This is a genomic window from Marinobacter sp. EhC06, from assembly GCF_001650915.1.
GTDB lineage: Bacteria > Pseudomonadota > Gammaproteobacteria > Pseudomonadales > Oleiphilaceae > Marinobacter.
Window position 1 is genome coordinate 633,228 of the sequence record NZ_LXYO01000023.1, and the last position, 665,682, is coordinate 1,298,909.

590 protein-coding genes, 1 tRNA gene, 2 other RNA genes, 1 pseudogene and 2 riboswitches (1 of these 596 cut by a window edge) are annotated in these 665,682 nt (G+C 58.7%); of the genes and pseudogenes, 311 read left to right on the forward strand and 283 right to left on the reverse strand.

Features of this window, described 5'->3' with window-relative positions; all coding sequences use genetic code 11:
• Window positions 1–647: the 5' portion of a TlpA disulfide reductase family protein gene (locus A8B84_RS12800; protein WP_064229535.1), read on the reverse strand. Its footprint begins 169 nt before the window's first position; 647 of the gene's 816 nt are visible here — the first part of the coding sequence; it begins with the start codon at window positions 645–647; its stop codon lies off the left edge, out of view.
• 330 nt (window positions 648–977) lie between these two features.
• On the opposite strand from A8B84_RS12800, the gene A8B84_RS12805 reads away from it, so the two are divergent.
• Window positions 978–2,300 (forward strand): DEAD/DEAH box helicase, encoded by a 1,323-nt coding sequence (locus A8B84_RS12805; RefSeq protein WP_064229536.1) that lies wholly within the window; start codon window positions 978–980, stop codon window positions 2,298–2,300.
• A 149-nt stretch (window positions 2,301–2,449) separates the two neighbouring features.
• Here the strand turns inward: A8B84_RS12805 and A8B84_RS12810 are convergent, their stop codons facing one another.
• Both A8B84_RS12810 and A8B84_RS12815 read right to left on the reverse strand, forming a co-directional pair.
• Window positions 2,450–3,190: an OmpW/AlkL family protein gene (locus A8B84_RS12810; RefSeq protein ID WP_064229537.1), complete on the reverse strand. Its 741-nt coding sequence runs from the start codon at window positions 3,188–3,190 to the stop codon at window positions 2,450–2,452.
• A 167-nt stretch (window positions 3,191–3,357) separates the two neighbouring features.
• Window positions 3,358–3,828 (reverse strand): winged helix-turn-helix transcriptional regulator, encoded by a 471-nt coding sequence (locus A8B84_RS12815; protein WP_064229538.1) that lies wholly within the window; start codon window positions 3,826–3,828, stop codon window positions 3,358–3,360.
• Between the two features lie 89 nt (window positions 3,829–3,917).
• Between A8B84_RS12815 and A8B84_RS12820 the strand changes: the two genes are divergently transcribed.
• Complete coding sequence (locus A8B84_RS12820) at window positions 3,918–5,030, forward strand: NADH:flavin oxidoreductase (protein ID WP_064229539.1); 1,113 nt, start codon at window positions 3,918–3,920, stop codon at window positions 5,028–5,030.
• A 156-nt stretch (window positions 5,031–5,186) separates the two neighbouring features.
• The gene (gene bamE, locus A8B84_RS12825) at window positions 5,187–5,492 is read left to right on the forward strand and encodes an outer membrane protein assembly factor BamE (RefSeq protein WP_082905181.1); all 306 of its coding nucleotides are present in this window, start codon (window positions 5,187–5,189) and stop codon (window positions 5,490–5,492) included.
• A 50-nt stretch (window positions 5,493–5,542) separates the two neighbouring features.
• Here the strand turns inward: bamE and pntB are convergent, their stop codons facing one another.
• From pntB to A8B84_RS12840, 3 genes are all read right to left on the reverse strand, one after another.
• Complete coding sequence (gene pntB / locus A8B84_RS12830; RefSeq protein ID WP_064229541.1) at window positions 5,543–6,934, reverse strand: Re/Si-specific NAD(P)(+) transhydrogenase subunit beta; 1,392 nt, start codon at window positions 6,932–6,934, stop codon at window positions 5,543–5,545.
• 12 nt (window positions 6,935–6,946) lie between these two features.
• Window positions 6,947–8,524, reverse strand: a complete 1,578-nt coding sequence (locus A8B84_RS12835; protein WP_064229542.1) for a Re/Si-specific NAD(P)(+) transhydrogenase subunit alpha — start codon at window positions 8,522–8,524, stop codon at window positions 6,947–6,949.
• A gap of 104 nt (window positions 8,525–8,628) precedes the next feature.
• Window positions 8,629–9,261, reverse strand: coding sequence for a TetR family transcriptional regulator (locus A8B84_RS12840; protein ID WP_064229543.1), 633 nt, complete (start codon window positions 9,259–9,261; stop codon window positions 8,629–8,631).
• Between the two features lie 236 nt (window positions 9,262–9,497).
• Here A8B84_RS12840 and A8B84_RS12845 point away from each other — a divergent pair, with 236 nt between their 5' ends.
• The 10 genes from A8B84_RS12845 to A8B84_RS12890 all read left to right on the forward strand — a co-directional run bounded on the left by A8B84_RS12845 (window position 9,498) and on the right by A8B84_RS12890 (window position 23,538).
• Window positions 9,498–11,081 carry a flavin-containing monooxygenase gene (locus A8B84_RS12845; RefSeq protein WP_064229544.1) on the forward strand — a complete coding sequence of 528 codons (1,584 nt, stop codon included), beginning with the start codon at window positions 9,498–9,500 and terminating at the stop codon, window positions 11,079–11,081.
• A 117-nt stretch (window positions 11,082–11,198) separates the two neighbouring features.
• Window positions 11,199–12,260: a putative zinc-binding metallopeptidase gene (locus A8B84_RS12850; protein WP_064229545.1), complete on the forward strand. Its 1,062-nt coding sequence runs from the start codon at window positions 11,199–11,201 to the stop codon at window positions 12,258–12,260.
• A 14-nt stretch (window positions 12,261–12,274) separates the two neighbouring features.
• The gene (locus tag A8B84_RS12855; RefSeq protein ID WP_064229546.1) at window positions 12,275–13,735 is read left to right on the forward strand and encodes a circularly permuted type 2 ATP-grasp protein; all 1,461 of its coding nucleotides are present in this window, start codon (window positions 12,275–12,277) and stop codon (window positions 13,733–13,735) included.
• Window position 13,736: 1 nt separating this feature from the next.
• Window positions 13,737–14,675 carry an alpha-E domain-containing protein gene (locus A8B84_RS12860; protein ID WP_064229547.1) on the forward strand — a complete coding sequence of 313 codons (939 nt, stop codon included), beginning with the start codon at window positions 13,737–13,739 and terminating at the stop codon, window positions 14,673–14,675.
• A gap of 35 nt (window positions 14,676–14,710) precedes the next feature.
• Complete coding sequence (locus A8B84_RS12865) at window positions 14,711–18,013, forward strand: DUF2126 domain-containing protein (protein WP_064229548.1); 3,303 nt, start codon at window positions 14,711–14,713, stop codon at window positions 18,011–18,013.
• A gap of 167 nt (window positions 18,014–18,180) precedes the next feature.
• Window positions 18,181–20,607 (forward strand): circularly permuted type 2 ATP-grasp protein, encoded by a 2,427-nt coding sequence (locus A8B84_RS12870; protein WP_413772196.1) that lies wholly within the window; start codon window positions 18,181–18,183, stop codon window positions 20,605–20,607.
• Between the two features lie 10 nt (window positions 20,608–20,617).
• Window positions 20,618–21,571, forward strand: coding sequence for a transglutaminase family protein (locus tag A8B84_RS12875; RefSeq protein ID WP_064229550.1), 954 nt, complete (start codon window positions 20,618–20,620; stop codon window positions 21,569–21,571).
• A gap of 115 nt (window positions 21,572–21,686) precedes the next feature.
• A complete protein-coding gene (locus tag A8B84_RS12880) occupies window positions 21,687–22,310 on the forward strand; it encodes a MarC family protein (protein ID WP_064229551.1) in 624 nt (207 codons plus the stop codon).
• Window positions 22,311–22,346: 36 nt separating this feature from the next.
• Window positions 22,347–22,931: a gamma-glutamylcyclotransferase gene (locus A8B84_RS12885; RefSeq protein WP_064229552.1), complete on the forward strand. Its 585-nt coding sequence runs from the start codon at window positions 22,347–22,349 to the stop codon at window positions 22,929–22,931.
• Between the two features lie 151 nt (window positions 22,932–23,082).
• On the forward strand, window positions 23,083–23,538 hold the full coding sequence (locus tag A8B84_RS12890) for a hypothetical protein (protein WP_064229553.1): 456 nt from the start codon (window positions 23,083–23,085) through the stop codon (window positions 23,536–23,538).
• Here A8B84_RS12890 and A8B84_RS12895 read toward each other — a convergent pair.
• A complete protein-coding gene (locus A8B84_RS12895) occupies window positions 23,516–24,445 on the reverse strand; it encodes a DMT family transporter (protein WP_064229554.1) in 930 nt (309 codons plus the stop codon). The genes A8B84_RS12890 and A8B84_RS12895 overlap by 23 nt on opposite strands.
• 228 nt (window positions 24,446–24,673) lie before the next feature.
• Here A8B84_RS12895 and A8B84_RS12900 point away from each other — a divergent pair, with 228 nt between their 5' ends.
• Window positions 24,674–25,630 carry a LysR family transcriptional regulator gene (locus tag A8B84_RS12900; protein WP_064229555.1) on the forward strand — a complete coding sequence of 319 codons (957 nt, stop codon included), beginning with the start codon at window positions 24,674–24,676 and terminating at the stop codon, window positions 25,628–25,630.
• On the opposite strand, the gene tsaA is transcribed toward A8B84_RS12900, so the two are convergent.
• A complete protein-coding gene (tsaA, locus tag A8B84_RS12905; RefSeq protein WP_064229556.1) occupies window positions 25,596–26,075 on the reverse strand; it encodes a tRNA (N6-threonylcarbamoyladenosine(37)-N6)-methyltransferase TrmO in 480 nt (159 codons plus the stop codon). The two genes, A8B84_RS12900 and tsaA, sit on opposite strands and share 35 nt — an antisense overlap.
• Window positions 26,076–26,090: 15 nt before the next feature.
• A complete protein-coding gene (locus A8B84_RS12910; protein ID WP_064229557.1) occupies window positions 26,091–28,598 on the reverse strand; it encodes an acyl-CoA dehydrogenase in 2,508 nt (835 codons plus the stop codon).
• 222 nt (window positions 28,599–28,820) lie between these two features.
• Here A8B84_RS12910 and A8B84_RS12915 point away from each other — a divergent pair, with 222 nt between their 5' ends.
• A complete protein-coding gene (locus A8B84_RS12915; protein WP_064230097.1) occupies window positions 28,821–30,464 on the forward strand; it encodes a methyl-accepting chemotaxis protein in 1,644 nt (547 codons plus the stop codon).
• Here the strand turns inward: A8B84_RS12915 and A8B84_RS12920 are convergent.
• A complete protein-coding gene (locus A8B84_RS12920) occupies window positions 30,454–31,344 on the reverse strand; it encodes a prenyltransferase (RefSeq protein ID WP_064229558.1) in 891 nt (296 codons plus the stop codon). The genes A8B84_RS12915 and A8B84_RS12920 overlap by 11 nt on opposite strands.
• 43 nt (window positions 31,345–31,387) lie before the next feature.
• Window positions 31,388–32,275 (reverse strand): AEC family transporter, encoded by an 888-nt coding sequence (locus A8B84_RS12925; RefSeq protein ID WP_064229559.1) that lies wholly within the window; start codon window positions 32,273–32,275, stop codon window positions 31,388–31,390.
• A gap of 212 nt (window positions 32,276–32,487) precedes the next feature.
• On the opposite strand from A8B84_RS12925, the gene A8B84_RS12930 reads away from it, so the two are divergent.
• Window positions 32,488–33,672, forward strand: coding sequence for a MalY/PatB family protein (locus A8B84_RS12930; protein WP_064229560.1), 1,185 nt, complete (start codon window positions 32,488–32,490; stop codon window positions 33,670–33,672).
• 18 nt (window positions 33,673–33,690) lie between these two features.
• Here the strand turns inward: A8B84_RS12930 and A8B84_RS12935 are convergent, their stop codons facing one another.
• The 4 genes from A8B84_RS12935 to A8B84_RS12950 form a co-directional block, all read right to left on the reverse strand.
• Entirely contained in the window at window positions 33,691–34,239 is a 549-nt protein-coding gene (locus tag A8B84_RS12935) for a carbohydrate-binding protein (RefSeq protein WP_064229561.1), read from the reverse strand.
• Between the two features lie 15 nt (window positions 34,240–34,254).
• A complete protein-coding gene (locus A8B84_RS12940; protein ID WP_064229562.1) occupies window positions 34,255–35,199 on the reverse strand; it encodes a DMT family transporter in 945 nt (314 codons plus the stop codon).
• 44 nt (window positions 35,200–35,243) lie between these two features.
• Window positions 35,244–36,635 (reverse strand): succinylglutamate desuccinylase/aspartoacylase family protein, encoded by a 1,392-nt coding sequence (locus A8B84_RS12945; protein WP_064229563.1) that lies wholly within the window; start codon window positions 36,633–36,635, stop codon window positions 35,244–35,246.
• A 191-nt stretch (window positions 36,636–36,826) separates the two neighbouring features.
• A complete protein-coding gene (locus A8B84_RS12950) occupies window positions 36,827–38,464 on the reverse strand; it encodes an MBL fold metallo-hydrolase (protein WP_064229564.1) in 1,638 nt (545 codons plus the stop codon).
• Between the two features lie 292 nt (window positions 38,465–38,756).
• On the opposite strand from A8B84_RS12950, the gene A8B84_RS12955 reads away from it, so the two are divergent.
• Entirely contained in the window at window positions 38,757–39,182 is a 426-nt protein-coding gene (locus tag A8B84_RS12955) for a thioesterase family protein (RefSeq protein ID WP_008172718.1), read from the forward strand.
• Here A8B84_RS12955 and A8B84_RS12960 read toward each other — a convergent pair.
• From A8B84_RS12960 to A8B84_RS12980, 5 genes are all read right to left on the reverse strand, one after another.
• On the reverse strand, window positions 39,168–40,505 hold the full coding sequence (locus A8B84_RS12960) for an MATE family efflux transporter (RefSeq protein ID WP_227512816.1): 1,338 nt from the start codon (window positions 40,503–40,505) through the stop codon (window positions 39,168–39,170). The genes A8B84_RS12955 and A8B84_RS12960 overlap by 15 nt on opposite strands.
• A 224-nt stretch (window positions 40,506–40,729) precedes the next feature.
• A complete protein-coding gene (gene tpx, locus A8B84_RS12965) occupies window positions 40,730–41,227 on the reverse strand; it encodes a thiol peroxidase (protein ID WP_064229565.1) in 498 nt (165 codons plus the stop codon).
• A 70-nt stretch (window positions 41,228–41,297) separates the two neighbouring features.
• Window positions 41,298–42,518: a Bcr/CflA family multidrug efflux MFS transporter gene (locus tag A8B84_RS12970; RefSeq protein ID WP_064229566.1), complete on the reverse strand. Its 1,221-nt coding sequence runs from the start codon at window positions 42,516–42,518 to the stop codon at window positions 41,298–41,300.
• A gap of 231 nt (window positions 42,519–42,749) precedes the next feature.
• Window positions 42,750–43,661 (reverse strand): LysR family transcriptional regulator, encoded by a 912-nt coding sequence (locus tag A8B84_RS12975; protein ID WP_064229567.1) that lies wholly within the window; start codon window positions 43,659–43,661, stop codon window positions 42,750–42,752.
• A gap of 33 nt (window positions 43,662–43,694) precedes the next feature.
• Window positions 43,695–44,900: an alpha/beta hydrolase gene (locus A8B84_RS12980; protein WP_227512817.1), complete on the reverse strand. Its 1,206-nt coding sequence runs from the start codon at window positions 44,898–44,900 to the stop codon at window positions 43,695–43,697.
• A gap of 151 nt (window positions 44,901–45,051) precedes the next feature.
• On the opposite strand from A8B84_RS12980, the gene A8B84_RS12985 reads away from it, so the two are divergent.
• Window positions 45,052–45,723 carry a haloacid dehalogenase type II gene (locus A8B84_RS12985; protein ID WP_064229569.1) on the forward strand — a complete coding sequence of 224 codons (672 nt, stop codon included), beginning with the start codon at window positions 45,052–45,054 and terminating at the stop codon, window positions 45,721–45,723.
• Window positions 45,724–45,876: 153 nt separating this feature from the next.
• On the opposite strand, the gene A8B84_RS12990 is transcribed toward A8B84_RS12985, so the two are convergent.
• Window positions 45,877–47,028 carry an alpha/beta fold hydrolase gene (locus A8B84_RS12990; protein ID WP_064229570.1) on the reverse strand — a complete coding sequence of 384 codons (1,152 nt, stop codon included), beginning with the start codon at window positions 47,026–47,028 and terminating at the stop codon, window positions 45,877–45,879.
• 224 nt (window positions 47,029–47,252) lie between these two features.
• Between A8B84_RS12990 and A8B84_RS12995 the strand changes: the two genes are divergently transcribed.
• Window positions 47,253–48,146: an acyltransferase gene (locus tag A8B84_RS12995; protein ID WP_064229571.1), complete on the forward strand. Its 894-nt coding sequence runs from the start codon at window positions 47,253–47,255 to the stop codon at window positions 48,144–48,146.
• Between the two features lies 1 nt (window position 48,147).
• Here A8B84_RS12995 and A8B84_RS13000 read toward each other — a convergent pair whose 3' ends face one another.
• The 17 genes from A8B84_RS13000 to folE form a co-directional block, all read right to left on the reverse strand.
• The gene (locus A8B84_RS13000; protein WP_064229572.1) at window positions 48,148–48,966 is read right to left on the reverse strand and encodes a hypothetical protein; all 819 of its coding nucleotides are present in this window, start codon (window positions 48,964–48,966) and stop codon (window positions 48,148–48,150) included.
• Complete coding sequence (locus A8B84_RS13005) at window positions 48,966–49,427, reverse strand: YcfL family protein (RefSeq protein ID WP_064229573.1); 462 nt, start codon at window positions 49,425–49,427, stop codon at window positions 48,966–48,968. Before A8B84_RS13005 ends, A8B84_RS13000 begins: the two co-directional genes overlap by 1 nt.
• The gene (locus A8B84_RS13010) at window positions 49,424–50,668 is read right to left on the reverse strand and encodes a hypothetical protein (RefSeq protein ID WP_064229574.1); all 1,245 of its coding nucleotides are present in this window, start codon (window positions 50,666–50,668) and stop codon (window positions 49,424–49,426) included. Before A8B84_RS13010 ends, A8B84_RS13005 begins: the two co-directional genes overlap by 4 nt.
• Window positions 50,652–51,293 (reverse strand): penicillin-binding protein activator LpoB, encoded by a 642-nt coding sequence (locus tag A8B84_RS13015; RefSeq protein ID WP_064229575.1) that lies wholly within the window; start codon window positions 51,291–51,293, stop codon window positions 50,652–50,654. The genes A8B84_RS13010 and A8B84_RS13015 overlap by 17 nt, the downstream gene beginning before the upstream one ends.
• A 17-nt stretch (window positions 51,294–51,310) precedes the next feature.
• Window positions 51,311–52,864 carry a hypothetical protein gene (locus tag A8B84_RS13020; RefSeq protein ID WP_064229576.1) on the reverse strand — a complete coding sequence of 518 codons (1,554 nt, stop codon included), beginning with the start codon at window positions 52,862–52,864 and terminating at the stop codon, window positions 51,311–51,313.
• 277 nt (window positions 52,865–53,141) lie between these two features.
• Window positions 53,142–53,342, reverse strand: a complete 201-nt coding sequence (locus A8B84_RS13025; RefSeq protein ID WP_064229577.1) for a hypothetical protein — start codon at window positions 53,340–53,342, stop codon at window positions 53,142–53,144.
• Window positions 53,343–53,403: 61 nt separating this feature from the next.
• Window positions 53,404–55,389, reverse strand: a complete 1,986-nt coding sequence (locus A8B84_RS13030; protein ID WP_064229578.1) for a ribonuclease R family protein — start codon at window positions 55,387–55,389, stop codon at window positions 53,404–53,406.
• Window positions 55,390–55,461: 72 nt separating this feature from the next.
• Entirely contained in the window at window positions 55,462–57,180 is a 1,719-nt protein-coding gene (locus tag A8B84_RS13035; RefSeq protein ID WP_064229579.1) for a diguanylate cyclase, read from the reverse strand.
• A gap of 156 nt (window positions 57,181–57,336) precedes the next feature.
• Window positions 57,337–57,786 (reverse strand): DUF411 domain-containing protein, encoded by a 450-nt coding sequence (locus A8B84_RS13040; RefSeq protein WP_064229580.1) that lies wholly within the window; start codon window positions 57,784–57,786, stop codon window positions 57,337–57,339.
• Window positions 57,787–57,912: 126 nt separating this feature from the next.
• A complete protein-coding gene (locus A8B84_RS13045; protein ID WP_064229581.1) occupies window positions 57,913–60,534 on the reverse strand; it encodes a heavy metal translocating P-type ATPase in 2,622 nt (873 codons plus the stop codon).
• 6 nt (window positions 60,535–60,540) lie between these two features.
• Window positions 60,541–60,984, reverse strand: a complete 444-nt coding sequence (locus tag A8B84_RS13050) for a MerR family transcriptional regulator (RefSeq protein WP_064229582.1) — start codon at window positions 60,982–60,984, stop codon at window positions 60,541–60,543.
• Window positions 60,985–61,248: 264 nt separating this feature from the next.
• A complete protein-coding gene (locus A8B84_RS13055; protein ID WP_064229583.1) occupies window positions 61,249–61,560 on the reverse strand; it encodes a hypothetical protein in 312 nt (103 codons plus the stop codon).
• A gap of 50 nt (window positions 61,561–61,610) precedes the next feature.
• Window positions 61,611–63,878, reverse strand: a complete 2,268-nt coding sequence (locus A8B84_RS13060; RefSeq protein WP_064229584.1) for a putative bifunctional diguanylate cyclase/phosphodiesterase — start codon at window positions 63,876–63,878, stop codon at window positions 61,611–61,613.
• A gap of 55 nt (window positions 63,879–63,933) precedes the next feature.
• Window positions 63,934–65,250 (reverse strand): HD-GYP domain-containing protein, encoded by a 1,317-nt coding sequence (locus A8B84_RS13065; RefSeq protein WP_227512820.1) that lies wholly within the window; start codon window positions 65,248–65,250, stop codon window positions 63,934–63,936.
• 114 nt (window positions 65,251–65,364) lie between these two features.
• Window positions 65,365–65,793, reverse strand: a complete 429-nt coding sequence (locus A8B84_RS13070; RefSeq protein ID WP_064229585.1) for a CoA-binding protein — start codon at window positions 65,791–65,793, stop codon at window positions 65,365–65,367.
• Window positions 65,794–65,816: 23 nt separating this feature from the next.
• Window positions 65,817–66,191, reverse strand: a complete 375-nt coding sequence (folX, locus tag A8B84_RS13075; protein WP_064229586.1) for a dihydroneopterin triphosphate 2'-epimerase — start codon at window positions 66,189–66,191, stop codon at window positions 65,817–65,819.
• Between the two features lie 24 nt (window positions 66,192–66,215).
• A complete protein-coding gene (gene folE, locus A8B84_RS13080; protein ID WP_064229587.1) occupies window positions 66,216–66,785 on the reverse strand; it encodes a GTP cyclohydrolase I FolE in 570 nt (189 codons plus the stop codon).
• Window positions 66,786–66,981: 196 nt separating this feature from the next.
• Here folE and A8B84_RS13085 point away from each other — a divergent pair, with 196 nt between their 5' ends.
• Entirely contained in the window at window positions 66,982–67,902 is a 921-nt protein-coding gene (locus A8B84_RS13085; protein ID WP_064229588.1) for an alpha/beta fold hydrolase, read from the forward strand.
• A 19-nt stretch (window positions 67,903–67,921) separates the two neighbouring features.
• On the opposite strand, the gene A8B84_RS13090 is transcribed toward A8B84_RS13085, so the two are convergent.
• Window positions 67,922–68,989 carry a GGDEF domain-containing protein gene (locus A8B84_RS13090; RefSeq protein WP_064229589.1) on the reverse strand — a complete coding sequence of 356 codons (1,068 nt, stop codon included), beginning with the start codon at window positions 68,987–68,989 and terminating at the stop codon, window positions 67,922–67,924.
• 195 nt (window positions 68,990–69,184) lie between these two features.
• Here A8B84_RS13090 and A8B84_RS13095 point away from each other — a divergent pair, with 195 nt between their 5' ends.
• Together A8B84_RS13095 and A8B84_RS13100 are read left to right on the forward strand one after the other, a co-directional pair.
• Window positions 69,185–70,267, forward strand: coding sequence for a patatin-like phospholipase family protein (locus A8B84_RS13095; protein WP_064229590.1), 1,083 nt, complete (start codon window positions 69,185–69,187; stop codon window positions 70,265–70,267).
• Window positions 70,268–70,331: 64 nt separating this feature from the next.
• Window positions 70,332–70,580 (forward strand): CDGSH iron-sulfur domain-containing protein, encoded by a 249-nt coding sequence (locus tag A8B84_RS13100; protein ID WP_064230100.1) that lies wholly within the window; start codon window positions 70,332–70,334, stop codon window positions 70,578–70,580.
• On the opposite strand, the gene A8B84_RS13105 is transcribed toward A8B84_RS13100, so the two are convergent.
• From A8B84_RS13105 to pilG, 12 genes are all read right to left on the reverse strand, one after another.
• The gene (locus A8B84_RS13105) at window positions 70,577–71,584 is read right to left on the reverse strand and encodes a PAS domain-containing protein (protein ID WP_064229591.1); all 1,008 of its coding nucleotides are present in this window, start codon (window positions 71,582–71,584) and stop codon (window positions 70,577–70,579) included. The two genes, A8B84_RS13100 and A8B84_RS13105, sit on opposite strands and share 4 nt — an antisense overlap.
• Before the next feature lie 91 nt (window positions 71,585–71,675).
• A complete protein-coding gene (znuB, locus tag A8B84_RS13110) occupies window positions 71,676–72,488 on the reverse strand; it encodes a zinc ABC transporter permease subunit ZnuB (protein WP_064229592.1) in 813 nt (270 codons plus the stop codon).
• Window positions 72,475–73,272 (reverse strand): zinc ABC transporter ATP-binding protein ZnuC, encoded by a 798-nt coding sequence (gene znuC / locus A8B84_RS13115; RefSeq protein ID WP_064229593.1) that lies wholly within the window; start codon window positions 73,270–73,272, stop codon window positions 72,475–72,477. The genes znuB and znuC overlap by 14 nt, the downstream gene beginning before the upstream one ends.
• Window positions 73,265–73,756, reverse strand: coding sequence for a Fur family transcriptional regulator (locus A8B84_RS13120; protein ID WP_064229594.1), 492 nt, complete (start codon window positions 73,754–73,756; stop codon window positions 73,265–73,267). Before A8B84_RS13120 ends, znuC begins: the two co-directional genes overlap by 8 nt.
• Window positions 73,757–73,836: 80 nt before the next feature.
• Window positions 73,837–74,298, reverse strand: coding sequence for a chemotaxis protein CheW (locus A8B84_RS13125; protein WP_064229595.1), 462 nt, complete (start codon window positions 74,296–74,298; stop codon window positions 73,837–73,839).
• An 11-nt stretch (window positions 74,299–74,309) separates the two neighbouring features.
• Entirely contained in the window at window positions 74,310–75,362 is a 1,053-nt protein-coding gene (locus tag A8B84_RS13130) for a chemotaxis protein CheB (RefSeq protein WP_064229596.1), read from the reverse strand.
• The gene (locus A8B84_RS13135; RefSeq protein ID WP_064229597.1) at window positions 75,362–82,951 is read right to left on the reverse strand and encodes an Hpt domain-containing protein; all 7,590 of its coding nucleotides are present in this window, start codon (window positions 82,949–82,951) and stop codon (window positions 75,362–75,364) included. The genes A8B84_RS13130 and A8B84_RS13135 overlap by 1 nt, the downstream gene beginning before the upstream one ends.
• An 11-nt stretch (window positions 82,952–82,962) precedes the next feature.
• Window positions 82,963–83,862: a CheR family methyltransferase gene (locus A8B84_RS13140; RefSeq protein WP_064229598.1), complete on the reverse strand. Its 900-nt coding sequence runs from the start codon at window positions 83,860–83,862 to the stop codon at window positions 82,963–82,965.
• Window positions 83,863–83,889: 27 nt separating this feature from the next.
• Window positions 83,890–85,965 (reverse strand): methyl-accepting chemotaxis protein, encoded by a 2,076-nt coding sequence (locus A8B84_RS13145; RefSeq protein ID WP_064229599.1) that lies wholly within the window; start codon window positions 85,963–85,965, stop codon window positions 83,890–83,892.
• Window positions 85,966–86,056: 91 nt separating this feature from the next.
• Window positions 86,057–86,602, reverse strand: a complete 546-nt coding sequence (locus tag A8B84_RS13150) for a chemotaxis protein CheW (protein WP_064229600.1) — start codon at window positions 86,600–86,602, stop codon at window positions 86,057–86,059.
• 20 nt (window positions 86,603–86,622) lie between these two features.
• Complete coding sequence (gene pilH / locus A8B84_RS13155; RefSeq protein ID WP_008939836.1) at window positions 86,623–86,985, reverse strand: twitching motility response regulator PilH; 363 nt, start codon at window positions 86,983–86,985, stop codon at window positions 86,623–86,625.
• 32 nt (window positions 86,986–87,017) lie between these two features.
• Complete coding sequence (pilG, locus tag A8B84_RS13160; protein ID WP_008175635.1) at window positions 87,018–87,410, reverse strand: twitching motility response regulator PilG; 393 nt, start codon at window positions 87,408–87,410, stop codon at window positions 87,018–87,020.
• 297 nt (window positions 87,411–87,707) lie between these two features.
• Between pilG and gshB the strand changes: the two genes are divergently transcribed.
• The 8 genes from gshB (at window position 87,708) to A8B84_RS13200 (ending at window position 94,710) form a co-directional block, all read left to right on the forward strand.
• Window positions 87,708–88,661, forward strand: a complete 954-nt coding sequence (gshB, locus tag A8B84_RS13165) for a glutathione synthase (protein ID WP_082905159.1) — start codon at window positions 87,708–87,710, stop codon at window positions 88,659–88,661.
• A gap of 48 nt (window positions 88,662–88,709) precedes the next feature.
• Entirely contained in the window at window positions 88,710–89,576 is an 867-nt protein-coding gene (locus A8B84_RS13170) for an energy transducer TonB (RefSeq protein WP_064229601.1), read from the forward strand.
• Window positions 89,573–90,139 (forward strand): YqgE/AlgH family protein, encoded by a 567-nt coding sequence (locus A8B84_RS13175; RefSeq protein WP_064229602.1) that lies wholly within the window; start codon window positions 89,573–89,575, stop codon window positions 90,137–90,139. The genes A8B84_RS13170 and A8B84_RS13175 overlap by 4 nt, the downstream gene beginning before the upstream one ends.
• The gene (gene ruvX, locus A8B84_RS13180) at window positions 90,132–90,575 is read left to right on the forward strand and encodes a Holliday junction resolvase RuvX (protein WP_064229603.1); all 444 of its coding nucleotides are present in this window, start codon (window positions 90,132–90,134) and stop codon (window positions 90,573–90,575) included. The genes A8B84_RS13175 and ruvX overlap by 8 nt, the downstream gene beginning before the upstream one ends.
• 32 nt (window positions 90,576–90,607) lie before the next feature.
• Window positions 90,608–91,117 carry a bifunctional pyr operon transcriptional regulator/uracil phosphoribosyltransferase PyrR gene (gene pyrR / locus A8B84_RS13185; RefSeq protein ID WP_064229604.1) on the forward strand — a complete coding sequence of 170 codons (510 nt, stop codon included), beginning with the start codon at window positions 90,608–90,610 and terminating at the stop codon, window positions 91,115–91,117.
• 27 nt (window positions 91,118–91,144) lie between these two features.
• Window positions 91,145–92,158, forward strand: coding sequence for an aspartate carbamoyltransferase catalytic subunit (locus A8B84_RS13190; RefSeq protein WP_064229605.1), 1,014 nt, complete (start codon window positions 91,145–91,147; stop codon window positions 92,156–92,158).
• Entirely contained in the window at window positions 92,155–93,459 is a 1,305-nt protein-coding gene (locus A8B84_RS13195; RefSeq protein ID WP_064229606.1) for a dihydroorotase, read from the forward strand. Before A8B84_RS13190 ends, A8B84_RS13195 begins: the two co-directional genes overlap by 4 nt.
• Window positions 93,460–93,744: 285 nt before the next feature.
• Window positions 93,745–94,710: a putative solute-binding protein gene (locus A8B84_RS13200; RefSeq protein WP_227715775.1), complete on the forward strand. Its 966-nt coding sequence runs from the start codon at window positions 93,745–93,747 to the stop codon at window positions 94,708–94,710.
• Between the two features lie 41 nt (window positions 94,711–94,751).
• Here A8B84_RS13200 and A8B84_RS13205 read toward each other — a convergent pair whose 3' ends face one another.
• The gene (locus tag A8B84_RS13205) at window positions 94,752–95,024 is read right to left on the reverse strand and encodes an HU family DNA-binding protein (protein WP_064229608.1); all 273 of its coding nucleotides are present in this window, start codon (window positions 95,022–95,024) and stop codon (window positions 94,752–94,754) included.
• 295 nt (window positions 95,025–95,319) lie between these two features.
• Here A8B84_RS13205 and A8B84_RS13210 point away from each other — a divergent pair, with 295 nt between their 5' ends.
• Window positions 95,320–96,384 (forward strand): hypothetical protein, encoded by a 1,065-nt coding sequence (locus A8B84_RS13210; protein WP_064230102.1) that lies wholly within the window; start codon window positions 95,320–95,322, stop codon window positions 96,382–96,384.
• 26 nt (window positions 96,385–96,410) lie between these two features.
• The gene (locus A8B84_RS13215) at window positions 96,411–98,474 is read left to right on the forward strand and encodes a TRAP transporter large permease subunit (RefSeq protein ID WP_064229609.1); all 2,064 of its coding nucleotides are present in this window, start codon (window positions 96,411–96,413) and stop codon (window positions 98,472–98,474) included.
• A gap of 22 nt (window positions 98,475–98,496) precedes the next feature.
• On the opposite strand, the gene A8B84_RS13220 is transcribed toward A8B84_RS13215, so the two are convergent.
• The 8 genes from A8B84_RS13220 to mutM form a co-directional block, all read right to left on the reverse strand.
• Entirely contained in the window at window positions 98,497–99,531 is a 1,035-nt protein-coding gene (locus tag A8B84_RS13220) for a hypothetical protein (RefSeq protein ID WP_064229610.1), read from the reverse strand.
• A 45-nt stretch (window positions 99,532–99,576) separates the two neighbouring features.
• Entirely contained in the window at window positions 99,577–99,855 is a 279-nt protein-coding gene (locus A8B84_RS13225) for a hypothetical protein (protein ID WP_064229611.1), read from the reverse strand.
• Between the two features lie 87 nt (window positions 99,856–99,942).
• Window positions 99,943–101,478 (reverse strand): phosphoenolpyruvate carboxykinase, encoded by a 1,536-nt coding sequence (locus A8B84_RS13230; protein ID WP_064229612.1) that lies wholly within the window; start codon window positions 101,476–101,478, stop codon window positions 99,943–99,945.
• 172 nt (window positions 101,479–101,650) lie between these two features.
• Window positions 101,651–102,505, reverse strand: a complete 855-nt coding sequence (gene hslO / locus A8B84_RS13235; RefSeq protein ID WP_064229613.1) for an Hsp33 family molecular chaperone HslO — start codon at window positions 102,503–102,505, stop codon at window positions 101,651–101,653.
• 67 nt (window positions 102,506–102,572) lie between these two features.
• On the reverse strand, window positions 102,573–102,980 hold the full coding sequence (gene hslR / locus A8B84_RS13240; RefSeq protein ID WP_008175667.1) for a ribosome-associated heat shock protein Hsp15: 408 nt from the start codon (window positions 102,978–102,980) through the stop codon (window positions 102,573–102,575).
• A gap of 41 nt (window positions 102,981–103,021) precedes the next feature.
• On the reverse strand, window positions 103,022–103,711 hold the full coding sequence (gene yrfG / locus A8B84_RS13245) for a GMP/IMP nucleotidase (RefSeq protein ID WP_064229614.1): 690 nt from the start codon (window positions 103,709–103,711) through the stop codon (window positions 103,022–103,024).
• A 95-nt stretch (window positions 103,712–103,806) separates the two neighbouring features.
• Window positions 103,807–104,136: a hypothetical protein gene (locus tag A8B84_RS13250; RefSeq protein WP_008175672.1), complete on the reverse strand. Its 330-nt coding sequence runs from the start codon at window positions 104,134–104,136 to the stop codon at window positions 103,807–103,809.
• Between the two features lie 137 nt (window positions 104,137–104,273).
• Complete coding sequence (gene mutM, locus A8B84_RS13255; protein ID WP_064229615.1) at window positions 104,274–105,086, reverse strand: bifunctional DNA-formamidopyrimidine glycosylase/DNA-(apurinic or apyrimidinic site) lyase; 813 nt, start codon at window positions 105,084–105,086, stop codon at window positions 104,274–104,276.
• A 140-nt stretch (window positions 105,087–105,226) separates the two neighbouring features.
• On the opposite strand from mutM, the gene A8B84_RS13260 reads away from it, so the two are divergent.
• Window positions 105,227–106,405, forward strand: coding sequence for a fatty acid desaturase (locus A8B84_RS13260; protein ID WP_064229616.1), 1,179 nt, complete (start codon window positions 105,227–105,229; stop codon window positions 106,403–106,405).
• Between the two features lie 78 nt (window positions 106,406–106,483).
• Here the strand turns inward: A8B84_RS13260 and rsmD are convergent, their stop codons facing one another.
• A complete protein-coding gene (gene rsmD / locus A8B84_RS13265; protein WP_064229617.1) occupies window positions 106,484–107,134 on the reverse strand; it encodes a 16S rRNA (guanine(966)-N(2))-methyltransferase RsmD in 651 nt (216 codons plus the stop codon).
• A gap of 161 nt (window positions 107,135–107,295) precedes the next feature.
• Between rsmD and ftsY the strand changes: the two genes are divergently transcribed.
• From ftsY to A8B84_RS13305, 8 genes are all read left to right on the forward strand, one after another.
• Window positions 107,296–108,486, forward strand: coding sequence for a signal recognition particle-docking protein FtsY (gene ftsY, locus A8B84_RS13270; RefSeq protein ID WP_064229618.1), 1,191 nt, complete (start codon window positions 107,296–107,298; stop codon window positions 108,484–108,486).
• A gap of 29 nt (window positions 108,487–108,515) precedes the next feature.
• Entirely contained in the window at window positions 108,516–109,208 is a 693-nt protein-coding gene (ftsE, locus tag A8B84_RS13275; RefSeq protein WP_064229619.1) for a cell division ATP-binding protein FtsE, read from the forward strand.
• Complete coding sequence (gene ftsX / locus A8B84_RS13280; RefSeq protein ID WP_064229620.1) at window positions 109,198–110,205, forward strand: permease-like cell division protein FtsX; 1,008 nt, start codon at window positions 109,198–109,200, stop codon at window positions 110,203–110,205. Before ftsE ends, ftsX begins: the two co-directional genes overlap by 11 nt.
• Window positions 110,206–110,397: 192 nt before the next feature.
• A complete protein-coding gene (rpoH, locus tag A8B84_RS13285; RefSeq protein ID WP_064229621.1) occupies window positions 110,398–111,258 on the forward strand; it encodes an RNA polymerase sigma factor RpoH in 861 nt (286 codons plus the stop codon).
• Window positions 111,259–111,500: 242 nt separating this feature from the next.
• Window positions 111,501–112,412 carry an NAD(P)-dependent oxidoreductase gene (locus A8B84_RS13290; RefSeq protein WP_064229622.1) on the forward strand — a complete coding sequence of 304 codons (912 nt, stop codon included), beginning with the start codon at window positions 111,501–111,503 and terminating at the stop codon, window positions 112,410–112,412.
• A 7-nt stretch (window positions 112,413–112,419) separates the two neighbouring features.
• The gene (gene hyi, locus A8B84_RS13295) at window positions 112,420–113,199 is read left to right on the forward strand and encodes a hydroxypyruvate isomerase (protein ID WP_064229623.1); all 780 of its coding nucleotides are present in this window, start codon (window positions 112,420–112,422) and stop codon (window positions 113,197–113,199) included.
• Window positions 113,200–113,302: 103 nt separating this feature from the next.
• Window positions 113,303–113,983, forward strand: coding sequence for a response regulator transcription factor (locus tag A8B84_RS13300; RefSeq protein WP_008175694.1), 681 nt, complete (start codon window positions 113,303–113,305; stop codon window positions 113,981–113,983).
• Window positions 113,970–115,460 (forward strand): sensor histidine kinase, encoded by a 1,491-nt coding sequence (locus tag A8B84_RS13305; protein ID WP_064229624.1) that lies wholly within the window; start codon window positions 113,970–113,972, stop codon window positions 115,458–115,460. The genes A8B84_RS13300 and A8B84_RS13305 overlap by 14 nt, the downstream gene beginning before the upstream one ends.
• On the opposite strand, the gene A8B84_RS13310 is transcribed toward A8B84_RS13305, so the two are convergent.
• A complete protein-coding gene (locus A8B84_RS13310; RefSeq protein WP_064229625.1) occupies window positions 115,454–115,735 on the reverse strand; it encodes a hypothetical protein in 282 nt (93 codons plus the stop codon). The genes A8B84_RS13305 and A8B84_RS13310 overlap by 7 nt on opposite strands.
• 301 nt (window positions 115,736–116,036) lie before the next feature.
• On the opposite strand from A8B84_RS13310, the gene greB reads away from it, so the two are divergent.
• Together greB and A8B84_RS13320 are read left to right on the forward strand one after the other, a co-directional pair.
• Window positions 116,037–116,552: a transcription elongation factor GreB gene (gene greB, locus A8B84_RS13315; protein ID WP_064229626.1), complete on the forward strand. Its 516-nt coding sequence runs from the start codon at window positions 116,037–116,039 to the stop codon at window positions 116,550–116,552.
• Window positions 116,553–116,669: 117 nt separating this feature from the next.
• Entirely contained in the window at window positions 116,670–117,125 is a 456-nt protein-coding gene (locus A8B84_RS13320; RefSeq protein WP_227512823.1) for a hypothetical protein, read from the forward strand.
• A gap of 9 nt (window positions 117,126–117,134) precedes the next feature.
• Here A8B84_RS13320 and A8B84_RS13325 read toward each other — a convergent pair whose 3' ends face one another.
• On the reverse strand, window positions 117,135–117,452 hold the full coding sequence (locus tag A8B84_RS13325; protein ID WP_064229628.1) for a site-specific integrase: 318 nt from the start codon (window positions 117,450–117,452) through the stop codon (window positions 117,135–117,137).
• 133 nt (window positions 117,453–117,585) lie between these two features.
• The gene (locus A8B84_RS13330) at window positions 117,586–117,846 is read right to left on the reverse strand and encodes an acyl-CoA-binding protein (protein WP_064229629.1); all 261 of its coding nucleotides are present in this window, start codon (window positions 117,844–117,846) and stop codon (window positions 117,586–117,588) included.
• Between the two features lie 277 nt (window positions 117,847–118,123).
• On the opposite strand from A8B84_RS13330, the gene tssB reads away from it, so the two are divergent.
• The 28 genes from tssB (at window position 118,124) to A8B84_RS13470 (ending at window position 152,416) form a co-directional block, all read left to right on the forward strand.
• A complete protein-coding gene (gene tssB / locus A8B84_RS13335) occupies window positions 118,124–118,621 on the forward strand; it encodes a type VI secretion system contractile sheath small subunit (RefSeq protein ID WP_008175709.1) in 498 nt (165 codons plus the stop codon).
• 56 nt (window positions 118,622–118,677) lie between these two features.
• Complete coding sequence (gene tssC, locus A8B84_RS13340; RefSeq protein WP_064229630.1) at window positions 118,678–120,159, forward strand: type VI secretion system contractile sheath large subunit; 1,482 nt, start codon at window positions 118,678–118,680, stop codon at window positions 120,157–120,159.
• Between the two features lie 3 nt (window positions 120,160–120,162).
• Window positions 120,163–120,603, forward strand: a complete 441-nt coding sequence (gene tssE / locus A8B84_RS13345) for a type VI secretion system baseplate subunit TssE (RefSeq protein WP_008175712.1) — start codon at window positions 120,163–120,165, stop codon at window positions 120,601–120,603.
• A 146-nt stretch (window positions 120,604–120,749) separates the two neighbouring features.
• Window positions 120,750–122,522: a type VI secretion system baseplate subunit TssF gene (tssF, locus tag A8B84_RS13350; RefSeq protein ID WP_064229631.1), complete on the forward strand. Its 1,773-nt coding sequence runs from the start codon at window positions 120,750–120,752 to the stop codon at window positions 122,520–122,522.
• Window positions 122,486–123,502 carry a type VI secretion system baseplate subunit TssG gene (gene tssG, locus A8B84_RS13355; protein ID WP_064229632.1) on the forward strand — a complete coding sequence of 339 codons (1,017 nt, stop codon included), beginning with the start codon at window positions 122,486–122,488 and terminating at the stop codon, window positions 123,500–123,502. Before tssF ends, tssG begins: the two co-directional genes overlap by 37 nt.
• A 20-nt stretch (window positions 123,503–123,522) precedes the next feature.
• A complete protein-coding gene (tagH, locus tag A8B84_RS13360) occupies window positions 123,523–124,839 on the forward strand; it encodes a type VI secretion system-associated FHA domain protein TagH (protein ID WP_064229633.1) in 1,317 nt (438 codons plus the stop codon).
• Window positions 124,836–125,369, forward strand: a complete 534-nt coding sequence (tssJ, locus tag A8B84_RS13365; RefSeq protein WP_064229634.1) for a type VI secretion system lipoprotein TssJ — start codon at window positions 124,836–124,838, stop codon at window positions 125,367–125,369. The genes tagH and tssJ overlap by 4 nt, the downstream gene beginning before the upstream one ends.
• Window positions 125,369–126,703 (forward strand): type VI secretion system baseplate subunit TssK, encoded by a 1,335-nt coding sequence (tssK, locus tag A8B84_RS13370; protein WP_064229635.1) that lies wholly within the window; start codon window positions 125,369–125,371, stop codon window positions 126,701–126,703. The genes tssJ and tssK overlap by 1 nt, the downstream gene beginning before the upstream one ends.
• Before the next feature lie 3 nt (window positions 126,704–126,706).
• Window positions 126,707–127,534, forward strand: coding sequence for a type IVB secretion system protein IcmH/DotU (gene icmH / locus A8B84_RS13375; protein ID WP_064229636.1), 828 nt, complete (start codon window positions 126,707–126,709; stop codon window positions 127,532–127,534).
• Window positions 127,535–127,544: 10 nt separating this feature from the next.
• Window positions 127,545–130,178, forward strand: coding sequence for a type VI secretion system ATPase TssH (tssH, locus tag A8B84_RS13380; protein ID WP_064229637.1), 2,634 nt, complete (start codon window positions 127,545–127,547; stop codon window positions 130,176–130,178).
• 258 nt (window positions 130,179–130,436) lie between these two features.
• Window positions 130,437–132,008 carry a sigma 54-interacting transcriptional regulator gene (locus A8B84_RS13385; RefSeq protein ID WP_064229638.1) on the forward strand — a complete coding sequence of 524 codons (1,572 nt, stop codon included), beginning with the start codon at window positions 130,437–130,439 and terminating at the stop codon, window positions 132,006–132,008.
• The gene (vasI, locus tag A8B84_RS13390; RefSeq protein WP_064229639.1) at window positions 132,005–132,652 is read left to right on the forward strand and encodes a type VI secretion system-associated protein VasI; all 648 of its coding nucleotides are present in this window, start codon (window positions 132,005–132,007) and stop codon (window positions 132,650–132,652) included. The genes A8B84_RS13385 and vasI overlap by 4 nt, the downstream gene beginning before the upstream one ends.
• Before the next feature lie 34 nt (window positions 132,653–132,686).
• On the forward strand, window positions 132,687–134,123 hold the full coding sequence (gene tssA, locus A8B84_RS13395) for a type VI secretion system protein TssA (protein WP_064229640.1): 1,437 nt from the start codon (window positions 132,687–132,689) through the stop codon (window positions 134,121–134,123).
• Between the two features lie 32 nt (window positions 134,124–134,155).
• Window positions 134,156–137,749 (forward strand): type VI secretion system membrane subunit TssM, encoded by a 3,594-nt coding sequence (gene tssM, locus A8B84_RS13400; protein WP_064229641.1) that lies wholly within the window; start codon window positions 134,156–134,158, stop codon window positions 137,747–137,749.
• Between the two features lie 117 nt (window positions 137,750–137,866).
• Window positions 137,867–139,945, forward strand: a complete 2,079-nt coding sequence (locus A8B84_RS13405; RefSeq protein ID WP_064229642.1) for a type VI secretion system Vgr family protein — start codon at window positions 137,867–137,869, stop codon at window positions 139,943–139,945.
• On the forward strand, window positions 139,945–140,811 hold the full coding sequence (locus tag A8B84_RS13410) for a DUF4123 domain-containing protein (RefSeq protein WP_064229643.1): 867 nt from the start codon (window positions 139,945–139,947) through the stop codon (window positions 140,809–140,811). Before A8B84_RS13405 ends, A8B84_RS13410 begins: the two co-directional genes overlap by 1 nt.
• Window positions 140,804–143,671 carry a toxin VasX gene (locus A8B84_RS13415; RefSeq protein WP_064229644.1) on the forward strand — a complete coding sequence of 956 codons (2,868 nt, stop codon included), beginning with the start codon at window positions 140,804–140,806 and terminating at the stop codon, window positions 143,669–143,671. The genes A8B84_RS13410 and A8B84_RS13415 overlap by 8 nt, the downstream gene beginning before the upstream one ends.
• Complete coding sequence (locus tag A8B84_RS13420; protein WP_064229645.1) at window positions 143,646–144,518, forward strand: hypothetical protein; 873 nt, start codon at window positions 143,646–143,648, stop codon at window positions 144,516–144,518. The genes A8B84_RS13415 and A8B84_RS13420 overlap by 26 nt, the downstream gene beginning before the upstream one ends.
• Window positions 144,519–144,658: 140 nt before the next feature.
• Complete coding sequence (locus A8B84_RS13425; protein ID WP_064229646.1) at window positions 144,659–145,534, forward strand: DUF6708 domain-containing protein; 876 nt, start codon at window positions 144,659–144,661, stop codon at window positions 145,532–145,534.
• Between the two features lie 185 nt (window positions 145,535–145,719).
• Complete coding sequence (locus A8B84_RS21895) at window positions 145,720–146,181, forward strand: hypothetical protein (protein ID WP_227512832.1); 462 nt, start codon at window positions 145,720–145,722, stop codon at window positions 146,179–146,181.
• Window positions 146,182–146,400: 219 nt separating this feature from the next.
• Window positions 146,401–147,420 (forward strand): hypothetical protein, encoded by a 1,020-nt coding sequence (locus A8B84_RS13435; protein ID WP_064229648.1) that lies wholly within the window; start codon window positions 146,401–146,403, stop codon window positions 147,418–147,420.
• A 99-nt stretch (window positions 147,421–147,519) separates the two neighbouring features.
• On the forward strand, window positions 147,520–147,969 hold the full coding sequence (locus tag A8B84_RS13440) for a DUF4124 domain-containing protein (RefSeq protein WP_227512833.1): 450 nt from the start codon (window positions 147,520–147,522) through the stop codon (window positions 147,967–147,969).
• 76 nt (window positions 147,970–148,045) lie between these two features.
• Window positions 148,046–148,900, forward strand: a complete 855-nt coding sequence (locus A8B84_RS13445; protein WP_064229649.1) for a DNA ligase — start codon at window positions 148,046–148,048, stop codon at window positions 148,898–148,900.
• A 115-nt stretch (window positions 148,901–149,015) separates the two neighbouring features.
• Window positions 149,016–149,273 (forward strand): YdcH family protein, encoded by a 258-nt coding sequence (locus A8B84_RS13450; RefSeq protein ID WP_064229650.1) that lies wholly within the window; start codon window positions 149,016–149,018, stop codon window positions 149,271–149,273.
• Window positions 149,274–149,366: 93 nt separating this feature from the next.
• Window positions 149,367–150,695: a glycerophosphodiester phosphodiesterase family protein gene (locus A8B84_RS13455; protein WP_064229651.1), complete on the forward strand. Its 1,329-nt coding sequence runs from the start codon at window positions 149,367–149,369 to the stop codon at window positions 150,693–150,695.
• Window positions 150,696–150,833: 138 nt separating this feature from the next.
• Window positions 150,834–151,160, forward strand: a complete 327-nt coding sequence (locus A8B84_RS13460; RefSeq protein WP_064229652.1) for a DUF883 family protein — start codon at window positions 150,834–150,836, stop codon at window positions 151,158–151,160.
• Between the two features lie 2 nt (window positions 151,161–151,162).
• On the forward strand, window positions 151,163–151,645 hold the full coding sequence (locus A8B84_RS13465; protein ID WP_064229653.1) for a hypothetical protein: 483 nt from the start codon (window positions 151,163–151,165) through the stop codon (window positions 151,643–151,645).
• A gap of 192 nt (window positions 151,646–151,837) precedes the next feature.
• On the forward strand, window positions 151,838–152,416 hold the full coding sequence (locus A8B84_RS13470; protein ID WP_064229654.1) for a porin family protein: 579 nt from the start codon (window positions 151,838–151,840) through the stop codon (window positions 152,414–152,416).
• Between the two features lie 39 nt (window positions 152,417–152,455).
• Here the strand turns inward: A8B84_RS13470 and cysK are convergent, their stop codons facing one another.
• The 3 genes from cysK to A8B84_RS13485 form a co-directional block, all read right to left on the reverse strand.
• Window positions 152,456–153,427 (reverse strand): cysteine synthase A, encoded by a 972-nt coding sequence (gene cysK / locus A8B84_RS13475; RefSeq protein ID WP_064229655.1) that lies wholly within the window; start codon window positions 153,425–153,427, stop codon window positions 152,456–152,458.
• 49 nt (window positions 153,428–153,476) lie between these two features.
• Complete coding sequence (locus A8B84_RS13480; protein WP_082905161.1) at window positions 153,477–156,386, reverse strand: transporter substrate-binding domain-containing protein; 2,910 nt, start codon at window positions 156,384–156,386, stop codon at window positions 153,477–153,479.
• A 68-nt stretch (window positions 156,387–156,454) separates the two neighbouring features.
• Window positions 156,455–156,898, reverse strand: coding sequence for a methylglyoxal synthase (locus A8B84_RS13485; protein WP_064229656.1), 444 nt, complete (start codon window positions 156,896–156,898; stop codon window positions 156,455–156,457).
• Between the two features lie 83 nt (window positions 156,899–156,981).
• On the opposite strand from A8B84_RS13485, the gene A8B84_RS13490 reads away from it, so the two are divergent.
• Entirely contained in the window at window positions 156,982–157,773 is a 792-nt protein-coding gene (locus A8B84_RS13490; RefSeq protein WP_064229657.1) for an ATP-binding protein, read from the forward strand.
• On the opposite strand, the gene A8B84_RS13495 is transcribed toward A8B84_RS13490, so the two are convergent.
• Genes A8B84_RS13495 through pdsR form a run of 3 tightly spaced genes read right to left on the reverse strand, consistent with a single transcriptional unit; the run spans window position 157,774 to window position 161,835 of the window.
• Window positions 157,774–159,081: a DUF3422 family protein gene (locus A8B84_RS13495; protein ID WP_064229658.1), complete on the reverse strand. Its 1,308-nt coding sequence runs from the start codon at window positions 159,079–159,081 to the stop codon at window positions 157,774–157,776.
• Window positions 159,082–159,099: 18 nt separating this feature from the next.
• Window positions 159,100–161,130 carry an ATP-binding protein gene (locus A8B84_RS13500; RefSeq protein ID WP_064229659.1) on the reverse strand — a complete coding sequence of 677 codons (2,031 nt, stop codon included), beginning with the start codon at window positions 161,128–161,130 and terminating at the stop codon, window positions 159,100–159,102.
• A gap of 3 nt (window positions 161,131–161,133) precedes the next feature.
• Window positions 161,134–161,835, reverse strand: coding sequence for a proteobacterial dedicated sortase system response regulator (gene pdsR / locus A8B84_RS13505; RefSeq protein ID WP_064229660.1), 702 nt, complete (start codon window positions 161,833–161,835; stop codon window positions 161,134–161,136).
• A 433-nt stretch (window positions 161,836–162,268) separates the two neighbouring features.
• Here pdsR and A8B84_RS13510 point away from each other — a divergent pair, with 433 nt between their 5' ends.
• The 5 genes from A8B84_RS13510 to A8B84_RS13530 all read left to right on the forward strand — a co-directional run bounded on the left by A8B84_RS13510 (window position 162,269) and on the right by A8B84_RS13530 (window position 166,342).
• Window positions 162,269–164,266 (forward strand): marine proteobacterial sortase target protein, encoded by a 1,998-nt coding sequence (locus A8B84_RS13510; RefSeq protein WP_227512834.1) that lies wholly within the window; start codon window positions 162,269–162,271, stop codon window positions 164,264–164,266.
• Window positions 164,263–164,853, forward strand: coding sequence for a class GN sortase (locus A8B84_RS13515; protein WP_064229662.1), 591 nt, complete (start codon window positions 164,263–164,265; stop codon window positions 164,851–164,853). Before A8B84_RS13510 ends, A8B84_RS13515 begins: the two co-directional genes overlap by 4 nt.
• Before the next feature lie 48 nt (window positions 164,854–164,901).
• A complete protein-coding gene (locus tag A8B84_RS13520) occupies window positions 164,902–165,600 on the forward strand; it encodes a lysophospholipid acyltransferase family protein (RefSeq protein WP_064229663.1) in 699 nt (232 codons plus the stop codon).
• Window positions 165,601–165,695: 95 nt separating this feature from the next.
• Window positions 165,696–165,938 (forward strand): GlsB/YeaQ/YmgE family stress response membrane protein, encoded by a 243-nt coding sequence (locus tag A8B84_RS13525; protein WP_064229664.1) that lies wholly within the window; start codon window positions 165,696–165,698, stop codon window positions 165,936–165,938.
• A gap of 2 nt (window positions 165,939–165,940) precedes the next feature.
• A complete protein-coding gene (locus A8B84_RS13530) occupies window positions 165,941–166,342 on the forward strand; it encodes an MAPEG family protein (RefSeq protein ID WP_064229665.1) in 402 nt (133 codons plus the stop codon).
• A gap of 68 nt (window positions 166,343–166,410) precedes the next feature.
• Here the strand turns inward: A8B84_RS13530 and A8B84_RS13535 are convergent, their stop codons facing one another.
• Entirely contained in the window at window positions 166,411–167,064 is a 654-nt protein-coding gene (locus A8B84_RS13535; RefSeq protein ID WP_064229666.1) for a DUF2202 domain-containing protein, read from the reverse strand.
• Between the two features lie 308 nt (window positions 167,065–167,372).
• Window positions 167,373–167,813, reverse strand: coding sequence for an OmpA family protein (locus tag A8B84_RS13540; RefSeq protein WP_064229667.1), 441 nt, complete (start codon window positions 167,811–167,813; stop codon window positions 167,373–167,375).
• Between the two features lie 323 nt (window positions 167,814–168,136).
• Here A8B84_RS13540 and A8B84_RS13545 point away from each other — a divergent pair, with 323 nt between their 5' ends.
• Entirely contained in the window at window positions 168,137–169,585 is a 1,449-nt protein-coding gene (locus A8B84_RS13545; RefSeq protein WP_064229668.1) for a rhomboid family intramembrane serine protease, read from the forward strand.
• A 120-nt stretch (window positions 169,586–169,705) separates the two neighbouring features.
• Here the strand turns inward: A8B84_RS13545 and A8B84_RS13550 are convergent, their stop codons facing one another.
• Window positions 169,706–171,160 (reverse strand): hypothetical protein, encoded by a 1,455-nt coding sequence (locus A8B84_RS13550; protein WP_064229669.1) that lies wholly within the window; start codon window positions 171,158–171,160, stop codon window positions 169,706–169,708.
• A 144-nt stretch (window positions 171,161–171,304) separates the two neighbouring features.
• On the opposite strand from A8B84_RS13550, the gene A8B84_RS13555 reads away from it, so the two are divergent.
• From A8B84_RS13555 to A8B84_RS13565, 3 genes are all read left to right on the forward strand, one after another.
• Window positions 171,305–173,128: an ABC transporter ATP-binding protein gene (locus A8B84_RS13555; protein ID WP_064229670.1), complete on the forward strand. Its 1,824-nt coding sequence runs from the start codon at window positions 171,305–171,307 to the stop codon at window positions 173,126–173,128.
• A 231-nt stretch (window positions 173,129–173,359) separates the two neighbouring features.
• Window positions 173,360–176,122 (forward strand): aconitate hydratase AcnA, encoded by a 2,763-nt coding sequence (gene acnA / locus A8B84_RS13560; protein WP_064229671.1) that lies wholly within the window; start codon window positions 173,360–173,362, stop codon window positions 176,120–176,122.
• A gap of 102 nt (window positions 176,123–176,224) precedes the next feature.
• Entirely contained in the window at window positions 176,225–176,764 is a 540-nt protein-coding gene (locus A8B84_RS13565) for a ferritin-like domain-containing protein (protein WP_064229672.1), read from the forward strand.
• 36 nt (window positions 176,765–176,800) lie between these two features.
• Here the strand turns inward: A8B84_RS13565 and A8B84_RS13570 are convergent, their stop codons facing one another.
• Both A8B84_RS13570 and A8B84_RS13575 read right to left on the reverse strand, forming a co-directional pair.
• Complete coding sequence (locus A8B84_RS13570) at window positions 176,801–178,870, reverse strand: GAF domain-containing protein (RefSeq protein ID WP_064229673.1); 2,070 nt, start codon at window positions 178,868–178,870, stop codon at window positions 176,801–176,803.
• A complete protein-coding gene (locus tag A8B84_RS13575; protein ID WP_064229674.1) occupies window positions 178,857–180,650 on the reverse strand; it encodes a sensor histidine kinase in 1,794 nt (597 codons plus the stop codon). Before A8B84_RS13575 ends, A8B84_RS13570 begins: the two co-directional genes overlap by 14 nt.
• 106 nt (window positions 180,651–180,756) lie before the next feature.
• Between A8B84_RS13575 and A8B84_RS13580 the strand changes: the two genes are divergently transcribed.
• The 8 genes from A8B84_RS13580 (at window position 180,757) to A8B84_RS13615 (ending at window position 189,089) form a co-directional block, all read left to right on the forward strand.
• Window positions 180,757–182,445 (forward strand): diguanylate cyclase, encoded by a 1,689-nt coding sequence (locus A8B84_RS13580; RefSeq protein WP_064229675.1) that lies wholly within the window; start codon window positions 180,757–180,759, stop codon window positions 182,443–182,445.
• A 29-nt stretch (window positions 182,446–182,474) separates the two neighbouring features.
• Window positions 182,475–183,605 carry a response regulator gene (locus tag A8B84_RS13585; protein ID WP_064230105.1) on the forward strand — a complete coding sequence of 377 codons (1,131 nt, stop codon included), beginning with the start codon at window positions 182,475–182,477 and terminating at the stop codon, window positions 183,603–183,605.
• A 40-nt stretch (window positions 183,606–183,645) separates the two neighbouring features.
• Window positions 183,646–184,017: a response regulator gene (locus tag A8B84_RS13590; protein ID WP_064230106.1), complete on the forward strand. Its 372-nt coding sequence runs from the start codon at window positions 183,646–183,648 to the stop codon at window positions 184,015–184,017.
• Window positions 184,018–184,108: 91 nt separating this feature from the next.
• Window positions 184,109–184,429 carry a DUF2288 domain-containing protein gene (locus A8B84_RS13595; RefSeq protein WP_064230107.1) on the forward strand — a complete coding sequence of 107 codons (321 nt, stop codon included), beginning with the start codon at window positions 184,109–184,111 and terminating at the stop codon, window positions 184,427–184,429.
• 12 nt (window positions 184,430–184,441) lie between these two features.
• A complete protein-coding gene (locus A8B84_RS13600; protein ID WP_064229676.1) occupies window positions 184,442–184,810 on the forward strand; it encodes a hypothetical protein in 369 nt (122 codons plus the stop codon).
• A 31-nt stretch (window positions 184,811–184,841) separates the two neighbouring features.
• Window positions 184,842–185,750, forward strand: coding sequence for a lysine exporter LysO family protein (locus tag A8B84_RS13605; RefSeq protein ID WP_064229677.1), 909 nt, complete (start codon window positions 184,842–184,844; stop codon window positions 185,748–185,750).
• 103 nt (window positions 185,751–185,853) lie between these two features.
• Complete coding sequence (locus A8B84_RS13610; RefSeq protein ID WP_082905164.1) at window positions 185,854–186,813, forward strand: ABC transporter substrate-binding protein; 960 nt, start codon at window positions 185,854–185,856, stop codon at window positions 186,811–186,813.
• Window positions 186,810–189,089, forward strand: a complete 2,280-nt coding sequence (locus A8B84_RS13615) for a diguanylate cyclase domain-containing protein (protein ID WP_064229679.1) — start codon at window positions 186,810–186,812, stop codon at window positions 189,087–189,089. The genes A8B84_RS13610 and A8B84_RS13615 overlap by 4 nt, the downstream gene beginning before the upstream one ends.
• Here the strand turns inward: A8B84_RS13615 and A8B84_RS13620 are convergent.
• From A8B84_RS13620 to A8B84_RS13630, 3 genes are all read right to left on the reverse strand, one after another.
• The gene (locus A8B84_RS13620; protein ID WP_064229680.1) at window positions 189,059–190,675 is read right to left on the reverse strand and encodes a Na/Pi cotransporter family protein; all 1,617 of its coding nucleotides are present in this window, start codon (window positions 190,673–190,675) and stop codon (window positions 189,059–189,061) included. The genes A8B84_RS13615 and A8B84_RS13620 overlap by 31 nt on opposite strands.
• Window positions 190,676–190,748: 73 nt before the next feature.
• Window positions 190,749–191,957 (reverse strand): HD-GYP domain-containing protein, encoded by a 1,209-nt coding sequence (locus A8B84_RS13625; protein WP_064229681.1) that lies wholly within the window; start codon window positions 191,955–191,957, stop codon window positions 190,749–190,751.
• On the reverse strand, window positions 191,954–192,763 hold the full coding sequence (locus tag A8B84_RS13630; RefSeq protein WP_064229682.1) for a TatD family hydrolase: 810 nt from the start codon (window positions 192,761–192,763) through the stop codon (window positions 191,954–191,956). Before A8B84_RS13630 ends, A8B84_RS13625 begins: the two co-directional genes overlap by 4 nt.
• Before the next feature lie 129 nt (window positions 192,764–192,892).
• Here A8B84_RS13630 and A8B84_RS13635 point away from each other — a divergent pair, with 129 nt between their 5' ends.
• Entirely contained in the window at window positions 192,893–193,726 is an 834-nt protein-coding gene (locus A8B84_RS13635) for a polyphosphate kinase (protein WP_064229683.1), read from the forward strand.
• A 17-nt stretch (window positions 193,727–193,743) separates the two neighbouring features.
• Window positions 193,744–195,015, forward strand: a complete 1,272-nt coding sequence (locus A8B84_RS13640) for a D-amino acid dehydrogenase (RefSeq protein ID WP_064229684.1) — start codon at window positions 193,744–193,746, stop codon at window positions 195,013–195,015.
• Window positions 195,016–195,118: 103 nt separating this feature from the next.
• Here A8B84_RS13640 and A8B84_RS13645 read toward each other — a convergent pair whose 3' ends face one another.
• Window positions 195,119–195,862, reverse strand: a complete 744-nt coding sequence (locus A8B84_RS13645) for a tRNA/rRNA methyltransferase (protein ID WP_064229685.1) — start codon at window positions 195,860–195,862, stop codon at window positions 195,119–195,121.
• Here A8B84_RS13645 and A8B84_RS13650 point away from each other — a divergent pair.
• Complete coding sequence (locus A8B84_RS13650; RefSeq protein ID WP_064229686.1) at window positions 195,861–197,135, forward strand: methyltransferase; 1,275 nt, start codon at window positions 195,861–195,863, stop codon at window positions 197,133–197,135. The two genes, A8B84_RS13645 and A8B84_RS13650, sit on opposite strands and share 2 nt — an antisense overlap.
• Here A8B84_RS13650 and A8B84_RS13655 read toward each other — a convergent pair.
• The 3 genes from A8B84_RS13655 to A8B84_RS13665 form a co-directional block, all read right to left on the reverse strand.
• A complete protein-coding gene (locus A8B84_RS13655; protein WP_064229687.1) occupies window positions 197,092–197,571 on the reverse strand; it encodes a DUF4124 domain-containing protein in 480 nt (159 codons plus the stop codon). The genes A8B84_RS13650 and A8B84_RS13655 overlap by 44 nt on opposite strands.
• 77 nt (window positions 197,572–197,648) lie before the next feature.
• The gene (locus A8B84_RS13660; protein WP_064229688.1) at window positions 197,649–198,848 is read right to left on the reverse strand and encodes an OmpA family protein; all 1,200 of its coding nucleotides are present in this window, start codon (window positions 198,846–198,848) and stop codon (window positions 197,649–197,651) included.
• Between the two features lie 160 nt (window positions 198,849–199,008).
• Window positions 199,009–201,330, reverse strand: coding sequence for an ATP-dependent helicase (locus A8B84_RS13665; RefSeq protein ID WP_064229689.1), 2,322 nt, complete (start codon window positions 201,328–201,330; stop codon window positions 199,009–199,011).
• 190 nt (window positions 201,331–201,520) lie between these two features.
• Here A8B84_RS13665 and A8B84_RS13670 point away from each other — a divergent pair, with 190 nt between their 5' ends.
• The 3 genes from A8B84_RS13670 to A8B84_RS13680 all read left to right on the forward strand — a co-directional run bounded on the left by A8B84_RS13670 (window position 201,521) and on the right by A8B84_RS13680 (window position 204,635).
• Window positions 201,521–201,898, forward strand: coding sequence for a DUF2237 family protein (locus A8B84_RS13670; protein ID WP_064229690.1), 378 nt, complete (start codon window positions 201,521–201,523; stop codon window positions 201,896–201,898).
• Complete coding sequence (locus A8B84_RS13675) at window positions 201,898–204,057, forward strand: tRNA(Met) cytidine acetyltransferase TmcA (protein WP_064229691.1); 2,160 nt, start codon at window positions 201,898–201,900, stop codon at window positions 204,055–204,057. Before A8B84_RS13670 ends, A8B84_RS13675 begins: the two co-directional genes overlap by 1 nt.
• Window positions 204,058–204,137: 80 nt before the next feature.
• The gene (locus A8B84_RS13680; protein ID WP_064229692.1) at window positions 204,138–204,635 is read left to right on the forward strand and encodes an ankyrin repeat domain-containing protein; all 498 of its coding nucleotides are present in this window, start codon (window positions 204,138–204,140) and stop codon (window positions 204,633–204,635) included.
• A 10-nt stretch (window positions 204,636–204,645) separates the two neighbouring features.
• Here the strand turns inward: A8B84_RS13680 and A8B84_RS13685 are convergent, their stop codons facing one another.
• Complete coding sequence (locus A8B84_RS13685; RefSeq protein ID WP_064229693.1) at window positions 204,646–205,749, reverse strand: enoyl-CoA hydratase/isomerase family protein; 1,104 nt, start codon at window positions 205,747–205,749, stop codon at window positions 204,646–204,648.
• Between the two features lie 219 nt (window positions 205,750–205,968).
• Here A8B84_RS13685 and A8B84_RS13690 point away from each other — a divergent pair, with 219 nt between their 5' ends.
• Window positions 205,969–206,304, forward strand: a complete 336-nt coding sequence (locus A8B84_RS13690) for a c-type cytochrome (RefSeq protein WP_053113218.1) — start codon at window positions 205,969–205,971, stop codon at window positions 206,302–206,304.
• A 24-nt stretch (window positions 206,305–206,328) separates the two neighbouring features.
• Here the strand turns inward: A8B84_RS13690 and ppnN are convergent, their stop codons facing one another.
• The gene (ppnN, locus tag A8B84_RS13695; RefSeq protein WP_064229694.1) at window positions 206,329–207,711 is read right to left on the reverse strand and encodes a nucleotide 5'-monophosphate nucleosidase PpnN; all 1,383 of its coding nucleotides are present in this window, start codon (window positions 207,709–207,711) and stop codon (window positions 206,329–206,331) included.
• 110 nt (window positions 207,712–207,821) lie between these two features.
• On the opposite strand from ppnN, the gene thiI reads away from it, so the two are divergent.
• Window positions 207,822–209,276: a tRNA uracil 4-sulfurtransferase ThiI gene (gene thiI / locus A8B84_RS13700; protein WP_064229695.1), complete on the forward strand. Its 1,455-nt coding sequence runs from the start codon at window positions 207,822–207,824 to the stop codon at window positions 209,274–209,276.
• A gap of 4 nt (window positions 209,277–209,280) precedes the next feature.
• Here the strand turns inward: thiI and A8B84_RS13705 are convergent, their stop codons facing one another.
• Window positions 209,281–210,294 (reverse strand): histone deacetylase family protein, encoded by a 1,014-nt coding sequence (locus tag A8B84_RS13705; protein ID WP_064229696.1) that lies wholly within the window; start codon window positions 210,292–210,294, stop codon window positions 209,281–209,283.
• Window positions 210,295–210,480: 186 nt separating this feature from the next.
• Between A8B84_RS13705 and A8B84_RS13710 the strand changes: the two genes are divergently transcribed.
• The gene (locus A8B84_RS13710) at window positions 210,481–211,932 is read left to right on the forward strand and encodes an NAD-dependent succinate-semialdehyde dehydrogenase (RefSeq protein ID WP_064229697.1); all 1,452 of its coding nucleotides are present in this window, start codon (window positions 210,481–210,483) and stop codon (window positions 211,930–211,932) included.
• Window positions 211,933–212,246: 314 nt separating this feature from the next.
• Window positions 212,247–214,412 (forward strand): DNA helicase II, encoded by a 2,166-nt coding sequence (uvrD, locus tag A8B84_RS13715; protein WP_064229698.1) that lies wholly within the window; start codon window positions 212,247–212,249, stop codon window positions 214,410–214,412.
• A 154-nt stretch (window positions 214,413–214,566) separates the two neighbouring features.
• On the opposite strand, the gene A8B84_RS13720 is transcribed toward uvrD, so the two are convergent.
• Window positions 214,567–215,364: an undecaprenyl-diphosphate phosphatase gene (locus A8B84_RS13720; protein ID WP_064229699.1), complete on the reverse strand. Its 798-nt coding sequence runs from the start codon at window positions 215,362–215,364 to the stop codon at window positions 214,567–214,569.
• A gap of 180 nt (window positions 215,365–215,544) precedes the next feature.
• Here A8B84_RS13720 and phnD point away from each other — a divergent pair, with 180 nt between their 5' ends.
• Genes phnD through A8B84_RS13745 form a run of 5 tightly spaced genes read left to right on the forward strand, consistent with a single transcriptional unit; the run spans window position 215,545 to window position 219,912 of the window.
• Window positions 215,545–216,492: a phosphate/phosphite/phosphonate ABC transporter substrate-binding protein gene (gene phnD, locus A8B84_RS13725; RefSeq protein WP_064229700.1), complete on the forward strand. Its 948-nt coding sequence runs from the start codon at window positions 215,545–215,547 to the stop codon at window positions 216,490–216,492.
• A gap of 18 nt (window positions 216,493–216,510) precedes the next feature.
• On the forward strand, window positions 216,511–217,329 hold the full coding sequence (phnC, locus tag A8B84_RS13730; RefSeq protein ID WP_064229701.1) for a phosphonate ABC transporter ATP-binding protein: 819 nt from the start codon (window positions 216,511–216,513) through the stop codon (window positions 217,327–217,329).
• On the forward strand, window positions 217,330–218,148 hold the full coding sequence (gene phnE, locus A8B84_RS13735; RefSeq protein ID WP_064229702.1) for a phosphonate ABC transporter, permease protein PhnE: 819 nt from the start codon (window positions 217,330–217,332) through the stop codon (window positions 218,146–218,148).
• Window positions 218,145–218,960, forward strand: coding sequence for a phosphonate ABC transporter, permease protein PhnE (gene phnE, locus A8B84_RS13740; protein WP_064229703.1), 816 nt, complete (start codon window positions 218,145–218,147; stop codon window positions 218,958–218,960). The genes phnE (A8B84_RS13735) and phnE (A8B84_RS13740) overlap by 4 nt, the downstream gene beginning before the upstream one ends.
• Before the next feature lie 4 nt (window positions 218,961–218,964).
• Complete coding sequence (locus A8B84_RS13745; RefSeq protein WP_064229704.1) at window positions 218,965–219,912, forward strand: HAD-IIA family hydrolase; 948 nt, start codon at window positions 218,965–218,967, stop codon at window positions 219,910–219,912.
• 10 nt (window positions 219,913–219,922) lie between these two features.
• Here the strand turns inward: A8B84_RS13745 and arsB are convergent, their stop codons facing one another.
• On the reverse strand, window positions 219,923–220,993 hold the full coding sequence (gene arsB, locus A8B84_RS13750) for an ACR3 family arsenite efflux transporter (protein WP_064229705.1): 1,071 nt from the start codon (window positions 220,991–220,993) through the stop codon (window positions 219,923–219,925).
• Between the two features lie 10 nt (window positions 220,994–221,003).
• Entirely contained in the window at window positions 221,004–221,726 is a 723-nt protein-coding gene (arsH, locus tag A8B84_RS13755; protein ID WP_064229706.1) for an arsenical resistance protein ArsH, read from the reverse strand.
• 90 nt (window positions 221,727–221,816) lie between these two features.
• Here arsH and A8B84_RS13760 point away from each other — a divergent pair, with 90 nt between their 5' ends.
• Genes A8B84_RS13760 through arsJ form a run of 3 tightly spaced genes read left to right on the forward strand, consistent with a single transcriptional unit; the run spans window position 221,817 to window position 224,826 of the window.
• Entirely contained in the window at window positions 221,817–222,581 is a 765-nt protein-coding gene (locus A8B84_RS13760; RefSeq protein WP_064229707.1) for a metalloregulator ArsR/SmtB family transcription factor, read from the forward strand.
• Window positions 222,582–222,626: 45 nt separating this feature from the next.
• Window positions 222,627–223,631, forward strand: coding sequence for an ArsJ-associated glyceraldehyde-3-phosphate dehydrogenase (locus tag A8B84_RS13765; protein ID WP_064229708.1), 1,005 nt, complete (start codon window positions 222,627–222,629; stop codon window positions 223,629–223,631).
• Window position 223,632: 1 nt separating this feature from the next.
• The gene (arsJ, locus tag A8B84_RS13770) at window positions 223,633–224,826 is read left to right on the forward strand and encodes an organoarsenical effux MFS transporter ArsJ (RefSeq protein ID WP_064229709.1); all 1,194 of its coding nucleotides are present in this window, start codon (window positions 223,633–223,635) and stop codon (window positions 224,824–224,826) included.
• A gap of 7 nt (window positions 224,827–224,833) precedes the next feature.
• On the opposite strand, the gene A8B84_RS13775 is transcribed toward arsJ, so the two are convergent.
• Window positions 224,834–225,460: a hypothetical protein gene (locus tag A8B84_RS13775; RefSeq protein WP_064229710.1), complete on the reverse strand. Its 627-nt coding sequence runs from the start codon at window positions 225,458–225,460 to the stop codon at window positions 224,834–224,836.
• A gap of 89 nt (window positions 225,461–225,549) precedes the next feature.
• Between A8B84_RS13775 and A8B84_RS13780 the strand changes: the two genes are divergently transcribed.
• From A8B84_RS13780 to A8B84_RS13805, 6 genes are all read left to right on the forward strand, one after another.
• On the forward strand, window positions 225,550–226,158 hold the full coding sequence (locus A8B84_RS13780; RefSeq protein ID WP_064229711.1) for an ATP-binding cassette domain-containing protein: 609 nt from the start codon (window positions 225,550–225,552) through the stop codon (window positions 226,156–226,158).
• A complete protein-coding gene (locus A8B84_RS13785) occupies window positions 226,145–226,942 on the forward strand; it encodes an ABC transporter permease (RefSeq protein ID WP_064229712.1) in 798 nt (265 codons plus the stop codon). The genes A8B84_RS13780 and A8B84_RS13785 overlap by 14 nt, the downstream gene beginning before the upstream one ends.
• Window positions 226,943–227,043: 101 nt before the next feature.
• A complete protein-coding gene (locus A8B84_RS13790; protein WP_064229713.1) occupies window positions 227,044–228,228 on the forward strand; it encodes an MFS transporter in 1,185 nt (394 codons plus the stop codon).
• A gap of 5 nt (window positions 228,229–228,233) precedes the next feature.
• Window positions 228,234–229,361 carry a DUF3524 domain-containing protein gene (locus A8B84_RS13795; RefSeq protein ID WP_227512836.1) on the forward strand — a complete coding sequence of 376 codons (1,128 nt, stop codon included), beginning with the start codon at window positions 228,234–228,236 and terminating at the stop codon, window positions 229,359–229,361.
• 110 nt (window positions 229,362–229,471) lie between these two features.
• Complete coding sequence (gene nifJ, locus A8B84_RS13800; protein WP_064229715.1) at window positions 229,472–233,065, forward strand: pyruvate:ferredoxin (flavodoxin) oxidoreductase; 3,594 nt, start codon at window positions 229,472–229,474, stop codon at window positions 233,063–233,065.
• Window positions 233,058–234,050, forward strand: a complete 993-nt coding sequence (locus A8B84_RS13805; RefSeq protein WP_064229716.1) for a dihydroorotate dehydrogenase-like protein — start codon at window positions 233,058–233,060, stop codon at window positions 234,048–234,050. Before nifJ ends, A8B84_RS13805 begins: the two co-directional genes overlap by 8 nt.
• A 4-nt stretch (window positions 234,051–234,054) precedes the next feature.
• Here the strand turns inward: A8B84_RS13805 and A8B84_RS13810 are convergent, their stop codons facing one another.
• Window positions 234,055–234,459: an acyl-CoA thioesterase gene (locus A8B84_RS13810; RefSeq protein ID WP_064229717.1), complete on the reverse strand. Its 405-nt coding sequence runs from the start codon at window positions 234,457–234,459 to the stop codon at window positions 234,055–234,057.
• Window positions 234,460–234,656: 197 nt separating this feature from the next.
• Between A8B84_RS13810 and A8B84_RS13815 the strand changes: the two genes are divergently transcribed.
• From A8B84_RS13815 to phoU, 5 genes are all read left to right on the forward strand, one after another.
• On the forward strand, window positions 234,657–235,697 hold the full coding sequence (locus A8B84_RS13815; RefSeq protein ID WP_138103173.1) for a substrate-binding domain-containing protein: 1,041 nt from the start codon (window positions 234,657–234,659) through the stop codon (window positions 235,695–235,697).
• Window positions 235,698–235,833: 136 nt separating this feature from the next.
• A complete protein-coding gene (pstC, locus tag A8B84_RS13820; protein ID WP_064229719.1) occupies window positions 235,834–237,222 on the forward strand; it encodes a phosphate ABC transporter permease subunit PstC in 1,389 nt (462 codons plus the stop codon).
• Entirely contained in the window at window positions 237,215–238,489 is a 1,275-nt protein-coding gene (pstA, locus tag A8B84_RS13825) for a phosphate ABC transporter permease PstA (protein ID WP_064229720.1), read from the forward strand. Before pstC ends, pstA begins: the two co-directional genes overlap by 8 nt.
• Window positions 238,490–238,500: 11 nt before the next feature.
• On the forward strand, window positions 238,501–239,388 hold the full coding sequence (pstB, locus tag A8B84_RS13830) for a phosphate ABC transporter ATP-binding protein PstB (protein WP_064229721.1): 888 nt from the start codon (window positions 238,501–238,503) through the stop codon (window positions 239,386–239,388).
• Between the two features lie 33 nt (window positions 239,389–239,421).
• Window positions 239,422–240,144 (forward strand): phosphate signaling complex protein PhoU, encoded by a 723-nt coding sequence (gene phoU / locus A8B84_RS13835; protein WP_064229722.1) that lies wholly within the window; start codon window positions 239,422–239,424, stop codon window positions 240,142–240,144.
• A 331-nt stretch (window positions 240,145–240,475) separates the two neighbouring features.
• Here the strand turns inward: phoU and A8B84_RS13840 are convergent, their stop codons facing one another.
• From A8B84_RS13840 to mnmH, 5 genes are all read right to left on the reverse strand, one after another.
• Entirely contained in the window at window positions 240,476–240,841 is a 366-nt protein-coding gene (locus A8B84_RS13840; RefSeq protein WP_064229723.1) for a histidine triad nucleotide-binding protein, read from the reverse strand.
• 41 nt (window positions 240,842–240,882) lie between these two features.
• The gene (locus tag A8B84_RS13845) at window positions 240,883–242,178 is read right to left on the reverse strand and encodes an FAD-dependent monooxygenase (RefSeq protein WP_064229724.1); all 1,296 of its coding nucleotides are present in this window, start codon (window positions 242,176–242,178) and stop codon (window positions 240,883–240,885) included.
• A gap of 82 nt (window positions 242,179–242,260) precedes the next feature.
• A complete protein-coding gene (locus A8B84_RS13850) occupies window positions 242,261–242,818 on the reverse strand; it encodes an aminoacyl-tRNA deacylase (protein WP_064229725.1) in 558 nt (185 codons plus the stop codon).
• Window positions 242,819–242,988: 170 nt separating this feature from the next.
• On the reverse strand, window positions 242,989–243,822 hold the full coding sequence (locus A8B84_RS13855; protein WP_064229726.1) for a mechanosensitive ion channel family protein: 834 nt from the start codon (window positions 243,820–243,822) through the stop codon (window positions 242,989–242,991).
• A gap of 142 nt (window positions 243,823–243,964) precedes the next feature.
• Window positions 243,965–245,068: a tRNA 2-selenouridine(34) synthase MnmH gene (mnmH, locus tag A8B84_RS13860; protein ID WP_064229727.1), complete on the reverse strand. Its 1,104-nt coding sequence runs from the start codon at window positions 245,066–245,068 to the stop codon at window positions 243,965–243,967.
• A 133-nt stretch (window positions 245,069–245,201) separates the two neighbouring features.
• On the opposite strand from mnmH, the gene A8B84_RS13865 reads away from it, so the two are divergent.
• On the forward strand, window positions 245,202–245,897 hold the full coding sequence (locus A8B84_RS13865) for a class I SAM-dependent methyltransferase (protein WP_064230108.1): 696 nt from the start codon (window positions 245,202–245,204) through the stop codon (window positions 245,895–245,897).
• A gap of 405 nt (window positions 245,898–246,302) precedes the next feature.
• Here the strand turns inward: A8B84_RS13865 and A8B84_RS13870 are convergent, their stop codons facing one another.
• Entirely contained in the window at window positions 246,303–246,686 is a 384-nt protein-coding gene (locus A8B84_RS13870) for a VanZ family protein (protein ID WP_227512837.1), read from the reverse strand.
• A gap of 118 nt (window positions 246,687–246,804) precedes the next feature.
• On the opposite strand from A8B84_RS13870, the gene cysZ reads away from it, so the two are divergent.
• From cysZ to A8B84_RS13900, 6 genes are all read left to right on the forward strand, one after another.
• Window positions 246,805–247,554: a sulfate transporter CysZ gene (cysZ, locus tag A8B84_RS13875; RefSeq protein ID WP_064229728.1), complete on the forward strand. Its 750-nt coding sequence runs from the start codon at window positions 246,805–246,807 to the stop codon at window positions 247,552–247,554.
• Between the two features lie 16 nt (window positions 247,555–247,570).
• On the forward strand, window positions 247,571–250,432 hold the full coding sequence (gene rapA, locus A8B84_RS13880; protein WP_064229729.1) for an RNA polymerase-associated protein RapA: 2,862 nt from the start codon (window positions 247,571–247,573) through the stop codon (window positions 250,430–250,432).
• A 130-nt stretch (window positions 250,433–250,562) separates the two neighbouring features.
• Window positions 250,563–253,013 (forward strand): acyl-CoA dehydrogenase, encoded by a 2,451-nt coding sequence (locus A8B84_RS13885; protein WP_064229730.1) that lies wholly within the window; start codon window positions 250,563–250,565, stop codon window positions 253,011–253,013.
• Window positions 253,014–253,030: 17 nt separating this feature from the next.
• Entirely contained in the window at window positions 253,031–253,411 is a 381-nt protein-coding gene (crcB, locus tag A8B84_RS13890; protein ID WP_064229731.1) for a fluoride efflux transporter CrcB, read from the forward strand.
• A 239-nt stretch (window positions 253,412–253,650) separates the two neighbouring features.
• Window positions 253,651–253,857 carry a cold-shock protein gene (locus tag A8B84_RS13895; protein WP_008172950.1) on the forward strand — a complete coding sequence of 69 codons (207 nt, stop codon included), beginning with the start codon at window positions 253,651–253,653 and terminating at the stop codon, window positions 253,855–253,857.
• Between the two features lie 171 nt (window positions 253,858–254,028).
• Window positions 254,029–254,724, forward strand: a complete 696-nt coding sequence (locus tag A8B84_RS13900) for a lysophospholipid acyltransferase family protein (protein ID WP_064229732.1) — start codon at window positions 254,029–254,031, stop codon at window positions 254,722–254,724.
• Window positions 254,725–254,778: 54 nt separating this feature from the next.
• Here the strand turns inward: A8B84_RS13900 and A8B84_RS13905 are convergent, their stop codons facing one another.
• Window positions 254,779–255,582, reverse strand: a complete 804-nt coding sequence (locus tag A8B84_RS13905; RefSeq protein WP_064229733.1) for a dienelactone hydrolase family protein — start codon at window positions 255,580–255,582, stop codon at window positions 254,779–254,781.
• Window positions 255,583–255,739: 157 nt separating this feature from the next.
• On the opposite strand from A8B84_RS13905, the gene ald reads away from it, so the two are divergent.
• From ald to A8B84_RS13970, 13 genes are all read left to right on the forward strand, one after another.
• Window positions 255,740–256,858, forward strand: a complete 1,119-nt coding sequence (gene ald / locus A8B84_RS13910; protein WP_064229734.1) for an alanine dehydrogenase — start codon at window positions 255,740–255,742, stop codon at window positions 256,856–256,858.
• Window positions 256,859–256,880: 22 nt separating this feature from the next.
• Window positions 256,881–257,453 carry a glutathione S-transferase family protein gene (locus A8B84_RS13915; RefSeq protein ID WP_064229735.1) on the forward strand — a complete coding sequence of 191 codons (573 nt, stop codon included), beginning with the start codon at window positions 256,881–256,883 and terminating at the stop codon, window positions 257,451–257,453.
• A 233-nt stretch (window positions 257,454–257,686) separates the two neighbouring features.
• Complete coding sequence (locus tag A8B84_RS13920) at window positions 257,687–259,099, forward strand: carbohydrate porin (protein ID WP_064229736.1); 1,413 nt, start codon at window positions 257,687–257,689, stop codon at window positions 259,097–259,099.
• Between the two features lie 57 nt (window positions 259,100–259,156).
• Complete coding sequence (locus tag A8B84_RS13925) at window positions 259,157–260,401, forward strand: ABC transporter substrate-binding protein (protein ID WP_230706431.1); 1,245 nt, start codon at window positions 259,157–259,159, stop codon at window positions 260,399–260,401.
• Between the two features lie 6 nt (window positions 260,402–260,407).
• A complete protein-coding gene (locus A8B84_RS13930; RefSeq protein WP_064229738.1) occupies window positions 260,408–261,400 on the forward strand; it encodes a carbohydrate ABC transporter permease in 993 nt (330 codons plus the stop codon).
• On the forward strand, window positions 261,397–262,239 hold the full coding sequence (locus A8B84_RS13935; RefSeq protein ID WP_064229739.1) for a carbohydrate ABC transporter permease: 843 nt from the start codon (window positions 261,397–261,399) through the stop codon (window positions 262,237–262,239). Before A8B84_RS13930 ends, A8B84_RS13935 begins: the two co-directional genes overlap by 4 nt.
• A 15-nt stretch (window positions 262,240–262,254) precedes the next feature.
• On the forward strand, window positions 262,255–263,871 hold the full coding sequence (locus tag A8B84_RS13940; RefSeq protein ID WP_064229740.1) for an alpha-amylase family glycosyl hydrolase: 1,617 nt from the start codon (window positions 262,255–262,257) through the stop codon (window positions 263,869–263,871).
• Between the two features lie 51 nt (window positions 263,872–263,922).
• Window positions 263,923–265,056 carry an ABC transporter ATP-binding protein gene (locus A8B84_RS13945; RefSeq protein ID WP_064229741.1) on the forward strand — a complete coding sequence of 378 codons (1,134 nt, stop codon included), beginning with the start codon at window positions 263,923–263,925 and terminating at the stop codon, window positions 265,054–265,056.
• Between the two features lie 31 nt (window positions 265,057–265,087).
• Window positions 265,088–266,137, forward strand: a complete 1,050-nt coding sequence (locus tag A8B84_RS13950; protein WP_227512838.1) for a LacI family DNA-binding transcriptional regulator — start codon at window positions 265,088–265,090, stop codon at window positions 266,135–266,137.
• Between the two features lie 34 nt (window positions 266,138–266,171).
• Window positions 266,172–267,128, forward strand: a complete 957-nt coding sequence (locus tag A8B84_RS13955) for a carbohydrate kinase family protein (protein WP_064229742.1) — start codon at window positions 266,172–266,174, stop codon at window positions 267,126–267,128.
• A 154-nt stretch (window positions 267,129–267,282) separates the two neighbouring features.
• Window positions 267,283–267,894, forward strand: a complete 612-nt coding sequence (locus A8B84_RS13960; RefSeq protein WP_064229743.1) for a Yip1 family protein — start codon at window positions 267,283–267,285, stop codon at window positions 267,892–267,894.
• Window positions 267,895–268,109: 215 nt separating this feature from the next.
• Window positions 268,110–269,852 (forward strand): alkaline phosphatase D family protein, encoded by a 1,743-nt coding sequence (locus A8B84_RS13965; protein ID WP_064229744.1) that lies wholly within the window; start codon window positions 268,110–268,112, stop codon window positions 269,850–269,852.
• Window positions 269,853–269,959: 107 nt separating this feature from the next.
• The gene (locus tag A8B84_RS13970; RefSeq protein ID WP_064229745.1) at window positions 269,960–272,686 is read left to right on the forward strand and encodes a cation-translocating P-type ATPase; all 2,727 of its coding nucleotides are present in this window, start codon (window positions 269,960–269,962) and stop codon (window positions 272,684–272,686) included.
• Here the strand turns inward: A8B84_RS13970 and A8B84_RS13975 are convergent.
• The gene (locus A8B84_RS13975) at window positions 272,667–275,084 is read right to left on the reverse strand and encodes a xylulose 5-phosphate 3-epimerase (RefSeq protein ID WP_064229746.1); all 2,418 of its coding nucleotides are present in this window, start codon (window positions 275,082–275,084) and stop codon (window positions 272,667–272,669) included. The genes A8B84_RS13970 and A8B84_RS13975 overlap by 20 nt on opposite strands.
• Before the next feature lie 304 nt (window positions 275,085–275,388).
• Here A8B84_RS13975 and ilvD point away from each other — a divergent pair, with 304 nt between their 5' ends.
• Window positions 275,389–277,077, forward strand: a complete 1,689-nt coding sequence (gene ilvD / locus A8B84_RS13980) for a dihydroxy-acid dehydratase (RefSeq protein ID WP_064229747.1) — start codon at window positions 275,389–275,391, stop codon at window positions 277,075–277,077.
• Window positions 277,078–277,089: 12 nt separating this feature from the next.
• Here ilvD and A8B84_RS13985 read toward each other — a convergent pair whose 3' ends face one another.
• On the reverse strand, window positions 277,090–279,693 hold the full coding sequence (locus A8B84_RS13985; RefSeq protein WP_064229748.1) for an EAL domain-containing protein: 2,604 nt from the start codon (window positions 279,691–279,693) through the stop codon (window positions 277,090–277,092).
• Between the two features lie 289 nt (window positions 279,694–279,982).
• On the opposite strand from A8B84_RS13985, the gene pbpG reads away from it, so the two are divergent.
• Together pbpG and A8B84_RS13995 are read left to right on the forward strand one after the other, a co-directional pair.
• On the forward strand, window positions 279,983–280,870 hold the full coding sequence (gene pbpG / locus A8B84_RS13990) for a D-alanyl-D-alanine endopeptidase (protein WP_227512840.1): 888 nt from the start codon (window positions 279,983–279,985) through the stop codon (window positions 280,868–280,870).
• Between the two features lie 19 nt (window positions 280,871–280,889).
• Window positions 280,890–281,369 carry an asparaginase domain-containing protein gene (locus tag A8B84_RS13995; protein ID WP_064229750.1) on the forward strand — a complete coding sequence of 160 codons (480 nt, stop codon included), beginning with the start codon at window positions 280,890–280,892 and terminating at the stop codon, window positions 281,367–281,369.
• 1 nt (window position 281,370) lies between these two features.
• On the opposite strand, the gene A8B84_RS14000 is transcribed toward A8B84_RS13995, so the two are convergent.
• The 3 genes from A8B84_RS14000 to A8B84_RS14010 all read right to left on the reverse strand — a co-directional run bounded on the left by A8B84_RS14000 (window position 281,371) and on the right by A8B84_RS14010 (window position 284,410).
• Entirely contained in the window at window positions 281,371–282,063 is a 693-nt protein-coding gene (locus tag A8B84_RS14000) for a pseudouridine synthase (protein ID WP_064229751.1), read from the reverse strand.
• A 5-nt stretch (window positions 282,064–282,068) separates the two neighbouring features.
• Entirely contained in the window at window positions 282,069–283,097 is a 1,029-nt protein-coding gene (locus A8B84_RS14005) for a metal-dependent hydrolase (protein ID WP_064229752.1), read from the reverse strand.
• A 62-nt stretch (window positions 283,098–283,159) separates the two neighbouring features.
• A complete protein-coding gene (locus tag A8B84_RS14010; protein ID WP_064229753.1) occupies window positions 283,160–284,410 on the reverse strand; it encodes a lytic murein transglycosylase in 1,251 nt (416 codons plus the stop codon).
• 229 nt (window positions 284,411–284,639) lie between these two features.
• On the opposite strand from A8B84_RS14010, the gene A8B84_RS14015 reads away from it, so the two are divergent.
• Entirely contained in the window at window positions 284,640–285,518 is an 879-nt protein-coding gene (locus A8B84_RS14015; protein ID WP_064229754.1) for a response regulator, read from the forward strand.
• On the opposite strand, the gene phoR is transcribed toward A8B84_RS14015, so the two are convergent.
• From phoR to A8B84_RS14040, 5 genes are all read right to left on the reverse strand, one after another.
• The gene (phoR, locus tag A8B84_RS14020; protein WP_064229755.1) at window positions 285,515–286,834 is read right to left on the reverse strand and encodes a phosphate regulon sensor histidine kinase PhoR; all 1,320 of its coding nucleotides are present in this window, start codon (window positions 286,832–286,834) and stop codon (window positions 285,515–285,517) included. The genes A8B84_RS14015 and phoR overlap by 4 nt on opposite strands.
• 53 nt (window positions 286,835–286,887) lie before the next feature.
• Window positions 286,888–287,580, reverse strand: coding sequence for a phosphate regulon transcriptional regulator PhoB (phoB, locus tag A8B84_RS14025; protein WP_064229756.1), 693 nt, complete (start codon window positions 287,578–287,580; stop codon window positions 286,888–286,890).
• Window positions 287,581–287,657: 77 nt separating this feature from the next.
• Window positions 287,658–288,545: a 4-hydroxybenzoate octaprenyltransferase gene (gene ubiA, locus A8B84_RS14030; RefSeq protein WP_064229757.1), complete on the reverse strand. Its 888-nt coding sequence runs from the start codon at window positions 288,543–288,545 to the stop codon at window positions 287,658–287,660.
• A 69-nt stretch (window positions 288,546–288,614) separates the two neighbouring features.
• Window positions 288,615–289,178 carry a chorismate--pyruvate lyase family protein gene (locus A8B84_RS14035; protein ID WP_064229758.1) on the reverse strand — a complete coding sequence of 188 codons (564 nt, stop codon included), beginning with the start codon at window positions 289,176–289,178 and terminating at the stop codon, window positions 288,615–288,617.
• Window positions 289,159–289,716 carry a hypoxanthine-guanine phosphoribosyltransferase gene (locus A8B84_RS14040; protein WP_064229759.1) on the reverse strand — a complete coding sequence of 186 codons (558 nt, stop codon included), beginning with the start codon at window positions 289,714–289,716 and terminating at the stop codon, window positions 289,159–289,161. Before A8B84_RS14040 ends, A8B84_RS14035 begins: the two co-directional genes overlap by 20 nt.
• Before the next feature lie 265 nt (window positions 289,717–289,981).
• On the opposite strand from A8B84_RS14040, the gene A8B84_RS14045 reads away from it, so the two are divergent.
• The 3 genes from A8B84_RS14045 (at window position 289,982) to A8B84_RS14055 (ending at window position 292,353) form a co-directional block, all read left to right on the forward strand.
• Window positions 289,982–290,149: a rubredoxin gene (locus A8B84_RS14045; RefSeq protein ID WP_008173532.1), complete on the forward strand. Its 168-nt coding sequence runs from the start codon at window positions 289,982–289,984 to the stop codon at window positions 290,147–290,149.
• A 58-nt stretch (window positions 290,150–290,207) separates the two neighbouring features.
• The gene (locus tag A8B84_RS14050; RefSeq protein ID WP_064229760.1) at window positions 290,208–291,362 is read left to right on the forward strand and encodes an NAD(P)/FAD-dependent oxidoreductase; all 1,155 of its coding nucleotides are present in this window, start codon (window positions 290,208–290,210) and stop codon (window positions 291,360–291,362) included.
• A 133-nt stretch (window positions 291,363–291,495) separates the two neighbouring features.
• Complete coding sequence (locus A8B84_RS14055) at window positions 291,496–292,353, forward strand: acyl-CoA thioesterase (protein WP_064229761.1); 858 nt, start codon at window positions 291,496–291,498, stop codon at window positions 292,351–292,353.
• A gap of 4 nt (window positions 292,354–292,357) precedes the next feature.
• On the opposite strand, the gene A8B84_RS14060 is transcribed toward A8B84_RS14055, so the two are convergent.
• The 3 genes from A8B84_RS14060 to A8B84_RS14070 form a co-directional block, all read right to left on the reverse strand.
• A complete protein-coding gene (locus tag A8B84_RS14060; RefSeq protein ID WP_064229762.1) occupies window positions 292,358–294,916 on the reverse strand; it encodes an EAL domain-containing protein in 2,559 nt (852 codons plus the stop codon).
• 102 nt (window positions 294,917–295,018) lie between these two features.
• Window positions 295,019–295,465 carry a flavodoxin gene (locus tag A8B84_RS14065; RefSeq protein ID WP_064229763.1) on the reverse strand — a complete coding sequence of 149 codons (447 nt, stop codon included), beginning with the start codon at window positions 295,463–295,465 and terminating at the stop codon, window positions 295,019–295,021.
• Between the two features lie 79 nt (window positions 295,466–295,544).
• Complete coding sequence (locus A8B84_RS14070; protein WP_064229764.1) at window positions 295,545–296,648, reverse strand: GGDEF domain-containing protein; 1,104 nt, start codon at window positions 296,646–296,648, stop codon at window positions 295,545–295,547.
• A 208-nt stretch (window positions 296,649–296,856) separates the two neighbouring features.
• Between A8B84_RS14070 and A8B84_RS14075 the strand changes: the two genes are divergently transcribed.
• The gene (locus A8B84_RS14075; RefSeq protein WP_064229765.1) at window positions 296,857–298,416 is read left to right on the forward strand and encodes an inorganic phosphate transporter; all 1,560 of its coding nucleotides are present in this window, start codon (window positions 296,857–296,859) and stop codon (window positions 298,414–298,416) included.
• A gap of 89 nt (window positions 298,417–298,505) precedes the next feature.
• Window positions 298,506–298,772, forward strand: a complete 267-nt coding sequence (locus A8B84_RS14080; RefSeq protein ID WP_064229766.1) for a hypothetical protein — start codon at window positions 298,506–298,508, stop codon at window positions 298,770–298,772.
• Between the two features lie 187 nt (window positions 298,773–298,959).
• Here the strand turns inward: A8B84_RS14080 and panP are convergent, their stop codons facing one another.
• From panP to A8B84_RS14100, 4 genes are all read right to left on the reverse strand, one after another.
• Window positions 298,960–300,636, reverse strand: a complete 1,677-nt coding sequence (gene panP / locus A8B84_RS14085) for a pyridoxal-dependent aspartate 1-decarboxylase PanP (protein ID WP_064229767.1) — start codon at window positions 300,634–300,636, stop codon at window positions 298,960–298,962.
• Between the two features lie 194 nt (window positions 300,637–300,830).
• On the reverse strand, window positions 300,831–301,175 hold the full coding sequence (locus A8B84_RS14090; protein ID WP_064229768.1) for a DUF503 domain-containing protein: 345 nt from the start codon (window positions 301,173–301,175) through the stop codon (window positions 300,831–300,833).
• Window positions 301,176–301,377: 202 nt separating this feature from the next.
• The gene (locus A8B84_RS14095; protein ID WP_064229769.1) at window positions 301,378–303,078 is read right to left on the reverse strand and encodes an isovaleryl-CoA dehydrogenase; all 1,701 of its coding nucleotides are present in this window, start codon (window positions 303,076–303,078) and stop codon (window positions 301,378–301,380) included.
• A gap of 2 nt (window positions 303,079–303,080) precedes the next feature.
• Entirely contained in the window at window positions 303,081–303,689 is a 609-nt protein-coding gene (locus A8B84_RS14100; RefSeq protein ID WP_064232336.1) for a TetR/AcrR family transcriptional regulator, read from the reverse strand.
• Between the two features lie 272 nt (window positions 303,690–303,961).
• Here A8B84_RS14100 and A8B84_RS14105 point away from each other — a divergent pair, with 272 nt between their 5' ends.
• The 5 genes from A8B84_RS14105 (at window position 303,962) to A8B84_RS14125 (ending at window position 310,029) form a co-directional block, all read left to right on the forward strand.
• Window positions 303,962–304,183 carry a hypothetical protein gene (locus tag A8B84_RS14105; protein ID WP_064229770.1) on the forward strand — a complete coding sequence of 74 codons (222 nt, stop codon included), beginning with the start codon at window positions 303,962–303,964 and terminating at the stop codon, window positions 304,181–304,183.
• A gap of 227 nt (window positions 304,184–304,410) precedes the next feature.
• Window positions 304,411–305,364, forward strand: coding sequence for a lipase secretion chaperone (locus A8B84_RS14110; RefSeq protein ID WP_227512841.1), 954 nt, complete (start codon window positions 304,411–304,413; stop codon window positions 305,362–305,364).
• A 141-nt stretch (window positions 305,365–305,505) separates the two neighbouring features.
• Entirely contained in the window at window positions 305,506–306,525 is a 1,020-nt protein-coding gene (hemB, locus tag A8B84_RS14115; RefSeq protein WP_064229772.1) for a porphobilinogen synthase, read from the forward strand.
• A gap of 51 nt (window positions 306,526–306,576) precedes the next feature.
• Window positions 306,577–308,718: a polyphosphate kinase 1 gene (ppk1, locus tag A8B84_RS14120; protein ID WP_064229773.1), complete on the forward strand. Its 2,142-nt coding sequence runs from the start codon at window positions 306,577–306,579 to the stop codon at window positions 308,716–308,718.
• A 21-nt stretch (window positions 308,719–308,739) separates the two neighbouring features.
• Window positions 308,740–310,029: a DUF945 family protein gene (locus A8B84_RS14125; RefSeq protein ID WP_064229774.1), complete on the forward strand. Its 1,290-nt coding sequence runs from the start codon at window positions 308,740–308,742 to the stop codon at window positions 310,027–310,029.
• 59 nt (window positions 310,030–310,088) lie between these two features.
• Here the strand turns inward: A8B84_RS14125 and coaD are convergent, their stop codons facing one another.
• The 4 genes from coaD to A8B84_RS14145 all read right to left on the reverse strand — a co-directional run bounded on the left by coaD (window position 310,089) and on the right by A8B84_RS14145 (window position 314,694).
• Complete coding sequence (coaD, locus tag A8B84_RS14130) at window positions 310,089–310,565, reverse strand: pantetheine-phosphate adenylyltransferase (protein WP_062786015.1); 477 nt, start codon at window positions 310,563–310,565, stop codon at window positions 310,089–310,091.
• 242 nt (window positions 310,566–310,807) lie between these two features.
• Window positions 310,808–312,403, reverse strand: a complete 1,596-nt coding sequence (locus A8B84_RS14135) for a GMC family oxidoreductase N-terminal domain-containing protein (RefSeq protein WP_064229775.1) — start codon at window positions 312,401–312,403, stop codon at window positions 310,808–310,810.
• 27 nt (window positions 312,404–312,430) lie between these two features.
• Entirely contained in the window at window positions 312,431–313,066 is a 636-nt protein-coding gene (locus A8B84_RS14140; RefSeq protein ID WP_064229776.1) for a hypothetical protein, read from the reverse strand.
• A 182-nt stretch (window positions 313,067–313,248) separates the two neighbouring features.
• Window positions 313,249–314,694 carry a coniferyl aldehyde dehydrogenase gene (locus A8B84_RS14145; RefSeq protein ID WP_064229777.1) on the reverse strand — a complete coding sequence of 482 codons (1,446 nt, stop codon included), beginning with the start codon at window positions 314,692–314,694 and terminating at the stop codon, window positions 313,249–313,251.
• Window positions 314,695–314,886: 192 nt separating this feature from the next.
• Between A8B84_RS14145 and A8B84_RS14150 the strand changes: the two genes are divergently transcribed.
• The 6 genes from A8B84_RS14150 to gntR all read left to right on the forward strand — a co-directional run bounded on the left by A8B84_RS14150 (window position 314,887) and on the right by gntR (window position 320,360).
• Window positions 314,887–315,567, forward strand: coding sequence for a TetR/AcrR family transcriptional regulator (locus tag A8B84_RS14150; RefSeq protein WP_064229778.1), 681 nt, complete (start codon window positions 314,887–314,889; stop codon window positions 315,565–315,567).
• 290 nt (window positions 315,568–315,857) lie between these two features.
• A complete protein-coding gene (locus tag A8B84_RS14155; RefSeq protein WP_064229779.1) occupies window positions 315,858–316,868 on the forward strand; it encodes a TRAP transporter substrate-binding protein in 1,011 nt (336 codons plus the stop codon).
• Window positions 316,869–316,929: 61 nt separating this feature from the next.
• Complete coding sequence (locus A8B84_RS14160; protein ID WP_201257892.1) at window positions 316,930–317,532, forward strand: TRAP transporter small permease subunit; 603 nt, start codon at window positions 316,930–316,932, stop codon at window positions 317,530–317,532.
• Window positions 317,525–318,841: a TRAP transporter large permease gene (locus A8B84_RS14165; RefSeq protein WP_053113177.1), complete on the forward strand. Its 1,317-nt coding sequence runs from the start codon at window positions 317,525–317,527 to the stop codon at window positions 318,839–318,841. The genes A8B84_RS14160 and A8B84_RS14165 overlap by 8 nt, the downstream gene beginning before the upstream one ends.
• A 1-nt stretch (window position 318,842) precedes the next feature.
• The gene (locus A8B84_RS14170) at window positions 318,843–319,361 is read left to right on the forward strand and encodes a gluconokinase (protein WP_064229780.1); all 519 of its coding nucleotides are present in this window, start codon (window positions 318,843–318,845) and stop codon (window positions 319,359–319,361) included.
• Window positions 319,362–320,360 (forward strand): gluconate operon transcriptional repressor GntR, encoded by a 999-nt coding sequence (gntR, locus tag A8B84_RS14175; RefSeq protein ID WP_064229781.1) that lies wholly within the window; start codon window positions 319,362–319,364, stop codon window positions 320,358–320,360.
• Between the two features lie 7 nt (window positions 320,361–320,367).
• Here the strand turns inward: gntR and yihA are convergent, their stop codons facing one another.
• On the reverse strand, window positions 320,368–320,991 hold the full coding sequence (gene yihA, locus A8B84_RS14180; protein ID WP_064229782.1) for a ribosome biogenesis GTP-binding protein YihA/YsxC: 624 nt from the start codon (window positions 320,989–320,991) through the stop codon (window positions 320,368–320,370).
• 176 nt (window positions 320,992–321,167) lie between these two features.
• Here yihA and A8B84_RS14185 point away from each other — a divergent pair, with 176 nt between their 5' ends.
• From A8B84_RS14185 to A8B84_RS14195, 3 genes are all read left to right on the forward strand, one after another.
• Complete coding sequence (locus tag A8B84_RS14185; protein ID WP_064229783.1) at window positions 321,168–321,776, forward strand: c-type cytochrome; 609 nt, start codon at window positions 321,168–321,170, stop codon at window positions 321,774–321,776.
• Window positions 321,777–321,919: 143 nt separating this feature from the next.
• Complete coding sequence (locus tag A8B84_RS14190; protein WP_064229784.1) at window positions 321,920–322,555, forward strand: thiol:disulfide interchange protein DsbA/DsbL; 636 nt, start codon at window positions 321,920–321,922, stop codon at window positions 322,553–322,555.
• Window positions 322,556–322,615: 60 nt separating this feature from the next.
• Entirely contained in the window at window positions 322,616–323,476 is an 861-nt protein-coding gene (locus A8B84_RS14195) for an endonuclease/exonuclease/phosphatase family protein (protein ID WP_064229785.1), read from the forward strand.
• 66 nt (window positions 323,477–323,542) lie between these two features.
• Here the strand turns inward: A8B84_RS14195 and rpmG are convergent, their stop codons facing one another.
• The 3 genes from rpmG to radC form a co-directional block, all read right to left on the reverse strand.
• The gene (rpmG, locus tag A8B84_RS14200; RefSeq protein ID WP_008173465.1) at window positions 323,543–323,698 is read right to left on the reverse strand and encodes a 50S ribosomal protein L33; all 156 of its coding nucleotides are present in this window, start codon (window positions 323,696–323,698) and stop codon (window positions 323,543–323,545) included.
• Window positions 323,699–323,709: 11 nt separating this feature from the next.
• Window positions 323,710–323,946, reverse strand: coding sequence for a 50S ribosomal protein L28 (rpmB, locus tag A8B84_RS14205; RefSeq protein ID WP_008173462.1), 237 nt, complete (start codon window positions 323,944–323,946; stop codon window positions 323,710–323,712).
• Between the two features lie 228 nt (window positions 323,947–324,174).
• Entirely contained in the window at window positions 324,175–324,849 is a 675-nt protein-coding gene (gene radC, locus A8B84_RS14210; RefSeq protein WP_064229786.1) for a RadC family protein, read from the reverse strand.
• A gap of 186 nt (window positions 324,850–325,035) precedes the next feature.
• Between radC and coaBC the strand changes: the two genes are divergently transcribed.
• The 7 genes and pseudogenes from coaBC to argA all read left to right on the forward strand — a co-directional run bounded on the left by coaBC (window position 325,036) and on the right by argA (window position 334,289).
• Window positions 325,036–326,235, forward strand: coding sequence for a bifunctional phosphopantothenoylcysteine decarboxylase/phosphopantothenate--cysteine ligase CoaBC (gene coaBC, locus A8B84_RS14215; RefSeq protein WP_064229787.1), 1,200 nt, complete (start codon window positions 325,036–325,038; stop codon window positions 326,233–326,235).
• Between the two features lie 42 nt (window positions 326,236–326,277).
• The gene (dut, locus tag A8B84_RS14220) at window positions 326,278–326,739 is read left to right on the forward strand and encodes a dUTP diphosphatase (RefSeq protein ID WP_064229788.1); all 462 of its coding nucleotides are present in this window, start codon (window positions 326,278–326,280) and stop codon (window positions 326,737–326,739) included.
• A 95-nt stretch (window positions 326,740–326,834) separates the two neighbouring features.
• Window positions 326,835–329,365, forward strand: a pseudogene (locus A8B84_RS22070) (phosphomannomutase/phosphoglucomutase).
• Between the two features lie 60 nt (window positions 329,366–329,425).
• Window positions 329,426–330,322, forward strand: coding sequence for an acetylglutamate kinase (gene argB, locus A8B84_RS14230; protein WP_064229789.1), 897 nt, complete (start codon window positions 329,426–329,428; stop codon window positions 330,320–330,322).
• Window positions 330,323–330,346: 24 nt separating this feature from the next.
• Window positions 330,347–331,597, forward strand: a complete 1,251-nt coding sequence (locus A8B84_RS14235) for a hypothetical protein (RefSeq protein ID WP_064229790.1) — start codon at window positions 330,347–330,349, stop codon at window positions 331,595–331,597.
• 26 nt (window positions 331,598–331,623) lie between these two features.
• Window positions 331,624–332,793, forward strand: a complete 1,170-nt coding sequence (argE, locus tag A8B84_RS14240; RefSeq protein ID WP_064229791.1) for an acetylornithine deacetylase — start codon at window positions 331,624–331,626, stop codon at window positions 332,791–332,793.
• A gap of 188 nt (window positions 332,794–332,981) precedes the next feature.
• Window positions 332,982–334,289 (forward strand): amino-acid N-acetyltransferase, encoded by a 1,308-nt coding sequence (argA, locus tag A8B84_RS14245; RefSeq protein WP_064229792.1) that lies wholly within the window; start codon window positions 332,982–332,984, stop codon window positions 334,287–334,289.
• On the opposite strand, the gene A8B84_RS14250 is transcribed toward argA, so the two are convergent.
• Entirely contained in the window at window positions 334,263–335,333 is a 1,071-nt protein-coding gene (locus A8B84_RS14250; RefSeq protein ID WP_064229793.1) for an aminopeptidase, read from the reverse strand. The two genes, argA and A8B84_RS14250, sit on opposite strands and share 27 nt — an antisense overlap.
• Window positions 335,334–335,504: 171 nt before the next feature.
• Between A8B84_RS14250 and A8B84_RS14255 the strand changes: the two genes are divergently transcribed.
• Together A8B84_RS14255 and A8B84_RS14260 are read left to right on the forward strand one after the other, a co-directional pair.
• Complete coding sequence (locus A8B84_RS14255) at window positions 335,505–339,311, forward strand: DUF1631 family protein (RefSeq protein ID WP_064229794.1); 3,807 nt, start codon at window positions 335,505–335,507, stop codon at window positions 339,309–339,311.
• Window positions 339,312–339,329: 18 nt separating this feature from the next.
• Window positions 339,330–340,196 (forward strand): phosphoribulokinase, encoded by an 867-nt coding sequence (locus A8B84_RS14260; RefSeq protein WP_064229795.1) that lies wholly within the window; start codon window positions 339,330–339,332, stop codon window positions 340,194–340,196.
• Window positions 340,197–340,200: 4 nt separating this feature from the next.
• On the opposite strand, the gene A8B84_RS14265 is transcribed toward A8B84_RS14260, so the two are convergent.
• The 3 genes from A8B84_RS14265 to A8B84_RS14275 form a co-directional block, all read right to left on the reverse strand.
• Window positions 340,201–341,049 (reverse strand): pirin family protein, encoded by an 849-nt coding sequence (locus A8B84_RS14265; protein WP_064229796.1) that lies wholly within the window; start codon window positions 341,047–341,049, stop codon window positions 340,201–340,203.
• A gap of 135 nt (window positions 341,050–341,184) precedes the next feature.
• Entirely contained in the window at window positions 341,185–341,979 is a 795-nt protein-coding gene (speD, locus tag A8B84_RS14270) for an adenosylmethionine decarboxylase (RefSeq protein WP_064229797.1), read from the reverse strand.
• A gap of 248 nt (window positions 341,980–342,227) precedes the next feature.
• A complete protein-coding gene (locus tag A8B84_RS14275; protein WP_064229798.1) occupies window positions 342,228–342,650 on the reverse strand; it encodes an OsmC family protein in 423 nt (140 codons plus the stop codon).
• A gap of 265 nt (window positions 342,651–342,915) precedes the next feature.
• On the opposite strand from A8B84_RS14275, the gene crp reads away from it, so the two are divergent.
• Window positions 342,916–343,557: a cAMP-activated global transcriptional regulator CRP gene (crp, locus tag A8B84_RS14280; protein ID WP_007153756.1), complete on the forward strand. Its 642-nt coding sequence runs from the start codon at window positions 342,916–342,918 to the stop codon at window positions 343,555–343,557.
• A 93-nt stretch (window positions 343,558–343,650) separates the two neighbouring features.
• Here crp and modC read toward each other — a convergent pair whose 3' ends face one another.
• The 6 genes from modC to A8B84_RS14310 all read right to left on the reverse strand — a co-directional run bounded on the left by modC (window position 343,651) and on the right by A8B84_RS14310 (window position 348,985).
• Complete coding sequence (modC, locus tag A8B84_RS14285) at window positions 343,651–344,733, reverse strand: molybdenum ABC transporter ATP-binding protein (RefSeq protein WP_064229799.1); 1,083 nt, start codon at window positions 344,731–344,733, stop codon at window positions 343,651–343,653.
• Window positions 344,730–345,410 (reverse strand): molybdate ABC transporter permease subunit, encoded by a 681-nt coding sequence (gene modB / locus A8B84_RS14290; protein ID WP_064229800.1) that lies wholly within the window; start codon window positions 345,408–345,410, stop codon window positions 344,730–344,732. The genes modC and modB overlap by 4 nt, the downstream gene beginning before the upstream one ends.
• Complete coding sequence (gene modA, locus A8B84_RS14295) at window positions 345,410–346,198, reverse strand: molybdate ABC transporter substrate-binding protein (RefSeq protein WP_082905165.1); 789 nt, start codon at window positions 346,196–346,198, stop codon at window positions 345,410–345,412. Before modA ends, modB begins: the two co-directional genes overlap by 1 nt.
• 17 nt (window positions 346,199–346,215) lie before the next feature.
• Window positions 346,216–347,184: an alpha/beta hydrolase gene (locus tag A8B84_RS14300; protein WP_227512842.1), complete on the reverse strand. Its 969-nt coding sequence runs from the start codon at window positions 347,182–347,184 to the stop codon at window positions 346,216–346,218.
• Window positions 347,144–348,130: a sterol desaturase family protein gene (locus A8B84_RS14305; protein WP_064229801.1), complete on the reverse strand. Its 987-nt coding sequence runs from the start codon at window positions 348,128–348,130 to the stop codon at window positions 347,144–347,146. Before A8B84_RS14305 ends, A8B84_RS14300 begins: the two co-directional genes overlap by 41 nt.
• 108 nt (window positions 348,131–348,238) lie before the next feature.
• A complete protein-coding gene (locus tag A8B84_RS14310; RefSeq protein ID WP_064229802.1) occupies window positions 348,239–348,985 on the reverse strand; it encodes a glutathione S-transferase family protein in 747 nt (248 codons plus the stop codon).
• Window positions 348,986–349,124: 139 nt separating this feature from the next.
• Between A8B84_RS14310 and A8B84_RS14315 the strand changes: the two genes are divergently transcribed.
• Window positions 349,125–350,099, forward strand: a complete 975-nt coding sequence (locus tag A8B84_RS14315; RefSeq protein ID WP_227512843.1) for an META domain-containing protein — start codon at window positions 349,125–349,127, stop codon at window positions 350,097–350,099.
• Here A8B84_RS14315 and A8B84_RS14320 read toward each other — a convergent pair.
• The 4 genes from A8B84_RS14320 to A8B84_RS14335 all read right to left on the reverse strand — a co-directional run bounded on the left by A8B84_RS14320 (window position 350,075) and on the right by A8B84_RS14335 (window position 354,167).
• On the reverse strand, window positions 350,075–350,704 hold the full coding sequence (locus tag A8B84_RS14320) for a substrate-binding periplasmic protein (RefSeq protein ID WP_264753897.1): 630 nt from the start codon (window positions 350,702–350,704) through the stop codon (window positions 350,075–350,077). The genes A8B84_RS14315 and A8B84_RS14320 overlap by 25 nt on opposite strands.
• 296 nt (window positions 350,705–351,000) lie before the next feature.
• A complete protein-coding gene (locus tag A8B84_RS14325; protein ID WP_064229805.1) occupies window positions 351,001–352,059 on the reverse strand; it encodes a quaternary amine ABC transporter ATP-binding protein in 1,059 nt (352 codons plus the stop codon).
• A gap of 10 nt (window positions 352,060–352,069) precedes the next feature.
• Window positions 352,070–353,104 (reverse strand): ABC transporter permease, encoded by a 1,035-nt coding sequence (locus A8B84_RS14330; RefSeq protein ID WP_064229806.1) that lies wholly within the window; start codon window positions 353,102–353,104, stop codon window positions 352,070–352,072.
• 97 nt (window positions 353,105–353,201) lie between these two features.
• Window positions 353,202–354,167 carry an ABC transporter substrate-binding protein gene (locus A8B84_RS14335; protein ID WP_064229807.1) on the reverse strand — a complete coding sequence of 322 codons (966 nt, stop codon included), beginning with the start codon at window positions 354,165–354,167 and terminating at the stop codon, window positions 353,202–353,204.
• A 300-nt stretch (window positions 354,168–354,467) separates the two neighbouring features.
• On the opposite strand from A8B84_RS14335, the gene A8B84_RS14340 reads away from it, so the two are divergent.
• The 11 genes from A8B84_RS14340 (at window position 354,468) to A8B84_RS14390 (ending at window position 365,282) form a co-directional block, all read left to right on the forward strand.
• A complete protein-coding gene (locus A8B84_RS14340; protein WP_064229808.1) occupies window positions 354,468–355,568 on the forward strand; it encodes a M14 family zinc carboxypeptidase in 1,101 nt (366 codons plus the stop codon).
• 40 nt (window positions 355,569–355,608) lie between these two features.
• The gene (locus A8B84_RS14345; protein WP_064229809.1) at window positions 355,609–356,343 is read left to right on the forward strand and encodes an alpha/beta fold hydrolase; all 735 of its coding nucleotides are present in this window, start codon (window positions 355,609–355,611) and stop codon (window positions 356,341–356,343) included.
• Window positions 356,344–356,434: 91 nt separating this feature from the next.
• Window positions 356,435–357,052 carry a glutathione S-transferase family protein gene (locus tag A8B84_RS14350; RefSeq protein ID WP_064229810.1) on the forward strand — a complete coding sequence of 206 codons (618 nt, stop codon included), beginning with the start codon at window positions 356,435–356,437 and terminating at the stop codon, window positions 357,050–357,052.
• Between the two features lie 36 nt (window positions 357,053–357,088).
• Window positions 357,089–357,697 (forward strand): DUF4202 domain-containing protein, encoded by a 609-nt coding sequence (locus A8B84_RS14355; protein WP_064229811.1) that lies wholly within the window; start codon window positions 357,089–357,091, stop codon window positions 357,695–357,697.
• A 98-nt stretch (window positions 357,698–357,795) separates the two neighbouring features.
• A complete protein-coding gene (locus tag A8B84_RS14360) occupies window positions 357,796–358,500 on the forward strand; it encodes a response regulator transcription factor (RefSeq protein WP_064229812.1) in 705 nt (234 codons plus the stop codon).
• On the forward strand, window positions 358,497–359,849 hold the full coding sequence (locus tag A8B84_RS14365; RefSeq protein ID WP_064229813.1) for a sensor histidine kinase: 1,353 nt from the start codon (window positions 358,497–358,499) through the stop codon (window positions 359,847–359,849). The genes A8B84_RS14360 and A8B84_RS14365 overlap by 4 nt, the downstream gene beginning before the upstream one ends.
• Before the next feature lie 87 nt (window positions 359,850–359,936).
• Window positions 359,937–361,922 carry a TonB-dependent receptor domain-containing protein gene (locus tag A8B84_RS14370; protein ID WP_201257893.1) on the forward strand — a complete coding sequence of 662 codons (1,986 nt, stop codon included), beginning with the start codon at window positions 359,937–359,939 and terminating at the stop codon, window positions 361,920–361,922.
• A gap of 7 nt (window positions 361,923–361,929) precedes the next feature.
• Window positions 361,930–363,078, forward strand: a complete 1,149-nt coding sequence (locus A8B84_RS14375; RefSeq protein ID WP_064229814.1) for an ABC transporter substrate-binding protein — start codon at window positions 361,930–361,932, stop codon at window positions 363,076–363,078.
• On the forward strand, window positions 363,075–364,172 hold the full coding sequence (locus A8B84_RS14380; protein ID WP_064229815.1) for a FecCD family ABC transporter permease: 1,098 nt from the start codon (window positions 363,075–363,077) through the stop codon (window positions 364,170–364,172). Before A8B84_RS14375 ends, A8B84_RS14380 begins: the two co-directional genes overlap by 4 nt.
• Window positions 364,169–364,960: an ABC transporter ATP-binding protein gene (locus A8B84_RS14385; protein ID WP_064229816.1), complete on the forward strand. Its 792-nt coding sequence runs from the start codon at window positions 364,169–364,171 to the stop codon at window positions 364,958–364,960. The genes A8B84_RS14380 and A8B84_RS14385 overlap by 4 nt, the downstream gene beginning before the upstream one ends.
• Window positions 364,961–364,991: 31 nt before the next feature.
• Complete coding sequence (locus A8B84_RS14390; RefSeq protein ID WP_064229817.1) at window positions 364,992–365,282, forward strand: DUF2218 domain-containing protein; 291 nt, start codon at window positions 364,992–364,994, stop codon at window positions 365,280–365,282.
• Here the strand turns inward: A8B84_RS14390 and A8B84_RS14395 are convergent.
• The 13 genes from A8B84_RS14395 to rpe form a co-directional block, all read right to left on the reverse strand.
• On the reverse strand, window positions 365,258–366,169 hold the full coding sequence (locus A8B84_RS14395; protein WP_227512844.1) for a sugar phosphate isomerase/epimerase family protein: 912 nt from the start codon (window positions 366,167–366,169) through the stop codon (window positions 365,258–365,260). The two genes, A8B84_RS14390 and A8B84_RS14395, sit on opposite strands and share 25 nt — an antisense overlap.
• Window positions 366,124–367,140 (reverse strand): DUF6005 family protein, encoded by a 1,017-nt coding sequence (locus tag A8B84_RS14400; protein WP_064229818.1) that lies wholly within the window; start codon window positions 367,138–367,140, stop codon window positions 366,124–366,126. Before A8B84_RS14400 ends, A8B84_RS14395 begins: the two co-directional genes overlap by 46 nt.
• Window positions 367,137–367,397: a phosphopantetheine-binding protein gene (locus A8B84_RS14405; protein WP_064229819.1), complete on the reverse strand. Its 261-nt coding sequence runs from the start codon at window positions 367,395–367,397 to the stop codon at window positions 367,137–367,139. The genes A8B84_RS14400 and A8B84_RS14405 overlap by 4 nt, the downstream gene beginning before the upstream one ends.
• Complete coding sequence (locus tag A8B84_RS14410) at window positions 367,394–368,695, reverse strand: AMP-binding protein (protein ID WP_064229820.1); 1,302 nt, start codon at window positions 368,693–368,695, stop codon at window positions 367,394–367,396. The genes A8B84_RS14405 and A8B84_RS14410 overlap by 4 nt, the downstream gene beginning before the upstream one ends.
• Window positions 368,692–370,521, reverse strand: coding sequence for an IucA/IucC family protein (locus A8B84_RS14415; RefSeq protein ID WP_082905166.1), 1,830 nt, complete (start codon window positions 370,519–370,521; stop codon window positions 368,692–368,694). The genes A8B84_RS14410 and A8B84_RS14415 overlap by 4 nt, the downstream gene beginning before the upstream one ends.
• On the reverse strand, window positions 370,508–372,340 hold the full coding sequence (locus tag A8B84_RS14420; RefSeq protein ID WP_064229821.1) for an IucA/IucC family protein: 1,833 nt from the start codon (window positions 372,338–372,340) through the stop codon (window positions 370,508–370,510). The genes A8B84_RS14415 and A8B84_RS14420 overlap by 14 nt, the downstream gene beginning before the upstream one ends.
• Before the next feature lie 74 nt (window positions 372,341–372,414).
• Window positions 372,415–373,788: an MATE family efflux transporter gene (locus A8B84_RS14425; protein WP_064229822.1), complete on the reverse strand. Its 1,374-nt coding sequence runs from the start codon at window positions 373,786–373,788 to the stop codon at window positions 372,415–372,417.
• Between the two features lie 27 nt (window positions 373,789–373,815).
• A complete protein-coding gene (gene trpC / locus A8B84_RS14430; RefSeq protein WP_064229823.1) occupies window positions 373,816–374,628 on the reverse strand; it encodes an indole-3-glycerol phosphate synthase TrpC in 813 nt (270 codons plus the stop codon).
• Window positions 374,629–374,798: 170 nt separating this feature from the next.
• Window positions 374,799–375,827, reverse strand: a complete 1,029-nt coding sequence (trpD, locus tag A8B84_RS14435; protein ID WP_064229824.1) for an anthranilate phosphoribosyltransferase — start codon at window positions 375,825–375,827, stop codon at window positions 374,799–374,801.
• Window positions 375,828–375,838: 11 nt separating this feature from the next.
• A complete protein-coding gene (locus A8B84_RS14440) occupies window positions 375,839–376,420 on the reverse strand; it encodes an aminodeoxychorismate/anthranilate synthase component II (RefSeq protein ID WP_064229825.1) in 582 nt (193 codons plus the stop codon).
• A gap of 16 nt (window positions 376,421–376,436) precedes the next feature.
• On the reverse strand, window positions 376,437–377,924 hold the full coding sequence (trpE, locus tag A8B84_RS14445) for an anthranilate synthase component I (protein ID WP_064229826.1): 1,488 nt from the start codon (window positions 377,922–377,924) through the stop codon (window positions 376,437–376,439).
• 232 nt (window positions 377,925–378,156) lie between these two features.
• Window positions 378,157–378,846 carry a phosphoglycolate phosphatase gene (locus A8B84_RS14450; protein ID WP_064229827.1) on the reverse strand — a complete coding sequence of 230 codons (690 nt, stop codon included), beginning with the start codon at window positions 378,844–378,846 and terminating at the stop codon, window positions 378,157–378,159.
• Window positions 378,843–379,529: a ribulose-phosphate 3-epimerase gene (rpe, locus tag A8B84_RS14455; RefSeq protein ID WP_008173385.1), complete on the reverse strand. Its 687-nt coding sequence runs from the start codon at window positions 379,527–379,529 to the stop codon at window positions 378,843–378,845. Before rpe ends, A8B84_RS14450 begins: the two co-directional genes overlap by 4 nt.
• A gap of 117 nt (window positions 379,530–379,646) precedes the next feature.
• Between rpe and A8B84_RS14460 the strand changes: the two genes are divergently transcribed.
• Window positions 379,647–380,603, forward strand: coding sequence for a DUF3530 family protein (locus A8B84_RS14460; protein ID WP_064229828.1), 957 nt, complete (start codon window positions 379,647–379,649; stop codon window positions 380,601–380,603).
• Here A8B84_RS14460 and A8B84_RS14465 read toward each other — a convergent pair.
• The 3 genes from A8B84_RS14465 to A8B84_RS14475 are packed head-to-tail and all read right to left on the reverse strand — an operon-like array spanning window position 380,600 to window position 383,098.
• Window positions 380,600–381,358 carry a DnaJ domain-containing protein gene (locus tag A8B84_RS14465; RefSeq protein ID WP_064229829.1) on the reverse strand — a complete coding sequence of 253 codons (759 nt, stop codon included), beginning with the start codon at window positions 381,356–381,358 and terminating at the stop codon, window positions 380,600–380,602. The genes A8B84_RS14460 and A8B84_RS14465 overlap by 4 nt on opposite strands.
• Window positions 381,345–382,043 carry an N-acetylmuramate alpha-1-phosphate uridylyltransferase MurU gene (gene murU / locus A8B84_RS14470; RefSeq protein WP_064229830.1) on the reverse strand — a complete coding sequence of 233 codons (699 nt, stop codon included), beginning with the start codon at window positions 382,041–382,043 and terminating at the stop codon, window positions 381,345–381,347. Before murU ends, A8B84_RS14465 begins: the two co-directional genes overlap by 14 nt.
• Entirely contained in the window at window positions 382,040–383,098 is a 1,059-nt protein-coding gene (locus A8B84_RS14475; RefSeq protein WP_064229831.1) for an aminoglycoside phosphotransferase family protein, read from the reverse strand. The genes murU and A8B84_RS14475 overlap by 4 nt, the downstream gene beginning before the upstream one ends.
• A gap of 244 nt (window positions 383,099–383,342) precedes the next feature.
• Here A8B84_RS14475 and A8B84_RS14480 point away from each other — a divergent pair, with 244 nt between their 5' ends.
• The 9 genes from A8B84_RS14480 to slmA all read left to right on the forward strand — a co-directional run bounded on the left by A8B84_RS14480 (window position 383,343) and on the right by slmA (window position 391,882).
• Entirely contained in the window at window positions 383,343–385,664 is a 2,322-nt protein-coding gene (locus A8B84_RS14480; RefSeq protein ID WP_138103201.1) for an LPS-assembly protein LptD, read from the forward strand.
• Window positions 385,665–385,728: 64 nt separating this feature from the next.
• On the forward strand, window positions 385,729–387,069 hold the full coding sequence (locus A8B84_RS14485; RefSeq protein ID WP_064229832.1) for a peptidylprolyl isomerase: 1,341 nt from the start codon (window positions 385,729–385,731) through the stop codon (window positions 387,067–387,069).
• Window positions 387,069–388,079, forward strand: coding sequence for a 4-hydroxythreonine-4-phosphate dehydrogenase PdxA (gene pdxA, locus A8B84_RS14490; RefSeq protein ID WP_064229833.1), 1,011 nt, complete (start codon window positions 387,069–387,071; stop codon window positions 388,077–388,079). Before A8B84_RS14485 ends, pdxA begins: the two co-directional genes overlap by 1 nt.
• Complete coding sequence (rsmA, locus tag A8B84_RS14495) at window positions 388,076–388,906, forward strand: 16S rRNA (adenine(1518)-N(6)/adenine(1519)-N(6))-dimethyltransferase RsmA (RefSeq protein WP_064229834.1); 831 nt, start codon at window positions 388,076–388,078, stop codon at window positions 388,904–388,906. Before pdxA ends, rsmA begins: the two co-directional genes overlap by 4 nt.
• Entirely contained in the window at window positions 388,899–389,699 is an 801-nt protein-coding gene (locus A8B84_RS14500; RefSeq protein WP_064229835.1) for a symmetrical bis(5'-nucleosyl)-tetraphosphatase, read from the forward strand. The genes rsmA and A8B84_RS14500 overlap by 8 nt, the downstream gene beginning before the upstream one ends.
• A 43-nt stretch (window positions 389,700–389,742) precedes the next feature.
• Window positions 389,743–390,102 carry a DUF423 domain-containing protein gene (locus A8B84_RS14505; RefSeq protein ID WP_064230118.1) on the forward strand — a complete coding sequence of 120 codons (360 nt, stop codon included), beginning with the start codon at window positions 389,743–389,745 and terminating at the stop codon, window positions 390,100–390,102.
• Window positions 390,103–390,127: 25 nt separating this feature from the next.
• A complete protein-coding gene (gene thiS / locus A8B84_RS14510; protein WP_064229836.1) occupies window positions 390,128–390,328 on the forward strand; it encodes a sulfur carrier protein ThiS in 201 nt (66 codons plus the stop codon).
• Window positions 390,329–390,394: 66 nt separating this feature from the next.
• Window positions 390,395–391,204 carry a thiazole synthase gene (locus tag A8B84_RS14515; RefSeq protein ID WP_064229837.1) on the forward strand — a complete coding sequence of 270 codons (810 nt, stop codon included), beginning with the start codon at window positions 390,395–390,397 and terminating at the stop codon, window positions 391,202–391,204.
• 90 nt (window positions 391,205–391,294) lie between these two features.
• Window positions 391,295–391,882: a nucleoid occlusion factor SlmA gene (gene slmA, locus A8B84_RS14520; protein WP_008173360.1), complete on the forward strand. Its 588-nt coding sequence runs from the start codon at window positions 391,295–391,297 to the stop codon at window positions 391,880–391,882.
• Between the two features lie 505 nt (window positions 391,883–392,387).
• On the opposite strand, the gene A8B84_RS14525 is transcribed toward slmA, so the two are convergent.
• The 3 genes from A8B84_RS14525 to A8B84_RS14535 form a co-directional block, all read right to left on the reverse strand.
• Entirely contained in the window at window positions 392,388–393,212 is an 825-nt protein-coding gene (locus A8B84_RS14525; RefSeq protein WP_064229838.1) for an inositol monophosphatase family protein, read from the reverse strand.
• Window positions 393,213–393,268: 56 nt separating this feature from the next.
• Window positions 393,269–394,564, reverse strand: coding sequence for a pyridoxal phosphate-dependent aminotransferase (locus A8B84_RS14530; RefSeq protein ID WP_064229839.1), 1,296 nt, complete (start codon window positions 394,562–394,564; stop codon window positions 393,269–393,271).
• Window positions 394,565–394,677: 113 nt separating this feature from the next.
• Window positions 394,678–395,976, reverse strand: coding sequence for a substrate-binding domain-containing protein (locus A8B84_RS14535; protein ID WP_227512846.1), 1,299 nt, complete (start codon window positions 395,974–395,976; stop codon window positions 394,678–394,680).
• A 229-nt stretch (window positions 395,977–396,205) separates the two neighbouring features.
• Here A8B84_RS14535 and A8B84_RS14540 point away from each other — a divergent pair, with 229 nt between their 5' ends.
• Window positions 396,206–396,865 carry a response regulator transcription factor gene (locus tag A8B84_RS14540; RefSeq protein WP_064229840.1) on the forward strand — a complete coding sequence of 220 codons (660 nt, stop codon included), beginning with the start codon at window positions 396,206–396,208 and terminating at the stop codon, window positions 396,863–396,865.
• Here the strand turns inward: A8B84_RS14540 and A8B84_RS14545 are convergent.
• The 5 genes from A8B84_RS14545 to A8B84_RS14565 form a co-directional block, all read right to left on the reverse strand.
• Window positions 396,798–398,192: a sensor histidine kinase gene (locus A8B84_RS14545; RefSeq protein ID WP_064229841.1), complete on the reverse strand. Its 1,395-nt coding sequence runs from the start codon at window positions 398,190–398,192 to the stop codon at window positions 396,798–396,800. The two genes, A8B84_RS14540 and A8B84_RS14545, sit on opposite strands and share 68 nt — an antisense overlap.
• A 79-nt stretch (window positions 398,193–398,271) precedes the next feature.
• Window positions 398,272–399,375 (reverse strand): lipase secretion chaperone, encoded by a 1,104-nt coding sequence (locus A8B84_RS14550; protein ID WP_064229842.1) that lies wholly within the window; start codon window positions 399,373–399,375, stop codon window positions 398,272–398,274.
• A 7-nt stretch (window positions 399,376–399,382) separates the two neighbouring features.
• The gene (locus A8B84_RS14555) at window positions 399,383–400,309 is read right to left on the reverse strand and encodes an esterase/lipase family protein (RefSeq protein ID WP_064229843.1); all 927 of its coding nucleotides are present in this window, start codon (window positions 400,307–400,309) and stop codon (window positions 399,383–399,385) included.
• Window positions 400,310–400,438: 129 nt separating this feature from the next.
• Complete coding sequence (locus A8B84_RS14560) at window positions 400,439–400,753, reverse strand: DUF3301 domain-containing protein (RefSeq protein WP_008173344.1); 315 nt, start codon at window positions 400,751–400,753, stop codon at window positions 400,439–400,441.
• Between the two features lie 50 nt (window positions 400,754–400,803).
• A complete protein-coding gene (locus tag A8B84_RS14565; protein WP_064229844.1) occupies window positions 400,804–402,435 on the reverse strand; it encodes a PAS domain-containing methyl-accepting chemotaxis protein in 1,632 nt (543 codons plus the stop codon).
• Window positions 402,436–402,674: 239 nt separating this feature from the next.
• Between A8B84_RS14565 and A8B84_RS14570 the strand changes: the two genes are divergently transcribed.
• Window positions 402,675–404,363 (forward strand): putative bifunctional diguanylate cyclase/phosphodiesterase, encoded by a 1,689-nt coding sequence (locus A8B84_RS14570; protein WP_064229845.1) that lies wholly within the window; start codon window positions 402,675–402,677, stop codon window positions 404,361–404,363.
• 89 nt (window positions 404,364–404,452) lie between these two features.
• A complete protein-coding gene (locus A8B84_RS14575) occupies window positions 404,453–405,418 on the forward strand; it encodes a helix-turn-helix domain-containing protein (protein ID WP_064229846.1) in 966 nt (321 codons plus the stop codon).
• 64 nt (window positions 405,419–405,482) lie between these two features.
• On the opposite strand, the gene A8B84_RS14580 is transcribed toward A8B84_RS14575, so the two are convergent.
• Together A8B84_RS14580 and A8B84_RS14585 are read right to left on the reverse strand one after the other, a co-directional pair.
• Entirely contained in the window at window positions 405,483–408,572 is a 3,090-nt protein-coding gene (locus A8B84_RS14580; RefSeq protein WP_064229847.1) for an efflux RND transporter permease subunit, read from the reverse strand.
• Window positions 408,572–409,672, reverse strand: a complete 1,101-nt coding sequence (locus tag A8B84_RS14585) for an efflux RND transporter periplasmic adaptor subunit (RefSeq protein WP_064229848.1) — start codon at window positions 409,670–409,672, stop codon at window positions 408,572–408,574. The genes A8B84_RS14580 and A8B84_RS14585 overlap by 1 nt, the downstream gene beginning before the upstream one ends.
• 226 nt (window positions 409,673–409,898) lie before the next feature.
• Here A8B84_RS14585 and A8B84_RS14590 point away from each other — a divergent pair, with 226 nt between their 5' ends.
• Window positions 409,899–410,405 (forward strand): DnaJ domain-containing protein, encoded by a 507-nt coding sequence (locus tag A8B84_RS14590; RefSeq protein ID WP_064229849.1) that lies wholly within the window; start codon window positions 409,899–409,901, stop codon window positions 410,403–410,405.
• Window positions 410,406–410,407: 2 nt separating this feature from the next.
• Here the strand turns inward: A8B84_RS14590 and A8B84_RS14595 are convergent, their stop codons facing one another.
• On the reverse strand, window positions 410,408–411,196 hold the full coding sequence (locus A8B84_RS14595; protein WP_064229850.1) for a secretin N-terminal domain-containing protein: 789 nt from the start codon (window positions 411,194–411,196) through the stop codon (window positions 410,408–410,410).
• Between the two features lie 357 nt (window positions 411,197–411,553).
• On the opposite strand from A8B84_RS14595, the gene A8B84_RS14600 reads away from it, so the two are divergent.
• Window positions 411,554–412,606, forward strand: coding sequence for a 3-deoxy-7-phosphoheptulonate synthase (locus A8B84_RS14600; protein WP_064229851.1), 1,053 nt, complete (start codon window positions 411,554–411,556; stop codon window positions 412,604–412,606).
• Here A8B84_RS14600 and A8B84_RS14605 read toward each other — a convergent pair.
• Window positions 412,551–413,222: a LysE family translocator gene (locus A8B84_RS14605; protein WP_064229852.1), complete on the reverse strand. Its 672-nt coding sequence runs from the start codon at window positions 413,220–413,222 to the stop codon at window positions 412,551–412,553. The genes A8B84_RS14600 and A8B84_RS14605 overlap by 56 nt on opposite strands.
• Window positions 413,223–413,395: 173 nt before the next feature.
• Here A8B84_RS14605 and A8B84_RS14610 point away from each other — a divergent pair, with 173 nt between their 5' ends.
• Window positions 413,396–414,838 carry a dihydrolipoyl dehydrogenase gene (locus A8B84_RS14610; protein ID WP_064229853.1) on the forward strand — a complete coding sequence of 481 codons (1,443 nt, stop codon included), beginning with the start codon at window positions 413,396–413,398 and terminating at the stop codon, window positions 414,836–414,838.
• Between the two features lie 18 nt (window positions 414,839–414,856).
• On the opposite strand, the gene A8B84_RS14615 is transcribed toward A8B84_RS14610, so the two are convergent.
• The gene (locus A8B84_RS14615) at window positions 414,857–415,132 is read right to left on the reverse strand and encodes a DUF2061 domain-containing protein (RefSeq protein ID WP_064229854.1); all 276 of its coding nucleotides are present in this window, start codon (window positions 415,130–415,132) and stop codon (window positions 414,857–414,859) included.
• Window positions 415,133–415,361: 229 nt separating this feature from the next.
• Between A8B84_RS14615 and A8B84_RS14620 the strand changes: the two genes are divergently transcribed.
• Both A8B84_RS14620 and A8B84_RS14625 read left to right on the forward strand, forming a co-directional pair.
• On the forward strand, window positions 415,362–415,835 hold the full coding sequence (locus A8B84_RS14620) for a Dps family protein (RefSeq protein WP_064229855.1): 474 nt from the start codon (window positions 415,362–415,364) through the stop codon (window positions 415,833–415,835).
• A gap of 161 nt (window positions 415,836–415,996) precedes the next feature.
• Window positions 415,997–417,667, forward strand: a complete 1,671-nt coding sequence (locus tag A8B84_RS14625; protein ID WP_064229856.1) for a choice-of-anchor I family protein — start codon at window positions 415,997–415,999, stop codon at window positions 417,665–417,667.
• A 64-nt stretch (window positions 417,668–417,731) separates the two neighbouring features.
• On the opposite strand, the gene A8B84_RS14630 is transcribed toward A8B84_RS14625, so the two are convergent.
• The 6 genes from A8B84_RS14630 to A8B84_RS14655 all read right to left on the reverse strand — a co-directional run bounded on the left by A8B84_RS14630 (window position 417,732) and on the right by A8B84_RS14655 (window position 424,013).
• A complete protein-coding gene (locus tag A8B84_RS14630; RefSeq protein ID WP_064229857.1) occupies window positions 417,732–418,856 on the reverse strand; it encodes an NAD(P)/FAD-dependent oxidoreductase in 1,125 nt (374 codons plus the stop codon).
• Window positions 418,856–420,169 carry an SAM-dependent methyltransferase gene (locus A8B84_RS14635; protein WP_064229858.1) on the reverse strand — a complete coding sequence of 438 codons (1,314 nt, stop codon included), beginning with the start codon at window positions 420,167–420,169 and terminating at the stop codon, window positions 418,856–418,858. Before A8B84_RS14635 ends, A8B84_RS14630 begins: the two co-directional genes overlap by 1 nt.
• Before the next feature lie 224 nt (window positions 420,170–420,393).
• Window positions 420,394–421,689, reverse strand: a complete 1,296-nt coding sequence (locus A8B84_RS14640) for a TRAP transporter large permease (RefSeq protein ID WP_064229859.1) — start codon at window positions 421,687–421,689, stop codon at window positions 420,394–420,396.
• Window positions 421,686–422,231 carry a TRAP transporter small permease subunit gene (locus A8B84_RS14645; RefSeq protein WP_064229860.1) on the reverse strand — a complete coding sequence of 182 codons (546 nt, stop codon included), beginning with the start codon at window positions 422,229–422,231 and terminating at the stop codon, window positions 421,686–421,688. Before A8B84_RS14645 ends, A8B84_RS14640 begins: the two co-directional genes overlap by 4 nt.
• Before the next feature lie 101 nt (window positions 422,232–422,332).
• On the reverse strand, window positions 422,333–423,409 hold the full coding sequence (locus tag A8B84_RS14650) for a TRAP transporter substrate-binding protein (protein ID WP_064229861.1): 1,077 nt from the start codon (window positions 423,407–423,409) through the stop codon (window positions 422,333–422,335).
• Window positions 423,410–423,554: 145 nt separating this feature from the next.
• Entirely contained in the window at window positions 423,555–424,013 is a 459-nt protein-coding gene (locus A8B84_RS14655; protein WP_064229862.1) for a hypothetical protein, read from the reverse strand.
• Between the two features lie 119 nt (window positions 424,014–424,132).
• Here A8B84_RS14655 and A8B84_RS14660 point away from each other — a divergent pair, with 119 nt between their 5' ends.
• On the forward strand, window positions 424,133–425,200 hold the full coding sequence (locus A8B84_RS14660; RefSeq protein WP_064229863.1) for a beta-N-acetylglucosaminidase domain-containing protein: 1,068 nt from the start codon (window positions 424,133–424,135) through the stop codon (window positions 425,198–425,200).
• A gap of 9 nt (window positions 425,201–425,209) precedes the next feature.
• On the opposite strand, the gene A8B84_RS14665 is transcribed toward A8B84_RS14660, so the two are convergent.
• Window positions 425,210–425,920, reverse strand: a complete 711-nt coding sequence (locus A8B84_RS14665) for an SIMPL domain-containing protein (protein WP_064229864.1) — start codon at window positions 425,918–425,920, stop codon at window positions 425,210–425,212.
• 118 nt (window positions 425,921–426,038) lie between these two features.
• Between A8B84_RS14665 and A8B84_RS14670 the strand changes: the two genes are divergently transcribed.
• Window positions 426,039–426,572, forward strand: coding sequence for a macro domain-containing protein (locus tag A8B84_RS14670; protein WP_064229865.1), 534 nt, complete (start codon window positions 426,039–426,041; stop codon window positions 426,570–426,572).
• A 9-nt stretch (window positions 426,573–426,581) separates the two neighbouring features.
• Here the strand turns inward: A8B84_RS14670 and A8B84_RS14675 are convergent, their stop codons facing one another.
• Window positions 426,582–427,589 carry a ChaN family lipoprotein gene (locus tag A8B84_RS14675; protein ID WP_227512847.1) on the reverse strand — a complete coding sequence of 336 codons (1,008 nt, stop codon included), beginning with the start codon at window positions 427,587–427,589 and terminating at the stop codon, window positions 426,582–426,584.
• A 25-nt stretch (window positions 427,590–427,614) separates the two neighbouring features.
• On the reverse strand, window positions 427,615–427,794 hold the full coding sequence (locus A8B84_RS14680; protein WP_064229866.1) for a hypothetical protein: 180 nt from the start codon (window positions 427,792–427,794) through the stop codon (window positions 427,615–427,617).
• A 129-nt stretch (window positions 427,795–427,923) separates the two neighbouring features.
• Between A8B84_RS14680 and dauA the strand changes: the two genes are divergently transcribed.
• Both dauA and A8B84_RS14690 read left to right on the forward strand, forming a co-directional pair.
• Complete coding sequence (gene dauA / locus A8B84_RS14685; protein WP_064229867.1) at window positions 427,924–429,675, forward strand: C4-dicarboxylic acid transporter DauA; 1,752 nt, start codon at window positions 427,924–427,926, stop codon at window positions 429,673–429,675.
• 71 nt (window positions 429,676–429,746) lie between these two features.
• Complete coding sequence (locus tag A8B84_RS14690; RefSeq protein WP_064229868.1) at window positions 429,747–431,693, forward strand: CASTOR/POLLUX-related putative ion channel; 1,947 nt, start codon at window positions 429,747–429,749, stop codon at window positions 431,691–431,693.
• A gap of 7 nt (window positions 431,694–431,700) precedes the next feature.
• Here the strand turns inward: A8B84_RS14690 and A8B84_RS14695 are convergent, their stop codons facing one another.
• From A8B84_RS14695 to A8B84_RS14705, 3 genes are read right to left on the reverse strand one after another with little or no spacing between them, the layout of a single operon-like run.
• On the reverse strand, window positions 431,701–432,090 hold the full coding sequence (locus tag A8B84_RS14695; RefSeq protein WP_064229869.1) for a CBS domain-containing protein: 390 nt from the start codon (window positions 432,088–432,090) through the stop codon (window positions 431,701–431,703).
• Window positions 432,091–432,103: 13 nt separating this feature from the next.
• Entirely contained in the window at window positions 432,104–432,454 is a 351-nt protein-coding gene (locus A8B84_RS14700; RefSeq protein ID WP_064229870.1) for a hypothetical protein, read from the reverse strand.
• Window positions 432,451–433,944, reverse strand: a complete 1,494-nt coding sequence (locus tag A8B84_RS14705) for a DUF1538 domain-containing protein (RefSeq protein ID WP_064229871.1) — start codon at window positions 433,942–433,944, stop codon at window positions 432,451–432,453. The genes A8B84_RS14700 and A8B84_RS14705 overlap by 4 nt, the downstream gene beginning before the upstream one ends.
• Window positions 433,945–434,222: 278 nt before the next feature.
• Here A8B84_RS14705 and A8B84_RS14710 point away from each other — a divergent pair, with 278 nt between their 5' ends.
• The 5 genes from A8B84_RS14710 (at window position 434,223) to A8B84_RS14730 (ending at window position 438,922) form a co-directional block, all read left to right on the forward strand.
• A complete protein-coding gene (locus A8B84_RS14710) occupies window positions 434,223–435,815 on the forward strand; it encodes an isocitrate lyase (protein WP_064229872.1) in 1,593 nt (530 codons plus the stop codon).
• 375 nt (window positions 435,816–436,190) lie between these two features.
• Entirely contained in the window at window positions 436,191–437,315 is a 1,125-nt protein-coding gene (locus tag A8B84_RS14715; protein WP_064229873.1) for a hypothetical protein, read from the forward strand.
• A gap of 54 nt (window positions 437,316–437,369) precedes the next feature.
• Entirely contained in the window at window positions 437,370–437,720 is a 351-nt protein-coding gene (locus tag A8B84_RS14720) for a hypothetical protein (RefSeq protein WP_064229874.1), read from the forward strand.
• Window positions 437,721–437,732: 12 nt separating this feature from the next.
• Window positions 437,733–438,425: a C39 family peptidase gene (locus tag A8B84_RS14725; RefSeq protein WP_064229875.1), complete on the forward strand. Its 693-nt coding sequence runs from the start codon at window positions 437,733–437,735 to the stop codon at window positions 438,423–438,425.
• A gap of 5 nt (window positions 438,426–438,430) precedes the next feature.
• Entirely contained in the window at window positions 438,431–438,922 is a 492-nt protein-coding gene (locus A8B84_RS14730) for a hypothetical protein (protein WP_227513981.1), read from the forward strand.
• Between the two features lie 18 nt (window positions 438,923–438,940).
• Here the strand turns inward: A8B84_RS14730 and A8B84_RS14735 are convergent, their stop codons facing one another.
• Window positions 438,941–440,014 (reverse strand): transporter, encoded by a 1,074-nt coding sequence (locus A8B84_RS14735; RefSeq protein ID WP_064229876.1) that lies wholly within the window; start codon window positions 440,012–440,014, stop codon window positions 438,941–438,943.
• 12 nt (window positions 440,015–440,026) lie between these two features.
• A complete protein-coding gene (locus A8B84_RS14740; protein ID WP_064229877.1) occupies window positions 440,027–441,403 on the reverse strand; it encodes a sigma-54 dependent transcriptional regulator in 1,377 nt (458 codons plus the stop codon).
• 289 nt (window positions 441,404–441,692) lie between these two features.
• Between A8B84_RS14740 and A8B84_RS14745 the strand changes: the two genes are divergently transcribed.
• Together A8B84_RS14745 and senA are read left to right on the forward strand one after the other, a co-directional pair.
• Window positions 441,693–443,507: an SLC13 family permease gene (locus A8B84_RS14745; protein ID WP_064229878.1), complete on the forward strand. Its 1,815-nt coding sequence runs from the start codon at window positions 441,693–441,695 to the stop codon at window positions 443,505–443,507.
• 68 nt (window positions 443,508–443,575) lie between these two features.
• Entirely contained in the window at window positions 443,576–444,943 is a 1,368-nt protein-coding gene (gene senA, locus A8B84_RS14750; RefSeq protein WP_064229879.1) for a selenoneine synthase SenA, read from the forward strand.
• A 26-nt stretch (window positions 444,944–444,969) separates the two neighbouring features.
• Here the strand turns inward: senA and A8B84_RS14755 are convergent, their stop codons facing one another.
• The 12 genes from A8B84_RS14755 to A8B84_RS14810 all read right to left on the reverse strand — a co-directional run bounded on the left by A8B84_RS14755 (window position 444,970) and on the right by A8B84_RS14810 (window position 458,732).
• Complete coding sequence (locus A8B84_RS14755; protein WP_064229880.1) at window positions 444,970–446,544, reverse strand: cation:proton antiporter family protein; 1,575 nt, start codon at window positions 446,542–446,544, stop codon at window positions 444,970–444,972.
• Window positions 446,545–446,653: 109 nt separating this feature from the next.
• Window positions 446,654–447,592, reverse strand: coding sequence for an alpha/beta fold hydrolase (locus A8B84_RS14760; RefSeq protein WP_064229881.1), 939 nt, complete (start codon window positions 447,590–447,592; stop codon window positions 446,654–446,656).
• A gap of 115 nt (window positions 447,593–447,707) precedes the next feature.
• Window positions 447,708–448,994 carry a phosphoribosylamine--glycine ligase gene (gene purD, locus A8B84_RS14765; RefSeq protein ID WP_064229882.1) on the reverse strand — a complete coding sequence of 429 codons (1,287 nt, stop codon included), beginning with the start codon at window positions 448,992–448,994 and terminating at the stop codon, window positions 447,708–447,710.
• Between the two features lie 116 nt (window positions 448,995–449,110).
• The gene (gene purH, locus A8B84_RS14770; RefSeq protein ID WP_064229883.1) at window positions 449,111–450,691 is read right to left on the reverse strand and encodes a bifunctional phosphoribosylaminoimidazolecarboxamide formyltransferase/IMP cyclohydrolase; all 1,581 of its coding nucleotides are present in this window, start codon (window positions 450,689–450,691) and stop codon (window positions 449,111–449,113) included.
• A gap of 78 nt (window positions 450,692–450,769) precedes the next feature.
• The gene (gene fis / locus A8B84_RS14775; protein WP_008170934.1) at window positions 450,770–451,087 is read right to left on the reverse strand and encodes a DNA-binding transcriptional regulator Fis; all 318 of its coding nucleotides are present in this window, start codon (window positions 451,085–451,087) and stop codon (window positions 450,770–450,772) included.
• Window positions 451,084–452,082: a tRNA dihydrouridine synthase DusB gene (gene dusB, locus A8B84_RS14780; protein ID WP_064229884.1), complete on the reverse strand. Its 999-nt coding sequence runs from the start codon at window positions 452,080–452,082 to the stop codon at window positions 451,084–451,086. The genes fis and dusB overlap by 4 nt, the downstream gene beginning before the upstream one ends.
• A gap of 224 nt (window positions 452,083–452,306) precedes the next feature.
• Window positions 452,307–453,551, reverse strand: coding sequence for a DUF3426 domain-containing protein (locus A8B84_RS14785; RefSeq protein WP_064229885.1), 1,245 nt, complete (start codon window positions 453,549–453,551; stop codon window positions 452,307–452,309).
• Between the two features lie 61 nt (window positions 453,552–453,612).
• Window positions 453,613–454,509 (reverse strand): 50S ribosomal protein L11 methyltransferase, encoded by an 897-nt coding sequence (gene prmA, locus A8B84_RS14790; protein ID WP_008170937.1) that lies wholly within the window; start codon window positions 454,507–454,509, stop codon window positions 453,613–453,615.
• A 2-nt stretch (window positions 454,510–454,511) separates the two neighbouring features.
• On the reverse strand, window positions 454,512–455,858 hold the full coding sequence (accC, locus tag A8B84_RS14795) for an acetyl-CoA carboxylase biotin carboxylase subunit (RefSeq protein ID WP_064229886.1): 1,347 nt from the start codon (window positions 455,856–455,858) through the stop codon (window positions 454,512–454,514).
• An 18-nt stretch (window positions 455,859–455,876) separates the two neighbouring features.
• Window positions 455,877–456,335: an acetyl-CoA carboxylase biotin carboxyl carrier protein gene (gene accB / locus A8B84_RS14800; RefSeq protein WP_064229887.1), complete on the reverse strand. Its 459-nt coding sequence runs from the start codon at window positions 456,333–456,335 to the stop codon at window positions 455,877–455,879.
• A gap of 27 nt (window positions 456,336–456,362) precedes the next feature.
• Entirely contained in the window at window positions 456,363–456,803 is a 441-nt protein-coding gene (gene aroQ / locus A8B84_RS14805; RefSeq protein ID WP_064229888.1) for a type II 3-dehydroquinate dehydratase, read from the reverse strand.
• Between the two features lie 315 nt (window positions 456,804–457,118).
• A complete protein-coding gene (locus A8B84_RS14810; protein WP_064229889.1) occupies window positions 457,119–458,732 on the reverse strand; it encodes a diguanylate cyclase in 1,614 nt (537 codons plus the stop codon).
• Window positions 458,733–458,930: 198 nt separating this feature from the next.
• Here A8B84_RS14810 and A8B84_RS14815 point away from each other — a divergent pair, with 198 nt between their 5' ends.
• Window positions 458,931–460,931, forward strand: coding sequence for an EAL domain-containing protein (locus A8B84_RS14815; protein ID WP_064229890.1), 2,001 nt, complete (start codon window positions 458,931–458,933; stop codon window positions 460,929–460,931).
• Between the two features lie 7 nt (window positions 460,932–460,938).
• The gene (locus A8B84_RS14820; RefSeq protein ID WP_064229891.1) at window positions 460,939–461,991 is read left to right on the forward strand and encodes a DUF2333 family protein; all 1,053 of its coding nucleotides are present in this window, start codon (window positions 460,939–460,941) and stop codon (window positions 461,989–461,991) included.
• An 82-nt stretch (window positions 461,992–462,073) separates the two neighbouring features.
• Here the strand turns inward: A8B84_RS14820 and ppa are convergent, their stop codons facing one another.
• The 3 genes from ppa to rpiA form a co-directional block, all read right to left on the reverse strand.
• Window positions 462,074–462,601 carry an inorganic diphosphatase gene (gene ppa / locus A8B84_RS14825; RefSeq protein ID WP_064229892.1) on the reverse strand — a complete coding sequence of 176 codons (528 nt, stop codon included), beginning with the start codon at window positions 462,599–462,601 and terminating at the stop codon, window positions 462,074–462,076.
• A gap of 469 nt (window positions 462,602–463,070) precedes the next feature.
• Window positions 463,071–464,210 (reverse strand): acyl-CoA dehydrogenase family protein, encoded by a 1,140-nt coding sequence (locus A8B84_RS14830; protein ID WP_064229893.1) that lies wholly within the window; start codon window positions 464,208–464,210, stop codon window positions 463,071–463,073.
• Between the two features lie 147 nt (window positions 464,211–464,357).
• Complete coding sequence (gene rpiA / locus A8B84_RS14835; protein ID WP_064229894.1) at window positions 464,358–465,038, reverse strand: ribose-5-phosphate isomerase RpiA; 681 nt, start codon at window positions 465,036–465,038, stop codon at window positions 464,358–464,360.
• A 150-nt stretch (window positions 465,039–465,188) separates the two neighbouring features.
• Between rpiA and ilvA the strand changes: the two genes are divergently transcribed.
• Window positions 465,189–466,724 carry a threonine ammonia-lyase, biosynthetic gene (gene ilvA / locus A8B84_RS14840; RefSeq protein WP_064229895.1) on the forward strand — a complete coding sequence of 512 codons (1,536 nt, stop codon included), beginning with the start codon at window positions 465,189–465,191 and terminating at the stop codon, window positions 466,722–466,724.
• A gap of 282 nt (window positions 466,725–467,006) precedes the next feature.
• Window positions 467,007–467,168: a hypothetical protein gene (locus A8B84_RS21675; protein ID WP_008170953.1), complete on the forward strand. Its 162-nt coding sequence runs from the start codon at window positions 467,007–467,009 to the stop codon at window positions 467,166–467,168.
• Here the strand turns inward: A8B84_RS21675 and A8B84_RS14845 are convergent.
• From A8B84_RS14845 to A8B84_RS14870, 6 genes are all read right to left on the reverse strand, one after another.
• Complete coding sequence (locus tag A8B84_RS14845) at window positions 467,150–467,785, reverse strand: 5-formyltetrahydrofolate cyclo-ligase (RefSeq protein WP_064229896.1); 636 nt, start codon at window positions 467,783–467,785, stop codon at window positions 467,150–467,152. The two genes, A8B84_RS21675 and A8B84_RS14845, sit on opposite strands and share 19 nt — an antisense overlap.
• A gap of 4 nt (window positions 467,786–467,789) precedes the next feature.
• Window positions 467,790–467,971: non-coding RNA, 6S RNA (ssrS, locus tag A8B84_RS14850), on the reverse strand.
• A gap of 62 nt (window positions 467,972–468,033) precedes the next feature.
• Window positions 468,034–468,330 carry a cell division protein ZapA gene (locus A8B84_RS14855; RefSeq protein ID WP_064229897.1) on the reverse strand — a complete coding sequence of 99 codons (297 nt, stop codon included), beginning with the start codon at window positions 468,328–468,330 and terminating at the stop codon, window positions 468,034–468,036.
• On the reverse strand, window positions 468,330–468,536 hold the full coding sequence (locus A8B84_RS14860; RefSeq protein ID WP_008170964.1) for a TIGR02449 family protein: 207 nt from the start codon (window positions 468,534–468,536) through the stop codon (window positions 468,330–468,332). The genes A8B84_RS14855 and A8B84_RS14860 overlap by 1 nt, the downstream gene beginning before the upstream one ends.
• A gap of 103 nt (window positions 468,537–468,639) precedes the next feature.
• On the reverse strand, window positions 468,640–469,914 hold the full coding sequence (locus A8B84_RS14865; protein ID WP_064229898.1) for an ABC transporter permease: 1,275 nt from the start codon (window positions 469,912–469,914) through the stop codon (window positions 468,640–468,642).
• The gene (locus A8B84_RS14870; protein WP_064229899.1) at window positions 469,911–470,627 is read right to left on the reverse strand and encodes an ABC transporter ATP-binding protein; all 717 of its coding nucleotides are present in this window, start codon (window positions 470,625–470,627) and stop codon (window positions 469,911–469,913) included. Before A8B84_RS14870 ends, A8B84_RS14865 begins: the two co-directional genes overlap by 4 nt.
• A gap of 67 nt (window positions 470,628–470,694) precedes the next feature.
• On the opposite strand from A8B84_RS14870, the gene A8B84_RS14875 reads away from it, so the two are divergent.
• Window positions 470,695–471,216 carry a DUF3299 domain-containing protein gene (locus A8B84_RS14875; RefSeq protein ID WP_138103175.1) on the forward strand — a complete coding sequence of 174 codons (522 nt, stop codon included), beginning with the start codon at window positions 470,695–470,697 and terminating at the stop codon, window positions 471,214–471,216.
• A gap of 13 nt (window positions 471,217–471,229) precedes the next feature.
• On the opposite strand, the gene A8B84_RS14880 is transcribed toward A8B84_RS14875, so the two are convergent.
• The gene (locus A8B84_RS14880) at window positions 471,230–471,808 is read right to left on the reverse strand and encodes a DUF2796 domain-containing protein (RefSeq protein ID WP_064229900.1); all 579 of its coding nucleotides are present in this window, start codon (window positions 471,806–471,808) and stop codon (window positions 471,230–471,232) included.
• Between the two features lie 137 nt (window positions 471,809–471,945).
• Between A8B84_RS14880 and A8B84_RS14885 the strand changes: the two genes are divergently transcribed.
• From A8B84_RS14885 to A8B84_RS14905, 5 genes are read left to right on the forward strand one after another with little or no spacing between them, the layout of a single operon-like run.
• Window positions 471,946–472,545 (forward strand): UPF0149 family protein, encoded by a 600-nt coding sequence (locus tag A8B84_RS14885; protein WP_064229901.1) that lies wholly within the window; start codon window positions 471,946–471,948, stop codon window positions 472,543–472,545.
• Window positions 472,546–472,571: 26 nt separating this feature from the next.
• Window positions 472,572–473,891: a Xaa-Pro aminopeptidase gene (pepP, locus tag A8B84_RS14890; RefSeq protein WP_064229902.1), complete on the forward strand. Its 1,320-nt coding sequence runs from the start codon at window positions 472,572–472,574 to the stop codon at window positions 473,889–473,891.
• A gap of 6 nt (window positions 473,892–473,897) precedes the next feature.
• Window positions 473,898–475,181: a 2-octaprenyl-6-methoxyphenyl hydroxylase gene (gene ubiH / locus A8B84_RS14895; RefSeq protein WP_064229903.1), complete on the forward strand. Its 1,284-nt coding sequence runs from the start codon at window positions 473,898–473,900 to the stop codon at window positions 475,179–475,181.
• The gene (locus tag A8B84_RS14900) at window positions 475,174–476,397 is read left to right on the forward strand and encodes a UbiH/UbiF/VisC/COQ6 family ubiquinone biosynthesis hydroxylase (protein WP_064229904.1); all 1,224 of its coding nucleotides are present in this window, start codon (window positions 475,174–475,176) and stop codon (window positions 476,395–476,397) included. Before ubiH ends, A8B84_RS14900 begins: the two co-directional genes overlap by 8 nt.
• Before the next feature lie 19 nt (window positions 476,398–476,416).
• Entirely contained in the window at window positions 476,417–477,331 is a 915-nt protein-coding gene (locus tag A8B84_RS14905; protein WP_064229905.1) for a DUF808 domain-containing protein, read from the forward strand.
• 13 nt (window positions 477,332–477,344) lie between these two features.
• Here A8B84_RS14905 and A8B84_RS14910 read toward each other — a convergent pair whose 3' ends face one another.
• From A8B84_RS14910 to ubiE, 9 genes are all read right to left on the reverse strand, one after another.
• A complete protein-coding gene (locus A8B84_RS14910; RefSeq protein ID WP_064229906.1) occupies window positions 477,345–478,064 on the reverse strand; it encodes a 16S rRNA (uracil(1498)-N(3))-methyltransferase in 720 nt (239 codons plus the stop codon).
• A complete protein-coding gene (gene tatC, locus A8B84_RS14915; RefSeq protein ID WP_008170984.1) occupies window positions 478,061–478,846 on the reverse strand; it encodes a twin-arginine translocase subunit TatC in 786 nt (261 codons plus the stop codon). Before tatC ends, A8B84_RS14910 begins: the two co-directional genes overlap by 4 nt.
• Entirely contained in the window at window positions 478,843–479,316 is a 474-nt protein-coding gene (tatB, locus tag A8B84_RS14920; RefSeq protein ID WP_064229907.1) for a Sec-independent protein translocase protein TatB, read from the reverse strand. Before tatB ends, tatC begins: the two co-directional genes overlap by 4 nt.
• Before the next feature lie 11 nt (window positions 479,317–479,327).
• Window positions 479,328–479,567 (reverse strand): Sec-independent protein translocase subunit TatA, encoded by a 240-nt coding sequence (tatA, locus tag A8B84_RS14925; RefSeq protein ID WP_064229908.1) that lies wholly within the window; start codon window positions 479,565–479,567, stop codon window positions 479,328–479,330.
• An 88-nt stretch (window positions 479,568–479,655) separates the two neighbouring features.
• Window positions 479,656–479,985, reverse strand: a complete 330-nt coding sequence (locus tag A8B84_RS14930) for a phosphoribosyl-ATP diphosphatase (RefSeq protein ID WP_014578404.1) — start codon at window positions 479,983–479,985, stop codon at window positions 479,656–479,658.
• Window positions 479,986–479,997: 12 nt separating this feature from the next.
• Complete coding sequence (gene hisI, locus A8B84_RS14935; protein WP_064229909.1) at window positions 479,998–480,414, reverse strand: phosphoribosyl-AMP cyclohydrolase; 417 nt, start codon at window positions 480,412–480,414, stop codon at window positions 479,998–480,000.
• Window positions 480,415–480,441: 27 nt separating this feature from the next.
• On the reverse strand, window positions 480,442–482,085 hold the full coding sequence (gene ubiB / locus A8B84_RS14940) for a ubiquinone biosynthesis regulatory protein kinase UbiB (protein ID WP_064229910.1): 1,644 nt from the start codon (window positions 482,083–482,085) through the stop codon (window positions 480,442–480,444).
• A complete protein-coding gene (locus A8B84_RS14945) occupies window positions 482,082–482,723 on the reverse strand; it encodes an SCP2 domain-containing protein (protein ID WP_064229911.1) in 642 nt (213 codons plus the stop codon). Before A8B84_RS14945 ends, ubiB begins: the two co-directional genes overlap by 4 nt.
• The gene (gene ubiE, locus A8B84_RS14950; protein WP_064229912.1) at window positions 482,723–483,514 is read right to left on the reverse strand and encodes a bifunctional demethylmenaquinone methyltransferase/2-methoxy-6-polyprenyl-1,4-benzoquinol methylase UbiE; all 792 of its coding nucleotides are present in this window, start codon (window positions 483,512–483,514) and stop codon (window positions 482,723–482,725) included. The genes A8B84_RS14945 and ubiE overlap by 1 nt, the downstream gene beginning before the upstream one ends.
• A gap of 125 nt (window positions 483,515–483,639) precedes the next feature.
• On the opposite strand from ubiE, the gene A8B84_RS14955 reads away from it, so the two are divergent.
• A complete protein-coding gene (locus A8B84_RS14955) occupies window positions 483,640–483,918 on the forward strand; it encodes a polyhydroxyalkanoic acid system family protein (protein WP_064229913.1) in 279 nt (92 codons plus the stop codon).
• A 20-nt stretch (window positions 483,919–483,938) separates the two neighbouring features.
• Here A8B84_RS14955 and A8B84_RS14960 read toward each other — a convergent pair whose 3' ends face one another.
• Window positions 483,939–484,688, reverse strand: coding sequence for an FFLEELY motif protein (locus A8B84_RS14960; protein WP_008170996.1), 750 nt, complete (start codon window positions 484,686–484,688; stop codon window positions 483,939–483,941).
• Between the two features lie 83 nt (window positions 484,689–484,771).
• A complete protein-coding gene (locus A8B84_RS14965) occupies window positions 484,772–485,695 on the reverse strand; it encodes an alpha/beta hydrolase (RefSeq protein WP_064229914.1) in 924 nt (307 codons plus the stop codon).
• A 324-nt stretch (window positions 485,696–486,019) separates the two neighbouring features.
• On the opposite strand from A8B84_RS14965, the gene A8B84_RS14970 reads away from it, so the two are divergent.
• The 4 genes from A8B84_RS14970 to A8B84_RS14985 all read left to right on the forward strand — a co-directional run bounded on the left by A8B84_RS14970 (window position 486,020) and on the right by A8B84_RS14985 (window position 492,362).
• Window positions 486,020–487,426, forward strand: a complete 1,407-nt coding sequence (locus tag A8B84_RS14970; RefSeq protein ID WP_064230123.1) for a WS/DGAT domain-containing protein — start codon at window positions 486,020–486,022, stop codon at window positions 487,424–487,426.
• A gap of 187 nt (window positions 487,427–487,613) precedes the next feature.
• Window positions 487,614–488,714, forward strand: coding sequence for a porin (locus tag A8B84_RS14975; RefSeq protein WP_064229915.1), 1,101 nt, complete (start codon window positions 487,614–487,616; stop codon window positions 488,712–488,714).
• Window positions 488,715–488,953: 239 nt separating this feature from the next.
• Complete coding sequence (gene nosP / locus A8B84_RS14980) at window positions 488,954–490,123, forward strand: nitric oxide-sensing protein NosP (protein ID WP_064230124.1); 1,170 nt, start codon at window positions 488,954–488,956, stop codon at window positions 490,121–490,123.
• On the forward strand, window positions 490,101–492,362 hold the full coding sequence (locus A8B84_RS14985) for a hybrid sensor histidine kinase/response regulator (RefSeq protein WP_064229916.1): 2,262 nt from the start codon (window positions 490,101–490,103) through the stop codon (window positions 492,360–492,362). The genes nosP and A8B84_RS14985 overlap by 23 nt, the downstream gene beginning before the upstream one ends.
• A gap of 111 nt (window positions 492,363–492,473) precedes the next feature.
• On the opposite strand, the gene A8B84_RS14990 is transcribed toward A8B84_RS14985, so the two are convergent.
• Window positions 492,474–493,151, reverse strand: a complete 678-nt coding sequence (locus A8B84_RS14990) for a response regulator (protein ID WP_062786421.1) — start codon at window positions 493,149–493,151, stop codon at window positions 492,474–492,476.
• A 301-nt stretch (window positions 493,152–493,452) separates the two neighbouring features.
• Here A8B84_RS14990 and A8B84_RS14995 point away from each other — a divergent pair, with 301 nt between their 5' ends.
• Genes A8B84_RS14995 through A8B84_RS15005 form a run of 3 tightly spaced genes read left to right on the forward strand, consistent with a single transcriptional unit; the run spans window position 493,453 to window position 495,912 of the window.
• Window positions 493,453–494,475: an ABC transporter substrate-binding protein gene (locus tag A8B84_RS14995; protein ID WP_227512848.1), complete on the forward strand. Its 1,023-nt coding sequence runs from the start codon at window positions 493,453–493,455 to the stop codon at window positions 494,473–494,475.
• The gene (locus A8B84_RS15000; RefSeq protein WP_227512849.1) at window positions 494,472–495,248 is read left to right on the forward strand and encodes an ABC transporter permease; all 777 of its coding nucleotides are present in this window, start codon (window positions 494,472–494,474) and stop codon (window positions 495,246–495,248) included. The genes A8B84_RS14995 and A8B84_RS15000 overlap by 4 nt, the downstream gene beginning before the upstream one ends.
• Window positions 495,241–495,912, forward strand: a complete 672-nt coding sequence (locus A8B84_RS15005; RefSeq protein WP_064229918.1) for an ABC transporter ATP-binding protein — start codon at window positions 495,241–495,243, stop codon at window positions 495,910–495,912. Before A8B84_RS15000 ends, A8B84_RS15005 begins: the two co-directional genes overlap by 8 nt.
• A gap of 75 nt (window positions 495,913–495,987) precedes the next feature.
• Here A8B84_RS15005 and A8B84_RS15010 read toward each other — a convergent pair whose 3' ends face one another.
• From A8B84_RS15010 to A8B84_RS15025, 4 genes are read right to left on the reverse strand one after another with little or no spacing between them, the layout of a single operon-like run.
• On the reverse strand, window positions 495,988–496,794 hold the full coding sequence (locus tag A8B84_RS15010; RefSeq protein ID WP_064229919.1) for an ABC transporter permease: 807 nt from the start codon (window positions 496,792–496,794) through the stop codon (window positions 495,988–495,990).
• A 1-nt stretch (window position 496,795) separates the two neighbouring features.
• Window positions 496,796–497,518, reverse strand: a complete 723-nt coding sequence (locus A8B84_RS15015; RefSeq protein ID WP_064229920.1) for an ABC transporter ATP-binding protein — start codon at window positions 497,516–497,518, stop codon at window positions 496,796–496,798.
• Window positions 497,515–498,489 carry a YVTN family beta-propeller repeat protein gene (locus tag A8B84_RS15020; protein ID WP_064229921.1) on the reverse strand — a complete coding sequence of 325 codons (975 nt, stop codon included), beginning with the start codon at window positions 498,487–498,489 and terminating at the stop codon, window positions 497,515–497,517. Before A8B84_RS15020 ends, A8B84_RS15015 begins: the two co-directional genes overlap by 4 nt.
• Window positions 498,490–498,531: 42 nt before the next feature.
• Window positions 498,532–499,704, reverse strand: a complete 1,173-nt coding sequence (locus tag A8B84_RS15025; RefSeq protein ID WP_201257894.1) for an ABC transporter substrate-binding protein — start codon at window positions 499,702–499,704, stop codon at window positions 498,532–498,534.
• 163 nt (window positions 499,705–499,867) lie between these two features.
• Here A8B84_RS15025 and A8B84_RS15030 point away from each other — a divergent pair, with 163 nt between their 5' ends.
• Window positions 499,868–501,091, forward strand: a complete 1,224-nt coding sequence (locus tag A8B84_RS15030; RefSeq protein WP_064229922.1) for a HAMP domain-containing protein — start codon at window positions 499,868–499,870, stop codon at window positions 501,089–501,091.
• Window positions 501,088–501,744, forward strand: a complete 657-nt coding sequence (locus tag A8B84_RS15035) for a response regulator transcription factor (protein WP_064229923.1) — start codon at window positions 501,088–501,090, stop codon at window positions 501,742–501,744. The genes A8B84_RS15030 and A8B84_RS15035 overlap by 4 nt, the downstream gene beginning before the upstream one ends.
• A gap of 13 nt (window positions 501,745–501,757) precedes the next feature.
• Here A8B84_RS15035 and A8B84_RS15040 read toward each other — a convergent pair whose 3' ends face one another.
• Window positions 501,758–502,411, reverse strand: a complete 654-nt coding sequence (locus A8B84_RS15040; protein ID WP_064229924.1) for a pentapeptide repeat-containing protein — start codon at window positions 502,409–502,411, stop codon at window positions 501,758–501,760.
• Between the two features lie 68 nt (window positions 502,412–502,479).
• Window positions 502,480–504,333, reverse strand: coding sequence for a methanol/ethanol family PQQ-dependent dehydrogenase (locus tag A8B84_RS15045; protein ID WP_064229925.1), 1,854 nt, complete (start codon window positions 504,331–504,333; stop codon window positions 502,480–502,482).
• 366 nt (window positions 504,334–504,699) lie between these two features.
• Between A8B84_RS15045 and pedF the strand changes: the two genes are divergently transcribed.
• The 3 genes from pedF (at window position 504,700) to A8B84_RS15060 (ending at window position 508,129) form a co-directional block, all read left to right on the forward strand.
• A complete protein-coding gene (gene pedF, locus A8B84_RS15050; RefSeq protein ID WP_064229926.1) occupies window positions 504,700–505,128 on the forward strand; it encodes a cytochrome c-550 PedF in 429 nt (142 codons plus the stop codon).
• A gap of 89 nt (window positions 505,129–505,217) precedes the next feature.
• Window positions 505,218–506,174: a substrate-binding periplasmic protein gene (locus A8B84_RS15055; RefSeq protein WP_064229927.1), complete on the forward strand. Its 957-nt coding sequence runs from the start codon at window positions 505,218–505,220 to the stop codon at window positions 506,172–506,174.
• Window positions 506,175–506,353: 179 nt separating this feature from the next.
• Window positions 506,354–508,129 carry a PQQ-dependent methanol/ethanol family dehydrogenase gene (locus A8B84_RS15060; RefSeq protein ID WP_064229928.1) on the forward strand — a complete coding sequence of 592 codons (1,776 nt, stop codon included), beginning with the start codon at window positions 506,354–506,356 and terminating at the stop codon, window positions 508,127–508,129.
• 67 nt (window positions 508,130–508,196) lie between these two features.
• Here A8B84_RS15060 and A8B84_RS15065 read toward each other — a convergent pair whose 3' ends face one another.
• From A8B84_RS15065 to A8B84_RS15080, 3 genes are all read right to left on the reverse strand, one after another.
• Window positions 508,197–508,982, reverse strand: coding sequence for an ABC transporter ATP-binding protein (locus A8B84_RS15065; protein WP_064229929.1), 786 nt, complete (start codon window positions 508,980–508,982; stop codon window positions 508,197–508,199).
• Window positions 508,982–509,797, reverse strand: coding sequence for an ABC transporter permease (locus A8B84_RS15070; protein WP_064229930.1), 816 nt, complete (start codon window positions 509,795–509,797; stop codon window positions 508,982–508,984). Before A8B84_RS15070 ends, A8B84_RS15065 begins: the two co-directional genes overlap by 1 nt.
• A 66-nt stretch (window positions 509,798–509,863) precedes the next feature.
• Window positions 509,864–509,972: riboswitch (guanidine-I (ykkC/yxkD leader) on the reverse strand.
• Between the two features lie 184 nt (window positions 509,973–510,156).
• Entirely contained in the window at window positions 510,157–511,197 is a 1,041-nt protein-coding gene (locus A8B84_RS15080) for an alpha/beta fold hydrolase (RefSeq protein ID WP_064229932.1), read from the reverse strand.
• A 153-nt stretch (window positions 511,198–511,350) separates the two neighbouring features.
• Between A8B84_RS15080 and glnT the strand changes: the two genes are divergently transcribed.
• Window positions 511,351–512,709 (forward strand): type III glutamate--ammonia ligase, encoded by a 1,359-nt coding sequence (gene glnT / locus A8B84_RS15085; RefSeq protein ID WP_064230127.1) that lies wholly within the window; start codon window positions 511,351–511,353, stop codon window positions 512,707–512,709.
• An 18-nt stretch (window positions 512,710–512,727) separates the two neighbouring features.
• On the opposite strand, the gene A8B84_RS15090 is transcribed toward glnT, so the two are convergent.
• Window positions 512,728–513,498, reverse strand: coding sequence for a class II aldolase/adducin family protein (locus tag A8B84_RS15090; RefSeq protein WP_082905168.1), 771 nt, complete (start codon window positions 513,496–513,498; stop codon window positions 512,728–512,730).
• Between the two features lie 138 nt (window positions 513,499–513,636).
• On the opposite strand from A8B84_RS15090, the gene A8B84_RS15095 reads away from it, so the two are divergent.
• Entirely contained in the window at window positions 513,637–514,530 is an 894-nt protein-coding gene (locus A8B84_RS15095; protein WP_064229933.1) for a bifunctional transcriptional activator/DNA repair enzyme AdaA, read from the forward strand.
• A 121-nt stretch (window positions 514,531–514,651) separates the two neighbouring features.
• Here A8B84_RS15095 and A8B84_RS15100 read toward each other — a convergent pair whose 3' ends face one another.
• From A8B84_RS15100 to A8B84_RS15130, 7 genes are all read right to left on the reverse strand, one after another.
• Entirely contained in the window at window positions 514,652–516,658 is a 2,007-nt protein-coding gene (locus A8B84_RS15100; protein WP_064229934.1) for a hypothetical protein, read from the reverse strand.
• A 348-nt stretch (window positions 516,659–517,006) separates the two neighbouring features.
• Complete coding sequence (locus A8B84_RS15105) at window positions 517,007–518,125, reverse strand: helix-turn-helix transcriptional regulator (protein ID WP_064229935.1); 1,119 nt, start codon at window positions 518,123–518,125, stop codon at window positions 517,007–517,009.
• A 178-nt stretch (window positions 518,126–518,303) separates the two neighbouring features.
• On the reverse strand, window positions 518,304–518,918 hold the full coding sequence (locus A8B84_RS15110) for a TetR family transcriptional regulator (protein ID WP_064229936.1): 615 nt from the start codon (window positions 518,916–518,918) through the stop codon (window positions 518,304–518,306).
• A gap of 220 nt (window positions 518,919–519,138) precedes the next feature.
• Window positions 519,139–520,206 (reverse strand): putative urea ABC transporter substrate-binding protein, encoded by a 1,068-nt coding sequence (locus A8B84_RS15115; RefSeq protein ID WP_064229937.1) that lies wholly within the window; start codon window positions 520,204–520,206, stop codon window positions 519,139–519,141.
• Between the two features lie 69 nt (window positions 520,207–520,275).
• The gene (gene uca / locus A8B84_RS15120; RefSeq protein ID WP_064229938.1) at window positions 520,276–523,902 is read right to left on the reverse strand and encodes an urea carboxylase; all 3,627 of its coding nucleotides are present in this window, start codon (window positions 523,900–523,902) and stop codon (window positions 520,276–520,278) included.
• Entirely contained in the window at window positions 523,893–524,531 is a 639-nt protein-coding gene (locus tag A8B84_RS15125; RefSeq protein WP_064229939.1) for an urea amidolyase associated protein UAAP2, read from the reverse strand. The genes uca and A8B84_RS15125 overlap by 10 nt, the downstream gene beginning before the upstream one ends.
• Window positions 524,532–524,544: 13 nt before the next feature.
• Window positions 524,545–525,270 (reverse strand): urea amidolyase associated protein UAAP1, encoded by a 726-nt coding sequence (locus tag A8B84_RS15130; protein ID WP_064229940.1) that lies wholly within the window; start codon window positions 525,268–525,270, stop codon window positions 524,545–524,547.
• A 56-nt stretch (window positions 525,271–525,326) separates the two neighbouring features.
• Window positions 525,327–525,430: riboswitch (guanidine-I (ykkC/yxkD leader) on the reverse strand.
• A gap of 375 nt (window positions 525,431–525,805) precedes the next feature.
• Here A8B84_RS15130 and A8B84_RS15140 point away from each other — a divergent pair.
• The 10 genes from A8B84_RS15140 to A8B84_RS15180 all read left to right on the forward strand — a co-directional run bounded on the left by A8B84_RS15140 (window position 525,806) and on the right by A8B84_RS15180 (window position 536,671).
• Window positions 525,806–527,326: an aldehyde dehydrogenase family protein gene (locus tag A8B84_RS15140; protein WP_064229942.1), complete on the forward strand. Its 1,521-nt coding sequence runs from the start codon at window positions 525,806–525,808 to the stop codon at window positions 527,324–527,326.
• 334 nt (window positions 527,327–527,660) lie between these two features.
• Window positions 527,661–527,732: a pyrroloquinoline quinone precursor peptide PqqA gene (pqqA, locus tag A8B84_RS21340; protein WP_007153157.1), complete on the forward strand. Its 72-nt coding sequence runs from the start codon at window positions 527,661–527,663 to the stop codon at window positions 527,730–527,732.
• Window positions 527,733–527,785: 53 nt separating this feature from the next.
• Entirely contained in the window at window positions 527,786–528,715 is a 930-nt protein-coding gene (gene pqqB, locus A8B84_RS15145) for a pyrroloquinoline quinone biosynthesis protein PqqB (protein WP_064229943.1), read from the forward strand.
• The gene (gene pqqC, locus A8B84_RS15150) at window positions 528,712–529,467 is read left to right on the forward strand and encodes a pyrroloquinoline-quinone synthase PqqC (protein WP_008171038.1); all 756 of its coding nucleotides are present in this window, start codon (window positions 528,712–528,714) and stop codon (window positions 529,465–529,467) included. The genes pqqB and pqqC overlap by 4 nt, the downstream gene beginning before the upstream one ends.
• The gene (gene pqqD, locus A8B84_RS15155) at window positions 529,467–529,742 is read left to right on the forward strand and encodes a pyrroloquinoline quinone biosynthesis peptide chaperone PqqD (RefSeq protein WP_064229944.1); all 276 of its coding nucleotides are present in this window, start codon (window positions 529,467–529,469) and stop codon (window positions 529,740–529,742) included. The genes pqqC and pqqD overlap by 1 nt, the downstream gene beginning before the upstream one ends.
• Window positions 529,739–530,875 carry a pyrroloquinoline quinone biosynthesis protein PqqE gene (pqqE, locus tag A8B84_RS15160; RefSeq protein WP_064229945.1) on the forward strand — a complete coding sequence of 379 codons (1,137 nt, stop codon included), beginning with the start codon at window positions 529,739–529,741 and terminating at the stop codon, window positions 530,873–530,875. Before pqqD ends, pqqE begins: the two co-directional genes overlap by 4 nt.
• Window positions 530,841–532,763: a prolyl oligopeptidase family serine peptidase gene (locus A8B84_RS15165; protein WP_227512851.1), complete on the forward strand. Its 1,923-nt coding sequence runs from the start codon at window positions 530,841–530,843 to the stop codon at window positions 532,761–532,763. The genes pqqE and A8B84_RS15165 overlap by 35 nt, the downstream gene beginning before the upstream one ends.
• Window positions 532,764–532,807: 44 nt before the next feature.
• Window positions 532,808–533,971: an alcohol dehydrogenase-like regulatory protein ErcA gene (ercA, locus tag A8B84_RS15170; RefSeq protein ID WP_064229946.1), complete on the forward strand. Its 1,164-nt coding sequence runs from the start codon at window positions 532,808–532,810 to the stop codon at window positions 533,969–533,971.
• Complete coding sequence (locus tag A8B84_RS15175; RefSeq protein WP_064229947.1) at window positions 533,955–535,721, forward strand: NahK/ErcS family hybrid sensor histidine kinase/response regulator; 1,767 nt, start codon at window positions 533,955–533,957, stop codon at window positions 535,719–535,721. The genes ercA and A8B84_RS15175 overlap by 17 nt, the downstream gene beginning before the upstream one ends.
• A gap of 215 nt (window positions 535,722–535,936) precedes the next feature.
• Window positions 535,937–536,671 (forward strand): hypothetical protein, encoded by a 735-nt coding sequence (locus tag A8B84_RS15180; protein WP_064229948.1) that lies wholly within the window; start codon window positions 535,937–535,939, stop codon window positions 536,669–536,671.
• A gap of 171 nt (window positions 536,672–536,842) precedes the next feature.
• Here A8B84_RS15180 and A8B84_RS15185 read toward each other — a convergent pair whose 3' ends face one another.
• Window positions 536,843–537,631: a hypothetical protein gene (locus A8B84_RS15185; RefSeq protein WP_138103179.1), complete on the reverse strand. Its 789-nt coding sequence runs from the start codon at window positions 537,629–537,631 to the stop codon at window positions 536,843–536,845.
• Between the two features lie 291 nt (window positions 537,632–537,922).
• Between A8B84_RS15185 and A8B84_RS15190 the strand changes: the two genes are divergently transcribed.
• From A8B84_RS15190 to A8B84_RS15205, 4 genes are read left to right on the forward strand one after another with little or no spacing between them, the layout of a single operon-like run.
• Complete coding sequence (locus tag A8B84_RS15190) at window positions 537,923–539,713, forward strand: CotH kinase family protein (RefSeq protein WP_064229950.1); 1,791 nt, start codon at window positions 537,923–537,925, stop codon at window positions 539,711–539,713.
• Window positions 539,710–540,468 (forward strand): polyphosphate polymerase domain-containing protein, encoded by a 759-nt coding sequence (locus tag A8B84_RS15195; protein ID WP_064229951.1) that lies wholly within the window; start codon window positions 539,710–539,712, stop codon window positions 540,466–540,468. Before A8B84_RS15190 ends, A8B84_RS15195 begins: the two co-directional genes overlap by 4 nt.
• On the forward strand, window positions 540,452–541,036 hold the full coding sequence (locus A8B84_RS15200; RefSeq protein ID WP_064229952.1) for a DUF4956 domain-containing protein: 585 nt from the start codon (window positions 540,452–540,454) through the stop codon (window positions 541,034–541,036). The genes A8B84_RS15195 and A8B84_RS15200 overlap by 17 nt, the downstream gene beginning before the upstream one ends.
• Window positions 541,026–542,150: an OprO/OprP family phosphate-selective porin gene (locus A8B84_RS15205; RefSeq protein WP_064229953.1), complete on the forward strand. Its 1,125-nt coding sequence runs from the start codon at window positions 541,026–541,028 to the stop codon at window positions 542,148–542,150. The genes A8B84_RS15200 and A8B84_RS15205 overlap by 11 nt, the downstream gene beginning before the upstream one ends.
• Here the strand turns inward: A8B84_RS15205 and A8B84_RS15210 are convergent.
• Genes A8B84_RS15210 through A8B84_RS15220 form a run of 3 tightly spaced genes read right to left on the reverse strand, consistent with a single transcriptional unit; the run spans window position 542,122 to window position 545,608 of the window.
• Entirely contained in the window at window positions 542,122–543,492 is a 1,371-nt protein-coding gene (locus A8B84_RS15210; RefSeq protein WP_064229954.1) for a sensor histidine kinase, read from the reverse strand. The genes A8B84_RS15205 and A8B84_RS15210 overlap by 29 nt on opposite strands.
• The gene (locus A8B84_RS15215) at window positions 543,489–544,130 is read right to left on the reverse strand and encodes a response regulator transcription factor (RefSeq protein ID WP_227512852.1); all 642 of its coding nucleotides are present in this window, start codon (window positions 544,128–544,130) and stop codon (window positions 543,489–543,491) included. Before A8B84_RS15215 ends, A8B84_RS15210 begins: the two co-directional genes overlap by 4 nt.
• A complete protein-coding gene (locus A8B84_RS15220; protein WP_064229955.1) occupies window positions 544,130–545,608 on the reverse strand; it encodes a response regulator in 1,479 nt (492 codons plus the stop codon). The genes A8B84_RS15215 and A8B84_RS15220 overlap by 1 nt, the downstream gene beginning before the upstream one ends.
• A 192-nt stretch (window positions 545,609–545,800) precedes the next feature.
• On the opposite strand from A8B84_RS15220, the gene A8B84_RS15225 reads away from it, so the two are divergent.
• From A8B84_RS15225 to A8B84_RS15235, 3 genes are all read left to right on the forward strand, one after another.
• The gene (locus A8B84_RS15225; protein WP_064230131.1) at window positions 545,801–546,085 is read left to right on the forward strand and encodes a hypothetical protein; all 285 of its coding nucleotides are present in this window, start codon (window positions 545,801–545,803) and stop codon (window positions 546,083–546,085) included.
• Between the two features lie 67 nt (window positions 546,086–546,152).
• A complete protein-coding gene (locus A8B84_RS15230) occupies window positions 546,153–547,529 on the forward strand; it encodes a class II fumarate hydratase (protein WP_064229956.1) in 1,377 nt (458 codons plus the stop codon).
• A gap of 27 nt (window positions 547,530–547,556) precedes the next feature.
• Window positions 547,557–548,039 (forward strand): CDP-archaeol synthase, encoded by a 483-nt coding sequence (locus A8B84_RS15235; RefSeq protein WP_064229957.1) that lies wholly within the window; start codon window positions 547,557–547,559, stop codon window positions 548,037–548,039.
• Here the strand turns inward: A8B84_RS15235 and A8B84_RS15240 are convergent.
• Entirely contained in the window at window positions 548,036–549,010 is a 975-nt protein-coding gene (locus A8B84_RS15240; protein WP_064229958.1) for a metallophosphoesterase, read from the reverse strand. The two genes, A8B84_RS15235 and A8B84_RS15240, sit on opposite strands and share 4 nt — an antisense overlap.
• A gap of 165 nt (window positions 549,011–549,175) precedes the next feature.
• Between A8B84_RS15240 and chrA the strand changes: the two genes are divergently transcribed.
• The 3 genes from chrA (at window position 549,176) to msrB (ending at window position 551,560) form a co-directional block, all read left to right on the forward strand.
• The gene (chrA, locus tag A8B84_RS15245) at window positions 549,176–550,357 is read left to right on the forward strand and encodes a chromate efflux transporter (protein WP_064229959.1); all 1,182 of its coding nucleotides are present in this window, start codon (window positions 549,176–549,178) and stop codon (window positions 550,355–550,357) included.
• A 112-nt stretch (window positions 550,358–550,469) separates the two neighbouring features.
• Window positions 550,470–551,123 carry a peptide-methionine (S)-S-oxide reductase MsrA gene (gene msrA / locus A8B84_RS15250; RefSeq protein ID WP_064230132.1) on the forward strand — a complete coding sequence of 218 codons (654 nt, stop codon included), beginning with the start codon at window positions 550,470–550,472 and terminating at the stop codon, window positions 551,121–551,123.
• Window positions 551,124–551,134: 11 nt separating this feature from the next.
• The gene (gene msrB / locus A8B84_RS15255) at window positions 551,135–551,560 is read left to right on the forward strand and encodes a peptide-methionine (R)-S-oxide reductase MsrB (protein ID WP_064229960.1); all 426 of its coding nucleotides are present in this window, start codon (window positions 551,135–551,137) and stop codon (window positions 551,558–551,560) included.
• A gap of 30 nt (window positions 551,561–551,590) precedes the next feature.
• Here msrB and A8B84_RS15260 read toward each other — a convergent pair whose 3' ends face one another.
• Both A8B84_RS15260 and A8B84_RS15265 read right to left on the reverse strand, forming a co-directional pair.
• Window positions 551,591–551,911 carry a c-type cytochrome gene (locus A8B84_RS15260; protein ID WP_064229961.1) on the reverse strand — a complete coding sequence of 107 codons (321 nt, stop codon included), beginning with the start codon at window positions 551,909–551,911 and terminating at the stop codon, window positions 551,591–551,593.
• Window positions 551,912–551,969: 58 nt separating this feature from the next.
• A complete protein-coding gene (locus tag A8B84_RS15265) occupies window positions 551,970–553,196 on the reverse strand; it encodes a sulfite oxidase (RefSeq protein WP_064229962.1) in 1,227 nt (408 codons plus the stop codon).
• A gap of 211 nt (window positions 553,197–553,407) precedes the next feature.
• Here A8B84_RS15265 and A8B84_RS15270 point away from each other — a divergent pair, with 211 nt between their 5' ends.
• Window positions 553,408–554,172 (forward strand): lysophospholipid acyltransferase family protein, encoded by a 765-nt coding sequence (locus A8B84_RS15270; protein ID WP_064229963.1) that lies wholly within the window; start codon window positions 553,408–553,410, stop codon window positions 554,170–554,172.
• A 26-nt stretch (window positions 554,173–554,198) separates the two neighbouring features.
• Here the strand turns inward: A8B84_RS15270 and A8B84_RS15275 are convergent, their stop codons facing one another.
• Window positions 554,199–555,182 carry a calcium/sodium antiporter gene (locus A8B84_RS15275; RefSeq protein ID WP_201257895.1) on the reverse strand — a complete coding sequence of 328 codons (984 nt, stop codon included), beginning with the start codon at window positions 555,180–555,182 and terminating at the stop codon, window positions 554,199–554,201.
• Between the two features lie 9 nt (window positions 555,183–555,191).
• Window positions 555,192–556,430, reverse strand: a complete 1,239-nt coding sequence (nhaD, locus tag A8B84_RS15280; RefSeq protein ID WP_064232337.1) for a sodium:proton antiporter NhaD — start codon at window positions 556,428–556,430, stop codon at window positions 555,192–555,194.
• A 324-nt stretch (window positions 556,431–556,754) separates the two neighbouring features.
• Between nhaD and mqo the strand changes: the two genes are divergently transcribed.
• The 5 genes from mqo (at window position 556,755) to A8B84_RS15305 (ending at window position 564,334) form a co-directional block, all read left to right on the forward strand.
• Window positions 556,755–558,236, forward strand: a complete 1,482-nt coding sequence (mqo, locus tag A8B84_RS15285) for a malate dehydrogenase (quinone) (protein ID WP_064229965.1) — start codon at window positions 556,755–556,757, stop codon at window positions 558,234–558,236.
• A gap of 156 nt (window positions 558,237–558,392) precedes the next feature.
• Window positions 558,393–559,625 (forward strand): ATP-grasp domain-containing protein, encoded by a 1,233-nt coding sequence (locus tag A8B84_RS15290; RefSeq protein WP_064229966.1) that lies wholly within the window; start codon window positions 558,393–558,395, stop codon window positions 559,623–559,625.
• A gap of 55 nt (window positions 559,626–559,680) precedes the next feature.
• The gene (locus tag A8B84_RS15295; protein WP_064230134.1) at window positions 559,681–561,705 is read left to right on the forward strand and encodes a hypothetical protein; all 2,025 of its coding nucleotides are present in this window, start codon (window positions 559,681–559,683) and stop codon (window positions 561,703–561,705) included.
• 48 nt (window positions 561,706–561,753) lie between these two features.
• Window positions 561,754–563,424: an acetolactate synthase large subunit gene (locus A8B84_RS15300; RefSeq protein ID WP_064229967.1), complete on the forward strand. Its 1,671-nt coding sequence runs from the start codon at window positions 561,754–561,756 to the stop codon at window positions 563,422–563,424.
• A 46-nt stretch (window positions 563,425–563,470) separates the two neighbouring features.
• Window positions 563,471–564,334 (forward strand): hypothetical protein, encoded by an 864-nt coding sequence (locus A8B84_RS15305; RefSeq protein WP_064229968.1) that lies wholly within the window; start codon window positions 563,471–563,473, stop codon window positions 564,332–564,334.
• On the opposite strand, the gene A8B84_RS15310 is transcribed toward A8B84_RS15305, so the two are convergent.
• Window positions 564,331–565,218, reverse strand: a complete 888-nt coding sequence (locus tag A8B84_RS15310; RefSeq protein ID WP_064229969.1) for a chemotaxis protein — start codon at window positions 565,216–565,218, stop codon at window positions 564,331–564,333. The two genes, A8B84_RS15305 and A8B84_RS15310, sit on opposite strands and share 4 nt — an antisense overlap.
• Before the next feature lie 191 nt (window positions 565,219–565,409).
• Window positions 565,410–566,006, reverse strand: a complete 597-nt coding sequence (locus A8B84_RS15315) for an exopolysaccharide biosynthesis protein (RefSeq protein WP_064229970.1) — start codon at window positions 566,004–566,006, stop codon at window positions 565,410–565,412.
• Between the two features lie 271 nt (window positions 566,007–566,277).
• Here A8B84_RS15315 and A8B84_RS15320 point away from each other — a divergent pair, with 271 nt between their 5' ends.
• Window positions 566,278–567,072 (forward strand): substrate-binding periplasmic protein, encoded by a 795-nt coding sequence (locus A8B84_RS15320; protein WP_064229971.1) that lies wholly within the window; start codon window positions 566,278–566,280, stop codon window positions 567,070–567,072.
• 600 nt (window positions 567,073–567,672) lie between these two features.
• On the opposite strand, the gene A8B84_RS21345 is transcribed toward A8B84_RS15320, so the two are convergent.
• The 16 genes from A8B84_RS21345 to smpB all read right to left on the reverse strand — a co-directional run bounded on the left by A8B84_RS21345 (window position 567,673) and on the right by smpB (window position 581,887).
• Window positions 567,673–567,966 (reverse strand): STAS-like domain-containing protein, encoded by a 294-nt coding sequence (locus tag A8B84_RS21345; protein WP_082905170.1) that lies wholly within the window; start codon window positions 567,964–567,966, stop codon window positions 567,673–567,675.
• A 1-nt stretch (window position 567,967) separates the two neighbouring features.
• On the reverse strand, window positions 567,968–568,924 hold the full coding sequence (locus A8B84_RS15325) for a hypothetical protein (RefSeq protein ID WP_064229972.1): 957 nt from the start codon (window positions 568,922–568,924) through the stop codon (window positions 567,968–567,970).
• A 353-nt stretch (window positions 568,925–569,277) separates the two neighbouring features.
• Window positions 569,278–569,691, reverse strand: a complete 414-nt coding sequence (locus A8B84_RS21535) for a hypothetical protein (protein WP_138103181.1) — start codon at window positions 569,689–569,691, stop codon at window positions 569,278–569,280.
• Window positions 569,691–570,305: a phage tail protein gene (locus tag A8B84_RS15335; RefSeq protein WP_064229974.1), complete on the reverse strand. Its 615-nt coding sequence runs from the start codon at window positions 570,303–570,305 to the stop codon at window positions 569,691–569,693. Before A8B84_RS15335 ends, A8B84_RS21535 begins: the two co-directional genes overlap by 1 nt.
• Before the next feature lie 1,602 nt (window positions 570,306–571,907).
• Window positions 571,908–572,090 (reverse strand): hypothetical protein, encoded by a 183-nt coding sequence (locus A8B84_RS15340; RefSeq protein ID WP_064229975.1) that lies wholly within the window; start codon window positions 572,088–572,090, stop codon window positions 571,908–571,910.
• Window positions 572,091–572,564: 474 nt separating this feature from the next.
• On the reverse strand, window positions 572,565–572,852 hold the full coding sequence (locus A8B84_RS15345) for a hypothetical protein (RefSeq protein WP_138103183.1): 288 nt from the start codon (window positions 572,850–572,852) through the stop codon (window positions 572,565–572,567).
• Between the two features lie 356 nt (window positions 572,853–573,208).
• Window positions 573,209–574,582 carry a YfjI family protein gene (locus A8B84_RS15350; RefSeq protein ID WP_161487090.1) on the reverse strand — a complete coding sequence of 458 codons (1,374 nt, stop codon included), beginning with the start codon at window positions 574,580–574,582 and terminating at the stop codon, window positions 573,209–573,211.
• Between the two features lie 104 nt (window positions 574,583–574,686).
• Window positions 574,687–575,604, reverse strand: a complete 918-nt coding sequence (locus tag A8B84_RS15355) for a toprim domain-containing protein (RefSeq protein WP_082905171.1) — start codon at window positions 575,602–575,604, stop codon at window positions 574,687–574,689.
• Window positions 575,604–576,002 carry a hypothetical protein gene (locus A8B84_RS15360; RefSeq protein WP_064229978.1) on the reverse strand — a complete coding sequence of 133 codons (399 nt, stop codon included), beginning with the start codon at window positions 576,000–576,002 and terminating at the stop codon, window positions 575,604–575,606. The genes A8B84_RS15355 and A8B84_RS15360 overlap by 1 nt, the downstream gene beginning before the upstream one ends.
• On the reverse strand, window positions 575,995–576,195 hold the full coding sequence (locus A8B84_RS15365; RefSeq protein ID WP_064229979.1) for a helix-turn-helix transcriptional regulator: 201 nt from the start codon (window positions 576,193–576,195) through the stop codon (window positions 575,995–575,997). Before A8B84_RS15365 ends, A8B84_RS15360 begins: the two co-directional genes overlap by 8 nt.
• A gap of 881 nt (window positions 576,196–577,076) precedes the next feature.
• Window positions 577,077–577,718, reverse strand: coding sequence for a hypothetical protein (locus A8B84_RS15370; protein ID WP_064229980.1), 642 nt, complete (start codon window positions 577,716–577,718; stop codon window positions 577,077–577,079).
• Between the two features lie 15 nt (window positions 577,719–577,733).
• The gene (locus A8B84_RS15375; RefSeq protein ID WP_064229981.1) at window positions 577,734–577,952 is read right to left on the reverse strand and encodes a hypothetical protein; all 219 of its coding nucleotides are present in this window, start codon (window positions 577,950–577,952) and stop codon (window positions 577,734–577,736) included.
• Window positions 577,953–577,983: 31 nt separating this feature from the next.
• Window positions 577,984–579,216, reverse strand: a complete 1,233-nt coding sequence (locus A8B84_RS15380) for a tyrosine-type recombinase/integrase (protein WP_064229982.1) — start codon at window positions 579,214–579,216, stop codon at window positions 577,984–577,986.
• 177 nt (window positions 579,217–579,393) lie between these two features.
• Window positions 579,394–579,758: a transfer-messenger RNA gene (ssrA, locus tag A8B84_RS15385) on the reverse strand.
• A gap of 90 nt (window positions 579,759–579,848) precedes the next feature.
• On the reverse strand, window positions 579,849–581,267 hold the full coding sequence (locus A8B84_RS15390) for a WS/DGAT/MGAT family O-acyltransferase (RefSeq protein WP_064229983.1): 1,419 nt from the start codon (window positions 581,265–581,267) through the stop codon (window positions 579,849–579,851).
• Between the two features lie 140 nt (window positions 581,268–581,407).
• Window positions 581,408–581,887 (reverse strand): SsrA-binding protein SmpB, encoded by a 480-nt coding sequence (gene smpB, locus A8B84_RS15395; RefSeq protein ID WP_064229984.1) that lies wholly within the window; start codon window positions 581,885–581,887, stop codon window positions 581,408–581,410.
• A 200-nt stretch (window positions 581,888–582,087) separates the two neighbouring features.
• On the opposite strand from smpB, the gene A8B84_RS15400 reads away from it, so the two are divergent.
• From A8B84_RS15400 to A8B84_RS15410, 3 genes are all read left to right on the forward strand, one after another.
• Window positions 582,088–583,713, forward strand: coding sequence for a sodium-dependent transporter (locus A8B84_RS15400; protein WP_064229985.1), 1,626 nt, complete (start codon window positions 582,088–582,090; stop codon window positions 583,711–583,713).
• Window positions 583,714–583,785: 72 nt separating this feature from the next.
• Window positions 583,786–584,232 (forward strand): type II toxin-antitoxin system RatA family toxin, encoded by a 447-nt coding sequence (locus A8B84_RS15405; RefSeq protein ID WP_064229986.1) that lies wholly within the window; start codon window positions 583,786–583,788, stop codon window positions 584,230–584,232.
• On the forward strand, window positions 584,232–584,519 hold the full coding sequence (locus A8B84_RS15410) for an RnfH family protein (RefSeq protein WP_064229987.1): 288 nt from the start codon (window positions 584,232–584,234) through the stop codon (window positions 584,517–584,519). Before A8B84_RS15405 ends, A8B84_RS15410 begins: the two co-directional genes overlap by 1 nt.
• Here the strand turns inward: A8B84_RS15410 and A8B84_RS15415 are convergent.
• A complete protein-coding gene (locus A8B84_RS15415; RefSeq protein WP_064229988.1) occupies window positions 584,513–584,839 on the reverse strand; it encodes an outer membrane protein assembly factor BamE in 327 nt (108 codons plus the stop codon). The two genes, A8B84_RS15410 and A8B84_RS15415, sit on opposite strands and share 7 nt — an antisense overlap.
• Window positions 584,840–584,961: 122 nt before the next feature.
• On the opposite strand from A8B84_RS15415, the gene fur reads away from it, so the two are divergent.
• On the forward strand, window positions 584,962–585,372 hold the full coding sequence (gene fur / locus A8B84_RS15420; protein WP_064229989.1) for a ferric iron uptake transcriptional regulator: 411 nt from the start codon (window positions 584,962–584,964) through the stop codon (window positions 585,370–585,372).
• 97 nt (window positions 585,373–585,469) lie between these two features.
• On the opposite strand, the gene recN is transcribed toward fur, so the two are convergent.
• Window positions 585,470–587,149 carry a DNA repair protein RecN gene (gene recN, locus A8B84_RS15425; RefSeq protein WP_064229990.1) on the reverse strand — a complete coding sequence of 560 codons (1,680 nt, stop codon included), beginning with the start codon at window positions 587,147–587,149 and terminating at the stop codon, window positions 585,470–585,472.
• Window positions 587,150–587,403: 254 nt separating this feature from the next.
• Here recN and grpE point away from each other — a divergent pair, with 254 nt between their 5' ends.
• The 7 genes from grpE (at window position 587,404) to greA (ending at window position 597,367) form a co-directional block, all read left to right on the forward strand.
• Window positions 587,404–588,003 carry a nucleotide exchange factor GrpE gene (gene grpE, locus A8B84_RS15430; protein ID WP_064229991.1) on the forward strand — a complete coding sequence of 200 codons (600 nt, stop codon included), beginning with the start codon at window positions 587,404–587,406 and terminating at the stop codon, window positions 588,001–588,003.
• A 92-nt stretch (window positions 588,004–588,095) separates the two neighbouring features.
• A complete protein-coding gene (gene dnaK / locus A8B84_RS15435; protein WP_064229992.1) occupies window positions 588,096–590,021 on the forward strand; it encodes a molecular chaperone DnaK in 1,926 nt (641 codons plus the stop codon).
• Between the two features lie 79 nt (window positions 590,022–590,100).
• Complete coding sequence (gene dnaJ / locus A8B84_RS15440; protein ID WP_064229993.1) at window positions 590,101–591,228, forward strand: molecular chaperone DnaJ; 1,128 nt, start codon at window positions 590,101–590,103, stop codon at window positions 591,226–591,228.
• Window positions 591,229–591,253: 25 nt separating this feature from the next.
• Window positions 591,254–592,054 (forward strand): 4-hydroxy-tetrahydrodipicolinate reductase, encoded by an 801-nt coding sequence (dapB, locus tag A8B84_RS15445; RefSeq protein WP_064229994.1) that lies wholly within the window; start codon window positions 591,254–591,256, stop codon window positions 592,052–592,054.
• Between the two features lie 399 nt (window positions 592,055–592,453).
• Window positions 592,454–593,584, forward strand: a complete 1,131-nt coding sequence (gene carA, locus A8B84_RS15450) for a glutamine-hydrolyzing carbamoyl-phosphate synthase small subunit (protein WP_227512853.1) — start codon at window positions 592,454–592,456, stop codon at window positions 593,582–593,584.
• 80 nt (window positions 593,585–593,664) lie between these two features.
• Window positions 593,665–596,883 carry a carbamoyl-phosphate synthase large subunit gene (carB, locus tag A8B84_RS15455; protein WP_064229996.1) on the forward strand — a complete coding sequence of 1,073 codons (3,219 nt, stop codon included), beginning with the start codon at window positions 593,665–593,667 and terminating at the stop codon, window positions 596,881–596,883.
• Window positions 596,884–596,887: 4 nt separating this feature from the next.
• Window positions 596,888–597,367 (forward strand): transcription elongation factor GreA, encoded by a 480-nt coding sequence (gene greA / locus A8B84_RS15460; RefSeq protein ID WP_082905172.1) that lies wholly within the window; start codon window positions 596,888–596,890, stop codon window positions 597,365–597,367.
• Window positions 597,368–597,444: 77 nt separating this feature from the next.
• On the opposite strand, the gene yhbY is transcribed toward greA, so the two are convergent.
• Window positions 597,445–597,756 (reverse strand): ribosome assembly RNA-binding protein YhbY, encoded by a 312-nt coding sequence (gene yhbY, locus A8B84_RS15465; protein ID WP_064229997.1) that lies wholly within the window; start codon window positions 597,754–597,756, stop codon window positions 597,445–597,447.
• Between the two features lie 386 nt (window positions 597,757–598,142).
• Between yhbY and ftsH the strand changes: the two genes are divergently transcribed.
• From ftsH to pnp, 13 genes are all read left to right on the forward strand, one after another.
• Window positions 598,143–600,086, forward strand: a complete 1,944-nt coding sequence (gene ftsH / locus A8B84_RS15470; RefSeq protein ID WP_064229998.1) for an ATP-dependent zinc metalloprotease FtsH — start codon at window positions 598,143–598,145, stop codon at window positions 600,084–600,086.
• Window positions 600,087–600,181: 95 nt separating this feature from the next.
• Window positions 600,182–601,012, forward strand: coding sequence for a dihydropteroate synthase (gene folP, locus A8B84_RS15475; RefSeq protein WP_064229999.1), 831 nt, complete (start codon window positions 600,182–600,184; stop codon window positions 601,010–601,012).
• Window positions 601,012–602,355, forward strand: coding sequence for a phosphoglucosamine mutase (glmM, locus tag A8B84_RS15480; protein WP_064230000.1), 1,344 nt, complete (start codon window positions 601,012–601,014; stop codon window positions 602,353–602,355). Before folP ends, glmM begins: the two co-directional genes overlap by 1 nt.
• Before the next feature lie 75 nt (window positions 602,356–602,430).
• Window positions 602,431–603,189: a triose-phosphate isomerase gene (tpiA, locus tag A8B84_RS15485; RefSeq protein ID WP_082905173.1), complete on the forward strand. Its 759-nt coding sequence runs from the start codon at window positions 602,431–602,433 to the stop codon at window positions 603,187–603,189.
• Window positions 603,190–603,213: 24 nt separating this feature from the next.
• Window positions 603,214–603,594, forward strand: coding sequence for a preprotein translocase subunit SecG (secG, locus tag A8B84_RS15490; protein ID WP_064230002.1), 381 nt, complete (start codon window positions 603,214–603,216; stop codon window positions 603,592–603,594).
• Window positions 603,595–603,601: 7 nt separating this feature from the next.
• Window positions 603,602–603,686, forward strand: a tRNA-Leu gene (locus tag A8B84_RS15495).
• Between the two features lie 320 nt (window positions 603,687–604,006).
• The gene (gene rimP / locus A8B84_RS15500) at window positions 604,007–604,468 is read left to right on the forward strand and encodes a ribosome maturation factor RimP (protein ID WP_064230003.1); all 462 of its coding nucleotides are present in this window, start codon (window positions 604,007–604,009) and stop codon (window positions 604,466–604,468) included.
• 55 nt (window positions 604,469–604,523) lie between these two features.
• Complete coding sequence (nusA, locus tag A8B84_RS15505; RefSeq protein ID WP_064230004.1) at window positions 604,524–606,017, forward strand: transcription termination factor NusA; 1,494 nt, start codon at window positions 604,524–604,526, stop codon at window positions 606,015–606,017.
• 18 nt (window positions 606,018–606,035) lie between these two features.
• Window positions 606,036–608,579 (forward strand): translation initiation factor IF-2, encoded by a 2,544-nt coding sequence (gene infB, locus A8B84_RS15510; RefSeq protein WP_064230005.1) that lies wholly within the window; start codon window positions 606,036–606,038, stop codon window positions 608,577–608,579.
• Window positions 608,579–609,004, forward strand: a complete 426-nt coding sequence (rbfA, locus tag A8B84_RS15515) for a 30S ribosome-binding factor RbfA (RefSeq protein ID WP_064230006.1) — start codon at window positions 608,579–608,581, stop codon at window positions 609,002–609,004. The genes infB and rbfA overlap by 1 nt, the downstream gene beginning before the upstream one ends.
• A complete protein-coding gene (gene truB / locus A8B84_RS15520; RefSeq protein WP_064230007.1) occupies window positions 609,001–609,942 on the forward strand; it encodes a tRNA pseudouridine(55) synthase TruB in 942 nt (313 codons plus the stop codon). The genes rbfA and truB overlap by 4 nt, the downstream gene beginning before the upstream one ends.
• A 78-nt stretch (window positions 609,943–610,020) precedes the next feature.
• The gene (gene rpsO, locus A8B84_RS15525; protein ID WP_064230008.1) at window positions 610,021–610,290 is read left to right on the forward strand and encodes a 30S ribosomal protein S15; all 270 of its coding nucleotides are present in this window, start codon (window positions 610,021–610,023) and stop codon (window positions 610,288–610,290) included.
• A 357-nt stretch (window positions 610,291–610,647) separates the two neighbouring features.
• Window positions 610,648–612,762 (forward strand): polyribonucleotide nucleotidyltransferase, encoded by a 2,115-nt coding sequence (gene pnp / locus A8B84_RS15530; protein ID WP_227512867.1) that lies wholly within the window; start codon window positions 610,648–610,650, stop codon window positions 612,760–612,762.
• A 276-nt stretch (window positions 612,763–613,038) separates the two neighbouring features.
• On the opposite strand, the gene A8B84_RS15535 is transcribed toward pnp, so the two are convergent.
• From A8B84_RS15535 to A8B84_RS15575, 9 genes are all read right to left on the reverse strand, one after another.
• Window positions 613,039–613,911, reverse strand: coding sequence for an alpha/beta hydrolase (locus A8B84_RS15535; protein ID WP_064230010.1), 873 nt, complete (start codon window positions 613,909–613,911; stop codon window positions 613,039–613,041).
• A complete protein-coding gene (locus tag A8B84_RS15540) occupies window positions 613,881–615,746 on the reverse strand; it encodes a DUF4105 domain-containing protein (RefSeq protein ID WP_064230011.1) in 1,866 nt (621 codons plus the stop codon). The genes A8B84_RS15535 and A8B84_RS15540 overlap by 31 nt, the downstream gene beginning before the upstream one ends.
• A gap of 89 nt (window positions 615,747–615,835) precedes the next feature.
• Window positions 615,836–616,300 carry a DUF3015 domain-containing protein gene (locus A8B84_RS15545; RefSeq protein WP_064230012.1) on the reverse strand — a complete coding sequence of 155 codons (465 nt, stop codon included), beginning with the start codon at window positions 616,298–616,300 and terminating at the stop codon, window positions 615,836–615,838.
• A gap of 241 nt (window positions 616,301–616,541) precedes the next feature.
• Window positions 616,542–617,243, reverse strand: a complete 702-nt coding sequence (locus A8B84_RS15550) for an ABC transporter ATP-binding protein (protein ID WP_064230013.1) — start codon at window positions 617,241–617,243, stop codon at window positions 616,542–616,544.
• Between the two features lie 9 nt (window positions 617,244–617,252).
• On the reverse strand, window positions 617,253–618,008 hold the full coding sequence (gene livG, locus A8B84_RS15555) for a high-affinity branched-chain amino acid ABC transporter ATP-binding protein LivG (RefSeq protein WP_064230014.1): 756 nt from the start codon (window positions 618,006–618,008) through the stop codon (window positions 617,253–617,255).
• A 6-nt stretch (window positions 618,009–618,014) separates the two neighbouring features.
• Window positions 618,015–619,286, reverse strand: coding sequence for a high-affinity branched-chain amino acid ABC transporter permease LivM (locus A8B84_RS15560; RefSeq protein WP_064230015.1), 1,272 nt, complete (start codon window positions 619,284–619,286; stop codon window positions 618,015–618,017).
• Complete coding sequence (gene livH, locus A8B84_RS15565) at window positions 619,286–620,209, reverse strand: high-affinity branched-chain amino acid ABC transporter permease LivH (RefSeq protein ID WP_014578284.1); 924 nt, start codon at window positions 620,207–620,209, stop codon at window positions 619,286–619,288. Before livH ends, A8B84_RS15560 begins: the two co-directional genes overlap by 1 nt.
• A 162-nt stretch (window positions 620,210–620,371) precedes the next feature.
• A complete protein-coding gene (locus A8B84_RS15570; protein ID WP_064230016.1) occupies window positions 620,372–621,484 on the reverse strand; it encodes a branched-chain amino acid ABC transporter substrate-binding protein in 1,113 nt (370 codons plus the stop codon).
• 153 nt (window positions 621,485–621,637) lie between these two features.
• A complete protein-coding gene (locus A8B84_RS15575; RefSeq protein WP_064230017.1) occupies window positions 621,638–622,546 on the reverse strand; it encodes a TPR end-of-group domain-containing protein in 909 nt (302 codons plus the stop codon).
• Between the two features lie 168 nt (window positions 622,547–622,714).
• On the opposite strand from A8B84_RS15575, the gene A8B84_RS15580 reads away from it, so the two are divergent.
• Window positions 622,715–623,209, forward strand: a complete 495-nt coding sequence (locus A8B84_RS15580) for a MarR family winged helix-turn-helix transcriptional regulator (RefSeq protein ID WP_064230018.1) — start codon at window positions 622,715–622,717, stop codon at window positions 623,207–623,209.
• 106 nt (window positions 623,210–623,315) lie between these two features.
• Here the strand turns inward: A8B84_RS15580 and lon are convergent, their stop codons facing one another.
• Window positions 623,316–625,766: an endopeptidase La gene (gene lon / locus A8B84_RS15585; protein ID WP_064230019.1), complete on the reverse strand. Its 2,451-nt coding sequence runs from the start codon at window positions 625,764–625,766 to the stop codon at window positions 623,316–623,318.
• Between the two features lie 208 nt (window positions 625,767–625,974).
• Here lon and trxA point away from each other — a divergent pair, with 208 nt between their 5' ends.
• Both trxA and A8B84_RS15595 read left to right on the forward strand, forming a co-directional pair.
• Window positions 625,975–626,838, forward strand: a complete 864-nt coding sequence (gene trxA / locus A8B84_RS15590) for a thioredoxin (protein WP_064230020.1) — start codon at window positions 625,975–625,977, stop codon at window positions 626,836–626,838.
• 71 nt (window positions 626,839–626,909) lie between these two features.
• The gene (locus A8B84_RS15595; RefSeq protein WP_064230021.1) at window positions 626,910–627,233 is read left to right on the forward strand and encodes a hypothetical protein; all 324 of its coding nucleotides are present in this window, start codon (window positions 626,910–626,912) and stop codon (window positions 627,231–627,233) included.
• Between the two features lie 60 nt (window positions 627,234–627,293).
• On the opposite strand, the gene A8B84_RS15600 is transcribed toward A8B84_RS15595, so the two are convergent.
• Complete coding sequence (locus tag A8B84_RS15600; protein ID WP_064230022.1) at window positions 627,294–628,658, reverse strand: KamA family radical SAM protein; 1,365 nt, start codon at window positions 628,656–628,658, stop codon at window positions 627,294–627,296.
• A 663-nt stretch (window positions 628,659–629,321) separates the two neighbouring features.
• Between A8B84_RS15600 and aceE the strand changes: the two genes are divergently transcribed.
• Together aceE and aceF are read left to right on the forward strand one after the other, a co-directional pair.
• A complete protein-coding gene (aceE, locus tag A8B84_RS15605; protein ID WP_064230023.1) occupies window positions 629,322–631,985 on the forward strand; it encodes a pyruvate dehydrogenase (acetyl-transferring), homodimeric type in 2,664 nt (887 codons plus the stop codon).
• A 10-nt stretch (window positions 631,986–631,995) separates the two neighbouring features.
• Complete coding sequence (aceF, locus tag A8B84_RS15610; RefSeq protein ID WP_064230024.1) at window positions 631,996–633,675, forward strand: dihydrolipoyllysine-residue acetyltransferase; 1,680 nt, start codon at window positions 631,996–631,998, stop codon at window positions 633,673–633,675.
• A gap of 244 nt (window positions 633,676–633,919) precedes the next feature.
• Here aceF and A8B84_RS15615 read toward each other — a convergent pair whose 3' ends face one another.
• Window positions 633,920–635,053 (reverse strand): DcaP family trimeric outer membrane transporter, encoded by a 1,134-nt coding sequence (locus A8B84_RS15615; RefSeq protein ID WP_064230025.1) that lies wholly within the window; start codon window positions 635,051–635,053, stop codon window positions 633,920–633,922.
• Between the two features lie 162 nt (window positions 635,054–635,215).
• Here A8B84_RS15615 and A8B84_RS15620 point away from each other — a divergent pair, with 162 nt between their 5' ends.
• The 6 genes from A8B84_RS15620 to astB all read left to right on the forward strand — a co-directional run bounded on the left by A8B84_RS15620 (window position 635,216) and on the right by astB (window position 642,990).
• Complete coding sequence (locus A8B84_RS15620; protein ID WP_064230026.1) at window positions 635,216–636,676, forward strand: exonuclease domain-containing protein; 1,461 nt, start codon at window positions 635,216–635,218, stop codon at window positions 636,674–636,676.
• A 99-nt stretch (window positions 636,677–636,775) separates the two neighbouring features.
• On the forward strand, window positions 636,776–637,990 hold the full coding sequence (locus A8B84_RS15625) for an aspartate aminotransferase family protein (RefSeq protein ID WP_064230027.1): 1,215 nt from the start codon (window positions 636,776–636,778) through the stop codon (window positions 637,988–637,990).
• A gap of 9 nt (window positions 637,991–637,999) precedes the next feature.
• Entirely contained in the window at window positions 638,000–639,019 is a 1,020-nt protein-coding gene (locus A8B84_RS15630) for an arginine N-succinyltransferase (RefSeq protein ID WP_064230028.1), read from the forward strand.
• A 52-nt stretch (window positions 639,020–639,071) separates the two neighbouring features.
• Entirely contained in the window at window positions 639,072–640,172 is a 1,101-nt protein-coding gene (astA, locus tag A8B84_RS15635) for an arginine N-succinyltransferase (RefSeq protein WP_064230029.1), read from the forward strand.
• Complete coding sequence (astD, locus tag A8B84_RS15640; protein ID WP_064230030.1) at window positions 640,160–641,635, forward strand: succinylglutamate-semialdehyde dehydrogenase; 1,476 nt, start codon at window positions 640,160–640,162, stop codon at window positions 641,633–641,635. The genes astA and astD overlap by 13 nt, the downstream gene beginning before the upstream one ends.
• A gap of 14 nt (window positions 641,636–641,649) precedes the next feature.
• A complete protein-coding gene (gene astB / locus A8B84_RS15645; protein WP_064230031.1) occupies window positions 641,650–642,990 on the forward strand; it encodes an N-succinylarginine dihydrolase in 1,341 nt (446 codons plus the stop codon).
• A 22-nt stretch (window positions 642,991–643,012) separates the two neighbouring features.
• On the opposite strand, the gene A8B84_RS15650 is transcribed toward astB, so the two are convergent.
• Window positions 643,013–643,648, reverse strand: a complete 636-nt coding sequence (locus A8B84_RS15650) for a TetR/AcrR family transcriptional regulator (protein ID WP_064230032.1) — start codon at window positions 643,646–643,648, stop codon at window positions 643,013–643,015.
• A 166-nt stretch (window positions 643,649–643,814) separates the two neighbouring features.
• Between A8B84_RS15650 and A8B84_RS15655 the strand changes: the two genes are divergently transcribed.
• On the forward strand, window positions 643,815–644,894 hold the full coding sequence (locus tag A8B84_RS15655) for an efflux RND transporter periplasmic adaptor subunit (protein WP_064230033.1): 1,080 nt from the start codon (window positions 643,815–643,817) through the stop codon (window positions 644,892–644,894).
• A complete protein-coding gene (locus A8B84_RS15660) occupies window positions 644,894–647,920 on the forward strand; it encodes an efflux RND transporter permease subunit (protein ID WP_064230034.1) in 3,027 nt (1,008 codons plus the stop codon). Before A8B84_RS15655 ends, A8B84_RS15660 begins: the two co-directional genes overlap by 1 nt.
• A 16-nt stretch (window positions 647,921–647,936) precedes the next feature.
• On the opposite strand, the gene A8B84_RS15665 is transcribed toward A8B84_RS15660, so the two are convergent.
• The 6 genes from A8B84_RS15665 to A8B84_RS15690 form a co-directional block, all read right to left on the reverse strand.
• The gene (locus A8B84_RS15665) at window positions 647,937–648,992 is read right to left on the reverse strand and encodes a succinylglutamate desuccinylase (RefSeq protein ID WP_064230035.1); all 1,056 of its coding nucleotides are present in this window, start codon (window positions 648,990–648,992) and stop codon (window positions 647,937–647,939) included.
• Between the two features lie 158 nt (window positions 648,993–649,150).
• Window positions 649,151–649,873, reverse strand: a complete 723-nt coding sequence (locus A8B84_RS15670) for an ABC transporter permease (RefSeq protein ID WP_064230036.1) — start codon at window positions 649,871–649,873, stop codon at window positions 649,151–649,153.
• Window positions 649,874–649,876: 3 nt separating this feature from the next.
• A complete protein-coding gene (locus A8B84_RS15675; RefSeq protein ID WP_064230037.1) occupies window positions 649,877–650,581 on the reverse strand; it encodes an ABC transporter permease in 705 nt (234 codons plus the stop codon).
• Between the two features lie 51 nt (window positions 650,582–650,632).
• Window positions 650,633–651,385 (reverse strand): transporter substrate-binding domain-containing protein, encoded by a 753-nt coding sequence (locus tag A8B84_RS15680; protein ID WP_064230038.1) that lies wholly within the window; start codon window positions 651,383–651,385, stop codon window positions 650,633–650,635.
• Window positions 651,386–651,485: 100 nt separating this feature from the next.
• Complete coding sequence (locus A8B84_RS15685) at window positions 651,486–652,256, reverse strand: ABC transporter ATP-binding protein (RefSeq protein ID WP_064230039.1); 771 nt, start codon at window positions 652,254–652,256, stop codon at window positions 651,486–651,488.
• Window positions 652,257–652,411: 155 nt separating this feature from the next.
• Window positions 652,412–653,170 carry an FCD domain-containing protein gene (locus tag A8B84_RS15690; RefSeq protein WP_064230040.1) on the reverse strand — a complete coding sequence of 253 codons (759 nt, stop codon included), beginning with the start codon at window positions 653,168–653,170 and terminating at the stop codon, window positions 652,412–652,414.
• Window positions 653,171–653,514: 344 nt separating this feature from the next.
• Between A8B84_RS15690 and dctP the strand changes: the two genes are divergently transcribed.
• The 8 genes from dctP (at window position 653,515) to A8B84_RS15730 (ending at window position 661,685) form a co-directional block, all read left to right on the forward strand.
• Window positions 653,515–654,561 (forward strand): TRAP transporter substrate-binding protein DctP, encoded by a 1,047-nt coding sequence (dctP, locus tag A8B84_RS15695; protein ID WP_230708116.1) that lies wholly within the window; start codon window positions 653,515–653,517, stop codon window positions 654,559–654,561.
• A 100-nt stretch (window positions 654,562–654,661) separates the two neighbouring features.
• A complete protein-coding gene (locus A8B84_RS15700) occupies window positions 654,662–655,366 on the forward strand; it encodes a TRAP transporter small permease subunit (RefSeq protein WP_064230041.1) in 705 nt (234 codons plus the stop codon).
• Window positions 655,363–656,895, forward strand: coding sequence for a TRAP transporter large permease (locus A8B84_RS15705; protein WP_064230042.1), 1,533 nt, complete (start codon window positions 655,363–655,365; stop codon window positions 656,893–656,895). The genes A8B84_RS15700 and A8B84_RS15705 overlap by 4 nt, the downstream gene beginning before the upstream one ends.
• Before the next feature lie 22 nt (window positions 656,896–656,917).
• Window positions 656,918–657,343 (forward strand): GlcG/HbpS family heme-binding protein, encoded by a 426-nt coding sequence (locus tag A8B84_RS15710; protein ID WP_008169282.1) that lies wholly within the window; start codon window positions 656,918–656,920, stop codon window positions 657,341–657,343.
• 39 nt (window positions 657,344–657,382) lie between these two features.
• Window positions 657,383–658,855, forward strand: coding sequence for an FAD-linked oxidase C-terminal domain-containing protein (locus A8B84_RS15715; RefSeq protein WP_064230043.1), 1,473 nt, complete (start codon window positions 657,383–657,385; stop codon window positions 658,853–658,855).
• Window positions 658,848–659,915: a glycolate oxidase subunit GlcE gene (gene glcE, locus A8B84_RS15720; RefSeq protein ID WP_064230044.1), complete on the forward strand. Its 1,068-nt coding sequence runs from the start codon at window positions 658,848–658,850 to the stop codon at window positions 659,913–659,915. The genes A8B84_RS15715 and glcE overlap by 8 nt, the downstream gene beginning before the upstream one ends.
• A gap of 2 nt (window positions 659,916–659,917) precedes the next feature.
• Window positions 659,918–661,126 (forward strand): glycolate oxidase subunit GlcF, encoded by a 1,209-nt coding sequence (glcF, locus tag A8B84_RS15725; RefSeq protein ID WP_064230045.1) that lies wholly within the window; start codon window positions 659,918–659,920, stop codon window positions 661,124–661,126.
• A gap of 118 nt (window positions 661,127–661,244) precedes the next feature.
• The gene (locus A8B84_RS15730) at window positions 661,245–661,685 is read left to right on the forward strand and encodes a DUF4124 domain-containing protein (protein ID WP_064232338.1); all 441 of its coding nucleotides are present in this window, start codon (window positions 661,245–661,247) and stop codon (window positions 661,683–661,685) included.
• 12 nt (window positions 661,686–661,697) lie between these two features.
• Here the strand turns inward: A8B84_RS15730 and rhtB are convergent, their stop codons facing one another.
• Together rhtB and A8B84_RS15740 are read right to left on the reverse strand one after the other, a co-directional pair.
• Window positions 661,698–662,318, reverse strand: a complete 621-nt coding sequence (rhtB, locus tag A8B84_RS15735) for a homoserine/homoserine lactone efflux protein (protein ID WP_064230047.1) — start codon at window positions 662,316–662,318, stop codon at window positions 661,698–661,700.
• 3 nt (window positions 662,319–662,321) lie between these two features.
• A complete protein-coding gene (locus tag A8B84_RS15740) occupies window positions 662,322–663,284 on the reverse strand; it encodes a calcium/sodium antiporter (protein WP_064230048.1) in 963 nt (320 codons plus the stop codon).
• Window positions 663,285–663,472: 188 nt separating this feature from the next.
• Here A8B84_RS15740 and A8B84_RS15745 point away from each other — a divergent pair, with 188 nt between their 5' ends.
• Window positions 663,473–663,913 (forward strand): universal stress protein, encoded by a 441-nt coding sequence (locus A8B84_RS15745; protein WP_064230049.1) that lies wholly within the window; start codon window positions 663,473–663,475, stop codon window positions 663,911–663,913.
• Window positions 663,914–664,079: 166 nt separating this feature from the next.
• Window positions 664,080–664,268: a hypothetical protein gene (locus A8B84_RS15750; protein ID WP_064230050.1), complete on the forward strand. Its 189-nt coding sequence runs from the start codon at window positions 664,080–664,082 to the stop codon at window positions 664,266–664,268.
• A 202-nt stretch (window positions 664,269–664,470) separates the two neighbouring features.
• On the opposite strand, the gene A8B84_RS15755 is transcribed toward A8B84_RS15750, so the two are convergent.
• Window positions 664,471–664,860: a hypothetical protein gene (locus A8B84_RS15755; protein ID WP_064230051.1), complete on the reverse strand. Its 390-nt coding sequence runs from the start codon at window positions 664,858–664,860 to the stop codon at window positions 664,471–664,473.
• Between the two features lie 53 nt (window positions 664,861–664,913).
• On the reverse strand, window positions 664,914–665,288 hold the full coding sequence (locus tag A8B84_RS15760; RefSeq protein WP_064230052.1) for a hypothetical protein: 375 nt from the start codon (window positions 665,286–665,288) through the stop codon (window positions 664,914–664,916).
• Between the last annotated feature and the right edge of the window lie 394 nt (window positions 665,289–665,682).

The window sequence follows — 665,682 nt, forward strand, 5'->3', positions numbered from 1 at the left end:
TTGTTCAGGTTCAGACGGTTTTCCTCAAGAAAGGAGTGGATGGTTTCCGGCTGTTCCCGCTGGTTCGCAAACACAAAAGCAACGTCCTTGTAGATATGTTGGGCCTCCTCCAGCACCGGCATTTCCCGGATGCAGGGTGGGCACCAGGTTGCCCAGAGATTTACCACCAGGGGTTTGCCCTGAGCCAACTGGTTCATGCTGACCAATTCGCCATTGAGCGAACGTAGGGTTATTTCGGGCATGCCGCGGGCCTGTTGTTCTATCAATGTGATGGTGCCCGCTGTAGCCGCCCAGAACAGGGCGCCCGTTAACGCGGCCGTGGCCAGTGGCTTGCGTTGAGCCTTCCTGCGCCACAGCAGGAAACCGGTGAAGACGATGGCGCCGATGACACCCCAGAGCACATCAAAACCGCCGTCCCGGATATCAATGATGCCCAGCAGGTCGTTCCGATAATGCTCGAAGTAGCTGATCACGAAGCCGATCCGGGCGCTCAGCATCGCTACCACAAAGATATCGGCCACCGATCCGGCTACGGGCACGCGGTATTTGCGGCCCAGCACCCCTCCAACCAGCAGAGCCAGGCCGAAGGCCATAACCAGTAGTAGGTGACCGATGGACAGGCTCAATGGGCCGATACTGACGCTCATTCCTGAAACTTCCTTATAAATCCGTGTTGGGTTGCGCTGATCAAAACACTCTGACTTGAGGATGTCCGCCAGGTTCCTTCGGATGCTTATTATAATCACCTATGGCTAATTGCCCGGGCCTCTGTTACTGTGCCTGCATCCTGCCTCTAGGGATTCCGCAGTTTAAGGCTTTAGGCCCGTGCGACCTTTCCATACGACCTGTCAGAGGACGTCACCCCGATAACGGCGCGTGACCGTAGTCGTCTTTTATTCCATGAATGTTCATGGCATCTGCCCGCATTCACCGAGAACGGTGGTCGTGGAGGCAGAATAATCAAGAGTTGATCCAATATGAGTTTTTCTTCACTCGGTTTGTCCGAGCAGCTGGTTCGTGCCACGTCTGACCAGGGTTATGAAACCCCGTCTCCCATTCAGGCCCAGGCCATTCCCGCCGTGCTTTCTGGCCGGGACGTTATGGCTGCTGCCCAGACCGGTACCGGCAAAACCGCCGGTTTTACCTTGCCCTTGCTGCAGCGTCTGGGTGAAAACCCGCGCACCGGCAAAGGCCCCCGCGCCTTGATCCTGACGCCCACCCGTGAACTGGCGGCGCAGGTTCATGACAGCGTGAATCTTTACAGCAAATACATTCCCACCAAGGCCGCGGTGGTCTTCGGCGGTGTGAAAATCAATCCGCAGATGATGAAGCTGCGAAAAGGCCTGGACGTGCTGGTAGCAACACCGGGCCGTCTGATGGACCTGTATCAGCAGAACGCTGTGCGCTTCAACGAGGTGGAAATCCTGGTTCTGGACGAAGCCGACCGCATGCTGGACATGGGCTTTATCCGCGACATCCGCAAGATCCTTTCGCTGTTGCCGGCCAAGCGCCAGAACCTGCTGTTCTCCGCCACCTTCTCGAACGAGATTCGTACCCTGGCAGAAGGTCTGCTGGATAACCCGGTTCAGGTTGAAGTCGCGGCCCGAAATACCTCTGCCGAAAACATCAAGCAGTCTGTCTACCCGGTGGATCAGAGCCAGAAAACCGCCCTGCTAAGCAAGCTGGTGCGTGACAACAGCTGGGACCAGGTGCTGGTGTTTACCCGGACCAAGCACGGTGCCAACCGCCTGACCCAGAAACTGGAGAAGGACGGCATCACTGCCGCCGCCATCCATGGCAACAAGTCCCAGGGTGCCCGTACCCGCGCGCTGGCGGACTTCAAGGCTGGTGAGATTCGCGTGCTGGTGGCAACGGATATCGCTGCTCGTGGTCTGGACATCAAGCAGCTGCCCCAGGTGGTGAACTTTGAACTGCCCAACGTGCCGGAAGATTACGTGCACCGTATCGGCCGTACTGGCCGTGCCGGTGAAAGTGGTCACGCCCTGTCGCTGGTCAGTGCCGATGAAGGCAAGATGCTTGCCGGTATCGAAAGGCTGATCAAGAAGCAGCTGCCGCGTACGGAAGTGGAAGGCTTTGAGCCGACCAACAACCTGCCGCTGAAACCCAAGGCGAAGGCCGATCCCAGCCGCGCCCGTAACCGTAATGGTAACGGCGGTGGTAATGGTCGTCCCGGCGGAAAGCCCAAAAGCTTCGGTGCCAAGCCAGGTGGTCGCAGCGGTGGCCGTAGCCAGAATGGCGGTGGCCAGCGGAGTCGTCCGGCTCAGCGCCAGAGCGCCTGAGGGCTGATTGGCAGTTAATAAAAACGGAGCTTCGGCTCCGTTTTTCTGTTTTCAGGTAGGCAAAAAAAGGCGGGGCCGGAGAAGCCCCGCATAGGAAAACGCACCTTCCGCCAGCCAACAGACCGTGGCGACCGGCGGAGGCACGGGGATCAGAACTTGTAGGACACGCCTACCATATAGACCCAGGGGTCGATATCCACGTCGATAGTGCTGGTATCGGCGACTGCATTACCCGCGTAGGCATTGATGGTGGCTTCGGTATCAATGTCGATCCACCATACCGCAGCGTTGATGCCCACGTTTTCGGTAATCATGTAATCGAAGCCAATTTCGGCCGCGAGACCAAAGCTGTCATCCAGCTCGATATCGGTGCTGGTAATCGTGCCGGCGGGGGTTCCGAGGTTGGCTTCTGCAACCGAGTCATAGACCCCTGTAAGAGTGCTGGTTGTCTTCTCTTCAAAAAAGTTGGTGTAGTTTACGCCCGCACCGACATAGGGCTGGAATTTGCTACCGCTGGGCATCGGGAAATATTGCAGCGTGATGGTCGGCGGCAAGTGCTTGGTCTCTGCCAGCTTGCCAGCACCACCCAGAACTGCGCCATCGCCTTCAATATCGTGTTTGAAAGGAGTCGCAGCGAGTACGCCAACAGCGAACTGGTCTGTCAGCATGTAGCTTGCAGTCAGTCCCAACTGGCTGTTGGAATCAACGCTGACGTTGGCGCCATTAATTTCGCCTACGCCTTCGGACTTGAGATTGCCACTGGAAGAATCCGGATCAACCGTTGCCACACCAACGCGGCCAATGAAATCACCAGCTTCGTACGCCTGAACAGCGGGAGCAGCAGCCATAACCGCTGCAGCCAGAACACCAAGTTTGAATGTACGGGACATATCCATCTCCTTAACCTGAATCGTTGATGACTGCAGATTAATGACATCGGGAAATGGAAACTTGATTTAGCGCAAGAATGCCCTGGCAGGTGAGCGGGTTTGATCAGTGGATTGATACAACTCAAAAAAATGGACGGTGGTGCGCCGACTGCGGCTTTTGCGGATGGTCAGGCCGAGTTCTTTTTTCGGACTGGCAGGCTTTCTTCCGGCACAAACACATCGCGAATGGACAGGGCCTGGCCATCGGCGTCCTGTACTTCCACCGTGTGTATCGGGCGACCGGTGGCGCGGTCGCGCAGGTCCAGCGGAGCCTCATCCGGGGCGGGGTTCCATTTATCTCCCCACTGGCGAAGCGCGATCACCACCGGGAAAAGATCCCGGCCTTTTTCGGTCAGGCGGTATTCAAATCGAGACCCGTGTTCGCCCACATCGACCTTGCGCAGAACTTCATTGTCCACCAGCCGCGCCAGGCGGTCGCAGAGGATATTCTTGGCAATGCCGAGTTCCTGTTGGAAATCCACAAACCGGCGGGTGCCATACATGGCATGCAGCACAATCAGGAGGGACCACCAGTCACCCACTTCATTGAGGGCGCGGGCGACGGAACAGCTGGAGTCATCAAAACGTTTTCTGGCCATGTCGGGAGTGTACCGAATAGGGTTGCATTTTAAAACCAGATTTAATAGGGTTGCTTTACGAAACCAAATTAGTGAGGTTGCACACTATCATGACCATGAATCTTGGCCCGCTTTTCGAACCGTTTGAACTCCATAACCTCAAACTACGAAACCGTGTGGCTATGGCGCCCATGACCCGTAACTTCTCGCCGGATGGCGTTCCGGGAGAGGACGTGGTGGCCTATTACCGTCGCCGTGCCGAGGCGGGTGTGGGCCTGATCATCACCGAAGGCACAACCGTCAATCACCCGGCTGCCAATGGTTACCCGAACGTACCGGCTTTTCATGGCACCGAGGCTCTTGAAGGCTGGAAGAACGTCGTCGACGCAGTGCACGAGGCCGGTGGCAGGATTTTCCCGCAGCTTTGGCACGTGGGTGCCGTCAGGAAGGAGGGTACGCCTCCGGATCCCTCTGTTCCCGGTTACAGCCCGTCTGGCCTGTTTGCTCCTGGCAAGCCCAATGGCAAAGCCATGAGTAAAGAAGATATCGAGGATGTTGTCACCGCGTTTGCTGATGCAGCCCAAGATGCAAAGGCGCTCGGTTTTGACGGTGTGGAAATTCACGGCGCCCATGGTTACCTGCTGGACCAGTTCCTGTGGGAAGGCACCAACCAGCGGGAGGACGAATACGGCGGCTCTATGGAAAACCGACTGCGTTTCGTAGTGGAGATTGTGGAAGCCGTCCGTCACCGCGTCGGCCCGGACTTCCCGATCATGCTCCGGTTCTCCCAGTGGAAGCAGCAGGATTACGAAGCCAAACTGGTTGATAGCCCTGAGGAACTGGAACGGTTCCTGAAGCCACTGGTGGAAGCCGGTGTGGACATTTTCCACGCCTCCACCCGCCGTTTCTGGGAGCCGGAATTTGAAGGCTCGGATCTGAATCTCGCAGGCTGGACCCAGAAGCTCTCCGGCAAGCCGACCATGTCCGTGGGCAGTGTCGGGCTGACCGAAGATTTCATCAGCGGCACCTTTGCCAGCAAGCAGGAAGCGGTTGAAAAAGCCGGAATCGATGAACTGGTGGAGCGGATGAACAACCACGAGTTCGAGCTGATTGCCGTTGGCCGGGCGCTTCTGCAGGATCCAGAGTGGCTGATCAAGGTGAAAGAAGGCCGCCTGAACGAAGTGGAATCCTTCGCCAAGAAGTCCCTCGCCAAGCTGTATTGATTATCCCCTTCGATCGGACGATCGAAACCTGCCGCAGAGTCCTCGGGCCTGCGGCTTTTTTGTGTTCGCTAAATCTGTCGTCTTCGTAATCGCGTCTGCTCATAGACACGCTATGATGGGTGAAATTCACCCGAATATGAGGGGATCCGTATGTCGATGATTGGTTCGGTTAAAACGCTGTGCGTGGTTTTGGTGATGGCGGCCATGGTGGGCTGTGCGACCGTCGGGAAAGACTTCGCCACCCACAATGTGGACCAGATCCAGATTGGTGAAACCACCCGGGCCGATATTCAGGAGATGTTCGGCGAGCCGTGGCGCACCGGGATCGAAGACGGCAAACGCACCTGGACCTATGGCAAGTACAAGTGGTCTGCCTTCGGTGAAGCGGAAACAACCGACCTGGTGGTTCGGTTCAACCAGGACGGCACCGTGTCGTCCTACGTATACAACACCACCGAATAACTCCCCAAGTAAACAGGCGCGGGGCTGCCTTCAGCCCCGCAGACCTTCCTCTAGCCCCGCAGACCACTGACCAGCTTGTCGATGCTTTCCTTGGCATCGCCAAACAGCATGCGTGCGTTGTCCTTGAAGAACAGTGGGTTCTCCACCCCGGAATAACCGGTGGCCATGCCCCGTTTGAGGATAACCACCTGGTGGGCCTTCCAGACCTCCAGCACCGGCATGCCGGCAATCGGGCTGCCCGGGTCTTCAGCGGCGGCAGGGTTCACGGTGTCGTTGGCGCCGATGACCAGCACTACGTCGGTATTCGGGAAGTCGTCGTTGATCTCGTCCATTTCCAGCACGATGTCATAGGGCACGTGGGCTTCCGCCAGTAGCACGTTCATATGGCCCGGCAGGCGGCCCGCCACCGGGTGGATGCCGAAACGCACATTCACCCCACGGTCCCGAAGGATTTTAGTCATTTCGCTGACGCCATTCTGTGCCTGGGCCACCGCCATGCCATAACCGGGAACGATGATTACCGACTGGGCGTTACGTAGTTCTTCACAGACGTCATCGACACTGGATTCGTGCACCGTCTGGTCAGAATCGGCTGCGGCCGAGCTGCTGCTGGTCTGGCCGAAGCCACCGAGAATCACGCTGATGAACGAGCGGTTCATAGCCTTGCACATGATGTAGCTGAGAATGGCACCGCTGCTGCCCACCAGGGCACCAACGACAATCAGCAGGTCATTGCCCAACATGAAACCGATGGAAGCGGCTGCCCATCCGGAGTAACTGTTAAGCATGGACACCACCACCGGCATGTCGGCGCCGCCAATAGCCATGATCAGGTGAATGCCGAGGACCGAGGCAATGGCGGTCATCAGGATCAGGGCAACAATACCCAGTGCCATGCTTTCAGTACCCAGGAACCAGGCCCCGAGCAAGACGCAGACAATGATCGCTGCCAGATTCATCAGGTGCCGGCCCGGAAGGGTCAGCGCCTTGCTGTCGATTCGGCCGTCCAGTTTGCCGCAGGCCACCAGTGAACCGGTGAAGGTAATGGCACCGATGAATATGCCGACAAACACTTCCACCAGTTTGATGGTGTGCTCGGTACCGGAGGTGGCAATCAGCGGCTCGATGTAGCCGGAAAAGCCTACCAGCACCGCGGCCAGACCCACAAAACTGTGGAGCAGGGCCACCAGCTGCGGCATCTGGGTCATTTCCACTTTGTTGGCGATGGGGATGCCAATGCCGACACCGAGCAACACGGCAATGATGATGGCGGTGATGCCTCCGTCTACGCTGGCCAGGGTAGCCCCCACCGCGATGATAATGCCGGCGACGCCGTAGAGATTACCGCGCCGGGCCGATTCCTGGTGGCTGAGGCCACCCAGGCTGAGAATAAACAAGATACTTGCGACCACGTAGGCCACGCTCACCAGTCCTGTGCTCATATCGGGCGTCTCCTACTTGCGGAACATTTTGAGCATGCGATGGGTGACCCGAAAGCCACCGCCCACGTTGATGCTGGCGATCAGCACCGCGACAAATGCCATGATGCCAACGGCAATATTCTCCGCCTGGGCCAGATGAAGAATGGCGCCTATCACGATGATGCCGCTGATGGCGTTGGTGACGCTCATCAGGGGGGTGTGCAGAGAAGGCGTCACATTCCAGATCACCTGCCAGCCAATAAAGCAGGCCAGTACGAACACGGTGAAGTGTTGCAGGAAGCTTTCCGGCGCGTGGGCGCCCACTCCATAGAGTGCCAGTGCCGTGACCACTAACAGCGCGCCTTTGCCGATCAGGCTGCGACGGTCTGCATCCTTCTTGGCGGCGGCTTTTGCTTCGGCTGAAGGCTCCTCGGTGCCCGGTGCGGGCTTCGGGCTGACCGGCGATTCAGGTTTTGGTGGTGGCCAGGTGATGTCGTTCTCGTTCACCACCGTCAGACCACGGATGACTTCGTCTTCCATGTTCACCAGTGGCTGGCCGTCCTTCTCCGGTGTCAGCTCGGTGAGCAGGTGCACCAGGTTGGTGGCGTACAGATCACTGGCCACCTTGGCCATGCGGCTGGGCAGATCGGTGTAGCCGATCAGGGTAACGCCGTGTTGATGGGCGACTTTGCCGGGTTCGGTCAGTTCGCAGTTGCCGCCTCGCTCGGAGGCCAGATCCACGATCACGCTGCCGGGCTTCATGGATTTCACCATGTCGGCGGTGATCAGTTTCGGTGCCGGTTTACCCGGAATCAGGGCGGTAGTGATGATGATATCCACCTCTTGCGCCTGTTCCGCAAACAGCGCCATCTCGGCCTTGATGAACTCGTCGCTCATCTGCTTGGCGTAACCACCGCTGCCGCTGCCATCCTCATTCTCGAAGTCCAGAACTAGGAACTCGGCCCCCATGCTCTCGACCTGTTCCTTCACCTCAAGACGGGTATCGAAAGCTCGAACGATAGCGCCCATGCTGTTGGCGGCGCCGATCGCCGCCAGGCCTGCCACCCCGGCACCGATCACCATGATCTTCGCCGGTGGCACCTTGCCTGCGGCCGTTACCTGCCCGGTAAAGAAACGTCCGAAGTGATTCGCCGCCTCGATCACCGCCCGATAGCCGGCAATGTTGGCCATGGCACTGAGGGCGTCCATTTTCTGGGCGCGGCTGATGCGGGGCAGGCTGTCGATGGCGAAAGACGTGATCTTTCTGGCGGCCAGCTTTTCCAGCAGTTCCGGATTCTGGGCCGGCCAGATGTAGCTGACCAGAAACGCACCCTCTTTCATCAGATCAGCTTCGTGTTTGCCCAGTGCAGGATTCTCCATGGGCGCCCGGACCTTCAGGATAAAGTCCGCCTCTTTCCACAGCGAGCTGGTGTCCGCTGCGATGGCTGCGCCCACTTTCTCATAGGCCGCATCGGAGTAATTCGCCGCCTCGCCGGCGCCGCCTTCGACGATCACGTCGTAACCAAGTCCGATTAGCTTGTGAACAGAGGGTGGCGTGGCGGCAACCCGCCGCTCGTCCTCAAAGATTTCCTTGGGGATACCGATTTTCATTATTGGTTTGCCTCCGGATTTCCCGATCAATCACTTGTTCTGGTTATCTACATACTAGTGCAGGTTGCCAGATCTGCCCGGAAAGCGGAGTTATCAGAGGTATATCAGCTCTGCCTGAGGGCGAGGCGTTCGACTTCCGTTTGCGACAGGTGATCAAGCATCGCACCCCGGAATTGCCGGTTGATGAAGTGTTCTGTTTCGGTCTGGATGGTTTCGCGCTGGGCAGGTTTCTCGATGTAGTCCATGGCCCGGAAAAGGATGTAGCGGATGGTCATGCGGGAGATTTCATGAATGGTCTCGGGCGGCACGGCGCTCACCAGTTGCCGCTCGATAATGTCTTCGGCCATTTCCCGGGCACTGGCTTCAAGCTGTGATTCCAGGGCCCGGCGCAGTATCGGGGAAGGGCCGTGGAGTTCCCTCACGGCCACCGTCGTTGCCGCCGGATTGGCCAGGAAGTAGTGGTACACAAATGCCACCGTATCCCGCGAGGCCTGTTCGGAAGAATCCGCCATCTGCCGCAGATCCCGGACACCGGCTTTCATCTCCTCGGCAATGTAACCCAATACCTGCAGGCCGAATTCATCCAGGCTTTTGAAGTGTCGGTAAAACGTATTCGGATTCAGCCCCGCTTCCCGGGCAAGCTCCCGCAGTCCCAGCGACGTCAGGCTCCGGGTTTCGGTAATCAGCCTAAGCGCAGCCTGGATGAGTTTCAGCTTTCCGCCGGTTAATGCGTTCATCTTTTCCTCTATACAGGGATGTGCCGCAAGGAGCGTGTTTTGGAAGCCCTTCCCACAAATGACCAGCCCCCCAATCAGAGCCCGCCGTAAAGGCCAAGTACCAGTCAACCGAGGCCAATCACCGAGCAGGCAGTATACGACTGTCTACTTCCCTGTGTATACATGTGTCTACCAGTCATCATGGCCAACCAGACAACAACAGACAAGGTCAAAAAGGCCAACACAGGAGTGCAGCAATGACACAGAACACACAGATCGCCATCATCGGCACCGGCTTCTCCGGCCTGGGTATGGCCATCAAACTCAAGGAAGCCGGTTACAACGACTTCGTGATCCTGGAGCAGAGTGACGACATTGGCGGCACCTGGCACCAGAACCACTACCCGGGGTGTGCCTGTGATGTGCAGTCTGCACTCTACTCCTTCTCCTTCGAACAGAACCCGAACTGGAGCCGGATGTACGCCCAGCAGCATGAGATAAAGGCTTACCTGAAACACTGCGCCGAGAAGTACGGGCTGATGAAGCATATCAAGCTGAACACCCATGTGGCCGGGGCGCGATTTGACGAGAACCGCCAGTGGTGGACCCTTGAGACCTGTGACAGTCCGGCGCTGTGGGCGTACATGCAGGAGAAGGGCGTGAAGCCGGGAGACTGGTTGGATCGCTCCGATAAGGGGCTGCCGGAATTCACCACGTTGAGGGCGGATATCCTTGTTTCCGGGATGGGGGGGCTGAGCACCCCGGCCTATCCGGAGATCAAAGGGATCGAATCCTTCACTGGCAAGCGTTTTCATTCCCAGGACTGGGACCACGACTACGACTTGCGCGGCAAGCGGGTGGCGGTGATCGGCACCGGTGCTTCGGCCATCCAGTTTGTTCCGGAGGTGGCGAAGCAGGCGGCAAGGGTGGACCTTTACCAGCGCACGCCACCCTGGATCATGCCCAAGCCGGATCGGGCTATCAGGCCGCTGGAAAAGCGGCTGTTCCGGGTGTTCCCGCAAACACTCAATGCCTTCCGTCAGAGTATTTACTGGTCACTCGAGGCCCGGGTGCTGGGCTTTGTGGGTAACCCCCGTATTCTGAAGCTTGGTGAACTGCAGGCCCGCCGGCATATTCGCAACCAGATTCCGGACAAGGCGCTTCGCAAAAAAGTTACCCCGGATTTCCATTTTGGCTGCAAGCGGGTACTGATCTCCAACAACTACTATCCGACCCTGGCGCAGGATCATGTCGATGTGGTGACCGAGGGTATCCGAGAGGTGCAGGGCAACACCGTGATCGACGGCCAGGGTAATGAGCGGCAGGTGGATTGCATCATCTACGGCACCGGCTTCCGGGCCCAGGACCCGATCCCCGCAGGCATGATCTTTGGGCGCAGTGGCCAGGACCTGCTGGACGCCTGGAAGGACGGCGCTGAAGCCTACAAAGGCACCACCGTCAGTGGCTTCCCGAACTTCTTTATGCTGATGGGACCGAACACCGGTCTCGGCCACAGCTCTATGGTGTATATGATCGAAAGTCAGATCCAGTACGTGCTGGATGCCCTGCAACAGATGCGCCGGCAGCAATGGAGCAGCATGGAAGTGAAGCCGGACGCCCAGAGCCGCTACAACGCTTCTATTCATGCGAAGTTGGGTGACTCGGTATGGCAGACCGGTTGCAAGAGCTGGTACGTCAACGAAAACGGTAAGAACACGACCCTATGGCCGGGTTTTACCTGGCAGTTCCGGAACCAGACGCGGCGCTTCGACGCAGAGCGGTATCTGTGTAAAGGCGCCAGTGACAGCGTTGCCGGAGTTGATCCTGCCATGGCCATCTAGCATCGGAGCAGCGGGGGCATTTCAGCCGGCTTTTAACGGTGGATAAGTTGCGTTTTGGCCCGGATAGCCAATACTTGAAGCAACGGTCTTGCCGGTATCGGCCAAGGATGTCCCCCAATGAAGCTGTTTCACTGCGGCCGATGCGCCAACCTGCTTTATTTCGAAAACAGCTGCTGTACCAGTTGCGGAGCAAACCTTGGCTTCGCGCCGGATGTGATGGATCTGGTGGCGATCGATCCGAAGGGTAACGATACCTGGGAAGAGGTCACCGCCAGCGATCAATACCGTCTATGTGGTAACTACCAGAACCAGGGCGCCTGCAACTGGCTGGTGCCTGGCTCTGATTCACACGCTTTCTGCGTTGCCTGCCGTCTTAATCGCACCATTCCCGACCTGAGCACCTTCCGGAACCACGATCTGTGGGTGCGGCTGGAGAAAGAGAAACGTCGCCTGGTCTATTCATTGTTGCGCCTGAAGCTGCCTTGCGAGCCCCGGCAGGAAGACCAATACGGCTTGAACTTCGATTTTCTTGCGGACCAGCCGGCGATGTTTGATGAGCGGTCGAAGGTAAAAACCGGCCACGCAAATGGCGTGATCACCATGAACATTGCCGAGGCCGACCCGGTGGAACGGGAGCGGAGGCGCAGCCAGATGGCCGAGCCATACCGCACTGTTCTGGGGCATTTCCGTCACGAATCGGGTCATTACTACTGGGACCTGCTGGTGCGGTCCGGGCCATGGCTTGGGTCGGTTCGGGAGATGTTTGGTGACGACACCAGAGACTACAAACAGGCGATGGACCAGCATTACCAGTACGGCCCGCCCGGTGACTGGCAAAGCTGGTATATCAGTGCCTACGCCAGTAGCCATGCCTGGGAAGACTGGGCGGAGACCTGGGCACATTACCTGCATATGGTGGATACATTGGAAACCGCCTGGCAGTTCGGGATGCGAGTCAACGCCCGCCAGAGCCCGGTAATGAACAGCGAACCAGACCCTGCGTTTGATCCCTACCAGGCCGACGATTTCGATGCACTGATCAAGCACTGGTTACCCCTGACGCTTGCGCTCAACAGCCTGAACCGAAGCATGGGGCATGACGATGCCTACCCCTTCGTGCTGGCGGCTCCGGTGGTGGAGAAGCTCCGCCTGGTACACCGAATAGCTCACGGTGGTTAACGAAAGGACCCCAAATGAAAAAGAACAAATCGATTGACTGGAAAAACTATGATCCCAACGACTTCTTCGATGAGCTGATTGCCGCCAAGGGCAAGCCCCGGCCTGCGGCCACGGCGATTACCGACTACCTGGGCAACCTTGACTCCGAGGAGATCCAGGCGCGCCAGCAGGCGGCTGAACTGGCGATATTGGAGATGGGGATCAGTTTCACCATCTACAGCGAGGGCGAAAACATCGACCGGGCCTGGCCCTTCGACATCATCCCCCGGGTGATTTCGCTTCGGGAGTGGGAAACCATCGAGCAGGGCCTGGCGCAGCGCCTGACGGCCCTCAACATGTTCATCAACGACATCTACAACGACCAGAACATCGTCAAGGACAAGGTCATCCCCAAGTATGTGTTCGCCAACTCCAAGAACTTCCGCGAGCAGTGCCGGGGGTTCACGCCGCCTTTGGGAGTCTGGGCGCACATCTGCGGATCGGATCTGGTGCGGGACAAAGACGGCACCGTGTATGTCCTTGAGGACAACCTGCGGGTTCCCTCGGGCGTCTCCTACATGCTGGAGAACCGGCAGCTGACCAAGCGGGTGTTCCCGGAGCTTTTCGACAACACCAACATCCTCCCGGTGGATGACTACACCAACCAGTTGTTCGACATGCTGGCTTCGATTTCGCCCCGGCCCCAGGACCATCCGAAAATTGCGGTGCTGACCCCGGGTATTTTCAACTCCGCCTATTTCGAGCATTCCTTCCTGGCTCAGCGCATGGGCGCCGAACTGGTGGAAGGGGCCGACCTGGTGGTTGGCGAGGATGACTGTGTCTACATGCGCACGGTTGAGGGGCTTGAGCGGGTGGATGTGATCTACCGGCGCATTGATGACGATTTCCTGGACCCGGAGGAGTTCCGCGCCGATTCCACCCTGGGCGTGCCGGGCCTCATGCGAGCCTGGCGCAACGGCAAGGTTGGCTTGGCCAATGCGCCCGGTGCCGGCGTGGCCGACGACAAGGTCATCTACGCGTTCGTTCCGGACATGATTCGCTATTACCTCGACGAAGAGCCCATCATCCCGAACGTGCCCACCTGGATGTGTGTGAACAAGCAGGACCAGGAGTATGTTCTCGAACACCTTGATGAACTGGTGGTTAAACCGGCGAACGAGTCCGGGGGCTACGGCATGCTGGTGGGGCCGCATTCCACCAAGAAGCAGCGCACCGAGTTTGCCCGGCTGATCAAGAAGAACCCGCGCAACTACATCGCCCAACCCACCCTGAACCTGTCCGTGGCGCCGACTCTTTGCGACGAAGGCCTGGCGCCCCGTCACCTGGATCTCAGGCCCTTCGTCTTGCAGGGCGTCAGAACCTACGTAACGGCCGGTGGGCTTACACGGGTGGCGATGCGCAAAGGCTCCCTGGTGGTGAACTCTTCCCAGGGCGGTGGAAGCAAGGATACCTGGATTGTGGACGAGGAGAACTGATGTGCTGTCACGTGTAGCGGAACGACTGTACTGGATGGCCAGATACCTTGAGCGGGCCGAGAACAACGCCCGGATGATCATGGCCTTCAATTCCCTGGCGCTGGACATGCCCCGGGAAACCCAGCTGTCCTGGAAGGGACTGGTGGCGGTTACCGGCATGGGCGCGTTGTTTGATCAGCACCATCAGAAGGCCGATGAACGCAACTGCGTGAAGTTTCTGATGGCGGATGGTTACAACCCGAGTTCCATAGCCTCCTGTATCAAGGCCGCCCGGGAGAATGTCCGTACCACCCGGGACCAGATCCCCACCGACGCCTGGGAGGTGATCAACGAGCTGTACCGGTACATTCTGGAGCACATAGACCAGGGGATCGGTAAACGGGCGAGATACGAATTTCTGAACGAGATTGTGGGTCGCTGCCAGATGCTCAATGGCTTGCTGGCCGGATGTATGAGTCACGATACGGGGTACGACTTTATCCGGGTTGGACGAAACCTTGAGCGGGCGGACATGGCCACGCGGCAGATTGAAGTCGGCGCTCTGCAGTTCCTGGATGGCTGGGATGGCACCGAAACCTATGGCGGGCTGTTGTGGACCAGCGTGCTGCGTTATCAGAGTGCTTTCCAGATGTACCGTCATAACGTGCGGCGTAAGGTCAGCGGGCCTCTGGTCATTCGCTTCCTGCTACAGAACGAGCCGTTCCCGCGGTCGGTACTGCACAGCCTCAGCGAAGTGGCCGGTGCCCTGGGCCGTCTGCCAAGGAACGAGATTCCGTTACGCACGGCATTGCAGGCAGTACGTCATACCCGGGAGGGCGACGTGGATGCACTGATCCGCAAGGAAGACGTGATCCTGTTCCTGGAAAACCTGCAATTGGAGATCGGTGAGCTTCACGACGACATTGCAGAGACCTGGTTTCCTGTCTACGAGACAGCCTGAAACTCCCAATTCTATTCGCCCGCGAGATAGGTTCCATGTCGATTCATGTTGCCCTGAGCCATACCACCCACTATCGCTATGAGCGCCCGATCACCCTGGGGCCCCAGATCGTTCGTCTGCGTCCCTGTCCGCACGCGCGAACCCGGATTCTGAGCTATTCACTGAAGGTTGAGCCCGACGGTTACTTCCTGAACTGGCAACAGGACCCGCAGGCCAATTATCTGGCCCGTCTGGTGTTCCCGGAAAAAACGGGCGAGCTGAAGATCACGGTGGATCTGGTTGCCGAGATGGCCGTGATCAACCCGTTCGATTTCTTCCTGGAACCCCGGGCGGAGACCATTCCCTTCGACTACGAGGAATGGCAGACCGCAGAGCTTGCACCCTATTTGCAGAAACTGCCGGAGACGCCGGAGTTCCGGAAATGGGTGGCCTCTATCGACCGCACGGAAACCCCCAGTGTGGATTTCCTGGTGGGTGTGAACCAGCGTGTTGCCGATCGAATCGACTACCTGATCCGGATGGAGCCGGGTGTACAGACCCCGGAAGAAACCCTGAAAAAAGGCTCCGGCTCCTGTCGGGATTCCACATGGTTGCTGGTTCAGACGCTCCGTCACCTGGGCTTGGCGGCGCGGTTCGTCTCCGGTTACCTGATTCAGCTCAAAGCGGACCAGAAAGCTTTGGACGGCCCGTCTGGCGCTGAGGAAGACTTCACCGATCTGCACGCCTGGTGCGAGGTCTTCCTGCCCGGCGCGGGTTGGATCGGTTTGGATCCGACCTCCGGTCTGTTTGCTGGGGAAGGGCACATTCCGCTGGCTTGCAGCCCCGATCCGTCCTCCGCGGCCCCGATTACCGGCATGGTGGAGGAGTCCGGAGTCGAGTTCGAGCACCAGATGAGCGTCCAGCGTATCTGGGAAGCACCTAGGGTGACCAAACCCTACACCGAGGACCAGTGGCAACGCATCGTCGGGCTGGGTCATGACGTGGACCAGCGTTTGACGGAGCTGGATGTGCGCCTGACCCAGGGCGGCGAACCCACGTTCGTGGCGAATCATGACCGCGACGAGCCTGAGTGGAACACCGAGGCCATGGGCCCCACCAAGCGCAAGAAAGCCATTGAGCTCTATCACCGGATGCGGGACCGGTATGGTGCTGGCGGGCTGGTGCACTTCGGCCAGGGCAAGTGGTATCCGGGAGAGCCGCTGCCCCGCTGGTCCCTGAACTGTTTCTGGCGCAAGGATGGCGAGCCGATCTGGCACGATGAGCGTTGGCTGGCGGATGAACGTACGGCGGGCAAGGCAACTCCGGAAGCGGCCCACCGGTTTCTGCAGGGATTGGCGACACAGTTGGGCGTTGATGAAGAACAGCTGTTCCCGGCATTTGAGGATGCCTTCTATTACCTGTGGCGGGAACGCCGGCTGCCGGTCAACGTCGATCCTTTTGATGCCAAACTCGAGAATGCCCTGGAGCGCAAGCAGCTCCAGCAGATTTTCAGCCGGGGTCTGGATGAGCCCGTTGGCTACGTGCTCCCTCTGCGCATCTCCGAAAAGGAACAGGCCTGGGAGACGGGCCCCTGGTTCCTGCGCAGCGAGCGCTGTTACCTGATTCCGGGCGGTTCTCCCATGGGCCACCGTCTGCCCCTGGATAGCCAGCCCTGGGTGGAAGAAGCCGATTACCCCTGGATACACGAGCAGGACCCCTTTGCGCCCCGTGGCCCTTTGCCCGCCAGCGAGGAGATCCGGCAATGGAACAGCCGGGGACAGACCGGGCAGGCATCGCCGGAACTGGAGCCGCCGAAAAAAGGAAAGTCGGCACCGGAGATTGTCCGAACGGCCCTGTGCGTGGAGCCCCGGGATGGCATTCTCCGTGTTTTCATGCCGCCGCTGGAGGAGCTTGAGCCCTATTTGGCATTGGTGTCAGCCATCGAGAAAACCGCCGCCGAGCTCAAGCAACCGGTATTGCTGGAGGGCTACGAGCCACCCTCGGACCCCCGGATCACCCATTTCCGGATCACCCCGGACCCGGGTGTCATTGAAGTGAATGTGCAGCCGGTCCGGACCTGGGACGAAATGGTGGAGCAGACCGAATCCCTGTACGCCGACGCCTACGAGTGCCGGCTGACCTCCGAGAAGTTCATGATGGACGGTCGCCATACCGGCACCGGTGGTGGCAACCATTTCGTCCTGGGCGCCCAGAAGGCAGAGGATTCGCCCTTCCTGCGACGTCCGGACCTATTACGCAGCCTGATCAGTTACTGGCATAACCACCCCAGCCTGTCCTACCTGTTCTCCGGCCTGTTTATCGGTCCCAGCTCCCAGGCGCCGAGAATCGACGAAGCCCGCAACGATCACGTGTTCGAAATGGAACTGGCATTCAGGGAGATGGAGCGGCTGTGCCCGGTGGGCAAGAAAGTCGCGCCCTGGGTGGTGGACCGGCTGCTCCGGGACCTGCTCACGGATGTGACCGGCAATACCCATCGGGCGGAATTCTGTATCGACAAGCTCTATTCCCCGGACGGCCCCGGTGGGCGCCACGGGTTGCTGGAATTGCGGGCCTTCGAGATGCCGCCCCATGCCCGGATGAGCCTGACCCAGCAACTGCTGTTGCGGGCGCTGGTGGCCAGATTCTGGGAGCAACCCTACAAGCCTTCCGGACTGGTTCGCTGGGGCACAGAACTGCACGATCGTTTCCTGCTGCCGCACTATGTCTGGCAGGATTTCGAGGACGTCATCGACGACATGAAAGCGCAGGGCTACCCGCTTGAGAGCGAATGGTTCGCGCCCCATTTCGAATTCCGGTTCCCCCGGATCGGCGACTACAAGGTCAAGGGCATTACCCTTGAACTGCGCTCGGCTCTGGAGCCCTGGCATGTCACGGGCGAGCATGGCGCTATTGGCGGCACGGCCCGGTACGTAGACTCCTCGTTGGAGCGCTTGCAGGTGAAGGTTCGTGGCGCTGCGCCGGATCGTTATCAGATCACCTGCAATCAGGTGCCATTGCCGCTGCAGGCCACCGGCATGGTGGGAGAATTCGTTGCGGGTGTGCGCTACCGGGCCTGGCAGCCGTCCCAGTGCATGCATCCAACCATTGGTGTGGATGGCCCGCTGGTGTTCGATATCGTGGATACCTGGAACGAACGCAGCCTCGGGGGTTGCGAGTACCACGTAACCCACCCCGGTGGCCGGAATTTCGAGACTCTGCCGGTGAATTCGTTCGAGGCCGAAGGCCGGCGTATGGCGCGTTTCTTCCGGATGGGTCACAGCTCAGGACAACAACCCCTGCGGCCGGTTCCGGAGCATCGGGAGTTTCCGTTTACCCTGGATCTGCGATATCACAAATAAGATGCCTGGACGTGTGGTTTGATGCTGGCTCCGGAGAGCAGAAAGCGGCTATGCTTCCAGCTCACTGACTAACGGAGCCTGTATTCAAGGTGGCGAAGCAGCACGCAGTAACTGACATCCTCCGCCAGTACCACCCGGTGCCGGATCGGTTCGATGAGCTTGGCTCCATGGGCTCCGGACCGAAGTCCCACTGGCGGCCATTGCTGCAGCAGCTCAACCTTGAGTCAGTCGACAGCCTCAATATCAGGGCCCAGGCTGTTTCCAATGCCATTGCCGAAGACGGCGTAACCTACAACGTCTACGAGGACCCTCGTGGAGATTCCCGGCCCTGGGAAGTGGATCTGCTTCCCCTGATCCTGGGCGCCGATGAGTGGCAGTGGCTATCGAAAGCGGTCGCCCAGCGTGCAGAACTTCTGGACAGCGTTCTGGCCGATCTGTACGGCGAGCAGTCGCTGTTAAAAGAAGGCCTCATGCCCCCCGCCCTGGTTTATGGTCAGGCGGGTTTCCAGTGGCCTTGTCAGGGGATTGAGCCAGCCGATGGCCGGTTCCTGCACCTGTATGCCGTGGATCTGGCGCGTGCGCCGGACGGCGGCTGGTGGGTGATGGCGGACAGAACCCAGGCGCCTTCCGGCGCGGGCTATGCACTGCAGAACCGGCTGGTGATTTCCCGGGCCTTCCCGGCGCCATTCCACAACCTGCCGGTGACCAACCTTTCGGAATTCTTCCAGGGTTTCCAGAACAGCCTGGCGGGCATGTCGCCAGCGGGAACCGAGTCGCCGCTGTGTGTGCTTCTGACCCCCGGCCGTTTCAACGAAACCTATTTCGAGCATGTGTTCCTTGCCCGCTACCTGGGCTTGCCCCTGGTTGAAGGCCAGGACCTGACCGTGCGTGATGACACGGTGTACCTGAAAACGCTCCAGGGGCTGCGGCGGGTACACGCCATTTATCGCCGGCTGGATGATGGCTTCTGTGATCCGCTGGAGCTTCGCGCCGATTCCGTGCTTGGCATTCCCGGGCTGCTGGGGGCGGTGCGGGCAGGCAAGGTGCTGATGGCCAATGCCCTGGGTTCCGGGGTTCTTGAAAGTGCGGCGCTATTCGGCTTTTTGCCGGAGATTTCCAAGAAGTTGCTGGGCTCACCTCTGGCCATGCCGTCAGTGGCGTCCTGGTGGTGTGGCGAGAAACCGGCCCTGGACTATGTCATCGAGCACCTGGACGAGCTGGTGATCAAGCCGGCGTTCGCGAGCATGCGAATGGAGCCGGTGTTCGGTTATCAGGTGAGGGGCGCAGAGCGGGACGCCCTGATTAAGAAGATGCATGCCCACCCCCATGCCTTTGTCGGGCAGGAGCTGGTGCACCTTTCCCAGGCGCCAGTCTGGAAGGGCGAGCGGGACCAGCCGTTGGCAACCCGGTCCATCGGCCTGCGGCTGTTCGCTGCGGCCACGCCCTCCGGCTGGCGGGTTATGCCCGGCGGGCTGACCCGGGTAGCCATGGACGAGGGCGTGGAGGTTATCTCCATGCAACGGGGTGGCTTGTCGAAGGATACCTGGGTGCAGGCCCGCTATACGGCTCCCTCCAAATCCCTGATCAAGAAACGGCTGCAGGTATCTGACCTGCTCGACGGCGAGCGGGACACGCCCTCCCGGGTGGGGGAAAACCTGTTCTGGATGGGTCGGCACTCGGAGCGGGCCGAGGCGACTGCCCGGTTATTGCGGGCGGCGTTCAACCGCCTGTCGGGCCACGATCAGGCCAGTGAGGAAGCCCTGCTCGGGCTGCAGCAGGCAGCCGAGCAGTTCGGAACGCTTCCGGAACCGGAAGAAGATGCGGTGCCGGAGCCGCTTCCCGGAATGTTGCTCAGGGCGGTCAGCGATCTCAAGTTTCCGGGCTCGATCGCGTCCATCCTTCAGGCCCTGTTGTTCAATGCCAGTCAGGTCCGGGACCGGCTGTCCTCCGACAACTGGCACACGCTCAATCGGGTGGGCAAGCCTCTGAGCCCGGCGCCAACCACGCCGGACCAGTCAATCCGGGCGCTGAATCTGGTGTTGCTGGACTGCATCTCACTGGCAGGCTTTGCCATGGATGACATCACCCGGGACGCCAGCTGGGTTTTCCTGGTCATCGGTCGGCGTCTGGAGCGCCTTGCCAATCTCTGTACCCTGATCTGCGTGCCACTGTTCAGTGACCGCTTCAGCCGCCACGCCATGCTTGAGTGGCTGCTGGAGGTGGCGAACTCGGAAGTGACCTACCGCACCCGATACCGCCGGACACCGGAACTTCTGGGCGTAGTCCATACCCTTGTGATCGACGCGAGCAACCCCCATTCGGTGATGTTCCAGCTGCGGCAGCTGCAGAAGGATCTGCCGGAGATGGGCCGGAAAACCGGTCAACTGTTTCCCCCGGACCTGAACGAATCGCTGCAGCGGCTTCAGGCGCTTGATCTGCATCCGTTTGAGCGCAAGCGCCCGGACAAAGCCTGTGAGGCCCTGGCGGAGCTGTTGTGCGACATCCGTTCCGAGGTCTATCGTGTATCGGATGAAATCCAGCGGCAGTGTTTCATTCACACCCGGTATTCCGACCGGCCTATGACACCGGATTGAGGCGCCTGTCATGACATTTGTCCGTTACCATGTGCGTCATGAGACCCTCTACCAGTACGATCAGGTGGTGGGGGAGTCCCACCATTTGCTGAGGCTCACGCCGCGGGCGCTGCCCTGGCAGAGGAATCTTGAGCATCATCTGGCGATCTCACCCGAACCTTCGGCAAGGCGCTCGTTTCTCGACTGCTTCGGAAACCGGATTACCAAGATTCATTTCACCGCCGACCACGAGTACCTGGGGATCATCAGCGAATTCTGGGTGGAGCTTCGTGAACGGCCAAAGCCCTCGGCAGCCGCTGCAAAAGTCCCCTGGGAAATCGTGCGCGACAGCCTGCGTTATCGCGCCGACAGGAAGTTCTCGCCGGACCATCTTCAGGCCACGGCCTTCCGGTTTGTGTCCACCAATGTGCCCATCGATTCGCAGTACGCCGCCTATGCCCGCGAGGCGTTTCTGCCGGGGCGCCCGCTGGTGGAAGCGGCGGAGGACCTGATGCGGATGATTCATCGCGACTTCCGCTTCGATGCGACGGCAACGGAAACCTTCACCCCGGTCGAGCAGGCGTTCAAGGCCCGTCGCGGGGTCTGCCAGGATTTCTCCCACATCATGATTGCCTGCCTGCGCTCGGTGGGCCTGGCGGCCCGTTACATGAGCGGTTATATCCTCACCCATCCGCCCGAGGGCAAGGAGCGTCTGGTCGGCGCCGATGCCACCCATGCCTGGGTGGCCATGTTCGTGCCGGATTTCGGCTGGCTGGAGCTGGACCCCACCAATGCCCTGAGGCCGGATCTGGAACACATCACCCTCGGCTGGGGCCGGGACTTTTCCGATATCACGCCGATGCGGGGCGTGCTGCTCGGCGGTGGCGACCATGAACCGGAGATTGCGGTCACCGTGGTGCCCGAGGAGGAGTTCGCCTCGCTGTACGCCGATGGCGAAACCTACCTGGAAGAACTCTCTCCCTGAACCGTCTGGTCGCTTTATTCCGGCTTGAGCCCCGCCATACGTTCACTTCCTTACGGCAGAAAATGTAGTAGCAAGCTATGCTTGCCCGCTTTCATTGACCGCTGGAATACCCGGAATGCTCGAAACCTTTTTCTCCACTTACATCAGCAGCACCATTCGCTTTCTGTTCCTGCTGGCGCCGTTTTTCGTGGTGACCATGTTCCTGGCGCTGACCCGGGGCCTGCCCGCAAGCGAGAAGACATCGATTATCCGCCGTGCCTGCGTTTCGGCATTTTTGATGGGTGTGATTCTGTTCTTTGCCGGTCCGTTGCTGTTCAGCGCTATTGGTATCACGCTTAATTCGTTTCGAATTGGTGCTGGCTGTCTGCTGTTCCTGACCGCCATCAGCCTGGTGACCAGTGGTACCCGCAATCATGCCACCGGACTGCCCGATGAGGATCGGGATGACATTGCAGTTGTGCCATTGGCCATTCCGGTGATGATTGGCCCGGCCACCATTGGTGCGATCATGGTGTACGGTGCCGAACTCAACCGGGTATCCGAAGTGGCCGGCGGGCTCCTGGGGCTGGTATCCAGCTTGCTGATCCTGGCGGTATTGCTGCACTTATCGGGTTACCTTGAGAAGGTGCTGGGCAAGACTGGCCTGAACATCATGTCCAAGATCAGTGGTCTGATTCTCTCCGCCATGGCCGCTGAAATCGTGCTGACGGGCATTGCAGGTTTTATCGCGTCCACCTAGAGTATTCCCCGTTCCGTTCTTGCTGCAGGGTGCCTGATGTCTGCCAATACCATTGAGCACAATCGCCAACGATACGATTTCGCGGGCGTAGAGTCGGTCTGGCTGTTTGGTTATGGCTCCCTGATCTACAAGGTCGATTTTCCCTTCCTGGAGCAGCGCCCGGCGTCGATTCGGGGCTGGGAGCGGCGGTTCTGGCAGGGATCGCACGACCACCGGGGAACCCCAGAGTCGCCGGGCCGGGTGGTCACCCTGGTCGAGAAGCCGAATGCTGTCTGCAAGGGCATGGCGTTCAGGGTGTCGCCCAATGTATTCGAACACCTGGATGTCCGGGAAAAGAACGGTTATCTGCGCCTGAGCACCACGCTTACCTTCGACGATGGCAGCCATGCCGAGGGTCTGGTTTATATTGCCACCGAAGACAACGAGGCCTTCCTGGGCCATGCGCCGGATGCCGATATTGCCCGCCAGATCGCCTCTGCCTCTGGCCCCAGCGGTCCCAATGCCGAGTATCTGCTGAGGCTGGCTGAATCGCTGCGCGCGCTTGGTGCCGATTGCCCCCACACCTTTGCCATTGAATCCCACCTGAAGTCTGCCGTTAAAAACGACACGCAGGGACATTAGAACGTCAAGCAGACCGGGCGTTTCGTAAAGATCCTGCAAAGCCGGCTTCGGGGCGCTGACATTCTCTCCCGGTTCGATAATCTGGGTTCAGAGGCATCCGGCACTGGGTCCGGATGCGAGATCTGTCTCTGAACAGAACGGGAGAATCATCATGAAGCGATTGTTGATCGGAAGCCTGGTAACGGCATTCCTGATGGCGTCTGCTCCGGTGATGGCCGACGACGATGACCGCCGGGGTCAGGGCTGGCAAAAACACCATGAACGCGGCAAAGCCGTACCTCCGGGCCACCAGAAAAAGTTCCTGCAGGCCCATTACCGCGACGACCGTTATAATCGACACCATCACAAGCCCCGGCACTACAAGCAGCATAAATGGGATCGAACACACCACGATCGCCATCGCTACCATGGCGACAAGCGCAAATGGGGCAAGAAGCACAAGCGCGATGTCTATCGCGACAGGCATGACCGCCGGCGTGACTGGGATCGCCACCATTCGGGCCACTACCGCATCAAGCTGGGCTATGGTGACGGATTGCCGCCGGAGGCCCGGATTGGTCGGATCATTTACGATACCTCTGTGCTCATTGACTCTTCCCGGCGCTGAGTAGGCCACCCCGGTTCCGGAGCCCCTGCCGCTCCGGGGCCGGATTGAACCCCCTCGCAGGCGCCTTGCGCCGATGCTGCAACCCGATCAGCAGCAAAGGCACCACGATCATCAGGCTGCCGGCCAGGAACCACAGGTCGGGCACCTCTCCGAACCAGATCCAGCCAATCCCCACGGCCCAGATCAGACCGGTGTACTCGGCGCTGGTGACCTGGTTGGCGTCCACCTGGCGGTAGGCCAGCAGTACGGTAATGTTGTAGCCCAGAATGAACAGGGCCGAACCCATGGCGCCGATCAGGATGCCCGAATCCCATTGCGCGCCTTCCCACCAGGCCAAGGCCCCGGCCGCTGGCAGAATCAGCAGGTAGTTCAGGAACAGTTTGTGGACGGTGCTCTGCTGTTTTGGCAGTTTCCGGACCAGCACGGCGTTGATGGCCAGGGCAAAGGCCGAGCCAAGGGCTGCCACGGCCGCCCAGTTGAATTCCACCGGCCGCAGGATGAGCACAATGCCGGCAAAGCCGCTGAAGACGGCGGTGACGCTCAGTGGTGTCAGCTTTTCCCGGAACAGGAACACAGAGAGCACCATCACCAGGATGGGCGCGGCATAGAAGACGGCGTTGGCAGTCGCCAGCGGCAGGTTACCCAGGGCTATCACCATGCACAGGATGCCGGCCAGGTGGATGTGGGCCCGGAAGGTGTGGATTTTCAGGCCGGCGAACAGGTTTTTCCGGTCCAGCTGTTTTGCCAGTGGCAGCAGAAAGGCCAGGGTGATCAGGCAACGCAGGAAGGCGAACTGGAAAACCGGCGCGCCGGGCTCGAGGAGTTTGATGAACACGTCAGAGATCAACGCCATGGCGTTGCCGATCACCAGCAGCAGGATGGCGCTGTTTACGGTTTTTCCTGACATTTTTTTCTCCTCAATTCTTCAACTTTGGGTGCATGAGCCCGGTCAGCAAATGGCTTCCGAAAACCGCTGCGAGTACATCCATGTACGCTTGCTCTCCGCCTTCCCTGGCTCCGAGCATTTTCGGAAGCCATTTCCTGCCCGGACTCCCCTAACTGGCTCAGGAATTCTATTTGGGTTTTAATATCCGATAAAATGATCTTTATTCGATAGCCATTAGAAAATTAGATAATGAAACTGCCACCCCTGAAAGCTCTGCCTGTCTTCGAAGCCGTTGCCCGTCTCAACAGCTTTTCCCTTGCTGCCGATGAGCTGGCGGTGAGCCAGAGTGCGGTTAGCCACCAGATCAAACAGCTGGAAACCTACCTTGGAGAGCAGCTGTTCTGGCGCAGTGGCCGGACGCTGTCGCTGACTGATCAGGGGCGCCAGTACCTGGATGCGGTCAGCTCAGCGTTGTTGCAGATTGAGCGGGCCAGTGAGCAGTTAGTGGGGCATGAGGAGGCCAGGATCCGGTTGTCGGTGTTCAGCTCGTTTGCCGTGCGCTGGCTGGTACCGCGGTTGCCTTACCTGCAGCGGCTGCATCCGCAGCTAGATCTGGCGCTTGAGATGAGCAGTGGGAACCCGGTGTTGTCGGACCGGGTGGCGGATTGTTTTATTACCATTCGCACGGATGCCTCCGCGTTCAGCTATGACAAGCTGTATGAGGAGCGGCTGTTTCCGGTTTGCAGTCAGGATTACTGGAAGCGTATGCGCCGGGAGCTGGGGCGGGATGATCAGCCGGAGCAGCGGGATGAGCCGCCGTTGTCGCCGGAGGAGCTGGCTCGGTTTCCGTTGCTGTCGACCCACAGTATTTTCGACCGTGCGGGCGGAGACTGGCAGGCGTGGTATGCGGCGGTGGATGAGCGCCTACCCGGCGCCGCGCGGGTGCAGCATTTCAGCCATATGCTGTTGGCGCTTGAGGCGGCACGGTTCCATCAGGGGGTGGCGCTGACCAACGACTACATGCTGAGTACGCGTCGGGATTCGGAAGATTTTGTGCGTCTGCCGGCCCATTCGGTGGCAACCGGTGACACCTTCTATTTTGCCTGGAAGACCAGCCGGCGGCAGGAGCGGGGGATCCAGACGCTTCGGCGCTGGCTGGTGGATGAGGCCATCAGGAGTCGGCTTTTGGCGGCGCCTTCGGGCTGAAGGCGCAGCGGTCTGGTTTGATGTCCAGCAGTGGCGTGCCATCCAGACAGTCCAGGCCGCGCACGATCAGGGTCCCTTTTTCTATACGAACCAGTTTGACCATGGACGTGCCAATCGGATTGGGCCGAACCGGGGAGCGCAGGGCAAAGGTGCCGAAGGTCTCGCCGTCGCTTCTGGGGCTTTGCCGGACCAGATCCCGGCGGCTCTGGTCCAGCCAGTAGAGCACCTCGATGGTGTCGTAGTCTTCGAGCCCCTTCAGCGCGTCGTGCCAGACAGGATCCAGAACCAGCTGGCATTCCGGTCCATCGAGGTTGCCCTGGCGAGGGCAATCCTTGCGATCACGCCAGGGGGTCCGGATGGCACCGATGAATCGCAACGTGGCGTCAGAGGCCGGTTCCAGTTCCACGGCCTCCTCATTGGGACGCAAATCTGCAAGATCGCTCATCGACCGGCCCGTACCTTATTTCTCATCTCTGGGTGGCCGTTCGACCACTTTGCGCTTGCCCTTGGCGCACCGGGACAGCGCTTTCAGGCCATCGGCATCGAAGGCATCCACGCGAATCACATCGTAAAGCGCTTCCAGTGCTTCCAGCAGTTTGTCGCACTCGTCTGCCTTGACCACGCCCTGGGCACAGGCCCAGTCCACCAGTTCCTTGCGCTGATGGCCCATCAGCAGGTCTATGCCGCCCAGTTCGTCTTCATCGCGGTTACGCATGGCGTCATGCAGTCGGCTGCGCATGTCCGCCGTCTCGTTGGCGAGTTTGTAGGCATTGAGGACACGCCCGAGTGGGTCTTCCGGGTCCATGGTGGTGTAGGCACCGCGACTGATGCGTTGGCGCACCGGGGTGTCTTTGACGATGGATTCCGCGACCTTCGCGCCCAGCTTGTCGTCCGGACCGTTAAGACCGGTGGCACCCAGCGGGAACACCAGCAGGCGCAAGGGCCAGCGCAGGGCCGGTACCGGGAAGTTGATGATTGCCTCGCGCATGGAGCCCTGGAGATCCCGGAGGCAGGTTTTCAGGCACCATTCCACCAGCGGCCGCTGATCATCCGGGTAACCTTCTTCATGCCATTGTTTGATCACGGCGGTGGCGTAATACAGCTGAACCAGGCAGTCGGCCATGCGGCCGGAGAGCCGCTGGCGCGCCTTGAGGCCGCCACCGACTGTTAGCAGGGTGACATCGGTCATCAGGGCGAAAGCCGCGGAGAAGCGGGCCAGTTGACGATAACAGGGTTTGATATCGCCCTGCCGTGGCACAGATTCAATCCAGCCACGGGTCAACCCCAGAAGAAGCGCCCGAAGCGCGTTGCGGGTGGTGTGGGCCAGATGGCGGTAGAAAATGCCGTCGAACTTTTTCGCGGCTTTGTCTTCATCTTCCATACCCGCGGCTTCGATTTCCTCAACAATGAACGGATGGCAGCGGATAGAGCCCTGGCCGAAGATCATCAGGCTGCGGGTGAGGATATTGGCGCCCTCGACGGTGATACCGATGGGCACCGCCTGATAGGCCCGGGCCAGGAAGTTCCGGGGACCGGTGATGACGCCCCGGCCAGCGACCACGTCCATGGCGTGGTTGATGACTTCCCGCATCAGATCGGTGTTGCGGTATTTCAGCACGGCGGATGGCACCGAGGGCCGCACGCCCCGGTCCAGCATGCCGGAGGTCAGCAGCCGGGCTGCGTCCATCATGTAGGTGTAACCGGCGATGGGCTCCAGGGCTTCCTGAACCCCTTCAAACTGGCTGATGGTGCGGCCGAACTGTTCCCGGGTGTAAGCGTAGGAGCCGGTGGCCAGGCTGGCCACCTTGCCGGCACCGGTGCCAAGGGCGGGCAGCGAGATGGAACGGCCAATGGACAGGCATTCCAGCAGCATGGTCCAGCCCTTGCCGAGCATGTCCTGGCCGCCGATGACCTGTTCCATGGGGATGAACACGTCGTTGCCCCAGGTTGGACCGTTCATGAAGACGGTGTTCATGGGCAGGTGGCGGGCACCGGCGTTGACGCCGTCGGTGTCCTTCGGCACCAGCACACAGGTCACGCCGATCTCATCCGAATCGCCCAATAGCTCGTCCGGATCGTAGACCTTGATGGCCAGGCCAATCAGTGTCGCCACCGGTGCGAGCGTGATGTAACGCTTATTCCAGGTGACTTTCAGGCCCAGCACTTCCTTGCCGTTCCACTGACCTTTGCAGACGATACCTTTGTCCGGAATCGCTCCCGCGTCCGAGCCGGCTACCGGGGATGTAAGGGCAAAACAGGGAATCTCGTCGCCGCCGGCGAGTCTGGGCAGATAGTGCTGTTTCTGCTCGTCGGTGCCGTAGTGCATCAGCAACTCGCCGGGGCCGAGGGAGTTGGGCACCATAACGGTGACAGCCGCAGACACGCTGCGGGTGGAAATCTTCATGACGATTTCGGAATGGGCGGTGTTAGAGAACCCCAGGCCACCGTCTTCTTTGGGAATCACCAGCCCGAAAAAGCCGTTCTCACGGATAAACTTCCAGACCTTGTCCGGCAGGTCGTACTGCTCGTGGGTGATTTTCCAGTCGTCGAGCATGGCGCACAGCTTTTCCACCGGGCCGTCCAGGAAAGCCTGTTCCTCGCTGGTGAGGTGGGCCGGTTTGGCGTCCAGCAACTTGTTCCATTTGGGCTTGCCGGAGAAAAGTTCGCCGTCCCAGTCCACCGAGCCGGATTTCAGGGCTTCCGCCTCGGTATCCGAGAGTTTCGGCAGCCGGCTGCGCACCCAGCCAAGCAGGGGGCGGCTGAGCTTGTCGAGGCGCAAGTCGCCGGGAATAACAAGGATTAACGCCAACGCCAGCAGTACACCGCCACAAAGAATGCTGATCAGGTGCCATTCATCCTGGAACAGACCCACAACGGTCGCAATGGACATGACGGCAGCGGCTGTGGTGCCGCCTATACCCAGGTAGATCAGCACCAGGGCACTGATCAGCAGAAGTAGAACACTCATGTGAAGACCTCCGTATCGTGAATGCAATCAGCGAGAAACTGACCTTTACCATCGGTCAAAGCCTGACCAGTTGCAAGAGGCGTGGGGGCGGGATGTAAAGATTGATTGCAGTAATGAAAAGCATTGTCAAAAACCCGCAAGTTTCTCTCCATTGATTGATCCAGACTGCAACTTTCGGAGAACACATAGCTTCATTCAATAAAAAGTACCCGGAGTCTAATGATGTTTAGCCAGCTCACCGTTGCGAAACGCCTTGCCCTTGGCTTTGGTCTGATTCTGTCACTGATGATTGCCATAAGTCTGGTTGGTAATCATCGGGTTGGTTTTATCGACAGGACCCTGACCGACGTGGGTGATGGCGCCGCCGTGAAGCAGCGCTACGCCATTAACTTTCGGGGCAGTGTCCATGACCGGGCAATAGCCATTCGCGATGCAGTACTGGTTGAGAACGACCGGGATCTGCAACGACACCTCGCGGACATTGAGCGTCTGAAGGCTTTTTACCGGGATTCCGCCGGCCCGATGGATACGATGTTCCGGGAAGAAGGCGCTAACAGCCGGGAAAGGGAACTGTTGGCAGCGATCAAAGAGATCGAGCGCAGGGCCCTGACGCTGACCGACGACCTCCTCGAGCTTCGCCTGGCGGGAGAGATCGACCAGGCCCGGGCATTTCTGCTCAGCGATGTCTCTGGCGCCTACTCGGAGTGGCTGAAACGGGTAAATGCCTTTATTGATTACCAGGAAGCGGTGGTTACAGGCGGCGTGGATGAGGTTCGCGAGGCAGCGAGTACATTCAATGCGTTGAACCTGGCCGTCACCGGTCTAGCGGTGGTTCTGGGAGCCCTGGTGGCTCTGGTGATCATTCGCCGATTGAAGAAGATTCTTGGCGGTGAGCCCGAAGACGTTGCCCGGGCCATTCGTCAGCTGGCCGATGGTGAGCTGGACCAGGAACTCCAGACACGGTACCCGGATAGCGTGATGGGCGCGCTGCAGGACACTGTGGAGCGATTGGGCGGCATTATCCGGGAAGTAGGGTCTGCCGCCGAAGAGCTATCCACTTCTTCCTCTGAACTTGAAAGCACTTCGGATAACAACAGCCGACAGATACGTCTCCAGGCGACCGAGGCGGAACAGATGGCCACGGCGGTGAACCAGATGGCCGCCACGGTGAACGAAGTGGCGGGTTTTGCCGCCAGCGCGGCAACCGCCACCCAGAAAGCCGACATCGAAGTGGAGAGCGGCAATCGCGTGGTGCAGGAAACCGCGGCCTCCATCGGGGAGCTGGCAGAAACCCTGGAGCAGGCGACGCAAACCGTGCAGCGCGTGTCCCAGGACAGCGCCAATATCGAAAAGATCATTGAGGTGATCAACGCCATCGCCGAACAGACCAACCTGCTGGCGCTGAATGCTGCGATCGAGGCGGCACGCGCCGGCACCCATGGACGAGGATTCGCTGTAGTGGCCGACGAAGTACGGTCGCTGGCATCGCGGACCCAGGATTCCACCCGGGAAATTCAGGAGATGATTGGAAACCTGCAGGCGGGCGCCGGCCAGGCGACCGAGGTTATGGAAAGCAGTCGGGAGCTCGCCCGTACCACGGTGGACAAGACCAGCGAGGCGGAGGCTGCTCTGGCCCGAATTCGGAATGAGGTGGGCGCCATCAACGACATGAATGCCCAGATCGCCAGTGCCTCGGAAGAGCAGAGTTCCGTTGCAGAAGAAGTTAACCGCAATATCAGCCGCATCCATGATGCCACGGTGGAGACCTCAGCCGGTTCCGAGCAGGTGGCCGGGGCCAGCCGTGATCTGGCCGTGCTGGCCGGTCAGCTGCGTTCCAGGGTCAGTGTGTTCCGGTTTAAAGGCTGAGTCCGCAGATCAGCAGCGCCAGGGTTGCCAGCAGCACCGCGACGTTGATGCCGAGGAGTGTGTTGAGTTGTTCGGGGCGGTTGAGCGCGCCGGGCAGCTTGACGCTTACCCAGATCGCCGCCGGCAGAGGCGCAAACGCGAGAGCGGTCCACAGCGGCAACCAGCCGATCCAGATTGCCGCCTCAAGAATGCCGTAGCTGCCCAGTAACAGCAGCCCCACCAGGCGGGCGGCGGCCGTCTTTCCGAGTGTAATCACCAGGTGTCGGCGCCCGACTTTCCGGTCCGCGTCGGCATCCGGTATCTGATTGATCAGCAGCAACTCACTGACCAGCAGCAGGCCGATGGTGGAAACGGTAAGAGCCGTTGCGTCCAGCCGGGCCCCCAGGGCAATCAGGCTGCCAAGAATCATCACCGGTCCGAATCCCAGCCCCGGAGCCAGCAGGCAAATCACCGGTGAGCGGGTAATCCAGCGGGTATAGGTGAGCACCAGAACTACTCCGGCGGCGCCAAGTACCAGCATGGGCAGACCCCGGAGCCATAGAAAGTAGAGACCAATGGCGACAACCAGTCCCAGGGTGCCAAAGGCGGCCAGCAGGACCTGCCGGGCGGCGGCGGGAACCTCTGGCAAGGCGCCACTGCCGCCGGAGAATGGCGTACGGTGGGTAATCAGATCCAGCCCGGAAACAAAGTCTTCGTACTCATTGAGCAGATTGACGGCGGCATGGGCGAGCAGAGCGCCAATCAGGACCAGCAGGGTATTGAGCAGGGCTGGAGGCTCGCCCTGGTGCCAGGCTACCGCCACGCCAAGGCCGGCACATAGCGGTGCGAGTACCAGGAAATTGGGTCGGGAGGCGCGCACCACCGCAACGGTTTCAGACATCGGGTCCTTCCTCGGCTAACAGAGCGGGTACTGGGGCAGATGCTCAGACGTAGCCGGCGGCAAACACCAGCCCGAGCACAACCGGCATGACCACAAGGCTGCCCAGATTGCTCAATAATACCAGCGAGGCGACCTTGTGTGGCTCCTGCCGATACTGTTCCGCCACCATGTAATTGAGTACGGCCGGCGGCAAGGCCGCGAATACCCATAGCGCCGCTACCTGCATTCCGGGAAGATCGAGAACCGCAATCATCGGCCACGCCAGGATCAGGCCGCTCGCGGGGCAGGCGATGGCGCCCAGCATACCCAGTTTCCAGTCACTGAAATCGATATCAAGCATGCGCACGCCAAGGGCAAAGAGCATCAGCGGGATGCACACACCGCCGAGCATGTTCAGGGTTTCCAGCAGCCACTCCGGCAGGGGCACGCCACCGAGATTGACCGACAGCCCGGCAATACTGGCAAACACGATGGGTAGCTTCAGGCGTTTTACGATGGAGGTATGGGGGTCGAGCATGTACAGCCCCACTGAAAAGTGCAGCAGCATTTCCACTATGAACAACACGATGGCCGCCGGCAGGGCCTCATCACCGAAGGCAAGCACCAGCAGCGGAATGCCCATGTTGCCGGAATTGTTGAACATCATCGGAGGCAGGAAGGTCTTCAGGTTCAGCTTCATAACCCTGGCCAGCGGGTACAGCACAATGCCCGATCCGAGCACAACCACGGTAGCGGCCAGTGCAAGCCTGGCATACTCCTGCAGCGGAGCCTGCTGGTCAGCAAGAACGGCGAAGACCAGCATGGGCACGAACAGTTCCATGTTAAGAACGTTCAGTCCCTGGATGTCGGGCGTCCGGTAGCGGCCATAGAGTGCGCCGCAACCGGCGATCAGAAACACCGGCAACATGGTGGACAGAATCTGGCCAATCATTGAACAGGCTCCAGGGAAATGTTTGGAAGTTTTTATTGGATAAACCGTTAGGTTCGCAAGTATCGCCCTGCTTGGGCAAGTGTTTATCGCCGATGTTCGACCAAAGCCGGATATGAACACGGTGGCGACATCATGAGCCGACGGTTGCGATGACCCTTCGGGCCCACCACAATACCGTTTCCCAATGTTGTTATCTGCCCTGGAGAGCCCCTGTGTCCAGCCCGTTTGATAAACCGGTTTCCCGGGAACACACCTGTTCCGTCAAATTTGATGCCCGCAAGGCGGTTTTTGGCACCGAGGATGTTATCCCGGTCTGGGTGGCCGATATGGATTTCGCGGCACCGGAGGCTGTCACCCGTGCGTTGAAGGAGCGGGCCGAACACCCGGTTTACGGCTATACCCTGTTTCCGGACAGTCTTTACCAGTCGATGATCGACTGGTTTGCCAGTCGCCATGGCTGGGAGATCCGGCGTGAGTGGATACTGATGGCGCCCGGCGTGGTGCCATCGATCAACGCCGCGTGTATGGCCTACGCCGGACCCGGTGAGGGTGTCATCATCCAGCCGCCGGTCTATCCGCCGTTTTTCAGTTCGGTGCGGCACAGTGGCCGGGTGGTGATCGAAAACCCGCTGGTGCCGGAGGATCCTGTCACCGGAGACCCGGGCCACTACCGCATGGATCTTGATCATCTGGAGCAATGCGCTGCCCGCCCGGATGCCCGAATCCTGCTGCTGTGCTCGCCCCATAACCCGGTGGGCCGGGTTTGGTCCGAGGAAGAGCTGAGGGCGGTACTGGATATCGCCCGCAGGCACCAGCTGGTGGTGGTGTCCGACGAGATCCATTGCGACCTGACTTTCCCGGATAAACCGCGCCACGCAATGCTGGCGAACCTGGCCGGTCCTGAAGATGCACTGGTAACGGCGGTGGCACCGAGCAAGAGTTTCAACATGCCCGGCCTCGGCCTGTCAGCCCTGGTGATCCCCGATGCTGACCGGCGCAAGGCAATGAAGGCTGTGTTTGAATCCATGCATCTGCCCCAGTGCAATCCGTTCAGTATTGCCGGGTTTGAGGCCGGCTACCGTCATGGCGGTCCCTGGCTGGACGATCTGATGGCCTATCTGCAGGCGAACCGGGACTATGTGGTGGAAGCTGTTGCTCAGCGCCTGCCCGGCATTCGCGTGTCCGCACCGGAGGGCACCTATCTTATGTGGCTGGATTGCCGCGAACTGGGCCTGGACGATGCGGGCCTGAAACGCTTTTTTGTCCGGGAAGCCCGTGTGGGCATGAACCCCGGACTCTCCTTTGGCGACCCGGGCAGTGGCTTTATGCGCCTGAACATCGGCTGCGCCAGATCGATTCTGGAAGAGGTCATTGGCCGCATCGAAGCGGCTCTCTAGTTAGTTGTCCGTTTCTCGTTACTGTTGGCCTTCCAGGGAACAATGATCCTCCACCAGTTGCCAGCGAGGAGGCTTGTTCATGCCGGGCATATCGCCGTTGGTTGCCCGGATAGCCTCCCAGATCTGGCCGCCGTGGGTGACCAGGCTGCCAACCGTGTAGCTTTTGGAAAAGAGCCATGGATCCGGTCGAACGCACATACCAGAGGCCGTCTCACCCCGCTTGCTTTTACCGGCGGTTTGGTTGGCTCCTGTCGGTGTTCCTTCCGGGTCGCCCTCATTGTTGGCCTGATCAACCTTTTGCTTCCGGCCCTGGCAGTCCGGCACAGAATCCAACTCCTTCCAATCAAACGTAATACCCGGCTCCAGGCCCTCGTGCAATTCGCGGGACTCATACCAACTGCCTTTGTGAAAGACCGCAGCGCCGGCTGGATAATAACGGGTAGGTACCCACTTGGACTCTTCGGGATCACAAGGTTCAGCCGCAACCGGTGCTGATAGGCCAGCGGTCAACAGGACCAGAACCAGGCAAAAGAAGGGGCGAGAATTTTCTGGGATAGATTTAATCATGGGTGTCTCCTTTTGCTAACTGCTCTGGAGTTGGGTAGTGGTACGTTTCCGGGTCTGCGTGGCCAGCACCAGCCCGGCCAGGATCAGCGCCCCGCCTATAACATGAAACAGGCCGAGGGATTCGGCCAGGAAAATGCCTGCAAGAATCGAGGCAAACACAGGTGTCAGGTACATGAAGATGGCCGCCCTGGCCGGGCCAATTTTATGCACACCGTGGTTCCAGAATCCATAGGCCAGGATCCCCGGGAAGATGGCGAAGTACAGCAACGGCATGGCGGTGCTTTTTGATAGCTCAAAGCCGCCGGAGAAGAAAATCAGATCCGTCAGATAGAACGGCAGCACAACCAGCGTGCCCAGAAGAATCTGCGTGGTAAGAAAGGTCAGCGCAGGCAGAGGCACGGCCTGTCGCCGCAATAGCACCGAGAACAGGCCCCAGCTGAATACCGCCGCCACCATGATCAGATCCCCCGGCTGGGCCTGAAGGCTGGTGAGCACCGATAGATCACCGCGGGCAATCACGGTAACGATGCCGGTGATTGCCAGTGCGATCCCGAAGGCCTGGACCGGACGGGTGCGGTCGCCGAGGAGAATCCAGGCCAGCAGTGCCACGAAAATGGGGATGGTGGCGTTGATCAGGGCAATATTGGTAGCGGTGGTTGTGGTCGCCGCCAGGTACAGCAGGGTATTGAACGCCCCCACGCTGAAGGTCGCCAGGGCCAGCATGGAACCGAATCGCTGGCGGATAACCTGGCGGTGGCGCCAGATACCCGGCAGGCCGAAAGGCAGCAGGATGGCCAGGGCGATAACCCAGCGCCAGAACGACATAGAGAGCGGCGGAATGTTCTCTACCGTGCCCCGGGCAACCACCGCGTTACCGGCCCAGAACAGCGGCGTAAGAACCAGACCGATGTAGGCCAGGCCGGGAATACGTGATAAAACTCCGGCGTTCTCGGAAGACACAAAGGCTCCTCTGGGTTGGTGATGCCCGAAAAAAGCCTAGCATACTACTCTCCGGGAACTTCTGCCTCCGTACCAATGTGGTAGGCGGCAAAACCGGCCATCACTACCTGGTCCACGGCCATACCGATAACCCGGCCATCGGTGGTGGACCGGATGGGGTGCTGGGCATTGGTGATCGGATCGGAGACGTAACCGAGAATCTCCCCTTCCGATACGTTTGCTCCCAACTCAATTTCGCTGAACAGGATCCCGCCGTGGTCCGCGCGGATCCAGTCGGAATCGTAGTAGACCGGCTCCGGATCGCCCCACACGAACATTCGGGAGATCATGCCCTGGCGTTCCATCAGGCTGGTGAGGCTGTTCACGCCGGCGCTGATCTGGTGCTGTTGGATACGGTGGGATTCGCCGGCTTCCAGGGTGACGGTGCGAATACCGGCTTCCACAGCGGCCGTGCGCAACATGCCCGCAGAACCGGAGCTGTGAACCACCGCCATGCGGTCAAAGCCCCGGGTGAATTCCGCCACGTCCGGGTTATTCATGTCGGCGCGAAGTTGCGGTAGATTGGTGCGCTTCAGTGAGCCGGTGTGAATGTCCACCAGCATGTCGCACTTGCGAATCACGTTCTCGAACAGTGAATGGGCAATCCGGTCGGCCAGGCTGCCATTGGGGCTGCCTGGGAAATGCCGGTTGAGATCTCGACGATCGGGCAGATAACGACTGCCCTGTTGGAATCCCGGCAGGTTCACAATCGGCACACCCACGACCGTGCCCGACAGTTTCTCCGGGTTCAGGTCATACATGGTCTGGCGGATGATCTCGATGCCGTTCAACTCATCCCCGTGAACAGCACCGGTGAGGCACAGCGTTGGGCCGGCGTTGATACCGTTGACCACCAGAACCGGGGTTGTCTGGGACAGACCGGCAATCTGGATGCCGGGGGTCCAGGCCAGGCGGGTAGACGTGCCCGGCATGACATCGTTGTCGAGCAGGGTGAATACCTTGCCCTCGCGAATTTCGGGTTCGGGTTGCGGCTCAGGTTCGGCCACCGCTTCGGTTGCCATAACCTCGGATTCTGCGGCATCTGCATCGGTATCAGCGGGCGCTGAAACCTGTGCCTCCGGTGGCGGTGCAACCTGCTTCAGATCGATATTCGGGGCCACTTTGCGGGAACCCGCTGAGGGGGTATCGATACCGACTCCGCCCTGTGGGGCTTCCGGCTTACGGGCCTTGTTGTCCTTCCCTTTGGTCTGCAGGGGGGCCGACTGTTCAACGTCTTCGACGCTCTCGTCCTCGGCCAGTTCCGCGATCAGGACTTCGGATTTTTTGCTGGCCTTTGCCGAATCGGTTTCGGCCAGAACAGGCGCCGACAGCCAGGGTATGACCAGGCTTATCAGCAGGATCCGGCGGGACGGTTTTTGAAGCCGCTCAAACAGCATATTTCCTCACGGTTCGTCAGTGTGCGCTCAAGGATAGAGTGCCTCTGGCGGTCATGAATACTGCTGTGACAAAGGTTTAATGCCACTTTCATGAAATCCGGGCAAGTTATAACGAAGACAGTTATACGCCGGAAAAGTGATTAACAATATGGGTGTTTTGCGAAATCCCGTGTGCTTTCGTTACTCCCGCGTTAGCTGTCGTGTACGGCATGCCACAGATCGTCCTCCCGGAACGCCCTGTGCTCGGCCTCCAGCTTCAGCAAATGCGCCAGGGCTGACCGTGCCGCAAGGCCGTGGATGGCGGCCGGAACATCGTCATAGGCTTTTGCGGTAAGAGCTTTCAGATCCGCTGGAGCCAGGGCTTCCAGCGCACGGGCCACCTTGTGCTCACGGGACAGGCGGTGGGTGATGAGGAAATCGATCACCGCTTCGGGATGCCCCATCAGAAAGCCGTGTGCTGGCGCAATGTAGCGAATGGATTCGGCCAGCAAGTCGTAGAGCGACTCGATGTAGGCCTTCATGTCGCCGTCCGGCGGATTAATGACCACCGTTGAGCCCTGCATGATGTGGTCACCGGAGAACAGCAGCTTCTGGTCGACCAGCAGAAAACACAGGTGATTCGAGGCATGGCCCGGGGTATGCAGCACCTTCAGGAGCCCGGCTTCGGTCACAATCAGATCACCGTGCTCCGGTTCATCGTCGGCCCGGAAAGTCTGGTCCTGGCCGGCACCCGGGGGCGCCGGCCAACCGAACACCCGGCAACCGGTGCGCTCTTTCAGGGCCGCTACGGCCGGCGAATGATCCTGGTGCGTGTGGGTCACCAGAACCTGATCAATCACTCCCCCGGTCACCTCCAGAATCCGCTCGATATGGGGCTCGTTGGCGGGGCCGGGGTCAATCACCGTGAAGCGTTCCTGGCCCAGAATGTAGGTGTTGGTCCCGGGCCCGGTCATCATTCCCGGGTTGGGCGCCGTCAGCCGGGTGACCCGGGCCGCAACCTCAACCGGCTCACCGGGAATAATCTCCGCCCGGGTCGAGCCTTCACCCTCCGGATCCAGCTTGGCCACCTCATCATAGGCCGGCGCTCCGGGTTCCAGCGTCACCGGCTTGCCCTTTTTGACCGCTGGCCAGGGCTGGTTGGGGTAGGGCTCGGGAGGATTGGCGTGGGCATAACGCATCAGTGCTTCGGTGGTGTCAAAACCGTTGAGCACCCGCAACGTCCGAATCGTCGGCAAGCCCAGCAACCGTTGGCCCTGCCGATGGTCCTCAAGGGCCTGCTCGGGGCGGATCCAGACATGATCGATGGTTTCGACACCGTCGTGCCCAGCCAATTGACCTTCCGGAGCGGGCGTCACGAAAAACCGGGTATCGAAACGCCGTGGCGGACCTGGTGGCGTAATCCAGTGGCCCAGATAAGCCAGTCGGTCGAGTGGAATCGCCAACCCGTGCTTTTTGCACAGACTGGCCAGCGACAGATCGCCGTCGAACACCGACTTCCGGTCCGCATGGGCCGGATGATCCCCGGATATCGGGTTGCCCTGCTTATCCACCGCAACCAGAACCCCGGACTCCTCAAAACACTCCCGAACCGCCGCCAACATATAGTCCGCGCCGCCCTCATCGACACTCATGGTCTGACTGATCTCGGCGTCTCCGGGCCCGATAATATGGTCCTGGCCGTGAGTCTCGTTTTCCTCGACCCGTCCGCCGGGGAATACGAAATAGCCGGGCATAAACACCGCGTCCCAGGTACGTTGCAGCAGCAGGACTTCAAGGCCGTCGTCCGTATCTCGAACCAGAACCAAGGTGGCAGCAGGGCGAATATCCATAAAACTCCAATCGCAGTTTTTATAATAGAGTGCGCCTACAAAGTACGAACGATGGCGGGGAAAGGCCTTCCAAAACTGACTGTCGCCATGGATGGCGACAGTCAAGCGTCACATGGACGTGCCGCAAGGAGCGTGTTTTGGAAGGCCTTTCTCCGCCGTCGCTACACCGAATCCAAAGGCGCCAAGGGTAAAAGGCAAGATAACCGATCTGACACAAAACGTCCCGAGATGAACACTAAAGTCGAACAGCGTATGATTCGCCCCAAGATCCCCAGTGAAAACAGGAACCCCCGTGGCCCGAATCAAACTCTCCTTCCCGGACGACGTCTTCTGCTTCGAAACCAGAATGCCCGTCAGAATCACCGACATCAACGGCGCCAACCACCTCGGCAACGACGCCCTGATCTCCATGCTCTCAGAAGCCCGGGCCCAGTTCCTGGTCAGTTACGGTATCCAGGAAGCGAGCAAAGACGGCACCGGCATTATCGTTACCGACCTGGCCACCATGTACCAGTCAGAATCCTTCTTCCCGGAAATGCTGCGCTTTGAAGTGGGTCTGATGGACTTCAACAAGTATGGCGGGGATTTCGTGTTCCGGGTCACCAAGGCCGAGAGCGGCCAGCCGGTGGCACTGGCCAAATACGGATTCGTCTTCTTCAACTACCACCGCAAGGAAGTGGTGCCGGTGCCCGAGAGCTTCCGCTCACGCTTTGCCTGAGGCGAGCTCCGCCTTCAAACGCGTCATGCCGGCCCGGTAGAAGCTGTAAGCCATGGCGCCGGCGAACAGATTGCCCACCAGCGCACCACTCATAAGCCCGAAGACGCCGTTGATCTGGCTACCGATCCAGAGCAGGGGCAGGAAGCACAGGAACAGGCGCAGGGTGGACACCAGCAGGGCCCGCATCGCCAGGCCGAGGGCATTGCACACCGACACCATCAGCATACACACGCCCAGACCGCTGTAGCTGAGCGGCACCCGCACCAGATAGCCGGCCAGAACCTCCTGCACATCACTGTCGCTTGAGAACAGCTCCGATACCAAGCCGGAAGCCACCACCCAGGTCAGGCCAATGGCTAGCTGCCAGACCACTACAAACCGGACCGCAAGGCGCACCAGTTTACGGATCTGCTCGATATCCCCGGCACCCAATAACCGGCCAATCATCGGCGGCATCGACATGGTCAGGGCCAGCACCACTACGATGGAGAAAAATTCCAGGCGGGTACCCAGGCCCCAGGCGGCAACGGCGGCGGAGCCAAAGCCGGCGACAAGAGCCGTTGCCAGCATAGCCGAGACAGCGGGCATCAGTTGGCTCACCATGGCCGGGGCCATGATGCCGTTGAGCTGTTTCAGGGCCTTCCAGAGGGCAAGCTCCTGAAGATCGAAACGCACCCATTGGCGTTTCAGGAGTTTCGGGTAGATGACCAGGCAGCCGATACCAAAAGAGGTAATGGTGGCCCAGGCGGCGCCAGGTAGTCCCCAGCCGAAAACAAAGATATAGAGCGGGTCCAGGGCGATGTTGGTCAGGCTCGTGGCCACCATCATGTATCCCGGTAATTTGGTGTCACCGTGGGACCGGCAAACGCTGTAGCCGAAGTACAGGAAGGCTCCGGTCCAGGCGGCCATCAGCCAGGGAACCCAGTACTGCCGGATAAGGGGCAGAAGTGAGTCTTCCGCGCCAAGCGCGGTCATGATGTGCCCCTGCAGAAACCACAGAGCCACGCAGATCACGAAGACGAGGCTGCCGCCAACGGTAATGATCAGTCCGCCCAGCCGGTAAGCGCGCAGTTCATCGCCGGCACCCAGTGTGCGGGAGACGATCGCCGTGGTCGCAATGCCCAGACCCACCTGAAGGCCGATGATCAGTTGCTGCATCGGCAGTGTGAAACCCAGTGCCGCCAGCGGATCCCGGCCAAGCTGACCGACGAAGGCACTGTCGGCCAGCTGGAAGGTCATCAGGGACAACACGCCGAACAGCATGGGCCAGGTCATGCTGTAGAGCTGGCGGGCCAGGGATGGGTTTTGGGTGGTGGTCTGCACGGGGCGTCAGGGGCCTTCGGTTTGGCTTGGAGGCGAGATTCTAACAGGTCTGGCTTTTGGTGTTAGCAAAGGCGCCGGAACGACTTACCAGGAGACGCCGTGAACCCATCCCTGGGAGCTTGGCATTGCCATCCCTGGCAATGCACACTCCTGGTAAGTCGTTCCGACACCTTTGCCCAGACCGTTGGTGGTGTTTCCAACTGCCAGGTTTTGAATTTGAGCGCCTAAAGCGCCTTCAACGCCGCATCATAATCCGGCTCGTCCTTGATCTCACCAACCAGCTGGCTGTGGAGAACCTTGTTGTTCTCATCCAGTACAACCACCGCCCGGGCGCAGAGACCGGCCAGGGGGCCGTCCTGGATGGCGACGCCGTAGTCCTGCTGGAAGCTGTAGTTCCGGAAGGTGGAGAGGGTTTCGACGTTCTTCAGACCTTCGGCACCGCAGAACCGGGCGGCGGCGAAAGGCAGGTCGGCGGAAACGACCAGAACCACGGTGTTGTCGAGGCTGCCGACCTTTTCGTTGAATTTCCGGGTGGAGGCGGCGCAGACGCCGGTGTCGATGCTGGGGATGATGTTCAGGATTTTGCGTTTACCGGCCCAGCTTTCAAGCTTGACCTCTTCCAGGCCGCTGTTGGTGAGGGTAAAGGGAGGCGCGTTGTCTCCGGTCTCGGGAAATTTGCCGCTCAATTCAATGGGATTGCCGTCCAGGTTAACACTGCTCATGGTATTCGCTCCTCGGTGTCTGGTTTAGAGTCTTACGTACTCTGTGTAGACCACTTTGGATGATTTTGCCTTAATTGCCAGTGGCACTTTGTGGTTCGAAACCTTTCGCAGGATAACGCTGAACCAGCAGCAGATTACAGGCCATGGCGAGTGCTGCGCAGGCGGCGATGATCAAGGCCATGACCAGAGAGGTGCCGTCGTGCAGGTGGCCGACCAGCATGCCAGCAACAGCGGCGACGGCCATCTGGGTGAAGCCGAACAGGGCAGAGGCGGAGCCTGCCATGGTGGGGAAGTTAGCCAAGGCGCCGGCCATGGTCTGCGGCAGGACCATCCCGGTGCCGATCATGAACAGGGCCTGGGGCAGAATGACTGCCCAGACGTTGAACAGTTCACTCAGTGCCAGCACGGCCATAAGGCTGCCGCCAGCAACGGCAATGATCAGGCCGCGAACCAGGATCTGGTCCGGCAGCAGCCGACGGCCGAGACGGACGGCGGTCAGATTGCCAACAATGTAGCCGGCCACCATGCAGGCGAAGTACAGACCGAACTGTTCTGTCGGCACGCCCAGGAAATCAATCAGCACGAACGAAGAGCCCGACAGGAAGGCGAACAGGCCGGAGAAGATCAGGGCATTAGTCAGGGTGTAGCCCAGGAAGCTGATGTCTTTCGCAATCGTGCGGTAGTTCCGCAGCAGGCTGCCGATTTTCAGGGACTGGCGATGCTCCGGACGCATGGGCTCGGGAATACCAAAGGCCACCACCACGGCCATCACCAGTGCATAGCCACCCAGGGCGAGGAACACCGAAGCCCAGCCCAGCCTGGCCGTCAGCAGACCACCGATGGTCGGCGCGACCGCAGGCGCCAGGGCCATGATACTGGCCAGGATGGCGAGAATCTTGGCGGCTTCGCGGGGCGTATAGATATCCCGAATGGCCGCCCGACCCAGAACCGGGCCTGCAGAACCGCCAAGGGCCTGCAGGAAACGGCACAGAATCAGTGTTTCGATGTTCGTCGCCAGGGCACAGCCAATACTGGCAATGGCGAAAAGCACGAAACCACCGATCATGATCGGTTTGCGACCAAAACGGTCCGCCAACGGACCGCAAATCAGCTGAGCAATCGCAAAGCCCACCAGATACAGGCTCAGTGTCAGCTGAACCTGATCGGTGCCGGTGCGAAAGTCTGAACCTATTTGTGGCAGTGCCGGCAGATACATATCCGTCGCCAGCGGCCCAAGGGCCACAGCGGCGGCGAGAAGTACCGTTGTCCAGACACTGGTCAAAGTCAGCATGGATTTCCTAATGCGTTATCTCGATGGCCCAACAGGCCGGGTTCGGTAAGGCTTTCCAAAACTGTAGAGGGCCATGGATGGCCCGAAACAAGCGCACATGGAAGTGCTCGTAGCGTGTTTTGGAAAGCCTTACCGGACCCGGCCGATAGGGGAGTGAGAGCAGTCTAGGCCACAGGTCGCTTGAAGATAACGCCAGCAAAGCTCATACAACCTATGAGCAAAACTAATTGATTAACCTTTCAGACCGTTGAGCGTAGCGGCAACGGCATTCACCTGGTTGCGCAGCCACTTGTGGGCGGGGTCGTTCTGATTGCGGCGATGCCACAACATCAGCAGGGTGAAGGGTTTGAAATCAAAGGGCAGCGGAACCCAGGCGAAGTCCCGGAGTAAGTGTTTGCTCATGCCCTCCGGGGCCGTGGCCAGCATGTCGGTGCCGCGGAGGAACTCTGGCAGGCCGGAGAAGTTGGAGACCGTCACCACATTGCGACGAACCAGGCCACGAGTGTCCATGGCGGTTTCCACAGTCGGTTTTTCACCCGTGGCAAACAACAGGGCAATGTGGTCTGCCTTCAGGTATTCCGGCAGATCCGCTGGCGGCTTCCGGTGTTCGGGATCGTAGAACACCACCATACGATCGGCCATCAGGCCCCGCTGCATAATGTCCGTCGCCTCCGGCGCATGTGGAGAAATCACCAGATCACAGACATCCTTTCGCAACAGATCAGCCCGGGGAATGCCGGACGGAATAACCTGGAGACTGATGCCAGGAGCCTCTTTCCGCAACGTGCGCACCAGCCCGGGTAACAGCAGATCCCGCTGGTAGTCATTGGCCGCAATGGTGAACGTGAACTCGGCCGTGGCGGGGCTGAACGGCGGGCCCGAGGACAGCGATTGAAGGTCGTCCAGAATCTGGCGGATATGGGGCCCAGCCTGAAGTGCGTAGCGCGTTGGCACAATGCCGCGCCCGGACTTCACGAACAGAGGGTCTCCCAGGGCCTGGCGCAGGCGTTCCAGGGTGTGACTCACCGCAGACTGGGTAACGCCCAGCCGCAGGGCGGCGCGGGACACGCTGCCTTCATCAAGCACCGCCAGAAAGGTGCTGAGCGCCCGGAAGTCCAGGTTGAATGTATCAATCGGGTTCATGAATGGCAGTGTAACCCGATGCCTTCGGTGGCGCTATGGCGCCTCGCGGGATTCATTTGCCTGAATGAATGTCCCAACAGCCTCCGCCAGATCTTCGAACCAGGGGTTGTAGGTCAGCCGGCTGGTATACACCGGACGCTCCGTGTCGTGCCAGGCACTGAACCAGAGATCCTCCTCCGGTAATTGACGGCAGCCCTCCAGGGAAATGTTATTCGGTTCCAGGCATCGCTGCAGTGGCGCGCCCAGGCCATAAAGTTCATTGTCTGGCGCGACCAGCAGCGACTGGTGAGAGAATTCCAGAATATTGGCATCCGGCAGATAGCTGTTCAGGAAACGGATGCGCTCATCGGCCTGCGCGTCGGGCCAGGGTGTGCGGGTATCCCGAAAGATCACCATGGCGTTCCCGGAGTTGCTGAACCGTTCCCTGAACTGCGTGACGAGAAACTCGAGATTGATCACCGAGTCCGCCTCCGTGGCGGCCAGGAACAAAGGCATATCGATACTTTCTTGCTGAATTATCCGGCCCTGGGCCGCCGATATGACGTCGCCGATCTGACTGCCGGCGTTGAAGGAAAACGACTCGTACTTCACCGGATTAAGCTCGGGCTCCTTCTCTACAAAATCAGCAAACACGTCGGCGATGGGCGCCAGCCAGAGGTAGTCCCGCAAACCGTTAAGCTGCCAGGCCGGTGCAATAGCAATCAGGCCTTCCGGCCGCGGCCCGGTCTCTGAAAGCGCGTAATCTGTGGCCAGTGCTCCGCCCAGTGAAAAACCGCCAATAAACGCCCGGTCTACGTCCTGTGACAGGGCAACAAAGTGATGGCGTACCTGATCGCGCCAGACGTCGGCGCTGGCCGTCACCATATCCCCGGGCCGGGTGCCGTGCCCCTGCAATAACAGGGTCCGGACCTCAACACAGCGATCTGCCAGGTAACGGGCCAGATCCCGGAACACAAAGGGCGAATCGCTCAGGCCGTGAACCAATAGGATCCCGGTACGATCCCCGGAGCTGCAACCCGCCGCCGGTTCCAGCCGGTACGGCAGGTTCCACTGAACCTGCTGCTCCCGCTCAAACCCGTCCACCGGCACCAGATTGGTATCGACATAGGCTTTGACAGATTCGAGGTAGCGGTCGAAGTCGGTCACCGGTTCGGCGCCCAGGGTTGATGGCCCGGGACTGTAGAGTTGAGTGCTGGTGGCGCAGGCGGCAGTGGTGGCCAGCGCGAGTAAAACGAGCAAAGTCCTGAGGATAGTCATAGCCGGCGAGTGGGTTTCGCTCCTTTGGTCATTACTGTCGTCATCGCTGACTGTGTTGAGTGATCGTTCAAATCCCGATACTGTGAATCCAGTATACGACCCCGAACCCCCTTCCGGATGAGGAGCCCCACCGATGAGCATGACCCTCGCTTTCGACGTCTACGGAACCCTGGTCGACCCCATGGGCATGTCCCGCCTGCTGGCGGAAGACGCGGGCGACAGGGCAGAAGCCGTGGCCGCGCTTTGGCGGGAGAAGCAACTGGAGTTCTCGTTTCGCAAGGGCCTGATGAAAGTCTACGAAGACTTCGGTGTCTGCACCCGCCAAGCCCTGCGCTACGCCATGGCCACCCACAAACTGACCCTGTCCGAAGAGCGCGAAAACGCCCTGATGGCGACCTACCTGTCTCTGCCCGCGTTTGACGATGCCTTGCCGGCGCTGAAAACACTGAAAGGGCAGTATCCGCTGTTCGCATTCTCCAATGGTGGTTATCCAGCGCTGGAGAAAGTGCTCGGGCACAACGACTTGCTCGACCAATTTGAAGGCCTGGTATCGGTAGACGATATCAAGAGTTTCAAACCCGATCCTGCCGTTTACACCTATGCCCGGCGTGCAACCGGTTCTTGGGAAAAGCCCCTGTGCCTTGTGTCCAGTAACGCTTGGGATGTGATTGGGGCCCGAGCTGCAGGATTACTCGCAATCTGGGTTCAAAGGGATCCGAACAAGGTGTTTGAAGATTGGGGTATTCAACCGTCTGCTGTAATCAACAGTCTTTCAGAACTAGAGGCAACCTTGAAGAACCTCTGATGCCAGCGGAGGCGGGTGTTGGGGTAGGCTTTCCAAAACTGTAGAGGGCCAAGGATGGCCCGAAACAAGCGCACATGGATGTGCTCGTAGCGTGTTTTGGAAAGCCTACCCCAACACTCGCCGGCAAACTCCAAAGCATCCCAAGCAGAAGACTCAGTCCGACCGCAAAGCCAACCACTCCGCCAACTCCAGCCAACTCTGACGAGGCGCCTTACTCCCGGCAAGAATACCCATATGGCCACCCGGCACAACCCGGAACGTCTTGTCCGAAGAGCTCACATGATCCATCACCCGCTTGGCCGCGCCTGGCGTAACGAGCGTATCGTCGCCGCCGGCGATGGCCAGTAAGTTGGCACTCACATTGTCCAGCCTGGCGATATCTTCGCCGATCTGGATTTCCCCTTTGGACAGCTGGTTGTCGATCCAGACCCGCACCACCGTGTCCTGAATGATTCCGCCGGGGTAGGCCACCATACGGTCAAGAAACGCCGATGTGGTGGCGTGACTGGTGACAAACTCCCGGTCACCCAGACGGATGATCAATTCCCAGTAACTCATCACGCTGGCAATCGGATTGGTCAGCTTGAACCCGATGGTATTGGCCCAGCCGGGAGTGTGAAACCAGTGAGGTTTCACATCATGAAGGCGGAACCCGGTGCGTTTCCGCACAAACCCGGCCACATCCGCCATGCGCTGATTCACAAGCCCCAGAATCCCGGAGGCATGACTGTCGATCGGCGAGCCCAGCACGATGGCGTTGCGCACGTGCTGATCGTTGCTGAGTGCGGAATAGAACAGCGTGAACATGCCACCCATACTCCAGCCATGCAGCGACAACTCCTGTTCACCGCTGTGCTCCCGCACCCGGTTCAGGTAGGCCGGTAGCAACTCGGCGACATAGGTATGCAGGTTGTAGTGACTGTGCTCCCGCGTTGGCATGCCCCAGTCAATCAGATATACCTCGAACCCCTTGGCACGTAGAAACCGAACCAGACTGCGCTGGGGAAACAGATCGTAGATCAGCATATTCACCGCCAGGGGCGGCACGATCACAATCGGTGTCTTATGGGCCGTTCGCTCAACCGGAATGGTCTCCCCTTCCAGTTCGATGAAATCCTCGGCCAGTGGCGGGTAGTAACGCAGGCTCACCAGACCGTCGGTATACAGAGTCTCAAACGGCGTCTGCCCGGCCTGAACCAGGCTGGCGGCCCGAAACACCCGGTCGAAAGCGTTGCCGGCATAAAGGGCCGTTTGCCGGGTAACGCCTGCCGCACGGTCAGCGGCGGATTTGAAGAGATTGGGCATGGGAATGTCCATGGAGAATTTGACGCTCACTATACGGATTACCGAACTCTGCTGTCCCGTCTTGCAGGTCAGACATCGAGATTATCCATGGTGAAGTGCAAATCACCATGGCAGAAGTGTCCAAACCGGTGGGCAAACCGGTCACTTCAGGCCACTGCCCAACGCGGTCTGTGGTTGCTATCATTAGTCCCTATTTGGAAACAATAACCAGAAACAGGACCGCCATGCTCAGCTTTCTCCCTGCCCCCGTCATCGGTGTACTCAATTCCATCCTGTTGGGAATCAACACCCTGTTCTGGTGCATCCTGCTCTACATCCCGGCCATTCTGAAACTCATCATCCCCATTCAGGGCTTCCGGGTCCTTTGCACCCGAGTCATCATCTGGATCGCGGAAGCCTGGGTTGCCTGCAACACCGGCTGGATGAAGCTGACCCATGGTACGAAATGGGATGTGAAAGGCGCGGAGAATCTCCAGCGGGAAAGCTGGTACCTGGTGCTGGCCAATCACCAGAGCTGGGTGGATATCTTCGCCATGCAGCGGGTGTTCAACCATCGGGCGCCGTTCCTCAAGTTCTTCCTCAAGCAGCAGCTGATCTGGGTGCCGGTGATCGGCCTCGCATGGTGGGGCCTGGATTTCCCGTTCATGAAGCGCTACACGCGGGAATACCTGATCAAACATCCGGAGAAGCGGGGCGAGGATCTTCGGTCAACCCGCAGGGCCTGTGAGAAGTTCCGGTACACGCCGGTAAGTGTGATGAACTTTGTCGAAGGCACCCGGTTTACCCAGGCCAAACACGACAAACAGAAGTCAGCCTACAAGCACCTGCTGACGCCCAAGGCTGGCGGTGCCGCCTTCGTGCTCGACGCCATGGGCGATTCGATCCAGACGCTGGTGGATGTGACCATCGCCTATCCGGACGGAGCACCCACCTTCTGGGAATTTATCTCTGGCCGGGTCAAGGAAGTCAAAATGGAAATCCACACCGTTGATATCCCGGAGCATCTGAAAGGCCGGGACTACTCAACGGATGCAGAGCACCGCCGGAACGTGAAAAACTGGCTGGGGGATCAGTGGCAGGCGAAGGATGAACGGCTGGAGCGGATGCTGGCCTCCTGAATCAGGAGGACAGTTTGGCCAGTGTTTGCAGCGCAAGCTCCCGACCGATTTCATCCAGAGTGATGGTTTGCTCGACTTTCTGAAAACCGCGATCGGTGGCTTTCCACTGGCGGCTCCCGGCTTTCTCAGGTGGAACGCCATTGGAACTGAGCATCACACGGATGCTGCCGTCGCGAACGTCCAGAACCTGCACTTCGAATCGGTCGCTGGCAAGCTTCCGAAACACCAGTAACATGTCCGCGTGTTCGCCCAGTGCGCGCATTTCCAGCCGGCGCTGATCCGGGGAGAGGCGAGAGAACTCACCGGTTTCCAGTGCGTTATCGGTAATACGCATGATGGCCGCCCGATCCACCACCGTGACGCCGGCCTCAACCATCTGGCTGACGAGCCCACTCTGGAGTTCAAACGCCGGTCCGGCAGGGCCTGTCTGGCGATTAGAACGGTATTCACCCTGCGCTGCTGCCTGGCCCTGTGCCTGGAGATTGACGTTGCCGTCGGGAATCTCCCCATTCAGAGAGGCTCGTGTTGATACCACGCCACGGGTGTTGCTGCTCCAGTCGCTGACCTGGTCGTCGAAGGCGCGATTCCAGAACACGGCCATGCGGGGTGGCTGTTTGCCGAAGGCACCTTTGAAGCGTGAGAGAATCACGTCCACGCTTTCTGTGCGCTGGGGTGCCGAACGATCTTCTTTCAGGTCTTCATCAGTCAACGGCTTCTGGGCCGGCGCCATCATCGGCGCAGCCTCATGGGTCTGGTCGGCGGCCAGGGCAAAACCCGGCGCCAGCAAGGGCACGCAGAGTGCCAGCGCAAATCGCATCATCAGTTAAGCTCCCGGACTTCCACGCGGTATTGCAAAGGTTGCGTGCTGGTAGACAGTTCACGATAGGTGGCGATGCTGTTCGCCGGGATGGTCGAGCGCTGCCACGTGGGTTTCACATCGGTGGGCACCCCGTCCTGATTGAAGAATTGGGTACGGGCTTCAATCCGGTAATCGTAATCCGTGTGGTTGCGCAGAACCACGTACACCTCTGTGGTTCCGGTTGCCGTTGGCCGCTGGCCGTGCTGGACCAGTGACAGGCGATAGCGTTCGCCGTCCTCCACTTGGCCGAACCCTCGGCTCCAGGTGCGCTGCAGGTTGTAGTCGGTGAATGCCACGGAGTTCATGGTGATTGGCGCGGTGCGCTCGATCAGGTCCGTGCTGCTGGCGGATTTGACGGCACAGCCAGACAGCAGGCCCAGGCAGACCGCTGCTGCGGCCATGGATTTAATCAGTGTGTTCATTGGGTTCCTCCGGAATCCGGACGGCGAGACGTGGCGAAGGCCAGACCTGCCCCGCGACCATCAAATTTGAATTCGGTATTGTCGGCAAGGCCTGGCACGGGCTGACCGGTGTTATCCAGAAAACGGACAGTGACTGGATCGCCGTCGGCGGCTGTTACAGGTAACAGGTGTATGGTGTCGGGCAGCCCCGCCCAGTACCGGATGTCTGCCCGGGTATTGGCGGACGCTGACATACCTTCGGCCGCAACGCTGATCAGGCTGATGGCGGCGTATCCGGCCCCGACGGCGCCGCCGGCAGCGCTACTGAAGCCGGCCAGCATGCTGTCCTGGCTGATGCTGCTGAGGGTGGAGCCGACGGCCCGGGTGTTTTCCTTGAACTGGATCTGGCCCTCGACAATCCGATCTATAGCCCGGCCCCCGCGAGTGGAGGCCTGGTAGAAAATATCTTCCATGGGGTACAGAGCGGACCATTCCTCACCGTTACGGACTTCGGCAGCCACATCCTGGAAGTTCTTGCCACGGCGATAGACCAACTGATAGTGCCCGACACCGTCACCCAGCTTTCTGGGAGACCTGCCCGTTTCCACGATCAAAAGCGCGTTGTCGTCGGCTTCCGGAATGGGGGCGTCCGGCCGATAGAGCTTCAGTTCCTCGAAATGCTCCCGTGCCAACTGGTCACTGCCCATTTGCATCGCGGACCAGCCGGCCAGATACAGTAGCAGTGCGAAGTCGGTACTGTTCTGCTCCTCTTCGGCAAAGGCGTCTTGCAGCAATCCAGCCAGGAAGCTGGCCCGTGCGTTGCCGTAGTCGCCTTCCTCAAGGTAGATCAGGCCCAGGTACAAGTAGACCATGGCGCGCTCATAGGGCTCGCCCTTGAAGTCCTTTTCGGCTTCTTCGTACCAGATGCTTCGGGCTTTTCGCGCGGCGTCGGTATCGGCGTAGACGTTCTCGATCTCCAGACGTGCCTGGGTAAGCGTATTCTTCGCTTCCTCGCGATAGCCGGCGCGGTAGGCCTTGACCCCAATCTCCATCAGGTTGAGGACCTTGTTGCGCCGGCCTTCTTCAAACAGGTTCTGGAAGTCGGCCTGAAGGATCTCGGGTTTGCTGCTGACCAGCGACTGTTCAGCCGGGGCCAGCGTTGCCCGGTCATAGACTTTCGGGCCGCTGGCGCAGCCCGCCAGTATGCCGGCGATCGCCGAGGCCAAGACCGGCTTCAGCCAGGTGTTATCGGTAAACCACATTGTCACGGGCCGCCTTTCTCATTTCGTAGAGTCCGCTCCAGACAATGGTGCCCAGCTCGAGATCGACCATCTCGAAGGTCACCTGGCTGTAGCGTGACTGGGTTCCGGTGTTGCGATCGATGGCGTCCAGTGACGAAATGCGGCCACCGAGGCGGAAGTCGGCGCCTGCCTGAGCAGCGGTTTGACGAATGGTGCCGCCATCCACCGCGCCATCCCGTTTCAGATCCCGCTCTTTCTGGACCATGTCGGAGAAGTGACGACCAACAAAGATCATCCGGCCGTTAGCAGCCCGGTTCAGTTCAATGCGCAGGCGATCGGTCAGCATGTTGGTGTTGATCACCGAGGTGCTTTCGTTCTTGATGTATTCGTTATCGATAATGATCCGGGGTGGTGTTGAACGGCCGGTGAGCATGGGGTTGGCCAGCATGTCACGCATCATCTGGTCAGTCATCGCGACCACATCCTGGCTCTCGATCCCCACGCCGCCCACACTGCCTGTAGTCGATACGTCCTCATAGACACTGGGCTTACCCTGTACGTTTTCGATCTTGCTGGCACAGCCGGAAAGAAACAGGGACGTCAGGACCAGAGCGCAGGCCGGTTTGAGAGTGTTTTTGGTGAACATGTATATCTCCAGTTATGTCAGTAGGCACGCGCGAGGGCTTCTGCCAATTCCGGGTAGATCTGTCGGGTTGCTTTCATGGCATCGGCAAAGTTGCCGGTGTGGCCGTATTTTGCTTTCAGGTAGCGAGCCATGGAATGAATGTCATCAAAGCTGCGGTCTGAGGAGGCGCGAATGGCTTCCCAGCCGCCTGAGGCGCTGATCGCCGTTTCCCGACCAACAGACTTGCCGATTTCGGCCCCCACGGCACCACCGAGAAAACCGCCAACGAAAGGAATCTGCTCCAGGGCTTTTTCTCCTGCGTAGGCGCCGGCTGCTGCGCCGACTCCGGTGCCAACCGTTGCGCCGATATTGGCGTTGATGGCGGAGTTCACCCACTCGGCAAGTACGTCATCGCTGGTATACGGGCTCATGTATTTGCCAAGGTTGTCCTGGCGAACCAGTTGTTCAAGCAGTTCCTCTTCGGTGGGAATCCGGATGTTTCCATCCCCGTCGCGAAGTTTACCGGTTTTCGCGGCGGCCAAGAGTTGTTTTGACGGTGCTTCGTTACTCATCCGGTCGACCAGTCGCTCCGGCAGCCCCCCCACCTTGAGTAAAGAGCGATGGTCATCTGTCATGCCCGTGTAGTATCCCGTCCGGATTTTCTTAACAATCTGATACTGGTCGCCCACTATTTCATAGGTTGCGGGAATGTTGTCCTCATCGGGATAGGCATTGAGTACCTGGATCAGCAAGTCGTCAGTTTTGGCTCCTTGATCCAGAGCGGCCTTGAGGTCTATACCACGCAGACCCTCCGGGCCAATCAACCAGGCCTTGTAGCGAGCAGGTAGCAGATCAACGTAGCCCGGTACCTGGCTGTTTGCTGCATGATAGGCAAGCGTGTCGGTCTCGGGTGCCAGGTCAATCAGCCTGAGCACCGCCGACGGGCGATAGACAGAGTTTGCTCCACTAGTCCTCAGATAGGCCGCAATTTCATCGGCAGTCTGAGGGTTTGCTTGCTCGAAATCCCTGCGCTGCTGATCAATGACTGCCAGGACGCTGTCTTTATGGTGCTCGGTGATGAAGTCTCGTGCCACTGCCTGTTCTGCGGCTTCATCACTCAGTGATCCCATAAACATCATTGGCGTTGGGAAATACAGGGACAGGTAGGAGTCAATGGAATAGCTCACGCGGCTCTCCAGCAGCGTTTCACCCTGCCAGCTCAGCGCGTAGATATCCTCGTACTGAACTGCGTCGTGATAGGGAATCAGTGACAGGGTGACCATGTAGCCCAGGAAACTGACGCCGTTAAAGTCTGCCGAAGCCTTCACTTCAGTCGTTCGCGTGACGACCACCTCAGGCGCATCAGGGGATTCGGGAACCAACCAGTCAGGACGATCGTCTCCGACGACGGTGAAGGGGACTGTCCCGGTGGTATAGGAAGCTGTGCTATTGGCGCTTACGCTGCTACGGTCGAATTGATAGACCTGACACCCTGCCAGAAAAACGGCCATGGCAAGACTGACGAAAGCCTTGCCTGCCCTCGAAGCCGCGGCGGCTTTTTTCCCAAAGCTTTGAAAACGACTGAACTTCATTTTGATACCCAAATTCCACTGGTTGAAATGAGTCCGGGACAGCGACACTCCGGAATTCGGGTAAATGTATAAACAATTTTTAATGGATGCGCCTCGCCTCAAGCGCACCAAGGTGAGGCATCTCTAATAATGGAATAGAAGGGTTAGGAATGTGTATTTTCTAACTAAATGAAAAATAGGCAGTAATTTCTTATTTCCGGAAAGTATAGAGAAATGAAAAACAATGCAAAAATTTGTTAACCATGCCAGTAACTGGCGTTGATGAGGCGTTTATCGTTTACTGATCATCGTCTTCAACGTCATCCGGATGTTCCCTCTTGTACCGCTCCCACTCTTCCCAGTCGTGGGGCGTTCCCGCATGGGGCCGGCGCAGATGCTTGGCGTGCTCCATGGCGTTGTGGCGCAGGCTGTGGTCCCGCTCTTCCTCTTCCTTGTCAAAACCGTACTTTTTAAGAAATTCGTCAGGGCTGATGGGCATGGCGCACCTCCATCAAAGGAATATGTCCTTGTAAGTACGATGCGCCTGCCTGCGTGGTTTTTCAACCGCCGTCGGAACTGGCCCCGGTGGGTATCTCCTGCGCTTCCACCAGCTTGAAATTGATCTGTCTGCGCTCCTCGTCTACCCCTGCAAAGCTGACCGTCACCGGCTGTTCCAGTTGGAATATGCGGCCGTTCTTGTTGTGGATCAGGCGAAGCGTGACCGGGTCAAAGCTGTATTTGCCATCCAGATCCTTGCAGCTGACGAACCCTTCCAGACCGTTGGCATCCAGCCTTACAAAGAAACCGGCCGGCACGGTGCGGCTGATCACACCGCCCATGGGTTCTTCGCCGAGTGTTTTGGCAAAGTCACTCTTGAGCCAGGCTTCCAGACTGTTTGCCGCCTGACGGGCGCGGATCTGTGCAGCCTGCAGGGCCTCGAGCTGATCCTCGGTCAAGGCTTTCATGGGGGTATCCCACAGTGCCGACTTGATCAGCCGGTGGACATAGAAGTCTGAGAACTTGCGCAGTGGCGAAGTAAACGTGGTGTAGGCGTCCAGGCCCATACCCTGGTGAGGCGCAGGCTTGAAGCTCAGCTCGGCCCGGGCCAGCTGACGGGACAGTATGGCCTTGACCGGCACCCCGGCTTCCAGGGCGTCGGTTTCCTTCATCAGTTTGCGGAAGCCCTCGGCCTGATGGGCATCAACGTCGGCCAGATGCGGTGCATGGCTGTCGATCAGCGCCCGGATGTTATCGGCACGATCATCACGTAGCCCGGGATGCTGGATAAACAGCCCTGCGGTCTGGTTGGTCAGGAAGTCCGCGGCGCAGCGGTTGGCGGCGACCATACACTCTTCCACCAGGCGATGGGCTTCATTCTGGATGGATGGTTCAATCAGCCGGATACGTTTGTTTTCATCCAGGCGGAGGCGGAATTCCGGCCGGTCGCCGCTTAGCAGCGCATGTTCACTGCGCCATTTCCTGAGTGCTGTCGCTGCCTGGTGCAATTGGTCCAGGCTGTTGGCAACGGCGTCCGGAAGTGCCTTGATCTCATCGTCTTCCCGACCTTCGATCAGGTTTGAGACGAGCTCGTAGCTGAGCTTGCCCTTGGACTGGATAACCGCCTGATGAAAGCTGTAGTCACCGAGGCTGCCATCATTGTTGACCTGGAGATCGCACACCAGAGCCAGGCGCCTGGTTTCCGGCATCAGCGAGCACAGGCGAGTGCTGATGCTGTCAGGCAGCATGGGCAGGGGCTCGCCCGGGAAGTAAATGGCGGTGGCCCGATTGAACGCTTCCTGTTCCGCCGGGCTGTCTGTGTCGATCATGGCGGTCGGATCGGCAATGGCAATCGACAGGGTCCAGCCCGTGGCGTTGGGTTCGGCGAGCAGGGCATCGTCCATGTCCTGGGTGCCCGGGCTGTCGATGGTCACATACGGGCGATCCGTTCGGTCTTCCCGTCCGGCCTCCCGGGACTCGATATCGCAGTCACTGAGGCTGTCGGCCTGCGCGCGTACGGCGTCTGGCCATGTGTCCGCCAGATCAAAGGTAGCCAGGGTGAAGGAGCGTTCAATGCCGGGTTCCCCGGCCTTGCCGATTACCCGTAATACCTTGGCCTGACCCTTGCCGTCCTTGATCGGATGCTTGTGAATCTGGCAATAGATGTAATCGTCCTGCTGGGCGTTCATTCGCTCCTTGGGGGGAATGAAGATCCAGCGGTTGATGCCCGGGGTCTCTGGCACCACGAAATGCCCTTTGCCTTTCACCAGGTACCGACCCACAAAGGTGTTCAGGCGGGTTTCCAGCAGTTCGTCCACCACGCCCTGGGTTTTGCCTTTCTCGACTTCCTGCTCGGTGACATTCACCCGGTCCCCGGGCAGTACCTTCTGCATCTCCTCGGGTGGCAGGAAGACATCCCGGCCCTCGTCAAGCGCTACAAATCCGAAGCGGCCATTGGTGGCTTTGACAGTTCCGGGGAAAACCACCTTGTTGTCCTTGATATCCGATTTCAGCTGGCGCAACTGGCTGAGGGCGTCGGCATTGAGCATGAAGTAACCTGGCTGGTAAAAAATGAATGATGGGGCGGAGTATAACGGTTATGGCGGTATGAGTCAGACCCGTTACGCGGGGTTAATCTCCGGGTCTTCCGAGGTGGTAATACAGACCCGGTTGCGCCCCTCATCCTTGGCCTGATAAAGGGCCCGATCCGCTTGACGAAGAATGGTATCGGTACTGTCACCCGGCAGAGCAAAGTAGCCACCAATACTGACGGTGACTTGGGTCCCGGTTTTTCGGCTTTCCTGTTCCACGGATTCCCGGATGCGGAGGGCGATACGGTTTAGTGTCTCGGGATCACAGGGCGACAACAGAACGACGAACTCGTCCCCACCCCAGCGTCCCGGATGGTCGTAGGGGCGAACTCCGGCTTTCAGCCACAGGGCAACCCGGCACAGGATCTGATCGCCGGCCTGATGGCCCAGGTTGTCATTGATGCTTTTGAAATGGTCAATGTCCAGCCAGATCACGCCAAAGCCGGTCTCTTGGCGGCGGGCTCGCTGGATTTCCTCATCCAGCACCTCGTCCAGACCACGACGGTTTTTCAGGCCGGTCAGGGGATCGACGCGGGCCAGTCGGTTCAACTCATCCGTTCTTTGAGCGACTTTTTCTTCGAGTTCCCGGGTAGAGTGGCCGAGGCTCTGGGTCATTTTCTCGAAATGATCCGCCAGCCAGCCGATCTCATTATCCGGTTTATCCAGCCGCGGCAGATCGAAGCTGCCTTCCCGGACTTTTTCCACGGCGTGTTCCAGGCTCATGATGGGCTTGAGAATCCGGGACTGGATGATCAGGTGGAACAGCACCAGTGTGACCAGCAGTGTGCCCAGGAACACCGCCACCAGCGGCCACAGATAGCTGGTTGGCAGGAGTGTATTGAGGTCAAGCAGGGTGATCTCGAACCAGCCAATGGCCGGCAGGAAGGCAACCCCGGCCAGATGCTTGCGGCCATCCACCGTCACGAAGCCGCTTTCCACCTGTCCGGCCTGGTCGCTCCGCTTCTTGAGAAGCTGCAGCATACCGAGAATCTGTTGCTTGTCCTGGGGATCATCGAACAGCAGGTCGACGGTGTTCTTCTGGCCTTCGGGTTTGATGATGCTGGCGAAGTCGATGTAGTTCCGGTCGCGGTAAAGCTGGATGGCGCCGTTGTAATCCACGAACAGGGTGGTGATGCCCTCCTGACCGATGTCGACTATGTCCTGGAGAAAAGCGTCCAGGCTCAGACCGGTACCGACCATACCGACAATTTCGCCGGCCTCACCGCGCATCAACACATCGATCCAGAGTTTGGTAACACCCAGCTCAGTATCCGGATTAACGTTGAGGTGGAAGTCCCGACCTTCCTCAATCAGCTGGAAAAACCAGGCGTCATCGGGTTTTTCCTTATCGAGAACATATCGGAACTGGCTGCCAGCGTACTCGTTCTCCTCGTTGTTGTAGTAATAGTGGCCATTGTTGACGAGGGCAACGAAGTAATTGTTGTCGCGGAAATTGGAACGAAAACTCTCCATCTGGCGGATGGCTTCAGCTTCGAGTGCGGCGTCATCGGGATTGGCGGCCCAGTTGATCAGGGCGGAGGAACTTGCCATTTGTTTGGCCAACCCTATTTCCCGCTCCAGGGACTGCAGCAGGCGGGCGCTGTCGTAGCGTACCTGTATTTCCGCGACCTGTTGGCCCCAGCGCTCGATGATGCTCTCGGACAGCTCCCGATAGGCCAGCCACGAAGCCACGGAAGCCACGATGATGAGACTGGCGGCCAGGCCAAGGATGCGGGTTTTAAGGCTCAACGAGTATCCCTCTCGGATTTTCTGGGTTTCTGGGCGCCAATGATAGAACACTGGTTAACCAGAGTGTAGAAAAAACAGACAGGGACTGGCGGAAAGCGGGAGAAAAAAATCGGTCGCAAGGGCCGATAGATACCGGCCCTTGCCTGGTGATTCGCGTTAATTGTGCTCGGAAAAGATCCGGGTCTGTCCGGCCTCGTTAAACAGGATGACCTTGTAATGATCTTTCCGGTCGCCCATCTCCATGCCGGGTGACCCGATGGGCATCCCAGGCACGCTAAGGCCGGTGGCCTGGGGTGCCTCGCTGATCAGGCGCTTGATGTCCTCGGCCGGCACATGGCCCTCGATGACGTAATCACCCACGAATGCGGTATGGCAACTGCCAAGACCGGCAATCAGGCCTGCTTCGGCCTTGATCCTGCCCATATCGTTGGTGTTGGTCGCCTCCACCTCAAAGCCGTTTTTTTCTAGGTGATCAATCCAGTCACCACAGCAGCCGCAGGTCGGGGATTTGTAGACGTGGATGCTCTGGGCTGCGCCGGCTGCCAGAGCCGTGGTGCTGAATCCCAGGGCTGCCATCAGGCCAAAAGCCAGGGTGTGTTTTTTCATGGCAAGTACCTCAGTGGTGATGTTGATGTTCACTTGAGCCTGTGTCGTCAGAACCGGAAAGCCAGAACCACCAGACGATGGCTGCCATCAGGGCAAGACCTCCGACGTTGACCAGCATTGTTTCCATCAGTTCCGCTCCTGTTGCTGTTTCGGATCACTGTTGCTGTCGTTCCGTTCCGGACGGTGACTGGTTCGGAACAACCTCAAACGGTTGGCGTTGGAGACCACGGTGACCGAAGACAGGGACATGGCAGCGCCGGCCAGTATCGGACTCATCAGTATTCCCCAGACAGGGTAGAGCAGGCCGGCGGCCACCGGAATACCCATTGTGTTGTATACGAACGCGCCAAACAGGTTTTGGTGAATATTTTTCACCGTGGCCCGGGAGATCTCGATGGCATCAGGCACGCCGTGGAGCGAGCCTCGCATCAGAGTGATGCCGGCGCTCTCAATGGCCACATCCGTGCCGGTGCCGATGGCAAAACCGACGTCTGCTGCCGCCAGGGCCGGAGCATCGTTGATGCCATCGCCGACCATAGCGACTATGTGGCCCTTGCCACGCATTTCACTGACCACCTCGGCCTTGTCTTCAGGCAGCACTTCCGCGCGATAGTCATCGATGCCGGCTTTTTTCGCGATGGCCTTTGCAGTGGCGTCGACATCGCCAGTGACCATCATCACCTTGATGCCAGCCTTGTGGAGGCGCTGGATGGCAGCCTTGGAGTCCGGCTTGATGGCATCGGCAACGCCGATGACACCCAGAGCTTCGGTGCCCAATGTCAGAAACAGAGGCGTGCCGGCTTCTTCGGTAATCGAGTGGGCGGCATCGTCCAGATCGCCCAGAGCAACGCCCTGGTCTTCCAGCCAGCGGCGGTTGCCCAGACGCACGGGCTTGCCGTCGAGTTCACCTTGCACGCCTTTACCATTCAGGGCCTCGAAACCGGTCACCTTCTCCAGCTGAACGCTTTCTTCTTTGGCCTTCGCCAGAATCGCCTCGGCCAGAGGGTGTTCGGAGTGTTGTTCCAGCCCTGCCGCGAGGGCCAGCAGGCGTTGCTCGTCACCGTCGCTGGCATAAACCCGGGTAACTGCCGGATGACCTTCGGTGATGGTGCCGGTTTTATCGAGTATCACCAGGTCCAGCTTGCCAGCGGTCTGCAGGGCATCGCCCTGACGAATCAGCGCGCCGTATTCCGCGGCCTTGCCAACTCCAACCATTACCGACATCGGCGTGGCCAGGCCCAGGGCACAGGGGCAGGCGATGATCAGCACCGTGGTGGCCGCCACCATCATATGAACCACCGCCGGTTCCGGACCGACGTTGTACCAGACCAGCGCCGCCACGACGGCAATCAGCATCACGGTGGGCACGAACACCGACGAAATCTTGTCCGCAAGCCGTCCAATGGCAGGCTTCGAGCCCTGGGCTTTTTTCACCAGCTTGATGATTTGAGCCAGCGCGGTGTCACTGCCAACCCTGGTGGCCTCGTAGACAATCGAGCCATGGGTATTGAGGGTGCCGGCGGACACCTCATCGCCTTCGGATTTGTTCACCGGCATGGGCTCACCCGTGAGCATGCTCTCATCAATGCGAGTAGAGCCTTCGGCAATCACGCCGTCGACCGGCAGTTTCTCACCGGGCCTGACCCGAATGTGATCGCCCTTGCGAACCTCCTCTACTGGAATGTCCTGCTCTTCACCATCGCGAATCACCCGCGCGGTTTTCGCCCGCAGGTCCAGCAACCGGCGCACCGCCTCCGATGTCTTGCCTTTGGCCCGAAGCTCCAGCGCCTGACCCAGGTTGATCAGGCCGATGATCATCGCCGAGGCCTCAAAGTAGACATGGCGGGCCATCTCCGGCAACGCGCCAGGAATACTGGCGACGACAATGGAATAAAGCCAGGCGGTGCCGGTACCCAGGGCAATCAGGGTATCCATGTTGGCATTGTGGTGCCGAAACGCCTTCCAGGCGCCGGTATAAAAATGCCCGCCGGTGGCGGCCATCACGACCAGTGTCAGCACACCCAGCCCGAGCCAGGTGCCCTGATTGGCGTCGGTCACCATCATGGTGCCGAAGCCCATCCCCCAGACCATCAGCCCAAGACCCAGGCCCAGACTCACCGCCATCTTCACCAGCAGCGTCTTGTACTGCCTGCGGTCTTCCTCCTGTTTGCGCGCGTCGGCTTCGTCCTCGTCTTCAATCACGCTGGCGCCATAACCGGCACTTTCAATTGCCTTCACCAGCGCCTCGGGATCGGCATTACCCGTGGCCGTGGCGGTATTGTCCGCCAGGTTCATATGGGAATGGCTGATACCGGAGACCGACATCAGGGCCTTCTCAATGGTGTTCACACAGGAAGAACAGGTAGCACCGGTCACCGACAGATGAATCTGCCCGTCCGCACCGGCTATTGCCCCAGAACCAGTCGGAGCAGAATCAGCCTCGGTTGCCTGATCTTCCGAGTCGCCGGCGGTATCGGCCTCATCCTTATTCCCCGAGGAACAGCAACTGGCCGGCTCGGCGTCTTCCTGGAAAGGCTCGGCCGGGTAGCCGGTCTCGGTAACGATCCGAGCCGCCTCATCGGCATCCACGCCCTCCGGCAGAGCCACGGTCTGCTTTTCCAGATCGACTTCAACCAGCTCAGCATCACCAGTCAACGGCTCCAGGGCGCTGCGAATCTTCTTCACGCAGCCCTGGCAGGAAGCCCCGGAAATGCTGAGAGTGGTTTGTAAAACAGGTGTGTCAGTCATCCAGAATCACTCCTCGTTCTGTTCAGTTGCCCCGCAACAGGGCGCCGGATCATCCCAGTGTTCGATCAGCCGGCAAATGGTATGGCCATCCGGCGTGCCATCGGGCATGTCCTGCCAGGCCGCCAGCGCGGTGGTCATCCGTTTGCGTAACTGCTGCAGCTCCCGAATCTCCCGTTCAACCTCCGCCAACCGATGCTGAAACACATCCCGAACCATCGGACACGGCGAATGATGATCGTCCGCCTGATCCAGAATCTGTCGTATCTCAGGCAACGAAAATCCCAGCTGCCGCGCCTTACGGGCAAACCGAAGCCGTCGAAGATCCTCGGCATCGAACTGCTGGTAGTTGTTGTCCGGGTTACGGGTCGGTTTGAGCAGGTTCTCGCGGGTGTAAAACCGGACCGTATCCGGGTTGACGCCAGCGGCTTCTGCAAGCTCTTTTACTTTCATCGCCTTGTTCTCAATGTGCCAAAGATAATGGCTTCAGGAACCAGAGACTGAAGTCAGCGGAGTGTTGAGGTGGGTACGGCTTCCGAAAATGCTCTGAACCAGGGAAGGTTCAGAGCAAGCGTACAGGGACGTATTCACAGCGGTTTTCGGAAGCCGTACCCACCTCAGCACGGCAAACTCCAAACCAATTAAGAATAGACTAAAACCTGTGAGCAACTCACAGGTCAAAGGTTTTCTTGAGAAGGGAAAATGGAAGGAGGGCTATCAATCCCGCGAGCGTAGAAACGTACCGCAGGTCTTGCATTGATCCGGCGCCATCAGCTTTGCCTGCCAGCCAATCTTGTGGCCACAGGCCGGGCACGCCAGCTTGAGCTGCAGAACTATGATGGGCGTGATCAGGGCGGCGATCAGAACACCCAGGGGGCCCCAGCTTTCGTCGCTGGACAAGCCCAGCTGGCTGCTGAACACCAGAATGACGGTCAGCGCCACGAAGGCAAAAATAAAATAGTTCCGGTTCCAGCGTTCCCACTGGCGAATCTTATCGTCCTGCTCCGGTGTCAGGTATTGCGCGGCCATAGAATATCACCTGAAGGATTTAACCGTATCTTGGGGACGGGCCGCGGCAATTACAATCCGGAATCGGCCGTAATGCCCGCCACCAGAACGCCGGAAGCCAGAGCCTTTTCAAGGTCGGAAACCGGGATCGGCCGGCTGATCAGGTAACCCTGGGCAAAGTTGCAGCGTTGGTTTTTCAGGAAGCTCAGTTGCTCCTCGGTTTCCACACCCTCGGCAACCACCTGAATACCCAGATTGTGCGCCAGATTGATTACCGCCCTGGTAATGACGGCATCGTCGTGGCGTTCCGTAACCTCCGTGATGAACGAGCGGTCGATCTTCAACAGGTCGACCGGGAAATCCCGCAGGTAGCCGAGAGACGAATAACCGACACCAAAGTCATCAATAGCCAGGTTCACTCCCAACTGATGCAGACGGGAGAGCTGATTGCGATTGTGCTCGATATTCTGGATGAAGATCTCCTCGGTCAGCTCAACCTCCAGACGATCCGCCGGGACATTCTCTGCGGCCAGCGCTTCCCGGATATGATCCACCAGATCCTCGTCGTCCAGCTCCCGGCCCGAGAGATTGACTGCAATTCGCAGGCCTTCCTGGGGAGTGCCTTTCCACGCCGCCAGCTGCCGACAGGCGGCCATCACTACCCAGCGCCCGATATCGGTGATCCGGCCGCTCTCCTCGGCCAGGGGAATGAATTCCACGGGAGGTAGCAGCCCCCGGCGGGGATGGCGCCAGCGTATCAGCGCTTCAACACTCTGGATTTCACCGGTGTCCAGATTCAACTGAGGCTGGTAGAAGAGCACGAATTCGTTGTTGGCCAGGGCCTGGCTGAGATCTTTGTCCAGCTCCAGGCGCATGACTTCCCGTTCTTGCATGCCTTCGGTATAGAACTGGTAGGTATTCCGGCCCTGCTCCTTGGCGCGATACAGGGCAATGTCGGCATTGCGCAACAGCGTATCTGCGTCCAGACCGCTCTGGGGATACACCGCCACGCCCATGGTGCCGGTAATGCTGTGGGACTGCCCCTGAACGTCGTAGGGCTGGTCAAAGCACTGTTTGATCTGGCCGAGCAGGTGAATGATGTCGTCAATGTCGTCTACCTGCTGCTGGCAGAACATGAACTCATCGCCTCCGGAGTAGGCCACCAGCAGCCGTTCGTTACTCAGACGGTTCAGCCGCTCGGACACCTTGATCAGCAGCTCATCCCCGAACTGGTGGCCAAGCGAGTCATTCAGCGTCTGGAACCGGTCGAGGTCCAGCATTACCAGGGCAACCTGGCGCATCTGGCGATCCGCAATGTTCAGGGTGTGAGACAGGTCTTCCATGAAGAACCGACGGTTCGCCAGGCCGGTGAGGGTGTCGGTGGATTCCAGCCGCGCCAGATCCTTCTGGATCGCGGTGCGCTGTTCGATTTCCTGATCCAGTTCCCGGCGGGTCTTCAGCAACGCGCGGTTGCGTTTCAGAATGAGCTGTACCAGCAGCGTGGTCAGGCTGGTCAGAAGGCCCATCAACAGGAACGTGGTAAAGGTAAGGGCCGGCCAGTTGCTGTATTGGCGTTCGACCCATCCGACGGACGGGCGCAGCGTCAATGTCCAATCGAGTGTTGGTAGATTAACGGCCTGGCTTTTAGTGAATTCGCTATTGACCGGCTGCGACACATTCAGTTCATAGGTCACTTCGCCGGCTTCGCGGATTTCAATCCGGAACGATTCCAGAACCCGTTCGGTGAGGAGCTGGCGGGCCAGCACCTCCATCCGGAACACGCCAGCCATGAAGCCATTGTTTTCAGGGCCGGCACCCACCGGTGCATAAATCACCATGCCCTTGCCGCCCTGGCGCAAATCGATCACACCGGAAAGATCCCAGGTGCCTGACTGTTTTGCCAGTTCCAGTGCCTGGCGGCGCTCCTCGTTGAAGGCGACGTTGTAGCCGATGACCTCTTCGTTGTCGGTTATTGGTTCCAGCCAGCGGATAATGAAATCGGAGTCAATCCATTCGATGGCCTGGTAAACGCCGAAGTCGTCGAGGTAGTTGCGGGCATCCCTCCGCCACTCCTGTTCGGTTTTGGCCGGGTCTGCCTCAAGGCGTTTGGCCATGCGCCGGATCGCCTCGGCGTGGACCCGGAACTCCCGCTCCAGGTGGTTGGCCATGGCCCTTGCTTCATTGGCCAGATTTGCTTCGATCTGACTTTTGTCCTGTTGAACCAGTCCGTAGCGCAGGCCGGCTGCCAGGCCCAGAAAAACCAGGAAAATCACCACCGGAAACGCCGGGCTCAAGAGGCCCGAAACAACAGCTTTGGGGGGTGATACAGGTTGTTCCACAGGTTACTCCGTGACTTGAAACGGTGGTGCCAGACTGTTGGCAACGCCCACGCAATTATGAGGCATTTGTATCGGCTACCGCCATCAGTTGCTTGATTCGGTCCCGAAGTGAGACTCCAAAGGCACCGTCGGGCAGTGGCCGGGCAATATCCGGTGCAGCCTGACCAGTCTCAGAACCAGCCGATCCAAGATCCATGATCCGGGGTGGCACTGGTTGCTTGTCGCCATCGAGCAACACCTCCACCCTGGGTTTCAGCTTTCGTCCCGGGTGCGTCGCCACCACGATTGCTACTTCGCCCGTGGACAGTTCTACCAGACTGCCCGGCGGGTACACACCGATCATTCGTATGAATGCTTCCACCATGGTGGCATCGAACTGCTGGCCGCGGTTCCTGAAGAGGATGCGGATAGCATCGGAAGCCGGAAGTCCGTCCCGGTAGCATCGGTCGCTGGTAATGGCGTCGAAGGCATCAACAATGGAAACCAGGCGGGCGAACCGGCTGATCTGCCACTCTGCCAGTTGTTTCGGGTAGCCACGGCCATCGATGCGCTCGTGGTGGTGACAGGATACATCACTGATGATCGGATCAAGGTGCGGATCGGCACTCAGCAATTCGTACCCCAGGGTGGTGTGCTGACGCATGATGCCGTGCTCTTCAGGCGTTAACGCGCCGGGCTTGTTGAGGATCTCGTCCGGTACCTTCAATTTGCCAAGGTCGTGCAGCAGTCCGCACATGCCGACGGTTTCCAGATCTTCATCCGGCATCCCCAGGAAACGGGCAAAGGCGACACAGAAAATAGCCACCCTGAGACAGTGTTCGGCGGTGTAGGCATCCCGGGATTTTATGCGGCTCATCCAGAACATGGCGCTGGCATTGGCTTTCACACTGTCCACGCATTCCCGAATGATGGGGCGGGCGCTCTCGAGATTAAGGTCGTTGCCGGCCTCAATCCGTCGGGTGACCTCTTCCACAAAGGCCTGGGTCCGGCTCCAGGTCGCCTGCGCCCTGGGCAGTTCCTGTTGCAGCGAACGGGTTTCCGGGAGCGGTTCGTTGGTGCGACGCTTGAGTACCGAAATCTGATCGAGCACCGGGTTCAGGCGCTCTTCCTCATCCTCCACCAATACCCATTCACAGTACTGCCGCAGAATCTGCGCCTGGTTATCGTCGGTCAGGGTGAACCCCTGAAACAGAACCGGTACCTGGGTCCAGGGCCTGTCCAGGCTGACAATGCGCATGCCCGGCTGAAGAAGGTCCACCGGCAATCTCACCCGCTGGAGGGTGGAGACAGCGTCGTCACAATCGGTAGGCAGCGCCGATGGCGCCGAGACTGAGTGTCGGTGTTGTTTGCTGGATTTACGTCGGAACCACATGGCTCTACCAGTCTTCTGTATATGTCCGGTGATTATGTCAGACCTGAAAGGCCCGTTACAGAAGAGTGCCGGAAGTGTGACGCAGTTCCTGATTCAGGTCAGGTTTCAGGGGTGTTAAGAAACCCCGGGGATACCCAGGCGGGGGATTTCCTGCTTTGGACAACGATCCATCACCACCGTCAGCCCCGCTGCCTCTGCCCGAGCAGCACCTTCCTCATTGATAACACCAATCTGCAGCCACACTACCGGGATGTTGAGATCGATGGCCTGATCAATGATCGCATCGGTGCGTTCTGGTGCCAGGAACAGATCAACCATGTCCACCGGTTCCGGCAAGCTATGCAGATCGGCGTAAACGGTTTCGCCAAGCACCTTCTGGCCTGCCAGACGTGGATTGACCGGGAGGATTCGGTAGCCCTGGTCCTGAAGGAATTCCATGACCTCGTGGGAAGGCCGGCTGGTCTTCTCACTGGCGCCAACAAGGGCAATGGTCCTGACCGTCGTCAGGATGTCACGCATCTGGTCCGGGGTATTGCTGGGCATAATGCTGGGGAAACCTCGCTGAATTAACGGTGTGCCTGAAGACAGACAGACACGGATTCCGCGTAGCGTAGCGCGTGAGGCTTGTCGATTTCCACTTCGGCCCATTGCACTGCCTCATGCTCCATCACGATGGTCAGGACCTCGTGGGTGAGTCGTTCGAGTAGTGCGAACCGGTTGCCATCCACATGATGGATGATTTGCTTGGTAATGGTGCGATAGTTGAGGGCGGCTGAAATTTCATTCCGGTTTACCGCTTCAGAAGCATCGTAGGTCAGCGCAACGTTGATCAACACATCCTGCTGGTTGTTGATTTCCTCTTCCTTTATGCCGATGTAGGCTCTCAGGAGAAGATCCTTGATACGGACTTTTGCCAGGTGGTTCCCGTGGACGTCTGTCATGCGGCCTCCCTAGGGTCAGGTGCTTCAGCGATTGGTACTGATCAGAGTCAGAAACTCGGTGCGAGTAGCCTGGGATTTACGGAACTGCCCCAGCATCATCGACGTCTTCATGCGGGAATTCTGTTTTTCCACGCCTCTCATCATCATGCACATATGTTGGGCCTCGATAACCACCGCCACGCCCTTCGCGCCGGTGACGCTCTCGATTGCTTCGGCAATCTGCCGGGTCAGGTTTTCCTGGATTTGCAGGCGGCGGGCATACATGTCGACGATGCGGGCGAATTTGGACAGACCCAGCACCTTGCCCTGGGGCAGATAGGCGATGTGGCACTTGCCGATGAACGGCAACATATGGTGTTCACACATGCTGTAAAGCTCGATGTCCTGGACCACGACCATTTCGTCCATGGCCGACTCGAATACCGCATTGTTCACCAGGTCGCCCAGGTCCTGCTTGTAACCGCACGTGAGGAACTGCATGGCCTTGGCGGCGCGCATTGGAGTGTCTTGCAGACCCTCGCGGTCCGGGTCTTCGCCCAGGCCATCGATAATGGCACGAAAGTGCCCGGAGAGGTCGTCAAGGAGTTTGCTCATAGTCTTTTCCGGTTAGCAGTGTCTTACGAGGGCCAAAGCTTAAGGCAATTTGCCCACCATCTCTACGGTTTACGGAGTCATTGCCGGAAAAGACCACTTTGGCTGCCTCGCCCTGCGGTTTGGGCGATAGGGCTATGGCAGTGGGGACTGCTTTGTTCTACAGTTTCAGGCTGCAAATGTTCGCCGGGGACAATACATGGAAGAGGTGATGCCCACCGTCGGTGGGATTTCCGCCGCAGGGCGCGAAGAAGGCACCCTTGAAGGGTGGCAACAGGGAGGTAAGTGGTTCAGTTTCGAGGGGCATGCCATTTTCAGCCGGATGGCAGGTACGGGAGAACCGCTGGTCCTGATTCACGGTTTTCCTACCGCGAGCTGGGACTGGAACCGCCTCTGGCCGATGCTTGTTCAGCAGCACAATGTGCTGACTCTGGATATGCTGGGATTCGGTTTTTCAGATAAGCCCTCCAACTACGATTACAGCATCGAAGACCAGGCCGACCTGTTTCAGGGCTGGATTGAGGGGCTGAGCCTGCCGTCGGTGCACCTGCTGGTCCATGACTATGGTTGCAGTGTGGCCCAGGAGCTCCTGGCCCGTGAGCAGGAAGGCGGGCTGCCTTTCCGGATTGCCAGTGTCTGCTTTCTCAATGGTGCCCTTTTCCCGGAAGTCCACAATCCGTTGCTGATTCAGAAGCTGTTGAGAAGCCCCTTTGGCGGTTTGATCAGTCGAGGCCTGACCCGACGCAGTTTCGAGCGCAACTTCCGCCGCTTATTCGGCAGCCAGAATCCGCCGGACCGTCAGGACATGGAGGACTTCTGGCATCTGCTGACCTACAACAACGGGCGAGGCATCCTGCACCACCTGATCCAGTTTATGGAAGAGCGCCGTTGTCACCGGAACCGTTGGGTTGGTGCGTTGCAGAAGGCGACTCAACCGATGCGCCTTATCTCCGGTACGGCCGATCCTGTCTCCGGAGCCGGCATGGCACGTCGGTACCGCGAACTGATACCTGATGGCGACGTAGTCACTCTGAGGAATATCGGGCACTACCCGCATTTCGAGTGCCCCTGGGAGGTTTTCAGCGCCTACCGGGAGTTTCGTAAGCGCTGCGATCAGTAAGCGAGGCAGGTACTAAGCTTCAACCCGACGCAGAATCGGGCATGTCGTCGGCACCCCGTCCCACAACCGGGAGCGGCCGAGCGGCATTGACCACCTGGTTGCGCCCCCGGGACTTCGCTTCGTACAGCGCCTGATCCGCCCGGTTCAGCCAGACCGACCAGGTTTCCCCCTTGCTGACTTCCGCGACACTGGCACTGGCCGTCACCTTGATGTCTTCCAGGAAGGGCCGGGCACTGATGCTGGTCAGAAGCTGGTGGGCCAGCGCATCGGCATCTTTCTGGCGGGTTTCCGGCAGGACAATCATGAACTCCTCGCCGCCGATCCGGAACAACTGATCACTTTCCCTCAATCGTTTGCGCAAACGCAGCGCCATTTCCGTGAGAACCTTGTCACCGGCCAGATGGCCCCACTGATCGTTAATCGTCTTGAAGTAGTCCAGATCCAGCAAAATCAGGCTGGATACCCGCTCATACCGCTCCCGCATCTGAATCTGGCCGTTGAGAATGTCGGCAAGCTGTGACCGGTTCAGGCAACCGGTCAATGGATCCGTGGTAGCCAGGCGAGTGAGCTCCTGCTGAAGTTTGCCCACCAGGAAGGCAAAAATCATGGCAAACAGGCAGGTCAGGCCAAGGGAAAACGTGATTCGCCAAAAGTCGGCTTCAGGAAAGCGCAGGAAGGACACGACAGCCATAACCACCACAAAGATGATGTTGCTGCCGATTGCTTCTCTCAGCGGCAACAGGAAAAACAGGGCCGTGGCGGCAGGGTAGGCCCAGTAGAGGCCGGCGTGGCCATTGATGTGCGTGGAATAGGCAGCACTGACCACCGCGAGCAGGGGGAACAGTCGGCCTTTGAGAAAATAGGTGCCGCGGAACCTCAGAAAAGCGATGACCAGCAGGGCATTGACACAAAAGAGAACCAGCACGGATGACAGCAGATAATGGGATTGCTGCCACTGCACCATCACCAGGGGTGCTACCGCAATAAAGGCCCAGAAATGGAGGTGATAGACCAACTGGCGTTTGAAACCCAGCACCGCGAGGGTCGGGTTGGTTGCAAGGGTAGAGGGTGGTACCGAAAAATTCACAGCATACTCCCGCTGTCTGAGTCTTATCCGCCCGCGTCCTGTGCCGGGACCGTCTTGAAGTCTAGCATGGCCATTTCTCTAATTAAGCAGATAGCGTCGTTTATGACCACCATTAGTTTTGTTCAGTTGGCCGGGCCCTGTCCACTTCGCTAAACTCCGCGAGAACAATTCAGGGACACGCCCAGGGACCACCCTATGACAGCTATTCACACCCGAGAACCGGCCCTGACGATCCGGGCCGGCCGTCGCGCTTTGCAGCGCCTCAAGGAAAAACCGTTGTCACCGGAAGACGTACACGTGATTCCAGGTGCTGCCGGTGGCCCCAAGGCTCTGGGAATAAGTGGCCTGGACAAGGCCATATTCGGCGACTGGCTGCCGCGGGTGCCGCAGGAGCGATCGCTGATCGGCTCTTCGATTGGAAGCTGGCGATTTGCCGCCGTGGCTTCTTCCGATGACCCGAAAGCCCAGCTCAGTCGGCTGGCTGAACTCTATACCGCTCAGCGGTTTGCCAAAGGTGTCAGTGCTGCGGAAGTGAGCCGCAAGAGTGTGCTGTTTCTGGAGGAACTGCTTGGTGGTCGGGAAGACGCCATTCTGAACCACCCCTGGTACCGGCTGAACATTGTGGTGGTTCGCAGTCTTGGCAGGTTGGCGGAGGATGCGCGTGGGCGGTTGGGGCTTGGTCTGATGAGTGCCATCAGCGCCAATATGGTCAGTCGCCGGCATTTGGGCCGGTTTATGGAGCGGGGCATAATCCACGACGCCCGCCTCAAAGCGCCCGTGGCGAAGCTGGTGGATTTCCCCAGTCACGAAGTGGCGTTATCCCGCGAGAACCTGCTGCCTGCCCTTCTGGCCTCTGCCTCCATTCCGCTGGTTATGTCCGGTGTCCGCAATATTCCCGGCGCGCCTGAAGGGGTCTATCGTGACGGTGGCCTTTTGGACTATCACCTGGACCTGCCCTACCAGCAGCCGGGCGTGGTGCTATACCCGCACTTCACAGATAAGGTGGTCCCCGGCTGGTTCGACAAGTCATTGCCCTGGCGGCGGGGCGACGCCACCCGGTTACAGGATGTACTGCTGGTTGCACCCTCAAAAACCTATCTGGAATCCCTGCCTGACCGAAAACTCCCGGACCGGAAGGATTTTGAGCGCTATGTCGGTGATGACGCCGGCCGGGAGCGGGCCTGGCGATCGGCCATTACCGAAAGTGACCGCCTGGGTGACGAGTTTCTGGAGCTTATTGAAACCGGGCGTCTTACAGATATCGTCAGGCCCCTTTAAAGACGGTGTTTCTTCAGGAGTGTCTATACTGTTTCAGTACAGTTATGACTTGGGGGAACAGATGATGTCGGATGAAAAACCGCTGGTTGCCAGCAAGACACCTTTCTCTGTGATGGTGGAGGCAGGAAAGAACTATTTCTGGTGTGCCTGTGGCCGCAGTGGCAGCCAGCCATTCTGTGACGGCTCCCATAAGGGCACCGGTATAAGCCCTGTGAAATACGAGGCGGAAAAGAAAGAGTGGGTCTGGTTCTGCGGGTGCAAGCAGACCGGCAACGCCCCCTTATGCGATGGCACTCACAAAACGCTAGACTAGATAGCCAAACGTTGCAGTGTACTTATCCTGAAGCCTGACAGCCCGTGGACCGGGTCCTTCAGCGCCCGGACCCTGAGCACAACCGGGACCTCTGCTTCCTGGTTGCGGTGGAGTAGAGGAAGATCAATCCGCTCAATGGTGCGATCACTGCGAGCGGCCGCCAGGGCCCGTCGGTAGTTGGACTGAAAGGCCGGTGCAACCAGCTCCTCCAGGGGCTGCCCTACCAGGTCGGCCGGCGCTCGATCCAGAAGTTCGGCGATCTGTGGTGAAACAAAGCCGATCCTGCCATTTTCATCCAGTTCCCAGATCACGGCTCCGGATAGAGCCACCAGATCACGACTTCGCTGTTCGCTGTCATTCAGCGCCTGACGCAAAATCGACTTCTCGACCTGAAAGTTGGCGATCTGATGGTCAGCCCCGATTTCCCGCTGTTCCAGGCCAAGGTTATGAAGCGTCTGCAAATGAAGCCGCCGGTTGAGTAGCAGGGCAAGAGAGGCAGCGAAGACGGACAGCGCGAAACCGGCTATCCAGACCGTTTGCTCGGCCGCACGGGCGACCTCTTCCAGCCCCTCAGGAGAGGGCACGGTGGTGAGTATCCAATGCTGGTCCAGCGGTGACACTTCAGTGCGTAGTGCCCGCGTTGGGTCCACCGAACCGTTGGTTCGTATTTCCAGCAGTGGCATCTTGGTGTGGCGTTCGAGGGTATCGATACGCAGGCCGAGGGAATCGGGGAGAGTGTCGCTAAACAACGCCTGGAGCCAGACCGATACGGGCTGGCTGCTATCGCCCGCCTCCGATTGATTCGGCACGTTGGCCAGCAGATGATTGACCAGGGCCTGATGCTGGGCATAGTAACGGGCCTCAGCCAGGGCCATGGCCCGCCGTCCTTCGATATTCGCGGTAATTCCGGTTACCAGCAGCCCGGCTGCGACCAGAAGCAGGGGGATCCAGAGCCCTGGCCAAAGTACCGGTCTACGGAACCGGGCTGGAGCTGAGCTTTCCATGCCGGGCGTCCTTTGCGGCTGGGTCTTTACCCTTGGGTCAGACCGACTGTACTCCTATACTCTAGTCCAGCCCGGGGATAGAGGGAAATGCTCAGGCCCGGACTTTGCCGGCTGCGCCGTAGACCAGCAGGAAAACGGCGAAAGCCGTCACAACAACGGACGGGCCGGCCGGTGTGTCCAGATGCCAGGACAGACTCAGGCCGCCGCTTACCGCAACAAACCCGAACCCGATCGCCATGGCCACCATGATCTCCGGATTGTGGGCCAGTCGTCTGGCAGTTGCCGCGGGAATGATAAGCAATGCGGTGATCAGCAGCACGCCGACGATTTTCATGGCCACCGCTATAACCAGCGAAAACATCAGCATGAGAACCAGACGGAGACGTTCTACGGCAACGCCCTCCACCCGGGCCAACTCTTCGTGAATGGTGCTCATCAACAATCCGCGCCAGAGCACAGCCAACAGGGCCAGGATCAGTGTCGCGCCGCCGTATATCCACAGCAGGTCTTCACGACTCATGGCAAGAAGATCCCCGAACAGCAGTCCGGTCAGGTCCACGCGCACATCCGGCATGAAACTTAGCGTTACCAGGCCGATTGCCAGGGCGCTGTGGGCCAGAATCCCGAGCAGGGTATCCGTTGCCAGCGTCCTGGTTCGGGACAGCAGTACCAGTGCCATGGCCAGGACCACGCAGGTAATGATCACCCCAAGGTTCAGCGGCACGCTGATCAGAAAGCTCAGGGCAATGCCCAGCAGCGCCGAGTGTGCCAGGGTATCGCCAAAATAGGCCATTCTTCGCCAGACCACGAAACAACCCAGTGGTCCCGCCACGAGGGCAACGCCGAGACCGCCAATCAGGGCGCGCCAGAAGAAATCGTCCAGAATGGCGTTAATGATGGGCATGATCACACTCCGTGTGTCCGCCGTGTCCAGCTGCAGCGTTATGAGACTCGCTGTCCACCACATCCCCGTGCAGGTCGTGGCTGTGGTTATGGTGATGGTGGTAAACCGCCAGGGATTCGGCCACAGGTCGGCCAAACGTCTCGATAAATGCCGGGTCGTGGGAGATGTCCGCAGGGTAACCGCTGCAGCAGACATGCTGGTTCAGGCAGATCACCTTGTCAGTGGCCGCCATAACCAGATGCAGGTCGTGGGAGATCATGATGACACCGCAATTCAGGTCGTCCCGCAACTGGCGAATCAGGTCATACAGCGACGCCTGACCGTTGATATCGACCCCTTGAGCGGGTTCATCGAGCACCAGCAGATCCGGTTTGCGGGCCAGGGCCCGGGCCAGCAACAACCGCTGTTTTTCGCCACCGGACAGATGGTGCACGGAGGCATGCAACAGGTGGCCGACACCGGTGCGGGCAAGTGCGGACTCACATTCGCTGAGCGACTGCCCGCTGAGCAGCATGAACCGCTTGACGCTGAGGGGGAGTGTGGCCTCAAGAGTCAGATGCTGTGGCACGTAGCCAATCACCAGGTTCTTTTTCACCGACACCTGGCCTGCGGACACTTTCTGGATACCGAGGACAGCCTTGATCAGCGTGGTTTTACCGGCCCCGTTGGGGCCGATAATCGTGATGATATCGCCCCGATGGATCTTCAGGTTGACGCGGTCAACCGCAGGCCGTGAGTCAAACTGGACTGTGAGATTTTCCAGGCTTACCAGAGGATCACTCATGGTCCGGCTCCGACTGGCAACGGGGGCAAAGGCCGGCTATCTCAAGGGTAGTGTTCTCAGCCCGGAAGCCTTCCTCGGAGGCTGCTTTGCGCACTTCCGTCGAGACCGACGGTGCAGTCAATTCGAGAACATTGCCGCAGGCGCGACAGATCAGAAACATGCCGGTGTGGTTCTCACCCGCGTGGGTGCAGCCGATAAAAGCATTGAGTGAGGCAATACGATGCACCAGGCCGTGTTGTTGAAGGAAATCCAGCGCGCGGTAAACCGTTGGCGGGGCCGCGTTGTGGCCATCGGTGGACAGCTCCCCGAGCACATCATAGGCACCCAGGGGCTTATGGGACTGCCAGATCAGTTCCAGCACCCGTTCCCGGATGGGGGTGAGACGGGCATTCTGGCGCTGGCAAATGGCCCGTGCGTCAGTCAGGGCCTGGCTGACACAGGCGTCGTGGTTGTGGGGCCGATAGGGAATGGCTCGGGCAGACATGGTCGAAATCCTGCAAAATTTGAAACATTATAACATTTGCAGGAATGTCTGCCATGCCCGGCAATGAAACGGAAAACCGGTCAGTGTCGGGATTTGAGAACCAGGGATTCCAGGTATTCCAGGTTGGGGATCCAGGCGTTCTCGCCCTCTACCTCAACCAGCATGAGATCCGCCGGGCCTGGCTCGCCCTCCAGCTTCCTGACCTGTTCCTCGGTCAGACGGGCCTGGCTGGGAATACCCTGGGTGACCAGTGCCATAAACGGGATTTCCTTATGGTGGTCTCCGATGGTGTTGAGCACAACAATCCGGCCACGATTGTCGCCTGGAACGGTGAGGGCGCCACCGTTGGCCGCATCGTAGGAGATCACGGGGAGCTGGAGGCCCCGCCAGTCCAGGTAGCCAACCAGCCATTCCGGTGTGTTGGCACCCGCATCAGAGCTGGCGTAGTCGACTACTTCTGCAATCGAGACGTTTGGCAGCAACAGTTGCCGACCGCTCATGGGAATCATGACGCAGGAGAGGGTTTGGCTGTTGTCATTCATTGCTTGTTACCTCAGGCGGAGTCCCGTTTCTGCCGGCTCTTGAGCAGGCAGGATTCTTCAATGGTTTTTACCAGTTCCCGGGCCAGCTGCTCCGGGGTACCACAAAAACCGGCGCAACCGGTGGCGGCTACGGATTCCGGCATGGAGCTGTTGCCGCAGCTTGTGCTCTCCTGCACCCAGATCCGGCTACCGTAAGCTTTCAGCAGAGGCGCCGCAATAGCGCCATCATTGCCCATGCCGGAAAAAAGAATAGCATGGCAGCGCTGGCCGTAATGATCAGCGACATTCAGCAAAACCTGATCAATAGAGGGCCCATAGGGACCCGGCCAGGCTTTGCTGGTTTCCGTCAGGGTGCCCTGTTCGCCGAACTTCCACTCGTGCTCTACCGGCATCAGCACAACATCACCATTCTTGACCCGGTACCCTTCTTCCGCTCGCTTGAGCTGGTAGTGGGCGTGGCGCCCCAGCACCCGGGTAAGAACCTCGGTAAAGTTGCCATCAATGTGTTGGGCATAGATAAAGCCTACGGGCAGATTCGGAGGCAGGTGATCCAGGAACGTCTTTACCGCTGCCGGGCCACCCAATGAGGCGCCCAGGATCCAGACTTCCTCGGCCACCGATCCGGGAACAGCCGGGGGAATCCAGTGAGGCAGGTCCGGTGATGGTGTCGCCGCCGGCGTATCCTGTTCCAGCTGTGCCAGCGTGGCTTCGGAATCCAGCTCTTCCAGATGCCCCAGTTGCTGCTCCAGCTTGCCCAGCAGCCGTCTTTCCCAGCGAAAGTACTCGGTGCTTCCGGGCTTGGGGGCTTCATCCAGCCCGAACAGCACCGGTGCTTCCGTGTTTTCAAGCAGGTGATCGAACAGTAACGGGTGATCGGCCTCGTCCTCGAGGGTGACCAGCCAGAGGCTGGCATCGGGAAACTCCGGATAGCCCAGCAACCGGTCCGGATCCCCGGAGAAACGCACCTCGAGACCAAACTTGGATGTGGCAGCCTGCAGCCGATGACGCTGCAGGACCACGTCCGACACGATCCCGACCTTTGGCCGGCCGCACTGGCCGGCCATCACTGTCTTCCGGTCAGCCGCTCAATGGTCTCAAGCAGCTCGGTTTCCTGGAACGGCTTGCCGAGATACTCGTTGACACCAATGGCCAGCGCACGTTCGCGGTGTTTTTCGCCGGTCCGGGAGGTGATCATGCAGATCGGAGTTTCCCGCAGGTTATCGTCGTGGCGTACAAAGCTGGCAACTTCGAAACCATCCATCCGCGGCATCTCGATATCCAGCAGGATAATGTCCGGTTTGTGGTCCTGAAGCTGTGCGACCGCATCCAGGCCGTCTTTCGCGGTGATGACTTCCATGCCGTTACGCTCCAGCAGTCGTGAGGTAACCTTCCGTACCGTGACCGAGTCGTCCACCACCATGACCACGGTGGCCTGTTCCTCGTAACGCGCCGACTCGCGGGCCTTCTCGAGATTGGCCAGGCGCTGACGCTCGGACAGAATGTCGGAACGGATCATGGCCGGCAGATCGAGAATCACCACCACGTTACCATCACCCAGAATGGTGGCACCGGAAACACCCCGGACCGAACTGAATTGCGGGCCAAGGGATTTAACAACAATTTCCCGGCTGCCCATCAGGTTGTCCACCTGCAGGGCCATGGGCTGCTCGGCACCGCGCACCAGGATCACCGGCAGCGGCAGGGCCTGGCCCTGCAGCTTCGGATGGTGGTCACTGTTCAGCAGGCTGCCCAGGTACTGGAGCCGGTATTCCTGGCCGGCATATTCGTACAGCGGCGCATCCGGCTTGTAGTATTCCTCGAGCTCGTAGGTGCTGACCCGGACAATGCCCTCAATGGTGTTCAGCGGGATGGCGTAGAAGTCCTCGCCGGTGGACACCATCAGGGCCCGGTTCACGGAAACCGTGAACGGCAGGCGCACGGTGAAGGTCGTCCCGCGGCCAACGGCGGAATCTATATCCAGGCTGCCGCCGAGCTGCTTGATTTCACTGGCAACTACGTCCATGCCGACGCCACGGCCGGAAATCTGGGTTACCTGCTGAGCGGTGGAGAAGCCGGGTTGCAGGATAAACTGGAGGATTTCCCGTTCAGACAGATCCTCATCTTCCCGCAGCATGCCCTGACGGATGGCCTTGTCACGGATCACCGAAGAGGGAATGCCGGCGCCATCGTCGATCATGCGCAGCACCACGTCGCCGCCCTCCCGCGTCAGTGACAGCGTAACTTCGCCGGTTTCCGGCTTCCCGGCTTGCTTACGATCGGCCGGGCTTTCGATGCCGTGGTCCAGGGCGTTCCTGAGCATGTGTTCCAGGGGCGCGATCATACGCTCGAGGATGTTCCGGTCCATCTCGCCTTCGGCGTTGCGGACATCGAAGTCCACTTTCTTGCCCAGCTCGCCGCTGATCTGACGGACGATCCGGCGCAGGCGCGGCACCATGGAGGCGAACGGAATCATCCGGGTCTTCATCAGACCTTCCTGGAGTTCCGTGTTGATCCGCGACTGCTGTACCAGCAGGGTTTCAGTGTCCCGTACCCGGTCAGACAGGGTTTCCCGCAGGTCCGCAAGGTCCGAGGAGGACTCGGTCAGGGCCCGGGAGAGCTGCTGGATGGACGAGTAACGGTCCATCTCCAGCGGGTCGAAGTCGTCGCCGTAATCCGGACCGTGCTCTTTCTCGGCACTGAACAGGATCTGCGCTTCGGTTTCGATTTCCATCCGGCGCAGCTGCTCACGCAGACGTTCGATAGTGGCGGCCATTTCATCGAGGGTATGGCCAAAATCACTGGTCTGTTGCTCAAGCCGGCCACGGGTAATACTGGTTTCACCGGCCAGGTTGACCAGCTCATCCAGTAGCGGTGCGGATACCCGGATGGTTTCCTGGGCCGCCCGCTGGGCTTCGGCCGCCTGTTTACGCGCCTTTGCCGGCGATTTCCCGGGCTTGGGTGCCGGTGCGACCGGTTTTTCCGCCTTCGCTGGCAGTGTTGGCTCTTCGGCCTTTTTCGGTTCCGGCGCGGCCGGGGCTGGCGCTGGCTGTTCGGCGCTTGGCGCTGGCACGCCCACTCCCGACTCATAGCCCTTACGGATATCGGCAACCAGGGCAATGATGGCGTCGTGATCTTCGGTAATGGCCTGCCACTGTGATTCGTCCGGGGCATTGCCGCCCAGATCAATCAACCGGGTTTCAAAGGCGTGGGCCTTGTCGCCGAGCTGTGTGAGCTGGGACAGACGGGCGCCGCCCTTGAGGGTATGCAATGCCCGCTGGGCTTCCTGGTTGAAGTTGTGGTTTGCCGGCTCCTTGCGCCAGTCATCAAGCAGCTGCTCGAGCTGATCCATGATCTCGCCGGCTTCCTCCAGGAAGATTTCCAGCACTTCCGGATCGATCGCTTCCTGTTCCGATTCTTCACGGGGGGCTGCGGTCTCTTCGGCGGCAACCTCGTGGGCTGCCTGGAAGTCTTCAATAAGCCCGGTATCCGGTTCGGGTTTGCTGCCATCTTCCAGGCTGTTGAGCATGGTCTTGAGGCTGCCTAGTGCCCGATCGCTGAGGCTGAGCAGAGTTTTCTGGTTATTGGAGCCGGAAATCAGCGGATCCAGGGCGTCTGACCAGGCCTCTGCCAGGTTGGCAATCGGGTCGACGTCAGAAAGCCGTGCACCACCCTTGAGGGTGTGCAGTTCCTGCTGAAGCTGGGTCAGGCCGGTAAGTTCTTCCGGTTCGTCACGCCACTGATCCAGGCACTCGCTGATGGCGTCGTAGATTTCCAGGCCTTCGTCCAGGAAGATGCCAATAAGATCGTCATCGCTGGCCTGCGTCAGAGTCTCACTGAGGCTGCTGGTTTCTGGTGCTTCCTCGGCCGCAGACACAGCTTTTTCAGCCTCTGCCGGTTCTTCCTCACGGGCGTCTGAGGGCATCGCCTCGCCCCGCAGGATGGACTGGACGCGGGCGACCAGTTCATCGGCCGGCGGGCAAGGCTTCTGGGTGGCCACTTGCTCAACCATCTGCGCCAGCCTGTCATGGCAGGCAAACAGCAGGTCATTCATGGAGTCGCTGGCTTCCAGCTGACCTTCCGCAACCTTCTCGAACAGGTCTTCCAGCACATGGGTCAGGTCGCCAATGGCTTCAACGCCGGCCATCCGGGCGCCACCCTTGAGAGTGTGGACATCCCGTTGCAGTTCGGCGGCAATGCTCCGGTCCGAAGGATCTTCCGTCCAGGTGTGCAGTGCACTGCCGGTGGAGTTGATCAGATCGTAGGCTTCTTCCAGGAAGATGCCGACCAGTTCCGGATCCAGGTGGGAGAGGTCGGCGACACCGTCTTCTGATTCGCCGGCCTCATCGGCTTCGGCAAGGTCGGCCTCTTCCGGCTCGTCCACGTCCGGGAGCGGGACCTGTTCTCCAGTACCTGCTTCCGCTTCGGGCTCTTCGTCCTGACTGGCTACGTTGGTGACCGGCCGGGTGCCGGTGGCGTTGTCCATGTAAGCCTGAATTTCGCCAATGAGATCCGGAGCAGGGCGTGGCGGCTCCTTGGCCTCCAGATTTTCGACCATGCCTGCCAAACGATCGTGGCAGCGGAATAACAGATCGGACAGCTCATCGTTGATCGACAGCCGCTGCTCGGTCAGTCCCTCAAACAGGTTTTCCAGTTCATGAGAGAGATCGCCTACGGCCGGGATGTCCGCCAGCCGTGCGCCACCCTTGAGGGTATGCAGATCCCGCTGGAGCAGGCGCAGGATGTCCAGGTTGGCGGTATCTTCGCTCCAGCTCTGGAGTGCTTCGGCGGTACTATCGATGAGGTCGCGGGCTTCTTCCAGGAAGATTTCCGCCAGTTCCTCATCCATTTCGTCATCGGACTCGGCCGTTTCCGGGAGCGGCGGTTGCTCGGTTGTTGCGGGCTCCTCACTGGCTGGCGTCTCGGTCTCGTCCATCTCAAGGCTGAGATCGATCTCCTCAAGGTCGCCGGTGAATTCCTGCTCGAAAGCGTCGGGTTCCTGGTTTTCCGGGGTCTGAGTCTGTTTAAGCCCTTCAAGGGCGGCGACCATGTCTTCGCCCGACTCTGTGGCGAGCCCGGCCGCCACCTGGTCCATCATGTTGATCAGTTGTTCATGAGCGGCCCGCACGGTCTCGAAGAAAGCCTCGTCTGGCACTTTGTCGTGCTTCGCGGCCTCGTCATAGGTTTCCTTCAGTGCACCCGAGAGCGCTGCGACGTCGCCGAGCCCGGCTTCGGAGGCGCCGGAGGTCAGCTGCTCCAGCTCGGAACGCAGCGGGTTCAACGACTCCATTTCGCCGGGGTTGTCCGCCCAGTGATCAAGGATCCGGTCGGCATCAAGAACAATATCGAGACCTTCGTTCAGGAACAGCTGAACCAGCTGTGACGGCGCCTGCTCTGGGTGCTGGCGCGGTGCTTCCTCACTGTGGCTGCGCAGTGTTTCATCCGTCAGGTGTTCCAGTTTTTCAAGGAATGCCTCGGTGCCTGGCAGCGACGCCTGCGGGTTTTCACGGATCTGGGCCAGGCCCTGGGTCAGGAAATCGCAGGCGGATTCGATCAGCGAAAGCACGTCGCGGTTGGCGCGCTTGTTCTGGGCCCGTGATTCCTTGACGAAACGCTCCAACGGCGTGATCACGGCTGCGATCGGGCCGATGCCTGCTGTATGTGCGCTGCCTTTGAGTGTATGCAGGGCACGGGAGAGATCATCGGTGTAGGTAACCGTGGTTTTGTCACCGGCGGCCGAGAGGAAGTCCTTCAGTGTTTGCAGGTGGGTCTCAGTTTCGCTTTCAAAAATGTCCAGCAATACCGGGTCCACCGCATCCTCTTCAGCGGTCTCGGACTCTGCGCCGGCGGTGCCGGTCTCGGCTTCGGCCATCGCTTCCGAGCCATCCGATTCGGCGGCGGGCATCATGCTGGCATCGGGAATCTCGCCGTTGGCCAGGGCATTGGCACGGGCTTCCAGATTGGACGTGTCGACCGACGGCGCCCGGCGCTTTTCAAAATCCTCGACCAGGGCTGGCAGATTGGCGGTGACATCCTCCAGCAGGCTGGCGATGTCATCGTTCATGAAAATACTGCCGTCGATGACGCGGTTCAGCATATTTTCCACGGACCAGGCCAGCTCACCCACTACCAGCGCGCCAACCATACGGCCACTGCCTTTCAGTGTGTGGAAGGCACGGCGAACTTCCGACAGGGCGCTGCGGTCATCATGCTGGCGCAGAAGCATCGGCAGGTATTCACGAATGGTGTCCAGCACCTCACCGGCTTCTTCAACGAAGATCTCGAGTATTTCATCGTCAATCAGGTCGTCTTCATCGAAGGATTCTCCAGATGCGGCCTCGGCGGTATCTCTTTCCTCACTGGGTGAGCCTGCTTCCTTTGCTTCCTCTTGTGCATCGACCGCTGTGTCTTCGACCTCGGGAACTTCCGGTGCCTCTGCGGCCTCATCATCAGTACGGCGGGTCGTCGCCATGGCTTCGGCGCGGCTGATGAGCGCTTCAACGTCGCCTGCGGTCTGGCCTTCCTTGAATTCACGGATCAGCGAAGGAATACGGGCATTGACCTCGTCCACCAGGGTAAACATGTCGTCGGTGGGACGAATGGTCTGATCAATCACGCGGTTCAGCAGGTTCTCCACAGACCATGCCAGCTCGCCAATACTGGTCGCGCCAACAAGTCGCCCGCTGCCCTTGAGCGTGTGGAAGGCACGACGGACCTCGGTCAGCGCTTCACGGTCATCGTGATTCTGGCGCAGCCGGGGATAGAATTCATGGATGGTTTCGAGAACTTCCTCGGCTTCCTCAACGAATATGCCGAGAATCTCATCGTCCAGAAGCTCTGCATCCGAGCTCTTGGTTTCTTCGGGGGTGGCCGTAGCGGTGGTATCCGGTTGCTCTTCAACCGGCTCAACGACGGGTATGTCCTCGGCGGTGGTTTCCGTCCAGGTGGGTTCGGCCCCGACCGGGAAACCGAGAGATGAAAGACTGTCTTCCGCAACCTTGAGAATCGAGTCGTTTTCGCCAATCCCGTCGGCCAGGCGCTCGAGGTAATACTCGATGCTGGTGACCGCATCGGCCAGGATATCCAGTTGCTTCCAGTCCGGAACCTGTTTGCTGCCCAGCAGCACATCGGTAATGTAGCGTTCGGCCGAGGCCAGCATGCCGGCAACCCGATCCAGCGGGATCAGGCTGAGGCCACCGCGAATGCTGTGCAGCAGGCCTGGTACGTGTTCAATTTCCCGGGTATCCCATTGCGAGGCAATGAAATTCACGATGGCGGATTTAACCTGTTCCAGGGTGTTCCGGGATTCCCGGAGCAGCGCGCCGCTGGCCTCGCCCAGTTCCCTGGAGCCAAGGTTCACCGGGGCATCGGAGGCCTCTTCTGAGGACGACTCCTGCTGTCCTTCACTATCCAGGCCGGCGAGACTGGCTTCGACATAAAGCAGCGCGCCGGCGATGTCCATCAGAGTGCCATCATCGACCTGTTCGGTCTGGGCGCTGAGTTTTTCAACCAGTTCGACCTGCTCGGTAACCACTTTCCGCGGTATGCCCAGCCCCAGCACCGCCAGGGTATTGGCTACCTGGCGCAGACCCGGCAGCAGGTCCTCAAGCTCACTGTTCTGGCGCAGCTCTGAGCGAACAAACAGGTCAAGCTGATCCTTGAGTTTCGCCAGCTCTTCGTTGAGTGCGCCGACAACGGAATGAATGGCATCCCGACCCGGACCGGATACTCGGTGTCGGGCGGCATCAACGTCGTCTTCCGAAGGCAATGCCTGATTCAGACGGTAGGCATCCCGCAGGGCGCTGACCTGGGGCGAATCCAGATCCCGGGCACGGGCGACATAGTAAAGCAGGTGTTTAAGCAGCGCTTCCGGTGCCGGTTGCTGAAGGATATCCGCATGCTCGTCAGTCAGTCGGCGGATTTCACTGTCCAGCTCCCTGAGCAGGGATTTCACCGCCGCATTCACCGGGTTCACGTGTGCCTGCAGTGTTTCCACGAACGCACTGGCCGCTTTCCAGAGCTCGCCCCGGGGCGTTTTCTGGCACAGACGGATCAGCCGTTGAATCACCTTCTGCATGTACTCGAAATGGGCATCGAGATCCGCTTCCCGGATGACGCCGGCCAGAGCAAACTGGTACATCTGCCGCAGCTTGCGGATGTGGCCCAGAACCGTCGGGTCTTGCAGACGCTGGGACACCTTCCCGGTCACGCTGATGCGTGAGGGGGCCAGGTCCGGTTTGAACAACGAGGTATCAGACAGCAGGGATTCGCCACGGGCGGCCCGAAGGTCGTTCAGCAGTGGCAGCAGCACCATCGGAAAATCGTCCTGGCTGCTGGCCAGATGCTCGAGGTACTGGGGCAGCTGCAGGATGGCCTGCATCAGGACTTCAACGGCTTCGTCGATATTGGCAACGGTTTCGTTGAGCACGGCCTGGGTGAGCTTTTCCATTTCCTCGGTGAGCAGGGCTGCACCGTAGAGCTCGACCATTTGCAAGGTGCCGTGTACCTGATGGAGATAATTCAGGCAGAAGCGCAGGCGCGCGGTGTCGTCACGATTCTCGACATACGCTTCCAGTGCATGCTGACCCTGGGTCAGCGTGTCCTGTATCTCTCCCCGAACCCAGTCGAGGGCGATGCTGTCATGGTGATTGCCCATAACCACTCCGGTTATTCTTCGTCAGTCTGGCGTTTGATCCACGCCAGCACATGTTCCGAGGGGACTCTCTGTAACCCGGGAGGCTGCCAGTCGGTCAGCTCTCCCTGGCCCAGAACCAGCAACCCCCCGGGCGCCAGCCGCTCTGCAAGTCGCTTGACAATTTCCCGCCGGCGCCAGCGACGGAAATAAATCAGCAGATTCTGGCAGAAGATAATGTTCATCCCGTGCATGGGTGCCTTATCAAGATCCAGGACATTCAGTCTGGTAAAGCACACCCTGTCACGGATGCTGTTCACAATTTCTACGGTATTCCGCTCGGCCGGGCGGAAATACCGGGATTTCATGTCTTCGTCCATTCCCAGCAGTTTGCGGGGATTGAACTGGCCGTTCCGGGCTTTCTCGATCACCGGCTTGCTGATGTCAGAGCCGGTGACACCAAACAGCGGCTGCAACGCCAGCTGGCTCATGCATTCATTCAGCACCATGGCCAGGGTATAAGGCTCTTCACCGGTGGAACATCCAACACTCCAGGCCTCCAGGGGGCGCTTTTTCAGCTGTTCCCGTGGCCGGGTCAGGACATAGTCGGAAACCAGCCGGAAGGCGTCGGGATCCCGGAAAAACCGGGTTTCCTGAACCGTGAGCCGATCCACCAGCGTTGACCATTCTCTGATCGCATCGGGCCCGGATACGATTTTTTCGTAGTAGGCCTGATAGCTGCTGCACCCGATTTCCCGCATTCGAATGCCAAGATTCGTTTCCAGAAACGAACGGCGCTCGGCGGACAGAGTTATGCCGGTTCGGTGTTCCAGCAGGGTTTGCCACTGGCTGAACTGCGCCTCGTCCATATCCGGAAGTCGGCGCAGTGACCAGATGCCCTCGGCAGGTGACAGGTTGTTATGCATTTGCGCCATAAACCGTCAACAGCCCTGGAACGGAAATCAGCCCACCACCGGAACGTCGCTGTCTTCCTCTTCTTCCTGATCCGCCACGTCCTCTTCCGGCAAGGTGAAGCCGGCAACGGAAGACCGCAGCTCGGACGCCATTTCTGCCAGGTTACCGATGGACTTCGCGGTCGCATTGGTACCAGAGGAAGTCTGGGACGTGATTTCCTGGATAACGTTCATGGTGTTGGAAATGTGCGCGGCCGACGAAGACTGCTGACGTGCGGCGTTGGAGATGTTCTGGATCAGTTCCGCCAGGGACATGGATACGTTCTCGATTTCCTCGAGGGCGATACCCGCGTCCTGAGCCAGACGGGCACCACGGACCACCTCGGCGGTGGTGTGTTCCATGGAGATAACCGCTTCGTTGGTATCTGACTGGATCGTCTTAACCAGCGCTTCAATCTGCTTGGTGGCCGCGGAGGAACGCTCCGCCAATCGCTGTACTTCGTCCGCAACAACCGCGAAGCCCCGGCCCGCGTCACCGGCCATGGAGGCCTGGATCGCCGCGTTCAGGGACAGGATGTTGGTCTGGTCGGCGATGTCGTTGATCAGGGATACGATGTCACCGATTTCCTGGGAAGATTCACCCAGACGCTTGATCCGTTTGGAAGTTTCCTGGATCTGCTCACGGATGTTGTCCATGCCGCGGATGGTGTTCTGTACCACTTCCGCGCCTTTCTTCGCGATCGCAACCGACCGCTCCGCAACCGCGGAGGACTCGGCAGCGTTCGAGGATACTTGGTCGATGGACACGGCCATCTCGTTCACCGCGGCGGAGGCGCCGGCGATTTCCTGGGCCTGGTGCTCGGAAGCATCGGCAAGATGCATCGCAGTGGCCTGGGTTTCCTGAGCCGCTGACGCTACCCGTACGGCAGTACCACGAATCGCCTGTACCAGTCCGCGCATCTGGTCGATCGCGTAGTTGATGGAGTCCGCGATGGCACCGGTGAAGTCCTCGGTTACCGTGGCCTCCGTGGTCAGGTCACCATCAGCCAGGTCGGCCAGTTCGTCCAGCAGTCGCAGGATCGCGTTCTGGTTCTGCTCGTTCTGCTCTTGCGTAGTGGCCAGTCGGGCCTGGGCTTCGCGGTACAGGGCCAGACCGATAAACACAACAATGGCAACCATGGCGGCCAGGATGGCAAAGGCCAGGGTCGGGCTGACCAGGCGTGAGCCAGACTGGGTCCGGAAGTTCTCGGCCAGCACAGAGAGTTCGGAAAGCAGGATCTCGGAATTCTGGAAGATGTCGCTGGCAGCAGTACGAACCTTGAAGAGGTCGGGAGAGGCCTCAAGGATCGCGTCTACGTTCTGGGAGACGAACTGGAACAGTTCATCGACGGCTTCGAGGCCGTAAATGGCGTCTTCGTCATTTACCTGGGAGATACCCATTGCCGGGTTGCCGTTCAGCTGGCCTTCGAGCACTCGCCCGAACAGGCTTGCGTCACGACCGAAACGGTCGGCGGCAATAACCGCGTCTTCGTCACCGGAGAGTACGTTGTTGACCGAGCGAACAATCCGCTCCGCCAGCAGAGACTGGCGCTGGGCCAGTGCGATCTGTTCGGCGGGTGCGTCGTTGTCGAGCAGGATCTGTACGATATCGTCGTACTCAACCTGCAACTGCGGGATGGTTTCGTTCAGGGTCCGGGCAACCTCGTGCAGGCCGAGTACCGCATCCTGAGTAGAGAGGATGCTGTCGGCGTTTTCCCGCACGGTGTTCCAGTTTTCCTGAACGCCACTCTGCTGGGCCAGTTCACTCGGCGGCAGACCGGTTTCCGGATTACCCTCGGTTACGTTGGCCCAGAGCTGCTGGAATTCGTCACGGGAGCGGCGCAGCTGGTTGAAGGCCTCGGCGGTACCGCCGGCAGCCTCGGTCGCGTTCTTCGCAATCTCCTGAGAGAGCACCCTCAGTTCGGCGGTGTTGGCGATGTATTCCTGATCGTTCTGGCTGTCTTTGTTGATAATGAACAGCACCACAACGAGCAGGATAGTGAGTGCGATCAGCGCGGCGATCAGGCCGGCAACCAGCTTGTTGCCTCCCTGTCCCATACTGAGTCTTCCGGCTCTGTTCTTCATTTTCTGGCTCCCGGCCTCTTCAAGAAATTGGCAAGTTTGTTTTTTCGGGTTTCAGGCGGTCAGGGTGATGTTCCTGCCATTGTCACCACCCTTACCACTGTGCGACGTCCAGAAATCGTTCGTCCTCGAGCAGGTCGACGGCCGAAAACACTTTCCAGACTTCCTCGTTGCGTTCGTAGCCGCCTGAGACAAACGGTCGAACGTTTTCAGGTACGCCCTCGGGCGAATCCTTGAAACTGTCAGTCGCGAAGTACTGCATGCCCAATACACTGTCGACCACCAGCCCGCTGAAAATATCGCCCTGTTCAACCACCAGTACTCGCCGCTCCCGCTGGCTTCGGGAAGAGCGGGGAATATCGAAAAAGCCGGCGAGATCAACCAGGGGCAGGAGGCGGCCGCGGACATTGGCGGCGCCAAGCAGGAACGGGCGAACCCCCGGTATGTGGGTGAACCGGGGGACATGGAGGATTTCAGTGACTTCGCCCATGGGGGCAACGTAGCGTTCACCTGCGAGAACGAAGCCGATGCCGTTCCACAGTTCAACGGCTTCCTGTTGTTCCGGCAGGCCGGCAGCCAGTGACCGGCTGCGTGCGGCGATATCCGTCAGAACGGCAAAAGGGGCGGCCTGGGCGGACATGCATACTCCACGGTTGGGGATCAGGCAATCAGACTGTTGATTGTTTTGATCAGGTCGTCTTCGTTAACCGGCTTGACCAGGTAACCCTTGGCGCCCTGGCGGGTACCCCATACGCGGTCAGTTTCCTGATCCTTGGTGGTTACAATGACCACCGGGATGGAAGCGGTTTCCGGTGCACGGGTCAGTTGGCGGGTTGCCTGGAAGCCGTTCAGGCCGGGCATAACCACATCCATCAGAACCAGATCCGGGGTTTCGGCACGGGCCTTGGCAACACCGTCTGCGCCGTTGTCGGCGGTCAGCACTTCGTGCTGGTGCTTTTCCAGGATCGTGGAAATTTTCTTAACCTCGGTAGGGGAGTCGTCAACAATCAGAATGCGGGCCATGGTTTCCTCGATGGTTCTTGGGGTCAGCAGGTTTACTGTTCCGCCTGTGGAACGTATTGGCGGATGGTATTGAGCAGCTCATCCTTACTGAACGGTTTGGTCAGATACTGGTCGGAGCCGACGATACGGCCTTTGGCCTTGTCGAACAGCCCGTCCTTGCTGGAGAGCATGATAACCGGCGTCTTTTTGAAGGAGGAATTGTTCTTGATAAGTGCGCAGGTCTGGTAGCCGTCCAGGCGGGGCATCATGATATCAACAAAAATGATGTCCGGCTGGGAATCGGCAATCTTGGCAAGAGCGTCAAAGCCGTCAGTCGCGGTGATGACCTCACAGCCGACCTTTTTCAGAAGGGTTTCTGCGGTGCGACGTATGGTTTTACTGTCGTCGATCACCATGATCTTCAAATTCTCGAAGTTGTCATCCATTGTCCAACTGCCTTGCGCTCAGCGACTGTCGTTATTTTAAAACGGGGTTTTTAACACAAACCTTAAGGTTCTTCTATAAACCCCGCTCATTTATAGATTATGAATGGCCGGATAAAAAGTATTAGTTTGTGACCAAATGTACTTCTGCCCGCAACGTCACGTAACTGACTGAGGATTTCTCCGGATGCATTTGCAGCTCGGGTACAATACCATCTGATTTCACAGCATAGCACTTAATGCCCGGTCCGCTCTGCAGACCGGTTCGTGTTTTTAACCCTCAGGAGTGCAGGAACGCCCATGACCGTCAGACTCGGGATCGTGATGGATCCGATTGAAGATATCCACTTCAAGAAAGACAGCTCACTGGCCATGTTGCTGGCTGCCCAGAAGCGTGGTTGGGAAATCGAGTACATGGAGCTGCCGGATATGTATCTCGATGGCGGCCGGGCCATGGCACATACCCGCGACCTGACCGTCCACATGGATCCCGAGAACTGGTACAGCTTTGGCCCGAGCCAGGACCGGGCGCTGGGCGACCTGGATGTCATCCTCATGCGCAAGGATCCGCCGGTAGATCGGGAATTCCTGATGGCCACCTATATACTGGAGGCGGCCGAGCAGCAGGGCGCGCTGGTGGTCAATCCGGCATCCACGCTTCGCGACTGCAACGAGAAACTCTTTGCCACCCAGTTCGAGGACCTTACGCCACCGCTGTTGGTCAGCCGCTCGGCAAGCCGTTTCCGCGAGTTCTATGCCAAACACGGCGATGTGATCATGAAGCCGGTGGACGGGATGGGTGGCCATTCGATCTTCCGGATCCGGGAAAATGATTTCAACCTGGGTGTCATCATCGAAACCCTCACCAATTATGGCGCCCACCAGGCCATGGCCCAGAAGTACATTCCGGAAATCAGCGATGGCGACAAGCGTATTCTGCTGATCGATGGTGAGCCGGTACCCTATTCCCTTGCCAGAATACCGTCCCACGGAGAGAATCGGGGCAACCTTGCCGCCGGCGGCCGGGGTGAGGGCCGGGAGCTGACGGCCCGGGATCGGGAAATCTGCGAGCGGGTTGCGCCGGTGATTAAAGAGAAAGGCCTCATTTTTGTCGGCCTGGACGTGATCGGTGATTATCTGACCGAAATCAATGTCACCAGCCCGACCTGCATCCGGGAACTCGATGCGGCGTTCGGGATCGATATTGGTGGTCTGTTAATGGACGCAATTGCAAAACGCCTGGGCCAGGCATAATCCGGTAATGGTGACCGGGCAGGTTTAACGACAGGATCCGTATCAGGAATGGCAGTTCAGGTAAGCGACTTCGACCGGTTTTCCTTCACCCTTTTCATGGCACTGGCGGTGCATGCCATCGTGGTGCTGGGAATTACCTTTGCGCCTGAGCCACCCCGTTCCTCGGCCCAGACCATGGAAATCACCCTGTCCCAGTTTGACGACGAAGAAGCCCCGGAGAAAGCGGACTTTCTGGCCCAGACCAGTCAGAAAGGCAGCGGCACCCAGGAAGAGGCTCGGGAAATGACCACGCCCCAACCGGCAGAGGTCAGCCAGCCTGAGGTGGCTCAGGTCCAGCCGGAGCCGCCGTCCCAGACCGAGCCGCAGCCGCGCCAGGAAAAACAGGTGGTGCAGACCGAGAGTTCGTCCAGTCAGAAGGTTCAGCAGCCTGAGGAGCACACCAGGCCGGAAGAGGAACCTCTGCCGGTGCGGGAGAAAAAGAGCCTGATGGAACGCAGCCTCGAAATTGCCAGCCTGGAGGCGCGCTTCGATGCCCAGCAGCAGGCCTATGCCCGCAAGCCCAGGGTGATGCGTGTTACCGCTGCCTCTACGCTCAAGTCCAGCAACGCCTGGTATGTCCAGAACTGGGTCAGCAAGGTAACCCGGGTGGGCAATATCAATTACCCAACCGAGGCGCGCAATGCCGGAATCTATGGCACACTGAGGTTGCTGGTGTCCCTGAAGAAGGACGGCACCATAAAAGAGGTGGCTATCCTGCAGTCTTCCGGTAGTACCGTGCTGGATGACGCTGCCATACGCATAGTCAGGATGGCCGCGCCTTTTGCACCATTTCCGGACGAAATGCGGCAAGAGGTGGACGAACTCGAAATCATACGTACCTGGTCCTTCCAGCGTCGGGGGCTGACATCCGGATGACAGCATCAAAACACTCTCCCCATAGTTTGCGCCACCAGTTCCTGGTGGCATCGCCCTATCTCGCTGATCCGCGTTTCCATGGTGGCGTGATCTATATTTGCGAGCATTCCGACGACGGTGCCCTGGGGTTAATGATCAATCAGCCGCTGGACATCCACCTTGGTGAAATTCTGGAACAACTGGACCTGCCAGGAGGCGAACTGGATCTGCCGGTATTCAGCGGTGGTCCGGTGCAGCCGGAAAGGGGCTTTGTGCTGCACCCGCCCGGAACCAGCTGGCAGAATACGGCCAAGGTCACCGAAGATGTTCTGTTGACCACTTCCCGCGACGTATTGGCCGGCATTGGCCGCGCTGAGGGCCCAGATGAATACCTGGTAGCCCTTGGCTACTCCGGCTGGAGCGAGGGGCAGCTGGAAGAAGAGCTGGGCAGTAATGCATGGCTGACTTGTCCTGCCACCACTGACATCCTGTTCCGTACTCCCTGGGAAGAGCGCTACAAGGCGGTGTTGCAGCTGATCGGCATTGATCTCAATCAGCTCAGCGAATCGGTCGGTCATGCCTGAACCGGCCAGCCGTCGCGTCATGGCGTTCGATTTTGGTACCCGCCGTATTGGCGTAGCGGTCGGCCAGGAGTTGCTGGGCACCGGGCAGCCAGTGGCGCTGATTCCGGCCCGTGACGGTATCCCGGACTGGCAACAGATTGAATCCCTGCTCGAGGAGTGGCGCCCGGATCTGGTGGTGGTTGGCCTGCCGCTCAATATGGACGACACCGAGAACGACATGTGTGCCCGGGCCCGCAAGTTCGGCAAGCGTCTGCATGGTCGCTACCATGTGCCGGTCGAGATGGTGGATGAGCGGCTCACCAGCTTCGAGGCCAAGGGTGAGGTGATGGCCGCCGGAGGCAGTCGTGATTTTGGCCGTCACGGGGTGGATGATCGGGCCGCCGTGCTGATACTGGAAACCTGGTTTGGTCAGCGGGAAAATGATGCCGGCGCGTGACGCAGGCTGGCTTTTAAGACAGTGAGGACTGAATGACGGCATTGCTTGATATTGATCAGTTGCTTGACCAGATGGAATCCGGGCTGCGTCAGGCGCTTGAGCAACGGGGCGTGGAATCACCGGTTCTGATCGGTATCAGGACGGGTGGTGTCTGGCTGGCGGATGTGCTCAGCAAGCGCCTGGGTATCGAAGAGCCATTCGGCGAACTGGACATTTCCTTCTACCGCGATGATTTCAGCCGCATCGGCCTGAACCCCCGGGTCAAACCTTCAAGCCTGCCATTCGATACCGAAGGCCGGGACATCATCCTGATTGACGATGTCATCATGAGCGGCCGGACCATCCGCGCCGCCATGAATGAGATCTTCGATTATGGCCGTCCAGCCAGTATCATACTGGCCACCCTGATTGACCTCGGTGCCCGGGAACTGCCCATCCAGCCGGATGTGGCTGGCAAGACAATGGCGCTGGAATCCCATCAACGTGTCAAACTGCGTGGCCCCGACCCGCTCCGTATCGAGCTTCAGGAAGCCGGACAATAAACCTCCGAATCGGATAACAGGCGACCCATGACCGCTAACGACTCTTCCCCGCACCACTTGCAGCTGACCCGGGATGGTCAGTTGCGGCATTTTCTCACTCTCGACGGTCTGGATCGGGCGCTGCTGACCGACATCCTGGACACTGCGGACTCCTTTATCGAGGTCGGTGAGCGAACCATCAAGAAAGTGCCACTGCTTCGCGGGCGAACCGTGGTAAACCTGTTTTTCGAGTCCAGCACCCGAACCCGCAGTACCTTTGAGCTGGCGGCCAAGCGCCTCTCTGCGGATGTGCTTAACCTGGATATCAGCACCTCGGCCACCTCCAAGGGCGAATCCCTCTCGGACACCCTGCTGAACCTCGAAGCCATGGCCAGCGACATGTTTGTGGTCCGTCACTCCCAGAGTGGTGCGCCGCATTTCATTGCCGAGAGCGTGACGCCCGGCGTCGCCATCATCAACGCCGGTGACGGCCGTCATGCGCACCCGACCCAGGCCATGCTGGATATGCTCACCATTCGCCAGCACAAGGGACAGTTCGAGGGACTGAAAGTCGCCATCGTCGGTGATGTGCTGCACTCGAGGGTAGCGCGGTCCCAGATTCGCGCCCTGAACGAGTTGGGCGCGGAAGAAGTTCGTGTTATTGCCCCGGGTACCCTGCTTCCCAAAGACGTGGAAAGCCTCGGCTGCACGGTGGAATACGACATGACCCGCGGGATGAAGGATCTGGATGTGGTCATCATGCTGCGACTCCAGAAAGAGCGGATGGAAGGGGCATTGTTGCCCAGCGAGCGGGAGTTTTACCGGTTATACGGCCTGAACCAGCAGAAGCTGGCGCTGGCTCACCCGGAGTGCATCGTTATGCACCCGGGGCCAATCAACCGGGGCGTTGAAATCGAATCCGCAGTGGCCGACGGGCCGCAATCGGTAATCCTGAACCAGGTGACCAACGGCATTGCCATCCGGATGGCGGTTATGTCGATGGCCATGGGTGGTCAGGTTTCCGAACGGCAGCAGAAATTGAGTGAGAGGGGCCAGGCATGAGCAGTGTGAACACGTCCGGAATCAGTCTGAAGATCACCGGAGGCCGACTGTTCGATGGTCAGGGTGCGGAGCAGGAAAATACCGCACTGCTGATTCGGGATGGCCGCATTGCCGCGGTGGGCGAGGCCGCTGCCCGGGAAACGGCCGACGAGACCATCAGCGCAGAAAACAGCGTGATCACACCGGGGTTTGTGGATCTGTGCTGTAACCTCCGTGAGCCGGGCAATGGCCAGAAAGGTAATATCGCTTCCGAGACACTGGCGGCGGCCCATGGCGGTTTCACCACGGTATGCGCCTCACCGGAAACCTCCCCGGTAAACGATTCCAGTGCGGTCACCCACCTGATCCGTGACGGTGCTGCCAGCCGTTCGCCCATCCGGGTTTTGCCCATTGGTGCGATTACCCGGGGTCTTGAGGGCGATCTGCTCAGCGACATGGCCGGTCTGGCTTCAGCTGGCTGTGTCGCAGTCGGTAATGGCTCCCGGGGTGTGCGCAATGCCCGCATTTTGCGCCGGTGCATGGCCTACGCCCAGACCTTTGGCTTGACGGTGATGTTCAGCCCCGAGAACCAGGCCCTGGCCGCCGACGGCTACGCCCACGACGGGCTGGTGACCTCGCGGCTGGGTTTGCTGGGGATTCCGGAAGTGGCGGAAACCGCCGCGGTGATGGAAATGCTGTTGCTGGCGGAGGAAACCGGGGTTCGTTTGCACCTGAGCCAGCTCTCTTGCGGTCGCAGTGTTGAAATGCTGGCCGATGCCCGCAGCCGCGGTATTGCAGTAACTGCCGATGTGGCTATGCACCAGTTGGTGTTCACCGAGGACGCCCTGGCGGGGTTTGACAGCCGCTTCCATGTTCGGCCGCCACTGCGCGGCGAGAGCGATCGCAAGGCCCTGATTGCTGGCGTCCGGGAAGGCATTATTGACGCCATCGTCAGCCAGCATCAGCCCCATGATACTGCTGCCAAGCAGGCGCCCATGGCGGCCACTGAGCCTGGCTTGTCCAGCATCGAGAGTGTGTTGTCGCTGGGTCTTGAGCTGGTGGAAATGAATGAACTGGCGCTGCCTGACCTGATCCGGGCGCTGACCACCGGCCCGGCCTCCGTGCTTGGCCGGACGGCTCGTCTGGCTGAGGGGGAAACGGCCGATATTTGCCTGTTCGATCCCGATGCATTCTGGACGCCGAATTCGAAAACACTGGTTTCAGCCGGTCGTCATGCACCGGTGACCGACCGCGAATTGCCGGGTGTCATCCGTCTCACCCTCAGTGAGGGTCGGAAGGCCTGGTCCCAGGCCGTGATCTGATCTTGTCATACGGACTGAAAGTGCGGCAGAGGTTACGAAACCTCTGTCGACACCATCACAGAATCTCCCCCTATTGCTGAAAAACCCTTGATGGCAGGCACCTGTGCCAACGTATTCTTGTAGCCGTCGCCCTATGGTCGACCAAGGAAAGCGTGGCCTGGCCGGTAGCTTTAATCAGACCGGCGCCCGACAATAATAACCAGGAGTCATCCCGTGAAATCAGCAAACCTCCCCCAGCGGGTAGCCATGGCGGCTGCCCTCTGTGCCAGTCTGATCTTGCCCTCAATGGGTCAGGCACAGGCACAGAACGAGCCTCTGGAACGCAGTTTTTGCGTTTTTGACCCGGTTGGTGCCAATGGTCCTCTGTTTGCCATCACCAAGACCTTCCAGCCGGTTGCCCTGAAGAACGGCATCAAGCTGGACCTTCGCGCCTACACCGATGAGAAGGTGGCCGCCGAGGATTTCAAGGCGGGGCAGTGTGATGCCGTTCTGCTTACCGGCACCCGTGCTCGGGAATTCAATAAATTCACTGGCAGCCTTGAAGCCATGGGCGCGGTACCAGGCGAAGAGGAAATGCGGCTGCTATATAACACCCTGAGCCAACCCAAGGCCCGGCCATTCCTGATTGATGGCCCCTACGAAGTGGCCGGTGTGTTCCCGGGGGGAGCCATTTACCTGCACACCCGTGACCGCAGTATCGATTCGGTCGAGAAGCTGCAGGGCAAACGGATTGCTACCCTGGACTACGATCAGGCATCCGTCCGGATGGTTCGCCATGTGGGTGCATCCGTGGTGGGTTCCAATTCCGCCAATTTTGCCGGCAAGTTCAATAACGGCAGCGTTGACCTGGCTTATGCTCCGGCCGTCGCCTACACCCCGCTGGAACTGTACAAGGGCGTTCAGCCAAACGGTGCAGTGGTCAAATATGCCCTGGGGTACATGAACTTCCAGGTGATCATCCACCGGGACCGGTTCCCGGATTCCGCCGGCCAGATGGTCCGGGACCAGGCGATAAAACGCATTGACGAGGCTTATGAAATCATCGCCCAGGCAGAGGCGGAGATTCCTGAAGAAGTCTGGATGGAGCTGCCCCGGGAGGATACCGCCGAGTACGACAAGATGCTGCGCAAGGTGCGGCTGTCGTTACTGGAGGACGGTGTTTACGATGAGCGGGCTATCAAGTTGATGAAAGCGATTCGGTGCCGGGTAGATGCCACCCGCTCCGAGTGTGCCTCCGTCGCCGGAACCTGAGGCAGGAGTTGATCAGGCCCGCGTCGCGGGCCTTTGCCTGACTAGCGGATTTCGTCTTTAAGAGCCTTCCCGGCCTTGAAGCCGACGGTCTTGCTGGCAGGGATGCGAATGGTCTCGCCGGTTTGTGGGTTGCGTCCGTCTCGCGCCTCGCGACTGCGGATATTGAAGGTGCCAAAGCCGATCAGGGTGACATCTTCGCCCCGGGAGGCAGCGGCAGACACCTGGTCGGTAAACGCGGTAATCACTTCGCTGGCCTTGTCACGGGTCAGGCCGGTGCGGTCGGCAATGGCCGCGGCGAGTTCAGGTTTGCGCATCGGATACTCCTTTTATTGTATTTCTGTTGTTTCAGTCTCTGTCCTGGCCGGAATCACAACGACTCACGGTTGCTCCAATCTATAGTGGCTCCTGACTCATTGTGCAAACCCCGGGGCGGCAATGGTGTGTTTAATTTAGCGTCATTTGCGGCATCGGTCGCATAAAAACCGGGGCTCGTGGGCCATAATGCGTGCCTGGTTACAGTCTGTAACAAACCGGTTTGTCTGCCGGAGTCTGACCCGTGGCATCGCAGCAAGACTGCATCAGAACAAAAAACGAAAAGGTGAAGAAGGTATGACCCATTTCCGGAATCCCTCCCGCAAGGCGCTTTTTTCCATGTGCCGTGTACGTAACCTCATGGCGGCTTTTATGGCCAGTGTAGTCCTGAGTGGCTGTGGTGCGGTGAATCACGTGATGTACAAGACCACCGGGGATGTGATGCAGGGTTTCTCCAGGGATCACACGGTGCCGTTTCTGATGGAGAGCAATGACCTGGCCATGGGGTGCGCCATGAGCGAGGCGACTGCACCATTGCTGATGTCCTTCGGGCGAGTCACCAATGAGCCGGACCAGCTGGCGGTGATGCTTTATCTGTCAGCTGGCGGCTGTGCAGAGGAAGAGGCCAGGGAACATGAGTTGGCCGCCCTTGCCGCTCTGCATGCCATGAACGGGAATGCGGCCGAAGATGCCATGATCCGCCAGAAGCGGGCCCACAGCGTGGCTGCCCGGCGTTATTACAACGCCTGGCAGCACCACAATGCCCATTACGGAAATCCTGCCAATGGCGAATGCCCGGATTTCGATGACGACATGGACGAGTTTATCTACATGGCCGGTCTTCTCTCCGGCCTTCAGGCCCTGAACGCCCAGATCCAGTCCACCTCCTCTATTGGGGTGCCGGCCAACGTTGGTTCCATTGCCGCCCGGGCCACCAGCTGTCTTGATAATGAAAAATGGTGGGGCGCACCCATGGCTTTGCGGGCAACGGTATGGGCGATGATACCGGGTGCCCAGCCCGAGGGTGAGGATGCCTTTGAGCGGCTGGCTATTGCCGGCGAGCAGGGTGATGCTGCCGGTGTACGCCTGCCTTACGTCTTCCATGCCATCGCGGCCCTGAACAAAGGGGACGAGGCAATGGTACGTGACGTGATTCGGGAGCACGCTGAATCGGTCCAGAACACTCCGGCCAACGAGGACTGGCGATTCGTGGATGCCATGGCAACCGACATGATTGTCGCGGTGTCTGATCGTCTGTGGGTCGAGAACACCGGGCATCGTACGCCCATGGGCCAGCTCGGCACCTTCTGGGATGACCAGCAGGAAGAGGTAGAAACCATGGATCTGGACGATCTGCTGTAACCACTCCCTACCCAGAGTAATCAGTTATGTCGAAGGGCAGTTTTCATCGTAGCGGGCTGGAGTGGTTTTCATCACTGCCGGCCTGTCTGCTGTTACTGGCGGTGGTCATCTTCTCCACGAGCAGTGACATCCACAATCAGATGTTGCGCGGAGGTGAACAACTCTGGAGCGGCTACTACAAGTTGCGGATGGATCCGGTCCAGCCCACCTGCGACCCGAACCGGGATATCGACGCGGCGGTTGCTGAAGAAATGGCGGCGGATGCCGAGACGGATGACCCGATGGCGGCGTTGCTGGGGGCCGAGGAAAAAGACCCGGCTGACGTCCGGCTTGCTATCGAACGAGCGGTTGCTGACTGCCGCGAGGCCCACCAGAATTTCGAGAATCTCAGGGACCAGCTGACGCCGGGTGTAAAAGCCTACCGGGCCGTTGAACTGTTCATTGCCGACCTTATTGCGTTTGGCCTGGAATCACAGCGTTTCATTCTGGTGATCCTGGTCATGCTGTGTGCGGTGACCGCGACCCTGACCCGCCACCACATCGCCATGCGTGCCATGGAAACCCGGCTGGATTACACCGTCTCCCACACTCTTCAAACCATCGCCAATGCCATGCTGCTGGGCTCGAGCGCAATCTTCCGTCAATCCAGCCTGGGTTCAGACACGGCGGTCTCTTCCGAAGAGCTGTTGCTGCACAATTTCTGGATTATCGGTTTCGCCTGCCTCACGCTGGCCAGCCTCTACCGGCTCTTCCGGGTGCCTGATGATCTTGAGGAGGGCGGCAGCCTGAACAAGGCCTTCCTGGCCGTTCCGCTCTATACCGTGATGTGTCTGATCTCCGGCACCTATTTTGCCCTGATCGGACACGCGTCGGGGATTGGTATCTATCTCGGCAAGATGATGGAACTGTCCGACATGTTCCTGAATGTCGGTCTGTATGTGTGGGTGGGCATGATGCTGAAGCAGACCCGCCTGGCCACGCTGGTGTTCAATGTCTTCCGGCCCTGGCGCATGCCGCCGGAAATGCTGGCGGTTGTAGCGGTTCTGGTGGCTGCCGTGCCCACGGCCTACACCGGTGCCTCGGGCATATTCGTCATCGCGGCCGGTGCCGTCATCTACAGTGAGTTGCGTGCCGCCGGTGCCCGGCGGCATCTGGCCCTGGCGGCGACCGCCATGTCCGGTTCCCTGGGTGTGGTCTTGCGGCCCTGTCTGCTGGTGGTTGTGATTGCTTATCTGAACCGGGAAGTCACCACTGATGAGCTCTTTGGCTGGGGCATCTGGGTCTTCGTGCTGACCGCCACCATGTTCGCGATTGTGGCCCTGAGTGTGAACCGCCAGAGTGAGTTCAATCTGGCGCCTTCTGCCGAAGCCTTCCCGGCCATGACGCAGGCGCTCAAACCCTTGATTCCCTATGTTCTGGTAATCGCTGCCGTGGTGCTGTTCTATCGTTTGGCACTCGACGTGAGCATGGATGAATTCTCGGCGCCAAGGCTGCTGCCTGTGATCATGCTGGCAATCCTTGTGTACGAGCACATCAGCCTGAAAAACCGGAAAGGAAAAGCCTCGGGGGAGATCAACCACCAGGGGCTGGAGCGAAGTCTCCGTGGCGCCACCAACGATACGACGGCGGAAATTGGCGCGCTGTTGCTGTTGCTGGGGTTGTCGGTCAGTATCGGTGGTGTGATCGAGCGGGCCCACCTGATGGAGGCTTTCCCACAGTCGTTTGACAGTGCCTGGTCGGCAATGCTGCTGATGGTGGTGATCCTGGTGATCCTGGGCATGATCATGGACGCATTCGGTGCCGTGATCCTGGTAACCGCCACGGTTGCTACGATTGCCTACTCCAGCGGGATTCATCCGATCCATTTCTGGATGGTGACCCTGGTGGCATTTGAACTTGGCTACCTTAGCCCGCCGGTAGCCCTGAACCATCTGCTGACCCGGCAGGTGGTTGGCGAGTCGGAAGTGCTGGCGGCGCAACAGGAAACGGGGACTTTTTATCAGCGCCATGAGCGTATCATCATGCCGCTGATTGCCATGGGGATTTCGCTGGTGTTGGTGGCCTTCATACCCCTTATTTTTTACGCCTGAGGTTTTGGTGTTGGCTCTCTATCTAATGGCGACGCGCGATCAGTTCCCTGAGCGGTGCGGGAAGAAGGCGTCGCAACCGGTCTGAAACGCGCTGTTCGTGCCGTTGCCACAGAATGCCCAACCACACGATCGCCAGACCAATCAACGTGAGCGCAATTGGAAACAGAAGGCTGTTCTCGAAAACCTCGTAGGCAAGATAGCCAAGGTACCCGGCGACTCCCAGGCCGCCGAAGACCACGAATACCCGCCGGCCCAGAATGGCCCCGGTGAAAATCATGGCAATATTCATCATGCAGTAGAGCAGCTTGCTCCATTCGCTCTCAGACTCCATCAGGGAAAGTCCGCTCCAGAAAGCCGTGACACCGAATATGTATAACCAGAACGCAAAGTCGCGGCTGCTCTGATTTCGGATATCCACCCAGAAAGCCAAAAGGGCGATGAGGAGGCCGAACCACAGGGAGACCCATTTCCTGAGTTCCCAGGCAACGTACTCCTCACCAAACAGGAAGGGAGCCAGATCCATACTCATGTACCAGAGCGTGACGGCCACCGGCATGACAAGGAAGGGCAATCGGTAGCGCCAGAGCATGACTGCGCCTGAGGCCAGTGTTGCCAGTTCCATGAATAACCAGCTCCAGTCGATGTAGCGGTGGAAGTCCCGGTATTCATGGCCCCCCGACCACCAGCCCATGCCGGCCTGAAACCCGAAAACCGCGAGTGGAGTAAGGACAACGACAAAAGTGGCAGTGATCCCGGCAGGAATTTTCAGGTCCAGCCGCTTCAGGAAAAACTCGGTGAGCCACAGGCCTGCGCCGGCGTAGATCAGGGCAATCAGTAGCAGACCCCATCCACCAAGGCTTTCCCACGAGAGGGTCATGAACACGCTCATGGCCCCGATTGCAATCAGCCCGCCGAAGTAATAGAGGATGTGGGTGAAACGGAAAGAGGGTGTTTGTTGTTGCTGTTCTGAGAGGAACGTCCAGAGTTGGTCAGCCTGTTCGTCCGTTATGATCTGCTTGCCTGCGGCTTGATCGAGAAGACTGCGCTTCACTTCCATGAGTGCTTCACCACGAATAACCCTCCTTGTTGGAACCGGTTCAGCTCACCGATTGCCCCACATCTTCGACACCGCGGCATCGGAGCCCAACGTCCCGACGACCAACGACACGCCACCAATACCGAAGAAAACAAGCACGGGAATCAAGGCGCCTGCCTTACCGGTGTAAACGAGCATAGCCGCTGACACCGTCGCCAGAACGAGGAACAGGATGCCCACCACATTCAGCACGGTGCGGTGCGAATCTTTGTAGCTGGGCCCAACCTTTCCGGATTCCAGTGGTTTGAGAATAAACGAAAAGAGCTGGCGTAGACGCTGTTTCATGAAGCCGTTTCCTAGAGTGTGTTGGGCTATCATACAAAAAAAGCGCCGTGCTTTCGCAGGGCGCTTTTTTTACTTGCAGGAATCGACTCAGCTCAGCTTGGGACCGGCTTCGACGATAGAATCCGCCACGTCGAACTTCTTGAAGTTCTCGACGAACTGCGCAATCAGTTCCTGGGCCTTGCCATCGTAGTAGTCCGGGCTTACCCAAGTGTTACGCGGGTTCAGCAGCTCGGTATCCACGCCCGGAACATGCTTGGGCACATCCAGGTTCAGGGTGGGCAGGTGCTCGGTTTCCACGTCGTCCAGATCGCCGTTCTGGATTGACGCGATAATGGCACGGGTGGTCGGAATGCTGAACCGCTGACCTTCGCCGTAGGGACCGCCGGTCCAGCCGGTGTTGACCAGGAAGACCTTGCTGCCAAACTCGTCCATCCGCTTCATCAGAAGCTCAGCGTAAACACCGGCCGGACGCGGGAAGAAGGGCGCACCGAAGCAGGTGGAGAACGTGGACTTCAACTTGGACGAAGAACCCATTTCGGTAGATCCGACCAGCGCGGTGTAGCCACTCAGGAAGTGATAAGCGGCGCCTTCGCGGCTCAGGATGGACACGGGCGGCAGAACGCCGGTCATGTCGCAGGTCAGGAATACGATGTGGGACGGCTCACCGGCGCGGTTCTCGATCACACGCTTTTCAACATGCTCGAGCGGGTAGGCGCAGCGGGAGTTTTCGGTGAGGGACACATCGGTGTAATCCGGCTCACGGGTTTCCGGGTCGATCGTCACGTTCTCTACGATGGCACCGAAGCGGATGGCGTCCCAGATGATCGGTTCGTTTTTCTGGGACAGATCGATGCACTTGGCGTAGCAGCCGCCTTCGATATTGAATACGGTGCCCGGGCCCCAGCCGTGCTCGTCGTCACCGATGAGGAAGCGGTGCGGATCGGCGGAGAGGGTGGTCTTGCCGGTGCCGGACAGGCCGAAGAACAGGCAGGTCTCGCCGTCTTCACCGACGTTGGCGGAGCAGTGCATGGGCAGCACGTCTTTTTCCGGCAGCAGGAAGTTCTGTACCGAGAACATGGCCTTTTTCATTTCGCCGGCGTAGTGCATGCCGGCCAGCAGAACCTTGCGCTTGGCAAAGTTGATCATCACGCAGCCGTTGCTGTTGGTGCCATCGCGCTCGGGCACACACTCGAAGTTGGCGGCGTTCAGGATCTGCCATTCCTGCTTGTCGGCCGGGTTGTAGCTTTCCGGGCGGATAAACAGGTTGCGGCCGAACAGGTTCTGCCAGGCGGTCTCGGTGGTCATTTTAACCGGCAGATAGTGTTCCGGGTCGGAACCGACATGCACGTGAGACACGAACTGGTCTTTTTCGGCGATATAGGCTTCAACACGGTCCCAGAGGGCGTCGAATTTTTCAGCGTCGAAAGGACGGTTGATCGGACCCCAGTGGATATCGTCGGAGGTGCTGGGCTCCTCGACAATATAACGGTCCTTGGGAGACCGGCCTGTGCGGTCACCGGTTTTTACGACCAGGGAACCGTTGGATGCCAGCTGGCCTTCCTCACGCGCCAGTGCCACCTCGACCAGTCGTGCTGTACTCAGATCATTATAAGTGTTGCTCACTTCGACCTCGCCCTCGGGATGTCTTAGTGATTGCTCAGGCCGCCCCCCAAAATTGACGGAAATCTGAGCAATCGGGTCAATTCAGGCGCGCTATTATGCCAGAGACGCCGGTAAAAAACGACTGCCCGGGAAGCCTTGCTATCAGCGGGTTCCCGGCTAATCGAGTGTGCTTCTAGTGTAGCGTATGACCGGTGAAAAGATGATCAATATCATTTCTATCGAAGCGATAGTGAGCGTGACAGAACTGGCAATCCATCTCGATGGAGCCCTGTTCCTCCAGAATGCTGTAGCACTCTTCGCGGCCAATGGCTTCCAGGGCGCCGAGGGTGCGCTCCCGGGAGCAGCTGCACCGGAAGGCGACCGGCTCGGCATCGAACAGCCGCACAGTTTCCTCGTGGAACAGGCGATGAAGCAGGGTTTCACTGTCCAGCTCCAGCAACTCGGAGGCTTCCACTGTCCGGGCCAGATGGTTTACCCGCTCCCAGAGGTCTTCGTCTTCCTCCGTTGCACCCGGCAGGCGCTGGAGCATCAGTCCGGCGGCGCCGTTTTCATCGGCAAACAGGAACAGGCTGGTGGGAATCTGTTCCGAACGATCAAAGTATTCCTCAAGGCAGCCGCCGAGTGTCTCCTGATCGCGGGGTACCACGCCCTGATAGCGGTTGCCGCGGTTAGGCGTAATGGTGATGGCCATACGGCCCTCACCGAGCAGATCGTGGAAGCTGTCTTCGCTGACCGCATGCTCATCAAAACGGGCCAAACCACGAATGTGTCGGTCGTGGCTGCACTCGGCCATCAGTGTGCGCAACGGACCCTCTCCCTGGGCCTGAACGGACAGCGTGCCCTCAAACTTCAGAGTGCTGCTCATCAGAATACTTGCCACCAGGGCTTCCCCGAGGAGTTCCCGAACGGTGTCCGGGTAAGGCGCCTGGCTGCCAATTTCCTGATAGCTGTCGGCCAGTTGTACCCAGGCTCCCCGCACCTGGCTGTGTTCGAAAATAAAGCGCTGGAACTGGTCGCGGGATGCCATGTTGTGTCTCCTGAATGCTAAATGCCGGTCGTTGCACGTTGATTGAGGGCGGGGATGTAAAAAGGGTTCAGAGGCCGTTCTGTTCGCGAAAGCGCTGGATATCCCTGCGGTCTTTCTTTGAGGGCCTTCTGGCCGGAGGAAGCTGCGCGGCCTGCATGGTCTTACGTTGCCAGGCCATTTCCTCGCGTTTCTTAACGCTGTCTTCGGTTTCGTGGTAGAGCTTCTGGGCTTCGGGTGCACCCCGGCGCCGGTCGCTGATGTCATCAACAATAATGATTTTTTCCTGCCAGCCCAGGCGCAACGTCAGCTTTGCGCCGGCTTCCACCAGCCTGCCGGGTTTGCATCTCTGGCTGTTGTAGTGGACCTTGCCACCCTCGATCGCTTCCTTGGCCAGGGAGCGGGTCTTGTAGAATCGGGCGGCCCAGAGCCATTTATCGAGTCTTACACGTTGGTCGTCAGCGGTTGATGCCGTCATGTCTCCTCACCTGATGGGCTTGTGCCCCAATTATAACCCTGTCATCGGCCGGATGGCAGGGGCGAGCGTTGGCGAAGGGCTGGAAGAATTTCATCGAAGTGATGGATACAGGGGATTTCCGGGTGTCGCTGCCGTGCTTCCTGCTGGCTGTCCGGCGCCAGTACCGCAAGGCATTGGCCAATGCCGGCTGCAAGGGCACTTTCCAGCACCGGAAAGCTGTCATCAACCATCAGGGTGTTTTCAGCCCGATAGGGCGCCAGGCGCTGGAGATCGTGCCAGAAAGACGGGTCTTCCTTGGGCTTGCCGAGCTGATGGCTGGAGACAATGGCATCCACCCGCGTATCAAGGCCGGTACGCTGCAGCTTCAGGGCCAGGGGATCCGGGTGGCAGTTGGTGACAATCACCGATTGGAGTCCGGATTGCCTGAGTGCGTCCAGAAAATCGGTGACGTGCGGCCGGTAACCAATCCGGTCGCCCACTTCTGCTTTCAGGCCGGTGATGTCCAGGGATAGCCGCTCGCTCCAGTAGTCGGTGCAGTACCAGTTCAGCGATCCACGCTCAGCCATGATCATCGGGATCAGGCGATCTTTTGCTTCCTGGGGGTGGAGGTCGTAGTGCTCGGCATAGCGAGCTGGCAGGTGTTCGAGCCAGAAGTGATTGTCGAAATGCAGATCAAGCAGTGTTCCGTCCATATCCAGGAACACTGTGTGAAGAGAAGACCAGTCAACCATAGAGCAAAACAGCCTGAAGAATTTTCTTCAGGCTGCCGGAGTTCGCTCGTTGGGGCAAGCCGTGATAGTACGGAGGCTTGTCCGGTGGAGCCGGATCAGTTGCTGGTTTGAACCGTCTCGGGCTTCTTGCCAGTGCGGGTGCAGCCAAGACAGCGTACGAAGGTCGCCTTCGCAGGACCCATCACCAGTACTTCACCAGCCTCATCGGCGTTGCCGCCCAGCAGTGAAAAGGGCAGGGATACCAGGTAGACCGCGCTGCCCACAATAGTGGTTGCCAGCAGTGCCGGGCGAACAAAAATCGCGTCGCCGGTCATGGCCAGTGCTGACGGGGTTTCGTCCACGGCCTGGGCATGCCCGAGGGATGAGAATGCCAACAGGCAGGCCGCCACAGTGGCCACCAGAGTGCGGGAAATCTTGCGGGTCATCGTACTGTCTCCTGAGCTTTTTGGCCCTAAATACCAACCCATTATAAACCTTGGGCGTTAATCCTCTGTTAACTATGAATCATATTTGCGCATTTTCAAACGATTTTTCGTTGCTGAATGTGCCATCTCGTAAGCATTCAACGCTGGCAGCGTGGGCAATAAACCGTTGCACGGTTATTCATCCGGATTTCTTTCAGCGAAGTCTCACATTCCTTGCAGGGCTGGCCGCCGCGACCGTATACCAGCAGAGACTGGGCAAAGTAGCCGGGCTGCCCATCACTGTTCACAAAGTCCCTGAGCGTAGTTCCGCCCATCAGGATGGCGGCGCTGAGCGTCTCTCGGATCGCCTCGGCCAGCCTGTGATAGCGGTCCAGGCTGATTCGCCCGGCTTTGCGTCGGGGATGAATGCCCGATTTGAACAGGGCTTCGTTGGCATAGATGTTTCCAACCCCGACCACCACATGGTTGTCCATAATGAAGGACTTTACCGGAGTGTTTTTGCCTCGGGACAACCGGAATAGCATGGCGCCGTTGAACTCCGGGGCAAGGGGTTCGGGGCCAAGATGGCTGATCAGCGGGTGCTCACTGGCGGAGTCGGCCCAGAGCCAGCAGCCAAACCGACGGGGATCGTTGAATCGCAGGATGACCCCTGACTGTAACTCAAGGTCGATATGGTCGTGGGTCAGAGGTGGCGTATTGTTGGTGATAATGCGCAGGCTGCCGGACATGCCCAAATGAACAATCACGGTGCCCTGGTCCATGTTCAGGAACAAATACTTGGCCCGTCGGTCTATACTTCTTATGACCTGACCTTCCAGTTTCTCGCCAAGATCGGTCGGAACAGGCCAGCGCAGGCTGCCGTTGCGCACGGTCACACGGACAATGGTTTCGCCCTCGCAGTGAGGGGCAATGCCACGGCGGGTGGTTTCTACTTCAGGCAGTTCGGGCACGTGTGGGAGTCTCCGACAGAAAACGCATAAGTGTAATCAGTAACAATTTTGCATCCAAATGCTGTTGTTGTGGCTTACAGCTGTACGCTAAAGTTGGCAGGTTGGCCTCGCGCCAAAGATAATGATTTTGAGGATTTTCTATGTGGTTTAACGGTCTTCTTGACCTGTCGTGGATGCAGCTCATTCTGGTAACCCTCGGAATGACACACGTCACGATTGTCAGTGTAACGCTCTACCTGCACCGCCACTCGGCGCATAATTCGCTGGATCTGCATCCGGCCCTGAAACACTTTTTCCGGTTCTGGCTCTGGCTCACCACCGCCCAGAATACCAAGGAATGGACGGCTATCCACCGGAAACACCACGCCAAGTGCGAAACCGAGGAAGATCCCCACAGCCCGGTAGTGTTGGGTATTCGCAAGGTACTGTTCCAGGGCGCCGAACTCTATGCCGAGTCGGCAACTCCCGAAACCCTTGAGCGTTATGGTCAGCGGACCCCGGAAGACTGGGTAGAGCGGAACGTCTACAGCCGATACAAGATGCTGGGCATCGCGTTGATGGCGGTCATCAACCTGGCATTGTTCGGCGTTCATGGCATCTGGATCTGGGCGGTGCAGATGATGTGGATCCCGGTGTGGGCTGCCGGCGTGGTTAACGGCATTGGTCACTGGATGGGTTACCGGAACTACGAGTGTGCCGACAACGCCCGCAACATCAGCCCACTGGGTCTTCTTATTGGCGGTGAAGAGCTGCATAACAACCACCACACCTACCCGAACTCCTCCAAGCTGTCCCGTCGCTGGTTTGAAGTGGATATCGGCTGGGGCTACATCCGGCTGTTCCAGTTGTTCGGTCTGGCCAAGCCCAAGGGCTATCGTCCGATTGCCCACCATGTACCGGGCAAGTTGGAGGTGGACGTAGAAACCGTTCAGGCAATCGCCAATAACCGCTTTGACATCATGCGCCAGTACCGCAAGCGCGTTATGGAACCGGTGTTGCGCCAGCAGAAGTCACTGATGGATGATGAAATTCGTCCCCGTTATCGGAAGCTCAAGCAGCTGCTCTCCCGCGAGATTACGCTTATTCATCCGAAGGAGAAGGAAACTCTCGAGTCTGTGCTGGAACGTAACGCGGTGCTTCGCCAGATCTACGAGAAGAGCCATGAGCTACAGGCGCTTTGGCGTCAGCGTGGGCTCAAGCCCCAGGACAAGCTGAATGCTCTGATGGAGTGGTGTCGGGAGGCGGAAGCCAGCGGCATCCGGTATCTCGAGGAGTTTGCCGAGCACCTCAGAGCGTATTCGCTGAGACCCTCGGCCTGATCCGGCGCATAGAATCGACCTGAACCTGCTTCGGCGGTGAATACGGGGTCAGATGAAAGCTTTCATCTGACCCTTTTTTCATTCTGGCCCGGAAATGACCCGGAACAGCGAGTAGGTCACCTGGCCAGCGCTTTTTTGCCGATGCAGCTGCCAGGATGCAGGCACTGCCGGGGTCGGCAATTCGCTCTCGTGTTCCACATAAACCCAGCCGCCGGGCTTTATCCAGGCCTGCTCATTGAGCAGTGGGAACAGCTTTTCCAGCCAGCCCTGGCGGAACGGCGGATCCATGAACACGATGTCGAATGGTGGTCGGGTTCTCTGGCGCAGATAGCTCTCCACATCTGAGCACACCACCTCACCACCTTCGGATTTCAGCAGCCTGAGGTTGTCCCTGAGCGCCTTCGCCAGGGCCGGGGTGTGATCCACCAGGGTTGCTCGTGCGGCACCTCTGGACAGGGCCTCCAGCCCAAGCGCGCCGGAGCCGGCGAACAGATCCAGGCAGTCGCTGCCTGCGAGGTGAAAGGCGAGCCAGTTGAACAGGGTTTCCCGGGTTCGGGCGGGGGTTGGCCGCACGCCGCCGGCATCCGGAAATCGCAGTTTCCGGCTGCGCCAGTCGCCGCCGATGATTCGCAGTTCACCGGTACCGGTGTTGTTGCGCGCCCCAGCCGCACCGCGATTGGGCGGGTTGGTTCTTGAAGGGCTCTGGCTTGTGGGTTTTCGGCGCGCCATGGTCGCGGCTCCGGGGCTGTGCTGGGTTATGGGTATCTACGCGCATCTTACCGGAAACCTGGTCCGGCGCGATAATCAGGGCGGCCCTCACTTCACCGGGACAGTCTGCTAGAATACCGGCTTTCTTTGTCCCGCCCATTCAGACTGATGGATTGACTTTTATGACGGCAGAGTGGATTTCAATCGGCCTTCTGGCCCTTCTTGTGCTCGTATTTGTCCTGGATATCGCTGGTAACCGCAGCCGGGCGCCACGCCCGAAGCCGGTACCACAGCGCAAGCCAGAGGTTGCCAAGGGGCCAGCTCCGGAGCCGGAAAAAGGCGAGAGTGAAGCGCCCGCCGCCGAGCCGCAACCAGAGCCGGTGGTTGAGCCGGAACCGGCACCCGAGCCCGCTCCGGCAGAAGAGCCGCAGAAAGCGCCGGAGCCCGAGCCACAGGTCAGCGTTTTCGAGCGCATCAAAAAGGGGTTGGGCAAGACCCGGGCGAGCCTGACCGGCGGCCTGTCGGACCTGTTTTCCCTGAGCAAGAAAATTGACGAGGAGCTGCTGGAGGAAATCGAAACCACGCTGCTGATGGCCGATGTGGGTGTTACCGCCACCTCCGAAATCATTGATTCTCTCACCGACAAGCTCGAGCGCAATCAGCTCAAGGATGGGGAAGCCCTGCGCAAGGCCTTGAGGGATGAGTTGCATGGGCTGCTGAAGGACGTGACCAAACCGCTGCAGATCGATTCCGGCAAGACCCCTTACGTCATCCTCATGGTGGGTGTAAACGGGGTGGGTAAAACCACCACCATCGGTAAGCTCACCAAGAAATTCCAGAACGAAGGCAAATCAGTCATGCTGGCCGCCGGCGATACCTTCCGCGCCGCGGCGGTCGAGCAGTTGCAGGTTTGGGGTGAGCGCAACAACGTGCCGGTTGTGGCGCAACACACCGGTGCTGACAGCGCCTCGGTTATTTTCGATGCCATCCAGTCAGCCAAATCCCGTGGCGTTGATGTTGTGATTGCCGATACCGCCGGCCGACTGCAGAACAAGGACAACCTGATGCAGGAGCTGGAGAAGGTGGTCCGGGTGATGAAAAAGCTGGACGAATCCGCTCCCCACGAAGTGATGCTGGTGCTGGATGCGGGCACCGGCCAGAACGCCCTGAGCCAGGCCCAGGTGTTCCAGCAGGCCGTCGGTGTGAGCGGCATTACGTTAACGAAACTGGACGGCACGGCCAAAGGCGGTATTGTGTTTGCCATTGCCCGACAGTTGCAGTTGCCCATCCGGTTTATTGGTGTCGGCGAGCAGGTGGACGACCTGCGCAGCTTTGATGCCGAAACCTTTGTGGATGCTCTATTTGACGAGTAGCCCGGAATCCAGCCGCGTGGAAGCCGCCCATGATTGAGTTTCGCCAGGTCACCAAGCGTTACGACAGTGATCACACCGCCCTGCGTCAGGTCAATTTTGGCCTGGAGCGCGGCGAGCTGGCGTTTCTGACCGGCCATTCCGGCGCCGGCAAAAGTACCCTGCTGAAGCTGATCATGGTGATGGAGCGCCCCAGTGCCGGCGCGGTGGTTGTAGGCGGGCAGGTCCTGAACCGCCTGCCCCGCCGTCAGATCCCCTACATTCGGCGCCATATCGGGGTGGTCTTCCAGAACCACCAGCTGCTGTTTGATCGCACCGTTTTCGACAACGTGGCAATGCCTCTGGAAGTCATGGGTGCGTCGCCCAGAGATACGGGCCGGCGTGTGCGTGCTGCCCTGGACAAAGTGGGGCTGTTGCAGAAGGAAAAGATGAACCCGATGCAGCTTTCCGGGGGGGAGCAGCAGCGCGTGGGTATTGCCAGGGCGGTGGTGAACAAGCCCCCGGTGCTGCTGGCAGACGAGCCCACAGGTAACCTGGACCCGGCCCTGTCTGCCGACATCATGAATCTGTTCGGGCAGTTCAGTCAGGTGGGCGTTACCGTACTGATCGCAACCCACGATATTGCCCTGATTAACGAGATGGGGCGGCGAACGCTGAAGCTGGATCATGGCCGTCTGGTTACCGGCGGCGCCTCGGTTATTGGCGGAGGTGCCAATGGCCGCTGATCCGCGCAAAAAGTCACAACCAGCTCGGGGTGCCAACAAAGCCCGTTCGCCCTGGCGCGAGCAGGCGGAAAGCTATTTCACCCATCATCGCAAGGTTGCCGAGGATAGTGCCCGGCGTCTCTGGCGTAATCCGGTGGCCAGCCTGATGACGTGGACAGTGATGGGGGTTGCCCTGGCTTTGCCGGTGGCATTGCTGTTGTTGCTGACCAGCCTCCAGGGAGTCAGCGCGGGTTGGGAGAGCGGTGCCCGGGTGACCGCCTACATCGAGCTGGATGTGCCGCTTGAGCGGGCCCGGGTGTTGGGCAATGACATTGCCGGAGACGGCCGGGTGGCCGGTGTCGAGCTGGTTGATCGGGACCAGGCGCTGGCGGAGTTCCGGGCCTCATCGGGCCTGGAAGATGCCCTGGATTATCTCGAAGATAACCCGCTGCCACATACGCTGCTGATTACCCCGGAGGAAGGCGCCCGTTCCACCGAGGGTGTGGAGGGGTTGGTGCGGTTTATCGAGGGCATGGAAGGCGTAGAGCGGGTTCAGGTAGACCTGGGTTGGTTGCAGCGCCTGAACGCCATGACCGATCTTCTGGCCCGTGCCGTCTGGGCGCTGGCGATCCTGCTGGCTGCGGCAGTTGTGCTGGTGATCGGCAACACCGTGCGTCTTTCGATTGAGAGCCGCCGGGACGAAATTCTGGTTGCGAAACTGGTCGGTGGCACAGACAGCTTTGTCCGCAGGCCCTTTCTGTACACCGGCGCCTGGTTCGGACTCGGTGGCGGGATTGTTGCTCTTATATTATTGCAATTGTCACTCTGGTGGCTCAGTGGGCCCATAGAGCGGCTGGCAGGGCTGTATCGGAGTGATTTTTCCCTCGACGGTTTGCAGTTTGATGGGGCCCTGGCGTTGATAATTGTTGCGATGCTGCTAGGCTGGCTGGGCGCCTGGGTAGCGGTGAAGCGTCATCTGGATGACATGGAGCCGGGTGATATTGCCGGAGGGGGATGATCCGGATAGCGGGAAAACCGTATTGAAGAAACAGCTTCTACTGGCGTAGGTTAAGAGCCAGTAAAGCCACGGTGAAATTTCCAGGCAGTTGATTTAAAACGTTTTACTGGAGATTTCGGGAACTTTCAGGGTTCTTGGCGGTCTAAAGAGTAGTTGGTATATTTAAGGGCCGTTGGGTTCGGAGGTTAGAGCATGGGTACGAGTTTACAACTGGTTGATAGGCTGGTTCCGGGTCAGAATCTCGAGTCTTATATTCAGGCTGCGAGCCGCATTCCGGTGCTCACAGTGGATGAAGAGCGGGAGCTGGCAGAGCGGCTCCATTACGAAGGCGACGTGGAAGCTGCCCGTCAACTGGTTATGTCTCACCTGCGCTTTGTGATTCACATTGCCCGGAGTTATTCGGGTTATGGTTTGGCACAGGCCGACCTGATTCAGGAAGGCAACGTTGGCCTGATGAAAGCGGTTAAACGCTTTAATCCGGAATACGGCGTGCGCCTTGTTTCCTTTGCGGTGCACTGGATCAAGGCAGAGATTCACGAATTTATCCTGCGCAACTGGCGCATTGTGAAAGTGGCCACTACCAAGGCCCAGCGCAAACTGTTCTTTAACCTGCGCAGCCAGAAGAAAAAGCTTGCCTGGCTGAGCCATGACGAGCTGAACGCTGTTGCCGAGGATCTGGGTGTAGAGCCCAAGGTTGTCCGGGAGATGGAAGGCCGGCTGGCTTCCCAGGATACGGCGTTTGACGGTCCGCAGGATGACGATGACGACAACGCCTATCAGGCACCTGCGTATTATCTGGAAGACACTCGCAGCAACCCGGCAACCCAGCTTGAGAACGCCGACTGGTCCGATGATTCCAACGGCCGGCTGATGCAGGCTCTGGAGCAGCTGGATGAGCGCAGCCAGGATATTCTGCGGGAGCGCTGGTTGTCTGAGAGCAAATCCACGCTGCATGAGTTGGCGGACAAGTACGGCGTATCGGCGGAACGTATCCGGCAGCTTGAGAAGAATGCGATGAAGAAAATCCGCATGCAGATGTCCGAGGCGGCCTGAGTTATCGACTAGCTTTTTCGGCTACGTGATTAAAACGCCACCACCGGTTCCGGTTGGTGGCGTTTTTGTTTGTATAATCGTCTATCTGATTTCTGTGGGAGACGCGCTTGGGCAGCCCCTCCCAAAACACGCTCCTTGCGGCACATCCATGTGGCGCTTGGGCTCCGCCATCCCTGGCTCCGCACAGTTTTGGGAGGGGCTGCCCAAGCGCGTCCCGAACCTTTGAGTAAGGCCCAATTTACATGACCTCGACTAAACCTCATATCGCATTTCTTGGCATCGGCCTGATGGGCGCGCCCATGACCCGTAACCTCCTGAACGCGGGTTTTCCAATGACGCTGTGGAACCGCACGTCCAGCAAGTGCGAGTCCTTTTCATCGGAGGCGACCATTGCCGAATCCCCGGCGGAGGCGGTTGCCGGTGCCGATGTGGTGATCACCATGCTGGAGAACAGCGATGTGGTGGAGCAGGTCTTGGTGGCTCAGGGCGTGATTGATGCCCTGAAGCCGGGCGCGCTGGTGATCGATATGAGTTCAATTCAACCTTCCGTTGCCCGGCGCCATGGCGAGTTGGTTGCAGAGCGGGGCGCTGGGTATGTGGATGCGCCGGTGTCAGGGGGAACTGTGGGTGCGGCTGAAGCCCGCCTGAGTATCATGGCGGGTGGTTTGGAAGCGGATGTGGATCGCGCCCGGCCGGTGTTCGAGGCGCTCGGCAAATGCACGCGGATCGGGCCTGTTGGCGCCGGGCAACTGGCGAAGTTGGCCAATCAGGCTATTGTTGGAATCACCATTGGTGCCGTGTCCGAGGCGCTGCTACTTGCCGCGAAAGGCGGTGCGGATCCTGCGGCCGTGCGGGAGGCGTTGCTGGGTGGATTTGCGGGTAGCCGGATTCTCGAGCTGCATGGGCAGCGCATGATTGACCGGGATTTTGCTCCCGGTGCGCCAGCCCGGATTCAGCTCAAGGACATGCGGATGATTCTGGATGAGGCCCGTGCGGAAGGGTTAACCCTGCCCCTGGCCCAGCAGACTCACAATGAATACCTGTCGCTGGTGGCCAATGGCCACAGTGATGTCGACCACAGTGGCCTGCTGCTGGAGCTGGAGCACCTGAACGGTGCCCTGCTTGGCTCCCTTGGCCGCGGCCCGAAGGAGTAACCACGTCATGCCCCGTTTTGCTGCTAACCTGTCCATGCTGTTCACGGAAGTGGACTTTCCGGAGCGGTTTGCCATGGCCCGGGCCGCCGGTTTTGAGGGGGTGGAATATCTGTTCCCCTACGCCTATCCCAAAGAGCTGCTTAGTCAGATTCTGAACGACAACAAGCTGACTCAGGTGCTGTTTAACCTGCCACCCGGTAACTGGGATGCCGGTGAGAGGGGCATCGCTTGCCTGCCGGACCGAGTTGAAGAGTTCCAGGCCGGGGTGGATCAGGCGATTGACTATGCCCGCGCTCTGGGGTGCCGCCAGTTGAACTGCCTGGCAGGGCTGAAGCCAGATCATGTTTCAGATGACATTGCCTGGCAGACGCTGGTGGACAATGTCGGCTGGGCAGCGGCCAGGCTGGCGGACGAGGGCATCACTCTGTGCCTGGAAGCCATTAACTCTCGAGTGGACATGCCCGGTTTCGTGCTGGATACCTCCGGCAAGGTTCTCGCGTTGATTGAGCAAGTGGATGCAGACAACCTGCGTCTGCAGTATGACCTCTACCACATGCAGATTATGGAAGGGGATCTGGTGCGCTCAATGGAGTGCCTGTTGCCCTGGATTGGCCACATTCAATTCGCCGATAACCCCGGGCGGCACGAGCCAGGCACAGGGGAGATTAACTTTTTGAATGTTTTTGAGGCCATCGATGCCATGGGTTATGACGGCTGGGTAAGCGCGGAATACCGGCCCAGCGGGGCGACGGCTGACAGCCTCGGCTGGTTTGAGAGGAAGGTCTGACCGTCGCCATTGGCGACACCCTCTTACAAGATCGTAACTGGCCGGGTTGCCAACTTCTTCGTACCCTTGTCGTTACTGTAATCCGCTATCGGGAGGAGAGCCGGTGAAAGCGCTGGTAATCGAAGACGATCAGGACGTTGCAAATTATCTTGTCAAAGGGCTGAAGGAATCCGACTTCGTGGTCGATCATGCGGCCGATGGCAAGGAAGGCATGATGATGGCGGCCAGCGAAGATTACGACATCATGATTGTGGACCGCATGCTGCCGGGCATGGACGGTCTTTCCATCATCAAAACGGTACGTGCGACCGGAAACCAGGTGCCGGTTCTGATTCTCAGCGCCCTGGGGGATGTGGACGACCGTGTTGAAGGTTTACGAGGCGGCGGGGATGACTACCTGACCAAGCCCTTCTCGTTCACCGAACTGCTGGCCCGTATCGAGTCTTTGGTGCGGCGTAATCGCCAGTCGGCCGAAACCGAAACCGTATTGCGGGTGGCGGACCTGGAGATGGACCTGCTGGCGCGCACGGTAAAGCGTGCCGGCCAGAATATTGATGTCCAGCCCAGGGAGTTCCGTCTGCTGGAATACCTGATGCGTAATGCCGGCCAGGTGGTCACCCGGACCATGCTGCTGGAGAAAGTCTGGGATTATCATTTTGATCCCCAGACCAATGTGATTGACGTGCACATCAGCCGGCTGCGAGCCAAGATCGATAAGGAATTCGATACACCCTTACTGCAGACCATTCGGGGTGCAGGGTACATGTTACGTGAAACTGCTTAGCCAGCTCAGGACCTCGTCCTTCCAGCTAGCCCTGCTGTACATGGTGGTGTTTGCCACCTCGGTATTTCTGTTACTGGCCTTTATCTACTGGCGTACGGCGGGCTTCATGACCGCCCAGACCGACGAAACCATCGAAGCGGAAATCGCCGGTCTGGCGGAGCAGTACCGTGGCCGTGGCGTAAATGGCCTCATCACCATCATCCGTGAACGTGTTGCCCGCGACCCCAACGCCAAATCCATCTACCTGCTGACCACCGATGACTTCCTCAAGCTGGCCGGCAATATCGAAACCTGGCCGGAAGGCAGCCGTTCCGAGAGTGGCTGGATCAATTTCACCCTCAATGAATCCGTGGGCTGGACCGGGCCCGAACGCCTCGCCCGCGCGCGAATTTTTGAGGTTCAGGGTGGCTTGCGCCTGCTGGTGGGCCGTGACGTCGACGAACTCACCAATCTCAAGCGGGTGATTGAAACCGCCATTAACTGGGGAATGGGGATCACCCTTGCACTCGCGTTACTCGGTGGTTTTTTGATGAGCCGGAGCACGACCCGGCGCATCGAGGTGATCAACAACACCTCCCGCCGGATCATGAACGGCCATCTGTCCCTGAGAATTCCAACCCGCGGCACCGACGATGATTTCGACCAGCTGGCGGAAAACCTGAATCAGATGCTCGACCGGATTGTGTACCTGATGGAAGGTATTCGGCACGTTTCCGACAGCATTGCCCACGATTTGCGTACCCCCCTGACCCGCCTACGCAACCAGCTGGAAAACACCCTGATGTCGGTGGATAACGACGAAGCAAGGGAGCAGGCTGGCCGTGCCGTTGCCGAAGCTGACCAGTTGCTGGCAACCTTTAACGCCCTGTTGCGCATCGCCCGACTGGAAACCCGTGGCAATACCGCAGATATGAAGCCGGTATCGCTGGACGAGCTGGTTGCCGATGCCTGCGAACTCTATGAAGCGCTGGCAGAGGATAAGGACCAGTCCTTTGAACAGGAGCTGGAAAGCGGTGTGAAGATTGAGGGTGATCGTGACCTTCTGTTCCAGATGGTCAGCAATCTGATTGATAATGCGATCAAGTACACCCCCGAGCATGGCGTGATTGGCGTTGCCGTTCGCCGGGAGGGCGCTGAAGCCGTCTTTGAAGTTCGCGACAGTGGCATTGGGATTCCCGATGCTGAGAAAGACCAGGTTTTCCAGCGTTTCTACAGGGTGGGCAAGAGTCGGTCGCTACCGGGTAACGGCCTGGGGCTCAGCCTGGTGAGCGCTGTTGCAGAGATTCATCAGGGCCGGATTGTTCTGAGTGATACACAGCCTGGTGAAACCCCGCCGGGGCTGACTGTAGCGGTAAGAATGCCTGCCTTTACCGAAGCTCGTAAGCGAATCCGCGCAGCCCAAGCCGAGCAGCCGGCGGATTCAGCGGCCGGGGAAACCCGAACCGCCTCAGAATCCACTGGTGTAGATACTCACTGACTGGCGCGGAACCGGTTGATCTTCGACAGCACCGGGCCGATCAGGGCGTCTTTGCGGGACTCGATCTCGTGGGTAATCTTTTCAACCTGAGAGCGGCGACGATTTACCCGCACCTGAACGCTGTCCCACTCACCTTCCAGATGCTTCTGCTCTGCCGCCAGAAAAGCCGCAATGTTGTGACGGTTGATCTTGCCGGTAATGCCGTACTGGTCCAACCGGTAGCCAATAGCATCCACGCCATTAAGTGCCATGTTCAGCAGCGTTTGGGTATTCATGTTGGTGTCTCCGTGAAGGGAATCTGTGAGAAACAATATGCTCTTACGTTATGCTCCGATCCTAGAGTCTGCAACCTAATTCCCGAAGCCAGCGTTCGTAGTTTCCCTGACCAAAAGGTAATTCCTTGGCCACGCCGGTGTAATCCTTGGTGTGCATAATTGAAACTGTAGCTTTGGAAGCCTGCAGATTTGTTGCTTGCTTCTCCCTCCAGCACAGCGCTAGCCTTACCCCGTTTTTACGGGGTTTTTTTATGCCCTTCCATATTCTGATTTCCAATTGGTAGAGGACGTTGCGAGACCAATGACCCAGGTTCCCGGTAATGGCGGCCCCCGCCCTAGATACATCACGCCGGAAGGCGAACGGGCCTTGCGTGACGAACTGCAGTATCTCTGGAAGGTCAAGCGCCCGGAAGTGACTCAGGCCGTGCGTGAGGCCGCCGCCCTTGGTGATCGATCCGAGAATGCCGAGTACATCTACGGCAAGAAGCAGCTTCGGGAAATCGACCGTCGGGTGCGTTTCCTCAGCAAGCGCCTGGAAGAACTCACAGTGGTTGACCGTTTACCAGATGACCGCGACAAGGTGTTTTTTGGTGCCTGGGTAACGGTGGAAGACGAGGAGGGCGAGGAACAGACCTATCGGCTGGTAGGCGCGGACGAGTTTGATCTGAACAAAGGCTATCTCAGCATCAACTCACCCCTGGCCCGGGCCCTGATTGGCAAACGCCTGGACGATGAGGTGAGCGTTCGCACTCCGGAAGGCTGGAAGTCGGTATTCGTGGTTGGTATTCGTTACCAGGCGCCCGCCGACGACAAGTGAATAATGTCACAAAATTGGCGAGTGCCCGGGCAGGTTGTGTGATTTGTCGATAAACTGATCAAAATTTGTCACAACTGTACGCAGACAGGATAGTCTGCCGGGGTAATTGCCATGGGTATGCGTGGAAGAACCAGGAACGTCCAGAGCAGGCTAAGCAAACCGCTGGTGTTGGCGGGGCTGATTGCCGTTCCCGTTTTTACGGGTGGGGCGTTTGCGCAGAGCGACAAGCAGGATCCCGCTTTCCATTACGAGGAGCGTTCAACAATCCATACTATCCAGCTTAACTCCATGGAGGAGGAGACCCTGGCCAACACGGTCATCGAGGGTGGTTTGTCGGCGCCGGCTGCGGGTGTTCCACTGAAGCCCCGGGTTGAGGACGATTTTTACCTGGATCCGCTGGGCCTTCGCCCTGGTGATAGCCGCACTGACCTTGGCCGTTCCCAGATTCCGGTGGAGTTCCGGTTCAGCAATCCCAAGTCCATTCCCGGGCAAACCCACAGTAACAACTACGTGATTCGTCCGCCGGAGAACCGCACCTACGACGCTCTGAACATCAATATGAACGAGCGTTGAGGCAGAATGTCAGGCGGCGGCGCAGCCGTCGTTACCGGTAGCCGTCCTACCCAGTACATCCTCATAAAAGAATGCCAGGGCCTGGCTGGCCTGATTGAAACGCGCGCGGGATACCCGCATGCGATCACTCAGATACTCGAGAAAGAGCTGGCGATCTTCATTGGCCAGTGCATCAGGATCCTTCAGATCGGTGAACAGCACGAATCGGGTGATCCAGTGAAGGTAGGTCTGCTCTGAGCGGTGATTGAGCTTGTGCTTGTGAATGGCGTCCTTGACCCGTGCCACTAAGCCTGGCTGGGACTGTTCCAGCGCCTCGGTGATGTCCATAAATAACTCTTGCTGATGAATTGGTCTTGTTATTTTGGGCGCATCTTATGACAAGAGATTTACGAGCGCAAAGCTTTATTCAGGAAGATTGACTCTGGTCAGTTTATGACCAGAGTCTGGGCTGGAACGCCAGTTATTTCAGGGCTTCGAGCTTGTCGATGTACTTCTGCATGGCATCATCGCTGGACATGCCTTTCAACTTCTCCCAGGCATCAAACTTGGCGCGGCCGACAAAATCCATCATGCCCGGGCGCTTGCCGGACACATCGCCCTCGGTGGCCTGCTTGTAGAGGGCATAGAATTCCAGTTTCATCTCGTTGGAGGGTTTGAAGTCGCCCTCAGCGGTCTGGATATAGTTAACGGCTTCGTCGAAGCGGGTTCTCAGGTCACTCATGTTGATCTCCGTATGGTTTTACTTTGGTCCTGTTTGTTGAGCGAGTATAGCCACCGCCACTGGCTCCGTCATTGACCGAATCTTCTTTGGTTATTGGCGGAAAGGAAAGCCCGGGCATTCTGGCAAAAGCTTGCCCGGGTGCACATTACGGAAAAATGCTGGCCAGTTTTTGCTTGAGAAAGGCAAATGATCTGTGTAGAGTTTTTCTCGTTGCGTGCCAGGAGGGTGCGTACAAGGGATTGAACAATTGCAAATGATTTGCACAGGGAGCAAGCGCATGTCTTCAAAAGACGGTTCCGTCGCGCCTAAAGAGCGCATCAATATCAAGTACGTCCCCGCCACCGGAGATCAGCAGGCAGAAACCGAATTGCCGCTGAAGATGTTCGTTGTTGGTGATTTCAAGGGACACGCCGAAGAAACCCCGATCGAAGATCGCAAGGCCATTTCCGTCGACAAGAACAATTTCCGTTCGGTCATGAAGGAAGCCGGCCTGACCCTTTCCACCACCGTGACCAACAAGCTGGATGAGGAAGCCGACGAACTGCCGGTAAACCTGGAATTCCAGACTCTTGATGATTTCTCCCCCGACAGCGTTGCCCGTCAGGTTCCGGAGCTGAACAAGCTGATTGAACTGCGGGAAGCCCTGGTGGCCTTGAAAGGCCCTCTGGGTAACGTGCCGTCGTTCCGCTCCAAGCTCCAGGAACTGCTGGACAACGACGACGCCCGGGACAAGCTGCTGGCCGAACTGGAACTGGCCACCGACAGCAACGAGTAAGCGAACGCGCGCTCATAACTTCCGATTGAATTCAAAACGTACTGAAGGGATGTGGTATGTCTGATACTGCTGTGCAGCAATCTGCTGCCTCCGAATCCGTTGCAGAAGGGTCTTTGCTGGACCAGGTCATGGCCAACAGCCGTATGGCCCCGGCGGATGAGGGTTACGATGTCGCTCGCAAGGGCGTGGCAACGTTTATCGCCAACCTGCTGAAAAGCGAGGAGAAAGGCCAACCGGTCAATAAGGCTCTGGTGGACCAGATGGTGGTTGAGCTGGATCGGAAGATCAGCGCCCAGATGGATGAAATCCTGCACGCGCCCAAGCTGCAGGAACTGGAGTCTTCCTGGCGTGGCCTGAAGCTGATGGTCGATCGCACCGACTTCCGCGAAAACATCAAGGTGGATATCCTCCACGCCACCAAGACCGAACTGCTGGAAGACTTCGAGTTCGCGCCCGACGTCACCCAGACCGGCTTCTACAAGCACATCTATTCCACGGAATATGGCCAGTTCGGTGGTGAACCGGTCGGCGCGGTTGTTGGCAACTACGCCTTTACCCCGTCTACACCAGACATGAAGTTGCTGCAGTACGTGTCATCTGTCGGAGCGATGGCCCATGCCCCGTTCCTGTCCTCGGTGGCCCCGTCGTTCTTCGGCGTCGACAGCTACCAGGAACTGCCCGCCATCAAGGAACTGAAGGCCGTTTTCGAAGGCCCGAAATACGCCAAATGGCGCTCTCTGCGTGAATCCGAAGACGCCCGCTATCTGGGGCTCACTTCACCGCGCTTCCTGCTGCGGGTACCTTACGATCCCACCGAAAACCCGGTGCGCAGCTTCAACTACAAGGAAGACGTATCGGCGGACCACGAGCATTACCTGTGGGGCAACACAGCCTACCTGCTGGCCACCCGCCTGACCGAAAGCTTCGCCAAGTACCGCTGGTGTCCGAACATCATCGGTCCCCAAAGTGGCGGCGCAGTCGAGGACCTGCCGGTGCACCTGTTCGAATCCTTCGGTCAGCTGGAAGCCAAGATCCCGACCGAAGTGCTGATCACCGATCGTCGCGAATACGAAATGGCAGACGAGGGCTTCATTGCCCTGACCATGCGCAAGGGCAGCGATAACGCGGCCTTCTTCTCCGCCAACTCGGTGCAGAAACCCAAGCAGTTCCCCAACACCAAGGAAGGCAAGGAAGCGGAAACCAACTACAAGCTGGGTACCCAGCTGCCTTACATGATGATCGTCAACCGCCTGGCCCACTACATCAAGGTCCTGCAGCGGGAACAGATCGGCTCATGGAAGGAGCGCCAGGACCTGGAGCGTGAGTTGAACACCTGGATTCGCCAGTACGTGGCCGATCAGGAAAACCCGCCCGCGGAAGTCCGCAGCCGTCGACCCCTGCGCGCGGCACAGGTCACCGTCTCTGACGTGGAAGGCGATCCGGGCTGGTACCAGGTGTCCCTGGCGGTTCGGCCCCACTTCAAGTACATGGGTGCCAACTTCGAACTGTCACTGGTTGGCCGGCTGGACAAGGATTAATCCGTGTTCCAGCACCCGGCCAGCGACGGATCGCAGGCCGGCAGCGGCAGCCTGTTCGAGAGACTGGAGCAGGCTGCCGAACCGGCCGGCCAGAGTATGGGAGAAGTCACCCACGTTGTTGAATCCATCAAGCGCCATCTGGTTCGGCTGCTGAACGCCCACCCGGGCAACAGCGCCAGCGTGCCGGATCTGGGCCTGCTGGACTTCAACGACGCCACGCTCGGCACCCACGATCTGAGCGTCCAGATCCGTGGCGCGATCCGGCAGTGCATCGAGAAGTTCGAACCCAGGGTGAAGCGGGTGGATGTGGTTAATCTGCCCCAGGGACCCGATCCGCTGCAGTTGCGGTTTCAGGTGACCGTGTACCTGAATGTCGGCGCAAATGACGACAAAACGACCATAGATTTAGTATTGGATGACAAACGTTACTACCAGGTGGTGTAACGAAACGGATAAGCAAACACCAAGGATGGCGAGAGACGGTGGGGATGCTTTTCTGCAGGGAAAAAAATGTCTGAGCGCAGCGAGTTGTTTTTTCCCGGAAGAAAAGTGTACCGACCGTCTCATACTCCCAAGGATGCGGTAGTTGTATGAAGTTAAATCGGTTCTACAGGGACGAGTTGAGTTTTCTCAGGCTTCAGGGCCGGGAATTCGCGGATGCCCATCCGCAGTTGACACGGTTTCTGTCCGAGCAGAGCACCGATCCAGATGTTGAACGGCTGCTGGAAGGTTTTGCTTTCCTGACCGGAAAGCTCCGGGAAAAGGTCGAGGACGAGTTCCCGGAGATTACCCACTCGCTGCTGAACATGTTGTGGCCGAATTATCTGCGGCCGGTACCCAGTTGCACGATCATGCGCTTTGATCCGCAGTTGCATGCCATCAGTGAGCGCCAGAGGGTAGACCGCCACACCGAGATCAAGAGCCGGCCCCTGGGCGATGCCAATCGCCAGACCCAGTGCCGGTTCCGCACCTGCCGCGCGGTGGACGTATTTCCCGTGAGCGTTGCCGCGGCCCATGCCGAACACTCGCGCGAGGTATCGTCTGTCACCGTGGACCTTGCGCTGCATACCGATCAGCCCCTGTCGTCACTGGGTATGGAAAGCCTGCGCTTTTATCTGGGCGGCGAGAGTCATATCGCCGAAACCTTGTTTCTCTGGCTGAACCACTATCTCGAACGCATCGATCTGGTGGTGGGGGACGCTGTATACCGCCTGCCGGCCTCGCTGTTGCAGCCGGTGGGATTTGGCAACGATGAGGCTCTGCTGCCGTACCCGAAGAACGCCTACCCCGGCTACCGCATTCTGCAGGAATACCTCAGCTTCCCTGAGGCCTTCCGTTTCGTGGACATCCACGGCCTGGCACGCCGGCTGCCTGCGCTGCAGGCGGACGAAATCAGCCTGCGTTTCCATTTCAGCCGTATCCTGCCGCCGGACGCCAAGGTGCGGGAAGACAATTTTCAGCTCTACTGCACACCGGCGGTGAACCTGTTTACCCATGAAGGCGAACCGGTGGATCTGAACGGCCGCCAGACCGAATACCGGATTTCGCCTTCCAGCCGCTCCCCGGACCACTACGAGGTGTTCAGCATCGAGCAGGTGGAAGGCTGGCTGGAGGGTCGGTCCGGGCGCGGTGAGCCCCGCATCTACACGGCCTTCGAGAGTTTCCAGCATGAGGTGGAACGGGACCGGGGACGTACCGCCCTGTACTACCGGGTCCGGGCCCGGGACAGCGTGCGCGGGGACGGTTTTGATCATTACATGTCATTTGTCCGGGGCGACGAATCCGAGTGCCTGAGCCGGCAAGAAGCGGTTTCCCTGACCCTGACCTGTACCAACCGCCAGTTGCCCAGCCAGCTGGCGGTTGGCGAAATCTGCATGGCGACCGAGAGCACGCCGGCGTTTGCCACCTTCAGCAACATTACCCGGCCCACGGCGACCCTGCGGCCAACCCTGGATGGCAGCCTGTTGTGGACGCTGATCTCGAATCTGTCACTCAATTACCTGTCCATGCTGGATGTGGATGCCCTGCGCACGGTGCTGCGGGTCTATGATTTCCGGGCTCTGGTGGACCGTCAGGCGGAGCGGGTATCCCAGAAGCGTCTGGCTGGTATTACCGGTATCGAGACGGCTCCGGTTGACCGGATGGTCAAGGGCCTGCCGGTGCGGGGGATCCGCTCGGTACTGAAACTGGACCAGCAGGCCTTTGCATCGGAGGGTGATCTTTACCTGTTTGGCACGGTTCTCAGCCAGTTCTTTGCTCTTTACGCCAGTATCAACGCATTTCACCAACTGGAAGTGGTGAACACCGATAATCAGGAACGGTACACATGGACGTTACAGCAAGGTCAGCAGCCGCTGATGTAGCCGAGCTGCAACCCGTTCTGGGCAATGCGCGGCGATACAGTTTTTTCCAGCTGGTGGATCTGATTCACCGGCACCACGGGGATGATCTGGAGCGAAACAGCGACGACCAGCCCCGTCAGGAACGGATCCGGTTTTCCGCCTCCGCGGGGCTGGGGTTTCCCGGCAGCGATGTGGTTTCGGCGCTGTCGCCGGAGCACGAGCATGCCCCGTATCAGATGGAAGTCAGCTTTCTGGGGTTGCACGGCTCCCAGTCGCCGTTGCCGGGCTATTACCTGGAGGATCTGGCCTGGGAAGCGGGGCAGAATCTGGGCATCCGGCGGCATTTTCTTGATTTTTTCAATCACCGCCTGGTCACGCTGTTCCACCGGGCGTGGCGCAAGTATCGCTATTACGTTCGGTTTCAACCCGGTGCCTCGGACGGCTTTTCAGAACTGATCTTTGCCCTTATAGGACTCGGCGACAGCCGGTTGCGGGAGGCAACACCGGTTAACTGGTCCAAGATGCTGGCCTATTCCGGCCTGATGGCCGGTCGCAGCCGGTCGCCGGAGGTGGTGAGCGGCATCGTTGCCCATTGCTTCGATCTGGACGATGTCAGTATTGAACAGTGGGTCCTGCGCAAGGTGGCCATCGCCGATGATCAACAGACCCGACTGGGCCAGGCCAACGCCTCTCTGGGCAGCGACACATTGGTGGGATCGGCCATTCGGGATCGCAGTGGCAAATTTGTGCTCCGGTTGCGGAATCTCAGCCGACAGCGCTTTGCGGATTTCCTGCCCAATGGCCAGGACCACCAGCGCCTGGTCAAACTGGTGGAGTTCGCTACGCGGGAGCAACTGGCCTACGACCTGGAGCTTCAAATGCGTCCGAAAGACATCCGCCCCATGGAGCTGGGGGAAGATGTCCGGCTGGGCTGGAATTCCTTCGTGACCCCGGAAAAGGCTCGGCGCCGACCGGCGGTCCGGATTCAGATTCGCCGGTAAACCCGGCAGGGAAGGCATTCATGGATGAACAACAGGCTGCGGGCCTCAAGCTGACAGTCACCAATCCGACCGTTGCCGGCGGTGGGGCAACCATCGAGCACTGTTTCAGCGTTCGCGGCGGCTCTATCGGCACAGCAGCCAGTGATACCTGGCGGTTATCGTCCCAGCGAACGGGTGCGGTTCCTGGCCACGCAGAGATCCGTTTTCTGGACGGCGGCTTCTGCCTGATTGATCGCAGTGGCCGGACCTACATCAATAGCGCAAGTCAGCCTGTAGGCCGGGGCCGTCGGGCACGACTGAATCATGGCGATACCGTCAGTATTGGTCGCTATCAACTTCGTGCGGAGTTCGCCGAGGCTGTTGGCGAACCGTTGCTTGAGAGCGGTGAGGCAGAGCAGGCCGGGCAACTGATTGATGTCGATGAAGGGCCACTGATGCGGGCCGAGGACTTAACCAGCCAGACCGGGAACCCGGAGCCACTGCAGAATCTTGCCCTGGTAGCCGGGGAGGCCGTCAGTGATGACCCATTGGCGCCCTGGAACGGGCAGCCGGACGAGCAGAAGTCGGATACTGATGCGCTGATGGCCAGCGAGACCTCCTGGCGCGCCGCTGAAAGGCATGTTTCGGATGAGTACCGTGAAAACCGCGACGTAGCAATGGGCCTACCCGTTCGCAAAGGAGAGAAAGACAGGATGCCTGAGATTGCAAAGAGCGCTGATCGCCGGGAGGCTTCAGATCAGAGCAGCAAACACATCAGTGGTGGCCCCCTGTTGCGGGGTATGGAAGCCGGGCTGGACTTTGCTGACAGCGATGAGATGCGTCTGTTCCTGGAGGAAGCGGGGCAGACTCTGAAGGCGACCGTGGAAGGGTTGTTGGCGCTGCACCAGGGAGAAGACAGCAGGCATCAGGCGCTGCGAACCCGCCTGCAACCCATTGAGGATAATCCACTGCGGTTGGGTGAGGGTTATGAAGATACGGTGCAGACCCTGTTCGCCAGCCACCGTAGCCCGGTTCACCTGTCGGCGCCGGCGGCGGTGCGGGAGAGTCTGCAGAGCCTGGATCACCACCAGCAGGCAACCCGTGAGGCCATCAGCGAGGCGCTGGAGGCCATCCTGCATGCCTTTTCGCCCGAGGCCTTGCTGCGTCGTTTCCATGGTTACCGTCGGGGACTGCGCCAGAACGAGGACGAGGGGCGCTGGGCCTGGGATATGTACCAGCATTATTACCGAGAGTTGAAATCCAGTCGTCAGCAGGGATTCGAGCGCCTGTTCCAGGAAGTGTTCGAACAGGCTTACGACCAGAACCTGCGCCAACTACAGAGGGAGAACCCGTTGTGAAGACCTGCAAATGGAGTTTGCTGGCCATCGTATTCGTGCTTGCCGGATGCAGCACCCCATATAACGCGGTCACCAAAACCGCAAAAGTGCTCTGGGACCCGGATATCCCGGTGGGGTACCCGGAGGATCTGCCCAGCCGGGTCGGTCTGACCATGGTGGCCGAACCGGATGTAAACCCGAACGAATCTCTGGCACCCACGCCCATTGCGTTTCAGATCATCGAGATGCGCGACAGCTCACTGTTGATGGCCGGGGATTTCGACCAGCTACTGAGTGACCTCGAGTCGTCACTGGGCCAGAACTATGTCGATCATAGCGATTACTCCCTGGTGCCGGGCCAGTTCAAGTTCATCGAACCCTTCGAGATTGGCCAGGACACCCGATTTATCGGCGTGATCGCCTTTTACGCCTATCCCAACCTGTCTCAGTGGAAGAAGGTGGTGAAGGTGGATCCAATCGGCGGCCGCTACAACCTGCTGGTGAACCTGCGGGAGCGGGAAGTTCAACTCAAGCATTCGGATGACACCTGATGGCGGTAACCAATCGAGTCGTCTGGAGTGATGGCCTGTTCATCAAGCCCCAACACTTCCAGCAACAGCAGCGATATCTGGAACACCAGATCAATGAACGGGCGCTCGCGATCTCCGATTATCTGTATGGCTTCAGCGACCTGGAACTGAACGCAGAGTACCTGAGTTTCGGCCGGGTTGGCCTGGTTCGGGCATCCGGATTGTTCCCGGATGGCACCCGCTTCAGTCTGCCCCAGGAAGACGTGATGCCTGAACCGATGGAAATCACCGAAGCCTCAGTGGCCAATCAGGTCGTCTACCTGGCGCTGCCGCTGGGCAGTGAAAGCCTGGCGGAAGTGGAATGGCCGGACGCCCCCGTGGCCGGCCGGTTCCGTGCCGACTCCCGGGAAATCCGGGATCTGCATTCTATCGACGGCGATGCTCACACCATTGATGTGGGCCGCGTGGCGCCCCGCCTGATGCTGGAGCGGGAAGATCGCAGCGCCTATGCGGCCCTGGCTATCGGCCGGATTCTTGAAAAGCGCCCGGACGGAAGCCTGGTGATGGATCCGAACTTCCTCCCCACCATGCTGAGTGTGCGAGCCGCACCCAGGCTCCAGAGATTTGTCGGTGAAATGGCCGGACTGATGCGGGAGCGGGCACGCAATATCGCCGAGCGTGTCGGTGCACCGGGGCAGGGCGGTGTTGCCGACGTGGCGGATTTCATGTTGCTGCAGATGCTGAATCGGGCCCATCCCAGGTTCATGCACCTGGCCCGCCTGCGCCAGTTGCATCCTGAACGGCTGTTCGAAGCCCTGCTGGAACTGTGTGGCGAGCTGGTGACCTTCACCGATGAAGGGCGCCTGCCGAGGGAGTACCCGGCCTATGACCACGATCTGCCGGAGGATTGTTTTACCCCGCTCATGCAGGTTCTGCGGCAGTCCCTGAGCACGGTGCTGGAACCAAGAGCCCTGGCTATCCAGCTTCAGCAGCGCCAGTATGGCCTGACCGTGGCCCCGGTTCAGGATGCCCAGTTGGTCCGGGATGCGGAATTCATTCTTGCGGTCAAAGCCGACATGCCGCTGGACGATCTGCGCAAGCAGTTCACCCAGCAGTGCAAGGTGGCCTCGGTGGAGAAAATACGGGATCTCATCAGCCTGCAGCTGCCGGGAATTCCGCTCGCTGCGTTACCGGTTGCACCCCGGCAGTTGCCTTACCACGCCGGCTTCGTGTACTTCCGCCTGGACGACCAGAGCCAGGCCTGGCAAATGCTCGACAACGCCAGCGGCTTCGCATTCCACGTGGCCGGCAGTTTCCCGGGCATGGAAATGCAGTTCTGGGCAATCAGGAGCTAAATCATGGCAGATGCACAGGTAATGGACTTACCCAACGGCAGCAGGAATTCCGGCAGCAGTGCGTTCAGTGATCTGATTTTTGCCAACAGCCGGGCAGCCGCTGAGGGCAACAGGGAAGGCCAGGTCGACGAGCAGTTCCAGCTCAGGGGGTTGGAACATAACCGCCTGATTGACGCCGCCACACCCTTGCTTGGCCTGGTGATCAGGATACGCAGGCTGGCGGATTATCGCGCGGTGGAAACCCTCTACCAGCAGGTGGTGGATGAAATCGCTGCCATCGACCGGGAACTGGTGGAACAGGGTTACGACCGGCCGGTTGTTGTCGCTTATCGGTACGTTCTCTGCGCCTTCATCGACGAGGCCGTGCTGGGAACCGACTGGGGCGCCCATAGCGTCTGGTCTCAGCACTCCCTGCTGTCCCGCTTCCACAACGAGACCTGGGGTGGGGAAAAGGTTTTTGCCATTCTTGCCCGGATGGAACAGGAACCGGCCCGCTATCGCGACATGCTGTCGTTTATCTACCTGTGCCTCTCTCTGGGTTTCGAAGGGCGGTACAAGGTGATGGAAAACGGCCGGGATGAATACGACCAGATTGTCCGTGGCCTGCACGAGCAACTGAAAGCGTTGCAGGAGGAACAGGACCAGCCGCCTCTTGCGGATGCCCGGGCGAACGTGACGCCAACCCGGAACCGGTTGCGCAGCGGCATGCCCGTCTGGGGCATTGCAGGTCTGTTTGTGGCGGTCATGGCCGGCATCTACTCCCTGTATAACATGGCACTGAACGAGCGCATCACGGACGTATTGCGCGTACTCGACCAACTACCGAAATAAGGACATCAACGTGATTCGGGTAGAACTGCCGGCGCTGATCGGGCGCCTCAACGACATTTCACGCCAGGCGCTGGAAGCCTCCGCCGCCCTGTGCATCAGCCGCCAGGGCGCGGAAATCACTCCGGCCCATTTACTGTTCAAACTGCTGGAAACACCGTTTTCCGACGTGCGCCAGATTCTGGAGCACACCGGCATTGAGCATCAGCAACTGCAACCGCTGGTAGGCGACAGCCTGAACGGAGAGGCGCAAAGTGCTGAGCCCTACCCATCGTTCTCGCCGCTGTTGGTGGAACTGATGCAGGATGCCTGGCTGCTGGCTTCCACCGAACTGGGCCACACCGAACTGCGTTCCGGCGCGGTATTCCTGGCCCTGCTGATGAATGCTGACCGATACCTTATGCCCCGGGTGGCACAGTTACTGGCGGACATCAACCGTGAGCAGCTGCGCAAGCAATTTGATCGGTTCACCCAGGGCTCCGCGGAGCGGCTGGAACCGAGCGAGCACGAATTCGGGCAACCGGTGGCCAGCGCGGATCTGGACCCGCTCAAACGCTACGCCACCGACTTCACCGGACTGGCCCGGGAAGACAAACTGGACCCGGTGGTGTGCCGTGACGCCGAGATCGATCAGATGATCGACATCCTCTGCCGCCGCCGCAAGAACAACCCTATTGTGGTGGGCGATGCCGGTGTGGGCAAAAGCGCCGTGGTGGAGGGCCTGGCTCTGCGCATCGTCAACGGCGACGTGCCTGACCGCCTGAAAAGCGTTGAGCTCTGGACCCTGGACATGGGCGCCCTCCAGGCCGGCGCCTCGGTGAAGGGTGAGTTCGAGAAACGCCTCAAAGGCGTTATCGAAGCGGTCAAAGGCTCCGCTACCCCCATCATCCTGTTCATTGACGAAGCCCATACCCTGATTGGTGCCGGCAACAGCGAAGGCGGCTCCGATGCCGCCAACCTGCTCAAACCGGCCCTAGCCCGGGGCGAGCTGCGCACCATCGCCGCGACCACCTGGCGCGAGTACAAGAAATACTTCGAAAAGGACCCGGCCCTGAGCCGGCGTTTCCAGCCTGTGGCGCTGGATGAGCCCACACCCGGCGAAGCCGTCCACATCCTCCGTGGCCTGCGCACCGTCTATGAGAAAGCCCATCAGGTCCTGATCGCCGACAGCGCCCTGAAAGCCGCCGCCGACATGTCTGCCCGTTACCTTGCCGGCCGCCAGCTACCGGACAAAGCCATCGACGTACTGGACACCGCCTGCGCCCGGGTCAGCCTGAATTTGAGCATGCCGCCCAGACGCCTGAGCCACGTCCGCAGCGAGCTGCATCAGCTGGCCATGGAACAGAACCTGCTGAGCCGGGAACACACCCTGGGGCAGAGCGTGGATGCCGAACGGGAACGGGAACTGGAAAAGCGCATTGCCGGGATCACTGCCGAATCCGAAGCACTGGAACAACGCTGGAACGACCAGCGCGAGCTGGTGGCACGACTGGTGGAGATTCGGGAACAGTTGCTCACCGGCGAATCGCAGGCCGAAGCGGATACCTCTGAATTGACCGATGGGGATACAGAAGAACGCCCGGACCTGAAAAGCGAAGCCGCCGCCATCGAGCAGGAACTGACTGAACTCCAGGCCGACGAGCCGCTGGTGCACGCCCGCGTTGACGCCAGACAGGTGGCCGAAGTCATCGCCGACTGGACCGGCATTCCAGTCAATCGAATGACCACCGACGAACTGGAGAAAATTACTCACTTGCCGGCGTATCTGCAGGAGCACATCAAAGGCCAGGACACCGCCATCGACTGCCTGCACCAGCACCTGCTCACCGCCCGCGCCGACCTGCGCCGGCCCGGCCGCCCCATGGGCGCCTTCCTGCTGGTGGGTCCCAGCGGCGTTGGCAAAACCGAAACCGTGGTACAGCTGGCCGAACTGCTCTACGGCGGCCGCCAGTTCCTCGCCACTATCAACATGTCCGAATACCAGGAAAAACACACCGTCTCCCGCCTGATCGGTTCACCTCCGGGGTACGTTGGCTTCGGCGAAGGCGGCATCCTCACCGAAGCCATCCGCCAGAAACCCTACTCCGTGGTCTTGCTCGACGAAGTCGAAAAAGCCCATCCGGAAGTCCTCAACCTGTTCTACCAAGCGTTCGACAAGGGCGAACTGGCTGACGGCGAAGGCCGACTCATCGACTGCAAAAACGTCGTATTCTTCCTCACCTCCAACCTCGGCTACCAGACCATCGTCAACCACGCCGAGTCCCCGGCCAGCCTGGACGAAGCCCTCTACCCGGAATTGGCCAGATTCTTCAAACCGGCCTTGCTTGCAAGAATGGAAGTGGTGCCCTACCTGCCTCTGGGCGAGGAAACCCTCAACCGAATCGTTGGCGACAAACTCCAGCGCCTGGCGGACCAGATCAAGGCCCGTTATCACACCGAAGTGGAACTTCAGGACGGCCTGATCGATGCCATCCGCAGCCGTGCGACAAGAAGCGAAAACGGCGCAAGGATGCTTGAGTCGATCATAGAGGGTGAATTGTTACCGCCGGTTTCATTGGCGTTGCTGGAGAAACTGGCTGCGAGGGAGCCGGTGAATAGGGTGACGCTGGGGGTCGATGAGCATCGATTCGTAGGAACTGTTGCCTAAGGCAACTGAAGCGTAGCGTAGCCTGCGGGGTGGCTTTCCAAAACCCTGCGGAGCCATGGGTGAAGAGCGAAAGCTCTTCACGTGTTGGCCAGGGATGGCCAAGACAGGACCCTCACTGCGACGCAGGAGCAGTAAGCAGTGAGGGGCGGAGCGGAGCGTACAAGGATGTATTCACAGCGTGTTTTGGAAAGCCACCCCGCAGACTGCGCGGTCGGCGAACTCCACAACAACCCAACAGGGAAAGGAAGAATGGGACGGATGCAGATGGAACTGCACACCGGCATAGACCTGGCGGTGGCCCTGATCCAGCAGGACAACCTGCCGGATCTGCTGAAAACCGCCACAAAACAGCTGGAAAACGCCTTCGGCCTGACCCGCTGCTGGGCACTCGAACTCGACCTCAGTGGCCGAACCCTGCACTGCAGCGACCTCGCCGAGCACGGCGAATTCGACTGCGGCGACTTCAGCCACCCCTTTGCCCACGTGCTGCAAACCGGCAAAGCCCGGGAACTTACCCGTGCCGCCAGCTACCGCCTCGATCACGCCGGCTTCCAGGCCCTGTTCGAGGCCAGCGACCGTCCCCGTTCCCTGTGGCTCGAGCCCCTCACCGGTAATGATGGCCGAACCCTGGGGATGCTCGTCCTGTGTCGGGACGAACCCGACTGGAACGGCATTACCGGCCAGCCTCTGTATTGTGGCCTACGACAACTGCTGGTTCATCAATGGATTACCCAGCTTCAGAGCCGCGACCAGGTCTGGCAGCGCCGCCTGCTCAAGCGGTCACTGGATCATTTGCACGACGCCGAAACCGTTCGCACCCGGTGCGAACAACTGGCCCGAACCCTGGTTGGCAATTCCCAGGCCATGACCAGCCTCCGGGCCCAGATCGTCCGGGCCGCCGGCAGCCAACTGTCCGTTTTGGTGCAGGGTGAAACCGGCTGTGGCAAGGATGTGGTCGCCCGCGGTATCCATGAACTGTCCGACCGGGCCGATGGTCCAATGGTGGTGGTCAACTGCGCCGCGATTCCCGATACCCTCCTGGAAAGCGAACTTTTCGGGCATACCAGGGGAGCGTTCTCAGGCGCCGACCGGGACAAGCAGGGGCTTCTGGCACAGGCCAACGGCGGCACCCTGTTCCTGGATGAAATCGGCGACATGCCCTTGGCCCTGCAGTCGAAGCTGCTCCGGGTGTTGGAGAGCCGTCAGTTCCGCCCACTGGGCGCCCGTGAGGAACAGCATTCCGATTTTCGCCTGGTAGCTGCCACCCACCAGCCGCTGCAGGCAGGTATCGAAGACGGCAGCTTCCGGCGGGACCTGTTTTATCGCCTGAGCCAGTTTCCGCTGCGGGTGACGCCCTTGCGGGAGCGCCCCGACGACCTCGAAGCCCTGAGCCGTCACTTTATCCGCCTGTATACCGAGCGTGAGGGTAGCGGGCCCATGGGCATTTCCAGCCACGCTCTGCACCTGCTGGCCGGATACGACTTCCCGGGAAATGTCCGTGAGCTGCGCAACATCATTGAACTGGCCTGTCTGCAAACTCCGGGCGGTGACGATATCCAGCCGGAAGTTCTGAGGATTAATGACCTGTTTGAAGAGTCCGATGGCTGGACCAGCGCACCCTGGGATGTCAGGGACAGAAATCCCGTGGATCTACCCGCTGTGGAAGAGATCCGGGATCTTAAAGCCGCGGCACAGGCCTTTGAAGCGGCGATTATTCGCGAGCGATTGCGCCAGTATGGTGGCAACCGAGCCCAGGCGGCGGAGAGCCTCGGCCTGCCAAAGCGGACCCTGGCCCACAAGTGCCTAAAGTACCAGGTGACAGAGTCATGATTCCCCGAAGAGTGCGATTAACCGATGGTGTTGCAGCGGCATTGGCGCTGGTTTCACTGGTGTCCAATGCCTGCGCTGGCCAGCTTGAGGATGCCCGCCTCTGTACCAGTGAGCCCCAGCGACTTGAACGGCTGGCCTGCTTTGACGAGGTTTTTGGTACCCCCCTGGCGGCATCCGGCAAGGAACTTGCGGCCCCGGATGCCCGGCGATCCGAGCGATGGCGACAGGCATACGCCAGCCTTGATGCAGAAAATGCCGGTGCCGGTGTGCTTTACCGGAATACCGGGCGAGCAGCTGGCCAACTGGTGACGGTTCCCGCTTTGGGGATTCAACCTCCCAGACCTCTGCTGGCCCTTCAGTGCCACAACAACATTACTGAACTCACGCTGATGCTGCCTGAGGCAATGGACGAGGAGCGGGTTCAACTGGGGTTTGGCCGGGGACAGACCGTCTGGCGGGTGCGGGACAACGGTTTCGTGCTCAGCGGCGGCCGGGGACTGCCAGCCATTCGTACCGTGAAAGCCATGATCGACGGCACAGAGGCCCGCATTGACTCGCCCAACAGTCGCATTGATGGCCTGCTGTTTGATCTCTCGGGATACCGCCGGGCAATCGAGCCGCTACGCGAGACCTGTGGCTGGTAAATGCCGGCTGAACACAGCGATTCAGGACAGCAACATGCAGATCATTGAGCAACATCCCTACGTTGAACAGGTTGTCTCACCATTGCCCGGCGATTCCGGTGTCGGCGAGGCACTCGGAGACGATGCAACGCTCGAATTTCTGGAAAACGAGATCATGAAGGTGGGCTCTCTGGCCCATACCGATATCGATTGGAGCAAGGTTGAAAGCGATGCCCTGACGATTCTCTCGGACCGCAGCAAGGATCTGAAAGTGCTCGGTTTTCTGCTGATCGCCCTGCAACGTGGCGGCGACGGTGAACGGTTCGCACTGTCTCTGTACCTGCTGCATCGGATCCTGGACGAATGGTGGGAGCAGGCCTGGCCGTATCCCGGGGACAAGGGCAAGCGGGCCCGCAAGATGATGTTCACCCAGATGCTCCAGCGTGCCGGCAAAGGCGTAGACGCCCTGGCGTTCGATGGCAGTGTTGGCGACGGTCGGGCTTTCTGCCTTGAACTTCTGGCCAGATTGATGGACCAGGCCGCTGGCCGGGAACTGCCGGAGGGGTCACTGCAGGATCTTAAACGGGCAATTGAAAAGCTGCCCAGTGTTAACGACGCCACGGCAGCCCCCGAAACCCGTCCGCAGGCAGGGCAGGTCGGCCAGGATTCGGGAACTGAAACGCCAGAGCAGAAACCCGCACCGTCGAAGCCTTCCTTGGGGGCACTCACCCTGGACCCGGGTGATGAGCGAGCAACCCGGCAGAGCCTTCTGAAAGTCGCGGACATGCTCACCGAAACCGGGCCGGACCAGCCTCTGGGGTACCAGGTCCGCCGGTATGCTATCTGGCAGAACATCACCACGGTACCGCCGACACGAGACGGAAAGCGCACCGATCTTGCCGCCGTGAGTGCCGATCGTGTGGCTGACTATCGGGAAGCCCTGGAAAAATCCGCAGACCTGGCGTTGTGGCAGAAAATCGAGCAGAGCCTGTCGGTCAGTCCATTCTGGCTGGACGGCCATTGGCTAAGTGCCCGGGTCGCAACGGCCCTTGGCCACCACGCCTGCGCAGAGGCAATCCGTGTGTCTGCAAAGGAGTTTGTCGAGCGCCTTGCCCAGTTGCCGGAGCTCACCTTCAACGATGGCACGCCGTTCCTCTCCCGCGAGGCGGAAGAGTGGCTCTGGTCCGCGCCGGCGATCGGTGGTTCCGCCGGCAGCGCCAACGCCTGGGAGCAGGCTTATGACAAAGCTCGGGATCTGGTTTCACAAAAGGGACTGGCTGCCGGGATGCAACTTCTGGAGGACGGGCTGGCGGAAGCGAGAGAGCCAAGAGACCGCTTTTACTGGCGTCTTGCCAGCGCCCGATTGATGAAAGACGCAGGCCTGAAATCACTGGCGACGCAGCAGATTCAGGATCTGCAAACGCAGGTTCGCGGGCTGGCTCTCGAGGACTGGGAGCCCGCTCTGATCAGGCAGCTTGAAAAGCTGGGCTGATCCCCGGAGCACACCAAGGAATCACATCAGGAATGGAAACCATGTGGAGAAAAGCTTTACTTATCGGTCGCTGGCTTCTGCCATACCTTAAAAACGCAGCCCCGGTCACCCTGACACTCGGCGTTATCGCCTTGCTGGTGGCCACCTGGTGGCTGGGGCCGCGCTGGGAACTCAATGGTGAGTTTCCATTAGCGGCCTGGCAGATGCGGGCCCTGGTAACCCTGGGCGTTGTCCTTGTGGTCGCGATGATGTGGGGCATGGTGCTGGCGCGCCGCCTGCGCAAGGTGAACGTCCGGCAGGCCGAAGCGCAGAAGGAACAGGAAGATCCGATTCTGCCCATGGAGCGCAAGCAGCAGCGCCTGCTGGATCGTCAGCTGGCGGCCCTGAAAAGCAACCTCCCCGGCCGCAAAGGCATTTACCGGCTGCCCTGGTATCTGGTGATGGGCCTTGAGGATGCTGGCAAGACCAGCCTGATTCAACGGTCCGGGCAGACCTACACGCTCACCAACGTAACCCGCAACAATCGGGTGGATCGCAATGCCTTCGGTTTTGACTGGTGGATCGGCGATGAAGGCGTGCTTATCGATCCGGATGGTGAACTGCTGAGCCAGAGTCAGGGTGAGGGCGCGGGCGCGGAGATCCAGCAGCGTCTTTGGCATCATTTCATCGCCTGGCTGGAGCGAAATCGTCCTCAACGTCCTCTGAACGGGGTGGTGCTGGCCATAGATCTGGCCAGTCTCAGCGTGGCAGACTCCGGCCAGAGGCGGGACCGGGCCATCCTGTTGCGCACGCGCTTGCGGGAACTGATGGAGCAGATCGGCTCCCGCCTGCCCGTTTATGTCACCTTCACCAAGATGGACCTGCTTTACGGTTTTGGCCCGCTCGTGCGGACCCTGAGTAAGCAGGACAAGGAGCAGGCCCTGGGCTTCACCTTCAGACTCGAAGGCCAGATAGATAACGACGATTGGCTGAACCAGTTCGCTGACCGATACACCGCCATGGTTGAGCGGCTTACCGATCGCTTGCCGGATGTTCTGGCCAATACCCGGGATGCCGAGGAGCGGGCAGCGGCCTATTCCTTTACCCGCCAGCTTGCAGGCCTGAAGCCTGTTCTGGAGCATTTCCTGACCGACCTGCTGTCTGCGGATGTGTTCTCGACACCGGCGATGGTTCGCGGCACCTACTTCACCTCGGTGTTGCAGGAGGGCGTGCCGGAAGATGCCTTTGTCTCGGCAGCTGCCGCAAACTACCAGATTGCCGGGCCCATTCAGCCTGCCCAACGGGCAGGGCAGTCCGCCACCCTGTTTACCCGGGCACTGTTCCCCGAGATCATCTATCCGGAGGCTGGCCTGGCCGGTGATAACCGACGGGTGATTCAGTCCAGGCAACGCCGGCTGGCCGTGGCCGCCGTGGTGGCTGTTTGTGCCGGTGCGGGTATGACCGCCGGCTGGCAGCATTTCTTTATCAAGAATGCAGAGGCCGCTGCCGCCGTGGAAGCCCGTGTTCAGGGCTTTATCGATAACTGGCAGCCGGTGGGCTTTGAACCGGACAACACCGGCCGGAACCTGCTCGGTCCGCTGGATGAACTTCGTGAGGCAACGCTGGCCTTTGGCGACCATCGCCGGAACTGGCCGTTGCTCAGTGATATGGGCCTGTACCGTGGCCATGAGGTGGGCCCGGAAGTTGAGGAATCCTACCTGGATATGCTGGCATACCAATATTTGCCAGCCCTGATGTTCGGTGTGATGGCCGAGATGGGTCAGGCGCCGGACAATAGCACTGAGCGCCTGGAGCATCTGCGGGTGTTGCGCATGCTGTATGACGCCAGTGGTCGTCGGGACGATATTGTGACCCGCTACATGCAGAACCACTGGCAGGAGGCGTTCCCCGGCCAGAGTGAACTGCAGCAGCGGCTACTGGGTCATCTGGACTATGCCATGGCGCATACCGATCTGGCACAGCTAACTCGCCAGGGCGATGCGGTTGCCGATATGACCCTGGCGCCGTTTCGTAGCAGTGTCGAGTGGGCACAACATGAGCTTGGTCGGATTGCCACGCCAGACCGGGTCTATCGGGATCTGGAAATTGAAGCAGAACAGGAATTCCGGGCACCGTTGGAACTGGCCCGGGCATCCGGGCCGGCATTCAGCACGGTGTTCACCCGGCTGGATGGCTATGGCGAGCCGTCGGACTCGGGAGCAGCGGTGGAAGAAGATCCATTGACCATCCCCGCGTTGCTGACCCGGGAGGGACTGGAAAAATGGTTCCTGCGCAAGTCCGGCTCGGTAACGGAGCTGGCTCTGGTGGACGCCTGGGTGCTGGGCCGCCGGGACAACGTTGACTTCAGCAAGGTGGATGAAGCCAGACTGCTGGCCAGTTTGCAGACCCTCTATGCCGAGCACTATGCCGAGGCCTGGCGTACTGCCTTGAGCCGCATCGATATTCAGCGGTTTGAGGACCTGAACCACGGCGTACGTATTCTGGAGAGCCTGACCAGCGGCCACGAGCCCCTGGCAAGCCTGCTCGGGCAGGTTCGCCATAACACGCGTCTTGTGCCTTCGGCAGAAGGGGAGAGTGCCGCAGCCCGGGAGCTTCTGGAGCAGTCGCCCCATTTTCGCATGTTGCAGGATATTGAACGGCAGTTTGCGGAGCTCAACCAGTTGACCCGGGAAAATGGCGATCAGCCAACCGGGCTTGAACAGATCATGCTGGTGGTCGGGGAACTTCACGAGTACATGCGCAACATCCAGGAAGCGCCAGACAAGGGCAAGGCTGCGTTGGCCGCCGCCCGGGCCCGCATGGGCCTGCAGGGAGCCGACCCGATCTTCACCCTGCAGCGCATGGCCGACAACCAGCCGGAGCCCCTGAACCGGCTGCTGACCCGGTTGGCCACGGAAAGCTGGCGGGTGGTTCTGGACCAGGCGGTGGCGCAGCTGGAGCGTGAGTGGTATCGCGAGGTGTATCAGCCTTTTCAGCAGAATCTGGCCCGCCACTATCCGTTTAATCCGGACTCCGGGCGGGATGTTGCACTGCAGGACTTTGAACGGTTCTTTGCCCCGGGCGGCGTATTGGACGCCTTCTATCAGGACAACCTGAAACTGTTCCTCGAGGATCACCCGGAACAAGTGGGTGATGCCCGACGTGCCGGCCTGGTGCGCGGTGCGGTACTGACTTCCCTGGAAAATGCCGACCAAATCCGCAGGGCCTATTTTACCCGGGGTGGTTCCCTGGATGTGGAGTTCGCGCTGGAACCGCTCAATCTCTCAGCCAACAAACGCCGCAGCGTGGTGAATGTGGATGGCCAACTGGTCGAGTTCAGCCACGGCCCGCGCCAGAGCATTCCGCTGGTCTGGCCCAATACCCTGCGGGACTCTGTTGAGAGCCGTATTACCCTGGTGCCGGTCCAGGTGAACCGTTCACCCCGCAGCCTCTCGGAAAGCGGCCCCTGGGCCCTGTTCCGACTGCTCGATAAAGCCGACATTACCGGCGTGAGCAGCAGCGCGGTGGATGTCCGGTTCCGGGTTGACGACGGGGAGATGCGTTATCGCCTCCACGCGGCCAGCAATACCAACCCGTTCACACAGCAACTACTGGCGGGGTACCGCATACCCCGCAGCTTGTATTAAACTCTTTCAGTACACTAGGGCCGCCCTGATGAGAGCAGGACGTTTTCATCAGGGCTGAGCCTTCGCACAGGATGGTGCGAAAGCCCGGATTTTCTTTTCTCTTCAGGGACCGAAGATATGCCCCAGGCAAACGGACTGCAATTTACCGCCACCATTGGCGAATACTCCTCTGACCACTTTTCCGTTGTTGGTTTTGCACTGACAGAACGGCTGTCCGAGCTGTTCCAGGGACGCCTTGACCTGGCCAGTACCGATCCGTCTGTTGGCGCCTCGAATGTGCTGGAGCAACCGGTGGATCTGGTGGTCTGGCAGGACGGGATGCCGCTGCGTCGCTTTACCGGCGTGGTCAGCGAATTTGCCCGCGGCGATTCCGGCCATCGGCGTACCCGCTACGAACTGGTTTTCCGGCCACCGCTCTGGCGCCTGGCGCTGATGCACAACAGCCGTATTTTCCAGAACCGGGGCACGGATGAGATTGTGCGTACCCTGCTGGAGGAGCGGGGGATCGTCGATACCGTTTTTGATCTTAAACGCGGCCCCGAGGAGCGGGAATACTGCGTCCAGCACCGGGAAAGTGATCTGGCCTTTGTTGAACGTCTGGCTGCGGAGGAAGGCTGGCACTATCGCTACCAGCATGGCGGCCTTGATGGCCAGGAGCCACCTGCACTGATTTTTGCCGATCATCATCGCGATTCGCCCAGGCTTGAGGCTGCCCCATACAACGGAAAAGCAGGAGGGAGTGCCCTCACGCCCTGTGTGTTCCGGTTTGCGTACCGGGAGCGAGTACGCCCCGCATCGGTCGCCATGAAGGATTACACCTTCAAAAACCCGGCTTACGCCCTGATGCATGAACAAGCTGGCGACCAGATCCTCCACCGGGTGGACTACCAGCACTACGACTACCCTGGCCGATTCAAGCAGGACGCCAGTGGTCGGCCGTTCACTGAAGCCAGGCTTGCGGCACTGCGCAGCGACGCCAGCACAGCCTTTGGCGAGAGCAATCGCCCGGATTTCGCAGCTGGTGCCAGGGTGCCGCTAACCGACCACGACAATGAAGCCATGAACCGCGACTGGCTGCTCACGGCGGTCACCCACACCGGCTCACAACCCCAGGCCCTGGAAGAAGAGGGTGGCAGCGAACCGACGCGCTATGGCAACCACTTTAACGCCATTCCTGCAGACCGGAGCTGGCGGCCGCTGTGTGAACACAAACCCCTGATGGATGGGCCCCAGATGGCGGTGGTTACCGGCCCGGAAGGCGAAGAAATCCATTGCGACCAATACGGCCGTGTGAAAGTGCGATTTCCTTGGGATCGCTATGCGTCAAATGATGAACACAGCAGTGCCTGGCTCCGGGTCAGCCAGGGTTGGGCCGGCGGCCAGTATGGTTTCACCGCGCTGCCGAGGATCGGCCATGAAGTGATCGTCTCCTTCCTGGACGGCGACCCCGATCAGCCCATCATCACCGGCCGGACCTGGCACGCCACCAACACGCCGCCGTACGCTCTGCCGGAACACAAAACCCGCACCACCCTGAAAACCAAGAGCCACAAGGGCGAGGGCAGCAACGAGCTGCGGTTTGAAGACGAAGCCGGCGAAGAGCAGATTTATGTTCGTGCCCAGAAAGACCTGGCACTGCGCACGGAAAACAACCGCACCGAAGTCATCAAGAACGATAGCCATCTGACCGTGGCAAACGATCAAAGGGCTCACATCAAAGGCAATGACCACGCCACGGTGGACGGTGAAAAACGGGAAAAAACCGGCAAAGACCGCAGTTTCAACGTCACTGGTACGTTGCACCTGAAAGCCGGTACCGCCTGGCTAACCGACTCTGGCACCGAACTGCACATCAAGGCCGGCCAGAAAGCCGTTATCGAAGCGGGTGCGGAAATCACCCTCAAGGCTGGTGGCAGCTTCGTGAAGATCGACCCCAGCGGTGTGGCCATGGGAGGCGCGGCGATCAAACTGAATGCTGGAGGGGCTCCGGGTAAGGGGAGTGGTCAGAAGGTTCAGGTGCCGGAGATGCCGGGGTTGGTGGAGAAGAATGGGGGGGCTGTTGCGCCGGTGGTCCTGCCGGAGACACCCGAAAGACCGATGGCCAAGTCCGACCAGATACGCGCCATCAAGAATGCTGCGAATCAGGGTAAGGGAATTTGCCAGGTCTGCTCACCAGAATCACAAGGTGCGATCTGATGGGGCAACTGGCTGGACTTCCCGGTAAGGGGAAGACGTTCATTCTTATTGATGGCGCCAAAGTAAATAATCTGCGCCAAGTTATTTATCGTGAGATCGAAACACCTCATTGTGATGCGCTCTACAGGGAAACTGAGCTTGCCGACCTATTGGAAATTTCACCGTGGCTCGTTGAAACGGGAATAGATAGCTCCCTGGCACTTAAATGCTTCGACGATTGGAAACATCAGGGTGTCGCCATCGTATTGCGGGCTGACTGCCAATTCCAAGAGGTCATGCACCACTTGCGTGGATTGCTTATGGCGAGGTTGGTCACGGGAGATGAGGTTGTGTTCCGGTTTTATGATCCTGAAATCGCGCGGCACCTGTTGAAACTGGATTCATCAGGTGAAAATGTGAGGCGATTGATGGGGCCTTGTAGCCTGTTCGCCATTCAGGATCGCCGCGAGGGTGATTGGGACTACTTTCATAATGATCAGCCCAGTAGTGAGCGGCAGGCTGAGAGGTTTAGCATTCGTGAGGAACACCAGGTTGCCATGGAAAGAGCAGCGGAAAAGACAGCCCTCAGGAAGCTCGAACTTCACGTTGCAAACTACTTTCCCCGTTTGCTTCAACAAATGGATTTGGATGGGCAGGATTGGGAGATGGTCTCGGCGCTAGTCGACGCGGCGAAAGCGCGGGGGTTGTACAGTACCCGCGATATCGCCCTGTATATCAATACGATTGGCTGGCTTGGACACCATGCATTCGACGACAGTGAAGTACAGACTCTGTGGAAAGAGAATTCCGCAGCGCCAGGCAAAGCCATAGCGCGAATTGCAGAATTCGCCGAGAAAAAGTCAACGGAGGGACTGCTTCATGGGTAGCGCTAACAGCTCAGCGTTTTTGCAGGGTGCTGATGACATCGACTCAGCGGCACAGATGTGCCCGCTCCAGTTCAAAACCGTTGCGTTGTATCCGGTACGTTGGGCGATCAGTCAGGAAGAAGTAGCGCTGCCACATAACTTCCGACCGCCCACCGTTGCGCTTGAAACCACTCATTACTGTGTACGAAAACTAACGCCCGGTTGGGTGTACATGTTTTCCGAAGTTTTCGGAACGCTGCATGAATACCGGGTCAATGAGCAAGGCCTGATAACCGAAGTACAGCCCGGTGTGAACTCCGTACTGCTTCCAGGTGCCGACGCACAAAGCGCTTTGCCCGCCATACACCACCCTGCAGAAGGCAAGGTGCTTCTGAAATTCGTGCAGCATCGGTGGACTGTGCGTTTGCAGGAACTTGTACGAACGGACGCACAAGTCCGCGAAGAGCACATGCAGTCGTTCGACCTGAGCGGGCTTCCGGAAAAACGTGAAGGCGTAAATATCAGTGAGACCGAAGCTATAAACGAAGTGGTTGAAGATTTTCGGCCAGAGACAGTGGATTTCGAGTGGAGCTTGACGGATTTTGCACAAGGAATCAGTGAGTCGGATTTGCAGGGGCAGTGCAAAAAAGAAACTGAATTTTCATATTGCGTCGCCCTCCACGATGAAATCGGTATCACCTCCGAGTTGGGCCAACTACATGCCCTTCATGTAAACCTGATTACGAATTACGCGGAGGAGCACGCATACGCCTACACCACCTCCCAGATGGTGGATGCGCTCATCGCCCGTGAGGCCAACAAGAAGGAAACGCCCGAAGAACAGCAGGAAGTCTCCGATGAACTGAAAGAGCGAATTCGTTCAGAGGAGAAAGACGCATTTATTGAAAGCTACGGCGCACAGCTTGAAGAGTATGATCAGACTCGGGCATTGGTGTTCGGCGACTGGAAGCGGTGGATTCACTCCGACCAGTTGGCCGGGAAGCTGGAGTTCAACGACTGTCACTGTGCTGAAGGGTTCAAGGCGGTTGAGCAGGAACTGGCGGATATACTGGACGGATATGTCGGTGCGGAAAAGGGCAAGGAAGACGCCGAGCGGTGGTTGGAAGCAGACGAAGGCGAAGCCGGCACTGTCGGTAACATGCTCAACACCGTGTTGTTCCTGGCATCTGCCACCAACGGTATTGCCCAGAAACTGAAAGACCTTCCCGGTTTTGATTATGGTCGCCTGAAGATTGTGGACAATATCTTCGACATGCCGGCGTATGTGCGCGTGAGCACCGCCACCGACGTCTTGATGCTGGAATTTGCCGCGCCCGCCGCAAAGATGGGAACCTGGGCGAAAGACCCTCAAACCTGGCCGCAGTGGAAAAAGTGGACCAAGGCTGTCCAGAAACGCTATGGCATTGATGTTCACCGGCAGGGAATAACCCTGAATACCGCAACGGACCTGCTCACGGCGGTCCACCGCAAGTCACTGGAGGCCGCTGGCCATAACCTGTCTGAACTTACAATGACGCCACTGGCCGCCGGCATGGCGGATGCCAGGATCAGGAATTACCTGCGCGGTACCATGATCGACATGTTCCACCTGACTCCGGATTTCAAGGACAACCCCTTTGGCTGGCTCCATACCCGGCTGGACCCGGTGGTTGAAAGCATCAAGCAGAACCGGGGCAAGTTCATTGGGGCCGTGACCTTCTTTCACGCGATTAATGTGGCAAGCCTTTTCTCCGGCCTGGACAAGACCCAGCAGGATGTAATGCTTGGGGACCGATCCGTCATCGACCGGTGGGGGTATTTTGTATCTGGCCTGTGGAGCATCGGCGAAGGTGTGGTTAACCTCAGCGGGTTGCTGATCAAGGAGGAGTACGCGAAAGCTCTCGGGGCAAACCTGTCGGCAGCTGGGGCGAGGGTGTCGGTGGCTCTAGGTATCTTAAAGGATGTGAAGATTTTGTCTGTTGCTGCAAAGAGCTTCGTGACAATCACCACAAAGACCCTTCCCTACGTGGGTGTTTTACTGTCGATAGGTCTGGAAGGAAGGCGGGGCCTCAAGGCCTTGGACACAGGCCATCACGCTATGGTGGCCCTGTCCGGGGTCCAGATAGGGCTGAGCATCGGTATCACCTACCTGACTACTCTGGCGGTGGCGGGTGCGGTTACCACCGGGGTAGGCGTAGCCGTTGTGCTCGTGGTAGGCGCGGTTCTGATTGCCATCTCCTTCGTTATCAGCGTGGTACAGCTATACATCGCCCGGTCCCGGATCGAGGATTTCCTTTCTATGTCATTCTGGGGCAATTCGCCCACGTTGCGTTACTGGGATGAGCAGTCCAGGCCATCGAGCGCGGAACTGCTGGAGGAAAGCCGAACCGTTATTTCTCAGGATGAAAGCGTCGATGTCAGGCGTTATTTTGAAGCGGAATTGGATGCGTTTTATTACATGCTGTTTTCTCCCATTATTCGGATAACCGAGCACATCGGTCGACATTGGGATATAAACCGGGGTGAGCATCAGGTCATGTCGGAAATGACCTCTTTTGTGGTGTATTTGCCGGGTTACAGTGATGGGAGTTGCACGTATTCCATCAGGCTGTTTGAGGTGGACACCAACTGGTTTGAGAAAGATGAACCGAAGGATATCTCAGACTTGTTTCATAGGAGGAAGCAGTTAGACGCTTCTACTGGGGGTGTTTTATTTCGGTTTGACCACTACAACCACAACAAGTGTGATCAGCTTGAAATGCTGATTGAGTACGAGAAGGACGGCCGGAAAGTCACGGGTGAAAACGGGCTTCGTATCATCCTGGACGGTAACGATGTGGAGGAATTGGGTGTCGATGAAAGACTCGCCTTTGAAGTGTGATTTTCCGGAGACGGGCCTGGAGCAACAGCTGGAAAAGAAGCTGTACCGTACTCATGGTGCGCGGCTTGCCAGCCCGCCGGCCAGGAAGGTGTCGGGAGTGTCCGATTCCTCGGAAGATATGGATCAGGGCGTTGCTTACATTAGTGAACGGTTCATAGACATTAGAACGGCCTTCTTGTCTCTTCGAAGGGCCATGCCAGTCATCGTAAGTATGTTCATGATAATTGTCCTGGCGTTGGGTTGGGTTGTTAGCTTGTTCTACTCAAAGGCGTTGCTTGGAGTATTGATCGCTTTTGGTCCTGTATGGGTAGCCGTCTACCTGTTCGAGATCTCCTTTCCGTACACGTTGCCGGTCCGGATCGACCGTAAGGAGGGGTTCGTCTACATAGGGCACCGCGGTACCTTCTATCGGATTCCCTGGGACGAGCTGGAAGTGACCTTTTCCTACAACTGGCAGTATCTGGGCTCTGGTGTAGTGTGGGAGCGGCAGTACTACGCCCACCTGTTCATGCGGGAGAAGCATTACTTTTGCGGGAAGCCCCCTAAGATGCCCCTGCAGCGCAAGAAGATCTATTCTGGGTTTAAAGAAGAGATTATGTATCGGAAATGGAACTTTATTGTCAGGTATTACAACGAGGGAGTTATTGAGGAGGATAAGGAGAATCTCTACGGAGCAAATTATGACTCATATAATCAGCACGTGGCTGGCCAAATGGGTCGTCGTATTTTTGGGAATGTATTATTTTTCTTCTTTATGCCGACCATAATATGGTCGAAGTATACACCCTTAAAGTACAAGTGGCCGAAGGAGATTGAAAAGATGTTTGGGAAGATTAACTATTACTGATCCAGTAATCGAGGTTTTCCTGACACTGAGTTCTGCCCTATTGAACTGACGACCGAGTGAGAAGGATAGCCGGAAAATCACGGGCGAAAATGGACTCCGCATTATTCTAAACGGCAATGACGTAGAGGGGTTAGGTGTCGATGAAAGACTCGCCTTTGAGCTGTGATTTTCCGGAAACGGATTTGGAAGAACTGCTTGACACCAGGGTATTCCACACGAGGGGAGCACAGCTTGCTAGTCCACCGGCGAAGCCAGTGGTTGGTGTTTCTGATTCGTCGGAAGATATGGAATTGGCTGTTGCTTACATCTGCGAACGATTTATAGATATACGGACGGCATTTTCCCTTTTCCGAAGAGGGATGCTGGTTGTGGTAAATCTATTTATGGTGATCGTTCTGTTACTAATGTGGTTTATCGATAATTTCTATTCGGAAGCACTAATGGCAACAGCGGCCTTCCTTGTACCAGTATGGGTTGCGTTCTATCTATTCGAGATCTTCTTTCCACTAACGCTGCCGGTCAGAATTGATCGCGACGGTAAGTGTGTCTACGTTGTCCGTCGGGGCACCTGTTACCAGATCCCTTGGGAAGACCTGGAGGTGGCTTTTTCATACAATTGGCAATATTTTGGTTCAGGCGTCATGTGGGATAAGCAATATTACGCTCATATTTATCTTCGGGATAAGTATTATTTCTGTGGAAGGCGTCCCAAAAGGCAGCTGGAGCGCAAGAAGATTTTTTCTTGTTATAAAGAGGAAGATCTTTATCGGAGATGGAACTTTGTTTTGAGGTTTTTTAATCAAGGCCTGCTTCCTGAAGATTCCAGTAATCTTGAAGTGGCTAATTACGACTCATATTTGGACGGGTTGCATGGGAAGCCTGTAATAGCAAAGTTTTTTGGTCATCTGGTATTTATTTTTCTTATGCCAACCGTTATTTGGTGGAAATTCTCTCCCTTCAAATACAAATGGCCGAAGGAAGTCGAGGCGATATTTGGGAAAGTTAATTATCATTGAGTTTGAGGTCTACCTTAATGGCTGCTATCGCTTCATGAAAGACTCGCCTTTGAAGTGTGATTTCCCGGAAACGGATCTAGAGCAACAGCTGGAAAGGAAACTGTATCGCACTCATGGTGCTCGGCTCGCCAGTCTACCGGCCCGAAAAGTTGCGGTGGTATCCGATTCTTCGGAAGGGTTAGACCATGCCGTTTCGATTTTTCAGCGTCGCGCTGCCGGTACTGATTTCCCTTCTTTTTTCATCTGTGGCGGTAGCGAAACCGCCCGGGCTGACACTCGCCAACGTGTATCAAAAGGGCATGCCGCTGGAAGGCTACTGGATCAGTGAAAACCTCGACGGGGTGCGCGCATATTGGACCGGCGAGCGATTTCTTTCCCGTGGCGGACATGAGTATCGGGCACCCGGTTGGTTCACCAGAGGGTTTCCGGAGCGCCCCCTGGATGGTGCACTCAAGGTACACATCCGTCGATTCAAGGAAGTTCACCGACCTAATCCTGGCTCCGGCGGTACCACGGTCGTCAAAACTGAGTTGCAGGACTTGCCGGATGGCGATTGGTGGATTCATCGGAGATTCTTGCCTGACGGCATAGAATACTGGCTAGAGACTCCCAGACCTTCAGGCTGGTGTTTCACGAATGGGCGATAAGGGCGCGAATGGTTGCGGACCTTGGTACTGGCAGAGAGTACGTATTTCCTGCACCACCGGTTAGGGATCCTCTGGTTTACCAGGAGCTCAGGCACGGCAATCATGAGGCTCCAGATTTTACTAAAGATGATGCTCCGTTCTGGGCTAGCTTGACTACCAATCGGCGAGCTTTGAGTGTTCTTTCTCATCGAAAACTGAACACTGTGGAGGAAGCCCCCGATGTCTGAAACCTCGTATTACGGCCCTACCGCTTGGCAACCCGACCGAGACAGTAGTCCACGTCTTCGTGGGCAGTTGGATCAGCGTTCCCGGGGTTTTCGCTTTCAGTGGACGGCTGGGCAGAAACTGTCCAAAGAGTATGTTTCCAACGTGGTCCCGGGCGACTTTTTGGAAACCTGGCTGCCGGGACAGGATGAGGACACTAACTGGTACGTTGAAGACGGCCGAGGTGAAGAGAGGAAGAGAGTTCCGATGGCCTGGATCAACCAGGAAAGCATTCGCTGGGCTACGCTGCCAGGCTCTTCTTGGCGATGGTTATTGCTCAAAGTATTTGCGAAGTTTACGTTGATTTTAGGAGGAGTGGGAATTTTCCTCGCTTCCGTGGCTGTTACGCTCCTTCTTGATGTTAGCGCTGAAGAAAAGAGGCAGTTATTCCTAGAGGGCTTTTTGCCGATACTTGTCTATGGAGGGGGCGGCTGCGCTCTCATTTGGGGGTGTGTCAGCCTCATCGAACACCTCTTCCCCAGCTGGATCTACAAAGACCCCAAAGGCCCTCTTTGGGAATTCAACCGCCGAACCGGCCTCGTCACCGCCTTCCGCAATCCCAAGAAAAAGCGGGACGCTGGACAGATTGCCTGGCAATCACCGTTTGCCGAATTTGATGGCTATGTCCACACTGGCCCGACGCACCAGGGCTTACCTCTTTATTACGGTGCGATGGTTCATCGTTTCCGGGAAGAGGCGCTGCCGCTGACCGACTTCCAGGCTGCGTCCAGCAACGATGAAGACCACAAGGCCCTATGGAATTTCTGGCTGCAATACATGGACAGCACCGCCCCGCTGCCAGATATTCCGCTGTTTGAGCCGCATCGTCACAAGGACCCGGTGACCGCCGAGCATGACAAACGCATCGGCCGAAATCCCCGTTACTGGCGGGATATGGACGAGGCCACCTACAAACAGAAAACGGACGAGATGTACAAACGCTGTCTCAAAGTCTTCAGTTTCGCCAGCAGGTGAGCTTACCTGCTCCTCGCTGAGGTGCTAGGCTTCCAACGACGTAGAAGGCATATCCTCGCTGGTGCGCCAAGGATTTAACGAAGTGAAAAGGAGTTCTTTGTGAAAGCATTTCTGGTTCTGATCTCTCTCTGTCTTATCCCCCTCTCCGCAAACGCCGGCGTCTACAAATGGGTCGATGCCAACGGCCAGACCCATTTCGGGGACCGTCCACCGGCTCAGGGGACATCCAGTGAAGTTGCGGTGAAGGCCGCTCCGGCGAGTGTGGATGCGGGTGCCCGGGAGCGACATCAGAAGATGACCGAGTTTCTGGAACAGCAGCAGGAAGAGCGAGAGGCACGTCAGGCAGCCAATGCCAAGGCTGAAGAGAAAGCGGAGAAGCAAGCCGAGCTGTGCAGAAAGCTTCGGGCGCGCCTCAAGCATCTGGCCAGCGTCTCAACCTTTTACAACATTAACGATCAGGGCGAGCGGGTCTATGTGAATGAGGACGAGAACACCCGTATTCGTGAGGATTTCCGGAAAAAGGTGAGGAGCACCTGCGGAAACGACTGATACGCGGTTGATGACCAGGGGCGGAAAGGAAGTCTGGCCTCTGTAGGAAAAAGCAACTGAGAGCAAAGGAATTGCCATGTCTTTTCGATTATTCAGCGCCGTGCTGCCGGTGCTGATTTCCCTTCTGTTTTCCCCCGTGGCGGTAGCGAAACCGCCCGAGCTGACACTTGCCAACGTGTATCAAATGGGCATGCCGCTGGACGGCTACTGGGTCAGTGAAAAGCTCGACGGGGTGCGCGCATACTGGACAGGCGAGCGATTTCTTTCCCGTGGCGGTCATGAGTATCGAGCGCCCGGTTGGTTCACCAGAGGGTTTCCGGCGCATCCCCTGGACGGTGAGCTCTGGATGGGGCGCGGCCGTTTTGCGGAATTGTCAGGAGCGGTGCGTCAGGTGGTGCCCGATGATGACGATTGGCGGCGGATTCGGTTCATGGTGTTTGATCTTCCGGATCAGAAGGCTACCTTCGATCAACGCCTGGTCCGGCTGAAGGCGTTGATCGAGAAAGTCGGGTCACCCCATATGGCGCTTGTCGATCAGCAGCGAGCGAGCAGCCATGAGGATTTGATGCTGCGTCTGGACAAGGTGGTGGCTGGTGGGGGCGAGGGCTTGATGCTGCGGCTGGGCGCCAGTGGTTACCGAAGTGGGCGCTCGAATGATCTGCTGAAAGTGAAACGGTATCAGGATGCCGAAGCAGTGGTGGTTCATCACCTGCCGGGCAAGGGCAAATACGAGGGGCTGATGGGGTCACTGCTGGTGGAGTTGGAAGATGGCAGGCAATTCCGGATTGGTTCCGGGTTCAGCGACTCCGAGCGAGCCTCACCTCCAAAACCCGGAACCACGATCACATTCAAGTACTATGGCCTCACCGCCACTGGTCTGCCTCGCTTTGCCAGCTTTCTCCGTATCCGGAACGATGAACCTGCGCGGTAATTGGGCGCGCAGGCGTACTGGCGCTTGACGGGGATCAAGACTGACGAAGGCAGCGAGCCCTACACTGAAATGAGTCAACTTCATCTCATCCCCCACAGTCACGGAGACTGCGCGAATGTCCCTGGAAAAACACGATCTGATTCACGAACTGCCCGAATCCAAAGAAGCCATTCATCTGCTGAAGACCAACAGCCATCACTTCGCCAAGCTGTTTGATGAATATCATGAGGCGGACCATGCCGTTCATCGCATTGAAACTGGCGCTGAAAACACGTCCGATGAATACCTCGAAACCCTCAAGAAGAAGCGACTGAACCTGAAGGATCAGCTGTTCGCGATGATTCGTGAATACGAAGCCTCAACGGCAGGCTGAGCATCACGCCCTCGTAACAAAAACGTCGTTCCGTCGTAACCCTCCTTGTGAACACTGATGATGCAGTATCATTCATTTCACAAGGAGCTGGTTATGAAGTTACGCACGATCCTGGGCCTGATGCTATGCACAGTCGCCCTCTCTGTGGCGCAAGCTGCGCCGGGTAAGTCACACCCCGACTCCTGGGTTCCACCTGGTCTGGATGACTGGAAAGATGTGCCTGCCCAATCCTGGCATAAGCGCGCTGGCGGTAAGCAGCCCATCCATCTGGGGCCAAGGCCGTTATGGCTGGTTGAGAATATGGATGAGGGCCCGCTGAAGGAGCGCCTGCAGTCCTGCAATGCCTGCCATCTCAAGCGTTCTGATTTCTCCATCGGCCACCGTGGTGCACCGCTGCAGTTTCCCGAACACACCAAGGAGTCCTACGTTGCCGCCGCGCAAATGGGCGCGGGCATTGTGGAATGCGACGTTGCATTCACCAAGGACCGTGAGCTGGTTTGCCGGCACGCCCAGAACGACCTGCACACCACCACTAACATCGTTGCGGTACCCGAGCTGAACGCCAAGTGCACCCAGCCATTTGTTCCGGCCGATCCGGCCTCAGGCACACCGGCCCGGGCCGAGTGTCGCACCAGTGATATTACCCTGGCCGAGTTCAAGACCCTGAAGGGCAAGATGGATGCCTACAACCCCATGGCAACCACACCGGAGGAGTATCTGGCTGGCACAGCCGACTGGCGCACCGATCTCTATGCCAGCCGGGGTACGCTGATGACTCACAAAGAAAGCATCGAGCTGTTCAAGGCGCTGGGGGTAAAGTTCACGCCGGAGCTGAAATCGCCGGTGGTGGATATGCCGTTTGAGGGTGACTACAGCCAGCAGGATTATGCCCGCCAGATGATCCAGGATTACGTTGATGCCGGAGTTGAGCCGGGGAATGTGTGGCCCCAGTCGTTCAATCTGGAGGATGTGCTGTTCTGGATAAACGAGACGCCCCGGTTTGGCCGGCAGGCGGTTTTCCTTGATCAGTCAGCGCCCACATCGAAAAACACGTCGTTGGCTTACATGGAGAGTCTTCAGGCACAGGGCGTGAATATTCTGGCGCCGGCCCTCTGGAAAATGCTGACGCTTGATAGCTACGGTGAAATTGTTCCCTCCGAGTACGCTGAGAATGCCCGCACCGCGGGTCTGGATCTGATTGCCTGGACGGTTGAACGCAGTGGGCCGCTGGCAAATGGTGGTGGCTGGTATTATCAGACCGTGACCGATGCCATTAACAACGACGGCGACATGCTTACCGTGATCGATGTTCTGGCTCGTGAGGTGGGTGTAATCGGTATCTTCTCAGACTGGCCGGCGACTACCACGTTTTATGCCAACTGCATGGGGTTGGCGGGGAAGCCCTTGAAGTCGAACCGATGAGTTAACGGCCGGTAACGTGCGCCTGAATTCCATGTGCTACGCTGGGAAGTGTCTCCGCAAAATATCAATGACTGGCGGAGCGCTCTTAGCCTGGAATCGCCAAATTAGCAGTAAATTTATTGTTTAAGGAGGCACAACATGGAAGCCAAATCGACGACTCAGGACGACTACAATCAGGTCAAGCGTGATCTTCAGGAACTGCGCGAGGATCTGGCCAAGCTGACCCGGACGGTTTCGGAGAGTCAGAAAAGCAACATCAGCAGTCTGCGTGATGAAATCCGTCGGGAGAGTCGCGAGGCCCTTGATCAGGTCAGGCAGAGGGGCGATGAGGCGTTGCATCGTGTCAAGGATGCCGGAGACAAAGCGTTTCACGATGTTGAACACAAGATTGAGGAGCGGCCGTTCCTCAGCATCATCGTCATGTTTCTCGCGGGTATTCTGGTAGGCAAGATGCTTGATCGCTGATCATGCTTGATTCCCCTCAGGTACGGGGTGCGGTGCGCAAGGCTGCCGCTGCCATCATCGGTTTTTTGCTGGCGATGGTCTTGCTCACCGCCCTGCTGCTGTTCGGATTTTACCTGCTTGTTCAGGCAGCCGTCCTTGCGCTGTCACCCTGGCTCGGCGAGGCCGGCGCCATGGGGCTGGCAGGGTTCGTGTGTATGCTCGCACTTGCGCTCGTCTTCCATCGCCTGACGCGCCCGGTTTCCTCTAGCAAGCGTCCCAAGGAGTCGAATGCTCAATCGGGCTCAGGTATTGATGCCATCCGCAATCTGATCAAAGAAAACCCCTTGGAAGCTGCCCTAATGGCCTTTGCGGTGGGTATCGCGGAACAGAAAGACCCGCGGCTTAAATCACTGCTTTTGCAAGGCGGCATGGAACTGATGAAACAGGCAGAATCCGCAGAGCTTGATGAGTCCACTTCTGGTGAGGATCCACTGAAAGACGATTAAGCCTCCGTAGATCCCGGATCCACCGTTTAAACTGAAGTCCTTGTTTCTCCTAAATTAATTCCGGATTACCAGATCTTAGTCCGGTTTTAACCCGGTTGGGCCAAAATTCCTTGTAGGGTGAGTTCAGGTAATTGAAAGACAGCTTTCGGTTGCCGGTGAAAGGATATCTGAACTCACCAGGAGGAACGCCTTATGAACTCTGCAATCCGTTTTACCAGTGCCGCACTTTTCACAGCCTCTTTTGTCACTGCGCCCGCAGCTTTGGCTCAGGGCAGCGTGGAGCGGGACCAGTCAGGCCCCTATATCAGCGGCAGCTACGGTGGCTACAAATCCCACGGGGGCGAGTTTGAGGATGAGAACGATCTGCTTGGCGCCGCCGTCGGCTACCAGTTTAATCCGTTTTTTGCCCTGGAAGCGGAGTACATCGATTTTGGCAACTTTGGCGAGGATAACGTGGAGGGCAAGCTGAAAGGCTTTGGCCTGGGTGCTGTTGGTCGTCTGCCTCTCACTGACAGCTTCGGCGTATATGGCAAAGCCGGTGCCTTTGCTTCTGCTTTTGATGTCGACGCATTCAACGAGAGTGAAACCTATGATGAGGTATCGCCCTTTGTGGGTGCCGGTGTGGATTTCAGGGTAACGCCGGATCTGACGGCATTCGCCGAGTACAATCGCTACAACATCGACATTGATAAAGAGGACTTCAACGGGCAGGTAACCAACAGCGGACCGGAGTTTGATACCGGCCGGGTCGGCCTGAAGTATCAGTTCTGATGAGTGCAAGGCGCAGCGCGAGGCTGCGCCTTTTTACAGTTACTGAACGTTCTCCTGTTCGCCAAACCGGTCCGCGAACAATGCCGACGAGAGATACCGCTCTGCAGTATCCGGCAGGACCACCACAATATTCTTACCCTGGTATTCCGGCTGCTTGCTGATCCGAACCGCAGCTACCACTGCAGCGCCGCAGGAAATACCGCAGAGAATGCCCTCTTCCTGCATCAGCCGGTGGGCCATGTCCATGGCGTCTTCATTGGATACCGCTTCCACCTGGTCGACCAGATCAAGATCCAGATTCTTGGGTACGAATCCGGCACCGATGCCCTGAATCTTGTGCGGCGCGGGTTTGGGATCTTCTCCGTTCATCACCTGACTTATCACCGGGGAATCCGTCGGCTCCACAGCGACGGTGGTAATCTGCTTGCCTTTGGTGCCCTTGATGTAGCGGGATACGCCAGTCAGCGTACCGCCAGTGCCAACGCCTGCCACGAAGATATCGATTTCACCGTCGGTGTCGTTCCAGATTTCCGGCCCGGTGGTGTCCTCGTGTATTCGGGGGTTGGCCGGGTTCTGGAACTGCTGGGGCAGAAAATGATTGTCCGGGTCGGCGGCAAAGATTTCTTCGGCCTTGGCGATGGCACCGGGCATACCTTTGGCAGGTTCGGTCAGTACCAGTTCTGCTCCAAGGGCTTTCAGCACCTTGCGGCGCTCCAGGCTCATGGAAGCGGGCATGGTCAGGACCAGTTTATAGCCCCGGGCTGCTGCAACAAATGCCAGTGCGATGCCCGTGTTGCCACTGGTGGGCTCCACGATGGTCATGCCGGGTTTCAGAGTGCCGCGCTTTTCAGCGTCCCAGATCATGGCTGAGCCGATCCGGCATTTGACCGAATAGGCCGGGTTGCGGCCCTCAATCTTGGCCCAGATAGTTGCGCCTTCGTTGACCCGGTTCAGTTTTACCAGCGGGGTATTGCCAATGGAGAGTGAGTTGTCCTCGTAGATACGTGCCATGGCGTTCTCCTTATCCTTGTGTTTTCCCGCATCTTAGCACCACTTCTGATCAGACCGCTCGTACCTCAAGACGGTTCCTGCCATTCTGTTTGGCCTGGTACAGGGCCTGATCGGCCTGTCTCAGAAATTCTGCCGGAGAGGCCTCCGGCCCCGGAATCCCCGTTGCCAGACCAATGCTGATGGTCAGCCGGATATCATTGTGACCGCATATGTTGCAGGCACTGGCGACAGCCTCCCGGAATGTCTCCAGACGGTTGCGGATTTCATCGCTGTCCTCGTAGCTCGCAAAAACCACGAACTCCTCGCCGCCAAACCTCGATAACCGGTCGGTTTCCCGACGAAAGTGTTTGCGCATGGTATCGGCCAGCGCTTTCAGGCAGAGGTCGCCGGCCTCATGGCCGAAGGTGTCGTTGATCTTTTTGAAGTGGTCGGCGTCGACCATGGCCACCGCAATACCGGAGTGGTGCCGCTGGCACCACTGGAAGCTTTTCCGGAACTCCTGGTCGAAGTAGCTTCGGTTCCCAAGTTGAGTCAGGTCATCGGTCACGCTCAGGCGGGCCAGCGTCTCATTGGCGACCGCCAGTTCCTTGTTCAGACGGCCCAGTTTCCGGTTCCAGTAGATCAGCAGGGCCGTCACCAGGGCGCCGGCAATCAGAAGCTGCCAGATCAGCGTATAGTCCACTGTCTGTTTCAACTGGATGTTGCGCCAATGGCTCTCCAGGCTCCGTCGCTCTTCCGTGGTCAGGCTGGACACCAGTTTCTGCATGATGCCAAGGAGAACCGGTTCGTCGTCCCGGATGGCAACGGCCAGCGACCAGTCTGCGGGGATCCTGCCAATGACTTTCAGGTCCGCCAGGCCAAGTTCCTGCATGTAGTAGCTGGCAGTTGCCAGGGTCGTGATGTAGCCGTCCAGCTCATGGTTCTGAAGGCGCCGGAGCCCCTCCTGCTCGTTGCTGACTCCGATCAGGTCCATGGACGGATAGCGGGTTTGCAGGAGTTCGGCAAAGGCATAGCCCTCGACAACGCCCACTTTCTGGCCGCGAAGGTCGCCAATCCGTTCGATGAATGGTGCTTCGATCCGCCCCAGGACGACGTTGGGAACTTCCAGGTAGGGCTCGGTGAAATTCATGAATTCGGACCGTTCCGGCGTTTTCATGGCCATGGCCAGCAGATCGCATCGGCGCTCCCGCGCAGCCTGCATGGACTGCTGCCAATTGTCGGTTGGCACCACGTCGAAATGGATTGGCGTGCGCTCGGCGAACAGTCGGAACACCTCTGCAGAAAGGCCTGCATGCTTTCTGTTTGCATCCCTACCCTCCAGGGGAAGCCAGTCGGGGTCAATGCACATGGACACCCGGTTGCTGCGGTTTTCCAGCCATGCCAGTTCCGCTTCTGTCAGGTTTGCCTTGCCAGTGCCGGGCTGTCGGGTTCCACCGCTGGCGCCGAGCCAACGGTCTTCGATGGTGCGGATTTCTTCGGCACTGATGGTGGCCAGGGCCTGATCGAGAATGCCGGCCAGAGGCGCAAGGCCCGGGCGTACGCCGAATCGGAGATCCTCACCCGGCAGGCCATCCAGAATCAGTTCCCCGGCGATACGGACCCCCGGAAGTCCCAGTTCACGAACCCAGAAATTGCCGTTGGGCAATGCCGCCAGAACCACATCGACCTGGCCTCTGGCGAGGGCTTCGAACATCGCATCCTGGGCGGTGAATATACGGGCGTCGTCTCCCAGCGCTTCCTGCAATGGCTGTTCGTAATAGATGCCGGAGCCCAGCGCCACTCGCATACCCTTGAGGTCCTCAAGGGTGTTAAGGGAAAGATCCTGTTCTCGGGTGAAGGCCACATTGGGGATGGTGTGATATGGCTCGGTGAAGCGGGTGAAAGCGCTGCGTTCAGGGCTGAACGACATGTTTGCCAGTATGTCGATCTCGCCGTTCCGGAACAGTGGCAACAGTTCGATCCACTGGCCGCCCACGGGAATTACCTGTAGCCCGGTCAGATCTGACAGCCGGTTCAGGATATCCACCGTCAGGCCCTGGATGCGCGTACCACTCTCAAAGCTGTAGGGGGCATAGTCCCGCATCAGCCCGACGCGGACCGGGCCGGTTTCCGCAATGAACCGGCGCTGTTCGGGGCTGAGAACAAAATTCCCGGAGCCAGAGAGACTGGCACCGCCAAATTCCTGCCAACGCTCCAGCAGTTCGCGTTTGCGCTGGTCCGGAATCTCCGCAAGGCCCTGACTGATCCGATTGAACAGGGCCTCATTGGTTTTCAGAACGCCGATGCGGAAGTCCTCGCGGGCAAGATCGCCCAGCGGTGCCTTGCCGGCAATGGCAAGGAAACGAAAGCCGGCCTCGTTGGCGTAATACTGAAGAGTAAGCTGCGGCCCGATAATCACATCCACCCATCCGAAAGCCAGTGCCCGAATCAGGCTGTGCAGCGAGTCGTATGTGTTGAGTGTGATGCCCTTTTCGGTAAGGGCATCGCGGTAATAGATGTCTCGCACGACACCCACTCTCAGACCCTGAAGGTCCTCAATGCTGTCGACATTCCCGACTGGATTCTGGGTGTCATGCATCAGGTAAGTCTGTCGAATGTGGTAAGGCTCGGTAAACAGGATTTGCTCTGCACGGTCCTGACGAAAGGAGATGCCATCAATAACGTCGAGTTCGCCCCGCATGAAGGCGCCGTAGACTTCTGGCCAGCTGCCGGCCCTGAAGGTGAACTTCAGATCAGCCTGTTCGGCGACTTCCCGCAGAATATCAACGGAAAAACCGGAGGCGCCGCGCCCCTCATTAAAAGAATAGGGTTTGTTGTCAGCGACGATGCCGACAGTAACGGTATCGGACACCTCCTGGGCCCAGGCCGGAGGTGCGGCGAGTAGGTAAACCAGTGCGAAAAGAACAGCGACGGCCACTCTCTTGAACGGGCATTGGCAGGGGGTGGCAAGGGAGTTCATCGGGGCGCCGGCGGTCCTCTACAGCTACATTACCAGTGTAGTCATAACCACCGGCCTTGCCTACTGCCTCAGGTGCTGACCGAGCGGCCGGTGTAATCGGAGAAATCGGGCTTCCTCGGCTGATGCTGGTCGTCGGTCATGTACGCTGAAGTCAGGATAAATTCCGCGGTTGCCCGGTTGCAGGCCACGGGGATGTTCCAGAGTGCGGCAATACGCAACAGGGCTTTGATATCCGGGTCATGGGGTTGAGGTTCCAGAGGGTCCCAGAAGAACACCAGCAGGTCGATTTCGCCCTCGGCGATCTTGGCGCCGATTTGCTGGTCGCCGCCCAGGGGGCCGCTGAGCAGGCAATGGATGTCATCCCGCTCCAGGTTGTCCCGGAGCAGCCGGCCGGTGGTGCCGGTGGCGTAGAGTTTCAGTGGGGCAAAACGGGTGCGGTTTTCGGCAACCCAGTCCACCAGTTCCTTTTTCTTGTTGTCGTGTGCCACCAAAGCGACGGATTTTACGGCCATTTGGGGTAAAGTCTCCTGTTATCACAGTTTTTACAGGGTCAGTGTTTCACAGCCTGACCCGGGACGGAATAGGAAAGAGGTTTATGTCCGCGACTGCATCCTTTGACTGGCAATCCACCCCGGCCGCCGTCTGGCGCCGCCATCGCTCGGGGCTTCGCGCCATCCGCCGGCTCGATCCGGTGCAGTGGCAGGATCTGAAGGGTATCGACCGACAGCAGCAGGCCCTGGCCCGCAACACCGAGCGCTTTCTTGCCGGCGAGCCTTCCAACAACGCTTTGCTCTGGGGCTCCCGGGGCACGGGCAAGTCCTCGTTGATCAAGGCGCTGTTGAATCGCTATCAGGAGCGCGGGCTCCGGATGATCGAGGTGGACAAGGACGATCTGGTCAACCTGCCGGAAATTGTCGACGAAATCTGCGATCTGCCGTTCTGGTTCGTGATTTTCTGCGACGACCTGTCGTTTGATGTTGGTGAGTCCAGCTACAAGGCCCTGAAAAGTGTACTGGAGGGTTCCCTGGAACTGCCTCCGGAGAACGTGCGGGTGTATGCCACCTCCAACCGCCGCCACCTTATGCCGGAGTTTATGTCTGACAACCTCAAGAGCGAGATGCGGGACGGTGAGCTGCATCCGGCGGAGGCCATCGAGGAACAGGTGTCCCTGGCGGACCGGTTTGGTCTGCAGCTGTCGTTCTACGCGTTTTCGCAAGGGGTGTACCTGCAGGCCGTGGATGCGCTTTTCCCGGAATTTGATGACCGGGAAGGGCTGCATCGCGAGGCGATTCGCTTTGCTACCGCCAAGGGTGTGCGCAACGGCCGAACGGCCCAGCAGTTCTACCGTCAGTTTGCCGGCGACCGGGATCTGGGCAAGCTTAAGTAGCTATTGCCGTTTTGCCATCTTGATGAAGTGATGGTGAACCACCCGAACCCCCAGGAAGACCAGGGCCATCACCACCGGAATGGCGATGCCCAGAACCAGGGTTTTGTTGAAGACGACACCGGCCTCGTAGACCGAATCCAGGCCGAACTTGAGCAGGCCAATCAGGTAATAGGTGATGGCCACCACGGAGAAACCTTCCACAGTGTGCTGCATCATCAGCTGAATTTTGGAGCGACGGTCCATGGAGCTGAGCAGCTGCTGGTTCTGGCTCTGGATGGCCAGCTCCACCCGGGTGCGCATCATGTCTGAGGCCCGGTCTACCCGGCGGGACAGGTCTTCCAGTCGCTCACTCACGGCTTCGCAGGTTTTCACCGCCGGTGTCAGCCGACGGGTCATGAACTCGGTCAGGGTCAGGTGGCCGGAAAGTTCGTCCTCCCGCAATTCCTCCAGCCGGGTCAGTACCAGCCGGTGATAGGCGCGGGTGGCGGAGAAGCGGAACGTGGAATGGGCCCGGAAGGCTTCGATACGGGCTGCAATGTTGGTCAGCTGGGCCAACAGTTTCTCTTCATCCACATCTTCGTTTTCCGCCAGTGACCGGGTGATCACCGCCAGCTTTTCGTCCATATCGTTCAGGGATGGCGTGATTTCCCGGGCAACCGGCAGCGCCAGCAGTGACATCAGGCGGTAAGTTTCGATCTCCATCAGGCGTTGGGTCAGTCGGCCCAGCTGGCTGTCCGACATGTGGTGGTTCATCACCATGAATCGGCCAAAGCCATCGCTGTGCAGCCGGAAGGTGCCCCATACCCGGGCGGCACCCTCCTGGGGACTGCTGCCAATCAGCCGCATGCCCTCGAAGTGCTTGCGCACGTAATCCAGGTCGCCCTCGGTTCCGTCAGAAGCGGGCCGGACTTCCAGGTGGAATGCCGCGATCACGGTACCGGTCAGTTGCTCCAGCCATCCTTCGGGCAGCGGGGTGATACCGGTCTCGGTAAAGGGTGTTTCATCTCCGGCTTCCAGATTGATAAAGGTGTAGGATGCGAACTCCATGTGCATCTCGCGACGCACCCGCAGTGAACCGAAGGTGTGTTCAAAGCAGCCCACCTCGTTTTCCGGCACCGGATGCCCCATCAGGCGATGGAGTTCCTGAAGATGCCGGAATTGCTGCTCCCGCTGCTCCGGGGTCGTCATCACCGCCATCTGGGTGACCCGCGCCGGGGTTGGAAGCACCTGAAACGGCCGTGAATGCAGCTCGTTGTAGAGATCGTTCCGAAGCGGATGAATATCGAGGGAGTCCAGGCGTGCGCTCACGGCGGGAAGTTCCTGTTTTCAAGAATGGATGGCAGGGATAATAACCCGGAAGCTTACGCCGTCAATGCCACCTTGGGTGCGGTTACGGGCTTCCACCCGGGCACCATGGTAGTCGGCAATCAGGCTGACGATCAGCAAACCCTGCCCCAGGTGGCCCTGTTCCTGGCCGTCCCGCATCGAGACAAACGGGCTGAAGATGTCGGTGGTGGTGTCTTCCGGCAGTGTCGAGCCCTGGTTGAAAACCGACAGGCAGAAGCCCTCTGGTGTGTTTTTCAGCCCCACTTCAATCAGACCATCCGGCGGTGTGAAATCCCGGGCGTTGTCCACCAGTTTGTCGAGCAGTTGCACCATCAGCTCCGGAGAACCGGTAATCGCGCAGCCCGCCTCGGGCCCTGAATAGCGGATCTGGTGGCTGCTGTCGAGGGCCTGGTAGGCGGCCGTGGCTTCGGCGGCCACTTCGGCCAGATCAAACTGTTCTTTATCCGCATGGTCCAGGCTCTGTTCAAGCCGAGCTGCTTCGCTCATGCCGTGGAGGATCTGCCGGAGGCGTTCGGTGGCTGAGGCCGCCCGTTCAATATACTGCCTGCGCTCTTCTTCTGAGTTGCTGTGGTTGAGGTTTTCCAGCGAGGAACGGACCACCGCGACAGGGGTCTTCAGCTCGTGGGACAGTCGCCTGGAAAAACTCTCCAGGTAGCGGTTGTAACCGTGGAGGCGGTCCACCATCAGGCTGAAGTGCCGTTGCAACTGGCCCAGTTCGTCCTTGCTTCGGGCATCCGGCACTCTGCCGGTGATTCGCCCGTCTTCGTCGATACTGGCACTGACAGCGCGCTGCAGCCGTGTAATCCGCCAGGACAGCCAACTGGCGTAGCCAAGCAGAACCAGGGTGATTGCGACAATGATGAGGGTGCTGCGGGCAATGACCGAGCCCAGGGCAGAGCCGGAGAGGGTCAGAAGCTGATCCAGTGATTGCTCCAGGATCAGCGTGCGACCACCGAAAACCTCCCGGGTGGTCAGCAGCCAGGCGCTGTCATCCTCGTGGCGGACCAGACCTGTCTCCGGGAGCGCTTCAACTGCCACGCGGTTAGTGCCGGTTGTGATGGCGGTCGGTTCCGGCTGGTAAAGGCGCACCAGACCCCGGAGCGCATTGAGACTGATCTGCTCCACCACCTGAAGCGGGCTGAGGCTGTCGAACTCCGGTGTTTTCGTGGCAGAGCCAGACTGCTGTCGCGCGATCACCCAGCCGGCCGGTTCAACCAGACGTACCCGTTGGCCCTGGTTCAGTTGTGGCTCCAGCTGGCGCTCGAGGGCCAGATTGCGACTGACCAGAACCGGCAGTGGGTCGACCGGCGTGGAGACGCCTGTTGTCTGGTCCTGGCCCCAAAATGCTGCAAAGCCCAGGCGGCTGCGGTCGGCGGGCATGGGCAATTTCAGTTCCAGTTGCCAGCCCTCGCCGGTGCCCTGCAAAAAGCCGGAGATACGGTAGTCCGGCTGTCGGCTGGCCTCTTCCAGACCGTAAAGCTGGCCCGGGGCTGGCGTTCGCAGCAGCCAGGACCTTCGGATCGCGTCGGGGGCAAGGTTACCGGGGGCAGGCTCCAGCCAGAGCCGGAGACGGTCATGGGGCTGGTCCGGGTTGCCGGGATTGAAGAACACGGGTTGCCGTTGGTTGACGCGGATCAGCAGATACAGGTTCCGCCGGTCGGTCACCGCCTGCCACTGGAGGGATGGCTCGCCGGCCTCTGTGCTGGTCTGGCCCTGCCAGTTTCTTGCCTGGTTTTCCTCGTCATACCCCGGCCAGTCGTCGCCATAACCATCCAGATTCAGGTTGCCGGCGAGGGGTTCGACGTAAATTGCTGGCTCATCAGGCCCGATAACGGTGGTGCCGATAATCTGGTCGCCGGCGGTCTGGGCCAGTCTCCCGGCCTGGGCCTGCAGTTGCTGCCGGGCCTGTTGTCGGAGGGCGTCGTCCAGTTCCAGGACAAACTGCAGGCCTGCCCAGGGAATCAGCAGCATCAGCAGGCTGGCGACGAACAGCTGGCGCTTGAGGTTCAAGGCTCAGACCTCACGGGCGTTCCAGCGATAACCCATGCCGTAGGCGGTCTGGATGCCATCGAAGGTCTCATCCAGTTGCTGGAACTTGCGGCGGATGCGTTTGATATGAGAGGTGACCGTGTTGTCGTCCAGCACGGTGCTGGCGGCTTCCATCAACTGTTCCCGGCTGCGTACATGGCCCGGGTGCTGGACCAGCGAGTGCAGCATCCAGAATTCGGTGACCGTCAGGTCAATGGGGGTTTCGTCCCAGGCGACGGTCATACGATCCACATTGAGGGTGAGCTTGCCCCGCTGGAGCACTTCGTCCGGCTTCTGGAGGGCTTCGGCCCAGGCGTCGGCCCGTCTGAGCAGGGCGGTAACCCGGGCCAGCAGGTGGTCCAGGCTCATGTCTTTGGTGACGTAATCATCGGCCCCAAGGCGCAGGCCGTGTACAGAATCTATGTCGCTGTCACGGGCGGTCAGGAAGATAATCGGCAGGGTCTGGGACAGTGACCTCAGATCCTGGCACAGCGCGAAGCCACCCTCCGGTTCATCGCCCAGGCCAACGTCGATGATGGCAAGGTCCGGCAATGACTGCCGCAACACCTGCCAGGCCGACGACCGGTCGCCATGGGCGGTCACGCGATAGCCACGGCGTTCGAATGCGGCGCGGTAGTTGTCGCGGATGGCGGGTTCGTCTTCGATCAGTACAACGTGTTTCTTCATGGTGGCGGCTGCTTCCCGTTGCCGGTGTGTGCCTATTTAACCACGGCAGGTGCTGATAACAAGGGCGCAGGCCGTTGTTGCCATAATTCATCATTTTTTGAGGGCGGTTTGTCGCTTTCTGCCATGGGAGTTCCTTTCCGGATTGCTGAAATGGCGGTGTTTCGCACAGTCATGCAGTCACAAGGATTCTCTCATGATGCTCTCTTATTTACGGCTTTACTCCCCTGTTTTAGACAGGAGTTCACCGCCCGGCAGCTCCGCGGTGGCCTCCAAAACACGCTGTGAATACGTCCCTGTACGCTCGGCTCCGCCATCCATGGCTCCGCACGGTTTTGGAAACCACCGCGGAGCTACCTCTGATTTCGCGGGATCTCGGCGACTTCGATTCAAAAGAATCGGTGAGGGCATTAGCCTATGGCTGGCAGTTTTGCTGATGCTGTTTGTTCACCCACTGTATGCCGAAGCCAATGAGGCAGACAACGTCGGCCAGTTGCATTTTGTCGATGGCCAGGGGCAATGGCAGGAACCGGCGCTGGTGCTGGACAGCGAATTCGACATTCAGGTCAGCGGACTGATTGCCGACACCCGGTTGTTGCGCAGTTTCCGGAATACCAGTGACCAGTGGCGCGAGGGCGTTTTCGTGTTCCCGTTGCCCGAGAAGGCCAGTGTCTATGGTCTGACCATGAAAGTTGGGGAGCGGACCATTGAGGGCAAGGTGCAGCCGAAAGAGACGGCGCGTCGGACCTATGAGAACGCAAAGCAGGCCGGGCAGCATGCGGCAAATGTGGAGCAGCAGCGTCCGAATCTGTTTACTGCCCGGGTTGCCAATATCCCGCCGGGGGAGACGGTTTCGGTTGAGCTGAAGTACCAGCAACCGGTGCAGTATCAGGCCGGGGTGTTCGAGCTCACTGTTCCAACCACGCTGACGCCGCGTTACATGCCGGGAGCGCCAGTTCGCAATGCACCGGATCAGTGGCAAGGCGGGTGGGCGCTGCCGACGAGCGAGGTGCCGGATGCCGGTGCTATCAGTCCGTTTACGGTAACCCCGGCTGATGTGGCGGATGACAGCCACCGGGCGGTGATCAATCTGGTGATTGATTCCGGGCTACCGCTGGAGAGCGTCTCCAGTCCGTCGCACCGTCTCGCGAGCAGTCAGGATGGCCAGACTTTCAGGATTCGTCCCGATGGCGGCGAGGTCCTGATGAATCGTGATTTCGTGGTGCGGTGGCGTCCGGTTGCCGGGCTGGAACCCTCCGCAGCGGTTTTTCACCAGTCCTGGCAGGGTGAGGATTATCTCATGGCGATGCTGGTGCCGGGCGAAAACGGCACCATGGCGCTGCCCCGGGATCTGGTGTTCGTGATTGACACCTCCGGTTCCATGGCAGGGGAATCGATCCGCCAGGCCCGAAGTGCCCTTCAGGCCGGTCTGGACACGCTGACGCCACGGGACCGGTTCAATGTGATTCAGTTCAACAGTCAGACTCACTCGCTGTTTATGCAACCGGAAGTGGCGACCGGCAATAACCTCGCCCGGGCCCGTCGGTACGTTGACCGTCTGCGGGCCGACGGCGGTACCGAGATGGCGCCGGCTCTGTCCAGAGCTCTGGAAAGTGCCAGTGAGAGTGAAGACGGCGCGCGGGTGCGTCAGGTGATTTTCATTACCGATGGAGCAGTAGGCAATGAGGCGGCGCTGTTTCGGCAGATCCGTCAGCAACTGGGCAAACAGCGGTTGTTTACCGTGGGCATTGGTTCTGCGCCGAATCGGCATTTCATGCGTGAGGCCGCCCGCTGGGGCCGGGGTACTTATACGGCGATCCACTCGCCTTCCGATGTGGATGGTCCTTTGCAGGCGCTGTTTTCGGCCATGGAGTCGCCGGTTCTGACGGATATCCGGGTTGACTGGCCCGGCCAGGAGACAGGCAAGGAGTTCTTTCCGAGGCGCCCGGGCGACCTGTTCCAGGGCGAGCCGTTGATTCATGTGGTGCGGGGTGCCCCGGCCATGGGAGAGCTGAAGGTGTCGGGGCGCCTGCCGGGTGGCAAGGACTGGACCAGAACGCTGGACCTGCAGCAGGCCGCCCCGGCAAGCGGGCTTCATCGCCATTGGGCGAGAGAGAAGATCGACGGCCTGGAGGATGAGGCCAGGGTGACGGGCCGGGAGCCGGACAAGGCCGGCATTACCGAACTGGCGGTCAGCCACGGCTTGATGTCGGCCTACACCAGTTTTGTGGCCGTGGATTCCACACCGGTGCGAAGTTCAGAGACCCCAATGGAAACGGATAATTTGCCCACTCTTCTGCCGGCGGGCAGCCAGACCGGCATGCTGCGCTATCCGCAGACGGCAACATCAGCGCCGCTGCTGATCGCGCTTGGCCTGGTCGGGCTGATGTTCTCCCTGGCGATCGTGTTGCTGCAGAGGAGGACACTTTCATGACAAAGCTGTTGCTTCTGTTATTGACCAGCTCTGCTACCTTGTTGGTATTCGGGTTATGGATTCCGCTCAAGGCGGTTATTGCCCAGGAATTGCTGGAGGTTGCCTGGGCGGAAAGCCAGGCCCGGCAGACGGACTCACGGCCGTGGCCCTGGGCGGATACCTGGCCGGTGGCTCGCCTGGCTATTCCGGAGCTGAACGACACGATGATTGTTCTGGCCGATACCCACGGCGAGAGTCTGGCATTTGGGCCCGGTCGGTTAACCGGTAGCGAAGATCCTGGCGGAGCCGTGATCATTGCCGGACACCGGGATACCCATTTCCGAAGCCTGAAAGCACTGGAAACCGGCAATGAGGTTCGCCTGCAAGGCCGGGATGGCCGTTGGCAGAGCTACCTCGTTGAGGGTGCCCGGGTTGTGGACAGCCGTTCAGAGCTGATTGACACCCAGCGTTTGCCGGCAGGAACGCTTCTGCTGGTGACCTGTTACCCGTTCGACAGTGTCGACGCTGGTGGGCCGCTGCGATACGTCGTCAGGGCTTCAGCAAAGGGTAAACAAAGGGAACAAATCGACACTGTTGCCGGAATATAAAGTTGGCGTACACTTGTGCGCCAAAAATTGGCTGCAGAGTTTGGTTGCATGGGTATTATCAGAAAACTGCTGGCGTGGCTGAGTGTCCCGATCATCTGCCTGTTCGCGCTGGTGTTCTACGCGGCAAGGCCGTTCAATCCGGATAACAACCGTATCCTGGCGCGCGTCGTCGCTCGTTTCGGGCGGGCGGTTCTGGGTATGGAGCGCCCTCTTGAAGGCTGGGAAAACATGCCACAGGACCGGCCTACCGTCGTCATTGCCAATCACCAGCACAATGACGATCTGTTTGTTGTGGGCGACTTGTTGCCGCCGCGCACCGTTACGGTTGGTAAATCGTCACTGGTCTGGGTGCCTTTCTTTGGTCAGGTCTTCTGGCTGGGCGGCAACGTTATCCTTAATCGTGGGCGCTCCCACAAGGCCATTGCGGTTATGAAGGCCACCAGCAGTGCCATCGCCCGGGATCGCAAAAGTCTCTGGGTTTTCCCCGAGGGCACCCGTAGCAAGGGCCGGGGCCTGCAGAAATTCAAAAAAGGCGCGTTTCACGCAGCGGTGGCATCCGGAGCGCCGATCACTATGGTGTGTGTCCAGGAATACGCCGATGAGGCGAAAGGCTGGAGCGGCCGCCGTGAATCGGTAGCCATCCGGGTTTTGCCACCCATTGAAACAGAGGGCCTCACCGTCGAGGATATTCCGGAACTGATGGCCCGATGTCATCGGCAAATGTCTGAGGCCATTGCCGCACTGTGATTCACTCCCCCGGAAGTGCTTGAAGCACCACTGGAAACAGGGCAGTCTTGCGGGACTGATCGTTTCGTTCAACGACCCTCAGGGAGAGGCAAGAGATGAATCTGATTCTGTTTCTGATTATAGGCGGTGTGGCCGGTTGGCTGGCTGGTTTGATCATGAAGGGCCGTGGCTTTGGCGTTCTGGCCAACATCGGTATTGGTATTGTCGGCTCGTTTCTTGGCGGTTTTGTGTTCCGCCTCTTGGGCCTGGCGGCCCAGGGTGCTATTGGTGAGCTGGTAACCGCAACGGTAGGCGCTGTGTTGCTTCTCGCTATCGTTAGTGCAATCAAGAAGGCCTGAGCATGATCGTACCCGTAACCGGAGTGTTTGCCGCAGTCATTGGCATTCTTTTGCTGGTGTTGTCGGCTCAGGTCGTCAAATTCCGTCTGAAGTATAAAAAGGGCCTGGGCGTCACCGATGACCGGGACTTTGAGGCGGCTGTCCGGGCCCATGCCAACCTGGTGGAGTACGCCCCTCTTGGTCTGATCATGCTTGCCATCGCAGAGCTCAACGGCGTTGCCAGCGGCCTGATCTACTGGACCGGCATGGCTCTGGTGGTTGGCCGCATCCTCCACGCCTTTGGCATGATCAATGGCCGAGGTGGCACCCACTGGGCGCGTATGGTGGGCATACTGCTGACCTGGCTGGCAATCCTGGTGGCTGCATTGTTGCTGCTGTGGAACGTCTGGCAGGTCTATGGCTAAGTTAATAACAGAACGGGGCGGCTCTGGGCCGCCCCGTTCTTGTTTCGATGACCTGGTTTTACGGTAGATCAGTCCTCAACCTGGCTCTCGTCGTTAAGGATAAGCTCCACTTCTTCCGCATCCAGCACCTGAGGCTCATAGGTCAGTCCCTGTGCCTCGATGACGCTTACAAAGGCTTTCAGGTGGCTTTTCGAGCCATCGAGAAGGTTGGAATAGGCAAGGATAATGGCGCGCTCATCGGTTTGATTAATCGCGGCCAGAATGTCTCTCATATCCTTCTCTTCGATCAGGCCTCCGACGAACAGGCCGTCAATGAACGAGTTTTTGCCCTTGGCGACCAATTCATTATAGAGGTTCTGGAGTTCTTCGTTGGTGAAGACGCCAATGGTGTCGTTTACCACTGGATCTTCAACGCCAAATTTGGTCAGCAGGTAATCAACGCTACTGGTATGGGATTCTTCGGAAAGCGCGATTCTGGCAAAGACCTGTGTTCTGTCGCCCCAGTGCTGGTCCATGGTGAGATAGACGTCCCGGGCAAGCTTTTCCTCTTCCCGCATGAACTGCAGATCGCTGACCTCAATGGTGGTCAGGTCTTCCGAGTTGGCAGTTTCCGTAGACCGATCTCCGCCGTCGCTGTTGCGGGGGCCGCCGGCAGCAAACGCTGCGCTGGTAGCAAACATCGAACCAATGAGTGCGGCAGTGATGAAGGGTTTTGTGTTCATAGTGACCTCTCTAGTCAGGTAATGGTTAAACCCTGGATACATGACTAAGACGAGGAAATTGGGCAAAAGGTTCGTTAAATAAAGGTAAGTTTGCTTTCTTTTTTGTAATTAAGTCACTGTTTTTGCTAAATAATAATTTTCACCCTTAATATGGCTAATCCGCTTAATACCATATAAATCAGAATAATTAAGATTCCAGAAAAGCCGAAGATTGGTTCAGTTGTGTGTCTCGTCGCTGGTGAGCGGGCGGCATCCGGCCCCCGCGATGACGGAAGTCCGGGGGCGGTTTTTGTCGTGGTTGCCTCGGCCTAGAGCGCCTGGGCCACATCCAGAGTCCGATATTCCAGTTCAACACGCCGGTTGGCTGCCCGATCTTCCGGGGTTGCCAGAGGACGGGCTGAGCCCCAGTGACTCACAAGAATCCGGGATTCCGCAACGCCTTCCTGCATGAGCATCCGCGCGACCGCGTTGGCCCGCAATCGAGAGAGAAACCGGTTGTAGTCTTCGGAGCCGAAGTTGTCGGAGTGGCCATGAATTCTGACGCTGACCGAAGGATGTTCCTTCAGATACGCGGCATGCTGTTGCAGGAACGCAATGTCATCACTGTTCAGCGAGTGCTTGTTGAAGCCGTAATGAAACTTCATACGGTGCGGGCGCCTGGTTCCGGCTTCAAAGTTGGCTGTGGTGAAGCCGGCGGCTATCGCGGCATTGGCAATCAGCTCCGGGTTATCCAATACGAGTACGGTCATCTGAAAAATCCTTGGTTCGGTATCCGGTTTTTCTTGTTATTCCTGTTCACTATTGGCTGGAGCAGGAACAACGGCAATTGGCGAAAGGTCGATATATGGCCCGGTACAGTCCGTCGATGGAACCGATTAAATGTCATTTCTGTGACATCCCAATGACAGCCGGACCAGTCGTTTGGGCTTTTCCGACTCTGTGGTGTGTGCCACATTTCCGGGATTGACCCCCAACGACCTTTGCGCTGGATTCCATTTGAGCGCGAAAAGAAGGCGTGGGTGTGGTAAAAAACACTCTTTCAGGGACAGATTATGATGAATTGTGACCGCCCATGCTGATTATCCCCGCCGAAAACGCCATTAACTGGAAACGCCCGCCCTGGGTGACCCTTGGCCTGATCATGGCCTGCCTGCTGGTTTTTCTTTTCTATCAGGGGGGCGACAGCCGCAAACTCGAGCAAGCGGTCGAACAATACCTGGCCGCCGACCTTCATGAGCTGGAGGCGCCAGCCTACGAGGATTACCTGCAGCGGCAAATCCAGTTCCAGGGCGAAGAGAGCCGGGTCTACGAGCTCCAGCAGTTTCAGCAACTTCGGGAAGAGAACGAGAACTTCTGGCTGGCCATCAACCTGATGATGGACCGGGAGTTCTACCAATACCTGCTGCAAAATCGCGATGTCATCTGGGCGCCGGCGGAACGGGCGCACTGGCAGGAACAGCGCGGCGTCATCGAGCAGGAGTATCTCCAGAAACTCAGTGCCAACCAGCTTGGTCTGGTGCCGGCGGATCTGTCGCTGTATACCCTGATTACCTACCAGTTTCTACATGGCGGCTGGGGCCACATCATCGGTAACCTGATCTTCCTGTTCCTGCTCGGATTTACCGTTGAGAAAGCGTTAGGGCCGGGCCGGTACCTGATTGCCTACCTGGTATGCGGAGCCCTCTCCGGCCTGATGTTTACCGCGGTTTCGGCGGGTAGCTATGTACCCCTGGTGGGTGCCTCGGGCTCGATCTCCGGTCTGATGGGCATGTACGTGGCCATTTACGGACTGCAGAAAATCCGTTTCTTCTATTTTCTGGGTGTCTATTTTAACTACTTCCGAGCGCCTGCTATCGCCCTGCTGCCCGTATGGGTGGGCAAGGAAATCTACGATTACTGGTACGCCGGTGCCACCGGCATCGCCTACATGGCCCACGCTGGCGGCCTGATTGCCGGCGCAGGCCTGGTCTGGCTGCTGGGCAAGAGCTGGCTGCAGGTGCGCGAGGAATTCTTCGAGCCGGAAGAGGAAGAGCAGGATGCCCGGTTCACCACCGGATACGCGCAGTCCATGGCCAGCCTCGGCCGGATGGAGTTTGATCTGGCCCGCCGGCAATTCGAGGCCCTGCGTGAGCACTACCCGGAACGCCATATCCTGCTGGAACATCTATACCAGTTGGCCAAACTCCGCCCGGACTTGCCCGAATATCGTGATCGCGCCAAAGAGCTTATGAACGATGCCCTCAGCCGGCGCCAGCCAGAGCAGATGATTGCTATCTGGCAGGAATACCTGGGCAAAGGGGAGAGCTATCAGCCACTAGCGGCAGAAGACCATAACCGGGTCCTGTTCACCAGTCTCAAGCAACATGACCTCAAGGCTGCAGAGAAAGCCTTCGAGCGGCTCAGAAGCACGGGCGATGACATGCTGACTACCGAGGCCTGTCGGTTGCTTGTGGAAGAGTTTGAAAAGCGCCAGATGGCGCCCAAAGCTCGTCATTATCGTCAACTTCTTCAGGCCGGCTAGCCTCGGGGCAGCAGGGTATGGGAGGGGCTTCCCAAAACACGCTGTGAATACGTCCCTGTACGCTCGGCTCCGCCATCCATGGCTCCGCACGGTTTTGGGAAGCCCCTCCCATACCCTGCGTCAGTCCTGGGCAGAAAACGTTGCTTTCGGTCCCTTCAGCGGCTCTTTATTCTGCGCTTGCCGCAGATAAACCGTAATCTGCTCATGCAGCGGATGATTCACGCATTTTTTCTGGATAAACGTCAGGAAGGCCGTCGCTTTTTCCCACTGGGACAAGCCGTTGGCCAGGGTCTGGGCGACCAGCAGATAGGCTGGGGCCAGCTGTTCGCTGTCCGGGAAGCGTTTGTGGAAATCCTGAAGCACTCGCAAGGCCGGTTTGAACTGGCCCCGGTGATAAAGGGCCCGGGCGCAGCGCACAGACAGGTCCGGATCCACCAGTTTGAAGCCAGGTTCTGCTTTCTGGATCGTATTCAGCACACCGGCGATGCCTTCGCCGTCGTTGCGGTCGGCTAGCCAGCCCAGAATGCGTGGATGGTAGCGGTAGAGTTCGTCGGTGTCCTGGCGGGCCGTCAGTAGCTGGTAGAGCTGGCCGATTCTCAGGGCGTTATCACGGTCCCGCTTCAAAGCTTCCTTCAACATGCTCTGCACCCGATCGTAGTTGCCGTCTTTCAGGTTCATATCGATATCGGCATCGAAGCGGGCGCTGCGGTCTCGCTGGTGGGTGTCCTGCCCGGCGGTGTCATCCTGGATGTCCGAGGCAAAACCCAGCTCTTCCTGGTACTGGAACAGCAGGTAGCCAAGCATGTGGAACAGAATCAGGGTAAAGGTACTGTTCAGGAAGCCGGCCAGGGGCTGGGCAACCCAGAACGGAAAGTGATTAACGGCAAAGTCTTGGGCCGCGCCCGAGGCGAGGGTCAGCAGGATCAGGTAGCCGTAGAGCAGGAAATAAGGGGTGCCAATTCGCGAGATCAGCACCGCCAGATTCATCGGATTCACCGCAGCACCCACAGAACGCTCCATGGCCAGAACCATGATGCTGGCCGGTAATGCCAGGATGACAAATGCCAGCGCCAGCATCATCAAAATCGGGCCGCCGAGCATGGCGGCAGCGCCAACCAGACCGCCCATCAGCACGAAGACCAGGAACTGCAGGATGACGATATCAAAGCCGCTGCCGGTAAAGGCGACGGACACGGCCGGCGGTTTCAGGTGACCTTCAGCGGTGTGGTTGATCACCGCATAGGTGTACTTGAAGAGGGCAAGCGCCAGCACTATCCAGGTAAGGATGCCAATCAGATTGGCCGGGGCAACCACCGGCACCAGGGTACAGATGGCGATAACGATCAGCGGATCGGTATGGAACGGGTAGCGGAAAAAAGCGCCGAGTCGCTGCCAGAAGGGGACCACCTCGGTGGCGGCGCCCAGGTATCGCATGGCCTTGCTGCAGTGGGGGCATAGAGCCCGGCGCTGGCGGGTGTCGGCATCGGGCATGCAGCGGCTGCAATAGTGAATCTGGCACTCTCCGCAGTGCCATTTGGCGGGGTCGCCGGGATGGTAGTGGCAATCGTGTTTCACAGGTGCTTGTGTCCTGGTCCATCAGAAAATCGTTGGCTCATGATGACAGATGTCGGTTTTGAGCGCAGCAAACCAGTTAACAGGTAGACTATTGTCAGTTCCCGGGCGTATCCAACCGGGCACATTTCATTATCCGGAGGTTGCTTGGAACGCCCCCAGAACAGCGTAACCGGTATCGACACCCGTGAAACCCGGCAGCAGTACACCTGGCGGGATATCTTCGGTCTTGCGCTCAAGCACAAGCCCCGACTGGTGCGCGCCAATCTTCTGGCGATCATGGCCACCGTTATGAGTGTGCCGGTGCCCCTGCTGCTCCCGGTTCTGGTGGATGAAGTGCTGCTGGACGAGCCTGGCCCGGTGTTGCCGGTAATGGACTCGTTTTTGCCGGGGAGCTGGGAAACACCGGTGGTTTATATCGGTCTGATGGTGGTGGTAGCCTTTCTGCTCCGGGTGGCGGCACTGTCGTTCAACGTCTTGCAGTCCCGGGAGTTTTCCAAGGTTTCCAAGGATGTGGTGTTCCGAATCCGTTCCCGGTTGCTCGGGCGTTTGCAGCGGGTGGCCATGTCGGAGTATGAGACCCGGGGCTCCGGCGGGATCAGTAGCCACTTTATTACCGATCTGGATACCGTTGACCAGTTTCTGGGTACTACCATCAGCCGGTTTCTGGTGGCCAGTCTCACGGTATTCGGTACCGCCCTGGTGCTGCTCTGGGTGCACTGGCAGCTGGCCCTTCTGATTCTGCTGTTCAATCCCCTGGTTATCTTCGCCACGATTCTGATCGGCAAGCGGGTCAAGGAATTGAAGCGCCGTGAGAACAGCGCTTACGAGGAGTTCCAGGGGGACCTCACCGAAACCCTGGATGCCATTCACCAATTGCGCGCGGCCAACCGGGAAAAGCATTACCTGCGTCAGCTGATCGACCGCGCCCGCAATGTACGTGACCACGCCATACAGTTCGAGTGGCGTAGCGATGCAGCCAGCCGGGCCAGCTTTGCCCTGTTCCAGTTTGGTGTTGATGCCTTCCGGGCAGCAGCCATGGTGACCGTGCTGTTCAGCGACCTGAGCATCGGCATGATGTTCGCCATTTTCGGCTATCTCTGGTTCATGCTGACGCCGGTTCAGGAAATGCTGAATATGCAGTACGCCTGGTTCGCCGCCAATGCCGCCCTGGCGCGGATTAACCGATTGCTGGATCTGAAGGAAGAGCCCCGCTATCCGGCACTTGAGAACCCGTTCCGCGACCGGCATACCGTGGGGCTTACACTGCGGAATATCCACTTTGCCTACGGCGAGGAGGCAGTCCTCCGGGGCATCAATCTGGAGTTGGCGCCCGGTGAGAAAGTGGCCCTGGTGGGCGCCAGTGGCGGCGGTAAATCCACGCTGATCCAGGTCATCCTGGGCATGTACACGCCCCAGCAGGGAGAAGTGCTGATTGATGGCGTGCCGGTTCAGCGTATCGGCTTGCCGTGCCTTCGCGAGCACGTGGCGACGGTGCTCCAGCACCCGGCGCTGTTTAATGATACCGTTCGCCAGAACCTGACTCTGGGGAGGGACAAGCCCGATGCCGCGCTCTGGGAGGCCCTGCGAATCGCTCAATTGGATAGCACGGTTGCGGCGATGCAAGACCAGCTTGATACCGTTATTGGCCGCCAGGGCGTCCGCCTGTCTGGCGGACAGCGTCAACGGCTGGCCATCGCCCGGATGATCCTGTCCGAACCCTCGGTGGTAATCCTCGATGAGGCCACCTCAGCGCTGGATGCGGAAACCGAGTTCCAGCTCCATCGGGACCTTGAAGCATTTCTCAAGCAGCGCACCACCCTGATCATTGCCCACCGACTCAGCGCCGTTAAACAGGCAGATCGAGCCTGTGTTTTCGAAGACGGTCGTATAATCGAAGAGGGTCATCACGACGAACTGATTGCCAGAGAGGGCCTCTACGCCCAGCTTTATGGCGAGCGCCAGATGTAATGGCGGCTCTCCGACGTTGGTCTGATATTCATCGCACTGATGCCGAACATTCATCGGCCCGCGGTTGAACTCTCGTTAATTGCTGCAATAGTTAAAGGTGACTTCACGCTGTGGAGTCCTTTCATCAGGCTATGGCCCGGTACGGAATGCTTTTCCGGGTCGATGCGTTGCTGAAAGGGCTTCGAAAGAGCCTTCCGGAACACGCGGATAACGACGAAAAGGAGGCACCACATGTCGAACGAAAGTCTCAGCAAAGACAGCCTGAATACCCTTTCCAGCCTGGAGGCTGGCGGTAAAACCTTTCACTACTACAGCCTGCCCAAGGCCGCGGATACCCTCGGAGATCTCAACCGTTTGCCATTCTCACTCAAGGTGTTGATGGAGAACCTGCTGCGCAACGAAGATGGCACCACCGTGGACAGAAGCCACATTGATGCCATGGTGCAATGGATGAAAGATCGCCACTCCGACACTGAAATCCAGTTCCGGCCTGCCCGTGTGTTGATGCAGGATTTCACCGGGGTGCCCGGCGTCGTTGACCTTGCTGCCATGCGCGAGGCGGTGAAAGCTGCCGGTAAGGATCCGGCCATGATCAACCCGCTGTCGCCGGTGGATCTGGTAATCGATCACTCGGTGATGGTCGACAAATTCGGCGACGCGTCGTCGTTCAAGGATAACGTGGCCATCGAAATGGAGCGCAACCAGGAGCGCTACGAATTCCTGCGTTGGGGTCAGCAGGCCTTCGACAACTTCCGTGTGGTGCCGCCGGGTACCGGCATATGCCACCAGGTGAACCTGGAGTATCTGGGCAAGACGGTGTGGCAGAAGGATCAGGATGGCAAGACCATCGCCTATCCGGACACCCTGGTGGGCACAGACTCCCACACCACCATGATCAACGGCCTGGGCATCCTTGGGTGGGGTGTTGGCGGTATTGAAGCGGAAGCCGCCATGCTGGGTCAGCCGGTCTCCATGCTCATCCCCGAAGTGGTGGGCTTCAAGGTTACCGGCAAGCTTCGGGAAGGCATCACCGCAACAGATCTGGTACTGACCGTCACCGAAATGCTGCGCAAGAAAGGCGTGGTGGGCAAGTTCGTGGAATTCTACGGCGACGGCCTGAAGGATATGCCAGTGGCCGACCGTGCCACCATCGCCAACATGGCGCCGGAGTACGGTGCTACCTGCGGCTTTTTCCCGGTGGATGAGCAGACCATCAAGTACATGCGCCTGACCGGCCGTGAAGAAGAGCAGCTCGAGCTTGTGGAAGCCTACGCCAAGGCCCAGGGTTTGTGGCGTGAGCCTGGCCATGAGCCGGTGTACACCGACAACCTGGAACTCGACATGGGCGAGGTTGAGGCCAGCCTTGCCGGCCCCAAACGCCCGCAGGACCGGGTTGCCCTGAAGAACATGAAGTCGTCCTTTGAGCTACTGATGGAGACGGCCGAAGGACCCGCCGAGAACCGAAAAGCCAATCTGGAGTCCGAGGGCGGCGGCACAGCCGTTGGGGCACAGGACGCCTACTTCGAGCACCCGTCCAGTCAGCCCCTGCACATGAACGGGGAAAAGACCCGGCTGGATCCGGGGGCGGTAGTGATCGCGGCTATTACCTCCTGCACCAACACCTCCAACCCGAGTGTCATGATGGCTGCCGGCCTGATCGCCCAGAAAGCCGTGGAGAAGGGGCTGAGCACCAAGCCCTGGGTCAAGACTTCCCTGGCACCGGGTTCCAAGGTGGTCACAGATTATCTCCGGGTTGGTGGTTTCCAGGAGGATCTCGACAAACTTGGCTTCAACCTGGTGGGTTACGGTTGCACCACCTGTATCGGCAACTCCGGGCCGCTGCCCGAAGAGGTGGAGCAGGCCATTACCGATGGTGACATGACCGTCGCCTCGGTGCTCTCAGGTAACCGAAACTTTGAAGGCCGGGTGCACCCGCTGGTGAAGACCAACTGGCTGGCGTCGCCGCCCCTGGTGGTGGCCTATGCGTTGGCCGGTAACGTGCGTCTTGATCTGGAGAAAGAAGCCCTTGGCACTGACAAGGATGGCAATCCGGTGTACCTGAAGGACCTCTGGCCCAGCCAGCAGGAAATTGCCGAGGCCGTAGAGAAAGTGAAAACCGACATGTTCCGCAAGGAATACGCGGAAGTCTTCGACGGCGACGCCACCTGGAAGTCCATCAAGGTGCCGGAAAGCAAGGTGTACGAGTGGTCCGACAAGTCCACCTACATCCAGCATCCGCCATTCTTCGAAGGCCTGAAGGAAGAGCCGGATGCCATTGACGATATCAAGGACGCCAACATCCTGGCGCTGCTGGGCGACTCGGTGACCACCGACCATATCTCGCCTGCCGGCTCCTTTAAGCCGGACACCCCTGCCGGTAAGTACCTGCAGGAACACGGCGTTGAGCCGAAAGACTTCAACTCCTATGGCTCCCGCCGGGGTAACCACGAAGTGATGATGCGCGGTACCTTCGCCAACGTTCGCATCAGGAACGAGATGCTCGACGGCGTGGAAGGCGGTTACACCAAATTCGTGCCCACCGGTGAGCAGATGGCCATCTACGATGCCGCCATGAAGTATCAGGAGCAGGGCACGCCGCTAGTGGTTGTTGCCGGTAAAGAGTACGGGACCGGCTCAAGCCGGGATTGGGCGGCCAAGGGTACTCGCTTGCTGGGCGTGAAAGCCGTGGTTGCCGAATCGTATGAGCGCATTCACCGCTCCAACCTCATCGGGATGGGCGTGATGCCACTCCAGTTCCCGGAAGGCACGGATCGCAAGAGTCTGAAACTTACCGGAGAGGAAACCATCAGCATTGAAGGCCTGTCGGGCGAGATCAAACCGGGTCAGACCCTGACGATGACGGTGAAATACAAGGATGGTTCTACAGAAAGCTGCGAGTTGAAATCGCGGATCGATACCGCGAACGAGGCCGTTTACTTCAAACATGGCGGCATCCTCCATTACGTTGTGCGGGAGATGCTGCGCACTGCCTGAGTGCATTGGGCGGCAGGGCATAGCGGGCTGTCGCTATGCCCAATTCATCCGCCAGGGCAGGTTCAAGGCCAATACATTCAAGAGAGAAACGAGAGAGACCTTATGACCGATCAACCGTTTCTGACAGACGTCAAAACCCTTCGCGAAAGGGCCCGCAAACACATTGAAGAGGGGGCTCTGACCGAGGGCTATGGCGCCAACCGCGATAATGTGGTGAATATTCTGAACGAGGCGCTGGCGACCGAGATCGTCTGCACGTTGCGTTATAAGAGCCATTATTTCCGTGCCGATGGCATCAACGCCAATGTTGTTGCCCAGGAATTCCTGGAACATGCGGATCAGGAACAGCAACACGCTGACTGGCTGGCAGAGCGGATCGTGCAGCTGGGTGGCAAGCCCAACTTCTCGCCAGAAGGCCTGTTGACCAGATCACATGCGGAGTTCGTTGAGGGCGAAACGCTCCGGGACATGGTAGTTGAGGATCTGGTTGCCGAACGCATCGCGATCGACAGCTACCGTGAGATTGCCCGTTATCTCGGCGACCAGGACCCTACGTCCCGGCGGATTATTGAGGAAATCCTGGCCCAGGAAGAGGAGCACGCCGACGATATGGCCGGTCTTCTGGAAGGGCTGGATAGCTGAACCTCGCCGGCCAGTGACGAGCAAGGGCGCTGCCTGTCAGGTGGCGCCTTTATTGTCTGCGTCGGCCAGGGGCAAGCTTAGCCAGAAGCAGGCGCCTTTGCCCTCTTCGGAGTCGAAGCCGACTTCCCCTCCCATGGCATGCATCAGCTCCCGGGTGATGGCCAGACCCAAACCGGTGCCTTCCTTACTGCGTGACGATGAAGCGTTTGCCTGGGCAAACTTCTGGAATATCCTGTCCCGAAAAGTCTCCGGCACGCCGGGCCCACGATCCCTGACTTCCAGTCTTATCCGTGTTCCTGATTGCCGAATACCGACATCAACGATGTCGCCCTCCGGTGAGAACTTGATGGCATTGGACAGCAGGTTGGACAGGGCCTGTGTCAGCCGGGTGCCATCGAAACTGGCGCGGACCCCGGGATTGGCGTTGCTCAGTTGGATCTCGATGTTGTGCTGGTTTGCAAGCGGCTGGATTTCCTCCAGTGCTACCCGTACCGCGCTTTCGAGGTCCTGCACGGAGGCATCAATCGTCATATTGCCAGTGACCAGTTTCTCGATATCCAGTAGGTCATCAATCAGACGCCTGAGCTGATCGGTGTTGCGTCTGGCAATATCCAGCATTTGCGTGGTTTTCTGGGTAAGTGGCCCGGTGGCGCCGCCCAGAATCAACCCCAGAGAGCCAGAGATGGAAGTCAGTGGTGTTCGCAGTTCATGGCTCACTGTGGAAATGAACTGGTTTTTCATTTCATCAATTTTATGGCGCTCGTGCACGTCAGAGATATAGCCATGCCACAGGATACTGCCATCAGGCAGAGGTTCAGGCCGGGCGAGCCCTTCCACCCAGTGCCATCCGCCGGTCTTCCAGCGGATGCGATACTGATGCTGCCACTGCTCAAGTGACTCTGCAGAGCGCTGGATGGACTCCGCCACTCCTGCCAGATCGTCCGGATGAATCCGGTCGAACACAGGAGAGGCGTCAGCGGCTACCTCCTCCCCCGAAACCCCATAAATGTCCTGAATGCCCGGGCTGGTGTAGGGAAAGCTACTGTGCCCGTTGGGCCAGAGGCGATATTGGTAAAGCATGCCGGGGGTCTGGGTCACCAGCTTGTTTAGGGTTTCCGTATGCTGCTGCTGGTATATGGTGTCCGCGACCCAGCGTGCCAGAAGCGTGACGAACATGCGCTCGGTGGCGGTGAACGGCGTCGGTCTTGGATGCCTGGAGGAAATATTGATGGTGCCGAATATCTCGCCGTCAATCCAGATTGGGGCAGCCAGGTAGCTTTCCAGCCCGAAGACCTGGTAGCAGATATGGTTGCGATAGGCCGACTGCCCCATATGATCAATGGCCAGTACCTGTCCGGTCGCCACCATCAGAGAGCAGTAGGTGCGCTCCAGTGGAATGGTGGTGCCGTTGGTCAGGGTGTCCTGCAGGTGTGTGAAATGCCAGTGCACCGTGTAGGCGCCGCCGGTTATCCGGCTGACGATACCGGTCTCCAGTCCCAGATAGTTGCAGGCCATTTCCAGGGCTCGTGTCACCCTCTGGCTGGCGTCTCCTTGGGTATCCAGGGCAATTTCAGTAAGGATATTCAGGGCCCGGTTGCGTTCATCATAAAAATTCCCGAGCTCCCCCAGTCCGAACTCCCGCTCAACCAGGTCCGCGAGATCCCGTAAGGTGGCTTTGTCTTCGTCGGAGAACGACCGGGGTTTGCGATCAATCACACAGAGAGTGCCAACACGATGGCCGTGGCGGTCGTGAAGCGGCGCGCCGGCGTAGAAACGGATGTTGGGCTCGCCGGTTACCAGAGGATTGTCCACAAATCGCTCATCGTTCAGGGCATTCTCGATGACGAGGGGCTCTTCCCGCAGAATGGCATGGCCGCAGAAGGAAATATCCCTGGCTGTTTCCGGAGCTTCCAGTCCGTGCCTTGATTTGAACCACTGTCGGTTGCTGTCAATCAGCGAAACCAGCGCAATCGGAATATCGAAGGTGCGGGCGGCAAGACGGGTGAGCCGGTCAAATCGTTCTTCTGGCGGTGTATCCAGAAGCTTCAGCTCGTCCAGGGCACATAGCCGATGGGTTTCATCCGGTGGCAGGTCAGGGGGTTTCATGGCGCTCTCCAGTTTCCGGCACTTCGGTATCCGCAGCGGGCAATTCCACCCAGAAATGGGCACCGTTATCATAATAATAGCCGACCTCGCCTCCCATCAGTGTTGCAAGCTCCCGGGTGATGGCCAGGCCCAGACCGGTACCTGCCCTGGCCCGGGTTGAGCCGGACTCCGCCTGGGCAAAACGCTGGAAAAGCCGGGGCAAAAAATCTTCCGGAACGCCCTTGCCCTGATCCGACACGATAACCCTCACCCGGCCAGGTGCCGCGGCGTCGGATCGGATCCTGACGGTACCTTCCAGGGGAGAGAACTTGATGGCATTGCTGAGAAAGTTATCGAGGATTTGCCGCAGACGCAGCGGGTCGGCGATCACAAGTTGTGATTTGCACGGCTCAGGATTCAGAGGTATCCGGTAATGTCTGGCCATGGCACCGTTACCATCGCAAGCATCCTCAATGGCCGAGTTGACCTCGATGATTTCAGGGTGGATCGGCATCTGTCCGGCCAGAGCCTTGTTGAAGTCGAGCAGATCGGAAATCAGCCTTTGCAGTTGCTCGCTGTTGCGAAGTGCCACATCCACCATGGTTCGGGCTTTGAGCGGTAAATTGCCGGCGGCGCCGGAATTGAGAAGCTTCAGGGAACCATTTATGGAGGTCAGTGGGGTGCGCAGTTCATGGCTTACAGTGGAAACAAACTGGTCCTTCAGTACATCCAGGGCTTCCCGCTCCTCCATTAGCTGATTGAAGGCGCAGGCGACACTTCGGATTTCTGGTGGCCCGGCCGGTTGAAGCCGGGCAGAGACGAAACCATCCCGGCTCATGGCGCGGATTCTGGACGACATTTTCTCCAGCGGCCGGGTCGCAGCGCGGGCCAGTATCCAGGCACTTACTGCCAGGATCAGCATGGCAACGATGCTGATGCCAAGGAACTTCCGGAATGATGCCCACGCCGGCTGCGTTGCCTGCTCGTAAGGCACAGCCCGAAGGAACATCCAGCCTACGCGCTCCAGGTGACGGGTGGCATAGATCCATTTTTTGCCTGCCAGATCGGTTACGACCCCGGAGGTGACGCCGGACAGGGCGGCGTCGATGATCAGGTTTTCACCGGGTTCCGGAAGGTCCGGCATGGTATTGATGCCAGACAGGGCATCAACCTGGATGAAATGGTCGGTATCGAGAACCTTGAAAACCATATCCGGACGGTTCGCCTCCTGCGTTGGAATGATGCTGGCTTCGGCAAGATTGAGGATGCCGCCGGCAAAACCCAGAAGATCGCCATCATCACTTTCAATGGGGGCCAGGAACGATAGCAGCGGGAGACCGGTGGTCCGGCCAATGATCGGCCGGCTGATAACAGGCTCCCGCAATGCAAATGCTTCCCGGAAGTGCTGCCGGTCTGCGTAGGAGGTGCCGAGGCGGCCGGGAACATGCAAGGTCTCCGCGATGGCAACGCCGTCTTCATCGAATACTACGAGGCCCTCCCGAAAGTAGGCCTCCAGGGTCGGTTGCCGGCCCATAAGATTCTTGAGCCGTGCAAGTGGGAGTCGGTTTTCACCGTCCGTCAGCAGTGCGGCAAATGCCCCCAGAGCCTGCAGCCGAACCTGCAGGTCCTGGTTCACGCGATTGGCGCTGGTTTCGGTTTCGAGCAACTGGCGCTGGGTCAATACGTTTTCGAAGTCGCGCACCAGCTCGTTGTAAGCGATCGCCAACAAGACAGCGACCGTAATAATGCTGCTGAAGATGGCAATCAGCGCTACTCGACTGCCGAGGGACAGATTTCGCAATATACTTCCTTAAGGTTATGGCCGGCCGACCTTAAACATGGTTTTATTGAGGCGAGAATAGTGGATTTTGCAAGGGCGGCAAATCACATTCATCGGGAGACTTGATTTGGCTTCGCAGGAAAATGGCGATGTCTCGGAAAAGCTGGCTGCGCTGAGGCAGAAATTCCTTGTTCGCGCCAGCGAGGATATTCAGGTTCTGCGTGCCTACGCGGAGCAGACCCGCCGCGGTGAACTCTCTGCGGAGGGGCTTATCCAGTGTTACCAGCAGCTGCATCGGCTTGCCGGTTCCGCCGGTACCTTTGGTTTGCCAGAGCTGGGTGTTGCGGCCCGGGCCCTGGAAAAAAAGCTGAAGAGCCAGGCTGAAGAGCTTACAGAGACCGAAAACAACCACAGCCAGACCATTGATGTGAATGACGGCTTTGCCGACGGGGTTGATGCCCTGGCGAAACTGGTCGAAGTGAAAAGCGAAATCAGTGGCCAGACCCGGGCCGCCATTTCAAGGGCTGACATATTTGAGGGCAGTCACGGTATGCAGGTGAGCGTGATTGTCATGGACAGCGGCTGCGAGGGACTGGCGTCGCTCAGTGCCGAGATGGCCCGGTATGGTTTCAACTGTCAGACCGTTGACCAGAAGGTCTCGGCGTCAGTACAGGAGGTGCTGGCTGACACTCCAGGTGCTGCCGCCATACTATGTCGCGACGTAGCGGTGGCGGATGTCATGTCGCTCCGTAACCAGGCCACGGCAAAAGGGCTCCACAGGCGGTTGCCGGTCATATGTATCGGTCGTGATGGTTCGTTCAACAACAAGTATCACCTGGCAAAGCTTGGTGCGTTCGCATTCTTCCAGGAACCCGTGGATATCCCCGAACTTGCCGAACGCATAGAATCTCTGGCCATTGAGCGAAGCGCCAGTGTTCAGGGCCGGGTGTTGATCGTCGAGGATGACACCGAACTGGCAGAACATTATTGCCTGGTCCTTCAGTCGGCGGGAATCGAGGCGCGGGCTGTGTCGGACCCTCTGGATCTCATGCCTACGCTGTCATCCTTTCAGCCGGATATCGTCCTGATGGATGTCCAGATCGGTGATTACTCCGGGGTCACCCTGGCGCGGCTGATCAGGTTCGAGCCGCGCTGGCTCAGTCTGCCGATCATCTACCTTTCGTCCGAGGATGATCCGGATAACCAGCTGGAGGCACTGTCCAAGGGGGCGGATGAATTTCTGATGAAGCCTGTCTCAGATGATTACCTGGTTCGCTCGGTCAGGATCCGGTGCTACCGGGCCCGGCAATTGTCGGAACTCATGAATCGGGACAGCCTGACTGGTCTGCTCAAACATTCACTGATCAAGCAGGAAGTGGAAAAAGAGCTGGCCCGATGCCGCCGGGACGGCCACCCGTCCAGTCTGGTTATGCTGGATCTGGATCATTTCAAACAGATCAACGACACCTGGGGCCACCGGTACGGTGATATTGTCATTCGCACTCTCGCCAACCTGCTGCGAAACCGGTTGCGGGAGACCGACATGATTGGGCGATATGGTGGTGAAGAATTTCTCGTAGTCTTGCCGCACTGTGAAGTTACCGCAGCAGCGGAGCTTGTTCGGCGGATCGGCGAAAGCTTTGCGGAGCTGGAGTTCTCGGCTGGTGAAGGCAGTTTCCAGGTTACGCTCAGTGCTGGTGTGGCCGCCATAAACGATTTTGCCAACGGGGATGACGCCCTCGAGGCCGCTGACCAGGCACTCTACCAACGCAAGCGCAGTGGCCGGAACGGCGTCACCGTGCACTCTCTCCAATAGTCTTGCCCATGCATGCCAGAGGTGATTTCTTGAACGCATTGATACTTGAAGATGATGATCTCATTTCCGAGCTGCTGGAAACTGTGGTGGCCGGTCTGTATCCCGGTGTCAGTGTGACTGTAGTCGCAACTCTTTTTGAGGCGGCTCAACGAGTGGCAAAAGACCGTTTTGATCTGGTTATTGCAGACTGGAATCTGCCGGACGGGTCAGGGCTGGATCTGGTCAAAAAGGTTCGCAGTTCGGACCGCGAGGTGCCGGTGGTCATGGTGTCAGGGCGCTCTGACCGGGAGTCGGTGCTTCAGGCAGCCCATTACGGTATTGACGGTTACATTACCAAACCTTTCAATGTCCAGCTTCTGCATGAACGCCTCTCCAGACTGCTGAAGATCGAGTCCCGGGAGCCGGCGGTGGTTGCTGAACTGCTGGAAAATTCCCTGGAACAGCTGATTCAGCTGCCGTCCGATGTGGATCCGCAGGAAATTCTCGAGTTAATCAGCCGGCAGGACGAGTTGTCGCCGGCGCAGCTTGCGGAGCGGTGGCGGGAGGAAACCAGTCTGACTGCTCGCCTGATGGATGTTGCAAACAGCAGTTCGTTCCGGCGCTCCGGCAAGCCGGTGGAGACCCTCAGAGACGCCATAGCGTCGCTTGGTGTGGCCATGGCTCTCAATCAGGCTCTGGCATTGTCTCTGGATGTGTCCAATAAGCTTCAGCACGAGTCACTCAGGGAACTGGCGAGACAACATCATGAAATGGCCCTGCAGGTGGCCAAGGAGGCCCAGCGGTTGGCTATCCGGCTGAAAAAGCAGCCAGTCGTTTTTCAGCAGGCCGGGCTGCTCAGTCGTTTGGGAGAACTGGCAGTCCTCAAGGTGCTTAACCAGCACATTGCGGCGGGAGGCTCCCTGGCGGACAGCGAAGCGCAGCAGGCCCTGAATCAATGGTCACAACCCTATGGCAATCGTCTGAAGGTCCAGTGGCGGCTTCCCCTCGGTCTGCGTGAGCTGATCGGTGCTGTGCACTTTATCCCGAGCGATTGCACGCGGGACGACCGGTTGATTATGCGGGCGGCTGCCATGATGGCTGCTGATGAGAAGGCTACGGGAGAGTGCCAGAAGCTGCTTCGGCGTATTGGTCTGGAAACCGAAAACCAGTTACAGGAGTAGGGCCGTGGTGCCTAAAAAGGAAAGTGTGCCTCAGCGGGTCATGTATGTGGAGGACGACCCTGATATCCGGGCGATCGCTGAAATCGCGCTGCAGGACGTGGGCGGTTTTACGGCCCGGCTCTGCGAATCCGGGGCACAGGCGCTGGATGTAGCCCCGGCCTTTGGCCCGGAACTGGTGCTGCTTGATGTCATGATGCCCGGCATGGACGGGCCTGAAACTTTGCGGGCACTCAGGGAACTGCCGGGCATGGCGCAAGTGCCGGTCATTTTCATGACGGCAAGACTGCAGCGCTCCGAGATTGATGAGTACCGGGCCTTGGGTGCCGCGGGTGTGATTCCAAAACCTTTTGACCCCATGACGCTCGCAGAGCAGATTTCAGAGATTCTGGCCAGGGCCCGAATGGAACCATGAACGGTTTCTGGCTCGCTTCGAACAGATGCGGACGGGCGCAATTTCCGGTAGTCTGGCCAGCCTGAGCCCTGTTTTGATTGATGAGGTACCCATGTCATCCTCCCCGTCCCGGGACGAACTGAAAGCCAAACTGAATCTCGAGACTTCCCGCATCCGCTGGCATGAACTGCAGACTTATTTTGCCCGGGGGCAGGTGGTCAGGGTGGCGCCGGAGCTTGATCTGCTGGAGGTGGCCACCGAGTTGGCAGCGGACAACAAACCTCGTTTCGAACAGTGGATGCAGGACGGCCGGGTTGGCGAAGTTGCGCCGGATACAGCGCAAGACTGGTACGACCGCAACGCGGAGCTCTGGGCGGTGGTCATCGCGCCCTGGGTCCTGGTTCAGGACAGGTCTGGCAATGTTCTGCACTGACACCCCGACGTTATGAAGCTTCACTATTTTCACGGCCGCAGCCCGCTTCGGGACCTTGTGATGGTGAAGAAGGGCCAGCGGATTGAACTGCATATCAGGCCTGTCGGCGATGGCCGCTGGGGGCTGGTGGCTCTGTCTGGCCCGGACCAGGGACGACCGGATGGCCAGTTCTGTCGAGGCCCCTGGTCAACCCAGGCCCGTGCCGAATCCGTTCTCAGAAGTGTTGCCGGCACCATGATGGGAAAGGGGTATGAGCCCTGTCCAGCCGATTATGTCGTCTGGTCCGTGACTGCCCAGCGCCTTGCCCGAACCATCGGAACTCCTGAGGATGCCCCAGTCGGGCCTGAATCCGACCCCGACCAGTTCAAGCCCCTGACCTGATAACCTCCCTTTCTGTTTTTTTGAGGACACCATGCTGACCGGAGCCCTGCTCATTCTTGCTCCCCTGTTCCTGGGATTTGCTATCGCCCTGGAGAATCGAAGGGCCATGACTGTAATCCATTACACCGTCGAGGGCCTGGTCTACTTCATACTGCTGCTGCTCGGCCTGGGGCTTGGCCAGATGGAGGGGCTGGCGGCGCAACTGGGTGGCATGGCGGCCCAGGTAATCGCACTGGTATTGGTGCTTTTTGTCGCCAACATGTTCGGGCTATGGCTGTTTCACCGCTGGCAGCCAATGTCGGTTGAGCGGGTTGAAGGTAGTGTCAGCCCTGGCTACCGCAGGCTTTTCCTTGCCAGCCTGAAGCCGTTGGTGGCAGTGATCGCCGGACTGCTGGCCGGATACTACCTGTTGCCGGACATGCCCATGGCGGAACAGCTGGCCACCTGGGCACTGATGTTTCTGCTGTTCCTCATAGGTCTCCAGTTGCGTAATGCCGGCCTGTCGTTGCGCAAGCTGCTGATGAATCGTCAGGGTCTGGGGATCGCACTGGCTCTGACGCTCAGTTCCCTGGTGGCCGGGGCGCTGCTGATACCTTGGCTTGGGCTGCCCTGGCACGATGCCCTGGCGGTGGCCTCCGGGTTTGGCTGGTATTCGCTGTCCGGTATTGTGATTGGCGAAGCCCTCGGGCCTGCCTGGGGCGGGGTTGCCTTCCTCAACGATGTGCTCAGGGAGATCGTTGCACTGGCCATTATTCCCCTGCTCATTTCCAGTCGACCGGCAATGGCCATTGGTTACGGTGGTGCTACCGCCATGGACTTCACGCTGCCGGTTATCCGCAGCAGTGGTGGGCTGCCCTGTGTACCGGTGGCCATCGCCTCCGGTTTCCTGTTGTCTTTCCTGTCACCGGTTTTGATGGGGGTGTTCCTGTCTTTGGGATAAATTGACGCGGTGCAATGCATGCTGCGGTTTTACGGGTAGTATGTGAAACAGTAAACTAACGTTTATTGACAATTGTTAATGTCCAAGCCCGGTCCGGATCCTGATGCAGCGCCGTGAATTTCTTGGTTTTTCGATAGCAGCCGGACTGTCCGCGGCGGGATTGCCGGGTTGCAGCAGTTCCGGCCCTCTGAGATTCGGCATTCACCCCTGGATTGGCTACGAACCGCTCTATCTCGCTGACGATTTCAACTGGCTGCCGGAGACGGTTGCGCTGAGGCCGGGCACTTCTACAACCGACTCCATGGAAGGCCTTCTGGCCGGCGCGCTTGACGGCGCGGCGCTCACTCTGGACGAAACCATACGGGTCTGGTCCAGGGGATTGGAGCTGGTGGTGGTAGCTGTGGCCGATGTATCAGCCGGCGCCGATGTGCTCATGGTCAAGCCTGCCATTGATGAGCTGGCAGCATTGAGGGGGCAGCGAATTGCGGTGGAGCTGAATGGTGTCTCGGGCATTATGTTGTTAAAGATACTCGAGGTGGCAGGCCTTGGCCCGAATGACGTCACCAAGGTGGATCTGCCGGTTAGCCAGCATGCGGATGCCTGGTCCCGGGGGGAGGTGGATGCTTCGGTATGCTACGAGCCAACGGCTTCCATGATTGAGAGCTTGGGTGGAGTCCGGCTTTTTGATAGCAGTGATATTCCGGAAACCATTTTTGATGTCCTGGTTGTGACCCGCGAGACCGCAAAAAAGAATAGCAGCTCGGTTCGTGATCTGGTGAGAGCCCACTTTGCCGGTTTGCAGCACCTGGTAAGGAACATGCACGACTCCGTTTACCGGGTCGCCGACCGTCAGGGAATAGCACCTGATGAGGTCCGCTCAGCGCTTGCCACAGTTATGCTGCCGGACCTGGCTGCAAACCAGCGTTACCTCAGGGCAGCCGGCCCCATTGAAACGATGGCCGGCTCGCTTTCCCGCCTGATGCTTGCCGAGGGAATGATTGATCGGAACCCGAGCATCCAGCGTTTGTCAGATCCTTTGTTTCTGCCAGCGAGGGTCCCTTGAACGTCCGGCGCTTTGTTATCAGTGTGTTGCTGCTGATTGCCACGGAATTGATGGCGATTGCAGAAGTCAATGCTGATGAGACACTGACCTTGGGCGTATTTGCCTACCGGCCAGACCATGTGCTTCAGGAACGCTACCAGCCTCTGGCCGACTATCTGTCCCGGGAAACCGGGATCCGTATAAGGCTGGAGGTCCTCAACCAGGAGAACATGAGTCGGGCAATTGCCGCCAACCGGCTGGACCTTTTTCTCACCAACCCCAGTCATTTTCTGTTGATTCGGAGCGAGCGAAGTCTGACCGGTGTGCTGGCTACTCTGGTCAGACGGTCCCGCGAATCCTCGACCGCGAGTCTTGGTGGCGTGATTTTTACCAGGGCAGGGCGTAACGACATTGAGCATCTTGCCGATCTCCGTGACAAGACGATTGCCTCGCCCGGCGTTCATTTCCTGGGTGGCTACCAGACCCAGGTTCTGGAACTTCTGGACGCCGGCATTGATATCCGGCGAGTGAACCTGATTCGCTTTCTGGGCACTCATGACCGGGTTGTTCGCTCAGTACTGTCCGGTGATGCCGATGTGGGTTTCATCCGCACCAGCATTCTGGAACAGCTGGCGCAGACGGACCCAGATCTGTTCACCAGGGTGAAGGTTCTGAACCGTCAGCGGCTGGCTGGTTTCCCTTATGTTGTTTCAACACGTCTTTACCCGGAATGGCCCCTGGTGGCGTTGCCTCATGTAAACGAAAGGTCTGTGCGAAAGATCGCTTCGGCGCTTTTTGCCATCGAACCGGAAGATGATGTTGCGCTGGCGATTGGCATTGCTGGCTTTTCGCCGCCCGCGGATTATCAGTCCGTGGAGTATCTGGCGCGGACGCTGCGTGTTCCGCCTTATGATCAGGTGCCCCAACTGACCTGGGTCGATGCTTTGCACCAGTATCGGCTCTGGGTTTTTACCATTCTGGTCCTGGTTATGCTGCTGGTTGCATCTTCTCTATGGCTGGGCCGGAGCAAAAGGCAGCTGGCCTCGGAACAGAGACGTCTGCGACAGCTGATTCGGAGTTGGCCGCAAGCGGCATTACTGATCCAGGGCGGCGTATTCAGCGATACTAACCGGGCCTCTGTGGATCTGCTCAGGTACAGCTCCAGCGAATCGTTGATTGGCAAGGATCTGGCGGTTTTTTCGCCGGAATACCAGCCGGATGGTGAGATCTCCCGACAGAAACTGGCGTCCATGCTGGCCCGGGTATCCGAAGGTCAGGTCGAGCAATGCGAGTGGGTACTGAACCGCTCTGACGGTACCGAAGTCTGGGTTGAGCTCACCATGGCCCCTGTGCACACCGAGGATGAGCCGGAAGCGCTTATTCTGTGCTCACTGTACGACATCACCCGGCGGAAACGGGCAGAACAGCGCCAGCGTTTGGCAGCGAGCGTATTCGAATATGCCCGCGAGGCCATTTTCATCACCGATAATCACGGTATCGTGATTGATGCCAACGACGCGTACCTGGCCATTACTGGTCGGCCACGCAATCGGGCCATTGGGCGTCTGCCCCCCTTGCCAGTGGATGAGGGCACCGGCATCTTCGCCAGTGCCCGCGCCCAGGGATTCTGGTCAGGTGAGTTCGCAAGCCGAAGAAATGACGGCGAGCCCATTGCTTTGGCAGTAACCCTCAGCAGTGTTCGTGGCGATCATGGTGAAGTCTCGCACTTTGTCGGAATTTTCAGCGATATCAGCCGGCTCAAGGAGCAGGAAAGAAAGCTCCGGATTATGGCTCACTATGATGCCCTGACGGGAATGCCGAACCGAGTCCTGTTTGCTGATCGACTCCAGCAGGCCATGGCCCTGACCCGGCGACAGAGTGGCAAACTGGCGGTGGTTTACATTGATCTGGACGAATTCAAGCCGGTAAACGATGCCTTCGGCCATGAGGCGGGCGACCAGTTGCTGGTCGAGATTGCAACCCGAATGCGTGCAGAACTCCGGGAAGAGGACACTCTGGCGCGGCTGGGCGGAGATGAGTTCGCGGCTATCGTCATGAACGTTCAGGATGACGCATCCCTGGAAAGCCTGTTGGTGCGTCTGCTGGCCCGGGTGGCAGAGCCGGCCTGGGTCGCCGATCACAGCGTCGAGGTCTCAGCGAGTATTGGCTATACGCTGTTCCCGCAAACCGGGGATCTGGATGGAGATCAGCTGCTGCGGCAGGCGGACCAGGCCATGTATCAGGCCAAGCACCGGGGCCGTAACCGCTATGTCCGGTTCGTTGAGCCTTCTGCCTGAATCTCTCCATTGAGCAGCTCTGAAGAGGAGCGCCAATCCAGGGATTTACTCCATTGGTCACAGAGTCTGCGAACTGAACTCAGATCATCCAGGGTTCGTTCCCCCACAAGTGCTGGGAGTTCCCGGGTGACAATCATGGACAGCATTCGGGATTTGAGAATGTGGTAGACCTTCTCGGTTTCCCCAAAGGTTTCCGCTAAGCGTGCTTCAGATGCCACCAGATCACGCAGTAAATCGGTGTAAGCGTCCATTTCTGTTTTCAACGATGACAATTGTGCGAGTTTTCCGGCTTGCCGGAACTTCAGAAGTGCCGGGGCCAGGCCCGTTGCTTCGGCCAGATATCGGCAGGTTCGAATGGACAGGGTCAGAGTATCTACCGTGGCGGGCAACATTTTCTCGGCCCGAAGGCGGGAGATGTACTCCGTTATTGCGCTATTGAGGCTCAGGGCTGCTTCCGACCTGGCGCGAATCTGTTCCGGCATCAGCTCCTCCCGGTCAAGACATACCCGCAGGAGACCGCGGGTCAAACCGAACAGCCGCTTCATTTCCTGATCAACGGCTCCAACGGCCAGCTCCGGCGTGTTAATTAGGGTGTCATCCAGATAACGGGGCTCGGCGTTATCCTCCTCTTTGCTGCGGAACATACGCGCCAGGATATTTGCAAACGGCCTCAGCAGCGGCAGCATAATGGCGGCGCCAAGTAGATTGAAAAGCGTGTGGAATAGGGCCAGTGACATGGCGGCGTTGGTGTCGAGATCCAGCCAGTCTGTTACCGAGGCAACGAGCCAGAGCATCAACGGAAGTACCAGTATGGCAATGGCGCCGGTGACCAGATTGAAGATGACGTGGCCCAGGGCGAGACGCCTGGCATTTGCCGTTGCCTTGAGCACCGCGATAGCCGCTGTGGATGTGGTTCCAAGGTTGGCGCCGATCACCGCTCCCGCAGCATCCTGAAGGGAGAGAAGGTTGCTGGCGGCGGCACTGAGGATGATGGCCAGGGCAGCGCTGGACGACTGTGTCAGAACGGTCGCCAGAAACCCGAATAGAACGAATAACGGCAGTACCAGCCCCTGCCCGAGGAAGTCGGAGCTATCAAGCCCGACAGTCAGCTGGCCCAAGGAATCCTTCAGCACCGAGAGACCCAGGAAGAACAGTGCAAAGCCCGCCAATGCCTCCCCCAGAGATTGGTTTCTCTGGCCCCGGCTCAGTAGTTTCATGGCCACGCCTACTGCCAGAAGAGGCATGGCGAAGGCCTCGATCTTGAAGCCGAAACCGACAAGGCTCACCAGCCAGCCGGTCATGGTGGTGCCGACGTTTGCGCCAAAAACCACACCCAGTGAATGGCCTAGGCTCAGCAACCCCGCGTTCACAAAACCGATGGTGGCAACCGTCACTGCACTGGAGGACTGCACGATACCAGTAATCAGAACACCGGCGCCGAACCCCCTGAGGGGTGTGCGGGTCCAATGCCCGAGCATATGCCGCAATTGATGCCCCGCAGCGCTTTTCAGGCCATTGGTCATCATTTCCATGGCCAGCAGAAACAGGGCCAGGCCACCAAGAATCTGGAAAATAGTTGCAGTCATGTTGGTTCGTTTTGGTCGAAGCCCTCTTTCTCTGAGCTTAGCAGAGCCCGTGGCTAGCGGAGGTGTCGGCTACTCAAGCGAGGAATTTCCGGACGTCAATCTTATACTCATCCGGATCCACGGCCCGAAGGATACGGTCCTGGGTGCTCGGTTTCGCGAGATCGATGGTATCCACCGTGATCGGCATGCGGAACTTGGTATGGTACATCACGCGTACGGTCGGCAGTCTTTGATCGCTCTCGTTAGACTCGACCACCACGCCAAGACGACCGCTTTCCAGAAGCACCAGCGAGCCCACCGGGTAGAGGCCCAGGCAGCGGATAAACTGTTTGACCAGTACCGGATCCAGATGACTGCCGCTCCATTCCAGAAGCTTCTTCAGGCCCTGGGTTGGCGTCATGCCTTTGTGGTAGACCCGGTCTGCCGTAATGGCGTCGTAGACATCGCTGATCGCCACCATGCGACCATACTCCGAGATCTCGTCGCCCTTCAGGCCTTCGGGATAGCCGGTTCCGTCCAGACGCTCATGGTGCTGGGCCGCCGTGATGACGGTGAGCTCCCCAATACCCTCGGTGGTGGCAAGAATGTCCCGTGAGTGCCGGGCGTGAAGTTTCATCACCTCGAATTCTTCGGCGGTCAGGCGACCTGGTTTGTGCAGTATCTCATCGGGTGTGAGGATCTTGCCAAGGTCGTGGAGCAGGGCGCCGACGATGGTCTGGTGCAAGACATCCGAAGACAGGCCGCGGTAATTGCCAAACAGGGACATCAACACACTCAGGTTGACCGAGTGTTCCAGCAGATAATTGTCTTTCTCCCGGATTCGTCCCAGACAGCTCAGGGCATTGGCATTTCGGAGCACGGAATGCTGGAGTTCGTCCGCCAACTGATGGATGGGGGCCACATCGATGGCACCGCCAACCTTGGCGTGGTTCATGAATTCGCCGACCAGCCCTTGTGCCTGGCTGTGGATCTGCTGGGCGATGACCATTTCTTCGGCAAGCGGCACATAGGGCCGCAGCCCCGGCGTCAGTTCCCCCGCCTTTTGCAGAGCCGATTCGTTCCGGCGATCCACCTCTGCGGCCGTTTCCGAGTCCTGGGTGTCGAGCCCCTTCGAGGCATCGATATAGACGAATTCCACCCCCATCCGACGGATTTTCTCGATGGTTTCCTCTTTTTTGATCACACCGCGCTTGCGCTGGGTGTTATGGGGAATCCAGTCGTTGTTCAGGTCGGTTATGTACATGCCGACCTTGAGTGCGGATATGGGGACGCGTTTGATCATTCGCCGGGGAAGAACGTCCTCAGGCTGTTCTGGTAAGTCTTACCAATCACCTCATCCAGAGGCAGTTCTTTCACCTCGGCGATTTTCTCGGCGATAAAGGGCAGGTAAAACGGTGCGTTTTCCTTCCCGCGGTAGGGTACCGGGGTCAGGAAGGGTGAATCGGTTTCCAGCAGGATCTGCTCAATCGGCGCCATGCGCACGATATCCCGTACATTCTCGGCCTTGTTGAATGTCGTGATGCCATTGAAGCCCAGGCACCAACCCTGATCCAGCGCATACCTGGCAAGCCCCGGGCCGGACGTGAAGCTGTGGATCACCCCACGGCGCTTGAGGGTATCCTCAAACTCACCGAGGATGGCAATGGTGTCTTCATCCGCTTCGCGGCTATGGATAACCACGGGCCTGTCCGTGTCACAGGCGATCTGCAACTGACGCCGGAACACCTCGCGCTGCACGTCCCGGTCGGCGTTGTCGTAAAAATAGTCCAGGCCGATTTCGCCCACGGCAACGATCTTCTCATCCCGGGCGTGGGCACGGATTTCCGCTTCCACTTGGTCGGAATAGCTTTCGGCATCGTGGGGGTGGATTCCCTGGGTACCATACACCCAGGGCGCCACCTGGCTGAGTTCGCGTACCCTGGCAAGGTTGTCCGGGGACACCGCAATGGTGATCACTTTCTCGATATTGACCCCTTGTGCCTGTTCCAGGGTTTCCTCGAGCGGGCGGTCCTTGAGGTAATCCAGGTGACAGTGGGTTTCAATGATCGGGTGATCGAATACGGGAATCTCGCGACGTTTTTTACTCATTGCCGGGCACTACACTCCATCGCAACCTGCGTCCAGGCTGCTATTCTGTGAATTCAGGCTCACAAGTTTACCAGCTTGTTCGATTGTTGACCTGTATTACCTCCATAGGGAGTTGCACGGAGCACCTTGATGAAGCTGTCGGCGTTTGCCAGTACTTTTCTTTTCGACCCCGGAAAGCCCCGGTTCCGGGATTACCCGACGTTGCTGGATAGCGATGAAACGGAGCTGCCGGGACTGGAGGCCAGCCTGGAACAGATTGGCGAATATCAGCGCCGGCTCTGGGCGAATCGGGCCAGGGCGGTTTTACTGGTCACCCACGGCCCGGATACCAGCGGCAAGGACAGCCTGATCCGAACCCTGGCGACCTTTGCAGACCCCGCCGGCTTCCATGCCTGGTCGTTTAGCCGGCCCAAGGGCCCTGAAATCCGGCACGACTTTCTCTGGCGGGTCACGCCCTTTCTGCCTGGCTTTGGCGAGATGGTCGCCTTCAATCGCAGCCATCATGAGGCTGTGATCGCCGAGCGGGTATGGCCGGTCCATGAGCCTGACAGTTATAACTGGGAGAACCGTTACCGCTCCATCCGGAACTTCGAGCATCATCTGGTGGAAGAGGGCACCACGATTATCAAGATTTGGCTCAACCTTTCGGAAGACGAGCATCGTCAGCGCCTCCTGAAACGCCTGGACAAACCGCGCAAGCGCTGGAAGTTTGATCAGTCGGATATCGACGGCTGGGAGAAGCGTCGCCAATACGAGTCCTTTGCAGAAGAGGCCCTGGCCGCGACTCATACAGAGCAGGCGCCCTGGTTCATCGTGCCGGGTGACCGGAAACCCCAGGCCCGTGCCATTGTTGCGGCAGTGCTGGCTGAGCAGCTGAAGCAGTTGGCGCCGGATTACCCGAAAGAAGATGAGAACGTCTTGAAAGAATACCGGCACCTGTTGGCAAAAAACGGCGTGAAATAAACACAGTGGAGGAATGCATGCACATTGTTGTAGTCGGTGGCGGCGTGGTGGGAATGACCACGGCCTACGAGCTGAATCGCCGGGGCCACCAGGTGACTGTGCTGGAGCGCCATTCAATGGCCGGCAACGAGACCAGCAAAGCCAATGCGGCACAGCGATCCTATGGCGTGGTCTACCCCTGGGCCGATCCCTCAATTGTGTTCAAGGCCATACCCTGGATCCTCAAGCAGGACGGCCCTTTGAAACTGCGGTTTCCGCCGTCTGTGGAAACGCTGAAATTCATGTTCGCCACCCTCCGTTACGCCTGGTCGCCGGGCCTGTTCGGATTGAATCGCCGGGCCATGTTGCGGCTCGGTATCCACAGCCGGGAACGGTTCCTGGCTCTGGAAAAGGAGCTTGATCTTGCCTTCGACGGGGACCATCAGGGCCTGCTGCACCTGGCCAGCACCCCGGAGGCGCTGGAAGGCTACCGAACAACCCATGAACTTCTTAACGAACTCGGGATTCCTTCCCGTTTACTCACACCGGAAGAGGTACGCGAGGCCGAACCCGGCATGGTCGGCAACGGCCCGCTCTATGGTGCCCTGAGCTACGACACCGACGGCACCGGCGATTGTCACCAATTCTCCCGGGAGCTGGCGAAGGCCTGCGAAGCCAAGGGAGTGGTCGTTCGCTACAACGTGGAAGCGGAAAAGCTGATTGCTGATAACCACAAGGTCAGTGCAATTTCAGTCAGGACAAGCGATGGGGGTATGGAAACTCTGGAAGCGGATGCGTTCGTGATCAGCGCCGGCTGTTGGTCCAATCATCTGGTTCAGCCTCTAGGCCTGGAACTGCCCATTTATCCGGTGAAGGGCTACAGCCTGACGGTTCCCATGAAAGATTCAGAGCGAGGCCCCAACTCCACAATCCATGACGACAACTACAAAGTCGTCGCTACCCGTTTGGGAAATCGCTTGCGGGCCACGGGTTTTGTCGAGCTGGCGGATTTCAACCGGGATATTCCCGAAGCCCGACTGGCAACGATCAGAAAGTCGGTCGAATCCCGGTTCCCAGGTTGTGCGGATCTTGATGCCGCCGAAACCTGGACCGGCTTTCGCCCCATGACCCCGGATGGGCCAGCCATTATCGGGCGAGGTCCCCGACAGAATCTTTATCTCAATACCGGCCACGGCACCTTCGGCTGGACCCTGTCCGCCGGCAGTGCCGATGTTATCGCCCAGGTAATCGAAGGCGAGGAACCCGCCATCTGCCTAGATGCCTTCCGCCCCGCAAGATTCCAGGAGTAATCTCAATAAACCAGTGCGCGCAAAAGGCCTGGGAACCGGCCGGATAAGCCCTCCCGGGATCGTCGAAAACATGGATGTTTTCGTCGAGCGTACATGGACGTATTTACAGCGTATCCCGGGAGGGCTTATCCGGCTGGCTCTTTCTCCGAACTTGGTGCGCCTTAGGGGAAAGCACGCGCTCAATGTTCGAGCACAGCGTATGCACAAACCCTACATCCCGATCAGACAACAAGGGCAACCGCTCGAAAACCCACTGGGACAGTTTTCCCTCAGGCGGTGTATCCAGCTCCGGTAGCAGAGTTTCGAGCCGACCGCGGAGGGCGCCAAGACGATTTTCGTCGGCAGGCTCAGGCTGGCTATCCATCGCTTCCGAAAGCCCGGACATTTCCCAGGCATAGAGCATCACCGACTGGGCAAGGTTCAGGGAGGGGTAGGCGACCTTCATGGGGATGCCGGTGAGCAGATCGCACAGCGCCAGCTCTTCATTGGACAGCCCCCGATCTTCCCGGCCGAACACCAGTGCTGCGGTTGCTACGGAAGCCTCCTTGGTGGCCAAAACCTTCCGCAGATCCGAGGGGCCGTGCCAATCCTGGCGCTGATGCCGCGTCTTGGCGGAGGTTCCCATCAGCAGGTCTACGGAGTTTCTTACCGCAGAGAGATCGGGGAAAATGCGCGCATTGTCCAGGATGTGGTCGCTGCCATGGGCCAGCCAGTGGGCTTCCGGGCGGGTGTGCAGGTCGGAATTGACCAGCCAGAGCTCGCCAAAGCCCATGGTGCACAGGGCGCGGGCGGCTGCGCCGACATTTTCCGGAACCTTGGGTTCAACAAGTACAAAGGCCAGTTGCATGACGTTACCTCCGGCGGCGAGTTTACACCACGGCGCGGAATCTTTTTACCAGCGGTGGCAGCAGCTGAACGACTGGCTGGTGCTGCACCGGGAGTTCTGGCAACCGGCGCCGTTCATGACCCCGGAACCGGCCTGGGCAAAAGTTTATCCGCAACTGACCGCGATGCTGGCGGAGCTAACCGATGCAGAATGCCAGCATCTGGATGACGCCCCCATTGAGCTGGCCGCGCGAGCGTCCCGGTGGCTGCCGTCGCTGGAGGCTTATGCCGACCTGGTGCAGCTGCCGGAGCTTTTGCCATCAGCCGAGAAGGCATTGGAGGCGACCCTGCCGGAAATCCGGGCCACGGATATGCCCGGCCGGAAGCGACTGCAGTCGGGTGCTTTTGCCGCCGCACTGACGCCTCTGGAACACTCCGCCCTGGATTGGTGTTGCGGCAAGGGCCATCTGTCCAGGACGCTGGCGCCGTTTTGCCCTGGTGAGATACAGGGTCTCGAGTGGAATCCGGAACTGGTGCGTGACGGCAACCGGCTGGCCCAGCACTTCGGGGATCGGGTGTCGATCGGCTGCCAGGATGTCATGGCGGCGGAACTGGCGCTTCCTGGCAATCACCATGGTGTTGCGCTCCATGCCTGCGGCGACCTGCATAGACAGCTTCTGAAGCGGGGTAGCGAGGCCGGGTTGCCGAGGCTGAGTATTTCACCTTGCTGCTACCACCTGACCGACCAGACTATTTACCGGCCTCTTTCCAGACGGGCGTCGGGTTATCAGAAGGTGCTGCAACCGGGCCGAAACGACTTGCGGCTGGCGGTCCAGGAAACGGTAACGGCGCCTGCACGCGTGCGTGAGCAGACCCGGCGTATCAGCCAGTGGCGCCTCGGGTTCGATGGCCTGCAGCGGTTCCTGCGAGGGCATGACGAATACCTGCCAGTGCCTTCACATCCTGCCCGGCTGCTGAACGAAGGCTTCCCGGCCTTTTGCCACTGGGCGGCGGCAAAAAAACACCTGGAGTTGCCCAACAGCCTGGACTTTGATCACTGGTTGGCATTTGGTGAGCGTCGGCTGGCAGAGGTTCGCCGCCATGAGCTGGTCCGGCATCTGTTCCGGCGCCCGCTGGAACTCTGGATGGTGCTCGATTACGCGATCTATCTGGAGGAGCAAGGCTACCGAGTACGTCTCGGCCAGTTCTGCGACCGGGCGCTGACGCCCCGTAATCTGCTACTCGATGCCGTCAGGGTTTCCGATACTCTACCCGTTCAACACAGCCATCCCTGAAATACACATAGGTCAGCTCATAAAGCGCGCCGTAATAGCGGGTCTGGTAGATCCAGACTTCCTGCGGGCTGGTGTAGGTTTCAGGCGGATTGCCGAAGGCCCGGCGAACATGCTCCCGGGTCATGCCCCGGACCACCTGCTCGCGAACCAGATAACGGCGAAGATCGGTGGAATTGATAAACCGGCAGGTGCCGGCCTCTTCCTCGGGTTCTGACTCTTCGGCCTGTTCTCCGGGATCAGGTGCCTCTTGTGCCGGCAGGTTTTGATCAAAGCTGCCGCCAATGCGGTTGTCCCGTAACTCAATCGATTCGGCATCCTCTCCACAGGGCTGGCCGGAGAACACCGTATTGCCGTCTTTTTCGCAGCGAAAAACCTGGGCCTGTGCCGGCACTGCCAGAGCGGAGAGGGTAAAGAACAGGGCAATGGCTTGGAGCATCGGTCCCTCGCGTGTTTTCAGAAACAGAAAAGGCGCCCGAAGGCGCCTTTTCAAACTACTCAGATTGCGATCGTTGCTTAACGGCGAATCTGAATGCGCGCTTCAACCCGGCGGTTCTCAGCGCGGCCTTCCGCGGTGTTGTTCGAGGCAATAGGCGCTTCCTCACCGTAACCTACGGCGTTAACCCTCGACGGATCAACTCCCAGAGGGCCGGTCAGGCGTTCGGCAACGGCTTCGGCCCGACGCTGTGACAGTGCACGGTTGTAGTCGGCAGCACCACGGCTGTCGGAGTGGCCGGCGATTTCCACGATGGTTTCAGGATTCTCACTCAGGAAATCAGCCACCCGGCGAATCTCTGAATCGAAGGAATTGCCGATGACAGAGCTGTTGGTTGGGAACTGCACTTCGATGGTAAACGTCTCGATGGTTTCGACAACTCCCTCACAGCCGGTTTCGTCGACTTCAGCGCCGGCGGTAGTGTTCGGGCACAGATCCTGGCTGTTCACGACACCATCGTTATCGCTGTCCAGTTCGCATCCACGGTTGTCCACCTCAGCCCCGCGGGGAGTGTTCGGGCAGTCGTCGCGGCTATCCACAACGCCATCGCGATCGGCATCCGGTTCGCAACCGGTGCTGTCAACGACTGTCCCTGCAGGAGTGCCGGGGCACTGGTCCCGGGAATCGGGAACACCGTCCGCGTCGGAGTCCGCAGGTTGAGGTGCGGCCTGGGCAATGGTCCGGGTGAAGGCGAAGCTGATACCCAAAGAAACCTGTGTATCGAAGGTGCTCTCGTCAATACCGTGGAACTCACGCAGATCGCCACGCAGTGATACGGCGTCGCTGATGTTGTAGCGGAAGCCGGTACCCACGTTCACCCGGGTTTCGTCATGGTTGCTACCAGCGGTTCGGACACCACTGTTGTCAGAACCAAAATCGGCATTGCCGGCGCCCAGAGACACATACGGGTTCCAGGCCTCGTCCGGACCCGCAAAGTAATAGGTGCCATCGACCCTGACTTCCTCAAATTCGGATTCACCTGCCACGTATTTGCGATCAGCATCGGCACGTGAGTAGAGCGCCTCAACCGACCAGTGGGGGCGGAAGCGGTACTCAACACCAACACCGAAGGTGCCGGTCTCGCTCAGGTCGCGCTTGTCGTCAAACAGCTGGAAAGCGGCAAACGGGTTGATGTAGACGGTTTCCTGACGGTCGGCCATGGCCGGGGTTGCCAGAGTGGCGGCGAGGACCGCCGCGGAAATCGGACGCATGACGTTCATGCAGAACCTCCTGTTCATTGTCGTTTTGGTACAACACCACTTCATGAAAAGTGCTTGTATACCCGGAATTTAGGCTAGTAGGCCAAAAAAGACAAAAAAATGATACGGATTGTTACGTCCGCAATTGTACCCAGTTGACCTTTACGTGCCGGAAGTCGTTTCAGGCCAGAGCGGAAAAATACAGATGCGCGCTCTTCTTACTGAAGTTGAGGATCTCGCCGTTGTCGAAGTGCACTTCGAACGAACTCTCATCCTCGGCAACCACCGACCCGGGGCCGAAAATCGCGTGGCTAAGACGCTTCTGATGCCAGAGCGGTTCCATCGAACTTGCCGATGTTGCCGCCTGGCCTTCCAGGGTGACGCTCTCCCGGTCGGCATAGCGCTGGCTGACCGGCGTGAGGGGAGCGGTCAAGCGGATGGTTGAAGTTTCGGCCGGGATTCGTTCATCCAGCCAGCGCCCGAACTCCTCGGCCAGGGAGAAGCAGAATTCTTCCACAAAACGGCTCGGGCCCAGATCGCCGTCCAGATGCGGTTGCTTGCTCGCGGGTCGGGTAATCAGATGCAGCTGTTGGCGGGTTCGCGTCATCGCCACGTAGAGCAGCCGCCGTTCACTCTCCAGAAATCCTCTGGCATCGTCCTGGGGCCGCGGGCTGTAGGGCAGGTATTTCTCCTGCAGGCCGGGAATAATCACGGTCGGCCATTCCAGACCTTTGGTGCGATGAATGGTCGAGAGCAAAACGCCCCCCTGTTGCTTTTCCCCTGCCTGTTGTTTCAGGGCTTTCAGATGCTCCAGGGCACCCTCGGCGGTGACATCCAGGCTTTTCAGGTATTGCCGAAAGCCCTGCACGGTATCAATCCGCTCCTCGGCGCTCTCATGGGTCAGGGCCAGGCTGCGGATGCCTTCGTAGAGATCGGTGTGTTCGGCATAGACACTGATCAACCCGGCCACCGGGCCCCCATAGCTGCGCAGTTGAGCAAGCACCTCGCCCAGCTTGCGCAACTTGCGGGCCGCCATGGGTGCCAGGGCGTCGAAATCCATGGCCAGCAACCGCTCGTGCCAGCCGCCGGAAAACCCGGCCAGGAACCGCGCCAGTTGCTCGAGCTCGGGCTCTTTCAAGCCAACGTGGGGGAAGCGCAACAACTGCCGTGCCAGTTCCAGCCGATCCTCGTCCGGCAGATTCTCCAGTTTGCCGGTCACCACCATTAGCAACGCGGTGATCGCCTGCACCTCCCGGCTGAACAGGGCGCCCTTGCCGGCATCAATCCGGTAGGGAATCTGCCTGGCCAGCAATTTCAGCTCGATGGGGACACTCTGGCTCCAGACCCGGAACAGGATGGCCGTTCCGGCTCGAGCCGGTTCCGACTGGCCCTGAAGAATCTGCAACACCGTATCGGCATCGCTCTCCGCCCGATGCAGGGTGATCTCCGTGCCGGGCGTGGAAGGGTGGGAATGGCAGAGCACATCCTTGCGTCCGGTGTTGTGGCAGATCAGATGGTTTGCCAGCAACGCCACCCGGTGGCCGTAGCGGAAGGTGTAACTGAGGGTCTGCTCCAACGGGCTTTCGAACTCATCGCTGAACCGCTTGAGGATAAACTCGGGCTTCGCGCCCCGGAACTCATAAATCGTCTGGTCCGGGTCGCCGACCACCGTCACCCGGGCCCGGTCCCCGGCCACGTACCGCAACAGCAGATGCTGGATCTCATTGGTGTCCTGGTATTCATCCACCAGAATCAGATCCATCTTGTTGCCCACCAGCCGCTGCAACGGAGAATTCTGGTGAATCGCCATCACCGGCTCGTACAGCATGTCGGCATAACTGATCCGACCCTGGCTTTTACGCCACTGCTCAAAGCTGTGGAACAGATCAATGAGGTACTTGTGCTTGTCCGAATACCCCAACTCCTCAAACACGATCTCCGCCGGCGACAGCGTTGTCTTTACCAGGTCAATAAACCCCGTCGCCGTCTCGACAAAATCCTTCTTGTTGCGCCGGATCTCATCCGCCAGATCCTCCGGCGCCAGCCGACGGGTTAACTGCCAGGCCTGAAAACTGATCTCCTGCTCGGTCAGAATCTTGTCTGAAAACCCCGGCAGATAACCCTCTCGCACAAACCGTTTGTACAGCCGCAAGCCCATGGCGTGATAGGTCCGGATCTCCGGCAACGCCAGCCCGCTCTGAGCACACACCTCCTGCAGCTTGCGCTCGAAATCCACCCGGGCGCTGCGGTTGAACATCAACACCAGCATCCGGTCCGGATCATGCCCCTGTTCCAGCAGATACCGAATCCGCCACGCAAGCGTCGACGTCTTGCCACTGCCTGCCACGGCGGTAATCACCGAATGCTCATAGCCGGCGGTAATAATCGCCCGCTGTTCATCGGTGAGGTAATCCGGAAGGTTGGTGGTATCAGAAATTTGGGGTTCGGTCGGCATGGCCGGTATTGTAACGGCCTGCTGGTAGAGCGGATACCGCTGCCGCATAATTGAAAGTCCTCATTATGGCCGTTGGACTATAACTCACAGGTACGACAGTGAGTTGGGATAAGCCTTTCCAAAACTGTGCGGAGCCATGGATGGCGGAGCCCAAGCGCCACATGGATGTGCCGCAAGGAGCGTGTTTTGGAAAGGCTTATCCCAACTTACTGCCCCCGAAACTTGAAGGTCTGGAAAAATGGAAATAGCAGAATCAGTAAACGTACTGGGCGAAAAACTGGAAACCTGCGGCAAAGACCCGATTACCGGCTTCTACCGCGATGGCTGCTGCAATGTAGGCCCCGATGACTTTGGCCTGCACGCCGTCTGCGCGGTAGTCACTGCCGAATTCCTCGAATTCTCCAAAGCCCAGGGCAACGACCTCAGCACCCCCAGGCCCGAATTTGGCTTTGAGGGACTGAAGCCTGGCGACAGCTGGTGCCTGTGCGCCGCCCGCTGGCAGGAAGCGTTTGAAGCCGGCAGCGCGCCACGAGTGCGCCTGCGTGCCACCCACCAGGCGGCCCTGGAAAAGTGCGCCCTCGATGACCTCAAAGCCCACGGTGCCGACCTTAGCTGATGAGCCATCGCGGACCCGAAACTGCGCCGGACGCGGCGGCGTGGCGCGCCCTGCAGGCCAGCCTTGCCGCCAGAGGCGAACGCCGTCTGGTTCTGCTGGAGGGCAATCGGGAAAACAACCTCAGATGGCTTTCGGGCCTGCTGCCTGAGCTCGAACTTCAAACCGGCGTCTGGACCGGTCCGGCAGATCGGAGCCCTGATCCCCGCCTGACCCGGATCGTATCCACCGAGGCCCGACAATGGCTCGGCCGTGAAGTCTCCATGATTGTCTGGGACGGCTGGCAGGGAAACCCACCGGATGCCTTCGCTGCACTCTCGGGCGCGTTGACCGCCGGCGGCCTGCTGTTCTGGTTGATGCCGCCGCTGGATGACTGGCACCGGTTTGCCGATCCGGATTACCACAGAACCGGCCTGGACCATGGCGGGGAACATCCCTTCGCTGCCCGGATGGCCGACGTTCTCGCCGACCATGAAGCCGTGATCCGTATATCCACCGGCAGCGCGACATCGCCCTTGCCGGCCATGCCCCTCGTACCGGAGCAAAGCTTCCGAATTGGAACAACCCGCGATCAGGAACAACTGATCCAGCGTCTGGTCCGGTTTGGCCTCGGCCGGAGACGTCGGCCGCTCGTTGTCACGGCAGACCGGGGCCGGGGCAAGTCCGCCACTCTGGGTATGGCGGCGGCGGAATTGCTGGAGAAAGGCAGGCAGGAAATCGTTGTTACTGCGCCATCGCAACAGAATGTAGAGGCTCTGTTTCGCCACGCCCGCGAAGTTCTGGCAGATCAGCTGGATGAGGTGAACGCCGAGACGCTGACAACCCGCTCGGGCGGGCGCCTGAGGTATGTTCCTGTTCGGGAACTCCTGGCCTTGCGACCGGAGGCAGAGGTGGTTCTGGTGGACGAGGCTGCGGCCCTGCCAGCACCTCTGCTGAAATCGGTTTTGCTGGGCTGGCCCAGGGTAGCGTTCTCAACTACGGTCCATGGCTACGAAGGAGCCGGACGTGGCTTTGCCATTCGCTTCCGACAGGTGTTGGAGCAGTCAACGCCCCATTGGCAGTCGGTAACGCTGACCGAGCCGGTGCGCTGGTCCGGGAGTGATCCATTGGAGGCCCTGATCTCCCGGCTCTTTCTTCTGGCCGCAGATGGCAGTGGTTCAGCCGCCAAAACCGAAAGCAGAACCGGGGAGCTGGTTATCGAATCCTGGCAGCCGGCAACCGCCGGTGATGAGCCGCTGTCGAACGCCTTTGGTTTGCTGGTGGATGCCCATTACCGGACCAGCCCTGCTGATCTTCGGCAATGGCTGGACGACACGGCCGCCCGGACCTGGCGGGCGCGGATTGGCGACCGGACGGTTGGAATACTCTGGTGTGCGCTTGAAGGTGGGCTTTCGCCTGAGCTGGCTGAACAGGTCAGCCTGGGTACCCGTCGCATTCGCGGCCATCTGCTGCCGCAATCTCTGGCCAGTCACAGCGGCTACCCGGAAGCCGCCGCCCTGAAGGCGCTCCGGGTTGTCCGCATTGCAGTATCAGATGACGCCAGGCGGTCAGGTATTGGCCAGAGCCTGGTGGAGGCTGCAAGGGCGTACACCATTGAGCAGGGTGTTGATTACCTGGGAACCAGTTTTGGTGGCAGCGCCGAGCTACTGGCGTTCTGGCAGGCCTGTGGTCTTCATGTGGTCAGGGTGGGTTTGCAACAGGAGGCTTCCAGTGGTGAGTATCCGTTGCAGATGATCAAAGGCATCTCGCAGCCCGGCCTGGAAATGGAAGGACGTATCCGCACCCGACTGTCTGGCCACTGGCTTACCCTGGTGCCCGACAACTGGCATGGTCTGCAACCGCAAATGCTCGCGGATATAACGGCAGACCAGCCTCCGGGGCTGGCGTTGGATGCTGATGATCTGCGGGATCTTCGCAATTTCGCCAACGGTCACCGGGGCTTTCAGGTGATGGTGCCAGTGTTGCGGAAGCTGAGCCAGGCGCCGGGTATCATGGCCTGGCTGAGGGATCAGGACGGGCTGACCTTGTGGTGCCGTAGCGTGCTGCAGGGCCGCTCATGGTCCTCGCTCCAGGCAGAGAAACTCTGCCTTGGTCAAAGAGAAGGTGAGGATCACCTGCGGCAGTTGGTTCGCGATCTATTGGAAAATGGCCCGGGTTTGTGACCCGCTCGATTTAATTTCCAGTGGTGCCTGCCCAGAATGGGCCCAGCGATTCTTCCACCCCTTCACAGAGACTGTTTGCTATGGCCAAGGGAACCGGCGCCCTCCGTTTTTTGCTGATTTTGCTTCCGCTTCTTGCTTTCCTGTCTGCCTGCGCTTCCCCGAACCAACCGGTTGCTCTGAGCCCCGAGGCTCTCGCCGAGGCGGATGCACTTCTGATTACAGCGGCCGGGAATGGTGAAAAGCGGCGCGTGGAGCTGTTGTTGTCCGCCGGTGCGGATGTAAATACCAGTGACCAGAATGGTTATACCCCCGTTATGCGGGCGGCAGAGAACGGCCATCTGTCAGTGGTGAAGCTATTGGTGGCAGCCGGTGCCAACGTCAATGTCAGCCAGGGGGGTGAATCCCTGTTGATGAAAATCGTGGCCAATGGTGATTTGCTGACCGCAGAAAGGCTGGTGGCGGCCGGGGCCGATGTGAATTACCGGGCCAGGGACGGTCAGACCGCGCTGGACATCGCCCGGGCCACCAATAACCGGGATCTGGAAATGCTGCTGGTGCAGGCGGGCGCGCAACTCTAGTTCCCGAACGCTATTCCAGCCCCATCGGATCGGTTTCGTCATCCCACTCCGGAATGAAATGGGCCGCAACGACATCCTCTGGTACATCGGCAATCGCCGGGTAACTCCATTTTGGCTGGCGATCCTTGTCGATGGCCAGGGCCCGTATGCCCTCGGCCAGGTCCGGCCGGCGGATGCATTCCGAGACCATCGCCAGCTCCATTCGGAAGGCGTCCTTCAGGGACATCTGCTGTGCTTTTTGTAGTTGTGTCCAGACCAGCCAGGCCGACACGGGGCATCCGGTTCTCAAAGTGTTCATGCAGGCATGCCACCAGTCGCAGTCCACCTCCGCCGTGAGCAACTGATCGACGATCTCCGGCAGTTCATCGCCGGCGCTCAGCCGGGCAATCCGCTGTTCGTGTTTTGCAAGATGGCTGGGTGGCAGTGCCCGGTAATCCGGTGTCTGAATCTGATTGAGCAAGCGGAAAAGGCGGTTGTCGTCGGCAGCGGTTTGCCCGGTCCAGCGTTCCGACGCCAGTCGGTCCAGCAGACGGCCCCGGTCTTCCGGCAGAATGGCCATGTCCGCAAGGCCGACCCGAAGTGCATCGCTTACGTTCAGGCGAGCACCGGTCAACCCCATGAACAGGCCGAGTCGGCCGGGCAACCTTTTCAGAAACCAACTGGCGCCCACATCCGGAAACAGGCCGATGGTGATCTCGGGCATTGCCAGGGTGACATCCGGTGTCACCAGCCGATACCGGCAGCCGGCAAATACGCCAAGTCCACCGCCCATCACCACGCCGTGGGCAATGCCAAGCACAGGTTTCGGGAACCGGTGAATGCTGTAGTCCATCCGGTATTCGCGGTTGAAAACGCGCGCTGGTTCTTCCCGGTCCCGGGAGGTGAGCATGGTATCGTAAAGTTCCCGGATATCACCGCCGGCGCAGAAGGCTTTCTCGCCCGCCCCCTGAATCACCACGATGCAGATCCGGTCATCGTCGGCCCAGCGGTCAAGGATTTCCTGGATCTGCTCGATCATGTGCTCGGAAAGTGCGTTGAGCGTGCCTGGGGAGTTCAGCGTCAGAACACCAATATGGCCTTCGCGACAGGCAAGTTCCTGGGCCTCTACAGACATTGACGATATCTCCGGAGAATTAAAACAATCTTGGATTCGGAATCGAACGTACTTTCACCTTATTAGCCAGAACAGAAAAGAGGACGAACGTCGAAAAGACGTCCTTGACCTATCGCATTTGAGGTTCCCCGGCTCTGTGCTATAAGTGCTAGTCAGTTTACTGTCCGGCTTCCGAACCGGTCTGAAAATCTTGAAAACGATGATGAGAGGGTAATGACAATGAATCTGAAACACTACGCTGTTGCGGGAATTTTTGCGCTTGGCGCTGCTGTACCTGCAGTAGTCTCTGCCGCGGATGCCGAAGCTGGCAAGGCCAAGGCGGCGGTCTGTGCTGCGTGCCACGGCCAGAATGGTCTTGCGCAGATCCCGACCTATCCGAATCTGGCGGGCCAGAATGAGCAGTACCTGGTATCGGCCCTGAAGGCGTACAAGAACAAGCAGCGTTCTGGTGGCCAAGCCGCGATCATGCAGGGTCAGGCTGCTGCCTTGAGTGACACGGATATCGCCAATCTGGCGGCCTATTACGCCAGTCTTCCCGCAGACGGCGGCAAGTAAGCTCTACAGTGTCAGCGAGGCGGCTCAGGCCGCTCCGCTGACGATGCGATAGCTCGGTCTGTAGGCCGAAGAGCCCGGCAGTTTCATCCGGTTCTGGGCTACAAACTGTTCAAGCATGGCCTCGAGCGGTTTGATCAGGCTGGGATCACCGGCAATCTCGAACGGTCCCTTCTCCTGCACCTGCCGTATACCACCCTCCTTGACGTTCCCTGCCACGATGCCACTGAATGCCTTGCGCAGATTTGCGGCGATCAGGTGTACTGGTTGGTCCCGGTGCAGTTCCAGCGCCCGCATGTTGTTGTGATTTGGCTCGAAAGGTAACTGGAACACCGGGTCAATCTTCAGCATCCAGTTGAAGTAATAGGCGTCCTGCATGGCGCGCCGGAAGGTCTCAACCTCTTTCATGCCCTTTTTCATGGTCTGGGCCACGCGCACCGGATCGTCGATGATGATTTCGTATTTGCTTGCGGCTTCGTCCCCAAGGGCGTTCCGGATGAACTTGTCGATCATCTCGAAATATTCCGCGTTCTCCTGCCGGCCGGTAAACACCACCGGGAAGGGCAAGTCGGCATTGTCCGGATGCAGCAGGATGCCCAGCAGGTAGAGAATTTCCTCAGCGGTGCCGACACCACCCGGGAACACAATGACCCCGTGACCACAGCGGACGAAGGCTTCCAGGCGTTTCTCAATGTCCGGCATGATCACCAGTTCATTGACGATGGGGTTGGGGGCCTCCGCACCAATAATGCCCGGCTCGGTGATGCCAATGTAGCGGCCGTCTTTTACCCGCTGCTTGGCGTGGCCAATGGTGGCGCCTTTCATGGGCCCCTTCATTGCCCCCGGACCACACCCGGTACAGATGCTCAGGGCCCTGAGCCCCAGTTGATGACCGACATCCTTGCTGTACTGGTATTCGTCATGGCCGATCGAGTGGCCACCCCAGCAGACCACCAGATCCGGCTGTCTTCCCGCCTGAAGAACCCGGGCGTTGCGCAGGATGTGGAACACATAATTGGTCAGGTCTTCCGGGTCGTCCCGGCGAAAACCTGCGGCTGACTGGGGAATAGAATGGGAGTAGATGATGTCTCTGAGAACCGAGAACAGGTGCTCACGGATCGCCCGAAGCATCTGTCCATCAACGAACGCATGTGCGGGCGCATTGATCAGTTCCAGTTTCAGGCCCCGGGGCTGCGGCACCAGGCGGACATCAAAGTCAGCATGGGATTCCATCAGTGCCTGACAGTCGTCGGTTTCTACCCCGGTATTCAGAACCGCCAGGGCACATTGGCGAAACAGCCGATACAGGCCTCCCTCGCTGCGATCCTTGAGGCGGTTGACCTCATGATTGGAGAGAATTTCAAGGCTGCCCTCGGGGGAGACCAGGGCATTGATGGTGGTTTCCTGCATTAACGGTGAAACTCCTGGATGTTGCGGGAATGCCCGATTTTGAGGCACGCAGTCAAAAGGGTAGACTAAGGCCTTTCAGTACAATACGCCACCCGACAAAATTCCGATTTATGAAACTGCTTATTCGTCCCGCTCCAGAAGTTGCCATCAAGAGTAAACCTGTCCGTCGTCAGCAGATGCGTCACCTGCGGCAGAACATCCGAAAATTGCTGGCACGGCTGGATCCTGAAATTCGCGTGGAAGGCAGCTGGGATCGGGTGGATGTAGAGGTGCCTGACAACCGGGGCCTGTCAGGCCCTGCCCTGGAGGCGCTTTTGCGCATACCGGGCATTTCCACGATTCAGGAAATTGGGGCGTTTCCGTTTATCAGCCTCGAAGATGTTGCCGACAAAGCCGTTGAAGCTTTCGCTGACCGGTTGAACGGCAAAACCTTCGCGGTAAGGGCCCGTCGTCATGGTGAGCACAACTTCCGCTCCATTGATCTGGAACGGACGGTGGGCGCCGCCCTGATGCAGGCATCGGAGGCCAGGGGGGTTGATCTGAAATCGCCCCAGGTTGAAGTGCGGATTGAGGTCCATGGCGATCAGTACCACATCGCCCACCGCAAGCACCGGGGATTGGGCGGCTATCCGCTGGGCAGTGTCGAAAACGTGCTGACTCTGATTTCCGGGGGGTACGATTCCTCCGTGGCCGCCTACCTGATGATGCGTCGCGGCCTTCGCAGTCATTTTCTGTTTTTCAACCTGGGAGGCACTGCCCATGAGGTGGGTGTGCGCCAGGTGGTGCACTACCTTTGGGACCGTTATGGCGCTTCCCACAGCGCCAAGTTTATCTCGGTACCCTTCGAGGGCGTGGTTGCCGAAATCATGCGATCGGTGAATCACCGTCACTGGGGGGTGGTGCTCAAACGCCAGATGCTTATGGCGGCTGCCGAGATTGCCCGCAAGAACAACGCAGTCGGCGTAGTAACCGGCGATGCAGTGGCCCAGGTATCGAGTCAGACCCTGAGCAACCTCAACGTGGTAGACAGGGCCAGTGATGAAGTGGTCTTGCGACCTCTGGTGTCCATGGACAAGGAATCCATCATCCGCATCGCCCGGGAAATTGGCACCGAAGTCTATGCCCGCAACATGCCCGAGTACTGCGGCGTAATCTCCCAGAAGCCGGCCACCAGAGCCAAACTGCACCGCGTGGAGGAAGATGAGGCACTGATGGACGCTTCGGTGCTTGCCAGCGCGATTCAGGCCCGGGAGGAGACGCCGGTGAACCGGTTGCTGGAGACGACCGTGACGCCTGAGGAAGTGGAGCTGGTGCAAACGCCATCGGTGAATGATGTGATCATCGACGTGCGCCACCCCTCGGAGGGCGAGCAATCACCGCTGAAGCTGACCAATAACGAAATCCTGCAGATCCCGTTCTACGAGCTGAATCAGCAGCTACCGGAGCTGCCGGCGAACCGGCAATACCTGCTTTATTGCGACCGAGGCACCATGAGCCGGATGCATGCCGGGCATCTGAAGGCCGAGGGGCACGAAAACGTGAAGGTCTACGTGCCCGCCGCCTGAAACCTCAGCCTGCCAGACCCTTGAAAAACTGTTGGACGTTCTCGCTCAGGGCGTCCAGATCATACCCGCCTTCCTGCACCACCAGCGTTGGCAGTCCCAGCTGGCGCACGTGGGTGCTGAGCCTGCAGAACCCTTCGGAAGAGACTGACACCTTGGCCTGTGGATCGTTCTTGTAGATATCGAAACCGAGGGCGAGGATCAGGGCATCCGGCTGGTAAAGCTTGATGGCCGCCAGGGCTTCATCCAGTTTCGCGAAGAAATCGTCTTCCGTTGAGCCGTGGGGCATCGGCAGATTGATGTTGTAGCCAAAGCCTTCCCCTTCGCCACGCTCGTTCTCAAAGCCAGTGACTACCGGGTAGAAGTTGGTGGGGTCGCCGTGGATTGAAATATAGAGCACATCGCTTCGATCATAGAAGATTTCCTGGATGCCCTGACCATGGTGCATGTCGGTATCCAGAATCACGATCCTGGGGAACCGGGCTTTCATGTGCTCGGCGGCAATGGCGGCATTGTTCAGGTAACAGAAACCTCCGGCGGCATCACGGCGGGCATGGTGCCCTGGCGGACGGCACACGGCGTACGACGTTCTGTCGCCGGCGATCAGTGCATCAGCTGCGCCCAGCGCGCTTTGGGCAGACCAGTAGGCGGCATGCCAGGTGTGTTCGCCTATCGGACAGCTGCCATCGGCCTGATAGCGGGCCGCCTCGGCGAGAATGCCAGTCAGGTGATTGGGGGAACGGACAAAGATATTCGAGATGACCTCATCGCCCCAGTCGTCCATCTGTTTCCAGCGCCGATGCGCAGATTCCAGAAAACGCAGGTAACCCAGATCGTGAACTTTCGAGATCGGGCCAGCACCCTGGTCCGCAGGCTGCAGCACGGAGATACCCATTTCCTTGAGTCCGCCCAGCATTTCACCAGTGCGGGCAGGAATCTCCTGGGGCTGGCGCATCTGTCCCCGGGTAAAGTACGTCTGTGGAATGTGCTCATCCTGTGCGTGATGGAAAAATGCCTTCATTGTCCGGTCTCCTGGGTGTCTGATCCCCCGAGTATAGGCACACTCAGGCGATGATCAAAAGCCTGCCCTTGACTTTACAGGTCGGGATACAACATCCACTATGAAAGACATAAAACACTGACGCAACCAGATTACCTGGACTGCGCCCCACACGGGGGCGGAGCCAATCACAGAAGAGGAGCCGAGATGATCGAGTCACCCCTGCTGGAAAAGCTGACCGGCTATATCGGTGGTCGCTGGACTGACAATGAGCATGGCAACACCTTCGATGTTTACAACCCGGCAACGGGCAAGGTGATCGCCCAGGTCGCATCCATGTCGGAAGACGAAGTGAACGCCGCCGTTGCCTCCGGCAAGTCGGCACTGCGACTGACCAGTCCCTACAGCATCGAGACCCGCCGTAAGTGGCTGGAAGACATCCGGGACGCACTCAAGGCCAACAAGGAGGAAGTGGGTCGTATCCTGTGCATGGAGCATGGCAAACCGCTTCAGGAAGCCCAGGGTGAAGTGGATTACGCCGCCGGGTTCTTCGATTACTGCTCCAAGCACATCCAGGCCCTGGATGCCCACACCATTCCGGAAAAGCCGAAAGACTGCACCTGGACCGTGCATTACCGCCCAATTGGTGTCACCGGCCTGATCACGCCCTGGAACTTCCCCATTGGCATGATCGCCAAGAAGCTGTCTGCGGCCCTGGCAGCCGGCTGCCCGTCGGTGATCAAACCGGCCAGCGAAACGCCGCTCACCATGATTGCCCTGTTCAGCCTGATGGACAAACACACCGATATCCCGGATGGCATGGTTAACCTGGTGATGGGCAAGGCCAGCGTGATTGGCAAGGTTCTGTGCGAGAGCCCGGACGTACCCATGCTCAGCTTCACCGGTTCCACCGAAGTGGGCCGTAAGCTGATCGTCGACACGGCAGATCAGGTCAAGAAACTGGCCCTTGAATTGGGCGGCAACGCACCGTTTATCGTCTTCGACGATGCCGACCTGGACGCTGCGGCAGACAATCTTATCGCCAACAAATTCCGCGGTGGCGGCCAGACCTGTGTCTGTGCCAACCGGATTTTCGTGCATGAGAAAGTGGCCGATGCCTTCGGTGAGAAGCTTGCGGAGCGGGTCAACAAAATGACCGTCGGTGACGGCATCAACGGCGACGTGGATCTTGGCCCGCTGATCAACCAGGCTGGCTACGACAAGGTTAAACGCCACGTACAGGACGCCCTTGAAAAAGGCGCCACCCTGGTCGCCGGCAAGAAGCCGGAAGAGCTGGGCAACGATTTGTTCTTCCCGCCCACTGTGGTACATGGTGTAAACCGGGATATGTGCTGCTACCAGGAAGAAACCTTCGGCCCGCTGGTACCCATGGCCCTGTTCCGCACGGAAGAGGAAGTCATTGAAGCCGGTAACGACACCGAGTTCGGCCTGGCCTCCTACGTGTTCACCAACGATGCCGAACGCGCCCAGCGCGTGGCTGCCGGCCTTCGCTTTGGCCACTGTGGCTGGAACACCGGCACCGGCCCGACACCGGAAGCGCCGTTTGGTGGTATGAAGGCGTCCGGCATTGGCCGTGAAGGCGGCCTGGAAGGTCTGTTCGAGTTCGTAGAAGCTCAAACGGTGCCGAGAGGCTTCTAACTACCGAAATAACAGCCCTCATCCTTGGGGGTGTCGCACGGGGGAGGTTCCCCTTCAGGACACGCTACGAGCACATCCATGTGCGCTTGGCTGTGGCCATCCATGGCCACAGACAGTCCTGAAGGGGAACCTCCCCCGCGCTCTTGCTTACATTAGGTGAGGGCTTTTAAGGTTTTAACTCCTGACTTTCTGTAGGTCGGATTAGCAAAGCGTAATCCGACAAACAACGACAAAACATCCCCACCCGGAAATCCCTCTTTTCTCCTGTTATACTCGTAAACCTGTTTATTTAACCAGTAGCGAACCGATTCTTTATGGACGTCTCCCACATCATCGATCCGTTGAACGATGCCCAGCGTGAAGCTGTTACCGCTCAGAACGATCACCTTTTGGTTCTGGCCGGCGCCGGAAGTGGCAAAACCCGCGTTTTGGTGCATCGAATCGCCTGGTTGATGACGGTGGATCGGGTGCCGCCCACTGGAATCCTGGCGGTGACCTTTACCAACAAGGCCGCCAAGGAGATGCGATACCGCATTGAGCAGATGATGGACATTCCTGCCCGTGGTCTCTGGTTCGGTACCTTTCATGGCATCGCTCACCGGCTACTGCGTTCCCACTGGAAAGACGCCGGCCTGCCAGAAAACTTCCAGGTGCTGGACAGTGACGACCAGCTGCGGCTGATCAAGCGGGTGATGCGGGAAAACCAGATCGACGAGAGCAAGTGGCCGCCGAAGCAGGCCCAGTGGTTTATCAACAGCCAGAAGGACGAAGGGCTGCGGGCGGATCATATCCAGGAGAATCCGGGCGATCATTTCCTGTCGATCATGCTGAAGATCTATCGCCAGTACGAGAAGCTCTGCCAGCAGGGTGGTCTGGTGGATTTTGGCGAGCTGCTGCTGCGTTCCCACGAACTCTGGCTGCATCGGCCGGAGCTGCTGGCCCATTACCAGAGTCGGTTTCAGCACATCCTGGTGGACGAGTTCCAGGACACTAATACCATTCAATACGCCTGGCTGCAGGTGCTGGCCAGCAACCGGGTGCCGTTGACGGTGGTCGGTGATGACGACCAGTCCATTTACGGCTGGCGGGGAGCCAAGATCGAGAATATCCAGCAGTACCAGCGGGATTTCCCCAACGCCCGGTTGGTGCGGCTGGAGCAGAACTATCGCTCCACCCAGATGATTCTGAAGGCGGCCAACGCGGTGATCGCCAACAACCAGGGCCGGCTGGGCAAGGAGCTCTGGACCGACGGCCCGGAAGGCGAACCGATCAGCCTCTACGCGGCGTTCAACGAACAGGACGAGGCCAACTACATCGCCGACAGTATTTCTGCCTGGGTGCAGGACGGCAATCTGCGCAGTGAATCGGCGATTCTCTATCGCTCTAACGCCCAGTCCCGGGTACTGGAAGAAGCGTTGATGCGCCAGGGCATTCCTTACCGGGTCTACGGCGGCCTGCGCTTCTATGATCGTCAGGAAATCCGCAACGCCCTGGCGTACTTGAGGCTGGTGCAGTATCGCCGAGACGATGCAGCGTTTGAGCGGGTGGTGAACGTACCGCCCCGTGGCATTGGCGCCAAGAGCCTGGCGGAGCTTCGGGAATTCGCGACCGAGCAGAGTATCTCATTGTGGGAATCCGCCGAGCGTCTGCTGGAAGCCGGGCAGGTGAAAGGCCGGGCCAAAACCGGGCTGCAGTCTTTCATTGCCATTATCGAAGGCCTCTCCGACATGGTGGGCGATGCTTCGTTGCATGGCCTGATGAAGCAGACCATCGAAAACAGCGGGCTGAAGGACTATCACGCCAGTGAGAAAGGTGAAAAAGGCCAAGCCCGGGTGGAGAACCTCGAGGAACTGGTCAATGCGCTGTCTGATTATGAGGTGGAGGATGGTGTTGATCCGCTGTCGGAATTCATCGCCCAGGCCGCCCTGGATGCCGGCGAATCCCAGGCCGAAGCCCATGAAGACAGCGTTCAGTTAATGACCCTGCACTCCGCCAAGGGTCTGGAGTTTCCTCTGGTGTTCCTGGCGGGCGTGGAAGAGGGGCTGTTCCCCCACGGCATGTCTCTGGAAGAGCCTGGCCGTATGGAAGAGGAGCGCCGTCTGGCCTACGTGGGCATCACCCGGGCCATGCAAAAGCTGGTGCTTACTTACGCCGAATCCCGGCGTTTGTACGGTCAGGAAAAGTTCAATGCGTTGTCGCGGTTCGTTCGGGAGATTCCGGGCGACTGTTTGCAGGAAGTGCGGCTGCGCAATTCGGTGACCCGCCCCGCTATGGTGGCGCGCCCGAATGAGAGCATGTTCAGCCAGGATTCGGCGCAGCAGTCCGGTTTCAGCCTGGGCCAGCGGGTGCGTCATCCCAAGTTTGGCGAGGGTATCGTGATGAATTCGGAGGGCAGCGGGCACCATACTCGGGTGCAGGTGAACTTTGATGAGGGCGCCAAGTGGCTGGTTCTGGCTTATGCGCCTTTGGAGGCCTGCTAATTTCCACTTTGGAGGTGGCACAGGTCGGGTAAGGGTTTCCAAAACACGCTCCTTGCGGCACATCCATGTGACGCTTGGGCTCCGCCATCCATGGCTCCGCACAGTTTTGGAAACCCTTACCCGACCTGAGCTTCAGACCATTTGCTAGCCGCTTTTACATAAGAACCGCGTAGATTACACCTGCCAGAACAATCCGGTAGATAACATACGGCCACATCCCCACCTTGTTCAGCCACTTCAGGAAGAAGTGGATCGCTGTGATGGCCATCACGAACGATGTAACCCCACCAATCAGAAAACCACTCCAATCCACGACTACATCGGATGTCGCCACTTCCAACAGTTTCACGGCCGATGCCAGCACGATGATGGGAATTGCCAGCAGAAAAGAGAACCTGGAGGCGGTTTCCCGGGTCATGCCCAGGAACAGGCCGGCGGTGATGGTGACGCCGGAACGGGAGGTGCCGGGGACCAGGGCCATGGCCTGGGCGATGCCTACCAGGACGGCGTCTTTCCAGTTCAGTTTGTCGAGCGTTCGCTGACGTTTGGGCAGCCAGTCTGCAAGGCCGAGGAGTAGGCCGAAGAACAGGGTGGTGAAGAAGATCACTTCCACCGCCCGCAGTTCGTTGTCGATCATGTCCAGCAACGCCAGGCCAGCCAGGCCAGCAGGGATGGTGCCGATCACGAGGTACCAGGCCACGGCGCCCTGGCCAACGATTTTGCGGCGGCTGATGGAAATCAGTCCGTCCCGGGCGATGCCAAAGACATCCCGTCGAAAATAGAGCACAACTGCCAGTAAGGTTCCCACGTGCACCGACAGGTCGAAACCCACGCCCTGATCGGTCCAGCCAAACAATGCCGGGGTCAGGATCAGGTGGGCGGAGCTGGAGATGGGCAGGAATTCGGTCAGTCCCTGGAGAAGGCCAAGGAAAAGGGCCTGGAAAACGTCCATTGCGTGGATTCCGTCAGATTCGGTGCGTCAGAAATGTGGCCGCGATATTAGCAGGGCGGGCTGGGGCTGAACAGTTACACGGGTCCCGAGTTCTGCCTCGGCAATGATTGTCACAAAAATATCATCATATGAGCCTACGGTTGCCTCAGAGACATCCCTAGTGAACTGAGGAGACAAACAATGAAAAAGCTTCTGACCCTGGCCTGTGCCACTATGCTCACACCGGTGCTGGCCCACGGCGCTTTTCAGCTCGACAGCCGTTATCAGGACAATGACGGTGATCTGATTGCTGATATCCCTTCCGACGAGTCAAAACTGGGGGATCCCTCAACCCTGGTCTTTGCCTATACCCCGGTGGAAGATCCGGCCGTTTATAAGGAAGTCTGGTCCGAGTTTCTCGACCACTTGGCGGACACCACTGGCAAGAATGTCCAGTTTTTCCCGGTACAGTCCAATGCAGCCCAGATCGAAGCCATGCGTGCTGGCCGCCTGCATATCGCCGGCTTCAATACCGGTTCCAACCCGCTGGCCGTCGCCTGTGCCGGCTTCCGCCCGTTTACCATGATGGCAGCGGCCGATGGCTCCTTTGGCTATGAAATGGAAATCATCAGCTACCCCGGGTCCGGTGTGAATGATGTGGAAGACATCCGTGGCGGCGAGCTTGCGTTCACCTCGCAGACATCCAATTCCGGCTTCAAGGCTCCCTCCGCCATTCTCAAGGCGGACTACAACATGATTGCCGGTGAGGATTTCGAGCCGGTGTTCTCCGGCAAGCACGACAACTCCATCCTCGGTGTTGCCAACAAGGACTACAAAGCCGCGGCGGTTGCAAACTCGGTGCTCAACCGCATGCTCAGCCGGGATGTGGTTAGCGAAGACCAGATTGTCAGTCTCTACAAGTCCCAGACTTTCCCCACCACGGGTTACGGCATTGCCCACAACCTGACACCGGAACTGCAGGAAAAAATCCAGGACGCGTTCTTCTCCTTTAACTGGGAAGGCACTGCGCTGGAAGAAGAATTCTCGAAATCCGGTGAAGCCCAGTTTGTGCCCATCACCTTCAAGAATCACTGGGAAGTGATTCGCAAGATCGACGCAGCCAACGGTGTTGCTTACAACTGTCGTTAACAGGCCGGGCGGTACCAAGTGCTGAAACTGGACAAGGTTTCGAAAACCTACAAGACCGGCGACAAGGCCCTCCACAATGCCTGCTTTGAAGTTCCGGCAGGCCAGGTGGTGGGCCTGATCGGACCCTCTGGGGCGGGCAAATCCACCCTGATCCGCTGCATCAATCGACTGGTGGAGCCCACTCAGGGCTCAATCACCCTGGGCGACACCGAGCTGACCGGATTGAATCGTCGGGAGCTGCGTCGCGCCCGGCGGCAGATTGGCATGATCTTCCAGGAATACGCCCTGGTGGAACGCCTGACCGTAATGGAAAACGTGCTGTCTGGTCGGCTGGGCTATGTGCCAGCGTGGCGCTCCTACCTGCGAAAATTCAGCGCGGATGATATCGCCCAGGCATTCTCCCTGCTGGGCCGGGTCGGCCTTGCCGATCATTACAACAAGCGGGCGGATGCGCTCTCCGGTGGCCAGCGGCAGCGCGTGGGCATTGCCAGGGCTCTGGAGCAGAACCCGGAACTGCTACTGGTGGATGAACCCACAGCTTCCCTCGATCCGAAGACTTCCCGGCAGATCATGCGGCTGATTCGCACCGCCTGTCAGGAGCGCAATCTGCCCGCGATCATCAACATTCACGACGTGATGCTCGCACAACAGTTCTCGGACCGGATTATCGGCCTGAAGGCTGGCGAAATCGTGTTCGACGGCGCACCGGATGCTCTCACCGACGAGGTGTTGACCACCATCTACGGGGATGAAGACTGGACCCAGCTGCGTGGCGACAACGGCGAACATTCAACGGATCCGGAAGCACCGGCGGTAGATCTGGCGGAGGGGGTGTAAATGGCTGAAGAGCCAGTGGCCCAATCCTATCCGACCCGCTGGAAACGACCTCCGGTACTGCTGACCCATCCTCTGTGGCGGAAGATCATTCTGTTTGGTGGCCTCGTCTACCTGGTGCTGGCCCTACAGACCGTTGAGGTCGACTGGCAGCGGGTCTATCTGGGGCTGGAGCGCGGCTGGCGATTCGTCCAGGGCTTTCTGGTTCCGGACTTCACATCGCGCTGGAATGACATCTACGCCGGACTGATGGAAAGCCTGACCATGACCGTGACGTCCACGGTGGCCGGTATCCTGATTTCCGTTCCCATCGGCATTGGTGCCGCCCGCAATCTGGCGCCGGCACCGGTATACCTGGCCTGCCGCGGCATAATTACAGTCTCCCGATCCTTCCAGGAGGTGATCATTGCCATCCTGCTGGTGGCCATGTTCGGGTTCGGTCCCTTCGCGGGGTTCCTGACCCTGGCCTTCGCCACCATCGGGTTCCTTTCCAAGCTGCTGGCCGAGGAAATTGAAGACTGCGACCGTAGCCAGATTGAGGCTATCCGGGCCACCGGTGCCAGCTGGTGGCAGGTGGTCAATTACGCGGTTCAACCTCAGGTCATGCCCCGTCTGGTCGGGTTGTCACTCTATCGGCTGGACATCAACTTCCGGGAATCGGCGGTGATTGGCATCGTCGGCGCCGGTGGTATCGGAGCAACCCTCAACACCGCGATCGACCGTTACGAGTACGACTCGGCTGGTGCGGTCCTGATCATCATCATCGCTATTGTTCTGGTGGTGGAATACTCGTCCTCATACATCCGCAGGTGGGTACAGTGAGCATTCAGGCACCCAGGGCACCATCATCCTGGCAGTTCCGGACCCCCAAGCAAACGCTACTGCGCTGGCTCGGCTGGTTCTGGCTTGTCGCCCTTACGGTTTTCTGCTGGCAGGTCATGAATGAAAACACCATCTGGGCCTTTGTCAGTGATGCGCCGGACCAAGCCGCCGACATCGGCGATCGAATGTTCCCACCGGCCTGGGGTTACATCAACAATCTCTGGGAACCACTCTGGGATACTATCAATATTGCCACCCTTGGCACTCTGCTGGGCATTCTGATCGCCGTACCTGTGGCATTTCTGGCAGCCACCAATACCACTCCCAGCACCCGGTTTGTGAGACCGCTGGCGCTGCTGATCATTGTCGCCTCCCGTTCCATCAATTCCCTGATCTGGGCTCTGTTGCTGGTGGCGATTATTGGCCCGGGGCTCCTCGCGGGCATCGTCGCGATCGGTCTTCGGTCCATCGGTTTTATTGCCAAACTGCTGTATGAGGCCATTGAGGAAATCGACGATAAACAGGTGGAGGCGGTGCGCGCCACCGGAGCCTCAGGCGCTCAGGTGATCGATTACGCGGTGGTGCCACAGATTTTGCCGGCGTTCTGGGGCATCAGCGTGTTCCGCTGGGACATCAACATCCGGGAATCAACTATTCTCGGGCTGGTGGGCGCTGGCGGACTCGGGATTCAACTCAACGCCTCGCTGAGCACCCTGGCCTGGAATCAGGTGGCCATGATCTTCATCGTGATCCTTGGTACCGTCGTGATCTCGGAATGGGTTTCCGCAAAGGTTCGTGAGGCGGTACTCTAGGCCGATGATCGATACCCACCCAACGTCCTTTGCCGGTGTGACACCCTCTCCTGCATGGGCCTTCGCCCAGTACCAACAAATCCGGGCGAACCTGCCTGAGGGCTTGGTTGCAGAAAAACAGCCTGAAACCCGAGCGCTGGATTCCCTGGCGCCGCTGGTTGATCGTTTTCAGGTCTTCGTCTTTGACGCCTTCGGCGTACTGAATGCCGGCCCCCGGGCGTTTCCTTCAGCCATAAGCCGTATCAGGCAGCTCCAGGAACGTGGCAAGACCGTCAGGATTCTCTCCAACGCAGCCACGGCCAGCCATAGCGCACTTCTCGCCAAGTACCATGGTATGGGATTTGCCCTTGGGCAGGATCAACTGGTTTCTAGTCGTTGGGTTCTTGAGCAGTCGTTAGTCCGCCAACCTCGTCAAGGCCGGTTCGGCGTCCTCTCACCGGAATCATCCGCTCCAGATACCCTGGGGGTGGACTGGCTGCCGGTCCGGCCGGGTATTCAGACGGGCGATCTGGACCGTCTGGATGGTTTTATCTTCCTGAGCAGTGAAGGCTGGAATGAGGAGGTTCAGGAAGCGCTTGCCCAGAGCCTGGCCCGCCATCCTCGCCCGCTGTTAGTGGCCAATCCCGACCTGGTGGCCCCCAGAGGCGATTGCCTGACCCTGGAGCCTGGTTACTTTGCCCACCTGTTGATGAGCCAGTCCGCCATAGAGCCGGAGTTCTTTGGCAAGCCTTATCGACCCGCCTTTGATGCGGTACTCCAAACTCTGGGGGGTATAGACCCCTCCGATATCTTGATGGTGGGCGACACGCTACACACGGATATTCTGGGCGGGCAGGCTGCGGGCATGAAAACCATGCTGATAACGGCGGAAGGCGCCTTGCAGGGTATGGATATTCCAGACTGCATTGCGCAGTCTGGAATTGCGCCGGACTTCATCGCTCCGATGATTTGAGGCTGTTCACTCAGGCGGGAAACCGGTCCCGGGTGCGATTGGCTATTTTGACCAGCATCAGCATGAGCGGTACTTCCACCAGCACACCAACAACTGTGGCCAGCGCTGCGCCGGATTGCAGGCCGAACAGTGCGATGGCCGCGGCCACGGCCAGTTCGAAGAAGTTGCTGGCGCCAATCATGGCGCCAGGCGCTGCGATACAGTGGCGTACTTTCCACAGCCTCGCCCAGCCGTAGGCCAGGAAGAAAATCAGGAAGGTCTGAACAATCAGCGGCACGGCAATCAGCACGATATGCAGGGGATTGTTCAGGATTACCTCGCCCTGGAAGGCGAACAGCAGCACCAGAGTGACGATCAGCGCCGCCGGGGTGACCGGGCTGAGCCGCTTCATAAAGACATCGTCGTACCACTGCTGACCGTGGCGCGAAATCAGGGCCCGGCGGGTCAGGTAGCCGGCTGTTAGCGGAATCACGATATACAGGACGACCGACAGCAGCACGGTATCCCAGGGCACCTGGATGTCGGAAATGCCCAGCAGGAAAACAACAATCGGCGCGAAGGCAAACAGCATGATGATGTCGTTCAGGGATACCTGCACCAGAGTGTAGGCGGCATCGCCTTTGGTCAGGAAACTCCACACGAACACCATGGCGGTGCAGGGCGCTGCACCCAACAGGATCGCCCCGGCCAGGTACTCGCTGGCCAGTCCCGGCGCGATCCATGGCTCGAACACCACCATCAGAAAAAACCAGGCAATGGCAAACATGGTGAAGGGCTTGATCAGCCAGTTGACGATGGTCGTGATCGCCAGGCCTTTCGGTTCTTTCCGTACACCGACCACCGCACTGAAATCAATTTGCGCCATCATCGGGAAAATCATCGCCCAGATCAGAATGGCGATGGGGATGGAGACCTGCGCGTATTCGAAGCGGGACAGAGTCTCGGGCACTACGGGCGCGAACTGGCCCAGCGCGACGCCGGCAATGATGGCCAGAGCCACCCACACCGACAGGTACCTGCCGAACAGGTCCATGCCTTCGCCGGAGCCTTCCGCCTGGGTGATTTCGTTATTGCTGCTCATTGCCTTTCCCTCACATGGACCGCTGGTTGACGCGTTTGGAGACTTCTTCGGCACTTTCCACCCGCTCGGAATACCGGTCGGTCAGGTAGTCACTCCGGTCCCGGATCAGCAGAGTGAATTTCACCAGTTCCTCCATCACATCGACGATGCGATTGTAATAGGGTGAGGGTTTCATGCGGTCGTTATCGTCAAACTCCATAAACGCCTTGGGCACCGAGGACTGGTTGGGGATGGTCACCATCCGCATCCAGCGACCCAGTACCCGTAGCTGATTGACGGCATTGAAGGACTGGGAGCCGCCACAGACCTGCATTACGGCCAGGGTCTTGCCCTGGGTGGGACGCATGCCGCCAATGGAAAGGGGAATCCAGTCAATCTGGGTTTTCATGATGCCGGTCATGGCGCCGTGACGCTCTGGTGAACACCACACCATGCCTTCAGACCACTGGGCCAGATCCCGCAATTCCTGCACCTTGGGGTGAGAGGCATCTTCTGCATCGGCCAAAGGCAGCCCCCGTGGATTAAATACCCGGGTTTCGGCGCCCATAGCTTCGAGCAATCGGGCAGCCTCTTCAACGGCCAGTCGGCTGAACGAGCGTTCACGCAGCGAGCCATACAGCAACAGAATCCGTGGCGGATGTGATGACGGCTTTGCCTTGAAGAGCTGGCCCGTTGTTGGAGCGTTGAACAATTCCGGGTCGACGTTGGGGAGGTCCTGATCCTGGGTGCTCATTTTTTGCCGGATTCCTTTACTCGTGGAGATGTTGGATCTATTATGCACAAAAACAGATATGCATGAAATCGAATATACGGAATCTGGGATATGAAGCGCCGCGTTTTGTTCGTCTGTACCGCCAACAGTGCCCGTTCCCTGATGGCAGAAGCCTTGCTCCGGGACATGGCCGGAGACCGGTTTGAAGTAGCCAGCGCCGGTACCGAGCCAACCAGGCCCCACCCCATGGCACTGCAGGTGCTTGAGGAAGCCGGCATTTCCACTGAAGGATTGCATAGTAAGCAATTGGCCGATGTGCAGGGGCAGTACTGGGATTATGTGATCACCCTGTGCGAGAAAGCCGCGAACGAGTGCGGTACGGTCTGTCAGCCTGCCCAGCAGATTGCCTGGGATTTTGCCGATCCGGTGCCGGCAAACCGCCATTCCACCTTTGCCCTCACTCTCAAGGAAATCAAAGAGCGCATTGCGCTGTTCGCGCTAGTGCACCAGAAAGAAACCGGAGCGAAACCCGCCAGCTATGACCCGGTCACGGTGTTCAAGGCACTGGCCGACGATTTCCGACTTGCGGCGCTGTTACTTATCCGCAGCCAGGACCAACTCTGTGTCTGCGAGCTCACGGAAGCCTTTGAAGCGCCCCAGCCAAAAGTCAGCCGGCATCTGGCAACCTTGCGGGATGCCGGCCTGCTGGCCACGGAGCGTCGGGGCCAGTGGATCTATTATTCCCTGAACCCGGGCATTCCACAGTGGCTGGGCCGGGTGCTGGATGAAACCGCCAGCCATAACGACCGATTGATAGAGAACCCGCTTGCACGATTGCAGGCCATGGCAGACCGACCGTCTGTCCAATGCCTGTAATCCTCGCGCGGTTTAGTGTTTGAACAGTTTCATCAGGAGCACACCATGAGCAAGATCAAAGTAGGCATTAATGGATTTGGCCGAATCGGTCGTCTGGCCCTGCGGGCCGCCTGGGGCTGGCCGGATATGGAGTTTGTCGCGATCAACGACCCGGGTGCCGATGCCGCCACACTGGCCCATCTGCTCAACTTTGACAGCATCCATGGTCGCTGGAGTCGGGAAGCCACTGCCGACGGAACGGATATCGTCATCGAGGGCCAGCGCATTCGCGTGACTCACAACCGCAGCATCGGTGAAACCGACTGGTCTGGCTGTGATCTGGTGATCGAGGCCAGTGGCGTAAACAAGAAGGTCAGCGCCTTGCAGGCGTACCTGGATCAGGGCGTAAAACGGGTCGTGGTCACGGCACCGGTGAAGGAGGCGGGCGCCAAGAACATTGTGGTTGGTGTGAACGATGATATTTTCGACCCGGCCACCGACCGCATTGTGACCGCCGCCTCCTGCACCACCAACTGCCTGGCGCCGGTGGTGAAGGTGATTCACGAAAAACTGGGTATCAAGCACGGCTCCATCACCACCATTCACAGCCTGACCAACACCCAGACCATCATCGATGCGCCCCACAAGGATCTGCGCCGGGCGAGGGCCTGCGGCAGTTCACTGATCCCCACCAGCACCGGTTCAGCAACGGCAATTATCGAAATATTCCCGGAACTGAAAGGGCGTCTGGATGGCCACGCCGTGCGCGTGCCGCTCACCAATGCATCGCTGACCGATTGCGTGTTTGAGGTGGAGACACCGACCGACCGTTCAGCGGTGAATCAGTTGCTCAAAGAAGCCGCTGAAGGTGAGCTTAAAGACATCCTGGGCTACGAAGAGCGCCCACTGGTGTCCATTGACTACAAGACCGACCCGCGTTCGTCCATCGTCGATGCCCTGTCTACCATGGTGGTCAACGGCACCCAGGTGAAGATCTACGCCTGGTACGACAACGAATGGGGCTACGCCAACCGCACCGCGGAACTGGCGCGCAGGGTGGGTGCTGCCTGATATGACGGCTGCCATCCGACAGTACCTGGTGATCACCGGCAACTACTGGGCCTTCACTCTGACCGATGGCGCTCTGCGGATGCTGGTGGTACTGCATTTCCACCAGTTGGGCTACTCGCCCCTGGAAATCGCCCTGCTGTTCATCTTCTATGAATTCTTCGGGGTGGTGACCAACCTGGTGGGCGGTTACCTGGGTGCCCGTATGGGCCTGAACCGAACCATGAACATCGGGCTGTTCCTGCAGATTGTGGCGCTGGGCATGCTGGCGGCGCCGGCGGCGATGCTCACGGTACCCTGGGTAATGGCAGCGCAGGCATTGTCCGGCATTGCCAAGGATCTGAGCAAGATGTCCGCCAAGAGCGGCATCAAGTTGCTGGTGCCGGATGAGCAGCAGGGCACACTGTACAAATGGGTGGCGATTCTCACCGGCTCCAAGAACACTCTGAAAGGGGTGGGTTTCTTCCTCGGTGGCGTGCTGCTGATGGCGGCCGGCTTTAAGGGCGCAGTCATCATCATGGCAGTGGCGCTGGGACTGGTCTGGCTGGCCAGCCTGTTTCTGCTCGGGCAGGACCTGGGCAAGAGCAAGGCCAAGCCGAAGTTCAGCGAGATCCTTTCCAAAAGCCGAGCCATCAATGTGCTTTCGGCGGCGCGGATGTTCCTGTTCGGTGCCCGGGATGTCTGGTTTGTGGTGGCTTTGCCGGTTTACCTGCACACGGTCTTTGGCTGGGACTTCTGGAAAGTGGGCGGCTTTATGGCCACCTGGATTATCGGCTATGGCTTTATCCAGACCATTGCCCCGCGCATCACCGGCAACATGGAAGGCAAACAGCCTGCTGTGCTCTGGGCCGCAGCGCTGGCTCTGATTCCTGCCGCCATTGCCATTGGTCTGACGGGGGGCTGGTCACCGCAGATCGTGATTGTTGGTGGTCTGCTGTTGTTTGGCGTGCTGTTTGCCGTCAACTCGTCCCTGCACAGCTATCTTATCGTTAGCTATGCCCGTGGCGATGGTGTGTCGCTGGATGTGGGTTTCTATTACATGTCGAACGCTGCCGGGCGTTTGCTGGGCACCCTTCTGTCCGGCTGGGTCTATCAGGCTTATGGCCTGGAGGCGTGCTTGTGGATATCGTCTGGACTGGTGGTCATGGCCGCGCTGCTGTCCATGATGTTACCCGAGCGGCGGCCAGTGACAGCCTGAGCACGCCTCAGAACCGAATGGCCAGCCCTGCGGCGGCTTCCACCTGCAGGTAGCCGCTGCTATCGAATCTGAGTTCACAGCCGCCTGAGCAGAACGCGGAACCTCCGGAATTCAGTGCAGTGTAAACACCGCGCAGATCCAGCCGAAGGCGCAGCTGGTCTGTCAGGAAGAACTGATAACCACCACCCAGAGACAGGGCGGCCCGGTGGTGGGTTTCGTACCCCGAATCGTCCGGTTCCAGCCGGGTAACCCCGAACACACCAGAGACAAACCCGCCGTGGTTCTGCCCGCCCGGGAAATACAGCCCGCCGAACTGGAGCTGGTAGATCGTCAGGTCGATGGACTCCACGCCCGGTGCGAACAGGCCATTGTCCAGTCTGGCCGAGGTGCTCTGCCGCCCGAAATAGAGTTCTCCCTGTTTGCCGGGCTCCGCCAGATCAAAATTGAACACCAGCCCCTGGCTTGCGGAATCCCGGAAGTCGATCTGGTCTGAAGTGCTGGCGCCGGCGGTCTCGATATCCACCGAACTGCTCATTCGATACCCTGCAAACGGTGCCAGGCTGACCTCCGCTGCTACCGGAGCGGCGATCAGTGCCGATGTCAGTGTGAACGTGAAAAGGGATCGAAGCTTCATACATCCGCGGCCTGTGTGGCTGGTCGTTGGCAGGGCAGTGTGCAATGGTATAACCGTTATGAAAGTTGGCGAGCCCTGGTGATGCTATCTTGACAGATTTGGTGCTGGAAAATCTCAGCGTTGGCACTCTGAGTAACGTGTCTTTGAGGATACCTGGTGGACAGGTTGTCTGTCTGTCCGGCCCCTCGGGCAGTGGCAAGAGCCGTCTGCTGCGGGCCGTGGCTGATCTGGAACCACACGGCGGCAGGGTTGCTCTGGGTGATACCGCCCAGTTGGATGTTCCCGCTCACCAGTGGCGACGCCGGGTTGTTATGGTACCGGCAGACAGTCAATGGTGGTTTGATGAGGTGGGTGGTCACTTCCCGGCTGATGCCAGGGCAGGATTGCCGTCAGCGCTGGGCTTCCCGCCCGGTGTTATGGAGTGGTCGGTAAGTCGGCTGTCCTCTGGTGAACGGCAGCGGCTCGCGCTCTGGCGGGCCCTGGTGCTTGAGCCAGAGGTTCTGTTACTGGACGAACCCACCGCCAATCTGGATAACGACAGCACGGAAGCCATTGAAACCTGGCTGCTCGATGAGATCCGGAGGCGGCAGATCGCGGTGCTTTGGGTCGCTCACGACCCGGCGCAGATCCATCGAGTGGCGGATGCCCACTACCGGATTCACGGCACCAGCCTGGAGCGCGTTAATGGAAGTGATTGATCTGGCCTGGTGGAAGCTGGGCCTGGCGGCCCTGCTGATTCTGGCGCTGGCCGGTACCGGGTATCTGGCCCGACTCGGTATTACCCGCAGCCTGCTGATTGCGGCACTGCGCACGGTCATTCAACTGGCGTTGATCGGGCTGGTGCTGGAGGCCCTGTTCGCGTCCTCTGCGTTCTACTGGATTGCGCTGCTGGCATTGGTCATGCTGTTGGTTGCCGGCCGGGAAGTGGTCGCGCGCCAGGGGCGACGATTACGGGGCTGGTGGGCGTTCAGTATCGGCACGGGGGCGATGTTTGTGTCGTCCTTTACCGTGACCATCCTGGCCCTGACTGTCGTGATCGGTCCCGAACCATGGTACGCCCCGCAATACGCCATCCCGCTGCTCGGTATGATGCTTGGCAACACCATGACGGGCGTGAGTCTGTCGCTGGATCGGTTGAATGACTCGGTCTGGCGCCAGCGTGCCGTCATCGAGAACCGCTTGATGCTGGGTCAGACCTGGCAACAGGCGCTGGAGGATATCCGGAGGGACGCCATGCGCAGTGGCATGATGCCCTCAATCAATGCCATGGCCGCCGCCGGTATTGTCAGCCTGCCGGGTATGATGACTGGCCAGATACTTGCTGGCAGCCCCCCGGCAGTGGCGGTGAAATACCAGATTCTGGTGATGCTGATCATCACCGTCGGTACCGGCTTCGGGGCTGTTATGGCTGTTTACTGGGGTGGGCGCCGGCTGTTCGACGAGCGGGAACGCTTGCGACTGGACCGGCTGGTGAAACCGTGAGTGGAAGGGCATGATGGCATTCAGGCACCAAAGTAGCATGGGCGAAGCAGGCCTACCGAGGCTAGGCTTTTGCTTCCGCTTGCTCAAATAAGAAAAAAACAATGATCGACCTGCTAAGACGCTATCCCCTTCCTGTCATCGTGCTGGCCCAGCTGTTCGGCACCTCGCTTTGGTTCAGTATCAATGGTGTCTGGCTATCGCTGTCCGCAGAGTTGGGTCTGACGGAAACCGATCTGGGCCGGCTGACGCTGGCGGTTCAGGCCGGGTTTATCGCCGGCACCCTGACCATCGCCGTCACCGGTCTGGCGGACCGCTTTGGCGCCAGCCGTATCTTTGCGCTCTCGAGCCTGCTGGGCGCCCTGGTTAATGGCGGATTTGTTTTCGCCGCAGGCGCACCGCCGCTGGATTTCCTCCTGCGTTTCGCCACCGGTCTGTGTCTGGCCGGCATCTACCCACTGGGCATGAAAATGGTGATCGCCTGGACCCCGAAATACGCCGGTGCCGCACTGGCCTGGCTTGTGGGCATGCTCACCCTGGGTACGGCACTGCCACATCTGATGCGCGGCGCAACGCTGGGCATGCCGTGGGAGTGGCCGCTGATGGCGGCATCCTGCCTCGCCCTGGCCGGAGGGCTGCTGGTGTTTCTGCTGGGCGACGGGCCGCACCTGCCGAAAAGCAGCGGCCGGCTGCCACTCAGCCAGGGCCTGGCGGCGCTGCGTATACCAAGGTTCCGGGCAGTGTCCGGTGGCTACTTCGGTCATATGTGGGAGCTTTACGCTTTCTGGACATTGACGCCCCTGCTGATCGGCCGGGAACTGCAGCGTCTGGGGCAGGGTGATGCATGGGTTCCCTGGCTGTCGTTCGCGGTGATTGGCATTGGCGCCGCCGGCTGCGTCGGTGGCGGCCGGCTCAGTAGAACCCTGGGCAGCGAGTGGGTGGCCCGGAGGGCGCTGATGGTGTCCGGGGCGTTCTGCCTTCTGTATCCCTGGATGAACGGACTGGCTCCGGTCTTGCTGATCGCGTTGCTGGTTGTCTGGGGGATTGCGGTGGTGGCGGATTCGCCACAGTTTTCGGCGTTGGCTGCCGCAACGGCCCCGAAGGAATCGGTGGGCTCTTCCCTGGCGGTGATGAATGCAGTTGGGTTCGGGCTTACCCTGCCGGCCATCTGGCTGACCAGCGCATTATGGGGGCACCTCAATGTCTGGGTGGTTCTGCTTCTATTCCCGGGGCCGGTGCTAGGACTGTGGTCGCTTTCCAGGGCACGACCTGACGCCCAGTCTGGTTAATGGCCGTGAGCGTGATTAAGCCCGAGACGTCCAAGCCGAAAGTACTGATACTCTCCGGGTACGACGCAGCCAGTCACAAACGTTGGCGTGAGCACCTGGCGGCGCTGTTGCCGGAATTCCACTGGCAGGCGCTGACATTGCCTCCGAGGTTCTTCCGTTGGCGGATCCGCGGCAATCCACTGAGCTGGCTGAACGAGCCGCTGTTGCAGGAACACTGGGATCTGATTATCGCGACATCCATGGTGGATCTTGCAACCCTGCGAGGCTTGCACCCGCGCCTGGCCCGTACACCCTGCCTGCTGTACATGCATGAAAACCAGTTCGCCTTTCCAGTATCCAGCGGCCAGAACGCCAGCGCCGATCCGCAGATGGTGAACCTCTACAGTGCCCTTTCTGCCGACTGTGTGGTGTTCAACAGTGGCTGGAACCGGGACAGTTTTCTGGACGGTGTCGACTCGTTCTGCCGAAAGATGCCTGACAGGGTGCCCGAGGGGCTGGTCGAAACTCTGCGTGACAAGTCCCGGGTGATACCGGTGCCGATTGAGGACCGGTTGTTTGCTGATCGCCTGACACTTTTGGGCCGGACCTGTCCGCATCTGCTCTGGAACCATCGCTGGGAATACGACAAAGGGCCCGATCGCCTGTTGAATTTCCTGCAGGTGCTGGAACAGCGCTCACTACCGTTCAGATTGAGCGTGGTGGGTGAGCGGTTTCGCAGTTATCCGAAGGCATTTGACCGGATCCGCGAACAGTTTGATCCTTGCATCGAACACTGGGGATTCTTGGAGAGCCGTGAAGACTATGATCAGTTGCTGCGCCAGGCGGATATGGTTGTCTCCACGGCACTGCACGATTTCCAGGGGCTGGCAATGCTCGAAGCCATGGCGTCCGGTTGCGTACCTCTGGCGCCGGACCGTTTGGCCTACCGGGAGTACGTGCCGGAACTGTGTCGCTATGACAGCTATGAACAGGATGCGGAGCGAGAGGCGGAAGCTGCCGCCGACAGCCTTGAAGCGCTGATGGAAAAAGGCGCGTCAGCCTGCCCGCCAGAAGGTTGGCGGGCATCCACGCTGGCTGGAGACTACCAGTCTCTGTTTGATGAGCTGATCAAAACCGGAGCAGGCAAGTCCTGATCCTGTTTCTTTTCCAAACCTGTCTCAGATCAAACCCGCCCCCTTGCGGTTGTCTCCGTCGATACTAGACTCAAAGCTGTCTGTCGGCCTCACCACAGGGAGTCGTGGCCATGGAGTTTCATACCCTCGACGGCAATGAAGCGGTGTCCTCAGTGGCTTACCGCCTGAGCGAAACTATTGCCATCTATCCGATTACCCCCGCCTCGGTGATGGGCGAACACGCTGATGACTGGGCGGCTCTGGGCAAACCTAATCTCTGGGGGCAGGTGCCCAGTGTGGTGGAGATGCAGTCCGAGGCCGGTGCGGCCGGTGCCATGCACGGGGCGCTGCAGGCCGGTTCCCTGGTGACCACCTTTACCGCCTCCCAGGGACTGCTGTTGATGCTGCCCAATCTCTACAAGATTGCCGGCGAGCTATCGCCGTTCTGCATGCACATTGCCGCCCGCAGCATTGCCACCCATGCTTTGTCCATCTTCTGCGACCATTCTGATGTAATGAGTGCCCGCGGTACCGGGTTTGCCCTGCTGGCGTCGGGGTCGGTTCAGGAAGCTCAGGATATGGCCGCAATCGGCCACGCCGTGACCCTGGAAAGCCGGGTGCCGGTGATGCATTTCTTTGATGGGTTCCGTACCTCCCATGAAATTTCCAAGATTGCAGCGCTCAGTGACGAGGATTTGCAGGCGCTGGTATCGCACGAAGGGGTGGAAGCACATCGTAACCGTCGGATGACGCCGGATCGGCCAGTGGTTCGGGGCACCTCCCAGAACCCGGACGCCTTCTTCCAGGCCCGGGAGGCCATTAACCCCTTCTATCAGGCCTTTCCGGAAACACTTGAAGCCGTGATGAACCGGTTTGCCGGGATTACCGGCCGCCAATACCGGCTGTTTGACTATGTCGGCCACCCCGAAGCCGACCGGGTGGTCATCCTGATGGGTTCCGGGGCCGAATGCGCCCATGAGACGGTGGAGTGGCTGCTGGAGCAGGGCGAGAAAGTCGGGGTCCTCAAGGTGCGCCTGTTCCGGCCCTTTGCCACCGATCGTTTCCTGAACGCTTTGCCGGATACGGTCGAGCACCTGGCAGTCCTGGACCGTACCAAGGAACCCGGAGCCCAGGGCGAGCCCCTGTTGCTTGAAGTCAGCGGTGCCTTGATGGAAGCCTACAGCCGGGGCGATCGCAAGGTGCTGCCCCGGGTGATCGGGGGTCGCTATGGTCTGTCTTCCCGGGAATTTACCCCGGCCATGGTGTGCGCCATTTTCGACGAGCTGAAAGCCGAAGCGCCGAAAACCCGTTTTACTGTTGGCGTGCGGGACGATGTGAGCCATCTCTCCCTGGACGTGGACAGCGAGCTGGATATTGAATCCCCGAAAACCCGTCGGGCGCTGTTCTTCGGTCTGGGTGCTGATGGCACCGTCAGCAGCAACAAGGCCAGCATCAAGATTCTGGGCGAGGGCACGGACCTGTTTGCCCAGGGCCACTTTGTTTACGACTCCAAGAAATCCGGCGCCACCACGGTATCCCACCTACGGTTCGGCCCGCTGCCGATCCGCTCCAGCTACCTGATCAACAGGGCCCAGTTCGTGGCCATTCATGCGCCCCAGTTCCTGGAGCGTTTTGATGTGATGGAGAATGCCGCCGAGGGTGCAACGGTGTTGCTCAATGTGCCCTGGCCGAAAGAAGAGGTCTGGGATCGGCTGTCGGAGGAGGTCCAGCGGGCGCTGGTCGAGCGTAAGGCCCGGCTGTTTGTGATCGATGCTGCCGAGGTGGCGGAAAAAGCAGGGCTGGAACGACGGATCAATACGGTAATGCAGGTCTGCTTCTTCGCCCTGGCGGATATCCTGCCCCGGGATGAAGCCATTGCCCACATCAAGGAATCCATTCGCAAAACCTGGGGCCGCCGCGGGCCGGAAGTGGTGCGCCGCAATGTGGAAGCGGTGGACTCGGCGCTGGACAATCTGCACGAGGTATCGGTACCGGACAAGGTAACGGCCACCCGCTCCCGACCACCGAGAGTGCCGGAGAATGCCCCTGATTTTGTGCAGAAAGTTACTCGCCTGTTACTGGAAGGGCAGGGGGACAAACTGCCAGTCAGCGCCTTCCCGCCGGACGGTACCTGGCCAACGGGAACCAGCCAGTATGAGAAGCGAACCATCGCCCTGGAAATACCCATCTGGGAATCCGACCTCTGCGTGCAGTGCAACTTCTGCGCAATGATCTGCCCGCACACCGCGATCACCAGCAAGGTGTTTGAGCCCGAGACGGTCAAAGGCGCGCCGGAGGCGTTCGAGGTGGTGCCGGAAACCCACACCTCGGAGCTGGAGGGACTGGATTACCGCATTCAGGTGGCGCCTGATGACTGCACTGGTTGCGGTCTGTGTGTCGAGGTCTGCCCGGCAAAGGACCGGACCCAGCCCAAACGCAAAGCCATCAATATGCAGCCAATCGAGCAGCACCGCGAGGTAGAGGCGGATAACCTGGCGTTCTTCCGGCAATTGCCGGATGTGCCCAGGGATCGAATCCCCCGTGATTTCAAATCCCTGCCGCTGCTGATTCCCCTGTTCGAATATTCCGGCGCCTGTTCCGGCTGCGGTGAAACGCCCTACATCCGGCTGCTCACCCAGTTGGTGGGGGATCGGCTGTTGATTGCCAATGCCACCGGCTGCTCCTCGATCTACGGTGGCAATCTGCCCACCACGCCCTACACGGTCAATGCCGACGGCCGGGGGCCCACCTGGAACAATTCGCTGTTCGAAGACGCTGCGGAACTGGGGCTGGGCATGCGCCTGGGGCTGGACAAACTCGTGGGTCGGGCCCGGCAGTTGCTGAACGGGTTCCAGGGGCAACTGCCTGACGCGCTCTATTCTGAGCTGACCAGCGTCTGCGCCACCGTTGATGAATCGGCAATGGCATCCCGGCGCACAGCGATTGAGCAGCTTCGCAGCTGGCTGGCAGACCAGCAGGGTCCTGAGGCAGGGGAGCTCGACAGCCTGGCCGACGAGCTCTGCCCGAAAAGTGTCTGGGTGATTGGCGGCGATGGCTGGGCCTACGATATTGGCTATGGCGGCTTGGACCACGTTCTGGCCTCGGGCCAGAACCTGAAACTGCTGGTGCTGGATACGGAAGTCTATTCCAACACCGGCGGCCAGCAATCCAAGGCCACACCCATAGGTGCCATCGCCAAGTTTGCCTCCGCTGGCAAGGCCACCCGCAAAAAAGACCTGGGCCTGCTCGCCATGAGCTATGGCCATGTCTACGTGGCCCAGATCGCCATGCAGTCCCACAGCAACCACACCACCAAGGCCCTGCAAGAAGCGGAGAGCTTCGATGGTCCGGCGCTGATCATTGCCCACAGCCCCTGCATTGCCCACGGTTACGACCTGGTGCACTCCCCAACACAGCAGAAGCGGGCGGTGGACAGCTGGGCCTGGCCGCTGTACCGGTTTGATCCCCGGCGTATTCACGAGGGGCTGCCGCCCCTGCAACTGGACTCTCTGCGCCAGAAAGTCACCATGAAAGCCTACATGCAGGAAGAAGCCCGGTTCCGGATGCTGGAGCTGAGGGATCCCCAGCGCTACGAACAACTGGTGGCTGCAGCTTCGGAGGCGGCCACTGAGCAGCGTGAACTCTACAAACAGCTGGCGGGGATCCACTTTGAGCCCCACGAATCTTCGGAAGCAGGTAACGACAAGGGTGAACGTCATGACTGAGCTGGCAACCCGTTGGCTGGGGCTGGAACTCCGTTCGCCCCTGGTGGTCGGCGCCAGTCCGCTGACCGATGATCTGGATTCGCTGAGAGCCTGTGTTAAGGCAGGGGCGGGTGCCGTGGTCATGCACTCGCTGTTTGAGGAGCAGCTGGTGGAGGAGCAGATGGCCGCCCACCGGTTTATCGACTCCCGCATCAATATGGACGCCGAGGCCCGTTCGTTTTTTCCGGAATCGGAAGTTTTCGGGATGGGATCAGGCAGTTACCTCCAGCGGCTGGAACTGTTGCGCCGATCACTGGATGTCCCGATAGTTGCCTCGCTCAACGGTATCTCGACGGGAGGCTGGACCGCTCACGCCCTTGAGCTGGAGGCCGCCGGTGCCCATGCCATCGAGCTCAACCTCTATGATCTGGCCACAGATCCTTCTGAGACCGCCACCAGTCTTGAACAGCGCCAGCAAGCGGTGGTCCGCTCAGTGGTTGAGCAGGTGAGCATCCCTGTCAGCGTCAAACTGTCTCCGTTCTATTCGGCATTGCCGGCATTTGTGGCCGATGTTGAAGCGGCAGGCGCTCGGGGATTGGTGTTGTTCAACCGGTTCTATCAGCCCGAGATGGATCTTGATGAGCTGGAGTTGAGCCGGGAAGTGGTGCTGTCTTCCAGCGCCGAGCTGCCGTTGAGGTTACACGCGGCGGCCATGCTGTATGGCCAGACGTCCCTCGAGATAGCGGTATCGGGTGGCGTGCACAGCGGTGATGACGCGGCTAAGGCGATCCTGTCCGGGGCGGCTACTGTTCAGGTGGTATCTGCCATCCTGGCGGACGGCCCCGGGGCGCTTGAGCGTATACACGACGGACTGAACCGGCGCTTGTCTGACATGGGTTATCGGGATCTGACCGAGGCGCGAGGAGCACTTTCAATGGCAAAGGCGCCCAACAGTCGAACCTGGGAGCGCCTCAACTATGCCCGCCTGCTACATGGCTGGAAATGAGAGCCTAAAGATTCTGTTCGGGAACTTCCCGGATTCGACCATGCTCATCAATCGCGACATAGACAAACAGGCCCTCGGTCACCTTGCGTGGATGCTTCGCGGTTCGGTCGAGGGTCCACACTTCCACGCTGATTTTCATGGAACTGCGACCAATATCCACGAGCTCGCAGTAGCAACCCACCTGCGACCCTACCCGCAAAGGTGACAGGAACTCCATCCGGTCCATGGCCACGGTGGCATTGCGTCCCTGGGAAATGCGCCCGGCCATGGTGGCAGCAGCGAGATCCATCTGTTTCACCAGCCAGCCGGCGAAGACATCGCCATTGGCATTGGTATCGGCGGGGAGAGGAATGACCTGGAGGGTAAGATCGCCACGAGGTGTGGGTTTGTCATCGTCTAACGCTGTCATAGTACTGCCTTCTTGCGAGCCTGGAATTGTTTTAACACGCATGGTAACGGGCTGAAGCGCCGCTGCAAGCAAATTTGAACATTCCTGACTATATTTCAGAAGCTGTAACAAAGTTGTCACAGAGTGCCATTAGTCTGCACCCATCGGTAAAGCACATCCGACACAACGTCCAAACCAAAAAATGGAGACATGACGTGATGAAACTGAACAAAGCACTCGCGACTGTAGCACTGGCCGGCTCCGTAGCCGCTATGTCTACACCAGCCATGGCCCGTGACACCATCAGCATCGTGGGTTCCTCAACTGTTTATCCGTTCGCCACTGTTGTTGCCGAGCGTTTCGGCACCAAGACCGACTTCAGCACACCCAAGCTGGAATCTACCGGTTCTGGCGGTGGTATGAAGCTGTTCTGTCAGGGCATAGGTACCCAGCACCCGGACATCACCAACGCTTCACGCCGCATGAAGACTTCCGAGTTTGAGCTGTGCCAGAGCAATGGTGTTACTGATATCACCGAGTTCCGTATCGGTTCTGACGGCATCGTGATCGCTAGCTCCAAGAATGCTGAAAACCTTGAGCTTACGCTTGAGCAGCTGTTCCTCGCACTGGGTTCCAAAGTGCCTGTTAACGGCGAGTGGGTAGCTAACCCGAACGAAAAGTGGAGTGATGTTGACTCCAGCCTGCCGAACAAGCCGATCCGTGTGATGGGTCCTCCTCCGACTTCTGGTACTCGTGATTCCTTCAACGAGCTGGCCCTGGCCGCTGGTTGCGATGAGCTGCCGGAAGCCGCCGACCTGAGCAAGGACGAGCACTCTTCGATCTGTGAAAGCGTGCGTGAAGACGGCGCCTTCATTGAAGCGGGCGAGAACGACAACCTGATCGTTCAGAAGCTGATCGGTGACACCGACATGTACGGTGTGTTTGGCTACAGCTTCCTGGAAGAAAACGCAGACCGTCTGCAGGCGGCTACCCTGAACGGTATGGTTCCGACTGCCGAGGCAATTGCTGCTGACGAATACCCGGTCGCGCGCTCACTGTTCTTCTACGTGAAGAAAGCGCATATCGGCGTGGTTCCGGGCATCAAAGAATACGTTGATGAGTTTATCAGCAACGCAGCCATGGGCCCGAACGGCTACCTGAAAGACGTTGGCCTGATCGTGCCCCCCCGTGAGGCCCTGATGGACCTTATGGACAAGGCCGAGGGTATGCGTAACCTGACCCTGGACGAGCTCAAGTAAGCCAGCGGTTCGGAGAATACAGAGGTGCGGGTCCCGAATGGGGTCCGCACCTTTTGCACGTTTGGACGATCCGGTGCCAGTGCAGAGCTGAACCTGTAAACTGTGCGCCAATACGAAGTCGAATACAGGAATTTTCATGCAACCGGCTAATCTTTTATTACTGACCCTGGTGCTGGCGATCGTGGCCTATTGGCTGGGTTACGCCCGCTCCCGGTCGTTGGCGATGCCGCTGGGTGGGATTCGTCATCTCAAATCCCTTCCGTTTTATTACGGAGCCAGGGCGGCATTGTGGAGTGGCATTCCAGCCTTGATCGTTCTTGGTTTGTGGGCGGCATTCCAGGGCAAGGTCATTCAGCTGATTGTAATTGGCGGCCTGCCGGACGGCATGATGCCCGCGAGCCAGGGTGAAGCGAGTCTTCTGCTGAGCAAAATCAGTAACGTTGCCAGCGGTGCATTGCCTCCGGGTTTCGCTGAGGCACCTATTGTTGATGCTGCGGAGAGGCTCAAGGCGTTGCAGGCCCAAAGCCGTTTGCTGATGTCCACACTTGTAATCTCTGTGGCCGTGCTCGCCGGATTCCTCGGCTGGTTGAGGATCCGACCCCGCCTGAACGCCCGCGCCCAGGTCGAGTCCATTCTCAAGTGGGTGTTTTTCGCCTGCGCGGCCCTGGCTATTCTGACCACCGTCGGGATCATTTTTTCAGTGGCCTTCGAGACTTTCCGATTCTTCGAGAAGGTGCCGTTCACAGAGTTCTTCTTTGGTAGTCACTGGAGTCCCCAGACCGCCCTCCGGGCTGATCAGGTCGCTTCCCAGGGTGCATTCGGCATGATTCCCCTGTTCACCGGCACCCTGCTCATTTCCGCCATTGCCATGATCGTGGCGGTGCCGGTAGGGCTGCTTTCGGCGATTTACCTGTCCGAGTATGCCGGCAAGAAGGTGCGCGGAGTGGTCAAGCCGTTGCTGGAAATGCTGGCCGGTATTCCTACCGTGGTTTATGGCTTCTTCGCCGCGCTGACCGTTGCGCCTTTTATCAGCGACGTGGCCGCTTCCATGGGTATCGAAGCGTCTTCCCAGAGTGCCCTGGCAGCCGGTGCCGTCATGGGCATCATGATTATCCCGTTCGTCTCCTCGCTTTCGGATGATGTGATCAATGCTGTGCCCCAGGCCATGCGGGATGGCTCCCTGGCGCTGGGTGCAACCCAGTCCGAAACCATGAAGAAGGTGATTTTCCCCGCCGCACTGCCCGGCATCATGGGCGGTATTCTGCTGGCCGTGTCCCGGGCCATCGGCGAGACCATGATTGTGGTCATGGCCGCAGGGCTTGCGGCCAACCTGACCGCCAATCCACTGGAAACCGTTACCACCGTCACTGTCCAGATCGTGACTCTGCTTACCGGTGACCAGGAGTTCGACAGCGCCAAGACACTGGCCGCCTTCGCATTGGGCGCCATGCTCTTCCTGGCGACTCTGTTGTTGAACGTCATTGCACTGAAAATCGTACGCAAATATCGGGAACAGTATGACTGATCAACGTTCACAGGCGGAGATTGTCCGCCAGTCGCTCAAGCGCCGCTACCGAAAGGAGCGTCGGTTCCGTGCCTACGGTGTAATCGCGATCGCGATTGCCCTTGGGGCTCTGTTGACCCTGTTTACCGATATCATCGGAAAGGGGTATACGGGGTTCATGAAGACCACCATCACCATGGATGTGCAGCTGGATGGTGAGATGATGTACCTGGATGATCCTACGGATGAACGCCAGATAAAGATGGCCGATTTTGTTGAGCCATTGGTTCAGTCCCTGATCAAAGAAATTCCAGGTGCGAGCGAAGAGAATCGCAAGCAGGTTCGCGAACTGATTAACCCCTATGCTTCGGTGGAGCTGCGCGATGCACTCAAGGCGAATCCGGAGTGGTTGGGTACGACTCAGACCATGACATTCCTCAGTCACACCGATGTGGATGTCTACGTGAAGCACGCGGGGGACGATGCCTACTCGATCAAGCTGAACGACCAGCAGAAAGCCTGGGTGGAAGAGCTTCAGGAGCGGGGCGTTATCGAGACCTCCTTCAACGATGTGTTCTTCAGCGGCGGTGATTCCCGGGATCCGTCCAAGGCGGGCATTCTTGGCGCCATTGTCGGTTCGCTGCTGACCATGTTCGTTACCCTGATCCTGTCGTTCCCGATTGGTGTGGCAGCGGCGATCTACCTGGAAGAATTCGCGCCCCAGAATAAGTTCACCGATTTTATCGAGGTGAATATCAACAACCTTGCGGCGGTTCCTTCCATCATCTTTGGTCTGCTCGGCCTGGCCGTGTTTATCAACCTGTTTGGCATGCCGCGCTCGGTTCCGGTGGTTGGTGGTCTGGTTCTGACGTTGATGACCCTGCCGACCATCATCATTTCCAGCCGCGCGGCAATCAAAAGCGTACCGCCCTCGATCCGGGAGGCGGCGGAAGGTATCGGCGCCTCCAAAATGCAGGTGGTTCTGCACCATGTACTGCCGCTGGCCATGCCGGGCATGCTGACCGGTTCCATCATCGGTATGGCTCAGGCACTGGGTGAAACCGCACCGCTGCTACTCATCGGTATGGTGGCGTTCATCGTGGATGTGCCCGATGGCTTCTTCGATTCGGCCACGGTTCTGCCGGTGCAGGTGTTCCTGTGGGCAGGTAGCCCTGAGCTGGCCTTTATTGAACGTGCGTCGGCAGCCATCATGGTGCTGTTGACCTTCCTGATCAGCATGAACGCATTGGCCATCTGGATGCGCAAACGTCTCGAGCGCCGGTGGTAAGGAGAATCTGAATGAATACTGTCAACACAACGATTACCAGTGAAGTTGGTCAACCTGAAGAAGCGGTAGTGCCAATTTCAGATGAAAAACCGGCGGAGACCGTCATCGAGGAAGGCAAAACGGTTGGCAAACCGTTCGCCGATGATCCGAAGTTCAAGCTTCGCGATGTCGACGTGTTCTACGGAGACACCCGGGCGATCAAGAAAATCAGCCTGGATATTGGCCGTAACGAAGTCATCGCCTTTATCGGACCGTCTGGTTGCGGCAAATCCACCTTCCTGCGCTGTCTGAACCGCATGAACGACAGCATTGATATCTGTAGTGTGAAGGGGTCCCTGCACCTGGACGACCACGACATTTATGATCCAAAGCGTGACGTGGTTGAACTCAGAGCCCGGGTTGGAATGGTGTTCCAGAAACCCAACCCGTTCCCCAAGTCCATTTACGACAACGTGGCCTACGGCCCCCGCATCCACGGGCTGGCCAATCGCAAATCGGATCTCGATGAAATCGTGGAGAATAGCCTCCGTAAGGCCGGTCTTTGGGAAGAAGTTAAAGATCGCCTGGACGCCAATGCAACCGGTATGTCTGGCGGCCAGCAGCAGCGTCTGTGTATTGCCCGTGCGATTGCAGTGAGCCCTGAAGTTGTGCTGATGGATGAGCCCTGCTCGGCGCTGGATCCTATTGCCACGGCGAAAGTGGAAGAACTGATTGCCGAACTGTCCGAGAGCTACACGATCGTTATCGTGACCCACTCAATGCAGCAGGCGGCCCGGGTATCCCACCGTACGGCCTACTTCCACCTGGGGCACCTGGTGGAAGTAAACGAGACCAACAAGGTATTCACCTCGCCGGAACATGAACTGACCGAGTCCTACATCACCGGCCGCTTCGGCTGATTCCGGACCTGAGGAATTTTGGAGAAGAACAGTATGCCTACTAAGAAGGACGACGTTTACGGGGATCATATCTCCCATAAGTTCAATGACGAACTGATGGAGCTCAAGACCGAGTTTCTGAAAATGGGCGGCATGGTAGAAGCCCAGGTCGAGAATGCCATTCAGGCGCTGGTGGATGGCGATGGCCATCTGGCTGACGAGATCCGCGCCAACGACAAGAAAGTCGACAAGATGGAAGTGGAGATCGACGAGGAAGCCACCCTGATCATCGCCCGTCGCCAGCCGACGGCAAGGGATCTGCGTCTGGTCATCTCGGTCATCAAGATGGTCGCCGATCTGGAACGTGTGGGTGACGAAGCCAAGAAAATCGCCAAACTGGCTATCAAACTGCAGGAAGAGGGCCAGGCCCCCCGCGGCTACGTGGAAGTGCGCCACATCGGTACCCACGTGCTAAGCATGCTTCACGATGCCCTGGACGCCTTTGCCCGGCTGGATTCCGAGCAGGCACTGCGGATCATGAAGGAAGACAAGCGCGTCGATGAGGAATATCAGGCAGCGGCCCGTACTCTGCTGACGTTCATGATGGAAGATACCCGCAACATTTCACGGTGCATGTCCGTAATGTGGGTGCTCCGTGCCCTGGAGCGGGTAGGTGACCACGCGTGCAACATCGCCGAGAACGTGATCTTCATGGTCAAAGGTGAGGACGTTCGTCATACGCCGGTGGAAGAGGCTGAGAAAGTCGTAGGTCGCTGATCGTTTGACTTGGGTGGCTGGCGGGGCTGGTCCGGCCTTTCCAGACACGCCCGCAAGTACGTCCCTGTAGGGCTTGGCTGTGGCCATCCATGGCCACAGACAGTCTGGAAAGCCCGGACCAGCCCCTCCGTTCAAACCTTGGTGCTGCCTATCAGTAGTATTTGGTAGTTACTAAGCACGCCTAACTGTGTGGTTTGACCGGCCGGCGTGTGGTGCGGCTTTCCGGGACTGTCTTTCGCCATGGATGGCGAAAGTCAAGCGACCAGGGACGGCTCGAGCGTGTCCCGGAAAGCCGCACCACATGCCGGCCCTCCCCATAGGTCTAAAGCAATCAGGCCTGCTTCATCTTATCGGTATACGGAGGCCAGCCCAGCGGCTTGCCGGCAAGGACGTGCAAGTGGATGTGGAACACCGTTTGCCCCGAATTTTCCCCGCAGTTCATGACAACGCGATAGCCGTCGTCGGCAAACCCCTTCTCTTTGGCAATCTTCGCTGCCACCAGATACAGATGCCCCACCAACTCCCGATCTTCTTCGGTAATGTCATTGATGGTGGCGATGGCTTTCTTGGGGATGACCAGAAAATGCACAGGCGCCTGCGGGTTGATGTCACTGAACGCCAGGGCGATGTCGTCTTCGTAGAGGATGTCTGCGGGGATTTCGCGGTTGATGATCTTGGTGAAAATCGTCTCTGACATGGTGGCTCCTTTTCACTTGTCCTTGGGATTGTTGTTTCGCTCTAAAGCTGATTCAGGCCCGGAATCCGGGAGGTTATCTGTCTCACGACGGCCGGCAGTTCCTCGTCGATGCCCATGGCGTATCGGGCCACCCGGTTGCGGGCGAAGGGCAGGGCCCGGGCGGCGCCGAGGCCGAGGTTGCGCAGAAGGTGGATCGGTGGAATCTTGTTGCTGAACAGATGGTAGAACAGATCCATGGTCAGCATCATTCTGCGGTTCGCCGGCCGGCGCTGTTGTTCGTACAGGTTCAGCCATTTCGAATCGGCCAGGTCGTCACCGGCGCGCTTGGCCTCTTTGAGGGCTGCCTGAAGGGCTTGCGCATCCTGGAAGCCCAGGTTCACTCCCTGGCCAGCCAGCGGGTTGATGGTGTGGGCTGAATCGCCGGCCAGGACCACTCGCCCGGCGTGGTAGTGTTTGGCGTGCTGGCGGGCAATGGGAAACGAGGCCTTGCTGTCGATGTGGGTCAGCAGTGGCAGGCTCGTGGGAAACGACGACTGGATCTCGCTCATCAGCGTGTTGTCGTCCAGCGATTTCAGGCGCGCCAGCTCTTCGGGTGAATCGTACCAGACCAGTGAGCCCCAGCTTTCGCCGGGATGTTCCGGGCCAGCGCTGTGCAGGGGCAGGAAGGCCCGGGGGCCGGAGGGGTGGAAGCCCTGCCAGGTAATGTCCTCGACTGGCCCTTGATAGCGTACCGAGATGACCATTGCCTGCTGGTCATACTGGTTCCGGGTGGTGCCGATGCCGGCCAGGTCGCGAATTCGCGACTGGGCGCCATCGGCTCCAACCACCAGGGTTGCGACCAGCTCTCGGCCATCATCCAGGGTGACCGTCGCTGTATCACCGGACTGCGCCAGTAAGGCCACACCCTGACCGTGGAACAGGGTCACCTGGGGGCAGGCCTCGGCAGTTTGCAAGAGTGCCTGCTGGGTCACCGAGTTTTCGACAATATGCCCCAGGTGCTGTGCCCCCAGCTCGGTGGCGTCGAATTGAACTTCAGCCAGCTTTCTGGGCACCAGATTCTGCAGTGGATAACGGGTTTCATCCCACACGGCCAGGCGTCTGTAGGGCGTTGCCCGCATGCGGAGTATATGGTCCCAGGTGCCCAGGCTCTGAAGATAGCGCTCGCTGCCGGCGCTGAGGGCAGAAACCCGGATATCCGGGGCGCTGTCTGGATCAAAGGCGGGCGGCGGAGCCCGGTCAACCAGGGCAACGCGGAAGCCATTCTGGCCGAGGCCAGTGGCGAGGGCAGCACCGACCATGCCGGCACCAACTACCACAATATCAAAGGCTTGAGTCATATCGGTTTCCTGTCTGATGCCCCCAGTTTACGCGATGGCGGCAGCCAGACAAGAGACCGGGATCAAGCCGGCCAGAAAAGCCTTAGTACCCGGCCATTCCTGATACCCGCTGCTTGGCAGCGTCGTCCGGCCGGCGACGGCCCTTGACCAGCCACGCGGGTTTCTGGGCTCCCGGTTTGTTGAAGCCCTGGTTCAGTACCATGGGTTGCACAAGGGTCAGGAAATCAGCGGTTTTCATGTGGACCGATTCGCTGTGACTGCCCGCGGCGAAGGCAAGCTCCGGCTGCTCGGTCAAGGCTTCTGCGCAATACACGGTCATTCCGAACAGGTTGCCAAAGGGGGGCATGGCGCCTACTTCACAGTCCGGGAAGCGGTCTTTGAATTCCTGCTCATCGGCGAGATCGATAAAGTCGGTGTCCAGGATGCGTGATAGCCTGTCCCAGCGGATTCGCCAGGTTGCTGGCATGACCAGCATTGCCATTTTGCCATCCAGCTCGATGATCACCGTTTTAACGACGCGGTCGCCGGCAATCTTTACGTGGTGGGCCAGTTCCTGGGCAGTATACGCAGGAGGGTGAGAGAGGCACATGTATTCCACACCCGCCTCATCAAGGAATTCCTTCAACTGCTGTACCGGCATAGTGACAACCTCCTACCAGCAATGACAGCGTTCCGGAGCCTGTTTTGATCAGATTGCCTGGCCCCGATGGCCTGGCGGGGTCGGTAAACCCCGCCATTAATGGTCAGCTTAGTTGAGGTTACGCAGTTTGCGAGTAACCAGATGTATCAATGAGAAACCGATCGCGAATCTCAGTCGGTTTTAATCATATGCACATCGCGCTGGGGGAAGGGGATGCTGATGCCTTCGGCGTCGAACGCTTTTTTCACCTTCTCGTGCATGTCCCAGTAGAACGGCCAAAGATCGGCGGACTTGGTCCAGGCCCGCACGGTCAGATCGACAGAACTTTCACCCAGGGCGCCAACCACGATCAGAGGCTCGGGGTCTTTCAGTGCGCGCTCGTCTTCTTCGATAAGTCGCTTGCAGACGGCCTTGGCCTTGTCGATGTCATCGCCGTAGCCGATGCCGAAGCTCATGTCGCAACGGCGGGTCTCATAGGCGCTCAGGTTGGTCAGGCTGGCGTTGGCCAGTTGACCATTCGGGATCACGATCCGGCGGTTATCGAAGGTGTCGACAATGGTGTAAAGGATGGATATTTCCCGGACGGAGCCCAGGTAGCCCTGGGCGTCGATGACATCGCCGACCTTGAAAGGCTTGAATATCAGGATCAGTACGCCGCCGGCGAAGTTGGCCAGGCTGCCCTGAAGCGCCAGGCCGACGGCCAGACCGGCAGCACCGACGATGGCGATGAAGGATGTGGTGGCAATGCCAACCATCGACGCCACGGAAATCAGCAGCAGGATCTTGAGGATGACGCTGATCAGGCCGCAAAGAAACTTGTTCAGGGTGGGGTCTTTCTTGCCCAGCTTGTTATCGAGTACGTTTACAAACCGGTTGATCAGCCACATGCCCACAATCAATGTGACAATCGCCAGCACCACTTTCGGGGCATAAGTCATGACCAGGGCCATGGCTTGATTCATAAGTTCCGAGGCACCGCCCTCAGCGCCGAATAGATCTTCCATAAAGGACTCCTTGTTCGTTGGTATTCTTCATAAGTGTCGGATTAACGGACAAAATCCTGCAACAACGTGATTCGTCTACTTCTCTATATAGCAGACAAATGTCAGGGGCGTGTATTGCAGGTAAAAATGTTCAGTCAGTCGCTTACGCAATTGAGCGCTCACTGGCCCAGTCAAGAATGGTTTTGGGGCCTCCGCGGACAAGAATTCGGCCCTCTTTCTGGCTCAGCTGGTAGTCGTACATGGGGTCGTAATAGTCCTGAAGCAGCGCCTGAATCCACGCGTCATGGGCGCCAGTCAGTCCGGTGGCTTCCTGCTGCACAAGCGCCTCTTCCATCAGGCCGCGCAGCTGTTTATGCCGCTCGCCACCCAGGCGCTTGCGAATGCGATCAATGGCACTCAACAGGTAGTCCCGGAAATTCAGCCAGCCCGCTTCGGCTCCGTCGCGGTTCACGTAATCCGAGAACATGCCTTCAACATAGTCTTCCCGGATAATGGCAACACGCTCTGCCATGGGTTGCTCAAGAATCAGCAACGGCGACTCGGCCATGCGATCCTTGAGGGATTCGGGCAGGGCACAACGCCCTACCAGGCGGCTTTCATCTTCAAGGTAAACCGGGCCATCGTTGAAGTGACGTGCTTTGAGCATGGCTACGGCCAGTCGGTTCTCAAAATCGATCTGTGAGGGTTGGGGCGTTACCTGGCGCCCGAAACTGGAGCCGCGGTGGTTGGCCAGGCCCTCAAGATCCACCGGATTGGGGAGCTGTTTCAGTACCCGTGTCTTGCCGGTACCGGTGCGCCCGCTGAGAATCCGGAATTCGCCGGATTCAATCTGCGCTTCCAGGCTGTCGATCAGAAACCGGCGCAGTGCCTTGTAGCCGCCTTTGACCAGCGGATAGTCAATGCCAGCCTCCCGGATCCACTGTTGGGTAAGCCGGGAACGCAGGCCGCCCCGGAAGCAGAACAGATAACCCTCGGGATGGCGGGCAATAAAGCGCTTCCAGGCTTCAATACGCTGGGCCTTGATGTCGCCGGATACCAGCTGATGGCCCAGCTCGATGGCTTTGTCCTGGCCTTTTTCCTTGTAACAGATGCCGACCCGGTGGCGCTCCTCATCGTTCATCAGGGGCGCGTTTTCGGTTTTTGGAAAACTGCCACGACTGAACTCCACCGGTGCCCGGACGTCCATCAGCGGCACATCGTTCAGGAACAGGGAAAGGTAGTCGTCGGTGTCGGGTCTGCTTGCCATTTCAGCGGTAAACCAGTTGTCAGATGGAGGCGGCAGTATAGCGGAAATGGCTGTTTTCTGCTTGCCGCACCCTGTTTCCCGCCAGGGTCATGGGTACAATGGCGCCTCCGTGAAATTCGAGGTTGGATACCCCATGTCTGAGGACTGTCTGAATCAGCACCTGCGCAAAACCCTGGCCCGGGGCCGGGTGGCCGTGTCCCGCCCCGCAGGCTGTGAGCGAATCGCCCTGTATCTCTTTGATCCGACGGTGCTTGAAGGGCCCTTGTCCCATGAAGAAGCTCAGGCGGTGGTTGCCGAGCCTGCCTATTGGTCGTTTTGCTGGGCCAGCGGCCAGGTGCTCGCCAGCTGGATTCTGGACAACCCCAAGTGGGTCGAGGGTAAGCGGGTCCTGGATTTCGGTTCCGGATCCGGAATAGTGGCCGTGGCTGCGGCAATGGCCGGAGCAAGGGAGGCCATCGCCTGCGACATTGACCCGGCGGCCCTGGACGCAGCCAGTGCCAACGCGGCTCTCAATGGCGTTTCCATTGGCCTTTGCCGTGACTGGGCAGATCGCCCGAAGCATCTGGACGTGGTGACAGCGGCGGATGTGCTCTACGATCCTGAAAACCGGCCGTTGCTCGGAGTTTTTCGCGAGGCGGCACCCCGGGTTTTGCTGGCGGATTCGCGGATGAAAGTGTTGGGTGACAGCGCCTACCGCAGACAGACAACGATTGAGGCCCGGACCTGGCCGGATCTGCATGAGTTCGAGGAGTTCAATAAGGTGCGCATCTATCTCGCTGGAGTGACCAGCGGGAAGGCTGAAGCAGAAGCGGTGGGCTTAAAAAAATAAAGGGCAACCATACGGTTACCCTTTCTCGGAACAGGTCGGCGCATCCTTGCGCATTGGGCAACAGCCATGTTGCGAGATCCTTGAGCCACTCCGTGGTGCCGGCATCCGAGCCGGCTATCCGAATAGTTATCCCTTAAGCGAGGCGTCCCTGTGTCCTTGCCTCTCCCTGCAATCCATGCCGGGGTGCATCCAGTGCGTCGTCCATTTCCCTGTCGTCCTTGATGTAAACACTATACCAATTGGATTCTGACAAACGTGTGAACTGTGCACCCGTTACGATTGGGGTCGGCGTTGAATTATCCAATAAAATATACATATCAGTAAGTTAGGATTTCCCTAAGGGCGTATTCGCACCACTGCGCACGTGATGTCACCGCAAGATCTCACGTCTTTGTGAGATATATCTCACAGGGATCCTGGCGAATTTCGCAAATCCGGTTTTCCGACTCTGCGAATGCCGGGCCAGGGAAGGAGGCCGATGGCGATTCCGGCGCCGTCTGCTGCCAGATCTGCCAGGGAAAATTCCCGGTAGGGAAGGTTTGCCTGGATGATTTCGATCCCAAGGCCAAAGCTCAGCAGTGCCGGTGCAAACCAGATCGCCCGAAGTTCCGGCCAGGCCAGGCGGGTCAGTATGGTGAGTTCAAGAAAGGCGATCAGATGGTTAACCTTGTCGCTTGATGATGAGGGAATGGGGTAAGGATTGTCCGTTGTCGCAAGAAACCCGATGGCCAGCACGGAAACCACAAAAGCTGCCCGCCAGAGGGGGCGGTATTGCAAAAGGCTGGTCATTTGTTGTTTCAAAGTATCCATCGGGGAAGTCACTGAGCGTTCTCGGGCTGTGGGAATGTTGCCAACATGATATGCTTTGCGCCCCGTCATTGTCATTGAAGCGGAGGTCCTGCCAGCTATGCTCAAGGGTAATTTTTTTCGTGGACTGGGCTATCTGGGTGAAGGTTTCCGCCTGATTCGTCAGCCCGGCCTGCGGCTGTTCGTCATTATTCCACTGATTATCAATATTCTGCTCTTCGGCTTGCTGTTCTTCTTTATGGGAGAGCTTTTTGCCGGCCTGATCGCCGCCGCCATGGCGTGGTTGCCGGACTGGGCCTGGCTTCAGGCACTGGATTGGCTGTTCTGGATTCTCTACGGCGCGGTCATCGTGCTGATGTTGGCCTATGGCTTCGTGATTGTCGCCAACCTGATTGGCTCCCCGTTCTACGGCTACCTTGCCGAGTTGACGGAAAAACATCTGACCGGTCAGGAGGTGAACACCGACGACAGCTGGGCATCCATTATCAAGGACATTCCCCGCGCACTCTGGCGTGAGGTCCAGAAGATTCTGTATTACCTGCCCCGTGCCATCGGCCTGCTTATCATCGGCCTGATCCCGGTTGTTAACCTGGTTGCAGCCGTTCTGTGGTTTCTTTTCAACAGCTGGATGATGGCCCTGCAATACGTGGACTATCCCGCAGACAACCATAAGGTCAGCTTCCCCGCCTTGCGTCGTTTGCTGGGTGACACGCGGCTGTCTGCCTTCGGGTTCGGCTTACCGGTGGCATTGGCCGCCATGGTGCCGGTGCTGAACCTGTTTGTGGTGCCGGCGGCGGTGTGCGGGGCAACGGCTTACTGGGTGCGTGAGAACGGCGCCACAAGAACTTAATTGGTCTGGAGGTTTCTTGGATACATCGGAATTTGTTATTGGTCAGCGTTGGGTCAGCCACAGTGATACCGGCCTGGGACTCGGAATTGTCACGGATATCTCCGGGCGCCGGGTGACCCTCGGGTTTCCTGCTGCCGATGAAGAGCGCACCTACGCGATTGATAACGCACCTCTGTCCCGCATCATCTATCAGCTGGGCGAGGAGATTGAGACCTTTGACGGCGAGCGGTACACCGTTCGCGCGGTCGAGGATATCGGTGGTGTACTCATGTACCACGGAGACGATGGTACCGACCTGCATGAAATCTCCGAGGTAAAACTTGCAGGCTCGGTTAATTTTTCAGCGCCGCACCAGCGGCTGTTCGCGGGCCAGTTCGATCGCAACGGCGCTTTCCGGTTGAGGTACGCCACACTTCAGCACATGAACCGGCTGCGGGCATCCCCCGCCCAGGGGCTGATCGGCGCTCGCACCCAACACCTGCCGCACCAGATCTACATTGCCCATGAAGTTGCCCGGCGTCATGCGCCTCGGGTGCTGCTGGCCGATGAAGTCGGCCTCGGCAAAACCATCGAGGCGGGGCTTATCCTGCATTATCAGCTGCACACCGGGCGGGCAAAACGCGCCCTTATCGTGGTGCCGGACTCCCTCACCCATCAATGGCTGGTGGAGATGCTTCGGCGTTTCAATCTGCGTTTCTCCATCGTGGATCAGGGTCGCTACGATGCCCTGAAAGAGCAGGAAAGCGACGTTGATGCCCTGGTTAACCACATTTTTGGCGACGAAGACGCGGTCAATCCCTTTGAGAGCGAGCAGCTGGTGCTCTGCAGTCTCGATTTCCTGAAGAAAAGCCAGAAGGCGCGGGACGATGCCCTGAAGGCCGAATGGGACCTGATGATTGTAGACGAGGCCCATCATCTGGCCTGGAGCCCGGGAGAGGCCAGTCCGGAGTACCAGATCGTTGAGGAATTATCGGCGATCAGCCGGGGCTTGCTGTTGTTGACGGCGACCCCTGAGCAGGTGGGTGTTGCCAGTCACTTTGCCCGTTTGCGGCTGCTCGATCCGGCCCGTTTCCACGATCTGGAAGCCTTCCGGAAAGAGGAAGAGCAGTACGAGACGATTAACGCTGTTGTCCGTCGGCTTCAGGACGAAGAATCCGAAATCAGTGCCGAAGACCAGAAACTGCTGCGGGAATGGCTTGGCGAAGAGCTGGACCAGCTATTGGCCGGAGACAACCCACGGCAATCGGTCATCGATGCCTTGCTGGATCGACATGGCACCGGGCGGGTGCTGTTCCGGAACACCCGGGCGGCAATTCAGGGATTCCCCGAGCGCCGTCCCAATCCGGAGCCATTGGCTTGCCCGGCCATGTACGAAGGTCTGGCTTCAGGTATTCAGGGGCTGACCCCCGAGCAACTGGTGCCCGAGGAGCAGTGGCTGGCAGACGATCCGCGGGTGGCGTGGCTTGAGAAAAAGCTGGTCAGCCTGCGTCCCGCAAAGGTCGTTGTCATCTGTGCCAGCGCCGAGACCGCCATGGCCCTGGAGCATTATCTCCAGCTGCGGGCCGGCATCCGCAGTGCTGCCTTCCATGAGCACCTGAGCCTGATCGAGCGTGATCGCGCCGCCGCCTATTTTGCCGACACGGAGCAGGGTGCCCAGGCGCTGATCTGCTCTGAAATCGGCAGCGAAGGCCGTAACTTCCAGTTTGCCCATCACCTTGTGCTGTTCGATCTGCCCGCAAACCCGGACTTGCTCGAGCAGCGCATAGGCCGGCTGGACCGGATCGGTCAGACCGAAGCCATCGATATTCATGTTCCCTATCTGCGTGATACCAGCCAGGAGGTGCAGTTCCGCTGGTTTCATGAAGGTTTGAACGCATTCGCCGAAAGCTGCGCCGTGGGTGTTGCGGTTCAGGAAACGGTGCAGGCCCAGTGGCAGCAGGCTATTGATGGTGATGCCAGTATCTCCGACGAGCTGGTGAAAGCTTCTGAAAACGAGGCGAAACGCCTGAAAACGCTGCTGCAAAATGGCCGCGATGCCCTGATTGAGCTGAATTCCTGCCGGCCTGAGGTGGCAAAGGATCTGATCGCTGCCATCGAAGACGAAGAAGCCGAGGCCAGGGTTCGGGACTACATGATGGAAGCCTTTGACATTCTCGGCGTGGACGTCGAAGACCATGCCGATCACTCCGATATTCTGCGGCCCGGCGAACAATACCAGGCTGGCCATGTGGCCGAGTTGCCGGAAGATGGGATGACTGTGACCTGGGATCGAAACAATGCCCTCGAGCGGGAAGATCTGGCGTTTATGAGCTGGGAGCACCCGATGGTTACCGGGGTGATGGACTCGGTCACCAGTTCCGGTCTTGGCAAGGCCGCCCTTGCCAGCCTTTCCGTCAAGGCCTTGCCTCCTGGAACGCTGCTGATGGAAGCCCTGTTCACCGTGCACTGCCCGGCGCCAGAAGCCCTGCAGCTGACCCGCTACCTACCGGTCTCGCCACTTCGGCTACTGGTGGACGTGAATGGCAAGGAACTCTCGGGGGCGTTGCCCCACGACCGCCTGAACGAGATGTGCTCGAATATCCGCCGGCGCACGGCCCAGGCAATCGTGCCCCAGATACGGCCCCAGGTCGAAACCATGGTGGATCACGCTGAGCGGTTGTCTGAGCCTCACCTGGAACCCCTGAAAACAGCGGCACTTGAGCAGCTCGCAGCCAGTTTCGAGCCGGAAATCCGGAGACTGGAAGCGTTGCAGAAAGTGAATCCGGCGATCCGTGAAGAGGAAATCGACTTCTTCCGGAACCAGTTCGCGGCGGCGAAAGAGGCCATAGGCCATGCCAGCCTGGCTCTGGAAGGTATTCGTGTGATTGTGACCTCATAAATCAGGGTCTGATGGCCGTAACTGGCTGACTGTGCGGCATTTGCTGGTCAGCCCTCATCTGATGCGGTACCGTAAACGTAACGAATTGTAGTCTTCGAATTTTCCGAACCATGGATGACAGAGAGAACCTATGATGACTTTCATTCTGTTTGTAGTGGCACTGACCGGTTTGCTGATTGTGATGCGGCGCGAGTCAGGTGCAACTTCCGCTATCGGTGTGATGGCGGTAACCGGTTTGCTGTCCCTCATCTTTGCCTCCGGCTGGCTGGCTCTGTTGCTCTTTATTGGTGCCGCAATCACAGCAGCCGCGGGCCTTCCGGGCTTCCGTCAGAGTTGGCTGACTCCCCGCATTTTTGCGATGTTCAAGAAAGTCGCCCCTAAGGTTTCGGATACAGAGAAAGTTGCCCTGGAAGCCGGAACTGTCGGCTGGGATGGCGAACTGTTCACCGGTCGTCCGGACTGGCATAACCTGCTCATTAATCGCAATACCGGCCTCAGCGAGGAAGAGCAGGCTTTCGTGGACAATCAATGCACCCAGGCAATCTCCATGTGCAACGCCTGGGACGTTGCCGTTGAACGGGCAGACCTTCCAAAAGAGCTGTGGGACTTCCTGAAGAAAGAGAAGTTCTTCGGCATGATTATCCCGAAGGAATACGGTGGCCTGGAGTTTTCCGCCAAGGCCCAGACAGCGGTGTTGCAGAAACTGGCTGCCAATGAATCACTGATGGTCTCTGTCGGTGTGCCCAACTCGCTCGGGCCGGGTGAGCTGCTGGTCAAATATGGCACCGAAGACCAGAAAAACCATTATCTGCCCCGGTTGGCGGATGGCCGTGAGATCCCGTGCTTCGGCCTGACCGGTCCTCGCGCCGGTTCTGATGCAACCTCGCTGCCGGACACCGGTATCGTGTGCAAACAGAAGGTGGACGGCAAGGAAGTGGTCGGTATCCGGCTCAACTTCGAGAAGCGCTGGATAACCCTGGCGCCCATCGCCACCGTTGTAGGCCTGGCCTTCCGGATGTTCGATCCGGACGGGCTGCTGGGTGACACTGAAGACTACGGCATCACCTGTGCCCTCATCCCGCGGGACACCAAAGGCATGGAAATCGGCCGTCGCCACTGCCCGATTGGCAGTCCGTTTCTGAACGGGCCGATCAAGGGTAAAGACGTCTTTATTCCTCTGGATTACATTATTGGAGGTGTGGATATGGCCGGCCAGGGCTGGCGCATGCTGGTTGAGTGCCTGTCTGTGGGTCGCTGCATCACGCTGCCTTCAGGCGCTGCCGGTGCTGCTGCCTACTCGGTTGGCACCGCCGGTGGCTTTACACGCATCCGCCGCCAGTTCAATACGCCAGTTGCGGATATGGAAGGCGTGCAGGAGCCACTGGCCCGGATTGCCGCCAAGACCTATATTTCCCAGGCTGCTGTAAACCATACGGCCAACATGATTGATAAGGGCGAGAAGCCGGCGGTGCCTTCGGCAATCCTGAAGTACCACCTTACCGAGTTCCAGCGTGGTGTGCTTACCGATGCCATGGACGTTCACGGTGGCAAGACAGTGACACTTGGCCCGCGCAACTACCTGGGCATTGGCTACAGCGGTGCTGCCGTCTCTATCACCGTTGAGGGTGCCAACATCATGACCCGTAGCCTGATGATCTTCGGTCAGGGCGCCATTCGCTGCCATCCCTATGTGCTCAAGGAGCTGGCGGCCAAGGACAACGATGATATCAACGCGTTTGATGATGCCTTCTTCGGTCATGCCGGGCTGATTTTCGGCAATGCCGCTCGCGCCTTCACCCAGGCTCTGGGTCTTGGTCGGGCAGACGTTCCATTTGACAGTGCCAGTCGCAAGTACGCGCAAGCCGTTGCCCGCTTCAGCGCGGCCTTTGGCCTGTGCTCCGATGCGGCGATGACCACGCTCGGCAGCGAACTGAAAATGCGGGAGCTTATCTCTGCGCGGTTGGGGGACATGCTGTCCAACCTGTACCTGGCCTCTATGGTGCTGAAGAACTGGCACGAAACCCAGCCGGTGGAGGGTGAGAAGGAAGTGATGGAATACAGCCTGAGCCTGCTGCTGCATCGCACCGAGAGTGCACTGGATGAGTTTCTGCAAAACCTGCCGAACCGTGCAGTGGCGTTGGTTCTGCGCGGTGTTACCATGCCGCTGGGGCGCCGGTGGGACAGCCCCCATGATGATCTGGCCCGCAAGCTGGCCCGTGCAATTTCCACCGACACGCCAATCCGCAACAAGCTGATCGCGAGTGTGTGGACCACCAACGGTGAGGGTACCGTTGAGAACCCGGTAGCACGTTACAACGGTCTGCTGAAAGATTACGACAAGGCCGAGCAGCTTTACCGGAAGGTAACCAAGGCCTATGCCAAGGGCGAACTGCCGATGACGGCGTTGCATCCCGAAGAACGCTTTGAGGCTGCCCTTGAGGCCGGTGTTTACACCAAGGAAGAGGCCGATTTCATGCGCCAGTATGAAACCGTGGTTCTGGAGATGCTGACGGTAGACGACTTCCCGTTTGATGCCTTTGCGCAGAACAAGGAGTCTGTGATTGATCACAACCCCGCCTGACAAGGAACTACCCTGACATGTGGTTGTCGTTTCTTGCAGTCAGTGTTGGCGCCGTGATCGGCGCCAACCTGCGTTGGGCGCTGGGTTTGTGGCTGAATACGACCTACCATGCCGTTCCCTACGGAACCCTGGTTGCCAATCTCAGCGGAGGCTGGCTAATCGGTCTGCTGATCGGCTACTTCAGTCACGGCACCACATTGGCACCGGAGTGGCGACTTTTCGCCATCACCGGTTTATGCGGTGCCTTAACCACCTTTTCCACTTTCTCGCTCGAGATGTTTGCCGCAATCCAGGAAGGCAAATGGGCCATGGCCATTACCGGTATTCTGGCTCACGTGGTTGGCTCCATCCTCATGACTGCGTTGGGAATTTACACCTTCGGCCTGGTGAAGGGTTGATGGGTACCACTACCTACATATTTTCTTGAAAATACCCTTGGCAAGCTTCGGATTCAGGAGTAGAGTGAAGGGCGTAGGAAAGATTCAGCAAAGCATTTCATGAATAAGACGTACCTCCGCAGTTAGTAGTGACCGTCCTGTTTTTGATTCCGCGAGTTCTGTATTTCCGCAAAACGCCGACCTGACACCATAAAGGTGAGAGGCGGCAGATAATATGATTGATTTCAGGAAGTTTAAGTATGTCTACTACTACCGGTACTGTTAAGTTCTTCAACGAAGCAAAAGGCTTTGGCTTTATCACTCGTGAAGGCGGCCCGGACGTTTTTGTTCACTACAGCGCTATTCAGGGCAGCGGTTTCAAAACTCTGGCAGAAGGCCAGCAGGTTGAGTTTACCGTTACCCAGGGCCAGAAAGGTCCTCAGGCGGAGAACGTTGTTGCCCTGTAATCCCTGATGGATTCGGCAATAACCGCCAAAAAGGCAGCTTCGGCTGCCTTTTTTAATGTCTGAAAAAAGACATTGCATGATGCCCCGCTTTTGTCATTATCCCCTCTTTGTGTAATCTTTACCGGCCTGCTGCTCGTTTAACCGGAAGTCGAGATCTCCAGGAATCATTACATGCTCCGACTGCTAAAAGCTGCCTGGATCCTGTTCTGGGCCATACTGCTCACCCTGATTCTGTTTTTCCCGATCGTGATTGCTGCCCTGCTTGGAAAGCGGGGGGACGCCGCGTTTCACGGCACTCAGATCTACGCCTGGATCATCCTGAAGGTTTGCGGTATCCGCCTGAAAGTGCGTGGCAAGGAAAACATAGAGCCGGGCCAGCGCTACGTGATTCTGAGCAATCATGCTTCCTATTTTGATCCGCCCGCGCTGGTGCTCGCCCTCGGTCTGCAGTACCGGTGGGTGATCAAGAAGGAGCTGCGTAAGGTGCCCCTGTTCGGATTGGCTCTGGAAACGTCCCGGAACCTGTTTATCGACCGCTCCAAAGGCAGCGACGCCCTGGAAAGTATCAAGCGCGGTGTTGACCAGCTTCCGGACGGCACCAGCATACTGATTTTTCCGGAGGGTACCCGTTCGTGGGATGGCAAGTTGCTGCCTTTCAAGAAGGGTGGCTTTGTCATTGCCCAGGATGGTCAGCTACCGATTCTTCCCATAACCATCTGCGGCTCCCACCAACGTTTGCCCAAGGGCAGTGCGGCGTTCAGCAGCGGTGAGATTGAGATTGTAATCCATCCCCCGATGGCTTCCGGGGCTTTGCCGCTGGACGATTTGATGACCGACGTTCGCAACAGCATCGCGTCTTCCCTCTGAAAAAGAAAAACCCGGCGGTCAAGCCGGGTCCGTGACTCAGGGGCGTTGCCCGTTTTACTGGGCAAAAATGGCCTCGTAGAAACGCATGGTGCCTTCCCAGGAGCGGTTGGCGGCTTCTTCGTCATAGCCAATCGGCATGCCGAATTCCTCGGCGACCTTGTCGGCTCCCGGGTTGGTGAAGGAGTGCAATACCCCGGGGAAGCTCACCAGCGTGAGGTCTACTTCGGCGTGCTGCATCTCTTTCACCAGGCCGGCGACCTGCTCCGAGGGAACCATCTTGTCGGCACCACCGGTGTACACCTGAACCCTGGCTTTCACGGTTCCGGCTTCTGCGGTGATTGGGCTGCCAAGCGCGCCGTGGTAACTGACGACGCCGTCCAGATCCACGCCCATGCGTGCCATATTCAAGACGACTGCGCCGCCAAAGCAGTAGCCTTGTGCAGCAATGCGCGAAGCATCAACACTTTCATGATTCTGCAGGATTTCCATCGCCTTCATGAAGCGCGCTTTGACCTGGTCCATGTCCTTGGTCGCTTCCTGCATGAACTTCTGGGCGGTATCGGGATGATCCGCCTGTTTGCCGGAGCCATACATATCCAGCGCAAACGCCGTGTAGCCGGATGCCGCAAGCCGCTCCGCCTGATCCCGTGCGAATTCATTGTGGCCCCACCACTCATGGACCACCAGAACGCCCGGACGCTTCTCTTCGAACTCATCATCCCAGGCCATGTAACCGGTGAAGGTGGTTTCGCCGACCTTGTATTCGACAGTCTTGGTTTGCATTTCTGCCAGTACCTGCGTGCTTGCCAGAGTAAGTGAGAGGGTTGCGGCTGCCGCTGTTGCTTTCAGGGTTGTCATAATCTGTCCTGCTCCTTTGGGGTCGGATTGTCTTTTTGTCCGGAAATCTACGCCCGGAACCGGTAAACCGATGCAATCAGTTGCCCATCCAGTATAGGACCTTTTGACTACACTACAGTCAGAGACTCGCGAACCCGGACTGTTTTGGAGGTTGTCTATGAAAATCGGCGTGCCCAGGGAAATCAAGAACCGCGAATACCGTGTAGGCATGACGCCAGCTGCGGTTCACGAGCTGTGTGGCCACAATCATGAGGTTTTTGTGGAAACCGGGGCTGGCGCTGCCATCGGGTTTTCTGATGAGGATTATCGCCAGGCAGGGGCCCGGATTATTGATACCGGGAGGGAGGTTTTCGACACCGCCGAGTTGATCGTCAAGGTCAAGGAGCCCCAGGCCGAAGAGCGGGCCATGCTGAAGCCGGAACACACCCTCTTCACTTATCTCCACCTGGCTCCGGACAAGGCCCAGACCGACGATCTGGTGAAGTCTGGAGCTACCTGTATAGCCTATGAAACTGTTACGGACCGTGCGGGCCATTTGCCCCTGTTGGCGCCGATGTCGGAAGTTGCAGGGCGTATGTCGATCCAGGCCGGCGCCCACTGTCTGGAGAAGGCCATGGGTGGGCGCGGCGTCCTGCTGGGCGGTGTGCCCGGTGTCAGCCCGGCCCGGGTCGCGGTGGTCGGTGGTGGTGTCGTCGGCCAGAACGCCGTTGCCATGGCAGTAGGGCTTGGCGCCCAGGTGACGGTTCTGGACCGAAATATGGAGGTACTCCGACACCTGGACCATCTCTACGGCAACCGCATAACCACGCTGTTTTCCACGGCCCAGACCCTCGACCAGGCGGTAACCGAATCGGATCTAGTCGTTGGCAGCGTTCTCATTCCCGGAGCTTCGGCGCCCAAGCTGATTACCCGTGACATGATCCGTCGCATGCCGGAGGGGAGCGTCATCGTGGACGTTGCCATTGATCAGGGCGGCTGTGCTGAAACCTCCCGGGCAACCACCCACGACGATCCCACGTATATTGTTGATGGTGTGGTACATTACTGCGTGGCGAATATGCCGGGTGCCGTGGCGCGTACTTCCACGCTGGCTCTGAATAACGTCACCTTGCCTTTTGTGGCGGCCCTGGCTAATAAGGGTCCGGACCGGGCGATGAAGGAAGATCCGCACCTCAGGGCCGGGCTGAACGTGGCTGCCGGTAAGGTGACCTACAGGGAGGTGGCAGAAGCGACCGGGCACCCATACACAAACCCTGAATCCCTGTTGGGATCCTGAGTGTGAAATCCTCGGAGAAACCATGAAATTGATCGGATCCACCACTTCACCCTACGTTCGGCGCATTCGAATCCTGCTGGATGAGGAACCCTATGAATTCGTCAATCTCAATATCTATGGTGAAGGTCGGGACGAACTGCGGCGTAATAATCCGACCCTGAAAATTCCGGTGCTCGAAGACGGCGGTCAGGAAATCTATGATTCCCGGATCATCGCCCGTTATATCAGTGCCAAGCAGGGCCGTGACCCGCTGACGTGGGACCAGGAGAACCAGCTGACCATGGTAGATGGTGCCAACGACTCCGCGGTTACCATGCTGCTCTCGGAGAAGTCCGGCATTGATACCGGCGAAGACCTGATGTTCTACAACCTCCAGCGTGAGCGGATCATGACCACCTTACGCACGCTGGCGGCGATGGTAGAGGACGGTCAGTTCGAAACCTGGAATTACCCCGCTATCTGTCTGTACTGCCTGGTGGACTGGCTGGACTTCAGGGATCTGGTGGACTTCTCGGGTGTGGAAAGCCTGTTGTCCTATCGTGACAGCCACAGGGATTACCCGTGGGTTGCCGAGACCGATCCCCGCAATTCCTGATTCCGGGCGGCCGGCAACCGTCGGCCGCCTATCTCATAATTTAAGTTGAAATTAAGCCTTCTGAAAGGTTGCAGAAGCTATTCTGTGCTTTTATCTTTGGTCATTACTTAATCATTTAAGTGCTCATTCCGGACCCTGGTCCGATTTTTTTGAGCTACCGTCTTAATGCATTAAGTTTCAGATAAATTGCATCAAAAACAGACCTTACAAAAACAATACGAGGTTCCGACAAAATGAATTCTGGTAAGACACCAATCCGTAATCCCCTGGCCGTGGCAGTCTCTATGGGCCTGCTGGCCACGATGCCCCTGGCCGCCCAGGCCCAGGATAGCGTGGAAGAACGCCTTTCCGCGCTGGAAGAAAAGCTCGCCGAAGTCGAGCCCCAGGCCACAGGTGCCGAAGGATTTTCTTTCAATACCTACGCACGTTCTGGTCTGTTGCTGAATGGCGACCTGCAAAGTGCCCCGGGCGGCCCCTACCTGACGCCCGCCGGTTCTGTGGGCGGCGCGGTAGGCAGACTGGGTAACGAGCCCGACACTTACCTTGAGGCAATACTCAACTACAAGCAGGAAGCTGAGAACGGCACAAAATCCCACTACCGCCTGATGATCGCCGATTCCACCACCTCCAGTAACGACTGGACTGCCGGTGACGGCGCCCTGAACGTTCGTCAGGCCTACGTGGAATTCAGTGATCTTGCCGGTTTTTCCGGAATCTTCCGGGATTCTGCGATCTGGGCCGGTAAACGGTTTGACCGCGACAATTTCGACATTCACTGGCTCGACAGCGATTTCATCTTCCTCGCCGGCCTTGGCGCGGGCGTTTACGATGTGAAGTTCACCGAATCGGTGAAATCCAATTTCTCGCTCTACGGCAGAAGCTTCATTGACTTCCCGTCCGACCCGCAGACAGCAACCGAAACCTCAAGCACCGACAGTCTGATCCTGACCGCCAACAACTATTTCGGCAACGTTCAGTGGATGCTCAACGGCATCAACGCCCAGGATAACGAGACCCGGGTTGTGGGCGGCGTACAGGAAGCGGCAGACACCGGTTTTCACACTATGCTGGCCTACCACGGCGGTGACTTCTTCGGCCTGTCCGATGGCAACTTCAAGGTGGCAGTGATGCATGGCCAGGGCCTGGGTGCCGAGGCCAAGAACATCGGTGCGGACGGCGATCTGCATGAAGATGCGGTCAGCACTCGTCTGGGGATTTACGGTACCACTTACCTGAGCGAGAACTGGCGCATTGCCCCGGCCATCCTGGCGGAAACCAGCGAAGACCGCTACATCAAGGGGGATGAGTATCAGTGGCTGACGTTCAATGCCCGGTTGGCCCACGAGATCGGCAGCAACTTTGAAATGCAGTACGAGGCCTCCTGGCAGACCATGGATATCACCCCGCTGGGCTATGCCGGTCGGAATGCGGTTGACGGTGACTACTCCCGGTTTACCGTGGCGCCCACTTTCAAACCTCAGGTCGGCGGCTTCTGGAACCGGCCGGAGATCCGGGTGTTTGCCAGCTACTCCACCTGGGATGACGAGCTGGACGGCTATGCCAGCGGCGACGCTCTGGGTGACGCGGAAACAGACTTTACCAGTGGTCAGTGGACCTTTGGTACGCAGATGGAAATCTGGTTCTGAAACCGACAATAACAAACCGAGGTGACTAACATGTCCAGATTCAATCGTAACCTTTGGATGGCCGGCAGCCTGGCGGCGTTTGCCTTCGCTGGCGGCGTGCAGGCCAAGACTATCACCATCTCCTGTGGTGCCGTGGGTGCCGAGAAGCAGCTTTGTGAGGAAGGCACCCAGGCCTGGGCCGAACAGACCGGCCACGAGGTGAAGGTGGTTTCCACGCCTAACTCGGCGACTGAACGCCTTTCGCTGTATCAGCAACTGCTGGCGGCCCAATCTGAGGATGTCGACATCTTCCAGATCGACGTGGTCTGGCCCGGCATGCTGGCCCAGCACCTGGTGGACCTCTCGGAGTATACCAACGGTGCCGAGGATACCCACTTCGAGTCCCTGGTCCAGAACAACACCGTGGACGGCCGGCTGGTGGCCATGCCCTGGTTTACCGATGCGGGCGTGCTGTATTACCGCAAGGATCTCCTGGAAAAGTATGACCAGGAGGTTCCGGAAACCTGGCAGCAACTGACCGACTCTGCTCGCGTGGTGATGGCCGGTGAGCGTGAAGCCGGTAATGACCGCTTCTGGGGCTTTGTCTGGCAGGGCAGGGCCTATGAAGGTCTCACCTGCAACGCTCTTGAGTGGGTTGCCTCCCATAACGGTGGCACGGTGGTGGACGCCGAAGGCAATGTCACCATTAACAATCCCCAAGCCCGGGAAGCGCTGGCGCTGGCCAGCACCTGGATTGACGACATCTCCCCGCGTAGCGTGCTGAACTACACCGAGGAAGAGGCGCGGGGCGTGTTCCAGTCCGGCAATGCGCTGTACATGCGTAACTGGCCCTACGCCTGGAGCCTGGCGCAGAGCGATGACAGCCCGGTCAAGGACAAGGTCGGCGTCGTGGCACTGCCCAGAGGTGGTGAGCAGGGCACTCATGCCGGCACCCTGGGAGGCTGGCAGCTGGCTGTTTCCCGCTACTCCGCCAACAAGGACGAAGCGGCGGATCTGGTGCGGTTCCTGACCAGCTACGAGGAGCAGAAACGGCGGGCGATTCAGGGCAGCTACAACCCCACCATTCCCGGCCTGTATGAGGATGAGGAAGTTCTCACCGCAGTGCCCTTCTTTGGCGAACTGTTCGAAACCTTCAAGAACGGTGTGCCCAGGCCTTCTTCTGTCACCGGTGAAAGCTACGGCCGGGTCAGCAATGCATTCTTCAATGCCACCCATCAGGTGCTTTCTGGCGAGGCGGAGCCAGAGCAGGCGTTGAATGGTCTGGAGCGTCAGCTTCAGCGTCTTGGCCGCCGGGGCTGGTAACCGGCCATGGCTCATACCACACCGGCACCTGTAGAAACGGGCGCGGGCGGCAAGTCGCCAGCCCGCGCCCTGCCCGCCAAACGGCAAGCCAGCCGGGTGCGCCGCCAGCGCCTGCGAGCGGCATGGCTGTTCCTGATACCCATGCTGGTGGTGCTGGCTGCCGTGGCGGGCTGGCCACTGATGCGAACCATCTGGTTCAGCTTCACCGATGCCAGTTTCTCCAATATCAGCGAGTACGGCCTGGTGGGCTTCGAAAACTACCTGGTCTACGACAACGGCGCCTGGTACGGCGTGCTGGCGGATCCGACCTGGTGGAATGCAGTGTGGAACACGCTGTTCTTCACGGTGGTGTCGGTGGGTATGGAAACCGTGCTGGGTCTGATCATCGCGTTGACCCTGAATGCCCAGTTCCGCGGTCGGGGCTGGGTCCGGGCTGCCACCCTGATTCCCTGGGCGGTGCCGACCATTGTTTCGGCCAAGATGTGGGGCTGGATGCTCCACGACCAGTTCGGGATCATCAATGAGATGCTGCTGGGCATCGGCCTGATTTCAGAGCCCCTGAACTGGACCGCCAACGCCGATCTGTCCATGTGGGCGGTCATTATGGTCGATGTCTGGAAAACCACGCCCTTCATGGCGCTGCTCACGCTGGCAGCGCTGCAGATGCTGCCCTCGGACTGCTACGAGGCGGCAAAAGTGGACGGCATTCATCCGGTTCGGGTGTTCTTCAAGGTCACCCTGCCGCTGATCCTGCCGGCGTTGATGGTCGCCATCATTTTCCGGGTGCTTGATGCCCTGCGGGTATTCGATGTGATCTACGTACTGACATCCAACAGTGCGGACACCATGTCCATGTCGGTCTACGCCCGACAGCAGCTGGTGGAATTTCAGGATGTCGGATACGGTTCGGCGGCTTCCACGGTGCTGTTCCTGATCATTGCCCTGCTGACCATCAGCTATCTCTACCTTGGCCGCAAACAGATCGGGGGTGAGGCATGAACCGCAAACTGCTGAAGAAAATCGTGGCGAAAACCGGTTTCGCTCTCCTGCTGGCAGGGATCCTGTTGTTTACGGTGTTCCCCTTCTATTACGCGATCGTGACCTCGTTCAAGAGTGGTTCCGAGCTGTTCGATGTGACCTGGTGGATGAGCTCGTTCGATTTCTCCAATTACCTGTCGGTGATTGGCGACGGCTCCTTCGTGGGTAGCATCTGGAACTCGGTGCTGGTGTCCTTCGCCACGGTGATCATTGCCATGGCATTTGGCCTGACCGCCGCCTATGCCCTTGGCCGGGTGCAGTTCCGGGGCCGGAGTGCGGTGCTGATGATTGTGCTCGGGGTATCGATGTTTCCCCAGGTTGCGGTGCTCTCCGGGCTGTTCGAGGTGATCCGGGCCCTGGATCTGTACAACAACCCGCTGGCGCTGATCTTCTCCTACACCATCTTCACATTGCCGTTCACGGTCTGGATTCTGACCACCTTCATGCGGCAGTTGCCGAAGGAGCTGGAAGAGGCCGCCATTGTTGACGGTGCCTCGCCCATGACCACGCTGTTCAAGGTATTTATCCCGTTAATGTGGCCAGCCATGGCCACAACAGGCCTGCTGGCGTTTATCGCCGCCTGGAACGAGTTCCTGTTTGCACTCACCTTCACCCTCACCGACGACCAGCGCACGGTGCCTGTCGCCATTGCCCTGCTGACCGGCGGCTCCCAGTACGAGCTGCCCTGGGGCAACCTGATGGCGGCGTCTGTCATCGTTACGGTGCCGTTGGTGTTGCTGGTGCTGATTTTCCAACGTCGTATCGTATCCGGCCTAACGGCGGGTGCGGTGAAAGGTTAATTGAGGAGTTATTGTATGACCCAGTCACAGCCCTGGTGGAAAGGTGGCATTATCTACCAGATCTATCCCCGCAGTTTTCTCGACAGCAACGGGGATGGTATTGGCGATCTGAAGGGCGTTACCCGGAAACTGCCCTATGTCGCCTCACTGGGCGTGGACGCTATCTGGCTGTCTCCGTTCTTCACCTCACCCATGAAAGACTTCGGTTACGACGTCTCTGACTACCGCGGGGTCGATCCGATCTTCGGGGACATGGACGACTACCGAGCGCTGGTGGCTGAAGCCCATCGCCTGGGCCTGAAGGTGATCATTGACCAGGTGCTCAGCCACACCGCTGAAAACCATCCCTGGTTCGAGGAAAGCCGTTCCAGCCGGGACAATCCCAGGGCCGACTGGTTTGTCTGGGCCGACCCCAATCCCGACGGCACCCCGCCCAACAACTGGTTGTCGATTTTCGGCGGCAGCGCCTGGGCCTGGGACAGTCGCCGGGGCCAGTACTACCTCCACAATTTCCTGGCCAGCCAGCCGGACCTGAACTTCCACAACCCGGCAGTGCGCCAGGCCCAGCTGGATAATATGCGGTTCTGGCTGGAGTTGGGGGCGGATGGGTTCCGCCTGGACACCGTGAATTTCTACTACCACAGCCAGGGACTGGAGAATAACCCGGCCGTTCCCGCTGGTGAGAACAAGACCTTTGTTGCCAAGGGTGTGAATCCGTACACCTATCAGCGCCACGTGTACGATCTCAGCCAGCCGGAGAACCTGGCGTTCCTGGAGGACCTTCGTGCCCTGATGGGCGAGTTCCCGGATACCACCCTGGTGGGTGAGATCGGCGACGACCGGCCACTGGAGCGCATGGCCGAGTACACCCGGGGCAACAACCGCCTGCATATGGCTTATTCCTTTGACCTGCTTTCCGACCAGCATGGTCCGGAGTGGGTTCGCGATGTCGTGCGCCGTTTCCAGGACGGTCTCGGCGATGGCTGGGCCTGCTGGGCTCTGAGCAATCATGACGTGGTGCGAGTGGTCTCACGCTGGGGAGAGCGTGCCGAGGATCCCCACGCCTACGCCCGGGTGCTTATGGCCCTGCTGCTCTCGCTTCGCGGCAGCGTGTGTATTTACCAGGGCGAGGAGCTCGGTCTGCCGGAAGCCTGGGTGCCTTTCGAGGCTTTGCAGGATCCTTACGGCATTGAGTTCTGGCCGGAGTTCAAGGGCCGGGATGGTTGCCGTACTCCTATGCCCTGGACCCCGGAAGCCAACGGAGGGTTCACCACCGGCACGCCCTGGCTTCCGGTTGACCGCCACCATCTTGAGCTGTCGGTTCAGAGCCAGGAAGACAACCCGGACTCCACCCTGAACAGCATTCGCCGGCTGATCCGCTGGCGGCAGAATCAGCCAGCGCTGGTGCAGGGCGAGCTGGAGCTGAGCGAGAACACTGGCGATGCGCTGTGCTGGGTTCGCAGGGCAGAGCAACAGTCCATGCTGGTTGCGCTCAACGTCACCGGCGAGGAACTGCGCATCCCGGTGCCCTGTGAGATTGACCTGATTGCAACCGGCCATGGCTTTACCGGCTATATCGATGGCGGCGACCTTGTCCTGCCGCCTTACCAGGCTTTATTTGCAGAGTTGTAAAACTTCGCGGCGCCCGGCCCTGACCGGGCGACTAACAGAGGAGTCTCCACCATGGCATGCGTGGAACTGAAAAATATAAACAAGACCTTTGGACAGATTGAGATTCTGCCGTGCGTGAACCTGCGCATTGAAGATGGCGAATTTGTGGTCTTTGTCGGCCCGTCGGGTTGCGGCAAGTCGACCATGCTTCGGCTGATTGCCGGGCTTGAGGACCCCACCGGTGGGGATATCGAAATAGATGGGGAAGTGGTCACTGACCAGTCACCGAAAGAGCGGGGCGTGGGCATGGTTTTCCAGTCCTATGCCCTGTATCCACACATGTCGGTGTATGAGAACATCGCCTTTGGCCTCAAGCTGGGCAAGGCGAAAAAGAGCAAGATCCGCGAGTGGGTGGAGAAAACCGCCGAAGTCCTGCAACTGGAGAATTTGCTGGATCGCAAACCCCGGGAGTTGTCCGGCGGCCAGCGCCAGCGAGTGGCGATTGGCCGGGCCATGGCCCGGGAACCCAAGATCATGCTGTTTGACGAGCCGCTGTCCAATCTGGATGCCAGTCTGCGGGTACAGATGCGTACGGAAATCTCCAAGCTCCATGACCGCCTGCAGTCCACCATGATCTACGTAACCCACGATCAGGTTGAGGCCATGACCCTGGCCGACAAGATTGTGGTGCTCAACGGCGGCAATATCGAACAGGTTGGTACGCCCTACGAACTCTACGAAACTCCGGCCAGCCTGTTTGTGGCCGGATTTATCGGTTCGCCGAAAATGAACCTGATGCCCGGCAGGGTCGCAGGGGAAACCGGTGCATCGGCAACGACTATTGATATCCGGGGTCTGGGAGAAGTGACCGTCAACCGTGAGACCTCCGGCCTGAAGGATGGTGATTCGGTGACCGTGGGGGTTCGCCCGGAACACTTCAGCCTGGCGTTGTCCGGGCCCGATCACGGCCTGGAAGTGGTTAACGTCGAGTATCTCGGGAACGAAGCCTATGTCTACGTCGAACTGCCCGGCATGTCGGAGCTCATGGTTGTGCGACAGCCGGTGCCCTGTGAGGTTCAGACCGGACAGCGCGTGGCGCTGACCACCGAGCCGGAACTGGTGCACGTGTTCGATGCCAGTGGCCGGGCCCTCGGTCCTTTCAAGGCGGAAGCCGAGGCGGCGGAACGGCTGGCGGCGACCCAGTGAAATCCGAGAACCAAGGGCAGGGGAGACGAGTGTGACAGAGAAGCCCAGGCGTCTGACAGTGAAGCTGATGGCGGAGAAGCTGAATGTTTCCACCGCCACCATCTCCAATGCCTTCAATCGGCCGGATCAGCTGTCTGAAGGCCGTCGCCGTTGGATTCTGGAAGAGTGCAAGCGTCTGGGCTACATGGGCCCCAACGCTGCAGCCCGGAGCCTGCGCACGGGCCGAACCGGCAACGTTGGCGTGATGCTGGCGGATAACCTGGCCTACAGTTTGACCGACCCGGTGGCCAGTGAATTTCTGCATGGCCTCGCGGAGGTTCTTGATCGACGCCACATGAACATGCTGCTGCTATCGAGCCAGGACGATGACGAGCATCGGAGCCGGCTTCAGGAATCCATGGTGGACGGATTTATTGTCTACGGCTGGCTGAAAAAAGGCAGGACCTATGACCGGCTGCTACAGCACGGCAAAACCATGGTGGCGGTGGATTTTGATCTGGAAGGCTGTACCTGGGTCAACATCGACAACTATGAGGGTGCCCGCCGCAGCGCTGAGCATGCGCTCCAACAGCCCCCTGAAAACGTTGCGATTCTGGGTCTCCGTCTGGTGGACACGGACCGTGTCTGTCGGATCCGCGACCGGGAACTGTTCAACGAGGCAAGGGCGATTTCCGTTCGCCGGCTTCACGGTTATACCGATGCCCTGGAAGCTGCCGGCTACCAGGTGCCCGCCGAACGCATTTGGTCTACACCCACCAATACCCATCAGGACGCCTACCAGGCGGCACGGGAAGCCCTGACCAGCAGCCCCAGACCGGATCTGTTGCTGTGCATGAGTGACCGGATCGCCCTGGCCGCCATTCAGGCCGCACTGCAGATGGGGCTGAGAGTGCCGGAGGATGTCCGGATCGTCGGTTTTGACGGTATTCCCGAGGGCGCCAACATTCACCCGTCGCTGACTACGGTCTATCAACAGAGTGCGGAGAAGGGACGTATCGCCGCCCGGATTTTCCTGGGTGAACAGGAAGACGCCAACGTGCTGCTGCCCACTTGTCTGTTGGTGCGCGAAAGCTGCCCCTGATTCCTGCTCACTCCACATAGCAAAAGAGCCCGCAATGATGCCATTTGACGTACTCTGCTTCGGCGAAGCCCTGATCGACATGCGCGGTGAAAACGTCGACGGGCAACTGCGTTTTGTCCCCCAGCCCGGTGGCGCCCCCGCCAATGTTGCCGTTGGTGTGGCGAGGCTCGGTGGCAGGTCCGGGTTTGCCGGCCAGGTCGGTGCCGACCTGTTCGGCAACCAGATCCTGGCCTCGCTGTCCGGGTTCGGTGTGGATACATCGCAATTGGTGCAGACCAACAATGCCAATACCGCGCTGGCCATGGTCGCCCTCGATGAAGCCGGTGAACGCAGCTTCACCTTCTACCGGAATGCCACTGCGGATTTGCTGTATGAGCCGGAACAAATGCCGGACAGCGCTCTCGCCGGCCAGCCCATCTTTCATATCTGTTCGAATACCCTGACTGAGCCGGTCATTGCGGAAACGACCCTGGCCCTGGTGGCCCGGGCGCGAAAGGCGGGTAGCCTGGTGAGTTTCGATGTCAATTACCGCGAGCCACTCTGGCCGGATCCGGAACGGGCACCTGAACAGATTCGTGCCCTTGCCCTGGAAGCCGACCTGGTCAAGTTCAGCCGGGAAGAACTGACAGCGCTTTACGGTGACCAGGGTGATGCCCTGGTTGAAGAGCTTCGTGGTCGGGCTGTTCAGTTGGTGCTGGTTTCTGACGGCCCCAACGCCCTACAGGCCTGGGCGGGTGAAAGGCAGCTGACAATGGTGCCGCCGCAGGTGCGGGCGGTGGATACCACCGCTGCCGGCGATGCCTTTGTGGCCGGCCTCCTGTATCAGTTGGCCAGCCACGGTGTAACAGCGGACCGTCTTGGTCCGTGGCTTGCCCAACCCGTCAGTCTCGACCGGGCTCTGGAGTTCGCAGCCCGGTGTGGTGCCATTGCCGCAACCCGGTTCGGAGCCTTCGATGCCTTGCCGTCAAAAGCTGATTTGCAGTGCCTGTGACTGAGTGCCCCGAATGCCAGACTGGATTTTGATCAATTTCCCTTTCCTGATCGCTGTTCTTGACTATAGTTAAGAGTAAGGAACGGTTGCTGATCTGACAGTCTCCGGATCCCGTATTTCACAATACCAACAACAGCAAAGAAGGGGGTTGTCCATGCTCCTGTCACATGCGTTCGGTCTCTTCACCCATCCTGATGAAGAGTGGGCTTCCATACGAAAAGAACATGAAACACCGCGCCGGGTCTATGTTGCCTATGTGCTGATTCTGGCAGCCATTGCACCCATCTGCGCTTACATCTCGACGGCCTATTTCGGCTGGACGGTGGGCAATGAGCGGCTGATCAAGCTGACCGAGATCAGTGCAATGCAGCTCAGTGTGCTTACCTACCTGGCGATGCTGGTGGGCGTCTTTGCACTGGGCTATGCCATCAACTGGATGGCGAAAACCTATGGCGCCAAGGAAGAGCATGTGCCCTCCAACGGCATTGCCTTGGCCGCTTACTCCTGCACGCCCCTTTTCCTGGCGGGTTTTGCCCTGCTGTATCCGGTGCCCTGGTTCAATGCCATCGTCTTCCTGGTAGCTGCTTGTTACGGGGCTTACCTCATGTATGACGGGCTGCCGATTGTCATGGGTATCGAAAAGGAACGGGCGGTCATGTACGCCGGTGCGTTGCTGACTGTCGCCCTGGTGATCCTCGTATCCACACGGGTCGGTTCGGTCATTCTCTGGAACTTTGGAGTGGGGCCTGTATTCATCAGCGGATAGGCAGAATCCAAACGGAACGCCAAGGGGAGCCAGGAGCTCCCCTTTTTTATGGATTCTGGCATTTACCGCGCGCTTGTCGTGATTTGCCATCCCCCTGTCGTAATTTGGCAATGCGTTCTTAACGAAGCCCGACTAGGTTCTTCAGTTGGAGTAGTACCGGCAAAGGTCACAGGGTGCCGAGGCTACGAAGGATGAACGCAGGGGAAGACACAACAATGAAACGACTGACACGACGGGATTTTCTGAAGGCATCGGCCATTGGCATGGGGGCAGTGGTGGTCTCTACCGGCCTGGCAGGCTGTGTGCTGGACAGCTCCGATGAACGAACAATCAGCTTCACTCACGGTGTGGCCAGTGGCGATCCGCTTGCCGATGGCGTCATGCTCTGGACCAGGGCAGCGCCGGCGAATGGTGGGGCCCCTGTCGGCGTGGCCTGGGAGGTGGCGACGGATGAAGGTTTTGAGAACCTGGTGCATTCCGGCACGGCAGAGGCCGCTGAAGCCCATGATTTCACCGTCAAGGTGGATGTGCGCGGGCTGGCGCCCGGGCAAACCTATTATTACCGCTTCCAGACAACGGACCGTCAGTCACCGGTGGGCGTAACCAGGACACTACCGGAGGGCAGTGTCGACTCGGTGCGCCTGGCTGTGGTGTCCTGTTCGAACTACCCGGCCGGTTACTTCAACGTCTACCGGGAAATCAGTAAACAGGCTGATCTGGATGCTGTGGTGCATCTGGGCGACTACATCTACGAATACAGCTCCGATAGCAGCAGCTATGCGGCACAGGATGCTCAGGCGCTGGGCCGTACCTTCCCGGAGGACAACAACCTCGAGCTGATTGAACTGGTGGATTATCGCAGGCGCTACGCTGCGTACCGGGCAGACCCGGACCTTCAGTCCTTGCATGCCAGGGTTCCGTTTATCGTGGTGTGGGACGACCACGAGGTGGCCAACGACACCTGGGAGGAGGGCGCTGAAAATCATAATGACGGAGAAGGCGATTTCACCGAACGCAAGCTCAATGCCCTCAAGGCCTATTTCGAGTGGATGCCGATCCGTCCTGTGTTCGAGGGCAGCGACGAGGCCATTTTCCGGACCTTCCGGTTCGGCAATCTGGTGGACCTGCACATGCTGGATACCCGCATTATTGGGCGCGACCAGCAACTGGACTACATGGACTACTTCACGGGAGAAGGGCTGGATGCCGTCCGCTTTACTGAGGATGTTGGCAGTCAGAACCGCACCCTGCTGGGCGCAGAGCAGCTGCTCTGGCTGCAGTCTTCCCTGAACTATTCCACCGCAACATGGCAGGTGTTGGGGCAGCAGGTACTGATGGGCCGAATGAATCTGCCCGCGGAGCTGCTGGTGGCCATTGCAACTGAGCAGTTTGACGGTCTGCCGGAAAAACTGGCGGAACTGGCCCAGCTCAAAGGCCGGGAGCTCCAGGGGGATCCGTCCCTGACCCCAGAGGAATTGGCTCGCATCAATACAGTTGCCCCCTACAATCTGGATGCCTGGGATGGCTACCAGTATGAACGGGAAGTGGTGCTGGGTACTGCCAAGGCGCTGAACAAGAACCTGGTGGTGCTGGCGGGGGATACCCATAACGCCTGGGCCAACAATCTGAAAGACATCCAGGGCGACCAGATTGGCGTGGAGTTCGCCACAGCCTCGGTGACATCACCCGGTCTGGAGGAGTATCTCGGCATCCCGGATGACATGATTCAGGGCGCTGAACAGGCCATCAGTCTGCTGGTGGATGATCTGGACTACCTGAATGTGAATCAGCGCGGCTACATGTTGGTTACCTTTACTCCGGAAGAAGCTCGGTCGGATTGGTATTTCGTGGACACCATCAAGTCAAAGGATTATCAGATCGATGCGGCCCGCACTGCCTCCCGCAGGGTGTTGCCCGGACAGGGCAATCGTACTGTGGAGCCTGTAAACGCCGTATAGGGCGACAGGCAGGCCATTAGCTATCCTGTCCTTGATGCAGCGCAAACCACCCCGGATGCTTTCCGGGGTTAAATGGTGATGTTGCAACGGCAGGGAGCTTTCAGGGTATGGCCGAATCGATGGAACAAAAAGGCAGCGAAAGTCAGCAGTTGGAGCTCGAATGGCATGTGCTTCAGCCTGCTGATGCCCGGCAGCATCTGAAAGCAGAGGCGCCTCTGTCTGATGATGAGGTTTGCGCTCGTCTGGCCAGCCATGGCCCTAATGCGCTGTCGGAGGCTCGTGCAAAGGGGCCGTGGGCGAGGCTGGGCCGACAACTCAAAAATTTCCTGATTTATGTGCTGTCGGGGGCCGCCGTGATTACGGCCAGCCTGGGCCACTGGGTAGATGCAGGCGTTATTCTCGCCGTCGTGGTTATCCAGACCCTGGTGGGTTTTGTCCAGGAGGGCAAGGCCGAGCAGGCCCTGTCGGCCATTCGTCACATGCTTGCCCCAAAAGCCAGGGTGGTGCGGTCCGATGGCCAGCATCAGATAGACGCTGCAAGCCTGGTTCCGGGTGATACGGTGCTGTTGGAGCCAGGGGACCGGGTGCCCGCCGATCTTCGTCTGGAGAAATCCCACAACCTGAAAATCGATGAGGCCATTCTCACGGGTGAGTCCGAGGCGGTTGAAAAATCGACAGAGGCGGTCAATGCAGACGCTCCCTTGGGTGACCAGTCCGGAATGGCATTCTCCGGCACCATGGTTGCAACCGGCACTGGTCGAGGCGTGGTGGTTCGGACAGGCGCCAGGACAGAAATCGGCCGTATTTCCGGCCTGCTTGCCCAGACTACAACCCTGAAAACCCCCTTGCTGGAGCAGATGGACAGGTTTGCTCGAATCCTGTCCATCGTCGTTATTATTGCCGGCATAGCGATTTTCGTCGGCGGTTCCGTGTTCAGTGGGCTGCCATTCCGGGAGCTTTTCATGGCGGTGGTTGGCCTTACGGTTGCTGCCATTCCCGAGGGTTTGCCGGCGATTCTCACCATTACCCTGGCCATCGGTGTGCGCCAGATGGCACGTCGTCAGGCCGTGGTCCGTCGAATGCCGGTTATCGAAACCCTGGGAGCGGTGTCGGTGATTTGTTCGGATAAAACCGGAACGCTGACCCGCAATGAAATGATGGTAACCCGGGCGGTGTTGTCCGGGGTCCGGCTGGAGGTGACCGGCGAAGGCTATGATTTTGATGGTTCGGTGAGTGGCGAACAGGGGCATTCGTCGGACTCCGTCCTGCTGGACGAACTTGCCCGGGCAGCGGCCCTGTGTAACGACGCCCATGTCCACCATGATTCCGGCCGGGTCAGGGTCACTGGCGATCCCATGGAGGCCGCGCTTTCGGTGTTCGCCCGCAAGGCCGGTTTTGATGTTGAAAAAAGTGCCGCCGACTGGCCCCGGAAAGATGAAATTCCGTTTGATACCGAAAATCGCTTCATGGCCACGCTGAACCATGATCACCACGGGCATAGCGTGATCTACTTGAAAGGAGCACCAGAGCGAATCCTGGATATGTGTGCCAGCGAGGTTGGCGAATCAGGGGATGCCGGGGAACTGCGCCGGGATTTCTGGGAACAGGTCATTACAGAAATGGCCTCGGATGGTCTCAGAGTGCTGGCCCTGGCGCGAAAACCGGCAGAGCGGGGCATCGGTGAACTGGCTACTGAGGACCTTGAACAGGGGGCAGAACTGCTCGGCCTGGTCGGGCTTCTGGACCCGCCCAGGCAGGAAGCTATTCGGGCGATTTCGGAGTGCCACGATGCCGGAATCCGGGTCAAGATGATTACCGGTGATCACGGGATAACGGCAGGCGCTATTGCCCGCAAGCTGGGGCTGAAAAATACCGAGCGGGTGCTGACCGGTAAGGAGCTGGACCAACTGGATGATAATCAGCTTCGAGATCTGGTTGGCGAGGTGGATGTCTTCGCCCGGACCAGCCCGGAACACAAGTTGAGACTGGTAACCGCACTCCAGGCACTGCATGGGGTTGTGGCCATGACCGGGGACGGGGTGAACGATGCCCCGGCACTCAAACGGGCGGATGTAGGGATCGCCATGGGTGTGAAAGGCTCGGAGGCGGCCCGGGAAGCATCTTCAGTGGTGTTGCTTGATGATAACTTTGCCAGTATCGCCGCGGCCGTGCGAGAGGGTCGAACTGTTTATACCAATCTCAAGAAAGGCATCGCCTTTATGCTGCCGATAAATGGGGGCGAATCCATCAGTCTGATCACGGCCTTGCTGTTGGGGCTGACGTTGCCAATTTCTGCCTTGCAGATTCTCTGGGTCAATATGGTCAGTTCGGTGGTTCTGGCGATGACGCTGGCGTTTGAGCCCGCGGAGCCGGATGTCATGAAACGCATGCCCAGAGCCCGGGATGAGTCGCTGTTGAAGGGGTTTGTGGTCTGGCGTGTGGTGTTTGTTTCCTTGCTGTTTCTGGTGGGGATCTTTGCGGCCTGGTATTGGGCCATCCACCACTACGGCGATGAGAATACGGCCCGAACGCTGGCGGTCAATACTTTGGTCGCCATGGAGATGTTCTACCTGTTTGCTGTGCGTTACCTGGATTCGGCATCGATCACCCTGCGGGGGGTGCTGGGCACACCGATTGTGCTTCTGGCGGTTGCAACCGTGATTGCGCTGCAGTTGCTGTTTACCTATATGCCGTGGTTTAACGAAACCTTCGGCACACAGGCGCTGAGTCTTGAAATGCTGGGGTTCGCAACTGTGGCCGGGGTGGCTGTTCTGGTGATTCTGGAAATAGAAACGGCGTTTAGAAAACGCCTGCTCAGGGCAGGCCCCGGGTAATTACCGCCGGATCGCCCCGGCCCTCCACCGCCGCCAGCTCGGCACTGGAAAGCCATTCTCCCGGTGGCTTGTCCATAACGCTGGCACAGGCGGCCAGGGCATGGCCCCAGGAACAACCGTTGGCGAACAGCATGCCAGCTTCATTCAGGGTACCGCCACGATTGATGTAACCCAGAACCCGGGCCTGCGACGGTTCCGGGAACAGTGGAGATAGATGGCCCCTGAATACCTCAGGGCGCATGTGCGTGAGGGCAACCCGTCGGTGAATGCGATGGGGGAACAGGCGCTCCCTCTCGAATTCCGACAGGCAGACCTGGGCTTCCATCGTGTCTCTCGGCTGGCGGAATCTGCCGGGCTCCTGGATATAGACCAGCCGGAAGGGTGTGCCGGTTTCCCGCAGGCGTTCACATGCCCGTATGGCTTCGGATAGCTGATAGGCGCCATTGGCCATGAGCAGCAAAGGCTCGCCAGCGGAGGTGTCTTCGTCCACCACCAAGGCACCGTGCCTGGCTAATAGTTCTGCTTCCCGCATGTCAAAGACGCAGGGGCGCTCCCGTTTCGGGATCACCATACAGGTGATCTTGCCCCGCTCACTGAATACCGATGGCAGCGTCGCCAGGGTGCTGTTGTAGTCTGCCGGAAACAGCACCCGGGATACGTCGTTCATCTCCGCGAGCATGCTCTCGCAGAAGGTGGTGTCCTGATGGGATTGCTCGTTCTTGCCGTTCTCCCAGGTATGTGAGGTGGCGATAACCGGCAGGCCAAGCCAGCGCGCCGGTCGGCCCACTTCCTTCTGGTGCCGGGCAAAGATCAGCTCCTGCCGGATGGCGCCGAGCATCTTTACGCAGAAAGCCTCATAGCTGGCTACCAGATTCAGGCCCGCCTTGTTGGCCAGGCATGCCGATACCACAGCCTCTTCGTTGAGCGCGGTGATGATCTTGCCGTGGACCGATTCCTGGTCGTTCTCTGGATCGTTTACCCGGTGCTTCAGGTCGTCCAGGACGCCGCCGAGACGGTTGCTTGCCAGCTCGTCCGGATTGCCCACTCGGGCCCTGAGCCCGGGGTTTTTAGCCACCAGTGCCCGGAAAAAGTCATCCACAGCCTTCATTGGGGAAATGCAGTCCGGATTGGCCGGTAGCCGGGGGATCACGGGATCCGGCGGATTACGGGTCGCGAGGGCATGATCCCGCTCCAGGGGGCGTGATTGTCCAGCGTGCTGGTTCAGTTGAGCGATACAGCTCTGAAGTTGGTCCGGAGCCACCCACAATCTCGCTACATGTTCGTTAAACAGCTCCCTGGCCCGGGCGTCCATACGCGGGTTTCCGGGCAGCGGCAGGTTGTGGGCCGCATTGCTGCTGGCGCCATAGAACCCGTAACCCTTGGTGGTTTCTGCTATGCCATAGGGCACCCGAACCGGGTAGCTGCTTTCACCTCGTAGCGCGGCCTCGCCATTGGTGGTAAGGGCCTGTTCCATTTCGTAAAGAGCACAGACAAAGGCTGCAGGATCCCGGCCGTCAAAACGAAAGGGCACGAAGCCCCGGTGCTCAAGGTGTGCTTCAAAACGCTCGAGACCTTCTCGGGTGCCCAGCTCCGTGCGCTGTTCGATCCGCCGACCGTTGGCAATCATGACCGGCATGACGGCTCCGCAATCCTCGGCGCGCCACCAGCGTGGGATCCAGTCGCTGCCGCGCTGCTCCTCGGCGGCGCCGTCTGAAAGAAAAGCGATCAGAGATTCGCCGGGCAGAGGCATGTGGGCATATTGAAGTTCGGCAAAACCCAGGTAACCACCTTCCAGAATGCCGCCGGCGGTGTGCGGATTGACATGGCTGCCAAGGGGAGCAGCCATTGTGCCGTCCGGCTTCTGCCGGTAACTGTAGAAATCGGCCACCAGAGTGGACAGCCCGTCAGGCCCGCGGTAACGCTCCGCCTGTTCCGGATGCAGGTTTCCGGTGAGTACATTCAGGGCGTCTACCGCTGCCACGCAGTGCCCCTGGCCCATCAGCCAGCTGCGTGTGCGCCCGGTCAGATTGTTCAGGGCCAGATAGCCGGCATAAGCCGGCACCATGTTCAGCGCGCCGCCGGTGTGTCCTTCCGGATTGGTTTTGAAATCCTGGGGCGCCAGGGGCTGACCGGAGACATCGACCTTGCGGGCGTAAGTCATATGAACCACCAACCACAGCCCGGCACTGGTCAGCCGGTCAAGATCGGCAAGCCTGCGATAAACGGTGGCGGTGTCTGGCTGGTGCCCGGCGGCAACCAAGTGCTCTGCCAGCATCCTGGCCTGATGTTTTGTGGTTTCGTTGTGCTGGATGACGCCATAGCCGTCGCACCAGCGCCGGTAATCCGGGCAGTCTGACGCGGTGTGATCCACCGGTGCTGTTTGAATGGGCGATGGCATGATGTGCATCCATGGTGTCAGTGTGTCAGTGGATTTTAAAACCACCGCTGTTAGCGGCCATTGATGCAGATCAGTCGAAACTGCATATTTCTGCGGACGACTCCAGGAGGAGCGGGTGGGTGGAAGGCTCTGCCAAAATCGTGCGGAGCCATGGATGGCGGAGCCGAGCGTACAGGGACGTATTTACAGCGTATTTTGGCAGAGCCTTCCACCCGGCCGCGTGCAGGCTCACTCGCCTGCCCGTTGCCGAATGCCATGGTTTCTGAGAGTCTGGTCGGATAAGCCATCTGTAAAGGAGACTCCCATGACGCAAGACAAGAATCAGGACAAGCGCCGGAAATATTCGGCACCGGTGGTCGATGGCATTGGCAAATCCGCCAGTCGCGCCATGCTTCGTGCGGTCGGGTTTACTGATGAGGATTTCAGAAAGCCCCAGATCGGCATTGCGTCTACGTGGAGTAACCTCACGCCCTGCAATATGCACATCAATCAGCTGGCCGAAGAGTCGGCCGCCGGCGCCGATGAGGCGGGCGGCAAGTCGCTGATCTTCAATACCATCACGGTATCGGACGGTATTGCCAATGGTACCGAGGGTATGAAGTACTCCCTGGTGTCCCGGGAGGTGATCGCCGATTCCATTGAAACCGTTGCCGGCTGTGAAGGATTCGATGGCCTGGTGGCCATTGGTGGCTGCGACAAGAACATGCCCGGCTGCATGATGGGGCTGGCTCGCCTGAACCGGCCTTCGGTATTTGTCTACGGTGGCACCATTATGCCCGGTGAGAACCATACCGATATCATCTCTGTTTTCGAGGCCGTAGGTGCCCATGCCCGTGGTGACCTGGACCTGATTGAGGTCAAGCAGATCGAGGAAACCGCGATCCCCGGGCCGGGTTCCTGTGGCGGCATGTATACCGCCAACACCATGGCGTCGGCGATTGAGGCCATGGGCATGAGCCTGCCGGGCAGCTCCGCCCAGAATGCGGTGTCAGACACCAAGGCGGCGGATTGTCGTGGTGCCGGCGCAGCGGTGCTGAATCTGCTGGAGAAAGACATCAAGCCCAGCGACATCATGACCCGGAAAGCCTTTGAGAATGCCATCACCGTGGTGATCGCCCTGGGTGGCTCCACCAATGCGGTGCTGCATCTTTTGGCCATGGCCAGCACGGTCGGTGTCGATCTGGAGCTCGAGGATTTCGTCGAGATTGGCAAGCGGGTGCCGGTGCTGGCGGATCTGCGCCCGAGTGGCCATTACATGATGTCGGAGCTGGTAGCCATTGGCGGTATTCAGCCGCTGATGAAGATGCTGCTGGACAGGGGGCTATTGCACGGTGACTGTCTGACCGTAACCGGCCAGACCCTGGCGGAGAACCTGGCCGATGTTGCGCCCTATCCGGAGGGGCAGGACATCATTCACGCCTTCGATAATCCGATCAAGGCGGACAGCCATCTGCGCATCCTGTTCGGGAACCTGTCGCCCACTGGCGCGGTGGCCAAGATCACCGGCAAGGAAGGCACGCACTTCACCGGTCGAGCCCGGGTATTCCATTCGGAAGAAGAGGCCCAGGAGCGAATTCTGGACGGCACGGTGGTGGCCGGCGATGTGCTGGTTATCCGTTATGAAGGTCCCAAAGGCGGCCCGGGTATGCGGGAGATGCTCAGCCCCACCTCCGCCATTATGGGTAAGGGCCTGGGTAGCGATGTGGCGTTGATTACCGATGGTCGGTTTTCCGGCGGCAGCCACGGGTTCGTGGTTGGCCATATCACACCGGAGGCGGCGGAAGGTGGTCCGATTGCGCTGGTCGAGGATGGCGACACCATTACCATTGATGCCGTCAGTAACCGGATTGAACTGGATGTCTCCGATGAAGAGCTGGAGCGCCGGCGCCAGGTCTGGCAAAAGCCGGCGCCCCGTTTCATCCGGGGCACATTGGCGAAGTATTCGCGAACAGTAAGTTCTGCCTCAAAAGGGGCAGTGACCGATTTGCCTTGATTGAGCTGGAGCTCATGTCTTCAGCTGTTCCGGCTTGCCCCAGTAGTATCCCTGGCCATACAGGCCGGGGAACTGCTGTAGCCAGGCGGCGATAGCTTCCTCCTCTACACCTTCGACCACGACATCCAGGTCCAGAGCCTCACCCAGGTCAAGCGCCGCTCGGAATATTCGCTGTCGAGCGGGTTCCGTGAGTATGTCACTGAGAAAACTCCGGTCGATTTTTAGCTCGTCCAGCTCGAATGTGGCAAGGGTTCCCAGCGACGAGTGCCCGGTTCCAAAATCATCGACGGCAATTCTGAAGCCACTTTGGCTCAGGGTCCGAATGACGTCTTTTGCCAAGGCTGTGTCAGCCATCATCGCTGTTTCGGTAATCTCCAGAATAAGATCGGAAGGTTGTGCCCCATGGTGCTGCACAATCGCCTTCACTTTTTCCAGAAAGTCCGGATGGGTAAGATCGTTTGCAGAAATATTGACCGCAACGGCAATGTGGTCCCCGTGACAGGCCTTCAGGGCGCTCATATCTTCGCAGACCCGGTCGACCACCCAGAGCGTAACGTGGTGAATCATCCCGACCTGTTCGGCTAACGGGATCCATCGATCCGGAGCAACCGTGCCGAAGTCCGGGTGTTGCCAGCGTATCAGGGCTTCCACCGAAGCAATACTTGCGTCCTGTATTCGCACGGTTGGTTGGTATTCCAGCCAAATGCTGCCATCACCCAGTGCCTCTTCGATATCCAGCATCAGCATTTGCTGCTGGTACTGCCAGTCCGCGATAGCCGGGTCGTAAACCGTAAGGGGCTGATGCGTATCCAGGGCAGCAAAGCCAGCGGATGAAAGGATTTCTGACGCGTCGACCCCATGCTCCGGAGCATGGGCGATACCCACCGATGAACTCCAGGATAGCGAGAATCGGCCTTCGCGGAAGTTCTCTCCCAACCAGTTCATGAGTGTTTTCAGTTTTTCCGGGTAAGTGTCCGGAGCGTCACTGTGGTAAAAGGCGAAGGCATGATTGCTGGTGTCAATGCTGGCGAGCGCATAGCCGTCAATCATGATCAACTGATCACCCATGATCCGTTTCAGGAATCCGTCGAGCTCCCACAGATAACTTCTGAGCAGATCCTCTGCCGTCCGATAGCCGAGAGCCTGTTCGATTTCGTTAAACCGTGTCAATTGAATCATGGCGACGGTGTAGGGCTGTTGTTGGCTATCAAGCTGATCCAGTGACTCCTCCAGCATGGCCCGATTGGGTTTGCCGGTAACACTGTGGGTTTTGAGGAGTTGTTTGTAATTTTGCTCAACGTGAGATCGCAGCGTTTGTTCCTGGCGGGCCCGAATATCGGAGGCCAGCCTTTTTTTGCGCTCTTCCAATATCTGACGGCCAATGCCGCTGGTCAGGATCAGAGATGCGACCGCTGCACCGATAAAGAATGCGGAATCGGTAAAACTGTTCACCGGGACCCAGCCGACAGTCCGTGCCGCCGAGATAATTGTACCCAGGAGAATGAAGAGCAGTGATAACGCAAAGTAGCGGGCATACACCTCGTGTTGGGCCTGTTTGAGAGCAAGGCCCAGAATCATCGAACCACCTGCCAGGGCGATTATCAGGAAGGAGTCCTGACCGACCAACGGAAGCCGCAATGGCATGGCCAGCAAATGTAAAAGGGCGAGCACACTCGTCGCATTAAGTAGCAGTCTCGGGAGTTTGGAGACGTGGATAAAGTTTGGCGTGATTTGGCAGAGTGAGATGAGGCAAAGACAAAGGCTGATGTTTAGTACTGCGTTAATTTCGGGGAAGTTTGGCCAAATTAACCATAGCCCGAATCCTTCCATAACAAGTTGCACGTGGATAACGGATAGAGTGAGAACGCCCAGCCAGGCCAGCCCCGGCAGCCTGAATTTCATCATGAAACTGAGGTTCAGCAGCAACGCGAAGACCAGGAGGCCGGTGATGAACGCCTTCCAGGTCATGGTGCCTGCGATGCTGCTTACAACGTTGTTCGGTTCCAGAATGGTAATGGGCAGTAACGTGGGGCCGGCATTTTGAACCTCGAACAACAGTATGGAAGTGCCCGTCGGTAATGAAACCGGCCAGATCCACGGTGGTAGTGAAATCAACCTGTTACCGGACGGGTAAAGGTCTCCCATTTCGCGAAGACGCTGGAAAACGCCGTTTTCATCGAGAATGGCGGGCCTGAGCCGATCAATGTAAGGCGCAGATACAAGCGCCCACTGTTCGACGTCTGTGGTTCTGGGGTTTTCCACGGTTACCTTGAAGGTGACGGGGCCATTGTAATAGCCAATGCCGGAGTTCTGTGACGGGGCCGCTTGCCAGTTTTTCTGCCGCCAGTTTTCGTCGTCTATAATCTGTTCCAGAGGGGCAACCAGGTAGTCGATCTGTTCAATGCGGGAGGACTGGGACGTTGACTCGGGCGAGTCGACGTGCGACAGCGGAGAAAGAGGGCTTTCAGGTCCATGGAGGAGGCTTGCGAGCAGACCGTATGCCATAGCAGCGAAAAGAAACAGGAATGGCAGCCACCGTCGAAAAGGTGTCAGCCCGGATTGGGCTCGGAGTTGTGACAGCACGGCTTTTTCAGTCTGATCTGTGCTGTCATCCATATGAAGCGACGGTCCCACTAAGAAGTGTTTTCTGACTCGATGAATCAGGCCGAATTTTAATGGTTTTCCAACTCCCTTGCATTTGCTATATGAAATTGGCGCAAGAAACTTTTCACCTGATCAAACAAGGCATTCGCTGGTATAGTTAACCCTGACCATCATATCTGTAGAAGCCTGTTTCCGGACCGGTTGCGCGATGCATGAATAAATCACAGGATCTGTACAAATGAGACTCGCCGGCTTTTCCCCTTTCGTGATCTTGATGTTGCTCTGGCTGCCTGGATCGCTTATGGCCCATCAAACGGGGGGCGATTCCCAAAAGCGGGCCGCAGAAACAGAAAATGGACCCAGACTTGCGTCGGTGAATGCCGCGGTTGCTGTGGCTGGTGATAGCGAGCTGATTTTCGGCAAGAACGCCGACCGTTCCGTACCCATTGCCTCTGTCACCAAGGTCATGACCGCGCTGGTCGTGCTGGAATCTGGCGAGCCGCTGGATGAATGGCTCACCTTTCATGAGCGGCATACGCCCGCCGCCGCCAACGCCTACAGCCGCATCCGTATTGATTCAGAGATGCGTCGCAGAGATGTACTGCGCATTGCGCTGATGTCCTCGGAAAATTTTGCCGCCTACACGCTGGCCCGCAGCCATCCGGGTGGATTCGATGCCTTTATTGAGGCCATGAACGCCAAGGCCGTGGCCCTGGGAATGACCGGCACCCGGTTTGTCGATCCCACCGGGCTGTCATCGGAGAATCTTTCAACCGCAGCGGATCTTGTGAAGCTGGTAAACGCGGCGGCTGACTATCCGGAAATCCGGGAATACTCCACCACCGGTTATTTCCGTGGGCAGTTCCGGCAGCCCCGTTACAGCCTGTCGTTCGGGAACACCAATGCCCTGGTGCATCGGGATAGCTGGGGAGTGGCCCTGAGCAAAACCGGCTATCTCTCCGAGGCCGGTCGCTGCCTGGTGATGATCTCGAAGATGAACGGCAAGGAAGTGGTGACCGTTCTGCTGGATTCCCTTGGTACCCGCTCGCCGATGGGCGATGCCGGACGGATCAAGCGCTGGCTTGATACCGGAGCCCGGGGTTCCGTGGCTGCTGCGGCGCGGCGCTACGAACAGGAAAAGAACGCGGCCTACGCGACCGCAGGCAACAGCACGGTCAGTGTGAACTGACCCTGAAAGGAATCCCGCCATGATCCAGATTTTCACCACCGGTGGCACCATCGACAAGGTGTATTTCGATGCCAACAGCGAATTCGAGGTGGGGCACAGCCTGCTGCCTGAGCTGCTTTCGGAATCCAATATCCATGAGGGCTATCGCCTTCGGGAGCTGATGCGCAAAGACAGTCTGGAGATGACTGATGAGGATCGCCAATTGGTATTTGCGGCGGCCAGAGAATGCGATTGTGACCGCATCGTTATGACCCACGGTACCGATACCATGGCGGATACGGCTGCGGTGTTGGCCAATCTCAAGGATAAAACCATTGTACTGACCGGCGCCATGCAGCCGGCCCGCATGCGCCGCACCGATGCGGTGTTCAACGTCGGGTTTGCCTGGGCCGCGGTGCAGTTGCTGCCACCGGGGGTCTACATCGCCATGAATGGCGAAGTGTTCGAGGCCGGGGCCGTGCGCAAGAACCTGCAGGCACAACGTTTCGAGCGGACCTGATTCAGGCCAGGCTGTCTTTCTCCTGGCAGGTCAGTTCCCGATAATGGCCGGGCTTCAGCGCCTTATCCAGTTCGACCTGCCCGATACGCACTCGGTGCAGCGCCTCGACGTGGTTGCCGACCGCCGCCAGCATGCGCTTGACCTGATGGTAGCGCCCTTCCGAAATTGTAAGCTCAATGATCCGCTCTTCCAGAGTCTTTACCCGGGCCGGCCGCGTGGGCTTCGGGTCGTTGTGCAAATCCACCCCACGTTCCAGTTGTTGTGCCGCTGCGTCGGTCAGTGGTTCGCTCAGCGTGACCTGGTAGGTTTTGGGGCAATCGGTTCGCGGTGAGGTGACCCGGTGCGACCACTGACCATCGGTGGTGAGCAACAGTAAGCCGGTAGTGTCTGCGTCCAGGCGGCCGGCAATGTGGAGGTTTCGGGTGATGTCCACAGGCAACAGGTCCAGCGCCGTTGGGTGATCGCTGTCTGTTGTCGCACTCACCACGCCAGCCGGCTTGTTCATCATCAGGTAGCGCTCGCCTGGAAGAGTCAGCAGGGCGCCGGCCAAGGCCACCCGTTCGCCGCCGGTTAATTGGGTGTTGGCGCTCTTGCAGGTTTGTTCATCAACCGTTACCTCCCCACGACTGATGGCCCGTTTGGACTCTTTTCGGGAGAGTTCGGTGCTGTTGGCAATAAACTGGTCCAGTCGCATGGTATTCAGCAGCGTTGTCCCGGAGCCGGTGAGCTCAGGCTGGCCAGGCAGAGCACCGGGGTTTCTCCAGTCATCCGGGACCAGAGCAAAGCCAGAGCTTCAGTGTTCACATCGGGGCGTGGAGTCCGGAAGCTGGCCGTGGGATCGATGCCGCTGCCATTTCGGGTCGCCAGAACAAAGGTAAAAGGGTGAGCGCCTGGGATGCCCAGCCGGATGTCGGTAGCCGTGATGCGGTTGCCGACCTCGTTGTAGTCCAGGAAGCCCCGGGTGAACCATTCCAGGCGCTGAGCCTCGGGCAGGTCCGAGACTGCCTTCGCCAGATCCGGGCGGCGCGGAAAATATTCAAGATTCAAGGGCGTATCACCGTCCAGGAAGCCGGTAACAATCTCTACCCGCTGATCACCCTGAAGAGCCGTGGCGCGCCACAGCAGGGTGTTGAAAGGCATGGGTTGAACCAGCAGATCGGGGTTTTCAAGTCCTGCCTCTGCGAGCGCCGGTTGCACCCGTTGGGTAATGACCTGTTGGGCCAGGACGCTCCAGCCCAGGTACAGGGTGGACACGACCAGCCCCGCAACTACCGCTGATTTGGCTGGCGGTCGGGCAAGAAAAAACAGGCAACCGGCCAGGAGGGGCAGGGTATAGAGCGGATCGATTATAAAAATGCTGCTGATGGCCACGGGAGGCCCGATGGGCCAGAACAGCTGGGTGCCATAGGTGGTGAAGGCGTCCAGCAGTGGGTGGGTGATCAGGATCAGGCCAGTCAGCGCGAGCCATCGCTGGAAACCCAGTTGCGGCTTCCAGCGCCAGAGTAACCAGGCAAGGGCCACCGCCAGAGGAGCCAGAATGAACAACGAGTGGCTGAAACCCCGGTGCTGGGTGAAATTGGCCACCGCCGTCCCATAGTCGATGACAACATCCAGATCCGGCAGGGTGCCCAGCACGGCGCCAGTCAGCAAAACCGAGCGGCCGAGGGTCTTGCCGGCAACGGCGCCGGCCAGGGAGGCGCCCAGGGCGGCCTGGGTTATGGAATCCATGTCAGATCAGTCTCGCGTCAAAATAGTTACCTGCAATAGTAGGCCGCCGGCACTCCGGTGGATCACTGGCCAGCAGGTATCCCCAGCTCCGCCAGAACCGATTCACCGGGATAGCCATCGGCTACCAATTTGTTGGCAGACTGAAACTGCCGGATCGCGGACCGGGTTGCCGGGCCCATGATGCCATCGGGGTTGCCAGGCTCATAGCCGCGTTGCTGAAGGGCTTTCTGCAGACTGATGATATTGTCGCGGGACAGTGCCGGGGCATCCTCGGGCGGCGGGTTCTGCAACTTGCCGGCACCGGCAATCCGGTCTGCCAGATGGCCAACGGCAATGGCGTAGAATTCGGAGCGGTTCCAGCCCATGATCACGCGGAAGTTGTCATAGGCGAGAAACGCCGGGCCACGGTGTCCTGCGGGTACCACCAGAGCGGCATCAATCGGTTCACGGGCCAGCGGATTGCCAAAGGCATCTGTGATTCCCATGTTGCGCCATTCCGCCAGCGGCAGACGACGCCCGTCCGCCAGGGAATAGTCGAATTTCTCGGGCAGAAGCACCTCACGCCCCCAGCGATAGTCGCCGTTCCAGTTCATGGATTCCAGGAACCTGCCGGCAGACATCATGGCATCCGGCAGGCTGTTCCAGAGATCCCTGCGGCCATCGCCGTCGGCATCCACTGCGTGTTTCAGGAAGACGGTGGGCATGAACTGGACGTGTCCCATGGCGCCGGCCCAGGAACCTTCCATCTGGTCTGCCGGTATGGCGCCCTCATCAATGATGCGCAGGGCCGCGATCAGCTGCTCGGTAAAGAAGGTACTGCGGCGGGGATCGCAGGCCAGGGTTGTCAGGGAGCTGGGCACCGGCATCTTGCCGAAATAGCTGCCAAAATTGGTTTCCAGGCCCCAGAAGGCCACCAGATAAGGCGCGGGCACGCCGGTTTCCCGGGTGACTCTGGCCAGCAGCTCCTGGTGTTCCTCCAGTAGTTCACGGCCCTTGCTGACCCGGGCCTCGTTAACCCGCCGGTTCAGGTAGTCGGCGAACGTAGTGGTGAACTCCGGTTGCCGACGGTCCAGTTCGATCACCCGTGCCAGATGCTGAACCTCGGACATCACCTCGCTGGCGGTCTTGCTGCTGACCCCGGCGGCAATGGCCTGTTCCTGAAGCCGGGCTTTGCACTCAGCAAACCCCGCCGGCTCAACCTCAGGGTTGTCCTGGGCGAGGGCCGGCAGGGACACAAATGACAGAAAACCGGAGAAAAACAAGCCGCGGGTAAGGCAGCCCTGGCGAAGAATCCTTGCAGGTCTGGTCAGCACACAAAACCTCTATCAGGCTGATGGTGGTGGAATAGTCCTGAGCCCATGTTAGCGCGTTTTTCAGCCGGAGAAACACTGTCCGGGCCCCGGTGGAGTGACAATTCTTTAACCTGACGGTTCCCGGCAAAAGGCGATTGTCGTCTTTTTGTTGCCGACAGGTTCCTGGTGCGGGGCTTTGTTCTATAGTTGGACCATAGAAACGGGTTGTGGATAGGGGAAGGTCTGAACTATGGCAATGCTGAAAGCGCTGGTCGTGGATGACGCCAGCTTTGTACGTGATCTGGTCAAACGAACCGTGCGCCAGCGTTTTCCGGTGATCGAAACAACCGATGCCCAGAATGGCCGGCGGGCCCAGTCGCTGATGTCCCGGACCGCGTTTGACCTGATACTGTGCGACTGGGAAATGCCCGAGATGTCGGGCCTGGAGCTGTTGCAGTGGATGCGCCAGCAGCCCCAGTACGAAAACGTGCCCTTTATCATGATTACCAGTCGGGGCGACAAGGATCATGTGATTGAAGCGGTGAAGGGAGGCGTTTCCGAATACCTTGGTAAACCGTTCAGCCCCGAGGGGCTGAGCAAGAAAATCATCAAGGTGATGGGCCGCAAACTGAAAGACGCCATGGACCGGAGCGGCAAGTCCATGGCAAGCCCTGCCGATGCCTTCAAGGAGTCCGCCAACCTGCTGACCCGCAAGCCGGAGTCCATGGCGGAGAACCCTGCCGCTTCAACCCTTTCGTCACCTGCGCAGGCAGCTCCTGTGGCAACGCCCAAACAGGCCCCGTCCCGCGGTTCGATGAGTATTGCCTCCGTGCGTTTTGCAGAAAGCACCCTGAAATCGGTGGTCAAGGATATCAATCTCACTGAAGTGCGGGTGATCGCCAAGCGGGATCAGGTGTTCCCGGGGATTCTCGACCAGGCAGTGGTGGACATTGAAACAGGCGAGGGTCAGATGGCCCGCCTTAATGGCTACGTGCACCAATTGCAGGCCGTGGACAAACGCCAGGACACTGATTTTGTCAGCGTCACCATCCGGTTTGTTGATGAAGACCCGAAAAAGCTTGAGGACCTGTCGAGGTTCGTCGCCCGTTTCCGGGCGGGGATGCGCTAGCTTTCCGCTTTCTCCGGGATGCGTTCGACCAGCCGTTCCCGGGGAAAATGGCAAATAAATTCACTGCCCTCACCAATCCGGCTGCGAATCTCCAGATTGCCATCGTGGTTGAGCAAGACGTGTTTAACGATTGCCAAGCCAAGACCTGTGCCGCCAGTATCCTTGTGGCGGCTAGGGTCGGCCCGGTAAAAGCGTTCTGTCAGGCGCGGTATATGGACCGGGTCAATGCCGATACCGGTGTCCTTCACCGACAGATGGGCGCCTTCCCGGTTGGTGGACCAGGATACGCTGATCTGACCGTTTGCCGGCGTGTACTTAACCGCATTGAAGATCAGGTTCGAGAATGCGCTGCGCAGCTGGCTTTCGTCCCCTTTCAGCAGGCGGTGGTCGCCGATATGCACGGTAATCTCGTGCTGTTTTTCGCCACTGAGTGCCCGGGCGTCATGGCAGATCTGAGCCAGCAGCTGGTCCACGTCCGTGAGCGTGTCGTTGACCGTCTGTTCACCGGTTTCGATTCGTGAGAGAAGGATCAGATCGGTGATCAGGGCTTCCATCCGGGATGACTGGGCGGCCATGGTGTTAATGGCGCGGCGCCACTTGGGCGGCAGGTCGGCGGCGTTGTCCACCAGAGTTTCCAGGTAGCCGCTGATGACCGTAAGCGGCGTTCGCATCTCGTGGGACACGTTGCCGACGAAGTCCCGGCGCATCTGTTCGAGCTGATACAGACGAGTCACATCCTTGGCGACGATCAGTCGGTCGTCGTCACCGAACAGGCTGATCTGGATCTGCAGGTGAATGTGCGGTTTGGCCGGGGAATGGATTTCCAGGGGCTCCCGATAATTCCGGGAATCGAAGTAGGTCTTGAAGGCCGGGGTGCGGATCAGGTTGTGAATGTACTGGCCCTGGTCCGTGTTGCGCCGAAAACCGAGCAAGTATTCGGCGGAGCCGTTCCACCATTCCATGGCCCCCCGGGAGTCGGTCATGATCACACCATCACGCATGGCGTTGGTAGACTCCTGCACCCGGTTGATCTGGGCCCGCAATCGGTCCTGGGTTCTCAGGTGGGTCTGGTGAAGTTTGTGGAGGTTGTCGAAGATATCACCCCAGAGCCCGATGCTTTGGGGCGCTTCGTCGGTGGCGCTCGGGTTGGACAGCCACTGGTAAAGGCGCCGTGCCTGCACCAGAGTCCACCACAGATAGACAATCAGCCCGAAGGTCAGGCCGTAGACAGGCTCACCGAAGTAAAGGCCAACCAGGGTGGAGCCAATCAGGCCACCGATAATGTAGCGCAGGTATCGTGACCAGTTGTGCTGCATCAAAAACTGCCTTGTGTCCGTTCCGGGGCTGATGCTCAGCTGGCCGGAGTTACTTACGCGGCTCTGGTCGAGAAACGATAGCCGGTTCCACGTACCGTCTGGATCAGGTGGTCGTACTTGTCGCCGAGAGCCTTGCGAAGCCGGCGGATGTGAACATCGACTGTTCGTTCCTCAACATAGACGTTGCCACCCCAGACCTGGTCCAGAAGCTGGGAGCGAGTATATACCCGTTCCTGGTGAGTCATGAAGAACTGAAGCAGTCGGTACTCGGTGGGACCCATGGTGAGGGCTCCCTCCTGGGTGGTAACTCGATGACCGACCGGGTCCAGAGTCAGCCCTTCCACTTCAATCGGGCTGTCCACGCCCGGCGGCGTCGCGCGCCGCAGGACCGCTTTCAGGCGGGCAACCAGTTCCCGTGGGCTGAATGGTTTGGTGATGTAATCGTCGGCACCAACCTCCAGACCCTGGATCTTGTTGTCTTCCTCAACCTTGGCGGTGAGCATGATAATAGGAATGTCTGCGGTCGCCTCCTCTTTTTTCAGGCGACGAGCCAGCTCCACGCCACTGGTGCCGGGTAGCATCCAGTCCAGGAGCACGAGATCCGGGTGTTTGTCGACAATCAGGGCATGGGCTTCCCGGGCGTCCGCTGCCTCCAGATAGTCATAATCCGCCATTTCGAGAGCCACGGCGATCATCTCGCGGATCGGGGCCTCGTCATCGACGATCAGGACAGTTTTTCCAGTCATGAGCTTTTAACCTGTGTCAGACCTTGGTTTGTTGCTGCCTCATTACAACGTCCAAGTGTTACAAGTATATGACAGGTTCAGCCAATGATGAGGTCAATCACCAGACCTGCGAAAACTGCGAAACCGGCCCAGTTGTTATTGAGAAACGCTTTGAAGCAGCCCTCACGTTCCCTTTCACGCGCCAGATACTGGTGGTATACGAACAGGCAGGCCATGGCCACGACGCCCAGGTAATAGAACGTGCCCAGTTCAGCACGATGGCCCACCATGATCAGGATCAGCACCACCATGCCCTGGAGCATGCCAATTATCGTCTTATCGGCATCGCCGAACAGGATGGCCGTGGACTTGATGCCCACTTTCAGGTCGTCGTCCCGGTCCACCATGGCGTAAAGGGTGTCATAGGCAACGGTCCAGAGGACGTTGGCCGTGAAGAGGAGCCAGGTGAGCTGGCTCAGTTCGCCCGCTTCCGCCGCCCAGGCCATGGGGATGGCCCAGGAAAAGGCTGCTCCAAGGAACAGCTGCGGCAGATGGGTGTAGCGCTTCATGAAGGGGTAAATAAACGCCAGCAGGGCACCGCCGAAGGACAGGTACAGGGTCAGCGAGTTGGTGAACAGAACCACCATCAGGAAGGAAACCAGACACAGGCCGGCGAACAGCGCTACCGCTTCCCAGGGTTTGACCCGGCCGGCGGTTAGCGGGCGATCCTTGGTGCGTTTGACGTGCTTGTCCCAGTCGCGGTCGGCAAAGTCGTTAATGGCACAGCCGGCAGCGCGCATAAAGAAGACGCCCAGGGTGAATACAATTACATTGCCGAGCCCGGGGCTGCCATCGCCCGCCAGCCACAGGGCCCAGTAGGTCGGCCACAGCAGGAGGAGGGTTCCGATTGGCCGGTCGATTCTGAGCAAGCTGGCATAATCGGCCAGCCGGCGCTGGATAGGTTCTGGCACAGCGTCAGGCAGCATGGCGTGCGTCCGTCTGGTGTTCTTCGAATTGAATAAGTGCAGGGATTATAGCCAGTCGCAGGAGGCCGGTTAAAGCGTGTTTCGCTGAAACAGGGCTGGCAGCAGGTATTCACCAACCAGCAGGGAGCTGTTGTGGCCACTGAACAGGGAGCGCCGCGCCAGTTCTGGCTGGGCGGGTATAACCGGTTTGCAGAGGCCGGTTTCCAGTGGGCCCCGTTGCCAGTGGGGGCTGGTGAACAGATAGGCGCCCAAAGGCCGGTTGCCCAGGTGCAATAGCCGTCGTCCCTCGCCTTCCAGGCATCTCAGGGGAATGACCGTTCTGGCCAACACCCAGGGCTGGTTGTCACCACAGAGGCTGACCTCCCGTATCCAGGCGTACTGGCGGTGCGGGATGTTGAGGCGTCTGGCCTCTTCTTTTGTCGGCGTTGCAAACCCCTCGCGGCGAACCTCAACGTGGAAGGAGCGGCTGCATTGCTTCTGCAGCGCGCGGGTAAACGAGCCCTCCACCTGCAGCCAGTAGCGGGCCGGCCCGTGAACGTCGGGGTTTCGGAGGCCGGCAGCCGTCAGTGATTGATACCAGTCCGTCGGGGGTATGGTCAGGCGACTGTCGATGTCAGAGACCCTTGACTGCATAGATGCCGGGCGCATTACGCCAGTAGCCTTTGTAGTCCATGCCGTAGCCGAACAGGAAGCGGTCCTCCACTTCCAGGCCAGTGAAATCGGCCTTCAGGTTCGGGCGGGCTTTGCGGTCATGTTGCTTGTCGACCAGAACTGCCGTCAGTACCTCACTGGCACCGTGGGCACGGCAGTAGTCGGCGATGGCGCACAGGGTAGTGCCCTCATCAAGAATGTCATCGACAATCAGGATGGTGCGGCCGTTCATATCTGCCTCGGGCTGGAGCTTCCACTCAAGGATGCCGCCGGTGGTTTCCTGACGGTATCGGGTGGCGTGCAGGTATTCGGCCTGGACCGGAAACCGGAGCCGGGGTAACAGTTGTCCGGTAAGGATCAGCCCGCCGTTCATCACGCAGAATAACAGGGGGTTACTGTCTTTCAGTCGGGCGGTAATATCGTCGGCCAGGTTGCCTATTGCAGTCTGTACCTGCTGTTCATCGACCAGGCAATCGGCTTCGGCCATTACCTGGTTCATTTCGGCGACGGTATCGGTCATATCGGTCGGTCCTGTCGTAAAACGGGCGATTATACCGGAGAGGCGCAACAGAAGGGAGGGGCGGTCCCTGTTGTCAGGTCTGTAATTGTGGCTATTGGCAGAAAACTCCGAACTGGACCGTCGGCATTGGCATTGGTCAATTCCGGGGCGATGGGTATGATGGCCTGATTCGACAGTTGTTCGTATGTGTAATGCGAACAAAACACTTGCGTGCATGATTGTCTGACAATTACTATTGCGGCCGGATGATATTGGGAGAAAACCTATGAAGAAGTGGCAGTGCGTGGTTTGCGGTCTGATTTACGATGAAGCCGAAGGCTGGCCCGAGGACGGCATTGAGCCCGGCACCAAGTGGGAAGATGTTCCGGAAGACTGGGTCTGCCCGGATTGCGGTGTCGGCAAGGAAGACTTCGAAATGATCGAGATCGGCTGATATTACCCGGCACGGCAGGTGAAACCCGCCAAGGTTCGTAAAATACAGGAACGCGGTTATGACTGAACAGGCCCCCATCGTTATCGTTGGCACCGGTTTATCCGGCTATTCGCTGGCACGGGAAATCCGGAAGCAGGACAAAGAGACCCCGGTTCTGATGTTGACAGCCGACGACGGCGTGAGCTACTCCAAGCCCATGTTGTCCACCGGCTTTACCAAGGGGAAGGATGCCGACGGGCTGGCCCAGGGCGGGACCGACGCCATGGCGGGGCAGTTGAATGTCCGGATCCGGACCTTTGCCACGGTCACCGGAATTGATGCCGACGCCCACGAACTCATTCTCGGTGATGAACGGCTTGCCTACAGCAAGCTGGTCCTGGCCTGGGGCGCCGATGTGATCCGGCTCGGCCTGGACGGTGATGGTCAGGAGCATGTGTTCTCGATCAATGACCTGATGGATTACCGCGCCTTCCGGGAAGCGCTGGGCGAGGGCAAGCGGGTGGCGATTATGGGGGCGGGTCTGATTGGTTGTGAGTTTGCCAACGACCTGCGCAACGGCGGTTATGAAGTTGATGTGATTGCCCCTTCCGAGGAGGTGATGCCCGGACTGCTGCCGGAGGCGGCCGCCCATGCTGTCCAGCAGGAGCTGGAGAATCTGGGGGTAGGGTTTCATCTCGGAACCGTGGTTGATCGGATCGACCGCAGTGGTGACGGGGTCAGTCTGACCCTGGCCAATGGCGAGACTCTGGAAGCTGATCTGGTACTGTCCGCCGTCGGCCTGCGCCCGAGGACGGATCTCGCCCGCGCTGCGGGGCTTGAGACTGCCAGGGGCATCGTGGTCAATCGCGCTCTGGAGACCTCGGCGCCGGATGTCTACGCACTCGGTGACTGCGCCGAAGTAGACGGTCACGTCCTGCTTTATGTTTTGCCGCTGATGGCCTGTTCCCGGGCGCTTGCCAAAACGTTGCTCGGTGAGCGCACCGAAGTGAGCTATGGCACTATGCCGGTGATGATCAAGACGCCCTGTTGCCCCACGGCGGTTTGCCCTCCACCGTCGGAAGTCGAGGGCAACTGGGAGGTTGAGCAGGATGGCAGCAACGTCAAGGCGCTGTTCAAGAGCCCCGGCGGCGATGTCCTGGGGTTTGCGGTAACCGGCAGCTTTGCCATGGAAAAGCAGGCCCTGTCCAAGGAAGTGCCGCCGATACACGGCTGATGCTCCTCTTCTATTCAACAGCCCCGGTTCCACGGGGCTGTTTTGTCATGGCCGGCGACGGCTTTTCATTGCGAAATTTCGCCGCTTGCGGTAGAAAACTCCTTCGTGTGCTAACGAAATCACAGGAGCAGGCATGCTTGAGGTAACCAAGAAACTGGTGGAGTTGCTGGATCTCTCGCCCATCGGTGACGACCACTTCCAGGGTGACAGCGAGGATCTGGGTTTTCCCAACGTCTTTGGCGGTCAGGTTCTTGGCCAGGCGTTGATGGCGGCCAGCCGAACCGTTGAAGGTCGCCTTTGCCACTCCCTCCATGCCTACTTTTTGCGCCCCGGCAATCAGGACATGCCCATCGACTACGAGGTCCAGCGGGTCCGTGATGGTGGCAGTTTCTCGGTACGTCGGGTGATTGCCCGCCAGGACGGCAAGGAAATCCTGACCGGCTCCATGTCGTTCCAGGTGGCCGAGGAAGGTTTCGAGCATCAGTTGACCATGCCGGACGCGCCTGACCCGGAAACGCTTCGCTCGGAACAGGAATGGGGCCAACTGCTGGCACCCCAGGTGCCGGAAAGAATGCGGCCGATTCTTACCCGGGATCGCCCGATCGAGATCCGTCCGGTAAACCCGGTCAATCCCCTGAAGCCGGAGAAGCGCCCGCCCCACAAGCAGAGCTGGTTTCGTGCCCAGGGATACCTGCCGGACGATCCCGTGCTTCACCGCTGCCTGCTGACTTACGCATCGGATTTCCAGTTTCTCGGTACGTCACTGAATCCCCACGGTCTGACGTTCATGAGCAAGGGGCTGCAGGTGGCTAGCCTGGATCACGCCATCTGGTTCCACCGGGATTTCCGCATGGACGAATGGCTGCTGTACGACAAGGACAGCCCCAGTGCTTCGGCAGGACGGGGTTTCAATCGTGGCAACTTCTTCAACCAGGACGGTGTGCTTGTGGCATCCACCACCCAGGAAGCCCTGATTCGTCAGAGGTCCTAGGCGGCTAGCCCAGCTTACGCTGGTCCGGTTGCTGATGGTTCTGGTCCAGCCAGTCCATCAGTTCATCGAACGGCAGCGGCGGTGTCAGCAGGTAACCCTGGATCATGTCGCAACCCATGTCCCTGAGCAGGTTGGCGGTGACGTCATCCTCTACGCCTTCGGCCACCACCTGATAGCCCAGGCTGTGGCACATATCAATAGTAGTCTGCACAATCACCCGGTCTTCCGCCTCGGTGGTAAGCTCGGTGACCAGCGACCGATCAATCTTGACCTCGCTCGCGGGTAGCTGCTTGATGTAGGACAGTGAGGAATAGCCGGACCCGAAGTCATCGATCGACACCGGGATGCCGGTGGCGCTGAGTGAGTTCAGCGCCCTCAGGGAATTACCCGGGTCCTGCATCATGGAGGTTTCCGTTACCTCAAAGATAATCGAGCCCTGATGGCTGTGATAGCTGTTCATCAGACGCTGGACAAAAATGGGAAAGTCCGGTTCCCGCAGGTTATTGGGCGAAATGTTGATGGATATGTTCAGAGGCCAGCCGCGCTCCAGCAGTAGTGAGCGCAGTTGCAGTGATTGCTCAAGTACCCATCGGGTCAGCGGTTTGATCAGCCCGGTCTGTTCCGCAAGGCTGACAATCTCATCGGCGCGGATTGGTTTCGCCCGGCCGGGCCACCGGATCAATACCTCAATCCCGACGATACGGCCTGTTTTCAGGCTCTGCTTGGGCTGCATGAACAGCGCCAGCTGGTTGTTGTTAAGCGCATGCCGCAGCTCCGACACCAGGGTCAGCCGGTCGGCGCTATAGGAGTCTTTTTTAGACTTGTAATAGGCAATTCCCCGCTCCCGGGCAGAATCCGATCCTTCGGCGATCACCGCACGGCGTATCAGGGTGTTGGCATCCGTACCATGCTCCGGGAAGATTGCCACCCCAAGCCTGGGGTCCAGGGGAATCTGCATGCCCAGATAGTCAATCGGGTAGCGTATGCCTTCCAATGACTTGAGGATAGCGCGCGGAACCGAACCGGTGGCATCGGCGTCGACAACAAAGGCGAATGTCTGAGGATCCAGTGATGCCAGGTAGAAATTGCGCTGGTCGCTCTGTTCTACCGGCATGGCGCCCGGCAGTTCCCGCGCCACGGCATTGTAGTGCTTGGACGCCAGTTCCAGAATCCGGTCACTGTTGCGGTGCCCGAGGGTTTTGGTGACCGACTGCAGGTTGTTCAGGTGGATGACGGCGACGCCATAGCGTCGCTCGGGGCTGCGCAACATCAGGTCGTTCAGCATCATCTCCAAGCTGCCCCGATTGGGAAGTCCGGTGAGCGGATTGTGCAGCGCATGATCCATCAGCTTCAGCTCCGCTGACCGCCGTGCCGCCAGGGCATTCAGTTCGGCTTCCCGGGCGTCCACCTTGTCCTGCCGTTCCTGGTAAAGCCGCGCCGCCAGGGCCAGTGTGAGCAGAATGGCTTCCAGAGCGGATCCGATCTGCATGCCGTAGGTGGTCACAAAATTGTTGGGCAGCAAGCCGTACTTGTTGGCCGCGGTTATTGCACTGCCCAACGTCAGTGCCGCCCAGGCCACCGTGTAATAGCCGGCCTGTGGGTTGCCCTTCCACCATTGCACCGGCCCCAGAACGGTGAGCAACAGGCAGCTGGGTATTGCCAGGGCTACGGTCAGCCGACTGCCGGTACTGTAATCGACGAAGAAAGTCATCAATGCAACGGCTGCGTTCACGGAAATGGCGAACACCACCAGCCGGTTGAGGAATGGGCCGGTTTCCCGAAGTTTCAGGAACGAGCGCGAGAACAGCAGGGTGAACAGTACCGCCAGAGGCACGGCCAGCAACATGATCTGATTCTGTGTTCCGGGGCTTTGTGGCCACAGGAACTGAAATGCCGCGCCGTTCACCGTGCCGATAAGCAGAAGGTAACCCAGCGTCGAGAGCACATAAAGCAGGTACACCGGCTCTCTGAGAGCGGCGAAGATAAACAGATTGAAGAAAATGACCGTGATCAGGATGCCGTAGTAGACCGAGTGCATCTGATCTTCAGTGGATGAATGCTCGAAAAAAGTCTGGGCGTTCCAGAGTCGAACCGGGATCTGCATGGCACCCTCGGTGTGCACCTCCAGCAGAATCTGGTACTCGCTGGCGATGCTTTGTTCGAAGGGGAACAGGAAATGCCGATGCAGAATAGGCCGCTGTTCAAAGGGCACATGATCCCCGGTCACTATGCGCCGGGCAATGCGGCCGTTTTCCAGCAGATGGAAGGTGAGCCTGTCCAGTTGTGAGTAGCGGACTTCCAGCAGATTGATAGTGGCAGGGTGGGCTACCCGAAACCGAAGCCAGACGGTATCCCGGATGTAACCGAAATTCGGGCTTTCTTCCTCGAGGGTTTGCCAGTCACTGGAGGCAAGGGCTTCACTGGCTGTCAGGTTTTCATCCGGGGCGGCGCGCAGATACTCGATTTGCGGTACATAGGAATCCTCAGCCCCCAGGGATGGGGCAGCCAGACCCGATAACAGCAGCAGTGTTATCAGTAAACGAAGCCAGAAAGTGGATGCCACGTCGTACCGTTTGATTGTCGTTGTCCAAAGGAGTATGGCGTGTCGCCTTTGGCGGCTCAAGTCACCGGCAGGGCCTGTTTGGCAAAATTTTGTAGCCAGGACTCAGATCTGCTCAAGCCATGACCGGACCCAGGGCAGGGCTTCGGCTTCCGGCTCCATGGTTTCCAGGGCATCAATTCGAAGCGTGTCTCCCACCTTGCGGGCAGCGGTTTCGTATAGCGCTTCCTCAACCAGGTCGCCGGCGCCACAGAAGGTGTCACCGTAGGAACTGTCGCCCAGCACGATGATGCCAAACGGCCGACCCGGTTGCTGGGGCAGTTGGTCCCGCAGATCCAGATAGAAGGGCAGCAGGTTGGCTGGCACTTCACCCTGCCCGGTTGTGGATGTGCAGACCAGAAGCGGATCGTTGTTCGAGGTGATGTCGTCCAGAGCCGGGTTCTCCAGTACGGTTACGTGGTGGCCATCGCCCTCCAGCTCCTTCTTGATGGCGCGGGCCGTCATGAGTGCGCCACCATAGACACTGCCCACCAAGATTCTGATTGATGTCATAGGTTACCTGTTCGCTGCCGTGGAAATGACCATACGGTCGTTCGGTGGCGCACGATCATAGCGGGAGTGCTTTGCTGCCTCAAGGTGAGAGGATGGGTGAGGACTCGTTTTCCTGGCTACGAACCCGCGGTGCTATCCGGTTGCGCCCGGATTCCTTGGCATTATAGAGATTCAGGTCGGCCTGTTTGAGCAGATCGTCAAGTGAGGGGGCCTTTGCAATAGAGCAGACGCCGGCGCTGATGGTTACCGGTAACGACTGGTCCCTGAACCGGAACGGGTGCCTGGCAACTTGAGACCGCAATCTCTCAGCCAGGGTCAGAGCCTGCAGCAGGGAAGTGTCAGGCAACAGGACCAGGAATTCTTCACCGCCCCATCGGGCCGCGACATCCGCCTGCCGAATCACGGTTCGCATCAAGGCAGCGAACTCCCGCAGGACATCGTCGCCAGCGTCGTGTCCGAACTGGTCGTTGATCTGTTTGAAAAGATCGAGGTCGATCAGGGCAATGGAGAAGTGATGGCCGGAGCGCTGGTAGCGGGAAAACTCCATGGTCAGGCGGTTCTGCATTTCACGGCGGTTGGCCAGCCCGGTGAGTTCGTCCGTCCGTGCCGCATGCTCGTGGGTTTCCGCAAGGGCCAGAAGTTCATTGCGTGCCTTCAGGCGGCTGGCTTCAAGGACAAAGCAGAAAATCGATTCGAAGGTCAGGGCAGCGAAAAAACGAATCTTGAAATCCATGCTGTATTCCGCGGACACCAGTGGCAGCCCGGGAAACTGGAATACCACTACCGCAATCAGGTAACAGAACAGCAGAACGGCCGTACCGGTTTTCAGATCGGTCAGGTAGAACAGCAGCGGTGGAAAGACGTAAAACCAGAGTGGCCCGGTGTTGTTCTCGCCGCCAGAGGCAATCAGGTAGGTGAAAAGCAGGCCGACAATAATGATCATCCCGGCTTTCTGGCGCGCACGGTTTCCGGTGCTGGCAAAGTACAGCATGTTCAGCGCAATCAGGCCGATGAAGGACCAGAGCACCCAGGCATGAGTTGTGTGTCCGGCGAACCAGGCCTTGGTACCGATGCCAACCAGAAAAGCGATGGCGGTTGCCGAGAGCCAGGTAAGCAGACGCGAAACCTGGGCGTCTTCCCGTTCGCCGGCAGCAAGCTGCCCGGAGGAAGGTGAATTAGGCATGGGAACCTTATTTTGCTGTTTTTGTAATTTTGACGCTTATATTCGGAATTATGAGTCAATTTAGTGCGTTTTTGCACTCCCGTCTGTGATGTGTTTAGTCTGTGTCAATTGTGACCGTTTTATTTCATTTTCATGTCAAAAATTTTATAGTTGCCGCGCGACAGAGCTCGCCCCCAATCCTCACAGACTAAACGAGACCTGATCTGTTATGGCCCGTTCGAGCGGATTCCTGGATACCCTTCTCACCAGCCCTACCACGGAACGATACAGGGTCGGCATCAGCCTGCTTTTCCTACTTGGTGTGTGGCTGACTGTCGGATCTTTCAGTCAGGGAATGCCCAACAGTATGTTGCTGATGGCCGCCGCGGTGATTGGCGGTTACATGGCGATCAATATCGGCGCCAATGACGTTGCTAACAATGTGGGGCCAGCGGTAGGTTCTGGTGCCCTGTCCCTGGGTGCCGCTGTACTCATCGCAGCTGTTTTCGAGGCCGGTGGCGCGATCATCGCCGGAGGCGATGTGGTGTCCACTATCAAGGGTGGCATCATTGATCCCTCCAATCTGGAAGAGAGCAGGGCTTTCGTATGGCTGATGACCGCCGCCCTTCTGGCGGGCGCCCTCTGGCTGAATCTGGCCACCTGGATGGGCGCACCTGTGTCTACAACCCACTCCATTGTTGGTGGCGTTCTGGGCGCAGGTATCGCCGCCGGTGGCTGGGGAATCGCAGACTGGGCGGTGATGGGCAAGATTGCGGCCAGCTGGGTAATCTCGCCGGTTCTCGGTGGGGCGCTGGCAGCACTGTTCCTGTTCGCGATCAAGAAGACCGTGTTGTATCGGAAAGAGGTCATTCCGGCGGCCAGGACCTTTGTTCCCTGGCTGGTGGCAATCATGGCCTGGGCTTTCGGAACCTATCTGATGATCAAGGGTGTGAAGAAAATCGTCAAAGTCGATTTTCTTGAGGCGACGCTGATCGGTCTTGCCGCGGCTGCGGTGGTGTTCTTCGTCATGCGCACCCTGGTGGGCCGCATGGCATCGACCATGGAAAACAGCTCGGCAGGCGTGAATACCCTGTTTACCTGGCCGTTGATCTTTGCTGCCGCCCTGCTGAGTTTTGCTCACGGTGCCAATGACGTCGCCAACGCCATCGGTCCCCTGGCGGCAATTAACGATGCCCTGTCCGCGAATTCTGTGGTGACGTCTGCCAGCATCCCGATGTGGGTAATGATGGTGGGTGCCCTGGGCCTGGCCGTTGGCCTCATGCTGTTCGGGCCACGCCTGATCAAGACCGTTGGCAGTGAAATCACCGAACTGGACAAGACCCGGGCATTCTGTATCGCCCTGTCGGCTGCGCTTACGGTGATCCTCGCGTCCCAGCTGGGCTTGCCGGTCAGCTCCACCCATATCGCCATAGGCGGCGTGTTCGGCGTTGGCTTCCTCCGGGAGTACCTGAAGTCCAACTATGCGACCCAGCTGCACAAGATCATGGAGCACCACGACCCCGCCGAGCAGGAGCGTCTCAAACCCTTCCTGGATGATTTTCGTAATGCCTCGGTGGAGGAGATGGAGAACCTTCTCAAGCAGGCCAAGAAGAAAAAGCAGGTGCCTTTGTCCAAGTCCGAGCGCAAGCGCCTGAAGAAGATCTACCGGGAAGAAATGGTGAAACGTTCGCACCTGGTGCGCATTGCGGCGGCATGGATCATCACGGTGCCGGCGTCTGCCATCATGGCCGCGATCCTGTTCTTTACGCTCCGGGGCTTGTTGATCTGACCGGGCTGGTTGTATAAACCGAGTTTGGTCATACTATCGTTAAAAAGGGGTGGCTCACCCCTCAAGCCTATTTGTCCATGGAGTGAAGTATGAGTTCATCCGTTGAAAGCCGTCAGGCGAAGATGATTGATGAGCTGAGGACCTTTATCAAGAAGGTTCTGAGCGATCCGACCATTGCCGTTAAATCCATGGAGATCGCCCGCAAGCATCGTGGCAAGCCGAATGCCGAGGAGCTGATTGCACAGGAGATCAGTGCCAGCACGAATATCCGGATTCCGGAGAACTGGAGTGAGGCGGACAAGATGTTCCTGGATATCATCCACGATGTTCTGGATGATGAAGAGGCGCTTTACTGAGGCCTTGTCTGCAGGCTTGGGAGAAGCGAGCCGGGCGGGGGATGGTTCAAAAACACGCTGTGAATACGTCCCTGTACGCTTGGCTCCGCCATCCCTGGCTCCGCACAGTTTTTGAACCATCCCCCGCCCGGTTCACCTGAGCCATGGTTGTGGCCAAAAATGGTCATGGCTAAATCTTTTGGGCCCTTCAGGCCTGTCTCGCGTTTGGCGTAGCCTGCTTCAGGACTGCATCCGCCATCTGGTGCAGGATGCTGATCTCATCCTCGATACCCTCATCCCGTGATAATTCTCTCTGTTCCGAAAGGATGTCTGCCAGGATTTCCCTGGTGGTCAACGGGTTAGCCAGTACCACCCGGAACACGATGCACGGGAAGTTGAAGTAACGGGCCGGCTCCAACCGGGTCCGTGACACGAACGCCTTGCCCCGTTCCCGCTGGGTTTTCTGGATGAACTTGGTGATCCGGTTCAGGCAGGTGTTGAGCTTTTCTGCCTGCAGCGGGTCGGCGCAGGCGAGGGCTTCCTGGACGTTTTCCGGGCAGTAGCGGTAGGTCAGGATGTTCAGTTCGGGCTTGGTAACCAGCTCGAAATCCGGTTCTGCTTCGATCATTTCCGCGAAGGTTTTGGCCTTGTCGATGCCCTGGTCTATCAGGATCTCGTAGCCTTCCCGGGCCAGGATTTTCAGGCCGGAGTGGATCAGCATGGACATGCCGGGCCGTGAGCCTTCCAGGGTGGTGCTGCCAAGATCCCGGGAGCCCTTGCGGATTATGTACTGGGCGTGGTGTTCAACGGCGCTGGCCAGGCTCGGGTCGCGGAATACCACGAGGCCCACGCCCATGGGTACGTAGAGCTGTTTGTGGGCGTCGAAAGTGACGGAGTCGGCCTTCTCGATGCCCCGCAGCAGGTGTTTGTAGGTGCGGGAGAACAGTGTGGGCCCGCCCCAGGCGGCATCCACGTGGAAGTGGGCGCCGAATTCCCGGGCGATGTCGGCCATGGCGTCCAGGGGGTCGACGTTGCCGGTTTCGGTGGTGCCGGCCACACCGCAGATGGCCATGACCTTGATTTTCTGGCGCTGCAATTCCAGGCACTTGTCCCGCAGGGCGTCGGTGTTGATGCGGTTTTCGTCGTCGGTGTCCACCGGTATCAGGGATTCGCGGCCCAGGCCGAGCACGTCGGCGGCTTTGCGCAGGGAATAGTGGCCGCGCCGCGAAACGACGATGGCGGCGCCTTCGTAGCCGTAGTACTTCAGCGCCCGGAACAGGCCTTCCTGGTGCAGGCCCCGGAAGCTGCCTTCAGCCGGGAACGCCCGGTTGCGGGCGACCCACAGGGCCGTCAGGTTTGCGACGGTGCCGCCGGAGCACATGGCACCCAGGGCATAACGGGGGTCGTGCATCCACTTGCGGTAGAAGGCGCCGTCTTCCTGATACACCAGGCGGTGGATCATGCCCAGTACCTGGCGCTCCATGGGCGTGAACGCCTTGGAGGTTTCGGTTTTGACCAGGTTCTGGTTCAGGGCAATCATGATCTTGGACAGCGGCAGCATGAAGTACGGCAGCGCTGAGGTCATGTGCCCGATAAAGGCCGGAGAGGCGGTGTGAACGGAATTGGCCACCAGTTTGTCGAGCAGGAACTGGGCCTGTTCAGATACGAAGACGGGCTTCTCGGGAATGCTGTAGTCGGAGAAGTCTTTCTCCACATCCGAGAGGTCCCGTTCAACCGCAACAATGTGTTCCTGCAGGAAGCCTGCAAGATTGCGGGAGATGTTCTGGTCAATCCGGCTCAGCGTCGATTCCGGTGCCTCAGGCACCGTGAACACGCGATACATGGCCTCTACCGAGGCCTGTGCGGATTTCTTCTTTCCGGTCATAGGCGCCACTCACATTCAGTGGTCATCCGAAGGGCCGGTTCCGGATGCCCTGCGGATACGGCCGGCATTCATGTCCGGCATTGGTTTCTGGTCACCTGCTTCTGGCAGGCGCACTGGCATCCCTGAGGGGGCGTAGTATACGGCGTGGCGACAGGTTACGCCACACGGCCGCTGCTCAGGTTATTGCTTCCCGGTCAGAGTATTTCCCGGTGTATTTCCAGTATGGCAGCATCCACGCGTTCTTCGATGGCTTTTTCGATCTGGTCCAGGCGTTGGGTAATCTGCTGGGAGGAGGTGCCCAGGGCGGCAATGGTCCAGGTGGCACAGTCGAGGGCCTCCTGGTCGGCGGTCTCGGCTACCGCGAGATCGGGTTCTTTGCCCCAGACGGCCTTCAGGGCGGTGAAGACTTTGCGCTTGGCTTTGAGGTCGTCGCAGCCGTAGAGCTGGAAGTGCAGGGTCAGTACGCCCACGTGGGGCGTGATAACCGACTGTTGGGGCTTTTGGCCCTCCCGCAGGAGTTTTCTCAGGGCTTCTGACATCTGTGGTTCCGACTTCGGTGCAGGAACTGGCGGAGGTAGGCTTTCCAAAACACGCTCCTTGCGGCACATCCCTGTGGCGCTTGGGCTCCGCCATCCATGGCTCCGCACAGTTTTGGAAAGCCTACCTCCGACAGTTCGCGAGTTCTCAGTAGGTCGGATTAGCCGAAGGCGTAATCCGACAGGTCTGGCTAACAGCGACCACTTACCCTACTACAGGCGTTGCCCGTTTGATAATGGCTGCCGGATCGGTGCCCGAGGGCAGGTTGCCGTAGTTCATACCGCCATTGGACTGGAGTCTCGAGGCGCAGAAAGCGTCGGCGACGGCGGCATCCGAGTGGCGGAGCAGCAGGGAGCCCTGCAGGGCCAGGGCCATGCGGTCGACCAGGTTGCGTGCGCGGTACTGGAAATCGCTGATGTCGGCGAAGTCATGTTGCAGCTGCGCCAGGAACTGGTCGAAGCGGCGATCTGCGCCTTTGGCTTCGGCGGCCTCCTTGAAGAAGGCGTCGAGGGTTTCAGGCTCTTTTTGCAGGGCGCGCAGGGTGTCCAGGCACTGGACGTTGCCGCTGCCTTCCCAGATGGCGTTGACCGGTGATTCCCGGAACAGTCGGGGCATGATGCAGTCTTCCATCACGCCGCTGCCGCCGATGCATTCCATGGCCTCGTAGGCATGATTCGGGGTGCGTTTGCAGATCCAGTATTTGCCGACGGGTGTGGCCAGGCGGGCCAGCAGTCGTTCGTGCTCCTTGTCCTGGTTGTCCAGGGCGCGGGCAATGCGCATGGTATAGGCCAGTGCCGCTTCGCTTTCCAGGGCCAGGTCGGCCAGGACATTCTGCATTAGAGGCTGATCGATCAGGCGGGCGCCGAAGGCGCTGCGGTGACGGCAGTGATGACTGGCCTGGGCGATGGCCTGACGCATGCCGGCGGAGCTTCCGATCATGCAGTCGAAGCGGGTCATGGCCACCATTTCAATGATGGTGGGCACACCGCGGCCTTCTTCGCCAACCATCCAGGCAAGGGCACCGCGCAGTTCGGCTTCGCTGGAGGCGTTGGCGACGTTGCCCATCTTGTTCTTCAGGCGCTGGACCTGCCAGGGGTTTTTGGTGCCGTCCGGACGCCAGCGGGGCATCAGGAAGCACGAAAGTCCTGCCTGTGTCTGAGCCAGTACCAGGAAGGCGTCGCACATGGGGGCAGAGACGAACCATTTGTGGCCTACCAACTCATAGGCCTGGCCGGGGCCTCCCGCGCCGACCGGATAGGCTCTGGTGCTGTTGGCGCGAACGTCGCTGCCACCCTGTTTTTCAGTCATGGCCATGCCAATGGTGACCGAGCTTTTCTGGCTGTCCGGCAGGTTGCGCGCGTCGTAGCTGTCGGCCAGGATGCGAGCTTCCCAGTCCGCCGCCAGCTCCGGCTGTTTCCGGATAGAAGGAATGGCCGCGAAGGTCATGGTGACCGGGCAGCAGTGGGCAGCTTCCACCTGGGAGTGCATGTAGTACTTGGCAGCACGGGCAACGTGTGCGCCCTGGCAGGGATGGCTCCAGGGGCTGCTGTGCAGGCCGTTGTCGAAGGCAATCCGCATCAGCTCGTGATAGGCCGGATGGAAGTCCACTTCATCAATGCGGTGGCCGTACCGGTCGTGGGTATTGAACACCGGTTTGTTGGCGTTGGCGCGAAACCCCAGGTCAATGGTTTCGGCGGCCCCTGCGAGAGCTCCGAATGCCTTGAGGTCCTCGGCGGCTTTACCGGCACCTTCCCGCAGGGCGGCTTCCTGCAGGGCAATGTCCTGCTCGAACAGATTGTAGTTCTCCAGGGCCGGCGGCTGATTGAAGACCTCGTGGGTGGTGGCCAGGTAGCGGTCTTCCTGGTCGTTTGATGGCATCTCTGGCCGGGGCTGCGGCGCGTTCATAGCTACCTCCTGGTGCCGGTTAACCCCTGCATACAAAAGCGGATGATGGAATTGACCAGCGGGTCATTGTTGTCTTCTGTTGCGCTGTTTTCCTGGGTGGTCTGTGTTGGTGACAGTGGACCAACCAGGCTTTCCGCGATGGCGCCGACCAGGCATGTACTGCTCTGGCAAGCGTCCTGATCCGGGATGCACCCTTCGTCAATGCCCTCGCGGATCGCTTTCTCGAACAGGTTGGCGTAGGCCTTGCGATACGCCAGTCGTTCCTCTTCCACTTTTGGGTCCACCGGCTCGGCGATCAGTGACCAGGCCATTTGCGGGCCTTTCAGCGCCCGCTCCAGCCGTTCGGCGCCGTTTCCGCCGGATGCGAGGGCCTCGGCGACCTTGTCGACTTCCCGTTGGGTCGCCAGTCGGAAAATTTCGGCGAACAGGTCTTCTCTGGACTCGAAATGCCGGTAGATAGTTCCTGTGGCAACGCCGGCCAAGCCGGCGATACGGGTCACCCGCGCGCTTCTGAAACCGCCCTCGGCCACGCACTGATAGGTGCAGTCCACGATCCGTTTTCGCGCCTCGGCCTTACGCTGGCGCATTTTCTCCGTTTCTCGATAGGCCATTCCGGCTCCCTATAAGTAGTGAATCATTATTCATTCTTTGTGTCAATTTTTTGAACCACAGACGAATATAAAATTTCCGCATGCAATTCAATTGCTTGTTGCTCGTTACAAAAATTTACAAAAAAGTCGTTGCCAGTAAATAGCGTGGTCACAAAAAGCAGATTATAAAGACGCCAAGACGAAGCCGCAGGCGGTCGTTCGTCGATACGGAGTGAGGTTCCCTGTGGGGTCGCAGCACTCGACCATCTGTTTTCGTTGATGGAGAAAAGATTATGAGTGAATTCGACGAAAGCAACCTGGAGCAGTCCGGAAGCTGGACCAGCGACAGTGACGACAACCATTCCATAGCCGGCCGTGCCCGCGTTCGTGCACAGTTGCAGGCAGACATTGAGGCGTTCCTGAGCCAGGGCGGAAAGATCCAGGAAGTGGATACTTCCTTCCGTTCTGATACACCGCGCAAGGTGGAAGTGGGTTTTAACAACCGCTCCCTCTGAACGTAAAGGCGGCAGTCCGGGGCACTCCGCCCCGGCTCCGTTTTTGATCCCTGTCTCGGTATGACCTGTCAGCGTCGTTTATCCTCTTTCATTATCATTTTGCGCCGTTAGCCTGGGCAAATCGCCAGTCACCCGATAATCCGGACACCTCTTTGGTAATGAAGCCTCGCATCCGTCTTTTCCTTGTTTTGCTACTGATCATAGCAGCTGTCGGCAGCTTCTGGAGGATGACTGCAGACCCGGTCGCCGTTGACGACCCGGTTGCTTCGGCGCCTGTTGACGAGCCCCCGATATCCGTAAGCCAGGATGAGGGCGCTGCGGCACCGTCCGACCTCGTCAACAACGCCTCTTCAGTCCGTATTCCCGAGCAGTTGCCGGCCTCGCTGGCAGGCACGTCGGTCCCGGACGGTTGGGACCGGACGGACCGTCTCGGCAATCTCATTCCGACCCCCCATCTTCGGCAGCTGTTCGAGTATTTCCTGTCAGCTCTGGGAGAGGAATCGCTGCAACAGTTGGTGGCGCGTATTGAGACGGCTCTGTCGGTGTTGGATGAGCCGGCGAGATCCCAGGCCCTGGCAACCCTGGGAAACTACCTGGAATACAAACTGGCTGTTTCTGATCTGGAACAGAGCTACGGAGAGGTGTCCGGACTTGGCGCCAGGGAAATGCAACGGAGGATGGCAGAGATCCAGGCCCTGCGCCGGACCTGGCTGGATGCTGACACTGCGGACGCTTTCTTTGCCGACGATGAGGCGGTGGACCGTTTCCAGATTGAAAAACTCAGGATCACAAGCGACGACAGTCTGACCGACGAGCAGAAGGCCGAGGCTTTGCGCCAGGCCGAGTCTTCTCTGCCGGAACCTCTCCGGAAGGCCAGGGAGGAAACCCGCCGGTTTGCGGACTATGAACAGGTACGCCGGGCGCTGGCAGATGATCCCGGGGCGCTTGCGGCCTGGCGTCAGGAGGCTTTTGGTGAGGCCGCGGCGGAAAGGCTGGCCCGGCTTGATCAGGAGCAAAAGGCCTGGGATCGCCGTTGGCAGGCCTACGCCAGCGAGCGGGACCGGTTGTTGTCCTCTGGGCTGGCCGAGCCGGAGCGCCGGGAAGCGCTGGAGCGGCTCAGAGCCAGCCACTTCAATGAAACCGAACGGATTCGTGCCCAGGCGCTGGATTCGATCCGGTAATCAGCCTGTCATTTAATCGCTTTATCCTGCTGAGGGAGTCTGCAACCAGCGGCGTTGGCCGTGTATGATGGCGCAAAGGGCGCCCGGCGAATGCCGCGACGGTCCATCAGACTTTTTGTTCAGCCATTCAGGAGGTTGTCAGTGCCGATTCCGACTCCCCGTGCTTTTCCCGCCACCCGTCTGCGCCGTAACCGGGCCAGTGAGTTCTCCCGTCGCCTTGTTCGGGAAAACCAGCTCACGCCGGACAACCTGATCTATCCGGTGTTCGTGCTGGAGGGTGAGGGCCAGCGGGAAAAGGTGCCTTCGATGCCGGGGGTGGAGCGTCTGAGCATTGATCTTCTGGTGGAGCAGGCCGCGGAGCTGGTGGAACTGGGTATCCCGGCCATTGCCCTGTTTCCGGTGGTGCCGGCTGAGAAGAAGAACCTGTCCGGCTCCGGGGCTTGGGATTCGGACGGTCTGGCCCAGAGAGCGGTTCGCGCTCTGAAAAAAGCCCAGCCGGAACTGGGTGTAATTACAGACGTGGCGCTGGACCCGTTCACCACCCATGGCCAGGACGGCATCATCGACAACGACGGCTATGTTCTCAATGACGTCACCGTCGAGGCGCTGGTCAATCAGGCGCTTTCCCATGCCGACGCCGGCGCCGATGTGGTGGCACCGTCAGACATGATGGATGGGCGAATTGGTGCCATTCGCGAAGCCCTGGAGAACGGTGGCCATGTGAACACGCGGATCCTGGCCTATTCTGCCAAGTACGCATCAAGCTATTACGGGCCTTTTCGTGACGCGGTGGGCTCGGCCGCCAATCTCGGCAAGGGGAACAAGGCCACCTACCAGATGGATCCTGCCAACGGTGACGAAGCATTGCATGAGGTCTCGATGGACCTGGCCGAAGGCGCGGACATGGTGATGATCAAGCCCGGTATGCCGTATCTCGATATCGTGCACCGGGTGAAGACGGAATTGCGGGTACCGACATTCGTTTACCAGGTCAGCGGCGAGTACGCAATGCACATGGCTGCGGCCCAGAATGGCTGGCTGGACGGCGATGCGGTGATGATGGAAAGCCTGATGGCCATGCGTAGAGCCGGAGCCGACGGTATTCTGACCTACTTCGCCGTGCGCGCGGCGCGATTGATGCGGGATCAGCGGCACGGATAAGCCAAGCAAATCATTCGCCGGTAGTGGCGAACACACTGGAATCGAGGAACCATGACAACGGAAACGGCGAAGAATCAGACGGCAGGGGATGACCGGAGTGTGCCTGCGCCGGTAGATGTGCCTCCGGTTGGTGAGGAAATCAACCTGGATGCCAATGAAAATTACTTTAACCGGGAACTGAGCCAGCTGCAGTTTAATTACCGGGTACTCAAGCAGGCGCTGGATACGACCCACCCGTTGATCAACCGTCTGATTTTCTGCTGCATCTTCAGCAGCAACATGGACGAGTTCTTCGAGATCCGCGTGGCAGGTCTGCGGCAGCAGATGAAATACGGCCGCGAAACGGTTGGTGCCGATGGCATGATGCCGGACCAGGCCCTGGCGGAAATCAGCCGTGTTGCCCACGAGTACATCCGCGAACAGTACGACATACTGAACAATGTGCTGATTCCCGAGATGGAGCAGGAGAACATTCATTTCGTCCGTCGTCGGGAGTGGACGCCGGAGCAGGCGGAGTGGGTGCGAACCTATTTTGAAGAGGAAATCCTGCCGGTGGTCAGCCCCATCGGACTGGATCCGTCACATCCGTTTCCACGCCTGGTCAACAAGAGCCTGAACTTTATTGTTGAACTGGATGGCAAGGATGCCTTCGGCCGGGAAACCGGCATGGCGATTGTGCCGGCTCCCCGCTCCCTTCCGCGTCTGGTGCGGCTGCCTGATGATGTCTGCAACGGTGGCGAGAACCTCGTTTTCCTGTCGTCTATGATCCACGCCCACGCCGATGAACTTTTCCCCGGCATGGAGGTGAAAGGCTGCTATCAGTTCCGGCTGACCAGAAATGCTGACCTTGAGCTTGAGGACGACCTGGAAGACCTGGCCTCGGCCCTTCGTGGTGAGCTGCTCAGCCGCCGGTTTGGTGATGGGGTGCGTCTTGAGGTTGCTGACAACTGCCCGGAAGAACTGGTGCAGTTCCTGCTCAAGGAGTTCGGCCTGACCGAGCGGGATCTTTACCAGGTGCATGGCCCGGTCAACCTGACCCGGCTGATGGCGGTCGGTGGGCTGGTGGACCGGCCGGATCTGACCTATTCCGGCTTTTCGCCGTCGATTCCCAAGCAGATCCGCAGCAAGGAATCGATGTTCGACGCGATCCGCAAGCGCCCGATCCTGCTGCTGCATCCCTATGAGAATTTCAGTCCGGTGGTCGATCTGCTGCGTCAGGCCGCCAAGGATCCCCAGGTTCTGGCAATTCGACAGACCCTCTACCGTACCGGGGCAGATTCGGAAATCGTGGAAGCCCTGGCAGATGCCGCACGCCGTGGTAAAGAGGTTACTGCCGTTATCGAGCTTCGGGCCCGTTTCAGCGAGGCTGAAAACCTGGAGCTGGCCAGCCGGCTGCAGGAGGCCGGGGTGATCGTGGTCTACGGCGTGGTCGGCTACAAGACCCACGCCAAGATGATCCTGATTGTCCGTCGCGAAGAGGGGCGGCTGCGTCGTTATGTCCACCTGGGCACTGGTAACTATCACGCGGGCAATGCCCGCCTGTATACCGATTACAGTTTCATGACCTGTGACGAGTCCATCGGCGACGACGTCAACAAGCTGTTCCAGCAGCTGACGGGCATGGGCAAGGCTCTGAAGATCAAAAAACTTTTCCATTCGCCATTCACCCTGCACTCGCGCCTGCTCAGCCTGATTGAGCGCGAAGCCGGCTATGGCGAGAAAGGCCGGATTATCTTCAAGTTCAATGCGCTCACCGAGATCCAGCTGATCAAGGCGCTTTACCGGGCCTCCCAGGCGGGTGTGAAAATCGATCTGATTATCCGCGGTATCTGCTGCCTGCGTCCGGAAGTGCCGGGCCTCTCCGAGAACATTCGGGTAAGGTCCATCATCGGACGATTCCTTGAGCATACCCGGGTCTACTACTTCGGCAACAATGGCCGCCCGGATGTGTATTGTTCCAGCGCCGATGGCATGGAGCGGAACCTGCTTAGCCGGGTTGAAACCGCTTTCCCCCTGGATGATCCTGAGCTGGCTGCCAGGGTCAGGGAAGATCTTGATACCTACCTGGCCGATAACTGCCAGTCCTGGGTACTGCAACCGGACGGCAGCTATATCCAGAACCAGCCCGGTGACGACGAAGAGCGCCTGGCCTCCCAGCTCGTATTGCTGGAAAGGCTGACCGGAAAGACCTGATTCCTGAATTGGAGAACGCGTTTGAATGCCAAATGGATGATTGCCGGCGCCGGTGTGCTGGCTGTGGCCGGTGGCCTGCCCTGGGTCGTGGGGTACGTCACTGAACAGCAGTGGCAGCAGGCAACGGAGGAGGTGAACAGTGCCCAACCGTTCCTTCGTATGGAAACTGATAACTACCAGAGGGGCATTCTCGGTGCCCGGTTCAATGGTTCGGTCAACCTGAGGAACCCGGAAACCGGAGAATCCCGGCAGTTTGCCTATCGTGCCACGGTGACCCATGGGGTAACCGGCAGCCTGATGGATTTTGAGCCCGAGGGAGGCTGGTCTTCAGGGGATCTGGACTGGTCTTCCGGCGAGGAGCCAAGGCTGACTCTGGAAACCCGACTCTGGGGCACTGCAGTACTTGAGCTCGAAGCGCCCCAGATGAGCGTAACTGACGCGGATACTGGGGAAACCCTCGCTTCGAGTGGCGGCCTGGCAAGAGTTGGGATCAGTGATGCAGGCTCGCACGCGGATGCCCTGATGGTTTGGCCGGCCTTAACCCTGTCTGGTCCGGATGTGGATATTCGGGTTAGTGACTTCCGCCTCGAGCAGACCATGAGCCATCTCACGGGTGAGGTCTGGACCGGCTCTGGCGAGATTGTGGTGGACTCGGTTGCTGTGACACCGACTGCGGACGCGGCCTTTACGCTCAAGGAGATTTCGGTGCGTAGCAGCAGTGAGTCAGTCAATGATGGCGAGCGTCTGGATTCGCGGATGGCATTCGAGGTTGGCGGCGTTTCAACGGCTGATGAACAGTACGGACCGCAGCGACTGGTGTTCGCATTGTCAGGGCTGGATGTGGCGGCCTGGAGTGGGCTTACCGAGAGCCTGTCATCGCTGCAGACCCTGGCCCTCAGCCAGGCCTCGGGAGGTCCTCAGCAGTTCGAACAGCAGATGGCTGCGATGCAGCAGGTAAACACGGCCCTGCGTGACCTCGCCGCTGCTGGCTTTTCGATTGGTTTCCCGGAACTGACCGTCACCACCCCGGAAGGTGTGGTTGAAGGCAGTGCCCGGATTTCCCATCCGGAGCTGACAGCGGATCAGAAGGGCGAGATGCTGATGGTGATGCAGCGGCTGACCGGCGAAATGGATCTCAGCCTGCCACTTGCGCTCGCGGAGGAGTATCCCGAATTCCAGCTGCAGCTTGCGCCTCTGATCAAACAGGGATTGCTGGTTCAGCAAGGTGATCGGCTGGTGCTTGATGCCAGTATGAAAGACCTGATGCTGGACGTGAACGGGGTGGAAATCCCTTTGCCCCCGTTGCTCTGAAGCCTGGTTTACTGCCACAAAAAAGCCCCGTTGATCGGGGCTTTTTTGTGGCAACAGGTTCAGCTGAACTTCTTTTTCAGGGCAGCCTCTACCGCTGGATCGACAAATTCCGAAACGTCGCCGCCCAGGGAGGCGATTTCCCGAATCAGGGTGGAGGAGATGTAGGACAGGTGATTGGCCGGTGTCAGGAAAACGCTTTCCACTTCGGGCGCGAGCCGGCGGTTCATGTCGGCCAGCTGGAACTCGTATTCGAAATCAGAAACCGCACGAAGGCCGCGGAGGATCACAGTGGCGCCCTGTTCACGGACGAAATCGGCCAGAAGGTTGCTGAAGCCGGTGACGGTGACATTGGGGAGGTGCGCAGTTGCCTGGCGGACCAATTCGCAGCGTTCTTCCAGATCGAGAAGTGGCTGTTTCTTGGGGTTGTAGGCGATGGCAACGACGATTTCATCAAACATTCTGCCGGCACGTTCGATCAGGTCGGTGTGGCCGTTGGTGATGGGATCGAAGGTGCCCGGATAGATGACTTTGGACATGCACAGCTCCTTTTGTTTAAGGCAAACAGGATATCAGGATCATCCTGAGTGCTGTAGTCCGGGACTCTGTTCCAGGCGGTCGCGACTTCGTGTGTTGCATATGTGCCGCCCCTCCTCCCGGGAAACGCTACAAGCACATCCCTGTGCGCTTGGCTCAGGCCATCCATGGCCTTCGACATTCCCGGGAGGAGGGGCGGCACATATGCGAGCTAGCAACGGAGCCTGCCTCCCCGACATTGGTACTAGGTGATGCTAAGTCTCTGCGCAAGCCTGGTGCTGTTTCTGGCTGCCAAAGCATAAACCGACAGTTGCGGGTTTGCGCCAATGCTGGTGGGGAAGATGGAGGCATCGTGGATGCTCAGATTGCTGACGTGGTGGTGTTCGCCAAAGCCGTTGACGACCGAATCTTGCGGATTGCTTCCCATGGCGCAGCCGCCCATCTGGTGGGCTGTGAACAGGCGGACCCGGTGGGGTGCCATGGGGAGTTGGTCGATGGCGGCTTTGGCGTCGGTCCAGTTGGTGTACCAGTCGGAATCCAAGTGCATCAGGCGGACTTTGTCGGCACCGGCGGCGAACTGGATTTCGGCCATGGTGTGGAAGGCCTCGCGGATGCCGGTCCAGAGGTAGTCGGTGACCGGGTAGTCCAGTACCGGGCTGCCGTCGTCGCGGAGGGAGACCGTGCCGCCGGGGCTTTCGGGATGGAAGCCGTCCCGGAGCAGGGCGATGACGGACTGCATGTGGGGCAGGCCGGCCATGTTGTTGATCTGGGTTTCGCCATGGCCGGGTATGACGCCGCTGGACATGCCCGGGTGCAGCGGTGGTACCTCGAGTTTGTAACCAACCGGGCCGTCGACGCCGTTGCGGAAGTTGAATTCGTCCGAGTAGATGGACTGGGGCGCGCCATAGAACGGATCGACGCGCTGAGGCATCTGGGCGACGGTGGCGTTGACCGGATGGATGAACGAACGCTTGCCGATCCGCTGGTGCGGGTCCGGGATGTTGGAGCGAAGTAGCAGGCCGGGGCTGCCGATGGCGCTGGCGGCGACCACGAAGTGTCTGGCTTTGAGATTGACCTTGATGCCGGTCGGGGTGACGCCATCATCGGCAAACGCAGAAGCTTCCAGATGGTCGATCTGGTCCTGGTTCATTACCAGTCGGTCGGCGCGCAGGCTGTGGAATAGCCGGGCGTTGTTATCGAGCGCCCCCGGAATGGTGGTCATCAGGGCGCCCTGTTTTGCGTTGGTCGGGCAGCCGACGCCGCAATAGCCCAGGTTCCAGCAACCTTTGACGTTGCGTGGAATGATTTGCCAGCTGTAGCCCAGTTTCTCGCAGCCCTGGCGCAAGATGTCATTGTTGACGTTGGGGTCTGCCTGCCAGGGTGCCATGGAATGGCGTTCCTCACGGCCATCGAACCAGGGAGCCATGGCGTCTGGCCGGAGTTCTTCCAGTCCGAACTGGTCGGCCCAGTAATTCAGGGTCGGAGCCGGTGTGCGGAAACTGCTGGTCCAGTTCACGGTGGTGGAGCCGCCCACGCAGCGGCCCTGCAAGATGGCGATCGCCCCGTCCCGGGTTACCCGGCTCATGCCTTCCTGATAGAGGTTGGCATAGGAGCTTTGCTCGTCCATCTTGAAGTCTTTCTGGTAATACAACCGGCCCTCTTCAACCAGAATTACGGACAATCCGCTGCGGGCCAGAATCTCGGCGGTGGTGCCACCACCGGCGCCGGTTCCGATAACAACAACGTCGGCTTCCTTGGTCAGGTTTTCCGTCAGGTGAGCACCATCGGTGACTTTCCAGCCTGATTCCAGGCCCCGGGCAATACGATCGGTTAATGACATGCTTGGCTCCGTCAGATCAGCTGGTAATCAGGCGTTTTGGAATTGTGGCAAGGCGTCGACTGCATATTGCGGCGGCCCGGGATAGCCGGACAGGTGCCAGAAGTCCCGATAGCCGTAAAACGCCACGTTGCTGATCTTGGTCAGGGCAATGTAGCCATTGTTGAACAGCCCGATGCGGCTGGTGCGCCAGCGCTCCAGAAACGCATCCGCTTCCTCTGTAGTTACGTTCGGCCAGCTGGACCAGACCCGGGCTACGGTCACCCGGGTAAGCCCGAAGTTCAGCAGATCAAAGAGTTGCCGAAGTTCCTTCTGGTTGGCCGGTCCGAACTTGTGGATGCCGGCATCAATACGTTCAATGGTCCCGGCAATCGCCATGTTTCTGGCCTGGGGCTGCTCTGGCAAGCCCGGGCCAATCATGGCGGGCAGAAGGGCCTCGAACAGGGCAATGTCATCCTCGTTCAAAAACCGGAATTGGTAGCTGGCGTCCATCCGGGTGCCAACGGCACTCAGCCGACCTGCCGGCTCGGTGGCACAACCACTTAGCCCGGCGGTGACACTGACGGTACCCAGGAAGAGGGCACCGCCCAGTCCGGTTTTCAGAAAGCTTCGGCGGTCGATGTTTGTGAAATCACGAGAATGGGAAGAAGTTGGATGATCATTCATGGATCCGTCTCTTATTATTTTATTTTGGTGCCTGCAAAAAGCTTGATCGGCTGAGGCGGGTAGGGGGTTGCGGGACTGTGCAAAACAGGGATGTTTTGCTCAAGCCTACATGGACGTATCCACGGCGTGTCCCGAAAGCCCCTACCCGCCTCAGCCGGCCCCGAGGACCGAAGGCAAAGGATTTAGCGGATAAAGAACTTATAAACCAATTTGTGCGCAGTCGTCCCGTGGGGCGCATAGACAAACTTGCCGCTGTTGAACTTCTGCTTGGTGAAAATCGCCCGGTGATGGGAGAAGGTCAGGAACCCTTCGCGGCCATGGTAGTGCCCCATGCCGGAATCGCCGATACCACCGAATGGCAGATCGTCTTGGGCCACGTGCATCAGCGAATCATTGATACACATGCCACCAGAGTGGGTGTTATCCACCACATGCTGCTGCTGGGTCTTGTCGTAACCGAAGAAATACAGGGCCAGCGGCCTCGGGCGGTCGTTGATGTAATGGATGGCTTCGTCCAGCCCGCCATAACTGACGACCGGCAGAATCGGACCAAAGATCTCATCCTGCATCACCTTCATGTCTGGCGTGGTTTTCAGAACCAGCGTCAGAGGGATCTTGCGGGTGCCATCCTTGAGACTTTCCCGGGCCGGGTTGATCTCCACCAGTTCGGCGCCTTTCTGCCGGGCGTCCTCAAGGTAACCCTGCAGTCGATCGTATTGCCGCTCATTGATGATGGCAGTGAAATCGTCGTTGTCCCGCAGGCTTGGATACATCTCGGAAAAGCGGGCGCGGAACTCGTCAACAAACGATTGTACCCGGTCGGCGGGGCACAGCACGTAATCTGGCGCCACGCAGGTCTGGCCAGCGTTGAACGCCTTGCCGAAGGCAATGCGCTGGGCGGCGTCTTCCATTGGCACGTCCGGCGAGACCACGGCCGGGGACTTACCTCCCAGCTCCAGGGTGACCGGTGTCAGGTTCTCTGCCGCCGCCTTCATGACCAGCTTGCCTACCGACGTGGAGCCGGTGAATAGCAGGTGGTCAAACGGCCGCGAAGAGAAGTCTGCCGCCACGTCGGCCTCGCCATTGATCACCGAGACCAGGTCTTCCGGGAAGCTGGCTTCGATCAGTTCCTTGAACAGGGCTGAGGTATGGGGTGTGTACTCCGACATCTTGATCATGGTCCGGTTGCCCGCGGCCAGGGATGCGACCAGCGGGCCTACCGCCAGATACAAGGGGTAGTTCCAGGGCACGATTACACCCACCACACCTTTGGGCTGATAGTGAACCTTGTTGCTGGCGGGCTGGAACAGCACCGATACGTGGCGTTTAGATGGCTTCATCCAGCCGCTGAGGTTTTTCAGAGTGTAGTTGATGCCCTGGATCGACGGCATGACCTCGGCAATCAGGGATTCGTCTTTCGAGCGGCAGCTGAAATCGCGATCAATGGCTTCCAGCAGCCGATCCTGGTTGCCCAGCAGCACCCGTTTGAGGCGTTTCAGATTCTCCTGCCGCTCGGCCAGGGAGGGCATGGGATTGTTGCGAAACGCCTTTTTCTGGTCCTCAAACACACGGTGGGTGTGCTGGATCTGCTTCTTGCTCTCGGTGAGCTGGACGACAGTGGCTCCCATGATGCTTTCTCCTCTTTGGCCCCGATCAGAGTCCGTCGGCGGCCTGTTATTTCCGTTATTGAACGACTGGCGAAAAAGTGTTCAATTTGCGTCTGAGGGTATTATTAGAGTATATACTCTAGTGAGTCAAGCGGAGGCGGATGGCGAATCAGGCCATCTGTGAGCTCTACAACAACAAACGCCGACGGGTCTATGAAGACAAGAGACAAGATACTGCTCTCCAGCCTGGAGCTGTTCAATGAACGGGGCGAGCGCAACGTCACCACCAATCACATTGCGGCACACCTGGCCATCTCGCCGGGCAACCTCTATTACCACTTCCGCAACAAGTCCGACATCATTTACGAGATCTTCCTGGAATACGAAAAACTGGTGGATTTCTATCTGGATATTCCGGAAGACCGGGCTATGACCCTGGACGACATGACCTTCTATCTGGAGTCGGTCTTTGACGGTCTCTGGAGTTACCGGTTCTTCCACCGGGACCTCGAGTACCTTCTGGACAGCGACCAGAGGCTGCGGCAGGACTATCGTGATTTCACCAACCGCTGCCTGGCATCAATCAGTCGCATCTTCGAGAAGCTGGCGGAAGCGGGCATTATTGAACCCCAGGAAGAAGACCTGAGATCGGCCATGTCATTGAATGTGTGGCTGGTGATTACCAACTGGATGGCGTTCCTGAAAACGGCCCATGCGGCCGAGGAATCTGCCTGCCTCACGCTTACCGAACTGAAGCAGGGCATCTACCAGGTGCTCACCCTGGAAATTCCCTACCTGACGCCAGCGTATCGTGAGCGTGTGATGGCTCTGAGAGAGAAGTATCGGCCAGCATTGCACGACAGGGACGATCTGAACGCGACCCTGTGTAAGTGAAACCCGAAAATCTGATCAAAAAATGATCTGCCCCGGAACTTTTATCGAATACAGGACTCACAAAGGTGACGTTGGGAATTCGGACATTCCTTGCGTCTCCTGAGTGCGATCTCAGGTTTTAGCACGTCGCAAACCCTGACGTTTCACCGGTCTGCTATCTGGCAGGCCGGTTTTTTATTCCCTGCTGTTTCCTGTTCAAAAAACACCCTTGTAAGTGGTTTCCGAATTCGATACGCTTCCCATGTTACCGGTAACATATGCCGGCACAAAAACAATCAGGAGACGCGATTATGTTCCCGACCCGACTCGCGACTGGCCTACTGTCAGCTGCACTTGCCTTTAACGCCTTCGCGGCGGACTACACCTTCAAGTTCCAGTCCTCCGATCCCTCTGGCGTCAAGAACTTCGAGATTCAGCAACAATGGGCTGACCGCGTCGAAGAAATGACCGGTGGCCGTGTTGCCATTGATCTGCTGCCCGTGGGCAGTGTGGTAAGCCATACCGAAACTCTCGGTGCCATGAATATGGGTGTCCTGGATGGCCATGTATCGGTTACCGGTTATTTTTCCGGCAAGGATCCCGCGTTCGGGCTAATTGGCAATGCCGTGGGCGCCTGGTCCAGCCCGGACCAGCTCATCGATTACATCAATTATGGTGGTGGCTATGAGCTGATGAACGAGCTCTACGCGCCCTATGGCGTGAAGTTTGTTGGCGGTGGAGGCACTGGCCTGGAGTCGTTTGTTTCAAAGAAACCGCTGGACGGTGTGGAGGACCTCAAAGGCCTCAAGATGCGTGCACCGGAAGGTCTGGTGCAGTCGGTGTTTGCCGCCGCCGGGGCAGCGCCAGTGAACCTGCCAGGTTCCGAGGTCTACACCGCACTGAGCAAGGGTGTTATTGATGCTGCCGACTACACGGTGTTTTCCACCAACCACGAAGCCGGTTTGCACGAGATTGCCCCGCATCCGGTGTACCCAGGCTTCCACTCCCTGCCGCTGATCGAAATTGCCATGAACCTGGAAGATTGGGAAAAGCTTCCCGAGGACATTCAGACAATCATGACTGTCTCGGCCCGGGACTTCGCCCAGGATATCAGTACCCAGCTGGCCATGGCGGACAAGAAGGCCGTCAGGGAAGCCCGTGACAATCCTGATATCACCGTTCATGACTGGTCGGCGGAAGAGCGCCGGAAGTTCCGCACCATTGCCCGGGACCAGTGGAAGAAATACGCCGAGCAATCCCCCAATGCCGAGAAAGTCTATCAGTCGGTAACCGGCTATCTGGAATCCCAGGGCCTGCTCTGAAGGCGATGCCCCGTAACCAGTAACCGGGCGGGCAAGGCCTGCCCGGTGCGCGGAGTTGATTATGTCTACTGCAAACCTTTCCTCCGGGCCGGAGAGCACTCCGGGCCAGGGTGATCTGCTGCCCGAAACCGATGAGGATATCGGATTTACCCGCCTTGACCGCGCCATTGTCTGGCTGGGAAAAAAGCTGAGCCTTGTGTTCGCGTTGATTGTTCTGGTGTCTTTCTACGAGATTGTCCGCCGATATGTGTTCGGTTCGCCGACGCTCTGGGTGCATGAAACGGTGACCTTCGCTGGTGCCACCCTGTTCGTGCTGGGTGGGCTCTATGCCCTGGCCACCGATCGCCACGTGCGTATTGTGCTGATCTACGACGCCGTGTCCCCGGCCGTTCAGCGTTGGCTGCGGGTGGTTCACCATCTGTTCGGGCTGGCGTTCTGTTCGATGCTGCTCTATGCCAGCTGGTTCATGGCCAGGGGCGCTGTCTGGGCACCCTGGGGCGGCTGGCGCCTGGAGACTTCCGGGTCGGCCTGGAATCCGCCTTTTCCCGCCTTTCTGAAGGTGATCATTCTGGTGGCGATTGCTGTCATGACCCTCCAGTTTGTCCTGCACCTGATTCGTGATCTGCGTGATCCGGCACCGGCCGGGGAGAAAGACAATGTTTGAGCTTGCTTCCCTAGGAATTGGCTACGGCAGCCTGCTGATGCTGGTGATGCTGATCGTACTGTTGCTGACCGGCATGCAGCTGGCCTTTGCCACCGGCCTGGTGGCCCTGGTCTTTGCCCTGGGCTGGTTTGGCCCGGACGCGCTGCCGATTGTCAGCAGTCGTCTTTACAGCTTTATCGGTAACTACGTTTTCCTGGCGGTGCCGATGTTCGTGTTGATGGCGTCGCTACTGGATCATTCCGGCATTGCCCGGGATCTGTTTGATGCCATGGCTCGCTTTGGCCGCAAGTTGCGCGGTGGCGTCGCCCTCCAGACCCTGGTGGTAGCGGTGATCCTTGCTTCCATGTCGGGGGTGATCGGTGGCGAAACCGTGTTGCTCGGCATCCTGGCGCTGCCGCAGATGCTGCGTCTGGGTTACGATCGCAAGCTGGCGATTGGCACCACCTGTGCCGGTGGTGCGCTGGGCACCATGTTGCCGCCGAGCATTGTCCTGATCATTTATGGCCTGACCGCAAACGTCTCCATTGGTGACCTGTTCAAGGGCGCGTTCCTGCCCGCGCTGATCCTGGCGCTACTCTACATGGGCTACGTGCTGGTCAGGGTCTGGCTGAAGCCGGAGATGGCCCCCATCCCCTCCGACCAGGACCAGCCGGACACCCCGGCGCCGAACTTCTTCAAGGCCCTGCTGTTCCCGATTCTGTCGGTGGTGGTCGTGTTGGGCAGCATCTATGGCGGCGTGGCGTCAGTTACCGAAGCATCGGCCCTGGGTGTGCTGGGCATTGCCATCAGTACCTGGATCCGGGGCGAACTGTCTCTGGCTATGGTGCGCAAGGCCACCATCAGTACCCTGCGGGTGTGTGGCATGATCATCTGGATCGGCATCGGCGCCACCGCTCTTGTTGGCGTCTACAACCTGATGGGCGGTATCGAGTTCGTCCGCGAGATGGTTTTTGCAGTCAGTGGCGGCGATGGGCTGACCACCATACTGTTCATGATGTTTATTCTTCTGATTCTGGGCATGTTCCTGGACTGGGTCGGGGTAGCTCTGCTGACCATGCCGATTTTCGTGCCCATTGTCACGGAACTGGGCTACAGCCCGATCTGGTTCGGTGTGGTGTTCTGCATGAATATGCAGGTATCCTTCCTGTCACCGCCCTTTGGCCCGGCCGCGTTCTATCTGAAAACGGTTACGCCCAAGGACATCACTCTCGGCGAAATTTTCCGGTCACTATTGCCGTTTATTGCCTTGCAGATTGTTGCTCTGGCCCTGTTGATCGCATTCCCGCAACTGGCCTTGTGGTGGCAGTGATATGAGTGTCCGTAAAATAATCATCATGGGTGTGTCCGGGTGCGGCAAAAGCCTGATTGGTACCCGGCTGGCGAAACGCCTTCAGGTGCCGTTTTTCGACGCCGACGACTTTCACAGCCCGGCCAACGTGGCGAAAATGGCCAGCGGTGTGCCGCTGACCGATGCCGATCGCAGCGGTTGGCTGGATGATCTGGCGGGGCTGGTCAAGCATGAGCACGGCGGCCTGGTGCTGGCATGTTCCGCGCTCAAACGGGCTTACCGTGACCGGCTGAGGGCGGGTAATCCGTCACTGCAGTTTGTCTATCTCAAGGGCGACATGGAAACCATCTGGTCCCGGCATTCCAGTCGGGAAGATCACTACTTCAATGGTCGTTCCATGCTCGAAAGTCAGTTTCGCACACTGGAGGAGCCGGAGCCCGGGGAAGGGGTCATTGTCGTGGACGTCTGCGAACCGCCCGACCGGATTGTTGAGCGCTGCCTGGCAGTGCTGAGTACACCTGACCCGAAGCGAAAGAACTGAATGGTTAAAAAGAAGCGCCCAACACTGCAGGATATTGCCGATAGGGTCGGTGCCACGAAAATGACCGTGAGCCGATGCCTGCGGGGCGGCGATAATGTGTCTGAACACATGCGTGAGCGGATTTTCGCCGAGGCCGAGGCGCTCGGTTACATCCCGAACAGAGCGCCGGATCTGCTATCCAAATCCACCAGCCACGCAATCGGTGTGCTGCTGCCATCGCTGACCAACCAGGTCTTCGCCGATGTCATCAAAGGGATCGAATCAGTCACCGAACCGGCGGGCTACCACCTGATGCTGGCCCACTACGGCTACAGCCGCGAGGTGGAAGAGCGTAGTCTGGCCTCGCTGCTGTCCTATAACGTCGATGGCGTGATCCTGTCGGAAAGCCAGCACACCGACCGTACCCTGCGAATGCTGGGGACTGCGGGCGTGCCCACGGTGGAAATCATGGACACCCACACGCCGCCCTTCGAGCAGGCTGTGGGCTTTGACAATGTTCGAGCGGCCTATGACATGGTGCGTGAGATGATTCGTCGCGGTCGCCGCCATGTGGTGTACCTGGCTGTTCGGCTGGATGCCCGCACGTTGCAGCGACAAGAAGGTTACACCCGTGCCATGGAGGAGCAGGGGCTGATTCCCGTTACCCTGCGTAGTGAACAGCGCTCATCATTCAGTGTCGGCGCCACATTGCTGCAACGCATACTCATCGAAGCGCCGGACACTGACGCGATCTTTTGCACCAACGACGACGTGGCAATAGGCGCGTTCTTCGAGTGCCAGCGGCAGGGTATCGAAGTGCCGGGTCAGATTGCGATAGCAGGCTTCCACGGCCACGACGTTGGCCAGGTCATGGTGCCGACGCTGGCCAGTGTCATTACACCACGTGAGCAGGTGGGCCAGAAGGCAGCTGAGGCCCTGATCGCTCGCCTGTCCGGCGCGACCATGGACCAACAGGTGATTGACCTCGGTTACCGGATCGAGTGCGGTGGCACCCTGTAATTCCTTGTTACTCTGCTTCCAACCAGTCGATCAGCGCCTCCCGGCATTCGTCCACGCCCCGTTTTGACGTTGCGGAGAACATGATCAGATGTTCGACGCAGGAATAGGTTTTCAGGTCCCTGGCAATGCCCAGCATGACGGTTTTGGCCTGGCCGAACTTCAGTTTGTCTGCCTTGGTGGCCAGAATCATCAACGGCAGGTTGTTATGCTCGCACCATTCCACCATCATTTGGTCAAAATCGGTCAGCGGGTGGCGGATGTCCATCACCAAAACAAGGCCACGCAGGCAGCGCCGGTCATTCAGGTAGTGGCCCAGGTGCTGTTGCCAGTCGTCTTTCATGTCCCTGGATACTTTGGCATAGCCGTACCCGGGCAAATCGACCATTCGGCAATTCTCGCGGTTTAGAGAGAAGAAGTTGATCAGCCGGGTGCGTCCGGGGGTTTTGCTGGTCCGGGCCAGCTTGCCATTAGCGGTGATCGCATTAAGCGCGCTGGATTTTCCGGCGTTGGAGCGGCCGGCGAAGGCGACCTCGGCACCGAAATCTGGCGGGCACTCATCCAGACGGGAAGCGCTGATGAGAAATCGGGCGCTGTTAAAAGAGAGGCTTTTTTGAGTCAGATCAGGGTCCACAGCGGTTGGCTTTCCTTTGGATTTCAGTTATCAGGGATTAATGTATAATGCTACACCAATTCCGGGCGGCGCGCTGCGCGCGACCGCTGTCAGCCCCGGTTTTGAGCCTGACTGGTCAGCGCCTGCCGGCTGCATAGCGAAGAATACCCTTAAAAGATGAGAGAAGCGGAGCGAGCATGAAAAAACTGATCGCAGGAGTAGTTCTCGGTGTTGGCCTCACGGCGATGGCGCACGGGGCGGGAGATCCTCAAGCAGGCGAACAGAACGCAGCGGTATGTGCCGGTTGTCACGGACAGAATGGTGCCAAGCCCATTATGGGAGCCTATCCCAAGCTGTCCGGTCTGGGCGAAAAATACCTGTATCGCCAACTGGTGTTGATCAAGGATAAAGAGCGGAATATCGCGGAAATGACCGGTATTCTGGATAACATGAACGACCAGGATCTGCAGGATCTGGCGGCCTACTTCAACGCCCAGGACATGGTGGTTGGTCAGGCTGATCCGGATCTGGTCGATCAGGGCGCGGCACTTTACCGTGGTGGCAACATGGCAACGGGCGTCCCGGCCTGTGCCGGCTGTCACAACCCGCAAGGTGTTGGCAACGAGCCCGCCGGCTACCCGGCGCTGGGTGGCCAGAACGCCGAGTACCTGGCCAAGCAGTTGAAAGCCTATCGCGATGGCGACCGGCAGAGTGGTGTCAACGCATCGATCATGATGGACGTCGCCTCAAAGCTGACCGATGCCGAGATCGAAGCGGTCTCCAGCTACATCTCCGGCCTGAACTGAAGCCGCCGGACTGTACCGAAAACCCCGCCTGGTGCGGGGTTTTTTGTTGCCTTTCGTTTCTGTAACTGCTGACCTGTGGAACTTTTAAGGTACGCTGGGTCATAATCCTCCCAAAACGATATTCAGATAACCGGAGATTTTTCATGTTTCGATCCTTCAGAACGGCTTTCCTGCTCCTGTTGGCGCTGTCTGTTTCTGGCCTGGCCAACGCCGCAGAATGGAAAGAAGGCACTCATTACAACCGGCTGGATAACCCGGTAAGAACCGACAGTGATTCCGGTGTCGAGGTAGCGGAAGTCTTCTGGTACGGCTGCCCTCATTGTTACAACTTCAAGCCCCTGGTTGAGGAGTGGGCGGCTAATGCGCCTGATTACGTCAACTACGTGAAGATCCCTGCGGCACTGGGCAGAAATTGGGAGCCTCACGCCTACGCCTTTTATGCCCTGGAAGCCATGGGTGAGCTGGACAAGGTGCACGATGCCCTGTTCGATGCGCTTGCTGGCGAGCGCCGCCCCCTGAATACGCCGGAAGCCCTTGCCGACTTCGTCGCGGATTATGGGGTCGATCCGGATGAGTTTGTCAGCACCTATAAAAGTTTTGGTGTGAATGCCCGCATGCAAAAAGCCCAGTCGAAAATCCGCGGTGCGCGGATCACCGGAACTCCGACTATGCTGGTTAATGGCAAGTACACCGTCAGTGCATCCATGGCCGGCAGCCATGAGGCCGTTCTGGACGTGGTGGACTACCTGGTTGCCAAAGAGCGGGGCGAGGTGGAGTAAGGCCGCGCCAATACGCCAGAGCCGAGTACAACAAGCAGCCGGCCGGTTGAGACCGCCACTATGTACAAGCATATAAGAAAACAGTTGAATGGCATCCTGAAGCCGGCCGGCGGGCCCAGGGGTGCCTGCTCCGGGACTGAGCATGTTCCCGAGTTCGAGCCGCAGCGACACATTCGTTTGCTCACCTTCAACATCCAGGTGGGTATCAATACATCGTCCTATCGCCATTACCTGACGCGAAGCTGGCAGCACATACTGCCTCACCGTAATCGCATCGATAATCTGGACCGGATTGCATCCCTGCTGCGCGGGTACGACGTGGTGGCTTTGCAGGAGTGCGACGGGGGCAGCCTGCGCAGTGGCTATATCAACCAGGTGCAATACCTGGCGGAAGCGGCGGGTATTCCCTACTGGTACCAGCAGCTGAACCGGAATCTCGGGCAGATTGCCCAGCACAGCAACGGTCTGTTAAGCCGGTACCGCCCCCTGGACGTCACTGAGCATAAATTGCCGGGCCTGATCCCGGGGCGGGGTGCCATCATTGCAAGGTACGGAACAGAGCATGATCCCCTGGTGCTGGTGCTGATGCATCTTTCGCTCAGCAAGACGGCCCAGCAACGCCAGTTGGGCTATATCCGGGAGTTGATCGCTGACTACCGGCATGTTGTGCTTATGGGGGACATGAATGCCCACGCCGAGCAATTGCTTACCCAGACGCCCCTGAAGGAAACCGATCTGGTGCCCTTGCCAGGCACTGCCCACAGTTTTCCGAGCTGGCGGCCGGAGAAGGCGCTTGATCATATTCTGGTAAGTCCCTCGCTGGAGATCCGTCGCTCCGAGGTGGTGAGCTATCCGATGTCGGATCACCTGCCTATCGCCATGGATGTGGCGTTACCTGAGGGCTATCTGGAGAAGTTCTGAGCGACAGCGAGCCACAAAAAAGCCCGGCGCATTGGCCGGGCTTTTTTGTGGCTGCCGGATCAGGAATTACTTGATCTTGGCTTCCTTGTACGCAACGTGCTTGCGGACAACCGGATCGTACTTTTTGATCTCGATTTTTTCCGGAGTGTTACGTTTGTTCTTCTTGGTCGTGTAGAAGTGACCAGTACCTGCTGATGAAACCAGCTTGATTTTCTCGCGCATGATGCGGCTCCTTAAAATTTCTCGCCGCGGGCACGAAGATCGGCCAGCACAGCGTCAATGCCTTTTTTATCGATGATGCGCATGCCCTTGGTGGATACGCGCAGCTTCACGAAACGCTTCTCGGACTCAACCCAGAAACGGTGGTTCTGCAGATTCGGCAGAAAACGACGACGAGTGTGGTTCATCGCGTGGGAAACGTTGTTACCGGATACCGGACGCTTACCGGTAACCTGACAAACTCTGGACATACTTGCCTCCGACCTGAGCAATGGTCTCAATAATACGAATTCGTTTTTAATGCGTCTCTGGTTGCTAAGGAGCCATTACGCCCCCATTCGCGCCTCTAAACTGAACGCTGCTTGCCAGACGCCGCCAGAAAGGGACGCTTTTATACCAGAACTCGCCCCCCAACGCAAAAAATTGTTGGGAATTTGGCCAGTTTTCCGGCATTGGCGTGCACCGCTAAATGCCAGGCTTTACAGCAGACCCCGTTCGGCGAGAGATATTACCTCACCATGGCCAACAACCATATGGTCAAGAACCCTGATATCCACCAGGCCCAGAGCCTCTTTAAGTCGACGGGTGAGGGAAATGTCAGCCTGGCTGGGCTCTGCCACGCCCGAGGGGTGGTTGTGAGCGAAAATGACCGCCGCCGCATTGTCCTCCAGGGCCTGTCGCACCACTTCCCGTGGATAGACGGCCGCGCCGTCGATGGTGCCCCGGAACAACTCACGGTATTGGATGACGCGATGGCGATTGTCCAGGAACAGGCCGGCGAACACCTCGTGGGGATATGTTCCGAGTCGACTGGTGAGGAAGCGGCGGGTATCTTCGGGAGATCGCAGGGGGTCACCCTGGCGCAGTGGTTCATCCATGACCCGGCGCGCCATTTCCATGGCCGCCTGAACCTGGGCATATTTTGCCGTCCCCAGGCCTTTGACATTGCAGAACTGGCGTTGGGAGGCGGTCAGCAGCCCCCGAAGCCCGGAGAATTCCTCAATCAGGTAACGTGCCAGGGCCATAACCGGCATGCCTGTGGTGCCGGTGCGTAGAAATATGGCGAGCAGTTCGGCGTCAGAGAGGGTTTGCGCCCCGTGCGCGAGCAGGCGCTCCCGCGGACGCTCGTCCGTGGGCCAGGTGGAGTCAGTCATGTTGGCTTCCTTGCGTTGGTCATGTTCTGCCCGGGCGCTTCCTGCACCGAGACGGGCATCTCAGGGTTACAAAGGTTACTTTAAAAAGTAACAATCGGTAAACGTATGCCGGGCCAGGCAGGCTGTCGCTCCGGCCTGAGCATGCTATCTTATAAGCCTTTCATTTTATGCGTAAACGGAGCCCCTATGGCCGCCAGACGAATCCTCCTGGGAGTGACCGGTGGTATTGCTGCCTATAAAAGCGCCGAACTGGTGCGTCAGCTGAAGAAGGCTGGCCATGAGGTGCGAGTGGTCATGACCCGGGGAGCGGAAGCCTTCGTGACGCCGCTCACCTTCCAGGCCCTCAGTGGCGAACCGGTTCGGACCTCCCTGCTGGACCCTGAAGCGGAAGCGGGCATGGGGCACATCGAGTTGGCCAAATGGGCCGACCAGGTGGTGATTGCGCCGGCTTCGGCTGACTTTATTGCCCGTCTGGCCACGGGTATGGCGGACGATCTGCTGACCACCGTCTGTTGTGCAACCGAAGCGCCTATTGCGGTGGTGCCAGCGATGAATCAGGCGATGTGGAGTAACGGCCGTACCCAGAGAAATATCCGGCTTCTGCAGGAGGATTCCCAGATCGAGTTATGGGGACCCGATCAGGGAGCGCAGGCCTGTGGCGATACTGGTCCCGGAAGAATGTTGGAGCCAGAGGCGATTTTCGGTCTCATTGATCAGGGAAGCGATGGGGTACTAGCTGGCAAGACAGTGGTGATTACGGCGGGCCCCACACGCGAACCCATTGACCCGGTCCGCTATATCAGCAACCACAGTTCGGGGAAAATGGGCTATGCCCTGGCCGGCGCAGCGAGCAAGGCCGGCGCCCGGGTGGTACTTGTCAGCGGGCCGGTGGCACTGACGCCCCCAACCGGTGTCGAAGTGCGCCCGGTGACGACGGCGGAGGACATGTTGCGGGAAACGTCGGCTGCCGTTGATGAGGGTTGCGACCTGTTTATTGCAACCGCCGCCGTCGCGGATTACCGCCCGGAAACCTGTGCCGGGGACAAGATCAAGAAATCCAGTGAGGCCATGACGCTCTCGCTGGTGCGCAACCCGGACACCTTGGCAACCATTGCCGGGCGTGATGATGCGCCGTTTACCGTGGGGTTCGCGGCGGAAACTTCCGACGTGGCCAGCTACGCCACCGACAAAATGCAACGCAAGAAGCTCAACATGATCGTGGCCAACGATGTGTCGGCACCGGGCTTGGGTTTCAACAGCGACAATAATGCGGTAACCGTGTTCTGGCCGGGTGGCCAGACGTCTATCGGGCCGGACAGCAAAACGAACATTGCCCGAGCGCTGGTGGCAATGATAAGCGAACATCTTGGTCAGGCCGCCCGCTGATTCAGCGAAGCGTACCCGATACCACAATCGACAGGACCCCCAATGAGCAGGAAAAATCTTCAGGTACGTATTCTGGATGACCGTATCGGTAACCAGATTCCCTTTCCCGAGTATGCCACCGAAGGCTCTGCCGGCCTTGATCTCAGGGCCTGCCTGGACGAACCGCTGACCCTGGAGCCGGGTGATACCCAACTGATCCGCACCGGGTTGTCGATCCACATCGCAGACCCGTCACTGGCGGCCATGATCCTGCCCAGAAGCGGACTCGGCCACAAGCACGGCATAGTCCTTGGCAATCTGGTGGGGTTGATCGATTCGGACTATCAGGGCGAGTTGATGGTGTCCTGTTGGAACCGGGGGCGCACCAGCTTTACCGTGGACGTGGGCGAACGCCTGGCCCAGTTGGTGCTGGTACCCGTTGTCCAGGCCGATTTTGAGGTGGTTTCGGAATTTGACGCCAGTGCCCGTGGTGACGGTGGCTTTGGCTCCACTGGTACGCGGTGAGCTGGAGGCCGGCCACGCAGAACCGCGTGCCGGCGTCTATACTTTGCGGGTAACTGCTTGTCCAGGACGATAAAATTACAACTGCAGGATGGACTATGAAGCTGGGTAAAAAGAAAGATGCCGACGCGTCCGTTGATGAAAAACCATCAAAGAAGGCGGCAAAAAAGGAAAAGGCCAGTGCCTCGGGGCCCAAACTCAAGCGGCTTAATTCTGTGGCGGTAAACCAGTCACTGGTCGTGGTTCTGGCGGGCGTGATTGCTGTTGCATTGCTTCATTTTCTGGTGGTCCAGCCTTCGGCAAAGGAGCGCTTCGAATCATTGAAAGTCCTGGAGGCGGATGCCGCAGCGCTTCGCCTGAACCAATATTTTGACCAGGTCCAGAAAAGCGTTGATGGCCTGGCTACCCAGCCGCACGTGATTCAGGCGCTTAATAGCCGGAACGCGATACCGGCAACCGAGGTGCAGCTGGCGGATTCTTTGCCAGGCATTGAGGCGGTCCATCTGTTTCCTTACCGTGACATTCCGCGCACCTCAAGCAATGAGGGACTTTTGGGCTTCTCGGGTCTTGAGCTGGCCCGACGCGCTGAAACCGGCCAGCGACTCTTCCCCGATGCGTTTCCACGGGATAACCGCTGGTTTGTCCAGATGGCGACCCCGGTACGTAATCCGACAAGCAATGCGGTCATCGGAAGCCTGCTGATTATCTTTGACTCCTCTCAGATCCAGCCGTTGCTTCAAGTGGTCAATTCCAGCCTCGGTGGCCAGCTGGCGCTGGTGCAGACCGTGTCCGGTTCATCCCGCACAGTGGTCAGTAGCGGCAGTGGCTCCGGGAATGCTGAATCCCGAAGGCTAACCAATCCTGACTGGACGGTGACCTATACCCCCGCCAAATCATCCGCGGCGCCAGTGGACACGGTGATGATCGCCATTCTGGTCGGAGTTCCCGTGCTGATCGCTGCCATCATCGTCTGGGTCCTGCTGGGCGGTGCCCAGAAGGGGTTGCGTCAGGACGTGACGGCCCTGATCCAATGGGCCCACAAGGTGTTCGGCGGAGAGCGGGTGAAACTACCGACCTTTCGTTGGGATATGGTGGCCTCAACCGGCGAAGTACTGTACCGGTTGTCCCAGGTGGTTGAAAAACGGGTCGCCAAGGCCGGAGAAACGGCAAAACCCAGGCAGGGTGGTTCCGGCAAGTCTGGCGGCAGTGCCGCCAAGGGCGGCGATGAGCCGCTGTTCCAGGATAAGGACATGCCCGACATCGACATGCTCGATGGCGATGAGGACGTTCTCGGCTTCGGCAGCGGCGACGATACGGTCTTTGGGTCCGGTGATACCCCGGACGTGGAAGAGGTGGCCCTGCCTCAGGTGGAGCTGTCCCAGGATATTTTCCGGGCCTATGACATTCGGGGCATTGTCGGCGAAACCCTGACCGCCGAGGGCGTGGAGGTCATTGGCCGGGCCATTGGTTCCGAGGCCCTGGAGCGAGGTGTCGACAGCCTCTGCATTGGTTATGACGGCCGCCACTCCAGCCCGGATCTGGCGTTATGGTGACCGGCAGCCACAACCCGGCCAACTACAACGGTCTGAAAATCATGTTGGGTGGTGAAACCCTTTCGGGCGAGGCCATCCAGAAATTGTATCAGCGAATTCAGAGCGGGGATTTTGCCAGCGGTCGGGGCAGTCAGAGCACCGAGGATGTGCGTCGTGCATACCTGGACCGGATTGTTGGCGACATAGCGGTAGCTGCACCGCTTAAGGTAGTGGTCGATGCCGGCAACGGCATTGCCGGTGAACTCGGGCCCATGCTCATCGAGGAGCTGGGCTGCGAGGTGATTCCATTGTACTGCGATGTGGATGGTGATTTCCCGAATCACCATCCCGATCCTGGCAAGCCAGCGAATCTTGCCGATCTGATTGCCCGGGTTAAGTCCGAAGGGGCTGACATCGGTTTGGCCTTTGATGGCGACGGTGACCGACTGGGTGTGGTGACCAATTCCGGCAAGATCATCTGGCCAGATCGCCTGATGATGCTGTTCGCCCGGGATGTGGTGTCCCGAAATCCGGGTGCAGACGTTCTCTACGACGTTAAGTGCAGCCGCAGGCTGGCAGGTGTCATATCCGAAGCTGGTGGCAGGCCCATCATGTGGAAAACCGGTCATTCATTGATGAAAGCAAAAATGAAAGAGACAGGCGCCCTCCTGGCCGGGGAAATGAGCGGTCATATCTTCTTTGGCGAGCGCTGGTATGGCTTTGATGATGGCCTCTATTCCGCGGCCCGCCTGCTGGAAATTCTGGGCATCGAAGACCGGCACAGTGATGAAGTCTTCGAGGATTTCCCGGAAGATATCAGCACACCGGAGCTGAATGTCGAAGTGACCGAAAGCTCCAAGTTCGACATTATTGAACGTCTCGGTGAGGCCGGCGACTTCGGTGACGGCAACATCAGCACTATCGATGGCATTCGTGTGGATTACGCCGATGGCTGGGGGCTTTGCCGGGCATCAAACACCACACCAGTTCTGGTTCTGCGCTTTGAGGCGGAAACAGAGGACGCACTGGAACGTATCAAGTCTGTGTTCCGGGATCAGCTGCAGAAGGCGGCGCCGGATCTGGTGGCGGATTTCTGATCCCTGAGTCCACCGACGATTTTCAGACACGTATTAACTCAGGATTAACAAGGCGAAAACATGGCGCTGGATCGTGAAACAGCAATGCAGGTGGCTTCGGTACTGAGCCGGGGCCTGCCTTATATTCAAAGATTTACCGGCAAGACCGTGGTCATCAAATATGGCGGTAACGCCATGGAAAACGAAGACCTGAAGAGCAGTTTTGCTCGCGATGTGGTGCTGATGAAACTTGTGGGCATCAATCCGATCGTTGTCCACGGCGGTGGCCCTCAGATTGGCGAGCTTCTGGAGCGGCTGAACATCCAGTCGCGCTTCGTCAACGGCATGCGGGTGACCGATTCCGAAACCATGGATGTGGTGGAGATGGTACTGGGCGGCCAGGTCAACAAGGAAATCGTGTCCCTGATCAACTCCCATGGTGGCATGGCGGTGGGGCTTACCGGTAAAGATGCCAACCTGATCCGCGCCCGCAAGCTGGAGGTGGTCAACCGTTCACCTGAGCTGGAACGGCCGGAGATTATCGACATCGGCCACGTTGGCGAGGTTGCCAGTGTGAATGTGGACGTGATCGACATGCTCACCCGCAGCAACCTGATCCCCGTGATTGCACCGATTGGTGTGGGGCCCGACGGTGCCTCCTACAATATTAATGCCGACCTGGTGGCGGGCAAGGTGGCCGAGGCCATGAAAGCTGAAAAGCTGATCTTGCTGACCAACGTGTCCGGGCTGAAAAGCAAGGACGACAAGGTGCTTACCGGGCTCACGGCCAAACAGGTCAACGACCTTATCGAGGACGGCACCATTCATGGCGGCATGCTGCCCAAGATCCGGTGTGCCCTGAGTGCTGTGGAGAATGGCGTTCGCACCTCTCATATTATTGACGGCAGGGTCGCTCACGCGTGTCTGCTGGAGATCTTCACCGATGAGGGTGTCGGCACCCTGATTTCCCGTAACTGACGACACCCGACAAGGAGTCTCCAGATGAAGCGCCTGCTTGCGACGCTGGTAATACTGGTTCTGATCGGCTTTGCTGCGTTCAAGGCAGGTGTCTGGTGGTTCACAGACCAGCGCATGGCCGAAGCAAGACAGTCTCTGGAACCCTATGGTGTGCTGCATAGGGGCAGTATCAGTTCCGGCCTTGAGGGCAGGTTGGTCCTGAACGACGCCAGCTGGCAGGATTTCGAGCTTACCCAGCCGCTGGATATAGCCAGGGTGGAGTTTGATGCGGGCTCCCCCGTCAGCTTGCTGTCTGCTCTCGTCGATCCGACCAATCTGCCGGCCCAGTGGATCCTGCGACTCGATGGCCTTGGCCTGACGCTGGATCCGACGATGCTTCGCAACTGGGTCACCGCAGAGGGCGCCAACAGTGATGGTGATCCGGCGCTGTTTGTCCTTTCCTGTGCGCCAGATCCCCGCCAGCAATTGGGGAGTGGAGATCTGATCCGGATGGGCATCACAGCACTCGCCGGAGACGGGTTCGTGCGCCAGACCCCTGGAAACCTCCATGCGGAGCTGAATACCATCAGCACCGGCAGTCTTGAACTGGACTGGTCTGATGCCCGAATCCGGATTCAGGATTCAGAACTTTCCGTTTCCAGAGGTGCCGAGCCGATGAGCCTTACTCTGCGCGATGGGGGCCTGATGCGCCGCGTTGCCGCCTATTGCGCCCGCGAAGCCGGCATTGAAACCACCGTATGGGCCGGGCGCGTGGTGGAGGCGCTGTCCGCTGGACTTGAAGCCCGGGGCCTTGCAGCCAGCGACCAGTTGAAGGCGCTTTATCGGCAGTGGCTGCTCGAGGGCGGTGAGCTTACGGTCAGCTTGCAACCGGATCAGCCCATGTTCGGAGTTCCCGTCAGAGCGGATGAGAACGATGGCGAGGGCCTGAGCTGGCCGGTTCGATATAATGGGGCAGGTGTGCCAGACGTCTATCTGACCGAGGCTGAGCCTGTTATTCAGGAAACGCCAGAGGTGGCGGTTGAGCCGGTGGTGCCAAGGGAAGATCCAGAGACTGAAAGCTGGTATCCCGCAGACCTCGAGAATGCCGGTCAATGGGTCGATCGCCGGGTGCGGGTAACGCTATCCAACGACAATGTCGTGGAGGGCCGCCTGGTGAGCGTCAGCGAACGGGAGCTGGAAGTGGCCCGCGTGGTTGCCGGTGGTGAAGTCGCCTATCCGATGTTGATCCGGGCCATCGTCAACTTTGAAGTCTGGCGTCGGGGCCGTGCACAATGATTCCAGTGGGAATCTGAGAGGAAACTATGTCGCAGTCCGATAGCAAATCCGCAGCGGTGCCGGGCATTCGTGACATGCTTGCCCGCCTGATATCGCTGCCTTCCATCAGTAGCGCGTCGGCGAAGTGGGATCACAGCAACGAGCCCGTAGTGCGAACCTTGGCAGAATGGCTGGAGGCTCTCGGGTTTACCGTGGAAATCCTGGAAGTGCCCGGGATGCCTGGAAAGTTCAACCTGATTGGAACCCTGGGCAGCGGCCCGGGCGGTCTGGTGCTGTCCGGCCACACCGACACGGTGCCCTTTGATGACAAACGCTGGCAGAGCGACCCCTTTACCCTGACCGAGCGGGACAACCGCTGGTACGGGCTGGGCACCTGCGACATGAAAGGCTTTTTCCCGCTGGCCATCGAAGCGGCAAGGGCTTTTGTGGGCGAAGACCTCAAGCAGCCCCTGATCATACTGGCTACGGCCGACGAAGAGAGTTCCATGGATGGTGCCCGGGCCCTGGCCGAAGCCGGCAAGCCCAAGGCCCGCTACGCGGTCATCGGCGAGCCCACCAGCCTGAAGCCGGTGCGCATGCACAAGGGCATCATGATGGAGCGTCTGAAGTTCGAGGGCCAGTCCGGCCACTCTTCCAACCCGGCCCTCGGCCGCAATGCCATGGAAGGGATGCACGAAGCGCTCACCGAATTGCTGGCACTCCGGTCAGGCTGGCAGGAAAAGTATCGGAATCCGAACTTCGAGGTGCAGTTTCCAACCCTGAACCTTGGCTGCATCCACGGCGGTGACAATCCCAACCGCATCTGCGCCCAGTGCGAACTGCACTTTGACTTGCGCCCGTTGCCGGGCATGAACATGGAGACCCTGCGCCAGACCATCCTGAGCAAGGTCCAGCCAATCGCAGAACGCCGGGAACTGTCACTGGAATTCGAGCCGCTCTTCGACGGGGTACCGCCCTTCGAAACCCCGGCCGATGCGGCCCTGGTCAAAGCCTGTGAGAAACTGACTGGCCATACCGCCCACGCCGTTGCTTTCGCCACGGAAGCGCCCTGGCTCCAGAAGCTCGGCCTGGAAACCTTGGTTATGGGCCCCGGGTCCATCGATCAGGCGCACCAGCCCGATGAATTTATAGAGCTGTCTCAACTGGAACCAACCGTGAAGATTCTGCAGGGTCTCATCCGACAGTTTTGCCTTTAGGCTGGAGTCCGGGTCAAATAGGGGGCTGAACACTGTCGGGAGCCCTCTCCAAAACACGCCCGTAAATACGTCCCTGTAGGGCTCGGTCGCGCCATCCCTGGCGCTCCACGGTTTTGGAGAGGGCTCCCGACAGTGTTCGTCAAACTGAATTGCGGGCCGCGTAAAGAAAAAAGCTTGGAGTATTCGAATTGAAATCAAACGACTGGCTGCATGGATTCCGCCATTCATCCCCTTACATCAACGCCCACCGCGGGCGTACGGTGGTGCTGACCATTCCAGGGGATGCCATTGAGCACGGGAACTTCATCAACATCATCCATGACATCGCGCTGCTGAGCAGTCTTGGTGTGCGGCTGGTCGTTGCCTTTGGTGCCCGCCCGCAAATCCAGGCGCGGCTGGACGGCGCCGGCGTGGAATCGTCGTTTGCCAAAGGTCTGCGGATTACACCGCAAGAGCACCTCAGCATGGTGATGGAGGCCATCGGTGGCCTGCGTGCCTACCTAGAGAGCCACCTTTCCATGGGTTTGGTGAATTCGCCGATGCACAATGCCCGTATTCGGGTGAGTGGCGGCAATTATGTGGCCGCCAAGCCCGTGGGTGTGCTGGACGGTATCGATTTTGGCCATACCGGCAAGGTGCGCCGGGTGGATGTGGCTGGCATCGAGAAACTGCTGGAGCTTGGTCACATTGTTTTGTTGCCGCCCATGGGCTATTCGCCCACCGGGGATGCCTTCAACCTCTCCTACGAGGATGTAGGCAGCCAGGTGGCGGCGGCACTGCAGGCCGAAAAGCTGATGGTGTTTATTGATGATCCCGGCTTGCAGGAAGAGGACGGCGCCCTGATCCGGGAGCTGTCGGCGCGCCAGGCGTCCGAGCGTCTGGCTTCCGGCGCGGTGACCGGTCACGATGCCGACCTCCTCAGGGCGGCCTGTGATGCCTGTGTGAAGGGCGTACGGCGGGCCCACATCATCAGCTATGTGGACGACGGCGCGTTGCTGAAGGAGCTTTTTACCCGGGACGGTGCTGGCACACTGGTCAGTGGTGATCATTATGAGCAGTTTCGTCAGGCCCGGGTGGAGGACATCGGCGGGATTCTGGAGCTTATCCAGCCGCTGGAGGAGCAGGGCATTCTGGTTCGTCGTTCCCGGGAGATGCTGGAAACCGAGATTGACCGGTTTGTCGTGGCCGAGCGCGACGGGACCATCGTGGGGTGTGCCGCCCTCTACAGTTACCCCGAGGAGGGTGCCGGCGAGCTGTCCTGTTTTGCCGTGGATCCGAATTATCGCCGGGCCGGGCGGGGCGATGAGATTCTGGCGATGGTCGAGAAGCTGGCCAGGGGGCAGGGCATCCAGAAGCTGTTTGTGCTGACCACCCAGACCGAGCACTGGTTTCGGGAGCGTGGCTTCCAGCCTTCCACCGTCCAGGCCCTGCCGGGGCCCAAGCTGGCCTCCTATAACACCCAGCGGAACTCAAAGGTGTTCTTCAAACCGCTGTGACAGGGCAGCCAGGTAGTCGGACCTCTGGGGTTCGGGTTTTTCGGAGAGCGCCTCCACGGCCTGGTAAAAAGCCGGGAAATCGTAGTCTGCGTTCCGAAGCATCTGCCGGAAAGCCGGTACATGCTGGTTGTACTGGCGAAACAGCGCCAGATTGGCATTGTTCAGGCTGACCGGGGCCGGCCCGAACGGTCCGGGTTCAGGCCAGTCCGCAGAAAGTTCCTGATAGGCGATAGCCAGGTCTTGGAGGATGGCGGCCTTGCGATCTCGGAGATGTTGGTCTGGCAAACTGTCTGCTTGGGCGTAAAGGGCTTCCAGTCGGGCGCTGAAGTCCTCCACCAGGGCAAGGGTCTGGTTGCGGCGAGCAAGACGGCCCAACGCTTCGCGGAACTGGCCGGGCTTGCCCTGTTCCGATAACCAGAGTCTGAGCCCCTCCAGCTCCACCGCCGTCGCGAAGCTCTCGTTAAATGCGGTGTCATCGGCAATGTAGACCACCCTGTGGGCCAGTTCATGGAAAATCAGGGCGACCATGCGGTCCTCCTCCAGGCGGGTAAAACCAGTGTGCAGCGGGTCATCAAACCAGCCGAGAGTGGAATAGGCGGTCACGCCGCCAATGAAGGTGTCGAAGCCGTTGTCGCGGAATTGCGCCTGCTCGGCACGCGCATCGTCCAGGCTGAAGTAGCCCCGGTAGGCCTGGCAGCCGAGAACCGGGTAGCACCAGCGGTGTGGCTCCAGCGAGAACTCCGGTACGGCCACCAGGTTTACCACCACCCAGGGTCTTTCAAGCTGCACGTAGTCGCTGAAGGCGTCTCCCACCGGCAGGGCCAGTCTTTGAGCGGCGAATTCCCTGGCCTGTTGAGCCAAAGCGAGTTTTTCCCGCAGCTCCACCGGCGTTGTGTCGTCTGAGAAGACCTTCTCCACCGGTTCTCCCGACATCATCAGGGACATATGCCCACTGACAGCTTGCGAATAGTAGCCAATGGTCGAACAGCCGTTAAGCATTGTTACCAGTAGCAAAAGTAGATAGATCTGACTAAGCTGTTTCATGGGTCAGGATGTTATAGTGGATTGGTTTGCCTGTGGGGGCCAGGCCGCTATAGTACAATCATGGTCTCTATAGTAGCAGCCGGTGGCATCCGCCATCGTTTCAGGGACGTGAGTCGGTACCGGACATTGTGTCCGGTGACTGGTCCGGCTTTGCGAGATATCAGGTAGTTCATGGATCCGAGAGAACGTCGTAGCAGCCCCCGCCAACCCATCAAGCTTGCCGCCCAGATTGATCTGGGAACCGGTGAAGCCTGGCCGTGTCAGATCGCGGATTTCTGCGCGGAGGGGCTTTTCGTCCGTTATTCGAGCGAAACCTCCAAAAAGCTGGACCGCGCCTTTGCTTCCGGCACGCCGCCGGAACTGATTGTGCGTTTCCGTGGCCTGGACGGCGCCCGACGTCATGAACTTCATGTCAGTATTGTTCGCCGTATTGATGGCGCCATGGGGGTCAATTTCAGCCGTCCGAACCCGGAGGCGGTTGATGCCATGCTGCAACAGTGCGGTGGCTCCCGCCGACAGGATCGCTCTTCTCTCCGTGCCCCCAGCGACCGGGTCCAGTTCGTCCTGCACCAGTCTGCCAAGGCCGTGATCCAGTTCATCGAGCCGTTGATGGACGCCTGTTTCGTGCAGATGGTGGAGGGCCTGAAGCAGGCAGCCCAGAAAGCCTCGAATGACCAACAGGCCAATGAGTACATGGACGCCTCCGGCCAGATCCAGGCCCGGCAACGGGTGATCTGGCACCAGATGGCGCGAAGCCTGGAATCGCCGTTGAAGCCCGCCCCTAAAGGATTCCCCGGCTCCGAGCTGTCGGTGGTGGACAAGGGCGAGTTCGAGGACTGGCTGACCATCCGGGTGATGGTGACCAAGGCGGATACCCAGTATCGTGGCGACCTGCTGCAGCTGAAGCTACGGCTGGACAAACTTGGAATCGCCAACGCCACGGGCCACCACAACCCCCTCGGGCCATCTCTGGTCTGCGAAGCGTTCCACCATGGCCTTAACCAGCTCAAGGCTTCCCGGGAGGTGGAGAAGGTCTGCCTGCGGGTGTTTGAACAGACAGTGCTGCAACAGCTGGGTCCCCTTTATAAAGAACTGAACGATATCCTGATACGCCATGGCGTTCTGCCAGACCTGGATCTCAGCAAGTATCTGAGCGAGCAGGCCGGGGCGAAGCCGGAGGAAACGAAGGAGCAGGTTCAGCCAGAGCCCGTTGCGGAGGAGAGTGCATCTGCGAGGTTGAAATCCGAGCCAAAAGCGGATGAGGGTACTGCCAGACAGGCCCAGCCACGCCGGAAACCCGGAATGTTGGGCGGCGAATTCCGAGGCTACGCCCAGGCCGCCCAGACTGCATTCGCAACCGTACGCAATCTGCTCAACACACTAAGCGCGAGCCGTGTAGCCCGGGGCGATCCGGAACCCATGCCGTTTCAGCCAAACGCCAGACCACTATCGCCCGGAGAACTCCAGCGGGAGCTTCAGCAGTTGCAGTCACAGACCGTTGAAGCGGGTGAAGAGCTCGCGCCGTTGAAGGACCGGGTGGTAGAGAAGGTCAAGGCGAGCGGTGACAACAGGCTGGATGAGGAGCAGCAGGAAACGGTCGATGTGGTCGACCGCTTTTTCAAGTCAGTGGTGGAGAGCCCTAAACTCAGTGAGTACGCACAGCAGCGTATGCGGCAGTTGGAAGTGCCCGTTCTGAAAGTTGTCATGCGCGACCCCGCGTTCTTTGATGATCAGGACAGCCCGGTTCGGGGGGTGATGAACCGCCTGGCCCAATTGGGAGTCAAGGGTGGCCGTATCAATCCGGTGGTTCAGCGACGGGTTGATGAGCTGGTACAGCGGATTACCACGGATTTTGAGCAGGACACCGGAGTATTTGAGCATACGGTTCAGGAGCTGGACACTCTGATCGACCGTCAGAATCTCGTCTATCGCAGGAACGTCGAGCGTGTTACAGCGGCGGCAGAAGGCGCCCAGAAGGTGGCCGAATCCAAAAAGGCCGTGTCCGAGGTGCTGGATCAGAAACTGGGCGGGCGCAAGGTGCCCAAGGCCGTGCTTAGTCTGTTGGACGGCGGTTGGCGGGACCTGCTTTCTCTGACCTGGATCCGGCAGGGACCGGACAGTCAGCTCTGGCAGGATTATCTGGCGGTGATCGATTCCTTGCTGTCCTTCGCTGACGATCCCAACAGTTCCATCAACCTGCCGGAATTGCTGAGGGTCATCCAGGATGGCCTGGCTTCCATTTCCAGCAACCATATGCCGTCTTCGCAAATCCGGGACGAGCTCAAGCAGTTCCTGGTCCGCAGCCCGGAAAAAAGTCCCGAACTGGTTGAGGTGCCGCCGGCCAAGCCGGAGCAAGCGGACACGAAGAAGCTGTCCGATCGGGAACAGCGCAGCCTTCAGCGCTGGATCAACCGGGCTCAGCAATTGCGCACCGGTGATTGGCTCCGGGACCAGGAAAACCCCAACGAGCCCCAGTACATCCGCCTGGTCTGGATTGCCCGCGGATTCAGCCGTTTCGTGTTTGTGAACCATCAGGGCATGCGTGTGGTGGAGCTGGAGCTTGAGGCACTGGCCCGGCAAATGCGCAAGGGGATTATTGTTCCCGACAGCCAGTATGAGCGGCCGCTGGTGGATGAAAGCATCGACCGGATGGTTCGCAAGGTCTACGACCAGCTTTCCTGGGCCTCCACCCATGATGAACTGACCGGCCTTCTGGGGCGACGGGAATTCGAACGCATGCTGGATCAGCAACTGGCCCGCCGGGAATTCGAACGCATGCTGGATCAGCAACTGGCCCGCCGGGAAGATGAGCGCTCCCTGGTGCGCCTGGATCTTCGCCGCTTCCGCCTGCTGAACGATACTGCCGGCTACCAGGCCGGCGATGAGACCCTCAAACGGGTGGCGGATATTCTGCGCAGCCACGTGGGTGATGGTATGCCCGTGGCCAGACTGGCAGGCAATGAATTTGCCATGCTGGTGCCCTCCGAGAGTGCCAGCGATGCGGCCAGGGATCTGATCAGGGCAGTGGAGGCCGCCGAGTTCAGTTTTGGTGGTCGGGCCTATCGGCTTTCGGCCAGTGCCGGTGTGGTTCCCACTTTGCCGGCACTTGTCAGCGCAGAACGCTGGTTACGGGCCTCTGAACAGGCGTTGGCAGCGTCCCGGCAGCAGGGCCATGGGAAGGTTTCGGAGTATGCTCTGGGTGCTGAAGATCAGTCGCGCCAGGAGCAGATCGCCGCCAAGGTTGCCAGTCTTAGTGACCTGAATGAAGAGCGCATGTTGCTGCGCTGCCAGAAAATCATACCGCTGCACGCGAACGCCTCCATGGCGGCGCAGTATGAGGTGCTGATCAGCATGTACGATGATGAGGGCACCCTGATCACTGGCCGGGACTTCGTCCGCATGGCCGAGCGCTATGACCGTATGCAGGCGGTAGATCGCTGGGTGGTCGGTCACATGCTGGACTGGCTCAGGGAACAGGCGCCAGACCCGAGGCACTTCGGCGGTGTCTGTATTAACCTGTCCGGCTACTCCATGAACGATCAGTCGCTGCTGGAATTCATCTATGAGAAGCTGAGTGAGAAGGATGCGCCCATTGAGCGGCTTTGGTTCGAGCTTACCGAAGCTTCGGCGATCAACGACGTTCAGTCGGTGGCCGATTTCATAGTTGAGATGAAAGAACTCGGCTGCCGGTTCTGTCTGGGCAACTTCGGCAGCGGCCCAAGTTCGTTCGAATTCATGCGCTCGTTGCCGGTGGATCTGATCAAGATCGACAGTGCCTTTACCGGCCAGTTGGCAACCAGCGAGACCGATCGGGCGATGGTTCGCTCCATGGTGGATATGGCCCATTACATGCACCGGGAAGTGATTGCGTCCCAGGTTGAGTCCCGGGACGTTCTGGACATGCTTCGGCAACTGGGTGTGGACTACGCCCAGGGCTTCGTGGTCGAGAAGCCCCGTTTACTCGACAGCCTCACCTGATTCCGGCAGTCTTCCCCTATGTCAAAACGCCATCCGATCATTGCGGTTACCGGTTCATCCGGCGCGGGAACCACCACGACCGGCCAGATTTTCAGCCGGATGTTCGCTAGTGAAGGGCTGAACGCCGCCATGGTCAGTGGTGACAGTTTCCATCGTTACAATCGTGAGCAAATGGCCAGGCTGGCGGCCAAAGGCCAGTTCGGTGAGCGCAACCACTTCGCCCTGGCTGCCAATCACATCGACAAGCTGGAAGCGCTTTTCTACGATTACGGTCACACCGGTAATGGCCGGTACCGGCAATACGTCCACGATGAAGATCGCAGGCTGGTTGAAGCCGGACACAAGCCAGGAACCTTTACGCCCTGGGGCCCCTTACCTGCCGATACCGATCTGCTTTTCTACGAGGGGTTGCACGGCGGCGTGGTCAGCGAGACCTGCAACATTGCCCAGTACGTGGACCTGCTGATCGGTGTGGTGCCTATCGTGAACCTCGAGTGGATCCAGAAGATCCATCGGGACACCCACAAGCGCGGATACAGTCAGGAAGCGGTGGTGGAAACCATCATCAACCGCATGGACGACTATGTTCACGACATCGTTCCCCAATTTTCCCATACCCACATCAATTTCCAGCGCATTCCCCTGGTGGACACCTCCAATCCCTTTGTCGTCCGGGATGTGCCCACCGAGGACGAGAGCATGCTGGTGATCCGGTTCCGGGACCAGTCGGAAGTCGACTTTCCCTACCTGCTGCAGGTGATTGCCGGTAGCAGTCTGTCACGGCACGATACCCTGGTTATTCCGGGCACAAAAATGCCGCTGGCCATGGACCTGATTGTCAGGCCCATGGTGCAGCGGCTGATGGCAAGGAAGCCGTTCGCCTGATCGGTCAGGCGGTCAGATGGCCGTCCCGGTAATCCCGGAGGGTCTGCTCAATCTCCTCCCGGGTGTTCATCACGAATGGGCCGTACTGGACCACCGGTTCGCCGATAGGCTTACCGGCAATCAGCAGCAGTCGCGCCCCGGATTCTCCGGCACTGAGCGCAATCTGATCGCCGTTGTCAGCCAGAATGTTGGCGGCGCTGCGCTGCAATGAGCTTTCACCCAGGCTGGCCGTGCCCTCGTACAGGTACAGCATGGCGTTGTGACCTTCCGGGACCGGCAGGGTAAGACGTCCCTTGGGTGCCAGATGGATGTCAGCATAGACCGGTTGAGTACTGCCGCCCACCACGGCCCCCTCGCGGGGCTGGCCCTCGATCTCCAGGGAACCGGCGATAAGCTTCACTTTGCCACCGTCGAGGCTGATCTCGGGGATCTCTTCCGGCTGAATGTCCCGGTAGCCGGCGTCCGTCATTTTTTCCGCCGCCGGCAGATTCAGCCACAGTTGGAAACCACGCATCACGCCCTCTTCCTGCTGGGGCATTTCCGAATGGATTATGCCGCGGCCGGCGGTCATCCACTGCACACCACCGTTGCGCAGATCGCCCCGGTTCCCGAGATGGTCCTCGTGCAGCATGTGCCCCTCGATCATATAGGTCACGGTTTCGAACCCCCGGTGGGGGTGCGATGGAAAACCGGCGATATAGTCGGCGGCCTCGGCGGAACCGAACTCGTCCAGCATCAGGAACGGGTCCAGGCGAATGTTCTGCTGTTGACCGATGGAGCGCTTGATGCGCACGCCAGCTCCGTCGGAAGTTTCCAGGGCTGGAATAATCTGTTTCAGGGAACGCAGGGTCATGGTGTCCTCCTCTCGTTAGCTCTTGGCTCTATTTAAACGGGATAGGAGGAGAGAATAAAACGCAGAAATCTGGCGGGTGACATCAAAAAAACTGAAGGACCCGTGACGCCCCGGGCGGGGCGCCACAGGAGGCGATCATTCGACGTTGCGGGAGTAAAAAATCTCAAGCATTTCCCGGCGCAGACGGTCCTCGATGGACTGTGCTTCGGCTGGGTCGAGATCACCGGCGTTCACCCCGAACACATAGTTATCGAGGTTGAAATTCTTCAGCATCATCTTGGTGTGGAACAGGTTTTCCTGGTACACGTTCACATCGATCATCTGATACGCGTTCTGGGTATCCTCGGTCAGATAGTTCTGGATCGAGTTGATGTCGTGATCAATGTAGTGCTTGGTGCCGTCCACATCACGGGTGAAGCCGCGAACCCGGTAATCCACGGTGACCACATCGGAATCAAAGCTGTGGATCAGATAGTTCAGCACTTTCAGGGGTGAAATCAGACCACAGGTGGATACGTCGATGTCTGCCCGAAAGGTGCTCACGCCATCGTGGGGATGGCTTTCCGGATAGGTATGTACGGTGACATGGCTCTTGTCCAGGTGCGCCACAATGGTATCTGGCAGCGGGCCCGGAGATTCCTCGTTATCAGGCTCCTCGCCGTTGGTGAGCTCGTGCTCGGCGATCAGCATGGTGACCGAGGCACCGTGCGGCTCATAATCCTGGCGCGCGATGTTCAGGACGTTGGCGCCGATAATCTTGACGACGTCGGTCAGAATCTGGGTCAGACGCTCGGCGTTGTACATCTCGTCAATGTAGTCGATGTAAGCCGTGCGTTGTTCTTCGGTCTGCGCATAACAGATGTCGTAGATGTTAAAGCTCAGGGATTTGGTCAGGTTGTTGAAACCATGCAGCTGGAGTTTTGATTCCATGCTCAGCCCCTCCGGATCGTGGAGATGAATGACTGCAGAGCTGCATTGCTGCGCTCTGCCGAGGCCGCCACCGACTACTGACCGGGTTGTTCACCTTTTGCGCAGACCGGCGGAGAGGGTGCGTATTATGCACACCGCAAGTGATGTTGAATAGTATTTGCAATGACATTTTAGCATCCGTGATTTCCGCTGCACCCGACCCCGGGGATTCGGCGCATGCCACGCGCTGAAGCGGTTTGTCCGGCCTGCTAATCGGCCTCGTGAACCTCGTAGGTGTGACTGATCTCAACGCCAGCCTGTTCCAGCATGATGGATGCTGAACAATACTTTTCTGCCGACAGGCTCACGGCCCGCTTCACCAGGTTTTCCTTGAGGCTGTTTCCGGTTACCACAAAATGCAGGTGAATCCGGGTAAATACAGCCGGTATCGCATCGGCCCGCTCGGCTTCAAGCTCGGCGTGGCAGGCAGTTACATCCTGCCGGCTTTTCTTCAGAATGCTCATGACATCAAATGCGGAGCAGCCTCCCAGCCCCATCAAAAGCATTTCCATCGGGCGCGGGCCGAGATTTTCGCCCCCGTGGTCCGGCGGGCCATCAAGCTGGACGCTGTGGCCGCTGCCGCTGGTGGCTTTGAAACTGGCATTGCCTGTCCAGTCTACAGTTGCTTTCATGGGATGCTTCTCCGTTGTGATTGCGCGGGACGAACTTACGTCAAAGCCCCGACAAAGATGACCTGTGGCCGGATGCTAGCACAACCGGCCTCGCCAGGCAGGCTGATCACGGATACATGTTGTATACTCTTTCCGGTTGCCCGCAACAGACCTTCTTGTTATAAGTTGCGGAGTTTTGCAATAAAAAAGAACGAACCCGCATGGAAAGCCGGGTGCATAACAAACATTGGGACCCGCCAGTATCTGAGGAGGCACGACTCGCATTATGGCCACTATCGTCAAGCCGGTTGAGCAGAAAACCAAGCATCTCGACTATTTCCTTTCGCAGTGCCATCGCCGCCGTTATCCAGCCAAGAGCACAATTATCTATGCCGGTGACAAGAGCGATTCACTGTTCTACATCGTCAAGGGATCGGTAACCGTCATTATTGAGGATGACGATGGTCGTGAGATGATCATGGCCTATCTGAACGCCGGCGACTTCTTCGGTGAGATGGGCCTGTTCGACAACATGGATTCCCGCAGTGCCTGGGTAAAGGCCAAGACCGAATGCGAAGTGGCGGAAATCAGCTACACCAAGTTCCGGGAAATTGCCCAACAGGATCCACGGGTTCTGTACTTCATCGGCGAGCAGATGGCCTCCCGCCTGCGCCAGACCACCCGCAAGGTCGGCGACCTGGCGTTTCTGGATGTCACCGGGCGTGTTGCCCGTACCCTTCTGGACCTGTGCAAGGAACCGGATGCCATGACCCATCCGGATGGCATGCAGATCAAGATCACCCGGCAGGAAATCGGCCGTATTGTTGGCTGCTCCCGGGAGATGGTCGGCCGGGTACTGAAAACCCTGGAAGACCAGGGGCTGGTCAGGGTCAAGGGCAAGACCATGGTGGTTTACGGCACCCGCTGAGTCTGACCAATCACCCTGTTTTCCGGAAGGCCGCTTTCAACAGCGGCCTTTTTCCTTGCTCAGCCAGCGTAGCCGGTTGCGGTGCCCAGGAAGCTAAGCTATCAGGGCAACGGATCGGATCTGCATCCAGACGTTCATGCCCGGCGCAAGACCGAGCTGGGCGACGGCTCGGGAGGTGAGTCTCGATAGTAATGGCGTCGGCCCGGCCAGAAGCCGAACCAGGCTGATGCCGGGCGCCACATCGGGATCAATCTGGTCGATGACTGCAGGCACGAGATTCTGGATGCTCTGGTCGGGATTCTCGGTCAGGGCAAGGCTGACATCCCGGGCCAGTACCCTTACCCGAACCTGGTCTCCCGTTTTTAGCCGGTGGTCACATCGCAGCCAGAGCTGGCCGCCATCGAACCGGAAAAGTGCCAGGTGCCAGTGGTCGTCAAGATCGATAATCTGGCCTTCCAGCAAGGCACCGGCGTCGTCCTGGACGCGGAACGGATTATCGATGCCGGCCAGGGTATCCCTCAGTGGCCCCTGCGCGACCACACGGCCTTCTTCCAGCATCACAATGTGATCCGCCAACCGGGCAACTTCTTCGGTTGAATGAGATACGTAGATAATCGGAATAGCCAGGGTATCGTGCAGCCGTTCGAGATAGGGAAGGATTTCCTGCTTGCTGTTGAGGTCCAGAGCGGACAGCGGCTCATCCATCAGCAATAGCCTTGGGCTGGTCAGCAGAGCACGGGCAATGGCCACCCGCTGGCGTTCACCACCAGAGAGGCCAACAGGCATGCGGTCCAGGTGTGATTCCAGTCCAAGCCACCGCACGGCATCGTCGAATCCGATTTGTCGGTCGCCAGCCGGAATGCGCCGGTACCCGAATTCCAGATTCTTGCGCACGTTCAGGTGAGGGAACAGGTGGGTTTCCTGGAATACATAGGCCAGAGGCCGCTTGTGGACTGGCCGAATGAACGTCTCGGTTTGCCAGGGTTCGCCAAGGACGGTCATGGTACCGGGGGCGCTTTGCAGGCCGGCCATGCACCTTAACAGGGTGGTTTTGCCACACCCCGAATGCCCGAACAAGCCGGTGATGCCGGTGCCTGGCAAGGTCAGGTCTACGTCGAGGCCGAAGCCGGGGAATGTACACTGGAAGCGGGCACGGATGGTGTTGGAGGCGGTCATCTGATCGCTCCAGAGCGGGCTTTGCCGTTAAGCGCGTAAACAGTCACCAGCACCACGAAGGAGAATACCACCATGCCGGCGGACAGCCAGTGGGCCTCGGTGTATTCCAGCGATTCCACATGGTCGTAGATGGCGACAGAAAGCACCTTGGTTTCGCCCGGGATGTTGCCGCCGATCATCAGGATCACGCCGAACTCGCCAATGGTATGGGCAAAGGTCAGTACGGCGGCTGTTAGAAAGCCGTTCCGGGCCAGGGGCACGGCGACGAACAAAAACCGGTCCCAGGGCGCTGCCCGGAGCGTGGACGCGACTTCCATAAAGCCTTCACCAACTGCTTCGAAGGCGTTCTGTAGAGGTTGAACGGTAAAGGGCAGGGAATAGATGACCGACGCCACCACCAGGCCTTCGAAGGTAAATGGCAGCAGCCCGATACCCAGGGACTGCGTCATCTGGCCCACCCAGCCTTCCGGCCCCATGACCAGCAGAAGATAGAAACCCAGCACGGTAGGCGGCAGAACCAGAGGCAGCGCAACCACGGCCGCTATCGGTTGCCGAAGCCAGTGTCGGGTCCGGGCCAGCCACCAGGCGATAGGGGTGCCGATCAACAGCAGCAGTACAGTGGTCGTCGTGGCCAGCTTCAATGTCAGCCAGACCGGATCCCAGTAGGTTTCAAACATCAGTTGGTCGTGTCATTTCCGGTGTCGTATCCATAGCTCCGGATAATAGCAATGGCGGCGTCTGATTTCAGAAAATCCATCCAGGCCAGGGCGGCCTCGTTGCCGGCTCCGCGATTCAGCAGGATAACCTGCTGATCAATGGGGTGGTAGTAACTCTGGGGAACTTCCCAGAAAGTGCCTTTATCATCTTCCCAGGAGCGTACCTGGGACAGAGCCACGAAGCCGGCCTGGGCATTGCGGCTGACAACGAACTGGAAAGTCTGGGCAATGGAGTCCCCCCGAACGAGTTTCGGCTGCAGGACATCCCATTGGCCCATATGCTCCAGAACCTGCTGCGCGGCTAGGCCGTACGGGGCCGTCTTCGGGTTGGCGATGGCCAGCCTCGCGAAGGGCTGGCTGGCCAGATAACTATGGGCATCTTCAAAAGCTCCGGCGGCAGGACTCCAGAGCGCCAGCTTGCCCCGGGCGTAGGTGAACCGTGTGCCGGAAATGCCAGCCTGCTCCTGCTCGATCAGCGCTGGCCGTCGCACGTCGGCGGCCATGAATACGTCGAAGGGCGCGCCATTTCTGATCTGCGCGTAGAGTTTACCCGTGGATCCGAAGCTTGCGGACACGGTGTGCCCGGTTACGGCTTCAAAATGCTGCGCCAGTTCCCGGGCGGTGTCGGTAAAGTTGGCGGCGGCCCCGAGACTGACCTCGCCAGCAACAGCCCCGGTGATGGTGAAGCCAGACAGGCACAGAGCCAGTCCCAGGGTACGGAACAGCCTGAGGCCTCGAAGATAACCCATGCAACGTCCTTACAGAGTCAATCAATGATGGCTTGAGTTTGTGGTGACATTTCCGGATGCGCGACCGATGACGGTGAATCTGAGGTCAGGCACAAAGACCGGAGGTAATCCCGGACGTCGTCCCGGTTGGTCTCGTTGAGCATCTCATGGCGGCCGCCTTCGAACAATCTCAGGGTGACGTTTTCAACACCCGCCTCACGAATGGTCTGGAAGTGCCTTCGGACGCCACGCCCCATTTCCCCGACGGCATCTGCAGTGCCTGAAAACAGATGCACTGGCAGATCTTTGCGCCAGGCAGCCGGCGAAAGGCGCAGCATACCACCAGTGAAATCCCACCACAGGCCAACCGTGCAATCGAAACCACACAGCGGGTCGGCAATATAGCGATCCACCTGGTCCGGATCCCGGCTGAGCCAATCGGCATTGGTTCGGTTCGGGCGGAACTTGCGATTGAACTGCTCAAAGGTCATTCGGGCCACCAGACGGCTGCGGTGCTGCTTGCCGCGAACCAGACGGATCAGACCGATCAGGGTCCGGGATGCCAGGAGCTGGCCCCGGTCAATGCGGTTGGTGGCGCTGAGGATCAGGGTGTCCAGTTTGTCGCCGTGGCTCTGGGCGTAGGCCTGGGCAATAAAGGAACCCATGCTGTGGCCCAGCAGGTTGACGGGCAGCCCGGGAAATCGGGCACGGGTGTGTTGAACCATCTGATGCAGGTCGTCAACCACACGGGTCCAGCCATGCTGGTCGGCATAGTGCCCCAGGTCCCCGGAAGGGCAGCTCGGGCCATGGCCCCGGTGATGATAGGTGATAACAGCTATGCGGTTTTCCCCGAGCCAGCGCGCCAGTGGTGTGTAACGGTCGCCGTGTTCGGCCATGCCATGGCTGACAATGAGAATGGCGGTCGGTGCCGCCGGGGTAAAGAGCGTCCCGGTTATCGTGTGGCCATCACCAGCGTTCAGCGTCAGGGGATGTTCGTTCAGTGTCACGGCCCGTTTCCTTGTTGTTTTTCACTGTGGCCGGGCGTTGCCACTCCGGCGGTTTCCATAGGTGGGTAAGGCGAGACAATAATCCGCCTGGCTGCGCCATGTCGCGGAACAGGTCCACGTATTCGTGGGTCCATAGCACAATCAGGTTATTGGAGCGGATGGGCCGGGTGATTCCGTATTCGGGCGGATCCTGGGCATTTTCGTCGACAAACGTGCCGAACACGCGATCCCATACTATCAGCGTGCCGCCGTAATTACGGTCGATATAACCGGGATTGCGGCCATGATGAACCCGGTGATGGCTCGGGGTGTTGAAAACAAGTTCAACCCATCGGGGCAGTTTTCCAATCAGTGTGGTGTGAATAAAGAACTGGTACACCAGTGACAGTGCGTAAGCCACGCCAATCCAGACAGGATTGAGACCCAGCAATGCCAGGGGCAGATAGAACACCCACATGCCGTTGAAAATGTTGGTGGCATTCTGGCGCATGGCGGTGGAAAAATTCATCCGCTCCGAAGAATGGTGCACCACGTGCGCGGCCCAGAACCAGCGCACCCTGTGACTGGAAAGGTGCATCCAGTAGAAGCAGAAATCCACGCCCAGGAAGGTCAGCAAGGCAGTGAATGCATCAAGTTCCAGATCGAACAGGCGGTAGTGGTAACAGAGGGCGTAGGCAGGAAATGCAATCAGGCCGGCGAAGAGCAGCTCGGTCACCTGGTAGCCGGCACCAAGGGCAAAGTTCCTGATCGCTTCCCGGGTATCCATCAGCTTTGGGTTGTGCCGGATCTTTAGGTATTCCCACAGCGTAACGGCCACGAAGACGGGGGTGGCAACCACAAAAATCAGTTGCCGTTCATCCAGCGCCAGCCAGGGCGACGCCACCTTCCACAGGGCAAGCAGACCGCTTTCTTCCAGTACGGCCAGCATCATGTCGGTCAAAGCCATAGAGTTCCCGCCGGGTTCCAGTTCCTACAGGCTTATTTTGGCATGTAACCCGGGCAGTGGAATGTCGGTTCACGCCAGATTGGCTGACGAATTCCGACACCGGCGGACTCAGTTGGGCTGGCGGTTTTCACTGTAGATTTTCTCCAGGGGACGGATCTGCTGTTGCCACTGGTCCAGCCAGGTCTTGATGTCCCTGGGAATCCGGGCAGGTTTTGGCCAGGGCACCGGGTATTGCGCTGGCTGGAACATGGGCGCAAACAGGGCCGCGGCCGTCAGGTCGGCACGGGTGAACTGGTCGCCAACCAGAAAAGGGCGCTTGCTATAGATGTCTGCCAGCTCGGTGAGAAGATCTTCCATTACCTGCCGGGATTTTTCAGAGGTTTTCTCGTTGATCTTCATCCACTGGCGCATGACTTCATCAACCCGACTGAACGCCAGGCTGAGGATTATCCGGTTATAGAATGGCGTACCGGCAGCCAGCATGGGCACCACGATTTTGGGGCGCTGAAGGAAGTGGTGGTAGGAGTAGCAGCGTATGGCGGGGCCGGCTTCCTCGTCCAGCCGCCGTTCCCAGGCCAGCGCCTGCTCGCGCAATTCCGGATCGTTCGGAGTCAGGGAGTGCTCGGGAAAGGTCTGATCCAGGTAATCCAGGATGGCCGCTGAGCCCTGAACCACCTGGCCATCATGCTCCAGGACCGGTACTGACGAGGCCTGGCCAGTCAGTTTCCGGATGGTTTTTACATGCTGCCCGGGCAGCAGATTGACCGTTTCGTAGTTGAGTCCCTTGTAATCCAGGGCCCATCGGACTTTTTCGCAATAGTGGGAAATGGCAAATTGGTGAAGTTTCAGCGCCATGGGGTCGTCTCCTCGGTTCAGCGTTCTAGCATACTGCCGGTGAGGCGGTATAAGAAGTCTCGTCGAACACTCATGGTGGCCTCGTCCGTCGTTGGCTTCTAAAATGTAGGTCGAAAACATGCCTACAAGGGAACTGACCATGCACTCACGACGAGTTCTGATGTTGTCCGTCGTCACGGCGGCGGGCCTTGCTGTCTCCGCCTGCTCCTCTCTGCCCGATACCCGTCAGCCGGTTTCCGGTAGCTATGCGTGCGGGCAACTTGATATAGCCGTATCCGGTAATGAGGACAGCGATCTGATCAGTGTCGATTATCTGGACCGGCGGGTTCTGCTCAAGCCGGAGGAAAGCGCCTCGGGAGCCCTGTATGTTGCCCCGGGCGATGACCAGACTCGTTTCTGGAGCAAGGGTGAAAAAGCGACCCTGACGATACGGGGGCAAACGTACCCGGAATGTTTACAGCCGGGTGACCTGGAAATGCCTTTTGAGGCCCGTGGCAATGAGCCCTTCTGGCATGCGACGCTTGAGGGAGGCGAGCTGTTGTTAACACGCCCATTCGAGGAGCAGGGCACACGCCGTGTTCCGGTTGAACTGAGAACAGCCAATCGCCACGGTCGGGAGTATGTGGCGACGCTGGATGATCTGCCCATCAGGCTCACGGTGGCCCGACAACTTTGCGAAGACAGTATGTCTGGGGCGCAATACCCGGCGCAGGTGCGCCTGGTAGTTGGCAGTGACGAATTCACCGGGTGTGGCGGGGATCGTCAACGCCTCTTGCGGGGCGCCGTGTGGGTTGTTGAGGATCTTGCAGGAACAGGCATTATTGACCGGTCACGGATCACCATTGAGTTTCTTGAGGACAACAGAATGGCGGGTCAGGCTTCGTGCAACCGCTATACCGGCAGCTATCAGCTCAGGGGCGAAGGCGTTGCCATCGGTCCATTGGCATCAACCCGGATGGCCTGCGCGCCAGCGCTGATGAATCAGGAGGATCGGTTTCTCACCCTTTTGGGTCAGGTGACGTCAGTTCGTATTGGTCAACACGGCGAGTTGCTCCTGTCGACAGCCGACGGCGGGACGATGCGGGCGTTTCAGTCCGACCATGATAGTCCGTAACGGGCCAGTATCTCCGCTACCCGGCCGGTGCTCTGCAGGGCTTTGGCTCCCTCCGACAGGAGCGCTGCGAGCTCGAGGGAGTCACTGCCGACCGGGGAAAATGCAACATACAGCGGTGACTCATGGATCACCGTGGCCATTCTCAGACTTTCAGCGCTGCCATCCTGTTCCAGTTGCCACTGCATCACGTAGCGATCTTCCGGAAATACGTCAGAGCGGCGTTGGTGCAGGAGTTCGATAGCGCGGCTGAGCGGCGCCGGGCCCGAGAGTATCCAGACCTTTTCCGGGTTGTCCTGATACTTCGCGATATAGCTATCCAGTTCCGGTGAATAGGCATAGCCATTGATCGCCAGCAGGGTGAACTGGCTGAGTGAATCGACGCCACTGTACTGCCAATTGTTGTCAGGGTGGGTGTAGAGCGCAATCTTGGAGTAGCCAATGGCGGCCTTGGGAAACACAAAGTCCGGTGCATCTCCGGGAAGGGCTCCAACAACGGCATCCACATAGCCGTCCCGGGCTTGCTGGAGTGCCCGAGCCCAACTCATATTAACGTATTCCACATTGATACCTGCCAGGCCAAACGCTTCCCTGGCGATATCTATCATATAGCCTTCGTGCCCGGAGCCGGCTTCACAATTGTGAGGGCACCAGGGATCAGCGGCAATAACTACGCTCTGACGCGGCTCTGTGGGAGCCGGCGCTGCGGGAGCTGTCTTCGTTGCCTTTGCTACTGTTTCAGGAACCAGCGATGGCGGGTCCTCTGGCTGCGAGCAGGCGGCAAGAAAGAGCGCAATCGAGAGAACCAGGGGTTTTGCCATGGCGATAAAACCAGAATGCCGAAACCGTCGGCTTTACCTGAAGCATAGACCCTGGCGGCGGTTTTGTAATGAACAAAATGGTGCTAGGCCGCGGTTTTGCTCCTGTCGGCTGACGCGGCTGTCGGCACCAGTGCACGGGCCAGATCTTTCATGTGCAGAGTGCCCACATGCTGATCGTCCCGGACCACCCGGAAATTCAGGGACATGTCGCCTTCGGATTTCAGAAGTACCGATTCCAGGTTGTCTTTTTCCGAAATATCCCCGGCAAACTCGGAATCACCATCGTCCGGCGGGCTCATCACAGATCGTACCCTGAGCACCCGGGCCCGGTTGATATCGCTGATGAAGTCGACAATGTAGGGATCGCCCGGGTTTAGCAGAATCTCCTGGGGATCCCCCTGTTGCACCACTTCGCCGTCTTTCAGAATGACCAGGTGATCGGCCAGCTTCAGGGCCTCATCTAGGTCGTGGGTGATGAATACGATGGTTTTCTTGAGCTCTTCCTGCAGCTCCAGTAACAGGTCCTGCATATCGGAGCGAATCAGCGGGTCCAGTGCCGAGAAGGCTTCGTCCATCAGCATGATCGGGGCGTCGGACACCAGGGCCCGGGCGATACCCACGCGCTGCTGCATGCCGCCGGACAATTGATGCGGATACTGGTATTCGTTGCCTTCCAGTCCAACCCGGGCAAGCCATTTACGGGCATCGGCCTCAAAGTCCGAGGTTGTGTAGCCCCGAATGTCCTTGGCCATGCCGGCGTTCTCGAGCACCGTCTTGTGAGGCAGCAGGGCAAACTTCTGGAACACCATCGACATACGTTCCCGGCGGAGCTTGCGCAGCTGCTCCTCGGTGTAGCTCATGATGTCCTCGCCGTCGACGCGGATTTCACCGGCTGTAGGGTCGATCAGCCGGTTAAGATGCCGGATCAGGGTGGATTTCCCGGAACCGGACAGGCCCATGATTACGGTAATCTCGCCATCGTGCATATCCACGTTGATATCACGCAGGCCGAGGACGTGTCGCTGTTGTTCCAGCAGATCGGCTTTGCCCATGCCCTTGCGAACATACTCCAGGGCAACATCCGGGGTCGGGCCGAAGATCTTGTAAAGGTTTCGGATCGAAATCTTGATGTCTTTTGCCATGGGGCTTACCTCACTGCTTCTGGGAGACGTTGATGCGTGCCAGGGACGCCTTGGTTACCCGGTCGAGAATCACCGCCAGGATCACAATGCCAAGACCCGATACCAGGCCAACCCCCAGTTCCAGATTACGGATGCCCCGCAGGACCAGAACGCCAAGCCCAGGCGCGGACACCAGGGATGCGATGACAACCATGGCTAGACTCATCATGATGGTCTGGTTGACCCCTGCCATGATGTTGGGCAGCGCCAACGGGATCTGCACCTTGTAGAGTTTCTGTCGGGGCGTCATGCCAAAGGCGTCTGCGGCCTCAATCACGTCCTTGTCCACCAGCCGGATGCCGAGGTTGGTTAGCCGGATCACAGGAACAATGGCGTAGAGGATGATGGCGATACCGTACAGCTTTGACTCGGTGACACTGAACAGGAAGATAAGCGGGATCAGGTACACAAACGGTGGCAGCGTCTGCAGCATGTCCAGCACCGGTATGATCATGCGTTGCAGGGAATTGCTGCGTGCCATGGCGATGCCTATGGGTACACCCAGTAACACGCACAGGAAGGCACATACAAAAATGATCGCCAGGGTTTGCATGGCGTAATCATAATGGTCGATGAAGGCCAGCAGTACGATACTGCCGCCTACGAACAGCATCAGCTTCCAGGATTTGGTGACCACGAAAACAACCGCCAGTAACAAGGGGATAACGATCCACCAGGGCGTGTTCAGCATGGCGTAAAGTGCCCCATCCAGGAACCAGCTGAGCGGCTGGGTCAATGGATCGAGAACCAGACTCAGGCTGTCCTTTATTGCCAGAAACCCCTGTTCCAGGCCCTTGGTAAGCTCCCGGGACTGGGGAAAGGCGGCACAGGATTCGTTCAGGGCGTCCATGGACGGAAACGGGAGCTCCCATATAGAGGCCGGTTCGGCGCTCTCTCCCTTGTTCTTATTCAGCAAATCGGCCATCGACATGGGGCCGCTGCTTTTGCCTTCAGAGCACCACTGCTCAAGGCCCAGTGATGAAAAAAGCGAGTCGTAGGTTGCCATGGGCGGTCAGTCTCTCCTGCACGCGTCTGAAATCAGAACGGTTTTCGGAAAACGGCCCGGGACACAGATAGAGTGTGTCCCGGGCGGGGCAGGTCGATCAGTTAAGAACGTTGGCCAGCCGCTCTTTTGCGGAGTCGTTGAGCCAGGTTGACCACTCGTCGCTGTTATTGGTGAGGTAGTAAACCGCAGCTTCCTCGCCCGAGGCGTTGTTAGCGTCCATCCAGGCCAGGATGCCGCTCATGGTCTCGGTTTTAAACGTCAGCTTGCTGAGCATCTCGGCAACTTCCGGCTCGCGCTCTTTGAAGTCGGTGGTAACCGACGTCAGGATCGTGGCCGCCGGGAAGTCGGAAACACCCGGGTTGTCGACATCCGGTGTCTGGTTTTTCTGGTGCACGTCCGGCTTGATTTCACCGAGGTCAACCCGGGTCATGTCGTACTTACCAAGGGGAACGGTCGGGCCCCAGTAGTAGCCGAACCAGGGCTCTTCGTTCTGGACAGCGGACGCCATGGAGGAGGCCAAGGTCTCACCGGAACCATGGTTGAATACGTCAATGCCGGACTCTTCCAGATCCAGGGCGCGAATCAGGTTGTCACTGACAACACGGCAGCCCCAGCCGTCCGGGCAGTTATTGAACCGACCGCCCACGAGCTCGGGATTGGCCATTACGCCCTCGATGGTCTTCAGTTCAGGGTGCTTCTCGGCAAGGTAAGTGGGAATCCACCAGCCTTCAACGCCACCCGGATCCAGCACTTTGCCCAGGCGCTCAACCTTGCCCTGTTCTTCCAGGCGCAGGTAGGCCTCGCCCGCGGAGTTGAGCCACAGCTCGGTAACAATGTCGGGCTCACCGTTCTCGGCAACCGAGGTTACCGCCGGAACGGTATCGGAAGGAACGATGGTGACGTCACAGCCATAGCCCTGCTCCATAATAAAGGTGGCCACGTTGGTGACGACGGTGTTGGACGCCCAGTTCATTTCCGTGATGGATACCTCGCCGCAATCGGCCTGGGCCGCGACGGGTACGGATAGCGCGCAAAGCAGTGCAGCAGACTTGAGCTTTCGCATAGTCACTTCTCCTTCTTCAGGGTTTGTGATTTTTGGAGGGTGTTGTCGGTGTTAGTGCCGATACAAAGGGGCCGCGATCCGAAAGGATCGGGAAAACAGCTGTTTTATGGTCGCTGTCATGGTCGAACAAATCAGAACATCTCGGTTAATACCTAGTAACAAGGATAACGAAGCTCAGCTCAGTTACAAGGGCGTATTCCAAATGTATCTATAAAAAGGACATGTTATGCTTCCAAGGAGCTGTCAATAAGTTGTAGCAATCAACGGTTACACTCCGCGGATCTGATACCGGAGAACGCCATGACAGAGCTGCGCGACCTGACGCCCCATACGTCGATTTCCCAGGAGCAGGGCAGCCGCGATGGTCGCCAGCGCCGGCTGTTGCGAACCTTTCTCCCGGAACTGGTCGGGCTTGAGCGACTGCTGGCAGAAGCGCCGGAACTTGTAACCACACAAGTGGTTGAGCGCATCGCCATGAAGGATCTGCTGCTGCCTATTTACCGGGTTGATATCGGCTCATCCCGGCCGGATGTGCCGGCGGTATTGATTGTTGGTGGTGTGCATGGGCTGGAGCGCATTGGCAGCCAGGTGGTGATGGCCTGGCTGAAGTCGCTGCTCGCCAGAGTGACCTGGGACGAACATCTGGCGGGCTTGTTACAGAAGGTGCGGATTACCCTGTTGCCCATACTCAACCCGGGCGGCATGTACCTGAATCAGCGCAGTAATCCAAATGGCGTGGATCTGATGCGCAATGCGCCAATCACCGCCCAGGATCGCAGCGCGTTCCTGCTCGGCGGGCAGCGGATCTCACCCCGTTTTCCCTGGTACACCGGAGACCCCGAACAGGGCATGGAGCCTGAAAACCAGGCGCTGGAGGCAGTGATCGAGGGATTGCTGCCAGGGCGGCCGTTCAGTGTGGCGCTGGACTGCCATTCCGGCTTCGGTATGCAGGATCAGATCTGGTTTCCGTATGCCTACCGGAGACGACCCATGCGCCGGATCGCTTCGGTTATGGCGCTGAAGCTGATCTGGGAACAGGCTTATCCCAACCACGACTATCGGTTTGAGCCCCAGTCCCGGCATTACCTCACTCACGGTGATTTATGGGACTACTTTTACAAACAGGTCAATCGTGAAAATGCCGGTGTTTTTCTGCCTCTCACCCTGGAAATGGGGTCCTGGCGATGGATCCGCAAGCGGCCTCGTCAGCTGTTGAGACTGGATGGATTTTTCAATCCCCTGGTTCCCCATCGTCACAAGCGGGTTTTGCGTAGCCATCTGGCCTGGATGGACTTTCTGGTCAACGCCGCCGCCAGCCACGAAAACTGGTTGCCGGTTCGCGAGGAGGAGTCCATGCTGAGGGAAGCCGCGATCATGCACTGGTATCGCGATTCTTACTAGCGATTCAGTGGGTCTGGGCACCATTTATCGGAACTTCTGTATGCACTGGATTCTGTTGCGGGGGCTCACTAGGGAACACGCGCACTGGGGAGATTTTCCGTCTTGCCTGCGGGAAGCGTTTCCCGACTACCAGTTCCATACGGTTGATCTGCCTGGCACGGGTGTGCACTATCGGGAAAACAGCCCGTCAACCGTGACGGCTATCCGGGAGAAGGTTTCCAGGCAAGTCAGCCATATTCCCGGACCCTTCAGCATTCTGGCGCTCTCGATGGGTGGTATGGTGGCACTGGACTGGGCCCAGCACGCCCCCGAGGGCCAGATTCAAAATCTGGTTCTGATCAACACCAGTTCCGGCTTCAGCCCACCCTGGCAGCGCATGCGGCCGGGAGCCTGGCCAAGGGTGCTGCGCCTGTTGGGGCGCCGGGAGCTGTTTGATCGCGAGCGGGACATCCTGAGGCTTACCTCCAATCGAGAGATCCCCTTATCACTGGCAAAACAGTGGTACAGCATCCAGCGGCAGCGCCCTGTCAGCCCCCGAAACGCCCTCAACCAGCTGACTGCAGCGGCCCGCTATAAGCCAGGCGAGAAGCGCCCGCTGACAGACGCCCTGGTGCTGGCCAGCCGGGGTGACCGTATTGTTCATTGGCGCTGCAGTGCGGCGCTGGAAGAACGCTGGCAATGGACCATGAAACTGCACCCGGATGCAGGGCATGACCTCCCCCTCGACGACCCGGAGTGGATTATCCAGCAGCTCCGCAACTGGTTGCCGCGCTAGCGCCGGTTGCTTGACGCAACTCTTCTTTCCGGTCAGTCTTCTCGTTTTGAACTGCCAAAGCCGTCATTGATAAGGAACGGAGCCGATAATAATGAAAATCTTCGAAACCAAAACCGCCCCCAACCCCCGCCGCGTGCGCATGTTCATGGCCGAGAAAGGTCTTCTGGACAAGGCCGAGTTCATCGAGATTGATCTGCAGAAGGGTGAAAACCTGACCCCGGAATACACCGCCCGGAATCCGATGAAAAAGGTGCCGGTCATGGAGCTGGATGACGGCACCTGCATTGCTGAGACCATGGCGATCTGCCGTTACTTTGAAGAGAGCTACCCGGATACGCCGAGCCTGCTGGGCGACACCCCTCTGGAAAAAGCACAACTCGAACAGTGGCTGCGCTGGATCGAGTATTACTTTTTCATGCCCACCGGCATGTGTTTCCAGCACACCACCGGTTACTTCAAGGACCGGATGAACCCGATCAAGGCGTGGGGCGAGGAGTGCGGCAAGAACGTGGAGAAGTTCATGCACTTCCTCGACAAGCAGCTGGAGGGCAAGGAATACATCTGCTGCGACCGGTTCACGGCCGCCGACATCAATGCCTTTACCACTGTGGCCTTTGCCCGCGTCGTCGGTATCCGCATCCAGCCCGAGCAGACCAATCTGCAGGCCTGGTACGACCGCATCAAGGCCCGTCCTTCGGCCCAGGCCTGAGGCCCGGGCTACCTTGGAACTCGAAGAGAAACGTTAATGACCACAACGGATTCAAGCCTCCTATGCGCGTTGGCTGCGATTGACCTGGCGAATAAGGCCGACCCGAACCAGGAGCGGGTTGGCGATGAACTCCTGCCAAAGGAGTATGCCTACAGCCTGCACATGACCCGCTGGCTGTTCGAGCTTGAATCCGAACCGTCCGAACGCATGCAGATCGCCTGCCGGGCCCAGCACATAGAGCGTTGGACCATGCCGCGGAAGGACTATCCGGAAGGCCGCAAAGCCTATTACCAGTGGCGTCAGGCCTGTGGCCGGATGCACGGCGGGCGGGCGGCGGAAATCATGGCAAAGTGTGGTTATCCGCCGGCCGAGTGTGAGCGGGTAGAGACCATCCTGACCAAGCGTGAACTGAGGCAGGATGAGGACACGCAGCTCCTGGAAGACGTTGCCTGCATGGTGTTTCTGGAACGATATTTCGCGGATTTCTACGAGGAAAAAGCGGACTACGACCGGGAGAAGTGGTTACGCATCGTGCGCCGGACCTGGGGCAAGATGTCTCCCCGCGGGCACGAAGCGGCGTTAAAGCTGGCGGAAGGCATGCCGGCGCACCTGCAGGCTCTCATGGAAGAAGCGCTGGCCGGGTAAAGCAAAGAATTATCGGAGCCTCCATTTCCCCTGGGGCTTGCTGTGATGATTGCTCTTTTCATATGATAATTATTCTCATATGAACGAAGAGCAATATCATGCGAGCGTCCGAACGTTTCAAGCCCCGGGTTCTGATTGTCGAAGACGATCCCACCCTGAATCATCAGATAACCAGCCTGCTTGTTTCGAGAGGGTATAGCGCCCACCAGTGCTACGAGGGCGAGGGTGGTCTGATGTCCGCGCTCAGTCAGCGTTTTGACCTGATACTGCTCGACGTTCTGCTACCCAGCCTTGATGGATTCGAGGTATTAAACCGCCTTCGCAAGACTCACCAGACACCAGTGATCATGCTTACCGCCTGCGGTGCTGAGGAGGACCGTATCCTCGGCTACAGCTGCGGTGCCGATGACTACGTGCCTAAGCCCTTCAGCTTTACCGAACTGATGTTGCGCATTGAGGCGCTGCTCAAGCGCACCCTGGGTAGCAGGGACCAACGGGCCGACCCGGATACCCTCACCGTTGGGCCGTTGACACTGAATCGTCCAGTCTTGTCGGTGCATTTCGACGAGACCCCGGTTACGCTCACCCAGATCCAGTTCCGTTTGCTGTGGATCCTGCTGCGGCACCAGGGCGAAACGCTCAGCAAACCCTATCTCTACCAGGTGGTCCTCGAGCGGGAATTCAGCCGGTACGACCGAAGCCTGGATATGCACCTTAGCCGGGTGCGGCGGAAACTGGTCGAGGCGGGAATGCAGCCGGATCGCTTGCAAACCCTGCACGGCAAAGGGTATTGCTTCCAGTGAATCATCGTCTGTTGTGGAAACTGTGTGGCACGCTGGCCCTGGGCACCCTCGTACTGTTCTGGACGATTTCGTTTTTGGGGGCCGAGACCGAGCAGAAGATGAGTTTCATTGCGGAGCAGCATCAGCAAACCATCAAGGCCTGGGGCCGGACCGCTGAGCGGCTTTACCAGTCAGGGGATGAACAGGCCCTTGCACGCTGGCTGGAAGAACTGCAGGCGCGCGAGAATACCTGGGCTGCAGTGGTGCGTTCTGATATCCAGCCCCTGGCCGAGAGCCGGCTGACCGATCGGTTTCGTGAGGGGTTTCGCCTGGGCCGGAGTGTGGAGTGGAAAATCCATCTCTACTTTGTCGAGAACCCGATCATGGAAGTGACCTTTGCCGATCCGGCTCTACATTTTCTGGTGCTTTTGCCCGAACGGATGCGACCGGGAACCTATCTTCCCGAAATCAAACTGATGCTGAAACTGGCCTTGCCGCTGGCGGTCCTGGTGATCATGTGCCTGGTGATCTATCGCCACCTGATGACCCCCCTGCGTCAGCTTGAGTTCGCCACGCGTCAGTTTACCGACGGCAATCTCGGAGTGCGGGTCCGGGCGATGTTGGGTAACCGTAATGATGAGCTTGCGGCACTGGCAGAGACCTTTGACCGAATGGCTGAGCGCACCGGCACCCTGATCCTGACCCAGCGTCGCCTGATTGCGGACCTCTCTCACGAGCTGCGTACGCCGCTTGCCCGGATTGAAATGGCCTTAAGCTGCGGGCAGGAGGGAATCGATACCCCGCATCTGCTGCCCCGCATCCAGCGTGAATGCGGGACAATGCGCAACCTGGTTGAAGACACCCTGACGCTGGCCTGGCTGGAGAATGAAAAACCCAGCCTCAGCGAAGAAACCCTGGACCTGATCGATCTCTTGGACAGTATCCTCGACGATGCCCGGTATGAATATCCGGACCACACCATTGATGCGGAGTTGCCCGACGGGGCCGAACTTGCCGGAAGCAGTCATCGGGCACTGGCCCAGGCCATTGAGAATGTGATTCGCAACGCCTGCAACTACACGCCGGCGGGCGGGACGGTCCGGATCAGTCTCAGGGCGAGCGAACGAGGTTATCGCCTCGAAGTGGCCGATCAGGGGCCGGGCGTACCATTGGAGCAGTTGGATCTCATCTTCAAACCCTTCTTCCGTTCGGCCAAGGCGCGGGATCACTGGCCGACCGGTTACGGTTTGGGCCTGGCGTTGGCCAGGCGCCAGGTAGAGGCAACAGGCGGCTGGATACGCGCGGAGAATCTGTCTTCTGGCGGTCTGTTGATGCGTATATGGCTACCTATGAACGCTAGTGAGAATTAGTAACAAATGTAAAAGTTCTTCACATTACCAAAGCTTCAAAGAAGAATGTGCGCCAAATAGGAATTAGTCGCATTAAACGGAGCGCACATGAGTACCCATATAATCCGGACCACGACCCGTCCTGCACCCCGCTGCAAGCCGCTTTGCCTGGCGATCGCCACGTTGATGGCGAGCCCTCTGGTGCTGGCCCAGAGCGAGACTGAATCCTTGAAGCCGATCGAAGTTACCGCTGAGCGCAACGCCGAGAGCGATGTCGTGGTGACCGAGGAGCAGATTGAAAAGTTTCAGGCGAGCGACCTTGAAGATGTGTTTGCCAGCCAGCCCGAGGTCGCTGTGGGTGGTTCCGTCGGTATTGCCCAGAAAGTCTATGTCCGGGGTATCGAGGATCCGCTGTTGAACGTCACCATAGACGGTGCCACCCAGGCCGGCGCGCTGTTCCATCACACCGGCCGTCTGGCGGTGGAGCCGGAACTGCTCAAGCGGGTTGAGGTGGAAGCCGGCGCGGGTCGGGCCACCTCCGGTGCCGGTGCTCTCGGTGGCGCTATCCGGTTTGTCACCAAGGATCCGGAAGACCTGCTGCGCCCGGGCGAGCAGTTGGGCGCCCTGGTGAAGTTTGGTTCCTTCTCGAACACCGACGGTTACCGGGCCAGCACCACGCTGTTTGGGCGCCTGAGTGACCGCTGGAGCACGTTGGTGTCAGTTAACCAGAGTGACCATGAGCGCTTCGAGGACGGCGACGGCAATGAGATTCCCGGCACAGACTCCCGCCAACAACTGGGCTTCGCCAAGATCGTCGGCCAGCTCCCGGGCGACCAGACCCTGAAACTGAGCCATGAGGTTCGTACCGATGAGGGCGAGCGACCGCAGCGCCCCCAATGGCAGATCAGTGGGTTCAACCCGCTTTATGACCTGGACGGTCGCCGCGACACCACAACCGTGAACTATGGATTTGAACCGGCGGCCAACCCGCTGGTGGACCTGGGCCTGACCGTATATTACACCGAGTCCGAGCTGGAACAGAACGTGGTCAATCGCTGGGGGCGCTATTTTGGCTTTACCCGCAGCATCGGTGGGGATCTTCGCAACAGCTCCGAGCTGGGCAGCCATACTCTGACCTACGGGGTGGACTATCGCGAGGACAGGGTCAATGCTGGCGGTGCCGCCAATCGTCGGGCCGAGGAAGAGAACGGAACCGTTACCGGCGTCTACCTGCAGGATGATTACTGGCTCACTGACCATCTTCTGCTGAGCGCCGGCGTGCGATACGACGACTACCAGCTCGACGACAACAACGACCAGAGCTTCAGTGAAAACGACGTCAGCCCCAACGCCAACGTGGCCTGGGAAGTGATCGATGGCCTGACCCTGAGGGCCGGCTACGCGGAAGCCTTCCGGGGCCCGAGCACCCACGACACCTTCAAGATCGACCGGGCCCAGAACGATCCGGACCTGAAGGGCGAGAAGGCGAAGAACAGGGAAGTGGGTTTTGATTACATCTACCGCAACTTTACGCTCTCCGGTGAGGTCTATCGCTCGGAAATCCGGGATGCCATTGCCGATCCGCTGTTCGGGCCGGTGATCTACCAGAACATCGGCGACCTGGAATCCGATGGCTACCGCATCGGTACCAGCTATCACTGGCAGGGTCTGCAGGCCGGGCTGAGCTTTCACAGCAACGAGGCCGAGGTCAACGGCGAGCCGCTGACCGTCTACGTCCACAACCTGCTGGGCAACAGCATCGGAGACACCTGGGTGGCGGATCTGTCCTACCGCTGGGACCGCAACTTGGAGTTCGGCTGGCAGGGCCGCTTTGTCCAGGGTATCGACGATCTTGAAACCTCCGTCGGCACCATCGACAAGCCCGGTTATGGCGTACACGACCTGTTCGTGCACTGGCTGCCCACCGGCAACGAAGACTTGCGCCTGACCCTGACCGTCAAGAACGTAGGCGACAAGCAGTACATCGACCACGCCAGCAACGCGGACTACGAGAGCATTCCCGGCTACGAGGGCGTGATTGGCCTGCCCGAACCCGGCCGGGATATCCGGCTTGGTCTGGCCTTGCGGTTCTGAGGTCCCGATGCGTCTGAATCCATTGCATGCCGCCCTGTTGGGCGGCGCTTTGCTGTTGTCTGCATCCCTGGCCCAGGCGGCGAGAACGGTGACCGACCTGGCCGGACGCTCGGTCACCGTGCCCGATCAGGTCCAGCGGGTGGTGCTGGGAGAAAGTCGATACATACCGGCGCTGGCGATTCTCGAGGGCGATCAGGTGGTGGGTCGCCTGGCTGGACTGCTGCCGGATTTTGAAAAAACCGATCCGGCGGGCTATGCCCAGTATCTGGACCGTTTTCCGGCCCTGGCCGAGGTGCCACGGGTGGGTCATGCCTCGGCCGACAGCTTCAGTCTGGAGAGTGTCCTTGCCATGGGCGCGGATCTGGCCATTTTCAGTGTTGAGGGGCATGGTCCCAGCGCTCACAACCGGGCGCTGATCGACCGGCTGGAGCGGGCCGGTGTGGCGGTGGTGTTCGTGGACTTTCGCCAGGACCCCCTGGTCAATACCCCCAGAAGCATTAGCGTGCTGGGTGAGGCGCTGGGCCGGGAGGCTGAAGCACGGCGCTTTAACGCCTTCTACCAACGCGAGCTGGCGCTGGTTACCGACGTGGTGAAAACGATTCCCCGGGACCAGTGGCCGACGGTGTTCCTGCACAGCCGCGTGGGCCTGCACGACAGCTGCTGCGAAACCATGGTCCACGGCATGATGGGCCTGTTTCTCGAAGCCGCCGGCGGCCGGAATGTTGCCGCCGATCGGATCCCCGGTGTCAGTGGTGTGTTGAACCTGGAATACCTGATTGCCGATCAGCCGGATCGCTACGTGGCGACCGCCATCGGATCCGGTGGCCTGGCAACTCCGATTCAGCAGCAACCCTACGTGGTGTTGGGTGCCGGCGTGTCGGAAGCCATCGCCCGGCAGTCGCTGCAACGCATCACCAACCGTCCGGGACTGTCGGCGCTTACCGCGGTGCAGGAGCAGCGGGCGTTTGCGATCTGGCATCACTTCTACAACACACCGCTGAACGTGGTGGCCGTGCAGGCGTTGGCGCGCTGGTTCCATCCCGAACAGCTGGGCCACCTGGCACCCGAGCAGACCCTGGCGACGTTCTATGAGCAGTTCCAGCCCCTGCCCCTGAACGGCACTTACTGGGTGGCCGCCAAGGGAGAGGCGCCATGACGCTGGCGTCCACAACGGAACACCTGCCAACCGCGAAGACGGTTGAACCCGGTGAAACCCTCGCCGGCCAGTATCGCCGTTTTGTGGTGCGCCGGGTGATCTGTCTGGTGGCTTTGGCCCTTGGCTGTCTAGTGGCGCTGCTGGTGGATGTGGCATCCGGCCCGGCCATGCTTGGATTGATGGATGTTGTCCACGGCCTCCTGAACCCTGACACACTGGATGCCGGTACCCGGGTGATTATCCAGGATATACGTCTTCCCTATGCCCTGATGGCGGTGGTGGTCGGCGCCTGCCTGGGCCTGGCGGGCGCCGAAATGCAGACAGTCCTCAACAACCCGCTGGCCAGTCCCTACACCCTTGGTGTGGGCGCCGCAGCCACCCTGGGAGCCTCTGTCGTCATCGTGTTCAACCTGTCGCTGTTCGGTCTTGCCGCGCACATCCTTCTGCCGCTGTCGGCGTTTGTCTTTGCGGCGGCTGCCTCCCTGCTGATTCTGTTGCTCTCAAGAACACTGGGCGCATCGGTTCATGCGGTGGTGCTGTTCGGGATTGCGTTGCTGTTCGGGATCAATGCCGTGGTGGGCCTGATCCAGTTTGTCGCCGATGCCGAATCGGTTCAGCAGATCGTGTTCTGGACCATGGGCAGCCTGGCCCGGGCGTCCCTGGACAAGGTGATGATTGTTGCCGTCGTTCTGGCCGCCTGCCTGCCGTTTTCCCTGCGCAACGCCTGGGCCATGACCCTGCTGCGCAGCGGCGAGGAGCAGGCCCGCAGCCTGGGCATCCGGGTGGAGCGGATGCGCCTGCTGGTGTTGCTGCGGGTCAGTCTGCTGACCGCCGCGGCCATGGCGTTTGTGGGGGAAATCGGCTTCATCGGGCTGGTGGCGCCCCACATCGCCCGCCTGATGCTCGGAGAGGATCACCGTTTTCTGTTGCCAGGCGGCGCCCTGGCCGGGGCCCTGCTGCTGTCGCTGTCGTCCATCGCCAGCAAGCTGCTGGTGCCCGGCGTGGTACTGCCGGTGGGCATTGTCACCGCTCTGGTGGGTATTCCCCTGTTCATTGCCCTGATTGTCGGGCGCAGCCGGAGACTTGCCCTGTGAGTCTGAAACTGACAAACGTGACCGCCGGCTACCGCCGCCATCCGGTATTCCGTGAACTCTCGCTGCCGGCCATCGCGCCCGGCTCTCTGGTTGCGGTGGTGGGACCGAACGCGGTGGGCAAATCGACCCTGCTCAAATCCCTCGCCGGCGTTCTGCCGGCCCGCGGTTCGATTGCCCTCGGCGGACAGGAACTCGACCGCCAGAGCCCCGGCGAACGGGTCCGCCAGATTGGCTACCTGCCGCAACCGCTGCCCCAGGCCATTCCCCTCGTGGCCTACGAGACCGTATTCAGCGCCTGCCGGTCGGCCCGGAGTGACTGGAGCCGGCGGGAAACCGAGCAAGCCATCGAGGCAGTCTTTGAAACCCTGGGCATCCGCGAACTGGCGCTGAAGCGCCTGTCGGAGATGTCGGGCGGCCAGCGCCAGATGGTCGGGTTGGCCCAGGTGCTGGTGCGTCAAACGCCACTGCTGCTGTTGGACGAGCCAACAAGCGCCCTGGACCTGCACTGGCAGCTCAACGTGCTGAACGCGGTGCGCGCGGCAACCGCCAATGACCGGGCTATCGCCCTCGTGGCCAGCCACGATCTGAACCTGGCTTTGCGTTTCTGTGATCAGGCACTGGTGCTGTCGCCCGGCGGCCGGGCAGAGCTCGGGGAGCCCGAGCAAGTCCTGACTCCGGGGCTGCTGGCGGACACCTACGGCATCGAAGCCCGTATCGAGCGCTGTTCCCGGGGCCACCCCATTGTCTTGGCAGACAATCCGCTGTCTGCCGCGCGTCAATCCCTTTGACACACTATTCACTCACACCAAGGAGTTCGCGATGCCAGCCATGAATGCCCGTGTCACCAGTGCCAACCCCGGTCGCCTGATCAATCGTTTGGCCAAGCATTTCCGCCACAAGATCGAGTCGCAGTGGACCGAAACCGACGGCGTCCTGACGTTCTCGATTGGGGTGTGCCGCCTAACAGCGGTTGATAACGCGCTGCGGCTGGAATGTCAGTCCGACACGGAGAAAGAACTGGAAGAGCTTGGTCAGGTGGTGGCCTCGCACCTCATCCGCTTTTCCGGGGATGAGGTGGCCGAGGTTCATTGGCAGACGGCTACGGCCTGAGACTGGCGACTCTCTTCAAGTAAGCGCCGCAACTGGCGCAGGTCGCTTTCCACGACCCGGTAACTGTCAGGGCCGAACCACTCCAGGGAAATATCCAGTGGATTGGACTCGGCCGGTCGCCGCCAGTTTGCGAGCGCCGCCAACAGCGGCCGGTAGTCGCAGGCGCCCTCAAGAACCGGCACCATGCCGTCGCGACACCCGGCCGGCGAATAGACGTTGGCGGGTGCGAACACGCCCAACTGGCTGTAATGCCCAATGTTCTTGAAGTGGCAATGCCGGATCCACTTCGCCAGCTGCTCGAAGGCGGTGCGGGGATCGGCCCCGGATTCCCAGACGTGCAACACATCGAAGTTGATGCCGAGGGCCGGATGGTCGGCGTCGACCAATAGCGCTAATGTGGATTCCACGGTATCCGCCAGGGTTCCGGGATGGGTTTCCAGTATCAGGGAAAGGCCCTCATCTGCAACGCATTGGGCCAGAGTCCGAAGGCGACGGGTCAGCCCCCGACGCCGGTCCGGCGATACATCTGCGCTGCCCAGGTGGCCTGCGAAGGTTCTGACCTTGGGCGCCCGCCAGCGACGTGCCAACCGGCACAGTTCCCGAGTGTGGCGGATGGCTTCCACCTCGCTGCCCTCCAGTGGGAGGTAATCACTGACCATCGGCACTGTCAGATCCTGAGAGCGAAGCCAGTGGCCGTCCAGCTCCGGCTGGTCAGCAAGGTGGCGGGCATGGACGCCCCACAGCTCGATGCCGTTGAACCCCTGCGTCTGCGCCCAGGCAGCGAGTTCCCGAAGCGACACCAGGTGGTGACGAAACGAAATGGTACAGAGGTGGAAGCGAATCATGGCAATACCTCTGCGGTCTTTCTGGTGGGCACCCCAGGGCATAGCCTCGACTCTGCATGCTTCTGCCAGTGCCGAAACAGAGCCAGTAGCTGCGCCTTGATGGTGAACTCACGGTCATCCTGTTCATCCAGAAGCGCTTCCACACCCGCCAGCAAGGCATCATTCCCGGACATGGCGAGTTTTAGGGTCCGATACTGGATCTGGGTGTAGGTTTTCACAAGTCGATCAATGTCCTCGCACACAGCCTCGAACCAGGAGTCGCCCTCGGCGGTTAGACCCTGATCCTCAAGCAGCCAGGCAAAGGCATGTTCGTAGGCGTACTTGCGAATGGCCATAACCGGTATTTCCCGAAACGCACCGGGCAGTTGATCCAGAGGCCGGACCGCCCGGGCTCCAGCATGGGCCCGGAAGATCTGGCGAAGCGCGTCCGTAAACGGGTTGGTGTCAGGTTTCATGCACTGGGCGAAATAGGCGGCCACAGTCTCCGCCGGCGTGTGGCGAATGTCCAGACCGTCGAACCAGAATCCACCGGCCGCGGCCGGTGAGCGCACTGAATCCAGAATCCGGTCCTTCGGCAGTGGCCCTTCCCAGCGAAAGTCGGGGTCGGACATGAACCACTGGTCCGGGTCGTCGGTGGCCTCCAGCAGCACGTAGTGCGGGAAGGGATTCTGGTGGAACTTGTTCTCCCGTTCCGGCAGCCGGAACAGGTCTAGCATGACCATCACCTGGCGATCTTCCGGTCGGTTCTCCACCAGTGACACCAACTGAAGGATGTTGGCCTCCTTGGATTGGTCATGGTCGTACCAGGGCTCGATGCGCACGCCGTATAGCAACCGGTACCATTCCCGGAACTGGTCATGGCGTGTATGAGGCGAGTGGTAGGACAGCACGAACCGGCTGTCGACGGAAAAGTCCGCATCCCATACGCCAAAGTAGAAGGGGCGATGGTCTACGCCCGGGGTCCGCTTGATCAGCTCGCAAACGCAACTGACGAAGCAGTGTACCTTGATCATCGGGACACCTCCGCGCTCTGGCAGCCCGCAAGGAGGTTCTCGAGGTCTGCCACCGTCTCTGGTGGATTGGCCAGCAAGGCTTCTTCGGGCAGATACAACCCGTGTTCCAGCTCCAGATGCACAATCAGCTGCAGCAGCATGATGGAATCCAGGGCCAGATCGCCGTTCAGACGGGCGCTGCCGTTGAACGCCGCCAGGCGGGCGTTGGGCAGATGCTGTTCGATGACGATCTTGATGGCGTCGCGGGCAGCCGTCATGCCGGCACCTCCTGCTTGCGCGCTGCTGTCGGCTCGTCAATGCTCAGCAACCGACGGCTGACCTTGCCGTTGGCAAGGCGTGGGATGGCATCGACCTGTTCCAGCAACGCGGGCACCTGGTGGGGCGAAAGTCGGTCCCGGCTCCATTGCCGGAGATGGTCAATCTCCAGTTCTGCATCTGCCACGAACCGCAGGCACACGCGCTCCCCGGCAAAGCTGTCCGGCTGCTTGAACGCCACAGCGTCGGTGATGCCCGGGTAAGTCAGAAACACGTCCTCCACGGCACCGGGGTAGACGTTGATGCCGGCGACGTTGATGGTGTCGTCGGCGCGGCCTAGGAAATGCAGGTCGCCTCGGGTATCGAAGTACCCCAGGTCTCGACTTTGAATTTCCTGGCCGGTGGCCTCCACGGTGATCTGGATTTCGTCCGGGCACTGGGCGGAAATCCCGGCCTGGACTGCAAGATGGGGCAGGGGCTGGCCAAGCTGACCGGGTTCGTTCAACGCCGGGGCCAGGGCGACACACCCGGCTTCCGAACATCCGTACTGTTGACACAGACGCTGGCAGCGGCCCTGAACCTGGCGCAGCACCGGCGCCGGCAGCGGCGCCCCGGAGAGCATGACAGTATGCAGCCGTTCGGTCGCGGGCAGCATCTGTATCAGCAGGCTCACCAGAGTGGGAGAGGCGTAGAGTAGATGATCGGGGACCGATTTCAGTTGGGCCAGAAGGAAGCGGGGATTCAGGCTGGTGACTACGTGTGGCTGGGCTCCTCGCGCCAGGGACGCCAACACACCGCAGATCAGGCCGTAGGAATGGGTCACCGGGCAGGCCACCACGGGGGTCAAGCCCCGGGCCTCGATGAACTGGGTGACGTAGGCGTTCACCTCAAGGTCTATGTCCCGCCAGGAGCGGGCGATGGTTTTGGGTTTGCCGGTGGTGCCGGAGCTGAGCTGGATCAATTCGCCGCCGGTCACCGAGGGTGCCGGGGTGTCGTTTATCGTCTCGGGCAACGCGCTATCCAGGCCGTCGCCGAACAGCAGCAGGTTGCATCCGGTATCCAGGGCCAGTGCCCGTGCAGCGTGGCGGGGGGTGCCCGGGTGGATCGGCAACACACTTGCGCCCCGGTCTTTCAGCCAAAGGCAGAGCGCCAGCCAGTCGGCGGTGCGTTGCAGACAGACGGCCAGTCGCATCCGCGACGTGTCCCGAAACGAATCCAACGTCGTCAGCGGCTGGACCAGCCGCTCACAATCCGTCTGGCTATAGGAAGTATTGTCGACATGGAACAAAGTGGCGGTCACGATAACCTCTCCTGATGGTAATCGTTGATGGGTTTGGGTACTAAGGGCGCCTCAGCCGTCAGCGCATTGGGCACCTGGTGGCTGGTTGAGGCTGCGTCGGTTTGCAGCTTTCGCCGCAGCAGTGATTCGGTCCGGATCCAGGGCCGGTCCCAGCCAAGCTTGGCCAGGCGGGGGCGCAATGCCGGGTGTTGCGCGCCATAGTTGGCAAGCAGGCGGTGGATCTGGCGCCAGAACCGGCGTTCATCGAAGCCATAGGCCTCCTGCAGAACCAGCGCCAGCTCGCTGAGGTTGTAGATAAACAGGGTGTCCATCACCAGCTCCCGCAATGCTTCCGGTCCGGACATGCGGTAGAACTGGTTGTCCGGGGCCCGGCTATAAAGACCCTGGCGCGGGCCGAAGTCAGGTTCCGGAATGTCGGAGGGCAGATAATCCCGGGCGTATTCCACACTGTCGTGGAAATCCCGCAAAATAAGGGCCTGGGGCCAGCCGTTGCGGACCACCAGCAGGCTGTTCTGACCGTGGGCCTCAAGGCCGATGCCGTGGGCTGCCAGCATGTGCCAGACTGGCAGAATCACTGTTGCCAGTGTCGCCTCCAGCCAGGGCTGCAGCCCGTAAAGTTCAACCCAGGGGTGGATGAAGGGCAGTCCATCCGGCTCCCACTGCGCCAGAGCATTTAGCGGAATCGTCTGCTCGTCCTCGGCCAGGCGCGTGGCAATGGAGGAGCGCCAGATGGCCGCCAGTTCCCCTTCGAGGCCAAGCGCCTCCCGCGAGGACGGTTCCCCTGCGGAAAAGGAAAGGCTGGCATACTCCGACAACAGCCTTAGCGGGTAGGCCCGGGCAAAGCGGGGGTCGGCATCGACCACAGACTGCAGCCATTGGCTGATCACCGGCGCCGAGGGCACCGAGTGAGGTTCCAAATGCCGGCGGGAGGAAGTGTTATGGATGCCCAGGGGAAGCTTGATGCAAGCCCGGGTTGGATCACTCATGTTGAACAGTGATCGCAACGACTGGCTTGGCCGGTAACGATCACCCACGGGGCCCAGGCCGTGGATATCCAGGGACGCCAGCATTGGCGCCAGGTTACTCTGGCTCAGCGCCTGCCAGTGCCATGGGTGGGCGGGCAAAGGGCCATAGTGTTGCCAATCCAGGCCTGCCCGATGAAAGGCTGCACGCAACAGGTAGGCTCCCTCCGCACCAAGCTCGGCCTGCCAGAAGGCCATCTCCGGCACGGGCAGTTGGCGGGTCAGGCGGGCCCGTGGCAGGGCCAGCCAGTGAAGCCTGAAGCCTGCGCTCGTCTCCGGGCTGTACCGAAGGAGGTCGTTTTCGTGCAGCCCCAGGCGGCTTTTGTAGCAGGGGTGGTACGGGTGTCCCTCATGCAGAGCCCGATCCAGGTCCTCGCCGTGCAGCTGGCGCCGATTGGCCAAATGATACGAGTGGCGCATGGCATCGAGCCGCCGCGTGTTAGCGACGGTTGCAAGCAGCTCGTGCAGCAGCCGGTCCCGGCCGGCCTCGGTGGTCGGTAGTTGACTGGCCAGGGTCGACAGGTCGGTGGCCGCCCTTCGACCATTCACAGTTAGCATCAGTGTGTCCAGATCGAGACGCAGGCGACCAAACCCGCGGACACGGCCCAGGCATCGCCCCTCCAGGGCGCCCAGAGTGAAACTCAGCCACTGCCAGCCAGCAGCGCCCGGCCTGGTCAGGCCATAGCCGATGACTCCCTCGAACATCAGGGCCTCTAGCAATTGGCGCATGACCCGCTGCCCGGCTGATTCGCTGAGGGCCATAACTGGACCCAGTCCGGCGGTGTCGGCATCAGGCGACATCATGACCCACCTCGGCCATGTTGTTCATCGTGCTTGGAGTTTGGCTCGACTGGTCCAATCGATACAGTGGATTGGCGATGCTGGTGTAGACTGCCATTTCCAGATCGGCATTCAGTTCATCGACATCGTGCACCCGGGTAAGGAGATTGCCTTTGTAGGGCAGGCGGCTGTCTTCCAGCACCATGGTAACCAGAGCGAGAGCCGGCCCGGTGAGCGTGGCGCGCTGCGAGCGCAGGAAATGCCGCAGGTTTTTAAGCAGCTGGATCTCGGGGAGAAAACCGTCGCCACCCAGTCGGGCAACGACTGAAAGCAGCTGGTTCACGAACAGGTAATAACAGAAGCGATCCCGGATCATGGCATCCCGGTAGAACAGCTCCGGGGTCTCCTGCAGATCGGGGCACAGCGACAGCAGTTCCTCTCGCCGGCTTTCCGACAGATAGTAGCCCTGGTTGTCCCGGTAAAAGCAGAGTTGCGGGTAGCCACCGCTGATATCCAGCAAGCTGTTCTGCTGATGGGCCTCCAGGGCGATACCGTGGTCGTCATACAGTCTCAGGGCAGGGCCAATGGCACAGTCAAGGTAGTGTTGAAACCAGTCGCGAGCCACCGCAGTCATGCTGCGGTTTTCATTCAGCGCCAGCCCTTCAATCAGGCCGGACAGCCGCGAGTGCCTGCCCGGCAACGGATCCTGGGTCAGCGCCGCCAGGCTGACAATGCCGGCATCCTGGCCTCGTGGGAACGGATTGTTTCGGAAGATGACTTCGAAGCCGCTTTCGCACTGCCCCGGCAGTTTGACGGTCAGGTAGGCCGGGTCCTCAATGATCCGGAACTTTGTCTCCGTACTGGCAAAGCCGGTTTTGCGGATTAGCCGGCTCATGGCCACCCCGGCTTTGAGCTCATGGCGCTTGCTCACCCGGAGCGAATTGGTCACCTTCACCGGAATTGAGAATTTCAGCATCCATTCCGACTGCTCGCTGTAAACAGTCCGGACCGAGGAGGTGGCGGAGAATTCCGGCCCCAGCGCGCCCAGAGGCTGGATCAGCCCCTGATCCATCGCCGCCATGACGTCCGGCTGCAACAGCAGCCAGTCCGTCTGCAGAGGATGGGCGGGCACCAGGTAATGATCCTGTGGCAGATTGAGCGAGCCTTGGCCGAGGCTGAGCAGGGTTTCCGCCATGGTATGGGCGGGCAGTGGCGCGTCAGAATCCTCCTCAATGCAGGCGGTGTGTACCAAGAAGTAATGCAACCGGAAGCGTCCGGCCAGTTCCGGTGCGTAGGCATCCTGCTGCCAGGCGGCCATGCCCTGGCGGCTTTTCGGCGTGGGGTGGGTGGCGTGGCCAAATAGCAGGGACTGTTCCGAGGCAATAAACCGGTTGTCGCGCAGTGCCGCGTCGCCCCTGCGATGCTCGACACAGCGGATCATGACGTCATAGCTGTCGGTGAGCCGATGGAGGAACTCCAGTTCCCTGCTTTTCCGAAGCTCGGGCACCATGCCGGCAGAGAGTGAGTAGAGTTCCCGCACCAGAAGACAGAGGGCATGGAACGGCTCGATATCGGACCAGCAGTGACGTGCCTCCAACCATTGCCGGACCCGGCCATACCGGTGCCGGCCGACGGCGGACCGGTACAGAACATCAATGGCCAGTCGCGAGCGCTGGCTGCCAAGGACAAGCTCACAGACCCAGGGGCCGAGGAACCGCCCGGACACGTCATCGGTTCGGGCGCTGGCCACCTGCCACTGCCCGAAATCCACCTCTTGCAAGTAACAGTGCAGGAAGGCCTGAAAACTGGCCTGTTCGGCAATCGCCCGGGCAGACGGTCCCATGTCCTCTCTCCAAATCCGAAATTTGGATCAAATCTAAATGAGAATCGAATGCATGTGAAAGGGTTTTACATTTTTTACAATTGGGCGCTGGCGGCCACGACGCGATGGGGGCGAAAACGCAAAAACAGCGCCACCGCCAAACCAAAGGTCAGCCATTCCGCCAGGGGCAGCGCCACAAGGAGTGGCCAATCCGGCGCAAAGTGGGCGATGGCAACCAATAGAAGTGCAGGCAGCACCAGGCTTCGCGAAAAGGCGACCATAGCCGAGGGAAGGGCCTTGTGCATGGCCGTCAGGTAGACCGAGAGCAGCACATTCATGCCGTTGACCAGGAACAGCGGCCAGAGTATTTCGAGGAACTGGTCCGCCAGCCGGGCCGTTGCCGGATCGGCGGAGGTATCGAGAAACAGTCGGACTACCTGGTTTCCGAACAGCCAGGCGGTGACCACCAGGCTGACCGCAAGTGCCAGGATGATGACGGCTCCACGGCCCATAAATCCGCGGATCCGCCTGGCATTGCCCGCGCCCAGGTTGTGGCTGATCAGTACGTGCATGGCATCGGATATGCCATAGAACATCATCAGGCTGAGAAAAATCAGGTAGTTCACCACGGTGAAAGCGGCAACACCGGCCACGCCCTGTGTGGTCATCAGCAACCAGTTGATTAGCAGCATCACCAGCCCGACGGACAGCTCGTTGATCCACTCAGAGACCCCATTGCCAAAGGCTCTGGGGATCTCGCGCCAATTTGTCTGTCGGAACTGGAACATCAGCTTGCGGCCGGCTTTGCGGAAATAGCGGGCCAGAACCGCGAACTGCAGTATCTGCGCCAGGCCCGTGGCCACGGCGGCACCCCTTAGACCGTAATCCAGATAGCCCACCAGCAAGGCATCCAACAGGATGTTCGCACCGGCACCAATCACCAATGCCGTGGTCGCCAACACCGGGAAGCCGTCCACCCGGACAAAGTAATACAACACCATGGTGACCAGCTGGGGCACCAGCACCCAGATGATGACCAGGAAATACTCGGACATCAGGGGATAGATTTCGGCAGAAGCGCCCAGCAGCCGGTAGATGGGGTCGTGGAAAAGCAGCCCGGCGATTGCACCCGTCAGCGACAGGGCCAGGGTTGCCATCAGGCATTTGCTGAACATCGACGACGCAGCGTCCGGCCGGCCTTCACCAAGATAGCGACCGGCCCGAACCGTGCCGCCAATGGCTAGTGCCAGGGCAATACCAAACAGGAAGGTAAACCAGGGGATCAGCAGATTAAGGGCTGCCAGGGCTTCCGCCCCGGCGAAATTGCCAATAAAGATGCCATCGACGATATTGGCCGTGGTCAACGCCAGAAGCCCGGCTACCGAGGGCAGGGCATACCGGAAAAAAACCGGCCAGTAGGGGCCGATCAGAATAGGATTATCGGATTCCCTGTTGCTGACTTCGTCCATGGAAAATCTGACCGTTGCCGCCCCGAATCAGTAAAACAGTTCACTGAGTTTTTCTCCGGGCTCCGGCGCCCGCATGAACGACTCACCCACCAGGAACCCGAAGATGCCACGGCCGGTCATGGCCTCGACATCGTTGCGAGTCATTATGCCGCTCTCGGTAATGGTCAGCCGGTCTTGTGAGATGCGTTCATGCAGTTCAAACGTGGTGTCCAACGACACATCGAAGGTATGCAGATTGCGGTTGTTGATGCCCACCAGAGGCGTCGTCAGCGTCAACGCATCATCCAGTTCCTCGCCATCGTGCACCTCCACCAGTACATCTAGCCCGATCTCATGGGCAATACCTTCCAGCTCCTGCATCTGGTCTTTGGTCAGGCATGCGGCAATCAGGAGGATGCAGTCGGCGCCGATGGCGCGGCTTTCGTAGACCTGGTAGGGAGCGACCATGAAGTCCTTGCGGATCACCGGCAGACTGCAGGCACTGCGGGCAGCGACCAGGTAGTCCTCGTGGCCCTGGAAGAAGTCGCGGTCGGTGAGTACCGACAGACAAGCGGCGCCGCCTTTCTCGTAACTCTCGGCAATCACTGCTGGTTCGAACGGATCCCGAAGAATGCCCTTGCTTGGTGAAGCTTTTTTGATTTCTGCGATGACAGCGGGAGCCCGCTGTTCAATTCGGCTGCGCAGAGCGTCGGCAAAGCCTCTGGCTGCAGGTTGATCCCCAGCCATGGCTTTCAGGTCTGCAATGGAAACCCTCGGTTTCCGCTCGTCGATCTCTTCCCACTTCCGATCAACAATCTTTCGAAGAATCGTCGGCGTCTTGTCCAAATGTCGTTCAGTCATTAGCGGCCTGCAAATCAGGTGATTGGGCCGGTGGCGGGGACCTTTCCAAAACACGCCCGTGAATACGTCCCTGTAGGGCTTGGCGTCAGCCATCCATGGCTGACGACAGTTTTGGAAAGGTCCCCGCCACCGACCCGTCGAGCTTGGTTATTGCCTTCGTTTTGAAAGGCTCAAAAACACTGGGAAAAATCAGCCAGCTCTGACATCTTGCCGGCAGCTAGACCAGAGCCCATGGCGTCGAGGGCCATATCCACACCTTCTTTCGGCGTCTTGGCCAAACCAGCGACATAGATCGCTGCGCCGGCATTGAGGGCAATCAGGTCCCGGGCTTTCTCGGCCATTTCGTCGTGACCACGACCGAAAGCTGCTTTGATGAGATTCAGTGAGTCGTCGGCGGTGTCCACGGTCAAGCCCACCAGAGCCTGGCTCTTGATGCCAAGATCCTCCGGGGTGATGTCGTATTCGGTGACCTTGCCGTCTTTCAGTTCAGCCACATGGGTGGCGCTGGCCAGACTGATCTCGTCCAGGCCATCCTTAGAGCACACCACCATGATGTGCTCCGCCCCCAGGCGATGCAGCACTTCCGCCATCGGGCGACACAGCTCCCGGTTGAACACGCCCACCAGTTGGCGCTTAACGCCAGCGGGATTGGTCATCGGGCCGAGGATATTGAAAATGGTCCGGCAGCCCAGTTCCTTGCGGGGGCCAATGGCGTGTTTCATGGCGCCGTGATGGGCCGGGGCGAACATGAAGCCGACACCGATTTCCTCGACGCAGCGGGCCACTTCCTCCGGTTTCATGCTCAGGTTGATACCTAGCTTTTCCAGCAGGTCGGCACTGCCGCTCTTGGATGAAACAGCCCGGTTGCCATGTTTGGCCACAAAGCCGCCGGCCGCGGCCACCACAAACGAAGCGGCGGAAGACACGTTGAACAGGTTGGCGCCATCACCGCCGGTGCCGACGATGTCTACCAGAGGTTCGGCCTTGACCGTTACCTTGGTGGCCAGCTCGCGCATGACCTCGGTGGCACCGGTGATTTCATCAATGGTTTCGCTTTTCAGACGCAACCCCATCAGAAACGCGCCGATCTGGGCGTCCGTGGCCTCGCCGTTCATGACGATACGCATCACGTCCTTCATTTCCTCCCGGGACAGGTCCAGGTTGGAGGCAATGCGGTTGAGAGCTTCTTTCATGTCCATGTGTCGGCCTCTTATTGTGTTCTCAGAAAGTTGCGCAGCAGCTCGTGACCCTGTTCCGTCATAATAGACTCCGGATGGAACTGCACGCCCTCAATGGGCAGCGTCTTGTGGCGAACCCCCATGATTTCCTCGATGGAACCGTCGTCGTTGCGGGTCCAGGCGGTCACTTCCAGGCAGTCGGGCAGGGTGGTCTTGTCAATCACCAGACTGTGATAACGGGTCGCCTGCAGCGGGTTGCTCAGGCCACGGAATACGCCCGTGTCCTTGTGGAATACCGGGGACACCTTGCCGTGCATGACCCGGCCGGCGCGAATAACGTCACCGCCGTAGACCTGGCCAATGGCCTGATGGCCCAGGCAGATTCCCAGGATTGGCAGCTTGCCGGCAAAATGCCGGATGGCCTCCATGGAGATACCGGCCTCGTTCGGGGTGCAGGGGCCAGGGGATATCACCAGCCGTTCCGGGTTCATCGCTTCAATCTGTTCGATGGTGATTTCATCGTTGCGATACACCTGCACATCGGCGCCCAGTTCTGCTAGGTACTGCACCACGTTGTAGGTGAAGGAATCGTAGTTATCGATCATCAGCAACATAATCTGTTCCTCCGCCTCAGTGGTCGAAATCGTTGTAGGTCATTGCCACCGCACGGAAAATCGCGCGGCCCTTGTTCATGGTTTCCTTCCACTCGAGGCGGGGCACCGAATCGGCTACCACGCCGGCGCCGGCCTGGATGTGCAGGGTGTTGTCCTTGATCACGGCGGTACGGATGGCAATGGCGGTGTCCATGTTGCCGTTGAACGACAGATAGCCCACGGCGCCGCCGTAGACGCCGCGCTTGACCGGCTCCAGCTCGTCGATGATTTCCATGGCCCGGATCTTGGGCGCACCACTGAGGGTGCCGGCGGGCAGGGTGGCCCGCAGCACGTCCAGGCAGCTGGTGTTGTCTTTCAGCCGGCCGGTGACGTTGGAAACAATATGCATCACGTGGGAGTAGCGCTCCACGATCATCTTGTCGGTGAGCCGAACCGTTCCGGTTTCCGACACCCGGCCGGCATCGTTGCGGCCCAGATCGATCAGCATCAGGTGTTCGGCGATCTCTTTCGGATCGGCCAGCAGTTCCGCTTCCAGGGCCTTGTCCTCGGCATCGGTGGCACCGCGCTTGCGGGTACCGGCGATGGGGCGGACGGTGACTTCCTCGTCTTCCACCCGGGCCAGGATTTCCGGGGAGGAGCCCACGATATGGAAGTCCTCCAGGTCCAGGAAATACATGTACGGGGACGGGTTCAGCACCCGCAGCGACCGGTACAGGTTCAGCGGTGGCGCCTCGAAGGGAATCGACATGCGCTGGGAAATCACCGTCTGCATGACATCGCCGTCGAGCACGTAGCCCTTGATCTTGTCCACCGCGGCTTCGAATTTGTCCTGGGTAAAGCCGGAGATGAAGTCGCTCTCGTCCACGGTCTTGCCACGAAGGTGTTCGGGCGTGCGGGGCGCGTCGGCGGTTTGCCGGTGCAGACGGTTCTCCAGTTCATCAATTCGGCTCTGCGCCTTGTCAAACGCGCCTTCCTCGGCGGGATCGGCATGCACGATCAGGTGTAGCTTGCCCCGCAGGTTGTCGAACACCACGATCTCGTTGGACACCATCAACAGGATGTCGGGCGTGCCGATTTTGTCCGGGGGGCAGCTCTTGCGCAGCCGTTTTTCGATGTAGCGCACGGTATCGTAGCCGAAGTAGCCCACCAGGCCGCCGTTAAACCGGGGCAGCTCGTCCAGATCCGGTGCATGGAAGCGCTTCTGGTAAGCCTCGACAAAGGCCAGTGGATCGTCCACTTCTTCGGTTTCGACAATCTCGCCGCCGCGGCTGATTTCGACCTTGTGGTCAAAGACCTTCAGCACCTCGTGGCTGGGCAAACCAATGATCGAATAACGGCCCCATTTCTCGCCGCCCTGGACGGATTCGAACAGATAGGAGTAGGGCCCGCTAGCCAGTTTCAGATAGGTGCTCAGAGGCGTATCGAGGTCGGCCAGAACCTCGCGGTACACAGGGATGCGGTTAAAGCCGGCGTCGGCGAGCTCGGCGAATTGCTCGGGTGTCATGGTGCGGTTTCCTGAAATCTGATCTGCATTGTGGACGGAAGCCTGCGCTTCCGTCAGGTGCTGCGGGCTCGACGGGCAGGTGCCGGCCAGCCTCCGGGCTTGCTCAGCCGGTGCGCCATCGCCACCATCGTGTTGCGCGGGTAGTCAGGATGCCTCGCGCTGCAGTCAGATTCAGTCCCTGCACGGCAGGAATCTCCCGTAAAGACATGCTCAATGTAAGTTCCTTGTGAGATTACAAAAGCTCGGCCAGCGAATCAACAACCGCATCGGCACCGAGGGTATCCACGGCGGGCCCATAATTGTATCCGTAACGGACTGCCACGCAGGGAATGCCTGCTGCCAGTGCGGCATTAATATCGGCCCCGGAGTCGCCCACCATCACCGTAGTTCCCCGGGTTCCTCCTAAAGCCTCCATGGCATGAAGCAGGGGCGCGGGATCGGGTTTCTTGACCGGGAGGGTGTCGCCACCCACGGTCAGATCAAACCAGTGGTCCAGTCCCATTTGCTCAAGCAATGGCGCCACAAACTGTTCCGGTTTGTTGGTGACGATGCCCAGTCGGCAGCCCTGGTTCTTCAGATGCGTGAGGCAGGCCTCGACACCGGCATAGACCACTGAATGCTGCCCGTTGATGGTGCCGTAGGCGTGATAGAAAATCGCCAGGGCATCCTTGAACAGGGCATCGTCTTTAGGCCGAGCCGGTTCCCAATCTACCTGGCCGGCCAGCGCCCGGCGAACCAGAACGCTGGCGCCGTTGCCTACCCAGTTTCTCACCCGGTCAATGCCGGCCGGAGAGCGGCCAAGGTGTTCGAGCATCTGATCAACCGCTGCCGCCAGATCCGGCGCACTGTCCACGAGGGTGCCGTCGAGATCGAACAGGGCAACGCCCGGCCAGCGGGGATTGAACAAACCCGCCAGGCTCATTGGCTGATCACCCTGCGGGCCTGCTCCAGTTCTTCGCGCATGGCATCAATGGTGGTTTTATAGTCGTCGGTGTTAAAGATGGCAGATCCCGCCACAAAGGTGTCGGCACCGGCCTCGGCGATTTCCCGGATGTTCTCGGTCTTCACGCCACCGTCGATTTCCAGGCGGATATTGTAGTTACTGGCATCGATGCGTTTGCGGGCCTCCCGGAGTTTGTCGAGCGTGCCGGGAATGAACTTCTGGCCACCGAAGCCGGGGTTTACCGACATCATCAGCACCATGTCCAGTTTGTCCATCACATGATCCATGTAATGCAGCGGCGTGGCCGGGTTGAACACCAGGCCCGCCTGGCAGCCACCGTCGCGGATCAGCTGCAGTGAGCGATCAATGTGGTTGGTCGCTTCCGGGTGGAAGGTAATGTAACTGGCCCCGGCGTCGATAAACATACGGATGAGGTCGTCCACCGGCGACACCATCAGGTGCACATCGATGGGCGCGGTTACGCCGTGCTTGCGCAGCGCCTCGCAGACCATGGGGCCAATGGTGAGGTTGGGTACGTAGTGATTGTCCATCACATCGAAGTGCACCACGTCGGCTCCGGCGGCCAGCACGTTATCGACTTCCTCGCCAAGACGGGCGAAATCGGCGGACAGGATGGATGGGGCAATCAGGTAAGGATTCATGACGGCTCTCTCACAACAATGGATAATGGCTTGGTCAGCGGTCCCTGCCGCACATTCAGGATGGCTGCTAGTCTAACAGCTCAGTGGCGTTTTTTCGCAGTCAAAGGATCAGTATCTGTGCAGAGATTCGAGATTTGCCGGCCGGTCGTGTTCTGGTTTTTTATCCTGGCCCTGATGTTTGCCATGCCGTCCACCAGCTTCGGCCAGGACGAGGCTGACCAGGCCAGTGGGGCTGAAGATTCGGCGCCGGCTACGGAGTCTGCAAGCCGGTCCCTGATCTGGACGGGCACCGGCGAGCGCTCCCTGACCCAGACCTTTCCCGAGGCAGCGGTATGGCTGGAACTTGAGGAGGGCGATCGGGCACTGGGGCTGTTCTATCCGGAAGCCAGGTTGCCGGCCCGCGGCGCGGTGCTGGTTCTGTCGGACGAGGGCGAAACCGCCGCTTCCGGCGTGACCGGGGCACTGGCCGCGGGGCTGGCTTCAAGGGGCTGGGCCGTGCTCACTCTTGGGCTGGAGTCGCCCTCACCGGTACTGAGTGACGTCCTGATGCGGCCCGTGGCAGAAGAGCCATCGGCGGAAACGGAGGCGGGTGAGCAGGAAGCACCGGAATCGGTAATGATCGATGTCATGGCTTCAGAGAGTGCCGATGACCTTGAGGCGCGCTACCGAAGCCGGATCAGCCAGACGCTCCAGGCAGGGCTGGCCCAGTTGGCTGAGCGGGGCTATGAAACACCGGCTGTTCTGGGAGTCGGGCGAGCCAGCATACACGTTACCAACCAGGTCCTGGAGGGGGCTGATGCCGCTGCGCTTATCTGGGTGGCCCCCCAGTTTTACCCCGTTGACCGTCCAGATCTGCCCGAACGTCTGGAGTCGCTGAGCACTGAATTGCTGGAGCTTTATCCGTCCGGAGCCGTTGATGATCAAACCAAATGGAGTATGGGGATGCGTTTGCGCCGGGCCGGGATGAGTGGCTTTGAGCGACAACCGATTCCCTGGCTCACGCCAGCGCCCGGAACTCTGGGCGATGGGATCGCCAGCCGCGTTGCTGCCTGGCTGGAGTCCCGCCAGGACTAGCGGACGGTGTTGTGGCGCTTTATCAGTTCCCAGGCCTGCTGATAGTGAAGTAATCGTTCCTTGGCAAGGCTCTGATCGCGGGGGCTGACCTGCTGTTGGGCCAGCTTGTCCGGATGGCACTCGGATACCTTCTTGCGGTAGGCCCGTTTAATGATCTCCAGTGAATCCCGCCGGGTAACCCCCAACAGCTCGCACGCCTGCTGATAACTGGTGGGACGGGAGAGGTTTTCACTATGCCGGGTCCAGACCTTGCTGGCATAGCTGTCGAAGATGTCCTCGCTGACGCTCACCGGCAGACCAATCTGGTCAATGGCATCCTCGCAGCGGTAGCGTCTGGGCTTGCCGGGCCGGCCGTTAAGCTGGCTGGCGTGGCACAGGCAGATGGCGGTTTTCAGGGCCGGAGCCGGCCAAAGGCGACGGGAAAGGCGCACGGCCAGCCCGCGGATGAAGGGCAGTTGCCCGGCTGACTTGCCGTCCTGGAACCAGCCAATGGCGCGCCGTCGCTGTCGCTTTGACAGCCTCATGGCTTTTATCAGGGATTCAGCATAGCCAATGTCTGCTTCGGTCACCCGCCCCTCTGACTTGGCGATGTAGCCCAGGAAAAAGAACAGGGGGCGCCTGCACCAGCGGGGCAGGTGGGCGCGCTCGATAAGAGCCGGCGCCTGATGGCCGCAGGCAGAAAGCTCCCGCATCAGGCTGGAGAACTCGGCTTCCATCCGGGCCGGCAGCACCGGTTGCCGTTTACTCCCTGCCATGGCTTTCGGATTCCCTGTTGCCCAGTTGCCTGTCCAGCGCCTGGAGGCGTTCCGGGGTGCCGACGTCTACCCATTGTCCCCGGTGATAAAGCCCTTTCACACGGCCTTTGCCTATGGCATTGCGCAGCACCGGGCCCAGCTTTCCCGCCCGATCGGTCAGGCCTTCGAACAGACTCCGGTGCAACAGGCTGATGCCGGTGAAGGTCAATTTCTCCGGCCCGTCGCCAATGAGCCATCCCTGATCGGTCAGATGAAAGTCACCTTCAGGGTGATGTGGCGGGTTATCGGTAACAACCAGCAGGGCGTCCGCGTCAGCCGGCGGTGTCAGTTGTGACAGGTCGAAATCGCTCCAGATATCGCCATTGATCACCAGAATCCAGTCAGACTTATCATCGGCAAGCAGGGGCAGGGCGCGCACTATGCCACCGGCGGTTTCCAGGGGCTCGCCTTCCCGGGAGTATTGAATGGACAGTCCGAACTGTTCGCCATTGCCCAGGGTCTCTTCAATCTGGTCACCCAGCCAGGCATGGTTGATCACCACGTCCCGGATTCCCGCCCGGCGAAGGTGGTCCAGATGGTAGCTGATCAGAGGCTTGCCGGCGGCCTGGAGCAGGGGCTTTGGTGTGGCCAGAGTCAGTGGCCGCATGCGTTCACCTTTGCCGGCGGCAAGAATCATGGCTTTCACGGGTGCGGACGCTCCTGGCAGGGGGCCGGGCCAATGCTCGCCTCGATCCGGGGCATGACCGTGTCGCTGAGCCATTCGTGGAAGTGGCGCAGGGCCGGCTGCCGGCTACTGGCAACGATCAGGTACTGCACGGTTCGGGGAATGTCATTGAGATAACCGTGCTTGCCATCGCGGATCGACAGCCGCGCGAAAATCCCGGCGGCCTTCAGGTGGCGCTGCATGCCCATCAGTTCAAACCACTGTCGGAAGGTTTCCGGATCAGCCCGGTGCAGGCTGGCGTCCCGGCTGCTCTGGCGAAACACCTCCAGCCAGTCGCAGATGCGCTCCTCTGGCCATTGGATGTAGCAGTCTTTCAGGAGGGACACCACGTCGTAGGTGACCGGCCCGGTGACTGCATCCTGGAAATCGATGACACCGGGGCGCGGTTCATTGGGGCGAACCAGCAGGTTGCGGGAGTGGTAGTCCCGATGAACCGTCACTTCCGGTTGCGCCAGGGCGCTCTCCCGCAGCATGGAAAAGGTGGTCTCCAGCAGAGCCCGCTCGCTGTTCTCCAGACTCATGCCCAGGTGCTGCTCCAGCAGCCAGTCCGGAAACAGCGCCATTTCCCGCTCGAGCAGGGTGGCGTCGTAGGGCGGTAGCGGGTAATCCTTTGGGGAGGGCTGGCGGGCAATGAGGGTCAATTCCTCAAGGGCGTTCCGGTAAAGCTGGTCTGCGGAATCGGCGTTCAGTTGGCCAAGCATCAGCTGGTCGCCAAAATCCTCCAGCAGCAGGAAACCCTGCGTCAGATCGGCCTGGATGATTTCCGGCACGGCGATGCCCTGATGGTGCCAGTGTCGTGCGATGGCCACAAAGGGCTCGCAGTGTTCGTGTTCCGGGGGCGCATCCATGACGATAAAGGGCACGCCGTCACCGGGAGCCGTCGCCTGATTGGCGCGCTGCCAGACCCGGAAATAGCGGCGAAAACTGGCATCGCCAGAAACCGGTTCGGCTTCGCTCTGTTCAAAGCCGGGGAACTGTCTGACCCAGTTGGTCAGCAACTGCAGGCGGGTATCCATAGCTCGGGTTGCGATCCTGAAAATAAGTTGTCGCTGACAGCGAAAGTTAGCAGACGAGTATAAAGAGGGTAAATCGGTTTTGCAGCGGAGTTTCCGTTAACAACCCCGGAGGGCACGTGTAAACTAGGCGGCGGTTAATACTGCCCGTCCTCCAATTCACCCGGAACAGGATCCAGCCACCGTGCCATGTCCCGAACGCCCACTGCAATCGCCGGAAAGCCGGTGGCAGAGCCGGTATGGCCGCGTGTTGCTGGCCGCGCTTCTAGGGTTGGGGGGTGCCGCCAGTTATGCCCAGACAGCGCCATCCGCAGCGGAAATTGACTGGAGGCCCAGGGCGGAATTGCCAGCCGAGGTGCGGTCTTCGTTGCCCCTTTTCTGTGACGGTGGTTATTTGCCGTCCGGTAGAAGCAATGGCGTCGGCAGTGCGTTTGCCAATGGCGCTGATGCCGAACAACCGCTGGAGGCCAGCGGCCTGAATGCCCGTTATGAAATTGACCGCGAGTTGTTTCTCCAGGGAGATGTCCGGATTCGACAGGGAGGCTTCCAGGTAACCGGTTCAGAAGCCCGGTACAGCCAGCAGCAGGGCGCGGTATCAGTCCAGGGGCCACTGGTCAGCCGAGGTGATGGCTTCCTCCTGACCGGTGAGAACGCGAATTATGATGTCGATACCGGTCGCCTTGACATCAATACCGCGACGTTTCTGCTGCACGGGCCCGAAATGCGCGGTCGTGCAGGCAGCCTGGCGCGGATCAGTGAAGAGCAGGTCGTTATTGAAGATGGCTTTCTGACCACCTGCGGCCCGAAGCAGAACGACTGGGCCATTGTTGCCTCGGATATCCAACTGGATCGGGCCGAGGGATTTGGCACCGCGAAGCATGTTCGGCTGGAGGTTCTGGATGTGCCAGTGTTCTACTGGCCCTGGGCCAGCTTTCCCATTGATGATCGCCGCAAGTCCGGCTTCCTGTACCCACAGTTCGGCTCCTCCAGTGCCGGCAGTGGCGGTTTTCTCGCCGTGCCCTACTACTTCAACCTGGCGCCGCATTACGACGCGACACTGACGCCCCAGTACATTCACGGCCGGGGTCTGTTCAACGAAATTGAAGGTCGCTACCTCAGTTCTCTCGGGGAAACTACCCTGCAGCTCGGGTACATCGGCAATGATTCGGCGTTCCAGGAAGAAAATCCCGGTGAATCCGGTGAGCGCTGGGCCCTGGATGCCACGACCCGGGCTGCCTTTGGCCGTGGCTGGCGGGGCTACGGAGATTTTTCCGTGGTGAGCGACGAAGACTATCTCAGCGATCTGAACCGCAGCCTTGAGATCAACCAGGCAACCCATTTGCAGAGAAAGGGCGGGGTAGCCTACCGAAGCGACAAGCAGTATTTCGATGCCTACCTCAACGATTACCAGACCATCAGTGATCGCATTGCCGACGTGGACAAGCCCTATGCCCAGTTGCCGGAAGTTATCTACGCAGGGGAGACCGGTGCGGGCATTGTGGAGGCCAACCTGGAAAGCCAGTACACAGTTTTTTACCGGGATAACGAAGCACTGACCGGTCTCGACCGGGCCAACGGCCAGCGTTTCCGGGCGCGGCCGGAGCTGGCGTTGCCGATGCGGGCATTGTGGGGGTTCAGCCGGCCTTCGGTCAGCCTTGACTACACACGCTATGACCTGGATGACTACGTACTGGGCGATGGTACCTTTGATCGCACTGTGCCGGTTGCCGAATGGGATAACGGCTTGTATTTCGACCGACAGAGCAGCCTCTTTGATGTGCCCTACAACCAGACCTTGGAGCCCCGGCTCTATTACGCCTGGGCCGATGCAGATCCGGATCAGAACGATATCCCGGATTTCGACACTGACCTCCAGACCTTTCGTTTTGAACAGCTGTTTCGACCGGACCGCTTCACCGGCGGTGACCGGGTAGGCGATGCCAACCAGTTGACCGTTGCCCTGACCAGCCGTTTCAATGACCTGCTCACCGGGGCCGAGCGTGCCCGGTTCAGTATTGGCCAGGTCCAGTATTTTGAGGATCGCGAGGTGACGCTGTTTGGTGAAGGTGCCGGTACCAGGAGCCGTTCACCGCTGGCGGGGGAGGTCGTGCTTAACCCGCTCGATACCCTCGAAATCCGCTCTTCCGGGCTGTGGGATCCTGATACCGGGGATACTGAGGAAGGACGAAGCCAGTTGACCTTCCACTCCAGTGATTACCGGTACCTGGCAAGCGTGGGGCACACATACAGCCGGGGCGAATTGGAACAGTCGGATATTGCGGCGGTTTTCCCGGTATCGGACCGTGTTAGTCTGATCGGCCGCTGGGTCTATGATTCCAATCTTGACCGGACCGTCGGATCCCTGGCCGGGCTGGAATACAATAACTGCTGTTGGAGTGTTCAGGTGGTGCACCAGAACTACCTGACCGACGACCGGGAGCTGGATAGCCGCATACTGTTCCAGATCCAGCTGAAGGGGCTCGGCGGCAGCGATGGTGCCTCATCGAGTATTTCCGAGGCCATTTACGGTTTTGATGAAAGGGAGCGTCGTCGTTTTGGAACTCCCTGAGTGGATCCCGGACTAAGGCCCCCAAAACGCCAGAAAAGCTCAAATTCTATTTGCAGAGGTGATTATGAAGGCGACCCTTCGCCATGGTGTACAAGCGTTACTGATTCTTCTTGCCGTTCTGGCCCCGCTGTCTGTTCAGGCCGAGCGTAAGCTGCTGGATCAGGTAGTGGCCATCGTCGACGAGGATGTCATCCTGCAGACCGAGCTGGAGGCGCGAATCAGTACCATCACCAGCCGGCTCAGCGCACAGGGAACGGCGTTGCCGCCGCGGCAGGTCCTGGAAGAGCGCGTGCTTGACCAACTGATCACCGAGTCGATCCAGATGCAGATGGCAGACCGCGCCGGCATGCGCATCAGCGATAACGAGCTGAACGAAACCATGGCCAACATCGCCGAGCGCAACGGCATGAGCCTGGCGCAGTTTGAAAACCAGCTGGCTGCCGAAGGTGTGACCTATAACCAGGCCCGCGAGCAGATCCGCAGGGAGATGCTGACCAGTCGCGTTCAGCAGCGTCAGGTAGGCAACCGGGTTCGGGTAACCGATCGGGAAGTGGAAAACTACCTGGAAAGCCTGGAAGCCCGTGGTGGCAACAACGCCCAATACCGGCTTGCTTATATTTTTGTCAGCGTTGACGATCCGTCGGACGATGCAGAGGTGGATGCGGCCCGGGAAAAAGCCCAGCGTCTGCGCAATGAGATTGCCAGTGGCCGTGATTTCCGCGAGGTGGCCGTTGCCGAGTCCGATGCCAGTAACGCCCTGGAAGGCGGGGATATGGGCTGGCGTGCCGAAGGCCAACTGCCGTCTCTGGTGGCCCCGGTTGTGCCGGAGCTGCCGGTGGGTGAGCCATCGGAAGTTCTGGAAAACAACAGCGGCTTCCACCTGGTGATGGTGATGGACAAGCGCGGTGGCGAGCAGCAGCAAATGATCCAGCAGCATCGTGTCCGTCATATCCTGGTTCGGCCTTCCGAGGCAACTACCGACAACCAAGCCGAGACAATGATCCGCGACCTGTACCAACAGCTTCAGAACGGAGCCAGCTTCAGTGCCCTGGCCAGGGAGTATTCTGATGACCCGGTGTCTGGTTCCGATGGCGGTAATCTGGGCTGGGTGAGCCCCGGTCAGATGGTGCCCGAGTTTGAGCAGGCCATGCTGGCGGCTGATATTGGCGAGTTGCGCGGGCCGTTCCGCTCCCAGTTTGGCTGGCACATCCTGGAGGTGCAGGAACGCCGCCAGAAAGATATCAGCGGTGATGTGCGCGACGCCGAGGCCCGCCAGGCCATCTATCGCCGCAAGTTCGAAACCGAATTGCAGAACTGGCTCCAGGAAATCCGCGATGAGGCCTTTATCGAGTTCAAAGGCGAGTACGCCAAGGACGCGCCTGCAGAAGAAGAGCCGGTCTCCTGATGACTAAGCCCGTGGTGCTGGCGCTCACCGCCGGCGAACCCGCCGGCATTGGTCCGGAGCTGTGCCTACAGCTGGCGCTGGAGGCCAGGACCGGGGGTGTGGTGGTGGTCGCCAGCAGGCCACTGCTGGAGGCCCGGGCGAAGCAATTGAATCTGGCGGTTGAACTGCGTCCCTGGCAGCCCGGCGAGGCGCCAGAAATGGAAGCAGGCCTGTTGTCGGTGCTGCACGTGGAAGGTTGTGCCAATCACCAGCCGGGAACGCTGGACACCGGCAGCAGCGCCTATGTACTCAGAACACTGGAAGTCGCCGCCAATGGCTGCCTGAGTGGCGATTTTGATGGCATGGTGACGGCGCCTGTCCACAAGGGTGTGATCAACGAGGCAGGCATCTCGTTCAGCGGCCACACCGAGTTCCTACAGGAGCTCTGCGGGGTGGATCGTGTGGTCATGATGCTGGCGACCGACGAGTTGCGGGTTGCGCTTGTTACCACCCACTTACCGCTCAAGGACGTTTCCGCCGCCATTACCCCGGAGCGCCTGACTCAGGTAACGCGAATTCTCGATGCTGATCTGAAAAAGTTCTTCGGCGTTGCCCGGCCCAGGATACTGGTGGCAGGCCTGAACCCTCATGCCGGCGAAGGTGGTCACCTTGGTCGGGAGGAAATCGACACCATCGAGCCAACCCTGGAGGCTCTTCGCGCCGAAGGCATTTCTCTGACCGGACCTTTACCTGCCGATACCCTGTTTACCCCGCACTGGCTCGACAAGGCCGATGCGGTTCTGGCCATGTACCACGACCAGGGACTGCCAGTATTGAAGTTTCAGGGCTTCGGGCGGGCCGTCAACATTACCTTGGGGCTGCCGATTGTCCGCACCTCAGTGGATCATGGCACCGCCCTGGATCTGGCTGGCACCGGCCGGGCTGATGCAGGCAGTCTGCATACGGCCCTGAAAGTGGGCGAGCAAATGGCTCGTTGTCGCAAATCTGCAATTGAAGAGACCCGTTCGTGAGTAACAAAGCCGGCCACCAGGCCAGAAAGCGGTTTGGCCAGAATTTCCTCCATGATCCAGGGGTCATAGAGCAGATCATCCGCGCCATTAACCCGAAACCCGATGACGCCATCGTGGAAATTGGTCCCGGCCTGGGCGCTCTGACCGAAGAGATACTGGCCGTGAACCCAAGGCTTCAGGTGGTGGAGCTGGATCGCGACCTGATTCCGGTGCTGCGCACCAAGTTCTTCAACTACCCCGAGTTCCGGATTCACGAGGCGGACGCGCTCAAGTTTGATTTCAGTGAGCTGATGGTGGATCGTCCCCTGCGGATCATCGGGAACCTGCCGTACAATATATCCACGCCCCTGATCTTCCACCTGCTGGCGCAGGCGGACGTCGTGCAGGACATGCACTTCATGCTGCAGAAAGAGGTGGTACAGCGGATGGCAGCGGTGCCCGGTGACAACAATTACGGTCGCCTCGGCATCATGACCCAGTATTTCTGCAAGGTGCAGCCGCTGTTTGAAGTGGGTTCCGGCGCTTTCCGCCCGGCGCCGAAAGTGGATTCGGCGATTGTTCGGCTGGTGCCCCATAAGACACTGCCCCATCCGGCGAAGGATCTGGCGACGCTCCAGGCTGTGGTCCGCACGGCTTTTAACGCGCGCCGAAAAACACTGCGCAAGGCTCTGGGCGGCATGGTGTCGGCCGAGCAGCTCCAGAGCCTGGGCATCAATGACGGTCTGCGTCCGGAGAACCTCTCCCTGGCCGATTACGTGGCCATTGCCGATCTGCTTTTTGAAGAGAAGGGCACAGCTAACCCGGTAAACGAGGCAAGTGATGACTGACTACGCCATTGGCGATATTCAGGGCTGTTACGAACGCCTGAGAGATGTCCTGGACAAGGTGGATTTCTCCCCTTCCCGTGACCGCCTTTGGGTGGCCGGCGACCTGATCAACCGTGGCCCGTCCTCACTGGCAACCCTGAGGTATATCGAGAGCCTTGGAGATTCGGCGGTGGTGGTGCTTGGAAATCACGATTTGCATCTGCTCGCCGTGGCGCTGGGCGGCCATCAGACCCGCCGCAAAGATACTCTGTCCGATATCCTTGAAGCGCCAGATCACGACCGGCTGGTGCACTGGCTCCGGCAACAGAACCTCTGCGTTCACGACCCGGTCCGGAATCTGGTGATGACCCACGCCGGTCTGCCCCATATCTGGACGGTCAGTCAGGCCTTGGCCTGCGCCCAGGAAGTGGAAGCTGTAATTCGGGGCGGTGCCGCCGAGGAATACTTCACCCAGATGTACGGCAACCAGCCCGAACGGTGGGATGAAACCCTGCAGGGTATGGACCGCTGGCGGATCATTACCAATTATTTCACACGCATGCGCTTTATTGCCGAGGATGGCACCCTGGAATTGGCGGCCAAGGAGAGTGTCGACAGCGCCCCGGAAGGTTTCGAACCGTGGTTTCATTTCCCTCGTACTGACGATGTCCGTGTGGTGTTTGGTCACTGGGCAGCCCTGGAAGGAAAAACCGGCAGCGACCGGTTTATCGGCCTGGATACCGGGTGTGTCTGGGGTGGTGCCTTGACCATGATGAATCTGGATACGGGAGAAAAGATCCACTGTGACTGCTGAGTCCGTACAACACCCAGCAGGCCGCGTCCTTGGGTTTCCCCTGGTGGCGGGGGGCTTTCTGGCGCTCCTGGCGGTGATGGCTGGCGCCTTTGGTGCACACGGGCTGCGCAACCTGGTCAGTGAGCGAGGGCTTGAAGTTTTCCAGACCGCCGTCACATATCAAATGTATCATTCCATAGCGCTGGTTCTGGTGGCGTTGCTGGCCGGACAGGGGCTTTCCAGGAAGTTACTGGGTTGGTCGGCGGGATTTTTGCTGGCCGGCATCCTGTTATTCAGTGGCAGTCTTTACCTGTTGGTGCTGACAGATATCCGCTGGATCGGCCCGATCACGCCCCTTGGTGGGTTGTGCTTCATGGTGGGCTGGGCGCTGGTAATAACCTCCGGTCTCCGCCGGAACAAGTAATGAATACAGAGGTTCAAGAGTCACTATGCAGGTTCAGGTGAATGGCGATGCAATGGAACTGCCGAATGGCGCCACCATTGCCACGCTGATTGAAAAGATGGCTCTCGCGGGCAAGCGGCTGGCGGTTGAGGTGAACGAGGACATTGTGCCACGAAGCCGGCACCCGGAATTTACCCTGAGCGATGGCGACCGTGTAGAAGTCGTTCACGCTATTGGCGGCGGCTGAACAGTCTGCCCAGCCCACCCATGACGGCGGTTCCCATCCTCCCGTAACAAACGATTCAGGAACACTATGACAGAGACATCCGAACTCCAGCTTCCAGAAGACAGACCGCTCGAAATCGCCGGACGGGTCTACCAGTCCCGTTTGCTCGTCGGGACCGGCAAATATCGTGACATGATGGAAACCGGCCATGCCATCGAGTCCAGCGGTGCCGAGATTGTCACCGTTGCGGTTCGCCGTACCAATCTGGGCCAGAACCCTGATGAGCCGAATCTGCTGGATGTGATTTCCCCGAGCAGCTATACCATCCTGCCCAACACCGCCGGTTGCTACACCGCCAAAGATGCCGTGCGCACCTGCAAGCTGGCCCGGGAGCTCCTGGATGGTCACGACCTGGTGAAGCTGGAAGTGCTGGGTGAGGAAAAGACCCTTTACCCGAACATGACCGAGACGCTCGTCGCCGCCGAAGAACTCATCAAGGATGGCTTCAAGGTGATGGTCTACTGCTCGGATGACCCGCTGCTGGCCAAACGCCTGGAAGACATGGGTTGTGTGGCCATAATGCCGCTCGGTGCGCCGATAGGGTCCGGGCTGGGTATCCAGAACCGGTACAATATCCGGTTGATTGTGGAAAACGCCAAGGTACCGGTGCTCGTGGATGCCGGTGTCGGCACTGCCTCAGACGCCACCATCGCCATGGAGCTGGGTTGCGACGGCGTATTGATGAATACCGCCATTGCCCAGGCGAAAGACCCGATCAAGATGGCCAATGCCATGCGCCTCGCCATCGAGGCTGGCCGGGAAGCCTACCTGGCAGGCCGTATGCCCAAGAAACTCTATGCCAGTGCATCCTCGCCCATTGATGGCACCTTCTTCTGATCTCGGGCACAATCCTGACTAACGATAACCGAGGGCCGGCGCTGAACGACCGGCCCCGACAACGATAAATCAGAGCGCTGCTGTCCTGCCATGACTGATCAGAAACCCAGTCGCCGCGAGGCGATTCTTCATGCTCTTGTGGAACTCCTGGAGACCGATCCGGGTGCCCGAATCACCACCGCCGGCCTCGCCAAATCCGTTGGCGTTACCGAGGCCGCTTTGTATCGGCATTTTCCCAGCAAGCGGAAAATGTTCGAGGCGCTTATCGAGTTTGCTGAAGAGGCCGTGTTCTCCCGCTGTCAGGTGATCCTGCAGGAGCAGGAGGACGTGCGGGTTCGCCTCCAGCAACTGGTGCATCTGGTGCTGGTGTTCGCGGAGCGTAACCCTGGTCTGTGCTGTGTGCTGACCGGAGACGCCCTGATGGGCGAAAACGACACCCTTCGAAAACGTGCCTCCCAATTCTTCGAGCGCCTGGAGACCCAGGTACGGCAAACCCTCAAAGAAGGCGAAATCCGCCAGGGCCTGCGGCCCAGAACCACGTCCGCCCGGGGCGCAGATTTTGTCCTGGTGTTCGTCGAAGGCCGGATTCAGCGGTTTATCCGCTCGTCGTTCTCGCGGTTGCCCTCTACTGACTTCGATGAGAGTTGGGGGTTGGTTGCTGAGGGTGTTTGGGGCTGAATTTTTCGTTCGCCTCTTAAAGATTCCTAGCCTGCTTGACCTGGAGTTGAGGCGAAGGCAGGAAGGGCTTTCCCGAAACCGCTACGAGCACGTCCATGTGCGCTTGACGTCGGCCATCCATGGCCGCCGACATTTCGGGAAAGCCCTTCCTGCCTCCGCCTTTCCGGCCTTTTCGATATCTCTCCAATAATAGAACCACGAAGCCTGTAGGTTGGATTAGGCGAAGCCGTAATCCAACAAAACACTTTGGGAATACCTTCACTGTGTCGGATTACGACTTCGTCTAATCCGACCTACCAAATTTCCCAAGATGAATTCGCGATATCACCGTAGCAATGCCGGCACGGGATGGGAACCTGCTCCCCGGAATGTCGCCGGCCATGGATGGCCGGGGTCAAGCGCACATGGATGTGCTCGTAGCGGTTCCGGGGAGCAGGTTCCCATCCTGTGCCCGCCCCGAAGCTAACAGGCTAGTGACAACGCCCGAGGGCAAGCGCCAGCACAATCAGTCATACCCAGAGGCAGACCGGAGGATAGATCGAACAGGCTCCCAGACAGCCGGCGCCGAGATCAGAATATCGCGACCCCAGAGATCGGCAGGATAGCCCACAGGTACTTCGCTGAAGTGGCCCGCTGTGGCACCTGCTTCCAGGGCGATCAGGCGCGCGGCGGCGAAGTCCCAGGGGCTGACGTTCTCGTAGTAGATATCCAGTCGGCCACAGGCCACCCAGCAGATATCCAGGGCCGCCGAGCCAATACGGCGCAGGTCGCGGCACTGACGAATCATGGCGTCCAGGCGTTTGACCAACGGCTCAAGGCTGTCTTTGGTGTAGGGGAAACCGGTGGCAAACAGGGAGTCCCGAGGAACCGTTGCGCCACTGTGCCGGATGGGGCGGCCATTCAGGGTTGCGCCTTCTGAGCGGGTCGCCCGGAAGGTTTCGCCCGGGAAGGGCGCATGCACCACACCCGCCTGAACGCGGCCTTTTTCAGCATAGGCAATGGATACCGCCACCTGGGGATGGCCATAGGCGTAGTTTACGGTGCCATCGATGGGATCCACGATCCAGAGCGGGGTGTCCAGCTCTTCGGCCTGGCTCAGGTCGGGCATGGTTTCTTCGGAAAGGATTCGGTGGTCGGGGAAGCGCTTGCGGATGGCTCCGGTGATGAATTCGTCGGCCATCACGTCGGCGTGGGTTACCAGTTCGGTCTGGTGCTTGTAGTCGGTGCGCAGGGTCTTGCCGTCCCGCTCGCGGCGAATCAGTTCGCCGGCCTCCCGGGCCAGGTTTTCGGCAAAGTCGGTAATCTCGAGCAGAGAAACAGAATCAGACATGGCGCCCCCGTTGATATCCCGTAAGAGAGTGAGGGCGCCAGTCTAACACGGCAGAATCAGAGGCCGTTCAGCCACTGCTCCATCTTGTCCATGGCGCTGACCAGCCGCGGGCAAGCCTGTTTTACGAAGTCGTCGCCCAGTTCCTGGTCGGCATAGTCGCCGCCCGCGAGCTGGAGGGATTCGGCACCATCGAAGTCGACGAAGGCCAGGCGGGCTGCCAGGTGATCCGGCACGAAGCCGAAGTCGCTGGCGGGCAGGATGGCCACGCCGGTGTTTTCCAGCAGGGCCTGGCAGAAGGCCTGGCTGGTTTTGATGTCTTTCCTGGCCAGTTGCTCCCGGAACCCGGAGAAGTCCGGGAACAGGTAGAAAGCTCCTTCCGGCTTCTGGACCACCGCGCCCATGTCGCTCAGTCGACGATGCATGTACTCGCCAACAACTTTCAGCACCCGGCGGGACTGTTTAAGGTATTCCTCGATGTCGTCACCGCCGTTGAACGCCGCGATAGCTGCGTGCTGGATGGGGGCGCTGGTGGCGGTATAGGTTTCGCTGGCGATGATGGCCATGGCGTCCTGCAGCGGCCGAAGTTCCCGGGGGAAGATGAACGTGCCCAGGCGCCAGCCGCCGGCACCCGCCCACTTGCTCAGGCCGGTACTGATGATGGTGCCTTCCGGGTAATAGCGTGCGATGGATTTGTGCTTGCCCTCGAAATGCACTTCACCGTAGATCTCGTCCGACAGCAGAATCAGCCGGTATTTGCGGGCCACGTTAGCAATGGCCAGAAGCTGGTCATCGGTGTAGGTGCACCCGGTAGGGTTGGACGGGTAGTTCAGGATCAGGATCCGGGGCCGCGAAGGATCATCGCGACAAATGATGTCCAGTTCTTCCGCCGTTAGCTGCCAGTTGTTCTCGGCATGGGTCGGCAGCCAGTGTACCGAGCGGCCGATGATCCGGGCTTGCGGGGCGTAGGAAACCCAGCTGGGGCGCGGAATCAGGAGATCGCCGTAGTAGGCCAGCTGCAACATGAACAGCAGTTCCTTGGAGCCCGGGCCGATCAGGACATCTTCCCAGGTACAGCGCATGCGCTCGCTGCGGTTGATGTAGCCGGCAATGGCTTCGCGAAGGCCCTTGAGGCCTTTGACCGGAAGATAGTCCTTTTCGTGGGCGTGCTCCTTGAGCGCTTCCACCACGCGATCAGGAACCGGGAAGGGGGATTGCCCCAGCCCGAGTTTGATAATGTCCTTGCCCTCGGATTTGAGCTGGTTGCTCAGTTCGTTGATGCGAAGTGTGGCCGAGGGCTGAATGCCCCGAACGTTCAGATTGATCGCGTAACGGTGGTCGTTTTGGATGTCCATTGTCCCTGTCTGTTGGTTGGAAGTGACCCCGTCAGTATAGAAAACCCAAACATATCTGTGATGTCGTGGCGGATAGGTGATTGCCGCAGTTTTTCGTCAGACTTTGGTCTTGGCTAGCGGGATTTGATCCAGACTTCCACGCGACCATTGCGCGGGCTGCCACTGCCACCAACCGGCATGTACTGGCCGTAGCCGGTGTAGGCCACGTCTGGAACATCCACTTCCTGAAGCGCCTTGCGGACTGACAGGGCCCGGAGCTCGGAGATCATCTGGGCACGTAATTCATGACTCTGGGTGTCGGCAAACCCGATCAATAGCAGATCGTCAGCGGATCGGCCGTTCTGTACCAGGTACTGCTGAACTCGCTGCAGGTCCCTGCGGGCCTTGTTATCGAGTCTGGTCCGGCCTTCTGAGAAGCGGAAATTGACCGTCAGGCGATGGTAGTTGCCGGTCAGGCGGCGAAAACTCTCGGGCGTCGCGTCGTCGAATTCCGGCTTTACTGCGATGGGGTTCTGAGAGATAAAGCCGGACTCGGCCACCAGTGCCTGACCTTGCTGGCCCAGGGCGAATCCGATCAGACCGGCGGAAAGCGGTGGGACATCGCTTCCCGGCGTGTACATGAACAAACGCCGTGACAGCGGGTAGTCCTCGCTGGCGACGGTGAGCTGGTTGGGGCGCAGGGCTGGTGCATTGCCTTCCGAAATAGCCAGGAGTTTGCTGTCCCGAACGGAGGCCAGGCCGGAGAAGCCAATGCCCGACGGATCCCGGCTAACGTCATCCGACAGCTGGTCGTTGGATTCATAGCGTTTGGCATTGCTGTCCAGTTCGAACTGTTTCCCCAGCACCAGCGATTTGAAGGTGTCCCAGGTGCCGGAGCGGTCATCCCTGGCATAGAGGTGGATCGGCCGGTTCGGGCCGTCCAGCTCTGACCAGTTCCGGATCTGACCGGAAAACACTCGGCCCAGGGTTTCGATGCTCATCTTGCTGACGGGGTTGGATGGGTGTACCAGAATGGCCAGTCCATCAATGGCAATCACGTGTTCGCTCTCGGGCGCAGTGAGGTCTGCGCGGGCCTGGAATTGCTCTGCTTCCTGTTGTTTTACCGGGCGGGAAGAGGCCCAGATGTCGGCCTCGCCGGCGGCCAGCGCCTTGAAGCCGGTGCTTGATCCGTGCGCTGCAACCAGTACCTCGGCCGCCCGATTGTTCACAGGCGCTCGCAGGATCTTTTCGTTTTCCACGCCCGTGCCCCTGGCTGCAACCTGCCCGCCGCCATGCTCTTCCAGGTAGCCGGTAACGAGCATTGGCGCCAGGGTAGCGCCAACGGTATTGGAACCGTGGATTTCCAGATCATAGGCCTGGGCCTGGAACGCCAGAAAGGCCGGTAGTAGCAGTCCCGAAAGTGTTGCAGTCATCCGTGTGAGTCGCGGCATTTTTACGAAAACCTTTACCAGTCAGGTGGTTGAGAACCGAGAAGGATGCTTCAGAAATATGACAGTTATGTTTCATTGATCGCGCGCCATGGCGGTGACCGGGAAGGATCTGTAAAAAAGTGTTAAGCAGTCCGCGGAGTGCAAGGCTCGGCTGGCCTATAGTGATGCATCCGCCGTAACAAAAATAAACACAGCGGGCAGAGGCACTTTCATGGGTGCCATCACATCAGAAACGGGGCAGGCTGCTGCTTGTCCCACTCAGTCGCTTCCCCTGAAAAAGGTGTTGCTGGTTGATGATCATGCCCTGTTCTCCCAGGGTTTGGCGGGTCTTATCCGTCAGGAGGGGCTGGCCGAATGCGTTATCACGGCCAGCACGGTCGAGGTTGCCGCAAGTCTGTTGGCACGCCAGAACGATTTTCAGCTTATCCTGCTCGATATTGCGCTTCAGGGAGAGACGGGGCTGGCCCTGTTACCGAGGCTGGCACGTTACCGCAAACCACCCCCGGTGGTGATTATCTCAAGCAGCGAAGATGAGGTTACAGTGCGGGCGGCAAGGGCGGCCGGCGCCAGTGGCTTTCTGGCGAAATCTGCCGGTCGGTCGGCGTTGGTCAGCATGGTTCGGTTTGTGAGTCGTGGCGAGGGTTACTTCCCGGGTGGTGTTGAACCCGTGGCGCAGGATCTGTCGTTAACACCAAGGCAAATGGATGTGCTCCTGCTCCTCGCGCAGGGCTTCCCCAATAAACGCATCTGCCAGAGTCTGAATCTGACCGAACACACGGTAAAAACCCATCTCAAGGCGATTTTCAACCAGCTTGGTGTTCATAACCGGACAGAGTGCGTGAATCTGGCTCGTGCACGCGGGTGGCTGTGACGGCTGCAGGTAGTCGTACCCAGAACACCGAACCCTGGCCAGGCTCGGTGTCGACTCCGCACGCTCCCCGCATCAGGGCAACGAATTCGCGAACAATCGTCAGGCCCAGCCCCAGACCCGGGTAATCGGTCTGGCCATGCCCCCTGACATAGGGCGAGAACAGGGTATCGTTCAGCCCGGGTGGCAGACCGGTTCCGTTATCCGAGACCTCCAGCAGCACCTGCGTGTCCACTCTGTGTGCGGACAGGTTAATAACATTGCCGCCGCTGTGTTGTACCGCATTGAACATCAGATTCTGGAGTACCCGGGACAGCAGGGAAGGGTCCGCCATGACCATAAGGTTGCCAGCGCTGTGGTCAATCTCGATGTTCACCTTCCTGTTGCCCAGAGAATCAGCCAGCAGATCGCTTATATCCTGGAAAATCGGCGCCAGTGGCGTGGGGCGGATATCGGCACGCACCATGCCCTCGTTCAGTCTGGCGCTGTCAAAGACGGTGCCCAGCAGGCGGCGAAGATGCCGGATCATGTCCTTTAACTGTCTGATCACGGGATCCTTTCCAGGGTCGCTATTGCCCGGCGACAGGCTTTCCAGCGTTATGTCGATCACGTTCAGGGGCTGGCGCAGGTCATGGCTGGCTGCGGTGATCAGTTCGGTTTTGCGCCGACTTTCATCCCGGGCCGCCCGATGCAGTCGATCCAGTAACTGACGGTCCAGGAAGTGCGCGCGATGGCGGTATTCGCTGGTCCAGGTTCCCACCATGCCGATGATGTTGGCCGTCGTCAGAAAGAACAGATTGGTCGCGATGGCAGAGCCGGACATCCCGTTCCACAGCTCAATCATCAGGTAGCTGATCACCAGCACCAGTGAGACCAGGGACGCGCTGAAAAATGGCAGCCCCATGGCAAAGTATCCGAACATGAGCATCAGGATCATGCCCTCGTAGGGCAGTGGAAACGCAACTTGCCGCGCCGCTGCGATGATTGTCACAACGCTGAGACCGCCCAGGAGGTAGGCGAGGGTATAGATGCGTTCAAAGGTACTGTCGGAGGGAACCGGACGGTGGGCGAGCCAGACCACTACGGCAATGACCGGGCAGGTGAAGGCGAGCCGGATGGATACCGTGACCTGTGCCAGCTCGGGCGGCAGGGTCAGCGCATCCATACCCGCGTAGACCAGAAACAGGACCAGCCCGGCTACCGAGACCGGCCGGGCCCGCTGCCGGATCAGACCCGCCCGGGATTGCCGGTATGCCTCTTCGAGGTCTGGCGCGAAACGCAGGTTGCGAAAACCAGCGGCCTGCTGCTGTTCGATCTGCTCGGTCGTCATGGCCTTGTCCAGTGGCGGGCAAGTCTCTGGATTGTAGCTGGCCTTGGCCCGCCTCTTCGGGAACTCGAGCACATTCTGGTCAGCCGTTGCCCAGCATCTTCAGCCGTGCCCAGGTCCTGTCCTGCTCCTGCGGGAAATGTCGCTCCAGCAACGCCTGCCGCTGCTTCTCCAGATCGGCCTCTGCCAATCCTGACGAATCTGCCTGGTCCATCGCTTCCCGGAAGTCCTGAAAACGCTGGTCAAACTGTTCCCGCTGCTTCAGATAACTCACGACACTTTCGACACTGTCCTGATTCACGCCCAGCTCTGCCAGTTGACGTCCGGCTGCCTCCGGAGAAGAAGCAGACTCGATGGCAGCGGTCCGTGCCTGTTGCTGTCGGGTGCTGGCATGCAGGTGTTGTTCGGTTGTTCTCAGTTGTGCGGGCAACTGGTTGCGGTGCCATTGGACGAGAGCCTGCTTGCCCTGGTCGCTCAGGTCCGTGCGCTGCTGAATGGCAAGGGTTGCCAGGGTATATTCGCTGTAGGCCTCTTCGAGCCCGAAGAAGGCCTGGTGCGCCTCTGCGCCGAAGGTGGCCGCCCGCAGCTGTTTCAGCTGTGCCAGGGCGTCGCCCAGAGCACCCAGTTGGTAGCCCGGATTGCCTGCCCGGGCAGGATCGAGGCGCATTTGCATGACCTGCAGTGACGCCTGCTTATAGGCAAGGTATTCATCAAGCAAAATCAGCGCCTGGGCGGAAGCGGGCTCTGGCAGATGAGCTCGGGCCATAGCCTCGATCTGTTGAATCGCCGTTTCCGGAGATACTTCGCCGACCGTGCTGAGGAAGTAATCGAAGAAATCCCGGACCTGGAGGTTGATAACCAGCTCACCTTTGCCATTGGCTGTCAGGGCGCCGTCGATTTCCGTACCTGAAAGTGAGGCTGCGAAGGGTTGCGGACCGAGTGACTCCGGAGTCGTGGCATGCTCCGGGCCCTGGGCAGCGTTGTCTGTGGCGAGTTTTTTGCTGGATTCGGACGAACGCGTCGGGTAATCCGCTGAAGTAGCGGATTGCGTTGGTACTGAAACCGTTATTTCGGCTTCTGTCTGGGCTGTTCCGGCAAGACCGTACCAGAGACCACTGCCGGCCAGGATGGCCGACAGGGCACCGGGAAACAGCCATCGACGGGCTTCGATGGATGTCCGTTTCATGGTTACCTCACAGACCGCGGTTTTTCAGTCTGTTCGCTTGAGCGCGGTAGAGGGTGACCGGGTTGGTCCAGAGGGAGCGGGCACCCAGCAGGTGGTTGATAGCATCCACATGGTTCATGTCGTAGTGGGTGCCGATCACCCGGCCCATCATGGTTGAGCAGACGCCTACCAGCCCGTCGTTGGGCTCGCTGCCAAAGGCCAGGGCGGTAACACCCAGGAAAGGATCGGTAATGTCGAAAACATTGGTCCACACGCCCCGGCCGGTCCAGGAGAAGAACTTGATGCGGTTGCCGTCGATCCAGACATCCTCACTGGTGCCGGCGCAGCTATTCCGGTTCACGCCTTTCCAGCCAAGGGCGTCGTTGAGGCTGGTTGTGCCGGGTGTGGTGAGGGTCTCCAGGGCTGCCAGCCCGTTCTGCGGGTTGTTCGCTCCGGACAATGCATTGACCAGGTCGCCCAGGGCGTTGGCGATGGCATTGGCGCCGCCCTCGACATAGCTGCCCGGTGGAAGTATCCCTCGGACCACATCGGCTACTTTGGAGCCTTTGTTGACGCCATCGATGGAGGTGACTGAGGCAACCCGGTGGGGAATCAGGGCGGCGGTCACTCGGGAGGTAGGCGCGCCCTGGCTGTGGGCCATCAGGTTGACTTTGGAATGGCCGAGACTGTTGACGTAGTTCGCCAGTTGCTGGCCCCGCTGCTCACTGCTGTTGACGAAGGAAACGCTGGCGGAGTACACCCGCGCGCCACTGCGTTCAAGATTCCAGGGGATCGTGTGGAAATAGTTGACCAGGCCGCCAATGGTGTTGAACCCGGTTACACCATGAACCAGGACAATCGGATGGCGGGTCTGGGTATAGCTGGCGTGACTGAAAAACGAGACTGACAGCAAGGCCAGCCCCAGCAGAACTGCTGTGGTGAATCGAATACGCATTTATGACTCCTGTTGTTTTTGTTGACGACTGCTTCAGGCAGCCGACGGTCGTCGATGCGTTGTCGATTATTGGTTCGAAAGGCGTGATCAGGAATCGCCCAAATGGGTGAGGACAGGGAGGCTGCGTATTTAGGAAAACCGGTGGGGTTCCAGTTCCATATGCTGGATGCGCTGGCCCAGCATGATGATGCGGCCAGTATACCGTTCCTCGCCGGTAGACGTGAAATCGAACAGGAAGCGGCGCCATACGCGGATCCGGCCCTGATCGTCGCGCTTGAACCAGAGACCACGGAGGAATACGGCGTCGTCCAGCAGCATCACGTCCATGCTTTTGCAATAGCGACGCGCGGCCTGAAGCACGAAATCCTTGATGGCTTTGGCGCGCCACCAGTACCAGACAGCGAATCCGGCCACGAACAGCCAGAACAGGGTTCCAAGAGTCACGGTTGCAGCGATCTTCCAAGGTTGGTCAGAGAGTTGATCGCCAGCCTACCTTATTGCGTCGGCTCGGGGAATCGTTGCCGCTTTTCTGCTGCCGGTTCTGGCAACAGTCGGTCACACAACATCTGCAGGAAATGACTGGTCAGCAACTGGGCCTGATCCACGTTATTGCCCAGATGTTCCGACTCCTCCCGAGCGTTTTCGCTGCTCTGGACGGAACGGTTACCGAGCTCCAGAAGCCTCGCTGCCTGACGTTCCACCTGCACACTCAGTGCGGCCTGCTGTTCGGTAGCCCCGGCCACCTCATGGGTACAGGAGGTGATGACATCCACATCCCTGAGAGTCGCCTCCAGCGTTTCGCTGGCTTCACTGGCGATGCCTGCGGTTTGCCGGCAGCAGTGGGTGCCGTTGTTGATCACCTCAACCACTTCCCGGGTCTCGGTCTGCAGGGCTCCGATCATCTCATCAATCTTGCGGGTGGATTCATGGGTCCTCTTAGCCAGGCCCCGCACCTCATCGGCAACCACGGCGAATCCGCGGCCTGACTCGCCGGCGCGGGCAGCCTCGATAGCAGCATTCAGTGCCAGCAGATTGGTTTGCTCCGCAATGTCGGAGATCACATCGAGAACCATGCCGATGGCCTCGCTCTTTTCAGACAGCGTCTGCATGCGCTCATTGGCGACAGACAGCTGGTCCCTGAGCCCGGAGAGCGACTGGTTCATGGATGTCATCTGGCCGCGACACTGGCCGGCCGACTGGCGGGCATCGTCTGTTGCATCGTGGGTGCGGGCGGTCAGTTCACTAACCCGGAGGACGCTCTCGGCCAGTTCTTCAAAGGCCCGGGTAATGTCCTGGATGTCATCCTGCTGGCTGCGAATGCTGGCTACCGAATTGGCCACCCACTCGACGGTTCGCTGTTTTCGGCCATGGAGCTTGCCGACATTGGCATGCATGCGGGCAGACACTGCCCGGAGCACTGCATCGCGTTTCTGGCGATCGAATTCGATCCAGGCACCTTCATCACGACGACCGGTATAGATCCAGGGCATGCCCGGGTGGGCCTCGCAGCACGCCGACCTTGCGCTGCCCATCATGGGAAGGGTAAGCCAGACCAGCACTGCAAATACGGCCAGCAGCAGTCCTTGCAGTATCAATAGATGGGGCAGGGTGAGCTCGGACAGGCCGAACCAGAGAAGCGCGAATGCCAGCATTCCATAAAGGCAACCGAGTTTCAGTGGCAGCGGTGGGCTGATCGCCAGGTATCGTCGTGGCACTTTGCCCTGGTTCCAGGCTGCATAGAGTTTCTCAGCCCGGGCAACCTGATCTGGTCGGGGACGGGTGCGAACCGACTGGAACTCAACAATCTCGCCGTCTTTGCGTATGGGCGTAACAAAAGCGTCCACCCAGTAATGATCGCCGTTTTTGCAGCGGTTCTTGACCATACCCCGCCAGGATTCGCCGGATTTAATGGTCTGCCAGAGATTCTCGAAGGCTCCCGGTGGCATGTCCGGATGTCGTATCAGGTTGTGGGGCTGGCCGACCAGTTCGTCAATCGTATAGCCTGCGACTTCGGCAAACTCTTCATTGGCGGCGGTGATCTTGCCGCGAAGGTCGGTGGTGGTGATCAGGTGGTAGTGGTCCGGGTATCCCCGTTCTTTTTGGCTGACGGGTTCATTGATTCGCATGAAGTATCCTTGCCTCGGTGGTGGTGCTTGTCATCTTGACTAACTATTAACCGACTCTGGTCTGTTCGATATCCGGATATTGCAATAATTGAACGTATCTTCATCTTTTCTTGTGCTTTGGTCGTAACCATCGTGTTTTTGCAATATGTGGCTAGGTCAGCGACAGATACTGCTTATGCTAACAAGTGGAGCTGGTCGGACATGATTCAGGGGCTGCTTAAAAAAGGAGTGAGCAGTGCATGCAGGCATTACAACAACAAGATTTCAGGGCTCTCGTAGACAACCACCCAAAAGCCATCATGCTGGCAACCAGGGAGCCCAGGATTCTTTACGTGAACGAGAAATTCCGTTCAGTCACCGGGTACCGGTCGGACGAGGTGCTTGGTCAGTCTCCTTCGCTGCTCAGTTCGGGATTTCACTCCCGTGAGTTCTATCAAGCTATGTGGAAGGCTATTGGTCATAAAGGGCGCTGGGAGGGGCTGGTCTGGAATCGGCGCAAGAACGGAGAGACCTATCCGCAGTGGTTGACGATCTATCCGGTTGAGCACGAAAGTCACCAGTTTTACGCGGGCGTTTTCATGGATGTGGGCGATATGACGGCTGATGACGAACGCCTCGCGTCGCTGGCCTATTACGACCCGTTGACGGAGCTGCCAAATCGCTCGCTGTTTCAGGAATTCCTGAAGGCGCGAGTCTCACAGAGGGCACAGGACGGCCGGGCGTTCGCGGTTCTGTATATCGACCTGGATTTCTTCAAGTCCGTTAATGATTTGCATGGACACGATTGTGGTGACCGGGTATTGCAGCAGGCAGCTCTGTGTATCCAGAGCGTGCTTCGCCGCGGGGACGTCGTGGCCCGCCTATCGGGAGACGAGTTCGCTGCCATTATCGAACTTCAGAATGACGATGACCTCGAGAGCGTGTGTCAGCGGATGGTTCAGAGCTTCAGGGCGCCCGTGATTGTCGATCATCGTGAGTATTTTTTGTCGGCATCTGTTGGGTCCGCCGTTTATCCGAACCATGGCAGTCAGGCATCCGAACTGCTGCAGAACGCGGATCGGGCCATGTACGCAGCAAAACTTGCGGGGCGGGCCTGTTTCCGGGTCTATGATGCGATCGACACCGAGCAAGGTCGGCATGCCGAGCTGCTATCCGAGGCGTTGATTGTTTCACTGAAAACGGCGCCCGAGGAGTTCTCGGTTGTTTATCAGCCACAGTACCACCTCGATACCGGCAAGATGGCGGGGCTGGAAGCACTGCTCCGTTGGACTCACCCTGAGTTCGGCGCCGTGTCACCTGCGGATTTCGTACCGATCGCGGAACAGCGAGGCCATATCCACGAGCTAACGGAGCATCTGGTACGTCGCATTGAATCGGATCTCTCCGAGTTCCCACACTCATTTCTCCGTGGCCTGCGGCTTGCTCTCAATATTTCGGCCCGACAAATCACGGACTCCCGTCTTGAAGCTCTGTTAAATCCACTGTTTGAAAGAATTCGAGTGGTTGGCTGGTCGCCCGAAATCGAGATCACTGAAACCCATTTGATGAACCTGTCCCACCAATACCTGGATAAGCTGCGCGAATTCGGTGAACAAGGAGTAGTTGTCGCAATCGATGACTTCGGCACCGGCTATTCCTCTCTGGCCTATCTGCACACACTGCCGGTTCAGGTGCTGAAAATCGATCGACAATTCATTCATCGGCTGGGGAGCGAATCCCGTGATTCACGTATCGTCTCGGCCATTTTGGCGATCGCAGATGCGCTGGATTTGGAGGTGGTAGCGGAAGGTATAGAGAGCAGTGAGCAGCATAGGAAACTGCGTGAGTTGAAATGCCATCGGGGCCAAGGGTACCTGATGGCTCGGCCGGCTCCCTGGGACACATGGAACGATGATCTGATTGATCAACATCAAGATAACAGTAAATAACCCTGCAATGATTAAGGTCTTGCAAAATTTGGCTAGTGGAACGGCGCAGTCTCGGATAGAAGTAACCCAGGCTTTCCACGAAGGAATTTATGGGACCTACATATCGAAAGTCGGCTCTGGGCGCATACCTGAGACTGAACAATGCTTCCTTGGATGAATGGCTCGCCGCCCTGCGCGAGTTGTCCGGCTGCGATGACATGCATTGCCGGCTCCACTCGGGCAGCGGAAGAGTCGGTGCTCTGTCGGTGCTTGAGAGTGAACTTGGGCATGTGATCTCACTGAGAGCAGGCAAAAGCATGGACGTTTCCGGCTGCCGGGCCTCGGATCCGGTACTCTTGTTTCCGGGGGCCGGCATGCCTGAAATCAACATTCGAGGCGGAGGCTGGGGCACCTTGGATCAGCTGTTCCTTGCCCGTCCCGAGGACAGGTTTGAACTCCGTTTGCCACCCAAGACTGAAGTCATAATCTTGAAGCCAGGCAATGGTGCTCTGGATGATTCGCGACCGCGATCGTCCGGGGCTTGGCTATCCGTTTTGCAAGTCATGATCGGCTGTTACCTCGACCGTTTGCCCTTTGTCCGCGATGATGACCAAGCGAAAGGATTAACAAATCGTCTTTTCGATTCAATGAAAACGCCCTGGACACCCGGGAAGGCAGCCGTGTGCTCGGAACGTACCCTTGATCGTCGTTTGCAGAGAGTGGTCGAGAAAATTATGCAGGATCCTGTTTGGGAGTTTGATCTCAAGGAACTTGCGAATTTTGCCGGGGTTAGCGAGCGTAACCTCTATTATCTGATGAATCGGGAAACGGGTATTACACCCTATCGGTTCTATCAGAGGGCTCGTTTGACCCGGGTTCGTGAGCGGTTGGTTGACTGTCAGTGTGAGGTGCCACACATTTCCTGGTACGCCGCGGATGAGGGGTTCTCGCACCTTGGCCGATTTGCCGCCATATACCGGGAGCATTTTGGGGAGCTGCCCAGCGAAACCGTTCAATGGCGCCGAAATCTGCTGAGGCACAGCGACGCTTCCCGGGCGGAGCTTGTGGCGACATGAATGCCGCCGGCAATAAAAAGCCCGGCGCACGTTGCCGTGGCCGGGCCTGATACCTCAGTCCGCCTCAGTGAGACGGAGCCGTCTTTTCTTCGAGTTCTGAGCCGTGGTCCTCTTTCTCTTCGCCAGAACCGTGGTGATCCCGGCCCAGCAGGATGTAGAACGCCGGCAACACAAAGATGGTGAACAAGGTACCAATACCCAGTCCGGCACTGATCGTCAGGCCGATGGCAAAGCGGCTTTCCGCGCCCGGGCCAATAGCAATCAGCAGCGGCACCATGGCAAAGATCAGAGCCAGTGATGTCATGATGATTGGCCGCAGGCGAATCGCCGCCGCCTCGATCACCGCATCCACCTTGTTAAGCCCGCGTTCCTTCTGTAACTGGTTGGCGAACTCGACGATCAGGATGCCGTTCTTGGACACCACCCCGATCAGCGTGATCAGGCCCACCTGGGTGTAGATATTCATGGTGGCGAAGCCGAGCACGATGAACGCCATTGCCCCGGCCACCGACATGGGCACCGACACCAGGATGATGAACGGATCCCGCCAGCTTTCGAACTGCGCTGCCAGAACCAGGTAGATCACCAGCAGCGAGAGGAAGAAGGTCACCATCAGAGCGCTTCCCTGGGTAGCCAGCTGGCGGCTCTGACCGGTGTAGTCGTAACTGAAGCCCTGAGGGAAAACCTCAGCCGCGGTCTGCTCCATGAAGTCCATGGCAGTACCGGCGGCCACGCCGGGCATCACCACACCCTGGAGTGTCAGGGAGTTCTGCTGGTTGAACTGGGTACGGTTGGACGGCTCAACATCTTGGCTGAAGCTGACGACGCTGCCCAGTGGCACCAGTTCGCCGTTATCCGCCCGAATGTAGTACTCATTAAGCGCCTGGGCGTCCAGCCGGAACTGCTGGTCAACCTGTGGAATCACCTGGTAGGAGCGGCCTTCCATGCTGAAACGATTGATGTAACCGCCCCCAAGCATGCTCGACAGGCTCTGGCCAACGTCCTGCATGGACAGGCCCAGGTCCGCCACCCGGTCCCGATCGACGTTGATGCGTGTGATCGGACGATCAAAGTTGATGGACTTCTGCAGGAACATGAAATTACCGCTGCCCATGGCTTTGCCCAGCAGTTCATCCGCAACCTGATCCAGCTGCTCATAGCTGCTGCCGGTGGTAATCACGAACTGGAACGGCAGACCACCGCCGGAGCCGGGCAGGGACGGTCGCGGGAACACTGCGGTTTGCAGACCGGTTACATTCTTGAGCTCGGAGTCCAGCTTTGGCTGGACTTCAAACTGACTGATCTCCCGCTCACTCCAGGGTGCCAGCTTAAAGCCACCGAATACCGCATTGGGGCCGGTAATACCGATGATCATGAAGTCCTCGTTGTAGCCCGGGACCGTAGACATCCGCTCCTGAATTTCATCGCCGTGCTCCAGCAGGTAATCCAGGGTCGAGGTCTGGGGGCCAAGCCCCTGATAGAACAGAATGCCCTGGTCTTCCGTGGGAGCCAGTTCGTTCTGACTCATGGAAACCATGAAGTAAATGGAGCCCAGCACCACCACGGCGAAGAAAACCACCACCGATTTGGTCTGCATCAGTGAGCTCAGGGCAGCCTTGTAGCTCGCCGCCAGGCCATTGAACGTTTTCTCAACCACCTGCTCGAATCTACCGGGGTTGCCATGGGGTTTCAGTACCTTGCCCGAAAGCATGGGGGAGAGCGTCAGGGCAACAATGCCGGAAATCACCACGGTGCCCGCAAGCGTGAACGCAAACTCGGTGAAGAGCGAGCCAACCAGCCCGCCCATGAAGCCGATAGGAGCGTATACCGCCACCAGGGTGGTGGTCATGGCAATGATGGGAACCGCCATCTCCCGGGCACCATTGATCGCGGCCTCAAAGCGGGATTCGCCTTCTTCGATATGCCGGTGAACGTTCTCCACCATGATGATGGCGTCATCCACCACGAGGCCGATGGCAAGCACCATGGATAGCAGGGTAAGCAGGTTCAGCGAGAAGCCGAACATCAGCATGATAAAGGCGCCGCCGATCAGTGACAGCGGCACCGCAACCGAGGGAACGATAGAGGCCCGAACCGAACCAAGGCACAGGAACACCACCACCAGAACGATAATCATGGCTTCCAGCAGTGTCTGGATAACCTCGTTGATGGAATCTTCGATAAAGTCCGATGCGTCGTACGCCAGGCGCACATCCAGTCCGGACGGAAGCTGGCTTTCGATATCGGGCAGCTCGTCCTTCACCAGGCCTGCGACCGTCAACGGGTTGGCGCCTGGAGCCAGTTCAATGGCGACATAGGTGGCCGGCTGGCCTTTATAGAGAGCCAACTGATCGTAGGTTTCTGAGCCCAGCTCAACACGGGCGATATCCTGCAGGCGGATCTGGGTGCCATCGGATTGCTTGACCACCAGGTTGCGGAACGCGTCCGGATCAGCCACATCGGTGTCGCTGGTCATGCTGATTTCGGTATAGGTGCCCTTGGTGTTGCCGACGGCAGCCTGGTAGTTGTTGGCGCGAAGCTTTGCGACCACTTCCTGAGGCGTCATATCCACCGCCGCCAGACGTTCCGGATCCAGCCACACCCGCAGAGCGAATTTCCGGCCCAGCAGTTCCGCCTTGCCGACACCGGAGAGCGCCTGCAGCCGGGGCTGGACCACGCGGGTCAGATAATCGGTGATCTGAGGCACCGCCAGTTCGTTACTGTAGAAAGCGATGTACATCAGGGCCGTTGAGTCACCGGTCGTGGAGGTGATCACCGGGTCCTGGGCTTCGGCTGGCAGCACGTTTCGCTGGCTCGCCACCTTGGCCTGAATTTCTGCCAGGGCCGCGTTGGCGTCGTAGTTCAGCACCATCTTTGCTTCGATGGTGGAGGTGCCCTGGGAACTGGTGGACGTCAGATAGTCGATGCCACTGGCTTCGGCAATTGCCTGCTGCAGCGGCGTGGTAATGAAGCCCTTGATCAGGTCGGAACTGGCACCGGGATAGGCCGTCGTGACGGTCACGGTGGTGCTTTCGAGTTCCGGGTACTGCCGGATTTCCATTTCCATGGCCGCCCGGGCACCCAGAAGCAGAATCAGCAGACTGACCACCGTCGCCAGTACGGGACGGTGGATAAATATGTCAGTGAAGCGCATTACTCAGATGCCCCCTGCTTCTGGTCTTCTTCCTGGATGGCCACCTGCTGGCCTGCGCGCAGGCGCAGCAAGCCCTTCTCGACGACGGTTTCGCCGGCTTCCAGGCCGGACAGAACGGCAACACGGGTATTGCGGGTTTCACCGGTGGTCACCGTGCGACGGTTAACGACCAGATTGCCATCTTCATTCTCTTCAACCACAAACACAAAATCGCCGTAGGTGTTGTAAGAGATGGCGGTGCGCGGGACGGTCACAACCTCGTTGTCCTCAGGCTGCTGGGTCAGAACGGTCGCAAACATGCCCGGGCGCAACAGGTTGTCCGGGTTGGAGAGTGTGGCCCGGATTCTGACAGTCCGTGTTTCCGGGTTAACCGAGGTGTTGATGGCGCTGACAGATCCCTCAAAATCCTGCTCCGGAACGGCGGCGACAGTGGCTACTACCGGATAGCTTGTCTTCACGTTCGGCAGGTTTTTCTCGGAAAGGGTATAGTCGACATAGATCGGATCCAGCATGTTGATCTCGACAATCGGGGTGCCGGTGGCAATATACTCGCCCTGGTCGACCATCCGGATACCCAGCGTGCCATCAAAGGGCGCTCGAATGATTTTCTTGCTCAGTTGGGCCTCGGCTTCATTCACCCTTGCGCGGGCCGCGTCGAAATTGGCCTTGGCTTCATCGTACTGGGACTGGGATACTGCGCGCTTGGGGAGCAGGTCGGACACCCGCTTGAACTCCTGCTCGGCCAGTTGCGCCTCGGCGCGGCGTGTGCGCAGAGCTGCTTCATCAATGGCTGCATCAATCCGGATCAATACGTCGCCACGTTTTACCACGTCACCGGATTCGAAATTGATGGTCTCAATGACGCCCGGAACTTCATTGGCCACCTGGATGCCGTTGATGGCTTCAACACTGCCGACAGCCTTGATGGCTGGCGTCCAGGCTTCGTTCTTGGCCTCAATCGCGGAAATCTGGGCCGGTGGCTGAGGCTGGGACATCTGCTCTTGCATCTGGCCAAACTGGTAGAACTTGTAGCCGAAGATGCCTCCGAGCACTACGCCTAGAAAAATAATGACGATTAAAAAGCGGGAAGCAGTGCGCATGGTTCGGGTCCTGAGGATCTGTGTCAGATTTTGGGAAGCATAGCATCCTACAAAATCAGGGTCGCTATTGTCACCGGGTTGTAAGTATTTCTATCTAGACTCCGGGCTTGCCGGATTTGACAAACATCATGGCTGTTTCGTGGCGGGCGGCTTTCCGCGCAGGGCACTGGTAATGTAACAGGTGTCGGTGACAGAATTACGACGGTATTCAGGGTGAGGATCAACCATGCAGTGGATTCTGGGGCTCGCGTTGGCAGCCGCCGTGTTTGTAATTCTGAAACAGTGGGGCGCATTGTCCGCCGAAAAGAAAAAGGCGGCCACCTGGAAGGTGGTCCTGGTGATTGGTGGCGCCTTGCTGGTATTCATGGTGCTGACCGGGCGCGTCCATGTCCTTACGGCGGCGGTGGCGGCCGTGATTCCCCTGTTGCGCAAGCTGCCAGCCTTGCTGAAATTTGCCCCGGCCATCAACCGGTTCATGGGATCAAAGCAGCAGGGAGAAGGGCAGGCGCAGGCGAACCGCCAATACGGTCCGGGCACGGATCTCACGGGCCAGATGTCAGAGCGCGAGGCCTGCGATATCCTCGGTGTGAAAGCCGGCTGCACCGAAGAGGAAATCGTAATGGCTCATCGCCGGCTCATGCAGAAGCTTCACCCGGACCGGGGCGGAAATGATTACCTGGCAGCCAAACTGAATGAAGCCAAGCAGATTCTCCTGGGCAAGCGAAACGCCTGAGGTCAGGGCAGAATGTCTACTCGTACTTCAAAGCTGCGGTTTTCAGAGCGGCTGCTGTTCACCTGGTAGGTGATGCCACTGCGCTCCTGGCTGGAACGGGTTGCTGTGCTGCCCAGGGACACCCACTGTCCTGGTTCAACCCGACGAATGGTCACCACCGCCTCCGTTTCATAACCGTCCAGGTTTGCCGGCTCCTCCTCGAACGAGACAATGCTCAGTTCTACCGCCTGATCGGAAATCACCTGGGGGCTGACCAGGAACCCGCTGCGGGTTTCGACCTGTTGCAGGAAGGCCGCCGGGTTCCGACCCCCGCGAACGGCGACAGGAATTGTCCGGATCTGGCCCGAAGTAATATGCGCCGACTGGCCATCCTGCATGACCAGTGTGCGTTCCTGGGCGCTGCCGGTACTGGTAACGCGGCGTTCCCCTGAGATTTCGGCCTGGCCTCCGGAAGCGGAAATGCCGGCACCGGACCGTTTGCCGCCGCTATCTGTTCTGGAGCGAACGGTGATTCGCAGTTGTACCGGCGCCACGTCCAGCGTCTCGACAAGCCTTCCGATTTCGTCCAGCAAGTCTGGTTCTCCGCGCACCACCAATTGTTGGCCCCGGGCAGTTACGGTCACCGGCGAGCCCTGGTAAAGCTCGCGAATCTGCACGGCCACGTCTTCCCCGGGCCGGTTTTCAAGCTGATAGGCACGTGACTCCGCCTGGGCCAGGGCGGAGTAGGAAAACAGCCCGAGCAGAAGCGTCAATGCGAGCATCAGCGGGTATCGTCGGAGGAAAACAGTCATTGATTGCTCCCAACCATTCAGCCGTAAATGAAAAAACTCCGGCGTACGGGTTGCCAAGTTGAAAACCGGGGGTATATATTGAAAAGCATGAAGACGACACACGCGACCTGTCAATTGAATGTTTTGCAAGCTTTCGGCACCAAGCCGGCGGCTGCGGTCGCTGCTGTGTTTTTCTGGTGGTTTGGTTATGGCTTTTATTTTAGCCAGAGCCGGGGCCGCCCATAGGATCTTCATCGAACGAATAACGAGGAAGGCAGCCCGGCAGAAAACCCAGGCTGCCACCGGACTCAAGAAGCCCCGACTGGTAGCCCAGCCGGGGCTTTTTTGATTCTGACGCAGGGAAACGGGAACACTGACATGAACATGCCCTTGAACACTGAACTGACCCAACAGGATGCGGAATCTCCAGTCCGGCACCGACAGGAAGTGGTTCTGCCAACGCCAGCGGAGCTCAAGCTTCAGATGCCGGCCAGCGACTCTGTCGTAAGTCAGGTCGATAACCAAAGGCAGGCAATACGGGAAATTCTGCACGGCAGCGACACCAGAACCCTGATCGTGATGGGCCCCTGTTCCATTCACGATGAGGTGGCTGCCCTTGAATACGGGGAGAAGCTGAAGGCGCTGGCGGATGAGGTCAGCGACCGCTTCCTGATCGTTATGCGGGCGTATCTGGAGAAACCCCGGACCACCGTCGGCTGGAAAGGGCTGCTGTACGACCCGGAGCGCACCGGAGCAGGCGATCTGAATGAGGGGCTGCGCCGTTCCCGTCGCCTGCTGTTGAATCTGGCGGCCATGGGGCTGCCGCTGGCCACCGAAGCCCTGAGCCCGTTCGCCATGGATTACCTGGGTGATCTGGTGAGCTGGACTGCCATCGGTGCCCGAACCACCGAGTCGCAGGTTCACCGCGAAATGGTCAGTGGACTGCCCATGCCCACCGGCTTCAAGAACGGTACGGATGGCGGCATTGCGGTGGCAACCAATGCGATGAAGTCAGCTTCCCATCCTCATCACCACCTGGGGGTGTCTGCGACCGGCGCGCCGGTCATGATTACCACCCGCGGGAACCCTGATACCCACCTGGTTTTGCGCGGTGGCCGCGGTATTACCAACTACGATGCAGTAAGTATTGAACAGGCCGTCGGCGCACTGGGGAATGCCGGCTTGTCCACCGCGGTGATGGTGGACTGCAGCCACGATAATGCCTGCAAGCAGGCTGAGCGACAGCTAGATATCGCCCGGGAAGTGATGGCCCAGCGCCGTGCCGGTAACCACCATATCCGTGGTCTGATGCTGGAAAGCTTCCTGGAGCCGGGCCGGCAGGACGACGGCGAAGACCTGCGCTACGGCTGTTCGATTACCGATCCGTGTCTGGGATGGGCCCAGACGGAGGCTCTGATCCGCTCACTGTAGACAGTAGCAGCTGGCCGGCAAGCAACAGCAGAACGCCTCCCATCAGCCGGTCCAGCCAGTGGCCAAACCGGTTAAATCCCCGGCGGACCCTGGGCAGGGTAAAGAACATGGCAACCATGGCAAACCAGAGCCCGGTGGCCAGGGCCATGTAAATGCCGTAGCCGGCCTGGAGTGCGATGGGCGTACCGGGGCTGATCACAACAGAGAACAGGGAAACAAAAAACAGCGTTGCCTTGGGATTCAGAGCATTGGTCAGGAAACCCAGTCGCAGGGCTGAAAGACCGGATTGCCCACCTGTCGGGTTCTGTTCCACATGAACGCCACCGGCCCGGGCCCGCAGACACTGCAACGCAATCCAGGCAAGGTAGAGGGCCCCCAGCACCTTGAGAACATTGAACAGCATGATCGATTGCTGGATCAGCAGGCCAATCCCCAGCAGGGAGTAACAGACATGCACCAGAATTCCCCCGCCGATACCGATTGCGGTCAGCAGCGCGTTTCTGCGGCTCTGGCAGAGCGCCTGTCTGAGCATTACCGCGAAATCCGGCCCGGGACTTGCCACTGCCAGCAAGTGGACAAGGGCCACCGTCAGAAATTCCGGCCAGTAACTCTGCATACTGCCAACTCCTCTCCTGCGCCTGCCGCGGTCTGAAAAGTATGACAGCATAGGCCGAATCCATGCTTTTTTCACGGTGTGGGTGAAACTTGCCATGGCTTCTATACTGAGATCACACCCTTCGAACCTTCCTTGTTCCCCACTGCCGGGAATGCCTGCCAGGAGACCTTTGTATGGAAAAGCGAGCCGTAGACGTTGCCATTATCGGAGCAGGTACCGCCGGTATGGTCGCATATCAGCGTGTGCGCAAAGCGACCGACAAGGTTGTGTTGATCGAAGGCGACCAGTACGGAACCACCTGCGCCAGAGTCGGGTGTATGCCCAGCAAGCTGTTGATAGCGGCCGCTGACAACGCCCACCAGATGCAGCTTGGCGACCTTTTTGGCGTCTCTGCCGGTGCCACCCGGATCGATGGCAGGCGGGTTATGGAGCGGGTGCGAACCGAACGGGACCGGTTTGTTTCTTCCGTCATTGATTCGGTTGAGAAATTTCCGGAAGCACATCGTCTGAAAGGCCACGCCAGGTTTGTCGGCCCGAATCGTTTGGTGGTGGGCGGCAATCTCGAGGTACAGGCCGCGCGTATCATCATCGCTACCGGTTCCCGGCCCAATATCCCAGGCTTTCTGAATGAAGCCGGGGACCGGCTGGTAGTAAACGACGATATTTTCGAATGGCAGGATCTTCCGGATTCGGTTGCGGTATTCGGTCCGGGCGTGATTGGTCTGGAGCTGGGGCAGGCGCTGAGCAGGTTGGGTGTTCGGGTCCGGATGTTCGGCGTCGGCGGGGCGGTCGGCCCGATCCAGGATGACGCCATTCGCGACTATGCGCTGAAAACATTCAACGACGAATTTCCGCTGGATCCGGATTCGGACGTAAAGAACGTTGAGCGGGTTAATGACGGTGTCGCCATAACTTTCGTGGATGGGAATGCTGGTGAAAAGACGGAAACCTTCGATTACCTGCTAGCGGCAACCGGGCGTCGGCCCAACGTCGACGGGCTGGATATCCAGAATGCCGAGATCCAACTGGATGAAAAGGGCATGCCCCTGTTTGATCCCCATACCCTGCGTTGTGGCCATAGCCACATATTTATCGCCGGCGATGCCAATAACAGTCTGCCACTGTTGCACGAGGCAGCCGACGAGGGCCGGATAGCTGGCGACAACGCGGCTTCTTACCCGGATGTGCGAACCGGACTTCGCCGGACGCCGTTGGCGGTGGTTTTCACCGATCCGCAGATTGCGACGGTCGGGCTGACGATTCACCAGGTGGGCGAGCGTTGTCGCGGTTGCTTTGCCGTCGGAGAGGTGTCCTTCGAGGATCAGGGGCGCAGTCGGGTGATCGGCAAAAACCGGGGGCTACTGAGGGTTTACGGTGAGCATGGTAGTGGGCTCTTTATGGGAGCCGAGATGTTTGGCCCTGCCGCAGAGCACATCGCCCATCTGCTTGCATGGTCTGCCCAGCGAAGACTGACCGTCACTGAAATGCTGGAAATGCCGTTTTATCATCCGGTCATCGAGGAAGGTTTGAGAACCGCACTGAAAGACCTCAACCGCAATCTCAGTATCGGCCCGGCGCCAGAAGAAGGCTGCACCGACTGTGGGCCGGGTATCTGAGCCGGCCCTTGATCGGGATCAACAGGTTTGGGGCTGACTCTGGGATATCGTTCCTTCTGGAGCTCTTGCGTTCCGCTGGCGGCGGGCCCAGATCTTTTCATGGAAGAAATAGGCAACGGTATTAATGGCCGGTTCCACCATGGCAATCAGGCTTCCGATGAGGATGTCACCTGTGAGCAGGTAAGCCACGGTAAAGGCGACGGTAAAGTGGGTAAGGGCGAACGTCACCGTCTTGATCAGCGACTGGTCGCCATTCGTGCCATGGTTGTGTACGAACAGTTTTAAAGCGCTCATGGTTCTCTCCGGTGACGTTTGAGCATGTTTCCATTACACGCCGGTTGAGAATGATTTTTAAATGAATTGTATTGAGGATTTCGATAGTCCCGAGCTATCTTTTTAGGGGTTTTTATAGTGTTATGCAGCGTCGCTATCACCGAGATTAGCAAACTAAACTTCCCAGCGTCCGGCCAGCGGGCGTATCTTAAAGTTTATCCTGTTCACATAACTGCCAAGGAGACGCGTTATGGGTAAGAATTTTATTGGTCTAGATACCGAGAAAACGGCAAAACTTGCAGATTCTCTGAATGATCTGCTGTCCAACTATCAGATCTTTTACATGAATGTTCGTGGATACCACTGGAACATCAAGGGCGACAACTTCTTCGAGCTCCACGTCAAATTTGAAGAGCTGTACGACGATCTTCTACTAAAGATTGACGAGATCGCAGAGCGGGTACTGACGCTTGGCCATCGCCCGGCTCACGCCTACAGCACCTACATAGAGCGATCTGAAGTTCCGGAGCGCAAAGATGTTTCCGACGGCAAGGAAGCGATGGAGAACATCGTGGAAAGTTTTGCCAAACTGATCGGCAAACAGCGCACATTGCTTAGCCTGGCCGGAGAGGCGGAAGACGAGGGCACCGTTGCCCTGATGAGCGACTATATCTCGCAGCAGGAAAAGACTGTCTGGATGTACCGCAGTTATCTCGGTCACTGAGTTCAGCGAACTGAATGAATGGCGACCTTCGGGTCGCCATTTTTTTGTCATTTTCATCAATTGGTAATCGTAGTGACTCGAAACTGACGCCGAAATGTCACGCCTTTGACCTAGCGTGTGTAGGGATTCTCTACATCAAGCTATTCCAGAGGCGCAATGTCATGTTTCGAAAGACCCTGCTTTCCGCAACCATACTTTCTTCCCTGTTGGGCCTGAGTGCCTGTACCGATGACGGTGACGATGGCGCTGATGGTGCCAATGGCACCAGTAAATCGCTGATCGAACTCAACGTTTTGGGCACCTACCAGGCTCCGGGTGATGTGTTCGACGTGGGCGCTGCCGAGATTGTTGCCCACGACCCGGCCAACCAGCGTCTGTTCGTGGTTAATGCCGGTGCATCGACGGTGGATGTACTGGATATTCAGGATCCCTCCCAGCCGGTTCTTTTGCAGACCATTGATGCGACCGCCGAGGGCGCCTCTGCAAACAGTGTTGCTGTTTACGGAGATCTGGTTGCTGTGGCTATCGAGGCAGACATCAAGCAGGACAACGGCAAGGTGGTTTTCTACAACACCACAGATCTCGGCAAAGTCGGAGAGGTCACGGTTGGCGCTCTGCCGGACATGGTGACCTTTACCCGAGACGGCATGAAAGTGCTGGTAGCGAACGAAGGTGAGCCCAGCGACGACTACACCAATGATCCGGTCGGATCCGTCAGCATTATTGATCTGTCGGCGGGCGTCGCCGGGGCCACAGTAACCACGGCAGGATTCGAGGACTTCAATGCCGATGAGGCAGCCCTGAAAGCGAGCGGGGTGCGGGTATTTGGTCCGGGCGCAACTGTCGCCCAGGACATGGAGCCGGAATACATTGCCGTCTCTCTGGATAACAAGACGGCCTGGGTCGCCCTGCAGGAAGCCAACGCCGTTGCCGAGCTGGACATTGAAGCCGGCGTGATCAATGCGATCCTGCCCCTGGGTTTCAAGGACCACAGCGTTATTGGCAATGAGCTGGACGCCAGCAATCGGGACAGCGGTATCAACATCCGGAACTGGCCGGTAAAAGGCATGTATATGCCGGATGCGATCACCAGCTATGGCTACAACGGCAAGACCTATTACATCACCGCCAACGAAGGCGATTCCCGGGATTATGACGGCTTCTCCGAAGAGTACCGGCTTGAAGATCTGACCCTTGATGCCACGGCCTTCCCAAACGCGGCCGATCTTCAGCTGGAGGAGAACCTTGGCCGTATCAACGTGACTTCAACCATGGGTGTCAGCAATGGATGTGACCCCAGTGACCCGGCGACAGATGCAGAAGTCGACTGCGAATACAGCGAAATCTACACCTATGGCGCGCGGTCTTTCTCCATCTGGTCCGCCGATGGCAAGCGGGTCTTCGACAGCGGCAGCGAATTCGAACGTATCACCGCCAGTCTGCTGCCAGACAACTTCAACGCTACCAACGATGAGAATAATTTCGACAACCGATCCGATGACAAGGGCCCGGAGCCTGAGGCGGTGACCGTTGGCGCAATCAACGGCCAGACCTTCGCGTTTATCGGTCTTGAACGGATTGGCGGGATCATGGTCTATGACGTGACCAACCCCCAGAATCCGGAATTTGTTCAATACCTGAATAACCGCGATTTCTCGGTGTCCGATGCAGATCTTCAGGCCGGAATGGCGGGTGATCTTGGACCGGAGGGCATTGCCTTTATCGCCGCAGAAGACAGCCCCAATGGGCAGCCCTTGCTGGCAGTGGGTAATGAAATCAGCGGAACCACCACCCTGTACGGTATTGACGTGATTGAACTGACTGCGAACTGAGTTCAGGGCCTGAACGAAACCCGGGAGTATCGTTATCGGTGCGCCCGGGTTTTTGTTTTCCGCCTCAGACAGCGACTTTCAACGGCGGCACTTCCTGATGGAGGAACCACTTCTCAGTCACCACTTTTCTGGTAAACCAGTGCGAGCGCATCAGGCTGCTGGCCAGTGGCATCTTGACCCAGTCCGGAACCTGCCAGCCCTGATCCGTGTCCGCTGCGCGGTTGCCAAAGCGTTCGGCAATGGCATCGCCGTAGACCTGCAATGAAGACGCTGAATAATCCGGCGCGTTCCGTATCACATCCGCCGCAAGCAGCGCCGATTCGATTGCTGGCCGGATGCCTTCACCGCTCTGGGTGTAGGCCAGGCCGGCGGAATCGCCGATCAGCAGAATGCCGTCGTCCACCAAAGGCCGCTCTGCATGGGCATAAAGCAGATAGGCGTGGCCCTTGAAGCGCCCCGGCAGGTCCTCCGGGATGCGTCCGGTGGACTTCATATCATCGACAAACGCCTGGAGATGACCGGTCAGCTTGTGGTTGTCCTCCCGGCCCAGGCCGATATTCAGGTAATTGCCTTTGCGAAAGACCCAGGCATAGCCCTTGAGATCGCGACAGAACCAGAGCTCCGGGGTATCGCCTCGGGCTTCGCAAGCCGAGGCCTGCTCCGGTGTCATTTCAAACTCTACCTCTTTGGCGGCGACGACGGTCTCATGGCCACCCGGACCGTCGCCAAGTAACCGTGCAACCGGGCAGAAATGGCCACCGGCGCCGACCACCAGGGGTGCTTCCCAGGTGCCGTTGATCACCCAGTTGCCGTCTCTTCGGACGATGGATTTCACCGGCGTGGCAAGCTGCTTGGGGCTGTTTACGCGGCCGAGCAGATAATCGTCGAACTCACACCGGCGGATGCCATAACTGACCACCTCGCCGTGATCGTTTTCAACGGCCTGCTGGCCCATCATGCCGATGCGGAAACGACGAATGGGCTGAATTGTTCGTCCTTTTCCGTACTCCTCGGGGTTAATGTTAAGGGTTTCCATAACGGCAGGGGTCACCCAGCCGGCACAGGTCTTGTCCCGTGGGAAATCCTGCTTGTCGATGATCAATACTTTTTTGCCGCTGTTCTCAAGAGCGCTGGCCAGGGTGGAGCCGGCTGGGCCGGCACCGACGATGATCAGGTCGTAATAGTCCATCAGGCCTCCTCGGGTGCGGCAGGAAAGTTGTAGAGATCCTGTCTGTTCTGGGGCAGCTTGTTGTTATCGCCGTGACTGAAGACCACCTGGAACAGCTGCAGGGAGCCGGCCCTGAAGGCGGCGATGGATCCGGCCAGATACATGCGCCAGGCCCGGGTGAAGTGGCCATCGTACATGGCGGTTACCTTGTCTTCGTTCTCGTTGAAGCGCTCCATCCAGTGGCTCAGGGTCTGGGCGTAATGCAGGCGTAGATTCTCGACATCCAGCACCGAGAAATCACCGTGCTCGCAAATCTGCATGAATTCGCCGATGCTCGGTGGGTAGGCGCCGGGGAAGATGCGTTTCTCGATCCAGGCATTCATCAGCATCGGGCGATTACGGCCAATGCTGTGCAGAAGCGCGATGCCGTCGGGTTTCAGGCTCCGCTTGATGAGCTCGGCCAGGGCTTCGTAGTTTTCCTTGCCCACGTGTTCCAGCATGCCGATGGAGACAAAGGCATCATACTGTCCGCTGATATTGCGGTAGTCGTCTTCGACGTATTCCACCAGATGATCCAGCCCCTGTTTGCGGGACTCTTCCCTGGCATAGGCCAACTGTTCCCTGGAGATGTTGTAGGAGTGCACCCTGACGCCGTAGTTGCGGGCCATGTAGCGGGCCAGCCCGCCCCAGCCACAACCGGCTTCGACCACGGTCATGCCGGGTTTGAGCCGAAGCTTGCGACAGACGTGTTCCAACTTTGCCAGCTGGGCTTGTTCCAGGGACAGGTCCGGGCTCTCATAATAGGCGCAGGTGTACTGCATTTCTGCGCTGTCCAGCCAGAGTTGGTAAAACTCGTTGCCCAGGTCGTAATGGTGGTGAATGTTTTCCTTGGCCTCGGAGATACCGGTTGAGCGGGGATTGTGATTTCGCCACAGGGCTTCCAGCCATTTCGGCCATTTCTGGCGCGCCCGATGAACTGAGCGGTAGAGGGTTTCCATCAGGTCAGGCAGGTCGCCTTCTACCTCCAGGCGACCGGCGCTGTAGAGATCGCCGAACGCCAGGTTGGGATTGGTTACCAGTGCGTATAGGGCTTTGGGGTCGGTCAGGTGCAGAGTGAACTGTGCGTGTTGGCCCTCCGGTTCGATGACATCGCCGTTCCAGAGCCGGAAGCGGAGAGGAGGTGATCCCGCCATACGCATGAGCTTGGCAATCAGCCAGCGCTCATAAGTGTGCGGTGACCGATCAACGTGTGTGCTTTCCAGTGGCAGCGTCAGAACGTGGCTTTTGGATTCTTGCCCGTTGTCACGGGGTTTCTGGGCAGTGCTCTGGTTCATGGACTCCGCTCTCCCTTGATAACCTCAACATCAATGTTTTTGTCGACGTATTTACGTCAGGGTTCCCGAATACCAGTCTGAGAATCGCCGGTTGTCCGTTCAGTATAGAAAAGGCTGAGATTTTGTCAGGTTGAGCAAGAATAGAAGAGAGTTATCGGAAGGATAGCGACGCACAAAATAGAAGGGTAAAAAAAATACCGGGCCCTGAGGCCCGGTATTTTTGGTCAGTATGAAGAGCTCATACCAAACCATTCCGGGAAAATCACAATCAGTGCCAGCACAAACATCTGTATCAGGATGAATGGCAGGACACCCTTGTAGATATCCGTTGTTCGCACCTGGGGTGGTGCGACCCCCTTCAGATAGAACAACGAGAACCCGAATGGTGGTGTAAGGAAGCTGGTTTGCAGGTTCATCGCGATCAGGATGGCGAACCAGAGCATGTTGATGCCCATGGCTTCTGCCACTGGCGCAAGGATCGGCACGATGATGAAGGAGATTTCAACGAAGTCGATGAAGAAACCCAGCACCAGGATGACCACCATGGCCAGAATGATAAAGCCCCACTTTTCACCGGGCAGCTGGAGCAGCCACTCTTCCAGCAGGTAGTCGCCGCCGGTGTAGCTGAACACCATGGAGAATGCGGTGGCACCGATCAGGATTGCGAAGACCATGGCGGTCACCTTCACGGTGTCCTTGGACGCATCCCACACCATTTTGAAAGAAAACTGCCGGTAGATAATCGCCAGAACCACAGCGCCAACGCCACCGAGGGCGGATGACTCGGTTGGCGTGGCAATGCCGGTGAAAATCGAGCCCAGAACCACCACAATCAATGCCAGCGGCGGAATGATCGCCAACAGCGCATTGAAGATTTCCTTCTTGCGGGATACGCCTGGCTCATCCGGCATGGCCGGAGCAGTTTCAGGCTTCAGTCTGGTCAGAACCAGGATATACACGATATATAGTCCGACCAGCACGATGCCGGGCCAGACCGCGGCCTTGAACAGATCCCCGACCGGAAGGCCAAGCACGTCACCCAGGATGATGAGGATGATTGAGGGCGGTACGATCTGGCCAAGAGTACCGGAGGCACAGATAGTCCCGGTGGCCAGCCGCTTGTCATACTTGTGGGCCAGCATCACAGGCAGCGAGATCAGGCCCATGGCCACCACACTGGCGCCCACGACCCCGGTAGAAGCTGCCAGAAGGGCACCAACCAGAATCGTCGAAATGGCCAGGCCGCCAGGCAGGCCGCCAAACAGCCGCCCCATGGAGGTCAGCAGCTGCTCTGCCAACCGGGTGCGCTGAAGCACCACGCCCATGAAAATAAACAGAGGCACAGCCATCAGAACGGTATTTTGCATCACGCTCATGATGCGATAGGGCATGAAGGCAAAGAGGTCCATGCCCTCGGCGAATATTCCGAAAAACAGTGCAACGCCACCGAAGGTGAATGCTACGGGGAAGCCCAGCATCAGCATCAGCAGGGCGACACCGAACATAATCATACCGATCATGCGAGGCCTCCTGCGCTGTGCTCACCTTCGTATTCTTTCTCTCCCGACATAACCCGTATCGCATAGGTGACCATATTCAGGCCAGCAATGCCGATGAAGACTGCACTGATAGGGATGACAGACTTGATAATCCAGCGGTGGGGCAGACCGCCGGGATCGCCACTGCCTTCACCCATGTTGTAGGAGTCCAGGGCAAAATCGTAGCCATATATGCCGATCAGGTAGGCAAAGGGAATAACAAAAATAATTGCACCCACCAGGTTTACCCAGGCCTTGGCCTTGTTGCTCCACTTGGTGTAGAAAACGTCGACCCGAACATGACCATCCGTGCGCAATGCGTAGGGTATACCCAGCAGGAACACCACCGAATATAGGTGCCACTCCATTTCCTGCATGCCGATTGAAACGTTATTGAAGGCGTAGCGGGCTACGACGTCGTAAAAGACGTTGGCTGCCATCAGTATCATCGCGACACAGGCAACCCAGCCACAGAATGTGGACAGGCGCGAGAGCCCCTCGTCCAGTTTGATAATCCACCGCATTGATGATCCCCCGCCAGGAGAGCTGGCGCTTTTTCAGTTGCTATAAACGACAAAACCGGGATCACTCGTAGAGCGATCCCGGCTCCGTTTCAGCCTATATCTTACTCGACTTCGGCCATGGTGTTGAGGTAAGCGCGCTCGGAAATGTTGGTGTAAGCGCGGCTCTGCTCAAGATAGTTCTGCTGGGACTCGATGATCTTGGCAGCCATGTCGCTTTCAGCAGCTGCTTCTTTCAGCAGCTTGTTGTTGGCGGCATACATCGCGTCGAAAATGTCATCCGGGAACTGCTTGATCTGGACATTCGGGTATTCTTCACGAATGTTGGCCCAGGCTTCGGCGTTGGCGTGCTGGGAATGAACCAACATGTCGTAGGAAGCGGTACGCATTGCAACACGCATGATTTCCTGCAGGTCCGCCGGCAGCTTCTCCCATACCCGCTTGTTGATCAGGAACTGGAGCTCGGTGGCCGGCTCATGCCAACCGGTGTAGTAATAGTCGGCAATCTGCTGGAAACCGAGACGCAGGTCCAGAGCTGGGCCTACCCACTCAACCGCATCGATGGTGTTGCGCTCAAGTGCGGTATAGAGCTCACCCGGAGCGATGTTGGTGGGGTTTACGCCAACTTCAGCAAACACTTCACCAGCAAAGCCGGGGATGCGCATTTTCAGACCTTCCAGGTCTTCCAGGGAGTTGATTTCCTTGCGGAACCAGCCACCCATCTGCACGCCGGTGTTACCGCCCGGGAAGGACAGCATGTTGTGGGGCTCATAGACTTCCTGCATCAGTTCCATGCCGCCGCCGTGGTAGAACCAGGCGTACTGTTCCATGGCGTTCATGCCAAACGGCATGCTGGTGAAGAACAGGGTCTCGGGAACCTTGCCTTTCCAGTAGTAGGATGCGGAGTGGCCCATGTCGTACTGACCAGCCTTGACCATATCAAACACACCCAGCGGGGCTTTGTGTTTGTTGGCGGAGTCGATGCGGACTTTGAGTCGTCCGTCAGACATTTTCTCTACGGTTTCGGCAAAGCGCTTGGTGGTATCACCGAAAATCGGGAAGTTTGGCCCCCAGGTTTCTGCAAGGCGGAGTGTAAAGGTGTCTTGGGCGAGCGCCTGTGTGGAGGCAAAGGTTGTTGCCACAGCCAGCACAGCCGCGGAAAGAACAGAACGGATCTTCATTGCTCTTCTATCCTCTTATCTTTTTTGTGGGTCGAGGGTCCCCCTTTTGGGGAAAAACCACTCTTGATGCTAGTTCACGTTAGCAATTATCGTTAACAAACGAAATCAAAAACCGCCAGGTGTACGACCTTGGTCGTAAGGCGGATCAGAGGTCTTCCATCCGGCCAATCTGGCTGGCGAGACGCATGGCCTCATGCTCTTCCAGGGCCAGAAGGTCTTCCAGCAGTGACTTGGCTTCGGGGATTTCCGCCTTTCCGATCAGGGAGTCGTAGAGGTCCATGACCTGGTCGTGGAAATGGAATACCTCTTTGGCGATGTCAGCGAACGACATGGAGGCGTAGTGAGTATATGAGTCGGCGCTGGCCTTGATCGGCTTATGGTTCAAATAGTCGTACATGCGGGTGTGCATGGCCTTGGGATCAGCCTGCTTCTCAAATTCAGTGACGGCTTTTTCCAGCAGGGCCTCGTGACCAGCAAGGTAATCAAGAAGCGCGCTGGCACGTTCGTCGTTGTTCAGTTTGGCAGATTCTTTCAGGCACCGCGCCAGATATGCGTGCAGCTGTCGGGTCCATTCGATAAGGTCCTCGAACGTTTTTATCTCCATTGCATTGCTCCTTGCCGGGGCGGATCGTTTGTAGTTGGCTTTACCGGTAAGTCTAGTCAAAATTAGAGGTTATTGGGTACCTGAACCGGACCCGGGAACCAGCAGAGCGGAAATTGGCTATGGCAACGACACTCGGCATCATTGAAGGATTCTACGGCCCCATGTGGACCTGGCAGGAACGTCGGCATCTGGTCCGCACTCTGGCCCCCCACGGCTACGGATTTTATCTCTATGCCCCCAAGGCCGATGCCTTCCTCCGTCGCAGGTGGCAGCAGCCCCACCCACCGGCCATGGCCTCTGAGCTGGCCGAGTTTGCCCGTTTCTGCCGTCATGAGGGGATGCGTTTCGGGGTGGGCCTGAGCCCGTTCGAGGTATTCAACCGGTTCGACGATGACGCTCGCGCAGCGTTGGCAGACAAACTCACCCAACTGGAACGCACAGGCATTGATGAACTGGCGATCCTGTTTGACGACATGCGCTCCGATACTCCCGACCTTGCCAGCACCCAGGCAGACATAGTGCACTGGGTACGTGATCGCACAACCATCAGGCATCTGAGTGTCTGTCCCAGTTACTATTCCGACGATCCGGTGCTGGACCGGGTGTTCGGGGAGCGTCCGGCAGATTATCTGGAGACGCTCGGACGCAAGCTGGACCACTCGGTCAACGTCTTCTGGACCGGAGAGGAAGTGTGTTCCCGGGAAATATCTCCAGGACATCTGAAACGGGTCGGGGATCTGCTCGGGCGCAAGCCCGTACTCTGGGATAACTACCCGGTCAATGATGGTGACCGCATGTCTCAACACCTGCATCTTCGTGCGTTCACCGGGCGGCCTGCGGCAAATGCAGCGCACCTGGCCGGCCACGGGATCAACCCGGCCCTGCAGCCCACATTAACAGCGATTCCGGCCATAACCCTGGCAGAATCCTATCGGCTTGGGCCGTCCTATCAATACGGTCAGGCGTTCCGCCATGTCGCCCGGGAGGTGCTGGGCAGGGAACTGGCGGCGCAGCTGCATGCGGATCTACTGGTGTTGCAGGACACCGGTCTGGGCCGGATCAGTGATGAAAAGCGGCAGAGTCTTCAGCATACCTACGATGCCTTTGACCACCCCGCGGCCAACGAGATCCTGCGCTGGTTGGCGGGTGAATATCAGGTGACTGATGAGATGGTGGCAACGCAGTAGCCTCGCCGGCTACCGGAGATAATACTCGACCGTTGAGACCACCCGAACGGTTTTAACCGGTTGTTGCCCTTCCATGATGCCCGGTGCCTGATCCCGTGCCAGTATCTGGAAAACGCCCTGATTGGCCCGGCGCAGGCCCCCGAGTTCCGCCTTGGCATCCTGGGCGAACTGGGCGGCGGCTTCCCGCGCCGATGCCGTGGCCTCCGCAATCATTTCCGGCTTGATTTCGTTGAGACCATTAAACAGATAAGTCGGGCCGGATGGGCCGTAGTCGGAAGACAGCACCACCCCCGAGTCCACCAGCTCACTGACACCCTGTGCGGCCTGTCGAATCCGGTCGATATCGGTGCTGCGAACCATAAGAGTCTGACTGATGATGAATTTCTGCTCGCCGTTATTGGCCTGGTAGGGGTTGGCCCTGGTATCGGTGACATCCAGGCGCTGGAGCTCGACCGCATCCTGGTCAATGGCCTGCAACTTCAGGAATGCCATGATCGCATCCCGGCTACTTCTGGCCTTGTCCTGGGCCTCACTCAGCGACGCCCCGGTCGCAACAAAGCGGATAGGCCACAAGGCAAGATCTGCATTCACTTCCCGTTCAGCCACACCCTTGACGGTGACATAGCGGTCGCCGGTGCGCAGGTCGGTAAGGCCGCTGCCGATCAGAGCTGCGGAGATAATGGCGCTGATACCGAGAATCAGCGAGGCGAGAAGTTTCATGGAGTGTTCCCTGTGTTGCACAACCGGAAAGTTCCGGAAAGCGTCCGTTTGACAGCTGCTATCCTGAAGATCAGGAACAAGATTAGCGCTTCACGCCCCAGGCTGAAAGGGAGGAATCATGACGGCTGTGAAAGTTGAGTGTGTCAAAGGCAACATCGCCGCACAGCAGGATATGGATGTAATCGTGAATGCTGCCAATGCCGAACTTCTGCCCGGCAGTGGCGTGGCCGGTGCCATTCACAGTGCGGCCGGCCCGGGGCTGGCAGAGGAATGCCGCGCACTGGCGCCCATCAGGCCAGGCCAGGCCGTAATCAGTTCGGCCCATAACCTGCCGAACCAGTATGTCATCCACTGCCTGGGGCCGGTCTACGGAGTTGATGAGCCATCCGACCGTTTGCTGGCGGATTGTTTCAGGAACGCCCTGTTGCTGGCAGATCGTCATGGGCTGGTGTCCATTGCCTTTCCTGCCATCTCTACCGGTGTTTTTGGTTACCCGTTGCAAGATGCAGCCGCCGTGGCCATGAAAGCGGTCGCCGACACCCGGGCGGATCTCAATTCTGTTCGCCTTGTCCGGTTTGTCCTGTTCAGCGATCAGGACCTTTCCATATTCGATGAAGCCCTCAAGCACGAATCGGGCGTGGCAGATCGGTAGCGGCGATTTCTAGTCACAGGTCTTGTCGGTCGATCGGCTGAAACGGGCCTGCATGGCTTTGCGTTCGCGCTCGGAGTCCTGGAATTCGTCGGGCAGGGGCTGGATGAAGTAAACGAAGTCACCTTTTGCGCGATTCCGGTCCAGTGGTGGTTCGTTGACGTCCGAAGGCCAGAATACCGGACTGACAACGGCAACAGATAACTCTGGTGCTCGCTGTTTCAGCAATGCCACCGTTCCCAGCCCCTCTTCGCTGTGGAAGGTGCCGGTCAGGTGCAGGACCTGGTGCCCCGGATACTCTGCCCGGGCCTGAAGAATGCCGGCGGCCATGGTGTTGTCCCGGAGCAACTGGGCCTTGTAGGTGTTCTCCATCCGCTGGCTCATGGTGTCGTCAGCCTGATGGCTGGCGCCAATGGCTGCCATGAACTTTTCCCGGTAAGCCGGGGTGTCCATGAAGGGATCGGCGGGTAACTTCTGCTTTATGGTCTCAGAGACACTGTCGAGGTACTCAGGGCCTTTCCGGCCCACACAGCGGACCACTTCTGCAGGCGCATTGGCAGCGATCACCGGCAAATTGAGCTGGCGTGCAAATTCCACCAGTGGTCGGTAGAAGCCGCGGTAGTTGTCCCAGGCGCCGGCATCCTCAATCATTTCGGTTTCGCCGATCTCACCCTGCAGATACCCATTCAGCTCATCCTGATGGTCCAGATTGAACTGCTCCATGGCAAGAACCTGCTCTGGCCGCAGCCGATACAATGCCGCCTGAAGCCGGGACTGCAGAAGATGGGAACCGTGGTGCCCATGGTATTCCCCCACAACCACGACATCCGTGTTGACCAGTCGCTGCGCCAACTCCTCCGGAGTCAGGACGGTGTTGTTTTCCGGCCGCACTATCCGGGCATCGTACTGGGTTTGAGGTGCCGACAGTGTGGCTTCCTGAGCATTTGAAGAAGGCATGGCGGTACATCCGTTCAGAGCAGAGAGTGAGGCAAATAGCAGGGCGGGCGCGAGAACTTTCATGGTATTCCTTACGTTATGATCACAGTCAGGATCTTTTTTCGCGTTCTTCGCGCCAGTCCGGCCCCAATCTTTCTTCCACATATTCCCGGATGAATTGGCGCACTCTCTGGGAGGGCGTTACATCCTCCTGCTTGCACAGTTCCTCAAAGGCGGCCTTTTTGTCCGGGTCGATCAGCAGCGTCAGGCGGGCAGTGCGTTTTTCCATAGGGTTGTTCTTCACGTCTGGTGATTTTCAGATATGTTAATCAGATTAACATTGAATGGATATAAAATGAGCATATAATTTACAGGCATCCGTTGCAATTCCTGAACCTTGGCAATTAACGAGCCTTTCATGCCGCATCGCGCCCACCTGTTCTCACTCCGGATGGCTCACGCATTCCGGGAAGCCTGCATTGATGAACCCTATCGGGGCCGCCGTTTCCTGCGCGACCTGATGGCCGGTGTAACGGTGGGTATTATTGCCATACCACTGGCCATGGCGCTGGCGATTGCCAGTGGTGTTGCACCACAGTACGGGCTCTATACCGCCATTATCGCCGGGTTTGTGATCGCACTGACTGGCGGCAGCCGGTTCAGTATCTCCGGCCCCACCGCCGCCTTCGTGGTCATTCTCTACCCCATCGCCCAGAACTATGGGCTGGGTGGTTTGCTGTTGGCCACTTTGATGTCCGGCGTTCTGCTGATTCTCATGGCCCTGATGCGCCTGGGCCGCTTCATTGAGTATATTCCCGAGTCTGTCACCCTGGGATTCACCGGAGGCATTGCGGTGGTGATTGCCACTCTGCAGGTCCGGGACTTTCTGGGCCTGCCGGTTGGCGATATGCCCGAACACTACTGGGACAAGCTCGCGCTACTGGCAGGAGCGCTGCCGGAGTTCGATGGCATGAGCACGCTTGTGGCTGGTGTCACCCTCGCCTGCATGTTGCTCTGGCCAAAACTTAAAACCCCGGTGCCACCCCACCTGCCGGCCGTGGTGATCGGGAGTCTTCTGGCGCTGTGGTTGAATGCCCAGGGCGCATCGGTTGAGACGATCGGCTCAAGATTCAGCTATCTGTTGCCGGATGGTTCAGTGGGGGCCGGTATTCCGCCTTTTCTGCCGGAATTTGCCTGGCCCTGGCAGCAGGCGGGAGCATCGGGAGAGCCGATCGGGGTGTCCTGGTCGCTGGTTCGGGATCTGCTGCCAGCAGCCTTTGCCATCGCCATGCTCGGTGCTATCGAATCCCTGCTCTGTGCCGTAGTACTGGATGGCATGACCGGCAAACGTCACAGCGCCAACAGCGAGTTAATGGGGCAGGGCCTGGGCAACATCATTACGCCGTTTTTCGGCGGCATTACTGCGACCGCAGCCATTGCACGTTCGGCAGCCAATTACCGCGCCGGCGCCGAGTCACCGGTATCCGCAATGGTTCATTCTCTGGTGGTGCTACTCGCCCTGGTGTCGCTGGCGGGGCTACTGGCGTACCTGCCCATGCCGGCCATGGCGGCCTTGCTGATTATGGTGGCCTGGAACATGAGTGAGGCGCCTAAGTCGCTGCATCTGCTGAAAACAGCGCCGCGCAGCGACATTCTGGTTTTTCTCACCTGTTTTTCGCTCACGGTATTGCTGGATATGGTGATTGCCATCACCACCGGCGTTTTGCTGGCGGCGGTCCTGTTCATGCGGGAAATGGCACAGATGACCCGGGTCACGGATATCACCCTGAGCAATCGTATTGCTGACTACGAACTGCCCGATGGCTGGCAGGTCTTCAAGATCAACGGGCCTCTGTTCTTTGCCGCCGCCGACCGGATCTTCGGTGAGCTGGCGGCTCTGTCCCGCAATGCCCGCGGGTTCATCCTTTATATGGACGGCGTCACGATTCTCGATGCCGGCGGGCTGTCCGCCCTGAACAAGCTCATCGCCACCTGTGAACGGGACGGCACTCAGATCGTCATTGCCGATCTCCAGTTTCAGCCTTTGCGAACCCTCGCTCGCGCCGGGGTTACGCCGGTAGCTGGCGTTAGCCGCTATACTTCCTCCCTGGACGAAGCCTTGCGTCTGATTTCTCGACCCGGCGCTGAGACTGATCAGTCTTCCGGATAAAACGTTGATTCTTAAAGTCTCCGAATGGTTTACCCTTTGGCGATGAGAATCCGTCCAAAAAAAGGAATGACATGCTGCCTTTCCGGCTGATCGACCGAGTGAAATTCATACTGGAGCGCCAACTGGTGAAGGGTGCCGGGTTTCAGCTTCTTGTGGTCGGTGTGTTTATCGGCCTGATATCGCTGATCGGCGGCCTCCTGGTGGTTCCCCAGGGCGGTGACTTCGAGGAGCCGGGCTCGGCCATCTGGTGGGCTTTCCTGAGACTGACTGATCCCGGTTATCTGGGTGATGATGTAGGGACCTGGCAGCGCTTTGTTTCAACCCTACTGACCATCAGCGGTTATGTGGTGTTTATGGGCACCCTGGTGGCCATCCTGACACGGTGGTTGATTGCCAAAATGGCGGACCTTGAGCGGGGCCTCACGCCGGTGACACTCAAAAACCATGTGGTGGTGTTGGGCTGGACCAGCCAGACGCTGCCCCTGCTCTCCGAGTTGCTGGGTTCCAGCGGCCGGATGAGACGGTTTCTGGAAAAGCATGACGCCCAGAAGCTCAACCTTGTCGTGCTGTCGGAGGACGCCTCTGCGGCTCAGGTTCATGAGCTTCGGAGCGAACCAGGTATCGGCCGCCGAGCCCGCCAGATCATCCTGCGTTCAGGGTCGGCGATCCAGCCGGATGCCCTGCACCGGGTGGCCTGCCTGGATGCAGCGGCCGTGATCGTTCCCAGCGCAGCCCATGAGGCCGGCAGCCTGGTGACATCGGATGTGGAAACGGTTAAGGCGCTGCTTTCCATTGCCGCCCAGGCAAGACACTTTCAGGCTTCCTTGCCGTTCGTCGTGGCTGAGATCCAGGACGTCCGAAAGTTACCGGTGATTGAACGGGCCTATCCCGGCGCGGTGGAAGTCGTGGCCGGCGATGCCACCATCAGTCGTCTCATGGTTCAGAACATTCTTCATCCCGGGCTGTCGGAGGTTTACAACGAGTTGCTCACGGCCGGCGAGGGCAACGAAATCTATATCCGGGGCGGAGAATCGCTGGGCGGAATGACGCTTGGTGAGCTGGCCGCGGCCCGGCCCGAGGTTATCGTGTTGGGGCTTCTGAAACATCGCGATGCAGGCTGGGACGTCCAGCTGCTGGCACCTTCAGACTCGCGAATTGATCCGGCCGATCGCGTCGTCATTATGGCCCGGGACTACTCCGAGACCGAACCCGATCCCAAAAAGGCAACCTTGCCAGGGCTGGAGAGAGGACAAGCGGTGCGTGTCGACCGGCATGCCGATCAGGCGAATCACCGGGTTCTGGTGTTGGGCTGGAACCGGCGGGTGCCCAGTCTGATCGCGGAATTTCTGAGCTACGGACACCGTCATTTTGAAGTGGACCTGGTTTCCGTGGTTCCGAGAGCCGAGCGGGAACAGGCCATTGCCCAGTACGTGGAGAATTCCGAACGCCTGACCTGTCGGCATATCGAGGCGGATTACATGGTGGAAGGTGAGCTGCGCCGGATTGGGCCGGCGGGCTACGATACCGTGATCCTGCTTAGCAGCGACCGTCTGGCCTCAGGCGAAGAGGCCGATGCTCGGGCGATGGTAGGTTACCTCCAGCTTGAGGATATCCTGGCCGAGTTTGCCCGAAGGCCCCAGCTGATAATGGAGCTGAGTGACCCGGATAACCGCCACCTTTTGTACGGGCACCAGAGTGAAATGTTGATCAGTCCCATGATTCTGAGTCACGTTCTGGCCCAGGTTGCCCTGCGGCGGGAGCTTCGGATCGTGCTGGATGAGCTGTTCACCGTTGGCGGTGCCGAGATCCAGTTCCGGGACCCCGCGGACTACCCATTGCCCGCCAGTGCGACTTTTCAGGTTCTGGAGAAGACTGTGGCAGCAGAAGGTGAACTTGCCCTGGGTGTCTTTCGCAACAAGGCCAATGAACGTGGGCGTCACCTGCAACTGAATCCGTCCCGGAAGGACTATCTGGAGTTGCAGCCGGGCGACCGGCTGGTGGTGATGTGCCTGACCTGATCGGTCATCAGTCGATGCTCTCGAGCAGGGCCGCCATGATGTCGTCCATGACCACGAAGCCTTTGAGATCATTGTCGGCCAGAACCAGAAGACGCTTTACCCGGTATTTGCTCATCAGGCTCGCCGCATGTCGGACGTTCAGGTTCTCACCGACGCTGATCACAGGCTTGGCGCAGGCGTCGTAAACATTCAGAAGATCTATATCGCCGTCTTCGGCGATGACGGTTTTCAGTACATTGGTATAGGTAATCAGCCCCCAGGCATCGTGCTCGCTTGTCTTTTCCACCACCAGAGACTTCAAAGAATGCTGCTTCATCTTTGAAAGCGCCTCACGGATGCTGGCAAACGGAGAGATGGTAACTACGTCCCGCACCATCACATCTTTGACCAGTTTCATGGCTGTTCTCCGGTTACAGTGAATCTTTCAGGTGTTGTTCGAACTTCGCAACCTGTGACATATCGATCCCGCCCAGGTGTTCGAGGGGAATCGTGAACACAAGGCCCTTTGAATCGTTATGGTCTGGCATAAGTATCCTCTGTATGGCCTTCAGAATATCGAGCGAAAGGCCCTTCTCCAGCACCATCAGCAGAATGCTCTGGCTGCCATCGTAGGTCAGGCCGAAGAAGGTTTTCTTGGCGGTGTTACTGATGCCTCGACCGGAAAGCACGGTAATGCCACCGGCGCCAAGATCCCTTGCGGCATCGACGCAGTCCTGCTCCTGATCCTCGGGAACGATTGCAACCAGTACCGAAAATTTCATGAGTCTGTTTTCCTCTGCTTTGCAAGCATTTCAACAACGATGGCGTAGCTCATCACCGTCACAATCGGAAAGATGGACGCGAAGGCGATCAGACCGAAACCGTCGATCAGCACGTTGCGGCCTTCAATGCTGCTCGCCAGGCCAATACCCAGAGCGGTCACCAATGGCACGGTAACCTCTGAGGTGGTTACGCCGCCAAGGTCGTATGCCAGGGGTATGATGCACCTGGGCGCCAGCGCGGTCAGAATAATTACCAGAATATAGCCGCCAATGATGTAATGGTGAATTGAATCGCCACTGATAATCCTGTGGACCCCAAGGGTGATCCCCACGGCGACCCCGATGGCCACTATGATTCTGATTGCATTGCCATTAATGGTGCCGGCGGCCGCCTGTTCCGCCTGATGCCCGATCGCGATCAATGCCGGTTCGGCCATGGTGGTGGCAAAGCCGATCATGAACGCGAACAGATAGACGAACACGAAGCCCTCCATGCTCATCAGCTGCCGGGCCATACTGGTGCCAATTGGAAAAAGGCCCAGTTTCAGACCGACCACGAAGGCATAAAGCCCCAGCACCACCAGCGCAAACCCGAACAGGATCTTGCGGGGATTGGTCAGCCCCCGGCGCAATACCAGATACTGAAAAAACAGAATGGTGATAATGATTGGCAGGACATCCCGGACCATCCCGGCAAGATCGAGTAGCATGCCTAGCAGAACCGGTGTTTGATCGGCTGTTCCATTCTGGGTCAGGGTTGGCAGCACCGTTGGATCTGCCGTGTCACCGGAATAGACCACAATCCCGTAGAGTTGAACGGTGATCATGGGGACCATTACAGCGAGTGCCACCAGGCCAAAACCATGGAGTAGCGGATTGCGCCCCCGAATGGAAGCCGCCAGACCAATGCCCAGAGCTGCAATCAGGGGAACGGTAACGATATTGGTGGTTACGCCGCCGGAATCGTAGGCAAGGCCGACAATTTCAGGTGGCGCGAACCAGGTGATGATCACCACCACGATATAGCCGATGATCATGAACCAGTGGAGCGGGTAACCGAAGATGGTTCTGAATACGCCCAGGGCCACCACCAGGCCGACAGATACGGCCACGAGGATTCTGAGCGTGAGGGCCTTGATTTTGCCCTCGCTGACTTCTTCCGCTTGCTGGGCCACAGCAATCAGCGCCGGTTCTGCCACTACTGCTGAAAAACCCATGGCGAAGCCGAAAGAAAGCAGAACCGGTACGGAGCCCTTTCTGGCAAACTGATTGGACAGGCTTTTTCCGACCGGAAAAATGCTGAGTTCAAGACCCTGGAGAAACAGGGCAACGCCCACCGCCACGATCAGTAACCCGATGGCCATCGCCAGTGTGTTCTCCGGCATTTGCTGGAGAATGACAAGCTGGAAGAAGACAACAACGGCGATGATCGGAAACAGGTTCTTCAGGGCATGCACAAGGGAATGGCTGAAAGTTCGCAGATAGAACACTGTTTGCGCCTGGTGGGTTCCGGTAGGAAGTGCTCATCAATAACAGTAACAATAGTCACTGTTCCTGTGTTGATCCAACTCAAAACCTGCACCTTTTCGGCATTCACCAGAAAAATGCCGAAAATAGATCATATAAATTTCAATTATAAATTTGAAACCACTAAAGTAACCACCAATGTCATCGCTTTGCTCAAAAAGTGAGCAGGCTTTTGGCTTCGGAAGTTGCTGTACGCTTCTCCCTATCGACTTAGAAAACCAACGTAGAAAGGATTGAGACCATGCCCTACGCACAAGACGTTGACCAGATTGCTTCCCTGTTGAAGCAGCACCCGACCTGGAACGCTATCAACCCGAAGCACGCCGCTCGCATGCGCGCCCAGAACAAGTTCAAGACTGGTCTGGACATCGCCAAGTACACAGCCAAGATCATGCGCGAAGACATGGCGAACTACGACAAGGACACTTCCCAGTACACCCAGTCCCTGGGTTGCTGGCACGGCTTCATCGGCCAGCAGAAGATGCTGTCGATCAAGAAGCACTTCGGTACCACCAAGCGTCGCTACCTCTACCTGTCTGGCTGGATGGTTGCTGCCCTGCGTTCCGAGTTCGGTCCGCTGCCTGACCAGTCCATGCACGAGAAGACTGCCGTATCCGGCCTGATCGAAGAGCTGTACACCTTCCTGCGTCAGGCGGATGCCTGGGAACTGAACCACCTGTTCCGTGCCCTGGAAGAAGCTGAGAAAGCCGGCGACAACGCCAAAGCTGAAGAGCTGATCAAGCAGATCGACAGCCACGAAACACACGTTGTGCCGATCATTGCCGACATCGACGCCGGTTTTGGTAACGCCGAAGCCACATACCTGCTGGCCAAGCAGATGATCGAAGCCGGTGCCTGCTGCATCCAGATCGAGAACCAGGTGTCTGATGAGAAGCAGTGTGGTCACCAGGATGGCAAGGTAACTGTTCCGCACGCCGACTTCCTGTCCAAGATCAACGCCGTTCGTCTGGCGTTCCTGGAGCTGGGTGTGGACGACGGTGTTATCGTTGCCCGTACCGACTCCCTGGGTGCTGGCCTGACCCAGAAGCTGGCCGTTACTGAGGAGCCTGGTGACCTGGGCGACCAGTACAACAGCTTCCTCGATGGCGAGTACATCGACGACGCTTCCCAGATCGACAATGGCGACGTTGTCATCAAGTCTGACGGCAAGCTGATGAAGCCCAAGCGTCTGCCTTCCGGTCTGTTCCAGTTCCGTCCGGGCACTGGCGAAGACCGTGTTGTTCTGGACTGCATCACCAGCCTGCAGAACGGTGCTGACCTGCTGTGGATCGAAACCGAGAAGCCGCACGTTGGTCAGATCGCAGCCATGGTTAACCGCATCAAGGAAGTGGTGCCCGATGCCAAGCTGGTCTACAACAACAGCCCGTCCTTCAACTGGACCCTGAACTTCCGTCAGCAGGTATTCGACGCCTGGAAGGAAGAGGGCAAGGACGTTTCTGCTTACGACCGCGACAAGCTGATGAGCGAAGAGTACGACAACACCGAGCTGGGTCAGCTGGCCGACGAGTGGTGCCGTAACTTCCAGCGTGACGGTTCACGCGAAGCAGGTATCTTCCACCACCTGATCACCCTGCCGACTTACCACACTGCCGCCCTGTCTACTGACAACCTGGCCAAGGGCTACTTCGGTGACGAAGGCATGCTGGCCTACGTTGCCGGCGTACAGCGCAAGGAAATCCGTCAGGGCATCGCCACCGTCAAGCACCAGGATATGGCTGGTTCCAACATCGGTGACGACCACAAGGAATTCTTCGCTGGTGACGCGGCCCTGAAGGCCGGCGGTAAAGACAACACCATGAACCAGTTCGGCTAATAGACTGTTCAGGTGTTGCTGAAGCGGGCCCGAGGGTTCGCTTCAATCCCCAAAACCCCGCCTAGAGCGGGGTTTTGTTTTTCTGACACTGCGAATTTCACGTAAGTGTCTGAGACGACGCTATAAAACGTACCTATCCTCCTTTTTGTTTGCCCTCCCTGTTTCATTCCTGAAACAGTTTCAACGGTGCCAGGGCCCGTTGTTTTTCGATTGAATAAAAGAAAACCCTTTCAAAACATACACCTGATTCCAGTTTCTCAATTGTGGCACGGGAATCGCTCCTTTGTTCTGGCGGGTCTGAACCTTGGCTTACCCGAAGGCTAGCGGGTTGGGTCGGATCCCTTAAAAGCCAATAACTTCAAAGGAAATGACATCATGAACACCAAAAAAACACTGCTAGCAGCTGCCATCGCAATGACAATGGGCGTTTCCGGTTTTGCCTATGCGGACCAGGGCGGAGATGGAGATCCGAATACCAATGCGGACAACACCTCAACCGCCAACAACGACCAATCTGGCAACACTGACTCCGGTAACGACAACTCCACTGACAACTCGGACAACAGCACTGACGTGGCTGATTCGTTCAAGATTGCCGACAGTGGCAACGACAACTCCACGGATAGCTCCGATAACTCAACGAATGTTGCGGACAGTGCGAACGACAATTCCGACAACAGCACCGATGTGGCTGATTCGTTCAAGATCTCCGACAGCGGCAATGACAATTCGGACAATTCCACCAACGTTGCTGACAGCGGTAATACCGCCGTGGCTGATAGCGGAAATGACAACTCCGACAACTCCACCAATGTGGCAGACAGTGCGAACGACAGTTCGGACAACTCTATTAGTGTGGCCGACAGTGGGAATGACAGTTCGGATAATTCCACCAACGTCGCCGACAGCGGGAATGACAGCTCCGATAACTCCACGAACGTCGCGGATAGCGGAAACGACAATTCCGACAACTCCACGAATGTTGCTGACAGCGGCAACACCGCGGTGGCCGATAGCGGAAATGATAACTCCGACAACTCCACCAATGTGGCAGACAGTGGGAATGACAGCTCTGATAATTCCACGAACGTCGCGGATAGCGGAAACGATAATTCCGACAACTCCACAAATGTAGCCGATAGCGGTAATACCACCGTCTCGGATAGTGGCAATGACAGCTCCGACAACTCAACCAACATTGCCGATAGCGGGAATACCACTATCTCCGACAGCGGAAACGACAGCTCCGATAACTCATTGGCTCTGGATCTGGATGTGTTCCTGAACAACGCTGATCTGGACGGCAGTGTATCGGGTGCTTCAACCACCTACGGCGATGCCAACGGCAGAGCGTCCTACACCGATGCCCGGAACCGCAATGAAATCTCTGGCGGTTCAGCGAACTTCACCGGTGTTGGCGCCTTTGCCCAGAATGCAGGCAATGGCAACGTTACGCAGGCGAATGTCAGTGTAATGTCCAACCTGTCCACCGGCCAGTAAGGAATCCGGGCCGCATCTAAACGGGTGCGGCCCGGTTATTCCGGGAGAACTGCCATGGGTTACGTCATCAGAGGGAAACTGAAGGCTGCCTTGCTGGCATTATTGCTCGGAACATCGGGATTTGTTTCGGCCGAGCAGTGGATGGATGCCATGACCCTGACGGAGGATCAGTTGGCGGATGCAAGTGGTCGCCAGGGAGTTTCGATGCAATTGCAGGTTAACAATAACCAGCAGAGTGCGAATGTCTCCGACAACCTGCTGACCGGAAATGTTGTCACCGGAAATAACAGTATTTCCGACAACGCTTTCGGCAACATGAGCGGGGTTGCCACGGTTATCCAGAACACGGGTAATCAGGTGGTCATTCAGGATAGTACCCAGATCAACATACTGATCAATCACTGACGGAGGTGGGCCATGACCAGGAAGGTTCTTGTCGCGGTTTGCGCGAGTGCCGGGCTGCTATGGTCCACCGCATTTGCCGGCTCGGTCATGGTGCCCGGTATTGGCGGTGATATCCGGCTCACGGTGAACAGCTTCGAAAGCCGTCGCTTTGACAGTGTCCTGCGCCAGCAGTACGACTTCAGCTGTGGCTCCGCAGCGGTCGCCTCGTTATTGAGCTTTCATTATGAGGATCAGGTCAGCGAGCACGATGTTTTCATTGAAATGCTGGCGTTGGCAGATGAGGAAAAGGTGCGCCGGCATGGGTTCTCCATGCTCGATATGAAGCGCTACCTGGCATCCAGAGGGTACCAGGCTGATGGATTCCGCTTGCCCTTGGCCGGGCTCAGGGAGAAGGTTCGCCTGCCGATGATTGTGTTGCTGAACATTGAGGGTTTCCGTCATTTCGTGCTGATCAAGGGCATCAGTGAAGACGAGGTGTTGATAGGAGACCCCGCCCGGGGTATGAAAATCTATTCTTACTCAAAATTCAGCGAGTACTGGGATGGTACCGCCTTTGTAATTCGCAGTCACCTTGATCGGGGGCGTGATCACTTTCTCGCCGATGGTCGTTGGCCCCAGGTGGCCAGGGCGCCATTGGAAAAAGGCCTCGGTGGGCCATCTCTCGGCCACACGCTGCCATACTGGCCCTCCGCGAGGGAATGGTGATAATCATGAAGGGCAGGATGCCTAAGGTCGCATTGCTGGCTATTGCCTGCACGACCTTATCGCCGGTTACCCGGGCTGAACTGAATCCCGGGGTTGACCCCATCAGTGACACGGAGCTTTCGGAGTATCGTGGCGGCTTCCTGATGGATAACCTGGAGATCAGTATTGGTCTTGAGCAAATCGTTGGTATTAACGGTGACACCCTGGTGATCAATCGATTGACCATTCCCAACCTGAACCAGCCCGTCAATGACCGTTTGCTTGATCACCAGATGCAGACCGTATTGGAGGTGATCAGCGCGAACCGCAGCGGTGGTGCACGGGTAGCCAGCAATATGGCGGGTCCCAACGGCTGGATGACGGTGGTTCAGAACAGCCTGGATAGCACTGTGATACAGAATATGCATCAGCTGAATATCGAGCTGAACAATCTGGGTGCCGGGAATCAGCTCCCGGCCCGGTTCAGTGATCAACTGATTCAGTTGCTTGGCCGCTGAGAGATTCTTGATTCCTTCCTAGAGACTGATCGGAAGCTTGAGTGTAATCTCGCTGTTAGGCGCGTTTTCAGTAACGCCAATGCTCACCGTCAGGCTCAGGGATGTGGACTGCGACAGGCGCTGGGACAGCCCGAATGACAGTGACCCGATCTGAATACGGTCGAAATTGGATTCAAAGAGATCAATGTTCCTCTCGAACGTGGTTTTTCGGATAACCGAGTGATCATAGCCCAGGCTGAACGACGTGCGCTCGTTAAAGGCGAACCCCATCCCGAAGCCAAAACGCACGATATCGCCGGGGTCGACCGTGCCTCCGTTTTCAAAGCCTTGCTCCTCTTTGAGGGTCCAGACATAACTCAGATTGCCGAACAGCACGGCCGGGTCGGTCGGGTAGATGAATGAGAGTCCAGGTTCGAATGCCCAGAAGCCTGAACCTGTTGGCCGGCTTTCCAGTTCGATGCCAATGGGATTACCCTGACTATCCTCGATGACCCTCTGGTCAACGTCGTAGGGGCCTTCGCCGGTTGGCGCTCTCACCCGCAGCGCGCCAATCACGTAGGGCCAGCCGCCCAGGCCATCGGTTAGCTGATAGCGGGCTGAAACTTCAACATCACCGAGCCCCTCGCCGGAGGATTCACGCAGTGTATCCACCGGCGTGCCCTGGAAAACCTCACGCTCTCTCAGATCCTCATTGATGCTCAGGTATGGCACACGGACCGCCGCTTCAAATTTGCTGGTAAATCCGTATTTGAGTGACATGGCACCAACAAAAATATCACGCTGGATCTCGGAAATGTTGATCAGTCCGATCAGCAGTGCAGGGATCACCGTGTAACCTTCGATCGCGACTGCCGTTGAGTTGCTATGGGCGTGGGAGAAAGAGGGTTCAATGGTGAAACGGCCTGGCCGGGTCACGATGCCACGGTCGGCGGTAATGGAAGCAATATCGGTTGCCGGGTCGTGGCCTTCGTCAGTCGTTGCCCGGACACTCGTCGGGGCGGCCGAGGCATCCTCGTCGGCCTGAGCGCCTTCTGCCAACATGGAGTAGCCCAGAGACAGTAGCGGGATGAGCCATAGTGTGTTTTTTTTCATGGGGGAACTCCTTCAGTTGTCTTTCTGCGGCCGGATTGATGTGCCATGAGGCACGCGGTGCTTATCCATCAGCCGGTAGAGCGAAACCCTTGAAATGTTCAGAAGCCGGGCGGCTGCTGACACGTTGTTGTGGGCAAGCGCGAGACTTACCGAGATTGCCTGCCGGTCCGCTCTTGATCGAAAAGCGTCCAGTGAGAGTTCTCGGCTGCGGTCGTGGTTGTCGGTTGGGGTGGCGGTGAAACCCATGTCTTCGGCCCCGATCTGTGGGCTTTCTCCCAGCAATAATGCCTGGCGCAAGCGGTTCTGCAGCTCCCTCAGGTTGCCTGGCCAGGGGTGGCCAGCCAGACAGATCAATGCATCGTCAGTGAGGCGCCTGGTGGCTTTAGCCGAAGGTGTGGCCGAGAGTATCCGACTGGCCAGAATGGGAATGTCTTCCTTGCGTTCCCGCAACGGTGGCAACAACACATGCAGGCTTCCAAGCCGGTAAAACACATCGCTTCGGAACGCCCCGGTCTTGACCAGCTGTTCAAGCGGCTGCGTGCTTGTCGCAATGAGCCGGGTGTCGACGCTGATGGGATGATTGGAGCCCAGGCGCTCGATCAGGCCTTCCTGGAGAAAACGCAGAATAGCCGATTGTTGTTCTGAGCAAAGCTCATCGACACCGATCAATAACAAAGTGCCGCCATTGGCCGCTTCAATTCGACCTTTCTGGGCACTCATGGCATGGGTAAATGCCCCCTTTTCGTGGCCAAAGAGCTCGTTCTGGGTTAAAGATCGGGGCAGGGCTGCACAGTTCACTGCGATCAGCGGCTTGTTTCTACGTGGCGAATTGTCGTGAATGTAACGGGCGGCGGCTTCCTTGCCGGTTCCGTTCTCGCCGTAGATCAGTACGGATTCTTCAGTGCGGGCAAATTTCCGTAATAACTCTCTTACCTGCCGGATCGCCACCGACTCACCCTCAAGAGCAACGTCGTGATAACAGGCGGGTTTCGCCCGTGACGCCTTCGCCTGAAGCTCAGACATACCCCACAGGTGGCCGAGAATGCCATTGAGTCGGTCGGCCTGGAGCGGAAGTGTATGGTAGTCCTTACAGTAACGGTTGATCAGAGCACAGATTTCCGGGTTCTGGATCTGATGAGGTTCCAGGGTGGCAACCCAGTGCTGGACCGGAATCGTGTCCAGCCACTCGGGCAAGTGGGCCAGTTGATCCCGTTTCAGGGAGCCCAGATCAAACACGCCAACTCTGGCCCCACTGCCGGACCTCTCGCCTGCGCAGCGTTTGTCTGTCGGGGGAACATGAATAAGCTGCCAGTCCCTTAGCAAGGGCCCGCTGGCAGCTAAAGCCGGGTACACCGCCGACAACCAAACAAGCGGTCGTTTTTCCTTCATGGCGACTCTCCCAGAGAATGTGCCTTGAAAAAAACGAACTGCTGAACGTTCAGTAAATGCTGGTAATACCGGAACTGCTCGATCCGATCACTGCCCTGTGACCGCATACGGCTGGGGGAAACAGGCAAACAACTCCTGCTGGCGGACATTCAGTTTGTATGCCAGTTTATACACTTTCCGACCTTTCAGGAGGTTAGGGTCAGAGGCTTCTGCCAACCCGGGTTTTCTGTAAAGTTTGCCGACACAGGTTGCAAGCCGGATGGGCAGAGGCTGAAGCCATGGAGGTACAGTGAGCGCCAGTCAGGCAATTGTTTTTTTGATACTGGGTTTCGCCCTTGTATTGTTCGTCTGGAACCGGATCCGTTTTGATCTGGTGTCGCTGCTGGCACTTCTGGCCGTCGCTATCACCGGCATTGTGCCTGCGGATCAGTTATTCGATGGCTTTGGCCACCCGGCTGTTGTGACTGTGGCTGCGGTTCTGGTGATCAGCCAGGGTCTGGTCAACGGCGGTGTGGTTGACCGCCTGGCACGCCTGCTCGGTAAAGTGGGGCACCGACCAACGCTACAGGTGTTGATGCTGACCTCGGTGGTAGCCCTGAGCTCGGGCTTCATCAACAACGTCGGTGCGCTTGCACTTCTGATGCCGGTGGCGATCTGGATGTCCCGGGAAGCCGGGCGGTCTCCCTCCCTGCTGCTGATGCCCCTGGCGTTTGGCTCCCTGCTGGGCGGGACTATGACCCTGATCGGCACGCCTCCGAATATCATCATTGCCAGTTACCGGGAAACGGGTTCCTTTGGCATGTTTGATTTCGCGCCGGTGGGCCTGGCAATAACCGTGGCTGGCATTGTCTTTATCACGCTGTTCGGGTGGCGTCTGACCCCCAGACGGGGGAAACCCGATGACGGCGGCAAGCTGTTCAGCGTGGGGGATTATGTTACCGAGCTTCGGGTTCCGGACGATTCCTCGCATATTGGCGCAACACTGCATGGCCTGCTGACACGCGCTGACGCCGAGAAGGATGTGGTGGTGCTCGCGCTGATCCGGGATGACAAGCGGTCACTGGCACCATCGACGTTTTCCGTTCTGCGCGGCGGCGATCTGCTATTGGTGGAGGCGGATACCGATGCATTGCAGGAATTTCTGGACAGCACCGGGCTTGAGTTGGCGAATGTGGAGGAGTCTTCCTCCGAAGAGCCCGACGACGATGAGGAGGTCCCGGAAAAACCGCGTGAAAAGTCACTGTCCGAGGGTGACGTCCGCTTGATGGAGGCGGTGATCACACCAGAATCCGGTTTGATCGGGAAAACCGCTAACAGGCTCAATCTTCGTGAACAGAATGGTCTCAATATTGTCGCTGTTGCCCGCCAGGGGCAACGGTTGCAGCGACGCCTGGGTGATATTCGGTTTCAGGCCGGCGACATTCTTCTTGTCCAGGGCGAGGAGGAAACCTTGCGAGTTACCCTTCAGGGGCTCGGCTGCCTGCCGCTGGCCGAGAGAGGCCTCCGGTTTGGACGGGAACGCAACGCGCTTCTGGCTGGCGGGTTGTTTGTGGCTGCCATCGCCGTAATCGTCGTTGGCTGGTTATCGCCACCGATCGCGTTGGTTGCCTGCGCCGTTGCCATGGTTCTCAGTGGTGTACTCAGCAACCAGGAAGCTTACCGGGCGATCGACTGGCCCGTTATCGTTCTGTTGGCGGCAATGATTCCGGTGGGCAAGGCACTCGAAACCACCGGTGGGGCGGAGCTGATAGCGTCCTGGATGCTGATGCTTGGCTCCGGGGGCGATGCCTGGATGATCGTTGCGATTGTCCTGGTGGGTACCATGTTGCTCTCGAACGTTGTGAACAACGCGGCGGCTGCCATCCTGGTTGCCCCTATTGCCTTGAGTCTTTCGGGCCAGTTGGGCATTGCCGCAGATGCCATGTTGATGGCGGTAGCGAGTGGCGCCTCCTGTGCATTTCTTACCCCGGTGGGCCATCAATCCAACGCGCTGGTAATGGAGCCCGGTGGCTACCGGTTTGGCGATTACTGGCGCCTGGGGCTGCCGCTGTCTTTACTGGTGACCCTGGTGGCGGTCCCTGTCATTCTGGCTGTCTGGGGGTGAGGCCGTTTAACCCGGCTTTGAACTCTCTGGTATGCTGAGCTAACTGTATTTTTTACGAGTGGCTGGCAATGACAGTGATTGAGCAAATCGATCAGGCAAAGGCGGAATTGCTGAATCAGCTTGAGTGGACAAGGAAGCGTACCGAGACCCTGGTGTGTTCGCTGCCGGAGGTCGCGCTGGACGTTCCCTACCATCCGGGCGTCAATCCGCCGTTGTGGGAGATGGGCCACGCTGCTTTCTTCTACGAGGTGTTCGTATTCAACCTGCTGGATGGCATGCCAAGCCACGACCCATCCATGGACGATCTCTGGGATTCGTTCCATATCGAGCATCGGGATCGCTGGAATCGGGAGTTGTTTCCCGGGCGACAGAAAACCCTCGAGTATTTCAATCTAATCTATGATCGCGTGGCCGAGCGGATCGAAAAAGAGCCGTTAACCGACCAGGCCCTTTACCTATACCGATACGCGATCTACCACCAGAACATGCACATCGAGTCGATGATCTGGTGCCGTCAGACTGTTGGCTACCCGGCACCTCCCGGCACCGATCTTTTTCGTCCGGCACCTGGCGCGCCGCATCACGGCGACGCGGTGATTCCGGCAGGGGAGTGGCTCATCGGCATGCCGGGTGACTCGGAGCGGTATGCCAGTGAAGACTTTGCCTTTGATAATGAAAAGCCACGGTTTACCGTGAAGCTCGAGTCGTTCGCCATTTCAAAATGCCTGGTCAGTAATCGCCAGTTCCTGGAGTTCGTGGAAGACGGTGGCTATCGGCGACCCGCTCTCTGGTCTTTCGGGGGGCAGAAATGGCTTCAGACTGAATCCGATGTGGCCCTTGTTCATGGCAGTCGAGAACCGCTGTTTCGGGCCCCCCGTCACCCGCTTTATTGGCGCTGGCATGATGAGCAGTGGCAGGAGCGGGTGTTCGATCGGTGGCAGCCTCTGAATCCGGAGTCACCGGTCACCCACGTGACGTTCTGGGAGGCGGAGGCGTATTGTCGATGGGCAGGGCGTCGCCTGCCGACGGAGTATGAATGGGAAGTGGCGGCCCTGGGGAATCGCCCTGGCGAGCCCTTCCGGCGTTTCCCCTGGGGCAACTCGACGCCAACCGAGCAACTGGCGGATCTGAACGGGCGCGCCATGGCCCAGAACCCGGTGTTTGATTTTCCCGATGGTGACAGCCCCTTTGGCTGTCGGCAGATGACCGGTACGGTCTGGGAATGGACCAGCGACCAGTTCCTGCCTTACGACGGTTTCAAGGTGGATATGTACCCTTTCATGTCCACCCTGCAGTTCGGCGATCACAAAGTCACCAAAGGTGGCGGCTGCGCAACATCATCCTGTCTGATAAGGGGCACCTACCGGCAGGCTTACCTGCCCCTGCGTAATGATGTCTATACCGGGTTCCGGACCTGCGCTCTTGAACAGGAGTAACCGACGGGCTGTTCTGGCCGCTCCGATTACTCGGGTTTGCCCATTGCCCGGGACGGTTTCGCGGGTGTCTTGTCTATCAGGTGGCTGGCCAAGGCAACGCCGGTCTCGCTCATGGTCAGATAGGCTTCGTCGGCGCCGGCTTCCCGGATCTGTTTTGCTTCATCCTCGTACATGGTGTGGGCCACGATAAAGCCCTTGAAGCCCAGCTTCCGGAGCATTCGTGCGGCGATCAATTTGCCCTCGATATCACCCATTGCAAGGATTACAGATTGCACCGCAGGCATGTGCAGGCCGTTCCAGAAAGAAGCATCTTCGGCGTCAGCAAAGACCACGTTGCGGCCTTCTTTCTGGTGTTGAAGGGCCTTCGCAGGGTCGGAATCCAGCCCCATCAGTTTCGGCTGATCATCGCAGAGCCAGTCGTAGGCGGCGGTTCCTGTCCGCCCCATGCCCATGATCAGAACCCGGGTGTCGCCCAGTGACAGCGGTTGTTCATCCGGATGATGCTTGCTGCCTTCAAACCGGCTGAGCCCCTGGGCGTAACGTTCATAAAGACCGTGGGCAAATCGGTTGATGGGTGCCGAGACCAGGAACGACAGTGATACCGAAATCGCCAGAGGCACCAGCCATTCAGGTAAGGCAACGCTCGCGACAATCAGGCCGAATTCGCTGTAGTTGGTTAGTGCCAGCGCACTCAGGAAGCCGCTACGGGCCCGCAGGCGGAAGGCCAGCAGGAGGAAAAAGAACAAGATGCCTTTCAGCGGCAGGACCAGCCCGGCGATTATAGCAAAGAGGAGCGCATCCCCATCGGGCAGACCGCCAATGCCAATCTGCAGGAAGAAACCCACCAGGAACACTTCCTTGACGCTCCACAGCGACTTGGAAAGCTCCTGTGACCGGGGGTGATTGGCCAGCATGGCGCCGAAAACCAGCGCGCCAAGCTCGGAGCTCAGACCGACCGCCTCGAAGCCAAGCCCGCCGACAACGAGCGCGAGCAGCAGTCCCAGGAGCACCAGCAGTTCGTCGTGGCCACTGGCATCCAGCAGCTTGAACAGGAGAGGTCGAAGCAAGGGCAGCCCGAACACAATCAGAGCCCATTCGGAGGGTGTTTTCCCGGCCGCGAGGCTCATGACGACCAGGGCAATCAGGTCCTGCATGATCAGGATGCCGATGGCGACCCGGCCATGGAATGCCCGCAGTTCCCTTTTGGATTCAAGCACCTTGGCGGCCAGCACCGTGCTCGAGAAGGACAAGGCGATGGCCAGCATCAGCGCGGTTGACCAATCGAGGTCCATCAGCAGGTATACACCGGGGGTAAATACCGCGCAGGTGATGCCAAAGTGCAGAAGACTGCCGCCAATCACTTCCGGACTGACGATGGAGCGGAGCTTAAGTTTCAGCCCCACGGTGAAAAGCAACAGGAGCACCCCAAGGTGCGCGATGTGTTGGAGAACGTCGGTCTCCTCAATCACAACACCGGTTGCCTCTGCAATGCCACTGAGCACAAAGCCTGCAGCCAGGTAGCCGACAAGGGGAGGGAGACCAACAAGCTTGACCAGCAGGCCAAGGCCGAAGGCAAAAGTAATCCAGATCGCTTCAGGCATGGGGTATCAGTTCGGAGGTCAAAAGCACAATGGTTGCTAGGCTACCCTGTTTTGCCGTGCCCTTGTAGTCGCTGAAGGTGGAATGTGGATACTATTGTTTAAACGGGCATCAGTCAGCCGGCTGGTCGATAAAGGTCCGGAACAGCTTTGCTGATTCGGCCGGGGCCTCCACCATCGGTGCGTGGCCGATACCGTCCATCAGCTCCAGCCTGGCATTCGGGATTGCTGCCGCGAACACCTCGCCGTTTCGGTAGTTAATGACCCGGTCTTCCTTGCCCCAGATGATCAGGACCGGGGCCTGAATCCGGGTAATGGCATTGCGGAAGTCTGACTCGAACCCGGCATCACGAATGGCCGCAAAAATGACCTCGTTGACTTCCCGATTGGCAATGGCCCGCTCTTCCATAACGCCCATGATAGGCCAGGGCACAAAGGGTTCTTTCTCAAGTGCAAACTCCATGAGCCGCTCGAAGTCACCGGGCTTTTTGGGAATCAGCGGGTTGTCCCCCTCCATCACCAGATCCACCAGTTCGCTTTCGTACTCCAGAATGCCGGCAGGATCGAACAGCACGGCTGATTTCACTTTCCCGGGATGGTTGGCAGCATAGAGTGCAGTAATCGCACCTCCCATGGAATTGCCCATAATATGGGCATCATCGACGGAAAGTGCCTCCAGAATCTGCGCGACGTACCCTGCCTGATCTTCCAGGCGATAGCCGATATCCAGGGGTTTGCTGCTGTCACCATGCCCAGGCAGGTCGATCGCGTAGACATTGAAATCGTCGGTCAGGTGACCGGCCAGACGGGTCCAGTTGTCTTTGTTGGCCCCGAAGCCATGGATCATCACAATGGTGTCGCCATTAACCGCCTGGTGATTTCTCAGGTAGGCGATCTCCAGGTTATCGACAGCCACGGTGTCCGCTTCCAGGCCTGCGGAGGACCGCTCAAGCCCGATGGCCGTCTCGTAAATGCCCTGGCGTGAGCAGGCGCTCAGAAGGAGTGAGACAGTCAGAACGAAAACAAGGTTCAGTGATAGGGGGCGTTGCATCTGGGGCTCCTTTCGGGCGGCTCATCGGCATCCGTTGCGAGGCGTTTACATTACCCCATAAAAAAGCCCGGTCAATGACCGGGCTGCGTTTTCGCGGACTGGTTTTGGCCAGACGTCAGGATTGCTCGCGGGCAATGGCCCGGAAAGCGATGTCCTTGCGGTAGAACGCGCCATCCCACTGGATCCGCGAGGCCAGTTCGTAGGCCCGTTTTTGGGCCTCGGTGACGGTGTTGCCAAGCGCAGTGGCGCATAGCACTCGGCCGCCATTGGTGACCACCTGGTCGCCATTAAGACGAGTGCCGGCGTGAAACACTTTCTCGCCCTCGGTCTCGGTCTCCGGCAGACCGGAAATGGCGTCGCCCTTGTTGTAGCTGCCGGGGTAACCACCGGCTGCCAACACGATGCCCACGGAAGCGCGGTCATCCCACTCGGAGGGGCACTGGTCCAGCTTGCCGTCGATGGCCGCATCACACAGTTCCACCAGATCGGACTTCATTCGCAGCATGATCGGCTGGGTTTCCGGATCTCCGAAGCGGCAGTTGAATTCGATCACCTTTGGGGCACCGCTGTTGTCAATCATCAGACCCGCGTAGAGGAAACCCTTGTAGGGGTGGCCCTCGTCCGCCATGCCGCGCACGGTGGGGTAAATCACCTCGTCCATGATGCGCTGATGCACGTCGGCAGTGACCACCGGAGCCGGCGAGTAGGCGCCCATGCCGCCGGTATTGGGACCGGTATCGCCATCACCAACCCGTTTATGATCCTGGGACGTGGCCATGGCCAGCACATGCTCGCCATCCACCATCACAATGAAGCTGGCTTCCTCGCCTTCAAGGAATTCTTCAATGACCACGCGGCTACCGGCATCACCAAACGCGTTCCCGGCCAGCATGTCGCGGATGGCATCTTCGGCTTCTTCCAGGGTCATCGCAACGATCACGCCTTTGCCGGCAGCCAGGCCATCGGCTTTGACGACGATTGGAGCACCCTGCTGGCGAACATAGGCCAGGGCTTCGTCCACATCAGTGAAGTTGCCGTAGCCGGCTGTCGGGATCTTCTGACGGGCCAGAAAATCCTTGGTGAAGGCCTTGGAGCCCTCCAGTTGGGCAGCGCCGGCACTCGGGCCGAAAACCCTCAGGCCACGCTGCTCGAATTTATCCACGATGCCTGCCACCAGCGGCGCCTCTGGGCCGACGATGGTAAGCCCGACATTGTTGGTGGCGGCGAAGTTGGCCAGGCCGTCCAGATCCATTACATCGATATCGACATTTTCCAGGCCTGTTTCCCGTGCCGTGCCGGCGTTGCCGGGGGCCACAAATACACGGTCTGCCCTGGGGGATTGTGCGGCTTTCCAGGCCAGGGCATGTTCACGGCCGCCGGAGCCAATAACGAGAATATTCATGAGCGTATTCCTGTTTTGTCGGATAACGCCGTTGGCTAATCCGACCTACTGTATTCGAGCTTCAGTTCGTAGGTCGGATTAGCCAACGGCGTAATCCGACACTCCCAAACCTTCCCTTAATGCCGGAAATGACGCATGCCAGTGAACACCATGGCAATGCCGTGCTCGTTGGCCGCATCAATCACTTCCTGGTCGCGCATAGAGCCGCCAGGCTGGATTACAGCGGTAATACCCGCTGCTGCGGCAGCGTCAATGCCGTCCCGGAACGGGAAGAAGGCGTCGGAGGCCATCACCGAGCCTTTCACTTCCAGGCCTTCATCGGCGGCCTTGATGCCGGCAATCTTGGCGCTGTAGACCCGACTCATCTGGCCGGCACCGACGCCGATGGTGCGACCGGCCTTGGCGTAAACAATGGCATTGGACTTGACATATTTGGCCACTTCCCAGGCAAACAGCAGGTCATTGAGCTCCTGCTCGGAGGGCTGACGTTCTGTCACCACCTTAACGTCTTCCATGGCCACCATGCCCAGGTCACGGTCCTGCACCAGCAGGCCGCCGGTTACCCGCTTGTAGTCCATGGAGCGCGCACGATCGCCGTCAAACTCGCCGCAGGCCAACAGACGCACGTTTTTCTTGGCGGACACCAGTTCCACCGCTTCCGGAGCGACAGTTGGCGCGATGATCACTTCCACAAACTGACGATCGATGATGGCTTTGGCGGTTTCCGCATCCAGCTCCCGGTTGAAGGCAATAATGCCGCCGAAGGCTGATGTCGGGTCGGTGGCGAAGGCCAGATCGTAGGCCTGACGGATATCGGCACCGATGGCAACACCACAGGGGTTGGCGTGTTTGACGATCACGCAGGCCGGATCGGCGAAGGGCTTCACGCATTCCAGGGCGGCATCGGTGTCGGCCACGTTGTTGTAGCTCAGCTCTTTGCCCTGGAGCTGTTTGGCCGTGGCCACGCAGGCTTCCTTCGGGTTGCGCTCGGCATAGAAAGCCGCGCGCTGATGCGGATTCTCGCCGTAACGCATGTCCTGGACTTTCACGTACTGGGCGTTGAAGGTGCGGGGGAAATCAGCGTTGTCGTTGTCCGGCGTGCGGCCGCCCAGGTAATTGGCGATGGCACCGTCGTAGCCTGCCGTGTGCTCAAACGCCTTGACCGCCAGATCGAAGCGGGTGCTGTAGGTCAATTGGCCATCGTTGGCATCCAGTTCTTTCAGAACCCGGCTGTAATCGGAGGCGTTCACCACGATCGCGACGTCGTTGTGGTTCTTGGCGGCGGCGCGAACCATGGTCGGCCCGCCGATATCAATGTTTTCAATGGCGGTTGCCAGATCACAGTCCGGCTTCGCCACTGTCTCCTCGAAGGGGTAGAGATTGACCACGACCATATCGATGGGGCTGATGCCATGCTCGGACATTACGGCGTCGTCGGTACCACGGCGGCCAAGAATCCCGCCATGGATCTTCGGGTGCAGGGTTTTTACCCGGCCATCCATCATCTCGGGAAAACCGGTGTAGTCGGAGACTTCGATTACCGGGATGCTGTTTTCTTTCAGGAGGCGGTAGGTGCCACCGGTAGAGAGCAGCTCAACGCCGCGTTCGGTCAGGGCTCGTCCGAATTCGACGATACCGGTTTTATCACTCACGCTGATCAGGGCGCGACGGACGGAGGTGTTAGCCTGGTTTGCCATGGGTCACTTTCTTCGCTGGAGATGAACGAATAAGGGCCTCGCGAATGGTGTCCGGGAGGCCCTCTTCAAATGTCTGGATTATAGCAGACCGTACTGCTTCAGCTTCTTGCGCAGAGTCCCGCGGTTCAGGCCCAGCATGGTGGATGCCTTGGTCTGGTTGTTGCGGGTGTATTTCATCACCTGTTCCAGCAGTGGCGCTTCCACTTCGGAAAGCACCAGCTGGTAGACCTCGGTCACCGGAGCGCCATCCAGTTGGGCGAAGTAGTTTTTCAGGGCCACCTCAACGCTGTCGCGCAGGGTGACGGTGTTGCCGCTGCTGTTCACCGTCTGCAACTGATGGATATCATCGTTGGCCGGGGTGCTCAGGTTGTCGTTTGCCAAAGTCTCAGCGCTCATGCTGCGAATACCTCTCCATTTCGTAAGCCTGCAAAATACTGTTGAATCGTGTCTCTCTGCTCCAGCGCATCGTCGATGGCGTTGAAGCGTTTGCGGAACTGTTTACCCGGATCGTGGGACTGCAGGTACCAGCCCACATGTTTTCTGGCAATACGCACACCCATGGTTTCGCCATAGAAGGCGTGCAGTGCCTGGAGATGCTCGGTCAGAATATCCTCGACCTCATCCAGCTCCGGTGCGGCCATGTGGCTGCCGGTTTCCAGGAAATGCCGGATCTCCCGAAAAATCCAGGGGCTGCCCTGGGCGGCACGGCCAATCAGCAACCCATCGGCACCGGTATGGTGAAGCACGTCCCGGGCTTTCTCCGGCGATGTAATATCCCCGTTGGCAAACACCGGAATGCTGATGCGGGACTTCACATCGGCGATGGTGTCGTACTCGGCGTTGCCCTCGTACTTGTCCGCACGGGTCCGACCGTGAATGGCAACAGCCTGGATGCCGGCATCCTCCGCCATCCGGGCAATAACCAGTGCATTGCGGTTGTCCCGGTCCCATCCGGTACGCATCTTGAGGGTGACGGGAACATCAACCGCCTGAACCACCGCCTCAAGAATCTCGCGAACCAGGGTTTCATCTTTCATCAGGGCCGAGCCGGCAGCCTTGTTACAGACTTTCTTGGCCGGGCAGCCCATATTGATGTCGATGATCTGGGCACCAAACTCCGCATTTTGACGCGCGGCGTCTGCCAGCATTTGCGGATCACCGCCGGCAATCTGCACCGAGCGGGGTTCCGGCTCACCCTGATGGTTAAGGCGTGACCGGGACTTGCGCGTATGCCAGAGTTTGCTGTCCGCTATGACCATCTCCGACACCGCCAGACCGGCGCCCAACCTCCGGCATAAAAGACGGAAAGGGCGGTCCGTTACGCCAGCCATGGGCGCAACAATCAAAGGGTTGGGCAAGGTGTACGGCCCGATTTTTGCCGTTGGCAGCATGATCTGAGTCCGTGTCACAGCGGGTTAAGCAAAGGTCGGGCTGAGCGGTTGTTCAATAAGTAACCGATCCAGCATCCGAAAGGCGGTAATGATACCGCCGGGTGGACCATGATTGAAGGGGCAGGGCGGTGAAAAAATTGATTATTTTTCGCCCTTTCTGGTTGACTTTTGTTCTGTGCGATGGCCGTCGGTAATGGCTGTCGAGTAAATACTTCCTTACTGCATCAGGGTGCGTGGGGGCGGAAGAGGATGTTGTAATTCACTGCGTCACGACCGGGATCCCGGATGTTGATGGCAATGCGCACGGGCGTATCCGTGGGCATGGCGTCCAGCTCCCTGCCTTCGCCGGCCAGGTATTCTTGGGGCGTGAACAGGCTTTGGGCAACCACATCGCCATTCAGGTTGGAAAAGGTCAGGGCAATGGCAGGGAACGGTTGTTCGAAGTCGGCCCGGTTGATGATCACAGCATCGACTACCAGTTGCGAGCGGTTATCCGGGTCGGTCCGAACCACCAGTTTCCGGCTCTGTATCGCCTCAACATTGATCAGCGGTTTGAGCTCGCAGCCGGCCAGTTCACAACCTTTTTCATAGAATGGCCGCAACTCGGGAATGGCGGACAGGCGGTCGAACTGGAACCAGGTTACCTGGGCAATCAGAACGCCGATCAGGCCCAGCACAATTACGCTCCACACTATGGTCCGGATGCCGCTTCCGCCCGAATCGACGGCAACGGGGTCGCGACGCAGGTCCCGGAAGGGCGGGTCGGCATGGAAGGCGTCGGCCGGTCGATCCGGTTCATCGAAATCGAAACCGGATTCGTCCACAAACTCATCGAACGGATCAGACTCCTTGGTCGGCCGGGTGCCAGCGGAAGAGGGTGTTGCTGCCTGCTCGAACACCGGTTCTTCTTCCAGACTCAGTTCTGGGCCGGGTTCCGGTCTGGTTTCCGGCTCGGGCGCTGGTTCTTCCGGTTCGGGCTCGGGGGCCGGTTCCGGGGGCTTCGCAGCAGACGGTTTCGTTGATGCGGGCTCGTCATCCTGCAGAATGGCTTCGGCCCAGCTTTCATCGACTTCCTCGTCGGAACTGTCAGTGTCAGCGTCCTTGTAGTCCGCTTCGTCGCGCTCGTCGAAGCTGCGGAAGCTGTCGCTGAGCTCGTCATCGGAAAAGGTCAGCTTGGTGCCGGCGTAACGGCCTTCCGCCGCATCCTCTTCCGGGTTGTCAGCAAAGACAAAATCTTCCTCGCTTACGCCGGGGCCGGCCGAAGATGGGGTGTCTGCCGGTTTCTCAGGGGCGGGTGAGGTTCGTGTTTTTTCGCCCCCGCCGGGGATAACCTGGTGTTCGATGGCGTTGAACACTTTCATGCAGTTCCCGCAGCGTACCTTGCCCTTGGCAATGCCAAGCTGTTCTTCGGTTACCCGGAATCGGGTCTGGCAATTCGGGCACTGTGTCTGCAGGCTGCTCTGGGTCATGCTTCTTCCTGAAAGCGACTGGGCTACGAGTGTCGGAGTTTAGTCGTTAAGACCGGTTTCGTCATCTGTCGTGGCGCCGTCCTGTGAGGCGTATCCACTCTTCCCGCTGCTCGGGCTCGTCCATGACGAACCATGGCTCATAGGCGGCCATTACTTCCCGGGCCTGGTTAGACAGGATGCCGGACAGCACCAGATCGCCGCCGGGCCTGGTCCGCGATGCAAGATGGGGCGCAAGGCCGATCAGGGGCTGGGCCAAGATGTTGGCAAGCATGATGTCGGCTTTGGTTTCGGGCTCGTTGTCTGGCAGGAACAGGTCCAGCTTGCTGTCTTCGACACCGTTGCGGCGGGCGTTTTCCCGGCTGGCTTCGAGGGCCTGCGGATCGGTATCGACACCAATCACATGGTCTGCGCCAAGGAGCAGGGCCGCAAGGCCGAGAATGCCGGAGCCACAGCCGTAATCGATCACCTGCTTGCCATGGGGATCCTGGCCATCAAGCCATTCGAGGCAGAGGGCGGTCGTTGGATGGGTGCCGGTACCGAAGGCCAGACCGGGGTCCAGCATCAGATTCGCCGCATCCGGGTCAGGTGCGTCATGCCAGCTCGGGACGATCCAGAGCCGCTCGCCGAATTTCAGGGGCTGGAAATCGTCCATCCAGGCCCGTTCCCAATCCTTGTCCTCAACCAGAGTGACGTCGATTTCCGGAAGGGCCTGCTGGGTTTGCTGGTGCCAGGCATCCCGGATATCGGCGCAGAGCTGCTCGATATCCCGGCCGGAATCGAACAGGCCGGTCACGGTTGTCTGGCTCCATAAAGGGGTGGTGCCGGGATCCGGCTCATAGAGAGGTTGGTCGGCGGCATCTTCCATGGAGACGGCGTCAGAGCCCATCTCCATGAGCAGATCCTCAAGCTGATCCGCGTTGTCCGGATCAGCCGGGATCTGGAGTTGTATCCAGGGCATGATTAATCCCGCATCAGTTTCTCAAGGTAGTGGATGGTGAAGTCTACCTGTTTAAAGCCACCATCGCGTACCAGTTTCCGATGCAGAGGCTGGTTGGTCTTGATGCCCTCGACCACCAGTTCGTCCAGCGCATTCTTCATGCGCCGTCGTGCGATCTCGCGGTCATCGCCCCAGGTGATCAGCTTGGCCACCAGCGAATCGTAGAAGGGTGGAACCGTGTAACCGCTGTAAAGGTGGGAATCGACGCGGACGCCATTGCCGCCGGGGGCGTGGTAATGGGAAACCTTGCCCGGGCTGGGAACGAAGGTTTTCGGGTCTTCCGCGTTGATCCGGCATTCCATGGCGTGGCCTGAAATGCGTATGTCATCCTGGGTGTACTGCAGTGGCAGGCCGCTGGCGATGCGCAGTTGTTCGCGGACAATATCCACGCCGGTCACCATTTCGGACACCGGATGTTCAACCTGGACCCGGGTGTTCATTTCGATGAAATAGAACTCGCCGTCCTGGTACAGGAACTCGAAGGTGCCTGCGCCCACATAACCGATTTCCTTGCAGGCATCGGTACATGCCTTGAGGGTGCGCTCCCGGGATTCCGGGTTGATGTTCGGGGCAGGGGCCTCTTCGATGACTTTTTGGTTCCGGCGCTGCATGGAGCAGTCGCGGTCGCCCAGATGAATGCAGTTGCCGTGCATGTCAGCAAGAACCTGGACTTCCACGTGTCGCGGGGTTTCCAGGAATTTTTCCAGGTATACGGTCGGGTCGCCGAAGGCGTTCTTGGCTTCACTCTGGGTGATCTGAACACCTTTCAGCAGTGCAGCCTCCGAGTGAACCACTTGCATCCCACGACCACCGCCGCCGGAAGCCGCCTTGATCATGACCGGGTAGCCGATTTCCCGGGCAATCCGCAGGGTCCGTTCCTCGTCGTCATCCAGCGGGCCATCCGATCCCGGCACGGTTGGAACACCGGCCTTGATCATGGCATTGATGGCCGACACCTTGTTGCCCATCAGGCGGATGGTGTCGGCCTTTGGTCCGATGAAGCGGAACCCGCTTTTCTCAACCTGCTCGGCGAAATCGGCGTTTTCGGCAAGAAAGCCGTAGCCGGGATGGATACCGACGGAATCAGTGACTTCCGCAGCACTGATAATGGTCGGGATATTCAGGTAGCTGTCGGTGGCACTGTTCGGGCCAATACAGACCGACTCGTCAGCTAGGCGTACATGCATCAGATCACGGTCGACCTGGGAGTGCACTGCCACGGTCTTGATGCCCAGTTCCTTGCAGGCGCGCAGAATCCGGAGGGCAATTTCACCCCGGTTCGCGATCAGTACTTTCTCTAACATGGCCATGAGTAACTATTACCCCGTTCAGGAAATGGCGACCAGGGGCTGGTCAAACTCAACCGGCTGGCCGTTCTCGACCAGAATCTCCGTGATGGTTCCGCTTTTGTCTGCCTCAATCTGGTTCATCATCTTCATGGCTTCCACGATGCAGACTACATCACCGACATTGACGGTCTGGCCGACTTCCACGAACGCCTTGGCAGTGGGCGATGGGGAGCGATAGAACGTGCCTACCATCGGGGATTTCAGGGTATGGCCGGTCGGGGCGGCAGGTGCGGAGGATTCTTCCGCAGCCGGAGCTGGGGCGGAAGGCGCAGCGGCCTGGGGTGCCGGGGCCGGGTAATGACTCACGTACTGGGTTCCGGCGGCCGGCTCACGGCGGCGGGAGATACGCACCGAATCGTCCGCTTCGTGAATCTCCAGCTCCTCGACGTCAGATTCCTCGAGCAGCTCGATCAGTTTCTTGATTTTACGAATATCCATAGTCAGTCCAGTCCCGTTTTGTCAGGTCTATCGGTGAATGCGTTTCAGGGCCGCCTGGAGTGCGAGGTCGTACCCCTGGCTGCCCAGCCCACAGATAACGCCTTCGGCGATATCCGAGAAATAGGAGTGATGCCGGAACGGTTCCCGTGCATGCACGTTGGAAAGATGCACTTCAATAAAAGGAATTCCCGAAGCCAGCATGGCATCCCTCAGGGCAACGCTGGTGTGGGTGAATGCGGCTGGATTGATGATGATGAAATCCACGCCTTCCGCCCGGGCCTCGTGAACCCGTTCAATCAGTTCGTATTCGGCGTTTGATTGCAGGTGGAGCAGATGGTGCCCGCGCTCTGCCGCCTGTGAACGCAGCCGGTCGTCGATATCCGCCAGAGTCTCGTAGCCATAGACCTCCGGCTCGCGGGTGCCGAGCATGTTGAGGTTGGGTCCATGGAGTACGAGAATTGTCGACATGGTGCTGTCTGCCTTGGTGTCTTTTTACAGGATCGCCGAACTTAACGGCATGTTCCCCCAATGGTGCGTGCTTGTTTTGTTCAGATCAACACTTTTTGACAATCGTCCCTGTTGTCCATTGGTCGTAAAAAGACGGCAAATGAATCGAAAAGGGATCTTTCCGCTGATGACAATCATTGTCGTGAACGGCGGAACGAACTTCTATACGACGTTGGTTTCATAAAAGGTAGCAGCCGGGCAGTGACTGAGCCATGCCCGACCGAAAATTGTCGTGAGAGTTTTGCGCAGATGGATGCGGGCCGGGACGGCCCGGCATCAGGAATCCGCCAGAGTCACGCAGTTGCGGCCAAGTTCCTTGGAACTGTAGAGCGCCCGGTCCGCCCGTTCGCACAATGCCTGGGAGGTGTCGTCATTCCAGGCTGCGATGCCGCAACTGAAGGTGACGTTGAATTCCCGGTCGCCGGCCGGCTGTTGCAGCTCGGAGAAACGCTCCCGGATTTCGTTCAGTACGTTCCGGGCATCGCTCGGGCGAGTATTGGGCAGGATGATGGCAAATTCCTCTCCGCCGTATCGGCCAATGTGATCGGTCTTGCGCAGGCGCTGCTTGAGGAACATCGACAGGCTTCGTAATACACGGTCACCAATCGGGTGGCCAAAGGTGTCGTTCACCTTCTTGAAGTAGTCGATGTCGATCATTGCAAAGCACATCGGCTGGTCTTTCTGGCGAGCCCGCACAATCTCCTGGTCCAGCAGGTGTAGCGTATGGGTGTGATTGAACAGGCCAGTCAGGCTGTCACGGATCATCAGCGCCAGCAGGGAGCGGGCCCGGCGCCCACGGTTGTGGATAGTGGCTATCAGGTGTTTCGGGTCGATTGGTTTGGTCAGGAAGTCGTCGCCCCCGAGGCTCATGGCATGGAGCTGTTTGCTGACGTCTTCTTCGGCCGACAGGTAAATAATGGGCACGCTGTGGAAGCGATCCTGCTGGCGGATCACCCGGGCGATTTCCATGCCGGTGCAGCCGGGCATATACATATCCAGGATGATGATCTCCGGAGAGAACTCCTCCAGGGCGTGGATAATCTGCATCGGGTCGGTGATGATGTGGGCAGTCATGCCTGCCTTTTTCAACACCGTTTCCATGTACTTGGCCTGGGCCCGGGAGTCGTCCAGAACCAGAACCTTGTAGGGCTCCACGGTGTTGCCGTGGGTGTAGGTTTCGATCTTTTCGATCAGTTGGCCGGGGTCGACGGCAGGATAGAAGAACTCTTCCCCGCCACAACGTGAGGCCTGCAGTCGGGTTTCGATGGAGCCGTCCTCGTCGCTCATGAAGATAATGGGGATGGGCGTGTCGTGGCGTTCCTGCAGGTGCTCGATGGTGGTAATGCCGGCGTTGGCCGAACCGCCAAAATTGACGTCCACCAGGATGGTTTCGGGTTTATGGAGAGCGCAGGCTTCGGTGAGTTCATCGGCGTTGGCAAAGGCCGAGGCCCGGAAGCCGAAAAACTCCAGTTGCCGGATCAGGCGGCTTGCCATTTCCTGGTTGGCCAGAGCGATGTAGACCGGGGTGCGGCGGAACTGGTGGGGCGACTCGGAACTGTTGAGGTCGGTCCTGCGCAGGGTGCTCTGGGATAGAGTCTCGATGGCATCCTGCAGCTGTCGCTCAAGGGTGTCGTCCAGTGCCGAACCAGGTTCCCACTGTTTGATCAGTTCCAGCGTGGTCTGCCCGGCCCTGGCGTGGCTGTCCATTTCGAACCGCTGGGCGTAACGCACCAGCTTATCGGCGGCGGCAGCAAACTCGTTGCGGTGGGCAGCGGCCTTGTCCCGGTCTTCGTGAATTTTCTGCCAGGTGTCGAGAACAACCCGGGCCTGGGTTGTTACACGGCGTGCGAAATGCTGCCTGAGTTTTTCTTTCTGGCTTTCGTCGTTCATGTTGCTCGGGCCTGTCTCTTTTTCGTTATTGGTCGTCCTTCCCCGGTGCGGACGATTTTTCAACCTTAGTCCTTTTGCAGAGTCTATAGTGTTTAATGTTGTCGGCGTAGGTTGCGCTATGTAAATGTTTGTCAACTCTGCGGTGCAGGTCACAATCACCTGGCCGGCTGGCTCACAGCCAATCCGGAGAAGCTCCCCATGGCACGGAAGCAAATCCCCATAAAGCGCAAGCAGCAGGGCGTGGTAACCCTGCGAACGATGCTTCTGGTGTTGACTGGAAGTTTGCTCGTAACCCTGCTGGGGGCTGTTTTCATTACCAGCTACGGGTATTTCCGGGATTATGTCTCGGACCAGTTGGCCGGTCATGCCCGTGACGGGGCAACGGCCATAGGTTTGTCCCTTTCCAACGCCATTGACGGCCGTGACCCGGTTGCCTCGGCCTCACTGATTGACGCGGTGTTCGACAGTGGGCGATACCTCTCAGTCAGCTACCTGAATCATCAGGGCGACCAGATTGCAGGGCGCGCCATGACTCTCAGTGAGGTGGCTGTACCCTCCTGGTTCCGTTCTTTTGCGGATCTTCCCCTGCCGGTAGCCGAGGCAGAAGTGGTCCGCGGCTGGAGCCGCCTAGGCACTGTTCAGGTAATCAGCCACCCCGGTCGAGCGTACGAAGATCTGTGGCGAATCACCATCGGTCTGACTGCCAGTACGGCTGTCATCGGGGGTATCGGGCTATTTGCAGTTTTCCTCCTGCTTCGTCGCACCCTGCGCCCGCTGCACGCCCTTGAGGATCAGGCAAAGGCACTCGGCCAGAGGGATTTCAGGAAGCGGGTTTCCATCAAGTCGACCCGTGAAATCAACCAGGTGACCGACGCCATGAACCAGATGGCGGATGATTTGGGCCAGCTTTTCGAGGGGCAGGCCAAACTCATTCAGCACCTGCGGCGGGTCAATAACGAGGATTCGGTCACCGGGCTGGCCAGCCGGAGTGCCTTCGACCAGCGTCTGAAAGTGGAAGTGGAATCCGAGGAAAAGGCCGCGCCCGGGATTCTCATGCTGATTCAGCTGGCGGATTTTTCCGGTTATAACCAGGCTTATGGCCGGAGCGAAGCGGACCGGCTGCTGCTGCGGATAGCGACGGTGATTGCTGATTTCGTCATGCAGCATGCCGGGTCCTTTGCAGGGCGCAGGACCGGTGCCGAGTTTGCCGTTTTCCTTCCCGGCGTGATGCCGGCAGACGCCGGAGTCTGGTGTCGGCAACTGGTGAATGACCTCGACGGAGTGTATTCGGATCTTGCCTCACCCATGGATACTGCCGTACATGCCGGGATGGCCCGAACGCTGGAAGGCCGTGGTGCCCGCGATCTCATGGCGGCTGCGGATGAGGCGCTGCGGACCGCCCAGAGCGGCAACGGCGCGGGCTGTCACCTGGCCGATCCCGAGAAGGATGGCCATCACAATCTGGAAACCTGGCGGGTGATTATCAGCCAGGCGATCCGCCAGCAGACACTGTCGTTGTGGCTCCAGCCCATGGTCAACGAGGGCCGGCTCATGCCGGTTTACCATCAGGTTTTCTCCCGCATTGATTCCGCCGAAGGCGCTTTGAGGGCAGGCACCTTTGTGCCAATGGCCGAGCGCTTCGGGCTGATTTCCGATATTGATCGCCTGCTGGTTCAGCGGGTACTTGATCGTTTGAAGGATTTGCCGGACCAGCCACTGGCCGTCTCGCTCGGCAATGCGTCCGTCGCCAGCGAGACCTTCCGTACGGACTTGCTTGAGCAACTGCAGCAGTCCGGTTCACTGGCACGGAATCTCTGGATCGGTATCTCAGAACAGGCTATTCACCATCATCGGACGGCCGTGGGGCTTCTGGTCAGGTCGCTGGGCCGTCTTGGGGTACCGGTCCTGGTCGACCGCTTCGGCGTTGGAGGCGTGCCATTCAGTTACCTGAGAAATCTGAGGTTTCAGGGGCTGCGTATCGATAACAGTTTCATTCACGATATCGACACCCACGAAGATAACCGCTTCTATATCGAATCCGTGGTGGCAATCGCACACAGCCGTGGCGTGAAAGTGTTCGCCACAGGAGTGGAAACTGCCGCGGAATACTCGGTACTCTGTAAACTGGGTATCGACGGAGCCATGGGTTACCATCTTGGTCGGCCGTTTGCCGCTGACAACCAACAGACAGGGGATTAAAAGTCATATGCCAGGCAAAATCAGACAGTACTTCAAGGACAAAAAAGACGATGTTCAGGATTATGCTGGTGGTAGCGGTGTAATCGGTAAACTGATTCTGGCGTTGGTTGTGGTCTACCTGCTGGTGGCGTTGGTGCTTGGCATGATCTGGAGCAGCGAGCCGGACACCTTCTCGGTGCGCGAACACACCCGCTCGGTTGCCAATTCCATGGAGAGAGAGCCCATTACCGGGTTCGCCACAACCGTTACCATGATCAGAATTGCAGAAACCCTGCTGGACAAGCCCGGTGGCTACATCTCCAACGATATTTTCCCGCCGGGACTGTGGCTGGATAACATGCCCAACTGGGAATATGGCGTGCTGGTCCAGCTCCGTGACCTGTCTCGTGCCATGCGCAAAGACATCAGCCGGTCCCAGAGCCAATCCGCGGAAGATACAGATTTGACCATCGCAGAGCCCCAGTTCCACTTTGATAGTGAAAGCTGGGCAATTCCGTCTACCGAGGCTGAGTACCGTCGGGGCATCACCGCTCTCAAACGTTACCTTGATCGGCTGTCGAGCCCGGACCAGGCCGACGCCCAGTTCTTCGCCCGCGCCGATAACCTGAGCAACTGGCTGGCGGATCTGGAGACTCGCCTCGGAAGTCTGTCCCGTACTCTTGGTGAGAGCGTTGGCAAGGCCTCGGTATCAGACTCGGTGATCACCATGAACTCCGGTGATCCTCTTGCTGAGGAAGCGACCGGAGAAGATGTGAAAACGCCCTGGACCAAAATTGACGACGTGTTTTACGAGGCTCGCGGAAGTGCCTGGGCGCTTCTGCACATTTTCCGGGCAATTGAAGTGGATTTCCGGAAAGTGCTCCAGGACAAGAATGCCATGGCCAGTGTCCGGCAGGTAATCATCGAGCTGGAGGGTGCCCAGGGTGAAATGTGGAGCCCGGTCATTTTGAATGGCAGTGGCTTTGGCGTGCTGGCCAACCACTCGCTTACGATGGCTGCATACCTTTCCCGGGCCAATTCTGCGATCAGTGATATGCGGGATCTGCTGTCCAGGGGCTGATGCCAGCCAGGGTTTATCCAGAAACAAAAAACCGGGCGCGAAGCCCGGTTTTTTTATGCCATCAAACCAAGAAGAGCCCGGCTCAGCCTTTGTAGGCGTTCACGGAATCCACGATGGCTTTCTTAGCGGCAGCGGCGTTGTCCCAGCCTTGCACCTTCACCCACTTGCCTGGCTCAAGGGTCTTGTAGTTCTCGAAGAAATGCTTGATCTGGTCGCGCAGCAGCTCGGGCAGATCGTCGATTTCCTTGACATCGTGGTAGGTGGTGGTCAGCTTGTCATGGGGAACTGCAACCAGCTTGGCGTCGCCACCGGCTTCGTCTTCCATGTTCAGCACACCCACCGGGCGGCATCGAATCACGGAACCGGCCTGGATCGGGTAGGGGGTTACAACCAGCACGTCCAGGGGGTCACCGTCGTCGGCCAGGGTGTGCGGGATGAAACCATAGTTGGCCGGGTAGAACATGGGGGTCGCCATGAAACGGTCTACCAGCAGGGCGCCCATGTCTTTGTCCAGTTCGTACTTCACCGGGGAACTGTTGGCCGGGATTTCGATGGCAACGTAGATGTCTTCAGGCGGGTTCTTGCCTGCGGGGATGTTGTCGAATTGCATGTGCGATCCTTCCTGGTACGTTAAAGGTACGTTTGACTGCGGTTAAAAAGTGGGCGCAATTATACGGGAGTATCCTGCAGTTCGAAACTAAACCTTGGTCGTTGAGTTGGGTGCAAGCGGCTATCTGGCAGGGCTTTCCGAAAAACGCCCGTGAATACGTCCATGTAGGGCTCGGTCGCGCCATCCCTGGCGCTCCACGTTTTCGGAAAGCCCTGCCAGATACCCGCCCGGAACTCTCGATAATGCCGACCGTAAACGAAAAAGTTTTGCGGTTAGCGATGGGAGGATCGCACAAATGTTGCGAGGGCCGTGTCAGTAGCTTTTCCAAAACTGTAGAGGGCCAAGGATGGCCCGAAACAAGCGCACAGGGATGTGCTTGTAGCGTGTTTTGGAAAAGCTACTGACATGGCCCCCCACCAAAACCCGGCAGGCTGGGTCAGGACAAGAGTGCTAATGCGGAACCCAAGGCTCAAAGCTTGATCTGCTTGGCAATGAGCTCTTTCATGATTTCGGTGGTGCCGCCGCCAATAGAGAGAATCTTGGCGTCCCGATAGAGGCGCTCGACCACGGTTTCCCGCATGTACCCCATGCCACCGAACAGCTGCACCGCTTCCCGGGTGACTTTTTCGCAGACATCCACCGAGAAGTTCTTGGCCATGGCCACTTCCTTGATGGGGTTCTTGCCGGCCTGCATCAGGGCGGCACAGCGGTAGGTGTATTCCCGGGCCACGTCGATCTGGGTGGCCATATCCACCAGCTTGTGGCGGGTCACCTGGAAGCCGGCAATGTTGCGGCCGAACGCCTTGCGTTGTTGGGTGTATTCCAGGGCAGCCTCGTAGGCGAGTTGAGCGGTCATGTAGGCCATGATGGCCAGGCTGAGACGCTCGAACAGGAAGTTGCTCATGATGGCGATGAAGCCGGCGTTTTCGGCGCCGATCAGTCGGTCTGCCGGAACACGGCAATCCTCGAAAAACAGCTCGGCGGTGTCGCTGGCCCACCAGCCCATTTTTCGCAGTTTCTTGCCGGTGGAGAAACCGGGCATGTCCCGGTCGATCAGCAACAGGCTGATGCCGCCGTGGCCCTCGCCACCGGTGCGCACGGCTACAGTATAGTGGTCAGCGCGCATGCCGCTGGTGATGAACGTCTTGCTGCCGTTGACGATGTAATGGTCGCCGTCCCGGACTGCCCGGGTTTTCAGGTTGGCGACGTCGGAACCACCGCCGGGTTCGGTGACCGCGAGGGCGGCGATCTTTTCGCCCCGCAGAACCGGTGGCACGATCTGTTCCCGGATTTCCTTCTTTGCCCATTTGGCGACTGGTGGCAGTCCGATATCCAGGGAACCGAGGCCTGCCACCAGGCCGCCGGAGGTGGAGCGCATCAGTTCCTCGGAGACAGCCACTTTCAGAAAGATGTCCCCCTCTCCGATGCCGCCCAATGCTTCGGGAAAACCAATGCCCAACAAACCTGCATCCCCGGCCTTCTTGTATAGATCCCGGGGAAATTCACCCGCTTCTTCCCAGTCGTCGATGTGCGGCAGTACGTGAGTTTCGATGAATTTGCGGGCGGTCGCGCGGACCTGCTGGTGGGTTTCGTTGAAATAATCGGACACGGTGACGCTCCCTCTGATCGCAATCAATGCAGAGCAGTGTCGCCCAAATATCGATACCAAGCAAGCGCTTGGTTGTCGGTGCGCCAGGCAATAAAAAAGCTGGCCCGAAAGGCCAGCTTCGACAGTCAAGGAGCGACAGGGAGGCCGTCAGGCGCCTTCGCTCGAGATGCTCTTTACGCCGTCTTTGGTTCCCAATAGCAAAAGATCCGCGCGGCGGCGGGCGAACAGGCCATTGGTGACCACCCCCACGATGTTGTTGAGCTGCTCTTCCACCCGGATCGGTTGGGAAATATCCATGTTGTGGACATCGATAATGATGTTGCCGTTATCGGTGACAACGCCTTCGCGGTAAACCGGGTCGCCCCCCAGTTTCACAATCTCCCGGCCAACATGGCTCCGGGCCATGGGGATGACTTCCACGGGCAGGGGGAAGTTGCCCAGGATGCCGACCATCTTGGAATCATCGGCAATGCAGATGAAGGTTTTGGCCACCGCAGCCACGATCTTTTCCCGGGTCAGTGCAGCGCCGCCACCCTTGATCAGTTCCAGGCGTTCATTGGCCTCATCGGCGCCATCCACGTAGAACTCGAGCTCACCGGCGCTGTTGAGGTCGTACACCGGAATGCCGTGGCTTTTCAGGCGCTCGGCGGTGGCTTCGGAGCTGGCCACCGCGCCATCAAAGTCGGTCTTCAGGTCGGCGAGCATGTCGATGAAAAAGTTGGCCGTGCTTCCGGTGCCAACGCCAATAATGCTGTCGCTATCAAGGCGGGGCGCGATGTAGTCGATGGCGGCTTTGGCGACGGCTTTTTTCAGTTCGTCCTGGTTCATTGGAAGCTCCGGATGCAAATCAGGTTGGGTTTCTCTGCATTATAGCGCTTTAGCGAGCTCTGCTTATAGACGGCTGCCGTGCAAACTTCCTACACTGTTGGTTTTTTCAGCCGACCATCGACCGTAAACCAACCAGAAGCCGGAACAGTTATGCCGCAACGCTACATCAAGAAGATACTCGATGCGCGCGTCTATGACGTGGCCATCGAAACACCCCTGACTGAAGCCCGTAGTCTGTCCAAGCGCTTTGGCAACAATATTCTGCTCAAGCGTGAAGATCTTCAGCCGGTGTTTTCCTTCAAGATTCGTGGCGCATACAACCGGATTGCCCAGCTTTCCGAAGAACAGAAAGCCAAGGGCGTGATCTGTGCCTCCGCCGGGAATCATGCTCAGGGTGTGGCGCTGGCAGCCAAGAACCTGGGTATCAAGGCGGTGATCGTGATGCCCCAGACCACGCCCGAGATCAAGGTACGCTCGGTCCGTGATCATGGTGCCAAAGTGGTTCTGAAAGGAGACGCTTTCGATGAAGCCGCAGCCCATGCCCAAGAGCTGATCCAGAAGCACGGCTATACCTACATCCCGCCCTACGATGACCCGGATGTCATTGCCGGGCAGGGAACTGTGGCCATGGAGATCATGTGGCAGTTCAGCAAGCCGATCCACGCGATCTTTATCTGTGTTGGCGGCGGCGGGCTGATTGCTGGCATGGCCGCCTACATCAAGTACCTGCGCCCGGAAATCAAGGTGATCGGTGTCGAGCCCGAGGACTCCAACTGCCTGCAGGCTGCCATGAAGGCGGGCAAACGGGTGGTACTGGACGAGGTAGGCATCTTTGCCGACGGCGTGGCGGTCAAGCAGATCGGCAAGTATCCCTGGGAAATCTGCAAGGATCACGTGGACGAGGTGATCACCGTGTCCACTGACGAAATCTGCGCTGCCATCAAGGATGTTTTCGAGGACACCCGCTCCATCGCCGAGCCGGCCGGTGCCCTGGGCGTGGCAGGCATCAAGAAATACATCGAGCGGGAAAAGGTTGAGGGTGAAAATCTGATTGCCACCCTGAGCGGTGCCAACATGAACTTCGACCGCCTGCGCTACATTTCCGAGCGCACGGAAGTGGGCGAGAAGCGCGAGGCGATCCTGGCGGTGACCATCCCGGAGAAACCGGGTGCCTTCAAGACCTTTATCAATGCGCTGCACAAACGCAGCATCACCGAGTTCAACTACCGCTACGCCGATGCCACCAATGCCACGATTTTTGTGGGTATCCAGATTGCGGCAGGAGGTCACGGCCGCGAGGACTTGGTTCAGGAGTTGCGGGAGAGCGGCTACTCGGTGGTCGACCTGACCGACAGCGACCTGGCCAAACAGCACATCCGCCACATGGTGGGTGGTCACGCGCCTACCATCACCAACGAGAAGGTCTTCCAGTTTGAGTTCCCGGAGCGCCCGGGGGCGCTGCTGAAGTTCTTGATGTCCCTGGGTACCCGCTGGAACATCTCCATGTTCCACTACCGCAACCATGGTGCGGCCTACAGCCGCGTTCTGCTGGGGGCTCAGGTGGAAGATGACGAGGTTCAGGATTTCGAGAAAATGCTGGATAAGGTCGGCTTCCGCTATGAAAACATGACGGATAATGAAGCCTATCAGCTGTTTCTTGGGCAGGGTAACGCCCGGTCCTCCTAGCTCGTGAGTTCAGTGCGGGAACCGGTTGGGGACACCCTTTCTGAAACACGCTCCTGGCGGCACATCCATGTGTTGCTTGGGCTCCGCCATCCCTGGCTCCGCACAGTTTCAGAAAGGGTGTCCCCAACCGTTTCGTAAGCTCCGAGAAAGCTTACTGAATTTTAATCTGTCAAAAATTGTAAAAATGAGGATAGGTGTTAATCTTTCCTCTGATTCTTGAAGTGAAGAATAGCTCACTGATTTACCGACAATTTCGAAACTGCATTTTGAGGAACTGAAGCCATGGGCGGCAAGCCTGACATCATCAAAGCCATTGTGCTGATTTTTGCCATCGGCCTTGTGATTACTGGTTTCACATCCATCCACGCCTCGGAAGACAAAGACGCACGAGCGGCCAACCTGGTTGGTTCCGTTCAGGTCATGAATCAGCCGCTGAATCGGTAACGTCGCCTATCGGTTACCACGCTGTGCAGGGGCACATCCCAGGGCTCTATCGGTAGCTTCTTGACCTTCTGGAAATCATGGGCCAGGCCAATCAGTTTCGGGGCCAGTCTTGGCCGTATCCGGCTGAAAGCAAAGGTCCTGTCGTAGAACCCGCCTCCCATTCCCAGTCTTCCGCCCTGTTCGTCAAAACCCACTAACGGAAACAGTACCGCATCCAGTGCCCAGGCCGGGCGCCGCAGGCCTCTGCTGAACGCTGGCTCGGGGATGCCAAACCGGTTGGCGGTGAGTTCTACGCCGTCGTAGTAGGGGCTGAAAACCAATCTGCCTTCATGAATTGGATGCAGTACCGGCAGATAGAAGCGGATGCCCTTGCGACGTGCGATGTCGAGATAGACATGGGGGTCAATTTCACCGTCGTTGGGCAGATAGATGGCAATGTGCCGCGCTCGGTGCAGGTCCGGATTCTTGAGCAGGTTCAGGGCGAGGTACTCGGCAGCCTGTTGTTGTTGCTCAAAATTCAGTTCGCGCCGATGTTGCCGCAGGCGTTTGCGAAGTTCACTGCGTGAGAGGGTATCCGGATGGGACTGGAACGGTTGAGGCTCGATAAACTGGCTCAAAATAAAGCTTCCCGGGCTGCCGTTATCGGATGTTGCCCTTGAACCCAAAGTTCAAGGTCGGTGGCCGCTGTGACATATTAGGCTTTCCCCTGTCGGGGACGTGCTCACAATGCCCTGAAGTAGCCACCTGGGTAATGCGCATCGGCTCGAGGACGTATCCGACTATCCCGAACAGCCCAGGAAGTTAAGTCCATTATACGGGCAGTGTCGGGGCCGATTGCAACACCTGTCTCAGAATCTCTGCGGAATTATCGGCCGGAGCCATCGCCCAGGGCACCGTCCAGTTTGTTGTCCATGGCACGCAGCAGAGTGCTGGTGGCATCTGACATGGTGTCGCGCTCGAGCAGTTCGTGAGTGATGTTCAGGGCCGCCATAACGGCAATGCGTTCTGTGCCGAAAACCTTGCCGCTGGCGCGGATTTCGCGCATTTTGCTGTCCAGGTGACGGGCAGCCCGCAGCAACGCTTCCTGCTCTTCTTCGGGACAGGCGACCAGATATTCCTTGTCGAGGATTTTTACCTCAACCGTGGTGGATTGCTGTGCCATCAGTGATGCTCCAGTGCCCGAAGGCGGCTGATCATGGCTTCGATCTTGTGCTTCGCGTGATCGTTTTTCTGCACTAGCTGGGCCCGTTCCCGGTTCCAGTCGTCCTGCAGTTCCCGCAATGTGGCGTTGTCCCGCTCAAGTTTCTGACAGCGTTCAATCAGCCTGTCCAGCTTGTCCGCTAATGCCTGTACTTCGGACTGTTCCATGACGTGCCCAGCAGTGGTTTGAGGTAATTGCAACTAACTATAAGTGTGGACGCTAAGTCGGTCAATTTACAGGCTTGTCATTGCGTTCCCTGCGTGATGCGCATCACTGATCGGCGGCCTCGCCAAATCCCAGTCGGCGGCTCTGGCGCCAGGTGCCGAAAGCCGGTATCAAAGCCACCATAAAGGCGGCGACAGGAACTGCGGCCAGTAGCGCCCACTCGGTTGCAGTCAGGGGGCGAAGCGCGATCTGCAGGCCATAGTTGGCCAATAGCCAGGGACTGGCCAGTGAGAGGCCGGCCATGCCAATGACCAGCGCCAGCACACAGGCCGCCAGGGCAAGGGCGACACACTCAATGATATACAGTGAGGCGATCAGTGCCGGAGAGGCACCGGTTGCCCGCAGTACGGCAATTTCATGGGCCCGCTGGGCCTGCAGGGTCAGAAGAACGGCAATCAGCCCTATAAGACTGGTAATCACAACAAAACCGGTAATGCCCAGCAGCGCCCTCTCAAACTGGCCCATCAGTCGCCAGAGTTCGCTCAGGGCAACTCCCGGAAGGATGGCTGATAGCGGTTCACCGGAAAACTGGTTGATTTCCCGCTGTATCCGGAAAGTCAGCACCTGTCTTTCGATGCCGACAAACGCGGCGGTAATGGCATCGGGTGTGAAATTACGGTCTTCCGCCTGTTCCCGGGTGAGCGTTCGGCCCGGAATCGCGACCCCGGATTCCCAGCCCACGTGCATGGCCTCCATGCCATCCAGACCAATGTACACCGCCTGGTCCACTGGCGTTCCGGTGGGCGCCAGTATGCCGGTAACGGTAAACGGCGTGTCTTCATGGTTGGAAAAGCTGGTTCGCCCACCGCCATGGGACAGAACAATTTCTTCGCCCACTTGATGCGCCAGCGACCGTGCCACGCCAGCGCCCAACACAACATCAAAGACCCCTTCAAACCACTGGCCTTCAGCCAGTTCAAGTGGCAGGTCGCGACCGTAACGGAAGTGCTGCAAAAAGTTCTCGTCGGTGGCGACGACACGATTGCCCCGGTAGCTGTCTCCCAGGGAAATCGGAATCAGCCACTCGAGGCGGGTATCCTCTTTCAGGCTCTGGTAGGTCGACCAGCGAACGTTGTTGGTGGCATCGCCAATGTGAAACACGGTGTACAGCAGCAGGTTCAGCTGGCCACTGCGGGCACCGACGATCAGATCGGTACCGCTGATGGTACTGGTGAAGGACTGTTTGACCTCGGTGCGAAGATACTGGATGCCCAGCAACAGGGAGACGCTCAGGGTGAGCGTCAGGCAGACCAGGGCCAGTACCTTTTTCCGGTACCACAGGCTGGCCATTGCAAGCGTCAAAGCAAGGCGTGCTTTCATGTCCGGTCACCCCGCAGTTCCAGCTGATTACCAAAATGGCGGGCCAGGGACTGGTCGTGACTGACAAACAGCACCGAGGTGTTATGCCGGTGGGCAAGATTCAGGAGGAGTTCCAGAAACCGGTCCCGGTTGTCAGCATCCAGTGCCGATGTGGGCTCGTCCGCGAGAATCAGGCCCGGGGCGCCAATCAGTGCCCTGCCAGCGGCGATCCGCTGTTGCTGGCCAATACTCAGCCTGGTGACTTTCCGCTGCCAGTGATCTTCGGGAATCGACAGGGCGGCAAGTAATCTTTCAGCTTCGTCTGCGACTGTAGGTTCGGTTCGCTTTTTGCGCAGTTCAGACAGCCCGCAGGGCAGGGTGACGTTGGCTCGGGTGCTCAGGTAAGGCACCAGATTGAACTGCTGGAAGATAACCCCCATGTGGTCGGCCCGGAACTGGTCCCGGACGCCGGCGCCCAATTGGTGGATGTCGGTATCCAGTATCCGTACAGAGCCAGTGTCCGGGCGAAGCATGCCTGCCAGAAGGCTGAGCAGTGTGCTTTTGCCGCTGCCGCTGGGGCCGTGCAGGAACAGATGGTCACCACGTTTCAGAGCGATATCCGGAAAACGGAGGGGCGCCTGTACCGGGTCCCAGGAAAAACCAAGCCCGCTGACTTCGATGGCGGTTTCCGTGCTCCGGGAACTGTTGCTGGTTGAGTCTGTCTTGCTGGTCATGTTGGTTGCTGTCTGCCCGGTGTATGATGGCGGTTTGCGAATTTCACTATCAGGAGTATGTGGTCCAATGATGTTTGCCCCGGCGCGTTTGCGCTTTGCGCTGCCCTCTCTCGCCGCGCTTGCACTGGTGCTCTTGATCCCGACGACAGGTCGGGCAGAAACCCGGGAGATTGACTGGCTTGAACTGATGCCGGCCGAGGATCTGGCGCTGCTGGAGAATATGCCAGAGATTGAGCATGAGGGCGATGGCCCGCCGCTGTTGCCGGACGAGATCATGACCGGTCGGGTTGTGCCGGAGATGGGCGATGTGGAAGGGCGCATCCCCGGCTTCGTGGTGCCCCTGAAGACGACCGAGGATATGCGCATACTGGAGTTTTTCCTGGTGCCCTACTACGGCGCCTGTATTCATGTGCCGCCACCGCCCCCGAATCAGATCATTCACGTCAAGTACAAGGAAGGTTTCACGCTTGAGGCCCTGTACGATCCGGTCTGGATCGAAGGCAAGCTGGTGATCGACCGTACCGAGAACGACATTGGCACCTCTTCGTACTCTATGGTCGCAACCGAGGTTGAGCCCTACGAGGAATAGCTGGCGAGCCCCATTATTGGGTGCCTGGCCTGAAGCTGGTCTCGCCGCGCTCCAGGCGGCCTGAACCCTGGCCCCCTGACCAGACCCACTCGACATTCAGGTGTTCAATCTCGGGAAAGCGCGCTGTGAGAGGTGTAGAGAGTTCCTCGGAAGCATCCAGCCCGGAGCAGTTCAGGGTCTGGGTAACTTCGAAATCCGAGTGGGTGGAGCTTTTCTCGTCCTCATGCTTGTCCTCATGGTCATGGGCGTGACCATGTTCGTGTTCGTGATCCTCACCGCCCGCCTGATGGTGCACCACCGCATTCATGACTTCGCAGCCAGCCTCGGCGGTATCCACCAGGGGGGTCTCACCGAGCCAGTTGGTGGTTTCCGTGACCAGCGCTTTCTGTTTCTCGGTCCGGGCACGGTGTTCGAAACCCAGCAGGTTGTAGGCTGGTGATGTGAAAATCAGATCAATCTGGTTGCCATCGATGGCAAGTTGCAGTTCGGCGTGACCGTGCTGGTGAGCGCCGGGGTTGTCGCTGGCGAACGTGGAGCCGGTAGTCAGAATGGTCGCGGCCAGGATGGCGCTGGTTACCTTTGAAGAAGTCATGGCAATGTCTCGCGGTCTCTAGTGTTACGTTATAACATATTGTTCTCTCCCCGGATAAAAATCAACAGGCAGTGCCTTGGCATCGCCTGAATGCTAAAGTAGACCTTTAATTCACCAACACAGGATCCGCCTGTTTCATGTCAGAAACCGACACTTCCGGTGCTGCCCGCGCAGCAGAATTTGAGCGCTGGGCCAACGTTTTTACTGCTCACAAGGCATTCAGCCACCCATCCGAATTGCACGGCGCGCTCTGTGGTCGCCTGGCGGCCGGATCCCGTATTGAAGAGCCGGAGTGGCTGGCAATGGTGTGTGAGCAGATGGGACTGGCTGAAGATGCGGCCGAGGAGTCTGACGATCTCGCTCCTTTTATGAACAAGGCCTATGAGCAGACCCTGGAGCTCTTGAAATCGGCCGACATGAGTTTCCACCCTTTATTGCCTGATGATGACTACGCCATCGAGCAGCGGCTGGAGGCCCTGGTTTCCTGGGTTCGCGGATTTCTCGAGGGTATGGCATTGTCGGCCGGCGAGTCCCTTGGCCAGGCGCCAGACGAGATCCGGGAGCTGATCGAGGATATGGTGGCTATCAGTCAGTTGTCCGAAGAGGAAGAAGCGGACGACGAGAGCGAGCAGCAGTTGCTGGAGATTACCGAATACATCCGGCTGGGGGCGCTCGCCGTGTTTACCGAATTCAATGCCCCCGAACCGCCGAAGTCTGATTCGCCGACCCTGCACTGAGCCGGGTCCTGATTGCAGGAGAGACTATGAACTCCATGATTCCCGTAAAGGAGTTTGCCGAGCGCCGTCGCAAGCTGATGGAGCGTATGGCGCCAGACAGCATCGCGATCATTCCGGCCGCCCCGGAGCGTGTCCGTAATCGGGATGTGTTGCACCCGTTTCGCCAGGACAGTGATTTTCATTACCTGTCCGGTTTTGGTGAGCCGGAGGCTGTGCTGGCCCTGATTCCGGGGCGTGAGCACGGAGAATCGGTTCTGTTCTGCAAGGAGCGTAATCCGCAGAAGGAACTCTGGGACGGTTTCCTGGTTGGCCCGGAAGGCGCCATCGAACGGTATGGCCTGGACGATGCGTTTCCGATTGCAGACATCGACGACATCCTCCCGGGCATGATTGAAGGTCGCAGCCGGGTCTACTATCCCTTGGGCAAGGACGATCATTTTGACGCCCGGGTCATGGACTGGGTGAAGATGATTCGCAGCAAGGTTCGCAGTGGCGCCCATCCGCCCGGCGAATTCGTGGCCCTGGAGCACCTGCTTCATGACCTGCGGCTGTACAAGAGCGCCAATGAGATCAAGATCATGGCCAAAGCCGGCCAGATCAGCGCCGAAGCCCATTGTCGGGCCATGAAGCGGGCCCGCAAGGGGGGCTTCGAGTACAACCTTGAGGCGGAACTGATCCACACCTTTATGGAGCATGGCGCCCGCTCAACGGCTTACCCGTCGATTGTGGGTGGGGGCGCTAATGGCTGCATCCTGCATTACATCGAGAACAGTGCACCGCTGAAAGACGGCGATCTGGTACTGATCGATGCCGGCTGTGAATACCAGTGCTACGCCTCTGACATTACCCGCACCTTCCCGGTCAGCGGAAAGTTCAGCAATGAGCAGCGGGCCCTGTATGAGGTGGTGCTGGCAGCCCAGTACCAGGCCATTGAGGCGGTGTCGCCGGAAAATCACTGGAACCGACCCCACGAGGCGGCGCTGGAAGTGCTGACCCAGGGCCTGATTGATCTGGGGCTGTTGTCTGGCACCCTGGAGGACGCCATTGCCAGCGAAGCCTACAAACCCTTCTTCATGCACCGCACCGGCCATTGGCTGGGGCTGGATGTGCACGATGTGGGCGATTACAAGATCGGTGATGCCTGGCGCCAGCTGGAACCCGGAATGGCCCTGACGGTTGAGCCGGGGCTGTACATTGCGCCGGATAATACCGACGTAGATGAGAAGTGGCGTGGCATCGGCATTCGCATCGAAGACGACGTGGTGGTGACCAAAGACGGCTGCCGTGTGCTGACCGAAGCGGTACCGAAAACCATTGCCGAAATCGAAGCCCTGATGGCGGACTGACACCCTGTGACCAAGCCTGATACCGATCTGATCATTGCCGGTGGTGGCCTTGCCGGAGCAACCCTGGCGTTGGCGCTGGCGCGGATGGTGCCGTCGCTTCGGGTGACCGTGGTCGAAGCGTTTCCGCTCTCACCCGATGCCCTGCCGGAGAGCTACCAGCCCAGCTACGACGCCCGCTCCACCGCGCTGGCCTGGGGCTCCCGGTTAATCTTCGAAGAGCTGGGGCTCTGGCACCGGCTCGCCGAGCATGCCACGCCCATTGAACATATTCATGTTTCTGATCGGGGGCGTTTCGGCGCCACCCGGCTGCATGCCGCCGAGCATGGCCAGGAAGCGCTTGGTTATGTGGCGGACAATCGCTGGATGGGGCTGTGCCTGATGCGTGAGCTTCTGGAGACCAACGTCCAGTGGCGGGCGCCGGCAGAAGTGACAGATATGACGCCTATCCCCGGCGGCGTCCGGGTCCGGCTGTCGGAAGATGGCGAGGATGCCCCGGAACTGACGGCTCGCTGTCTGGTGGTCGCAGATGGCGGTCGCTCAGGATTGCGCGAGAAACTTGGTTTCAGGCCTGATCGTCACAACTATGGCCAGAACGCCCTGATCGCCAATGTCTCTACCAGTGACAGCCACGGATTCACTGCCTTTGAGCGGTTCACCGATGCCGGTCCCATGGCTCTCTTGCCCCATGGTTCTCCCACGCGTGCCGGGCACCAGTCGGCACTGGTCTGGACGTTATCCGATGAGGTCTTGCAGGAGGTTCTGGAGCTGCCAGACGACGAGAAATGTCGCTGGCTTCAGGACCGGTTTGGCTGGCGTCTGGGCCGGTTTACCCGCATCGGTGCCTGTCATCATTATCCGCTGACCCTGACCACCGTGGACGAGCCGGTGCGCCCCGGGGTTGCGCTGGTGGGCAATGCCGCCCATGCCCTGCATCCGGTAGCAGGCCAGGGGTTCAATCTGGCCCTGAGAGGGCTGATGACACTGGTTGAGCAGTTCCGGCTGGCGGAAGAGCAGGGCCGATCCATCGGCGATCTTGAGGTGCTCAAGCGCTACCAGGCCCTGCATCGTCAGGATTGGCAGCAGACGGTGCGCTTCTCCGATTCTCTTGTTCGCCTGTTCGGGCAGTCCATGCTGCCGGTAACTGCCGCCCGCGATGCCGGACTGGTGGGCCTTGACCTGCTGCCGGGTGCGAAACGCTGGTTTGCGCGCAAGGCCATGGGCCTGGGTGGTCGCCGGGCGGTGATTGACCGGCCCGGAAACCTGAACCGGGAGGCACCAGGTCATGAGTGAAGTGAAAACCTTCGATATTCTTGTGGCCGGCGGTGGCATGATCGGCTCCGCCCTGGCTCTCGGGCTCTCGCGCCAGGGCTGGCAGGTGGCACTGGTGGAGGGTTCTGATCACGAAACCCTGGTTCAGGCACCGGACCCTGCCACCACCGTTGCAAATTTCGAGCCGCGGGTCAGTGCCATTTCGGTCGCCAGCCAGCAGTTGCTGGAGCAGCTCGGAGTCTGGTCCGAGGTTACCGCGGGCCGACACTGTCCTTATCAGACTATGACAGTCTGGGATGGTGACGGCACGGGGCGCATACAGTTCGAGGCATCCGAGCTTCAGGCGCGCGCCCTTGGAACGATTGTTGAAAACCGCAGCATCGTGCGGGCGCTGTTCACGGCGTTGGAACAAAGCCCCGTTGAGCTCATCGAGGGCGCGAGGATTATTTGCTGCAAGCGATTTTCTGAAAGTTACACGGTTGAGCTGGAGGATGGCCGAGCCTTATCTGCCGGATTGGTGGTGGGCTGTGACGGTGCTAACTCCCGTCTGCGTCAGTGGGTAGGCCTGCCAACCCGAGAGTGGGACTACGATCAACTGGCTATCGTGTGCACGGTGCGAACCGCCCAGAGCCATCGTTTTACCGCCTGGCAACGGTTTTCAACGACCGGTCCGCTGGCGTTCCTGCCCTTGTTGACCGAGTCTGGCAGTGAGCATTTCTGTTCCATTGTCTGGTCCCAGGATACCGGGGAAGCCCGGCGCCTGATGTCTCTGGGCGACAGTGAGTTTGCCGCCGAACTTGAGCGCGCCATCGAGCGCGAGCTTGGCACGGTTGAAGCCGTTTCCAACCGGTTCGCCTTTCCGCTTCGCCAGCGCCACGCCAAAGACTACATTGCGCCCGGTTTTGCCCTGGTAGGCGATGCAGCTCATACCATCCATCCGCTGGCAGGGCAGGGCGCCAATCTGGGCTACGGCGATGTGCGCGCGCTGCTGGATGAGCTCTCTCGGGCAAGGAAAACCGGCCTGAGTCCAGCGAATAGACTGGTTCTGGCGCGCTACCAGCGCCGCCGAAAAGGCGAAAATCTGACCATGATGGCCGCCATGGAGGGTTTCAAGCAGTTGTTTGGCCGTGATGAGCTGCCGGTTCGCTGGCTGCGCAACACCGGCCTGCGCTGGCTCAACCAGCTGGGGCCGGTCAAAAATCGCATTGCTGCCGAGGCCATGGGTCTTAACGGCTGAACAGAAAAGGAATTTTACAATGGCAGGAAGCAGTCTTCTGGTTCTGATCGATGACATCGCCACCGTGCTGGACGATGTCGCCCTGATGACCAAAACCGCCACCAAGAAAACTGCGGGTGTTCTGGGTGACGATCTTGCACTCAACGCCCAGCAGGTGACTGGCGTGAAACCTGCGCGGGAGTTACCGGTTGTCTGGGCCGTCGCCCGTGGTTCGATGATCAACAAGGCCATTCTGGTGCCGGCGGCTGTTGCGATCAGTTTTTTTCTGCCCTGGCTGGTCACGCCGTTGCTGATGCTCGGCGGTGCCTTCCTGTGTTTTGAGGGGTTCGAGAAACTGGTGCACAAGTTTTTGCATCGGGAGGAAGATCAGAAGCGCAAAGGGGAGCTGCATGAGGCCCTGAAGAATCCGGAAGTCGATCTGCGGGCAATCGAGAAGGACAAGATCAAGGGTGCGATCCGTACCGATTTCATCCTCTCTGCGGAGATTATCGCCATTACCCTTGGAACGGTAACGACCCAGACCATCGGCATGCAGTTTATGGTGCTGGCCGTGGTCGCTATCATGGTCACAGTTGTTGTTTATGGCCTGGTGGCGGGGATCGTAAAACTGGACGATGGCGGCCTCTACCTCAGTCAGCAAGACAATCCAGTGCTCCAGAAACTGGGCTCAGGCATTCTGTGGCTGGCTCCCTATCTGATGAAAACGCTCTCCATTCTTGGCACTCTGGCGATGTTTCTGGTGGGTGGTGGCATTCTCACCCACGGCTTTACTCCGGTTTACGACGCCATTCATCACTTTGCGGAAGGTTTTAGTGGTGTGGTTGGGATGCTTGTGCCAACGATAGCCAATGGCCTGTTCGGTGTGGCAGCTGGCGCGTTACTGGTCGCCATTATTACGCCACTAACGCGATGGTGGCAGGCGAGGAGCGCCTGAGAAGACCGGGGCTCTAGAGACAGGCGTCGAACAGCCGGCTGACCAGGACCGGTACTGCGGTTTCCACCCGAAGAATGCGGGGACCGAGGTGGACACTCTGGCAACCGGCTTCTTCAAGTTTGCCCACTTCGTAAGCCGTAAAGCCACCCTCCGGCCCAACGCAGAGTACCGTCGGCTGGTTCAGGTGAACGGGGCAGGGGGTGTTTGTGCCGGGGTGCGCTACCAGGGCCTGCTTGTTTGCCAATAGTGCCGGCAACTCGTCTTCCACAAAGGGTTTGAACAGCTTGCGGATCTGGACCCGTGGCATCAGGGTGTCTTTGGCCTGCTCCAGTCCGAGGGTGAGGTTCTCCCGGAGCTGCTCCTCTGAAAGCCACGGCGTCTGCCAGAAGCTCTTCTCCACCTTGTAGCTGTTGATCAACCAGAGGTCTTTCACACCTAGTGCAGCGCAGGTTTGCAGGATACGGCGGAACATCTTCGGCCGGGGCATGGCCAGCACCAGGGTGAGCGGAAGTGGTGAAGGGGGAGACTGGTCCAGCGTGACCTTGAGTTCCGCCTCGGTATCGGTAAGCCGGACGACCTCGCCGACTCCCATTTGGCCACCCGCCCGGCCCACCGGCACCGTATCGCCGGCAGTTACCTTGATGACAGACTGCAGGTGAGCCAGACGCCGGCCACGCAGGACGGCCCGGTCAGGCGCTACGAAATCTTCGTCAAACAGTAACGCCAGATTCATTCGCCGGCGGGCTCATCGCTGTCCGGGTCTGCGACTTCCCGTTTCGCCAGTCGCCCGAACAGGATGCCGATCTCGAACAGGATCCACATGGGTACTGCCAGCAGGGTCTGGGAAATGATGTCAGGCGGCGTTAGCAGCATGCCGATGATAAAGCAGCCCACCACCACGTAGGGGCGCTTGGCTGCCAGATCCGCCGGTGTGGTGGCCCCGGTAAGGATGAGCAATACGGTGGCAATCGGAATCTCAAATGCGACACCGAAGGCAAAGAACATCTTGAGCACGAAATTGAGGTAGCTGGTGATGTCCGGTAATTCGACGATGCCTTCCGGTCCTATCGCGGTAAAGAAGCCGAACACCAGAGGGAAAACCACGTAATAGGCGAATGCCGCACCTGCATAGAACAGGATTACCGAGGTAAAGAGCAGTGGAAAGGCCAGCCGCTTTTCATGGGCGTACAGTCCCGGGGCGATGAAACTCCAGAGCTGGTAGAGAATGATCGGGATGGCTGCGAACACGGCCAGCACCAGGGCCAACTTCAGTGGTGCGAAGAAGGGCGAAGTAACATCCGTTGCGATCATGGTCTGGCCAACGGGCAACAGGGAACGGATAGGTTCAGACAGCCACAGGTACAGCTCGTTGGCAAACGGATAAATGGCAGCGAAGCAGACCAGCACCGCAAGAACCATTTTCAGAAGGCGATTGCGCAATTCGAGCAGGTGCTCGATCAGTGGCATTTCCTGCTGTTCCGGAGGCAGCTGGTTGCCATCGGGTTTTGCATTCATGAACGGTTATCCGGCGGACTTTGCGGGGTTTCGCTTTTGGGTTGTTCCTTCCCGGCAGCGCCTGTATCCGGCGTCTGCGAGGCATCACTGGTATCAGCCTGATCCTGTGGCGGAGCCTCGGAGGCCTTTGCCTGGCCAGACACACGTCGTGTCGCCGGTGCTGGTCTTGGCTTCTGGGTCTCGTTCTCGGGCAGGATCATGTGCTCGTACTTTTTAGCCTCGTCCAGGGCGCCGCGCACGGTTTTCTGAACATCGTCCAGGCCAACATCCCCCGCCTTGCGAAGCTCCTCACGGAGCTCATCGGCTTTGAGCTGCCGGTCCAGTTCCGAGGTGAACTGGCTGACCATGCGTCGGGCACCACCCACCCAGCGGCCCGCAGCACGGGCAGCCGTGGGCAGACGCTCGGGGCCGAGTACCAACAGCGCGATGACGCCGCAGATCAGCAGCTCAAGAAAGCCGATATCGAACATTCAGCCTGGTCTCAGCTGTGGGACTTGTCCCGGGGCTTGTCTTCGGCCGCAGCCTGTTTTTGCGGCTGCTCCTCTTCCTTGCCTTCCAGGGAGTCCTGGTTCTCGGTCTTGGAGTCCTCATCGCTCATGGACTTCTTGAAGCCGCGAATGGCGCCACCGAGGTCGCTGCCGATGTTGCGGAGTTTCTTGGTTCCGAACAACAGAATGACAATGCCGAGTACGATAAGTAATTGCCAGATGCTGATACCCATTACGGGGTCCTCGTTTTAATGTTTCTGTTCAATGACATTGTACGTTACCAGAACCGTTACGCGGAAACCCCTTCAGAGGTATTACCGCTCACTTGTTCCTCGACGCTTTTTCTTCCAGGCCTGACAGGTCGAACCGGCTGGCCAGTTCGTCCAGGATGTCCTTCGGGCCAAGGCCCAGTCTCGACAGCATGACCATGCTGTGGAACCAGAGGTCGGCGGTTTCATAGACCACGTCCCGGGTTTCCCCGGAATGCTCTGCGTCCTTGGCTGCCAGCAGGGTTTCCGTGCACTCTTCCCCCACTTTTTCCAGGATCTTGTTCAGGCCCTTGGCGTGGAGGCTGGCTACATAGGATGTTTCCGGGTCTGCCTCTTTCCTGGCCTCCAGAACCCTCGCCAGGTTTTCCAGTACATCGCTCACAGTCCTTGCTCCTCAGTTGCTGCCGTAAATAGTGCCGGGGTCCTTGATCACCGGGTCAACGCTGACCCACTGACCGTCTTTCAGGGTCCGGTAGAAGCAGCTGCGTCTGCCAGTATGGCAGGCGATGCCGCCTTTTTGTTCTACTTTCAGCAGGATGACGTCCTCGTCGCAGTCCAGTCGAATGTCCCGGATGACCTGTTGGTGCCCCGAGGTTTCCCCTTTGCGCCAGAGCTTGCCCCGGGAGCGCGACCAGTATACGGCGTGCCCTTCTTCGGCGGTCAGCCTGAGCGACTCGCGGTTCATCCAGGCCATCATCAGGATATCGCCGGTGTCGGCGTCCTGGGCGATGGCCGGAACCAGACCCTCCTCTGTCCAGCGAATGGCATCCAGCCAGTCAGGGGTCTCGACGTTATCCGAGCTATTTTGCATTTTTGTGAATCCTGAAATCTTTATCGGTTATCGGCTGCCCCGGAGCATGAGCCCGCCAGCGACGGCAAACAGGGCCCAGCTCCAGGCAGGCACGCTTTCAATCCACTGCCGGCTCTCGGGCTGAGTGCCCAGAAAGCCGCCTGCAATGAGCAGTACCGCCAATGTCGCCCGCCGCCAACGCCGCTCGGTACGGACCTGCTGCTCCCGGAGCAACGCCAGTGTTGCCCGGTTCTGGGGCTCGGTGGGCCCCGCCTGCCGCAGTTGCAAGAGCGCATCGTGCACCAGCTGGGGCATTTCCGGCGACTGTTCCAGCCAGGAGGGAAGGTGCGACTGCAGCGACTTGATCAGCCCCGATGGGCCAATCCGCTTGCGCATCCAGGTCTCAAGGTAGGGTTGCGCGGTACTCCACAAATCCAGATCCGGATAGAGCTGACGGCCCAGGCCTTCCACGTTCAGCAGGGTTTTCTGCAGCAGGACGAGCTGAGGCTGCACTTCCATGTTGAATCGCCTCGCTGTCTGGAACAGGCGTAGCAGGAAGTGGCCGAAAGAGATGTCCTTTAACGGCTTCTCGAAAATGGGCTCGCAAACAGTACGAATGGCGGCCTCAAACTGGTTCACTGGCGTGTCGGGTGGCACCCAGCCGGACTGGATATGTAGCTGCGCAACCTGCCGGTAATCGCGGCGGAAAAAGGCCAGAAGATTTCGGGCGAGATAGCTCTGGTCATCCGGTGCCAGGGTACCGACGATCCCGAAATCAATCGCGATATATCTCGGGTCCGACGGGTTGGACGTATCCACGAAGATGTTGCCTGGGTGCATGTCGGCGTGGAAGAAGCTGTCCCGGAACACCTGGGTAAAGAAAATCTCGACGCCTTTTTCGGCCAGCACCTTCATGTCGACGCCAGCGGCCTTCAGGGCGGCGGTATCGGCAATGGGGATGCCGTGAATACGCTCCATCACCAGCACCGATTTGCGGGTGTAGTCCCAGTCGATGAACGGGATGTAGATCAGTGAGGAGTTCTCGAAATTCCGGCGCAGCTGGCTGGCGTTGGCGGCCTCGCGCTGCAGGTCCAGTTCATCGTGGATGGTGGAATCGTAGTCGGCAACCACTTCCACCGGGTGCAGGCGTTTGCCCTCGGACCAGTATTTTTCCAGCAGGCCGGCCATCAGGTACATCAGGGCAAGGTCCTGGCGGATGACCCTCTCGATACCGGGGCGCAGTACTTTCACCACCACCTTCTGGCCGTTGAGCAGGGTGGCCGCATGCACCTGGGCAACCGACGCGGACGCCAGCGGGTCCGGGCTGAACTCGGCAAACAGGTCCGAGACCGGGGCGCCGAGGGAGGTTTCGATAATGCCCCGGGCTTCATCGCTCGGAAACGGCGGTACCCGGTCCTGAAGGTTTTTCAGGGATTCGGCCATGTCATCCGGCAGCAGATCCCGTCGGGTGGAGAGAATCTGGCCGAACTTCACGAATACCGGGCCCAATTCTTCAAGCGCCAGTCGCAGGCGATCGCCCCGGTCAAGCTTGGGTTTGGGGAACAGGTGCCAGGGCGCAAGCAGGAAAAACACCTTCAGGGGCGCAGGCAGCTCTGCGATTGGCAGGAACGTGTCCAGCCGATAGCGGCAGAATACCCAGGCAATTCGAAACAGGCGTTGCAGGCGGGTCACAGGTTCTCCGGTTCGTCAGTCTTGCCGCGGTTTTCAACCAAGTTCAGCCGGGCTTCCAGTCTTTCGGTGCGCAGGTTCAGTTCGTCGATGTCCTCGAACGTGGCTTCCAGTTCTCGTCGCCCGGGCAGGGCACGACTCTCTTCGTGCACATACTCCTCGATATTGGCGTTCAGGGACTGAAAGGCCTGACGGCTCCAGCGGATGGCGCCACGAATGCGCTGACCCAGAAAGTGTGCGGGTACATCACCGATATGCCGGGCCATGGCGGCTTCCCAATCCGGCTCAAGCTGGTTCAGTGCGCGCTGCAGCTGGTGGGCCAGGGCCGTGTCGCCGGTAACTTCGAGGCGGCCATCGGCAAAGACCCGGTCATCACCGGTGGCCAGTGCCGCAAAGGCGATGGGTTTGCCGGTAACCTCAAGAGCAGGTTGGTCGACCGGCTGGCTGCCAACCCGAACGCGGTTTCCGGCGCGGTCCAGGGTGTAGGTCAGGGGGAAAGGATCGGTAATGTTGAACTGCACCGGGCCTGCCAGTGCTTCCATCAGGGCATGATGCCCCGCCGGATCCAGTTCCAGCGCCCGGTTCAGGGCGCTTTCCAGGATCGCGGAGACAGCGGAAAGCAGGGTGGGGCCGGGAAACATCAGGGCTTGATTCCCACATGCAGGGCGACAATGCCGCCGGTCATATTGTAGTACTTGCAGTTCACCAGGCCGGCATTCTCCATCATGCCCTTGAGGGTGTCCTGGTCCGGATGCATCCGGATGGATTCGGCCAGGTACTTGTAGCTTTCGCTGTCGCCGGCGATAAGCTGGCCCATCAATGGCAGAGCGGAAAACGAGTAGGTGTCGTAGGCCTTGCTCAGCAGAGGGTTGGTTGGCTTGGAGAATTCCAGGATCATCAGTTTGCCACCGGGCTTGAGAACCCGGGCCATGTCGCGCAAGGCCTGATCTTTATCGGTGACATTGCGCAGGCCGAAGGCGATGGAAACCGCATTGAAGTTGTTGTCCGGGAACGGCAAGTGCTCGGCGTCCGCCTGCACGTATTCGATGTTGCCGGCATAGCCGCGGTCTGTCAGCCGGCTGCGGCCCACCTGCAGCATGGAGGCATTGATGTCGGCCAGCAGCACCTTGCCGGAAGGACCCACCAGATCCGAAAACTTCATGGTGAGGTCGCCAGTGCCGCCGGCAATATCCAGTACCTGGTGGCCGGGACGCACGCCAGAAAGCTCGATGGTGAAGCGCTTCCAGAGCCGGTGGATCCCCATGGACATCAGGTCGTTCATGAGGTCGTATTTGCCCGCCACGCTGTGGAATACTTCGGCCACCTGGCTCGCCTTCTGGCTTTTCGGCACATTGCGAAAGCCAAAGTGGGTGACGTCATCCTGGCCGGAATTGTTTGCGGCCTGGTTGGCTGGCGTTTGCTGCTCGCTCATGGGAGATGTCCTGTCAGAATCTGAACCCCGTATTCTAACCGCTGACGGGGTTGCTACAAGGGTGGCGGTGAGTTAAATAGCGCCCTAAACTGTAAATTCGTCCAAATCCGAGAGAAAACGTTTTCATGTCCGTCATTGATGTACACCGCCCGCATACCCTGGATAAAGAACACGCGAGAGAGGCTGCCGAAACTCTGGCCAAAGACCTGTCCAGCCAATTCGACGTACATTACCAGTGGGAAGGCGATCACTTGAAATTCAAGCGCAGCGGCGTCAAGGGGCACCTGAACATTACCCCGACGGATCTGCACATTCATCTGGAACTGGGCATGATGTTGCGGCCCTTCAAATCCCGGATCGAGCAGGAAATCCACTCCCAGCTGGACCAGATCATCAAGGCCTGATCAGCCGGGTTGTCGTCGACTCAGAGATTGTCCGGCAGGCTGAACGGGTCTGGACGACCGTCGAGTATATTGCGCATCACTTGTTGTTCCCGGGAAACCAGCCGGTCGATCAGTAATTCCACATCGTCCATCTTCCGGAAGGCCGAATAGCCCCGGTGCAGGAAACTGTGCAGGTCGCTCAGATCGGCCATTTCCGCCGGACCCCGGGTCATCGACAACAGCCATCCAAGGGTGCGGTTGCGGACATAGCGATCAAGCTGCTGGCCTACGTCAGCCACCAGGGTGATCTGCTTCTCCCTCTGGTCCAGCTGTCGGCTTTCCCGGAAGGCGGCGCAGTAGTCCTCAGTGGTTATTGCGTCGGCGGGCACGCCCTGCTGGTGGAACAGCTCGGCCAGCTCAAGATCCAGCCGCTGGGTGATCAGGTTCAGCTCCACCAGACCAGCAAACGTGTCCAGCAGGTTATCCGGCAGCCACTTCACCATCTTGGGGAAGACCCGATCAATATTGTCGTCCCGGTGTGTCATTCCTGCGGGCGCGTACAGATCGGTCAGCAGGAACTCCAGGCCATGATGGTAGCCGGGGTGATGGTAGAGGTCTTCATGGGTCGCCTTCAGCCGCTCCGCCTGCCAGTCTGCAACGTGAAAAGCGTTCTCCAATAATGGGTGCTCCGCCTTCAGATGCCGAAAATCATGGTAGTCCAGCAGCAGTTGTTGCAGCCGACGAGCGCTTTCGGAGCGGGCTTCGGTAGCGACGAGGCGCTCACGGTACATGGGCGATGGCTCCACTAAACCTGAGGAAAACAACGTAGTTTAGCGGAGCTACGGCGGTCTTGCAGTAGGGCAATGCCCGGGCATTAGCCCTGTGCGGCTGCGGGCAGCGTTTCGAACCCCGGGACCCATTCCTTGCTGTCGAGGGTGATGAAGTGGCTCGGCGCCTCGGTTTCGACGATTCGCATGGTGGTCGGGCTCTGGCGGGCGCTAGCCAGCATGGATGAGCGATCCAGAATGCGGTCGACCGCCGGAATCAGGAATGTGCCGTGGCGCACATGGCTGTAAACGCTGGTGTCTGTACGTGCCATCCAGTCCATGATGTTCTCGATGTTACGAACAATGGTCAGATGATCCTTGGTGGCGGAAAACAGTTTGCTCAGCAGTTGCTTCTTGCGCGGGTTCATCTTGCCAAAGAAGGTCTGACCGTAGGCTGACGACGGAGCGCTGTTGATCAGGCGTATCAGCCAGGGCCACATACCGTGGCTTACAGGTTCCAGAATGGTGGTCACCAGCGCCGACAGCCTGCCGTTGGGGAGCACGGGTGCTTCCAGTACCACTTCCACGTCGTCATACAGCTCTGGCCATTGCTTGATGGCCTCCAGGATCACCGCCCCGCCACGGGAATGACCATGAACCCGAATGTTGTCAGTGGTGGGCAGGCTGGAAAGCGCCTGGTTGAGAATGCAGGCGTCGTATTCGATGGTGCCTTCAAGGTGCTTGATCGGCACTTCCCATTCCGGGGTCTCCGGGGTCACGCCGTTCACCGGGATGTGGTAATTGCTGCAGGTGAGCAGGATCAATTCGGTGGTGGGCGCTTCATAGGCCTGGGTGAAGTAGCAGTGGTTCTCCAGAAAGCCGTGCACGCCGACAACGGTCTGCTCGGCCTTGCCACTGTGGTTGCGAACGGACACAGCGCCTTTGCCAACACGATACACCCGCCCGGAGAACATTTCCGAGTAGGCGCTCTCAATCGGTTTTATCAGTTTGCGAACGTGGCTCGCTTTCATAACTGCTCTCCCGTCCAGCACGGCAATGACCTGTTATTGGAATTAGGGTGTGCTGGTAAGCCTTTTGTACCCTGATCATCTCGCTGTGTTACTGGCCCTGAATAAAGAATTTTTGATCCCTCAGGGCCAATCGATCACGGATCGACAGCGCGTAATAACCATTGCACTACGGCTTATAACCAGTATAGGACTGAACAGTTACTTACGTGTAATTTTTTGTAACAGCGTGCGCTGGTGCCGCATATGGAGCCGGAGGGGCATGTCTGGCACAATGCGGAGTTCGGTTTTTACTTACCTTCACCACTTTTCCAGGGACGTTCGGGTTTGAGTCACGAACAATCGCATCTCCTGCTACCTGCGGATTCGGCCTGGCTGGCCCTGGAACGCCCGGAAAACCCCATGACCATCACCGTGATGCTGCGGGTTGATGGCCTCACTGCGCCCCGTTTCCGGGAATTCCTCCGGGTGTACTGGATGGCCTGGGAGCGTTTCCGGTACATGCCGGTCAAGCGCTCGCCCGCCTGGTGGTGGGAGCAGGACCCCATGTTTGATGTCCGCCACCACCTGGATGTGGTGGTAGACCGTTTCACTCCGGAAAGCCTGCAGGAGTGGGTGTCGGTGCGCCTGAACCAGCCTCTGCCCATGTATCGCCCGCGCTGGAAATTCTGGCTGGCGCCCAATGCCGAGGGCGGGGCGGTCCTGTTGCTGCGGATTCACCATTGTTACGCGGATGGTCTGTCCCTGCTGGGCATTTTTGAACGCCTCTGCCCACCGTCGCCCCAGCAGCATCCGGCCATATACGGCGCTCCTGAAACCGCGGAGCTTTCACGGTGGACCGCTGCAGCAAAAGTCTGGCTCGGGCAACTGTTGGCCTCCGGAGAGTCAGCAGGAGAAGCGCATGGCGTTGCCGGAGTAGACGAGTCTGATGGCAACCAGTGGCAGGATGCCGGACGCCTGCTGGAGCGGGTTGCCCAGAAAAGTCTCAAGCTGGTCCATGAATTTTCGGAATTCCTGGTGGAGCCGGAGGATTCAGACACCGATCTCCGGCGGCCACTGCTGGGGCGACGGCACTGTCGCTGGTCTGAACCGGTACCCCTGGAGCGCTTCAGGGCCATTGCCCAGGTCACCAATGTGACGATCAACGATGTGCTGCTGAGCTGCGTGGCGGCGGCTGTACGCACCCGCCTGGGTATTGAAGGCGAGGACCTCGATGAAGCCGTGCTGCATGCCGCCGTACCGGTGGATATTCGCAGTCGCCTGCCCGAGGAGCTCAAGCCGGCACCCGGCGCGCTGGGCAACTATTTTGGCACCGTGTTTGTACCTTTGCCGGTGGATGGTGAAAGTCCCCTCGAGCGACTTTTCCGCATCAAGCACGAAACCCGCCGTCTTAAGAAAAGCTGGCAGCCCGGCATTGCCTGGGGTCTCGCGGCCAGCGCCACGATTGTTCCAGAGCCTTGGCGGGAGCCGTTGGCCGAGGTGTTCTACCGCAAGGCCAGTGCCGTGGTGTCCAACGTGCCCGGCACTCCGGAGGCCCGGTATATTGCCGGCTGCCGGATAACCGAACAGATGTTCTGGGTGCCCCAGGCCGGGGATATCGGTTTGGGCATCAGCATTGTCAGCTACGCCGACCAGGTGCAGTTTGGCGTCGTTGCCGATGAGGCGGTGATGGCCGACCCCGAAGACTTCCTCAACGACTGCCTGCAGGAACTGGCTCAGTTCCCCGGCGACTGATCCGCCGGGTCGTACTCCCAAAGTTTCAATTCAAGTGCCTCCCAAATGAGCAGAAAACCTGCTCTGTCGAAGCATTTTCCCCCTCCCTCGCATCACCGACCATGGAATTCAGGCGACCGACCGCGCCTGGAGAGTCCGGATAACCCGGGTCTCCGATCCCAGATTTCCAAAAACAACCGGGGGAACTATGAAAAACAATAACGTCAGAAAGTCAGGGTTAGCCATTGCCATGGCAGCAGCCATGTGTGCCAGCACCGGAGCCAACGCTGCTGTTGAGCTGTATAACCAGGAAGGCACCAGCTTTTCCGTGGATGGCTACTTCAATGCGTTCTATGTAAACCGTGACGACAAGCAGAACGACGTTCGCGATTCCCGAATCAAGATGGGCTTCCTGCCCAACACCATCGGCTTCAATTTCAGCAAGGACATGGGTGATCTGACCCTGGGCGGACGTTCCTCGTTCTGGACCACCATCAATGACAGCCTTGATTCACCCACAGACACCGCCATTGACGTGCGCCAGTTCTATGCCACGGTGGACGGTGATTTCGGTCAGGTTCTGATCGGCAAGGACTTCGGCCTGTATGCACGCTCCAACATCTTTCTGGACGAGATCCTGATGGGATTCGGCTCTCCGGGGGTTGCCGGTGGCGTGTCCTTTGGCAATATCCGCGCGGGCTACCCGTATCCGACACCGTCGGCCCAGATTACCTACAGATCGCCGGATATGAGTGGCCTCAAAGTTGCGGCCGGTGTGCTGGATCCCGCCGACACGGTGACCGGTGCCAATGACGAGAATGACGCACCGCGATTCGAGTCCGAGGTAACCTACAACGCCAACCTGAACGACGTGGCCCTGACCGGCTGGGTGAACGGTCGCTATCAGTCTGCTGAAAATGGCAGTACGACCGTCGACAGCACAGGCCTTGGCTACGGCGTCAAAGCGTCGGTCGCGGGACTAACTCTGGCCGCTTCCGGTTTTACCTCCAAGGGTGATAACCCGGTTCTGATTGGTAATGTCGCCGTGACTGAAGACGACGCCGACGGTTTCCTGGTTCAGGGCTCCTATGCCTTCGGCGCCAATCGCGTTGTGCTTTCCTACGGCGAGACAGACGCTGAAATCCTCAATCTGGAAACCGAAAGCACAACGCTCGGGTTCTTCCACGATGTAAACAGCAACTTCAAGCTGGTTGCCGAGTACAACATGTACGAAGACAACAACCGCACCACCGGTGCGACCACCACTGAGGCGGATACCATCGCGCTTGGCGCCATCGTGATGTTCTGAGCACTAGCCGGCGTTGCGGGTGGCAGGAGGCCCCTCGCAGCGCCGGTTTGTCTAAGACTAAAGTGCCGGTTTGCCTGAATGGAAACCGGCAGCGCCATCAGACATTGATTCAGGAGGCAGTTTAATCAATGGCTTACGATCATTTTGGCGCGCCTATTAAAAGCACTGAAGTCGCATTGGCTGCGTTTACGGATGCCGTAGAATCGGTGAAAAGTCATCCGTTTTCGGGAACCGCGTTTATGAAGCCAGCGACGACCCTGCCTGCGGTCCGGGTAGCGAGCTCCAGCGTTCGCGATCCGATGTTGGCCGCCACCAATCTTGCCAGCCAGCTTAGCCATGAGCATCTTGGTTGTGTGCTGTTCTTCTGTTCCGCGGAATACGACCTGGGTCGACTCGGTAGTGCCCTTGAGCACAGTTTCCAGGACGTGCGTGTCTGCGGCTGTACCTCAGCCGGGGAGATCACGCCGGAGGGATACGGACGCGGCTGTATCACCGCCATCGGGTTTGACCGCCGCTATTTCGCCATCGACTGTGCGCTGATCCGGGAACTGGATCGGTTCACCCTGCAGGATGCCCAGGGCGTGATCGACGGCCTGCTTTCTACCTGTCGGGACGCCAGGCTTGCGCCGGTCAAGGGCAACACCTTTGCCATCACGCTGCTGGACGGGCTGTCGAGCCGTGAAGAGTTGGTGCTGGCAACACTCAATTCGGCGCTTGGCACCATTCCCCAGTTCGGTGGCTCCGCGGGCGACGATGAGCGCCTGGCCAACACCCATGTGTTCTTCGACGGCCAGTTTCATACCGGGGCTGCCACGGTGTTGCTGGTGAACACGCCCCTGGATTTCCGGGTGTTCTCCACACACCACATGGTTGAACGCAGTGAAAAACTGGTGGTAACCGACGCCTGTGCGGAAAGCCGGACGGTCTACGAGCTCAACGCGGAGCCGGCAGCCGATGCCTATGCCCGCGCCGTCGGTGTGGATGTCGATGCCCTGGATCGCAAGGTTTTCGCACTCCGGCCCATGGGGGTGAAAATCGGCGGTCATTACTTTGTCCGCTCGGTGCAGCGAGTGAACCCGGACAAAAGCCTGACCTTCTACTGCGCGGTGGAAACCGGGATTGTGATGACGGCGATGGAGCCGGAATCTCTGCTGGACAGCGTTCGCACCCAGATTGAGGCGGCAGAGCGGGTCGTGGGGCCGCCCCTGGTCACCATTGGTTGCGACTGTTTTCTGCGCCGGCTGGAGGCAGAACTGACCGGGGAAGTGGAAGCGGTTTCGGAATTCCTGCGTCACCACAAGGTGATTGGCTTCAATACCTACGGCGAGCAGTTCGACGGCATGCACATCAACCAGACGTTTACGGGGGTGGTCATTGGCCAGCCTGATGTCCGTTCCGGACAAGATTGAAGCACCCGTCGAGGACGAGCGGGACCGGCGAATTGCCGAGCTTGAGGCGGAGAACGAGCGCCTGAGGCGGATTCGCGATGCCCTGATTGTCCGGGTCGAGTCCGGTTCTGCCCACAAGCCGGAGCCCTATGCGGCCTTCGAGCACTCGGTGGTGCTTGCCGAGCAGGTTCGGGAGCGAACCGAGGCGTTGAACCAGGCCATGGAACAGCTCAAGGGCAGCAACAAGGCCCTGAACCGGGCCCGGGAAGAAGCAGAGACAACCCGCCAGAGATTGAGCGATGCCATCGAGAGCATTGCCGACGGCTTTGTTCTGTTCGATCACCAGCATTGCCTGATCCAGAGCAACAGTCGGTTCCGGAGTTACTGGCGTCATGCCGGTGTAGATGCGCCGGGCCAGGGTACCCGGATTGCAGAGTTGAAGAGCCAGGCGGTGGCCTGCGGTCTTGTATTGGAGGAACACAGCCATCCGGATTCGGAAGGGGTGGTATTTCTGCTCGCCAACGGCCGCTGGGTTCAGGTTACCGAGAGGCCGACCCGGGAAGGCGGGTTGGTGGTGCTTTACTCCGACATCACGGATGTGAAGAACAGCGAAATGGCCCGGCGGATCAAGGCGCTGGAGGAGAGCGAACGCTGGATCCGGGTAGTAACCGACCACGTCCCGGCACTGATCGCCTACATTGGCGCCGATATGACCATCCAGTTCTGCAACAAGGTCTATGAGTCCTGGTACGGGCGCAAAGGCGAGTCGCCACTCGGCAAACGTCTCAACGAAGTGCATTCGCCCGAGTTTTATCAGCGGCTTCTGCCCCAGATTCTCGATGTCATGGACGGCCACAATGTCACCTTCGAATTCGAGGAGACCGGCGAGCAGGGAGAGGTGCGCCACATGCTGCGCTCCTACGTTCCCAATTTCGATGAACAGGGCGACATCATCGGTTTCTTTGTGTTGATCCGGGACATCACCGACCGCCGCAAGACCGCCCTGGCCCTGGAACAGGCCTATGACAACCTGGAACGACGGGTGAAGGAACGCACCGCGGCCCTGACCGGCCTGAACAACCAGCTGCGCCAGGAAATCACCGAGCGGGCTGCCGTAGAGGCCCGGCTTCGGGATGCCAAACTGGAGGCAGAACGGGCCAATCTCTCGAAAACCAAGTTCCTCGCTGCGGTCAGTCACGACCTGCTGCAGCCTTTGAATGCCGCACGGTTGTTTACCAGTGCACTGCTGGAACAGTCGTTCGGGCCCAAGGCTGAAGGCCTTGTTCGGTCGGTCAGCACGTCCCTGGATGACGTCGAGAACCTGCTGGGCACCCTGGTTGATATTTCCAAGCTGGATGCCGGCGTGATCAAACCGGATGTCACCGCCTTTGATCTTCGGGACCTGCTCAACAACATCGCCCGGGAATTCCGGCAGATGGCCATGGCCGAGGGGCTGCGACTGGATTTCGTTGCCAGCTCCGCGATTGTGGAGTCGGATTCCCAGTTGCTGGCGCGGATCCTCCGGAATTTCCTGACCAACGCCATCCGCTACACCGGCAACGGCCGGATTCTGCTTGGCGTTCGTCGACAGGAGGATCATGTCCTGTTGCAGGTGTGGGATACCGGCCCTGGTATTCCCGAAGACAAACTCACCGAGATCTTTCAGGAATTCAAACGAATTCGACCGGCCGGCTCACAACCCGATAAAGGCCTGGGGCTTGGCCTCGCGATCGTGGACAAGATATCCCGCATGCTCGGGCATGAGGTTACGGTTAACTCAATCGAGGGCAAGGGATCGGTATTCAGCGTCCGGGTTCCCGTTGGCAAGCTGAAGCCCAGACAACCAGCGCCTGATCAGAACCGCGCCGAGTCTTTCGGCAGCGGTCTTGGCGGTGCCCGAATCTGGGTGATCGATAACGATCAGTCTATCTGCCAGGGTATGCGAACCCTGCTGGAGGGTTGGGATTGTCAGGTGGTGACGGCGGTGTCCCTGGAGGATCTCGAACGCCAGCTGGATCCGGCCAGCAGTGCGGTGGACCTGATACTGGCGGACTATCATCTGGACAACGATGAGAATGGAGTGGATGTGGTGGCTGAGATCAATGGGCGCCGAAGATGCCCGGCGCCGGTGGTGATGATTACCGCCAACTACACCAATGAGCTAAAACAGCATATCCGCGAGCTGGGGCATCTGCTGATGAACAAGCCGGTGAAGCCCCTGAAGCTGCGCAGTGCGCTGAGTCATTTGCTCAGGAATTGAGGTTGCCGATGGCTGTCGGGTTACGGCTGCGCCTAACCCGACCTACGCGGGGATGTGTGCTCGAAAGGTAGGTCGGATTAGCCAAAGGCGTAATCCGACAAACACACCAACTCACCGCTTCAAATACTGACTGAAATCCACATCACTGGCAGACAGAATTGCCTGAACCCGGTTGTGAACCCCGAGCTTGCGAAGGATCGCAGACACATGGGCCTTCACCGTGGTCTCGGCGATGTTCAGGTTATAGGCAATCTGCTTGTTGGATTCACCCTTGGACATGCGCTCGAGCACCAGCAGCTGGCGGCGGGTCAGGGAGTTCAGCAGCTCCGGTGAAATCGGATTATCCTCATTGCGGCTGCGGCGGGTGTTGCTTTCCTTGCCGGTGCGGATGATGTCCGAGGGCAGGTATACATTGCCGTTCAGGATCTGCTGGATGGCCTCGGTCATCTGGGCCCGGGGCGAGGACTTGGTAATGAAGCCGCAGGCGCCGTAAGTAATGGCCTGCAGTACCACCTGTTTGTCTTCCTCGGCAGAGACAATCACCACCGGAATGGTCGGGGCCTCATTGCGCAGCGTGATCAGACCGTTGAGGCCATGCATGCCCGGCATATTCAGGTCCAGCAGGATAAGGTCCAGATCGTCGTTCTCACGAGTGATATCGAGGGCGCTGTCCAGATCGTCGGTTTCGATGATCTCGCTGCCCTCAAAGCCAGAGGCGATAACGCTGCTGATGGCTTCGCGGAACAGTGGGTGGTCGTCGGCAATCAGAATCTTGTAAGCCGGCTCCATGGATGGGTCTACCTGTTTGTTTTCAGTGTCGGGAATGGCTTCCGAATCATGATAGCGTTTTTCAGAAGCATGATGGCAGTTTTCGGAAGGGTAGTTCTCGGTAGAGAGTGCGGCTTCGAGCTCGTTCAGCATGGCGGCCTCCTGTGCAGAGAATCGCCGGAATCGGTTCCGATCCTCTGTTTATTATTGTGATGGTTTCATTACACGCCATCTTGGTCTCGGGTTGAATGCGACCATCGCACCAAAAAACAGGCACCAAAGTACTATTCTTGCAAGGCTGTGGGCTTCGTATCGTGGAGCAATGAGCCTACAACCAACAATAACGACCGTCTCCCAATCCTCGCTTGCCGATCCCTGGATCAAACAGGGAATGGTCGCACTGCTATGTCTTCTTTTGAGTCTTGCAGGCAGTGTCCATGCCCGGGAAGGAGCGCCTGACCTGCCCGTGCTGTCTGTCAGCGTGTTGCAGTTTGGCACCGCCCACTGGGAGCTCGACCATCTCCTGCACCGGAAGCTGGACCGGGAGCATGGCTACCAATTGGAATTGAAACCGGTTGCCAACCTGCCGGCCTCCAGACTGGCGGTCACCAGCGGCTCGGTGCACGGTGCCGTCGCCGATCTGCTCTGGGCACAGTCGCGATTCCAGGCCGGCACGCCCTACCTGTACGTGCCGTTCTCCTCCCAGATTGGCGATATCGTCGTCGCTGACAGCTCAACGATTCGCTCGGTGGAGGATCTGGCGGGCAAGCGCATTGGTGTTGCCGGCGGGCCGGATAGCAAGGGTTGGATGCTGCTCAAGAAGGTGGCTCAGCGCCAGGGAATCAATCTGGAGGAATCCGCCGAACTTCAGTTCGCAGCTCCGCCTCTGTTGAGCCAGGCGCTAAAGCGCGGGCAGGTGGATGTTATCGTTACCTACTGGCATTTTGCGGCCCGCCTGAGAGGTGAGGGCGGCTGGCGATCGGTGTTTGGTATGGCTGACCTGCTCACTGAGCTGGACCTGGATCGCAACCTGCCGGTGCTTGGTTATGTCTTTCCAGAGCGCTGGGCGCGAGACAATGGCCCGCTGATGGATCGGTTTGCCGCTTCCCTGCAACAGGCCAAAGCCGAGCTGGCGGAGAGTACATCCTACTGGCAGCGCTTGCGTCCTCTCATGGGAGATCCGGACGACAGTGTTTTCGCAGCATTACGAGAGGGCTTTGTCGCCGGGACGCCTGCGCCGCAAACGGACCAGAGAATCGCTGACTTGCAGCGTTTGATGACTCTCACCGGCGCCGACCCGGACAACCTTATGCCGGCTTCGCTGTTTTACCGGAGCCAGCCGTGAAAGGCCGTGCCGGACGGCCGCCGCTGTGGAGCTACTGGGTAGTCCTGCCGTCGTTTGTCCTGCTCTGGGGGCTCATTGCCTGGCTGCTTCAGTCGCCCTTGCTGCCGACGCCCCTGAACGTGCTGGACACCCTGATTCGTGAATCGGCGACCGGCGAGCTCTGGCATCATCTGGGCGCGACCCTCGGGCGTGTGGTGGTCGCCTTTATTCTGGCCATGATCATTGGTACAGCCATCGGCATCGTCATGGGCCGTTCGCCAACCACCAATGCCCTGTTCGATCCCTTGCTGGTGCTTTTACTGAACCTGCCGGCCCTGGTCACCATCATCCTCATGTATGTCTGGTTCGGCCTGGTGGAAGTGGCCGCCGTGATGGCGGTCGTGATCAACAAAGTGCCCAACGTGGCGGTTACCGTCCGGGAAGGCGCCCGCAGCCTGGACTATAGGCTCGAGGAGATGGCCACTGTTTACGAGTTCACCCGGTGGCAACGGTTGCGGGAAGTCTGGGTACCCCAGCTGTTTCCCTATCTCATGGCGGCCACCCGGGGCGGCCTGGCCCTGATCTGGAAAATTGTCCTGGTGGTGGAGCTGCTCGGCCGTTCCAGCGGCGTTGGCTTCCAGCTGCATATGGCATTTCAGGTGTTCGATGTGGCCGCCATTCTTGCCTACAGCCTGGCGTTTATCGCCGTCGTCCAGCTGATTGAACTGGCCATCCTCCAGCCCCTTGAGCGCCGGTCCAGTCGCTGGCGACAGCCGGAGGCGGCCCATGCTTGAGCTCAGAATCGCAGGCCGCGATTTCGGCCTGCCAGTGCTCGGAGAGGTCTTCGCAACCATTGCGCGAGGCGATCGCATCTGCCTTCTGGGACCATCGGGTATTGGCAAGACGACGCTGCTGAACGCGATTGCCGGTCTCGATAAATCGGTGCCAGAGAGCGCCGTTATCGGTCGGAACCAGCTCCGGGTGGGCTACCTGTTTCAGGAGCATCGCTTGCTGCCATGGCGGACTTTAAACGCGAATCTTTCGCTTGTTGGGGCCAGTGATGAGGAGGCTGAAACGTTGCTGGGTCAGGTTGGCTTGTCCGGCTATGGACACTACCTGCCGGATCAACTGTCACTTGGCATGGCCCGGAGAGCCGCCCTGGCCCGCTGCCTTGCGGTGAAACCCGACTTGCTCTTGCTGGACGAGCCGTTTGCCTCGCTGGACCCTGTGATGGCAGGTGAACTCAAGGCGCTGATTGCCGGGATTCTGGATTCGCGTCCGAAGATGGCGATGATCTGCGTTACCCATGATGGCGAGGATGCAGAGATCTTGGCGAACCGTCTGTGGTACCTGGATGGCAAGCCTGCGCGTCTTCAGTGGGATGACGCTATCGGTGAGCCCGGATTGATCGATGGGCTGCTTGGGAGGCTTCGTGATCTGGATTTGACGGGCTCGTAGGTTGATCGATGGGTGTCCGCAGTCTGTCGGATTACGCTTTGCTAATCCGACCTACGAGGTCTGCCCTCCTCCGAATCAGGCAGGCTTGGAAGCCCCAAGTATCCTGGTGCGTTGCGGCCGGAAGCCAGCGGTCGCTAGCAAAGCTAGGGTAACTGTCACGCCGGCGGTAATTCCGTAAGCCATGGGATTCCATTCCAGATAGAGCGAAAACCGGATCGCCTCCACGGCGTGGGTAAACGGATTGAACTGACAGATCCAGTAGAGCCAGGGACTGGCCTCGTTCATGCGCCAGAGCGGATAGAGCGCTGAGGACATGAAGAACATCGGGAAGATAACAAAGTTCATCACCCCGGCGAAGTTCTCCAGCTGCTTGATCCAGGTGGCGATCAGTAGGCCCAACGCGCCCAGCATCAGGCTGGTGAGAATCAACGCCGGCAGCACGGCCAGGTAGCCCCAGAGTGGTGGCTCCACATCCATCAGCAGTGCCAGCAGCAGGAACACATACACCTGGCCGATGGACACCACACCCATGGCCAGCAGTTTGGTCACCAGCAAAAAAGGACGGGGCAGGGGGCTCATCAGCAGCACCCGCATGCTGCCCAGCTCCCGGTCGTAGACCATGGACAGGGCGCCCTGCATGCTGTTGAACAGGATGATCATGCCGCACAGCCCGGGGGCGATGTAGGTCTCGTAGGTGATGTAGGTTTCATAGGGCGGGATGATGGAAATGCCCAGAACCGCACGGAATCCGGCGGCGAACACCACCAGCCAGAGCAGTGGCCGGACCAGTGCGCTGGCGAAGCGGGTGCGCTGCTGCCAGAAGCGCAGCCATTCACGAGTCTGGATGCCTACGAAACAGTGCCAGTAGTGAGCTGCTTTCATATCAGCCGGCTCCGGTCAGGGAATGGAAGGTTTCCGCCAGATCCCGGGTGCCTTCGGCTTCGCAGATGGCCTGGCCCTTGCCGTCGGCCAGCAACTGGCCCTGGTGCAGGATCAGGACCCGGTCTTCGGCACGGACTTCCTCGATCAGGTGGGTAGCCCAGAGCACAGTCAATCCGTCTTCCTCGCACAGGGTTCGGACGTGCTCGTTTAGCGCTTTGCGGCTGGCAACGTCCAGGCCCACCGTGGGTTCGTCGAGCAACAAAAGCGAGGGCTCGTGCAGCAGGGCGCGGGCAATCTCCACGCGCCGGCGGTGACCGCCGTTGAGCTGGCGGACGGCATCGTTGGCCCGGTCCAGCAGGCTGAAGCGTTCCAGCTCCCGGTCACCGCGGACTCTGGCTTCCTTGCGGGAAAGACCATGCAAGGCGGCGTGATATTGCAGGTTCTGGCGAACAGTCAGATCCAGATCGAGGGCGTTCTGCTGGAAAACCACGCCGATTCGGCGCATGGCCTCGGCCGGCTGTTTTTTCAGGGACTGCCCGGCCAGCAGGAGTTCGCCCTGCTGTAGGGCCAGCAGGCGGGTGAGCAAACCAAACAGGGTTGATTTGCCGGCGCCGTTGGGCCCGAGTAGGGCGTGAAAACGGCCAGAGGTCAGCGCAAAGCTGACCTCACGGAGCACCGGCTTCTCGCCGTAACGAAAGCTCAGGTTGCTCGCTTCAATGGTCATGACGTCGGATCGATGACCACGCCCCAGGGGTAGCGGCCTACCTTGATGGACTTGATGACCTTCATGTCTTCCACGTCGATCACGGAGACATCGCCGGACACGCCGTTGGTGGTGTAGAGGTGCTTCTCATCCTTGTCCAGATCCAGCTGCCACACCCGGGCGCCGACCAGCAGGTAATCCAGAACTTCATAGGTTTGGGCATCAACAACCGCCACATGATTGGAGGGACCGAGCGCTACGAAGGCGTATTTGCCATCGGACGTCAGTTCAATACCCACTGGCTGTACCCGATCCTGATTCACGCCCGGTACCTTGAAGGACATCTCGTGGATCTGCTCCAGGTTGTCCACGTCGATGATGTGCACGGTGCCACCGATTTCCGCGGAGGCCCAGGCAATCTTGCTGTCCTTGCTGAACTCCACGTGGCGCGGGCGCTGGCCGACCACAATGTTCTTCTCGATCTCGAAGGTCTCGGTGTTGATCCAGTGCAGCATGCTGGTGGTTTCGGACGTGTTGACCGCCCACTTGCCGTCGGGGCTCACGGCCATCCCTTCGGGTTCAATGCCCACATCAATCTGGGCCAGAACATCCTTGGTATCCACATCCACCACCGTCACGATGGCGTCGTCCTCGTTGGCAATGTAAAGGTGTTTGTTGTTCGGGTGCAGCGCGAACTGCTCTGGATCTTCACCGGAGGGCAGGGTGTCCACAATCTTGCGGGTGGCAAGGTCCAGCACCTGGACGGTGTCGTCGTCGCTGGCACAGATGTACAGCTTGGTGTAGTCCTTGGAAAGCAAAATGCCCCTGGGCCGCTGGCCCACATCGATGGTTTCAAGAACCTCCTGGGTCTCGGTATCGATCACCGACAGGGTGTTGTCCTTCTCGTTGGACACATAGGCCACGCTGGCCAGAGCCGGTGTCGACAGGCCGATCATGGCGGCCAGGGCGGTCTGTTTGAACAGGGTTTTCATGGTGTAACTCCTTCTTGTTTTGAAAGTTGGCAACCCACGGGGTCAGCCGTTGATCCGACACTTGCTCTCGGGACGATCAAAGCCGAGCGTGTCCATTTCGGTATTTGGGTGAAGAAAACCCTCGAACGGGGCGGTGGCGACCAGCCCTCTGGGATGAACCAGGGGAATGGGTTGTCGCAATTGGCCATTCCAGTCCCGGTAAGTGACTTTGCGGCCCTTGAACGCAGCCAGCTGGAATTTGTCGCTGAACAGGAAGTTCCGGATATCCACGGTGCTGGCGGAATTCAGGTCGGTCACGGCGGTGCCGATTGAGCGAATAGCCGCCCATGCGGCGTAGTCTTCGCTGTTCATATCCCGATCGGCCAGCTCGCGAAAACGGTTCTGGAGTTGCGCCGCACCCCAGCTTTCCACCACCCGGTGCCAGGTGACCGGTGACATACCCTGGGTGCCCACCACCGGGCGCGGCAGCCAGGTGTTGAACGGCACGTACTCGCCAAAATCGCCCCGCACGTCAGCGACTACCACCGCGTCGTAATCGCTGGCCTGGGTAAACAGGGGCAGCTCTTTTGAGGCGGTGCGACGCAGGTCGGCGTCAAAGGTCCAGGGCTTGTCTTCGACGATCTCCAGTCCGAAACGCTTGGCCGAGCGGCGGAAGGCATCGGCCCAGCCCTTGTCGGCCTCAGTGGGCCCGGTAATCAGAAACACTTCATCCCAGCGCCGCTGGTTCAGCCACTGGCCGAGGGCGTCGGTGAGCATCGAGTAGCTGGGCATGGTGTGCAGCAGGTTGACGTGGCACTGGCCGGTGCGCAGGGCATCGTCCTTGGCGCCAGCGTTGAAGATCAGGGTGTTGTCCCCGGCCTTTTCGGTGAGGGCTTTCAGGGTCGAGGCAGGCGCATTCACCACAAACAGGTCGAAACCATTCTCGCGCATGGCATCAAAGGCTGCGATGGCGCCTTCTTCCGAATCGGCAACCTCACTCTGGAGTGAGTAGGTCTGGCCCAGAAACTTGCCGGTGGTGCTGTTGTCGTTGATGGCCAGTTCGGCGCCTCGCAGGCCCGCGTCCTCAGGTTCTGGAATGACATTGGAAAGCACCGGTCTCTGATCCGGAACCCACTGCAGATAACCAATCCGCACATCGAGGTTCTCAGCCTGAAGTGGGCTTGCCGCCGCCAGTGTGATCAGTGAAGTGGCCGCTGTCCGGGACAGAAAAGACATGGGATTCTCCGGTTTGTTGTTGTGCTTCCAGCTTAGAGAAGGGAAAAAGTCCCGGAAATATTCAGAAAGTAGGAAAGTGGCGGTACTAAAGAACTATTCCGGTGAAAACTGGCGGCTTTAGCATGGAGATAGAAAGACTGTTTCCCCGCAACGGATAAAAACAATGACCGTATACCGGAAGATTTCCCTCTTGATGCTGGCGGTTTTCCTCCTGGTCTACCTGCTTGGCGCGCTGCTCTACACCCAGCAGGCCCGGCATGATGTCCAGCGCGAGCTCGACGGTGTGGCCGGCCTGGCACAGAGCCTGGGAAGCCCCGCTGATCTTCCGGAATCTGTCGTCAGTAGCATGCGTCACCTGACCCCGGCGGCTGAAATGGAATCCGGGACCGGCGGCGAAGTGCCCGCCTGGTTCGTGGCGATGATTACCAGAGAATCTTCCCGGCCGGTGGCCAATGGCTGGCAGGTTGATCCCGCCGACGAAGTTGAGGAAATCTGGGAAGGGTTCCTGCTGATTTCGGGTTCCTACGCAATCGGTATGTGCATGTGTTTTCTGGCTCTGTACGTGATGGTCCGGCGCGGCATACGCACACTTGCCAGTCTGTCCGAGGCCATGGGCGCGGTATCCGCGGGTCAGCTGACCTCCAGGCTGCCACGTCAGGGCGAGCAGGAACTGGACGCGCTGGTTTGCCGGTTCAATTCCATGGCCGGGGAGCTGGAGTCGGAGCAGCAGACTGTCAGTCGTCTGCTTAATGAACTGCTGCAGTTGCAGGACCGGGAACGGGAGCACATCGCCCGGGTGCTGCACGACGACCTTGGCCAGTACCTGACCGGCATTCGCGCCCAGGCACGCAGCCTGCTCTATGATCCGGAACTGAGTGACCGGCAAAAACAGCAGGCCAGGGATCTGGCGGAGCACTGCGAGACTATCCAGAAGCATTTCCGGCACCTGTTGCAGGATTTGCACCCACTGGTGATGGAACAACTGGGTCTGGGCAGTGCAATCCGGCATCTGACCGAGCAATGGCAACAGCTCAGCGGTCTGGAGTGTCGACTGGCCATGGATGAGCGCCTGCCGGACTTTACCGGTGAGCAGCAGACCCACCTTTACCGATTCCTGCAGGAAGCCCTGAACAATGTCTCCCGACATGCCAACGCGTCCTGCGCAACGCTGGCCGTTGCCCGCAAAGACAACGAGCTGAGCATTGAGGTGCGTGATGACGGTGTCGGCAATGATCAGCTGCCAGGCAATGCGGGTCTCGGCGTACGTTCCATGTGTGAGCGGGCCCGCTGCCTGGGTGGTGAGGTCAGGTTTCTTAGCCGAATGGGCGAGGGAACTCGCATTCGGCTTGCCGTACCGCTCAGCCCGAATACCGGAGGTGTGCTGTGAAACTGATGATTGTGGATGACCACCAGGTAGTCCGCCAGGGCATCGCCAATCTGCTGCGCTCGATGCTGCCGGCGGTGGCCATTATCGAAGTCGACAACGGTCAGGACGCGGTTGCCCGGTATGGCGAGTTGCGACCGGACGTGGTGCTGCTCGATATGGGCCTCCCGGACATCTCCGGTCTGGAAGTCGGGCGTCGGCTGCGCCAGCGCTGGCGTGGGGCGGCTATCCTGTTTTTTACCATGCACGATGAGCTACCCATGGTAAGGCAGGCCCTGGATGTTGGTGGTCTCGGGTTTGTATCCAAAAGCTGTGCGCCCGAGGAGCTTGCAGAAGCCGTGAAGCGGGTCGCTGCCGGCCAGCCTTACATTGAGCACCCGATTGCCACCCGGTTGGCTATGAACCAGGAGCGCCCCGTCGATCATCGGCTCAGGGATATGACCCAGCGGGAGATGGAGGTATTGCTGATGTACGCCAGGGGCGAGAGTGTCGGCGGAATCGCCGAACGGTTGTGTGTCAGCAGTAAAACGGTTTCCAACCACCTGGCCGGCCTGAAAAACAAGCTTCAGGTGTCGTCATCCGTGGAGCTGATTCATCTGGCGGTGGATGCCGGTCTGATTCGTTATGGTCAGTTGGAGGAAGCGAGGCGGGTCTGAGCCCGCCCCGGGGTTACCAGTCAAAGGGGCAGGCCGTACAGCCCTCCATATAGGTGCCCTCAAAGGTGGCATAGTGGATTCGGGTTCCGGTCAGGTCTGCATCAGCCAGGTTGGCCAGCCCAAGCTTGGCTTCCTGAAGATTCGCCCCTCTCATGTTGGCTCCTTTCAGGTTCGCCTTCGGTAGCCAGGAAATCTCGAAGCTGCTAAAGGGCATGGTGGCGTTTACCAGGGTGGCACCGGAGAAACGGGAGAAGTCGAAGTTGGCGCCGGTCAGATCGGCCCCGCTGAAGTCCGCACCCTGGGCGAACAAATACTCGCCCTGCATCCCCTGTAATTGGGCATTCTTCAGCGATGCGCCGCGCATGCTGGCCCGGTAGACCTGAAGGCGGTAGCCCGTGACGTCGTCAAGGTTTGCGCCATCAAGGTTGGCACCTCGCAGGCTGGTATGGCTCAGGTTGGCGCCCGACAGGTTGGCACCTCGGAAGTTGGCAGAGCGCAGATCCATATTCGACAGATCCGCTCCCTGCAGGTCAGCGCCGGCACAGCTGGTCTCCCGTTGCAGCTTGCAGCCGTTGATGACAGGGACTTTGTCCAGGTCAGCCATGTAATCGCCGGCCAGTGCCGGTGCCATGAACAACAAAAGTGAGGCGGTAGCCAGAGGTCTCATGATTTCACTCCTGAATCAAGGCCGGAAAAAGGGGCCTGGCGAAGCGCCAGGCCCAGTCCGGAGGGCATTTAGCGGGAGGCCTGTGCCCAGGAGGGCATCTTGAAAACCCAGAATGACCCGCCCTGGGAAATGGGCTTGGTAAGCTCGGCCATGTCGCCGCCCCAGAGCGGAACCGCGCCGCCGTAGCCGGAGGCAACGCCTATGTACTGCTCACCGTCCATCTCCCAGGTGATCGGTGAGGAGATGATCCCGGAGCCGGTCTGGAACTTCCAGAGCTCTTCCCCGGTTTCAGCATCGAATGCTTTCAGGAAGCCATCGCCGGTGCCGGTGAATACCAGCCCGCCCTTGGTGGCCAGCACCCCGGCCCACAGTGGCAAGCGTTCCTTGTGCTCCCATTCGATCTCGCCGGTGAGCGGATTCATGGCGCGAAGGATGCCCACGTGGTCGTCGTACATGCGCTTGATCCGGAAGCCCTGGCCCAGATAGGCGGCGCCTTTCTTGTAGGTCACCTCTTCTGTCCAGTAATCCTCTTTCCAGTGGTTCGCGGGCACGTAGAACAGTCCCGTATCCTGGCTGTAAGCCATGGGGTTCCAGTTCTTGCCGCCGAGGAAAGGTGGAGATACCTCAATGGCCTCGCCACGGGTTTCACCCTCTGCTACGGGTGGCGGACGCTGACCTTTTCTCTCCACAGGGCGGCCATCTTCACCAATGCGCTCGGCCCAGGTAATGTTGTCCACGAACGGAAAGCCTTTCTTGAATTCACCGTTCTCGCGGTCGACGACATAAAAGAAACCGTTGCGGTCGGCATGGGCGGTTGCTTTGACGGTTTCGCCGTTCTCGTCGTATTCAAACAGCACCAGCTCATTGTTACCGGAGAAATCCCAGGCATCGTTCGGCGTGTGCTGATAGAACCACTTCACTTCGCCAGTAGTGGGGTCTACACCCACCTGGCCGGAGGTGTACAGGTTGTCGTAGTCGGCAGGATCACCGCCGGGTGATGTGCGTTTCCAGGTGTTCCAGGGCGCGGGGTTACCGGCACCAATGATGATGGTATTGGTTTCCGCGTCGAAGCTGGCGCTTTGCCAGGGGGCGCCGCCGCCATGACTCCAGGCTTCAACCTTGCCTGTTTCGGTGTTGGGATCATCCGGCCAGCTGGGCGCGCGAGGATCCCCGGTGGGCGTGCTTTTCTCGCCGTTCAGGCGGCCATAGTGGCCTTCAACGAACGGGCGCATCCAGACTTCTTCACCGGTATCCGGATCCCGGGCAAACAGCTTGCCGACCACGCCGAATTCATCCCCGGACGATCCGTGAATCAACAGGACCTTGCCGGTCTCCTGATCTTTTACCAGAGTCGGAGCACCGGTCATGGTGTAGCCGGCTTCATGGTCGGCGAATTTTTCACGCCATACGATGTCGCCGGTGTCCTTGTTGAGGGCAACGATGCCGGCGTCGAGGGTGCCAAAGAAAACCTTGTCGCCAAAAATGGCTGCACCCCGGTTGACCACGTCACAGCAGGGACGGATGCCTTCTGGAAGACGGTGGTTGTATTCCCAGAGTCGTTCACCGGTTTTTGCATCCAGGGCCCACAGCCGTGAGTAGGAGCCGGTCACGTAGATGACGCCGTCGTGGACCAGTGCCTGGGATTCCTGACCCCGTTGCTTCTCATCACCGAACGAGAATGACCAGGCCGGAACCAGACGCTCGACGTTGTCCCGGTTGATCGTGGTCATCGGGCTGTACCGCTGGGCCTTGGGGCCAATGCCGTAGCCCAGCACGTTTTCCGGTGTTTGGGCATCGTTGGCGATATCCTCCCAGGTCACATCTTTGGCGCTAACCTGGCTGGCCAGGCCTGCCGCTGAACCCAGAGCCAGGGCCAGGCCAATCCCGCGAAGCAGCGGGCGTTTGCGTGTTTTGATGTTCATAGTCTTTCCCCTTGGTTTTTGTTGTAACCATCGTCTTGCTCATGGCATCGACGCTTCGAGTATCGGCGCAGGCGATTCGCTGTGGCGACGGAAAAGCCCATCCCGGAATCGGGAAGTTGGCCTCAAAAACCGGGAAAACTTCCCGAAAAGGCTCCTTCTTCATGAAAAGTGGAGGTTTTCAGGTTTTCAGGCGGGCATCTCGTGCTTTGGCCTTCGCTCTGAGCGTCTACTACCAAGGAACTAAACCAAAAACCCCAAAGTGGCATTCGGATTGGACAAGGGGATTCCTAGACTGGAGATCAGCAAGTTGGCAACTGACAAATCCAACAGCCAACCACGGGGAATCCAATAACAGAGGTAAGACCAATGGCAATGTCCTTTTCACTCAAAACCATCATGGCCGCGGCCATGCTTGGCCTGGCCGGCTTCGCTATTGCGCACGGCAATGTCACACCACAGGAAGTGGACACGGGCAATCTGCCGGAGCTGGGCGATGACGTCCGCATTGAGAATCCGTTCCGTGAAGGCAATGAATTCGGCGAGTTCAACGCCCAGGCGGTCAAGGTCGGCGAGAGTGCCTACGCTGGTAACTGTGCCGCCTGCCACGGCATCCGGGCGATGTCCGGCGGCCTGACACCGGATCTTCGCGAGCTGACCGAATGGGATGACGAGTACTACATCGGGCGGGTAATGAATGGTACCGACCGGGGCATGCCGTCCTGGAAAAAGAGCATGGACCAGAACGCCATGTGGGCAATCCGCACCTATGTGGAATCCCTGCCCAAGCCAGAGTGATGAGCACGGCTTCTAGCAAAACGAACGTCTGAATTCGGGTCGGCCCTGTGCCGGCCCTTCGTCGTTGAGAGAAAAGGTGGGAGAAAACAATGAAAATACTGTCTCGAATGCTTGCCCTGCTGCTGTTTGCCCAGGTTGTCCTTGCCCAGGAGGTAAACGACGGAAACGAACTCCTCAACCGGCCTGCGGATCGCACCTACGACATCATTCTGGAGTCCGGCTATCTGAAAGTGGGCGTCTATGAGAATTTTCCACCTTATTCCTACCAGGTTGATGGTGAGCCCCGAGGCATCGATATCGAACTCGGCCGCCGGATTGCCGAGGAAATGGGTGTTGAGTTCAAGGTGCACTGGATTATCCCGGATGAAAACCTGGGAGACGACTTGCGCAACAACGTCTGGAAAGGCCACTACCTGGCCAAACAGCGGCTTGCCGATGTGATGCTGCGGGTGCCCTACGACAAGACCTACGCCTATATGCAGGATTCCACCGGCGAATACATCAACGAGCAGGTTGTGCTGTTCGGCCCTTACCAGCAGGAAACCTGGCAGATAGCCTACAACCCGGAAAAGCTCGACAGTGTCGAAACCGTGGCAGTGTTCCAGTACAACCCGATCGGCGTCGAGATCGATACCCTTCCAGATTTTTATCTGACTTCAGCATTTGGCGGCCGTATGCGGGAACAGGTGCGCCACTTCCACAAGGTAGCCGAGGCATTCGAGGCAATGCGTAACGGTGAGGTCAGCGCTGTCATGGGTATGCGGTCGGAGATAGATCACGAGCTTGCCAAGCCTCAAAACGGCGACTTCAAGGCTGCTGGCAACGGCTTCCCGGGCATCGGCAAGCAGGTCTGGGATGTAGGCATGGCGATCAAGCATACCCATCGGCAGCTGGGTTATGCCCTGGAGGCCATCGTCGACAGACTGGTGAAAACCGGAGAGATGAATGAGCTCATGGCCAGCCAGAATCTTCGCTACAGCGTGCCCGGTTACTACCGGGACTTTCTGGATGAGAAGGCCATTGCCCGGGCGGAAGGGGATCACTGACCGTCCATTGGGGACCCCACGGCCGGTGAACTCTGGGAAGTAGTACTACCAAGTGATGAGGAAACCTGTTCCGGGGGGCAATTGTCGGTTTTGCCGCCAATGCGAAGAATCGTACCAGAGGCGGGAAAAGTTCCCGGTTCACCGAGAAATCGAAAACAAGAGACTTGGAGAGCGCAACCATGAGAACCAACAAGTTCGGGATTCGCATTGCGGCCAGTGCCCTGGCCCTGGCAGTTTCCTGCGGAGCCCATGCGGTAACCGACGAAGACATCCTCAACGATCACAAGACCCCGGAAGACATAGTCAGCTATGGCATGGGCACCCAGGGCCAGCGATACAGCATTCTGGAAGACCTGAATACCGGCAACATTCAGTATCTGCAGCCGGCCTGGGCCTTTTCCTTCGGCGGCGAAAAGCAACGGGGACAGGAATCCCAGCCGCTGGTTAAGGATGGCGTCATGTATGTGACAGCCTCCTACTCACGTATTTACGCAATTGATGCCAGAACCGGCGAGGAAATCTGGCAATACGATGCCCGCCTGCCGGACGGCATCATGCCTTGCTGTGACGTGGTTAACCGGGGCGCTGCCATCTACGGCGACAAGGTGATTTTCGGCACACTCGATGCCAAGCTTGTTGCCCTGAACAAGGACACCGGCAAGCCGATGTGGATCAAGAAAGTGGCCGATTACCAGGCCGGCTATGCGATCACTGCGGCTCCCATTGTCGTGAAGGGCAAGGTTATTACCGGTGTTTCTGGCGGTGAATTCGGTATTGTCGGCAAGGTTGAAGCCTACGACGCCAACACCGGCGATCTGGTCTGGACCCGGCCGACTGTCGAAGGCCACATGGGTTATGTCTACAAAGATGGCAAGAAGGTCGAGAATGGCATTTCCGGTGGCAAGGCAGGGGTAACCTGGCCCGGCGAAATGTGGAAGAACGGCGGTGCAGCGACCTGGCTGGGTGGCACCTATGATCCGGACACCGATTCCCTTTTCTTCGGTACCGGTAACCCGGCGCCCTGGAACTCGCATCTGCGCCCCGGCGATAACCTGTTCTCTTCATCCCGTCTGGCGATCGACCCGGACGATGGCAGCATCAAGTGGCACTTCCAGACCACCCCGAACGATGGCTGGGATTATGACGGCGTCAACGAGCTAATCTCCTTCGATTACGAAGAGAACGGCGAAACCGTCAAAGCCGCGGCGACTGCCGACCGCAACGGATTCTTCTATGTTCTGAACCGGGAGAATGGCGACTTCATTCGTGGCTTCCCGTTTGTGGACAAGATCACCTGGGCTGAAGGCCTGGATCCGGAGACTGGTCGTCCGATATTCACAGAGGGCGGTCGTCCCGGTAACCCCGCGGACCTCGACGGTAACAAGGGAGAAACCGTAGTGGCTCAGCCCGCGTTCCTGGGTGGCAAGAACTGGATGCCGATGGCCTTTAGCCAGGACACCGGTCTGTTCTATGTGCCGTCCAACGAATGGTCCATGGATATCTGGAACGAGCCAGTTTCCTATAAGAAAGGCGCGGCGTTTCTGGGGGCAGGCTTCACCATCAAGCCGGCCAACGACGAGTATATTGGCGTGCTGAGGGCCATGGATCCGAAAACCGGTGAGGAAGTCTGGCGCTATGAGAACCCGGCCCCGCTCTGGGGTGGCGTGATGACCACCGCGGGCAACCTGGTATTCACCGGTACTCCGGAAGGTTACCTGAAGGCGTTTGACGCCAAGACCGGGGAAGAGCTCTACCGCTTCAACACCGGTTCCGGCGTTGTCGGCACGCCGGTGACCTGGACCATGGACGGCGAGCAGTATGTCTCGGTTTCAACCGGCTGGGGCGGTGCGGTTCCGCTCTGGGGTGGTGAAGTGGCCAAGGTGGTCAAGGACTTCAACCAGGGTGGTACCGTCTGGACATTCAAGCTGCCAAGTGATCGCGTGGCCAGCAACTGATCGGGACGGATACCGGCCTCGAGCCGGCGAGTAACAGGGGCTGCCTTCGGGCGGCCCCTTTTTTTGTTCAGGCCGCCTGATTTCTTGCGGTCTCACTGACCGACTGGTTGATGTCCTCATACAGCTTCCGATCAGTCTGACCAATCGGCAAGTCGTAGGTGATGGTGGCGCCGAACGCTTGCGGGTCATGGGGATCGTTGCGCACCTTGTCGAAAACCAGCAGCCGGGTACCCAGGTAAAAACCTTCCTTCAGATCGTGGGTCACCATGAAGATGGTGGTGCCTGTCTCCTGCCAGAGTTTCAACAGCAGATCGTGCATGTCGCCCCTTATACCGGGATCCAGAGCGCCGAAGGGCTCGTCCAGCAGGAGCACCCGTGGCCGCATGATCAGCGACTGGGCAATGGCCAGCCGTTGCTGCATGCCGCCGGAGAGTTCGTGGGGCCACTTGTTCGCCGATGGGCTCAGGCCCACTGACTCCAGCATGGCGTCCACTTTCTCCAGGGCTTCGCGGCGGGCGCTGCCGAACAGTTTGCCCAGCCAGGGCTTCTGTTCCAGTTCCAGGCCCATCAGCACGTTCTGACGCACCGTCAGGTGTGGGAATACCGAGTAGCGCTGGAATACGATACCCCGGTTTCGGTCCGGCTCGCCGGGGAAGGCCTCACCCTCCAGTAACAGTTCGCCGCGGCTCTGGGTTTCCTGGCCCAGCAGCATTTTCAGGAAGGTGGATTTGCCACAACCGGAGGCGCCCACCAGAGTGCAGAATTCGCCCTGCTTCACGCTCAGGTTCAGGTTTTCCAGGACCACCTGGTCACCGTATTCCTTCCAGAGATTGTTGACGGTAATAAAGCTCATCAGTGGCCTCCTGCGTTGTACCAGGGGAACAGTCTGCGGTTGGTAAGACGCAGACACTGGTCGATGACAATGGCGAGAATGGTGATCCAGATGACATAGGGCAGGATGACATCCATGGCCAGGTAGCGCCGAACCAGGAAAATCCGGTAACCGAGGCCTTCGGTGGAAGCAATCGCTTCGGCGGCAATCAGGAACAGCCAGGCGGGGCCAAGGCTAAGGCGCACGGCGTCGATCAGGCGGGGCAGCACCTGGGGCAGGGCCATGCGGGTGATCACCTGCCAGGAATTGGCACCCAGGGTCTGGATCTTGATCAGTTGCTCGCCGGGAAGTTCGCGGACTCGCTGGGCCACATCCCGCATCATGATGGGTGCGGTGCCGATCACGATCAGCATGACCTTGGACAGCTCGCCCAGCCCGAACACAATAAAGAGGATGGGTAATATGGCCAGCGGCGGCACCATGGAAAGGGCAGATACCAGTGGCGCCAGGTTGGCCCTGACCAGCGGCAAAACGCCATTGAGAATGCCGACCACCAGCGCCAGTAAGGCGGCAATGCCAACGCCCATTCCCAGGCGTGCCAGACTGGCAGTGGTGTCCTGCACCATCAGGTAGTCGCCGCTTCGGCGGTCTTCCTGGAACGCCATGCGTTCCACGGCGGCGGTCATCTGCTCAAGGCCCGGAAGGAGTTTGTCGTTGGGGTTTTCTGCCAGGCGCTCCTGGGAGGCCAGGCTGTAGACAAGCATGATCAACAGGAAGGGCAGCAGGCCCAGCAGGGTGGCTGAAACGCGCCCGGGGTGATGGTTGATCATTCGCATGAATCGTCTCCTCTGGTTACACAACACGGCAAGGTCATCGCGGGTAACAGCGTCCCTTGCGATTCAGTCTCCCGGGCTTTTGTCCCGCCGTGTAACCTCCCCAGAGGTCGGTAACTCTCGGACCAGCCATCCGGGAATCTTGACTGCCCGGACCGGAACCCTAGTCACCCATTTTGTCCGTCGCTCTGCCTGCGGTGTTGTGAACAGTGCTTTGAGCGGATCGGGTTTTTGAAAACCGTCGGTCGGAAACAGTGCAGATGGCATGCCAGATCCGAAGAGCGGGCGAAAACGGGTCATCCCGGCAAATGCATCGGCAAAAATATGCACCGGGTTGGTGCGGCATAGGTTCGGGTGCTCGATCATGACGCCTTTCCCGAGAGCAAAGCGCGGGCGGCCGCAAGGATGCGATTGTGGCTTGCAGCCTCCCGGCCCGCACCACCGGCAACGTGGCCCCAGTCCGATTCCAGCGATTCCAGCGATTCCACGGTTGCGCCGGGCATCCGGCGACCGTCGTCTCTTGCGTCTGCTTCGGTAAAGTAGAGATCGGTGCTGCCGGGCATCATTCGGGTAGGCATGGCAATGGCAGAAAGCGCCGCTTCGTAGTCTTTGCCAAATACGGGGTTGTCGCTGATATCGCCGTTCTGCCAGGTATTCAGTACGGTGAGTAGATCGTTGGCGTCCTGGCCCAGATGATCCCGCTCCCAGAACCGCAGCAGGTCTTCAATAGAGTTGAATCCGAGGTCGCGCCAGAGCTCGTGACGGAAGAATGCCTGGGAATAGGCCCAGCCGGCATAAACCCGGCCGAAGGCCCGGAGTCCGCGTTCGGGTGGAGCCTTGTAGCGGCCATTCTCAAACGCGTGGTCGCAGGTCAGTGCCGCCTTTACGCCCTCCAGAAATACCCGGTTGTGGGGATGGCACCGTGCGGTGCAGCAGGTGGCCAGCACCGCGCGCACCTGCGTCGGAAACAAACAGCCCCACTGCAGCGCCTGCATCCCGCCCATGGACCAGCCCATCACCAGCGCGATCCGGGCATCTCCGAAGATGTCCTCCACCAACCGCTTTTGTAGCATCACGTTGTCGTACAGGGACACGGCAGGAAAGTCCGGGCCGCCCTGTTCTCCGGAGGTGTTCGAGGGTGAGGATGATTCACCAGCCCCTAATAAAGCTGGAATCACAATGCAGTATCGGTTCGGATCCAGTGGGCTGGTGTTTCCAACCCAAGGATCATTACCCGCCGCTGCACCACCGTAGTACGTGGGCAGCAGAATCAGGTTGTCTTTTGGTGCATTCAGCTCGCCGATCCGGTGATACCGCAATCGTGCGGAGTGCAGCGTTCCGCCGGAGGCCAGAGGCAGGTCGCCCGCTTCATAATCCTCTACAAGCCATTGCTTCGCCGACATTTTGCCCTCTCTTTCAGGCTGATTGGTTACCTGAAGTTTCTCGTCTTCGCTCTTATATACACGCTGGCATGTATGTTGAATGGCAAAAGCAAAGAAAGAAACGTGCCAGAACCCAAACTGATTGCCCGCATGACGGGCCGGAGCGAAAACAGGATGACGGAATTGACCAACACCCAGGCCCTGAAAGAGAAGCTCACAGAGGCTGGTGTGAAATACGCCATTGCCAGCTACGTGGACATCCACGGTGTGACCAAAGGCAAGTTCGTGCCCGTGGCTCACCTGGGGCAAATGATGGAAGGCTCGGAACTTTACACGGGTGCCGCCCTGGATGGCGTGCCCCAGGATATCTCCGACGACGAGGTAGCCTCCATGCCGGATCCCGATGGGCTGGCCATCTGCCCCTGGAATCGCCAGCTGGCCTGGTTCCCGGGCAACCTGTTCCTCAACGGCGCGCCTTTTGAAGCCTGTTCCCGGAATATTCTACGGCGTCAGCTGAGTGCCGCGGCGGATATGGGGTATCGCTTCAACCTGGGTATTGAGACCGAGTTTTTCCTGTTCCGGGACACCGAGGACGGCGGCTTTGCGCCCCTGAGCGAACGGGACAACCTGGGCAAGCCCTGTTATGACCCCCGCACTCTCATGGACAACCTCCCGATCATGGATGAGCTGGTAGATGCCATGAACGAGCTCGGCTGGGATGTGTATTCTTTTGATCACGAAGACGCCAACGGCCAGTTCGAGACCGACTTCAAATATGCCGACGCACTGACCATGTCTGATCGCCTGGTGTTCTTCCGGATGATGGCCAACGAGATTGCCCGCAAACATGGCGCTTTCGCCAGCTTCATGCCCAAGCCCTTTGCCGACCGCACCGGCAGTGGCGCCCACTACAACATGTCGCTGGCGGACCTGAAGACCGGCGAAAACCTGTTCGAGCCCAGGGGCGACGACCTGCACAACTGTGGCATCAGCAAGATTGCCTATCACTTCACTGCGGGTGTGCTGAAACACGGTGCTGCCATCAGTGCCGTGATAGCGCCGACGGTGAACAGCTACAAGCGACTGGTGCGTCAGGGCAGTATGTCGGGCTCCACCTGGGCACCGGTATTCATGTGCTACGGCTCCAACAACCGCACCAACATGATCCGGATTCCCGGCATGGGCGGGCGCATTGAATGCCGTGCCGCCGACATTGCCTGCAATCCCTATCTCGGCAGTGCTCTGATCCTTGCCGCTGGCCTGGAGGGCATTCGTGAAGGTCTGGAGGCAGGCGCACCGCACCACGAGAACATGTACAACTACAGCGATGCCGAAATTGCCGAGCAGGGCATCGAGTATCTGCCCCGGAACCTGGGCGAGGCCGTGGAGGCTTTTGAGGCCGATCCGCTGGCGAAAGAAGTCTTCGGTGAAGCTATGTTCAACAGCTTCATCAACTTCAAGAAAGGGGAGTGGGAGAGCTATCAGAACCACGTGTCGTCTTGGGAGGTCGACCGTTATCTGAAGATGTTCTGATAGCTACATGGGGCGGTGTCAGCTCCGGAAGCCAGGATCGATGCGGTCCAGCTTCCGGAGAAGCCCGGGCCAGGCAAGGTTGCCGCCCATACCCTTGGTGACCTTCTTTGCCTGCTCACGAATCGAGCTAAGGATGGCGTCGGGAATACGCACCAGTGGTTGTCCGCCAGACATAGCCTGAATCTGCACTTCGCACGCGCGCTGCAGGATGTACATGTTCAGGAAGGCTTCGGCTACGCTGGGCCCGGTGGTCAGCAGGCCGTGGTTGCGCAGGATCATGAACCGGGCGTGGCCCAGATCTGCCTGCAGGCGCGCTTTCTCGTCTTCGCGCAGCGCCACGCCTTCGTAATCGTGGTACGCGAGTCCGGATAGCGGGAATAGACTTTGCTGGGACAAGGGCAGCAAGCCTTCCTTCTGCGCTGACACAGCCACACCGGCGGTCGTGTGGGTGTGCATCACGCAGGCAGCATCCTCACGAACCGCATGGATGGCGCTGTGAATGGTGAAACCGGCCGGGTTGATGTCGAAATCGTCTGGATTGATCTTGTTGCCTTCCTGATCAATACGCACCAGGCTGGAAGCCGTAATCTCCTCGAACATCATGCCGTAGGGGTTGATCAGGAAATGATGCTCGTCACCGGGAATTCGCACCGAGAGATGGGTGAAGATAAGGTCGTCCCAGCCGTAGAGAGCAATCAGGCGGTAGGCGGCGGCAAGGTCAATGCGAAGCTGCCACTCCTCCTCACTGACTTCACCCTTTCTGGATGGAATTGCCAATTGCTCGGACATAGTGCTGACCCCTCGGAATCGGTTGGTTTTATTGTTGATTGACGGTCAATGTAGCGCCCGCAAGAATCGGATGGAAGGGGGCGAAGCAAACGCGCATCATATGGATGATGGGTTGTGTGCACATGAAGGAGCCAAAGCATGGAAAGTTCCCGAACCCCGATGCGGGACGAGAAGGATAGTGACGCGAAAGCATCCATGCCCGTTGCCGATCGAATGGTCGCACTGGCCAGATACATCGAGAGCCGGCCAGATGAGTCGTTGAGCCTTGCCGACCTCGGCGCTGTCGTTGGGTTGTCGCCATCCCGCGTACAGCGGGTGTTCAAGGAAACCTTCGGTGTCTCACCAAAGGCTTATCAGGATGCACTGCGCCTGAACCATTACAAGCGGGCGTTGAGAACAGGCCAGACCGTGACCGATGCAATCTACGATGCCGGCTTTGGTTCGGTCAGTCGCGTCTACGGCAAGGCGGACCGACAGGTCGGCATGTCGCCGTCCCGTTACGGCAAGGGTGGGGAAGGTGAAACCATCACCCATGCCTGCCGGCAAACCTCACTCGGCCTGTTGATGATGGCCGCCACCGATCAGGGTGTGTGTTTTGCCGAATTCGGGGATGACGAGGCGGCACTGGGAGATCAGTTACAGAAGGAGTTTCCGAAGGCTCGACTGGCTCCGTCTGGGGCAAAGGCATCGCCGGAGCTAGATGCGTGGATGTTGGCTCTGGATGAGCATTTGAGCCAGAACGTGCCCAGACCGGATGTCCCTCTGGATATCCGTGGCACCGCATTCCAGACACGCGTCTGGAAACTCCTGTTAAGCGTCCGTGAAGGTGAGGTGGTGAGTTACACGGAGCTGGCAAAGCGACTGGGCGAGCCCAAAGCCGTTCGAGCTGTGGCCTCCGCCTGCGGGCGGAACCGCATCGCGGTATTGATCCCGTGTCACCGGGTATTGCGAAGCGACGGTTCCCTCGGCGGTTATCGCTGGGGGCTGGACCGAAAGCGGGAATTGCTTGAAAAGGAGCGTCCCGGTAGTTAACTGGACGTGTTCGGAGTGATTATCAGGGATAACTTTCTCCCTGATTGATTCATTGGCGCGACCCTAGCCATCGCAATTGAGAGCCCGTAATTGCGGGCTCTCCTGGTAAAGCACTTTGTGTTTATTCGGTTACGTCGATAAGCACGGCCAGGCCGAGTTCATCTGCGTTTCCGGTGTCACTCTCCATAAAGCGGGTGCTGAATACGCCCAAACTGCCGTCCGCATTGAAGAAACCATCCAGGACGGTATCACCCTCATCGCTCCCGATGGTGATTTCAGTAGCACCGTTTTCGGCGATGGTGTACTCGAATGCCATATCATCGACAGCGTCCACAGATACCTCGACCTCTGAGCCAATGCCACTGTCCTTGAGTGTTTCGGAGAACCGACCATTGACGCTGCCTTCTGTCGCAGAAGCCATGGTCATCAGAGTATTGAACTGGCTGGCCTGTATGGCAATGGTTCCGTTGATGGCATCGTCAAAATGCATCGCAAGGAACATCAGGCGATAGGTCTTGCCTTCCAGATTTAGCTGTGACGCAGGCAGTTTGACCATCATGGTCTTCTCGAACATAGCTTCATTCTGGTTAGTGCCGGAGGAGCCGGTGAAGTCGATGTAGTTTCCGGAGTCGTTGACGAAGCCAACCATAGACTCTTCTTCGTTGACAATGGTGCCGTCTGACTGGATGTTCAGGGCAACGTCTGCTTCTGCAGGCTCGGTTCCCGAGTTGTAAGTAGCACCGCCGGCGTTAACTTCCAGGCTATGGACATTCGCCTGGGCAACGTCGACAGTGAAACCATCGAAGGTGACGGTGTTGACCTCGGTTCTGAGTTCAATGCCGCCACCAAATAAAGAGCTTTCGAACCAGACACGGCCATAATCACCGGACAGGTTTGCAGCGGTCAGACTAGTCGGCTTGCGTGAGAACACCTCAAAGACACGGTAAATGTCGTCCCCGTTCTTGTTATTCGGATCCAGGGAATAGGTGTCGCTGTCCTCATTGTAGACAACGCCATAAGCGATGGCCGCTTCATGGGAAAGCCCAAAAAGTAGTCCGGTATTCTTAACCTTCTGGAAGCTGTAGGTAACTGCAGGGTAACGTTTGGCTCCGGTTCCGGTTCCGTTAGGCCCTTCATCGTAGACATCTTCCTCGAACTCACCTTCGACGGTCAGGATTCCTTTGGCGTTGAAAGTGGCGGGGAAGCTTTCGTCTTCGAAGGTCTCCGAAGCTACTTCATAATAGATGTACGGAGTCTGGAGACTGCTGCCATAAATATCCCCGTAGGCCAAATCTTCCTGAGTGAACGCCAGAGTCACTGTTCCGTCGCCCTGGTCGGCAATGCTGAAATCACCAAGCCAGATTTCGTGGGCGAGTTCGCCAGAACCCGAACCGTCAATGTCGCTCAATTCCATGGTGATTGCAGCACTGTAGTAGTTGCCCGATATGCTGGTGCCATCGCCGGCCGGCGCAGAGGCCGCAGCCACCTCGTTTTCAACGAAAGCACCAACATTGTCTTCCAGGGTGGCAAACATCTGATCGAGATTGGCGCCTGCGGTGAGGTCAAACTCTTCCACCTTGCCGTTGAGCTTTACAACATCGGTCACGACTAGCTCATCCAGATCAGCGCCCTGTTGGATGAACTTGCGCAATACGAATTCGGACATTGGGGTAATGTCCACATCCTGCTCCACTACCTGGGCACGCAGTTCGTTATTATTCTGACCAGTAATGCGAACGATCAGATTGCCCGCAAGATTGACGCCCTCCGGCAAGGTCAGTTGGTAGTCGCCGGTGATGGACGTCTGTGAGGTCGCCAGTACGTCACCGATCTGGTTACCGTTGTCATCGACGCGAATCAATTCCACCAGGGCGCCCTCAACCGGCTCCAGCCCGGTAATGGCCGCCGCAGCCGGCGGTATTACGAAATTTATTGCAACTTCGAATAAGCTTTGTTGCTCAAATTGGGCTATCTGACCGCCCGGTGCTGTAGCAGTACCGGAAACGGTTGTGCCGCCGTCATTGCTGTCGTTGCTGTCGTTGCTGGAGGAGCTGCTACCACCGCAACCGGTGAGAACGAACGCAGAGGAAATGGCTGTCGCCAGAGTCAACTTCTTGAATTTTCCCATAACCGCACCTTATTGATAAATATCACATTGATTGGGTATTCGGGAAACTAGCATCGGGTTTATATCAAGACATGCCCCATTTAGGGGATAAGTGTGGCGCAGTGGCTTATTCTGAAGATTCCATTACGTCAGGAGGCTGGTAACTGCTTTAAGCTAATAACTTTTTCGTTATTTGTAATTGTTTGTTTAGAGGTCGTAAAAAAGGAGCAAAATATCTGCGAGTTTCTAAATATTAACCAGTTTTTGTGGTCTGGCAGATTTTAAAAGCGCACGCCAGCGCGGGTTTCTATGCCCAACGCGGGGAATATGGCCGACGCCATGTCTTCTGCCTGTCGCAAGGATTAAGGATTAGTGTAACAAGGCCGACAATAACCGGCTGATCAGCTCCCCCTGCCGCGAACAGCCGGTCTTCAGAAATATCTGTTTGAGTTGCGAACGTACTGTAGCGACGCTGCGTCCCAACCGGTCGGCACATCCCTGGGGATCAATCCCTGCAACCAGGTTTTCGCAGACCTGGGCCTCGGCCGGAGTCAGATTGAAGTAGGCAGCGATGTGCTCAGCACTCGGGAGGACTCGATTCTCGGGGTCATACACGGTAACCAGAACTCCCCCGGCCAGCAATTCACTGCTTTCAATCGGACGTAGGACAAATAGCAGTGGACTACGGCCCTCTCGTTTGAGAATGAGCGTCTCAGAGGAATAACTTTCCTTGCCCATGCTGGAGCGAACCACCTGGGCAGACGTACGGAAGAACGCCGCCTGCAAGTCTTTCTCTGCGAAGCTGAAGCGATCATGACGGATGCCCAGGCAGCGTTCCCGTTGAATCAGGTTGCGGGCTGTTTTGTTGGAATACAAAACGGTAGCAAGACTGTCGAGTACAAAAGTGGCATCGGGCAATACTTCAATCACGGAGGCCAGTGAGGAGGCCGCTTTGCTGCGTGATTCCAGTTGCCGGTAAAGCAGGACTGCCTGCCGGATGTGTGGGACCAAACGGTTGAGGGATTGTAGCTCTGATTCCTGATATGGCCCTTGAGCCACTGTACGCTGGATGGTTAACAGGAAGGTATGTGTAGGGGTGCTATCCACGACCAGCCAGGCTGAGTCCAGCATATCCTGATCATTCTCCCACTTCGAATAGTCTTCGCCAGGCTGGAAATCCGGGAGCAATGGGAGGGCGGACTGAAACAGACCGGGGCGCTGTTTAATGGCCTGATTGGTGACCACATCCTGGGCAATCATGTTGTTTTCGAGGTACCAGCTCAGGAACTCATCGGAGAGGCCGTGGTACCACAGGTGATCCATTTGCAAGGGGCGCTTGCGCACAACGAGTAGTTGAGCAGCGCAGCCATTGATCAGGTTAACCAGTTTTTCCAGAAATCCGTGAAAACCTTCCCGATCGGTCAAGGCGCCGTAGAGGGATTGGATCAGGGCGTGCTCATTCTGCAGGTCCAGTGTCGCTGTTTTCATTACCCCAGGGTCCTAACCAGAATGGGCACTATCTGAAGCTGCAGTATTGTTGATCAATAATAAAAGATGCAGCTAGGTTGGCTTGATCTTAGTCGATGCAGATGCCTCCAAACGTAAAAAAAGGTAAAACTTCCCCGGTTCCAGTCCCTTGCACAGCCGAAGCGTCAGGATCGATCATCTAATTCAACTTGCCCAGTAGTCGCCAGAACTGTCGCTGGAAAAATGATGCTTGCTGTTTCAGTGAAAACAGCTTCGGCGCAAACAGCCAGGTCTGGGTAATGCCCATCAGATAGGTGTAACTCAGCAGTCCCAGATCCTCCGGGGCTTCCTGTGTAGAAATCAGACCCTGATCAGCGGCCTGGGCGACCAGGTCCCGGAACATGGTAATAATCGACTTGGTCAACGCCCGTTCCCGCTTCAGCGTCCGGCTCATGGCATCGGTTAGTTCGGTCTTGTTCAGCAGAATCTCGAACGACTGACGATATTTACGATCATTGGCCAGCAGGCCCAGCCAGCGCTCGATGAAATGGTCCATGGCCTCAATGGGCGTTTCCCGCATGCCTGAACATTCCGCGACCAGGGCTTCCAGGGGTTCCTGGGAGTAGGCAAGAACGGCTTCGTAAAGATCATCCTTGTTCTCGAAATGCCAGTAGATCGGTCCACGGCTACAACCGGCTTCTTTGGCAATTCGGCTTAACGTTGTCAGCGAGTATCCGTCCCGGCTGAAGAGCTTCAGAGCAGCTTCCAGGACCGTTTGGCGTGTCTTTTCGGCATCTTCCTTGGTACGGCGCATAGGTCTTTTTCTCGACGCTTCACTGAGGGTATGGGGGTGTGGGCTGATGGCTTCTCCAAAACTGTGCGGAGCCATGGATGGCGGAGCCCAAGCGCCCCAGGGATGGGCCGAAGGAGCGTGTTTTGGAGAAGCCATCAGCCCACACCCATGCTCCGAAGCCCACAAAAAAAGGGCACGACTAATCGTGCCCGATCCTAGCAGAGTTTTAGAAGACGATCGCTCAGATCTCCCCGTCTGCCGCCATCTCCATATAACTGTCATTGAACAGAAGCTTCACGTTCCCTGAGTCACCCATGATCGAACCATCCGGAAACTCGATGCCAACGAAGTCCGGGCTCATGGCGCCCTGGCCGAGCAGTCCCTTGTCAAAAGAGAACTGACGAACGCTGTCCATGGCTTCCCGCGCTTCTTCGCTGTTAATGAAATCCACCGACATCTGCGGTTCCCAGAACATCTTCATGCCCGCCAGCTGGGCTTCGTAACCAGCCTGGTCGGTTCCGGAAAGCTCACCGAGAAATGCCCGCGCTTCCTGACCTTCTTCACTGTCGGAGGCTAGAATGCTCATGGTTTCATACCAGGCGCCGACCAGCGCCTTGCCCAGCTTCGGGTTATCTTCCAGAGTTTCCGTGTTCACCAGCGTCAGATCCTTGATATGGCCCGGAATCTGGCTGGAATCGAACAGCTTGGTGGCACCCGGGTAGGCTTCCACTTCCGCCAGCAGCGGGTTCCAGGTAGCCACGTGGCGGACATCATCGGTCTGGAACGCCGAAACCAGATCGGCGTCGGAAATGTTCACCACGCTGATATCCCGCTCTTCCAGACCAACGGTGTTCAGCGCACGGACAAGCAGGTAATGGGAAACGGACAGCTCAACCAGGTGCACGGTCTCGCCTTCCAGATCGGCAATGGACGCCGCATCCTTGGACACCAGGCCGTCGTTGGCATTTGAGTAGTCACCGACGATCAGGGCGGTGGTATCCAGGCCAGACGCTGCGGGAATCGACAGCCCGTCCATGCTGGTGGCGACCACACCGTCAAACTGGCCGGCGGTGTACTGGTTGATGGACTCGATGTAGTCATTCACCTGCACGATATCCACCTCGATATCGTACTTGTCCGCCCACTTCTTCATGATTCCGTAGTCCTCGGCGTACTGCCAGGGCACCCAGCCGGCATAGATGGTCCAGGCGATGCTGAAGGAATCCTTTTCCTGGGCCATTGCACCCATGGACAGCGAGGCCGTGAACAGACCGGCCGCCAGACGTTTGGTGATGTCGCGTGTATTCATGGTGTCTCTCCTCGGGCCTTGCCCGTGTTTGCAGGTTTGGTCTTTTTCAGGTTTTTTTGGTTGCTGGCATTACTCGGTAATCTCTTCAACGATCACGACCGGCGTTCCGGGCGAGACCGCCTGTCCCGCTTCCCGACGCACGTCCACCACGCGTCCGGTTACGGGGCTCAGTAATTCGATTTCCATCTTCATGGATTCAATAACCGCCACCGGCCGCTGGGCATCGATGGTGTCGCCGGGCTTGACCAGACATTCCCAGAGGTTGCCGGCTACATGGCTTTCCACCGCGTGCTGGCCAGCGGGCAGGTTGGCAATGTCGTCTTCGCCGGTGTCCTCCATCGGTGCTTCGGAACTGAAGTTGATCTGGCCAGACTCTATCCAGCGCTGCAGTTCCTCGTCGAAGGCCTGTTTGCGCTTGGCTGTGAAGGTCTGGATTTCGTCGTCGTTGTTTGCCAGAAACTGCTCGTAGTCCTTCAGGTTGAAGCGGGTTTCCTCCACTTTTATCGGGTAGTCGCCGTTGGGAAAGTCCCGCCGGATTTGCTGCAGTTCTTCAGCACTGACTTCATAGAAGCGCACCTGGTCAAAGAACCGGAGCAGCCAGGGCTTGCCGGGCTCGAACAGGTCGGTCGTGCGGTAGCGGTTCCACATCTGCAGGGTGCGACCAACAAACTGGTAGCCGCCGGGGCCTTCCATGCCGTAGATGCACAGGTAGGCGCCGCCGATGCCTACGGAATTTTCCGCGGTCCAGGTGCGGGCCGGGTTGTATTTGGTGGTCACCAGCCGATGCCGGGGATCCAGCGGAGTAGCGACCGGCGCGCCCAGATAGACGTCGCCCAGGCCCATGACCAGATAGCTCGCCTCGAAAAGCGTCTTCTTCACCTCATCGATGCTGTCCAGCCCGTTAATACGGCGGATGAATTCCAGGTTGCTCGGGCACCAGGGGGCGTCCTTGCGCACCGACTGCATGTATTTGGCGATGGCGGTCTGGCAGGCCTCGTCATCCCAGGACAGGGGCAGGTGTACGATGCGTGCGGGCACATCCCACTCGGGCTGCTTTTCCAGTTCCTTTTCAGCGCTGATCAGCAGATCCAGCAGCGTGCGTTGGCTCAGTTTCTGGCTGTCGTAATGCACCTGCAGGGAACGGATGCCGGGGGTCAGCTCCAGAATGGCGTCGTGATCCTGATCGCGCAGCCACAGCATCAGCGCGTGGGCACGGAAGCGCAGACGGATATCCAGTTCCATCGGGCCGTATTCCACCAGCACGTAATTGTCGCCGGCAGCCCGGTAGACCACGCCGGTTTCATGTTCGTTGGTGCTCAGCGAGTCCAGAATCGGGGTGGTCGGCTTGATGGGTTTGATGTGGGCCGTAGCGGCGGTCAGTGTTGCCACGGACTCGTCCAGCGCTTCCCTCAGGGCCACAGCCTGGTCCTGGCTTACCGGTACAAACTTCACCTTGTCACCGGCTTTCAGCTGGCCCAGTTTCCAGAGGTCAGCGCTGATGACGGTCACCGGGCAGACAAAGCCGCCCAGGCTGGGGCCATCGGGACCGAGAATGACCGGCATATCGCCCGTGAAATCCACGGTGCCAACTGCGTAGGCGTTGTCGTGGATATTGGACGGATGCATACCGGCCTCGCCGCCATCACTGCGCGCCCATTCCGGTTTCGGGCCAATCAGGCGAACGCCGGTGCGGCTGGAGTTGTAGTGGATCTCCCAGTCGCTGGCGAAGAAGGTGTCTATGTCTTCTCCAGTGAAGTAATCCGGCGCGCCATGGGGGCCATAGGTGACGTGCAGCTTCCAGGTCTTGCCGATGGTCGGTTTCAGTTCGGCAGGAAGGGCTGTCAGACTGGTTGGCTCCGAATCCGCCAGGGCCAGCACATCGCCGGCCCGCAAGGCGCGACCACAATGGCCGCCGAACTGGCCCAGGGTAAAGGTGCTGCAGGAGGTCAGGTATTCCGGGCAGTCCACCCCACCGCTGAATAGAACATAGGCCCGTGCTCCGTCCGCCGTGGTGGCGCCCAGCTTCAGGGTGGCGCCGGCGGGTACGTCTATCACCTGCCAGAAGGCGACCGGCTCATCGTCCAGCGTGGCGTCCAGTTGGGCGCCAGTCAGCGCAATCTGTGTGGCGCGGTTGAAGGTGAGCACTGGCCCCTTCAGGGTGATTTCCAGGCCAGGAGCCCCTTCGGGATTGCCCAGCAGTCGATTGCCAAGCCGGAACGAATAGCTGTCGAAAGGACCCGAGGGCGGGACGCCGATCTCCCAGTAGCCGATGCGACCGGGGTAGTCCTGAATAGTGGTCAGGGTGCCGCCACTGAGCACATCCACCGTCGCCGGCTGGTAATCGAATTCGTTCAGAGTACGGGTGAACAGGCGACCCTCGGCAAAGCGTGGGTCTTCCAGCACCTGGCGCACATACTTGAGATTGGTTTCGATGCCATAGAGCTGGCTGTTATCCAGGGCCTGCATCAGCCGCTCGCGGGCCGATTCGCGATCGGCCTCATGCACGATCACCTTGGCGAGCATGGGGTCATAGAGCGGCGACACCTCGGTGCCCGGTTGGATCCAGGTATCGATTCGCAGGCCATCCTGTTCGGGCCAGGCCACGTTGGTGAGTAGGCCGGCCCCGGGTTGGAAATCCTTATTCGGATCTTCCGCATAGATCCGGGCCTGGATGGCATGGCCGGACGGGACAAGGTTGCTGCCCAGTTCTGACAGGTCGGGCAGGGTGCCGGCGCCCAGTTCTACCATCCAGCGCACCAGGTCCACACCAAATACCTGTTCGGTCACACCGTGTTCCACCTGTAAGCGGGTATTCACTTCCAGGAAGTAGAACTCGGTGGTGTCTGGGTCATAGATAAACTCAACGGTGCCGGCACTGCGGTAGCTGATACTTTCGCCCAGCTGGCGCGCGGTGGCGTGCATGCGTGTGCGGACGTCCTCGGTGAGCCCGGGAGCCGGTGCTTCTTCAATCACTTTCTGGTTCCGGCGTTGGGCGGAACAGTCTCGCTCGCCAAGGGCCAGAACCTGGCCTTTGCCATTGCCAAATAGCTGCACTTCCACATGGCGGGCATGTTCCACGAATTTTTCCAGGAACACGCCGTTGTTGCTGAAGTTGTTCTGGCTCAGGCGCTGGACCGACTCAAAGCTCTTGCTCAGATCGTCCGGGCCGTAGCAGCGGGACATGCCGATACCGCCACCGCCGGCAGTGCTTTTCAGCATCACCGGGTAGCCGATGGTGTCGGCGGCTTTTAGCCCCTCCTCCAGATTGGTCAGCAAGCCGGTGCCTGGTAGCAGTGGTACGCCGGCGCTTTCAGCCAGTGACCGTGCCGTATGCTTCAGACCGAATTGCTCCATCTGCTCGGGCGTCGGGCCCAGGAAGACCACGCCTTCGGCTTCACTGCGTCGGGCAAAATCGGCGTTTTCGCTCAGGAAGCCGTAGCCGGGGTGGATGGCACCGGCACCGCTCTTACGGATCACTTCAAACAGTTTGTCCTGGTCCAGATAGGTGGCTGCCGCCGGGCCTTCGCCGAGGGAATACGCCTCGTCCGCCTGACGCACATGCAGCGAATCGGAATCCGCTTCGGCGTAGACGGCAACCGAGGTCAGACCCATGTCCCGCAGGGTGCGAATGACCCGGCAGGCGATAGCGCCGCGGTTGGCGATCAGGACCTTTGAGAATCTGCCGCTCAGCTCCATACCAGCACCTCAATCGGTGTCGGGTTCCAGCCGTTGCAGGGATTGTTGAGCTGCGGGCAGTTGGAGATCATCACCAGAATGTCCATCTTCGCTTCCAGCTCTACGTATTTGCCGGCATCGGAAATCCCGTCCGCGAAGGTGAGTCCGCCGTCGGCCGTGACCGGGACATTCATGAAGAAGTTGATGTTGTGGGTGATGTCCCGCTTGCTCATGCCGAGATCTTCGTGCTCGGTCACCGCCACCAGCCAGCTGTCGCGGCAGGCGTGCATGCACTTTTTCTCAAGGGCGTAACGGGTGGTGTTGCTCTCGGCCGCGCAGGCGCCGCCCAGGGTGTCGTGCCGGCCGCAGGTATCGGCGGTGATTTCCAGCATCACGTTGTTTTCAGAGGACATCAGTTTCGAGCCGGCCGTCAGATAGACGTTGCCCTGCTCACGGATGGTGTCCACGGCGCTGTAGCGCTCGGTCGGATTGTGGGCGTTGTAGAACAGGGTGTCCGCAGCCTGGTTGCCTTCCAGATCCAGGATCCGGACGGTCTGGCCGGCTTTCACCACTTTCAGGAAATACTCGCCAGCCGGCACGGTTTCGCGGAAGGCGGCATTTTCGGGCTTCAATGTGCTTTGCTTGATCATCTCCGGCCTCCCATTACTGCATCAGGTGATAAAGAGCGTTGTTGGCAAATGCCCGTGTCGCCTCGGGCGACGAGGTCTTGCACGGATCGGCATCGGTCACCGGGGCCGCCTTGAACAACTGGTACCGCAGCGGATGGCTGGGATACTCGCTGGCCGGATTCATCGGATGCGGGCAGGTGTGCAGCACCACGATGGTGTCCATCTCGAAACGCAGGTCCACCGTGGCGCCGGCGTGGGAGTGACCCTCTGCGAAGGTCATGGTGCCGTCGTCGTCAGTCTTTACCTTGCTGAACCAGTTCAGGTTGGCGGTCAGGTCTTTCTTGCCGAGGCCGTATTTGGCCAGCTCGTTCAGGAAACTGTTGAACCCGTTTCGGTGGTAGTTGTTATGGGCTTCCTGATAGGTCTTTTTGCCCCAGCGCTTTTCCACCAAGTCGGCATTGCAGGTGCCGGCGACGGTGTCGTGCCAGCCCAGGTCATCGCGGATGATGGAGGCAAATACCCGGCCCATGTCCGAGAGCAGCACGTGGCCTTTGGTGAGCAGGAAGGTGTGCTGGTTTTTCAGGGTGTCCGGCATGTTGTACCGCTCGAGCGGGTTCTCGGGGTTGTACATCAACATGCCGACATTGGCCCCGCCGGTTTCATCAATCAGGCGCAGAACGTGGCCGCGGCGCATGATAAAGGACCAGTGGGATCCGCCGGGAATCAGATCGTCGTAGAGGGGGGCTGCGGTTTGCAACATGGCCTTTTCCTCCTGGTTAGGCAATTAAAAAGCGAGAGGCGTCAGTAACTGAGCGATCCTCCCGGGCTTTTGTCCCGCCGTGTAACCTTGGAAAAGGTCGTCAACTCTCGGACCAGGCGTCTGCCTTCGTAGGCAGACCGGAACCCTAGTTGACCATTGGTCAGATTGTGGCGCTTTGATTGTGGTTTCAGTAACCAACGTCTCGCTGCGTAGTGGATACTCTGCAGAGTCCATGCCAATCGCCAACTTACTGATTTTATTGTGGTAGAAATTCAGGGGTGGGGCAGGGGTGCTTCTTGGCTGGGCGAGCGCACTGTTTTTGTGCATCTAACAGTGCCTTTCTTGTGCATTTATTTTCGGAGAGTGATTTCGGAGCCGCGCCAATGGTGGCATGGCCTTCGAGCCATCTACTACCAAGGGAGGAGTTTTTCGCCTCCATCGCATCATTCAATGATTCGAAATTGAGGTCTACATTGAATGGGTAAACGCGAAAGGCCGCGTTGCCCTGCGACAAACACAACAAGAGGTCGAGATCATGATCTACGCACAACCAGGAAAGGATGGCTCCGTCGTTTCTTTCAAATCCCGTTACGAGAACTACATCGGTGGCGAGTGGGTTGCCCCGGTAAAAGGCCAGTATTTCGAGAACATCACACCGGTGACTGGCAATGTGATCTGCGAAATTCCGCGCTCCAGTGCCGAAGATATTGACCTGGCCCTGGACGCAGCACATAAGGCGGCACCTGCGTGGGGCAGGACCTCACCCACCGAGCGTTCCAACATCCTGCTGAAAATTGCGGATCGTATCGAGGCCAACCTCGAGAAGCTCGCAGTCGCTGAAACCTGGGACAACGGCAAGGCCGTGCGCGAAACCCTGAACGCCGACATTCCCCTCGCGGCTGATCACTTCCGCTACTTCGCGGGTTGTCTTCGTGCCCAGGAAGGCCACATGGGCGAGATCGACCACAACACCGTGGCGTACCATTTCCACGAGCCGCTGGGCGTGGTTGGTCAGATCATTCCGTGGAACTTCCCGATTCTGATGGCGGCCTGGAAACTGGGCCCCTGTCTGGCCGCCGGTAACTGCACAGTGTTGAAGCCTGCGGAGCAGACCCCTGCCAGCATTCTGGTACTGATGGAAATCATTGGCGACCTGTTGCCGCCGGGCGTACTGAACATCGTGAACGGGTACGGCATTGAGGCTGGTCAGGCCCTGGCCACCAGCAAGCGCATCGCCAAGATTGCTTTCACCGGCTCCACCCCGGTTGGCTCCCACATCCTCAAGTGCGCGGCTGAGAACATCATCCCTTCGACGGTTGAGCTGGGCGGCAAATCCCCGAACATCTACTTCTCCGACGTGATGAAAGCCGAGCCGGAATTCATCGACAAGTGCGTGGAAGGTCTCGTGCTGGCGTTCTTCAACCAGGGCGAAGTCTGCACCTGTCCTTCACGGGCACTGGTTCAGGAAGACATGTTCGAAGAGTTCATGCAGAAGGTGGTTGAGCGGACCAAGTCGATCAAGCGCGGCAACCCGCTGGACACCGACGTTCAGGTCGGCGCCCAGGCGTCCAAGGAACAGTTCGACAAGATCATGTCCTACCTGGCCATTGGTAAGGAAGAAGGCGCTGTGGTGCTGACTGGCGGCGACCGCGAGCATCTGGATGAAGAGTTCAACAATGGCTTCTACATCCAGCCCACCCTGTTCAAGGGCGACAACAAGATGCGCGTGTTCCAGGAGGAAATCTTCGGACCGGTTGTGGGTGTTACCACCTTCAAGACCGAGGAAGAAGCCCTGGCCATTGCCAACGACACCGAGTTTGGTCTGGGTGCCGGTGTATGGACCCGCGACACCAATCTCGCCTACCGGATGGGCCGCAACATCCAGGCTGGTCGGGTGTGGATGAACTGCTACCACGCTTACCCGGCTCATGCTGCCTTCGGTGGTTACAAGAAGTCTGGCGTCGGCCGTGAAACCCACAAGATGGCGCTCGAGCACTATCAGCAGACCAAGTGCATGCTGACCAGCTACGACACCAACCCGCTGGGTTTCTTCTGAATCTGTGAGCGGTAAGCGGGCCTCCCACACGGGCCCGCTTGTGAGTCAGCACATTGGATGTGCACCTTCATCCCCCGGTGTCTGGCCGGGGCGACTCTCTGATGAGAGTTCGGGTTTTTCTGTCACTCTCTTTGGCCCTTCCCAGGGCCTTTTTTCGTTTCAGACCAGGGCACCAGTCTGCTGCTGGTTTTTTGCGACCTAGGGAGGCACCAAAACAGTTCCAAAGTACCATATTGGCCCCTTGCCCCGGCCGATAGGATGGGAACTGGGTTATCGGCAATGTCGTTGATTCACCCGCAATGCGCTAACAATCATGACAATAGAGGTGAGCATTATGTGGACCAAACCAGCCTACGAAGATCTCCGCATCGGTTTCGAAGTCACCATGTACTTCGCCAACCGCTGAGTGCTGAAGCGGCCAGCCACGGGCTGGCCGTTTTGCTTGTGGAGTGACCCACCATGTTGATTCACGTTCTGGGCTCCGCTGCAGGCGGCGGCTTTCCCCAGTGGAACTGTAACTGCGCCAACTGCGACGGCTTCCGTAAGGGCACCCTGAACGCCCGGGCCCGCACCCAGTCTTCCATTGCCATCAGTGAAGACGGCGAGCACTGGATTCTGTTCAACGCCTCCCCCGACATTCGTGCCCAGCTGGCTTCTTTCGAAGCGATGCAGCCGGCCCGGGCTCTGCGTGATACCGGTATTGACGCCATCGTGCTGATGGATAGCCAGGTGGACCACACCACCGGTTTATTGTCCCTGCGCGAGGGGCTGCCGATGGACGTCTGGTGTACCGAACAGGTGCATGAAGACCTCAGAGGTGGTTTTCCGCTGTTCACCATGCTCAAGCACTGGAACGGTGGCCTGAACTGGCAGCGCATCGAGGCGTCGGAGCAGACGCCTTTTACCATTCCCTGCGCGCCATCCATCGAGCTGACCGCCATTCCGCTGCTGAGTAACGCACCCCCATATTCACCGCGCCGGGACAACCCGCACCCGGGCGATAACATTGGCCTGTTCCTGAAGGATACGCGCACCGGCCAAAAAGTGCTGTATGCGCCGGGCCTGGGTGCGCCGGATCAGCGTATCCTCGACTGGATGAAAAAAGCGGATGTCCTGTTGGTGGACGGTACCGTCTGGCACGACGACGAAATGATCCGCCAGGAAGTGGGCACCAAGACCGGCCAGGCCATGGGGCATCTGGCCCAGAGCGGCCCGGGTGGCATGATCGAGGTACTCGACGCCATGCCGGCCCAGCGCAAGATCCTGATACACATCAACAACACCAACCCGATCCTGAACGAGGACTCGCCGGAGCGGGCGGAACTGGTCCGCCACGGCATCGAGGTGTCCTGGGACGGAATGCACATCGACCTGTCGGGGCAGCCATGAACGCCAAAGCCAACACCGCTATGAACCGGACGGATTTCGAGCAGGCCCTGCGGGCCAAAGGCCAGTACTACCACATCCACCACCCGTACCATAAAGCCATGTACGGCGGGCAGTGCACGCCCGAACAGATCCGCGGCTGGGTGGCCAACCGGTACTACTACCAGATCAAGATTCCCCAGAAAGACTCCGCCATCATGGCCAACTGCCCGGACGCCGGTGTCCGCCGGCTCTGGCTGCAGCGGATTCTGGATCACGATGGCCACGACGGTGACGTTGGCGGCATCGAAGCCTGGCTGTCTCTGGCCGAGGCGGTGGGCCTTAGCCGGGAAGAGGTGATTGACCAGCGCCACGTGCTGCCGGGTGTCCGTTTTGCGGTGGATGCCTACCTGAACTTTGCCCGCCGGGCGACCTGGCAGGAAGCGGCCTGTTCGTCCCTGACCGAGCTGTTCGCCCCGGAGATCCACCAGTCCCGCCTGGACAGCTGGCCCGCCCACTATCCCTGGATTGAGGAGAGCGGCTACAGCTACTTCCGCAAGCGCCTGTCGGAAGCCCGCCGGGACGTGGAACACGGTCTGACCATTACCCTGGACCACTTTACCACCGAGGCCCAGCAGGCCAGGGCCCTGGAGATCCTGCAGTTCAAGCTGGATATCCTCTGGACCATGTTGGATGCCATGACCATGGCCTACGGTCACCGCACCCCGCCGTACCATACCGTGACCGACGAACAGGTCTGGCACCGGGGGCTGTAATGGAGGTGGGTATGCATGAGGTGCCGCGTTTTCGTCGAGGGTTCCGGTTCCAGTGGGAGCCGGCCCAGGAGAGTTATGTGCTGCTTTATCCGGAAGGAATGGTGAAGCTCAATGGCAGTGCCGGTGCCATTCTCAATCAAGTGGACGGCCAGCGTACCGTGGCCGACATCGTCGCCAGCCTGGAACAGCAGTTCCCGGACGCCGGCCCGCTTGGCAAGGACGTAAGCGATTTCCTGCAGGACGCCCGGCAACAACACTGGATTGAACTGTCATGAGCACGACTAACCCCCACAACGCCGGGCCACCCCTGTGGCTGCTGGCGGAACTCACGTATCGCTGCCCGCTGCAGTGCCCCTATTGCTCCAACCCGCTGGACTTTGCCCAGACTCAAAGAGAGCTGACGACCGAGGAGTGGGTAAGCGTGCTCCGTCAGGGCCGGAAAATGGGCGCGGCCCAACTGGGCTTCTCCGGGGGCGAACCCCTGGTGCGCCAGGACCTGGCGGAGCTGATTGCGGAAGCCCGGCACCTGGGTTACTACACCAATCTTATAACCTCAGGCCTGGGGCTGACGGAAGCCAAAGTGGACGCCTTTGCCGAGGCCGGGCTGGACCACATCCAGGTCAGCTTCCAGGCCTCAGACCCGGAGCTGAACAACGCCGTGGCCGGCTCCCGCAAGGCCTTTGACCAGAAGCTGGCCATGGCCCGGGCGGTGAAAGAAGCCGGCTACCCGATGGTGCTCAACTTCGTGATCCACCGTCACAACATCCACCAGATGAACGACATCATGTCCCTGTGTGAGCGCCTGGGCGCGGACTATGTCGAGCTGGCCACCTGCCAGTACTACGGTTGGGCCTTCGAAAACCGGGAAGGGCTGATGCCGTCCAAAGCCCAGCTGGTGCAGGCGGAACAGGAAGTGAACCAGTACCGGGAACGGCTGCAGCAATCCGGCTCGGCCATGAAGCTGATCTTTGTCACGCCGGACTACTATGAAGAGCGCCCGAAAGCCTGTATGAACGGCTGGGGCAATCTGTTCCTGACGGTCGCGCCGGACGGCACCGCATTACCCTGCCACAGCGCCCGTTTGCTACCCATCGACTTCCCCAATGTCCGAGACATGGATCTTCAAAGCATCTGGTACGACAGCCCGGGGTTCAACCATTACCGGGGGGATAGCTGGATGCCGGAGCCCTGCCGCTCCTGCGATGAGAAGGAAAAAGACTTTGGTGGCTGTCGCTGCCAGGCCTATCTTTTGACCGGTAATGCCGATAACGCAGATCCAGTATGCAGCAAATCGTCGTATCATGATCGAATCTTGGCAGCGAGGAGAGCTGCCGATCATGCCACGGCCGGCCTGACTGAACTGGTTTATCGAAATGCGGACAATTCACGGCTTTTCTTCCGGGGCTAACAACTCCGTCATTGATTCGGCACCGGGCGGCCATCAACACGACAAAACGGTGCTGAGTGCCTATGAAGCCTGCTCGGCCCATATCCAGCGCGGGGAGCTTACGGTGTCTCCGGCGGGAGTGTTCTGGCTGGAGTCGGATCCGGCGCGTGGCTTCAACACCCTCTGGCACCTTACTGATCAGGGACCGGTTCATCTTGGTCCTGATGATCTTGGCATCTGCAGCCGGGTCAACGGCTACGGTGGTGGCGCCCTGGCGGCTGCCGACAACGGCGTGTTCGTGGTTGGCGAGGATCAACAGATACGGTTTGTCAGTCTGGCCGGCGGCGAGTGCGTTCGCCTGACCGATGATCCGGAGGCGGCCTACGGTGGGTTGGTCGCTGACCAGTCCCGTAATCGAGTGCTCGCGGTGCGGGAAGCGGAAGGTCAACAGCAGCTGGTTGCCGTCTCCATGCAGGGCGAACGCTCGGTCCTTCATGCCGGACTGGATTTTTACAGCGCGCCCGCGGTCTCGGCCGACGGAAACCAGGTTGCCTGGACCAGCTGGCAGCTGCCGGATATGCCGTGGCTGCGTACCCGCCTGTGGACCGCAAATCTTTCTGCAGATGGGCTGCTGGAGCAATGCCGGGAATGGCCCACACTTTCTGAGGCTTCGGTACAGCAGCCGGTGTTCGATGGCAACCAACTCTGGGTTTTGTCAGACCAGGAGGGTTGGTGGCAACCCTGGCATATCGATACTTCGGGCGAGGGAGGATGGCACGCCAGCGATTCGCCAGCCCGGGATCATGCCAATGCCCCCTGGCAGTTGGGCGAATCCCACCACTGCCCAACCGGCAGGGGCGGTTGGGCCAGGGTTCGTTATTGTAATGGCACGGGTGAGCTCTGGCTAAGCTCCGGCCAAACCGGTGAAGAAATCCGGGTTGCCCGGGACTTTGGCGACTTCCGTTGTCTGCAGTCGGCTGGCGAGCATCTCTACTGCATCGGACGCGCCGCCACCCGCCTGGACGCCGTCCTCCAGATTGATCTCGAGACCGGCCAGGCCCTCAACATTGCCGGGGGCGAAGAGGCCATGCCAGAGGCGCGGGCGGCACTGCCACTGGATATCGAGATTCCGGCTCTGAACCCGAGTGAAGCTTCTATCCACGGATTTTTCTACACTCCGAAGCTGGCCACGCCAGACGTCCCTCCACTGATTCTGATTGCCCACGGAGGACCCACGTCGGCGGCCTACCCGGTGTTCAATCCCCAGGTTCAGTACTGGTGTCAGCGGGGCTTTGCCGTCGCCGAAATCAACTATCGAGGCAGCACCGGCTTTGGTCGTGAGTTCCGCCTGGCCCTGGAAGGTCGGTGGGGTGAAGTGGATGTCGCGGATATGGAACGGGCGGCAGACCACCTTGCCTCCTTCGGTCTGGCTGATGGGAGACGGGTGTTTATCCAGGGTCGCAGCTCCGGGGGTTACACGGCCCTGATGGCGATGATCCGGAGCAGGCGTTTCACCGCTGGCGCGAGCATGTTCGGCGTAACGGATCCGATGCGTTTACGGGCTATGACCCATCGGTTTGAATCCGGTTATCTGGATTGGCTGCTGGGCTCGCCAGAAAAATACCCGGAGCGGTGGCAGGAGAGAACGCCGCTGTTTCACGCCGAACGCATTACCGCGCCAATGATCTTTTTCCAGGGCGGACAGGACCGGGTTGTGGTGCCTGAGCAGACCCGGGCAATGACCGAGGCCATGAAAGCCGCGGGCAGGGCGCCGGAGCTGCACTGGTTTGAAGACGAGGGGCATGGTTTCCGGCGACAGGCCAATCAGGCCGGCATGCTCGAATGGATGTTCAGCTTCTACCGAAAGCATAGCCAAAAGGCCAATGATCAGGCGGAGAACTTGAGTTAAACTCTCGGCTATTCCTATAACAACAAACGGTCGAGTGCAGTCTGATGAGTCACGATATCACTTCCTTGCGCAAGTTTGTGTCACCGGAAATTGTGTTTGGCGCCGGTTCACGTAAGTCCGTGGCCAACTTCGCCAGTAATTTCGGTGCCCGGCATGTCTTTCTGGTGTCCGATCCGGGTGTGGCTGCCGCCGGTTGGGTCGATGAGATCGTGACGCTGCTGACCGATGCAGGTATCCGCTCCACCGTTTATAGCGGTGTTTCACCCAACCCCAAGGTGGACGAGGTGATGACCGGGGCCGAGTTCTACAAATCCAGTGAATGTGATGTCATTGTCGCCATCGGTGGCGGCAGCCCCATGGACTGCGCCAAAGGCATCGGTATCGTCGCCACTCATGGCCGCAGCATCCTGGAGTTCGAGGGCGTCGACACCATCACCAACCCGTCACCGCCCCTGATACTGATTCCGACCACGGCGGGCACCTCGGCGGATGTTTCCCAGTTCGCGATCATTTCCGACCCGAACCGCCGTTTCAAATTTTCGATCATCAGCAAGGCCGTTGTGCCAGATGTGTCCCTGATCGATCCGGAAGTTACCGAGACCATGGACGCCTACCTCACCGCCTGCACCGGCGTCGATGCCCTGGTGCACGCCATCGAGGCTTATGTGTCCACGGGCAGTGGCCCGCTGACGGACACCCATGCGCTTGAAGCGATCCGGCTGATCAACCGGAACCTGGAGCCGCTGGTGGACAACACCGCAGATCCCTATCTCCGGGAACAGATCATGCTGGCCTCCATGCAGGCAGGGCTGGCGTTCTCCAATGCCATTCTGGGTGCGGTGCATGCCATGTCCCACAGCCTGGGCGGGTTCCTGGATTTGCCCCATGGCCTCTGCAACGCCTTGCTGCTGGAACACGTAGTGGCTTACAACTTCCAGTCTGCCGAAGACCGTTTCCGCCGGGTCGCGGAGGCCATGGACATTGATACCCGTGGTATGGCCAAACCGGAAATCAAGAAGCGTCTGATGAACCGAATTGTGGCGCTCAAACGTCGGGTTGGACTTGAAGCACGGCTGGCCCAGCTGGGTGTTTCGGTATCCGACATACCGCACTTGTCCGGATTTGCCCTGCAGGACCCCTGCATTCTCACTAACCCCCGAAAGTCGTCGCTGCGGGATGTCCAGGTTGTCTATGAAGAAGCCCTCTGAACTCAAGGAAGGCGAACAGGACAGTAGCTACGGAATTGGCGATCTTCTCGGGCTGGGCAGCCAGTCCGTCCGCAAGAACTATTACCCCGCTCTGCAGGAGCGAATTGACGAGCTTGAGCAGGAACGCAACCGCTACAAGTGGCTGTTCGAGAACGCCCTGCACGGGATCTTCCAGGCCAACCTGCGGGGCGGTTTTCTGGCCTGCAATCCGGCCATGGCGAGGATCTGCGGTTACGACAGCCCCGAGGCGCTCACGGAAAAGGTCATCCGGCTCCGGGAACAGCTGTTCTGCAGTGCCAGCGAATTCGACGCCATACGCCAGGAACTGCTCAACGAAGGCAGCCTGAGCGCCCGGGAGACCCGTTTCCAGCGTGCCGATCGCACACCGGTCCACGTTGCTGTCACCCTGTTGCGACGTCCGGATCTTGGTCCGGAAGTGGTGGAGGCCTTCGTTGCGGACATCACCGAAAGGGTTCTCGCCAGGCAGAAGCTGGAGCAGCTGAACACCACTCTTGAGCGGCGCGTGGAAGAGCGAACCGAGGCGCTGCAGAATGCCAACGTGGGCCTGCGCTACCAGATCGAGGAGCGGGAGAAAGTCGAGCGTGAGCTGGTCATTGCCATGGAGGCTGCCAAAGAGGCCAATCGCAGCAAGGACAAGTACCTTGCTGCAGCCAGTCATGACCTGCTCCAGCCCCTGAACGCTGCCCGGCTGATGATCTCCGCGCTGCAGGACAGCACGCTTCCTGAACAGGAAACCCGCATGGTGCACCAGGTGCATCGGGCTCTGGAGGGCGCCGAGGACCTGCTGGCGGACCTGCTGGATATTTCCAAGCTTGATCAGCAGGCGATGAAGCCGGACCTGGTGTACACCGATGTGGCCGCCCTCGCCAGATCCCTCGGCGAGGAGTTCGAGGCCGTTGCCGCCAATTCGGGCCTGGGCTTCCGGGTCCGCACGATACCAGCGACGGTCCGGACAGATCAGCGCATGCTGACCCGTATCCTTCGCAATTTGCTCAGCAATGCCTTCCGCTACACTCGCAAAGGCGGCGTGGTGATGGCCCTGAGGTCTAGGGGGGACCGGCTGCGGATTGAAGTCTGGGACACCGGTGTTGGCATTGAGGAAGACAAGCTCCGGGACATCTTCACCGAGTTTCACCAGCTGTTGCCCCAGGGCACCGGCGGCCGGCAGGGCGTAGGCCTGGGGCTGGCCATCGTGGAACGTATGGTCCGGGTGCTGGGGTACGACATTGATGTGGCCTCAAGGCCTGGTCGTGGTTCCCGCTTCGTGCTGACCCTGCCGCTTGATCCAGCCCAGGCCAGACCGGATCTGCCCCGTGCGGATTCGCTCCAGAATTTCGCCGATGGTTTTGACGGTGTGCCGGTACTGGTGATCGACAACGAGCCGGCGGTGCTGGAAAGTATGCAGTTGCTGCTGGAGAGGTGGGGTTGTGAGGTGCTGACGGCTGCCAGCAAGACCGAAGCCGTAGAGGTTCTGGAGCAAACCGGCCAGATACCGGCCCTTATCCTTGCGGACTATCACCTGAACAACGAACGAACCGGCTACGATGCGGTGCACGGGGTTCGCCGCCACCTTGGCCGGGATATTCCTGCCGCCATCATTACCGCAGATCGCAGCGACGACACCCGCAAAATACTGCGCGCCCAGTACCTGCCGATCCTGAACAAGCCGGTGAAACCCAACCGACTCAGGGCCCTGATGACCAGTCTGCTTACCTCCGCGTCGTCCTGACGCTCCTTCTAAAGGATTCCAGCATTCAACAGCCAAGTCCATTTCTGGCACTACCTGGAATCGCCAGATAAGGACGCAGATGTCGGTTGCTCCTCTGCCACAGCAAGACCCGAAGCAGCCGAGGAGCCATTGACGTCTCAAGCGGCTGCCCTATCATTAAATTAGGGCATCGCTTGTTGAAGAGCCATGCAAGTTCACCTATTCCGGATGCTGCAATGCCCAATGATCGTGATTCCAGTTCATCTCCCCGGCCTAAAGGTTCTCGCCGCTCGTCGTCCGATCCGATCTTGCCCTGGGGGGAGAGCTGGGACAAGGCCGCTCAAAAGCACTTTGACCGCAGTGACTGGATTGAGCTGGCAGCTACCGTTCTGCTTTCGCTGGCGACGATCGTGGCCGCATGGTCGGCCTATCAGTCGACCCGGTGGAGTGGCGAGCAATCCATTACTATGACAACGGCTTCCGCCAAGCGGATTGAGGCCACCCAACAAAACGCCATCTACACAAGTCAGGTTCAGCTCGACGCCATAGCCTGGGTCACCTTTCTGGAACACATTCAGGCCGGAGACGAAAAGGGAGCCGCGTTTCTGAGAGATCGCTTTCGCAAGGAGTTTGTTCCCGCATTCGATGCCTGGATTGCGCTGGTGCCTGAGGGTGAGATACCACCGGGAACGCCCTTTGATCTGTCGGACTACAGGCCCGAAGCAATGCGCAAAGCAGAACGACTCAACGCGGAGGCTGACGCATTGTCTGCCGACGCGGCCGAAGCCAACCGGATTGGCGATAATTTCGTGTTGGTTGCCGTCGTCATGGCATCCGTGCTGTTTTGTGCCGGCGTGGGCACCAAGGTGAAAGGAAGGAAGCTTCGCCTCACCATACTGGTCATGGGCGCGGTGCTCTTCATCGGGGGCCTGAGTTTCATGTTAAGTCTGCCCCAAATAATTGCCATATGATGACCGAACGTGCGTGGGGAGAGAGCGCGAATGCGCCGAGACGTGCAGGCAAGACAACCATGCAAAGAGTAATGCGGGTAATGCCCTGATGGTTACGTGAATCAGGCTTCGCAGCAGCGTTTGCTTTAGTCATGGCACTCACCGGTTGCGTAACGGGCGGTGGATGATGGCTCAGAAGCCGTACGTTATGTAAAGGGTAGGGCCGTCGTACTGCACATCATAAGACTCCCGCGTGTTGTCGCTTTGGTGCTTCACATCCATGGCGGTATACTGGTACCCAACCCCGATACCGAAACGGTTGGCGAAGCGGTAGTCGGTACTGACGCTAGCGAACCGGTATCTACCGTCGTAATCATCGACGTTCAGGCTCAACCATCCTGAGTTGAAGTAGGCTGTCCACCGATCCGAAAGCGCGTAAAGGATCTGCATGCGCAGGTTTGGCAGCGGCGCCAGTAAGTCGTTCTTGGAGCTGGTGACGCGCAGGCTGTCGTCATTCAGAGTAACGGTGGCGTCGAAGCTGACTCCAAGCTCGAAGGCGTGAAGGCCGCCCCCTAGCTGCAATTCAAAACGGTCTGTTTGCAGGACACTGTACATGACATCAAGCATGTAGATGTCGGCGGAAAACTGCGAGTCCAGCGAGGCGCCCGCCTCATAAGTCTCGCCGTCGTACTCGAAGGTCTCGTTGACCACCCTCTCACCGCTAACCCGGTTTATATAGGCGTTCGCTACCAGGGTCCAGCGCGGGGTAAAGCGCCAGCGATAACCAAACAGTCCGCTAACGTAAGTGTCATCCACTCCCAGGTCGTCGAGCGATATACCTCCTAGTGGCCTGCCCCGAAGTGCTGCAGCGACCGCAATATCTGCAGACTGCTCGTAAATCCCCAGAATGAACTCGTGACGCTGCGTCAGTGCTGGATTTGTCGGCTCTGCCCAGGCCACTGACTGCCCGTAGGCTAGCATAGCGAGACCCGCAGCTTTTGCAGCTATACCTGCGGACCTGTGCCAATTTGACTTGCGCATATCCCCCCCCCTCCCTTCTTTATTTTGACACAGGCCACCCTTCCTATTGACTGAAGTATAGCAATCCCGAGTCTAAGCTGGTCAGAAGTTCTACCGTTCGCTGATCCGCAAGCAGTAGATCCGTGACACTCCTGTAAGACCTTCTTACATACACTCTGAAGCGCTTCGCGAAATACTCCCTCAACCGGTCTCCGATACCGGCAGGTTTCAAAACATCTGAGGGAGTAACAGATGAAAACAACAACGATTGGCCGGAAAGCCGGCAGTGGATTTGGGCATTGGTGGCTGGCAATGATCGGCGCTGTGCTGTTGGCCGGTTGCGGCGGTGGGGGCGGCGACACCGAGGTTTCAGACCCTTCTGATTTCGAACCCCCGGCGGAGCCCGTGAACATAGGGGGCGATGCCGAGCTTTATGATCCCGAGCGGCTGATTGATGTGTCGGTCACCATGAGCTCCGCCGATTTCAGCAAACTGAAATCGGAAGCCAGAACCCTGGCCAGCACCGATCGGGAATGCGTGCCCGAGTTCGAATACACGGAATTTACCGCCAGTGTCACCATCGACGGTGCCCGCATGGACCGGGTGATCGTGCGCAAGAAAGGCTACATGGGGTCCCTGAGCCCCAGTATCCCCTCTCTCAAGCTGGACTTTAACGATCTCTGGCCTGGTCGCACCTATCAGAACATGACCCGGATGACCCTGAACAACAACCGCCAGGACCCCTCCAATGCCCGCCAGTGCATGGCCTATGACCAGTTCCGGCAGGCCGGACTCGCGGCGCCGAAATGCAACTACGCCAGGGTATCGGTCAATGGCGAAGACCTGGGGGTGTTTACCAATGTTGAACCCATTAAAAAGCCGTTCCTGACGCGGGCATTCGGGGATGATGATGGTAACCAGTATGAGGCCCAGACGGCGGATTTCGGCACCTGGCTGAGCCGGCGTTTTGAGAAGAAGACCAACGAAAAAGAAAACGACCGGACCGACCTGCACGCCGTTACCGATGCTCTGGCGTTGCCCGATGAACAGATGGTGAATGTGTTGCCGCAGCTGGTGGATGTGGATGAATTTATCCGGCTCTGGGCGCTGGAAACACTTTTGGGCGCCTGGGATTCTGCCTCTGGCAATGCCAATAATTTCCACATTTACCGGAACCCCGGAGACGGCCTGTTCCATTTCATTCCCTGGGGCGCCGATACCGCGTTTCGCGGGGCACATCCTCTCAAGCCGCTGACAGGCGTGCTTTATCGCAACTTCTCGCTGGCGGACCGGCTGTTCAACATTCCCGAATACCGGGCGCGCTATGTGGCCGAGCTTGAAAACCTGCTTGCCACCCAGTGGGACGAAGCCGCTTTGTTGGCGGAAGTGGGGCGGATAAGTGAGCTCACTGGAACCAGCGCGGAGGCGACTGCCAGCCTGAAAGCCTTCATCGGTGGTCGCGGCGAGGCCGGCGATGACGATTTCCGGCCTGCACGCAGGACTGTCATTGAACAGGCCATTGCCGAAGAAACGCCCTCCGGGGAAGTTTACCGGCTTGCGGATACGGAGCCTGACTGCAGTGCCCCGGCGACAACCAGCCTGACTGGCTCCATCAAGTCTGAAGACGGAGCCGACACTGGAGCCTTCCGCTTTACGCTGCCCGGAGGTCGGGCGGTGAACGCGAGCCTGACCTTTGCCGCCTTTGAAGTGGACAGCCTGGTTTACTCGGTTGATCGCGAGTCGAAGCCGGCGGTGATCAGCCTGCTGCTGATTGGCGCGGACATCAACGACAACTTCACGCCCTATGTGCTGCAACTGTTCATAGAGGCATCCGACTATGTGCCTGGAACACACCAGTTCCACGGCTTCGCCACCAACGCTCTGCTGTTTGAAGTGGACGAAAGCCAGCCCGGGGATGTACGCACCCTGGCCCTGGGTGCCCAGGGCAGCATTACCATCAGCCGAGCAGGCACCGGCGCCAGTGAGGGCGACGTGGAACTGACCCTGAATGCCACCCTGGAATACGATTCGGGCATCCAATGAACATGGCCGTCGCCAGCCCGCCGGAGGCATTCCGCGGGCATTGCCTGGACGAGCAGATGCAGGCCCGTTTGATGAACCGGGTCGACACCAAGTTTCTGGTGCCGGCCCACCTTCTGGATGCCTGCCTGCGCGGATTGGAGCACCACTACTCCATTCTGGAGATCGGCGGTAACCGGCGTTTCACCTACGACACCCTGTACTTTGATACACCGGGTCGCCAGCTTTACCTGGATCACCACAACGGCAAGTTGAACCGATTCAAGCTCCGCGTCCGGCACTACCGCGAAACCGGGGGCAGCTTCCTGGAGGTAAAGAAAAAGAGCAATCGGGAGAGAACCATCAAGAGCCGTTTGCCGCTGACATCGCAGACCGTTGCGAACAACCGGGTGATCCCTTTTCTTGAGGAGCAATTGGGCCGACCGGTGGCAGGGATGCTACCGGCTCTTTTTGTCGGCTATCGCCGGATGACCCTCATGAGCCCAATGGGGACCGAGCGCATTACGGTGGATACAGGGCTGGGTTTTCACTCGCCCGACCGTCGAAACGGGGTGTGCCTGCCGGATGTTGCCGTTTTCGAGGTCAAGTACGATCGCAAGATCCCATATTCCCCCCTGCTTGAACGTCTTGGTCAGCTTGGCTGCCGGCCCGTGCAGTTCAGCAAATACTGCATCGGCACCAGCCTGCTGTTCGGCCACGAATGCAAAACCAATCGCTTTAAACCGCTGTTAAGGAGACTCCATGGAATCTGCAGTTGATTTCCATTTTGTGATCCGGCTTTTGATCAATACCGCCTCTGTGTTTGTGCTGATTCGTTGCTACTACGCCTGTTCCCGTCACCGGGAGAATGCGGCCTCGTTCATTCTGTTCGGCGTCGGCGTTTTCCTGGTGACCGCCTTGTTGCACTCGGTCACCGTCACCATGGGCTTTGCCTTCGGGCTGTTCGCCGTTTTCTCGATGCTCCGGTACCGAACTGAGGCCCTGGGCATAAAGGAAATGACCTACCTGTTTCTGGTGATTGCCATGGCACTGCTGGCGGCGGTTGGCACCATGCACCACCTGGAACTGGTGTTACTGAATATGCTGGTTATTGTTCTGGCGCTGGTGCTGGAAACCCGTGTGCTTTTGCCACGGCACAGCGAGAGGGAGGTGGAGTACGAAAAGATCGAGAACGTCCACCGGGACCGCCAGGAGCTGCTCATCGCGGACCTTCGTGAGCGCACCGGTCTGGATGTGTTCCGGGTGGACGTGGTGTCTGTCAGTTATCTGAGAGACACCGCCATGCTGCGCATGCATTTTCGCCAGGAGGCCGATCATGTTCGCTGAGCTGAAATGGGCATTGCTGGTTATCGGTCTGACACTGGCGTTTACGCTGCAGCCACTGCTCGTTCTGGCGTCACCGCTGGAAGCTGAACTGGGGGGTTATGTTGCCGCCGGTGTCGACCATTACGGCGCGTTTTATGACGAAGATGGCGAGCGCAGCACAACCCGGGGGGTACTGCGAAATGCAAAGCTTGAACTGGAGCTGGGCTGGGGAGAGCGCTGGGAGGCAGAGCTGGATGGCAGCTATAAGATTGAAGGTGACAAGAAAGAGCTGGATCTGGGCGATGCCTACCTTCTGTATGACGGGGAGAACCGTTTCGAGGCCCGGATTGGGCGCTTCAAGGAGCCTTTCGGCCTGGAACGCCTCGCCAGCTACACCAGTCTGAACACCAGCGAGCGTTCGCTGGTGACCTCGGCGTTCGCACCAGGTCGTTCCACCGGCATTATGGCGGGGCAATACCGAAAACGCGGCACCTGGTCCCTGGGCCTGTTTACCGATGAACCCGATGGTGGCTCCACTCACGCCATAACCGCGAGACTGACCCGTGCCCCCATTCGTTCAGAGATCCAGACCCTGCATTTGGGTGCAGCCGCCTCTTATCGTGATCTCGGCGACAGCCGTTTTCAGATCAAGGATGAAGGGGAAGTGTTCAGTGCCGACAATGTCATCCGCAGCCCAAGGTTCGAGGCCCGTGATGCCTGGCTGGCAGGTCTTGAAGCCGCCTGGCTTTATAATCGCCTGACCCTCGTGGCGGAAGCCATGGCTCAGAATGTGCGGCGAACCGATGGGGCGCGCTGGCAGTTCGGTGGCGCTTACCTCCAGGCCGGTTTGTTCCTGACAGATGACCAGCGTTATTACAGCCGGGGTGAGTTCGACCGGATAGAGCCCCGGCACCGGGCGGGCGCCCTGGAACTGGTCGCCCGACACAGTGCTGTGGACCTGAGAGACAGGAACCTGGGAGCCGAGGCGAGTGTGACGCTGCTGGGTCTTGCCTGGTATCTGGGCGAGCTGTTCCAGCTGCGTCTGAATTACCTGATGCCGGATATTCGCGGTAACACCCTGATGGCCAACCCCGACGGAGACGCCGTCACTCTGCGTGCGGTGCTGCGGTTCTAGGTAGCGTGAGGGTGACCTGTGTCCATTGGCCGGGCTCGCTGGTAATCGACATGCTGCCCTTGTGATGTCGCATGATGGTCTGGCAGATGCTCAGGCCCAGCCCAAGGTTGTCCGGCGTATCACTGGTGGAATAGAACGGATCAGTGAGGCGCTTGATGTCGTCCGGCGCGATGCCCTGGCCGTTGTCTCGAATCACGATTCGGTGGGCACTGTCAGAGCTTTCAGCAGTTATCTCGATTTTGCCGGGCCGCTGGTTTTTGCTGACGGCAGAGACGCCATTGAGCAGCAGGTTAACGAACACCTGGGTCAGGGCAGATGGATAGCAGGGAACGGTCGTCCCGTCCGGGATGTCAGTCTGAAGCTCGACATCTCGGAGCTGATGCTGGCAGAAGCGGGTGGCGGTGCTCACCAGTTTGCCAAGGTCTGCCGTTTCCAGATGATGTTCCGGCACCGGACGGGAGAACTCGATCAGGTCAGACACAATATCGGCAATGCGTTTCTGGTGGGTGCTGGCGTCGGCCAAAGCATCTGCCAACTCGGGGTCCCGGTTTACCGAACTGGCAAAATCCACCGCCTGGCTGGCACAGTTCAGCGGATTCATGATTTCGTGCAACAGCCCCTTGGCCATATGGCTCAGGGCCTGATGTTTCTGTTCCTGGGCCAGTCTTTCTTCCGTTGATTTCAGGGTTTCCAGAGTGCGGGAAAGTTGTCGATTCCTGTCCCGAAGCAGAAATTGAAGTGCCAGCAGGTTGCGCAGGAACTGTGACAGGAACCAGGCCGACAGCGGCGCGACCACCAGACACATCAGAATCAGCCAGTTGGTCAGAATGCCGATCAGGGTTTCGGCCACCTGATGGCTCTCCACAGCCGCGAAAGTGGACAGCACCAGCAGTGCCAGGTTGATCAGGATAATCAAACTGGTGTGTAACAGGGACAGGGTAATAATGCCCACGGAGCTGATGAAAAAGAACAGCCCCACGATGGGGGCAAGGGAGGCGCCGGTCGTCGTGTACCCCAGGTAGCTGAACGCTGCCATGTTGAAAAACACCAGATAGACAATCGTCGGCGCTGCCCGGCGCAGGCGGGTGAACCGGTGGGCGACGATCAGGCCGCTCAGGATCGCTGTGTAGATCAGGTAGATGCCGAATACGTCCGGTGCATCCGGGTTCAGCGCCAGACCGCCCAGAAACAGCAGGGTACCGATAAAGGCAATCGCCAGGTAAACATCGGCGAACAGAGGCAGCACGCGGTACCGATACTGGGTGTGGTAGAAGCGCTCGAACCGCCGCTGGCGATAGGCGGGCAGCTGGCGGATCTGATCCATGCCGGAAAGCAGTTTCACTCGGCGGCTCCGTGTTGGTGTCGTTGCATGAAGAGTATCAGCTCGGGCAGGCGCTCGAAGCCCAGCTTGACGAAAATCCGGTCCTTGTAGGAATGCACCGTCTTGCAGGACACGCCAAGCCTGCCGGCAATGTCCCGCACTGGGAGCCGGCTGGCCATCAGCTGTGCCACTTCCCGTTCACGTCCGGACAGGGCCTGGTAGGCGAGCATAGCGGCCGGTGCTGGTTCCTGTTGCCAGTTACCGACATAGACCTGCCCGTTTCGAATGTAGAACAGCGTCTTGATCAACTCCTGCACTGGCTGGTCTTTGGACACCACGGCCTTGATGCCGGCTTCCAGATAGATCGCCATCCGCCCGCTGCTGACCGGCGTGTCCGATATCAACAGTACGGACAGTGAGGGATTCACCGCCAATGCGTGCTCGGCGATAGTGAGCCCGTCGTTGTCCTGCAGGTTTTCCTCAATCAGCAGTACCGAAGGGGTGGCCGTCTTCAGGCGATTGAGCGTTGCCACTCCGGTCTCCGATTCGCCAACCAGTTCGACCTCATCGTGCAAGAGAATCTGGAACAACAAGCTGTCACGGAGCAGTCGCTGCCCCATGGTGACGTACAGCCTGAGCCTGCGCTGGCCTGCGACCATCAGTCTGTCCCGGCCGGCAGACGCAGGCTGAACCGAAGACTCTGGTCGCCTCCGGTTACATCAATGTCGCCAGCAAGCAGGCGGGTGCTTACGAAGAGCATCAGCAGGGCGCTCTGCTGCTCCAGTAGCGGTCGGGAGAGCCGGGTGATAGGGGCCAGCAGGTGACTGTAGATGTGGAGCGCACTGGTGTTGGCGACGGTGAGGTGGGCCCCGGCCTGGGCTATATCCAGAGCGGTGCGCTTCAGCCCCGAAGCGTTCAGAAGCGTTGCCAGCGACTGGCAAAGCGCCGCCAGGGGTGTCTGTGTTTCGCTTGTGGCTCCCGGGCTCTCCCAGGCGTCCACCAGAGCCTGGTCAAAGGCTTGCTGGTTCAGGGTAGCGGGCATCGGGCCTGGTTCCAGGGTATCCAGTTGCCGGCACACCAATCCGACAAAGTCCCGCACCAGATCATGTTCGAGAGCCGTTTCCCGGCTTGCGCGGAGGTGGGGTGGTTGGGCGGGCAGGGTACGGATCGTTGCAAGGGCGTCCAGAAAGTCGGCGGTTATCGGTTCCCCGGTATAGCCGTCCACTTTCTCTGACAGGTGATCGAGCAGACGGGCACGTCGCTGCTGGCGAAGTTCCGCGAACTGTTGCTCTGCCATCGAGCGGGAACTGTCCCGCGCTGCAACCAGGGCGCGATGATGGGCAAGCGCCTTGCGGAACAGTATCAGCAAGTCGCCAGCGTGCCAGGGCTTTTTCTGGTACCGGAAAATCCGACCTTCATTTACTGCATCCATGGCCACATCCACTTCGCCCCAGGCCGAGGTGAGAATACGAACAATGGTCGGATGCGACTGACGGAGTTCGTCCAGCAATTCTTTGCCATGCATCCCGGGCATTCTCTGGTCGGTCATCACTACGGCAACATTGCTGTCATCTCGCAGGGTCAGCAGTGCCTCTTCGGCACTGGCGGCACTCAGCACGCGGAACTCGCTCTGCATGTACTCCAGCTGCCTCGACAGATAGCGTGTGGCAGTTGGTTCGTCATCCACAATCAGAACCGCTGGTCTGTGGCCCGCCAGAGCCTGCCCGGTATCCGGAAAGTGTGAGTGTTCTTCACGGGTGAGCGCGGCTGCCAGCACGTGCGACCGGATCACATCGAGATTGACAGGTTGTTCAAAACAGCGATCAATCAGTTGATCATCCAGCAGTGTCACCAGAAGGTTCAGGGCAATGGCATCCCCTATGAGTATCTTCAGAATCCCGGGATGTTGGTCCCGGGCTTTTGCCAGCAGCGACGATTGCAGGTGATTGTCCGGTTGGTTCGGAACCAGAACGATGGCCGCAGGTAGTGTGGAGGTCGAGGCAAGGTGGTCAAGGGCCGCCTGATCCGAGGCGAATGCCTGAACAGTAAAATCGTTGCCAAACAGGATTTCGAAATGCTGCCGTTCCTGGTCGTCGTCATAGCGAAGAAGGATCTCCGCTGCTCCGCTGGTTGCCATGGTATTCAGGGTTCCTGCTGATGGGGTTGGGAAGAGATTAGCAATAGCAACGGAGGATGGGTGTAGGAAATTCCTACAAATGGGGTCTTTCTGATGGTGGGGGCGTTGTTCTGTGACAGCCTTGGCACTATGGGCTGTTTCGAATTCAGGAACGACTACACTTATCACAGGTTCATCGAAAGGGAGATAGCCATGACAGTTCCGGAAAGTGGTCTGACGAATCACGAAGTAACAATCTGCCTCGCAGGTGGTGCCGTGCTGGGCCCGTTCAATGCAACCTGGAGCAAGGATTCCGGGGGCGATGTGCGTGAACTGGTCCGCGAATACGACGCTTTTCTGCAGGGTGAAAAACAGCACCGCTACAAGTTTCACCTGCACGATACCTATACCAACACGGTTCATACCCTGATCCTTAATTTTGAACAGGTTACGGGCATCTGCGACCATGTTCGGCTCAGATCCCAGGGCGGCGGCTGAGCCATGGCCTGGCCTCGGGCGTACACGCCACAAAGCCCACAGAGCAAATGGACGGACAGGAGGGAATATGAGCGAATTCAGAACGGAAACCGACAGCCTCGGAGACGTCCAGGTACCTGCTGATGCGCTCTGGGGCGCGCAAACCCAGCGCGCCGTGGAGAATTTCCCGGTCAGTGGCCAGCCTATGCCTCAGGCGTTTATTGCCGCAGTTGCACAGATCAAGCGAGCGGCTGCGGAAGCCAATACCAGCCTGGGCCTGCTCGATAACGATCTGCGGGATGCGATTGCCCAGGCTTGTGAGGACATCGTAAAGGGCGAGTATGCGGATCAGTTTCCGGTGGACCGTTACCAGACTGGCTCCGGTACCAGCACCAACATGAATGTGAACGAGGTGGTCGCCAGCATCGCCTGTAACGCGGGCTTTGAGGTGCACCCGAATGATCATGTGAACATGAGCCAGAGCTCCAACGACGTGATTCCCACAGCCATCCATGTCAGCGCCGTGATTGCGGCCAAGGAAAAGCTGCTGCCGGCGTTGTCCCATCTTTGTGGAGTGCTGTACGAACAAGAGGCGGCGTTTTCGAGCCAGGTAAAAACCGGCCGTACCCATTTGATGGATGCCATGCCGGTGACGCTCGGCCAGGAACTGAAAACATGGCGGGAGCAGCTGTTGGCCGTTGAGAAACGGGTGGAAGCCGCCGCTGATGAACTGCTGGCGGTGCCCCAGGGCGGAACGGCCGTGGGCACCGGGATCAATGCGCTGCCGGAATTTGCCGGCCAGTTCGTCAAGTTTCTGCGCGCCAATACGAGCTATCCGTTCACGTCTCTTGAACACAAGTTTACCGGCCAGAGCGCGGTCGATGCGCCAGTGGCGCTCTCCGCTCAACTGCGGGGTGTGGCCATTGTTCTTACCAAGATCGCCAACGATCTGCGCTGGATGAACAGCGGCCCGATTCACGGCCTGGCTGAAATCAGTCTTCCGGCATTGCAGCCGGGAAGCAGTATCATGCCCGGCAAGGTCAATCCTGTGATCCCGGAATCCGTTGCCATGGTAGGTGCCCAGGTGATGGGGCTGGATAGCACGGTGGCCATCGCCGGCCAGTCCGGTAACTTCCAGCTCAACGTGATGCTGCCCCTGGTGGGCGGTAACCTGCTGGATATGACGGACTTGCTCGCTAACGCGGCCATCATGCTGGCGGACAAGGCGATCAAGGACTTCACGGTCAATGCCGACAACCTGAACGCGGGTGTGGGCAAGAACCCCGTACTGGTGACGGCGCTTAATCCCGAGATCGGCTATAGCCTGGCGGCAGACATCGCCAAGGAAGCGTATAAAACGGGCCGGCCAGTCATCGATGTGGCGGAGGAACGCAGCGGCCTGAGCCGGGAGCGGCTTGAGGAGTTGATGGATCCGCTCAAGCTGACCCGGGGCGGTATCGCCTGATCGGTCGTTTCAGAGGGGCGCAAACGCTTGCTGATCATCCTGGAGCTGTTTGTGATGCTGGTGCTGGCCAACGGTACGCCGGTGGTCGCAGCCGGTTTGTTGAAGAACCGCTGGTCGGCGCCGGTTGATGGCGGGCGGCTGTTGTCCGATGGCCGCCCTTTATTCGGTGAAAGTAAAACCTGGCGGGGCGTTCTATCGGGCGCCATGGCTTGCTCCCTGTTTGCCCTGGTGACCGGGCTGGGGTTCGTTTTCGGGCTTCTGTTCGGGCTGCTGGGGCTGGCCGGCGATATGCTGAGCAGTTTTATCAAACGTCGACTTGGGATGGCCTCCAGTGCCCGTGCCGTCGGGCTGGATCAGATTCCGGAAGCACTGCTGCCCATGCTGCTGGCGATGTGGTGGCTGCCGGTGAGTCTGTGGGTGGTGCTGGTTGTGGTGGTGCTTTTTACCCTGTCCAACATTTTTGGCTCACCGCTGCTGTACCGTCTTGGAATTCGTCGGCAGCCTCATTAATCCGGCCCCCGGGTCAGGGTGTGAAGGGTCACCTCCGGCGGGCAGTTCAGCCGAACGTTGACAACAGATGTGCCCGAGCCGGGTGAGGTGTAGCCCTGCATGCCGTTCATCCGCCAGTAGCCTCGTCCGAGGGTCCTTGGGCAGTCAGAGTCCAGAGTTACTGGTATGCCGCCGGGCAGGCAGATCTGGCCGCCGTGTGTGTGGCCGCAAAGAAAGACGTCATAGCCAGCATGGGCGGCCTCGCGCCAGATCTCCGGCGTATGGCTGAGCAGGATGCTGGTGCCTCCGGCAGGGATCTTGTCCCCGGCCTGGTGCAGGTTGTGGACCTTGAAGAAGTGGGCGTCGTCTACACCCGCCAGGTAGAGGGCCTGGCCGTCGCGCTCAATGGGCGCCATTTCGTTCATCAACAGCTGGTAACCCATGTCCTCCAGTGCCGGCACCATGCGAACGCTGTCGTGGTTGCCGAGCACGGCATACGGCTTGCCTTTAATGCCATCCCGCAGTCGTGCCATGCCGTCCAGGGCGCCTTCGATCGGGCCCCAGGTCAGTTTCCGGTAATCGCCGGTCAACACGCACAGGTCATAGTCTAGTGGTTCGATCTGGTGTAGCACTGCCTGCAGGTTTGCTTCGTCCATGTCCACGTGCAGGTCGGTCAGGTGCAGGATACGAAAGCCCTCAAAGGCTTCCGGCAGGCCGGGAAGGTTGAAACGGTTGTGCACGGTGTTCAGGCGCCGGCTGTTGCTCTGGCCGCGGCCCCACAGGCCGACCATGCGCAGGCAGGTACGGATAAAACCGGGCGCCGTGGCCCAGTTTTCCAGATGGAAGGAGCTGTGATCCTGCCCGAATACCTTCGCTTCAGCTTCCCGTTCAATCCCGAGTCTCTGGCGGGCGTGAACAGGGCCGAGCCGCAGGCTCAGGCGGTATTCCAGGAGCTCATCCTGATTTTCCGGTGTGCGAGCCCTTGCCGTCATTTTTCTTCCCTTGTATGCCGAGCCGGGCGTGGCCGATGTGCAAAGTGGCAAACCCTGTCTCACATTATGGATGGCCCTCGAAGGTATGCAACCAAAACGACATAATGTTCATGTTTGATGACACACTGGCATTCGAACCGTCCAACAACCAGACCCAGGGGATTTATGGCTGCATCACCAGGCGATGAAGAACTGTCTTCCTGGCAGATTTTCCTGTTGTTCCTCCGGCTAGGGCTGACTTCTTTCGGCGGTCCGGCAGCCCACCTTGGTTTTTTTTACGATGAATTCGTGAAGCGTCGGCAGTGGCTCTCAGACAGCGCCTACGGAGAGGTAGTGGCCCTTTGCCAGTTGCTGCCCGGGCCAGCTTCCAGCCAGGTGGGCCTGACCATCGGTTTCCTGCGAGGCCATTACACTGGCGCCTTCGCAGCGTGGCTGGGATTTACCCTGCCATCGGCACTGATCATGATCAGCTTTGCACTGGGTTTGAGCGCCTGGCCCGCCGCTGCCAGCGGCGGCTGGATACACGGCCTCAAGCTGTTTGTTGTGGCGGTGGTGGCCCAGGCTATCTGGCAGATGGGGCGAACCCTGTGCCCGGACCGGCCCCGAATCGCTATGGCGTTGCTGGTTGCCGTGAGCCTGCTGGTGATGGGCGAAACCTGGATGCAGATACTGGCCCTGGCCATTGCCGGGGCTGTCGGCTCCTTTCTGGAGTTAGCGAACAGTGCGGCATCTGAACCGCTGCGTGTGCCGCTGCAATCCCGTAAACCTGTGCTTTTTGCCGTGGCCTTTGGGGTCCTGTTGCTGGTTTCGTTCCTGCCTCAGGCGACAGGCAGCCCCGGCTGGATCGCTGCTGAATTGTACCGGGCCGGTGCCCTGGTGTTTGGCGGCGGGCATGTTGTGCTGCCCTGGTTGCAGGAAGGTTTCGTGGCCTCCGGTGCCATGCCGGCGGACACGTTCCTGGCGGGGTATGGCGTTGCCCAGGCGATGCCGGGGCCGCTGTTTTCCTTCTCAGGATTTCTGGGTGGTTCCCAGGCCGGTGCTCTCGGCGGTGTGATCGCCATACTGGCGGTTTTCCTGCCAGGAACCCTGCTGGTATTCGCAGGTCTGCCATTATGGAGCTGGCTTCGGGAGCATCGCCGGGCCCGGTCGGCACTGGCGGGTGTCAATGCCGGGGTGGTGGGGCTGCTGCTGGCGGCGCTCTATGATCCGGTATGGACGTCGGCGGTCCATGGCGCAGTGGATCTGGGAATGGTATTGATTCTTTGGCTGTGCCTCGCCGTATGGCGGGTTCCGGTCTGGCTCCTGGCGCCGTTGAGTGCGCTGGGCGGGGTGATCCTGCTGCCCTGACCAGCGTACATATAAACCTGCTGGCGCGAGCGGGCATACGGGTTGGCAAATCCGCGGGTTTCCAGCCACAATCGGGCCATCACAGGCAGAAAACTTGAACGCAGAGGTCACCATGACGACATCATGCAGTATCCCGGGTCTCAACGTTCCCCGTAGCCGTTTCCCCGATCCCGAACAGGATCTGCCCGCGGCCGGGGGTGAACAGCGGGTTGTGCTGGCCGGCGGCTGCTTCTGGTGTGTAGAGGCGGTTTTCCTGGCAATTGATGGCGTTATCAGCGTCGAATCCGGTTACGCCGGCGGTCACGCCAGCTCCGCCAATTATGAGGCGGTATGCTCGGGTACCACCGGTCACGCCGAAGTGGTGGATGTCCACTATGATCCGGCTAAGGTGAGTTTTGGCGAGTTGCTCAAGGTGTTCTTCTCGGTTGCTCACGATCCCACCCAGTTGAATCGCCAGGGCAATGACCGGGGCACCCAGTACCGCTCGGCCGTGTTTTATGAGACTGCCGAACAGCGGCGGGTGGCTGAGGCCTACATCCACCAGCTCGATCAGGCCGAGGTATACCCGGATCCGATTGTGACCACGCTGGAGCCGCTGGAAGCGTTTTACCCGGCGGAGGAGTACCACCAGAATTTTGCCGCCCGGAACCCCTACCAGCCATACATAATGGCCGTGGCTGCACCGAAAATGGAAAGACTCGTAGACAGTTATCCTGATCGCCTGAAGCCGGAATTTACAGACAACGACGCAGGCAGCACCGCCTGAGGAGGCAGACTATGGGAGTTTCCGCTGCAGGTTACGACCTGACACCACTGAATGAAGTACAGGTCGAGGAGAAGGCTGCGGATCTGACATCGGAAGAGCGGCGTGTGCTGCTCGACCATGGCACCGAGCACCCGTTCTGTGGGACCCTGCTGGATAACAAAAAAGCCGGCGTTTACCACTGCCGGCTCTGCGATCTGCCTCTGTTCAGCTCGGACTCGAAGTTTGACTCGGGGACCGGTTGGCCAAGCTTCTTCCAGCCCTTTGATCCGGAACATATCCGGTATATCGAAGACACCAGCCTGGGCATGACCCGCACCGAAATACGCTGTCCCCGTTGCGACAGCCACCTCGGCCATGTCTTTCCCGATGGCCCGCCGCCAACCGGGCAGCGCTACTGCCTGAACTCGGTAGCCATGGTGTTCCAGGAAAACGCCTGAAATGAAAGAGGGGCCCCAGGGCCCCCGATTCTATTTATTGCCGCCTGTCACAGTGGCGACATAGTGTGCCACCGCCTGAATCTGTTCCTCAGACAATGACTCGTTGAATGCCGGCATGATACCAACCCCGCTGGTTACGGCGTTGACCACCTGTTCCTTTGTGGGTTTGAGTTCATCCAGGTCCGGGCCGACGGCGCCAGCGGAACCGGCGTCCGCCAGGGTATGGCATATGGTGCAGGAGGGTTGTGCGTCCTGACTGAATACCTGTTTTCCCTTTTCGAGGTCGCTGGCCATTGTCAGGGGCGACAGTCCGATCAGGGCTATGGTGCCCAGTACTGCAGTTTTTCTCATATGATTGCTTTCCGGAAAGGTCGGAGCCGCCGTGTTCCAGGGTCGGCTCCGCCAATGATCAACTGATGGCAACCGTGACTCCGTGGTCGCTCCAGCCATTGTGGCCGTAGCCACGTTCATTCTCGATCCGGCCCTCGGGTTGGGTATTGCCACGGACATCGGTCGCCCGGCTGACAATCCGGTGCTCTCCGGCCGGCATATCTGTTGCCAGGACAAAAGGCCTCCAGGCATAGGGGCCGAGGTCCGGCCCCAGGAAGCGAGCCTGTTTCCAGGTTTTGCCGCCATCCACTGAGACGTCGACCTTTTCCAGCGCAACGGTGCCACCGAAGGCCACGCCGTAGATCATGTTGCGGCCGGTCCGACCGCTTTCCAGGGGAGCGGTCACCCAGGATTTAACGTTCATTTCCCACATGGAGGGTTGGTCCGGTGAGCCTTTGACGCCAACATCGCGAACCCGGTAGCCAGAGGCCTGGATCTTGGCGTCTGTCTGATTCTCGGTGAAGGCGAGATTCTTGACGTATTTGACGTTATTAACGCCATAGTAACCGGGGACAACCATGCGCAGAGGCCCACCGTGGGTATGGGTGAGCGGCTCATCGTTCATTTCCCAGGCCAGCAATGCGGTTTCCAGCGCTTTGGTCGGGACCGAACGTTCCACCATGATGGTCTTGGGGTCGATTCCATCAGGCAGGGACTCGCCACCGGTGGCGGTGATATACCTGGCGCCATCAACCGGCCCGCCAAGCGCTTCCACCACGTCTGCAAGTGGCACGCCCGTCCACATCACGCATCCGGCCGCGCCCACTGACCATTGTGTACCACTGGCTCCGTGAGGGAAGAACGCGCGTCCGTTCCCCGAGCATTGCAGCACGGAGGCAACGGTAGTAATGCCCATGGCCTTCAGTTCACCGACAGTAAGCGTGCGGGGATTCTTGACTCCCTCGATCCGAACCTCCCAGACATCCGGGTTATCGGTGACCGAGGCGGGTGGCGCGGGCAGGTTATTGCGCACAAACAGCCGGTCGCTCGCGGTAATCACACCATTGCCGATCGCCCCCCGCTGGGTTTCCATGGTGTTGGTACTGTGAACGATCAGGGCGTTGCGTTCTTTCCAGGCGGCGTAATCAGGCAGCGATTTTGGTTCCTCGGCCTTGGCAAGAGGGGTAAACCCCAGCACGCTTACCGCCGCCATGGCGCCGGCGCTGCCAAGCAGCAGGGTGCGCCGGGTAGGGTTCTGCAGGCCCGGGTCATTCGGGCCTCGCATCAGAGCTGTTTCCTGTTTCATGATCCGTCTCCTTTTTAGGGTTGTCGTCGGACGGTGGGACTGCTCTTTCAATTCGGAGTGGTTATATCCTTATATCTTATAGGTAATGCTCAAAAATTAATCAATACTTTTGTGCGTTATCCAATGGGTTTTTCAATCGCTATAATTCGCCGCTACTGAAATCCCCAGCAAGACCGGGAAATAACCCGGGAAACAGAGAAGGGTAGCTGTGATGATTCGATTGAAGATGAATCCGCTAACGGAGTCGGCGACGCTTCTTCGGCGGGCGGGTGTGGTTCTGGGCAGTGTCGGGCTGACAGCACTCTTTTCCATGCTGGTTTTGCTGAGGGCATTGTTCGGAAGGTTGAACCGGCCAATCGTTGATCAATACTGTCGTGAGTGGTCGGCGTCGCTGTTACGGCTGGTTCGTGCCAACCTGACTGTGCGTGGGCATGTGCCGGATTTCACCGATGGCCGGCGCTACATCATCATGTGCACTCATGCCAGCCACTACGACATCCCGGTCACCTTTGTTTCGTTGCCGGGCTCCATCCGCATGCTCGCGAAAAAGGAATTGTTCAGTATTCCGCTGCTGGGGCAGGCCATGCGTGCAGCGGAATTTCCCTCCGTGGACCGTTCCAATCGGCAACGGGCGGTCAAAGACCTGGAAAAGGCCCGGGCGATGATGGAAAGCGGAATCGTGCTCTGGGCCGCGCCCGAAGGGACCCGGTCACCGGATGGTAAGCTTTTGCCATTCAAGAAAGGCTGTTTTCACCTGGCGCTGGATACCGAGGCGGTGATTGTGCCGGTGGCCGTGCGCGGCATTCATCGGGTGTTGCCGGCCCGGACCTGGCAAATCAACCTGGGGCAGCCGGTGGACGTCCGGGTTGGCGAGCCGCTGGAAACGGCCGGCATGACCAAAGCCAACCTGAATGAGGTGATGACTGAGGTGCGCTCAAGGCTGACTGAGCTGTTAGGAGATGGTGAAGCCGGTTAGCACCGGCCTCACACAGGTAAGGCAGATCAGGCGGTGCCGGCGGCCACTACCGTGGACAACAGATAACCGGTATACGCCACGTACACCAGCACCAGGATGCCACCATCCACCCGGCTCACCAGTTTGCGCCATCCGGTTAGGCCAAAGCCCATCAGGAACAGCCCCACCGTTAGCGCCAGCATCAGCGTCCAGTCCCGATAGAGCACTTCGGGATCCACCGCCAGCGGTTCAATGACGGCGGCAAGGCCCACCACGGCCAGGGTATTGAAGATGCCTGACCCGAGAATGTTACCCAGAATCAGGTCGTGCTCGTTCTTTTTAACCGCCGCCAGGGCTGAGGCAAGCTCCGGCAGGGAGGTGCCGATGGCAACGATCGTCAGGCCGATGACCAGATCGCTGACACCAAGGCTCTGGGCGATCGTGACCGCCCCCCACACCAGCATGCGGGAGCTGACGATCAGCAGTACCAGGCCTATCACCAGCCAGATAACAGCGGTTTTAAGGGGCATGGGATGGGCGATGATCTCGGCATCGGCATCGCCTGCCAGGGGGTCCGCCTTGCCTCTCAGGCCCTGATAGATTGACCAGCCCATAACCGCGGCGAAGACCGCCAGCAACACCCAGCCGTCCAGTCGCGAAAGCTCACCGTCGATCAGTTGGGCGCCGGCAATGAGCGTGAGTACGATCAGCAGTGGCAGCTCTTTGCGGATCACCTGGGAATGCACTGCGATAGGCGCGATGATGGCGGTCAGGCCGACAATAAGCGCAATGTTGGTGATGTTGGAGCCATAGCCGTTACCCAGGGCCAGGCCTGGGTTGCCATCGGACGCAGCCATGGCCGAGACCGCCAGTTCCGGTGCCGAGGTACCGAAACCGATAATCACCATGCCGATCAGAAGGGTGGGCATGCCCAGATGTTTGGCGGTCGCCGCGGCGCCCTCCACAAATTTGTCGGCACTCCAGACCAGCAATACCAGGCCGGCGATGATTGCGCCAAATGCCATGAGCATAGAAAGACCTCAGTTGATGAAACGTCCGAGCATGAAAACTCCGGCATAGCCAAGGGTATAGGCCGCCAGAAGGTGTGCAAGATACCGCATATAGGCCGCAAAGGTCAGCCCCGGGATCTTGCTCATTGCCACGATGCCGGCGGCTGAACCGATCACCAGCAATGATCCGCCCACGCCCACCGCGTAGGTCAGCCCCATCCATTCGCCGGGGCTCATATCGATGCCGGCTTTCAGCAGTGCTGCCGTCAGAGGCACGTTATCGATCACGGCCGAGAAGATACCCATCAGGTAATTGGCGTAGAGCGGTGGCAGGATATCGTAAATGGCCACCAGCGAGTCCAGTGCGTGAATCTCCTTGAGCATGCCCACAAGCAACAGGATGCCCAGAAAGAACAACAGGGTTTCGAACTCGATGATACGGATATATTCGAGAATCGGGTCCAGATCAGAGTCGTCGCTCATGAAGCGCGATACCAGGAACATGATGGACAGGCCGAACAGAAAGGTCAGAACCGGTGGAATTCCGAACAGGGCGTTGCCGGCAATGGTGCTCAGGATTGTTAACAAAAACAGGCCGCTGATGACCGCATCCACCCGTCGCACCGGGGTGGTGTTGGAACGAAGTGTTACGGTGCCTGTCAGTCCCCGTGAGAGGAAGACGGCAAGGATGAAAACCGTAATCGAGGCCGGGATCGCCAGAGTGAGCAGAGTCAGTATTTCCACCTTGTCCGCGAGGAAAATCATCAAGGTGGTGACGTCGCCGGTGATCAGGGAAACGCCTCCTGAGTTGACCGCAAAGACTACGAGCGTGACGAACTGGATACGCTTTTTCAGCTCCAGATCCAGCGAGCATGAGACTAAAGTGGCGGTGATATTGTCTGCCAAAGACGAGAAAATGAAGCAGAAAAGACCGGTCAGGAACAGTAGCCGCCGCTCGCTCACCTGTTTCGGCATGATCAGGTAAATCACGTTTTCGATCATACCCTTCTTGTTCAGGTAAGCGACGAATGTCATCGCTGCGACGAGAAACAGCCACAGTCCCGCGATTTCGGCAATGCTCTCGGACAGGCCGGCGGAAATGGCAGACGTTTCATCCGCGTTATCACTGAACAGGAAGAGCAACATCCAGCTCATGGTGCCAAAGAACAGCGTTACCTTGGCCTTGTTGATGTGGATGACCTCTTCAAATATGACGCCCAACAGCGCCAGAACCGCAAGAATAATCAGAAACGCATCAAGGGCAGACATTGGGGTAATCCCGTCCTGGTTTATCAGAGTAGAGGCCGAAGCCGGCCAGACAGATCCTGCGGGCGGATTTTAGACCTTTGACCCGTAGCAAACCACTGTTCGTAAGTGCACGTATCGGCAACTGAAACCAGCAAAAGCCTGATAAAGACGCAACGATTGACAATCGCAATTTATTATCCCGCCGAAAATCGGGATAATTGCGCGCACATTCAGACCGGAAGCAGACGGCGGCGCCGTTTACCTCGCGCCCGACCGGCTTTCGACAGGCCTCCTTGCTGATCGTGAGGGGGCAAAAAGGCTCAACACTAGCTAGGGTGAAAACCAATGGCCGTTAGACAGGCAGACGTAGTGCTGGTCGGCGGTGGCGTCATGAGCGCCACTCTCGGCATGATGCTCAGGCAGCTTGATCCGTCCCTGGACATCGTCATGGTGGAGCGTCTCGACCACGTTGCCCATGAGAGCACAGACGGATGGAATAACGCAGGTACCGGGCACGCCGGGTACTGTGAGCTTAACTACACTCCCGAAACCGACGATGGCGATGTGACCATCGATCGAGCCCTGCAGATCAACGCCCAGTTTGAGGTGTCCCTGCAGCTCTGGTCCTACCTGGTGGAGCAGGGCATTCTGCCGGAGCCGTCCACCTTTATTAACCGCACGCCGCACCAGAGCTTTGTCTGGGGTGAGAAAGATGTGGCCTTCCTCAAGCGCCGGTACGAGCGCCTGAGCGCCCACCACCTGTTCCGGGAAATGGAATACACCGAGTCCCCGAAGGATCTCGAAGAATGGATGCCCCTGATCGTCAATAACCGGGATCCGATGCAGCGTGTTGCCGCCACCCGGATCAAGCACGGCTCGGATGTGGATTTCGGTTCCCTGACCCGCAGCATGGTGAGCTGGCTGGAAACCCAGCCCAACTTCGAGCTGATGCTCAGCTCACCGGTGCACTACATCGATCAGCGGGACAATGGCCGCTGGAAGATCCGGGTCAAGAACCAGAAAACCGGCGAGCTGACCAAGCTCGAGACCGGCTTCGTGTTCCTCGGGGCTGGTGGTGGTGCGCTGCCGCTGCTGCAGAAGTCCGGTATCGAGGAGGCCCGCGGCTACGGTGGCTTCCCGGTCAGCGGTCAGTGGCTGGTATGTGGCAAGCCCGACATTGTTCAGCAGCACAATTCCAAGGTGTATGGCAAGGCGCCCATCGGCGCGCCGCCCATGTCGGTACCGCACCTGGATACCCGGATCATTAACGGCGAACCGGCCCTGCTGTTTGGTCCCTTTGCCGGTTTCACCACCCGCTTCCTGAAGCAGGGTTCCATCTTTGACCTGTTGGGTTCGGTGAAATCCACCAACCTGAAGCCGATGCTCTCGGTGAGCAAGAGCAACATGGACCTGACCCGCTACCTGATTGGCGAGGTGTTCCAGTCCCACAGTGACCGGGTGGCATCGCTGCGCAATTTCTTCCCGGACGCCATGGAAGAGGACTGGCAGCTGCGTATGGCCGGCCAGCGAGTACAGATCATCAAGCAGGTTGATGGCGGCGGTGGCAAGCTTGAGTTCGGCACTGAAATCGTGGCGGCGAAAGATGGAACGCTGGCGGCACTGCTGGGTGCCTCTCCCGGAGCCTCCACTGCAGCCAACGCCATGATCAACGTCATCGAGCGGTGCTTCCCGGAGAAGATCAAGACCCCGGAGTGGCAGGAGCGCATGAAAGAGCTGGTGCCGTCCTACGGTCAATCCCTTGTCGAAGACGAAGCACTACTGACCAAAGTCCGCGAGAGGACCCTGTCGACCCTGCAATTGGGCTGATATTCCCAAACGGTCTAAGAAACCGAAAGGCACTGCGACTGCTGGATTCAACGCCAGTGATCGCAGTGCTTTTCGCGTTTCTGGAAGGGCCGGAATTTGCGATTTCACAGCTTCCGCGTAGGGTTATAAGGCAACCCTTATGAAAGGAGATAGCCTGTGAGTGAGCAAAAGTACAATCCTGAGAAAGGGTATATCGCGCTGTTAGGCTGGAGCCTGAATGCGGTTGAAGCGGCCGACAAGTTTGATCGTCGGTATGTTGTTGTGGCACCGGATTGGGCGGAAGCCTACTGCGAAGAGCATGACATTCCCTACGTGCCCTGGAATTTTGAGCGCCTGAATGACCGCTCTGTGGAGATTTCCCAGACCCTCAAGGAGATGGGCGTTGATGTTGCCATCCCGTTGTTTGAGGAGACTGTGGAGTGGGCCGGTGCCATCAACTCGGTGTTGATGGACAAGCCCCGTCTGTTTGGTCAGGCGATGTTGTTGCGTGACAAGGCCCTGATGAAGCGCCGTGCCCAGCTCGGTGGCATCCGCGTGGGTATTTTTGAGGAAGCCCACGATAAGGGCGATGTTATCCGGTTCCTCAAGCGGGTAAACCAGACGCTGCTCAAACTGGATGGCGACCCCAACGACCCGATCCACCTCAAGGCGTTTGACAAGGCCGGGTGCCTGGGGCACCGGGTTATCCGTACGCCCGACGAAGTCGATACTATTCCGGAAGAAGAATTTCCGGTACTGATGGAATCGCACCTGGACGGCTGGGAGTTTGCGGTCGAGGCCTGGATCCATAATGGCAAAATCGCCTTTTTGAATATCTCCGAGTATGTGACCCTGGGTTACTCCGTATTCGTTCCCGCAACACCGGACCTTGAGAAGTACCGGGACCAGATTCGCGGCGAAATCGAGAAGCTGATCAAGACCTTTGATATCGAATTCGGGTTTATTCACCCGGAATACTTCGTGACCAGCGACCGCACCATGTACTTTGGCGAGGTGGCCTATCGTCCGCCCGGCTTCAAGGTGTTCGAGCTGCTTGAGCGTGCCTATGGCTTTAACGCCTACCAGGGCATGATTCTGGCCTTTGACCCGAAAACCACGGAAGAGGAAATCAAGGCTTTCTTCCCGAAGGAAGTGGTGGATGCCAAGGGTTACGCCGGTTGCTTCGGTGTCTATCCGCGTCGCCGGGTTGTCAGCAAGCTGGAGATCCCGGAAGAGACCGAAAACCACGAGTATTTCGAGTCTCACGAGCTGACGCCGCCGCTGGAAGAAACGGTCACCAAACGGACTGCTTTCGGTACCCACTGGGGTCTGGTGTATTTCTTCGGTGAAGATCCTTACGTCATGCGGGACCTCCTGAAACATCAGGAAGACCTCGATTTCTATGTATAATCAGGAGCAGCATTAACAACAAACGGGTTTGGTGCCAGGCCCTGAGGATTATCGTTTGAACGATCACCAACCGGGCAGCGCAACGCCAGCTGTGAATTTCGACAAGCTGGTACAACGGCTGGATGATGCAATCCAGGCCATGGAAGAGAGCCGGTCCTTTGCCAGGGCCGGCAAGCTTCCACGCGTGCTGGACATTTCCCGCAGGGTCCTGCTGCAGCCGGGTGGCTGCCAGGTCATCGAGGAGCGCGCCGAGCGACTCGAGCTGGCGGGTGTTTTCGCCGGTACCGACTGGGCCGAACCCGGTATCCTTCTCCCCACGCTGACAACCCATTCGCTGCAGAGCCAGAATGCCGATACCGTCGTCATCGAGGCTTTCAGTGAACTGAGGTTGCTGGCCGTGGCCCGGGGCAGCTACCTGCATCCGTCTGTATCGGCTGAACAGGCACATCACTATCTGACCCAGGTGCTGGCCATTAACCTGGGCCTGTTGTTTGGTATGACCGGCGAGGCTGAACGGGAGCAGGGCAAGCTCGCGCTGATCAGTCAGGCTGTTGTCCAGTACGTGGCGCACCACATTGGCTACGAACATGTGATTGACAGTCTGATCGAGGAAATCTGGCGGATCCTCGAGCAGCGTCCGATCCAGGTATCGGACGTGCGCAAGATGATCACGCAGATAGCGCTTTGCCGGGCCGATCCGCAAGCCGATCTGGGCAGCGCGGGTCGCGGTGCCGATCGACTCATCTCAAGCCTGTATGGACCCACCCGGGCCTGCAGTGAAGACCCCGGAACCGTGGTGTACCAGCAACGACTGGAAACCATGGATGCCCAGGCCCTTCAGAACGAAGCCACCGGTTTTGCGCGCTCCATGCACGATACCGGATTGGTTTCGCCCTACCACGCTTCGTTCATACGGTTCATTCTGGCAGACCAGGACGCGCTCCTCAGCGAGGCATTGGGTCTGTCCAGTACCGGCCGGGATTGCCTGCTGTGTTACCGGGAGCTGGTGCACACGTTGATCGAGGAAGGCATTTATCCGGAAACGGCCCAGGGCATTTATGGCCTGGCGCTGTTGCTGGAGCGCGGCATTCTCTATCAACCGCCCGTTGCGCCGGCGCTCTGGCGCCAGGCGCGCCTGTCGCTCTGCTCCCATGCTCGAGAACGCCTTGAGCTGGCCTATGGCTACCAGCCCCAGCCCAATGCCTGGCTGATTCAGGGCGTGCTGAACATGCTGGGGCAGCCGCTGGGTGTGGGGCAGGGCAACAACCCCACCTGCCAGTCTGCCCGTGCACTTTCCATGTGGGCCTATAACGATCCGGACTATCTGTTGCAGATGGTGGCCTGGGCCGCCCGGGACAACGAGATCGTAATGCACTTTGAGGGCCAGCCCGTGTCGTCGGCACGAAGTGTCGGTGGTGTTGCTTCCGAGGTGACGCTGGATCTTGATCCGGTTTCCCTGGTGGTTGTGCCGCACCTCGACCGGATATACGTGGAGATGGGCCGATTGTGCGTTGGCCGCGAGGGTGATCCTCATAAATGGGTGAATCCGGAATTCCATGGCTGGTCCGCCGGCCGGGGGTTTGCCATCAACGTAGACGTGAGCACTGGTAAGCTGCACGAGCTGGAAGGCTTTATCCGCCATTTCTACGCCAGCTATCACCCCTACTACAACGGTAATCAACCACTGATTCATCCGCAGCCGGCGGGTATCGCCGTTACCGACAGTGCCGCCCGGTTTATCGGCTGGCATGCCATCACCATACTCCGGGCGGCGCTGGACCCGGATGGTGAGATGCGGATTTACTTCTTCAATCCCAATAACGACAGCGGCCAGAACTGGGGCGACGGCGTCAAAGTAAGTACCTCCGGCTACGGCGAGCGTTTTGGCGAGTCGTCGCTGCCTTTCGAGCAGTTCACATCGCGGCTGTACATCTTCCACTATGATCCCCTGGAGCGAGGAGAGCCTGCGGAAGTGAACGAAGACGCGCTCCGGCGCGTAACAGAAGGTGTATATCGCAGCTGGGGTCAGGATCGCCTGCCGGCAGAAGCCCTTCAGGCGGAGCCGCCCAGAACCGATTGATCCCGGAACCTGCCGATTACCCGGAACCCACAGATCAAGAGGAAGGCCATGGCCAACGAACACTCCCCGGCCCGTAACGGGGCCGAGTTGTTTATCCGGGCGCTGGAAAACGAAGGCGTTGAATACATTTTCGCGGTGCCCGGTGAGGAGAATCTCGCCTTCCTTGAAGCTCTGCGGACCTCCAGTATCAAGCTGGTACTCAACCGCCATGAACAGGCTGCCGGGTTCATGGCCGCCACCTATGGCCGCCTGACCGGCCGGGTGGGTGTGTGTCTTTCCACACTGGGGCCAGGAGCCACCAACTTCGTAACCGCAGCCGCCTATGCCCAGCTCGGCGGTATGCCGATGATGATGATCTCGGGCCAGAAGCCCATCAAATCCTCCAAGCAGGGGTTGTTCCAGATCCTGGATGTGGTGGATCTGATGCGTCCGCTTACCAAGTACACCCGGCAGATCACCAATGCCAACACCATACCCGCCAAGGTTCGGGAAGCTTTCCGTCTGGCTTCCGAGGAACGCCCGGGTGCGGTGCATCTGGAGTTGCCGGAAGACATTGCCGACGAGGTGCCTGAATCCGACACCCATATTTTCAAACCCAGTGATGCCCGCCGGCCCTCAGCCAGTCCCAAAAGCCTGGAGATGGCCTGCGAAATGCTTCGCGAAGCCCGGCATCCCCTGATCATGATTGGTGCCGGCGCCAACCGGAAGCGGGTGTCCCAGGCGCTGCTGCACCTGGTGAATGTCACCGGCATCCCGTTCTTTACCACCCAGATGGGCAAGGGCGTGGTGGATGAGCGTCACCCCCGTTATCTGGGCAACGCTGCTCTGTCGGCCGGGGATTTCGTGCACTGTGCAATAGATCGGGCAGATCTGGTGATCAATGTCGGCCACGATGTGGTGGAGAAGCCACCTTTCTTCATGACCCCCGGCGGCAAGAAAGTCATTCATGTGAACTTCAGTGCTGCCGACGTGGACCCGGTGTATTTTCCTCAGCACGAGGTGGTGGGAGATATCGCCAACAGCGTGGAATACATGGCCGAGAACTGTGGCCAATGCGCCAACCACGACTTCACTCGCCTGATGGAAGTGAAAGAGGCGGTGGACGCCCACCTGCAGGAGCGGGCCGAGGATGCCCGTTTCCCGGTGATTCCCCAGCGTATTGTTCATGATGTACGTCAGGTGATGCCGGAGGACGGGATCATCACCCTGGATAACGGCATGTACAAACTCTGGTTTGCCCGCAATTACCCGGCCTACGACAACAACACCGTGCTTCTCGACAACGCACTGGCGTCCATGGGCGCCGGCCTGCCCAGCGGGATGATGGCTTCCATGCTGTATCCGGATCTCAAGGTGATGGCGGTCTGCGGCGATGGCGGCTTCATGATGAACAGCCAGGAACTTGAGACCGCGGTACGCCTGAACCTTAACCTGGTGGTGTTGATTATCAACGACAGTGCCTACGGCATGATCAAGTGGAAGCAGGGGCAGGAGGGTTACACCGATTTCGGGCTGGACTATCGCAATCCGGATTTTGTCACCTACGCCGAATCCTATGGTGCCAAGGGGCACCGGGTGACCCGCACGGAAGACCTGCGGCCAACGCTGGAGCAGGCCCTGGCAGAGGGCGGTGTCCACCTGGTCGAGGTGCCGGTGGATTACAGTGAAAACCGTCGGGTGTTTGATGAGGAGCTGGCGGAACTGACCTGCAGGTTGTAAGGGGTGTATCATGCTCTGCGGATGTTGAACCCGAGGTAACACAGCAATGATCCGTTTCCTTACCCGTGGCCTGATTGCCGCCCTGACACTGACCATGCTCGCCGGTTGTAGCAACCCCGAGACGCCCCAGGAAGTGGCGGCGGCCTTCTGGCAGGCCATGGCCGAGAACGATGCCGGCGACGTGATGGAGTACTCCACCCTGGCGGACACCGCCGCGTTCGACGGTTACCAGCGGAGCTGGACGGATGCTGTGCCATCGTTCGGGCGGGTGGTCATCGAAGACCGTGAAGCCACCATCGTAACCCGCCTGCCTCCCGAGGCGGGCACCGAGGGCGAGCGGCTGGAGCTGGTCACCTACCTTGTGCGCGTCCAGGAGCACTGGCTGGTGGATTACGACCGCACCGGCGAGGCCATCCTCAATCCCTCCCCGTTCAACAGCATCATGGGTGAGCTCAGCCGGCTTGGCGACGAGCTCAGCGCCCGTTTCTCCTCATCCTCAGACGACTTTGAGCAGCAAATGGAACAGCTGGCTCAAGACCTGGAGGCCTATTCTGAGGAAATGGGCCGGCAGGCAGAGAGCGCCATGGACGAGTTCGGTAAAAAGCTGCAAGAAGCCATGCGGGAGCTTGAACGCTCGGTGGAAGAAGCCCTGAAAGACAATGAGCCAACACCCGAGGAGGACCGGGTGATCCTGGAACAGGCTGCCCGGGATCTGGATCGCCAGGCCGATGAGCTGAGCGATCCGACCATGGAATCCCTCGCCAACGCCAGTCGTACCGTGGCGGAAACCGGCGAACGCTTCACCCGCCTGAGCGAGGATACCCTGAACCGTTATCAGGATGAGTGGCAACAGAAGCTGGCTGAGATGCGCGCCGACGCAGACGAATTCATCGAGCAGCTCAGGCCTTAACGGGCCTGCTCTGCGCCTCTCAACATGGCCTGAAGCAACTCTTCGGCATCAAACTTGGTCAGGGCCTCGTTGGCACCAACCTGATTGGCATAACTCAGGCTCATCTCACTGTTCAGTGATGTATGCAGAATGATGTAGGGCTGCTTCAGCGCTGAATTGTCCCGGACATTGAACGCCAGCTCGTACCCGTCCAGCCCCGGCATCTCGATATCGCTCACCAGGATGTCTGTGGGCCGGCCCAGTTCGTGGTCCCGCAGCAGGATCTGCAGGGCATCATCGCCATTGGACGTTACCTGATAGGGGATGTCCTTGCTGTCCAGCACATCCGAGAGCTGCTTCCTGGCAACCTGGGAATCGTCCACCATGAGAATGTTCAGGGCCTTGAGGGTCTCACTCTGCACATCTGTGAGCACTACCTCCTGGGTATCCAGGGATTCCGGGTACACCTTGGCCAGCAGCAATTCCACATCCAGCAACTGGATGATATCGCCCTCCACGTCCAGCAGGCCGGTGATAAAGGCCTTGTTGCCCAGGGCCTTGGGCGGCGGCATTACTTCCTTCCAGTCGGTTTCGATAATCTGCTGAACGCTGCGCACCAGAAAACCGATCTCCTGGCGCTGGATATCCGTGACAATAATCGAGGCCTTTTCCTGTTCTTCCCGGGTCAGCGGTGGGTAGCCCACGGCCGCGGCCATATCAATAACAGGAACGGCGGAACCCCGGAAAGTGGCCGTGCCGATGACCGCATGATGGCTGTGAGGCAGCTTGGTCAGCCGCATGAAAGGCAGGATTTCCCGGATCTTCAGGGTACCGATCCCGAACAGACGCTCGCCGGAAAGCCGGAACAGCAGAAGTTTCTGGGTCTGCTTCGCTTTGCTGGACATAAAACCGGGTCCTTTCAACTGCAAAAGCCCCTGAAGCAGGAGCTTTTTCAAGAAGTTGGTTCAACAGGCTGTTTGCCGGACATTGTTCAGCCCGCAAACCAGGGGTATGTAGCAATAGTAGCAGCTTTACCGTGAACGGGGATTCAGAAGGATTGTTTCAAATGGTGACAGAGTTTCTCTATGCCGTGGCGTCACCAGGGAAGATTGTTTAAAACGAACCAGGCTGTGCCACCGGTCGCCAGAATTGCCACCAGCGCGAGCAGGCCATCCCGGGCCACAATGGCCAGGCCAAACGCCATCAGGGCAATTCCGGCACCGTTGGCGCTGAATGGAATTACCTCCATCAGTGGCATGGCAGCGGCCACAACCATACAGATGATGGCGATAACATATTGGCCCGGCCCGCGAACCAGCCAGAGTAGCCGTTGTTTGGTCCAGCGATCCATAAAACGGGCCGGCTTTGCCATCCAGTCCAGTCCCTTGGCAAGCTTTTTTCTCTCAATGTTCCGGCGCGCCAGCTTGGACGGAATCCAGATCGAGTGTCGCTGGAAAATCAGTTGCCCAAGGGTAAGTAACACCATCAGGCCGAGCAGGGTGGGCACCCCGGGAATGTCACCAATCAGCGGCGCCAGCGTAATAACGCCGGCGATCAGAACGAGCGGGCCAAATGAGCGCTCACCGACGGCTTCCAGTACATCGCCCACAGACACCTGAGCCTGTCCCTCGGTATTCGAGCGGAGGCGCTCCAGAAGCTCTGTCAGGCTGGCTGGGTCGTCTGGCTGGTTCATGGCGTTGGTTGAGGCTCCTTTCAATATTTCTCAGACACTACCTTGATTGAGTAAAGAGTGCATGACCATCAGATGACGGAAGGGTTAGCATCGATCTGGTTTTTCAGCGGTTTTGAGCCAGGGACTTATTGGTCTATATTGAACAGAGTTTCCTTCCTCAGCGGCACCAAAGATGTATACAGGCAAGAGTAGCGGATTCCCGTTCTCACAGTCGTTGCCCCCGCGCTTATTTGGACCAGTTTTTCGCAAATCTGCTTTGGTCTTGGCGTCTATGGTCTGTTTTGCGGCCCCAACCTATGGCGACTGCGACATCACCTTGCGCTGGGATGATGACCCGCCGTATTTCATGGTCCAGGATGATGAGGTGGTTGGTATTGATGCCGATCTGGTTCGTGAAGCTATGAAGCGCCTTGAATGTGGCCTTTCTTTCGAAAAATTGCCTTGGGCAAGGGCGCTCCGGGAACTGCGTGACGGGCGGGTGGATATGCTCTCCGGTGCCTATCAGACGCCCGAGCGCGAACAGTATGCCCACTACTCGAAAGTGGTTGGCCTGGTATCCCCCAATATCTTGTTTGTTCGGCGGTCTGACGAGGGCAGGTTCGATTTGAGCGGGTTGCGAGAACTGCTGGAATCGGATTTCAGACTCGGCGCCCAGATTAACGTGTCTTATAGCGACGAATACAGCGCCCTTGTCCAGAATCCGGACTATGAACAAAACATTCAGTATCTCTCCCGCCGGGAGTCGCTCTGGAGAATGCTGGCCCGCAATCGAATCGATGGCGTGGTTGCCAGCAGGCTAACCGGCCTGTACGAGATACAGGAACTGGGGCTTTCCGACAAGATCATGCCCAGCTCACTGGTAGTGTCCAATAAACCCGCGTACTTCGTTTTCTCCAAAGCATCGGTTGGCTCCGAGTTTGTGGCAGATTTTGATCTTGTGCTGCAGGCGATGCTGGATGACGGGACGTTTGCGGCCATTGTGAATCGGTATGTTTGCGTGCCCGGAGGCTCTGGGCTGGCAGAGGCGCAGGCGGATAGGGGCGCATGCCCGTTGGCGATTCGTTGACGTTCGGCCAGGTTTTGGAGAGCGTGTAACGAAAAAAGCCCCTGAAATCAGGGGCTTTCTCTTGGTTTTTTGGTGGAGACGGCGTCCAATAGTGTAACGCTTGTAGGTGCATGAATTTATTGTATTAAAAAAATTATAAGTTACTAAGATACCCCCAGAAATACCCCCACTTTATAAGCGGTGCCCTCTGTTTTTATCCGACTTTCCGGAAGCGTAGCCCGCCAAAATCCTTGGAAAAATATTTTATCAATCTTTTTCGATACAGTCGTTATTGCTCGATACAAGGCGGCAGGTGGCAGGCACGCGGCCCGGTCTCGGGTATCCCCAGCGGCAGGCAGTGGAACCGCCAGCACCAAGCGGGACTGGGGCGGATACCCCCCCCAGCCGCTGGCGGGCATCTGAGGTAGGTAGATCATCACCAGGTACAGGACGGTTCAGCAGCTGGCGGACAGTAGGAGGCCGGGGCGGCCCTCAGGTTGGTGGGGTGGCAGGTGGCTGATCCGCTTCTCGGAGGCCGGACCCGCTAGTTTTTTTCTTGCCGGGACCATGAAGCAAAAAGGCGGCCCATGGCCGCCTCTTTCGTCTTTTAGAGCACTTTCATTAGGCTGCGCTAGCAGTTGTACGTTCTTTCATTGCTTCCGCAATAACACGCAGTACACCCCTGTTCGCTCCAACGACTTTCAGGGACCCAAGCACTTTATCAAGTCCAAACTGCATTACCAGAACACCAAAAAGCTCATCAGCGTAGGACGATGAAATTGAAACGACGGAACTCAAGTCGTAGACGACCACAGAGCCACGTGAAATAGCAGACGCCAGCTTTTCACGTTCAGAAACAGCAGCACTGCGAGATGCTAACGAACAACCATTGATTGTATATTTTTCAGTGTTCATTCTATAAACCTCCTAACCGCTCCATAATTGCGGCAACCTGATCATCAGGCTCGTCTTCTTCCCTGCCTAATTCATCCTCGTACAATCTGCACGATAAAGCAACACCCTCCCACTCGGGGCACGAACTGTACATCATTTGACCGTCAGTATCCATCTGCAAGCAGCCTGTCCCGCTGACAAGGGTGAGTTTTCCTCGGTATTTCCTTATCAGCTCAGTGAGCTTCCAGAGACCCAGCCCTTGATGATTCAGGCGGCTTGTTACTCTCGGAACCGCCGCGCCAAAGGGAGAACCACCAATAATGTCTTCGGGAACAGATTGCGCCCAATCGTCATCATCATCAGCGTGTTTGGTAGAGTTGTTCTTAGTTACGCACCATTGTATGGCTTGGATGTCATCATCGGCTGCTTTGCCATAACGCCTTAGTTCTCGCAAGAAACCATGGCCAGTATCAGCCAGTGCGAACTCGATGGCTGGCCTGCCTCCATTGTCCCAATCATTCCATTTTTGGGCCATTGACACACCGGTTGATCTCCCATGCGCCCACACGTTGTCATGCAGCTCACCGATCACGTTCATTAAATCGATGCTGCCCTGTAAGTCAGGGTTGGAAAGCATTTCTCTAACACAACTAACGATTTGGTTGTTTGCCGCGTCCGTTGACTCAATACAGTCTAGGCGAGTTAAAGGAGAGTAGGTTGATCCAACATTTTTTCGGCAGTATTGGTAATCATCCTCTCCGAATACGCAGTCATTGAAGCCTATGGCAGATGAGTAATCCAGGGTCTTCTGATCCGGGAAATAGATGTTCTTGTTGGCAATGTGGTGTCTCCGAGCTGTGCTGGCAAGCATTACCCAGGCACCCGGATTAACAAAGCCTTTGGGAATGACCAGGCTTGGGGTATCTGATTCAGACGGGTTGCCAACTACTTGCAACGCGGTTTTCAAATCAATCTGCATTCCCTATCGAACTCCATAATCCATTTTGTGGTTCAGATGCTATCCGCAGAGCGGCAGTATTGCTAGGGGACTAAGCTTTTCTCGTATCGCATCCCGAGTATACCTTGGTCGATGATTGGCCATCACCAGGTAAAGGGCAGTTCAGCAACTGGCGGAGAGGAGGCAGCAGGGATGGGCCTCGATCTGGCGGGCAGGTCGGTGGCCTGATCCCGTGCCGGGAGACCAGCAGGGGCAGAGGGAGGCCGGCTCCCGGAGTCAAGGCAACGCAACGATTAGGGGGTTGGTGTTGTGGTGGTTCGTTATGAAACTGAAAGGGAACCAGGGGCGAGCCTAGGCCGGTTGCCCCTGGCTGGTTATTGTTCGTAAGGGTTGCTGCTGCTGATCACATAAACAACTTCAAACGTTGCAAGAACGATCATTTCTTTCTGGCCATTCTCTGGAAAGTCCAGCGTTGCACCGGTGTAGGCAATACTTTTGCAAAGCCCGCCCAATGTGTGATCGTTGCTCAGCGCATCATCCAGCAGACCGGATAACATGGCGTTGCCTTGAGCGCTGGAATTTAGTGAAACGTCACGGGTTGCAAGTTCTGCTACTTGAAGAGTTACTGTGCAGTCATACTTACCGTATCTGTTTTTTTCGGTGGTTTCTGTTGGGTCCCATAGAGCCCTCGCAGGTAGGCCCGATTCCCCATCAAGGCGATCCGCACGGGTTGCACTGATTCTATCTGCAAATGCTTGAACTACCTGTTCCCTAATACTTACTGGCATTAGTAACCCCTCAAAATGTCATCCAGCTTTTTGTTGAATTGCTCCACTTGGTATTCCGAAAGAGATTTAGCCAAATCATCTTTAACGTCAGTGAAGACTTGAGAAAGTGAAGGCCCGTGAAGCCTTAAGCGGCCATTTTCACGTTTCGCTAAGGCGGGCAGGTTGGAGTTTTTGAGTTTAGGAAGAATGAACCACTCCGGACCAAGGCTGATAGGTGAACTGTTTGGTTTGATTTTCACTTTCAGCGGCTGGTCAAGGTTCGCTACAGAGAAGAAACCTTTCTTGTACTTCAACAGGGCACCATATGAAGCCCTGCCCGTATCCGGGTTTACGGCATTCACTCCATACAAGTAATAAACCAGCAGCAGGCCACGGGAGGGGGTAATAATCTTCGCCGTCAGGTTTCCAGTGGTTGCTTTTTTAACCTCTAATCTGTCTCTGATATAGGCCGCCGATAGATTAACCTGAGTCCGTATGGCCTTGTTTGATTCTGTTTTACCCTTCGACGCAGTCGCGTTCAAAGAGCGCATTAACGCCTTTGGGGTGCCCGTGGTCAGTCCAGCCATGAGCATTTTCACTTTGTTTACGCTGGCTTTATCAACTTCAACTTTCATTGGAATATTGCCTTTTTATGGGTCTAAGGGGAGCCATCGTTTTTGCCTGAAATGTCCCGTGGTAATTCAAATTATGGCCTCGCTTTTTCTGGCTGTGGTCCGTCCTGAGATTTCCTCCACTACTTAAAAACGGTCACAACAGGAGAAATCAAAAGTTTTTGTCGGAAAGCCCGGCCAGGCCGCCGCGCGTAGCCCTCTGGGGAAATCAGTACCGGCTACAGGGCGGTTCAGCTGTGGTTACGCGAATTGCCACGGCAGGCAATGACACAAGACTACGAGGGACGGCAGAGGCGAACACGCCTAGAACTTGGGGCGTTTTCTTGTCTTGAATCTATGACGGTTTGCAGGTGATGCCGGTGGCGGACAGCCGGCCCGGTCTCAGGTACCCCCAGCGGCAGCAGCTCGGCACCAGGTAAAGGGCGGTTCAGCCACTGGCGGACAACAGGATATCGGGAGCGGCCCTCAGGTGAGTCGGTGACCTGACCCCATGGCCGGAGCCCAGCGGGGACAATCGGAGACCGGTTCCCAGTCCCGGGGCAGCGGAATGGAGGCAGTCAGCACCGGGCCTGTACCAGATACCCTCAGCACTGGCGGATCGTCACCAGGAACAGCAGCGTTCAGCCGCTGGCGGGCAGTCGGGAACCGTAAGCGGCCTTCACGTAAGCCGGTGGCCTGATCTCATGGCCGGGGCCAACATTGGCACGGAGGCACAGGCATTGAACTGGGGCGGTACCCTGTACCTACTGACAGAACTGACAAAAGCCCCTTCCGTCAGTTTTGTCAGTAGCGTATCCGGAGGCGCGCCAGAAACCGGGGCTCAGCAGGCCAGGCCACCACCAGGTGCAGGGCGGTTCAGCCGCTGGCGGACAGCACGGGGCCTGATCCCATGACCGGAAGGTCAGCAGGGCAGCCGGAGACCGATTTCCGGTGCCGGGGCAACAGCTGGGCGGGAGACCAGCCCCAGCGGTTGCAGGCCATCACCAGGTGCAGGCCAGCGTATTCAGATAAGCCCTTTTTACCTAATTTATATACATAGACAAAACTGACAAAAGTCTTTTTATTTTTATTAAATAAGGGGTTAAGTATAAGAAGCCGGGAGCAGCCCTTAAGCCGGCGGGCAATCCGGTGGCCTGATCCCAGGCCGGAAGGTCAGCAGCGGCAGCGGGAGACCGTCTCCCGGTACCGGGGCAAATACCCCCAGCCGCTGGCAGGTTGTCGCAGGTGTCAGGCAGTGCGGGCACCCGGCCCGGTCTCAGGAACCCACAGGGGCAGAAGATCATCACCAGGTACAGGGCGGTTCAGCCGCTGGCGAGTGGCGGGAGCTGCCCACAGACTGGCGGGCAGGCCGGTGGCCTGATCCCTTGCCGGGAGGTCAGCAGCAACAGCGGGAGACCGGCTCCCGGTGCCAGGGCAACGGCAGGCGGTGAACTGCCCGCACCGGTCCGGACTGGGGCGGATACCCCCAGCCGCTGGCGGACTTCCACGGGGTGCAGGCAGGGCGGACAGCCTGCCCGGTCTCAGGTACCCCCAGCGGAGGTAGATCAGCCACCAGGTACAGGACGGTTCAGCCACTGGCGGACAGCAGGGAGCCGGGAGCGTCTTTTAGGTCGGTGGCCCGATCCTGTGCCGGTATGTCAGCAGCGGCAGCGGGAGACCGACTCCCGGTGCCAGGGCAACGGCAGGCAGTGGAACCGCCAGCGCCGGCGCAATCTGTGGCTGATACCCCGAACGGTGGCAGATCAGCACCCGGTGCAGAGCGGTTCTGTCTCTTCGAATGTTGTTCAATTTATCCGGTCTTCCTTACTTTGTTTTTCTGTTTTTATCTGTGGTTCTTCCCAAGGCTTCCGGGTTGATCCGTATTCTCACTTTATAAAACACCCCAAAAAATGAGAGGAAGGAAGGCTAAGTATCTGATATGTCTACAGAAAAACCGCGCCTCTGCGCACCCTCAGTGACGGTAACCCTCAGAAGGACCCGTTCAATTTTCCTGAAGCAGTGGGCGTGCATTAGGTTCTGGTGTGGTGGTGTGCCTATTGTTCTACTGCACCCGTGACGGTTGCCAGGACAACGGCAGGCAATGAGTCGTTGGCTGTGTTCGATGATCACCAGGTAAGAGGCGACCCGTATAAGCGGTCGAGGAAGGAAGGACTAGGCCGGGGCCGGGGGAGCGTTTAGCGTAAACGATCAACACCGGAAATCAGGTAGCCTTATAGTTAGCCCAGTGCCCAGCCTGGCATCAAGGGGAGGTAGAGTCAGTGTCTACATCCAGTAGAAGAACTCCCGCCACTTGCTGCCGATTTCACAGTATCTGTCCCGAGGGCCGTAGCAGTAGTCACATTCCAGAACGTGATTAATAAAATGATCCCGTGCCTGTTGCTTCCGCTCCGGCCATGCATTGGAGGTTGACGGCTTCTCTACATTAACTGGTGGCGCTGGTTGCTGTTCGGGGGCTTCAGCCCAGGGTTCCGGCTGGCTGGTGTCTCGCTTCCAGAAATAGCCGGGGTCCTTGAAAAGCCTTCCATAGTCCGCCAGCACTTCAGCAGTCACAATCCCGTCTCGAATGTCTGTCAGGTCATCATCAGATAGGCCGGCTTCTAGGTCTCGCAGGGGGAGCCCGGACAATTCACAGGCCCTGACTATCTCACAGTGAACGGATACTGCTTTTGGAGTATCCTCGGATACGCTACTGACAAAACTGACGGAAGGGGCTTTTGTCAGTTCTGTCAGTTTCGGTTTATCCCTTGTGGGGAGTGAATCTACTCGGTTTAACCAACGCCCATTTTTCCCTTTACCCTCTGAACTGCTACTGACAGAACCGACACAAGGCCGCGAAGCTCGCGGCGCTGATTCCGTTGGGGGTGTTGAGTCCTTGCCACTTAACCGGGAAAGCCAGCGCCCCATGACTAGCCCTCACTTACCCAGTAAAAACGAACGGAAGGACGCCCGCCCGTGTCGTTCTGGTAATGGCGTTTGATCTGGTTGTATTCCTCCAGGACGTCGATAGCGTCCTGTATCTGTTCTCGCTCGGTGAGCCCTGTCCATCCCTTGCGCTGTACTTCCCTTGGAGTGAAAGGCGAGGGGAGCTTGTCTTTTCGGAGCTGCATTAATTTCGCGCCTTTAATGGCCGCGTTATCAACAATGGCGTACAGGCGTTTCGCATGGCTTTTCAGATAGTCTGTAAGCTCCAGAGCCATAGCTAAGGAGTGTTCTGATATTGTGGTTTCTTCTGTTTCGATAAGCTCAAATATCAGGCTTAATGCCGCTACAGTCTTAGGCATTTTCTGAAGGTGGGCAGACAACACGGGATGGACATCATCTCCTCGTGATTCCGCTTGCATCTCTTCCCACCAGTCAATAAACATTGCTTGTCCGGCTTCATCAAATCGCGCCCGCTTCCCTTCTCTCGGTATGGCCGCCAGCCGGTGGAAGCAATCAGCATAAGCGTTGTAAATGTCGTCATTCGGCGGCACGTCGTGCCATTTGACGCTTTTCGGGATATCTGGCCACACCGCAAGCTGAAGCCTTTGCACAAAACCATCATTGCCGTGACCCCGAACGGCCCCACGTATCAGCGGCGCTATTTTGCTAGGCTGAATGCCGCCAATAACGGCCAGGGTCATTTTTTCAACGCGGACAATGGCCCGGCCAATGCGGTCAGTGGTATGCGAGTTGTCACCCTCATAGCATTCAAGATAAAACGCCCGGTCTGACGCGCCCTCTTCCTTTTCCAGTTTGGACAACCAGCCCGCCAGCTCATCCCGAACCAATAGCAGGCCATCCGGGTTCTGGTTCATCAAAACCCCCAGTTGTTCTATGGTGGAATCGTTAACGATAAATCGCTTTGGGGTGGGCTCTTCTATATCCCCGACACTGGCCCGCAGGGCTTCCCGTGCCCCTTCTTTATCGCCCTTTTTGGATAGGCGTTTGGCAGTATCTTCCGCCTGTTTTTTCTCAATTTGGGAGAGCTTCAATTCGGCTTCATATTCGGTTTTTTCTGCCTCGTATTCTTGCCAGGCGGCCCGCTCCATACCCTTCAAGGGGGCCAGTGCAGCACCTACCGCCGGTGACTTGCTTGAAGCCGGGCCACCAATCACAGCGCCCCATAGGTTGGGGGTTAGGCCCCAGTCATCATGCTGTTTCGGGCATACTCTGATTTTGTTGCCGACAACGGCAGAAAGCCCGCACAGTGCAGCAATGGCCACGTAATCGGGTGGGCATTGTTGCCGGGTTGCCACATCATCCACAAAAGCCCGGATCTGTTCCGGCAGAGCCTCCATAGGCAGCGGCATTACTTCCGGGTTATCTGGTGGCAGCGGAAGCGGTGGCATCATTTCTTTGGGGTTCACCAGAGGTGGCGGGGTGTTCTTGCTGGGGTCTGTCACTACTTCACCTCATTCAGCCAGGTTGCCAGGTCGTTGAAGTCGGAAAGGTGAACCGGGCACCCTTCAGGCCATTCAGGTAAGGCAAGGCGGGCCGCTGATAGCTCCGCTGCCTTTCTTGCGGCAGCTGCTCCCGGGTTGCCTTCCGTTTTCCTGTCGTCATCACCGCACACAATGAGGTTACAGGAGGGCCAGCGCTGGCGGGTTGCCACTGCCACGGCGGGAAGGTTCCCGGCATCAATGGCAGCCAGCACAAACGCAGCAGGCATGGAAGCGGCCAAGGTCACCCCGGTTGCCCAACCTTCACATATCAGAACCGTGTCAGGTTCTCCGCCAGCTGCACCGGTCACAGGTATGAAGCGCTCCTGTTTGGCCCCCCCTGAGAGCAGCTTTTTGGAGCCGTCAGGCTGAATAAACTGAAGGCTTGAAAGCTCCCCACGTATGTCCCTTATATCGAGAACCAAGGCCGGGCCGATCTGGCGGGCTCTGAGAGGCTGAACTTGTTTTTTCACCAGGTAAGGGTGATCCGGTGCGGCAGGTCTGGCGCTCTTCCAAAGTTTCCGGGCGCGGTGTGCAGCGGTGGCGTGTCGTTGTTTCAGTTGTGACTGGCGGGCCGTTTTGGCCTTTTCCATGCGCTCCCTAAGCTGGCGGCGTTCTGCTTCCGTCAGTTGGTCTTGTCCCTTGCTGCACCAGTTCTCTGCTATGCCGGCCCGCCAGCTTCCAAAGGCTCCAGCTGGCACCCCATCGAGGTGCAGGACATACCAGCCGTTACGGCTCCCTTTCTTATCGCTTTCAACGCGGAACCGGTGCAGCTCACCATCACAAATGAAGTTGGTTTCAGGGGCAGCGGGCAGGCCGGCGTCTGCCAGTACTTGGCGGAAGCTGTCGATAATATCCCCGGTGCTATATTGGTGACTCATCACTGCCCCTTACCGGTTGAAGCCTGAAACGGAATGTTTAAATAGTCGTCAGCTCCTACCAGCTGGCTATGGATGTAGAACAAAAGGTTCAGGTCTTTCAGGCTGAAGAATTGGTAGGCTTTTTCTTTTGGCAATCCCCCTTGAAGAAGGGCGCCTATCAATGTCCGCACAGCTTCAATAGCTCGCCTTTTCTTGGTCTCAGAATCCGGTATTGGAATTGCGTTGAGGGTATAGGGTGATATTGTTGCTATCTCAATCAGCCCTTGAATCAGACGGTCTGTTACCAACTCATCAGGAATTTGTGCATCGTTCTCCGGCTGGCGGGCTTCGATCAAACGAACTGCTAGGTTTAAAAGCCTGTCAGGAGCGGAAGTGCGAGGGCTGTTATGCTCAAGCATTTGAATCAGCCTCCCGCTTTTCTGCCTGCTCTTTAATCCATGCCTGTACTTCTGATTCAAGCCAGCCAACGGAGCGGACAGATAGTTTTATCGGTTTTGGAAACCGGCCCTCTGCGATCAGTTCATAAAGTTTTGTGGTTCGAAGGCCGACCATTGAAATCACCTCAGGGCGGCGAAGAATGCGTTCAGTCATAAATCAAGCTCCTATGGGGTTACGCGAATTGCCACGGCAGGCAATGACACAAGACTACGAGGGGCGGCAGAGGCGAACACGCCTAGAACTTGGGGCGTTTTCTTGTCTTGAATTTATGACGGTTTGCAGGTGATGCCGGTGGCGGACAGCCGGCCCGGTCTCAGGTAACCCCAGCGGCAGCAGCTCGGCACCAGGTCAAGGGCGGTTCAGCAGCTGGCGGACAGCAGGATATCGGGAGCGGGCCTCAGGTGAGCCGGTGACCTTACCCCCTGACCGGAGCCCAGCGGGGACAATCGGAGACCGGTTCCCCGTGCCGGGGCAGCGGAATGGAGGCAGTCAGCACCGGGCCTGTACCAGATACCCTCAGCACTGGCGGATCATCACCAGGAACAGCAGCGTTCAGCCGCTGGCGGACAGCAGGGAGCCAGGAGCTCGCCTCAGGTGAGCAGCCGGGCCGGTGGTCTGATCCCGTGCCGGAAGGTCAGCAGAGGCAGCGGGAGGCTGGCACCCGGTACCAGGGCAACGGCAGGCAGTGGAACCGCCAGCACCGGCCCGGACTGGGGCAGCTACTCCCAAACGCTGGCGGGCTTTCCGTAGGTGGCAGGCACGGCGGACAGCCGGCCCGGTCTCAGGTACCCCCAGCGGCAGCAGCTCGGCACCAGGTCAAGGGCGGTTCAGTAGCTGGCGGACAGTAGAGAGCCGGGAGCGGCCCCCGATCTTGCGGGCAGGCCGGTGGCTGATTCTGTGCCGGGAAGTCAGCAGTGGCAACGGGAGGCCGGCTCTAGGTACCAGAGCAGGGGGAGGCGGTGGAGCCGCCAGCACCGGCCCGGGAGGCTGCCCCATGGCCGGAGGCCAGTTCCCGGTATCGGGTAGGACCTCTTTCACTCTTCTGGGGTTTGATCGCGGTTGGTATCTGGTTCTTTTACGTAATGGATTTTTTTGGCTTCGGTGTATAGTTGCTTAACAACACTGCTCCCGCCCCTAAACCCTTTTGTTTTCATGCTTTGGGCGGCAAGCTCTAACGCTTCATCATAGGAGTAACCCTCATTGCGGAACCGGTTTACAATGACCCAACTTAGCCCCGTGTATTCCAGCCGCTGGCGGGCGTTTGTGAGCTTTACTCCTTTGTGAATCTTGCCGGTTACTCCAAAGGCGTCATCTAGGGTTTTGACCTCCAGTCCTATCAAGCGGTGTGCGGCTTTGCTGACAGCGCTCCCGCACCAGTCCGGCAAGGGAATTTTGGCCACTACGCACCAGTTCAATGCCTCAAAAAGGGCGAGCGGGTCCCCTGATTCCCATTTCTCCCTTTTGGCTGGGATGAGTTCGGTTATACAGCAACGCCTGATTTCTTCCAGGGGGAGCGTTTCAAGGCTGGCTGTATGAATCACCGGGCTTTCAGATAGCGCATTTTCAGCCCTCCAGCGATTGGCGGCAGCTTTGGACGGAAAGGCCGGGGATATTACCTGCTCCCAAGGCTCACCGTCCGGGCCGGTGGTCTCAAGTACAATAACAAATTCAGCCATTGAATCCGCCAGTAGTCAGGCTGATTGTTTGGCTTCTATCAGGTCGAACAGTTGCCCATTCAGCAGCTCTGAAGCGGTAGCCAGTCCACCTATGAAAAAATCACTGTCGAGAAACTCAGGGCGGCCCGTGCATCCCCTCGCGGCTAAGATTTCCTGTTGCAGTCTGGCCACTACTTCTGTGGCTTCCCTCAGCTTTTCCAGTTGTTCAGCTTGCATGGTTTCCATTGCGTTCATGGTTATGTTCCTTTCTCAGTGGTGGTTAGGTTTAGGCTGTCTTGCCACGGTTGAGGGCTACTACATTCCCCTTGCCGGTTCTCAGTTCATCCAGATAATCCGCCCACGTTTGCAGCATGGCGCGGCGGGCTTCAAGGTGGGTGGTTCGGTTGTACGCTCTTCCGGTGGTATCGCGGACAGAATGGCCTAGCTGTTGCTCTATGTACTCGGAACGAAACCCCAGATGTTCCGCCAGCACAGTACGAGCCATGGCGCGGAAGCCATGAGCGGACATCTTGTCCTTCAGGTCTAACCGTCCGAGAGCTGCCCCAATAGTGGCGTTGCTCATGGGGCGCTTTCGGTCCCGCACACTGGGGAATACATACCGGCCCCGGCCCGTGACTGCCTGAACCTCTTTCAGGATTTCCACGGCCTGCCGTGGCAGCGGGGTGACAAGTTGAAACCCGGTTTTGCTGGCGGTGAAGTGCCATTCAGCAGCTTTAAGGTCAATATCCGCCCATTCCGCCTGCCGTAGTTCACCAGGTCGAACAAACAGCAGCGGAGCCAGCTTCAGGGCCGCACAGGTGGCAAAGTGGCCCGGATAGCCATAAAGAGCTTTCATCAAAGGGCCGATTTCTTCCGGCTTGGTAATGGCGGGGTGATGTTTGGTTGGGGGTACTTTGAGAGCGTCCCTCAGGTCTGGGGTAATATCCCGCTCAACTCTTCCGGTGGCTATCCCATAGCGGAACACTTGCCCGCACAGGGTCTTAACCCGTCTGGCGGTCTCGATGTGCCCCTTGTCTTCTACCTTACGAAGTACCCCCAGCAATTCACCAGGGGTAATTTCTCCAATTGGGCGGCGGCCTATGTGCGGAAAAGCATGAACCTCAAGGCGGCGGAGGTTGCGGCCTGCGTGCTCTTCAACCACAGCGCTTTGGTGTACCTCCCGGTACCATTCACGGGCAATGGCTTCAAAGGTGTTGGAGGCGGCAGCATACCGGCTGTGCTTGATCTGCTTCCTGTGGTTGCTGGGGTCTATGCCCTTATCGAGCAGGGCGCGGGCTTCATCCCTCGCGGCCCTGGCATCCTTCAGGCTGACTTCAGGATATACCCCCAGAGCTAAGAGCCTTTCCTTTTTGGCATGGCGATACTTCAGACGCCAATACTTCCCGGATTTCTGAACATGAAGGAAGAGCCCGGCCCCGTCGAACAGCTTATAGGCGCGGTCCTTGAACTCGGCATTCTTGACGCTGGTAGCAGCCAGCTTGTTAACGGCCTGTTTCATGTCGGGGTGTCCGTTTGGGGGTACAAAAAACCAACCTTGAGCGATGTACCCCTAAATGTACCCCCACTTTTCCCGGCTTTCAATGTATTCCGGCGAACCTTCGCGCAACATTCAGGCATTAAAAAACCCGCTGTGGCGCGGGTCTCAGAGGTGATCGGATTGTTCCGATTTAGAATTTGGTGGAGACGGCGGGAATTGAACCCGCGTCCGCCAGTACTCAGCCTTGAGGTCTACATGTTTAGCGTCTCTCTATTGATTTAAGTTCAAGCGACCCGAGAGCCAGGGTGCAAAAACCGAGTTCTTTAAATCTTAGCCGTTAACCAGTGAACTCTGGGTAACGGAGCATCCCGTAAGCGATGACGTCCTGAGATGTTGCTTCCGGGCTACGGGCGACCCGGTCAGGACGACTAGCAGCTTACGCTGCTAGTGCGTAGTTTTCGTCGTTTGCGACTATTGCGTTGCAGCTTTGGATTAACGAGATTGGCTGCCATCTCGACATGCACTCAAGGGTTCGCCACCAGCGTCGAAGCCATGTCGTCCCCTTACCTTCAGTATATGTGTCCGGTTTGCCGGACTTCAAGGTTTGTTTGTTGCAGTTTTGTGCTTACAGGGCTGTAGATGTACCTACAGCCCTAGCTGGCCTTGCGTTCAATGGCATCGTGCCGGCCTGCCAGAGCCGCGTGGCTCAGGGCCTCGAAGCTTTCCCGGAAGTAGCCCATCACGGCATCCGGGTCGGCGTGAATGGCCTTGTCCACGGTGATGCCGAATTGCACGGTGCCGGCGTAACTGAGGATGCTCATGCCGATTCCAATGGTGCCGCTCTGGGGCACCCAGAACATGGGCTGGGTCAACTTGCTGCCCGCCAGGTACAGTGGCTCTTTCGGGCCCGGCACGTTGGTCAGCACGGCGGAGGCCTTGTTGCTGAGCAGATCCAGCGCCCGCCGTTCAATAACATCGGGGCCCCGGCCGAAGATATCAAGCAGGCTGTAGGTAACCTGGGCCTGATAGGACTGCTTGAGGCGGTTCATATTCTCCTGCACCTGCCGGAAGCACATCAGAGGGTCCATGACTTCCACCGGCAGCGTGACCAGTACCAGGCCGAACTTGTTGCCGAGGGTTTCTATGGGCTGATCCAGCGGACGCAGGTTGAACGGCACGGCCACGCGAATTCCGCACTCGGGAATCGTCTCTTTATGGGCTGCAAAATGCCGCTGTAGGGCCCCGGTGACCGTGCAGAGCAGGGCATCGTTGATGGTGCCGCCCAGGGCCTTGGCACAGGCTTTCACTTCGGCAAGATCGAGAGGATCCGCCCAGGCCACCTGCTTGCGTCCGGATAGCGGTTCCTTCAATCCGGTTTTGGGCTCTACAGGGGCCAGACCAAGCTTGAGCAGATCGAAGGCTACGCCGCTGGCGGTGGAAGCCAGTTTCAGGGGGTAGTTGGGTTCGTCACGAACAGATTGAATGAACAGTCTCGCCTGATTGGTCGCCGTTTGCGCGCTGTCTACGGCGCGGTGCAGGAAGTTCTGGATTGCCGATCTCTGGCGGGGTTTGGAGCGACGCTTGCGAGCCACTTTGCCCAGCCTGGGTTCCGGCGTTCTATCGGTGAGTGACAGCATCACGCGCACCAGCGAAATGCCGTCGGCAATGCAATGGTGAATGCGGATCAGCAGAGCGCCACCGTCGCCGTAATTGTCGATGTAATGCATTTGCCAGAGGGGCTGCCGGAAATCCAGTGAGGTGCTGTTCATGTCACTGACCAGCTTCTGGAGTTCCGCCTTGTCGGCCTTGCCTGGAAGGGCGATGCGGTGCAGGTGATTGTCCAGGTCGAACAGGGGATCGTCCTGCCAGTAGGCGCGGTCTCCGGTGTCTATGACCCGTTGCCGGAACCGGTCGAAGCAGAGAAACCGCTCCTCAAGCGTGTGCCTGAGGCGGCTCATCGAAACCGGTTTTTCCAGCGTCCACACCCCACAGATCATCATGGGGTTCTGGGGCGAATCCATGCGCAGCCACGCGCGGTCTACGGCGGACATAGGTATCTGTTTGGGTGACATAAGCGGCTCCCTTTGCCCTGCACCGGAAATCCCGAGTATAGGCCTGTTGGAATTCTGAACAAAGAGAGTGAGTATGCGACATACCCGTCGACGCCGGCCATGGCCGGCGTCAGGTATTTGTTAATTCCTGGCGGGCAGTATCAAACGTTGGCTTCGCGCAGGATGCGCTGCTTCTGGCGGTTCCAGTCGCGCTCTTTCTCGGTGGCGCGCTTGTCGAACAGCTTCTTGCCTTTCACCAGGGCGATTTCGCACTTCACCTTGTTGTTTTTCCAGTACAGCGCCAGAGGGATGCAGGTGTAACCGGCCTGATTTACCTTGCCAACGATCTTGGCAATCTCCTTGGCGTGGAGCAGGAGCTTGCGCGTGCGCGTGGGGTCTGCGATCACGTGGGTGGACGCCGCAATCAGCGGGGTGATGTGAGAGCCGAGCAACCAGGCTTCGCCGTCCTTGAGCAGCACATAGGCATCCACCAGCTGGGCCTTGCCCGCACGGAGGGACTTCACTTCCCAGCCCAGCAGGGCGAGACCCGCTTCAAAGCGTTCCTCAATGTGGTACTCGTGCTTCGCCTTCTTATTCAGCGCAATGGTGTTGCTCGGCGTTCCGGGTTTTTTCTTGCTCATGAATCAATGAATCCGGGGTCGGACGAATGAACGGGCCGGCCTTGCTGTAGCCGGAAAAAGGCGCATTGTAGCCCAACAGTGCCAGACCGGTCACGAAATCAGCGTTGTGGCGGCTTCTGGTTCGTGCGCAGGGGGATCCTTCAGCTACAATACTGGCCCAGACCTTCTCCCCGACCTGCTCAGTGGCCTCAGGGACGCGAATGCCTACGCCGTATCAGACACATATCGGGTCCTTTACCCGAAAATCAACCTTCTTCTGGGCCGCGGTGGGCGCTACCGTGGGTCTTGCCAACCTGTGGCAGTTCCCTTATCTGGCCAGTCTGCATGGTGGTGGCCTGTTCATCCTGCTTTATCTTGCCTGCCTGCTGCTGGTCACCCTGCCGCTGATGGTGACCGAAGCGGCCATAGGTCGCTATTCCCGACACGGAATTGTCCTGGCCATGGACGGGCTGATCCGTAGTGCCAAGCAATCCCGCGCCTGGATGGCGGTTGGCCGGCTCAGCATACTGGCCGCCTTTCTGGTGCTCTCATTTACTGCAGTGTTCGGTGCTATCGCCCTGGCCTACGTGTTTTTCGGGGCGCTTGGCCGGTTTTCCGGTGCTGGCGAGTCCGAGGCAACCGGCATTCTGGCGGGCTTGGTGTCAGACCCCAGGGAATACCGGGTTTTCATGGGTTGGCATGTCTTTTTTCTGCTGCTGGTGTTGTGGGTCTCGGCCCAGGGTGTTGTGAAAGGGCTGGAGCGGGCCCTGCGGGTGGTGGTACCGGGCGCCCTGGTGCTGATGCTTGTGCTATTTGCCCTGGCCGCCTGGCACGGGCGGATCGATGGCGCCATTAACCATATTCTGGCGATGCATCCGGAGGATCTTTCCTGGGAGAGTCTGAAGGCGGCACTGTTCCATGCGTTCTTCACGCTCGGTCTAGGGATGGGCGTCTGGGCCATACTGGGTTCCTACACCACGCCCCACACCCGTCTGAAGCGCTCGATTCTGGCGGTGGTGCTGATGGATACCCTGGTTGCCATCCTCGCGGGCCTGATGATTTTCGCGATGGCGACCGACGGCAACAGCTTTGACGGTGAGCGGGGCTTCAGCCTGCTGTTCGTCTCCATGCCGGTAACACTGGCCCAGTTGCCGGCAAGCCAGTTTGTGATTGCGGCCGTATTTTTGTTGGTGGTGCTGATTGTCTGGACCACGTCGCTGAATCTGCTTGAGCCGATTGTTGGCTGGTTCCGGGAGTGGACCGGCGCGCCCAGAAGTCTGTCGGTGCTGCTCATTGGCCTGGCGGTATGGCTTGCGGGTCTCGCCTCTTTGTTGTCATTTAATGTATGGGCCGAACAGCGGGTTGGCGGCGCTACCCTGTTTCGCTGGCTAGAGCTGGTAACTGGCGGCCTGCTGATTCCTCTTGTGGCCATCCTGATCGCCCTGTTTACAGGCTGGTGCCTGACCAGGCATCTTTCCGGTACCATGCTGGGCGCTGCGCCAAGGCTGTTCGCTGGCATCTGGTTCTGGGTGATGCGCCTGGTCCTGCCCCTTGTTGTGGCCTGGATAGGGGTGCAATACACGACCTTTTCACTGGTAAACCTTTGCAGCAACGGCAATGCTGCGGCCTGGTGTGAGCAGCCTGCCGCCATGATTTCTGAGAATGGTGAGGCGCCACCGAAAGAACGGCCGTTTGCCACGACAGGCGCAGAATCCGATGAAGAAACGCCAGGGGGCGACGAGACAGCGCCTGCGGCGGACCAGAAATCGCAGGGGGAAGAGGGTGGCGATGGTAAGTCAGGCGAAAAAGCCCCAAAACAGGACGATATCCTTTATCATAGCGTGTGATTAAGGCTGTCTTCCTTCCCAGAAGTCTGCAATCTTTTCACAGCGTGTTTGCAAGCAGGACAACCGGTTCCAATGCCCCATCAGATTGATAAAACAGCTTTGGTTATGCACTCCGCCGAGCGCATGTTTCACCTGGTCAACGATATTGCCCGTTACCCGGAGTTTTTGCCCTGGTGTGCGGGCGCGGAGATTCACGAGCGGCAGCCGGAGCAGGTCACTGCGTCCCTGGAAATCGCCAAGGGTGGGGTGCGCCACAAGCTGACGACCCGCAATCAGTTGCTGATGCCGGAGGCGATTGAGATGAATCTGGTGGACGGTCCTTTCCGCAACCTGACGGGCCGCTGGCATTTCAAATCCCTGGACGAGAACGCCTGCAAGGTGATTCTGACCCTGGAGTTCGAGTTTTCCGGATCGCTTTCAAGGATGACCTTCGGGCCCGTTTTCAGCCAGGCTGCCAATACCATGGTGGATGCGTTCTGTCGCCGTGCCGATGAGCTTTACCGGAAGGAGGGTGCATAATGCAGGTGGAAGTGGCCTATGCCAGGCCTGACCGGCAGGAAATTGTGCCGGTGAACGTGCCGGAGGGAACCACGGCTCTGGAAGCTGCCAAGTTATCCGGAATCACCGATATTTTTCCGGAAATTGATCCCGACACCATTGATATGGGCGTGTTCGGAAAGGTCATCAAAGACCCGGCGGCGCACGAACTTCGCGAAGGCGACCGGGTGGAGCTGTATCGCCCGCTCAAGATCGATCCCAAGCAGGCGCGATTGAACCGGGCGAAAAAGAAAGACCAGGCTCAGTAGGCCGGGGTTTCTTCCAGTAGCTGGGCCTCGTAGTAGGCGTACTGGTCGTCTTCGTAGTAAACGATAATTCGTTGTTCCTGGATGTCCCCGCCCTCTCTCTGAAACGTATACACATAGTATTCGCGGGAGGGGTCAACCGGGTTGAGCATGAGGGGTGTTCCCATAACTGCGTGCACCTGGCTGCGAGGCATGCCTTCGGTCAGCTGCGTCAGCTCCTCATCGGTAACGATGTTTCCCTGCTGGACGTTGATTTTGTAGACGCCCGGAAAAACGCAACCGGATAGAACGAAAGTGAGAATGAGAGCTGTGAGCTTTTGCATCGCCGGGGGAAATCCTCTATCTTGAAATCGCCTGCCAGAGGCAGGTGTGACACGGGTTAACCGTTCAATGGCGGCTTCATCATACCGGAAGCCGTGAGGCACACCAAAGAGTGAATAGTAACATGTCATCCGAAAACGCCGAATTACGAAAAGTCGGTCTGAAAGTGACTCTGCCGCGAGTGAAGATCTTCAATATCCTGGAGACAGCGGAGGAGCATCATCTCAGTGCCGAAGATGTGTACAAGAAGCTTCTGGAGCAAGGCGATGACGTGGGGCTGGCAACAGTCTACCGGGTGCTGACCCAGTTTGAGGCGGCGGGGCTGGTCCTACGCCACAACTTTGAGGGCGGGCATGCCGTGTTCGAGATGGCTGGAGATGATCACCACGACCACATGGTCTGCACACAGACTGGTGAGGTAATCGAGTTCGTCGACGAGGTCATTGAAGAGCGCCAGAAGAAAATCGCCGAAGAGAATGGCTACGAAATCGTTGACCACAGCCTGATTCTGTACGTAAAGCCTATCAAGTCCTGAGTCTTGTTCAGTCAGTCTTATGAAAAAAAGGGGCGGGCTTTTGGCCCGCCCCAACAGCTCTCAGGATCGAGAGGGGTAGTGGAAAATTGCTCGCGGCTCAGTGATGGGTTGCCTGCCCCTTTGAAAACATCTCCCGGGCATGTGCGATCGTGTGTTCGGTCATGTCCACGCCTCCCAACATTCGCGCTACTTCACTGATTCTGCCCTGGTCATCCAGCGTCTCGATTTTCGAGAAGGTTGCATCCTGTTCGGTAAACTTGCTGACAAACAGGTGCTGGTGACATTGGGCTGCCACTTGCGGCAGGTGGGTCACGCAAAGTACCTGCCCGTTGCTGCCAAGGGTTCGAAGTAGCCGGCCAACCACTTCGGCCGTGCCACCGCCAATACCGACATCCACTTCGTCGAAGACCAGGGTGGGCGTGGTTGAGGTCTGGGCAACCACCACCTGAATCGCAAGACTGATCCGCGACAATTCACCGCCGGAGGCCACTTTGGCCAAGGGTCGAGCTGGCTGGCCCGGATTGGCGCTGACCAGGAATTCAATCTCTTCCAGCCCGTGGGGTGCCGGCTCCTCGCCGCTGTTCCGATTCAGATGGGTAATGAACTGCATGTTGGGCATGCTCAGCTGGGCAAGCTCGGCTGCGACCCGTTGGTCCAGCTCGGCAGCCGCCGTGGCTCGAGCCTCCGAAAGCTTGCCGGCCAGTTCATCGAAGCGTGCCCGCTGGCGTTCCAGCTCTGCTTCCAGTTGTTCCAGGCTGCCTTCGCCGCCGTCCAGTTCGGCCAGCTCGACGCTCAGGCGCTGATGCAATTCCGGTAATTCCTCGGGTGTGATCCGATGCTTGCGGGCCATCTGGTAAATGGCGCTCAGCCGCTCTTCCACTTCCGACAGACGTGCCGGGTCGGCCTCATAGTCTTCGACAAAGTGGCGCAGGTTGTCGCCGGCCTCGCTGATCTGGATCTGGGCTTCGTTCAGCATCTGGATGGTGTCAGCCAGTGCAGGCACATCCACAGGAAGCTGTTCCAGTTGTTGCAGTGCCTGGCGAACCAGATCAGCCGCGCTGGTTTCATCTTCCGTGCAAAGCAGGGCCGCCTGGTGGCTGTTGTGCAGAACTGTGTCTGCCTGGCTCAGTTGGGCCTGTTCCTGTTCCAGCTGTTCTTGCTCGCCGTCTTCCAGTGCCAGGCGGTCCAGTTCTTCCACCTGGTAACGCAGCAGTTGCAGCTTGGCCTCCGCTTCATCGGCATTCTGCCGGCGCTCGGTCAGCCGTTGGCGGATCTGGTTCCAGGTTTTCCAGGCTTCGCGGGTGTCGGCGGCCAGAGCCTCAACGCCGGCAAACTCGTCCACCAGCTTGCGGTGGGTTTCCTTGCGCAGCAGGGACTGATGTTGGTGCTGGCTGTGAATGTCCATCAGTAACCCGCCGAGTTCCTTCAAATGGTTCAGCGGGCAGGGTTGGCCATTGATGTAGGCGCGGGAGCGGCCATCTTTGCTGATTACCCGGCGCAGAATGCAGTCGTTCTCGTCATCCAGCTCATGCTCTGCCAGCCAGGTGCTGGCCTCGGGAATGTCAGATACGTCGAAGGTGGCTGTGATATCGGCGCGCTTGGCGCCATGACGAACCGCGCCGGCATCTGCGCGCCCCCCCATGGCCAGCCCGAGAGCGTCCAGCACGATGGATTTGCCGGCGCCGGTCTCGCCGGTGAGCGCTGTCATCCCCTTGCTGAATTGGAGTTCCACCCGTTCGGCGATGGCGTAATTGGAAACCGTAAGTTGAGTCAGCATGCAGATACCCTCCGCGTTCTTCCTGAGACCGGCAAAACACTGTTGATGTATACAGTGACTGTGAATATATACAGGTTTTTGCTGTTTGCAAACCTGTTGAGGGGATTTTCTTCAGGATTGCAGGCATTGGTGGTTGAAACCTGAAGAGCGGGCCCCATATCCGTTCGCAACGACATTTTCCGGCTCGCCGCGGCCGGAGCCCATGTTTAACCGGCCACTGACAGCGGGCCGCTTCAGAATAATCAGGAGTAGTCATGAGCACTGACGAGAACCGGAATGAGCACGAGGAACTGAACGAAGCCCTCGAGGCTGCCAAAGAGGAAGCCCAGTCTGCTGAAGCAGAGGCTGGCGAGGGTGAAGGCTCGGAAGTGGAGGCGCTCAAGGCCCAGGTTCAGGAGTTCCAGGAGCAGATGTTGCGCTCCCAGGCGGAGATGCAGAACGTTCGGCGCCGCGCCGAGATTGACGTGGAGAAAGCCCACAAGTTTGCCCTGGAAAAGTTCGTTAAGGAGCTGCTGCCGGTTGCAGACAGTCTTGAAAAGGCGGTTGAGAGCACCGAGGGTCACGAGGAATCAGGCGAGCTGGTTGCCTCCATTCGCGAAGGCGTGGAGATGACTCTGAGTCTGTTCATGTCCAGCCTGAAGAAATTCAATGTTGAGCAGATCAACCCTGTGGGCGAACCGTTCGATCCCCAGCATCATGAAGCCATGTCCATGGTGCCTGCGCCGGATGCCGAGCCGAACAGCGTGGTTGCCGTGGTTCAGAAAGGGTATCTGCTGAATGGTCGTGTTGTGCGGCCGGCCATGGTGGTGGTCGCCAAAGCGGAAGATGCACCAAAAATTGATGAGCAGGCTTGAAAAGCCGATTAAAGCGCCAATATAGCCAGTAAATAGCGACAGCGGAGGCAAATGCCCTCCGGGAAAGCATTCAGAAGAATCGGAGTGACTCAATGAGCAAAATTATCGGTATCGATCTGGGAACGACCAACTCCTGTGTTGCCATCATGGATGGCGATAAGGTGAAGGTTATTGAAAACGCCGAGGGTGATCGCACCACCCCGTCCATCATCGCCTACACAGACGATGGCGAGACCCTGGTTGGCCAGTCAGCCAAGCGCCAGGCTGTAACCAACCCGCACAACACCCTGTACGCCATCAAGCGTCTGATCGGTCGTCGTTTTGAAGACGACGTGGTTCAGAAAGACATCAAGATGGTGCCGTACAAAATCGCCAAGGCGGACAACGGTGACGCCTGGGTAGAAGTGAAGGGCGAGAAGATGGCGCCGCCGCAGGTGTCTGCAGAAGTTCTCAAGAAAATGAAGAAGACTGCAGAAGACTACCTGGGTGAGAAAGTGACCGAAGCGGTTATCACCGTGCCGGCTTACTTCAACGACAGCCAGCGTCAGGCTACCAAGGATGCAGGCAAGATTGCCGGTCTGGAAGTGAAGCGGATTATCAACGAGCCGACCGCGGCTGCCCTGGCTTATGGTCTGGACAAGAAGAGCGGCGACCGCACCGTGGCTGTATATGACCTGGGCGGTGGTACCTTTGACCTGTCCATCATCGAAATTGCCGATGTGGACGGTGAGCACCAGTTCGAGGTTCTGGCCACCAACGGTGACACCTTCCTCGGTGGTGAAGACTTTGACCTGAAGATCATCGAGTACCTGGCAGACCAGTTCAAGAAAGACAGCGGCATCGACCTGCGTGGCGACTCCCTGGCGATGCAGCGCCTGAAGGAAGCTGGCGAGAAGGCCAAGATTGAGCTTTCCAGCAGCCAGCAGACCGACGTTAACCTGCCGTACATCACTGCAGACGCGTCTGGTCCCAAGCACATGAATGTGAAGCTGACCCGCGCCAAGCTGGAGTCCCTGGTGGAAGACCTGGTCCAGCGCAGCCTTGAGCCCTGTAAGGTGGCTCTGGAAGACGCGGGCATGAAGGCTGGTGAAATCGACGAGGTTATCCTGGTTGGTGGTCAGACCCGTATGCCGCTGGTGCAGGAGAAGGTTAAAGAGTTCTTCGGCAAAGAAGCCCGCAAGGACGTTAACCCGGATGAAGCCGTGGCCATGGGTGCTGCGATTCAGGCGGCCGTTCTGTCTGGCGACGTGAAAGACGTATTGCTGCTGGACGTAACCCCGCTGACCCTGGGTATCGAAACCATGGGTGGCGTGGCAACTCCGCTGATCGATAAGAACACCACGATCCCGACCAAGAAGTCGCAGACCTTCTCTACAGCGGATGACAACCAGACTGCCGTGACCATTCACGTGGTCCAGGGTGAGCGCAAGCAGGCGAACCAGAACAAATCTCTGGGCCGTTTCGACCTGGCAGATATTCCGCCGGCGCCGCGCGGCGTTCCGCAGATCGAAGTAACCTTCGATATCGACGCCAACGGTATCCTGAACGTGTCCGCGAAGGACAAGGCTACCGGCAAGGAACAGTCCATCGTGATCAAGGCCTCTTCCGGTCTGAACGATGACGAAATCGAGAAGATGGTTCGCGATGCCGAAGCGAATGCTGAGGAAGATCGCAAGTTCGAAGAGCTTGTCCAGGTCCGCAACCAGGGTGATGCAATGGTTCATGCCGTTCGCAAGACCCTGAAGGATGCCGGTGATAAGGTCAGCGACAGCGAGAAGGAGTCTATCGAAGCTTCCATTAAAGAGCTGGAGGAGGCTCTGGAAGGTTCCGACAAGGAAGACATCGAGGCCAAGACTCAGAAGCTGACGGAAGTCTCTTCCGAGCTGGCCCAGAAGATGTATGCAGATCAGGCGGATCAGGCGCAGCAGGCCGGTGGGCAGGAAGAAGCCCAGGGCCAGCAGTCTGACGACGCCGTCGACGCTGAGTTCGAAGAAGTCAAAGACGACGACAAGCGATAAATCTGACGTACATCAGGCAGTTGGAAAACGCGGGGAGTTCCCCCGCGTTTTCCGCGTTTAAAAACAGGGTTTTAAAAGCATGGCCAAGCGCGATTATTACGAGATTCTCGGGATTTCCCGGGACGCGGACGAGAAGGAAATCAAGCGAGCGTACCGAAAGCTCGCAATGAAGTACCACCCCGACCGTAACCCGGACGACACCGAAGCCGAGAACAAGTTCAAAGAGGCCAGCGAAGCCTACGAAGTACTGGCAGAGCCGTCGAAGCGGGCTGCCTATGACCAGTTCGGTCATGCCGGCGTTGACGGCCAGGCTGGCGGTGGCGGATTCGGAGGCGGCGGTGCCAGCTTCTCCGATATCTTCGGCGATGTGTTCGGTGACATCTTTGGTGGCGGCGGCCGTGGCCGCAACACCCGTGGCGCCGACCTGCGCTATACCTTGGAGCTTGATCTGGAAGAGGCCGTGAAAGGCAAGACGGTCCAGATCAAGATTCCGGGGCATCGTGAATGTGAAGTCTGCGACGGCAGCGGTGCCGAGAAAGGCTCCCGCCCGGAAACCTGCGGTACCTGTAAGGGAATGGGGCAGGTGCGCATGCAGCAGGGCTTCTTTACCGTACAGCAGGCCTGTCCGACCTGTCGGGGCTCCGGCCAGATCATCAAGAACCCCTGCAAGGCCTGTCACGGCCAGGGCCGGGTTCAGGAAGAGAAAACACTGTCGGTTAAAGTGCCACCCGGCGTGGACACCGGCGACCGCATTCGTCTTTCCGGTGAAGGCGAGATGGGCGTTGATGGCGGCCCCCCAGGCGACCTGTATGTGCAGATCGCCGTACGCGAGCACTCCATCTTCACTCGCGATGGCCGCAACCTCTATTGCGAAGTTCCCATCAGCATTGTTGATGCCTCCCTCGGTGGAGAGCTCGAGGTGCCGACACTGGATGGCCGGGTGAAGCTGAAGATTCCACCGGAGACCCAGACCGGCAAGCTGTTCCGTCTGCGTAACAAGGGTGTCAGCCCGGTTCGTGGCGGTCCTGCTGGTGACTTGCTGTGCCGTGTGATCGTGGAAACGCCGGTGAATCTGACCAAGCGCCAGAAAGAGCTGCTGGAAGAGTTCCAGAAAACCCTGGATGGCAGCAACGGCACAGAGCATGGCCCGAAGAAGAGCTCCTGGTTTGAAGGTGTCAAAAGCTTCTTCGACGAAATGAAATTCTGATCGGCCCGACAAAAGGAACGCGAGCATGAGGGTAGCAATCATCGGCGCCGCCGGGCGCATGGGAAAAGTCCTGATCGAAGCCGTAGACGGTACCGAAGGCCTTGAACTGGGTGCCGCCGTTGTCGAGCCAGGCAGCAGCCTGATCGGTGCCGATGCGGGCGAAATGACCGGGATCGGCAAAACCGGCGTGAAAATGGCCGGCAGCCTGGCCGATGTGAAGGACGAATTCGATGTCCTCATCGACTTCACCTTCCCGGACCTGACCCTGGAGAACGCCGAGTTCTGCAAGGCTAACGGCAAAATGCTCGTGATCGGCACTACCGGCATGTCCGACGCCGAAAAGCAGCAACTGGCACTGGCCGCCGAATCCACGCCAGTGGTGTTCGCACCCAACATGAGCGTCGGCGTTAACGTTGTCCTCAACCTGCTGCGCACCGCCGCCGCAACCCTGGGTGACGACTACGACGTCGAAATCATCGAAGCCCATCACCGCCACAAGAAAGACGCGCCCTCCGGCACCGCCCTGCGCATGGGCGAAGTTGTCGCCGATGCCCTCGGTCGCGACCTGAAGGAGTGCGCCGTTTATGGCCGTGAAGGCTTCACCGGCGAGCGTACCCGCAAGGAAATCGGTTTTGAAACCATTCGCGCGGGTGACGTGGTCGGTGATCACACCGTGTTGTTCGCCACCGAGGGGGAGCGCATCGAAGTGACCCACAAGGCCAGCAGCCGGATGACCTTTGCCAAAGGTGCGATGCGGGCGGCGTTGTGGCTGGCGGATAAGCCTGCGGGGCTTTATGACATGCAGGATGTTCTGGATCTGAAGTGAAGTTTGTTTGTCGGATTACGAGGCTGGCGCCTCTAATCCGACCTACCTGCTTGAGGGCACTCTCCGAGGTGGGGGATTGGGATTTCTTTCCCGGGAATGTAGAGGGCCAGGGATGGCCCGAAACAAGCGCACACGGACGTGCTTGTAGCGGTTCCCGGGAAAGAAATCCCAAGCGCCCGCCGGTGTCTCGGTCCCAGTCGTGCAAAGACATTTCCCATGGACACAAACCTCCATATTTTTTACAATAAGGCGGTTTGACTGCACCAAGCGTACCTTTGCACCAAGTTTCTGAAAAAGCGGGACCGAGTTAAGACTCCGTCTCGCTTTTTTGCAACCTGAATTTGCGCTTGCGTTCCTGTTCGTGACGAACCGATACGCCACTCGATGAGGATACAAGCCTTGAGCACACCAGCAATCCTTGCACTCGCAGACGGAAGCCTGTTCTACGGCACAGCCATCGGCGCTGACGGAGAAACCAGCGGTGAAGTGGTGTTCAACACCGCCATGACCGGCTACCAGGAAATCCTGACCGACCCGTCCTATTCCCGCCAGATCGTTACCCTGACTTACCCGCACATCGGCAACACCGGTGTGAACGAAGAAGACATCGAGTCAGACCGCATCCAGGCTGCCGGCCTGATCATCCGCGATCTGCCTCTGCTGGCCAGTAGCTGGCGCAGCAAGGGAACTCTGGACGATTACCTGCGAAGCAACAACATTGTTGGTATCGCCGACATTGATACCCGCCGTCTCACCCGTATCCTCAGGGACAAAGGCTCCCAGAACGGTGCCATCGTTGCGGGTGAAAACGCCACCGCTGAGCGTGCGCTGGAACTGGCCAAAGCCTTCCCCGGCCTCAAGGGCATGGATCTGGCGAAAGAGGTTACCTCCGACAAGATCTGGTCCTGGAGTGAAACCGAGTGGACCCTGGGCGAGGGTTACGGTGAGCGTGAAGAGTCCCGATTCAAGGTGGTTGCCTGGGATTACGGCGTGAAGCTGAACATCCTGCGGATGCTCGCCTCCCGAGGCTGCGACATCACCGTGGTGCCGGCGCAGACTCCGGCCTCCGAGGTTCTGGCGATGAATCCGGACGGTGTGTTCCTGTCCAACGGCCCCGGGGACCCTGAGCCCTGTGATTACGCCATCACCGCTATCAAGGAAGTGCTGGAAACCGAGATCCCGGTGTTTGGTATTTGTTTGGGTCACCAGTTGCTGGCCCTGGCCAGCGGCGCCAAGACCATGAAGATGGGGCACGGCCACCACGGTGCCAACCATCCGGTGCAGGACATCGCCAGGGGCACGGTGATGATTACCAGCCAGAACCACGGGTTTGCCGTGGATGAGGCAACACTGCCGGCCAATGTGGAGGCGACTCACAAGTCCCTATTTGACGGGACCCTGCAGGGCATTCGCCGGACCGACAAGCCGGCCTACAGCTTCCAGGGCCACCCGGAAGCCAGCCCCGGTCCCCATGACGTGGCCCCGCTGTTTGACGAGTTTATCCGCCTGATGGAGGCGCGATCGGCCTGAGACCGATCGCCACGGAAAACTCACGGGCGCCGCGTGTTGCGCTGCCAGAATTCAAAAGTTGCTGACAGGTTTACCAAGACATGCCAAAACGTACCGACATCCAAAGCATCCTGATCCTGGGCGCCGGCCCCATTGTGATCGGGCAGGCGTGCGAGTTTGATTACTCCGGAGCCCAGGCCTGCAAGGCGCTGCGCGAAGAGGGTTACCGGGTTATTCTGGTTAACTCCAACCCGGCAACCATCATGACCGACCCGGTCATGGCCGATGCCACCTACATCGAGCCGATTACCTGGAAGACCGTCGAGAAGATCATCGAGAAAGAGCAGCCGGATGCGCTGTTGCCCACCATGGGCGGCCAGACTGCACTGAACTGCGCCCTGGACCTGGAGCGCCACGGCATCCTGGAAAAGCACGGCGTGGAAATGATCGGCGCCAACGCCGATACCATTGATAAAGCCGAAGACCGGGACCGCTTCGACAAGGCCATGAAGAAGATCGGCCTGGAATGCCCCCGGGCCACCATCGCCCACTCCATGGAAGAAGCCTGGAAAGTGGCTGACGACATCGGCTTCCCGTGCATCATCCGTCCGTCCTTCACCATGGGCGGCTCCGGCGGCGGCATTGCCTACAACCGCGACGAATTCGAAGAAATCTGTACCCGTGGCCTGGACCTGTCGCCGACCAACGAACTGCTGATCGACGAGTCCCTGATCGGCTGGAAAGAGTACGAGATGGAAGTTGTCCGGGACAAGAACGACAACTGCATCATTGTCTGTGCCATCGAGAACTTCGACGCCATGGGCGTGCACACCGGTGACTCCATCACCGTGGCACCGGCCCAGACCCTCACCGACAAGGAATACCAGATCATGCGGAACGCCTCCCTGGCGGTCCTGCGTGAGATCGGTGTGGAAACCGGCGGCTCCAACGTCCAGTTCGGCATTAATCCGGACACCGGGCGCATGGTGGTGATCGAAATGAACCCGCGGGTGTCCCGTTCCTCGGCGCTGGCGTCCAAGGCCACCGGTTTCCCGATTGCCAAGGTCGCTGCCAAGCTGGCGGTGGGCTACACCCTGGATGAGCTGCGCAACGAAATCACCGGCGGCGTGACCCCGGCCTCGTTCGAGCCGTCCATCGACTACGTGGTCACCAAGATCCCCCGGTTTACCTTCGAGAAGTTCCCACAGGCCGACGCCCGCCTGACCACCCAGATGAAATCCGTGGGTGAGGTCATGGCCATTGGCCGGACCTTCCAGGAATCCCTGCAGAAAGCCCTGCGCGGCCTGGAAGTGGGCTCCGAAGGCTTTGACGAGAAACTCGAAGACCTGGACTCCGAGAATTCCCGGGAAACCCTGACCCGCGAACTGAATGTGCCCGGTGCCGACCGCATCTGGTACATCGGCGACGCTTTCCGGGCTGGAATGACGGTGGAGGACCTGCACGAACATACCCACGTGGATCCCTGGTACCTGGTGCAGATCGAGGACCTGATCAGGGAAGAGCAGGCGCTGAAGAGTGCCGGCAAGGCCGACATTGACCAGGCGACCCTGTTCCGTCTTAAGCGCAAGGGCTTCTCCGATGCCCGTCTGGCCAAGCTGCTGGGCATCTCCGAGGTGAGCCTGCGCAAGCTGCGCCACGACCTGGGCATCCGCCCGGTCTACAAGCGCGTGGACACCTGTGCCGCGGAGTTTGCCTCCGATACCGCCTACATGTACTCCACCTACGAGGAAGAGTGCGAGTCGGACGCCAGCGACCGCGACAAGATCGTGGTGATCGGTGGTGGCCCCAACCGGATCGGCCAGGGCATCGAATTCGACTACTGCTGTGTGCACGCGGCCCTGGCCATGCGTGAAGACGGCTATGAAACCATTATGATCAACTGCAACCCGGAGACCGTGTCTACCGACTACGACACCTCCGACCGGTTGTACTTCGAGCCGATTACCCTGGAAGACGTGCTGGAAATCATCCATGTCGAGAAGCCCAAGGGCGTCATCGTCCAGTACGGCGGCCAGACCCCGCTGAAACTGGCCCGAGGCCTGGAAGCGGCCGGCGTGCCGATTATCGGCACCAGCCCGGACGCCATCGACCGCGCCGAGGACCGGGAACGGTTCCAGCAGATGATCACCCGCCTCGGCCTGAAGCAGCCGGAAAACGCCACCGTGCGCAGCCACGAGGAAGGCATCCTGGCAGCCCGTGAAATTGGCTACCCGCTGGTGGTTCGCCCGTCCTATGTACTGGGCGGTCGGGCCATGGAAATCGTCTATGACGAGGAAGAACTGGTTCGCTACATGCGCAACGCGGTGCTGGTCTCCAACGACAGCCCGGTGCTGCTGGACCACTTCCTGAATGCCGCCATTGAGGTGGACATCGATGCCATCTCCGACGGTAAGGATGTGGTGATTGGCGGCATCATGCAGCACATTGAGCAGGCCGGCGTGCACTCCGGTGATTCTGCCTGTTCGCTGCCGCCGTACACCCTGTCCCAGCAGGTTCAGGACGAAATGCGCGATGCCGTCAAGAAGATGGCCATCGAGCTGGATGTGATTGGCCTGATGAACGTGCAGCTGGCCTGGCAGGATGGCGAGATCTACGTGATCGAGGTTAACCCGCGAGCCTCCCGGACCGTGCCGTTCGTGTCCAAGGCCATTGGTGTGTCCCTGGCCAAGGTGGCCGCCCGGGTGATGGCTGGCAAGACCCTGAAAGAGCTGGAGTTCACCCAGGAAATCATCCCGCGCTACTACGCGGTGAAAGAGTCGGTGTTCCCGTTCAACAAGTTCCCGGCGGTGGATCCGATCCTGGGGCCGGAAATGAAGTCTACCGGTGAGGTCATGGGCCTGGGTGACAGCTTTGACGAGGCTTTTGCCAAAGCCGCATTGGCTATTGGCGAGCGTCTGCCGGCCAAGGGGACTGCGTTCATGTCGGTCCGGGATGTCGACAAGCCCGGCGCCGCGAAAGTGGCCCGTGATCTGGTTGAGGCCGGCTTCAAGCTTGTGGCCACCACCGGCACTGCCAAGGCCCTGAAAGAGGCCGGAATCGAGGTTGATCGGGTGAACAAGGTCCGTGAAGGCCGTCCGCATATTGTGGATGCCATCAAGAACGGTCAGGTTCAGCTGATCATCAATACCACCGAGGGTCGCAAGGCGATTTCCGACTCGGCCCAGATCCGTCAGTCGGCATTGCAGACCAAGGTAACCTATACAACAACCCTGGCGGGCGGCGAAGCCTTCTGTCGGGCCATCAAATTCGGCCCGGAGCGCACTGTACGCCGCCTCCAGGATCTTCACGCAGGAAAGTGAGACTATGGCTGACAGAGTACCGATGACAAAGGCGGGCGAGACCCGCCTCCGCGAGGAGCTTCAGAAGCTGAAGTCCGAAGACCGTCCACGGGTTATCGCGGCGATTGCCGACGCCCGTGAGCACGGCGACCTGAAAGAAAATGCCGAGTACCATGCTGCCCGCGAGCAGCAGAGCTTTATCGAAGGCCGGATCCAGGAAATCGAGGGCAAGCTTTCAGCTGCTCAGGTGATCGACGTAACCACCATGGAGAATACCGGCAAGGTGATTTTCGGTACCACGGTGCATTTGCTCAACATGGACACTGATGAGCAGGTGACCTACAAGATCGTTGGTGAGGATGAGGCGGATATCAAGGCAGGCAAGCTGTCGATTTCCTCTCCCATTGCCCGGGCCCTGGTCGGCAAGAGCGAGGGCGATGTGGTCGCGATTCGCGTGCCTTCCGGTACCGTGGAATATGAGATCGAGCAGGTCGAATACGTCTGATCCGATCTGCAGGTAACAAAAAGCCGGCTCGGGTTTCCCCAGCCGGCTTTTTTGTTCCTGCTGGCCCAGACGTCGGGTCAGTGCTTGTGGCGCAACAGATTGGAAAGCTTGGGGTTGGGCTTTTTGGCCCGACGCAGAATAACGGCGATCTTCCCGATGGTCTGAACCAGCTCAGCGCCAGAGGATTCGCACAGGGCAGTGATGGCTTCCTGTCTTGCCTCGCGGTCCTGGCTCGCCACCTTGATCTTGATCAGTTCGTGATCGTTCAGTGCGCGCTCCAGTTCTTCCTGGAGTCCCTCGGACAGGCCTTTGTCGCCAACGATGATAACGGGCTTGAGGTTGTGGGCAATGGCCCGGTATTCCCGGCGCTGTTCCGGTGAAAAACTCATGATGTAATCTCTTTATCGGTGCAATTAACAAAAGGTCAGCGGCGAAAGTGCTGACACGAACGTATAATCAGGAGATTGTAACAGATCGTTGTGCTGTAAAAATGGCCGTTAACACGTATCAACGCGGTTGCAGCACGCTGAAGGAACCAACCCGCGGGCGATGGGTCAAAACCTCCGAGGAAGTGGGCTGTATCCGGGGTTGCTGTTGTAATTTCAGATATGACGCCCAATATGAAGGTTAGGGCTGCTTTTCATCGAAAAGACTGTATGCCTCATGTGGCCGATACGGATGGGCCGTTTCTGGTGGACGGGCGTACAATTGGTGTAAGGTGTCAGAAAAGGGTGCTTTGCAAAAGGTATACCCTTCAATTCACAGGTGATGATCCTTGAACGATATGGCAAAAAATCTGGTTCTCTGGCTAATTATAGCCGCCGTGCTGCTGATGGTGTTTCAGAACTTTTCTCCCACCACCACCGGCCAACAAGTCAATTATTCCCAGTTTGTGGAGATGGTCCAGGAAGGCCAGGTCCGTCAGGTCACAATCGATGGGTTGCAGGTTCAGGGTACCCGTGGTGACGGCTCCCAGTTCCAGACAATCCGTCCTCAGGTGTCTGACAACAAGCTGATGGACGATCTTCTCGCGAACAACGTTGAGGTTATCGGTAAAGAGCCTGAGCGCCAGAGCCTGTGGACACAGCTGCTGGTGGCCGCGTTCCCGATACTGATCATCATCGCTCTGTTTGTGTTCTTCATGCGTCAGATGCAGGGCGGCGGTGGCGGCAAAGGCCCCATGTCGTTCGGCAAGAGCAAGGCTCGCCTGATGAGTGAAGACCAGATCAAGACCACTTTCGCGGATGTGGCCGGTGTTGATGAGGCCAAGGAAGACGTGAAAGAGCTGGTGGACTTCCTCCGGGATCCCAGCAAGTTCCAGCGTCTGGGTGGCAGCATTCCCAAGGGCGTTCTGATGGTCGGCCAGCCGGGTACCGGTAAGACCCTGCTCGCCAAAGCTATTGCTGGCGAAGCCAAGGTGCCGTTCTTCTCCATCTCCGGTTCCGACTTTGTCGAAATGTTCGTGGGCGTGGGTGCTTCCCGTGTTCGCGATATGTTCGAACAGGCCAAAAAACAGAGCCCGTGCATCATCTTTATTGACGAGATTGATGCTGTCGGTCGCCATCGTGGTGCCGGTATGGGTGGTGGCCACGACGAGCGTGAGCAGACTCTGAACCAGTTGCTGGTTGAGATGGACGGCTTCGAAGGTAATGAAGGCGTTATTGTGATCGCCGCGACCAACCGTCCGGACGTGCTCGATCCTGCGCTGTTGCGCCCGGGCCGTTTTGACCGCCAGGTTGTGGTTGGTCTGCCTGACATCATTGGTCGGGAGCAGATCCTGAAGGTGCACATGAAGAAAGTGCCCCTGGCTGACGGTGTTGAGCCGGTGCTGATTGCTCGCGGCACGCCCGGGTTCTCCGGTGCGGACCTCGCCAACCTGGTAAACGAGGCAGCTCTGTTCGCCGCCCGTCGTAACCAGCGTCTGGTGTCTATGGAAGAGTTTGAGCTCGCCAAAGACAAGATCATGATGGGCGCCGAGCGCAAGTCCATGGTCATGAGCGAGAAGGAAAAGCGGAACACGGCTTACCATGAGTCTGGCCACGCGATTGTTGGACGGCTGATGCCGGAACACGACCCGGTTTACAAGGTGAGCATTATCCCGCGCGGCCGCGCTCTGGGTGTCACCATGTTCCTCCCGGAAGAGGATAAGTACAGCCACAGCAAGCGCTTCCTGATCAGCTCGATCTGCAGCCTGTTTGGTGGCCGGATTGCCGAAGAGCTGACGCTTGGTTTTGACGGTGTCACCACCGGTGCTTCCAATGACATCGAGCGGGCGACCAGTCTGGCGCGGAACATGGTGACTCGCTGGGGTCTGTCCGAGAAGCTTGGGCCTCTGCAATACGATACCGACAGTGAAGAGCCGTTCCTTGGCCGTTCTGCGGGTCAGTCCCAGACGGTGTACTCGCCGGAAACTGCCCAGCGTATTGATGAGGAAGTCCGGAACATCATCGACAGCTGCTATGAGAAAGCCAAGCAGATTCTGATCGACAACCGGGACAAGCTCGACCTGATGGCCGAAGCATTGATGAAATACGAAACCATCGACCGCTACCAGATCGATGACATCATGGAAGGCCGCGAACCGCGCGAGCCCAAAGGTTGGGGTGGTAGTGGGCCTGCTGGAGGCGTCAAGGCCGACGAGCCTGAAGCTTCGCCGGAGCCGAAAGCGTCTGATGATGGTCGTCATCCCGGTGTTGGCCGACCGGCTGGAGAGCACTGACGGCTAACGACCTCAGGTCAGAAAATTAGTGTAGTTCCCTGCGCCGCCCGGATTCCGGGCGGCGTTTGTTTTTGTCATTGTGAACAAGGTTTGCCATGAAAATGAATTTTGCCGGGCGGGAACTGGATATGTCCCGCTGTCACGTTATGGGCGTTCTGAATGTAACACCGGATTCGTTTTCCGATGGCGGCCAATTTAACCGGCCGGATGCGGCTCTCGCCCGGGCAAGGCAGATGGTTGCCGACGGTGCCACCTTTATCGACATCGGTGGTGAATCTACGAGGCCGGGTGCGACACCGGTGTCGGTCCAGGAGGAGCTTGACCGGGTTTGCCCGGTGGTCGAGGCTGCCGCGCGCGAGCTCGATGCTGTGATTTCGGTAGACACCAGCGCGCCGGAGGTTATGGCGGAGACCGCAAAGCTTGGGGCTGGCCTCATTAATGATGTTCGGGCGCTGCAGCGTGACCGTGCACCTGAAGTGGCAGCACAAGCGGGCATCCCGGTTTGCATCATGCATATCCAGGGAGAGCCGGACACCATGCAGGATCGGCCGGAGTACCGGAATGTGCGCCGGGAAGTCAGTGCCTTCCTGGCGGAGCGCATTCGTGTTGCAGAGTTCGCCGGTATTCGCCCTGAAAACATTCTGCTGGATCCCGGCTTCGGGTTCGGGAAAAGCCTCGAGCATAACTTGCAGTTGTTGGCCTCCCTTGAGCAGATGCATATCCTGGGGCATCCCCTGCTGGTTGGCGTTTCCAGGAAGTCCATGCTGGGCCATATCACTGGCCGGGACGTGAATGAAAGGTTGCCTGCAAGCCTTGCGGCCGCGACAATAGCCGCCATGAAGGGTGTCAGCATTATTCGCGTGCACGATGTCAGGGAAACAGTAGACGCCGTCCGTGTGGTGGCGGCAGTGAAGGAGGCAGGTTAATGTCCGAGAGAAAGTACTTTGGTACGGACGGTATTCGCGGGCGCGTGGGCGAGTTCCCGATAACGCCGGAATTCATGCTCAAGCTGGGCTGGGCCGCCGGTCAGGCCTTCAAGCGGGATGGCCAGCGCAACAGCGTGCTGATTGGCAAGGATACCCGGCTTTCCGGTTACATGTTCGAATCCGCCCTGGAGGCGGGTCTGGCTGCGGCGGGCGTTGATGTAAAGCTGCTCGGCCCGATGCCGACGCCCGCGATCGCCTACCTGACCCGCACTTTTCGCGCCTCGGCGGGCATCGTGATCAGTGCTTCCCACAACCCGCATCACGATAACGGTATCAAGTTTTTCTCGGCGGCCGGCACCAAGCTGGACGATGCCCTGGAAGCAGAGATTGAGCGCTGGCTGGACAAGCCCATTGAAGTCTGTGGACCAACCGAGCTGGGCAAGGCCTCCCGCGTGGACGATGCCCCCGGCCGGTATGTGGAATTCTGCAAAAGCACCGTTCCCAACGAATTTGCCCTCGACGGCATGAATATTGTGCTGGATTGTGCCCATGGTGCGACCTATCACGTGGCGCCCAAGGTGTTTCGTGAGCTTGGCGCCAGGGTTTCTGTGATCGGCGCGGATCCCGATGGCCTGAACATCAACCTCAACGTTGGCTCAACTCACCTCGATGCTCTTAAAGCGGCGGTGAAGGAGAAGGGCGCAGATCTTGGCATTGCCTTCGACGGTGATGGTGACCGGGTGCTGATGGTAGATCGCGACGGCTCCGAAGTGGATGGCGACGAGCTTCTCTACGTCATCGCCTCCCAGCGCTTTGCGGAAGATCGCCTGAAGGGCGGTGTTGTCGGTACGCTGATGACCAATCTGGGCGTTGAGCTGGCGCTGAATGAAATCGGAATCGAATTCGAGCGTGCAAAAGTTGGCGACCGCTACGTCATGGAGCGTCTGCTCGCCAACAACTGGGTCCTGGGTGGCGAGGGCTCAGGGCACATGGTTATTCGCGACTGCACCAGTACCGGTGACGGCATTGTCTCGGCGCTGCAGGTCCTGCTTTCTGTCTGGAAATCCGGCAAAACGCTTTCCGACCTTCGCCGGGGTATGAGCAAGCTACCGCAGAAAATGATCAATGTTCGCGTAGAGCAGCGCTTTGATCCGTTCAGTCGTGACGATATCGTTGCTGCCGTTCGCAAAGCCGAAACGGAGCTGGGCAGCTCCGGGCGAATTCTGCTCAGGGCCTCCGGAACCGAGCCGCTGATCCGGGTGATGGCGGAAGGCCAGGACGCCACCGAGATTTTGCGAGTGGTCGAGGAACTGGCGAAAGTTGTGGAGAAATCCACCGCTTAATTTTGTGTTTTCAGGCGGTTGTCTGCGGGAAGGGAGTGCTGTATAGTTCGCCCTCCCTCACGTTCGGGAACTGTTATGCGTCGAAAGATCGTAGCCGGAAACTGGAAAATGAACGGGTCGAAAGACCTGGCACAGGCGCTGGTAAGCGATGTGCGATCCCAGGCGGCCTCTCTTGATAATGGCGTCGAGGTTGTTATTATTCCTCCCGCAATTTATGTCGGAGACGTAGTCGCTAACGCAGGTGAGAGCCTGTCGGTTGGCGTTCAGAACGTAGGGCAGTGGGCGTCCGGTGCCTACACTGGCGAGATTTCTGCGGAAATGGCGCTGGATCAGGGCTGTCAGTTTGCCCTGGCCGGGCACTCCGAGCGTCGCCAGCTCTTCGGTGAAAAAGACGATGTGGTTGCCAAAAAGGTCGAGCGGATCATTGCAGCCGGGCTTCACGCGGTGCTTTGTGTCGGTGAGACTCTGGAAGAGCGTGAGGCAGGTAAAGCCGAAGCGGTTGTCGCCTCCCAGGTAAGGGCAGGATTGGCGAAGATTGCAGAGGGCCAGTGGCAGCGTGTGATTGTTGCCTACGAGCCGGTCTGGGCAATCGGCACCGGTAAAACCGCAACGGCGCAGGATGCCCAGGCGATGCATGGGTCGATCCGGCAGGTGCTTTCAGAGATGGGCGCGCCGGCCAATGAGATATCCCTGCTTTACGGGGGCAGCGTAAAAGCGGATAATGCAGCCGCTCTTTTTGCCGAGCCGGATATTGACGGCGGTTTGATCGGCGGAGCGTCGCTCATAGCAGAAGATTTTGTAAGTATTTGCCGGAGTGTTCCGGCGGGTACCTGAATTTAAAGGTTCGCGAGAGTCGTTATGGATTGGGTAGAGACACTGGTAGTCGTTGTGCACGTGGTGATCGCGGTGGCGCTGGTGGGTCTGGTGCTGATCCAGCAGGGCAAAGGCGCAGATGCCGGCGCTGCCTTTGGTGGTGGTGCATCGCAGACTGTGTTTGGTAGTCAGGGTAGCGGCAGCTTTCTCACCCGCTTTACGACCCTGCTCGCAGTGGTATTTTTTGTAACAAGTTTCTCGCTGGCGATTTTTGCCAAGCAGCGTGCCGAAGTGGCAGGGGAAGCGGGTATTCCTGTTGTTCAGGAGTCCAGCAGTGCTGCCCCCGCTGATACCGCTGCTGACAATGGTGAAGCCGCAGCCAGCGAAACCGAGGGTGGGGAGTCTGATCTCCCTGAACTCGAGTAAGAATGTTGCCCGGGTGGTGAAACTGGTAGACACGCTATCTTGAGGGGGTAGTGGCGAAAGCCGTGCCGGTTCGAGTCCGGCCCCGGGCACCATAATAGAAGAAAAACGGCTTGGATTTCCCAGGCCGTTTTTTTTGGTCAGTCCTTGACCAGTCTGCCTGGCGTCTCTATACTCCGGCGGATATTGGGACCTGCCGCGTGCTGTTGGCGGGTTTCTGGCAGGCCAGGTGTCTGTCAGCAGGAAGCGGTACACCGGTTTGCTTCCTGCGAGTTCTTGCAACAAAAGGCCCCATTGTTCGGGGCTTTTTGATTAAGGGGCCTGGCGTAACGGGCCCTGGTGCATAAAAAGGGCTGATAAAACAGCCCTTTTTTTGTTTTTGGGGCCGGTAAATTGATAACGGAGAAGGCGCAACTTGTCAGCCAAGCTTAAGCAACTGGAAGACATTCTTCAGCCTGTAGTGGAAGGTTTGGGGTATGAGTTCTGGGGCATTGAATTCCGCTCACAGGGCCATCATTCCCTGTTACGGGTGTTTATTGACGATGCTGAAAACGGCATCGGCATCGACGACTGCGAAAAAGTCAGTCGTCAGATCAGCGGTGTGATGGATGTGGAAGATCCCATCCAGACCGAGTACACACTGGAGGTCTCATCCCCGGGGATGGATCGCCCGCTGTTTCGTCTTGAGCAATACGAGGCCTTTGTTGGTCACCAGGTTCAGATTCGTCTCCGGATGGCGTTTGAGGGTCGCCGGAAGTTTCAGGGGCTGATCAAAGGCGTGGAAGGTGATGATGTGGTTGTGGTCGTTGATGATCACGAGTATCTGCTGCCATTCGACAGCATTGAAAAAGCCCACATCGTGCCGGTATTTGAGTGAACGATTTGAATGAAGTCCGTGGACGCACAGTTGATTTTAAGGGCAGGGCAATCCAATGAGTAAAGAGATCTTGCTGGTGGTTGAATCCGTCTCGAACGAGAAAGGTGTCGAGAAGGATGTCATTTTTGAGGCGATCGAACTGGCACTGGCCACCGCTGCCAAAAAACGCTTTGAAGACGAAGAGGCGGATATCCGGGTATCAATCGACCGGAAAACCGGCGAATACGAAACCTTCCGCCGTTGGTTGGTGGTGGATAATGACGCCGTTCCTGCGCTGGGCACCGAGCTCACCCTGCAGGAAGCGGAGGAAATCGACTCGGCCCTGAAGCCTGGCGACATCCACGAGGAAAAAATCGAATCCGAGGCCTTTGGCCGGATTGGTGCCCAGGCGGCCAAGCAGATTATCTTCCAGAAAGTGCGCGAAGCCGAGCGCATGAAGATTGTCGACAGCTACCGCGACCGCGTTGGTGAGCTGGTTTCCGGTACCGTCAAGAAAGTGACTCGGGACAATGTCATTGTTGATCTGGGTGCCAATGCCGAGGCCCTGCTGCCACGTGAATTCCTGATCCCCCGCGAGACCTTCCGCATGGGTGACCGGGTGCGTTCGCTGTTGCTGGAGATCCGTACCGATCACCGCGGCCCGCAGTTGATCCTCAGCCGTACGTCGCCGCAGATGCTGATCGAGCTGTTCCGCATCGAGGTGCCGGAGATTGCTGAAGATCTGATCGAGATCCGTGGCGCTGCCCGTGATCCCGGCTCCCGGGCCAAGATTGCGGTGAAAACCAACGATCGCCGTATTGACCCCGTTGGCGCCTGTGTTGGCATGCGTGGCTCCCGGGTTCAGGCCGTGTCCAATGAGCTGGGCGGTGAGCGTGTTGATATCGTGCTGTGGGACGACAACCCGGCCCAGCTGGTGATCAATGCCATGGCGCCTGCAGAAGTGGCGTCCATCGTTATGGATGAAGACCGGCACACCATGGAAGTGGCTGTGGCGGAAGATAACCTGGCACAGGCAATCGGCCGCAACGGCCAGAACGTTCGCCTGGCCACGGATCTGACAGGCTGGACCCTGAACGTGATGACCGAGGAAGAAGCCGGTGAGCGTCAGGAGCAGGAATACAGCCGGCTTGTCGAGCATTTCACTGGCAATCTGGACGTTGATGAAGAATTTGCCGGTGTGCTGATTGAGGAAGGGTTTACCTCCATCGAAGAGGTGGCCTATGTGCCAATGGAAGAGATGCTGGCGATCGAAGGCTTTGACGAAGAAACTGTCACCGAGCTGCGCCGTCGTGCCAAGGACGTCCTGCTGAACCAGGCCCTGGCAAGCGAGGAAGCGCTCGAGGGTGCTGAGCCGGCAGAGGATCTTCTGGGCATGGACGGCATGGACCGTAGCCTGGCCTTCAAGTTGGCCGGCATGGGTGTGCGCACCATGGAAGATCTGGCAGAGCAGTCGGTTGGCGACCTGCTCGAGATTGAAGGTATGGATGAAGAGCGTGCTGGTCAGCTTATCATGACTGCACGTGCCCCCTGGTTTGAAGACCAGGCTTAATTCGGGAGGAGGACCAGTATGGCTGAAGTAACGGTAAAACAACTGGCCGAAGATGTAGGCGCTCCCGTGGATCGTTTGCTGAAGCAGATTGTGGAGGCTGGCCTGAAAGCCCGCTCCGAGAATGACTCTGTCTCCAGCGATGAGAAGCAGCAGTTGCTGGCCTATTTGAGAAAGACCCACGGTGAGGCCGACGCCGAACCGCGCAAGATTACCCTGAAGCGTAAGACCACCACCACGCTCAAGGCCGGTAAGGCAAAGACCGTCAATGTTGAGGTTCGCAAGCGCCGTACCTATATCAAGCGGGCTGAATTGCAGCCCGAGGCTGAAGCGCCAAAACCGGAAGAGCCGGTAGCGGAGCAGCAGCTGGAGCAAGCACCGGTGGAAGAGGCGCCAAAGGTAGCCGCCGAGCAGGCAGCGCAGCCGGAGGCAGAGAAGCCCGCCGAGGCAGCGACATCAGAGCAGTCGGAGCAGGCAGAGAAGGCCGAGCCGAAGAAAGAGCCTGAGCCCGAGCCGGTTCCCGCTCCGGAAGACATGCCGATGCCGCCGCCCGAGGGTGAAGGCAAGGATCGGAAGCCGAAGAAAAAGAAAGAAAAAGTTCGCGAACGCGGCGATGAGATCGAAGAAGGCAAGCCAAAGAAGAAGCAGGCTGGCCATCGTGGTCCTCGCAGTCGTCCGGTGGAAGAGCCGCTGGTTATCTCCGAGGATGAGGAAGAGACCACGCTGCGCAAGCCGCTGCGTGCGAAAAAGAAACCCAAAGAGAAGCGTCATGCTTTCGAGAGGCCGACCAAACCAATGGTCAGAGAAGTAGAGATTCCGGAAACGATTTCTGTCGGCGACCTAGCCCAGCGTATGGCGGTCAAGTCGGCTGATGTCATCAAGACCCTGATGGGCATGGGCGTTATGGCCACCATCAACCAGGCACTGGACCAGGAAACAGCGGTTCTGGTGACCGAGGAGCTGGGTCATAAAGCCAAGACTGTAAGCGAAGATGCATTCGAGGAAGAGGTTCTGAGCGAATTCTCCTTCGAAGGTGGCGAGAAAACCAAGCGTGCTCCGGTTGTGAGCGTGATGGGTCACGTTGACCATGGTAAGACCTCCCTTCTCGACTACATCCGTCGTACCAAGGTGGCCTCGGGTGAGTCTGGTGGCATTACCCAGCACATTGGTGCTTACCATGTAGAAACGGATCACGGCATGGTGTCCTTCCTGGATACCCCGGGCCACGCGGCCTTTACTGCCATGCGTGCCCGCGGTGCCCAGTGCACTGACATCGTTATTCTGGTTGTCGCCGCCGATGATGGCGTGATGCCGCAGACCAAGGAAGCGGTGCAGCACGCCCGTTCCGCCGGTGTGCCGATCGTTGTTGCCATCAACAAGATGGACAAAGAAGGGGCGGACCCTGATCGAATCAAGAGTGAGCTGGCTGCTCTGGAAGTTGTCCCGGAAGACTGGGGCGGGGACGTTCAGTTCGTACCCGTTTCCGCTCACACCGGTGACGGCATCGACGCGCTGCTTGAGGCCGTCTTGCTGCAGTCCGAGATCCTCGAACTTGAGGCCTCTACGGATGCACCGGCCAAGGGTGTGGTCGTGGAATCCAGCCTCGAGCGCGGACGCGGTTCTGTAGCGACCGTTCTGGTTCAGAACGGTACCCTGCGCCAGGGTGATATGGTTGTTGCCGGTGCCTATTTTGGTAAGGTCCGGGCGATGACTGACGAAGCTGGCAAGCAGGCCAAAGAAGCTGGCCCGTCGATTCCGGTCGAGATTCTCGGTCTGAACGGTACACCAGACGCCGGTGACGAATTCTTTGCAGTTGCCGACGAGAAGAAGGCCAAAGAGCTGGCCGAATTCCGTCAGAGCCGGGAGCGGGAGCAGCGTCTCCAGCGCCAGCAGGCGGCCAAGCTTGAGAACCTGTTCGAGAACATGGGCAAAGACGAGGTCAAAACCCTCAATGTCGTGCTCAAAACCGACGTTCGTGGTTCTCTGGAAGCCATCACCAAGGCCCTGCAGGACCTCGGTAATGAGGAAGTCCAGGTCAAGATCGTATCGTCCGGTGTCGGTGGTATTGCTGAGACCGACGTCAGCCTGGCCATGGCCACCAGTGCGGTTATCTTCGGCTTTAACGTGCGTGCCGACAGTGCCTCCAAGCGCCTGGTTGAGCAGGAAGGCCTGGATCTTCGCTACTACAGCATCATCTATAACCTGATTGATGATGTGAAAGCGGCCTTGACCGGCATGCTGGCTCCGGAATTCCGCGAAGACATCGTTGGTATCGCCGATGTTCGCGATGTGTTCCGTTCGCCGAAGTTTGGTCAGGTGGCCGGTTGTATGGTTACTGAAGGTACTGTGTACCGTAACAAGCCGATCCGGGTTCTGCGGGATAACGTGGTTATCTTTGAAGGCGAGCTGGAATCCCTGCGTCGCTTCAAGGATGACGTACCTGAAGTCCGTAACGGCATGGAGTGCGGTATTGGCGTTAAGGGTTACGACGTGAAAGTCGGTGACCAGATCGAGGTCTTCGATCGCGTCCGGGTCGAGCGCAAGCTTGAGTCCACGGGGGCCTGATGCCGAGAGAGTTCAGCCGTATTGATCGCATCGGCGATCAGATGCAACGGGAACTGGCCCAGCTCATCCAGCGGGAAGTGAAAGACCCGCGGGTGGGCATGGTCACGGTAAACGCGGTCAAGGTCAGTCGTGACCTTGGCTACGCTGATATCTATGTGTCCCTGCTTTCCACCGAGGAACTGACGGAGGAGTCTCCGGAGGTCAAGGAATCGATTTCGGTGCTCAACAAGGCCTCAGGCTTTCTGCGCGGTCAGGTTGGGCGCGCAATGAAGCTGAGGGTTGTGCCCCAGTTGCGGTTTCACTTTGATACTTTGCAGGGCTACAGTCGCAAGATGGATAGCCTCATTCGCGAAGCGGTTGGCGACAAGCCGGCTGTGGACCGCAATGGTGACGAAGACCAGGATGATCCGGAGCGTAACGCTTGAGCCGTAGACGTAAAGGCCGTGACGTTAACGGCATTCTGGTTATCGACAAGCCGGCCGGAGTCACCTCCAACGGCATTCTGCAGCAGGTCAAGCGCCTGTTCGGAGCCGCCAAGGCTGGCCACACCGGCGCCCTCGATCCCCTGGCTACAGGGGTGTTGCCTCTGTGCTTCGGTGAGGCCACCAAGTTCTCCCAGATGATGCTCGACAGCGACAAGGCCTACATTGCCACCGCTCGGCTCGGAATTAAGACCGAGACCGGTGACAGTGAAGGCGCCGTTGTTGGTGAGAAACCGGTACCCACAGGTCTGACCTCTGATGTGCTGGAGCCGGTTCTGGACCGTTTCCGGGGCGATATCCAGCAGGTTCCCTCCATGTACTCGGCGCTCAAGCACAAGGGGCGTCCACTTTACGAATATGCCCGGGAAGGGATCGAGGTGGAACGTCCGGCAAGGCCGGTCACCATCTATGAGTTGACCCTCCTGGACGTTCGTGAGAATGAGCTGGATATCGCGGTCAGCTGCACCAAGGGTACGTACATTCGCTCACTCGTTGAGGATATTGGCGAAGCCCTGGGTTGCGGTGCCCATGTAACGGCATTGCGCCGCACCATGGCATCCGGGTTTACCCTGGCCAACGCCCATGCGGTGAGCGATCTCGAGGCGATGCGCGAACGGGGTGAAAGCCTCGATGGCCTGCTCGTGGCGCCGGATGCCGCGCTGTCCATGTTCCCCGAGCACCGTCTGGCGGGGCCGGCGCTGGTATCGATCTTGAACGGACAACCGGTTAGAATACCGGGTCGGGCCTATGAAGGCTTCGTACGTCTCTATGCAAATGAGAGCGCGAACGAAAGCTTTGTGGGGCTGGCAGAAGCATTCCCGGAAGGCGAGCAGACCAATCTGGTCCCACGCCGACTGGTGAAGAGCAGCGGAAAGCGTTAGGCGCGCCGCTGTCTAGCCGGGCTGTAGAGATGCGCGGTTCGGCCGTATTCGAAAGCATCGCAAACAATGAGGTGAGTTATGGCACTTTCTGCCAACGAGAAAGCACAGATCGTTCAGGATTTTCAGCAAGGTGATGGCGATACCGGTTCCCCTGAAGTTCAGGTGGCACTGCTGAGCGCCAACATCAACAAGCTGCAGGATCACTTCAAGGCCAACAAGCAGGATCACCATTCCCGCCGCGGCCTGATCCGGATGGTAAACCAGCGTCGTAAGCTGCTGGACTACCTCAAGCGCAAGAACGCCGACCGTTACCTGGAGCTCATCCAGCGTCTGGGTCTGCGTCGCTGATCCGGGTCTTTACGACCTGAGGGCTGCGCCGTTATTTTTGGTGGCAGCCGTCAACCGGCAGGCTCTGTAAAGGGCCTGCCGGTTGTGCTTGTCTCTCACTGCAGTTGGATTGTCTGTGTTATCGAAGGATTCCCTGTCGTAATGGAAAGCCGAAATTGATAGCAGGTTGTTGAAAAGCCCGGGCCCGGCGGCCTCTGGAATGCCGCCCTTCAGACCGGGGTTTTGCAACAGCCTGTTAGCTTTCAGACGGGTTGCTCTTCAGACCACAGCAAATCATCTGCAGAACTATGGTTTCGAGCGCAGGGGCGCCCGAAACGAATCAATCTGGAACAGATAGACCAGGAGTTTTTTGTGGATCTGAAACCTTTCAAGAAATCATTCGAGCTTGGCGGCAAGACCGTCACTCTGGAAACCGGCCGTATTGCCCGTCAGGCAACCGGTTCCGTACTGGTAACCGTAGATGATATCTCCGTTCTTGGTACCGTTGTTGGCGCCAAAGAAGCCAAGCCCGGCCAGCCGTTCTTCCCGCTGACCGTGAACTACTTCGAGAAGACCTACGCTGTGGGCAAAATCCCCGGTGGCTTCTTCAAGCGTGAAGGTCGTCCTTCCGAGAAGGAAACACTTACTTCCCGCCTGATCGACCGTCCGATTCGTCCGCTGTTCCCGAACGGCTTCATGAACGAAGTTCAGGTCATCACCACGGTTATGTCCTCCAGCAAGAACCAGGATCCGGATATTGCTGCAATGCTGGCGGCTTCTGCTGCGCTGTCCATCTCCGGTATCCCGTTTGACGGCCCTATCGGTGCGTCTCGTGTGGGTTACACCAACGAGCGCGGTTACTTCCTGAACCCGACTTTCGAAGAGCTGGAAACCTCCCTGCTGGACATGGTTGTTGCCGGCACCGAAGACGCGGTTCTGATGGTGGAATCCGAAGCCAAGGGCCTGACCGAAGACCAGATGCTGGGCGGTGTTCTTTACGGCCACCAGGAAATGCAGACAGCGGTTGCCGCCATCAAGGAATTTGCCGCAGAAATCGGCAAGCCCCGTTGGGATTGGCAGCCGGCGACCGAGAATACAGAGCTGCTGAACGCCATCAAGGCCGACTTTGCCGGTGCTATCGAGGAAGCCTACGGCATCCGCGACAAGATGGCCCGTTACGAGCGCCTGGGTGAGGTGAAAGCCGCTGCCGTTGAAAAACTGGCCGGTGAAGAGGAAGGCCAGCCTTCCGAAGACGAAGTTAAAAAGTACTTCGGCAAGATCGAGAAGAGTGTGGTTCGCCAGCAGGTTATCGATGGCAAGCCCCGGATCGACGGTCGTGACAACAAGACTGTCCGTCCGATTGAAATTGAAGTTGGCGTTCTGCCCAGCGTTCACGGTTCCGCCCTGTTTACCCGTGGCGAGACCCAGGCCATCGTGACCACCACGCTGGGTACCTCCCGCGATGTGCAGATCATTGATGCCCTGGAAGGTGAGCGCAAGGATCCGTTCCTGTTCCACTACAACTTCCCTCCGTACTCTGTAGGTGAAGCTGGTCGTGTGGGCACTCCGGGCCGCCGCGAAGTTGGTCACGGTCGTCTGGCCAAGCGTGGTGTTCTGGCGGTTATGCCGACCCTGGAAGAATTCCCGTACGCAATCCGTGCGGTTTCCGAGATCACCGAATCCAACGGTTCCAGCTCCATGGCCTCTGTCTGTGGTTCCAGCCTGGCGCTGATGGACGCAGGTGTGCCCATCAAGGCGCCGGTTGCCGGTATCGCCATGGGTCTGGTCAAGGAAGGCGACAAGTTCGCGGTACTGACTGACATCCTGGGTGACGAAGATCACCTGGGCGACATGGACTTCAAGGTTGCCGGTACCCAGGAGGGCGTAACTGCCCTGCAGATGGATATCAAGATCAATGGCATCACCGATGAGATCATGGAGCTTGCGCTCGAGCAGGCACACGCAGCGCGTCTGCACATCCTGGGCGAGATGAACAAGGTTATCTCTACCCCACGTGCCGAACTGTCTGCCCGTGCTCCGAGCATCACCACCATCAAGATCAACCCGGAGAAGATCCGTGACGTTATCGGTAAGGGCGGTTCTGTTATCCGCGCGATCTGTGACGAAACCGGTGCTTCCATCGATCTGGATGATGACGGCAACGTGAAGATCTACGCTGACAACCAGGAAGCTGCCCAGGCGGCGGTGAACCGGGTCAAGGAAATCACGGCTGAGATCGAAGTAGGTGCTATCTACAAAGGCCGCGTTGAGCGCATTGTGGACTTCGGTGCCTTCGTTAACATCCTGCCCGGCAAGGATGGTCTGGTGCACATTTCCCAGATCTCTGATCGCCGCATCGAGAACGTGACTGACGAGCTGAGCGAAGGTCAGGAAGTTCTGGTGAAGGTCCTGGATGTGGACAACCGTGGTCGCGTGAAGCTGTCCATGAAGGAAATCAAGGAAGGCGATCAGCCGACCGATTTCTCTGCCTGATAGCTTTCGGGCTTAATTAAAACCCGCCTCTCCTCTGGATTGGCGGGTTTTTTTATCTGCTTGGCTTGGGTGCAAGCGGCTGTTGGGTTTCCCTTTTCAAAAGACGCTACGAGCACATCCATGTGCGCTTGTTTCGGGCCGTCCCTGGCCCTCAACACTTTTGAAAAGGGAAACCCAACACCCGCCCGTGGATCACAGGTAAACGCGGTAGGTCGGATTAGCCAAAGGCGTAATCCGACAAAGAAAACCCGCCGCTCCTCTGGATTGGCGGGTTTTTTATTGCCCCATAAACCGAATCATTTCCTTCCGATACCCGGGAATAACAAACGTCGCCCCATGGGGCGTATCTGTCTGCAAAAACTCCTTGGGCTCCTCCGCAGCTTCGTACAAGTCCTCCCCATGATGAAAGGGAATAATCCCATCGCGCACACTATGGATCACCATCACAGGCACCGGGCTGATTCTGGGAATATGATCCACCCCCTCGTAATCCTCAGGAATGGTCCAGCTGAGCGGAATCTGCAACGGCCAGGTAAGCCAGAACTCGCCCAGTTTCTCCCGGGCGATTCTACGGAAGCCTGAGAATGTGCCGTCCAGAATGACACCATCCAGGCGGGGCTGTTCTTCCCGCTGAGTCCATTCACTGGCCAGAGCGATTCCCAGTCCGCCGCCGAGGCTCTGGCCCAGTATGTATAGAGGCCGTTCACTCACTTCTGGCTTCTCAATCAGCCAACGCAGGCCGGTTTCGACGTCGTGCAGGGCGCCTTCGATGTCCGGGTCACCGGTGGATTTGCCGTAGCCCCGGTAGTCGATGGTAAAGACGTTGTAGCCTCTCTCGGGCAGCCACGCAACGTTGAGGATGTGGCTGCTGATGTTCTGGGCGTTACCGTGCAGGAAGTAGACAGTGCCCCTGGCGTTGCTCTCAGGCGCTTGTGCGGGCAGCCACCAGCCATGCAGGGTCTCGCCGTCCTCGGTATCAAGGTAGACGTCCTCGTATTCCAGGTTTAGCCGGTCCGGGGTGATGTAGGTGACCCGATCGGGGTAGAAGAATACGCTGCTGCAACCGGAGAGCAGCAGAAGGGCAACCAAAAGCCCGCTTAACCGGGCCTTGGTGGCGGTCAGAAGTAGGCGTGAAGTCCGGCGTGCCATGTGCTCTGGTACCTGTCGTAATGATTTTCCCGGATGAATTCAGCAAACAGGCTGAATTCGCGGCCGATGTGCCAGTTGGCTTTGGCGTAGAGCTGGTCCTGGCGGTGCTGGCTGCTGACAATCCAGGCCTTGGTTTTGGCACCGGCAAGCAGGCTGAACTGGTTGTTCTGATGGAGCAGGCCGATATCCGCGCCCGGCGCAGCATCATAGCCTCGACGCAAGTCGTCGTCGATTTCCAGGTCGGCGGTGGCGATGGCAAAGGCCTGGGTCTGGTTGCCAAGGCGCCAGCTGCCGCCGGCTCCGCCCTCAAGATAGGGCGCTAGGACCCGGTCGGTGCCGGTGTCGGTTCGGCGGCCACCAAACCCAACCTGCCAGGACAGTGGCGAGAAAAAGGCGTTCCGCGGGCTTAACGAGCGAATTTCCACACCGGTGAGCTGTTCAAGTTGAAGCTCGTTGTTGTCGGTATAAAGGCGCGCGTCGAGCCTGAGGAATTGAAGCTGGGCGCCGGTGCGGTAGCCGGCCGGCGGGTCCAGGACGTCGTGGTAGGCCGGGCGCAGGGTCACCTGGGTGAATTCCCGGTGTGCCTGCTGGCCAGCCCCGAGAGTCAGTCTAAAGGTGTCGTGGCCCTGGTCGTCTCTGACAACAGGCTCGGGTGGTTCCTCTGGCGGGGCGACGTTGTTGATCCGGCTGCGCTCTCTCAACAGGTCATGGGAAAGTGGTGCAGCGATTTCCCGGGGCCAGCCGTCGGCCTCGCTTTTGTAGCGAACGTAGTCGTAGGTGGCATCCAGAACATGGGCCTGCTGCTCGGCTGGCAGTGAACTCACCTCATTGGCAGCGGCGGCTACATAACCGTTGGCGATCGCCGCCGCGAGGGTCTGGTGATCGTCGGGCAGGGTAGAGAGACTGTAGGCCACGGAGGTGGCAGCGGAAGGCCGGTAATAGACTTCGCTGACCAGGTCCTTGTCCACTACCCAACGTACCGTGTCCGACGGGATGGCGTGAGTGCTTACTTCTCCCAGCAGGTCCGTGCCCGGGCGCGCGATGTCTATCAGGGCCAGCAGGCGGTAGGCACAGTTTTCATCGAAGAAGTAGTAGTCGAAATTGCGATCTCTGATCTCCCAGGCGTGGGCGATCATCAGGTCGACTTCGTCCTGTGTGAGGTTCAGTTTGTACTCCCACAGGTCGCGATGCTCGATGTCCGAATACAGCCGTATTTTTTCATAGTAGGGCTGGACAGTTGTGATACCGGGATAGCCACCGAAAATGCCCTTGTAGGCGAACAGGAACTCACTGTCGTGGGCCGCGGCATCGGCGGCATAGGAAATTGTGTTGGCCAGCAGCAGGTTGGTCTCTTCATCATCCTGAGGTGGGTCAAGGCGCAAAAACGTATGGCCGAACATGGAAGAGGGGCTGTTCAGGTAAGAGGCGGCAAACACCAGGGTCACCGTCTCAGTGTTCAATGTTTCCGACCATTCCCGGTAACCGGGGCACTCGATTTCCGGGAGCGACAGATCGAGTTGCTGGCTGAGCCAGGCTTCCCGGGCCGGGAAACGGCAGCGGGCATGGCCATCGCCTTCGCCGGGCTTCTGGATGGCTTCAAGGGTTGCCTCCAGCTCTGCCCTTGGTGAGTGCTTGCCGTCTTCGCTCAGAAAAAAGGCCGGATCGTCGGCCTGGCTGGTATATCCCTCGCCAAAGGTGTCGGGCTGATAGTGGATAAGTGTGAGCCAGGCAGGATCGAGATGGAGTTCGGATGTGTTTTCAGGCGTATTAGCCTGGGTTGGCAGGCTGACTGCAAGCCAGATCAGCGCTGGCCCAATGCGAAGCATGTTGCCCATGGGTGTTTACTGCATCCGGGGTTGAACGGTATGGAGGATGGAACAATGCGCCGTCCCTGGCGCATGAGAGTCCATTCAATGAGTCAGTATCAGGCTGCTACGTACTTGCTGAGTGACTCGTTTTTCTCCAGCAGCGCGACGATGGCATCGACCGCTTCGCCGGAGGTGGTGTCAGAGCTCGGGAAAATGGTGGCAAAGTTATCCTGCAGGACTTTCCGGAAGGCATCGCGATCCGCTTCGTCAACCCCCAGAAGTACTGCCAGAGTGTCCAGGTTCTCGCCGGAACCGCGGGACATGTCACGGGCGACCTTGTCGATGTTGCTGTCCATGTACATGGCCATGGACTGAACGGACTGGTTGGTTTGGCAGCCAAGGGTGCCTGAAGTCATGCCAAAGGTCTGGTTACCAAAGGTCCCGTTGGTGGTAGCGGCCAGTACATGGGGGGCAATGCCGGATTGTCCTTTCCAGATCATGGCGCCGACACCACAGCCCGGTTGGGCAAAGGCCATGGAGGAGGCACCCAGAAGAATTGCACCTGCGATCAGTTTTTTCATTATCCACTCCTTTCTGTGGTTTAAAGCTCTCGTCGCAATACACAATGCTGCCCCTGACGTGGAGCAGCATTGCGAAAACGGCCCTGACTGGTCTTGTGGAGACAGGTTGACCGTTGATTTGAGTATAGTTGATCTCCAGCCAACGCAAGTTTAAAGATTGGTGAGTAATTGATTCGGCCCACAAAAAAACCGGTGCATGTTGCCACACACCGGTTTTGACCTTGCTTTCAGGAGGTTTTGATCAGCCGCCCAGGTAGGCGTTCTGGACATCCGGGTTTTCCAGCAGATTCTTGCCGGTGTCGTGCAGGCGAATCTTGCCGGTTTCCAGCACGTAGCCCCGGTCGGCCAGGTTCAGCGCCTGATGAGCGTTCTGCTCCACCAGAAAGACGGTGATTCCTTCCTCGCGAAGCTGGCCGATGATCTCAAAGATCTGCTTGATGATCAGCGGTGCCAGGCCCAGCGATGGTTCATCGAGGATGATCATGTTGGGTCTGCTCATCAGTGCTCGCCCGATGGCCAGCATTTGCTGCTCGCCGCCGGACATGGTTCCGGCGCGCTGATGCTCGCGTTCCTTCAGGCGCGGAAAGAGCTCATAGACGTGCTGCTGGCTCTTGCGGATTTCTGCCTTGGTGTTGAAAAAACCACCCATGTGGAGGTTTTCCTCGACCGTCAGGCCAGAGAACACGCGGCGGCCCTCCGGAACAATCGAGATGCCGGAGCGCATGATCTGGGCTGTGGATTCATTGGTGATTTCCTTGCCTTCCAGAAAAATGCGTCCGGCACTGGCCCGGGGGTTGCCGCAAACAGTCATCAGCAGGGTGGTCTTGCCAGCACCGTTGGCGCCGATCAGTGAGACGATCTCACCCTTTTTGACCTCTACAGACACCCCGTGCAAGGCCTCGATCTTGCCGTAATGGGTATGGACATCTTCTAGTACTAGCATGTGGTTACCTCAGGCCTCGCCCAGATAGGCTTTGATCACGTCGTCGTTCTGGCGGATTTCTTCCGGCGTGCCACTGGCCAGGGGGCGTCCCTGGTTGATCACGTTGATGCGGTCGGAAATATCCATTACCAGGCTCATGTCGTGCTCAATCAGCACCACGGAAACGTTGTAGTCCTCTTTCAGGCTGATAATCAGCTGATTGAGTTCCTTGGTTTCCGCCGGGTTGAGGCCGGCTGCCGGCTCGTCGAGCATTAACAGCTTGGGCTCGGTCACCATGCAGCGGGCAATCTCCAGACGCCGTTGTTGGCCATAGGCGAGGTTGCCGGCTTCCCGGTTAGCCAGGTCCAGCAGGCCAACCCGATCCAGCCAGTAGGCGGCCCGATCCAGGGATTTCTGCTCTTTGGTCCGGTAACTGGGGGTTTTGATCAGGCCAGAAATCAGGTTGGTGTTCAGGTGGCGGTGTTGAGCCACCAGCAGGTTTTCCACCACCGTCATCTGGCTGAACAGCCGCACATGCTGGAAAGTGCGCACCATCCCCAGTCGGGAGATCTTGTAGTCGGGTTTACCCTGTACTTCTCTCCCCTCGAACAGGATCTTGCCGCCGGTCGGTTTGTAAAAACCGCTCATGCAGTTGAATACGGTGGTTTTGCCGGCCCCGTTGGGACCGATGATGGACACGATTTCGTGTTCCTGAACGTCCAGAGACACTTCGTCTACCGCCAGCAGGCCGCCAAAGCGCATGGACAGATTCTGTACTTCAAGCATCGTCTGTCACTCCTGCCTTTTCAGTTCAATGTGAATGCGGCGCATGGGCATCAGGCCCTGCGGACGCCAGACCATCATCAGCACCATGGCGGCGCCGAAGATCAGCATGCGGTACTCGGAGAATTCACGGGCCAGTTCGGGCAGGATGGTGACGGCGATCGCCGCCAGTACCACACCGATCTGTGAGCCCATGCCGCCGAGTACCACGATGGCCAGGATGATGGCGGATTCGAGGAAGACAAACGATTCCGGGCTGATAAAGCCCTGCTTGGAGGCGAACACGGTGCCGGCAAAACCGGCAAAGAAGGCACCAATGGTAAAGGCGGACAGCTTCACCGCGGTGCGGCTCAGGCCCAGGGAGCGGGCAGCGATTTCATCTTCCCGCAGTGCTTCCCAGGCCCGACCCACGGGCATCCGCATGAATCGACGGATAACGAGCGCGGTGAATACCGCCAGAACCAGGGCAATCAGGTACAGGAAGATAACCTTGTGCTCACCGCTGTAGGCGATGCCGAAGGTTTCGTGGAACGAGGTGTTGCCTTCTTCCTTCACCCGGCGCCCGAATTCCATGCCGAACAGGGTCGGATCCGGGATGCCACCAATGCCGTTGGGGCCGCCAGTCAGGGTTGTCCAGTTATTCAGCAATATCCGGATGATCTCGCCGAAACCCAGGGTGACGATGGCCAGATAATCCCCTCGTAGCCTGAGCACCGGAAAGCCGAGCACAAGGCCAAACAGGGCGGCGAGCAGTGCGCCGATGGGCAGTGCCAGCCAGAACGAGATGCCCAGGTACTGTGACAGTAGTGCAAAGGTATACGCACCTACGGCATAGAAGGCCACATAGCCAAGATCCAGCAAGCCGGCCAAACCAACCACCACGTTCAAGCCGAGGGCCAGCATGATGTAGATCAGCACCAGCGTGGCCAGATCCACTGCACCACGGGATACGAAGAAAGGCCAGAACAGGGCAAGAACCACAATGCCGGTCAGCACCCAGGACTCAATCTTGGCCCGGCGGTTTTCCGCCATGGGCTCCTTGCTGGATTGGGGCAGGGGATGCGGGAGACTCCTGAGGGTCCCCATGATCTGGTCCCGGAATAGCTGGAACAGGAATACGATCACCGCAGCGAGCAACACCATGACAACGGTACTGGCATCGGCCCCGGTCAGGGTCACGTTGATGCCCTGTGCCTCAAGATTGAAGCCGATGATCGGGTAGGAAATGATCAGTGTAATGATCGAGCAGAAGAGCGCGTGTCTGAAATTATTAGCAGCCATCAGATCTTCTCAACCTCCGGTTTGCCAAGCAGGCCGGTGGGTTTGAACAGCAGAATCAGGATCAGCAGGCTGAACGAGATCACATCCTTGTATTCACCGCTGAGGTAGCCGGAGGTCATGCTCTCTGCCACGCCCAGTATCAATCCGCCCAGCATCGCACCAGGGATGCTGCCAATGCCGCCAAGTACCGCTGCGGTAAAGGCTTTCAGCCCGGCAATGAAGCCGAACAGAGGATCGACCGAACCGTAGTACATGCCCAGGAGCAGGCCGGCAACCGCCGCAAGTGCCGCACCGATTACAAAGGTTGCGGAAATGATGCGGTTGGTGTCGATGCCCAACAGGTTGGCCATGCCCAGGTCCTGTGACACCGCACGGCAGGCACGGCCAGTCCGTGAGCGGGATATGAACAGGGACAGGGCTGTCATACAGATCAACGTGGTGATGAAGATGGTTATCTGCATATAGGACAGGGACATCTGGAAGCCGTCACCGGAACCGAAGTTGAAACCGCCGTCGATCAGCGCCGGAAAACCGATGTTCCGGGAGCCCTGTGCCAGATGAACGTAGTTCTGGAGGAAGATGGACATGCCGATGGCGGAGATCAGCGGGATCAGGCGATGACGCCCCCGCACAGGCCTGTAGGCCACCCGTTCCACTGCCCAGCCCATGGAGCTGGAGACGATCATGGCGCAGAGCAGCGCGACGATCAGTATCAGAGGTAGCCAGGCAATACCAAGAGCGGCGAGGCCGGTAATGGCAATCAGCGCCGTGTAGGCACCGATCATATAGATTTCACCATGGGCAAAGTTGATCATGCCGATGATGCCGTAAACCATCGTGTAGCCGATGGCGATCAGGGCGTAGGTGCTCCCGATCGTCAGCCCGTTGATGAGCTGCTGAGAGAAATAAAGGAGGTCTTGCATTGTTATGGGACTCCGAAAGCCTGCTCCCTCCGCTACCACACCCCATGCCCGGGATATCCGGGCAGGAAGTGGGGGAGGATCAACAGGAGCCTAGAAAAACACCTTCTCCCGGATCGCGGTGAGAAGGTGCTCTCATGATTACCGTTTGTTAACGATTTTGGCTCAGTTTACCGGAGTTTTGCTTCCATCTGAATGCCATTCGTACACAACAAACTCGAACGACTTCATGTCGCCCGCTTTGTCGTATTCAACGGTGCCGATCGGAGTCTGGAAGGTGCCTTCGCGCAGGGCGGCAGCAACATCAAACGGATCGGTGGAGCCCGCGGCTTCAATGCCTTCGGCAACCAGTTGCACGGCAGTGTAGGAGGTCAGAACGAACGGACCGGAGGGATCCTCGCCTTTGTCTTCGAACGCTTTAACCAGCGCCTGGTTTTCGGCTTTCTGGTCGAACGCCGGTGGCAGGGTTACCAGCAGGCCTTCGGCGGCTTCGCCGGCGATGGTGTTGATGTCCTTGTTACCCACGCCCTCGGGGCCCATGAAGCGGGCGTCCAGGCCAGCGGAGTCAGCCTGGCGCAGGATCAGACCCAGTTCCGGGTGGTAACCGCCATAGTAGACGTAATCCACATCAGCCTGCTTGAGTTTGGTGACCAGTGAGGAGAAATCCTTGTCACCAGCGGTGATACCTTCGAACATGGCGATTTCAACGCCCGCGTCCTTCAGGGTGTCACGAACGGCGGTGGCAATACCTTCACCGTACTGCTGCTTGTCGTGGACAATAGCAACGCGCTCTGGGCTCTGGGAGGCAATGTAACGGGCCGCGACCGGACCCTGCATGCTGTCCAGGCCGATGGTACGGAACACCAGTTCATAGCCACGCTCGGTGATTTCCGGGCTGGTGGAAGCCGGGGTCACCATCAGGATGCCTTCGTCTTCGTAGATGTCGGAAGCCGGCTGGGTGGAGCTTGAACACAGGTGACCGATCACGAAGCGTACGCCGTCGTTGACCAGACTGTTGGCAACGGTAACGGCCTGCTTGGGATCACACACGTCGTCGTATTCCACGGCAACCAGCTCTTCACCCATAACACCGCCGTTGGCGTTGATCTGCTCGATCGCCATGCGGGCACCGGAGAATTGCATGTCACCATACTGGGCAACGGGACCTGTCATGGGGCCGGCAATACCGATCTGGATTTCTGCAGCGGCGTGGCCGGCGCCCATCAGGGCTACGGAAGTACTAACAGCGGTTACGAGTTTTTTTACTGAAGTTCTCATTGAGTCTGTCCTGTTTTATTTCAGGGTTATTCTTGTGTTCTCAGAGAGTTAAACAAACACCACACCTCACTGCTTGTCAAGCAACTGGGCTGGCGTTTGCTCCGGAACACGGGCCTGTCTGCAAAGGCAAATCCCGTGCCGCTCTGAGCGGTGTCACGCATCCGTGCCGTCTTCTTCATCCTGTGAGACCAGCGCCCGGAAGCTCTCATGTTCACGTAGCTGGTCAAAACTCACGTCTACGGAAGCATCGTCGCGGTATGCCTCCGAAATTTCAATAGCTTTCTTCAAGGTACTGACTGCGTCCTCCCAGCGGCCGATTTCCGCATAGGCGCATGCCAGCTGATAGTGCGCGTGGCCATTATCCGGTGCAAGTTTCAGTGCTCGCTGGCAGAGACTGATGGCCCACAGCGGTTCCTGCATTTCCAGAACGGCGTCGGCCTTGTAGCTCAAAGCCTCCACATCATCCGGGCGAAGATCCAGAATCTGATCGTAGGCAGCGATCTTGTTCTGGTGTGAGGTTTCCTGGCTGGCTTTGAGCCAAAGGGAATGCACTTCGTTAGTGCGCTCAATCTCGGCCTGGTTCTGGTGGATAATGTCGGATTTCTGCTTCAGCTGTTCTTCGATGAATTCGAGTCGCTTCTCGTATTCAATCACCAATTCGTTAACCCGCTTTTCCGCCAGGCTGGTTAGCTGGTTCCGCATATCCCGGATGGAATTCCAGCCGATAACCACGAGAATGGATGTGGCGCCCGCTATCAGGTAAAAGAAGTAGGTAACAGTGTCAGTGGCGTAGGACATGGTTTTGTCGGCAACCGACAGTTCCTTGTCGACCACCTTTTCGATCAGTTCCGCCCGGGTGTTTTGCATCTCCTTGCGAAGTGCCTTGCTTTCCTCAAGCAAATACAGCTCCACGAAGGGTGTGTACATGGGCTCTTCCAGGGTCTTGATGCTCTCTTCCAGGTCTTCCGCGGTGAGCTCTTTTTCAGGTCCCAGCTCATCCTGGCCATAGAGGGTGCCGGCGAATGTCGTCATGAAAAGAAAAGGCAGCAAAAACTTGATCATCGGGCGCAATCCGTCCGTCTGTCTGTCGAAAAGAAATAAAGTCGTGACCTTAGCATAGTGGCTGGCCGAAAAAATGCCGGGAATCTCCCTGACTTGCAATTCTCGGTACAAAGACCTCTAATAGTTAGGGGTATAAATAAATTGCCAATACCGAATCGGAGTATTGCTGTGAATAGTTATGAAGATGTGCTGGTGGCTTTAAGACGTGTCATCCGGGCGACAGACCTTCACTCAAAGCGGCTGAGCAAGCATGCCGGGCTGACCGGGCCACAGTTGCTGATCATGAGAACGATTCGGGATCTTGGCGAAGTGACCATCGGCACCATTGCCGACAAGGTCAGTCTTAGCCAGGCAACGGTAACGACGATTCTGGACCGGCTCGAGCACCGGAATCTGGTGTACCGGGTACGCAGCACTCAGGACAAGCGGAAGGTGCATGCTCACCTGACCGACGAAGGGGCGGATCTGCTGGCCCGGGCGCCGAATCCGCTGCAGGAGGATTTCATCAAGAAATTCCAGAGCCTGGCAGAGTGGGAGCAGACCATGATTCTGGCCTCACTTCAGCGGGTGGCCAATATGATGGATGCCGATGATATTGATGCGTCGCCGGTGCTGACCGTGGGGTCGGTTCTGAAGGACGACGGGTGGAAAGAGAAAGCCTGAGCAATGGTGTCGGATTACGACCCGTTGGGTCTAATCCGACCTACAATTCAGCTATCCAAACTCGTAGGTCGGATTAGCGAAGCGTAATCCGACAAACCCGCTTCCATCAATGCACCGAAGACCCGCTCTTGGGCTTATTGCCAAAGCACACCTGGAACACATCGCTGTAATGCTTGGCGAAGTTCACCACCAGACCTTCCTTAAGATACTCCGGCAGTTCTTCATAGTCGCCACGGTTCGCTTCCGGCAAGATCAGGTTGCTGATTTTCTGCCGGCGCGCCGCAATGACCTTCTCCCGAATACCGCCCACCGGCAGCACCTGTCCGGTCAGCGTAAGCTCACCGGTCATGGCGATGTTTTGCTGCGGCGCTTCTTTGCGGGCGATGGACAGCAGTGCGGTGGCCATGGTGACTCCGGCGCTCGGGCCGTCTTTGGGCGTGGCTCCCTCGGGTACGTGCAGGTGCACGAAGGATTTGTCGAAGAAAGTCGGGTCGCCCTTGAAGCGTCTTAGGTTGGATGACACATAGCTGTAGGCGATCTCGGCGGACTCCTTCATCACATCCCCCAACTGACCGGTCAGTTTGAAGCCGCGCTGAGAGCTGTGGATTCTGGATGCCTCGATGCTCAGCGTGGCCCCGCCCATGGCGGTCCAGGCCAGGCCGGTGACGACGCCGGTGCCTTTGAGGGATCTCTCTTTCTTGAACGATGGCTGCCCGAGGTAACTCTGCAGATCCGAAACACCCACCTTCACCGGTTGGTCCGGGTTCTCCAGCAGCTTCACGATGCCCTTGCGCAGTATCTTGTGAAGCAGCTTTTCCAGGCTCCGCACGCCAGCTTCGCGGGCATAGCCCTCAATAACCTGCTTGATGGCGGCGTCGGTGATGTTGAACTGCTTTTTCAGCAGGCCGGCCCGCTTCAGGAGTCTGGGTAGCAGGTAATGCTTGGCGATGGCCAGTTTTTCTTCCGCGATGTAACCGGACAGGCGAATCACGTCCATCCGGTCGAGCAGTGGCCGCGGAATCGTATCGAGCTGGTTGGCGGTACAGATGAACAGAACCTTGGACAGGTCCATGCGGACATCCAGATAGTGGTCCAGGAAGTCGCGGTTCTGTTCCGGGTCCAGGGTCTCCAGCAGGGCTGAAGCAGGGTCGCCCTGGAAAGACGCACCGATCTTGTCGATTTCATCCAGCATGATGACAGGGTTCGCCACCTTGGAGTCTTTCAGCGCCTGGACAAACTTGCCCGGCATGGCGCCGATGTAGGTGCGTCGATGGCCTTTGATTTCAGCTTCATCCCTCATGCCACCAACGCTGAAGCGGTAGAATTTCCGGCCCAGTGCATCCGCCACAGAGTGGCCGATTGATGTCTTGCCGACGCCGGGCGGGCCCACCAACAGGAGGATGGAGCCGCTGACCTCGCCCTTGAAGGTCCCTTCGGCCAGGAACTCGATGATGCGATCTTTTACATCGTCCAGGCCGTCGTGATCCCGGTCCAGAATCCGGCGGGCTTCGGCCAGATCGAAGTGGTCTTCCGAGTGGACGCCCCAGGGAACCTGGGTCAGCCAGTCCAGATAATTACGGGTGACGCCATATTCCGGCGAACCCTGTTCCAGCACCTGCAGTTTTTCGATTTCATCGTTGAAGCGCTCCTTAACCGCCTCGGGCGGGTTGAGCTCCGCCATGCGTTGCTGGAAACGCTCCACATCTGCGGTCTTGTCGTCTTTGGCCATTCCCAGCTCGCGCTGAATGACCTTGAGTTGTTCCTTCAGGAAAAACTCGCGCTGATGTTTTTGGACCTTGGCGTTTACCTCTTCGCTGATTTCCGACTGCAGCCGGGCGACTTCCTGCTCCTTGCGCATCAGCAACAGGACCTTCTCCATGCGGCGGAGCAGGGGCACGGTGTCGAGCACGTCCTGCAGTTCATTGCCCGGGGCACTGGTCATAGAGGCGCCGAAATCGGCAAGCGGGGAGCTGTCGTCCGGGCCGAACCGGGACAGGTATTGTTTTACCTCTTCGCCATAGAGAGGGTTGGTGCGCAGCAGCTCCTTGATCGCGCTGATTATGGCCAGGGTGTAGGCCTTGAGCTCGTCTGCGTCTTCTTCCGGTTCTGTCGGGTATTCAACTTCCACCAGGTAGGGCGGCTTGCGACGCAGCCACTGGACGATCCGGAAGCGCTGCAAACCCTGAGCAATAAACTGGACCTTACCACTGTCGTTCTGGGCATGATGCACGCGCACGGCGCAGCCCACCGTCTCCAGCTGTTCACTGGCAGGGATGCCGTCTTCCGTTTCCTGCTCTTCCACAAAACAGATGCCCATGACCTTGTGATCGGTCTCGCCGACCCGTTTCAGGGTTTCCTGCCACGGATTCTGGTTCACCACGACCGGCTGAACCTGGGCCGGAAAGAAAGGCCGGTTCGAAACGGGCAGCACATACATGCGCCGGGGCATCATCTGCTGGGGCAGGGCGAGGCTTTTGCTATGCTCGTCCTTGCCGATGTATTCGGTCACGTCCTCTTCGAATTCCTCAAGTGAATCGTTTTGCGTGTCATCATTCATGCCGCGAGCATCCATCCGGAAAGGTTGTGAATCCGCCCGGGACGGGCTGCTGAGTGGTTGTCCCGGAACGTTGCTTACTAGCTATGTAACGGCAGATACGGTGATTTCAAGGAGTTGGCCTTGACTACCTGGCGCTTGAATTTCCACGACTTGGCCCCATGTCCCTGACAACTCCGAACGATTCATTCGACTTTTTCAGGTGCCCTGCATGAGCAATTCTCCCTACATTTTTGAAGCCACCATGGAAAACTTCCAGCAGAAGGTTATGGAAGCCTCTGCCAGCACGCCCATCCTGGTGGATGTCTGGGCCGAGTGGTGCGCTCCCTGCAAGCAGTTGATGCCGCTACTGGAAAAGCTTGCCGACGATTACCAGGGCGCGTTCATGCTGGCCAAGGTGAATGCAGACGAGCAGGAACAGCTCACATCCAGCCTGGGTGTGCGCAGCCTGCCCACCGTCATCCTGGTCAAGAACGGCCAGGCCGTGGATGGCTTCAACGGCGCCCTGCCGGAGAGCGAAATCCGCAAGGTTCTGGACAAGCATGTGGAAGCTCCCAAGGAAGACCCTTACGAAAAGGCCCATCGGATCTGGGAAGAAGGGGACGTCGAGGGAGCGCTGGCCATCCTGTCCCAGATGAATCAGGAGGATCCGGAAAATCTGAAGGTCCTGATCGATCTGGCCCAGCTGAAGGCAGAAATGGGGGACCTGGAGACGGCTGAACAGGTGCTTGATAGCCTGCCGCCGGAAGAGAAGATGCAGCATCAGGCCAAGCAACTGGCGGCCCGGATCAAGTTTCTCAAGCAGTCTGCCGAGTTGCCACCGATCAAGGATCTTGAGATGGCCCTTGAGCAGGATCCGAAAGACCCGAACGCACTGCACCAGTTGGCGCTTCATCACGTATTACAGGAAAATAACGCCGAGGCCATGGACCTGCTGATCCGCCTGATGCGGGTAGACAGCAAATACAAGGACGAAGTGGCCAAGACAACGCTGATTGAGCTGTTCGACAAGCTGGGCAACAACAACCCGGATGTACGGACCTATCGCCGGAAGCTCTATACCCTGATGCACTGATCGTTTGGCGTTAGCCAAATACAACGTAGGTCGGGTGGAGCCCAAGGCGAAACCCGACTGGTATTTCCGCAATGCTCATACTCCCGCCCCAACCCGACAACTGCGAACTTTGCGAACGCCCGGTTGCCAGGCTCACCCGGCACCACCTGATACCCAAACACCTGCACCGCAAAAAACGCTTTCAGAAGCTGTTCTCCAAGGAAGATCTCATCACCCGAACGCTCTGGGTGTGCCGTCCCTGCCACAACGCTATTCACAAAGCCCGTTCGGAATACGAGTTGGGTCTGTACTTCAACACCCGGGAAAAGCTGTTGGAGCTGGAGGAAATGCGGACGTTTGTTGAGTGGCTCAAGGACAAGCCGGAGGGGTTTGTGCCGAAGTTTCGAAGGGGCTGAACGAAAGAGGGCCAGATGGGAGCTCCCATCTGGCCCTCTTTGCACAAAGGCAATGAGCTTTTAGCCGTTGCCCTTCTTCATCTCTTCATACTCATCCTCAAAGAAGAATTTCTCTTCTCCGAAGGCCGGTTCCAGCTCATGCAACCAGGTCGCTGTCTCGCTGTACTTGGCAAAGAACGGGCGTTGTACCCAGTCCGGGTTGCGGCCCTGCAGGAAGCGCAGCACGAATACCTTCTCACCGTGGATTTCGGTGATGCCCTGAATCTCCACCTTGCCGGGGCCGGCGCTCATGGAGGGGCCGCGGGCGGTGCGGGCCAGGCCGCTGACCTTTTTCATGGCCTCCCGATAAATGTGGAAGGCCTCAACCAAGGGCACTTCAAAGTAGTTTTTGGCGCCGGTGTCCCGCTCTACAAACATGTAGTAGGGGATGATGCCCAGCTGCACTTCTTTCTTCCACAGCTTGGCCCAGGCGTCGGCATCGTCGTTTACGTGCTTGATCAGCGGGCCTTGGGCGCGGATCTCGGCACCGGTGGCACGAATACGGCGGATGGCCTCTTCGGCAATCTCGGTGGTGATTTCCTGCCAGTGGTTGTAGTGGGCCATGATGGCCACGTGTTTGCCGGCATCCACGAGACGGGCGAACAGGTCGATCAGTTCGTCGGCATCCTTGTCGGTCACGAAGCGGTAGGGCCAAAAGGTGAGGGCCTTGGTGCCGATGCGAATGGTCTGGATGTGATCGAACTCCGGCTGCAGCAGCGGTTCCAGATACTGCACCAGGTTCTTGGTCTTCATGACCATCGGGTCACCGCCGGTTACCAGCAGGTCGGTTACCTCGGTGTGCTCCTGCAGGTAGCCGTGAAGCTTCTCAGCTTCGGTGCTGGCCATTTTCAGATCCTTGTCACCGACAAACTGCGCCCAGCGGAAACAGAAGGTGCAGTAGGAGTGGCAGGTTTGACCCTGGGCCGGAAAAAACAGCACCGTCTCGCGGTACTTATGCTGAACGCCGTCCAGCACTTCACCGTCCAGCTCCGGCATGTTCATTTCCATCTGGCCGGCCGGGTGCGGGTTCAGTTCATCCCGGATTTCCTTGGCGACGGCCTGGATCTCTTTCTTGTCGGCACCTTCCCGGTGCATTGTTGCCATGCGTTCGTAATGCTCGTCTTTCAACATGCCTTTCTGGGGGAAGACAAGCTGATAGATCGGGTCGTTGGGCACCTTGTCCCAGTTGATCAGTTCATTTATCACATATTCGTTGACCCGAAATGGCAGCACGCTGGCTACCACTTTCATTTCAAACAGGGTCTCTTCAGGGAGATTCTGAATGACTTCAATCTTGTCGAGCTGGCGGTCCGTGTAGACCTTGAAACGCCGTTCCTCGAACTCCGTAGTGGGAATCCGGTTCGGAAAGGTGACGATGGAGTTCATAGATCGCCCTCTGTTGGTGCCAATGACAAAAAAGTGGTCCGACCACTTTTTCGGTGGTTAAAAATCAGGCAGGCGAGTATACATAAATCGGGAATTATTTTCAGGTCTAATAAAAAAGTTCCGGTAAATCAGGAAAATGCAGGAGAGTATCGGGCGGAAAATTCAATAAAAATCGCCAAATGCAGCGAATAAGCGGCGAATTGCAGTAAGTGGATCGTTTAGCGTGGTAATCAATTTTTCTGTTGATAAGAATGCTACGACATTGGTCGCAATCTGGTTGTCTGTTGGTCCAAAAACGGTCATTCTTCCGTAAGTAACCGAAAGAAGTCCGCTCGAAAAGGATGTTCGTAGGGCTTTGATTGAACTTGATAGCTAAAATGTAGTAAAAATACTACGTAATCAGGTGGGCCAATCCACGCACTTCGCCGGCGAGCCGGTCATCCTTTGGGCCAAAAGCCCGTGAATCGGGGGCGATCAGACAGGAAAAGTGTGAAAGCTGTTCTATGCTTTGTACAGGTTCTGTGTACTGGGAGCCGGTACACCTGTCAGGCTGAAAATACCCACAACAAAACACTGCATTCCATCGCAGCTTATCGACACCGCAACGCGCCAGGCTGCTGATCGTGGCGGCGCTGCACTTTTTGATGCCAAGGGGAGGGTTTGATGTACCAGGACGATGATCCCATTGAAACCAGTGAATGGCTGGATGCGCTGGAATCTCTGATCGAGAACGAAGGCGTAGACCGGGCCAAATACATTCTTGAGAGGCTCTCCGAGCGGGCGAGCCGCGATGGAACCGAGCTGCCGTATTCCATAACCACGCCGTTCCGGAACAGTATTCCGGTTTCCCAGCAGGCGCCGATGCCCGGCGACCTCTTTATGGAGCGCCGTATCCGTTCCCTGATCCGCTGGAATGCCATGGCCATGGTTATGCGTGCCAATCAGCGTCCCGGTGACCTTGGCGGGCATGTTTCATCGTTCTCGTCGGCGGCGACGCTCTACGATGTTGGCTTCAACTACTTCTTCCACGGCGGCGACGAAAAGCGCGAGTCCGACCTTGTTTACTTCCAGGGCCACTCTTCACCGGGCATTTATGCGCGCTCCTTCCTTGAGGGGCGTTTCGACGAGAAAGATCTCGACAAATACCGTGAGGAAGTCGATGGCACTGGCCTCTCTTCCTATCCGCACCCCTGGCTGATGCCGGAATACTGGCAGTTCCCCACGGTTTCCATGGGCCTCGGGCCGATTCAGGCGATTTACCAGGCACACGTAATGAAGTACCTGGACAGCCGTGAACTCATCGAGATGGGCGACCGCAAGGTGTGGTGTTTTGTCGGCGACGGCGAGTGCGACGAGCCGGAAACCCTGGGTTCCATCTCTATGGCCGGCCGGGAAAATCTCAGCAACCTTATCTTCGTTGTTAACTGCAACCTGCAGCGTCTGGATGGTCCTGTTCGTGGTAATGGCAAGATCATGCAAGAGCTTGAGGGTGTGTTCCGGGGTGCTGGTTGGAACGTGCTGAAAGTCGTCTGGGGTCGCCACTGGGATCCGCTGTTCGAGAAGGACAAGGACGGCAAGATGCAACGGGCCATGGACGAGGTCTGCGACGGCGAGCTGCAGAACTTCAAGAGTAACGGCCCGGCTTACACCCGCAAGCACTTCTTCGGTAAGTATCCGGAAACGGCCAAGCTGGTTGAGGGCCTCTCTGACGAGGAAATCAACAAGCTTAACCGTGGTGGTCACGACCCATACAAGATCTACGCGGCATACCACCACGCCATCCATAACAACGGTGGCCGGCCAACCGTTATCCTGGCTCACACCATCAAAGGCTATGGCTTTGGTGAAGCCGGTGAGGCGCAAAATACAGCCCATTCCCTGAAGAAGCTGGATATTGAGCAGCTGAAGTCATTCCGCGACCGCTTTGCGGTGCCGCTGAAGGACGAAGAGCTCAAGGACGTTCCCTACTACCGGCCAGCGCCGGATAGTCCGGAAATTGTCTATATGAAGAAGCGTCGGCAGGAGCTCGGTGGCTTCTATCCCAAGCGCCGCAAGGACTGCCAGCCGCTGCAGATTCCGGAGCTGGACATCTTCAAGGCAGTGCTGGACGGTTCCGGTGATCGGAAAATCTCCACCACTATGGCATTCGTCCGTATCCTGACGGCACTGACCAAGGACAAGCGCATTGGTAAACGCGTGGTACCCATCGTGCCCGACGAAGCGCGTACTTTCGGTATGGAAGGCATGTTCCGTCAGCTCGGCATCTACACCGCCGAAGGACAGAAATATGTTCCGGAAGACCGTGACCAGATCATGTACTACCGGGAAGACAAAAAGGGCCAGATTCTTGAAGAAGGTATCAACGAGGATGGCTCCATGGCGGCCTGGATGGCAGCGGCAACGTCATACAGCACCAACAACTTCCCGTTGATTCCGTTCTACATCTTCTACTCCATGTTCGGCTTCCAGCGGGTAGGCGATCTGGCGTGGGCCTCCGGTGACATCCAGGCCCGTGGCTTCCTGATCGGTGGTACCGCTGGCCGGACCACCCTGAACGGCGAAGGTCTCCAGCACCAGGACGGTCACAGCCATGTGCTGGCCAACACCATTCCGAACTGTAAGGCCTACGATCCGGCCTACGGCTACGAAATGGCCGTGGTGCTCCGCAAGGGCATGAAAGAGATGTTCGAGGACAACCAGAACGTCTTCTACTACCTGACCATCGAAAACGAGAACTACGAACAGCCGGCAATGCCCAAGGACTGTGAAGACGGCATCATCAAGGGCATGTACAAGTTCGAGTCTGTTGAAACCAAGGGGCGCAAGAAAACCCCGCGGGTTCAGCTGCTCGGTGCTGGCGCGATTCTCAACGAGGTGCGCGCAGCAGCCCAGATGCTGAAAGACGACTGGGGTGTAGCCTCTGACGTGTGGAGCGTGACCAGCTTCAACGAGCTTGCCCGTGAAGGCCAGCACATTGAGCGCTGGAACCGTCTGCACCCGGACGACAAGCCCAAGAAGGCCTACGTAACCCAGTGCCTGGAGAAGCAGGACGGACCAGTGGTGTCTTCGACTGATTACATCAAGCTGCACTCCGAGCAGCTCCGGGCGTTCATTCCCAAAACCTACCTGACTCTCGGTACCGACGGCTTTGGCCGGAGCGATACCCGGGAGAAGCTGCGCAGCTTCTTTGAAGTGGACCGTTACTACGTAACAGTCACGGCGCTGTCAGCCCTGGCTCAGGATGGGGAGGTTAAGAACGATGTGGTTCTCGAAGCCATGCGCAAGTACGGAATCGATCGCAACAAAACGAACCCGGTGCTGAGCTAAGGAGACCGCCATGAGTGAACAGGAAATCAAGGTTCCGGATCTCGGCGGCGCGGATGAGGTCGAGGTAATCGAAATCACCGTCAGTGCAGGAGATTCCGTTGAAGCAGAAGATCCGATTCTGACCGTAGAGTCAGACAAAGCGTCTGTTGAGTTGCCGTCGCCCGGTGCCGGCAAGATCACCAAGATCACTGTAAAGGTGGGTGACAAGGTCAAGGAAGGCGACGTTGTCGGGATGATGGAAGCCAGCGCCGACGGCGGTGGCTCTGACGATGCCGGCAGTGATGACTCCGAAGGAAAGCCGGAGGAGAAAGCCGAGGAAAAGAGCGAAGCCAAGCAAGAAGAGAAATCCGAAGAGAGCAAACCGGCGCCGAAGAAGGCTTCCGGTGGCTCCCGCAAGGAGACCGTCAAGGTTCCCGCGCTGGATGGCTTTGATAATGTCCCGGTGATCGAAATCAACGTGTCGGAAGGCGACACCATTGAAGCCGACGATCCGCTGGTAACGGTGGAATCCGACAAGGCCACCATGGAGATTCCTTCGCCCTACGCCGGCAAGGTGGGCAAGATCCTGGTGTCCGAGGGCGACAAGCTCTCCGAGGGCGATGAGCTGCTGGAGATGACCGTTCAGGAAGGCGGCGGGGAAGAGGAAGAAGCCTCTGAGTCGGCATCTGAAGAACCGGCGAAGGAAGAGAAGTCCGAGCCGAAGTCCGAAGAGAAGCCAAAGCAGGAAGCAGAGTCCGCCCCTGAGCCCCAGGGTGCAACCTACGAGCCGCCGACGCCGGGCGCCAAGGTTCACGCTGGCCCGGCCGTTCGCAAGCTGGCTCGGGAGCTGGGTGCTGATCTGGCCCGCATCAAGGGCTCTGGCCCCAAGGGCCGGATTATCAAGGACGATGTCCAGGCCTATGTGAAGAGCCAGCTCAAGCAGGCTCAGCAGGGCGGTGGTGTTGCCACCGGATCCGGTATTCCCGGGGTCAAGCTGCCGGACTTCAGCCAGTTTGGTGAGGTGAAGCGTGAGGCCATGTCGCGGATGATGTTCGCCACGGCCAACAACATGCAGCGCAGCTGGTTGAACGTGCCCCACGTGACCCAGTTCGAGGATGCGGATATCACCGATATGGAGGATTTCCGCAAGGGCCAGAAAGCGGCCGGCGAGAAGAAGGGCGTGAAGATGACGCCGCTGCCGTTCCTGCTGAAGGCCTGTGCCACGGCACTTGCGGAACTGCCTCAGTTCAACGTGTCCCTGGACATGGAGCGTAAGGAGGTGGTTCGCAAGAAGTACATTCACATCGGGATTGCGGTGGATACGCCCCATGGGTTGATGGTGCCGGTGATCCGGGATGTGGACAAGAAGGGCTTGTGGGAGCTGGCGGCGGAAAGCGCCGAGCTGGCTCAGAAGGCCCGGGACAAGCAGTTGAAGCCGGCAGAGATGCAGGGCGCGTGTTTTACCATCACCAGTCTGGGTGGTATTGGCGGCACCGCATTTACGCCGATTGTGAATACGCCGGAGGTGGCGATTCTGGGGGTGTCCAAGGCGGCGATGAAGCCGGTTTGGGATGGCAAGGAGTTCCAGCCCCGGTTAATGCTGCCGTTGTCGCTGTCTTACGATCACCGGGCAGTGAATGGGGCCGATGCGGCCCGGTTTACCACGGTGCTCAGTCAGCTTCTTGGGGACATTCGTACCCTTCTGCTGTGATAGCTGCTGGATCCGCTCCCAGCCTTTGAGGTTTGGGGGCGGCGAGAGGCGGGCAATACGATTCAGGACACGCTACAAGCACATCCCTGTGCGCTTGTTTCGGGCCATCCCTGGCCCTCTACAGTCCTGAATCGTATTGCCCGCCTCTCTCGTTTTAGCTCCTTCCTGATCGCTTTTCCGCACAAACAAAAACCCCGGCCGGAGCCGGGGTTTCTGCTGAGTTAACTAACTTCTAACGGAAGTATTAGAAGCTGTACTGCGCTGCGAACAGAACACGGTTTGCGTCGGTGGAGTCACCGGCAACAGTTTCCTGATCGAAGTAGCCGTATTCAACACCGAACATGACGTTCTGTACTGGTGACCACATGTAGTTCAGGAACACGTTCTGGTTGGATTCCGCGTCAGCATTGGTGGTAGCACCCGCTGCAATCGCGTCGTCCAGGTCCAGCATAGTGGTACCGTAGCCCAGGTTGATGCTACGACCACCGCCGAGCGATACGCTTGTGCCGATCGAACCGCCGACGCCTTCGATGGTTTCAAGGCTGTTGCCGTCTACGTAGGCACTGGGGCCGAAGTAGTTGCTGCCTGAGCGCCACAGGTAACCGTTGGCACCGTCAGTATAGTTGATCGCGCCTTGGATAGAGATCATGTCGCTCAGAGCAAACTTGGCCGCACCAAACACCGCGAAGCCCATGGCGCTGTCATCGTTGGTGCCGTCATCGGCAGTCACTTGGCTGATCAGAGCGGCAGCTGAGTATGACAGTGCGTCAGCGGAATCCTGAATGCGAGCAGTCAGCGCTGGAGCGGAAGTGCGAGTGTTTCCGCCTGCGCCCAGAACGCCCTGTGAACTCGGATCTTCAAGAGAGAAGGACAGAGCGCCAGTGGTGTAGCGGATCTGCTCGGTACGATCCTGGCTGCCCGCAGTACCTGCCAAGCTGTCGAAGTCCAGAGTCGGTGTGTTACCTACGAAGCTGGTATAGTTGGACCAGTTACGACCGGCCATGAAGCCGTTGTATTCACCGTATGCGTGACGCATACGCAGACTGCCTGCGCTATTGCCTGAACCACGGAAGTCACCTTCCACGGTGATGGCTACGCCAGACGCGTGCTTAACCTTAACGCCCAGACGGCTCTGTTGAACGTCAGCGCCGAAGTGACCTGTGATGTCTTCATCACCACCGGTAAACGAACCGGCGCGAGTAGAAACCGCTCTGTCAGCGTCCAGGTCGTAACTCATGTTCAGACGAGCGTAGCCATACAGGCTCGCTTCGGTATCGTCACCTACGTTCAGCGTAAGTGCGCTCGCTTGAGAGGCAACCCCCATTACTACTGTTGCTGCCGTCGCACGAATTGCCAATCTCAGTTTGTTGCTTTGCATCGTTGTTGTCTCCACACATTTTTGTTGTTGGACCCAAAAACAAGGTAGTTACGAATTCGTGACAATTCAAATAAATTCATGCAGAAATTAGACGAATGTCTATAACAGCTTTTCGTTCATATACAGACATCTGCAGTTGCCAGTGAGGCGTAAACTTGTTCCATGACGTCCGAAAGTACAGTCCTTGAGTCAGCCACGTTCGCGTTTCTTGATATTGAAACCACCGGCGGCAATTCAGCCCGGGACCGGATTACCGAGATTGGTATCCGGTTCTGGCGGGCCGGTGAGGTGGTGGGCGAGTGGCAGACGCTGCTGAACCCGGAAACGCGGATTTCGCCGTTTATCGAAAACTTTACCGGCATTTCCAATGAGATGGTGGCGGATGCGCCTGTGTTTGAAGAGATGGCGGATGAGCTGGAGGCGCAGCTTAAGGGCAATGTGTTTGTCGCCCACAATGCCCGTTTTGATTACGGCTTTATTAAAGCAGAGTTCCGCAGGCTGGGGCGATTGTTCTCGGCCAAGGTGCTCTGCACTGTGAAACTGTCCCGCCGGCTGTATCCGGAATTCCGGCGCCACAACATGGATGCGCTGATCGCTCGCCATGGCCTTGCCCAGGTTCAGCGGCATCGGGCCATGGGGGATGTGTCCGCCATGCTGTCTTTCTTCGAGCATGCTCGTGCCGAGAAAGGGGATGTGAAGTTCGAGAATGCCCTGCGTGAACTGTTGCAGCGCCCGAGCATTCCCTCTCACCTGCCGACGGATATCCTGCAGGATCTGCCCCGGGGGCCGGGGGTGTATCGCTTTTATGGTGAGAACGATGTGCTTTTATATGTGGGCAAGAGCACAAACATTGCCCAGCGGGTGGCTTCGCACTTTTCCGGTGATCACAACTCTGCCCGGGGCGTGCGCATGTCCGAGAGCCTGCGTCGTGTTGAATGGACGGAAACCGCTGGCGAGCTTGGAGCCCTACTACTGGAACTCAAGCAGATCAAAACCCTGAAGCCCCTGTTCAATCGCCGCTCAAGGGCCGCCAAGAATCTGGTAAGCATTGAGCTCTCGAAAAACGAGGCCGGCTATCTACAGGCGCGGCTGGTTCGCGAAATCGAGCCCCACCGATTGGGGGATTATTTCGGGTTGTTCCGCAGCAAGCGGGATGCCGAGCGGGCGCTGAGCGGTATTGCTGGCAAAAATGAATTGTGCAACCGTTTGCTGGGACTGGAGCCAGAGCACGAAGGCCCCTGTTTCCAGCGCACCCTCGGGCGCTGCAAAGGTGCCTGCGAAGAGCTCGAGGATGTCGAGCGTTACAACCTGAGGGTGCAGATTGCCTTTCACAGTCTGCGCCTGAAGACCTGGCCCTGGAAAGGGCCGGTGGGCATTGTTGAGCAGGATGCCCGGTCCGACCGTACGGATATCCTGGTGGTCTATAACTGGATGCACGTGGCCACCCTCCGCAACGAGGAAGAGCTGCAGGACCTTTCCCTCCGCGGCCAGGCGGTCACCTTTGATCTGGATTCCTACAAACTTTTGATCGGCGCCCTGATGGATCGGAACAAGGGTAGGGGCATGCAGCACCGGGTGATTGAATTGCCCGCCATCGGGGAACCGGATGTTCTTATGCCGTGAGTGGCGTATTATGGTGCAAGAGTCCGCACACCTACTTACTTGTCTGGCGCGGTCACTCTACTATTTTTAATTGCTTAGCCGCTTTCCCGAGAGAGATCTATGAATAAAGAACCCGTCAGCCGCGAACTGTTCGATGAAGTCATGGTGCCCAACTACGCTCCCGGTTCCATCATCCCGGTGCGAGGGGAGGGCTCCCGGATCTGGGATCAGGAAGGCCGCGAGTTTATTGATCTCCAGGGTGGCATCGCAGTGACCTGCCTGGGCCATTCCCATCCGGGGTTGGTGGGTGCGTTGCACGATCAGGCCGAGAAAATCTGGCACCTGTCCAACGTGATGACAAACGAGCCGGCCCTGCGTCTGGCCAAGACCCTGTGTGACCTCACCTTCGCCGAGCGCGTGTTCTTCGCCAATTCCGGTGCTGAGGCCAACGAGGCAGCCTTCAAGCTGGCTCGTCGCTATGCCTGGGAGCACTATGGCAAAGAGAAGAACGAGATCATTTCGTTCAAGAATTCCTTCCACGGGCGAACCCTGTTTACCGTGAGCGTTGGCGGCCAGCCAAAATACCTGGAAGGTTTCGAGCCAGCGCCGGGTGGTATTCACCACGCCGAGTTCAATGACCTGGAGTCGGTGAAGAAACTGATCTCCAAAGAGAAAACCTGCGCCATCGTGGTTGAGCCGATCCAGGGGGAGGGCGGTGTTATGCCCGGCGATCAGGCGTTCCTTCAGGGGCTTCGTGAACTGTGCGACGAAAATAACGCATTGCTGGTGTTTGATGAGGTTCAGTCCGGGGTTGGTCGAAGTGGCCATTTCTACGCTTACCAGATGTACGATGTGGTGCCGGATATTCTCTCCAGCGCCAAGGGGCTTGGCGGCGGCTTCCCGGTTGCAGCCATGCTGACCACCGCCAAAGTTGCCGCCAGCCTGGGTGTGGGTACCCACGGAAGCACCTACGGTGGTAACGCACTGGCCTGTGCAGTGGCCCAGAAGGTGGTGGATACCGTTAGCCAGCCGGAGATTCTCAAGGGTGTGAAAGCCCGCTCTGACAAGCTCCGCAAGGGCATGATGGATATCGGTGAGCGCTATGGTGTGTTCAGTGAGGTTCGCGGCGCCGGTCTGCTGCTTGGTTGTGTGTTGACCGCGAAATGGCAGGGCAAGGCCAAGGATTTCCTGAACGCCGGCCTTGAAGAGGGCGTGATGGTTCTCGTCGCCGGCGCGAATGTGATTCGTCTGGCACCGTCCCTGATTATCCCGGAATCGGACATCGATGAAGCCCTCGAGCGTTTCGAAGCGGCAGTGAAAAAACTGACGGCGTAAGGAGATTTTATGTGGCTGGTACGTCCGGCTCAGCCGGATGATCTGGACCAGATTCTTGCCATGGCGGGCACCCAGTGTGCCCGTCTTTCCTCCACTCTGCCCAAGCAGGGCGATGCCCTGGCCTACAAGATCGAGCAATCCCTGGCTTCTTTTGCCGGCAGGATCAGCGCCGAAGATGATCCGCCCAGGTTTCTGTTCGTGCTGGAAAACACCGAAACCGGAGACATTGCCGGCACCGCAGGCATTGATGCCCGCGCCGGCAATGGCCAGCCCTTCTACAGTTACCGGCGGGATGCCCTGATCCATGCATCCCATGAGCTGGGGGTGTCGCGCCGGGTGGAGGTGCTGTATCCCTCCCATTCGCTCACCGATGTCTCGCTATTGTGTTCGTTCTCCATCCGGCCCGAACTCCAGGATACCGACGCGTTCGAGTTGTTATCCCGGGCCCGGATTCTGTTCATTGCAGATCATCGGGAATGGTTTACTCCGCGGATGGCGGTGGAAATCCAGGGCGTGCAGCAGGAGGATGGCAGCGTACCTTTCTGGGACAGCCTTGGCCGGCACTTCTTTGATATGGATTTCGAGACGGCCGACCAGTACTCCGGCCAGCTGAGCAAGACCTTTATAGCCGAACTCATGCCTCCAAATCCCATCTATGTCACGCTGCTGAGCGAGACGGCCCAGAACGCGATGGGGCAGCCGCACCAGATAACCGTGCCTAACTTTGAGCTGCTTCAGAGGGAAGGATTCCAACCGGGAAGCTATCTGGACATTTTTGATGCCGGTCCGGTCCTGGAGGGGCGCACCGATAGCCTGAAAACTCTGGTGACCAGTCACCCCAAAGAACTTCATGGGACCAACGAGGATACCGGCGAAACCTGTCTGATCGCTGCCGGCGAGCGGGAACAGTTTCGCTGCACCCTGACACCGGTCGCCGAGACACTGGACGACAAACTCAAGGTTCCGGTCGCTACCTGGAAGACGCTGAACAGGACCGCGGGCGACCGGGTAAGGATTGCGCCGTTATGACAGGCTTCGGAATGGCAAAGTACGTGGCTGCCGGGCTCAGGGAGGCGATCGTATGTTGGTAATTCGCCCGTTACAGGAAAACGATCTGGATGACCTGTACGCCATGGCCCAGAGCGCCGGGAAGGGGCTGACCACCTTGCCGGCGGATCGCGAGCTGCTGCAGAAGAAGATCAATCACGCCCGTGAAACCTTCAACCAGCGCATTGCGCCGGAAGCGGGGCTGTATCTGTTTGCCCTTGAGGATATTCAGCGCAAGAAGACCGTCGGAATCAGTGGTATTCAGGCCCGGGTCGGTCTGGACGAGGTGTTCTACAACTACCGTCTTAGCGTCACAGTGAATGCCTCTAAAGAGCTGGGTGTTCACGTACGCACGCCCACGCTGCACCTGTCCAATGACATGACCGACACCAGCGAAATCTGCTCACTGCTGCTGTCCGATGATTACAAGGGCGGGGGCAACGGGCTGCTGCTCTCCCGGTGCCGGTTCATGTATCTGGATGAATTCCGCAAGCATTTTTCGGAAAAAGTATTCGCGGAAATGCGCGGCGTGTCTGATGCTCAGGGCCGAAGCCCGTTATGGGATGCGCTGGGAACCAAGTTCTTTGATATGGAGTTCAGCGAGGCTGACATGCTGTCTGGCCTGGGCAATAAATCCTTTATCGCCGAGCTGATGCCCAAGTATCCGATCTACCTGCCCATGCTGCCCGATTCGGCCCGGGCAGTGATTGGCCGGGTTCACGACAATACCGCGCCAGCGCTTCGCATGCTCCAGTCAGAGGGGTTCAACTTTAACGGGCTGGTGGACATTTTTGATGGTGGCCCTGTGGTTGAAGCCTTCGTGCACAACATCCGCACGGTACGGGAAGGCATGAACCGGCACGCCATGGTGACTCGAAAACCTGTGAACCTCGACGTGCCTGCCGATGAGCGGGTGATGGTGTCGAACCGCTCATTCCGGGATTTCCGGGTGACCACCTTGCCGATAGATTGCATCGGGCCGGATACCGTCAGCCTGCCGCCGGAAGTGGCCGAGGCATTGCAGATTGAATCTGGTGATCCGGTTCGTCTGGCCCCCTTGAAAGACTCGGGGATGCTGACCAAACATAGTTATAGAAGCTCAGTACCGGGAGGTGCATCGAAATGGCAAAGCTGACAGGTGAACTGTTTATCGACGGGCTCTGGCTGCCGGGCCATGGGCCGATATTCGAATCTGTCCAGCCGGTGACCGGTGAGACAATATGGGATGGCGAAAGCGCCAACCTGGAGGATGTTGATGCGGCCGTTCGTGAGGCCCGCAACGCGTTTCTGAAGTGGCAGCGCAAGAGCTTTGCCGAACGTCAGGCTGTTGTCGAAGCCTTTGGTGAGCTGCTTGAGGCTCACAAAGAAGAGTTGGCCCATCAGATTGGCCTGGAAACCGGCAAACCCCTGTGGGAATCCCGCACCGAAGTGGCGGCAATGATCGGCAAGATCGGCATTTCTGTGAAAGCCTACAACGACCGCACCGGCATATCCGAATCCGATGTTGCCGGTGGGCACGCCGTGCTCAGGCATCGGCCCCATGGCGTGGTGGCGGTGTTCGGCCCCTACAACTTCCCGGGGCACCTTCCGAATGGCCACATAGTGCCCGCTCTGCTGGCCGGCAACACGGTAGTATTCAAACCGAGCGAGCTGACGCCGGGGGTTGCCGAGCTGACAGTAAAACTCTGGGAGAAAGCCGGCATTCCGGATGGAGTGATCAACCTTGTGCAGGGTGCCTCGGCTACCGGCAAATCCCTGGCCAGCCACCCCGGGATTGATGGCCTGTTCTTCACCGGCAGTTCTACCGTAGGGCACCTTCTGCACAAGCAGTTTGGCGGCCAGCCAGAGAAAATCCTGGCCCTGGAGATGGGCGGCAACAATCCGCTGATCGTGCAGGACGTGGCCGATGTGGATGGTGCAGTGCATCATGCCCTGCAGTCGGCATTCCTGTCGGCCGGCCAGCGCTGCACCTGCGCGCGCCGACTCCTTGTGCCCAAAGGCAAGAAGGGCGACGCCTTTCTGGACCGGCTGGTGGAAGTTTCCTCCCGCATCAAGGTGGGTGAGTTCGATGCCGATCCGCAGCCGTTTATGGGCTCCGTGATTTCTGCCGAAGCCGCCGAAAAACTCCTGGCTGCCCAGTCCAGCCTTCTGGAGAAGGGCGGCAAATCCCTGCTGGAAATGAAGTCCCTGAAGCCGGGAACCGGCCTGCTGTCGCCCGGTATCATTGATGCCACCGGGCTTGATGTGACCGACGAGGAATTCTTCGGTCCATTGCTGACAGTCTATCGCTACAAGGGCTTTGATGACGCTCTGGAGCTGGCCAATGACACGCATTACGGGCTTTCAGCAGGCATTCTCACAGACGACCGGAAACTCTATGAGCGGCTGGTAGAAGAGGTTCGCGCGGGCATTGTGAACTGGAACCGGCCACTGACCGGAGCCAGCAGTGCCGCGCCCTTCGGTGGGGTTGGCGCCAGCGGTAATCATCGCCCGAGTGCCTACTATGCTGCCGACTACTGCGCCTGGCCCATGGCTTCTCTGGAGGCCGGCAAGAGTGAGCTGCCAGGTTCCCTGGCACCCGGCCTCAATTTCGATTAACGGGACCCAGTGTCATGGTGAAACACGCGGTAGAAGCAAACTTCGATGGCCTGGTTGGCCCCACCCACAATTACGCGGGGCTGTCCTGGGGCAATGTGGCTTCCAAGTCCAATGTCAGTTCCGTCTCCAACCCGAAAGAGGCGGCACTGCAGGGCCTGGCCAAGATGAAGCGCCTGGCGGACCGGGGCTATGTGCAGGGCATTCTGCCGCCCCATGAACGCCCGCATATTCCTACGCTTCGGGCCCTGGGGTTTGAAGGGACAGATGCCCGTGTGCTGGAGCAGGCGGCCAAATCCAGCCCGTCCATACTGGCGGCAGTCTCCTCTGCGTCGCCCATGTGGACGGCCAATGCGGCCACGGTGTCGCCCAGTGCTGATACCTCAGACCACCGCGTGCATTTCACTCCTGCGAACCTGAGCGCCAAGTTCCACCGTTCCATCGAACACACGGTGACCGGGCGCTCCCTGAAAGCCATCTTTGCTGACGAAAGCTACTTTGCCCACCATCCGGCGCTGCCATCAGTGAGCCACTTCGGGGATGAGGGCGCCGCCAACCACACCCGGTTGTGCGCCGGGTACGGCGAGCCCGGGGTGGAACTCTTTGTGTACGGCCAGATTGCATTCAACGAACAGGCGCCGGCACCGCATAAATACCCGGCGCGACAGACCCTTGAGGCATCCCAGGCAGTGGCGCGACTGCATGGCCTCAAGGATCAGCATAGGGTCTTTGCCCAGCAGAACCCGGAAGCCATTGATGGCGGCGTGTTTCACAATGATGTGATTGCCGTTGGCAATGGCAATACCCTGTTCTACCACGACATGGCGTTTCTCAACGAAGAGCAGGTGCTGGCGGATATCCGGGAGCGCCTGACCGGTGCCGAGCTGGAAGCGGTTCGGGTCAGCAGTGCCGATGTGCCGCTGGAAGATGCGGTGGCCTCCTATCTGTTCAACAGCCAACTACTGAACACGCCGGATGGCATGTTGCTGGCGGTGCCCGGCGAGTGCCGGGAAGTGGCTTCCGTCAGTCGTTATCTGGATAGCCTTGTGAAGTCCGGCGGGCCTATTACCTCGGTAGAGGTGTTTGACGTCAAACAGTCCATGCGTAACGGTGGTGGCCCGGCCTGCCTGCGGTTGCGAGTGGTGTTGAATGACGATGAGCTAAGGGCTATCAATCGGGGCGTGCTGCTAACGGATGAACTCTATGCGCGCCTGACCACCTGGGTGGAAGCCCATTATCGGGATGAACTCAGCCAGGATGAGCTGGGCGACCCGATGTTGCTGGAAGAAGTTCGCAAAGCCCTGGATGAACTCACCGGGATCATGGGCCTGGGTTCCATCTACGATTTCCAGCTTTAGACGCTTGTTGAGCCCAAGGCCGTCAGGCGGAAATCGACGACGTCAGCATGTCCATGGTGTGCCGGATCAACTGCTCGGCCGGAAACTCCGGGTTTCCCTCGCCCATTTCCGACTGGCAGAGCAGGATTACCCCATGCAGGGCGCCGCGCAGGTACAGGGCTGTCTGAACGGGGTTGTTAATCCGGTCCCTGTTCATGGTGCCGTCCTGAAGCCCCAGTTCGATGGCCCCCACCATCAGTTCCATCAGGTCTGATTTGGAGCACAGCATTTCCTCAGCCTGGCTTTCATCGGCCTCGGCCATGGCGGTGGATGCCTTGGTCAGTGCCGAGAAATAATCCGGTTCCTCCAGATAGAAGCGATAGTAGGATTCCCCCATTGCCCGTATCTGGGCCAGACCGTTGTCGGCGGTCTGCCTTGCCTCTTCGAATCGCCGGAACAGGGCGTGCCCCGCCCTGAGCATGATGCCCCGCTGTATCGCCGCCTTGTCCTTGAAGTACACGTACAGCAAGGCCCGGCTGAGACTGGCGGTACGGGCGATGTCGTCCATGGACGTGCGCTCGTAGCCCTTTTCTGAGAACACCAGTTCGGCGGCATCCAGAATGGTGTCGTAACGGGCCTGTTTTTCTCGCTCGCGGCGGGTTTTCAGCGGTTCGCTCATTCAATCATCCGGTCAGTTGGCAACAGCAGGCATAGGATACCTGAAAACGAATCAAACCCGATTATTGACAAAATGTCAAAGAATGACATGATGTCTAAATCGACCATCGGGTTTCTCCAGGGACAGGACCCCGCCAACTACACAAGCATGGATGAAAGGAAGAGTCATGACACCACTTCGAATCCCCATCGCCATCGTTTCGCTTGCGGTTTTCTCACTGTTTCTGTCGGGCTGTAAAGCCAGCGACGTAGCCCCGGAATCCGGGCCTCAGAAGGTTTCAGTGCGTGTGTCAGAAGTTACCGGCGGTGAAAGCCAGGATATGCCGCTACGGTTCTCGGGCATTGTTCGCGCCACTCAGCGCGCCACACTGACATTCCAGGTGAGCGGTAACCTGAAGGAGCGGGCGGTGGAGCTGGGTCAGACAGTGCAGGCCGGTGATGTTCTCGCCCGCGTCTACAATCCCGGCCTGGAGCCGGCCCGCGATTCTGCCCGGGCCCGGCTGGAAGAGTTGAGGACGCAGTATCAGCAGGCCCAGCGGGAGTGGGAGCGCTCCAGCCGATTGCATGAGCGTGGTGTAGTGTCGGAGCAGACCCTGGAGCAGCTTGCAGCGCGGAGGGACTCCCTGGATGCCAGCGTGGCAACGGCGCGGGCGTCGCTGGCGGAGGCAACCCAGTTGCTTGAAGAAAGCACGCTGCGGGCTCCGTTTTCCGGCCGGGTAGAAGCCCTGCTGGTCGAGCGGGATGAATTCGTCGCGGCCGGTCAGCCGGTGATGCGGCTTTCCTCTCCTGAGGGGCGCGAGGTTGAGGTGAGGGTGCCGGCGTATCTGCTGGATCATGTGACGCTTGAGCAGACCTTGCCCGTTTGGTCGGTGCAGGATCGCAGCCTGCCGCCCCAAACCGGCTCCGTGGTCGAGATTGCCCAGGCCAGTGCCATTCGCGGCGAACTGCACCCGGTTCTGGTGAGCCTGCCGGTTAATACACTGGAGCCCGGAGCACCCGTGGAGGTCGGTATCACGCCAGTTCGGGAGTCGGCTCTCACGGTGCCCCTGCTGTCGGTGATCCGCAATGCCGAAGGCGTCAGCGTGTTCCGGGTTCGGGATAACGTGGCCAACAGGGTTGCGGTGGAAGTCGACCGGGTTGTTGGTGAGCGGGTAGTGGTTACCTCCGGTGATCTGTCCCCGGGTGATCAGGTGGTGTATGCCGGTATGACGCGTTTGGCGGACGGTGATGCCGTGGAGGTGCGGTGATGACCCGCCGGCTTCTGAACTGCCAGCGCCTTCTCGGCATGGTAGTGACCATGCTCTGCCTGCTTGGTATCGCCGCTTACAGCACCATGCCGCGCCAGGAAGATCCGTCGTTTCCCTATCGGGCGGGCCTGATCAGCATCAATTATCCCGGCGCCAGCGCCGAGGCCGTCGAACGGCTGGTGCTTCGGCCCCTGGTGGATGAGCTGCGTCAGGTGGAAGAGGTGGACTTCACCCAGTCAACGGCTCGCACCGGCGTGGCCCTTGTCCGCCTGCGTCTGAACGATGATATTTATGACACCGACCCGGCCTGGGACCGGGTACGTCAGGCCATGGAACGGGCCAAGCAGGACTTCCCGGATGATGTGGGAAGGATGGTACTTGATGATCGGCTGATTGATATTCCCGCCATTGTCATGGCCGTGGGTGGTTCGCCCTCGGTCACCGAATTAACCGACATCGCCGAACGGCTCAAGCAGAACCTCTCGGATCTACCGGGAGTGTCGCGTATTGAGCGGGAAGGCGATGCCGACGAGCAGATTACCCTGGCCTTGGACGATGCCGCGCTTTACCGCCTGGGCATATCCCCGGCGCGGGTGCTGGACACACTGGCACGGCGCAACCAGACCATCCCCGGTGGCTTCGTGGTGGTTGATGGCCGCCGCCTCTCAGTGCTTCCCAACAGTGAATTTGCCGATATTGACGCGATTCGTGCCACGCCCATTGAATTGCCCGACGGCTCCCAGGTACCGCTGGCCGCGGCCGCGGATGTCTGGCGTGGGCCCGTGGAACCGAGGCAACCGGAAACCTGGTACGACGGCGAACGGGTGGTGCTGGTATCCATCATCATGGAAGAGGGCACCACCGATGCGATCCGCTTCGGCGAGCGCGTGCGTGAACGCATGGACCAGATTCGGGGCGATTTTGAACCCTACGAGATCCGGGAAATGTTCTTCCAGCCAGACAAAGTGCAGGAACGGCTCGATAACCTGGCCTGGAGCCTGGTTCTGTCAGTGCTGATCATCGTGGCAGTGGTCTTTACCGGCATGGGTATCCGGATGGGCCTGCTGGTGGCCTCGATCCTGCCCATGGTCGCCCTGATCAGTGTCGGGCTCTACGATCTGGGGGGCGGTGTGCTGCACCAGATTGCGGTGATCGGCATGGTGATCTCGCTCGGCATTCTGATCGACAATGCCATAGTGATCGTCGAAAACATTCAGGGTCACCTGGATGAGGGCATGCGCCGGCTGGACGCCCTGCGCAAGGCCGTCAGTGAGTTGGCAGGCCCGCTGGGCGCCTCAACGGGAACCACGCTGGCGGCCTTTGCACCCCTGCTGCTGGCCAAGGGTGGTGCCGCTGATTTCACCCGCGGTGTGCCGGTCATGATCATGCTGACACTGTCCGTCAGCTACCTGCTTGCTATTTCCGCCGTTCCCCTGCTGGCGGCCAGGTTCCTGAAACCCCGCCGCAAAGCCGAGCAGGACCGGTTGATCGGTGTGGCGCGGTTCCTTGGCGGCCTGGTCTCCCGTTACCCCGGGCGCCTGATTGCCACCGGCGCCATACTGGTCGGAATCAGCCTGGCCATGACCCCCTTTATGGCCCAGCAGTTCTTTCCCAATGCCGATCGCCCGAGGGTGATTGTCGAAGTCTTCATGCCCGAGGGCACCGACCAGGCCCGCACCGCTGAAGCAACGGAAAGCCTCGAAAGAATTATCCGATCACAGCCTGATGCCCTTGAAGTTCACCGTTTTGTGGGCTTCACAGGGCCGTCTTTCTATTACAACCTCCAACGCGCCCCCCAGGCCCCGAACCGGGCCCGGCTGGTGGTTACCACTCCCACGCTGGAAGACACCACCGGCATGATTCGCTGGATCCGCGCTCATGTTAAGGATCAGATGCCGGAACTGGATGTGACCGTGGGTATCCTCGGGCAGGGTCCTCCCAGGGCAGCGCCGGTGGAAATCCGGGTTTACCACGCCGACGATGGCACTCGGATAGAAGCGGTGGAGCAGATTTTCAGCATTCTCCGGGGCGTCGAGGGCACGGTTGATGTCCGCCATGATCTGGATATTGGCGTACCCAGCATTGCCATCAACGTCGACGACGCCACGGCGGCCCGATACGGCCTGACCCGCGCCGATGTGGCCCAGAGCCTGTACGGCCAGAGCTTTGGTGTAGTGGCCGAACGCTATCGTCAGGAAGATGACCCCATTCCCCTGGTGCTGCGTTCCCGTGAAGGCACGGCCCTGTCGCTGTCGCGATTGCTGTCCGTGAATATCTACAACGACCGCGGCGACGCCGTACCACTCTCGGCCGTGGCTACCGTGGACACAACCTGGGAGCCGGCGGCTCGATACCTGCGTGATGGCGTGAGAATGAACACCGTCACCGCAAACCTCGAAACCGACTACAGTTTCAGCCAGGCGCTGGACGGCCTGTACGCCGGCCTTGAAGAAAACCCTTTGCCGCCGGGCACTCGGATGGCCATGGGCGGGGATGCCGAAGGCTCCGGTGAAGCCAATACCGCGTTGCTCACCGCAGCCCCAATCGGGATGCTGTTGCTGCTGTTCTTCCTGCTGCTGCAGTTCAATTCCTTCCGCCGGGTCGGGATTATCTTGCTGACGGTGCCGCTGGCCACCGTTGGCATCTTCCCGGGGCTTGTGCTGTCCGGCTCACCCTTCGGTTTCCAGTCCCTGTTAGGCGTTATTGCGCTGGTGGGTATCGTGGTGAACAACGCCATCGTTCTGCTGGACGTGATGGACCGGGAACTGGAGAAAGGAAAAGACATCCGCGATGCCATGCGCAACGCGGTAGAGCAGCGCACCCGCCCGATCCTGCTGACCACCGCAACCACCGTGGCCGGCCTGCTGCCCCTGGCGTTTTCAAGCTCCACGCTCTGGCCGCCCATGGCCTGGGCCATCATCTCCGGCCTGCTGGCCTCAACGGTGCTCACGCTGCTGGTCATCCCGGCTGTCTGTACCCAACTGATCAAAGTCAGCGTGCCGGAACCTGAAAACGCCCCGGCCTGACCAGCTGAAAATGGGGTCAGATGAAACTTTCATCTGACCCCGTTCTTGGCCGGATCATCAGCCCAACTCTGTGGCCAATGGGCACCTCCGGATTGGGGAACACAATCGCCTCCGGCGAATGCCCCACCCGGTAACTGGTTTCATCATCCTCCCAGATGACAGTGCCGGGCTGGTACTCGGTGAAATTGGCGACATCGTCTGGAATATGGAAACGGAAGTTCTTCCCGGTGTTCAGAATCTCATGCACCACCTCGAACACCGTCAGGTGATCAAACGGCGGTTTACGATACGGAGCAGAAAGCCCCCGGAACCGCCGCCGCAACGCATCCCGAGTCCCCGAGAAACGTCCCAGATCATTCTGCCCGAACGGCCGCACCTTACCCAGCTCCACGGTAAAGCTCTCCGCCTTTAGCAGCGACGAGGAAAACGACGAAAACGTCGTACCCGCTTTATGCTGCAGCAGAAGCGTCTCAACCTCCGCTTCCAGCAGAAAATCACACTGATCCAACGGCACCGTTCGACTCTCAACAAACGGATACAGCGCAAACCGCTCGCGATGAGAAGGGCGAATGGCCGTGTGCAGATCGTAGTGAGAAAGCGCCTGGGGATTGGCCATGGCAAACTGCCGGCAAGCCTCCTCAAGCTCCTGCGCCCGCGCAGCCTCGGCCAGCCCTTTATGCTCGCTCCGCCCATGAGCGCCATCGAACAGCCGGTTCAGATTCACCTCCATAAACCGCTCCCCGGCCACCATTGCTGGTGGATTCCCGAGAATCAGCAACACCGGACAGGCAAGCTCCCAATCGCCCTCAATCAATTCGGAAACCAGCCCGTTCAGAACCTCAATAGGCGCAGTCTCGTTGCCATGAACACCCGCTGAAACAATGATTGCCTCGGCATTCGGATTGCTGCGGCCTGCAGGAGGAACAATGTCCAGAACGCCAACGGCTTTGCGGCTGATACGGGTGCCATCGGGGAGGAGGGTTTTGGTTTCAGGAAGTGACGCTTCCGCGTTGTCGAGGGTATGCGAAAGCCAGTCAGAGTTCGTTCCGAACAGGTCTTGTTTTGCCGACATAGAAGCCCCGAAACAGGTCTGGGGGCGGGCAGGGTATTGCCTCCCGGGAATGTCTGAAGCCATGGATGGCTTCAGTCAAGCGCACATGGATGTGCTCGTAGCGGTTCCCGGGAGGCAATACCCTGCCTGCCCGGGCACTTAGGTAAAACGCACGGAAGTCAGCCGTTCACCGGCCGCTGATGCTTCAGCAGATGATTTTCGAGTTTGCGGAAGGCGAACACCAGAATAAAGGTCAGCGCCATATAGCAAAGCGCCACGAAGATAAACGCATCAAACGGCGCATAGAACCGCGAGTAAATGTTACGGGCCGCCCCCGTCAGATCCACGATGGTCACCACACTGGCAATGGCACTGGCATGCAGCATGAAGATCACCTCGTTGGAGTATGCTTGCACCCCCCGCCGCGCAGCACTAGGCAACACAATGCGCCGCATGCGCATAAACCAGTTCATGCCATAGGCCTTGGCCGCCTCAATCTCACCGTGGGGCGTCGACACAATGGCCCCGCGGATAATCTCCGTGGTATAGGCCGCCGTGTTCAGCGTGAACGCCAGCAGGGCAGGGTAGAAAGGCTCCCGGAAAATCTCCCACCAGAAGGTTTCCTGTATGCCCTCAATCTGGGCCAGCCCGTAATAAATGATGTAAAGCTGAATCAGAAGCGGCGTGCCGCGGAACAGATAGGTGTAAAGCCACACCGGGCCAGACACGAACGGATTGCGAACCGTCCGGAGGATGGCCAGCGGGACCGCCACCAGCAAACCGATAACCAGTGACAGGAACACCAGGTGCACCGTAGTGACCATGCCATCCCAGTATTCCATGATGGTCATGGCGGTAAAGATTTCGTTCTGGTTCAGCCACTCGGCAATGAAATCAGGCATCCGTTAACTCCCCTGAACCACGCCGACATTGGCCCGTTTATCGAGCCACTTGATAAACAATTCAGACCCTGCCGTAAGGGCCAGGTAAACAAACGCCACCGGAATGAAAAAGTGGAACGGCATGCGCTCCGCCTTGGCGGCTTCCTCGGCCACACGAACCATGTCCGTCAAACCAATGATCGAAACCAGGGCGGTGGTCTTCAACAGAACCTGCCAGTTGTTGCCCAGACCGGGCAGAGCATGGCGCAGCATCTGCGGCAGCATGATTCTGCGGAAGGTATGGAAACGGGTAAAACCATAGGCCCGGGCAGCCTCGATCTGGCCGGTTTCAACGGCCAGGAACGCGCCCCGGAAGGTTTCGGTCATATAGGCGCCGAAAATCAGCCCGATCGTTACAACGCCGGAGATAAACGGATCGAACTGAAAGAAAAAGTCGATTTCGTAAGCTTCCCAGATGTAATCCGAGAGCATGTTCACTGCCACCTGGCCGCCATAGTAGAACAACAGCATCATGACCAGGTCTGGCACGCCACGAATCAGGGTGGTGTAGGTGGTCGCGATACCTTTGGCTACCCGGCTTTGCGACAGCTTGGCAGACGCGCCAACCAGTCCCAGGGCAACCGAGAGAGCAAGGGACAGGAAGGCCAGTTCAATGGTGACTATTGCCCCATCCATCAGGGCCGGGCCATAGCCTTTGAGATCAAGCATGGGAATGTCCGGTAAGCAGGGGTGACCCCAACGGGCCACCCCTCGGCAGATTTACATCTTGATGTCGTAAGCGAAGTACTTCTGCATGATGGTGTCGTAGGTACCATCCTCCTTCAGGGTGCGAAGGGCAGCGTTCACTTCCTCTGCAAGCTCGGTGTCGCGTTGGCGCATGGCAACACCCACGCCTTCGCCCAGCTTGACCGGCTCACCGACTTCCTTGAAGCCTTCCTTGGAGAGAACGGTTTGCTCGCCTACCGGGTAATCTACGAACACAACGTCCAGGCGCTGGCCTTCAAGGTCCAGGACCATATCGTCGGCAGTGGTGTAACGCTTGATGGTGACAACGCCGCCCATGTTTTCTGTCACATAGGTGTCCATGGTGGTGCCGCGCTGAACGCCTACGGTCTTGCCTTCCATCGCACTCATGTCAGTGACGTCGGTGTTGAAGCTCTCAGGGCCGAACCAGCCACCCGGGGTGTTGTAGTACGGCTCGGAGAACAGAACCCGCTCTGCGCGCTCTGGTGTGATGGACATGGAAGACATAATCAGATCGAATTTACGTGCCAGCAGGCCCGGGATCATGCCGTCCCATGCCTGGATCACGAATTCGCAGTTGGCGTTCATTTCTTCGCACATGGCTTCTGCCAGTTCAACTTCGAAACCGGTAAGTTCGCCATTCTCGTCCTTGTACTCAAACGGCTCGTAGGGCACGTCGAATGCGATGCGGAGATCCCGTTCCTGGGCTTGTGCTCCACCAGCAATCAGGGCGAGGGCGCAGCTTGCTGCAAAAATCATTTTTTTCATGTGTCACTTCTCCAGTGGTTTGCCTTTTGGGCTTTATTTTTGATGGAAGTTTTTGGTTCCAACATTTTATTTCTTCACCGGTTCAAGATAGCACCGAGTGTCAGAAGTTGGGAGTCAGGAACTGCTTCATACGTTCCGAATCCGGGTGATCAAACACTTTCTCGGGGGTACCCTGTTCCTCGATCACGCCCTGATGCAAAAACAGGACCTGACTCGACACATCCCTTGCGAATGCCATTTCGTGGGTGACCACGATCATGGTGCGGCCTTCCTCGGCCAGGCTTTGCATTACCTTCAGTACTTCCCCCACCAGCTCAGGGTCCAGTGCCGACGTGGGTTCGTCAAACAGCATGACCTCCGGTTCCATGGCCAGGGCCCGGGCAATGGCCGCCCGCTGCTGCTGGCCGCCGGACATCTGGGCCGGGTAGTAGTCCTTGCGCTCGTAGATACCCACCTTGTTCAGGTAAGCCTCGGCGCGCTCGATGGCTTCCTTCTTGGGTACCTTGAGCACGTGAATCGGAGCTTCAATGATGTTCTCCAGCACGGTCATGTGGGACCAGAGATTGAAGCTCTGAAACACCATGGAAAGTTTGGCGCGGATCAATTCAACCTGTTTGTTATCCGCCGGAATACGTTCGCCCTTGCGGTTGGTTGTGAACCTTATTGGGTCGCCGTGCACGATAATGTCGCCGGAGGTGGGAGTTTCCAGCAGGTTTATGCAACGCAGGAAGGTACTCTTGCCGGAGCCGGAGCTGCCGATCAGGGAAACCACGTCGCCTTTGCGGGTCTCCAGTGAAATACCTTTGAGCACTTCAAGCTGGTCAAAGGTCTTGTGAATGTCCCTGCAGATCAAAGGCGCTTGGTCCGCCATGGGTGACTCCTGGGGCTGTAATTCAAAGGCGCATGTTTTACGGACTGTGGACCCGGAAATCAATCCCTTGAAGGGAGCGTTTTACCGAATTTCACCGCCGTTCGCTGCATGTCATTGTGGTCGAATGATTGTTCAATGCAAGCTTTTTGCCATGCTCAGGTGCCTGCCCGGGAATATTCATTGGCCGCCTCCTGATTGACTGGCAGCCTGATCAGTGTGCCGCCATCTTTTTCCATATCTCGCATGGCTTCGCTGACGAAGCGGACATGGGCCGTGGCGGCCTTTTGAGCGCTGGCCGGTTTTCCGGCGATCACGGCTTCATAAAGCTGCCGGTGCTGGCGGACGATTTTCTTGCGCATCTCTTCCCTCGGGTTCAGGTTGGCAACCGAAGCCTGAACGGTCAACAACATCATGTTTTTCAGACTGTTGAGTACATGCACCAGAACCGGATTGTGAGATGCCTCAACAATCGCCAGGTGAAAACCGTGGTCGAGCCGGGCATTGCTGAGCGGGTCAGTGTCTTCCAGGGCGCGGAATGCCTTGGTAATGCGATGCCGGTCCAGCCGTGTTGCCCGCTGTGCAGCCAGGTAGGCAGCCTGGCCCTCCAGTTGCTCTCGCACTTCCAGAAGATCGAACAGCGTTCGCGGGTGCCCCTCGAAAAGATGCATCAACGGGCTCTGTTCCCCGAGTTCGTTGGCTCCGGGCACCATGCTGGCCACAAACGAGCCTTTGCCATGGCGGGTTTCGATCACGCCACGCCCCTGGAGCTCATGGAGGGCTTCCCGAATGACCGCACGGGACACGCCCAGCCGAGTTGCCAACTGACGTTCGGACGGTATCTTCTGCTCCGGAGCGAGCCCACCGTCAAGGATAAGGCGCTCAAGCCGGTATGAGATTTCCTGGGAGATTGCCATTTGGCTGCCTGTTTACGCTCTCTGGTCTGACCAGTGAATGCTTTTGATTGTTGGTGTTTCCGTTGTCAGCTGATGTGCGTCCGAGCCCGTTAAATATGGCCGATTCAGAGGATTTCGTCCATTTTTAATACTTCAAAAACTGGTCAGACCAGTGGTCTCCGAACTGGACTAAACCCGGCGCGACTACGAATATCATTCTAATGTCGGCCTTTGCCGGCGTTGCCATAGACGCTGATAACAACAAAGCCAACGGAGACGTTTCGATGAATTCGAAGAATAACATCCGAAATAGCTGTGACACTGGCGAGACCCCACCTCGCAGAAGTTTCCTTAAAACAATCGCCATGGGCGCCACTCTGGCAGGCGCAATGCTGATGGGTGCAGGTCAGGCCCAGGCTGCCACTACGTGGAAAATCCAGTCCACCTGGGACGCGGGCACCGTGGGTTACACGCTCTTCGAGGAGTGGTGTAAGAGTATTGAAGCCAAGTCTGGCGGAGAGCTGAAGTTCCAGTGCTTCCCGGCCAAGGCTGTCGCTGCAGACAACAACGCACTCTTTGACGCGGTACGTAACGGTGTTCTGCAGGGTATGAATCCGTTCACTCTGTACTGGTCAGGGAAGATCCCTGCTTCCGTTTTCCTGTCCTCCTATCCAGCCGGACCTGATCAGCCCCACCAGTGGGACACCATGTTCTACTCCATGGGCATGCTGGAAAAGACCCGGGAAATCTACAAGAAGTTTGGCCTGTTCTATGTTGGCCCCATCCAGCACGACGCCAACATCATTCACTCCAAGCAGCCGGTTAACAGCCTCGAAGATCTCAAGGGCATGAAGATTCGTGTCCCGGGCGGCATGGTGGCCGAGGTATTCCAGCAGTTCGGGGTTTCTACCGTAAGCCTGCCGGGGTCAGATATTTTCCCGGCGCTCGAGAAGGGAACCATTGATGCAGCGGACTACGTAGGCCCTGCGGTTAACTACGAACTGGGCTTCTCCCAGGTGACCGACTACATCATCTTCGGACCTCCTGGCGTCATGTCTATCTACCAGCCGGTCGACCTGATGGACCTGACCGTCAGCCTGCGTGCCTGGAACTCTATCTCGCCCGAACTACAGCAGCTGGTTGAGGACGAAGTGCGTATTTACTCCCAGAAGCACTACCTGGCCATCCAGGAGCGCAACATAGCGGCTATGGAGAAGTTCAAGGCAGAGGGTGACACGGTTACGCGTCTGAGCCAGGAAGATCTTGAAACCTGGCGTAAAGCGGCAATCCCCATCTGGTTCAACTGGGCCAACAAGAATGAGGACGCACGCGCCATTCTGGATATCCAGCTGAAGTACATGATGAACGACACGGTTGGTTACATTACCGAAGAAGACATCAAGGGCTTCTAAGTTCCAAAGCTCAAACAAAAAACGATAATCGGGGAAGGCAGGGTTAGCCGACTAAGGATTAGCCCTCCCTTCCTCGCTCTTTGATCTGGGTGGTAACAACATGTCTGATCTGAGTTCCTTTGGCTTTGTTTTGCCGCACTGGTTCTACTGGGGCTGGCTTGCGGTAATGCCATTGCTCATGATGGCTTGGGATAAGTGGAGCAGTAAGCACGGTGGAGATGACGCCGAGCCAGAGAAAACGGTTTCCGAGTTACAGACCGAAGAAGATGATCCGCTCGCTCATTTTGAATATGAGGGTAACTGGTTTACGAAAATCGTTGACTGGATGTGTGAGAAGTCAGGCCTTTTCGTTGCGTTCTGGACGATCAACGCAGTGCTTTTCTATTTCTTCGAAGTGGTGATGCGCTACATCTTCAACATGCCAACGATCTGGGTGCATGAAGCCAGCTTCCTGATCTTCGGGATGCAGTACATTCTCGCTGGCGCCTTCGCGCTGTTGCATGGTGCTCACGTGCGGGTGGACGTCGTCTATAACTTCCTGCCGGTTCGCGGGCGCGTGGGCATGGATATTTTTACGTCCATGTTCTTTTTCATATTTGCGGCCGTTCTGGCGACCACATCCTGGACCTTCTTCCAGGACTCTCTGATGATGCAAGAGACCACGGTCGAGACCTGGGGTATCCAGTATTACCCCGTGAAAGGCGTGATGTTTTTGGGCGCAATCCTGTTGCTGCTCGCCGGCTTTTCGAAGCTGCTTAAAGACATCGTACTGTTCATCCGTCTCGGTCAGGAGCGCACATCATGAGTACAACAACTGCAGCGCCCAGCAATGGCATGGCCGGGAAACTGGGTACATGGTTAATGATCATCGCCACCGTGGGTCTGGCGTTTGTCATCTGTGTTGAACTGATCAACATTCTCTTTTACGACCCATGGAGTGATGAGAAATTCCTTTTCAAGCTATCGGGTAGTCTTTCCGGTGTCGAAATCGGGCCGCTGACCTACCTGATGTTTGGATCTCTGGCTGTAGCCCTGATGATGGGGCTGCCGCTTGCCTTCGTGACCGGTGGCCTTGGTGTCATGTTCATCTATCTGGTGGGTGACGCCATGATGTTGAACATTGTCCCCGGCCGGATCTTCCCGCTGATGGCGAACCCGGACATTGCTGCGATCCCTCTGTTTATCTTCATGGCGTCGATGCTTGAGCGTGCGGGCCTGATCGAAGAAATGTTCAGCGTGGTTTACAAGTGGATGGGCGGTATCAGTGGTGGTCTTGCCGCTGCAACCATTGTCGCCTCTACGATTCTGGCTGCGATGGTCGGTGTTATCGGCGCCGCCGTTGTCACCATGGGCATCATCGCACTGCCGGCCATGTTGAAGCGTCATTACGATCACAAGATAGCCATCGGCTCTATCATGGCGGGTGGAACCCTGGGTATCCTCATTCCGCCTTCGATTCTGGCCATTCTGTACGCCGTGGTAGCACAGCAGTCCGTGGGCGAGCTCTATCTGGGCTCTCTGTTGCCCGGTCTGATGCTCTCTGGTCTGTACCTGACTTATGTCCTGGTGCGCAGCTGGCTGAATCCGAAGCTGGGCCCGCCGATTCCGGTGGAAGACCGGATCAGCCTGAAAGAAAAACTCAAACTTCTGGGAAATCTGATTGCGCCCCTTGCGCTGGTTGGTCTGGTTCTGGGGCTGCTGTTTGGTGGTATCGCCACGCCGGTTGAGGCGGCAGGTATCGGTTCCTTCGGTGCCATTATCGTTGCGATGATGCACAAGAAGTTCTCGATCGCGGGGCTTCGCGAGGCGTCTGTGACCACAGCCAAGGCCTCTGCCATGGTTCTCTGGATCATGTTCGGTGCGTCGGTTTTCGTTGGTTTCTACATCCTCCAGGGCGGCCAGCAGTTCGTAACCGACGCCATTCTGGGCACGGGCATGTCGGCATACGGAATCCTGTTCCTGCTGATGGTTTTGCTGGTAGTCCTGGGTATGTTCCTTGACTGGGTTGGTATCCTGTTGCTGGCGGTACCCATCTTCATACCGATTGTGAAAGCGCTGGAGTTTCCTGGCCTGTTCGGCTTCCCGCCAGTTGCAGGTGATGACGTCGTGCTCTGGTTCGGTGTGCTGTACCTGGTGAACATGCAGATGTCGTTCCTGAGTCCGCCATTCGGTTACGCACTTTTCTACATCCGCGGCGTTTGTCCTCCGGAAATCTCCATGGGTACCATCTTCAAGTCGTCCCTGGTGTTCCTGGCGATTCAGGCGTTCGGACTGTTCATGTGTGTCCTGATCCCCGGCATCGTAACCTGGCTGCCAGGGCTGGTTTACGGTTAATCAAATCAAGGAGTAATGCTTTATGTTGACGATCAAACGACTGGACCTTGCCGAGGCGCGCATCCTCATTGAGGGCGCCGCGGAAAAGGCCCGCGAAATCGGCGTGCCCATGTGCATCGCTGTGGTGGACGAATCCGGCAACCTGGTGGCCTTCGAGCGCATGGACGGTGGCAAGATTACCAGCGTAACCATCGCCCAGGACAAGGCCTTCACGGCGGCTGCAGCCAAGAAAGCCACCCATGACTACAACAAGGTGAACGTGCCCGGCAGTCTGGCTTTCGGCATTCATACCGAAGTTGGCGGGCGCATCAGCTCTGTTGGCGGTGGCCTGCCGGTGATCGTTGACGGCGAAGTAGTGGGTGGTATCGGAATCAGTTCCGGTACCCCCCAGCAGGATATGGACTGCGCCCAGGCCGGTCTTGACCACTTTGAAACAAAACGCGGTTGATGACTGTCACACAGACGTAATTCACACCCAGAGAGTGCTATGACTACCAAGCCGAAAGTCAGCAAAGCCGAGCTGGCGGAGCAGTTCCGGGCGTTTATCGACCCGGACTATGTCATCACTGATGACGAAACCATGAAGCCCTACGAATGCGACGGCATGTCGATGTATTGCGAGATGCCGTTGCTGGTGGTGCTGCCGGAGACCGTTGAACAGGTGCAGCGGGTGATGCGTATCTGTAACGAGAACGCAGTGCCGGTAGTGGCCCGTGGTGCCGGAACCGGGCTCAGTGCCGGTGCCATGCCCAACAAGGAGGGCGTGGTGCTGTCGCTGGCCAAGTTCAATCGCATCATCGACATTGACCCGCTGGCGCGAACGGCCAGGCTTCAGCCCGGCGTTCGCAACCTGGCTATCAGTGAAGATGCGGCCCAGTTCGGCCTTTATTACGGCCCGGATCCTTCCTCCCAGATTGCCTGCACCATCGGCGGCAATGTGGCGGAGAACTCCGGCGGCGTGCACTGTCTCAAGTACGGTCTGACCGTTCACAACATCCTCAGCGTGGAAATGGTCACTGCCGAGGGTGATGTGGTGAATGTGGGCAGCGATGGCCTGGACAGCTGCGGCATGGATCTGCTGGCACTGATGACCGGCTCTGAAGGTCTGCTGGGTGTGGTAACCGAAGTCAAAGTAAAACTGCTGCCGAAACCGGAAGTGGCCCAGGTAGTCATGGCCGGTTTTGATGACGTTCAGAAAGGCGGTGACGCCGTGGGCGGAATTATCTCCCACGGCATCATCCCCGGTGGTCTGGAAATGATGGATGGCCACGCCATCATCGCAGCGGATGATTTTGCCCAGGCCGGATACCCGCGGGACGCCAAGGCCCTGTTGTTGTGTGAAGTGGACGGTACCGAAGAGGAAGTCCACGAGCATATCGCCGAGGCCGAGGAAGTGTTCCGCAAGCTCGGGGCGACCTCTGTCCGGACTTCCCAGAGTGAAGAAGAGCGCGCGCTGTTATGGAAAGGCCGTAAATCTGCTTTCCCGGCCGTAGGCCGGATTTCCCCGGATTACTACTGCATGGACGGCACCATTCCTCGCCGTCATATCGCCTACGTTCTCACGGAAATGGAGAAAATGTCCGAGGAGTTTGGCTTGCGTGTCGCAAACGTGTTCCATGCCGGCGACGGCAACCTGCACCCTCTGATCCTGTTTGATGCCAACGTACCCGGGGAGTTCGAGCGCACCGAGGCCTTCGGCTCACGCATTCTGGAAATGTGCGTGGAGGTGGGCGGCTGCATCACCGGTGAACATGGCGTTGGCGTTGAGAAGATTCGCCAGATGGCCGTTCAGTTCAACGATGAAGAACTCCAGCAGTTCCACGACGTAAAGGCCGCATTTGATCCCGCCGGCATCCTGAATCCGGGCAAGGGCGTTCCGGCCCTGCGGTTCTGCCAAGAATACCGCTCCCTGGAGCACAAACAACACACGCACGAGCATACGGAAGCCGCCCATGGCTGATATTTCCCAACAACTGAAGGAGCAGGTGCTCCAGGCCCGGGACAGCGGGCACAAACTGAATATTGTCGGCGGTGGCACCAAGGCTTTTATGGGCCGTGAAGCCGACGTCGATGCCGGAACTCTCAACGTGGGCGAGCACACCGGCATTGTGGATTACCACCCGGTGGAACTGGTTCTGACCGTCCGCGCCGGCACGCCGCTCAGCGAGATCGAGGCCACGCTTGCCGAGGAAGGCCAGTGCCTGCACTTCGAGCCACCGCATTTTGGTGCGGCCTCCACCATCGGTGGCACCCTGGCCTGCAATCTTTCCGGGCCGGGTCGCCCCTGGGCGGGCTCGGTTCGGGACCAGGTACTGGGTATCCGGCTGCTGAACGGCAAGGGCGAGCATCTTCGCTTTGGTGGCCAGGTGATGAAAAACGTGGCTGGCTATGACGTTTCACGTCTCCAGGCCGGTGCCCTCGGAACCCTGGGCGTGATCACCGAAATCAGCATGAAAGTAATGCCCAAGCCTGCCGCCTCCCTGACCCTGGTTCAGGAAATGGGCATGGACGAGGTGATTCACTACATGAACAGCCGGGCGGCAGAGCCCAAGCCGATCACCGCCGCCTGCTGGGTGGACGGTAAGGTTTATCTGCGCCTGGCTGGTGCGAAATCCGGCGTGGAGGCCACGGCTGAAAAGTGGTCCGGAGAGGTGATGGAGCAGGGCGATGAGTTCTGGCGGCAGGTGCAGGACATGCAGCATGAGTTTTTTGCCGGTAACGACGTACCGCTCTGGCGCTTCTCGGTCGGTTCGACGGCGGCCACGCCGAAACTGGAAGGTACCTGGTTTATCGACTGGGCCGGTTCCCAGCGCTGGTTCCGGGGCGCTGGTGAGCTCAAGGATATGGAACCTGCCGCCCGTGCGGCCGGTGGCCAGGTCAGCCTGTTCCGTGGTGGCGATCGCACCGCAGAGGTGATGCATCACCAGCCGGAGGCCCTGAAGGGCATTCAGCGCCGTATCAAGAATGCCTTTGATCCGGACAACATCTTCAATCCCGGACGTTTATACAGCTGGTTGTAATTATGCAAACGAATCTGGTTCAACAATTTGCCAACACCAAGGAAGGCCAGGAAGCCGAGTCCATCCTGCGGGCCTGTGTGCATTGTGGCTTCTGCACCGCAACCTGCCCGACCTATCAGGAACTGAACGACGAGCGAGACGGCCCACGGGGCCGGATCTACCTGATGAAGATGTTCCTGGAAGGGGCGGAAGTTACCGAGAAGACCCGCGAGCACCTGGATCGCTGCCTGACTTGCCGTAGCTGTGAAACCACCTGTCCTTCCGGGGTTCAATATGGCCGCCTGGTAGACATCAGCCGTGGCCTGATGGAAAAGGAAATGCCCAGGGAGCCGAAAGACAAGTGGCTGCGCTGGGCCCTGGCACGGGTGATTCCGAACCGCCAGCTGTTCGGTTTACTGCTCCGCCTTGGGCAGATCTTCCGCCCGGTGTTGCCGGAGAAGCTACGCACCAAAGTGCCGCCGAGAAAGCAGGCCAGCCCATGGCCGGCGGCCAGTCATAGCCGGATAGTGCTGGCACTGGCAGGCTGCGTGCAGCCTTCGGCCACTCCGAACACCAATGCCGCCGCCGCCCGGGTTCTGGACCGCCTTGGTATTACCATGGTGGAAGCGCCCGAGGCCGGCTGCTGTGGCGCCGTGAACTACCATCTTTCCGAGCATGAGAAAGGCCTGGAAAGGATGCGTCAGAACATTGATGCCTGGTGGCCTGCCATCGAAGCGGGTGCGGAAGCGATTGTGATGACGGCTTCCGGCTGTGGCGCCATGGTGCAGGATTACGGTCATCTTCTGAAAGACGACCCGGTCTACGCTGCCAAGGCGCAGAAGGTGAGCGAGCTGTGCACCGATCTTGGTGCTTTCCTGCTGAGACAGGACCTGGAGAAACTCAAGGTTCGCCAGGATCCCGGCAAGGTGGCGTTCCACTGCCCCTGCACCTTGCAACACGCCATGAAGCAGAATGGCGTTGTTGAGCAGGTACTGACGCGGGCCGGCGTCAATCTCGCGGCAACAAAGGATAAGCACCTCTGCTGTGGCTCTGCTGGCACCTATTCGGTGACCCAGCCGGAGATGAGCCAGAAGCTTCTTGGCAACAAGCTGAAGGCTTTGACCATCGATAATCCGGACCGCATCGTAACTGCCAACATTGGTTGCCAGATGCACCTGGAGACCAAATCACCGGTGCCGGTGCAGCACTGGATTGAGCTTCTGGATCAGTAGAGCTTAAACCGGGGTCAGATGAAGTTCCCATCTGACCCTTTTTTCATATACCCCAAGGCCACGGTTTTTTTCGTTATACTGCCCCACCAAATTACCGAACCACAGGGAGTGGAACCGTATGCCAAGGATGATGGCTGGTCTCGTTTTGTCTTTTTCTCTCGCTTCAGTAGCCAATGCCGAGGTCTACACCTGGATAGACAGCCGGGGCGTGGCACACTTCTCCGATTACCCGCCGGGTGAAATTCCCCATAAGCAGCTACAGGTACAGGCGCCTGTCACCGTGCCCATGTCCGAGAACCTCAGGCAAGGCAAGCGTGTGTCCGGAATCCGCAAAGACGTTGAAGGCCTGCTTGCCTCGGGTCGTCCGGGAAGTTCCGGCATGAGCGCCCAAGAGAAAGCTGATGCCGAGCGTGAGAAAACTTGTGCAACCTACAGGAGCAAGCTGGAGCGGATTCAATCCAAACTGCGGGCGGGTTATAGCAACGACCGGGGGAATGCCCTCAGGCAGCAACGCAGGACGCTCAGCCAGAAGCTGAGCCGTGAGTGCATCCTGCGTTGATTCAGCCCGATATCAGGCGCGCTTGAAGCTCGCGAGGGCGACGGCGGCGGTGACGAACAGCCCGCCAAACACCCGGTTCATTTGTCGCTGGCGGCGGGCGGTGGTCATGAACCGGAACAGTTGGCTGGCGAGCAGGGCATAGCCCAGCATCACCAGGCAGTCGACCAGGATCAGGGTGGCGCCCATGGTAATCAGCTGCGGGCCATGGGGTGCTCCGGCCACCAGAAACTGCGGGAACAGGGCCACCAGAAATACAGTGGCCTTGGGGTTGGTCAGGTTCACGAACACGGCATTCCAGAACCTTTTGTGACCGCTAACGGGCTGGCGGTCATCGTCGATGGATTCCATCACCGGCTCGCGCCATTTGGAAATGCCCAGCCAGATCAGGTAGGCAACGCCCAGCCACTTGATGACCGACAGGGCGATGTTCGAGGAGGCAATGATGGCGCCCAGCCCGGCACCCACCAGCAGAATCTGGATGCCAAAACCAAGTTGCAGCCCCATGATGGCCGGCAGCGAACGGCGAACACCGTAACGCATGCCATTACTCATGGTATTGATCGCCCCGGCCCCCGGGGAAACGCTGATCAGTACGGCCGCAACTAGGAAGGTCAGCCAGGCTGCAAGTGACATAAATTACGCTCCTGAAAAAGCCAAGAGATACACCGTATAGGCCACGAAGGCAAGCAGCAGGGCGCCGCCCTCAAGACGGTTGATGCGCCCCGGCCCGTGGAAGCCATAGCACATTGCAAACAGAACCAGGGTGAGGGCAGCCATAACCGGGAGGTCACGGGTGAGCACTTCCGGCGCCACCGACATGGGCGCAATCAGCCCCGCAATGCCCACAACGGCCAGGGTGTTGAACAGGTTGGAGCCCAGAATATTGCCGAGGGCCAGGTCGTGCTCACCCTTGCGGGCCGCAATGATGGATGAGGCCAGTTCCGGGAGTGATGTTCCAACGGCCACTATGGTGAGGCCGATAACCAGATCGCTGATGCCGAACATGGTGGCCAGATCAACGGCGCCCCATACCAGAATGCGGGAGCTGACAATCAACAGCAGCAGTCCGACCACAAGCCATAGAAGCGCTTTGCGCAACGGCATGGCATGGACTTCTTCGTTCATCTCTTTCGCGAGCGCATCGTCCGGTTGACGGAAGCCCTGGTAGATACTCCAGCCGATCAGCAACACAAAAACTAGCATCAGGCCAACTGCATCCATACGGCTCAGGTCACCGTCCCAAAGCTGCCAGCCGGCGAAGGCGGTTACCAGAATCAGAATGGGGAGCTCTTTGCGCATGACCTGCGAATGCACGGCGATTGGGGCCATCAGCGCTGTGATACCCAGAATCAGGGCAATGTTTGTGATGTTTGAACCGTAAGCATTGCCCAACGCCAGCCCCGGGTTGCCCTGGGATGCGGCAAGGGCAGAAACTGCCATCTCCGGCGCAGACGTGCCAAAACCAACCACAACCATGCCAATCAGCAGTGGGGGCATACCAAAATGGCTGGCTGTGGTGGCCGAGCCTTCCACAAATTTGTCCGCACTCCACACCAACAGAATCAGACCCGCGATGATCGCCCCAATGGCCATCAGCATTTCAATCACTCCTTGTGGTCAATTGCCGTCTCGGCAGCGCAAGAATCGATGGTGCCACGGGTTCCTGCAATAGGTACAAATGCGCTTAGATCATAAAACCGATCCTGCGGTAATTGATTTCAGTCAACCCTTCGACGGGCGCTGCAATGTTAGTTTGGTTAAACATTGATCAGAGAAGGAGGGGGATCATGGCACAAGGAACTCAGAGCATCGTTGTTGCCTGTGATGGTTCAGAGCATTCGTCACACGCAGCGAAAATGGCAGCCGAGCTTGCTAAAGCTACCGGCCAACCACTCAAACTGTTAGCGGTATTCCCGGGCACCAGGGTCGAGAGACTGATTGTAAGTGGTGTGTTGCAGAGCGACATTGATGAAGAAGCCAATGAGTATGGTCGCAAGGCATTTGATGCCGCGAAACAGGCTTTAAGCGGACTTGTTGAGCCTGCTGAAGAAGTTCTGCTTAAGGGAGACCCCGCCAAGGAGATCGTCGAATATCTCGACGAGAATTCCGGCGCCCACCTGTTTCTGGGGCGGCGCGGCGACTCAATGCTGAGAAGCCTCACTCTTGGAAGTGTCAGTGAGAAGGTCGTCAGGCATGCCCACCGCCCGGTAACGGTGGTTAGTGAGTAAACGGCAAAGCTCGGTAAACACTCCAAAGCCCGCATCAAGCGGGCTTTTTCATTCCTGATCCATTCTCCCATACATGATTCGCCACAATTCATGCGAAATACAACTGAGATAGCGCAGGGCCCAGGCTTTTATGCTGACCGAGTGAATTCAACTAAACGAGGTGGCTATGAAGACGACGGAATTGATCGAGAAGTGGCTCGATAAATGTGACCTGGCGAGACTGGCTCAGGAACGTTACGAAGAAGATCCGAGCCCCACTAATTACTCGGAACTGAAAAGAGCCATGTGTGAACGACGGCTGATGGAAGAGCGCATTGATCCCAGGACTAGCCATGCCCAGAGAGTCTCAGCTTGAGTCGGTTTTCTCGGGCGTCAGAAAACCACAAAACCCGCGCAAGGCGGGTTTTGTCTGGCTTCTTAATGGTGCCCGGAGGCGGCACCATCAGCCCTGTATTGGTGCGGCCTGTAAGTGAATTGTCGTGATTTTGTCGTGACTTTCGGGGGTCAAGTTTCATGCTTCTCGGTTCCCTTGCGCCGGAGCACCTGACGCTACACCTTCAACACTCCATAGCTGGAGGCCCGCCGACCGCACCGGCCAGACCGCGGTATTCGATCCAGGCAATCGCTATGTCATCGAAAGCCTGGGCATCCAATTCCAGTATCACCCTGGTCGGTGATCTCATTGTGGCAACCCGAACGCTATAAGAGGGCGGGTTGCAGGCAGAGAGGTAGGCGCTGGCGGGCGTGTCGCTATTCACGCCCGGCCGAAACCGAACCGAATAGTCAGTACCCGCTTTTACTTCAACTGAAGTGTCATATCGGTTTTGCTCGAGCTGCAGACGCCGCTCCTCCGACCGTGTGTATATATGGATAGCGAGATACAGAAGGGCAAATAGACCCGCCATGATGACGATGATTGCGAATACGAGTGCCGTTGGGTGAATCATATGATCTCCTTGTGGCTGATTAGGCCTAATCGTTTCTTACCGGGAGATTGCACTTATTCCGTTCCACCAGTCTGTGCCGCTGCAACCGACTGCAAAGATGCTGCGAGGTCGTTGAGTACGTCTTCGGAAACCACACATCGGACGCCGGCATATTGATGCTTGGATGATTGATGGATCCCGACGATGATTCGGTCATCAATATCCAAATAATACTCAGCCGGCTTTCCAGCGACCTTGGCTTCCAGGCGGTATACCTTGAGCCCCTCGCTTATCAGTATTGGCGGTTGGTCTTGAGGCAAGGCAGTCTTTGTTGAGGAAGTAGATGTGGGTACGCGGTGATCGAAGACGATCTTCACGTAGATAAGCAGAGAGCCGATGGCAATGGCGCCAATGAACAGAAGAACAAGGATGATCGGATCAAGAATCATTATTGAATTCCTTTAGGGGCGCCCTTCTCTTACGGTGTCGGCACATTTTGGAGAGGGACAGTTTTCTTAGTAGCGAGGTATGGTTTCCGTGATGGTATGCGGGCGTTCTTGCAGAGCCGGGAGCAACACTTGGGTTCTACCCCACTCCACTAGACACTCCTAGCCTGTGATTGGACTTACCCCTCCATGGCCGACCAATTTAGTGATGGTTTCTCCAGACCAGAGCTCGATAAATTGTTTGCTTTTAAACAAAAGCGAACATCCGGACTGCACGACAAACTCGCAAAATATCCTCTATAAGGGGTAAGTCCACAGGCGTTTTAAAACCGTCTGTGGAAACGGGGTAGAACCTGTAAACATCCCTGTTTCAGTTGCACCGCTGATTAGAGTTTTC

What these genes read in the sequence shown, in the direction of transcription:
- A8B84_RS13865 (WP_064230108.1), top strand. Translation starts at nt 245,202, where the DNA reads ATGTCTGAGGACTGTCTGAATCAGCACCTGCGCAAAACCCTGGCCCGG.
- A8B84_RS13655 (WP_064229687.1), bottom strand. Translation starts at nt 197,571, where the DNA reads ATGCTCCAAGCCATTGCCCTGTTCTTTACCCTCTCCGCTCTGGCAGTG.
- A8B84_RS15300 (WP_064229967.1), top strand. Translation starts at nt 561,754, where the DNA reads ATGGCCAACGAACACTCCCCGGCCCGTAACGGGGCCGAGTTGTTTATC.
- A8B84_RS15270 (WP_064229963.1), top strand. Translation starts at nt 553,408, where the DNA reads ATGATTCGATTGAAGATGAATCCGCTAACGGAGTCGGCGACGCTTCTT.
- A8B84_RS13510 (WP_227512834.1), top strand. Translation starts at nt 162,269, where the DNA reads ATGCTGTTTGTTCACCCACTGTATGCCGAAGCCAATGAGGCAGACAAC.
- greB (WP_064229626.1), top strand. Translation starts at nt 116,037, where the DNA reads ATGACCCAGGTTCCCGGTAATGGCGGCCCCCGCCCTAGATACATCACG.
- A8B84_RS13565 (WP_064229672.1), top strand. Translation starts at nt 176,225, where the DNA reads ATGACCGATCAACCGTTTCTGACAGACGTCAAAACCCTTCGCGAAAGG.
- A8B84_RS14590 (WP_064229849.1), top strand. Translation starts at nt 409,899, where the DNA reads ATGCAGTGGATTCTGGGGCTCGCGTTGGCAGCCGCCGTGTTTGTAATT.
- A8B84_RS13070 (WP_064229585.1), bottom strand. Translation starts at nt 65,793, where the DNA reads ATGCCCAGCAATACCCCGGACCAGATGCGTGACATCCTGACGACGGTC.
- trpC (WP_064229823.1), bottom strand. Translation starts at nt 374,628, where the DNA reads ATGACTGAACGACATTTGGACAAGACGCCGACGATTCTTCGAAAGATT.
- ubiE (WP_064229912.1), bottom strand. Translation starts at nt 483,514, where the DNA reads ATGAGCGAGCAGCAAACGCCAGCCAACCAGGCCGCAAACAATTCCGGC.
- A8B84_RS15180 (WP_064229948.1), top strand. Translation starts at nt 535,937, where the DNA reads ATGCCCAATGATCGTGATTCCAGTTCATCTCCCCGGCCTAAAGGTTCT.
- A8B84_RS15685 (WP_064230039.1), bottom strand. Translation starts at nt 652,256, where the DNA reads ATGGCGGACCAAGCGCCTTTGATCTGCAGGGACATTCACAAGACCTTT.
- A8B84_RS12865 (WP_064229548.1), top strand. Translation starts at nt 14,711, where the DNA reads ATGTCGATTCATGTTGCCCTGAGCCATACCACCCACTATCGCTATGAG.
- dnaJ (WP_064229993.1), top strand. Translation starts at nt 590,101, where the DNA reads ATGGCCAAGCGCGATTATTACGAGATTCTCGGGATTTCCCGGGACGCG.
- prmA (WP_008170937.1), bottom strand. Translation starts at nt 454,509, where the DNA reads ATGCCCTGGATACAACTCCAGATCCCGGCTGATCCGGACAACGCGGAT.
- A8B84_RS14695 (WP_064229869.1), bottom strand. Translation starts at nt 432,090, where the DNA reads ATGAAACTGGTCAAAGATGTGATGGTGCGGGACGTAGTTACCATCTCT.
- dapB (WP_064229994.1), top strand. Translation starts at nt 591,254, where the DNA reads ATGAGGGTAGCAATCATCGGCGCCGCCGGGCGCATGGGAAAAGTCCTG.
- A8B84_RS13985 (WP_064229748.1), bottom strand. Translation starts at nt 279,693, where the DNA reads ATGGATGACAGCACAGATCAGACTGAAAAAGCCGTGCTGTCACAACTC.
- hslO (WP_064229613.1), bottom strand. Translation starts at nt 102,505, where the DNA reads ATGGCATCCCGCGACCAGTTCCAGCGCTTTATTTTCGAACACAGCCAG.
- A8B84_RS14665 (WP_064229864.1), bottom strand. Translation starts at nt 425,920, where the DNA reads ATGAAACTTCTCGCCTCGCTGATTCTCGGTATCAGCGCCATTATCTCC.
- A8B84_RS14990 (WP_062786421.1), bottom strand. Translation starts at nt 493,151, where the DNA reads ATGGAGCCGGCTTACAAGATTCTGATTGCCGACGACCACCCACTGTTC.
- A8B84_RS15690 (WP_064230040.1), bottom strand. Translation starts at nt 653,170, where the DNA reads ATGGCAATCTCCCAGGAAATCTCATACCGGCTTGAGCGCCTTATCCTT.
- astD (WP_064230030.1), top strand. Translation starts at nt 640,160, where the DNA reads ATGGCAAAGCTGACAGGTGAACTGTTTATCGACGGGCTCTGGCTGCCG.
- A8B84_RS13310 (WP_064229625.1), bottom strand. Translation starts at nt 115,735, where the DNA reads ATGAATACCCAAACGCTGCTGAACATGGCACTTAATGGCGTGGATGCT.
- A8B84_RS15230 (WP_064229956.1), top strand. Translation starts at nt 546,153, where the DNA reads ATGAGCGAATTCAGAACGGAAACCGACAGCCTCGGAGACGTCCAGGTA.
- A8B84_RS13260 (WP_064229616.1), top strand. Translation starts at nt 105,227, where the DNA reads ATGTGGTTTAACGGTCTTCTTGACCTGTCGTGGATGCAGCTCATTCTG.
- A8B84_RS13785 (WP_064229712.1), top strand. Translation starts at nt 226,145, where the DNA reads ATGGAAGTGATTGATCTGGCCTGGTGGAAGCTGGGCCTGGCGGCCCTG.
- A8B84_RS14815 (WP_064229890.1), top strand. Translation starts at nt 458,931, where the DNA reads ATGGCACGGAAGCAAATCCCCATAAAGCGCAAGCAGCAGGGCGTGGTA.
- A8B84_RS14545 (WP_064229841.1), bottom strand. Translation starts at nt 398,192, where the DNA reads ATGACGACCGAGCAGATCGAACAGCAGCAGGCCGCTGGTTTTCGCAAC.
- A8B84_RS13810 (WP_064229717.1), bottom strand. Translation starts at nt 234,459, where the DNA reads ATGACAGCGTTAGACGATGACAAACCCACACCTCGTGGCGATCTTACC.
- A8B84_RS14675 (WP_227512847.1), bottom strand. Translation starts at nt 427,589, where the DNA reads ATGAAAGTTCTCGCGCCCGCCCTGCTATTTGCCTCACTCTCTGCTCTG.
- A8B84_RS13130 (WP_064229596.1), bottom strand. Translation starts at nt 75,362, where the DNA reads ATGGCCGGCCAGTGCGGCCGGCCAAAGGTCGGGATCGTGTCGGACGTG.
- A8B84_RS13630 (WP_064229682.1), bottom strand. Translation starts at nt 192,763, where the DNA reads ATGAGTAAAAAACGTCGCGAGATTCCCGTATTCGATCACCCGATCATT.
- A8B84_RS12810 (WP_064229537.1), bottom strand. Translation starts at nt 3,190, where the DNA reads ATGTCCCGTACATTCAAACTTGGTGTTCTGGCTGCAGCGGTTATGGCT.
- livH (WP_014578284.1), bottom strand. Translation starts at nt 620,209, where the DNA reads ATGCAAGACCTCCTTTATTTCTCTCAGCAGCTCATCAACGGGCTGACG.
- A8B84_RS14135 (WP_064229775.1), bottom strand. Translation starts at nt 312,403, where the DNA reads ATGTCATTAACCGATCGTATTGCCCGGGGCCTGGAATCAGGCTGGAAA.
- A8B84_RS13775 (WP_064229710.1), bottom strand. Translation starts at nt 225,460, where the DNA reads ATGAAGCTTCGATCCCTTTTCACGTTCACACTGACATCGGCACTGATC.
- A8B84_RS14570 (WP_064229845.1), top strand. Translation starts at nt 402,675, where the DNA reads ATGCAGGCATTACAACAACAAGATTTCAGGGCTCTCGTAGACAACCAC.
- A8B84_RS14785 (WP_064229885.1), bottom strand. Translation starts at nt 453,551, where the DNA reads ATGACCCAGAGCAGCCTGCAGACACAGTGCCCGAATTGCCAGACCCGA.
- A8B84_RS13790 (WP_064229713.1), top strand. Translation starts at nt 227,044, where the DNA reads ATGATCGACCTGCTAAGACGCTATCCCCTTCCTGTCATCGTGCTGGCC.
- lon (WP_064230019.1), bottom strand. Translation starts at nt 625,766, where the DNA reads ATGAATGATGACACGCAAAACGATTCACTTGAGGAATTCGAAGAGGAC.
- tatA (WP_064229908.1), bottom strand. Translation starts at nt 479,567, where the DNA reads ATGGGTATCAGCATCTGGCAATTACTTATCGTACTCGGCATTGTCATT.
- A8B84_RS14945 (WP_064229911.1), bottom strand. Translation starts at nt 482,723, where the DNA reads ATGTTTCCCGGCCCCACCCTGCTTTCCGCTGTCTCCGCGATCCTGGAA.
- A8B84_RS14500 (WP_064229835.1), top strand. Translation starts at nt 388,899, where the DNA reads ATGACTGACTACGCCATTGGCGATATTCAGGGCTGTTACGAACGCCTG.
- A8B84_RS13640 (WP_064229684.1), top strand. Translation starts at nt 193,744, where the DNA reads ATGCACATTGTTGTAGTCGGTGGCGGCGTGGTGGGAATGACCACGGCC.
- A8B84_RS14810 (WP_064229889.1), bottom strand. Translation starts at nt 458,732, where the DNA reads ATGAACGACGAAAGCCAGAAAGAAAAACTCAGGCAGCATTTCGCACGC.
- A8B84_RS15620 (WP_064230026.1), top strand. Translation starts at nt 635,216, where the DNA reads ATGACGTCCGAAAGTACAGTCCTTGAGTCAGCCACGTTCGCGTTTCTT.
- A8B84_RS15005 (WP_064229918.1), top strand. Translation starts at nt 495,241, where the DNA reads ATGCTTGAGCTCAGAATCGCAGGCCGCGATTTCGGCCTGCCAGTGCTC.
- A8B84_RS13145 (WP_064229599.1), bottom strand. Translation starts at nt 85,965, where the DNA reads ATGAAGAACAGAGCCGGAAGACTCAGTATGGGACAGGGAGGCAACAAG.
- A8B84_RS13680 (WP_064229692.1), top strand. Translation starts at nt 204,138, where the DNA reads ATGGCCAAGGGAACCGGCGCCCTCCGTTTTTTGCTGATTTTGCTTCCG.
- A8B84_RS15025 (WP_201257894.1), bottom strand. Translation starts at nt 499,704, where the DNA reads ATGTCTTTTCTGTCCCGGACAGCGGCCACTTCACTGATCACACTGGCG.
- A8B84_RS15755 (WP_064230051.1), bottom strand. Translation starts at nt 664,860, where the DNA reads ATGATTCACCCAACGGCACTCGTATTCGCAATCATCGTCATCATGGCG.
- nhaD (WP_064232337.1), bottom strand. Translation starts at nt 556,430, where the DNA reads ATGTCTGCCCTTGATGCGTTTCTGATTATTCTTGCGGTTCTGGCGCTG.
- A8B84_RS14875 (WP_138103175.1), top strand. Translation starts at nt 470,695, where the DNA reads ATGATGTTTGCCCCGGCGCGTTTGCGCTTTGCGCTGCCCTCTCTCGCC.
- A8B84_RS14330 (WP_064229806.1), bottom strand. Translation starts at nt 353,104, where the DNA reads ATGGCAACCTACGACTCGCTTTTTTCATCACTGGGCCTTGAGCAGTGG.
- A8B84_RS21895 (WP_227512832.1), top strand. Translation starts at nt 145,720, where the DNA reads ATGCCGTTTCGATTTTTCAGCGTCGCGCTGCCGGTACTGATTTCCCTT.
- A8B84_RS14585 (WP_064229848.1), bottom strand. Translation starts at nt 409,672, where the DNA reads ATGCGCACTGCTTCCCGCTTTTTAATCGTCATTATTTTTCTAGGCGTA.
- A8B84_RS15105 (WP_064229935.1), bottom strand. Translation starts at nt 518,125, where the DNA reads ATGAAAACAGCGACACTGGACCTGCAGAATGAGCACGCCCTGATCCAA.
- A8B84_RS14870 (WP_064229899.1), bottom strand. Translation starts at nt 470,627, where the DNA reads ATGACCAGCAAGACAGACTCAACCAGCAACAGTTCCCGGAGCACGGAA.
- pilG (WP_008175635.1), bottom strand. Translation starts at nt 87,410, where the DNA reads ATGGATGACAACTTCGAGAATTTGAAGATCATGGTGATCGACGACAGT.
- A8B84_RS13650 (WP_064229686.1), top strand. Translation starts at nt 195,861, where the DNA reads ATGACGTTACCTCCGGCGGCGAGTTTACACCACGGCGCGGAATCTTTT.
- pdsR (WP_064229660.1), bottom strand. Translation starts at nt 161,835, where the DNA reads ATGAAGAAACACGTTGTACTGATCGAAGACGAACCCGCCATCCGCGAC.
- A8B84_RS14855 (WP_064229897.1), bottom strand. Translation starts at nt 468,330, where the DNA reads ATGGCACAGCAATCCACCACGGTTGAGGTAAAAATCCTCGACAAGGAA.
- A8B84_RS14710 (WP_064229872.1), top strand. Translation starts at nt 434,223, where the DNA reads ATGCCCTACGCACAAGACGTTGACCAGATTGCTTCCCTGTTGAAGCAG.
- A8B84_RS14165 (WP_053113177.1), top strand. Translation starts at nt 317,525, where the DNA reads ATGTTTGAGCTTGCTTCCCTAGGAATTGGCTACGGCAGCCTGCTGATG.
- A8B84_RS15410 (WP_064229987.1), top strand. Translation starts at nt 584,232, where the DNA reads ATGCAGGTGGAAGTGGCCTATGCCAGGCCTGACCGGCAGGAAATTGTG.
- A8B84_RS14055 (WP_064229761.1), top strand. Translation starts at nt 291,496, where the DNA reads ATGCTTGAGGTAACCAAGAAACTGGTGGAGTTGCTGGATCTCTCGCCC.
- A8B84_RS15185 (WP_138103179.1), bottom strand. Translation starts at nt 537,631, where the DNA reads ATGCTAGCCTACGGGCAGTCAGTGGCCTGGGCAGAGCCGACAAATCCA.
- gshB (WP_082905159.1), top strand. Translation starts at nt 87,708, where the DNA reads ATGACCGTCAGACTCGGGATCGTGATGGATCCGATTGAAGATATCCAC.
- A8B84_RS14575 (WP_064229846.1), top strand. Translation starts at nt 404,453, where the DNA reads ATGGGACCTACATATCGAAAGTCGGCTCTGGGCGCATACCTGAGACTG.
- A8B84_RS12820 (WP_064229539.1), top strand. Translation starts at nt 3,918, where the DNA reads ATGACCATGAATCTTGGCCCGCTTTTCGAACCGTTTGAACTCCATAAC.
- A8B84_RS13705 (WP_064229696.1), bottom strand. Translation starts at nt 210,294, where the DNA reads ATGAAGGCATTTTTCCATCACGCACAGGATGAGCACATTCCACAGACG.
- tssM (WP_064229641.1), top strand. Translation starts at nt 134,156, where the DNA reads ATGGAAACCATGTGGAGAAAAGCTTTACTTATCGGTCGCTGGCTTCTG.
- A8B84_RS14670 (WP_064229865.1), top strand. Translation starts at nt 426,039, where the DNA reads ATGACGGCTGTGAAAGTTGAGTGTGTCAAAGGCAACATCGCCGCACAG.
- A8B84_RS15320 (WP_064229971.1), top strand. Translation starts at nt 566,278, where the DNA reads ATGGTCTGTTTTGCGGCCCCAACCTATGGCGACTGCGACATCACCTTG.
- A8B84_RS15675 (WP_064230037.1), bottom strand. Translation starts at nt 650,581, where the DNA reads ATGCTTGATCTCAAAGGCTATGGCCCGGCCCTGATGGATGGGGCAATA.
- A8B84_RS15360 (WP_064229978.1), bottom strand. Translation starts at nt 576,002, where the DNA reads ATGCTTGAGCATAACAGCCCTCGCACTTCCGCTCCTGACAGGCTTTTA.
- ilvA (WP_064229895.1), top strand. Translation starts at nt 465,189, where the DNA reads ATGCCGCAACGCTACATCAAGAAGATACTCGATGCGCGCGTCTATGAC.
- A8B84_RS14645 (WP_064229860.1), bottom strand. Translation starts at nt 422,231, where the DNA reads ATGCGGTGGATTATCAAACTGGACGAGGGGCTCTCGCGCCTGTCCACA.
- dctP (WP_230708116.1), top strand. Translation starts at nt 653,515, where the DNA reads ATGGGCGCCACTCTGGCAGGCGCAATGCTGATGGGTGCAGGTCAGGCC.
- A8B84_RS15710 (WP_008169282.1), top strand. Translation starts at nt 656,918, where the DNA reads ATGTTGACGATCAAACGACTGGACCTTGCCGAGGCGCGCATCCTCATT.
- A8B84_RS12840 (WP_064229543.1), bottom strand. Translation starts at nt 9,261, where the DNA reads ATGAACGCATTAACCGGCGGAAAGCTGAAACTCATCCAGGCTGCGCTT.
- A8B84_RS21675 (WP_008170953.1), top strand. Translation starts at nt 467,007, where the DNA reads ATGGGCGGCAAGCCTGACATCATCAAAGCCATTGTGCTGATTTTTGCC.
- A8B84_RS12835 (WP_064229542.1), bottom strand. Translation starts at nt 8,524, where the DNA reads ATGAAAATCGGTATCCCCAAGGAAATCTTTGAGGACGAGCGGCGGGTT.
- thiS (WP_064229836.1), top strand. Translation starts at nt 390,128, where the DNA reads ATGCAGGTTCAGGTGAATGGCGATGCAATGGAACTGCCGAATGGCGCC.
- A8B84_RS12880 (WP_064229551.1), top strand. Translation starts at nt 21,687, where the DNA reads ATGCTCGAAACCTTTTTCTCCACTTACATCAGCAGCACCATTCGCTTT.
- A8B84_RS15680 (WP_064230038.1), bottom strand. Translation starts at nt 651,385, where the DNA reads ATGAAAAAAATGATTTTTGCAGCAAGCTGCGCCCTCGCCCTGATTGCT.
- aceE (WP_064230023.1), top strand. Translation starts at nt 629,322, where the DNA reads ATGTACCAGGACGATGATCCCATTGAAACCAGTGAATGGCTGGATGCG.
- A8B84_RS13045 (WP_064229581.1), bottom strand. Translation starts at nt 60,534, where the DNA reads ATGACTGACACACCTGTTTTACAAACCACTCTCAGCATTTCCGGGGCT.
- A8B84_RS13955 (WP_064229742.1), top strand. Translation starts at nt 266,172, where the DNA reads ATGATGCCATTTGACGTACTCTGCTTCGGCGAAGCCCTGATCGACATG.
- A8B84_RS15165 (WP_227512851.1), top strand. Translation starts at nt 530,841, where the DNA reads ATGCGGACAATTCACGGCTTTTCTTCCGGGGCTAACAACTCCGTCATT.
- A8B84_RS15665 (WP_064230035.1), bottom strand. Translation starts at nt 648,992, where the DNA reads ATGTCGGCAAAACAAGACCTGTTCGGAACGAACTCTGACTGGCTTTCG.
- A8B84_RS14740 (WP_064229877.1), bottom strand. Translation starts at nt 441,403, where the DNA reads ATGAAGGAAAAACGACCGCTTGTTTGGTTGTCGGCGGTGTACCCGGCT.
- A8B84_RS13170 (WP_064229601.1), top strand. Translation starts at nt 88,710, where the DNA reads ATGGCAGTTCAGGTAAGCGACTTCGACCGGTTTTCCTTCACCCTTTTC.
- A8B84_RS14735 (WP_064229876.1), bottom strand. Translation starts at nt 440,014, where the DNA reads ATGAAAAAAAACACACTATGGCTCATCCCGCTACTGTCTCTGGGCTAC.
- A8B84_RS14650 (WP_064229861.1), bottom strand. Translation starts at nt 423,409, where the DNA reads ATGAAGATCCGTTCTGTTCTTTCCGCGGCTGTGCTGGCTGTGGCAACA.
- A8B84_RS15055 (WP_064229927.1), top strand. Translation starts at nt 505,218, where the DNA reads ATGAAAATACTGTCTCGAATGCTTGCCCTGCTGCTGTTTGCCCAGGTT.
- A8B84_RS13675 (WP_064229691.1), top strand. Translation starts at nt 201,898, where the DNA reads ATGAGCCATCGCGGACCCGAAACTGCGCCGGACGCGGCGGCGTGGCGC.
- A8B84_RS15195 (WP_064229951.1), top strand. Translation starts at nt 539,710, where the DNA reads ATGAACATGGCCGTCGCCAGCCCGCCGGAGGCATTCCGCGGGCATTGC.
- speD (WP_064229797.1), bottom strand. Translation starts at nt 341,979, where the DNA reads ATGGAATCAAAACTCCAGCTGCATGGTTTCAACAACCTGACCAAATCC.
- A8B84_RS14715 (WP_064229873.1), top strand. Translation starts at nt 436,191, where the DNA reads ATGAACACCAAAAAAACACTGCTAGCAGCTGCCATCGCAATGACAATG.
- A8B84_RS13760 (WP_064229707.1), top strand. Translation starts at nt 221,817, where the DNA reads ATGAAGCGCCGCGTTTTGTTCGTCTGTACCGCCAACAGTGCCCGTTCC.
- A8B84_RS13965 (WP_064229744.1), top strand. Translation starts at nt 268,110, where the DNA reads ATGAAACGACTGACACGACGGGATTTTCTGAAGGCATCGGCCATTGGC.
- A8B84_RS13120 (WP_064229594.1), bottom strand. Translation starts at nt 73,756, where the DNA reads ATGTCTGCCCGAGCCATTCCCTATCGGCCCCACAACCACGACGCCTGT.
- arsJ (WP_064229709.1), top strand. Translation starts at nt 223,633, where the DNA reads ATGACGGCTGCCATCCGACAGTACCTGGTGATCACCGGCAACTACTGG.
- tatC (WP_008170984.1), bottom strand. Translation starts at nt 478,846, where the DNA reads ATGAATGCAAAACCCGATGGCAACCAGCTGCCTCCGGAACAGCAGGAA.
- A8B84_RS14690 (WP_064229868.1), top strand. Translation starts at nt 429,747, where the DNA reads ATGCTGCCTTTCCGGCTGATCGACCGAGTGAAATTCATACTGGAGCGC.
- A8B84_RS13210 (WP_064230102.1), top strand. Translation starts at nt 95,320, where the DNA reads ATGACCCATTTCCGGAATCCCTCCCGCAAGGCGCTTTTTTCCATGTGC.
- A8B84_RS15200 (WP_064229952.1), top strand. Translation starts at nt 540,452, where the DNA reads ATGGAATCTGCAGTTGATTTCCATTTTGTGATCCGGCTTTTGATCAAT.
- A8B84_RS13945 (WP_064229741.1), top strand. Translation starts at nt 263,923, where the DNA reads ATGGCATGCGTGGAACTGAAAAATATAAACAAGACCTTTGGACAGATT.
- rpiA (WP_064229894.1), bottom strand. Translation starts at nt 465,038, where the DNA reads ATGAACCAGGACGAACTGAAAAAAGCCGTCGCCAAAGCCGCCATCGAC.
- dut (WP_064229788.1), top strand. Translation starts at nt 326,278, where the DNA reads ATGAGCAGGAAAAATCTTCAGGTACGTATTCTGGATGACCGTATCGGT.
- A8B84_RS14595 (WP_064229850.1), bottom strand. Translation starts at nt 411,196, where the DNA reads ATGACTGTTTTCCTCCGACGATACCCGCTGATGCTCGCATTGACGCTT.
- A8B84_RS13720 (WP_064229699.1), bottom strand. Translation starts at nt 215,364, where the DNA reads ATGGACGTTTTCCAGGCCCTTTTCCTTGGCCTTCTCCAGGGACTGACC.
- A8B84_RS15015 (WP_064229920.1), bottom strand. Translation starts at nt 497,518, where the DNA reads ATGACCATTGAAGCGAGCAACCTGAGCTTTCGTTACGGCGAGAAGCCG.
- uvrD (WP_064229698.1), top strand. Translation starts at nt 212,247, where the DNA reads ATGGACGTCTCCCACATCATCGATCCGTTGAACGATGCCCAGCGTGAA.
- rpe (WP_008173385.1), bottom strand. Translation starts at nt 379,529, where the DNA reads ATGAATCCTTACCTGATTGCCCCATCCATCCTGTCCGCCGATTTCGCC.
- A8B84_RS15415 (WP_064229988.1), bottom strand. Translation starts at nt 584,839, where the DNA reads ATGCAAAAGCTCACAGCTCTCATTCTCACTTTCGTTCTATCCGGTTGC.
- ppa (WP_064229892.1), bottom strand. Translation starts at nt 462,601, where the DNA reads ATGCAATTCGACAACATCCCCGCAGGCAAGAACCCGCCTGAAGACATC.
- A8B84_RS15550 (WP_064230013.1), bottom strand. Translation starts at nt 617,243, where the DNA reads ATGCTAGTACTAGAAGATGTCCATACCCATTACGGCAAGATCGAGGCC.
- A8B84_RS14565 (WP_064229844.1), bottom strand. Translation starts at nt 402,435, where the DNA reads ATGCGAATCAATGAACCCGTCAGCCAAAAAGAACGGGGATACCCGGAC.
- A8B84_RS14335 (WP_064229807.1), bottom strand. Translation starts at nt 354,167, where the DNA reads ATGCGAAAGCTCAAGTCTGCTGCACTGCTTTGCGCGCTATCCGTACCC.
- A8B84_RS14015 (WP_064229754.1), top strand. Translation starts at nt 284,640, where the DNA reads ATGGCAATGCTGAAAGCGCTGGTCGTGGATGACGCCAGCTTTGTACGT.
- A8B84_RS13960 (WP_064229743.1), top strand. Translation starts at nt 267,283, where the DNA reads ATGCTCCTGTCACATGCGTTCGGTCTCTTCACCCATCCTGATGAAGAG.
- A8B84_RS14625 (WP_064229856.1), top strand. Translation starts at nt 415,997, where the DNA reads ATGTTTCGAAAGACCCTGCTTTCCGCAACCATACTTTCTTCCCTGTTG.
- A8B84_RS14975 (WP_064229915.1), top strand. Translation starts at nt 487,614, where the DNA reads ATGAAAAACAATAACGTCAGAAAGTCAGGGTTAGCCATTGCCATGGCA.
- A8B84_RS13100 (WP_064230100.1), top strand. Translation starts at nt 70,332, where the DNA reads ATGTCGGATGAAAAACCGCTGGTTGCCAGCAAGACACCTTTCTCTGTG.
- A8B84_RS14615 (WP_064229854.1), bottom strand. Translation starts at nt 415,132, where the DNA reads ATGAGCGCTTTAAAACTGTTCGTACACAACCATGGCACGAATGGCGAC.
- A8B84_RS13490 (WP_064229657.1), top strand. Translation starts at nt 156,982, where the DNA reads ATGTCCGCGACTGCATCCTTTGACTGGCAATCCACCCCGGCCGCCGTC.
- pedF (WP_064229926.1), top strand. Translation starts at nt 504,700, where the DNA reads ATGGCAATGTCCTTTTCACTCAAAACCATCATGGCCGCGGCCATGCTT.
- accC (WP_064229886.1), bottom strand. Translation starts at nt 455,858, where the DNA reads ATGGCCATGTTAGAGAAAGTACTGATCGCGAACCGGGGTGAAATTGCC.
- A8B84_RS12970 (WP_064229566.1), bottom strand. Translation starts at nt 42,518, where the DNA reads ATGCTGACTTTGACCAGTGTCTGGACAACGGTACTTCTCGCCGCCGCT.
- A8B84_RS14730 (WP_227513981.1), top strand. Translation starts at nt 438,431, where the DNA reads ATGAAGGGCAGGATGCCTAAGGTCGCATTGCTGGCTATTGCCTGCACG.
- tssF (WP_064229631.1), top strand. Translation starts at nt 120,750, where the DNA reads ATGAAGTTAAATCGGTTCTACAGGGACGAGTTGAGTTTTCTCAGGCTT.
- znuC (WP_064229593.1), bottom strand. Translation starts at nt 73,272, where the DNA reads ATGAGTGATCCTCTGGTAAGCCTGGAAAATCTCACAGTCCAGTTTGAC.
- A8B84_RS13420 (WP_064229645.1), top strand. Translation starts at nt 143,646, where the DNA reads ATGAAAGACTCGCCTTTGAAGTGTGATTTTCCGGAGACGGGCCTGGAG.
- A8B84_RS13190 (WP_064229605.1), top strand. Translation starts at nt 91,145, where the DNA reads ATGACCGCTAACGACTCTTCCCCGCACCACTTGCAGCTGACCCGGGAT.
- phoB (WP_064229756.1), bottom strand. Translation starts at nt 287,580, where the DNA reads ATGACTGGAAAAACTGTCCTGATCGTCGATGACGAGGCCCCGATCCGC.
- A8B84_RS13465 (WP_064229653.1), top strand. Translation starts at nt 151,163, where the DNA reads ATGCTTGATTCCCCTCAGGTACGGGGTGCGGTGCGCAAGGCTGCCGCT.
- A8B84_RS14375 (WP_064229814.1), top strand. Translation starts at nt 361,930, where the DNA reads ATGCGTCTGAATCCATTGCATGCCGCCCTGTTGGGCGGCGCTTTGCTG.
- A8B84_RS15110 (WP_064229936.1), bottom strand. Translation starts at nt 518,918, where the DNA reads ATGCGCCGTACCAAGGAAGATGCCGAAAAGACACGCCAAACGGTCCTG.
- A8B84_RS15275 (WP_201257895.1), bottom strand. Translation starts at nt 555,182, where the DNA reads ATGCTCATGGCATTTGGCGCAATCATCGCCGGCCTGGTATTGCTGGTC.
- A8B84_RS13330 (WP_064229629.1), bottom strand. Translation starts at nt 117,846, where the DNA reads ATGAGTGACCTGAGAACCCGCTTCGACGAAGCCGTTAACTATATCCAG.
- A8B84_RS13885 (WP_064229730.1), top strand. Translation starts at nt 250,563, where the DNA reads ATGATGACTTTCATTCTGTTTGTAGTGGCACTGACCGGTTTGCTGATT.
- A8B84_RS13250 (WP_008175672.1), bottom strand. Translation starts at nt 104,136, where the DNA reads ATGACCCGCAAGATTTCCCGCACTCTGGTGGCCACTGTGGCGGCCTGC.
- ercA (WP_064229946.1), top strand. Translation starts at nt 532,808, where the DNA reads ATGAGTCACGATATCACTTCCTTGCGCAAGTTTGTGTCACCGGAAATT.
- A8B84_RS13195 (WP_064229606.1), top strand. Translation starts at nt 92,155, where the DNA reads ATGAGCAGTGTGAACACGTCCGGAATCAGTCTGAAGATCACCGGAGGC.
- znuB (WP_064229592.1), bottom strand. Translation starts at nt 72,488, where the DNA reads ATGCCCATCATTAACGCCATTCTGGACGATTTCTTCTGGCGCGCCCTG.
- A8B84_RS14485 (WP_064229832.1), top strand. Translation starts at nt 385,729, where the DNA reads ATGAAGGCGACCCTTCGCCATGGTGTACAAGCGTTACTGATTCTTCTT.
- A8B84_RS13805 (WP_064229716.1), top strand. Translation starts at nt 233,058, where the DNA reads ATGACTGAGCTGGCAACCCGTTGGCTGGGGCTGGAACTCCGTTCGCCC.
- tagH (WP_064229633.1), top strand. Translation starts at nt 123,523, where the DNA reads ATGGATGAACAACAGGCTGCGGGCCTCAAGCTGACAGTCACCAATCCG.
- mqo (WP_064229965.1), top strand. Translation starts at nt 556,755, where the DNA reads ATGGCCGTTAGACAGGCAGACGTAGTGCTGGTCGGCGGTGGCGTCATG.
- A8B84_RS12890 (WP_064229553.1), top strand. Translation starts at nt 23,083, where the DNA reads ATGAAGCGATTGTTGATCGGAAGCCTGGTAACGGCATTCCTGATGGCG.
- grpE (WP_064229991.1), top strand. Translation starts at nt 587,404, where the DNA reads ATGAGCACTGACGAGAACCGGAATGAGCACGAGGAACTGAACGAAGCC.
- ftsY (WP_064229618.1), top strand. Translation starts at nt 107,296, where the DNA reads ATGACGGCAGAGTGGATTTCAATCGGCCTTCTGGCCCTTCTTGTGCTC.
- pilH (WP_008939836.1), bottom strand. Translation starts at nt 86,985, where the DNA reads ATGGCCCGCATTCTGATTGTTGACGACTCCCCTACCGAGGTTAAGAAA.
- acnA (WP_064229671.1), top strand. Translation starts at nt 173,360, where the DNA reads ATGTCGAACGAAAGTCTCAGCAAAGACAGCCTGAATACCCTTTCCAGC.
- A8B84_RS13450 (WP_064229650.1), top strand. Translation starts at nt 149,016, where the DNA reads ATGTCCCTGGAAAAACACGATCTGATTCACGAACTGCCCGAATCCAAA.
- A8B84_RS15100 (WP_064229934.1), bottom strand. Translation starts at nt 516,658, where the DNA reads ATGGGAAAATTCAAGAAGTTGACTCTGGCGACAGCCATTTCCTCTGCG.
- pepP (WP_064229902.1), top strand. Translation starts at nt 472,572, where the DNA reads ATGAACTCCATGATTCCCGTAAAGGAGTTTGCCGAGCGCCGTCGCAAG.
- A8B84_RS12995 (WP_064229571.1), top strand. Translation starts at nt 47,253, where the DNA reads ATGCTCAGCTTTCTCCCTGCCCCCGTCATCGGTGTACTCAATTCCATC.
- A8B84_RS15020 (WP_064229921.1), bottom strand. Translation starts at nt 498,489, where the DNA reads ATGAAAACCCTGTTCAAACAGACCGCCCTGGCCGCCATGATCGGCCTG.
- A8B84_RS15390 (WP_064229983.1), bottom strand. Translation starts at nt 581,267, where the DNA reads ATGTCACCCAAACAGATACCTATGTCCGCCGTAGACCGCGCGTGGCTG.
- rpsO (WP_064230008.1), top strand. Translation starts at nt 610,021, where the DNA reads ATGGCACTTTCTGCCAACGAGAAAGCACAGATCGTTCAGGATTTTCAG.
- A8B84_RS15225 (WP_064230131.1), top strand. Translation starts at nt 545,801, where the DNA reads ATGACAGTTCCGGAAAGTGGTCTGACGAATCACGAAGTAACAATCTGC.
- trxA (WP_064230020.1), top strand. Translation starts at nt 625,975, where the DNA reads ATGAGCAATTCTCCCTACATTTTTGAAGCCACCATGGAAAACTTCCAG.
- ppk1 (WP_064229773.1), top strand. Translation starts at nt 306,577, where the DNA reads ATGACAACGGAAACGGCGAAGAATCAGACGGCAGGGGATGACCGGAGT.
- A8B84_RS13445 (WP_064229649.1), top strand. Translation starts at nt 148,046, where the DNA reads ATGTCTTTTCGATTATTCAGCGCCGTGCTGCCGGTGCTGATTTCCCTT.
- trpE (WP_064229826.1), bottom strand. Translation starts at nt 377,924, where the DNA reads ATGACACCCGAGCAATTCGCCGAGCTCGCCGACGCCGGCTTTAACCGC.
- A8B84_RS13600 (WP_064229676.1), top strand. Translation starts at nt 184,442, where the DNA reads ATGAAGCTTCACTATTTTCACGGCCGCAGCCCGCTTCGGGACCTTGTG.
- A8B84_RS13665 (WP_064229689.1), bottom strand. Translation starts at nt 201,330, where the DNA reads ATGCGGCAGCGGTATCCGCTCTACCAGCAGGCCGTTACAATACCGGCC.
- livG (WP_064230014.1), bottom strand. Translation starts at nt 618,008, where the DNA reads ATGCTTGAAGTACAGAATCTGTCCATGCGCTTTGGCGGCCTGCTGGCG.
- A8B84_RS13900 (WP_064229732.1), top strand. Translation starts at nt 254,029, where the DNA reads ATGCTCCGACTGCTAAAAGCTGCCTGGATCCTGTTCTGGGCCATACTG.
- A8B84_RS13455 (WP_064229651.1), top strand. Translation starts at nt 149,367, where the DNA reads ATGAAGTTACGCACGATCCTGGGCCTGATGCTATGCACAGTCGCCCTC.
- A8B84_RS15260 (WP_064229961.1), bottom strand. Translation starts at nt 551,911, where the DNA reads ATGAGAAAAACTGCAGTACTGGGCACCATAGCCCTGATCGGACTGTCG.
- pqqB (WP_064229943.1), top strand. Translation starts at nt 527,786, where the DNA reads ATGTTGATTCACGTTCTGGGCTCCGCTGCAGGCGGCGGCTTTCCCCAG.
- nosP (WP_064230124.1), top strand. Translation starts at nt 488,954, where the DNA reads ATGAAGCCAGCGACGACCCTGCCTGCGGTCCGGGTAGCGAGCTCCAGC.
- A8B84_RS12990 (WP_064229570.1), bottom strand. Translation starts at nt 47,028, where the DNA reads ATGCCCAATCTCTTCAAATCCGCCGCTGACCGTGCGGCAGGCGTTACC.
- A8B84_RS15600 (WP_064230022.1), bottom strand. Translation starts at nt 628,658, where the DNA reads ATGAACTCCATCGTCACCTTTCCGAACCGGATTCCCACTACGGAGTTC.
- A8B84_RS12985 (WP_064229569.1), top strand. Translation starts at nt 45,052, where the DNA reads ATGAGCATGACCCTCGCTTTCGACGTCTACGGAACCCTGGTCGACCCC.
- A8B84_RS15760 (WP_064230052.1), bottom strand. Translation starts at nt 665,288, where the DNA reads ATGATTCTTGATCCGATCATCCTTGTTCTTCTGTTCATTGGCGCCATT.
- A8B84_RS14880 (WP_064229900.1), bottom strand. Translation starts at nt 471,808, where the DNA reads ATGACTTCTTCAAAGGTAACCAGCGCCATCCTGGCCGCGACCATTCTG.
- A8B84_RS13765 (WP_064229708.1), top strand. Translation starts at nt 222,627, where the DNA reads ATGAGCAAGATCAAAGTAGGCATTAATGGATTTGGCCGAATCGGTCGT.
- A8B84_RS13595 (WP_064230107.1), top strand. Translation starts at nt 184,109, where the DNA reads ATGTCATCCTCCCCGTCCCGGGACGAACTGAAAGCCAAACTGAATCTC.
- A8B84_RS14265 (WP_064229796.1), bottom strand. Translation starts at nt 341,049, where the DNA reads ATGACCCTGCGTTCCCTGAAACAGATTATTCCAGCCCTGGAAACTTCC.
- A8B84_RS14540 (WP_064229840.1), top strand. Translation starts at nt 396,206, where the DNA reads ATGGGTGCCATCACATCAGAAACGGGGCAGGCTGCTGCTTGTCCCACT.
- tssK (WP_064229635.1), top strand. Translation starts at nt 125,369, where the DNA reads ATGGCGGTAACCAATCGAGTCGTCTGGAGTGATGGCCTGTTCATCAAG.
- A8B84_RS15660 (WP_064230034.1), top strand. Translation starts at nt 644,894, where the DNA reads ATGACCCGCCGGCTTCTGAACTGCCAGCGCCTTCTCGGCATGGTAGTG.
- A8B84_RS13525 (WP_064229664.1), top strand. Translation starts at nt 165,696, where the DNA reads ATGAATCTGATTCTGTTTCTGATTATAGGCGGTGTGGCCGGTTGGCTG.
- A8B84_RS14105 (WP_064229770.1), top strand. Translation starts at nt 303,962, where the DNA reads ATGAGTGAATTCGACGAAAGCAACCTGGAGCAGTCCGGAAGCTGGACC.
- A8B84_RS13625 (WP_064229681.1), bottom strand. Translation starts at nt 191,957, where the DNA reads ATGATCAAACGCGTCCCCATATCCGCACTCAAGGTCGGCATGTACATA.
- A8B84_RS15310 (WP_064229969.1), bottom strand. Translation starts at nt 565,218, where the DNA reads ATGTCCAGCAAAGCGAAGCAGACCCAGAAACTTCTGCTGTTCCGGCTT.
- nifJ (WP_064229715.1), top strand. Translation starts at nt 229,472, where the DNA reads ATGGAGTTTCATACCCTCGACGGCAATGAAGCGGTGTCCTCAGTGGCT.
- A8B84_RS15375 (WP_064229981.1), bottom strand. Translation starts at nt 577,952, where the DNA reads ATGAACGCAATGGAAACCATGCAAGCTGAACAACTGGAAAAGCTGAGG.
- A8B84_RS15540 (WP_064230011.1), bottom strand. Translation starts at nt 615,746, where the DNA reads ATGGGCAACATGCTTCGCATTGGGCCAGCGCTGATCTGGCTTGCAGTC.
- A8B84_RS12845 (WP_064229544.1), top strand. Translation starts at nt 9,498, where the DNA reads ATGACACAGAACACACAGATCGCCATCATCGGCACCGGCTTCTCCGGC.
- A8B84_RS14910 (WP_064229906.1), bottom strand. Translation starts at nt 478,064, where the DNA reads ATGAATCTGGCGTTACTGTTTGACGAAGATTTCGTAGCGCCTGACCGG.
- A8B84_RS14600 (WP_064229851.1), top strand. Translation starts at nt 411,554, where the DNA reads ATGAACATGCCCTTGAACACTGAACTGACCCAACAGGATGCGGAATCT.
- A8B84_RS13670 (WP_064229690.1), top strand. Translation starts at nt 201,521, where the DNA reads ATGGAAATAGCAGAATCAGTAAACGTACTGGGCGAAAAACTGGAAACC.
- A8B84_RS14655 (WP_064229862.1), bottom strand. Translation starts at nt 424,013, where the DNA reads ATGGAGATAAAAACGTTCGAGGACCTTATCGAATGGACCCGACAGCTG.
- A8B84_RS15355 (WP_082905171.1), bottom strand. Translation starts at nt 575,604, where the DNA reads ATGAGTCACCAATATAGCACCGGGGATATTATCGACAGCTTCCGCCAA.
- tatB (WP_064229907.1), bottom strand. Translation starts at nt 479,316, where the DNA reads ATGTTCGATATCGGCTTTCTTGAGCTGCTGATCTGCGGCGTCATCGCG.
- A8B84_RS13710 (WP_064229697.1), top strand. Translation starts at nt 210,481, where the DNA reads ATGATCGAGTCACCCCTGCTGGAAAAGCTGACCGGCTATATCGGTGGT.
- A8B84_RS14820 (WP_064229891.1), top strand. Translation starts at nt 460,939, where the DNA reads ATGCCAGGCAAAATCAGACAGTACTTCAAGGACAAAAAAGACGATGTT.
- A8B84_RS13895 (WP_008172950.1), top strand. Translation starts at nt 253,651, where the DNA reads ATGTCTACTACTACCGGTACTGTTAAGTTCTTCAACGAAGCAAAAGGC.
- A8B84_RS12875 (WP_064229550.1), top strand. Translation starts at nt 20,618, where the DNA reads ATGACATTTGTCCGTTACCATGTGCGTCATGAGACCCTCTACCAGTAC.
- rbfA (WP_064230006.1), top strand. Translation starts at nt 608,579, where the DNA reads ATGCCGAGAGAGTTCAGCCGTATTGATCGCATCGGCGATCAGATGCAA.
- A8B84_RS13205 (WP_064229608.1), bottom strand. Translation starts at nt 95,024, where the DNA reads ATGCGCAAACCTGAACTCGCCGCGGCCATTGCCGACCGCACCGGCCTG.
- A8B84_RS15045 (WP_064229925.1), bottom strand. Translation starts at nt 504,333, where the DNA reads ATGAACATCAAAACACGCAAACGCCCGCTGCTTCGCGGGATTGGCCTG.
- A8B84_RS14315 (WP_227512843.1), top strand. Translation starts at nt 349,125, where the DNA reads ATGCACTCACGACGAGTTCTGATGTTGTCCGTCGTCACGGCGGCGGGC.
- smpB (WP_064229984.1), bottom strand. Translation starts at nt 581,887, where the DNA reads ATGAGCAAGAAAAAACCCGGAACGCCGAGCAACACCATTGCGCTGAAT.
- A8B84_RS14070 (WP_064229764.1), bottom strand. Translation starts at nt 296,648, where the DNA reads ATGCCTAATTCACCTTCCTCCGGGCAGCTTGCTGCCGGCGAACGGGAA.
- A8B84_RS13485 (WP_064229656.1), bottom strand. Translation starts at nt 156,898, where the DNA reads ATGGCCGTAAAATCCGTCGCTTTGGTGGCACACGACAACAAGAAAAAG.
- A8B84_RS14440 (WP_064229825.1), bottom strand. Translation starts at nt 376,420, where the DNA reads ATGTTGCTGATGATCGATAACTACGATTCCTTCACCTACAACGTGGTG.
- A8B84_RS14090 (WP_064229768.1), bottom strand. Translation starts at nt 301,175, where the DNA reads ATGTCAGAAGCCCTGAGAAAACTCCTGCGGGAGGGCCAAAAGCCCCAA.
- A8B84_RS14235 (WP_064229790.1), top strand. Translation starts at nt 330,347, where the DNA reads ATGAAGCGCCTGCTTGCGACGCTGGTAATACTGGTTCTGATCGGCTTT.
- thiI (WP_064229695.1), top strand. Translation starts at nt 207,822, where the DNA reads ATGAAACTGCTTATTCGTCCCGCTCCAGAAGTTGCCATCAAGAGTAAA.
- bamE (WP_082905181.1), top strand. Translation starts at nt 5,187, where the DNA reads ATGATTGGTTCGGTTAAAACGCTGTGCGTGGTTTTGGTGATGGCGGCC.
- A8B84_RS12910 (WP_064229557.1), bottom strand. Translation starts at nt 28,598, where the DNA reads ATGAGTGTTCTACTTCTGCTGATCAGTGCCCTGGTGCTGATCTACCTG.
- A8B84_RS15070 (WP_064229930.1), bottom strand. Translation starts at nt 509,797, where the DNA reads ATGCGAATGATCAACCATCACCCCGGGCGCGTTTCAGCCACCCTGCTG.
- A8B84_RS15730 (WP_064232338.1), top strand. Translation starts at nt 661,245, where the DNA reads ATGCCAAGGATGATGGCTGGTCTCGTTTTGTCTTTTTCTCTCGCTTCA.
- coaBC (WP_064229787.1), top strand. Translation starts at nt 325,036, where the DNA reads ATGGCCGCCAGACGAATCCTCCTGGGAGTGACCGGTGGTATTGCTGCC.
- A8B84_RS14425 (WP_064229822.1), bottom strand. Translation starts at nt 373,788, where the DNA reads ATGGACGAAGTCAGCAACAGGGAATCCGATAATCCTATTCTGATCGGC.
- panP (WP_064229767.1), bottom strand. Translation starts at nt 300,636, where the DNA reads ATGACCGGAAAGAAGAAATCCGCACAGGCCTCGGTAGAGGCCATGTAT.
- A8B84_RS15205 (WP_064229953.1), top strand. Translation starts at nt 541,026, where the DNA reads ATGTTCGCTGAGCTGAAATGGGCATTGCTGGTTATCGGTCTGACACTG.
- A8B84_RS13460 (WP_064229652.1), top strand. Translation starts at nt 150,834, where the DNA reads ATGGAAGCCAAATCGACGACTCAGGACGACTACAATCAGGTCAAGCGT.
- ald (WP_064229734.1), top strand. Translation starts at nt 255,740, where the DNA reads ATGAAAATCGGCGTGCCCAGGGAAATCAAGAACCGCGAATACCGTGTA.
- A8B84_RS15670 (WP_064230036.1), bottom strand. Translation starts at nt 649,873, where the DNA reads ATGCCTGATTTCATTGCCGAGTGGCTGAACCAGAACGAAATCTTTACC.
- A8B84_RS13435 (WP_064229648.1), top strand. Translation starts at nt 146,401, where the DNA reads ATGTCTGAAACCTCGTATTACGGCCCTACCGCTTGGCAACCCGACCGA.
- A8B84_RS13570 (WP_064229673.1), bottom strand. Translation starts at nt 178,870, where the DNA reads ATGAAACCCCCTGACCTGCCACCGGATGAAACCCATCGGCTATGTGCC.
- msrB (WP_064229960.1), top strand. Translation starts at nt 551,135, where the DNA reads ATGGGAGTTTCCGCTGCAGGTTACGACCTGACACCACTGAATGAAGTA.
- nusA (WP_064230004.1), top strand. Translation starts at nt 604,524, where the DNA reads ATGAGTAAAGAGATCTTGCTGGTGGTTGAATCCGTCTCGAACGAGAAA.
- A8B84_RS14045 (WP_008173532.1), top strand. Translation starts at nt 289,982, where the DNA reads ATGAAGAAGTGGCAGTGCGTGGTTTGCGGTCTGATTTACGATGAAGCC.
- A8B84_RS14530 (WP_064229839.1), bottom strand. Translation starts at nt 394,564, where the DNA reads ATGGACATCCAAAACGACCACCGTTACGCGATCAATCTGAACGTTCGG.
- A8B84_RS15655 (WP_064230033.1), top strand. Translation starts at nt 643,815, where the DNA reads ATGACACCACTTCGAATCCCCATCGCCATCGTTTCGCTTGCGGTTTTC.
- A8B84_RS13000 (WP_064229572.1), bottom strand. Translation starts at nt 48,966, where the DNA reads ATGATGCGATTTGCGCTGGCACTCTGCGTGCCCTTGCTGGCGCCGGGT.
- aceF (WP_064230024.1), top strand. Translation starts at nt 631,996, where the DNA reads ATGAGTGAACAGGAAATCAAGGTTCCGGATCTCGGCGGCGCGGATGAG.
- A8B84_RS15325 (WP_064229972.1), bottom strand. Translation starts at nt 568,924, where the DNA reads ATGCAGATTGATTTGAAAACCGCGTTGCAAGTAGTTGGCAACCCGTCT.
- A8B84_RS13065 (WP_227512820.1), bottom strand. Translation starts at nt 65,250, where the DNA reads ATGTGGTTCCGACGTAAATCCAGCAAACAACACCGACACTCAGTCTCG.
- A8B84_RS14660 (WP_064229863.1), top strand. Translation starts at nt 424,133, where the DNA reads ATGGCAACGACACTCGGCATCATTGAAGGATTCTACGGCCCCATGTGG.
- A8B84_RS15265 (WP_064229962.1), bottom strand. Translation starts at nt 553,196, where the DNA reads ATGAAACAGGAAACAGCTCTGATGCGAGGCCCGAATGACCCGGGCCTG.
- A8B84_RS14310 (WP_064229802.1), bottom strand. Translation starts at nt 348,985, where the DNA reads ATGGCGCTGAAACTTCACCAATTTGCCATTTCCCACTATTGCGAAAAA.
- A8B84_RS13025 (WP_064229577.1), bottom strand. Translation starts at nt 53,342, where the DNA reads ATGCCCATCAGCCCTGACGAATTTCTTAAAAAGTACGGTTTTGACAAG.
- A8B84_RS15125 (WP_064229939.1), bottom strand. Translation starts at nt 524,531, where the DNA reads ATGATCAAGCAAAGCACATTGAAGCCCGAAAATGCCGCCTTCCGCGAA.
- A8B84_RS15625 (WP_064230027.1), top strand. Translation starts at nt 636,776, where the DNA reads ATGAATAAAGAACCCGTCAGCCGCGAACTGTTCGATGAAGTCATGGTG.
- A8B84_RS14555 (WP_064229843.1), bottom strand. Translation starts at nt 400,309, where the DNA reads ATGCGTATTCGATTCACCACAGCAGTTCTGCTGGGGCTGGCCTTGCTG.
- folX (WP_064229586.1), bottom strand. Translation starts at nt 66,191, where the DNA reads ATGACAGACGTCCACGGGAACCACCTGGCAAAAGTCCGTATCAAGGAT.
- hisI (WP_064229909.1), bottom strand. Translation starts at nt 480,414, where the DNA reads ATGCAAAATAGCTCGGATAACGTCGAGACCCCTGACTGGCTGGATGCC.
- hyi (WP_064229623.1), top strand. Translation starts at nt 112,420, where the DNA reads ATGCCCCGTTTTGCTGCTAACCTGTCCATGCTGTTCACGGAAGTGGAC.
- A8B84_RS15400 (WP_064229985.1), top strand. Translation starts at nt 582,088, where the DNA reads ATGCCTACGCCGTATCAGACACATATCGGGTCCTTTACCCGAAAATCA.
- A8B84_RS15090 (WP_082905168.1), bottom strand. Translation starts at nt 513,498, where the DNA reads ATGTCCGAGCAATTGGCAATTCCATCCAGAAAGGGTGAAGTCAGTGAG.
- A8B84_RS13925 (WP_230706431.1), top strand. Translation starts at nt 259,157, where the DNA reads ATGGCCGGCAGCCTGGCGGCGTTTGCCTTCGCTGGCGGCGTGCAGGCC.
- A8B84_RS14860 (WP_008170964.1), bottom strand. Translation starts at nt 468,536, where the DNA reads ATGGAACAGTCCGAAGTACAGGCATTAGCGGACAAGCTGGACAGGCTG.
- A8B84_RS14475 (WP_064229831.1), bottom strand. Translation starts at nt 383,098, where the DNA reads ATGGATACCCGCCTGCAGTTGCTGACCAACTGGGTCAGACAGTTCCCC.
- A8B84_RS12870 (WP_413772196.1), top strand. Translation starts at nt 18,181, where the DNA reads ATGGGCTCCGGACCGAAGTCCCACTGGCGGCCATTGCTGCAGCAGCTC.
- pyrR (WP_064229604.1), top strand. Translation starts at nt 90,608, where the DNA reads ATGACGGCATTGCTTGATATTGATCAGTTGCTTGACCAGATGGAATCC.
- A8B84_RS14145 (WP_064229777.1), bottom strand. Translation starts at nt 314,694, where the DNA reads ATGGGAGCCACTGTCGTCCAGCTCACCGAGAGCAAGAAGCAGATCCAG.
- A8B84_RS15115 (WP_064229937.1), bottom strand. Translation starts at nt 520,206, where the DNA reads ATGAATACACGCGACATCACCAAACGTCTGGCGGCCGGTCTGTTCACG.
- A8B84_RS15130 (WP_064229940.1), bottom strand. Translation starts at nt 525,270, where the DNA reads ATGTTGCAAACCGCAGCCCCCCTCTACGACGATCTGATTCCCGGCGGA.
- A8B84_RS15740 (WP_064230048.1), bottom strand. Translation starts at nt 663,284, where the DNA reads ATGCTGATGGCCATTGGGGCGATCATCGCGGGTCTGATTCTGTTGGTG.
- icmH (WP_064229636.1), top strand. Translation starts at nt 126,707, where the DNA reads ATGGCAGATGCACAGGTAATGGACTTACCCAACGGCAGCAGGAATTCC.
- A8B84_RS15705 (WP_064230042.1), top strand. Translation starts at nt 655,363, where the DNA reads ATGAGTACAACAACTGCAGCGCCCAGCAATGGCATGGCCGGGAAACTG.
- A8B84_RS14630 (WP_064229857.1), bottom strand. Translation starts at nt 418,856, where the DNA reads ATGGACTATTACGACCTGATCATCGTCGGTGCCGGCCCAGCCGGCTCC.
- A8B84_RS14305 (WP_064229801.1), bottom strand. Translation starts at nt 348,130, where the DNA reads ATGGCTTTGACCGACATGATGCTGGCCGTACTGGAAGAAAGCGGTCTG.
- A8B84_RS14450 (WP_064229827.1), bottom strand. Translation starts at nt 378,846, where the DNA reads ATGAGCCTGGCGGGTTTGTTCAATCCCCGCTGGCCGGGCGTTGCCCTG.
- A8B84_RS14080 (WP_064229766.1), top strand. Translation starts at nt 298,506, where the DNA reads ATGAGTTCATCCGTTGAAAGCCGTCAGGCGAAGATGATTGATGAGCTG.
- A8B84_RS13030 (WP_064229578.1), bottom strand. Translation starts at nt 55,389, where the DNA reads ATGCTCAATGCCGACGCCCTCAGCCAGTTGCGCCAGCTGAAATCGGAT.
- rpmG (WP_008173465.1), bottom strand. Translation starts at nt 323,698, where the DNA reads ATGCGCGAGAAAATCAAGCTGGTTTCATCAGCAGGTACTGGTCACTTC.
- A8B84_RS14420 (WP_064229821.1), bottom strand. Translation starts at nt 372,340, where the DNA reads ATGGGACCGTCTGCCCGGGCGATTGCCGAACAGGCCAGTTTTCAGGCC.
- A8B84_RS13135 (WP_064229597.1), bottom strand. Translation starts at nt 82,951, where the DNA reads ATGGGCAATCACCATGACAGCATCGCCCTCGACTGGGTTCGGGGAGAG.
- A8B84_RS14525 (WP_064229838.1), bottom strand. Translation starts at nt 393,212, where the DNA reads ATGTCTGATTCTGTTTCTCTGCTCGAGATTACCGACTTTGCCGAAAAC.
- A8B84_RS12850 (WP_064229545.1), top strand. Translation starts at nt 11,199, where the DNA reads ATGAAGCTGTTTCACTGCGGCCGATGCGCCAACCTGCTTTATTTCGAA.
- A8B84_RS15380 (WP_064229982.1), bottom strand. Translation starts at nt 579,216, where the DNA reads ATGAAACAGGCCGTTAACAAGCTGGCTGCTACCAGCGTCAAGAATGCC.
- A8B84_RS13940 (WP_064229740.1), top strand. Translation starts at nt 262,255, where the DNA reads ATGACCCAGTCACAGCCCTGGTGGAAAGGTGGCATTATCTACCAGATC.
- secG (WP_064230002.1), top strand. Translation starts at nt 603,214, where the DNA reads ATGGATTGGGTAGAGACACTGGTAGTCGTTGTGCACGTGGTGATCGCG.
- A8B84_RS14350 (WP_064229810.1), top strand. Translation starts at nt 356,435, where the DNA reads ATGAAAATCTTCGAAACCAAAACCGCCCCCAACCCCCGCCGCGTGCGC.
- tpx (WP_064229565.1), bottom strand. Translation starts at nt 41,227, where the DNA reads ATGAGCAGTGTTAACCTGGACGGCAATCCCATTGAATTGAGCGGCAAA.
- A8B84_RS14005 (WP_064229752.1), bottom strand. Translation starts at nt 283,097, where the DNA reads ATGGATTCCATAACCCAGGCCGCCCTGGGCGCCTCCCTGGCCGGCGCC.
- A8B84_RS13590 (WP_064230106.1), top strand. Translation starts at nt 183,646, where the DNA reads ATGTATGTGGAGGACGACCCTGATATCCGGGCGATCGCTGAAATCGCG.
- A8B84_RS14250 (WP_064229793.1), bottom strand. Translation starts at nt 335,333, where the DNA reads ATGAAACAGCTTAGTCAGATCTATCTACTTTTGCTACTGGTAACAATG.
- glmM (WP_064230000.1), top strand. Translation starts at nt 601,012, where the DNA reads ATGTCCGAGAGAAAGTACTTTGGTACGGACGGTATTCGCGGGCGCGTG.
- cysK (WP_064229655.1), bottom strand. Translation starts at nt 153,427, where the DNA reads ATGGCACGTATCTACGAGGACAACTCACTCTCCATTGGCAATACCCCG.
- pstB (WP_064229721.1), top strand. Translation starts at nt 238,501, where the DNA reads ATGAATACTGTCAACACAACGATTACCAGTGAAGTTGGTCAACCTGAA.
- A8B84_RS13995 (WP_064229750.1), top strand. Translation starts at nt 280,890, where the DNA reads ATGATCCAGATTTTCACCACCGGTGGCACCATCGACAAGGTGTATTTC.
- tssC (WP_064229630.1), top strand. Translation starts at nt 118,678, where the DNA reads ATGTCTGATACTGCTGTGCAGCAATCTGCTGCCTCCGAATCCGTTGCA.
- astA (WP_064230029.1), top strand. Translation starts at nt 639,072, where the DNA reads ATGTTGGTAATTCGCCCGTTACAGGAAAACGATCTGGATGACCTGTAC.
- A8B84_RS15560 (WP_064230015.1), bottom strand. Translation starts at nt 619,286, where the DNA reads ATGGCTGCTAATAATTTCAGACACGCGCTCTTCTGCTCGATCATTACA.
- pqqE (WP_064229945.1), top strand. Translation starts at nt 529,739, where the DNA reads ATGAGCACGACTAACCCCCACAACGCCGGGCCACCCCTGTGGCTGCTG.
- A8B84_RS12945 (WP_064229563.1), bottom strand. Translation starts at nt 36,635, where the DNA reads ATGCTGTTTGAGCGGCTTCAAAAACCGTCCCGCCGGATCCTGCTGATA.
- A8B84_RS13620 (WP_064229680.1), bottom strand. Translation starts at nt 190,675, where the DNA reads ATGACTGCAACTATTTTCCAGATTCTTGGTGGCCTGGCCCTGTTTCTG.
- A8B84_RS14515 (WP_064229837.1), top strand. Translation starts at nt 390,395, where the DNA reads ATGACAGAGACATCCGAACTCCAGCTTCCAGAAGACAGACCGCTCGAA.
- A8B84_RS13005 (WP_064229573.1), bottom strand. Translation starts at nt 49,427, where the DNA reads ATGAACACACTGATTAAATCCATGGCCGCAGCAGCGGTCTGCCTGGGC.
- coaD (WP_062786015.1), bottom strand. Translation starts at nt 310,565, where the DNA reads ATGTCCAAAGTCATCTATCCGGGCACCTTCGATCCCATCACCAACGGC.
- A8B84_RS14755 (WP_064229880.1), bottom strand. Translation starts at nt 446,544, where the DNA reads ATGCCTGAAGCGATCTGGATTACTTTTGCCTTCGGCCTTGGCCTGCTG.
- A8B84_RS15065 (WP_064229929.1), bottom strand. Translation starts at nt 508,982, where the DNA reads ATGAGCTTTATTACCGTCAACAATCTCTGGAAGGAATACGGTGACCAG.
- rpoH (WP_064229621.1), top strand. Translation starts at nt 110,398, where the DNA reads ATGGGTACGAGTTTACAACTGGTTGATAGGCTGGTTCCGGGTCAGAAT.
- A8B84_RS13690 (WP_053113218.1), top strand. Translation starts at nt 205,969, where the DNA reads ATGAATCTGAAACACTACGCTGTTGCGGGAATTTTTGCGCTTGGCGCT.
- A8B84_RS13815 (WP_138103173.1), top strand. Translation starts at nt 234,657, where the DNA reads ATGAAACTGAACAAAGCACTCGCGACTGTAGCACTGGCCGGCTCCGTA.
- A8B84_RS15365 (WP_064229979.1), bottom strand. Translation starts at nt 576,195, where the DNA reads ATGACTGAACGCATTCTTCGCCGCCCTGAGGTGATTTCAATGGTCGGC.
- astB (WP_064230031.1), top strand. Translation starts at nt 641,650, where the DNA reads ATGGTGAAACACGCGGTAGAAGCAAACTTCGATGGCCTGGTTGGCCCC.
- radC (WP_064229786.1), bottom strand. Translation starts at nt 324,849, where the DNA reads ATGACTGACTCCACCTGGCCCACGGACGAGCGTCCGCGGGAGCGCCTG.
- A8B84_RS13975 (WP_064229746.1), bottom strand. Translation starts at nt 275,084, where the DNA reads ATGCCATCGCCCATTCAAACAGCACCGGTGGATCACACCGCGTCAGAC.
- A8B84_RS13320 (WP_227512823.1), top strand. Translation starts at nt 116,670, where the DNA reads ATGCGTGGAAGAACCAGGAACGTCCAGAGCAGGCTAAGCAAACCGCTG.
- A8B84_RS15095 (WP_064229933.1), top strand. Translation starts at nt 513,637, where the DNA reads ATGGAAAGTTCCCGAACCCCGATGCGGGACGAGAAGGATAGTGACGCG.
- A8B84_RS14185 (WP_064229783.1), top strand. Translation starts at nt 321,168, where the DNA reads ATGAAAAAACTGATCGCAGGAGTAGTTCTCGGTGTTGGCCTCACGGCG.
- A8B84_RS14345 (WP_064229809.1), top strand. Translation starts at nt 355,609, where the DNA reads ATGCACTGGATTCTGTTGCGGGGGCTCACTAGGGAACACGCGCACTGG.
- A8B84_RS13845 (WP_064229724.1), bottom strand. Translation starts at nt 242,178, where the DNA reads ATGACTCAAGCCTTTGATATTGTGGTAGTTGGTGCCGGCATGGTCGGT.
- phnD (WP_064229700.1), top strand. Translation starts at nt 215,545, where the DNA reads ATGAAAAAGCTTCTGACCCTGGCCTGTGCCACTATGCTCACACCGGTG.
- A8B84_RS15030 (WP_064229922.1), top strand. Translation starts at nt 499,868, where the DNA reads ATGACCGTATACCGGAAGATTTCCCTCTTGATGCTGGCGGTTTTCCTC.
- A8B84_RS14965 (WP_064229914.1), bottom strand. Translation starts at nt 485,695, where the DNA reads ATGAAAGCGAGCCACGTTCGCAAACTGATAAAACCGATTGAGAGCGCC.
- A8B84_RS14095 (WP_064229769.1), bottom strand. Translation starts at nt 303,078, where the DNA reads ATGAACGCGCCGCAGCCCCGGCCAGAGATGCCATCAAACGACCAGGAA.
- A8B84_RS14610 (WP_064229853.1), top strand. Translation starts at nt 413,396, where the DNA reads ATGGAAAAGCGAGCCGTAGACGTTGCCATTATCGGAGCAGGTACCGCC.
- A8B84_RS15040 (WP_064229924.1), bottom strand. Translation starts at nt 502,411, where the DNA reads ATGAGACCTCTGGCTACCGCCTCACTTTTGTTGTTCATGGCACCGGCA.
- A8B84_RS12855 (WP_064229546.1), top strand. Translation starts at nt 12,275, where the DNA reads ATGAAAAAGAACAAATCGATTGACTGGAAAAACTATGATCCCAACGAC.
- A8B84_RS15405 (WP_064229986.1), top strand. Translation starts at nt 583,786, where the DNA reads ATGCCCCATCAGATTGATAAAACAGCTTTGGTTATGCACTCCGCCGAG.
- modB (WP_064229800.1), bottom strand. Translation starts at nt 345,410, where the DNA reads ATGTTTGAAACCTACTGGGATCCGGTCTGGCTGACATTGAAGCTGGCC.
- A8B84_RS15545 (WP_064230012.1), bottom strand. Translation starts at nt 616,300, where the DNA reads ATGAAAAAACTGATCGCAGGTGCAATTCTTCTGGGTGCCTCCTCCATG.
- A8B84_RS14360 (WP_064229812.1), top strand. Translation starts at nt 357,796, where the DNA reads ATGCGAGCGTCCGAACGTTTCAAGCCCCGGGTTCTGATTGTCGAAGAC.
- A8B84_RS15060 (WP_064229928.1), top strand. Translation starts at nt 506,354, where the DNA reads ATGAGAACCAACAAGTTCGGGATTCGCATTGCGGCCAGTGCCCTGGCC.
- msrA (WP_064230132.1), top strand. Translation starts at nt 550,470, where the DNA reads ATGACGACATCATGCAGTATCCCGGGTCTCAACGTTCCCCGTAGCCGT.
- A8B84_RS14680 (WP_064229866.1), bottom strand. Translation starts at nt 427,794, where the DNA reads ATGGAAAAACGCACTGCCCGCCTGACGCTGCTGATCGACCCGGACAAA.
- A8B84_RS14195 (WP_064229785.1), top strand. Translation starts at nt 322,616, where the DNA reads ATGTACAAGCATATAAGAAAACAGTTGAATGGCATCCTGAAGCCGGCC.
- A8B84_RS15570 (WP_064230016.1), bottom strand. Translation starts at nt 621,484, where the DNA reads ATGAGAACTTCAGTAAAAAAACTCGTAACCGCTGTTAGTACTTCCGTA.
- purD (WP_064229882.1), bottom strand. Translation starts at nt 448,994, where the DNA reads ATGAATATTCTCGTTATTGGCTCCGGCGGCCGTGAACATGCCCTGGCC.
- glcF (WP_064230045.1), top strand. Translation starts at nt 659,918, where the DNA reads ATGCAAACGAATCTGGTTCAACAATTTGCCAACACCAAGGAAGGCCAG.
- A8B84_RS13545 (WP_064229668.1), top strand. Translation starts at nt 168,137, where the DNA reads ATGCTGATTATCCCCGCCGAAAACGCCATTAACTGGAAACGCCCGCCC.
- A8B84_RS15750 (WP_064230050.1), top strand. Translation starts at nt 664,080, where the DNA reads ATGAAGACGACGGAATTGATCGAGAAGTGGCTCGATAAATGTGACCTG.
- A8B84_RS14405 (WP_064229819.1), bottom strand. Translation starts at nt 367,397, where the DNA reads ATGACGGCTGCCCGCGACGCCATCAAGATCGTCATCGAACAGCATCTG.
- A8B84_RS13855 (WP_064229726.1), bottom strand. Translation starts at nt 243,822, where the DNA reads ATGGAAGATCTATTCGGCGCTGAGGGCGGTGCCTCGGAACTTATGAAT.
- purH (WP_064229883.1), bottom strand. Translation starts at nt 450,691, where the DNA reads ATGGCAAACCAGGCTAACACCTCCGTCCGTCGCGCCCTGATCAGCGTG.
- A8B84_RS12915 (WP_064230097.1), top strand. Translation starts at nt 28,821, where the DNA reads ATGTTTAGCCAGCTCACCGTTGCGAAACGCCTTGCCCTTGGCTTTGGT.
- A8B84_RS14355 (WP_064229811.1), top strand. Translation starts at nt 357,089, where the DNA reads ATGACCACAACGGATTCAAGCCTCCTATGCGCGTTGGCTGCGATTGAC.
- A8B84_RS15305 (WP_064229968.1), top strand. Translation starts at nt 563,471, where the DNA reads ATGATCCGTTTCCTTACCCGTGGCCTGATTGCCGCCCTGACACTGACC.
- A8B84_RS14275 (WP_064229798.1), bottom strand. Translation starts at nt 342,650, where the DNA reads ATGAAAGCAACTGTAGACTGGACAGGCAATGCCAGTTTCAAAGCCACC.
- A8B84_RS14620 (WP_064229855.1), top strand. Translation starts at nt 415,362, where the DNA reads ATGGGTAAGAATTTTATTGGTCTAGATACCGAGAAAACGGCAAAACTT.
- A8B84_RS15370 (WP_064229980.1), bottom strand. Translation starts at nt 577,718, where the DNA reads ATGGCTGAATTTGTTATTGTACTTGAGACCACCGGCCCGGACGGTGAG.
- A8B84_RS13685 (WP_064229693.1), bottom strand. Translation starts at nt 205,749, where the DNA reads ATGTCTGTAGAGGCCCAGGAACTTGCCTGTCGCGAAGGCCATATTGGT.
- A8B84_RS15350 (WP_161487090.1), bottom strand. Translation starts at nt 574,582, where the DNA reads ATGGAGGCTCTGCCGGAACAGATCCGGGCTTTTGTGGATGATGTGGCA.
- A8B84_RS13055 (WP_064229583.1), bottom strand. Translation starts at nt 61,560, where the DNA reads ATGGCCGCGCAATACCTGACACCGGAGCAGGACGATAAGATTCGCCAG.
- A8B84_RS13150 (WP_064229600.1), bottom strand. Translation starts at nt 86,602, where the DNA reads ATGTCCGCCCAGGCCGCCCCTTTTGCCGTTCTGACGGATATCGCCGCA.
- A8B84_RS12815 (WP_064229538.1), bottom strand. Translation starts at nt 3,828, where the DNA reads ATGGCCAGAAAACGTTTTGATGACTCCAGCTGTTCCGTCGCCCGCGCC.
- A8B84_RS14000 (WP_064229751.1), bottom strand. Translation starts at nt 282,063, where the DNA reads ATGCGACTGGACCAGTTTATTGCCAACAGCACCGAACTCTCCCGAAAA.
- ftsX (WP_064229620.1), top strand. Translation starts at nt 109,198, where the DNA reads ATGGCCGCTGATCCGCGCAAAAAGTCACAACCAGCTCGGGGTGCCAAC.
- rsmD (WP_064229617.1), bottom strand. Translation starts at nt 107,134, where the DNA reads ATGGCGCGCCGAAAACCCACAAGCCAGAGCCCTTCAAGAACCAACCCG.
- A8B84_RS13010 (WP_064229574.1), bottom strand. Translation starts at nt 50,668, where the DNA reads ATGTGGTTTACCGATAACACCTGGCTGAAGCCGGTCTTGGCCTCGGCG.
- A8B84_RS14380 (WP_064229815.1), top strand. Translation starts at nt 363,075, where the DNA reads ATGACGCTGGCGTCCACAACGGAACACCTGCCAACCGCGAAGACGGTT.
- A8B84_RS14150 (WP_064229778.1), top strand. Translation starts at nt 314,887, where the DNA reads ATGAAGACAAGAGACAAGATACTGCTCTCCAGCCTGGAGCTGTTCAAT.
- A8B84_RS14170 (WP_064229780.1), top strand. Translation starts at nt 318,843, where the DNA reads ATGAGTGTCCGTAAAATAATCATCATGGGTGTGTCCGGGTGCGGCAAA.
- A8B84_RS13850 (WP_064229725.1), bottom strand. Translation starts at nt 242,818, where the DNA reads ATGCCGGTACAGCAGTTGAAGGAATTCCTTGATGAGGCGGGTGTGGAA.
- A8B84_RS14160 (WP_201257892.1), top strand. Translation starts at nt 316,930, where the DNA reads ATGTCTACTGCAAACCTTTCCTCCGGGCCGGAGAGCACTCCGGGCCAG.
- A8B84_RS12895 (WP_064229554.1), bottom strand. Translation starts at nt 24,445, where the DNA reads ATGTCAGGAAAAACCGTAAACAGCGCCATCCTGCTGCTGGTGATCGGC.
- A8B84_RS21535 (WP_138103181.1), bottom strand. Translation starts at nt 569,691, where the DNA reads ATGCCAGTAAGTATTAGGGAACAGGTAGTTCAAGCATTTGCAGATAGA.
- tssB (WP_008175709.1), top strand. Translation starts at nt 118,124, where the DNA reads ATGTCTTCAAAAGACGGTTCCGTCGCGCCTAAAGAGCGCATCAATATC.
- A8B84_RS14065 (WP_064229763.1), bottom strand. Translation starts at nt 295,465, where the DNA reads ATGACATCAATCAGAATCTTGGTGGGCAGTGTCTATGGTGGCGCACTC.
- accB (WP_064229887.1), bottom strand. Translation starts at nt 456,335, where the DNA reads ATGGATATTCGTAAAATCAAGAAACTGATCGAGCTGCTCGAGGAATCT.
- A8B84_RS13200 (WP_227715775.1), top strand. Translation starts at nt 93,745, where the DNA reads ATGGGTCAGGCACAGGCACAGAACGAGCCTCTGGAACGCAGTTTTTGC.
- A8B84_RS12950 (WP_064229564.1), bottom strand. Translation starts at nt 38,464, where the DNA reads ATGGATATTCGCCCTGCTGCCACCTTGGTTCTGGTTCGAGATACGGAC.
- A8B84_RS14985 (WP_064229916.1), top strand. Translation starts at nt 490,101, where the DNA reads ATGTCCGTTCCGGACAAGATTGAAGCACCCGTCGAGGACGAGCGGGAC.
- A8B84_RS14260 (WP_064229795.1), top strand. Translation starts at nt 339,330, where the DNA reads ATGTCAAAACGCCATCCGATCATTGCGGTTACCGGTTCATCCGGCGCG.
- yhbY (WP_064229997.1), bottom strand. Translation starts at nt 597,756, where the DNA reads ATGAGTTTTTCACCGGAACAGCGCCGGGAATACCGGGCCATTGCCCAC.
- A8B84_RS12975 (WP_064229567.1), bottom strand. Translation starts at nt 43,661, where the DNA reads ATGAACCCGATTGATACATTCAACCTGGACTTCCGGGCGCTCAGCACC.
- recN (WP_064229990.1), bottom strand. Translation starts at nt 587,149, where the DNA reads ATGCTGACTCAACTTACGGTTTCCAATTACGCCATCGCCGAACGGGTG.
- phnE (WP_064229702.1), top strand. Translation starts at nt 217,330, where the DNA reads ATGGCTGAAGAGCCAGTGGCCCAATCCTATCCGACCCGCTGGAAACGA.
- A8B84_RS14995 (WP_227512848.1), top strand. Translation starts at nt 493,453, where the DNA reads ATGAGCCTACAACCAACAATAACGACCGTCTCCCAATCCTCGCTTGCC.
- A8B84_RS13920 (WP_064229736.1), top strand. Translation starts at nt 257,687, where the DNA reads ATGAATTCTGGTAAGACACCAATCCGTAATCCCCTGGCCGTGGCAGTC.
- A8B84_RS13225 (WP_064229611.1), bottom strand. Translation starts at nt 99,855, where the DNA reads ATGAAACAGCGTCTACGCCAGCTCTTTTCGTTTATTCTCAAACCACTG.
- A8B84_RS13105 (WP_064229591.1), bottom strand. Translation starts at nt 71,584, where the DNA reads ATGGAAAGCTCAGCTCCAGCCCGGTTCCGTAGACCGGTACTTTGGCCA.
- A8B84_RS13470 (WP_064229654.1), top strand. Translation starts at nt 151,838, where the DNA reads ATGAACTCTGCAATCCGTTTTACCAGTGCCGCACTTTTCACAGCCTCT.
- arsB (WP_064229705.1), bottom strand. Translation starts at nt 220,993, where the DNA reads ATGAGCAGCAATAACGAAATCACCCAGGCGGAAGGCTCCGGCGAAGGC.
- A8B84_RS13840 (WP_064229723.1), bottom strand. Translation starts at nt 240,841, where the DNA reads ATGTCAGAGACGATTTTCACCAAGATCATCAACCGCGAAATCCCCGCA.
- folE (WP_064229587.1), bottom strand. Translation starts at nt 66,785, where the DNA reads ATGAGCAAACTCCTTGACGACCTCTCCGGGCACTTTCGTGCCATTATC.
- infB (WP_064230005.1), top strand. Translation starts at nt 606,036, where the DNA reads ATGGCTGAAGTAACGGTAAAACAACTGGCCGAAGATGTAGGCGCTCCC.
- A8B84_RS13870 (WP_227512837.1), bottom strand. Translation starts at nt 246,686, where the DNA reads ATGACCAGCCTTTTGCAATACCGCCCCCTCTGGCGGGCAGCTTTTGTG.
- A8B84_RS15190 (WP_064229950.1), top strand. Translation starts at nt 537,923, where the DNA reads ATGAAAACAACAACGATTGGCCGGAAAGCCGGCAGTGGATTTGGGCAT.
- A8B84_RS13915 (WP_064229735.1), top strand. Translation starts at nt 256,881, where the DNA reads ATGAAATTGATCGGATCCACCACTTCACCCTACGTTCGGCGCATTCGA.
- A8B84_RS13535 (WP_064229666.1), bottom strand. Translation starts at nt 167,064, where the DNA reads ATGAACACAAAACCCTTCATCACTGCCGCACTCATTGGTTCGATGTTT.
- A8B84_RS12885 (WP_064229552.1), top strand. Translation starts at nt 22,347, where the DNA reads ATGTCTGCCAATACCATTGAGCACAATCGCCAACGATACGATTTCGCG.
- fis (WP_008170934.1), bottom strand. Translation starts at nt 451,087, where the DNA reads ATGAGCGCTGAGACTTTGGCAAACGACAACCTGAGCACCCCGGCCAAC.
- phoU (WP_064229722.1), top strand. Translation starts at nt 239,422, where the DNA reads ATGCCTACTAAGAAGGACGACGTTTACGGGGATCATATCTCCCATAAG.
- chrA (WP_064229959.1), top strand. Translation starts at nt 549,176, where the DNA reads ATGGCTGCATCACCAGGCGATGAAGAACTGTCTTCCTGGCAGATTTTC.
- A8B84_RS13935 (WP_064229739.1), top strand. Translation starts at nt 261,397, where the DNA reads ATGAACCGCAAACTGCTGAAGAAAATCGTGGCGAAAACCGGTTTCGCT.
- A8B84_RS12920 (WP_064229558.1), bottom strand. Translation starts at nt 31,344, where the DNA reads ATGTCTGAAACCGTTGCGGTGGTGCGCGCCTCCCGACCCAATTTCCTG.
- tssG (WP_064229632.1), top strand. Translation starts at nt 122,486, where the DNA reads ATGGACGTTACAGCAAGGTCAGCAGCCGCTGATGTAGCCGAGCTGCAA.
- argB (WP_064229789.1), top strand. Translation starts at nt 329,426, where the DNA reads ATGGCGCTGGATCGTGAAACAGCAATGCAGGTGGCTTCGGTACTGAGC.
- A8B84_RS13125 (WP_064229595.1), bottom strand. Translation starts at nt 74,298, where the DNA reads ATGAATGACAACAGCCAAACCCTCTCCTGCGTCATGATTCCCATGAGC.
- A8B84_RS13215 (WP_064229609.1), top strand. Translation starts at nt 96,411, where the DNA reads ATGTCGAAGGGCAGTTTTCATCGTAGCGGGCTGGAGTGGTTTTCATCA.
- A8B84_RS14035 (WP_064229758.1), bottom strand. Translation starts at nt 289,178, where the DNA reads ATGCAGTCAAGGGTCTCTGACATCGACAGTCGCCTGACCATACCCCCG.
- dusB (WP_064229884.1), bottom strand. Translation starts at nt 452,082, where the DNA reads ATGCTGCCAACGGCAAAAATCGGGCCGTACACCTTGCCCAACCCTTTG.
- A8B84_RS21345 (WP_082905170.1), bottom strand. Translation starts at nt 567,966, where the DNA reads ATGAACACTGAAAAATATACAATCAATGGTTGTTCGTTAGCATCTCGC.
- A8B84_RS13290 (WP_064229622.1), top strand. Translation starts at nt 111,501, where the DNA reads ATGACCTCGACTAAACCTCATATCGCATTTCTTGGCATCGGCCTGATG.
- pntB (WP_064229541.1), bottom strand. Translation starts at nt 6,934, where the DNA reads ATGAGCACAGGACTGGTGAGCGTGGCCTACGTGGTCGCAAGTATCTTG.
- pstA (WP_064229720.1), top strand. Translation starts at nt 237,215, where the DNA reads ATGACTGATCAACGTTCACAGGCGGAGATTGTCCGCCAGTCGCTCAAG.
- A8B84_RS12805 (WP_064229536.1), top strand. Translation starts at nt 978, where the DNA reads ATGAGTTTTTCTTCACTCGGTTTGTCCGAGCAGCTGGTTCGTGCCACG.
- A8B84_RS14140 (WP_064229776.1), bottom strand. Translation starts at nt 313,066, where the DNA reads ATGAATGATCATCCAACTTCTTCCCATTCTCGTGATTTCACAAACATC.
- A8B84_RS13220 (WP_064229610.1), bottom strand. Translation starts at nt 99,531, where the DNA reads ATGGAAGTGAAGCGCAGTCTTCTCGATCAAGCCGCAGGCAAGCAGATC.
- ftsE (WP_064229619.1), top strand. Translation starts at nt 108,516, where the DNA reads ATGATTGAGTTTCGCCAGGTCACCAAGCGTTACGACAGTGATCACACC.
- trpD (WP_064229824.1), bottom strand. Translation starts at nt 375,827, where the DNA reads ATGGACATGAAAGAAGCTCTCAACCGCATTGCCTCCAACCTGGACCTG.
- A8B84_RS13610 (WP_082905164.1), top strand. Translation starts at nt 185,854, where the DNA reads ATGCAGCGCCGTGAATTTCTTGGTTTTTCGATAGCAGCCGGACTGTCC.
- A8B84_RS13520 (WP_064229663.1), top strand. Translation starts at nt 164,902, where the DNA reads ATGGGTATTATCAGAAAACTGCTGGCGTGGCTGAGTGTCCCGATCATC.
- ilvD (WP_064229747.1), top strand. Translation starts at nt 275,389, where the DNA reads ATGACGCAAGACAAGAATCAGGACAAGCGCCGGAAATATTCGGCACCG.
- A8B84_RS14075 (WP_064229765.1), top strand. Translation starts at nt 296,857, where the DNA reads ATGGCCCGTTCGAGCGGATTCCTGGATACCCTTCTCACCAGCCCTACC.
- A8B84_RS13515 (WP_064229662.1), top strand. Translation starts at nt 164,263, where the DNA reads ATGACAAAGCTGTTGCTTCTGTTATTGACCAGCTCTGCTACCTTGTTG.
- A8B84_RS13635 (WP_064229683.1), top strand. Translation starts at nt 192,893, where the DNA reads ATGAAGCTGTCGGCGTTTGCCAGTACTTTTCTTTTCGACCCCGGAAAG.
- A8B84_RS15220 (WP_064229955.1), bottom strand. Translation starts at nt 545,608, where the DNA reads ATGGCAACCAGCGGAGCAGCGGAGATCCTTCTTCGCTATGACGACGAC.
- cysZ (WP_064229728.1), top strand. Translation starts at nt 246,805, where the DNA reads ATGCTCAAGGGTAATTTTTTTCGTGGACTGGGCTATCTGGGTGAAGGT.
- A8B84_RS14760 (WP_064229881.1), bottom strand. Translation starts at nt 447,592, where the DNA reads ATGCAACGCCCCCTATCACTGAACCTTGTTTTCGTTCTGACTGTCTCA.
- A8B84_RS15010 (WP_064229919.1), bottom strand. Translation starts at nt 496,794, where the DNA reads ATGAAAGCAGCTCACTACTGGCACTGTTTCGTAGGCATCCAGACTCGT.
- A8B84_RS14395 (WP_227512844.1), bottom strand. Translation starts at nt 366,169, where the DNA reads ATGCCCTGGGGTGCCCACCAGAAAGACCGCAGAGGTATTGCCATGATT.
- ubiA (WP_064229757.1), bottom strand. Translation starts at nt 288,545, where the DNA reads ATGCTGCCTGACGCTGTGCCAGAACCTATCCAGCGCCGGCTGGCCGAT.
- A8B84_RS15715 (WP_064230043.1), top strand. Translation starts at nt 657,383, where the DNA reads ATGACTACCAAGCCGAAAGTCAGCAAAGCCGAGCTGGCGGAGCAGTTC.
- rhtB (WP_064230047.1), bottom strand. Translation starts at nt 662,318, where the DNA reads ATGTCACTTGCAGCCTGGCTGACCTTCCTAGTTGCGGCCGTACTGATC.
- A8B84_RS13425 (WP_064229646.1), top strand. Translation starts at nt 144,659, where the DNA reads ATGAAAGACTCGCCTTTGAGCTGTGATTTTCCGGAAACGGATTTGGAA.
- A8B84_RS14255 (WP_064229794.1), top strand. Translation starts at nt 335,505, where the DNA reads ATGGATCCGAGAGAACGTCGTAGCAGCCCCCGCCAACCCATCAAGCTT.
- A8B84_RS13325 (WP_064229628.1), bottom strand. Translation starts at nt 117,452, where the DNA reads ATGGACATCACCGAGGCGCTGGAACAGTCCCAGCCAGGCTTAGTGGCA.
- dnaK (WP_064229992.1), top strand. Translation starts at nt 588,096, where the DNA reads ATGAGCAAAATTATCGGTATCGATCTGGGAACGACCAACTCCTGTGTT.
- A8B84_RS13605 (WP_064229677.1), top strand. Translation starts at nt 184,842, where the DNA reads ATGCTGACCGGAGCCCTGCTCATTCTTGCTCCCCTGTTCCTGGGATTT.
- A8B84_RS13540 (WP_064229667.1), bottom strand. Translation starts at nt 167,813, where the DNA reads ATGACCGTACTCGTATTGGATAACCCGGAGCTGATTGCCAATGCCGCG.
- A8B84_RS14465 (WP_064229829.1), bottom strand. Translation starts at nt 381,358, where the DNA reads ATGGCAGGGAGTAAACGGCAACCGGTGCTGCCGGCCCGGATGGAAGCC.
- glcE (WP_064230044.1), top strand. Translation starts at nt 658,848, where the DNA reads ATGGCTGATATTTCCCAACAACTGAAGGAGCAGGTGCTCCAGGCCCGG.
- pstC (WP_064229719.1), top strand. Translation starts at nt 235,834, where the DNA reads ATGCAACCGGCTAATCTTTTATTACTGACCCTGGTGCTGGCGATCGTG.
- tsaA (WP_064229556.1), bottom strand. Translation starts at nt 26,075, where the DNA reads ATGAGCGATCTTGCAGATTTGCGTCCCAATGAGGAGGCCGTGGAACTG.
- A8B84_RS13480 (WP_082905161.1), bottom strand. Translation starts at nt 156,386, where the DNA reads ATGAACTCCCTTGCCACCCCCTGCCAATGCCCGTTCAAGAGAGTGGCC.
- A8B84_RS14960 (WP_008170996.1), bottom strand. Translation starts at nt 484,688, where the DNA reads ATGTACCGTGAGCGCCTCGTCGCTACCGAAGCCCGCTCCGAAAGCGCT.
- A8B84_RS13530 (WP_064229665.1), top strand. Translation starts at nt 165,941, where the DNA reads ATGATCGTACCCGTAACCGGAGTGTTTGCCGCAGTCATTGGCATTCTT.
- pqqC (WP_008171038.1), top strand. Translation starts at nt 528,712, where the DNA reads ATGAACGCCAAAGCCAACACCGCTATGAACCGGACGGATTTCGAGCAG.
- arsH (WP_064229706.1), bottom strand. Translation starts at nt 221,726, where the DNA reads ATGAGCACCCAGGATCAGGACCTCCCCAACGTCGACCCGGAATTGTTC.
- mnmH (WP_064229727.1), bottom strand. Translation starts at nt 245,068, where the DNA reads ATGGCAAGCAGACCCGACACCGACGACTACCTTTCCCTGTTCCTGAAC.
- A8B84_RS14900 (WP_064229904.1), top strand. Translation starts at nt 475,174, where the DNA reads ATGAGTGAAGTGAAAACCTTCGATATTCTTGTGGCCGGCGGTGGCATG.
- A8B84_RS14535 (WP_227512846.1), bottom strand. Translation starts at nt 395,976, where the DNA reads ATGACTGCAACACTTTCGGGACTGCTACTACCGGCCTTTCTGGCGTTC.
- folP (WP_064229999.1), top strand. Translation starts at nt 600,182, where the DNA reads ATGAAAATGAATTTTGCCGGGCGGGAACTGGATATGTCCCGCTGTCAC.
- A8B84_RS14040 (WP_064229759.1), bottom strand. Translation starts at nt 289,716, where the DNA reads ATGACCGATACCGTCGCCGAAATGAACCAGGTAATGGCCGAAGCCGAT.
- A8B84_RS15335 (WP_064229974.1), bottom strand. Translation starts at nt 570,305, where the DNA reads ATGAAAGTTGAAGTTGATAAAGCCAGCGTAAACAAAGTGAAAATGCTC.
- modA (WP_082905165.1), bottom strand. Translation starts at nt 346,198, where the DNA reads ATGGGTTATCTTCGAGGCCTCAGGCTGTTCCGTACCCTGGGACTGGCT.
- uca (WP_064229938.1), bottom strand. Translation starts at nt 523,902, where the DNA reads ATGGAGCTGAGCGGCAGATTCTCAAAGGTCCTGATCGCCAACCGCGGC.
- A8B84_RS15535 (WP_064230010.1), bottom strand. Translation starts at nt 613,911, where the DNA reads ATGGCACGCCGGACTTCACGCCTACTTCTGACCGCCACCAAGGCCCGG.
- A8B84_RS15080 (WP_064229932.1), bottom strand. Translation starts at nt 511,197, where the DNA reads ATGTCGGCGAAGCAATGGCTTGTAGAGGATTATGAAGCGGGCGACCTG.
- modC (WP_064229799.1), bottom strand. Translation starts at nt 344,733, where the DNA reads ATGACCGCCTCCAACACCATCCGTGCCCGCTTCCAGTGTACATTCCCC.
- fur (WP_064229989.1), top strand. Translation starts at nt 584,962, where the DNA reads ATGTCATCCGAAAACGCCGAATTACGAAAAGTCGGTCTGAAAGTGACT.
- A8B84_RS15240 (WP_064229958.1), bottom strand. Translation starts at nt 549,010, where the DNA reads ATGACGGCAAGGGCTCGCACACCGGAAAATCAGGATGAGCTCCTGGAA.
- aroQ (WP_064229888.1), bottom strand. Translation starts at nt 456,803, where the DNA reads ATGTCGACAATTCTCGTACTCCATGGACCCAACCTCAACATGCTCGGC.
- A8B84_RS13410 (WP_064229643.1), top strand. Translation starts at nt 139,945, where the DNA reads ATGGGGCAACTGGCTGGACTTCCCGGTAAGGGGAAGACGTTCATTCTT.
- A8B84_RS14110 (WP_227512841.1), top strand. Translation starts at nt 304,411, where the DNA reads ATGACTGCAGACCCGGTCGCCGTTGACGACCCGGTTGCTTCGGCGCCT.
- A8B84_RS15315 (WP_064229970.1), bottom strand. Translation starts at nt 566,006, where the DNA reads ATGAACCAGCCAGACGACCCAGCCAGCCTGACAGAGCTTCTGGAGCGC.
- A8B84_RS13095 (WP_064229590.1), top strand. Translation starts at nt 69,185, where the DNA reads ATGACAGCTATTCACACCCGAGAACCGGCCCTGACGATCCGGGCCGGC.
- A8B84_RS13085 (WP_064229588.1), top strand. Translation starts at nt 66,982, where the DNA reads ATGGAAGAGGTGATGCCCACCGTCGGTGGGATTTCCGCCGCAGGGCGC.
- A8B84_RS14635 (WP_064229858.1), bottom strand. Translation starts at nt 420,169, where the DNA reads ATGAACCAGAGCACTGCCCAGAAACCCCGTGACAACGGGCAAGAATCC.
- A8B84_RS14325 (WP_064229805.1), bottom strand. Translation starts at nt 352,059, where the DNA reads ATGGCAAAAGACATCAAGATTTCGATCCGAAACCTTTACAAGATCTTC.
- hslR (WP_008175667.1), bottom strand. Translation starts at nt 102,980, where the DNA reads ATGACGGCATCAACCGCTGACGACCAACGTGTAAGACTCGATAAATGG.
- A8B84_RS13040 (WP_064229580.1), bottom strand. Translation starts at nt 57,786, where the DNA reads ATGAAAAAACACACCCTGGCTTTTGGCCTGATGGCAGCCCTGGGATTC.
- A8B84_RS14415 (WP_082905166.1), bottom strand. Translation starts at nt 370,521, where the DNA reads ATGATGTCGCCTGATGCCGACACCGCCGGACTGGGTCCAGTTATGGCC.
- slmA (WP_008173360.1), top strand. Translation starts at nt 391,295, where the DNA reads ATGACTGATCAGAAACCCAGTCGCCGCGAGGCGATTCTTCATGCTCTT.
- ppnN (WP_064229694.1), bottom strand. Translation starts at nt 207,711, where the DNA reads ATGCAGGAAACCACCATCAATGCCCTGGTCTCCCCCGAGGGCAGCCTT.
- A8B84_RS13415 (WP_064229644.1), top strand. Translation starts at nt 140,804, where the DNA reads ATGGGTAGCGCTAACAGCTCAGCGTTTTTGCAGGGTGCTGATGACATC.
- A8B84_RS13905 (WP_064229733.1), bottom strand. Translation starts at nt 255,582, where the DNA reads ATGACAACCCTGAAAGCAACAGCGGCAGCCGCAACCCTCTCACTTACT.
- A8B84_RS13140 (WP_064229598.1), bottom strand. Translation starts at nt 83,862, where the DNA reads ATGGCGCAAATGCATAACAACCTGTCACCTGCCGAGGGCATCTGGTCA.
- A8B84_RS14320 (WP_264753897.1), bottom strand. Translation starts at nt 350,704, where the DNA reads ATGATAGATATCGCCAGGGAAGCGTTTGGCCTGGCAGGTATCAATGTG.
- A8B84_RS14190 (WP_064229784.1), top strand. Translation starts at nt 321,920, where the DNA reads ATGTTTCGATCCTTCAGAACGGCTTTCCTGCTCCTGTTGGCGCTGTCT.
- pbpG (WP_227512840.1), top strand. Translation starts at nt 279,983, where the DNA reads ATGGCCCATCAAACGGGGGGCGATTCCCAAAAGCGGGCCGCAGAAACA.
- yrfG (WP_064229614.1), bottom strand. Translation starts at nt 103,711, where the DNA reads ATGGTTGACTGGTCTTCTCTTCACACAGTGTTCCTGGATATGGACGGA.
- phoR (WP_064229755.1), bottom strand. Translation starts at nt 286,834, where the DNA reads ATGCAGCACAACTGGTCACGATACCTGCGCTACATTATCGGTGGCCTG.
- A8B84_RS13660 (WP_064229688.1), bottom strand. Translation starts at nt 198,848, where the DNA reads ATGAACGTCATGCGTCCGATTTCCGCGGCGGTCCTCGCCGCCACTCTG.
- A8B84_RS15595 (WP_064230021.1), top strand. Translation starts at nt 626,910, where the DNA reads ATGCTCATACTCCCGCCCCAACCCGACAACTGCGAACTTTGCGAACGC.
- pdxA (WP_064229833.1), top strand. Translation starts at nt 387,069, where the DNA reads ATGACTAAGCCCGTGGTGCTGGCGCTCACCGCCGGCGAACCCGCCGGC.
- A8B84_RS15140 (WP_064229942.1), top strand. Translation starts at nt 525,806, where the DNA reads ATGATCTACGCACAACCAGGAAAGGATGGCTCCGTCGTTTCTTTCAAA.
- A8B84_RS13050 (WP_064229582.1), bottom strand. Translation starts at nt 60,984, where the DNA reads ATGAAAGTAAAAGAGCTTGCAGAAGCCGCTGGCGTCAACCCGGATACG.
- tssA (WP_064229640.1), top strand. Translation starts at nt 132,687, where the DNA reads ATGCAGATCATTGAGCAACATCCCTACGTTGAACAGGTTGTCTCACCA.
- pqqD (WP_064229944.1), top strand. Translation starts at nt 529,467, where the DNA reads ATGGAGGTGGGTATGCATGAGGTGCCGCGTTTTCGTCGAGGGTTCCGG.
- ruvX (WP_064229603.1), top strand. Translation starts at nt 90,132, where the DNA reads ATGCCTGAACCGGCCAGCCGTCGCGTCATGGCGTTCGATTTTGGTACC.
- rpmB (WP_008173462.1), bottom strand. Translation starts at nt 323,946, where the DNA reads ATGTCCAGAGTTTGTCAGGTTACCGGTAAGCGTCCGGTATCCGGTAAC.
- A8B84_RS15215 (WP_227512852.1), bottom strand. Translation starts at nt 544,130, where the DNA reads ATGGTCGCAGGCCAGCGCAGGCTCAGGCTGTACGTCACCATGGGGCAG.
- A8B84_RS14100 (WP_064232336.1), bottom strand. Translation starts at nt 303,689, where the DNA reads ATGGCCTATCGAGAAACGGAGAAAATGCGCCAGCGTAAGGCCGAGGCG.
- A8B84_RS13385 (WP_064229638.1), top strand. Translation starts at nt 130,437, where the DNA reads ATGCAGATGGAACTGCACACCGGCATAGACCTGGCGGTGGCCCTGATC.
- A8B84_RS14400 (WP_064229818.1), bottom strand. Translation starts at nt 367,140, where the DNA reads ATGATCAAGGTACACTGCTTCGTCAGTTGCGTTTGCGAGCTGATCAAG.
- A8B84_RS12925 (WP_064229559.1), bottom strand. Translation starts at nt 32,275, where the DNA reads ATGATTGGCCAGATTCTGTCCACCATGTTGCCGGTGTTTCTGATCGCC.
- A8B84_RS14720 (WP_064229874.1), top strand. Translation starts at nt 437,370, where the DNA reads ATGGGTTACGTCATCAGAGGGAAACTGAAGGCTGCCTTGCTGGCATTA.
- A8B84_RS15175 (WP_064229947.1), top strand. Translation starts at nt 533,955, where the DNA reads ATGAAGAAGCCCTCTGAACTCAAGGAAGGCGAACAGGACAGTAGCTAC.
- A8B84_RS12900 (WP_064229555.1), top strand. Translation starts at nt 24,674, where the DNA reads ATGAAACTGCCACCCCTGAAAGCTCTGCCTGTCTTCGAAGCCGTTGCC.
- crcB (WP_064229731.1), top strand. Translation starts at nt 253,031, where the DNA reads ATGTGGTTGTCGTTTCTTGCAGTCAGTGTTGGCGCCGTGATCGGCGCC.
- A8B84_RS14605 (WP_064229852.1), bottom strand. Translation starts at nt 413,222, where the DNA reads ATGCAGAGTTACTGGCCGGAATTTCTGACGGTGGCCCTTGTCCACTTG.
- A8B84_RS13020 (WP_064229576.1), bottom strand. Translation starts at nt 52,864, where the DNA reads ATGAAGTTCAGTCGTTTTCAAAGCTTTGGGAAAAAAGCCGCCGCGGCT.
- A8B84_RS14370 (WP_201257893.1), top strand. Translation starts at nt 359,937, where the DNA reads ATGAGTACCCATATAATCCGGACCACGACCCGTCCTGCACCCCGCTGC.
- A8B84_RS13645 (WP_064229685.1), bottom strand. Translation starts at nt 195,862, where the DNA reads ATGCAACTGGCCTTTGTACTTGTTGAACCCAAGGTTCCGGAAAATGTC.
- glnT (WP_064230127.1), top strand. Translation starts at nt 511,351, where the DNA reads ATGACGGAATTGACCAACACCCAGGCCCTGAAAGAGAAGCTCACAGAG.
- A8B84_RS13970 (WP_064229745.1), top strand. Translation starts at nt 269,960, where the DNA reads ATGGCCGAATCGATGGAACAAAAAGGCAGCGAAAGTCAGCAGTTGGAG.
- A8B84_RS13175 (WP_064229602.1), top strand. Translation starts at nt 89,573, where the DNA reads ATGACAGCATCAAAACACTCTCCCCATAGTTTGCGCCACCAGTTCCTG.
- A8B84_RS14640 (WP_064229859.1), bottom strand. Translation starts at nt 421,689, where the DNA reads ATGATCGGTATGATTATGTTCGGTGTCGCCCTGCTGATGCTGATGCTG.
- A8B84_RS15630 (WP_064230028.1), top strand. Translation starts at nt 638,000, where the DNA reads ATGTGGCTGGTACGTCCGGCTCAGCCGGATGATCTGGACCAGATTCTT.
- dauA (WP_064229867.1), top strand. Translation starts at nt 427,924, where the DNA reads ATGCCGCATCGCGCCCACCTGTTCTCACTCCGGATGGCTCACGCATTC.
- A8B84_RS14155 (WP_064229779.1), top strand. Translation starts at nt 315,858, where the DNA reads ATGTTCCCGACCCGACTCGCGACTGGCCTACTGTCAGCTGCACTTGCC.
- vasI (WP_064229639.1), top strand. Translation starts at nt 132,005, where the DNA reads ATGATTCCCCGAAGAGTGCGATTAACCGATGGTGTTGCAGCGGCATTG.
- A8B84_RS15650 (WP_064230032.1), bottom strand. Translation starts at nt 643,648, where the DNA reads ATGAGCGAACCGCTGAAAACCCGCCGCGAGCGAGAAAAACAGGCCCGT.
- A8B84_RS13930 (WP_064229738.1), top strand. Translation starts at nt 260,408, where the DNA reads ATGGCTCATACCACACCGGCACCTGTAGAAACGGGCGCGGGCGGCAAG.
- A8B84_RS13015 (WP_064229575.1), bottom strand. Translation starts at nt 51,293, where the DNA reads ATGTTCACCAAAAACACTCTCAAACCGGCCTGCGCTCTGGTCCTGACG.
- A8B84_RS14905 (WP_064229905.1), top strand. Translation starts at nt 476,417, where the DNA reads ATGGCAGGAAGCAGTCTTCTGGTTCTGATCGATGACATCGCCACCGTG.
- carB (WP_064229996.1), top strand. Translation starts at nt 593,665, where the DNA reads ATGCCAAAACGTACCGACATCCAAAGCATCCTGATCCTGGGCGCCGGC.
- argE (WP_064229791.1), top strand. Translation starts at nt 331,624, where the DNA reads ATGTCGCAGTCCGATAGCAAATCCGCAGCGGTGCCGGGCATTCGTGAC.
- A8B84_RS15700 (WP_064230041.1), top strand. Translation starts at nt 654,662, where the DNA reads ATGTCTGATCTGAGTTCCTTTGGCTTTGTTTTGCCGCACTGGTTCTAC.
- A8B84_RS14050 (WP_064229760.1), top strand. Translation starts at nt 290,208, where the DNA reads ATGACTGAACAGGCCCCCATCGTTATCGTTGGCACCGGTTTATCCGGC.
- A8B84_RS14390 (WP_064229817.1), top strand. Translation starts at nt 364,992, where the DNA reads ATGCCAGCCATGAATGCCCGTGTCACCAGTGCCAACCCCGGTCGCCTG.
- gntR (WP_064229781.1), top strand. Translation starts at nt 319,362, where the DNA reads ATGGTTAAAAAGAAGCGCCCAACACTGCAGGATATTGCCGATAGGGTC.
- A8B84_RS13405 (WP_064229642.1), top strand. Translation starts at nt 137,867, where the DNA reads ATGCCCCAGGCAAACGGACTGCAATTTACCGCCACCATTGGCGAATAC.
- A8B84_RS14725 (WP_064229875.1), top strand. Translation starts at nt 437,733, where the DNA reads ATGACCAGGAAGGTTCTTGTCGCGGTTTGCGCGAGTGCCGGGCTGCTA.
- tpiA (WP_082905173.1), top strand. Translation starts at nt 602,431, where the DNA reads ATGCGTCGAAAGATCGTAGCCGGAAACTGGAAAATGAACGGGTCGAAA.
- A8B84_RS15745 (WP_064230049.1), top strand. Translation starts at nt 663,473, where the DNA reads ATGGCACAAGGAACTCAGAGCATCGTTGTTGCCTGTGATGGTTCAGAG.
- A8B84_RS14580 (WP_064229847.1), bottom strand. Translation starts at nt 408,572, where the DNA reads ATGCGCTTCACTGACATATTTATCCACCGTCCCGTACTGGCGACGGTG.
- A8B84_RS13745 (WP_064229704.1), top strand. Translation starts at nt 218,965, where the DNA reads ATGATCGATACCCACCCAACGTCCTTTGCCGGTGTGACACCCTCTCCT.
- A8B84_RS14340 (WP_064229808.1), top strand. Translation starts at nt 354,468, where the DNA reads ATGACAGAGCTGCGCGACCTGACGCCCCATACGTCGATTTCCCAGGAG.
- crp (WP_007153756.1), top strand. Translation starts at nt 342,916, where the DNA reads ATGGCCACTATCGTCAAGCCGGTTGAGCAGAAAACCAAGCATCTCGAC.
- A8B84_RS14955 (WP_064229913.1), top strand. Translation starts at nt 483,640, where the DNA reads ATGTCCGTCATTGATGTACACCGCCCGCATACCCTGGATAAAGAACAC.
- A8B84_RS15575 (WP_064230017.1), bottom strand. Translation starts at nt 622,546, where the DNA reads ATGATCAAGTTTTTGCTGCCTTTTCTTTTCATGACGACATTCGCCGGC.
- A8B84_RS14550 (WP_064229842.1), bottom strand. Translation starts at nt 399,375, where the DNA reads ATGAAACGGACATCCATCGAAGCCCGTCGATGGCTGTTTCCCGGTGCC.
- A8B84_RS12935 (WP_064229561.1), bottom strand. Translation starts at nt 34,239, where the DNA reads ATGATTAAATCTATCCCAGAAAATTCTCGCCCCTTCTTTTGCCTGGTT.
- A8B84_RS14865 (WP_064229898.1), bottom strand. Translation starts at nt 469,914, where the DNA reads ATGAAAGCACGCCTTGCTTTGACGCTTGCAATGGCCAGCCTGTGGTAC.
- senA (WP_064229879.1), top strand. Translation starts at nt 443,576, where the DNA reads ATGACAGTGATTGAGCAAATCGATCAGGCAAAGGCGGAATTGCTGAAT.
- A8B84_RS15615 (WP_064230025.1), bottom strand. Translation starts at nt 635,053, where the DNA reads ATGCAAAGCAACAAACTGAGATTGGCAATTCGTGCGACGGCAGCAACA.
- A8B84_RS14885 (WP_064229901.1), top strand. Translation starts at nt 471,946, where the DNA reads ATGTCAGAAACCGACACTTCCGGTGCTGCCCGCGCAGCAGAATTTGAG.
- A8B84_RS14700 (WP_064229870.1), bottom strand. Translation starts at nt 432,454, where the DNA reads ATGAAATTTTCGGTACTGGTTGCAATCGTTCCCGAGGATCAGGAGCAG.
- greA (WP_082905172.1), top strand. Translation starts at nt 596,888, where the DNA reads ATGGCTGACAGAGTACCGATGACAAAGGCGGGCGAGACCCGCCTCCGC.